This is a genomic window from Streptomyces sp. NBC_00390, from assembly GCF_036057275.1.
Lineage (GTDB): Bacteria > Actinomycetota > Actinomycetes > Streptomycetales > Streptomycetaceae > Streptomyces.
Genome location: NZ_CP107945.1, coordinates 3,951,481 through 4,869,055, shown reverse-complemented (window position 1 = coordinate 4,869,055; position 917,575 = coordinate 3,951,481). Strand labels below are relative to the sequence as shown.

Annotated in this window: 819 protein-coding genes, 20 tRNA genes, 3 rRNA genes, 1 other RNA gene, 21 pseudogenes and 2 riboswitches (2 of these 866 running past the window's edge); of the genes and pseudogenes, 426 read left to right on the top strand and 438 right to left on the bottom strand. The window is 70.2% G+C overall.

Going from position 1 to position 917,575, the window contains the following annotated elements; genetic code table 11:
* The 3 genes from OHS70_RS21420 to OHS70_RS21410 all read right to left on the bottom strand — a co-directional run.
* On the bottom strand, positions 1-258 hold the 5' portion of the coding sequence (locus tag OHS70_RS21420) for a hypothetical protein (protein WP_328405799.1). 24 nt of this gene lie to the left of the window's left edge; 258 of the gene's 282 nt are visible here — the first part of the coding sequence; it begins with the start codon at positions 256-258; its stop codon lies off the left edge, out of view.
* A 988-nt stretch (positions 259-1,246) separates the two neighbouring features.
* Complete coding sequence (locus tag OHS70_RS21415; RefSeq protein ID WP_328399437.1) at positions 1,247-1,420, bottom strand: CsbD family protein; 174 nt, start codon at positions 1,418-1,420, stop codon at positions 1,247-1,249.
* Positions 1,421-1,513: 93 nt separating this feature from the next.
* Complete coding sequence (locus OHS70_RS21410) at positions 1,514-1,957, bottom strand: hypothetical protein (protein ID WP_328399435.1); 444 nt, start codon at positions 1,955-1,957, stop codon at positions 1,514-1,516.
* Between the two features lie 239 nt (positions 1,958-2,196).
* On the opposite strand from OHS70_RS21410, the gene OHS70_RS21405 reads away from it, so the two are divergent.
* The gene (locus OHS70_RS21405; protein ID WP_328399433.1) at positions 2,197-2,340 is read left to right on the top strand and encodes a hypothetical protein; all 144 of its coding nucleotides are present in this window, start codon (positions 2,197-2,199) and stop codon (positions 2,338-2,340) included.
* A 568-nt stretch (positions 2,341-2,908) separates the two neighbouring features.
* On the opposite strand, the gene OHS70_RS21400 is transcribed toward OHS70_RS21405, so the two are convergent.
* Entirely contained in the window at positions 2,909-3,091 is a 183-nt protein-coding gene (locus OHS70_RS21400; protein ID WP_328399431.1) for a hypothetical protein, read from the bottom strand.
* Positions 3,092-3,356: 265 nt separating this feature from the next.
* Here OHS70_RS21400 and OHS70_RS21395 point away from each other — a divergent pair, with 265 nt between their 5' ends.
* Together OHS70_RS21395 and OHS70_RS21390 are read left to right on the top strand one after the other, a co-directional pair.
* Positions 3,357-4,025 carry a histone protein gene (locus OHS70_RS21395; RefSeq protein ID WP_328399429.1) on the top strand — a complete coding sequence of 223 codons (669 nt, stop codon included), beginning with the start codon at positions 3,357-3,359 and terminating at the stop codon, positions 4,023-4,025.
* Between the two features lie 6 nt (positions 4,026-4,031).
* Complete coding sequence (locus OHS70_RS21390) at positions 4,032-4,982, top strand: SRPBCC family protein (RefSeq protein ID WP_328399427.1); 951 nt, start codon at positions 4,032-4,034, stop codon at positions 4,980-4,982.
* A 384-nt stretch (positions 4,983-5,366) separates the two neighbouring features.
* Here OHS70_RS21390 and OHS70_RS21385 read toward each other — a convergent pair whose 3' ends face one another.
* The 6 genes from OHS70_RS21385 to OHS70_RS21365 form a co-directional block, all read right to left on the bottom strand.
* On the bottom strand, positions 5,367-6,341 hold the full coding sequence (locus OHS70_RS21385) for a fatty acid desaturase family protein (RefSeq protein WP_328399425.1): 975 nt from the start codon (positions 6,339-6,341) through the stop codon (positions 5,367-5,369).
* A gap of 165 nt (positions 6,342-6,506) precedes the next feature.
* Positions 6,507-6,791, bottom strand: a complete 285-nt coding sequence (locus OHS70_RS21380) for a hypothetical protein (RefSeq protein ID WP_328399423.1) — start codon at positions 6,789-6,791, stop codon at positions 6,507-6,509.
* Positions 6,792-6,869: 78 nt separating this feature from the next.
* Positions 6,870-7,064, bottom strand: coding sequence for a DUF6233 domain-containing protein (locus OHS70_RS39095; RefSeq protein WP_443062634.1), 195 nt, complete (start codon positions 7,062-7,064; stop codon positions 6,870-6,872).
* Between the two features lie 21 nt (positions 7,065-7,085).
* Positions 7,086-7,625, bottom strand: a complete 540-nt coding sequence (locus OHS70_RS21375; protein WP_328399421.1) for a TspO/MBR family protein — start codon at positions 7,623-7,625, stop codon at positions 7,086-7,088.
* A 194-nt stretch (positions 7,626-7,819) separates the two neighbouring features.
* Positions 7,820-8,320: a hypothetical protein gene (locus tag OHS70_RS21370; protein ID WP_328399419.1), complete on the bottom strand. Its 501-nt coding sequence runs from the start codon at positions 8,318-8,320 to the stop codon at positions 7,820-7,822.
* 48 nt (positions 8,321-8,368) lie between these two features.
* The gene (locus OHS70_RS21365) at positions 8,369-8,920 is read right to left on the bottom strand and encodes a hypothetical protein (RefSeq protein WP_328399417.1); all 552 of its coding nucleotides are present in this window, start codon (positions 8,918-8,920) and stop codon (positions 8,369-8,371) included.
* Between the two features lie 318 nt (positions 8,921-9,238).
* Here OHS70_RS21365 and OHS70_RS21360 point away from each other — a divergent pair.
* Positions 9,239-10,206: pseudogene (locus tag OHS70_RS21360) on the top strand (YihY/virulence factor BrkB family protein).
* Here the strand turns inward: OHS70_RS21360 and OHS70_RS21355 are convergent.
* Positions 10,109-11,913: pseudogene (locus OHS70_RS21355) on the bottom strand (ISAzo13 family transposase). The pseudogenes OHS70_RS21360 and OHS70_RS21355 overlap by 98 nt on opposite strands.
* Before the next feature lie 509 nt (positions 11,914-12,422).
* Positions 12,423-13,196: a ribonuclease BN gene (locus OHS70_RS21350; RefSeq protein WP_328399415.1), complete on the bottom strand. Its 774-nt coding sequence runs from the start codon at positions 13,194-13,196 to the stop codon at positions 12,423-12,425.
* A gap of 604 nt (positions 13,197-13,800) precedes the next feature.
* Between OHS70_RS21350 and OHS70_RS21345 the strand changes: the two genes are divergently transcribed.
* Positions 13,801-14,844 (top strand): fatty acid desaturase family protein, encoded by a 1,044-nt coding sequence (locus OHS70_RS21345; protein ID WP_328399413.1) that lies wholly within the window; start codon positions 13,801-13,803, stop codon positions 14,842-14,844.
* 425 nt (positions 14,845-15,269) lie between these two features.
* Here the strand turns inward: OHS70_RS21345 and OHS70_RS21340 are convergent.
* Positions 15,270-15,668 (bottom strand): annotated as a pseudogene (locus OHS70_RS21340) (tyrosine-type recombinase/integrase); the annotation flags it as partial.
* 251 nt (positions 15,669-15,919) lie between these two features.
* Between OHS70_RS21340 and OHS70_RS21335 the strand changes: the two are divergent.
* Positions 15,920-16,384 (top strand): hypothetical protein, encoded by a 465-nt coding sequence (locus OHS70_RS21335; protein ID WP_328399411.1) that lies wholly within the window; start codon positions 15,920-15,922, stop codon positions 16,382-16,384.
* 1,622 nt (positions 16,385-18,006) lie between these two features.
* Here OHS70_RS21335 and OHS70_RS21330 read toward each other — a convergent pair.
* Complete coding sequence (locus tag OHS70_RS21330; RefSeq protein WP_328399409.1) at positions 18,007-19,347, bottom strand: ferredoxin reductase family protein; 1,341 nt, start codon at positions 19,345-19,347, stop codon at positions 18,007-18,009.
* Positions 19,348-20,368: 1,021 nt separating this feature from the next.
* Between OHS70_RS21330 and OHS70_RS21325 the strand changes: the two genes are divergently transcribed.
* On the top strand, positions 20,369-20,935 hold the full coding sequence (locus OHS70_RS21325) for a Uma2 family endonuclease (protein ID WP_328399407.1): 567 nt from the start codon (positions 20,369-20,371) through the stop codon (positions 20,933-20,935).
* Between the two features lie 847 nt (positions 20,936-21,782).
* On the opposite strand, the gene OHS70_RS21320 is transcribed toward OHS70_RS21325, so the two are convergent.
* The 6 genes from OHS70_RS21320 to OHS70_RS21295 form a co-directional block, all read right to left on the bottom strand.
* Entirely contained in the window at positions 21,783-23,075 is a 1,293-nt protein-coding gene (locus OHS70_RS21320) for a lytic transglycosylase domain-containing protein (RefSeq protein ID WP_328399405.1), read from the bottom strand.
* 231 nt (positions 23,076-23,306) lie between these two features.
* Positions 23,307-24,140 (bottom strand): helix-turn-helix domain-containing protein, encoded by an 834-nt coding sequence (locus OHS70_RS21315; protein WP_443062633.1) that lies wholly within the window; start codon positions 24,138-24,140, stop codon positions 23,307-23,309.
* 45 nt (positions 24,141-24,185) lie between these two features.
* Positions 24,186-26,069 carry a copper resistance CopC/CopD family protein gene (locus tag OHS70_RS21310; protein ID WP_328399403.1) on the bottom strand — a complete coding sequence of 628 codons (1,884 nt, stop codon included), beginning with the start codon at positions 26,067-26,069 and terminating at the stop codon, positions 24,186-24,188.
* Between the two features lie 75 nt (positions 26,070-26,144).
* A complete protein-coding gene (locus OHS70_RS21305; RefSeq protein ID WP_328399401.1) occupies positions 26,145-26,903 on the bottom strand; it encodes a YcnI family protein in 759 nt (252 codons plus the stop codon).
* Between the two features lie 64 nt (positions 26,904-26,967).
* On the bottom strand, positions 26,968-28,008 hold the full coding sequence (locus tag OHS70_RS21300; protein WP_328399399.1) for a multicopper oxidase family protein: 1,041 nt from the start codon (positions 28,006-28,008) through the stop codon (positions 26,968-26,970).
* 88 nt (positions 28,009-28,096) lie between these two features.
* Positions 28,097-30,856, bottom strand: coding sequence for a cupredoxin domain-containing protein (locus OHS70_RS21295; protein ID WP_328399397.1), 2,760 nt, complete (start codon positions 30,854-30,856; stop codon positions 28,097-28,099).
* Positions 30,857-31,524: 668 nt separating this feature from the next.
* On the opposite strand from OHS70_RS21295, the gene OHS70_RS21290 reads away from it, so the two are divergent.
* Complete coding sequence (locus tag OHS70_RS21290; protein ID WP_328399395.1) at positions 31,525-31,980, top strand: MmpS family transport accessory protein; 456 nt, start codon at positions 31,525-31,527, stop codon at positions 31,978-31,980.
* A 479-nt stretch (positions 31,981-32,459) separates the two neighbouring features.
* Here OHS70_RS21290 and OHS70_RS21285 read toward each other — a convergent pair whose 3' ends face one another.
* Positions 32,460-33,212: a hypothetical protein gene (locus OHS70_RS21285; protein WP_328399393.1), complete on the bottom strand. Its 753-nt coding sequence runs from the start codon at positions 33,210-33,212 to the stop codon at positions 32,460-32,462.
* On the opposite strand from OHS70_RS21285, the gene OHS70_RS21280 reads away from it, so the two are divergent.
* Positions 33,183-33,446 carry a hypothetical protein gene (locus tag OHS70_RS21280; RefSeq protein ID WP_328399391.1) on the top strand — a complete coding sequence of 88 codons (264 nt, stop codon included), beginning with the start codon at positions 33,183-33,185 and terminating at the stop codon, positions 33,444-33,446. The genes OHS70_RS21285 and OHS70_RS21280 overlap by 30 nt on opposite strands.
* 158 nt (positions 33,447-33,604) lie before the next feature.
* Here the strand turns inward: OHS70_RS21280 and OHS70_RS21275 are convergent, their stop codons facing one another.
* From OHS70_RS21275 to OHS70_RS21260, 4 genes are all read right to left on the bottom strand, one after another.
* The gene (locus OHS70_RS21275) at positions 33,605-34,609 is read right to left on the bottom strand and encodes a sigma-70 family RNA polymerase sigma factor (protein WP_443062754.1); all 1,005 of its coding nucleotides are present in this window, start codon (positions 34,607-34,609) and stop codon (positions 33,605-33,607) included.
* Between the two features lie 52 nt (positions 34,610-34,661).
* A complete protein-coding gene (locus tag OHS70_RS39090; RefSeq protein ID WP_443062753.1) occupies positions 34,662-35,057 on the bottom strand; it encodes a helix-turn-helix domain-containing protein in 396 nt (131 codons plus the stop codon).
* Between the two features lie 308 nt (positions 35,058-35,365).
* Positions 35,366-36,901 carry an ISL3 family transposase gene (locus OHS70_RS21265; RefSeq protein WP_443062632.1) on the bottom strand — a complete coding sequence of 512 codons (1,536 nt, stop codon included), beginning with the start codon at positions 36,899-36,901 and terminating at the stop codon, positions 35,366-35,368.
* 129 nt (positions 36,902-37,030) lie between these two features.
* Positions 37,031-37,852, bottom strand: a complete 822-nt coding sequence (locus OHS70_RS21260; RefSeq protein ID WP_328399386.1) for a hypothetical protein — start codon at positions 37,850-37,852, stop codon at positions 37,031-37,033.
* A gap of 564 nt (positions 37,853-38,416) precedes the next feature.
* Between OHS70_RS21260 and OHS70_RS21255 the strand changes: the two genes are divergently transcribed.
* From OHS70_RS21255 to OHS70_RS21245, 3 genes and pseudogenes are all read left to right on the top strand, one after another.
* Positions 38,417-39,868 carry an AAA family ATPase gene (locus tag OHS70_RS21255; protein WP_328405793.1) on the top strand — a complete coding sequence of 484 codons (1,452 nt, stop codon included), beginning with the start codon at positions 38,417-38,419 and terminating at the stop codon, positions 39,866-39,868.
* 44 nt (positions 39,869-39,912) lie between these two features.
* Positions 39,913-40,186, top strand: a pseudogene (locus OHS70_RS21250) (hypothetical protein); the annotation flags it as partial.
* A 359-nt stretch (positions 40,187-40,545) separates the two neighbouring features.
* Complete coding sequence (locus tag OHS70_RS21245) at positions 40,546-41,376, top strand: IS5 family transposase (RefSeq protein WP_328392310.1); 831 nt, start codon at positions 40,546-40,548, stop codon at positions 41,374-41,376.
* On the opposite strand, the gene OHS70_RS21240 is transcribed toward OHS70_RS21245, so the two are convergent.
* Positions 41,294-41,860 (bottom strand): hypothetical protein, encoded by a 567-nt coding sequence (locus OHS70_RS21240; protein ID WP_328392304.1) that lies wholly within the window; start codon positions 41,858-41,860, stop codon positions 41,294-41,296. The two genes, OHS70_RS21245 and OHS70_RS21240, sit on opposite strands and share 83 nt — an antisense overlap.
* A 167-nt stretch (positions 41,861-42,027) precedes the next feature.
* Between OHS70_RS21240 and OHS70_RS21235 the strand changes: the two genes are divergently transcribed.
* A complete protein-coding gene (locus OHS70_RS21235; RefSeq protein ID WP_328399385.1) occupies positions 42,028-42,222 on the top strand; it encodes a hypothetical protein in 195 nt (64 codons plus the stop codon).
* A 17-nt stretch (positions 42,223-42,239) separates the two neighbouring features.
* On the opposite strand, the gene OHS70_RS21230 is transcribed toward OHS70_RS21235, so the two are convergent.
* The 5 genes from OHS70_RS21230 to OHS70_RS21210 all read right to left on the bottom strand — a co-directional run bounded on the left by OHS70_RS21230 (position 42,240) and on the right by OHS70_RS21210 (position 46,814).
* Entirely contained in the window at positions 42,240-42,575 is a 336-nt protein-coding gene (locus tag OHS70_RS21230; RefSeq protein ID WP_328399384.1) for a hypothetical protein, read from the bottom strand.
* Positions 42,559-42,723 carry a hypothetical protein gene (locus OHS70_RS21225; protein ID WP_328399383.1) on the bottom strand — a complete coding sequence of 55 codons (165 nt, stop codon included), beginning with the start codon at positions 42,721-42,723 and terminating at the stop codon, positions 42,559-42,561. Before OHS70_RS21225 ends, OHS70_RS21230 begins: the two co-directional genes overlap by 17 nt.
* A 289-nt stretch (positions 42,724-43,012) precedes the next feature.
* Positions 43,013-43,873 (bottom strand): SCO2400 family protein, encoded by an 861-nt coding sequence (locus tag OHS70_RS21220; RefSeq protein WP_443062752.1) that lies wholly within the window; start codon positions 43,871-43,873, stop codon positions 43,013-43,015.
* A gap of 521 nt (positions 43,874-44,394) precedes the next feature.
* Positions 44,395-44,748: a hypothetical protein gene (locus OHS70_RS21215; protein WP_328399381.1), complete on the bottom strand. Its 354-nt coding sequence runs from the start codon at positions 44,746-44,748 to the stop codon at positions 44,395-44,397.
* A 380-nt stretch (positions 44,749-45,128) separates the two neighbouring features.
* On the bottom strand, positions 45,129-46,814 hold the full coding sequence (locus tag OHS70_RS21210) for a penicillin-binding transpeptidase domain-containing protein (RefSeq protein WP_328399380.1): 1,686 nt from the start codon (positions 46,812-46,814) through the stop codon (positions 45,129-45,131).
* A gap of 406 nt (positions 46,815-47,220) precedes the next feature.
* Between OHS70_RS21210 and OHS70_RS21205 the strand changes: the two genes are divergently transcribed.
* From OHS70_RS21205 to OHS70_RS21195, 3 genes and pseudogenes are all read left to right on the top strand, one after another.
* The gene (locus OHS70_RS21205) at positions 47,221-48,414 is read left to right on the top strand and encodes a serine/threonine-protein kinase (protein WP_328399379.1); all 1,194 of its coding nucleotides are present in this window, start codon (positions 47,221-47,223) and stop codon (positions 48,412-48,414) included.
* 621 nt (positions 48,415-49,035) lie between these two features.
* Positions 49,036-49,301 (top strand): annotated as a pseudogene (locus OHS70_RS21200) (ISAzo13 family transposase); the annotation flags it as partial.
* Between the two features lie 23 nt (positions 49,302-49,324).
* A complete protein-coding gene (locus OHS70_RS21195; protein ID WP_328399378.1) occupies positions 49,325-49,663 on the top strand; it encodes a nucleotidyltransferase domain-containing protein in 339 nt (112 codons plus the stop codon).
* Between the two features lie 217 nt (positions 49,664-49,880).
* Here OHS70_RS21195 and OHS70_RS21190 read toward each other — a convergent pair whose 3' ends face one another.
* From OHS70_RS21190 to OHS70_RS21175, 4 genes are all read right to left on the bottom strand, one after another.
* Positions 49,881-50,246 (bottom strand): hypothetical protein, encoded by a 366-nt coding sequence (locus OHS70_RS21190; protein WP_328399377.1) that lies wholly within the window; start codon positions 50,244-50,246, stop codon positions 49,881-49,883.
* Positions 50,247-50,870: 624 nt separating this feature from the next.
* Positions 50,871-51,638 (bottom strand): hypothetical protein, encoded by a 768-nt coding sequence (locus OHS70_RS21185; protein WP_328399376.1) that lies wholly within the window; start codon positions 51,636-51,638, stop codon positions 50,871-50,873.
* A gap of 354 nt (positions 51,639-51,992) precedes the next feature.
* Positions 51,993-53,444, bottom strand: coding sequence for an FG-GAP repeat domain-containing protein (locus OHS70_RS21180; RefSeq protein ID WP_328399375.1), 1,452 nt, complete (start codon positions 53,442-53,444; stop codon positions 51,993-51,995).
* A 414-nt stretch (positions 53,445-53,858) separates the two neighbouring features.
* Positions 53,859-54,461, bottom strand: a complete 603-nt coding sequence (locus OHS70_RS21175; protein ID WP_328399374.1) for a hypothetical protein — start codon at positions 54,459-54,461, stop codon at positions 53,859-53,861.
* Positions 54,462-55,165: 704 nt separating this feature from the next.
* Between OHS70_RS21175 and OHS70_RS21170 the strand changes: the two genes are divergently transcribed.
* Positions 55,166-57,076, top strand: coding sequence for a TerD family protein (locus tag OHS70_RS21170; RefSeq protein ID WP_328399373.1), 1,911 nt, complete (start codon positions 55,166-55,168; stop codon positions 57,074-57,076).
* A gap of 295 nt (positions 57,077-57,371) precedes the next feature.
* On the opposite strand, the gene OHS70_RS21165 is transcribed toward OHS70_RS21170, so the two are convergent.
* A complete protein-coding gene (locus tag OHS70_RS21165) occupies positions 57,372-57,623 on the bottom strand; it encodes a winged helix-turn-helix domain-containing protein (RefSeq protein WP_328399372.1) in 252 nt (83 codons plus the stop codon).
* Positions 57,624-58,371: 748 nt separating this feature from the next.
* Here OHS70_RS21165 and OHS70_RS21160 point away from each other — a divergent pair.
* From OHS70_RS21160 to OHS70_RS21150, 3 genes are all read left to right on the top strand, one after another.
* The gene (locus tag OHS70_RS21160; RefSeq protein ID WP_328399371.1) at positions 58,372-60,021 is read left to right on the top strand and encodes a serine/threonine-protein kinase; all 1,650 of its coding nucleotides are present in this window, start codon (positions 58,372-58,374) and stop codon (positions 60,019-60,021) included.
* Between the two features lie 340 nt (positions 60,022-60,361).
* Positions 60,362-60,742 (top strand): hypothetical protein, encoded by a 381-nt coding sequence (locus OHS70_RS21155; RefSeq protein ID WP_328399370.1) that lies wholly within the window; start codon positions 60,362-60,364, stop codon positions 60,740-60,742.
* Positions 60,743-60,857: 115 nt separating this feature from the next.
* A complete protein-coding gene (locus OHS70_RS21150) occupies positions 60,858-61,124 on the top strand; it encodes a hypothetical protein (protein ID WP_328399369.1) in 267 nt (88 codons plus the stop codon).
* Positions 61,125-61,386: 262 nt separating this feature from the next.
* Here the strand turns inward: OHS70_RS21150 and OHS70_RS21145 are convergent, their stop codons facing one another.
* Positions 61,387-62,091 (bottom strand): DUF6333 family protein, encoded by a 705-nt coding sequence (locus OHS70_RS21145; protein ID WP_328399368.1) that lies wholly within the window; start codon positions 62,089-62,091, stop codon positions 61,387-61,389.
* 171 nt (positions 62,092-62,262) lie between these two features.
* Here OHS70_RS21145 and OHS70_RS21140 point away from each other — a divergent pair, with 171 nt between their 5' ends.
* The 4 genes from OHS70_RS21140 to OHS70_RS21125 all read left to right on the top strand — a co-directional run bounded on the left by OHS70_RS21140 (position 62,263) and on the right by OHS70_RS21125 (position 65,401).
* Complete coding sequence (locus OHS70_RS21140) at positions 62,263-62,565, top strand: LPXTG cell wall anchor domain-containing protein (protein WP_328399367.1); 303 nt, start codon at positions 62,263-62,265, stop codon at positions 62,563-62,565.
* Between the two features lie 216 nt (positions 62,566-62,781).
* Complete coding sequence (locus tag OHS70_RS21135) at positions 62,782-64,065, top strand: DUF7224 domain-containing protein (protein WP_328399366.1); 1,284 nt, start codon at positions 62,782-62,784, stop codon at positions 64,063-64,065.
* A gap of 2 nt (positions 64,066-64,067) precedes the next feature.
* Positions 64,068-64,655 (top strand): hypothetical protein, encoded by a 588-nt coding sequence (locus tag OHS70_RS21130; protein WP_328399365.1) that lies wholly within the window; start codon positions 64,068-64,070, stop codon positions 64,653-64,655.
* Positions 64,652-65,401, top strand: a complete 750-nt coding sequence (locus tag OHS70_RS21125) for an ATP-binding cassette domain-containing protein (RefSeq protein WP_328399364.1) — start codon at positions 64,652-64,654, stop codon at positions 65,399-65,401. The genes OHS70_RS21130 and OHS70_RS21125 overlap by 4 nt, the downstream gene beginning before the upstream one ends.
* Positions 65,402-65,483: 82 nt before the next feature.
* On the opposite strand, the gene OHS70_RS21120 is transcribed toward OHS70_RS21125, so the two are convergent.
* Together OHS70_RS21120 and OHS70_RS21115 are read right to left on the bottom strand one after the other, a co-directional pair.
* Positions 65,484-65,672, bottom strand: coding sequence for a hypothetical protein (locus OHS70_RS21120; RefSeq protein ID WP_328399363.1), 189 nt, complete (start codon positions 65,670-65,672; stop codon positions 65,484-65,486).
* 8 nt (positions 65,673-65,680) lie between these two features.
* Positions 65,681-66,010, bottom strand: a complete 330-nt coding sequence (locus OHS70_RS21115) for a DUF6233 domain-containing protein (RefSeq protein ID WP_328399362.1) — start codon at positions 66,008-66,010, stop codon at positions 65,681-65,683.
* A 150-nt stretch (positions 66,011-66,160) separates the two neighbouring features.
* On the opposite strand from OHS70_RS21115, the gene OHS70_RS21110 reads away from it, so the two are divergent.
* A complete protein-coding gene (locus OHS70_RS21110; protein ID WP_328399361.1) occupies positions 66,161-67,294 on the top strand; it encodes a winged helix DNA-binding domain-containing protein in 1,134 nt (377 codons plus the stop codon).
* Positions 67,295-67,445: 151 nt separating this feature from the next.
* On the opposite strand, the gene OHS70_RS21105 is transcribed toward OHS70_RS21110, so the two are convergent.
* The 5 genes from OHS70_RS21105 to OHS70_RS21085 all read right to left on the bottom strand — a co-directional run bounded on the left by OHS70_RS21105 (position 67,446) and on the right by OHS70_RS21085 (position 74,613).
* Positions 67,446-67,883 carry a DUF7144 family membrane protein gene (locus tag OHS70_RS21105; protein WP_328399360.1) on the bottom strand — a complete coding sequence of 146 codons (438 nt, stop codon included), beginning with the start codon at positions 67,881-67,883 and terminating at the stop codon, positions 67,446-67,448.
* Between the two features lie 122 nt (positions 67,884-68,005).
* Complete coding sequence (locus OHS70_RS21100; protein ID WP_328399359.1) at positions 68,006-68,497, bottom strand: hypothetical protein; 492 nt, start codon at positions 68,495-68,497, stop codon at positions 68,006-68,008.
* A gap of 274 nt (positions 68,498-68,771) precedes the next feature.
* A complete protein-coding gene (locus OHS70_RS21095; protein WP_328399358.1) occupies positions 68,772-69,725 on the bottom strand; it encodes an adhesin in 954 nt (317 codons plus the stop codon).
* 111 nt (positions 69,726-69,836) lie between these two features.
* Positions 69,837-71,684 carry an MFS transporter gene (locus OHS70_RS21090; protein ID WP_443062631.1) on the bottom strand — a complete coding sequence of 616 codons (1,848 nt, stop codon included), beginning with the start codon at positions 71,682-71,684 and terminating at the stop codon, positions 69,837-69,839.
* Between the two features lie 286 nt (positions 71,685-71,970).
* Positions 71,971-74,613, bottom strand: coding sequence for a serine hydrolase (locus OHS70_RS21085; RefSeq protein ID WP_443062630.1), 2,643 nt, complete (start codon positions 74,611-74,613; stop codon positions 71,971-71,973).
* 203 nt (positions 74,614-74,816) lie between these two features.
* Here OHS70_RS21085 and OHS70_RS21080 point away from each other — a divergent pair, with 203 nt between their 5' ends.
* The 3 genes from OHS70_RS21080 (at position 74,817) to OHS70_RS21070 (ending at position 77,094) form a co-directional block, all read left to right on the top strand.
* Complete coding sequence (locus OHS70_RS21080; RefSeq protein WP_328399356.1) at positions 74,817-75,542, top strand: GOLPH3/VPS74 family protein; 726 nt, start codon at positions 74,817-74,819, stop codon at positions 75,540-75,542.
* Positions 75,543-75,801: 259 nt separating this feature from the next.
* Positions 75,802-76,668, top strand: a complete 867-nt coding sequence (locus OHS70_RS21075; protein ID WP_328399355.1) for a helix-turn-helix domain-containing protein — start codon at positions 75,802-75,804, stop codon at positions 76,666-76,668.
* 216 nt (positions 76,669-76,884) lie between these two features.
* Positions 76,885-77,094 carry a DUF397 domain-containing protein gene (locus OHS70_RS21070; RefSeq protein ID WP_328399354.1) on the top strand — a complete coding sequence of 70 codons (210 nt, stop codon included), beginning with the start codon at positions 76,885-76,887 and terminating at the stop codon, positions 77,092-77,094.
* A 145-nt stretch (positions 77,095-77,239) separates the two neighbouring features.
* Here OHS70_RS21070 and OHS70_RS21065 read toward each other — a convergent pair whose 3' ends face one another.
* Positions 77,240-78,088 carry a hypothetical protein gene (locus tag OHS70_RS21065; protein ID WP_328399353.1) on the bottom strand — a complete coding sequence of 283 codons (849 nt, stop codon included), beginning with the start codon at positions 78,086-78,088 and terminating at the stop codon, positions 77,240-77,242.
* 81 nt (positions 78,089-78,169) lie between these two features.
* On the opposite strand from OHS70_RS21065, the gene OHS70_RS21060 reads away from it, so the two are divergent.
* Entirely contained in the window at positions 78,170-78,952 is a 783-nt protein-coding gene (locus OHS70_RS21060; RefSeq protein ID WP_328399352.1) for an SDR family oxidoreductase, read from the top strand.
* 368 nt (positions 78,953-79,320) lie between these two features.
* On the opposite strand, the gene OHS70_RS21055 is transcribed toward OHS70_RS21060, so the two are convergent.
* Both OHS70_RS21055 and OHS70_RS21050 read right to left on the bottom strand, forming a co-directional pair.
* On the bottom strand, positions 79,321-80,451 hold the full coding sequence (locus OHS70_RS21055; RefSeq protein WP_328399351.1) for an ADP-ribosylglycohydrolase family protein: 1,131 nt from the start codon (positions 80,449-80,451) through the stop codon (positions 79,321-79,323).
* A gap of 307 nt (positions 80,452-80,758) precedes the next feature.
* Complete coding sequence (locus OHS70_RS21050; protein WP_328399350.1) at positions 80,759-83,365, bottom strand: bifunctional FO biosynthesis protein CofGH; 2,607 nt, start codon at positions 83,363-83,365, stop codon at positions 80,759-80,761.
* 140 nt (positions 83,366-83,505) lie between these two features.
* Between OHS70_RS21050 and OHS70_RS21045 the strand changes: the two genes are divergently transcribed.
* The 3 genes from OHS70_RS21045 to OHS70_RS21035 all read left to right on the top strand — a co-directional run bounded on the left by OHS70_RS21045 (position 83,506) and on the right by OHS70_RS21035 (position 85,035).
* A complete protein-coding gene (locus OHS70_RS21045) occupies positions 83,506-84,237 on the top strand; it encodes a hypothetical protein (protein WP_328399349.1) in 732 nt (243 codons plus the stop codon).
* Positions 84,234-84,614 (top strand): hypothetical protein, encoded by a 381-nt coding sequence (locus OHS70_RS21040; RefSeq protein WP_328399348.1) that lies wholly within the window; start codon positions 84,234-84,236, stop codon positions 84,612-84,614. Before OHS70_RS21045 ends, OHS70_RS21040 begins: the two co-directional genes overlap by 4 nt.
* A gap of 223 nt (positions 84,615-84,837) precedes the next feature.
* The gene (locus OHS70_RS21035) at positions 84,838-85,035 is read left to right on the top strand and encodes a hypothetical protein (RefSeq protein WP_328399347.1); all 198 of its coding nucleotides are present in this window, start codon (positions 84,838-84,840) and stop codon (positions 85,033-85,035) included.
* On the opposite strand, the gene OHS70_RS21030 is transcribed toward OHS70_RS21035, so the two are convergent.
* Positions 85,017-85,844, bottom strand: a complete 828-nt coding sequence (locus tag OHS70_RS21030; protein ID WP_328399346.1) for a TIGR03619 family F420-dependent LLM class oxidoreductase — start codon at positions 85,842-85,844, stop codon at positions 85,017-85,019. The genes OHS70_RS21035 and OHS70_RS21030 overlap by 19 nt on opposite strands.
* A gap of 183 nt (positions 85,845-86,027) precedes the next feature.
* Here OHS70_RS21030 and OHS70_RS21025 point away from each other — a divergent pair, with 183 nt between their 5' ends.
* On the top strand, positions 86,028-87,551 hold the full coding sequence (locus tag OHS70_RS21025) for a CehA/McbA family metallohydrolase (protein WP_328399345.1): 1,524 nt from the start codon (positions 86,028-86,030) through the stop codon (positions 87,549-87,551).
* A gap of 55 nt (positions 87,552-87,606) precedes the next feature.
* Here OHS70_RS21025 and OHS70_RS21020 read toward each other — a convergent pair whose 3' ends face one another.
* Positions 87,607-88,524 (bottom strand): GNAT family N-acetyltransferase, encoded by a 918-nt coding sequence (locus OHS70_RS21020; protein ID WP_328399344.1) that lies wholly within the window; start codon positions 88,522-88,524, stop codon positions 87,607-87,609.
* Between the two features lie 89 nt (positions 88,525-88,613).
* Between OHS70_RS21020 and OHS70_RS21015 the strand changes: the two genes are divergently transcribed.
* The 6 genes from OHS70_RS21015 to OHS70_RS20990 all read left to right on the top strand — a co-directional run bounded on the left by OHS70_RS21015 (position 88,614) and on the right by OHS70_RS20990 (position 92,611).
* On the top strand, positions 88,614-89,378 hold the full coding sequence (locus tag OHS70_RS21015) for a hypothetical protein (protein ID WP_328399343.1): 765 nt from the start codon (positions 88,614-88,616) through the stop codon (positions 89,376-89,378).
* A gap of 334 nt (positions 89,379-89,712) precedes the next feature.
* On the top strand, positions 89,713-89,946 hold the full coding sequence (locus OHS70_RS21010; RefSeq protein WP_328399342.1) for a hypothetical protein: 234 nt from the start codon (positions 89,713-89,715) through the stop codon (positions 89,944-89,946).
* Between the two features lie 279 nt (positions 89,947-90,225).
* Positions 90,226-91,092, top strand: a complete 867-nt coding sequence (locus OHS70_RS21005) for a helix-turn-helix domain-containing protein (RefSeq protein WP_328399341.1) — start codon at positions 90,226-90,228, stop codon at positions 91,090-91,092.
* Positions 91,093-91,181: 89 nt separating this feature from the next.
* Positions 91,182-91,409, top strand: a complete 228-nt coding sequence (locus tag OHS70_RS21000; RefSeq protein WP_328399340.1) for a type II toxin-antitoxin system VapB family antitoxin — start codon at positions 91,182-91,184, stop codon at positions 91,407-91,409.
* Positions 91,406-91,831: a PIN domain nuclease gene (locus OHS70_RS20995; RefSeq protein WP_328399339.1), complete on the top strand. Its 426-nt coding sequence runs from the start codon at positions 91,406-91,408 to the stop codon at positions 91,829-91,831. Before OHS70_RS21000 ends, OHS70_RS20995 begins: the two co-directional genes overlap by 4 nt.
* Positions 91,832-92,005: 174 nt before the next feature.
* A complete protein-coding gene (locus OHS70_RS20990; RefSeq protein ID WP_328399338.1) occupies positions 92,006-92,611 on the top strand; it encodes a hypothetical protein in 606 nt (201 codons plus the stop codon).
* A gap of 89 nt (positions 92,612-92,700) precedes the next feature.
* Here the strand turns inward: OHS70_RS20990 and OHS70_RS20985 are convergent, their stop codons facing one another.
* The 11 genes and pseudogenes from OHS70_RS20985 to OHS70_RS20935 all read right to left on the bottom strand — a co-directional run bounded on the left by OHS70_RS20985 (position 92,701) and on the right by OHS70_RS20935 (position 105,529).
* A complete protein-coding gene (locus OHS70_RS20985; protein WP_328399337.1) occupies positions 92,701-93,564 on the bottom strand; it encodes an immunity 49 family protein in 864 nt (287 codons plus the stop codon).
* 12 nt (positions 93,565-93,576) lie between these two features.
* Positions 93,577-94,437 carry an immunity 49 family protein gene (locus OHS70_RS20980; protein ID WP_328399336.1) on the bottom strand — a complete coding sequence of 287 codons (861 nt, stop codon included), beginning with the start codon at positions 94,435-94,437 and terminating at the stop codon, positions 93,577-93,579.
* Between the two features lie 292 nt (positions 94,438-94,729).
* Positions 94,730-95,599, bottom strand: a complete 870-nt coding sequence (locus tag OHS70_RS20975; RefSeq protein WP_328399335.1) for a DMT family transporter — start codon at positions 95,597-95,599, stop codon at positions 94,730-94,732.
* 108 nt (positions 95,600-95,707) lie between these two features.
* Positions 95,708-97,261, bottom strand: a complete 1,554-nt coding sequence (locus OHS70_RS20970) for an APC family permease (RefSeq protein WP_328399334.1) — start codon at positions 97,259-97,261, stop codon at positions 95,708-95,710.
* 243 nt (positions 97,262-97,504) lie between these two features.
* Positions 97,505-98,962: an aldehyde dehydrogenase family protein gene (locus OHS70_RS20965; RefSeq protein ID WP_328399333.1), complete on the bottom strand. Its 1,458-nt coding sequence runs from the start codon at positions 98,960-98,962 to the stop codon at positions 97,505-97,507.
* Positions 98,959-100,698 carry an N-acyl-D-amino-acid deacylase family protein gene (locus OHS70_RS20960; RefSeq protein WP_328399332.1) on the bottom strand — a complete coding sequence of 580 codons (1,740 nt, stop codon included), beginning with the start codon at positions 100,696-100,698 and terminating at the stop codon, positions 98,959-98,961. Before OHS70_RS20960 ends, OHS70_RS20965 begins: the two co-directional genes overlap by 4 nt.
* Before the next feature lie 446 nt (positions 100,699-101,144).
* Positions 101,145-102,269 carry an LLM class flavin-dependent oxidoreductase gene (locus OHS70_RS20955; RefSeq protein ID WP_328399331.1) on the bottom strand — a complete coding sequence of 375 codons (1,125 nt, stop codon included), beginning with the start codon at positions 102,267-102,269 and terminating at the stop codon, positions 101,145-101,147.
* A 97-nt stretch (positions 102,270-102,366) separates the two neighbouring features.
* Positions 102,367-103,128: an SDR family NAD(P)-dependent oxidoreductase gene (locus OHS70_RS20950; RefSeq protein WP_328399330.1), complete on the bottom strand. Its 762-nt coding sequence runs from the start codon at positions 103,126-103,128 to the stop codon at positions 102,367-102,369.
* A gap of 10 nt (positions 103,129-103,138) precedes the next feature.
* Complete coding sequence (locus tag OHS70_RS20945) at positions 103,139-104,062, bottom strand: LLM class F420-dependent oxidoreductase (protein WP_328399329.1); 924 nt, start codon at positions 104,060-104,062, stop codon at positions 103,139-103,141.
* 103 nt (positions 104,063-104,165) lie between these two features.
* Positions 104,166-104,579, bottom strand: coding sequence for a PaaI family thioesterase (locus OHS70_RS20940; protein ID WP_328399328.1), 414 nt, complete (start codon positions 104,577-104,579; stop codon positions 104,166-104,168).
* A 90-nt stretch (positions 104,580-104,669) separates the two neighbouring features.
* A pseudogene (locus OHS70_RS20935) lies at positions 104,670-105,529 on the bottom strand (hypothetical protein).
* Between the two features lie 298 nt (positions 105,530-105,827).
* Here OHS70_RS20935 and OHS70_RS20930 point away from each other — a divergent pair.
* Positions 105,828-107,513, top strand: coding sequence for an alpha/beta hydrolase (locus OHS70_RS20930; RefSeq protein WP_328399327.1), 1,686 nt, complete (start codon positions 105,828-105,830; stop codon positions 107,511-107,513).
* Positions 107,514-107,540: 27 nt separating this feature from the next.
* Here OHS70_RS20930 and OHS70_RS20925 read toward each other — a convergent pair whose 3' ends face one another.
* Positions 107,541-108,767: an amidohydrolase family protein gene (locus tag OHS70_RS20925; protein ID WP_328399326.1), complete on the bottom strand. Its 1,227-nt coding sequence runs from the start codon at positions 108,765-108,767 to the stop codon at positions 107,541-107,543.
* Between the two features lie 189 nt (positions 108,768-108,956).
* On the opposite strand from OHS70_RS20925, the gene OHS70_RS20920 reads away from it, so the two are divergent.
* The 9 genes from OHS70_RS20920 (at position 108,957) to OHS70_RS20880 (ending at position 118,866) form a co-directional block, all read left to right on the top strand.
* The gene (locus OHS70_RS20920) at positions 108,957-109,763 is read left to right on the top strand and encodes a polysaccharide deacetylase family protein (protein ID WP_328399325.1); all 807 of its coding nucleotides are present in this window, start codon (positions 108,957-108,959) and stop codon (positions 109,761-109,763) included.
* A 124-nt stretch (positions 109,764-109,887) separates the two neighbouring features.
* On the top strand, positions 109,888-112,860 hold the full coding sequence (locus tag OHS70_RS20915; protein WP_328399324.1) for an AfsR/SARP family transcriptional regulator: 2,973 nt from the start codon (positions 109,888-109,890) through the stop codon (positions 112,858-112,860).
* A 182-nt stretch (positions 112,861-113,042) separates the two neighbouring features.
* A complete protein-coding gene (locus OHS70_RS20910; RefSeq protein ID WP_328399323.1) occupies positions 113,043-113,324 on the top strand; it encodes a hypothetical protein in 282 nt (93 codons plus the stop codon).
* Positions 113,325-113,592: 268 nt separating this feature from the next.
* Positions 113,593-115,017 carry an ATP-binding protein gene (locus OHS70_RS20905; RefSeq protein ID WP_328399322.1) on the top strand — a complete coding sequence of 475 codons (1,425 nt, stop codon included), beginning with the start codon at positions 113,593-113,595 and terminating at the stop codon, positions 115,015-115,017.
* Positions 115,014-115,436, top strand: a complete 423-nt coding sequence (locus tag OHS70_RS20900; RefSeq protein ID WP_328399321.1) for a roadblock/LC7 domain-containing protein — start codon at positions 115,014-115,016, stop codon at positions 115,434-115,436. Before OHS70_RS20905 ends, OHS70_RS20900 begins: the two co-directional genes overlap by 4 nt.
* Positions 115,433-115,795 carry a DUF742 domain-containing protein gene (locus tag OHS70_RS20895; protein WP_328399320.1) on the top strand — a complete coding sequence of 121 codons (363 nt, stop codon included), beginning with the start codon at positions 115,433-115,435 and terminating at the stop codon, positions 115,793-115,795. Before OHS70_RS20900 ends, OHS70_RS20895 begins: the two co-directional genes overlap by 4 nt.
* The gene (locus OHS70_RS20890; protein WP_328399319.1) at positions 115,770-116,402 is read left to right on the top strand and encodes a GTP-binding protein; all 633 of its coding nucleotides are present in this window, start codon (positions 115,770-115,772) and stop codon (positions 116,400-116,402) included. Before OHS70_RS20895 ends, OHS70_RS20890 begins: the two co-directional genes overlap by 26 nt.
* A complete protein-coding gene (locus tag OHS70_RS20885) occupies positions 116,399-117,637 on the top strand; it encodes a cytochrome P450 (RefSeq protein WP_328399318.1) in 1,239 nt (412 codons plus the stop codon). The genes OHS70_RS20890 and OHS70_RS20885 overlap by 4 nt, the downstream gene beginning before the upstream one ends.
* Complete coding sequence (locus OHS70_RS20880; RefSeq protein ID WP_328399317.1) at positions 117,634-118,866, top strand: cytochrome P450 family protein; 1,233 nt, start codon at positions 117,634-117,636, stop codon at positions 118,864-118,866. The genes OHS70_RS20885 and OHS70_RS20880 overlap by 4 nt, the downstream gene beginning before the upstream one ends.
* A gap of 178 nt (positions 118,867-119,044) precedes the next feature.
* On the opposite strand, the gene OHS70_RS20875 is transcribed toward OHS70_RS20880, so the two are convergent.
* Entirely contained in the window at positions 119,045-120,628 is a 1,584-nt protein-coding gene (locus tag OHS70_RS20875; RefSeq protein WP_328399316.1) for a FadD3 family acyl-CoA ligase, read from the bottom strand.
* A 57-nt stretch (positions 120,629-120,685) separates the two neighbouring features.
* Between OHS70_RS20875 and OHS70_RS20870 the strand changes: the two genes are divergently transcribed.
* From OHS70_RS20870 to OHS70_RS20860, 3 genes are read left to right on the top strand one after another with little or no spacing between them, the layout of a single operon-like run.
* Complete coding sequence (locus OHS70_RS20870) at positions 120,686-121,834, top strand: lipid-transfer protein (protein WP_328399315.1); 1,149 nt, start codon at positions 120,686-120,688, stop codon at positions 121,832-121,834.
* A 1-nt stretch (position 121,835) separates the two neighbouring features.
* Positions 121,836-122,264, top strand: coding sequence for a Zn-ribbon domain-containing OB-fold protein (locus OHS70_RS20865; protein WP_328399314.1), 429 nt, complete (start codon positions 121,836-121,838; stop codon positions 122,262-122,264).
* A complete protein-coding gene (locus tag OHS70_RS20860; RefSeq protein ID WP_328399313.1) occupies positions 122,261-123,037 on the top strand; it encodes an enoyl-CoA hydratase/isomerase family protein in 777 nt (258 codons plus the stop codon). The genes OHS70_RS20865 and OHS70_RS20860 overlap by 4 nt, the downstream gene beginning before the upstream one ends.
* A 504-nt stretch (positions 123,038-123,541) precedes the next feature.
* Here OHS70_RS20860 and OHS70_RS20855 read toward each other — a convergent pair.
* The 5 genes and pseudogenes from OHS70_RS20855 to OHS70_RS20835 form a co-directional block, all read right to left on the bottom strand.
* Entirely contained in the window at positions 123,542-124,096 is a 555-nt protein-coding gene (locus OHS70_RS20855; protein WP_328399312.1) for a hypothetical protein, read from the bottom strand.
* Between the two features lie 98 nt (positions 124,097-124,194).
* On the bottom strand, positions 124,195-124,701 hold the full coding sequence (locus tag OHS70_RS20850; protein ID WP_328399311.1) for a hypothetical protein: 507 nt from the start codon (positions 124,699-124,701) through the stop codon (positions 124,195-124,197).
* A gap of 71 nt (positions 124,702-124,772) precedes the next feature.
* The gene (locus tag OHS70_RS20845; RefSeq protein ID WP_328399310.1) at positions 124,773-125,417 is read right to left on the bottom strand and encodes a hypothetical protein; all 645 of its coding nucleotides are present in this window, start codon (positions 125,415-125,417) and stop codon (positions 124,773-124,775) included.
* 115 nt (positions 125,418-125,532) lie between these two features.
* Positions 125,533-127,935, bottom strand: a complete 2,403-nt coding sequence (locus OHS70_RS20840; protein ID WP_328399309.1) for an outer membrane protein assembly factor BamB family protein — start codon at positions 127,933-127,935, stop codon at positions 125,533-125,535.
* A gap of 446 nt (positions 127,936-128,381) precedes the next feature.
* A pseudogene (locus OHS70_RS20835) lies at positions 128,382-129,182 on the bottom strand (VOC family protein); the annotation flags it as partial.
* A 246-nt stretch (positions 129,183-129,428) separates the two neighbouring features.
* Between OHS70_RS20835 and OHS70_RS20830 the strand changes: the two are divergent.
* Complete coding sequence (locus tag OHS70_RS20830; RefSeq protein ID WP_328399307.1) at positions 129,429-130,076, top strand: TetR family transcriptional regulator; 648 nt, start codon at positions 129,429-129,431, stop codon at positions 130,074-130,076.
* A 215-nt stretch (positions 130,077-130,291) separates the two neighbouring features.
* On the opposite strand, the gene OHS70_RS20825 is transcribed toward OHS70_RS20830, so the two are convergent.
* The 3 genes from OHS70_RS20825 to OHS70_RS20815 all read right to left on the bottom strand — a co-directional run bounded on the left by OHS70_RS20825 (position 130,292) and on the right by OHS70_RS20815 (position 132,395).
* Positions 130,292-130,762 (bottom strand): nitroreductase family deazaflavin-dependent oxidoreductase, encoded by a 471-nt coding sequence (locus tag OHS70_RS20825; protein WP_328399306.1) that lies wholly within the window; start codon positions 130,760-130,762, stop codon positions 130,292-130,294.
* Complete coding sequence (locus OHS70_RS20820) at positions 130,762-131,943, bottom strand: acyl-CoA dehydrogenase family protein (protein ID WP_328399305.1); 1,182 nt, start codon at positions 131,941-131,943, stop codon at positions 130,762-130,764. Before OHS70_RS20820 ends, OHS70_RS20825 begins: the two co-directional genes overlap by 1 nt.
* Before the next feature lie 80 nt (positions 131,944-132,023).
* Complete coding sequence (locus OHS70_RS20815) at positions 132,024-132,395, bottom strand: iron chaperone (RefSeq protein ID WP_328399304.1); 372 nt, start codon at positions 132,393-132,395, stop codon at positions 132,024-132,026.
* A 33-nt stretch (positions 132,396-132,428) separates the two neighbouring features.
* Between OHS70_RS20815 and OHS70_RS20810 the strand changes: the two genes are divergently transcribed.
* Complete coding sequence (locus OHS70_RS20810; protein ID WP_328399303.1) at positions 132,429-133,598, top strand: thiolase C-terminal domain-containing protein; 1,170 nt, start codon at positions 132,429-132,431, stop codon at positions 133,596-133,598.
* A gap of 46 nt (positions 133,599-133,644) precedes the next feature.
* Here OHS70_RS20810 and OHS70_RS20805 read toward each other — a convergent pair whose 3' ends face one another.
* Both OHS70_RS20805 and OHS70_RS20800 read right to left on the bottom strand, forming a co-directional pair.
* Positions 133,645-134,997: a flavin monoamine oxidase family protein gene (locus tag OHS70_RS20805; protein ID WP_328405789.1), complete on the bottom strand. Its 1,353-nt coding sequence runs from the start codon at positions 134,995-134,997 to the stop codon at positions 133,645-133,647.
* Between the two features lie 167 nt (positions 134,998-135,164).
* Complete coding sequence (locus OHS70_RS20800) at positions 135,165-135,767, bottom strand: TetR/AcrR family transcriptional regulator (RefSeq protein WP_328399302.1); 603 nt, start codon at positions 135,765-135,767, stop codon at positions 135,165-135,167.
* A gap of 78 nt (positions 135,768-135,845) precedes the next feature.
* On the opposite strand from OHS70_RS20800, the gene OHS70_RS20795 reads away from it, so the two are divergent.
* A complete protein-coding gene (locus OHS70_RS20795; protein ID WP_328399301.1) occupies positions 135,846-136,535 on the top strand; it encodes a pyridoxine/pyridoxamine 5'-phosphate oxidase in 690 nt (229 codons plus the stop codon).
* Here OHS70_RS20795 and OHS70_RS20790 read toward each other — a convergent pair.
* Together OHS70_RS20790 and OHS70_RS20785 are read right to left on the bottom strand one after the other, a co-directional pair.
* Complete coding sequence (locus OHS70_RS20790) at positions 136,513-136,947, bottom strand: Zn-ribbon domain-containing OB-fold protein (RefSeq protein ID WP_328399300.1); 435 nt, start codon at positions 136,945-136,947, stop codon at positions 136,513-136,515. The two genes, OHS70_RS20795 and OHS70_RS20790, sit on opposite strands and share 23 nt — an antisense overlap.
* Positions 136,944-137,396 carry a DoxX family membrane protein gene (locus tag OHS70_RS20785; protein WP_328399299.1) on the bottom strand — a complete coding sequence of 151 codons (453 nt, stop codon included), beginning with the start codon at positions 137,394-137,396 and terminating at the stop codon, positions 136,944-136,946. The genes OHS70_RS20790 and OHS70_RS20785 overlap by 4 nt, the downstream gene beginning before the upstream one ends.
* Before the next feature lie 176 nt (positions 137,397-137,572).
* On the opposite strand from OHS70_RS20785, the gene OHS70_RS20780 reads away from it, so the two are divergent.
* Complete coding sequence (locus OHS70_RS20780; protein ID WP_328399298.1) at positions 137,573-138,769, top strand: flavin-containing monooxygenase; 1,197 nt, start codon at positions 137,573-137,575, stop codon at positions 138,767-138,769.
* Between the two features lie 22 nt (positions 138,770-138,791).
* Here OHS70_RS20780 and OHS70_RS20775 read toward each other — a convergent pair whose 3' ends face one another.
* Positions 138,792-139,298 (bottom strand): GNAT family N-acetyltransferase, encoded by a 507-nt coding sequence (locus OHS70_RS20775; RefSeq protein WP_328399297.1) that lies wholly within the window; start codon positions 139,296-139,298, stop codon positions 138,792-138,794.
* Between the two features lie 639 nt (positions 139,299-139,937).
* Here OHS70_RS20775 and OHS70_RS20770 point away from each other — a divergent pair.
* Both OHS70_RS20770 and OHS70_RS20765 read left to right on the top strand, forming a co-directional pair.
* Positions 139,938-142,169, top strand: a complete 2,232-nt coding sequence (locus OHS70_RS20770) for an acetate--CoA ligase family protein (protein ID WP_328399296.1) — start codon at positions 139,938-139,940, stop codon at positions 142,167-142,169.
* On the top strand, positions 142,166-143,008 hold the full coding sequence (locus OHS70_RS20765; RefSeq protein ID WP_328399295.1) for an enoyl-CoA hydratase/isomerase family protein: 843 nt from the start codon (positions 142,166-142,168) through the stop codon (positions 143,006-143,008). The genes OHS70_RS20770 and OHS70_RS20765 overlap by 4 nt, the downstream gene beginning before the upstream one ends.
* Positions 143,009-143,054: 46 nt before the next feature.
* Here the strand turns inward: OHS70_RS20765 and OHS70_RS20760 are convergent, their stop codons facing one another.
* On the bottom strand, positions 143,055-144,008 hold the full coding sequence (locus OHS70_RS20760; RefSeq protein ID WP_328399294.1) for a hypothetical protein: 954 nt from the start codon (positions 144,006-144,008) through the stop codon (positions 143,055-143,057).
* Between the two features lie 163 nt (positions 144,009-144,171).
* Between OHS70_RS20760 and OHS70_RS20755 the strand changes: the two genes are divergently transcribed.
* The gene (locus tag OHS70_RS20755) at positions 144,172-144,777 is read left to right on the top strand and encodes a flavin reductase family protein (protein ID WP_328399293.1); all 606 of its coding nucleotides are present in this window, start codon (positions 144,172-144,174) and stop codon (positions 144,775-144,777) included.
* A gap of 117 nt (positions 144,778-144,894) precedes the next feature.
* On the opposite strand, the gene OHS70_RS20750 is transcribed toward OHS70_RS20755, so the two are convergent.
* Positions 144,895-146,208, bottom strand: coding sequence for an MFS transporter (locus OHS70_RS20750; RefSeq protein WP_443062629.1), 1,314 nt, complete (start codon positions 146,206-146,208; stop codon positions 144,895-144,897).
* A 71-nt stretch (positions 146,209-146,279) separates the two neighbouring features.
* On the opposite strand from OHS70_RS20750, the gene OHS70_RS20745 reads away from it, so the two are divergent.
* The gene (locus OHS70_RS20745) at positions 146,280-147,350 is read left to right on the top strand and encodes a GlxA family transcriptional regulator (protein WP_328399291.1); all 1,071 of its coding nucleotides are present in this window, start codon (positions 146,280-146,282) and stop codon (positions 147,348-147,350) included.
* A 3-nt stretch (positions 147,351-147,353) separates the two neighbouring features.
* Here OHS70_RS20745 and OHS70_RS20740 read toward each other — a convergent pair whose 3' ends face one another.
* The 3 genes from OHS70_RS20740 to OHS70_RS20730 form a co-directional block, all read right to left on the bottom strand.
* Entirely contained in the window at positions 147,354-148,403 is a 1,050-nt protein-coding gene (locus tag OHS70_RS20740; protein WP_328399290.1) for a Zn-dependent alcohol dehydrogenase, read from the bottom strand.
* A complete protein-coding gene (locus tag OHS70_RS20735; protein ID WP_328399289.1) occupies positions 148,400-149,530 on the bottom strand; it encodes an acyl-CoA dehydrogenase family protein in 1,131 nt (376 codons plus the stop codon). Before OHS70_RS20735 ends, OHS70_RS20740 begins: the two co-directional genes overlap by 4 nt.
* 455 nt (positions 149,531-149,985) lie before the next feature.
* Positions 149,986-150,900: an SDR family oxidoreductase gene (locus OHS70_RS20730; protein ID WP_328399288.1), complete on the bottom strand. Its 915-nt coding sequence runs from the start codon at positions 150,898-150,900 to the stop codon at positions 149,986-149,988.
* Between the two features lie 83 nt (positions 150,901-150,983).
* On the opposite strand from OHS70_RS20730, the gene OHS70_RS20725 reads away from it, so the two are divergent.
* The gene (locus OHS70_RS20725) at positions 150,984-151,910 is read left to right on the top strand and encodes a cyclase family protein (protein ID WP_328399287.1); all 927 of its coding nucleotides are present in this window, start codon (positions 150,984-150,986) and stop codon (positions 151,908-151,910) included.
* 21 nt (positions 151,911-151,931) lie between these two features.
* On the opposite strand, the gene OHS70_RS20720 is transcribed toward OHS70_RS20725, so the two are convergent.
* The 4 genes from OHS70_RS20720 to OHS70_RS20705 form a co-directional block, all read right to left on the bottom strand.
* Complete coding sequence (locus OHS70_RS20720; RefSeq protein ID WP_328399286.1) at positions 151,932-152,393, bottom strand: ATP-binding protein; 462 nt, start codon at positions 152,391-152,393, stop codon at positions 151,932-151,934.
* Positions 152,394-152,793: 400 nt separating this feature from the next.
* Positions 152,794-153,774 (bottom strand): acyl-CoA dehydrogenase family protein, encoded by a 981-nt coding sequence (locus OHS70_RS20715; RefSeq protein ID WP_328399285.1) that lies wholly within the window; start codon positions 153,772-153,774, stop codon positions 152,794-152,796.
* Between the two features lie 9 nt (positions 153,775-153,783).
* Positions 153,784-154,917: an acyl-CoA dehydrogenase family protein gene (locus OHS70_RS20710; protein WP_328399284.1), complete on the bottom strand. Its 1,134-nt coding sequence runs from the start codon at positions 154,915-154,917 to the stop codon at positions 153,784-153,786.
* Positions 154,917-156,113 (bottom strand): amidohydrolase family protein, encoded by a 1,197-nt coding sequence (locus OHS70_RS20705; protein WP_328399283.1) that lies wholly within the window; start codon positions 156,111-156,113, stop codon positions 154,917-154,919. Before OHS70_RS20705 ends, OHS70_RS20710 begins: the two co-directional genes overlap by 1 nt.
* A gap of 151 nt (positions 156,114-156,264) precedes the next feature.
* Between OHS70_RS20705 and OHS70_RS20700 the strand changes: the two genes are divergently transcribed.
* Positions 156,265-157,761 (top strand): class I adenylate-forming enzyme family protein, encoded by a 1,497-nt coding sequence (locus OHS70_RS20700; RefSeq protein ID WP_328399282.1) that lies wholly within the window; start codon positions 156,265-156,267, stop codon positions 157,759-157,761.
* 27 nt (positions 157,762-157,788) lie between these two features.
* On the opposite strand, the gene OHS70_RS20695 is transcribed toward OHS70_RS20700, so the two are convergent.
* Positions 157,789-158,307 (bottom strand): EF-hand domain-containing protein, encoded by a 519-nt coding sequence (locus OHS70_RS20695; RefSeq protein ID WP_328399281.1) that lies wholly within the window; start codon positions 158,305-158,307, stop codon positions 157,789-157,791.
* A gap of 111 nt (positions 158,308-158,418) precedes the next feature.
* Entirely contained in the window at positions 158,419-158,793 is a 375-nt protein-coding gene (locus tag OHS70_RS20690; protein ID WP_328405787.1) for an STAS domain-containing protein, read from the bottom strand.
* Positions 158,794-159,037: 244 nt separating this feature from the next.
* Between OHS70_RS20690 and OHS70_RS20685 the strand changes: the two genes are divergently transcribed.
* Both OHS70_RS20685 and OHS70_RS20680 read left to right on the top strand, forming a co-directional pair.
* Positions 159,038-159,619 carry a sigma-70 family RNA polymerase sigma factor gene (locus OHS70_RS20685; protein ID WP_328399280.1) on the top strand — a complete coding sequence of 194 codons (582 nt, stop codon included), beginning with the start codon at positions 159,038-159,040 and terminating at the stop codon, positions 159,617-159,619.
* Entirely contained in the window at positions 159,616-161,028 is a 1,413-nt protein-coding gene (locus OHS70_RS20680; protein ID WP_328399279.1) for a maleylpyruvate isomerase N-terminal domain-containing protein, read from the top strand. The genes OHS70_RS20685 and OHS70_RS20680 overlap by 4 nt, the downstream gene beginning before the upstream one ends.
* A gap of 122 nt (positions 161,029-161,150) precedes the next feature.
* Here the strand turns inward: OHS70_RS20680 and OHS70_RS20675 are convergent, their stop codons facing one another.
* Positions 161,151-161,456: a trypco2 family protein gene (locus OHS70_RS20675; RefSeq protein WP_328399278.1), complete on the bottom strand. Its 306-nt coding sequence runs from the start codon at positions 161,454-161,456 to the stop codon at positions 161,151-161,153.
* A gap of 36 nt (positions 161,457-161,492) precedes the next feature.
* Between OHS70_RS20675 and OHS70_RS20670 the strand changes: the two genes are divergently transcribed.
* From OHS70_RS20670 to OHS70_RS20660, 3 genes are read left to right on the top strand one after another with little or no spacing between them, the layout of a single operon-like run.
* The gene (locus tag OHS70_RS20670) at positions 161,493-165,788 is read left to right on the top strand and encodes a tetratricopeptide repeat protein (RefSeq protein WP_328399277.1); all 4,296 of its coding nucleotides are present in this window, start codon (positions 161,493-161,495) and stop codon (positions 165,786-165,788) included.
* Complete coding sequence (locus OHS70_RS20665; protein ID WP_328399276.1) at positions 165,785-166,921, top strand: hypothetical protein; 1,137 nt, start codon at positions 165,785-165,787, stop codon at positions 166,919-166,921. Before OHS70_RS20670 ends, OHS70_RS20665 begins: the two co-directional genes overlap by 4 nt.
* Positions 166,922-166,935: 14 nt before the next feature.
* Positions 166,936-168,183, top strand: a complete 1,248-nt coding sequence (locus OHS70_RS20660) for an extracellular solute-binding protein (RefSeq protein WP_328399275.1) — start codon at positions 166,936-166,938, stop codon at positions 168,181-168,183.
* A gap of 48 nt (positions 168,184-168,231) precedes the next feature.
* Here OHS70_RS20660 and purU read toward each other — a convergent pair whose 3' ends face one another.
* Together purU and OHS70_RS20650 are read right to left on the bottom strand one after the other, a co-directional pair.
* A complete protein-coding gene (purU, locus tag OHS70_RS20655) occupies positions 168,232-169,083 on the bottom strand; it encodes a formyltetrahydrofolate deformylase (protein WP_328399274.1) in 852 nt (283 codons plus the stop codon).
* Positions 169,084-169,128: 45 nt separating this feature from the next.
* On the bottom strand, positions 169,129-169,575 hold the full coding sequence (locus tag OHS70_RS20650) for an SCO4402 family protein (RefSeq protein WP_328405785.1): 447 nt from the start codon (positions 169,573-169,575) through the stop codon (positions 169,129-169,131).
* A 173-nt stretch (positions 169,576-169,748) separates the two neighbouring features.
* On the opposite strand from OHS70_RS20650, the gene OHS70_RS20645 reads away from it, so the two are divergent.
* Positions 169,749-171,065: an ABC transporter substrate-binding protein gene (locus OHS70_RS20645; protein ID WP_328399273.1), complete on the top strand. Its 1,317-nt coding sequence runs from the start codon at positions 169,749-169,751 to the stop codon at positions 171,063-171,065.
* A 72-nt stretch (positions 171,066-171,137) separates the two neighbouring features.
* On the opposite strand, the gene OHS70_RS20640 is transcribed toward OHS70_RS20645, so the two are convergent.
* Together OHS70_RS20640 and OHS70_RS20635 are read right to left on the bottom strand one after the other, a co-directional pair.
* Positions 171,138-172,613, bottom strand: coding sequence for a hypothetical protein (locus tag OHS70_RS20640; protein WP_328399272.1), 1,476 nt, complete (start codon positions 172,611-172,613; stop codon positions 171,138-171,140).
* Between the two features lie 143 nt (positions 172,614-172,756).
* On the bottom strand, positions 172,757-174,139 hold the full coding sequence (locus OHS70_RS20635) for a transcriptional regulator (RefSeq protein ID WP_328399271.1): 1,383 nt from the start codon (positions 174,137-174,139) through the stop codon (positions 172,757-172,759).
* 370 nt (positions 174,140-174,509) lie between these two features.
* Here OHS70_RS20635 and OHS70_RS20630 point away from each other — a divergent pair, with 370 nt between their 5' ends.
* The 4 genes from OHS70_RS20630 (at position 174,510) to OHS70_RS20615 (ending at position 178,595) form a co-directional block, all read left to right on the top strand.
* On the top strand, positions 174,510-175,175 hold the full coding sequence (locus tag OHS70_RS20630) for a bifunctional DNA primase/polymerase (RefSeq protein ID WP_328399270.1): 666 nt from the start codon (positions 174,510-174,512) through the stop codon (positions 175,173-175,175).
* A 53-nt stretch (positions 175,176-175,228) separates the two neighbouring features.
* On the top strand, positions 175,229-176,041 hold the full coding sequence (locus tag OHS70_RS20625; protein WP_328399269.1) for an ABC transporter ATP-binding protein: 813 nt from the start codon (positions 175,229-175,231) through the stop codon (positions 176,039-176,041).
* A gap of 20 nt (positions 176,042-176,061) precedes the next feature.
* A complete protein-coding gene (locus tag OHS70_RS20620) occupies positions 176,062-177,657 on the top strand; it encodes a transporter (RefSeq protein ID WP_328399268.1) in 1,596 nt (531 codons plus the stop codon).
* 257 nt (positions 177,658-177,914) lie between these two features.
* Entirely contained in the window at positions 177,915-178,595 is a 681-nt protein-coding gene (locus OHS70_RS20615) for a hypothetical protein (protein ID WP_328399267.1), read from the top strand.
* A gap of 14 nt (positions 178,596-178,609) precedes the next feature.
* Here the strand turns inward: OHS70_RS20615 and OHS70_RS20610 are convergent, their stop codons facing one another.
* The 4 genes from OHS70_RS20610 to OHS70_RS20595 form a co-directional block, all read right to left on the bottom strand.
* Positions 178,610-179,344 (bottom strand): hypothetical protein, encoded by a 735-nt coding sequence (locus tag OHS70_RS20610; protein WP_328399266.1) that lies wholly within the window; start codon positions 179,342-179,344, stop codon positions 178,610-178,612.
* 17 nt (positions 179,345-179,361) lie between these two features.
* Positions 179,362-179,823, bottom strand: coding sequence for a hypothetical protein (locus OHS70_RS20605; protein ID WP_328399265.1), 462 nt, complete (start codon positions 179,821-179,823; stop codon positions 179,362-179,364).
* A complete protein-coding gene (locus OHS70_RS20600; protein WP_328405783.1) occupies positions 179,820-180,683 on the bottom strand; it encodes an alpha/beta fold hydrolase in 864 nt (287 codons plus the stop codon). Before OHS70_RS20600 ends, OHS70_RS20605 begins: the two co-directional genes overlap by 4 nt.
* Positions 180,684-181,185: 502 nt before the next feature.
* The gene (locus tag OHS70_RS20595) at positions 181,186-181,878 is read right to left on the bottom strand and encodes a metal-dependent transcriptional regulator (RefSeq protein ID WP_328399264.1); all 693 of its coding nucleotides are present in this window, start codon (positions 181,876-181,878) and stop codon (positions 181,186-181,188) included.
* A 243-nt stretch (positions 181,879-182,121) separates the two neighbouring features.
* On the opposite strand from OHS70_RS20595, the gene OHS70_RS20590 reads away from it, so the two are divergent.
* Positions 182,122-182,877: an SIS domain-containing protein gene (locus OHS70_RS20590; protein WP_328399263.1), complete on the top strand. Its 756-nt coding sequence runs from the start codon at positions 182,122-182,124 to the stop codon at positions 182,875-182,877.
* Positions 182,878-183,144: 267 nt separating this feature from the next.
* On the opposite strand, the gene OHS70_RS20585 is transcribed toward OHS70_RS20590, so the two are convergent.
* Complete coding sequence (locus tag OHS70_RS20585) at positions 183,145-184,518, bottom strand: PAS domain-containing protein (RefSeq protein WP_328399262.1); 1,374 nt, start codon at positions 184,516-184,518, stop codon at positions 183,145-183,147.
* Positions 184,519-184,787: 269 nt separating this feature from the next.
* Here OHS70_RS20585 and OHS70_RS20580 point away from each other — a divergent pair, with 269 nt between their 5' ends.
* The gene (locus OHS70_RS20580) at positions 184,788-186,218 is read left to right on the top strand and encodes a hypothetical protein (RefSeq protein WP_328399261.1); all 1,431 of its coding nucleotides are present in this window, start codon (positions 184,788-184,790) and stop codon (positions 186,216-186,218) included.
* Between the two features lie 302 nt (positions 186,219-186,520).
* On the opposite strand, the gene OHS70_RS20575 is transcribed toward OHS70_RS20580, so the two are convergent.
* The 3 genes from OHS70_RS20575 to OHS70_RS20565 are packed head-to-tail and all read right to left on the bottom strand — an operon-like array spanning position 186,521 to position 189,158.
* Complete coding sequence (locus tag OHS70_RS20575; protein ID WP_328399260.1) at positions 186,521-187,351, bottom strand: ABC transporter permease; 831 nt, start codon at positions 187,349-187,351, stop codon at positions 186,521-186,523.
* Complete coding sequence (locus tag OHS70_RS20570; protein WP_328399259.1) at positions 187,348-188,361, bottom strand: ABC transporter ATP-binding protein; 1,014 nt, start codon at positions 188,359-188,361, stop codon at positions 187,348-187,350. Before OHS70_RS20570 ends, OHS70_RS20575 begins: the two co-directional genes overlap by 4 nt.
* Positions 188,361-189,158, bottom strand: a complete 798-nt coding sequence (locus tag OHS70_RS20565; RefSeq protein ID WP_328399258.1) for an ABC transporter permease — start codon at positions 189,156-189,158, stop codon at positions 188,361-188,363. Before OHS70_RS20565 ends, OHS70_RS20570 begins: the two co-directional genes overlap by 1 nt.
* A 137-nt stretch (positions 189,159-189,295) precedes the next feature.
* Here OHS70_RS20565 and OHS70_RS20560 point away from each other — a divergent pair, with 137 nt between their 5' ends.
* The 5 genes from OHS70_RS20560 (at position 189,296) to OHS70_RS20540 (ending at position 193,341) form a co-directional block, all read left to right on the top strand.
* Positions 189,296-190,168, top strand: a complete 873-nt coding sequence (locus OHS70_RS20560) for a winged helix-turn-helix transcriptional regulator (RefSeq protein WP_328399257.1) — start codon at positions 189,296-189,298, stop codon at positions 190,166-190,168.
* A gap of 144 nt (positions 190,169-190,312) precedes the next feature.
* The gene (locus tag OHS70_RS20555; RefSeq protein WP_328399256.1) at positions 190,313-191,035 is read left to right on the top strand and encodes a response regulator transcription factor; all 723 of its coding nucleotides are present in this window, start codon (positions 190,313-190,315) and stop codon (positions 191,033-191,035) included.
* Positions 191,032-192,561, top strand: coding sequence for a sensor histidine kinase (locus OHS70_RS20550; RefSeq protein WP_328399255.1), 1,530 nt, complete (start codon positions 191,032-191,034; stop codon positions 192,559-192,561). The genes OHS70_RS20555 and OHS70_RS20550 overlap by 4 nt, the downstream gene beginning before the upstream one ends.
* A 139-nt stretch (positions 192,562-192,700) precedes the next feature.
* Positions 192,701-193,099, top strand: coding sequence for a hypothetical protein (locus OHS70_RS20545; protein ID WP_328399254.1), 399 nt, complete (start codon positions 192,701-192,703; stop codon positions 193,097-193,099).
* 47 nt (positions 193,100-193,146) lie between these two features.
* Complete coding sequence (locus tag OHS70_RS20540) at positions 193,147-193,341, top strand: hypothetical protein (RefSeq protein WP_328399253.1); 195 nt, start codon at positions 193,147-193,149, stop codon at positions 193,339-193,341.
* A gap of 533 nt (positions 193,342-193,874) precedes the next feature.
* Here the strand turns inward: OHS70_RS20540 and pdxH are convergent.
* Positions 193,875-194,519 carry a pyridoxamine 5'-phosphate oxidase gene (gene pdxH / locus OHS70_RS20535; RefSeq protein WP_328405781.1) on the bottom strand — a complete coding sequence of 215 codons (645 nt, stop codon included), beginning with the start codon at positions 194,517-194,519 and terminating at the stop codon, positions 193,875-193,877.
* Between the two features lie 403 nt (positions 194,520-194,922).
* Between pdxH and OHS70_RS20530 the strand changes: the two genes are divergently transcribed.
* A complete protein-coding gene (locus tag OHS70_RS20530; protein ID WP_328399252.1) occupies positions 194,923-196,032 on the top strand; it encodes a citrate synthase 2 in 1,110 nt (369 codons plus the stop codon).
* Positions 196,033-196,095: 63 nt separating this feature from the next.
* On the opposite strand, the gene OHS70_RS20525 is transcribed toward OHS70_RS20530, so the two are convergent.
* The 11 genes from OHS70_RS20525 to OHS70_RS20475 all read right to left on the bottom strand — a co-directional run bounded on the left by OHS70_RS20525 (position 196,096) and on the right by OHS70_RS20475 (position 208,679).
* On the bottom strand, positions 196,096-196,725 hold the full coding sequence (locus OHS70_RS20525) for a hypothetical protein (RefSeq protein WP_328399251.1): 630 nt from the start codon (positions 196,723-196,725) through the stop codon (positions 196,096-196,098).
* Position 196,726: 1 nt separating this feature from the next.
* Entirely contained in the window at positions 196,727-197,317 is a 591-nt protein-coding gene (locus OHS70_RS20520) for a hypothetical protein (protein WP_328399250.1), read from the bottom strand.
* A complete protein-coding gene (locus OHS70_RS20515) occupies positions 197,310-197,909 on the bottom strand; it encodes a TetR/AcrR family transcriptional regulator (RefSeq protein ID WP_328399249.1) in 600 nt (199 codons plus the stop codon). The genes OHS70_RS20520 and OHS70_RS20515 overlap by 8 nt, the downstream gene beginning before the upstream one ends.
* On the bottom strand, positions 197,897-198,637 hold the full coding sequence (locus tag OHS70_RS20510; protein WP_328399248.1) for an enoyl-CoA hydratase family protein: 741 nt from the start codon (positions 198,635-198,637) through the stop codon (positions 197,897-197,899). The genes OHS70_RS20515 and OHS70_RS20510 overlap by 13 nt, the downstream gene beginning before the upstream one ends.
* Complete coding sequence (locus tag OHS70_RS20505) at positions 198,634-200,256, bottom strand: 4-coumarate--CoA ligase family protein (RefSeq protein WP_328399247.1); 1,623 nt, start codon at positions 200,254-200,256, stop codon at positions 198,634-198,636. The genes OHS70_RS20510 and OHS70_RS20505 overlap by 4 nt, the downstream gene beginning before the upstream one ends.
* Positions 200,257-200,314: 58 nt before the next feature.
* Positions 200,315-201,475 (bottom strand): acyl-CoA dehydrogenase family protein, encoded by a 1,161-nt coding sequence (locus tag OHS70_RS20500; RefSeq protein WP_328399246.1) that lies wholly within the window; start codon positions 201,473-201,475, stop codon positions 200,315-200,317.
* Entirely contained in the window at positions 201,472-203,445 is a 1,974-nt protein-coding gene (locus OHS70_RS20495) for an acetyl/propionyl/methylcrotonyl-CoA carboxylase subunit alpha (protein ID WP_328399245.1), read from the bottom strand. Before OHS70_RS20495 ends, OHS70_RS20500 begins: the two co-directional genes overlap by 4 nt.
* 7 nt (positions 203,446-203,452) lie before the next feature.
* Positions 203,453-205,051, bottom strand: a complete 1,599-nt coding sequence (locus OHS70_RS20490) for an acyl-CoA carboxylase subunit beta (RefSeq protein WP_328399244.1) — start codon at positions 205,049-205,051, stop codon at positions 203,453-203,455.
* A 16-nt stretch (positions 205,052-205,067) separates the two neighbouring features.
* On the bottom strand, positions 205,068-206,780 hold the full coding sequence (locus OHS70_RS20485) for an acyclic terpene utilization AtuA family protein (protein ID WP_328405780.1): 1,713 nt from the start codon (positions 206,778-206,780) through the stop codon (positions 205,068-205,070).
* A 35-nt stretch (positions 206,781-206,815) separates the two neighbouring features.
* Complete coding sequence (locus OHS70_RS20480; protein WP_328399243.1) at positions 206,816-207,610, bottom strand: TIGR03084 family metal-binding protein; 795 nt, start codon at positions 207,608-207,610, stop codon at positions 206,816-206,818.
* A 145-nt stretch (positions 207,611-207,755) separates the two neighbouring features.
* The gene (locus OHS70_RS20475) at positions 207,756-208,679 is read right to left on the bottom strand and encodes an EamA family transporter (protein WP_328405778.1); all 924 of its coding nucleotides are present in this window, start codon (positions 208,677-208,679) and stop codon (positions 207,756-207,758) included.
* Positions 208,680-208,935: 256 nt separating this feature from the next.
* Between OHS70_RS20475 and OHS70_RS20470 the strand changes: the two genes are divergently transcribed.
* The 4 genes from OHS70_RS20470 (at position 208,936) to OHS70_RS20450 (ending at position 216,131) form a co-directional block, all read left to right on the top strand.
* Positions 208,936-209,796: a LysR family transcriptional regulator gene (locus OHS70_RS20470; RefSeq protein WP_328399242.1), complete on the top strand. Its 861-nt coding sequence runs from the start codon at positions 208,936-208,938 to the stop codon at positions 209,794-209,796.
* Positions 209,797-210,473: 677 nt separating this feature from the next.
* Positions 210,474-211,121: a hypothetical protein gene (locus OHS70_RS20460; RefSeq protein WP_328399240.1), complete on the top strand. Its 648-nt coding sequence runs from the start codon at positions 210,474-210,476 to the stop codon at positions 211,119-211,121.
* On the top strand, positions 211,121-215,860 hold the full coding sequence (locus tag OHS70_RS20455; RefSeq protein WP_328399239.1) for a putative T7SS-secreted protein: 4,740 nt from the start codon (positions 211,121-211,123) through the stop codon (positions 215,858-215,860). The genes OHS70_RS20460 and OHS70_RS20455 overlap by 1 nt, the downstream gene beginning before the upstream one ends.
* Positions 215,853-216,131, top strand: a complete 279-nt coding sequence (locus tag OHS70_RS20450; RefSeq protein ID WP_328399238.1) for a hypothetical protein — start codon at positions 215,853-215,855, stop codon at positions 216,129-216,131. Before OHS70_RS20455 ends, OHS70_RS20450 begins: the two co-directional genes overlap by 8 nt.
* Before the next feature lie 243 nt (positions 216,132-216,374).
* Here the strand turns inward: OHS70_RS20450 and OHS70_RS20445 are convergent.
* Both OHS70_RS20445 and OHS70_RS20440 read right to left on the bottom strand, forming a co-directional pair.
* Positions 216,375-216,679: pseudogene (locus OHS70_RS20445) on the bottom strand (ATP-binding protein); the annotation flags it as partial.
* 273 nt (positions 216,680-216,952) lie between these two features.
* On the bottom strand, positions 216,953-217,465 hold the full coding sequence (locus OHS70_RS20440) for a hypothetical protein (RefSeq protein WP_328399237.1): 513 nt from the start codon (positions 217,463-217,465) through the stop codon (positions 216,953-216,955).
* Positions 217,466-217,687: 222 nt separating this feature from the next.
* On the opposite strand from OHS70_RS20440, the gene OHS70_RS20435 reads away from it, so the two are divergent.
* Positions 217,688-218,497 (top strand): HAD family hydrolase, encoded by an 810-nt coding sequence (locus OHS70_RS20435; RefSeq protein ID WP_328399236.1) that lies wholly within the window; start codon positions 217,688-217,690, stop codon positions 218,495-218,497.
* 146 nt (positions 218,498-218,643) lie between these two features.
* Here the strand turns inward: OHS70_RS20435 and OHS70_RS20430 are convergent, their stop codons facing one another.
* Together OHS70_RS20430 and OHS70_RS20425 are read right to left on the bottom strand one after the other, a co-directional pair.
* Entirely contained in the window at positions 218,644-220,206 is a 1,563-nt protein-coding gene (locus tag OHS70_RS20430) for an alpha/beta hydrolase (RefSeq protein WP_328399235.1), read from the bottom strand.
* A gap of 334 nt (positions 220,207-220,540) precedes the next feature.
* The gene (locus OHS70_RS20425; RefSeq protein ID WP_328399234.1) at positions 220,541-223,381 is read right to left on the bottom strand and encodes an FAD-binding and (Fe-S)-binding domain-containing protein; all 2,841 of its coding nucleotides are present in this window, start codon (positions 223,379-223,381) and stop codon (positions 220,541-220,543) included.
* Positions 223,382-223,595: 214 nt separating this feature from the next.
* Here OHS70_RS20425 and OHS70_RS20420 point away from each other — a divergent pair, with 214 nt between their 5' ends.
* The 3 genes from OHS70_RS20420 to OHS70_RS20410 all read left to right on the top strand — a co-directional run bounded on the left by OHS70_RS20420 (position 223,596) and on the right by OHS70_RS20410 (position 226,232).
* On the top strand, positions 223,596-224,255 hold the full coding sequence (locus OHS70_RS20420) for a GTP-binding protein (protein WP_328399233.1): 660 nt from the start codon (positions 223,596-223,598) through the stop codon (positions 224,253-224,255).
* Between the two features lie 96 nt (positions 224,256-224,351).
* The gene (gene serC / locus OHS70_RS20415; protein WP_328399232.1) at positions 224,352-225,470 is read left to right on the top strand and encodes a phosphoserine transaminase; all 1,119 of its coding nucleotides are present in this window, start codon (positions 224,352-224,354) and stop codon (positions 225,468-225,470) included.
* Between the two features lie 150 nt (positions 225,471-225,620).
* The gene (locus OHS70_RS20410) at positions 225,621-226,232 is read left to right on the top strand and encodes a Uma2 family endonuclease (protein WP_328399231.1); all 612 of its coding nucleotides are present in this window, start codon (positions 225,621-225,623) and stop codon (positions 226,230-226,232) included.
* Between the two features lie 39 nt (positions 226,233-226,271).
* Here OHS70_RS20410 and OHS70_RS20405 read toward each other — a convergent pair whose 3' ends face one another.
* Together OHS70_RS20405 and OHS70_RS20400 are read right to left on the bottom strand one after the other, a co-directional pair.
* Entirely contained in the window at positions 226,272-227,096 is an 825-nt protein-coding gene (locus OHS70_RS20405; RefSeq protein ID WP_328399230.1) for an ABC transporter permease, read from the bottom strand.
* Entirely contained in the window at positions 227,093-228,100 is a 1,008-nt protein-coding gene (locus OHS70_RS20400) for an ATP-binding cassette domain-containing protein (RefSeq protein ID WP_328399229.1), read from the bottom strand. Before OHS70_RS20400 ends, OHS70_RS20405 begins: the two co-directional genes overlap by 4 nt.
* A 71-nt stretch (positions 228,101-228,171) precedes the next feature.
* Between OHS70_RS20400 and OHS70_RS20395 the strand changes: the two genes are divergently transcribed.
* Complete coding sequence (locus OHS70_RS20395) at positions 228,172-228,951, top strand: TetR/AcrR family transcriptional regulator (RefSeq protein WP_328399228.1); 780 nt, start codon at positions 228,172-228,174, stop codon at positions 228,949-228,951.
* A 119-nt stretch (positions 228,952-229,070) separates the two neighbouring features.
* Here the strand turns inward: OHS70_RS20395 and OHS70_RS20390 are convergent, their stop codons facing one another.
* The 3 genes from OHS70_RS20390 to OHS70_RS20380 all read right to left on the bottom strand — a co-directional run bounded on the left by OHS70_RS20390 (position 229,071) and on the right by OHS70_RS20380 (position 231,967).
* A complete protein-coding gene (locus OHS70_RS20390; RefSeq protein WP_328399227.1) occupies positions 229,071-229,478 on the bottom strand; it encodes a hypothetical protein in 408 nt (135 codons plus the stop codon).
* 69 nt (positions 229,479-229,547) lie between these two features.
* Entirely contained in the window at positions 229,548-231,173 is a 1,626-nt protein-coding gene (locus OHS70_RS20385; RefSeq protein ID WP_328399226.1) for an alpha/beta hydrolase, read from the bottom strand.
* Positions 231,174-231,289: 116 nt separating this feature from the next.
* Positions 231,290-231,967 carry a TetR/AcrR family transcriptional regulator C-terminal domain-containing protein gene (locus tag OHS70_RS20380; RefSeq protein WP_328399225.1) on the bottom strand — a complete coding sequence of 226 codons (678 nt, stop codon included), beginning with the start codon at positions 231,965-231,967 and terminating at the stop codon, positions 231,290-231,292.
* A gap of 206 nt (positions 231,968-232,173) precedes the next feature.
* On the opposite strand from OHS70_RS20380, the gene OHS70_RS20375 reads away from it, so the two are divergent.
* Positions 232,174-233,004: an MBL fold metallo-hydrolase gene (locus tag OHS70_RS20375; protein WP_328399224.1), complete on the top strand. Its 831-nt coding sequence runs from the start codon at positions 232,174-232,176 to the stop codon at positions 233,002-233,004.
* A 148-nt stretch (positions 233,005-233,152) separates the two neighbouring features.
* Here OHS70_RS20375 and OHS70_RS20370 read toward each other — a convergent pair whose 3' ends face one another.
* Positions 233,153-234,139: a WD40 repeat domain-containing protein gene (locus OHS70_RS20370; protein WP_328399223.1), complete on the bottom strand. Its 987-nt coding sequence runs from the start codon at positions 234,137-234,139 to the stop codon at positions 233,153-233,155.
* Positions 234,140-234,286: 147 nt separating this feature from the next.
* Here OHS70_RS20370 and OHS70_RS20365 point away from each other — a divergent pair, with 147 nt between their 5' ends.
* Complete coding sequence (locus tag OHS70_RS20365; protein ID WP_328399222.1) at positions 234,287-234,967, top strand: GDSL-type esterase/lipase family protein; 681 nt, start codon at positions 234,287-234,289, stop codon at positions 234,965-234,967.
* Between the two features lie 6 nt (positions 234,968-234,973).
* Here OHS70_RS20365 and OHS70_RS20360 read toward each other — a convergent pair whose 3' ends face one another.
* The 3 genes from OHS70_RS20360 to OHS70_RS20350 are packed head-to-tail and all read right to left on the bottom strand — an operon-like array spanning position 234,974 to position 236,608.
* Complete coding sequence (locus OHS70_RS20360; RefSeq protein WP_328399221.1) at positions 234,974-235,228, bottom strand: type II toxin-antitoxin system RelE family toxin; 255 nt, start codon at positions 235,226-235,228, stop codon at positions 234,974-234,976.
* Positions 235,225-235,566 (bottom strand): hypothetical protein, encoded by a 342-nt coding sequence (locus OHS70_RS20355; protein ID WP_328399220.1) that lies wholly within the window; start codon positions 235,564-235,566, stop codon positions 235,225-235,227. The genes OHS70_RS20360 and OHS70_RS20355 overlap by 4 nt, the downstream gene beginning before the upstream one ends.
* A 55-nt stretch (positions 235,567-235,621) precedes the next feature.
* Positions 235,622-236,608: a hypothetical protein gene (locus tag OHS70_RS20350; protein ID WP_328399219.1), complete on the bottom strand. Its 987-nt coding sequence runs from the start codon at positions 236,606-236,608 to the stop codon at positions 235,622-235,624.
* A gap of 543 nt (positions 236,609-237,151) precedes the next feature.
* Here OHS70_RS20350 and OHS70_RS20345 point away from each other — a divergent pair.
* Positions 237,152-237,970, top strand: a complete 819-nt coding sequence (locus tag OHS70_RS20345; protein WP_328399218.1) for an alpha/beta fold hydrolase — start codon at positions 237,152-237,154, stop codon at positions 237,968-237,970.
* A 19-nt stretch (positions 237,971-237,989) separates the two neighbouring features.
* Here OHS70_RS20345 and OHS70_RS20340 read toward each other — a convergent pair.
* Both OHS70_RS20340 and OHS70_RS20335 read right to left on the bottom strand, forming a co-directional pair.
* Positions 237,990-238,133 (bottom strand): annotated as a pseudogene (locus OHS70_RS20340) (DUF2087 domain-containing protein); the annotation flags it as partial.
* Between the two features lie 78 nt (positions 238,134-238,211).
* The gene (locus OHS70_RS20335) at positions 238,212-238,679 is read right to left on the bottom strand and encodes a hypothetical protein (protein WP_328399217.1); all 468 of its coding nucleotides are present in this window, start codon (positions 238,677-238,679) and stop codon (positions 238,212-238,214) included.
* Positions 238,680-238,970: 291 nt separating this feature from the next.
* On the opposite strand from OHS70_RS20335, the gene OHS70_RS20330 reads away from it, so the two are divergent.
* The gene (locus OHS70_RS20330; protein ID WP_328399216.1) at positions 238,971-239,279 is read left to right on the top strand and encodes a hypothetical protein; all 309 of its coding nucleotides are present in this window, start codon (positions 238,971-238,973) and stop codon (positions 239,277-239,279) included.
* On the opposite strand, the gene OHS70_RS20325 is transcribed toward OHS70_RS20330, so the two are convergent.
* Positions 239,276-239,818: a carboxymuconolactone decarboxylase family protein gene (locus tag OHS70_RS20325; RefSeq protein ID WP_328399215.1), complete on the bottom strand. Its 543-nt coding sequence runs from the start codon at positions 239,816-239,818 to the stop codon at positions 239,276-239,278. The two genes, OHS70_RS20330 and OHS70_RS20325, sit on opposite strands and share 4 nt — an antisense overlap.
* On the opposite strand from OHS70_RS20325, the gene OHS70_RS20320 reads away from it, so the two are divergent.
* The 3 genes from OHS70_RS20320 (at position 239,808) to OHS70_RS20310 (ending at position 242,215) form a co-directional block, all read left to right on the top strand.
* Entirely contained in the window at positions 239,808-240,350 is a 543-nt protein-coding gene (locus tag OHS70_RS20320; protein ID WP_443062628.1) for a MarR family winged helix-turn-helix transcriptional regulator, read from the top strand. The genes OHS70_RS20325 and OHS70_RS20320 overlap by 11 nt on opposite strands.
* Positions 240,351-240,478: 128 nt before the next feature.
* On the top strand, positions 240,479-241,060 hold the full coding sequence (locus tag OHS70_RS20315; RefSeq protein ID WP_328399213.1) for a Uma2 family endonuclease: 582 nt from the start codon (positions 240,479-240,481) through the stop codon (positions 241,058-241,060).
* A gap of 165 nt (positions 241,061-241,225) precedes the next feature.
* Positions 241,226-242,215 (top strand): aldo/keto reductase, encoded by a 990-nt coding sequence (locus OHS70_RS20310; RefSeq protein ID WP_328399212.1) that lies wholly within the window; start codon positions 241,226-241,228, stop codon positions 242,213-242,215.
* A gap of 166 nt (positions 242,216-242,381) precedes the next feature.
* Here the strand turns inward: OHS70_RS20310 and thpR are convergent, their stop codons facing one another.
* The 3 genes from thpR to OHS70_RS20295 all read right to left on the bottom strand — a co-directional run bounded on the left by thpR (position 242,382) and on the right by OHS70_RS20295 (position 245,098).
* On the bottom strand, positions 242,382-242,951 hold the full coding sequence (gene thpR, locus OHS70_RS20305; RefSeq protein WP_328399211.1) for an RNA 2',3'-cyclic phosphodiesterase: 570 nt from the start codon (positions 242,949-242,951) through the stop codon (positions 242,382-242,384).
* Between the two features lie 302 nt (positions 242,952-243,253).
* Positions 243,254-244,591 (bottom strand): MFS transporter, encoded by a 1,338-nt coding sequence (locus OHS70_RS20300; RefSeq protein WP_328399210.1) that lies wholly within the window; start codon positions 244,589-244,591, stop codon positions 243,254-243,256.
* A gap of 45 nt (positions 244,592-244,636) precedes the next feature.
* On the bottom strand, positions 244,637-245,098 hold the full coding sequence (locus OHS70_RS20295) for a MarR family winged helix-turn-helix transcriptional regulator (protein ID WP_328399209.1): 462 nt from the start codon (positions 245,096-245,098) through the stop codon (positions 244,637-244,639).
* Positions 245,099-245,265: 167 nt separating this feature from the next.
* On the opposite strand from OHS70_RS20295, the gene OHS70_RS20290 reads away from it, so the two are divergent.
* Positions 245,266-245,448 carry a ribbon-helix-helix protein, CopG family gene (locus OHS70_RS20290; protein WP_328399208.1) on the top strand — a complete coding sequence of 61 codons (183 nt, stop codon included), beginning with the start codon at positions 245,266-245,268 and terminating at the stop codon, positions 245,446-245,448.
* 42 nt (positions 245,449-245,490) lie between these two features.
* On the opposite strand, the gene OHS70_RS20285 is transcribed toward OHS70_RS20290, so the two are convergent.
* Entirely contained in the window at positions 245,491-246,945 is a 1,455-nt protein-coding gene (locus tag OHS70_RS20285) for an NCS2 family permease (protein ID WP_328399207.1), read from the bottom strand.
* 172 nt (positions 246,946-247,117) lie between these two features.
* Between OHS70_RS20285 and OHS70_RS20280 the strand changes: the two genes are divergently transcribed.
* Together OHS70_RS20280 and OHS70_RS20275 are read left to right on the top strand one after the other, a co-directional pair.
* Positions 247,118-247,408 carry a DUF2530 domain-containing protein gene (locus tag OHS70_RS20280; protein WP_328399206.1) on the top strand — a complete coding sequence of 97 codons (291 nt, stop codon included), beginning with the start codon at positions 247,118-247,120 and terminating at the stop codon, positions 247,406-247,408.
* 68 nt (positions 247,409-247,476) lie between these two features.
* On the top strand, positions 247,477-249,963 hold the full coding sequence (locus OHS70_RS20275; protein ID WP_328399205.1) for an HAD-IC family P-type ATPase: 2,487 nt from the start codon (positions 247,477-247,479) through the stop codon (positions 249,961-249,963).
* A 4-nt stretch (positions 249,964-249,967) separates the two neighbouring features.
* Here the strand turns inward: OHS70_RS20275 and OHS70_RS20270 are convergent, their stop codons facing one another.
* The 7 genes from OHS70_RS20270 to OHS70_RS20240 form a co-directional block, all read right to left on the bottom strand.
* Complete coding sequence (locus tag OHS70_RS20270) at positions 249,968-250,921, bottom strand: hypothetical protein (protein WP_328399204.1); 954 nt, start codon at positions 250,919-250,921, stop codon at positions 249,968-249,970.
* 203 nt (positions 250,922-251,124) lie between these two features.
* Positions 251,125-251,949, bottom strand: a complete 825-nt coding sequence (locus tag OHS70_RS20265; protein ID WP_328399203.1) for a calcium-binding protein — start codon at positions 251,947-251,949, stop codon at positions 251,125-251,127.
* 206 nt (positions 251,950-252,155) lie between these two features.
* The gene (locus OHS70_RS20260) at positions 252,156-252,929 is read right to left on the bottom strand and encodes a calcium-binding protein (RefSeq protein ID WP_328399202.1); all 774 of its coding nucleotides are present in this window, start codon (positions 252,927-252,929) and stop codon (positions 252,156-252,158) included.
* A 146-nt stretch (positions 252,930-253,075) separates the two neighbouring features.
* Positions 253,076-256,606, bottom strand: a complete 3,531-nt coding sequence (locus OHS70_RS20255; RefSeq protein ID WP_328399201.1) for an ATP-binding domain-containing protein — start codon at positions 256,604-256,606, stop codon at positions 253,076-253,078.
* A gap of 234 nt (positions 256,607-256,840) precedes the next feature.
* Positions 256,841-257,308: a hypothetical protein gene (locus OHS70_RS20250; RefSeq protein WP_328399200.1), complete on the bottom strand. Its 468-nt coding sequence runs from the start codon at positions 257,306-257,308 to the stop codon at positions 256,841-256,843.
* Positions 257,309-257,388: 80 nt separating this feature from the next.
* Positions 257,389-260,553 carry a sacsin N-terminal ATP-binding-like domain-containing protein gene (locus OHS70_RS20245; protein WP_328399199.1) on the bottom strand — a complete coding sequence of 1,055 codons (3,165 nt, stop codon included), beginning with the start codon at positions 260,551-260,553 and terminating at the stop codon, positions 257,389-257,391.
* Between the two features lie 107 nt (positions 260,554-260,660).
* On the bottom strand, positions 260,661-261,605 hold the full coding sequence (locus tag OHS70_RS20240; protein ID WP_328399198.1) for a DUF3027 domain-containing protein: 945 nt from the start codon (positions 261,603-261,605) through the stop codon (positions 260,661-260,663).
* Between the two features lie 303 nt (positions 261,606-261,908).
* Here OHS70_RS20240 and OHS70_RS20235 point away from each other — a divergent pair, with 303 nt between their 5' ends.
* The 4 genes from OHS70_RS20235 (at position 261,909) to OHS70_RS20220 (ending at position 265,575) form a co-directional block, all read left to right on the top strand.
* Positions 261,909-263,255 (top strand): MFS transporter, encoded by a 1,347-nt coding sequence (locus tag OHS70_RS20235; protein WP_328399197.1) that lies wholly within the window; start codon positions 261,909-261,911, stop codon positions 263,253-263,255.
* Between the two features lie 211 nt (positions 263,256-263,466).
* Positions 263,467-263,946 (top strand): DUF2771 domain-containing protein, encoded by a 480-nt coding sequence (locus tag OHS70_RS20230; protein WP_328399196.1) that lies wholly within the window; start codon positions 263,467-263,469, stop codon positions 263,944-263,946.
* Between the two features lie 4 nt (positions 263,947-263,950).
* The gene (locus tag OHS70_RS20225) at positions 263,951-264,730 is read left to right on the top strand and encodes a futalosine hydrolase (protein ID WP_328399195.1); all 780 of its coding nucleotides are present in this window, start codon (positions 263,951-263,953) and stop codon (positions 264,728-264,730) included.
* Positions 264,727-265,575 (top strand): 1,4-dihydroxy-6-naphthoate synthase, encoded by an 849-nt coding sequence (locus OHS70_RS20220; RefSeq protein ID WP_328399194.1) that lies wholly within the window; start codon positions 264,727-264,729, stop codon positions 265,573-265,575. Before OHS70_RS20225 ends, OHS70_RS20220 begins: the two co-directional genes overlap by 4 nt.
* A 62-nt stretch (positions 265,576-265,637) precedes the next feature.
* Here the strand turns inward: OHS70_RS20220 and OHS70_RS20215 are convergent, their stop codons facing one another.
* Entirely contained in the window at positions 265,638-266,021 is a 384-nt protein-coding gene (locus OHS70_RS20215) for a cold-shock protein (protein ID WP_328399193.1), read from the bottom strand.
* A gap of 181 nt (positions 266,022-266,202) precedes the next feature.
* Between OHS70_RS20215 and OHS70_RS20210 the strand changes: the two genes are divergently transcribed.
* Positions 266,203-266,439 carry a hypothetical protein gene (locus OHS70_RS20210; RefSeq protein WP_328399192.1) on the top strand — a complete coding sequence of 79 codons (237 nt, stop codon included), beginning with the start codon at positions 266,203-266,205 and terminating at the stop codon, positions 266,437-266,439.
* On the opposite strand, the gene OHS70_RS20205 is transcribed toward OHS70_RS20210, so the two are convergent.
* Positions 266,418-267,062, bottom strand: a complete 645-nt coding sequence (locus tag OHS70_RS20205) for an HAD family hydrolase (protein WP_328399191.1) — start codon at positions 267,060-267,062, stop codon at positions 266,418-266,420. The two genes, OHS70_RS20210 and OHS70_RS20205, sit on opposite strands and share 22 nt — an antisense overlap.
* Here OHS70_RS20205 and OHS70_RS20200 point away from each other — a divergent pair.
* Complete coding sequence (locus OHS70_RS20200; RefSeq protein WP_328399190.1) at positions 267,052-267,249, top strand: hypothetical protein; 198 nt, start codon at positions 267,052-267,054, stop codon at positions 267,247-267,249. The genes OHS70_RS20205 and OHS70_RS20200 overlap by 11 nt on opposite strands.
* Here the strand turns inward: OHS70_RS20200 and OHS70_RS20195 are convergent.
* Positions 267,219-268,253, bottom strand: coding sequence for a hypothetical protein (locus OHS70_RS20195; RefSeq protein WP_328399189.1), 1,035 nt, complete (start codon positions 268,251-268,253; stop codon positions 267,219-267,221). The two genes, OHS70_RS20200 and OHS70_RS20195, sit on opposite strands and share 31 nt — an antisense overlap.
* 104 nt (positions 268,254-268,357) lie before the next feature.
* Between OHS70_RS20195 and OHS70_RS20190 the strand changes: the two genes are divergently transcribed.
* Complete coding sequence (locus OHS70_RS20190; RefSeq protein WP_443062751.1) at positions 268,358-271,162, top strand: helicase-associated domain-containing protein; 2,805 nt, start codon at positions 268,358-268,360, stop codon at positions 271,160-271,162.
* Positions 271,163-271,279: 117 nt separating this feature from the next.
* Complete coding sequence (locus OHS70_RS20185) at positions 271,280-272,923, top strand: DNA repair helicase XPB (protein ID WP_328399187.1); 1,644 nt, start codon at positions 271,280-271,282, stop codon at positions 272,921-272,923.
* A 144-nt stretch (positions 272,924-273,067) separates the two neighbouring features.
* Here OHS70_RS20185 and OHS70_RS20180 read toward each other — a convergent pair whose 3' ends face one another.
* On the bottom strand, positions 273,068-273,262 hold the full coding sequence (locus OHS70_RS20180) for a hypothetical protein (RefSeq protein ID WP_328399186.1): 195 nt from the start codon (positions 273,260-273,262) through the stop codon (positions 273,068-273,070).
* Positions 273,263-273,655: 393 nt separating this feature from the next.
* Between OHS70_RS20180 and OHS70_RS20175 the strand changes: the two genes are divergently transcribed.
* A complete protein-coding gene (locus tag OHS70_RS20175) occupies positions 273,656-275,668 on the top strand; it encodes a HelD family protein (protein WP_328405776.1) in 2,013 nt (670 codons plus the stop codon).
* A gap of 364 nt (positions 275,669-276,032) precedes the next feature.
* On the opposite strand, the gene OHS70_RS20170 is transcribed toward OHS70_RS20175, so the two are convergent.
* Positions 276,033-276,731, bottom strand: a complete 699-nt coding sequence (locus tag OHS70_RS20170) for a copper homeostasis protein CutC (protein WP_328399185.1) — start codon at positions 276,729-276,731, stop codon at positions 276,033-276,035.
* 209 nt (positions 276,732-276,940) lie between these two features.
* On the opposite strand from OHS70_RS20170, the gene OHS70_RS20165 reads away from it, so the two are divergent.
* Complete coding sequence (locus OHS70_RS20165; RefSeq protein WP_328399184.1) at positions 276,941-279,223, top strand: heavy metal translocating P-type ATPase; 2,283 nt, start codon at positions 276,941-276,943, stop codon at positions 279,221-279,223.
* Between the two features lie 105 nt (positions 279,224-279,328).
* Positions 279,329-280,003, top strand: coding sequence for an HD domain-containing protein (locus OHS70_RS20160; protein ID WP_328399183.1), 675 nt, complete (start codon positions 279,329-279,331; stop codon positions 280,001-280,003).
* Between the two features lie 32 nt (positions 280,004-280,035).
* Here the strand turns inward: OHS70_RS20160 and OHS70_RS20155 are convergent, their stop codons facing one another.
* Complete coding sequence (locus OHS70_RS20155) at positions 280,036-280,671, bottom strand: hypothetical protein (protein ID WP_328399182.1); 636 nt, start codon at positions 280,669-280,671, stop codon at positions 280,036-280,038.
* 191 nt (positions 280,672-280,862) lie between these two features.
* Here OHS70_RS20155 and OHS70_RS20150 point away from each other — a divergent pair, with 191 nt between their 5' ends.
* Positions 280,863-281,465, top strand: coding sequence for a Uma2 family endonuclease (locus OHS70_RS20150; protein WP_328399181.1), 603 nt, complete (start codon positions 280,863-280,865; stop codon positions 281,463-281,465).
* 15 nt (positions 281,466-281,480) lie between these two features.
* Here OHS70_RS20150 and OHS70_RS20145 read toward each other — a convergent pair whose 3' ends face one another.
* Together OHS70_RS20145 and OHS70_RS20140 are read right to left on the bottom strand one after the other, a co-directional pair.
* A complete protein-coding gene (locus OHS70_RS20145; RefSeq protein ID WP_328399180.1) occupies positions 281,481-281,747 on the bottom strand; it encodes a DUF4031 domain-containing protein in 267 nt (88 codons plus the stop codon).
* A gap of 36 nt (positions 281,748-281,783) precedes the next feature.
* The gene (locus OHS70_RS20140) at positions 281,784-282,140 is read right to left on the bottom strand and encodes a hypothetical protein (RefSeq protein ID WP_328399179.1); all 357 of its coding nucleotides are present in this window, start codon (positions 282,138-282,140) and stop codon (positions 281,784-281,786) included.
* A gap of 80 nt (positions 282,141-282,220) precedes the next feature.
* Here OHS70_RS20140 and OHS70_RS20135 point away from each other — a divergent pair, with 80 nt between their 5' ends.
* Both OHS70_RS20135 and murQ read left to right on the top strand, forming a co-directional pair.
* Positions 282,221-283,138 carry a MurR/RpiR family transcriptional regulator gene (locus tag OHS70_RS20135; protein ID WP_328399178.1) on the top strand — a complete coding sequence of 306 codons (918 nt, stop codon included), beginning with the start codon at positions 282,221-282,223 and terminating at the stop codon, positions 283,136-283,138.
* Between the two features lie 39 nt (positions 283,139-283,177).
* Positions 283,178-284,110, top strand: coding sequence for an N-acetylmuramic acid 6-phosphate etherase (gene murQ, locus OHS70_RS20130; RefSeq protein WP_328399177.1), 933 nt, complete (start codon positions 283,178-283,180; stop codon positions 284,108-284,110).
* Between the two features lie 328 nt (positions 284,111-284,438).
* On the opposite strand, the gene OHS70_RS20125 is transcribed toward murQ, so the two are convergent.
* A complete protein-coding gene (locus OHS70_RS20125) occupies positions 284,439-285,137 on the bottom strand; it encodes an ABC transporter ATP-binding protein (protein ID WP_328399176.1) in 699 nt (232 codons plus the stop codon).
* A gap of 43 nt (positions 285,138-285,180) precedes the next feature.
* Positions 285,181-286,653 carry an ABC transporter permease gene (locus tag OHS70_RS20120; RefSeq protein WP_328399175.1) on the bottom strand — a complete coding sequence of 491 codons (1,473 nt, stop codon included), beginning with the start codon at positions 286,651-286,653 and terminating at the stop codon, positions 285,181-285,183.
* 114 nt (positions 286,654-286,767) lie between these two features.
* On the opposite strand from OHS70_RS20120, the gene OHS70_RS20115 reads away from it, so the two are divergent.
* The gene (locus OHS70_RS20115) at positions 286,768-288,390 is read left to right on the top strand and encodes a serine hydrolase (protein ID WP_443062627.1); all 1,623 of its coding nucleotides are present in this window, start codon (positions 286,768-286,770) and stop codon (positions 288,388-288,390) included.
* A gap of 6 nt (positions 288,391-288,396) precedes the next feature.
* On the opposite strand, the gene OHS70_RS20110 is transcribed toward OHS70_RS20115, so the two are convergent.
* Positions 288,397-288,615, bottom strand: a complete 219-nt coding sequence (locus OHS70_RS20110) for a hypothetical protein (RefSeq protein ID WP_328406203.1) — start codon at positions 288,613-288,615, stop codon at positions 288,397-288,399.
* Positions 288,612-288,827: a hypothetical protein gene (locus OHS70_RS20105; protein WP_328399173.1), complete on the bottom strand. Its 216-nt coding sequence runs from the start codon at positions 288,825-288,827 to the stop codon at positions 288,612-288,614. Before OHS70_RS20105 ends, OHS70_RS20110 begins: the two co-directional genes overlap by 4 nt.
* A 115-nt stretch (positions 288,828-288,942) precedes the next feature.
* Between OHS70_RS20105 and OHS70_RS20100 the strand changes: the two genes are divergently transcribed.
* Positions 288,943-289,785, top strand: a complete 843-nt coding sequence (locus OHS70_RS20100) for a helix-turn-helix domain-containing protein (protein ID WP_328399172.1) — start codon at positions 288,943-288,945, stop codon at positions 289,783-289,785.
* Positions 289,766-290,047: a DUF397 domain-containing protein gene (locus OHS70_RS20095; RefSeq protein WP_328399171.1), complete on the top strand. Its 282-nt coding sequence runs from the start codon at positions 289,766-289,768 to the stop codon at positions 290,045-290,047. The genes OHS70_RS20100 and OHS70_RS20095 overlap by 20 nt, the downstream gene beginning before the upstream one ends.
* Here OHS70_RS20095 and OHS70_RS20090 read toward each other — a convergent pair.
* Both OHS70_RS20090 and OHS70_RS20085 read right to left on the bottom strand, forming a co-directional pair.
* Positions 290,037-290,672: a DUF4232 domain-containing protein gene (locus OHS70_RS20090; RefSeq protein WP_328399170.1), complete on the bottom strand. Its 636-nt coding sequence runs from the start codon at positions 290,670-290,672 to the stop codon at positions 290,037-290,039. The two genes, OHS70_RS20095 and OHS70_RS20090, sit on opposite strands and share 11 nt — an antisense overlap.
* 102 nt (positions 290,673-290,774) lie before the next feature.
* Positions 290,775-291,716 (bottom strand): amidohydrolase family protein, encoded by a 942-nt coding sequence (locus OHS70_RS20085; RefSeq protein WP_328399169.1) that lies wholly within the window; start codon positions 291,714-291,716, stop codon positions 290,775-290,777.
* A gap of 103 nt (positions 291,717-291,819) precedes the next feature.
* Between OHS70_RS20085 and OHS70_RS20080 the strand changes: the two genes are divergently transcribed.
* Both OHS70_RS20080 and OHS70_RS20075 read left to right on the top strand, forming a co-directional pair.
* Entirely contained in the window at positions 291,820-292,338 is a 519-nt protein-coding gene (locus tag OHS70_RS20080) for an RNA polymerase sigma factor (RefSeq protein WP_328399168.1), read from the top strand.
* A complete protein-coding gene (locus OHS70_RS20075) occupies positions 292,335-293,234 on the top strand; it encodes a hypothetical protein (protein WP_328399167.1) in 900 nt (299 codons plus the stop codon). Before OHS70_RS20080 ends, OHS70_RS20075 begins: the two co-directional genes overlap by 4 nt.
* A gap of 299 nt (positions 293,235-293,533) precedes the next feature.
* Here OHS70_RS20075 and OHS70_RS20070 read toward each other — a convergent pair whose 3' ends face one another.
* Both OHS70_RS20070 and OHS70_RS20065 read right to left on the bottom strand, forming a co-directional pair.
* Positions 293,534-293,941, bottom strand: a complete 408-nt coding sequence (locus OHS70_RS20070; RefSeq protein WP_328399166.1) for a hypothetical protein — start codon at positions 293,939-293,941, stop codon at positions 293,534-293,536.
* A gap of 19 nt (positions 293,942-293,960) precedes the next feature.
* Entirely contained in the window at positions 293,961-298,517 is a 4,557-nt protein-coding gene (locus OHS70_RS20065; RefSeq protein WP_443062626.1) for a polymorphic toxin type 27 domain-containing protein, read from the bottom strand.
* Positions 298,518-299,434: 917 nt separating this feature from the next.
* Between OHS70_RS20065 and OHS70_RS20060 the strand changes: the two genes are divergently transcribed.
* Entirely contained in the window at positions 299,435-301,405 is a 1,971-nt protein-coding gene (locus tag OHS70_RS20060) for a PAS domain S-box protein (protein WP_328399165.1), read from the top strand.
* A 230-nt stretch (positions 301,406-301,635) separates the two neighbouring features.
* Here OHS70_RS20060 and OHS70_RS20055 read toward each other — a convergent pair whose 3' ends face one another.
* The 5 genes from OHS70_RS20055 to thrC form a co-directional block, all read right to left on the bottom strand.
* On the bottom strand, positions 301,636-302,580 hold the full coding sequence (locus tag OHS70_RS20055; protein ID WP_328399164.1) for a hypothetical protein: 945 nt from the start codon (positions 302,578-302,580) through the stop codon (positions 301,636-301,638).
* A gap of 203 nt (positions 302,581-302,783) precedes the next feature.
* Positions 302,784-304,406 carry a chaperonin GroEL gene (gene groL / locus OHS70_RS20050; protein WP_328399163.1) on the bottom strand — a complete coding sequence of 541 codons (1,623 nt, stop codon included), beginning with the start codon at positions 304,404-304,406 and terminating at the stop codon, positions 302,784-302,786.
* A 332-nt stretch (positions 304,407-304,738) separates the two neighbouring features.
* Positions 304,739-304,942 carry a cold-shock protein gene (locus OHS70_RS20045; RefSeq protein ID WP_005315736.1) on the bottom strand — a complete coding sequence of 68 codons (204 nt, stop codon included), beginning with the start codon at positions 304,940-304,942 and terminating at the stop codon, positions 304,739-304,741.
* Positions 304,943-305,362: 420 nt separating this feature from the next.
* On the bottom strand, positions 305,363-305,638 hold the full coding sequence (locus tag OHS70_RS20040; RefSeq protein WP_328399162.1) for a MoaD/ThiS family protein: 276 nt from the start codon (positions 305,636-305,638) through the stop codon (positions 305,363-305,365).
* Positions 305,639-305,661: 23 nt separating this feature from the next.
* Positions 305,662-306,951: a threonine synthase gene (gene thrC, locus OHS70_RS20035; protein WP_328399161.1), complete on the bottom strand. Its 1,290-nt coding sequence runs from the start codon at positions 306,949-306,951 to the stop codon at positions 305,662-305,664.
* Positions 306,952-306,968: 17 nt separating this feature from the next.
* Positions 306,969-307,096: riboswitch (SAM riboswitch) on the bottom strand.
* A gap of 142 nt (positions 307,097-307,238) precedes the next feature.
* Here thrC and OHS70_RS20030 point away from each other — a divergent pair.
* The 3 genes from OHS70_RS20030 (at position 307,239) to OHS70_RS20020 (ending at position 309,977) form a co-directional block, all read left to right on the top strand.
* Positions 307,239-308,183, top strand: a complete 945-nt coding sequence (locus tag OHS70_RS20030; RefSeq protein WP_328399160.1) for a glucosyl-3-phosphoglycerate synthase — start codon at positions 307,239-307,241, stop codon at positions 308,181-308,183.
* A 38-nt stretch (positions 308,184-308,221) separates the two neighbouring features.
* Positions 308,222-308,509, top strand: a complete 288-nt coding sequence (locus OHS70_RS20025; RefSeq protein WP_328399159.1) for a hypothetical protein — start codon at positions 308,222-308,224, stop codon at positions 308,507-308,509.
* A gap of 67 nt (positions 308,510-308,576) precedes the next feature.
* Positions 308,577-309,977: an alpha,alpha-trehalose-phosphate synthase (UDP-forming) gene (locus OHS70_RS20020; protein WP_328399158.1), complete on the top strand. Its 1,401-nt coding sequence runs from the start codon at positions 308,577-308,579 to the stop codon at positions 309,975-309,977.
* A 449-nt stretch (positions 309,978-310,426) separates the two neighbouring features.
* On the opposite strand, the gene otsB is transcribed toward OHS70_RS20020, so the two are convergent.
* The 3 genes from otsB to OHS70_RS20005 all read right to left on the bottom strand — a co-directional run bounded on the left by otsB (position 310,427) and on the right by OHS70_RS20005 (position 312,832).
* A complete protein-coding gene (gene otsB / locus OHS70_RS20015) occupies positions 310,427-311,287 on the bottom strand; it encodes a trehalose-phosphatase (RefSeq protein WP_328399157.1) in 861 nt (286 codons plus the stop codon).
* A gap of 9 nt (positions 311,288-311,296) precedes the next feature.
* On the bottom strand, positions 311,297-311,533 hold the full coding sequence (locus OHS70_RS20010; protein WP_328399156.1) for a DUF3263 domain-containing protein: 237 nt from the start codon (positions 311,531-311,533) through the stop codon (positions 311,297-311,299).
* Positions 311,534-311,599: 66 nt separating this feature from the next.
* Positions 311,600-312,832: an ABC transporter substrate-binding protein gene (locus tag OHS70_RS20005; RefSeq protein WP_328405772.1), complete on the bottom strand. Its 1,233-nt coding sequence runs from the start codon at positions 312,830-312,832 to the stop codon at positions 311,600-311,602.
* 282 nt (positions 312,833-313,114) lie between these two features.
* Between OHS70_RS20005 and OHS70_RS20000 the strand changes: the two genes are divergently transcribed.
* The 5 genes from OHS70_RS20000 (at position 313,115) to OHS70_RS19980 (ending at position 318,704) form a co-directional block, all read left to right on the top strand.
* Entirely contained in the window at positions 313,115-314,014 is a 900-nt protein-coding gene (locus OHS70_RS20000; protein ID WP_328399155.1) for an SIS domain-containing protein, read from the top strand.
* A gap of 192 nt (positions 314,015-314,206) precedes the next feature.
* Positions 314,207-315,100 (top strand): ROK family protein, encoded by an 894-nt coding sequence (locus tag OHS70_RS19995; RefSeq protein ID WP_443062750.1) that lies wholly within the window; start codon positions 314,207-314,209, stop codon positions 315,098-315,100.
* Complete coding sequence (nagA, locus tag OHS70_RS19990; RefSeq protein WP_328399153.1) at positions 315,100-316,275, top strand: N-acetylglucosamine-6-phosphate deacetylase; 1,176 nt, start codon at positions 315,100-315,102, stop codon at positions 316,273-316,275. The genes OHS70_RS19995 and nagA overlap by 1 nt, the downstream gene beginning before the upstream one ends.
* 504 nt (positions 316,276-316,779) lie before the next feature.
* A complete protein-coding gene (locus OHS70_RS19985) occupies positions 316,780-317,706 on the top strand; it encodes a 1-phosphofructokinase family hexose kinase (protein ID WP_328399152.1) in 927 nt (308 codons plus the stop codon).
* Positions 317,707-317,852: 146 nt separating this feature from the next.
* Complete coding sequence (locus tag OHS70_RS19980) at positions 317,853-318,704, top strand: class II fructose-bisphosphate aldolase (protein ID WP_328399151.1); 852 nt, start codon at positions 317,853-317,855, stop codon at positions 318,702-318,704.
* Here OHS70_RS19980 and OHS70_RS19975 read toward each other — a convergent pair.
* Complete coding sequence (locus tag OHS70_RS19975; protein WP_328399150.1) at positions 318,694-319,659, bottom strand: carbohydrate-binding protein; 966 nt, start codon at positions 319,657-319,659, stop codon at positions 318,694-318,696. The genes OHS70_RS19980 and OHS70_RS19975 overlap by 11 nt on opposite strands.
* Before the next feature lie 87 nt (positions 319,660-319,746).
* Positions 319,747-321,390, bottom strand: a complete 1,644-nt coding sequence (gene cdgB, locus OHS70_RS19970; protein WP_328399149.1) for a diguanylate cyclase CdgB — start codon at positions 321,388-321,390, stop codon at positions 319,747-319,749.
* Positions 321,391-321,752: 362 nt separating this feature from the next.
* On the opposite strand from cdgB, the gene OHS70_RS19965 reads away from it, so the two are divergent.
* Positions 321,753-322,253, top strand: coding sequence for a flavin reductase family protein (locus OHS70_RS19965; protein ID WP_443062625.1), 501 nt, complete (start codon positions 321,753-321,755; stop codon positions 322,251-322,253).
* A 70-nt stretch (positions 322,254-322,323) separates the two neighbouring features.
* Here the strand turns inward: OHS70_RS19965 and arfB are convergent, their stop codons facing one another.
* On the bottom strand, positions 322,324-322,752 hold the full coding sequence (gene arfB / locus OHS70_RS19960) for an alternative ribosome rescue aminoacyl-tRNA hydrolase ArfB (RefSeq protein WP_328399147.1): 429 nt from the start codon (positions 322,750-322,752) through the stop codon (positions 322,324-322,326).
* Positions 322,753-322,902: 150 nt separating this feature from the next.
* On the opposite strand from arfB, the gene OHS70_RS19955 reads away from it, so the two are divergent.
* Together OHS70_RS19955 and OHS70_RS19950 are read left to right on the top strand one after the other, a co-directional pair.
* A complete protein-coding gene (locus OHS70_RS19955; RefSeq protein WP_328399146.1) occupies positions 322,903-323,478 on the top strand; it encodes a TerD family protein in 576 nt (191 codons plus the stop codon).
* Between the two features lie 97 nt (positions 323,479-323,575).
* Entirely contained in the window at positions 323,576-324,289 is a 714-nt protein-coding gene (locus OHS70_RS19950) for a hypothetical protein (RefSeq protein WP_328399145.1), read from the top strand.
* 21 nt (positions 324,290-324,310) lie between these two features.
* Here OHS70_RS19950 and OHS70_RS19945 read toward each other — a convergent pair whose 3' ends face one another.
* Complete coding sequence (locus OHS70_RS19945; protein WP_328399144.1) at positions 324,311-325,714, bottom strand: M1 family metallopeptidase; 1,404 nt, start codon at positions 325,712-325,714, stop codon at positions 324,311-324,313.
* Between the two features lie 115 nt (positions 325,715-325,829).
* Positions 325,830-326,318 (bottom strand): GlcG/HbpS family heme-binding protein, encoded by a 489-nt coding sequence (locus tag OHS70_RS19940; RefSeq protein WP_328405770.1) that lies wholly within the window; start codon positions 326,316-326,318, stop codon positions 325,830-325,832.
* Positions 326,319-326,659: 341 nt separating this feature from the next.
* Between OHS70_RS19940 and OHS70_RS19935 the strand changes: the two genes are divergently transcribed.
* Positions 326,660-327,775, top strand: a complete 1,116-nt coding sequence (locus OHS70_RS19935) for a sensor histidine kinase (protein ID WP_328405768.1) — start codon at positions 326,660-326,662, stop codon at positions 327,773-327,775.
* Positions 327,772-328,416: a response regulator transcription factor gene (locus OHS70_RS19930; RefSeq protein WP_328399143.1), complete on the top strand. Its 645-nt coding sequence runs from the start codon at positions 327,772-327,774 to the stop codon at positions 328,414-328,416. Before OHS70_RS19935 ends, OHS70_RS19930 begins: the two co-directional genes overlap by 4 nt.
* Before the next feature lie 9 nt (positions 328,417-328,425).
* Here OHS70_RS19930 and OHS70_RS19925 read toward each other — a convergent pair whose 3' ends face one another.
* The gene (locus OHS70_RS19925) at positions 328,426-329,016 is read right to left on the bottom strand and encodes a Uma2 family endonuclease (protein WP_328405766.1); all 591 of its coding nucleotides are present in this window, start codon (positions 329,014-329,016) and stop codon (positions 328,426-328,428) included.
* A gap of 172 nt (positions 329,017-329,188) precedes the next feature.
* Between OHS70_RS19925 and OHS70_RS19920 the strand changes: the two genes are divergently transcribed.
* Positions 329,189-329,689 carry a hypothetical protein gene (locus OHS70_RS19920; RefSeq protein WP_328399142.1) on the top strand — a complete coding sequence of 167 codons (501 nt, stop codon included), beginning with the start codon at positions 329,189-329,191 and terminating at the stop codon, positions 329,687-329,689.
* Between the two features lie 355 nt (positions 329,690-330,044).
* Here the strand turns inward: OHS70_RS19920 and OHS70_RS19915 are convergent, their stop codons facing one another.
* On the bottom strand, positions 330,045-330,731 hold the full coding sequence (locus OHS70_RS19915; RefSeq protein ID WP_328399141.1) for a pentapeptide repeat-containing protein: 687 nt from the start codon (positions 330,729-330,731) through the stop codon (positions 330,045-330,047).
* 129 nt (positions 330,732-330,860) lie between these two features.
* On the opposite strand from OHS70_RS19915, the gene OHS70_RS19910 reads away from it, so the two are divergent.
* Positions 330,861-331,856 carry a zinc-binding dehydrogenase gene (locus OHS70_RS19910; RefSeq protein ID WP_328399140.1) on the top strand — a complete coding sequence of 332 codons (996 nt, stop codon included), beginning with the start codon at positions 330,861-330,863 and terminating at the stop codon, positions 331,854-331,856.
* Here OHS70_RS19910 and OHS70_RS19905 read toward each other — a convergent pair.
* A complete protein-coding gene (locus tag OHS70_RS19905; protein ID WP_328399139.1) occupies positions 331,853-332,332 on the bottom strand; it encodes a GNAT family N-acetyltransferase in 480 nt (159 codons plus the stop codon). The two genes, OHS70_RS19910 and OHS70_RS19905, sit on opposite strands and share 4 nt — an antisense overlap.
* Positions 332,333-332,528: 196 nt before the next feature.
* On the opposite strand from OHS70_RS19905, the gene OHS70_RS19900 reads away from it, so the two are divergent.
* The gene (locus OHS70_RS19900) at positions 332,529-333,920 is read left to right on the top strand and encodes an NAD(P)/FAD-dependent oxidoreductase (protein WP_328399138.1); all 1,392 of its coding nucleotides are present in this window, start codon (positions 332,529-332,531) and stop codon (positions 333,918-333,920) included.
* Between the two features lie 100 nt (positions 333,921-334,020).
* On the opposite strand, the gene OHS70_RS19895 is transcribed toward OHS70_RS19900, so the two are convergent.
* Positions 334,021-334,097: transfer RNA gene (locus tag OHS70_RS19895), tRNA-Thr, on the bottom strand.
* Positions 334,098-334,278: 181 nt separating this feature from the next.
* Here OHS70_RS19895 and OHS70_RS19890 point away from each other — a divergent pair.
* The 3 genes from OHS70_RS19890 (at position 334,279) to OHS70_RS19880 (ending at position 336,897) form a co-directional block, all read left to right on the top strand.
* Positions 334,279-335,415, top strand: a complete 1,137-nt coding sequence (locus tag OHS70_RS19890) for an ABC transporter ATP-binding protein (protein ID WP_328399137.1) — start codon at positions 334,279-334,281, stop codon at positions 335,413-335,415.
* Between the two features lie 236 nt (positions 335,416-335,651).
* Positions 335,652-336,074, top strand: a complete 423-nt coding sequence (locus tag OHS70_RS19885; protein WP_328399136.1) for a hypothetical protein — start codon at positions 335,652-335,654, stop codon at positions 336,072-336,074.
* 100 nt (positions 336,075-336,174) lie between these two features.
* The gene (locus tag OHS70_RS19880; RefSeq protein ID WP_328399135.1) at positions 336,175-336,897 is read left to right on the top strand and encodes a nucleotidyltransferase family protein; all 723 of its coding nucleotides are present in this window, start codon (positions 336,175-336,177) and stop codon (positions 336,895-336,897) included.
* 95 nt (positions 336,898-336,992) lie between these two features.
* Here OHS70_RS19880 and OHS70_RS19875 read toward each other — a convergent pair whose 3' ends face one another.
* The 6 genes from OHS70_RS19875 to OHS70_RS19850 all read right to left on the bottom strand — a co-directional run bounded on the left by OHS70_RS19875 (position 336,993) and on the right by OHS70_RS19850 (position 343,409).
* A complete protein-coding gene (locus tag OHS70_RS19875) occupies positions 336,993-338,696 on the bottom strand; it encodes a DoxX family protein (RefSeq protein WP_328399134.1) in 1,704 nt (567 codons plus the stop codon).
* A 111-nt stretch (positions 338,697-338,807) separates the two neighbouring features.
* Positions 338,808-339,761, bottom strand: coding sequence for a 23S rRNA (guanosine(2251)-2'-O)-methyltransferase RlmB (rlmB, locus tag OHS70_RS19870; protein WP_328399133.1), 954 nt, complete (start codon positions 339,759-339,761; stop codon positions 338,808-338,810).
* Between the two features lie 84 nt (positions 339,762-339,845).
* Complete coding sequence (gene cysS / locus OHS70_RS19865) at positions 339,846-341,246, bottom strand: cysteine--tRNA ligase (protein WP_328399132.1); 1,401 nt, start codon at positions 341,244-341,246, stop codon at positions 339,846-339,848.
* A gap of 142 nt (positions 341,247-341,388) precedes the next feature.
* Positions 341,389-341,898 (bottom strand): 2-C-methyl-D-erythritol 2,4-cyclodiphosphate synthase, encoded by a 510-nt coding sequence (gene ispF / locus OHS70_RS19860; RefSeq protein WP_328399131.1) that lies wholly within the window; start codon positions 341,896-341,898, stop codon positions 341,389-341,391.
* Positions 341,888-342,634, bottom strand: coding sequence for a 2-C-methyl-D-erythritol 4-phosphate cytidylyltransferase (ispD, locus tag OHS70_RS19855; protein ID WP_328399130.1), 747 nt, complete (start codon positions 342,632-342,634; stop codon positions 341,888-341,890). Before ispD ends, ispF begins: the two co-directional genes overlap by 11 nt.
* Positions 342,635-342,926: 292 nt before the next feature.
* Positions 342,927-343,409: a CarD family transcriptional regulator gene (locus tag OHS70_RS19850; protein ID WP_003953493.1), complete on the bottom strand. Its 483-nt coding sequence runs from the start codon at positions 343,407-343,409 to the stop codon at positions 342,927-342,929.
* A 577-nt stretch (positions 343,410-343,986) separates the two neighbouring features.
* On the opposite strand from OHS70_RS19850, the gene OHS70_RS19845 reads away from it, so the two are divergent.
* Complete coding sequence (locus OHS70_RS19845; protein WP_328399129.1) at positions 343,987-344,649, top strand: DUF461 domain-containing protein; 663 nt, start codon at positions 343,987-343,989, stop codon at positions 344,647-344,649.
* Positions 344,650-344,783: 134 nt separating this feature from the next.
* On the opposite strand, the gene OHS70_RS19840 is transcribed toward OHS70_RS19845, so the two are convergent.
* Both OHS70_RS19840 and OHS70_RS19835 read right to left on the bottom strand, forming a co-directional pair.
* Complete coding sequence (locus OHS70_RS19840) at positions 344,784-345,464, bottom strand: response regulator transcription factor (protein ID WP_018847140.1); 681 nt, start codon at positions 345,462-345,464, stop codon at positions 344,784-344,786.
* Entirely contained in the window at positions 345,461-346,717 is a 1,257-nt protein-coding gene (locus OHS70_RS19835; protein WP_328399128.1) for a sensor histidine kinase, read from the bottom strand. The genes OHS70_RS19840 and OHS70_RS19835 overlap by 4 nt, the downstream gene beginning before the upstream one ends.
* 198 nt (positions 346,718-346,915) lie before the next feature.
* On the opposite strand from OHS70_RS19835, the gene phoU reads away from it, so the two are divergent.
* The 5 genes from phoU to OHS70_RS19810 all read left to right on the top strand — a co-directional run bounded on the left by phoU (position 346,916) and on the right by OHS70_RS19810 (position 349,195).
* A complete protein-coding gene (gene phoU, locus OHS70_RS19830; RefSeq protein WP_328399127.1) occupies positions 346,916-347,593 on the top strand; it encodes a phosphate signaling complex protein PhoU in 678 nt (225 codons plus the stop codon).
* A 135-nt stretch (positions 347,594-347,728) separates the two neighbouring features.
* The gene (locus OHS70_RS19825) at positions 347,729-347,869 is read left to right on the top strand and encodes a hypothetical protein (RefSeq protein ID WP_328399126.1); all 141 of its coding nucleotides are present in this window, start codon (positions 347,729-347,731) and stop codon (positions 347,867-347,869) included.
* A 200-nt stretch (positions 347,870-348,069) separates the two neighbouring features.
* A complete protein-coding gene (locus OHS70_RS19820) occupies positions 348,070-348,372 on the top strand; it encodes an SgcJ/EcaC family oxidoreductase (protein ID WP_328399125.1) in 303 nt (100 codons plus the stop codon).
* The gene (locus OHS70_RS19815) at positions 348,345-348,542 is read left to right on the top strand and encodes a hypothetical protein (protein ID WP_328399124.1); all 198 of its coding nucleotides are present in this window, start codon (positions 348,345-348,347) and stop codon (positions 348,540-348,542) included. The genes OHS70_RS19820 and OHS70_RS19815 overlap by 28 nt, the downstream gene beginning before the upstream one ends.
* Positions 348,543-348,994: 452 nt before the next feature.
* Entirely contained in the window at positions 348,995-349,195 is a 201-nt protein-coding gene (locus tag OHS70_RS19810) for a hypothetical protein (RefSeq protein WP_328399123.1), read from the top strand.
* Positions 349,196-349,448: 253 nt separating this feature from the next.
* Here OHS70_RS19810 and OHS70_RS19805 read toward each other — a convergent pair whose 3' ends face one another.
* Complete coding sequence (locus OHS70_RS19805) at positions 349,449-350,210, bottom strand: phosphoglyceromutase (protein WP_328399122.1); 762 nt, start codon at positions 350,208-350,210, stop codon at positions 349,449-349,451.
* A 180-nt stretch (positions 350,211-350,390) separates the two neighbouring features.
* Between OHS70_RS19805 and OHS70_RS19800 the strand changes: the two genes are divergently transcribed.
* Positions 350,391-351,662 (top strand): MDR family MFS transporter, encoded by a 1,272-nt coding sequence (locus OHS70_RS19800; RefSeq protein ID WP_328399121.1) that lies wholly within the window; start codon positions 350,391-350,393, stop codon positions 351,660-351,662.
* Positions 351,663-351,713: 51 nt separating this feature from the next.
* On the opposite strand, the gene OHS70_RS19795 is transcribed toward OHS70_RS19800, so the two are convergent.
* Together OHS70_RS19795 and mshA are read right to left on the bottom strand one after the other, a co-directional pair.
* Positions 351,714-352,211 carry a YbjN domain-containing protein gene (locus tag OHS70_RS19795; protein WP_328399120.1) on the bottom strand — a complete coding sequence of 166 codons (498 nt, stop codon included), beginning with the start codon at positions 352,209-352,211 and terminating at the stop codon, positions 351,714-351,716.
* A 107-nt stretch (positions 352,212-352,318) separates the two neighbouring features.
* The gene (gene mshA, locus OHS70_RS19790; protein ID WP_328399119.1) at positions 352,319-353,683 is read right to left on the bottom strand and encodes a D-inositol-3-phosphate glycosyltransferase; all 1,365 of its coding nucleotides are present in this window, start codon (positions 353,681-353,683) and stop codon (positions 352,319-352,321) included.
* A 172-nt stretch (positions 353,684-353,855) separates the two neighbouring features.
* Here mshA and OHS70_RS19785 point away from each other — a divergent pair, with 172 nt between their 5' ends.
* The 3 genes from OHS70_RS19785 (at position 353,856) to OHS70_RS19775 (ending at position 357,625) form a co-directional block, all read left to right on the top strand.
* Positions 353,856-354,659 (top strand): class I SAM-dependent methyltransferase, encoded by an 804-nt coding sequence (locus tag OHS70_RS19785; protein ID WP_328399118.1) that lies wholly within the window; start codon positions 353,856-353,858, stop codon positions 354,657-354,659.
* Between the two features lie 298 nt (positions 354,660-354,957).
* Positions 354,958-356,040, top strand: a complete 1,083-nt coding sequence (locus OHS70_RS19780; RefSeq protein ID WP_328399117.1) for a C40 family peptidase — start codon at positions 354,958-354,960, stop codon at positions 356,038-356,040.
* A 349-nt stretch (positions 356,041-356,389) separates the two neighbouring features.
* Complete coding sequence (locus OHS70_RS19775; protein WP_328399116.1) at positions 356,390-357,625, top strand: PP2C family protein-serine/threonine phosphatase; 1,236 nt, start codon at positions 356,390-356,392, stop codon at positions 357,623-357,625.
* Positions 357,626-357,635: 10 nt separating this feature from the next.
* Here OHS70_RS19775 and OHS70_RS19770 read toward each other — a convergent pair whose 3' ends face one another.
* The 3 genes from OHS70_RS19770 to OHS70_RS19760 form a co-directional block, all read right to left on the bottom strand.
* Positions 357,636-357,974 (bottom strand): DUF2516 family protein, encoded by a 339-nt coding sequence (locus tag OHS70_RS19770; RefSeq protein WP_328399115.1) that lies wholly within the window; start codon positions 357,972-357,974, stop codon positions 357,636-357,638.
* A 163-nt stretch (positions 357,975-358,137) separates the two neighbouring features.
* Positions 358,138-358,743: a hypothetical protein gene (locus OHS70_RS19765; RefSeq protein WP_328399114.1), complete on the bottom strand. Its 606-nt coding sequence runs from the start codon at positions 358,741-358,743 to the stop codon at positions 358,138-358,140.
* Positions 358,744-358,768: 25 nt separating this feature from the next.
* The gene (locus tag OHS70_RS19760; protein WP_328399113.1) at positions 358,769-359,203 is read right to left on the bottom strand and encodes a helix-turn-helix domain-containing protein; all 435 of its coding nucleotides are present in this window, start codon (positions 359,201-359,203) and stop codon (positions 358,769-358,771) included.
* 167 nt (positions 359,204-359,370) lie between these two features.
* On the opposite strand from OHS70_RS19760, the gene OHS70_RS19755 reads away from it, so the two are divergent.
* Positions 359,371-360,279 (top strand): aminoglycoside phosphotransferase family protein, encoded by a 909-nt coding sequence (locus OHS70_RS19755; protein ID WP_328399112.1) that lies wholly within the window; start codon positions 359,371-359,373, stop codon positions 360,277-360,279.
* Positions 360,280-360,420: 141 nt separating this feature from the next.
* Here the strand turns inward: OHS70_RS19755 and OHS70_RS19750 are convergent, their stop codons facing one another.
* The 3 genes and pseudogenes from OHS70_RS19750 to OHS70_RS19740 form a co-directional block, all read right to left on the bottom strand.
* Positions 360,421-362,466, bottom strand: coding sequence for a S9 family peptidase (locus OHS70_RS19750; RefSeq protein ID WP_328399111.1), 2,046 nt, complete (start codon positions 362,464-362,466; stop codon positions 360,421-360,423).
* 255 nt (positions 362,467-362,721) lie between these two features.
* Positions 362,722-363,990, bottom strand: a pseudogene (locus OHS70_RS19745) (AAA family ATPase); the annotation flags it as partial.
* A gap of 4 nt (positions 363,991-363,994) precedes the next feature.
* Entirely contained in the window at positions 363,995-364,789 is a 795-nt protein-coding gene (locus tag OHS70_RS19740) for a TetR/AcrR family transcriptional regulator (protein ID WP_328405764.1), read from the bottom strand.
* Between the two features lie 112 nt (positions 364,790-364,901).
* Between OHS70_RS19740 and OHS70_RS19735 the strand changes: the two genes are divergently transcribed.
* Together OHS70_RS19735 and OHS70_RS19730 are read left to right on the top strand one after the other, a co-directional pair.
* Entirely contained in the window at positions 364,902-365,852 is a 951-nt protein-coding gene (locus tag OHS70_RS19735) for an ATP-binding cassette domain-containing protein (RefSeq protein ID WP_328399110.1), read from the top strand.
* A complete protein-coding gene (locus tag OHS70_RS19730) occupies positions 365,845-366,609 on the top strand; it encodes an ABC transporter permease (RefSeq protein ID WP_328399109.1) in 765 nt (254 codons plus the stop codon). The genes OHS70_RS19735 and OHS70_RS19730 overlap by 8 nt, the downstream gene beginning before the upstream one ends.
* A gap of 15 nt (positions 366,610-366,624) precedes the next feature.
* On the opposite strand, the gene OHS70_RS19725 is transcribed toward OHS70_RS19730, so the two are convergent.
* The 3 genes from OHS70_RS19725 to OHS70_RS19715 all read right to left on the bottom strand — a co-directional run bounded on the left by OHS70_RS19725 (position 366,625) and on the right by OHS70_RS19715 (position 369,728).
* Positions 366,625-367,668, bottom strand: coding sequence for a phosphotransferase (locus tag OHS70_RS19725; RefSeq protein WP_328399108.1), 1,044 nt, complete (start codon positions 367,666-367,668; stop codon positions 366,625-366,627).
* A 293-nt stretch (positions 367,669-367,961) separates the two neighbouring features.
* Complete coding sequence (locus tag OHS70_RS19720; protein WP_328399107.1) at positions 367,962-368,690, bottom strand: HAD family hydrolase; 729 nt, start codon at positions 368,688-368,690, stop codon at positions 367,962-367,964.
* Positions 368,691-368,840: 150 nt separating this feature from the next.
* On the bottom strand, positions 368,841-369,728 hold the full coding sequence (locus OHS70_RS19715; protein ID WP_328399106.1) for a GntR family transcriptional regulator: 888 nt from the start codon (positions 369,726-369,728) through the stop codon (positions 368,841-368,843).
* 240 nt (positions 369,729-369,968) lie between these two features.
* On the opposite strand from OHS70_RS19715, the gene OHS70_RS19710 reads away from it, so the two are divergent.
* Complete coding sequence (locus OHS70_RS19710) at positions 369,969-370,139, top strand: hypothetical protein (RefSeq protein ID WP_328399105.1); 171 nt, start codon at positions 369,969-369,971, stop codon at positions 370,137-370,139.
* Between the two features lie 80 nt (positions 370,140-370,219).
* On the opposite strand, the gene OHS70_RS19705 is transcribed toward OHS70_RS19710, so the two are convergent.
* Together OHS70_RS19705 and OHS70_RS19700 are read right to left on the bottom strand one after the other, a co-directional pair.
* Positions 370,220-371,464 (bottom strand): GNAT family N-acetyltransferase, encoded by a 1,245-nt coding sequence (locus OHS70_RS19705; protein ID WP_328399104.1) that lies wholly within the window; start codon positions 371,462-371,464, stop codon positions 370,220-370,222.
* Between the two features lie 102 nt (positions 371,465-371,566).
* Complete coding sequence (locus tag OHS70_RS19700; RefSeq protein ID WP_443062624.1) at positions 371,567-372,337, bottom strand: RsiG family protein; 771 nt, start codon at positions 372,335-372,337, stop codon at positions 371,567-371,569.
* A gap of 161 nt (positions 372,338-372,498) precedes the next feature.
* On the opposite strand from OHS70_RS19700, the gene dtd reads away from it, so the two are divergent.
* The gene (gene dtd / locus OHS70_RS19695) at positions 372,499-372,936 is read left to right on the top strand and encodes a D-aminoacyl-tRNA deacylase (protein WP_328399103.1); all 438 of its coding nucleotides are present in this window, start codon (positions 372,499-372,501) and stop codon (positions 372,934-372,936) included.
* Positions 372,937-372,988: 52 nt separating this feature from the next.
* Here dtd and ygfZ read toward each other — a convergent pair whose 3' ends face one another.
* The 6 genes from ygfZ to OHS70_RS19665 all read right to left on the bottom strand — a co-directional run bounded on the left by ygfZ (position 372,989) and on the right by OHS70_RS19665 (position 378,020).
* Positions 372,989-373,978: a CAF17-like 4Fe-4S cluster assembly/insertion protein YgfZ gene (ygfZ, locus tag OHS70_RS19690; RefSeq protein WP_328399102.1), complete on the bottom strand. Its 990-nt coding sequence runs from the start codon at positions 373,976-373,978 to the stop codon at positions 372,989-372,991.
* A 9-nt stretch (positions 373,979-373,987) separates the two neighbouring features.
* Positions 373,988-374,425 carry a Fur family transcriptional regulator gene (locus tag OHS70_RS19685; RefSeq protein WP_328399101.1) on the bottom strand — a complete coding sequence of 146 codons (438 nt, stop codon included), beginning with the start codon at positions 374,423-374,425 and terminating at the stop codon, positions 373,988-373,990.
* Positions 374,426-374,478: 53 nt separating this feature from the next.
* The gene (locus tag OHS70_RS19680; protein ID WP_328399100.1) at positions 374,479-375,051 is read right to left on the bottom strand and encodes an FABP family protein; all 573 of its coding nucleotides are present in this window, start codon (positions 375,049-375,051) and stop codon (positions 374,479-374,481) included.
* Positions 375,052-375,283: 232 nt separating this feature from the next.
* Complete coding sequence (locus tag OHS70_RS19675; RefSeq protein ID WP_328399099.1) at positions 375,284-376,159, bottom strand: hypothetical protein; 876 nt, start codon at positions 376,157-376,159, stop codon at positions 375,284-375,286.
* On the bottom strand, positions 376,156-376,980 hold the full coding sequence (locus OHS70_RS19670) for a hypothetical protein (protein WP_328399098.1): 825 nt from the start codon (positions 376,978-376,980) through the stop codon (positions 376,156-376,158). The genes OHS70_RS19675 and OHS70_RS19670 overlap by 4 nt, the downstream gene beginning before the upstream one ends.
* Entirely contained in the window at positions 376,977-378,020 is a 1,044-nt protein-coding gene (locus tag OHS70_RS19665) for a hypothetical protein (RefSeq protein ID WP_328399097.1), read from the bottom strand. The genes OHS70_RS19670 and OHS70_RS19665 overlap by 4 nt, the downstream gene beginning before the upstream one ends.
* A gap of 114 nt (positions 378,021-378,134) precedes the next feature.
* On the opposite strand from OHS70_RS19665, the gene OHS70_RS19660 reads away from it, so the two are divergent.
* Complete coding sequence (locus OHS70_RS19660; RefSeq protein WP_328399096.1) at positions 378,135-378,497, top strand: DsrE family protein; 363 nt, start codon at positions 378,135-378,137, stop codon at positions 378,495-378,497.
* A gap of 49 nt (positions 378,498-378,546) precedes the next feature.
* Here the strand turns inward: OHS70_RS19660 and OHS70_RS19655 are convergent, their stop codons facing one another.
* The 7 genes from OHS70_RS19655 to OHS70_RS19630 form a co-directional block, all read right to left on the bottom strand.
* Complete coding sequence (locus tag OHS70_RS19655; RefSeq protein ID WP_328399095.1) at positions 378,547-378,807, bottom strand: DUF3099 domain-containing protein; 261 nt, start codon at positions 378,805-378,807, stop codon at positions 378,547-378,549.
* Positions 378,808-378,919: 112 nt separating this feature from the next.
* Positions 378,920-379,207: a DUF1416 domain-containing protein gene (locus OHS70_RS19650; protein WP_328399094.1), complete on the bottom strand. Its 288-nt coding sequence runs from the start codon at positions 379,205-379,207 to the stop codon at positions 378,920-378,922.
* Between the two features lie 33 nt (positions 379,208-379,240).
* Entirely contained in the window at positions 379,241-380,080 is an 840-nt protein-coding gene (locus OHS70_RS19645) for a sulfurtransferase (protein ID WP_328399093.1), read from the bottom strand.
* Positions 380,081-380,247: 167 nt separating this feature from the next.
* Positions 380,248-380,331: a putative leader peptide gene (locus OHS70_RS39085; RefSeq protein WP_356909327.1), complete on the bottom strand. Its 84-nt coding sequence runs from the start codon at positions 380,329-380,331 to the stop codon at positions 380,248-380,250.
* 220 nt (positions 380,332-380,551) lie between these two features.
* A complete protein-coding gene (locus OHS70_RS19640; protein WP_328399092.1) occupies positions 380,552-381,301 on the bottom strand; it encodes an LmeA family phospholipid-binding protein in 750 nt (249 codons plus the stop codon).
* A 200-nt stretch (positions 381,302-381,501) separates the two neighbouring features.
* A complete protein-coding gene (locus tag OHS70_RS19635) occupies positions 381,502-382,716 on the bottom strand; it encodes a hypothetical protein (RefSeq protein WP_443062623.1) in 1,215 nt (404 codons plus the stop codon).
* Entirely contained in the window at positions 382,652-382,906 is a 255-nt protein-coding gene (locus OHS70_RS19630; protein ID WP_328399090.1) for a MoaD/ThiS family protein, read from the bottom strand. Before OHS70_RS19630 ends, OHS70_RS19635 begins: the two co-directional genes overlap by 65 nt.
* Before the next feature lie 728 nt (positions 382,907-383,634).
* Between OHS70_RS19630 and OHS70_RS19625 the strand changes: the two genes are divergently transcribed.
* From OHS70_RS19625 to OHS70_RS19595, 7 genes are all read left to right on the top strand, one after another.
* On the top strand, positions 383,635-384,414 hold the full coding sequence (locus tag OHS70_RS19625; protein WP_328399089.1) for a response regulator transcription factor: 780 nt from the start codon (positions 383,635-383,637) through the stop codon (positions 384,412-384,414).
* A gap of 23 nt (positions 384,415-384,437) precedes the next feature.
* On the top strand, positions 384,438-385,460 hold the full coding sequence (locus tag OHS70_RS19620; RefSeq protein WP_328399088.1) for a LacI family DNA-binding transcriptional regulator: 1,023 nt from the start codon (positions 384,438-384,440) through the stop codon (positions 385,458-385,460).
* Between the two features lie 155 nt (positions 385,461-385,615).
* A complete protein-coding gene (locus OHS70_RS19615; RefSeq protein WP_328399087.1) occupies positions 385,616-386,638 on the top strand; it encodes a S1C family serine protease in 1,023 nt (340 codons plus the stop codon).
* Positions 386,639-386,659: 21 nt separating this feature from the next.
* Complete coding sequence (locus OHS70_RS19610; RefSeq protein ID WP_328399086.1) at positions 386,660-387,391, top strand: response regulator transcription factor; 732 nt, start codon at positions 386,660-386,662, stop codon at positions 387,389-387,391.
* Entirely contained in the window at positions 387,388-388,848 is a 1,461-nt protein-coding gene (locus OHS70_RS19605) for a HAMP domain-containing sensor histidine kinase (protein ID WP_328399085.1), read from the top strand. The genes OHS70_RS19610 and OHS70_RS19605 overlap by 4 nt, the downstream gene beginning before the upstream one ends.
* A gap of 125 nt (positions 388,849-388,973) precedes the next feature.
* Positions 388,974-390,581 carry an ABC-F family ATP-binding cassette domain-containing protein gene (locus OHS70_RS19600; protein ID WP_328399084.1) on the top strand — a complete coding sequence of 536 codons (1,608 nt, stop codon included), beginning with the start codon at positions 388,974-388,976 and terminating at the stop codon, positions 390,579-390,581.
* Between the two features lie 43 nt (positions 390,582-390,624).
* On the top strand, positions 390,625-391,071 hold the full coding sequence (locus tag OHS70_RS19595) for a hypothetical protein (protein WP_328399083.1): 447 nt from the start codon (positions 390,625-390,627) through the stop codon (positions 391,069-391,071).
* 9 nt (positions 391,072-391,080) lie between these two features.
* On the opposite strand, the gene OHS70_RS19590 is transcribed toward OHS70_RS19595, so the two are convergent.
* Together OHS70_RS19590 and OHS70_RS19585 are read right to left on the bottom strand one after the other, a co-directional pair.
* A complete protein-coding gene (locus OHS70_RS19590) occupies positions 391,081-391,953 on the bottom strand; it encodes a phosphatidylinositol-specific phospholipase C (RefSeq protein WP_328399082.1) in 873 nt (290 codons plus the stop codon).
* A 187-nt stretch (positions 391,954-392,140) separates the two neighbouring features.
* A complete protein-coding gene (locus tag OHS70_RS19585; RefSeq protein ID WP_328399081.1) occupies positions 392,141-393,973 on the bottom strand; it encodes a bifunctional metallophosphatase/5'-nucleotidase in 1,833 nt (610 codons plus the stop codon).
* 248 nt (positions 393,974-394,221) lie between these two features.
* Here OHS70_RS19585 and mshD point away from each other — a divergent pair, with 248 nt between their 5' ends.
* The 10 genes and pseudogenes from mshD (at position 394,222) to pstB (ending at position 405,089) form a co-directional block, all read left to right on the top strand.
* The gene (gene mshD, locus OHS70_RS19580; protein WP_328399080.1) at positions 394,222-395,145 is read left to right on the top strand and encodes a mycothiol synthase; all 924 of its coding nucleotides are present in this window, start codon (positions 394,222-394,224) and stop codon (positions 395,143-395,145) included.
* 213 nt (positions 395,146-395,358) lie between these two features.
* Complete coding sequence (locus OHS70_RS19575) at positions 395,359-395,925, top strand: hypothetical protein (RefSeq protein WP_328399079.1); 567 nt, start codon at positions 395,359-395,361, stop codon at positions 395,923-395,925.
* Between the two features lie 253 nt (positions 395,926-396,178).
* Positions 396,179-398,404: an RNA degradosome polyphosphate kinase gene (locus tag OHS70_RS19570; protein ID WP_328399078.1), complete on the top strand. Its 2,226-nt coding sequence runs from the start codon at positions 396,179-396,181 to the stop codon at positions 398,402-398,404.
* Positions 398,391-398,768, top strand: a pseudogene (locus tag OHS70_RS19565) (CHAD domain-containing protein); the annotation flags it as partial. The gene OHS70_RS19570 and the pseudogene OHS70_RS19565, both read left to right, overlap by 14 nt.
* 108 nt (positions 398,769-398,876) lie before the next feature.
* On the top strand, positions 398,877-399,950 hold the full coding sequence (locus OHS70_RS19560; protein ID WP_328405760.1) for a CHAD domain-containing protein: 1,074 nt from the start codon (positions 398,877-398,879) through the stop codon (positions 399,948-399,950).
* Positions 399,947-400,375, top strand: a complete 429-nt coding sequence (locus OHS70_RS19555; protein ID WP_328399077.1) for an NUDIX hydrolase — start codon at positions 399,947-399,949, stop codon at positions 400,373-400,375. Before OHS70_RS19560 ends, OHS70_RS19555 begins: the two co-directional genes overlap by 4 nt.
* Before the next feature lie 585 nt (positions 400,376-400,960).
* Complete coding sequence (gene pstS, locus OHS70_RS19550) at positions 400,961-402,088, top strand: phosphate ABC transporter substrate-binding protein PstS (RefSeq protein ID WP_328399076.1); 1,128 nt, start codon at positions 400,961-400,963, stop codon at positions 402,086-402,088.
* 98 nt (positions 402,089-402,186) lie between these two features.
* Positions 402,187-403,185 carry a phosphate ABC transporter permease subunit PstC gene (gene pstC, locus OHS70_RS19545; RefSeq protein ID WP_328399075.1) on the top strand — a complete coding sequence of 333 codons (999 nt, stop codon included), beginning with the start codon at positions 402,187-402,189 and terminating at the stop codon, positions 403,183-403,185.
* Positions 403,182-404,258, top strand: coding sequence for a phosphate ABC transporter permease PstA (gene pstA / locus OHS70_RS19540; protein WP_328399074.1), 1,077 nt, complete (start codon positions 403,182-403,184; stop codon positions 404,256-404,258). The genes pstC and pstA overlap by 4 nt, the downstream gene beginning before the upstream one ends.
* Before the next feature lie 54 nt (positions 404,259-404,312).
* Positions 404,313-405,089 carry a phosphate ABC transporter ATP-binding protein PstB gene (gene pstB / locus OHS70_RS19535; RefSeq protein WP_328399073.1) on the top strand — a complete coding sequence of 259 codons (777 nt, stop codon included), beginning with the start codon at positions 404,313-404,315 and terminating at the stop codon, positions 405,087-405,089.
* Between the two features lie 550 nt (positions 405,090-405,639).
* On the opposite strand, the gene OHS70_RS19530 is transcribed toward pstB, so the two are convergent.
* Together OHS70_RS19530 and OHS70_RS19525 are read right to left on the bottom strand one after the other, a co-directional pair.
* Complete coding sequence (locus OHS70_RS19530; RefSeq protein ID WP_328399072.1) at positions 405,640-406,638, bottom strand: inorganic phosphate transporter; 999 nt, start codon at positions 406,636-406,638, stop codon at positions 405,640-405,642.
* 5 nt (positions 406,639-406,643) lie between these two features.
* Complete coding sequence (locus OHS70_RS19525) at positions 406,644-407,264, bottom strand: DUF47 domain-containing protein (protein WP_328399071.1); 621 nt, start codon at positions 407,262-407,264, stop codon at positions 406,644-406,646.
* Between the two features lie 194 nt (positions 407,265-407,458).
* On the opposite strand from OHS70_RS19525, the gene OHS70_RS19520 reads away from it, so the two are divergent.
* Entirely contained in the window at positions 407,459-407,803 is a 345-nt protein-coding gene (locus OHS70_RS19520; RefSeq protein ID WP_328399070.1) for a metal-sensitive transcriptional regulator, read from the top strand.
* An 88-nt stretch (positions 407,804-407,891) separates the two neighbouring features.
* Here OHS70_RS19520 and OHS70_RS19515 read toward each other — a convergent pair whose 3' ends face one another.
* Both OHS70_RS19515 and OHS70_RS19510 read right to left on the bottom strand, forming a co-directional pair.
* On the bottom strand, positions 407,892-408,071 hold the full coding sequence (locus OHS70_RS19515; protein ID WP_328399069.1) for a hypothetical protein: 180 nt from the start codon (positions 408,069-408,071) through the stop codon (positions 407,892-407,894).
* Between the two features lie 81 nt (positions 408,072-408,152).
* Positions 408,153-408,980: a hypothetical protein gene (locus OHS70_RS19510; RefSeq protein ID WP_328399068.1), complete on the bottom strand. Its 828-nt coding sequence runs from the start codon at positions 408,978-408,980 to the stop codon at positions 408,153-408,155.
* Positions 408,981-409,121: 141 nt separating this feature from the next.
* Here OHS70_RS19510 and OHS70_RS19505 point away from each other — a divergent pair, with 141 nt between their 5' ends.
* A complete protein-coding gene (locus OHS70_RS19505) occupies positions 409,122-409,307 on the top strand; it encodes a hypothetical protein (RefSeq protein WP_328399067.1) in 186 nt (61 codons plus the stop codon).
* A gap of 95 nt (positions 409,308-409,402) precedes the next feature.
* Positions 409,403-410,959 carry an FAD-binding oxidoreductase gene (locus OHS70_RS19500; RefSeq protein WP_328399066.1) on the top strand — a complete coding sequence of 519 codons (1,557 nt, stop codon included), beginning with the start codon at positions 409,403-409,405 and terminating at the stop codon, positions 410,957-410,959.
* Between the two features lie 34 nt (positions 410,960-410,993).
* On the opposite strand, the gene OHS70_RS19495 is transcribed toward OHS70_RS19500, so the two are convergent.
* From OHS70_RS19495 to OHS70_RS19485, 3 genes are all read right to left on the bottom strand, one after another.
* Complete coding sequence (locus OHS70_RS19495; protein WP_328399065.1) at positions 410,994-411,725, bottom strand: phosphatase PAP2 family protein; 732 nt, start codon at positions 411,723-411,725, stop codon at positions 410,994-410,996.
* 247 nt (positions 411,726-411,972) lie between these two features.
* On the bottom strand, positions 411,973-413,013 hold the full coding sequence (locus OHS70_RS19490) for a C40 family peptidase (RefSeq protein ID WP_328399064.1): 1,041 nt from the start codon (positions 413,011-413,013) through the stop codon (positions 411,973-411,975).
* A 78-nt stretch (positions 413,014-413,091) separates the two neighbouring features.
* Entirely contained in the window at positions 413,092-413,907 is an 816-nt protein-coding gene (locus tag OHS70_RS19485) for an SAM-dependent methyltransferase (RefSeq protein ID WP_443062749.1), read from the bottom strand.
* 215 nt (positions 413,908-414,122) lie between these two features.
* On the opposite strand from OHS70_RS19485, the gene OHS70_RS19480 reads away from it, so the two are divergent.
* From OHS70_RS19480 to OHS70_RS19425, 12 genes are all read left to right on the top strand, one after another.
* Positions 414,123-414,881 (top strand): class I SAM-dependent methyltransferase, encoded by a 759-nt coding sequence (locus OHS70_RS19480; RefSeq protein ID WP_328399062.1) that lies wholly within the window; start codon positions 414,123-414,125, stop codon positions 414,879-414,881.
* A 325-nt stretch (positions 414,882-415,206) separates the two neighbouring features.
* A complete protein-coding gene (locus OHS70_RS19475) occupies positions 415,207-416,517 on the top strand; it encodes a DUF2079 domain-containing protein (protein WP_328399061.1) in 1,311 nt (436 codons plus the stop codon).
* Between the two features lie 195 nt (positions 416,518-416,712).
* Entirely contained in the window at positions 416,713-417,930 is a 1,218-nt protein-coding gene (locus OHS70_RS19470; RefSeq protein WP_328399060.1) for a serine hydrolase domain-containing protein, read from the top strand.
* Positions 417,931-418,064: 134 nt separating this feature from the next.
* Positions 418,065-418,244, top strand: coding sequence for a hypothetical protein (locus tag OHS70_RS19465; protein WP_328399059.1), 180 nt, complete (start codon positions 418,065-418,067; stop codon positions 418,242-418,244).
* A gap of 211 nt (positions 418,245-418,455) precedes the next feature.
* Positions 418,456-419,247 carry a thioesterase family protein gene (locus OHS70_RS19460; protein ID WP_328399058.1) on the top strand — a complete coding sequence of 264 codons (792 nt, stop codon included), beginning with the start codon at positions 418,456-418,458 and terminating at the stop codon, positions 419,245-419,247.
* A 334-nt stretch (positions 419,248-419,581) separates the two neighbouring features.
* Complete coding sequence (locus tag OHS70_RS19455) at positions 419,582-419,890, top strand: hypothetical protein (RefSeq protein ID WP_005315450.1); 309 nt, start codon at positions 419,582-419,584, stop codon at positions 419,888-419,890.
* Positions 419,891-420,025: 135 nt separating this feature from the next.
* Positions 420,026-420,871, top strand: a complete 846-nt coding sequence (locus OHS70_RS19450) for a hypothetical protein (RefSeq protein ID WP_328399057.1) — start codon at positions 420,026-420,028, stop codon at positions 420,869-420,871.
* Entirely contained in the window at positions 420,861-422,159 is a 1,299-nt protein-coding gene (locus OHS70_RS19445; protein WP_328399056.1) for a hypothetical protein, read from the top strand. Before OHS70_RS19450 ends, OHS70_RS19445 begins: the two co-directional genes overlap by 11 nt.
* Complete coding sequence (locus OHS70_RS19440; protein WP_328399055.1) at positions 422,156-423,709, top strand: SCO6880 family protein; 1,554 nt, start codon at positions 422,156-422,158, stop codon at positions 423,707-423,709. Before OHS70_RS19445 ends, OHS70_RS19440 begins: the two co-directional genes overlap by 4 nt.
* A gap of 18 nt (positions 423,710-423,727) precedes the next feature.
* Entirely contained in the window at positions 423,728-425,140 is a 1,413-nt protein-coding gene (locus OHS70_RS19435; protein WP_328399054.1) for an ATP-binding protein, read from the top strand.
* Position 425,141: 1 nt separating this feature from the next.
* Entirely contained in the window at positions 425,142-426,704 is a 1,563-nt protein-coding gene (locus OHS70_RS19430; RefSeq protein WP_328399053.1) for a type IV secretory system conjugative DNA transfer family protein, read from the top strand.
* A gap of 135 nt (positions 426,705-426,839) precedes the next feature.
* Positions 426,840-428,333, top strand: a complete 1,494-nt coding sequence (locus OHS70_RS19425; protein WP_328399052.1) for an FG-GAP repeat protein — start codon at positions 426,840-426,842, stop codon at positions 428,331-428,333.
* 83 nt (positions 428,334-428,416) lie between these two features.
* Here the strand turns inward: OHS70_RS19425 and OHS70_RS19420 are convergent, their stop codons facing one another.
* The 5 genes from OHS70_RS19420 to OHS70_RS19400 form a co-directional block, all read right to left on the bottom strand.
* Positions 428,417-428,980 (bottom strand): GNAT family N-acetyltransferase, encoded by a 564-nt coding sequence (locus tag OHS70_RS19420; RefSeq protein WP_328399051.1) that lies wholly within the window; start codon positions 428,978-428,980, stop codon positions 428,417-428,419.
* A gap of 114 nt (positions 428,981-429,094) precedes the next feature.
* A 5S ribosomal RNA gene (gene rrf / locus OHS70_RS19415) occupies positions 429,095-429,211 on the bottom strand.
* Positions 429,212-429,309: 98 nt separating this feature from the next.
* Positions 429,310-432,432: ribosomal RNA gene (locus OHS70_RS19410) — 23S ribosomal RNA — on the bottom strand.
* Positions 432,433-432,744: 312 nt separating this feature from the next.
* Positions 432,745-434,270, bottom strand: a 16S ribosomal RNA gene (locus tag OHS70_RS19405).
* The 16S, 23S and 5S rRNA genes sit together here, the layout of an rRNA operon.
* A 616-nt stretch (positions 434,271-434,886) precedes the next feature.
* A complete protein-coding gene (locus OHS70_RS19400; RefSeq protein ID WP_328399050.1) occupies positions 434,887-435,456 on the bottom strand; it encodes a MarR family winged helix-turn-helix transcriptional regulator in 570 nt (189 codons plus the stop codon).
* Positions 435,457-435,600: 144 nt separating this feature from the next.
* On the opposite strand from OHS70_RS19400, the gene OHS70_RS19395 reads away from it, so the two are divergent.
* A complete protein-coding gene (locus tag OHS70_RS19395) occupies positions 435,601-436,917 on the top strand; it encodes an MFS transporter (RefSeq protein WP_328405758.1) in 1,317 nt (438 codons plus the stop codon).
* On the opposite strand, the gene OHS70_RS19390 is transcribed toward OHS70_RS19395, so the two are convergent.
* Positions 436,911-438,569 (bottom strand): ATP-binding SpoIIE family protein phosphatase, encoded by a 1,659-nt coding sequence (locus OHS70_RS19390; RefSeq protein ID WP_328399049.1) that lies wholly within the window; start codon positions 438,567-438,569, stop codon positions 436,911-436,913. The two genes, OHS70_RS19395 and OHS70_RS19390, sit on opposite strands and share 7 nt — an antisense overlap.
* A gap of 139 nt (positions 438,570-438,708) precedes the next feature.
* A complete protein-coding gene (locus tag OHS70_RS19385) occupies positions 438,709-440,091 on the bottom strand; it encodes an NAD(P)/FAD-dependent oxidoreductase (RefSeq protein ID WP_328405756.1) in 1,383 nt (460 codons plus the stop codon).
* A gap of 413 nt (positions 440,092-440,504) precedes the next feature.
* Between OHS70_RS19385 and OHS70_RS19380 the strand changes: the two genes are divergently transcribed.
* Positions 440,505-441,326 carry a TetR/AcrR family transcriptional regulator gene (locus OHS70_RS19380; protein WP_328399048.1) on the top strand — a complete coding sequence of 274 codons (822 nt, stop codon included), beginning with the start codon at positions 440,505-440,507 and terminating at the stop codon, positions 441,324-441,326.
* 226 nt (positions 441,327-441,552) lie between these two features.
* On the top strand, positions 441,553-443,511 hold the full coding sequence (locus tag OHS70_RS19375; protein ID WP_328399047.1) for a sigma-70 family RNA polymerase sigma factor: 1,959 nt from the start codon (positions 441,553-441,555) through the stop codon (positions 443,509-443,511).
* 58 nt (positions 443,512-443,569) lie between these two features.
* On the opposite strand, the gene OHS70_RS19370 is transcribed toward OHS70_RS19375, so the two are convergent.
* The gene (locus OHS70_RS19370; protein WP_328405754.1) at positions 443,570-445,714 is read right to left on the bottom strand and encodes an asparagine synthase-related protein; all 2,145 of its coding nucleotides are present in this window, start codon (positions 445,712-445,714) and stop codon (positions 443,570-443,572) included.
* Between the two features lie 691 nt (positions 445,715-446,405).
* Between OHS70_RS19370 and OHS70_RS19365 the strand changes: the two genes are divergently transcribed.
* The 4 genes from OHS70_RS19365 to OHS70_RS19350 all read left to right on the top strand — a co-directional run bounded on the left by OHS70_RS19365 (position 446,406) and on the right by OHS70_RS19350 (position 451,593).
* Complete coding sequence (locus OHS70_RS19365; RefSeq protein WP_328399046.1) at positions 446,406-447,887, top strand: MFS transporter; 1,482 nt, start codon at positions 446,406-446,408, stop codon at positions 447,885-447,887.
* 101 nt (positions 447,888-447,988) lie between these two features.
* The gene (gene lhgO, locus OHS70_RS19360; RefSeq protein WP_328399045.1) at positions 447,989-449,212 is read left to right on the top strand and encodes an L-2-hydroxyglutarate oxidase; all 1,224 of its coding nucleotides are present in this window, start codon (positions 447,989-447,991) and stop codon (positions 449,210-449,212) included.
* A 153-nt stretch (positions 449,213-449,365) separates the two neighbouring features.
* The gene (trmB, locus tag OHS70_RS19355; RefSeq protein ID WP_328399044.1) at positions 449,366-450,157 is read left to right on the top strand and encodes a tRNA (guanosine(46)-N7)-methyltransferase TrmB; all 792 of its coding nucleotides are present in this window, start codon (positions 449,366-449,368) and stop codon (positions 450,155-450,157) included.
* A 68-nt stretch (positions 450,158-450,225) separates the two neighbouring features.
* On the top strand, positions 450,226-451,593 hold the full coding sequence (locus OHS70_RS19350; protein WP_443062622.1) for a PrsW family intramembrane metalloprotease: 1,368 nt from the start codon (positions 450,226-450,228) through the stop codon (positions 451,591-451,593).
* 170 nt (positions 451,594-451,763) lie between these two features.
* Here the strand turns inward: OHS70_RS19350 and OHS70_RS19345 are convergent, their stop codons facing one another.
* The 12 genes from OHS70_RS19345 to OHS70_RS19290 form a co-directional block, all read right to left on the bottom strand.
* A complete protein-coding gene (locus OHS70_RS19345; protein ID WP_328399043.1) occupies positions 451,764-452,810 on the bottom strand; it encodes a M23 family metallopeptidase in 1,047 nt (348 codons plus the stop codon).
* 11 nt (positions 452,811-452,821) lie between these two features.
* Positions 452,822-452,976, bottom strand: a riboswitch (cyclic di-AMP (ydaO/yuaA leader).
* Between the two features lie 214 nt (positions 452,977-453,190).
* Positions 453,191-454,357, bottom strand: a complete 1,167-nt coding sequence (locus OHS70_RS19340) for a PP2C family protein-serine/threonine phosphatase (RefSeq protein ID WP_328399042.1) — start codon at positions 454,355-454,357, stop codon at positions 453,191-453,193.
* 184 nt (positions 454,358-454,541) lie between these two features.
* Positions 454,542-454,615, bottom strand: a tRNA-Met gene (locus OHS70_RS19335).
* Positions 454,616-455,078: 463 nt separating this feature from the next.
* Positions 455,079-456,293, bottom strand: coding sequence for a globin domain-containing protein (locus tag OHS70_RS19330; protein WP_328399041.1), 1,215 nt, complete (start codon positions 456,291-456,293; stop codon positions 455,079-455,081).
* 67 nt (positions 456,294-456,360) lie between these two features.
* On the bottom strand, positions 456,361-456,804 hold the full coding sequence (locus tag OHS70_RS19325; RefSeq protein WP_328399040.1) for an RrF2 family transcriptional regulator: 444 nt from the start codon (positions 456,802-456,804) through the stop codon (positions 456,361-456,363).
* 235 nt (positions 456,805-457,039) lie between these two features.
* The gene (locus tag OHS70_RS19320) at positions 457,040-457,714 is read right to left on the bottom strand and encodes a hypothetical protein (RefSeq protein ID WP_328399039.1); all 675 of its coding nucleotides are present in this window, start codon (positions 457,712-457,714) and stop codon (positions 457,040-457,042) included.
* 157 nt (positions 457,715-457,871) lie between these two features.
* A tRNA-Lys gene (locus OHS70_RS19315) sits at positions 457,872-457,944 on the bottom strand.
* Between the two features lie 201 nt (positions 457,945-458,145).
* Entirely contained in the window at positions 458,146-460,335 is a 2,190-nt protein-coding gene (locus OHS70_RS19310) for a DEAD/DEAH box helicase (RefSeq protein WP_328399038.1), read from the bottom strand.
* A gap of 205 nt (positions 460,336-460,540) precedes the next feature.
* Positions 460,541-461,041 (bottom strand): hypothetical protein, encoded by a 501-nt coding sequence (locus OHS70_RS19305; protein WP_328399037.1) that lies wholly within the window; start codon positions 461,039-461,041, stop codon positions 460,541-460,543.
* Positions 461,042-461,223: 182 nt separating this feature from the next.
* Positions 461,224-461,586: a fluoride efflux transporter FluC gene (locus tag OHS70_RS19300; RefSeq protein ID WP_328399036.1), complete on the bottom strand. Its 363-nt coding sequence runs from the start codon at positions 461,584-461,586 to the stop codon at positions 461,224-461,226.
* Positions 461,583-462,071, bottom strand: coding sequence for a fluoride efflux transporter FluC (locus tag OHS70_RS19295; RefSeq protein ID WP_328399035.1), 489 nt, complete (start codon positions 462,069-462,071; stop codon positions 461,583-461,585). Before OHS70_RS19295 ends, OHS70_RS19300 begins: the two co-directional genes overlap by 4 nt.
* Positions 462,068-462,418, bottom strand: a complete 351-nt coding sequence (locus OHS70_RS19290) for a metallopeptidase family protein (RefSeq protein ID WP_328399034.1) — start codon at positions 462,416-462,418, stop codon at positions 462,068-462,070. Before OHS70_RS19290 ends, OHS70_RS19295 begins: the two co-directional genes overlap by 4 nt.
* 104 nt (positions 462,419-462,522) lie before the next feature.
* Here OHS70_RS19290 and OHS70_RS19285 point away from each other — a divergent pair, with 104 nt between their 5' ends.
* The 4 genes from OHS70_RS19285 to OHS70_RS19270 all read left to right on the top strand — a co-directional run bounded on the left by OHS70_RS19285 (position 462,523) and on the right by OHS70_RS19270 (position 464,444).
* Positions 462,523-464,094 carry a metallophosphoesterase family protein gene (locus OHS70_RS19285; RefSeq protein ID WP_328399033.1) on the top strand — a complete coding sequence of 524 codons (1,572 nt, stop codon included), beginning with the start codon at positions 462,523-462,525 and terminating at the stop codon, positions 464,092-464,094.
* Positions 464,095-464,158: 64 nt separating this feature from the next.
* Positions 464,159-464,231 (top strand) — tRNA-Glu (locus tag OHS70_RS19280).
* Positions 464,232-464,270: 39 nt separating this feature from the next.
* Positions 464,271-464,345: transfer RNA gene (locus OHS70_RS19275), tRNA-Asp, on the top strand.
* Between the two features lie 22 nt (positions 464,346-464,367).
* Positions 464,368-464,444 (top strand) — tRNA-Phe (locus tag OHS70_RS19270).
* A 94-nt stretch (positions 464,445-464,538) separates the two neighbouring features.
* Here the strand turns inward: OHS70_RS19270 and OHS70_RS19265 are convergent.
* From OHS70_RS19265 to OHS70_RS19255, 3 genes are all read right to left on the bottom strand, one after another.
* Positions 464,539-465,378 carry a cytochrome c biogenesis CcdA family protein gene (locus OHS70_RS19265; RefSeq protein ID WP_328399032.1) on the bottom strand — a complete coding sequence of 280 codons (840 nt, stop codon included), beginning with the start codon at positions 465,376-465,378 and terminating at the stop codon, positions 464,539-464,541.
* Positions 465,375-466,127, bottom strand: a complete 753-nt coding sequence (locus OHS70_RS19260) for a DsbA family protein (protein WP_328399031.1) — start codon at positions 466,125-466,127, stop codon at positions 465,375-465,377. Before OHS70_RS19260 ends, OHS70_RS19265 begins: the two co-directional genes overlap by 4 nt.
* Positions 466,128-466,206: 79 nt before the next feature.
* The gene (locus OHS70_RS19255) at positions 466,207-466,356 is read right to left on the bottom strand and encodes a hypothetical protein (protein WP_328399030.1); all 150 of its coding nucleotides are present in this window, start codon (positions 466,354-466,356) and stop codon (positions 466,207-466,209) included.
* Between the two features lie 111 nt (positions 466,357-466,467).
* Here OHS70_RS19255 and hrpA point away from each other — a divergent pair, with 111 nt between their 5' ends.
* From hrpA to OHS70_RS19240, 3 genes are all read left to right on the top strand, one after another.
* Complete coding sequence (gene hrpA / locus OHS70_RS19250; RefSeq protein ID WP_328399029.1) at positions 466,468-470,439, top strand: ATP-dependent RNA helicase HrpA; 3,972 nt, start codon at positions 466,468-466,470, stop codon at positions 470,437-470,439.
* 91 nt (positions 470,440-470,530) lie between these two features.
* A tRNA-Asp gene (locus OHS70_RS19245) sits at positions 470,531-470,605 on the top strand.
* Positions 470,606-470,748: 143 nt separating this feature from the next.
* Positions 470,749-470,931 (top strand): DUF6274 family protein, encoded by a 183-nt coding sequence (locus tag OHS70_RS19240; protein ID WP_328399028.1) that lies wholly within the window; start codon positions 470,749-470,751, stop codon positions 470,929-470,931.
* 378 nt (positions 470,932-471,309) lie between these two features.
* Here the strand turns inward: OHS70_RS19240 and bldC are convergent, their stop codons facing one another.
* Both bldC and OHS70_RS19230 read right to left on the bottom strand, forming a co-directional pair.
* Positions 471,310-471,516, bottom strand: a complete 207-nt coding sequence (gene bldC / locus OHS70_RS19235; RefSeq protein WP_003949541.1) for a developmental transcriptional regulator BldC — start codon at positions 471,514-471,516, stop codon at positions 471,310-471,312.
* A gap of 493 nt (positions 471,517-472,009) precedes the next feature.
* Entirely contained in the window at positions 472,010-472,846 is an 837-nt protein-coding gene (locus OHS70_RS19230; RefSeq protein WP_328399027.1) for a hypothetical protein, read from the bottom strand.
* Between the two features lie 184 nt (positions 472,847-473,030).
* Between OHS70_RS19230 and OHS70_RS19225 the strand changes: the two genes are divergently transcribed.
* On the top strand, positions 473,031-474,113 hold the full coding sequence (locus OHS70_RS19225; protein WP_328399026.1) for a Leu/Phe/Val dehydrogenase: 1,083 nt from the start codon (positions 473,031-473,033) through the stop codon (positions 474,111-474,113).
* 281 nt (positions 474,114-474,394) lie between these two features.
* A complete protein-coding gene (locus OHS70_RS19220) occupies positions 474,395-474,658 on the top strand; it encodes a DUF3073 domain-containing protein (protein WP_328399025.1) in 264 nt (87 codons plus the stop codon).
* A gap of 54 nt (positions 474,659-474,712) precedes the next feature.
* On the opposite strand, the gene purM is transcribed toward OHS70_RS19220, so the two are convergent.
* From purM to purS, 7 genes are all read right to left on the bottom strand, one after another.
* Entirely contained in the window at positions 474,713-475,807 is a 1,095-nt protein-coding gene (gene purM / locus OHS70_RS19215; protein ID WP_328399024.1) for a phosphoribosylformylglycinamidine cyclo-ligase, read from the bottom strand.
* 32 nt (positions 475,808-475,839) lie between these two features.
* Entirely contained in the window at positions 475,840-477,357 is a 1,518-nt protein-coding gene (gene purF / locus OHS70_RS19210) for an amidophosphoribosyltransferase (RefSeq protein ID WP_328399023.1), read from the bottom strand.
* A gap of 218 nt (positions 477,358-477,575) precedes the next feature.
* Positions 477,576-478,403, bottom strand: a complete 828-nt coding sequence (locus tag OHS70_RS19205) for an META domain-containing protein (protein WP_328399022.1) — start codon at positions 478,401-478,403, stop codon at positions 477,576-477,578.
* A 70-nt stretch (positions 478,404-478,473) separates the two neighbouring features.
* A complete protein-coding gene (locus OHS70_RS19200; protein ID WP_328399021.1) occupies positions 478,474-479,265 on the bottom strand; it encodes a maleylpyruvate isomerase family mycothiol-dependent enzyme in 792 nt (263 codons plus the stop codon).
* A gap of 150 nt (positions 479,266-479,415) precedes the next feature.
* Complete coding sequence (gene purL / locus OHS70_RS19195) at positions 479,416-481,665, bottom strand: phosphoribosylformylglycinamidine synthase subunit PurL (RefSeq protein ID WP_328399020.1); 2,250 nt, start codon at positions 481,663-481,665, stop codon at positions 479,416-479,418.
* The gene (purQ, locus tag OHS70_RS19190; protein ID WP_328399019.1) at positions 481,662-482,366 is read right to left on the bottom strand and encodes a phosphoribosylformylglycinamidine synthase subunit PurQ; all 705 of its coding nucleotides are present in this window, start codon (positions 482,364-482,366) and stop codon (positions 481,662-481,664) included. The genes purL and purQ overlap by 4 nt, the downstream gene beginning before the upstream one ends.
* Positions 482,363-482,608, bottom strand: a complete 246-nt coding sequence (gene purS / locus OHS70_RS19185) for a phosphoribosylformylglycinamidine synthase subunit PurS (protein WP_015035032.1) — start codon at positions 482,606-482,608, stop codon at positions 482,363-482,365. Before purS ends, purQ begins: the two co-directional genes overlap by 4 nt.
* Positions 482,609-482,886: 278 nt before the next feature.
* Between purS and OHS70_RS19180 the strand changes: the two genes are divergently transcribed.
* The 8 genes from OHS70_RS19180 (at position 482,887) to OHS70_RS19145 (ending at position 487,389) form a co-directional block, all read left to right on the top strand.
* On the top strand, positions 482,887-483,222 hold the full coding sequence (locus tag OHS70_RS19180) for a histone-like nucleoid-structuring protein Lsr2 (protein ID WP_328399018.1): 336 nt from the start codon (positions 482,887-482,889) through the stop codon (positions 483,220-483,222).
* Between the two features lie 110 nt (positions 483,223-483,332).
* Positions 483,333-483,404: transfer RNA gene (locus tag OHS70_RS19175), tRNA-Gly, on the top strand.
* Positions 483,405-483,483: 79 nt separating this feature from the next.
* Positions 483,484-483,556: transfer RNA gene (locus tag OHS70_RS19170), tRNA-Gly, on the top strand.
* Positions 483,557-483,695: 139 nt separating this feature from the next.
* Positions 483,696-484,643, top strand: coding sequence for an ABC transporter ATP-binding protein (locus OHS70_RS19165; protein ID WP_328399017.1), 948 nt, complete (start codon positions 483,696-483,698; stop codon positions 484,641-484,643).
* 1 nt (position 484,644) lies between these two features.
* Entirely contained in the window at positions 484,645-485,409 is a 765-nt protein-coding gene (locus OHS70_RS19160) for an ABC transporter permease (protein WP_328399016.1), read from the top strand.
* Between the two features lie 17 nt (positions 485,410-485,426).
* Positions 485,427-486,689, top strand: coding sequence for a sensor histidine kinase (locus tag OHS70_RS19155; protein WP_328399015.1), 1,263 nt, complete (start codon positions 485,427-485,429; stop codon positions 486,687-486,689).
* Complete coding sequence (locus OHS70_RS19150; protein WP_328399014.1) at positions 486,686-487,294, top strand: response regulator transcription factor; 609 nt, start codon at positions 486,686-486,688, stop codon at positions 487,292-487,294. The genes OHS70_RS19155 and OHS70_RS19150 overlap by 4 nt, the downstream gene beginning before the upstream one ends.
* Before the next feature lie 22 nt (positions 487,295-487,316).
* Positions 487,317-487,389: transfer RNA gene (locus OHS70_RS19145), tRNA-Gly, on the top strand.
* 45 nt (positions 487,390-487,434) lie between these two features.
* Here the strand turns inward: OHS70_RS19145 and OHS70_RS19140 are convergent.
* The 6 genes from OHS70_RS19140 to ffs form a co-directional block, all read right to left on the bottom strand.
* Complete coding sequence (locus OHS70_RS19140; protein WP_328399013.1) at positions 487,435-488,334, bottom strand: phosphoribosylaminoimidazolesuccinocarboxamide synthase; 900 nt, start codon at positions 488,332-488,334, stop codon at positions 487,435-487,437.
* A gap of 90 nt (positions 488,335-488,424) precedes the next feature.
* Positions 488,425-489,885: a N,N-dimethylformamidase beta subunit family domain-containing protein gene (locus OHS70_RS19135; protein ID WP_328399012.1), complete on the bottom strand. Its 1,461-nt coding sequence runs from the start codon at positions 489,883-489,885 to the stop codon at positions 488,425-488,427.
* Positions 489,886-490,081: 196 nt separating this feature from the next.
* Positions 490,082-491,758: a hypothetical protein gene (locus tag OHS70_RS19130; RefSeq protein WP_328399011.1), complete on the bottom strand. Its 1,677-nt coding sequence runs from the start codon at positions 491,756-491,758 to the stop codon at positions 490,082-490,084.
* A gap of 367 nt (positions 491,759-492,125) precedes the next feature.
* A complete protein-coding gene (gene purD / locus OHS70_RS19125; protein ID WP_328399010.1) occupies positions 492,126-493,376 on the bottom strand; it encodes a phosphoribosylamine--glycine ligase in 1,251 nt (416 codons plus the stop codon).
* A 61-nt stretch (positions 493,377-493,437) separates the two neighbouring features.
* A complete protein-coding gene (locus tag OHS70_RS19120) occupies positions 493,438-495,660 on the bottom strand; it encodes a DNA polymerase III subunit gamma and tau (RefSeq protein WP_328399009.1) in 2,223 nt (740 codons plus the stop codon).
* 58 nt (positions 495,661-495,718) lie between these two features.
* An RNA gene (gene ffs, locus OHS70_RS19115) (signal recognition particle sRNA small type) lies at positions 495,719-495,817 on the bottom strand.
* Positions 495,818-495,914: 97 nt separating this feature from the next.
* Here ffs and OHS70_RS19110 point away from each other — a divergent pair.
* Positions 495,915-496,002, top strand: a tRNA-Ser gene (locus OHS70_RS19110).
* Positions 496,003-496,070: 68 nt separating this feature from the next.
* Here OHS70_RS19110 and OHS70_RS19105 read toward each other — a convergent pair.
* The 4 genes from OHS70_RS19105 to OHS70_RS19090 all read right to left on the bottom strand — a co-directional run bounded on the left by OHS70_RS19105 (position 496,071) and on the right by OHS70_RS19090 (position 500,038).
* A complete protein-coding gene (locus OHS70_RS19105) occupies positions 496,071-496,451 on the bottom strand; it encodes a hypothetical protein (protein WP_443062783.1) in 381 nt (126 codons plus the stop codon).
* A gap of 260 nt (positions 496,452-496,711) precedes the next feature.
* Positions 496,712-497,767, bottom strand: a complete 1,056-nt coding sequence (locus tag OHS70_RS19100; protein WP_328405750.1) for an HTTM domain-containing protein — start codon at positions 497,765-497,767, stop codon at positions 496,712-496,714.
* A 52-nt stretch (positions 497,768-497,819) separates the two neighbouring features.
* Positions 497,820-498,551 carry a DUF5819 family protein gene (locus OHS70_RS19095; RefSeq protein WP_328399008.1) on the bottom strand — a complete coding sequence of 244 codons (732 nt, stop codon included), beginning with the start codon at positions 498,549-498,551 and terminating at the stop codon, positions 497,820-497,822.
* Between the two features lie 125 nt (positions 498,552-498,676).
* A complete protein-coding gene (locus tag OHS70_RS19090; protein ID WP_328399007.1) occupies positions 498,677-500,038 on the bottom strand; it encodes an ice-binding family protein in 1,362 nt (453 codons plus the stop codon).
* Between the two features lie 655 nt (positions 500,039-500,693).
* On the opposite strand from OHS70_RS19090, the pseudogene OHS70_RS19085 reads away from it, so the two are divergent.
* Positions 500,694-500,802, top strand: a pseudogene (locus OHS70_RS19085).
* A 327-nt stretch (positions 500,803-501,129) separates the two neighbouring features.
* Here OHS70_RS19085 and OHS70_RS19080 read toward each other — a convergent pair.
* Positions 501,130-502,398: a PP2C family protein-serine/threonine phosphatase gene (locus OHS70_RS19080; RefSeq protein ID WP_328399006.1), complete on the bottom strand. Its 1,269-nt coding sequence runs from the start codon at positions 502,396-502,398 to the stop codon at positions 501,130-501,132.
* Between the two features lie 139 nt (positions 502,399-502,537).
* On the opposite strand from OHS70_RS19080, the gene OHS70_RS19075 reads away from it, so the two are divergent.
* Positions 502,538-503,629 (top strand): DUF1152 domain-containing protein, encoded by a 1,092-nt coding sequence (locus OHS70_RS19075; RefSeq protein ID WP_328399005.1) that lies wholly within the window; start codon positions 502,538-502,540, stop codon positions 503,627-503,629.
* A 96-nt stretch (positions 503,630-503,725) separates the two neighbouring features.
* Here OHS70_RS19075 and OHS70_RS19070 read toward each other — a convergent pair whose 3' ends face one another.
* The gene (locus OHS70_RS19070; protein WP_328399004.1) at positions 503,726-504,697 is read right to left on the bottom strand and encodes an antibiotic biosynthesis monooxygenase; all 972 of its coding nucleotides are present in this window, start codon (positions 504,695-504,697) and stop codon (positions 503,726-503,728) included.
* Positions 504,698-504,777: 80 nt separating this feature from the next.
* Here OHS70_RS19070 and OHS70_RS19065 point away from each other — a divergent pair, with 80 nt between their 5' ends.
* Positions 504,778-505,344 (top strand): nucleoside deaminase, encoded by a 567-nt coding sequence (locus OHS70_RS19065; RefSeq protein WP_328399003.1) that lies wholly within the window; start codon positions 504,778-504,780, stop codon positions 505,342-505,344.
* Between the two features lie 113 nt (positions 505,345-505,457).
* On the opposite strand, the gene OHS70_RS19060 is transcribed toward OHS70_RS19065, so the two are convergent.
* Positions 505,458-507,434: a sensor histidine kinase gene (locus OHS70_RS19060; RefSeq protein WP_328399002.1), complete on the bottom strand. Its 1,977-nt coding sequence runs from the start codon at positions 507,432-507,434 to the stop codon at positions 505,458-505,460.
* A 550-nt stretch (positions 507,435-507,984) separates the two neighbouring features.
* Between OHS70_RS19060 and OHS70_RS19055 the strand changes: the two genes are divergently transcribed.
* The 9 genes from OHS70_RS19055 (at position 507,985) to OHS70_RS19015 (ending at position 517,303) form a co-directional block, all read left to right on the top strand.
* On the top strand, positions 507,985-508,764 hold the full coding sequence (locus tag OHS70_RS19055; RefSeq protein ID WP_328399001.1) for a CAP domain-containing protein: 780 nt from the start codon (positions 507,985-507,987) through the stop codon (positions 508,762-508,764).
* Between the two features lie 194 nt (positions 508,765-508,958).
* On the top strand, positions 508,959-510,383 hold the full coding sequence (locus tag OHS70_RS19050) for an MFS transporter (RefSeq protein WP_328399000.1): 1,425 nt from the start codon (positions 508,959-508,961) through the stop codon (positions 510,381-510,383).
* 344 nt (positions 510,384-510,727) lie between these two features.
* A complete protein-coding gene (locus OHS70_RS19045; protein WP_328398999.1) occupies positions 510,728-511,456 on the top strand; it encodes an ankyrin repeat domain-containing protein in 729 nt (242 codons plus the stop codon).
* A 77-nt stretch (positions 511,457-511,533) separates the two neighbouring features.
* Positions 511,534-512,160 carry a TetR/AcrR family transcriptional regulator gene (locus OHS70_RS19040; protein WP_328398998.1) on the top strand — a complete coding sequence of 209 codons (627 nt, stop codon included), beginning with the start codon at positions 511,534-511,536 and terminating at the stop codon, positions 512,158-512,160.
* Entirely contained in the window at positions 512,157-513,818 is a 1,662-nt protein-coding gene (locus tag OHS70_RS19035; protein WP_328398997.1) for an FAD-binding dehydrogenase, read from the top strand. The genes OHS70_RS19040 and OHS70_RS19035 overlap by 4 nt, the downstream gene beginning before the upstream one ends.
* Positions 513,815-514,630 (top strand): SDR family oxidoreductase, encoded by an 816-nt coding sequence (locus OHS70_RS19030; protein ID WP_328398996.1) that lies wholly within the window; start codon positions 513,815-513,817, stop codon positions 514,628-514,630. The genes OHS70_RS19035 and OHS70_RS19030 overlap by 4 nt, the downstream gene beginning before the upstream one ends.
* Positions 514,631-514,729: 99 nt before the next feature.
* Entirely contained in the window at positions 514,730-515,542 is an 813-nt protein-coding gene (locus tag OHS70_RS19025) for an ATP-grasp domain-containing protein (RefSeq protein ID WP_328398995.1), read from the top strand.
* Positions 515,543-515,651: 109 nt separating this feature from the next.
* Positions 515,652-516,071 (top strand): YciI family protein, encoded by a 420-nt coding sequence (locus OHS70_RS19020; protein WP_328398994.1) that lies wholly within the window; start codon positions 515,652-515,654, stop codon positions 516,069-516,071.
* On the top strand, positions 516,068-517,303 hold the full coding sequence (locus OHS70_RS19015; RefSeq protein WP_328398993.1) for an RNA polymerase sigma factor: 1,236 nt from the start codon (positions 516,068-516,070) through the stop codon (positions 517,301-517,303). Before OHS70_RS19020 ends, OHS70_RS19015 begins: the two co-directional genes overlap by 4 nt.
* Here OHS70_RS19015 and OHS70_RS19010 read toward each other — a convergent pair.
* Complete coding sequence (locus OHS70_RS19010) at positions 517,219-517,827, bottom strand: bpX6 domain-containing protein (RefSeq protein WP_328398992.1); 609 nt, start codon at positions 517,825-517,827, stop codon at positions 517,219-517,221. The two genes, OHS70_RS19015 and OHS70_RS19010, sit on opposite strands and share 85 nt — an antisense overlap.
* Before the next feature lie 69 nt (positions 517,828-517,896).
* Positions 517,897-518,439, bottom strand: coding sequence for an AAA family ATPase (locus OHS70_RS19005; RefSeq protein WP_328398991.1), 543 nt, complete (start codon positions 518,437-518,439; stop codon positions 517,897-517,899).
* A 247-nt stretch (positions 518,440-518,686) separates the two neighbouring features.
* Here OHS70_RS19005 and OHS70_RS19000 point away from each other — a divergent pair, with 247 nt between their 5' ends.
* The gene (locus tag OHS70_RS19000; protein WP_328398990.1) at positions 518,687-519,283 is read left to right on the top strand and encodes an HhH-GPD-type base excision DNA repair protein; all 597 of its coding nucleotides are present in this window, start codon (positions 518,687-518,689) and stop codon (positions 519,281-519,283) included.
* A 165-nt stretch (positions 519,284-519,448) separates the two neighbouring features.
* Positions 519,449-520,984, top strand: coding sequence for a M20/M25/M40 family metallo-hydrolase (locus OHS70_RS18995; protein ID WP_328405748.1), 1,536 nt, complete (start codon positions 519,449-519,451; stop codon positions 520,982-520,984).
* Positions 520,985-521,015: 31 nt separating this feature from the next.
* On the opposite strand, the gene OHS70_RS18990 is transcribed toward OHS70_RS18995, so the two are convergent.
* A complete protein-coding gene (locus OHS70_RS18990; protein ID WP_328398989.1) occupies positions 521,016-522,647 on the bottom strand; it encodes a helicase HerA-like domain-containing protein in 1,632 nt (543 codons plus the stop codon).
* 96 nt (positions 522,648-522,743) lie between these two features.
* On the opposite strand from OHS70_RS18990, the gene OHS70_RS18985 reads away from it, so the two are divergent.
* Both OHS70_RS18985 and OHS70_RS18980 read left to right on the top strand, forming a co-directional pair.
* Positions 522,744-523,040 (top strand): type II toxin-antitoxin system VapB family antitoxin, encoded by a 297-nt coding sequence (locus OHS70_RS18985; RefSeq protein WP_003955420.1) that lies wholly within the window; start codon positions 522,744-522,746, stop codon positions 523,038-523,040.
* Between the two features lie 114 nt (positions 523,041-523,154).
* A complete protein-coding gene (locus OHS70_RS18980) occupies positions 523,155-523,784 on the top strand; it encodes a LytR C-terminal domain-containing protein (protein ID WP_328398988.1) in 630 nt (209 codons plus the stop codon).
* A 52-nt stretch (positions 523,785-523,836) separates the two neighbouring features.
* On the opposite strand, the gene upp is transcribed toward OHS70_RS18980, so the two are convergent.
* Positions 523,837-524,472 (bottom strand): uracil phosphoribosyltransferase, encoded by a 636-nt coding sequence (gene upp, locus OHS70_RS18975; RefSeq protein WP_328398987.1) that lies wholly within the window; start codon positions 524,470-524,472, stop codon positions 523,837-523,839.
* Between the two features lie 120 nt (positions 524,473-524,592).
* Here upp and OHS70_RS18970 point away from each other — a divergent pair, with 120 nt between their 5' ends.
* From OHS70_RS18970 to OHS70_RS18930, 9 genes are all read left to right on the top strand, one after another.
* On the top strand, positions 524,593-524,775 hold the full coding sequence (locus tag OHS70_RS18970; RefSeq protein WP_328398986.1) for a hypothetical protein: 183 nt from the start codon (positions 524,593-524,595) through the stop codon (positions 524,773-524,775).
* 136 nt (positions 524,776-524,911) lie between these two features.
* Positions 524,912-525,451, top strand: coding sequence for a tRNA adenosine deaminase-associated protein (locus tag OHS70_RS18965; protein WP_328398985.1), 540 nt, complete (start codon positions 524,912-524,914; stop codon positions 525,449-525,451).
* 176 nt (positions 525,452-525,627) lie between these two features.
* Positions 525,628-526,068 carry a tRNA adenosine(34) deaminase TadA gene (tadA, locus tag OHS70_RS18960; RefSeq protein WP_328398984.1) on the top strand — a complete coding sequence of 147 codons (441 nt, stop codon included), beginning with the start codon at positions 525,628-525,630 and terminating at the stop codon, positions 526,066-526,068.
* A gap of 48 nt (positions 526,069-526,116) precedes the next feature.
* Positions 526,117-526,201: transfer RNA gene (locus tag OHS70_RS18955), tRNA-Ser, on the top strand.
* A 213-nt stretch (positions 526,202-526,414) separates the two neighbouring features.
* Positions 526,415-526,579, top strand: coding sequence for a hypothetical protein (locus OHS70_RS18950; RefSeq protein ID WP_328398983.1), 165 nt, complete (start codon positions 526,415-526,417; stop codon positions 526,577-526,579).
* Positions 526,580-526,616: 37 nt separating this feature from the next.
* Positions 526,617-526,910 (top strand): Dabb family protein, encoded by a 294-nt coding sequence (locus OHS70_RS18945; RefSeq protein WP_328398982.1) that lies wholly within the window; start codon positions 526,617-526,619, stop codon positions 526,908-526,910.
* A 203-nt stretch (positions 526,911-527,113) separates the two neighbouring features.
* Positions 527,114-527,938: an RNA polymerase sigma factor SigF gene (locus OHS70_RS18940; protein ID WP_384042518.1), complete on the top strand. Its 825-nt coding sequence runs from the start codon at positions 527,114-527,116 to the stop codon at positions 527,936-527,938.
* Between the two features lie 235 nt (positions 527,939-528,173).
* Entirely contained in the window at positions 528,174-529,031 is an 858-nt protein-coding gene (locus OHS70_RS18935) for an RNA polymerase sigma factor SigF (RefSeq protein WP_328398980.1), read from the top strand.
* 38 nt (positions 529,032-529,069) lie between these two features.
* A complete protein-coding gene (locus tag OHS70_RS18930; RefSeq protein WP_328398979.1) occupies positions 529,070-529,807 on the top strand; it encodes a hypothetical protein in 738 nt (245 codons plus the stop codon).
* A gap of 124 nt (positions 529,808-529,931) precedes the next feature.
* Here OHS70_RS18930 and OHS70_RS18925 read toward each other — a convergent pair whose 3' ends face one another.
* Positions 529,932-530,150: a hypothetical protein gene (locus OHS70_RS18925; protein ID WP_328398978.1), complete on the bottom strand. Its 219-nt coding sequence runs from the start codon at positions 530,148-530,150 to the stop codon at positions 529,932-529,934.
* A gap of 210 nt (positions 530,151-530,360) precedes the next feature.
* Here OHS70_RS18925 and OHS70_RS18920 point away from each other — a divergent pair, with 210 nt between their 5' ends.
* From OHS70_RS18920 to OHS70_RS18910, 3 genes are all read left to right on the top strand, one after another.
* The gene (locus OHS70_RS18920; protein ID WP_328398977.1) at positions 530,361-530,837 is read left to right on the top strand and encodes a MarR family winged helix-turn-helix transcriptional regulator; all 477 of its coding nucleotides are present in this window, start codon (positions 530,361-530,363) and stop codon (positions 530,835-530,837) included.
* A gap of 18 nt (positions 530,838-530,855) precedes the next feature.
* Positions 530,856-533,327, top strand: a complete 2,472-nt coding sequence (locus OHS70_RS18915; protein ID WP_328398976.1) for an MFS transporter — start codon at positions 530,856-530,858, stop codon at positions 533,325-533,327.
* A gap of 122 nt (positions 533,328-533,449) precedes the next feature.
* Positions 533,450-533,917: a PPOX class F420-dependent oxidoreductase gene (locus OHS70_RS18910; RefSeq protein ID WP_328398975.1), complete on the top strand. Its 468-nt coding sequence runs from the start codon at positions 533,450-533,452 to the stop codon at positions 533,915-533,917.
* Between the two features lie 23 nt (positions 533,918-533,940).
* Here the strand turns inward: OHS70_RS18910 and OHS70_RS18905 are convergent, their stop codons facing one another.
* The 7 genes from OHS70_RS18905 to OHS70_RS18875 all read right to left on the bottom strand — a co-directional run bounded on the left by OHS70_RS18905 (position 533,941) and on the right by OHS70_RS18875 (position 542,063).
* Positions 533,941-536,076: an ArnT family glycosyltransferase gene (locus OHS70_RS18905; protein WP_328398974.1), complete on the bottom strand. Its 2,136-nt coding sequence runs from the start codon at positions 536,074-536,076 to the stop codon at positions 533,941-533,943.
* On the bottom strand, positions 536,073-537,344 hold the full coding sequence (locus tag OHS70_RS18900) for a bifunctional glycosyltransferase family 2/GtrA family protein (protein WP_328398973.1): 1,272 nt from the start codon (positions 537,342-537,344) through the stop codon (positions 536,073-536,075). The genes OHS70_RS18905 and OHS70_RS18900 overlap by 4 nt, the downstream gene beginning before the upstream one ends.
* Positions 537,345-537,419: 75 nt before the next feature.
* Positions 537,420-539,042, bottom strand: a complete 1,623-nt coding sequence (locus tag OHS70_RS18895) for a sensor histidine kinase (RefSeq protein WP_328405746.1) — start codon at positions 539,040-539,042, stop codon at positions 537,420-537,422.
* Positions 539,043-539,061: 19 nt separating this feature from the next.
* Positions 539,062-539,799, bottom strand: a complete 738-nt coding sequence (locus tag OHS70_RS18890) for a response regulator transcription factor (protein ID WP_328398972.1) — start codon at positions 539,797-539,799, stop codon at positions 539,062-539,064.
* A gap of 75 nt (positions 539,800-539,874) precedes the next feature.
* Positions 539,875-540,816, bottom strand: a complete 942-nt coding sequence (locus OHS70_RS18885) for an amidohydrolase family protein (protein WP_328398971.1) — start codon at positions 540,814-540,816, stop codon at positions 539,875-539,877.
* Positions 540,773-541,108, bottom strand: a complete 336-nt coding sequence (locus tag OHS70_RS18880; RefSeq protein WP_328398970.1) for an antibiotic biosynthesis monooxygenase family protein — start codon at positions 541,106-541,108, stop codon at positions 540,773-540,775. The genes OHS70_RS18885 and OHS70_RS18880 overlap by 44 nt, the downstream gene beginning before the upstream one ends.
* A gap of 88 nt (positions 541,109-541,196) precedes the next feature.
* Positions 541,197-542,063, bottom strand: coding sequence for a DUF2797 domain-containing protein (locus OHS70_RS18875; protein ID WP_328398969.1), 867 nt, complete (start codon positions 542,061-542,063; stop codon positions 541,197-541,199).
* 487 nt (positions 542,064-542,550) lie between these two features.
* On the opposite strand from OHS70_RS18875, the gene OHS70_RS18870 reads away from it, so the two are divergent.
* From OHS70_RS18870 to OHS70_RS39080, 4 genes and pseudogenes are all read left to right on the top strand, one after another.
* A complete protein-coding gene (locus OHS70_RS18870) occupies positions 542,551-542,727 on the top strand; it encodes a hypothetical protein (protein WP_328398968.1) in 177 nt (58 codons plus the stop codon).
* Between the two features lie 150 nt (positions 542,728-542,877).
* The gene (locus tag OHS70_RS18865; RefSeq protein WP_328398967.1) at positions 542,878-543,009 is read left to right on the top strand and encodes a hypothetical protein; all 132 of its coding nucleotides are present in this window, start codon (positions 542,878-542,880) and stop codon (positions 543,007-543,009) included.
* A 302-nt stretch (positions 543,010-543,311) separates the two neighbouring features.
* Positions 543,312-543,860 (top strand): hypothetical protein, encoded by a 549-nt coding sequence (locus tag OHS70_RS18860; RefSeq protein ID WP_328398966.1) that lies wholly within the window; start codon positions 543,312-543,314, stop codon positions 543,858-543,860.
* A 51-nt stretch (positions 543,861-543,911) separates the two neighbouring features.
* A pseudogene (locus tag OHS70_RS39080) lies at positions 543,912-544,927 on the top strand (tyrosine-type recombinase/integrase); the annotation flags it as partial.
* Positions 544,928-545,005: 78 nt separating this feature from the next.
* Here the strand turns inward: OHS70_RS39080 and OHS70_RS18845 are convergent.
* Positions 545,006-545,078 (bottom strand) — tRNA-Arg (locus OHS70_RS18845).
* 185 nt (positions 545,079-545,263) lie between these two features.
* Positions 545,264-545,354: transfer RNA gene (locus OHS70_RS18840), tRNA-Ser, on the bottom strand.
* A 203-nt stretch (positions 545,355-545,557) separates the two neighbouring features.
* Between OHS70_RS18840 and OHS70_RS18835 the strand changes: the two genes are divergently transcribed.
* Complete coding sequence (locus tag OHS70_RS18835) at positions 545,558-546,016, top strand: SSI family serine proteinase inhibitor (RefSeq protein ID WP_328398964.1); 459 nt, start codon at positions 545,558-545,560, stop codon at positions 546,014-546,016.
* A gap of 168 nt (positions 546,017-546,184) precedes the next feature.
* Positions 546,185-550,234: a PAS domain-containing protein gene (locus OHS70_RS18830; protein WP_328398963.1), complete on the top strand. Its 4,050-nt coding sequence runs from the start codon at positions 546,185-546,187 to the stop codon at positions 550,232-550,234.
* A gap of 98 nt (positions 550,235-550,332) precedes the next feature.
* Here OHS70_RS18830 and OHS70_RS18825 read toward each other — a convergent pair whose 3' ends face one another.
* The 8 genes from OHS70_RS18825 to OHS70_RS18790 form a co-directional block, all read right to left on the bottom strand.
* On the bottom strand, positions 550,333-551,979 hold the full coding sequence (locus OHS70_RS18825) for a long-chain fatty acid--CoA ligase (protein ID WP_328398962.1): 1,647 nt from the start codon (positions 551,977-551,979) through the stop codon (positions 550,333-550,335).
* Positions 551,980-552,216: 237 nt separating this feature from the next.
* Positions 552,217-552,771, bottom strand: coding sequence for a SigE family RNA polymerase sigma factor (locus tag OHS70_RS18820; protein WP_328398961.1), 555 nt, complete (start codon positions 552,769-552,771; stop codon positions 552,217-552,219).
* A gap of 186 nt (positions 552,772-552,957) precedes the next feature.
* Positions 552,958-554,127 (bottom strand): lipid-transfer protein, encoded by a 1,170-nt coding sequence (locus OHS70_RS18815; RefSeq protein ID WP_328398960.1) that lies wholly within the window; start codon positions 554,125-554,127, stop codon positions 552,958-552,960.
* Positions 554,124-554,549: an acyl dehydratase gene (locus OHS70_RS18810; RefSeq protein WP_328398959.1), complete on the bottom strand. Its 426-nt coding sequence runs from the start codon at positions 554,547-554,549 to the stop codon at positions 554,124-554,126. The genes OHS70_RS18815 and OHS70_RS18810 overlap by 4 nt, the downstream gene beginning before the upstream one ends.
* Complete coding sequence (locus OHS70_RS18805; protein WP_328398958.1) at positions 554,546-555,649, bottom strand: acyl-CoA dehydrogenase family protein; 1,104 nt, start codon at positions 555,647-555,649, stop codon at positions 554,546-554,548. Before OHS70_RS18805 ends, OHS70_RS18810 begins: the two co-directional genes overlap by 4 nt.
* A 1-nt stretch (position 555,650) precedes the next feature.
* On the bottom strand, positions 555,651-556,628 hold the full coding sequence (locus tag OHS70_RS18800; protein ID WP_328398957.1) for a bifunctional MaoC family dehydratase N-terminal/OB-fold nucleic acid binding domain-containing protein: 978 nt from the start codon (positions 556,626-556,628) through the stop codon (positions 555,651-555,653).
* Positions 556,625-557,803, bottom strand: coding sequence for an acyl-CoA dehydrogenase family protein (locus OHS70_RS18795; RefSeq protein WP_328398956.1), 1,179 nt, complete (start codon positions 557,801-557,803; stop codon positions 556,625-556,627). The genes OHS70_RS18800 and OHS70_RS18795 overlap by 4 nt, the downstream gene beginning before the upstream one ends.
* Before the next feature lie 160 nt (positions 557,804-557,963).
* A complete protein-coding gene (locus OHS70_RS18790; protein ID WP_328398955.1) occupies positions 557,964-558,272 on the bottom strand; it encodes a hypothetical protein in 309 nt (102 codons plus the stop codon).
* Between the two features lie 327 nt (positions 558,273-558,599).
* Here OHS70_RS18790 and OHS70_RS18785 point away from each other — a divergent pair, with 327 nt between their 5' ends.
* Entirely contained in the window at positions 558,600-559,475 is an 876-nt protein-coding gene (locus OHS70_RS18785; protein WP_328398954.1) for a bifunctional DNA primase/polymerase, read from the top strand.
* Positions 559,476-559,767: 292 nt separating this feature from the next.
* Here the strand turns inward: OHS70_RS18785 and OHS70_RS18780 are convergent, their stop codons facing one another.
* Positions 559,768-560,796: a saccharopine dehydrogenase family protein gene (locus OHS70_RS18780; protein ID WP_328398953.1), complete on the bottom strand. Its 1,029-nt coding sequence runs from the start codon at positions 560,794-560,796 to the stop codon at positions 559,768-559,770.
* A gap of 111 nt (positions 560,797-560,907) precedes the next feature.
* On the opposite strand from OHS70_RS18780, the gene OHS70_RS18775 reads away from it, so the two are divergent.
* A complete protein-coding gene (locus tag OHS70_RS18775) occupies positions 560,908-561,894 on the top strand; it encodes a helix-turn-helix domain-containing protein (protein ID WP_328398952.1) in 987 nt (328 codons plus the stop codon).
* 154 nt (positions 561,895-562,048) lie between these two features.
* Here OHS70_RS18775 and OHS70_RS18770 read toward each other — a convergent pair whose 3' ends face one another.
* From OHS70_RS18770 to OHS70_RS18750, 5 genes are all read right to left on the bottom strand, one after another.
* Entirely contained in the window at positions 562,049-562,228 is a 180-nt protein-coding gene (locus OHS70_RS18770; RefSeq protein ID WP_328398951.1) for a TetR/AcrR family transcriptional regulator, read from the bottom strand.
* 1,531 nt (positions 562,229-563,759) lie between these two features.
* Positions 563,760-564,311, bottom strand: a complete 552-nt coding sequence (locus OHS70_RS18765) for a hypothetical protein (RefSeq protein WP_328398950.1) — start codon at positions 564,309-564,311, stop codon at positions 563,760-563,762.
* A 482-nt stretch (positions 564,312-564,793) separates the two neighbouring features.
* Positions 564,794-565,732 (bottom strand): SUMF1/EgtB/PvdO family nonheme iron enzyme, encoded by a 939-nt coding sequence (locus OHS70_RS18760; protein ID WP_328398949.1) that lies wholly within the window; start codon positions 565,730-565,732, stop codon positions 564,794-564,796.
* A gap of 51 nt (positions 565,733-565,783) precedes the next feature.
* Positions 565,784-566,569, bottom strand: a complete 786-nt coding sequence (locus OHS70_RS18755) for an aminotransferase class IV family protein (protein WP_328398948.1) — start codon at positions 566,567-566,569, stop codon at positions 565,784-565,786.
* Between the two features lie 153 nt (positions 566,570-566,722).
* Positions 566,723-567,106, bottom strand: a complete 384-nt coding sequence (locus OHS70_RS18750) for a GntR family transcriptional regulator (protein WP_328398947.1) — start codon at positions 567,104-567,106, stop codon at positions 566,723-566,725.
* A 554-nt stretch (positions 567,107-567,660) separates the two neighbouring features.
* Here OHS70_RS18750 and OHS70_RS18745 point away from each other — a divergent pair.
* The 13 genes from OHS70_RS18745 (at position 567,661) to OHS70_RS18685 (ending at position 577,507) form a co-directional block, all read left to right on the top strand.
* Positions 567,661-567,930: a DUF6284 family protein gene (locus tag OHS70_RS18745; RefSeq protein ID WP_328398946.1), complete on the top strand. Its 270-nt coding sequence runs from the start codon at positions 567,661-567,663 to the stop codon at positions 567,928-567,930.
* Positions 567,927-568,205 (top strand): DUF6303 family protein, encoded by a 279-nt coding sequence (locus OHS70_RS18740; protein WP_328398945.1) that lies wholly within the window; start codon positions 567,927-567,929, stop codon positions 568,203-568,205. The genes OHS70_RS18745 and OHS70_RS18740 overlap by 4 nt, the downstream gene beginning before the upstream one ends.
* Positions 568,202-569,059 carry a protein spdB gene (locus OHS70_RS18735; protein WP_328398944.1) on the top strand — a complete coding sequence of 286 codons (858 nt, stop codon included), beginning with the start codon at positions 568,202-568,204 and terminating at the stop codon, positions 569,057-569,059. The genes OHS70_RS18740 and OHS70_RS18735 overlap by 4 nt, the downstream gene beginning before the upstream one ends.
* Entirely contained in the window at positions 569,059-569,394 is a 336-nt protein-coding gene (locus OHS70_RS18730; protein ID WP_328398943.1) for an RRQRL motif-containing zinc-binding protein, read from the top strand. The genes OHS70_RS18735 and OHS70_RS18730 overlap by 1 nt, the downstream gene beginning before the upstream one ends.
* Positions 569,395-569,475: 81 nt before the next feature.
* Positions 569,476-571,659 (top strand): cell division protein FtsK, encoded by a 2,184-nt coding sequence (locus tag OHS70_RS18725; RefSeq protein WP_328398942.1) that lies wholly within the window; start codon positions 569,476-569,478, stop codon positions 571,657-571,659.
* A 140-nt stretch (positions 571,660-571,799) separates the two neighbouring features.
* Positions 571,800-572,069 carry a hypothetical protein gene (locus OHS70_RS18720; protein ID WP_328398941.1) on the top strand — a complete coding sequence of 90 codons (270 nt, stop codon included), beginning with the start codon at positions 571,800-571,802 and terminating at the stop codon, positions 572,067-572,069.
* Positions 572,066-572,260 carry a hypothetical protein gene (locus tag OHS70_RS18715; RefSeq protein WP_328398940.1) on the top strand — a complete coding sequence of 65 codons (195 nt, stop codon included), beginning with the start codon at positions 572,066-572,068 and terminating at the stop codon, positions 572,258-572,260. The genes OHS70_RS18720 and OHS70_RS18715 overlap by 4 nt, the downstream gene beginning before the upstream one ends.
* A 13-nt stretch (positions 572,261-572,273) precedes the next feature.
* A complete protein-coding gene (locus OHS70_RS18710) occupies positions 572,274-572,726 on the top strand; it encodes a hypothetical protein (RefSeq protein WP_328398939.1) in 453 nt (150 codons plus the stop codon).
* Between the two features lie 17 nt (positions 572,727-572,743).
* Complete coding sequence (locus OHS70_RS18705; RefSeq protein ID WP_328398938.1) at positions 572,744-572,911, top strand: hypothetical protein; 168 nt, start codon at positions 572,744-572,746, stop codon at positions 572,909-572,911.
* Between the two features lie 90 nt (positions 572,912-573,001).
* Complete coding sequence (locus OHS70_RS18700; protein WP_443062621.1) at positions 573,002-573,883, top strand: bifunctional DNA primase/polymerase; 882 nt, start codon at positions 573,002-573,004, stop codon at positions 573,881-573,883.
* A 2-nt stretch (positions 573,884-573,885) separates the two neighbouring features.
* The gene (locus tag OHS70_RS18695) at positions 573,886-575,364 is read left to right on the top strand and encodes an ATP-binding protein (protein ID WP_328405742.1); all 1,479 of its coding nucleotides are present in this window, start codon (positions 573,886-573,888) and stop codon (positions 575,362-575,364) included.
* 477 nt (positions 575,365-575,841) lie between these two features.
* Complete coding sequence (locus tag OHS70_RS18690; RefSeq protein WP_328398937.1) at positions 575,842-576,030, top strand: helix-turn-helix transcriptional regulator; 189 nt, start codon at positions 575,842-575,844, stop codon at positions 576,028-576,030.
* A 61-nt stretch (positions 576,031-576,091) separates the two neighbouring features.
* Positions 576,092-577,507 carry a tyrosine-type recombinase/integrase gene (locus tag OHS70_RS18685; protein ID WP_328398936.1) on the top strand — a complete coding sequence of 472 codons (1,416 nt, stop codon included), beginning with the start codon at positions 576,092-576,094 and terminating at the stop codon, positions 577,505-577,507.
* Between the two features lie 134 nt (positions 577,508-577,641).
* Here OHS70_RS18685 and OHS70_RS18680 read toward each other — a convergent pair.
* Together OHS70_RS18680 and OHS70_RS18675 are read right to left on the bottom strand one after the other, a co-directional pair.
* Positions 577,642-577,728: transfer RNA gene (locus tag OHS70_RS18680), tRNA-Ser, on the bottom strand.
* Positions 577,729-577,817: 89 nt separating this feature from the next.
* Entirely contained in the window at positions 577,818-579,287 is a 1,470-nt protein-coding gene (locus OHS70_RS18675; RefSeq protein WP_328398935.1) for a S1C family serine protease, read from the bottom strand.
* 364 nt (positions 579,288-579,651) lie between these two features.
* On the opposite strand from OHS70_RS18675, the gene OHS70_RS18670 reads away from it, so the two are divergent.
* The 3 genes from OHS70_RS18670 (at position 579,652) to OHS70_RS18660 (ending at position 582,356) form a co-directional block, all read left to right on the top strand.
* Positions 579,652-580,458 (top strand): glycerophosphodiester phosphodiesterase, encoded by an 807-nt coding sequence (locus OHS70_RS18670; protein WP_328398934.1) that lies wholly within the window; start codon positions 579,652-579,654, stop codon positions 580,456-580,458.
* Positions 580,459-580,547: 89 nt separating this feature from the next.
* Positions 580,548-581,105 (top strand): ATP-binding protein, encoded by a 558-nt coding sequence (locus tag OHS70_RS18665; RefSeq protein WP_328405740.1) that lies wholly within the window; start codon positions 580,548-580,550, stop codon positions 581,103-581,105.
* A 258-nt stretch (positions 581,106-581,363) separates the two neighbouring features.
* Complete coding sequence (locus OHS70_RS18660) at positions 581,364-582,356, top strand: DUF5926 family protein (RefSeq protein WP_328398933.1); 993 nt, start codon at positions 581,364-581,366, stop codon at positions 582,354-582,356.
* A 994-nt stretch (positions 582,357-583,350) separates the two neighbouring features.
* Here the strand turns inward: OHS70_RS18660 and OHS70_RS18655 are convergent.
* Positions 583,351-584,064, bottom strand: coding sequence for a bifunctional DNA primase/polymerase (locus OHS70_RS18655; RefSeq protein WP_328398932.1), 714 nt, complete (start codon positions 584,062-584,064; stop codon positions 583,351-583,353).
* A gap of 493 nt (positions 584,065-584,557) precedes the next feature.
* On the opposite strand from OHS70_RS18655, the gene OHS70_RS18650 reads away from it, so the two are divergent.
* Together OHS70_RS18650 and OHS70_RS18645 are read left to right on the top strand one after the other, a co-directional pair.
* Positions 584,558-586,120 carry a PP2C family protein-serine/threonine phosphatase gene (locus OHS70_RS18650; RefSeq protein ID WP_328398931.1) on the top strand — a complete coding sequence of 521 codons (1,563 nt, stop codon included), beginning with the start codon at positions 584,558-584,560 and terminating at the stop codon, positions 586,118-586,120.
* 151 nt (positions 586,121-586,271) lie between these two features.
* On the top strand, positions 586,272-587,759 hold the full coding sequence (locus tag OHS70_RS18645; RefSeq protein WP_328398930.1) for an aminopeptidase P family protein: 1,488 nt from the start codon (positions 586,272-586,274) through the stop codon (positions 587,757-587,759).
* A 26-nt stretch (positions 587,760-587,785) separates the two neighbouring features.
* Here OHS70_RS18645 and OHS70_RS18640 read toward each other — a convergent pair whose 3' ends face one another.
* Positions 587,786-588,262, bottom strand: a complete 477-nt coding sequence (locus OHS70_RS18640) for an ATP-binding protein (protein WP_328398929.1) — start codon at positions 588,260-588,262, stop codon at positions 587,786-587,788.
* A 239-nt stretch (positions 588,263-588,501) separates the two neighbouring features.
* On the opposite strand from OHS70_RS18640, the gene OHS70_RS18635 reads away from it, so the two are divergent.
* The 9 genes from OHS70_RS18635 (at position 588,502) to OHS70_RS18595 (ending at position 598,165) form a co-directional block, all read left to right on the top strand.
* Positions 588,502-589,284, top strand: coding sequence for a hypothetical protein (locus tag OHS70_RS18635; protein WP_328398928.1), 783 nt, complete (start codon positions 588,502-588,504; stop codon positions 589,282-589,284).
* Positions 589,285-589,375: 91 nt separating this feature from the next.
* Positions 589,376-590,119 carry a YcnI family copper-binding membrane protein gene (locus tag OHS70_RS18630; RefSeq protein WP_328398927.1) on the top strand — a complete coding sequence of 248 codons (744 nt, stop codon included), beginning with the start codon at positions 589,376-589,378 and terminating at the stop codon, positions 590,117-590,119.
* Positions 590,120-590,155: 36 nt separating this feature from the next.
* On the top strand, positions 590,156-590,848 hold the full coding sequence (locus OHS70_RS18625; protein WP_328398926.1) for an SCO family protein: 693 nt from the start codon (positions 590,156-590,158) through the stop codon (positions 590,846-590,848).
* On the top strand, positions 590,845-591,294 hold the full coding sequence (locus OHS70_RS18620) for a copper chaperone PCu(A)C (RefSeq protein WP_443062620.1): 450 nt from the start codon (positions 590,845-590,847) through the stop codon (positions 591,292-591,294). Before OHS70_RS18625 ends, OHS70_RS18620 begins: the two co-directional genes overlap by 4 nt.
* Positions 591,295-591,320: 26 nt before the next feature.
* Positions 591,321-593,243 carry a copper resistance CopC/CopD family protein gene (locus OHS70_RS18615; protein ID WP_328398924.1) on the top strand — a complete coding sequence of 641 codons (1,923 nt, stop codon included), beginning with the start codon at positions 591,321-591,323 and terminating at the stop codon, positions 593,241-593,243.
* 49 nt (positions 593,244-593,292) lie between these two features.
* Positions 593,293-594,492, top strand: coding sequence for an iron uptake transporter deferrochelatase/peroxidase subunit (efeB, locus tag OHS70_RS18610; RefSeq protein WP_328405736.1), 1,200 nt, complete (start codon positions 593,293-593,295; stop codon positions 594,490-594,492).
* Positions 594,493-594,567: 75 nt separating this feature from the next.
* Complete coding sequence (gene pheA / locus OHS70_RS18605) at positions 594,568-595,503, top strand: prephenate dehydratase (RefSeq protein WP_328398923.1); 936 nt, start codon at positions 594,568-594,570, stop codon at positions 595,501-595,503.
* 572 nt (positions 595,504-596,075) lie between these two features.
* Complete coding sequence (gene serS / locus OHS70_RS18600; RefSeq protein ID WP_328398922.1) at positions 596,076-597,353, top strand: serine--tRNA ligase; 1,278 nt, start codon at positions 596,076-596,078, stop codon at positions 597,351-597,353.
* Positions 597,350-598,165: an HAD family hydrolase gene (locus OHS70_RS18595; protein WP_328398921.1), complete on the top strand. Its 816-nt coding sequence runs from the start codon at positions 597,350-597,352 to the stop codon at positions 598,163-598,165. The genes serS and OHS70_RS18595 overlap by 4 nt, the downstream gene beginning before the upstream one ends.
* Before the next feature lie 100 nt (positions 598,166-598,265).
* On the opposite strand, the gene OHS70_RS18590 is transcribed toward OHS70_RS18595, so the two are convergent.
* The 6 genes from OHS70_RS18590 to OHS70_RS18565 all read right to left on the bottom strand — a co-directional run bounded on the left by OHS70_RS18590 (position 598,266) and on the right by OHS70_RS18565 (position 603,096).
* Positions 598,266-598,355 (bottom strand) — tRNA-Ser (locus OHS70_RS18590).
* A gap of 255 nt (positions 598,356-598,610) precedes the next feature.
* Positions 598,611-599,300, bottom strand: coding sequence for a hypothetical protein (locus tag OHS70_RS18585; protein WP_328398920.1), 690 nt, complete (start codon positions 599,298-599,300; stop codon positions 598,611-598,613).
* 285 nt (positions 599,301-599,585) lie between these two features.
* Positions 599,586-600,305 carry an ABC transporter permease gene (locus tag OHS70_RS18580; RefSeq protein ID WP_328398919.1) on the bottom strand — a complete coding sequence of 240 codons (720 nt, stop codon included), beginning with the start codon at positions 600,303-600,305 and terminating at the stop codon, positions 599,586-599,588.
* Positions 600,306-600,329: 24 nt separating this feature from the next.
* Positions 600,330-601,241, bottom strand: a complete 912-nt coding sequence (locus tag OHS70_RS18575; protein WP_328398918.1) for an ABC transporter ATP-binding protein — start codon at positions 601,239-601,241, stop codon at positions 600,330-600,332.
* The gene (locus OHS70_RS18570; RefSeq protein WP_328398917.1) at positions 601,238-602,134 is read right to left on the bottom strand and encodes an ABC transporter permease; all 897 of its coding nucleotides are present in this window, start codon (positions 602,132-602,134) and stop codon (positions 601,238-601,240) included. The genes OHS70_RS18575 and OHS70_RS18570 overlap by 4 nt, the downstream gene beginning before the upstream one ends.
* On the bottom strand, positions 602,131-603,096 hold the full coding sequence (locus OHS70_RS18565) for an ABC transporter ATP-binding protein (protein WP_328405734.1): 966 nt from the start codon (positions 603,094-603,096) through the stop codon (positions 602,131-602,133). The genes OHS70_RS18570 and OHS70_RS18565 overlap by 4 nt, the downstream gene beginning before the upstream one ends.
* Positions 603,097-603,313: 217 nt before the next feature.
* Between OHS70_RS18565 and OHS70_RS18560 the strand changes: the two genes are divergently transcribed.
* From OHS70_RS18560 to OHS70_RS18545, 4 genes are all read left to right on the top strand, one after another.
* Positions 603,314-604,162: a M24 family metallopeptidase gene (locus OHS70_RS18560; RefSeq protein WP_328398916.1), complete on the top strand. Its 849-nt coding sequence runs from the start codon at positions 603,314-603,316 to the stop codon at positions 604,160-604,162.
* Positions 604,159-605,928: an SDR family oxidoreductase gene (locus tag OHS70_RS18555; protein WP_328398915.1), complete on the top strand. Its 1,770-nt coding sequence runs from the start codon at positions 604,159-604,161 to the stop codon at positions 605,926-605,928. Before OHS70_RS18560 ends, OHS70_RS18555 begins: the two co-directional genes overlap by 4 nt.
* Positions 605,929-605,960: 32 nt before the next feature.
* Positions 605,961-606,926 carry a MerR family transcriptional regulator gene (locus OHS70_RS18550; protein WP_328405732.1) on the top strand — a complete coding sequence of 322 codons (966 nt, stop codon included), beginning with the start codon at positions 605,961-605,963 and terminating at the stop codon, positions 606,924-606,926.
* A gap of 144 nt (positions 606,927-607,070) precedes the next feature.
* Complete coding sequence (locus OHS70_RS18545; RefSeq protein ID WP_328398914.1) at positions 607,071-607,640, top strand: RNA 2'-phosphotransferase; 570 nt, start codon at positions 607,071-607,073, stop codon at positions 607,638-607,640.
* 102 nt (positions 607,641-607,742) lie between these two features.
* Here the strand turns inward: OHS70_RS18545 and OHS70_RS18540 are convergent, their stop codons facing one another.
* Positions 607,743-608,642, bottom strand: coding sequence for an LLM class flavin-dependent oxidoreductase (locus OHS70_RS18540; protein WP_328398912.1), 900 nt, complete (start codon positions 608,640-608,642; stop codon positions 607,743-607,745).
* A 94-nt stretch (positions 608,643-608,736) separates the two neighbouring features.
* Between OHS70_RS18540 and OHS70_RS18535 the strand changes: the two genes are divergently transcribed.
* Positions 608,737-609,609 (top strand): HAD family hydrolase, encoded by an 873-nt coding sequence (locus tag OHS70_RS18535; RefSeq protein WP_328398910.1) that lies wholly within the window; start codon positions 608,737-608,739, stop codon positions 609,607-609,609.
* Between the two features lie 15 nt (positions 609,610-609,624).
* Here OHS70_RS18535 and OHS70_RS18530 read toward each other — a convergent pair whose 3' ends face one another.
* The 6 genes and pseudogenes from OHS70_RS18530 to hisC all read right to left on the bottom strand — a co-directional run bounded on the left by OHS70_RS18530 (position 609,625) and on the right by hisC (position 618,674).
* A complete protein-coding gene (locus tag OHS70_RS18530; protein ID WP_328398908.1) occupies positions 609,625-610,671 on the bottom strand; it encodes a M23 family metallopeptidase in 1,047 nt (348 codons plus the stop codon).
* A gap of 112 nt (positions 610,672-610,783) precedes the next feature.
* A pseudogene (locus OHS70_RS39075) lies at positions 610,784-611,063 on the bottom strand (histidine kinase); the annotation flags it as partial.
* Between the two features lie 161 nt (positions 611,064-611,224).
* Entirely contained in the window at positions 611,225-614,803 is a 3,579-nt protein-coding gene (cydD, locus tag OHS70_RS18520) for a thiol reductant ABC exporter subunit CydD (RefSeq protein WP_328398904.1), read from the bottom strand.
* 6 nt (positions 614,804-614,809) lie between these two features.
* Entirely contained in the window at positions 614,810-615,811 is a 1,002-nt protein-coding gene (cydB, locus tag OHS70_RS18515) for a cytochrome d ubiquinol oxidase subunit II (RefSeq protein WP_328398902.1), read from the bottom strand.
* Positions 615,812-615,834: 23 nt separating this feature from the next.
* Positions 615,835-617,343 carry a cytochrome ubiquinol oxidase subunit I gene (locus OHS70_RS18510; protein WP_328398900.1) on the bottom strand — a complete coding sequence of 503 codons (1,509 nt, stop codon included), beginning with the start codon at positions 617,341-617,343 and terminating at the stop codon, positions 615,835-615,837.
* Positions 617,344-617,594: 251 nt separating this feature from the next.
* On the bottom strand, positions 617,595-618,674 hold the full coding sequence (gene hisC, locus OHS70_RS18505) for a histidinol-phosphate transaminase (protein ID WP_328398898.1): 1,080 nt from the start codon (positions 618,672-618,674) through the stop codon (positions 617,595-617,597).
* Positions 618,675-619,046: 372 nt separating this feature from the next.
* Between hisC and OHS70_RS18500 the strand changes: the two genes are divergently transcribed.
* From OHS70_RS18500 to OHS70_RS18490, 3 genes are all read left to right on the top strand, one after another.
* Positions 619,047-620,159, top strand: coding sequence for a LacI family DNA-binding transcriptional regulator (locus OHS70_RS18500; protein WP_328398896.1), 1,113 nt, complete (start codon positions 619,047-619,049; stop codon positions 620,157-620,159).
* 159 nt (positions 620,160-620,318) lie between these two features.
* Entirely contained in the window at positions 620,319-621,407 is a 1,089-nt protein-coding gene (locus OHS70_RS18495) for a metallophosphoesterase (RefSeq protein ID WP_384041876.1), read from the top strand.
* A 149-nt stretch (positions 621,408-621,556) separates the two neighbouring features.
* Positions 621,557-622,381 carry a hypothetical protein gene (locus OHS70_RS18490; RefSeq protein WP_328398892.1) on the top strand — a complete coding sequence of 275 codons (825 nt, stop codon included), beginning with the start codon at positions 621,557-621,559 and terminating at the stop codon, positions 622,379-622,381.
* 28 nt (positions 622,382-622,409) lie between these two features.
* Here OHS70_RS18490 and OHS70_RS18485 read toward each other — a convergent pair whose 3' ends face one another.
* Positions 622,410-623,516, bottom strand: a complete 1,107-nt coding sequence (locus OHS70_RS18485; protein WP_328398890.1) for a hypothetical protein — start codon at positions 623,514-623,516, stop codon at positions 622,410-622,412.
* Between the two features lie 658 nt (positions 623,517-624,174).
* Between OHS70_RS18485 and OHS70_RS18480 the strand changes: the two genes are divergently transcribed.
* Positions 624,175-624,789 (top strand): hypothetical protein, encoded by a 615-nt coding sequence (locus OHS70_RS18480; RefSeq protein WP_328398888.1) that lies wholly within the window; start codon positions 624,175-624,177, stop codon positions 624,787-624,789.
* A 1,032-nt stretch (positions 624,790-625,821) separates the two neighbouring features.
* Here the strand turns inward: OHS70_RS18480 and thiC are convergent.
* The gene (gene thiC, locus OHS70_RS18475) at positions 625,822-627,597 is read right to left on the bottom strand and encodes a phosphomethylpyrimidine synthase ThiC (protein ID WP_328398886.1); all 1,776 of its coding nucleotides are present in this window, start codon (positions 627,595-627,597) and stop codon (positions 625,822-625,824) included.
* Between the two features lie 177 nt (positions 627,598-627,774).
* On the opposite strand from thiC, the gene OHS70_RS18470 reads away from it, so the two are divergent.
* Positions 627,775-629,124, top strand: coding sequence for a YibE/F family protein (locus OHS70_RS18470; RefSeq protein WP_328398884.1), 1,350 nt, complete (start codon positions 627,775-627,777; stop codon positions 629,122-629,124).
* Between the two features lie 25 nt (positions 629,125-629,149).
* On the opposite strand, the gene OHS70_RS18465 is transcribed toward OHS70_RS18470, so the two are convergent.
* The 4 genes from OHS70_RS18465 to OHS70_RS18450 all read right to left on the bottom strand — a co-directional run bounded on the left by OHS70_RS18465 (position 629,150) and on the right by OHS70_RS18450 (position 631,415).
* Positions 629,150-629,584, bottom strand: coding sequence for an SsgA family sporulation/cell division regulator (locus OHS70_RS18465; RefSeq protein ID WP_328398882.1), 435 nt, complete (start codon positions 629,582-629,584; stop codon positions 629,150-629,152).
* 130 nt (positions 629,585-629,714) lie between these two features.
* A complete protein-coding gene (locus tag OHS70_RS18460; protein WP_328398880.1) occupies positions 629,715-630,485 on the bottom strand; it encodes an IclR family transcriptional regulator in 771 nt (256 codons plus the stop codon).
* A 264-nt stretch (positions 630,486-630,749) separates the two neighbouring features.
* Complete coding sequence (locus OHS70_RS18455; protein WP_328405730.1) at positions 630,750-630,962, bottom strand: DUF5326 family protein; 213 nt, start codon at positions 630,960-630,962, stop codon at positions 630,750-630,752.
* A gap of 135 nt (positions 630,963-631,097) precedes the next feature.
* Positions 631,098-631,415: a cupin domain-containing protein gene (locus tag OHS70_RS18450; protein ID WP_328398878.1), complete on the bottom strand. Its 318-nt coding sequence runs from the start codon at positions 631,413-631,415 to the stop codon at positions 631,098-631,100.
* Between the two features lie 51 nt (positions 631,416-631,466).
* Here OHS70_RS18450 and OHS70_RS18445 point away from each other — a divergent pair, with 51 nt between their 5' ends.
* The 5 genes from OHS70_RS18445 to OHS70_RS18425 all read left to right on the top strand — a co-directional run bounded on the left by OHS70_RS18445 (position 631,467) and on the right by OHS70_RS18425 (position 635,166).
* A complete protein-coding gene (locus OHS70_RS18445; RefSeq protein WP_328398876.1) occupies positions 631,467-631,844 on the top strand; it encodes a phage holin family protein in 378 nt (125 codons plus the stop codon).
* A 7-nt stretch (positions 631,845-631,851) separates the two neighbouring features.
* Entirely contained in the window at positions 631,852-632,349 is a 498-nt protein-coding gene (locus OHS70_RS18440; protein WP_328398874.1) for a low molecular weight protein-tyrosine-phosphatase, read from the top strand.
* The gene (locus tag OHS70_RS18435) at positions 632,346-633,467 is read left to right on the top strand and encodes a cystathionine gamma-lyase (RefSeq protein WP_328398872.1); all 1,122 of its coding nucleotides are present in this window, start codon (positions 632,346-632,348) and stop codon (positions 633,465-633,467) included. The genes OHS70_RS18440 and OHS70_RS18435 overlap by 4 nt, the downstream gene beginning before the upstream one ends.
* 243 nt (positions 633,468-633,710) lie before the next feature.
* Complete coding sequence (locus OHS70_RS18430; protein ID WP_328398870.1) at positions 633,711-634,601, top strand: LysR family transcriptional regulator; 891 nt, start codon at positions 633,711-633,713, stop codon at positions 634,599-634,601.
* Positions 634,602-634,686: 85 nt separating this feature from the next.
* A complete protein-coding gene (locus tag OHS70_RS18425; RefSeq protein ID WP_328398868.1) occupies positions 634,687-635,166 on the top strand; it encodes an NUDIX hydrolase in 480 nt (159 codons plus the stop codon).
* A gap of 69 nt (positions 635,167-635,235) precedes the next feature.
* Here OHS70_RS18425 and OHS70_RS18420 read toward each other — a convergent pair whose 3' ends face one another.
* Positions 635,236-636,732, bottom strand: a complete 1,497-nt coding sequence (locus OHS70_RS18420; protein ID WP_328398866.1) for a globin domain-containing protein — start codon at positions 636,730-636,732, stop codon at positions 635,236-635,238.
* Positions 636,733-637,028: 296 nt separating this feature from the next.
* Positions 637,029-637,679, bottom strand: coding sequence for an HAD family hydrolase (locus OHS70_RS18415; protein WP_328398864.1), 651 nt, complete (start codon positions 637,677-637,679; stop codon positions 637,029-637,031).
* 77 nt (positions 637,680-637,756) lie between these two features.
* On the opposite strand from OHS70_RS18415, the gene OHS70_RS18410 reads away from it, so the two are divergent.
* From OHS70_RS18410 to OHS70_RS18395, 4 genes are all read left to right on the top strand, one after another.
* A complete protein-coding gene (locus tag OHS70_RS18410; protein WP_328398862.1) occupies positions 637,757-638,302 on the top strand; it encodes a DUF2269 domain-containing protein in 546 nt (181 codons plus the stop codon).
* Between the two features lie 5 nt (positions 638,303-638,307).
* Positions 638,308-639,180 (top strand): GNAT family N-acetyltransferase, encoded by an 873-nt coding sequence (locus OHS70_RS18405; protein ID WP_328398860.1) that lies wholly within the window; start codon positions 638,308-638,310, stop codon positions 639,178-639,180.
* Positions 639,181-639,343: 163 nt separating this feature from the next.
* Positions 639,344-639,820, top strand: coding sequence for a MarR family winged helix-turn-helix transcriptional regulator (locus tag OHS70_RS18400; protein WP_328398858.1), 477 nt, complete (start codon positions 639,344-639,346; stop codon positions 639,818-639,820).
* A gap of 10 nt (positions 639,821-639,830) precedes the next feature.
* Complete coding sequence (locus OHS70_RS18395) at positions 639,831-640,283, top strand: GNAT family N-acetyltransferase (protein WP_328398856.1); 453 nt, start codon at positions 639,831-639,833, stop codon at positions 640,281-640,283.
* Between the two features lie 60 nt (positions 640,284-640,343).
* Here OHS70_RS18395 and OHS70_RS18390 read toward each other — a convergent pair whose 3' ends face one another.
* The 4 genes from OHS70_RS18390 to OHS70_RS18375 all read right to left on the bottom strand — a co-directional run bounded on the left by OHS70_RS18390 (position 640,344) and on the right by OHS70_RS18375 (position 644,395).
* Positions 640,344-641,732 (bottom strand): serine hydrolase domain-containing protein, encoded by a 1,389-nt coding sequence (locus OHS70_RS18390; RefSeq protein ID WP_328398854.1) that lies wholly within the window; start codon positions 641,730-641,732, stop codon positions 640,344-640,346.
* 232 nt (positions 641,733-641,964) lie between these two features.
* Complete coding sequence (locus OHS70_RS18385; RefSeq protein WP_328398852.1) at positions 641,965-642,756, bottom strand: ABC transporter permease; 792 nt, start codon at positions 642,754-642,756, stop codon at positions 641,965-641,967.
* Positions 642,753-643,709, bottom strand: coding sequence for an ATP-binding cassette domain-containing protein (locus tag OHS70_RS18380; RefSeq protein WP_328398850.1), 957 nt, complete (start codon positions 643,707-643,709; stop codon positions 642,753-642,755). The genes OHS70_RS18385 and OHS70_RS18380 overlap by 4 nt, the downstream gene beginning before the upstream one ends.
* A gap of 14 nt (positions 643,710-643,723) precedes the next feature.
* A complete protein-coding gene (locus OHS70_RS18375; RefSeq protein WP_328398848.1) occupies positions 643,724-644,395 on the bottom strand; it encodes a DUF4097 family beta strand repeat-containing protein in 672 nt (223 codons plus the stop codon).
* A gap of 221 nt (positions 644,396-644,616) precedes the next feature.
* Between OHS70_RS18375 and OHS70_RS18370 the strand changes: the two genes are divergently transcribed.
* Positions 644,617-645,366 carry a helix-turn-helix domain-containing protein gene (locus OHS70_RS18370; RefSeq protein WP_328398846.1) on the top strand — a complete coding sequence of 250 codons (750 nt, stop codon included), beginning with the start codon at positions 644,617-644,619 and terminating at the stop codon, positions 645,364-645,366.
* A gap of 162 nt (positions 645,367-645,528) precedes the next feature.
* Here OHS70_RS18370 and OHS70_RS18365 read toward each other — a convergent pair whose 3' ends face one another.
* A complete protein-coding gene (locus OHS70_RS18365; RefSeq protein WP_328398844.1) occupies positions 645,529-646,497 on the bottom strand; it encodes a helix-turn-helix transcriptional regulator in 969 nt (322 codons plus the stop codon).
* A 137-nt stretch (positions 646,498-646,634) separates the two neighbouring features.
* On the opposite strand from OHS70_RS18365, the gene OHS70_RS18360 reads away from it, so the two are divergent.
* Together OHS70_RS18360 and OHS70_RS18355 are read left to right on the top strand one after the other, a co-directional pair.
* On the top strand, positions 646,635-647,030 hold the full coding sequence (locus OHS70_RS18360) for a RidA family protein (RefSeq protein ID WP_328405728.1): 396 nt from the start codon (positions 646,635-646,637) through the stop codon (positions 647,028-647,030).
* 79 nt (positions 647,031-647,109) lie between these two features.
* Positions 647,110-647,586: a DUF488 domain-containing protein gene (locus tag OHS70_RS18355; RefSeq protein WP_328405726.1), complete on the top strand. Its 477-nt coding sequence runs from the start codon at positions 647,110-647,112 to the stop codon at positions 647,584-647,586.
* 191 nt (positions 647,587-647,777) lie between these two features.
* On the opposite strand, the gene dnaB is transcribed toward OHS70_RS18355, so the two are convergent.
* A complete protein-coding gene (gene dnaB, locus OHS70_RS18350; protein WP_328405723.1) occupies positions 647,778-649,253 on the bottom strand; it encodes a replicative DNA helicase in 1,476 nt (491 codons plus the stop codon).
* Between the two features lie 442 nt (positions 649,254-649,695).
* Between dnaB and OHS70_RS18345 the strand changes: the two genes are divergently transcribed.
* Positions 649,696-651,033 carry an MATE family efflux transporter gene (locus tag OHS70_RS18345; RefSeq protein ID WP_328398842.1) on the top strand — a complete coding sequence of 446 codons (1,338 nt, stop codon included), beginning with the start codon at positions 649,696-649,698 and terminating at the stop codon, positions 651,031-651,033.
* Positions 651,034-651,194: 161 nt separating this feature from the next.
* On the opposite strand, the gene rplI is transcribed toward OHS70_RS18345, so the two are convergent.
* The 4 genes from rplI to rpsF all read right to left on the bottom strand — a co-directional run bounded on the left by rplI (position 651,195) and on the right by rpsF (position 652,885).
* The gene (gene rplI / locus OHS70_RS18340) at positions 651,195-651,641 is read right to left on the bottom strand and encodes a 50S ribosomal protein L9 (protein WP_328398840.1); all 447 of its coding nucleotides are present in this window, start codon (positions 651,639-651,641) and stop codon (positions 651,195-651,197) included.
* An 18-nt stretch (positions 651,642-651,659) separates the two neighbouring features.
* The gene (gene rpsR / locus OHS70_RS18335; protein ID WP_003956534.1) at positions 651,660-651,896 is read right to left on the bottom strand and encodes a 30S ribosomal protein S18; all 237 of its coding nucleotides are present in this window, start codon (positions 651,894-651,896) and stop codon (positions 651,660-651,662) included.
* Between the two features lie 43 nt (positions 651,897-651,939).
* Positions 651,940-652,521, bottom strand: coding sequence for a single-stranded DNA-binding protein (locus OHS70_RS18330; RefSeq protein WP_328398838.1), 582 nt, complete (start codon positions 652,519-652,521; stop codon positions 651,940-651,942).
* 73 nt (positions 652,522-652,594) lie between these two features.
* Positions 652,595-652,885 carry a 30S ribosomal protein S6 gene (gene rpsF / locus OHS70_RS18325; protein ID WP_004950685.1) on the bottom strand — a complete coding sequence of 97 codons (291 nt, stop codon included), beginning with the start codon at positions 652,883-652,885 and terminating at the stop codon, positions 652,595-652,597.
* 272 nt (positions 652,886-653,157) lie between these two features.
* Here rpsF and OHS70_RS18320 point away from each other — a divergent pair, with 272 nt between their 5' ends.
* The 3 genes from OHS70_RS18320 (at position 653,158) to OHS70_RS18310 (ending at position 655,871) form a co-directional block, all read left to right on the top strand.
* Positions 653,158-653,469, top strand: a complete 312-nt coding sequence (locus OHS70_RS18320; protein WP_328398836.1) for a hypothetical protein — start codon at positions 653,158-653,160, stop codon at positions 653,467-653,469.
* Positions 653,470-653,626: 157 nt separating this feature from the next.
* A complete protein-coding gene (locus OHS70_RS18315) occupies positions 653,627-654,745 on the top strand; it encodes a lipid II:glycine glycyltransferase FemX (RefSeq protein WP_328398834.1) in 1,119 nt (372 codons plus the stop codon).
* Positions 654,746-654,839: 94 nt separating this feature from the next.
* On the top strand, positions 654,840-655,871 hold the full coding sequence (locus OHS70_RS18310; protein ID WP_328398832.1) for an alanine racemase: 1,032 nt from the start codon (positions 654,840-654,842) through the stop codon (positions 655,869-655,871).
* Between the two features lie 99 nt (positions 655,872-655,970).
* Here the strand turns inward: OHS70_RS18310 and OHS70_RS18305 are convergent, their stop codons facing one another.
* Both OHS70_RS18305 and OHS70_RS18300 read right to left on the bottom strand, forming a co-directional pair.
* Positions 655,971-657,506: a glycosyltransferase family 87 protein gene (locus OHS70_RS18305; protein WP_328398830.1), complete on the bottom strand. Its 1,536-nt coding sequence runs from the start codon at positions 657,504-657,506 to the stop codon at positions 655,971-655,973.
* Positions 657,507-657,607: 101 nt separating this feature from the next.
* The gene (locus OHS70_RS18300; RefSeq protein ID WP_328398828.1) at positions 657,608-660,322 is read right to left on the bottom strand and encodes a transglycosylase domain-containing protein; all 2,715 of its coding nucleotides are present in this window, start codon (positions 660,320-660,322) and stop codon (positions 657,608-657,610) included.
* A gap of 371 nt (positions 660,323-660,693) precedes the next feature.
* Between OHS70_RS18300 and OHS70_RS18295 the strand changes: the two genes are divergently transcribed.
* From OHS70_RS18295 to OHS70_RS18285, 3 genes are all read left to right on the top strand, one after another.
* Positions 660,694-661,410, top strand: a complete 717-nt coding sequence (locus OHS70_RS18295; protein WP_328398826.1) for a PadR family transcriptional regulator — start codon at positions 660,694-660,696, stop codon at positions 661,408-661,410.
* Between the two features lie 59 nt (positions 661,411-661,469).
* The gene (locus OHS70_RS18290; RefSeq protein WP_328398824.1) at positions 661,470-662,552 is read left to right on the top strand and encodes an inositol-3-phosphate synthase; all 1,083 of its coding nucleotides are present in this window, start codon (positions 661,470-661,472) and stop codon (positions 662,550-662,552) included.
* An 83-nt stretch (positions 662,553-662,635) separates the two neighbouring features.
* Positions 662,636-663,886 carry an MFS transporter gene (locus tag OHS70_RS18285; protein ID WP_328398822.1) on the top strand — a complete coding sequence of 417 codons (1,251 nt, stop codon included), beginning with the start codon at positions 662,636-662,638 and terminating at the stop codon, positions 663,884-663,886.
* Between the two features lie 116 nt (positions 663,887-664,002).
* Here the strand turns inward: OHS70_RS18285 and OHS70_RS18280 are convergent, their stop codons facing one another.
* On the bottom strand, positions 664,003-665,469 hold the full coding sequence (locus OHS70_RS18280; RefSeq protein WP_328398820.1) for a CCA tRNA nucleotidyltransferase: 1,467 nt from the start codon (positions 665,467-665,469) through the stop codon (positions 664,003-664,005).
* Between the two features lie 180 nt (positions 665,470-665,649).
* On the opposite strand from OHS70_RS18280, the gene OHS70_RS18275 reads away from it, so the two are divergent.
* The 7 genes from OHS70_RS18275 (at position 665,650) to trxA (ending at position 675,101) form a co-directional block, all read left to right on the top strand.
* Entirely contained in the window at positions 665,650-667,977 is a 2,328-nt protein-coding gene (locus tag OHS70_RS18275) for a DUF6049 family protein (protein WP_328398818.1), read from the top strand.
* 45 nt (positions 667,978-668,022) lie between these two features.
* The gene (murJ, locus tag OHS70_RS18270; RefSeq protein ID WP_328398816.1) at positions 668,023-670,170 is read left to right on the top strand and encodes a murein biosynthesis integral membrane protein MurJ; all 2,148 of its coding nucleotides are present in this window, start codon (positions 668,023-668,025) and stop codon (positions 670,168-670,170) included.
* Between the two features lie 117 nt (positions 670,171-670,287).
* On the top strand, positions 670,288-671,994 hold the full coding sequence (locus OHS70_RS18265; RefSeq protein ID WP_328398814.1) for a protein kinase family protein: 1,707 nt from the start codon (positions 670,288-670,290) through the stop codon (positions 671,992-671,994).
* Positions 671,995-672,018: 24 nt separating this feature from the next.
* Positions 672,019-672,723 (top strand): RNA polymerase sigma factor SigM, encoded by a 705-nt coding sequence (gene sigM / locus OHS70_RS18260; protein WP_328398812.1) that lies wholly within the window; start codon positions 672,019-672,021, stop codon positions 672,721-672,723.
* 449 nt (positions 672,724-673,172) lie between these two features.
* Positions 673,173-673,622, top strand: a complete 450-nt coding sequence (locus OHS70_RS18255; protein ID WP_328398810.1) for a hypothetical protein — start codon at positions 673,173-673,175, stop codon at positions 673,620-673,622.
* A 124-nt stretch (positions 673,623-673,746) separates the two neighbouring features.
* Positions 673,747-674,721, top strand: coding sequence for a thioredoxin-disulfide reductase (gene trxB, locus OHS70_RS18250; protein ID WP_328398808.1), 975 nt, complete (start codon positions 673,747-673,749; stop codon positions 674,719-674,721).
* A gap of 47 nt (positions 674,722-674,768) precedes the next feature.
* On the top strand, positions 674,769-675,101 hold the full coding sequence (gene trxA, locus OHS70_RS18245; protein ID WP_328398806.1) for a thioredoxin: 333 nt from the start codon (positions 674,769-674,771) through the stop codon (positions 675,099-675,101).
* A 91-nt stretch (positions 675,102-675,192) separates the two neighbouring features.
* Here the strand turns inward: trxA and OHS70_RS18240 are convergent, their stop codons facing one another.
* From OHS70_RS18240 to rpmH, 9 genes are all read right to left on the bottom strand, one after another.
* Positions 675,193-675,810, bottom strand: coding sequence for a GNAT family N-acetyltransferase (locus OHS70_RS18240; protein WP_328398804.1), 618 nt, complete (start codon positions 675,808-675,810; stop codon positions 675,193-675,195).
* A gap of 309 nt (positions 675,811-676,119) precedes the next feature.
* Positions 676,120-677,208, bottom strand: a complete 1,089-nt coding sequence (locus tag OHS70_RS18235; protein ID WP_328398802.1) for a ParB/RepB/Spo0J family partition protein — start codon at positions 677,206-677,208, stop codon at positions 676,120-676,122.
* On the bottom strand, positions 677,205-678,284 hold the full coding sequence (locus OHS70_RS18230) for a ParA family protein (protein WP_328405720.1): 1,080 nt from the start codon (positions 678,282-678,284) through the stop codon (positions 677,205-677,207). Before OHS70_RS18230 ends, OHS70_RS18235 begins: the two co-directional genes overlap by 4 nt.
* A gap of 233 nt (positions 678,285-678,517) precedes the next feature.
* The gene (gene rsmG, locus OHS70_RS18225; protein ID WP_328398800.1) at positions 678,518-679,234 is read right to left on the bottom strand and encodes a 16S rRNA (guanine(527)-N(7))-methyltransferase RsmG; all 717 of its coding nucleotides are present in this window, start codon (positions 679,232-679,234) and stop codon (positions 678,518-678,520) included.
* 115 nt (positions 679,235-679,349) lie between these two features.
* Positions 679,350-679,862, bottom strand: coding sequence for a Jag family protein (locus OHS70_RS18220; protein ID WP_328398798.1), 513 nt, complete (start codon positions 679,860-679,862; stop codon positions 679,350-679,352).
* Between the two features lie 14 nt (positions 679,863-679,876).
* On the bottom strand, positions 679,877-681,124 hold the full coding sequence (yidC, locus tag OHS70_RS18215; protein WP_328398796.1) for a membrane protein insertase YidC: 1,248 nt from the start codon (positions 681,122-681,124) through the stop codon (positions 679,877-679,879).
* 3 nt (positions 681,125-681,127) lie between these two features.
* Entirely contained in the window at positions 681,128-681,487 is a 360-nt protein-coding gene (yidD, locus tag OHS70_RS18210) for a membrane protein insertion efficiency factor YidD (protein WP_328398794.1), read from the bottom strand.
* Positions 681,484-681,855, bottom strand: a complete 372-nt coding sequence (gene rnpA / locus OHS70_RS18205) for a ribonuclease P protein component (protein ID WP_328398792.1) — start codon at positions 681,853-681,855, stop codon at positions 681,484-681,486. The genes yidD and rnpA overlap by 4 nt, the downstream gene beginning before the upstream one ends.
* Positions 681,856-681,873: 18 nt before the next feature.
* Positions 681,874-682,011, bottom strand: coding sequence for a 50S ribosomal protein L34 (gene rpmH, locus OHS70_RS18200; protein WP_018846094.1), 138 nt, complete (start codon positions 682,009-682,011; stop codon positions 681,874-681,876).
* A 358-nt stretch (positions 682,012-682,369) separates the two neighbouring features.
* On the opposite strand from rpmH, the gene dnaA reads away from it, so the two are divergent.
* The 12 genes from dnaA to OHS70_RS18140 all read left to right on the top strand — a co-directional run bounded on the left by dnaA (position 682,370) and on the right by OHS70_RS18140 (position 698,698).
* On the top strand, positions 682,370-684,118 hold the full coding sequence (gene dnaA, locus OHS70_RS18195; RefSeq protein ID WP_328398790.1) for a chromosomal replication initiator protein DnaA: 1,749 nt from the start codon (positions 682,370-682,372) through the stop codon (positions 684,116-684,118).
* An 839-nt stretch (positions 684,119-684,957) separates the two neighbouring features.
* Positions 684,958-686,088 carry a DNA polymerase III subunit beta gene (gene dnaN, locus OHS70_RS18190; RefSeq protein ID WP_328398788.1) on the top strand — a complete coding sequence of 377 codons (1,131 nt, stop codon included), beginning with the start codon at positions 684,958-684,960 and terminating at the stop codon, positions 686,086-686,088.
* 79 nt (positions 686,089-686,167) lie between these two features.
* Positions 686,168-687,046: a phosphogluconate dehydrogenase (NAD(+)-dependent, decarboxylating) gene (gene gnd / locus OHS70_RS18185; protein WP_328398786.1), complete on the top strand. Its 879-nt coding sequence runs from the start codon at positions 686,168-686,170 to the stop codon at positions 687,044-687,046.
* A 54-nt stretch (positions 687,047-687,100) separates the two neighbouring features.
* Complete coding sequence (recF, locus tag OHS70_RS18180) at positions 687,101-688,240, top strand: DNA replication/repair protein RecF (protein WP_328398784.1); 1,140 nt, start codon at positions 687,101-687,103, stop codon at positions 688,238-688,240.
* Positions 688,237-688,791 (top strand): DUF721 domain-containing protein, encoded by a 555-nt coding sequence (locus tag OHS70_RS18175; RefSeq protein WP_328398782.1) that lies wholly within the window; start codon positions 688,237-688,239, stop codon positions 688,789-688,791. Before recF ends, OHS70_RS18175 begins: the two co-directional genes overlap by 4 nt.
* Before the next feature lie 400 nt (positions 688,792-689,191).
* Positions 689,192-691,261, top strand: coding sequence for a DNA topoisomerase (ATP-hydrolyzing) subunit B (gene gyrB / locus OHS70_RS18170; protein WP_328398780.1), 2,070 nt, complete (start codon positions 689,192-689,194; stop codon positions 691,259-691,261).
* A 41-nt stretch (positions 691,262-691,302) separates the two neighbouring features.
* Complete coding sequence (gyrA, locus tag OHS70_RS18165; RefSeq protein ID WP_328398778.1) at positions 691,303-693,906, top strand: DNA gyrase subunit A; 2,604 nt, start codon at positions 691,303-691,305, stop codon at positions 693,904-693,906.
* A gap of 114 nt (positions 693,907-694,020) precedes the next feature.
* Complete coding sequence (locus OHS70_RS18160; RefSeq protein WP_328398776.1) at positions 694,021-694,596, top strand: DUF3566 domain-containing protein; 576 nt, start codon at positions 694,021-694,023, stop codon at positions 694,594-694,596.
* A gap of 82 nt (positions 694,597-694,678) precedes the next feature.
* A tRNA-Ile gene (locus OHS70_RS18155) sits at positions 694,679-694,752 on the top strand.
* Between the two features lie 166 nt (positions 694,753-694,918).
* Positions 694,919-695,053, top strand: coding sequence for a DLW-39 family protein (locus OHS70_RS18150; protein WP_003958712.1), 135 nt, complete (start codon positions 694,919-694,921; stop codon positions 695,051-695,053).
* A 175-nt stretch (positions 695,054-695,228) separates the two neighbouring features.
* Positions 695,229-697,220: a vWA domain-containing protein gene (locus OHS70_RS18145; protein ID WP_443062619.1), complete on the top strand. Its 1,992-nt coding sequence runs from the start codon at positions 695,229-695,231 to the stop codon at positions 697,218-697,220.
* Complete coding sequence (locus OHS70_RS18140) at positions 697,217-698,698, top strand: hypothetical protein (RefSeq protein WP_328398772.1); 1,482 nt, start codon at positions 697,217-697,219, stop codon at positions 698,696-698,698. The genes OHS70_RS18145 and OHS70_RS18140 overlap by 4 nt, the downstream gene beginning before the upstream one ends.
* 89 nt (positions 698,699-698,787) lie before the next feature.
* On the opposite strand, the gene OHS70_RS18135 is transcribed toward OHS70_RS18140, so the two are convergent.
* Both OHS70_RS18135 and OHS70_RS18130 read right to left on the bottom strand, forming a co-directional pair.
* A complete protein-coding gene (locus OHS70_RS18135; protein WP_328398770.1) occupies positions 698,788-700,125 on the bottom strand; it encodes a serine/threonine-protein kinase in 1,338 nt (445 codons plus the stop codon).
* A gap of 45 nt (positions 700,126-700,170) precedes the next feature.
* A complete protein-coding gene (locus tag OHS70_RS18130; RefSeq protein WP_328398768.1) occupies positions 700,171-700,719 on the bottom strand; it encodes a helix-turn-helix domain-containing protein in 549 nt (182 codons plus the stop codon).
* Between the two features lie 190 nt (positions 700,720-700,909).
* Here OHS70_RS18130 and OHS70_RS18125 point away from each other — a divergent pair.
* A tRNA-Ala gene (locus OHS70_RS18125) sits at positions 700,910-700,982 on the top strand.
* Positions 700,983-701,220: 238 nt separating this feature from the next.
* A pseudogene (locus OHS70_RS18120) lies at positions 701,221-701,634 on the top strand (DUF6344 domain-containing protein); the annotation flags it as partial.
* A 162-nt stretch (positions 701,635-701,796) separates the two neighbouring features.
* On the opposite strand, the gene OHS70_RS18115 reads toward OHS70_RS18120, so the two are convergent.
* Complete coding sequence (locus tag OHS70_RS18115; protein WP_328398766.1) at positions 701,797-702,468, bottom strand: DUF5324 family protein; 672 nt, start codon at positions 702,466-702,468, stop codon at positions 701,797-701,799.
* 273 nt (positions 702,469-702,741) lie between these two features.
* Here OHS70_RS18115 and OHS70_RS18110 point away from each other — a divergent pair, with 273 nt between their 5' ends.
* A complete protein-coding gene (locus tag OHS70_RS18110) occupies positions 702,742-703,275 on the top strand; it encodes a peptidylprolyl isomerase (protein ID WP_328398764.1) in 534 nt (177 codons plus the stop codon).
* A gap of 107 nt (positions 703,276-703,382) precedes the next feature.
* Complete coding sequence (locus OHS70_RS18105; RefSeq protein WP_328398762.1) at positions 703,383-704,279, top strand: rhomboid family intramembrane serine protease; 897 nt, start codon at positions 703,383-703,385, stop codon at positions 704,277-704,279.
* 253 nt (positions 704,280-704,532) lie between these two features.
* On the opposite strand, the gene crgA is transcribed toward OHS70_RS18105, so the two are convergent.
* Positions 704,533-704,787 carry a cell division protein CrgA gene (crgA, locus tag OHS70_RS18100; protein WP_328398760.1) on the bottom strand — a complete coding sequence of 85 codons (255 nt, stop codon included), beginning with the start codon at positions 704,785-704,787 and terminating at the stop codon, positions 704,533-704,535.
* Positions 704,788-704,927: 140 nt separating this feature from the next.
* Here crgA and OHS70_RS18095 point away from each other — a divergent pair, with 140 nt between their 5' ends.
* Genes OHS70_RS18095 through OHS70_RS18070 form a run of 6 tightly spaced genes read left to right on the top strand, consistent with a single transcriptional unit; the run spans position 704,928 to position 709,176 of the window.
* On the top strand, positions 704,928-705,695 hold the full coding sequence (locus tag OHS70_RS18095; protein WP_328398758.1) for a DUF881 domain-containing protein: 768 nt from the start codon (positions 704,928-704,930) through the stop codon (positions 705,693-705,695).
* Between the two features lie 15 nt (positions 705,696-705,710).
* Positions 705,711-706,424 (top strand): class E sortase, encoded by a 714-nt coding sequence (locus tag OHS70_RS18090; protein ID WP_328405718.1) that lies wholly within the window; start codon positions 705,711-705,713, stop codon positions 706,422-706,424.
* A 56-nt stretch (positions 706,425-706,480) separates the two neighbouring features.
* Positions 706,481-706,654, top strand: a complete 174-nt coding sequence (locus OHS70_RS18085; protein WP_328398756.1) for a hypothetical protein — start codon at positions 706,481-706,483, stop codon at positions 706,652-706,654.
* A complete protein-coding gene (locus tag OHS70_RS18080; protein WP_328398754.1) occupies positions 706,651-707,289 on the top strand; it encodes an aminodeoxychorismate/anthranilate synthase component II in 639 nt (212 codons plus the stop codon). The genes OHS70_RS18085 and OHS70_RS18080 overlap by 4 nt, the downstream gene beginning before the upstream one ends.
* Positions 707,286-708,446, top strand: a complete 1,161-nt coding sequence (locus OHS70_RS18075; protein ID WP_328398752.1) for a class E sortase — start codon at positions 707,286-707,288, stop codon at positions 708,444-708,446. The genes OHS70_RS18080 and OHS70_RS18075 overlap by 4 nt, the downstream gene beginning before the upstream one ends.
* Before the next feature lie 52 nt (positions 708,447-708,498).
* Positions 708,499-709,176 carry a class E sortase gene (locus tag OHS70_RS18070; RefSeq protein WP_328398750.1) on the top strand — a complete coding sequence of 226 codons (678 nt, stop codon included), beginning with the start codon at positions 708,499-708,501 and terminating at the stop codon, positions 709,174-709,176.
* A 106-nt stretch (positions 709,177-709,282) separates the two neighbouring features.
* Here OHS70_RS18070 and pknB read toward each other — a convergent pair whose 3' ends face one another.
* The 6 genes from pknB to OHS70_RS18040 form a co-directional block, all read right to left on the bottom strand.
* Positions 709,283-711,265 (bottom strand): Stk1 family PASTA domain-containing Ser/Thr kinase, encoded by a 1,983-nt coding sequence (pknB, locus tag OHS70_RS18065; RefSeq protein ID WP_328398748.1) that lies wholly within the window; start codon positions 711,263-711,265, stop codon positions 709,283-709,285.
* A gap of 168 nt (positions 711,266-711,433) precedes the next feature.
* Positions 711,434-712,891: a peptidoglycan D,D-transpeptidase FtsI family protein gene (locus OHS70_RS18060; protein WP_328398746.1), complete on the bottom strand. Its 1,458-nt coding sequence runs from the start codon at positions 712,889-712,891 to the stop codon at positions 711,434-711,436.
* Positions 712,888-714,303, bottom strand: a complete 1,416-nt coding sequence (locus OHS70_RS18055; protein ID WP_328398744.1) for an FtsW/RodA/SpoVE family cell cycle protein — start codon at positions 714,301-714,303, stop codon at positions 712,888-712,890. The genes OHS70_RS18060 and OHS70_RS18055 overlap by 4 nt, the downstream gene beginning before the upstream one ends.
* A 26-nt stretch (positions 714,304-714,329) precedes the next feature.
* Positions 714,330-715,820: a Stp1/IreP family PP2C-type Ser/Thr phosphatase gene (locus tag OHS70_RS18050; protein ID WP_328398742.1), complete on the bottom strand. Its 1,491-nt coding sequence runs from the start codon at positions 715,818-715,820 to the stop codon at positions 714,330-714,332.
* Positions 715,821-715,949: 129 nt separating this feature from the next.
* Complete coding sequence (locus tag OHS70_RS18045) at positions 715,950-716,462, bottom strand: FHA domain-containing protein FhaB/FipA (RefSeq protein WP_328398740.1); 513 nt, start codon at positions 716,460-716,462, stop codon at positions 715,950-715,952.
* Between the two features lie 10 nt (positions 716,463-716,472).
* Positions 716,473-717,339, bottom strand: a complete 867-nt coding sequence (locus OHS70_RS18040) for a DUF3662 and FHA domain-containing protein (RefSeq protein ID WP_328398738.1) — start codon at positions 717,337-717,339, stop codon at positions 716,473-716,475.
* 316 nt (positions 717,340-717,655) lie between these two features.
* Between OHS70_RS18040 and OHS70_RS18035 the strand changes: the two genes are divergently transcribed.
* Positions 717,656-717,742: transfer RNA gene (locus OHS70_RS18035), tRNA-Leu, on the top strand.
* Positions 717,743-718,413: 671 nt separating this feature from the next.
* Here OHS70_RS18035 and OHS70_RS18025 read toward each other — a convergent pair.
* The gene (locus tag OHS70_RS18025) at positions 718,414-719,217 is read right to left on the bottom strand and encodes a GlxA family transcriptional regulator (protein WP_328398736.1); all 804 of its coding nucleotides are present in this window, start codon (positions 719,215-719,217) and stop codon (positions 718,414-718,416) included.
* A gap of 293 nt (positions 719,218-719,510) precedes the next feature.
* On the opposite strand from OHS70_RS18025, the gene OHS70_RS18020 reads away from it, so the two are divergent.
* From OHS70_RS18020 to OHS70_RS17995, 6 genes are all read left to right on the top strand, one after another.
* Positions 719,511-720,347 (top strand): dienelactone hydrolase family protein, encoded by an 837-nt coding sequence (locus tag OHS70_RS18020; protein ID WP_328398734.1) that lies wholly within the window; start codon positions 719,511-719,513, stop codon positions 720,345-720,347.
* A 136-nt stretch (positions 720,348-720,483) separates the two neighbouring features.
* Positions 720,484-722,166, top strand: a complete 1,683-nt coding sequence (locus tag OHS70_RS18015; protein ID WP_443062748.1) for a sensor histidine kinase — start codon at positions 720,484-720,486, stop codon at positions 722,164-722,166.
* 41 nt (positions 722,167-722,207) lie between these two features.
* Entirely contained in the window at positions 722,208-722,864 is a 657-nt protein-coding gene (locus OHS70_RS18010; RefSeq protein WP_328398730.1) for a response regulator transcription factor, read from the top strand.
* A 294-nt stretch (positions 722,865-723,158) separates the two neighbouring features.
* Positions 723,159-724,628 carry a DUF2252 domain-containing protein gene (locus OHS70_RS18005; RefSeq protein ID WP_328398729.1) on the top strand — a complete coding sequence of 490 codons (1,470 nt, stop codon included), beginning with the start codon at positions 723,159-723,161 and terminating at the stop codon, positions 724,626-724,628.
* A gap of 33 nt (positions 724,629-724,661) precedes the next feature.
* Positions 724,662-725,507 (top strand): hypothetical protein, encoded by an 846-nt coding sequence (locus OHS70_RS18000; RefSeq protein WP_328398726.1) that lies wholly within the window; start codon positions 724,662-724,664, stop codon positions 725,505-725,507.
* 66 nt (positions 725,508-725,573) lie between these two features.
* Entirely contained in the window at positions 725,574-725,918 is a 345-nt protein-coding gene (locus OHS70_RS17995; RefSeq protein ID WP_328398724.1) for a rhodanese-like domain-containing protein, read from the top strand.
* 113 nt (positions 725,919-726,031) lie between these two features.
* Here the strand turns inward: OHS70_RS17995 and OHS70_RS17990 are convergent, their stop codons facing one another.
* From OHS70_RS17990 to paaA, 6 genes are all read right to left on the bottom strand, one after another.
* Positions 726,032-727,165, bottom strand: coding sequence for an acyl-CoA dehydrogenase family protein (locus OHS70_RS17990; RefSeq protein ID WP_328398722.1), 1,134 nt, complete (start codon positions 727,163-727,165; stop codon positions 726,032-726,034).
* A 97-nt stretch (positions 727,166-727,262) separates the two neighbouring features.
* Entirely contained in the window at positions 727,263-728,318 is a 1,056-nt protein-coding gene (gene paaE, locus OHS70_RS17985; RefSeq protein ID WP_328398720.1) for a 1,2-phenylacetyl-CoA epoxidase subunit PaaE, read from the bottom strand.
* The gene (paaD, locus tag OHS70_RS17980; RefSeq protein ID WP_328398717.1) at positions 728,319-728,849 is read right to left on the bottom strand and encodes a 1,2-phenylacetyl-CoA epoxidase subunit PaaD; all 531 of its coding nucleotides are present in this window, start codon (positions 728,847-728,849) and stop codon (positions 728,319-728,321) included.
* Positions 728,843-729,586 (bottom strand): 1,2-phenylacetyl-CoA epoxidase subunit PaaC, encoded by a 744-nt coding sequence (paaC, locus tag OHS70_RS17975; protein WP_328398715.1) that lies wholly within the window; start codon positions 729,584-729,586, stop codon positions 728,843-728,845. The genes paaD and paaC overlap by 7 nt, the downstream gene beginning before the upstream one ends.
* Positions 729,583-729,873 carry a 1,2-phenylacetyl-CoA epoxidase subunit PaaB gene (gene paaB, locus OHS70_RS17970; RefSeq protein WP_328398713.1) on the bottom strand — a complete coding sequence of 97 codons (291 nt, stop codon included), beginning with the start codon at positions 729,871-729,873 and terminating at the stop codon, positions 729,583-729,585. Before paaB ends, paaC begins: the two co-directional genes overlap by 4 nt.
* A complete protein-coding gene (gene paaA, locus OHS70_RS17965; RefSeq protein ID WP_328398711.1) occupies positions 729,870-730,838 on the bottom strand; it encodes a 1,2-phenylacetyl-CoA epoxidase subunit PaaA in 969 nt (322 codons plus the stop codon). The genes paaB and paaA overlap by 4 nt, the downstream gene beginning before the upstream one ends.
* A gap of 112 nt (positions 730,839-730,950) precedes the next feature.
* On the opposite strand from paaA, the gene OHS70_RS17960 reads away from it, so the two are divergent.
* From OHS70_RS17960 to OHS70_RS17950, 3 genes are read left to right on the top strand one after another with little or no spacing between them, the layout of a single operon-like run.
* Positions 730,951-731,658 carry a DUF5819 family protein gene (locus OHS70_RS17960; RefSeq protein WP_328398709.1) on the top strand — a complete coding sequence of 236 codons (708 nt, stop codon included), beginning with the start codon at positions 730,951-730,953 and terminating at the stop codon, positions 731,656-731,658.
* On the top strand, positions 731,655-732,911 hold the full coding sequence (locus tag OHS70_RS17955) for an HTTM domain-containing protein (protein WP_443062618.1): 1,257 nt from the start codon (positions 731,655-731,657) through the stop codon (positions 732,909-732,911). The genes OHS70_RS17960 and OHS70_RS17955 overlap by 4 nt, the downstream gene beginning before the upstream one ends.
* Positions 732,912-732,913: 2 nt before the next feature.
* The gene (locus tag OHS70_RS17950; RefSeq protein ID WP_328405714.1) at positions 732,914-733,573 is read left to right on the top strand and encodes a TrmH family RNA methyltransferase; all 660 of its coding nucleotides are present in this window, start codon (positions 732,914-732,916) and stop codon (positions 733,571-733,573) included.
* 139 nt (positions 733,574-733,712) lie between these two features.
* Here the strand turns inward: OHS70_RS17950 and paaN are convergent, their stop codons facing one another.
* The gene (gene paaN, locus OHS70_RS17945) at positions 733,713-735,389 is read right to left on the bottom strand and encodes a phenylacetic acid degradation protein PaaN (protein WP_328398707.1); all 1,677 of its coding nucleotides are present in this window, start codon (positions 735,387-735,389) and stop codon (positions 733,713-733,715) included.
* 123 nt (positions 735,390-735,512) lie between these two features.
* On the opposite strand from paaN, the gene OHS70_RS17940 reads away from it, so the two are divergent.
* Complete coding sequence (locus OHS70_RS17940) at positions 735,513-737,030, top strand: 3-hydroxyacyl-CoA dehydrogenase (RefSeq protein WP_328398705.1); 1,518 nt, start codon at positions 735,513-735,515, stop codon at positions 737,028-737,030.
* On the top strand, positions 737,027-737,620 hold the full coding sequence (locus tag OHS70_RS17935) for a TetR/AcrR family transcriptional regulator (RefSeq protein WP_328398703.1): 594 nt from the start codon (positions 737,027-737,029) through the stop codon (positions 737,618-737,620). Before OHS70_RS17940 ends, OHS70_RS17935 begins: the two co-directional genes overlap by 4 nt.
* Positions 737,621-737,764: 144 nt before the next feature.
* Here the strand turns inward: OHS70_RS17935 and OHS70_RS17930 are convergent, their stop codons facing one another.
* The gene (locus tag OHS70_RS17930) at positions 737,765-738,322 is read right to left on the bottom strand and encodes an Lrp/AsnC family transcriptional regulator (RefSeq protein WP_328405712.1); all 558 of its coding nucleotides are present in this window, start codon (positions 738,320-738,322) and stop codon (positions 737,765-737,767) included.
* 240 nt (positions 738,323-738,562) lie between these two features.
* On the opposite strand from OHS70_RS17930, the gene pdhA (OHS70_RS17925) reads away from it, so the two are divergent.
* The 7 genes from pdhA (OHS70_RS17925) to OHS70_RS17895 all read left to right on the top strand — a co-directional run bounded on the left by pdhA (OHS70_RS17925) (position 738,563) and on the right by OHS70_RS17895 (position 746,483).
* Positions 738,563-739,702 (top strand): pyruvate dehydrogenase (acetyl-transferring) E1 component subunit alpha, encoded by a 1,140-nt coding sequence (gene pdhA, locus OHS70_RS17925; protein WP_328405710.1) that lies wholly within the window; start codon positions 738,563-738,565, stop codon positions 739,700-739,702.
* Positions 739,699-740,703 (top strand): alpha-ketoacid dehydrogenase subunit beta, encoded by a 1,005-nt coding sequence (locus tag OHS70_RS17920; RefSeq protein ID WP_328398701.1) that lies wholly within the window; start codon positions 739,699-739,701, stop codon positions 740,701-740,703. Before pdhA (OHS70_RS17925) ends, OHS70_RS17920 begins: the two co-directional genes overlap by 4 nt.
* Positions 740,703-742,088: a dihydrolipoamide acetyltransferase family protein gene (locus OHS70_RS17915; protein ID WP_328398699.1), complete on the top strand. Its 1,386-nt coding sequence runs from the start codon at positions 740,703-740,705 to the stop codon at positions 742,086-742,088. Before OHS70_RS17920 ends, OHS70_RS17915 begins: the two co-directional genes overlap by 1 nt.
* Before the next feature lie 76 nt (positions 742,089-742,164).
* A complete protein-coding gene (locus tag OHS70_RS17910) occupies positions 742,165-743,010 on the top strand; it encodes an NTP transferase domain-containing protein (protein ID WP_443062747.1) in 846 nt (281 codons plus the stop codon).
* A complete protein-coding gene (locus OHS70_RS17905) occupies positions 743,007-744,410 on the top strand; it encodes a molybdopterin molybdotransferase MoeA (RefSeq protein ID WP_328398695.1) in 1,404 nt (467 codons plus the stop codon). The genes OHS70_RS17910 and OHS70_RS17905 overlap by 4 nt, the downstream gene beginning before the upstream one ends.
* Positions 744,411-744,430: 20 nt before the next feature.
* A complete protein-coding gene (locus tag OHS70_RS17900) occupies positions 744,431-745,486 on the top strand; it encodes a potassium channel family protein (protein ID WP_443062746.1) in 1,056 nt (351 codons plus the stop codon).
* Positions 745,487-745,496: 10 nt separating this feature from the next.
* On the top strand, positions 745,497-746,483 hold the full coding sequence (locus OHS70_RS17895; protein WP_328398693.1) for an NAD(P)H-quinone oxidoreductase: 987 nt from the start codon (positions 745,497-745,499) through the stop codon (positions 746,481-746,483).
* Between the two features lie 100 nt (positions 746,484-746,583).
* Here OHS70_RS17895 and OHS70_RS17890 read toward each other — a convergent pair whose 3' ends face one another.
* From OHS70_RS17890 to OHS70_RS17865, 6 genes are all read right to left on the bottom strand, one after another.
* A complete protein-coding gene (locus tag OHS70_RS17890; RefSeq protein WP_328398691.1) occupies positions 746,584-747,126 on the bottom strand; it encodes a bacterial proteasome activator family protein in 543 nt (180 codons plus the stop codon).
* A gap of 107 nt (positions 747,127-747,233) precedes the next feature.
* Entirely contained in the window at positions 747,234-750,095 is a 2,862-nt protein-coding gene (locus tag OHS70_RS17885; protein ID WP_328398690.1) for an ABC transporter permease, read from the bottom strand.
* Complete coding sequence (locus OHS70_RS17880; RefSeq protein WP_328398688.1) at positions 750,092-750,853, bottom strand: ABC transporter ATP-binding protein; 762 nt, start codon at positions 750,851-750,853, stop codon at positions 750,092-750,094. Before OHS70_RS17880 ends, OHS70_RS17885 begins: the two co-directional genes overlap by 4 nt.
* Positions 750,854-751,245: 392 nt before the next feature.
* Positions 751,246-751,929, bottom strand: coding sequence for a PadR family transcriptional regulator (locus tag OHS70_RS17875; protein WP_328398686.1), 684 nt, complete (start codon positions 751,927-751,929; stop codon positions 751,246-751,248).
* Positions 751,930-752,014: 85 nt separating this feature from the next.
* Positions 752,015-752,476: a hypothetical protein gene (locus OHS70_RS17870; protein WP_328398684.1), complete on the bottom strand. Its 462-nt coding sequence runs from the start codon at positions 752,474-752,476 to the stop codon at positions 752,015-752,017.
* Positions 752,477-752,634: 158 nt separating this feature from the next.
* Positions 752,635-754,257, bottom strand: coding sequence for a protein kinase domain-containing protein (locus OHS70_RS17865; RefSeq protein ID WP_328398682.1), 1,623 nt, complete (start codon positions 754,255-754,257; stop codon positions 752,635-752,637).
* Positions 754,258-754,684: 427 nt separating this feature from the next.
* Between OHS70_RS17865 and OHS70_RS17860 the strand changes: the two genes are divergently transcribed.
* The gene (locus tag OHS70_RS17860) at positions 754,685-756,217 is read left to right on the top strand and encodes a protein kinase domain-containing protein (protein WP_328398680.1); all 1,533 of its coding nucleotides are present in this window, start codon (positions 754,685-754,687) and stop codon (positions 756,215-756,217) included.
* 37 nt (positions 756,218-756,254) lie between these two features.
* Here OHS70_RS17860 and OHS70_RS17855 read toward each other — a convergent pair whose 3' ends face one another.
* Positions 756,255-757,262, bottom strand: coding sequence for a phosphotransferase (locus OHS70_RS17855; protein ID WP_328398678.1), 1,008 nt, complete (start codon positions 757,260-757,262; stop codon positions 756,255-756,257).
* Positions 757,263-757,609: 347 nt separating this feature from the next.
* Positions 757,610-757,998 (bottom strand): annotated as a pseudogene (locus OHS70_RS17850) (response regulator); the annotation flags it as partial.
* A 362-nt stretch (positions 757,999-758,360) separates the two neighbouring features.
* On the opposite strand from OHS70_RS17850, the gene pdhA (OHS70_RS17845) reads away from it, so the two are divergent.
* Genes pdhA (OHS70_RS17845) through OHS70_RS17835 form a run of 3 tightly spaced genes read left to right on the top strand, consistent with a single transcriptional unit; the run spans position 758,361 to position 761,928 of the window.
* A complete protein-coding gene (gene pdhA / locus OHS70_RS17845) occupies positions 758,361-759,506 on the top strand; it encodes a pyruvate dehydrogenase (acetyl-transferring) E1 component subunit alpha (protein WP_328398676.1) in 1,146 nt (381 codons plus the stop codon).
* Positions 759,507-759,508: 2 nt separating this feature from the next.
* On the top strand, positions 759,509-760,489 hold the full coding sequence (locus OHS70_RS17840) for an alpha-ketoacid dehydrogenase subunit beta (RefSeq protein ID WP_328398674.1): 981 nt from the start codon (positions 759,509-759,511) through the stop codon (positions 760,487-760,489).
* A gap of 14 nt (positions 760,490-760,503) precedes the next feature.
* The gene (locus OHS70_RS17835) at positions 760,504-761,928 is read left to right on the top strand and encodes a dihydrolipoamide acetyltransferase family protein (RefSeq protein WP_328398672.1); all 1,425 of its coding nucleotides are present in this window, start codon (positions 760,504-760,506) and stop codon (positions 761,926-761,928) included.
* A gap of 129 nt (positions 761,929-762,057) precedes the next feature.
* On the opposite strand, the gene OHS70_RS39070 is transcribed toward OHS70_RS17835, so the two are convergent.
* Positions 762,058-762,300 carry a LuxR C-terminal-related transcriptional regulator gene (locus tag OHS70_RS39070; protein WP_443062617.1) on the bottom strand — a complete coding sequence of 81 codons (243 nt, stop codon included), beginning with the start codon at positions 762,298-762,300 and terminating at the stop codon, positions 762,058-762,060.
* 128 nt (positions 762,301-762,428) lie between these two features.
* Between OHS70_RS39070 and OHS70_RS17830 the strand changes: the two genes are divergently transcribed.
* From OHS70_RS17830 to OHS70_RS17805, 6 genes are all read left to right on the top strand, one after another.
* A complete protein-coding gene (locus OHS70_RS17830; RefSeq protein WP_328398670.1) occupies positions 762,429-762,872 on the top strand; it encodes a hypothetical protein in 444 nt (147 codons plus the stop codon).
* A gap of 28 nt (positions 762,873-762,900) precedes the next feature.
* On the top strand, positions 762,901-763,851 hold the full coding sequence (locus OHS70_RS17825) for a hypothetical protein (protein WP_328398668.1): 951 nt from the start codon (positions 762,901-762,903) through the stop codon (positions 763,849-763,851).
* Complete coding sequence (locus tag OHS70_RS17820; protein ID WP_328398666.1) at positions 763,841-764,554, top strand: hypothetical protein; 714 nt, start codon at positions 763,841-763,843, stop codon at positions 764,552-764,554. Before OHS70_RS17825 ends, OHS70_RS17820 begins: the two co-directional genes overlap by 11 nt.
* Positions 764,555-764,574: 20 nt before the next feature.
* Positions 764,575-765,975, top strand: coding sequence for a peptidoglycan-binding protein (locus OHS70_RS17815; protein ID WP_328398664.1), 1,401 nt, complete (start codon positions 764,575-764,577; stop codon positions 765,973-765,975).
* A gap of 425 nt (positions 765,976-766,400) precedes the next feature.
* A complete protein-coding gene (locus OHS70_RS17810; protein WP_328405706.1) occupies positions 766,401-767,093 on the top strand; it encodes an ABC transporter ATP-binding protein in 693 nt (230 codons plus the stop codon).
* Positions 767,090-768,286, top strand: a complete 1,197-nt coding sequence (locus OHS70_RS17805; protein WP_443062616.1) for an ABC transporter permease — start codon at positions 767,090-767,092, stop codon at positions 768,284-768,286. The genes OHS70_RS17810 and OHS70_RS17805 overlap by 4 nt, the downstream gene beginning before the upstream one ends.
* Positions 768,287-768,407: 121 nt before the next feature.
* On the opposite strand, the gene OHS70_RS17800 is transcribed toward OHS70_RS17805, so the two are convergent.
* Positions 768,408-769,301, bottom strand: coding sequence for a D-alanyl-D-alanine carboxypeptidase family protein (locus OHS70_RS17800; protein WP_443062615.1), 894 nt, complete (start codon positions 769,299-769,301; stop codon positions 768,408-768,410).
* A gap of 162 nt (positions 769,302-769,463) precedes the next feature.
* Between OHS70_RS17800 and OHS70_RS17795 the strand changes: the two genes are divergently transcribed.
* Together OHS70_RS17795 and OHS70_RS17790 are read left to right on the top strand one after the other, a co-directional pair.
* Complete coding sequence (locus OHS70_RS17795; protein WP_443062614.1) at positions 769,464-770,129, top strand: GntR family transcriptional regulator; 666 nt, start codon at positions 769,464-769,466, stop codon at positions 770,127-770,129.
* The gene (locus OHS70_RS17790; protein ID WP_328398662.1) at positions 770,126-771,433 is read left to right on the top strand and encodes an MFS transporter; all 1,308 of its coding nucleotides are present in this window, start codon (positions 770,126-770,128) and stop codon (positions 771,431-771,433) included. Before OHS70_RS17795 ends, OHS70_RS17790 begins: the two co-directional genes overlap by 4 nt.
* 43 nt (positions 771,434-771,476) lie before the next feature.
* Here the strand turns inward: OHS70_RS17790 and OHS70_RS17785 are convergent, their stop codons facing one another.
* Positions 771,477-772,301, bottom strand: coding sequence for a maleylpyruvate isomerase family mycothiol-dependent enzyme (locus OHS70_RS17785; RefSeq protein WP_328398660.1), 825 nt, complete (start codon positions 772,299-772,301; stop codon positions 771,477-771,479).
* A gap of 181 nt (positions 772,302-772,482) precedes the next feature.
* Here OHS70_RS17785 and OHS70_RS17780 point away from each other — a divergent pair, with 181 nt between their 5' ends.
* Positions 772,483-773,283, top strand: a complete 801-nt coding sequence (locus tag OHS70_RS17780; protein WP_328398658.1) for a carbon-nitrogen family hydrolase — start codon at positions 772,483-772,485, stop codon at positions 773,281-773,283.
* Positions 773,284-773,371: 88 nt separating this feature from the next.
* Here OHS70_RS17780 and OHS70_RS17775 read toward each other — a convergent pair whose 3' ends face one another.
* Positions 773,372-773,866: an LURP-one-related/scramblase family protein gene (locus tag OHS70_RS17775; protein ID WP_328398656.1), complete on the bottom strand. Its 495-nt coding sequence runs from the start codon at positions 773,864-773,866 to the stop codon at positions 773,372-773,374.
* Positions 773,867-774,058: 192 nt separating this feature from the next.
* A complete protein-coding gene (locus OHS70_RS17770; RefSeq protein ID WP_328398654.1) occupies positions 774,059-774,775 on the bottom strand; it encodes a hypothetical protein in 717 nt (238 codons plus the stop codon).
* Positions 774,776-774,849: 74 nt separating this feature from the next.
* Here OHS70_RS17770 and OHS70_RS17765 point away from each other — a divergent pair, with 74 nt between their 5' ends.
* On the top strand, positions 774,850-776,685 hold the full coding sequence (locus OHS70_RS17765; protein ID WP_328398652.1) for an NHL domain-containing thioredoxin family protein: 1,836 nt from the start codon (positions 774,850-774,852) through the stop codon (positions 776,683-776,685).
* Positions 776,686-776,695: 10 nt separating this feature from the next.
* Here OHS70_RS17765 and OHS70_RS17760 read toward each other — a convergent pair whose 3' ends face one another.
* From OHS70_RS17760 to OHS70_RS17745, 4 genes are all read right to left on the bottom strand, one after another.
* Entirely contained in the window at positions 776,696-777,067 is a 372-nt protein-coding gene (locus tag OHS70_RS17760) for a hypothetical protein (protein WP_328398650.1), read from the bottom strand.
* Positions 777,068-777,181: 114 nt separating this feature from the next.
* Complete coding sequence (locus OHS70_RS17755; RefSeq protein WP_328398648.1) at positions 777,182-778,480, bottom strand: M18 family aminopeptidase; 1,299 nt, start codon at positions 778,478-778,480, stop codon at positions 777,182-777,184.
* A gap of 116 nt (positions 778,481-778,596) precedes the next feature.
* Positions 778,597-779,370 (bottom strand): hypothetical protein, encoded by a 774-nt coding sequence (locus tag OHS70_RS17750; protein WP_328398646.1) that lies wholly within the window; start codon positions 779,368-779,370, stop codon positions 778,597-778,599.
* An 86-nt stretch (positions 779,371-779,456) separates the two neighbouring features.
* Positions 779,457-781,283 carry an acyl-CoA dehydrogenase gene (locus tag OHS70_RS17745; RefSeq protein WP_328405698.1) on the bottom strand — a complete coding sequence of 609 codons (1,827 nt, stop codon included), beginning with the start codon at positions 781,281-781,283 and terminating at the stop codon, positions 779,457-779,459.
* Between the two features lie 147 nt (positions 781,284-781,430).
* Between OHS70_RS17745 and OHS70_RS17740 the strand changes: the two genes are divergently transcribed.
* From OHS70_RS17740 to OHS70_RS17730, 3 genes are all read left to right on the top strand, one after another.
* Positions 781,431-781,880, top strand: coding sequence for an SseB family protein (locus OHS70_RS17740; protein WP_328398644.1), 450 nt, complete (start codon positions 781,431-781,433; stop codon positions 781,878-781,880).
* A 162-nt stretch (positions 781,881-782,042) separates the two neighbouring features.
* Positions 782,043-782,999, top strand: coding sequence for a pirin family protein (locus OHS70_RS17735; RefSeq protein WP_328398642.1), 957 nt, complete (start codon positions 782,043-782,045; stop codon positions 782,997-782,999).
* A gap of 87 nt (positions 783,000-783,086) precedes the next feature.
* Positions 783,087-784,175 carry an AI-2E family transporter gene (locus OHS70_RS17730; protein ID WP_328398640.1) on the top strand — a complete coding sequence of 363 codons (1,089 nt, stop codon included), beginning with the start codon at positions 783,087-783,089 and terminating at the stop codon, positions 784,173-784,175.
* Here OHS70_RS17730 and OHS70_RS17725 read toward each other — a convergent pair.
* The gene (locus OHS70_RS17725) at positions 784,115-786,229 is read right to left on the bottom strand and encodes an ATP-binding SpoIIE family protein phosphatase (RefSeq protein ID WP_328398638.1); all 2,115 of its coding nucleotides are present in this window, start codon (positions 786,227-786,229) and stop codon (positions 784,115-784,117) included. The two genes, OHS70_RS17730 and OHS70_RS17725, sit on opposite strands and share 61 nt — an antisense overlap.
* Positions 786,230-786,367: 138 nt before the next feature.
* Between OHS70_RS17725 and aspS the strand changes: the two genes are divergently transcribed.
* Positions 786,368-788,134 carry an aspartate--tRNA ligase gene (gene aspS / locus OHS70_RS17720; protein WP_328398636.1) on the top strand — a complete coding sequence of 589 codons (1,767 nt, stop codon included), beginning with the start codon at positions 786,368-786,370 and terminating at the stop codon, positions 788,132-788,134.
* A gap of 411 nt (positions 788,135-788,545) precedes the next feature.
* Entirely contained in the window at positions 788,546-789,316 is a 771-nt protein-coding gene (locus tag OHS70_RS17715) for a L,D-transpeptidase family protein (RefSeq protein WP_328398634.1), read from the top strand.
* A 17-nt stretch (positions 789,317-789,333) separates the two neighbouring features.
* On the opposite strand, the gene OHS70_RS17710 is transcribed toward OHS70_RS17715, so the two are convergent.
* Together OHS70_RS17710 and metG are read right to left on the bottom strand one after the other, a co-directional pair.
* On the bottom strand, positions 789,334-789,771 hold the full coding sequence (locus tag OHS70_RS17710) for a hypothetical protein (RefSeq protein WP_328398632.1): 438 nt from the start codon (positions 789,769-789,771) through the stop codon (positions 789,334-789,336).
* 89 nt (positions 789,772-789,860) lie between these two features.
* Positions 789,861-791,471, bottom strand: coding sequence for a methionine--tRNA ligase (gene metG / locus OHS70_RS17705; RefSeq protein ID WP_328398630.1), 1,611 nt, complete (start codon positions 791,469-791,471; stop codon positions 789,861-789,863).
* 169 nt (positions 791,472-791,640) lie between these two features.
* Here metG and OHS70_RS17700 point away from each other — a divergent pair, with 169 nt between their 5' ends.
* Together OHS70_RS17700 and OHS70_RS17695 are read left to right on the top strand one after the other, a co-directional pair.
* Positions 791,641-792,294 carry a response regulator transcription factor gene (locus OHS70_RS17700; RefSeq protein ID WP_328398628.1) on the top strand — a complete coding sequence of 218 codons (654 nt, stop codon included), beginning with the start codon at positions 791,641-791,643 and terminating at the stop codon, positions 792,292-792,294.
* Positions 792,291-793,400: a sensor histidine kinase gene (locus OHS70_RS17695; protein WP_328398626.1), complete on the top strand. Its 1,110-nt coding sequence runs from the start codon at positions 792,291-792,293 to the stop codon at positions 793,398-793,400. Before OHS70_RS17700 ends, OHS70_RS17695 begins: the two co-directional genes overlap by 4 nt.
* Here the strand turns inward: OHS70_RS17695 and OHS70_RS17690 are convergent.
* The gene (locus OHS70_RS17690) at positions 793,397-795,415 is read right to left on the bottom strand and encodes a VWA domain-containing protein (protein WP_328398624.1); all 2,019 of its coding nucleotides are present in this window, start codon (positions 795,413-795,415) and stop codon (positions 793,397-793,399) included. The two genes, OHS70_RS17695 and OHS70_RS17690, sit on opposite strands and share 4 nt — an antisense overlap.
* A 307-nt stretch (positions 795,416-795,722) precedes the next feature.
* Here OHS70_RS17690 and OHS70_RS17685 point away from each other — a divergent pair, with 307 nt between their 5' ends.
* On the top strand, positions 795,723-797,774 hold the full coding sequence (locus OHS70_RS17685; protein ID WP_328398622.1) for a PhoX family protein: 2,052 nt from the start codon (positions 795,723-795,725) through the stop codon (positions 797,772-797,774).
* 19 nt (positions 797,775-797,793) lie between these two features.
* Here OHS70_RS17685 and OHS70_RS17680 read toward each other — a convergent pair whose 3' ends face one another.
* Both OHS70_RS17680 and OHS70_RS17675 read right to left on the bottom strand, forming a co-directional pair.
* Positions 797,794-798,759 (bottom strand): hypothetical protein, encoded by a 966-nt coding sequence (locus OHS70_RS17680; protein ID WP_328398620.1) that lies wholly within the window; start codon positions 798,757-798,759, stop codon positions 797,794-797,796.
* Between the two features lie 97 nt (positions 798,760-798,856).
* Positions 798,857-800,335, bottom strand: coding sequence for an APC family permease (locus OHS70_RS17675; protein ID WP_328398618.1), 1,479 nt, complete (start codon positions 800,333-800,335; stop codon positions 798,857-798,859).
* Between the two features lie 229 nt (positions 800,336-800,564).
* On the opposite strand from OHS70_RS17675, the gene OHS70_RS17670 reads away from it, so the two are divergent.
* Positions 800,565-800,972 carry an RNA-binding S4 domain-containing protein gene (locus OHS70_RS17670; protein ID WP_328398616.1) on the top strand — a complete coding sequence of 136 codons (408 nt, stop codon included), beginning with the start codon at positions 800,565-800,567 and terminating at the stop codon, positions 800,970-800,972.
* Positions 800,973-801,157: 185 nt separating this feature from the next.
* Here the strand turns inward: OHS70_RS17670 and OHS70_RS17665 are convergent, their stop codons facing one another.
* The 3 genes from OHS70_RS17665 to OHS70_RS17655 form a co-directional block, all read right to left on the bottom strand.
* A complete protein-coding gene (locus OHS70_RS17665; RefSeq protein ID WP_328398614.1) occupies positions 801,158-803,131 on the bottom strand; it encodes an FUSC family protein in 1,974 nt (657 codons plus the stop codon).
* An 81-nt stretch (positions 803,132-803,212) separates the two neighbouring features.
* On the bottom strand, positions 803,213-804,157 hold the full coding sequence (locus tag OHS70_RS17660) for an NADP-dependent oxidoreductase (protein ID WP_328398612.1): 945 nt from the start codon (positions 804,155-804,157) through the stop codon (positions 803,213-803,215).
* Between the two features lie 96 nt (positions 804,158-804,253).
* Positions 804,254-805,294 (bottom strand): endonuclease/exonuclease/phosphatase family protein, encoded by a 1,041-nt coding sequence (locus OHS70_RS17655; protein WP_443062613.1) that lies wholly within the window; start codon positions 805,292-805,294, stop codon positions 804,254-804,256.
* Between the two features lie 200 nt (positions 805,295-805,494).
* Between OHS70_RS17655 and OHS70_RS17650 the strand changes: the two genes are divergently transcribed.
* The 4 genes from OHS70_RS17650 to OHS70_RS17635 all read left to right on the top strand — a co-directional run bounded on the left by OHS70_RS17650 (position 805,495) and on the right by OHS70_RS17635 (position 808,561).
* Complete coding sequence (locus OHS70_RS17650; RefSeq protein WP_328398610.1) at positions 805,495-805,878, top strand: hypothetical protein; 384 nt, start codon at positions 805,495-805,497, stop codon at positions 805,876-805,878.
* Positions 805,879-806,029: 151 nt separating this feature from the next.
* A complete protein-coding gene (locus tag OHS70_RS17645; protein WP_328398608.1) occupies positions 806,030-806,590 on the top strand; it encodes an NADPH-dependent FMN reductase in 561 nt (186 codons plus the stop codon).
* Between the two features lie 145 nt (positions 806,591-806,735).
* Positions 806,736-807,707 (top strand): ATP-binding cassette domain-containing protein, encoded by a 972-nt coding sequence (locus tag OHS70_RS17640; protein ID WP_328398606.1) that lies wholly within the window; start codon positions 806,736-806,738, stop codon positions 807,705-807,707.
* Positions 807,704-808,561, top strand: coding sequence for an ABC transporter permease (locus tag OHS70_RS17635; RefSeq protein WP_328398604.1), 858 nt, complete (start codon positions 807,704-807,706; stop codon positions 808,559-808,561). The genes OHS70_RS17640 and OHS70_RS17635 overlap by 4 nt, the downstream gene beginning before the upstream one ends.
* Here OHS70_RS17635 and OHS70_RS17630 read toward each other — a convergent pair.
* The 4 genes from OHS70_RS17630 to OHS70_RS17615 all read right to left on the bottom strand — a co-directional run bounded on the left by OHS70_RS17630 (position 808,546) and on the right by OHS70_RS17615 (position 814,021).
* Positions 808,546-811,725, bottom strand: coding sequence for an ATP-binding protein (locus tag OHS70_RS17630; RefSeq protein WP_328398602.1), 3,180 nt, complete (start codon positions 811,723-811,725; stop codon positions 808,546-808,548). The genes OHS70_RS17635 and OHS70_RS17630 overlap by 16 nt on opposite strands.
* 80 nt (positions 811,726-811,805) lie before the next feature.
* Positions 811,806-812,249, bottom strand: a complete 444-nt coding sequence (locus OHS70_RS17625; RefSeq protein ID WP_328398600.1) for a universal stress protein — start codon at positions 812,247-812,249, stop codon at positions 811,806-811,808.
* A gap of 62 nt (positions 812,250-812,311) precedes the next feature.
* Complete coding sequence (locus tag OHS70_RS17620) at positions 812,312-812,923, bottom strand: FMN reductase (RefSeq protein ID WP_328398598.1); 612 nt, start codon at positions 812,921-812,923, stop codon at positions 812,312-812,314.
* Positions 812,924-812,926: 3 nt separating this feature from the next.
* Positions 812,927-814,021 carry an LLM class flavin-dependent oxidoreductase gene (locus OHS70_RS17615; RefSeq protein WP_328398596.1) on the bottom strand — a complete coding sequence of 365 codons (1,095 nt, stop codon included), beginning with the start codon at positions 814,019-814,021 and terminating at the stop codon, positions 812,927-812,929.
* 196 nt (positions 814,022-814,217) lie between these two features.
* On the opposite strand from OHS70_RS17615, the gene OHS70_RS17610 reads away from it, so the two are divergent.
* The 3 genes from OHS70_RS17610 to OHS70_RS17600 are packed head-to-tail and all read left to right on the top strand — an operon-like array spanning position 814,218 to position 817,076.
* Complete coding sequence (locus tag OHS70_RS17610; protein ID WP_328398594.1) at positions 814,218-816,251, top strand: NADPH-dependent 2,4-dienoyl-CoA reductase; 2,034 nt, start codon at positions 814,218-814,220, stop codon at positions 816,249-816,251.
* 42 nt (positions 816,252-816,293) lie between these two features.
* Positions 816,294-816,869, top strand: a complete 576-nt coding sequence (locus OHS70_RS17605; RefSeq protein ID WP_328398592.1) for a PadR family transcriptional regulator — start codon at positions 816,294-816,296, stop codon at positions 816,867-816,869.
* A gap of 12 nt (positions 816,870-816,881) precedes the next feature.
* Complete coding sequence (locus OHS70_RS17600; RefSeq protein ID WP_328398590.1) at positions 816,882-817,076, top strand: hypothetical protein; 195 nt, start codon at positions 816,882-816,884, stop codon at positions 817,074-817,076.
* Positions 817,077-817,092: 16 nt separating this feature from the next.
* Here OHS70_RS17600 and OHS70_RS17595 read toward each other — a convergent pair whose 3' ends face one another.
* The 4 genes and pseudogenes from OHS70_RS17595 to OHS70_RS17580 form a co-directional block, all read right to left on the bottom strand.
* Positions 817,093-818,190, bottom strand: coding sequence for a magnesium and cobalt transport protein CorA (locus OHS70_RS17595; RefSeq protein ID WP_328405694.1), 1,098 nt, complete (start codon positions 818,188-818,190; stop codon positions 817,093-817,095).
* A 94-nt stretch (positions 818,191-818,284) separates the two neighbouring features.
* Positions 818,285-818,752, bottom strand: a complete 468-nt coding sequence (locus OHS70_RS17590; RefSeq protein WP_328405692.1) for an NPCBM/NEW2 domain-containing protein — start codon at positions 818,750-818,752, stop codon at positions 818,285-818,287.
* A 9-nt stretch (positions 818,753-818,761) separates the two neighbouring features.
* A pseudogene (locus tag OHS70_RS17585) lies at positions 818,762-818,869 on the bottom strand (NPCBM/NEW2 domain-containing protein); the annotation flags it as partial.
* 450 nt (positions 818,870-819,319) lie between these two features.
* Entirely contained in the window at positions 819,320-819,844 is a 525-nt protein-coding gene (locus OHS70_RS17580) for a hypothetical protein (RefSeq protein ID WP_328398588.1), read from the bottom strand.
* Between the two features lie 198 nt (positions 819,845-820,042).
* Here OHS70_RS17580 and OHS70_RS17575 point away from each other — a divergent pair, with 198 nt between their 5' ends.
* Together OHS70_RS17575 and OHS70_RS17570 are read left to right on the top strand one after the other, a co-directional pair.
* On the top strand, positions 820,043-821,371 hold the full coding sequence (locus OHS70_RS17575; protein ID WP_328398586.1) for a phytase: 1,329 nt from the start codon (positions 820,043-820,045) through the stop codon (positions 821,369-821,371).
* 103 nt (positions 821,372-821,474) lie between these two features.
* A complete protein-coding gene (locus OHS70_RS17570; protein ID WP_328398584.1) occupies positions 821,475-822,098 on the top strand; it encodes a hypothetical protein in 624 nt (207 codons plus the stop codon).
* A gap of 37 nt (positions 822,099-822,135) precedes the next feature.
* Here the strand turns inward: OHS70_RS17570 and OHS70_RS17565 are convergent, their stop codons facing one another.
* On the bottom strand, positions 822,136-822,876 hold the full coding sequence (locus tag OHS70_RS17565; RefSeq protein WP_328398582.1) for a PP2C family protein-serine/threonine phosphatase: 741 nt from the start codon (positions 822,874-822,876) through the stop codon (positions 822,136-822,138).
* Between the two features lie 570 nt (positions 822,877-823,446).
* Between OHS70_RS17565 and OHS70_RS17560 the strand changes: the two genes are divergently transcribed.
* Entirely contained in the window at positions 823,447-824,274 is an 828-nt protein-coding gene (locus OHS70_RS17560; protein WP_328398580.1) for a CAP domain-containing protein, read from the top strand.
* A 4-nt stretch (positions 824,275-824,278) separates the two neighbouring features.
* Here OHS70_RS17560 and OHS70_RS17555 read toward each other — a convergent pair whose 3' ends face one another.
* From OHS70_RS17555 to OHS70_RS17540, 4 genes are all read right to left on the bottom strand, one after another.
* Complete coding sequence (locus OHS70_RS17555; protein ID WP_328398578.1) at positions 824,279-825,316, bottom strand: PI-PLC domain-containing protein; 1,038 nt, start codon at positions 825,314-825,316, stop codon at positions 824,279-824,281.
* 123 nt (positions 825,317-825,439) lie between these two features.
* Positions 825,440-826,741: a HAMP domain-containing sensor histidine kinase gene (locus OHS70_RS17550; protein WP_328398576.1), complete on the bottom strand. Its 1,302-nt coding sequence runs from the start codon at positions 826,739-826,741 to the stop codon at positions 825,440-825,442.
* Entirely contained in the window at positions 826,738-827,424 is a 687-nt protein-coding gene (locus OHS70_RS17545; protein WP_328398574.1) for a response regulator transcription factor, read from the bottom strand. Before OHS70_RS17545 ends, OHS70_RS17550 begins: the two co-directional genes overlap by 4 nt.
* A gap of 53 nt (positions 827,425-827,477) precedes the next feature.
* Positions 827,478-827,720, bottom strand: coding sequence for a hypothetical protein (locus OHS70_RS17540; protein ID WP_328398572.1), 243 nt, complete (start codon positions 827,718-827,720; stop codon positions 827,478-827,480).
* Between OHS70_RS17540 and OHS70_RS17535 the strand changes: the two genes are divergently transcribed.
* Positions 827,707-828,042: a hypothetical protein gene (locus tag OHS70_RS17535; RefSeq protein WP_328398570.1), complete on the top strand. Its 336-nt coding sequence runs from the start codon at positions 827,707-827,709 to the stop codon at positions 828,040-828,042. The two genes, OHS70_RS17540 and OHS70_RS17535, sit on opposite strands and share 14 nt — an antisense overlap.
* A gap of 70 nt (positions 828,043-828,112) precedes the next feature.
* Here the strand turns inward: OHS70_RS17535 and OHS70_RS17530 are convergent, their stop codons facing one another.
* The 3 genes from OHS70_RS17530 to ribA form a co-directional block, all read right to left on the bottom strand.
* The gene (locus tag OHS70_RS17530; protein WP_328398568.1) at positions 828,113-828,253 is read right to left on the bottom strand and encodes a hypothetical protein; all 141 of its coding nucleotides are present in this window, start codon (positions 828,251-828,253) and stop codon (positions 828,113-828,115) included.
* A gap of 199 nt (positions 828,254-828,452) precedes the next feature.
* Positions 828,453-830,552, bottom strand: coding sequence for a SpoIIE family protein phosphatase (locus OHS70_RS17525; RefSeq protein WP_328398566.1), 2,100 nt, complete (start codon positions 830,550-830,552; stop codon positions 828,453-828,455).
* Between the two features lie 677 nt (positions 830,553-831,229).
* A complete protein-coding gene (gene ribA, locus OHS70_RS17520) occupies positions 831,230-831,886 on the bottom strand; it encodes a GTP cyclohydrolase II (protein WP_328398564.1) in 657 nt (218 codons plus the stop codon).
* 148 nt (positions 831,887-832,034) lie between these two features.
* Here ribA and OHS70_RS17515 point away from each other — a divergent pair, with 148 nt between their 5' ends.
* Together OHS70_RS17515 and OHS70_RS17510 are read left to right on the top strand one after the other, a co-directional pair.
* Positions 832,035-832,787 (top strand): creatininase family protein, encoded by a 753-nt coding sequence (locus tag OHS70_RS17515; protein WP_328405690.1) that lies wholly within the window; start codon positions 832,035-832,037, stop codon positions 832,785-832,787.
* Positions 832,739-833,689: a RibD family protein gene (locus OHS70_RS17510; protein ID WP_328405688.1), complete on the top strand. Its 951-nt coding sequence runs from the start codon at positions 832,739-832,741 to the stop codon at positions 833,687-833,689. The genes OHS70_RS17515 and OHS70_RS17510 overlap by 49 nt, the downstream gene beginning before the upstream one ends.
* Here OHS70_RS17510 and OHS70_RS17505 read toward each other — a convergent pair.
* From OHS70_RS17505 to OHS70_RS17485, 5 genes and pseudogenes are all read right to left on the bottom strand, one after another.
* Positions 833,618-834,604: pseudogene (locus tag OHS70_RS17505) on the bottom strand (lysylphosphatidylglycerol synthase transmembrane domain-containing protein); the annotation flags it as partial. The gene OHS70_RS17510 and the pseudogene OHS70_RS17505 overlap by 72 nt on opposite strands.
* Positions 834,589-835,491, bottom strand: coding sequence for a class I SAM-dependent methyltransferase (locus OHS70_RS17500; protein WP_328398563.1), 903 nt, complete (start codon positions 835,489-835,491; stop codon positions 834,589-834,591). The gene OHS70_RS17500 and the pseudogene OHS70_RS17505, both read right to left, overlap by 16 nt.
* Positions 835,488-836,570, bottom strand: coding sequence for a glycosyltransferase family 4 protein (locus tag OHS70_RS17495; RefSeq protein WP_328405686.1), 1,083 nt, complete (start codon positions 836,568-836,570; stop codon positions 835,488-835,490). Before OHS70_RS17495 ends, OHS70_RS17500 begins: the two co-directional genes overlap by 4 nt.
* Positions 836,571-836,614: 44 nt before the next feature.
* Positions 836,615-837,013: a 6-pyruvoyl trahydropterin synthase family protein gene (locus OHS70_RS17490; RefSeq protein WP_328398560.1), complete on the bottom strand. Its 399-nt coding sequence runs from the start codon at positions 837,011-837,013 to the stop codon at positions 836,615-836,617.
* Positions 837,014-837,129: 116 nt separating this feature from the next.
* Positions 837,130-838,128, bottom strand: coding sequence for a zinc-dependent alcohol dehydrogenase (locus OHS70_RS17485; protein WP_328398558.1), 999 nt, complete (start codon positions 838,126-838,128; stop codon positions 837,130-837,132).
* Positions 838,129-838,242: 114 nt separating this feature from the next.
* Between OHS70_RS17485 and OHS70_RS17480 the strand changes: the two genes are divergently transcribed.
* Positions 838,243-839,001, top strand: coding sequence for a CDP-alcohol phosphatidyltransferase family protein (locus OHS70_RS17480; protein ID WP_328398556.1), 759 nt, complete (start codon positions 838,243-838,245; stop codon positions 838,999-839,001).
* A gap of 123 nt (positions 839,002-839,124) precedes the next feature.
* Here the strand turns inward: OHS70_RS17480 and OHS70_RS17475 are convergent, their stop codons facing one another.
* From OHS70_RS17475 to OHS70_RS17435, 9 genes are all read right to left on the bottom strand, one after another.
* Entirely contained in the window at positions 839,125-840,915 is a 1,791-nt protein-coding gene (locus OHS70_RS17475; RefSeq protein ID WP_328398554.1) for a sulfatase, read from the bottom strand.
* Positions 840,916-841,464: 549 nt separating this feature from the next.
* The gene (locus tag OHS70_RS17470; RefSeq protein WP_328398552.1) at positions 841,465-841,668 is read right to left on the bottom strand and encodes a cold-shock protein; all 204 of its coding nucleotides are present in this window, start codon (positions 841,666-841,668) and stop codon (positions 841,465-841,467) included.
* Between the two features lie 318 nt (positions 841,669-841,986).
* Complete coding sequence (locus tag OHS70_RS17465; RefSeq protein ID WP_328398550.1) at positions 841,987-842,259, bottom strand: hypothetical protein; 273 nt, start codon at positions 842,257-842,259, stop codon at positions 841,987-841,989.
* Between the two features lie 445 nt (positions 842,260-842,704).
* Positions 842,705-842,911, bottom strand: coding sequence for a DUF5988 family protein (locus OHS70_RS17460; RefSeq protein ID WP_328398548.1), 207 nt, complete (start codon positions 842,909-842,911; stop codon positions 842,705-842,707).
* Positions 842,912-843,142: 231 nt separating this feature from the next.
* Positions 843,143-844,567 carry a hypothetical protein gene (locus tag OHS70_RS17455; protein WP_328398546.1) on the bottom strand — a complete coding sequence of 475 codons (1,425 nt, stop codon included), beginning with the start codon at positions 844,565-844,567 and terminating at the stop codon, positions 843,143-843,145.
* A gap of 140 nt (positions 844,568-844,707) precedes the next feature.
* Positions 844,708-846,522, bottom strand: coding sequence for an APC family permease (locus OHS70_RS17450; RefSeq protein ID WP_328398544.1), 1,815 nt, complete (start codon positions 846,520-846,522; stop codon positions 844,708-844,710).
* Between the two features lie 221 nt (positions 846,523-846,743).
* Positions 846,744-847,769 carry a magnesium and cobalt transport protein CorA gene (locus OHS70_RS17445; protein WP_328398542.1) on the bottom strand — a complete coding sequence of 342 codons (1,026 nt, stop codon included), beginning with the start codon at positions 847,767-847,769 and terminating at the stop codon, positions 846,744-846,746.
* Positions 847,770-847,879: 110 nt separating this feature from the next.
* Positions 847,880-849,025 carry a magnesium/cobalt transporter CorA gene (gene corA / locus OHS70_RS17440; protein WP_328398540.1) on the bottom strand — a complete coding sequence of 382 codons (1,146 nt, stop codon included), beginning with the start codon at positions 849,023-849,025 and terminating at the stop codon, positions 847,880-847,882.
* 249 nt (positions 849,026-849,274) lie between these two features.
* Positions 849,275-850,393, bottom strand: coding sequence for a cation diffusion facilitator family transporter (locus OHS70_RS17435; RefSeq protein ID WP_443062612.1), 1,119 nt, complete (start codon positions 850,391-850,393; stop codon positions 849,275-849,277).
* 79 nt (positions 850,394-850,472) lie between these two features.
* Here OHS70_RS17435 and OHS70_RS17430 point away from each other — a divergent pair, with 79 nt between their 5' ends.
* Complete coding sequence (locus OHS70_RS17430) at positions 850,473-850,829, top strand: ArsR/SmtB family transcription factor (RefSeq protein WP_328398538.1); 357 nt, start codon at positions 850,473-850,475, stop codon at positions 850,827-850,829.
* A gap of 101 nt (positions 850,830-850,930) precedes the next feature.
* On the opposite strand, the gene OHS70_RS17425 is transcribed toward OHS70_RS17430, so the two are convergent.
* Entirely contained in the window at positions 850,931-851,851 is a 921-nt protein-coding gene (locus OHS70_RS17425) for a hypothetical protein (RefSeq protein WP_328398536.1), read from the bottom strand.
* Positions 851,852-852,118: 267 nt separating this feature from the next.
* Complete coding sequence (locus tag OHS70_RS17420; protein ID WP_328398535.1) at positions 852,119-853,567, bottom strand: FG-GAP and VCBS repeat-containing protein; 1,449 nt, start codon at positions 853,565-853,567, stop codon at positions 852,119-852,121.
* Between the two features lie 487 nt (positions 853,568-854,054).
* Here OHS70_RS17420 and OHS70_RS17415 point away from each other — a divergent pair, with 487 nt between their 5' ends.
* Positions 854,055-854,540 (top strand): pentapeptide repeat-containing protein, encoded by a 486-nt coding sequence (locus tag OHS70_RS17415; protein ID WP_328398534.1) that lies wholly within the window; start codon positions 854,055-854,057, stop codon positions 854,538-854,540.
* 620 nt (positions 854,541-855,160) lie between these two features.
* Here OHS70_RS17415 and OHS70_RS17410 read toward each other — a convergent pair.
* Together OHS70_RS17410 and OHS70_RS17405 are read right to left on the bottom strand one after the other, a co-directional pair.
* Positions 855,161-855,583 (bottom strand): hypothetical protein, encoded by a 423-nt coding sequence (locus tag OHS70_RS17410; protein WP_328405682.1) that lies wholly within the window; start codon positions 855,581-855,583, stop codon positions 855,161-855,163.
* 261 nt (positions 855,584-855,844) lie between these two features.
* Complete coding sequence (locus OHS70_RS17405; RefSeq protein WP_328398532.1) at positions 855,845-857,005, bottom strand: NAD-dependent formate dehydrogenase; 1,161 nt, start codon at positions 857,003-857,005, stop codon at positions 855,845-855,847.
* Positions 857,006-857,198: 193 nt separating this feature from the next.
* On the opposite strand from OHS70_RS17405, the gene OHS70_RS17400 reads away from it, so the two are divergent.
* The 5 genes from OHS70_RS17400 (at position 857,199) to fmdA (ending at position 860,569) form a co-directional block, all read left to right on the top strand.
* Complete coding sequence (locus OHS70_RS17400; RefSeq protein WP_328398530.1) at positions 857,199-857,741, top strand: fluoride efflux transporter FluC; 543 nt, start codon at positions 857,199-857,201, stop codon at positions 857,739-857,741.
* Positions 857,738-858,109, top strand: a complete 372-nt coding sequence (gene crcB / locus OHS70_RS17395; protein WP_328398528.1) for a fluoride efflux transporter CrcB — start codon at positions 857,738-857,740, stop codon at positions 858,107-858,109. Before OHS70_RS17400 ends, crcB begins: the two co-directional genes overlap by 4 nt.
* Positions 858,110-858,287: 178 nt before the next feature.
* On the top strand, positions 858,288-858,566 hold the full coding sequence (locus OHS70_RS39065) for an FmdB family zinc ribbon protein (RefSeq protein ID WP_443062611.1): 279 nt from the start codon (positions 858,288-858,290) through the stop codon (positions 858,564-858,566).
* Positions 858,567-858,645: 79 nt separating this feature from the next.
* The gene (locus OHS70_RS17390) at positions 858,646-859,284 is read left to right on the top strand and encodes an AmiS/UreI family transporter (RefSeq protein WP_328398526.1); all 639 of its coding nucleotides are present in this window, start codon (positions 858,646-858,648) and stop codon (positions 859,282-859,284) included.
* A 25-nt stretch (positions 859,285-859,309) separates the two neighbouring features.
* On the top strand, positions 859,310-860,569 hold the full coding sequence (fmdA, locus tag OHS70_RS17385; RefSeq protein WP_328398524.1) for a formamidase: 1,260 nt from the start codon (positions 859,310-859,312) through the stop codon (positions 860,567-860,569).
* A gap of 184 nt (positions 860,570-860,753) precedes the next feature.
* On the opposite strand, the gene OHS70_RS17380 is transcribed toward fmdA, so the two are convergent.
* From OHS70_RS17380 to lepB, 6 genes are all read right to left on the bottom strand, one after another.
* Positions 860,754-861,995, bottom strand: coding sequence for a PP2C family protein-serine/threonine phosphatase (locus OHS70_RS17380; RefSeq protein WP_328398522.1), 1,242 nt, complete (start codon positions 861,993-861,995; stop codon positions 860,754-860,756).
* 311 nt (positions 861,996-862,306) lie between these two features.
* Entirely contained in the window at positions 862,307-862,579 is a 273-nt protein-coding gene (locus tag OHS70_RS17375) for a hypothetical protein (RefSeq protein WP_328398520.1), read from the bottom strand.
* Positions 862,580-862,621: 42 nt separating this feature from the next.
* The gene (locus OHS70_RS17370) at positions 862,622-862,882 is read right to left on the bottom strand and encodes a hypothetical protein (RefSeq protein WP_328398518.1); all 261 of its coding nucleotides are present in this window, start codon (positions 862,880-862,882) and stop codon (positions 862,622-862,624) included.
* Between the two features lie 78 nt (positions 862,883-862,960).
* A complete protein-coding gene (locus OHS70_RS17365; protein WP_328398516.1) occupies positions 862,961-863,200 on the bottom strand; it encodes a hypothetical protein in 240 nt (79 codons plus the stop codon).
* A gap of 4 nt (positions 863,201-863,204) precedes the next feature.
* On the bottom strand, positions 863,205-863,774 hold the full coding sequence (locus tag OHS70_RS17360) for a DUF5994 family protein (protein WP_328398515.1): 570 nt from the start codon (positions 863,772-863,774) through the stop codon (positions 863,205-863,207).
* A gap of 1,027 nt (positions 863,775-864,801) precedes the next feature.
* Positions 864,802-865,467 (bottom strand): signal peptidase I, encoded by a 666-nt coding sequence (lepB, locus tag OHS70_RS17350; RefSeq protein WP_328398513.1) that lies wholly within the window; start codon positions 865,465-865,467, stop codon positions 864,802-864,804.
* Between the two features lie 203 nt (positions 865,468-865,670).
* Here lepB and OHS70_RS17345 point away from each other — a divergent pair.
* The 3 genes and pseudogenes from OHS70_RS17345 to OHS70_RS17335 all read left to right on the top strand — a co-directional run.
* A pseudogene (locus OHS70_RS17345) lies at positions 865,671-865,919 on the top strand (hypothetical protein); the annotation flags it as partial.
* A 688-nt stretch (positions 865,920-866,607) separates the two neighbouring features.
* Entirely contained in the window at positions 866,608-867,849 is a 1,242-nt protein-coding gene (locus tag OHS70_RS17340) for a beta-propeller fold lactonase family protein (RefSeq protein WP_328398511.1), read from the top strand.
* Positions 867,850-868,617: 768 nt separating this feature from the next.
* Positions 868,618-869,886, top strand: a complete 1,269-nt coding sequence (locus OHS70_RS17335; protein ID WP_328398509.1) for an ATP-binding protein — start codon at positions 868,618-868,620, stop codon at positions 869,884-869,886.
* 203 nt (positions 869,887-870,089) lie between these two features.
* Here the strand turns inward: OHS70_RS17335 and OHS70_RS17330 are convergent, their stop codons facing one another.
* Positions 870,090-870,419: a MerR family transcriptional regulator gene (locus OHS70_RS17330; RefSeq protein WP_328398507.1), complete on the bottom strand. Its 330-nt coding sequence runs from the start codon at positions 870,417-870,419 to the stop codon at positions 870,090-870,092.
* 1,206 nt (positions 870,420-871,625) lie between these two features.
* A complete protein-coding gene (locus tag OHS70_RS17325) occupies positions 871,626-871,754 on the bottom strand; it encodes a hypothetical protein (protein ID WP_328398505.1) in 129 nt (42 codons plus the stop codon).
* A gap of 129 nt (positions 871,755-871,883) precedes the next feature.
* On the opposite strand from OHS70_RS17325, the pseudogene OHS70_RS17320 reads away from it, so the two are divergent.
* Positions 871,884-872,182, top strand: a pseudogene (locus OHS70_RS17320) (arsenic resistance protein); the annotation flags it as partial.
* Between the two features lie 246 nt (positions 872,183-872,428).
* Here the strand turns inward: OHS70_RS17320 and OHS70_RS17315 are convergent.
* A tRNA-Gly gene (locus tag OHS70_RS17315) sits at positions 872,429-872,499 on the bottom strand.
* A gap of 467 nt (positions 872,500-872,966) precedes the next feature.
* On the opposite strand from OHS70_RS17315, the gene dcd reads away from it, so the two are divergent.
* Positions 872,967-873,542, top strand: a complete 576-nt coding sequence (gene dcd, locus OHS70_RS17310) for a dCTP deaminase (RefSeq protein WP_328398503.1) — start codon at positions 872,967-872,969, stop codon at positions 873,540-873,542.
* A 9-nt stretch (positions 873,543-873,551) separates the two neighbouring features.
* Complete coding sequence (locus OHS70_RS17305; RefSeq protein WP_328398501.1) at positions 873,552-874,061, top strand: phosphoribosyltransferase; 510 nt, start codon at positions 873,552-873,554, stop codon at positions 874,059-874,061.
* 96 nt (positions 874,062-874,157) lie between these two features.
* On the opposite strand, the pseudogene OHS70_RS17300 reads toward OHS70_RS17305, so the two are convergent.
* From OHS70_RS17300 to OHS70_RS17250, 11 genes and pseudogenes are all read right to left on the bottom strand, one after another.
* Positions 874,158-874,373 (bottom strand): annotated as a pseudogene (locus tag OHS70_RS17300) (SulP family inorganic anion transporter); the annotation flags it as partial.
* A 150-nt stretch (positions 874,374-874,523) separates the two neighbouring features.
* Positions 874,524-874,907, bottom strand: coding sequence for an MmcQ/YjbR family DNA-binding protein (locus OHS70_RS17295; RefSeq protein WP_328398499.1), 384 nt, complete (start codon positions 874,905-874,907; stop codon positions 874,524-874,526).
* 140 nt (positions 874,908-875,047) lie between these two features.
* Positions 875,048-875,935: a Yip1 family protein gene (locus OHS70_RS17290; RefSeq protein ID WP_328398497.1), complete on the bottom strand. Its 888-nt coding sequence runs from the start codon at positions 875,933-875,935 to the stop codon at positions 875,048-875,050.
* A gap of 152 nt (positions 875,936-876,087) precedes the next feature.
* Positions 876,088-877,212: an FG-GAP repeat domain-containing protein gene (locus OHS70_RS17285; protein ID WP_328398496.1), complete on the bottom strand. Its 1,125-nt coding sequence runs from the start codon at positions 877,210-877,212 to the stop codon at positions 876,088-876,090.
* Between the two features lie 250 nt (positions 877,213-877,462).
* Positions 877,463-878,929 (bottom strand): FG-GAP-like repeat-containing protein, encoded by a 1,467-nt coding sequence (locus tag OHS70_RS17280; protein ID WP_328398494.1) that lies wholly within the window; start codon positions 878,927-878,929, stop codon positions 877,463-877,465.
* 139 nt (positions 878,930-879,068) lie between these two features.
* Positions 879,069-880,520 carry an FG-GAP and VCBS repeat-containing protein gene (locus OHS70_RS17275; protein WP_328405680.1) on the bottom strand — a complete coding sequence of 484 codons (1,452 nt, stop codon included), beginning with the start codon at positions 880,518-880,520 and terminating at the stop codon, positions 879,069-879,071.
* 40 nt (positions 880,521-880,560) lie between these two features.
* Positions 880,561-882,006 (bottom strand): FG-GAP-like repeat-containing protein, encoded by a 1,446-nt coding sequence (locus tag OHS70_RS17270; protein WP_328398492.1) that lies wholly within the window; start codon positions 882,004-882,006, stop codon positions 880,561-880,563.
* Between the two features lie 33 nt (positions 882,007-882,039).
* A complete protein-coding gene (locus OHS70_RS17265; protein WP_328398490.1) occupies positions 882,040-883,482 on the bottom strand; it encodes an FG-GAP-like repeat-containing protein in 1,443 nt (480 codons plus the stop codon).
* An 80-nt stretch (positions 883,483-883,562) separates the two neighbouring features.
* Positions 883,563-883,721: a hypothetical protein gene (locus tag OHS70_RS17260; protein ID WP_328398488.1), complete on the bottom strand. Its 159-nt coding sequence runs from the start codon at positions 883,719-883,721 to the stop codon at positions 883,563-883,565.
* A gap of 257 nt (positions 883,722-883,978) precedes the next feature.
* Positions 883,979-886,249, bottom strand: coding sequence for a (Fe-S)-binding protein (locus OHS70_RS17255; RefSeq protein ID WP_328398486.1), 2,271 nt, complete (start codon positions 886,247-886,249; stop codon positions 883,979-883,981).
* 127 nt (positions 886,250-886,376) lie between these two features.
* Positions 886,377-886,913 (bottom strand): sugar transferase, encoded by a 537-nt coding sequence (locus OHS70_RS17250; protein ID WP_328398484.1) that lies wholly within the window; start codon positions 886,911-886,913, stop codon positions 886,377-886,379.
* Positions 886,914-887,133: 220 nt separating this feature from the next.
* Between OHS70_RS17250 and dnaK the strand changes: the two genes are divergently transcribed.
* The 5 genes from dnaK to OHS70_RS17225 all read left to right on the top strand — a co-directional run bounded on the left by dnaK (position 887,134) and on the right by OHS70_RS17225 (position 892,822).
* A complete protein-coding gene (gene dnaK / locus OHS70_RS17245) occupies positions 887,134-888,987 on the top strand; it encodes a molecular chaperone DnaK (protein ID WP_328398483.1) in 1,854 nt (617 codons plus the stop codon).
* Entirely contained in the window at positions 888,984-889,625 is a 642-nt protein-coding gene (gene grpE / locus OHS70_RS17240; protein WP_328398482.1) for a nucleotide exchange factor GrpE, read from the top strand. The genes dnaK and grpE overlap by 4 nt, the downstream gene beginning before the upstream one ends.
* Positions 889,626-889,670: 45 nt before the next feature.
* Complete coding sequence (dnaJ, locus tag OHS70_RS17235) at positions 889,671-890,852, top strand: molecular chaperone DnaJ (RefSeq protein WP_328398481.1); 1,182 nt, start codon at positions 889,671-889,673, stop codon at positions 890,850-890,852.
* A gap of 1 nt (position 890,853) precedes the next feature.
* Positions 890,854-891,306, top strand: a complete 453-nt coding sequence (locus OHS70_RS17230; protein WP_328398479.1) for a heat shock protein transcriptional repressor HspR — start codon at positions 890,854-890,856, stop codon at positions 891,304-891,306.
* A gap of 511 nt (positions 891,307-891,817) precedes the next feature.
* Positions 891,818-892,822 (top strand): LuxR C-terminal-related transcriptional regulator, encoded by a 1,005-nt coding sequence (locus OHS70_RS17225; protein ID WP_328398477.1) that lies wholly within the window; start codon positions 891,818-891,820, stop codon positions 892,820-892,822.
* Here OHS70_RS17225 and OHS70_RS17220 read toward each other — a convergent pair whose 3' ends face one another.
* Positions 892,823-893,848: a helix-turn-helix transcriptional regulator gene (locus OHS70_RS17220; RefSeq protein WP_384049447.1), complete on the bottom strand. Its 1,026-nt coding sequence runs from the start codon at positions 893,846-893,848 to the stop codon at positions 892,823-892,825.
* Positions 893,849-894,147: 299 nt separating this feature from the next.
* Between OHS70_RS17220 and OHS70_RS17215 the strand changes: the two genes are divergently transcribed.
* On the top strand, positions 894,148-894,465 hold the full coding sequence (locus tag OHS70_RS17215) for a (2Fe-2S)-binding protein (protein ID WP_053557087.1): 318 nt from the start codon (positions 894,148-894,150) through the stop codon (positions 894,463-894,465).
* Between the two features lie 100 nt (positions 894,466-894,565).
* On the opposite strand, the gene OHS70_RS17210 is transcribed toward OHS70_RS17215, so the two are convergent.
* Complete coding sequence (locus OHS70_RS17210) at positions 894,566-894,979, bottom strand: pyridoxamine 5'-phosphate oxidase family protein (RefSeq protein WP_328398470.1); 414 nt, start codon at positions 894,977-894,979, stop codon at positions 894,566-894,568.
* Between the two features lie 122 nt (positions 894,980-895,101).
* Here OHS70_RS17210 and clpB point away from each other — a divergent pair, with 122 nt between their 5' ends.
* The gene (clpB, locus tag OHS70_RS17205; RefSeq protein ID WP_328398468.1) at positions 895,102-897,723 is read left to right on the top strand and encodes an ATP-dependent chaperone ClpB; all 2,622 of its coding nucleotides are present in this window, start codon (positions 895,102-895,104) and stop codon (positions 897,721-897,723) included.
* A gap of 108 nt (positions 897,724-897,831) precedes the next feature.
* Positions 897,832-898,377 (top strand): YbjN domain-containing protein, encoded by a 546-nt coding sequence (locus OHS70_RS17200; RefSeq protein ID WP_328398466.1) that lies wholly within the window; start codon positions 897,832-897,834, stop codon positions 898,375-898,377.
* A 66-nt stretch (positions 898,378-898,443) separates the two neighbouring features.
* Here OHS70_RS17200 and OHS70_RS17195 read toward each other — a convergent pair whose 3' ends face one another.
* Positions 898,444-899,655 carry a pyridoxal phosphate-dependent aminotransferase gene (locus tag OHS70_RS17195; protein ID WP_328398464.1) on the bottom strand — a complete coding sequence of 404 codons (1,212 nt, stop codon included), beginning with the start codon at positions 899,653-899,655 and terminating at the stop codon, positions 898,444-898,446.
* Positions 899,656-899,872: 217 nt separating this feature from the next.
* On the opposite strand from OHS70_RS17195, the gene OHS70_RS17190 reads away from it, so the two are divergent.
* From OHS70_RS17190 to OHS70_RS17150, 9 genes are all read left to right on the top strand, one after another.
* Entirely contained in the window at positions 899,873-900,127 is a 255-nt protein-coding gene (locus OHS70_RS17190; RefSeq protein WP_328398462.1) for a hypothetical protein, read from the top strand.
* A 348-nt stretch (positions 900,128-900,475) separates the two neighbouring features.
* A complete protein-coding gene (locus OHS70_RS17185) occupies positions 900,476-901,024 on the top strand; it encodes a DUF2617 family protein (protein WP_328398460.1) in 549 nt (182 codons plus the stop codon).
* A 53-nt stretch (positions 901,025-901,077) separates the two neighbouring features.
* Positions 901,078-902,730: a polyamine aminopropyltransferase gene (locus OHS70_RS17180; protein WP_328398458.1), complete on the top strand. Its 1,653-nt coding sequence runs from the start codon at positions 901,078-901,080 to the stop codon at positions 902,728-902,730.
* Positions 902,731-902,780: 50 nt separating this feature from the next.
* A complete protein-coding gene (locus OHS70_RS17175) occupies positions 902,781-903,755 on the top strand; it encodes an SRPBCC domain-containing protein (RefSeq protein WP_328398456.1) in 975 nt (324 codons plus the stop codon).
* A 23-nt stretch (positions 903,756-903,778) separates the two neighbouring features.
* A complete protein-coding gene (locus OHS70_RS17170; protein ID WP_328398454.1) occupies positions 903,779-904,582 on the top strand; it encodes an aldose epimerase family protein in 804 nt (267 codons plus the stop codon).
* Between the two features lie 10 nt (positions 904,583-904,592).
* Complete coding sequence (pyrE, locus tag OHS70_RS17165) at positions 904,593-905,132, top strand: orotate phosphoribosyltransferase (protein ID WP_328398452.1); 540 nt, start codon at positions 904,593-904,595, stop codon at positions 905,130-905,132.
* A gap of 221 nt (positions 905,133-905,353) precedes the next feature.
* Positions 905,354-906,376 carry a class II fructose-bisphosphate aldolase gene (gene fbaA, locus OHS70_RS17160; RefSeq protein WP_328398450.1) on the top strand — a complete coding sequence of 341 codons (1,023 nt, stop codon included), beginning with the start codon at positions 905,354-905,356 and terminating at the stop codon, positions 906,374-906,376.
* Between the two features lie 126 nt (positions 906,377-906,502).
* Positions 906,503-907,678 carry a MalY/PatB family protein gene (locus OHS70_RS17155; RefSeq protein ID WP_443062745.1) on the top strand — a complete coding sequence of 392 codons (1,176 nt, stop codon included), beginning with the start codon at positions 906,503-906,505 and terminating at the stop codon, positions 907,676-907,678.
* Positions 907,679-907,705: 27 nt separating this feature from the next.
* Positions 907,706-909,181 carry an MFS transporter gene (locus tag OHS70_RS17150; protein ID WP_328398448.1) on the top strand — a complete coding sequence of 492 codons (1,476 nt, stop codon included), beginning with the start codon at positions 907,706-907,708 and terminating at the stop codon, positions 909,179-909,181.
* Between the two features lie 143 nt (positions 909,182-909,324).
* Here the strand turns inward: OHS70_RS17150 and OHS70_RS17145 are convergent, their stop codons facing one another.
* Entirely contained in the window at positions 909,325-909,744 is a 420-nt protein-coding gene (locus tag OHS70_RS17145; protein WP_328398446.1) for a DUF3151 domain-containing protein, read from the bottom strand.
* 97 nt (positions 909,745-909,841) lie between these two features.
* Here OHS70_RS17145 and OHS70_RS17140 point away from each other — a divergent pair, with 97 nt between their 5' ends.
* The 8 genes from OHS70_RS17140 to OHS70_RS17105 form a co-directional block, all read left to right on the top strand.
* Positions 909,842-910,783 (top strand): DUF3152 domain-containing protein, encoded by a 942-nt coding sequence (locus OHS70_RS17140; protein WP_328398444.1) that lies wholly within the window; start codon positions 909,842-909,844, stop codon positions 910,781-910,783.
* An 85-nt stretch (positions 910,784-910,868) separates the two neighbouring features.
* Positions 910,869-911,690 (top strand): tryptophan 2,3-dioxygenase family protein, encoded by an 822-nt coding sequence (locus OHS70_RS17135; RefSeq protein ID WP_328398442.1) that lies wholly within the window; start codon positions 910,869-910,871, stop codon positions 911,688-911,690.
* Positions 911,683-912,879, top strand: coding sequence for a kynureninase (gene kynU / locus OHS70_RS17130; protein ID WP_328398440.1), 1,197 nt, complete (start codon positions 911,683-911,685; stop codon positions 912,877-912,879). Before OHS70_RS17135 ends, kynU begins: the two co-directional genes overlap by 8 nt.
* 488 nt (positions 912,880-913,367) lie before the next feature.
* Positions 913,368-914,237, top strand: a complete 870-nt coding sequence (locus OHS70_RS17125; protein ID WP_328398438.1) for an alpha/beta hydrolase family protein — start codon at positions 913,368-913,370, stop codon at positions 914,235-914,237.
* Between the two features lie 62 nt (positions 914,238-914,299).
* On the top strand, positions 914,300-915,121 hold the full coding sequence (locus OHS70_RS17120; protein WP_328398436.1) for an SDR family oxidoreductase: 822 nt from the start codon (positions 914,300-914,302) through the stop codon (positions 915,119-915,121).
* Positions 915,122-915,272: 151 nt separating this feature from the next.
* Complete coding sequence (locus OHS70_RS17115) at positions 915,273-916,571, top strand: sensor histidine kinase (protein WP_328398434.1); 1,299 nt, start codon at positions 915,273-915,275, stop codon at positions 916,569-916,571.
* Complete coding sequence (locus OHS70_RS17110) at positions 916,568-917,227, top strand: response regulator transcription factor (RefSeq protein ID WP_328398432.1); 660 nt, start codon at positions 916,568-916,570, stop codon at positions 917,225-917,227. Before OHS70_RS17115 ends, OHS70_RS17110 begins: the two co-directional genes overlap by 4 nt.
* A gap of 33 nt (positions 917,228-917,260) precedes the next feature.
* Positions 917,261-917,575, top strand: partial view of a cytochrome P450 gene (locus OHS70_RS17105; RefSeq protein WP_328398430.1) — the beginning only. The gene runs 891 nt beyond the window's last position; only the first 315 of its 1,206 coding nucleotides appear in the window; its start codon is at positions 917,261-917,263; its stop codon lies off the right edge, out of view.

Here is a 917,575-nt window from a genome sequence, read left to right as displayed (position 1 = left end):
CAGGTGCGTTCCGTTCTGAACGACCTGGCACAGCTCTCGAGTCTGGTCCACCCAGGTGCCACCGTAGGCTTCAGGAAGGCGATCAAGTTCCGCGAGCAGCAACGGCACCTGCCGCTCGTTGAAGACGGCATCCCCATAGGGACTCAAGGCCCACAGCAACGGGAAGTTCACCGGGTCGAGTGCGGGAATGAGGTCCGTCCACGTCAGCCCGGCCTGGGCCCGTGCTACGGGCTTTCCCGAGTCCCCGCGCACCTGCATGTTGATCACCCGCCGACCTTACCGGCGATTGGTGCCGAGTCGGCAAGGCATGCCTACCCGTCTAGCTCCTCAACCCGGGCCGTCTCTGGGCCGTCCGAGGCCTAAGGCGGTGGTCAGTGGCGTTGCTGTACAGCAGCGGAGTACAGCAACCACAGCGGCCGCAGCCGACCGTCAACACACCTGAGGAGCCGAGCCGTCTGCCCAGCAGACCTCAGCGACCGCCCCGCCCATAGTTCGCATCGAGAGGGTCACTAGGGCGGGACCCGTGCCACTCTCGTGCCAGAACGAGCGGGGAGTCAGGGGGAATCGCGGTGCGTATGGGGACGCGCCGCCCAATCCATCCAAGGCTGGGAATCCGCAGGTCGCGCCGCAGTTCGCCCCACCTCGCTCCTAAAGCGGGTGTCGCAGGTTCGAATCCTGCCGGGGGCACCACAAAATTGCAGGTCAGCGCACTAAAGGTCTTCCAGGGAACCATCCTGGAAGACTTTTGGGTGCGCAATGGGAACATCCTGGGAACATGGAACTGCGCATTAGTCGCACTTCGGACATTCTTCAATGATCTGACGGGAAGCCCCCGTCTCTACGGCCAGACGAGCCTCAGTGTCGGCGACGGCTGGGAGAGACCGCCGACACCTGGTCGATGCGGGAGCGTCGATCGTTGGCCTGATGGTGGATGCCCGCGTCATTGCTCATTCCGCGTGGCAAGGTTGTTCGCGCATCGGAGAGGAGCGGCCGCAGACATTCGGGTGCTGCTGCCGCTGCTTTACTCCCGTTGCGTCGCTGCGTGGGTGCTCAGTCGGCTACTTGAGGTACACCAGTCCGTCCATGGTGATCGTCGGGCGACCGCTGGCGGCGTTGTGGGGCGTCGTCAGCCGCCTGAGGGCATGAACAAACAGCCGGAGCGCCTCAGATCGACGCCCAGCTGTACCCATGCAGGTCCTCCCGCGTGCTTCGGCGTAGACCTGGTCGGGTCGACGGGGCGGAGTGGTCAGTGTTTGAAGGCGTCCTTGATCTTTGCCCCGGCCTGCTTGATGTTGCCCTTGAGTTGGTCTCCGCGGCCTTCGGCCTGCAGGCGCCGGCTGCCGGTGGCGCGGCCGGTTGTCTTCTTGGCGCTGCCTTTCATCGCTTCGGCCTTGTGCGTGATCTTCTTCGCGATACTCATGGGTGGCCACCCTGGGTGAGTTGTCTGCTGGGGTTCGGTGGCAGGAATACCGTGGCGCCGGCCGGTCAGCGATCTGCGCGTGCGGTCGCACGCCTACTGGGGGGCGGATCGGTGCCCGAAGTGCAGTCTGCTCCGACGACCACCGTCCGGGGCGGGAATGCGATCATCGTGGGGTGAGTCGTTCCCCCGCGCATTCGCGTTGTCCGCGCGGGCGGGCTCGCGTTGGTCGACTAGGTCGTCGCGGTCCCTCCCGGCAGAGGCCGTCTCGCGGCGCGACGGCTTGCGTCCGCGGTGCGCGGTGCTGCCACGGCGAGAGGTACGGCGGGCGCTGGTCAGGAGCAGGCTCAGTCCAAACAGGGCCGCTGCCCCGACGATCATGCCGTAAAGGAAGAGCGTGCCGGTGGAGCCGGTGACGTCGAAGCCGAATACCGAGAACCCGCCGGTGACCTCGTGCGCGCTGCCGCTGTTGGTGACAACAGCGGCCACGCCGACGCCTACGGCGGCGATCAGGATGATGAGTCCGAGGATGACGATCATGACGCGCTCCAAGGATCTGCTTCGTATCTCCCTACGGTAGAACTGCACCGCCAACGAGGCCACTGCGACAGGGACGGCATGATTCCCCGGGTTTGGTGGTCCACTCGCTGGAGACCATCGACCGCAACGCCGCTCGGCCGTGACCCGTGCAATTCCAGGCATCCCGGTGTGGGTTTGCGCTGAAGGCGGGCGAGGGACCTGCTGGGCAGGGGGATCACTCCGCGCGACCGGAGGACATCATGATCATCCTGCTTGTCATCGGTTTCGTGGCCAAGATCGCCATCCTGTGGACCATCGGCATCATCCTGGTCGTCATCGGGGTCATCCTGTGGATCCTGGGATCGCTGGGTCACGTGGTCCGTGAACGACGGCACTACTGGTAGACGGCCTGAACCTGCGGATCGTGCCGATCCGTTCCTCGCACGACCCGACGTGTGGAGCGTTCCCCGTTTGTTCTGTCGCCGGGCGACCGCACGCCGCTGGCGCGTGCCAGAGCTGCGGCAGGGTGGACGTGACCATCGTGTGGCTTTGGGGCGCCAGCCGGGGGCTGCCGGAAAGCGTGTGTGCTGGCGTGTCGGCGGGTCGGGCCTCTGCGCAATGCCGACCGCACGGCGAAGTACCCCACGTCGGCGATGAGGAACAGTACGCCGATGGAGAGCAGATACAGCATGCCCTCGACGGCCACGCCGATGATGCCCGGCACGATCGCGACGACAAGCAGGACCAGGACGACTATGGCGGTTGCCTCCTCGGGTGGAGGGGCCACTCTCGGCGGCGGGCGAGTCGCGGTTCGCCCCTGGCGCCTTCACCAGCGCCTTGTCGCAGACGACCTTGACGGACGCCGACCTGAGGGTCGCGCCGCCGGGAGACGAAAACCAGGCGGCGCCGGTGGGCGGTCTGATCTGCCGGTAGCCAACTACCGGCCGGACCCGTACCGACGTGCATGAGGGGTCACATGTGCTGCCCGTAGTACTTGCCGAGTTGCTCAAGGTAGTTGGGGGCGCCAGTGAGCTTGTCCGTGTCGAACTCGGGTGCGGTCTTGATCTTGCAGCGGTCGGCGCTGACGTCCAGCGCCCGGCAACCCCGGAACTGCCGCAGCGGCCCGCCTCCGCAGCAGGACCCAGAGCTTCTCAAGATGCGACCGACACCCTTCGGGCGAGACTGGTGAGTACAGGACCGGCATTTGAGTGATGGCTCTTATGCCGAGGCGACTGCCCCGTCGTGGCCGGAATCGCCGGGCTGTAGATGGCCGGCCCCCCCGAAGTGAGCAGGACTAGGTTCCCCCTTCGTTGCGCTCCCAAAATCGGCCGCAGTGGCCGCCGTTGGGCAGAGACCACTGACAGCAGCAGTGTGCGCGGCACGGGCGGGTCCCCGAGGGAACGATGAAGGTGACGTGCGCATGGATGATCAGACCAAGATGGCTCTTGCCGCGGCCGTAGTCGGCGGTTACGTGCTGGGCCGTACGAAGAAAGGCAAGCTCGCCCTGAGCGTAGGGACGTATCTGGCGGGCAGACAGTTCGGTCTTGAGCCGCGCCAGCTCGCTGCCGAGGGAATGCGCAGGCTGGGCGAAATCCCGCAGGTCGCCGAACTACAGGAACAGATGAAAGGGGAGTTCCTCGACGCGGGCCGCAAGGCAGTGACAGCTGCTGCCACTCGCGGCATGGGGACGCTCGCGGACACCCTCCGTGACCGCACGGCCAGCTTCGGTAAGAAGGAAGAAGAAGAGCCGGAGGAGGAGTACGCGGAAGAGGAGGAAGAGGAAGAGGAAGAGGAAGAGGAGGAACCTGAACCCGAGCGCCCGCAGCGCCGGAGAAGCTCCCGGAAGCCGACTGGGCCTGATAGGGGTACCGCGTCAAGGCGAGAGAGGGCCCCCTCTGCCCGGAGTTCCTCCGGGGCAGCGGCGAAGAAGGCAGCCCCAGCGAAGAAGTCCTCTGCGACGAAACCGGCTGCGAAGAAAGCATCCCCAGCCAAGAAGTCCGCCGCTCGGAAGCAGGCTCCCGCCAAGAAGTCGGCGTCTTCAGGACGGGCGGCGAAGAAGACATCCAAGCGCGCCGATCGCCGGAGGTAGCCCGCCATGGCCGGGAAGGACACGAAGCAGCCGGAGACGCAGGAGTCGGGGATGGGCGGACTGCGTGAGGCACTGTCGGGTTTCGTCGGTTCACAGGTTGAACGGCTCGCGGAGAAAGCCAGTGACAAGCTCACGGACGTCACCGATCAGCTCACCGATGCCGCCGAGAACGGCGGCCTGCTCAAAATCGGCTCGCGCATCCTCGGGGGCGAATCCCCCGTGAAGGCGTTCCTGTCCGAGAAGGCCAAAGGCCTCAAGGACAGCGTCGTGAACAAGGTCAAGGAAGCGTTCGGCGGCGGCAAGGGCAAGTCCGGTAGCAGCAAGAGCATGAACATCATTGAGGTCCTCGATGTCGGCGTGCCCCTGCGCACGGCCTACGACTACTGGACGCAGTACGAGGAGTTCAGCAGCTTCACCAAGGGCGTTCACAACGTCTCGAAGAGCGACGAGATGACCAGCGACTGGAAGGTCAAGGTCGGCCCCTCTTCGCGCAGCTTCAAAGCGACTGTCCAGGAGCAGATCCCGGACGACCGGATCGTCTGGACCTCCGAAGGCGCAAAGGGGACGACCAAGGGTGCGGTCAGTTTCCACGAACTGGCGCCGACACTGACGCGGATCGTCCTGGTCGTGGAGTACTACCCGTCCGGGTTCTTCGAAAAGACCGGCAATCTTTGGCGGGCCCAGGGCCGCCGGATGAGGCTGGACTTCAAGCACTTCCAGCGGTACGTCACTCTCACCGAGGAAGAGCCGGAAGGCTGGCGCGGCGAGATCCGGGACGGCGAAGTCGTCATGTCGCACGACGAAGCGATGGAAGAGGAAGAAGCAGCACAGGCCGAGGAGTACGAAGCCGCGGAAGACGAAGAGGGCGATGCTGAGGACGAAGAAGACGAAGAAGAAGGGGACGTCGAGGCAGAGGAGTGGGAGGACGAGCCCGCCGATGAAGAGCGGGAGGAGTGATCCCCGGTATGCGGCGCCATGTGACCAGTTGGCCTAGACCACTCTGTGACGGCCCGCCCCTGCATTGTCGCTCGGGAAGCGCCCACCCTTGGGGAGCCGCCGGTCCAGCAGAGGTGAGGCAGCGAACCGTGAACGACAGCAGCACCGAACCACGTTGACGACCGATCCCGTGCGGCGAGGGCATCGCCGACACACACGCTCGCTCTGGTGGATCGTCATGAGCTGTGCCCGCCCTCTTGGCCAGTCCGTTGTCCGAATCGGAGGGAGGTCCTGTCTCCGCCGAATCCGGGGAGCGGTCCGCAGGCGCCGGATATCGCGCTGTCATTCCAGTGGGATGTTCTCTCCACTCGGCTCCGCTGGTTGGAGGCGTAGCGAGCATCCAGCTCAGGACGCGGATGAAGTTTTGGCTGAGCGGTAGCGTGCGTCGCGGATGGGGCGTCCTGCCTGGTGAAGGCTTGTGAGGGCTTGTCGGTAGGAGGCGATGAGACCGGTCTCGGTGTAGGGGATGCCCAGTTCCTTGCAGTAGCGGCGGACGATGGGGCGGGCGGCGCGCAGTTGAGGGGTGGGCATGCTGGGGAACAGGTGGTGCTCGATCTGGTGGTTGAGACCGCCGAGGGCTATGTCGGTGAACCGGCCGCCGCGCACGTTGCGTGAGGTGAGGACCTGGCGGCGTAGGAAGTCGGGGCGGTCCTTGCCGGTCAGAATCGGCATGCCCTTGTGGTTGGGGGCGAAGATGGAGCCGAGGTAGAGGCCGAACAGGCCCTGGTGAACGGCGAGGAAGGCGATCACCATACCGGGCGGCAGCACCAGGAACAGCGCAGCGAGAAAGAGCGCGAAGTGGGCGAAGAGCAGGGTGCCTTCCTGGGCGCGGTGTTTCAACGAACGGTTGGCCAGGGCCTTCACACCCATCACATGCAGATTGAAGCCCTCCAGCGTGAGGAGAGAGAAGAAGAGGAAGTCCTGGGAGCGCCCGATGAGCCGGGGAAGGCCCTTGGCGGCGCGGGCCTGTTGCTGCGACCAGACCAGCAGGTCGGGGGCCAGGTCGGGGTCGAGGGTTTCGTGGTTGGGGTTGGCGTGGTGGCGAGTGTGCTTGTCCTGCCACCAGCCGTAGCCCATCCCGATACCCGCGTTCCCGGCGATCCGGCCGAACCGCTCGCTGGCCTTGCGAAGCCGGAATACCTGCCTGTGGGCCACGTCGTGAGCGAGGAGGGCGACCTGGCCGAAAACCAGGGCGAGGAAGGCGGCGATGACCAGTGTCCACCAGCTGGAGCCGATGAGTACGAAAGCGGTCCAGCCGCCGGCGTAGAGCACGCCTACCGTCGTGATGCGGGCCGTGTAGTAGCCGGGGCGGCGGTGCATCAGCCCGGCGTCGGCGATCTCCTTCGCCAGTCTGGCGAAGTCACTGCCGGACGCCTTTGCGGGCGGGGGACGAACAACTGCATCGGCGGCCCCCTCGCGCTATCGCCCGCCCCACGTGCCACGCCCGCCCCCGGATCTCAGACAGGGGCGGGCGCTTCCGGATGGCTACACGACTTCCTGCTCCTCCTTGCGCGCCTTGCGGATGTCGCGGACGCTGGCGGTCAGGGTGCCGTCCTGCTGCTCGTAGTGAGAGAGGGCCAGCCCGAGGCCGAAGAACGTGGGCGCCCATTCGCCGACGAAGATGCCCCACCGGTCGGCGCGATCGAGCCCGACGCCTGGCTCGACTTTGAGTGAGGCGGCCCAGGTGAAGATGGAGAAGCCGATGGACATGAAGGCTGCGGTGTAGGCGTGCTCGCTGCGCAAGCCCTTTTCATGCAGCATCTTGATCATTACGGTCTCCCTGGTGTGTGGGGGACAGGACACTTTCACCAGGGTCACCCGGTTGGCGGTGGCTCGCATCTGGGGGTGTCAGGCCCCGCCGAGCTTGGGGATGCCGAGGACTCCCCATGGCTGGCAGATGTCGCACATCTGCAGCTCGGTGAACTGCTCCGCGGTGAGGAGGACTTCGTCCTTGCTCAGGTAGCCGGCTGCTTTGCACAGCCCGCAGTCTCCGCGATGGAGTAGAGGGCGTTCCGGGCGACGCGGTTGGGCTGGACCTTCCACATCTGTGCGATGCGGGCTGCGTCACAACGGCGCCGGTCCCTTCTCCCTCCCACCTCGACGGCTGCAGTTACGCTCGGCCAGCTCAGCGTTGAGGGCGGTCGCGAAGACGCACCAGGCCGCATACGGCAGCAGGGCGAGGGCCGCAGTCTTGTCTGCCCGGACGACGCGGCCGATGAGCTGGACGTTGCTGACATCGAGCGCGAGGGTGGCCAGCAGGCCGGCGGCCGGGCTCTGCTTACGGAAGAACAGCCAGTTCCACGCCCCGTTCACGATGAGATTCACCGCCGTGCTGGCGGCGAGCGGTGTCCGCTCCCCAGGCGGCGCGTTGTTCAGGGCCCGGCCCGTGGCCCAAGCCAGGCTCGCGTACAGCGATGTCCACACCACCCCGAACGCCCACGAGGGCGGCTGCCAGGACGGCTTGGACAGGGATCTGTACCAGGCGCTGTCCGCGTCGACGGCAGCGGAGCCAGCCGCGGCGGTCGCAACGGTGGCGATGGTCGTGGCGGCGTAAGTTTTCCAGCCGCTCGTGTCTGGCCCGGACCGCTCGCTCAATAGCCTCATGCAGGCTCTGCTACCCCCACGGCCGCTCCCAGATCACATGCTGCTCATCGTGCACGGGTACGGAACACCCCGCTGAACGGGGCCGGGCGCAACCGGACGAATCGGCCGACGTTGGTGTGACGACCCGTGCTCCGCTCTTCCAACTGTGCGGCGATCGGACGGATAACGGACAGGTCGTGAGGGCCGGCCCGAGGTCAGGCGCTGAGCAGACGGTCGAAGAAGGATCGATACTGACGCAGCGCCAGGCGCAGGTCCTCGGTTTCGACCTCCTCGCCGCGGTGCCATTGGCTTTCCAACCCCTGCCTATGGTCCGCGAATGTGGTGGCGAGCAGCTGCATCACCTCGGCGACGAGCCCGTCTGCCGCACGCACCGACCGCTGCGGGTCATCGACGAATCCCTGCTGGATCTCCTGCCACCTGGTGCGGAGGTCTTCTGTCTCCTGGGGCCCGAGAAGCGGGGCAGTATCGGGTTCCCGCGCGGAGGCGTCGTGCTCGCCAGCTGCGGCGGCCGGTTCGTTTCCGGCCTCGTCCGTGATCCTGGTTCTTGGTGCTGCCCGGTCGGCATCGGGGACTGCCGTCAGGTCATCGTCCGGGCGCTGTTGCGGTGCATCTGTGCGAGGCCGGGCGAAGTCCTCGGTGGACAGACTCTCTGCGACGGGCTGGGGATACTCGTCGCGTCCGGATGCTCTCTGCATGTCCCTTCACCTCCATGGGCTGGTGGCACAATCCCGGCTACTGGGCACTCATCGGCGTTTCTCATCCGGCGAACCGGTGCCGTCATGCAGCAGTTCCTCGAACAGCGCCCGGTAGTGGACCATCGCGCTCCGCAGTTCCTCCGTCGAGGTGTCCCTGCCTCCGGCGCGCTCGTTGATCTCATGGGCGACGCGGTAGTGCTCCAGCGTCCGGGAGTGTTCGACCGAGAGGTCCCGCTTCTGTTGCTCGTAACTGTCGGTCGGGTAGCCACGCTCGCTCATGAGCGTGGTCACGAGCCGGTCCGCCTCACCCAGGGCCTGGTCGGGACGGTCGACGAAGTGCTCCTGCACACTGGTCCAGTCCCGGGCGTACCGGTCCCGGACCGTCGACGGCAGCGGCCTGAGCTCCAGAGTTTCATGCCGCTCCTCCCTCGCGCGCAGGTCGCGGTCGGCCGCTCCACGGCTGTGCTTCGCCTCGACCGTGCGCTCGTATTCCGGCCCGAAACGCTCCCGCAGGTGCCGGCGCCGGGTCATGGTCCGCAGGGCCAGCGCGACCAGAGCCAGGACGACCACGACAGCCACGATGATGACGATTGTCTCCATCGCATCCTCCACTCATTGACAGCTCACACCGGCAGCCAGATCTGGGCGAACGAGGGTTACCGCCGCGGGTGCCGTCCCTGGTGTGCCACATTCCAGGATTTCACGAATTGCCCTATTTGCGACTTGGGGGTAAGTGGTGGATTGAAGGTCGTCGCGTGCGACACCTCTGGTGCTCGCCGCTCTCGAGGCCCTGGCCAGTGGTCGGGCCCTCCGGCCGCACGTGCAGGGCATCGGCCTCGCCACGGAGGGCGGCGGGGGTTTCGTCGCCGCTGGATGCCTCTTCTCCCGCCGTGGGTACGCTGAGAGTGGGTGTTCTTCATGGAATGGCTCAAGCGACTTCCTGTGATCGCACGGCTGATGCGTACGCACGTGTGGCGCGCGTACGAGCGGCTGGCCGAGGTCCACTGGGCCCGGCTCGCCGCCGCGATCACCTTCACCAGTTTCGTCGCGCTCTTTCCGCTGATCACCGTGGGCGCGGCGATCGGCGCCAAGCTGCTGAGCAAGGAGCAGCTCAGCAAACTCCAGGACAAGATCGCCGACCAGGCGCCGGGCCTTTCCGGCCTGCTGGACCTGGACAACCTCGTCGCGCACGCCGGAGCCGTCGGGCTCATCGCGGGCGCGCTGCTGCTCGTGATCGGCATCAACTGGGTCGGCGCCCTGCGCGGGTGCCTGCGCGCGGTGTGGGAGAAGGAACAGGACCCGGGAAATCCGATCCTGCGCAGGATCAAGGACACCGGGGTACTGGTCGGTCTCGGCGCGGTCGGACTGGTCGCGATCGGCAGTTCGGTATTCGCCAACATCGCCGTCGGCTGGGCCGCCGACAAGGCCGGCATCGAGGGCGGGGCGGGACGGCGGTGCTGTTCTTCGCCGGCCTGGCCACCGCCCTGCTCGTCGACTTCCTGCTGCTGGTATACCTGATCACCCGGCTGCCCCGGGTGCATCCCGGCCGACGCGCGGTCGTGGTCGCCGGCCTGATCGGTGCAGTCGGCTTCGAACTGCTCAAGTGGTTGCTGACCGGCTATCTGCAGGGCGTCGCGGGCAAGAGCATGTACGGCGCTTTCGCCGTGCCGGTCGCCGTCGTGCTGTGGATCAACCTCATGGCCAGGCTGCTGCTGTACTGCGCCGCTTGGACAGCGACGGCGGTGCGGCCCAGCAAAACAGCCGAGGCTGAGGGCCCGGGTTCGGAGATCAGCCCCGCAGGCGACGACGCACCACAGCGGGCGTCGCCCGACAGCGGCGCACCAGCAGCACCGCGCCGCACGACGCCTCCAGCGCGCGACCCGTAACCCGAGCGCGGTCAAAGCCGCCGAGGGCCCGTATTTCAATAACTGTCAGCGACGGGTTTCCGCGGGGGTTGTTCGGGCGTGTAGCTGTTCCAATGTGCGGGCGGGCGATCCGGGTATCGGCGTGACGAGGATCCGGTGCAGGTCCAGGAGCCGTTTTGCGTCCTGGTACTGGATGGACAGGTTGGTGCGGTTGACGCCCAGTAGTTGGGCCAGGAACGTCATGGTCATCGCTCTGCGGCGGCGGAGGATGGCTGCCAGGAGCCGGTGGGTGTGGTCCACGCTGCTGGTCTGTGGGTGGCGGTAGCTGCGCGGGCGGTGGAAGCGTCGCTGGAATGCTGCCTCGGCCAAGGCGTCCCAGAAAGGCTCCGAGACCGCCACCAAATACTCGAAGGCGGTTCGTGACATGCCGGTCAGGGCCGGATCGGTGAGCATCGCGGTCAGGGCCGGGTCGGTCCGGTGTGTGGTTGTCGGCGCGTCTGGCGCTCGCGGTGGAACGGGAGACAGTGTGTAGTTCCAGTCACCGTGGAAGGTGTTGGGTGTGATCGGAAGGGCGTGGAACTCGGCGGGTGTGACGCTGATGCCGAGGTCGTAGTTGCCTGTGTCCAGTTCGGCCCCGATGGTCAGGCCGGTCTTGGTTGTTGTGGCGGCGATGGTCTCGAGGACGACCTGGTAGCTGGTCAGCGGCCGCCCCCGCCAGTTCGCGGTGATGTGACAGAACATCCGGTGCTCTATCTTGTTCCACTTCGAAGTCCCCGGCGGTAGGTGACAGACCGTGATCTCCAGGCCGCTCTCTCGTGCGAAGGTGGCAAGGTTGCTTTTCCAGGTCCAGCGGCGGGGGTCGTTGGAGCCGCCGGAGTCGGCGGTGATCAGGAGCCTGCCGGCATTCGGGTGGTCCGCCCGTCCGCGGTGCTGCCACCAGCGTCGGATGGACTCCACCGCGAACTGGGCGGTGTCGTGGTCGGTACCGACGTTGACCCATCCGCTGTTGTTGGCAATGTCGTAGATCCCGTAGGGGATCGCCATGGGCTGGTCGTTGGTGGTGAACGTGTGGCAGTCCACCTTGATCGCGTTCTTGCCCGGCCGCCAGGTGCGACCGGGCCGGTCCCGGTTGCCGAGCCATTCCTTGGCCTTGGTGTCGACGCTGATCACCGGCTGGGCATCGTTGAGGAACGCGGCGGCGGTGGAATTCAGGTGGGTGAACTGGGCATCGCGGTCCGGATGGCTGATGCCCTCTGTTGTCTTCGCGGTTCCCTGCAGGCTGTAGCCCAGGGTGTGCAGCAGGTGTCCGACGGTTGAAGCGCTGACCGGGTGGCCCTGTGTGGTGAGGGTCGTGGCCAGGGCCCGTAACGACAGCGTGGTCCACCGCAACGGGGAGACGGGGTCGCCTCGGGTGTGCGGCTCGATCAGCGACTCCAGCGCGGGCAGCAGACCAGGGTCGGCATCTGTCAGCCGCTTGCGGCCCGCACCTGGAGCCCGGACCCGCAGGGTCGGTGAGGAGCAATCGGCCAACTCGGCCATACCTCGCGCGATGGTTGCAGTGCTGGTGCCGGAGGCGGCGGCGACCCGGACGATCCCGCCGCGGCCGAGGGCCGTCGCCTCACTGGCCAGATACAACCGTCGGCGGCGCTCATCGAAGTGCGGCAGGATCTGATCGAACTTGGCCCGCAGAGCACGAGCGGCAACGCAGCCTGACAGACACGGGGTCATATCTCAGACTCCCACCAACACCCCTCTGCCGAGCACTTATTGAAATACGGGCCCCGACTCCGTGCTTGTCCTGCCGGTCAAGCTGGTCGGCCCCTGGCAGGCTCCACCGCCGTCACGAGAACGTCGACCGTCAGGAGACGAGGTGAGTGCCTGAAGGGCGGGCTGACGTGCCACGTTGAGGCTGCGGAACCCCGTACGGATGGCGATCACCGAGGCCACCACGGGGCGGTGATCGACCCAGTGCAGCCCACGGCGGCGTTCCCGCGGTCTCCAGCGCGGTCCCGGTGACGCGTTGGACGCATCTGGGACCTGACGGAAGAGTCCCAGAGGCCGAAGAGCGGCGTGCCGAGGTCGCGCTGCTTCTTGTCGAGGTCGAAGCCGATGTGCAGGGCCTGATCGAGACACGCGGAGACCATGCTGTCAGCGCATCACGGCCTCTCGAGGTCGGCCGTTCGCGCTGTGCGCCCTCTCCCCAGTCCAGTCAGGGTGACCAGCTCCGGGTCCATATCTCACCCTCGGCGTTTCAGTGCGCGTGTCACGCGCGGGATCTCCTCGTGCACCAGCCGGCCGACCAGGACCCCGCCGAAGACGACGACGCCCACGCCGACCAGCCAGGACTGGATGACCAGGACGGTTCCGACGGGGCCGTAGGTGACGGCGTTGGATGCGATCAACGGTGAGAAGACGAGCCGGGAGAAGACCCTCAGGCCGAGCAGCCCGATCACGGTGGCCACCGCGCCGGGCAACAGGGCACGCCAGCGGATCCGCCCGCCGAGCAGCATGCGCTGGGACCACCAGATGAACAGGACTGCGCTCAGCGACGCGACGGCCCCACCCGCCAGGGGTTCGCGCTGAAGCGTGGTGGTGGCGGAGACGAAGAGGTATCCGGTGAGGACGCCGAGCCACACCACATGACGCCACCTGGCCCACCAGCGGGCCGGCGGCAGATCCCAGACCTTCTCGTAGCCGGTCTGCACCGCCGCCCCGAAGGTCAGGCCGAACACGGCAAGGGCGGCGATACCGAAGGCGGTCGTGGTCCGTAGTGCCTGACCAGGGCCGGTGAACAGCTGCTCGACCTGGTGCCTGGAGGCCGTCGAGACGCCGAGCCCTTCCCCCAGCCACTGCGCGAACCCCCGCCCGTGTTCGGGGTCGGCAGAGGAGACAATGATCAGCAGCGGCACGAGCGTGAGAAACCCCAGCGCCGCGAAGCCCAGCGAACGCGACCCCAGCTCAAGATCCCTGCTCCGCCGCCATCCACGCCCGACTGCTGAACGGCTGATCATGCGGCGCAGCCGCCCGAGCAAGGATGGACGGCCTGCGCTGCTGGAAGGCGTCATCGGCATGGCTGTCGACTACCACGGTCGGTACCGTCACCGCGCGAGGCGCGACGCAGAGGTCCCCGATAGCCCGGAAGAGCAAAGTGCTACCGGGCTCAGCGGACTGCGACTGCCTGTGGGGCTCGCACCGGCCCGGATCAACGGCAAGCCTGCCATCGCCTCCCAGCGCACAGGGACCAGAAACCGGCTCCCCGAGTGCTCCTGCCGGTTCGGCTGGGCAGGGCCACATCTGGCCGGGGCCGCTACACGACGGAGCGGCCGTCACATTGGTCCTGTGTGCCGAGTGCGCCGCCACCATTTTCGCGGAGGCGCGGCGATGCAGTCCTCCGGTTCAACAGGCTGTCACGGTGTGAGACCGGCCTGACCGGGAAACCGCATGTCAGCGGCCTGCGCGGCCGCCGGCTGGCAAAGCAGGCGTCGTCCTTGAATTCTCCGCGGGCGCCGGGGCGATTTCCCGTGGTGGAGGACCCGCGTCCATACCTGCGGCTCAGTCTGAGAGGGCCGGGGCTGCACCGAGCCGCCGGCCCCCTTCGCAGAGAGTTTCACCATCATGATCAGGAACACCGCGGCCCGTCCCTCGCCGCCGGAGGCGTCCGGCAGCGACTTCGCCCGGCTGTCGAGGAAGATCACTGACGCTGGTCTGCTGGGGCGCCGCCCCGGCTATTACACGGTCCGGATCACCACGGTGGCCGGGCTCTATGCCGGCGGGTGGACCGCCTTCGCGCTCATCGGCGACAGCTGGTGGACACTGGCGATCGCCGCCTTCCTGGCCGTCGTCTTCGGCCAGGTCGCCCTGGTCGCCCATGACGTAGCTCACCGTCAGGTGTTCCGTCGGCGCCGGGCCAGCGAGGTGTCCGGGCGGACCGCCGGAGCCGGTATCGGGATGGGCTACGGGTGGTGGCATGACAAGCACACCCGCCACCACGCCAACCCCAACCATGAGGAACTCGACCCTGACCTCAACCCCGACCTGCTGGTCTGGTCCCAGGATCAGGCCCGGATCGCCACGGGGCTCCCTCGTCTGATCGGCCGCTGGCAGGCGTTCCTGTTCTTTCCGCTCCTGACGCTGGAGGGCTTCAACCTGCACGTGTCGAGCGTGAAGGCGCTGGCCAATCGCTCGCTCAAGAACCGAACGCTCGACGGCGCCCTGCTGTTCGCGCACTTCGTGACCTATCTGACCGTGCTGTTCTGGGTGCTGCCGCCCGGCATGGCAATTGCCTTCCTCACAGTCCAGCAGGGGCTGTTCGGCGTGTACCTCGGCCTGCTGTTCGCGCCCAACCACAAGGGCATGCCGATCCTGAGTGGCAAGGACCGTCCGGATTTCCTCCGCCGCCAAGTGCTCACCTCGCGCAACGTGCGCGGCGGCTGGTTCACCGACATTGCACTGGGCGGGCTGAACCACCAGATCGAGCATCATCTGTTCCCCAGCATGCCCAGCCCTCATCTCCGCAAGGCCCGGCCCATCGTCCAACGCTACTGCGAGGAACTGGGGGTGGATTACGTGGAGACCGGCCTAATCGCCTCCTACCGGCAGGCCCTCACCAGCCTCCATCGGGCCGGAGCCCCGCTGCGGAACGCCCGCGTCCCCGCCTAGGGACCAGACACCTGCGAAAACGGCCACTGGCTCAACTCCCGGGCCAAGGGAGCGAGCCTGTTACTCCTCCAAAGCATCTGCGGTGCTCAACGGAACCCGACTGGGCGACGGAGCTGCGTTGACACCTCCTGTCGACTCTCGAAGACCGTTCCCAATGCCTCAGTTGGGAACCTGATGGGAACAGCAGGACAAAGAAAGCCCGCGAAGGATCGTGAAAGATCGCTCCCCCGCCTTTCCTCATCAGGCCGCTGAACTGCGAAAACAGCGAAGCATCAAGCCGGACAAGGAAGGACGAGTAACCTTATGATCATGCTCCTAAAGCGGGTGTCGCAGGTTCGAATCCTGCCGGGGGCACCAGCGCAAAGGCCCCGGACCGATCATGGTCCGGGGCCTTTGACATCAGCTTCTGACATCAACGGGGACGGTCACTCACGGCCGGGCCGCCTCTTGAGCAACCGATCCATGTGGCTGATGGCCTCGCGCTGCGTGTCCTGGACGACGTGCGTATAGACGTCCATGGTGATGCTGATCTGGCTGTGCCCGAGGATCTCCATCACGACGCGAGGAGCGACCCCGGCAGCGGTGAGCAGGGTGGCGCAGCCGTGCCGGGCATCATGCAGGCGGATGACGCGAAGGCCGGCAGAGTCGGCGACCCGGGTGAAGGAGCGGTACACGTTGCGCGGCTCGACCGGGCGGCCGTTCCGGGTGGCGAAGACGTAGCCGCCCGCATCCCACGACTCCCCCGCGCGCAACTTGGCAGCGGCCTGGCGCATCCGGTGCCAGCGAAGCGGCGCGATGCACATCGCCGGGAGCGGCACAGCCCGACACACCTGATGCAGTGGACGATAGCCCGCTGTGGCTGGGCCCGGTCGGCTCCACGGCTTTAGGCAGCCACCATGGGGCGAGCCTCGAAAATCGGGGCCCACATCGGGCCTTAACGGGCAGGTCCACAGACTGCCCGATTTCGCTGACCAGCGTACGGGCTCCGATCTCTCGCCCCATGGCAGCTCCAGCCCAAAGCCGCTCCGCCGACCTTCATGGTGGACGATGGCAGTCCGTCATTTCAGGGGGCCCAATGATCAAAATCGAGTACCGCCGGACCGGCCCCTACGTGGTCCAAGGGCAGGAGAACCGGGAGGGAGCGAACCTCGCCGCCGTCAGCCGTGCTGATCTGCGCTGGTACTACTTCCTGTCCGACCTCACGTTCACGATTGGCGAGACCGACCTGACCCCACCATGGTCATGGACACCCGTGTTCGACTTTCTGTGGTCGATGAAGGGGGTCCTCGAAGCCCTGGAGCGGGGGGAGCATTCGACGGTCGGCTTCACCGAGAACGCGGAGCTGATCCACTTCGTCACCGAGGGCCGGAAGGTGCGCGTCTCGTGCACGTACGGAACGGCGGAGGCAGTCTGCGAACTTGGTGACCTCGAGAACGCCTGGCTGAGTTTTCGGGAGGCCGTGCTGACGCAGCTCAGCGACGAGTACCCGACTCTTGCGGCTAACCCGGTGCTCGCCGAGCTCGCCCTGTTCCTGCAGTAGACCGGCACGTACCCCAACGCGGCACTCGTGAAGAGCACGTGCGCAACCAACAGTGTGGCCGCCCTGCTGCTGACCCGATTCTGAGCCAGACGACCAGCGTGCCCCTGGCGTGCCCGTTCGAGCGGCGCGCCAGGGGGAACGACGGGGAACCCCGGACAAGCCTCTACTAACCGGCAGGTCAGCGGCTTGCCAGGTCAGGAGTCAGCCGCGTACGTGGTCTTCCAAACTGGTGCTCCAGGACCTACGCGGCAGCGCTTGCAGGGCCGTTGAGAATCCAACAGCATCACGCAGCACAGTCGTCGTAGACGGCGCCGGGCTCTGAGTACGTGTACTCATGCACCCAAGCCTCTCGCCGAAGCATGCTGTGGGCTCCACGACGAACCAGCAGGGGGTAAGAGTGAGGCGTACAAAAGTGGCTCTGGCCATAACAACGCTGGCAGCTTTTGGATTAGCGGTTGTCGGGGCTGGGACCGCTGCCGCAGAGGACGGTGTCCTGCTACCGCACCCTGGACCAGACGGCCTGGTGTGGGTGAAGGAGCGAATGGGAGACGGCGGCGTCGCGTCCGGTGGTGCACATCAAGGGCTGCCGACCGTCCTCACGGTGGCGTGCGAAGGCGGCGGTAGCGTTCGGGTGACGATGGAATCGCAACAGGTAGAAGTAGCAGCATTCACGGTTGATTGCCCCACCGACGCTGCCGGGGTCGGCTCACTGACCATGGAAGCTGGAGTAGTCCGCTCCGGGTCCTTCTCCGTGGCAGTCGACGCTTCGGCGGAAAGTATTCGGTGGGCCCTGACGGTGACGCAGCCGGAGTAGCACCCCACTGCACATTGCGGCGACCGGAATGGCCGACAGTGATAGGCCAGTACCGGCCGTCGTCAGCGAACGGAAGGTCAGGGCCAAGGCTCCCGCCTCGCCTCTAAGGCGGTGCTGAGCATCGTGCCCGATGCGTGCCCGACAGGCCGGTAAGCCACGGTCAACAGCGGGTGCCAGGGAGAGCCCAAAGCTTCACCCTGGCACCCGTTGCCGCTGGTCAGGTCGCCAACTACGCCCAGAAGCAGGGTGATTCCCAAGCTCATGGCGTTGCGCCCTTGGCGCCAAGGGTATGTTGCGCCCCGTGCCCGAACACCCTCCCATGTGCCCCGAGTGCGATCAGCCGTTGAAAGCTGGCGGATTCGTCCTCTCCGGCCGGGAGGGCGATGGCGCGCGAGCTTGCCGCATGCTGTGGCGGTGCTCCGGCCGGCACGTCTGGTGGAAGTGGGTGGACCGTCCGGACGACCGGCTGGAGCTCTGTCCGCATCCGCAGCTGTTCCGGTCCTGACATCTACGACTGACATCAACACCGACGCACAGCCGCACCCCTGAGCGACCCAACACAGCAGTCGGAACCCCAGGCGTACGTGAAGCTGAGGGCCAGCGATCGAACTCCTAAAGCGGGTGTCGCAGGTTCGAATCCTGCCGGGGGCACAACGCATTACGCCGCTGACCTGGGGTTTCCTCCCCAGGGAGGCGCTCTATTCGGCCTCGGACTCCTCGTCCGGGGCCGTTTTGCGTGAGCGACGGGTACTGCTCGGCCTGTAGCGGGTCTGTATGCGCAGGCCTGAACATCGGGCCCCTTTCCGGTTCAGGCCAGACCGAACTTCTCAGCGTGCACCTGTCGCGCAGGGACCCGCAGGTCTCGCAGGCCGGCGAGCACGGCCCTGGTCATGGCGGGCGGGCCGCAGACGTACACGTCGCGTTCGGTGATGTCGGGGACCAGCTGGTGCAGGCTGCCCGGGCCGAACGGCGGGGTGCCGCCCTCGCCGGTTCTGCCGGTGAGCAGGTGCAGCCGTCCGCCCCGTAGCGCGACCAGGTGGCGCACCTCGTTCAGCAGCACGGCGTCGGCCTCGCTGCGCACCCGGTACAGCACGACGACGTCGCCGGGCGCCGCCTCCTCCAGCATGGCCCGCACGGGCGTGATCCCCACACCCCCGGCGATCAGCAGGGTGCCGGGCCGGGTCCGGTGCAGCGAGGTGAACGCCCCGTACGGTCCCTCGACGAAGGCGCGGCTGCCGACCGGGACGTTCCGCAGGCCGGCACTGGTGCTGCCCGCCGCCTTCGCCGTGAGGCGCAGCCCTTGTCCGCCCGGCGCCGCCGACAGGGAGAAGGGGTTGGCCAGCCACCAGTGGTTGTGCTCGGGGAACCGCCAGATGCAGAACTGCCCCGCCCTGGCCGGGAGTTTGTCGAGGTGTCGGCCGGTGACGTACACGGAGACCACATCGTCCGACTCCGGTACCACGGCCGCGACGCGGAACCGGTGGTAGGCGTTGCGCCACAGCGGCACGGCGACACGCCCGGTCAGCAGGGCGCCGAAGGCGAACAGCCACAGAATCCACCAGTAGGCCGTGGCGAACGCGGAAGACGTGAACGTCGTGGTCTCCTGCAGCTGGTGGACGAACGACAGGCCCAGAGCCACGTAGAGCAGCAGGTGCAGACCGTGCCAGACCTCGTACCGCAGTCGCCGCCGCAGGGGCCGGGTGGAGATCACGGCGATCACGACGATGACGGCCGCGGCGAGCATGCCCAGCAGGGAGGCCGGCACCCCGCTCAGTGCGACGAACGTCTTCCCCATGGACGTGTCGTCGAGGTTCGCATAGCCGAGCACCACCAGCGTGGCGTGGGTGAGGACGGTCCACAGCAGCAAGAAGCCGACCCAGCGGTGCCACACCGTGAGCCGGTCCATCCCGATGCGGCGGTCCAGCCAGGGCAGCCGGGCGACCAGCAGCAGTTGGAACAGCATCAGCAGGGCTGCGTGCAGTCCGAAGAACTTGGCGACCGTGAGCACCCCGTTCTTGCCTGAACCCGCGCTGAGGAACAGCGCCTCGATGGTCACCGCGTTGACGATGACGAAAGTCCACATCGCCCAGTGCGCCGCGTCCACCGGAAGCACGGTGCCTCTGCGCACCGTGTTACTCGCCACCGCCATGCTTTCCTCACATCCCCCGTGGCCGCTGCACTCGCGGCCCGCATGTACTAACCTGATGAAGATCGAGTAATTCGTCCGGATACGCACTCCGATCGGATAAGCATACGGAGCGTGAGCCTGATCCGTTCACGCCAGAACCGTCGAATCCAACCGCCGTTCGGCGTTCGGTGCGTCCTGCGGCCCAGGGTTCGGCAATGGTTCACGTCGCCGGGTGGTGCAGCGCTCACCGGTGTGGCCAGCACCGCAAACATCAGCTCGGCCGCGGTGTCAATCCCCTCGCAGCGTGGAGAGTTCCCACGCTGCTTCTTGCAAGGCCTGCCCAGTACTGCCGTTCGAGCTCCACCGGGCTGAGGAACCCACACACGCTGTGTATCCGACGAGTGCTGTAGAAGTCCGCGATCCACGTGCCGGTCCTGATGCGCGCCTCGGCCCAGGTGCGGAAGTGCAGGCGCCCCGGGACTGATCGAAGATCCGCTTACTCTCCTCGGCAAGGCTGATGCGCCGCTGCTGACGCTTCGTCACCGAATCCTTGATCCACTTGTAGAACCATGACTCGCTCACCCGCCCAGCACCCGGTAGGCCACGCGGTGCGGGACGCCGTGCCCGGCCCTCTGGTTACCGACCTTCCCCTACGAAGGCGGTGTCGATGCGATGGATTCCGCCGCGGTGCGCTGGAGGGCGTGGACGTGCCGGGGCGACGACTGCGCGAGCACCTGGACCTTCAGGACTTCGAGGACGTCGGCGAGGTGGCGGCGTCCTCTCGGCCGTTGTGCTGGGACTCGCCGGGCCCGCCGCTGCCGCGCTCTCCGGGGTGGGCCACTGGGTCAGTGGTGCCGCTGGCCTGTTCCGATCCCCTGGTGACGACTCCACCGCGCCGGTTACCCACTTGTCGTGGGCTCGCTGGTCGGATGCTGGCCGACGGGGAGGGGGCGTGAGCGAGAGCAGCGTGCCGGACGGGTGGCAGACAGTACGCTGAATCCAGCGGGATCGGGCCCGCAGCACAGTGTCCGGGAGGCGCTTCATGACGGCCGAGATGGTGGCCCCGGCGTGGATGCATGAGCAGATCACGGCGGAGGAGTACGAGTCCTGGTCCGAGGAGCAGTGCGCCGGTATCGAGATCGTGGACGGGATGGTCGTCGTGAGTCCGAGTGCGTCCAAGCGGCACAACCGGCCGGCCCGGATTCTGGCGAACGCCCTGGATGCCGCCGCGGGCCCGGAGTGGAACGCCGACACGGACTTCGACGTCCGGCTTCAGGACGTCCCGCTCACCAATCGCCGCCCGGACGTCGTCGTGTACCACGCAGACACGATCGATATCACCCCCACCCGCCCTGAGCACGTGCTGCTGGTCGCGGAGGTGGTGTCGCCAGGCTCGGAGACCACCGACCGGATCGTGAAGGTCGACCAGTACGCCAAGGCAGGCATCGGCTTCTACTGGCGGATCGAGCAGGCCGCGACAGGCGTTCCTCTCGTGTACACCTACGTTCTCGACCCCGCGACGAAGACCTACCGGAACGGAGACATGTTCACAGGCGTCCTCAAGGTAGCGGCCCCCTTCGCGGTGGAGATCGACCTCGGCCAGGTCTGACCCACGCGCTGCTCAGCAGCTGTCAGCGCGTGAGCGATGCGTGAGCGGACGGCCCGATACAGGGCGGTATGAGCCGGATCAAGTGGCTCGCCGTGCGGTTCGGACCAGGGGAACCAGCACCGCGCGGCAGCGCCAGGCACCCCCGGCAAGGATTCGATCCCACTCCTAAAGCGGGTGTCGCAGGTTCGAATCCTGCCGGGGGCACCATGCGTTACACCGCTGACCTGGGGTTTCTCCCCCAGGAAGGCGCTCTATTCGGCCTCGGACTCCTCGTCCCGGGCCGTTTGCGTGAGCGGACGGGCCTCCAGACCCCGGTATTTCTCCCAACGGATCAGCGCCATCCGGCACGGACACCAGCCGGGCTCTTCGGCGTCGTCAGGCTCGGCTCCGCTTCGGGGGCGGTGCTCTCGGAGCTGGCGCGGGCGCGGTACGAGCCGGGCTGCGCCCCCGCCGCAGCCGCCCGAGAAGAGCAGCACCGACTGCGACGGTAGGCACGGAGCGCTCCTGCTTCCGTGTTCCGCGGACACCCGCTGCTCACGGCCTGTGCGGTAACGGCATCCCGGCCTCGCGTCCGTCGAGGGTCTGGTGCGCGCGCCGGCCGCCCCGTGGTTGCCCCCTTCCGGCCACAGCACGGCCCAGCCAGCAGTGCTGAGCCAGCGCTGATACCCCCGACGCTCGCGGCGGCAAGGGGATCAACTCTTCCTACCGGTGTCTCCGCCAAGCGGCTTCGGCTCCGCGTGGAGCGCTTGACACACCAGCCCGCGTGACGGCGGGCAACCGCGCGGCCCACGCCAGGACCTCGACCAGGTGCTCGACCGGCAGCACCCAGGTCGCAGCCTCGGTGCGCCTACTGCCGGACGCTCTCGCCGCCGGTGAGGGCCGTGTCCGTGTCGCCGACGATCGTGAGCCGCACCGTGACCTTCGGCACGCCCGTGTCCGACGAGGTCTCGGCCCGCACGGCCACCCCCTCACCGGACGCGTCGCCCGCCATCGCGGTCAGCGCCCCGGTGTCCGCGATTTCCAGGCGCGCCACGGTGCGGGTGGGCGCGGGGCTGGGCGCGGGCGAGCCGGGTTCGGTGCCGGGATCATTCGGGTCGGAGCCCGTAGAACCGCCGCCGTCCGGCTTCGTGGTGCCCGGATTCGGCGTACTCGGCTCGGACGTACCGGGCGTACTCGGTGACGGGCTGGGGTTCGGCCCGTCACTGTCGTCGCTGCGGCCGGTCGGCAGGACACCCGTGCCGTCCGGGACCGCGTAGGTGCCCTTGCGGTAGTACTCGAGCCACTTCAGGACCGTGTTCAGGTATGCCTGCGAGTGGTTGTAGCTGAGGATCGCCGCGTGCAACTGCGGGGTGACCGACAGGTCGCGGTCGCCCGCACACAGGTAGCGGCCGGCGGCGAGCGCCGCGTCGTAGATGTTGTTGGGGTCCTTCTTGCCGTCGCCATTGCCGTCAGATCCCCAGCTCTCCCAGGTCGAGGGGATGAACTGCATGGGGCCTACGGCGCGGTCGTGCACCGTGTCGCCGTCGTACGCGCCCCCGTCGGTGTCGGTGATCTTCGCAAAGCCGTTGCCGTTGAGGACGGGCCCGAGGATGGGCGACAGCGTGGTGCCGTTCGCGTCCACGCGTCCGCCGCGGGCCTGCCCGGACTCCACCTTGCCGATGGCCGCGAGCAGTTGCCAGGTGAGGTCGCAGCCGGACTTGGACTCGGCGAGGGCGGCCTGTGCCTGCTGGTACGCGTGCAGGACGGTGACGGGTATGCCGGCTTCGGGCTCACCGGTGTTGGCGTCACCTTCATCGTCGCCCGTGCCGGGCGTCTCGGTGGGGCTGTCAAGGGGCGGCAGATCTGTGTAGTACGGGGAGTCGCCGGTCGCGCCGGGGTCGGTGTCGGCCGCGGGAGAGTCCGTGCGCTGCCGACCGCTGTCGGTCAGGCCGGGGGCCTGGGACGCGGTCAGCGCCGCGACCGCGGCCGCCGTCAGGGCGGCGGTTGCCGTCCCCTTGCGCAGCCTCCTGCCGAAGCGCGCCGCCGTTGCGAGAACCTCTCCCGTCGACGATCGGGCGGGGCCGTCCGCGCTCCCCGGCGCGTCGGCCCGCGTGACACTACGACAACTGCGCGTGGATACCTGTTCGTGCCTGATTCTCACCGGTCGTCAACCTCCGATTTCAGTGGGCGATCAGGTCCGGGCCACCCGCATCGGCCCGATCGGCGCGTCCCGCACAGTGGGCGGCGTTGATCGCGTCACGGTTACGGGACTGCACGATCCGAGCGGCAGGACCGGGGCGGTGCGGGGCGTCAGTAGTGGGACGTCAGCAGGCAGACGGCGGCCGGCAACGCGGTAGCCGTCCAGGCACTGCCCAGAGCTGCGGCCTCCCCGTCACAGTGCGACGGGCGTCCTCTCGGTGTGCGTGCTGATCCACAGGTCCAGCAACTCCGTCCGGCGGGTGGGTTCCCAGCCGGGCACGATGACGACCGGGCCGCATTGCCGGCTGAGCAGGCGGGCGTAGAACTCCCGTATCTCCGCGCCGTCGGACGGGTCCCGGGCCGGCGTGAACAGCACGGCCCTGCGGCTCGTGACCGCGAAGAGGACGTCGGAGTGCAGGGACATACGTGAGTCGGGGTCCGCCGGGGGGCCGCAGACGCACCAGCGCACGCGGGCATGGTCGGTCCACAGCGTTTCTGTCACCGGTCTCCTCTGCGCCTCGGCCGTCCCGGCGCCCGTCGTCATGGCCCCCGTGATCGCGCGCAGCCCGTGCGTCACGGCGGCGTGATAGGGGACCATCCGGGTCGGCTGCGATGTGTCCGGACAGAATCCCCACCGGGTCAGGTAGTTGCGGATGGTCGTGGTGCCCAGTAGGACGCCGAACTCCCGGTGGGCCAGCTCCGCGAGGGACTGCCAGGTCCACAGCACATCCCGCAGTCCCACCTTGTCGGGCGTCGTCGTCGTCATGGTCCGGAGCATCCAGAGCTGCCGGGCGGACGAGAGCGCCAGCTGGTCGCCCGGTCGTCGGCCGCGTCTGCGCGGGCGCAGCGCGTCGGAGCCCTCCAGCCGGTAGGCCCGGACCCAGGCCCCCACGGTCTGCCGGGAGACTCCGTACAGCCGCGCGACCTCCGTGCGCGGCACACCGGACTCCACGGCCGCGACGGCGCACCGCCGCAGATCCTCAAGTCCGTCGGCCGACAGTTTGCGAGCGTCGCGTGTGTTCGACACGATGTCGCGATCCTCCTTCGTCCGGGCCACCGCCGCGGCGACCCTTCAGCGGACATCAACCGGAATGCGTACGACGTCCTGGTCGATGTCGGACGTGCGTACGGTCAGGGCCAGTTGCCACCGCCCGCGCAGGGGCAGCGAGAAGGCGCTCGAGATGTGGTGGCCGGGGCCCGCGTACGTCAGGGGAACGCGGATCGGCCCCACCGAGGGCTTGCGCAGGCTGAACTCCGCCCGTACCTCGGGCACGTCCCGTGGCTGTCCCCGGGTGTCGAGAACCGCGAGGTGGACTTCGTTCACCCCTCTCGCCGCGGGGCTGACCACCACGGCGACGACACCTTTTCCGCTCCGCCCTCCGCTGTCGAAGGCTGCCGCCCGGCTGAACGGCACGGCGGTCCGGGGCCCGGCGGGCGCCGCTCCCGCCGCGGGCCGCCGGCCCTGCTGGTCGGCCGACGTCCCGCCGTCCGCGGTCGCCGGATCGGTGTTCGCCAGGACGGTCGAGACCGCGAGCAGGACGGCGGCGATCAGTGTCTCCGCCGTCACCAGCCTCCCGAAGCGCCGGACCTGGCCGCCGTCCGGCCCCAGCCGAGTCGGCCTGCGCCGGCCCTGGACCACCAACGGCGCCGGGCCGTAGTGGCGCCGCACCCATGCACGGGCCCCGGCGCCCAGCGCGACGAGCACGGCGACCAGGCACAACTTGGCGAGCAGGACGCGTCCGTACAGCGTGCCCGGCAGTGCCGACACACCGCCCAGCTGCCGCCATGCCTGGAAGAGACCGGTGGCCAGGAGCAGGACGACGCATATCCCCGCGACGCGCGAGAACCGGGTGACGGCGGGCTCCAGAAACGGGGCGTCGGGGGCGTCCCGCGACCGCAGCAGCACAGTGCCCAGGGCGACGAGCCCGCCCGTCCAGACCGCCATGGCGACGAGATGGACCGTGTCGGCCGGCACGGCGAGCGCGGCCAGTGGGCCCGCTGCGCTGTGGCCCGCGAGGCTCCATGTCAGGGCGAGCGCGCAGCCGACGCCGAGCACGGCGACGGTGTTGCGCATCCGGCGCAGCCACCCGGGGCCGACGGAGGGCCCCGCCCCGGATGCGTACTCCGCCCGGTCGCCCGGGACCGGACCGCTGGCGATCACTCGCCGGCGGGCGAGGACCAGTCCGGCCGCGACGAGAGCGAGCAGCACGGCACGCAGCACGAGCATCAGGCCCATGCGGCTGCCCAGCGTCGCGGCGATGAGGCGCCCGTCCAGGGCGGAGAACAGGGAGGTGCCCGCCGCGTACGGCCCGTAGACGAGCAGGGAGAGCACCGTCGCCGTCATGAGGGCGGACCAGCCGGTCCACAGAAGCCTGTGGACGGGGCGCCGCCGGAATCCGGCGGGCCAGCAGGCCACGACGAAGAAGGCGGTCCCCACGAGAACTGCGAAGCCCACGAAGGAGACCCACCGCGCCGCGCCGTGCAGGGCGACGGCCGCGGTCACCGCGCCGTGTTCCGCGCCTGCGGACGGGCCGGCGGACGCGGGCGAGCTCCCGGCCGTCGGCCGGCCGACGCTGAAGGAGAACGTGCCCTGCACGGGATGGGAGTCGGCCGAAACCGTGTGCCAGACGATGGTGTAGGTGCCCTTGGCCGACAGGGTCCGCAGCCTGACGGCGACCTTCTCGGCCCTGCCCCCGGGATGCTCCGGCCGGCCCGTCGCGACGGTGTCGCCGTCCGGCGCGATCACGCCGACTCGGGTCAGGCCGAGGCTCACGGGTTCGGTGAACGTCAGTGACACCCGTGTCGGCGGGGTGCCGAGCACCTGCCGGTCGACCGGTGCCGTCGACGCCACGGAGGCGTGGGCTCGGGCCGGGGTGGAGCCGACGACCACAGCCAGCGCTGCCAGCAGGAGTGCGACGCATGCGTACACGGACGTGTGGAGCGTTGCTCGGTGCATCGTGATCTCTCTCGTCGGAGGCGGTGGGGACGCCGACGGCCTGGGGGGACGGGGCCGCCGGCGCCCCCGGCTCTCTCAGGCCGCGATCTCTTCCTGCCTCTCCGCCTGGGCGGACGGCCTCGCGGTGGTCCGCCGCCGCCCGGCCGCCACCCAGCCGAGGGCGGCGAGGCCGACGGCCAGCCCGCTGCCGCCGAGCAGCCGCGACACCGTGTCGGTGGCGGGCGCCCGGTCCGGCTCGTCCGGGTTCCTGGCCGCGACCGGTGCCGCCGCCGCGACCGGTGCGGTGCTCTTCAGTGCGAGCACCGGTGCGGGGTGCTCGGGCTCGGCCGCGCCCTTCTCCGGGACGTCGATCCAGCGCACCACCTCGCCGTCCGAGTAGGTCTGCACCGCCTTGAAGACCAGCTCGGGGGCGTCCTCGGGAAGCGGCCCCAGGGACAGGGGGAACTCCTGGAACTCCCCTGGCCGGATGGTGCCGCCCTCCCACAGGACGGACGTGACCGCCTCGGTGATCTCGTGGTCACCGTCCACGATCGGCTGCTTCAGCCGCTCCTTCTTCACCGTCGCCTTCCAGCCGGGAACGGGCTGGACCGACACATGCCCCAGGGGGTGCTCGGCCGGGAAGGCTATCTCCACACGCACGGTGGAGTCGCCATCCCGCTCGTTCGGCACCCGGAAGGCGGCCTTGGTGAAACCGCCGGGCTCGGCCGTCCCCGGGTTGACGGAGACGTGGGCGAAGGCACCGGGCGCGGCGAGGAGAACGACGGCGGCGGCTCCGGCGACGGCCGCGGCCGACAGGCGGCGGCCGGACGGATGCCCGGGAGCGCGGGAAATCATGGGAATCGGTTCCTTTCAGCAGGGGGACGGGGACGCGCGGAGGGGGGAGGACGGCGGACCGTGCTCAGTCGATGAGGGGCAGGTCCGGTACGGAGACGACCGCCGGGTCGACCTGGAAGATGGAGACGAGTCCCGCCATGCCCTCGTGGGTCTCCGAGTGCGAGAAGATGTGGCAGTGGATCATCCACTTGCCCGTCCTGGTGGGTGTCCAGACGATGTCGTAGGTCTGTCCCACGCCGACGTTCAGCGTGTCCATCTCCTGCGGGACGGGCAGCGGCCGGCCGTCCTGCGCCACCACCGTGAAGTGGCCGCTGTGCAGGTGGATCGGGTGGATCATCTCCGGGCCGGTGCCTATCAGACGGATACGGACCTTCTCGCCCACACGGGCGCTGAGGCGCTCGGTCGCCGGGAAGCTCTTGCCGTTGAACACGAAGCCCAGCGGGCCGTCGCCGATCATGATGCGGTAGTCACGGTCGGCCTGGATGTCGCCGGTCCTCGGCACGACCTCAAGGGATCCGTAGAGTCCCTTGCCTTCCTGCTCGCCGTGCATGTGCGAGTGGTACCAGTGGGTTCCCGGGCTGATCGCCTTCCACTCGTAGGTGTAGCTCTCGCCGGGCTCGATCTCGGGCTGCGTGAGACCGGGTACGCCGTCCTGACTGTTGGGCAGGTCCATGCCGTGCCAGTGCACGGATGTCGGCTCGGGCAGATCGTTCTCGACGACGATGCGGACCGGGTCGCCCTCGTTCACGCGGATCACCGGGCCGGGGACGATGCCGTTGAAGGCGTATGCCTCGCGGACCTTGCCCGGCGCGGTCTCCCAGGAGACGGGCGCCGCGTGGAGCTTGAAGACCTTGACCCCGTCGACGACCTCGTAGGGCGCCAGTTGGGTGCCGTCCCCGAGGTCCTTGGCCTCGCCGGGCGCCCCGACCGCGGACGGGTTCGGCCGGTGCGGAGCCTCGGGAGCCAACTGCTTCATGAGGACGGGGGCGAAGGAGGTCAGGCCGATGACGGCGAAGAACGCGGCGCTCGACGCCAGGACGTGGGAGAGGCGGAACGTGCGGCGGGGTCCGGCCGGTGGAGGGTACGCGGGGTCGGGAGATTCCATGGAAGTGTGTCCTTCTCATGCGCTCATGAGGGCTGTGAGGAGAACCGGGGGGCCGCCCGCGGGCGGCCCCCCCGGCCGTGGTGGATCGCTACGAGCACTTGCTCTCGTAGTCGATCGGGTTGCGCTGACGGCAGGTCAGCTGGTCGTTGACCGCGTTGCTGGGCACGCGCTGAGCCCAGCCGTTGTAGACCAGCGGGACCGCGAGAACACCCTGACCGCCCATGCCGGCATAGCCGGTGATCTTGTCGTCCATCTTGGTGTTGTCGTCACCGGTCAGGAGCATCCGGCCGACGACCTTGGCGTCCGAGATGTTGCCGTCGTTGTTCGGGTCGACGTCGACGACGGACATGGCGTTCGAGAACTTGCTCGAGACGTAGCCGTAGTAGCCTCCGCCCTTCTTGGCGCCGAAGTTGATGCCGTGGCACCCGGCGTCACAAGGGAGGTACTTCACGATCTTGTCCGTCTTGGGGTCGATCACCGTGATGTTCGACGTCAGGGTGTTCGCCACCAGGAGGGCACTGCCGTCCGGGGCGACCGGCAGCTGGATCGGCAGACCACCGAAGTCACCCGTGGCACCCTTGACCGGGTCGTAGTCGCCCCACAGGTCGATCTCCTTGTAGTGGGTCTTCGTGCCGCCGTCGACGCACGCGTCCTCCTTGAGGGAAATACACGAGACGGAACCACCAAGGAAGTTGGCCTCGTACGCCTTGGCGCCGTCCGGCGTCATGCCGGTCGCGATCGGCAGCTCGCCGGTCTTCTCCTTGCGGATGCCGCCGGTCGGAATGTCCACGACGGTCGAGTCGTAGGTGTTCACGTTCGGCGTGACCATGTGCTTGGCGTCGCCGCTCATCCAGTGGGCGTGCGGGTGGGCGATCTTCTCACCCGTGCCCTGGACGGGAATACGCCGGTCGACACCGGTGCCGCCCGGCGCCAGCTCCATGACCGCGCCACCGCCGTTGAGGGCGACATGCAGCTGATCAGTGTCCGTCCTGGTCATGACGTGGGACGGGTCGGGGCCGACCTTGATCTGCCGGACGAACTCACCGGTCTTGCGGTCGAAGACGTCCAGCTTGTCGTTGAACCACTCGGTTTGGTAGATGTACTTTTCGTCGCGGTCCGTCCACATGTTGTGCGGGTTGTTCATGTTGATCTGGGGCAGCGCGACCTTGCGCTCGACGGTCCAGTCGGAGGCGTCGATCTTGGTGGCCGCACCCGGCTTGGACTTGCCCTCGAACTTCTCGAACTGGGTGTCCACCCAGACCTCACCGACGCCCGGAACGCTGGGCTTCTGGTTCGCGGCGGGGAGGGTCTTCGGCGTGTTGAACTTGTTCTTCAGGTACGCGTCCAGGCTGGGGACGAGCTCCTGCTTGCCGTCGCTGGTGCTCATCAGGATCGGCGCCGGCGGGTAGGACGGGTCCCACTGCGTGGCCTCGGTGTCGCTGTACCGCTGCCAGTTGGCCGGAACCGTGATGTTGAAGAACTTCTGCACCAGCTCGGCGATGATGTCGGCGTTGGACGGCACGTTCAACGAACGGCTGTTGACGCGGAGCTTCTTGCCGAAGTCCAGGCCCGGGGTGAGCGGGTCGTCGACGACGGTCGCACCGAGCATGAACGGGTGCACCTTGCATGCGAAGGCGTACAGGCCCGGCTCGGTCAGCTGGACGCTGGTCTTGCCGACGAAGGCGCCGCCCTGGTCGAAGGGGAAGCCCTTCGCTCCGTCCGGCCAGATGAGGCCGGTGACGGTGTGCGCCGAGGCAGCGGCGGGAGCCGAGATGTCGAAGTTCGCCGTGACCGGGAGCTCGACGTCGTTGGTCTCGGCGTACTTCTGGATGTCCTCCAGAAGCGGGAGCAGCTCGACGCCGACCGGCAGGTCGTCCAGCGTGGTCGGCGCGTTCGCCGGCTTGTCCTTCATCTCGTCGGACAGCTGGTCGAGCAGCATGGCCGCCTTCTCGGCGCGGGGGTCGCCATCGGGCAGGACCTTGCCGATGGCGTCCTTGGTCGAGTCCAGACCCAGCAGCTTCAGCGGGTCGACCCCGAGGTCGCCGATCAGCGGTGCGTCCGAGCCGTCGTAGTCGAACTCGTCGAGGCCGGAAAGGTCGCCGTTGAGCGCACCGAGGGCGTCGTCACCGAGCAGGCCGCCGTCGCCGGTCGCCTCACCTATCAGGGGGAGGCCGTCAAGGTTCAGCCCCGGAAGGCTGGACGTGGTGCTGCTGAGCGGTACGCGCGGCATCTCGGCCACCGCAAGGGCACGACCGCCGAACAGGTTGGTGTTCGTGTCGAACCACGCGTTCTGGTTGTCGGTGAGGTGGAAGGAGACGGGCAGGGGCCCGACGCCGACCGGGCCACCGCCCTCACCGTCACCGCCGCCCGTACCGCCCGAGGGCGCCGGGGAGCTGGTGCCCGTGGGAGCCGACGTCGGCGTCGGGCTGGAGCTGCTGGTCGGGGTCGGCGAGGGCGACGACGACCCGCCGACGACCACAGTGCCGGTCATGTCCGGGTGGAACTTGCAGCGGTAGTCGAAGGTCCCGGCCGACGTGAAGGTGAAGGAGTAGTTCTCCCCCGGATCGAGGTCGGGTGAGTTCAGCGGTCCCCCGGTCACGCTGTGGATGACGCTGTCGTCATTCGACCAGGTCACGGAGTCGCCGACCGCTACGTTGATGCTGGCCGGGTTGTACTGCAGATTCCTGATCGAGACCGAGTGAGTCGCCGCGGAAGCCGCGGGAGCGGTCATGGCCAAGACGAACCCGCTCAAGGCGAGCGCCACGGCACCCGCCACAGCACGCGTCGTCCAGGGCCGGCGTAGCCGCCCCCTGGACGGGCGCCTGCGTGGCGCATTGAGAATGTGCATCTTAACCCTTCTCTCAATTAGAGATGAGTACATCGGCAGGCGTCACCACAGAGGCTTCACAGTCGCCGCCAGAAATTCATGAAGGCACGACCCGACGAAATCCTGTGAATCGCATCCGGCTCCACCTCTCAGCCGGAACCGAGACGTCACCTGCACCGTATGGAGCGAAACATCTACCGAGCCCTTATGTCCCGCTTATCTCGGCACTGTTAATCGAGGATTAATAGAGGTTCACTCAGATCTATGGGGTACGTGAAGACGAACATTGAGGCGTAATTACAACATCAGCGAAACCAAAATACAGACACCTCGGAGAGTGATCGAATGATGAAAGCAGGGCACTCCAACAGGTCCGGGTGAGCGCAATGGTCGCGCGAAAGTGTCAGGTATTTGCCTTCCAGGCCGGTGGCATCCCGATCACGTTCACCGGGAAGCATGGAAGGGCCACGCCGGCCCCGACAGAACCGGTTACCAAAGGGATCAAACACAGAGCCGTCAGCCTTGACCGCAATCAATTCCGTGAACCCTGGTCAAGGGGTCCGGCCGAATGTCACCATGACGGCGTGAACGCAGAGGCCGCCGGCACACCAGGGTCGAACACGCCCTCTGCGATTCACCGGACTCGGCCGCGCCCAACCGGCAGCGCAGGACAGAAAGTGAGAATTCTTATGGCTCCCGCACGAGACGCTCACCGCACCAGGTGGTTCCTCTGGTCGCTCGGCGCCCTGCTGCTCGCCACTGCCGGCGGTGCCGCCGTCATCGCGGCCGTCGGCGGCCCAGAAGACCCAAGCCCTGAGGAGCGCGCGCGGCAGGCTCTCCAGCCCGCGCGGCACACGGTCACCTACCAGGTCACGAGCCCCGGCTCGACGTCAGCGCTGATCACCTACCGGGCGGACGGCGTCAACAACGACAAGAGCGTGGACAACGCCAAGCTCCCGTGGAAGAAGCAGATCGCCATCACGGCCGGACCCGGGGCGGCTGTGGCGCAGGTGATGGCGACGGGCGGGAAGGCAGGGTCGGTATCCTGCTCCATTCGCATCGACGGCCGGATCGTCGACAGGCAGACCGCCAAGGGCCAGTTCACCGATGTGTCCTGCTCAAGTGTCGTGCAGCCTGGCGGGTGACGGTGAGCAGATGCCGGGCGCCCCACTCTCCGACACCCGCCGACGCCCCGGAGCTGGACCGTCAGGACGGCACCCGGCCGCCAAAACACAGGAAGACAAGGAGAAAGGGAGAAGGAAAACGACACCGAGAGTCCAGCTTATTATGCGAACGGAAGTCGGCGCTTCGACCAAGGAGTTCTCCGACATGAGTAAGCAGCCCGGGTGTGTGGCACCGCCGATCAGGCTCGGCACACAACCGGGGCAGGGCACTTATGGCGCCACCGGGTGATTTCCGAAGATCAGGTCGAGCACGTACGTCCCGCCGGGATACTGGCCGTAGGGATGGAAGCTGCTTGTCGGGAATCTTGTCGTGGTCGCGGTGGATCCAGTGCGAACCGTTCTGGTAGATGTCGCGCTGATTGGCGTGGTCGATATCGGAAACCGGATTGCTGTACGGGCTGACAACGTTGCGGTCGATCACCGCGCGGGCGTGGCTCCCGTCATTCCGCAGCGACCGGACGGAGAAATCCGCTCCAGTTGTGGTGCGTCGGAGTCGTACATAGGAACTGCCACTGATCTTCTTGTGGCGTGTGGTCGGACTGATACCCTTCGGTGTGAACGTGCAGGGATTCGGCTGGTCGCGATGTGTCGCGGACTCGGCCCGGCAATTTCCCGTCTCCTACACCATCCCCAGGTCGTCGCCGTGAAAACCGGTATTCGGAGCAGTTGCCGCTTTCACGCCCGATTCCATCGCCGGGGGCGTCAATGTACGGGTCCGGAATGGAGGCCTCGTGCGTGGTGCGGGACATGGTCGACGTGCGGATGCCGGCGGGCGGAGTGCCGCCTGGTGCGGCGCCGCTCGGCGCTTCCTCGACGTTGGCGATGGCCACCTCGCCCCCGTAGCGGTACCGGGTCACGGTGCGCGGTACGCCCTCGGCCACGGGAAGGCTGCGATCGGCGTCGATCCCGTACGCGCCCCGCCGTCCGGGCACAGCGCGGGTGCGGGCATCGGTCTCAAGGCGTTCGATGTCACGGAACAGAGCTTCGGCGCGTCCGCTCAGGCCGCGGTCGATCGTGACGGTCCATCGGCCGGCATGCCAGGTGTCACCGGCGACGGCCGTGGGACGGTGTTCCTCTCCCACGGCCGCCCGTGCTGCGGCGATCGCGTCTTCGGTGCCGACGGGGAAGGACGCCGCATCGGCTGTTCCCCGAGCGGCGGACAGGTGGACGACGGCACCGGTGCGGCGGTCCACCTCCGCGGAGACTGCACGGGCACCGGCCTCGCCCGCTTCGACGTCTCGTCGGCGGAGCGGCCGCAGCGCGTCACCGTCCAGGTGGCTGACGGCCTCCTGGCCAACGAGCTGCCGGTCGGCGGAGAAACCGGAGACGCTGTCCTGGACGAAGCCCTGCGCGGCCTCGCGTGCCTGGTCGGAGGAGAGCGTGTGGTCGCGGCTGCCGGTTCGGATCCTGCATCGAGTCACGCGTAACTCGCCTCCTCACGGAGCCGCCTTGGCGGCAGCGGCGTGGATACGTCACCTGCTCTACGGGGGCGAGCGGCGCGTGAGTCGCACGAGAGGAGAAATTTTTCGAGAGAGTGCGCGGACGCTGTGACCTCGGCGCAGAGGCGGCAGCCGAGTTCCCGTCGTCAGCGGTCCGGCAGCAGCGTGGCAAGCGCACGGCCCGGCTCGATCGAGCCGACCGGACCCGATGGGTCGAGCGGCGGAACCGGCAGCCGGGACGGGACTACGGCGGACACGTCCGGCGCCGTCGGCAGAGCCAGTTCGGGCCCTTCCGGCAGGGCCGGCAGGGCGGGCAGGGTTGGCAGGGCGGGCAGGGTTGGCAGGGCGGGCAGAACAGTGCCCTGCAGGTTCGACGGTGCCGCGGACGCCGGCGGCAGGGGGCCCACGGCCGTCGGCGACACCGGACCGTCCCCGAGCCCGACGGGAAGACCGGACAAGGCCGTCTCGGACGGAATCGATTCTCTGCGCCCCGCTGAGGGCCCCGCACCGGCGGGGAGATGCGTTACGTACGGACGCCGCGAAAGCGGAGCCTCCTCGGTCTCCGCTTCGGAAGGTGCGGTCAGGGCCAGTCCCGCCACCGTCAGGGTCACCGCCACGGACGCCAGCGCGGCTGTCTGCGCGGCTTCCTTCACCACTCGCGGCCGCCCGCGCCACACCCAGACGGCGAGAACCAGTGTCGCCGCCAGTACGGCGCGGAGCGCCCTGCGGGCCCTGGCCAGAAGCGACCGAACCGCCTGGTAGCTGAGTCCCGTGCGCTGCGAAATCTGTGCGAGGTCAAAGCCCTGCGCCCTCAGGCTCAGCACCTCCGCCTGGCGTAGCGGAAGGTCCGCGCTGTGGCCGGCAAGCCACTTCGCCTCCGCCTGGTCGCACACCGCCTCCTCCACCGTGGCGGGTCCGGCCGCGGCGCGCGCCGAACGGGCGTGAACCTCGGCCTCGCGGTTGATCTGCCGGTACCGGTCGACGCACAGCCGTATCGTCACCGATGTCAGCCACGCGCCCAGCCGGGCGTCATCCACGTTGGCGTTTTCCGCCGCACGGACCATGGCTTCGTGTACCGCGTCCTCGGCGTCATCCACATTCATAGACCGCCGTCGCGCCACCTTCAGCAAGGACTCACGGTGGCTCAGCACCCGCTGCCAGCGATCGGGGGGATGCCCGTCCACCGAACCTTGCTCCGCAGGCTCATCGTGTCCGCTCACTGTCGCCTCTCACCCCGCCGAGATCACGTGCCGACCACCGCCCACGAACCAGCACAGTGCGAGGCCCGTGCGTGGGGGCTCCAGTCGAAGACGCCGCAACGAACGGGGTCACAACCCAGCACCTCGGCGCGGCTCCTGGTCCTCTGAGTCGGGCTGCGCGCCCCGCGGGGTGGCCGAGGTCCGCGGCATCGCCGCCGGCGAACAGGTGGGCACGCGCGGCGTCGTTGAGCTGCAGTCCGTCGGCGAGCAGTCCGGCGACCGCGCGCGACGGCCGGCACAGTCCGGCTTCCACGTCGAGCAGGTAGCAAGCGGACAGGCCGAGCGGCCGTGCGGCTTCGCGTAACCGCCAACCGCGCCGGAGCCTGGCCGCGTTCAGCATCGGGCCGAGTCCAACGGCCGGTATACGGCCGGGCTGTACCGCGATGACATCTCCCATCGACAACCACCCCGAGTCAGAGGCTATGCCGCCGTCTCGTCGTCCCGATGTCTACGGCATTTCCTGAGCATTACAGGCCCGGCAGCGGCCTGTGGCGTGTGGCGTGTGTGACAGCAGACAACAGCGCCCACGGCGCATCGGAGACCGGTCGGCGGATCCGTGCATCCCGCGGCCTCGAAGGGCTTTTGCGCTTGGGCGGGTCTGTCCAGTGAACGGCCCTGTCTCACATTCGGTGGTGACGGAGCGTGCTGCTATCCGAGGAGGATGCGGTGCCGAAGCAAGGTGAAGCCTGCTCGTCCGTGCATCTGGCGTGCGATCCATTTGGTCTTGGTGTTGACGCCCTCGGTGGGGCCGTTGCTGTACGGAAGCGTGAGCCCGGCGATCACGGCGTCGATGTCCCGGTCCAGGCCTCGGGTGAAGGCATGTAGATGGGGCAGGTCGGCTGCTCGGACTTGGGCGATCCAGCGCGTGAGCGCATCGGCATTGTCGGTGTGAGGCGCAAGGAGTGGGGCGAAGTCCCTGATATCTGCAGCCAGTTGGGTCATCTCGGGGCAGGCGGCGGTGAGCTTGGCCAGGAGCTCGTGTTGCTCGGCCTTGAGGTTGTCGGGCCTGGTCAGCAGCATCCGGGCGAGCCTGCGTGGGGAGATGTGGCTGCGGTCGGCGTCCGCGCGGCCTTGGTTGATGTACTTATGCAGGAGGTTGAGGCAGCCGGCGAAGCCGAGGGCTTTGATCTCTTCGAAGAGGTGCTTGACGGGGACGCTGGGGTCTTCGGCTCGGCGTTTGCGCAGGTGCTCGCGGTAGGGGTCGACGAGGCTGGCGCGGTATTTGGGGACGCGGAGCATGCGCTCGGGCTTCTCGGCTCGCGCGTAGCGTTTGACGGTGTTCAGGGCCAGCTGCAGACGGCGGGCGCATTCGAGCAGGCCCACACCCTTCTCGAGCATGCCGTGGACCTGGTGCCAGCGTTCCAGGGTGGTCTGGGCACGGGGCCCGTCGTAGATGGGCGCGTCCAGCACGGCGGCCCAGCAGGTGCTGTGTGCCTTGACCTCGCTCAAGGCGGCTTCGCACAGGTTGTGCCACACATGCCACCGGTCCGCGACCTGCACCGCGTCAGGCAGGGCGCGCCGGATCGCCTCGGCGTAGGTGGCTGAGCCGTCGCGGCACACGATCTCGATGCCAGGATGGTCGCGCAGCCACGCCTCCAAGGTGTCGGCCGTGCGGTCGGGCAGCACGTCGATCCGCTCATGGGTCTCGGCATCGATGATCACGGTGGCATAGCGGTGCCGCCGGCGCAGGGCGAAGTCGTCGACGCCGATCACACGGGGCACCCGCCCGGTGGGCAACGAGATCCGCAGCAGGGTGCGCAGGGCCGTGTGACGCGACAGGCTCACCGCCAATATCGCCAGCAGACGTGCCCCGGCCCGGCCCGCTAACTCCTTGACCACGGCCTTGATCTGCCTGGTCAGACGAGCGGTGCGTCGCTGGTACCGGTCCAGGACGCCGGGCACCTGTTCGCGGAAGGTGTGACGGCAGCCGCGCGTGGGACACACCAGACGCCGCACCCGCACACGGACCACCACCCGTCGTTCATCGACCGGCAGGTCCGCGACTGTCCGCCAGTGATAGCCGTGCACGCGTTCCGACGGGGCCCCGCACACCGGGCAGACCGCAGTGTCCCGCGGAGTCCGTGCCCGCACCACGATCCGCTCACCTTCGTCGACCACATCCGCGATGACCAGCGGGGACAGACCCGAAAAGACCGTCTGCACGAGCTCGTTGACATCCTTCACGCGAATGTCAACGACCCATCACGACGCTCCGTCACCACCGAAAGTGAGACAGGGCCCAGTGAACGGTGTTTCTGGAGTTGTTAGTGTTCAGCGGCGGGCGGCGGACAGCCGGCCGTCGAAAGGGCGGGTCTACTCCACGGCTCGGCCTGCGGTGCGCATCAGTTCACGGATCTTGTACCCGTAGGTCTCGGCGAGACTTTCCCCGGCGTAGCACAGCACCTCGTCGCCGTCGTAGTCGCCTTCGCAGGCGTCCAGGCCGTCCAGTACGCCGAGGGCCACGGCCTCGGCCGCGTCAGGCATGCCCAGCGCCAGACGGCGACGGACATCGGCCTCGTACTGCTCGATGATCGGCTCGATCAGACGGCTCGCGGCCTCGTATACGTCGGTGTACCCGAAGCCCGGGCGATAGCCGGTGCTCAGATGGTCGCTGTCCAGGGTGCGCAGGGCCTGCTCGACCTCGGCCGCCGTCCCCTCCTGAAGGGCGGTCAGTTCGACGCGGGCACGCGGGGCGAGCAAGTGGACGGCCAACTGGTCTGCTTCTGCGCGCAGTTCGGGCCGAGCATCCAGCAGCCGGTCCAGCACCGCGGCCTTCTCCACGGCGGTGAGTGCGTCCAGGGCTTCGCCGGGGGCACAGGGGGTGTCGTCGACGGGTGCGGCGTGCCAGGGCAGGCGCCGTTCGACGGCGTGCAGGGCGAGTGCCACGGCATGCCGGCACAAGCGTCCTGACGCCAGGGCGCACGGGCCGTCGCATTTCGCCGTCAGTTCCCGGCCTACGACCTGCACCCATACACCGCGAGCGGCGCCCGAGCCGTCCCGCACCAGGCCGCCGATGCCGCGGGGCTCGCTCTCCGCCTCGATCACCGCACCGTCGGCGAGCAGGGTCCGCCCCTCGGTGACCTCGGTGTCGTCGGCGAACGCGTACACCGTCCCCTCGTCCATGACCACAGCCATGCGGTCATTCAAGCGCACCCCCGGGAGAGTGGGCGAGCGGGCGGCCCTGGCCACTACGCTCGGTGCGGAGACGGCAACACCTCCGCGAGCACGAGCTACCGCAGTGGGCAAACGCAACCAGGAACGACGGCGTGCGAAGAAGAAGCAGCGCGATACGCGGCAACGTGCCCGGGCGGAGCAGGAACGGGCCTTCGACGCCGCGTCCGGGTTCGGCGGCTGCGACTGCGGCGATCCCTTTCCGCGGGGTGGGCGGCGGGCGGCCGGGGCGCGTCACCTGTCCGCCGTGAGCTGACTGCAGGAAACGGCTGCGACGTTCGCGACCAGCGAGACAGCGATGCCGGTTCGAACGCTGGCGGGTTGGCACTTCAAAGGTGCAAGGCGGCCTCCACGGTGATCCGCGATCGCGGTGACCACCGCCCACCAGCCCCGCCCCGATCCCTGCCCTCGCCACCGTCCGGGGCCAACGCCGGGCCCGGACGCACGAATGAAAGGACTCTTGAATAAGTCCAGATATAATAAGCGCACCTATCCATGTAGAGGTGTGCCGTGGACAAACCTGCCGAGATGTTCGACCGCGACTTCGAGTGGGCCGAGCTGACCCGCTTCGCCGCCCTGCCCGGCCCGCGCGCCACCCTCGGCGTGGTCTCCGGCCGCCGCCGCCAGGGCAAGACCTTCCTCCTGGACGCCGTCACGCGGGCAAGAGGCGGCTTCATGTTCACCGCCACCGAGACCACCGAAACCGACGCCCTGCGCCAGTTCGGCGAAGCCCTCGCCCGCCACCGCGACCAGCCCACCCCGTTCCGCTTCACCCACTGGGACGAGGCCGTCACCGAGCTCATGCGCATCGCCGACAGGGGCGGCCCCACCATCGCGGTCATCGACGAGTTCCCCTTCCTCGCCAAGGCCTCCCCCGCCCTCCCCTCGATCATCCAGCGCGCCCTCGACCCCGCCGCCCAGCACACCAACACCCCCGTACGGCTCCTGCTGTGCGGCTCCGCCCTGTCCTTCATGGGCGGACTCCTCGCCGGCAACGCCCCGCTGCGCGGCCGCGCCGGCCTGGAACTCGTCGTCCCCACCCTGGACTTCCGCCTCGCCGCCGAGTTCTGGGAGATCACCGACCCGCGTACCGCACTGCTCACCCACGCCATCGTCGGCGGCACCCCCGCCTACCGCCGCGAGTTCACCCAGGGCGACGCCCCCGCCGGGCCCCACGACTTCGACGCCTGGGTCACCCGCGCCGTCCTCAATCCCGCCCGTCCGCTCTTCCGCGAGGCCCGCTACCTGCTCGCAGAGGAACCCGAACTCCACGACACCGCGCTCTACCACTCCGTCCTGGCCGCCATCGCCGCCGGAAACGCCGCACGCGGCGGCATCGCCGACTACCTCGGCCGCAAGTCCACCGACCTCGCCCACCCGCTCAGCGTCCTCCAGGACGTCGGCATGATCACGCACGAGGCCGACGCGTTCCGCCGCAACCGCTCCGCCTACCGCATCGCCGAACCTCTCATCGCCTTCTACCACGCGGTCATGCGCCCCGCCTGGGGCGATCTGGAACGCCCCGGACGCGCCCCCGCCGTCTGGCGCCGCGCCCAGTCCACCTTCCGCAGCAAGGTTGTCGGCCCGCACTTCGAACAGGTCGGCCGCGAATGGGCCCGCTGGCACGCGTCCCCCGCAACCCACGGCGGGCACGTCACAAAGGTGGGCAGCGGCACCGTCAACGATCCTGCCGCGAAGACCAGCCACGAAGTCGACGTCGCGGTCCATGGCGAGACCGACAGCGGCCGCGAAGCACTGCTCGCCATCGGCGAAGCCAAATGGAACGACGTCATGGGAAAGGGCCACCTCGAACGGCTCCGCCACATCCGTGCTCTCCTCACCGCGCGCGGCACCGCCACCGACGTCACCCGGCTGCAGTTCTACAGCGGCACCGGCTTCACAAACGAACTACGCCACCTCGCCGAGAACGACCCCACCATCCAGCTGATCGATCCAGTTCGCCTCTATCAAGGCGACTGACCCGATCGCAGTTACCGCACCTCTACGGGGCGCATGGCCTCCACCGGTACCCACGGGTCGGCGAGTTCACCTTCCAGGGCAAGACGGTCTTCGTCATCGCCAACCACTTCAGATCCAAGGGCGGCGACCAGCCCCTGCACGCCCGCTACCAGCCGCCCACCCGCTCCTCGGAGACCAGGCGCGGCCAGCAGGCCACCCGACCACATACTGATCAGCCCCGCCCTGACGTCGTACGACTACGACATCGTCCACACCAACGCCGAGTTCGCCGACCAGGCCAGCGACCACGACCCCCAGGTCGTCCGGCTCACCCCCTGACACCTGGCCTGTCACTCCGTCCGCCTTGCCCTGCCAACCGCGGAAGGGCAAGGCGCAGGCAGGACGCATCCAGCGGCCAGTCTGTCTGAGTGCGTTGTGGCTAACCGGATTTCGTTCGAGGCGTGCGGCGCGGGTGATCATCTGGACAGAGGTACGGGTGCGGTCGCGGGCATGAAAGAACGGGCCCCTTGGTAGTGACGCGGTTACGACACCAGCACGACCAAGGAAGCCCGTTGCCCGATCAGTTGAGCAGTACCACTGTGCCTGCGTCCACCGCGGTCACCCCTGCGTGTGACTGCTACGTGCACCGGTTCGGTTCGATCGCTCCGGGGCTGCGGGCAGGCTGCTATCCCAGTGACATGACGGATGCGGAGTGGGCCGAGGTCCGCTCGGCGATGCCGGTTCCGGCCTGGCTGCTGAAGCGGGGCGGGCGTCCGGAGGCGTACTGCCACCGCGAGATACTCGACGCGGTGCGCTACCTGGTCGACAACGGCGTGAAGTGGACGGCCATGCCGGTCGACTTCCCGTACTGGCGGGCGGTCTACGACTTCTTCCGCCGCTGGCGGTCCTACGGCTATGTGCGTGAACTGCACGAACGCCTGCGACGTTCGGCGAGGGAACGCTCGGGCCGCAACGCCGAGCCCAGTGCGGGAGTCATCGACAGTCAGTCGGTGGACGCCTCCGAGACCGTCGGCGAGGACAGCCGCGGATACGACGGCGGCAAGTCACGTGACGGCCGCAAGCGTCACATCCTGACCGACACCGAGGGCCTGCTCCTGGAGGTCACCGTGACCACGGCCGATGTGCACGACTCCAAGGCCGCCCCCGCACTGCTGGAGACGTTCATGGACCAGCCGGGCCGGCTGCTGAAACTGGTGTGGGTCGACAGTGCCTACCAGGGTCCGGCGCTGGCGAAGGCGTTCGCCCGCCACGGAGTCCGGACCGAGGTCGTGCGCCGCTCCGACGGACAACGCGGATTTGTCGTCCTGGCCCGCAGGTGGGTCGTGGAGCGCACGCTGAGCTGGCTGGCCCGCTCACGCCGCCTCAACCGCGACCACGAACGCCGCCCCGACCACCACGCCCAGATGGTGTGGTGGGCCGCCGTGATCAGGCTGTCCCGGCGCCTGGCCGCAGACGCTCCGCGCTGGCCGGAGAAACGCCCCGCCCGACTGCTGCGGGCACGGGCATGAACCGTCCGTCCTTCGCCCGCACCAGCCAGCCCCGCTTCTCCAGCACGTAGGCACGGTGCCGGATCCTCTCCACCTCGTTCTTGATCTCCGCCTCCCGGCCCACCGCCCGCGTCAGCTCCACCCCGTTCACCGGCCCCGAAGCAGCCACCACCGCGGCGAACACCTCCCGGTACAGGCCGCTGAGCACCTCCTCGCCCATGCCCGACCGCCACACCGGCGGCCGCTCGCCATGCCCCGCGCCGGGGCCGCCCGATCCCACGGCAGCAGCCATCCCACCACCGGACAGCACGGAAACCGGCGTATTCACCGCGCCCTCCCCGGCCAGCACCGACACGAGCTCCTCACGCCCCACCCGGGCCCGCTCGACCCGCTCCCGCGCGGCATCCACCTCCGCCTGAGCCTGCTCCAGGACCTCCGTCCAGGACTCCAGATCCTGCCTCGCCCGCGCCTCACGCTGTTCCATCAACCCCAGCACCGACGGCATCGCACCCTCCTCGATCCACAACAAGCCGTCCGCTGCCTGCCCCTACCCCTCCGCGATCATGCCCCGCACACGACGAAGCCCCTGCTCATCGAACAGGGACTCCCTTTGCCACAACGCACTGAGATGCGCAAAGTCAGCTGAAGTGGCGGGAGTCCAACGGCATCGCGGTGCTCGGCGAGCACACCTCCACCAACACCTCCAACGCTCCGCTGGCCTCCGTCGCCCGCGTGGCAGCCGGGAAGCTCGCCAGTACGGCGCCGACCCGGCCGACACCGTGCAGCTCAACGCCGGAGCGAGCCAGAAGAGCCACCAACAACGGCCGTCCCACCATCCCCACCGACGGCCTCGTCTATATCAAGTAACCCCAACCACCCTTGGATCAGGGACGTACGGCGCAGGGCAGGTCCGGCCCGTCGGTGATGCGCAGGTCCGCCTCGGAACGGGCGCTGCCTAGGGCCGGTTGGAGGGCCCCTTTGACGGCTTGGCCTCGGCGCTCGGCTTGTTGACCTTCCCGGTCTTCCCGGTCTTGCTCGTCTTCGTCGGCGCCGGGGTGGCGCTCGTCCGCCGATCCCGTCAACTGGGCGCAGTACGCCGCGACTTGTTGTTCGCCGCCTGCGGCACGGACGAGACGCCGCCATGCCGTGGCGTTCAGGGCGTGGCCACGGTCCTTGACCTTCTCGTAGGCGCGACAGTGTGCCTCAACGGCCTTTGCCACCAACGGCTTCGGCGACGAGGCCGCGCGCCAGATCCTCCGCACCCTCCAGGGTGCGGCACTGGGTGTGCAGGTCGAGGCGGGGGACGTCGACGGCCCACCACCGGCCGATGCGGTGCAGCAGGACTTGGACTTCGTAGCGGGGACTCACGGGCGCTGCCTCCTCATCCTTTCCATCGGCTGGGGCCGTTGCTCACGGGCTGACACACGGCTGGCGAACTCCGTCCGCTTCGGCCGCACGCCATACGGCGGCGGGAGCGGGGCGCGCGGCCGGGTCGGTCGGCGTCGGTGAGCAGACCAGGACATAGGACCGTAGGCGCGAGTCCTGCGCGCCCCGAGGTTCGACGTCGAAGAGTGGCGCGATCCCCTCCCGGCGGCCACTCGTCATGTGCGCCACACCTCCTGCTCGTCCAACCGGGAACAGCCGGGTGTCGGCATGGTCAGCCGAGGCACACCACGAGCAGGCAGACCTCCGTCGGCGACATCGATACCAGTGCGGGGCCGGTCTGGGACGCGCCCGAGTCCGTGCTGTCGGCGGTCGCGGGCGCCGACGGCTGCTCCGCCGTCGTGTCAGAGCGGTCGGGGGCCGTGTCGCCGGCGGACGGGGCGGTGCTCTGCGGCTGCGGGGTCGACATCGCAGCCGGACGGGGAGGCGCGGCGGCATCCGGCCGGGCGATCTGCGGGGGCGTGGGGGGCGGGGCCGCGAGGGACCGCTGTCGCGGGGTGTTGGTCGCCGTCGGCTGCGGCTGCGGCTGGGAAGGGGTGTGTGACGACGGGTGAGTGCGCTGAGCGGTGGCTGGTGTGGACGCCGGACGGTTCTGCTCAGGCGTCTGCTCTTGCGCGGCGCCCATGCTCCGGTCGTCCGGCACTGTGGCCGCCTGTGCCCGGTCCGTGGAGTGCCGGTCCATCGTGGCGATGGTCAGGCCGCCTCCGACGAGTGCGACGGCGCTCGCGACCGCTGCCCGGCGCCTGTTCTTCTTCCAGCGGGCCAGCTGGCGACGGCGTGCCGCCCGCCCCTGCTGCGCGGGCGGCAGGTCCTCGGCCTCGGCGGCGGGGGCGTACGGGGCCACGTCCATGTCAGCACTGAACTCTGCCTCGTTGTCCAGGGGTCTGTCGTGCCACGTGCCGGAAGCCGTGGATTCCCGGTGGGCCGTTGTGGCCGGTGGGGCGCCCGTCATCGCCAGGGCCGAACCGATGCGGCCGCCGGTGGCGTGCGGGGCGATGTCCGGGGCGAAGGCGCCGCACCCGGGACACACCAGCGCGCCGTTGAGATGCCGACGACATGAGGAGCAGTAATCCATCTGCGGTCTTCCGGTCTTCCTGGGTCGACTGCGCCGTCGGCCCGCCTGGGCCACGGCCTGGTCACGTTCCCGCACAGGGGATCGAGCGGTCAGCCACGCTAACGAGGCTTTCGAAAGCCTTCGTGCAGCCAGTGTGATGCTCATGCGTGGATTCCTTGGGTGAGGACGGGACAGACGGACCTATCCGCGCCGAGTTCGCCTACGGCAGCGACCCGCGCCACTCCGGCTGACCACCCGCAGCAGCTCGGGTGTGGTCGTCCCGGCGATGGGCTTGCTGGGCCGCATCCCGTCGGTCAGTAGTTCCGCTGCCTGATGCTGCGTGTGCTCGGCCGCCAGTTGAGCTTCGGCAACGGCGTCACCGCGTTCGCGTACCAGGTCCTCATAGATCGGCAGGTGATCATTTTGAGTGGGGGTGCGTGCCACAGTCGGTCCTTCGGCTGCCGTCACTTCCCTGCAGGGTCCTCGGCGAGGAAGGAACTGGCGGCAGCGGTTTGTGGCGATCGATAAAGGCCGGTCCGCTGTCAGGCTCGGTTGAGCCGGGCGGCGATCCCATGGCCGATCAGCAAATACATGACAGCCGGGAGACCATAATTAAGGACAACTCGTAGACCCTCTGTGTCCATCGTGAAAATGTCCTGCGACCACCAGGCCAGCCAGTCCGCCGTTCCCCGCACAAACCCGACGAACACATTCGCTTCGTTCGCGTCGAGCAGGAACAACAGGATCCACAGGCCAAGCAGACCTGCCGCGATGTCGGCGATCGTGCAGACGGTGAGGGCCGTGCGCCGTGCGGCGGCCTGGTTGCGCGCGGAGCGGTCCGGGCCCGAGGGCTGGTTGTACGTCTGGTATCCGGGACCCGGGTCGATGTTGCTCACAGGAAATCCGATCGACGTAGTGCCATGTCGGCGCGCTCGCTCCAGGTGTCGAAATTCAGCCTGAGTCGTCGCCCCGCTTACGCCTGCTTCTGCGTTCCGCATGCGCTTCCGTGTTACACCACCATCCGCGATGACCCAAATATGGCTGCCTATTCAGGCACTTACCCAAATGTTCGCGCGCCAGGGCACTTTTCCGGATGAATTGGAGGAGGTTGCTCGGGCTGCCATCACGGCCCCCGGCCCGGTATGTGCGCGATTCGCGGGCCCGGCCCAACTGCCCCAGACCACATCCGGCAGACTCGCATGCCCCGCCCGCGCAGCCTCAAGCTCCGCCTCGGACAGGCCGCAGGCCAGCGCCGCCTGCACCGGCGCCGCGGGCGTCAGCCACCGGCCCGGAGTACCGCTGCCACCAGCGGCCCCGCTGACTCGCCTCCGCGCCCACCCTGTTGCACCACCGCCGCCGCGGCCAGGTCGCCGCGCCACGCGGTGAACCAGCCGTTGGGTTTCTTCTGGCCGTCGACCTCGGCCGAGCCCGTCTTGCCTCCGATGTCCGAGCCCAGGCCGGCCATGGCCTCGGCGGCGGAGCCCGACGTCGCGGTGTAGCTCAGCAGTGCGTGCAGCTGAGTCTGCGCGGACGCGTCCAGCTTGCGCTGGGCCGTCGCGAGCGTGCGGTCGTCGACGTCGGGCGAGACCAGATACGGCTGCCGGAAGATGCCGGTCTTGGCCGTGGAGATGATGGACGCGACATTGAGCGGGTTCATCCGTACCCCGCCCTGCCCGATGAGCGATGCCGCCATCTGCGCATTGCTCTGCACCGGCACCGCTCCGTCGAAGCTGGACACCCCTGTCGACCAGTTGTTCAGGCCCAGCCCGAAGACCTGCTGGGCCTGCTTGGTCAGATCGTAGTCGTCGAGCTTCTCGGCCTGCGTGATGAAGGCGGTGTTACAGGAGGCAGCAAAGCTCGAACGGAACGTACCGTTCTTGATCTCGAATTTCTCCACGTTCTGGAACTTCCATCCGCCGTACGACGCGTACTTTGGGCACGGATGCTGCTTGTCGATCGATGTGAGGTCCTTCTCCAGCAGCATCGACGCAGTCACGATCTTCATGGTGGAGCCGGGCGCCAGGGACCCCTGGAGCGCCGTGTTGAAGCCATGGCTCGAATTGGCCGCCGCGAGGATCTCGCCCGTCGACGGCCTCATGACAACAACAGACGCCCGCTCGCGTTCGCCCACTTCGTGCTCGGCAGCCGCCTGCGCGGTCGCGCTGAGCGTGGTCCGCAGCGTTCCGGGTATGCCCTTGGACACCGTCAGCAGCGTCTTGCCGGGGGGCGTGCCCTCCCTCTCCTGCGCGCCCTTCTCCCTCTTCTTCGCGCTGTCCCCGCTGACCACCCGCAGCTCGACCCCCGCCGTACCCCCGGCCTTTCTGCCGTACTTCTCCCGCAGGCCGTCCAGGACGGTGCCGAGCGAGGGGTACTTCGCCGTGGTGAGCTCCGCGCCGTTCCGGTCCACTGCCTTGACCGGCGGGTCCCCGGCCTCGCCCGTGACCAGCCTGTCGTCCTCCTTCAGGTCCGGGTGCACGACGGACGACTGCCAGCCGACCAGTGGCTTGCCGTCCTCGGCCCGGACGACTCTGAGCTCGGAGTCGTAGGTGAGGGGCTTACTCTTCCCCTTGTACGAGACCGTGGCCGAGACCCTGAACGTCACCTTCGGCCCGGACGTCTTGCCGCGGGTCAGCGTCACCTCGTCGATGTGCGCGTCCTTGCGGTACCCGGACAGCGCGGCCCGTGCTGCCGCTGTCCGGTCCGTGTACGCGGCGGCGCTCGCGGCGTCGCCCCGCTGCCAGGCGGTGAGGAACCCGTCGGCCGTGGCCCGGACCTCCGCGGCCGTCACTGGGCGTGCTGTGAGTGTCTTCGCAGTGCCGTCGGCCGAGCTTTCCTCGCCTGGCGCGTCGCCGCTGTACATGCTGTACGCGGCGAACCCCGCACCGCCCACGATCACCGCGACCACCCCGCCGATCACGGCGGGGTTCGTTCTGCTGCGCGCGGCGCGCCTTCTCTTGCCCACAAGTCCTCCGCTGATCCCCGCTCCCCAGACTCCTCACCGAGGCCCCACCATAGGGGCGGCGCGGCCAGGGTCAACCACTCAGCCCGCGCCCGCAGCACGGCCACCAGGTCGGCTTCGCGCTGGCAGGCCGCACCATCATCTGCCCCGTCGGCGCGGAGGGTGTGACGTTAACGGCGCTCCCCGCGCAGTTATGAAAGGAGCCCGACTGCGCAAGGTCGGGTGTGGTGCCCGTTCCCCCCGTGCGGGCATCCACGCAAGGGGCAGGCCGGGCGTCCCCCCGTCGCCTGCCTGCCCCTTGCTCTTCTACGCGGTGTGGCAGGAGTGCGGCGCCCGCTGCGCCGCCGGAAGCTCCCATGTCACATTGGCTGGCTGCGCCTGCCGGCGTCGCCGCGGTCGGAAGGCGAGTGTGGGTGTGCTGGTTGCGGAGCGGTATCGGCTGGACGAGCCGCTGGGGCGCGGTGCCATGGGCGAGGTCTGGCGCGCCACCGACCAGGCGCTGGACCGGCCGGTGGCGGTGAAGCTGCTCCGCGCGGACGATGACGACGCGGCTGCCGAGCGTTTCCGGATGGAGGCGCAGACTGCGGCCCGCCTCAACCACCCCCACTTGGTCAGCATGTACGACTCCGGCTGCCACGACGGCCGGTTCTACCTGGTGATGGAGCTGGTCGATGGCTGGAGCCTGGCCCAGGAACTGGCCGTGCACGGGCTCCTGGATCCCCAGGAGGCCGGCGCGATCGGCGCTCAGATGGCGGCAGGCCTGTCCGCGGCGCACCTTCAAGGCGTGATCCACCGCGACATCAAGCCCGGCAACATCATGCTCACCACCAACCGAATCGTGAAGATCACCGACTTCGGGATCGCGCGCTTCGCCGACGACGCTTCCCACACCCCCACCGCAACCGGCAAGATCCTGGGCACCGGCTCCTACCTGGCACCCGAACGCGCCGTGGGACGCCCCGCCCTGCCCGCCTCGGACGTCTACGCACTGGGCTGCGTGCTGTACGAACTGCTCACCGGCCGCCCCCCGTTCCTCGGTGAGAACACACCGGCCGTCGTCCAGCAGCACGTCAGCGCCGCCCCCGTCCCGCCCGACCATCTGCGCCCCGAGATACCGCGATCACTGGCTGACCACCTCCTGCTCCTGCTTGCCAAGGACCCCGTGCAACGCCCGACCGCCGAGCAGGCAGCGGGCTGGCTCGCCGCCGTGGAAGCGCACTCGGACCAGGCGCCGACGACCAGCACGGCGCCCCAGGCCTTCCCTCCCATCCCCCCAGCCCCGGCGCACCCGCTTCGACCGTCGCGTTCCCGGCCCACCGGGACGCCGTCCAAAGCCGTGATCGGTGTCGCCGGAGCCGTCGCGTTCGCTATGGCAGCCGTCATCGGCGCTTCTGTGACTTCCGGCGAGGGCGACCCCTCCTCTCCTTCTCCGGGCAGCGCAGTGCCCTCCACCTCTACGCCCCCCAGTGAGGCTCGGCTCTCGGACACCACGTCGGCCACGCCTTCTCCCGGCCTGTCGTCATCCTCGTTTGACGACGACAAGGACGAAGAAGAGAAGGAAGAGCCTCCGAAGAAGGGCGGAGGGAAGGGTAGGAAGGACTGAGGGACACAGACGGCCGCGCCGAGAGGTCGTTTTCATCCAGTTTGCACCGCTTCACGCGCCTCGGTGCTGCACTCGCACCTCACGCGTATCGGGTTCGTGCGCGGTGCAGCGAGAGTAGTCGCAGCTATAGATACATCTGGGAGCGAGACAGGCTTCACGGGATGAGACTGACGATGCGGGCTCCCGCAGACTCTCGCCAGCCGCGTTGGTGCATCGACGCCTCGGGAGTCGCGCCTCGACACTGGAACGAGTGTGGACCAAACAGACTTCGCGGATGAAAACGACCTCCTAGGTTAGAGGCAGAAGAACAGCGTCTACACCGTCAACGCGAGCACAACCACCATGACCGTGATCTTTCTGCTTCGCGACATACCCACTCGCCCCCAGCAGCCGGCGAGCACCCGGCTCCAGCAGCGTCGGATGAACTTCGCAGGTAGCACAGCACGCCTCTGCGCGACCACCGGTTCCGACCATGCGCTGCTGGCACTCGCCGTACGGCAGTTGGAGGCGCCGGGAGGCGACCCAGGCGCAGCAGTTCCGGTTCCGAACAGAGCAAGGGCAAGCTAAGGGCTTGCAGGGAATCAAGGTGTTGCTTCCCGCCCTGAGGCTCGCTGGTGTGGTATGCGCATCCCGGATGAGACTCGTGACCAACTCGCCGTGAAGTTCGCGGTGTTGCTCCCGCATCTGGACGAGCGGCAGCGGCGGTTGTTGATGGCTGCAGAGGCCCGGGGCCTGGGGCACGGCGGTGTCCGGGCGGTGGCACAGGCCGCTGCGGTCAGCGAGACGACGGTCCGCAAGGCGTGTTCGAACTTGAGGCGGGTGAGGGGCCTCTGGGTCGGGTGCGGCGTCCGGGCGGGGGCCGCAAGCGGGTCGCGGATCGGCCGCCGCCCGCGAGGACATCACCGGCCTGTTGTTGGTCGGCTCCTGTGCCCGTGGCGCTGCCCGACCCGACTCGGACGTCGACCTGACTCTGCTCACCACCGAGCCCGGCCTCTACGACGGCGAGGACTGGGCGCGAGACCTCGGCATGCCGACGCCCATCAGGACGCAGCGATGGGGCGTGCTCCTGGAGGGCCGTTTCGCAACCCCCTCCGGGCTGGAGGTGGAATTCGGAATCGGCTCCCCTTCCTGGGCCGACACCGACCCGATCGACCCGGGCACCCGCCGCGTGGTCACTGACGGCGCACGCTCTTTGCACGACCCCGTAGGCATGCTGGCCACATTGATCGCTGCCTGCCGTCCAAGCTGAGCTGACATCAGCGCTTGACACCAACAGCGGCAAACACCGGCGGTTACGGCCGATGACCAACGACCACCGCGGCCGGTGAACCGGCTGCATCCCCTGGCGTAGCGGGGATGTGGGACCGACCTGATAAGGATGAGGCCACAGGTTCAAATCCCACGGGCGAGCCAACCATCGGGCTTCAGCCATCAAGAACTCCGCCGACCGTGTCGCTGACCACGAGTCATCGAGGGATCTGTTGTCCTGCCTCGGTGAGGGTCAATGTCAGGCATCCCAACCACTCGCCAGATTGCAGGTACTCCCAGTTCTCGGCGTCCGACAGAAGAGTAGGAAGGGCCCGCTTCGGGATGGTGGGACCGGGCTGGAATCCCGCAGCCTCATCGGGTGCCGTCCAGGGGATGACCCGGGACACCTCGATCCATCCCCTGTCGACAAGAGACAGGAGGATCGGGACAAGGTCCGCGGCACGCCCGGACGCCAGCGGCTCATCGAGGTCGGCCCAGACACCGGGAAGGATGTCGATCTCGGTCGCATTGATCATGAAGGCGCGCTCGGGGGAGGACAGCTCGTCTGTCGCGGGATAGCTCACTCGGAGAGTTTCGCAGCCCAGGAGACTGCCGGGCTCAGGTGATGGGAAGCATGCCCCTCCCGTGCCCGAACGAGCGGGAAATCACGGGTAACACCGGGCGATCACGGTGGGCGGACGCCGACGGCCCCCGACTGAGATGGCTGGTCAGGGGCCGTTCACGTGCGGTGGGTGTGGGATTTGAACCCGCGGTAACATCGCTGTCACGACGGTTTTCAAGATCGTTGAGGGGTTGACTCGCCCCATTGAGAATCCACCGACCTCAGCTGTCAGTGGCAGTCGAAGCGCCAGTCCCACGGGAAGGCGGGGCACTGGCGGCAATGGAAGAAGTAGACGCCGCCGCAGTCGCCCAACTGTATGTCGCCGGTGATGGTCAGAAGGTGCTCCATGCGGTGTCAGCTCTTGCAGTTCGGCCAGTCGGCAGGCTGCCTCCAGGCGGGCCAGCCGCCGACCTTCGTCCCGATGATGTTGGAGTCGGGTGGCCACATGGAGCCGCCCGGACACGACCGCTGGACACTTCTTCGGCTACTGATTTAGTCCCTACGCCCGGCCTCTTCGCAGCCAAGTAGCGCATCGACACACGCCGCTGGCTACGCGGTACGGTACCGAGGTCGCGCCCGCTGGTCGTCAGTAGCGGTGGCCGGGCCAGTGCGCATCCGTCCAGCGGTCCTCGCCGGTGAGTCCGAGCAGCCGTATCCGGTGCTGCAGATCCGACGATGCGCCCGACGCGCGGAGCCGCACTGCAGCGTGGTCGAGGAGCCAGGCGACCAATTCGGCGCGCATCTCCTCCGCGTCGTGCTCGTACCAGCCGACGCTCCACGGCAGGCTGTCTCCCAGGAGCTCGTACTCCCATTCCGCCGCCGCCTCGGCGAGGCGCCGTTCGCTGAGGTACCCGGTCTGCTTCTCCCATTCGGCGAGCCAGGGGCGGACCGTTCCGGATGCCTCTGCACACATCACGAAGACCTGGTGCGCCGGGACGACCGGATCCGGCTCGGTGAGGCTGTGCGCCCACCAGGCATGCAGAAACTCGCGTACCGGACCGGCGTGGTCCTCAGGCCACTGCTGCCAGCGGCCGCGGGCGAAGGAGTACCCGGCCTCTTCCAGTCCGAACAGGGGTTCCGCGCGACCGGCGACCAGGACCGCGGCAAACTGCGGCAGGACGCGGCGCAGCACAGCCGCGTGATCGGTCCAGTCGATGGCCTGCCAGGTCCGGCGCAGGAGATCCGGCTCCAGCTCCACGTCCGGCGTCTTCAGAAGGGAGAGCTCCTCTGGACTGCCCCAGTGACACTCGCAGTTGTGCTCGTCCGGACGCGCCGTCATGCCGCGGAAGGTGACGGCAAGGTTGTCCAGGGCGGCGCTGAGACGGCGGCGTGCGGGACGGTCGGCGAGGTGCATGATGTGCCCGGCCTTCGAGGACTCCGTACGGCTTCCGCCGGCCGAAGGTCGCCACTTTACCGGCTGAGGCGGGGCTGACGCTGGCCGCCCTGGGACGGGTGCGGACCCGGTCAGCTGACAGCGACGGTGGAGCAAGCGCTAAGCCCAGGCTGACATCAACAGGGCCGGACGGCAGCATGCCTGCATGGGCTGTCCCGGCTGGCGCCACCACACGACTCCACGGCAGAGTCCAGCGCTGATCGAACTCCTTAAAGCGGGTGTCACCCGCACAACGAAGCGCCCTCCCGGGGGCCGTTCAGGGGCCGTGGGAGGGCGCTCACCGATGATCGACGCAGGGGTGACCAGCTTTCAGCGTCAGCGAAGCATTCCGCGTCCGAGCTCTGGGTAGCCGGAGGTCGGAAGGCCCACGGAGGAGGCTCCAAAGCTGATGGCGTTCCTGGTGGTCAGGCCTGATGACGAACCACGCAGACTCCACAGGGCTCCGTCGGCGCCGTTCTCTCCCTCGGCGCCGACGGACAGATCCGCGTAGCTGTCCCTGTTGAGGTCGGAGAGCCGTACAGAGGAACCGAAACGGTCGTTGTCCTCGTTGGCACCGGGGACCCCGGCAGTGTCCTGGTGGAACATCCTGGCATCGGAGGCGGACAGCCCGGCCGGCGTGCCGCGGAACACCGTGACGCTGCCGGTGAGGGTGGCGGAGCCGATGCTCTCCTTGAACGCGGAGACGGCCGCGTCATCGAGGCCGTCTCCGTCGATGTCGCCGAGCGAAAGGGCGTGGCCGAAGTCGTCGTCCCACTCGTCGGCCCCGGGCACGCCCGGGGTGTCCTGCTCGATGGTCTGCACCGCGTCGGTGCGGATGCCCTCAACCCCGCCGAAATAGGTGGTGATGGAGCCGCCGAGGTTGTCTCCGCCGGCGCCGCCCGACCAGGCGCTGGTGACCACGTCGTCGTAGCCATCCCCGTTGATGTCGCCGAGGGCCGCCTGTCTGTCGCTTTCGAGCACGTCCTGGAAAGCCAGGCCCGACGCTGAGCCCAGGTACACCAGGGTCGCGTAGTGCATGTGCGACGTGTCGGGGTTGTACGTGCCGTTGACCACCAGATCGTCGGAGCCGTCACAGTTCACGTCGCCTGAGAGGAGCGACTCGGCACCGTGATGGGAACCGCTCTGAAGGGGCGTGGTGAGCTTGTACCGGGAGGCGGCGCCGGACGACTTGGTGAAGCCGCCCTTGTGGATCCATATGTCCTTGCCCGAGCTGCCGACGGCGAGGTCAGCCTTGCCGTCACCGCTGAAGTCACCGATGGCCAGCGCTTTCCCGAACCAGTCGTGCCCGGACGCGTTGGGGTCAGCGATGGTTCGGGCACCGAAGAGGCCCGATGTGCTTCCCCAGATCACGACGGCCGTTCCGCCGTTGGTGTCGTCCCCCACGTCTTCACCCAGGGCGCCGACGACGAGATCGGCGTAGCCGTCGTTGTTGAGGTCGCCGGAGGCGAGGGCGGCACCGAAGTAGTCATTGTCTTCGGCAGAGCCGGGAATCCCGGTCGTGTTCTGGGTGATCACCTTGCGGTTGGATGCACTGATGCCCGATGCCGAGCCGTAGTTGACGACCACGGCTCCCGCGTATTTCGCGCCGTCCACAGTGGTACCGAGGGCAGCGGTGGCGAGGTCCTGGTACCCGTCGCCGTTGAAGTCGTCCGCGTACTTCGCTGTGACCGCCGCCGCGGGAGTCGCAACCAAGGTGAGGAGACCGCCGGCGAGGGCCACCGCTGTCGCGGTGGCGAGGGTAATGCCGAGCGGGTGTCTGATGTTCATGTGCCTTCTGACTTGGGACAGGTAGGAGTGAGCCGACGCGGGGGGCGTAGTTGACCGTGGTGCCGGCGGGGTAGCCGTCGGCGATCCCGTAGTTCCTGCACAAGCGACCCTCATGGGACCCCACAGGTTGTACGGGAGTCCAGGAAATCTTTGAGATCGGTGAGCGAGTCGGTCGTAGGAGGCATTGATGGCACCCGAGAAGTGCCGACGAGACAGGATCACGATGGGGTGCATCCCATTGGGCCGTGCCAGATGCATGCCAGAACGACCGAGGCACACCGGTCAACAGCGGTCAGCCGTTCGCGTCTCTCGTAGTCAGCTGACGGCTGCTTCCCCAGGTCACGGCTGCAGTCTCCCGATTCAGCCAGGTGATTCCCAAGCTCAGAGCGCGCTGCTCCGTCCGCCCCCAAGGAGTCAGAGTAGGTCCCGCCAGAAGGGGACGGTTGCTCTCGGGTTCCAGCTCTCGTCCACGTCACCCCGTGCCTCGTCGAACTCCTGGTGTATGTAGTCGACCAAGTCCAGCCCGTAGTAGATGATGTCGGTCTGCCACATCGAGAGCACCGGATGCCCAAAACTCCCCTGGCCGGCGGGAAGGTACCGGTGGGCGTACACAGGAACCAACACCGGCGCATCTGCAAGATGGCGCCGTGCCGTGGCCAGTGCAGCCGCATCATCGACCGGACGCTCACCCCAGGCCACGTACCAGAACCCGTTGTGCTCAACGTCGAGCAGAACACCCTCGACCGGCCAGCCGAGCTGATCGCGCAACCTGTCCTGATCCCCGCTGCGCCACTCAGGCCAAGGCTTGGACCAAGCCTGCCCCGCCTCGGGAGGAACATTGACCGGAAGACCTGCCGCAAGAAATGCACGGTGATCGACCGCGAACTCGAAGCCGTACTCGCCCTCGATGCGCGCGAACTCGGCATCGGTCAGCCCAGGCTCGAACTGATAGAGACCTGTCTGTGCCAGGCACCGTGCGGCCTCCGCACCAAGGCGTACCCCCTCATTGCTGATCATCGCTTCACGCTAACGCCACCGGGCCCCGCCGTCACCCGAGTTGGGCACGGGCTCAGTCTCAGTTTCCGCCTCATTCAGCTACGTTCAGCCCCGTTCAGATCGGACGCAAGCCAGACGTCAGCCAGTCGGCCAGTTGCCCAGGAACGCCGGTCAGCGTCCCCGCACGCAGCTCAGCGAGGCACCAACAGTTGGAAAGCGTGTTGAGGACCGGCACCGGAGGTCCCCGCTCCCTCCCGCACTCCCGCGGCAGTCAACCGGAGGGGCGGAATCTTGCCCTCCGGTGGATGAGCGGTAGCGATGGCTGCGGCGAACGCCGCTTGCGACCCTAAGCAGCAGGTCAGAGCCGTGACCACCCTGAACGCGATCAGTCTCTTCTAAGCGCTTGACCGTAGGTTCGAGTCCTACCGGGGGCGCCCTCTCTCCGCCCTCCCTTTGTGAGGGCGTTTTTGCTGGTCAGGGCCAGTTCTTCGAGTCCGGCGGAGTGGTTGCACGGGGGCGGAGGACCCCCTGGTGAAGTCGGCGGGAGTCCTGCTGGAGACGATTTTGTCCGGTCCTTGGCGGTGTTCTTCCCGAGAACTTCCCGAAATTCCGGTGCGGTCTCTCTGCGGTCGGCGCGAGACGACCACCTCGCCACGACCGTCCAGATGAGGGCAAATCGTCATGCAGGTTGAAGGAGGGCTGCATATCGCATCATCCTTGCCACCATGAGTCTCGTCTCCACCTCCTTGGACGTGCCCTCCATGGGCGACTACGCCTACGACTGGGCCCTGATCGATGTGGAGACCTCGGGGCTCATAGCTCGGCGAGACCGCGTAGTGTCCGTAGCGGTGATCACGATCGGTCCGGACGGCGAGCAGACCGGGGAGTTCTCGACGCTGCTCGATCCGGGCTGCGATCCGGGGCCGGTGGAGGTGCACGGGCTGACCGTCGAGCGACTGCATGGGGCGCCGACCTTCGACCAGGTCGCCGGGCGGATCGGAGCGATGCTCCAGGACCGGGTCCTGGTCGCCCACAACGCCCAGTTCGACTACGACTTCCTGGCCTACGAGTTCGCCCGTGCGCGGATGTGGCTGCCGGTGTCGCAGCGGCTGTGCACCCTGGCTCTGAATCGCCAGGTGGATCCGCCGACGGACGACATGAAGCTCGGCACCCTCGCCGCCCATTACGGCGTCCCCCAGCAGCGTGCTCACGATGCGCTGCACGACACCCGTGTGCTGGCCGGGATCCTGCGGGCGTCCCTGCGCGAGGCAGCGCGGCTCGATCTGCCCCTACCGCTGGTGACCTGCCCGCCCCGGGCAGAGTCCCCGTTCACGCCGAGGCCGCCGAAGACTCCCTGCGCGTACCGCAATCCGGGACGGCCGGCACCCGGCGGGCCTCTCCAGCAGGGGATGAAGGTCGCGATCACCGGTGAGACCGCCCATGCCCGAGCGGAGCTGGTCGGGCGGGCGGTTGCCTCTGGGCTGAACATGATGACCTCCGTAAGCCGGCACACCAGCGTGCTGGTCACCAATGAACCGGCGTCCGATTCAGCGAAGGCCCGACGCGCGCTCGCCGAAGGCGTGCCGGTCATCGACGAGCACACCTTCCTACGGCTGTTGGCCGACGTACGGCCGGGGACAGCGCATGAGGCGGCGGCCGTCGCTGTCGTCCCGGTGGCTGAGCCGGAAGCAGAACCAGTCGTCGGACCCGTGGAGCCGGTGCCGACCACGACTTCTGCCGCACCCGTTCCGGAGGCAGCAGCCTTCCCTACGGCCGCCCCCGATGTGTCAGTACCCGCTCCGCGTCGACCGGAGCCCTCCGTCGGCACCTTGGACAAGCCTCTGGCCGGGCGTCGCGTGCTGGTGCTCGGTGGTGCCCATGCCGATGCCGCGGCGACTCGTACCCGAATCGTCGGGCTGGGCGGGTCCGCGGCGGTCAACCTGTCCGCCAGCGTCACCGACGTCGTGCTCCTGCCGGGAGGGGAGGGCGACCGGCGCATGAGCCGCATCACCGCCCTCGGGCTCCCCGTGCACGACCTCCACTGGCTCACCGCTCCGACCGCCGCTTCCCCGTCCGAGGCGGCTCCACGGCTTCAGGAGCCGCACGTGATGCCGAGAGGCGGGGTCATCGACCTGCCCATGCCCCACGGCAGACCCGCGCCGGAGTGGTACGTCACCGCCGGCTGGGCCCCGCAGTCCGGCTACGAGATCGACGTCGTCGCCTTCCTCCTCGACGAGGACGAACAGGTCACCTTCGACGGGGACTTCATCTTCTACGGAGCTCCGGAGAGCCCGGCCGGAACTGTGCGGCTGCTGACCGGCGGCCCGGCCGAACAGACCATCGCCCTCGACCTCGCGTCCCTGCCGCCCGCGACGCACAAGGTCGTCGTCGCTGCGGCCATCGACGGCGCCGCCACCTTCGGCACGGTCGGTGCGATCCAGATCGGTGCGGCCCCTGGCAGCAGCGGGGCCCCTCTTGCCCGGGCCACCCTGGATGCAGCCACCACCGAGCGCACCATGCTGCTCGCGGAGATCTACCGCAGGGGTCCGGTCTGGCGCCTACGCGCCGTGGGCCAGGGCTACGACCACGGCCTCGATGTCCTGGTACGCGGATACGGGGTCGACATCGCCGACTGAACGACGGTGCCGGAGGCAGAGGCCTGCGCGTCCCCTGGGTCTGGGTCAGGCCCGGTGACGTGGACTCAATGGCGGGGATGCACGCTGGCCGCCGCAGTCGAATGGATGTCGAAGTGCGGAATCAGCAGCAGTAGCAGGACTACGTACCAGCTCACGCCAGGGGTGCCACCCGCAGATGCCAAGCGCCCTTCTCAACGCTCAGGCAGTGGCAGAACACCCGTCGGCCGGGGCATCTCCCCTGCGTCCCGTCAGGTGCCGAAACGGTAGGAGTGCCAGCGTCGCCCGTCCCAGCTACTCACTCCAGCCTCTTCTCGTGGTGGCTGCGTACGACGGCTCGGCGGCCTCGGCCCACCTCGATCAGGCCGGCTTGCTTGAGCTGGGCGAAGGCGCGGTGGGCGGTGCCGACGGAGGCTCCGTGGGCCTGGGCGATGTCGCCGATCGTGGGGACTTCCTCGCCGGGAAGCAGGGTGCCGTCCTTGATGGCTTCGGTGAGCTCCTGGGCGATCGTTTCCCAGGGGGCCAGATTGCGGGGTGGGGCCGCGTCCACCCGGATAAGGGGTTCCCGATCTCCTCGAGGTGCACTCGATCGCGCCTGGGCCCGGACCGCTACGCGTGCTTCCAACACGCGCTTGGCCGCACAGGCGCTCCCGGTCTCACCCCCTTCGCCGGGGACGTAACGGCAACCGCTCATCACCTGCAAGGGGGGCGCGCCGAGCGTGCGGATTGCGCCTGTTCAGTTTCCCTGCTGCGGCCCGCGTGGTCTGCGCATCTTTGGTCTGGGGGTCTCGGGCCGCCCGCGCACGGCGCTGGGGGTTGGTTGCCCGGGCTTGCCGCGGAAATGACTCCCGTCATATCTACGTGCCTCAGGTTATTCTCCGAGCGCCGTCGCCCGGGGAGGGCAGCGCGATAGCACTTGCCGAGCACGCACAACCCCCGCCATGAGCCTGGGTCCCAGGGCGAACTGCTCAAATGGTTGAACTCCTGAAGCGGGTGTCGCAGGTTCGAATCCTGCCGGGGCACAGTGTCTGGCCAGGAAAAACCTGCTGCCGGGCATGACGGGTGCCGATCAGACTCCGGTGGCCGCGCTGAACCCGAACCCAACAGTGGAGACCGGCAATCGGTGGGGAGCCAAACCGCTCCTGGATTCGCCGGGTGCTGTCGCTGAGCCGGTCCTGTGTACAACCCCGGGCACACTGGTTCGGTGTATTGAGGCAGAATCTCGGGAGATCGAAGGCCTGACGGCAGGTAACAGTCCCGGCATGGCCACGGAGCACAGCGGGCGTGGGGGACGGGGAATGGCCGAACCGGAAGTTCGGGGCTTGGCCGCGGGCCGCTATCAGCTGAACGAGCTGATCGGACGCGGAGCCATGGGCGCGGTATGGGCGGCCCAGGACGTGAAGCTGGGGCGTGCGGTCGCGGTCAAGGAGATCCGGGCGCGCGTCGATCTCGACCCCGAAGAATGGCGTCGACGGACGGAGCGGGCGCTGCGGGAGGCCAGGGCTGCGGCACTGGTCCAGCACCGGAACGTGGTCGAGATTCACGACGTCGTCATGGACGACGACCGGCCGTGGATCATCATGGAGCTCGTGGCGGGACGTTCCCTCTCGGAGGAAATGGCCGACGGCCGTGTGGCGGTCGGCGATGCGGCTCGCATCGCCCGCGAGGCGCTGGACGGGCTGATCGCGGCCCACGCGACCGGTGTGGTGCACCGCGATGTGAAGCCGTCCAATCTTCTGCTGGCCCGGCCGGACGGCCGCACCGTTCTCACCGACTTCGGCATCGCCTCCGTGGCCGGCGCCGACACCCTGACCGTGCCCGGCGCGATGATCGGCACACTCGAGTACCTGTCGCCGGAACGCGTCCAGGGACTGAGGGCGGTACCGGCGTGTGATCTGTGGTCCCTGGGAGCAACCCTCTACGAAATGGTCGAGGGACGCTCTCCGTTCCGCCGCAACAACGAGTTCGCAACCCTCCAGGCCGTGCTCGACGGCACGTACGACCCGCCCCGCAATGCCGGTCCCCTCAGCGAGGTCATCGACGGCCTGCTCACCAAGGACCCGGCGCAGCGGATCACGGCATCAGCGGCCCGGTCCCTGCTGATTGCCGCCGCGCGCCCCGACACGCCGCCGCCACACGGACTCACACTCCGCACCAAGGCGCCGACCCCTAGAGCCGCATCCGCTCGTGTCCCCGGCAATCGGCGGCGATCCGAGTTCGGAACCGGTATGGCCTCCGAGGAACGCCGGCCCACCGCTCCTGCGGCCGACCGGCAAAGACCCGTCCGGCCCGAAGGCACGGACCTGGCACAGGTTCCCGGTCGCTCCTCCCGCCGCTGGATCACCCGTGCACTCATAGGCTCGACGGTCATCGCCTTCGCCGCCGCAGGTGTCTATGCCGTGCCTCCCCTGCTGGCCGAACGGTTCCAGACTCCCCCCAGCAGCCAAGCCACACCGTCGGTTTCACCGACAGCCGCCCGCCCGGGGTTCCGCGCGATCAGCGATCCGGCCGGATTCACCGTGGAGATCGGCAAAGACTGGACCGGACCGTATGCGGACAAGCGCCGCATCTTCTACTACTCGGCAGACAAAGCCTATGGGCTCGGCGTCCATCTGAATCCGCCTGACGGAAAGGGGGACCCGTATGCCGAACTCTCGGCACAGGACAACGACGGCACCGGCACCTCGACGGCCGGCGACTATCCGAAATACCGGCGAGTCCGCCTGGAGCGGCTCGAGCACAACGGTGCACCTGCCGCCATCTGGGAGTTCACTTGGTACGACACCGCCTCAGGCGTTCGCCGTCGCTCGATCGATCTGCGGTACACCAAGAACGGGCGGACTTACGACTTCTGGGCCACCGGACCCGACAGCGCAGTCCCCGACATCCGAAGACACTTCGATGCGGCTCGTGAGAGTTTCTCCCCCACACGGACAAAGCACGGATAGACGCGCGTGGTTCAACCGGAGCTGGTGATCCCGGCGTCAATGGCTGGTCGCGGACCGCACGATGGCCGATGACTTCGCCGTGGGTGCCGTGGGACTTCGCCCGGCGCAAGGGCACTCACGCGTTGAACACGGAGTCCATTTCCTCGATGGAGGAAATGGACCGGGACCGGCCGGCCGGCAAATGAGCTGACGGGGCGTCTGCAACGGGCTGCTGATGTGGGCTGTGGATGGCGCGTGGTCGACGGTGGCCCCCACGGCAGACCGGCCCCGTGCGAGACGGTCGCGAGCCCCACCCGGGAACGAACACCCCGGCCGATGTGGCCTGGTAGTTTCATGCGCCATGAATTCGCTCGCGTACGACATACGTTTTCGGGCACGCGCGAAGCGGGCCGAGGCATGGGGCTTTCTACTGCTCGCTGCCGCTGTCGCACTATGGCTGTGGTTCGCTGTACTGCTGCTCCTGCCGTACGACTCCGACCGTGGCATGTGCGAGTCGCGGCTGTTCACAGACGGCCCCACAGCCAACTCGGGATCGAGCTTCCGCCAGCCGTGCGCTGCTCAGCGGGACTGGCCCGAACTGCTCGGCATCCTCGGACTGTCGGTGCCCGTGTCTGTCGCGGGAGCGGTACTCCTCACCAGCGGCAGGAGCAGCATCATGACGAGCGAGCTCACTGCCGAAATCGCCCGCCTGAACAAGGCCGCAGACCCAGCAGCCGGCTAGAGGGCCTGTCTGCGTCCTGCGGTCGGCCATCCTCTGGACACCTCGATCCGGGAAGCCGGCCTGAGCCCGGCGCCGAGCCGGGGTGTTGTCAGTCCCCGCCGCTACCGTTCGGCCGTTGACGATCTTCAGGGAGGGTGGCTCGATGGGTGCCAGCGGATGGGACTACGTCACCAGGTACGACGGCAATGTCGAGGCGGCCTTGGCAACTTTGCAGGCCAGGGTGTTTCAGGAGGAGTACGGCGACGGTGCCCGCTACCGAAGCCTGGAGAACCTGTACGAGGACGAGGAGTTCATGGGGACAGAAGGCAAGCACCCATACGATCCTCGACATCGACAGGGTTGTTGTCACAGATGCCCCGCCGACGCCGTCCGGTATCGCTGACTACGGCACCCTGCGCCCTCTGGCACTCAGTCGCGTGGTGCACCACTTCGACACAGACCGTCCATCGGTCGAGCAGTACGAGGAGCTCGTTGCTGCTGCCAGTGAGGCCGGCCACGAGGAACACGAGCGGAGCCTGCTCGGCGAGTGTCAGATGCGGTGGACCGGCTATTACGAAACTCCGACGTGCGCAGGATCCCGGTCCCACAGGAGGGAGCAGCTACCGCTTACGCAGCAAGGGCGAGGTCGACGGCGATGCGGGCGGTCATTCGGAGTGCCAGACCTCTTCGATGCTCTCCCTGGTGTCTTCGGTCCGGGTGACACGGAAGACCGACACCTGAAGCCTCTCAGTGATGTAGGTGGCGTACAGGCCGCAGGTGATGAGGTTCAGGTAGTCGCTCCACACGAGCAACTCGGGGTTGTCGAAGTCGAGGGTCTCGGTGCCGGGGCCGCCTGGGTCGATGCCGCAGACGCCGAGGATGTGGACGGGGTCGCCGCTGACGTATGTCTCGTCCCAGCCGTCCGCGCTGAGGCGGGGGGCGCCGGGGACGTGGGCGAGGTATTTGCCGTAGACGGCGGAGGAGCCCATCTCGACGGCGGCGATGATCCGTGCCTCGGGGTGGGCCTTGGTCTGGGCGTCGAAGGCGTCGTCGAGGTTGAAGGTGTCCACGCCGTTGTCGCCGAAGGCGGGGTCGGTGATGTGGACGGCGCTGCCCCAGCAGCCGACGGTGACGAAGTCGAGATCGTCAGCGGTCGAGGGGTAGCCGATTCTGCGGCGGAGCATGGGGGGATGTTCTTCGGCGATACCAGCGACGGTGGGCAGTTCCAGGACTGTCCGGCGGGCGCGCTGCGTGTCGTGGGGCGGGGCCTTTCGGATGGTGTGCTGGTCGTAGGCGGCTGGGACGGGGGGATGTATGCGCAGGATCTGAGTGAGGCCGTGGCGCCAGGCGAGGGGGCGGTTCGGGGTCATGGGGCGATGGTAGGGCAGGCACTCGTCCGACACGGCTGAGACGACACTCCGTCAAATGACTTGATCTGACGAGGAGTTGAGCCTCTAGGGTGCTCTTTGGCGGTGACATGTCACGGGGACTCACGCCGCCCCACCCCGGTCCCATCAGCCCCCACCGATGAGGGACAAGGCTTGCTCCGAAGGGTCCGGGCGGGGTGGCGACGGCGGCGGCAAGCCGGACCCGACGCCGACCGACCCGGGCAAGCCGTCGGACAAGCCGACCGACCCGGGCAGGCCCGACCCGACCCCGCCTCACCAACCGGACCCGGGCGGGTCACCGGCGGCAACGAGGGTGGGAAGGACCCGGACGGTGACCTCGCCGACACCGGCTCCGACACCCCCGTCGGCCTGATCGCCTCTCTCGCCACGGCGCTCGCGGCCGTCGGCGGCGGCCTGGTGTGGTGGAAGCGCCGCCACGCCGGCACGCGGGAGTAGCGCTGACAAAGCGCTCGAACGGCTCCGGCCCCGTCCCGTCACTACGGGACGCGGGGCCGCAGCCTTTCAGGAGCCGGGGCCGGGGACCGGTTCGGGGTGCGGGGCTTGCATGATCGTTGTCGGCGAGGTCAACGTGGCCCCGACCATGGCCGACTCATCCTGCCTGGCCGCCGCACGGCGTGCGGCGGTCCGGCTTTGTTCTCCCTGCGAGGCTTCATGCGCCTTTTCTCCGCACTTCGCACGCATCCAGCCGTGCCGGCTTTCCCCGTGATCGGCCTTTTCTTCACCTATGTCTTCCTCACGAGCACCCGGAACATCGAGCAGCTCATTGCGGTGCCTTGGCCCGCACAGGCCGCGTCGTACGCCATGCACGCCCCGGTCCCGATGGCCGCCGCGGCCGTGGCGGGCCTTGCCGCTGTGGAGGCGACACGACTTCGCGCCCTCGGTACCTGGGAGTTGGGTGCCGCACGCGCCACTTGGCGCATCGCGGTCCAGCCCGTCCTCATCGCCGTACTGTCCCTGTCGGTCCTGACAGCCGGCGTCACGGCAGGTGGGCTGTGGGTGGTCGGCGTCCTTCCCGACCTGTATGTGCTGCAGCTGATGGGGATCGTCGTCGTCCTGCTCACCGCGCATGCGGTCATCGGATTCGTGATCGGGCGCCGACTCCATGCGCTGTACGCTGCGCCGCTCGTAGCCGTGGTGATCTTCGTCGGGATCAGTTTCCCGCTGGGGACGGACAGCTACTGGGCGCACCATGTCACCGGGTCCATCGGCTGGGTGGGGTTCGGTGAGGCGTATTCGCTGTCCATGACGGCAGCAGCGGTTCTGCCGACGGTTTGTCTGGCACTTGCCTGCGTCGTACTGGCAGGGCCCCGGCGTATCCACGTCACCTCTGTCGCCACGTCCCTTGCGATCGCAGTGGGTGGCCTGCTCGGTGCATACGGCATCACCAAGGACTGGCATTCGATCGCTCCAGCCGCCAGGGGCCTGGCCCCGCTCACCTGTGAGGGGGGCACGCCTGAGGTCTGTCTGCCGTCAGCCGGCTCCCGGCACATCGGGGAGATTCAGGCCGAACTGGCCGAGATGACAGGCAAATTGCAGGCCAAGGGCATCATTGCCGAGAAGCCCACCCGCATCACCGACCTCACCGTGGCCGATGTCCAGCAGCTCGACACCAGGGGAGAGCACTGGACACTCGACCTCGTGCCCGGCAATGCGGACAAGGCCCTTCGGGAGAACATCGCCATTGCCGTCGTCGGGATGCCCTGCGAGAAACCGGACTGGGACACTCTGCACCACAACACCCTCTGGGCCGCCCGGACGATGGGTGTGGAGAGTGAGTACCTTGCCTGGCTGTCCCGTGAGACCCAGGGGTTCAGTCAAGGGAAGAGCAGGGAACAGCTCCTCGCCGAGATGGCCAGGGTGAACAGGCTTCCACCGCAGGAGCAGAAGACCTGGTACGCCGAGCGGCTTCGGCATGCCTGCCGGGCAGGTGGGTGAACATGATCTGGTGGCTGCGCCAGCGAGGAGCCCTGGGTCTGCTGCCCGGTGCATTGCTCGCCTTCGTCCTGGGCGTCGGGCTCACCGTGGATGTGGTGCTCGTCTTCCCCGCATTCCTGGGGAACTACTCGATACCGACGGAGCTCAGCAACTTCCTCTGCCTCATCCCCTGCGTCGCCCTGGTCGTCTGCCTCGAAAGGCGGATGCCCTCCGTGGAACGATCTGCCGTCCGCCGACTCGACGCGAGCGACATCACGCTGGTCGCCGGCTTCGCGCTTCTGGTGACGGTGGTGGCCATGGCGATGTCTCCCCTCGGCCCGGACGTCATGTGGACAGCAGCGCGCAACAACCTGCTGTTCTGCGGACTCGCCCTGGGCGCCTGGCCGTTGCTCGGACACCGCGCAACCCTGCTCCCTGTCTTCTGGATGATTCACTCCATGTTCCTCGGGGGCCGCAGCCGCAATGACCCCTACCCGTGGGTGATCGTCACAGAGGAGGCCCATGTCGCGCATGCCGGCGTAGGCGCCGCCGTTGTCTTTCTGGCCGGGATTCTCTCCCTCATCTGCTTCGCACCAAGGACCGACCGATGACTCTGCTGCTCGACCGTGTCACCTTCAGCTATCACCGCTGGATTCGCCCTGTCCTGAATCGCTTCACCTACGAGGTCCCCGGTCAAGGGCTGACGATCCTGCTCGGCCCCAACGGGGCGGGCAAGTCCACCACGATGGCTCTTCTCGCCGGCACGGTCGAGCCGAAGGCGGGCAGAGTCCTGTTCAGCGGCTCGGACCTCACCTCCGCCAGCCGTGAATACCGCCGCCACGTGGCCTGGCTGCCCCAGCGGGTGCCCACCTCACGGCAGTTGACCGCCCGCGAGTACGTGGCATACGTCGCCTGGCTGAAGGGCGAGAGCCGCTCGCAGGCTTGGGAGCGCGCCGGAGCCGCCCTCGACCAGGTCGGCCTCGCCGAGCAGGCCGGGCGGAAGACGGCCAGGCTCTCCGGGGGCCAACTCCGCCGTGTCGGTATCGCCTGCGCCCTTGCCCACGACGCGCGCGTCATCCTGCTGGACGAGCCGACGGCCGGGCTCGACCCACACCAGCGCACGGTCTTCCGTGACGTGCTGCGGGAGGTCGCGGCGAAGACCCCGGTGCTCATGTCGACACATGACGTCGCCGACCTGGCCGACGAAGCCGACACCGTCACTCTCATGGACGGCGGCCGGGTCCGCCACCACGGCGGGACCCAGAGCTTCCTCGACCACGCACACCCGGAAGCCACACCGGCTCGCCGGGCCGAGTCGGCGTACTCCGTCCTCATGCGGCTGGAGGGCTCGCGCTGACATCGTGGCACCTTTGGTTCCCGGCCCCCGTCGGCGCCAGGGCCCTGAAGGGGGAAGCGTCGGCGCACCTGCCGCGCGGTGGTCACCGCTTCCGCCCTCCAGGCTTGAACGGGCCGGACTCGGGACCTGCGAAGAATTCGACGTCGGTCTTTGCGCCGGCCGCTGTGCCCTCCAGGCAGAGCCGGCCGCCCATGACGCGCAGGCCCGTGATCACGGGCGAGTCGGCCATGTCACCGGCCGGCGCGCGCCGGGCGCCGGAGCCCTCCGTCACAGGGCCACTCACAGCAGTCCGAGTGCCGTGTCCGGCCGGCAGTGGCTGCAGGCTTCGACTCCGTCGGTCAGCGCCCGTACCGCCTGGTCCCGCTCCAGTGTTTCGGTCCGCTTCCCGGCCATGTGGCAGCCACCGATGTGTACCGCGACGGGGGGCGCGCCCTGGCCGATGCCGCGCTCCAGCATCCAGTCCGGTACGACGTCCGGGAGCGGACTGCGGCGGTGGATCGCGGCCTGCTGCTCCTGCCGCACGATGGCCCGCTGCACCGCGGCCAGCTGCAGCCGCAGAAAGGTCTCCACGGTGCGGAGACGTGGCAGGTCAGGCGGCAACTCGGACACATGTTCGAGTATATGCTCGAGGACCTGTTCCGGTGCACCGCAGCGGGGGGTCCGATGACAGCGAACCGTGAACACGGCGCCGCCGAGCCGTGTCACCGAACTCGGAGCACGAGGCACTGACGGACGCCGGGCAGGGCAGAATCCTGGGCTGTGACGATCAGCGCGCGCGCACTCAACCGGGCGACCCTCAGCCGCCAGCTGCTGCTGGAACGTGAACCGCTGACCGTGCCCGACGGAGTGCGGCGCGTGGTCGCGCTCCAGGCGCAGCACCCGGCCTCGCCGTACCTCGCCCTGTGGAACCGGCTCACCGGTTTCGCCCCGGCCGAGCTCGACGCCGCCTTCACCGGGCGGTCGGTGGTCAAGGCGACCCTGATGCGGATCACCCTGCACGCCGTGCACGCTGAGGACTACCCGGCCTTCCGTGCGGCGATGCAGCCCACGCTGTACGCCTCCCGGCTCGGCCCCCGCTTCGCCGTCGCGGGGCTGACCCCCGCGGACGCCGACGAGCTGGTGCCGGAGCTCCTGGCCTTCGCCCGTCGGCCCCGGACCTCGGCAGAGATGCAGGCGTGGGCCGAGGAGCGGCTCGGTGCCGAGAAGAAGGACGCGGCGTGGTGGGGGCTGAAGGCGTACGCGCCGCTGCACCACGCCCCGACGGACGCGCCGTGGTCATTCGGCCTCCGGCCGTCCTTCGTCGCGGCCGGAACCGGTCCCGTGCCCGCGGGCCGGACGGTGGAGCCTTTGGCGCTGCGGACCCTGATCCTGCGCTATCTGGCGGGCTTCGGGCCCGCGTCGGTCGCGGACGTGGCGCAGTTCGCCATGGTGCCGCGGGCACCCGTCCGCGCGGCGCTCCGCGCTCTGGACGGGGCCGTCGAGCAGCTCCAGGGGCCGGACGGCGGCCCGCTGTTCGACCTCCCGGGCGCCTCCCGGCCAGCCGCCGAAACCCCCGCCCCGCCCCGGCTCATGGCCATGTGGGACAGCATTCTGCTGGCCTATGCGGACCGCAGCCGGGTGATATCCCCGGCCTACCGCCCTTGGGTGATCCGGCGCAACGGCGACGTACTGCCCACCCTGCTGGTGGACGGCCATGTCGCCGGGGTGTGGCGCCCGGCGGACGGCGGCATCGAGGCCACGGCCTTCCACCCCCTGCCACCCGCCGTCTGGGACGGACTCGCCGCGGAGGCCCAATCCCTGACGGCCCTCCTCAGCGACCGCGAGGCGGCGGTCTACAGCCGTTACCACCACTGGTGGGCAAAGCTCCCCGAGGCCGAGGTACGAATGCTGTGACCAGCGGCTTCGTCGCTCGAGCCCTCGAAGCCGTTCTCGCTCAGGATCTTGTCGATGCGGGTGCGATGCGCATGCGCATCCTCCCAGGTTCCTGGCGCAAGGACGGCCCGAGGGTGTCCGGGTCGATGCCTCACCGCGGGTTCGCTCCTGGTCAGACCCGCTCACCGGGAAGGTGCCGTGGCACGGAGACAAGTCCGTAGATGACGAGCACGGACAGGGCCATGGTGATCACCGACCACAGGGGGAACGCGGAGAGGAAGATCAGCTGGCCGACCATGCAGGCGGCGGCCAGCGCGATGCCGGTGATCCGCGCGGCCCTCGAGCCCACGAACACTCCCAGGGCGGCCAGGATCTGCGCGATACCGACGATGGTCCACACCCAGCCCCAGGCGGCGTAGTTGAAGAGGAGCAGCCGGTTGCCGTGATCGGCGGTCGTCTCGTAGTAGCCGTGGTCCAGCAGGGCGACGAAACCATTGATGATGTCGAACAGGCCGCTCAGCATCAGAAGGATCCCGGCGAACGCCACCCAGTGCGATCGCTCGAGCGGTGGCACGGCCGAGGCGTCCGATTTGACTGATTCTGACTGCATGCATCCCACCACACCGGGCAGTCGGAGGCGGCGCAACAGGTGATGAGCCGCCGGGGTGGGGTGCGGCCTTCCGCTACTGCGCACCCCCATGCGTAACGATTTCCCTGCAGCCCGGCCCTCGGTCACCAGCAGTCGGGGTCGTCGGGGTCGCGATCGCCGTAGTCGTAGTCGTAGTCGTGGTCGTAGTCGCGGTCGCCGTGCCCTCCACGGCCCCCACCGCCACCGCCGTCGCCACCGAAGTCGCCGTAGCAGTCCGCGTCCGGCTGCGGGAGCGTCGGCACGACGGTCCCGGCCGGCGGGAGCGAGCGGGACGGGGCCGGCGCATTGCCCCTGGCCGACGAGGGGGTCCGCGTCGGGAGCTGCTCCGCGCGGGGAGCCGGTGGTACGGGCTTCGAGGTGCGCTCGCGCGCGGAAGGGCCGGCGACAGGGCTCGCGGACGGCGTGTCGCCCGAGGGTGCCGCCGGGACGATCAGGTTCGGGCGGCCTCCGAGTTCCATGTCCACCGGCGGGGCCGTCGGCTCGACCGCGGCACTGCCGGTGCCGGCGCCGCCCGCCACCAGGACGAGGCTGGTCACCAGCGCGCCGACCGCAAGCGCGGCCCCCGTGCCCAGCACGGGCTTCCCCACCCGGGGCGGCAGGGCCAGGCGCCCCGCGATCGTCCAGCCCCGATCACTCGGGCGGTGCCTGCCTCGCACCCGCACGGCATCCACAACGCACCTCTTTGAAACAGTTCTTGCGGGTGTGCCGTAGTGCACACCCGCATCCCTCACAAACCGTTGGCGGACACTATGCAGGAAGGTCGTACCGACCGGGAGGCATCACACATGACCAGGAACGAATCACGGAAAGTTACCCCGGGTTCGGCCTCCGTGACCCCGAACTCGCCCGTCAGACCCGGCAGTCCGCCCGCATCTGAGCGGCCGCATGATGCTGGGATTCGCGGCCTTGGCCCCGGTTCTGCCCGCGGTCGACCAACTGGATCGTGAGCTGCTGGTCCCGTACCGGAATCTTCTCCACGATCGCGCCCCTGCCCCGCAGCTCCACCTGGTCGATCTCGAAGGACTTGATGGTGCTGTCCGCGTCGTCCGGGTCCGCCAGCACGTTGTACGTCGTCGGTGCGCCGGCCACGTCCTCGGGGCGCGGGGCCTTGGGGATGATCACGGAGACCGAGCACGTCTCGTATCCGCTGCCCACGTACCAGGACCAGGTGGCGCTGCCGTCCTTGTCCTTGGTGCGGCTGCCCGACATCGGGACGGCGGTGAAGCGGCCGTCACAGCCGTTGCCACTGTGACCGCCCGTGTTGACGGTGTACCAGCCGTCGAAGCCGTCGCGGAAACGGCCGTTCTCGGTGTACCGTCCGCCTCCGCTGCAACCGGGCCCGGCCCAGGCCGAGTACAAAACCCTGCGCGAGCGCTCCGCCCCGCCGCCCGGGCGCTTCGGCGGGGACGCGGTCGGCGACGGCGATTCGGAGGGATCGACCGAAGGGGGTGTGGTGGGCTGGATACGTTGGGGTGCTCCGCCCAGACCGCCGATGTCGCCCAGGTCGCTGGCGCCGCCCGGTACGCCGTCGCGGCCCTCGGACGCCTCGGCGGCCGGTTCCCGCTCACCCCCGGACAGCCCCACCGCTGTGGCCGCGAGCGCCAGCACCGTCAGCCCGACTCCCGCGGCCAGCAGGACTCTTCCCGTCCTGGACAGCCGGGCGACCCGCATCAGCAGGGTCGGCCTCGCGGCCGGGCCGTGCCACGCCGCCGTGGGGTCGCTCGCAGCGGCCGTCTTTCCGCAGCGGCAGGTCATTCCGGGCAACAGCAGTGCACTGTCCCCGCCGCATCGTTCGCATGCCATGTCGCACCTGACACCAGTAGACCGACTGCCCGGTATGCCTGCATCACAGGCCGGGCGGTCCCACTATGCAACAGGGTCCAGGGTCCAGGTAGGTGTTAACGCGGGTAAGGGCTACCGCAGTTCATCGGGGCAGGGCGTTCCGCGCAGCAGCTGGTACGGAGCGGCCAGTCTGTACACCCCCGGCCGGGGCGCGAGCAGTTCGGTCCACTCGTCGCCCTCCGCGTCCTGGTCCGCCTGCAGCAGACACCCGTGCAGATTGACGAAGTCCCTCGGTCCGTCCTCGCGTTGCTGCGACGCCAGCGTCTCCTGCGGGGCCGCCACGCTCTTGCCGTCCTCGTCGACGATGCTCAGCCACGGCGAGTACGGCACCCGGATCAGCACCCGGCCCGCCGACTCCACCCGGATCGTCATCCCGTCCGGGCCCGCGTCCTCCACCGTGGCCGACGGGGTGGCCAGCGGCACGGGGTCCTTGACGGCGAACAGCTGCCAGTTGGAGTCACCCCAGATCCGCTTCAGATACGGCTGCCCCTCGCGCACCAGCTCCGCCTCGCGCACCGCGCCGCTGGAGTCGGGCGCCCCCTCGGGCAGCACCACGTAGTGCACGGCCCACCGGTCCAGCCAGGCGCGGTAGCTCTCCGCGGTGAGGACGTTCTCCTCGTCGTAGAAGAGTGGGTTGCGCTTCATGTCCGCCTGGCGGTTCCAGCCGCGGGCCAGGTTGACGTACGGGGCGAGCGCGGACGCCTCGCGGTGGCTGGACGCCGGGACGACCTCCACCCGGCCGCGTTCGGCGTGCGCCTCCTGGAGGCGGTCGACCAGCGGCGCGAGCTCACGGTGCCAGGAGGCCGTCGGGGCGGTGCGCACGATGTCGTCGACGCCCTTGAAGCCGATCCAGAAGTTGAGCCCCGCGACCGCGACCACGAGCGCGTACCACTTGCGGGAGCGCGGGACCGCGTACGGGAGGGCGGCGAGCAGCACCACACCGGCGAAGAGCATGGCGAGCCGCGACACGTTCGACCCGATCTGGGAGTCGAACACCCACGTCAGCAGCGTGCCGACGGCGTACACCGCGGCAGCCGTGCGCACGGTGCGCCAGGGCTTCGGTACGAGGACGAGAACGAGCACCCCGTACAGGAACGGCAGCGACAGCGTCGCGATCGACATCGGCTGCGTACCGGAGAAGGGGAACAGCCAGGCCGACAACGCCACGACGAGGACGGGGGCCAGGCCGACGGCGTACGCGCCCGGGCGACGGCCGTTCAGGAACAGCGCGGCGGCGACGACCCCGAGGAACAGGCCCGCGACCGGGCTCGCCGCGGTGGCGAGTCCGGCGAACGGGACGGCGACGGCGGCCTTCGCCCAGCGCCGCGTACGCCAGCGGTACGGCCAGCAGAACACGGCCGCGACCGAGCCGAGCGCGAACATCATGCCGAGGCCGAACGTCACCCGGCCGGAGAGCGCGTTGCACAGGAACGCGAACACGCCGGCGAGCGAGCAGGCGACGGGATTGCGGACGGCCCGCACCCGCACCAGGATCAGCGCCGTCAGGGCGGCCGAGACCGTGCCCGCGACGATCATCGTCGTACGCACACCGAGCGCCCACATCACATACGGGGACACCACGCTGTACGAGACCGGGTGCATCCCGCCGTACCAGGCGAGGTTGTACGCCGAGTCGGGATGGCGGCCGACGAACTCGGCCCAGGCGTCCTGGGCCGCGAGGTCGCCGCCGCTGTTCGCGCCGAGGAAGAACCACAGCAGATGCGCGAGCGCGGCGACGGCCGTCGTGAAGGCGACGGGGTGACGCGTCGGCCGGTCGCGCAGGCCGCGCGCGAACCCGGGGGCGGCGGGCCCCGTGGGAGCCACGGGTTCCCTCGGGCCACCGGACTGCGGCTGCGCGGGAACTCGTATTCGCGGCCCGGCGCTGGTGCCGCTCCTGTGCGTCGGCTCGGCGGTGGTCACCTGCGGCTCTCCCCGTCTTCCCGTCTTCCCGTGCTGTCGTCCTCCGCACTGGCGCCCGGCGTTCAGGACGCGTTTCATCGCTTTGAAGACGTGATTCATAGCGGTGAGGTTGCGTCGGGACGCTAACACGCGGGCGTCCCGGTCGCCCGGGACGCCCGCGGAGTGTGCCAGGGGCCTTCCGGCCCGGCCGTGTCGGAGACGTCCCGGCCGGTGCGCGACGCCCGGCACGCACCGGACGCCGCACACCCCGCCCTGGGAGCGGACGGCGCTATGGGCCGGACACGGCCTATCCGACCCGGGTCAGCTTGGCGCCGAGACCGGGCTCCGCCAGGTCCCGCTGGAGCTCGACCGGCGCGGAGACCTTGCCCGGCCCCGAGCCGACCGTGACCTCGCCGACCTCCGTGCCCGCCCTGGCCGTGTGCGGGATCTTGGCGTTCCCGCCAGAGATCTTGATCTGGACCTTCAGACCCGCCCAGCCGACCGCCTTGAGGTCCTTGGTGGCGACGACCGGGGTACGGCCGCCGAGACCGTCGTCGACATGGCCGACGACATCGCCCTTCTTGACGACCGTGGTGGAGGTGACGCCCTGCTGGGCCGCCTGGATGACCTCGATGCTGTAGTCGATCGCCAGCTCGAGCTTCTTCCAGAGCTGGTCGGCGTTCTGCGCACCCATCACTATCCCGACGATGCGGCGGGGCTTGCCGTCGACCAGGGCGTTCGCCGCCCAGAGCAGATTGCCGCCGGCCGGGGTGGAGGAACCGGTCTTGATGCCGCCCACACCGTCCAGCAGCAGGGCGCGGTCGTTGTTGTTGCGGATCGGCTTGGCGAGGCCGTCGACCGTGGTCTGGGTCGTGTTGACGATCTCCCGGAAGATGTCGTTCTCCATGACCTTCTTGGCCAGCTTGAGCTGGTCCTGCGGAGTGGAGACGGTGCTGGCCTTCAGACCGCTCGGGTCGGTGTAGGTGCTGCCCGTCATACCGAGGTCCTTGGCGGCGTCGTTCATCTTCTCGACGAACTTGGCCTCGGAGCCGGCGTCCCAGCGGGCCAGCAGACGCGCCGCGTTGTTCCCGGACGGGATCATCAGCATCTGGAGCATCTGCTTCTCGGTGAACTGCTGTCCCTGCGAGATCGCCGCCGTGGACTCGTCGTCGATCTTCGACTCGTCCTCGGCCTGCTTGTCGACGGTGATCTTCGGGCCGACCTCCTTGCCCGTGATGGGGTGGTCGCGGAGGATCACCCACGCCGTCATCGTCTTGGCGACGCTGGCGATGGGGGCGGGCTTCTGGGCGCCGTACGTCCCGAGGCTGCCGACACCCACGACCTCTGCCGCTCCCTGGCCCTCACTGGGCCAGGGAAGGCTGAGCTGTCCGCCCTCGAAGGTGAACGTCTCCTGGGCCGAGAGCCCCAACTGGGGTTCGGGCAGCGGACGCACAAGCTGCACGACAGCAAAGATGATCAGCACCAGGACGGCCAGCGGAGTCCAGATCTTGACGCGTCGCACCAGCGTGCGGACGGGGGTCTGGGGCGGCGGCGGGGTGTTGGTGAGCTCGGCGAGCAGGTCGAGCGGGGGCAGCGGCGGCATGGGCTGCTGCTTGGTGCGCTCGGACTCGGCGAGCGAGACGGGCGCGGCCGGCTCGGCGGCGGGCTTGGGGGCCGCGGGCTCCGCGGTCGCGGGTCTGGGGGCCGCAGGGGCGGATGCCTGCGCGTCGTCGCGTCGCAGCGGCACGAACGTACTGTCGCGACGGGCCTTCGACCCGCCCTCGGCGGGCTCGGGCGTCGGCCGCGCGGGCTTGTCGGACTGTGCCGGCTTGGGTACCGGAGGCACCTTGAGCGCGGTGGTGGGCTGGTCGACGGCGGGCCGCCGCAGCGACTTGAAGACGGCCGTGGGCTGATCGACGGGACCGCGTGCGGGCTTTGCGTTCGCAGATTCTTCGTCGCCCTCGCCACCCTCGCCGGAATCCGAGGAAGCTTTCTTCTGGGCCCAGGAAGGCCGGGGACGTTCGTCGTCGGAGCCGTCGGCGGCGTCCTGGGAGCCGGTCCGGTCGGCGTCATCGGCCGCGTCGGACGCGTCGCCGCGGTCGCTCGACGACGCTGAGCCGGGCCCGGGCTCGGCTTCCGCTTCGGCTTCCGCATCTGCCTCCGCGTCCGCGCCGGCGTCGGCCGGGACCGTGGCACGAGCGGCCTCGTCGGCGTCCGCAGGCGCCTCCTCGGGCTCCACCGGCTCAGCGGGGCCCTCGGCCTCCGTGAGGGGCTCACGCGCCGCTTCAGAGGCTTCGGGGGCTTCCGCTTCGGGTTCTGCGGAGGTCATCTCGTCGGCGGGCGGCTCGTCCGGCGCCGAGGTGGCCGCCTCCGAAGCGTCCTCGTCCGCGGCAGAGGCGCTCTTGCGAGGAGCCGGCCCGGCCGGACCTTCCGTCTCCGCGGACGCCTCGTCGGCGGTGTTGTCATCGGCGGTGGTGCCGGCTGTGACGTCGCCGGAGGTCACCGCGTCGCCGTCCGAGGCCGACTCCGGCTCCGTCTGCGCCCCCGTGCCGGAATCGCGCTCGCCGGCAACCGGAGCCGCCCCGGGCGCCCCGGCGTCCGTGGCGGACCCCTCCGGCGTCCCGGCAGCCTCATCGGCGGCCGACGCTTCCTCGGCCGGCGCCGAAGTCTCCTCGTTCTCGTCCGCCGTGGCCACCCAGGCCGCAACCGCCGCGCGCAGCCGTGCGTCGTTCCCGGACGGAGCCGGTTCGTCGGCCGGATCGGCGGAGGCAGCAGAGGAGTCGGGCTCCGCGTCGCGCGGGCGCGTCGTGAAGACCGCCGTCGGCTGGTCCACCGGTTCGGTCCTCGGGGTCGCCTGACGGAACACGGCGAGTCGCGGGTCGCGTTCGCCCTGAGTCGTCTCCCCCGACGACTTCCCCTGTTCCGACCTGTCGGGGGACTCGCCCGCCACCGTGCCTCCTCCATGTCGTTACGAGCGCCGTCAGCCGACGACCCGTGGTGTCCGAAGCCTCTACCAGTGTCCTGTCTGAGTGCTTGACTCCCGTGCTAGACGAGAACGACATACCTCCGGTTCCCTGACAAAGCACCCGGGCACTCTCGACAGACCAATGTGAGAGGGGTCACCCTGTCATTCATCCACGCGGGGAGGCATGGATGGGCAAGAGCCGCAGAACACTTCCGGAAGAGCTTCTGCTGCTCGCTCTGGACCCGACGACGGGTACCACAGCGCAGCCGCAGTCGCTCGACCTCGGCCTGGCCGGTGCACAGCTAGTGGAGCTGGCTCTGGCAGGTCGGATAGCCCCGGACGGGGATCGTATCGCCGTGGTGATGCCACGGCCGACAGGAGATCCGACTTTGGACTCCGCACTGGAACTGCTGCGCAGGCGTGGCAGTCCGGTTCGGGCGGTCCACTGGATCGGCGGACCCCGGCTGGGGCTCCGTCAGATTTACCTCTCGCATCTGGAGCGGTGCGGCATGGTGCATGCCGTGGAGGGCCAGATGTGCGGAGTGCTGCCGACGACTCGCTACCAGGCGACGGAGACGGCGATCAGCCGGGACATCAGGGCCCGGCTGGACAGTGCGATCCGCACCGGCGTACCGCCGGACCCGCGGACCGCGGCGCTCGCCGCGCTGGCCCACGCGGTCGGTCTCGGCAAGCACCTGTACCCCGGCAACGAAGGGCGTTCCTCGAGATCCCGCCTGCGGGACCTCATCAGGCACGACCCGATGGGCGGCCTCGTGGCTCACGCCGTGATGGACGTCCAGAACGGTGCGGCCGCACAGCCGCGCCGCAGCCCTGCCCCCGGCGGTGGACGCCAGCCGGGTCCTGTGCCGATGCAACCGCGCCGCGGGAGCATGGCCCGCGTCGCCGCGCACTGAGCACGGCGGGAAGGACAGGACAGGCAGGACGGTCAGGAAAGGCAGGACAACTGCACAAGTTACCGCCGCACCGACGTCCCCATGACCCGGTTCGGGAGCCGCACAGAACGCGCGGGACAGCCTGAAAGCTGCCCCGCGCGTTCGCATGCGCAGTGAACGCCTTCGCGCGTGTGGCCATTTGGCAGCGCAGCGGCGACCATTGGTGGCAATCTGCTGAACAGTAGATACGCACAGCTACGCAGTCGGAGGTGCAGTCCCTGTGGCGTCCAACGTCAATCCCACCGTCAGGAGACGCCGATTGGGTCAGGAGCTGCGCCGGCTCCGCGAACTCAAAGGCATGACGGCCGAGGAGGTGGCGGAGCGCCTGCTCGTCTCCCAGTCGAAGATCAGCCGACTCGAGAACGGCCGCCGCTCCATCAGCCAGCGCGATGTCCGCGACCTCTGCGGCGTGTACGAGGTCGAGGACCACCGTATCGTGGACTCGCTGATGCAGATGGCCAAGGATTCGCGCCAGCAGGGCTGGTGGCACGCCTTCGGCGACATCCCGTACAGCGTCTACATCGGCCTGGAGACGGACGCGGCGAGTCTGCGCGTCTACGAACCCCAGGTCGTTCCCGGCCTGCTGCAGACGCGGCAGTACGCCGAGGCACTGATCGCCGGCGCGCTGCCGGAGAGCGGGGCCACCGACATCGAGAAGCGCGTCGGAGTCCGGCTGCGCCGTCAGGAGCGGATCCGGGACGACGAGCATCCGCTGCGGCTGTGGGTGGTGATCGACGAGTCCGCGCTGCGCCGCGTGGTCGGCGACAGGCAGCTGATGCGCGAGCAGCTGGAGCATCTGGTCGAAATGTCGCAGCAGCCGCATGTCACCGTCCAGGTGCTGCCTTTCGATATGGGCGCACATCCGGGCATCAACGGCCAGTACGCGATCCTCGAGTTCCCCGACGCGTCGGACTCCAGCGTCGTCTACATCGAGGGCGTGACCAGCGACCTGTACCTGGAGAAGGCCAACGATGTGCAGAAGTACAGCGTCATGTACGAGCATCTGCGCGCCCAGGCTCTGAACGTGGAACAGACCCGGCAGTTCATCGCGGGCATCGCCAAGAAGTACGCGAACGGCGGTCTCTGACCGGCCCGGGGTATCGCTTCGCACGCTCTTCAGAGGGCGGACGCCGCGAGGCGGGACGCAAAATACACCACGGCCACCTCGCGGCGTAAGAGTCGAATGGAATATGCCATCCGGTCGAGTGAACGACTGTCTCACGCATCCAGGGCGGCGAGTAGCGTCGATCACGCCAGCATGAACGTTGGCGCACATCACACCACTTGCCGAAGCGGAGCGAACATGGCAATCACCCAAGGCGGCACCCAGGCCTGGACCAAGTCCTCGTACTCCACGGGAAACGGGGCGTGCGTAGAGGTCAAGTCCCCTGTTGTGCAGACCATTTCCGTTCGGGATTCCAAGGTCCCGGCCGGCCCGACCATCACCTTCGTCCCCGAGTCGTGGACAGCGTTCGTCAACGAAGTGGGTCACGGCACGCACGGCCTCGACTGAGCCGCTGCAACGCGACCGGCAAAGCCCCGACAAGAAGTGCAGCGCAGATACGACTGGAGCCCTCTCGACTGGTCCGCCGTCCCGGCCGAGGGGGCTCGGCCATGCCTGGGCTGCCGACATCGAAGTCCCCCACCCCGCTTCCGGCTCAGCGCAGTTGGTCGACGTAGCGATCGGTACCCGGGACGGTCGGGATGAACGGAGCCACCAGCTCGACCCGTCCGAGCCCCGAAGCCCCGACCGCGGCGTCGAGACCGGCGAACGCAGTGTCCCAGTGTTCCCTCGGGTCCTCCTCGAGGAACCACAGCAGCGTCAGCCGGGTGTCGACCCCCTCCACCTGCTTCACATAGGTCATCCGGTCACCGGGGAGCGGCGTCGGCCGGAAGACGGTCACCATCGCCGCCGCGGAGCCCGGGCCGGCGAGCCGCCTCGGCAGATGCTTCGCCCGCAGCCACTCGAGCAGTTCCGCGCGTTGCCCGGGGCCATCGGTGTCGATGACCTGGACCACCAGGCCGGCGTACGGGTGGTCGAGCGCGTGGTGGTCGCGCGGACCGGCCGCTCCGTCCCGGTAGACGGTCGCCTCATGGTCCTGGAAGGCCGTGAAGACGTGTGTGCGCTGCTGATGCACCCGCCCGTCCCGGTTGAGCCGCTTGTTGATGCCCACGGTCCACTTCATGTGGTCGGCGTAGCGGCCGTCGGTGATCCAGTACGTCGAGATGTAGCAGCCCGCGGTGACCGGCTGCGCGACCGCCGACTTCTCCGGGTAGCGCAGCAGTTGAAGGTCCCTGGTGGCAACCCAGCGCCGCCCGGCGAAGATCCAGGGCATCGCCATCGCGCCCGCGTAGAAGTGGTCGTCCTCGTACCAGCGGTTGTAGGCGTACTCCTGGCCGGGATGCGGTTCGACCATGGTGATCAGGGCGTGGCCGGGCCGCACCCCGTACGGGCCGACGCCGGCCAGCTCCGCGTACACCTCGCTGCGCGTGTCGTCTTCGGTCATGCCGACTCCCTTCCTTCCTCCGCCGGACGCCCCTACTCTGACGGGCCGTCAGATGATTGGCCAGAGGCGGGAGACACCGGGATGCTGCTGCAGGGGAAGACCGTCATCGTGTCCGGTGTCGGCGCCGGTCTCGGGCACCAGATCGCGGCGACCGCCGTACGAGAGGGGGGCAACGCGGTCCTGGGTGCCCGCACGGAGGCGAACCTCGTGAAGTTCGCCGCCGAGATCGACCCCGGCGGCGGGCACACCGCGTACCGCGCCACCGACATCACGGACGAGACGCAGTGCGACGCGCTGGCGGCACTGGCGCTGGAGCGCTTCGGCCGGATCGACGCCGTCGTCCATGTCGCGGCCTGGGACAGCTACTTCGGCGGCCTCGAGGACGCCGACTTCACGACCTGGCAGTCGGTCGTGGACGTGAACCTGCTGGGCACGCTGCGCATGACCCGCGCCTGCCTGCCCGCGCTGAAGGAGCGGGGAGGTTCGGTGGTCGTCATCGGTACGCAGTCGGCGGTGGCCGCGCCCTCGCAGGTGCGGCAGGCGGCGTACGCGGCCTCCAAGGGGGCGCTGACCTCGGCGATGTACTCGCTCGCGCGGGAGCTGGGCCCGTATCGGATCCGAGTGAACACGGTGCTGCCCGGCTGGATGTGGGGGCCGCCGGTCCAGGCGTATGTGCAGTTCACCGCGCACACGGAGGGAGTACCGGAGAGCGAGGTGCTGGGCCGGCTCACCGAGCGGATGGCCCTGCCTGAACTGGCCACGGACGGGGACGTGGCGGAGGCCGTCACCTTCCTCGCGTCCGACCGGGCGCGGGCGATCACCGGACAGTCGCTGCTCGTCAACGCGGGTGAGCTGATGCGGTAAACGCTCCTCCGCTCTCCCGCAGGGCCGCAGGGCCGCAGGGCCGCAGGGCCGCAGGGCCGCAGGGCCGCAGGGCCGCAGGGCCGCAGGGCCGCAGGGCCGCAGGGCCGGCACTCCGTGCGGCCCTCTTTTCACCCTTCTGTCGGTCACGCATGTGAACCCAGGTCAACAACTCGAACAGTTTTACGTGCTCTTGACTCTTCGACGCGTAGTCGTGGCCTCTCAAATGGTCACACCATGAACGGCGATCACAAGACGGACCCCTTGGAGGGGCATGAACAGTCTCGACTGGGCCGTGCTCATCGGTTACTTCGGCGTGATGAGGGGCCCGGCTGCCGAGGAGGGGGCCGGGCCCCGCCCGTGTCCGCGCCCTACGTCAGTTCCGCCGCGCCCCGCGGGTAGCGCTGGAGCCACCCCGGGGCCGTTGCCGTCGGGCTGTGCAGGGCCGGGCCCTGGGTCATCTCCATCGCGAAGTCGTCCGCGATCTCCAGCAGCGTGGAACGGCCCTCCAGTTCGCACAGCCAGGCCGGCGGCAGCGCCGTCTCGCCGTGCAGCGCACCCAGCAGCGCGCCGGTCAGCGCGCCCGTGGTCTGCGAAGGCCCGTCGTGGTTGACCGCGAGGCGCAGGCCGTGGCGGATGTCCTCGCCCACGAGAACGCAGTAGACAGCGATCGCCAGCGCGTCCTCGGCGTTGTGGCCCTCACCGAGCGCCGCGACTCTTGTCGGGCCCGGGATGCCCTGCCGTACGGCTCCGAGCGCCTCCTTGAGGCCGTCCGTGACGGGCTGGTGCCCGGGGCGGGCCGCCAGCAGGGCGAGCGCCCGCTGCACCGAGGCGTCGACCGTCTCGCCGCGGGCGAGCCCGTGAACGATCACGGCGAACGCACCGGCGGCGAGGTACGCGGTCGGGTGGCCGTGCGTCTGCGCGGCGCACTCGACGGCCAGCTGGCACACCAGCTGCGGTTCCCAGCCCACCAGCAGTCCGAACGGCGCGGACCGCACCGCCGCGCCCGCGTCCCGGGCGGTCGGGTTCTTGGGCGCCGCGAGGGTGCCCATGTTCTCGTCGGCGAGCCCGGTCACCGAGGCCCGGGAGGGGTCGCGGCGGCTGTAGAGCCACTCCTCGCGGGCGAGCCAGCCGTTGTCCTTGCGCCGCTCGTCGGGACCCCAGTCGCTCTGGGTGGCGGCCCAGCGCAGATACGCCCGGTGCAGGTCGGTGGGCGGATGCCAGGCGCCGGTGTCGCGGCGCACCTGGGCGCGGATCAGCCCGTCCACGGTGAACAGGGTCAGCTGTGTGGCGGCGGTCACGGCGCCGCGGCGGCCGTGCACGGGCACGAAGTCGGTGGCGCCTTCCGGCCCGTGCGCGGCCCGGATCCCGTCCAGGGTGAGCGCCGCGACGCCGGCACCGAGCGCATCGCCGACGGCGCCGCCGAGCAGGGCCCCGCGCACCCGGGCGCGGAAGTCCTGCTGCTCGGCACGGCCCCACACGGCCGTGGTTGCTGCGCTCACCGTGCCCCTTCCCCGATGTCGAACGAACACTGCCCGGCGCAGCACTGTAATCGAACGAGCTGGAAGGCTCCTCCGGCCTGATGTGCCTCAGGGCGCGAATCGGACGCCGCCGGCTTCTCGCGGTGGGCCACGGCCACCTGCGGGAGGCGTTCAGAGCCGGCGCCCGGTCGAAGCCGACCGGCGCCCCGGGGTCCGTCCGCCATGTGCTTCGCCCGCCCCCCAGGCCCGGACACGGCGCGCCTGGGGCTGTTCGCCGGTTCCTGTGCCGCCGGTCAGGGGCGCGCACGCCGCACCGGCACCCGTGGGATCAGTCCGGCAGCAGCGGCAGCAGCTCGGGCAGATGTCCGTCGGAAGCGAGGGCGGCCTGTTGCCGCTCGGCCGGTACCTCCCCGTACAGGGTCGTCCGCGGCCTGGCCGACCGTCCGGCCGCCTCCGCGATGGCGGTGAGGTCGCGCACGGATCGGTACGAGCCGTAGCTGGAACCCGCCATCCGGGAGATGGTCTCCTCCATCAGCGTGCCGCCGAGGTCGTTCGCCCCGGACCGGAGCATCTGCGCCGCGCCTTCCGCCCCCAGCTTCACCCAGCTGGTCTGGATGTTGGTGATGTGGGGGTGGAGGAGGAGGCGGGCCATGGCGGTGACGGCCCGGTTGTCCCGGATCGTCGGGCCGGGCCGGGCGATTCCCGCCAGATACACGGGCGCGTTGGTGTGGATGAAGGGCAGCGTCACGAACTCGGTGAAACCACCGGTCTCCTGCTGGATGCGGGCGAGCGTACGGAAGTGGCCGAGCCAGTGGCGGGGCTGGTCGACATGGCCGTACATCATGGTGGAGCTGGAGCGGATGCCCAGCTCGTGGGCGGTCTTGACCACCTCGATCCAGGTGGCGGTGGGCAGCTTCCCCTTGGTGAGGACCCAGCGGACCTCGTCGTCGAGGATCTCCGCGGCGGTCCCCGGGATGGAGTCGAGGCCCGCCTCCTTCGCCGCCGTCAGCCACTCGCGGATCGACAGCCCGGTCCGGGTCGCGCCGTTGACGACCTCCATCGGCGAGAAGGCGTGCACATGCATGCCGGGTACGCGTTCCTTGACCGCGCGCGCGATGTCGAAGTACGCCGTGCCGGGGAGGTCGGGATGGATGCCGCCCTGCATGCACACCTCGACCGCTCCGACGTCCCACGCCTGTTCGGCGCGGTCCGCGACCTGGGAGAGGGAGAGCGTGTAGGCGTCGGCGTCCGTGCGCCGCTGGGCGAAGGCACAGAAGCGGCAGCCGGTGTAACAGACATTGGTGAAGTTGATGTTGCGCGTGACGATGTAGGTGACGTCGTCGCCGACGACCGATCTGCGCAGTTCGTCGGCGATCCGGGTGAGCGTGTCGAGCGCGGGCCCGTCGGCGTGCAGCAGCGCGAGGGCCTCGTCGTCGGTGAGCTTGGTGGGATCGTCGGCGGCCGTGGCGAGGGCCGCGCGGACGTCCGTGTCGACGCGCTGCGGGACCATGCCGGGTACGGCGGCCTCGCGCAGCGCCTCCCAGTCCCCGTACACCTCGTCGAAGTCGTCGCGGCGGTCGTGCGTCCGGCCCTCGGTGTCGATGCTCCGGTGCAGATCGGTGCGCCCGGTGGCGGTGAACGCCTCGTCGGGCTCCTGCCAGGGCAGCCCGGCGGGTGTGACGTCCGGGCGTGCCAGACCGGTCTGCGGGTCGGCGAGCGCCCGCACGTGCGGGAGCAGGCGGGGGTCGAGCCAGGGTTCGCCTCGCCGGACGAACTCCGGGTACACGCAGAGCCGTTCCTCCAGCCGGAATCCGGCGGACAGCGACCGGGCCGCGAGCTCGTCGATCTGCGGCCAGGGACGCTCGGGGTTGACGTGGTCGGGCGTGAGCGGTGAGACGCCGCCCCAGTCGTCGATCCCGGCGCCGATGAGCCGTACGTACTCGTCGTCCACGAGGTTCGGCGGGGCCTGCAGACAGGCGGAGGGCCCCATGATGTGGCGGGCGACGGCGACGGTGGCGACCAGCTCGTCCAGTTCGGCGTCCGGCATACCGCGCATGGCCGTGTCCGGCTTGGCGCGGAAGTTCTGCATGATCAGTTCCTGGATGCCGTGGTACGCACGGGAGACGCGGCGCAGCGCGAACAGCGCCTCGGCCCGCTCCTCGTACGTCTCGCCGATCCCGATGAGCAGCCCACTGGTGAAGGGGACGGACGAGCGGCCCGCGTCCTCCAGCACGCGCAGCCGTACGGCCGGCTCCTTGTCCGGCGACCCGTAGTGCGGCCCTCCGGGCTCGGACCACAGACGCTCGGCCGTGGTCTCGAGCATCATGCCCATCGACGGGGCGACCGGCTTGAGGCGCTGGAAGTCCGTCCAGGACATGACACCGGGATTGAGGTGGGGGAGAAGTCCGGTCTCCTCCAGGATGCGGATCGCCGTGGCCCGTACATACGCGATGGTGTCGTCGTAGCCGTGCGCGTCGAGCCACTCACGCGCCTCGGGCCAGCGGTCCTCGGGCTTGTCCCCCAGCGTGATCAGCGCTTCCTTGCAGCCCGCCGCGGCCCCGCGGCGGGCGATGTCCAGGACCTCCTCGGGAGACATGAACATCCCGTGCCCGGCGCGGCGCAGCTTGCCCGGGACGGTGACGAAGGTGCAGTAGTGGCACTTGTCGCGGCACAGCCGGGTGAGCGGGATGAAGACGCTCTTCGAGTACGTGATCGCCCCCGGCCGCCCGGCCGCCTCGAGCCCGGCGTCCCGCACCCGCCCGGCGGACGCGGCGAGGTCGTCGAGGTCGGCGCCGCGTGCCTGCAACAGCACGGCGGCCTCGGCGACATCGAGGGCGACCCCGTCCCTCGCGCGCTTGAGCGCGCGGCGCATGGCGTTCGCGGTGGGGCGCCCGGGCTGGTCTCCGGCCTGGTCTGGGGCCTGGTGATCCGTCATGCAGCGAGCATACGAGCGCGGGCAGACAGGGCGGTCCGCAGGCCGGACATATGACCGTGATCCGGCTGAGTACGAGTGCGCAGCGGACTGAGCGGTAATGCCCATGCGGCGCGCCCGGACGGGCAAATAATGTCGCGGCCATGACCAACGCCGACACGGACGCAGACACCGACCTCGACGCTGACCAGCGCGACCGACCCGACCAGCCGGACGAGTTGGACCTCGACACCCCCATGCCTCCCGCCATGACCGCCGTCCGCCGTGCGCTGGACGTCGCCTGGTGGGTCTTCCTCGCGGTGATCGCGACACCGGTGCTGCTGGTCCTCGGTCTGATCGTCACGTACGGAGTCGAGAGGGCGGTACCGGAGGACTACCCGACCGTGGCCCGCGAGGACATGGTGCGCCGCGTCACCGACCGCTCCCAGGACGCGTACGAGGTGCTGGGCTTCGACGAGGTGGTGCCGGCGGATGCCCAGAACTCCCTTTCGGGCGATCACTGCTACCCCAACGGGCTGGAATCCGTCGCGGACACGCCGGTCACGGACGCGTACCGCCTCTCGCACTCCTGGACACTGGCCGGGATCCCGGAGACCGAGGCGCTCCCCGCTCTGCGCCGCCTCGAGACCCATCTGAAGGAAGAGGGCTGGCGGATCAGGGAGTTCGAGGAGCTCAAGGGCTCCGACGGCGAGTGGGAGCTGCGCGCGGAGCGCGACGGCGCGACTGAGGAGGCGGGCATCGACCGGATGGTCTTCACCTGGATGCGGGAGGGCGGACGCTTCTACGGGGGCAGCCACGGCGGGTGCGCGTACGAGCCGGCGGGGAGCGAACTGCCGGCGGACGACATCGCGCCGGAAATGGGGCCCAAGCGATGATGATCGAAATCCTGGAGATCCTCGACGCGCCCCGTGGCCTGGTCCGTTTCGCAAGCCCGCTCGGCACGGCGTGGGCCCGCTGGCGGGACAGCGCCGAGCCCGCGCCCGGCCACTACTACGTGGAGATCGACATCGCGGACGAGATCGACGCATGGTCCGCCTCCGGCGGCGAGGCCCGGCTCGAGGGCGACGACACACTCGCCGGCGTCGCGGTGCTCGGTTCGATCGAGCACGTGGACGAGGACGGCATCGCCTGGCTCCGCCTCGGCCCGACGACCACGATGGTGGAATTCGCGGCGGGAGTTCCGCTGCCCCGGCTGGGCGAGACCGTGGAGTTCACGGCGGCGGTGATCGACCTGTGCCCGTACGTCCTGTGACCCGACGCGCGTGGCCACGTCGCCTGGTGCGCCTGTGCGGCGGCCCGCGTGCTGCGGCACGAGTCGCAGTGCGCCGGCAAGCGGGCCGTACCGCACGGCCTTGGCCCTCGACAGCCGGCTCTCGATACCTGGGCCCCTCCGGCGTCACCCCTCCGGATCAGGTCGGCGCCCTCCCCGCGTGTCCCGGTGACGGCCGGCACGGCACGTCGGCAGGGTCGAGACCATGAAGACGCCACGACCGGCCGCCCTGGTCACCCTCGCCGTCGCCGGGATTCCGGGAGTCGCCCTCCTCGTCGCCGGGATCGAGGCTTCGTTCGGGGCGAGCCCCGTCCAGGCCCCCGGTGTCACATCGCCCGCCGAGTTTCCGGTGAGGGAAGTCGCCGACCGGGTCGTGCCGGAGGGTCAGAGGTACTGGGCGTAGTCGTCCAGGACCCGCAGCACCTCCAGTTCGCTACCGGGCGGCAACTGCAGCACCACCTCCTCGATGCCCTGTTCCGCGTAGTGCGCGAGCTTGCCCGGTGAGGGCAGGACCGCGTACGGGACCACCTGGAGCGCCTTGGGGTCTCGACCCGCCGACTCCCAGATGTCCCTCAGCACCGGAACCGACTCCGTCAGGCCGCGGCCGCCGATCGGCATCCAGCCGTCCGCGTACTGCGTGATGTGGGTGAACAGCTGGGGGCCCGCCGCGCCGCCGACCAGGGTGCGGGGGGCGCCGCCGGCCGGTTTCGGGTACGCGAAGGATGCGCGCACCGACCCGTACTCGCCTTCGTACGCGGCCGGTTCAGGCGACCACAGCGCCCGCATCAGCCGCATCCGGTCCAGGACGAGGTCGCGCCGCGTGGCCCATTCCACTCCGTGGTCCGCCGCCTCCTCCACGTTCCAGCCGAAGCCGACGCCCAGCGTGAAGCGGCCGCCCGACACGTGGTCCAGGGTCGCGACGCGCTTGGCCAGACCGATCGGGTCGTGCTGGGCCACCAGGGTGATGCCCGTGCCGAGCAGCAGACGGTCCGTCACGGCCGCGGCCTGGGCGAGGCCGACGAACGGGTCCAGGGTGCGGCCGTACTCGGGCGGGAGGTCGCCGCCCGCCGCGTACGGGGTGGTGCGCTCCACGGGGATGTGGGTGTGTTCGGGGAGGTACAGACCGGCGAAGCCGCGCTGTTCCAGCTCGAGGGCCAGTCGCACCGGGGTGATCGTCTCGTCGGTGAGGAAGATCGTGGTCGCGATCCGCATGGGGCTCTCCTCCGTCGTTCGGCACCTGTGGCGGGGACAACGTATGCCGTACCGTCGTCAGACGTCTTCGGTCATGACCACGTCATCCCGCAAACTCCTGCCCGTGCCCGCCGGTTAACGCTCCGGCAGGAGTGTTCAAGTGCAGCGATTCTGTCCCTCTCGACACCCCGGGGAGCCGACGGCATGTGCAATGACGACGAACACGCGACAGCCAGACGCACACTGCTCATGACGGGGGCCGCCACCGCCCTTACGTTGAGCACTGTGAGCTTCGCGTACGCCGCGCCGAACGACGAGGGCGCCGACTCCGACAGCGACGACAGCCAGGTGGTTCGCGGTACCCTGCCGCCCGGCTCCCCCGACTTCGTGTACCTGCCCGTCGAAGTACCTCACGGCGTGCGGGAGATCCACGTCGCGTACACGTACGAGCGGCCGGCCGTCCCCGCGGGCACGGCCGGCAACGCCCTCGACATCGGCATCTTCGACGAGCGCGGCACGGCGCTCGGCGGCGACGGGTTCCGCGGCTGGTCGGGCGGGGCGCGCACCGAGTTCTTCATCCGGGCGGACGACGCGACCCCGGGCTACATCCCCGGCCGCATCCGCGCCGGCCTGTGGCACATCGCCCTCGGGCCGTACACCGTCGCGCCGCAGGGGCTCGCGTACGAGGTCACCGTCACGCTGCGGTACGGCACGCAGCAGCCGACACCCAGGGCCGTGTACCCGCCGGAGCGGGCCAAGGGGCGGGGGCGGGCCTGGTACCGCGGGGACTGCCACCTGCACTCCTGGTACTCGGACGGCCGGCGCACACCCGCGGAGATCGCCGAGCTGGCCCGCGCCGCCGGGCTGGACTTCATCAACTCCTCCGAGCACAACACCCATGCGGCGCACGCCCACTGGGCCGACCATGCGGGCGACGACCTGCTGATCCTGCTCGGCGAGGAGGTCACCACCCGCAACGGGCACGTGGTGGCGCTGGGCACCGACCCGGGGACGTTCGTCGACTGGCGCTACCGCGCCCGCGACAACCGCTTCGGGCACTACGCCCGTGAGATCCGCCGGGCGGGCGGCCTCGTCGTGCCCGCGCACCCGCACGCCACCTGCATCGGCTGCAACTGGAAGTTCGGCTTCGGGGAAGCGGACGCGATCGAGGTCTGGAACGGTCCCTACACCCCCGACGACGAGGTCTCGCTGGCGGACTGGGACGGCACCCTGGCGGCCGCGGCGCGGTCCGGCAAGCGCTGGATCCCGGCGATGGGCAGCAGTGACGCGCACCGCCACCCGGATCCGGTCGGCACACCGCAGACCGTCGTCCTCGCCGAGGATCTGACCCGTGAGGCGATCCTGGCGGGCATCCGTGCCGGGCACAGCTATGTCGCCGAGTCCAGGGCCGTGTCCGTGTCCTTCGCGGCGGCCGGCGGGCGCGGACGGTACGCGGGCATCGGCGAGCGCCTGCGGGTGGACCGCGACGACCCGGTGACGGTACGGCTGGAGGTCTCGGGCGCGCCCGGCTGCACGGCCCGGATCGTCACCGACCAGGGCGTGCTGCACACGGAGGCGCTGCCGGCGTCGGGTACGGGCACGGTGGAGTGGCGCACGACGGCCCAGTACGCCTCGTACGTGCGCGCCGAGGTGCGGCACGCGCCGGTGGTACCCCTGCTGCCGGGGCCGCCGGCCGCGTTCACGAACCCGATCTTCCTGGGGGTGTAGCGCGGAGCACAGGCGCGGCGGCGGGGCCGGGGCTGACGCGCCGCCCCGCCCCGGTTCAGCCCGACAGGTTGGCGGCGAAGATCAGGTCGTGGCCGTCGATCCCGGGGCCGTCGAGATGCTCGGCGCGTGCGAGTCCGGCCCGTAGTGCCACGCGCCGGGAGGCGGTGTTGGCGGGCCGGACCCTTGCGATGAGCGGCAGTTCCGGGACGTTCCGCGTTGCCCACGCGGCGACGGCGGTCGCGGCCTCGGCGGCGAAGCCCTGCCCCCAGGCCGAGGGCGCGAGGCGGTAGAAGAGGTTGAGGATCTCCCTGCCGTTCAGCTCCATGGGCTTGATCCCGCAGAACCCCAGCAGCGTGCCGGAGCCGACGCGTCGTACGGCCCAGTACCCGTACCCGCAGCTCTCCCACTGGGCGTCCCAGCGCCCGTAGAGCTCCTCGGCCTCGCCGCGGCAGCCGATCGCGTCGGAGGGGTTGTGGAGGCAGGCCGCCGGGTCGCTGTGGATGGCGAGGATCGCGTCGATGTCGGCCGCGGTCGGGCGCTGGAGCACGAGCCTGGTGGTCCGCAGCTCCGTGCCGACCGCAGGGACCTGGTCACTCACCGTCGGCCTGTTCCTGTCCGACGGCCACGGCACCCACGGCAACGCCTCGCGCCAGCCCTCCCGTTCGTGCATCCAGTCGCTGATCACCGCGGCGACGGGCCGGGGGCCGATCACATCGCCCTGCCAGGGCACTTCGGCCTGGAAGTGCCGGTCCTCGCCGCCCTCGCGGTACTCCACGTGATAGCTGAAGTCGTCGTTGAGATACACCTGCATGTAGTGCTCGTCGACGGGCTCCCGGTCCAGCCGCCTGACGATCACGACGCGATGGCTGAGGTTCATGTCGGCGAGCAGATCGTGCACGGCGTCGTCGGACGGATCGTCGATCGACCGTCCACCCGGCTCGTTGGCCCGGATCAGCGGCTTCGGCTCTGTCATGACGTCGACTGTACGAGGCCGGTCTGACACGATCGCCTCATGATGAACGTAACCCCTGACACACGGAAGGGCGGCCACCGCCCGGTCCGTTGAGGTGGCTCGACGAGGCGGTCGCGGACGGTACGGCGGCGACCGCGGGCCACCCCTCCCGTGAGGCGCTGTTCGACGCGGTACATGAGGACCGCGCCGGCCCGGTGGAGTGCCGGCTGCTCGAACTGACCGCCGTGGAACCCGCGTCCGTACGCCTCAATGCTCTCCAGCTGGTGTACAGCCTGGTGACGGCCGGCGCCGAGACATGGGATGCGGCGGCACAAGCGTCGTACGCCCGGCTCATGGACGAGGACGAGGCGGTTCGAGGGCTGGCGGCCAAGCTGTTGCCACAGGCAGGCAGGCCCGATCTCGCACTCGCCGCGCTGTACGAGCTGACGGACCCCGCCGTGCGCACGGTTCTGGCAATGGGCGTGCTCCCCGAAGCCGCTGAGCGGCTGCGCCACGACGGCCTCCCCGCCGTTCGCTTCCTGGCCCGCCTCTCGCTCCTGCGGGAAGCGCCGCCGGAGGACTGGGCGCGCCTCGACGCGGCCCTCCTGGCCGACGCCGAGGAGGCTGCCCGGCACGTGCCATGGATCGGTGAACGATGGTCGGACACGCTGTCCGTGCTCGACCGTGAGGCGGACACGTATGCGCTGGTCGGCAACTCCTCGGCGAGAAGCGCCCGGTCGCGCTGCAGCGCGTCGGCGCCACCCTGGCCCGGTCGGCCTGTCAGGACTGGCGGGCCGCGCCCGTGGAGCTCCTGCCGCACCTTGTGGCGCACGTGGGGCTTCCCGAGGGTGCGGAAGCGATACGCACAGCGATGATCTCGAACGCGGCGGCACAGGAGCACGCAGCGCCTCTCGCCGGCATCGGTCTCGAGCCCCCCGCGCGGGCGCGCCGGGGGAGGCGCGGGACCCCCGAGGTCTACGACGCCCGCAGCGCCGCCGAGCACCTGGCTGCTCAGCCCGTGGGCGTCGCACGCTTGAACCGGCCCCCGAACTCTTCGGCCCGCTCCTGGACGCGGGCCCCCTGCCCTTCCGCCAGGCCGCCCAGCTGTACAACCTGACCTTCCGGTGGCCCAACATCATGCAGGCACGGTGCGCCCCGCTCTGGTTCCGTCACGCAGGCGAGCCGGCGCTTCCGAGGCTGCTCGACCTGATGACCCGGCAGCTGGCGTGCAAGGTCGTCGGCGAGGCTTTCATGAACGGTCTTGCGGAGCTGGGCCGCCATGCCCTGCCCGCCGTACCGGCCCTGGACCAGCTGATCGACCGGCGAAGGCGCATCCCGGAGAACGAGCCTTCCCGGGACGCGGAGATGGAGACGGACGAACGCCTCCTGGCGGCGGCGCGGGAGGCCCGTCACCGCATCATGACGGACGCGCAATTTTCCTGATTTGCACCGGTTGAACCACATCGAGGTTTCCACGACCCGGGAGTCCAGGACCTGGTGCCCCGCGACGCCAAAGATCAAAGGACCGAGGCAAGAACCTTCCCAACCACCCCCAAACCCCCCGTCGCTCACTCGGACGGGTGATCCGGCCCAACTGGGCTGGCGCATATGCCATTTCGCGGTGCAAGCTCAGCCACAGACAACCGCAGACATGCGACGGCCCCCGGCCGGGACTGGCATCCCGATCGAGGGCCTGACCTTCGAGGAAGCAGGACCTTCCTGATGGCTGAGACGCAGCTTAACGCGCCCCCGTGCGCCCCGCCTCCCGTTCCCCTCGTCGGCCTCCGGCACATCAACGTCCGGCACGAGGAACGCTTCGTGGTGATCGGGAACCACCTGACCCAACACCCCGAACTCTCGCTGACCGCGATCGGGCTGGCCGTCCACATCCAGTCGCTGCGCGCGGGCACGAGAATCTCGATCAAGAAGCTCGCCGAGCGCTTCCCGGAGGGCGAGGTCCGCATCGCCGACGCCCTGCGCGAGCTGGAGAAGCACGGCTATCTGGCCCGCGTGCAGGTGCGGCTGCCGTCGGGCAAGCTGATCACCCAGCGGGTGTCGTACAACAACCCGCCCGCGATGGCGGCGGGTTCGGCACCGGAGCACGGACCGGAGCCGGTGCCCACGCCGGAGCCGGAGACTCCGAAGCCACCCGAGCCGAAGCCATCCGAGCCGATGCCGACCCGCGCGGAGCCCGAGCCGCGCAGGGAGGCGCTCGCCGCTCCCGTACTCCCCCTGCCCGTAGCCGCGGCGCTCCTTGCCGACCTGCGGCGGCACGACCCCCGGCTGCTGCTGTCCGAGCGGGACGTACGTCGTCTCGCACCGGCGGTCGACGCCTGGCTGCAACGCGACGTCACCCCCGACGCCGTACGCCGCACCCTCACCGCCGGACTCCCTGACGGCCCGATCCACCACCCGGCGTCGCTGCTCGCCCACCGCCTCACGGAACTGCTCCCGCCGCCACTCCCCGCAACCCCGCCACCACCGCCGCGCCCGGACCCGCTCCAGAACTGCGACTGCTGCGACCGCGCGTTCCGTGCGCCGGAGCCGGGGGTCTGCCGGGGCTGCGATGTGTCCACCGCGGCCGCTTGAGCCCCTGCACAAGGGGAGCCGCCCGCCGTACTCTGGGAGGATGTACATCATGTGGATGATTCATCCACACGACCCACATGGAGGTTGCGATGAGCATGACCAACGTCAATCTCGACGACGAAATCCTGGCCGAGGCGATGCGGCTCATGGGGACGAAGACCAAGAAGGACACCATCAACGGCGCTCTGCACGAGTACGTCCAGCGGCTCAAGCGCTTGGAGGCCATGCAGGATCTCGCCGAGCGGGCAGAACGCGGCGAGTTCGACGACGCGATCGAGGCGTACAAGGCGAGGAAGCGCGCCTGGAGGGACGAGTGAATCCGGGCTTCCTGATCGACACCTCCGCGCTCTGGGAACTCCTACGACAGCCTGATGTCCGGCTTGCCTGGACGCCTGTGGTCGAATCGGGCCTCGTGCGGATCTGCGAGCCGACCAGGGCCGAGTTTCTGTACTCGGCGACCAGCCCCGCCCACAGGGACGACCTGGAAGGGCGGCTCAGCGAGATGTTCCCTCTCGCCGGGGTGCCGAGGGGTGCCTGGTCGTGGGTCGACACGGCGCAGTACAAGCTGACGCAGAAGAGCCAGCACCGGAGTGCAGGTCCCTTGGATCTGCTCCTGTGTGCGACGGCAGTGCATCACGGACTCGTCGTACTGCACCGCGACAGCGACTTCGCGACAGTCGCCCGCGTCGTCAGCGACGTGGAGCAGCGCGACATCCGTGACCCGTACCGCACCGTGTGAGGATCGAGCGGGTCGGGCCGCGACCGTCAACGACGGTGACTCCTTCATCAGCGCCTCGCCCCGAGAAAACCGCCGGGAACGGATGGCGGCATCAGCGGCAGGCCACGGCGGGGCGGGCGGGGCGTCGGAGGGCCGCATTCCGGCCCCTGCCAGCATTCCCTTACGCTGCACGCCATGACGACCCTGCTGATCTACGACGGCGCGATAGCGGACGATGCGCCCGCGCGGCGTACCGGTGGTGTGCCACTTGTCCCCGACGGGTTCTCCTGGCCGCTGTGCCGGACGTGCAAGGGCGCCATGCAGTTCCTCGCGCACCTTCCCGGCGAGGAGCAGGTCGTGTCCGTGTTCATGTGCCAGAACGACCCCGGTCTGTGCGAGGAGTGGAGCCCCGCCGACGGCGGCAACCGCGCGTATCTCTTTCCCCACGGCGGGCTGGCCCCGGCAGCCGTGCCTCCGGAAGGAGAGACGTCGCTCGGCGCCGTGTCCGCACTGCGCACGGAGAGCGTCGAGGAGCAGGACTACTTCGACGCCGTTCAGGCCTGGGTTGCCGCCGGCCACGAGGACGAGAGCCCCGTGCTCGGCGCGCTGGGCGGCGAGCCGTACTGGATCCAGGACGACGAGACCCCGAACTGCCCGTCCTGTTCACACAGGATGGATTTCGCGGCGCTGCTCGAAGAGGGCCGCGACCACAACACCGCCGCCAACTTCGGCGGCGGAGGCTGCGGTTACGCCTTCACCTGCGCACCCTGCTCGGAGGCGGCGTTCCTCTGGCAGTGCTGAAGGAACGGGGCGAGCCCGGGAGGGCTGGAGCACGGCGAGGCCAGCTTCCGCGTTCCCCGTGGGCAAGGGGTCGCGGGTCACCGCCCGGCTCACGTGGCGAACTCGCCGACCCAGGTGCGCCGCAGCAGGTGCTTGCAGAGGTACTCCGACTCCACCTCAATCAGCATGTCCGCGTCGTCCGCCATGCAGGCGACCGCGAGCGGGGCCAGGGCCACCAGGCCGTCGCCGCTGAGGGAGCGGGCCTCGTTCGCGGTCCAGTACTCCTTGTGCCAGGTGAGAGCCGTGACCAGCGACTCGTTGAACTGCTCGCTCTCCCGGCGCAGGTAGAGCTGGAAGAGCTCCAGCGGCGGGTACAGAATCTTCAGCATCAGCTCCGTGCCGGCGATCCGGGCTTGCTGGGGATCTGTGCCGTTGACCGCGGCGACCAGGGTGTCCCAGGTTTCCGACCGGCCGAACCAGAAGTTCTGGAGGGTCTCGATCCAGGCGTAGACGTACTCGTCGAACTCCGCGCCGGAGGCACGCAGGAACGACACCGGCACCTGCGCCAGCTGCTGGGCACGTTCGTTCTCACGGCAGATCACCGCCAGGTAGAAGGAGATGAGCCAGTTCCCGGCGTGCAGGTAGTCCTGCGGGCCGGTCGCGGGGAGCTTGCGCACCTCGTCCAGGGTCCCGACCCGGCAGGCCACCGAGCCTTCCTGGGCGGTGCCGGCGGCGAAGAGCGCGGAGCCCACCTGCATGGCAAGAACCCACGACTCCCAGGTTTCGAAATCGCCCGCCACGGGGTCCTGGATGCAGTGCCACTTCGCCGCTAAGAGCGAGAACGTCAGCGTGTCATAGCGGTCGTCATCGGACGCCTCGATCTCATCGATCGCTTCCCGGGCCGCCGTGACGACCGGCTCCCTGGCCTCTGCCGCATCGTCCGCAGGGAAGTCGTGGCGCGGGATTCTCGTCATCGTGCAGATGCCTCAGGTGGGGAACTCGCCTAGCCAGCCGTGCTCGAGGAGGTGCTTGGGCAGGTAATCGGACTCGACCTCGATCGGGAGCTTCCCGTCGTAGGCCAGGCAGGCCATGGCCAGCGGGCCCAAGGCGACCGTGCCGTCGATGTCCGTCTTCCTCTCCTCGTCCAGGGTCCAGTACGCCTGGTGCAGCTTCAGCGCCTCCACCAAGGCTGGGCTGAAGCCTTCCTCGTGCTTGCGCACGAAGTGGTAGAAGAGGTTGATCGGCGGATAGAACACACCCTGCAGCAAGTCGCGCGGAGTCGTCCGCGCTACTGCAGGATCCGAAGTCTCGATCGCCGCGATGAGCTTGTCCACCAAGCCCGGGCGCTGGAGCCAGTACGTCTGCAGGACGTCCACCCAGTGATAAGTGAACTCGTCGTAGTCTCCCTCCGGCGAACGCAACCGCTCCAGCGGGATCTCGCACAGCTGCGTCATGCGCTGTTGCTCACGGCAGACGACCGCCAGCCAGAACGCCGAGAGCCAGTTCCCCGCATCGGCGAACGGCTGAGGTCCGATCACCGGAATAGACCGCATTTTCCGGTCTATTCGGCACTCCACGGCCCCCTCGCTCGCACTGGTTACGGCGAACAGCGCCGAGCCCAATTGCGTAGCGCTGACTGTGGCTTCCCACGTCTCCAGCTTCGCCGCTTGCGGGTCAGCCACACAGTGGGCTTGCAGCGCAACAAGAGCGGTGCTGAATGCGAAGTCAATCGCGTCCGCCGACCTCTCGAGACGGTCGATTCGATCGGCCACTTGTGCGCTCAGCCGCTCGGCGAACCGCTCGGCGTCGGGACCGGGCACAACATGGCGGGCAACAGTCACGGTCACGGAAGAGTCCCCTTGCTGATGCCGAACCGCCGGTACTGCAAGCCAGGTGGCAGAGTACGCGTGCCAAGCTCCGTACTGCTGCTGCGTCTTGGCCTCAATGACGAGAATCCGTCCGTCCTCGCGCTTCCGCACCTGGCCGAACTTGCCATTGCCGTTCTCACACTAAAGGCCGCCCAGCCGAACTGCGGGTGCTCTGGTTGCGGCTTGCTGCTCGCGAAGTCCCCGTGCTTTGCCATGCAACAGACGGCCGGCCCCGACGCGCCGGAACGCGCTCCACCGGAAAGGCCACCGGTCACGGCTTGCGCAGCGCCCCCAGATACACGCCCAGCAGGATCAGCGGAGTCCCCAGCAGCAGGCCTGCCGTCAGGGGTTCGTCGTCCAGCCGTGCCGAGAGAAGGATCGTGATCACGGGGATCACGACGAAGACGTACGCCGCCCGCGACGGGCCCCAGTTCTTGATCACCTGGAGATAGAGGACGAACGTCGCCACCGAGCCCGCGAGCACCAGGTACGCCAGGGCCCACCAGGTCACGGCGCGCTCCGGGAGGTGCCAGTCGTCGCCTGCGGCCGCCGACCCCGCGAAGAGCAGCACCGCCGCGCCTGCCATGCCCACCGCGTTCATGGTCACCGGATGGACTGCGGGGAGCCGGTGGACCAGTACCGCCGCCTCGGCGAAGGAGAACACCGCGCCGAGTACCGCGAGGAACGAGAGCACGGGGACCGATTCCTGCAACGGCGCCTGGGACACCACCGCCACGCCGGTCACGGCGAGCACGGTTCCCACGGCTGCGAGCGCCCGGAACGTCTCCTGGCGTTGGGCCACCGAGAGCAGCAGCGCCACGAGGGGCACGAGCGAGAGGATCGTCTGGCCGAGTCCCGCATGGATGCGGACGAGTGCGTAGTACGCGAGGGCGAAGGTGACGCCGAAGTTGAGCACGCCGAACAGCACGGCCCCGGCGAGCGCCCGGCCGCGCGGCCGTTCCAGCCGCAGGGACGCCATGATCACCAGCAGTACCAGGGCGGCGGCTCCGAAGCGCAGCGCGGCTCCCCAGAGCGGATCGAGCTCACGGTTGCTGAAGCGGACGCCGACCGCGTTGCCGGCGCCGAGTACGCAGGCCGCGGCGAACGTGGCCAGTGCCGTCCGGTTGGTCGAGGCGCGCATGACTGCACGGTAGAGGCAGGCCCATGAGGTCGACGGGCGCCGACACTCCACGGCCCGTCCCCCGGGCGCACCACGGCGGGGGGACGGGCCCGGTGACAGGTTGACAGGTCAGTCGGAAACCACCAGTGACGGGGTCTCCTTCGTCAGCACCTCGCCCCGGAAGAACGCCGGGCTGCGGCGCTGCATCGCGACCATCAGGACCAGACCGAGCAGCAGCAGGCCGACGCCGATGACGAAGACCGAGCCCACGCCGAAGACCGCGGAGCCGGAGCCGTACGCCGGGTCCCACATGTCGTAGAGGGTCTTGCCGAAGACGGCCGTCAGCAGGACACCGCCGACGAGCGGGAAGACGCCCTTGATGACCAGGTCACGGCCCGAGCGGCGCAGGTCGTGGCGGAAGTACCAGACGCAGGCGAAGGCCGTGAGCGCGTAGTAGAAGCAGATCATGAGGCCGAGCGCGTAGATCGTGTCGACCAGGACGTGCTCGCTGACCAGGGTCATCACGGTGTAGAACGCACCGGTCGCGATGCCCGCGACGATCGTCGCCCGGCCGGGGGTCTTGAAGCGCGGGTGGACGCGGGCGTACGACGCGGGCAGGGCCTCGTACGTGGACATCGCGAGCACCGTGCGGGCGACCGGGATGAACGTCGTCTGGAGGCTGGCCGCCGCCGAGGCGAGGACCGCGAGGAAGAGCAGGATGCCGAGGCCGGGGCCCATGACCGGGCCGGCGAGCGCGGCGAACACGTTGTCGGAGGTGTCCGGGTTGGCAAGGCCGAGGCCCTTGTCACCGGAGCCGACGGCCATCTGGGCGGCGATACCGGTGGCGAGGTAGGAGCCGACCAGGACGACCATGGAGATCATCGCGGCGCGCCCGGGGGTCTTGGCGCTGCCGACGGTCTCCTCGTTGGCGGTCATGCACGTGTCCCAGCCCCAGTACATGAAGATCGAGAGCGACAGGCCCGCGGTGAAGGCGGCGAACGACTGGACGGCGAACGGGTTCAGCCAGGACCAGGAGAAGGAGAGGGACGTCTCGAAGGAGCCGGCCTTGCCGAGCGCCATCGCCACGAAGAGGGCGAGGACCGCGAGTTGGAGGCCCACCAGGGCGTACTGCACGCCCTTGGTCGCCGTCATGCCCCGGTAGCTGATCGCCGTGGCGACCGCGATCAGGGCGAGACAGGTCAGGATGTGGACGGGCTTGCTGTCGTCCAGGGCCGCGATCGACCCGCTTCCGGTGATCTCGCCCGCGAGCAGCCAGAAGTACGAGGTGGCCACGCCCGCCAGGTTGGACAGGACGATGATCGTCGCGATGACCAGGCCCCAGCCGCACATCCAGCCGACGCGCGGTCCGAACGCCTTCACGGTCCAGGTGAAGGAGGTTCCGCAGTCGGGCATGGCGCGGTTGAGCTCGCGGTAGGCGAAGGCGACGAGCAGCATCGGCAGGAAGCCGGCCAGGAAGACGGCGGGCATCTGCAGTCCGACCTCGCCGGCTGTGGAGCCGAGGGTCGAGGTCAGGCAGTAGACGGGGGCGACGGTGGAGATGCCGATGACGGCACTGCCCATCAGCCCGACGGAGTTTCCGCCGAGCCCTTTCTCGCGTACGCCGCTGCCGGGGACGCTCCGTACCGTGTCTCCGGCCTGCGGCCGCACCTTCAGCTCAGTCATGGGACAGGACGTTAGGTCCTGCGGTTTCCACATCCGGAGAGCGGGAATCCGGTTCCTGGTCAATCGATTCAAAGAGATGACGCGGCAAACATCTATGAAATGAAGCCGTACGCCGCGCAAGGAACGGGCATTACAAGGTCGAGTTGCCAATTCCCCAATGTGCGAGAACCGCAGCAACGTCCGATTTGATCTGATTTCAAAATTTCCTCCGCGGGTTTTCCGGCCCCGGAAACACGCGGTCCCTCACCCCGGCCACACCACCGCCTGCAGCTCGCTGTACGCATGCAGCGCATACGAGCCGACGTCCCTGCCCACCCCGCTCCTCTTGAACCCGCCGAACGGCGCCTCCATGTTCCGGCCCACCGTGTTCACCCCGACGCCGCCCGCCCGCAGCAGCCCCGCCACGCGGAACGCGCGCGCCACATCGCCCGACCACACGTAGTCGATCAGCCCGTAGTCGCTGTCGTTGGCGAGCGCCACGCCCTCCTCCTCGTCGTCGAACGGCACCACGACCACGACCGGTCCGAAGATCTCCTCCCGCACCACCCGCATGTCGTTGGTGCAGTCGGCGAAGAGCGCCGGAGCGACATAGAACCCCTTGTCGTACGCGGGACGCTCGCCGCCCACGACCGGACGGGCGCCTTCCTTCCGGCCCAGTTCGACATACGACTCCACCCGGTCGCGGTGCGCCGCCGAGATCAGCGGGCCGACCACGGTCCGCGCGTCGGCCGGGTCGCCCACCGTGAGACGGCCGGCGTACGCGGCCAGCCCCGCGACAAGACGGTCGTACACGCCACGCTGGGCGATCACCCGCGTCGGCGCCGTACAGATCTGGCCGCTGTAGAAGGAGAACGTGGTGCCGATCCCCCGCACCGCCGAGTCCACGTCCGCGTCGTCGAAGACGAGCGCCGCACCCTTGCCGCCGAGTTCCATCAGCTGCCGCTTCATGCCCCGGCCGCAGACCTCCGCGATGCGCTGCCCGACGGCCGTCGAGCCGGTGAAGCTGACCATGTCGACGTCCGGGGAGTCGACGGCGGCCTCGCCGGTGTCCGGCGCGGAACCGGTGACGACGTTCACCGTGCCGGGCGGGGCACCGGCCTCCGCGAGCGCCTCGGCCATGCGGTAGACGGACAGCGGGTCCTGCGGGGCGGGTTTGACGACGACCGTGTTGCCCATGGCCAGCGCGGGTGCCACCTTGCCGGCGGCGTTCGCCCACGGGTTGTTGTACGAGGTGATGCAGGTGACGACCCCGACCGGGCGTCGCACGGCCAGCGCCCCGAAGACACCGGCTTTCCCCATGGGGCCCGCCGCGTTGATCTGCGGGGGCAGCGGCTCTTCCACCGGTTCCAGCGCGCCCTTGGCATAGCGGCGGAAGCGGGCCGCGCCGACCGCGACCTGCATACCGCGCGCGGTGGCGGCCGTCGCGCCGCTCTCGGCGCGGGCGAGCGCGGCGTACGGCTCCGCCTCGCGCTGGACGATGTCGGCGGCCCGGTCCAGGATCCGGGCACGCTCCTCGGGCCTGGTACGGGACCAGGAAGCGAACGCCTCGCGGGCCGCGGCCGCCGCCTCGTACACCTGGGCGCGGCTCGCCTCGGGCGCGAGGCCGACGACCTCCTCGGTGGCCGGGTTGAACACCTCGTAGTATCCGAGGTCGGGCTCGGTCCACGCGCCGCCTATGAACAGCTTCTGTGCTCCGCTCACTTGGTCGACACCGTCCTCGTGTCACGGCCCGACCGCAGCACGATTCCCGGTACGGCGCCGGTGACCCGGTCGTCCCGGATCGTCTCGACGCCGTTGACGCGTACGGACACGATGCCGACGGCCTTCGCGTCCAGCCGCGGGCTGTCGCCGGGCAGGTCGTGGACCAGGGTCGCCGGACCGGCCTCGATGCGCTCCGGGTCGAACAGGACAAGGTCCGCGTGCCAGTCCTCGGCGATCCTGCCTCGCTCGCGCAGTCCGAAGAGCCGGGCCGGATCGTCGGTGAGCATCTTCACCGCCTCCTCCAGGCCGACCAGCCTGCGCCCGCGCAGACAGTCGCCGAGGAAGCGGGTGGTGTACGGGGCACCGCACATCCGGTCCAGATGGGCGCCCGCGTCGGAGCCGCCGAGCAGGACGTCCTCGTGCCGCCAGGTCTCGGCACGCAGGGCCCAGGACGCCGGGTCGTTGTCGGTGGGCATGGGCCACAGGACCGTGCGCAGCCCGTCGTTGGCGCAGATCTCCACCAGGCACTGGAAGGGGTCCTGGCCGCGTTCGGCGGCGATGTCGCCGACGACCCGGCCGGTGAGGCCCTCGTTCAGCGGCGTGTAGGTGTCACCGATGACATAGCGGGCGAAGTGGGCCAGGCGCCGGAAGACTCCGGCCTCCTTGGAGTCGGCGCGGCGCAGCATCCCGGCACGGATGTCGGGGTCGCGGAGCTTCGCTATGCGTTCCGGGACGGGGAGGGAGAGGATCTCGCCCCACCCGGGGATGAGGTTCAGCGCGCAGAAGGTGCCGAGCGACATGTTCATCGGGGTGAGGATCGGCATGGTGAGCGCGACGATGCGGCCGCCCGCCTTGCGGGCCCGTTCGCCGGCGCTCAGCTGGCGCGGTACGCGTTCGGGTACGGCGGCGTCGACGGTCAGGACGTTCCAGTTCAGGGGGCGTCCGGCGGCCGCGGTCATCTCGACGAACAGGTCGATCTCGTCGTCCGAGAACTGGTCCAGGCAGCCGGCGACGATCGCTTCGAGCTGGGTGCCCTCGTGCTCGGCCACGGCCTGGGACAGGGCGATCAGTTCGGCGGGCCGTGCGTGGCGGGAGGCGACGGGCCTGCCGTCGCCGTCGGAGTGGGTGGAGGACTGCGTGGTCGAAAGGCCCCAGGCCCCGGCGTCCATCGCCTCGTGCAAGAGCCGCACCATCGCGTCCAGTTGCCCGGAGGTGGGCTGCCCGCCGACCGCGTCCGGGCCCATGACATGGCGGCGCAGCGCGCAATGGCCCACCATGAAGCCCGCGTTGACGGCGATGCGGCCTTCGAGTGCGTCCAGGTACTCGCCGAACGTGTGCCAGTTCCAGGGCGCCCCTTGCTCGAGGGCCACCAGGGACATGCCCTCGACCTTGGACATCATGCGTCGCGTGTAGTCGGCGTCCTCGGGGCGGTCGGGGTTGAGCGGGGCGAGGGTGAACCCGCAGTTGCCGCCCGCGACGGTGGTGACGCCGTGGTTCATGGACGGGGTGGCGTACGGGTCCCAGAACAGCTGGGCGTCGTAGTGGGTGTGCGGGTCCACGAAGCCGGGGCCGAGGATCAGTCCGGTGGCGTCCTCGGCGGTGCGGGCGTCCTCGGTGACGGTGCCGGCCTCGGCGATGACGGCGATGCGGCCGTCGCGCAGGCCGACGTCCGCGGCGTAGGCGGGGGCGCCGGTGCCGTCGACGACGGTCGCGTTGCGGATGAGGTGGTCGAGCATGACTGGCGTCCCTTCTGTGGAGGGCGGCGCGTGCGGGTGCGACCCGGTCGGGGGTGGGTCATGGGCGTGGCCCGGCCGGGGGCGCCGCGGCCGGCCGCAGCCGTGTGGCCCTCCGGCCGGGCCGGGGCGGGTGGCGGTCCGGGAAGACGCCGCCCGCGATCTGTGGGGGGTGGCTTGTTGCCCCCTTTCCCCTGCGCCTGGCGGCGCGGGGGATCGGGCTCCGCCCCGGGCCCCGCGCCTCTGTCTCCCCCGGACTTCGTCCGGGGACCCCCAGGGGGCTTCACGTTCCGGACCAGCTCGGACACTGAGCCGTCCGGCGATCGAGGACACTCCCCCTACGCCCTGCGGGCGTGGGAGGTCTCCCCGCCTCAGGCCGTACGGGGGTCTGGGGGCCCGCCCCCGGTAACGGGAAAGGGTGGGTAGGGATCAAGCCCGTGAACCCCCGGTCAGGCGCCCGCGGCCTCACGGAAGCGGGTGGTCCGGTGGACCGGATCCGTGTCGATCTGGGGTATCACGTGCTCCCCGATCAGCCTGATCGTCGTCATCGTGTCCTCGTACGAGATCCCGATCGGCAGCCCGAACGACAGCTGGTCCGCCCCCGCCTGCTCCCACCGCTTGCACTGCTGCAGCACCTCGGTCGGGTCGCCGCAGATCATCAGCTCCTCCGCTATCAGCAGCTCGATGATCTCCGCCGTGTACTCGGGCAGCAGCTCCGGCCACTGGGGAACGCCCTCCGGCCGCGGGAAGGTGTCGTGGTAGCGGAAGAGCAGCGACTGGAGGTAGTTGAGGCCACCGCCCACCGCGATCTCCACCGCCTTGTCGTGCGTCTCGGCGCAGATCGCCGTCGACGTCACCATCACGTTGTCGTTGACGTACGCGCCGATCGCCCGGGCCTCTTTGACCGCCGTCTTGTACGACTCGACGACCCACTCCATGTCGGAGACCTTCTGGACGCTGAAGCCCAGTACCCCGAGGCCCTTGCTGCCCGCCATGGCGTACGAGGAGGGGCTGCCCGCGGCGTACCACATGGCCGGGTGGGCCTTGCCGTACGGCTTGGGCAGGATCTTGCGCGGCGGCAGCGACCAGTGCTTGCCCTGGAAGCCGGCGTACTCCTCCTGGAGCCACATCTTGGGGAACTCCGCGATGGTCTCTTCCCAGATCTCCTTGGTGTGGTTCATGTCGGTGATGCCCGGCAGGAACCCGAGGATCTCGTGGGACCCGGCGCCCCGGCCCGAGCCGAACTCGAAGCGGCCCTCGGAGAGATGGTCGAGCATGGCGACCTTCTCGGCGACCTTGACCGGGTGGTTGACCGGGGCGAGCGGGTTGAAGATGCCCGAGCCGAGGTGGATGCGGTCCGTCGCGTGCGCGAGGTATCCGAGGTAGACGTCGTTGGCCGACAGGTGGGAGTACTCCTCCAGGAAGTGGTGCTCGGAGGCCCAGGCGTACTTGAACCCGGACTTGTCCGCCTGGATGACGTACTCGGTCTCCTCCATCAGCGCCTTGTGCTCGGCGAGGGGGTCGCTCTCGGCTCGCTTGCCGACGTATCCCTGTACAAAGAGCCCGAATTCCAAGGGTGTTCACCGCCATCCCTACGTTTCTGACGGATCGTCAGATTCAATGCACCGACTGTTCCACCGCACGCCTGGAGCGTCAATACCTGATAGAGCGTCAGATAACGCTGACGCCCGCCATCCAGCCGCCGTCGATCACGAACGGCTGGCCCGTGATGTACGAGGAGTCCGCGCCGGTCAGGAACAGCGCGAGCCTCGCCACCTCCTCGGGCCGGCCGACCCGGCCCAGCGGCACCAGCTTGCGGTAGAAATCGTCCAGCGCTCCGGGGTCCGCACCTTCCGGACTGCTCATCGGCGTGTCCACGGCGCCCGGGCACACGGCGTTGACCCGGATCCCCTTCGCGGCGAGCTCCAGGGCCGCGACCCGGGTGAGACCGACGATGGCGTGCTTGGTGGCCGCGTACGCGCCGACGAGGGCCATGCCGGTGAGGCCCGTGTACGAGGCGGTGTTCACGATCGTGCCGCCGCCGGCCGCCTCGATCTCGGGGGCGACGGTCTTGATGCCCAGGAACACTCCGACCTGGTTGACCTGCACGATCTGCTGGAACTCCTCCAGAGGGGTGCTCACCAGCTCGTTGAAGCGCAGTATGCCCGCGTTGTTGACCAGGCCGTCGATGTGGCCGAAGGCGTCCTTGGCCGCGGCGACGGCGGCGGCCCAGTCGGACTCCTGGCTCACGTCGAGGTGGACATGGCGTGCGGCCTCCTCGCCGAGTTCCTTCGCGAGCGCCTCGCCCTGGTCGTCGAGGACGTCCGCGACGACCACCTTCGCCCCCTCCGCGGCGAAGAGCCGGGCCTCCTGCTCGCCCTGGCCGCGGGCCGCGCCCGTGATGAGGACGACCCGTCCGTCCAGCTTGCCCATGCCGGTACTCCTAGGTGTCGAGGTGTGGTGCGACATCGGCGGCGAACGCCGCCATCTGGTCGGTCAGTTCGCTGCGGCTCCGGCTGCGGAACCGCACCTGGATCTGGTCCACTCCCATCGCGCCGTACGCGCGCAGCGACTCGGCGAGCGCGTCGGGCTTGCCGGTCAGGGTGCGCCGGCCGACGTCCCAGCCTGCGTCGCCGACGTACAGGGGCTCGGTGATCGCGCCGATCTCGATGGGGGCGGTGATCCCCGCGTCCTGCCGCTGCTGACGCACCCTGCCGATCTGGGCGGGCAGCGTGTCACGGGGGTCGCCCTGCGGGAGCCAGCCGTCGCCCTTCAGGGCGGCCCGCCGCACGGCCGCGGGGGACGAGCCGCCGATCCAGACCGGTACCTCGGCCTGAGCGGGGCGGGGGCGCTGCCCGAGCCCGCTGAAGGCGAACCGCTCGCCCGCGAAGTGCGGGAACTCCTCCGGTCCGAGGGCGGCCCGCAGCGCGTCGATCGTCTCGTCGAGCACGGCCCCGCGCCGCCCGAAATCCGCGCCGAGCGCCTCGAACTCCTCCTGGACGTGCCCCGCCCCGACGCCGAGGATCAGCCGGCCGTCACTGAGGTGGTCGAGGGTCGCGTACTGCTTGGCGGTGACCAGCGGGTGGCGCAGCCCCACGACGGCGACATGGCTGAGCAGCCTCACGCGCTCGGTCGCGGCGGCGAGGAAGGAGAGGGTGGCCACCGGGTCGTACCAGACGGTCGACATGGCGGCGGCGAGGCGGCGCGGGATCGCGACGTGGTCACAGACGGCGACGTAGGCGAAACCGCTGCGGTCGGCGGTCCGGGCGACCTCGACGAGATCACCCGGACCGGCGGCGGCCTCCCAGGGCTCGGCGTAGATGGTGCTCTGCGACTGGACCGGGAGCTGCATCCCGTACGCCACCATGAGGGGACCCTCTCTGATCTGACGATCCGTCAAAAACCGACGAGACCATCGTGTTGGCTGACGCCTCATCAGACAAGGGGTCGTACGCTCCGGCCTCTGCGGCCTACCCCAGCAGGGCGTAGACCGCGCAGGCGCGGGCGGCGGGCCCGTCCGCTCCCTCCGCCGTCATGGTGATGTCCACGAAAGCCATGCGCTTGCCCAGCTTGGTGATGCGGGCGTCGACGAGGACATCGGCGCCGACGACGGCGCGCTGGAAGCTGGTGGACTGCTGGACGGTGGTCATCGGAACGAAGCCGCCACGGGCGGCCGAGACCGCGATCACGGTCGCCGTGTCGGCTGCGGCCATCAGCGCCTGCCCCGAGAGCGCGCCGCCCTCCCGGGCCAGCCGGTCGGTCCAGGGCAGGCGGAGCACGGCGTGCATCTCGCCCGTCTCCACGGCACACAGGCCCAGGTCGAGCACCCAGGGGGCGAAGTTGTCGGCGAGGATCTTGTCGGCTTCAGCGAGTGAGAGCGTCATGCGGCAGATGCTCCCGCACCGGGCGGCGCCCGGGTAGCGGGCGGGGCGCGTCTCGGCGCGTGCGGGCGCGGGTGCGGGTGCGGGTGCGGGCTACTCCTCGGTGAAGATCTCCTCGGCGGAGGAGGCGGTGACGGCACGGACGAGCCAGCGGCTCAGGGTGTCGAGATCGCCGCAGCCGGTGATCCGTTCGCGCGCCTCGTCGGGGACGTCGACGCCGCGCCGCTCCAGGATGAGCAGGATGTCCTCTGCACGGCCTTCCACGCGGCCTTCCGCACGGCCTTCGTCCCGGATCTCTTCCGAGATGGGTGATTTGAAGAAGGACAGATCCACGGCCATCAGATGCCTCCACAGTTGTGCGGCCGGGCGCCTGCCCAGGCCTTGTGCGATGAGTTCGGCGAGGGTGGTCGAAAGGTCTTCAGGTTCGTCGCGCAGGGCGCCGGAGACAGCTTTGAGTATGGCACCGATGTCTGGGTCCCCAGCGTGTGTGATGGCGGACAGCGTGGCCAGTGCCAGGTCCTTGCGGGCCTCGACCGTCCTGGTGATCCGCGGCATGTTGTGTGGGCCGGCGACGAGGGGCCTCAGGGTGAGCGCGGGCCACTGCGGGGGTCCGATGTGGACGGCGCAGGAAGCCCACTCGGCGGTGCTGCGGTCCTGGCAGACGACCAGGAGGAGGGGCGGGACCCGGTACTTCGTGTACAGGTAGGAAAGGTAGTACGCCCAGCTGGCGGGCTTTGCCGGGTCCTTCTTGCCCTGGGCCTCGACAGCGAGGAGGAGGGAGTCACCGTCCTCGCTGTCGAGGCGTAAGAGAGTGTCCACGCGGCGTTCGACGGGCCGGGACTCGGTGAGGTCGGTGGGCAGAACGGTGACCGAAGTGGGTGGGGCGAACGCGACGCCCAGTACCTCGGAGACCCGGGAGAAGAGTCTGGGTACTCCTGGAAGATGCGGTGCATTGCCTAGTGGCGAGCGCTGACCATGCGGGTTCCTGTGGTTGTGGGGCAGGGTGAGGGCATTGCCCATGGCACATGCCCTGGGCTGTCTCAGGGCGAGCCTAGGCAGGCAACTCATCCTGAATACGTCCGAGTTGGCGATGTTCACCCCCAGGAGTGAGCGTGCTCGCCCGCAGTGCGCCGCCACCCGTTCGGATGCGTGCCTGTTGCCCGGTGCGGGTGCGGCCAGTGGTATGGCAGTGGGCCTGCCGTCGGCCGGCGCCCTGGTCATGGATCACGCCCGCCCAGGAAGGGTCTGCCGATGCCTGGAGTCCGTACGCGTTGGACACGCCGCGGTGCCGTGTGCGCCGCCGGGGCCCTGCTGGTCTCCTCCGCCGTCGTGACCGGGGCGGGCGCGGCCGAGCCGGCCCGCGGGGGTGCGCCCGTGGGCGACGAGGGGACGGTGCTGGAATGGAAGCCCTGCGCGGGCGAGGAGCAGCGGGGTTTCGAGTGTGCGAGGGCCAATGTGCCGCTGGACTACGCCCGTCCGGGTCGGCGCACCATCGAGCTGGCGGTGATCCGGCGCCGGGCCACCGACTCCGCAGCGCGTGCCGGTTCGCTGTTCTTCAACCCCGGGGGACCTGGTGGGCCGGGGACCGTGGGGCTGCCGGCACTGTACGCGAAGTTCCCCGAGCAGCTTCGCGAGCGTTACGACATCATCAGCTGGGACCCGCGCGGCATCGGAGAGAGCACCGCGGTGCGGTGCTTCGACACCGCGGAGGAGGCCCTCGGCTGGCACGCGCGCGTTCCCGCCTTCCCGGTGGGCGCGCAACAGGGCAGGGCCTACGTCGCGGCGTACGCCGATCTCGCCCGACGCTGCGAGCAGCGCGACCCGGAGCTGCTGCGCCATGTCTCCACCGCCGACACCGCCCGTGACCTCGACCGGCTGCGCGGGGCCGTGGGTGAGCGGCAGCTCAGCTACTGGGGCATCTCGTACGGATCGTTCCTGGGGGCGACCTACGCGAATCTGTTCCCGCACCGGGTCGGCCGCTTGGTGCTGGACGGGAACGTCGACCCGCAGGGCTGGATGACCGACGGTTCGTGGAGCGAGCCGGAGCTGCCCACCTTCCTGCGCCTGGGGTCGGACCTGGGCTCGGCCGACACCCTTGGGAAGTTCCTGGAACTGTGCGGCCGCGCCCCGGCGAGTGGCTGTGCCTTCTCCGCAGGAAGCCCGTCGGCGACGCGCGCCAAGCTCTCCGGTCTGTTGCAGCGCATCGTGAAACGGCCCGTCGGCCCCTGGACATACGCGAGAACCGTCAGCGAGATCCGCGGCGGGATCTACCGGGTCACCCCGGAGTGGGCCACCCTCGCGAAGACGCTGCAGACGCTGTGGGAAGGCCGCGCCCCCCTGGAGCCCACGCCGCCTCCCGGTCCCCTGCGGTATCCCGGTTTCGAGCAGCTCTACGGTGTGCTGTGCTCAGACAGTCCCAACCCCCGTGCCCCCGGGCGCTATGCCGCGCTCGACAGGCTCAGTACGGCACGGGCGGGCGACCTCGGGCACTGGTGGACCTGGGCCGGCGAGCCGTGCGCGACGTGGCCGGCGAGAGCCTCCATGAGCTACACCGGCCCCTGGGACCGCCCCACCGCGCACCCTGTGCTCGTCGTCAACCCGACCTACGACCCTGCCACCCCCTACCAGGGCGGCAAGGCCATGGCCCGAGAACTCGCCGACGCGCGCCTGCTCACCCTCAACGGGTACGGCCACACCGCCCTGGACAATCCCAGCCGCTGTGTCGGCCGGCATGCGGTCCGCTACTTCATCGAGGGTGTCCTCCCGCCCGAGGGTGCCACCTGCAACCAGGACACCCCGCCCTTCGCCACCCGGACGCCGACCGCCGGCGCCGCGGCCGGCGCGCACCGGGCCCCCTCCAGGTGGGGCTGGGAGCGTCCCCAGGCCGCCCGGCCGTGCCCCCTCACGCTGGCCTGCCCGCGGCACTCACTCTTCTGACCGGCGACGACCGGCGACGGCCGGGCGTCACGCGCGAGAGCCGGGCCACAGCCCGTCCTGCGTCAGGCCCAGCAGTTCGATCGCGTTGCCCCGCACGATCCTGTCCACCACGTCCGGCGCCAGATGGCCCATCTGGGACCGGCCGACCTCCTCGGACTTGGGCCAGGTGGAGTCGGAGTGCGGATAGTCCGTCTCGTACAGGACGTTCCCGGCCCCGATCGCGTCCAGGTTCCGCAGGCCGAACGCGTCGTCGAAGAAGCATCCGTAGACGTGCTCGGCGAAGAGCTCGGACGGGGGCCGGGTGACCTTGTCCGCCACGCCTCCCCAGGCGCGGTTCTCCTCCCAGACCACGTCCGCGCGCTCCAGGATGTACGGGATCCAGCCGATCTGCCCCTCGGCGTACATGATCCGCAGACCGGGGAAGCGCTCGAACTTGCCGCTCATCAGCCAGTCGACCATCGAGAAGCAGCAGTTGGCGAAGGTGATCGTGGAACCGACGGCGGGAGGGGCGTCCGCCGACGTGGACGGCATCCGGCTGGACGAGCCGATGTGCATGGCGATGACCGTGCCGGTCTCGTCGCAGGCGCGCAGGAAGGGGTCCCACTCGTCCGTGTGGACGGAGGGGAGGCCGAGGTGCGGCGGTATCTCGGAGAAGGCCACCGCCCGCACGCCCCGGTCGGCGTTGCGGCGGACCTCCGCGGCGGCCAGTTCCGCGTCCCACAGCGGGATCAGGGTGAGCGGGACGAGCCGGCCCTGCGCCTCGGGGCCGCACCACTCCTCCACCATCCAGTCGTTGTAGGCGCGCACACCCAGCAGGCCGAGTTCGCGGTCGGATGCCTCGGTGAAGGTCTGGCCGCAGAAGCGCGGGAAGGTGGGGAAACAGAGCGCCGACTGGACGTGGTTGACGTCCATGTCGGCGAGCCGGTCCGGGACGCTGTACGAGCCGGGCCGCATCTGTTCGTAGGTGATGATCTCGAGTCTGATCTCGTCGCGGTCGTAGCCGACGGCGGTGTCCAGGCGGGTGAGCGGCCGGTGCAGGTTCTCGTACACCCACCAGTCGCCGATCGGGCCGTCGTCGCCGGGCGCCCCCATCACAGGGGCGAACTTCCCTCCCCTGAAGGTCATTTCCTTCAGCGGCGCCCGGACGATGCGCGGGCCGATGTCGTGGTACTTCGACGGGAGCCGGTCCCGCCAGACGTTGGGGGGCTCCACCGTGTGGTCGTCCACCGAGATGATCTTCGGGAAGGTCTCCATGCTGTCACGGTAGCGCCGATCTGACGAGTCGTCAGCTATGAGTCGTCGGCCGGTCCGGCGGGACCCGGCCCGACCCCCGAGGCGATCCCCAGGTATACACGGTATGTATAGTGCGCGGCGCGCACGGATCGGCCGGCGACACGACGCCGCCGGCCGTGCCGCGCACCGACTCACAGGGGGATTCCCGTCATGTCCACAAGGACGCGCAGGACCAGGTCCAGGGCGGCCACCGCGTTCGGCGCCGTATCGCTCGCGCTCCTGCTCGGCGGCTGCGCGATGGAGACCACCTCGCCCGCCGACGCCCGCAAGAACCCGGTGGCCGCCGACGACGCCAGGCCCGGCTCCGGGCGCGGGCTCAAGGCGCCGTTCCCCGGCACCGAGGCCGCCGACTGCGAGAAGGCCAAGTGCATCGCGCTGACCTTCGACGCGGGGCCGGGCAAGGACACCCCCGAGCTGCTGGACCTCCTCAAGAAGGAAAAGGTCCCGGCGACCTTCTTCCTGCTCGGCAAGAACCATGTCCTCAAGCACCCCGACGTCGTGCGCCGCATGGCCGCCGAGGGCCACGAGGTGGCCAACCACACCTGGACGCACCGCCGGCTCGACCAGCTGTCGAAGGACGAGATACGCGAGGAACTCGGCCGCACCCAGGACGCCATAGCCGACATCACCGGCGACAAGCCGCGGCTGATGCGCCCGCCCCAGGGCCGTATCAACGACGACGTCACCGCCGTCAGCAAGGAGCTCGGCCTCTCCCAGGTCCTGTGGAGCGCCACCGCCAAGGACTTCTCGACCACCGACTCCGCGCTCATCGAGAAGCGGATAGTCGACCAGGCCGGACGCGACGGCATCATCCTGCTGCACGACATCTACGACGGGACCGTGCCCGCCGTCCCCGGCATCATCGCCGAGCTGAAGAAGCGCGGTTACACCTTCGTCACGGTCCCGCAGCTCCTCCTGCCGGGCGCCCCGGAACCGGGAACCGTCTATCGCCCCTGATCAGGGTTGGGCCGGGCCGCATCTGGGCAGGCGCGAGGACGAGGTGCCCTGCTGCTGACGGGGCCGCCTCGCACAGGGCAGACTGTCGAGGGCGATTTCCGGCAGTACGGGGCAGGGAGCAGCAATGGACCGTGACAGCGGGCCTCGCGTACCGAAGCAGCGGGCTCCGATCCAGAGCGACGCCGCCGACCTGCGCTTCAGCGTGCTCGGACCGGTGCGGGCCTGGCGCGACGGGGAGAGCCTGCCCTCCGGTTCACCGCAACAGCGCGCCCTGCTGGCCGCGTTGCTGCTGCGCGACGGGCGTACCGCCACCGCCGGCGAACTGATCGACGCGATCTGGGGCGAGGAGCCACCCTCGCAGGCGCTCGCCGCCGTCCGTACGTACGCCTCCCGGCTGCGCAAGGCGCTCGCCGCGGACGCCCTGGTCAGCGAATCGGGCGGCTATGCGCTGCGGGTGCGGCGCGATGCGCTCGACCTCGCGGTGGCACAGGAGTTGTCCGGCGAGGCGGACAAGGCGCGTGCCGCCGGGGACCGTTGCCAGGCGCGCACGCTGATCAACAAGGCACTGGGCCTGTGGGACGGGGAGCCGCTGGCCAATGTGCCCGGCCCGTACGCCGAGACCCAGCGCGCCCGGCTCGAGGAGTGGCACCTGACGCTGCTGGAGACCCGGCTCGATCTCGACCTGGAGGTCGGCTGCCACGCGGAGGCGGTGTCGGAACTGACCGCCCTGACCGCCGCGCACCCGCTGCGCGAGCGGCTGCGTGAGCTGCTGATGCTCGCCCTGTACCGCAGCGGACGGCAGGCGGAGGCGCTGGCCGTGTACGCGGACACCCGGCGGCTGCTCGCCGAGGAACTGGGTGTCGACCCGCGCCCCGAACTCTCCCGGCTGCAGCAGCGGATCCTGCAGGCCGACGCGGAGCTGGCCCGGCCCAGCGAGGAGCCCGAGCCCACACGGACGGTCACCCGGCCTGCGCAACTCCCCGCAACAGTCCCGGACTTCACCGGCCGCGTGGCCTTCGTACGGGAGCTGGGCGCCCAGCTCGCCACCGCCGAGGGCTCGGTGATGGCGGTCTCCGCGCTCGCGGGCATCGGCGGCGTCGGCAAGACGACCCTCGCAGTGCATGTCGCTCACCAGGCGCGGGGGCACTTCCCGGACGGCCAGCTGTACGTGGACCTCCAGGGCGCGGGCAACAGGGCGGCCGAGCCGGAGACCGTCCTCGGCGCGTTCCTGCGGGCGCTCGGTACGGCGGACTCAGCGATCCCGGACACGCTCGACGAGCGGGCCGCGCTGTACCGCTCGGCACTCGACGGACGTCGCGTCCTGGTCCTGCTCGACAACGCGCGCGACGCGGCCCAGATCCGCCCCCTGCTGCCCGGCACGGCGGGCTGCGCGGCGCTGATCACCAGCCGGGTACGGATGGTGGACCTCGCCGGGGCACATCTGGTGGACCTCGACGTGATGTCGCCCGAGGAGGCGCTCAGGCTCTTCACCCGGATCGTCGGCGCGGAGCGGGTCGGCGCGGAGCGGAAGGCGGCGCTGGACGTGGTCGCGGCGTGCGGGTTCCTGCCGCTGGCGATCCGTATCGCGGCCTCGCGCCTCGCGGCCCGGCGCACCTGGACGGTGTCGGTGCTCGCCGCGAAGCTGGCGGACGAGAGGCGCCGGCTCGACGAACTCCAGGCGGGCGACCTGGCCGTGAAGGCCACGTTCGAGCTGGGCTACGGGCAGCTGGAGCCCGGCCAGGCCCGCGCCTTCCGGCTGCTGGGCCTCGCGGACGGCCCGGACATCTCCCTGGCCGCCGCGGCGGCCATGCTGGACCTCCCGCTCCACGAGTCCGAGGACCTGCTGGAGGCCCTGGTCGACACCTCGCTGCTGGAGTCGGCGGCGCCGGGACGGTACCGGTACCACGACCTGGTGCGGCTCTACGCGCGTGCCTGCGCGGAGAGGGACGAACAGCCTGCGGCCGGGGTCCCCCATGCCGAAGGCCAGGGGAGGGAGGCGGCGCTGTCGCGGCTGCTGGACTTCTATCTGGCGACGGCGGCGCGGGTGTTCTCCATCGAGCGTCCCGGCGACAGGCTGGTGGACCACCTGGAGCCGACGGGGGCCGCCGGACTGGCGTTCGCCGACCGGAAGGCCGCGCAGGACTGGCTGTACGCGGAGGCGAACTGCCTTCTGGCATGCGCCAGACAGGCGTCGGCCGGTCCGTCGCTCCGGCGCGCGGTGGACCTGCTGTGGGCCGCGCAGAATCTGGCGGAGTCCGGTGCCAACTGCAAGGTGTACGAGTCCGTGGCCCGCGGCGCGCTCGAGGCTGCGCGCGCCTTTGGCGACGCCCGCACCGAGGGGCGTGCGCGGACGTCGATGACCAACGTCCATCTGGTGGCGGGACGTTACGCGGAGGCCGACGAGGAGGCCGCGCAGGCCGCCGTGCTCGCTCAGGCCGCAAACGATCCGGCACCGGTCTACTGGGCCGACAACGACCGGGGCATCATTGCCTTCAACCAGGGGCGCCACTCCGAGGCGGAGGAGCACCTGCGCCGGGCGACGAGGGGGTCGCGCGCCGACGGCAACCTGCCCGGCGAGGCCAGCGCCCTGTGCAACCTGTCGCGCATCCATGTCGTCATGGGCCGCGCCGAGGAGGGCATCGCGCTCGCCCGGGAAGGCGTCGACATCTACGACCGCATGGGGCACACCCTGCGCCTGCCCAACGCCCGTTTCGCGCTGGGCATCGCACTCACCGCGGCCGGGCGGCATGCCGAGGCGCTGGAACAGCTCGCGGACGCCCTTGACGGCTTCGAGGCGAACCGGCAGCGCCTGTGGGAAGGCACCACCCATTGGCGTATCGCCCAGGCCCATCTCTCGGCCCGCCGCCCCGCGCGGGCGGCACAACATGCCGAGCAGGCCCTCGCGATCGGTTGCATCGGCGGTGACCGTACGCGCGGCAATGCGCTGATCACGCTGGGCAGGGCGCTGGACGCACTCGGCCAGGCCGGCCGGGCGCGTGCCTGCTGGCAGGAGGCGCTGTCACTGCACGAACAGTCGGGTGCGGCGGAGGCCGACGAGGTCAGGGAGCTGCTCGGCGCTCCGCTCAGCGCCGCCTGAACCGGCCCGGCCAGCGCGTTCATCGATTGTTTATGCTCATCCGACATTCTCAACGCCATACGATCCGTCGCGTCGGGGGGCAAGCGGATCGCAACTGGCCTTCTGTCCGGCGACCCTCGGGGGAGTCTCCGGGCGGAAGGCCACCTTCAGTCATGTAGGGCAATCCCATGGGGGACGGACACATGAGCAGCACCGACAGCAACGACGAGCAGATCACCACTATGGGCGACCACCACTCCCCGGTCCCGCCGAAGGACGGCGGCATCACCACCCTCGGTGACCACCACTCCCCGACCCCGCCGAAGGACGGCACGGCGACGACGCAGGGCGACCACCACTCCCCCGTCCCGCCGAAGGACGGCACCGTCACCACCCTCGGTGACCACCACTCGCCCGTCCCGCCGGCCGACGGCGGCATCACCACGATGGGCGACCACCACTCACCCACCCCGCCCAAGGGGTGAACTAGCCACACACGACGGGGAACGGCCGCGGCGGCGCGGAGGGGGAGCCGCCGCGGCCGACGTGTGTCCGGAGTCCGGACCCTGAATTCCCCTTTCGCCCATGACCCCTGACACTTGATCAGACATTGCGGAAGCAATGGGACACCCCTCGGGCACATTCGAAAGGATCTTCAGCCAAAACCGAGCGCAACCGGCCGCTGGCAGTGTGTACTGGCCCAGTCCCGTCCCAGGGACGGCCCCACACCCCTGCCCTCCCGAGGTCTTTTCGATGATCGAGATACCCGACCTGGCCGCCGGTGGCCTGGCCGCCGGGACGCTGTCGGTGACCCTCCTCCTGGGCGGCGGCCTGCTGCGGTCGCGCAGGCACCGCACACAGCAGCGCGCGGAGATCGAGACCCTGCGCGCCCATCTGGACGCCGCCCGGTACGAAGTCGACCGCGCCGCCCAGGCGTTCGCCGCCGAGGTGGCGCATCTGGCCGAGAAGCGGATGCCCGCCGAGGCCACCCGGGCCGCGCACCCGCACATCCAGGTGCCGGGACCGCTGCGGCCCGAGGTCACCGGGACCGCACTGGACGCGGGAATGGACAACGTCCTCAAGGGACTTGTGACCGCCATCGCCCATGAGCGCAAGCGCGTGGACGCCGCGGCGCGCGCCGGGATGCGCGGCACGACCCGGGAGATCCAGGCCGGGCTCTACCGGCTCCAGGACGTGCTGCGCGGACTGCAGCAGAAGTACGACGACCCCGAGCTGGCGCAGACCCTGTTCGCTCTCGACCACGAGAACGAGCAGTCCCTGCGCCGCGCCCAGGTCGCCGCGGTGGTCTGCGGGGCCTGGGTGGGACTCGCCCGGGAGGAGTCGCATCTCGTCGACGCCGTGACCGGCGGTCAGGCCCGGCTCGTCGGCTACGACCGCGTCCAGGTGCACAACCACCTCGAGCCCGGCACCGCCCTCGTCTCCCATGCCGTCGAGCCGGTCGCCATCATCGTCGCCGAACTCCTCGACAACGCCCTGCGCCACTCCGCCCCGGACACCACCGTCGTGGTCAACCTCGAGCGCGCCCACCACGGCGTCTCGGTGACCGTCGACGACGCCGGTGTCGGCATGGCCGCCGACGAGCGGGCCGCCGCCCAGCGGATGGTGGCCGGCAAGGACCCCATCCTGCTCTCCGAGCTCGGCGACCCGCCCCGGATGGGACTGGCCGCGATCGGCCAGCTGACCCGGCAGTTCGACCTCTCCGTCGACCTGTCGATGCCCTCCCCCTACGGCGGCGTCCGCGCGGTCCTGCTCGTCAAGAACCACCTCCTGAGCCATATCGACCCGGACCTGCACCCGCCCGCCGCCAGCGCACCCCGCTCCACGCACCGGACCGCCGGGTCGGAGCCGGACGCGGCCGACGCGGACAGGACCCTGAAGGTACGCGCGGACGTGCGGCACGCCCCGGCGCCCGAGCCCCGGGCTCCGTACGACCAGCCGGCCGGCCACGAGAATGATCCGGCCCCCGACGACGACGCGCTCCCCCAGCGCCGGCGCCGTGTCCGCGCCGAGGACCCGGCGACCGGGACCGCCTCCCCTGCGGCACCGGCCGCGCCCGCCCGTACTCCCGAGGAGTCCGCCGCGGCGCTCGGTGCCCTGCAGTCCGCAACAGCCGCGGCCCGTAAGGCCGTCGACACCGAAGGGACCGATCACCGATGACCAGCCGTGACCCCGGCGAGACGGCGTGGGTGCTCGACCCGATCCTGGAGATCCCGCATGTGCGGGCGGCCGTACTGCTGACCAGGGACGGACTCGTCTCCGGCTTCTCCGCGGCCCTCGCGCAGGAGTCCGCCGAGCGGGTCGCCGCCATCATCAGCACCGTGCAGGGCGCCTGCCGCACCGCGGCGGCCGCCTTCGCGGACCAGGAGGCCGCCCAGCTGCGGCAGGTCGTCATCGAGTCCGACCACGGCTACATCCTGGTCGCGCCCACCGCGCACGGCACCTGTGTCGCCGCCTACGGCGATCCCGAGGTACGGCTCGACCTGCTCGGCCACCGGGTCCACTCGCAGGTGGCCCGGCTCGGTGAGAAGGCGATGGCCGCGGCGCCCCGCGCCGGCGACGGCGGCCACCCGGTATGACCGGCCGCCGGAGCGGGGGCCGGCCACTGGTCCCCGCGTATCTGTCGACCGGTGGGGTGGCCCGGCCCACCCGCAACAGCCTGGAGCGTCTGTCGGTGCTGACCGGAGGCGGCGGGCCGGTGCCCGCCACGCTCCCCGCCGCCCAGCAGGCGCTGCTGCGGGCACTGGACGGCGGTTCGCTGACCGTCGTGGAGTCCGCCGCGCTGCTGCGGCTGCCGGTCTCCGCGATCCGCGTGCTCGCCGCCGCCCTGATCGACCAGGGGCTGGCGAGAGCCCGCCCGCCCGTACCCTTCGCCGCCCTTCCCGACCGTGACCTGTTGAAGAGAGTGGCCGATGGCCTCCGCGCCCTCAAGCTCTAGCCCCGCCGGCCGGACCCGTTCGCGCGAGAACGGACTGCACCTCCCGGACACCGCCCGCGAGCTGGTGAAGATCCTGGTGACCGGCCCGTTCGGCGTGGGCAAGACCACGCTGATCGACTCGGTGTCGGAGATCAGGCCGCTGCACACCGAGGAACATCTGACCGAGGCGTCCGTCCCGGTGGACGACCTCGCCGGCGTACGGGACAAGACGACCACGACCGTCGCCATCGACTTCGGGCGGATCTCGCTGAACGGCGGGGTCGTGCTGTACCTGTTCGGCACTCCGGGCCAGGAACGCTTCCGGGCCCTGTGGGACGACATCGCCTACGGGGCGCTCGGTGCCCTGGTGCTGGTCGACACCCGCCGGATCGACGACTCGTTCGACGTGCTCGGCCTGGTGGAGGAGTCGGGGCTGCCGTACGCCGTCGCGCTCAACCAGTTCCCCGACTCCAAGCAGTACACCGAGGAGCAGCTGCGCCGCTCCCTCGACCTGGATCCGCAGACGCCGATGGTGGCCTGCGACGCGCGCGACACCAACGCCTCCATCGACGCGCTGCTCGCACTCGTCCAGCACCTCATCACCCGCAACAGCCCGGAGACCCGGTGAACCCCTATCCCGCGCACGCCGATGCCTTCCAACTCACCGCGCCGGTACGGCTGTGGGAGGACGGCTTCGCCGCCGACCCGCACAGCTACTACGCGACGCTCAAGGCCCAGGGCCCGATCGGCTGGGCGGAGCTCGCCCCCGGCATCCCCGCGTACGTGGTCACGGACCGCCGAGCCGCACTCGACCTGCTGCACGACGAGGAGTCGTTCTCCGTCGACCCGCGCCCCTGGGAGGCGACGGTCGCCGAGGACTCACCGATCCTCGGCATGATGCGCTGGCGGCCCAACACCCTCTTCGCGGACGGCGAGGAACACGTCCGCTACCGCCGCACCCTCGTCGACGCCTTCGCCATGGTCGAGCCGCACGACCTGCGTGAGCGGGTGCACCACGCGGTGGATGTCCTTCTCTCCCGCTTCGGTCCGAACGGACAGGCCGATCTGGTCGGCGAGTTCGCCCGCCCGATGATGGCGCTGATCTTCAACAACCTCTTCGGACTGCCCGACAGCGAGTCCGGCCGCCTCGACGCCGCGCTCGGCCAGATGATGGAGGGCGGCGAGCGGGCCGCCGAGGGCGAGGCCGAGTACGGCAGGTACGTCCTGGAGCTGATCGGCGCCAAGATGGCCGAACGCGGCCCCGACCTGACCAGCGCCCTGCTCGACCACCCGCTCGCCCTCACGCCCGAGGAGGTCACCTGGCAGGTGTTCCTCACGCTCGGCGCGGGCCACGAGCCGACGTCGAACCTGATCTCCAACGCCCTCTCGCGCATCCTCGGCAACCCTGCGTACTACTCCACCCTCACCTCCGGAGCGCGTCCCGTCATGGACGCCGTGATGGAGGTGCTGCGTTACGAGACCCCGCTGGCCAACTACGACATCCACTTCGCCCGCAAGCCGATGAGCTTCCACGGCATGTGGCTGCAGGCCGCCGTCCCGATCGTCATCTCCTTCGGGGCGATGGCCCACTTCGCCGAGCTGGAGTTCGCCGGCACCCACCATCCGCACGACGCCTCGCACATGTCGTTCTCGGCGGGCGCGCACACCTGCCCCGTCAAGCAGCACACCCTCCTGATCGCCACCGAGGCGATCGAACGCCTCACGCAGTGGCTTCCCGACCTGGATCCGGTCCTGCCCCGCGAACGCCTGACCTGGCGCCCCGGGCCGTTCCACCGCTCGCTGACGGCGCTGCCCGTCCGCTTCACGCCCCGCACCCCCGACCAGCCAGGAGGCCGAGCATGACCGCGTCCACCCGTGTGGCCATCGACCCGTTCGGCGCGGACATCATCGCCGAGAGCGCCCGGCTGCGCGCCCTCGGTCCGGTCGTACCCGTCGAGCTGCCGGGCGGCATCCCCGCCTGGGCGCCCACCGGCTACGACACCCTCAAGGCGCTGATCCTGGACCCGCAGGTCAGCAAGGACCCGCGCAAGCACTGGTCGCTGTGGCCCGAGGTCGGCGAACACCCCGCCTGGGGCTGGATCCTTGGCTGGGTCGGCGTGGTCAACATGCTCTCGACGTACGGCCCCGACCACACCCGGCTGCGCAAGCTGGTCGCGCCCAGCTTCACCGCGCGCCGCACCGAGGCGATGCGTACCCGTGTCGAGAAGATCACCGCGGAGCTGCTGGAGCAGCTGGACACGGCGGGCGCCTCCGGCGAGGTGGTGGACGTACGGGCCGCTTTCGCGCACCCGCTGCCGATGCAGCTGATCTGCGAGCTGTTCGGGGTGCCGGACGAACTGCGCCCGGACACCGGCACGTTGATCGCCGCGATCATGGACACCTCCGACCCGTCGCCCGAACACGCCGCCTTCGTGCAGCAGCAGATCGGGGCGGTGCTGGGCGCGCTGATCGCGCACAAGAGCGAGCTCCCTGGCGACGACATGACCACCGAGCTGATCAGGGTCCGCGACGAGGACGGCGACCGGCTCAGCGACGAGGAGCTGCTCTACACCCTGCTGCTGGTGATCGGCGCCGGCTTCGAGACGACGGTCAACCTGATCGGCAACGCCGTGGTGGCGCTGCTCCGGCACCCCGACCAGCTGGCGGCGGTCCGCTCCGGCGAGCGCGGCTGGGACGCGGTGATCGACGAGGTGCTGCGCATCCACCCGTCGATCGCCACACTGCCGCTGCGGTTCGCGGTGGATGACATCACGATCGAGGGGGTCACCATCCCGGCCGGCGACGCGATCGTGACGACGTACGCGGCCGCGGGCAGCGACCCGGCGCACTACGGCGAGAGCGCCACCGTCTTCGACACCGCGCGCGGCGCGGACGACCACCTGGCCTTCGGTATCGGCGTGCACCGCTGCATCGGAGCGCCGCTGGCACGCATGGAGGCGCTGACGGCCCTGCCCGCGCTGTTCGAGCGCTACCCGGACCTGCGGCTGGCACGGCAGGCGGACGAGCTGAAGCAGGTGCCGTCGTTCATCGCGTACGGCTGGCAGGAGATCCCGGTCCGCCTCCACGGCTGACCACCCCACGATCGGGCCCGGCCCGGTACCGCGGCCTGCGCGGAACCGGGCCGGTGCCGTGTGCCACTGTTGCGGCGGTTGCGCGGGGCAGGCGTGCCGTCTCGTACGCCTGCCGCACACCGCGCACATTTCGTCACTCTGAAGCAAAATTCCCGGAGCACCGAGCGGTCTGTGAACGCTATGTCGCCGGGCGCAGGGCCGACTGAGCTCGCAGTTCCGTCTTGAGCACCTTGCCGCTCGCGTTGCGCGGCAGCTCCCCGACGAACTCCACCTGCCGTGGGACCTTGTAGTTCGCCATCTCCCGCCTCGACCAGGCGATCAGATCGTCCGCCGTGAGTGTCGAGCCGTCGCGCCGGACCGCATACGCCTTGCCCACCTCGCCGAGCCGCGGGTCCGGGACGCCGATCACCGCCACGTCCGCGATGTCGGGGTGCAGGCCCAGGAGTTGCTCGATCTCGGCCGGGTAGGCGTTGAAGCCTCCGACGATGAACATGTCCTTGATCCGGTCGGTGATAAGGAGGTTGCCCGCGTCGTCGAGGACGCCCACGTCCCCGGTGCGGAGCCAGCCTTCCGGTGTGATGGCGCGGGAGGTCTCCTGCGGGTCCTCGAAGTAGCCCCGCATGACATTGTGTCCGCGCACCAGGACCTCCCCCGGCTCGCCCGGCCCGGCGAGCACCTTCACCTCGGTGCCGGGGATCGCGCGGCCGGAGGTGGAGGCGATGACGGAGGGGTCGTCGCCGCGGCGGCACATGGTGACGATGCCGCTCGCCTCGGACAGGCCGTAGGCGGTCAGGACGGTGGCGATGCGCAGTTCGGTGCGCAGCCGTTCGACGAGCCGCAGCGGGACGACGGCCGCTCCGGTGACGACGAGGCGCAGCGCGCTCAGGTCGTGGCGGTCGCGGGCGGGGTGGTCGAGCAGGGACTGGTGGAGGGTGGGCGGGCCCGGCAGCACCGAGATCCGTTCGGCGGCGATGTTGGCGAGGACGGTGTCCACGTTGAAGACCGGCTGAGGAACCATGGTCGCGCCCCGGGTCAGGCAGGCGATGATGCCCGCCTTGTAGCCGAAGGTGTGGAAGAAGGGGTTCACGATCAGATAGCGGTCGTCCTCGCGCAGTCCGGCGAGTTCGCTCCACAGGTCGTAGCAGCGCAGGGTCTGGGCGTGGGTGATGACGGCGCCCTTGGGGCGGCCGGTGGTGCCCGAGGTGTAGACGATGTCGGACGGGTCGTCGGCGGTGACGCTGTCCGCGCGGGCGCGCACCTGGGCGCCTGTGACGGCGTCGCCGTCCGCGAGGAACTCCTTCCAGGTGCGGTAACCGGGGGCGTCGGGCGCGCTGTCGGCGAGTACCACGACCTGTTCCAGATCGGGCAGTGCCACGTCCGCGCGGCGCAGGGAGGCGACGTACGAGGTGCCGAGGAAGGTGCCGGTGACGAAGAGCAGTCTGGTGCGTGAGCGCTGGAGGACGTAGGCGGCCTCGGTGCCCTTGAAACGGGTGTTGAGGGGCACGAGGACGGCGCCGGCGCTCACTGCCCCGAGGGCGGAGACGATCCAGTCGAGGGTGTTGGGCGCCCACACGGCGACCCGGTCTCCCTTGCGGACGCCTGCGGCGATGCAGGCGGCCGCCGCGCGCTCGACGCGGTCGCCGAGCTCGGCGTAGGTGACACGGGTGCGGCCTTCGACGACGGCCTCCCGCTCCCCGTGACGCCGCGCGGCGTCCCGTACCAGCCTCGGGACGGAGCCCCACTCCAGGTCACCACGTCGCATGGCTAGCCTCCCTCACAGTAGCTGACGGTACGTCAGATTAGCTGTACCCTCCCCCACATGGCGAGCCTCAAGGACGCGACAGCGATAGCCGGGATCGGCCGGACCCCCTTCGCGAAACAACTCCCTGAATCCGAGAAGACCCTGGCGTGCCGGGCGATCCTGGCCGCACTGGACGACGCGGGCATCGCACCCTCCGAGGTGGACGGCTTCGCCTCGTACACGATGGAGGAGACCGACGAGGTCGAGGTGGCCAAGGCCATCGGGGCGGGCGACGTCACCTTCTTCTCCAAGGTCGGGTACGGGGGCGGCGGTTCGTGCGCGACCCTCGCCCATCTCGCCGCCGCCGTCGCCACCGGGCAGGCGAGCGTCGGAGTGGCGTGGCGCTCACGCAAACGCGGCTCGGGCCCGCGGCCCTGGAAGAACACCGCCGCGCAGCTGCCCACCCCGGGCCAGTGGACCCGGCCCTTCGGCCTGCTGCGGCCCGCCGACGAGATCGGCATGCTGGCGCGGCGCTACATGCACGAGTACGGCGCCACCCGGGACCACCTCTTCAACGTCGCACTCGCCTGCCGCAACCGCGCCAACCAGAACCCGGCCGCGATCATGTACGAACGACCGCTGACCCGCGAGATGTACATGACCTCCCGCTGGATCAGCGAGCCGCTGTGCCTGTTCGACAACTGCCTGGAGACGGACGGCGCGCTGGCCTGTGTGATCGTGAGCGCCGAGCGGGCCCGCGACTGCCGCCACAGACCCGTGTACCTCCACGCGGCCGCCCAGGGCCTGCCCGCCCAGCACCACGGCATGGTCAACTACTGGAACGACGACCCGCTGACCGGCCCCGCATGGACGGCCGCTCGCCAGCTGTGGAAGAACGCCGACTTCGGGCCGGACGACGTCGATGTCGCCCAGATCTACGACGCGTTCACCGCGCTGGTCCCGCTCTCGCTCGAGGGCTACGGCTTCTGCGGCCGCGGAGAAGGTGCGGCCTTCACGGAGGGCGGCGCTCTGGAGATCGGCGGCCGGCTGCCCCTCAACACCGGTGGCGGCGGGCTGAGCGAAGCGTACGTCCACGGCTTCAACCTCATCACCGAGGGCGTGCAGCAGCTGCGCGGCACCTCCACCGCCCAGGTGCCGGGCGCCGCGACCTGTCTGGTCACGGCGGGCGAGGGCGTGCCCACTTCGGCTGTTCTGCTGAGGAGTTGAGATGCTCACACCCGTGGTCGACGAGGACGGCGCGCCCTTCTGGCAGTACGCCGCACAGGGCGAGCTGCGCATCCAGGCCTGCGCCGCCTGCGGGGAGCTGCGCTTCCCGCCGCGCCCCTGCTGCCCGCACTGCCAGTCGTTCGACAGCGAGTGGCGCAGGATGAGCGGCCGGGGCCGGATCTGGTCGTACGTGCTCCCGCATCCGCCGCTGCTGCCCGAGTACGCCGCCCAGGCCCCCTACAACACGGTCGTCGTCGAACTCGCGGAAGTGCCCCGCATCCGGCTCGTCGGGAACGTGGTGGCCGCGCCGGACGCGGCACTGAACTCGGTCGATCCCGCCCGCCTGCGCATCGGGGCGCAGCTGAGGGTGGCGTTCACCGAGCTCGCGGACGGGACGGTCGTACCGCGCTGGCTGCTGGAGCGCGCATGAGCATCCGGGTGGAGACGGACAAGGACACCGGCGTCGCCCTCGTCACGCTGGACCGGCCCGGCAGGCACAACGCGATCGACCTGGCGATGGCGGAGGAACTGTGCCGCGTATGGCGGGGGTTCAGATACGACGACTCGGTGCGCGCCGCGGTGGTGACGGGAGCGGGGACACGGGCGTTCTGCACCGGGATCGACCGCGGCGCCGAGGTGCCGCAGCCCTCGTCCCCGTACTCGGTCGACGATCCGCTGATCGCGATCGGCCCGAAGGCGAACGACCTGTGGATACCGGTGATCGCGGCGGTGGAGGGGATGGCCTGCGGCGGCGCGTTCTATCTGCTCGGCGAGAGCGAGTTCGTCGTCGCGTCGCGCGAGGCCACGTTCTTCGACCCGCACACGACGTACGGGATGGTCAGCGCCTACGAGTCGGTGTATCTGGCACAGCGGATGCCGCCGGGCGAGGTCGCCCGCCTGGCACTGATGGGGACCGCCGAGCGGACGTCGGCCCGGCGGGCGTACGAGACGGGACTGGTCTCGGAGCTGACCGAACCGGGCGGCGCGGCGGCAGCCGCGCTGCGGGCGGCGGCCGTGGTGGCGGCGTACCCGGCGGACGCGGTGCAGGGGACGGTGCGCGCGGTGTGGTCGGCGACCGAGGCCGCCCGGACGCAGGCCCTCGCCCATGCCCCGCACCTGATCGCGCTCGGCAACCTGCCGCCGGAGCGGCAGGCCGAGCTGTTCACGAGCGGCCACGGCAGGGGCGGGTACCGGCTGCGCTAGGCCCTGTCCGGGCGGTCTTCGAGGATCAGCCTGCGGCGTCGGATGCATGGGGCCTCCCCAGGCCCACCAGGCCGAGGCATGCGGTCTCCCCAGGCCCACCAGGCCGAGGCATGGGGCCTCCCCAGGCCCACCAGGGCCGAGACATGAGGCCTCCCCAGGCCCACCAGGGCCGAGACATGAGGCCTCCCCAGGCCCACCAGGGCCGAGACATGAGGCCTCCCCAGGCCCACCAGGGCCGAGACATGAGGCCTCCCCAGGCCCACCAGGGCCGAGGGGACGTATCGCAGGCCGGTAGGGGTACCGCCCGGCCGGAGGCCGGAGGAGATCGCCCTCGTACCGGACGCACTTGGGCGACTCCGACAACACAGCGAGGTGCCGTAGCCCGGGGTACCTCCTGGGGGTCCCCCCGGACGGAGTCCTGGGGGAGAAGCTCTGGGGGAGCGTCGCACGCCCGACAAGGTCAGCCCGGACCGGGCCCAGGCAGCCGCGGCCGTACGGGTGGTGTCAGGAGGCCTCGGCGGTACGGGTGGCGCTGACGATCCAGCACCCCCGGTCGTCCCGTGGCTTGCCGGAGCCGGCATAGGGGGCGCTGGCATCGGTGGTGTAGTTGCTGTACGCGGCGACCGTCACATCGTCGAGCTGCGCGACCACCGGTTCTCCGCCGTCGCCCGCGAAGTGCACCTTGATGTCGTAGCTCTGGTCCGCGTCGCTCTGGTTGTCGATGGAGAGCTGACCCCTGAGCAGCGTTCCCCCGGGGTCGATGCTGCAGAAGTCGATCTCCACCTCCCCCCTCGCGTCGACCGGACCGGTCACGCCCCCGGCGCCGGGCGTCTGGGTGGCGTCGCCACCGCCGGAGGCGGAACCGCCGCCGGACGTGACGTCGATGTCGTCATCGTCGTCGTAGTGGCCGCCGCCGGTGGTGCTGCCGCCGCCGCTCGAGCTGGAGGAGCTGGAACTGCTGTCGTTGTCGCAGCCGCCGCCGCGCGAACCGCGGGCACCGGTCAACGCGATCAGGACGATGCCGAAGGCGGCGACCGCACGGACATGACGAATCTTCACGTTTCAACCCCCCTGGCCCTGTGGCCGGATGTGCGCGCTCGAACGAGCGCGCGTCACCCTAGCAGCGGCCGGTTCCGGGCCGAAGACCCTGTGCGAGCTCAGCTCGCGGTACGGCTCGCGAGGACTACTTCGCACTTCTTGTACTCGGAGCCGTCACCGGAGCCGGTGTACGGCGTGCTGATCTCCTTCGTCACGGACTCGCCCGCCGGGACGGCGGCGGCGTCGAGCCTGGCGACGGCCAGGTCCGCGCTCGGGCCACCGACCTCACCCTTGAACTGCACGCTCGCGTTGTAGTTGTAGTCCAGGGAGTCGCTGTTCCTGATGGTGAGGCGCGCGGTGAGGTTCTTGCCCGCCGCGTCCAGCCCGCACTTGGCGATGCTGATGTCACGCATGGCCTGGTTGGCGCTGGAGCCACCGCCGGAGACCGACCCCCCACCGGTGGTCGTGCTGTTGTCGTTGTCGTGGTTGCTGCCACCGGTGCTGCTGCCGCCGCTGGAGCTGCTGGAGCTGCCGCCGCAGCTGCCGCCGCCCGAGCCGCGGGCCCCGGTCAGCGCGACGAGAACGATTCCGAAGACGGCAACAGCGCGGACATGACGAATCTTCACGTTTCAACCCCCGTTGAAAGTGTGGGTGGATGGGCTCCTTGACGAGCTCACGTCACCCTAGCAGCGGTCGTTCAGCGCTCGTCGGGCCTGTCCGGAATGGGCAGCGTCGGCGGCCCCTCGGGCCCGTACGGGTCGAAGGGCGGCGGCTGCCCGTACGGCGGGGGCTGTCCGTAGGGCGCCGGCCGGTCGTACGGCTCGGCAGGTCCGGGCCGTGGGGTCCCGCCGTACGGCTCCTGCTCGTCCGGCGGCACATAGGGGTACGCCGGCGGTTCCTCGTCGTACGACTCCACGCGCCCGTGCCTGCGGCCCCGCCCGCTCATCACCGCGGCCCCGATCAACAGCAGCACCCCACCGCCGAACGCGGTGGCGACCCCGGTGCCGAGAGCCGCCGCGTCACCGCCGACGGTGAGGCTGCCCGCAGCCTGACCCTGGCGGACCGTCCACAGGACGGTGAAGCCGAGCACGATCAGTCCGGAGAACGCCACCAGCAGCCGCGAGCGCAGTGCGACACCGACCAGGGTCACCAGTGCGGCGAAGACGAAAGGCAGCAGGATCGAGGTGGTGAGCTCGGCCCCTGCGCCGGTGATGCCGCTGAACAGGTCCTGGATGCGGTAGTCGCGCCCGGGACGGCCGTCGTACCAGTCACGGAAGGGGCTCCATACGGCGGCCGTCGCTCCGGCGAGAGCGAGGAGTGAGCCGATGACGTTGCGGATCATCGCCGGCCTCCCTCTTCCAGCCGCTCTCGATCACGACGCTACGCCGGACGGGGGCGCGCCGCCAACGGACGGTCCGCCCCGTGCGACGCCCCGCGCCCGTTCCCGGTCGCGGGGCTCATCGCCCCCCGCGGCCGGTGGCCGTGCCCTTGACCGCGTCCAGCGCGTACACGCAGCGGTCCTTGCTGCACGCGTAGACGACACCGTTCTGCGCCACCGGGGAGCCGGTGATCTCGCCGCCCGTCGCGAGCTTCCAGCGCAGCTGGCCGCCGCTCGCGTCGAGCGTGTAGAGCACATGGTCGGCAGAGCCGAAGTGCACCCGCCCGTCGGCCACGACCGGGGCGCCGATGACCTCTCCGCCGGCCGGGAACCGCCACAGCGGCGTGCCGGTGACCGCGTCCAGCGTGTAGAGCGCGTTGCCGCTGCCCACATGGACGTTGCCGCCGGCGACCAGGACCGGCTCGATGGACTGGCGCGCCTCGGTGGCGATCCGCCAGCGGTCCTTGCCGGTCGTGGCGTCCAGCGCGTACACCGTGCCGAGGTAGTCGGCGAGATACACGCCGCCGCCCGTCACCGCGGGGCCGGGCGCGAAGGTGGGCGGGGACAGGAACACCGCCGGGGCCTCGAAGTGCCAGCGCACCAGGCCGGAGGCGTTGTCGACAGCCAGGACACGGGTGCCGGCCGCGACATACACATAGCCGTCGGACGCGGGGTGCACCCGGACCGGGACGTTGCCGCAGGACGCGGCGTCGCCGACCGGGTACGACCAGCGCTCGTCGCCGGTGCGCGCCTCCAGCGCGCGGAGCCGGGCGTCCTTCCACACGTACACCGTGTCGCCGAAGATCTCGGGACCCGCCTCCGCGGTCTCGAAGTCGCTCTGGGCCCCGGTCAGTTCCCACAGCTTCTCGCCGTTGGAGGCCTCCCAGGCCTGGACGCCGCCGCCGCGGGTGCCGGTGAGGACGGTGCCGCGGTCGACCCTGAGGGAGTACACCCAGGCATCGGTCTGCAGGCGCCACCGCTCGCTGCCGGTCGCCGCGTCCAGCGCGTACAGCGAGGGCCCGTCGGAGGCGTGGATACGGCCCGCGGCCACGGCCATCGCCCAGGCGACGTCGCGCGTCTTGAACTGGCGCCGGCCGCTGGCCACGTCCAGGGCGTGCACCTCGAAGGAGGTGACATAGAGCAGATCGCCGTCGACGACGGGGGTGCCCCAGACGTCGTTCGACATACGGAAACGCCACGGGCGCCAGTGCGAGGGGGCGGTGTCCGGAGCCGGCGCGGGAGCGGGCACCGTGGACGGTACGGCGCCGCCCGCGGCTTCGGAGCCGTTCAGCCCGGCAGGCGGGCGGATCCAGCCGGTCGCCGGTCCCGCCTCGGCCTGGGCGAGGCGGGAGGCGTCCGCGGCACGCGGACCGGGGCCGATCGGCACGTTCGAGCCAGGCAGCCGTACGGGAGCGGCCGCGGCGTGCGCGGGTACCTGCGCCGACCGGCCGCTGCGCGGGTCGCCGCCGCTGCGCCAGTCCGCTTCGTGGTCGGGGACGGGCGCGGGCGGCCGAGGGGGCCGCGGCGGAGTGGCGGGGACCGGGTCGGCGGGGCGTGGCGCGGCCGGCAGAGCAGCCTGGGGGCGGACGCCGCCGCGGCGGGCCTCGATCATCGTGGTGGCGCTCAAGGGCAGCCAGGCCGAGGCCGTACCGCTGTCGTCGTCACCGCCGGAGGAGAACAGATGCGGGGCGAGCTGGGCCTGCAGATCCTCGGGCGTGGGCCGCCGTCCGGCCTCCATCTGCATGCACGAGTCGATCAGCGGCCGCAGCTCGTCCGGCAGGCCCGCCAGGTCGGGACCCTCGCGCAGCAGCATGAAGACGGTCTCGACCGGGTTCGCGCCGTGGAAGGGCGCATGACCGGTGGCCGCGAAGACCAGGGTGGAGCCGAGCGAGAACACATCGCTCGCCCCGGTCACGCTGCGCGAGTCGCGCGCCTGCTCGGGCGACATGTACGCGGGCGTGCCGACCGCGACGTTGGTCATGGTCAGCCGGGTGTTGGAGACGCCGGACGCGATACCGAAGTCGATGACGCGCGGCCCGTCCTCGACCACCAGCACATTGGACGGCTTGAGATCGCGGTGGACCAGGCCCGCGCCGTGGATGGACTGCAGCGCCTCCGCGATGCCCGCCGCGAGCCAGCGCACCGCCTGCGCGGGCAGCGGCCCGCACTCGTTCACGATCTCCTCGAGCGAGGGGGCGGGAACGTACGCGGTGGCCAGCCACGGGACGGCCGCCCGTGGGTCGGCGTCCACCACGGCCGCGGTGTAGAAGCCGCTGACGGCGCGAGCTGCCTCCACCTCGCGTGTGAAACGGACCCGGAACAGCTGGTCCTCGGCGAGCTCGGTACGCACGGTCTTGATCGCCACTCGCCGGCCTGATGCCGACCGGGCGAGATAGACCAGTCCCATGCCACCGGCACCAAGCCGGCCCAGCACCTCGAACGGACCGATCCGTCTCGGGTCGTGCTGCGTCAGCTGCTCCATACCTGCCTGCCACCTCCCCGTACGGGCCCCAGGTCGAATCGGGTCCGTCATTTACAGCCCCGTGAAGCGTCCCACCACCGAAGCCCACAGCGGTGCGCACCCTGATTCTTCCTTTCCCGGGCGACGGTTGCGAACCCGGGGGCGGATCGGGGTGTCTCACCCCGTTTCGGGCATGGCAGGCCGAAGGGGCAGGGGGTACGCAGTGTCGTATACGTCCGGCGGGCCTACCGCGTTCAGGATTCCTGCGTACGCGGGGTGTCCTCGGCGTCGCCGCCCTCGTCGGCGTCATCGTCCTCGCGGGGCTTCCGACGTCCCTCCGCCTCGCCCTTCGCCTCGCGCTCTTCCTGCTTCTGCTCCCCGCCCCGCTCCTGGTCGGGGGGCTGATCGGCGGCCCGGCCGGTGGCCTGTTCGGCAGGCCGGTCGGCGCGCTGATCGGCGGGCTGTCCGGGCGCACTGGGCTCCGAGAGGACCGCGAAGGCGGCGCCCTGGTTGTCGGTGAGCACCGCGATCCGCCCGTACGGAATGTCGAAGGGCGGAGCCTGGACGCGGCCGCCGAGCCGGACGACCGTTTCGGCCGTCCAGTCGCAGTCCTCGACGCAGAAGTAGACGAGGAAGTGGCCGGGCATCTCGGCCGGGAAGGCGTCGGTGAGCAGGGTGCGCCCGCCGACGGCCGTACGCTCGCCCGGCTCGGTACCGGCGGGCGACCACATCCGGAAGTCGACGGGCGCGCCGGGCAGGTCGGTGCCCTGGAAGCCGAAGACCGACTCGTAGAAGTCGTCGGCGGTGTCCTTGTCCCGGGTGTACACCTCGGTCCAGCAGAACGTGCCGGGCACGCCCATCTTCTCGAAACCGGGCTGGTCCCCGGCCTGCCAGAGTCCGAAGACCGCGCCGCCCGGATCCGCGGCGACCGCCACGACCCCCGCCTTGCCCACCGGCAGCGGGTCCATGATCATCTGGCCGCCCGCCTCCCGGATCCGGCGACTGAGGGCGACGGCGTCCGGGGTGGCGAAGTAGACGCTCCAGACGGTGGGCATCCGCCCGTCCCGCTTGGGCACGAGGGCGGCGACCAGCTTGTCGCCGCTGTAGGCGTCGGCATACCGGCTGCGGGTCCCGCCACCGGGAAGCTCTTCGCCACCCCGCCCGACGAAGGTCCACCCGAAGAGATCGCCGTAGAAGCGCTTGCCCGCCTCGACATCGGGGAGAGACGCGTCCACCCAACACGGCGCGCCTTCTGTGAATGCGGCCATGGACGTGATTCCTTCCGTGTGGCACCCGTCACACTCAAGTTAACGGTGCTTCACGCGTGGCGCACGGAATCAAGTTGAACATTTGACCATATGGGCGTGATCGGGCAGCTCCCCCGGAGCGGATTTCGTTGAGTTGTCCACGGAAGTTATCCACAGGCTGTTGATAACACCATTGCCTTCTGCCAGCTGCACCCCATTTGCAGTCGGCCGAATCGCGCGCCGATCACCCCTCGGTAAGCTGACGGCATGACAGGACAAGTACGTACCGTCGACGGCCGGGTGGCCGGACGACGCGGCCAGGCGACGCGGCAGAAGCTGCTCGACTGCCTCAGCGAGATGCTCAGCTCCTCGCCGTACCGGGACGTCAAGGTCATCGACGTGGCCCGGAAAGCGGGCACTTCGCCCGCGACGTTCTACCAGTACTTCCCCGATGTCGAGGGTGCCGTACTCGAGATCGCGGAGGAAATGGCCAAGGAGGGTGCAGGGTTGACCGAACTGGTCGCCGGACGCTCCTGGGTCGGCAAGGCGGGCGCGCAGACGTCCGAGGATCTGGTCGAGGGCTTCCTGGACTTCTGGCGGCGTCACGACGCGATCCTGCGGGTGGTGGATCTCGGCGCGGCGGAGGGCGACAAGCGGTTCTACAAGATCCGCATGAAGATCCTGAATTCGGTCACCAACTCCCTTACGGAGGCGGTGAAAGATCTCCAGTCCAAGGGCAAGGTCGACAAGGACGTCAGCCCCCCGGCGATCGCCGGCGCACTGGTGGCGATGCTGGCGGCGGTCGCGTCGCACCAGAAGGGCTTCACGACCTGGGGTGTGAAGCAGGCCGAACTCAAGCCGAATCTGTCGCTGTTGGTGCATCTGGGCATCACGGGCAAGAAGCCGACGAAGTAACGAGGCCGCGACGCGGTACGCCAAGTCCTGTCACACCGACGGCGGTTCACCATCCGGTGACCGCCGTCGGCGCGTTTGCGCACATTCCCCGCGGTGGCACCCCCTCCGGGGCGCGGGCAGCTCCGAGCGGACACGGGCCGAAGGCCCGTGCGGGCGCCGGCCCGGGAGAACGGCCCGGCACAGGTGCGCCACCACCCGCAGGCCCGGCGGTCGCGTCACCGTCTCGTCAGCCGGAACAGCCGGATCTCGCGGGCGATCCGGGACTGGTACGTCGCGTACGGGGGCCAGAACCTGAGCGCCGCCTCCCATGCCGCCCTGCGTTCCTCGCCCGTCAGCAGCCGGGCGTGGACCTGGATCGTGCTGCCCTTCCAGCTGATCTCGGCGGCCGGATGGGCCAGCAGGTTCGCCGTCCAGGACGGGTGACCGGGGCGGCCGAAGTTGGAGCCGATCAGCAGCCATGTGCCCGGCTCCTCCGGCATGCACGCCAGCGGTGTGGTCCGCGGCAGACCCGTCCTCGCACCGCGGGCCGTGAGCACGACGCCGGGCAGCATCCGGGCGCTGAGCAGGACCTTTCCGCGGGTCAGACGGTGCACCGCGCGGTCCATGGCCGGGATGAAATGCGGGGCCACGCGCGCGAAGACACGGGTCGAGGAGACCTTCTGGACCAGGCGGCGACCGGGCGCCATCACGCCACCCCCTCGCGTGCGAAGAGCCCGGCTCGCTCCGCCGCCCGGTCGCGCAGGCGGTGGACCGGGCCGAACAGCAGCTCGTCCGCGGCGGCCCGCTTGAAGTACAGGTGCGCCTCGTGCTCCCAGGTGAAGCCGATGCCGCCGTGCAGCTGAATGGCCTCCCCGGCCACCGTGCGCAGGGTCTCCAGGCCGGCCGCCAGGGCGAGCGGGCCGGCGGCCTTGTCCCGGGCCGCGTGGTACGCCGCCGAGCGGGCCGCCTGCACAAGTACGTACAGGTCCGCCAGCCGGTGCTTGAGCGCCTGGAAGGAGCCGATCGCCCGGCCGAACTGCTCCCGGGTCCGGACGTACTCGACCGTGCGGTCCAGCGCGCTTCCGGCCGCGCCCGCGGACTCGGCGGCCAGCAGCACGGCCGCAGCCGTCCCGGCGGCCGCCAGCGCGTCCGCCACCGCGTCACCCTCGTCCGCTTCGCCCAGCAACTCGGCGGCGGCATCCCGCAGTTCGATGCACCCCTGCGGCCGTGTCTCGTCCAGCGTGGTCAGCCGGGTCCGCGACAGCCCGGCGGTCTGCCCCCGGACCAGGAACAGCAGCGTACGGCTGCGCGCGAAACCTCCGGTGTGCGCCGCGACCAGCAGCAGCCCGGCGCTGTGGCCGTCGAGGACCTGGCCGGCCTCCCCGTACAGCAGCCAGCCGCCCCCGCGCTCCTGCCGCGCCTGGACACCGCCTGCCCGCCCGCCCCCGGCCCAGGCTCCCGCCCCCGGGTCGCCGGTCAGCCCGAGGGCCTGCCCGAGGCTGTCCCCCGGCACGGCAAGTGCGCAGGTCAGCGAGGCGTCCGCGACACGCGGCAGCAGTTCGGCGCGCTGCCCGGGGGTGCCGAGTGCCATGATCAGCGGTGCCACCAGGCCGGCCGTGGCCAGCAGCGGGGACGGCAGCAGCGCCCGTCCGGTCTCCTCGCAGGCGAGGGCGAGTTCCGTGAGGGTGCAGCCCACTCCCCCGTACTCCTGCGGCAGGGCGAGGCCGGGCAGGCCGAGCCGGCCGGCCAGTTGGGCCCACAGCGCGGTGTCGTACCCGGCGTCCGACCCGACCGCGGTCCTGAGGTCGGCCGGGCCGCACCGTTTGGCGAGCACCTCGCGCAGGGTGCGGCGGATCTCGTCCTGCTCGGCCGTGAAGGCGGCATCCATCGGGCGGGCTCCTCTCCGGCGAGCCGGATCTGACGGAGCGTCATATTAAGCCTCGCCACCGCGGATGCCCAGGGGCGGGATCAGCAGACCTCGCCCGGCGCCGCCGCCGTCGCCCGCAGCAGGTCCCGCACAAGATCGAAGTCGATCCGCTCCATACGGCGGAAGCGCAGGCAGCCCTTGCCCATGTCCTGGCCCGCGAGCCGCTCCTCGAAGGCGTCCCGGACGCCGGGACGCATCAAGTAGAAGGACAGATACTGCTTCTGGCTCGCGAAGGCGATCTCCGGTTCGCCGCCCACACGCCGGTACGCGGGCATGCCGTACGCCATCACCTCTTCGTACTCGGCCAGTTCCGTACGGCACAGCTCCCGGATACGGACCAGCGCGGTGAGCCGGTCGGGGTCCGCCACCTCGGCGAGATAGCCGTCGACGTCTTCGGATGTGCTTCGGGTCATGCCGCACACGCTATCTGATGTACCGTCAGATACATGGCTTCCACTCCGCGCAAGGTCGCCGTCGTCGGAGCATCCCTCTCGGACTGCGGTCGCGTCGACGGCCCCACTCCCCACGCCCTGCATGCCCAGGCCGCCCGCCGCGCGCTCGCCGACTCCGGACTCGACCGCTCGCTGGTCGACGGCTTCGGATCGGCCGGCCTCGGCACGCTCGCACCGATCGAGGTCGCCGAGTATCTCGGCCTGCGGCCCCGGTGGCTGGACTCCACCGCCGTCGGCGGCGCCACCTGGGAGGTCATGGCCGCCCATGCCGCCGACGCGATCGCTGCCGGGCACGCGAACGCCGTTCTCCTGGTGTACGGATCGACCGCTCGCGCCGACATCAAGGCGCGGCGCCGCACCTCGGACCTCTCCTTCGGCAGCCGCGGCCCGCTGCAGTTCGAGGTGCCGTACGGACACACGCTGATCGCCAAGTACGCGATGGCCGCCCGCCGCCACATGCACCAGTACGGCACGACGCTGGAACAGCTCGCCGAGGTGGCGGTCCAGGCGCGGGCGAACGCCGCCGCCAACCCGGAGGCGATGTTCCGCGACCCGATCACCGTCGACGACGTACTGGCCGGTCCGGTGATCGCGGACCCGTTCACCAAGCTGCACTGCTGCATCCGCAGCGACGGCGGCTGCGCGGTGCTGATCGCGGCCGAGGAGTACGTGCCGGACACTGCGAGGACCCCGGTGTGGATCCTCGGCACCGGTGAGTACGTCTCCCACACCACCATGTCGGAGTGGGAGGACTTCACGGTGACCCCGGCGGCGGTCAGCGGGCGGCTGGCGTTCGAGCGGGCAGGGGTACGTCCGGACGAGATCGACATCGCCGAGATCTACGACGCCTTCACCTACATGACCCTGGTGACCCTGGAGGACCTGGGGTTCTGCGGGAAGGGCGAGGGCGGGGCCTTTGTGGAGAAGGGGCGGCTGCTGCGGGACGGCGGGCTCCCCGTGAACACGGACGGCGGCGGACTGTCGGCCTGCCATCCGGGTATGCGGGGGCTGTTCCTGCTGGTCGAGGCGGTGCGTCAGCTGAGGGGCGAGGCAGGCGACCGCCAGGTCCGGGGGGCCGGGGGGCGGCTCCCGGAACTGGCGGTCGCGTCCGGGACCGGGGGCTGGTTCTGCTCCTCCGGCACGGTTGTCCTGGGGCGGGGCTAGAGCCCGTTCCTCCGGGTCGGGCAAGCCCGGCAGCCTCCGGAGGACCTCACAGGTCCGCGGCGGCCAGGACCTCGCCGGCGGCCCGCTCGCCGGAGCGCACCGCACCCTCCATCAGTCCGTGCATCAGCGTCGCCGACTCCGTACTCGCCCAGTGGACCCGGCCCACGGGCTCCCGCAGCGCGCTGCCGTAATTCGTCAGCGCGCCCGGCGGGAAATGGGCGACCATCCCGCCCAGCGACCACGGCTGGGCCGACCAGTCGGTCTCCAGATACGCGGTGGGACGGCGCGCCGCTGGGCCGAAACGCTCAGCGAGCGCGTCCAGCCAGACATCCCGGCGCTGCTTGGGCTCCAGGCGCCCCAGCCGCACGGCCCCGGCACCGAACGCGTAGCTGCTCAGCACCCCCGGCGTGCCCGAGCGCGGAGTCTGGTCGATGGTGATCGGCACCAGCGACTCGGGCGCGAGCGACTGCCCCGACAACTGCTGCTGTCTCCAGAACGGCTCGGGGTATTCGGTGTGCACCCGGATGATCGTCCCGGGCACCAGCCGTTGCCTCAGGTGGCTGTGTGCCGCGGGCAGCGGCGGTTCGAAGGAGATCCGGCCCGCCAGCACAGGTGGAGTGGCCACGATCACCCGCCGTGCTCGTACGCTGAGCGCGTCGGAGACGACCTGCACGTCGGTGGTGTTCTGCACGATCCGCCGGACCGGGCTGGACAGGTGCACCGCCGGTCCGAGGCGCTCGGCCATTCGCCGGGCCAGCTCGGGCGCCCCGCCGTCCACGAGATGGGATTCCGTCTTCCGGACGTCGGTGTAGTAGCCGAAACCACCCCCGCCGCGCGCCAGAACGAGGGCGCCCAGCAGCGAGACTTCCGCCGGGTCGGCGCAGAACAGCAGATTCATCGTCGACCTGATGAGCGTGTGTGCCGTGGCCGAGGGCACGTTGAGCGGGTGGGAGAGCCACTGCCCGAGCGTCCGGGCGTCCCACGCCCGTGCTCGCCGGGCCTTCCAGGGGGCGTTCGCCGGAAGCCGCCGGGCCATCAGGTTCAGACGCAGGAACGCCAGCCCGAGTGAGGCGAGTGCCATGGGTCCTGCCTTGGGGATGCCGCCCCGGTAGCGGCGATCGAGTCCGTCGAGGCGCACGAGATGATCTCCCTCGTCGTACTGCGGATACACCTCGAGCCCCAGCTCCCGGCAGAGCTGGAACATCCTTTCCTGGCCCTTCCCCAGCCATGTGCCGCCCGCGGAGACCACAGTGCCGCCCGGCAGCTCCCGGTTCCAGACCCGGCCGCCCACCCGGTCCCTGGCCTCGAGCACCACGACGTCGCGTCCGGCCGCGGCCAGTTGCCTCGCGGCGGCCAGTCCGGCGAATCCGGCGCCCACGACGCACACGTCCGCTGTCATCTGCTTCACGACCCACCTCCACGGTCAGCCTCGCCGACCGGGGTCCGAAGCGCCCGGTGGGTGATCCGGCCGGGCGTGACAGGAGGCCATTGGCGTGGTCCCTCCGCCGGGAACCGGCCCTGCGCGCGTCGGCGCCCCGTGCACCGCGGCCGGAAAGTCGTCCGTGGTCAGAGGGACCCTGGATCCGACGGCGCGGGAGGGCCGGGGAGCAGCCGCTCGACCAGTTCCGCGACGAGGTCGCCCGCCTGCTGCTCGGAGAACACGCCGGGCAGCGTGAGGCGCTCCACGACCAGCCAGTTCGCCGCCAGGTAGATCATCCTGACCGCGTCGGCGTCACCGGGCAGTCCGGCCGCGAGATGGCCGCTCACACTGTTCTCGACGTCCTCGCTGACGCGCGCGGTGAGCAGGGCGCGCAGTGCGGGCCGGCGGGTGGCCTCCAGGCGCAGTTCGAGCAGCGCGAGGTAGCCGGTGCCGAACGCCGAGACCCGCTCCACCATCTCCCGTACGAGCTGCGCGGTCCTGGCGCGGGTGGCCGGGCCGGTGCGCATGGCCTCCATCGTGGCCTCGTCCGGACGCAGGCGTTCGTAGATACGTGCGCCCGCCTGGTTGAGCAGGTCGTCGCGGTTGGCGAAGTAGTTGGATGCGGTGCCCTTGGGGACCCCGGCCTCGGCGTCGACGGCCCTGAAGGTCAGACCGCGCGCGCCGTCCCGGGCGAGGAGTTCGATCGCGGCGTCCACGAGCGCCGCACGCCGCGCCAGGTTCCGCCTCATGCCCTGCTCCTCACCGCTCACTGCCCCGCTGTACCACTGCAAGCGTAGTGGTGCAGTCACGGGATGTTGAATGCCCGTATGAACCCCACGCATCACGACGACGCGAGCGAGTCCCAGGAGTCCTTCCGCGCGCTCCTGCGCACCCAGCGGGTGTGGGACATCTCCCTGCCCGCCTTCGACCCGGCCACCGCACCCGGCGCTCCGCTGCCGCTGTTCCACCGGTGGTTCGCCGAGGCCGTGGCGGCCGGGCAGACCGAGCCGCACACCATGACCCTGGCCACCGTGGACGACCAGGGGCGCCCCGACATCCGGACGCTGATGCTTCACGACGCGGACGAGCACGGCTGGCACTTCGCGTCGCACTCCACCAGTACCAAGGGCCGCCAGCTCACCGCCCTTCCCGAGGCGGCGCTCGGTTTCTACTGGGCCGCGCAGGGCCGCCAGATCCGGCTGCGGGGCCCGGTGGTCACCGCCTCGTCCACCGAGAGCCAGGCCGATCTGCACGCCCGCTCGACCGGAGCGCTGGCCGCCGCGCTGACCGGGCGGCAGTCCGACGTACTCGGCTCGCTCGACGAGCTGGCGCAGGTCTCGCACGCGGCATGGGAGCGGGCCCAGGCCGAGCCGGCGGCGCCGGTGCCGACCTGGACGCTGTACGTGCTCCGGCCCCGGGAGGTCGAGTTCTTCCAGGGCGAGGCGAGGCGGCAGCACGTACGGCTGCGCTACCGCCGCGACGCGGATTCCTGGGTCAGGGAGCTTCTGTGGCCGTGACGTGCGCCGCGCGCCGGGCAGCCGGACGGAAGACCGGGACGGCCGGCGCGTCCCCCTCCCTGCGGAAGCACACCATCAGCTCCATCCCGATGCGCAGATCCTTCTCCTCGCACGCGACGATCCCGGTCATCATCCGCGGCCCCTCGGCGAGGTCCACGACGGCGGCCGTGTACGGGACGCGGTCGCCGAACGGCGGCAGGTCGTTGCGGTGCACGACGGACCAGGTGTAGAGCGTGGCGCGGCCGCTCGCCCGCTCCCAGTCGACGTCGTCGCTCCAGCAGTGCGGGCAGAACTCCCGCGGGTAGTGGTGGGCCAGTGCGCAGGCCCCGCAGCGACGGATCAGCAGCTCGCCGCCGGCCGCGGCGTCCCAGAAGGGGCGGGTGAAGTCGTCGATGTCCGGGATCGCGGTCAAAGGAAGAGTCCGATCGCGCTGTCGAGGGACCAGGTCTGCCAGGCCATGGTGAACAGGGCGACGAGCGATATGAGGGCCATCATGGCGTTCTGCCCCTGCTCCGCCCAGTCGTGGATCATCAGAACCAGATAGAGCAGATTGAGCAGCAGGCCGCAGACGAGGGCGACGGGGGTGAGGAAGCCGGCGATCAGCCCGAGCCCCAGGGCGAGTTCGGCATAGACGACGACGTACGCCATCAGCCTGGGCCGGGGCGCCACCACCTTCTCGAAACCCGTCCGCACCTGCGGCCACTTGTGCTTGCCGGCGACGTCGGCGGCCCAGGCGATACCGGTCCCCTGCTCGAACCAGCCCTTCTTGTCCTTGTGCCGCCAGCTCTCCAGCCACCACAGACCGAGGCCGATTCGCAGGACGGCGACCCATTCGGCGCCGGTGAGCCAGACGGTCTGCATCGGACCTCCCACTTCCCCGCTCGCGTTCCTGACGGTACGTCAGTTCAGCGGATGAGGCCGGTGCGCGCAAGAGGGCTACGGGGTGCACACAAGAGCTCCGCGGCCGTGATCGATTCGCAACCGAACCCCGTCTTGACTGAGACCCATCAAGGCGAGCGGTCATTACGCTCACGCGCATGGCAGACGAAAAGGACAGTGGCAGATACACGGGCATCGACCGGACGAACGACCGGCCCGTCTATGTCATCGGTGGCGGCCCGGGCGGGCTCGCCGCTGCCGCCGCGCTGCGCGAGCGCGGTATACGCGCCGTGGTGCTCGAGAAGTCCCCGTCCGTCGCCGCCTCCTGGCGGCGCCACTACGACCGGCTGCGCCTGCACACCACCCGCCGGCTCTCCGGGCTGCCGGGCCTGCCGATACCCCGATCGTTCGGCCGCTGGGTCTCACGGGACGACATGGTCCGCTACCTGGAGAAGTACGCCGATGTCCACGAGCTGGAGATCATCACCGGGGTCGAGGTCTCCCGGATCGAACCCGTGGGCGACGACTGGCTGCTGCACGCCACGGGCGGACGGCAGCTGACCGGGCGGGCCGTCGTGGTGGCCACCGGCCACAACCACACCCCGGAACTGCCCGACTGGCCGGGCCGCGCGGCGTACACACGGGAGTTGCTGCACGCGAGCGAGTACCGCAACGCCGCCCCGTACGCGGGCAAGGACGTACTCGTCGTCGGCGCCGGCAACACCGGCGCCGAGATAGCCGTCGACCTGGCCGAGGGCGGCGCAGCCCGGGTACGTCTCGCCGTACGCACCCTCCCGCACATCGTGCGCCGTTCCACCGTCGGCTGGCCCGCCCAGCGCTCCGGCATCCTGGTGCGCAGGCTGCCGGTACGGCTCGTGGACAGGGCGTGCGCACTGCTGGCGAAGGTGACCGTGCCCGACCTCACGGCGCACGGACTGCCGCGCCCCGACACGGGCCTGTACTCCCGGGCGAAGGACGGTGCGATCCCGGTCCAGGACGCCGGCCTGATCGACGCCGTGCGCTGCGGAAAGGTCGAACCGGTCGCCGCACTCTGGTCGTTGGACGACGACAAGGTGGTGCTCACGGACGGCACCCGTATCGCACCGGACGCGGTGATCGCAGCGACCGGCTACCGGAGCGGGCTCGAGGGGCTGGTCGGCCATCTCGGCGTGCTCGACGCCCGCGGCCGGCCGGTGACACGCGGCGGCCGCACCCCCGCCGAGGCGCCGGGGCTGTACTTCACCGGGTACACCAACCCCGTCAGCGGCATGCTGCGTGAGATCGCGATCGACGCCCGCAGGACGGCCCGCGCCCTCGCGCACCGGATCGCCCGGCAGGACGCCCGCAAGCACTGACGGCCGGGTGTGCGCCTTTCACTCAACGGACGGCATCCTCAAGGCCGTTGCTCAGGTCCCGCGCGTAACCCATCCCCGGGAGGCCGCCCAGCCGGACCTCGCCGGTGGGCACGAATCCCGTACGGGCCAGTACGGCCTGCGACCGGGCGTTGTCGAGCGTGGTCGCCGCCCGCAGCAAGGTCAGTCCGTACTCGGTGACGGCCAGGGCGCACACCTGCCGGACGGAGGCGGTGGCCAGCCCCTGGCCGGCGGCCTTCGCCGCGATCCGGTAGCCGAGCTCGGCGGATCCGTCGGCCACGTCGACCAGGTTGACCCGCCCCAGCACCTCGCCGCCGCCGCCCACCAGTACATGGAAGTGGCACAGCCCGGCGGCCTGCTCGGCAAGCAGGCCGCTGTGCCGTGCGTCGAAGTGGGCGAAGTAGTCGTCGCCGCGGTCCGGTACGGAGGCCGCGAAATAGGCCCGGTTCTGCTGCTCGAACGCGAGCAGGGCCGGGGCATGGCCGGGGCGAAGACGTTGGAGTGCGGGCACGGGGGAACGGTAGGCGTCCGCCCGCTCGGGGCGCCAGCGCTTTCGCGCCCACCCGCGCTCCGGACCGGTCCCTGGCGTACACCGAACATGCCGATGCCACCGGCCATCTGATCACGCGGTTCTCCGGCCGACGGGGCGTGGAACTGCTGACAGAAATCGCCATCGACCCCGACGCGGATCAGGAGGATCGCGAGAGAGCACTCATGTGGCTGCTCGAACCGGCCCGGGAGGCAGGCACAGAGCTGCTGTCCCGTATCGCGGCAGATCCTTCCGCCGACGCGGCCGACCGACCGGCGGCGGCCGAGCGGTTCGCGGGTACGGGATGGCCCCCAAGGTGGAGCGGCTCTGGGAGCTCTCCACGGCGCCCGAGTTGTCGCCGTGCGAACGCAGGCACACCAGGCGGTCCCCGGCCCGGCACGACCACGCCTGAACGGCTGCGGCGCACGCCGCGGTGTTGCGTCGCCCCACGGGCGGCACGGCGCATGGCGGCACCCAGCGCGCGGACGGGGAAGGCGATTGTTCCCGGCTCCCGCTGTTTCTGCTCGCATCGGTGTTCCTGACGTCTCGTCAGTTCTGTAATCTGACAGCGTGTCAGTTAGCGAGCGAGCTCGGCACGACGAGCAGGAGCGGGGACCAGCGATGCTTGGATCTACTCACGGCACCCTCACCTCCGACCTTCGCGCGCGCGTGGTCGCCTGCGGGGAGACGCCCCGGGACGCCGTCCACGAGACGGCCGCCGTCACGGCGTCCGCCGGCGATCTCGATGTCAGCGGCCGCCCGCTGTACGCGCCCGTCCCCGATCTCGACCGGTTCTTCAGGCCCGGATCGGTGGCCGTCGTCGGCGCGTCCGACGCCGAAGGGCGGCCCACCGCCGGAATCACCCGGCAGCTCGTCGCCTGGGCGGAGCGTGTCGGCGCCCGGCTGCACCCCGTGCACCCCCACCGGACCTCCGTATTCGGACTGCACTGCGTCCCCTCCGTCCGTGAGCTGCCCGAACCCGTCGACCTGGCGGTGCTGCTGGTCGCCGACCCCCTCCCGGTGATCGAGGAACTCGGCGAGGCCAAGGTGAAGTTCGCCGTGGCGTTCGCCTCGGGGTACGCCGAGACCGGCGCGCAGGGTGCTGCCGCCCAGGCCCGGCTGGCCGCCGCCGTGGAACGCTCCGGCCTCAGGCTGCTCGGCCCCAACACCAACCTCAACGCCTTCGAACGCTTCCGGGACGACCTCGAAGGTCCCGCGGTCGCCCTGATCACCCAGTCCGGCCACCAGGGGCGGCCCGTGTTCACCATGCAGGAGCTGGGCGTACGACTGTCCCACTGGGCGCCCACCGGCAACGAGGCAGACCTGGAGAGCGCCGACTTCATCTCGTACTTCGCCGAGCACCCCGGCGTCGGCGCCATCGCCTGTTATGTCGAAGGGCTCAAGGACGGCCGCTCCTTCCTCCTCGCCGCCGACCGGGCCGCCCGGCGCGGGGTGCCGGTCGTCGCCGTGAAGGTGGGCCGCACCGAGACCGGCGCGCGCACCGCCGCCTCCCACACCGGCAAGCTGACCGGAGCTGACGACGTGGTGGACGCGGCGATGCGGCAGTTCGGTGTGATCCGGGTGGACGGGCTCGACGAACTCCAGGACACCTCCGCCCTGTTGGCGCGAGCACGTCCGCCGGTCGCCGACGGGGTCGCCGTCTACTCGATCTCCGGCGGGACCGGCGCGCACTTCTCCGACCTGGCGACCGCGGCCGGGCTGCGGATCCCCCAGCTGTCCGATGCCAAGCAGGCCGAACTGCACCAGTGGATACCGCCGTACCTGAACGTCGCGAACCCGGTGGACAACGGCGGCCACCCCGTGGGCGACTGGCGCGGCCGGAAGATCATCGACGCGATCCTGGCCGACCCGTCGGTCGGCGTACTGATCTGCCCGATCACCGGCCCCTTCCCGCCGATGAGCGACCGGCTCGCGCAGGACCTGGTGGACGCGGCGGAGACCACCGACAAGCTCGTGTGCGTGGTGTGGGGCTCGCCGCTGGGCACCGAGGCCGCGTACCGCGAGACACTGCTCGGCTCGTCCCGGCTCGCCACGTTCCGTACGTTCGCCAACTGCATCACGGCGGTACGCGCCCACCTGGAGCACCATCGCTTCACCGCGCACTACCGCTCGCCCTTCGACGAGGCCCCGCGCACCCCCTCCCCGTCCTTCCGCAAGGCGCAGGCCTTGATGCGGCCGGGCAAACAGCTGAGCGAGCACGCGGCGAAGCAGCTGCTGCGCGCGTACGGGATCCGGGTGCCGCGCGAGCAGCTGGTCACCAGCGCGGCGGCCGCGGTCCGGGCGGCCGGGCTGATCGGCTACCCCGTCGTCATGAAGGCCTCCGCGCCGCAGCTCGCCCACAAGACCGAACTCGGCCTGGTCAAGGTGGGCCTGACCTCGGCGAGCCAGGTGCGCGACGCATACCGGGAACTCACCGACATCGCCCGTTACGAGGGCGTCGAGCTCGACGGGATCCTGGTCTGCCAGATGGTGGAGTGGGGCGTGGAAATGGTCGTCGGGGTCACCCGGGACGCGCTGTTCGGCCCGACGGTGACGGTCGGTCTCGGCGGGGTGCTGGTGGAGGTCCTGCGGGATGCGGCTGTACGCGTCCCGCCGTTCGGGGAGGACCAGGCCCGCGCGATGCTCACGGAACTGCGCGGCCGGGCCCTGCTGGACGGGGTGCGGGGCGGGCCGCCGGTGGATGTGGACGCGCTGGTGGAAGTGGTGCTGCGGGTCCAGCGGATGGCGCTGGAGCTGGGCGACCAGCTCTCCGAGCTGGACATCAACCCGCTGATGGTGCTGCCGCGGGGACAGGGCGCGGTGGCGCTCGACGCGCTGGCGGTGTGCCGATGAGCACCGCGGTCCTCCACCGCATGGAGGGCGCGGTCTCGTGGATCACGCTGAACCGCCCCGAGGCCATGAACGCGGTGACCTGGGACCAGCGGGAGCGGATCATCGCGCTGCTGGCGGAGGCGTCCTCGGACCCCTCCGTACGGGCGGTCGTCCTCACCGCGACCGGCAAGGGCTTCTGCGCGGGAGCGGACCTGCGCGGCGGCCCGTCGGCAGGCTCGGCGGACGCTGCGGTTTCCGCAGGCTCGGCGGGATCGGCGGGATCGGCGCGTGACCGGATCGCCGGCGACGTCTCCCGGATGATCCGCCTGGGTGCCCAGCGCCTGATCGCGGCCGTCCTGGACTGCGAGAAGCCGGTGATCGCCGCGGTCAACGGCACGGCGGCGGGCATCGGCGCGCATCTGGCGTTCGCCTGCGACCTGGTGCTGGCGGCGGAAGGGGCCCGTTTCATCGAGGTGTTCGTCCGCCGCGGTCTGGTCCCGGACGGCGGCGGAGCGTATCTGCTGTCCCGGCTGGTGGGCCCGCAGCGGGCCAAGGAGCTGATGTTCTTCGGCGACGCCCTTCCGGCGGCCGAGGCGGCCCGCCTGGGCCTGGTCAACCGGGTGGTCGCCGCGTCCGACCTGGAGAAAACGGCCCGCGAGTGGTCCGAGCGCCTGGCGACCGGCCCCACAAGGGCGTTGGCGCTGACGAAGCAGCTGGTGAACGCGTCCCTGGACGTGGACCGTACAACGGCCTTCGCGGCGGAGGCGACGGCCCAGGAACTCAACATGACGACGCGGGACGCGAACGAGGGGGTGACGAGCTTCGTGCAGCGCCGACCGCCGGAGTTCGAGGGCCGGTAGAACCGCACACCGGGAGCAACTGACGCCGGCCACCGGCCCCGGTCCCTCACGCCGGAGCTTCTGACGGCCGGACGGCCTGCTCCTTGTCGAGGATGTGCAGGTCTCCTGAGTCCGGGTCGCCGAACAGGGCGAAGAGTTCGGGATCGTCTTCCGTGCCGCCGATGGTCCAGTCCGGCAGCAGCGCACAGCTGCCGACGTCGATGCGGACCACCGCCCGCTCACCGGCCGACGGGGCGTCCACGCGATGCCATGTGCCGGTTCCTGTGCAGCGCGACAGCGCGTCGTCGGTGAAGCGGTAGTTCTCGCCTTCGTACGGCACCGAATCCAGCACGGCCCGGCCGTCCGGGTGGAGGCGGACGGCCGCGCCGTCGTCCCGGCCCTGCCAGACGCCCGCGAGCTGCCGCTCCGTCAGGTTCGGCGGCTCGTACTCCGTGATGACGCCGGTGAGCAGCGCGGTGACACCCAGGACGAGTGTGGCCCCGGCCAGACCCGCGCCGGCGACGGAGGTGCGCCGCCAGATCTTCGGTTTCGCCGACGATGCGCTCCTACGGCGCCAGTAGGCGGCGTTCAGTGCCGGGAGCACCCCGCTCGCCGCGATCCACAGCCAGGCCGGTGCGTAGGAGACGTCGAAGAGGAGGGCGGCCCCGGCCGCGTACACGGATGCGAGCGCCGCGAGGCTCCCGGCCGTCCAGACCCACTCGGGGCCCGCCCAGCGCCGTACTGCCGCATGGGCGGCGAGGGTCGCGGGCAGCGTGTACGCCCCGGCGTGGGCCCACCCGGCCATGGCCAGGACGAGCGGCCCGATCCCGCACATGCACAGCAGGCCGAACGCGGCCAGGCCGCCCCCGTACCCCACTCCATGGCTGTCGTCGCCGACCGAGAGGATCATCATGGCGAGCCCCGTGGCCGCCGCCTGCCAGGCGAAGGCGGCCGCTGCGGCCTGGACGGTCGTGTCCTGCGAATCGGCCTGCGGGCCGGGCCCCCGCCGCTGTACCTGCATTCTTTCCGCCCCCATCGTCCTGACGGCCCGGCCGGACCTGTGCCGCACGCCGGGATCCACCCTGGTTTGAACATGTTCAAACCGAGGAGAACGTACAGCACTCCACTCCCGTGACCCCACCAGGGTTCCCATCTGACGATCCGTCAGCTTCAATGGGAGTGTGATGGGACACGCAGGGATGGCCGCCGCCGCCGTCCGCTACCTCCGGTCGGCCGGGGCCCCCACAGCCGCCGAGCCGTACGAAACGATGCCGCGCCCCGTACTGCGGGCCGTCGGCGACGACGAGCGGCCACCGGTCGACGCCGGCGAGTTCCGTCGCGTGCTCGGCCACTTCGCGACCGGTGTCACGGTGGTCACCGCGTACGACGAGGACGGGCCCGCCGGGTTCGCATGCCAGTCCTTCACGTCCCTGTCCCTCGACCCGCCCCTGGTCGCCTTCATGGTCGCCCGCACCTCGGCCACCTGGCCGCGCATCGCCCGCGCCGGGGTGTTCTGCGTCAACGTGCTGGGCGACCACCAGGGCGAGCTGTGCCGCGCCTTCGCGGTCAGCGGCGCGGACAAGTTCGCCGGGGTCACCTGGTCCCGCTCCGCCGCGACCGGATCACCCCTGCTGGCAGGCGTACCGGCCTGGATCGACTGCACGATCCAGACCGTCCACACCGGCGGCGACCACCTCATCGTGGTGGGCCGGGTGGAGACTCTGGACGCGGACCAGGACGGCGCACCCCTGCTGTTCCACCAGGGGCGGTTCGGGCGGTTCACGTCGTAGGACAAGGCCCCTGCCCGGAGACCGGCTGCTTGTCTTCCTCGCCTACGGCGTCATCGGCTGCTTCGGGAAGCGGCACGCCAGGACGGACCACAGCGGCCGGCCCTGAGCCAGGGGCACTCACACTCCGGCGCCCTCCAGCCTGGGCAGCGGCTTCCGCCTGATCACCAGGGCCATCAGTGCCGCCACCGCGCACAGGGCCCCCGAGGCGTACCAGACCACGTTGTACGAGCCGAAGACATCGCGCGCCATGCCGCCCACGAAGGCGACGACGGCCGCGCCCACCTGGTGGGAGGCGAGCACCCAGCCGAAGACGATCGCGCTGTCGTCGCCGTAGTGCTCGCGGCACAGGGCGATCGTCGGCGGGACCGTGGCCACCCAGTCCAGGCCGTAGAAGACGATGAAGAAGAGCATCGGCGGATGGACGGAAGGAGCCAGCAGCACGGGCAGGAAAAGGAGTGAGATGCCGCGCAGGGCGTAGTAGACGGCCAGCAGCCGCCGCGCCTCGAAGCGGTCGGTGAACCAGCCCGAGGCGATCGTGCCGACGACATCGAAGACCCCGATGACGGCGAGCAGCGATGCGGCCGCCGTGACCGGCATGTGGTGGTCATGGGCCGCCGGGATGAAATATGTCTTGACCAGGCCGTTCGTCGATGCGCCGCAGATCGCGAAGGTGCCGGCGAGCAACCAGAACGGGCCGGTGCGGGCTGCCCGGAAGAGCACCGTGACCGCGCGCCGGGCCGCGCCCGGCACCGGCTCGGGCTTGGGCGTGAAGCCCTCCGCGCCGTACGCGGCCAGGCCGACGTCCGCCGGGTGGTCGCGCAGCAGCAGCCAGACGAAGGGGACGACGGCCAGCGCGGAGAGCGCCACGGTGACCGCGGCGGGCCGCCAGCCGTGGTTCTCCACCAGCCAGGACAGCAGTGGCAGGAACACCAGCTGACCGGAGGCGCCGGCCGCTGTGAGGATGCCGGTGACCAGGCCCCGGCGCCGGACGAACCACCGGTTGGTGACGGTCGCGGCGAACGCGAGCGCCATGGACCCGCTGCCGAGGCCGACGAGGACGCCCCAGTACAGGATCAGTTGCCACGAGGCCGTCATGAAGACGGTCAGCCCGGAGCCGACGGCGATCACGGTCAGCGCGACCGCGACGACCCGGCGGATGCCGAACCGGTCCATCAGCGCCGCGGCGAACGGCGCGGTCAGCCCGTACAGCGCGAGGTTCACCGAGACGGCGAAGCCGATCGTGCCCCGCGACCAGTCGAACCGCTCGTGAAGCGGCTCGATCAGCAGACCCGGCAGGGAGGCGAAGGCGGCGGCGCCGGTGATCGTCACAAACGTGACGGCCGCGACGAACCATGCGCGGTGGACACGGGGAGGGCGGCGCAGCGGCTCGGGACTGCCGGACCGGGCGGAGAGATCGGTTGTCTGGGTCACGTCACCCAGCATCCGAGGCTGTTCGCTTCGCAACGAGTGGCCCGAGGGACAGCATTCGATAGGATCGGGCCATGACCGTCCCGCAGAACCCGAAGCACGACGAGCCGCGCGGCGCGCCGAAGCGCCACCGCGTCGTCGTCATCGCCATGCCGCAGGTCATCCCGTTCGAGCTCGGCATCCCGCACCGCATCTTCGGCCGCGCCTTCTCCGCCGACGGCGAGCCGCTCTACGAGGTCGTCACCTGCGCCACCGCCCCCGGTCTCGTCCGCGCCGAGGCTGACTTCTCGCTGTACGTCGAACACGGCCCGGAGGCGCTCGAAGACGCGGACACGGTCATCGTCCCGGCCGCCTACGAACCGGATGTCCTCTACCGCGAGGGCCGGCTGCCCGACGATCTGGCCGAGCTCTTCCGCCACGTCCGCCCGGGCACGCGCATGGCCTCCATCTGCACCGGCAGCTTCATGCTGGCGGCGGCCGGTTATCTGGACGGCAGGCCCGCCACCACCCACTGGCACTGGGCGGACCGCTTCCAGCGGCTCTTCCCCACCGTCAAGGTCGACCCCGACGTGCTCTACATCGACGACGGCGACGTGCTGACGTCGGCAGGCGTGGCGGCCGGTATCGACCTGTGCGTGCACATGGTGCGCCGCGATCACGGCGCCGCGATCGCCAACGACGTCGCCCGGCGCTCCGTCGTACCACCGCACCGCGACGGCGGACAGGCCCAGTACATCCACCGGCCCCTTCCCGAACCGCAGGTCGCGACCACCACCACCGCGCGGGCCTGGGCGCTGCGCCGCCTCCATGGCCCGATCCAGCTGCGGGACATGGCCGACCAGGAGTCCATGAGCGTGAGGACCTTCACCCGGCGCTTCCGCGAGGAGGTCGGCATCAGCCCGGGGCAGTGGCTCACCCAGCAGCGTGTCGAACGGGCGCGGCATCTGCTGGAGTCGACGGACCTGTCGGTCGACCAGGTGGCACGGGACGCGGGGTTCGGCACCGCGCAGTCGATGCGCCAGCATCTGCAGACGGCGCTCGGCGTCCCGCCCACCGTCTACCGGCGCACCTTCCGCGCCACCGCGGACGGCAGGAACGGCAGGAACAGCAGCGGCAGGAACGGGACCACCGCGCGCGGCGCCTGACCGTCACATCGTCAGCACGCCGCGGGCCACCCGCCCGTGGTGCGCGTCGTCCGCAGCCTTCGCGAAGTCCTCGATCGGATAGGTCTCGGTGACCAGTTCGTCGAGCAGGAGCCGCCCCTGCCGGTACAGCTCGGCGTACAGCGCGATGTCGCGCTGCGGGCGGGAGGAGCCGTAGCGGCAGCCCAGGACCGACTTGTCCAGGAACAGCGCCGCGGGCAGGAACGTCGCCTCGGCCGTCGGCGCGGGCATGCCGAGCAGGATCGCCTGGCCGCCGCGGTCCAGGAGCTCGATCGCCTGCCGGACGAGGGCGGTGTTGCCGACACACTCGAAGACATGGTCGGCGCCGGTCGGCAGAATCTCGCGTACGCCCTCCGTGGAGGTCAGGAACGCGGTGGCGCCGAACTGACGGGCCACGGCCTCCTTCGCCGGATTCGCGTCGACGGCGACGATCACGGACGCGCCGGCGATCCGTGCGCCCTGCAGGACGTTGAGCCCGATGCCGCCGGTCCCGATGACGACGACGCTCTCCCCGCGGTCGACCCTGGCGCGGTTCAGTACGGCTCCGACTCCCGTGAGCACGCCGCAGCCGATCAGCGCGGCGGAGGTGAGCGGGATGTCCGCGGGTATCCTCACCGCCTGGACCGCCTTGACGATCGTCAGCTCGGCGAAGGCGGAGTTGGCGGCGAACTGGAACAGCGGCCGGCCGCCGCGGGAGAACGGGCGGCCCGGCCGGCCGATCGCCTTGCGGCACATCGTGGGCCGGCCGCGGTCGCAGTCCGCGCAGACGCCGCAGTTGGCGAGCGTGGACAGGGCGACATGGTCGCCGGGCACGACATGACCCACTCCTGGGCCGACCGCCTCGACGACACCCGCGCCCTCGTGACCGAGGACCACCGGCACGGGGAACGGGATCGTGCCATCGATCACCGACAGATCGCTGTGACACAGACCCGCGGCGGCCACGGCGACCAGGACCTCGCCGGGACCGGGGGCGCGTATCTCCAGATCGCCGACGACCTGGGCCTGCTTCCCGTCGAACACCACGCCCTTCATCTGGGCTCCCTCGGTAGGCCGAGCACCCGCTCGGCGATGATCGTGCGCTGGATCTCGTCCGAGCCGCCGTAGATGGTGTCGGCCCGGGAGAAGAGGAACAGACGCTGGAGATCGTCGAGTTCGTACGACCCCGGCGCCCAGGCGCCCGGGCCGGCGGTGGCCCCCGCGCCCCGCACCTGCATCGCCAGCTCACCGAGCCGCTGATGCCAGCGGCCCCACAGCAGCTTGGCGACGCTGGGGGCACCCGGGTCGTCCCCGGCACCGAGCGTGCGCAGGGCGTTCCAGTGCATGGTGCGCAGGTCGGCCCACAGGTCGACGAGACGCTGCCTGATGACGGGGTCGGCGATCGCGCCGCTGCCGGCGGCCAGCTCCACCACCCGTGCGAGCTCCTCCTCGAACCCGATCTGCTGCACCAGGGTGGATACGCCGCGCTCCAGGGCGAGCAGCCCCATCGCGACGCGCCACCCGTTGCCCTCACCGCCTACGACGTCCGTGGCCTCGGCGCCGTCGAAGAACACCTCGTTGAACTCCGCGGTCCCGGACATCTGCCGGATCGGCCGGACCTCGATCCGCCCGGGCTGGCGCATGGGCACGAGCAGGAACGACAGCCCGTGATGGCGCCTGGCGGCCGGGTCGGTGCGGACCAGCACGAAGCAGTGGTCGGCGTCCCGGGCGTGCGAGGTCCAGATCTTCTGACCGGTGACGCGGTAGGTGTCCCCGTCACGGACGGCGGCCGTCCTGACCCCGGCGAGGTCGGAGCCGGCGCCTGGCTCGCTGTAGCCCTGGCACCAGATCTCCTCCCCGCGGGCGACGGCTGGCAGATACCGGTCCTTCTGTGCCGCGCTGCCGTAGGCGATCAGGGTGGGGGCGAGTAGGTTCTCGCCGATGTGCCCGATCCGGGCGGGGCCGCCGGCGCGGGCGTACTCCTCGCCCCATACGACCTGCTGGGTGAGCGTGCCGGTCCGGTTCCCGTACGTCCCGTCGCCCCACCCGAGTCCGATCCATCCCCCGCGCCCGAGCTCACGCTCCCAGTCGCGGGCGGAACGCCCGCCGACCGGGTGCGCCGCGAGCCACGCGCGCGCATCCCGCCGAAAATCGAGGTCGGCGTCCTCGAGCCCGAAGTCCACCCTTCGCCTCCTGTCCGGGGGTGGTTTCTTCTCCCACCCACCGCCCTTGATGTCGGAGGCACGGGGTACCCCCGACGCCTCCTGCGCAAGGTGCGCGCCCTGCCGAGCGGGCGCTCCGCGCCCCCGGAGGCACGACCGGCCGGCGCGCAGCGCCATGGCGCTGCGTGCCGGGCCCCCCGCGTTCACGCTCGCCCGCACGTCCGCCGGGGCGGGCGCTGCGCGCCACCACTCGGGCAACGCACCGTCCGGGGATGCTCGTTCGTCCCACCCGGGCACCCTGATGTGGCACCCGCGCCGGGTCACAGCCCGGCGCCGCGGCTGTCACCTGCAGCGATCGGGCGGGTGGGCGGTGCTGCCAGGTCCGCGCGCAGTGGGCGCGGCACCCATCGGGCAGGGCCGGGCCCGGGAGCGAACCGCACCCGAAGAACAGCCCTCGGCGCGGCCCGCGCCCCGCGTCACCCGTTCGGCCGGTCACCGCGCGCCGCCGCCGCGGACATCTCCGACAGCCGCGCCAGCATCGGCATCGGGTCCGTCCCCACCGTCCCCGGCAGGAAGTCCGCGATCCGCTCCGGCGTCCACGTGCCGCCCTCCGCGTACCCGGCGCGCAGTTCCCTCGGCTGCGCCCAGACCGCGATCTTGGGGCCCGCGATCGTGTAGACCTGGCCCGTGATCCCCTCCTCGCGGGCCCGGTCGGAAAGCAGGTAGACCACCAGTGCGGCCACGTCCTCCGGCTCGCCGATCTCCTTGAGTTCCATGGGGACGTTCGCCGACATCCGGGTCCGCGCGACCGGCGCGACCGCGTTCGCCGTGACGCCGTACTTGTGCAGGCCCAGCGCCGCGCTCCGCACGAGCGAAATGATTCCGCCCTTCGCCGCCGCATAGTTGGCCTGGGCCACCGACCCCTGATGGTTGCCGCTGGTGAAGCCGATCAGTGTCCCGGACCCCTGCTTGCGCATCACCGCCGACGCTGCCCGGAACACCGTGAACGTGCCCTTCAGATGGGTGGCGACGACCGGGTCCCACTCCTGCTCCGACATGTTGAAGAGCATCCGCTCGCGCAGAATGCCCGCCACGCACACGACACCGTCGATGCGCCCGTACTCCGCGAGTGCGACATCGACCACCCGCTGCCCGCCGGCCATCGTGGCGATGTCGTCCGCGACCGCGACCGCCGAACCTCCGGTCGCCTCGATCTCCTTGACGACCGCCGCCGCGATCTCGCTCGTCGGCTCGCCGCCCTCGATCGAGACGCCGTAGTCGTTGACGACGACCTTCGCTCCTTCGGCAGCCGCGGCCAGCGCCACCGCCCGGCCGATGCCGCGCCCGGCACCCGTCACGGCGATGACCTTGCCCGACAAGAAGTTCCCCACGCCCGGCCCCTTCCCGCAGTTTCTGACGGACCGTTAGATTCTACGGTCAGTCAGATACTCGTGCACAAGCCCCAGGAGGCCCGATGTCCCTGCCGGCCGAGTTCCACGACATCGCCAAGCGCGTGAACAACTGGGGGCGCTGGGGAGAGACCGACGAGATCGGCACGCTCAACCTGATCACCGGCACCGTGGTCAGGGACGCCGCCGCCCAGGTACGCCGCGGTCTGCGCATCCCCCTCGCACTGCCCCTGCACCAGGACGGCCTCCAGACCGGCATGATCCCGGGCCGGGTGAACCCCCTGCACACCATGGTCCAGATCAACCAGGAGCTCTTCGGCCCCGGCACCGTCGCCACCAGCGACGACGCCGTCACCATGGGCCTGCAGGCCGCCACCCACTGGGACGCTCTCACCCATGTCTCGCACTCGGGGCGTATCTACAACGGCCGCCCCGCCGGCACGATCACCGCGCACACCCGGGCCCGCTTCAGCGGCATCGACAAGGCCACACCGGTGATCTCACGCGGGGTGCTTCTCGACGTGGCCCGCGCGAAGGGTGTGGAGCGGCTGCCGGGAGACCATGCCGTCACGCCCGAGGACCTCGACGAAGCCGCGGAGTTCGGCGGCGTGACGGTCCGCGCCGGTGACATCGTGCTCGTACGGACGGGGCAGATGCAGCTCTGCCTGGGCGGCGACAAGCACGGCTACGGCTACCCGTCCCCCGGACTGTCCGTCCGCACCCCGGAGTGGTTCCACGCCCGCGATGTCGCCGCCGTCGCGAACGACACCCTCACCTTCGAGATCTTCCCGCCGGAGATCGAGAACCTGTGGCTGCCCGTGCACGCGCTCGATCTCGTCGAGATGGGCATGCTCCAGGGGCAGAACTGGAATCTGGAAACTCTGTCCACAGCCTGTGCACAAGAGCAGCGGTACGCGTTCCTGCTGTCGGCGATGCCCGAGCCGTTCGTCGGCGGCACCGGTACGCCGGTCGCCCCGGTGGCGGTCCTGTGAGCCGGCCCTGGACCGGATACGTCAGGCGCCGCGGGTGATCGCGTACGCCCCCGGCTCGTACACCGGCGAGACGACCGTCGGGACACACCTGTCCACCTCGCACCAGATGGACTTCCCGACGCCCTCGCGCTGCCAGCCCCAGCGGTCCGCGAGCCCGTCGACCAGAGCCAGGCCCCGCCCGTTGGTGTCGTCACCGTCCGCGCGGCGGTGCCGCGGCGGGCTGGAACTGATGTCGACGACCTCCACCCGCACGGTGCCGGCCTCCGACGCCCCCGACCCGAAGAGCATCCGCAGCACGGCCGGACAGCCGGTGTGCACCACGGCGTTGGTGACCAGCTCCGAGATCAGCAGGATCAACGTCTCGGTCAGTGGCTCGTCGTCCGGGACCCCGGAACCGACGAGCCGCGAACGTGCCCATCTGCGAGCGCGCCCCACCTCCGCGGGATCAGGCCCGACTTCCAATTGCACCTGAAGCACCTGCACCGCTCACACCATCCGAACCGGCGGACACATCGCCTCGCGCCTCAACACCATCACGGAATGTGATTCCCTTACGAGACAGCATGGTTGACGTACAGTCACCGCAACAAGCGCTTCGGGCATATTCCAGCGGGACGGAGTACCCATGGTGCATACTGTGCGACGCACATCGCGGAGCGTCGAACAAAGACGCCAAACGGGTACGCAAAGCCGGTCCGCACAGGCCGGAAGGCATATGTCCCCCGGTCCGGAGCGACCGCGTCGGCAGCACGGTGAGGCCCCGCGGGGCATCCCGTACTCACAGCGACTCCCATCCCACGGAGCGTACCCGAGGCGGGTCGCAACTCCGGGCCGTGACAAGTCGGACGAAGGACACAACCCGATATCAACGCACGGTGACGGATCAGAGTGCCAAGGCCAACGCCTCGGCCTGGATCTCCTCCGCACGGTCCGCAGTCAGCCACATCTCGGCCCGCAGCCACGCCCGTTTGAGGTGGAGATGGACGTCGGCCTCCCAGGTGAAGCCCATGCCGCCGAAGATCTGGAGGCAGTCGCGGGCATTGCCGGACGCCGCCTCGTCGGCGAGCAGTTTGGCGCCGGCCGTCTCGACGGGGTCGGCGGTGACGGCGGCGGCGTAGACGGCGGTGCGGGCGAGTTCGGCGCGTACCAGCATCCCCGCGCACAGATGCTTGACGGCCTGGAAGCCGCCGATGGGCCGGCCGAACTGGGTGCGTTCCCCGGCGTACCGCACGGCCATCTCGGTGGTCCGCGCGGCGGAGCCCACCTGCTCCGCGGCGGTCAGCAGCGTCCCGACCGGATCCGGGGGCGCGGGCCGCACCCGGTGCAGGGGGGTGAGCGGGTCCACGGACCGTACGGCCACGGCGTCCACGACCTCGCCGCGCACGACATCGGCGGCGTCCAGCCAGGGCACGAGCGCACCCGCGGCCGCGGTCACCACGGTCTCCCCGGTGGCGGCGCCGGGCACGAGTCCCGCGGCCAGATGGGTGGCCACGACCGGGCCGGGCACCAGCGCCCGCCCGAGTTCCTCGAAGACGACGGCGGCGTCGGCGAGCCCGAGCCCGACCCCGCCGTCGGCCTCCGGCAGCCGCAGCGAGAACACGCCGGCCTCCCCGAGCACGCGCCACAGCTCCCGGTCGAGCGGGGGTGACGACGTCGACCCGCCCTGCTCCCGGCCGGCCCCCCTCCCCCGGTCCCCGCCGCGGGATGCGGGCGCGGCCCGGCGGGCGGGGTCTTCCTCCCCGGAACGGCGGGAGGCCGGGGAGTCCAGCGCCGCCCGGAGCGCGGTGCGGTCCCAGCGGGCCGCGAGCAGTTCGCGCACGGCACGCCGCAATGCCCGCTGGTCCTCGGTCGGTTGGAAGTGCATGGCGCGCGCTCACCGGTCCTTCGGAAGGCCGAGGATCCGCTCGGCGACGATGTTCCGCTGGATCTGGGACGTGCCGGCCGCGATCGTGTACGACAGCGAGGACAGCCGGTCCAGCGTCCAGTCCCGCGACAGGTCCAGCGCGTCGGGGCCGAGGACCTCGGCGGCCGTGTCGTACAGCTCCTGGCGGGCGTGCGAGTAGTGGAGCTTGAACACCGAGCCGCCCGTCCCGGGGACGCCGCCCGTCGCCTGGGCCTCGCTGACGTTCCACTGGGTGAGCCGCCACAGCGCCGCGAACTCGGCATGCAGACGGCCCAGCCTGCGGCGCAGCACCGCATCGTCCCAGCGGCCGTTCGCTCGGGCCGTGCGGGCCAGTTCGCCCAGTGTGCGGCGGCAGGCGACGACCTCGCCGACGAAGGCCGTGCCGCGCTCGAAGGAGAGGGTGACCATGGTGACGCGCCAGCCGTCGTTCTCCGCGCCGACACGGTTCGCGACCGGGACGCGGACCTCGTCCAGGAAGACCTCGGCGAACTCCGTGGACCCGGCCAGCGTGCGCAGCGGCCGTACGGTGATGCCGGGCGCGTCCATGGGCATGGCCAGCCAGGTGATTCCGCGGTGCTTGGGCGCGGCCGGGTCCGTGCGCACCAGCAGTTCGCACCAGTCGGCCACCTCCGCGTGCGAGGTCCAGATCTTCGACCCCGTCACCACGTACGCGTCGCCGTCCCGCACGGCGCGGGTGCGCAGTGCGGCGAGGTCGGAGCCGGCGTCCGGTTCGCTGAAGCCCTGGCACCAGACCGCCTCGCCCGTGAGGATCGGCCGCAGCCAGCGCTCCCGCTGCTGCGCCGTGCCCTCCGCGGCGATCGTCGGCCCGGCGTGCAGCAGCCCGACGAAGTTGGCGCCCACATACGGCGCTCCGGCCGTCTCCGTCTCCTCCAGGAAGATCAGCCGCAGGGTCGGGGAGGCGTCCCAGTGGACGTCCGCGTACCCGGCGTCGTACAGCGCCCGCTGCCAGGCGGTGTCGTACTTCCGGCGTCCCGGCCAGTCGTCCGGCGACGGCTTCGGCGGCAGGGTGGGCAGCGCCACCGCCAGCCACGCGCGCAGCCGCGCCCGGAAGTCCTCCTCCTCGGCCGTGTACGTGAGGTCCACTAGCGGTCCAGATCCAGGTCCAGCATCCGGATCGCGTTGCCGCGCATCAGCTTGTAGACGGTCTCGTCGTCGAGGTCCTTCACATGGTCGAGCGCGACCTCCTTGGTGTGCGGGAAGGTCGAGTCGACATGCGGGTAGTCGGTCTCGAAGGTGGCGTTGTCCCGGCCGACCACGTCCAGCGACGCGACTCCGTGCTTGTCGCGGAAGAAGCAGCAGAAGATCTGCCGGTAGTAGTACGTGGACGGGGGCTCGGGGATCAGGTCGCGTACGCCGCCCCAGGCCCGGTGCTCCTCCCACACGTCGTCGGCGCGCTCCAGGGCGTACGGGATCCAGCCCATCTGGCCCTCGCTGTAGGCGAGCTTGAGCCGGGGGAACCTGACCAGCACCCCGCTGAAGAGGAAGTCCATCATCGAGGCCATCGCGTTGTTGAAGGACAGCGACGCCTGCACGGCGGGGGGCGCGTCCGGGGACGCCGCCGGCATCTGGGAGGACGAACCGATGTGCATGTTGACGACCGTGCCGGTCTCCTGGCAGGCCGCGAAGAACGGGTCCCAGTAGCCGCAGTGGATGGACGGCAGTCCGAGATGGGTGGGGATCTCGGAGAACGTCACGGCGCGCACGCCGCGCGCGGCGTTGCGGTGGATCTCGGCGACCGCCAGGCCGATGTCCCACAGCGGGATGATGCACAGCGGGATCAGCCGTCCGCCGCTGTCGCCGCACCACTCCTCGACCATCCAGTCGTTGTAGGCGCGCACGCAGGCGAGCGCGACCTCCTTGTCCTTCGCCTCGGCGAAGGTCTGGCCGCAGAAGCGCGGGAAGGTGGGGAAGCACAGGGACGCCTCGACATGGTTGAGGTCCATGTCCCTGAGCCGTTCCACCGGGTCCCAGCAGCCGCGCCGCATCTCCTCGCGGGTGATGCCCTCGAGCGTCATGTCGTCGCGGTCGAAGCCGACGGCGGCGATGTTGCGCTTGTACGGGAACTTCAGGTCCTCGTAGATCCACCAGTCCGCCGGCGGCCCGTCCGGGTCCATCGTGATCCGGTACTTCCCGCCGATGTACGCGAGCTCGCCGATCCCGGCGGTGAGGGGCCTCGGCCCGCGGTCGCGGTACTTCGCCGGAAGCCAGGTCTCGAAGAGATGCGCCGGCTCGATCACATGGTCGTCGACGCTCACGATCCGGGGCAGTTCCTGTTCCATCGAGGCCTCCGCTGCCGACTCACTTCTGACGGGTCGTCAGAAACCAGGCTAGCCCCGCACCCCTGGACCGACAAGGCGGCGGGCCCTACGCTCTCCCCGCACGACCTGACTGTCCGTCAGTTATGGCCATCGGTCGCCAAGGGGGTCCGGCATGCACGAGACCGCACACGCACTGGGTGAAGCCCGCACACTCTGGGAGCTCGTCGACCGCCGCGCCGCCCTCAGCCCCGGCCGCCCCGTCCTCCTCCAAGGCGACCGCACCCTCACCTTCGGCGGCCTGCGGGACGGCGCCGAACGGGCCGCCGCCGGCCTGTACGCCATGGGGGTACGGCCCGGCACGGTCGTCGCCTGGCAACTGCCCACCCGGATCGAGACGGTCCTGCTCTCCGTGGCCCTCGCCCGGCTCGGCGCCGTGCAGTCGCCGGTCATCCCGTTCTACCGGGACCGCGAGGCCGGCTTCGCGCTGCGCGAGTCGAAGGCCGAGTTCTTCGCCGTGCCCGGCGAATGGCGGGGCTTCGACCACACCGCGATGGCGGACCGGATCGGGGCGCGCGGTGTCTTCGAGGCGTACGCCTCGCTCCCCGACGGCGACCCCTCGACGCTCCCTGCGCCCCCGGTCCGGGGCACGGACGTACGCTGGATCTACTGGACCTCGGGCACCACGTCCGACCCCAAGGGCGTGCTGCACACCGACCGTTCACTGATCGCGGGCGGATCGTGCCTCGCGCACGCGCTGCGCCTGTCGCCGGACGACGTCGGCTCGATCGCGTTCCCCTTCGCCCACATCGGCGGTCCGGACTATCTGGTGATGCTGCTGCTGTACGGGTTCCCGGCGGTCCTGTTCGAGCAGTTCGCGCTGCCCGGCGCACTGGCGGAGTACCGCAGACACGGGGTGACGACCGCCGGCGGCTCCACCGCCTTCTACTCCATGTTCCTCGCCGAGCAGCGCAAACAGCCCGGCGAGAAGCTGATCCCCACGCTACGGCTGCTGGCCGGCGGCGGCGCGCCCAAGCCCCCGGAGCTCTATCACGCCGTCGTCCGGGAGATGGGCTGTCTGCTCACCCACGGCTACGGCATGACCGAGGTCCCGATGATCACGATGGGCTCGCCCGACGACACCCCCGAGAACCTCGCCACCACCGAGGGCAGGCCGCCCGCCGGGATGGAGATACGTATCGTCGACGGCGAGGTGCGGCTGCGCGGCGAAGCCGTCTGCCAGGGCTATCTCGACGGCGGCCGGTCGGCCGACGCCTTCGACGCCGACGGTTTTCTGCGCACCGGCGACCTCGGCCGGATCACCGAGAGCGGTCATCTGGTCCTGACCGGGCGCCTCAAGGACGTCATCATCCGCAAGGGCGAGAACATCTCCGCGCAGGAGATCGAGGAACTGCTGCACCGGCACCCGGCGGTGGGCGACGCCGTGGTGATCGGGCTGCCCGATCCCGAACGAGGCGAACGGGTCTGCGCGGTCGTCGAACGGGCGGCGGGAGCCGAAGACCTCACGCTCGACGCGGTGACCGCGTATCTGCGGGGGGAGGGCCTGTCCGTCCACAAACTGCCGGAGCAGCTCGAGGTGATGGATGCCCTCCCCCGGAACGACACCCTGCGCAAGGTGCTGAAGTACAAGCTCAGGGAGCGGTACGCGTGAGGCCGCGTGCCGGCGGTGCGCGTGGGGCTACTTCGGCTGCTCGGGAGTGACGTAGTACGAGGCGAAGCCGCTCAGGACCTCTTCCTCGGAGATCCGGCCGTCACCGTCCGCGTCCAGGGCCGCGGCGGCCTGGTCCGCGGACGGCGCCTCCACGCCCAGGGCACGCATCACCCGCGCCGCCGCCTGTGGTGTCACGCCGTTGCCGTCCTCGTCGGCGATGGCGATCACCGCGTGCAGGAACGGGCGGGCGATCTCGCCGAACCGGTGCGGATTGTCGCGCAGCCGCTTCACCGCGCCCGTGATGAACTCCTGACGGGTGACCCGCTGGTCACCGTCCACGTCGGCGATTCCCGCCATGCCCTGCCAGAACGCCTCGGCGCCGCTGTAGAGAGCCTGGCCCTTGTCGGACCGTGCGGTGACGGAGAACTCCGCCAGCAGGGCTGCCGCGGCCCCGCTGAAATCCTCACGGTCGATGTAGCCGTTGCCGTCCTGATCGAAAGCGGCGAAGCGGGAAGCGATCTTCCGCTCATACTCTGCGCTGTCCATGCGGGGAGAGTACGGCCCCGCGAGCTGACGCGTGTACGTACCCGGCCAATTGCATGGTGACGACATCCCGGCGAAGGGCAGGTGACGGGCGTGCGGGACCTCCGCCGAACGTCAGGCGGACAGCGGCCGGGCCCCCTCGTCGGTGGCCGAACCGGCGTCCGCGTACACCTCGAAGAGGCGGCGTACGCCCAGCGCGCCCAGCACCCGGTTGACGTGCGAGCCGTCCTCCGCGCCCTGTGCGGGCAGTATCAGGCGCAGCCGGCCGCGGCAGGAGCGCAGCAGCCGGCGGGTGGCGATCAGTACGCCGACACCGCTGGAGTCGCAGAAGAACACCCCGGACAGATCGAGCACCAGATCGTGCCGCCCGGCGGCGACCACATCATGGACATGCTGGCGGACCATGGGGGACGAGACGAGATCGAGCTCGCCGCACACGTGGAGCACGGTCCACCCGTCCTGCCGGGTCTCTGCCACATTGAGCATCACCACGTCCGGACCTCTCCTTGGGCCGGCCGCGCGCGACCGGAAGCCGTACTTCCACCGCCGCCTGCCCCACCGCTGTCCACTGAAACGCCATACCCGTCACCCAGGCCGCGGGGCTCTACCACCTGCGGCGGCTCCGGGGGATGTACTTGCCGCAAAGGGGAGTGCCTACGTCGTTAGGCGCACTACATTCGATGGAAGGCAGGACCGGAGCAGGGCAGGCACGGGCGTCGGGCTTGGGGGCCGCATGGCAAAGGACACACCACCGCGCTGGGACCGCAGGATGCAGCAGCGGCTCGCGCGGGGCGAGGCCGCCGCGCTCGGAGAGCTGTACGACAGGTTCGCGGCGCTCGTGCACAGCCAGGCCCACCGGGTGCTCGACGACGAGGACGCCGCCGACCAGGTCACCCGCGAGGTCTTCGGCTACATCTGGGAGAACCCGGACGCCTACGACCCCAAGCTGGGCTCGATGCGCTCCTGGGTGGCCAAACTCACCAACAGCCAGGCCGTGCACCGGCTGCGCGAGACCGAGGCCGCCGCGCTCGCACAGGGCGGCGGGGGCACATCGGAGGAGCTGGAGCAGAAGGTGCGCAGGGCAGCCGTGGCGGCCCGCGCCGACTACATCCGCACCTCCATGCCGGCACCGCTGCGGGCCGCGCTGGAGCTGGCGTACTTCGAGCGCAGGGACTACCGCCAGACCGCGGCGGATCTCGGGGTCACCGAGGACGAGGCCAGACGCCGGCTGCGCCTGGGCCTGCAACTGCTGTCCACCGCGCAGACCCGGTCGCTGGAAGGCTCGTCACCACCCGGCTACGGACGGTCGCTGTGAACGGGCCGCTGGACGGCGGTCCGGGGGACGGCCGCGGCGACGGCGGGCGCGGGAACGGGCACGACGAGGTACGGGGTGTTCCGCGCATACCGGGACCGCGGACTGCCGCGGACGACCTGGGGCCGGGCGCGTACCGTCCTGCGCCGCCACCCGATCCCGGGCCCGGGCCGCGCGCCGGGAACGACCCCGCCGCCACGGAGACCGGCGCAGGGAGCGCCGCGGGTGCCGGCAGCGGCGCCGCCGGGGGCGAACCCTCGTCCGGGGCCGGGTCCGGGTCCACGAGCTCCGGCGACGGGACGCCGCCGAAGGCCGCCCCGTCACACACCGTGCTGAAGTCGCTGCTGGGTGCCTGGGCCCTGTCCGCCTGTTCCGCCGAGGAGACCGCCGCCGTCGAGGAGCACCTCGGTGACTGCGCGCCCTGCGCTGACGAGGCACTGCGGCTGCGTGACGCGGTCGCGCTGCTGCACACCGACCGCGACCTCGATCTCGACCCGCTGCTGCGCTTCCGGGTCCTGGAGAACTGCCTGGGCCGCCGGCCCGCCCGTATCCCGGTGCCGGCCTGGGCCGATCCGTACGACGCGGAGACCGCCCGGCTCGATGCACTGCTGCGGGACATCGGCGACTCCGACTGGCACGCGCCGGTACGGCTCAAGTGGTTCGAGGGCAACCGCCAGGTGAACCGCCGGACCACCGTCGCCGGGGTCATCGGGCATCTGATGAGCGTCGACGGACTCGTCGCGAGCGCACTCGGGCTCGCCGACCCGCTGGGGAGCGGCGCACCGCGCCTGCCGGCCGAGCGCACCGAGGCGTACTGGAGCACTGCGGACCGGCCGCCCACGCGTACCGTCCGCAAGCCATGGCGCGAGCAGAGCCATGCCCTCGTCCGCACCGCCTCCTTCGCGGACCGCGGCGTGGCCGAACTGTCCGTCTCCTACGGAGGGTTCGCGCTGCCGCTGCAGGACTCGCTGCTCGACCGCGCCTTCGAGTGCTGGATCCATGCGGAGGACATCGCGGACGCGGTGGACTATCCGTACGAGCCGCCGAGCGGAAAGCACCTGAACCGGATGATCGATCTGGCGGCGCGGCTGCTGCCCGCGGCACTCGCCGAACGCAGACGCGCCGGGCTCGCCGCACCTCCCAAGCAGCTGGTCACGGCCGGTTCGCCGGGGCGCTCGCTGCACCTGGAGGTGGAGGGTTCGGGCGGCGGCAACTGGTACATCGCACTGGACTCCCCGGCCGCCGTCGGGTCGCCGGACCGGTCGGTCGCGCAAGTGGCGCTGGACGGCGTGGAGTTCTGCCGGCTCGTCGCCGGCCATGTATCGCCGGAGGAGGCCGCAGCGGGACAGGACGGGGACCGGGAGGCGATCCGGGACGTGCTGTTCGCGGCGGCCTCGCTGAGCCGTATCTGACGTCGTATCTGATGTCGTATCGACGGCTGCCCGAGACCGTGTCCGCCCGGCACCGGGCACGGCCGTCCGACGCCGGGCGCGGCCCGGGGCCGGTCCCGCCGGGCCGGGCCACGGTTTTCGGCTCACGGACCGCCGACGCTGATGTTCGGGTCGCCGTCGGCGCCGTGCGGCTTCAGCTCGATCCTGATGGTGTGCGTCGCATCGCGCGCCGCCGACCCACCACCGCCCGCCGTCAGCACACCGATCCGCAGCTCGGCCCTGCCGCTGCCCTCCTTGCGTACCTGCACCGCGAACTCCAGATGCACGCTCTCCACACTGAACCGGAGATCTCGCCCCGCCCCCACGCGCTGCGCCTGCTCCAGCTCGTCCCGGACCTGCCCGATCACCTCGGCCAGCCCCGCCACCGCGGTTTCGTCACGCTCAGCCATCGCGCACCCCGTCTCCCGTAGTTATCGTTGAGCAGTATGAGCGTGCTGCGTCGCACATCCAACTCCTCGCCACAGGAGGAGAGTTGGCGGGTCTGCCTGCTCCGCACCGCCGACCGCGCGGGCAAACCGCTGGGCGGGGGCGTACTGCTGCCCGGGGGTCTCGTACTGACCTGCGCGCACACCGTGCTGTCCCGGCCCGACCAGTCGGGCGCGCGCATCCCGCTCGACACCGTCTACGTGGACCTGCCGCGCGTCGCCCTGTCCGACGGCGGATGGCAGCCGGTCCCGGCACGGGTGCTGCGGGAGTATCTGGTGCCGCCCACCGGGTACTTCAGCGGTGACCTGGCGCTGCTCAAGCTGGATCACGAGCCGGATGTGCCGTATGCGGTGCTGCACCGGCAGATTCCGGCACGGGGGGCGATGGTGCATGTCATCGGCTACCCCGGCGACCTGCCGGGGGGCGAGGACGTCAACGCCCGCCTGATGAGCCAGGGCGGCCCCGGGCCGCGGTCGGAGTGGGTGCAGCTGGACACGCAGGGCCCGCCGTACGTGGTGCGGCACGGCTACAGCGGCTGCGGGGTGGTGGACAACAGATCGGGCCGGGTGATCGGCATCGTGGCGCACCAGTTCGGCACCCCGAACGCGCCGGTGCGGCAGGACCACGCGTACATGATCTCGACGGAGACGGTGCTCAGGCATCTGCCGCTGGAACGGCTGGGGCTGACGGTGACCGGGTCCCGCGCGATCTCCCGGGACGTGGCCGTCGCGACCGCCCGAACGGCGTCCGGGCGGGTCCCCGGGCTGCACCGCAGGCTGACCCGCTGGCTGGACGGCGAGCCGGGGACCGACCCGGTGGAGCTGGCCTTCGCCGGGGAGGGCGAGCACGAGCTGCTGCACACGATCAGATCCGTCCTCACCCTCGCCGACCGGGAACAGAGCCCGCCCGATCCGGCGCCGCCGTCGGGCACATCGGCGGGCGAGCCGCAGATCGGCAGCATCGACATCGCGGTCGACGCGACCAACCGGACGGCGGCGGACCTGGCCCGTCAACTGGCGGACCGGATGGGCCTGGACGATTCCGGCGCCCACACCGGGGACGACCGCCCGGAGCGCGGACCGGATGCGTCCGACGGCCGCGGACTGCGCGTGCCGCGCCTCGCCGGAGGCGCCCGGGACCCGGCCGGGCCCCCGGACGGTCCTGCCCCGCGTGCCAACCGTGGCGCTTGGACCAGCGGCTCCGCCCGACCCGGCGGGACCGTCCGGACCGTCGGCACCGCCCGGGGCAACCGCTCCGCCCGGACAGACGCCTCGGACGCCTCCACCCGGATCAGCCCCTCCGCCCCGGCCGACGGCACCGCTCAGCATCGGAGCACCGCCCCGGGTCAGGGCCCCGCGTCCGCTCCGTACCGCGACGTCCCTGCCGGCACCACCCGGACCGGCGAACCCGTCCGCTCCCAAGAACCCGTCCACTCCGACGACCACGCCGCCCCGGGTCAGGGCCCCGCGTCCGCTCCGTACCGCGACGTCCCTGCCGGCACCACCCGGACCGGCGAACCCGTCCGCTCCCAAGAACCCGTCCACTCCGACGACCACGCCGCCCCGGCCGGCGCCACCGCCCGGCCCGGCGGACAAGCCCGGCCCGGCGGCCCCACCCCGTCCCGCCTCCCCGACGGGGCAAGCGGCTCGTCCCCCGACGCCGCCCACACCGCCCTGCTCGACCTGATCGCGCACGAAAGCCCGCCGCTCATCGCCGCTTTCCTGTCCATCGACCGGTCCGCCTCCACCGACACCGAGATCGTGGACCTGCTACGCGCCCTCCTCGCCCGCGGGGACAGCAGACTCCTGCTCGTCTTCAGTGATCCGAGCTCCCCGCTCGTCGGCCGCATCCGCGCCGAACTGCTGCGGCCCGACTGGGCCGAGCACCGGGCCGAGCAGCTCGCGGCGCGGGTGAAGCGGCTCGCCGACGCCGAGCTGCGCTTACGGCAGCTTCCGGGCCCCGGCACCCCGGCCGCCGGCCGCCCGCGCCGACCCGAGGCACGGGCCCAGGCGCTGCGCGAGAGGCTCCGGCAGATCGGCCCCGGTGGTACACGCGCCGACGACCCCACCCTGCCGCAGGCGCAGTTCAGACTCACCGTCGACATCGAGACGGCCCTCCTCGACGTGGAGAGCGCCGAGCAGGAGCTGGCCGGGCCGATGGGCCCGCGCGAGTTCGTGGTCGAACCGCCCGGCGACGGGCTCACCGATCTGCCCGTCGTCGCCGTCCGCGACCCGGACGCGCTCGTCACCGCACCGGCCGGCCCTCATCTGACCGGCGGCGACCGGCTGCACCAGCAGTACGAGGTGGTCGGTCCGATCGGCCAGGGCAGCCACGGCCAGGTCTATCTGGCCCGCGATCTGCTGCTGGAGATGCGGCCCGTGGCCCTCAAGGGCATCCTCGACCCCGACGACCCGGCCGCCGTGCGCCAGGCCCATCAGGAGCGCCTCAGGCTGGTCAGCCTCAACCATCCGTCCGTCATTCGCGTGGTCAACTATGCCCGTCACCCGTCGACTTCGGCCGAGTTCATCGTGATGGAGTTCGCCAACGGGGCACCGCTGTCCTGGGTCGCGGCCCGGATGGCCGAGCAGCATCCGCCGTTCGCCGGCCCTCGGGTGCGGGAGTTCATCGTGTCGTACGGGCTGCTGGTCCTGGACGCGCTCAGCTATCTGCACGACCAGGAGCAGTTCGTCTACGGCGATCTGTCCCTCACCAACGTCCTGCACTGCGGCAACGGCATCAAGCTCATCGATGTCGCGGGCGTACGCAGACCGGGAGCACCCGGCCCGGTCAGCCACCGGCCGCCGGAGGCCGGGCCGGCCGGCGAGATGACAACCGCGGGCGACCTGTACACCGTCGGCGCGCTCCTCACCGAGCTGCTGGACAAGGATTTGGCACCGCCCGCCGACCTCGGGACCGAGTCGCTTCAGCGGGCCCTGCGGCGGGCGATGGAGCCCGACCCGCGACTGCGCTACGCGTCCGCGCAGGAGATGGCCGTCCAGCTGCGCGGGGTGCTGCGCGAGCTGCGGTCGCTGCGCCTGGGTGAGGAGACGTTCCAGCCGTCCCCGCTGTTCGACCCTGCGGCCATCGCCCTGGACGGCAGGCTGGGCAAGGCCCCGCCGCTCGAGCGCTGGCGGGCGGACGGCTCCGGCGACGGGCTGGGCGCGCAGGTGCCGGGCCCGTCCGAGGCGGCGGTCGCGCTGCCGGTGCCGAAACCGGACGAGGAGGACCTCAACTGGAAGGAGCTGCAGCGTACGTCGTACGAGGACCCGGCCGGCCTGCTGCAGCTCAGCGACGACTGGCTGCCGTCGCCGGAGCTGCATCTGCTGCGCTGCCGGCTGCATCTGGAGCTGGCCGGCGGGCGGCGGCGCAGCCGGGACGAGGAGCTCGTGACGGCGGCGATGGAACTGGACAAGGCACGCCGGCTGCTCGGCGAGCGGGCCTCGTACGACTGGCGGCTGGACTGGCACGAGGGGCTCACCGAACTCGCGCACGGCCGCCTGCCGCAGGCACTCGGCCGATTCGACGACGTGTACGCCGCGATCCCCGGCGAGTACGCGCCCAAGCTCGCGCTCGGCTACTGCCACGAGAAACTCGCCGACCAATGGCGCGGCGGCAATCCGGCCGCCGTACCGGACGCCGCCGCGCAGCGGAAGGCGCACGAGGAACAGGCCATGCGGTTCTACGACGCGGTGTGGCGGCGCAACCATGCGCTGGGGGCGGCCGCGTTCGGGCTCGCCCGGATCCATCTGGCCCGCCGGCGCCCGGACCTGGCACTGGCTTCCCTCGACGGGGTCCCGCCGGACTCCCGGCACCGCACGGCGGCGCGTACGGCGATGGTCCGCATCCACGCCGGGCCGCCGCAGGACGGGGACGTGCCGACCGTGGGATCGGCCGCCCGCGCGTTCACGGCCCTGCACCGGCTGGCCGGCTACGAGGGCCTCACGGACCGGCATGCGTACGAGCGCCTCACCGCGGAGCTGCGGGAGCTGCTGCTGAACCTGGTCGTGGCTGCGCGGGAGCGGGGCACGGGCAATCCGCTGGCCGAACTGCGCGCCGCCCTGCCACCGGCGATCCCCGTCCCCGCGACCGAACGCACACTGCGGGAGCAGCTCTCGGCGAGCTACCGCCAGCTGGCCAAACAGGTCGCGCGCACGGACCGGCCGCAGGGCGCGGCCCTCGTGGAGTCCCTGCTCGACAACGCCTACCGCACCCGCCCCCTGGGACTGCGCCACCACCGCCGCCCCGACCGCCGCCCCCGCCCGGCCTGGCTCGGGGGGCGGGGTGGCCGCGCATGACCCGTGGCAGAAGCCCCGCCCGGATCGTGCGCGGGACGGCCAGGCGGACACGGCGGCTCGCACGGAGGGCACCCTCGGTGCTGCCCGCACTGTGGCGGCGTGCCACCGGGCAGGGCGGCGGGGGACGGGCCACCGCCGCGTTCCTGCGGCGGCGCATGGTGGTGCTGCCCGCGCTCGCCGTCGTCGCGCTCGCGCTGTGTGCCGCTGCCTACAGCGATGTGCACGGGCGCTCGGAGCGGCTGCGGGACCGGTGCGTCCCCGCGCTCGTCGGCCTCGCGCAGGCCCGCACATCGCTCCAGCTCGCGCAGCAGCAGGCCGAGTTGCGGCTGCTCAAGGGCCCGCAGGTCGAGCTGGTCGAACTCGGGGAGACATATCGCTCGCGGCTGACCGAGGCCTCCCAGAGTCTCCACCGGGTGGCCGCGTCCGGCGCCCTGAGCAAGGGACAGGAGCAGGAGCTGCGGGTGGTGTCGGGGCTGGTTGTCGCGTACGACGACAAGATCGCCTGGGCCGAGCGCAACCGCACGAGCGATGTCCTGCGCACAGCGGGGATCGAGTACGCCGACGACATGCTGGGCAAGCCCACGGCCGGCCGGCATCCGCAGCCCACCACCGTGCTCGACCGGATCGCGGAGCTGGAGTGGCAGCTGCGCCGGGAGAGCGGCGAGCTCGCGGCCTGGAGCCCGCTGACGCTGGCCGCCGCGGCGGCTGCCGCGCTGGTGACGGGCCTGTTCGCGTTCGTGGCCGTCGGCACGTCGGTGTTCCTGCGGGACCGGCTGCGGCTGGTCAGCCTGCAGCTCTCCGCCGCCTGCGTACCGGTGCTGCTGACCCCCGTACTGCTTGCGGCCGGCGGCGCCGAGGAGCATGCGGCACAACAGCACGTGCGGGCCGAGGTCGTGGGTCTCACCGGGATCCCCGTGGGCGTGACGGCCCCGCGCGAGATCGAGGGCGCCGCGGCGGACGCGGCGGACGCGATGCGTGCGGCCCATCCCGACGGCTGGTCGCTGACCGCGGGCGTGGCCGTGCCCGCGGGCATCCTCGGGGCCCTGGCCTGCGGCGTGACGCTCTATCTCTACGGCAGGCCGTACCCGGCGGCCCGCCTCCCCCGCCGGAAGGACGCGGACGCAGACGTATGAGGAGCTTGAGGGCTGTGCTGGCTGGGTGCCTGCTCGCCGTGTCGGCCGTGGCCGGCGGCGGCTGCGCGGACTCCGGGGAGGAACGGACCCTGGTGGTGCTCGGGCCGTGGACGGACGGCGAGGAGAAACCGTTCGTGGAGGCGCTGCGGGGCATCGGGAAGAAGACCGGCCGCAGATACGTCTACACGGGCACGCGTTCGCTGCGCGAGACGCTGGTCGCGCAGCTGCAGGCAGGGGCGCCACCGGACGTGGCGATACTCAACAGTCCCGGCGAACTCGTCGAATACGCCAGGGCCGGGCATCTGCAGCCGCTGCCCGAGCAGGTGGCCGGGGCCGCCGTCCCCCCGTGGTCGCCGGCGGTCACCGTCGAGGACGCGGACGGCGAGCTGCGGACACGGGCGTACTGGGTGCCGGTGCGGGTCGATCTGAAGTCGGTGGTGTGGAGCCGCGAGGACACGGCCGGCAAGGTGCCGCGCTGGTGCCTGGGCATGGCGTCGGGCGCGACGTCGGGCTGGCCGGGAACCGACTGGGTGGAGGATCTGCTGCTGCAGCGGATGGGCCCGGGCGAGTACGAGCGCTGGGCGACGGGCGGCATGAAGTGGCAGGACACCGGCCCGGTGTGGCGGGAGTGGGGCCGGATGCTGACCGCGGACGGCCACGACCCGGGCCCTCGGGGCGTGTCGGACTCGTTCGAGCTGCTCGACGACGGCCGCTACGGGCTGCTGAACCGCGGCGACTGCACCCATGAGCACCAGGGTTCGTTCATCCGCCGTCACTACGGCGACGATGTGCGCCCGCTGCCGACCGCTCGCCATCTCGCCGCGCCGCGCGGCCGTTCCGTGAGCGGCGGGGCGTTCGAGGTCTCCGGCGACATGGCGGCGGTGTTCAAGCCGAGTGCCGCCGCCTGGGACCTGCTGGGACGTCTCAGCTCGAAGCAGGCCCGCACCGACTGGGCGAACACCGCCCTGCCGGGCGAGCGTCCGTTCTTCCCTGGCGGCACGGCCGGCTCCGTCCCTCTGTCGCGCAGCACACGCGATCTGCAGAATCTGTTCGACTCGGCGGGCCAGATCTGCATGGACGCCTCGGACGCGATGCCGCCGACCCTGCGGGACGCCTTCCACCGGGCCGTGCTGGAGTTCGTCGGCGACCTGGACGACAAGGCACTGCTGGGCCGGCTGCTCGACCGGCTGGAGGCGGAACGCGTGCTGCAGAGGAAGGAGGAGGCTTTCGTCCTGGACGATCTGTGCGACAGCCCGGTGTGACGGGTTGCGCCGCGCCCGTTCCGGCCGCCGGGCCGCCGGCCGGGTACGTCAGGCGAAGACGACCGTGCGGCGTCCGTTGAGCAGGATGCGGTGCTCCGCGTGCCACTTCACCGCACGCGCCAGCGCCTGGCACTCCACGTCGCGGCCGATCGCCACCAGCTGCTCCGGGGTGACCTCGTGACCGACCCGCTCGACCTCCTGCTCGATGATCGGGCCCTCGTCGAGGTCCGCGGTCACATAGTGCGCGGTCGCACCGATCAGCTTCACACCCCGGGCATGCGCCTGGTGGTACGGCTTGGCGCCCTTGAAGCTCGGCAGGAACGAATGGTGGATGTTGATGATCCGGCCGCTCAGCTGCTTGCACAGATCGTCGGAGAGCACCTGCATGTAGCGGGCGAGCACCACCAGCTCGACGTTCTCGGCGTGCACCAGCTCCAGCAGCTGCGCCTCGGCGGCGGACTTGTTGTCCTTCGTGACCGGGATGTGATGGAACGGGATGCCGTACGAGCCGACCAGCCCGGCGAAGTCCTCGTGGTTGGAGACGACCGCCGCGATCTCGACGGGCAGCGCACCGGTCCTGGACCGGAAGAGCAGGTCGTTGAGGCAGTGCCCGAATTTGCTGACCATGAGGACGATCCGCATCCGCTCATCGGCGAGGTGGATCTGCCAGTCCATCTGGAAGGCGTCGCCGACTGCGGCGAAGCTGGCCCGCAGCTTGTCCACGGTCACCGGAGAATCGGCCGAGAAGTGGACCCGCATGAAGAACAGGCCGGTGTCCCGGTCCCCGAACTGCCGGCTGTCCTCGATGTTGCAGCCGGTGATGAAGAGATAGCTCGACACGGCGTGCACAATGCCCTGCTTGTCCGGGCAGGAAAGCGTGAGGACGTACTGATCGGTCATCCTTGTAGCCTGCCATACACGGAGCGCAGGACCAGAAGGAGTCCGTCAGGCGGACCGGGTCATGATCCGCAGCACGTCCAGCGAGCGGGGCGGCACGTCCGGGTCCTCGCCGTCGTTGGCCGCGAGGCGCATGTGCGCGTCCCGCGCGGCCCGTACGGCCTCCGGCCAGCCGTGGTGCTCCATGTACGCCGAGACGGGAGCGTCCGCCCCCACCTGGTGCATGATCCGGAGCACGCGCAGCACGGCGACGTCGACCAGGGCGGCCTCGCCGGAGTCCCGGAAGATCGTCCCGACGTACTTCTCGGCGGACCAGTTGTCCAGCCAGGTGTCCTCGACCAGGCGGTAGACGGCGTCCGTGACGTCGCCGTACCCCTCCAGTCCGGCCAGCCAGCACTCGTGGTGGAAGACGGGGTCGGAAAGCATGTGCAGCGCCGAGCGCACATTGGCGCGCCAGCGCCACCAGGGCATGTCATTGAGCGGCATGCCGCCCATGGTGGAGGAGCGACGGCCGCGACGGGAAGGGGGGACGGAACCTTGCTGCACGCCGTCGATCGTACGTTCCCTCACCGCCCACACATTCCCACCCCGGCAATTCACTTTCTCGTCACTTATCGTTGACCATCGCTCACTCCCCCGTTCCCTGGGAGGCGGAAGTGTGCAGAGCCATGACCGGTTGGCGTCGTTCCTCCTCCCCCCGCCCCTCCAGGACCACGCAAGTCCGCTCCGTGTGTGTGACGGCCGTGGCGGCCGGAGCGACATTGATCGCCGGCTGCGGCGTACTCCCTGGCGGTCCGGGGGGCTCCAGGGAGCCCGTCACAGTGATGACCTTCGCACCCGAAGAGACCCAGGCGACGAACATGCCCGGCATGCCGGCGATGGCCAAGGCGTATGCCCGGTGGGCCGAGTCGATCGGCGGCATGAACGGCCACGAGCTGCGCGTGATCACCTGCAACGAACAGAACACCCCCACCGGCGCGGCCGCCTGTGCCCGACGCGCCGTCAAGGAGAACGTCGTCGCGGTCGTCGGCTCGTACAGCCAGCACGGCGGCGCGTTCATGGCCCCGCTCGAGGCCGCGGGCATCCCCTTCATCGGCGGATACGGCATATCCGACGAGGAGTTCACCAGTTATCTGTCCTACCCCGTCAACGGCGGCCAGGCCGCGCTTCTCGCCGGCAACGGCAAGCAGCTCGCCCGCGCCTGCGACCGTGTCTCCCTCGTACGACCCGACACCGTGGCCGGTGACGAACTGCCGGAACTCCTCAACGCGGGCCTCACCGAAGGCAGCCGGAAGAGCTCCGCCGACGTCCCGGCCGCCGAGGACGCCACCGACTACACCGAGCGGGCCATGCAGGCACGCAAGAGGGCGGCCGACCAGACCTGGGCCAAGGTCGCCGAGGGCGAGCGGCCCGGCTGTGTCACGGCCGCGCTCGGCGAACGGACGGAGACCTTCTTCGACTCCTTCCGCCGCCTGCCCGAAGACGGCCGGAACATACGGATCTCCTCGGTCACGGGCAGCGTCGACCAGCCCCTCATCGACCGCACCGGCGGCCGCGAAGGCCCCTTCGAGGGCGCGTTCATCACCAGCTGGTACCCGGACGCCGCCGACCAGCGCTGGGCCGACATGCGCAGGGTGATCCGCGACCACGCGTTCGACGACGACAGCATCGACCCGGCGGACGCGGGCGTACAGACCACATGGATCGCGTACACCGTTCTCAACGCCGTGATCCGCTCGCTCGACAGCGACCGGATCACCCCCGGTCGTATCTCGCACGCGCTCGACCAGGGTGTGGAGGTGACGACCGGCGGCCTCACGCCCCCACTGCGCTGGGGGTACGAGGACATGCTCGGCGCGTCCAGCCATCCGCGGATCGTCAACCGCAGTGTCACTTTCCAAGTGGTGCGCAAGGGACGGCTGGTGGACCAGCAGAACGCCTTCGTGGACGTGGGCCGGACACTGAACCGGACGTCGTCCGTCTGAGGCCTTTTCACCAGCCGCCGAACGCGAGAACGCGAAAGGGGCGCGTCCTGACGGACGCGCCCCTTTCCCGGCTCAGAGCTGGTCGCTGCGACGCTCCGTCAGGTCGTAGGTGCGGGCGATGGAGTTCCACAACCCGGACGCCTCGTTCTTCGCCCTGGTCGCCTCACCGCTCGCCCGGGTGGCCTGGGCCGTCTGTCCGGTGCTGCGGGCCCTGCCGTTCTTGCAGCCCTTCTTGCCCTTCACCTGGACCGCCCAGGACGCGTAGTGGTCGTCGGCCGACGCCGACGCCTGCCAGGCCTTGGTGAGCGCCGCCGTCAGCGCCGCGTTGTTCGGCAGCTTGTCCACGCTCACACCGCCGAGCCTGGTCACCAGCGAACGGCGCTGCGCCGCCGCGTCCCGCAGATCCGCGGCGGCCTGGTCCAGGTTCTGGCAGACCTTGATGTTCTCCACCGAGCGGATGACGGCGGCGCGGCTGCTGTTGCTGTCCGCGAGGAGCTTGTCGAGCTCCTTGGCCTGCGTCTCGGCCGGGTCCACCGGGGCGTCGGACGACGGGCTGGACTTCGCCCTCGGCCCCTCGGAGCTCGCGGCGACAGGGCCGGCATCCGGCTCCTTCTCGTCGTCGCCACCGAACATCACGGCGCTGAGACCGAGTCCGAGCACGGCGCACCCGATGACAAGAGCGGCCACGACCGGTGCGGTGGAGCGCCGCCGGGGCTCGGGCTCGGGGTCGTCGTACGGGGCCTGCTGGTAGCCGGGCTGCTGCTGACGGCCGGACGGGGCGGACGGCCCTGCGTCGAAGCGCGGCATCTGCTGCGTGGAGTCCGGGAACTGGTCCGCGGGCCCGTCCGCACGGAAGAGGCTGTCGAACTCGGCCGGGGGCTGCCGGTCGCCCGGAGCGCCGGGCCGGATGCCGAACGGAGCCCCGGAGGGTGCCGGGGGCACCGCCCCGCCCGGTACCGGCGCGATGTACTGGGTGGCATCCGCGTCGCCGGCGGGCGCTGCGGCCTGGAGCGGGCGGGTACCCAGGAACTGGGTCGACTCGGCCGGAACCTCCGGCGGCAGCGCGCCGGGATGCGCGGCCCCGGCCGGGGCGCCGGGGACGACCGGCGGGATGTACTGGGTCGCGTCCGCGTCGCCGGCGGGAGCCGCGTAGGACGGCACTGCCTGCGGCAGCGGCCGGCCGTCGTATCCGGCGGGCGATCCCTGGGAGGGCTGCGCCGGATACCCGTATCCGTGCGTCGGCTGCGTCGGCTGCTGCTGTACCGGCGGGTACGGTGGAGCCGCCTGGGCCTGCGGTTGCTGCGGCAGAGGACCCGGCTGGGCCTGCTGGGCCTGCTGCGGCCCCCAAGGGTCGCCCCACGGCCGCCCGCCTGCCGGAGCCGCATGCGCCGCGCCGGCACCGGAGGCACCTGGCGCACCGGAAACACCGTGGGCACCAGGAGTGCCGGGTATCCAGGGCTCACTGCCGTCGGCGGGCAGCACGATGCCTTCGTGCGCGGGCTGTGCAGCAGGTATCTGCTGCTCGCCGCCCTGTCCGCTGTGCGTCACCGGGACACTCCTACATGTGGACCTACGGAATCGTCGGTTCACGCTACCGGGTGCCCCGAGGGCCGCGCACACACGTGTGAAACCAGTAACAAGATGCGGACGTACAGCGCTGTTAGATGCCCCACATCCGCGGAACGCGGGCGTCAGGCGGCCATGGTGTGCACCCGTGTCCCGAACTCGCGGACCGCCGGCTCGTTCGCGTACGGCTCCAGCCTGAGCTGCAGGTCCTCCAGATACTCGGCCCCTCTGCTCGAGCGCAGCGTGCCCAGCAGCTCCACCGCCCGCGTGCCCGTGCAACAGGCCTGTTCCACCTCACGCTGCTGCACCTGTGCCGAAGCCAACAGCACCAGTCCGATGGCGCGCCGCCGGGCCCGTGACTCCGGATGCCCCTCCAGCGCCTGCGCGGCATGGCGGGCGGCGGCCTCCGCCCGGCCCAGGTCGCGGTAGCAGTGCGCCAGCTCGTCGGCGAGATAGGCGTGATCGAAGTGCGCGATCCAGTCGGGGTCGTCGCCCGCCGACGGCTCGGCCCGCTCCAGCGAGGCCACCGCCCTGCCCATCACCTCCTCGCACGTGCGGATGTCCCCGAGCAGCGCGTGCCCGCGCGCCTCTGCGGCCTGGAACATCGCCTCGACCCGCGGGGTGACCTGCCCTCGGGCGCCTTCCTGCGCGGCCCGTGCCAGCTGGGCGATCTCCCGCGGGTTGCCCAGCTCGGCGGCGAGATGACTCATGGAGGCAGCCAGCACATACCCGCCGTACGCACGGTCGCCGGCCGCCTGGGCGAGTCGCAGCGCCTGGATGTAGTAGCGCTGGGCGAGGCCCGGCTGGCCGGTGTCCACCGCCATGTACCCGGCGAGTTCGGTGAGGCGCGCGACCGCGGCGAACAGCTCACGTCCCACGGCTTCGCGGTAGGACCCCGAGAGCAACCCGGAGACCACGCTGTTCAGGTAGTGCACGACGACGGGCCGGACATGGCCGCTGCCGAAACGGTGGTCCAGCGCGTTCAGCGCCGAGGTCATCGCCCGGACCGCCTCGACGTCCGCGGGTCCGATCCGTGCCCCCGCGGTACGCGCGACCTGACTGTCCGCTCCCGTGATCAGCCAGTCGCGGCTGGGCTCCACGAGCGCGGAGGCGGCGACCGCCGACCCGGACAGGAATTCGCGGCGGCCCACATCACTGCGCCACAGCTCGCAGACCTGCTCGATCGCGCCGAGCACGGTCGGCGCGAACTGCAGCCCGACGCCGGTGGCGAGGTTCTTGCCGTTGGCCATGCCGATCTCGTCGATCGTGACCGTACGACCGAGCTTGCGGCCGAGCGCCTCGGCGATGATCCCGGGTGCGCGGCCGCGTGGCTGCTGCCCGCGCAGCCAGCGGGCCACCGACGTCTTGTCGTAGCGCAGATCCATGCCCCGCTCCGCGCCGACCATGTTGACGCGGCGTGCGAGCCCGGCGTTGGAACACCCCGCTTCCTGGATGAGTGACTGCAACCGCTCGTTCGGCTGACGGGCGACGAGAGGCCTGGCTGCCATGAACTACCCCCTGATGCCTCGGTGACCGCCGGTCCGCGACGGACGACGTGATGAACGACGTCATCGACGCACGATCAACGCCTTGATCACTGCCCGGCGGAAATACGGAGAATGCATGGTTGGTCTGGTTCATTGCACTGGTCGCTTTTGCCGGATGCCGTACGGGATGTCGGCCCGTCCGCACAGGTCGTGCACAGCCCCCGGCGCATCCCCCTGCCAGGGACTACCCACCGGTCAGGGTGCGGCCCCCTGCGCGCCCCCACCCGTGCATCTGTGCGCCCCGCGTGCAGGATCGATGCTCCACCGCCGCGCCGCGGCAGGCCCGTAACCCGGGGTGGTGGCCGTAGTTGAGTGTGTCGTGGAAGAGACCATGGGAGTCACGAAGGCCGCGCAGATCCCCAAGCAGCGAGGGGAGCACCTGGTGGACGTCGCCGTGCGATATGCCGAAGAGCGGCACTGGGACGTGTTCCCCGGCACCTGGCTGGAGGCCTCGCACGGCGCCGAGCACTGCTCGTGCGGCGCCGCGGACTGCCCCGCGCCCGGAGCCCACCCCACCAGGCCGGACTGGGCCGGCCAGGCAACCGGCAGCGCCACCGCCGTCCGCCGGATGTGGTCCAAGCAGCCCAAGTCCTCGATCCTGTTGCCGACCGGGCGCACCTTCGACGCGATCGACGTCCCCGAATCGGCAGGCTTCCTCGCCCTGGCCCGCCTCGAGCGCATGCGTCTGCCGCTCGGCCCGGTGACGTGCACCCCCGACCGCCGGATGCTCTTCCTCGTCCTGCCCGGCGCGGCGTTCAAGGTTCCCGACCTGATCCGGAGCCTCGGCTGGGCCCCCAGCGCTCTCGATCTCACCGGCCGCGGAGAGGGCCACTACGTCGCGGCCCCGCCGACCCGGATCGGCGGCCACGGCGCGGTGCAGTGGGCGCGCCACCCCACCCGCGCCAACCGCTGGCTGCCGGACGCCGAGGAGCTGATCAGCCCGCTGGCCTACGCATGCGGCAGGGAGGCGGCCGCCGACCGGGCGCGACACGCTTGACGCGTCCGTAGGGTGGACCCGTGGATGCGGGACTCCGAAAGGCGCGAGATCACATGCCGGACCAGGCAGTTGGCACCGGGGGCGGGTCGCCGAAGACGCCGCCCGCCGTTCATGTAGAGGGACTGTGGAAGCGGTTCGGCGAGCAGGTCGCCGTCGCGGGGATCGATCTCACGCTGCCCTCGGGCAGGTTCATCGGCCTGGTCGGCCCGAACGGCGCGGGCAAGACGACGACGCTGTCCATGGTCACCGGGCTGCTCCGGCCCGACCAGGGCCGGGTGGAGGTGGCCGGGCACGACGTCTGGCGTGACCCGGTCCAGGTGAAGTCCCGGATCGGTGTACTGCCGGAAGGACTGCGGCTGTTCGAGCGGCTGTCGGGCCGTGAACTGCTCGCCTACAGCGGCCGGCTGCGCGGCCTGCCCGGCGACGAGGTCGACAAGCGCGCCGCCCAGCTGCTGGAGGTGCTGGACCTGGCCGGCTCCCAGCACAAGCTGGTCGTCGACTACTCGACGGGAATGCGCAAGAAGATCGGCCTGGCCTCGGCGCTGCTGCACAACCCCGAGGTGCTGTTCCTGGACGAGCCGTTCGAGGGCGTCGACCCGGTCTCCGCCCAGACGATCCGCGGGGTCCTGGAGCGCTACACCGCCTCCGGGGCGACCGTGGTGTTCTCCAGCCATGTGATGGAGCTGGTGGAGTCGCTGTGCGACTGGGTGGCGGTGATGGCGGCGGGCCGGATCCGCGCACAGGGCACGCTGGCCGAGGTGCGCGGGGATGCGCCGTCGCTGCAGAGCGCGTTCCTGGAGCTGGTCGGGGCGAGCGGCCGGAACACGGCCGAGTCGCTGGACTGGCTCGGCGGCGGTGCACGTTGAGCACCGCCGCGGTCACGCCGGTGAGCACGGCCGCCCTCACCGGGATCTTCGTACGCCTCAAGCTGTCGCTGCTGCGCAACGGCCTGCGCCAGTCGTCCGGCCGCACGGCGGCATTCGTCGCCTCGCTCGTCATGACCCTGCTGCTGGCGGCGGGCCAGCTGATCGGCCTGGTGGTGCTGCGGGGCAACGCCCACGCCGAGTCCGTCGTCGTGCTGCTGACCGCCGTGCTGGCGCTCGGCTGGGCCGTGATGCCGCTGTTCTTCCCCAGTGGTGACGAGACGCTCGACCCGACCCGGCTGGTGATGCTGCCGTTGCGGCCGCACCCACTGGTGGTGGCGCTGCTCGGCTCCTCGCTGGTGGGCATCGGGCCGCTGTTCTCGCTGTGCCTGGTGGTGGGGTCGGCGTTCGCGCTGGCGCACGGGGCGTTCGCGCTGGTCGTCGCCGTGGTCGCCGTCCCGCTCACCCTGCTGGTGTGCGTGGCGCTGGCCCGGGCGGTGGCTGCGGGAAACATCCGGCTGCTCACCTCGCGCAAGGGCCGTGACCTGGCCGTGCTCAGCGGCCTGGTGATCGCCATCGGCTTCCAGGTCGTGAACTTCGCCGCTCAGCGCATCGGCGCCGCGGGCGGCATCGGCGCGCTCGACCCGGTGGCGGAGATCGTGCAATGGGTGCCGCCGGCGTCCGCGATCGGCGCGGTGGGAGCCGCGAGCGAGGGCTCCTACGGGGTTGCCGTCGCCCAACTCGCGCTGTCGGCCGGGGCGCTGTACGCCCTGCTGTGGTCCTGGCAGCGCAGCCTCACCAAGCTGATGACGGCCCCGGACGGCTCGACGCTCGCGGCGGCGACGGAGCCGAGCCGCAAGGAGTCGGTGAGCGGGCTGCACCGGCTGCTGCCCGAGGGGCGTACGGGCACGGTGATGCACCGCAGCCTGCGCTATGTGTGGCGGGACCCGAAGACCAAGGCGGCGTGGGTGACGTCGCTGGCGATCGGACTGATCGTGCCGCTGTTCAACGCGCTTCAGGGTACGGGCTCGATCTATCTGGCCTGTTTCGCGGCCTGGATGCTCGGTATCCAGATGTACAACCAGTTCGGCCAGGACACGTCGGCGTTCTGGATGGTCGCGTTGACGATCTCGTCCACTCAGGACGCGTACGACGAACTGCGGGCCCGGGCACTGGCCCTGCTGGTGATCATGCTCCCGTACATGGCGCTGGTGTCGACGGCGACCGCGGCCGTCCTGGGCGAGTGGCAGGGGCTGCCGGAGGTCATGGGACTGTCGTTCGCCCTGCTGGGCGCGATGCTGGCGACCGGCGCGCTGGCCTCGGCGCGTTTCCCGTACTCGATCCCGCAGGACAGCGCGTACAAGAACGTGGCTCCGGGGCAGGGCGGGCTCGCCTGGATCTCCATCTTCGGCGGCATGATCTCGGCGGTGCTGATGTGCACCCCGCTGATCGCGCTGACGATCTGGCTGCATGCGTCGGACTTCGAGTCGGCGCCGTGGCTGATGCTGCCGGTGGGGACGGCGTACGGCGCGCTGATCGCCTGGGCGGGGGTGCGGCTGGCGGCACCGCAGACCGCACGCCGGCTGCCGGAGATCCTGACGGCGGTCAGCAAGGGCTGAACGGACCATCGCTCTGCGGGAGTTCGCATCCGTGAAGTATGGTGGCGGTCATGTCCACGCCGCAGAGTCCGTATGGGCAGCCGAATCCGTACGGTCGGCAGCCGTACGCGCAGCCCGGTCCGTATACGCCACAGCCGTACGCACAACAGCCTCCGATGCCGCCCCAGCCGCACCCGGGGCCCGGCTGGGGCGGGCTGCCGCCGGCACCCCCGCCACCACCCCAGCCACCACGGAAGAAGAACAGGACGGTCCTGACCGTGGCCGTCGCGCTGGGATCGGCCGTGGCCGTCCTCGCGGTCGCGTGGTTCGGGAACAACGTCGACCTGCGGTCGGACCGGCGCGGCGGATCGAGGAGCAGCGACAGCGCGAGCGGCCGGGGCGCGGACAGCAGCGGGGACAAGAGCAAGGACGGCTTCCCGGAAGCGAAGTACCGGCTCACGGTCCCCCGCACCCTGCTCGGCGGCAAGTACGAGCTGGCCGAGGACAAGTCGGCCGAGCAGCGCCCCGAGATGGCGGGCATGAGCGAGGCCAACATCCGCAACCCCCAGCCGGCGGTGGCGCACTGGCTCTCGGAGTCCGACGGTGGCGTGCTGGCCGTCTCGGGTCTCTACGGCAGCATCAAGGACCCCGACGAGGCACGTGACGCGATCCTGAGGGGCGCAGCCGGGGCGAAGGGGGCCGCGCAGGTCGTGGCCCCTCGGAACGCCACCCCGGCCGGTTCGGATGTGACGATCACCTGCCAGGTGCTGACGGGCAAACAACAGGACGGCAGCGCCATGACGTTCCCGATGTGTGCCTGGGCCGACGACAACACGAACGGGTCGGTCGCCATGGTCACCCCGGCGACGGCGGCCCAGTCGCCGCAGGACGTCGACATGGATGTGGTGGCGGAGACGACGGTCAAGGTGCGCGAGGAGATGCGCAAGCCGGTCGGCTGACAGGGCGGGCGGGGCTACAGGTTCCAGTCGGCGGGCAGATCGTCCCCGCACAGGGCGCAGACGAACCAGCCCTCACGCACCACGTTCACCTCGCCGCACCCTGGGCAGCGCCTGAAGAGCACCTCGTGCGTGAACCCGTCGGGCCGCCCGAGCCCCGCCCGGTCGAGGGCGGCGGCGACGGCGGCCCAGGAGTCGAGGTCGGGGCAGTACCCGGTCGACTGGTTGCTGATCTCGTCGACCTCCCAGGCCCCGCCCGCACGCCGGAAGGCGACCTCCCCGGCCCCGAGCACCTGCCCGCGCCCGGCACAGGCGACATGCTCACTGCGCCGCGGGGCCAGCCACAGCAGTCCCTGCACGTCGACCACATAGGTGAACGGCTCGGCGAGATCGGCTTGTTCCTGCTCCGAGACCCACGCCTCGAATTCCGCGGCGCTGCCCACCGCCCGTCCGCCCTCCGCTCCCCGCGCGGCACGCCAGATCTCACGAGGCCCGACATATCCGTAACTGCGCGGGCCGTCGGCCAGGATGACGACCCGGTCGCGCAGCTCCTCCACGCCCGCTCCGGAGAGCTGCACCTTCGCGGAGTACGGCGGAGGGATCTGATCGACCCGCCGCCCGTAGCAGTTGATCCAGTCCACCGTGAACCGCCCGGCCTCGTACCGCTGCCCGACCCGCACGAGCCCGCCGACACAGCGCACGACACACTCGACGACACCGGGCGCAACGGGCTCGGCGGTGTGGATCTGCAACGCTCCCCGGCCGCCGGTCACTTCGCCCCGCCTGCCCTGCTCCCGGACATGATCTCCGCCGGGAATCCCGCTCGCCTCAGGGCCCCGGCCAGGATCTCCGCATCGACCTGGGTCCCCTGGACACCCGATGCGCGCAGCGCGTCCGCCCTCTGCCTCGCCTCGGCGAGGGAGCCGCCGTACACCTCCCGCACGCATTTCAGCAGCCGCGCCCCTCGGCCTCCGGACCCCGCGGCGACCCGGACGGTCGACCATCCGTACGCCGCGATGAGCGCGTCCCGGACAACGGGCGGCGGATCATCGGAGCCGCAGTTGATCCATCCGCTTCCGCAGTCCTCGCAGGTGGCTTCCACGTGCCAGTGTCGCCGGCCGCCGTGGAGCGCCTCCCCGACGGCGCAGTGCATGCCTGCCCCGCACTCCTCGCACGTACGGCTCAGGCTCGGGTCGTCGAAGGCGAAGGACTTCGTCCCGCCTGCTGTCACGGTGTCAGGACCCCGTCCAGGAAGGGCTCGATCGCCGTGCGCCAGCCGTCCGGGCGGTCGTAGTGGACCAGGTGGCCCGCGTCCACCACCTCGCCGTACTCGCCGCGGGGCAGGACCCGGACCATCTCCTGGGCCTCCGCGCGCCCCAGTTCGCCGTCCAGGCCGCGGACCACCAGCGTCGGGCACCGGACCTGCGCCAGTTCCTCCCAGTGGGCGTCGTGGACCCAGGTCTCGCGGGACGTGAGCATCTGGCGGCGCGAGAACACCGGGCGCCAGCCGTCCGCGCTCTCCGCCATGACCTCCGCGAAGAACTCGCCGCGCGCCGGGTTCGGGCGCTCCACCCAGGGATCGTCCTCGCCGAACCACTTGCGCACATCGGCCAGCGTCGCGAACGGCAGCGGCCAGGAGCGGAACCAGTCCTCCCACTCTCGCTGCGACGCCGCCCCCAGGGCGGACGCGCGCATGTCGCAGATGATCAGGGCCTGGACCAGGTCCGGTCGCTTCGCCGCCAGCTGCCAGGCGGTCAGCGCGCCCATCGAGTGGCCGATCAACGTCACCGGGGCGAGACCCAGTTGGTCGACCGCGGCCTCCGCGTCCGCCACATACGCCTCGCGGGTGAAGGGGCCGCCGGCCGGCTTGTCGCTGCGGCCGTGCCCCCGCTGGTCGAGCGCGACCGCCCGATGCCGCTCGGCGAGCCACCGCGCCGTGGAGGCCCAGTGCGCAGCACGACCCATCAGGCCGTGGAGCAGTAACACCCCGGGGGCACGGTCACTGTCGCCGCGCCCCTTGGGCGGGTCCGCGAACTCCCAGGCAGCCAGGCGTACGCCGTGGGCTCCGGTCACATCGATGCGCCGCACCATCTGGCCTGGCACCCCCTTCTCTCCCCCGGGTCGGGTTGACACCTGTCGAGTCCTGCCGAGCATCGCCAGACTATCGAACTTGTATTCGAAAACAGGGCTCTGGCGCGCAACACCCCTCGTTCGAGTGACCATGCTCAGGGATTGACTCCCGCCGCCGAGGGGAGATCTTCTGCGGGAGGCGGGCCGCTCGGGGAAAACGGTCCGAGGGGATTGACCCTGAGAGCTCGGGGCTCCGGGTCAGCACAGGGGAGGACAGGTCCCGGCGCCTTCGGGCGCCGGGACCCCTTTGGTTCCAGGTGTGCCGGTGATTCCAGGGCCGGCGGCCATGGGCACGCAAGGCGTACGACGGGCGCATCACCCAGATCCCCTCCCCAGGTCGTGGGTCATATGCCTCAGCCAGCCTGGCATGCGATCCGCCCGGCCGCTGCCATTCCGGACGGAATACGGCCACGGGCCGCCGCTGCCCTCGGGCGCGGAGCCCGCCGGCGCCGTCCTCGCCGTCCTACCGCTTGGCCACGAAGACGTGCGACGCCACTTCCGCGTCCAGCTCCGCCGCCTCGCCACCGCTGCCCACGAGCACCCCGCCCGCGGACTCCGTCACACTCACCACCGAGCCGGGCTGCACACCCGCCCGCCGCAGGGTGTACATCAGCTGGGCATCCGTCTGGATCGGCTCGCCGATCCGGCGCACGATGACCGTCTTGCCGTCCGCGCCCGGGTCCAGCTCGGCCAGCGAGACCATGCTGTCGTCCAGGAAGGGGTCGGCCTCCGCCTTCTCTCCCAGCTCCTCCAGGCCCGGGATCGGGTTCCCGTACGGAGACTCGGTCGGATGGCGCAGCAGCTCCAGCACCCGCCGCTCCACCGCCTCGCTCATCACGTGCTCCCAGCGGCAGGCCTCAGCATGGACCTGCTCCCACTCCAGCCCGATCACGTCGACCAGCAGACACTCCGCCAGGCGGTGCTTGCGCATCACTCGCGTCGCCAGCCGCCGGCCCTCCTCGGTGAGCTCGAGGTGCCGGTCGCCCGCGACCGTGACGAGACCGTCGCGCTCCATCCGCGCCACGGTCTGGCTGACCGTCGGGCCGCTCTGGTCGAGCCGCTCCGCGATGCGGGCCCGCATGGGCACCACACTCTCCTCTTCCAGCTCGAGGATGGTGCGGAGATACATCTCCGTCGTGTCGATCAGTCCGGACATACGTGCCCCTCGATGCTGTGACATGAAAACGGTCGTGCGCTCGTCCCGGCTCAATTCTTACGCATCCCGCCGACAACCGTGCCGTGCGAGGGGAACCCAGTACAGCAGCCTTGTGTTGCGGGCTCGTAAGGCAGGCCCGCACAACGCGGTCCGTATTGACAGGGCAATGGTCCAGACCGCACCGTGATCCGCGACACGGGTACTCCCGGTGTCGTCCTCCCCTCCTGTGGAAAGGGCTCGGCGATGAGCGAGAGCAAGCTGGCCGGTCAGTTCTTCGACGCCGCCATCGGCCTGCTGCAGCGCGTACGCGACGAGGAGTCCGAGAACATCGCCGCCGCCGGCACGGCCGTCGCCGAGGCCGTCGCCGCGGGCGGCCGCCTGTTCGCGTTCGGTGCCGGACACTCCTCCCTCGCCGCACAGGACGTCGTCTACCGGGCCGGCGGCCTGGCCCTGATGAACCTGCTCGCCGTCCCGGGTGTCGTCGGCGTCGACGTCATGCCGGCCACGCTCGGCTCGGCACTCGAGCGCGTGGACGGGCTCGCCGGCGCGGTGCTCGACTCCAGCCCGGCCGGTGAGGGTGACGTACTCGTGATCATCTCCCTCTCGGGCCGTAACGCCCTGCCGGTGGAGATGGCCATGAACGCCCGCGCGCTCGGGCTGACGGTGATCGGCGTGACCTCGGTGGCGTACGCCGAGGAGACCAGTTCACGCCATGCCTCCAACTCGTTCCTGAAGGACCACTGCGACATCGTCCTGGACTCCAAGATCGCCGTCGGCGACGCGGAGCTCACGCACGAGGGCATCGCGGCGCCGTTCGCGCCCGCGTCCACCGTCGTCACCAGCGCGCTGATGCAGGCGACCATGGCGGCGGCGGCCGAACAGCTGGTGGCGCGCGGCATCGAACCCCCGCTGCTGCGCTCGGGGAACGTGGACGGCGGCCACGAGTGGAACGGCCGTGTGATGACGGAGTACCGGGACCGGATCTTCTTCCGCCACTGACCGCCCCGGCGACGGGCGGACGGCCGGCGTGGTCCGGTGCCGCGGCGACGACCGTGCCGCCGGCCCCGCACGGACGGCAGCCGCCGGGTGCCGGCGCGCTCTTCCCAGCTCCGCTCGGACGGGGGCCGGCCGGCGAGGCCGCCGCGGCCCCGGGGCGTCGACCCGGACGTCTGCGCAGCATCGCGGCGCAGCCGTCGGCCGGCAGGTGCGCGGACCCGTCCTTCCGCGGGCCCGTCCCGGGGACCGGCAGGCCGGAGGCCCGGGGGCTCAGCCCCCGGCGCCCTGCCCCGTGACCTGCGCCAGATCCAGCGACGCCGCCGCCAGCGCCGCGACGCTCTCCGCATACACCGCGTCCTGACGCTCGAACGCCGGCCGGCCCGGCCCGCGAAGGAACGTCAGCACACCCAGCGTCCGCCCCCGGCTGCGCAGCACCGTGCACAGCGCGTGCGCCGCATCCGACGGCCACTGCCGCTGCGCCGCCCACTCACCTGCCGCGGCCGCACCGGCGCTCGCCCGCACCGAGCCGCACCGCTCCACCGACTGGAACGCCGGATGGCCCGGCGGGTACCGCACCGGAAGCCCGCCGCCCGCGACCGGCGCGCACGGTCCGGGCGCCCCCGCGGGCGTCGCCGCCGCGCGCACCAGACGCTCCCCCTCCGCCTCCGCCAGATCGATCAGCGCATGGTCGGCGAAGCCGGGCAGCGAGAAGTCCAGATACGCGGTCGCCGCCTCCACCGGGTCCTCGCACTCCGCGGCCGCCCGTCCCGCCCGGTGCAGCTGACTCGACCGGAACCGCATCCGGTCCGCCTCCTGTTCGGCCAGCTTCGCCTCGGTCACGTCGTGGAACAGCCACCCCACGCCCAGCGGTACGGGCTCCTCCGCGAGCGGCGAAGCCAGCCGGAGGAACCCGCTGCGCCAGCAGCGCCGCTGCTGCTCGCCCCCGGCGGTGGCGACGGTCACCCACAGCTCGACGAGCCCGCGCGGCGCGCCTTCGGCGAGTACGTGATGGAGCGCGCCCTCCAGTTCCTCCACGCCCTGGACGACGACCTCCCCGAGCGGCCGGCCCAGCGCGGAGCTGCGCCCGGCGCCGAGCGCCCGCGCCGCATGGGCGTTGACGACGGCGGGCCGCAGGTCCACATCGACCAGGACGACACCCCACGACGCGTCGTCGAACAGGGCCTCGCTCAGCGCGATGGAGCGCTCCAGATCGATCTGGGCGTGCACTTCGCTGAACGCGCAGTACACCCCGGCCGGCCTGCCGTCCGCGCCGACCACCCGCGCCGACTGCGTCCGCACGAGCACCCGCCCGCCGTCCTTGCGCAGCAGCGCGAACTCGTGCACCTGTCGTCCCGGTGCCTCCATCGCGGCCATCAGCCGCCGCTGGACCTCCCCGGCGTCCGCCCTGCGCACGGCCCAGCCGGAGAACCCGTGCCGCCCGACCGCCTCTTCGGCTGACCACCCGAGGATCCGCTCCGCCTCGCGGTTCCAGTGGGTGATGGTTCCGCCCGCGTCCAGGGCACAGAGCGCGGCATCCATCCCGTCCAGCAGGGCGGCCAGCAGGTCCGCCCCCGGCGGCCCGCCCCTCCCCGGTTCGCCGGCGCCGGCGGCGGCATCGGTGGTCTTGTGTCTGGAAGCAGTCATCCTGGACCCCCTGCAGGACGCGTCCGCGAGTACCGGTGCACGTCAGATCATTCAACTGGAACGTGACACAGGACACATACAGTTCGGGGAAATCCCTGCCCGCCGAAATTCCGGCCATGCCTGGGCCTTTGTTCCGGATCAGGCCGAAACAGGCCGGAACAGTGAGCGGGGTCCCGGTGCGGGGGCTGCCTCCCGCACCGAAGGCCGCGGGGGGAGCCAGGGCACGCGAGCCCGGCATCATCCGGAAAAGAGGCTCTAGCATGCCCGGCATGCTGATCGACAAGGCGCTGACAGGCCTGGCACGCAACCCCGCACTCCCCGAGCACCTGCTGCGGCGACTGCTGGACCACCAGGAGGCGTGCGGCGAGGCCGCGCGTCGGCGCACCGATCTGACCGAGGAACTCACGGACGGGATCCTCGCGTTCGGCGACGACTGGCGCGCCCTGTCGCTCGCCTGCAACCCGGAGCTGCCGCCGGCGGTCCGGCGCACCCTGGCCGGCCACGCCGACGACATGGTGCGCAGCGCCCTCGCCTCCCGCGCCCCCGGTCTGTCCGGCGATGTGTTCGCCGCGCTCGCCGAGGACCCGTCCGCCAAGGTCCGCACGGACGTCGCGCGGAACGGCGACACCCCGCCCGCGATCCGCGCCCGCCTCGCCGACGACCCCGACCCCGCCGTGCGCATCGAGCTCGCCCAGTGGTGGGTCGAGGCGCCGGAGGACGTGCGGCGCACACTGCTGACGGACGAGGACCCGAAGGTCCGGGCGGCCGCCTGCTCGACGTACTTCCGCCGCACCCCGCACCCCGTTCCGCCCGCCGACCTGCACGCCGCCCTGCTCGCCGACCCGGTGACCAGGGCGGGAGCGGTCCGGCATGTGGTCCTGGACGAGGCTCTGGCGAAGGAGTTGGCCGAGGACCCGGACGACGACGTACGCGCCGCCTTCGCCGCCCACCCCGACCTGCCGGCCGGCCTTCGCGACGCGCTCGCCCAGGACGCGTCGCCGCTGGTCCGTGCCGAGATCTTCGTGCGCGAGGACACTCCGGAGGAGCACCGAGCGTCCATCCACCAGGAGTTGACGGACGGCGCAGACCGCGGCGACGCCGCGTTCGCCGTCACCGAGGAGGATCTTCTCTGCCAACTCGCCCTGACCGGGCTCACGTTCCGGGACATCCCCTGGATACGGGCCGACCCGCTCCCGCATGTCGATTCCCCGTACGCCTGCTTCCGCCGCTCGGCAGCGGCCGGCCGCGACCTGCCCGCCGAGGCCGTCGACCGTCTCCTGGAGGACGAGGACAACAGCGTCCGCCACACCATGGCGGCCCATGCCCCGGCCCTCTCCCCGGAGGCCGCCGAGCGTGTGGAGCGCCGGCACCAGCGCAGCAAGGTCCGCGGCCGCCCCGCCGACCACACCACCTTCCCGCCCGAGACCCTGCGCCGCTTCGCCACCGACGCCGACCCCCGGATCCGTGCCCTGGCCCCCCGCGACCCGGACCTGCCCGCCGCGCTCGCCGCCCGCCTGGCCGCCGACGACGACCACCTGGTCCGCCGCGAGGTCGCGCCGCACCCCAACCTGCCGGTCGCGGCCCTCAGAGCCCTGCTGGCGGACGGGGACGAGGAGGAGTCCGTGGTGACTGCGGCGGCGAGCTCCCCTGCGCTGCCGGTCGAGGCGATGGAGGAGCTGCTGGCCCAGGCCGGCCTGTGAGGCGGCGGCGCGGCCACCTCCCGCACCACCCGTCCCGAAAATAGGGTTGAGCATCCCCGGAGAGGCTCCTAGTGTGGGCCGCACGCCGAAAGGAGGTGATCCGGAAGTGATTTCTTACCGGACCAGCGAGGTGACTGCGGGCTAGGGCCTGCCGTCGCACTCTGTGCACCTCGGCAGGCCGTCTGCCGAAACCAAGCAGTCACCCGACCCGTGGGCCGCCGGTAAGTCCGGCCGGCTTCCTCCGTCCCGTACGGCAGGAACCAAAGGCCCACGGGTCGTCTGCGTTCCCGGCCCCGGCACCCTCACGCCAGGCTCAGCTTCCCCGTCCGCTGTGCCCGCGCCTCCCCCGCCTTCAGGATCACCGCCGCCGCGGCCAGCAGCAGTGCGCTCAGCGCGCCGAGGGCCGCCAGGGTCGGGCCCAGGTCGGCGGCCGTCCGCCCTTCCAGCAGTGCGCCGCGGACCGCGAGCAGGCTGCCCGTCAGCGGGAAGACCGCGCCCACGATCTGGATCGCCGCCGGCAGGGCGAAGTTCGGGAGGCGGACACCGGAGACGAACCAGAGGGGCTCGTCGAGGATCGTGTAGAGGAACGCCGAGTCGCGGGAGAAGACCAGCAGGCTGTTGAGGAACGCTCCCCACGCGACCGCGGGGATCAGCAGCGCCAGCAGCACCACCCCGCACATCCACCAGGCCGCGACCGACAGCGCGCCGAAGCCGGTGAGGGCCACGATCGTGAAGCAGGTCAGCAGCCAGGCGTTCTGGAGCAGGGCGCCGGCGCCGTTGGCGATCATGAGGGTCAGACGGCCCGCCGGGGAGAGAAAGAGGAGTTCCAGGGTGCCGGTGCTGCGCTCGAAGGAGAAGTGCCAGGCGGACTGGACGAGCGAGAAGAAGAAGGCGTAGGCGAGCGTGCCGGTGGCGAGGAAGGCGAGCAGCCGGTCGGGATCGGCGGCCGTCGGCCAGTTGTCCGCGGCGGGGGACGCGGTCGCGACCGGGCGCAGCGTGTAGTAGGTGGTGGCGAGCTGGAGGACCGGCCAGACCAGCATGGAGAAGACGACCAGAGGCTGGCCGAAGAGTCTGCGGTGCTGCTTCAGCGCTTCGGCGGCGAAGACGCGCAGGGCGTGGCTCGGGCGGCTCATACCGAGGCCGCCTCGGCGGGGGCCAGGCCCGCGTCCGTGCGGCCCTCGTGCGTGCGGTCGGCGAGCTTGAGTACGGCGTCCTCGAGGCTCGCTTCGGCGATGTCGAGACCGCCGATGGAGCCGCCCGCCTCGACGAGCGCCGCGGCGAGCGGGCCGGCGATGTCGTCGGGGTGGCGCAGGGTGATCACCTCACTGCCGTCGGGGCGGGGTTCACGGGTGGCGCCGAAGGAGTCGGCGACGGCGGCGACGCGTTCGCCGGGGTTGGTGACCGTGATGCGTACGGTGCGGTGGCTGCCGGTCGCCGCCTTGAGCTCGGCAGGGCTGCCCTCGGCCAGGTTGCGGCCGTCGGAGATCACGTACACATGGCCGCAGAGCTCCTCCACCTCGGCAAGGTAGTGGGAGGTCAGCAGGACGCCGGTGCCGTCGGCGGCGAGGCGGGCGACGACGCGGCGCAGGTCGCGCGCGATGGGGGCGTCGAGGCCGAGGGTCGGCTCGTCGAGGAGCAGGTGGTCGGGCTCGTTGATCAGTCCGCGGGCGATGGCGAGACGCTGTGTCATGCCCCGCGAGTAGCGCTCGACCATGGTGTCGGCGGCGTCGGACAGGCCGACCAGGGCGAGGAGTTCGTGGATGCGGCGGCGCAGGTCCGGCTTGGGCACGTCGTAGAGCTGGCCGAAGTACCAGAGGTTCTCGCGGCCGGTCATACGGGTGTAGACCATGCGCTCGCCGCCGGCGATGAGGTTGATGCGGCGGCGTACGGCGCGGGCGTCGGTGACGGTGTCGAGGCCGTCGACAGTGACGGTGCCCGAGGTGGGGCGCAGCAGAGTGGCGATGGTCTTGATGGTGGTGGTCTTGCCGGCGCCGTTGAGGCCGAGGAGTCCGGTGATACGGCCCGGGGGGATGTCGAGGTCGAGTCCGTCGACGGCGGTCTTGAGCGTGCGGGGGCCGAAGATGCCCTTGTCGCGTACGGGGAAGTCCTTGCGCAGGGCGCGGACCTGGATCCCGGTGGTCATCAGTAGGTCCTCTCGACAGCTCGGGCTTCGGCACGTGGCAGGTACGCCAGGCCGAGGAGCAGGTAGGCGGCGGTGAGCGCGGCGCAGATCGCGAGCCGCGGGGCCAGTTCGGCGAAGGAGTGTCCGCCGGTGAGTGATCCGTGCAGCACGTCCATGGCGGCGGTGGTGGGGAAGGCTTCGGCGAGCCACTGGGCCGGGGCGGGCAGGTAGTCGCGGGGGAAGGTGAAGCCGCACAGCAGCCCGAGCACGATGAAGACGGTGTTCTGGGAGATGTGCGCCTCGCCCGCGGCGATCATCAGCCCACCGAGTCCGACGGACAGCGCGAAGACCGCGCAGACGAGGGCGAGTGCGCCGGCGACTGCGCCGAGTGGTGAGGCGACCGGGACGGCGATGCCGAGCAGGGCGAGAACGACGCCGAGGGTGAGGAATTCGACGAGGCTGCTGAGAACGGCGAAGGCCGTGAAGCCGAGCAGGTAGGGCAGCCGTCCGGCGGGGGCGATGAGCAGGGCGGCGAGGGTGCCCTGGCGCTGTTCGGTGATGAGTGCCTTGGCCGACCAGAGGATGAGGCGGACGGCGAACTGGAAGGCGGTCGCACCGACGGCGAGGTAGGCGAGGTAGGAGGCGGCGCCGGTGCCGAAGTCGTCGCCGACCTCTCCGTCCCCGATGGCGTGGAAGCCGAGGTACGCGAGCGAGATGGTGAGCGCGGCGGGCAGCACTGTGCCCACGGCGTAGGTCCATGGATAGGCACGTCTGGTCATCTGCCAGGTGCGCCATGCGGTGGCCCGGGCTGTGGGCACGACCTCTCCCCCTTGAGATCCGAGACAAGCTTGAGATCCGACGACGAGTGAGTTCCTATTAGGAACTCAGTGAGTTTCTATCGGAAACTCACCCCATGGCGCAAGATGGTGCCTGCAATGCCAGGGAGGAGCGGACGATGGCGAGAGCAGTACCGGAGCGCGACGCCGCCTGCGCCGTCGCGCAGGCGGCAGCGGTGGTCGGCGACTGGTGGAGCCTGCTGCTCGTACGGGAGACGGCCCGCGGCCGGCACCGCTTCGACGAGCTCCAGCACGAGCTGGACATCTCCCGCAAGGTGCTCACCGAGCGCCTCGCGCACCTGGTCGACAGCGGCATCCTGGAGAAGGTCCCGTACCAGCGGGGCCCGGTGCGCCACGAGTACCGGCTGACCACCGCCGGCCGCGCGCTGCTCCCCGTACTGGTGTCCCTGCAGGACTGGGCCGACCGCTGGCTCCTCGGCGACGGCACGCTCACCGCCTCGGCCGACGATCACAGCGCCGAGGCACGGCGGATGACCGGGCTGCCCGGCACCCGGCTGCCGCGGATCACGCTGCCCGCGCACACCGGCGACGGCCTGGACCCCGTCGATGCGGACGCGGCGGCGACCGTGCTGTTCTGCTACCCGGCCACGGGGCGGCCGAGCCCACTGCCGGACGGCTGGTCCGACATCCCGGGCGCCGCCGGCTGCACCCTCGAGAACCGCCTGTTCGCCGACGCCTACGACGACTTCAGGGCCGCCGGCGTCGCCGTCCGCGGGGTCAGCACGCAGCGCCCCGACGAGCAGCGGGCCTTCGCGGCGGCGGAGGAGATCCCCTTCCCGCTGCTGTCCGACATGGACGCACGCCTGTCCGCGGCGCTGCGGCTGCCCACCTTCCGGGCGGGCCAGGCCCTGCGGCTCAAGCGCGCGGTGCTGGTCGTCGACCGGGAACGCACGGTGCGCCATGTGCAGTTCCCGGTGACGGACATCCCGGCGGCGGTGGGCACCTCACTCGACCTCGCGCGACGGCTCTAGCGCCACGGCTCTGACGGCTCTGGGCTCCACGGGAGAGATGCCGCATCCTCAGGTCTCACACAGGTTCCACAGCTGTCCGGTGCACTGTCGGTGGACGCCGTGGAACGGACGGGTCCGCCGGGCCCGCGGGCAGGGGAGGTTCGAGTGGGCGGGACATCGCGCCAGGGGCGGGTGCTGGTGGTCGACGACGACGCGGCGATCCGCCGGTCGCTGGAGCGCGGGCTGCGGCTGAACGGTTTCGCGGTGGAGCTCGCCGACGGAGGACGGGCCGCGCTGCACCGTGCCAGGAACGACCCGCCCGATGTGATCGTGCTGGACATATCGATGCCCGACCTCACCGGCATCGAGGTGTGCGGGGCGCTGCGCGGCGACGGCAACGAGGTGCCCGTACTGATGCTGTCCGCCCTGGACGAGACCTCGGACCGGATAGCGGGTCTCCAGGCCGGAGGCGACGACTATCTGGTCAAGCCGTTCGCCCTTCAGGAGCTGGTGCTCAGGCTCCAGGCGCTGCTGCGCAGGCGCCCGCCCGCCGACGGCGGCCGGGTGCGGATCGGGCCGCTCGTGATGGACCCTGCCGCCCGCGAGGCGCGGGTGGACGGTGCCCTGCTCCCGCTGACCCGGCGCGAGTTCGAGCTCCTGGACGTGCTGGTACGCAACACCGGCCTGGTGCTCACGCGTGATCAGCTGCTGGACCGCGTATGGGGATACGACTTCGACGTCCGTACCGGTGTCGTCGACACGTTCGTGAGCTATCTTCGCCGCAAGCTGGAAGCCGGTGGACGGCCACGGCTGATCCACACGGTCCGCGGGGTCGGCTTCGTCCTGCGCGACGACAGCGCCTCCGCCGGCAGTCGGGAGGCGCGGTGAAGCTTTCCACCCGGATCGCGCTGGCGGTGGGCGTGGCCGTTGTGCTGCTGGTGCTCGGTTCCGGCTGGCTGCTGATACGGCTGGTGGCGGCCGGTCTCCACGACCAGCAGGACCGGCTTCTGCGTGACCGCGCCGCCACGGTCGCCAGGGACGCCCGCGGCCTGCTGCAGGCAGCGGCGGCCGACCGGCCACCCGCCGTTGAACGTGCCCGCGAGCGCCGCCTGTACAACTCCGCGCTCGACGTCGGTATCCGGCTGATCGGCCCCGAGGGGACGGCGTCCGGCGGGCCGCAGCCGAAGGCGGACGTACCGCTGCCCCGCAGCGCCCCTGAACCTGTCACCGTGCGGGACGGCAACACGAGCTGGCGGGCCATGTCCATACAGGTCACCGGTCCGCGGCAGGGCGTCGACGGCACCTTGTGGCTGTTCTCGCCGGACACGACGAGCGAGGCACAGCTGGGACTCGTACGCGCCCGGGTACTCACCGTCGCCGGGCTGACCGCGCCCCTGGCCGCACTGCTCGCCGGAGCCGTGGCCACTCGCGCGAGCCGGCCACTGCGGCGCCTGCAGCAGCGCACCAGCGGCCTGGACCCACGGGCCACCACGACCCGGCTCGATCACAGCCCGACCCGGGTCACCGAGGTCGACGACCTGGCCCACACCCTGCAGACCGTACTGGCCCGCTACGACGAGCAGGCCGCCCGCACGGCCGAGACGCTGGCCACGGCACGGTCCTTCTCGGCGGCCGCGTCGCACGAACTCCGCACCCCGCTGATGAGCATGCAGACGAACCTGGAGCTCCTCACCGACCATCCCGGACTGGACGGGCCGGAGCGGGAAGAGATCCTGGACGATCTCCGGCACGAACACAGGCGCCTGCTGGGCCTGCTGGTCATGCTGCGGGAACTGGGCCGTGGCGACCTGGTCGAAGCCGACGCGTTCGGACCGGTGGACCTGGCAGAGGTCGCCGAGGCCTCGGTCGCGGATCTACGGCGCAGTCACCCGGGAGCGAGGATCAGCGTGACCGGCGAGCAGTTCCTCCCGGTGCACGGCTGGGAGCCGGGACTGCGCACCGTCCTCGACAACCTGCTGGCCAACGCCGTTCTCCACGGCTGCCGCGGGTCGGAGCCCGCTCGGGTCGATCTCGTCCTGCGGACGGCTCCGGAGCCACAGGGCGCGACGGCGGTCCTCACGGTGGACGACCACGGGCCGGGTATACCGGCCCGCTCCCGCGACGCCGTGTTCGAGCGCTTCCACCGCAGGCCCGGCAGCCCCGGCTCCGGCCTCGGCCTCACCCTGGTCGCCCAGCAAGTGGCGCTGCACCGTGGCCAAGTACGGGTGCTGGACCGGCCCGGCGGCACCGGTACCCGCTTCGAGGTCCGCCTGCCGGCGCAAGGACGTGACGGGAAGGCCGTCACGCTGCCGCTGCGCCGGGACTGGATGGCCGGGACAGCCGCAGGAGTCGCCGCTGCGCCCCCTGACCACCCGCCGACGACGTACCCGGAATACGGCGGAAGCAGGCAGTGAAGCCGTCAACGGGGTGTCCGGCCCGTGTCGACGCCGCCTGCCCGTACCGGTCGGCACGGCCACAGAGTTTCCACAAAGACGGCTCCTAGCGTTCCGACCGGAACGGCAACCCCGCCGGAACCGGCATGGAGGAACAGTCATGTTGACATTCAGGAACGCCGTCGTCGCCCTTGCAGCCTGCGGTTCTCTGCTCGCCGCCGGCGGCAGCGCCGCGGCCGACGACGGCACGCCCGCACCCGGCACCACCCGCAGCGGCGACGGCGCCAAGAAGCTGTGCAAGCGCCTGCCGAAGATCGAAAAGCGCATCGAGAACGCGCTGGAGCGCATGAACGGCGATGCGGCCACGCGTGGTTCGATCGCCCGCCTCGAGAAGCGCGTGGCCGCGGCCGAGTCCGCCGGCCACACGGAGATCGAGACCTTCCTCCGCAACCGGCTCACCGCCCGCACGTCGCACGTCACCACGCTTGAGCAGCGTCAGAAGGACCTGGCCAAGGTCAAGACCTGGTGCCGGGCCAACGGCGACGGGGCCAAGGGCTGATGCGGGCAACGGCCCGGCCTCGCTCCGTCGGCCGCGCGGCGGCGGCTGTGGCCGTCGCACTCCTGGTCGCCGGATGCGGTCAGGACACCGGACCGGCGACCGGTGACAGCGCGCCGGTCCCGAGCGGTTCCGCACCGGCGGCCGTCGCGCCCACCGAGCCGGCCGCCGAGATGGAAAAGCTGCTGAACGACGCCGAATCGGCGGCGCACGCCGCCGAAACCGACATCGCGGCAGACGACTGAGACAGGCTGAAGAGGCAGGACGTGCGGGTCGGCACTCGCCGCGCAGCACCGCCCCACCTGTCGCCCCCGAGTGCGGGCCCCTCCCCGAGGAACCGCGCACCGCCCTGTGGCCCCGGAGCCATGTGCCTCGGCTCCGGGGATCCACTCGGTGCTCGCCGCAGTCCGTACGAGAGACGTCCCACTCGGCCCTGCCCTGTCCGGGCGATCTTCGAGGATCAGCCTGCGGCGTCGGATGCATGGGGCCTCCCCAGGACCACCAAGCCGAGACATGGGGCCTCCCCAGGCCCACCAGGGCCGAGACATGGGGCCTCCCCAGGCCCACCAGGGCCGAGGGGACGCATCGCAAGCCGGTGGGGGTACCGCCCGGCCGGAGGCCGGAGGAGATCGCCCTCGTACCGGACGCACTCGGGCGACTCCGACAACACAGCGAGGTGCCGTAGCCGGGGGTACCTCCTGGAGGTCCCCCCGGACGGAGTCCTGGGGGAGAAGCTCTGGGGGAGCGTCGCAGCCCCGACAAGATCGCCCGGACAGGGCTATGGCGCCAGACGCTCCACGGTCCAGCCGCCCTTGCCCGGCTCGGCGTCCGCGTCGGTACGCACGTACCGCAGACGGTCGTGCAGCCGGTTCTCGTGCCCCTGCCAGAACTCCACCGCGTCCGGTACGACCCGGACACCGCCCCACTGCGGCGGCACGGGCACCTGCTCGCCCTCCGGGTAGCGGGCCGCCAGCTCCTCGTAGCGCCGCAGCAGCTCCTCGCGCGAGGCGATCACCGAGGACTGCTCGCTGGCCCAGGCGCCCAACTGGGAGCCGTGCGGGCGGGTGCGGAAGTACGCGACCGTCTCATCGCGGCCGATCCGGGACGCGGTTCCGGTGACGATGATCTGGCGGGCCAGCGGGTGCCAGGGGAAGAGCAGCGAGACATACGGGTTGGCGTCGATCTCCCGGCCCTTGCGCGAGACGTAGTTGGTGAAGAACACGAAGCCACGCTCGTCGTACTGCTTGAGCAGGACGGTCCGGGTCGACGGGCGCCCGTCGGGGCCGGCCGTGGCGACGACCATGGCATTGGGCTCCATCAGGGCCGCGGCGGCGGCCTCGGCGAACCAGCGGGCGAACTGGTCCATGGGTCCCTCGGCCAGTGCGGACTCGTCGAGCGGCGTCGAGCGGTACTGCTCACGCATGACGGCGGGATCCGGTACGACGAGGTCGGTCGCGGCGGGGTCCGGTACGGCGAGACCGGAGACGGTCACGTCGGCGGGGCCCCGCGATCCCGGGGCGGCGGCCGGATCCGGCTCGGACGATTGCGGTGCGGCGTCATCGGTCACAAGAACATCCTGCCGCAGGGGTCGAGTTTGCCCGGCACGGAGTGCCGTCAATCCTCCTGGACCGAAATGGGGCAGTGTGCCGGATGTCACGCTTCCCCGCATCATCAGCACCCGCCAAAATCTTGCGTCGGGTCACTGTGGCCTCCCTACAGCAGGGGATATCGTGCCTGCTCCCGACGGTTGGGTGATCCCCGGCCGTACGGGGAATCACCGGGGTGACCGGCCCGCTTCTGTCGTACACGCCTTGAGGAGCCGCCTGATGTCCGACTTCGTACCTGGACTCGAAGGAGTCGTCGCGTTCGAGACGGAGATCGCCGAACCCGACAGGGAGGGCGGCTCGCTGCGCTATCGGGGTGTCGACATCGAGGAACTGGTGGGGCACGTCTCCTTCGGCAACGTGTGGGGCCTGCTGGTGGACGGCGCGTTCAACCCCGGACTGCCGCCCGCCGAGCCGTTCCCGATCCCCGTGCACTCCGGCGACATCCGGGTCGACGTGCAGTCGGCGCTCGCGATGCTGGCCCCCGTCTGGGGTCTGAAACCGCTCCTGGACATCGACGAGGCGCAGGCCCGTGACGACCTGGCGCGCGCAGCCGTGATGGCGCTGTCGTACGTGGCGCAGAGTGCGCGCGGCCAGGGTCTGCCGATGGTCCCGCAGAAGGAGATCGACAAGGCCCAGTCCGTCGTCGAGCGCTTCATGATCCGCTGGCGCGGCGAGCCGGACCCCAAGCACGTCAAGGCCGTCGACGCCTACTGGACCTCGGCCGCCGAGCACGGCATGAACGCCTCGACCTTCACCGCCCGCGTCATCGCCTCCACGGGCGCCGACGTGGCCGCCGCGCTCTCGGGTGCCGTGGGCGCGATGTCGGGGCCGCTGCACGGTGGTGCGCCCTCCCGTGTGCTCGGCATGATCGAGGAGATCGAGCGCACGGGTGACGCGACCGCGTATGTGAAGCGTGCCCTGGACAAGGGCGAGCGCCTGATGGGCTTCGGCCACCGCGTCTACCGCGCCGAGGACCCGCGCGCCCGCGTGCTGCGCCGTACGGCGAAGGAGCTGGGCGCGCCCCGGTACGAGATCGCGGAGGCGCTGGAGAAGGCCGCGCTGGAGGAGCTGCACAACCGCCGCCCGGACCGGGTCCTGGCGACGAACGTGGAGTTCTGGGCGGCGATCATGCTGGACTTCGCCGAGGTCCCGGCGCACATGTTCACGTCGATGTTCACCTGTGCCCGTACGGCGGGCTGGTCGGCGCACATCCTGGAGCAGAAGCGCACGGGCCGTCTGGTGCGTCCGTCCGCGCGGTACGTGGGCCCCGGCGGGCGCAGCCCGCGTGAGATCGCGGGCTTCGAGGACATCGGGGACCTGGCGGGCTGACCCGCCGGTGACAGTGGGGGCGGCGCGGACGCGCCGCCCCCACCGCCGTGTCTGCTGCCGGGGTCAGAGCTTGCCCCACACCACGACGGTGCGGTGGCCGCCCAGTACCGTGCCGAGCTCGGCCACGAACTCCTGGCGGAACTCCGGCCAGTTCCAGAACTGAAGGCCCAGGTGGCCGAAGGCGTAGTAGTCGTGCGACCAGGTCCAGTCGATGATCGGGATGTCGACGCCGCAGTGCCGGCACTCCACGCTCGCCTCGCCCATGGCGCTCCAGGCGTCCATGGCCCGGGAGAAGGACTCCCACTCCTCGTCCAGAGGTTCGCCGCCCTCGTCGGCCGGTGTGTCGTCGTCCAGCGGGTCGTACCGGTCCGCGTCCCCGGGCCCGAACAGGGTGCGGCCACCGCAGCTGGGGCAGTCGGCCCAGTCGGCGTCGCCCTGACCGCCGAAGAAGACCGTGCGCCCCGTCGTGACGTCCAGCCCGTCCGACGGGTCCCGGTCGGCGTCGTCGGGGGAAGCGGTCCTGGCCCAGTTCGGGCCCGGCGGATGGCCCAGCGGCTTCCCGAGCACACAGTCGGTGCGCTCGGCGCGCACGATGCCCTCGGCCGCCAGCCAGGCGACCGCGCGCGCCGCGAGTGCCGGGGCCTCCTCGGCCGTGGCATCGAGGTCGACGATGGTCTGGAAGTGGTCGCCCATGTCAGAACTTGCCCCCGTGCTGTTCGGTGCGGTGCCCCAGCTGCCTGCCGAACTCGGCGACGAACTCGTCCGTGAGCGGTGGCCACCCCCAGAAGTCGAACGCGAGCGCCCCGAGTTCGAAGCCCCATCCGAACTGCCACTCGGTCACCGGGACCGAGGCGCGGCACGCGGGGCAGTCCACGCTCCCCCGGCCCGTCTCCATCCAGGCGGCGATGCCCTCCCGGAAGGGCTGCCAGACCTCCTCCTTCGGTTCGAACTCCTCCGGATGGTCGATGACGACCGTCCTCGTGTCGCAGCGCGGGCAGATCGCGGCGTCCGCCGTGTCCTCCCCCTGACCCCCGACGTGGTAGTTCCGGCCGACGATCACGGCCACCGGCGCCGGTATGTGATCGCCCCAGTCCTCCGCGGCCCGTGCCCAGTCGGGACCGGGCACGTACCCCTCGTCCACCTGCAGGCTGTACATCGCGTCGCTCGACATCTCGCGCGTGAGCAGGCCCTCGGAGACCATCCAGTCGATCATCCGCTCCGCGAGCGCGGGGGCGTCCTCCTGGGACACCTCGACATCCACGATCCGCTCGTAGAAATCACCCATCGTCCCTCAGCCCCTCCTCGATCAGTGCCGCCCACTGTGTCACCACCCTCTGACGGCGGGCCGCGTCATCGGTGAGGAGGTTGGCGAGCCCGAGGCCGCGCGCCATGTCGAGCAGGCCCTGGACGGTTTCGCGTACGCCCGGCCGCGACTCGTCGGCGTTCAGCAGCCGTACGGCGATCCGGTGGGTCTCACGGCCGACCTTGGCCTCCAGCTCCGTGACCCGCGCGCCCAGCTGCTCCTCGTTCGAGGCGGCGACCCACAGCTGCAGCGCGGCCCGGAACAGCGGTCCGGTGTACAGGTCGACGAGAGCCGCGACCACCGCCGTACGGTCCTTGGTCGGCAGCGTGCGCAGAGCCTGGGAGCGCTCCTCGGAGACGTACTCGACCGCCGCCGTGAACAGGTCCTCCCGCGTGGGGAAGTGGTGCTGCGCCGCGCCGCGCGAGACTCCGGCCCGCTCGGCCACCACCGAGACGGTCGAGCCTGCCCAGCCGACCTCGGCCAGGCAGGCGACCGCCGCCTCCAGCAGCCGCTGCCGGGTGACCCGGCTGCGGTCCTGCTTGGGCTCCTTGGCGGTGGGGCTCACAACACCCATGCGGGGTCCCGTCGTTCGAGGAAGGCCGTCATCCCTTCGCGCGCCTCGGCCGATGCGAAGAGCGAGGCCGACCGCTGGACCAGGTCTTCGGCGTCCCGGTCGAAGGTCTCCAGCACCCTAGCCGCGACGAGCTGCTTCGATGCGGCCAGGCCCTGCGGTGACGCCCTGCGCAGCCCGTCGAGCAGCGGCGCGAGCGCCGCGTCCACGTCCTCACCGTCCGCGGCCAGCGTCAGCAGCCCGGCGCGGACCGCCTCCGCCGCGCCGAAGCGCTCGCCGGTGAGGTAGTAGCGCTCGGCGGCCCGCGGGTCCATACGCGCAAGCAGCGGCAGCGAGATCACCGCCGGGGCCACCCCGATGCGGACCTCGGTGAAGGCGAAGTCCGAACCGGCGGTGGCCGCCGCCATGTCGCAGGCGCCGACCAGACCGAGCCCGCCGGCCCGCACATGACCGGCCACCCGGGCCACGACCGGCTTGGGCAGCGTGACGATCTGCCGCAGCAGAGCGACGAACGTGTACGGGTTGGGCGGGTTGTTCAGGTCCGCCCCGGCGCTGAACGTCGAACCCGAGTGCGTGAGCACCACGGCCCGCACGGAGTCGTCCTTGGAGCAGTCGGCGAGCCGCTCGGCGAGCTCGCCGACCAACTGCGCCGACAGGGCGTTGCGACTGGCCGGCGAGTCGAGTGTCAGGGTGGTGATACCGCGTTCGTGTGCGGTGAGGACCAGCGTCACGTGTTCTCCTTCTCCCCGGCGCTCTGCGCGCGCCGGGTCTCCCGGTCCCTCAGCTCCCGCCGCAGGATCTTTCCCGAGGCGGCGCGCGGGACGCCGCCGATGAACTCGATGCGGCGGATCTTCTTGTACGGGGAGACGCGCTCGGCGACATACGCGAGCACCTCGTCCTCGGTCAGCTCCGTGGCGGACGGCTGCTTGACCACGAACGCCTTCGGGATCTCGTTGCCGTCCTCGTCGTACACACCGATCACCGCCGCGTCCGCGATGGACTCGTGGGTGAGCAGCAGCGCCTCCAGGTCGGCCGGGGCCACCTGGTAGCCCTTGTACTTGATCAGTTCCTTGACCCGGTCGACGACGAACAGCCAGCCGTCCTCGTCGACCCGCCCCACATCACCGGTGTGCACCCAGCCGTCCGCGTCGATCATGTCCGCGGTGGCGTCGGGCCGGCCGAGATAGCCCTTCATCACCTGCGGGCCGCGGATCGCGACCTCGCCCTCGGCGCCCGCGGCGGCGTCCGCCCCGGAGCCGTCGAGGTCGAGGATCCGCATCTCGGTGCCCGGAAGCAGCAGACCCACCGCGCCCGCGGGCGGGTTCGTCGCGGACAGCGGTACGACATGGGTGCCGGGCGACAGCTCGGTCATGCCGTACGCCTGGCGGACGGGCGGCAGACCGAGCCGCTGCGAGCAGGCCTCGCCGAGGCGGGCGTCGAGCGGGGCGGCGGCACTGACGATGTACTCCAGGCAGGAGAGGTCGTACTGGGCGACGGCCGGGTGCTTGGCGAGGGCGAGGACGATCGGCGGGGCGACGTACAGGCCGTTGATCCTGTGTTCCTGTATCGCCGAGAGGAACGTGTCGAGTTCGAACCGCGGCAGCACCACCACCGTGGCTCCGTGACGCAGCGGCGCGTTCATCAGAGCTGTGAGCCCGTAGATGTGGAAGAAGGGCAGAACGGCCAGGATGCGGTCGCCGGGGCCCATCGGTATGAACGGGGACAGCTGCGCCAGATTGGTGGCGATGGAGCGGTGGGTGAGCATCACTCCCTTCGGCACGCCGGTGGTGCCCGACGAGTACGGCAGGGCCGCGACGTCCTCGGACGGGTCGATCGAGACCTCGGGCTCCGGCTCGGTGGACACGAACATGTCGAGGACGCTGACATGCCCGTCGGCCCGGTCGCAGACGAAGATCTCCTTGATGCCCGCGGCGAGTTCGGCGGCCCGGCGGGCGACTTCGAGCAGCGGTGAGACGGTCACGATCCAGCGGGCGGAGGAGTCGCGCAGCTGTTTGGCGAACTCCTCCGCCGTGGCGAGCGGATGGACCGTGGTGACCGAGGCGCCGGCGCGCGTGGCCCCGTAGAACACGGCGGGGTAGGCCACCGTGTTCGGGCTGTGCAACGCCAGCACATCGCCCTTGCGCAGGCCGGCCGCGGCGAACGAGGCGGCGATCCGGCGGTGGAACAGATCCAGCTGGTGGTACGTGACAGTGGTGCCGTTCACCCCGTCGACGAGGGCGACCGTGTCACCGAACTCGGCCGCGCGGCCCAGTACGGCCTCGTGGATGGGCTCGACGACGTCCGGGACATCCGCGTACGTGCTGCGGAACACGCTGCTGTGCTTCACCATGACGGCCCCCTCGGCCCTGCGTGGATCGACGCTGTGTCGACGGCCAGAATGTCGTGCGTCAGTACGACTTGGGGAGACCCAGGGACTGGTGGGACACATAGTTGAGGATCATTTCCCGGCTGACCGGGGCGATCCGGGAGACGCGGGCGGCGGTGACGAGGGACGCCAGACCGTACTCCCGGGTGAGTCCGTTGCCGCCGAGGGTGTGCACGGCCTGGTCGACGGCCTTCACACAGGCCTCGCCCGCCGCGTACTTGGCCATGTTCGCGGCCTCGCCCGCGCCGACGTCGTCGCCCGCGTCATAGAGGGCGGCGGCCTTCTGCATCATCAGCCGGGCCAGCTCCAGCTCGATGTGCGCCTGGGCGAGGGGGTGGGCGATGGCCTGGTGGGCGCCGATGGGGGCCTTCCAGACCTGGCGGGTCTTCGCGTAGTCGACGGCGCGGTCCAGGGCGTAGCGGCCCATGCCGATCGCGAAGGCGGCGGTCATGATGCGCTCGGGGTTGAGCCCGGCGAACAGCTGGAGCAGTCCCGCGTCCTCTCCCCCACGGCCTTCGGCGTGGGAGGTGCCCCCACCCACCAGCGCGTCGGCGGGCAGCCGTACGTCGTCGAGCACGAGCTCGAACTGCTTTTCCTGCGCGCGCAGTTCCATGTCTATCTGCGAGCGCCCGAAGCCCTCGGCGTCCCGGTCCACGATGAACAGGCACGGCTTGAGGGTGCCCGTGCGGGCGTCCTCGGTGCGGCCGACGATGAGGGTCGCGTCGGCGATGTCGACACCGGAGACGAAGACCTTGCGGCCGGTCAGGACCCAGCCGTCGCCGTCGCGGCGGGCGGTGGTGGTGATGCGGTGGGAGTTCGACCCTGCGTCGGGCTCGGTGATGCCGAAGGCCATGGTGAGGCTGCCGTCGGCGAGGCCGGGCAGCCACTTCTGCTTCTGCGCGTCGGTACCGAACCGGGCGATGACGGTGCCGCAGATGGCGGGCGAGACGATCATCATCAGGAGCGGACAGCCGGCGGCGCCGAGCTCCTCGAGCACGATGGAGAGTTCGGCCATGCCGCCGCCTCCGCCGCCGTACTCCTCGGGAAGGTTCACGCCGAGGTAGCCGAGCTTGGCGGCCTCGCCCCAGAGCGTCTGCCGGTCGTGGTCCCGCCCGTGCCGCCGCCCGAGGGCTGCGACGGCGTCCCGCAGGGACTTGATCTCCTGGCTCTCGATGGTGCTCATGATTCCTCGTCCTCCTGTACTTCCTGTACGACGGCGAGCAGGGCACCGACCTCGACCTGGCGGCCGGGTACGGCGTGGAGCGCGATGAGCGTGCCGGAGGCGGGAGAGACGATTTTGTGCTCCATCTTCATGGCCTCCAGCCAGACGAGTGGCTGTCCTTGTGTCACGCGGACGCCCTCGGCGAGCCCGTCCCCGACGCGCACGACGGTCCCGGGCATCGGCGCGAGCAGCGAGCCGGGCTCGGCCCGTTCGGCGGGATCGGTGAACCGGGGGCGCACGGCGAGGGTGTGGGCGCCGACGGGACTGTCGACGTGCACGGTGTCGCCGTAGGCGGTGACGTCGAAGTTACGTACGACACCGTCGACTTCGAGCACCACGCGATGCGGCAGGGCGGCGACGACCCGCACGCCGGGCGCGTCGAGGACCTCGTACCCGCCGTCGCGGGTGGGGCGGTAGCGGACCTCGTGGTCGCCGTAGGTCTTGGTCTGCGCCTGGGAGGCGAGGTTGCGCCACGCGCCGAGGCGCTGGGCGAGGGCGGGGGCGGGGGCTCCTGCCGGTACCCGGCCGGTGCGCGCCGCCGCGTCGGCCAGCGCTGCCGCGACGGCGGCGAGCTCCGCACCGGGCGCGGCCCCGGTGAGGTCGTCGAGGTTGCGCTCGTAGAAGCCGGTGTCGAGCCGCCCGCCCACGAAGTCGGGGTGCTCCAGCGACCGTACGAGCAGCTCCCGGTTGGTGACGGGCCCGTGCACCCGCGCCCGCCGCAGGGCGTACGCGAGCCTGCGCACGGCGGCCTCGCGGGTGGGCGCCCACGCGATGACCTTGGCGAGCATGGGGTCGTAGTGCACCCCGATGGTGTCGCCACCGGTGTACCCGGTGTCGACCCGCACCCAGGGCGCGCCGCCGGGAGCGTGGGGGGTCCCACCCCCCAGATTCACAGGCGGGCGGGTGGGGAAGGAGAGCTCGTGCAGCAGCCCCGCCTGCGGCGTCCAGCCCGTGGCCGGGTCCTCCGCGTACAGGCGGGCCTCCACCGCGTGGCCGTACGCCGCCGGCGGCGCCGGGGGCAGCGGCTCGCCCTGCGCGACCAGGATCTGGAGCGCGACCAGATCGATGCCGAACACCGCTTCCGTCACCGGGTGTTCCACCTGGAGGCGCGTGTTCATCTCCAGGAAGTGCGCCCGGCCGTCCTCGGACACCAGGAACTCCACGGTGCCCGCGCCCCGGTAGCCCACCGCCCGTGCCGCCGAGACCGCCGCATCGTGGAGCGATGCGACCAGCTCGGGGGCGAGCCCCGGCGCCGGGGACTCCTCGATGACCTTCTGGTGGCGGCGCTGCAGCGAGCAGTCCCGCGTCCCCAGCGCCCACACCGTCCCGTGCGCGTCCGCCAGGACCTGGACCTCCACATGGCGGCCCCGCTCGATGTACGGCTCGACGAACACCTCGCCGTCCCCGAAGGCGGACGCCGCCTCCGAGCGTGCGGCCTCCAGCTCGCCGGGCAGCGCGTCGAGCGTGCGGACGATCCGCATACCGCGGCCGCCGCCGCCCGCCGCCGCCTTCACCAGGACCGGCAGGTCGGACTCGGCCACGTCCGTCAGGGGCGCCAGGCCCATCAGTTCCTTCGCCCGCGTCTTGGACGCCATCGCCTCGATCGCGGACGGCGGCGGACCGATCCACACCAGACCCGCATCCGCCACCGCACGCGCGAACTCCGCGTTCTCGGACAGGAATCCGTACCCCGGGTGCACCGCGTCCGCTCCCGCCGCCAGCGCCGCCTTCACGATCAGCTCGCCGCGCAGATACGTCTCGGCCGGCGCCGCTCCCGGCAGCCGTACCGCCGCGTCCGCCTCCCGCACGTGCAGCGCACCGGCATCCGCGTCCGAGTACACCGCCACCGTCGCGATCCCCAGCTCGCGGCAGGTACCGAAGACGCGGCAGGCGATCTCGCCCCGGTTGGCGACAAGAACAGTCTGAATCATCAGGCCCTCACATCCGGAAGACGCCGAAGCCGCCGCGCGCGCCCTCGACCGGTGCCGTGTGGATCGCGGACAGGCACAGCCCCAGCACCGTCCGGGTGTCACGCGGGTCGATGACCCCGTCGTCGTACAGCCGCCCGGACAGGAACATGGGCAGGGACTCGGACTCGATCTGTGCCTCGACCATCGCCCGCAGTCCCGCGTCCGCCTCGTCGTCGTACGGCTGCCCCTTGGCGGCCGCCGACGTCCGCGCGACGATCGACAGCACACCCGCCAGCTGCTGCGGGCCCATCACCGCCGACTTGGCGCTCGGCCAGGCGAACAGGAACCGCGGGTCGTAGGCCCGGCCGCACATGCCGTAGTGGCCGGCGCCGTACGACGCGCCCATCAGCACCGACAGATGCGGGACGCGCGAGTTCGACACCGCGTTGATCATCATCGCGCCGTGCTTGATGATGCCGCCCTGCTCGTACTCCTTGCCCACCATGTAGCCGGTGGTGTTGTGCAGGAACACCAAGGGCACATCACGCTGGTTGGCCAGCTGGATGAACTGCGCCGCCTTCTGCGACTCGGCGGAGAACAGCACGCCCTGGGCGTTGGCCAGCACCCCCACCGGATGGCCGTGCAGCGTCGCCCATCCCGTCACCAGGCTCGGCCCGTACAGCGGCTTGAACTCGTCGAAGTCCGACCCGTCGACGATTCTCGCGATCACCTCGCGCGGGTCGAACGGTGTCTTCAGATCGCCGGGCACGATGCCCAGCAGCTCGTCCTCGGCATACTTGGGCGGCTGGGCCGGCGCCGGATCGGCGTGTGCCTTGCGCCAGTTGAGACGGGCGACCACCCGCCGCGCCTGGCGCAGGGCGTCCGCCTCGTCCAGGGCGAAGTGATCCGCGAGACCCGAGGCCCGCGCATGCATCTCGGCGCCGCCGAGCGACTCGTCGTCGCTCTCCTCGCCCGTCGCCATCTTCACCAGCGGTGGCCCGCCGAGGAAGACCTTCGACCGCTCCTTGATCATGATGGTGTGGTCGGACATGCCGGGTACGTAGGCCCCGCCCGCCGTCGAGTTGCCGAACACCACGGCGATCGTGGGAACACCCGCCGCCGACAGCCGCGTGAGGTCCCGGAACAGCGCCCCGCCAGGGATGAAGATCTCCTTCTGCGAGGGCAGGTCCGCGCCCCCGGACTCGACGAGCGAGATCAGCGGCAACCGGTTGACGTACGCGACCTCGTTGGCGCGCAGGGCCTTCTTCAGCGTCCACGGGTTGGACGCGCCGCCGCGCACGGTCGGATCGCTGGCGGTGATCACGCACTCGACGCCCTCCACGACGCCGATGCCGGTGACCATGGACCCGCCGACCGGGTACTCGCTGCCCCAGGCGGCCAGCGGCGACAGCTCCAGGAACGGGGTGTCCGGGTCCAGCAGCAGCTCGATGCGCTCGCGGGCCAGCAGCTTGCCGCGCTTGCGGTGCCGGGCGACGTACTTCTCGCCCCCGCCCGCGAGCGCCTTGTCGTGCTCGGCGTCGAGTTCGGCGAGCTTGGTGAGCATCGCGTCGCGGTGGGCGGCGTATTCGGGGCTCGTCGGATCGACGGCCGACGCCAACACGGTCACAGCACAACCTCCGGCATCACAGCAGCACCTCCGGGATGTCGACGTACCGCGAGCGCAGCCACTCGCCGAGCGCCTTGGCCTGCGGGTCGAAACGCGCCTGGGCGGCGACGCCCTCGCCGAGAATCTTGTCGACCACGAAGTTCAGGGCCCGCAGATTCGGCAGGACATGCCGTACGACGGGCAGTTCGGCGGTCTCCGGGAGCAGCACGCGCAGCCGCTCCACGGTCAGTTCGTGGGCGAGCCACCGCCAGGCGTCGTCGGAACGGGCCCACACCCCGATGTTGGCGGACCCGCCCTTGTCGCCGCTGCGGGCGCCCGCGACCAGCCCGAGCGGGGCCGCGCGGCGCGGCCCGTCGGGCAGTGGCTCGGGCAGCGCGCCCGGCTCCTCGGCCACCGTCGGCCCGGTCCGTACCGCCGGCTTGATCACGTACCGGACCCCGTCGGGCAGCACCGCAGTGTGCTCGATCTCGCCCGCCGGGACGTACGCGGCCTCGAAGACCCCGTACGGCGCGCCCTTGCCGGGCGGGGCGGTCACATGGAAGCCGGGGTAGCTGCCGAGTGCGAGCTCGACGGCCGCGCCGGAGACCGCGCGCCCGACCCGTCCGGCGTCCGGGTCGCGCACGACCAGGCGCAGATAGGCGCTCGCGCGCTCCTCCGTGTCGGCGTCGGCGGCCTCGGTACGGGCCAGTTCCCAGCGCACCTCGGCGGGCCGGTGCTCGCCGAGTGCCTCCTCCAGCTGTTCCCGCACCAGGCGGGCCTTGGCCTCGATGTCGAGCCCGGTCAGCACGAACACGACCTCGTTGCGCCAGCCGCCGATCCGGTTGAGCCCGACCTTGAGGGTGGGCGGCGGGGCCTCGCCGCGCACGCCCGAGATCCGTACCCGGTCGGGGCCGTCCTCGGTGAGCCGTACGGTGTCGAGCCGGGCGGTCACGTCCGGCCCCTCGTAGCGGGCGCCCCCGGTCTCGTACAGCAGCTGCGCGGTGACGGTGCCTACGTCGACGAGGCCGCCGGTGCCGTCGTGCTTGGTGACGACCGAGGTGCCGTCGGCGTGGATCTCCGCGAGGGGGAAGCCGGGACGGCGTACGTCGTGGCCGTGGAAGAACGCGTAGTTGCCGCCGGTGGCCTGGGTCCCGCACTCGAGCACATGACCGGCGACGACCGCGCCGGCGAGCGCGTCGAGATCGTCCGGTCCCCAGCCGAAGTGCGCGGCGGCGGGCCCGGTGACGAGCGCCGCGTCGGTGACCCGCCCGGTGACGACGACATCCGCCCCGGCCCGCAGACAGGCGGCGATCCCGGCCCCGCCGAGATAGGCGTTGGCGGTCAGCGCGCCGGGGAAGCGGGCGGCGAGGTCGTCGCCCTCTACATGGGCGACACGGACGGGGACGCCCACCTTCGCCGCCAGCTCGCGGACGGCGTCGGCCAGCCCGGCGGGGTTGAGGCCGCCGGCGTTGGCGACGATCTTCACCCCGCGCTCGTGGGCGAGCCCGAGGGTGTCCTCGAGCTGCCTGAGGAAGGTCTTGGCGTACCCGAGCCGGGGATCCTTCAGGCGGTCGCGGCCGAGGATGAGCATGGTCAGCTCGGCGAGATAGTCCCCGGTGAGCACGTCGAGGGGGCCGGCGGTGAGCATCTCGCGCACGGCGTCGAACCGGTCTCCGTAGAACCCGGAGGCGTTTCCGATACGCAGCACCTGCGCGCCTGACGACCGGGAGCCGGTCGCGTGGCCGGACATCGCCGCGGCCGGCGCGGCTCCGCTCTCCGGGCCGGTCACGCGCCGGCTCCCCTGGGCTCGCGGCCCTTCCCGGGTGGGCCCGCGAAGGCCTGGGCGATGTCCAGCCAGCGGTCCGCGTCCTGGCCCTGCGCCCGAAGCGACAGGTCGCCACGGTGCGCCCGCTGGGTGACCAGCAGACAGAAGTCCAGCGCGGGCCCGGCGACCTTCTGCGCCGCGTCCTCTGGGCCGTACGTCCACAGCTCGCCGTCCGGGCCGGTCAGTTCCACCCGGAACGGCTCCGCGGGCGGGGTCAGGCCGTGCACCCCGAACGCGAAGTCCCGGGTCCGCACCCCGATCCGGGCCACCTGGGCGAGCCGCACGGTCGGGCGGCGGGTGACGCCGAGCGCGTCGGCGATGTCCTGGCCGTGCGCCCATGTCTCCATCAGGCGGGCGGTGGCCATCGAGGGGGCGCTCATCGACGGCCCGTACCAGGGGAAACGGCTCCCAGCCGGGGCCTCGCGCAGGGCCTGCTGAAGCCGGTCACGGCCGGCGCGCCAGCGGGCCAGCAGCTCCGCGGGCGGCAGCGCGGCGCCCTCGTGCGCACCCTCGTCGACGAACGAGTCCGGCGCCGCGAATGCTGTCTCGACCTCGGCGGCGAAGCCCTCGGGGTCGGTGACGGCGATCAGCGCGGCCCGGTCGGTCCAGGCGAGATGGGCGATCTGGTGCGCGACGCTCCAGCCCGCCGCGGGGGTCGGTGACGCCCACTGCTCGGGGCTCAACTCCCCGACGAGCTCATCGAGTTCCTCGCTCTCGCTGCGCAGGTCATCGAGTACGGCGGCCGGATCGGACACGATGCGCTCCCTCGGGGGCACGGCGTTGGGCACGGGGCCCCCTGTCGAGGCCACGTGTCGAAGACCACGCGTCGAAGACCAGGGGACGTGTGCCCCGGAGCATGACAGCGCACCGAGAAACAAGCAAGCATGCTTGCTTTGGCTTTTAGCGCTTTCCCGCCACCTGCGTCCGCACCGCACCCATGCTCGCGGCGATGACCAGCACGATCGCCAACCCTTCGGCCGGCGAAAGGGCTTGATGCAGCACAAGGAATCCGGCCGTCGCCGCGATCGCCGGCTCCAGGCTCATCAGCACCGCGAACGTCGGCGCGGGCAGCCTGCGCAGCGCCAGCAGCTCCAGCGTGTACGGCAGCACCGACGACATCAGCGCGACCGCGAGCCCGAGCCCGATCGTGGAGGGCACCAGCAGCACGGACCCGGACTCCCAGATGCCCAGCGGCAGACTGAGCAGCGCACCGACGCCCATCGCCAGCGCCAGCCCGTCGGCCTGCGGGAAGCGCCGCCCGGTACGGGCGCTGAAGACGATGTACGCCGCCCACATCGCGCCCGCGGCCAGGGCGAACGCCGCACCGACCGGATCGAGCCGCTCGAACCCGCCGCCGCTGAGCAGGACGACGCCGCCGAGCGCGAGCCCCGCCCACAGGAGGTTGACCAGCCTCCGCGAGGCGATCACCGACAGGGCGAGCGGACCGAGGACCTCCAGCGTGACGGCCGCGCCCAGCGGGATGCGGTCGACGGCCTGGTAGAAGAGCACGTTCATGGCGGCCATGGCGGTGCCGAAGGCGACCACCGTGCCCCAGTCGGCGCGCGTGTGCCCGCGCAGCCGGGGCCGGCAGAAGGCGAGCAGGACGAGCGCGGCGAGGACGAGGCGCAGCGTGACCACCCCGAGGGCACCGGCACGCGGCATCAGCATGACGGCAATGGCGGCGCCGAACTGCACGGACAGCGCACCGGCGACGACGAGCGCCACCGGCCCGAGCGCCCGCCGGGAGGGACCGCCGCCGGCCCGCTGCGCGTCGAGCGCACCGGCGGCCTCGGGCAGTGCGACCGAGGCGGCGGCCTCGGACACCTCGACGGCCGCCGCGCCGCGCGCCGGGGCCCGTCCCGTCGAGCCGCCGGGCGCGCCCCCGGCGGGGACGGCCGCCTGCGCCGTGCCGCGTGGCGAGGCCGGTCCCGTACCGCCCCCGGCGTGTGCGTCCCGCACCTCAGCGCCTCCCTGATGGTTTCGGCCGGGGCCGTGGCGGCCCCTTGCTCACCCCTCCCACGCTACGGACCCGCACGCCTCCCGTGAAATGCCGGTCTCACTGCCGTTATGCTCCAGACGTATGAGCATCGAGCTGCGCCATCTCCGCTGCTTCCTCGCCATCGCCGAGGAATCGAGCGTGACCCGCGCCGCCGCCCGCCTGGGCCTCACCCAGCCCAGCGTCTCCCGCGCCCTCGCCGCTCTCGAGAAACACCTCGGCATCCGCCTGGTGGACCGGTCCACCCACCACCTCGCGCTGACCACCGAGGGCCTGGCGTTCCGCGACAGGGCGGCCGCCGCCGTCGCCGCCTTCGACGACGCGCTCGACACCACCCGGCTGCGCCGCAGGCCGCTGCGGCTGGGACACGCCTGGTCCGCCCTCGGCCCGTACACCACACCGCTGCTGCGCCGCTGGGAGCGCGAGCACCCCGACACTCCGCTGGAACTCCTGCGCATCGACGACCGCACGGCCGGACTCACCCGCGGCGAGGTCGACGCCGCCGTCCTGCGCCGCCCGGTGGACTCACCCGGCCTGGTCACCGAGGTGCTGTTCACGGAGCCCCGCGTGGCGGCGGTGACGGCGGACGGCCCGCTCGCGGACCGCACCTCGCTCACCCTCGCCGACCTGACGGCCGAGCCCCTCGTACTGAACACCGTCTCCGGCATGACGACCCCGGACCTCTGGCCGGCCGCCGCCCGTCCGGCCACCACGCTCACGGTCAGCAACACCGACGACTGGCTCACCGCGATCGCCGCGGGCCGCGGTGTGGGCGTCTCGGCGGCCTCCACCGCCGAGATGCACACCAACCCCGGCGTCGCCTACCTCCCGCTGACGGACGCCCCGCCGGTCCCGGTCCTCCTCGTCTGGCGCGCCGCCACACCGCACCCGGCCCTGCGCGCCCTGACGGACCTGACCCGCGAGCTCAGCGGCCGGCGGGGCTGACCTCGCCGATACCGGGGCGGCACCCGGCGCGAGCGCCTGCAGAATGACGGCCTTGCGGCCCACCCGACGATGTGGCCGAACTGCCCGTCCCGCCACCTCACCTGATTCGCGCGCCGCCCTCGACGCCGTCACCGTCTGTTCCACCACACCCCGACGCACCACCCGAAGCGAAGCTCTGCACATGCGCGGAGTTCGCTACGTCTGTCGGGGACGCGGCACGCGCCGGTGGATCACGTAAATGGCACCTCGCCGGCATGGCCAACTATGGCTTGAAGCACATCACTTATGACCATCAGTGACCATTTTAGTCCGTTGCTGCCGGGAAGGTGATCAGGCAGCATTCCGTGCATGGCCGATCACGGGGATGAAACATCGAGGCCCGAACAGCGTTCCAGAATCGCCTACTTGAACGATGCACCATCGGATCACCCTTCTGCGAAGACGAGTCCGGGTACTACGGCAGCGACACACGCATCTCGGTCGGATGAGCGACTGCCCCTTGCTCGGCGTGAGTTTGCGGTGTTGCTGAGTGAATTCCGGCGTGCTGCTGTGTTGGTGCCGATGCTGCCGGGTCCGGCGGGCGTTGCGCTGGATACGGGCAGCGACGGGGGCATGTTGTTTCCGCCGGCCGCGGGCGTCGTGCCCGATGCGGTGGCGGCGGATCTCGGGGGGACAGTGTGAGCGGGAACGATCCTGATCTGCAGGCGCCGCAGTCGGCGCTCAAGGACATCGCGAACGGCATCAACCTGGCGCATGCCGAGCTGAAGGAGCTCGGCATGATCGGCGAGGCCACCACCGGGCGGGGTTTCGCCGACCTCGCGCTGTCGGGCCTGGAGTTGGGCCACGGGCTGCTGACGGCGAAGTTCGAGACGTTCTGCGAGCGCTGGGAGTGGGGCGTGCGCGAGCTGACCCTGCGGGGCAACGGCTTCGCGCTGGCTGTAGGTCTGTCGGCGGGCGGGTTCAACGAGCACGACCAGTACGTCAAGGACACCATCAAGATCAGTGTCAACTCGCTCAACGGGAACCCGCACCTGACCGAGGACCAGGTCAAGGACAAGAGCTGGGACGACATCAAGTCCCAGTCCCCGTACGACAACGCGAAGTGGGACTGGGACGACATGGTGCAGGCGCACGAGGAGTCGAAGCAGACCTGGAACAACACCGCGTACGACGTGGGGGACGCGTTCTTGGACACGGTGGACGGCCCGGCCGGAATCAATCCCACGATGCGTGAGCACGTGGATGCGGACTTCCGCGAGAGGTTCGATCCGGACGAGGCGACGGTCGCGCAGGCCGAGGAGCCGCGGTGGGGGGAGAGTCGCTGATGGGGGATTGGGGGGTCCTCGGTGACCTTGCCGGCAAGGCGACCGACAAGATCGTCGACGGGGTCAGCGAGGGGATCGACAAGGGCAAGGAGCTGGTCGGCGAGGGCGTCGACTACGCCAGCGACAAGGCCGGCGCATACCTGCGGGACCACGGTCAAGCCGCGGTGGCCGAAATTGTCGAGGACACGGGCGACAAGTGGGCCTCCTCGCTGGGCGCCGAGGTCGGTGAGCAGCAGCTCGGCCAGACCGATGAGCCGAACGAGCTGATCCACGGCAACCCGACGAAGATCGCCGACTCGGTGAAGAACCTGCGTGACTTCCAGAAGGCGTTCGACCTGGTCGGCGGCGGCATGCGGAAGCTCGACTCCAACCACTGGAAGGGCGAGGCGGCCGACACCTTCCGGGAGAAGTTCTCCACCCTGCCCACCGACTGGCTGCACGCCGCCGACGCCTTCGAAGCCGCCGCCGGCGCCCTGGAGCGCTACTCCAACGCCATAGCCAGCGCCCAGAGCAAGGCCCGCGAGGCGATCGCTCTGTACAAGCAGGGCAAGAACGAGTCCGACGACGCCCGGGACGCCTACAACAAGAAGGTCACCGCCTACAACGCTGCCCTCACCGGCGAGAACCCGCTGCCCCACCCCGGCGAACTCTCCGACCCGGGCATCGCCACGATGCAGCGCGCACAGGAGATCCTCGACGACGCCCGCAAGGCGCGCAACGAAGCCGCCGACACCGCGGACGGGGCGGTCACCGCGGCGCTGGCCCACGCCCCGAAAGAACCGAGGGGCCGCGAGAAGCTCAAGCTCGAACTCACGGACTACGTCCTGGGCACCGGCGTCGAAGTCACCCACATCGGTGCCGGTTTCGCCAAGGCCGGCGCCGGAACGATCAACTTCCTCCGCGCGATCTACCCGCTCGACCCGTACAACATCTCCCACCCGGCCGAGTACTACAAGAACCTGAACATGACCCTGGCCGGCCTGGTGTCCACGGCCGCCAACCCCGACCGGGCGCTGAAGAACGCGTGGGAAGCCTTCAAGAGCGATCCTGGCGAGGGATTCGGCCGGGCGGTCTTCGAGGTCGTCACCCCGATCAAGGGAGTCGGCGCCGCCAAGGGCATCACCCGCCTGGCCGAGAACGCGACTGATCTGAAGGCCTCCCGCAAGGCGGTCCAGGACCCCACCGCTCACTCACGCCCCAAGGAAGCCGTCGAGAGCGGGAACACGGACCCGATCGACCTGGCCACCGGCGTGATGTACCTGCCGCAGACGGACATCGCCCTGCCCGGCACGCTCCCCCTCGTCTTCCGCCGCCGTGTGGCCTCGAACTACCGATCAGGCCGCTGGTTCGGCCCGTCCTGGTCGTCCACGGCCGATCAGCGCCTGGAGATCGACTCCGAAGGTGTCATCTTGGTGGGCGAGGACGGCCTGCTGCTGTCCTACCCCCACCCCGCACCCGGTGTTCCGGTCCTGCCGAGCCACGGCCCACGCCGGCCCCTCGACCGCGACACCGACGGCGACTACACGGTCACCGACCCGGACACCGGCCACGTTTGGCACTTCGCGACACGCCACGACGACGAGGCGCTGCTCGCCCAGATCGACGACCGTAACGGCAACTGGATCACCTTCGAGTACGACCAGTCCGACGCCCCGACGTCGATCGTGCACAGCGGTGGCTACCACCTCAAACTCACCACGAGCGAGGGCCGGATCACCGCGCTGCATCTCGCGGGCGCGGCGCCGGACGGCTCGGACCAGGAGATCCTGCGCTACGGCTACACCGACGGCAACCTCACCTCGGTCACCAACTCTTCCGGCCTGCCTCTGCAGTTCACCTACGACGAGCGCGCCCGTGTCACGTCGTGGACCGACACCAACAACAGTCTGTACGAGTACGCCTACGACGACCGCGACCGATGCATCGCAGAAGGCGGCATCGACGGCCACATAGCCCTCCGCCTCGACTACGCGGGCATCGACCCCGAGACCGGCCACCGCATCACCACCACGACCACCTCCAGCGGTGCCGTCCACCAGTACGTCATCAACGACGCCCACCAAGTCGTGAGGGAGGTCGACCCGCTCGGCGCGGTCACCCACTACGAACGCGACCGCTACAACCGCCTGCTGTCCCGGACCGACCCACTCAGCCGGACGATCAGCTTCCGATACGACAAATTGGGCCAGCTCATCACGGTCGTCCGGCCGGACGGGCGAGAACTGTCCGCGGAGTACAACCAGTTCGGACTCCCGGTCCGCGTCACGAACCCGGACCGGACGACGGTCCGCCAGGAATACGACGAGCGCGGCAACCGCATCGCCGTGACCGATCCGTCCGGCGCTGTCACGCGCTACACATACAACGAGGCGGGCTGCGCGACGGCTGTAACTGACGCGCTAGGCAACACTTCCCGTATCCGCAGCAACTCGGCTGGCCTGCCTATCGAGATCACCAATCCGCTGGGTGCGGTCGCCCGCATCGAGCGGGACGCGTTCGGCCGCCCGATCGCCCTCACCGATCCACTCGGTGCGACCACCCGCCTGGAATGGGCTCCGGAAGGCAAGCTCGCGCGTCGCATCGAGGCCGACGGAACCGAACAGTCCTGGACCTACGACGGCGAGGGCAACTGCCTCACCCACACCGACGCCATGGGCGCAGTGTCGCGCTTCGAGTACACCCACTTCGACCTCTTGACCGCCCGCACCGGCCCCGACGGAGTGCGCTACGAATTCACCCACGACCACGAACTCCGCCTCACCCAAGTACTCAACCCCCAAGGCCTGACCTGGACCTACGAATACGACGCAGCCGGCTACCTCATATCCGAGACCGACTTCGACAACCGGAGGCTCACCTACCAACGGGACACAGCCGGGCGGCTCACCGTTCGGACCGACGCACTCGGCCAGACGATCCGCTACGAACGCGACGACTTGGACCGCATCATCTCCAAGAACGTGGCCGGTGCCGTCACCACCTTCGCGTACGACTTCTCGGACCACCTGGCGGAAGCAGTCGGGCCCGACGCGACCGTCAAGTACCTGCGAGACCGACACGGCCGCCTCAAGTCCGAGACGGTCAACGGCCGAACAATCACCTTCGAATACGACAAGCTCGGCCGCCGAACCGGCCGGACGACCCCCAGCAGAGCGATCAGCACCTGGACCTACGATGCCGCGGGCCAGCGCACCGCACTCACCGCCTCGGGCCGCACGATCACCTTCGAGTACGACGCAGCAGGCCAGGAGAGCGCACGCCACATCGGTGACACCGTCACACTGACCTCCCAGTACGACTCTCTCGGCCGCCTATCCAGCCAGCACGTCATGTCCGCGAGCCGCAGCATCCAGCGCCGCAATTACACCTACCGCGCCGACGGCAACCTCATCGGCCTGACCGAACAACTCGCCGGAACTCGCACCTTCGAGCTCGATCCGGCTGGCCGCGTCACCGCCGTCCACGCGGCAGGCTGGACCGAGCGCTACGCGTACGACGCGGCAGGCAACCAGACCGAGGCATCCTGGCCCGCCTACCACCCCGGCCACGATGCGGTCGGCACCCGCACCTACACAGGCACGACGATCACGCGCGCGGGCCACGTCCGGTACGAGCACGACGCCCTCGGCCGCATCACCCTGCGCCAAAAGACCCGCCTCTCGCGCAAGCCCGACACCTGGCGCTATGAGTGGGACGCCGAGGACCGCATGCGCTCGGTGACCACACCGGACGGGGTGACGTGGCGCTACCACTACGATCCCCTCGGCCGCCGGAGCGCCAAGCAACGCCTGGCGGTAGACGGCCAGACCGTTCTCGAGCAGGTCACCTTCACCTGGGACGGCACCACCCTCTGCGAACAGGTGACCACCGCCGCCGAGCAACCGAATCCCACCACCCTCACCTGGGACTACCGGGGCCTCCAACCACTCTGTCAGACCGAACGCATTACTTCAGCAGACGCCCCCCAGCGAGAAATCGACTCTCGCTTCTTCTCTATCATCACGGACCTTGTCGGAAGCCCCAGCGAACTCATTGACGAGCAGGGCGACATAGCCTGGCACACCCGCGCCACGCTCTGGGGCACCACCGCATGGTCGACGGACAGCACCGCCTATACCTCCCTCCGCTACCCCGGCCAGTACTTCGATCCCGAGACCGGTCTGCACTACAACTACTTCCGCCACTACGACCCCGAGACATCACGCTATATCACTTCGGACCCACTCGGACTTTCCCCTGCACCCAATCCATACACGTACGTTCACAATCCGAACACCTGGTCCGATCCACTCGGGCTTTCCCCCTGCCCCAAGGAAGACCATCTTTTCCGCGGGACAACACCAGGATTCGACGGAAGCCCCGGGGTTCAGAAATGGAATATTACGCCGACATCGACAGACCCCGGCGTAGCTACCGTCTTCGCCACCCGCGCCGAAGAGTTCGGCAACGCGATCGTCCAACTGATTCCCCGCAGCGCCTTGGATGGCATCGAAATACATCCTGGATACATTCGCCGTGAGGCCGAGGTGCCTGTGGAATTGAGCCCCGCCGAGCTCACCGCGCGGGCGTCTGCCCAGATCCCCGTGGGCCTGGCTCGCGAAATCCTAGCCGAGATGGGAATCTATGTTCCAGGAAAAGTTAGACAAGCAGATATCGATCCACTCCTCGAGGGAGACGTCCCTAAACTTACACATGAGCAAATAGTGCAGTTCACCCGAGAGGCTTACCGGCGTGGATAACGAAACCGAGATCGTCATCATCTCAACCGAGTCGACGTACACTTCTGAGGCAATTTGCGTAATCCGCTGCCTCTCCGGGACGGCACGGGTCGGCACGACTTTCGACACACATCCAGCAAGCGGAAGAGTAATCGAGCTGACAGAAATCGAATGGTACGGCCACAAGGTTGACACTCTGGACGAAATGCATTCAGGTAAAGCACACTTCGTCGGCACGGGCGCCGAGCAGCTACGGAAGTACGATGTGCTGAAGACCCCACAAAAAGAGTAAGGCCAGGCAAAAGTGGCCCGGAAGGCTGGAGCGGGATCTGAGCTGCCCGGTCAGGACACCGCAACAAACCCCGGGCTAGTACTCCAGGTATAGATCGTGAATTTGCTGGTGGGGGCCCGCTGGGGGATGCGGCTGCGTGCTTCCGTTGAGCGAGCAACTCGCTCAGCGAGCCTCCGGATAACCTGCCGGCATGGACCAGGATTACCCCCGCGTTTGCCAAGCAGTACTCCGACTCCGTCGCTCCCCCGCCTCCGGCTCGCGTTCATTCCGGGCGTTGGAGACCTCGATGCGGAGGGTTGCTTCCGTCAGCAGCAGGCGGAGTTCGAAGTCGCGGCCCGGGACGCAGCCGTGCGTCGCGGCGTTCGCGGCCAGCTCGGCGACGATCTGCGCCGCTGCGCCGGAGACGTCGCTGCCGTACGGGATGCCCCAGGCGTCGAGTCGGTGCAAGGCGCCAGGTGCCAGGCCAGGCGGGCGCCGCGGCGGGTGGACGTGAGGCGCTGGGTGAACTCAGCCGTGGGGGTGGCGGTTTCTGGGGGATGAGAAGGGATGGATACTCGGGTGGCCGACCGACTGGCGCGCCGCCATGCCCCACCCTGCCCTGCGCGCACTGACGGACCTGGCCCGCGAGCTCAGCGGCGGCCGGGGCTGAACCGCCGGCGCCGGGACAGCACCTCGGGGCCGGGGCCGGTCTGCAACAGGCGGTGCGGACCGGCCACAACAGCAGAAGCGGTCCTCATGCGACGACGTCCGGCCCGCAGGCACCACCTCGTGGTCGGCGAACATTCGCCCCACGCGAGGGCGTGCGCCGGATGCGACCGGAGTCAGGGCCCTTTCGCCTCCAGGTGATACGTCGTGTCGACCCAGAAGCCGCCCATGCTCTCCCCTTTGATCTCCAGCACGTACTCACCCGGGCTGAGCGGCGTGATACCGCCCCAGATTCCCCAGGCGTATCGGCGGGTGAACCCGGTCCGGAAGGGAGCCGAGAACTCCTGGAGCGTCAGCGGAACGCCGTTGAGCGATGCCGTCGCCTGCGCCACCGCCAGGGACAGGGGGACCTTCGAGTGCTCCCTGGTGTGCTGCATGTTGAGGACGGGGAAGAAGACCGGCCGGTCCGAGGGAATCGCGCAGCGTCGCTCCACGCGGCCGCCGTAGGTGCCTGCGAGGAACCAGAGGTCGTCCGGCTGATTCCAGGCGGCGTGCTCGCCCGTGGCGTCCCGGACCGGGCTCACGCTGTCCGGGGCCGAGAGAGCCCACTTCCACCAGCGGCCCGCGAGAGCCCCGCCCTCCTCGGCGCTCAACCACCATGTGCTGTCGATCGATTCCGTACCACTCATGGCGCCCCTCCCCTACGCAGCCCCGCCCGGGGCTCGAACAAGCGGACATTACCCGGAGCGCATCGCCGGCCCGGCAGCGACCTCGGCGTTCGGTGATGGCCTCCCTTTCCGTGAGTCAGGTGAACGCGGCATACGACTGGCACCCGTTCATGGCCGGAGCCGAGGCGGACGCGCACCGGCCGGAACGCTTCCCCGGCCGGAACGCCTCGGTAGCCTTTGCCGATGACGCAGCCCCGGCTCATCGCCACCGATCTGGACGGCACCCTCCTGCGCAGGGACGGCACCCTTTCGGAGCGGAGCCTGCGTGCCCTGCGGACCGCCACCGACGCCGGGGCGGACGTCGTCTTCGTGACCGCCAGGCCGCCCCGGTTCGTCGACCTGATCACCATCGCCACGACCGGCCTCGTCGGAACTGCCGTGTGCAGCAACGGTGCGCTGGTGTACGACCTCGCCTCGCGCACCGTCACCGCGTCCCGCGCCCTCGCCCTGCCCGTCGCCCGCGATGTGGCCACCGCACTGTCCGCTGCCGCCCCGGGGCTGGGCTTCGCCGTGGAGACGGGCCACCGGGTCCTGTACGAGCCCGCGTACGGGCTGCGGTTCGGCGTCCCCGAGGCCGAGTTCGCGGTGTCGTCACTCGCCGACCTGTGGCTGGTGGACGCACCCATCGTGCAACTGCTCGCCTGCTCGGCGCAGTTCGACGCGGACATGCTCCTGACGATCGCGGAGAACTCCGCGGGCGGCGCCGCGCAGTTCACGCACTCCGGCGGTCGCGGCCTGCTGGAGATCAGTGCGCCGGGCGTCACCAAGGCCGGCACGCTCTCGGCGCTGTGCGCGGAGCGCGGCTTCGGCCCCGAGGACGTCGTCGCCTTCGGTGACATGCCCAACGACCTGACGATCCTGCGCTGGGCGGGAGCCGGCTACGCGATGGGCAACGCCCACCCGCACGTGCTGGCGTCCGCTCCGCTGCGCACAGCGACCAACGAGGAGGACGGCGTCGCCGAGGTCCTCGAACGCCTCTACGGCATCGGCTGACTCACCGGCCCTGCCCGCCCGGGACATGACGGGACCTGATACTCCATCAGTCGAGTGCTCGGACGCGCCATGGCCCCGACGTGGCGGCCTTCCCTCGGCAGAGAAGGCCCCACGTCGATCCCCGGCCCTGAGCCGGGCCAGAAGCGTCAGCGCATACCCGGGATCCCCGGAGGGGCGGGAAGCGGAAGCCTGCGGGCCTCCTGACGGGCCGCGCTGGTGGCACGGCAGGTCACGTCCTTCGCCGGGAGCTTGCCCGTGGTCAGGTACGCGGTCGCCGTCTTGTCGGCGCAGGACTTGGAGCCGTAGATGCCGTGCCCCTCGCCCCCGGCCACCGTGACCATCCGCGAGCCCTTCAGAGCGCTGTGCAGACCGAGGCCGGTGGTCAGCGGCGTCTGGGGATCCCACTCGTTCTGCAGGATGAGCGCCTTCACCTTGTTGTCCACCGTGGTGGCGGGCTCACTGCCGTTCTTCCAGAACGCACACGGCATGATGTTCGACGAGAAGTCGCCGTACAGCGGGTACCTGGACTTGTCCTGGATCGCGTCGCGGCGGTACTGCTCGGGGTCGCGCGGCCACGCCCGTGTGTCGCCGCACACGACGGACCAGAAGCTCGCGGTTCCGTTGTCCGGGGGAACGGCACGGCCGAATGACGGCGGAGCGGGACGCTCGGGCGTCCTGGGCTTACCGGTGGGGCCCGAGGGTTTACCGGCGGCGGCCTTCTTCAGCTCGGCGATCGCCTCGGCTGCCGCGCTGACACTGAAGAACATCGCGCGGCCGCCGCGGATGTCGTCGCCCGTCATCGCAGTGCCGTCGAGTTCGATGGGCTTGCGGTCGGCTCGGGCTACCAGGTCCCAGAAGGTCTTGCGGACTGCCTCCGGGGTCTTGCCCAGCTTGTACTGCGCGTGGCGCCGGGCGGTCCACTCGGTCCATCTCGTGAACGCGGGCTCGGCACCCTCCGCCCACACCTGGATCATGCCTCGCCAGATCCGCTTCGGGTCGACGGCGCTGTCCAGCACGAACCGGTCGGCGCGCCGGGGGAACATCTGCGTGTAGACCGCGCCGAGGTATGTGCCGTAGGAGTACCCGAGGTAGGAAATCTTCTTCTCGCCCAGCACGCTCCGGATCACGTCCATGTCGCGGGCGGTGTTGCGCGTGGTGATGTGCCGCAGCTTGTCACCTGCCTTGGCGTGGCACTTCTTCGCGACAGTACGCGCCCAGGACACGTCCTTCTCGAAGGTCGCGGCCTTGTAGGGGCGCTCCCAGATCTCTTCCTTACTGTTCAGACCGCAGCTGACGGGAGAGCTCTGTCCGACGCCCCGCGGATCGAAGCCGATGAGGTCGTACTGCTTCTTCACGGCCTTGGGCAGGTCGGCCTCCAGCAGGAGCGGCATGTCGATGCCTGGACCGCCCGGGCCTCCGGGGTTGATCAGGAGTACGCCGCGACGCTCGGCAGAGGTGGCCGTTCTGATCCGCGATATCGCGACGCGGATCTGCTTGCCGCCGGGACGGCTGTAGTCGAGCGGCACCTTGATGTCGGCGCACTGCAGACGGGCGGGGGTGGATGTGTCGCAGCGGTGCCACGCGGGCTTCTGCTGCAGGTACTGCTTCATGGGGTTCTCGGCGGCAGAGGCCGTGGCAGGGGCGAGCGCGGGCACGAGGGTCGCGACCGCGCTCACCGCCAGGAGGGGGGCTATGTTCCGGCTTCGCACAGAGGAGCCTTCTGTTGGGTGCGTTCAGGACGCTCCCACCCTCTCCTTCAAGGCAGTTGGGACGAATCCGTCGGCAGGGCCGACTCTCTCCGACTCCAGGCGTACCCACGTGCGCGAGGCATGGTCCTCTGGTCGTAGGCGGCGAACCGGCCGCGGGCAGCGACGGGGTGGGGCGGGCGGCCGGTCACGCGTACCGCGACCGGGCGGGGCGGCTACGCGCACCCGCGAACGGCAGGGGCACTCACGCACCGCGCCATGGCCCGGCGGGCGGCTGCGGCCCCCGCTGGTCACGGTGCCGTGGACGTCGGCACGGTGCCTCGTGCACCGGGGCGCCTCACCGAAGGCCCTCCTCCGGTGCGTCCTCCAGTGCCTCCGCCAGCACCTCCGCCAGGTGTCGCGCCCCCCGCCCCGCCAGCTGGTCCAGCTGGACGCGGCACGAGAAACCGTCCGCCAGCAGCTCGGCACCGGCGGGCGCCGCCCGCACCGCGGGCAGCAGCTCGTCCTCCGCGCACGCCACCGACACCTCGTAATGGCCCGCCTCGAACCCGAAGTTGCCCGCGAGTCCGCAGCACCCACCGCTCAACTCGCCCTCCAGACCAGCCTGTTCCCTCAGCCGGTGCTCCGCCGCGACACCCAGCACCGCGTGCTGGTGGCAGTGCGTCTGGCCCGCCACCCGGCGGCCGATGTACGGCGGGGTCCACTCGGGCGCGCACTCCTCGAGCGCCTGGGCGAAGGTCCGCACGGACCCCGCCAGCCGGCCCGCCCGCGGATCACCCGTCAGCAGTTCCGGCAGGTCCGTCTTCAGGGCCGCCGCGCAGCTCGGCTCCAGCACCACCACCGGCACGCCCAGGTCCAGCAGCGGCTCCATCGTGTCGAGCGCCCGGCGCATGACCGTACGCGCCCGGTCCAGCTGGCCCGTCGAGACGTACGTCAGCCCGCAGCACACCCGGCCCGGCGGCAGGGCGATGCCGATGCCCGCCGCCTCCATGACCCGTACCGCGGCCCGCCCCGTCCGCGGGGAGAAGTGGTCGGTGAAGGTGTCCGGCCACAGCACCGCCGTACGGCTCTCGTCGAGGACCTCCGTGCGCTCCCCCATGTGCTCCCGCAGCCAGCGCCGGAACGTGACCGGCGCCAGGGGCGGGATGTCCCGCTCCGGCGCGATGCCGCCGATGCGCTTGGCCAGAGCGGCCAGCGGGCGCACGCCGGCCAGGGCGTTGACGGCCCCCGCGAAGGGCGCCGCCATCCGCAGCCACTGCGGCAGGCGGCCCATCGCGTAGTGGGCGGCCGGGCGGCGCCGGCCCGCGTAGTGGTGGTGCAGGAACTCCGCCTTGTACGTGGCCATGTCCACCCCCACCGGGCAGTCGCTGCGGCACCCCTTGCACGCCAGGCACAGGTCCAACGCGTCCCGCACCTCGGTCGAGCGCCAGCCGTCCGTGACGATCTCGCCCGCGAGCATCTCGTGCAGCAGCCGCGCCCGGCCGCGTGTCGAATGGGCCTCCTCGCCCGTGGCGCGGAAGGACGGGCACATCACGCCGCCGCCCGCGGCGGCGCTCCGGGCACGGCATTTGGCGACCCCGACACAGCGCCGCACCGCGCCGGCGAAGTCGCCGCCGTCGTGGGGATAGCCGAAGACGACGTCCACCGGCCGACCGGGCAGCACGGCGAAGCGGAGGTTGGCGTCGAGCGGGTCGGGGCGGACCAGCATGCCCGGGTTCATGCCGCCCGCCGGGTCCAGCAGGTCCTTGAACCGGCCGAACAGCGTGACCAGTTCGTCGCCGTACATCTTCGGCAGCAGCTCGGCGCGCGCCTGCCCGTCGCCGTGCTCGCCCGACAGCGAGCCGCCGTACGCGACGACGAGCTCGGCCACCTGCTCGGAGAACGCGCGGAACCGCCCGATGCCCTCCCGGCTCAGCAGGTCGAAGTCGATCCGGACATGGATACAGCCGTCGCCGAAGTGCCCGTAGGGCGTGCCGCGCAGCCCGTGCCCGGTCAGCAGCTCCCGGAAATCGCGCAGATACGCACCCAGTCGGGCAGGCGGCACGGCGCAGTCCTCCCAGCCCGGCCAGGCCTCGCCGCCCATGGGCGTGCGTGTGGCGGTGCCGGCCGCGTCCTCCCGTACGCGCCACAGCGCGCGCATCCCGGCCGCGTCGTCGACGACGGTCCCGTCGAGCGCGTCGGCCGCCCGTACGATCTCCGTCGCCCGCGCCCGTGCCTCGGCGGCCGTGTCGCCGCCGGTCTCGACGAACAGCCAGGCCCGGCCGCGCGGCAGCACGTGCGCGTCCGGGACCAGGTCGTCCGCCATGCCCTCGACGGTCAGCGGGCGGTGGGCGAGCAGTCCGGCGGCCGCGTCGGCGGCTGCGGTCTCGTCCGGATAGCCGAGCACGGCGAGCGCCCGCGCACCCGGGGTGTCCACCAGGGCGACCGTCGCCTCGGTCACCACGCCCAGAGTGCCCTCGCTGCCGCAGAAGGCGCGGGCGAGGTCGACGCCGTTCTCGGGGAGCAGGGCACCGAGTGCGTATCCGGAGATGAGGCGGGGCAGGCCGGCCGGGTAACCGGTGCGCAGCAGGGCGAGATGCCCCTCGACGAGTTCGCGCACTGCGGCAGGCACACCGCTGCCGTCCCATCCGCGGCCCAGACGCAGCAGGTCACCGCCGTAGGTGCGCACGGCGAGTGAGCGGACGTTGTCGGCGGTCGTGCCCCAGGCGACCGAGTGAGCGCCGCAGGCGTTGTTGCCGATCATGCCGCCCAGCGTGCAGCGGCTGTGCGTCGACGGGTCGGGTCCGAACGCCAGCCCGTCCCGTGCGACGGCGGCCTGGAGTCTGTCGAGGACGACACCCGGCTGGACGACCGCGGTGCGCGCGGCCGGGTCGATGCCCACGATCGCGTTCATGTGGCGGGTGAAGTCCAGGACGACGCCCGTCCCGGTGGCCTGCCCCGCGATCGAGGTGCCGCCGCCGCGCGGCACGACGGGTACGCCGTGCGCCCGGCACACCTCCAGCGCCGCGGCCACGTCGTCGGCGTCGCGTGGCGCGACGACACCGACCGGGACACGCCGGTAGTTGGAGGCGTCCATGGTGGTCAGGGCCCTGGCTGTCACGCCGAAGTCGACACCTCCGCGCACCGCGCGGGCCAGGTCGCGCGCGAGGTCGCCGGTGTTCCCGTGATGATCGGCCATGTCTTCCAGCATGGCCCCTGTGCGTGACGTCACACCGGCAGGAACCGGGCCACTTGCACACGTTGCGCCCCGGACCGGGCGCCGGAATACCGCAAGACATGGCTGCGTGATCGGCAACTCTCCTATAGTTACTGCCACTTCATCAGGAAGCAGCGGCTCCAGTTGCGCCACCGCACCCCGGAAGGCCCTCGATGACCGGCACCGACGAGAACCGATGAACCGCGCCACCCGGGCGATCCCCGCGGCGCACCCCCGCCCCGGCTGCCGCCGTCAGATCACGGCACAGGCCCCGGCCCCGGAACAGACCGACGGACCGGGCGGGAACCTGGGCAGCGCCCTGAAGATCGCCGTCGTCGGCGGCTTCGGGTCGGGAAAGACCACCATGGTCCGCTCCGTCAGCGAGATCCGTACGCTGCACACGGAGGAGGCGATCAGCGGCGGGTGCCTGGCGCTCGGCGACACGCCCCGGGTCCGCGACAAGGCGGCGACCACGGTCGGTCTCGACTTCGGCCGGATCACGATCCGCGGGCACAGCGTCCTGTATCTGTTCGGCGCTCCCGGCCACGAGCGCTTCCGCTTCCTGTGCGACCGTCTGCTCGACGGCACGCCCGGAGCCGTCGTCCTCGTCGACACCCGTGCGCTCACCGACTCCTGGTACGCCGTGGACCGACTCAAGCGTCACGGCACGCCGTTCATCGTCGCCGTCAACGACTTCGGCGGTCCGTTCCACTCCCAGGACCACATCCGTGAGGTGCTCGCGGTGCCGGACGACGTACCCCTGATGGAGTTCGACGCGCGGGACCACTCCTCCAGCAGGTTCGTGCTGATCGCGCTGGTGGAGCATCTGCGCGCGCAGAAGAGCCGCCGGCCCTGAACCACGACACCTGACCAGCGCATCAGCCGGGTGGATCGCGTCTCATCCGCCGGACCGCACATGTGCCGGGCCGCCGGACCCGTTACGCTCCCGAACGTGGCTGAGATCCAGATTCCCGCTGACATCAAGCCCGCCGACGGCCGTTTCGGCGCGGGCCCCTCCAAGGTGCGTACGGAGGCGCTGGACGCCCTGGCCGCCACCGGCACCTCACTCCTCGGTACGTCCCACCGCCAGGCCCCGGTCAAGAACCTGGTCGGCGAGGTACGCGCCGGCGTGCGTGACCTCTTCTCCCTCCCCGAGGGCTACGAGGTGATCCTGGGCAACGGCGGCTCCACCGCCTTCTGGGACATCGCGACGCACGGCCTGATCGAGAACAAGTCGCAGCACCTGTCCTTCGGCGAGTTCTCCTCCAAGTTCGCCAAGGCGGCCAAGCTGGCGCCCTGGCTGGCCGAGCCGACCGTGATCTCCTCCGACCCGGGCACCCACCCCGAGCCGCAGGCCGAGGCGGGCGTCGACGTCTACGGCTTCACCCACAACGAGACCTCGACCGGTGTCGCCGCCCCGATCGAGCGGGTCGCCGGCGCGGACGAGGGCGCCCTGGTCCTGGTGGACGCCACCTCCGGCGCGGGCGGCCTGCCGGTCGACATCGCCGAGACGGACGTCTACTACTTCGCCCCGCAGAAGTCGTTCGCCTCCGACGGCGGCCTGTGGATCGGCGTCTTCTCGCCGGCCGCCCTGGAGCGCGCGGCCCGCATCCACGCGTCCGGCCGCCATGTCCCCGAGTTCTTCTCGCTGCCGACGGCGATCGACAACTCGCTGAAGAACCAGACGTACAACACCCCGGCGCTGGCGACGCTCTTCCTGCTCAACGAGCAGCTGAAGTGGATCAACGGCCAGGGCGGCCTGGACTGGTCGGTCGGCCGCACCGCCACCTCCTCGCGCACCCTGTACGGCTGGGCCGAGGAGTCCAAGTACGCGACCCCGTTCGTGTCCGACCCGGCCAAGCGCTCGCAGGTCATCGGCACGATCGACTTCGCCGACGAGATCGACGCGGCCGCCGTCGCCAAGACGCTGCGCGCCAACGGCATCGTCGACACCGAGCCGTACCGCAAGCTGGGCCGCAACCAGCTGCGCGTGGCGATGTTCCCGGCGATCGACCCGGCGGACGTCGAGGCGCTGACGGCGTGCATCGACTACGTGATCGACAAGCTCTGACAGCAGCCTGCTTCGAGGGGCCCGGCACGCGACCACAGGTCAGCGCGCCGGGCCCTTGATCGCTCAATGGTGTGACGATCCGCCTTCCGGACGTCGAGCGACCTTGCGCCCTACGATGATGCTCTCGACACCAGCCATCAGGAGGCCCGCATGTCTGCCGCAGCAGTCGAGCACCCCTGTGACGGCGAGCCGCGAGAGTTGCTCAAGGAGGCCGACCGCCTCATGGAGCAGCTCCCTGGTCACCGCGTCGAGATCATCGGAGGCGTCATCACCGTGGCTCCACCCCCAGACAGCAACCACGCCGTCGTACTGACGAATCTGATGATTCCGTTCCTGTCCGCGGGGCTGCACGGCGACGAGACGAACGTGCTCCAGGGCGTCGGCCTGTGGCTACCGGACGGCGAGGACTACGCCATCCCCGACCTGGCAATCGTCGACGCCGACGCCGACGAGCACCTGATCGAGTTCAATTGCTACGACCCGGCAGTCTTCCGGCTCGTCCTCGAAGTCACGTCCAGCAACTACCGGAACGACCTGCGGAACAAGGTCGTCGCCTACGCCCAGGCCAAGGTCCCCGTCTACGTGGTCGTCGACCGCAAGCACACCCGGGTCCACGTCCTGACCAACCCACTCACCAACGAGTACGACAGCCACGAGGTCTACGCGCCCGGCCAGCAGGTCACCCTCCCCGACTCGATCGGGGCCGAGGTGAAACTGGACGTGGCCGAGCTGCTGAAGGCCGGGGAGCGCAAGACCACCTGACCCCCCGGCCACCGGCCCCCGGCCCCCGGCCTTCATGCCTCAGCGGCTCAGCCGCTGGAAGCGGCGCACCGCCAGCGGCAGGAACACCGCCGTGATCACCAGCGGCCACACCACCGCCATCAGCAGCGCATGCTCCTGGATCCAGCTGCCGTCGCTCGCCACCGGGTTGCCGAACAGCTCGCGGGCCGCCGCCGCAGTCGAGGAGATCGGGTTCCAGGCGGCTACCGTGCCCAGCCAGTCCGGCATCGTCGACGGCGGCACGAAGACGCTGGAGATCATCGTGAGCGGGAACGCCACCGCGTACAGCCCGCCGGCCGCCTCCGTGGTGGGGACGAGCAGGCCGAGCAGGATGCCCACCCAGATCAGGCAGAACCGCAGGAGCAGCAGCAGCCCGAACGCGCCCAGCGCGGCGAGCACTCCGGAGTCGGAGCGCCAGCCCATCGCGTAGGCCGTCGCCGCCAGGATGGTCAGTTCGGCGCAGGCCACGATCAGGTCGTTGACGCCGCGCCCGGTGACCACCGCGGAGGGCGCCATCGGCATGGAGCGGAAGCGGTCGATGACGCCCTTGGAGACGTCGGTGACCACCGCGATCGCTGTGTTCATGAAGCCGAACGCCATGGTCATCGCGAACATGCCCGGCATCAGGAAGTCGCGGACGCTGCCGCCGTCGGGGGCCTTCATCGCGCCGCCGAAGACGTATCCGTACAGCAGCACGGAGATGATCGGGAAGCCCAACTGCCAGGCGATGAGGACCGGCTGGCGCTGGTAGTACGTCAGCCCGCGGCGCACCACGTTCCAGCAGTCGGCCACCGCCCAGTACGCCCGCCCCCGCCGGTCCGTGAGCGTCAGATCCACCGTGCTCATGCTGCTGTCCCCTCCTGGGTGCCGTGGCCGGTCAGGCGCAGGAACACATCGTCGAGGCTGGGCCTGCGCAGCCCGATGTCCTCCACCGCGATCCCCTCGTCCTGGAGGGCGCGCGCCACCTCGGTCAGTGCCGCGACCCGGTCTGTCACGGGTGCGTGCACCCGCCGGTCGGTCTCGTCCGTGGCCGGTTCGGTGTCGGCGACCCGGGCAAGGGTCTTGGCGACCATCGGAAGGTCGGCGGCCTCGCGCGCGACCACCTCGATCCGGTCGCCGCCCACCCGGTTCTTCAGCCCGTCCGGGGTGTCGTCGGCAATGGCCCTGCCCTGGTCGATGACGGTGATACGGGAGGCGAGCCGGTCCGCCTCCTCCAGGTACTGCGTGGTGAGCAGGACGGTGGTGCCGCCAGCCACCAGGGCACGTACGCCGTCCCAGACCTCGCCGCGCGAGCGCGGGTCGAGCCCGGTCGTGGGCTCGTCCAGGAACAGCACGTCCGGCGCGAGAATCATCGAGGCGGCCAGGTCCAGCCGGCGCCGCATGCCGCCGCTGTACTTCCCGACCCCCTTGTCCGCGGCCTCCACCAGGTCGAACTGCTCCAGCAGTTCGACCGCGCGGCGCGCCGCCCGCCTGCCGCCCAGGTGGAAGAGCCGCCCGAACATCTCCAGGTTCTGACGTCCCGTCAAGATCTCGTCCACCGCGGCGTACTGCCCGGTGAGCCCGATCCGCGCCCGCACCCGGCGCGGATCACGGGCCACGTCGACCCCCGCCACCCGCGCCCGGCCGCCGTCGAACCGCAGCAGCGTCGCGAGGACGCGGACCGCGGTGGTCTTGCCCGCGCCGTTCGGCCCGAGCAGTCCGTGCACCGTCCCTCTGCGTACGGCGAGGTCGAAGCCGTCCAGGGCGCGCTTGTCCCCGTACCGCTTCTCCAGCCCCTCCGCCATGACGGCGTATTCGTCCACAGCCCCTCCAAGACATCGAACCGGTCGACACCGAACCCGTCGAACCATTAATTGGGTACAGCGTACTCACATGAGGGTACACCGTACTCAGTTTCTGTCCACGGGATTAGGGTGAGCCCATGACGACGACCGAAACGAGCGGCAGCGGCGACGTCTCGCGCAGCCTCGAACTCCTGTGGGGCACCAGCGAGCGCCCCTCCCGCGGCCCCAAGCCGGGCCTCACGCTCGACCGGATCGTGACGGCCGCCGTCGAGATCGCCGACGCCGAAGGGCTGGCCGCCGTATCGATGCGCCGCCTGTCCACCGAGCTGGGCACCGGCACGATGTCCCTGTACCGGTACGTCCCCGGCAAGGCCGAACTCCTCGACCTGATGCTCGACCGGGTCGCGGGCATCCCCCTCGACAACCGCACGTACGCCCCCGACAGCGACGACTGGCGCGACGCCGTGCGTGCCATGGCCCGCGCCCATCTCGACCTCTACCGGGCACACCCCTGGCTGCTCAAGGTGAACCAGGCCCGCACGGTCCTCGGACCCAGCGCCGTACGCGGTCTGGAGACTGCGCTGGCCGCCCTGCAGGGCATGGGACTGAGCGACCCCGAGGTGATCTCGGTGATCATCTCCGTGCAGAGCTTCGTGTCGGGCATCGCCCGGATGGAGCTGGAGACGGCGGAGGCCGCGCAGCAGACCGGCATGAGCGACGCGGAGTTCTGGAAGAGCCAGGAGCCGTTCCTGACCCGGGCGATGGAGACCGGCTCGTACCCGATGCTGGCGGAGCTGTCCGAGGACGCGTTCTCACCGGAGTTCGACCACTTCGGCTTCGGCCTCGCCCGGCTGGTCGAGGGCCTCGAGGTCCTGGTCCGCGAGCGCGGCGCGGAGGCGGACCGGCCGGACGAGTGATCCGGCCTCCGGCTGTCGGCACCGTCGAAGGGCACCGGATGCCGCTCATCCCGACGAGCGTGAGGCCGAGCCGTTCGACGGCGTCGCGGACCGTCGCCAAGCCGATCCGGCGGCGCCTGTCACAGTCGCCCCGAGGAGCCCTCGCCCTCCCGCAACAGCCATTCCCCGACCGACGGAACACGGTCAAGGAGCCGGCTGAACTGCATCCCCTCTTCGCATGAGGTCACCCTCGGCAGCGGGGTGAAATCGTCGGGCAGCATGTCCAGCAGGCTCGTCACGCGCTCGCCCGCGCGCAGCGTGAGCAGCAGCTCGCACCGCAGCTGACGCGGGATGTCCGGGCGGTGGGACAGGCTGTTCCACAGGGCCGGCCACAGGTAGTGGGTTCCGTCGGGCGCCGCATTCGCCATCACCCACGCCGGGTCCAACCGCTGGTTGAAGCCGAGCTCATCTGCCCGCTCCTCCAGCCTGAGCAGCGAGGCCGTGTCGATGGCCTTGACCTCACGAGGCAGCTGCTGTTGCGGGTTCATCGCCCCATGCTGCCCGACAGACCCCATGACGAGCGGCCGGCCTCGGAGAGCCGCCGGCCTCGTAGAGCGTCATTCCGTCAGGACTTCCCGGCCGTCCAGGGCACCGCCGCCCGTGTCCATGCCGCCGCTTGGCTTGGCACGGGAGAACGGGGGCGTGTCCTGCCGGCAGGTGGCTCCGGGCGGGGGAAGGACACCGTCGACCAAGTAGCGGTTCTCGTAATCGCTCGCACAGCGGCTCGGGTTGAGCAGCACGGCGTGCCCGTAGCCCTGGACGGTCAGCAGCCGGGCGTCGGCCAGCAGGCGGGTCATGGCCCGCGCCCCCTGGTAGGGGGTGGCCGGGTCGAAGGTCGTGTTGACCACGAGAACAGGGCCGGCGGTGGGGTGGTTCCACGGGCCGGTGTAAGGGTCGGCCGCTGTCACCGGCCAGGTGGCGCACGCCGAGGTGGCCCAGGCCATGATGCGTCCGATGTCCCCGGCCCGGGCACGGCTGAACGCGTCCAGGGCGGTGTAGCGCCTCGTGTCAGGGGGGTTGGGGCTTTCGCCGCATCGCACCGCGTCGATCTGCTCGAATCCCGGATACGGCACGGGGCCCGGAGGAGGCGGAGGTGTCTGCGGGGTGCGGCGCTGCCACAGAGTCTCCAGCTGGGTGGCCAGGGTGGTCCAGCCCGGATGGACGGTGTAGAGACCTGCGTGCACAATGCTGACGGTCGCGGCGTAGGTCCAGGGGCCCTGCGGACGCTGCTCAAGGCGCCGCAGAAGCCGGTTGAACTTGTCACGGGTCGCGTCCGGGCTTCCTGCGGAGAACGCACAGCGGTCGCGGGTGGCACGCCCGCACAGGTCCAGAAACTGCTCCAGGGTCGCGGCGGCGCTCAGGTCGGCGTCATTTCGCTGGAACGTGGTCAGGCGGGGTTCGCGCTTCGACCCGCCGTTCACCCAGCCCACGGGGTCGATGTTGCCGTCCAGGACCATGGCACGGACGTTGCCGGGGAAGAGGTTGGCGTAGGTGGCGCCCAGGAACGTCCCGTAGGACACCCCGAGATAGCTCAATTGCCGGTCGCCGACCGCCTGCCGGAGCCGGTCCAGGTCACGGGCCGTGTCGGCGGTGTTCACATGGCGCAGCAGCTCGGGGTCACGGCGCTCGCAGAGCCGGCCGAGCTCGGCGGACGACTTGAAGACCGTCGCCCTCTCGCGTGCGTCGACCGGAAAGCCGACCGGGACCCGTTCCTGCCAGGCAAGAGCCTCCTTCGTGGTGCCGAAACAGCGCACGGCGGTGCTGTCACCCACCCCGCGCGGATCCCAGCTGACGACGTCGAACCGCTGCCGCAGCTCGCGGGGGAACAGGTCGTACCAGTGCGGCAGCGCCTTCGTCCCGGCGCCGCCGGGGCCACCCGGGTTGACGAAGAGCGTGCCGATGCGGTGCCCGGGCCCGGTCGCCCGGTGTCTGATGACGGCGAGCTCGATCGTGCGTCCCCCGGGCTCGCGGTAGTCCAGTGGCACCTTCGAGGTCGCGCAGTCGAAACCGATCGCGGCGGGGCAGGCGCTCCAGTCCAGACGGGGCGCCGGACCCGAGGGGGCCGGCCCGCCGACGGGTACGCCGGCCGGTGCGAGCCCGGTGAGGGGCACCGCGCAGATCACCGCTGCGACGGCGGCAGCGGCACACCGCCCACTGCCCACCGCGCGTCCTGGTATGTGCATGCTTCTCCGTTCGCCGGCGCGGGCATCCACCCCGATACGACCCCTGCCCGGCCGGGCCCGCAACGGGCGACGGCCGAATGGGGCAGCGGGACCGAGCGCCGCGCAGGCCCGGGAGACTAACCCGCGGCGGGGGCCAGCCGTCGCAACGCGTCGATCAGCAGCTCGACGCCGAACGCGAACTCCGCCTCGTGATCGTTCACCGCGAGGATCGGCGCGACCTTGGCCACCGCCGGGAAGCCCGAACCCGCGAAGTAGGCGGCACGGGCCTGCTCCGCCGCCTCCTTGTCCCACTCCGCCGACGCCTGGGGCACTCTGAACTCCTGTAGCAGCGAGCCCACTTGGAAGGAGACGAACAGCCGCAGCGCATGCACGGCCGCCGCCTCGCCGAAGCCGTGCTCGAGCATCATCGCGAGCATCGTGTCCACCGGGGCGAGCGCCGTAGGGGTCGACAGCTGGCGCATCAGGACGAGTTCACCGGCCCGCGGGTGGCGCAGCGCGGCCTGCCGGAAGCCGTACGCGATGGAACGGACCCCGTCCTCCCAGTCTCCGGTCATCCGGCGGGGCATCCGCATCTCGGTGGTGATGTACTCGGTGACCCCGTCGAGGATGTCCGCCTTGCTCTGCACATGGTTGTAGAGCGACATCGCCTGCACCCCGAGGCGGGCCGCGATCCGCCGCATCGACAGGCCGTCGACCCCCTCCTCGTCGATGATCTCCAGCGCCGCTTCGACGATGCGCGCGCGGCTCAACGGCTCACGATCTTCCGGGACTTCGTGCCTGGACTCAGAGGCCATGGGTGGCGGCTCCTCTTTCGGGTGGCAACGCGCGGTAACGGTTGACGACTTACAGCGTAAGTGCTTCGCTCCTGACCTGTACTTACGGTGTAAGTGGCGCAACTGCTGCGTCGGCAAGGCGAGATGCGCGCATCCACGTCAGCACGACCGCCATCCTCTCCCAGCCCGGCTCTGTGCCGGGTCTCCCCCTGTGAGCAGGAGGCACGATGTCTGTGCGTACCATCCCGAATGCCCAGCGGCGTTCTTCCGTTGTCATCCACCACCTCGACTGCGCGCCCATGCGTCCGCTCGGCGCTCCCCCGCTCGTCACCCACTGCCTGCTGGTGGCGACCAACAGCGGGCTCGTCCTCGTCGACACCGGCCTCGGCGCCGCCGACATCGCGGACCCGCGCCGGCTCGGGGCGATGTTCCGCCACACGATGCGGCCCGAACTCGATCTGTCCCGAACGGCGGTCCACCAGATCAGGGCGCTCGGGTACGACCCGTACGACGTGAGCGACATCGTCATCACCCATCTCGACCTGGACCACGCAGGCGGCCTCGCCGACTTCCCGCAGGCCAGGGTGCATGTCACGGGCGACGAATACCGCTCGGCCATGCGCCGTGACACCCGGCTCGAAGCGAACCGCTACCGGCCCGCCCAGTGGGCGCACGGCGTGGACTGGATCGTCCACGACACCGCCGACGCCACCTGGCTGGGGTTCCCGGCGTCGCGGGTGCTGCGCGGACCGGACATCCTGCTGGTGCCGCTGCCCGGCCACACCCGGGGACACAGCGCCGTAGCCGTCCAGGAGCCGGACCGCTGGCTGCTGCACGCGGGCGACGCCTACTTCTTCCACGGTGAGATGGATCTGCGGCGCCCCCGCTGCCCCCGCACGCTGGCACTCCACCAGCGTCTCGTCGCGGACGACCACGAGCTGCGGCTGAGCGGGCTGGAACACCTGCGCGAACTGCGCCGCACGCATCCCCGCCTGATCCGCTTCTTCTCGTCGCACGACGCGCAGGAGTTCGCGCAGCTGGCATCGAGGGACCGCTAGGCCGGCAGGGACGGCCGCAGGGACGATCAGTGAGGACAACCGGTAGGGACGAGCGGAGCCGCGCGGCGGGGCCCGGGCGCCGGACGTTCCTCAGCCCCGGGCCCGGACTTCACGCCAGAAGGCGTGCGTTGAAGGTGTGACGAAACAGCTAGGCCCGACGGCGCAGCAGCCGCTTGACCCCGAGCACGATCGCCGCAGCGCCGCCGAGGACCAGCAGCCCGAGGGTGGTGACCGTGCTCCGGTCCCCTTCATCCCCCGCAGCCGCGTCGTCGCCGCCCGGCTTCGCGCGGTCGCCGCCACCGGAACCGGAGCCGGACGCCTCGGAGTCCTTCTTCACCTCGACCCGCTGGACGTCGCTCTGCTCGCCCTCCGTGCCGAACATCAGCGCCGTGCCGTCAAGCGTGTACGTCACCGACTCCGACTGCCCCTGGATCGGCGCGCGCACCGAGGAGTCGGCCGCGAGCCTGCCGTCCTTCCACACGTAGGCACGGGCGCTGAAGTACGAGCGCAGCACCAGCTCCTTGCCGTCCGGGGAGAAGGCGCCGTCGGTCACCCACGGCACCTCCCCGATCCGCCGGAACACATTGGTGCCGGACGCGCTGAGCGTGGCGGGCCCTTCGTACAGCCCTCCGCCGTCCTCGTTCTTCGAGGCGATGTAGACCCGCCCGGTGACGGGGTGCACCATCATCGCCTCGGCGTTGCGCGGCCCGTCGGCGTACTGCACGGTGAACTGCGTGGCGCGCACGGTCGCGTCCCGCAGCCGCTTCGGCTCCGGCAGGCGGTAGATCCACACGTGGTCCCAGCTGCCGTCGAGGTTGTCGCCGATGTCCCCGACGTAGATGTTGCCGTCCCGCCCGACGGAGATCGCCTCCATGTCACGCGGTTCGCCGACCCCCTGAAGAGTGATCGTCGCGACGGTCTCCCCGGTCCTGGAGTCGACGGCGAAGATGCGCGGCTCGTCCTGGTCGTTGTGCGTCCAGTACACCCCGGGGTGTGCGCGGCTGGCGGCAAGCCCGCTGGACTCGGTGATCCGCGGGTCCTTGATCGTGAACCCGGAGTCGTCGTCGGCGGCGGCGGGGACGGCGGCGGCGAGCACCAGGACGGCGGCACCGGCGGCATACGGAAACGAACGCATGCCCCCCAGCCTGCCACCTCGGCCTTTGCCACGGGCGCCGCCGCTGCCCCGGCCGCTCCTGCCTCAGGTGAGGTCCCGTACGGCGGAGTCCGGCCGTGTCCAGCCTCACATCGCAGCACAGGCACGGAATCGGCCATCATTGCGCCCATGCGATTTCTGTTCGTCGGCGATTCCATGACCATCGGACGCGCCGGCGACTACAGCTGGCGCTACCGGATGTGGCAGCACCTCGGCAGCGTCGGCGACCATGAGATCGTCGGCCCGCGCACCGAGCTGTACGACACCGACGCCGGCGCCCCGGTCTCCACCGCCTATGCCGACCCGGCCTTCCCCGCGCCCGCCCGGCGCCACCTGTCCGGCTGGGGCGAGGGCTGGCTGCACATGGCCCCGGCGATCCGGGACGCGGTCGCCGCCGACGAGGTGGACATCCTGCTGGTCTCCCTCGGCCTGATAGACCTGGGTTTCTACACGAACAGCGACCAAACGGCCGATAATGTGCGGGAGTTCATCGCCGAGGCCCGCGCCGCGAACCCGCACGTCCGGATGGTACTGCTCCCCGTGATCCCGAACATCCGCGCCGAGTACGACGCCCCCTTCGCCGCCGAGTGCGCCCGCTTCAACGTCCTGCTGGCCAAGGCGGTCGCGGATCTGGACACCCCGGCGTCCCCGATCCTGCTGGCTTCGCGCCCGGAGTCGTACGACATCCACACGGACACCTACGACGGCACACACCCCGGCCCGACGGGCGAGCACAAACTGGCGGGGGCCTTCGCGGACGCGATGCACCAGGCGTGGGGGCTGGGCGGGGCGTACCGGCCCGGCACCTGATGCCGGTCACGCCCGGGTGCTGCCCACCATCAGCACCTTGATCGACACGCGTGGACCGTCGAGCTCATAGGTGACGCGGTACGGGCCCACCCGTAACCGCCGCAGGCCGGTTCCGCCCAGCTTGCTGCTCGAGGGCGGCTCGGGATCACGGGCGAGCGCGTTGACCGCCTGCACCAGAGGCTTCACCGCATCCCCGTCACGGGCCTTCAACCGCCTGAGGCCGTCGGCTGCCGCCGGCTCCCAGACGATGGTGAACCTCATGAGGCGACGTCCCTGAGCATCTCCTCGACCTGCGCCTGTGTGTACCCCGGGGCTCCGGCCGTCCTGACGCGCAGAGCGATCGCAAGGTCGGCGAATTCGATCGCCGACTCCTTGTCGTCCGCATCCGGGACGCTGTCCGACATCGCCTGGGTCCACCAGTGGTCCAGGAACACCTCGAACTCGGACCCCTTGGAGAGAGAGCTCAGCTCGTCGTCGAGGTCCCCGAGTCGTTCGGGCCGCAGAGCCGCGCGGATTCCCTCCAGGTTGCGCGGCACCACCCGCCCGGCGAAGCCCAGGCTCTGTCGCGCCTCCTCCAGGATGTCGCTCCATGCCGCCATGCCGCCGCTCCCTTCCTGGACCCCGTGCCGGACCACGGCAGCAGCGTAGGGCGCGCTACACATCGGCGACCGCCTCCGCGACGAGCGTCCGCCAGGACACGCGTCCGGAGCGTGGCCGCTCCTCGGCGGCCTCGGCGGCTGCGGACGCCGCGGACGTGCGGCAGCGGCCGCAGTGCGTCTCGTCGTCGACCGGGCGGAAGACGTGCTCCTCGCCCGGCCCCTTGCACGTCATCAGACCCGGCGCCGCTACGGGCGGCGGGCCCTCGGGGGCGGCAGGGGCGGGGAGTTTGTGCACCAGGCGGTGGCGCAGGAAGCCGGCCGCCGAACGCACGCCCTCCGGGGGCAGCCCGGACGTCAGCGCCTGGCGCAGCTCGGCGACCGAGAAGCCGCGGCGCAGCCACTCCGCCGCCGCCTCCGCCAGGCCGCGCGCCTCACGGACGCCGAGCAGCAGCTCCCGGTGCGTGTGCCGCAGCGAGAGCAACACCCGCTCGGCGACGGCCACTTCCGGCGCGCCCTGCACGAGTGGCGCGGGTGGCGCTTCGGTGGGTGGGTGGGGAGTGTTCTTCTCCCTGTTCTTCTTTACCGGAGCATCGCCGACATCCCGGGGCCCCGCTCCACCGACCGCCGGTCCCTCGACAACCGGAGGCTCGTCGGTCGGGGGCTCGTCCTCCGGAGGGGCGGCTTTCGTCTCGGGTGGGGCCGGCGGGCGCTCGGCCCCACTCCTGATGCCGGACGCCTCCTCACGCGTGAGGGTGACGTTCGACATCAACTGGTCGGTGCACCACCGGCCCCGGTCGCCCTGCCACTGCCATTCATGCAGGTACCCGTGCTCGACCAGCAGCTTCTTGGCCTTCTGGTACTGCCGGTTCGTCCAGCCGAGGTCCTCGGCGTGCTTGCTGAGCGCCTTCTCGACGTCCTTCTCGGGGAGGCCCTGCACCAGCAGGATCAGAATCTTCGCGTCGCTGTTGAGCCGCCGATGGCGTACGACGTCGTGTGAAGCCTTAACGAAGCGCGCAGAGGGCGCGATAGCATGCCTGAGCATCCCGGTGGACTGCTTTCCACTCGTGGTGAAGGTCCTCGGAAAGGTGTTGGCGCACCGCCGGGGACCGCCCCGTTTAACGGAGCGTAGTGACGACGTCACCGTACAGCACATGCCACGGTCATGTGCAATAACTCCGGCTCCACGAACGGAACTTCGATTGTGCGCCGGGAGCGCCGGTCCAGCGGCCAGGTCAGCCCCTCCACCAGGTACGCCGACGAAAGCCTGCGGCCTGACTCCGGGTCAGCGCCCCCTGACGGCCACGCGCAGGTGGCACTCGCCGGCCGCTTCACGCACGATCGGCCCGGCCTGGAAGGCCGTGAACCGGATGAGTTCGCAGGCAACTTCTTCCACGAAGTGATGCCTCACGAACGGTGGACCGACGCCGACCTCATGGGCCCTCACCGCTCCCCCACAGCCTGGTCCGCCCTCGTACACCCCGTGGGCCGAAACGCCTGATCAGCCGGTACTGAGGCAGGCGCCCGGCCTCGGCGGGCGAGGCAGAATGGTTGTGCAGGCGGAGCTGGACCGGGAAGGGCAGCCGTTGTGAGCACCATCGAGGTCGGCGGCACCACTCTCTACTACGAGCGGCGTGGGCACGGCCCTGCCGTGCTCTGCATTCCCGGCGTGGCAGGCGACGCCGGACTGTGGAGCGGCACGGCCGAGGCGCTCGCGGACGAGTTCACGATGGTGTCCTACGACCGCAGGGGCAACTCACGCAGCCCGCGTCCCGAGAAATGGATCTCGACCTCCATCGACGAGCAGGCCGATGACGCCGCAGGGTTGCTGCGCGGGCTCGGCCTTGCTCCGGCCGTGGTGTTCGGTGCCAGTGGCGGGGGAGTCGTCCTCACCGATCTCGTACTGCGCCACCCCGATGTGGTGCGCGCAGCGATCATCCACGAGCCGCCGTTCATCTCGGTCAGCGCCGACGCCGATGCGGTGGGCCGGCAGATGGCGGCCCGGTTCGAGGAGGGTATGGCGAAGGACGGAATGCGGGGTGCGATGGAAAGCCTCCTCGACTGGGCCTGGGGCGAGGAGGGCCTGGCTGCCGTCGACCCGCAGACCCGCGAACGGCTGCGGTCCAACGCGGAGGTGTTCATCGGCATGGAGCTCGAGGCCTTCATCGAGTACCTGCCCTCGTCCGAGGAGCTGGCCGGCGTGCAGGTCCCGTGCATCGTCACGTCCAGCGCCGAGAACCGAGACCCCGCGGCGCACTACCACCACGGGTACGAGGTGTCGCAGTGGCTCGCCGCCCAGATGCATGCCGAGTTCCGCGAACTCCCGGGCCGGCACGTGCCCTACCTGACCCACACAGCCGAACTGGCCGAGTGCCTGCGCCCACTCCTGCGCACCCTCAGCGGCTGAACCCGCTCGACTGCCCGCCTCAGCCCGCCCGCCGGCAGCCGCTCCCGTCTCTGGTCCGGGTCAGCAGACCGCCGATGACCATGTAACGGCGCAGCGCCGAGCAGTCCTCGTGGACCGTGAGCAGCGCGTCGTCGACCTCGCGCTCGGTGTCCTCCCGGTCCCGCAATGAGCGGCACGGCGTCACCGCGCCCCTCGTACGGGCACGGTGACGCCGGTCTTCCTCGTAGCGAGGGCCGCGCCGCTAGAACACGAACGGCCCGGGGTTCTGCGGGGACGTGGCCGTGCAGTTCACGGTGATGCCGAAGACCACGACCGTGAGGGACTTCGCCTCCAGGCTGTCGCCCGCGGCGACCGTGCCGTTCAGTGGCCCGGTCGAGACGGCGGCGCCGGCCGGGATCGCCGGGTTGGAGTTGCCGGTGAACGTCGCCGTGTCGGTGCCGTTCTTGGCGAGGGTGAGGGTGGACCTGACGGAGTTCGCGCGGACCGGGAAGGGGGAGGTGACGGCGTCCGTCGACAAGGTGATCGTCGCCGCCGTGCCGTCCTGGGTGGCATTCAGGGTCGCCGTGCCGGAACCGAACGATCCGCAGTCGAATGACAACGTTGCCGTCTCCGGGGTCACGGCGTGGGCGGCGGGCGCCATGGCCAGGGTGGTCGCGGCCATGGCGCCGACGCCGAGCAGGGTGCCGATTCCGGGGGTGCGGTGCTTCATGGGGGGTCCCGCCTTCGTGTGGGGTCACGAGCTGTTGTCGCCGACCGCCGCCGGAAAAGTGCGGGGACATCGAGTCTGACGGTGGGTCAGCAGCGCTGAACATTGGCCCACGGAACCCTCAAGAGCGCAAGACAAGCGGGGGCACCTTGACATGCTACGGCCAAATCCATCCGGTGCGATGACGCGTTTCCGCGTCCGGGACCATGCAGACGTGATCACCAGGCGGAGAAGTCCGAGCACCCGGATGCGGCGCGCACCGCCGCGGACGTCGACACCCTGGTACGGGCCTACGTGCAGCGGCTCAAAGCCCGCGACGCGAACGGGCTCGCCGAACTCTCCGGCCCGGCGTACCACGAGCCCGGGCCGATGGCCGGAACGTACGTGCGCGAGTACGGCGAGGCGGCCGACGGCCACGTCGAGGTCACGGTGCCGGATTCCGCCGTTCCCTACTTCAACCCGGTACGGCTGACGTACGAGAAGACCGGTCAGCGCCAGGAACTGATGCTCGTCAAGGACGGTGGCCACCGGCGGATCGGGCTCGGCGACGGCGATCCGGCAGCCGACATGCAGGCCTGCGTCCTGTGCAGAGCCCGAGGCTAGAGCGGCGCGCGGGTGAGCCGGTTGGCGAACGTCGACAAGGTGTACGTACCGATCCCCATGACCACCTCCAGGGCGTTCTGCGAGGTGAACCCGTGGGCGAAGAAGGCGCGCAGCGCCTCGTCCCCCACCCCGCCCGATGCGGCGAGCACATCGAGCGTGAACCGCCGTACCGCTTCGAGGCGTTCGTCGCACAGCGGCCGCTGCTCGACGAGGGCGGCGATCAGTTCGGCGTCCGCACCGAGCTTCCGGAGCTTGCCGGTGTGCATCGCCACGCAGACGTGGCATTCGTTGCGCACGGCCACCGTCATGATGACGACTTCCCGCGCGACGGGCGCCAGCGTCGTCTGCTCGAAGAGCGCGCTGAGCTCCAGGAAGCCGTCGAGGGTGTGCGGCGAGGCGGCGAGCCTCGCCACCGCCTGGGGCAGTTGCCCCAGGTTCCGGGTCACCGCCTCCATGGAACGGCGGGACGCGGGCGGGGCGGACTCCAGGGTGTGATCGACGAAGAAGGCTGACACGACAACTCCTATGATGGACAACATGGTTGACGATACGGAAAAGGTAAACCAGGTTGTCGATCGGCGCAACGGGCTTTCGGGCACCCCCGGTTACGACCCGCCCGGCTACGAGCTGCCGCTGCTCCTCTTCGCCGGGTTCCGGTCTCTGATCGACAGGCTGCATGCCGAGCTGGCCGCACAGGGTCACCCCGACGTCCGGCCCGCCCACGGCTTCGCCATGCAGGCGATCGGACCCGACGGGGCGAGCGCCAGCGGGATCGGACGCCGGCTCGGGGTCTCCAAGCAGGCCGCGGGCAAGACGGTCGACCGCCTCGTGGCCCTGGGCTACGCCGAGCGCGCCGACGATCCCGCCGACGCCCGCCGCAAGCTCGTCCGCCTCACCCCGCACGGCCTGGACGCGCTCGCCCGCTCGGCCGCGATCTTCGACGAGCTGCGCGCGGAGTGGGCCGGGACCGTCGGCGGCGAGCGTCTGCGCGAGCTGGAGTCGACCCTGCGCCAGGTGGTCCCGGCCGAGAGCTTCCGCCTGGACGCGGCGGGCTGGTTCGGGGGCGCGTGAGTACGCCGGGCGCCCGAATGCATGACGCGGCTCGGTCCTGGCGACAACCCGTACGTGACCTGGTCACCGTGCGTATCGTTGTACTGCGCGGCTGCCCGTTCGAGCGGCAGCCGGGGAGGAGCGCCACGATGACCGTCGTAGACGACAGGATCGACATGGCCGACACAAGCGACGAGACCGTTCTGGACACGCTGTTCGAACGATTCGAGCCCACCCCCGAGGGTTACAAGGTCGAGATCGTCGAGGGGGCCGTGTTCATGTCGCCACAGCGGGACAGCCACTGGGAGATCATCCTGGACATCGTCGAGCAACTGCGCGTCAAGTACCCGCGCACGTGTGTGAAATCCGACGTACGCGTCGACTACCCCGGCCATCTCAACGGGTTTGCCAGCGACGTGACCGTGTTGACCGACGGCGCGAGCAAGACTGCCGACGGGCGCTGGCGATATCAGGACGTCGAGTTCGTCGCCGAGGTGATCTCCAAGGGCACCGGGCACAACGACTACGGCCCGAAGAAGACCGCCTACGCCACCGCCGAGGTCCCGGTCTACCTCATCGCCGACCCCTACCAGGGCAAGTGCCACCTCTACACCCAGCCCAAGGGCGACGACTACATGACCGAGACGACCGTCGTCTTCGGCACGGACCTCGACCTCAGCCACACCTCGGTCGGCCTCACCCTCACCACCGCGGACTTCCCCCGAGACTGAGCGTCGCTCCCGGCCCGCAGATCACACAGCAGTGGCAGCGGCGCCTGACCTGATCACCTCTCCACCACCGTGTCCGGGACCCGGCAAGGTCCCGCGCGCGGCGCAACCCGCCACGGTCCGGCGTCCCTTGCCTCGAGTGCGCTCGAAGGCGTTGGCTTGTATCCCATGAAGTACACGCAGCTCGGACGCACCGGACTCAAGGTCAGCCGACTCGTCCTCGGCACCATGAACTTCGGGCCTCAGACCGACGAGGCCGACAGCCACACCATCATGAACGCCGCGCTCGACGCGGGTGTGAATTTCTTCGACACCGCCAATGTCTACGGCTGGGGCGAGAACAAGGGCCGCACCGAGGAGATCATCGGCAACTGGTTCGCCGGCGACGCGAGCCGCCGCGACAAGGTCGTCCTCGGGACCAAGGTCTACGCGAACATGGGCACGGACGGCGAGGCCTGGCCCAACCACGACCGGCTCTCCGCCCTCAACATCCGCCGCGCCGTGGACGCTTCCCTCAAGCGGCTGCAGACGGACCACATCGACCTCTACCAGTTCCACCACGTCGACCGCCGCACGCCGGTCGAGGAGATCTGGCAGGCGATCGACGTCCTGGTCAAGCAGGGCAAGATCCTCTACGCGGGCTCCTCGAACTTCCCCGGCTGGAAGATCGCCCAGGCCAACGAGACCGCGCGCAGGCTCGGCTCGTACGGTCTGGTCAGCGAGCAGTGCCTGTACAACCTGGCCGAGCGCCGCGCCGAGATGGAGGTCATCCCGGCCGCGCAGGAGTACGGCCTCGGGGTCATCCCGTGGTCGCCGCTCCACGGGGGTCTGCTCGGGGGCGTCCTCAAGAAGGAGGCCGCCGGCGGCCGGCGGGCGAGCGGCCGCAGCGCGGACGCGCTCGCGAACACCTCGATGCGCGAGAAGGTCCAGGCGTACGAGGAGCTGCTGGACAAGCACGGTCTGGAGCCGGGCGAGGCCGGGCTGGCCTGGCTGCTCACCCGGCCCGGAGTGACCGGGCCGATCGTGGGGCCGCGCACCGCCGAGCAGCTGGAGAGCGCGCTGCGCGCGATCGAGCTGGAACTGAGCGAGGAGGTGCTGGCCGGGCTGGACGACATCTTCCCCGGTCCGGGGCCGTCTCCGGAGGCCTTCGCCTGGTGATCTCGGTGAGCCCGGTGACGGGACACGTCGCGCGGTAGCGGCCGTGCGCGGGCCGGGCCCGTAAGGGCTACTGGCCTGCCACGGCCGCCGCGGCGATGATCATGAACAGCAGTACCAGCACACCGGCCATGATCTGGTTTCGGGTCTTTGGATTCACCCGACGAGGTTAACCCGCGCCCCCCAGCTCCCAGGACCCGACCACCTCGTACCGGGGCTCCTCGCCCGCCGTCCCGCTCACCGGCAGATTGCTGCGCACCAGCGCCAGCTCGGTCACGTCCCAGGGCGTGCCTTCGAAGGTGCCCAGTTCGTCGACGAACGGACGCAGGTCGGCGTCGTGGCGGCTGCGCGCGACGGTCAGATGCACCTGGTAGCGGCGGTGCTCCTCCATGCTGACCCCGGAGCGCCGGGCAGCCGCGTCCGCGCGTTCGGCGAGCAGGCGCATGTCCTCCAGACCGCCCGCGGCGCTGACCCACAGGACCCGCCGGCCGAAGTGTCCGCCCTGGTGCATCCGCAGCTGGAAGGGGGCGGTGCGGTGGGCTGCCCGCCTGAGCCGCTCGTGCAGCTCGGGCAGCAGGCTGTCGTCGACCTCGCCCATGAAGGCGAGGGTGTAGTGCCAGCCGGGGCGGCCGGTCCAGCGCAGGTCGTCGGCGCCTGGCAGGGACTTCAACCGGTCCACGGCGCGGCCGAGTTCATCGGCTTCCCTTGCGGGCGGGACCACTGCGGCGAAGAGTCTCATGCGCCCCAGTGTGCCGTGGGCGTGGCCCCGCGGTGCGACCATTTCCCGGAGGCGACGCCCCGGACACCCGCGCATCGATCTTCCCCGGTACGTCGTCCGGGGACCCCCCACACGGCTTCATGAGCGGGACGTTGCCCGTCGGGGCTCTGCCCGGATCCCGCGCCTCCCGCTCCCCCGGGGCCGCATTGTGCCGGCGGACCGGTAATGCGGCCCGCCAGGCGATCGAGGGGACAACGTTCGAAGGGCGTTCCCGCCGGCCGGCGGGCAGGGCCCCGCGCAGCGGCCCGGCCCCCGCCCCGCGACTACGCCGCCGTCGCCAGTTGCTCCCGCGGTACGAAGCGCAGCCGCGGGTGTCCGTGGTGCCAGCCCACCGAGAGGCGCAGTCCGCCGACCCGGGCGAGCATCACGCCGACGCCGACCGCCGCGAGCATGGCGAGCGTGCCGCCCGCCGCGAAGCCGATCCGCGGTCCGTAGGTGTCGGTGACCCAGCCGACCAGCGGTGCGCCGAGGGGCGTGCCGCCGGTGAAGACCATCATGAACAGGCTCATGACCCGGCCCCGCATCAGCGGGTCCGTCGCCATCTGGACGCTGGAATTGGCCGTGACGTTGACGGTCAGGCCGAACATCCCGATCGGCACCATCATCACCGCGAAGATCCAGAACGCCGGGGCGAAGGCGGTCACGATCTCCAGCAGACCGAAGAGCACGGCCGCGCCGACCAGCACCCGCAGCCGCGAGGTGCCTCGCCGGGCGGCGAGCAGCGCGCCCGCCAGCGAACCGGCTGCCATCAGGGTGTTGAGCAGGCCGTACGTACCGGCGTCGCCGTGGAAGATGTCGTCGACGAACGCGGAGAGCCAGATCGGGAAGTTGAAGCCGAAAGTGCCGATGAAGCCGACCAGGACGATCGGCCAGATCAGCTCGGGGCGAGCCGCGACGTAGGTCAGTCCCTCCCGCAGCTGGCCCTTGCCGCGCGGCGCACGCTCGACCCTGTGCAGGTCGGCGGGGCGCATCAGCAGCAGGCCGGCGATGGGGGCGAGGAACGACAGGCCGTTGAAGAGGAAGGCGTATCCGCTGCCGACGGCGGTGATCAGCGCACCGGCGACGGCGGGCCCGACCAGGCGCGCGGACTGGAAGTTCGCGGAGTTCAGGCTGACGGCGTTGGCGAGCTGGTCCGGTCCGACCATCTCGGCGACGAACGACTGGCGCGCCGGGTTGTCGACGACGGTGACGAGGCCGAGCAGGAAGGCCGTGAGGTAGACGTGCCAGACCTGCACGTGGCCGCTCAGGGTGAGCGCGGCGAGCGCCACACCGGTGAGGCCCATCGCGGTGTTGGTCGCGATCAGCAGCGGCCGCTTGCGCAACCGGTCCGCGAGCACCCCGCCGTACAGGCCGAAGAGAAGCATGGGCAGGAACTGCAGCGCGATGGTGATGCCGACGGCGGACGCGGATCCGGTCAGGCTCAGGACCAGCCAGTCCTGGGCGATGCGCTGCATCCAGGTGCCGGTGTTGGAGACGACCTGCCCGGTCGCGAAGAGCCGGTAGTTACGGATCTTCAGCGAGCTGAACATGGCCGTCGTGCGGGCGGGGGTGTCGGTGGCGGTCGGTGCGGGGGCGGAGTCTGCTCCGGATCCCGTACTCAAAAGGGTTCGCCTCCTCGGCGTCGGGAAACTGCGGGGGTCCGGGGTCTAGCCCCGGACGGGAGGGGGCAGGTGCGCGAGCTTCTCCAGGACGGGAGCGGCGGCGCGCAGCTTGTCCCATTCGTCATCGTCGAGGCCCTCGGCGAGGGCGGCCAGCCAGGCGTTCCGCTTGCGGCGGCTCTGCTCGAGCATCGCTTCGGCCTCCTCGGTCTGGCTGACCACCTTCTGCCGACGGTCGTCGGGGTGCGGTTCGAGCCGGACCAGTCCCTTGGCCTCCAGCAGCGCGACGATCCTGGTCATGGACGGCGGCTGCACATGCTCTTTGCGGGCCAGCTCACCGGGGGTGGCCGAGCCGCAGCGGGCGAGGGTGCCGAGCACCGACATCTCGGTGGGACTCAGCGATTCGTCGACGCGCTGGTGTTTCAGGCGCCTGCCCAGCCGCATCACGGCCGAGCGGAGGGAGTTCACGGCGGCGACATCTGCGTCAGTACCGTGGCGAAGGTCAGGCATGGTCCTTAGCCTAACTCATTACCTTGCCTAAAGACCACCGGATTCGGCGCGTCCGCACCGGCGTACACGCCACGGGGTGACGGTCGAGATGCCGGACTCACCCGAATGAGTGAGAGTGATCCGAAAAGTGACGCAAAGAAGGCAGCCATGGGGCGACGCTGGCTGCTATGGGATCGACAGTGCTCAGCCTGCGGATGGACGGTGAGCTGCTCGACCGGCTCCGGGCGCACGCCGCCAAACGAGGAATGAGCGTCCAGGACTATGTCCTGCGGACGCTCATTCGTGACGACTTCGACGAACGCTTCAAGGCGGCCGTCGAGGAGACCGAGAAGTTCTACGGGGTGCCGTGAGGCCCCGCCGGGGCGGGGCCTCACGGCACACGAAACCCCTGCTTACGTGAGGCCGAGCGCCGGCATCGCGTAGGAGAAGAGGAACACCGCCGACACCACGTACATCGCGGCCGGCACCTCACGGCCGCGTCCGGCCGCCAGCCGCAGCGCACTGAAGGCGATGAAGCCGATGCCGATGCCGTTGGTGATCGAGTACGTGAACGGCATGATCACCATCGCCAGGAACGCCGGGACGGCGATCGTGAAGTCGCTCCAGTCGATGTCCTTGACGGAACCGGCCAGGATCAGGAAGCCGACCGCCACCAGCGCGGGCGTGGCCGCCTGGGACGGCACCATCGTGGCGAGGGGCGTGAGGAACAGCGCCACCGCGAACAGCGCACCCGTGACGACGGACGCGAGACCGGTACGGGCACCCTCGCCGACGCCGGCGGTGGACTCCACGAAGCAGGTGTTGGCGGAGGCGGAGCTCGCGCCGCCGGCGGCGACCGCGATGCCGTCGACGATCAGCACCTTGTTGATGCCGGGGAAGTTGCCGTCCTTGTCCATCAGCCTGGCCTCGTCGCCGACGCCGAGGATCGTGCCCATCGCGTCGAAGAAGCAGGACAGCAGCACGGTGAAGACGAAGAGGCAGCCGGTCAGCAGTCCGACCTTCTCGAAGCCGCCGAACAGACTGACCTCGCCGACCAGGCCGAAGTCGGGCGTCGCGACCGGGTTGCCGGGCCACTCTGGCGTGGTCAGGCCCCAGCTGGGGATGCCCGCGACCGCGTTGACGACCATGGCGACAACCGTCATCGCCACGATGGAGATCAGGATCGCGCCGGGCACCTTGCGGATGATCAGTGCGAAGGTGAGCAGCACACCCAGGGCGAAGACCAGGACCGGCCAGCCGAGCAGGTGCCCGCCGCTGCCGAGCTGGAGCGGGACGACCGTCTTGGCGGCGTCGGGGATACGGGAGACGAAACCGGAGTCGACCAGGCCGATCAGCATGATGAACAGGCCGATACCGATCGCGATGCCCTTGCGCAGGCTCAGCGGCACGGCGTTCATCACGCGCTCACGCAGCCCGGTGGCGACCAGCAGCATCACGACGAAGCCGGCCAGCACGACCATGCCCATGGCGTCCGGCCAGGACATGTGGGGCGCGAGCTGGAGGGCGACGACGGTGTTGACGCCGAGACCGGCCGCGAGCGCGATCGGGACATTGCCGATGACGCCCATGAGGAGGGTGGAGAAGGCCGCGGTCAGCACGGTGGCGGTGACCAGCTGGCCGCCGTCGAGCTGGTGCCCGTACATGTCCTTCGCGCTGCCGAGGATGATCGGGTTCAGCACGATGATGTAGGCCATCGCGAAGAAGCTGGCGAATCCGCCGCGGACTTCGCGGGCGACCGTGGAGCCGCGCTCGGAGATCTTGAAGAAGCGGTCCAGGCGGCTGGAGCCTGTGGACGGCTGCTGCTGCGGCGGCTGGACGTCCGCAGGGGCGGTGGCCGTGGGGGGCATGCGAGACCTCGTCGTATTTCAGGCCGGTTCCCTGGAGGTTCATACGAACGAAACCGGTCGGACGCAAACTCGTTCAGTATGAACATATAAGAGGAAGATCGGTATCTCCGCGCGTAGACCCCTGGCGGACCTGGCCCGTCGGCGTACGAAAAGCGCCGCCTACACTGTCGGCATGGCGAAGTGGACCCCCAGGCACGAGGCACCCGAACCCCTTGAGGGGCCGATCGTCGCCACCATCACCGGCGGCACGATCCTGTGGTTCGTCATGTTCCTCGTCCAGGTCCCGTTCTACGGCTGGTTCGCGGACCGCGATCTGACCTGGTGGGTGTGGACCTGTCTGGCCGGTGCGGGCCTCGGACTCATCGGCATCTGGTACGTACGCAGCCGGGAAGCGGCGATCAAGCGCTCACAGGCGGCCGCCGACGCGGACACCGCCCCGACGGCGGAGAACTCCGACTCCTGAGAACGCGTCCCGATGAGAACGCGTCACTCGGGGGGTGAACCCGGGCCGTCGGCCGTACCGTCGAAACCATGACGCAGCCGCCGTGGACCGGCACCGAAGGCCCCGAGCCGAGCGGACCCGTCATCAGCGCGGGCGCCGAACTCGACCCCGTGCACCCTCCCACCCGACCCCCCGGCACGGCCCGGCGCCGGGTGTCCCCGACCGGACTGACGACCGCCGAGGTCGCCGAGCGGGTGGCGCTGGGCCAGATCAACGACGTACCCGTACGCAGCTCGCGCTCCACCGTCGACATCATCCGCGGCAATGTGTTCACCCGCTTCAACGCGATCATCGGCGTCCTGTGGGTGATCATGTTCTTCGTCGCGCCGATCCAGGACAGCCTCTTCGGCTTTGTGATCATCGCCAACACCGGGATCGGCATCATCCAGGAACTGCGTGCCAAGAAGACGCTGGACTCACTCGCCGTCATCGGCGAGGCGAAACCGACCGTACGGCGCGACGGGGTGGCCTCCGAGGTCTCCACCTCCGAGATCGTCCTGCACGACCTGGTCGAACTCGGGCCCGGTGACAAGGTCGTCGTCGACGGCGAGGTCGCCGAGGCGGACAGCCTGGAGATCGACGAGTCGCTGCTGACCGGCGAGGCGGACCCGGTGGTCAAGCAGCCGGGCGACCTCGTGATGTCGGGCAGCTTCGTGGTCGCGGGCGGCGGCGCGTTCACCGCGACCAAGGTGGGCCGCGAGGCGTATGCGGCACAACTGGCCGAGGAGGCGTCCCGCTTCACCCTGGTCGCCTCCGAGCTGCGCAGCGGCATCAGCACCATCCTCAAGTACGTGACCTGGATGATGATCCCCACCGCCACGGGGCTCGTCATCAGCCAGCTGGTCGTCAAGGAGACCAACGTCAAGGACTCGGTGGCGCGTACGGTCGGCGGGATCGTCCCGATGATCCCCGAGGGCCTCGTCCTGCTCACCTCGGTCGCCTTCGCCATCGGAGTGATCCGTCTGGGCCGCCAGCAGTGCCTCGTGCAGGAACTGCCCGCGATCGAGGGCCTGGCACGCGTGGACGTGGTCTGCCTGGACAAGACCGGCACACTGACCGAAGGCGGCATGGACGTCGCGGAGCTGCGGACGCTGGGCGGTGCCGACGAGCCGTACGTACGCAAGGTGCTGGGCGCGCTCGGCGAGTCCGACCCCCGGCCCAACGCGAGTCTCCAGGCGGTCATCGACGCATATCCGGACAGCGAGGACTGGCGCTGCACGGAGTCACTGCCCTTCTCCTCGGCGCGCAAGTACAGCGGGGCGAGCTTCAGCGAGGGCAACGGTGAGGAGTCCACCTGGCTGCTGGGCGCTCCCGATGTGCTGCTGCCGCCAGGGGACCCGGTGCTCGCAGACATCGACCAGCTCAACCAGCAGGGGCTGCGGGTGCTGCTGCTGGTCCGGACCGCGGGCGAACTGGACGCGGCGGACGTGGCGGCGGGCGCGAAGCCGACGGCGCTGGTGGTGCTCGAGCAGCGGCTGCGGCCGGAGGCTGCCGACACGCTGCGGTACTTCGGCGAGCAGAACGTCGCGGCCAAGGTCATCTCCGGCGACAACGCGATCGCCGTCGGCGCGGTGGCGGGCAAGCTGGGACTGCCGGGCGCGGCGGACACGGTGGATGCGCGGCGGCTGCCGGCCGAGCAGTCGGCGATGGCCGAGGAGCTGGCCGCGAACACGGTCTTCGGCCGGGTCAGCCCGCAGCAGAAGCGGGACATGGTCGGCGCGCTGCAGTCCCGCGGGCACACGGTGGCGATGACGGGGGACGGCGTCAACGACGTCCTGGCGCTGAAGGACGCGGACATCGGCGTATCGATGGGCACGGGCTCGGAGGCCACCCGGGCGGTCGCCCAGATCGTGCTGCTGAACAACAGTTTCGCGACGCTGCCGTCGGTGGTGGCGGAGGGCCGCCGGGTGATCGGCAACATCACCCGCGTCGCCACGCTGTTCCTGACCAAGACCGTGTACTCGGTGCTTCTGGCGATCCTGGTGGTGTGCAGCCAGGTGGAGTACCCGTTCCTCCCCCGCCATCTGACACTGCTGTCGACGCTGACGATCGGCGTCCCGGCGTTCTTCCTGGCGCTCGCCCCGAACACGGAGCGGGCGAAGCCGAACTTCGTGCGCCGGGTGATGCGGTACGCGATCCCGGCGGGTGTGATCGCGGGGACGGCGACGTTCTGCACGTATCTGCTGGCCCGCTCCCACTACAGCGGACCGGGCGCCCTGGACGCGGAGACGAGCGCGGCGACGCTGACGCTGTTCCTGGTCGCGATGTGGGTGCTGGCCATCATCGCCCGGCCCTACACGTGGTGGCGGATCGCGCTGGTGGCGACGATGGGCGGAGCGTTCCTGCTGGTGCTGGTGGTGCCGTGGCTCCAGCACTTCTTCGCCCTGAAGCTCGTGGGCACGACGATGCCATGGGCGGCAGTCGCCGTTGCGGCGGCCGCCGCAGCGCTTCTGGAGTTCACCTGGCGCTGGGTCGACCGCCGCTTCCCTGCCGACGCAGAGACGAGGGCTACGTGACGGACTACTTCACGTCGACGTAGTCACCGGTGGCGTTGACCGCCGGAGTGGTGGAGGTGCCGGCGAAGGACCAGCGCCAGTAGCCGTCGGTGGAGGCCGTACGCGTGGTCTTCAGGTTGCCGTAACCGTCGGTGTACACCGTCTTGACGGTGGTGTACGTGCTGGTGCCCGCCTTGCGGAACTGCAGCTTCACGGGCTGCTTGGTGTAGCCCGCGTACTTGTGCGTCTCCCAGTTGGCGCGGGTCAGCTTCCCCGTGACGGTGATGGTCTTGCCCTTGACGACCGGCTCCGGGGAGGCGTTCACCGTCAGCTTCGAGTACCGCTGGAGCTTGGTGGTGACGCCCAGCGGGTCCTGCTCGACGACGCCGACCTGGCTCAGGTCGATGTTCTCGTCCTCGGGGTCCTGACCGTTGTACGCGACGGCGTAACCGTAGGTCTTCCAGGTGGTGGCGTCCGCGAGGGTCAGATCGAACTCGGGGTAGATGTCGATGGTGCCCTTGCAGGTCGCCACCGTGGAGGAGACCGCGGTGCAGACCGGCCATTCGTCGCCGAGGAGGCCGTGGGTCTGGCTCCAGTAGTCGGTTCCGCCGCGGTAGATCTCGACGTCCATGAGGAAGTCGGGGGCGAAGATGTCGACGTCGGCGCCGTGCGTCACGGTGTAGGTGACGGGCACGGTGACCTGGTTGCTGACGCCTACGACGATCGGCTTGCCGTTGTTGACCTTCACCTGGGAGAAGGAGAGGTCCAGCTCGTACGGCACCCCGTCCTCGGCGGCAGAGGCGGCGCGGCCGGACGCCTGCGCAGCGCCGGAGTCCGCCTGCTGTGCGGCACGCACGGCCTGAACCAGCGCGGACTTGTCCTTGCGGTCCAGGGAGTTGTCTGCCTGTGCGGCGGGCACGGCAAGGGTGGAGAGAGCCAGGGCGCCGACGATCGCGGCGCCAGTGGCACGAATGCGCATATGAGTGTCCCCACTGAAAGGCGACCCCGTCGTACGACTCCCCCCGACGGGATCTTGAATGGTGAACGGATTGTAGAGATTCCGTTGAGCCGCAGCAAACCGGCCAAGCGTGGCCAAAACCTGACGGGGGTCGGTCGAACCGGCTGTTCCACGCAGACAGGCCACCGGCCCCTGCGGGGCCGGTGGCCTGTCTGCGTCGCTGACTACCTCACGTCGACGTAGTCACCCGTGGCGTGGACCGCCGGAGTGGTGGTCGTGCCCGCGAAGGACCAGCGCCAGTAGCCGTCCTTCGACGCCGTCACCGTCGTCGACAGGTTGCCCGTCGAGTTGGTCCTGACGGTCTTGACGGTCGAGTACGTGCTGGTGCCCGCCTTGCGGAACTGCAGCTTCACCGGCTGGTCGGCGTACCCCTTGTAGGTGGAGGTCTCCCAGTTGGCACGGGAGAGCTTGCCCGTGACGGTGATCTTCCTGCCCTTGGTGACCGGCTCCGGACCCGCGTTGACCGTGAGCTTCGAGGCGCGCTGGACGCGGTGCGTCTTGTACGTGTCCTTCTCGACGAAGTCGCCGTCCTTGCCCCACGCGTAGGCGGTGACCTTCCAGGTGCCGGCGAGGGTGTTCTTGTCCAGGTCCAGCTGCGGGTCGATCGTGATGTTCATCGTGCAGGTGGACGTGGTGGCATTGACCACCTTGCAGACGGACTCGTTCGGGACTGCGAGTGCGTCCGGCGAGTCCCAGTCGTCGCCGTGCCACAGCTCGACCCACGCGTCCTGGATACCGGCCGCGTCGGTGGCCGTCAGGGTGACCGGGACGGTCTTGGGGGCCGTGGTGCCCAGGACGATGTCCTTGTTGTTGTTCACGACCACCTTGGTGATCTTGGTGTCGCCGAGGACCTCGTCCGCCGGTGCCTTGGCGGAGAAGGTGGTCTTCCTCGGGCCCGCCGGGCCTTCTTCGGCCTGAGCGGCCGGAACGGCAAGGGCGGTCAGAACCAGGGCGCCGACGATCGCGGCGCCAGTGGCACGAATGCGCATGTATGTGTCCCCAGTGGAATGCGATCCCGTCGCGTGTTCCCCCCGACGGGATCTTGAATGGTGGACGGATTGTAGAGATTCCGTTGAGCCGCAGTAAAGCAGGAGGCTCGGCCAAAGTCCGACCGGGGGTTGGCGCGTTGGCGCTTCCGCGCCGGCGCGGGCCACCGGGCCTCTGTGGGGCCGGTGGCCTGCGCCGGTCTTGCGGACTACCTCACGTCGACGTAGTCACCGGTGGTGTTGACCGCCGGAGTGGTGGTCGTGCCCGCGAAGGACCAGCGCCAGTAGCCGTCCTTCGACGCCGTCACCGTCGTCGACAGGTTGCCCGTCGAGTTGGTCCTGACCGTCTTGACGGTCGTGTAGGTGCTGGTGCCCGCCTTGCGGAACTGCAGCTTCACCGGCTGGTTGGTGTAGCCCTTGTAAGACCCCTCGTCCCAGTTGGCGCGGGTGAGCTTGCCCGTGGTGGTGATCTTCCTGCCCTTGGTGACCGGCTCCGGACCCGCGTTGACCGTGAGCTTGGAGGCGCGCTGGATCCGGACGGTCTTCGTCTCGTCCCGCGTGTCCTGGCCACCGGGAGCCATCGCCCATGCGGAGACCCTCCAGGTGCCCGCGTGTTCGTTCCGGCCCGGGGTGAGGAGCGGGTCGAAGGTGATGGTCTGCTTGCAGATGGAGGTGGTGTCGTCGATCTCGGTGCAGGTGCCCCAGTCCTCGTTCCCGAAGACGATGTTGTCCGCCTTGCCCGTACCGTCGTCGTGCCACAGGTAGAGCCGGCCTTGCTCGATGCCGTCCGGATGGGTGGCGGTCAGGGAGACGGTGACGGTCTTCTCGGCCCTGGTGCCCAGGACGACGTCCTTGCCGCCGTTCACGACCACCTTGGTGATCTTGGTTTCGACCTCCGCCGCTCCGGCCTGAGCGGCCGGAACGACAAGGGCGGTCAGAGCCAGGGCGCCGACAAGGGCGGCGCCGGTGGCACGCATGCGCATGTATGTGTCCCCAGTGAAAGGCGATCCCGCCGTGCGAGTCCCCCGGCGGGATCTTGGATGGTGAACGAATCGTAGAGACTTCGTTGAATGTCAGTAAATCAAATAACGCACCGACATTTGACTGGGGGTCAGGTCTCGTCCCGGCCTCAGGGAGCGGACGCCGCCTCGCCGCCGAGCGCCGTCTCCTTGTCCTCCCCGCCCCAGCCGTCCACCGTCCGCCACAGCACATGGACACCGAACACCGCTCGTACGGTGTCCGCCGCCCACGCGTCGGCAGGCGGCTCGGAGAGCACGAGGTACAGGCGGTCGGCGGATTGCGGCTGAGCGTGGTTGACCTCCAGCAGACGGGTCGCTCCGGCACGCAGGTCCGCGTACGCGGAGCGTTGGGCGCCGAGGACTTCGTACAGGAAGCGGCCGTCCTCGCCGGTGCGGCTGACGTCGACGAGGGGTGCGTCGGACGGCTTCAGGCCGGCCCGCAGCAGGGCGGCCATCAGCTCGAACCGCACTGCCTCATGGGTGTTGCAGTTCCGGTCGGCCTCCGCCGCGGTCGCCAGGTCGTACAGCAGCCCGGTGGCTGTCACTTCGATGTCCTCGATGGCGATGGCCTGCACGTCGTGCTCCTTCTGGTGCTCTGTCTCCGGGGACCCGGAGGGTTCCGGTCGGGTGCCGGTGGCGGTGGCGGGTTCGGGATCGGTGGCGGGTTCGGGGGCGTCTTCGCCGGCGGGTGCGGCCCCGGCGTCGGGGGTGGTCTCGTCGGCGGATACGACGCCCGCCTCGTGCTCGACGACCTCCACCGGTGCGGTCTCGCTCTCGGCCTCGTCCGTGGTGTCGGGGCCACGCCGCAGAAGTTCCCGCGCATCGCTCAGCGCGTCCGCCCATCCGCTGCGCGTCAGCTCCGACGCGACCGCGGCCGCACGCGCAGGATCGCCCGCGGCGACCGCTTCCCGTGCACTCCTCGCGAGGTCGCGCAGGATGGCCAGCCGGTCTGCGTCAGGACGCCCGAGCAACTGCCAGACACTCAGCCAGTCGGCCTGGTCCCGGCGCAGACACCGGTTGGCCATGCCCTTCAGTTCCGAAAGCCGGGCCGGGGCATCGGCCGGGATCGTGCCGCCGCCGCGCGCGATCTCGTCCATGACGTCGAGTGCCGCCGCGTAACGGGCCGCCATTCCGGGCGAGACGGGCCTGCGGCCGAAGTCGGCGGCCGAGATCAGACTCACCCGTCCCTCATTGCGGATCACCCAGCCGTCCAGCGTGGATCCGGCTACGGGAACGGGTGAACCGTGGCGCGGGACGAGGAGGAACGTGCGCTCGCTCTCGGGCGAGAGAGCCTGCACCCGCCAGTGCGACCCCGGTCCCGGCCCGAGCACCGTGACCCGCACATCGGCGCCGACCTGCGGGGCCTCCTCGCCGGCCGCGTCATCGGAACCTCCCCCGAGCGCCTCGGGCAGCGGTGACGTGTGAAGAACGGTCAGGCTCTGCGTACTGCGGGTCAGTGCCACGTACAGCCGGCGCAGCCCCGCGGGTCCGCTGCCGGCGATGGCCGACGGGTCCAGGACCAGGACATGGTCGAACTCCATGCCCTTGGCCTCGGCCGCCGCCAGCACGGACACGGCTCGCAGCCGCTCCGGGGCCATGCCCTCGATCAGGTCCACGTGCCGGCGGACCTGCTCCCGCCACGGGGAGTCGGGCACGATGACGGCGACCGACCTCGGGGAGCGGCCGTCATCGGTACCGACGAGGCGGATCACGCGGGCCGCCACGTCGTCCAGCAGCTGGGACGGTGTCGTCGCGACCAGCCGTACGGCTTCCCCGTCGGCCCGGCGGACGGCGGCGGGGAAGGGCAGCGACGGCGCGACCTCCCCGGCGAGGGGAGCCACGAACTCCATGATCTGAGCCGGCACGCGGTAGCTGGTGTTCAGCTCCGCGACATGCCAGTCCCCCTGCCCGGACAGCAGTCCGCCCAGCCGGCCCCAAGCGGCATACGTGTGGGGGCCGGTGGCCTGCGCCAGGTCGCCGAGCACGGTCATCGAGCCGGTCGGACAACGCCTCTGCAGCGACCTCGCCTGCATCGGTGTCAGGTCCTGGGCCTCGTCGACGACGATGTGCCGGTACCGCTGCGGGGTCTCACCGGCGATGAGGAACCGCAGTTCCTCCAGACACACCAAGTCGTCGAGGGTCCAGGGCTCCTCCCCCGCGCTCTCGGCCTTCGGCCGCTGGAGCGCGGCCTGTTCACTCTCGCCGAGCACCTGCGACGCGCACTCACCCAGCCTGTCAGGTGAGTTGAGCAGACTCCGCAGGGCCTCCTCCGGGCTCAGCGCCGGCCAGGTCCGCTCGACGAGTGCCACCACCTGCCGGTTGCGCTCCAGATCCCTGCGTATCGTCTCGTCCGTGCCGCGCCGCGGGGCGAGTCGCGTCAGGGCGCCCAGCAGTCGGTCGACGAGAAGCGTCCGGAACCGGTCGCGGCGCGCCCGGTAGGCGCCGCTGCCCTCGCGGGCCTCACGCAGAACGCCGAGCACCTCCGAGCGCGGCAGGCGCAGCAGCGTACTGCCGACGCCGACGGCGAAGTCCGGCTCGTCCTGTTCGTGCGAGGGGGCGGTGACGAGGGAATCCAGTGCGTCCGGTCTGCACTCGCGCTCCACGCGCCGCCGCAGGACGGTGGCCATCCGGTCGTCGGACTTGACCAGCCGCGCCTTGGGGGAGTCCGTGCCGCGGACCTCACCGGCCCAGAGGCGGTCGAGCTGGACGGCGTTGACGTTGCGGGTGCCGAGGGTGGGCAGCACCCGCCCCACGTACTCCAGGAAGTTCTGGTGCGGTCCGACCACCAGGATGTCCTGTGGGCGGAAGTGGTCGTTGTTGACGAGCCAGGTCACGCGGTGCAGGCCGACCGCGGACTTTCCGGTGCCCGGTCCGCCCTGGATCACGAGCACGTCCGCCGGTGAGCCGGTGACCAGGGCCATCTGGTCGCGGCGGATCGTCTCGACGATGTCGCGCATCCGCCCGCTGCGGGAGCGGTGGAGTTCCCGGAGCAGGAACTCGTCCACCTGTTGCGGCTTCTTCCGGCGCCGGCGGGCGCCGTCACGAGGTGAGGGGACGGTGCCGGGGCCATGGTCCTCGGCGGCTGCGGGCTCCGCAGCGGTGTCGTAGGCCGTCCCGTCAAGGGAGTCGTACGCCGGTCCACCCTGCTCGTCTGTGTCGGTGTAGGCGTCGATGTCGGTGTCGGCGCCGGGCACCGCAGACGGGACGATCTCGTCCAGGAAGTCCTCGACCGTGCGCTCCGAGCAGCGTAACTGCCGTCGCAGGAGCACCTCCCCGGGCGATTCCGGCTGCGCGTTGTACCACTTCCTGGCCATCGGGGCCGTCCAGAGGACCACCACCTGGTCACGGGTCTCGACGTCGAACACGCTCCGGCGCCCGATGTAGAAGGTCTCGGCCGCCGACGCGCCCGGCTCCTGTACGTCGACCCTGCTGACGACGAGGGCCTCGCCGCCCAGCCCGCCGTACTCCTCGGCCTTGGCCTCCGCCTCGATCCTGGCGGCGGTGCCGTCCTTGCCGCTGGCGGAGGCCGCGGCGGGCGACTGTTCCGTCATCTCCGCGAGGCGCGCCTCGTAGCAGTCGTAGGCGCGGTCCACGGCCTTCTGTTCGCCGGCGACGACCGCATCCCGTGATGTCGTACTCACGTGTATCCCCTCCAGACAGCGCGCACGCGCTGCGACGGGCCGATGCCCGTAACCCCGGTCATAGGATTAGCAGAACTCCGCGGGCAAAAGGTGATCAATCGCTCAACTGGCTGCTGACCAGGCAGACTTCGGACACCGGAAACAGGCTCCGCAGCATCGGGGTGGTCGAGCGGCTCGACACGCGGCGCGATGCGGTCCGTCCACCCACCGACAGGGGCGGCCGGGGCAGAACGCTCAGCGCTCCGCGTTCGTGGCAGGGCTCCAGGCGGAGATGCCGCCGAGCCTGACCGTCAGTTCAAGGCCCGGGTCGTCCATCTGGGCGACGAAGAAGTCCGGGGTGGACTCGAACTGCGCAAGCAACTGCAGGCCCCATGGCAGGTGGTAGCGGTGGACGAACATGGGCCGGCCCGGGGCCGCGACAGCGAAGCTGTTCCACAACAGGTGCTGCCGGTGCCGCACCTGCGTGTCCGGTCCGACGACCGATTCCCACTCACCGATGCGCAGCACCGTCTGCCCGTCGAGCTGCCGAAGGCTGAACGGCGTGCTGCCGAGCACTCCGTCGAGAGGTCCGGCGTACGCCCGGGGCGCAGGGGGCGCCTCGGGCGGCGCAGGTGCGACATGCGCCGCGTGCGCCCCTTCGGTGCGCGCAGGCCGCCCGTTGCCTTTCCGCCGGCGGACTCTGCTCGAGTTCCCCCGCCCCATGAACGCGAGCATGACACATCACGCACCCCGTCCGGAGGCCGCGCACGGTCCACCCCCGGCCGGGAGCGGACCGTCAGGTCTCAGTCGAACCAGCGGTCGCGCGCCAGCTCGTCCGTGCGGGACGGGTCCTCCAGCAGCGCCGCCACCTCGAATCGGCGCGGCCACTGGGCCGTCGACCAGGCAAGGGCCGCGGCCACGCCCTCCACGGTGGAGGCGTGGAGCACTCCGTCCGGCGTGCGCCGCCAGTCCAGTTCGACGCCGGCGACGACCAGTTCCTCGTGCTCCATGTACGTCGCCGGGGTCGTCGGGCCGAGCAGGATGTGCACCGACTCGGGGACCTCGTGCTCCTCGCCCGGTGTCGTGATCTCCGCGTCGACCGTCTCGCTCAGGCGGCGTACCTGGAACAGGTCCGCCAGGTCCCCGGCGCGCGTGGGTGTGACCGGGAGGAGCGGGAGTCCCTCCGCCAGCGGCAGCAGGTCGGGGGCGTCCGCCACGACCGCGTCCGCCGCGTCCACGACCCGGACCTCGCCGTCGACGACCGCACGCAGCTCGTCGGGGAGCGTGACCTGCTCCGGGTCGAGGTCCGCCAGCGCCGAGTACAGGGCGTGCAGTTGGGCCGCACGGACGGGACGGTCGGGATCGGCCAGGCGGGACAGGAGTTCCGCGCCGCCGCCCGGCTCGTCGAGCAGCGCGGCGACCGAGGTACGCACCCCCAGCGCGCGCAGCACCTGGGAGTCCTCGAAGCCCGTGGTGTCGGCCGACTCGTACAGGCCCTCCAGCAGCGCATCCGCGCCCGCCGCCCGCAGGCCCGCCGGCCGGCGCCCGTCCAGCACCGGATGGTCGCGCAGCCACCACGCCGTGTAGGGCCGCACCGTCTCCGTCGTGCCGTCCGGCAGCAGGATGCGTACGGACTGGGTCAGCGCGTCCCGCAGCGGCGGCTGCGCCAGCAGCGCCAGCGCCTGCGGCCAGCAGTCGTCGTCCACCAGGTCCAGGTCGCGCACGGCGACGATCTCCGTGGCGACGGGCGGCACGGGCGTGTCCGGCAGCCGGTCGAGCACGTCCTCGCACCAGACGTCGACCGCGTCCAGCAGCCCGGCGTCGTCGGGCTCGGCGAAGTCCCCTTCGCGGGGCTCCAGTTCATCGGGGTCGAGCACCACATCGGTGGTCCTCACCAGCGCGAAGTTGGCCAGCACCCCGCAGGCCGCCAGCGGCTGCTCGCCCCACCGCTCGGCGAGCTCCGCGTCGCACAGCGCCAGTTCGCCCTCACGCATCACCGCGGCGAACGGGCTGCCGGGCAGCACCAGTTCACCGGCGGGGGCCAGTTCGCCGTCCTCGTCGGGCAGCGCCAGCGCGCCCAGCCACGGCTCCTCACCGGGCTCCAGACCCGCGTCCCGGACCAGCGCGAGCACCGTCTCGGCGAGCTCCTCCGCGTCGAGCGCCTCCTCGTCCCAGACATCACCGTCGTCCAGCGATGCCGCGACGGCCGCCCGCACCTGCACGGTCGTCAGCACGGCCCGCGGCGTCGCGGGCAGCGCGCCCAGCTTCTCCAGGAGCGGGTGCGCGGCATCGGGGTGCACGACCTTCAGGCCGAGGCGGGCCAGCTGGGCCGGGGTGTCCGCCAGCGGCAGCAGGGTCTGGCGCGGACCGATCGTGGTGCGGCGTCCCCCAGGGCCTCCGGCCTGGGAGGGACCCCCAGCCAGCGGCACGGGCAGACCGGACAGCCGGTCCGGGTCGACGCCCGCCAGGCTGTCGTACAGCCGGTGCCACCAGCCCGGTTCCCGCTCGAGCCCGGCGAGCCGGTCGATCGCCTCGGTCAGCGGCACCCGCGCGACACCCAGCGTGCGCAGCTCCACCCGGCGCTCGAGTCCCGCGGGCAGCAGGCTCGGCAGCACCTCGGCCAGGACTCGTACGGTCTCCGAGCCCCCGCCCTCCAGGACCTCCGCCTCGATCGGCCGCAGGCCCACGGAGATCTCCCGGCCCGGCAGACCGGTGTCCTCCACCGGCACATCGCGCGGCACGGCGGGCTCCAGGAACGCGGTGCGCGGCAGCCGCTCCAGGATCGCCGCCCGCAGCGCACCGTCCAGCTCGCCCTTGCCGAGCGGCCCGGGCACCAGGTCGATGGTGCCGACGCTCACCGGCCGCCAGTCGCCGAGGAGTTCGGCGTACGCGTCGGCCGCGCGCTGCACCAGGAAGTCGGTGAGCGGGCCGGGCGCCGGATGGCGGCGCGTCGTGTCCAGCGGCAGCGAGGCGATCAGCAGCGCGGGCACGCCGAGGGGTTCGTCGGTAGGAGTCGGCGCATGCACGACAGGTGCGGTACGCGGCCGGGCCGGCGCACCCTCGTCGTCGACGGGCACCGCCCAGGTGACCGACCAGTGCGGCCGGAGCCGTTCCTCGACGGGCCGGCCGGCGAGCAGCGCGGGCTCGGTCGCGCCGCCGTGGCTGACGACCCGCCAGCGGCGTCCGCCGTGCACGCTGTCCTGGATGCGGACGTACGCGTCCTCGGCGAAGCGCCGCAACTCTCGTACGCCGTCCGGGGTTTCGATCACGATCTCGGACAGCCCCGAGAGGGTGAGCAGCAGCGCGTCGTCGATCCCGGCGAGCAGCCGCTCCACCAGGTCGACCGCGGCCCCGTCCCTGAGCGGCAGCACGACGACCGTGTCGTATCCCTCGGGCGCGGTGCCCTCGGCGGGCAGCGGCAGCCGCAGCAGCGGTACGTGACCGTCGCGGCGGCGCAGCTCGTCGCCGAGGCCCGGGCTGCCCTTGGCCGCCTCGCCGGCCAGCTCCCTGGCCTCGGCCAGGGACCAGCGCACGCCGCCGTGCCGGCCCACGACCGCGGGCTCGTCGCTGACCGCCAGCACGGCGGCGAAGCCGACACCGAACCGGCCGACGGAGCTCTCGTGCCCCTCGCGCTTGGCGGAGGCGCGCAGGGTGCTGAGCGATTCGACGCCCGCGGCGTCCAGCGGGGCGCCGGTGTTGGCGGCGGCGAGCACGGCGCGGTCCGTACCGGTGGCCGGATGCAGGGTCAGCCGGAGCCGCCCCGGCACACCGGCGCGCGCGGCGGCGTCCGCGGCGTTCTGGGCGAGCTCGACGACCAGACGGTCGCGGTACCCGCCGAGCGCGAGGTCCTCCTCGGCGTTGGCGTCCTCGCGGAAGCGGGCGGGGCTGGCGCCCCATGCGTCGAGCACCCCGCGCCGCAGCCGCACCGTCCCGAACGGGTCGGCCCACTCCGTCGTCCTGACGCTCACGCTGTGACTCCACTCTCTCCGGAAGCGGCGACTGCTGCTGGGGCCGAAGGTACCGCTTATCGGCCGGTCAGCACGGATCGGGGAACCGGAGAGCTGCGAACGCCGGACTACGAGTGGCCGAGATCCTCCGATGCGGCGTCGGCCTCGGGCGAGACGGATCCGCCGTCACGGGCGGGCCGCAGCGGGAACTCGTCGGCCGCCATCGTGTCGAGCACCGGGGGCGGGGGCGTCGGCGGCTTGGGCATCACGGCCGCTTCGGAATGCCCGCCGCAGCCGTACGCCAGGGAGACGACCCGGCCGTCCGCGGGCGAGAACTCGTTCGCGCACACACCGAAGGCCTGCTTCAGCGAACCCGCCATCGGGACCAGGAAGGCACAGGTCACACAGGATGCGGGGGCGGCCTGCGCCATCGGGGTCTTGGCGCCGAAGCCTTCCTCCCAGCGGTCGGCCGCCGTGTGCAGCCCGTACCGGGACAGCACACGGGCCCGGCGCATGCCGAGCTCCTCGGCGAGCGCCGCGATCGCCGCGCGGCCGTTGCCCGTGGTGGCCTCGATCGCGGGCCTGCGGTCGGTGAGCTCGGCGTCCTCGGCCTCGACCCGCTCCGCCAGATCGTGCGACGGGGGGTGCTCGGCAAGGACCGAATTCGGCGGGGGCTCGTCCTCGCCGGTGTAGCCGGGCTCGAGGCGCAGGTCCTCGGCCTCGGTGGGCAGCAGATCGCCGGGGCCCATGTCGCCCGGTCGCAGCCGCTCGCTCCACGGCACCCACTCGGGGGCCATGAGGGCGTCGGGGCCGGGCAGCAGGACGGTCTCGTCCAAGGTGACGTTCTTGGCGCGGGAGGCACGTGCGACGGTCACCGCCCAGCGCCAGCCCCGGTAGCCGGGCTCGTGGCACTCGAAGAAGTGTGTGACCACCCGGTCGCCCTCGGAGACCAGGGACACATGCTCACCGACCTTGCCGGGGGCCGCGGCCTCCTCGGCCGCCTCCCGGGCAAGATCTACCGCCTCGGCGCACAGACGGTCGGGGGTACGGCTTCGCGTCGTCGCAGCACTCACAGGTCTCGCTTCTCTCCTACGCCGTCTCACGGGTGCGCCGGCCGATTCCGGAGGTACGGGACCGCGGGCGGAGCGGACCAGAGGGCCGCATCGACGTCCGCGCCCAGACCGACCTGTCTCGGGCACACCCAACGTCATCCATTCTGCGGGATGCCGAAGAGGCGCGCGGCCGAGAACAGCCGCCGGTGGCGCGCTACGCACGCTACCCCCTCCGCAGCTCCCCGCCCACCTGCCTGCCCCAACATGGGCGGAACAGTGCCTGTCACCGGTTCGCCTCGGCAGGGCTTGGGGCACTATGACGGGGTGGCAGCCGCGAGGTCGTCCGACACATCCGGGCCGCTCCGCAGAGTGGGCCGGACGGTCGGGCGTGCCCTCCATCTGCCGTTCACGGGCACGGCGCGCGGTATCCGGAAAGCGACGCATGCGCACGGGGCGGGCGAGTCCGGTCTCGGCAAACTGATCGAACTCCATGCCGTGAACGGCGCCGGCGACGTCATGATCACCGTGGCGCTGGCGTCCACGGTCTTCTTCTCCGTACCGACGGACGAGGCACGCGGCCGGGTCGCGCTCTATCTGGCCGTCACGATGGCCCCCTTCGTCCTGCTGGCCCCGGTCATCGGCCCGCTGCTCGACCGCATCCCGCACGGGCGGCGCGCGGCGATGGCAGGCGCGATGTTCGCACGTGTGGTGCTCGCGCTCGCGATGTCCACGGCGGTCGCCACGGGCGGAATCCAGCTGTATCCGGCGGCGCTGGGTGTCCTCGTGTCCTCGAAGGCGTACGGAGTCGTACGCAGCGCGGTCGTGCCGCGCCTGCTGCCACCGCGCTTCCCACTGGTGAAGGCGAACTCCCGGGTCACGCTGGCCGGTCTGGTGGCGACGGGGATCGCGGCGCCGATCGGGATCGGGCTGCAGAACATCGGGCCCCAGTGGCCGCTGTACGGGGCGTGCGCGCTGTTCCTGCTCGGTACGTACTGGGCCCTGCGACTGCCGCACAAGGTGGACTCCGCGAAGGGCGAGCGCAAGGCGCACATGCTCACCCACGGCGAGCAGAAACCGAGCCTGCGGACGGTGGGGCCGTCCGTGCTGCACGGCCTCCAGGCCAATGCGGCGCACCGGGCGCTGTCCGGGTTCCTGATCTTCTTCCTGGCCTTCCTGCTGCGCGAGCATCCGCTGTCGGGCCAGAGCGCGGCGGTCTCCCTGGCGATGGTCGGCGTCGCGGCGGGAACGGGCAACGCGCTCGGCACGGCGGTGGGGGCGTGGCTGAGGGGACGCCCACCGGAAGTGATCATCGCCACGATGATCACGCTGGTACTGGCGGCGGCGATCTGCGCGGCGGTGTTCTTCAGCACGGCGATGATCGCGGTCCTGGCCGCGACGGCGGGCCTGACCCAGGCCCTGTCGAAGCTGTCGCTGGACGCGCTGATCCAGCGGGACGTCCCGGAACAGGTGCGTACGTCGGCGTTCGCCCGCTCCGAGACGCTGCTGCAGATGTCATGGGTGGCCGGCGGCGCGATCGGCATCGTGCTGCCGCTGAACGGCGTGCTGGGCATGTCGGTGGCGGCGTGCATCGTGGGCGCGGGCGCGCTGGCGGCGATCCGGGGTCTGCTGGACGCGTCCCGCCGGGGGCATGCGCGGGCTCGGGTGGCGTAGGACCGGGGCGTTTCCCACTCCACCGGGCGTGCGACACACCCGCCCGCAACGCTGCCCCGCCTCAGGCCGCCGGGCGCGGCCAGTGGGGGAACGGCGCGCCCGGGGGGAACGGGGGCGCGGGTGGGCAGGGCCGTAGCCCCCGTGGCGTAACCAAGGGGCCGCGCCGTACCCGGGGGTGGCGTGCACAGGGAGGCCCGATAGCCTTCGGGCCATGACCGTTGCGTTCTTCTCCGGCAAGCGCCGCCGGGCCGCCGCCGCTCTCGGCGCCGTGTCCGCCGGGCTTCTCGTCCTCTCCGCCTGCGACAAGCCGACCCCGCTCGTCACCGTGACGGTCGGCACCGAGTCGGTGCACTCCGAGGCGGCCTGCTACAACGATGGCAAGGCCATCAAGGAGTCCCTGCTCCAGGGCTGCCTGAGCAAGAAGCCGGCGAAGACCGTCAAGGTGGGCTTCGACGACCGGGTCCGCATCGGCGTCGACCCGGAGATCGCGAAGAACGGCTGGACGCTGCTGTTCAACGGCCAGCCCGTCGAGCAGGAGCCGTACGGGAAGTCGTACCGGACCATCCCGGGCAACGCCTTCTTCTCCTCGGCGACCGGCGAGACCACCAGCAAGACCCAGGTCAGCATCATGGAGACCAGCGGCAAGAAGGTCACCGGCATCTGGCACTTCCAGTTCGAGAAGGCCTCCTGACCCTGTGCGCGTACTCGTCGTGACCGCGGTGACGGCGGAGGCCGACGCCGTCGCCACCGCCTTCACCGGCGCGGCCGGCGCCACGCACCGGGTTCCGCTGCCCGGCGGGTACGCGCTGACGCGTATCGAGCACGCCCCGGGACAGCTCGTCGACGTCCTCGTCGCCGGGGTCGGACCGGCCGCCGCCGCGGCGGGTACCGCGGCCGCCCTGACGGCTGCGGCCCTGGGGCCGGTCCCGGCCACCGCGCCCACGTCACACATGTCACCCGGGTCGCGGACGCAGGGCTTCCCGGCGCCGTACGACCTCGTCGTCTCCACCGGGATCGGCGGCGGCTTCGCCGCCCACGCCCCGCTCGGCTCCCTCGTCGTCTCCGACGCGATCGTCGCCGCCGACCTGGGCGCCCAGACCCCCGACGGCTATCTGCCCGTCGACGAACTCGGCTTCGGCCGCAGCGTGCACCACCCGCCCGCCGAGCTCTCCGCACGCCTCGCCAAGACCCTGGACGCCGTGTACGCGCCCGTCCTCACCGTCTCCACCGTCACCGGAAACGCCGCCCGCGCCGCCGAGCTGACTGCCCGCCACCCGCACGCCGCCGCCGAGGCGATGGAGGGTTTCGGCGTCGCCGAGGCCGCCACGGCCCACGGCGTACCCGTCGTCGAGATCCGCGCCGTCTCCAATGCCGTCGGCCCGCGCGACCGTGCCGCCTGGCGCATCGGGGAGGCGCTGGACGCGCTGCGCTCCGCCTTCCAGCAGCTCGCCCCCGTCCTCGAGGAGTCGCCGTGACCGCCGCGCCCCTGAAGATCGCGTACTCGCCCTGCCCGAACGACACCTTCGTCTTCGACGCCTGGGCGCACGGCCGCATCCCCGGCGCGCCCGCGCTGGATGTGACGTTCGCGGACATCGACATCACCAACGGAATGGCCGAGCGCGGCGAGTTCGATGTACTGAAGGTCTCGTACGCCGTCCTGCCGTGGGTCCTCGACGAGTACGCGCTGCTGCCCTGCGGCGGCGCGCTGGGCCGGGGCTGCGGCCCGCTGGTGCTCGGCCGGGAGCCGGATGCGGACCTGCGGGGCAAGACGGTCGCGGTGCCGAGCGAGCGCTCGACCGCGTATCTGCTGTTCCGGCTGTGGACCGCGGACGCCGTCCCGGGCGGCGTCGGCGAGGTCGTCGTGATGCCGTTCCACGAGATCATGCCGGCGGTGCGCGACGGCAAGGTCGACGCCGGACTCGTCATCCACGAGGCGCGCTTCACCTACCAGCAGTACGGGCTGCACTCCCTCGCCGACATGGGCGAGCACTGGGAGACGACGACCGGGCTGCCCATCCCGCTGGGCGCGATCATCGCCAAGCGCTCGCTGGGCGCGGACACACTGCGCCTGCTCGCCACCTCGGCGCGCACGTCGGTCAAGATGGCCTGGGACGACCCGGACGTCTCCCTCCCGTACGTCCTCGAGCACGCGCGGGAGATGAACCCGTCGGTGGCGAACCAGCACATCGGCCTGTACGTCAACGAATTCACCCATGACCTGGGTGACGCCGGCTACGCGGCCGTACGCGGCCTGCTCACGCGCGCCGCGGCCGAGGGGCTCGTACCGCCCCTCGGCCGTGATGCGCTGTCGTTCGTCTGACGGAGCGGTCCGGCGGATTCGTCCGGCCGCTGTGCGCCGTGTTGTCGTGCGGTGTCCCGCCGTCACACGTCCAGCTGGTCCGCCACCGCCCGAAGCAGGCCCGCGATCTTCGCGCCCTGCACCTTGTCGGGGTAGCGGCCGCGCTCCAGCATCGGGGTGATGTTCTCCAGCAGCGTCGTGAGGTCCTGCACGATCGACGCCAGCTCGTCCGGCTTGCGCCGCTGCGCCGCCGCCACCGACGGCGTCGGGTCGAGAAGTGTCACCGAGAGCGCCTGGTCACCCCGCTGGCCCGCCACGACCCCGAACTCGACGCGCTGGCCCGGCTTCAGGGCATCGACACCGGAGGGGAGCACCGACGAGTGAACGAAAACGTCGCCGCCGTCGTCGCGGGAGAGAAAGCCGAAGCCCTTCTCGCTGTTGAACCACTTGACCTTGCCGGTAGGCACGTCTGTCCTCGTCCTTGTACTCGTTGGGCACTGAGGCACCTGAATCGGGCGCCGCACAAAACGGCTCTTGATAGCACTACAGCGGGTCGCCTGACCCGCCACCCCCAAGGCTAATGGTCCAGAGGCTGGTGACAAGACGTTGCCGATCGGTTCCTGCGCGCAATGGGACTACCCTGGCCGAATGCCTGCTACTCCTCCCGCCCCCGGTGACGGGCTCGTACGCGTCGGCGCGATCGTCTTCATCGTCGGCGCAGTCGCCACTCTGGTCACCGTCGCCCCGCTGTTTCTGGGCACCGAGCCGTTTCCGCCGGTCGCCTACGCGATCTGCATGCTCATGGGCGTCGGCTTCCTGATCGCCGCGGCCGGGGTGCTGCGTTCGATCGGCGCGCAGCGCCGTCAGGCACGGTCCGCGCAGTAGTCCCGCAGCCAGGCCGGGAACGCGGTCAGATCGTCGAGGATCACGTCCGCCCCGGCCTCACGCAGCGCATCCGCGTCGCACGGCCCGGTCGGCACGGCCACCGAGAGCGCTTCGGCGACCCGCGCGCCCCGTACGTCACCGATGTGGTCGCCCACGTACACGCTCGCGGCGTGCTCGCGCAGCGCCTCCGCCTTGGCCTCCGCCCACAGCCATCCGATGACCTCGTCCGGGGCCATGCCCAGGTGGGCCAGGTGGAGTTCGGCGTTCGGCTCGTGCTTGGCGGTGACGACTATCGCGCGGCCACCGAGCTCCTGCACCGCGGCTATCGCCTCCCGGGCACCGGGCATGGCCGGGGTCGGCTCGATCGCGTACGCGGTGTAGATCTCCCGGTACCGGTCGCTGACCTCCTGGACCCGCTCGTCGGGGAACCACAGCGCCAACTCCTGCTCCAGCGGCGGCCCGAGCCGCGTGATCGCCAGATCGGCGTCGATCCACACACCGGTCTCGGCGGACAGCGCCCGGTAGGTGGCGTGGATGCCGGGCCGGGAGTCGATGAGCGTCATGTCGAGGTCGAAGCCGACGGTGAGCGGCTGGACCGCGGTGGGGAAGGACATGACAGCCATTATCCCCAGCGAGACGATCAAGCAGGCACGGGTGCCGGACCACATGCTCGGCAGGATCACCGGCACCGTCCGCTCCATCAGCCGGCGCGTCGGGCCTGCCCGCACCCTCCCGATCCTCGTCCGCAAGGGTGTCCGGAGCCGTGCCGCAGTGCCGGCTCAGCGCCGCCGCGCCCGCCACACCAGGTAGAGCGCGGAGGCGACGGCCGCTCCCCGCAGCACCCACGGCCAGGTGCCGGTGAGCGCCTCACGCATCCCGTCCTCGGCGATGGGCTCGCCCCAGCGGTCGTTGACACGGCCCCACAGCCAAACGGCCCCCGCTGCGGCGACCGTCGACGGCAGGCCGACGACGACCCATTTCACCTGGGCGCGCGAGAGCTTGCGCGACCCGTAGGCGAGGAGCCAGCCGCCCCCGAGCGCGAGCAGCGAGCCGAGGACCGCGCCCACCAGAAGCAGCGCGGCGGCGAGCAGCAGCATCGCGTTGGCCGGGCGGGCCGCCGCCGGGGCGGCTTCGGGTGGGGGGACGGGCGCCGCGGCACGCCGACGGCGCAGCCGGGTTCGCCACCACGGTCGTGGTGCGGCGGCCTGACCGGCCTCTGCGTCCGGGTCCCGCTCCTCGCTCTCGGTGTCGTCCTGGGACGGCGGGGGTTTCAGTATTTCGGGGATCTCGACGCCGCCGACGAACCCGGCGACGCTCTCGCCCGGTCCGAACGGCCCCGGCTCGATCCGCCACCAGTCCGGTTCGCTGCCGGACGGGCCGAGTTCGTCCATCCCGGCGAGATGCGGCGGAGAGGCGGCCGTGCGCGGCGCGGGGGTGTCGGCGGTGCGCGGCCGCGGAACTCCGCGCCAACCGCGTTGACGCGGCAGGGCGGACGGGGCTCCGGAGGGCGCCCGCTGCCCGGAGGCGGTCCGCGGCGTCCCGGACCTGTCGTCGGCCGACGACGGCGCGGGCCCGGGCGCGGCCGCGTGCGCCGACGCGGAGGCGACGACCTCGTCCGGCGTACCGAGCCGCCCGAGGATCTTGCGTACGGACGCCGGGCTGTCGTCGCCCGATGTGCTCCGCTGCTTGTCGATCTCGCTGCGCAGCGTCGTCACGAGCCGCATCCGGGCGCCCGACGGAAGCTGGGCCTGCTGGGCCAGATCGCCGACCCGGCTCAGATAGTCGTAGACGAGCTGGTCGCTCTCGATCCCCACCGGCGTTCCCCTTGACGTTCCCCAGCGCGGACGCCCCCTCGTTCCAGGGCCGCCCTGCCCCCGACGGTAGCGCTCCAGGGGCTAACGTGGGGCGGATGGGGACCATGCCCGAAGGAAGCGGCGGCAGCCCGCGCACGCTCGCCGAAGCACTGCGCGCCCGCGACGACGAGAACCTGGCCGCGCTGCTGCGTGCCCGCCCCGACCTGCTGAGCCCGGTGCCGAACGACGTCACCCAGCTCGCCACCAGGGCCGGTACCCGGGCCTCCGTCGTCCGCGCCCTGGAGCGGCTCGACCGTTTCGCGCTGCAGACCGCGGAGGCACTGGCGGTGGCTCCCGACCCCGCCCCCTACGACGCACTGCTCGCCCTGCTGACCGGTGACGAGGGTGAGGCGGGTGACGGGCGTACGTCCGGCGCCGGCACGTCTGTGCGCAACATCGAGGCGGCGCTGCCGCGGGCGGTGGCACTGCTCCGGGACCAGGCGCTGGTGTGGGGCGGGAACGACCGGCTGCGGCTGGTACGCACCGCCCGGGAACTGCTCGCCCCCTCGCCCACCCGGCCGTCCCCCACCGGGCTCGGCCCCACCGCCGCCGAGGCGACGGCCGGGATGTCGCCGGGCCGGCTGCAGGAGATCCTGGCGGCCGCGGGGCTCGCGACCACGCACGACCCGGTGTCGGCGGTGGCGGCGCTGACCGCGCTGTTCACGGACCGCGCACGGATGGGCGAACTGCTGGACACGGCCCCGCCGGAGGCACTGGCGGTCCTGGACCGCCTCGTGTGGGGACCTCCGTACGGCGAGGTCACGTCGGCGCCCACGCCGCCGGTCCAGTGGCTGCGGGACCGGGGGCTGCTGCTGCCCGCGTCCGCGCGCACGGTGGTGCTGCCCCGCGAGGTCGCGCTGCATCTGCGGGCGGGGCGCGCGCACCGGGTGCCCGAGCCGGTGCCGCCGGCCGTCGCGCCGGGCGCCCAATACGGTCCACAGGTTGTGGACAACGCGGCGGCGGGCCAGGCGTACACCGCGCTGACCACGGTCGAGGACCTCCTGAAGGACTGGCACGAGGGCGGCCCCTCGGTGCTGCGCGCGGGCGGCCTTTCGGTACGCGACCTCAAGCGGACCGCGCTGGCGCTCGACACGACCGAGCAGCTGGCGGCGTTCTGGCTCGAACTGGCCTACGCCGCCGGGCTGCTGGCCTCGGACGGCGAGGCCGACGAGCGGTTCGCGCCGACCCCCGCGTACGACGACTGGCTCACGCTCCCCGCGGCCGAACGCTGGGTGGTCCTGGCGACCGCCTGGCTCACCGCCACCCGTACCTCCGGCCTCGTCGGCGCCCAGGACACCAAAGGCCGCACACTCGCCGCGCTCGGCCCGGACCTGGACCGCTCGGCGGCGCCCGAGGTCCGCCACCGGGTACTCCACCTGCTCTCCACCCTCCCGGCCGGCGCGGCGCCCGACCCGGAGACGATCCTGTCCCGCCTGCGCTGGGAACGCCCGCTGCGCGGCGACGGCACGGATCTGCGCACCCGGCTCGCGACCTGGACCCTGATGGAGTCCGAACTCCTGGGCATGACCGGCCGCGCCGCCCTGTCGGCGCACGCGCGTGCGCTGCTGTCCCTGCCGGAGACGGACGGCGGGACGGGCACGGCCGAGGCGATCAGCCCCGCGGGTGCCGGCGGCCGGCCGGGACGGACGGCCACGGAAGCGGCCTCCGCAGGCGCCGGTACAGCGGGTGCCGCGTCGCGGTCCGGCACGGCGCTCGACGGCTCCGCCCGGCCGGCTGGCGGCGGGACAAGGACCGAGGCATGGACCGGACCCGGCGGCGCGCCCGGCGCGGCAGCGGCCCAGGCACCGCCGCGCGCAGGACAGGACACCGGGGCGCCCGCCGACGGCGCCACCCCGGCCACCGCCGCCCGGCCCGGGCAGGTCGCCTCCCAGGACGTGGACGCGCAGGCCCGCGACGCCGCGCGCGCCCGGGCCGTCACCCTGCTCGCCGCGCTGCTGCCCGAGCCGCTCGACCACGTCCTCCTGCAGGCCGACCTCACCGCCGTCGCGCCCGGGCCCCTCGAACGGCCGCTCGCCGAGACCCTCGCCGTGCTCGCCGACGTCGAGTCCAAGGGCGGAGCCACCGTCTACCGCTTCACGCCCGGCTCCGTACGCCGGGCACTCGACGCCGGGCGATCGGCCTCCGAGCTGCACACCTTCCTGGCCACCCACTCCCGCACGCCCGTGCCCCAGCCCCTCAGCTACCTCATCGACGACGTGGCCCGCCGCCACGGGCATCTGCGCATCGGCGCCGCGTCCGCCTACGTACGCTGCGACGACGACGCCCTGCTCGGCGAGATCCTCGCCGACAAGCGCTCCCAGGGCCTGCGGCTGCGCCGCCTCGCACCCACGGTCCTGTCCGCCCAGGCCGACCCGGCCTCCCTCCTCGAAGGGCTGCGCGCCATGGGGTACGCGCCGGCCGCCGAGTCCGCCGAGGGCGATGTGCTGATCACCCGCGCGTACGCCCGCCGCACCCCGCCGCGTACGGCGCCCGCCCCCGTACCGGAAGGCCCGCCAGTGCCCGACGCCACACTCCTCGGGGCTGCCGTGAAGGCGATCAGGGCGGGCGACCTCGCAGCCACCGTCGTCCGCAAGCCCGCTCCCGAGAAGGCGGAGGCCGTGCGCGGCAGCGAGCTCCCGCGCACCACCCCCGCCGAGACCCTCGCCACCGTCCAGGCCGCGGCCCTCACCGGCTCGGCCCTGTGGATCGGGTACGTCAACGCCGACGGCGCGGCCAGCCAGCGCGTGATCGCACCGGTGCGGGTGGAGGGCGGGTTCGTCACGGCCTACGACCACACGGCGGACGAGGTCAGGACATATCCGCTGCACCGCATCACGGGGGTCGCGGAACTCGCCGACGAGTCCGCCTGAGAGAAGCCCGGTGCGCCGGGCCGGGCCCGTCCACCGGTGCCGCGTGCGCTCGGCCCTCTCCCCTCCCGGCTCGCATGGGGCACACTGGACGTTTGGCCTTACCGAAAGGGCGCAGGTGTGAACGGTCCACTCATCGTCCAGAGCGACAAAACCCTCCTTCTCGAAGTCGACCACGAACGGGCGGACGCCTGCCGTCGTGCCATCGCCTCCTTCGCGGAGCTGGAGCGTGCCCCGGAGCACATCCACACCTACCGCGTCACCCCGCTCGGCCTGTGGAACGCCCGGGCCGCCGGGCACGACGCCGAGCAGGTCGTGGACGCGCTCGTCGAGTTCTCCCGCTACCCCGTCCCGCACGCCCTGCTCGTCGACGTCGCCGAGACGATGGCCCGCTACGGCCGGCTCACCCTGTCCAAGCACCCCACCCACGGGCTGGTGCTGACCACCACCGACCGGCCGGTTCTGGAGGAGATCCTCCGCTCGCGGAAGGTCCAGCCGCTGGTCGGCCCCCGCATCGACCCGGACACCGTCGCCGTGCACCCCTCCGAGCGCGGCCAGATCAAGCAGACGCTGCTGAAGCTGGGCTGGCCTGCCGAGGATCTCGCCGGTTACGTGGACGGCGAGGCGCACCGGATCGATCTGGACGAGTCGGGCTGGGCGCTGCGGCCGTACCAGAAGCAGGCCGTGGAGGGTTTCTGGCACGGCGGCTCAGGTGTGGTCGTGCTGCCGTGCGGCGCCGGAAAGACGCTGGTCGGGGCCGGTGCGATGGCGCAGGCGAAGGCCACCACCCTGATCCTGGTCACCAACACGGTCTCGGCCCGCCAGTGGAAGCACGAACTGGTCAAACGCACCAGCCTGACCGAGGACGAGGTCGGCGAGTACAGCGGTGCGCGCAAGGAGATCCGGCCCGTCACGATCGCCACGTACCAGGTGCTGACGACGAAGCGGAAGGGGATCTACCCCCATCTGGAGCTCTTCGACTCCCGCGACTGGGGTCTGATCGTCTACGACGAGGTGCATCTGCTGCCCGCACCGGTCTTCAAGTTCACCGCGGATCTGCAGGCCCGGCGCCGTCTGGGCCTGACGGCGACGCTCGTACGGGAGGACGGCCGCGAGTCGGACGTCTTCTCGCTCATCGGGCCGAAGCGTTTCGACGCGCCCTGGAAGGAGATCGAGGCGCAGGGTTACATCGCGCCCGCGGACTGTGTGGAGGTGCGGGTCAATCTGACCGACTCCGAGCGTCTGACGTACGCGACCGCGGAGCAGGAGGAGAAGTACCGCTACTGCGCGACGACGGCGACCAAGCGGCGGGTGACGGAGGAACTGGTCCGTAAGCACACGGGGCAGCAGATCCTGGTGATCGGCCAGTACATCGACCAGCTGGACGAGCTGGGCGAGCATCTCGACGCGCCGGTGATCAAGGGCGAGACGCCCAACGCGCAGCGCGAGAAGCTCTTCGACGCGTTCCGCAACGGCGAGATCAGCGTGCTGGTGGTGTCCAAGGTCGCGAACTTCTCGATCGACCTGCCGGAGGCGACGATCGCCATCCAGGTGTCGGGCACCTTCGGGTCGCGCCAGGAGGAGGCCCAGCGTCTGGGCCGGGTCCTGCGCCCGAAGGCGGACGGCCACAAGGCTCACTTCTACTCGGTGGTGGCCCGCGACACGATCGACCAGGACTTCGCCGCGCACCGGCAGCGGTTCCTGGCGGAGCAGGGGTACGCGTACCGGATCGTGGACGCGGACGAGCTGCTGTCGGAAGGCTGACAGGCGGTCGGTCCATGAGCGCGAGGAGCGGGCCGGGGACCGTCACGGTCTTGGCCCGCACCCCGTGTCGCGGCGCGGCCCGCGGCGCGGCGGCGGTCCCGACCGGCGACGTTCGAGGTACCCGGGTTGTCTCGGGGGCCTGTCTCAGCGGCGGCGGACGCCGGCTTCCTCGGCGTACTCACCGAGGACGGCGACGCTGAACACGGCCTCGGCGTAGACCTTGACGGCACGCAGTGCGTTGCCGACCCGGTGCGAGGAGTGCCGCGCGGCGCCGGTGGCGGTCGCGCCGTCGCGTGGGTGGGGGACGCGGACTGTGGGATGGAGGGTTGCTGCGCTCATGACTCCATGATGGTTTTCCGCCACCCGCCGGGCATCGGGCTGTGGGCTGAATCCCGGGAGGGTGCGCGTACGACTCCAGACAGAGACCGCCCCCTACGGGATAGGCCCTGCGGCGGACCCCCGGGTCACCCCCGAGGCCGGACCCACGGCCGGACGCGTGGAAAACCGTTCGCGCCGGTGCCGAGAGGCTGACTAGACTCGCGGGCTTCCCCGCCTCCTCCGACCGACATCGAGGAGCGCCGCCGCCCGGACGGAAACCGGCCGGCTCGCCATGTCGTGTTTCCCGCATCACCAGCCGGAGGCAAACCCGTGCCCGCGCACGCCCCTGTACCGGACGTTTCCGCCCCCGCCCGCGGCGGCGTTCCCGTCGATTCACTCGATTCCGCCGATCCGCTGGGCCGTGAGCGCGCCCATCTCGCCGCATCGCGGGCCGCGCTGCGCGCGATGCGCGAGGACGTCGAGGCGCTCGACATCAAGGACGTCACCGCGAACTGGGTCAACGCCAGGGTTCTCGAGGCCCAGATCGAGGAGCGCATCAAGGCGCTCGCCGATCTGTCCCACACCCCGCTCTTCTTCGGCCGCCTCGACTATCTGCACACCACGCAGGAGGGGCAGCGCTTCTACATCGGCCGCCGGCACGTCCATGACGCGGACGGCGACCCGATGGTCATCGACTGGCGTGCGCCGGTCTCGCAGCCCTTCTACCGGGCGTCACGCAAGGATCCGCAGGACGTCGGCCTGCGGCGCCGCTTCGGCTACACGGGCGGGGATCTCACGGCGTACGAGGACGAGCACCTGACCGACCCGGGCGAGGCCGAGCAGACGTCGAAGCTCCTCCAGGCGGAGATCGAGCGGCCGCGCGTGGGCCCCATGCGGGACATCGTCGCGACGATCCAGCCGGAGCAGGACGAGATCGTCCGCAGCGGCCTGTCCGGCACTGTGTGTGTGCAGGGAGGCCCCGGCACCGGCAAGACGGCCGTCGGCCTGCACCGGGTCGCCTATCTTCTCTACGCCCACCGGGAGCGCCTCGCCCGCACGGGCACGCTCGTCATCGGCCCGAACCGTTCCTTCCTGCACTACATCGAGCAGGTCCTGCCGGCGCTCGGCGAACTGGAGGTGAAGCAGGCGACGGTCGACGACCTGGTGGCGCATGTGGAGGTGCGCGGCACGGACGTGGCGGCGGCGGCCGTGGTGAAGGGCGACGCGAGGATGGCGCAGGTGCTGCGCCGGGCTCTTCGCTCGCACGTCACGATGCCGGCCGAGCCGGTGGTGGTCGTACGGGGCTCGCGGCGGTGGCGGGTGCCGGCGTACGAACTCGAGGAGATCGTCCAGGAACTGCTGGACCGCGACATCCGCTACGGCGCCGCGCGCGACGCCCTTCCGCAGCGGATCGCACACACGGTGCTCGTGCGCATGGAACAGGCGGGCGAGGCGCCGGACGACCGGGTCCAGGACGCGGTGGCGCGCAACGCGGCGGTGAAGGCGGCGGTCAAGGCGGTGTGGCCGGCGGTCGATCCGGCGAAGCTGGTGCTGCGGCTGCTGTCCGACGCCGAGTTCCTGGCGGCGCATGCGGACGGGATCCTCACCGCCGAGGAACAGGCCACGATCCTGTGGCAAAAGCCGGCGCGGAGCGTGAAGTCCGTGAAGTGGTCCGCGGCGGACGCGGTGTTGATCGACGAGGCGACCGATCTGGTGCAGCGGACGCAGTCGCTCGGCCATGTCGTGCTCGACGAGGCGCAGGACCTGTCGCCGATGCAGTACCGCGCGGTGGGCCGGCGCTGCACGACGGGTTCGGCGACGGTGCTCGGCGACCTTGCGCAGGGGACGACGCCCTGGGCGACGGGCAGTTGGCAGGAAGCCCTGTCCCACCTGGGCAAGCCGGACGCGGCGGTGGAGGAGCTGACGGCGGGCTTCCGCGTCCCCCGGCAGGTCATCTCGTACGCCTCCCGCCTGCTTCCGCACATGTCGCCGGGGCTGGCCGAGGTCCACTCGGTGCGTGAGTCGCCGGGGTCGCTGTCGGTACGGGGGTCGGCCGACCTGGACGCGGATGTGATCGCGGCGTGCGTGGAGTCGCTGCGGCACGAGGGCTCGATCGGCCTGATCGCGGCGGACGAGCGCGTCCCGGCGCTCGCGGATGCGCTGCTGGCGGCGGGCATCGGATACCTGTCCCCCGGCGAGGAGACCACGCCGGACGCCCGCCTCACCCTGGTCCCGGCGTCGCTGGCGAAGGGCCTGGAGTACGACTACGTGGTCCTGGACGACCCGGCGTCGGTGGTGGCGGCGGAACCGGACGAGAGGACGGGCCTGCGTCGCCTGTATGTGGCGCTGACGAGGGCGGTGTCGGGCCTGACGGTCGTTCACGGTGCGCCGCTGCCGGTCCAGCTCTTTGACGGCGAACCCGTTTGACGCACCTGCCTCCAACCGGAATTGCCCGTGGGCCGGGCGGTCATGGAGCAACAGCTCCTTCGGCCCGCCGACCCGTGTCCGCACCGGTATGCGCTCGGTCCCGGTGATGCCGTCGCGGCCGTCACCCGCCGGGCACGCATTCGGGCGTGCGGCAGCTGCGCGCAAGGGCGCGCAGGGCTGAATCGCATCACCATCCGGGGTCGGTGGCCCGGCCGGCGGATTCAGGTCCGGCCGGAGGGACGGTCCGCCCCTTCGATCGCTCCGGCACACATCCGGTGCCTCGCATGCGCGTCACGTGCGTGCGAGGCAACCGGCTGCCGGATTCCCGGGTGTCAGAGGAGTTCGCTTACGACGCCTGTCGGCGTCACGCGTCCAGCGCCGCCCGCCACTGGCGCACCGCGTCCGCGGCGACCGGCCCGTCCCATCCGCCCGGCCTCGCCGCGCCGCCGATGTGGAAGGCGTCGACGCCCGCCGTGCGCAGGGCGGGCACATGGTCCAGGCGCAGGCCGCCGCCGACCAGCAGACGGGGCTCGTAGCCCGGTTCGCCGCCGCGTGCCGCTTCCGCGAGGAGCGTCGGCAGTCCGTCGTCGACACCCGTCGGGGAGCCGGCCGTCAGGTACGTGTCCAGGCCCGGCAGGTCCGCGAGCTGCTTGCGCAGGGAGTCGCGGTCCGCGGCGTGGTCGATGGCCCGGTGGAACGTCCAGCGGCATCCGTCCAGCGCCGCCCTCAGGCGCTCCACCGTGACCAGGTCCGGATCGCCCGTCTCGTCCAGGAAGCCGAGCACGAACTCGTCCGCGCCCTCCGCCCGTAGCCCCTGCGTCACCTGCACCAGGGCGTCCGCATCCGCCGGGGTGCCCGCAAGGAAGCCGTCGGCGAGACGCAGCATCACGCGCAGCGGGATGTCGACGGCCGCGCGGATCCTCGCGTACGTCTCGCGTGACGGGGTCAGCCCGTCCGCGGCCATGTCGGTGACCAGCTCCAGCCGGTCGGCCCCTCCGGTCCGGGCTGCGACCGCGTCCTCGGCGTCGAGGGCGATCACCTCCAGCAGTGCTCGGTTGCTCATGGGGCCTGTTCCTCCAGGTAGCCGGCTACAGCGACAGGTCTAGTCCAATAGTCCAGCCTAATGCCCGGGCCACGCATTGACAGCCGCAGGAACCGGCCTGGCTTCACACCCCACCCTTGGGGTTTATACGGGTGGGGGGTATATGGTGAAGTGAAAGTCGTACCTCCGAGGGGTATGAGCCCTCAGGACCGCGCAGGAGGCTCGGACCCATGCCCCACCCTTCCGTCACCGCCCCCCGCGAGATCGAGCTGGCCATCGGCGGCATGACCTGCGCCTCCTGCGCCGCCCGCATCGAGAAGAAGCTCAATCGCATGGACGGCGTCACGGCGACGGTGAACTACGCCACCGAGAAGGCGAAGGTGGCCTTCACCGGCCTGGTCGGTGTGGCCGATCTCATCGCCACCGTCGAGGCCACCGGCTACTCGGCGGCCGAGCCCGCACCCCCGGAGCCCCCGGAGCCCGAAGGCACCGCACCCGCGGAGCCCGACGAGCTCCGCCCGCTGCGCGAGCGACTCGTCACGGCCGTCGTCCTCGCCGTCCCCGTCGTCGCCATGGCCATGATCCCCGCGCTCCAGTTCCCGTACTGGCAGTGGCTGAGTCTCACCCTCGCCGCCCCGGTCGTCACCTACGCCGCCTGGCCCTTCCACCGCGCCGCGTTCACCAATGCCCGCCATGGCGCGGCCACCATGGACACCCTCATCTCGCTCGGCACCTCGGCCGCGTTCCTCTGGTCCCTGTGGGCCCTGTTCTTCGGTCACGCCGGTACGCCCGGCATGACCCACCCCTTCGAGTTCACGATCAGCCGCAGCGACGGCGCGAGCAGCATCTACCTGGAGGCCGCGGCCGGCGTCACCGCCTTCATCCTCGCCGGGCGGTACTTCGAGGCCCGCTCCAAACGCTCGGCGGGCGCCGCACTGCGGGCGCTGCTCGAACTCGGCGCCAAGGAAGTCACCGTCATCGCCTCCGACGGCCGGGAAGTCACCGTGCCCACGGCCCGGCTCGCCGTCGGCGACCGCTTCCTGGTCCGCCCCGGCGAGAAGATCGCCACCGACGGCACCGTCGTCGAGGGCACGTCCGCCGTCGACACCTCGACGCTGACCGGCGAGTCCGTCCCCGTCGAGGTCACCGTCGGCGGCTTCGTCACCGGCGCCACCCTGAACGCCGGCGGCCGTCTCGTCGTCGAGGCCACCCGCGTCGGGTCCGACACCCAACTCGCCCGGATGGCCAGGCTGGTCGAGGACGCCCAGAACGGCAAGGCCGCAGCCCAGCGACTCGCGGACCGCATCTCCGCCGTGTTCGTACCCGTGGTGCTCGTCCTCGCGCTCGCCACCCTCGGCGTGTGGTGGGCGCTCGGCGAGGGCTGGACGGCCGCGTTCACCGCCGCCGTCGCCGTACTGATCATCGCCTGCCCGTGCGCCCTGGGCCTTGCCACCCCGACCGCCCTCCTGGTCGGCACCGGACGCGGCGCCCAACTGGGGATTCTGATCAAGGGCCCGGAGGTCCTGGAGAGCACCCGCAAGGTCGACACGGTCGTCCTCGACAAGACCGGCACCGTCACCACCGGCCGGATGACCCTGCTCGCCGTGCATGCGCCGCACGAGTCGGAGACCGAAGTACTGCGGCTGGCAGGCGCGTTGGAGCACGCGTCCGAGCATCCGATCGCCCGGGCCGTCGCGGCGTGTGCGGCCGAGAAGGCCGGCCCGCTGCCCGTGCCCGAGGACTTCGTGAACGTGCCCGGGCTCGGCGTCCGAGGCGTGGTCGAGGGCCACACGGTCGTCGTCGGCCGTGAACAGCTGCTCGCCGGGGTCCCCCATGCCGAAGGCCAGGGCAGGGAGTTGGACCTGCCCGCCGATCTCGCACGCGCCAAGGCGCAGGCCGAGGCCGCGGGACGTACGGCGGTGATCGTGGCCTGGGACGGCCGGGCGCGCGCCCTCCTCGAGATCGCCGACGCGGTCAAGGAGACCAGCCCCGAGGCGATCCGGCGGCTGCGCTCGCTGGGGCTCGCCCCGATCTTGCTGACCGGCGACAACCGGGCGGTCGCCGAGGCCGTCGCGGCCGAGGTCGGCATCGCCGCCGAGGACGTGATCGCCGAGGTCCTGCCCGAGGACAAGGTCGACGTGATCAAGAAGCTCCAGTCCGAGGGCCGCAGCGTCGCCATGGTCGGCGACGGTGTCAACGACGCCGCCGCGCTCGCCCAGGCCGATCTCGGCCTGGCGATGGGTACGGGCACGGACGCCGCGATCGAAGCCGGTGACCTCACGCTCGTACGCGGTGATCTGCGGGCGGCCGCGGACGCGATCCGGCTGGCGCGCAGCACGCTCGGCACGATCCGCTCGAACCTGTTCTGGGCCTTCGCCTACAACGTGGCGGCACTCCCACTCGCCGCGGCGGGCCTGCTCAACCCGATGATCGCTGGTGCGGCCATGGCGTTCTCGTCGGTCTTCGTGGTCGGAAACTCGTTGCGGCTGCGGGGTTTCAAAGCCACCGCCTGACGCGCGGCGCGGCCCGGTGTGTCCGGGGACGGCGGGACGGCACCCCCGCGGCAGGCGGCATCCCGGACCGTGCGCAGCGTGGAGCCGTCCCTCTAGAGTCGCGTCATGACGGACCGCGCCCCCTCCGCAGACCACGACCGCTCCGCGGACCTCCGCGCCCGCTGGGCGCGGTCCCTGACCGCAGCCCGTGCGGGGACTTCGGACGCGCCCGATCCACTGCCGTACGCCGACAACCTGCTGGCCCGCTGGGCCGAGCCGCAGCGGCGCTACCACACCACGGACCACCTGATCGCGGTCCTCGACCACATCGACGCACTGGCCCCCCACGCCGCCGACCCCGATCTGGTCCGCCTCGCGGCCTGGTTCCACGACGCGGTCTACCTCCCCGACCGCTCGGAGAACGAGGAACGCTCGGCCCGCCTCGCCGAGCGCGGCCTCCCGGAGGCCGGACTGAGTCCGGCCGCCACGGCAGAGGTCGCCCGGCTGGTCCGCCTCACGGTCACGCATGCCCCGGCCCGCGACGACACCAACGGCCAGGTCCTGTGCGACGCGGACCTGGCGATCCTCGCGGCGCCCCCGGAGCCGTACGCCGCCTACACCGCGGCGGTCCGCGAGGAGTACGGCTTCGTCCCCGAGGACGCCTTCCGCGCGGGGCGTGCCGCGGTGCTGCGCCAACTGCTGGAGCTGCCCCGGCTGTTCCACACCCCGTACGGCGAGCGGGAGTGGGAGACGCGGGCCCGCGCCAACCTCGAGGCGGAGCTGGCACAGCTCACGTCCTGACCGGTCCCCCGGCCCACGTGCCCCGGGGCGCGTCAGCAGAAGTAGACGACCAGGCGGACGTGGTCGTCGCCGTGAAGCCCGGCGAGCGTACGCATGACCGAGAACACCGGCTCCCACTTCGCCGAGTCGACGAAGAGGAGCTTGCGCGGGGTGAAGACGACCGGGCGGTAGACGTGTTCGCCGACCGCCACCTCGGCACCCTCCGGCCAGTCGCGGGGGCTGTCCCGGTCGTCGCCGAACAGCTCGCCCGCCACATCCCACGCGTCACCCGGCAACGGCACGAAGCCCTCGAAGGCGAGGGTGCCGTCCGGCTGTCCGGCCCACTGCTCCACCTGGTTGTACGACGCCCGTCCGTCCACCGTGCACGGCCGGTCCAGGTCGACGGCGTCCAGCTCCGCCCAGGTGGCGTACGAAGCACTGTGCCCTCCGCCGTCCTCGGCCGACGTACGCACCCACTCGCACACGTCGTCCGGCAGCCCGCGCTGGTCGAACAGGGGCACGATCTCTCCGCCGGAGTACCCGAAGAGGCAGTCCCACGACATCTGGTCGCCACGGCCGGTGCGCAGTTCGTGCAGCCCGAGGCTCGGCGACCACTCCCTGTCGGCCGGCGCCCACCGCTCCTTGCCCCACAGCCGGCACTCGATCTCACCGTGTATGTCCACACCCATGAATGCCAACTCTACGGAGTGGTCCTGCGCTTGGGCCTGCGCCCCCTCGCCCGCCCCAGAGGCCCGCGTGACGGGGAGGCGGGAGTCCGTGCGCCGGTCCCTCGATCGTGGGACGCTGACGAGAGCGGCTGAACACCGCAGAGCTGTCGATCTACGCTCGACCCGTCGGGCCACCGGAGAAGGGAGTCGCGATGACCGCCGCGATGGCCGAGAACGCCCAGACGCCTCGCCGCCGCCAGTGGGACGACCTCCTGCAGGCATGGCGCGAGCTGGACGTGCCCGAGGGGTGGCGCGCGGAGATCGACGAAGGGCAGATCGTCTTGGTACCACCGCCCCATGCGCACCACAACGGCATCGCCGCCAAGGTGCAGCGAGTGCTCTACCGGAGCCTGCCCGACGAACTCGAGGTGTATCAGACGCTCGGCATCCACATCGCGCCGCTCGACAAGCTCTATGTACCTGACCTGGTCGTGATGCCGACAGAGGTGATCGCCGCCGTCGCACCGGAGACGAACGACCCGGTGGACGCGGCAGAGGCGCTGCTCGTCGTCGAGATCACGTCGAAGAGCAACGCCAAGGACGATCGGACCAAGAAGCTCTGGGCCTACGCGCACGCGCCCGTGCCCACGTACCTGCTGATCGACCGGTTCGACGAGCACGGCCCCACGGCGACTCTGTTCACCCAGCCGCAGAACGGTGCGTACAAGCACGCCGAGCGGGTGCCGTTCGGTGATCAGGTCAAGCTGCCCGAGCCGTTCGACGCCGTTCTGGACACCTCGGCGTTCCCGGGCTGATCACCGCGACGCCTCTTACGCGGGACGGTTCTTGGGCCTGCGAAGCCCCGCGACCGTGATACGGCGTACGAGCTCCTTGGAGCCGATCTCGACCGCGCCCGCCGCCACCGCGTCCCCGTACCTGTGCGACGGGACGTCGTAGTGGTCGCGTTCGAAGGCGCGCGGCGGGCAGCCGATCCCCGCCGCGAACGCGTGCAGCTCCTCGAACGACACATCGCTGACCATGTGGGACCACATGCGACCGTGCCCCGGCCAGGTCGGCGGGTCGATATAGACCGTCACCGCGGTCCGCCGCCGCTCATGCCGCCCCGCCCGCCGTCACCACAGTGCCCCGACGGGCGCCACGACCACACCCGCCTTGCCGCACACCCAGTGCGGGTCCGGCCCCAGCTCAGGTTCCACGTCGAGCGCGTGCGGGTCGCCCGCGTCGCACACCGGGCACAGCGGCCACCGCCCGTACCGCTCCAGCAGAGCGTCCTGGACGTCCTGGGCGATCAGGCCGGCGACGTACTCGATGCCCTCGGGCCACTGCTCGACCCACCAACGGCGGTGTGCCACCGCGTCCTCGACGAGGGAGACGACATCGGCCTCGGCCACGTCACGGGCGGCCAGATCGGCGAGCACCAGCGCACGTGCGGCATGCAGGGCCTGCTCGAGGGATTTCGTGCCGTCCATGAAGCCATTGTCACCCGGGACCGCGTCTCCAGGACCAGGGGGTCTTGACGGCACCCGAAATTCGAAAATATCTTTCAGATGTGACCAATCCAGTGAAGGAAATTTTCAAAGGGGAGGCACCACCGGCCCCCGCAGCCCTCGCGGCCAAGGTGCGCACGCTCTCGCCGTCCATGACCCGCTCCATGCAGCGGGTCGCCGAAGCCGTCGCCGACGACCCGGCAGGCTGCGCGGCCCTCACGGTCACCGGTCTCGCCGAGCTCACGGGCACCAGCGAGGCGACCGTGGTCCGCACCGCCCGGCTGCTCGGCTATCCCGGCTACCGCGACCTGCGCCTGGCGCTCGCCGGTCTCGCCGCCCACCAGCAGTCCGGCCGCGCCCCGTCCGTCACGGCGGACGTCGCGGTCGACGACCCGATCGCCGACGTCGTCACCAAGCTGGCGTACGACGAGCAGCAGACCCTCGCCGACACCGCCGCCGGTCTGGACACCGTGCAGCTCGGCGCGGCCGTCGCCGCCGCGTCGACCGCACGCCGCATCGACATCTACGGGGTGGGTGCGTCCTCCCTGGTCGGCCTGGACCTCGCCCAGAAACTCCTGCGCATCGGACTGATCGCGCACGCCCACACCGACCCGCACCTCGCCGTGACGAATGCGGTGCAGCTCCGTTCCGGCGACGTCGCCATCGCGATCACCCACTCCGGCTCCACCGGCGACGTGATCGAGCCGCTGCGGGTCGCCTTCGACCGGGGGGCGACGACGGTCGCGATCACCGGCCGCCCGGACGGCCCCGTGACGCAGTACGCCGACCATGTACTGACCACCTCCACCGCCCGCGAGAGCGAGCTGCGGCCGGCGGCGATGTCCTCGCGCACCAGCCAACTGCTCGTTGTGGACTGCCTGTTCATAGGCGTGGCACAGCGTACGTACGAGACGGCGGCCCCCGCCCTCGCCGCGTCGTACGAGGCTCTGGCGCACCGCCACAGCCCGCGCACGCGCTGAATCCTCCGCACCCGGACCGAGAAAGCAGAGCCGCCCCACATGCCCTCCAGGTACGACGAACTCCGCGCCCAGCTGGCCGCCCTCACCACCGAGGCGTTCCGTCCCGAGCTCGCCGACATCGACCGGCTCCCGACGCTCGAGATCGCACGGATCATGAACGCCGAGGACGCGACCGTGCCCGCCTCGGTGGCCGCGCAGCTTCCCGCCATCGCCGCCGCGATCGACGGGACCGCCGAGCGCATGTCCCGCGGTGGCCGGCTGATCTACGCGGGCGCGGGCACGGCGGGCCGCCTGGGCGTGCTGGACGCGAGCGAGTGCCCGCCCACGTTCAACACCGACCCGTCGGAGGTCGTCGGCCTGATCGCGGGCGGCCCGACGGCCATGGTCAAGGCGTCCGAGGGCGCGGAGGACAGCAAGGAGCTGGCGGCGGCGGACCTGGACGAGCTGAAGCTCACGGCGGACGACACCGTGCTCGGCATCTCGGCGTCGGGCCGCACGCCGTACGCCATCGGCGCGGTGGAGCACGCCCGTGCGCTGGGCGCGCTGACGATCGGGCTGTCCTGCAACGCGGACAGTGCGCTGGGCGCGGCGGCGGACCACCCCATCGAGGTGGTCGTCGGCCCCGAACTGCTCACCGGATCCACCCGGTTGAAGGCGGGGACGGCACAGAAGCTGGTCCTCAACATGATCTCGACGATCACGATGATCCGCCTCGGCAAGACGTACGGAAACCTGATGGTCGACGTCCGCGCCTCCAACGACAAGCTGCGCGCCCGCTCCCGCCACATCGTGTCGCTGGCGACGGGCGCGACGGACGCGGAGATCGAATCGGCACTGGCCGCGACGGACGGCGAGGTCAAGAACGCGATCCTGACGCTGCTGGCCGGGGTGGACGCGGAGACGGCGTCGCGCCTGCTGAAGGAGAGCGCGGGCCACCTGCGCGCGGCACTGACGGCGTCGGGCCAGGCCTGACAGGGGGCGGCTACCCCCGCGGGGCGGGCCCCGGCCCGCATGCCGCCCGCTCCGCCGTACGCGGGGTCCGGGGCGGAGCCCCGCAGCGGCGCCGCGCCCGGGTCCGGGCAGGGCGGAGGGGGATGCAGGCCGCCCTGGGGTGGTGGTCGGGGGTGCGGGCGAGCAATGCAGCGGCTGGGGGTTCCCGGACGGAGTCCGGGGGGATCGAGACGCGAGGTCCGGTGCAAAGCCCTTCAGAGGCGCGGCGCCCTCGGTCCGGGCCAGGCACGGGGCCGGGGGACGTGCCCCCGGCAGCGCACGCCCCCCGCTCCCACCCGGACCACGGCGGCTACGCCGCCCCCGCCCCCGCTCCCGCTCCCTCCGTCACCGACACCCGCCCCTTCTTGATCGTCGCCAGCCTCGTCGCCTTCCGCGCCAGCGTCGAATCATGCGTGACCAGCACGAACGTGAACGCGTGCTCCCGCCACAACCCCTCCAGCACCTCCATCACCTCGTCCCGCATCGACTCGTCGAGGTTCCCCGTCGGCTCGTCCGCCAGCAGCACCGCCGGCCTCTTCACCAGTGCCCGCGCGATCGCCACCCGCTGCTGCTGCCCGCCCGACAGCTCGCCGGGCAGATGGCCTCCGCGCTCTCCCAGGCCCACCGACCCCAGCGCCTCCGCCGCCCGGGAACGCCGCTCCTTGGCCCGCAGCCCCAGCGGCACGAGCGCCGTCTCGACGTTCTCCTGCGCCGTCAGTGTCGGGATCAGGTTGAAGCTCTGGAACACGAAGCCGATCTTCTCCGCCCGGACCCTCGTGAGCCTCGCCTCCGGCAGCGTCGCGAGATCCGTCCCGTCCAGGACGACGCTCCCCTGCGTCGGCCGGTCCAGCCCGCCCAGCATCTGGAGCAGCGTCGACTTGCCGCCGCCTGTCGGGCCCTGGATCACCAGCCGCCCGCCGTCCTCGATCGTCAGGTCCACGCCGTCCAGCGCGGTCACCGACTCCTTGCCCCGCCGGTAGCGCTTGGTGACGCCACTGAGCTCATACATCTTCAACTCCTGTTGTACGTGAGTGAGTACGTGAGTGCGTCGGCTACTCGACGCGGCGCAGCGCATCCGCCGGCCGCAGCCGCGACGCACGCCACCCGCCGAAACCGCCCGCCACCAGCCCGCCCGCCACGGCGAGCGCGACCGCCAGTGCGATGGTCATGAGCGAGACCGGCGCGCTCAGCGCGATGTCCAGGGCGCGGCCCGCCGTCTCCTGGCCGGGCCCGCCCGGGCCGCCACCGAAGGCGACCCGGCCGCCGCCCGCCGCGCCGCCACCGCCGAGCCCGCCGCCCAGTTCCGCGGTCAGCGTCGGGCTGAACGTCGTGATCAGCCACGCCCCCGCCAGCCCCAGACCGATCCCGAGCGCCCCGCCGACCAGCCCGTTGACCAGTGCCTCACCGGCGACCTGGCGGGTGACCCGGCCGCTCTTCCAGCCCAGCGCCTTGAGCGTGCCGAACTCCCGCACCCGCCGGCTCACCGCCGCCGACGTCAGCAGCCCCGCCACCAGGAACGCCGCCGCCAGCACCACGATCGACAGCCACCTGCCGACACCCGACGCCAGGTCGGACGCGGTCGACAGGGATCCGGAGACCGTTTCGGCGAGGTCCGCGGACGTCGTCACCGTCGTCCCTGGGATGTTCTTCCGGATGGTCTGCTTGACGCCGTCGATCCGCTGCGAGTCGGACGCCTGCACATAGACCGTCGTCACCTTGTTCTTCGCGTCGGCGAGCGTCTGCGCCTGCTTCAGCGGCAGATAGACATTGGCCGCCGCGTCCCCGCTGTCCGCCGTCGCGATGCCGACGATCTCGTACTTCGTCCCGGAGACGGTGAGCTTGTCGCCGACCGCGAGCTTCTTCTCCTTGGCGTACGCACTGTCGGCCACGGCCACCTTGGCGTCGCTCTCGCTCTCCTTGAACGTCCGCCCCGAGGTGATCTTCGAGGACGTCAGCGGGCCGAGCCCCTGATGCGAGACATCCGTTCCGTACACGGTGTACGAGTCGACGTCGAACGCCGCCCCGCCCCCGCGCACGGCCCCGCCGCCGCTCCCGCCGGTCCCTCTGCCGGAACCGCCCGGCTGCGCCGGCATCACCTGCGCCTCGCCCCGCTTGAACTGCCCGTTGACCTTCATCACGCGCAGGCTCAGCCCGCCGACCGCGTCCGCGACCCCGTCCTGCTTGCCGACCTTGTCCACCGTCGAGGCCGCCAGCGTCTCGAACCCCTGGACCATCACCAGGTCCTGGCTCTGCTCGGCGTCGTCGTCGTTGTCCTTGGCGTCGAACTCGAACCGCGGGCGCCGCGCCGTCTCCCCCTCGCCCGGCGGCGACGCCGCCTTGGTCACGGTCATGTCCGTGCCGAGTCCGTACAGCGATTCCAGGACCTTGTCCTGAGCGCGGTTCATCCCGGACGACACCGAGTTGACCACGATGACCAGCGCGATCCCGAGGGCGAGCCCCGAGGCGACGACGAGCGCCGCCTTTCTGCGGCGGCGCAGTTCGCGCCGGAGGTAGGTGAAGAACATGGCGCGAACGTAGGTACGCGAGGTGATGGGGAGTTAAGCCTGCCATGAGAGCCGCATGAGAACGGCGACACGCTCCGTGCGACAAACACCCGGCCCAGCGGTTCAATGGACGACATGGGTCTCCGGCGACGCGCGGGACGCCACCGAAGCAGAGCCGTGTCCGCAGCGGGCCTGGCCTTCCTGCTCGCGGCCACATGTGCCACGACCGCCACCGCCGCGGCACCCGCCGAAGCGCCCCCGACGGCCACACGGCAGCCGCCCCCGCAGCCCCCGCCCCAGCTCAAAGAGGCCCAGGTCGACAACGCCGTTGCCAAGCTCGACGGCATCGTCCGGGACGGCATGCGCAAGACCGGCGTACCGGGCGTCGCCGTGGCCGTCGTGCACAAGGACCGCGTGGTGTACCTCAAGGGCTTCGGCGAACGCCAGGTCGGCAAGCCCGGCGCCGTCGAGCCGGACACCGTCTTCCAGCTCGCGTCCCTCTCCAAGCCCCTCGCCTCCACCGTCGTCGCCGACGCCGTGGGCGACAAGGCCGTCACCTGGGACGAACCGGTCACCGAGCATCTGCCCGGCTTCGCGCTGAAGGACCGCTGGGTCACCGAACACGTCACCGTCGCCGACCTCTTCTCGCACCGCAGCGGTCTGCCCGACCACGCGGGCGACCTGCTCGAAGACCTCGGCTACGACCGGGACTACATCCTCGGTCACCTGCGCCTCGAACCGCTGACCCCGTTCCGCGCGAGCTATGCGTACACCAACTACGGTGTCACCGCCGCAGCCGAGGCGGTCGCCGACGCCAAGGACACCACCTGGGAGAAGCTCGCCGAGGACAGCCTGTACGGCCCTGCCGGCATGAACTCCACCAGTTCGCGCTTCGCCGACTACGAGAAGGCCGCCAACAGGGCGGTCACTCACGTCGAGACCGGCGACGGCACCTGGGCCGCGAAGTACGTACGGGACGCCGACGCCCAGTCCCCCGCCGGCGGAGTCAGCTCCACCGCCGAGGACATGGCCCGCTGGGTACGTCTCCAGCTCGCGAACGGCAAGCTCGACGGCAAGCAGATCATCCCCGCCGCGCCCCTCGAACGCACCCACCTGCCCGAGATCGTCTCCCAGCCCCCGGCCACCCCCACCGGCCGGACCGGCTTCTACGGACTGGGCTGGAACGTCAGCTACGACGACCAGGGCAGGCTGCGCCTCAGCCACTCCGGCGCGTTCGCGCTCGGCGCCAACACCAATGTCACCCTGCTGCCGAGCGAGCAGCTGGGCATCGTCGTCCTCACCAACGGGATGCCGGTCGGCCTCGCCGACTCCATCGCGTTCAACTTCTTCGACACAGCCCAGTACGGCAAACCCACCGCCGACTGGCTCTCCCTGATCGGAAAGGTCTACGAGCAGGAGGAGGCAGAGCTCAGGTCCCCCACGGACTATGCCGAACCGCCGCCCGATCCGGCTCCTGCCAGGCCCGAAGGCGCCTACCTCGGCACCTACCGCAACGACTACTACGGCCCGCTCCGGGTCACCGCCGCCGGCGGCGCACTGACCCTGCAACTCGGCCCCGACAGGATGCGGTTCCGCCTCACCCACTACGACGGCGACACCTTCAGCTTCCGGACCGTCGGCGAGAACGCGGTCGGACTCTCCGGCGTGACCTTCTCCGGCGACCTCGACGGCAAGGCCACACGGGTGCGCGTGGAGAGTCTCGACCGGAACGGCCTCGGCACCTTCACCCGCGGATAGGGCGTCTCACGGCAGACGACCCTCCGCGTTGATCTCCCGTACGCGCGCCCGCAGCACCTCGCCCGGCCCCGCCGGCCGGAGCGCCTCGACGGGACAGTCCCACTCCAGCCCTCCGCCGGGCGGCCGAAGTTGGATGTACGTCCCGACGTGTCCCATCACCTGCCCCACACGCCCGTCGCGGCGGTCCACGGCGTACGAGCCCGTCCTGGGCCCCTCGGCCGTCACGGCCTGAGCCCCTGGAGGACGGCGGCCAGCCGAAGCGCCGTGTCCAGGTTGCAGCGCCCCAGGTCGACCAGCGGATAGGGCGTATCGCTCGCCAGCGACACGAGGTCGACCCGGAGCGAGGGCAGCGTCACGGCCACCACATCGAGACCGTCCCTGAGCTGGGCCAACACTTCCTCGGCGGCCCGCAGCCGCTCCGCCGGTCGCACGACCATGATCTGGAACCTCCACGCTGAGTGTTCTCTTTCCCTACACAGCGTGGTCGACGGACGGCTAGCCTGACCAGTAGCGGACGCCCAACAACCCCATCTGTCCTAACCGGAGTTGACAATGCCCGGTCCCAAGGATCTCGATCCGTCCACTTCTCCCCGTGCGCTGCTCGGCGCAGAACTGCGCCACGCCCGCGAGAAGGCGGGCCTGACCCAGGAGGAACTGGGCCGCCCGCTGTTCGTGAGCGGCTCGTTCATCGGCCAGTTGGAGGCCGGGACGCGGCGGATGCAGCCGGAGTACGCGGGACAGATGGACGAGATCCTGGAGACGAACGGCTTCTTCGCGCGGAACTGTTCGGCCGCCAGCAGGTCCAAGTACCCGAACCACTTCGCGGAGGCGGTGGAAGCAGAAGCGGCTGCGACGCAGATCAAGCAGTACGTGCCCCTGCTGATCCCGGGCTTGCTCCAGGCTGAGACATACGCGCGGGCCGTGTTCCGCGCGTACCGGCCAACGGCCGCGGAGGAGTCCATCGACGAGCTGGTGGCCGCCCGAATTGAACGCGGACAGCTGTTGAACGGTCCAACAGCGCCTCTGTTTTGGACGGTTCTGGACGAAGCGGCTCTGTGTCGCCCCGTTGGCGGACCGGCGGTAATGGCGGAGGCACTACGACACGTCGCGGCACTGGTCAAAATTCACCAGGTCATCGTGCAAGTGCTCCCCTTCAAGGTGGGCGCACACGCCGCAATGGACGGCGCACTCAAGCTGATGTCCTTCCCGGACGCTCCCCCACTCGCCTATGTCGATGGCCCCGGCACAGGCCACCTGTTGGACGACCCGGCCACTGTCGCACGGCACGGACTGACCTACGATCTGCTGGCGGCGAGCGCACTCTCTCCACAGGAATCTCTGGCCCTGATCGAGTCGGCGGCGGAGGATTACGCGCATGAAGAGCAACAGCCCTGAGTACGACCTGAGCACGGCGATCTGGCACAAGTCCAGCTACAGCGGCGGGGATGGCGGCGACTGCCTGGAGGTCGCGACCTGGCGGAAGTCGACCTACAGCGGAGCCAGCGGCAGCGACTGCCTCGAAGTCGCCGACGGTCACCCCGACATCGTCCCCGTCCGCGACTCGAAGAACCCCGACGGCCCGAAGCTCACCTTCCGGACCGCCGCCTGGTCCTCCTTCGTCGCGGACCTCAAGAACGGGACGCCGACTACAGGCTGAGCGCGTCCTCCGCGTTGTCCATCCAGGCGGTCACGGAGTTCTTGTCGGGCGAGACGTACAGGCCGGGGGTCGACGCCGTGAGCGGCGTCTGCTCCAGGTCGGACGCGGTGTTCATGGTCATCGCGATGGAGTTGACGGTCCTGCCCTTGCCGTCGTTCGCTCCGCCCATGAGCCCGGCGTACGCCGTCTTGCCCGGCTCGAGCCTGATCTCGTCCTCGATGCCGGGGGCCTCCCCCCGCTCGGTCGCCGCGCCGTCCAGGTCGCCGAAGGTCACGATCGGGTGGCCCAGCACGTCGCACGGCTTACCGCTCTTGTTGGTGATCTTGAGCAGGTAGCTGCTGGTGGTGGCCTCCGCGCGGGTCGCGGTGAACTTCACGTCGAACGTGCTGCACGGGAAGACGTTGTAGTCGGGGTCGGCCGTCGAACCGTCACCGCCGCCGGACGAGTCCTTGCTCGGGGAGCCGGACGGCGTCGCCGGCTTCGAGGGGGTCGCGGACTTCGAGGGGCTCGCGACCGGCGTCGGAGTGCCGGCCGGCTCGGCGATCTGCTCGTCGGGCCCACAGGCGGTCAGCGCCAGTGCGGACGCGGCGGCAAGGACGACGGCGGCTCTGCGTACGGTGCTCATGTGGTGTCTCCCCCGAGTGAGCAGCGCGAGTGCGCTGGTGAACTCCAGCATCCCGCAGGACCTTCACAGCTTGGTGACGAAGCCTTGCCGAATCCACCACGGTCATCCGGAGTCCGGCAGCAGCGCCGCGCCCGCCTTCAGCACGGCCTCGGCCTCCTCCGGCGTCAGCGCTTCACGCAGGAAGTCCACGGCCCGGCGCAGTCCGTCCCCCGTCTGGTACGGGAAGTCGGTGCCGAGCATCAGCCGGTCGGCGCCGTACGAGTCCGCCGCCGCGCGCACGGCGGGAGCGTGGCCGTGGGCCACCGTGTCGTAGTACATGCGCCGGGCGGCGACGGTCGGCATCTCGACGATGTCCGGGGCCTCCCACGGGATGTGCTCGTCGGCGCGCGGCAGCAGCATCGGGAGCGCGCCGCCGAGATGCGCATGCACGATCCGCAGCCTCGGGAAACGACGCGGAATGCCCTCGAGCATGAGGTGCATCGCGCAGATGGTGTCCTCCATCGGCGCGCCCACCATCCAGCGCATGCGGTTCTCGGCGATCAGCGGCGACCCGGCGTCGCGCCCCGCCGGATGAAGACTCAGCACCGAGCCCCGGTGGTCCAACTCCTCGAACAGCGGGCGGAAGACGGGGTCGCCGAGACTGCGCCCCAGTACGGACGTGGTCAGCCCAACCCCTGCCATGCCGAGATCGTCGAGCGCGTGGGCCAACTCCTCCAGCGAGGCGTCCAGATGGGGCAGGGGCAGCGCGGCGAACGCGGAGAAGCGCCGCGGCCGGTCGCGTACGACGTCGGCGTAGAGGTCGTTGGCGAGGCGCGCGGCCCTGACCGCCTCGGCCTCGGCGGCGAAGTACGGGGTCTGCGGGGAGACGGACAGGATCTGATGGTCGATGCCCGCGGCGTCGTTCATCGCGAACCGGGCGTCGAGCTCCGCCGGGCTGTCACCGGCTCCGAGTCCTCGCTGGGGCGCGGTGTCCTCGCGACCGTAGGACTCCAGGAGACGGAGATAGCCCTCGCTCCACAGGTGGGCGTGCACATCGGTGCGCATCGTCTCCAGCATCACGCCGCCCGGATGGGCTGTCCACCGGAGCCCCTGTAATACCGGGCCGGGTGCCGGACAACTACGGGGTGGGAGCACGAGAGGGGGGCCGGTGGGGACGTACCGGAGCGATGAGGGCGCGCGGCGGCGGCTGGAGGAGCTGTACGCCGCGCACGCCGGTCAGGTCCATGCCTTCGCCGCCCGTCGCGTGGGCCCGGCGTCGGCACCGGACATGGTCTCGGAGACCTTTCTGGTGGCGTGGCGCCGCATCGACGAGATCCGCGACCCGGCGCTGCCGTGGCTGCTGGCCACCGCCCGCAAGCTTGTCGCCAACGAGCTGCGCGGGCAGGCCCGGCGCTCGGCGCTGACCGAGCGGCTCGGCTCCCTGGCGTCGGGCATGTACGGCACCGACCCCTCCGCGCTCGCGCAGCAGGAAGTGATCACCGCGCTGCGGACGTTGCCGGACGCGGACCAGGAGGTGCTGACCCTGGCGGTGTGGCACGACCTGAGCGGCCCCCAGGCTGCCAGGGTCCTTGGCTGCTCGCCCGGTACCTACGCCGTCCGGCTGCACCGGGCGCGCCGGCGACTGCGCAGGCGGATGGAGAGCGCACACAAGGAGGCGCAACCGTGAACGACCACGACATCACCGAGGCGATCCGCTCTGCCAGGCCGCCCGTGTACGAGGACTGGCACGCCACCGACGAGGGCCGGCGGATCCTGTCGGACGTGCTGGCCGCACCGCGCGCACCCCGGCCACGGCCCCGGCACCGGCGGACGACGCTCGTGGTCGCCGCAACGGCCGCAACGGCCGCCGCGGTCACGGCGGCGCTGGTCGCCGGTCCGCAGCTGCTCGGCCGTGGCTCCTCCGGCGGCGGCCGCCCCGTCGCGAGCGACCGGCCCCCGTCGAAGAAGGCCCCGTCACCGTCCGACGCCGCCTTCTTCGAGCGGCTCCGCTCGACGGGCCTCGCGGACGAGGTCGAGCGCTACGACTCCCTCGGGCAGGCGGCCCGCGCCGCGTCGGCCGTCGTGGTCGGCGAGGTCGTCGGCGTACGGCCGACCCGTAGGGCGTACGGCGTCCAGATGATCGGCGTGACGATCCGCCCCGTGGAGGTGGTGGCGGGCACGCTTCCGGAGGGCTTCCGGAAGCGGGTCACGGTGGAGTTCACCGGGTCGCCCCACGAGATGGCCGACGGCGTCAACGGGATGAAGCTCCAGCTGCCCAAGGGCCGTTCGGTCTGGTTCCTGCGCTCCAAGGCGGAGGAGGGCGAACGCTTCGTCGAGGAGCGCATCCGCTCCGGTGAGCCGGTCACCGCCGAGGACAGGCGGGTCCTGGAGGGGGACCGGCCGTACTACCGGCTGATCTGCTCCCAGGGCCTGTACATCCAGGGCGACGGCCATGTCGTCAACCCGGTCATCGGCCACGGCCGCGACGACGACCCGCCGTCCCGCGAGGCGGAGAAGTACCCGAGCGTGGCCACCCTCTCCACGTACCTCCGCACCGTCCACCAGGTCGTGCTTGAGAACTAGCGCCGTCCGCCCGGGCGGGAGTTCCAAGACACGGCCTGGCCGACGCTGCAGACTTTCCGGCCGCAGAAAGGCTGTGGACCGCACCTTGTTGGGGTGCGACCCACAGCCGTTGCTGCCGCTGGGCGGCCCCGCACGGAATACTCACGAGCCAGGATGCGGCGGACCATGCATCCGACCTGAAGGGCAGTCACAGAGCGCGCTTGCCCTCGCGTTCGATGCTGGACCATGAGTGACAAGCTGAGGGCGGCGCCCGTGATACGGGTGCCGCCCTCACTTTGTGTGTCCTCAGCGCCGAGGCGTCAGAAGAGGTTCCCTGAATCCGCCGGGAAGTCCGGCGGCCAGGGCCCGGCGTACAGCGACTCCCGGTCGCCCATCAGCGCGTACTCCGCCTCGCGCCAGTCCGGGGGGCTACCGACCACGAAGCTGTCGCCGTCAGGATCCAGCATCCAGGTGTAGGCCGCTTCGTCGGGCTCCAGCCCGTGCCGCTCCGCCAGCACCGCGAACTCCTCCGGGCTGGCGCGCCTGATGTGCAGGCCGTTGTCGTAGTAGGGCTGCAGGAGCATCAGCCTCACGTGGCCGACATGCACCTCGATGTGGGTCGAGGTCCCGTCGATCAGCGTCGCTTCGCTCTGCAGGAAGAGCTGCCGGTGGGACGTGGTGAACCCGTGCACACGGAACAGCCTCCCGGTACGGATGAAATCGGTCATGCCCGAAGCCCTTTCTTGATCACGGCACCGGCTCCCCGTTGGGCAGCTTGAAGCGCTCGGGGAAGACCTCCTTGCCGCCCATCTGCCACTTGATCGACGTCCACTTACGGTCGCCGAGCCTGACCGCGGTGCGCAGTTTTATCATCTCCCACGCGGTGCCGTAGCCGTCTTTCGTGATCACCGCCCAGTCGCTGCCCTTGATCGTCTCACCCCGCTCCAGGAGCAGCCTGAGCGCGTCGTCGGCGTTGGCGGCGCCGGCGACGCCGTCCAGTGAGACCGTCAGCCGCACGTTGGGGTTGGACACCGTCATTTCGACTCCGACCGTCCAGATCGGACGCTCGCCCATCCCCATCTCCCGTGGCAGGTTCGTGCCGTAGGCACCGTTGTTGAACGTTTTGGCGCCGATCTCCTTCGCCAGTTTGTCCGCGCGGGGGTTGATGCCGAGGACGACGTGGTCCCCGTCCTTCACCAGGCCCTTGAGGATCTTTTGTATCTCCTCGAGGCACTTCTCAGGCGTGCCCTGAGCAGCGAACGCCCGAGCGCCGGCGGCTGGCAGCGCCTTCGGCGCGGCTGCCTCGCACTTCTCGAACACCTTCTGCATGATCTTGCTGGCGATGCCCGCGACGGCGACCTCGGACAACCGGACGGTGCGCAGGGCCGCCCACGCGTCGATGAAGCCGATGCCGGTCCTCGCGGCGGCGTCCATTGCCGTGACGGCGTCGGCGATGGGCCTGAGGATCTTGCCTGCGAACAGTGCCGCGACGTCCACGGCTGCCCAGGCACATCCGCCCCAGCTTCCGTTCTCACCGCCCGGGGCGAGTTTCTGGGCGCACTTGATCCAGCTCCCGAAAAGGATGTCCACCGGATCGACGCCCGCCTGGTATTCGGCGATCGTGATGGTGTGCGTGACCTCTTGGGACAGCTCGTCCGTCGGGTGCTGACCCAGATACAACGTCTCACTGGAGGGACACGTGGACTTCGACGGGTCCAGGACCTGTGCGGTGCACAGGTACAGGTCGAGGAAGGCCTTGTACCGGATCTTCACGGTCATCGTGCAGTCGCCCCGGTAGAAGAGCTTGTCGATCAAGCCGTCGCAGCCGGCCGTCTTCTTTACGGTTTGGGGTTCGCCGATGTTCTCGATGTGGTCGATGACGTAGAACATGTTGCCGATGGAGCCACCGGTCTCGTCGACGACGGTTCCGGTGTCGATCTGCTTCGCTTTGGAAGCCTTCTCGGCCCGGTCGGCGGCTTCTTGGGCTTCCTTGGCGTACTTGGCCGCGTCCTTGGCAGCTTGTTCGGCTTCGGTGGCTGCGGCGTCGGCGCGGTCGGCGGCCGCCCGTGCGTCCTTGGCTGCCTGTTCTGCGGTGGCTGCGGCGTCGCGTGCGGCTTGGGCGTCGAGCGCGGCCTGGTCGGCGGAGCTGCGGGCCTCCTTGGCATAGCCTTCCGCACGGCCCGCGGCCTTGTCGGCGGCGTCGGCGTCTTCGGTTGCCTGGCGGTCGTACTCGATGGTGCGGGCCAGGGACTGCGAGGCCTTCGATGCGGCTGCGGCGGCGTCGGCCGCGTAGCCGAGGGCCTCCTTGGAGTAGGTGCGGGCGGTCGCCGCGTGTGCGGCGGCGTTGGCCGCGTGCTGGTAGGCGATCTTCGCGTCGCCGGACGCCTGGTCGGCCAGGTTCTTGGCGGCTGCGGCCTCGGCCTGCGCGTTCTTGGCGTGGGCGTCGGCGACGGCCTTCTGCTGATCCGCGATCGACTTCGACGCCTGCCCGGTCAGCACGACCAGGCTCGCGGCCGAGTCGGTGGTGACATACGGGGAGCCGAGCTGGATCGCGTCGTTGGCGGGCTTGGCGACCTGGGCAGCGGCGTTGCCGGCGTCGACCGCGGCCTGCGCGGTGACGTGGGCGAAGCCCGCGGCCTTCGCCGAAGCCACGAGGGCCTTGCCGGCCTCCTTGCTCGCCTCGTCCGCCTGGGTCTTGGCGGTCTTGGCCAGCTTCTCCGCTTCCTTCGCCATCTTGACGGCCGTCTTGGCCTCTTCCGAGGCGTGCTCGGACGCCTTGATGGCGTCGGCGGCAGCGCTGGTCGCGGTCCGCACCGCGGCGTCGGCCTTCAGCTTGGCGGCCTGGGCGGCATCCGCGTTCGCACGGGACCGCTTGGCGGCCGCCTCGGCGCGGGTGGCCGCGGCATCCGCCTCAGCGGCCGCCTGCGTCGCGGCGTTGGCCGCGGTGCGGGCACGGCCTGCGGCCGCTTCCGCGTCGTCCGCATGCCTGTCCGCCTCGTTGGCGGCGGTACGTGCGGCGTCAGCCTCGGAACCTGCCTCCAGGGAGTCGGCGTAAGCGCCCTTCGCGTCGGCCTTGGCGCGAGCGGCATCCGCCTTCTGCTCGGCGTCCCAGGCGTCGTCCCGCTTGGCCCTGGCGTTGTCGCGGGCCTGGATCGCGCCGTTCTTCCGCTCGACCGCGGTGGCCTCGGCGGCCTCGGCCTTGTCCTTGGCCTCCTGCGCCTTGCCGGCTTCGGCCTGGGCGTTCTGCTTGTGCTGGTTGGCCTCGGCCTGTTTGGCGGCGGCGGTCTCCTTCTCCGCCTTGGCAGTCTTCTCCTCCGCCTCAGCAGCCAGCCGCTTGGCATGCGCGTCGGCGGCGGCCGCCTTCGCTTCCCCTTCCGCCTTCAGCGCGACGGCGAGCTTGGCCTCTGCGGTCTCCTTGTCCTTCTTCGCGTTGTCGCGGTGCAGCTTGGCCGCGTCAGCCGCGGCCTTCGCCTGCAACTCGGCAGTGTGTGCTGCCTCCTTGCGGAACTCGGCCTTGACCTGGGCGGCCTGGGCCAGCGCACGCTGGGCGATCGTCTGGCTGTCGCCGCCGGATGCGCGGGTGGCGGCCTCGGCGGTCTCGCCGGCTTTCACCATCGCCTCAAGGGCGGCGGCGGAACCCTTGGTGACCTGTGCCTTCTGCTGGCCGACCAGCAGGCCGCGGCCACGGGGCGCGCCGTTGCCGTCCGCGATGGCGTAGGCGGCCTTCTCGGCGGTGTCGGTGGTGCCGGCGGCCGTCTTCGCTGCCGCGGCCTGCGCCTTGAGGACGGCGAGCTGCTTCTTCGCCGCCGCCTGGGCGTCGGTGATGCCCTTCTTCGCCTTGTCGAACTGGGCCTTCGTCGGATAGGACAAGCTGTCGGTGCCCTTGTGGCCGGACGGCTTGATGGTGAACTGCTGCGGGCCGGTGCCGTTGCACGTCCACAGCCACGAGTTCTGGCTGTTGTCGAACGTGTGCAGGTCCAGGCACTTGCCCGTGCCCACGTTCTTCAGGGCCGTGGTGGCCCGCAGGTTGGCCTCCCACGACTGCGCCGGGACGTTGAGGCACGTCCAGATCTGGATCTTCGTGCCGTTGTCGGCCTTCCCGTCCGACACGTCCAGGCACTTCTGGGAATTGACGTTCCGCAGGTGAAGATCCCGTTCGTCGCCTTCGAGGGTCCACTGCTGCGCCGACGAGCCGTTGCACGTGTAGACCTGGACCGGGGTGCCGTTGGTCTTCTTGGCGCCCTCGACGTCGAGGCACTTGCCCTTCGCGGCGCGCACCTCGATGACCGCCGGGCTGTCACCGATCCAGCCGATTCCGCCGGGGGACCAGTAGTCCTGCCAGCGGGCGAGGCGATCGACGACCCACGAGTGCCCCAGCATCTCCCCGAGCGCTTTCGCGCCGGTGGCGAGGGCCTTGGTGGCGTCCTTGTTGGCGTTCAGCAGCTGGTTGCGCTGCAGGGCCTGGGAGGAGATCTCCTGCTGCCACTCCGCAGCGGCGGTACCGGTGATCCCGCCCATGACTTTGTTCGGGTCGATCGGGTCACGCCATGCGCACGATGCGAACCGGGTCTTCACGTCCTCGACCGCGATCCGGTACTCCGCGGTCCCCGGCTGCGGGGCGGTGCGGGGGAAGCCGCCGGAGGAGAGGAAGACACGGGCGTTGTCAGCGCCTGCGGGCTCCAGCGCGAACCCGTGGAGCCACTTGAAGGCATCACGCTCGGCGAGGGCCCGGTTCCACTCGTCCACGGGCAGACCAGGGTCGGGGTCCTTCCCGTAGCGGGGGGTGCCCAGGGCGTCAACGGCCTTGAGCGTCGCCTCGTCGGTCTCGGGGGTGGAGTCTTCGTAGAAGTCGCTCTCGCTCTTCCAGAACCGGTCGGCGGTCCACGAGGTCAGACCGGTCTGGGCGTAGAAGTCCTTCTTCCCGTCACCCGGCGATCCCGGAGGCCAGTGGAAGTCGGCTTCGGTGAAGCCGCCAGGAGTAGTCAGCCCTTCGAGGGGCTTCTGCCATCCGTTCCGGAGGGCGTTGAGAGAGTCCAGCTCCTTGCCGGCCGCATCCTTGTCCTTCTCGTACGCCTGGGCGAGGGGCGTGTCCTGCCAGTGCTTCCGGTCGGCCAGGGCGTGGAGCTTGTCCTGCGGCTGGTTGAGGCCGTCCTGCGCGGTGGCGGCCATGGCCGGCCCACCCAGGCGCAGCACATCGGCCATCAGGCACTGGTCCTGCCGCAGCTCCTCCGAGGCGGTGTCCTCGTACCAGTCGTAGGAGTCACCCGCCGCCTCAGTGCGCGGTCCGGTGAGCTTGTTGAGCACGTCAGGCTGGACGGCCAGACCACCGAGTACGGCCAGGGCGGCGACGGACGTGATGACAGGCGTGAATATTGCGGATCTTCGTGATCTGGGTCTGAACAACCCTGATATAGGGCGCAAAAGAGCATCCTTCGTAGCGAACGAGAGCAGGCAGAGGGGCGACCGCCCCAAGAGGTGTGAGCCTTGCGCGCCGGGTCAGCCGGCCGACCGGGCGCGAGGAAGGGGGCGGCGAACGGCGCCGACCGAGTCGGCCTTCGCGGTGAGCAGGTAGCACTGCATGACGGTTCGCCCTCCCCCGTGGCGGCACTGGCCCCCCGGCCGCCGACTGATGCGCGCGTCAGGGCGGAAGGGTCAGGTTCCGTCCACGCGCGCGGCGGTCACCATAGGCAGAGCTCAACACCTTTGGGCAAGCCTCTATTTGGGTGCCTCAGACCCATGCCGATGGGGCATTCGGGGGATCGTCCCGACGCGCTGCGCGTAAATACCGTGCTCATGTCAGGGTTTACCCGTGTGACTGCCGTGAAGGGAGTGTGAATTCAGCGCTGCTTCTCGGCCAGAAACTGGCCGATAGTCACCCCTGTCCGGAAGCTCGCCTCCATGCTCCGGTCGCCCTGCCGGGCGACCGATGTCACGGCGGCCGGCCGTGCTTCGTGGAGTCGACATCGACCTCCCACGTGATCAGCCCTGCCACGTCCGCCCGGGCCTGTTTCAGACACGGCCTGGCCGCGGTCGAACTCCCAAGCCCGTCGGAATCACCCTCCGCCCCGAGAAGCGCAAGGACTGCACCCACGGCACCCCAATTGGGCCAGAGCCGATCAGAATCGGACTCACGGGTGCCTGCGCGGACGGGCTGCGCTGAGATGTCCGGATACCCGCAGTCGTGGAAACCGCAGTCGGCATAATCCGTCCGGGAGGCACGTATGGATGGCACGATCGCCGCAGTCTCATCGGAGCCCGACCCAGGACCCGACGGTCCGCCACCCTGCCGGTGCCCCGTCCCCGCCCCGCGGCACGAGCAGGCACCGAGCCCCGCGGAGGAAAGGTTCCGCGGCCTGCTGGAGGCCGCGCCCGACGCCATGGTCATCGTCGACGACACCGGAACCATCCGCCTCGTCAACGCCCAGACCGAAGCCCTCTTCGGCTACGACCGCGAAGAACTCCTCGGCCACCCCGTCGAAATCCTCGTACCCGGCCGATTCCGCGAGCACCACGCCCACCACCGCAACGGCTACATCCACAACCGCCAGGTCCGCCCCATGGGCGCCGGACTCGAACTCCACGGACTACGCAAAGACGGCACCGAGTTCCCCGTCGAGATCAGCCTCAGCCCCCTCGAAACCACCGACGGACTCCTCGTCTCCGCCGCCGTACGCGACGTCAGCGAACGAAAAGCAGCCGAAGAACGGTTCCGTAGCCTGCTGGAGGCCGCGCCCGACGCCATGGTCATCGTCGACGACACCGGAACCATCCGCCTCGTCAACGCCCAGACCGAAGCCCTCTTCGGCTACGACCGCGAAGAACTCCTCGGCCACCCCGTCGAAATCCTCGTACCCGGCCGATTCCGCGACCACCACGCCCACCACCGCAACGGCTACACCCACAACCGCCAGGTCCGCCCCATGGGCGCCGGACTCGAACTCCACGGACTACGCAAAGACGGCACCGAGTTCCCCGTCGAGATCAGCCTCAGCCCCCTCGAAACCACCGACGGACTCCTCGTCTCCGCCGCCGTACGCGACGTCAGCGAACGAAAAGCAGCCGAGACCCAGCTCACCGCCCTGTACGAGCAGCAGCGCCATGTCGCCCTCACCCTGCAACGCAGCCTGATGGGCACCCCGCCCGCCGTCCCCGGGATGCCCACGGCCAGCCGCTATCTGCCCGCCACCCAGGGCGCCGGCGTCGGCGGCGACTGGTTCGATCTCGTACCGCTCGGGGCCGGCCGGGTCGGCATCCTCATCGGCGATGTCATGGGGCGGGGGCTGGAGGCGGCCGCCATCATGGGGCAGCTGCGCTCCGCCGCCCATGCCCTGGCCAAGACCGGTATGCAGCCACGCCAGTTGATGCAGTCCCTCGACGCGATCGTCGCCGAACTCGACGGGCCGGACCAGCTGGTCACCTGCTGCTATCTGATCGTGGCGCCGGACGCGGGTGAGGTGACCGTGTGCTCCGCAGGGCATCTGCCCGCGCTGCTCGCCGCACCAGGTGAAGGCGTGCGGCCCCTCGACGCACCCGTGAGCGTGCCGCTCGGTGTCGGTGACTTCCTGCACCAGCAGACGACGCTCTCCGTGGCGGCAGGATCCCGTCTGATCCTCTTCACCGACGGGCTGATAGAGACACCGGAAGGCGACATCGAGGAGCAGCTCGCCGCACTCGTCACCGCGCTCGACGAGGCGTTCGCCGCCACGTCCGATCTGGAGTCCGCCGCGGACCTGGTCCTTACGTCCGTGCTGCCGTCGACGGACAGCCATCACGACGATGTGACCCTGCTCCTGACCCAGTTACCCGCGGCGCCGGTCGCCACGGCCACCACGGATCTGCCCGCGGTGTCGTCCTCGGTGTCGGAGGCACGGGCGTTCCTCACGAAGGCCCTCGTCGCGTGGAACTGCGACCGGCTCGCCGATGACGCCCGGCTGCTGGTGTCCGAGGTGGTCACCAACGCCATCCGGCACGGCCAGGGACCGGTCCATGTGCATGTGCGGCACAACAGCACGGAACTCACCGTCGAGGTGAGCGACCACAGCCACCATCCGCCGCAGCCGCGGATCGCCGCCGCCGACGACGAGTCCGGACGGGGGCTCGTCCTGGTCGACACACTGGCGCAGGACTGGGGCGTGCGCCCGACCGACCAGGGCAAGACCACCTGGTTCACGCTGGCCATGACGAGCGGGTGACCCGCCGGGCAGCCGCTCGGCCAGGCCGTGCCGAACCAGGACTGCGCCGGCGACTCCGGCCTCTGCTGCGGCGGCGCGGGCAACTCCCGCAGGTACCACGCAGATTGCTGTACACCTGCAGCAGCGTGTACGCCGGCGGCTCGGCCGGGTCGAAGGTGCGGCCGTACGCCGCGAGCAGCCGGCCCGGCAGCTTCGGGTCGCCGCGCGTGACGCCCCGGACGGTCGCCCGCTCAGCTGCGCAAGGTCACGCCGTACCGGGTGCGCAGGCGGCCGATCTCCCACCATGCCACGCCCGTCACCGACGCCGGGCCGCCGATGAGCGCGCAGAGCTGGATCACGGGCGGACCGGGAGGCGGGCCGGCCATGAGCAGATTGACCGCGGCAAGCTCCCACACGAGCACGCCGGTGAGCAGCGCCGGGAGGGCAGCGTGCACATCTGCCGTGTGGAAGGCGGTGCGGACGACCGTCGTGGAGGCGAAGCCGACGAAGAAGACGAGCCACAGGACCGGAAGAAGAAGCGCGAACGAGAGCAGGGCACCCGCCGCTTCGCCCTGGAACGTCCTGCTGAGGAAGATCACGCCCGCGAACAGTATCGGCACGGCCGTGAAGGCCCCGAAGTACCAGAGCACCGTCCGGACCGCCGGCCGCAGGCGCGCACGCATCACCGGCCGGGCCGACGGCGGCGCGAAGCGGAACAGGAGCGCGATCACGGCGGGCGCCGTGAGGAGAAGCAGCCACGGGGTGACCGCCAGCCGGAAGAACGCCTGGTCCTGGGCCTGCTGCCAGTCCTCCGACGTACCGTAGGCCAGCAGGATCACCAAGGACGCGCCGAGGGCGATCCAGGCCCGGATCTTCTGCATGCGCATCACGTCCGGGTCCTGGACACCGCGATGGCTGCGCGTGGGGAAGACCGCCCGGGACTTCATACGGGCCGAGCGGGCCAGCGGGTACATCACCAGGACGAACAGCGCGGGCCATACGAAGCACAGGGCCGGCACCCACACACAGCCCGGAAGCCTGCGTGCGTGTCCCAGTACTTCCCTCAGCGGCGGCCACTCGTCCTCGCGCAGCCGTTGCCACAGCGACGCGTTCGGCGGGTGGGGACGGTACGGCGGTGGCGGTCCACCGTTCGGTGGCCATGGCGGGCGGTACGGTCCCTGTCCCCCGAAAGTCACGCGGCTTCCCTCCTGGATCGTGGGCAGCTGATCGTTCCAGAACATTCAACTGCCTCGAGCCCGAGGTCACATGAGGATTCAGAGGTCGTCCCTTTCGCGGCAGTTGCCCGTACGGTCGCCGCGCAGACGCCGAAGGGCGGCACCCCCCTGGGAGGAGGGGTGCCGCCCTTCGTCCTTACGGACGGGTCCGATCCGAAGCCGGATCAGAAGTCCATGTCACCGCCCGGCATGCCGCCACCGGCAGGCGCGGAAGCCTTCTCCGGCTTGTCGGCGATGACGGCCTCGGTGGTGAGGAACAGCGCCGCGATGGAGGCCGCGTTCTGCAGGGCAGAGCGGGTCACCTTCGCGGGGTCGATGATGCCCTCGGCGATCATGTCGACGTACTCACCGGTCGCGGCGTTCAGGCCGTGGCCGACGGGCAGGTTGCGCACCTTCTCGACGATGACGCCGCCCTCGAGACCACCGTTGACGGCGATCTGCTTCAGCGGAGCCTCCAGCGCGAGCTTCACGGCGTTGGCGCCGGTCGCCTCGTCACCCTCGAGCTCGAGCTTCTCGAAGACCGAGGAAGCCTGGATCAGAGCCACGCCACCACCGGCGACGATGCCCTCCTCGACGGCCGCCTTCGCGTTGCGAACGGCGTCCTCGATGCGGTGCTTGCGCTCCTTGAGCTCGACCTCGGTCGCGGCGCCGGCCTTGATGACGGCCACGCCGCCGGCCAGCTTCGCGAGGCGCTCCTGGAGCTTCTCGCGGTCGTAGTCCGAGTCGGAGTTCTCGATCTCGGCGCGGATCTGGTTGACGCGACCCTGGACCTGGTCGCTCTCACCGGCACCGTCGACGATGGTGGTCTCGTCCTTGGTGATGACGACCTTGCGGGCGCGGCCCAGCAGGTCCAGGCCGGCGTTCTCGAGCTTGAGGCCGACCTCCTCGGAGATGACCGTGCCACCGGTGAGGATGGCGATGTCGTTCAGCATCGCCTTGCGGCGGTCGCCGAAGCCCGGGGCCTTGACGGCAACGGACTTGAAGGTGCCACGGATCTTGTTGACGACCAGGGTCGACAGTGCCTCGCCCTCGACGTCCTCGGCGATGATCAGCAGCGGCTTGCCCGACTGCATGACCTTCTCCAGCAGCGGGAGCAGGTCCTTCACCGAGGAGATCTTGGAGTTGACGATCAGGATGTACGGGTCGTCCAGGGACGCCTCCATACGCTCCATGTCGGTGGCGAAGTACGCCGAGATGTAGCCCTTGTCGAAGCGCATACCCTCGGTGAGCTCCAGCTCCAGACCGAAGGTCTGGGACTCCTCGACGGTGATGACGCCTTCCTTGCCGACCTTGTCCATGGCCTCGGCGATGAGTTCGCCGATCTGGGTGTCGGCGGCGGAGATGGAGGCGGTGGAAGCGATCTGCTCCTTGGTCTCCACGTCCTTGGCCTGCTCGAGCAGGGCACCGGAGACGGCCTCAACGGCCTTCTCGATACCGCGCTTGAGGGCCATCGGGTTGGCGCCGGCGGCCACGTTGCGCAGGCCCTCACGGACGAGCGCCTGCGCGAGAACGGTCGCGGTGGTCGTACCGTCGCCGGCGACGTCGTCCGTCTTCTTGGCGACTTCCTTGACCAGCTCGGCGCCGATCTTCTCGTACGGGTCCTCGAGCTCGATCTCCTTGGCGATGGAAACACCATCGTTGGTGATCGTGGGGGCGCCCCACTTCTTCTCGAGGACGACGTTCCGGCCCTTGGGGCCAAGGGTGACCTTGACGGCGTCGGCGAGCTGGTTCATCCCGCGCTCGAGACCGCGCCGTGCCTCCTCGTCGAACGCGATGATCTTGGCCATGTGAAGTGGTCCTCCCGGACTGGGGTGGATTGCTCCGGACCGTGCTGGTGCCCGCGACGGACGGCCTGCAAGCCGTGTGGTTCCTTGCCCCACCCGGCCCGCGGGCCTCACCGACCCGATCCAAGTTCTGTCACTCTCACCTGCAGAGTGCTAACGCCAATGATTAGCACTCGGCATAGGAGAGTGCAAGCGGCTCTCGGGGATCCGCAGGCGGAGAGCGGCGAAGGCGGAGGGCGGACGAACCGTGCGTGAACGCACGACGAGGGGTCCGCATCCCTGGATGGGATGCGGACCCCTCGGAGTGAGAACGTCGGTGGCCGATCGCGACCGGATCAGACGGCCAGCTTGACCATGTCCGCCTGCGGACCCTTCTGGCCCTGCGAGATCTCGAACTCAACTCGCTGACCCTCTTCAAGGGTGCGGTACCCATCCATCTGGATCGCGCTGTAGTGGACGAAAACATCCGCACCACCGTCGACCGCGATGAAGCCGTAGCCCTTCTCCGCGTTGAACCACTTGACGGTGCCCTGAGCCATGCCTAACTCCCCTATTACTGGCCCTTGCGCAGGACCGCACTTCGCGGACCCGGGTCAGACCTACCGCCCCGACAGGAGGGGCGTGCGCCGGAACGCGTCGACCGCGGCTGAATGTATCTGTCCAACTGCCGTCTGCAACAGGTCAGTCGGACGAGAATTCTGCGCAGTAGCAAAGGGATGGAATGTGCAAATTCCGTGAATTCCGGGGCAAGTCGGGCTCCACAAAGTATCCCCAAAGGCGCATTTCGATCGCACACTTTGGCCACTTCTTGTCGCCTCCCGGCGCATTCTCATACACAGGGGAAGCGAGTGGCGGAGGCCGCTTCCCCAACTCTATCGCGCTCAACCATGCAGAATTACCCCCTCCGGTTCTCCACCGGAAGGGGCAATTCTCATTACTCTGGGTAATTCCAGGTCGCGTCAGCCACCGGCGACCGCGGGGATGATGGAAACTCCCGCGCCGTCCGGCGTCGCCGTCTCCAGCCCCTGCTCGAAGCGCACGTCGTCGTCGTTCACGTACACATTGACGAAGCGGCGCAGCTTGCCCTGGTCGTCCAGGACCCGGGCGGCGATGCCCACGTGGTTCTTCTCCAGGTCCGCGATGACCTCGGAGAGGGTCGCGCCCTCGGCCGGGACCTCGGCCTTGCCGCCCGTGTACGTGCGGAGGATGGTGGGGATGCGGACGTTGACGCTCATGGTGTGCTGCCTCTCTCGGTGGTTCAGCCGGCCAGGCCGGCGTCGCGGAACGCGTCCAGACTCGGGCGGATCGTCGCGGTCGGACCGGTGGTCGGGGCGACCGCGTCCAGCGTCTTGAGACCGTCGCCGGTGTTGAGCACGACGGTGGTGAGCGCCGGGTCGAGCAGGCCCTGCTCGATCAGCTTCCTGGTCACGCCCACGGTCACGCCTCCCGCCGTCTCGGCGAAGATTCCCTCGGTCCGCGCCAGCAGCTTGATCGCGTCGACGACCTGCTCGTCGTCGACATCCTCCACCGCGCCGCCGGTGCGGCGGGCGATGTCCAGCACATACGGGCCGTCGGCCGGGTTGCCGATCGCGAGCGACTTGGCGATGGTGTTCGGCTTCTGCGGGCGTACGACGTCGTGGCCGGCCTTGAAGGCGGTGGACACCGGCGAACAGCCCTCGGCCTGGGCACCGAAGATCTTGTACGGCTTGTCCTCGACGAGACCGAGCTTGATCAGCTCCTGCAGACCCTTGTCGATCTTGGTGAGCTGCGAGCCGGAGGCGATCGGGATCACGATCTGGTCGGGCAGCTGCCAGCCGAGCTGCTCGCAGATCTCGTACGCGAGCGTCTTGGAGCCCTCGCCGTAGTACGGGCGGAGGTTGACGTTGACGAAGCCCCAGCCCTCGCCGAGCGGGTCGCCGATGAGCTCGGAGCAGAAGCGGTTGACGTCGTCGTAGTTGCCCTCGATGCCGACCAGTTCACCGCCGTACACGGCGGCCATGACGACCTTGCCCTGCTCCAGGTCGTGCGGGATGAACACGCAGGAGCGGAAGCCGGCCCGGGCCGCGGCGGCGCCGACGGCGCCGGCGAGGTTGCCGGTGGAGGAGCAGGACAGGGTGGTGAAACCGAAGGCGCGGGCCGCCTCGACGGCGATCGCGACGACACGGTCCTTGAAGGAGTGTGTCGGGTTGCCGGAGTCGTCCTTGACGTACAGGCCGCCGGTGACGCCCAGTTCACGGGCGAGGTTGTCGGCCTTGACCAGCTGGGTGAAACCGGGGTTCAGGCTCGGCTTGCCGGTCACGTCGGCGGGGACGGGCAGCAGCGGGGCGTAGCGCCAGATGTTGTCCGGGCCCGCTTCGATCCGCTTGCGAAGGGCCTCGGGGTCGCCGCTCGGCAGGTCGTACGCGACTTCGAGCGGCCCGAAACACGAGGCGCAGGCGAAGATGGGGCCGAGTTCGAAACGCTCCCCGCACTCGCGGCACGAGAGCGCGGCGGCCGGTCCGAGGTCCACAGGGGTGGTGGTGCTGCTTGCAACGGTCTGCACAGCCATGGTGGCGAGGCCCTTTCTCCTCATCTTCCTCGTGACGCATCTCGCCACGAGACGGAATTGGCACCTTCCCCACCGTGACCTCGCGGTCGGCGGGAGGGTTGCCGGGGCTTCAACGGGCCGTTCCCTCTGCCCCTCTGGATGAGCGGTATTCACTTGTCAGCGCGACGACCCCCGGCATGCGACGGTCATCGGCGTTGTTCAAGACTGTAACCGAAGCCCTGGACGGTTGAGATAGTCGTCCGAACCTCGAGATGGATCTCTCGACCGGAAGTCAAGGAGACGCGCACGTGCTCGATGAGGTGGAGCGCTGGCTGAGCAGGCGTTCCTGGGCAGCCGCCGACCGGACGATGAAACAGCTGCTGGCGGCCAAGGCCAGGCGCGGGACGTCGGTCAGCGTGGTGCTTCCCGCGCTGGACGAGGAGACGACGGTCGGGGACATCGTCACCGTGATCCGGCGCGAGCTGATGGAGAGCGTGCCGCTGGTCGACGAGCTGGTGGTCATCGACTCGGGCTCGAGCGACCGTACGGGTGAAGTGGCCGCGGCGGCCGGGGCACGGGTGGTCCACCGGGACACGATCCTGCCGCGCATACCGGCCGTGCCGGGCAAGGGCGAGGTGCTGTGGCGGTCACTGATGGTGACCAGCGGTGACATCGTCTGCTTCGTCGACGCGGATCTGCGCGACTTCTCCGCGGAGTTCGTCTCCGGGATCGTCGGGCCCCTGCTGACCGAAGGCGAGGTGCAGTTCGTCAAGGCGATGTACGACCGGCCGCTCGGCGGCCAGCCGGGCCAGGGCGGGCGGGTGACCGAACTGGTGGCCCGGCCGTTGCTGAATCTGCACTGGCCGCAGCTGGCCGGCTTCGTCCAGCCGCTGGGCGGCGAGTACGCGGCACGGCGCTCGCTGCTGGAGCGGCTGCCGTTCCCGGTCGGGTACGGGGTGGAGCTGGGACTGCTGGTGGACGCGCTGCACACGGTGGGCCTGGACGCGCTCGCGCAGGTGGACGTCGGTTCGCGCAAGCACCGCCACCAGGACGGGCAGGCGCTGGGCCGGATGGCGGCGGCGATCTACCGTACCGCCCAACTGCGACTTTCCCGCGGACACTTGGTGCGGCCGTCGCTGACGCAGTTCGAGCGGGGCGAGACGGGGTTCGAGCCGCGGACGTACTCCGTGGACACGGAGGAGCGGCCGCCGATGCGTGAGATCGGTGAGTATGCGGCGCGTCGCGCGGCATAAACCGGATCACGCGGACATCTTCTCTACCTTTCGTACACATGGGTGCGAAAGATGACAGGAACCATGGCCGGCTGCCCCGGATCCTCGGGGCCCTGGCGGTCACCGCCGCGGCACTGCTCGGATCGCCCGGCCCCGCGGCCGCCACGGGGGCGGACGGGTCGCCGGGGACGGAACCCTCGCTCCGGCCGGTGCAGATCCAGCCCGGCGAGATGGCCGACACCGGATCCAGGAACGAGCAGCTGTGGCTGCTGGGCGGGGTGGCGCTGAGTCTGACGGCGGCGGGAGTCGTCGCGGTGGCGGCATCGCGGCGCCGCGACAAGGACTGAGACCGGATCCGGCGCGGTGAGACCGTACGCACGTTTGAGGCTTCCCGGGACGGGCTAGGTTCGCCACATGGTCTCCGAGCGTGAACACGCTGCCCAGATCCTGGTCGCTTCCAACCGCGGCCCGGTCTCGTACACGGTGAACGAGGACGGAGAGCTCGACGCCCGCCGCGGGGGCGGCGGCCTGGTCTCCGGCCTGTCGGCCATCGGATCCGGCGCACAGTCCCTGTGGGTGTGCGCGGCCCTGAGCGACGGCGACCGCGAGGCGGTCCGGCGCGGGGTCGGCGAGCCGGGTGTACTGATGCTCGACATCGACGCGGCCGTCCACTCCGACGCGTACAACGGCATCGCGAATTCGGTGCTGTGGTTCGTGCACCACATGCTGTACCAGACCCCGCTGGAGCCGGTCTTCGACAAGGAGTTCCGGCGGCAGTGGGCTGCGTACGAGGCGTACAACAAGGCGTTCGCCGAGGCGCTGGCGCAGCGGGCCGCCGACGGCGCGGCCGTGCTGGTGCAGGACTACCACCTGGCCCTGGTGCCCGGCATGCTCCGCGAACTCCGCCCCGACCTGCGGATCGGGCACTTCTCGCACACACCATGGGCGCCGGCGGAGTACTTCAGGCTGCTGCCGGACGACATCGCGGAACAGCTGCTGCGCGGGATGCTGGGCGCGGACCGGCTGGCGTTCCTGACCCGGCGGTGGGCGGACGCCTTCGCCGGCTGCTGCGAGCAGGTGGTCGGCGGCACCGGCACCACGCGGACAGGTGTGCACGGACTCGGCGCCGACGCGGACTTCCTGCGTGAGCGCGCGCACCGGCCCGATGTGGCGGAGCGCATGGAACAACTGCGGGAGCAGATCGGCGAGGGCCGCAGGACGATCGTCCGGGTCGACCGGACCGAGCTGTCCAAGAACATCGTGCGGGGGCTCCTGGCCTACCGGGAGCTGCTGGAGGAACACCCCGAGTGGCGGGAGCGGGTCGTGCACATCGCGCTCGCCTACCCCTCGCGCCAGGATCTCGCGGTCTACCGGGAGTACACGGCGGAGGTCTCCCGGGTCGCGGACGAGATCAACGCGCGGTACGGGACGGACGGCTGGACTCCGGTCGTCGTGCACGTCAAGGACGACTTCGCGCGCTCGCTGGCCGCGTACCGGATGGCGGACGTGGCACTGGTCAACCCCATCAGGGACGGGATGAACCTGGTCGCCAAGGAGGTCCCCGTCGTGTCCGACCACGGCTGCGCGCTGGTGCTGTCACGGGAGGCGGGCGCGCACGCGGAGCTCGGCGACGACGCGCTCTCGGTCAACCCGTACGACGTGAGCGGCACTGCGGCCGCGCTGCACGAGGCGCTGAGCATGCCGGAGGCGGAGCGGGCCGAACGCACCAAGCGCCTGGCGGCGGCGGCGACGGCGCTGCCACCGAAGCAGTGGTTCCTCGACCAGTTGGAGGCCCTGCGCGCCAAGGACGCGTAGGCGCGCCGGTTCCGGGGCCGCGCGGGCTCCGAGGCCGCACCGGTTCCGGGTGTACCGGCTCCGAGGCCGCGCCGGTTCCGGGTGTACCGGCTCCGAGGCCGCGCCGGTTCCGGGTGTACCGGCTCCGAGGCCGCGCTGGTTCCGGCGTTGCGCCGGTTCCGGGTCTGCGCGGACCGGCGCGGCGACGCAGGCCCGGCCCCCTGCGGGGGCTTTCCCTCACCCGCGCCTTCCCGTAACCGGGGGCAGCCACGGACCCCCGGGTACGGCCTCCGGCCGTGTCCTCGATCGCCGGCCGGGCTGGAGATGCCCGGCGGGGAGGATCCCCGAACGCCTGAAGGGCGTTCCGGGGTCAGGGGCGAAGCCCATGGTTCGGGATTGGGGTACCTGCCACGGCCGCCAGGCCGTGGGAGAGGGCGGGGTGGGGGAGAACCCGCCCTCCCCCACGGCCCTCACACCTGCGGACCTGGCAGGTGCTGCGCAAGATTCGCCAGGAACTCCACCACCGCCGCCGGCCCCGGCACCAGCAGGTCCGCGCGGTCCGCGAGCTCCGTCACCTCGTTGCTGCCGCTGCAGACCAGCAGCCCCGGCACACCGTCCGAGCGGAGCTTCTCGACCGCGCCGAACGCAGGGAGGTCACCCAGGTCGTCGCCCGCGTACAGCACGGACTCGGCGTTCACCTCGCGTACGTAGTCCGACAGGGCCTTGCCCTTGTCCATGCCGGGCGGGCGCAGCTCCAGGACCATGCGGCCCGGCTCCAGGATCAGGCCGTGGCGGGCAGCGAGCGCCGCGAGCGGTTCGCGCAGGGCGTCGAAGGCGGCCTGGGGGTCGGTGGCGCGGCGCGTGTGGACCGCGACGGCACGGCCCTTCTCCTCGACCCAGGTGCCCTCCCAGACCCCGGCCCCGTCGAGGACACCCGGCAGTTCGGCGCGGGCGGCTGCGACACCCGGGTGCGGGGCGGGGGCCTGGACGGTGCCGCTGACCGCGTCCCAGCGCTCGGCGCCGTAGTGGCCGAGGACGACGAGGTGGTCCAGGCCCGGCACACCGGCGAAGCCGCCGTAGCGCACCGCGACACCGGCGGGTCTGCCGGTGATCACGGCGACGGAGGCGACCCGCGGCGCGAGCGCGGCGATCGCGGGGGCGGCGCCGGGGTGGGCGCGGGCCTGTTCGGGGTCGGGCACGATCTCGGCGAGGGTGCCGTCGAAGTCGAGGGCGACGACGGCCCCTGAGGGCCGGGCGAGGAGAGCCGCCAGACCGTCACGGCCCGCGGGAGTGGACGGCGTCGGCAGGGGGTGCGCGTACGGGGAGCCCATGTACCGACCCTATCGGCGACTTCTCCTGGCGTCCCTCACACGGCGCAGCCGGTTGACGGTAACGGGGTCGTGCGCCAGCGCGCGCTCGTCGTCGAGGAGCGCGTTGAGGAGCTGGTAGTAGCGCACCGGGGAGATGCCGAGCTGCTCCCTTATCGCCCGCTCCTTGGCCCCTGGCCCGCTCCAGGAGCGCTGCTCCATGGCGAGAACGGCCCGCTCACGCTCCGAAAGCGCCTGGTCGTCGGTCATACGATCCAACCTATCGACGCCCACCGACGAGTGGGCGCCGCCCCTTCCGCAATGCCCCGCGGGTGACTACTCCGCCAGTTCTGCTTCCTTCGCCTCGAGGCTTATACGGCCCAGGACCGCCGCCGGGCTGCCGCCGGGCTCGACCGCCTCGCCGACGTTCTTCTTGATGCTCTCGCTGACCGCGGCCCACGACGTCTTGCCGACCGGCGGCAGCATCGAGGCCGGCAGTTCCTGGAGGAACGTACGGAGATCCTTGTGCTCGGGGTCACGCTCCATCGCCTCGGAGGCGGAGACCGTCACCGGCAGCAGGCCGTTCTGACCCGCGAAGTCGAGGACGTTCTTGTCGCTGAAGAGGAAGTCGAGGAACTTGCCGATCTCGGCCTTGTGGCCGTTCTGCTTGAAGCCCATGATCCAGTCGGCCACGCCCATCGTCGCCTTCGCCTTGCCGGTGCGGCCGGGCAGGGGAACCATGCCGACGTCGATGCCCTCCTTCGCCGCGGCCTGCATCAGGGACGGGTGGCCGTTGAGCATGCCGACCTCGCCCCGCGTGAACGCCGCGAACGCGTCCTTGCGGTTGAGCTTCGCGGGCGGCACCGGCCCCGTCAGCTTCCCGCCGACCAGGTTGGTCTTCAGCCAATCGAACGTCTCGATGTTCTGCTGCGAGTCGATCGTGTAGTTGCCCGCGGCGTCCGTGTAACCGTCACTGCCACCACTGAGCAGCCACATCATGCTCTCGGCCTGGGCCTCCTCCGGCCCGAGCGGCAGCGCGAAGGGGTACTTCACCTCCGTGCTCTGCTTGAGCTTCTGCGCGTCGGCGCGGAGGTCGTCCCAAGTCCTGGGGCCCTCCTCGATCCCGGCCTCGGCGAAGAGCTCCTTGTTGTAGAAGAGCAGGCGGGTGGAGGCGACGAACGGCAGCCCGTACTGGACACGCTTGTGCTCGCCGGCGTCCACCAGCGGGCCGAGGAAGTTGGACTGCACGGGGATGGTGAGCAGCTGGTCGGCGGAGTAGAGCTTGTCGGCCGCGGCGTAGTCGGCGTAGGCGCCGATCTGGGCGATGTCGGGGGCGTGCCCCGCCTTGACCATCTCGGCGACCTTGCGGTCGACGTCGTTCCAGGACTCGACCTGGACCTCGACCGTGATGCCGGGGTTCTGCGCGGTGAACGCGGCCGTCAGATCGGCCCAGTAGTTCTTGCTGCTCCCGCCGCCCGCCACGTCGTAGTCCGCGGCCACCAGTTTGAGGGTGACGTCACCGGGGCCGCCCTCGGAGCCGCCGCCGCAGCCCGTGAGCGAGACCGTCATCGCAAGTGCCGCGGCGGCCGCGGCAAGACCCAAGAAGCGCCGGTGCACAGCTCTTCCCCACCCTCTGTCGTTGTCCGGATGCCCGGATGTCCGGATGCCCTTACACTCCAGTCGCCCCCCGTGACGCGCTGTGAGATGAGCGATGATTCCCCCATCGGGGCCATGAGGTCTACACCACTGCTGGTATCACTTTCGCAACACCCGCACGTCCGGGCACGGAGTGGGTAGGCCGCTGCCGAGGCACATGACGCCGTCACCGCACGTTGCAAGGAGCCGTCCCGCATGTCCCGTACTGCAGCCGAGATAGCCACCCAGCCCGCCTGCTGGCGCCGAGCGGCCGAGGCGGCCGCAGCCTTCGAGGGTCTGCCGCGGCCGGGTGAGCGTGTCGCCGTCATCGGCTGCGGGACGTCTTGGCACATGGCAATTGCATATGCAGCACTGCGCGAGGCGGGCGGACTCGGCGAGACCGACGCGTTCGCCTCCTCCGAGTTCCCGGCGGGCCGCGCCTACGACCGGGTGGTCGCGATCACCCGGTCCGGTACGACGACCGAGGTCCTGGACCTGCTGGCGAAGCTGCGGGGCACGGTGCCCACACTCGCGCTGACGGCCGGCCCGAGGACGCCGGTGAGGGACGCGGCGGACGCGGTCGCAGTGCTGGACTGGGCGGACGAGGAGTCGGTCGTCCAGACCAGGTTCGCCACCACGGCGCTGGCGTTCCTGCGGGCCGGCCTCGGCGAGCTGCCGGGTGTCAAGCCGCTGGCCGACGCCGCGGTCGACGCCGAGCTGGCGATCACGGAGCCGCTCCCGGAAGCGGTCGTGGCGGCCGAGCAGTGGACCTTCCTGGGCCGCGGCTGGACATACGGGCTGGCGCTGGAGGCGGGCCTGAAACTGCGCGAGGCGGCGGGCGCATGGACGGAGTCGTACCCCGCGATGGAGTACCGCCACGGCCCGATCTCGATCACCGGCCCGAACCGTGTCGCATGGGTCTTCGGCGCGCTCCCGGAGGGGCTGGCCGGTGATGTCGCCCGGACCGGCGGCACCCTGGTGGCCCGCCAGGAGGCGGACCCGCTGGCGGACCTGATCCGCGCGCAGCGTCTCGCGGTGACGCTGGCGGAGTCGAAGGGCCACGACCCGGACCGCCCGCGCAACCTGACGCGCAGCGTGATCCTTTCGGCCTCCTGAGGGAGGGCACCTCAGCGCATACGGCCAGGCCGCAGGCCCGTCCCGAGGCGGGCCATGTGGACGGCCTCCTGCTCGTATGCCGTTTGTATGACATGGCAACAATCTCGGGCAGTGGACTAGACCTTTTCTGGTCCGGCGCGCGAGACTGTCCTCGTGAGACACGTCATCGCCCTCGATGTGGGCGGCACCGGGATGAAGGCCGCCCTCGTCGGGGCGGACGGGACACTGCTGCACGAGGCACGGCGCGCCACCGGGCGCGACCGCGGCGCGGACGCCGTCGTGGAGTCCATCCTCGGATTCGCCACCGATCTGCGCGCCTACGGCACCACCCACCTCGGTGCCGCCGCGGAGGCCGCCGGAGTCGCCGTCCCCGGCATCGTCGACGCCGAGGACGGCATCGCCGTCTACGCGGCGAACCTCGGCTGGCGCGACGTACCGCTGCGCGCCCTGCTCGCGGAGCGGCTCGGCGGAGTACCCGTGGCGCTGGGACACGACGTACGCACCGGCGGGCTCGCCGAGGGCCGTATCGGGGCCGGCAAGGGCACCGACCGCTTCCTGTTCGTACCGCTCGGCACCGGGATCGCCGGCGCCATCGGCATCGCGGGCGCCATCGAGGCCGGCGCGCACGGCTGCGCGGGCGAGATCGGCCACATCGTCGTCCGGCCCGGCGGCCCCGCCTGCGGCTGCGGCCAGCACGGCTGTCTGGAGACCGTCGCCTCGGCCGCCGCGGTCACCCGCGCCTGGGCCACCGCGTCCGGGGACGCGGAAGCAGACGCCGCCGACTGCGCGAAGGCCGTCGCGTCCGGGGACGCGCGGGCCGTACGGGTCTGGCGGGACGCGGTCGACGCGCTCGCCGACGGGCTGGTCACCGCGCTCACCCTGCTGGACCCCCGCACTCTGATCATCGGTGGCGGTCTCGCCGAAGCAGGGGAAACCTTGTTCACACCCCTGCGGGCCGCGGTCGAGGAACGTGTGACGTTCCAGAAGCTGCCCGCCATCGTCCCGGCGGCCCTCGGGGACACCGCCGGATGCCTGGGCGCAGGGCTGCTCGCCTGGGATCTACTCGCCACGGAGGTATCCGCCTGATGGCCGCTCGCGCCACAGTCACCGTTCTCGCCGGCGCCCGGGTGGTCCTGCCGACCGGGACCGTCGAGAACGGACGGGTCGTCGTCGAAGGCACGAGGATCGCCGGATCCGCACCGGCCGACGCCCCCGTCCTCGACCTGTCCGGGCACTGGGTCGTGCCCGGCTTCGTCGACCTCCACAACCACGGCGGCGGCGGCGCCTCCTTCACCTCCGGCACCGCCGAAGACGTGTTGAGGGGCGTCCGCACCCACCGCGAGCACGGCACCACGACCCTCGTCGCCTCCACCGTCACCGGCGACATGGACTTCCTGGCCCACCGGGCCGGCTTCCTGTCCGAACTCGTCGAGCAGGGTGATCTGGCCGGCATCCACTTCGAGGGCCCGTTCATCTCCCCCTGCCGCAAGGGCGCGCACAGCGAGGAACTGCTGCGTGACCCCGACCCGGCCGATGTGCGCAAGCTCATCGACGCGGCCCGCGGTACGGCCAGGATGGTCACGCTCGCCACCGAACTGCCCGGCGGCATCGACTCCGTACGGCTGCTCGCCGAGCACGGCGTGATCGCCGCGATCGGGCACACGGACGCGACGTACGAGCAGACCGTCGAGGCCATCGACGCGGGCGCGACCGTCGCGACCCATCTCTTCAACGCCATGCCCGCCCTCGGGCACCGCGCGCCCGGCCCCATCGCGGCACTGCTGGAGGACGAGCGGATCACCGTCGAGCTGATCAACGACGGCACCCATCTGCACCCCGCCGCGCTCGAACTCGCCTTCCACCGCGCGGGCGCCGGCCGGGTCGCGTTCATCACCGACGCGATGGACGCGGCGGGCTTCGGCGACGGCCGCTACGAACTCGGCCCGCTCGAGGTCGAGGTCAGGGACGGGGTCGCGCGCCTGGTGGAGGGCGGCTCGATCGCAGGGTCCACGCTCACCCTCGACACCGCCTTCAAGCGCGCGGTCACCGTCGACCGCCTCCCGGTCGAGGACGTCGTCCGCGCCATCTCGGCCAACCCGGCAAGGCTCCTGGGCATGTACGACAGGGTGGGGTCGCTGGAGCCGGGCAAGGACGCGGACCTGGTGGTCCTCGACGCGGAGTTCACTCTGAAGGGCGTGATGCGCAGGGGTCACTGGCTCCACACTGACGGGGCCGTGGTGAGCCTGGGCAGGGGCCGTTGACGGTTGCTGTCCCGTCGTGGTTTCCACCGGGTGGACGACGGGGCCGTGGTGAGCCCGGGCAGGGGCCGTTGACGGTTGCTGTCCCGTCGTGGTTTCCACCGGGTGGACGACGGGGCCGTGGTGAGCCCGGGCAGGGGCCGTTGACGGTTGCTGTCCCGTCGTGGTTTCCACCGGGTGGACGACGGGGCCGTGGTGAGCCCGGGCAGGGGCCGTTGACGGTTGCTGTCCCGTCGTGGTTTCCACCGGGTGGACCACGGGGCCGTGGTGAGCCCGGGCAGGGGCCGTTGACGGTTGCTGTCCCGTCGTGGTTTCCACCGGGTGGACCACGGGGCCGTGGTGAGCCCGGGCAGGGGCCGTTGACGGTTGCTGTCACGGGGCCGGCCCTGACCCCGGGACCGGCCCCCGCTCCACTTGGCCGGCCAGGGGGTCTGGGCCAACCGCCTTCCGTTTGGCATGATCAGGCCCCGTACGAGCACGGCAAACGTTCCATGGGGGTGTCAGCGGGTGATCCTTACGGTCACGCTCAACACCGCACTCGACATCACGTACAAGGTGGCCGCGCTCACCCCGCACACCGCCCACCGTGTCGGCGAGATCGGCGAACGCCCCGGCGGCAAAGGGCTGAACGTCGCCCGGGTGCTCGCCGCACTCGGCCACGAGGCGGTCGTCACCGGGTTCGCCGGCGGCCGCAACGGGGCCGTACTGCGCGAGATGCTGGCGCCCCTCGGGCCGCACGACGCGCTCGTGCCCATCGCCGGGAACACGCGCCGGACGCTCGCCGTCGTGGACGCCGCCACCGGCGACACCACACAGCTGAACGAGGCCGGACCCACCGTCACCCCCGAGGAGTGGGCCGCGTTCCTCTCCTCGTACGACATGCTCCTGCGCGAGGCCGAGGCGGTCGCGCTGTGCGGCAGCCTGCCTCCGGGCATCCATGTCGGCGCATACGCCGCACTGGTGCGCCGCGCCCGCACTGCGGGGGTCCCGGTGCTGCTCGACACCAGCGGCGAACCGCTGCGCCGCGGTATCGCGGCCCGGCCCGACCTGCTCAAGCCCAACGCCGACGAACTGGCCCAGCTCACCGGCGCCCGCGAACCCCTGCGCGCGGCCCGCGACGCCCGCCGCCGCGGCGCCCACACCGTGGTCGCCTCCCTCGGCCCCGAAGGCCTGCTCGTGGCCACCCCGACGACCGTCTGGCAGGCGAGTCCGCCGTCCCCGGTCAAGGGCAACCCGACCGGCGCGGGCGACTCGGCGGTGGCGGGCCTGTTGTCGGGCCTGGTGGAACAACTGCCGTGGCCCGAAAGGCTGTCCCGCGCGGTGGCACTGTCGGCGGCGACCGTACTGGCTCCGGCAGCGGGCGAGTTCGACGCGGCGGCCTACGCCGAACTGCTGCCGCGGATCGCGGTGACCGAACGCGCGGCCGCGGCATGAGCCGAGGGGCCGGCGTTCGTGCCCCGGGCGGGCCGACAGCCGATCCTTGCCTCACCCGCGCACATCCGGCACGAGCGAGACGCCGGGCGCGGCCACCCGGCTCCGTACGGACGGGCCCGCACGGGCCCGGGAAGTGAGAACCCGTCATGCCCCTGGTCACCACCGGTGAACTCGTCTCCTCCGCCGCGGCCCGCGGCCACGGCATCGCCGCGTTCAACGTCATCACCCTCGAGCACGCCGAGGCGATCGCCGCCGGGGCCGAGCAGGTGGCCGCTCCCGCGATCCTGCAGGTCTCCGAGAACGCGGTGACATTCCACGGCGGCCGGGTGGAGGCCGTCGCCGCCGCTGCCGCCGCCGTCGCCCGCTCCTCCTTCGCGCCGCTCGCCCTCCACCTCGACCATGTGGTCTCCGTGGACCTGCTGTACGCCGCCCACGAGGCGGGCTTCAGCTCGGTGATGTTCGACGCGTCCAAGCTGCCGTACGCCGAGAACGTCGCGGCCACGGCAAAGGCGGTCAGCTGGGGTCACGAGCGCGGCATCTGGATCGAGGCCGAGCTCGGCAAGGTGGGTGGGAAGGAGGGCGAGGCGCCGCTGGACGCGCACGCCCCGGGCGTACGGACCGACCCGGAGGAGGCCGCCGCGTATGTCGCCGCGACCGGGGTCGACGCGCTCGCGGTCGCCGTCGGCTCCTCGCACGCGATGACCGAGCGCACGGCCGCCCTGGACCACGGCCTGATCGCCCGCCTGCGCGACGCCGTACCCGTCCCGCTGGTGCTGCACGGCTCCTCCGGCGTCCCCGACGAGGAGATCCGCGCGGCCGTCGCCTCCGGCATGGTCAAGATCAACGTCGGCACGGCCCTGAACACGGCGTTCACGGGCGCTGTCCGCGCCTTCCTGGAGGCCGACCCGAAGACCGTCGACCCCCGTAAATACCTCGTCCCGGCTCGCGAGGCGATGGCCGGGACGGTGGCGGGTTTCCTGCGGGTGCTCAGTTCCTGACGTTGCCGGCCTTCAGCGAGACCTGGTCGAGGTACGCCTCGCACTGATCGCCCTGCTCGCAGGAGATCTTGAGGTCGTTCTTGCCCTTGTCGAGGTTCACGTAGGCGTAGGTGTTGGTCCAGCCCTTGGCCCAGTCGCCCTCCGCCGCCTTCGCGAAGTTCTTCATGTTGATCGACCGCGGCTCACCGCCGTTGACCGTCAGCGAGGTCTTGGCGTCCTTGCCCGGCACGCTGTACGTGATGAACAGCGTGTAGGCGCCGGCCTCGGGCACCTCGACCGACCAGCTCGCCGAGCCGCCGACACCGTTGAACATGACATACGCGCCGCCCGCGCCCACCGCGCCCGGGACGTCCTTCGCGAGCGTCGCGGGCGGGCCCAGCCGCAGCGTCGCCGCGTCCTGCTTCGGGAGCTCGGCGGGGGACTCCTCCGGCTTGGTCTCCGGGGTCGTCTCCACGGACTCGGCAGCGGTCGGGGTGCCGCCCGCGCCCGGCGCGCCGCCGGCCTTGTCCTTCTCGTCGCCGCTGGTGATCAGCGCGGCAGCGATGCCGATCACGACGACCGCGACCACGGCGATCGCACCGATCAGCAGGCCCTTGGTGTTGGGTCCGCCACTGCGGCCGCCACCGTGGCCGCCGCCGTGGCCCTGCTGGGCCGGGATCGGGACCTGGCGGGTCTGGGCCGCGGCGCCGGGATACGTCTCGGGGGCCGCGTAGTGCGCGGCCGGCTGCCCGTACGCCTGCTGCGGCGGGACCTGGCCGTACTGCCGGCGGTCACCGACCGTGCGGACCTGGTTGTACGACGTCCTGGGGACGCCGGGCTGCGCGGCGGGACCGGGGTAGCCGTAACCGCGGCCCTGGCCAGGAGGGGTCGCGCCCGCGGCCTGCCCGTCCTCGTACAGGTAGCCGAACGGGTCGTCGTCCTCGGGCGTGCTCGCGCCGGTGTTCGCGGCCGTCATCCCAGTCACTCCTCACCATCTCGTCAGCACAACGCTGACGCGGCCGAGCCTACCCGGTGCATGCTGGTCCACCGGGTGGCGTAGGACTCATCCGGCGCGGCGATGCACCTTGGAACGCGACCTTTTCTCGATGTACATCCGCTGGTCGGCGGACTGCAACACTTCCTCCACGGACATCCCGCAACTGGCCCAGCCGATTCCGAAGCTCGCGCCGACGCGCACGCCCCTGCCGCCCACCCGGATGGGCAGGATGATCGCGTTGCGCAGGCGTACGGCGAGGTCCGCCGCGTCCGCGGCGCCCAGCCCGTCGGCGAGGACCACGAACTCGTCGCCGCCGAGCCGGGCGACCGTGTCACCGTCCCGTACGCCGGTGGTGAGCCGGCGCGCGACCTCGACCAGGACGGCGTCGCCCGTCTGGTGCCCGAAGCGGTCGTTGATCGACTTGAAGCCGTCCAGGTCGCAGAAGAGCACCGCGAGGCCCTTGGCCCCGTCGTCGTACTCGCCGTCCGGTGCGACGGTGTGCACATGGTGGTCGTACGCGCGGGTGCCGACCGCGTCGAAGCCGAAACCGTCTCCGCGGAAGAGTCCCTCGCCGTCCCTGTCGTAGGCGGCGTCCAGCGCCTCGATGTCACCGGCGTACGCCGCGTTCGGCCGCTCGCACAGCCGGGAGCTGAGGCGTGCGCGCAGCTCGGCGCTGTTGGGCAGACCGGTCAGCGCGTCGTGCGAGGCGCGGTGCGCGAGCTGCAGCTCATGGCGTTTGCGGTCCTCTATGTCCTCGACGTGCGTGAGCAGAAAACGGGGGCCGTCGGCGGTGTCGGCGACCACGGAGTTGCGCAGCGACACCCAGACATACGTGCCGTCGCGGCGGCCCAGTCTGATCTCGGCCCGGCCGCCCTCGGCCGAGGTACGCAGCAGCGTGCCGACGTCCTCGGGGTGGACCAGGTCGGCGAAGGAGTACCGCCGCATCGCGGAGGCGGGCCGCCCCAGCAGGCGGCACAGCGCGTCATTGGTGCGCAGCAGCCGGCCGTGCTGGTCGCCGCCCATCTCGGCGATCGCCATGCCGGAGGGGGCGTACTCGAACGCCTGACGGAAGGATTCCTCACTCGCGCGCAGAGCCTGCTGCTCGCGCTCCAGACGGACCAGGGCCCGCTGCATGTTGGCGCGCAGCCGGGCGTTGCTGATCGCGATCCCGGCCTGGGAGGCGTACATCTGCAGCGCCTCCTGGCCCCACGGGCCGGGCCGGCGTCCGTTGCGCGGCCGGTCGACGGAGATCACGCCGAGCAGCTCGCGGCCGCCGCCCGATGCGTACATCGGGGCGTAGAGGCGGTCGTGGGGATGCCACTCGTCGTCGAAGCGGGGCTCGGGGCCCTCGGTGTGCCACTGCGGAACGTCGTCCTCTATGAGGACCCAGCCCTCGGTGTGCGGGATGAAGCGGAGCTCGCCCCATGCCTCGCCCATGGACAGCCTGCGCTCCCAGGACGGGCGGGAGCCGACACGGCCGGTGATGAGGGCTTCGGCGGCGGCGCTGCCGGCGAACGCGGCGACGACGAGATCACCATCGGGGCGCACGAGGTTGACACAGGCCAGCTCGTATCCCAGACCGGCGACGATTCCGTCGGCGACGGTCTGCAGGGTGTCGGCCAGGCTACGGGCCGTGTTGAGGTCCGCGACCACCTGGTGCAGCTGCCGCAGGGTCGCAAGACGGACGTAGGGCTCCGACTCGGTCTCCATCGCTCGCTCTCCCCGAGACTTCGACAGCAAACTCCAGGGTTCTCATCGGCGTACTGATTGGTCTGTCCCCGCCACTGAATCACAGCGAGCTGCCCACCCGGTACACAGGGTCAACAATTCATGGCCTCTGTGAGTCAAGTCACATCAGGTGATGAAGAGTCAGACACAGGAGCGCGGGACGGCCGTCGCTTTCTTGAACCCATGCGCGCGCGAGCGGGTCCACGAGGCCGGTCCTAGGACCGGCCCGCACCGGCCCTGGTCCCCTGGCCCGATGCGGGCGGGCGGCGGCCGCATCTAGCGTTCCTGGTGTGTTGCAGACGACCCCTGATACCGCCACTTCCGCCATCCCCCATGCTGAGGGGGTGAGCAACGAGGAGTTCCGCGCCGCCATGTCCCGCCTGGCGGCGGGCGTGGTCCTGGTGACCGCGCACGACCCCGACGACGGACCGCGCGGCGAGGACGTGGGCATGACCGCGACGGCGTTCATGTCGGTCTCCCTGGACCCGCCGCTGGTCCTGGTGAGCCTGCGCAACGGCTCACGCATGGACGACCTGCTCACGGACGTCCCGCTGTGGGGCGTCTCGCTCCTCACCGACACCCAGCGCCAGGTCGCGGGCCGCTTCGCCATGAAGGGCCGCGTCAGCGACCGCCTGCTCTTCGCGGACATCGCGTACGAACGGGGCGAGGTGTGCGGCGCCCCGCTGATCACCGGGGCACTGGCGACGCTGGAATGCCGTACGGAGAACAGGATCGAGGCGGGCGACCACACGCTGGTCACAGGCCGCGTCCTCAACGTCGGCCTCACGGGAGGCGACGGCGGCCCGCTGACGTACTACAAGGGGCGCTACCGGCACCTGGGGTGAGGCAGCGACAGCTGCGGCACCGGCGGCCGCCGCAGGACCGCGGGGTGCGGGGCAGGAGCCCCCGGGAGACTCAGGTCCAGTCCCGCCCCGACCGCCCCCGCTTCGTGTCGCCCCGCTGCTTCTTCTCGCGCAGCCGCCGCTCGTTGATGCCCCGCGGAATCCTCGTCGCCCGCCGCGGCCTCGGCGGCGGCGCCGTCGCCTCCGCCAGCAAGGACGCCAGCCGTACCGCCGCCGTCTCGCGGTTGCGCCACTGACTGCGGTGCTCCGACGCACGGACCGCGACCACCCCACCCACCAGCCGGCCCGCGAGCCGCTCCAGCGCGCGGTCCTTCCAGACCTGGGGCAGCGCCTGCGTCCTCGCGAGATCGAAGCGCAGCTCCACCTGCGAGTCGCTGGTGTTGACGTGCTGGCCGCCGGGCCCCGAGGACCGCGAGAAACGCCAGATCAGCTCGGCCTCCGGCAGGGAGACCGAGCCACGGATGATGTAGGGCCCGGACATGTGTCCATGGTCCCGCGGGTTCGACGGACCGTCATCCTCTTTTCCGCCCGCTTATGGAACCTGGCAGTCCCCTGCCTGCGTTATGACGGATGACGGTAGCTTCGGGAGGACTCGAAGCCCGACACACTCGATCACGAAGGGGACTTCCCAATGGCAGTAAGCCTGTCCAAGGGCGGCAACGTCTCGCTCACCAAGGAGGCACCGGGCCTGACCGCCGTCACGGTCGGCCTCGGCTGGGACGTCCGTACCACCACCGGCACCGACTTCGACCTCGACGCCTCCGCCATCGGCGTGAACGCCGGGGGCAAGGTCGCGTCCGACGCTCACTTCGTCTTCTTCAACAACAAGTCCACGCCGGACCAGACCATCGTGCACACCGGTGACAACCGCACCGGCGAGGGCGGCGGCGACGACGAGCAGATCAACGTCAACCTCGCCGGCCTGCCCGCCGACGTCGACAAGATCGTCTTCCCGGTCTCCATCTACGACGCCGTCACCCGCTCGCAGAACTTCGGCCAGGTGCGCAACGCCTACATCCGCATCGTCAACCAGGCCGGCGGCGCCGAGCTCGCCCGCTACGACCTGAGCGAGGACGCCGCGGTCGAGACCGCCATGGTCTTCGGCGAGCTGTACCGCAACGGCGCGGAGTGGAAGTTCCGCGCCGTCGGCCAGGGTTACGCCTCCGGCCTCGAAGGCATCGCCCGCGACTTCGGCGTCAACCTCTGACGTCAGGATCCACGAGCGAAAACACAGGGCCCCGGCACACGCCGGGGCCCTACTGTGTGCCTTCCGGCGGACCGAACCAGAAGCAGGAGACACCAGGATGACCGCCTCGAGGGCACCCCTGACCCGGGACAGCCTGCGCCTGAAGATAACCGTCCAGCGGGTACGGATGGACGGCACGGAGTTCCGGGTCGTCTCCCCGGCGAAGCCGCTGAAGAACGGCGCCTTCTACCGCAGCCGCCGCTCGCTCGACCTGTACGTCGACCGGCCCGACGGCCACCGCATCGGAACCCTGTTCCTGCTCGCGGCGCGCTCCCCCCGCACCCTGGTCCACCTGCCCATGCGCACCACCGCGACCGCCCCCGGAGTCGGCTGGGAGGACGAGAAGCCGCTCGACCTCGTACTGGCGCACCGGGCCGTGCAGTTCCGGCCCACCCGGTGGAAGAAACTGCGGGAGCGGCTGACCGCAGGGAACGCACCGCGCGAGACCCGCACCGCGAGCGTGCCCGAATCCGATCTGCAGGCCGGCCACGCGAGCGGCCGCGCACCGTGGAGCGACCCCGACAGCAGCGGGCTGCGCCAGGACGAATTCGCCGAGACGCTGTTCCTCACCGGCACCACACCAGCCCTGCGGGAAGCCGCCCGGCAGGTGTTCGCCGTCACCGAGGAGGGGCCGCCCGCCGCCGCGAGCGGGCTCTACATCGCGGGCGGCTGCAACTACCACGTCTGCCGAGGCCTGTTCACCTGGGAGGAGCTGCAGGCAGGCGGCTGGGACGAGCTGCACATCGAGTTCTCCCCGCCCTGGGCGAAATGACCGGGCCGACGCACCTGCCGGTCAGGGCCGCGCCGGCTTCTCCTCCCCGTACAGCCACACGTCCCACAGCTCCGTCAGATCCTTGCCCGACTCCTTCTCCACATACGCGGTGAAGTCGTCGGTGGTGGCGTTGCCGTGGCGGTGCTTCGCCGCCCAGCCCTTCACGATGGAGAAGAACCTCTCGTCGCCGACCGCCTCGCGCACCTTGTGCAGCACCATCGCCCCGCGCATGTACACGGGCCTTGCGAAGATGTCCTCGGCGCCCGGCGGATCGGCGGGCGGGAAGGCCCAGTTCTCGTCGTCGGCGAACGCCTCCTCGTAGCTTTCCTCCACCGGTGTGCCGTCGGCCTCCTCGGCCCACAGCCACTCGGCGTAGGTGGCGAAGCCCTCGTTCAGCCAGATGTCCTGCCAGGACGCGGGCGAGACCGAGTTTCCGAACCACTGGTGGGCGATCTCGTGCACGAGGGTCGGCTCGTCGAACTGCTCCTGCGGGAAAACGGGACGGGACTGGGTCTCCAGGGCATAGGCGACCTCGTCCGTCGGCACCACGATCGCGCCGGTCGACGAGAACGGGTACGGGCCGAACTTCCCGGTCCCCCATTTCATGATCTCGGGAATCCTGCCCAGCAGCTCCGCACTGTCCTCGGCCACCGCAGGGTCGACCGCGGTGATCACAGGCAACCCGGCGGGGGTACGCGAGGACGCCACCCGGAAGTCACCGACGGCGAGAGTGGCGAGATAGCCCGCCATCGGCTGCTTCGAGCGCCAGACGAAGGTGGTCTTCCCGCCACGGGTGCGCTCGCTGGTCAACTCGCCGTTGGAGACGGCCTTGAGGCCCGCGGGGACGGTCACCGCGATGTCGTACGTCGCCTTGTCGGAGGGGTGGTGGTTGCCGGGGAACCACGTGGACGACCCGGTGGGCTCACCGACCGCCAGAGCCCCGCCCTCACTCGCCAGCCAGCCCTCCTGGGACTCGTCCGGATTGGTGACCGGACGCGGAGTGCCCGAATAGCGGATGACCGTACGGAACTTGGCGCCCTTCTCGATGTCGTCACGCGGACGCACGGTGAGTTCGTCGCCGGCCCGGTTGGTCGCGGCCGCCGCCCCGTCGACCGTCGCGCCGTGGACCGTCATCCCGCGCAGATCGAGATGGAAGGCGCTCAGGTCCTGGGTGGCGCGTGCGGTGATCTCCGCGGTGCCCTTGAGACGGCCGGTGGCGGGGTCGTAGCCGAGGGTCAGTCCGTAGTGCCGGACGTCGTATCCGCCGTTGCCGAGCTTGGGGAACAACGGGTCACGCAGACCTGCGGCACCCGGTGTGCCCTGCACACCGGCACCGCCGCCGGTACAGCCCGCGCTGCCGGTCACGAGCAGCAGGGCGACGGCGGCGGCCGGGACGGCGGTCCGGGCAGGACGACAGGAGTGCACTTCATGATCCTAGGCCGGACGCCGCGCACCGGTCTCCCCAGGCAGGCCGGGACGGCCGGCGAGCGCCGGTCGGCACCGGTACGGGGGCTCACGCCGCTCACCGGGCCGACGACGGTCACCTGCCGAGCGAGGCGACTCCGGCCTGAGCGAACTTCTCGTCCAGGTCACCGCTGGGCGCGCCCGCCACACCGATGCCCGCGACGGGGGCGCCCTTGACCGTGACCGGGACCCCGCCCGCGAGGAACAGCGTGCCCGGGATGTCCTTCAGGTTCGGGGCCTGGGCCAGACGCCCGGCCAGCACGGAGGTGGGCGCGTTCCAGGACACCGCGGTGAACGCCTTGCGCTCGGCCGACTCGTACGACTGCGGGCCGGCGCCGTCGCCGCGCAGCGTGACGATCGTGTTGCCGTTGCGGTCGACGACGGCGACGGTAATGCGCTGGTTCTCCTTCTCGGCGGCCTTCAGCGTCGCCTGCGCGGCCCTGGTCGCGGCCTCGATCGTCAGGTGCGTGGACTGCCGCAGACCGCGGTCCGGGACATCGGCCGTCACGGCCGGCCCCGGCCCGGCGGCCGGGGCGGCCGCGCCGGCGGAGACGGCGCCGGCCATACCGGCGGCGACGACGGCTGCGGTGGCGGTGGCACCGATCAGGATCTTCTTCACGGGTGGCTCCTTGAGGCCGAGGGGGTCGTTCGCTCTGTCATCGATCCTCCGGCGGCCACCGGCCTTCCACGGTCCGCGGACCGGCTGCCGTCCCCGCGCACGACGGACGACGGCCATGTCAGCCGATCGGCTGATGCCGCCCCGGTCCGCGCAGGCGACGATGGATCCGTACGACCAGGTCACAGCCCTGGTGAAAGCGCCCGACGACCGGCGTCCGGAGACCGGCGACGAGCAAGGAGTCAACCGTGCACGAGCAGGACCCCGACGCCCGCTGGCTGGCCCGGGTCATGCACGCCGCCTTCTTCCTGCTGCTCGGCGCCTCCCTCGCCCGCTATCTGCTGCGCCACCCCTGGGAGATCCGCTCCCCGTGGATCATCGGGCTGTCCGCCGCGCTCGCCGTTCTGTACGTCCTCGGGCCGGTGTTCGGCCCGCGTGCCACACCCCGCCTGCTCGTGCGCCTGTGGCTGTTCACCATCGTCGCGGTGTGGATGGTGCTGGTCGTTCTCGCGCCGAGCTTCGCCTGGTGCGCGGTGCCCCTCTTCTACACGGGGCTGCGGACGCTGCCGATACGCGCCGCGATCGCCCTGGTCACGCTGCTCACCGTGTTCGTGGTCGCCGCGCAGCTCAAGCTCGCGCACGGCGGCTTCGACCCCAACCTCGTCATCGCCCCACCTGCCGTCGCGGCGATCGCCACCGCCGTCTTCGTCCACGCCGAACGGCTCGCCGGCCACCAGCGCGCACTCATCGACGACCTGATCACGACCCGCCGCGAACTGGCCGCCACCGAACGCCGCGAAGGCACCCTCGCCGAACGGCAGCGTCTCGCCATGGAGATCCACGACACCCTCGCACAGGGCCTGTCCAGCCAGCAGATGCTGCTTCAGGCCGCCGAGCGCACCTGGGACGGCGAACCTGCGACCGCCCGCCGCCATGTCCGCACCGCGCGGTCGATCGCCGAGCACAACCTCGCCGAGGCCCGCCGCTTCGTCCACGACCTGGCCCCCGCCGACCTCGCCGAGGGCGGCAGCCTGGAAGAGGCGCTGCGTACGGTCGCGGCGCGCGAGTCCGCGGGCTTCCAGGTCGACGGCACACCGGTCGCCCTGCCCGAGCGGGTGCAGTCGGCACTCCTGCGCATCGCCCAGGGCGCACTGGCGAACGTCCGCGAGCACGCCGGCGCGAACGCCACCGCGGTGACCCTGACCTACCTCGAGGACCAGGTCGTCCTCGACATCGCGGACGACGGCCGGGGCTTCGAGGCCGGCGCGGCGCCCGGCGGCGTACGCGGCCACGGCCTGCCCGCCATGCGGGCCAGAGCCCGCCAACTCGGCGGCACCCTGACCATCGAGTCGACGCCGGGCGAGGGCACGGTGCTCTCGGCGGCCATCCCCCTGGAGATGCCATGACGGTCGGCAAGGCGGCCCTGCACGGCACACGGATCCTGCTCTGCGACGACCACGCGGTCGTACGCGCCGGACTGCTCGCCCTCCTTGGCAGCGAGAGCGACATCGAGGTCGTGGGCGAGGCGGGCAGCGGTGAGGAGGCCGTCGCCATGGCCGCCAAACGGAAGCCGGACGTCGTACTGATGGACCTCCAGCTCGGGGCGGGCATCGACGGGGTCGAGGCCACCCGCCGGATCGCCTCCCCCGAGGTCCATGTCCTGGTGCTCACCACATACGACACGGACGCCGACATCACCCGCGCCATCGAGGCGGGCGCGACGGGCTATCTGCTGAAGGCCGAGCGGCCCGAGGAGCTCTTCGCGGCGATCCGCGCGGCGGCCGAGGGGCGCACCGCACTGTCGGCCCCGGTCGCCGGCCGCGTCATGGACCGCATGCGGGGCGCGGCCGGCCCGACCCTGACGAACCGCGAACGCGACATCCTCGGCCAGCTCGCCCAGGGCCTGGGCAACAGGGAGATCGCGCGCGCCCTGTTCATCAGCGAGGCGACGGTGAAGACACACCTGGGCCGCATCTACGCCAAGCTGGGCGTGGACACACGGGCGGGGGCGGTGGCGGTGGCGAAGGAGCAGCGGCTGCTGCTGTGACCGGCCGGCTCAGAACTCGCCGGTGTCGAGCTCGAAGCCGAGCGGCTCGGGCAGCGGGATGATCTTGGACAGGCCGTAGGGCACCTTCTGCTCGTAGTCCTCGCCCACGGGCTCCGTGCACAGCACAGCCTGCTCGGCCTCACGGTCGATGAGCAGGTACACGGGGATTCCCGCTCGGGCGTAACCGCGGATCTTCTTGACACGGTCATTGCCGGCGGTCGAGTCCGACGTCACCTCTGCGACCAGCAGCACGGGCGACGGATCGTGGTACTCCTGCCGGTCGCAGAAACTGCCCTTCGGTGCGACCACGAGGTCCGGCACGATCTTTCCCGTCATCGAGGCTCCTGGGACGAAGAGCCCGATCCCCGTGTAACGACCCAGATCCTTACGGTGGTCACGCACCTGCCCACTGAGCTCCGAAACAATCTCTTCGTGTTCGCCATTGGCAGGAGGCGTCACGTGGATCTCCCCTTCGATCAATTCCACGCGCCACCCATCCGGGGCAGCCGCACTGAATACGTCGAAGGCCTCTTCCACAGACATGGCCGGGTTCTTGTACTCGAACTCGTCGTTCTCGGTCCCGTACTCGGGAACAGGCATTGCCACGGCGGACCTCCTTCGCGCAGTGCGACACTGCCAGCGTATGCCGCCCTCTCGGCCGTAAACCCGGATTCATCACCCGCGCGTGAAAGCGATACGTTTCCGCAGGTCCCGCGCTCACCGCTGACCCGGCCATACGGCACACGCCACCAGGCGTGACACCATCGCCTACGTGCTCGACATCGGCTACTCCCTCTCCCGCCGCTTCCCCGACCCCCCGCAGACCGACTACCGGCTCGCGGACGTCCAGGCCCTGCGGCACGACCTCTTCTGCGGTGACGTGTACCTCGCGGACACCAAGGAGGACCGCGAGGTGTCCACAGCCTGGGGATGGGTGCCCGTCCTGGACTTCGCCTGGGCCCTGTGCGACATCGTCGAGCAGCTCGACCGCGACCCCCTCGGCAGCCGCGCCGCAAAGCCCCGGTACGCCGAGCTCGACTTCACCGAGTCCAGCGACCGCATGCTCTTCGAACGGCGCTTCGGCTGGGTGGACGTCGAGGCCGACTGGATGCCGGGCGACGAACGGCCGCTGACCTTCAACCACGGCGAACTGCGCCGCGAAGCACGCGACTTCCTGCACGACCTCATCGCCGACCTCACGGACATGCACGACGGCCTGGCCGGCAACCCCCTGATCTGGGACCTCCAGGCCCGCTTCCCGCGCACCACCTAGGCCACCTGTCCCGGCGATCTTCGAGGATCAGCCTGCGGCGTCGGATGCATGGGGCCTCCCCAGGCCCACCAGGGCCGAGGCATGGGGCCTCCCCAGGCCCACCAGGGCCGAGGGGACGTATCGCAAGCCGGTAGGGGTACCGCCCGGCCGGAGGCCGGAGGAGATCGCCCTCGTACCGGACGCACTTGGGCGACTCCGACAACACAGCGAGGTGCCGTAGCCGGGGTACCTCCTGGGGGTCCCCCCGGACGGAGTCCTGGGGGAGAAGCTCTGGGGGAGCGTCCCAGGCCCGACAAGATCGCCCGGACAGGGCCCAGCGGCCGGCAGCCCCCGGCCGCCCACCCCACGCCCGGGCCTACCCGCGACCGCCCGGACCGTCCTCCACCCGCACCCCGATCTGCGCCGCGAACGCCGGAGCCAGATCCAGCAGTTGAGCCGTACTGATCACCGCCCCCGCCAGCCGCTCCACCCCCCGCGCGATATCCAGCTCCGCCACCGCCCGCAGATCGACGTCCTTCATCCGCACCGCCGTGAAGTCCACCCGCCGCAGCACACAGTCCCGGAACTCCACCCGCTCCAGCTGCGCGCCCCCGAAATCCGCCTCGGACAGCACACATCCCTGGAAGACGACGTCCGTCAGCCTCGACTCCCGCAGATTCAGATAGTCGATCTTCCCGCCCCTGATCAGCACCCTCTCCAGCGCCGCGCCATGCAGCTGCGCCCCTCCCAGCCGCGCGTCCGTCACCTCCACGTCCCGCAGCGACGCACCCCCCAGGTCCGCCCCCACCCCCCGCACACCGCTCAGCACGCTGTCGACGAACCGGGCCCGCACCAGCTCCGTCCCGTCCAGCGCGCACTCCCGCAGCGCACAGTCGATGAACCGCGCGCCCCGCCCCGACTGCCCACCGAGATCCAGGCCCGCGAACTCCAGGCCGTCGTAGTCCCCGTCCGGCTCCAGCCCACCCCCCTCGTACGGCTCGAGCGGCGGCAGCCGCACCTCCGCCACCCGCGCGGCCGTCGTCGTCCTGCGTGCCTTCGCCATGACCCCATGGTGGCCTCCGCCACTGACAACACCCCGCACCCGCACCGCCGCTTGACCTCAAGCAAACTTGAGGTTGAAGAGTCCTCCTCGTAGCCACCCGGACCACACACACCTACGAGGAGTCCCGCCATGCACGCCATCCGCCTCCACGCCTTCGGCCCCGCGGAAAACCTCACCTACGAAACGACCGACGACCCCGAACCCGGCCCTGGCCAAGTACGGATCGCCGTCGCCGCAGCCGGCGTCCACCTCCTCGACACCTCACTGCGCCAAGGCGCGCAAGGCCCCTTCCCCACCCCCACCCCCCTGCCCACCATCCCCGGCCGCGAAGTCGCCGGCACCGTGGACCGCACAGGCGAAGGCACCGACAAGAACTGGCTCGGCAAACGCGTCGTCGCCCACCTCGGCACCGCCCCCGGAGGCTACGCCGAACTCGCCGTCACCGACGCCGACCGACTCCACACCGTCCCCGACCCCCTCGACGAAGCCGAAGCCGTCGCCATGATCGGCACCGGCCGCACCGCACTCGGCATCCTCCAGTACACCGACCTCGGCCCCGACGACATCGCCGTCGTCCCCGCCGCCGCCGGCGGCATCGGCACACTCCTCGTCCAGTACGCCAAGCACGCCGGCGCCACCGTCATCGGCCTCGCCGGCGGCCCCGAAAAAACCACCCGCGTCCAGGCCAACGGCGCCGACCTCGCCATCGACTACACACTCCCCCACTGGCCCGACCAGGTCCGCGCCCACCTCGGCGACCGCACCGCCACCGTCGTCTACGACTCCGTCGGCGGCACCCCCGGCCGCGCCGCCGTCGACCTCCTCGGCAAGGGCGGCCGGCACATCGTCTTCGGCTGGTCCGGCGAAGGCATCCTCGCCGACGCGCCCCTCACCTTCACCGACAAGGAACTCACCGAACGCGGCATCACCTCCGAGAGCGTCCTCGGCCCGGCCATGCTCAAGAAAGCAGGCGGCCTGCGCGCCCTCGAAACCCGCTCTCTCGCCGAAGCCGCCGCCGGCCGGCTCCGCCCCGCCGTCCACCGCTTCCCCCTCGCCGACGCCGCGGCAGCCCACCACGCACTCGAGACCCGCGGCACCATCGGCAAGGTCGTCCTGATCCCCTAGGACCCGACGCCCCCCAGAGCCGTCAGCGCCTCGTCGGTCAACCGGTACACCGTCCACTCGTCCTGCGGCCTCGCACCCAGCGACTTGTAGAAGTTGATCGACGGGGTGTTCCAGTCCAGCACCGACCACTCCAGACGCTCATAGCCGCGCTCCACACAGATCCGCGCCAGCTCAGTCAACAGCGCCTTCCCGTACCCGCCGCCCCGCAGCGACGGCCGCACATAAAGATCCTCCAGATAGATCCCGTGCACCCCGCGCCACGTCGAGAAATTCAAGAACCACAACGCGAACCCGGCCACCTCGCCCTCGTCCGTCACCGCGACATGCGCGAACGCCGCCGGACGCTCCCCGAACAACGCCTCCCGCAGCTGCTCCTCACTCGCCCGGGCCTCGTCCAAGGCCTTCTCGTAGTCGGCGAGCTCACGGACCATCGCGTGAATCACAGGGACATCAGCAGGTACAGCAGTACGAATCATGACCCCACCCTGCCCCGCCGGACACCTGCCGTGCCAGCAGCGCCCGAGCAATGGACACCGGCCACCCGCCCCCACTGCCGAGCGCGCCCCGACCGCCCGCGTCGCGAAAACCCCGCCGCAGCAGTAAATTCCCGCCACACACACCCCACGCGCACCCCCGCACACCCACACGACCGGCAGGGAAGCAGCAGCAGACATGAACACCGTCAACGGCGGCATATCGTTCTGGTACGCACAGGACGGCACCCCCCTCCCCCGCGAACCCCTACCAGGCGACACCACCGCCGACGTCTGCATCGTGGGCGGCGGCTACACCGGCCTGTGGACCGCTTACTACCTCAAAAAAGCCGTCCCCTTCCTCAACATCACCCTCCTGGAAGCCAAGTTCTGCGGCTACGGCGCCTCCGGCCGCAACGGCGGCTGGCTCTACAACGGCATCGCGGGACGCGACCGCTACGCCCGACTCCACGGCCACGACGCCGCCGTCCGCCTCCAGCAGGCCATGAACGACACCGTCGACGAAGTCATACGCACCACCGGCGAAGAGAACATCGACGCCGACATCCACCACGGCGGCGTCCTCGAAATCGCCCACACCCCCGCCCAACTCGCCCGCCTCAAAGCCTTCCACTCCGTCGAGATCGCCTTCGGCGAGAAGGACCGCGTCCTGTTCGGCGCCCGCGAGACCGCCGAACGCATCCGCGTCACCGGCGCCATCGCCTCCACCTGGACCCCCCACGGCGCCCGGCTCCACCCCGTAAAACTCGTCAAAGGCCTCGCAGCAGCCGCAGAAGCCCTCGGCGTCACCATCCACGAGTCGACACCCGTCACGGAGATCAAACCCAAGCACGCCGTCACCCCCTACGGCACAGTCCGCGCCCCCTACATCCTGCGCTGCACCGAAGGCTTCACCGCCTCCCTCAAGGGCCAGCACCGCACCTGGCTCCCCATGAACTCCTCCATGATCGTCACCGAGCCCCTCCCCCCGTCCACCTGGAACACCATCGGCTGGGACGGCCGCGAAACCCTCGGCGACATGGCCCACGCCTACATGTACGCCCAGCGCACCGCCGACAACCGCATCGCAATCGGCGGCCGCGGCATCCCCTACCGTTACGGCTCCAGGACCGACAACGACGGCCGCACCCAGCCCGCCACCGTCGAAGCCCTGCGCGACATCCTCGTCCGCTTCTTCCCCACCACCGCCGGCGCCCGCATCGACCACGCCTGGTCCGGCGTCCTCGGCGTCCCCCGCGACTGGTGCGCCACCGTCACCCTCGACCGCGCCACCGGCCTCGGCTGGGCAGGCGGCTACGTCGGCTCCGGCGTGGCCACCGCCAACCTCGCGGCCCGCACCCTGCGCGACCTGATCCAGCAGGACTCGGGCCAGTCGGGCCCCACCGACCTCACGGCCCTCCCCTGGGTCAACCACAAGGTCCGCACCTGGGAACCGGAACCCCTGCGCTGGCTCGGCGTCCGCAGCCTCTACGCGGCCTACCGCAAGGCCGACCACCAGGAATCCACCACCTGCACCCCCACCACGTCCCGCCTCGCCACGCTGGCGGACAAGATCGCGGGCCGCCGCTGACGACGAGGACGAGTGGCACTACCGCCGGAGGGAGCTCGCACCCGAGTCGGCAGGTCTGACGGCGTGAAAACGCCCAGGACGGACGGGCCGTCCTGGGCATTGGAGCCCCCTGTCGGGTTCGAACCGACGACCCCCGCTTTACAAGAGCGGTGCTCTGGCCAGCTGAGCTAAGGAGGCAGCGGTTGCAGTGTAACCAACCCCCGCGCTGCCGCGTTCGAGAATTTCGTCGCCCATGGACTGCTGACAGATCCGACATCGCCAGGTAGCGTCACGGGAGGTCCGCTCCGGTGGACTAGACCCATCCATCCTTTACTCGGATCGTCCGGCACGTTCCTGCCGGTGAAGGAGATACATCAGCATGGCCACTGTCACGTTCGACAAGGCGACCCGGATCTACCCGGGCTCCGACAAGCCCGCCGTCGACCAGCTCCAGATCGAGATCGAGGACGGAGAGTTCCTCGTACTGGTCGGGCCCTCCGGCTGCGGAAAGTCCACGTCCCTGCGCATGCTCGCGGGCCTCGAGGACGTCAACGGCGGATCCATCCGCATCGGTGACCGCGACGTCACCCACCTGCCGCCCAAGGACCGGGACATCGCGATGGTGTTCCAGAACTACGCGCTGTACCCGCACATGAGCGTCGCCGACAACATGGGCTTCGCCCTGAAGATCGCCGGCGTCAACAAGGGCGAGATCCGCAAGAAGGTCGAAGAGGCCGCCAAGATCCTCGACCTGACCGACTACCTGGACCGCAAGCCCAAGGCCCTCTCCGGCGGTCAGCGTCAGCGCGTCGCCATGGGCCGCGCCATCGTGCGTGAGCCGCAGGTCTTCCTCATGGACGAGCCGCTGTCGAACCTCGACGCCAAGCTCCGCGTGTCGACCCGTACGCAGATCGCGTCGCTCCAGCGCCGTCTCGGCATCACGACCGTCTACGTCACCCACGACCAGGTCGAGGCCATGACCATGGGTGACCGTGTGGCCGTGCTCAAGGACGGTCTGCTGCAGCAGGTCGACTCGCCGCGCAACATGTACGACCGTCCCGCCAACCTCTTCGTCGCCGGCTTCATCGGCTCCCCGGCCATGAACCTCGTCGAGGTGCCGATCACCGACGGTGGTGTGAAGTTCGGCAACAGCGTCGTCCCCGTCTCCCGTGAGGCCCTGTCCGCCGCGGCGGACCGCGGCGACACGACCGTGACGGTCGGCGTCCGCCCCGAGCACTTCGATGTCGTCGAGCTCGGCGGTTCGGCCGCGGGCTCGCTGTCGAAGGACACCGAGGACGCTCCGGCCGGCCTCGCCGTCTCGGTGAACGTCGTCGAGGAGCTCGGCGCCGACGGTTACGTGTACGGCTCCGCCCAGGTCGGCGGTGAGCACAAGGACCTCGTGGTCCGTGTCGGCGGCCGTTCCGTGCCGGCCAAGGGCAGCGAGCTGCACGTCGTGCCGCGGCCGGGAGAGATGCACGTCTTCGCGACCTCGACGGGCGAGCGCCTCAGCGACTGAGCAGTTCGGTGACCGAGCGGTTCGGTGACTGACCAACCGGCAGAGAGAAGCCGGACCTTGCACCGCGGTGCGAGGTCCGGCTTTTCCTTCATGCCGACAAATACCCTGTCGGATCAGCACAGTTCCGGCATTTCACCCCAGGTCGTCAACACGTAATTCGAAAAGAATCGTCGAACCATCCCCCACGTGAGTGACTAAATGTCGCCAAATCATCACTCCCCGCTACGCTCACTCGCGTGACCCACTCAGCACGCCGAATCGGCCGCACTCTCGCCCTCGTTCTGCCCGTTGTCCTGGTGCTCTCCGGAACCCTCGCGGTCACCAGCGTCCCGTGGGCAGGCACGGCGCCCCAGTCGCAGATGCTCACCGCCTCCTCCCAGGACGTGTCGGTACGCGCCAAGTCCCGTGCTCCGCAGGACGTTCTGCGCGACCGGCTGCTCACCGAGCTGCAGGCGAAGGACCCCGGCACCGCGCTCACCCGGCTCCAGCGCGAGGTCGAGGCGCGTCCGTCGCTCGCCAAGCACTGCATGTCGATCGCGCGCGCCCTCGGCCGGGCCGCCGTGGACCGTTACGGCCCCACACGCGCCCAGTCCTTCTCCAGGCCCGTGTGCGACACCTCCTTCGCCTACGGAGTGGCGCAGCAGGCGCAGGGCAGCTGACGCCCGCGGAGCGCCGCTTTTCGACGCCGATTCCCGGACCGGGTCCGCCGACGCGGGTCCGGTCTGCGCCGCGTTCCGCGCGCCGCATAGGGTGCACGGCATGCAAACGCCTACGTATCCGACGCAGGCCGTGGTCCTGGCCGGCGGCCAGGGCTCGCGGCTTCGCCCGTACACCGACGACCGCCCCAAGCCGATGGTGGAGATCCCGGGTACGGGGACCCCGATCATCGGGCATCAGCTGGCCTGGCTCGCCGCCGAGGGCGTCACGGACGCCGTCGTGTCCTGCGGTCATCTCGCCGAGGTTCTCCAGGAGTGGCTGGAGAACGCCGAACTCCCGCTGCGCGTCACGACGGTCGTGGAGACCGAGCCGCTGGGCCGCGGTGGCGGCCTGAAGTACGCCGCGGCCCGTCTGCCACATCCCGACCAGCCCTGGTACGCCACCAACGGCGACATCTGGACGCGCTTCTCGTTGCGCGAGATGGCCGCGTTCCATACGGAGCGGGATGCCGTCGCGACGCTGGCGCTGGCCCGTCCGCGTATCCCGTGGGGTGCCGTGGAGACGGACGCTTTCGGGCACATCACGGACTTCATCGAGTCCCCGCCGTCGCCCTATCTGATCAACGCGGGTGTGTACGTGTTCTCGGCGGCGTTCGTCGAGCTGCTGCCGGACGTCGGTGACCATGAGCGCACCACGTTCCCGCATCTGGCGCGTGAGCGGCAGCTGGCGGGCTTTCCGCTGCCGCAGGGGGCGTACTGGCGGGCGATCGACACGGCGAAGGATCTGACCGAGGCCGCCAAGGAGCTTGCTTCTCAGGTGCGTTGAGGTCGATGGCACGGACGAGGGCGGTCACCGGGACATCCGGTGACCGCCCTCTTGCGTCATCTGCGTCATCTTCGTGATCGCGTGGGCCGCGCTGCTCAGCCCAGCAGGCCGCCGATGACCTGCCCGCCGGACGAGCCGCCGCTGCCGCCGGACCCGCCTCCCGAGCCGCCTGAGCCGCCGGTGGAGCCCCCGCCGGTGCTGCCGCCGCCTGTGCCGGTGCCGCCGCTCGAGGTGGGCCCGGAGCTGCTGGACGGCGGCGGGGCCGGCTGGGAGCCGGTGGGCGGCTGTCGGCCGGTGCCCTGTGTCTGGCTGGGCGCTTCGCCGACCCGGCCGGTCTCACGGACGGTGTCCTTGGCGGGCGTGGACTTCTCGGCCTCGGGTGTGGCGGAGCCGCTCGTGGACGGCGCCGGCCTGTCCGTGCGGGTGCCCGAGGAGCTGCGCCTGCGCTCTGCGGACTCCTGCGCGAGCGGCGATCCGGGCAGGTGGTTGGTCGGGTCCTGGCCGGGTCCCGGCACGGTGACCATCTCGGTGGAGCGTACGGCGCCGCCGAGCATGGAGCCGACGAGCATGGTGAGGCCGACGACCACGGCGGCGACCAGGCTGCCGCGGATCAGGACGCGGCGTCGCAGGTCCCACAGTTCGGAGCGGGGGCCGAGGGTGCGCCAGGCTTCGCCGGCGAGGCGGCCGTCCACGGAGTAGACGGGTGCGCCCGCGATGATCAGCGGGGACCAGGCGGCGAGGAAGATGATGTCGGGCGCGTCGTAGACGGGGACGGTCCGCCAGGTGACGGTCAGGATGAGCGCGGCGGACAGCAGGGCGCCGACGACGGCGGCGGCGCGCTGCCACAGGCCGAGGACGGTGAGGACGCCGACGACGATCTGGAGGAAGGCGACGCTCAGGCCCGCGCCGACGGGGTGGGAGAGGGCGAAGTCGCGCAGTGGTTCGGCGAGGCCCCAGGGGTGGAGCGAGTGGAGCCACTTGACCATCGAGCCGCGTTCACCGCCCTCGAAGTAGACGGGGTCGCAGAGTTTGCCCATGCCGGCGCAGATGGAGATGAAGCCGAGGAACACGCGCAGCGGCAGCAGTACGACGCCGAGGTTCATGCGGCGGCCGGGGTAGTAGGCGTGCCGTACGGTGTCGGCGCCGAAGCGGGGTGGGGCGCCTTGCGGGCGCTGGACCTCGAACTCCTCTTCCTCGTAGGGCTCCTGGTCCTGTGTGTGGCCGGAGGCGTACGGGTGCGGGGCGTACGGGCGTGAGTCGTACGGACGTGAGCCGTTCGGGCGGGACTCGTTCGGGCCGTTGAAGTCGGCGGCGGGGTACGGGTCGGGCGAGGCGGAGGGGTAGGAGTCGTAGGCGCCGACCGCCTGCCGCATCGGAGGCAGCAACGGGCGGTTGCGGTGACCGGGGCCGCCGGGGTGGTCGATCGCGGGCCGCTCGAGGGTCTGCACGGTCTCGTCGTCGAGGTCGATCCGCGGCATGACCTGCGTCGCGCCCGTGTTGAAGGTGTCGTGTGACAGGGTGGAGTTGCGTACGGCCTGGATCAGGCCGGTCGCGCCGGAGTCCCCCGGGGCCGACCTGCCGCTCCATACGACGGGTGCCCTGCGCCGTGCGCCCGGGCCTGCTCCGGCGAGGGAGCCGAGGCGTGCGGTGACGGGTGCGGGGCGCTGCTTCCGGGCGAGCTGCACCCGGAAGCTGACGTGGTTCACGATGACCTGCGCGGGATCGCAGTGCACCTTGACCATGCTCAGCGCAGGCTGCTCGTCGAACCCGGACCGGGGCGTTCTGGTGTCCACACTCATCTAACCGAGTGATGTGTACTTAGGGCACGGCCGTGACGGGCCCGATCTGTCCGAGACCCGTCAAGCGATCCGATTCGGCCGTTTTCTGCCCCGGTCCGGTCATCCAGGGCGTCAGCCGCGGCGCTTGGCCGCCTCGTAGAGCACCACGCCGGCGGCGACGCCCGCGTTGAGGGACTCGGCGCCGCCGGGCATCGGGATGCGGACCAGGAAGTCGCAGGTCTCGCCGACCAGACGCGACAGGCCCTTGCCCTCGCTGCCGACGACGATGACGACGGGGCCGCCGAGCGCTTCGAGGTCGCCGACCTCCGCGTCGCCGTCGGCGGCGAGTCCGACGACGGTCAGGCCCGCCTTCTGGTACGACTCCAGGGCGCGGGTCAGATTGGTGGCCCGCGCGACCGGCGTACGGGCGGCCGTGCCGGCGGAGGTCTTCCAGGCGCCCGCGGTCATGCCGGCCGCGCGGCGCTCGGGGACGACGACGCCGTGGCCGCCGAAGGCGGAGACGGAGCGGACGACGGCGCCGAGGTTGCGCGGGTCGGTGACGCCGTCGAGGGCGACGATCAGCGGGTCCTCGCCGTCGTCGAAGGCGGCGGCGGCCAGGTCCTCGGGGTGCGCGTACTCGTACGGCGGGACCTGGAGCACCAGGCCCTGGTGGTTGAGCCCGTTCGTCATCCGGTCGAGCTCGGGGCGCGGCGCCTCCATGATGTTGATGTTGCCGCGGCCGGTGGCGAGCTGGAGCGCCTCGCGCACACGCTCGTCGTTGTCGATGAACTGCTGGACGTAGAGCGTGGAGGCGGGCACGCCGTCGCGCAGCGCCTCGAAGACGGGGTTGCGGCCGACGACCATCTCGGAGGTGCCCTTGCCGCCACGGCGGGCGACCGGACGGCGTGCGGCGGTCTTCTTGGCCTGGGCGTTCGCGATCCGGTTCTTCTTGTGCCCCTTACGGGCGGAGGCGGGCGGTGTCGGGCCCTTGCCCTCCAGGCCGCGGCGTCGCTGGCCACCGCTGCCGACCTGCGCGCCCTTCTTGTTGGACGTGCGGCGGTTCCTGCGCTGGCTGTTCCCGGCCATGACTACCTGTTTCCTGAAGCTTCGAATGCGTACGTACGTAAGAAAGTGTGCCGCCCGGGAGGCCGGGCGGCACATTGTGGCTGGTCAGCGGGGTCCGAGTGTCCAGCGCGGACCGTCCGGGCCGTCTTCGACGACGAGCCCTGACTGGTTGAGCTGGTCGCGGATGGCGTCCGCCGTGGCCCAGTCCTTGCGGGTACGGGCGGACTCGCGCTGCTGAAGCACCAGCCGTACGAGCGTGTCGACGACGCCGTGGAGGTCCTCGCCGCGGTCGGTCTCGCCGGCCCACTGCGGGTCGAGCGGGTCGAGTCCGAGGACGCCGAGCATGGCGCGGACCTCGGCGAGCCGGGCGACGGCGGCTTCCTTGTCGTCGGCGGCGAGCGCCGAGTTCCCCTGCCGGACCGTGGTGTGGATGATGGCGAGCGCCTGCGGCACGCCGAGGTCGTCGTCCATGGCATCGGCGAAGGCCGGCGGCACTTCGACGGCGGGCTCGACGACGCCCCCCGCCTTCTCGATGACTCGCTGGACGAAGCCCTCGATGCGCGCGAACGCGGACTCGGCCTCGCGCAGCGCCTCTTCGCTGTATTCGATCATGGAGCGGTAGTGCGGGGTGCCGAGGTAGTACCGCAGCACGATCGGCCGCCACTGCTTGACCATTTCGCTGACGAGCACCGAGTTGCCGAGCGACTTGGCCATCTTCTCGCCGGCGATCGTCACCCAGGCGTTGTGCACCCAGTACGTGGAGAAGTCGTCGCCAAACGCCTTGGCCTGGGCGATCTCGTTCTCGTGGTGCGGGAAGATCAGGTCGATTCCGCCGCCGTGGATGTCGAAGGCGGCGCCCAGGTACTTGTGGGCCATCGCCGAGCACTCCAGGTGCCAGCCAGGGCGCCCCCGTCCCCAGGGAGTCTCCCACGACGGCTCACCCGGCTTCTCCGCCTTCCACATGGCGAAGTCCCGCGGGTCGCGCTTGCCGGTCTCGCCCTCGCCGGACGGCTGGCGCAGGTCGTCGATGTCCTGGTTGGACAGCTGGAGATAGCCGGGGAAGGAGCGCACGTCGAAGTAGACGTTGCCGTCGGCCTCGTAGGCGTGGCCGCGCTCGATCAGGCCGCGCATCATCTCGACCATCTCGGTGATGTGGCCGGTGGCGCGCGGCTCGTAGGTGGGCGGCAGGCAGCCGAGAGCGGTGTAGCCGTCGTTGAAGGCACGCTCGTTCTCGTAGCCGATGGACCACCAGGGGCGGCCCTGTTCGGCCGCCTTGGCGATGATCTTGTCGTCGATGTCGGTCACATTGCGCACGAACGTCACGTCGTAGCCGCGGTACTCGAACCAGCGGCGCATGATGTCGAAGTTCAGGCCGGACCGGATGTGCCCGATGTGCGGGGCGGCCTGCACCGTGGCGCCGCACAGGTAGATCGAGACACAACCCGGCAGAAGCGGGGTGAAGTCACGGATCTGCCGGGCGCTGGTGTCGTACAGGCGAATAGTCACGCATCAAGGGTAGTGGCCCTATAGCAGTGCCCCGCGCCCCCTTCCGGGGTTCGGTTGACATTCATGTGGCGCTGCAGCGCCCGCCGAGCGGGCCTGAGCCGGTTTTCGGCCGTACCTCGAGCGCGGTGGCGCGGCGCGGACGTCAGCGGGCCCGGACGACGAGGGCGGTGGCGATCGCGGCCAGTCCTTCGGCCCGTCCGGTCAGTCCGAGGCCGTCCGTCGTGGTCCCCGACACGGCCACCGGGGCGCCGATCGCCGCGGAGAGTGCCTTCTGGGCCTCGTCGCGCCGCTTGCCGATCTTGGGACGTACGCCGATCACCTGAACGGAGACATTGCCGATCTCGAATCCCTGCGCCCGCACGATCCGGGCGGCCTCCGCGAGCAACGTCACACCGGAGGCGCCGGACCACTCGGGCCGGGAGGTGCCGAAGTGGGCGCCGAGGTCGCCGACGCCGGCGGCGGAGAAGAGAGCGTCGCAGGCGGCGTGCGCTGCGACGTCACCGTCGGAGTGTCCGGCGAGGCCCCAGCCGTCGTTGTCCTCCCATTTGAGGCCCGCGCACCACAGTTCGCGGCCCTGCTCGAAGGCGTGCACATCGGTGCCGATGCCGACCAGCGGGATGCCCGGGGAGATGTCCGGGGACTCAGAAGCCATCGTTGGCCCTTCTGCGTGCGAGGACCGCCTCGGCCAGGACCAGGTCCAGCGGGCGGGTCACCTTGAATGCCTCTTCGTGGCCCGGTACGACGACCACGGGTTCGCCGAGCTGCTCGACCATGCCCGCGTCGTCCGTGGCGCCTTCGCCCGCGACGGCGACGGTGTCGTGGGCGCGCATCAGCGTGTCGCGGTCGAAGCCCTGCGGGGTCTGCACGGCGCGCAGCCGGGCCCGTTCGGGGGTGAAGACGACCGGCTCGGGTTCGCCCTGGGCGGCGGGCTCGATCTCCTTGACGGTGTCCGCGAGCGGCAGGGCGGGCACGACGGCGGGAGCGCCGTCACGTACGGCCTGGACGACGGCGTCCACTGTTTCGACGGGCACCAGCGGGCGGGCGGCGTCGTGCACGAGGACGATGCCGATGTCCTCGGGGAGCGCGTCGAGGCCGAGGCGTACGGACTCCTGGCGGGTGCCGCCGCCGGGCACGACCAGATAGTCGGTTCTCTCGGGCAGGGCGTAGGTGTCGAGGAGCCGCTTCACCTCGGGCGCGCCGTCGGGGGGTGCGACCACGACGACCAGGGAGACGGCGCGGGATGCCGCCATGGCGCGTACTGCGTGGATGAGCATCGGCGTCCCGTTCAGCGCGCGCAGCGCCTTGGGGGCGCCGGGGCCGAGCCGTACACCGCGTCCGGCTGCCGGGATCACGGCTGCGGTGCGGTACTGGCGCGATTCGTCTGACATCGGTTGCACTCCGGCAGGTTTGTTTCCTCGGCCGACATGGGTATGGCCTGGGGGTACCCCCGGCCGAAGGTCGGGGGAATGCCCGGGCGCGACGCCTTGACCGGACCCTTCCGTGACTACGGTCTGCGTCGGCCGCCCGGACCTGACGCATCCACGGTGCGGACTGTGGAGGCGGGCACGGCGCGTGCGGTGAGCAGAAGGTAACGGCAATCAGAAATGAGCGTGCCGCAGCGCCCGGCGACAGACTGGTTTTTCACAGCATGTCAGCGGGCACCGCGGCATTAATTGTGCGTCAGGACGCGAGGACCTCGTCGAGGAGAGCCTCGGCCTTGTCCTCGTTGGTGTTCTCCGCGAGGGCGAGCTCGCTCACCAGGATCTGGCGCGCCTTGGCGAGCATCCGCTTCTCACCGGCGGACAGCCCGCGCTCGCGCTCACGACGCCACAGGTCGCGCACCACTTCGGCGACCTTGATGACATCGCCGGAGGCGAGTTTCTCGAGATTTGCCTTGTAGCGACGGGACCAGTTCGTCGGCTCTTCCGCGTACGGTGCGCGCAGCACCTCGAAGACCCGGTCGAGCCCGTCCTGGCCGACCACATCACGTACGCCAACGAACTCCGCATTGTCCGCCGGCACACGCACCGTCAGGTCGCCCTGGGCGACCTTGAGCACCAAGTAGGTCTTGTCCACGCCTTTGATCTGGCGAGTTTCGATGGCCTCGATCAGCGCGGCCCCGTGATGGGGATAGACCACGGTGTCGCCAACCTTGAACGTCATGTGACAGGTACCCCTTCCGTGGCTATCCAGGGTAACACGGATACGGCTTCTTCTGAATGGCGTTTTCGCAGGTCAGGGCATATCTCGGGGCTTGACAACAGCGACAGGAACGTGCTGCGGGCGCCTTCCGGAGCGAGGTATTCGCAGGTCGGAGCGGCTGCACGGGCAGGCGGAAACACCCCTGTCACACCCCGTGTATCCTCCTCCAAAGTGGGTGAACGTCCCGATTTGCCGGGTTCTCGATGGTGAACTTCCTCTACTCCGTTCGGACCTCGGTCACCCGTACGGACGGACGCGCCGGCGAATCCGAATTGATCACCGACAAGTAATCGTCAATGAAAGCGTGGCCGCCCCGGAAATTGATCACCGCGGATTTGTGAACGAGCTGTGGAACAGCGACATCGGAAGATACGGAAGACGTTCGCCCGCGAGGGGTGCGACGGGCCGTCACCCGCAAAGGGCGGGTCGGGTGCGGGGCGTGGTCGGCGGCTCGGTAACCTGAGCGCGAGCTGACACGCCCTTCGGCCGGTGGCAGCCGCCATCCGCCCGTCCGTACGCCCAAGGAGATGCCGCCGCCGTGAGCAGCAGCCTTCGACGCGGTGCCCTCGCCGGCGCTGCCATCGTCTTCTCGATCGCCTCGCTCTCCGCCTGCGGTGCGGGCACTCGCGCGCAGACCCTCGAGGTCAAGCCGGACAACCCCGAGACGGCGATCGACAACCTGAAGCTCCAGAACGCGACGGTCATCACCCAGCCCGAGCCGGACGCGGAGGGCCCCGCGGTCGTGGCCGTGACCGTCTTCAACGACGGCGTCAAGGCGCAGACCCTGGAGTCGATCACCCTGCCGGGCACCGAGGCCCGGGTGGAGCTGAGCCCGGCCAAGGGTTCCGGCCCGATCACGGTCCCGGCCGGCGGCCGGGTCATCTTCGGCGGCAAGGGCAACGCCTCCGCGGTGATCGAGAACGCGAACGAGGCCGTGAACGACGGCGGCTTCCAGAACGTGGTCTTCCGCTTCAGCGAGACCGGCGACGTGAAGATGCAGGCGCTGGTCGTCCCGGCGACGAGCTACTTCGCGGGCTTCGGCCCGAGCACGGTGCCGGCCCCGCCGGCCAAGTCGCCTGCCGCCACTCCCTCCGGCTCCCCCTCGGGCACTCCGTCCGGCTCCCCCGCCGAGGAGGCCGCGGGCGGCGAGGCCGAGCACCCGTCGGACGACGCGTCGGCGTCGCACTCCGCGGGTCACTGACACGAGCACGACGGAAGGGGCGGCCCACCGGACACCGGTGGGCCGCCCCTTCCGTCGCGTCGGCGCGTGGCGCGTACGGGCCGCGGCGTACGGGACGTACGCTCCACGGCACGGACCCGGCGCCCGGTGTCGGCCTACGGCTCGAACTTGTACCCCAGACCCCGCACCGTCACCAGGTAGCGCGGGGCGCCCGGGTCCGGTTCGATCTTGGCGCGCAAGCGCTTGACGTGGACGTCGAGGGTCTTGGTGTCGCCGACGTAGTCCGCGCCCCAGACCCGGTCGATCAGCTGCATGCGGGTCAGTACGCGGCCCGCGTTGCGCAGGAGCATCTCCAGCAGGTCGAACTCCTTCAGCGGCAGGTCGACCTTGCCGCCGGAGACCGTGACGACATGGCGGTCCACGTCCATCCGGACCGGCCCCGCCTCGAGTGCGGCCGGGGTGACCTCCTCCGGCTCACCGCGGCGGCGCAGCACCGCGCGGATGCGGGCGACCAGCTCCCGCGAGGAGAAGGGCTTGGTCACGTAGTCGTCGGCTCCTATTTCCAGCCCGACGACCTTGTCGATCTCGCTGTCCTTGGCGGTCACCATGATGACCGGGACATTCGAACGGCCGCGCAGCTGGCGGCACACCTCGGTGCCCGGCAGCCCGGGCAGCATCAGGTCGAGGAGGACGAGATCGGCGCCGTTGCGCTCGAACTCGTCGAGGCCCTCGGGGCCCGTGGTCGCCACGGCGACCTCGAAGCCCTCCTTGCGGAGCATGTAGGACAGGGCGTCGCTGAATGATTCCTCATCCTCGACGACGAGCACTCGGGTCACGGAAGGACCTCCGGGGCAGGAATTTCGGTGTTCGGATCGGTGTCGTAAGGCCGGTCGTCGTCCTCGTCGAGGCGATCCGGTCCGTTGTGTGAGCGGTCCCGTCCGGCGCCCGCTTCGGGCAGCCTCAGGGTGAAGGTGGAGCCCTGTCCCTCGGAGCTCCACACGGTGACCTCCCCGCCGTGCGAGGCGGCCACGTGCTTGACGATGGCCAGTCCCAGGCCCGTGCCTCCAGTGGCACGGGAGCGGGCGGGGTCGACACGGTAGAACCGTTCGAAGACCCGCTCGCGGTCCTTCTCGGAGATGCCGATTCCCTGGTCGGTCACGGCTATCTCGATGAGGTCCCCGCCGGGCGCCGAGACGCGGCGGGCGGAGATGCCGACGCGCGTGTGGGCGGGAGAGTAGTTGACGGCGTTCTCGACCAGGTTACCCAGCGCGGCGGCCAGCTGGCCGCGACTGCCCCAGATACGCAGGTCCGAGGTGCCTCCGGTGGCCATGGTGATCTGTTTGGTGGACGCGGTGTGCCGGGAGCGGTCGATGGCCTCGACAACCAGTTCGTCCACGCGTACGGGCTCGGAGTCCTCGAGCGGGTCGTCGTTCTGGACCCGCGAGAGGTCGATCAGTTCCTGTACGAGGTTGGTGAGCCGGGTCGCCTCGATCTGCATACGGCCGGCGAAGCGGGTGACCGCCTCGGGGTCGTCCGAGGCGTCCATGACCGCCTCGGAGAGCAGGGAGAGCGCGCCGACCGGGGTCTTGAGCTCATGGCTGACGTTGGCGACGAAGTCGCGCCGTACCGCTTCTATGCGACGGGCCTCGGTGAGGTCCTCGACCAGGAGCAGGACGAGGCGGGAGCCGAGGGGGGCGACGCGGGCGGAGACGGCGAGGGCTTCGCCGCGGCCGGTGCCGCGCCGGGGCAGGTCCAGCTCGACCTGCCGTATCTCGCCGTCGCGCCGGGTGTCGCGGGCCATGTGCAGCATGGGTTCGACGGCGAGCTTGCCGCCGCGGACCAGACCAAGGGCGTATGCCGCGGAGCTGGCCTTGACGACCGAGTCGGACTCGTCGAGGACGACCGCGGAGGAGCGGAGCACGGACAGGACGGTGTCGACACCGGGCGGGAGCACGGCATCGGTATGGAGCGAGGTACGGGTCGGCCGTTGCTGTTCCCGCTCGCTCCAGCGGAACGCCAGCACCGCGATGACGCCGGTGCACAGACCGGCGATCGCAGCTGCTGCGGCGACCGCCGCGTTCACGTCCATGCCCCCCAGGTTATGCGGGCCCCCGGACCGTCTCCCAGCCAAACGGGTGGCACCTCGAACAGTCGTCGCTCAGAGTTCACCAAGGGGAAAGTGCTGGTTCATTTGGTCGGGAGGATGTCGTCTTGTTCCGGCCACAGCGTGGGAGCGTAGGGGTACCGGGCCCACTCGGACCCTGGTCGCATCAAGAGAGGGACACCCATGCGGGACGCGTACCACGAGGAACTGGATTCGATAGGCGAGGGCCTGGTCGAGATGGCCCGGCTGGTCGGGTCGGCGATCGGACGCGCCACGACGGCCATGCTCGATGCCGATCTGAAACTGGCCGAGAACGTGATCGCCGCTGACCAGAAGGTCGACGATCTGCAGCACGACCTGGAGGCACGGGCCATCGCGCTGCTGGCGCGGCAGCAGCCCGTGGCGACGGATCTGCGGATCGTGGTCACCTCGCTGCGGATGAGCGCGGACCTGGAGCGCTCGGGCGACCTGGCCCAGCACGTGGCCAAGCTCGCGCGGCTGCGCTTCCCGGACCGCGCGGTGCCGAGCGACCTGCACGCGACGATCCTGCAGATGGGTCAGCTGGCGCAGCGCCTTATGGCGAAGGCGGCGGAGGTCATCATCACGAAGGACGTCGACCTGGCGCTTCAGCTGGAGCAGGACGACGACGAGATGGACACGCTGCACCGGACGCTGTTCCAGCACCTGATGGACGACCGCTGGAAGCACGGTATCGAGACGGCGGTGGACGTCACGCTGCTCGGCCGCTACTACGAGCGCTTCGCGGACCACGCGGTGTCGGTGGCCAAGCGGGTCGTCTACCTGGTCACGGGCGAGCACGCGGACGAGCTCCAGCCGCCGACGGCGGTCGAGGGCGCGTAACGGGGCCGGGGGGCGCTTGCGCGCGTGCGCCGTTGATGCGCCCGGCCGGGTGGGCGTGCAATGGGCGAAGGGCGTTCGATTGCGTACGCCCGAGGTCCGTACGCCCTTGACGCGTACGCCCATGAGGAGGGACCCATGGCCGAATCCCCCACGACCGACCCCCAGCAGGAAGCGACGTCCGCGGACGCGGTGTTCCTGCCTGTTCTCGGCGCCTGCGGCTGCGGTTCGGGCTGCGGCTGCGGCTGCCAGTCGGGAGCACCGTGCCAGTGCGGCTGACGCGCACACCACACGGAAGGGCCCCGTCCGTCCCGGACGGGGCCCTTCCGTGTGGTCGGGACGGTCGGCCTCAGCCGCGCCAGGACCCGACAGGCCTTGAGGTTCACGGTGTGCGACATCTGGTGGTACGAGCAGTCGGAGCGCGACCACGACGAGTTGGTCTGCACCCCCGCCCTCCAGCACACGAGTCGGAGCACCCCGTGACCACTCAGCACGCCGACGCCGCCGTCCGCGACCTCTACTCCCGGCTGCTCGATGCGTGGAACCGCCGGAGCGCGGACGGCTTCGCAGGGCTCTTCGCCGACGACGGCACGATCATCGGGTTCGACGGCAGCGTGCAGAGCGGCGCCGCGCGGATCCGGGACCATCGCTCTCCGGTCTTCGCCGATCACCCGACCGCGGCGTATGTCGCGACGGTGCGCGAGGTCCGGCCCTGGGCGGCCCGGACGCGGTCCTGCTGCGCGCCCTCGCCGCCATGCTCCCGCCCGGCTCGAAGGAACTGAACCCGGCGACCAACGCGCATCAGACCGTCGTGGCCGAGCGGCAGGGCGAGACATGGCGGATCACCCTGTTCCAGAACACACCGGCCCAGTACCACGGGCGCCCGCACCTGGTGGAGCAGGACACCGCCGAACTCAGCGAACTGCTGACGCACGGCACCCCGCCGAGCTGACACCCCCGGCCGGCACCGAGCCCCTGCCCGCCACCCTCGCCCGACCGGATCATGCTGGGCGTGGTGCGGGAACGCTTCGGCGCCTGCCCGACCCGTGAAGTCCTGGACAGCCCCCTGCCCACGGCGTTGCTCGCCGACACCGACCGCCTGCCCGCGCCTCCGGTCCCCGCGCCGGCCTGCACTTTTCCTGCGGACGCCAAACAGAATGTGTAACGTCCGCCAGCGTCCGCAGCGTCCGGCCACCCTCCGCTACTAAGGGCGCGTTTCCGCAGGTCAACACAGCTCTTAGCATTGGGCCGGTTGCGGACGCTGCCCCTGTCCGACGGGTCGCGTCACCGACTCCGCACCCGACAGCACTTTCACCCGAATGGCCCAACATGACGTGCCACCCACATGGGTGAAGATCAAGCTGACTAGTGCCCCAACCGAGGCAATCCGTGAAGGGAAACCAAATGCGCATTCGACGAATATTCGCCGCCGTCATCGCCACGGCAGCCCTCGCCGGACTCGGCCTCACAGGCGCCGCCACCGCTGCCGCACAGGGTGCCCCATCCTACGTCACCCCTTCTGAGTGCAAGCAGGGCGGCGGAACGCCCGATCTGACGGACAACCTCTGCAAGGGCGGTACGCACAACGGGGAGAAGATCGACTGAACCCCACAAGGCGCCCCGCAGCCACGCGCCACGCGCCGCGGGGCGCTCCCGCGCGAGCGTAGCCGGGAGAGTCGCAGGAACCGTGCCGACCCATCGGGCACACTAGGTCCGAGTCGGCCCGGAAGCACGCGGCGGGCGGGAGATCCCGAACGCCGTCGCGCGCGAGCGCAGCGAGCCGGCAAGGTTTGCGCGGCCGTAGGAAAATGCCTCCCACCCGCACCATACGCGCAGGTGGGAAGCATGATCACGAAACCTACTTCTTCTTGCCCTGGTTCTTCACGGCCTCGATCGCCGCCGCCGCGGCGTCCGGGTCGAGGTAGGTGCCGCCCGGCTTGAGCGGGTTGAAGTCGGCGTCGAGCTCGTAGACCAGCGGGATGCCGGTCGGGATGTTCAGGCCCGCGATGTCGGCGTCCGAGATGCCGTCCAGGTGCTTGACCAGGGCGCGCAGGCTGTTGCCGTGGGCGGCGATCAAGACCGTGCGGCCGGTGATGAGGTCCGGGACGATGCCGTCGTACCAGTACGGCAGCATGCGCTCGACGACGTCCTTGAGGCACTCGGTGCGCGGGCGCAGCTCGCTGGGGATCGTCGCGTAGCGGGGGTCGTTCGCCTGCGAGAACTCGCTGTCGTCGGCGAGGGCCGGCGGCGGGGTGTCGTACGAGCGGCGCCAGAGCATGAACTGCTCCTCGCCGAACTCGGCCAGCGTCTGCGCCTTGTCCTTGCCCTGCAGTGCGCCGTAGTGGCGCTCGTTCAGCCGCCATGAGCGGTGGACCGGGATCCAGTGACGGTCGGCGGACTCCAGGGCCAGCTGCGCCGTGCGGATGGCGCGCTTCTGGAGGGAGGTGTGGAGTACGTCGGGGAGCAGGCCGGCGTCCTTGAGCAGCTCACCGCCGCGGACTGCCTCCTTCTCGCCCTTCTCCGTGAGGTTGACGTCCACCCAGCCGGTGAACAGGTTCTTTGCGTTCCAATCGCTCTCGCCGTGGCGGAGGAGGATCAGCTTGTACGGTGCGTCGGCCATACGGCTGAGCCTAATCGACACCCCTGACGCCCCGCGCGTGTGCCCGAGGAGCGGACGGGGCGGCCCGTTCGATTGACGGGGCCGGTCAATTGACTGGCGGCCGGGAACCCCCCGTATGTAATTTGCTGATGCCAGCTTGGCCACTTACAGCAGGTCGAACGCTCCGTGGGGGGATCCCGTATGTCCATCGCCGGTGTGCGACGTGCCGTGAGAGAGAGCGTCTCGGGCCTTCCCCGCGAGTTCTGGTGGCTGTGGACGAGCACGCTCGTCAACCGGCTCGGCGCGTTCGTCGCCACCTTCATGGCTCTGTACCTGACGCTGGAGCGCGGCTACTCCGCCTCGTACGCCGGGCTCGTGGCCGCCCTGCACGGCCTCGGCGGTGTCGTGTCCTCGCTCGGCGGGGGCGTGATGGCCGACCGGCTCGGACGGCGGCCGACGCTGCTGATCGCCCAGACCTCGACGGCTCTGTCCGTGGCGCTGCTCGGCTTCATGCACCATCCCGTGGCGATCGCCGCCGTCGCCTTCCTCGTCGGTATGACGAGCAACGCCTCCCGGCCGGCCGTGCAGGCGATGATGGCCGACATCGTCCGGCCCCAGGACCGGGTGCGGGCCTTCGCCCTGAACTACTGGGCGATCAACCTGGGATTCGCCATCTCCGCGGCGGCCGCCGGTCTCATCGCCGAGTACAGCTATCTTGCGGGCTTCCTCGGCGAGGCCGCGCTCACGCTGACCTGCGCGGTGGTGGTCTTCGCCAAGCTGCCGGAGTCCCGCCCGCAGCGCGACACGGACCCTGCGGGAACGCACGAGCCGGAGACCCGGCTCGGGACCGTGCTGCGCGACGGGCGCTACATGGGCGTCGTCGGGCTGTCCTTCCTGATCTCGCTGGTCTTCATGCAGGGCTCGGTCGGCCTGCCCGTGGCCATGGGCCTCGCCGGCTTCTCCCCGTCGGACTACGGCCTCGTCATCGCGGTCAACGGCGTACTGATCGTCGCCCTTCAGATCCCGGTCACCCGGTTCATCGAGCACCGCGACCCGCAGCAGTTGCTGGTCCTCTCCGCCCTGCTGGCGGGATACGGGTTCGGACTGACCGCGTTCGCCGGGTCGCTCGGCGCGTACGCCCTGACCGTGTGCGTCTGGACGCTGGCCGAGATCATCAACTCGCCGACGCAGATGGGCCTCGTGGTCCGGCTCTCCCCGGTGCACGGACGCGGCCGCTACCAGGGCATGTACACCATGTCCTGGTCGGTCGCGGCCCTGGTCGCGCCGCTGATGGCCGGTTACACCATCGACCACTTCGGCGCCGAGTGGCTGTGGGGCTCGTGCGCGGCCATCGGGACGGTGGCGGCGGCCGGGTACTGGCTGCTGATGCGGGGGCTGCGCGAGCCCGGGACCGAGAGCGGGGCCAAGGCCCCGGCCGGCTCCGCGCCCGCGCCCGCTCCGGCTGACGCCTAGGACGGCTGCTGGTCTCTCCGGAGCGGCCGGCGAGGCCGGAAGGGCCGAGCGTCAGTCGCGGCGCCGGGTCAGATGCGTGAACGCGTCGAGATTACGGGTCGATTCACCGCGGGAGACCCGCCACTCGTACTCGCGGCGGATCGCGCTTGCGAAGCCCAGCTCGAGAAGCGAGTTGAAGGCGCCGTCCGACGCCTCGAGGACGGTGCCGAGCAGCCGGTCGAGCTCGTCCTCGCTGACCACTGACAGGGGCAGCTTGCCGACCAGGTAGATGTCGCCGAGCCGGTCGACCGCGTAACTCACCCCGTACAGCTTGAGATTGCGCTCCAGCAGCCAGCGGTGCACGGCCGCGTCGTTCTCGTCGGGGTGGCGGATGACAAATGCGTTGATCGACAGCGAGTGCTTGCCGACGAGGAGGGAGCAGGTCGTCGACAGCTTGCGGGTGCCGGGGAGTTTGACGACGTACGAGCCCGCGCGAGGACTCTCCCACTCGAGATCCGCGTCCTTGAGGGTCCGCTCGATGACCTGCGCCACCTGCTGTACGTCAGCCATGGGGGGAGCGTACGTCAGCGGACGGCACACGTCCGCGCGGGCGTCCGGGATGTGGCGCGCGGCACGGGTGTCCACCGGGCCCGTGGCCGGGCGCCGTGAAGGAGGGCCTAGTTGCGGTGGGCTGCGCGGTGGCGGTGCTCGTACATCGCCGCCGTGTAGACGTCCGCCGTCGCCGACGCCGCCGCGTCCCAGCCGAAGGACTGCGCGTGCCGTGCCGCTGCGGCGCCCATCGTCTGTGACAGGGACGGGTCGAGGACGAATCGGCGGAGCGTGTCTGCGTAGTCCGCGGGGTCATGGCCGGGGACCAGGAAGCCGGTCAGCTCGTCGCGTACCGCCACCGGAAGCCCGCCGACCGCCGCGGCGACCACCGGGGTGCCGGTTGCCTGCGCCTCGATCGCGACCAGTCCGAACGACTCGCTGTACGAGGGCATGACCAGCGTGGACGCGGCCCGGAACCAGTCCGCGAGCCGCTGCTGGCCGACCGGACGCTGGAAGTGGACCACATCGGCGATCCCGAGCCGGGCAGCCAGCTTCTGCAGCCCTTCGGGCTTGGCGAGGCCGCTGCCGCTCGGCCCGCCGACGACCGGCACGACGATGCGCGAGCGCAGGGAAGGGTCGCGCTCCAGCAGCAGCGCGACGGCGCGCAGCAGGATGTCGGGGGCCTTCAGCGGCTGGATACGGCCCGCGAACAGCGGGATGAACGCGTCCTGCGGCAGTCCGAGGCGGGCACGGGCGGCCGCGCGGCCGGCGGCGTCACCGGGGACGAGGGCGCCGGGCCCGGGCCGGAACACGTCGAGGTTGACGCCTGGGTGGACGACGGCGACCTTGGCGGGATCGGCGTCGTAGAAACGGGCGAGCTCGTCGGCCTCCTCCGCCGTATTGGCGATCAGCCGGTCGGCGGCGCCCACTATCTGGGTCTCGCCGATGACGCGGGAGGCCGGCTCGGGGCTGTCCCCATCGGCCAGTGCGGCGTTCTTGACCTTGGCCATGGTGTGCATGGCGTGCACCAGCGGGACGCCCCATCGCTCGGCCGCGAGCCAGCCGACATGGCCGGAGAGCCAGTAGTGCGAGTGGACGAGGTCGTAGTGGCCGGGCCGGTGGCCCGCCCAGGCCTGCATCACACCGTGTGTGAACGCGCACAGCTGCGGCGGGAGGTCCTCCTTGGCGAGGCCCTCGTAGGGCCCGGCGTCCACATGGCGTACGAGGACCCCGGGCGCGAGCTCCACGGCAGGGGGCAGCCCGCCTGAGGTGGCCCGCGTGAAGATCTCGACCTCGATGTTGATGGCCGCGAGCCGGCGGGCGAGCTCGACGATGTAGACGTTCATACCGCCCGCGTCGCCCGTACCCGGCTGATGGAGGGGGGACGTGTGGACGCTGAGCATGGCGATCCGGCGCGGCTTGCGGTGGCCGCCGGGGAACCGGATGAGCGGCGCCACCAGGCTGCCGCCGAGGCGGGAGACGTACTGGCTCACGTCGACGTTCCTCCTCGCTCGCGGGCACGACAAGCGGGGCCGTGAACGGCCCTGCACGCCTGACAACAGCGGAGCATCGACTTCCATTTCCGCGCGGCCCGGCCTTTGCCCCACTTTGCCAAATCATTACCGTCTGCGCGAAGCGTCGCCCGGACGGCTTACCCTCACTTCCATGACCCCTCCCGCCGGCCCGCACCGCCCCGTGGGCGCCGTGACCCGGGGGACGACCAACCCCAACCGGCTGCGCCGCATGGACCGCTGGATCGCCGCCACCCATTCGATCGCGCTGCGCCGCAGCACCGCCGCGCCTGTCGCCGTCGACCTCGGCTACGGGGCGGCCCCCTGGACCGCCGTCGAACTGCTGCAGCGCCTGCGCACGGCCGACGTGCGCTGCGAGGTCGTCGGCATCGAGATCGACCCGGCCAGGGTCGCGGCCGCGAAGCCGTACGAGCGCGACGGACTGACGTTCCGCCACGGCGGGTTCGAGATCCCGCTCGCCCGGCGCCCGGAGCTCATCCGGGCGGCCAACGTGCTGCGCCAGTACGACGAGGACGAGGTCGCCGCCGTGTGGGCGCGGTTGTGCGGCCGGCTGGCGCCGGGCGGACTGCTGGTGGAGGGCACCTGCGACGAGATCGGGCGGCGGCACGTATGGGTGGCGCTGGGGCCCGAAGGGCCGCGGACCGTGACCTTCGCGACCCGGCTCGGCTCGCTCGAGCGTCCCTCCGATCTGGCGGAACGGCTCCCCAAGGCGCTCATCCACCGCAATGTGCCGGGCGAGCCGGTGCACGCCTTTCTGCGGGACTTCGACCGTGCGTGGGCTGCCGCGGCGCCGTTCGCCTCGCTGGGCGCGCGGCAGCGCTGGATCCGGGCCGTCGGTGATCTGGCGGGCAGTTGGCCGCTGGTGGACGACCGACGGCGGTGGCGGCAGGGTGAAGTCACCGTTGAATGGACGGCTCTCGCACCCGCCTTCGGGTGAACGTCGCACGCGCCGGGCGGGTACGGGAACGCGAGCGGTGCGCCGTTCGTCACTGTCGGGTGGGGAAGGTCGGGTGGGATCGGCAGGCGGCCCGTGGGTGGGGATGATCGACGGGACTGATCCGCCGGCCGGCCCTGCGGCGACATCCGGGATGCTACGCATCCGGGGTGACGTGCGATCAACCCCGCGTTTGGCCCTGTCACTTTTGCGGATGCCGTGACACCATCACGGACGTCACGGACAAGTTACTGACGGTAAATCACATTCACGTGTTCGGTGTTCGCCCGGAGGGGGAGTCGTGAACCGACGCCACGTTGCCACTGCCGCCGTCACCTTGGTGTGCGCACTGACCGTGTTGGCGTCCGGCGGCCCGGCCTTCGCGGCCCCCGAGCCGCCGCCGACCGCCCCGGCCTCCGTGACCAAGCCGGGAGCGCCCGCGCCGCCGGAGCGCACCCTCGAAGAGGTGCGTCAGGAGATCGAGGCCCTGTACCGCAAGGCGGCGTCGGCGACCGACGCGTACAACCTCGCCGAGGAGCAGGCCGCCGAGCAGTCGGCCGAAATCGTGAAACTGGCCCAGGAGATGGCCAGGGGGCAGGCCCGCATCGACGACATCAAGAACAGGGTGGGGGCGGCCGCCCGCGCCCAGTACCGCGGCGGCGGCCTGCCGCCCGAGGCGCAACTGGTCCTCGTCGACGATCCGCAGCTGTTCATCGACGGAATCGGCCGGATACAGCAGGGACAGAAGGCGACCAACGACCTGCTGACCGAACTGACCCGGACACAGGCCGACTTGGCGACGTACACCAAGGACGCCAGCACCCAGTGGCAGAAGCTCGAGGCCAACCGCCGCAAGCAGGAGAAGGCCAAGAAGGAGATCAAGGAGAAGATCGCCGCGGCCAAGAAGCTCGAGGACAGGCTGGAGAAGGAGGAGTTCGCGCGGCTCCTCGAGATGGAGCGCCAGGTTCAGTACGACGCACAGGCGGCCTGGCTGGGCTCGGGCGTGCTGAAGGAGATCAACGGCCGCGCGAGCGCGCAGGGCAAGGAGGCCATCGCCTTCGCGACCAGGCAGATCGGCAAACCGTACGAGTGGGGCGCCGAGGGCCCCGGTTCGTACGACTGTTCCGGGCTCACCTCACAGGCGTGGCTGGCCGCCGGTCGGACCATTCCGCGTACCTCGCAGGAGCAGTGGCGTCTGCTGCCGCGTGTCCAGATCAGGGACATGCGCCCCGGCGACCTGATCATCTACCACTCGGACGCCAGCCATGTGGGGATGTACATCGGGGACGGCGCGATAGTGCATGCACCGCGGCCGGGCCGGAATGTGACGGTCGCGGGCGCGGGTTCCATGGCGATCCTCGGGGTCGTACGCCCCGACAAGTGACGCGCCGGCCTCCCTGGAAGGCCGGCGCGCGCCGGGTGACGTGCGCCATGCCGGGTGACTTTGCCATGCGGTGCGCACCGCGCTCCGGTGACATGGCACATGCGGTGCTGTTGTAGGCGTCCGGGCCAAGTGACGTGCGCCACGCGGGGCATTACGGAACAAATGGGACGATCGGCGTGATGTTCGTCATGGCTTGAGTGCCAACTACCTCCCCATGCGCGGCATATGCCATCCGCTCTTCTCTGATCGCCATTCCGTTCGGCCACCGCATACCGCTATGGTCCCCGTCTGGCGGGACGTCGATCGTCGACCTGCCGCGCCCTCGGGGGGAGGGAAGGAAAGCAGACACATGCCCGTACCCGTACCGCGACAGAGGAACGTTCCCGTCGCGGAGACCGCCCCTCGCGGTATCGGCGGCGACCTCACCCTGCTGGTCATCGAGGACGACCCGGCGGGCACCTTCAGCGTCCCCGGACTGCTCGACGCGTCCGGAAGCCGGATCCGTATCCGCACCGCCCGCAATCTCACCGAGGCGGAGCGGCTGCTCACCGACGACGTGCACTGCGTGCTCGTCGACCTCGCGCTGCCCGCCCGCCCCCAGGACGACGAGCTGGGCGCCCTCAAGCACGTCCTGCGTCTCGCACCCCGGCACGCCGTGCTGGCCCTCACCGCCTCCGGCGACGCCGAGCTGGCCGCCGAGGCGGTACGTGTCGGCGCCCAGGACCACCTGGTGCGCGAAGAGCTCGACGGCCGGCTGCTGAGCCGGGCCGTGCGGTACGCGGTGGAGCGCAAGCGCGCCGACGTCACCCAGGTGAAGCTGGCCGAGTCCCGGCTGCGCGCCCAGGAGAACGCGCGGCTGGAGCGTGGCCTGCTGCCCACTCCCCTGCTCGAGGGCTCGGATCTGCGCTTCGCCGCGCGCTACCGCCCCGGGCGCTCACGCGCGCTGCTCGGCGGCGACTTCTACGACACCGTCCGCACCCCGGACGGCACGGTCCACGCCATGATCGGCGACGTCTGCGGGCACGGCCCGGACGAGGCGGCACTCGGGGTGGAACTGCGGATCGCCTGGCGCGCACTGACCTTCGCGGGCCTGTGCGGCGACGAACTGCTCTCCACCCTCCAGCAGGTGCTGGAGCACGAGCGCGAGAGCGAGGAGATCTTCGCGACGCTGTGCACCGTGGACATAGCGCCGGACGGCCGGCGGGCCGGGCTGTGCCTCGCCGGCCATCCGGCCCCGCTGATCGCCCGGAAGGGGCGGGATGCGCAGCTGCTCCCGTACGAGGACGGGGGCCCGGCGCTCGGTCTGCTGCCGCGCGCCCGCTGGCCGCGCCGCCAGGTGGAGCTGGGGGCGTCGTGGAGCCTGATGATGTACACGGACGGCCTGATCGAGGGCCGTCAGGGGCCGGACACCAAACAGCGCCTCGGCCAGGACGGCATGGTTCGGATGATCAACCGCCAGCTGGCGGCGGGTCTGGACGGCGAGGCGCTGCTGGAGGCGGCGGTCGGCGAGGTACGCGATCTGAACGGCGGAGACCTGACCGACGACGTGGCGGTCCTGCTGCTGAGCCGGAAGGGCCGCGGCTGACCGGCGCCGGTTACCGTCCGCCGTTGTAGGGACCGTACGGACCGTCGCTGCTGGAGCCGCCGCGACGGCGGCCACCGCCGGACACCTGCTGCAGCGCCGGCCGTACGTCCACGAAGAAGACGATGCTCGCGATCAGGCCGGCGATCGACAGGAACAGCACGGAGACGAAGAGGTTCACCGCGACCGTGACGCCGAGGATGATCAGCCAGAAGGACTTGGTCTGCTTGCCTGCGGCGCGGTAGGCGTCCTCCCGGGCCATCGCCGCCATGACCAGTGCGGTCACCGAGCTGACGACGAAGACCAGGTCGAGGATGAGCCACAGGCCGAGATCGAATCCCGTGCGCAACATGCTGAGCACCGCCTAAAGAGTGGTTGGTGTCGCCTCGCGGCCAAGGTACCCCCGAGGGTGCCCCGGACGCGATGAGTGGTGCCGTGGAGCCGTGGAGCGAGCGGTGTGCCGGGCGCCGGCACACGGCCGCGCGCCCGGCACATCCTCCTCGGTCACCCGTCGGTCACTTGCCGGCCGGCGGGGTGGTCTTCTTGGCGGCCTGCTTGCGGGGGGCGGGCTTGCGGGCCGGAGCGGCCTTCTTGTCCTCGGCCGCGGCCTGCGCCGGGACCTCGGCCTGGGTCTTCGCGTCGTCCTTCGCCCCGGCCTTGGCCTGCGGCTCCGGCTCGACGGCGACGGCGATCTCCGTGATCTCCTCGGCTGCCTCGCCGCGCCAGGCCCGCACGGTCTGCTCGCCGTGCTCGGCGACCTTCTCGTACGTCTCACGGGCCTTGACGGCGTACTCGGCGGCCACGCCCACGCCACGCAGCGCGAGGTCCTGAGCGGTCTCGCCGAGCTTCTTCAGGTCGGTGTCGAGGCTCCCCAGCACCTCGGTGACCTTGGCCTGGACGGTGGCCTGCGCCTCCTTGGCCTGGGCCGTCACCTTCTCCTGCACCACCTTGGGGTCGGTGTTGCGCACGGCGTCGAAGCGGGTCGGGGCCTCGGCCTTGATCTGCTCGATCAGCGCGGGCACCTTCTTGGCCTGCTGAACGGCGAGATCGGCGGTGCCGGCCGCGAAGTAGAGGGGGGTCGGGTCGGTGAGGGTCTTGCGCAGGTCATCGGTGATGGCCATGACTGTGGTCCTCCCGGAACGCAGATCAGTGTGAGGGTGTTTGGTCCTGCTCGGCATCGCTCGCGCCGGCCGTGCGGGGGCCGTCAGCGGAGGTGTCCTTGGTCGTGTCCGTATCGAATCCGTTCTCCTTGCGGAAGGACTCGTAGATCTGCAGCAGTACCTGCTTCTGCCGCTCGTTGATGGAGGGGTCGGCAAGGATGACGGCACGCGTCTCCAGCTGGTCCCGCTCCTGCTCGTCGAGAATCCCGGCCCGCACGTACAGCGTCTCGGCGGAGATGCGCAGCGCCTTGGCGACCTGCTGGAGCACCTCCGCGCTCGGCTTGCGCAGCCCGCGCTCGATCTGGCTCAGATACGGATTGGACACCCCGGCGGCGTCGGCGAGCTGCCGCAGCGAGAGCTGCGCACTGCGCCGCTGCTCGCGGAGGTACTCACCGAGATTGCCGACGTTGAGTGATGCCATGGTGCGATGATGCCCCGCTCTTGCTAACTTTTGCAAGCACCTGCTTGCAAAAGTGTCGCAGGCAACACCCGTCCGGCCGTATACTCGGCTGCGGGTGGCCTGGGGTGCGAACGGGGTTGACGAAAACTCACTGGCTTCGTGCTCCGTCCAGCGGTGAGACTTCCGGCGTGGCACTTCACGAGAATGAGATCCCGGTCGACGAGTCGCTGGTCCGATCGCTGCTGAAGGCACAGCGTCCGGAGTGGGCGGACCTGCCGTTGTCGCCCGCAGGCGCGGGCACGGACAACACCATGTACCGGCTGGGCGATGACCTGCTCGTGCGACTTCCACGAACCGCCGGCAACGGACAGGCCGTGCGGAAGGAGCAGGACTGGCTTCCTCGCCTGGCACCGCTCCTTGCATGTCCGATTCCCGAGCCCGTCCACGCCGGGACGCCCACCGACGCCTTCCCCCTCGTCTGGTCGGTCTACCGCTGGATCGACGGTGACGAGGCCGGTCCGGACACCGTCCGGGACTGGGCCGCCTTCGGAGCCGACCTTGCGGCGGTCGTGCGGGGCCTCCACGGCATCGACCTCATGGGAGCGGCTCGCGCGGACGACCTCAGCTGGTACCGCGGAGGCAGCCCGCAGGCATGCGACCAGTGGATCAGCACGTGTCTTGAAGAGTGCCGGGCCACCGTGGGTTCGGAGCTCGACATCGCGACTCTGGAGCGGTTGTGGCGAGCCGGGCTGGAGCTGCCTGAGCCTTCTGGACCTCACGTGTGGCTCCACGGCGACCTCAAGCCCACCAACCTCCTGGTCCGGGAGGGCAGGCTCCGCGCGGTCATCGACTTCGGAGGCCTCTCGGTCGGCTTTCCCGACGCCGAGCACTCCACAGTCTGGGACCTGCCGTCCCAGGCACGGCAGGCCTACTGGGACACCCTGAACCTCGACGAGATGACGTGGACCCGCGCCCGCGCCTGGGCGATCGCGGTGGGCGTCAGTGGAATCTCCTACTACTGGCACACGTTCCCCGCCTTCGTCGCCGAATGCCGGGCACGACTTCAGGCAATCCTCACTGACGCCGCTGCGCGTTGAGCAGCCCTCCCGGACGAGGCACTGAAAACCGTTCAGCCGCTCGCGGACCGGCTCGCGGGCGAACCCGTGGCCCTCACCGCACAGCGCTGGTGCCGCGGAGGGCGCTCGTAGCCGGACGAGTCCGCCCGGTCCGGCCCGCGTTCATCCGACGCCCAGCGCCCCCTTCAGGAAGTCCCGTTCGGCCGTGAGCAGCACGTCCGCCGCCCCCTCCCCCGCCACCATGTGGCCCACCCCGGGCATGAGCAGCACCTGGTGCGGCCGGCCCGCCGCCAGGAGTGCGGCCGAGAGGCGCAGGGTGTGGGCCGGGAACACGTTGTCGTCCGCCAGGCCGTGGACCAGCAGCAGCGGGCGCGTCAGGTCTCCGGCGTGCGCGAGCAGCGAGCTGCGCTCGTACGCCTCGGGCCGGACGTCCGGGTGGCCGAGGAAGCGCTCCTCCCAGTACGTGTCGTACAGCCGCCGGTCGGTCGGCGGTGCGCCCGCGACCGCCGCGTGGAAGACGTCGGGGCGGTGCAGCACCGCGCCCGCCGCCAGATAGCCGCTGAACGACCAGCCCCGGATGGCCACACGGTCCAGGTCAAGGACGTCGTGGCGTTCGGCCGCTGCGTGCAGGGCGGCTACCTGGTCCGCCAGGACCGGGCTCAGGCGGTCGCCGAGGATCTCCCGCTGCCACTGCACCCCGCGTCCGGGCGTGCCGCGCCCGTCCGTGGCGAGCACGGCGAAGCCCTGTTCGGCGTACCACTGGCAGACGGCCGTCCACCAGCCCCGTGCCTTCGTGACGACCTGCATGCCGGGGCCGCCGTACGGGCTGAGCAGCACCGGCAGCCGGGCCGGGCAGCCGGGTTCGTACCAGGACGGGAGATGGAGGCGGCTGCGCAACTCCCTTCTCCCGAGCGCCAGATGGATCGGACGGGGCAGGACCAGGGGATCCTCGGTGAGAACCGCGATCCGGCCGGCCGGACTCCCGTCGCGCAGGACGGTCACCTGCTGCCCGGCTGCCTCCGTCCTGCTGTCGAGGACGATCGTGTCGCCGCCGGCGGCCGCCGTGTGCACCCCGGGCTCCTGCGTCAGGCGGACGAACCCGGCGCCTGGTTCGTACGACCAGACATGGACCTCCGTCGGCTCGTCGTTCGCCGTGAACAGCACCCGCTCGCCCACCACGCCGAGCACCTCGCGCACCTGCAGTCCCTCCGGGCTGATCGTGTCCCCGACGCGGATCGCCCGCGCGTCGCCGCGCACGCAGGGCATGACCGGTGTTCCTGATGCGGTGTGCAGGGGCGTGCCCTTGGGGAACTCCACCCAGCCCTCGTCGGTCTGCTCGGACAGCAGCTCGACCGCGCCGGTCGCCGGGTCGACGGCAAGGATCCACACCGTGCGCTGGTCACGCGTCTGCACGCTGACGACCGGGCCTGCGCTCCCCCAGTCGGCGGTGACGACGTACTCGAAGGCCAGGTCGTTCCAGACTCCGCGCGGCGCGCCGGACTCGGGTGCCGCGCGGGGCAACCGGACGGGCAGGCGCTCGCCCTGGACGGTGACGAGGAACAGCGAGGTTTCCGCGTTGGCCGTGCCGGCCGCCGGGTACGGGACCGGTCGCGGTGGCCGGTCCGGGTGCGCCGGATCGGCGACGTACCAGCGCCGGACCATCGACGTGTCGACGCGTGCCACGAGCAGCGCGGTGCCGTCCGGCGCCCACCAGTAGCCCCGCGACCGCCCGATGGACGCGCGCGCGACCTGGTCGGCGGCCCCGTACGTCACATCGGGGGCCTCCGGCTCCGCCAGCGGCCGGTCCCCCGTCCCGTCGGCCCGGACGACGCGGAGCGCACCGCCGGCGACGTACGCGATGCGGCTGCCGTCCGGGCTGGGCCGCGGATCGGTGACCGGGCCTGCGGCGGTGGGGAGTCGGCGCGGGGCGCCGCCGTCCGCCCGTACGGTCCACAGCTCGCCGTCGCGGGCGTAGGCAACCACGCGTACGTCGCGGTCACTCGCGTACGCGGCGACCGGCTCGGCCAGGATGCTTTCCCGACCGGGTCCGTGCTCGTACAGCCACAGCAGGCTTCGGGCATCGGTACCGGAGGCGGTCCGCACGAACAACACCCGGTCGCCGTCCGGGGAGACGGTGAACTGCCCCGGGGCGCCGAGCGAGAAACGGCGGGTCCGGGCGAACTGGCTCGGGAATCCGTTGATGTCCATGGCCTCATGAGACCCCTTGCAAGTGCGTCCAGGGCAAGTCGCACCGGCCCGAACTCGCGGGAACTGTTCGCCTGAAGCTGTCACATCCGTCCGTCGTGATCCGTCAGTGAGGTGACGTACCAGAACCGATGGATGATCGGCGTGACCAGCCTCTTCAACCGCCTCAACGCGACGACCCGACAGATGGCGGGCTCGACCTGGTAGTCGCACACTGCCCCGTGCCCTCGGACGCAGCGCGGGCGGCCGGAGCAGCGGTCATACGCCGTCCATGAGCGCCGGCGGCAGCGGCCGCGCGTGCAGGACCTCCAGGCGGGACACCGCACGTGTGAGCACGACGTACAGCCGGTGGAGCCCACGCTCCTCCGCCTGCACCACAGCGGCCGGTTCGGCGACGACGACATGGTCGTACTCCAGGCCCTTGGCCGCCGTCGCCGGCAGCACGGTGACCCTGGCCCCGGGCGAGAGATCGCTCGGTGGCACCGTGGGCACGCCCGCCGTCGCCAGCGCGGCGCGCAGCCGGTCGGTGTCCGGCTCCGCGGCGATCACGCCGATCGAGCCCTCCCGGGACAAAGCCGCCCGGACCGCGTCGACCGTCGCCGCCTCCAGGTCGTCCACCGCGCGGATCGCCAGCTCTCCGTCCCTGCGCAGGGAACGCGCTGCCGGGACGTCCACTCCGAGCGCGCCGATGAGCCGGCTTGCGAGGTCCACCATCGCCGCCGGGACCCGGAATCCAGTGGTGAGCGGGATCACGGCGGCGCCCGCCTTGCCGAGGTGCGCCAGTTGCTCCGGCCAACTGCGCGCAGACCAGGGCGTGGTGCCCTGGGCCAGATCGCCGAGTACGGTCAGCGAGCCGAAGCCTGCGCGGCGGGCGATCGCGCGGCACTGCATCGGGGACAGGTCCTGCGCCTCGTCGACGACGATGTGGCCGTATCCGGTGGGACGTTCGATCAGACCCGCCAGCTCGTCGAGGAGGACGAGATCGGCCGCCGACCACCGCGCGCTCCGGTAGGACCGTGGCGGCTTCGCCCATCGGATCGCGTCCTGCTCATCCGCCGCCAGCAGCTGATCGCCGGGGTCGGTGAGCAGTGCGGCCAGTACCTCTTCCGGCTGGACCTTCGGCCATACGGCATCGACGCAGGCGGACACCGCACGCGCCCTGCCCACTTTCTGTACCCAGGTGCTGCTCATCGGTCCGGCGCGTCGTTCCGCCTGGCGCTGGATGGCACTGGCCACCCTCGTCCGGACGCGTTCGCGGCCGACGGCGTACGGCACAGCCTCAGCCCGCACCTCGTCGACGATCCGCTCCAGCTCGCCGAGCGGGACGCGCCAGCGGTACGGGCCGTCGGGCACGACGACCGGTTCGGTGGGCGGCACGAGCCGCGCGTACAGGGCGCGGCGCAGCACGGCAGCCATCCGCACATCGTGCTTGACTGCGGCGGCGGCCTTGTCGTCGCAGGCCCGCACCTCGTGCCGCGCGATCTCGTCCTCGACCGTCGCCTGACGGATGTCGGTCTCGCCGAGGGCCTGCTCACGACCCGGATGACCGGTCGCGCCTGCGGACCAGCACCTCGATCCCGTCCAGCACCCGCTCCAGCCCGAACCCGAATTCGTGGTCGGGCTCGTCCGGCTCGTACATCACGTTCGACTCCAGCAGCCGGGCGAGCGCCGGATAGCGGTCCGGATCGGCCAGCCGCTCCAGCGTGTTGGCGTACCGGGCCAGTACCTTCTCGGCCGACTCCCCGCTCCTGGCGATCGCGGCGCCCAGATCCGCCATCATCGCCGCCTCGTTGCGGACGAACCCGGAGACCAGCATGATCACCGAGATCTTCTCGCCCTCGTCGAGGCCGGTGTCCGCGAGCGCCGCGAGGCCACGGTCCCACCACGCCACCGTGTTGGGTGTGGCCGGCGGGCCCGAGATCGGGATGCGCAGCATCCACAGGTTCCGGTGGATGACCTCGCGCTGTGCCCATGCCCAGGCCTCGAGCGCCTCCCGCCAGCCCGTGCCGGGCGCGGGGGGTGCGGGCGGCAGGCCCGTGACGGCCTCCTGCATCAGGATGTAGAGCTCGTCCTTCGCTGCGACGTACCGGTACAGCGACATCGTCGAGACGCCGAGCTCCTTGGCGACCCGGCCCATGGAGACCGCGGCGAGCCCTTCCGCCGACGCGACGGCGACCGCGGCGTCGACGATGCGATCCACGCCGATCCCCGGCTTGGGACCTTTCGCCGGACGGTCGCGCAGACCCCAGGCGGCCTCGATGGCGGCGGGCAGCCCGGTGCCACCGCCCTTGCCCCTGCCGGCACCGCCGTCGCCGCTGCCCGTCATCGCCGCTGCCTCCGCCTCCACCGTGCCTGCTTGACGCACATCCTAGTAATGCGTAACCCTTACGCAGTAGCGCGTATGACATACGCAGTAGACGGGGAAGGGTGTGACAGCCATGACGGAGCGACCTCCACCGGCCATCGAGGCCGAGGGCCTGCGCAAGACCTACGGCAAGGTGACCGTGCTCGAGGGCATCGATCTGCGCGTCGAACGCGGCAGCGTCTTCTCGCTGCTGGGGCCCAACGGCGCGGGCAAGACCACGACCGTGCGGATCCTCAGCACACTCACCACCGCCGACGCCGGGCGCGCCCGTGTCGCCGGGTACGACGTGGCTGCGGAGCGCTCCAGGGTGCGCCGCTCCATCAGCCTCACCGGTCAGTTCACGGCGGTCGACGAGAAGCAGACCGGCGAGGAGAACCTGCGCATGATGGCCCGGCTCACCGGCCTGTCCCGCGCACACGCCCGCCGCCGCGCCGCCGAACTGCTGGAACGCTTCGGCCTCGGCGACGCCGCCCGCCGCCAGGCCGGGACGTACTCCGGAGGCATGCGCCGCCGGCTCGACCTCGCCGCCGGCCTGGTCGGCGAGCCCGAGGTCGTCTTCCTGGACGAGCCGACGAGCGGGCTCGACCCGCGCAGCCGCCAGGAGCTGTGGCAGGTGGTGCGCGATCTGTCCACGCGGGGCGCGACCGTCTTCCTGACCACCCAGTACCTGGAGGAGGCGGACCGGCTGGCGGACCGGATCGCGCTGGTCGACGGCGGCCGGATCGTGGCCGACGGGACGGCCGCCGAGCTCAAGGCGCGCGTCGCGGGCCACCGGCTGGACATCGCCCTCGGCGACGCGGCGGCGTACCGGCGCCTGGAATCACGTGCCGTCCACCGCGACCCCGAGACCCTCACGCTGGGCCTGCCGACGGACGGCAGCGCGGCCCAGGTGCGCGCGCTGCTCGACGAGATCGACCCTCAGCGGCAGGACGTGGTGCGTTTCTCCCTGCACACGGCGACCCTCGACGACGTGTTCCTGACCCTGACCCGTACCACCGGCGCCAAGGAGCCCATCCATGTCTGATGTGCTGACCCCTGCCGTCAACGCACTGACCATGACCGGCCGCTGCATCCGGCTGAGCCGCCGCAACGTCGACTCCCTCATCACCTCGTTGATGCTGCCGCTGATGCTGATGCTGGTCTTCGTCTACTTCTTCGGCGGCGCGATCAACACCGGTACGGAGTACGTCACTTACGTCCTCCCCGGCATCCTCGTGCTGTGCGCCGCGTTCGGCTCGTCCGCGACCGCGGTACGGGTCAGCGAGGACATGAAGGACGGCATCATCGACCGCTTCCGCTCCCTGGACATCGGCGGCGCGTCGATCCTGGCGGGCCATGTGGCGGCGAGCACCGTACGCAATCTGCTGTCGACCGTGCTCGTTCTCGGCGTCGGCCTGCTCATCGGCTTCCGCCCCGCGGCCTCCGCGGCCGGCTGGCTCGCGGCCGCGGGCATCCTGCTGGTCTTCCTGGTGGCGATCTCATGGCTGTCGGCGGCGGTCGGCCTGCTCGCCAGAACCCCCGACGCGGCAGGCGGTTTCACCTTCTTCATGATGTTCCTGCCCTACCCGAGCAGCGCGTTCGTGCCGATCCACACGATGCCCAGCTGGCTCCACGGCTTCGCCGACCACCAGCCGGTCACGCCTTTGATCGAGTCCCTCCGCGGCCTGCTGCACGGCACGCCGGTGGGCTCGTCGCCGTGGGTGGCGCTGGCGTGGTGCGGGGGGATCCTGGCCGTGGCGACGGGCGTGTCGGGGGTGCTGTTCCGGGTGCGCACGGCGTGAGTGCACACCCCGGGCTCAGGGCGCCGGTGCCCTGAGCCAGTTCGTGTACGCCGAGACCACCTGCGCCAGGGTCGGCATACTCGCCAGCTTCAGGGGTCCGGCGGCCGCGGCCAGCGCCCGCCGGACCCTCCAGGCCGCGCGCGGCAGCAGTCGCCAGTTCGGGCCGTCGCGCGGGCCCAGGGCCTCCGCCGCCCGGATGACATCGGTGAAGACGGACTGGGTGCGCTTGTAGGCGAGCAGGTGCGGCAGATCCTGCCGCCACGCCCGCGCGGCTCCCGGGCGCGCGGCCTCCACCGCCTGCGCCCAGAGCTCGCCGATCCGGTCGGCGTCACGCTGCGTGTAGCGCATGAGATGCAGATGCGTGGCCAGCTCGTAGAGCGGGTCGCCGATCATGGCGAGCTCCCAGTCGATGGTCCACAGATCACCGTCCTCGGCGGCGATGAAGTTGCTGCGGTGCAGATCGCCGTGGACCAGGGTGAAGGGACGGCACGTCAACCGCCCTGCAGGGACTCTGAGCGCGTCCAGCGCCGATCTCCGGACGCCGAGCGCCTTGAAGAGCGCGCCGTACCGCCGGGCATGACGGTCGTGGACGTCCTCGGCCGTGAAGTCGATCAGCCGGTTGAGGAACGCCGCCGAGTCGCCGTCGGCCGCCGGGTGACCGCCCGGCGCGCAGGTACGCACCAGGCGGTCCAGCTCGTCCGTCTTGATGGCGACCACTTCCTGGAAGAGCTGCGCCAGCTGCGACTCGTGACGGGAGGAGAGAGTACGGCCGGACAGCGGCCCGGCGCCCAGGGACCTGCCCTCGACGAAACCCTGCAGAAAGACGTCCGGCACGACCTCGACCGTCTCCGGGATCCGGGCGATCCGCCCCTGGAGCGCGATCAGCAGGCGGTCCTCGGAGTCGAAGCACCGCCGGTCGAACCAGAGCACACCGGGGCGGGGGGCACGCAGCTTGCCGCGCGCCCAACGAGCGCTCAGCGGATTCTCCGGTGGCAGCGGGAAGGCGTAGGCCTCGTGGTGATAGCCCTTGAGGGGACCCTCGACTTCACGGGCGTCCACGCTCAGCTCCCCGGCCTGCCGGCGAGTCACTGATGGCGTCTCGACTGTCATCGCTGGTGCCCTTGGTGTTCCGATCAGGGTTGATCTGAGGAAAATTACCCTTCCGGCGAGTGCTCCGGGGGGAGCTTCACGGCGATGTCACCTCACCGGGAACGGTCCGCCCTGCTCTGTGTAGCCAGCACTCCTCGAAATACGCCTCAAACGGGGTACGGCACTCAACCCGGTCCGGTCGCATCCACAGAAGGTACATCCACGAGACAACTTACGTAAGTTGGCCGATGAGTCCGGCCAACTCACGTCGCCTGGGCTCTGCTCGGTGCGCCGTCGAACGGCAGATCCGGATCGAGTCCGTCGAGCATCGGCACCAGCTCCGACATCGTCGGGACGACCTCGACCGCTCCCGCGGCACGGAGCACGGGACCCTTCGACGCGGTACGCCCGAACCCGAGGAAGGGGACGGCCAGTTTCTCGGCAGCCTCGCCGTCCGCCGCCGAGTCCCCGATCATCAGAGCCTCGGCCGCCGTCACCCCGGTCGACCTCAGCGCCCGCGTCAGGCAGTACGGGTTCGGTTTCATGAGGGCCGGATTCGGCATGCGGCCGTGGATGCGCCCGTGGAAGAGATGCGTGAGGTCCCAGAGGTCGAGATAGTTCCGGACCGCGCGCTCGGAGTTGTTCGTCGTGATGGCGAGGAGGTAGCCGCGTGCCTCGAGTCCGCGTATGAGCAGGTCCGCTCCCTCGGTCGGCCGGGCGGTCCGCGCCGCGAGCACCTCGAGTTCGGTGAGCCGCTGCTCCATCTCCCGCACCAGGTCACGGTCCGGGTTCTGCTCGGCCGTGGCCCTCAACAGCGCCAGCGGATCGTCCTCGGCCCCCTCCGCCACGCTCACCTCACCGGGGACGTTGCGCTTGATCCAGCCCCGGAGCTCGGCGGCGACCCGCGGTGCGGGATGGCCGTGGAAGAGATCGCAGACCGGCCCGTCGAAATCGAGGAGAATGCACTTGGCGGCCCTGAAGAGCCGGGGCACAACGTGTCCGTGCGAGCCAGTCACATCGCTCCGTCCGTCGGGGGCAGAGGCCGGACTTCCCGGAGCCCTCACCTCCATAGTGCCCGCAACAGCCTTGACCGGCCGGTCGGTTGACGAGGTTCCGGCAGCACCCGCCCGAGCGGCAGGCGGTCAGCCGTCGGGAGCTATGTCGGTCGCGAGCGTTTCCCAGAGGCTGTTGAACCACGCCTGCGACTGCGCCACGAAGGCTTCGTCCCGCCGCGCCCCGTGCTTCTCGAAGGCGAAGAGCACCGAGTCGCTGCCGAGCGCGTCGAAGATCGGCGACGGGGTGCCGCCGATCCGCTCCGTGCGCCGCTTCACGTTGTAGTACGCGAACAGCGCCTCCGTGCCGTTCAGCAGATACAGCTTGGTGAGCGGGGTGAAGGGCAGCGACCTCAGTGTCACGTCGACGTCGATCCCGCGGGTGGTCAGAGCCTGGAGGCTGAGCTGCAGCGCGCTGCCGTGGGCGTTGCGCCGCGACAGCCAGTGCTCGTGCACGGCGTCCTGATCGACGGACTCCTCCGCCGGCCGGGGGAACGCGACATTCAGGTCGCGCGCCGGTACGAGCACCCGGACGTGGACGGACTGCGGGCAGATCCGGCCCGTGTGCACGAGCCGCAGCGGCTCGGCGAGCGCCAGCGTGAGGGACTCCGCGGTCAGACAGATGGCGTCGATGTGGACGCGGCGTGCTTCGAACGCCTCCATGATCCGCGGCCCCAGAGCAGCGGCGGTCTGCCGGGGCTCCTCCAGGGCCGAGTCCGCCGCGGACGGCACGACGACCCGGGCCGGGGCCCCTTTGCCGCCTGCGGCGAGCAGACCGTCGCCCCGCAGCAGATCCAGGGCCTGCCGGATGGCGCGCCTCTCGACGTGGAACTCCTGGGCCAGGTGCTCCTGCGTCGGCATCCGCTCGCCGGCCTTCAGGACCCCGCCGCGGATGCGCTCGGCAAGGACAGCGGCCACCTCGGCGGGTGAGGGCGCGTCGGTTCCGCCACCGCCTGCTCCACGGTGCTCATCGGTCACACCAACACGCTACAACTTCGGACCACTTAAAGGGAGTTACCTGCAAGTCGTTTATCTATCTCACTCAAGTGGGGACAACTTCTATGAAGTTGGCGACCAACTTGACCAACTTGGTGCGACGTTCCAACTCCCCCGTCGCTCGCTCTCCCTGCTCGCCCGTCCACCGTCGTACGGGTGCCGCGCGCGGATCCATCCGCAATCCCTGTGCCGTTCCACTCCCCACCATGAGGAGGGATCGCCGTGCCCCTGATCACTCTTGTCATCGAGCAGTACGTGCAATGGCGGTTCGGCGTGCCCGCCGCGCTGGGACTCGCCCTGCTGACCCTCGGCCTGAAGGCCGAGAACGCCACCATCGCCGGTATCGGAGGCGTCCTGCTGGTGGCCCCCGTCGTGGCACCCACCGGTTCCTGAGCCGTCAGCGGCTCAGGAACCACCAGCCGTCCACCACGCAACCGGCCTCTGCACGCGAGCAGTTCACCAGCGGCCGGCCCTCAGAAGACGTCCGGGCACCAAGGCCGCCGCGCCGTCCGGAAGAGCCCCTCCGCCACCGCCGCCGCTCCGGCACGGCCTTCCTCGACGCGTCCGAGCGCCGCCAGGCGTACCGCGGACGCGTCACCCAGGTACAGCGCGCCCAACTCCCGTACGTCCAGCGTCAGGTCCGCCGGCTCGGCACAGGGCGCGCAGGTCGCCCCCGACGGGGCGACATCCAGCCGGAAGCGGCCCGAGGCCAGACCCGAGGCGTCCTGGACGTCCAGGACCAGCGACGCGGACGTCGCGTACGTACGTGCCTCAAGGGCCCGTACGACATCCAGGATCCGCAGCCACAGGAAGTCCGCCTGCGTCACCACCCGCGCCGCGCGCGGGTCCGGCAGCAGGTCGGGAAGCAGGTCGTCGGTGGCCCGGAAGCCGGACCTCACCGTCGTGACCCAGTCCACCGAGCACACGAACTCCCACAGGGCCCGCTCGGCCGTAGAGGTCAGAGCGATCAGGTCGCCTACCGAGGCCGTGTTCAGCGGCTGCTTCCCGTCGCCCCACTTGTCGTCCGCCGTATAGGCGACCATTCCGTCGATCTCGCCGGCCGCCGAGCGGTGCACCGCGTAGAAGGGCTCCCGCCAGGCCCCGTCGAACTGGCCGGCCTGGCCGGTCCTGACCTGCCACCAGCGCTCGTCGCGGCTGACCGCGCCGTGCTGCCGGGCCGCGAACCGACGGTGCAGTTCGGGTCCTGCCTTGCGTACGTCCGTGCCGTCGACCAGGTCGATACGGCCGCCGCCGGCCGGGCCCGACCAGCGCGGGTCAAGGCCGGTGCGCGGGACATCGACGGCCCACTCGGCCGTCGAGGCGGCCGGACCGAAGCCGTACCGCCCGTAGATCGGGTACTCGGCGGCGATCAGCGTGGCGACGACATCGCCCCGCTCCTTCGCCTCGGCGAGCTCGGCGGCCATCAGCCGGCTGAGCAGACCGCGGCGCCGGTGCGTCGGCGAGACGGTGACGTTGGTGACCGCGGCGGCCGGCAGTGCCGCCCCGCCGACCGTGGTGATCTCCTGGGCGAAGGACCGGAACGTCGCCACGCACCGCCCCGCGTCGAACGCGCCCCGGACGCAGCCGAAATCCATGGCGGCCCTGCGGTCGGAGACCTCCTCGTCCGAGATCAGCGGCGGGCGCAGGAACCCGGTGGCCAGAGCCCGGAGCCAGTCGGGGAATTCGGACTCGGTGATCAGACGGGTTTCGACACTCATGTGCCCCACGCTAGGTGGCGCCCCGAGGCGGCCGCACCCGGATTTCCGCAGGAGCGGACTCCCCGCGGAACACGGCCCGCACCCACGCCGGGAAAGGCGGCCTCAGCTGAGCAGGTCGTCCACCTGCGCTTCGCCCTCGCGGTACCTGCGGGCGATCTCGGCACTGCAGTCGTCCGCCGTCCGCTGGAGCTGCTGCCGGCGGCGCGAGACCTTCTGCTCGTAACCCAGCAGGCGTCCCATCGCGGTATGCAGTTCCTCGTCCGTGCGGGCGTCGAGGTCGGAGAGACCGACCTCGTCGAGCACGTCGTCGGCGAGCCGCCGGTACTCCTCGCCGCGCGGCGTGGAGAGCGTGACATGGCGCGCGGACGAGCCGCGCCGCGAGGGCACGTCGGCGAGGATCTCCGACAGCCGGTCGACCACCGGAGACTCCGGGTCCGCGCGCCGCCCCAACTCGGCCCGCAGGATGTCGATCCGGCCCTGGACCAGCCGCCGTACGTAGCTGAGGTCGGCCTCGTCCCGCTGCGAGTCGCGGCGCAGCGCGCGCAGTTCGGGCAGCCGCAGAGCACCGAGGTCGGGCTGCGGGAGCTCCGGCAGTACCGGTCCGGCGCGGCGTGGCTGTCCGGACAGGCCCGGGCCGGTCCGCGGCAGCGGCTCGGGGAGCTCCCCCGCACCGCCGGGAGCGTCTTCGGGCAGCTCGGCCCCCCTGTGCACCGGGACATCGGGCGACTGCGCCCCCGTATGCGGCAGCGACTCGGGCAGTTGTGCCTCGGTGCGCTGCTGGGGCGGCCGCGCGGCGCCTGCGGCCAGGCGTGCCGCGGTCACCGACGGCGCGGATACGGGACCGGGCGCCTGCCCGTTGCCGGATGTGCTCATATGCGTAGACCGTCCCCTCGACCGGTGCATGGGGTCTCCCCAGGCCCGGAGGACCGGGGGGATGCACCGCCTTGTTGCATCGTGCCACTGCGGCAGGTCCCGACGCAGGTGGACGTCACCGGTTTCAGCCCCGTTGGCCCAGCCCCGTTAGGTTGGTCCCTATGCGTGCAGTGGTACAGAGGGTGGACGGCGCGAGCGTCGTCGTCCCGGGTGAGTCCGGGCCGGAGACCGTCGGTGAGATCGTCGGCGAGGGGCTGTGTGTGCTGATGGGGGTGACCCACGAGGACACGAAGGAGAAGGCGGCCCAGATGGCCCGCAAACTCTGGTCCGTCCGGCTGCTGGAGGGCGAGAAGTCGTGCTCCGACGTGAACGCGCCGCTTCTGGTGATCTCCCAGTTCACCCTCTACGGCGACGCCCGCAAGGGCCGCCGCCCCACCTGGAACGCGGCGGCACCGGGCCCGGTGGCCGAGCCGCTCGTCGACGAGGTGGTGGCGCAGCTGCGCGCCCTCGGCGCCCATGTGGAGACGGGCCGGTTCGGGGCGCAGATGCGGGTGTCCCTCACCAACAACGGCCCGTTCACCGTGCTCATCGACATGTAGCGGGCTTCCTGGGGACGGAGCGGATCTCCGCGCCGGGAGGCGGCGCGCCGGGCTACGGCTCGACGACCGTCTCCTGCGCGGCCGCCGTGTCCCCGGCGAGCAGCTCCGCGTCCAACGGCACATTCCGCTTCACCAGGGCCAGCGCGATCGGACCGAGCTCGTGGTGGCGGCCGGAGGTGGTGATGAAGCCCAGCTGGCGGCCGGCGTCACCGTCCGCGGCGAGCCTGAGCGGAGTGCCGTGCCCGGGCAGATGCACCTCGCTGCCGTCCAGGTGCAGAAACACCAGCCGGCGCGGCGGCTTCCCCAGGTTGTGGACGCGTGCGACGGTCTCCTGGCCCCGGTAGCAGCCCTTCTGCAGATGGACCGCGCTGCCGATCCAGCCCAGCTCGTGCGGGATGGTGCGGTGGTCGGTCTCGAAGCCGAGCCGCGGCCGGTGGTTCTCGATGCGCAGCGCCTCGTACGCGAGGATCCCGGCGGGCGCTCCCCCCAGACCTCCCGTGGCGTACGACTCCAGGTCGGCGCGGGGCAGGAACAGATCGCGGCCGTGCGCCGTCTCCCGTACGACAACCCCGTCCGGGGCCTCGGCGATGGAGCCCGCGGGCAGATGCACCACCGCGAACTCCGCTGTGCGGTCCGCGACTTCGACCCGGTAGAAGAACTTCATCGACTCCAGATAGCCGATCAGCGCCTCCTGCGTCCCCGGCTCCACGTGCGCCCAGACCGTCTCGCCGTCGTCGACGAGATACAGGGCGTGCTCGATATGGCCGTGCGCGGACAGGATCAGTGCCTCGGTGGCCTGTCCGGGCGGCAGATCGCTCACATGCTGGGTGAGCAGCAGATGCAGCCAGCTCAGCCGGTCGTCGCCGGTGACGGTGACGACCCCGCGGTGCGAGAGGTCGACGAAGCCCTTGCCGCCGGCGAGGGCCCGCTGCTCGCGGAACAGGTCGCCGTAATGCGCGGCGACCCCTTCGTCGCGCCCTTCGGCGGGCACGGCGCCGGGCAGGGACAACAGGGGGCTTGTTGTCGGTGAGTGTTGCTGCATGGAGCCAGCCTACGACTCGGGGGAGGCGGCCTTCGCGGTGCAGTCCCGGCAACGGCCGAAGATCGCGAAGTGCTTCATGTCCGTCTCGAAACCGAAGGTGGAACGCAGCTTCGCGGTGAAGTCGGCGGCGATGTCGACATCCGCCTCGATCACCTCCGTGCAGTCCCGGCACACGAGGTGGAGGTGATGGTGACGGTCGGCGAGGTGGTAGGTCGGGGCGCCGTGCCCGAGATGGGCGTGCGAGACCAGCCCCAGCTCCTCGAGCAGCTCCAGCGTCCGGTAGACGGTGGAGATGTTCACGCCGGACGCCGTCTTGCGCACCTCACCGAGGATGTCGTCCGGGGTGGCGTGCTCGAGGGTGTCGACGGCCTCGAGGACAAGCTGGCGCTGCGGCGTCAGGCGGTACCCGCGCTGCCGGAGATCGCTCTTCCAGTCGATGCTCACCACGCCCCCCAGTGTAGGCAGCGGCCCCCGCCTGCCGGGGAGTCCTCCGGACCGGCCTACCTGAAGAAGGCGATGCCGTCGTCCGGCAGGTCGCCGAGGTCCTTGGCCCAGGACTGGACGTCCTCCGCGGTGACGACCTTCTTCAGGTGCGCCGACATGTACGGGCGCAGCGGGACCTCGGGGGTGGCCTTCTCGCCGACCCACATCAGGTCGCCCTTCACATAGCCGTACAGCCGCTTGCCGCCGCTGTAGGGACCCGCGGAGGCGGTGCGCGCGACCGCGTCCGTCACCAGGTCGATCTGCGGCTTCTTGTCCGCGAGGTCGCCGTACCAGATCTCCACGATGCCCTGGTCGCGGACCATCACGACCTCGACCTTGCGGTCCTTGTCGATACGCCAGTAGCCACTCTCGCTCTCCAGCGGCCGGACCTTGTTGCCCTCGGCGTCCAGGACCCAGGAGCGCGAGACGTACTCGACGAAGTCCCGGCCGTCATGGCTGAAGGTGACGGACTGGCCGAAGTTGCACTTCTCGGCGCCGGGGTAGTCGGAGACACCCGCGCCCTCCCACGTGCCGAGGAGGAACGCGAGGGGGACGAGGTCCGGGTTGAGGTCGGACGGGATCTCGATCATGAGCAGCTCTGTCGGTCAGTAGGGGTACGGGAGGTTCAGCGCTGACCCTGGTACAGCTTCTTCACGGCGAGAACGGTGAAGGCGAGCACACCGACGCAGACCAGGGCCAGCAGAGTCTCGAAGAAAATGATCACGGAGTGCTCCCTCGGATGAGCGGCTGAAGGCAGAAGGGCCGGATCCCAGCTTAGTGGGCTGGGACCCGGCCCTCTGCGTGAGGTCGGCCTCCAGGCGATCAGCCGAGCAACTGGTTCTGCAGGATCACCGTCTGGTGGAACGGGACCGCGGCGGCCCCGCCCTTGCGGGCCTGGACGATCAGGGCGACGGTGTCGCCCGCCACGACGTAGGCCTGACGGGTGTGCTCGCGGCCGTACGGCTTGGCCTCCCCGTAGACGTAGGTCGAGGTGTTCTCCACCTCGCCCGAGCTGTCCCAGTCGGCGTCGATCTCGAGCGTCGGCTCGCCCGCCAGCGCCCTGCCGGACGCCAGGCCGAGGTCGATCTCGGTGTCCTTGAACGACTCGGCCGTGCCGGTGGAGTCGAACCGGAGGAGATAGACGGCCGTGCGGGTGCCGTCGGGCATGGTCCAGCCACGCGCCGCGATGTGGCGCACGGCGTAGTCGTCCAGCGCCTGCCGCAGGTCGCCGCCTTCGTCCGGGGCGTACTCGGCGGCGAACCGGTCGTCGGTCACCCAGCCGCCGTTCAGCTTCTTGTCCGGCTTCGCCCCTGTGGGCGCGGGCAGCAGGAGCTTGCGCAGGTCCGCGTAGTGGATCTCGTCGACGTTGCCGTCGGTGTAGGGGCGCGGCTGGTCCTTGGCGAGGGCCGGCAGCGACAACTTCGGGTACGCCCAGCGGCCGTCGCCCTGCGTGGCCAGCCCGGGGACGTCGGTGCGCTCCAGGCCGGCGATGCCGTACGCCGTCCCTGCTCCGACGCCGCCGAGTACGAGCACCGCGACGGTCCACCGGGCGACGGCGCGCAGGACGCGCCCCCGGCCCGGGCGGTCCTTGGCCTGGGCGGGGACCACGGGAGCGGCGCCGGCCGGCACGGCGGGCTCCGCCGGCACGGGCAGAGCGGCCGCGGGCTGCCCTTCCTGCGCGGTGATCTGCTCGCTCATACGTACTCTCCCGGGGACGAGATGTGGTCGAGCTGGGCCTTCACCAGCTCGGCGACCGCGGCCTTGTCGAACGGCTTGGTCCCGGATGCCGTGACGCTCACCAGGAGCTCGGAGTCGTACGCCGAGCACGCCATCGCGTCGAGCTTCGACTTCTCCTTCTCCGGCAGGTCCTTGTTCTCCTGCGGCATCAGGAAGCAGGCCGACTTCTTGTGGCCCTTGATCGCCGGTCCCTTGGGGAACCGAAGGAGCTGCGACAGCTCCGTCTTGAGCTCGAACAGGTCGTGGAGCTGCTTCTTGTTCTTCATCCGCGTGACCTGGATCTCGACGAGGAGGTCGCCCTCGTCCGACGCCAGCGAGCGCAGGGCGATGCCCTGGACGCCGAGCTTGTCCATGCCCCGCTCGTAGTTCCGGCGCTGCCTGCCGGACAGGCCGCGCCCCTCCTCCTTCAGGAGGGCGGTCGCCTGCTGGGCGCTGAGCTCGCTGTCGTTGCCGTGACCTTCGATGTCCGGGCCCAGGTGGTAGCCGGCCGGTACGGGCAGCAGCAGCTTGCTGAGCGGGGTCGAGGCCCTACCCCGGCTCACGTCGCCCGCCGGGTCCTCGGCCGGCCTCCCGTCGGCCTTCTCCCAGACGGCCGTCGGTGCGGTGCGATCGGCGTCGTCGACGGTGACCTTGGTGTACGCGAGACCGCCGCCGACGGTCCCGAGGACGAGGGCGACGGGCAGCGCGATGCCGATGATGCGACGGATGCGGCGCACACGGGACGGGGGAGCGGACGGCCGGGCGGACGGCTCCGCGGCCGCAGGATCGTGCTCGGGGTTCACATGCGCTCCAGCTGACGCTCGGCGAGGGTGCGGATGTCCTTCTTGCTGATGGACCTCGTGTCGAAGATGTTGATGTCGACCATGACGTCGCCGCGCTGGAAGACGGCCCGCGCCCGGTGGTAGGGGAGATAGCCCGCCTTGTACTGGGGCTTGTAGATGTAGTAGCGGCCGTTGCCGCTGCCCTTCAGGGGATCACCGTCGTTGCCGGCGCCGTACTCGTCCTTTTCCGGCATGTATTCGCGCTGGCCCTCGGCGTGCTCGATGGCGCCGGGTGCCGAGTTGAACTGGACGAGACGGATCGTCGTCTCCCGGTATGCGCCCTGCTCCCAGGCCGTCGCCGCGATCCGGCGGATGCCGGTGTCGACGAGGGTCTCGAACATGTAGTCCTCGCTCTCGAAGTCGAGTGCGTACGACGCGGTGTTCACATAGCCGTCGTCCAGCCACCAGGACCTGGAGTCCCGGGCACCGGACGGCTTGCGCAACAGCAGCTTGCGCAGGTCGCCGTCGGCCCTGACCTGCCGGTCGTCCGCGGCCGACAGCGGCTCCGGTTCCTTGCCCTCGGGCAGCGGCTTCGCCGGGTACGCCAGTCCCGGCTGGTTCAGCGCGGCCAGCGGCGTCGGCTCCCGGTCGGCCTGTACCCGGTAGCCGACGGCGGTCCCGCCGACGACACCGAGCAGCGCGGCGACCGCGACGATGAGGGCGGTCCGCCCCCGAGGCCGGGTACGCGCAGGCGACCCGGCGGCGTCACCACCGGGCTCGGCGTCCGCCGCGGGCACGACGAGAGCCGGGGCGACGGGTGCCTGCTCGGCGGCCGTCCCGGAGCCGGCCGGCTCCGTGGCCGGCGCGTCGACGGCCGGCCCGGCGTCCTGCTCAGCCGCCGGCTGCGGGGCGGCGGGCGGCGCATCGGGGGCCTGCTCGGCAACGGCCTCGGTGGTGACCGGCGCGTCGGCGACCGGTTCCTCGACGGCCACGTCCGCGGCGGCCGGGTCCGGAGGTGGTGTGCCGGGCGCTGCGTCCTGCGGCGCCCGGTTGTGCTGCATGTCCAAAAGGGTGTCCCCCCACGAGACCTGAGGCGCAGCTTCCGTTTAGTTGCGCACTCAACAGACAGCCCGGCTGTCACAGGGGTTGTAGCTCCGCGCATTACAGTTCGGCATATGGCGAAGAAGCTCGTGATCAAGGTGACCGCCGGGGCCGACGCCCCCGAGCGCTGCTCTCAGGCCTTCACCGTGGCGGCCGTCGCCGTCGCCAGCGGCGTGGAGGTCAGCCTCTGGCTGACCGGCGAGTCCGCGTGGTTCGCGCTGCCGGGGCGTGCGGCCGAGTTCGAGCTGCCGCATGCCGCGCCGCTGCCCGAGCTGCTCGAGTCCGTCCTGGCCGGCGGCCGGCTCACCCTGTGCACCCAGTGCGCGGCCCGGCGGGACATCACGGAGAAGGACGTACTGACGGGCGTACGGATCGCCGGTGCGCAGGTGTTCGTCAGCGAGATCATGGCGGAGGACGTGCAGGCCCTGGTCTACTGAGGCCGGTCCGCTCGGGGCCGGTCCACCGGCGCCGTCCTGCCGCGGCGGTCTACTGGTGCCGCTTCTTGCCGTCGAGCTCGTCCCACCACTCGTCCGACTGCGGATCGCCCGACGGATCGTCCCACCACCGGTCCTCCGGCCCGCGCCGGTTGGCCATCATCGCCGCGACCGGCGGGATGACCATCGCGACCACGCACATCCCGACCGCGACCGGCACCGACCACAGACGCACCACGGCCCAGGCGCCCACGAAAAGCACCAGGCACCCCGCCATCATCCACAGGTAGATACGCCGCCGCCGCGCGTACATACCACCAGCGTACGACCGCACATGACCGCAGGGCCGCACCCCGTTCAGGAAGCGTCCAACCCCCTGGGGTGCGGCCCTGCGGCCGGTTCTTGAGCTGTAAGGAAGCTCGGCGTCAGACGGCGATCGCGACCTCGGCGAGGCCACCCGTCTGCGCGACGACCGTACGGTCCGCCGTGCCGCCCGGCACGAGTGCACGGACGGTCCACGTGCCCTCGGCCGCGTAGAAGCGGAACTGTCCGGTCGCCGAGGTCGGAACCTCGGCGGTGAACTCGCCGGTCGAGTCCAGCAGGCGCACGTAACCGGTCACGGGCTGGCCGTCACGGGTCACCTGGCCCTGGATGGTCGTCTCACCGGGCTTGATCGTCGAGGCGTCGGGGCCGCCGACCTGCGCTCCACACATATCTTTTCTGTCCTTAGGGTCGGGGTTCCGGGATTACTTGTTCGCGCCGAGCTCGATCGGCACGCCGACGAGGGAGCCGTACTCGGTCCACGAGCCGTCGTAGTTCTTGACGTTCTTGACACCGAGCAGCTGGTGCAGCACGAACCAGGTCAGCGCGGAGCGCTCACCGATGCGGCAGTAGGCGATGGTGTCCTTCGCCAGGTCGACCTGCTCGTCGGCGTAGAGCTCGCGGAGCTCGTCGTCCGACTTGAAGGTGCCGTCGTCGTTGGCGTTCTTCGACCACGGGATGTTGCGGGCGCTCGGCACGTGTCCGGGGCGCTGCGACTGCTCCTGCGGCAGGTGCGCCGGGGCGAGCAGCTTGCCGCTGAACTCGTCGGGGGAGCGCACGTCGACCAGGTTCTGGCTGCCGATCGCGGCGACGACGTCATCGCGGAAGGCGCGGATGGAGGCATCCTGAGCCTTGGCCTTGTACTCGGTGACCGGACGGGTCGGCACCTCGGCGACCAGGTCGCGGGAGTCGAGCTCCCACTTCTTGCGCCCGCCGTCGAGGAGACGGACATCGCTGTGGCCGTACAGCTTGAAGTACCAGAAGGCGTAGGAGGCGAACCAGTTGTTGTTGCCGCCGTAGAGGATGACGGTGGTGTCGTTCGCGATGCCCTTCTCCGACAGGAGCTTCTCGAAGCCCTCCTGGTCGATGAAGTCACGGCGGACCGGGTCCTGGAGGTCCTTGGTCCAGTCGATGCGGATCGCGTTCGTGATGTGGTTCTTCTCGTACGCAGAGGTGTCCTCGTCGACCTCGACGATGGCGACCTTCGGGTCGTCGATGTGGGCCTCGACCCAGTCGGCGTCTACCAGGACTTCGCTGCGGCTCATGCTTTTCTCCTCCGGGGCAGTGTGCGGCGGGTGATGCGCGAGGGTGTGCGGGTACGCGAACAGCGCGGTGAACCGGCACAGGGGGTGGGCCCTGACAGTGGCAAGGGCCGGATGGGCGTCCCCACACGCCCCTTCCGGGGCGTGGAGGGAGGGAGCCGAGCTCCCGCTCAGGCAGTGCGACAGAGCATGGCGGCGACGCGGCACAGGTCTACTGCCCGCCGCTTCGTGAGGTCCGCCTGTCGCTGCTTCATGGGTCCGATCGTAGGGACGACCCGGCGGCCATGTCACCGGCGTGTCGTATTGTGAGACACGATCATCCACCATGCGATACGAAAACGGGGCGGGCCGCGCCGCTGCGGCCTGCGCGGCCGCGTGCGCCTCGTCCCCTTCTACCCACCGGACACTGCCGTCTCACCATGCGGCCGATGGTCATTTCGCCTGTTTCGCGGGCCCCGGACGGGCCCGGGGCCGTCAGCCGACCAGCGAGACGTCCTTGCCCGTCCCCGTGAACCGCAGTCCGTCCTCCGTCGCCTCGACCTTGTCGAGCTTGACGCTCGACGGCAGCCCCTCGATCTTCAGGTCGTAGTCGACGGCCTCGCGCAGCTTCTCGTCGAAGCCCGGCACCGGCAGCGACGGAAGCGACTCGGCCTTCAGCTGCACCGTGCCGCCGTCCTTGAGACTGACGGTGCTGTACGTGGAGACCATGCGGCCCTGGATGAGCGCCTGCACCGCCCCGGGCACCGGGACGCCCGCGCCCTCGAGCAGCTCGCTCAGCGGGCCCGTGAGCTTGACCTGGCCCTTGGCCGCCCGCTCCGCTCCCGCGTAGCTCACGGTGGCACCCTTCGGTGCCGACTTGGTCAGGTCGGCGTAGGCGATCCGGGCGGAGCCGTCGGCCCGGCCGGCGGTGGCGGACGAATAGCTGCTGTCGATGCGCACATCGAGCAGCTCGGCCTTGACCTCGGTCACATTCACCGAATGACCGCCCGCGGAGGCAGTAATTCCGGAAAGGCTGACGTCGACCTCGTCGAATTCCTTGCCCATCACCTGCGTGAGGAAGGGGAAGCCCTTGATGGAGACGTCAGGCGAGGAAGGCAGCCCCTGGCTGCTCCTGATCTTGTCGGCCGCTTCCGATTCGGCCATGTTCACCGCGAGCCGGTCCGCGGCGACGAAGAGCCCGCCGAGCACGACCGCGACGATCAGCAGTATTCGCACTGCACGCATCTGTTGGTGTCCCCCACCCTGGTCTGAGGCACCCGGAGGCCCGAGAGCCTGAATCAGTCCGGACGACGCCTTCTGCTTCTGCTCAGTGATCGACGAACAGCGGCCGCCGATGGTTCCTCGGCGGCCGCTTGTGCACGTTGCGGGATCCGTTCCGTGCGCATCGCGGGATTCGCTCCAACCAGCGGACCCCGGGGGGTGGTTCAGACCAGCGCGCGGCCCAGGAGATACACGGCCGGAGCCGCCGCGGTCAGCGGCAGCGCCACGCCCGCCGTCATATGGACGAAGCGGGACGGGTAGTCGTAGCTCGCCACCCGCAGACCGATCAGCGCGCACACCCCGGCCGCGAGCCCGAGCAGCGCTCCGCCGGCGCCGATACCGGTCAGGGCACCGGCCGCGACACCGCCGCCGGCCGCGGCCAGCAGCGACACCGCGACGGACCCGGCGCCCGGCAGCGGCAGCGCACGGGCGAGCACGGCCACGGCAACGGCGACCGAGCCGACGGTCACGGCCTCGCCCGCCGCGGCCAGATGCCCCGTCGCGAGGATGGCGAGCGCCGCCGACACGACGGTCGCCATCAGCCCGTACATCCGCTCATCGGCGCCCGCGAGGCTGCGCAACTGCAGCACCAGGGTGAGCAGCACCCAGACACCGAGCGCGCCGATGATCGCCGCGGGGGCGTGCTCCTTGCCGGCGACGAGCAGCGCGGCGTCGGCCGCGAGACCGCCCGCGAAGGCGAGTGCGATGCCCTGCCGGGCGGGCCACATGCCGTTCAGCCGGAACCAGCCGGCCGCGGTGACCGCCTGGAGCAGGACGAGCGGGACGAGCAGTGCGTACGGGCCGACGGCGGCACCGGCTGCCAGCAGCAGGCCCAGGGCAGCGGTCAGTCCGGCCGGCTGCATGCCCGGCGCGATGATCGGCGAGCGGCCTTCGGCGCGGGCCCGCTGGGCGTCGGTGATCCGTGCGTTGCCGCCGGTGGTGGGCGGGCTGTAGCCGTCAGGGCCGACCGCCGGGGCCGGTGGTTGCTGCTGCGGCTCGTACGCCGCGGGGGCCTCGGGCGGCAGCGGGTGCGACGCCATGCGCTGCGGCACGTACGCCGTCTCGGCCGGGGCGCCCGTCTGGTGCGCGGCCTGGACGACCGGCTGGTACTGCGTGTCCCAGGTGTCGCCCTGCCAGGTCTGCGTCGCCGCGGGGTCCTGGTACGGGGTCTGCGGCGCCTGGTGGGCATCCTGGCGATGCCCCTGGCCCTGCTGGTACGGGTCCTGGTACGGATCCTGGTACGGATACGGCGCGGGCTGCTGCTGATCGTGCTGCCCGTACGGATACTGCTCGTCGCTGCTCATGCTGTGCGGTTCACCCTCCTGCGAACGGCGGGAGCACCTCGACCGTGCCGCCCTCGGCCAGCCGTACGGTCTCATGGCCACGGGTTCCGACCGGGTCACCGTCGACCAGGAACGAGCACCGCTGGAGTACACGCGGAAGCTCGCCCGGGTGGCGCTCGCGGACAGCGTCGAGCGCCTCGGCGAGGGTCCCTGCGGTGTACGGCTCCTCCGCGACTCCGGCCGCCGCCTTGGCCGCGGCCCAGTAGCGGATCGTGCCCGCTGCCATAGCGGCACTCCTTTCGTTCATGTGCGCGCCGCCCTCCATGATGGTCTACGCGCCGGGAGCGGGAAGCACGGGCACAGGCACCTGGGCGTCATGCGTGATCAGTGCGCCGCACGGGGGGCGCTCACCGCGCCGAGTGCATCCATCCATGCTTCCGCACGCCCCCTGCCGCGGCCGAGTGCCACGGAGCCGCCTCACCCACGGCCGTCGGCGTGGGCAGTGCCTCCACGGGCCGGCGGCCACCGGCGGCGTCGCGCGAGCGCGGTGGCCGGATCCGGCCACTCGATCGGCCGTATGCACGGAAACAGAAGGTGACGACGGCGTCGGCGTCGGCGGAACCGGCCTTGCGGGGCTTGTGGTGCGCCTCGAGCACGGCCCCGACGCAGGCATGAAGAGTTGCGTGACAGGGGCCGGACGTGATCCGGAATACGTCCACAGTGTGAAATCGGCCCCCCGCCGCGGAAGCCATATGGGCTATTCTGCTCGACAGAGGATCCGGGCAATGCAGCCCCCGGGTCCTTTCGTGTTTTCCCACCTGTTGTTACAGGGGGGTGAACGTGGCGGGAAACGGCTCTCAGGGCGCGAGAGTCTCCAGTACGAAGCAGTGCCGCAGAACGTCCTCGAAGGGACCGAGGAGGAACCGACGTTATGGGCGAGCGATCCGTGCACGACGACAGCAGGACGACCAGGACGACCAGGACGACCAGCATGCTCCAGGCAGGTGGGGCGCGATGAGCTCTCTGCTGCTCCTGACCAATGCCCTCCAGCCTTCGACGGAGGTGCTCCCCGCACTCGGCCTGCTCCTGCACAACGTGCGGGTGGCCCCGGCCGAGGGCCCCGCTCTCGTCGACACCCCGGGTGCCGACGTCATCCTTGTCGACGGCCGGCGCGATCTGCCGCAGGTGCGGTCGCTGTGCCAGCTGCTGCGCTCCACCGGACCCGGCTGTCCGCTGATCCTGGTGGTCACCGAGGGCGGCCTCGCGGCCGTCACCGCGGACTGGGGCATCGACGACGTACTGCTCGACACCGCGGGCCCGGCCGAGGTCGAGGCCCGGCTGCGGCTGGCGATGGGCCGCCAGTCGATCATCTCCGACGACTCCCCGATGGAGATCCGCAACGGTGATCTGTCGGTCGACGAGGCCACCTACAGCGCCAAGCTCAAGGGCCGGGTCCTGGACCTGACCTTCAAGGAGTTCGAGCTGCTGAAGTACCTCGCGCAGCACCCCGGCCGGGTCTTCACCCGGGCGCAGCTGCTGCAGGAGGTCTGGGGCTACGACTACTTCGGCGGTACGCGCACGGTCGACGTCCATGTACGGCGGCTGCGCGCCAAGCTCGGTCCGGAGCACGAGTCGCTCATCGGCACCGTGCGCAACGTCGGCTACCGCTTCGTGGTGCCGGAGAAGGTCGAACGGGCGGCCGAGGAGGCCAAGGCGAAGGGCGCGGCGGCCATAGCCCGTACGGAGGACGACCTCGAGGTGGCGGAAGCAGCCGTACGCCCTGCCCAGAGGTAGGTCACCACGCGTAGACTTCGCGCGTGGCCAAGGTGACGCGGGACGACGTGGCGCGACTGGCGGGTACTTCGACCGCCGTCGTGAGCTATGTCATCAACAACGGACCCAGGCCGGTCGCCCCGGCCACGCGCGAGCGGGTACTCGCCGCCATCAAGGAGCTGGGCTACCGGCCGGACCGTGTTGCCCAGGCGATGGCGTCACGGCGTACCGACCTCATAGGCATGATCGTGCCGGACGCCCGGCAGCCCTTCTTCGCCGAGATGGCCCATGCGGTCGAGCAGGCCGCGGCCGAGCGCGGAAAGATGGTGCTGGTCGGCAATTCCGACTACCGCGACGAACGCGAGGTCCACTATCTGCGGGCCTTCCTCGGCATGCGGGTCTCCGGGCTGATCCTGGTCAGCCAGGGGCCCAGCGAGCGGGCCGCGGCCGAGATCGAGGCGTGGGACGCCCGGGTGGTGCTGCTGCACGAGCGGCCCGAGGCGATCGACGACGTCGCGGTCGTGACGGACGACATCGGCGGTGCACAGCTGGCCACCCGCCATCTGCTGGAGCACGGTCATGAGTACGTCGCCTGTCTCGGCGGCGTCGACAACACCCCGGCGGTCGGCGACCCGGTGGCGGACCACGTCGAGGGCTGGCGCCGGGCGATGCTGGAGTCGGGCCGCTCGACCGAGGGACGGCTGTTCCAGGCCCCGTACAACCGGTACGACGCCTACCAGGTCGCACTGAAGCTGCTGTCGGGGCCCGAGCGGCCACCGGCGATCTTCTGCTCCACGGACGACCAGGCGTTCGGTGTGCTGCGGGCGGCGCGCGAGCTGCGGATCGACGTTCCCGGCGAACTGGCGGTGGCGGGCTTCGACGACGTCAAGGAGGCGGCCCTGACCGATCCTCCGCTGACGACGATCTCGTCGGACCGGCCGGCCATGGCCCGTGCGGCGGTGGACCTGGTGCTGGACGACGGCCTGCGGGTGGCGGGTTCCCGCAGGGAGCGGGTCAAGCAGTTCCCTTCGGGCCTGGTGATCCGCCGCTCCTGCGGCTGCGGCTGACCCGCCCCGCGGGCGCCGCTTCCCCACCGGCCACGGGGGCCGCCGTGCCTGCCCCAGGTACGCCGGCCTCGGACCGTAAACGGGCATAAAGGGTTCTGCGGCCCTTCTCAGGGCGTACTCAGAGTTTTCTCATGGACCCGCCCGAGACTCCTTCCATGACGGACTACTACCGCAGTGGCGGAGATGACGCGCAGGGACGGACCCAGTGGCAGCAGTACGGAGGCGGCGGTTTCCCGGCCCCTCCGCCCTATGAGCCGGGACCGGCCCACAGCCCCGCTCCCGCCCCCGTGCACCGGGCCCGGGCCAAGCGGCCCGTCGCGCTGATGGCCGCGGTCGCCATCGCCGCCGCGCTCATCGGCGGCGGCGTGTCCGCGCTGGTCGGCGAGTACTACGGCGACCGGCCTGCCGGCAGCGGCACCTCGGTGACCGGCACCACCGTGGCGCAGAGCAGCAAGGGCACGGTCGCCGGTGTCGCCGAGGCCGTTTCGCCGAGCATCGTCGAGATCAACGCCACCTCGCCCTCCGGGAAGTCCACCGGCTCCGGCGTGATCATCACCAAGGACGGCGAGATCATCACCAACAACCACGTCATCGCCGGCGCCTCGTCCATCACGGTCCGGCTCAGCAGCGGCAAGACGTACGACGCCGAGACCGTCGGCACCGACGCGGACAAGGACCTCGCCCTCATCAAGCTGAACGGCGCGAAGGGGCTGCCGGCCGCGACGCTCGGCGACTCCGGCAAGGTCAGGGTCGGTGACGAGGTCGTCGCGATCGGCTCCCCCGAGGGCCTGACCGGCACCGTCACCAGCGGCATCGTGTCCGCGCTCGACCGGGATGTCACGGTGGCCAAGGACCAGGAGAAGGACCAGCGGCAGGGGCAGCAGCAGGACCCGCGCGACGGCTGGCCCTTCGAGTTCGGCGGGCAGCAGTTCAACGGCGACACCGGCGACTCCACGACCACGTACAAGGCGATCCAGACCGACGCCTCCCTCAACCCCGGCAACTCCGGCGGTGCGCTGATCAACATGAACGGCGAGATCATCGGCATCAACTCGGCCATGTACTCGCACTCTTCCGCCACGGGTTCCACGGCGGGCAGCGTCGGCCTCGGCTTCGCCATCCCCGTCGACACCGTCAAGGCGGACCTGGACAGCCTGCGTTCCGGTTCGGGCGCGTGACGACGTGCAAGGCTTGGCGCCATGACCACCTCCCCCGAGAGCGACCGCGAGCGCATCCTGATCGTCGACGACGAACCCGCCGTGCGTGAGGCGCTCCAGCGGTCGCTCGCCTTCGAGGGGTACGCCACCGAGGTCGCCGTCGACGGCTTCGACGCGCTCGCCCGGGCGGCACAGTGCGCGCCCGATCTGATCGTGCTCGACATCCAGATGCCGCGGATGGACGGCCTGACCGCCGCCCGCCGGCTGCGCTCCGCGGGCTCGCGCGTACCGATCCTGATGCTGACCGCCCGTGACACGGTCGGCGACCGTGTCACGGGCCTGGACGCGGGCGCCGACGACTACCTGGTCAAGCCGTTCGAGCTGGACGAGCTGTTCGCCCGTGTCCGGGCGCTGCTGCGGCGCAGCTCCTACGCGTCGGCAGCCGGTCCCGCACCCGCCGAGGAGGACGTACTGACGTTCGCGGATCTGCGGATGGACCTGGCGACCCGCGAGGTCACCCGCCGTGGGCGCGCCGTCGAGCTGACGCGTACGGAGTTCACCTTGCTGGAGCTGTTCCTCGCCCATCCGCGCCAGGTGCTCACCCGTGAGCAGATCCTGAAGGCCGTGTGGGGCTTCGACTTCGAGCCGAGCTCCAACTCACTTGATGTGTACGTCATGTACCTGCGGCGCAAGACGGAGGCGGGCGGCGAGCCGCGGCTGGTCCACACGGTGCGGGGCGTGGGTTACGCGCTGCGGGAGGGGTCTTCCGAGTGATCAGCAGATTCCGGGCGCTGCCCCTGCGGTCCCGGCTGGCGCTGCTGGTGGCGACGGCGGTGGCGATCGCTGTGGCGGTGGTGTCCACGGCGTGCTGGTTCATCGTGCGCGACAAGCTGTACGACGAGGTCGACGCAAAGCTGCACTCGGTGAGCAGGGCCACGCAGATGCAGGCCATCAACATCCTCGCGGCACTGCGCAGCTGCCCCCGTGAGCCGGTCGAGCCGCCGCAGCCGGACGAGGTCCGAGGCCCGAGGCCGGTCTCCTTCTACTACTTCCAGCTCGCCCGGACGACCGACGAGCGGCCCTGCGTCTTCGCCGACTCCGCCGGCATCATCCCGGTCGAGGACAGCGACCGGCAGGTGGCGCGCGCGGGGGACCCGGACGTCGAGTCGTACCGCAACACCGAGGACACCAAGGGGGTCCCGGTCCGGGTGCTCACGCGCCCGGCCGTCGTGGACGGGCCGGGCGGCGCCGTCGTCGAGGACACCGCGGTGATGTTCGCCCTGCCCCTCACCGACACCGAACGCACCCTGAACTACCTGGCTCTGCTGATGCTCGTCGTCTCCGGCATCGGCGTGCTCGGCGCGGGCGCGGCAGGTGCCTGGATCGCCCGCACAGGGCTGCGCCCGGTCGACGAACTGACGGGCGCGGTCGAGCATGTGGCCCGGACCGAGGACCTGAGCGTGCGCATCCCGGTCGAGGGCGACGACGAGATCGCGCGGCTGTCCCGCTCGTTCAACGCGATGACCGCCGCGCTGGCGTCCTCGCGCCATCTCCAGCAGCAGCTGATCGCCGACGCCGGCCACGAGCTGCGCACCCCGCTCACCTCCTTGCGCACCAACATCGAACTGCTGACACGCAGTGAGGAGACCGGCCGGGCGATACCGCCCGACGACCGCCGGGCGCTGATGGCCTCGGTGAAGGCGCAGATGACCGAACTGGCCTCGCTCATCGGGGATCTGCAGGAGCTGTCCCGGCCGGACGCCGCGGCACGGGGGCAGCTTCTGGTCGTCGCGCTGCACGAGGTCGCCCAGGCGGCACTGGAGCGGGTCCGGCTGCGCGGTCCCGAGCTGGTGTTCCGTACGGAGCTGGAGCCCTGGTACGTACGGGCCGAACAGGCTGCGCTGGAGCGGGCCCTGGTCAACGTCATGGACAACGCGGTCAAGTTCTCGCCTCCGGGTGGGGTGGTCGAGGTGACCCTGCGGGGCGGCGAGCTGTCGGTGCGCGACCACGGGCCGGGCATCCCTGCCGATGAACTCCCGCATGTCTTCGAGCGGTTCTGGCGCTCGCCGTCGGCGCGGGCACTGCCGGGCTCGGGTCTCGGGCTGTCGATCGTGGCCCGTACGGTGCAGCAGGCAGGCGGCCGGATCAGGCTGGTACCGGCACCGGGTGGGGGCACGTGTGCGCTGATCAGCCTGCCGGGCGCGGCGACCTTGCCACCGGCGAGCTCCTGACCGTAGCGCCACCCGCCACAACCTCACGAGACGGACCGTCTTGCGTCAGCCGGAAGGCGGCGTTACGGTGGATACGAGACGGACCGGTTCGTCTCGCATTCCTTCGTCAACGGAAGGCACCGCCCTTGTTCCCAGTCGCCGCACCCGCCACCTCCCAGCTCGCGCTGACCGACGTCACCAAGCGCTACGACGACCATGTCGTCCTCGACCGTGTCTCCCTCACCGTCCGCCCCGGCGAAAAGGCCGGCATCGTCGGCGACAACGGCTCCGGCAAGTCCACGCTGCTGCGCCTCATCGCAGGCCAGGAGCAGCCCGACAACGGCACGGTCACCGTCACCGCCCCCGGCGGCATCGGCCATCTCGCCCAGACCCTCGGCCTCCCCGGCACCGCACTCGTCCGCGATGCCGTCGATCTCGCACTCGCGGACCTGCGCTCGCTGCAACGGCGCATCCACGCCGCGGAGGCCGGCCTGCACCGCACGGGCGAGACCGGGTCCGAGGAGTACGCCCGGCTGACCGCCGAGTTCGAGGCGCGCGGCGGCCATGACGCCGACCGGCGGGTCGCGGTCACCCTGCGCAGGCTCGGCGAACGCGAGGCGCTCGATCCCGGACGGCCGCTGACCACTCTCTCCGGCGGTCAGCGCTCCCGGCTCGCGCTGGCGGCGACCCTCGCGTCCGCGCCCGAACTGCTGCTGCTCGACGAGCCCACCAACGACCTCGACGACGAGGCCGTCGGCTGGCTGGAGGAGCACCTGCGCACGCACCGCGGGACAGTGGTCGCGGTCACCCACGACCGCGCCTTTCTCGACCGTGTCACCTCGACCGTTCTGGAGGTGGACCACGACCGCAGGGCCGTGCACCGCTACGGCAACGGCTACGCCGGATTCCTCACCGCCAAGGCCGCGGCCCGTGCCCGCCGGGTGCGGGAGTACGAGGAATGGCGCCTGGACGTGGCCCGCCACTCGGCACTCGCCGAGTCGAACATCGGCCTGCTGTCGGCGATCCCGCGCAAGGCCCCGGCCGCGTTCAGCGGAGCGGGCGCGTTCCGGGCACGCTCCCGGGCCCACGGGGCGATGAGCCGTATCCGCAACGCACGCGAACGGCTGCACCGGCTGACCGAGCACCCTGTGCCACCGCCGCCCGAACCGCTGCGCTTCACGGGCCGCATCGAGGGCGAGCCGGCGGGCGGTGTCGAACTGTCGGGCGTACGGGTCCCTGGCCGGCTCGTGCTCGACGCGCTGTGCGTCGAGCCCGGCGGGCGGCTGCTGGTCACCGGACCGAACGGCGCGGGCAAGTCCACCCTGCTCCAGGTGCTTGCCGGGGAGCTGGCGCCGTCCACGGGCAGGGTCCGCCGCCCGGACCGGGTCGGGATGCTGCGCCAGAGCACGGACCCGGCCGGCCGGGACGGCCGTACGGCACTCCAGGCGTACGGCGAGGAGCGTGCCGACGCCCTGGTGGCAACAGGTCTGCTGCGGGCCCGGGATCTCGCCAGGCCGCTGCGGACGCTGTCCACCGGTCAGCGGCGCAGGCTCGAACTGGCCCGCCTGGTCGGCGAACCGATCGACCTGCTGCTGCTCGACGAACCCACGAACCACCTCGCTCCGGCGCTGGTGGAGGAGCTGGAGGCGGCGCTGGCGGCGTATGGGGGCACGCTGGTGGTCGTCACGCACGACCGCCGGATGCGGGCGGGGTTCGACGGGGCGGAACTGGTCGTCACCCCGTGCTCTGTGTGACTCGGCCCTGACAACCGGACATCGGCCGCACTACCTTCGGGGGATGCAGCCACAGCAGCCTCACTCCGCGCCCTTCCCGGCGCCCCCGCCCGGACCGCCTGCTCCCCCGTCGCCCCGTCGCCGCACCGGCCCACTGGTCGCGGCGCTGGCGATCGGACTGCTGATAGGCGGCGGGGCAACAGGCGCGGCCTGGGCGCTCTTCGGCGGCGGCGGGTCCGGGCCGGCGTCCGATGCCCAGGGAGCGTGCAACGCGCTTGCCGGCTTCGACGGCTCGAAGATCACGGGCAAGGGAAAGGAGAGCGACATGGCGCTCTACCGCTTCGCCGGCGCGTTCGACCTCTCCGCGGCGGCGGCCGCGGGCGACTCGGAGTACAAGCCGCTCGCGGACGCGATCAGCCGGACGCGCCTCCACTACGCCTCGGAGGGGGAGTTCAACGCCGCGGTGAAGAAGGACCTCGACAAGGCCCGCGGCATCTGCGACGACCTCTGATCCCCCGCGTCATCCGTTGTGTCGGACGAGTGAGTCGACCAGGCCGGCGCGGGTGTTCGGGAAGTCGAGCGGCACGATCCCGAGCCCGCGCCAGCCGCTCGCCTCGGAGCCGTTGACGAAGGAGTGGACCCGGGGGTTGAGGTTGTCGGAGTTCCAGCGGGGCGGCAGATACGCCGACGTGCTGACGTAGTTGATGTACAGCTTCCCGGGCTGCTGGACGGCCTTGCGGAAGTGCGCCTCGATCTTGGGGTACTTGGCATTCGGGGCGGCGTTCCAGTCGTCCTGGATGTCGAAGAGCGAGCCGTCCCCGTACCGGACGCCGGGCAGCCCGCCGTTGTCGCCGAGCAGCACGACCCTGCCGCGTGCCTCGCCGAGCGCGGGGATCCCGTCGCCGATCCGGAACAGCGGGCGCCAGCCCCGGTTGTCGAGGTAGTCGTCGAAGACGGCCCGGAAGGTGGCGTCACTCTCCTGCGAGTACTCCTGCTTCACCCGCATCAGGACGGTCTCGGAGGGGTGGGCGGCGAGGAAGTCGCGGCAGGCGACGAGCACGTCGCCGAACATCAGGTTCTGGTAGAAGGCGGCGTGGTGGATGGCGAACGAGCCGCCGGTGACGCGGCACCGTATGTCCAGGAACCGGATGCCGCTGTTCAACTGGTCGGCGATGGTCGTGTTCTGGCATGCCACCCACAAGCCGCCGAAGCGCGCACCCGAGTCATGGGTGCCCGGGACGGTGAGCCGTTGCAGGGGTGTCGAGTCGGCGGCGCCGGCCATCCAGTCCTGAACGGACAGGGTGCGGCCCGGCGCGGCGGCGGCGTGGGGGGCGCCGATGAGGGCGGCGGCCGATACGGCTGCGGCCCCGGTGAGAAATCTCCGTCGGTCCATGAGCCCGGAGCATGACGGGGCCACGTCAAGTCTCGCCAGAGCCCGTACACCCCTGACGTCCGGCCTTCAGGAAACCGCAGGCCGGAGGGGACCTGGGCGTTGCGGGAGTTCCTCGCCGCGTCCGACCGGAACGGCTGAGGGGCGGCGGGCCATCGGCCCGCCGCCCCTCGTACTCGGACTGCGCCTGCTACTTCACGACCGTGATCCGGCCCGTCGCCGGCGGCGCGAGCGGGGCGGCCGCGCTCGAGTGGGCGGCGAAGTAAGCGGTGAGGATGTCCAGGTCGGACCCGCCCACCAGCTTGTTCTTGTGCTCCTTCAGCACGGTGAAGCCATCACCGCCACCGGCCAGGAACTCGTTCATCGCGACCCGGTAGGTCTTCGCCGGGTCGATCGCCTCGCCGTTCAGCTTCACCGAGTCCACGACGATCCGGTCGGCACCGGTCTTCGTCATGTCCAGGGTGTACGTGAAGCCCTTCGACACCTGGAGGATCTTCGGAGCCGCCTGGTTCGGACCGCTGACCTGCTGCTGGAGCACGGTGATCAGCTGCGCGCCGGTCAGGTCGACGGCCGTCATCATGTTGGTGAACGGCTGGACGGTGAACGCCTCGCCGTACGTCACGACACCGTCGCCCTCACTGCCGGACGCCTTGTGGACCAGGCCCGCGCGGATACCGCCCGGGTTCATGAGGGCGAGCTGCGCGCCCCCCTTGTCGGCGGGCGCCATGCCCTCCAGCTGCGCGTCCGCGATCAGGTTGCCGATCGGCTTCTCGGGCGCCTCGAAGGAGTTCTCGATGTCACCGGATATGTAGCCGACGGGCCGACTCGCGATGGGCGCGGCAAGCGTGTTCCAGCGGTCGATGAGCTGCGTCATGTCCTCGGCCTTCGGCACGTCACGCGTGACGACATGGTTGGCGGAGGCGACGGACGTCCGCACGATGTCGCGGGTGCGACGGTCGTACGTGAGCGTCGTGTCGGTGTACAGCTTGCCGAACGAAGCGGCCGAGGTGACGGTGCGCGGCTTCCCGGACGGGTCCGGGACGGTGCACGCGTACGCCTGGTGGGTGTGGCCGGTGACAAGGGCGTCGACCTGCGGGCTGACGTTCTTGGCGATGTTGACGATCGGGCCCGAGATACCGTCGCCCGGACCGGGGCTGTCACAGTTGTAGTTGTACGAGGACGAGGCCGGCGCCCCGCCTTCGTGCAGCAGGGCGACGATCGACTTGACGCCCTTGCGCTCCAGCACCTTGGTGTACTTGTTGATCGTCTCGACCTCGTCACCGAACTTCAGGCCCTTGATGCCCTCGGCGGAGACGATGTCCGGCGTGCCCTCCAGGGTGACGCCGATGAAGCCGATCTTGACCCCGTTCTTCTCCCAGATGAAGTACGGGTCGAGGATCGGCCGGCCGGACTTCTCCTTCGTCACGTTGGCGGCGAGGTAAGGGAAGTCCGCGCCCTCGAACTTCTTGGGCTTGCCGTTCGCCTTCTTCTCGTAGCAGCCCTCGGTCGGGTGGCAGCCGCCGTTCTGGAGGCGGGCGAGCTCCACGGCCCCCTCGTCGAACTCGTGGTTGCCGACGGAGGTGACGTCGAGGTCGAGCTTGTTGAGCGCCTCGATCGTCGGCTCGTCGTGGAACAGCCCGGAGAGCAGCGGCGAGGCGCCGACCATGTCGCCGGCCGCGGCGGTGATCGAGTACCGCTTGCCCTCACGCGCCTGGCGCAGATGGGTCGCGAGGTATTCGGCGCCGCCCGCGTCGATGGTCGTGGTGGTGCCGTCCGGGTTCGTGCGCGTGACGCGCCCGGCCGAACCGGCGGGCGGCTGGAGGTTGCCGTGCAGGTCGTTGAAGGAGAGCAGCTGCACATCGACGGTGCGCGTCCAGTGGTGCCGGCTGCTGTGACGGTCCCCGTCCGCCGCCCCGGCCGGCATCGCGGCGACGAGCGCGCCGACGGTGGCGAACCCGGCAGCGGCGGCGAGCAGGCGCCGGTTCCGCTTGGTCGCGCGGTGATTGTGTGGTGTCGCTGACATCTGTCCCCTTGTCAGTTCCAGCGTGTTGTGTATGTCGAGCGGCAGCCTAGAGTCAACGCGCGTAGCGCGACAGGGGGATGAGGGTTACGACCTGGTTGCCATCTTTCGTCGGCGGGCCGCCCCACGCGCTTCACCCACATGGGGGAACGGCGGCGGACGGCACGCCGACGCGCCACGGTGAACGGGGGCCCGTCAAACGCAGCACTCGGAGATCCCGCCACAGCCACCCCCGCCGTACCCTCGATTCCATGACGATCGACGCAGTGATTCCGGAGCCCGGCCGGCAGATCCAGGCCCACGACGAGCTCAGCCCCCAGCAGGCCCAGGCCGTGCTCGGGCTGCTTGCCGACGCTGCACGGTCCGACGGCATGCAGGCCGTCTCCGAGCAGGGACGGCTGCAGATGCGCGGTGGGAAGCGGGAGGGCGTACAGCACTTCCTGCTCACGGTCGACGGCGTGCTCGTCGGATACGCCCAGCTCGAGGACACGGACCCGGTCGAGGCGCCGGCCGCCGAACTGGTCGTGCATCCCGGGCACCGCGGGCGCGGGCACGGGCGGGCGCTCGGCACCGCACTGCTGGGGGCGTCGGGCAAGCGGCTGCGGGTGTGGGCACACGGCGGCAAGTCCGCCGCCCGGCATCTGGCCCAGGTGCTCGGGCTCACCCTCTTCCGGGAACTGCGCCAGCTGCGGCGTCCGTTGGCGATCGGCAGCGTTCCCGAGCCGGTGTATCCGGCCGGGGTGACCGTACGCACGTTCGTGCCCGGCGAGGACGACGCCAACTGGCTCGCGGTGAACGCCGCCGCCTTCGCGCACCACCCCGAACAGGGGTCGCTGGTCCAGCGGGATCTCGATGACCGCAAGGCCGAACCGTGGTTCGACCCGAAGGGGTTCTTCCTCGCCGAGGTGGCCGGGGAGATCGTCGGCTTCCACTGGACGAAGGTGCACGCCGAGGAGCAGCTCGGCGAGGTCTACGTGGTCGGCGTCCGCCCGGACGCGCAGGGCACCGGCCTCGGGACGGCACTGACGGCGACCGGTCTGCGGCACCTCGCCGCGCAGGGCGTGCCGACCGCGATGCTCTATGTCGACGCGGACAACGCGGCGGCGCTGCGGGTGTACGAGGGCATGGGCTTCGTCACCCACGAAGTGGATCTGATGTACCGCACGGAGTCGTAACGGCTCAGGGGCAACCAGACGCCGGGGCCGGTGGCGATTGACACCGGCCCCTCACTTGCGACACCGGTACGGCCGTCGGACCCTGCTCATCGCCACCGCAGGACGGCCTGCCGTCATGCGAGGAGCAGGCCTGCTCGTCCGTCGCGTTCGAATACTCCGGGCACGTGAGCCTGGCCTCCACGCTGATCGCCTGGCTCCCGTTTCGCCGTCGCCGTGTACGCGGGCAAGGTGCTGATCGTCCGCGATCGCCGGCGCGGCACCGCCGCCCTGGCCTGGACCCGGTCCATCACCCCGGCCCGCTGGCTCGCCGCGAAACTCCTGCTCCCCGCCCTGCCGATCACCGCGGGCACGGCGCTGCTGTACCGCTGGGCACGCAGCTCCGGCACCCCCGCCCTGGCCGACGAGTGGTACTCCCGCGACGTGTTCCACGCGCTCGGACCCGTCAACCTCGCATACGCACTGTGCGGACTGGCCACCGGCACCCTCGCGGGCCTGCCGCTGCGCCGCGCCCTGCCCGCCGCCGGGCTCGCCCTCCTCACCACCATCGTCCTGAACGCCCTCGGCGACCGCTACCGCGAGCGGCTGTGGCCGATCCTGGAGTCGCCGATCCTGGACCACGTCACGGCCGGCGACCCCATGAGCTCATGGAGCGTGGACAACGGGGGCCATCCGCCCTCGCACTTCTGGCCGCTGCAGCTCGTCGAGACCGGTATCGTCCTCACGCTCACCGCTGCGCTGACCACCGCGGCGTTCGTGGTGCTGCGCCGCCGCCACGGCTGACGCGCCGCGGCAAGCGGCCGGCTTTCGTACACGCCGACTTTCGTATGCACGGACGCAGGGCCCCCGGATTCCGATGCCCGGGAGCCCTGCCCCGCTTTCCCTCACGTCATGTCGTTGTTACCGGGCATTCAGACGACCTTGCGACCCTCAGGCAATGCAGCCCGCTGTGCCCGCCTCCCCGAACGGCAGAGATCCCCTCGTCCCGGCCACCTCCGACGCGCCCGTCCTGCCTTCGGCGCGGAAGAATGGGTTTATGAGCCAGCAGCCCGCCGAGGTACCGGTCCAGCACCCCACGCCGTCCGTCGGTTCCATAGCCGCACACCGACGGCACACCAGCGCCGCCACGGTGTCCGATCTCGAGCCCGACATCGACTCCCTCGACGCGTACGACGAGGAGCGCGAGCCGAAGACGCCGGAGCTGCCCTCGGGCAGGTTCCTGGACCGCGAGCGCAGCTGGCTCGCGTTCAACGAGCGTGTGCTGGAGCTCGCGGAGGACCCGGCGACGCCGCTGCTCGAGCGCGCCAACTTCCTCGCGATCTTCGCCTCCAACCTGGACGAGTTCTTCATGGTCCGGGTGGCAGGCCTCAAGCGCCGTATCGCCACCGGCGTCGCCACCCGCTCCGCCTCCGGTCTCCAGCCCCGCGAGGTCCTCGACCTGATCTGGACCCGCTCCCGCGAGCTCATGGCCCGGCACGCCGCCTGCTACCAGCAGGACGTGGCACCGGCGCTCGCCGAGGAAGGCATCCATGTCATCCGCTGGCCGGAACTCACCGAGAAGGAGCAGGCGCGCCTCTTCACGCTCTTCCGCCAGCAGATCTTCCCGGTCCTCACGCCGCTCGCCGTCGACCCCGCACACCCCTTCCCGTACATCTCGGGTCTGTCGCTGAACCTCGCGGTCGTCGTGCGCAACCCGGTCAGCGGCCACCGCCACTTCGCGCGGGTCAAGGTGCCACCGCTGCTCTCCCGGTTCCTGGAGGCGTCCCCGCAGCGCTACGTCCCCCTCGAGGACGTCATCGCCGCCCACCTGGAGGAACTGTTCCCCGGGATGGAGGTACTGGCCCACCACATGTTCCGGGTGACCCGGAACGAGGACCTGGAGGTGGAGGAGGACGACGCCGAGAACCTCCTCAAGGCCCTGGAGAAGGAGCTCATGCGGCGCCGCTTCGGGCCGCCGGTGCGCCTGGAGGTCGAGGAGTCCATCGACCCGTACGTCCTCGACCTGCTGGTGCGCGAGCTGAAGGTCTCCGACGCCGAGGTGTACCCGCTGCCAGGGCCGCTCGACCTGACCGGACTGTTCGGGCTCTCCGCGCAGGACCGGCCCGAGCTGAAGTACCCGAAGTACGTGGCCGGCACCCACCGGGACCTCTCCGAGGTCGAGTCCGCGTCCGCGCCCGACATCTTCATGGCGCTGCGCGAACGGGACGTGCTGCTGCACCACCCGTACGACTCGTTCTCCACGTCGGTGCAGGCCTTCCTGGAGCAGGCCGCGGCCGACCCGGACGTGCTCGCGATCAAGCAGACCCTCTACCGCACCTCCGGCGACTCCCCGATCGTCGACGCACTGATCGACGCCGCCGAGTCCGGCAAGCAGGTCCTCGTCCTCGTCGAGATCAAGGCCCGCTTCGACGAGCAGGCCAACATCAAGTGGGCACGCAAGCTGGAGGAGTCCGGCTGCCATGTCGTGTACGGGCTGGTGGGCCTGAAGACCCACTGCAAGCTGTCGCTGGTGGTCCGCCAGGAGGGCGAACTCCTGCGGCGCTACTCGCACGTCGGCACCGGCAACTACCACCCGAAGACCGCCCGGCTGTACGAGGACCTGGGCCTGCTGACCGCCGACCCGCAGGTCGGCGCGGACCTGTCCGACCTGTTCAACCGGCTCTCCGGCTACTCGCGCCGCGAGACCTACCGGCGGCTGCTGGTCGCCCCCAAGTCCCTGCGCGACGGCCTGGTGTCGCGGATCAACAAAGAGGCCGTCCACCACCGGGCCGGCCGCCCCGCCTACGTCCGCATCAAGGTCAACTCGATGGTGGACGAGGCGGTCATCGACGCCTGCTACCGGGCGGCCATGGCGGGCGTGCCCGTCGACATATGGGTGCGCGGCATCTGCGCGATACGCCCTGGCGTGGCGGGCCTCTCGGAGAACATCCGGGTGCGCTCGATCCTCGGCCGCTTCCTGGAGCACTCCCGGATCTTCGCCTTCGGCAACGGCGGCGAGCCCGAGGTGTGGTTCGGCAGCGCCGACATGATGCACCGAAACCTCGATCGCCGGATCGAGGCACTGGTACGGGTCACCGACCCGGCCCACCGCGCGGCCCTCAGCCGGATGCTGGAGACCGGTATGTCCGACGGCACGTCCTCCTGGCACCTCGGTCCGGACGGCGAGTGGACACGGCATGCCACGGACTCCGACGGCCAGCCGCTGCGGCACGTACAGGAGATGCTCATAGACGCCCGGAGGCGCCGGCGTGCACAGCCCTGAACTTTCCCGGCGGAACACCACGGCCACCGCCGAGGTCACGGCGGGCGACGTGGTGGCCCGCTACCTCCATGCGCAGGCGGCCGACTTCCTGCGCAGCCTGCGGCTGCACAGCGAGGGCGGCGCCGACACGCAGGTCGTCGCCGGGGCGGCGCATGCGCTGCGCCACTCGTCGCGCCGCATCAGCGGCACGCTGCACACGTTCCGCCCGCTGCTGGACGGGGCCTGGGCGGACGGCCTGCGCACGGAACTGGGGTGGCTGTCGGCGACGCTGGCCCACGAACACGCCTGCACCTCGCGCCTGGACCGCCTGCTGGCGGCCCTCTCCCGCCTGTCGGGCACCGCCCCGCTGCCCGCGGCACGACAGCCGTTGCCCGCGGCGGGCGGCAGCCGCCGAGGCAGCTCCGCCACGGCCGGCCACACGGCCGGCACCGGCGGCCCGGGCAACGCCGACGACGCTGCCAAATCCGGCCACGTGTCCGAAGCCGGCCCCGGCAGCGCGGACGACGCCGCAGACCCGCACGGACCCGGCGGCCGGGCGGGTGCCGATCCCCTGGCCGGTCCCAGCAGCGCCGACGGCTCCACGAACCAGGCCGACCCGGCCGCCGCGGGCCGTGGCCCGGCGGCGACGGGCGCCGCCCTTGGTGCGGCCGCTTCCCAGGTCCCCGCGCAGACGTCCGCTCACGCCGCCGGTGCGGAGGCCGGCGGCGTGAGCGGCACGGAGCGGACCGGGAACCCCGGCGAACCCGTGACCCGGCGGACCGTGCCCGCCGGTTCCGTCGGCGCCCCCCGGTCGGCCGGGTCGCTCGGGCTCGACGAACCTGACGCTGCCGTCCGCCCGGTCGGCCGCCCGGTCCGTGCCGCGGCCCCGGCTCCCGTCTCAGCCGCGCCCGGCGCAGGCGCCACCGCCGAAGCCAGGCGCGCCACCGGAACGCTGGCGGTCGGTGCCGCGCGGGCCGGGGCGCTGCTGGAGCGGCAGCTCACGCTCGCCCGGACCCGGGCCCACTCCGCCGCGCTCCAGACGCTCGGGTCGTCCCGGTTCCATGCCGTCGCGGACGCCGTCGCCGTACTGGCCTCCGAGCTCCCCCTCGCCCCTGCCGCCGAGCGCACGGCCGCCGAGACCCTCGTGCCCCAGGCCGAGACCGCCGAGCAGCGGCTGCTGGAGGCCGTCGCGGCGCTGCCACTGGGCCGCGCCGCCCATCCGTACAACGCGGACGCCCTGATGAACGGCCTGGCCACCGCCGGTGACGAGCAGGACGCGCCCTGGCACGAGGTCCGCCGGCTGCTGCGCCTGCACCGTTACGCACAGGAGGTGCTGTACCCCGGCGCGGACCAGGTGCTCCGGCACGCCGGACGGGTCCTGGACCGGCACCGGGACGCCGCCGAGGCTGCAGCGGCCGCGGCGGCAGCCGCCCGTACTCCCCGAATCGCGCCCGCAACGGCCTACGCCCTCGGGGTGCTTCACGCCGACCAGCGGCACGAGGTCGAGGCCGCCCGCTTCGCCTTCCAGCAGGAGTGGCGGCACGCCACGGCGGTGTCGGCCCCGTGACGGACGGCGACCCCGTCCTCGCCGCGGGCTGTGTGCTGTGGCGCCGGTCGCCCTCCGGCCAGGGGATCGAACTTGCACTGGTCCACCGACCGAAATGGACGGATTGGTCCCACCCGAAGGGCAAGCTGAAGCGCGGGGAAGACGCCCGCCAGGCCGCGGTACGGGAGGTGCTGGAAGAGACCGGAATGGCGTGCAACCTGGGATCGGAGTTGCCCACCACCCGGTACACCGTCGAGGGCAACCTCAAGGAGGTCCGCTACTGGGCGGCTGAGGCCACCGCCGGCGAGTTCCTGCCGAACAAGGAAGTCGACCGATTGCTGTGGCTGCCCCCTGCTGCGGCGCGCATCCGGTTGACCCGGGACAGAGACAAGGAGCTGGTCACGGCTCTTCTCGATGCTCTGCACCTGCCACGAAACGCCCCGTGAAATCAGTTCTGAGCGCCGTTGGCGGGCTCTCCGCGCCGCACGAAGCCATGGGACCGTAAGTAGCGACAAGGCAACCACTGGTTACATTCACCTGCCGTGTGAACCACGGGGCGACGGATCCCCTCAGCACCAGATGAGTTCCACCGCATCGGGGGTCCCCGGCCCGAGTGGGAGCCGACGTACAAGATCCTCGATGCCCCCCCGACCGCGGCCCGCAACCGTCTCACCGAGCCCCGCGACCGCGCTCTTCTCGACGCGCTCCGCGAGGCACTGCACGTAGCTTGAGCAGGGATGACGCACTGCGCATCCGACGCCTGCCCCCTGCTCCCGCCGAAGAGCCCCTCATCGGTCATCCGGCGCCACACGCCCGTCGCGCGCGCTCGGCCGAACAGGTGAACACTGAATCGAGCACCAGGCCGCCCTGCATGGTTCACCTGCCGTTCACTCTCTCCCGTTGGTCGCGTCACCTGATCTGCCTAATTTCGGCCTTACACGGTGACCGGCGCAGTGCTGGTCCCCCCACCCCGACGCACGCCGCCATAGAACGTTCAGAGTCAGGCGGCAACTGGAAGGAACACCCGAAAAGTGAAGCTTCAGCGCAAGAACGGGCTTCGCGCCACCGCGCTCGGTGCCCTGGCCGTGTCCGGCGCCCTGGTCCTCACGGCGTGTGGTTCGGACGACAACACCAAGCCTGGCACCGGCGAGACGTCCAAGGCCTCCTCGAACATCAAGTGCGACGACGCCAAGGGCAAGCTGCTCGCGTCCGGTTCCAGCGCACAGAAGAACGCCATGGACCTCTGGGTCAAGAACTACATGGCCGCCTGCACCGGCGTGGAGGTCAACTACAAGTCCTCCTCCTCCGGTGAGGGCATCGTCGCCTTCAACCAGGGCACCGTCGGCTTCGCGGGCTCCGACTCGGCGCTCAAGCCCGAAGAGGTCGAGGAGTCCAAGAAGATCTGCAAGACCGGCCAGGGCATCAACCTGCCCATGGTCGGCGGCCCCATCGCCATCGGCTACAACGTGCCGGGCGTGGACAAGCTGAACCTGGACGCCGCCACCCTCGCGAAGATCTTCAACAACAAGATCAAGAAGTGGAACGACCCGGCGATCGCCGCGCTGAACGAGGGCACCAAGCTCCCGGACACCGCGATCCAGGCCTTCCACCGCTCCGAGGACTCCGGCACCACCCAGAACCTCGGTAAGTACCTCGCCGCCACCGCCGCGAAGGACTGGCCGTACGAGCCCGAGAAGAAGTGGCCGGCCCCGGGTGGCCAGGCCGCGTCCGGCTCCGCGGGCGTCGCCGCCCAGGTCAAGCAGGCCGAAGGCTCCATCGGTTACTTCGAGCTCTCCTACGCGACCTCGCAGTCCATCCCGACCGTGAACATCGCCACCGGTGCTGCCGCCCCGGTCGAGGCCACGTCGGAGAACGCCTCCAAGGCCATCGCCGCCGCCAAGGTCAAGGGCACCGGCAAGGACCTGGCCCTGGACCTCGACTACGCCACCAAGGCCGACGGCGCCTACCCGATCGTCCTGGTGACCTACGAGGTCGTCTGCGACAGCGGCAACAAGGCCGACACCCTCGGCACCGTCAAGTCCTTCCTGACCTACACGGCCTCCGACGAGGGCCAGAAGGTCCTGACGGAAGCCGGCTACGCCCCGATCCCGGCCGAGATCAACGCCAAGGTCCGCGAGACCGTCGCGGGTCTGAAGTAACACAGCCGGCCGGCGGGGGCCTCGCCCCCGCCGGCCACCCTCCGGTGCACCGCCGCCAGGGGAGCCGCTCCGCTCCCCCACCCCAGACCGGAAAGATCATGGCTTCCACCACACCCACAGACTCTCTGCCTCCGACACCGGCTCCGCCGGTCACCAGACGAGCCACCTCCACGGGCCGCGCGGGCGACAAGGTCTTCCTCGGCCTGTCCCGCGGCTCGGGCATCCTGCTGCTGGTGATCATGGCGTCGATCGCCGTGTTCCTCACCTACCGCGCCACGCTCGCCATCTCGAAGGACGAGGGCAACTTCCTCACCACCTTCGACTGGAACCCGGCGGGCAACCCGCCGGTCTTCGGCATCGCGGTCCTTCTCTTCGGCACGGTCGTCAGCTCGATCATCGCGATGGTGATCGCGGTACCGATCGCCGTCGGCATCGCGCTGTTCATCTCGCACTACGCGCCGCGCAAGCTTGCCGCCCCCATCGCCTACGTCGTCGATCTGCTGGCCGCCGTGCCGTCGATCGTCTACGGCATCTGGGGCGCGCTCTTCCTGGTCCCGTACCTCGAGGGCCTCAACCTCTGGCTCGACGAGTTCTTCGGCTGGACCTACATCTTCGAGAAGACCGAAGTGGGCGTCGCCCGCTCGCTCTTCACCGTCGGCCTGCTGCTGGCGATCATGATCCTGCCGATCGTGACCAGCGTCAGCCGCGAGGTCTTCCTCCAGGTCCCCCGGATGAACGAGGAAGCGGCCCTGGCGCTCGGCGCCACCCGCTGGGAGGTCATCCGCATGTCGGTGCTGCCCTTCGGCCGCTCCGGCGTGATCTCCGCCTCGATGCTCGGCCTCGGCCGTGCCCTCGGCGAGACGATGGCCGTCGCCACCGTCCTGTCCCCGAGCTTCGTGATCTCCCTCCACCTGCTCAACCCGGGCGGCGGAACCTTCGCGCAGAACATCGCCGCGAAGTTCGACGAGGCCAATGAACTCGGACGCGACGCACTGATCGCCTCCGGTCTGGTCCTCTTCATCCTCACCCTGCTGGTCAACGGCGCGGCCCGCATGATCATCGCGCGCCGCAAGGAGTACTCGGGGGCCAACGCATGAGCCACGCAGCCATACAGGACAGGAAGACGCCGCCGAGGCCCGGACGCAGCGGAAGCCTCAGCTCCCGCGCCCTCCCGCGCGGCTCCCAGGCCCTCTTCGCCGTCGTGGCCGTCGCCCTCGGTGTCGGCATCGGCATCGTGGCCGGCTGGGAGAGCAAGATCCAGTGGGGCCTGATCTCCGCCCTGCTCTTCGTCGTCATCTCGTACGTGGCCACCAGCGCCGTCGAGAACAGGCGCCAGGCCAAGGACCGGCTCGCCACCAGCGTCGTCTGGGTGTGCTTCATCCTCGCCGTGATCCCGCTGTTCTCGCTGATCTGGGTCACCGTCAGCCGCGGCGTGAAGGCCCTCGACGGGTACTTCCTCAGCCACTCGATGGCCGGCGTCCCCGGCTTCGAGCCCGGTGGCGGTATCTACCACGCGATCATCGGCACCCTGGAGCAGGTCGGTCTCGCCACCGTGATCTCCGTGCCGATCGGCCTGCTGACCGCCATCTACCTCGTCGAGTACGGCAAGGGCACGCTGGCCAAGGCCGTCACCTTCTTCGTCGACGTGATGACGGGTATCCCGTCGATCGTCGCCGGCCTCTTCCTGCTGTCGATCATGCTGATGTTCGATCTGCAGCCGTCCGGCCTGATGGGCGCGCTGGCCCTGGCGATCCTGATGCTCCCGGTCGTGGTCCGCTCCACCGAGGAGATGCTCAAGCTCGTCCCGAACGAGCTGCGCGAGGCCTCGCTGGCCCTCGGTGTGCCGAAGTACCGCACGATCCTGAAGGTGGTCATCCCGACCGCGCTCGGCGGCATCACCACCGGTGTGATGCTCGCGATCGCCCGTATCGCCGGTGAGACCGCCCCGATCATGCTGCTCGTCTTCGGCGCCCAGCTGATCAACAGCAACCCGTTCGAAGGCGCCCAGTCCTCGCTCCCCTACTACATCTGGGAGCAGTACCGGGTCGGCAGCGAGGCGTCGTACGACCGCGCCTGGGCCGCCGCCCTGGTCCTGATCGCCTTCGTCATGATCCTCAATCTGGTGGCCCGCGGCATCGCCCGCTGGAAGGCCCCGAAGACCGGCCGCTAAGGCCTCGATATTCGGCTCCGCCGAGCGGGGCTCACGAAAGAAGAAGTGATTCACATGGCCAAGCGAATCGACGTCAGCGGCCTGACCGCCTACTACGGCACCCACAAGGCCATCGAGGACATCTCGATGACCGTTGAGCCCCGCTCCGTGACGGCCTTCATCGGCCCCTCCGGCTGCGGAAAGTCCACCTTCCTGCGCACCCTGAACCGCATGCACGAGGTCACTCCCGGTGGCCGCGTCGAGGGCAAGGTGCTGCTGGACGACGAGAACCTGTACGGGTCGGGCGTGGACCCCGTCGCCGTGCGCCGTACGGTCGGCATGGTCTTCCAGCGCCCGAACCCGTTCCCGACCATGTCGATCTTCGACAACGTCGCGGCGGGCCTGCGTCTGAACGGCTCGTACAAGAAGAACGAGCTGGCGAATGTCGTCGAGAAGTCCCTCAAGGGCGCGAACCTCTGGAACGAGGTCAAGGACCGCCTCAACAAGCCCGGCTCCGGCCTGTCCGGTGGTCAGCAGCAGCGTCTGTGCATCGCCCGCGCGATCGCGGTCGAGCCCGACGTCCTGCTGATGGACGAGCCCTGCTCGGCGCTGGACCCGATCTCCACGCTGGCGATCGAGGACCTGATCGGCGAGCTGAAGGAGCGGTTCACGATCGTCATCGTGACGCACAACATGCAGCAGGCGGCCCGCGTCTCGGACCGTACGGCCTTCTTCAACCTGTCCGCGGTCGGCCAGCCCGGCAAGCTGATCGAGATCGACGAGACCGAGCGCATCTTCGCCAACCCGTCGGTCCAGGCGACCGAGGACTACATCTCGGGACGCTTCGGATGATGGACGGCCCCGTGGTGAGCCTGGGCAGGGGCCGTTGGTGGCCGCTGCCGGTGGTGGGTTCACCCGGGGCGCACGCCGACGGCCCCGTGGTGAGCCTGGGCAGGGGCCGTTGGTGGCCGCTGCCGGTGGTGGGTTCACCCGGGGCGCACGCCGACGGCCCCGTGGTGAGCCTGGGCAGGGGCCGTTGGTGGCCGCTGCCGGTGGTGGGTTCACCCGGGGCGCACGCCGACGGCCCTGTGCCGAGCCTGGCCAGGGGGCGCTGGTGGTTGCGGCGGGTGACGGTTTCACCCAGGGAGCACGCCGACGCAGCCGGCCGCCCATAAAGACGTCCTGCGGTGCTGCATGGCGGTGCCACCGCAAGGCGAAGGGCCCGCCCCTCTCTCCCAGAGGGGCGGGCCCGCTTGTCGTTGGTGCACAGGTGACCGCCGTGGCGTGACGCTGTGCCGTCGGCTGCTGTGCGTGGTCACGGTCCCGGTGACGGCGAAGGGGCGGGCCGGGGGAACACCCCGGCCCGCCCCTTCGTACACGACTGCGTACGACGCACGATCCGTCAGGCGAAGATCAGGTGCACGATCCCGTAGCTCAGTGCCGCGGCCAGCGCCGCCGCCGGCATGGTGATGAACCACCCGAGCACGATGTTCTTCGCGACACCCCACCGCACCGCGTTCACCCGCTTGGTCGCCCCGACACCCATGATCGCGGAGGTGATCACATGTGTCGTCGAGATCGGCGCGTGGAACAGGAACGCCGAACCGAACATGATCGACGCCCCCGTCGTCTCCGCCGCGAACCCCTGCGGCGGGTCCAGCTCGATGATCTTGCGGCCGAGCGTACGCATGATGCGCCAGCCACCCGCGTACGTACCGAGCGACAGCATCACCGCGCAGGCGATCTTCACCCACACCGGGATCGGGTCACCGAAGTCCTCGACATCGGCGATGACCAGCGCCATCACCACGATACCCATGGTCTTCTGCGCGTCCTGGAGACCGTGGCCGAGGGCCATGCCCGCCGCCGAGACCGTCTGCGCGATACGGAAACCCCGCTTCGCCTTGTGCGGATTCGACCTGCGGAAGATCCACATGATCGCGCACATCACCAGATAGCCGACGCAGAGACCGACGACCGGCGAGATGAACATCGGGATGACGACCTTGTCGAGCACCCCGGACCAGATCACCTCGGTCCCGCCCGCCAGCGCCGCGCCCACCATGCCGCCGAACAGCGCGTGCGAGGACGACGACGGCAGGCCGAAGTACCAGGTGACCAGGTTCCAGACGATCGCGCCGAGGAGTGCCGCGAAGAGGATCCCCATGCCCCGGTCGCCCTTGGGCGTCTCGATCAGACCCTCGCTGACGGTCTTGGCCACGCCGCTGCCGAGGAAGGCTCCGGCGAGGTTCATCACCGCCGCCATCGCCAGCGCCACCCGGGGGGTCAGCGCCCTGGTGGACACCGAGGTGGCGATCGCGTTGGCGGAGTCGTGGAAGCCGTTGGTGTACGTGAAGAAGAGCGCGACCCCGATGGTCACAACCAGCGCAAAGGTGTCCACGAAGCTCAGGACTCCTTGACCGCGATGGTCTCCACAGTGTTCGCCACATGCTCGAAGGCGTCAGCGGCCTCTTCCAGCACATCCACGATCTGCTTCAGCTTGAGCACCTCGATGGCGTCGTACTTGCCGTTGAAGAGGTGTGCGAGGAGCTTGCGGTGGATCTGGTCGGCCTGGTTCTCGAGCCGGTTGACCTCGATCCAGTACTCCGTGAGGTTCTCCATGGTGCGCAGATGCGGCATCGCCTCGGCCGTCAGCTCGGCCGCCCGGGCCAGCACCTCGATCTGCTGCTCGACGCCCTTGGGCAGTTCCTCGACGTTGTAGAGGACGACCAGGTCGACGGCCTCCTCCATGAAGTCCATGATGTCGTCGAGCGACGATGCGAGGGCGTAGATGTCCTCGCGGTCGAAGGGCGTGATGAACGAGGAGTTCAGCTGGTGGAAGATCGCGTGGGTCGCGTCGTCCCCGGCGTGCTCCGCAGCCCGCATCCGTTCGGCGATCTCTGCTCGGCCGGACGTGTCCGCCCCGAGCAGTTCCATCAGGAGCCTCGAGCCCGTGACGATGTTGTCCGCGGACGCGGCGAACATGTCGTAGAAGCTCGTCTCCCTGGGGGTCAGACGAAATCGCACGTGGGGTCCTCGGGGTGCTTTGAATTGGGTCAGGCTGATGCTAGGCGCATCATCCGGCCACAGCTAACCGGCAAGGTCCCAGTGTCGCCCATGGGCTTTCGCGATCAATACGGGCCCCACCCGGATCTCACCCAATTCGTTACGATATACCCACGAGGGGTATACGGACCCTTTCAGGACAGCGGGAGGACGCGATGACGACCACTGAGGCGGCCGGCCCCCCGGTCACCGACCACGGCGACGGTCACGACGCGGCGACACACGGCTACCACAAGCAGAAGGACGAGCACCTCAAGCGCCTTCGGCGGATCGAAGGCCAGATCCGCGGCCTGCAGCGGATGGTCGACGAGGACGTGTACTGCATCGACATACTCACCCAGGTCTCGGCCTCCACGAAGGCCCTGCAGTCCTTCGCGCTCCAGCTGCTCGAGGAGCATCTGCGGCACTGTGTGGCGGACGCGGCGATGAAGGGCGGCGAAGAGGTCGACGCCAAGGTGGAAGAAGCGACGAAGGCGATCGCGCGCCTGCTGCGCACCTGATCCCGTCCGCCCCGGGGCCTGCCGACCCGGCTCCGGGCCGTGGCCGGAAATGGACGGTGCGCCTCAGCGGTGCGGCATCATGACCGGATCACTGCCGGTCGGCGCCGGCCGAACGTTCCTGCGTCACCATCAGCACCTCGTCGATACGGTCCGGACTGAGCCGGTCCCCGTCCGCGTCCGACGCCGCGATCATCAGCTCGCCGCACAGCTCGATCTCGGCGAGGGCCACGTGGTCCTCCTGGACGGTTGTCGTACTGGACGGAGCCACGTGCAATCACCTCTTCCAGCCGGAGTCGACTTCCTAGCGTAGGGAGCGATGCACGGGCTGCGCATGGCACGTCCGGACCATTTAGGCCCTGACCTTCCCGGAGTAGATGTCCCGCTCATCCGGCAGCCGCACGACCACCCGGGCCCCGAAGTCGAAGAGGACCGTGGTCGATGTCACGGCGACCGTACGGCCCTGATTGGCGAAGCTGAACCGGTGCCGGACCTTGCGCACCCGGCCCTCGTCGTCCAGATAGACGTCGAAAGGGACCACATCCTGGGTGAACCCCTTCGCCGCTGCGGCCAGCGACGCCCGCGCATGCGGCTCGGCCGCCCGGGCCGCCCGTCCGATGTCCGTCGTCCCCCTGAAGTGCCGTACCCGCCGGCCGGCCAGCTCCTCCTCACCGACGTATGTGACGTCCTGCGCGCCCCGCAGCAGTTCCGCCGCCGCCAGCGGATCGGTCGCACCGCCCGTGACCAGATTTCCGTCGTCGAGCGTGGTCGTGTCGACCCGGACCCATTTGTCGGCGGGCACACCCGCGCCCCGGTTCTTCATGTAGAGCGCACCGGGCGTCAGCAGCTCTGTGATCGGCTCGTGCCCGTCGGCACCGGCCGGGTCCTTCGGCAGCACGACCCTCAGCCGCCCCATGCGCCGCGCGAAGTCGTACCCGCCCTCACCGCGGATGGTGACCCGGGTGCCGCCGGCGGCCATCTCCATCGAGGTGCGCGCCTTGGAGCTGCCCGCCCCGGTGAGTGTGTCCGCCGCTCTGCGGACCTCGTCCGCGGGTCCACCGCCGCTGTGGTTCTCGGCGGCGGCGCCCGCGCCCGAGCACGCGCTCGTCGCCACCATCCCCACCACGGCCGCGGCGACGGCGAACGCGCCGCCCCTGCGCCTGTGCTCCTGCACCACCATCGCCTGCCAACCCCCAACACCGGACCGCCGCTTGTAGGAGTCCCGCCCCTCCCCTCGGCCCGAGGGGCCTGGGGACACCTCATTCGCATAACGACGGCCTGAGCACGTCGTCACGCGGCTGTCCGGTCACTGAGACCCCTCATGGCGCAGTACCGTGGTCCTGTGCACCAGCAGGACCGGCCCGGCGGTACCCGGGAACACATCACCACCACCGCCGAGCGCGGTGCCTTCGCGTTCGCCCGCTGCAGTTGCGGCTGGTCGGGGCCCGCGCGCAGATCCCGGGAGCGCGCCCGTACGGACGCCATGTCGCACGAAGCGACGGACTGACCCGAAGCGTCCGAAGAACGATCCGGAAACGATCCGGAAGCGGCCCGGCCGGAACTGGCGGTCCCTGGATACCGTCTCCTTCCCCAGGAGGATCCATGGACCGGCGCGCGCTGCTCACCACTGTTGTCGCTGTTGCCGCGACCGCCTGCACGGGCAAGGACCGTGACCCCGGCGGCGCGACGGGCAAGCGCACCGAAGCTCCTTCGCGCGGCACCGCGTCCGCGTCCTCCGCGCCGCCCGACTGGGGCGCCCTGGCCCGCGGGCTCGAGGGACAGCTCGTCCGGCCCGGCGACGCCGACTACCCGAGCGCGCGACAGCTCTACAACACCCGCTTCGACGCGCTGAGGCCCGCAGCCGTGGCGTATGTCGCGGGCGAGGACGACGTCAAGGAGTGCCTGGCGTACGCGAAGGCCCACGGCACCCCGGTGTCCATCCGCAACGGCGGCCACTCCTACGGCGGTTGGTCCTCCGGCAACGGCCACCTCGTCATCGACGTCTCCTCCCTCGACCGGATCGGCGCCGACGGCACCATCGGCGCCGGCGCCAAACTGATCGACGTCTACAACACTCTCGCCCGCGACGGCCGCACCATCCCGGCCGGCTCCTGCCCCACGGTCGGCGTCTCGGGCCTGGTCCTCGGTGGCGGCCATGGCGTCGCCTCGCGCGCCTACGGTCTGACCTGCGACAGCCTGACCTCCGCGAGGATCGTCACCGCCGACGGGCGGGTGCTGACGGCGAGCGCGCAGGAGAACAAGGACCTCTTCTGGGCGCTGCGTGGCGCGGGAAACGGCAACTTCGGCGTCGTGACGGGGTTCACGTTCCGTACGCATCCGGCGCCGCGGACCGTCAGCGCCTTTCTCAACTGGCCGTGGCGCAAGGCCGACAGAGTGATCGCCGCCTGGCAGCGCTGGGGTCCCGACCAGCCGGACGAGATCTGGTCCTCTCTGCATCTCGCCGCGGGCCCCGGCGGCTCCGCCCCCACCCTGTCCGTATCTGCTTTCACGCTCGGCGCCGAGAGCGACCTGCGCAACGCGCTCGACCGGCTCGCCGACCTGGTGGGTTCCTCCGCCTCGTCGGTGGCGCTGCGCCCGCGCAGCTACCGGGACGCGATGCTCGCCTACGCGGGCTGCCTGTCGTTCACCGAGGCACAGTGCCATCTGCCGGGCACCACCCCCGGCCGCTCGCCGCAGGGTGCGCTGCAGCGCGAGACATACGCCTCCGCCTCCGACTTCTACGACCGTGACATCGACGCGGCCGGGCGGCGGGCGCTGATCGCCGCAACCGAGGCGTTCACCAGGATCCCGGCGGCCGAGGGCGGCGGCTGTTCGATCGCGCTGACCGCGCTCGGCGGTGCGGTGAACCGGGTGGACCCGCTGGCGACGGCATTCGTGCACCGCCGCTCCCGGATGCTCGCCCAGTACATCGGTGCCTGGCGGGCGGGCACCGCCGGCACCGCCCAGCAGACCTGGCTGAAAGACACCCACGCGGCGATGCGGCGGCACGCGTCCGGGGCCGCGTACCAGAACTACGCGGATCCGACGCTGCGCAACTGGCGCGAGGCCTACTACGGCCCGGCGGCGGACCGGCTGACGCGGCTGAAGCGGCAGTACGACCCGGACCGTCTGTTCGCCCACCACCCGCAGGCCCTGTAGGCGCGGGCGCCCGGCAGGCGGAGCCGCGCCGGCGTCAGGCCGCCAGGTCGCTCTCGTCGTCCCCCGTGCCTGCGGTGCGCGGCTCGGGGATGCCCACCGCCTCGGGTGACGGCCCACCGGCCCCGGCCTTCCTCGACCGCACGAGGCGGCCGAAGCGTCCTGATCCGGCGACCGCCGACACCAGGGGGGTCAGCAGGGCGAGGGCGAGCGGTGCCAGCAGCAGCGCCACCGCCGTACCGAGCGCGAAGCCGCCCACGACGTCCGTCGGGTAGTGCACGCCCATGTAGACCCGGCAGAAGCCCTCGGCCATCGCCAGTGCGAGGGCGGCGAGTCCGAAACCGCGGTGCGCGACGAAGAGTCCGGCCGCGATCGCCATCGCCATCGTCGCGTGGTCGCTGACGAACGAGTAGTCGGTCTTGCCGTCCACCAGGACCTCGAGGCCCGTGTGGTTGACGAACGGGCGGGGCCGCTCGACGAAACCTCGGATGGGGATGTTGATCAGCAGAGCGACCCCGGCGGCCAGCGGCGCCCAGATCAGCCCGGCGACCGCTGAGACCGAGTCGTCGGCACTGCCGCGCCGGCGCACGCTCCACCAGCACCACAGGACCACCAGGACCAGGGCGAGCATGATGCCGTACTCGCCGACGAACTCCATGGTCCGGTCGAACCACTCAGGGGCGTCCTTGGCCAGACCGTTGATGTCGTAGAGCAGGCCGACATCCGGGTTCGACCCGTTCGCGGCGACTGTCGCTGCGAGTCCAGCCATCTCCTGCGGCCCCTTGCCTTGTTGCCTGCCGGCGCACGGGGTGTGCGCCGCGTCCGTGAACCCCCGTGGTCGGTGCGGTGTCTGCTGCATGGTCAGTGCGGCCGGCCTGTCCCCCCAGGAAACGACCCGTGGCGCGGCGACGTTCCACTCTCCACGGAACGATCACCATGACGTTATCGAAGAGTGACACGTCGTTGCAGCTCAGAGAGGTGCCACGGGGTCGGTTCCAGCCGGTGCGCCGGGCTTTTCATGCTTCCGGCGCGGCCTCGGGAGCGTCAGCCGGAAGGTCGGTGGGCAGTGCCCGGGCGCCGTCCTCTGTGACACGGGTCGCGCCGAAATAGTCCGGTGTGTCGATCTTGTCGAACCGGATCACCGCCCCGGTGTACGGAGCGTTGATCATGTACCCGCCGCCAACATAGAGCCCCACATGCCGGATGGCGCGAGAATTGGTCAGGTCGTCGGAGAAGAAGACGAGGTCCCCCGGCAGCAGTTCGTCGCGCGCGGGATGCGGTCCCGCGTTGTACTGGTCGTTGGCGACGCGCGGCAGCTCGATCCCCACCGTCCGGTACGCGGCCTGGGTGAGCCCGGAACAGTCGAACCGCCCACCCTGCTCGGGCGTTCCGTTCCCGCCCCAGAGGTACTTGGTACCGAGCTTCTGCTGCGCGAAGTAGATGGCCCCGGCCGCCTGCCGCGACGGCTCGACCCGCCCGACGGGCCGGGCGAAGCTCTTCTCGAGGGTGCGGATGACCTTCACATAGTTCTGCGTCTCACGGTACGGCGGGACTCCGCCGTACTTGATGACCGCGTACGCCCCCGCGTTGTACGCGGCCAGCATGTTGTCGGTCGGATCGCCCGGCGCCTTCTTGACGTACCCGGCGAGCTCGCAGTCGTACGAGGCGGCGGACGGAATCGCGTCGGCCGGGTCCCACACGTCGCGGTCACCGTCCTTGTCCCCGTCGATGCCGTGCGTGGCCCAGGTGCCGGGGATGAACTGCGCGATGCCCTGCGCGGCGGCCTGGCTCTGCGCCCGGGGGTTCCAGCCGCTCTCCTGGTAGAGCTGGGCGGCGAGCAGCGCGGGGTTGATGGCGGGGCAGAGATTGCCCCACTTCTGCACGAGCGGCTGATACCGGGCGGGCACGGCCCCCTTGGCCAGCCCGACGGCCCCGTTCTTGCCGCCCGCCCCGCCGATCAGCCCGGCGGCGGCGGAGTACGTGCCGACGACGAGCAGCGCGACGAAGCTCAGACACAGCCCGATCGACGCTCCCGCGACCAGCCACGCCTTACGCACCGTCAACCACCCTTCACGTCACGGCAGTCCACCCTGCGCCAGTGTAGGCGGACCATCCGCTCGGACCGTGGCTCGCCGCTACCGCTTGCGGCCCACCCCGCCGAACATCGCCACCTCGTCCGGGTTCGCCGGGTCGCCCGCGTCCGGCCGCCAGCGGTTGCACGACACCACACCGGGTGCCAGCAGCTCCAGGCCGTCGAAGTAACGCTCCACCTGCTCCGGCGTGCGCTGGGTGAGCTTGGGCGTGCCGTGCTCGTTCCAGAACGCGACCGCCGCGTCCACATCGGGCATCGCCGGACTGGTGATCGTGTGGGACAGCACGAGATGGCTGCCGGACGGCAGCGCGTCCATGAGCCGGCGCACGACGTCGTACGACTCCTCATGGTCCTCGACGAAGATGACCACGCCCAGCAGCATCAGCGCGACGGGCTGCTTGAAGTCCAGTGTCTGCGCCGCGCGCTCCAGGATCGTGTCGACGTCGCGCAGATCGGCGTCGAGATAGTCGGTGCGGCCCTCGGGCGAACTGGTGAGCAGGGCGCGGGCGTGCGCGAGGACGAGCGGGTCGTTGTCGACGTACACGATCCGCGCATCGGGCGTGACGCGCTGGGCCACCTCATGGGTGTTGTCGGCGCTCGGCAGCCCCGTACCGATGTCCAGGAACTGCCGGATCCCGGCCTCGGCCGCGAGATACCGCACCGAGCGCCCGAGGAACCTGCGGTCGGCCAAGGCGTACTCGCCGATCCCGGGATGCAGCTCCCGGATCTGGTCACCGGCTTCGCGGTCGACCACGTAGTTGTCCTTGCCGCCGGTCCAGTAGTTCCAGATCCGAGCGGTGTGCGGGCGGGAGGTGTCGATCCTGGCGAGGAGGTCCGCTTCATCGGTCACGCGCGACAGAGTAACCAACTCTGGTCAATTACTGCTGAGTTGGCTCACTTTTGATCGCCGCGGTACCGCAAGCACGGCGATCGGGCGGAACAGGGGGCGCCGGCCGGTGACGGCAGGCGCTCGAGCGGCGTTCCCCGGTATGCCCAGGACGCGTAACCCAACAGCACTTTCGACCGTTCCCGTGGGGTACGTACCGCTACGCCACAAAAGGAGCGAATTCCGCAATGAGGATCCCGCGCCAGCTGGCCGTCACCATCAACCACGGTCTCGACGAGTGGGTACCCCCGGCCATCCGGGACGCCAAGTGGTTCATGCGCCCCGCCATGAAGGCACTGTTCCGCGACCGGACGGACGACTTCGCCACCTTCAAGGACAAGGCATTCGGCCTGAGCGAGCGGGAGTTCTCCGATGTGTACCGCCGGGTCGCGCCGGTCCTCATCGACCGCGAGACGGACCTCAACCACAGGTGCATTCAGCGGATCCTGGGGGCCGTCGCGGGCAGCACGGTGCTCGAGGCAGGTACCGGGCGCGGCTATCTCTCCGGGTTGCTGAGCCGCAGTTTCGATGTCACGGGAACGGACATCATCGTCCCGGTCGAGGTACGCGAGCGTTACCCTCGGGTCACGTTCCAGGAGGCCAATGTCGAGTCGCTGCCTTTCCCCGACGACTCCTTCGACACGGTTGTGTGCACCCACACCCTGGAGCATGTGCAGAACCTGCAGGCCGCCGTACGGGAATTGCGGCGGGTCGCCAAGGACCGGCTGATCATCGTGGTTCCGCGGCAGCGTCCGTACAAGCACAGCTTCGATCTGCACATTCACTTCTTTCCCTACGCCTGGTCCCTGCAGTCGCACTTCGGTTACCGCGACCACTGCCGGGTCACGTTGATCGGCGACTGGTTCTACGTCGAGGACAACCCCGTGGCGGAGCTGGGCGATCACCGCCGATCTCTCCGTCATCAGCCCCTGCCGCAACGAGGGTGAGGAATTCGGTCCTCACGACGACGGGCCACAAGTCATACAAGCCATCAGGCAGAGGACATTGAGGCACTCTCTGCCTGATCCTCCATTCGGAGGGTAGTGGCCACCCCGAGGGGGCATCCGGAGTCAAATCCGGGAGGTTTCTGGCATCTTGAGAGTCGCAGCCAGCAGCTACCGGAAGGGCGTCATGCAAGCACTGCCCGCATCGACTGTCGCGCCCCAGAAATCCCCAGACGATGAACATTCACCGTCGAGGCCGGCCCTCAAAATCCGATCCACCACAGCATGGTGGATCTGGGCTCTGGCAGGAGCATTTTTCTTTTCGTACATGATGCTGTCGTTGCGCATCCACCAGCAAATGCTCTCCTACAGCTATGACTTGGGAATCTTCGAACAGGTCGTCCGTTCCTATGCCGAAGGACACCTGCCGGTATCCGAACTGAGAGGACCGGACTACCCGGTCCTGGGAGAACATTTCTCCCCCATCCTGGCCCTCTTGACTCCTTTCTACATGCTGTGGCCGTCGCCGATGCTCCTGCTCGTGGCGCAGGCATTGCTGATCGCCATCAGCGTGGTGCCCTTGACCTTCTGGGCACGCCGAGCACTTGGGGACGAGGCAGCCGCGTTCATCGGCGTCAGCTACGGCCTCTCCTGGGGTATTGCCGCGGCGGTGGGCTTCGACTTCCATGAAGTGGCGTTCGCAGCCCCCTTGCTCGCCTTCTCGCTGACCGCTCTTGGAGAGAACCGGTCACGTACCGCGGTGTTCTGGGTACTGCCTCTGGTTCTGATCAAGGAAGACCTCGGACTGATGGTGGCCGTGATCGGCATCATCATTGCCTGCCGCGGGGAACGAAAGCTCGGATTCCTCACGATCGCGTACGGTCTGGGCGCCACCGCACTCGAGATGCTGGTGATCATGCCGGCCCTGGCTCCCAGCGACTCCTACTTCCACTTCTCCTGGCTGAGCAGTTCCGGAGGCAACGGGCCGGGGGATCTGCTGTACCGGTACACGATCGGGCTCATCACCCCGCAGCAGAAGATCACCACCCTCCTGCTCCTTCTGTCCCCGACTCTCTTTCTGGCCCTGCGATCCCCGCTGCTGTGGGTTGCGCTGCCCACCGTTCTCTGGCGCTTCGCTTCGAACCTTTCGTCCCACTGGGACACGTTCGGACACTACTCGCTCGTCCTGATGCCCATCGTCTTCGCGGCTTTCATCGATGCCCTGCGGAAACGACGCGCAAGGAAAGGCAGCGTACGGAGATACACCGTGGGCGCCGCCGCGATCTGCCTCCTGCTGCTCCCGCACTTTCCCATGTGGAAGATCATCCAGGCTTCCACATGGCGGACCGACCCCCGAATCGCCGTTGCTCACAGCATGATGAGCCAGATCCCCGACGGTGCCACCGTTCAGACCTCGAACCAGCTGGGGCCTCATTTGACCGGCCGTACCAGTGTGAGTCTCCTCGGCTACTTCAGCAGCCGCCCCGACCCTCAATGGATCATGGTGGACACCTGGGTGACACCGGATCGACGATGGCCGCTGAATGCATTCCAGGAGAGAAGTCTTCTCGACAACGCCCGCGCTCGCGGATATCGAACGGTGGACGCACGAGAGGGCTTCGTACTGCTCAGCCGTTGACAGCGGGAGAGCCGTGGGCTTCTTCGTTCGAGGCCGGGGCGCGTGGGTTCAGGCGCTCCGGCCCGGGGCGGTGTCCCTGCCTGACCACCACAACCGGAGCGGCTTCGGGGGGACTTCACCGCGCAGGCTCACCGAACGGCTCAACCCTCGCGTGTTGTGGCCCACTTCACCGCATTCATCCGTACATAGTGCGGCATGAAACGAACCCGGACGGCGCTGCTCTGCGCCGCCATCCTGATCGCGGCGACTCTCCAGATCGCGGCGACTCTCCAGATCAGGGCCGGAGTCGCCGCCCCCGACCGAGAACAACGCGTCTGTGCCGGCTCCTCGAAACCCGCAGGTCAGGCCCGCCAGGTTGTCGACGTCGCAAAGCGGGCCCAGAAGGACCTCGACCTCGAAGCGGTGCTCCTGCGGGTCACTGAGGGCGGCAAGGAGATCGTCACCGCCGCACTCGGCGAGTCCATGACCGGCGTCCCCGCCACAGCGGCCATGAACTTCCGGGCCGGATCGGTGGCCATCGCCTACATGGGCACCATCCTGCTCCAGCTCGTCGACGAGAAGAAGGCCGGCCTCGACGACCCCGTCTCCCGCTGGCTGCCCGACGTTCCGCACGGGGCCGAGATCACTCTGCGCGACCTCGGCAGTTCCACCTCGGGCCTCAGGGACTACGTCACCGACCCCGCATTCATCGCCGCGTTCTACGCCAACCCCTTCCGGCAGTGGACGCCCGAGCAAGTCCTCGCCTTCTCGCTCAGCCACCCCCTGTGGTACGAGCCCGGCACCAACTGGAGCTACTCGCACGCCAACTTCCAGTTCCTCGGCGCCGCCCTCGAGAAGATCAGCGGCGAACCGCTGGACAAGCTGCTCGAGAAACGCGTCCTGGGCCCCCTCGGACTGCACGGCACCCGCAACAGCTTCACCCCCGAGATCCCCTCACCCGTCCTGCACTCCTTCGACGCCGAACGCGGCACCTACGAGGAATCCACTTTCTGGAATCCCTCGTGGACCACTGCGCCCGGCGCGGTCATCACGACGAACATCTGCGACCTGGCCCGCTCGGCCCAGGCCATCGGCAGCGGAGAACTGCTCTCGAAGCGCGCCTACGAAGTGCAGCTCAACCCCGGGACCGTCGGCCTCGGCCGCCCCACCTCCACCTGTCCCGCCAGCGTCTGCCGGCGGAACACCGAGGCCATGCACTTCGGGGTGGGCCTCATCGTGGAGAAAGGCTGGATCCTGCAGAACCCGTCGTTCGCCGGATATGCCGCCGTCCAGGCCTACCTCCCCGCCGAACGGCTCTCCGTCGCGGTCGCCACGACCGTGGGGCGCAAGGCCCCCGGGAACAACACGGCCCAGACCGTCGCCCAGCGCATTGCCGAACTCCTCGCCCCCGGACACCCACTGACGAACGGGTGACCCACTGGCCGAAACCGCGCGACCCGACAGGGGGGTCGGGACCGGCCCACCGCTACTGTGTGTGACGCAGCCCAGAAGGCTGAGGTCAGATCCCCTCCGGTGACCACGGAGGGGCCGGCAACACAGGAGCACAAGTGAAGAATGCAGCGAACGCGGCCACCGCGTCCGACACACAGAACGGGGAGAGCGTTCAGCCGAGGCCCGGGGGCACCCGGAGAAACGGGGATGCCGGCGGGACGCTGGCGACGGTGACCTTCATCGCGCTCATCGCCATCGCGATCAGCCTGCTCGGATACATGGTGGCCATCCGCTGATGCCGTTGCGGCGGCGCGGAGTCCACAACGACTCCGTGCCGCCCTTCGCGTACAAAGGCCTCTGCGCCGTCTCCACCCGGTTCAGCCTGTCGTCGAGGCGGACGCGGGCCGGACCCCACCGCGGCCGGACTCTGGCTCCCGAGGTTACCCGTAGGTAGCGTGTGCGCCGTACACCCATCTGCAAGACTCAGGCACGGAGAGGCAGCGCGACATGACGGCACCCGAGGCGTTCTTCGAGCGGCTCTCCGAGAACCGCTTCGCGTCCACCGAACACACCCGTGGCCCCTGGGACGCGAGCTCCCAGCACGCCGGGCCGCCCGCCGCGCTGCTCGGCCGGGCCGTGGAGGAACGCCCGGGAGCGCGTACGGACATGCGGCTGGCCCGGATCACGTTCGAGATCGTGCGCCCCGTACCGATACGGCCGCTGGAAGTGGCCACGACCGTGCTGCGCGCCGGACGGGGCGTGGAAGTCGTCGAGGCCACCCTGGCACCCGAGGGCGAAGCCCCCGTCATGATGGCCAGAGCTCTGCGCATCAGGACGACCGAGGACCCCGGCCCGGCGGTGGCGGAAGGGCCACAGCAGCCCTCGCCCGGCCAGACCGCCGCCACTCCCTTCTTCGACGTTCCGTGGGACATCGGCTACCACACCGCGATGGACACCCGGTTCACCGAAGGCGCCTTCATGGACCGGGGCCCCGGGACCTGCTGGATGCGGATGCGCGTACCGCTCGTCGCAGGCGAGGAGATCCGCCCGCTGGACCGCGTCCTCGTCGCCGCCGACTCCGGGAACGGGATCAGCAACGTCCTCGACTTCAACCGGCACGTGTTCATCAACGCGGACCTGACGGTCCATCTGCACCGTCACCCGGTGGGTGAGTGGGTGTGCGTCGAGGCCCGCACGAGCGTGGACGCCGCCGGGATCGGCCTGGCGGACGCCCAACTGCACGATGAAAAGGGCCCGATCGGACGAAGCGCCCAGAGCCTGTTCGTGGCCCCCCGCTGACGTCCCGCCGTCGCCCCGTCCCGGCCGGTGCCCCGGTCCCGCCCCGAGCCCGCATCACGTCCGGTGCGGGCTCACGGTTTCCGCCCCTGGGTGCCACAACGACAGTAATTGCCCGGAGTCACGCAGCGTGATACACAGAGTGACGATGCCTGTACGAACATCGAACCATGCCACACCGTCGCAGGTCAGAGCCATGCCCTCGGTCATACGTGCGGAGATCGGGTAAAGAGACCCTCCAAGTCGGCATACGTGGGCGGTTTCATCAGCGAAGATAGAACGACGGCCCATGCCGAGGGGCAGGGCACCGAACAACCCAACAGGGGCGGTGAGTTACATGATCCTGGCAGCCGAAAAGGGCGACATCACCACCATCATCGGCGGAATCGCCCCGAACTGGGGGCCTTTCGGAAGCTTGGGCAACGAGGCTCGAGTGATGATCGAGGTCGTGATGGCCATTGCCATCCTCCTCTGCCTCGGCATCGCGATCTGGGGCGCAGCCAAACAGCGCATCGGCGCGACGGCTCTCCGCGACACGTTCAGCGCCGAGCAGGGCAAGGGCCTGATCGTCGCCGGGCTGACTGGCGTCTTCATCATCGGGTCGCTGGGGACGTTGTTCACCATCGTGTACGGAATGGCCGTATAGCCACCCCTCAGTCCCTCCGAGGTTGCACTCCCTGATGTCGAGTCACCACACCGCCTCCGCGCGGCAACCAGCACAGCCACGGCCGGCGTACTACGTCGTGGCAGCACCGCACACGGCTGAGGGGGCATTCGCGGCATGAGCTTCGGCGACGAGCACGACGACGGTTTCGGAGCGGGCAGCGGCACGGGCGGTTCGGGCCAGACCCGCACGCGGCTGCCCGAGAGCACCGCAAGCGACGTCTACGGCGGCGCGCGCCGCCCCGTGCGCAACTCCCGCTCGCTCATCACTGTGGTGGGCGTTGTCGTGCTGCTCATCGCGGCGATCGCCTTCGCGAACCAGGGCGGCGGTGGTTCGGACGGGGCGAGCGGCGGCGGCAGCAAGGGCGCGGGCGCGGAGCCGACGGCGGCGACGGGGGTGAGACCGGTGAAGGGGAAGGCCGGGGAGATCCCTACGGGGTACGCGAAGGACGAGCAGGGGGCGCAGAGCGCTGCCGCGAACTACGCGGTGGCGCTCGTTTCCGCCGACATCCTGAAGCCGGACCTCCGTCGCGAGATCGTCCGCCGGGTGTTCGTCAGCAGTAAGACCACCGAGCTCCAGGCCAAGCTCGACCAGGCCTACAACAAAGAGTTCCTCGAGAAGGTCGGCCTCGACACGAACGGAAACGCCCCGGCAGGAATGACATACGTGTCCCGCACTGCACCTGTGGGGACCAAGGTCACGGAGTACACGGACGCGGCTGCCACCGTTGAGGTGTGGTGCACCGGCGTGTTCGGAACCGCCGGTGTCAGCTCGACCAACCCCGTGACCAACGACTGGTTCACCATGACGCTCAGGCTCCAGTGGGTGGGGGGCGACTGGAGAGTCGAGAGCTTCTCCCAGAAAGATGGCCCTGCGCCTGTGAGCGCCGACCGTACAGCCTCGGATGCCGAAGAGATCGCCAAGGCGGTCGAGCAGTACGGAGGGTTCACGTATGCCCGATAGCCAGCGGCTCTTGCTCAAGGCCACGGCTGTCCTCGCGGCCGTCCACACGGCAGGCGTGCTCATGGCAACGCGCGCCGTCGCAGCCCCCTCCCCGACGCCGACGCCGTCCAACAAGGACCAGTGCGACCTCATCGTCGGCCCCGCCCGGGACTACTGTGAAGACGGCGACGGCCGCGCCCCCGGTGGGCGTTCCTCGCTCACCGACCCCGCCGACGCCCTCGACCCCCTCAGCTCCCTCGCCCGCGGCTGCGCCGACGCCGCCGCCTGGACCGTCGACACGCTTTCCAAGGCCGTGAAGTCCACCGCCTCCGTCGACTTCACCAACACCACCTTCCTGTCCCAGTACGCGGTCGTCTTCGCCGCCGCCACCATCCTCACGCTCATCCTGTGGCTGCTCGCCGTCGCCAAGCGCGCCATCCGCGGCGTACCGCTCACCACCGCCGTCTCCGAGGCCGTCGGGTTCCTCTGGCTCACGGTCCTGGCGTCCGCCTTCACGCCGCTGATCCTCTACACACTCGTCTCCGCGACCGACGGCGTCACCGAGGTCATCGCCGGCGGCACCACCGGGCAGACCGACCTGTTCTTCGGGAACTTCTCGGGCGCCCTCAAGAAGGACACCGAGATCGGCGGCGGCCCGATCATGCTGATCGTCGTCTCGCTCGTGACGATCCTCGCCGCCGGTGTGCTCTACCTCGAACTCTTCATCCGCGCCGTGCTGCTCTACGTCGGCGCCCTGCTCGGCGTCGTCGTCTACGCCGGCCTCGTCGACAAGAACATGTGGGGCCACGTCCGCCGGTGGGCCGGGATCATGATCGCGATCATCCTGGTCAAGCCGGTGATCGTCATCGTCCTCGGGCTCGCCGGTGCGCTCTCCGCCGACGACGGGCCCGACTCGTTCTCCGCCGTCGTGTCCGGTCTCGCGATCATCCTGCTCGCCATCTTCGCCTCCACGATGATCTACCGCTTCGTCCCCGGCTTCGGCGACGAGATCGCCAACTCCCGCAACAACCGTCTCCAGAACGGCGCCGAGAACGCCGCCGCCGCCGTCATAAGCTCCCCTGCCGCCCTCGTCTCCCAGGGCATCAAGACCCACAGCACCCGCGGCAACCCGGGTGGCGGCCACGACAACAGGGGCACGGCCGCCCGTCCCGCCAACCCCATCAGCGGCGGCGTCGCAGCGCACGGCAACCGCGGCAGCGGCGGGGCCGCGCCCGCGCCCCGTAACAGCAGCCCGACCAGCGGCACTCCGCACAGCAACCGCAACAGCACTGGAGGTGGAGGACGTTGACGACGCAGTCCCAACCCATCACGCCCCGCCGTACGTATCTGATCGGCCGCGCACGGCCGAACGCTGTCGTCGGCAAGAACCGCGAGACCGGCGAGATCGCGCTGATCATTGCCGGTGCGTTCCTCGGCATGATGAGCGGGCTGCTGGTCCCCGTCCTGTCCCTGCGGATCGTGCTGCTGATGGGCTTCCCGCTGGTCGCGCTCGCCGCCGTCTACGTCCCGTACAAACAGCGCACCTTCTACAAGTGGTTCGAGATCAACCGCAGCTACAAGCGCACCCTGCGCAAGGGCACCCTCTACCGCTCCCGTACGACCGAGGCCGGCACCCGGCTCGACGGCCGGGAGGTCGAGGTCGGCCCGCCCCCCGGCATCGGCCGGATCAACTGGCTCGCGGCCCCTTTCGGGCCCGACGAGATCGCCGTACTGCTGCACGCCGACCGGCGCACCGTCACCGCGGCCATCGAGATCGAGGGCCCGGGCGTCGGACTGCGCGACAGCGAGGACCAGGAAGCCCTCGTCGACCGCTTCGGCACCCTGCTCAAGCATGTCGCCAATGGTGACGGCTTCGTGACCCGTCTTCAGATGCTCGCCCGCACGCTGCCGGCCGACCCCGACGCCCACGCCAAGGACGTCGCCCAGCGCGGCGACCCGGCCTCCCCCGGCTGGCTCCAGCAGTCCTACGAGCAGCTCCAGTCGATGGTCTCCACCTCCAGCGAGCAGCACCGCGCCTATCTCGTCGCCTGCATGCACTACTCCCGCGACCTGGCCGCCGAGGCACACGCCATGGCCCGCGCCGCCCGGCACACCACCGGAGCCAGGAAGCTCGACAAGGACGCCGGTCTCGCCGTCGTCATGGCCCGTGAGCTCACCGACATCTGCGCCCGCCTCGCCGAGGCCGACATCCGCGTACGCCAGCCGCTCGGCCAGTCCCGGCTCGCCTCGCTCGTCCACTCCATGTACGACCCGGACCACCCCATCGACCACATCCAGGCGATGACGAAGCGGAACTCCTGGCCGGCCGAACTGGACGCCGTGGAACCCACCTACCTCCAGGCCAAGACCCGCGAGTCGTCCACCCGGGCCCCCTGGTGTCACTCCACCGCGTGGGTGAAGGAATGGCCGATGACCCCGGTCGGCGTCAACTTCCTTGCCCCGCTGCTCGTCCACACCCCCGATGTGATCCGCACGGTCGCGGTCACCATGGACCTGGAGCCCACCGAGGTCGCCATCGAGCGCATGCTCACCGAGAAGACCAACGACGAGGCGGACGCCAGCCGCGCCGCCAAGATGAACCGGACCGTCGACCCGCGCGACATCGCCGCGCACGGACGGCTCGACCAGCGGGGTGAAGATCTCGCAAGCGGTGCGGCGGGCGTCAATCTCGTCGGGTACATCACAGTGTCGGCGCGTTCGCCCGAGGCCCTGGCCAGGGACAAGCGCACGATCAGGGCCTCGGCCGGCAAGTCCTATCTCAAGCTGGAATGGTGCGACCGCGAACACCACCGGGCCTTTGTGAACACCTTGCCGTTCGCGACCGGCATCCGACGCTGACCGAGAGGGCAGTCCGCCATGCGAGATCCGCTGTCCGTCCTCACGGATGCCTTCACCTCCTTCCTGTTCGGAAAGGTGGAGACGACCCGCCTGCCCGTCCGTACGTCGACCGGGCAGGCGCAGGCCGTCTACCTGCCCACCGCCGCACCCGGCCTCGGCGACTCGGGCGTGATCATCGGCCGCGAGGTCTACAGCGGCAAGGGCTACATCTACGATCCCTTCCAGCTGTACGGGCAGCAGCTCCCCGCCCCCCACTGGCTGGTGCTCGGCGAGTCCGGCAACGGCAAGTCGGCACTCGAGAAGACGTATGTCCTGCGGCAGTTGCGCTTCCGCGACCGCCAGGTCGTCGTGCTGGACGCACAGGGTGAGGACGGCGTCGGCGAGTGGAACCTCATCGCGCAGGAGCTGGGGATCACCCCCATCCGGCTGGACCCGATGACGGCCCTGGACGGCGGGATCCGTCTCAACCCGCTCGACCCCGCCATCACCACCACCGGCCAGCTCGCACTGTTGCGCACCATCATCGAGGTGGCGATGGGCCATGGCCTCGACGAACGGGCCGGTTTCGCGCTGAAGGTGGCCCACGCGTACGTCACCGAGACCATCACCGACCGCCAGCCCGTCCTCACCGACATCGTCGAGCAGCTGCGCCACCCGGAGCCCGAGTCGGCCGAGGCGATGAACGTCGCCATAGAGGACGTACGGGCCTGGGGTCTGGACGTCGCGCTGGTGCTGGACCGGCTCGTCGACGGTGACCTGCGCGGCATGTTCGACGGTCCGACGACCGTCGGCATCGACCTGGACGCGCCGCTCATCGTCTTCGACCTCTCGCACATCGACCGCAACTCGATCGCGATGCCGATCCTGATGGCGATCGTCGGCGTCTGGCTGGAGCACACCTGGATCCGCCCCGACCGCAAGAAGCGCATCTTCCTGGTGGAGGAGGCGTGGCACATCATCAACAGCCCGTTCGTCGCCCAGCTCTTCCAGCGGCTGCTGAAGTTCGGCCGGCGGCTCGGTCTGTCCTTCGTGGCGGTCGTCCACCATCTGTCCGACGTGGTGGACGGGGCGGCGGCACGGGAGGCCGCGGCGATCCTCAAGATGGCGTCCACACGGACCATCTACGCCCAGAAGGCCGACGAGGCACGGGCCACCGGGCGCGTGCTCGGCCTGCCGCGCTGGGCCGTCGAAATCATCCCCACGCTCACCCCGGGCATCGCGGTGTGGGACGTCAACGGCAATGTCCAGGTGGTCAAACACCTGGTCACCGAGGCAGAACGGCCCCTGGTCTTCACCGACCGGGCGATGACGGAGTCGTCCGCCCCGGACCTGCCGGAGCACGTGCAGGCCGCCGAGTGGGAGGCGGAGCAGCGCGCGGCCCTGATCGAGCAGCACAAGCTGGACGAGTCGTCCGAGTCGACGGTGGCGTGAGATGTACGAGGGTCGGCAGGGCCGCCAGTACGGCGGCCGGAGACCGGAGAACGAACGAGGCATCCCCGACGGCCTGTTGGTCGGACTGCTGAGCTTCCTTCTCGGACTGACAGTGCTGGTCTGGACGGCCACGGGGCTGGCCGGCCTGCTGGCGCACGGGGTCTGGCCCACCGGCGTCACGTTCGCCGACACGCCGCACGCGATGCGGGCGCTGGTCTCGGCCCCGCACGACCTGGCGGCCGCCTGGCCGTCCACACCGCCCGCCGAGCTGTCCGGGTACGGGCTGTTCTGGGGACTGGCCATCGGCGAGTTGATGGTGCTGGTGGTCCTCACCGTCTTCACGCTCGGCACTCTGGCGCGCTGGCGCGCGGTCCGGGCGGCGGCGCGCGAGGGCAGGACACGGCGGACGGTGGGCGCGGCTCCTGCCGGGGAGCGGCGCGTCCAGGAGCGCGGCGCTCCCGCCGGGGAGGCGGAACCCGCCGTGACCGCGGGGACCACCCCGTACGGAGAGGTGCTCGACGCGCCCGCCGAGCGGGCACCGGACCGGGCCACCGTTCCCCTGGACCCGGACCCGGCCAGCTCCCGTGCCGCCACCGTCCCGCCGCTCGGGCCCCACCCCACCGTCCCGGCCCCCCGTACCCGAACGCCTCACGTCTTCTACGGCGACCGGGCCACGCGCCGCCCCATCACCGTTCAGGCGCTGCGCGACGCCGAAGGGCCCGTCCTGGTGATCACCTCGGACCCGACGGTATGGGCCGAGACCAAGGACGCCCGCGCCAAGCTCGGCCCCGTACTCGTCTACGACCCCGGGCATCTGTGCGACACGCCGGCCCGTCTCCACTGGTCGCCCACCGCTCACTGCGAGGACGCCGGGACCGCCGCCGACCGCGCCGCGGCCCTCCTCGCGCCCGTACGGCCGAGGGCCTTGATGGACGCGGCCATGGCGGACACCGCCGAGACCCTGCTGCGTTGCTGGCTGCACGCCGCTGCCGTGGACGGTCGCCCGTTCAAGCAGCTCCACCGCTGGGCCCAGGGCACCGCCGCCCATGAGCCCGTACGCATCCTCCGTACGCACCCCAAGGCCGCGGGCGGACTCGCCGGACTGCTGGAGTCCGCGCTCACGGCGCATCCCGAACGGCGGGAGATCGCGCAGCAGTTGACGGTCCGTGCTCTCTCCGCGCTGTCGTCGGTCCATATCCGTGACGCCTGCACCCCAAATCGAACTGATTCGCTCGCCTTGGAATCATTCGTAAACGAAGGGGGCACCCTTTATGTGGTGGGTGAACCGATCGAGGACCCCCGTACCCACCCGGGCGGGATGCCGCTGCTGACCGCACTCGCCTCAGACGTGGTCGAGCACGGCCGCCGCATGGCCGCACGGTCATCCGACGGTCGGCTCGACCCACCACTGGCGCTCGTCCTCGAGGACGTCGCGGCCGTCGCTCCGATTCCCCGCCTCCCGGAGCTGCTGACGACCGGCCAGGACCACGGCCTGCCGACTCTGGTCCTGCTCCGCTCCCAGGAACAGGCACGCGCCCGCTGGAGCGATCCCCTCACCCGGTAGGTGCCGTCCGGCGAGAACACCCCGCCGTACAACCCTTTTGCCTCACTGACGGTCAATCAGGGCGCCAGGAAGGAACGGGCCCTTTCCGGATGCCCCCCGCACTCGCCCGGTCATCCTTGAGCCAAGGAGCCGCTCGTGCGCAAGTACCGTACGGCCGCCGTCGCCGCGGCCGCATTTCTCCTGACGGCGGGAGCGGCCATCGCCGCTCCCGCCGCATACGCCGGTACCCCCGGCGGAACACACGCAAGTGACCGCAACAGCGATTTCAACGGCGACGGCTACGAGGACGTGCTCATCGGCGCACCGGGCGGAACCCTCAGCGGGAAGAAGGGCGCGGGGTACGTGACCGTGCAGTACGGCGCGTCGACGGGTATCGGCACCCGCCGCGCCGCCGTCGTCAGCCAGTCCACTGCCGGGGTACCCGGCGCCGCCGAGACGGGCGACGGATTCGGAAAGGCCGTGGCCACCGGCGATCTCGACGCGGACGGCTACGACGACGCGATCGTGGGCATCCCGGGCGAGGACATCGGCACGGTCAAGGACGCGGGCGGGATCACCATTCTGTGGGGGTCGTCGCGCGGACTGTCCGGCGCGAACAGCGAATGGCTGGAGACCGCGGATCCTACGGAGGGCCAGCAGTTCGGCAGCGCGGTCGCCGCGGCCCGATTCAGCCCCGACACCCCGGGTGACCAGCTGGCCGTTCTCCAGCGCGACAACCTCGAGCTGTACGCGTACGACTCCGTCCCGCAGCCGCAGTCCGCGCCGCTGGAGCGCACTGCTCGGACCCGCCTCTCCGCCGGGGCACAAGCGCGCGACATCCTGCCCAGGTCCCTGACCACCGGCGACTACGACGACAACGGTCTCGCCGACCTCGTCGTCTCGGGAGTCACCGCTGGCCCGGAGGAGCCAGGTCACGGCTGGTCGTCCTTCTACTCCGGTCAGGTACAGGGCCTCGTGTACGAGCGCGATCTGCGCGGCGGCCCGGTCGCGGCCTCCGGCGACATCAACAACGACGGATACGACGACCTCGTGACCGGCGAGCCGCACAGCCCCAACGACGGTGGCGACTGGATGACCGGCGGCCAGGTCGGCGTCTACTACGGAAGCCCCGACGGGCCGCTCGGGATCGACGGTGCGGACAGCCCGCCCCAGTGGTGGACCCAGAACTCGCCCGGAGTCCCCGGCACGGCCGAGCGCGCGGACGGCTGGGGCACCGACCTCTCCGTCGCCGACACCAACGGCGACGGGTACGCGGACGTGGCGATCGGGGCAGCCGGCGAGGACATCGGCACGGTCGCGGACGCGGGCGCGGTGTGGGTGCTGCGCGGCGCGGCCGGCGGACTGACCGCCACCGGCGCAAAGTCGTGGGACCAGAACTCCGCGCAGGTGCCGGGCGCCGCCGAGAAGGGTGACCGCTGGGGCGGCCAGGTCAGGCTGACCGACCCTAACCGGGACGGCCGCTTCGGCCTGCTGGCCTCGGCTCCCGGCGAGAACACGAGCGACGGCGTGGTGTGGGTGCTCTCGGCCGGATCGGGCGGGGTCACGGCTTCCGGCTCGTGGACGTACGGCGGCGGCTCGCTCGGCGCCCCGTCGCTCGACGCGGCTTACGGGGCCTCGATCGACGAGTAGTCCGGACACAGCACACCGCTGCAGGCCAATGGGTCTGCCGCGGTGTGCTGTTCCACCTCCGACGACGGTCCGGGGCAAGCGCGCTACTCCTTGAGTGGACCACCAGGGCGCCGGATCTCGTACTCACGCGCCATGCCGTCCCCCGGGATGGGTTCGGGTTCGCCGCTCGGGACGAAACCCATTCGGCGGTAGACGGCTTCAGCCCTTCCGTTGTCCGTGTGGAAGATCAACCGCACGCGCTCGACGGCCGGCTCGTCCAGCGCCCATGACCACTCGATCCCCGCACGGAAAAGTTCGTCGGCCAGCCCCGAGCCCCGCGCCTCGGAACGCACGAACACCCCGACGACGTGCGTCTGCTCGACGATCGCGGCCTTACCGATCCGCGGCTCGGCCCCGGGGTGCTCCACCAGCACCGAAAGGGTGCCGTCCCAACGACCGTCCGGCGCCTCGGCGATGAACTGAATCACGTCCTGACCCGCGGCGGCGGACGAGGTTCTCTCCTGCCAGAACGAGTCGGGCTGCGCGAGAGCAGTCTCGTACGTCTCGTGAAACGCTATCGATGACAGCGGGTCCTGCAGGGCGGCGAGCCGAAGGTCACGAACCTTCGCCCACTCCTCGGCACGCACGGGGCGGATGACATGTTCCATCCCCCGATACTCGCGCCGGCCCCCGGCCTCGGGCAACGCAGTTTCCCGGGGATCGCCCTGAACGCAAAAATGCCTCAACCCCCGGACAGGGTCCGGGGGTTGAGGCTAAAGATTGTTCGGCGGCGTCCTACTCTCCCACAGGGTCCCCCCTGCAGTACCATCGGCGCTGAAAGGCTTAGCTTCCGGGTTCGGAATGTAACCGGGCGTTTCCCTGACGCTATGACCACCGAAACTCTATGAAGATGTCGAACTCCAGCCGACCGACACCCGCAAAACGGGGGTCTGGCGAGTTCGTTACTTCAGAACTGACACAGTGGACGCGAGCAACTGAGGACAAGCCCTCGGCCTATTAGTACCGGTCAACTCCACCCATTACTGGGCTTCCATATCCGGCCTATCAACCCAGTCGTCTACTGGGAGCCTTACCCTCTCAAGGAGGTGGGAGTCCTCATCTCGAAGCAGGCTTCCCGCTTAGATGCTTTCAGCGGTTATCCTTTCCGAACGTAGCCAACCAGCCATGCCCTTGGCAGGACAACTGGCACACCAGAGGTTCGTCCGTCCCGGTCCTCTCGTACTAGGGACAGCCCTTCTCAAGACTCCTACGCGCACAGCGGATAGGGACCGAACTGTCTCACGACGTTCTAAACCCAGCTCGCGTACCGCTTTAATGGGCGAACAGCCCAACCCTTGGGACCGACTCCAGCCCCAGGATGCGACGAGCCGACATCGAGGTGCCAAACCATCCCGTCGATATGGACTCTTGGGGAAGATCAGCCTGTTATCCCCGGGGTACCTTTTATCCGTTGAGCGACGGCGCTTCCACAAGCCACCGCCGGATCACTAGTCCCGACTTTCGTCCCTGCTCGACCCGTCGGTCTCACAGTCAAGCTCCCTTGTGCACTTACACTCAACACCTGATTGCCAACCAGGCTGAGGGAACCTTTGGGCGCCTCCGTTACCCTTTGGGAGGCAACCGCCCCAGTTAAACTACCCATCAGACACTGTCCCTGATCCGGATCACGGACCCAGGTTAGACATCCAGCACGACCAGAGTGGTATTTCAACGGCGACTCCACCTGAACTGGCGTCCAGGCTTCAAAGTCTCCCACCTATCCTACACAAGCCGAACCGAACACCAATATCAAACTGTAGTAAAGGTCCCGGGGTCTTTCCGTCCTGCTGCGCGAAACGAGCATCTTTACTCGTAGTGCAATTTCACCGGGCCTATGGTTGAGACAGTCGAGAAGTCGTTACGCCATTCGTGCAGGTCGGAACTTACCCGACAAGGAATTTCGCTACCTTAGGATGGTTATAGTTACCACCGCCGTTTACTGGCGCTTAAGTTCTCAGCTTCGCCCTGTCGAAACAGAGCTAACCGGTCCCCTTAACGTTCCAGCACCGGGCAGGCGTCAGTCCGTATACATCGCCTTACGGCTTCGCACGGACCTGTGTTTTTAGTAAACAGTCGCTTCTCGCTGGTCTCTGCGGCCACCCCCAGCTCAGAGTGCAAGACTCATCACCGGTGATGGCCCCCTTCTCCCGAAGTTACGGGGGCATTTTGCCGAGTTCCTTAACCATAGTTCACCCGAACGCCTCGGTATTCTCTACCTGACCACCTGAGTCGGTTTAGGGTACGGGCCGCCATGAAACTCGCTAGAGGCTTTTCTCGACAGCATAGGATCATCCACTTCACCACAATCGGCTCGGCATCAGGTCTCACCCTGCATGAGAGACGGATTTGCCTATCTCTCGGGCTACACCCTTACCCCGGGACAACCACCGCCCGGGCTGGACTACCTTCCTGCGTCACCCCATCGCTTACCTACTACAGATCTGGGCCGGCGGCTCCACCACTCCCCCTCACTCCGAAGAGATCAGGGGCGGCTTCACGGCCTTAGCATCGTCTGATTCGATATTGGGCGTTTCAAAGCGGGTACCGGAATATCAACCGGTTGTCCATCGACTACGCCTGTCGGCCTCGCCTTAGGTCCCGACTTACCCTGGGCAGATCAGCTTGACCCAGGAACCCTTAGTCAATCGGCGCACACGTTTCTCACGTGTGTATCGCTACTCATGCCTGCATTCTCACTCGTGAACCGTCCACAACTCGCTTCCGCGGCTGCTTCACCCGGCACACGACGCTCCCCTACCCATCACAGTCCCCGTTGGGGGTACATACTGCAATGACACGACTTCGGCGGTACGCTTGAGCCCCGCTACATTGTCGGCGCGGAATCACTTGACCAGTGAGCTATTACGCACTCTTTCAAGGGTGGCTGCTTCTAAGCCAACCTCCTGGTTGTCTCTGCGACTCCACATCCTTTCCCACTTAGCGTACGCTTAGGGGCCTTAGTCGATGCTCTGGGCTGTTTCCCTCTCGACCATGGAGCTTATCCCCCACAGTCTCACTGCCGCGCTCTCACTTACCGGCATTCGGAGTTTGGCTAAGGTCAGTAACCCGGTAGGGCCCATCGCCTATCCAGTGCTCTACCTCCGGCAAGAAACACACGACGCTGCACCTAAATGCATTTCGGGGAGAACCAGCTATCACGGAGTTTGATTGGCCTTTCACCCCTAACCACAGGTCATCCCCCAGGTTTTCAACCCTGGTGGGTTCGGTCCTCCACGAAGTCTTACCTCCGCTTCAACCTGCCCATGGCTAGATCACTCCGCTTCGGGTCTTGAGCGCGCTACTGAATCGCCCTGTTCGGACTCGCTTTCGCTACGGCTTCCCCACACGGGTTAACCTCGCAACACACCGCAAACTCGCAGGCTCATTCTTCAAAAGGCACGCAGTCACGACATACAAGCAAGCTTGCATGCGACGCTCCCACGGCTTGTAGGCACACGGTTTCAGGTACTATTTCACTCCGCTCCCGCGGTACTTTTCACCATTCCCTCACGGTACTATCCGCTATCGGTCACCAGGGAATATTTAGGCTTAGCGGGTGGTCCCGCCAGATTCACACGGGATTTCTCGGGCCCCGTGCTACTTGGGTGTCTCTCAAACGAGCCGCATGAATTTCAGCTACGGGGGTCTTACCCTCTACGCCGGACCTTTCGCATGTCCTTCGCCTATCCATACGGTTTCTGACTCGTCTCACGGCCGGCAGACCGTAAAAGAGAGATCCCACAACCCCCACGACGCAACCCCTGCCGGGTCTCACACGTCGTAGGTTTGGCCTCATCCGGTTTCGCTCGCCACTACTCCCGGAATCACGGTTGTTTTCTCTTCCTGAGGGTACTGAGATGTTTCACTTCCCCTCGTTCCCTCCACACTGCCTATGTGTTCAGCAGCGGGTGACAGCCCATGACGACTGCCGGGTTTCCCCATTCGGAAACCCCCGGATCAAAGCCTGGTTGACGGCTCCCCGGGGACTATCGTGGCCTCCCACGTCCTTCATCGGTTCCTGGTGCCAAGGCATCCACCGTGCGCCCTTAAAAACTTGGCCACAGATGCTCGCGTCCACTGTGCAGTTCTCAAGCAACGACCAGCCACCCGCCACCCCGCCCACAAAGGACGAGTTCACCGGGGCCGGCATCGCGAAGATAGGGACCGCAGTCCGTACCCTCAGACACCCAACAGCGCGCCAGGCGCCCTCGCCGCTCCCCTGCCGTTCCACGCTCCGAAGAGCAGTACTAGGAAGAAAAGACGGTCAAGTGCGCCGAATAATCAACGTTCCACCCATGAGCAACCAGCATCGGACGTTCGCCGATGTCCTGGCCTCTGACCGACCCGAGGGCCAGTAAGAAGTGCTCCTTAGAAAGGAGGTGATCCAGCCGCACCTTCCGGTACGGCTACCTTGTTACGACTTCGTCCCAATCGCCAGTCCCACCTTCGACAGCTCCCTCCCACAAGGGGTTGGGCCACCGGCTTCGGGTGTTACCGACTTTCGTGACGTGACGGGCGGTGTGTACAAGGCCCGGGAACGTATTCACCGCAGCAATGCTGATCTGCGATTACTAGCAACTCCGACTTCATGGGGTCGAGTTGCAGACCCCAATCCGAACTGAGACCGGCTTTTTGAGATTCGCTCCGCCTCGCGGCATCGCAGCTCATTGTACCGGCCATTGTAGCACGTGTGCAGCCCAAGACATAAGGGGCATGATGACTTGACGTCGTCCCCACCTTCCTCCGAGTTGACCCCGGCGGTCTCCTGTGAGTCCCCATCACCCCGAAGGGCATGCTGGCAACACAGAACAAGGGTTGCGCTCGTTGCGGGACTTAACCCAACATCTCACGACACGAGCTGACGACAGCCATGCACCACCTGTATACCGACCACAAGGGGGGCACTATCTCTAATGCTTTCCGGTATATGTCAAGCCTTGGTAAGGTTCTTCGCGTTGCGTCGAATTAAGCCACATGCTCCGCTGCTTGTGCGGGCCCCCGTCAATTCCTTTGAGTTTTAGCCTTGCGGCCGTACTCCCCAGGCGGGGAACTTAATGCGTTAGCTGCGGCACCGACGACGTGGAATGTCGCCAACACCTAGTTCCCAACGTTTACGGCGTGGACTACCAGGGTATCTAATCCTGTTCGCTCCCCACGCTTTCGCTCCTCAGCGTCAGTAATGGCCCAGAGATCCGCCTTCGCCACCGGTGTTCCTCCTGATATCTGCGCATTTCACCGCTACACCAGGAATTCCGATCTCCCCTACCACACTCTAGCCTGCCCGTATCGAATGCAGACCCGGGGTTAAGCCCCGGGCTTTCACATCCGACGTGACAAGCCGCCTACGAGCTCTTTACGCCCAATAATTCCGGACAACGCTTGCGCCCTACGTATTACCGCGGCTGCTGGCACGTAGTTAGCCGGCGCTTCTTCTGCAGGTACCGTCACTTTCGCTTCTTCCCTGCTGAAAGAGGTTTACAACCCGAAGGCCGTCATCCCTCACGCGGCGTCGCTGCATCAGGCTTTCGCCCATTGTGCAATATTCCCCACTGCTGCCTCCCGTAGGAGTCTGGGCCGTGTCTCAGTCCCAGTGTGGCCGGTCGCCCTCTCAGGCCGGCTACCCGTCGTCGCCTTGGTGGGCCATCACCCCACCAACAAGCTGATAGGCCGCGGGCTCATCCTTCACCGCCGGAGCTTTCAACCGCAGACCATGCGGCCCGCAGTGTTATCCGGTATTAGACCCCGTTTCCAGGGCTTGTCCCAGAGTGAAGGGCAGATTGCCCACGTGTTACTCACCCGTTCGCCACTAATCCACCCCGAAGGGCTTCATCGTTCGACTTGCATGTGTTAAGCACGCCGCCAGCGTTCGTCCTGAGCCAGGATCAAACTCTCCATGAATGTTTACCCGTAATCGGGTCGACACCACGAGAGCGGTGCGACAGGGAGGAATAGTCCCCGTCGCACACAGCGTCCTCGCTGTGTTTCTACAAAGGAACCCTGCCATCCGAAGATGGACGGGGTATCAACATATCTGGCGTTGATTTTTGGCACGCTGTTGAGTTCTCAAGGAACGGACGCTTCCTTTGTACTCACCCTCTCGGGCTTTCCTCCGGGCGCTTCCCTTCGGTCTTGCGTTTCCGACTCTATCAGACTCTTTCGTGTCCGATTCCCGGCCGGCGGGGCACTTTCCAGTTCCACGCTTTCGCGTTTCCCTTTCCGGCGAGTCCGACTCTATCAGATCCTTTCGGGCCTGATTCCCAGTCAGCGGGAGCTGTCTTTCCGGCTGTTGGGCCGTTCCGACGTCCAAAACTCTAGCGGATTTCCCAGGCGACTCATAATCGAGCCCTCGAAATTGATTTCGGCATGCCGAAATCATCCCGACCAGGAGTTCGTGCTGAGTTTGGTTGCCGCATCAGCGGCGTGAGTGGCCGTCGCAGAACCGTTCCGGTCCCGCGACAACTCGAAGAACCTTACGGACCGGCGAGGGCCGTGTCAACCTCCGCCGTGTGACGTTCTACTCCAGGTCGGTGAGCCTGCCGCCGGCGTCCGGCTGAGTGTGTTCCACCCGGCGCAGTACGCGGATCAGCAGCTCGCCGAGGACAGCCCGCTCGGCGCCCGAGAGGTCCTGGAGCAGGTCCTCCTCGAAGTTCGTCGCCATGCGCATCGCTTCGAGCCACTTCGTGCGGCCCTCGTCCGTCAGCTCCACGATCACGCGGACCCTGTTGGTCTCGTCCCGGTCGCGGGTTACCAGTCCCTCGGCCGCCATGCGGTCGATGCGGTGGGTCATGGCGGCCGGGGTCAGACCGAGGCGCTTGGCGAGTTCCCCTGGGCCCAGGCGGTAGGGGGAGCCTGCGAGCACGAGTGTCTTGAGGACTTCCCACTCGGCATTGCTGATGCCCAGGGCGGCCACCTGGCGGCCGTACGCGACGTTCATCCGGCGGTTGAGCCGGCCCAGGGCAGACACGACCTTCTCGACCTGGGGATCCAGGTCGCCGAATTCGCGCTGGTAGGCGGCGATCTGCTCGTCGAGGCCAGGCTCCTGGGGGCCGGGCGACGCAGGGCCGTCAGGGGTCGCAGTAGGCATGCGCCGAAGTATCGCACGGGCTTGATTGGCGTCGAAGTCCTTCGATGTGTACTGTTGACGTTCTAACTTTACTGTTGAAGTCTTGAGACTTCAGTCCTCCGATACCTGAAGTGGGTGAACGTGACCAAGGCGAAGGGTGCAGCGATGCGCCGGATCCAGGCGGGGAACGCGTTGAGCGCGTTCGGACTCGGCTTCACCGTTCCGTATCTGTACGTCTATGTGGCGCAGGTGCGGGACCTGGGCTCGAGCTCGGCAGGTGCCGTGCTCGCGGTCTTCGCGATGGCCGCACTCGTCGCCCTCCCGTTCACCGGACGGGTCATCGACCGGCGCGGGCCGCTGCCGGTGCTGGTGGGGGCCGCCGTGCTGGCGGCCGTCGGTGCCGCGGGGATGGGACTCGCGACCTCCGTACCGGCCGTCGTCATGTCCACCGCGCTGCTCGGCGCCGGTACGGCCGTGATGCAGCCTGCACTCGCGACCATGATCGTCTGGTGCTCGGAGAGCGCGACCCGGACCCGCGCGTTCGCCATGCAGTTCTTTCTGCAGAACCTCGGGCTCGGCATCGGGGGGCTGATCGGCGGCCACATCGTGGACGAGAGCCGGCCCGCCAGTTTCACCCTGCTGTTCGGCATCGAGGCCGCGATGTTCCTGGTGCTGGCCGCGATCGCGCTCACCGTGCGGCTCCCCCGCTCGCTCACCCTCCAGGAGGCCCGGCCCGCGAACACGGAGGCCAAGGCGAGGGGTGGCATACGGGCACTGCTCGGGCACCGGGCGATGGTGCAGCTGTGCGTCCTCGGCTTCGTCCTCTTCTTCGCCTGCTACGGACAGTTCGAGTCGGGCCTGGCCGCATACGGCACCGAGGCCGCAGGGATCGAGCCCGCGACGCTGGGGACGGCGCTGGCCGCCAACACCGCGGTGATCGTGGCCGCGCAGTTCCTCGTACTGAGGTTCGTGGAGCGCCGCAGGCGCAGCCGGGTGATCGCCTCGGTCGGGCTGATCTGGGCCGTCGCCTGGATCGCGGCGGGGTACGCCGGGCTCGGCCACGGCAGCCAGGCCATGGCGACGGCCGCGTTCATCTCCACGTACGCGCTGTTCGGGCTCGGCGAGGCCATGCTGTCTCCGACCGTGGCCCCGCTGGTGGCCGATCTCGCCCCGGAGGGGATGGTCGGGCAGTACAACTCCGCGTTCGCCCTGGTCAAGCAGCTCGCCCTCGCGGTCGGCCCGGCCGTCGGCGGCCCGATGGGTGCCGCGCTGCACGGGCCGTACATCGTGACGTTCACGCTGTTCTCGCTGGGCATCACGGTGCTGGCGCTGCGTCTGGGCAAGCGGCTCACCCCTGCGCAGGACCAGCCGTCGCTCGCCGCGAAGTCGCGTGTGGTGGCGGTGCACAAGATCGAGCACGGTCCGCGGACCGGGCAGGACCCGCAGCCCGTGGAGCCCGTGGTCGCTGCCTCAGCTCACTGAGGCAGGGCGAACTCGCACCAGACCGCCTTCCCGCCGCCCGGTGTGCGGCGGGACCCCCAGGACGAGGCGATCGTCGCGACGATGGAAATCCCGCGACCCGCCTCGTCCTCCGATTCCGCGCGGCGGCGGCGCGGAAGATGATCGTCCCCGTCCGTCACCTCGATGATCAGCCGCCGGTCGGTGCGCCGGAGTCTGAGACCCATCGGCGGGACGCCGTGCTGCAAGGAGTTGGCGACCAACTCGCTGGCCGCCAGCACTCCCAGATCGTGCAGCTCCGGCGAGAACCGCCACGAGGCCAGCACCCCTGACGCGAACGCCCGTGCACGTGGCGCCGCCTCGATGCCGCCGAGCAGGTCGAGGGCGGCGTTGTGGAACAGCTCGGCGTCCCCTCCCGTACGCGTCGGATGCTGGATCACCAGAACGGCGACATCGTCGTCATGATCCGCCGTCACCCCCAGCGAGCGGATCAGCCGGTCGCAGACCACCTGCGGGGTCCCGGTCGCGCCGGCGAGCGCGCGCTCCAGAGCAGCCATTCCCTCGTCGATGTCCTCGCGGCGCCGCTCGACCAGGCCGTCCGTGTAGAGGACGGCGGTGGAGCCGGGCGGGAGGTCGATCATCCCCGAGGTGTGCAGCCAGCCGCCGGTGCCCAGCGGGGGGCCGGTCGGCTCGGCCGCGCGGCGGACCGTGCCGTCCTCGTCGCGGACCAGGATCGGCAGATGGCCGGCGGAGGCGTAGACGAGCCGGCCTTCGTTCGGGTCGTGGACGGCGTAGACACAGGTGGCGATCTGGCTGGCGTCGATCTCGGCGGCGAGGCCGTCGAGCAACTGGAGCACCTCGTGCGGCGGCAGGTCGAGGCGGGCGTAGGCCCGTACGGCGGTGCGGAGCTGGCCCATGACGGCGGCAGCGCGAACCCCACGGCCCATCACGTCCCCGATGACCAGGGCGGTGCGGCCGGCGCCGAGGGTGATCACGTCGTACCAGTCGCCGCCGACCGCGGCGTCCGTGCCGCCCGGCAGATACGTGGCGGCGAAGCGCAGATCGTCGGGCTGCTCCAACTCCTGCGGCAACAACGACCTCTGGAGGGTCACCGCGGTTTCGCGGTGACGGCGTTCGCTCGCCCGCAGCCGTTCGGCCGCCTCCGCGTGGTCGGTGACATCGGCGGCGAAGACGAGCACGCCCTCGGTGTCCTTGTGCTCGCCCGACCACTCGGCGGGCAGGCAGGTGACCGTGTACGAGCCGCCGCCCTGGGTCCTGCGGGACTTGACCGTACGCGGCTTGCCGCTGCGCAGGACCTGGTCCATCAGAGGCAGCAGGCCCAGCTCGACGAGTTCCGGGCAGACCTCGGCGGCGACCGATCCGGCCGGGCGGTGGCCGAAGGCCTGGGCGTAGGCGTCGTTGACGTAGGCGATGCGGTGCTCGGTGCCGTACACGAGCGCGACCAGGGCGGGCAGGCGGCCGAGGATCTCCGGAGCGGAGAAGTCCTCGAGGGCGGGGACATCGGGCAGCGGCTCGAGCTGCTGTCCGTACTCGCCGCGGGCCGCGGGTACGGAGCCTTCGCCTCGCTGGGCCGGGGAGATTCCGTGATCGGTCCCCCGCGCTGCGGCGCGACGCTGCGTACCGGGGAGCCTTGGGCTCCAACGCGTGAAGTTCACTGACTTTCTAGCCTCAATGGGTTTGTCGCCAAGGGTCACTCTGTGCAGGTGTGAGCCCACCTATGGTCACACGTCCAGTGTGGCCGACCGGACTGACAGTCGTCTTTGCCGAGCGCCGTCGGCCGGATCCGGAGCCCCGTCAGCTGCCTCTTGAGCTGCCGGAATCGGATCCGTCCTGCGGCCCCGTGTCCTTTTCCTTCTTCTTCGCGCCGTTGCCGTCGCCCCGCCCGTTGCGCCGGCCGCCTGCGGCCAGCTCGAACTGCGCGCGCGGGTGCTCGAGCGAGCCGAGGGAGACGATCTCGCGTTTGAACAGGCCTGCCAGGGTCCATTCGGCGAGTACGCGGGCCTTGCGGTTGAAGGTGGGCACGCGGCTGAGGTGGTAGACCCGGTGCATCAGCCAGGCCGGATACCCCTTGAGCTTTCGGCCGTAGACATGGGCGACACCCTTGTGGAGGCCCAGGGACGCCACCGACCCGGCGTACTTGTGGGCGTACTCCTGGAGGGGCTCGCCGCGCAGCGACGCCACGATGTTCTCGGCCAGAACCTTGGTCTGGCGCACGGCGTGCTGGGCGTTGGGCGCGCATTCCGCGCCCGGCTCGTCCGAGGTGATGTCGGGGACCGCCGCCGCGTCCCCCGCCGACCAGGCGTGCTCGACGCCGGCGACGGCGAGCTGCGCGGTACAGGTCAGCCGGCCGCGCTCGTTCAGGGGCAGATCGGTGGCGGCGAGGATCGGCGCGGGCTTGACGCCGGCCGTCCACACCACCGTGCGGGTCGGGAAGCGCGAACCGTCACTCAGGACGGCTACACGGTCCTCGCAGGAGTCCAGGCGGGTCTCGAGACGTACGTCGATGTTGCGGGCGCGCAGCTCGCTTACGGCGTACCTGCCCAACTCCTCACCGACCTCGGGCAGGATGTGGTCGGCCGCTTCCACCAGGATCCATTTCAGGTCCTCGGGCTTGAGGTTGTGGTAGTAGCGCGAGGTGTAGCGGGCCATGTCCTCGAGCTCGGCCAGCGCCTCGACGCCCGCGTAACCGCCGCCGACGAAGACGAAGGTGAGGGCGGCGTCGCGGATGGCCGGATCGCGCGTGGACGATGCGATGTCCATCTGCTCGATGACGTGGTTGCGCAGGCCGATGGCTTCCTCGACGGTCTTGAAACCGATACCGAAGTCGGCCAGGCCGGGGAGAGGCAGGGCACGGGAGATGGAGCCGGGTGCGAGGACGAGTTCGTCGTAGGTGAACTCGGTCGCGCCGGCGCCCTCCTCCTCGGTGGCGAGGGTCGCGACGGTCACCGTGCGCTTGGCATGATCGATTGTCCGGGCCTCGCCGATGACGATCGTGCATCCGTCGAGGTCGCGACGGAGCGGGACCACGACATGACGTGGGGAGATCGAGCCGGCTGCGGCTTCCGGGAGGAACGGCTGATACGTCATGTACGGATTGGGTGTGACCACGACGATCTCCACATCGCCGCGCCCGAGCTCGGGCTTCAGCTTCCGCTGGAGGCGCAGTGCCGTGTACATCCCGACGTAACCGCCGCCGACGACGAGAATGCGCGTGCGCGGCGGGGTGCCGGGGGTCGCGCCCCGGGTGTTTGCAGCCTTCACCTTCCCATGACGCAACGGGCTCAAGCGTTTGTCCACAGCCCCGGCAAATTGTGTGACCGGAAGACGACTGTGGCCCGGTCGGGGCACGGTTTCGGACGAAAGGGAAGGTCCGCAGGTCAGACCGGTCGAGAAGGGGGCTGGGAGGGGGCCGAATAGGGAACCTTCCGGCCCTTGCTCCGATCGGGGGGCGCAGTGTGCGGAAGTACCCCCTTCTGAATTGACCCTGGCTCAACTATGTTCGTACTCGGTCGGGGTGCCGGGTCACGGCACGCCCGGCGGACTGGGCGGGGAGGTCTCCGGGGGGAGACAACATGACCGGGGGAACGCTTATGCATATTCAGGATTCGCATTGGCAGGCTGCTGCTGTCTCGTCTGCTGCGGCGGATGCGTCGTCCGCATCGGCCGTGGCCTCGGCCGCGGACAGTGGTGGGAACGGACAGGCGGGATCGGGCGGGGCCAGCCGCTCGACACCGCTGCGGGTGGACGCACAGCGCAATCTCGAGCACGTACTGCGCGCTGCGCGCGAGGTGTTCGGCGAACTGGGCTACGGCGCACCGATGGAGGATGTGGCGCGACGGGCCAGGGTCGGTGTCGGGACGGTGTACCGCCGCTTCCCGAGCAAGGACGTGCTGGTGCGGCGGATAGCCGAGGAGGAGACCTCCCGGCTGACCGAGCAGGCGCGTACGGCTCTGGGGCAGGAGGAGGAGCCGTGGTCGGCGCTCGCCCGCTTCCTGCGCACATCGGTTGCGTCCGGCGCCGGGCGCCTGCTGCCGCCGCACGTACTGAGGGTCGGCGTGGACGGCGAGGAGCCCGGGGACGCCGCGAGCGGCGGGCTGCACGAGGCGCATGACGGGCCTCGGGTGCCGCACCAGCGGCACGGTACGCAGCCTGGGCTGCGCGTCGTCGCGCCTCGGTCGGCGCCGGCAGAGGAGCAGGACGACGCCGGTGCGGCAGACCTGCTGGAGGTCGTGGGTCAGCTGGTCGACCGGGCGCGGGCGGCGGGTGAGCTGCGCGGTGATGTGACCGTGGCGGACGTCCTGCTGGTGATAGCCACGGCCGCACCCTCGCTGCCGGATGCCGCGCAGCAGGAAGCGGCCTCGGCCCGGCTGCTGGAGATTCTTCTGGAGGGTCTGCGCCCGCGGTCGGCCTGAGAACGCCTGACGCCCGCCGCACGAATGCCGGACGACACCGAACGACTCCGTGGCTCGGCGACCATGCAGCCGATAAGTCTTCCCCGAACGAGTGATGGGCCGTGCTCGTTTTCGGGGAAGTCTCCCCGGATGGGTGGTTGCCGGAGACGGGGGTTCGGTGCATGGCCTCTCTGTGTCACGCTTGCCCGGTGTTCGGGTCCGCGGGTGCTTACAGGAGCTTGTCGCGATGAGCGGTGACGGTCGGGACGAGTCACTCGACGGTGCGAGCAGGCCGGCCACCACCGGGAGTCCGTCTCGGCAAGTACCTGTCCAGGGCGGCCCGGTGGATGCGTCAGGGACTGCCGACTCCCGGTCCGAATCCGCCGAGGAGTACGCCGTACCGCCACAGCGCGAGGGCGGCCGCAGCGGCGGCGCTCTGCCGCGGCAGCGCGAAATGCCGTCGTCGGACGGCGAGTTGGTCCAGCGCATGCGGGACGGCGACGACAGCGCGTACGAGGAACTGTTCCGCAGGCACGCGCAGGCCGTCCGCAGATACGCGCGCACCTGCTGCCGGGATGCGCACACAGCAGACGACCTGACGGCCGAGGTGTTCGCGCGGACACTGCAGGCGGTGCGCGGTGGCTCCGGGCCCCGGCAGGCCGTCCGGGCATACCTGCTGACGACGGTGCGGCGCGTGGCCGCGACGTGGGCGAAGACGGCGAAGCGCGAGCAACTGGTCGACGACTTCGTGGTGTTCGCCGCCGCGGCTGCGGCGAGCACGGACGTGTCGGGCGACGAAACGCTCGATCTGGGCGCGGACGTAAGGGCGATGCACGAGGCCGAGCAGTCGCTCGCCCTGCAGGCCTTCCGCTCCCTGCCCGAGCGATGGCAGGCCGTGCTGTGGCACACGACCGTCGAGGAGGAGTCGCCGAGCGAGGTCGCACCGCTGTTCGGGCTGACCGCCAATGCCACGGCGGTGCTGGCCGGCCGGGCCCGCGAAGGGCTCAGGCAGGCCTACCTCCAGGCCCATGTGTCCTCCGCCCTCACCTCGGGTGGCGACTGTGCGCGGTACGCGGACCGGCTGGGCGCCTACGCGCGGGGCGGGTTGCGGATGCGGGCGGAGCGCGGGCTGCGCAAGCATCTGTCGGAGTGCGCCAAGTGCCGTCTGGCCGCGGGTGAGCTGGCGCATGTCAACGCCGGGATCCCCGCGCTGCTCCCGGTCGCGGTCATCGGCTGGTTCGCCGCCGGCTACTCGCTCAAGGCCGCGGGGATCGCGGCCGGTGGAGCCGCGGGAGCGGCCGGGGTGGCCACCGCTGCGGGTGGCTCGGCGTCAGGCAGCGCCTCTGGCGGCGCGGCCGCCGGTGGGGCGGTCGCAAAAGGGCTGGGCGCGCCCGCGAAGGCGGGGATCGCGGCGGCCGCAGGCGTTGCCGCGACCGCCGGGCTGGTGTGGGCCATGTCCAGTGAGCCCGAGCAGACGACCAGGCCGGAGGCCGGGCCACCGGCCATCAGGCCCGTCGAATCGCGGCCGCCGGCGCCGGGCCCGGAACCCGAGCCGCCGGCTTCGTCCGCGCCCACCCCGACGCGGCGAGCGGAATCCGCACCCTCGCCTGCGCCCACATCCACCCGGCAGGCGGCTGCGGTGGCGCCCACGTCCGAGGCCCCGGCGCCGCCCGCGCCGAGCCCGACCCCTACCCCGACACCGTCCCGGCCTCAGCAGCCCGCCCCGGTGCCTCCCGCCCCGCCCACGGCTCCGCCGCCTCCCCCTCCGGCGACCGAGGTCTACCAGGTGAACAGGCTCGAGTACGGCGCGTTCGGCGACCACACCGAACCGGAGGTGCGCCTTCGCGGGAGCACCTGGCTGTGGCAGCGCTGGGGCATGTCGATCGCCGGCAAGCGGTACGGACACGGCGTGACCGTGCACGCCACGTCGTCCGTCACCGTCGACCTCAACCGCCGGTGCACGTCCTATGACGCACTCGTCGGTGTCGACGACATGACGCTCGGACCCGGCGCGGTGCGCTTCTCCGTGTACGGGGACGGCGCGCGGCTGTGGCAGTCCGCGGTGATCCGCCGCGGGGACTCCGCCGTGCCGGTGCATGTGCCGCTCTCCGGCCGGAAGACGATCCGCCTCGTCGTCGAACCACGCACGCCGGCCGGATCGGTGGCGCTCGCCGACTGGGCCCAGGCGCAGATCACCTGCCACTAGCCAAGGGCGGACCGGGCATGGCAGGCACCGTCCTTCTCCCGGGCGGCGCGCCGAAGTCTCAGGCCTGAAGCGTGGGCCTCTGCGGTACACCGCCCGCGACAGCGCGCGAGCGCGGAGCGGCCGTGCCCGTCCAGCAGGTGCCGCGGCGCGAGAGCAGTCTGCGCAGCCACAGCTCGGTGGAGATCAGGTCGGTCAGGCCGTCCAACGGCACGGGTTCGCCCTCCGAGGCGGCCCGCAGCGCCTTGCGGACGACCCGCGCCTCCACGAGGCCGGCGTCCGCGAGCAAGGGGGCGTCGAAGAGGGCGATCAGATGCGGGAGCGCCGCGCGCAGGCCTGCCCGGGCCGTCGTGGACGAGGCAGCCTGGGTCGGGGCGCCCCAGCCCGGCGGCAGGTCGTGGATGCCCGTGCCCGCGAGGACCGCCCGCAGCACCGCGGTGCGCGCCCCCGGCTGGACCCGCAGCGACTCGGGCAGGTCCCGGCAGGCCCGTACGACCTGGTTGTCCAGAAAGGGGGCGTGCAGCCGCTGGCTGCGGATCTCCGCGGCCTGTTCCAGGATCCGCTGGTCCGCGGCGTGCCGGGTCAGAGCGGCCCGTGCCCGTGCCTCGCCGGGCCGCTGGACGGACGTCGGCCGGGTCGCCGCCTCCGTCAGACGAACCGATACTTCAGCCAGTGCCTCTCCCGTCAGCCAGCGCGCCGCCGGTCCCGGCCGTGACCAGGTCAGGGCGGCCAGTGAGGCACCCACCGGTCCGCCCGGCGGCCCGCCGCCCGGACGGTTCGCCGCCAGCAGCCGGTCCGCCGCCGTCTCCAGGCCGGTGCGGTACGGCGTACGGGCCAGGCGCCGCGCCGCCCGGTACATCGTGAGCGGTACGAACAGCGACTGCGCCGAAGGCCCTTCGGCGCGGGCGAGCGCCGTGACCGGCCGCAGCAGATGGCGCCGGCGCCGGTCCAGCAGCAGATCGGCCAGGCGAGCCGGATGCGCGTCGAGCACCTGTCGTGCGCCCGCCCCGGTGAAGTGGTCGGCACTGCCCGCGGCCAGGCGGCCCCGGTGGCGTTCGGCGACCACCAGGGACGGCGCGGGCTCGTCGGTCAGCGGGCCCGTGTCGAGCCCGGCGTACGGCAGTGTCTCCTCCCCGCCGGCGACCACGACATGGTGCAGCCGCGGGTTCGCGGCGATCACCCGGGCCCGCTCCAGTTCGGGTTCACGGGCCTCGTGATCGCCGGTGGCGAGGTCGTTGAAGGTGACGGCGAGCAGCCGTTCACCCGCGCCGGTGCCATGGCCGAGGACGGTGCCCGGCACGCCGGGCAGTCCTGCCGCCAGCAGGGCGAGGGTGCTGGAGGCGCTGCCCCCTGACAGGTCCGCACCGATGCCGGGCGCAGGCGCCCCCCGTGCCGCGCGACGTTCGGCGGGCCCCATGCCCGGTACGGGCCCCGGGTCGGGCGGCAGGGTCTCCGGGGCATGCCGAGGTGCCGTGAGTCTCGCCCGTACCGCCTCGACGAGTGCGTCCCGCACGCCGTCGATGGCCCGCCCGGCCTCGATCTGCGGCCCGGCGACGGCAAGCGAGGCCACCGGCTCGTACCCGGTGATCTCCCGCGAGCCCTCGCGCAGGATCAGCGCATGGCCGGGCGGGATGCGTCTGACCCCGGCGTACGGGGTGGAGTCACGCAGCGCTTCCGGGGTCTCGGGGCAGGCCAGGAGCGCGGCCAGGTGGCCGATGTCCAGCTGGGCTTCGATGAGGTCGGCGAGCGGCAGTGCCGCGGTGGCGTAGGCCGTGCCGTTCGCCCAGGGGGTGTAGAAGACGGGTCTCGCCCCGGCCAGGTCGCCCACCACGGTGATCCGGCGACCGACCTGGACGACGGCGGTGTAGCTGCCGGCCCATGCGGTCAGATGGCGCAGCGCGCCGCCGCGGGCGGCGAACAGCCCGACCCTCAGCTCCTCGTCGCTGGCGGCGCAGCAGCCGAGGACGGCGAGGCGGGTGACGGCGGGTGCACTCGTGCCGCCCGGGACGTTGCGCTGGGGCGGGGCGACGGTGACGACCCTGACCTCGTCCGGGCGCCAGTCGCCGACCGCCCACAGCGGATCGGGATCGCCCCACAGCAGTTGGGCTCCCACGGGGTGGACCGTTCGGCCTTCGCCGGATGCCCCGACGGCCCCTGCCGTACCGAAGTTCGCGGCGATACTGCTCCACCCCACCAGCCACCGCATCGCCGCCTCCACCACATTCCCGAAGCCGTTCGGGAACATGCTGCCACGAAGGAGGCGCGCAGGAGGGTGTCCGGGTAGCGCGCGCAAAAAGTGAACACGCCCCTGGCAATGGCCGTTTGGTGACGGTCGCCGACCGCGCCCGGGGACCGCCGAGGGTCTGCACGGGGCCTCGGAGGGCCCTTGGGGACAGACGTCATTCGGCCATTCTGTGTTCGTGCACACGCATCGGTTTCAGCTCAACTCACAGTCCGGGAGGATCAGTTGAACTCGATTCACCTCCCGGACCGGTCCGCCGCCCGCGGGGATTGAGACGGCGGTGTCCCCCAGCCCACTGGTTTCCAGTCGCAGTGGGCCGACCCACGCAGGACTCATGGAAGCGCTCCCGACACGCCCCGGCCAGAGCGCACGGACGGGCGCACGGCCACACGGCGGGGGCACGGGGGCGTACGCGCCAACCGCCCGTACAGACAACAATCTCGCCATACGGAAGACCGCCTCTTAACGGTCGGGATGTGGCGAACTACGCTGTGTTTACTGCTGTCCTCCGCGGGCGCGCATATTCCGAAGGGCTCGGACGGGTGCTTTTGCAGCCGGGACCGGTCCGGAGGTGCTGTGCAAACCAGGAGGACACAGTACGAATGCCGTGCGCCTCGCGCGACGCGGCGGCCGTCTGTGTGTCGAGGGGTGGCGCATGTCCAGGGAGCAACGCGGGCCGAACGAGAAGCTCGGCACCGTTCTCGCCCTCGCGGGAATCAGCAACGCCGGCCTCGCCCGGCGGGTCAACGACCTCGGTGCGCAGCGCGGTCTGACCCTTCGCTACGACAAGACGTCGGTGGCGCGATGGGTGTCGAAGGGCATGGTGCCGCAGGGCTCCGCGCCCCATCTCATCGCCGCCGCCATCGGCGCGAAACTGGGCCGCCCCGTGCCGCTCCACGAGATCGGCCTCGCCGACGCCGACCCGGCGCCGGAGGTCGGCCTCGCCTTCCCGCGCGATGTGGGCGAGGCGGTGAAATCGGCCACCGAGCTCTACCGCCTCGACCTGGCCGGCCGCCGGGCGGGCGGCGGCGGCATCTGGCAGTCACTGGCCGGATCCTTCGCAGTGAGCGCTTACGCCACACCGGCCTCACGCTGGCTGATAACCCCCGCCGACTCGTCCGTCGAGCGCTCGGTGGACACGGCGCGGGGCACCTCTGACACCGCAGGCGTCCCAGCAGTCCCCGGGGCCACGGAGCTGCCGGAGACGGCGGACTCCCCGGTCCGGGTGGGCCACAGCGATGTCGCCAAGCTGCGCGAGGCCGCAGAGGACGCCCGCCGCTGGGACTCCAAGTACGGGGGTGGGGACTGGCGTTCGTCGATGGTGCCGGAGTGCCTCCGGGTTGACGCGGCACCGCTGCTGCTGGGCTCGTACTCGGACGAGGTGGGCCGCGCACTGTTCGGGGCCACCGCCGAGCTGACCCGGCTGGCCGGATGGATGGCCTTCGACACCGGGCAGCAGGAGGCCGCGCAGCGGTACTACATCCAGGCGCTGCGCCTGGCCCGCGCCGCGGCCGACGTGCCGCTGGGCGGCTACGTCCTGGCGTCGATGTCGCTGCAGGCGACCTACCGGGGCTTCGCCGACGAAGGGGTCGACCTCGCCCAGGCCGCGCTGGAGCGCAACCGTGGCCTCGCCACCGCCCGCACCATGAGCTTCTTCCGCCTGGTGGAGGCACGGGCGCACGCCAAGGCGAACGACGCGGCGGCGGCCGGGGCCGCGCTCAAGTCGGCGGAGGGATGGCTGGAGCGCTCGCGCGAGGGAGACACCGACCCGACCTGGCTGGGCTTCTACTCGTACGACCGGTTCGCGGCGGACGCGGCGGAGTGCTACCGGGATCTGAAGGCGCCGCGTGAGGTACGCCGATTCACCGAGCAGGCGCTGTCGCGGCCGACGGAGGAGTTCGTGCGCTCGCACGGCTTACGTCTGGTCGTCTCGGCGGTCGCCGAGCTGGAATCGGGCAATCTGGACGCGGCATGCGCGGCCGGCACCCGGGCGGTGGAGGTCGCGGGCCGGATCTCCTCGGCGCGTACGACCGAGTACGTACGGGACCTGCTGCACCGCCTCGAGCCGTACGGCGACGAGCCGCGGGTCGTGGAGCTGAGGGAACGGGCCCGGCCGCTGCTGGTCGCCCCGGCCTAGCGGCCGCACGGCACTTCGCTCCCCCCGGCCCGGCAACGGCACGGGCCTGGTTTAAGCGCATTGTCGGTGGGCCAGTGCACTATCGGGGTGGGAGGTGTGCGGTGACGACGGCATACGACTGTGACGTGCTGGTGATCGGCGGCGGGATCGTCGGTCTGTCGGTGGCGTACGCCCTCACGCGCGCGGCCCCCGGAACCACGGTGACGGTGCTGGAGAAGGAGTGGGGCCCGGCACGGCACCAGACCGGGCGGAACAGCGGAGTGATCCACAGCGGGATCTACTACCGCCCCGGCTCGCTGAAGGCTCGGTTCGCGGTGCGCGGCGCGGCCGAGATGGTGAAGTTCTGCGCCGAGTACGGCATCGACCACGAGGTCACCGGGAAGCTGATCGTCGCCACCGGCCGCGACGAGCTGCCTCGGCTGCACGCCCTGGTCCAGCGCGGCCGCGAGAACGGCATTCCGGTGCGCGAGCTGGGCCCGGCCCAGATCGGCGAGTACGAGCCCCACGTGCGGGGCCTTGCCGCGATCCATGTCGGTACGACCGGGGTGTGCGACTTCGGCGCGGTGGCGGCACAGCTCGCGACGGCCTCGGGCGCGGATGTGCGGTACGGCCAGGAGGTGGTCGCTGTCGACCGGCGCCCCTGGGGCGTCGCCGTGCGCACCGCGTCCGGGGCGGTGGTGCGGGCGCGGGTGCTGGTCAACTGCGCGGGGCTGCACTGCGACCGGGTGGCTCGGCTGGCGGGCGACGACCCAGGAATGCGGATCGTCCCTTTCCGGGGCGAGTACTACGAGCTGGCCCGCCCGGACCTCGTACACGGCCTGGTCTACCCGGTGCCGGACCCGGCGTTCCCCTTCCTCGGCGTGCATCTGACCCGTGGCATCGACGGCGGCGTCCATGTCGGCCCGAACGCGGTCCCGGCGCTGGCCCGCGAGGGCTACAGCTGGTCGCAGCTGCGTCCCCGGGATCTGGCCGGCACGCTCGTGTGGCCCGGTTCGTGGCGCATCGCGCGCCGCCACTGGCGCTACGGCGCGGGCGAGCTGCACCGCTCCTTGTCCAAGCGGGCCTTCACCGAGGCGGTGCGCCGGCTGCTGCCCCCGGTGACGGAGTCCGATCTGCGGCCGGCCCCGTCGGGGGTGCGGGCCCAGGCAGTGCTGCGGGACGGGACGCTGGCGGACGACTTCCTGATCCGCGAGGCGCCACGCACGGTCCATGTGCTGAACGCGCCGTCGCCTGCGGCGACGGCTTCCCTGCCGATCGGCCGCGAGGTGGCCCGCCGGGCCCTGACCGCGCTGGCGGCGGACCGTCCGGCCCGGGCGGCACGGTAGAGACGGGGCGGCGGAGGCGGGGCGGCAGAGGCGGGGTGGCAGGGCAGGATCCGGGCGGGCGAGCCGGGCAGGCCCCCGCTCCAGCACCAGCGCCTCTGCCCCGAGACGCACGGATCCGAGCCGCACCGGAGGGCTCGTAGAATCGACGGCACTGTGTCTGAGCTTCGAAATCCCACCCCCGACGCCCACCGGCCCTTCATACGTGCCAAGGGCGAGCCCCGTTTCCCCGGCGGACCCGCCGCCGATCCCGCCGGTTCGCACCACGAGCGCCGTATCCGCAGCTTCCAGCCGCGGCGGAGCCGGGTGACCACGGGACAGGGCGATGCGCTGCAGCGGCTGTGGCCGGTGTGGGGCCTCGACATCGACGGGCACGGTGTGCTCGATCTCGAGGAGATGTTCGGCGGGCTGCCCGTCGTCCTGGAGATCGGGTTCGGGATGGGCGAAGCCACCGCGCAGATGGCCGCCGACGACCCGGAGACCGGGATTCTCGCCGCCGACGTCCACACCCCGGGCCAGGGCAACCTCCTCGGTCTCGCGGAGCGGAACGGGCTGTCCAACATCCGGGTGGCCAACGGCGACGCGATCATCCTCCTGCGCGAGATGCTCCCGCCCCGCTCGCTCGACGGCCTGCGGGTCTACTTCCCGGACCCCTGGCCCAAGAAGCGGCACCACAAGCGCCGGCTGATCCAGCCCGAGTTCCTCACCCTCGCCACCCAGCGCCTCAAGCCCGGCGCGCTGCTGCACTGCGCGACCGACTGGGAGCCGTACGCGGAGCAGATGCTCGAGGTCCTCTCGGCGCACCCCGAGTTCGAGAACACCCAGGAGGACGGCGGCTACGCCCCGCGGCCCGCCTTCCGCCCGCTGACCCGCTTCGAGGGGCAGGGGCTCGACAAGGGGCACAAGGTCCACGACCTGCTGTTCCGCCGCGTACTGCCCACCGGTTGACCCTCTGCTGCCACCGCCTGTGGCAAACAGCATCGCCGGCTGTCGGTGGCCCTCGTTAGGGTCGACGGATGTCCCAGCCGTCCGCGCAGCACGCGCCGCAGCCGCCGAACACCCCGACGGGGCCGTCGTATCCGGCAGTGCCTGCCTGCGAACAGCGGCAGATGGACCATCTGCTCACCGCCGTGCCGCAGCGCGGGCGTCCGCGCTACCGGCCGCGCGCAGCCCGCGTGTGGCGGAGCAAGGCGGTCCGCGCGGGTGTGCTGATCACGCTGCTGGCACTGTGCGGACTGGTGATCCTCGCACTGGTACGGGAACAGACCGGCACCCACGGGTTCCTGGTCGGGCTCGGCCTCGCCACCCTGCCCGTCCCGCTGCTCATGACGGCCTTCCGCTGGCTGGACCGGGTCGAACCGGGCCCCTGGCGCAATCTCCTCTTCGCGTTCTCGTGGGGCGCCTGCGCCGCCGCGCTGATCGCGATCATCGCCAACACCTTCGCGACCCGCTGGATCGCCACGGCCACCGCTGATCCGGCATCGGCGGACACGCTCGGCGCGACCGTGATCGCGCCGGTGGTCGAGGAGAGCGCCAAAGCCGCCGCGATCCTGCTGATCTTCCTCTTCCGCCGCCGAGACTTCACAGGGATCGTCGACGGCGTGGTGGTGGCCGGCTTCACCGCGACCGGGTTCGCCTTCACCGAGAACATCCTCTATCTCGGGAACGCCTTCGGCGAGGACCAGGAGATCGGCACCTCGGGCCTGGCGTCCGTGACCGCCGCGACCTTCTTCGTACGCATCGTGCTCTCGCCGTTCGCGCACCCCCTCTTCACCGTGCTGACCGGCATCGGCTTCGGGATGGCCGCGCTCGCCGCCCGGCGCCGCCGGATCCGCCGCATCGCGCTGCCGCTGCTGGGCCTCGTCCTCGCGATGGGCGTGCACGCCCTGTGGAACGGCTCCGCGTCGCTGTTCGGCGTGTGGGGCTTCTACGTGGTGTACGAGGCGTTCATGGTGCCCGCGTTCGGGCTGCTGACCTGGCTGGCGATATGGACCAGGCAGCGCGAGCTGCGCACGATATCCCTGCAGTTGCCCGCGTACGCCGCGGCCGGCTGGCTGCTGCCCGCCGAGCCGCCCGCGCTGTCGTCCATGCGGGCGCGCACGATGGCCCGCGACTTCGCCCGGCGGACCTACGGCCCGGCGGCGGGGCATGCCGTCTCGGAGTACGAGGCGTTCGCGACCTCGCTCGCGTTTCTGCGCCACCGGGCCCACCGCGGCGCGATGGGCCCGGACTTCACGGAACGCGAGCAGGAGCTGCTCCACCATCTGTGGCAGCGCAGGGAGGTGGCCGGTCCCTCGCTCAGCTATGCGGCGCAGGCCACCGGACGGGTGCGGGTGCCGCCTCCGTACCGCAACTACGGCGGGCCCAACCCCTACCGGATCTGACGAAGGGCGGGACCGGCAGCCCAGACGTCTGGGGGCACCACGACCGCCGGGGTACGCGGTGCCGCCACCGGTGCGCGGGCAGCCGGAAACCGCCCGGCCCCGTACTCACCACGGGGGTGAGGGGGCGGGCGATCCGGACGGGAAAAGCGGTGAACGGCCGGTGGGGACCGTCAGACGGTGAGGCCCTTGTCCCGCAGCCACGCCATCGGGTCGAGACCCGAGCCGCCCGCGGTGTGCACCTCGAGGTGCAGATGAGGCCCGGTGACGTTGCCGGTCGCGCCGACGCGGCCGATCGTCTCGCCGGTGGTCACCTTCTGGCCGGCGGTGGCGGTCATCGAGGAGAGGTGGGCGTACCAGACCTCGGTGCCGTCCTCGAGCTCGAGGACGATGCGGTAGCCGTACGAACCGGACCAGCCGGCCGACTTGACGGTGCCGCCGTGCACCGCCTTGACCGGCGTGCCCGTCGGGGCCGCGAAGTCCAGGCCGGTGTGCTGGCCGGAGGACCACATGGAGCCGGACTCGCCGTAGGTGGAGGTGATCGTGTACGAGGAGGTGGGCAGCGAGTAGCTCGCGGCGAGCTTGGCGAGGCGCTCGGCCTCCGCCTTGGCCGCGGCGGCCTCCTCGGCCTTGCGCTTCTCCTCCGCGGCCTTGGCCTCTGCCGCGGTCTGCTGCTTCTCGGCCAGGGCGGCGGCCTGCTCGGCTGCGGCCTTCTCGGCTGCGGCCTTCGCCTCGGCGTCCACCTCGGCCTGCTGCTGCTCGGCCTGCTGCAGGATCCGGGCGCGCAGCGCCTCGCCCGCGTCGGCAGTCCGCTGGGAGCCCGCCGTGTCGCCGCCGGCGGCGGCGGTCGTCACGCCGCCGAGCGTCGTGGTGTTGTCGTTCCCGGAGTCCGAGTCGTCGGACATGAGGGAGCCGACGCCCGGCAGGGACTTGGCGTCGGGGAGTTTGTCCGTGATCGCGTCGGGAAGCGATATCGAGACCGCCGGCTTGTCCTGCGCGGTGGCCATGCCGCCCGCGCCGACTGCGGCGATCACACCGACGCCGAGCACCGTGGAGCTACGGGCGAGACCGCCGCGCTGCTTGACGACGCGGTGCCGGCCGCGCACCGGACGGACGGAGTCCGCGGTGGGGTTCCATTCCTCCCACTCCCGCTCCCCAGCATCGTCACCGAAGGGACTCGTTACGAAGGGGGCCTCGGGGGCAGGCATGTTGGACGCCACGAAGGCGCACTCCTTTCCTTCCTTCTCGCCTACCGGGTTAGCTGACGGGTTCGGAGCAGGAAGGTCTCCTACAGGCGCTTCGGCCGCGACAGCACGGCAAAAGACGCCCGATTCACCCCAATTGGTGGTTCCCCGGTTCCCTTGCGGGATTCGGCGCGTGCGCACGGTGCCGTCTCTTGCGACGGTTGTGACGACCGCGCTGCGTTATCGAACGTTAATAGACACGGGGGCCGGATTCCAAGCCGTTCCGACTGATCATTAACGGCTTTGGCCAGGACTTATCTGGACACAACCATCCGGAATCGGGCGACTTGATCGCCACTCAGGACACTCCCTGTTCTGACAGTTCGTCAAATGTTATGCGGAGTGGTGTCCTTCGATCACACAGCGTGGCGGCGGGGCCGCGACTCCTCCTCCGCGGCCGTCACGGGCACCTTCGCGCCCGGCTCCGGCCGCCTCTCGGCGGGCCGGGCGACCGCCAGCAGCGCCATGTCGTCGTTCGCCCCACCGCCGGTGTGCCGCCGTACGTCGGCGACCACCGCGTCGAGCAGTTCCTCCGGCCCGGCGAACAGCCGGCCGGACAGCCGCGCCCGGGGGGCGTAGAACACCCCGTCGGCATCGCGGGCCTCGGACAGCCCGTCGGTGTAGAACAGCAGCGTGGACCCGGCGGGCACCCGATACTCCTCCGCCCGGTCCGGCCACATCCCCAAGTCCCCCATTCCCAGGGGAAGCGACGCCGTGGACGGCACCAGGCTGTCCACCTTCCCGTCGCCGCGCAGCACCAGCGGATCCGGATGGCCTCGGTTCACCAGCCGCACCAGGCCGCCCTCGCGCGGGATCTCGCCCAGTACGGCGGTGGTGAAGCTCTCGACTGCGTCCAGCCCCTCCCGCAGGGGGGTCTCGCGGGCCAGTGCCCGCTCCAGCCGCCGGGCCACGCCCTCCAGCGAGCTCTCCTGCTCGGCCGCCTCGCCGAAGGCCCCGACGATGACGGCCACGACCGCCACCGCGCCCATCCCCTTGCCGCGTACGTCCCCGACAATCAGCCGCACACCGTGCGGCGTCTCCTGCACGGCGAACAGGTCGCCGCCGATGAACGCGTCCGCCTGGGCGGCCTCGTAACGGGCAGCCACCTGCAGTCCGCCGATCCGCCCCGCCGGTTCCGGCAGCACGGCCCGCTGCGCCGCCTCTGCGATCCCCCGCGCGGAGGCGAGCCGCTCGCCACTGCGCCGGACGACCGTGTTGATCAGCAGGGCGAGCGCCGAGACGGTGACCACGGTGCTCACCTCGGTGTACGACGTGATCTCCCCGATGGACTGGTTGTAGAAGTGCAGGCCGGTCACACCCATGACCGCCGCGATCCCGGTCAGCAATGTCATGAACCAGCTGAAGAGCGGTGCGGCGACCAGCGGAGCCGCCGCGAACATCGGGACCGCGGTGAACTGGGGCGGAGTCAGCAGATCGAAGACCACCCCACCGACGATCATCAGCGGGGGCAGCGCTCGGACGAGGCTCTGAGCGCTCCAGATCCTGCCCTGCTCTCGCCCCAATGCCGTTCTCCTGCCCGGTCCTCCTCCGGGCGCGGACGGTACCGCGCCCCCTTAAAGGCTCCCGGCTGCCGGGCCGGACAGCGACCCGCCGTCCTCCGACCGGGCGAAGGGGTCGGCCCTCCGGCACACGACAAAGGCCCGGTTCCCGATCTTTTCGATCGGAAACCGGGCCACTGCCTGCTAGTAGCGGGGACAGGATTTGAACCTGCGACCTCTGGGTTATGAGCCCAGCGAGCTACCGAGCTGCTCCACCCCGCGTCGGTGAACACAACCTTACGCCATCCGGAGCACGGTCCCGACCAATTTTGCGGCCGGCGGCCATAATCCCCGTTTTTCCTGTCACATCGCCCTGCCCTCGTCCGTCAGCGCTATGAGGAACGCCCCGGCCCCCGACCCGGACCTCTCACTGCAGCAGGAGGTCGTCGCGGCGTTCCTGGACGAACGAGGGCCGGTGAGCCGGCCACTGCCGGCCGGGGCGACAGAATCCCAATAGAACAAAACTGAACATAGTTCTTGACTAGGGAGAAATAAGGAGGAAAATTCTCAATACACCGGATAACCGGATGGAGCCGCACCCGCTCCTGGAGACGTCCAGAAGCCCGCGTGACCCTAGTCTCGGCTCTGGCCAGGCCCCCGGCAGATCCTGTCGGCGACAAGAGTCCTCAGCGACGACTGAGACTCGAGGAACCGATGAGGACGCCGGGGACTGTCGTGTCCGGGTTCAGGCTTGCGCCTTCTCCTCCTGCTGCCCGAGCCACAGGTCGGGACCGAAGACCTCGTAATGGATCGCCCGCGCGGAAACACCCCGCAGCAGCAGATCACGGCGCACCGCGCGCATGAACGGCAGCGGGCCGCACAGGTAGGCGGTCAGCCCCTCGGGCAGATCCAGCAGACCGACGTCCGCCTGCCCGGTCGCGGCCTCACCGGCCGGATCACCGGCCTCCTCGTACCAAAGGTGCAGCTTCGCGTTCGGGTGCGCCTCGACGAGCCGGCGCAACTCGTCACGGTGCGCGTGCTCCGCCGGGCTCCGGTCGGCATGGACCACGACCACAGGGCGCGTGGATCCGACGGCGGTCAGGTGATCGAGCACGGACAGCATCGGCGTGCTGCCGATGCCGGCGGAGACCAGCAGCAACGGACCGTCGCCCTCGCGCAGCACGAGGTCGCCGAACGGGACGGACACGGTCAACTCATCGCCCACCTTTGTGTGTTCGTGGAGCCACGACGAGACCTCGCCCTCGGGACCGCCCGCACCCCGCACGCGCTTGACGGTGATGCGCCACTGTGGGCAACCGGGCGCCGCGGAGAGGCTGTACTGGCGGATCTGCCGTGCGCCGTCGGGGAGTTGCACCCGGACGCTGACGTACTGCCCCGGCCGGAAGAGCGCGACGGGGTGTCCGTCGGTGCGCCGCAGACGGAAGGAGACCACTTCGGGGGTCTCCTCGTGCCGCTCGACGATCTCCATCTGCCGCCAGACGTCGCCTTCGGCGGTCCCGGCCTCCTGGTAGAGCCTGGCTTCGGCGGCGATCAGCGCATTGGCCATCAGCCAGTAGACCTCGTCCCAGGCAGCGGCGACCTCGGGGGTGACGGCGTCACCGAGCACGTCGGCGATCGCGGCGAAGAGGTGCTGGTGGACCAGCTTGTACTGGTCGGACGTGACACCGAGCGAGGCGTGCTTGTTGGCGATGCGGGCGAGCATCGCGTCCGGCCGCTCGCCGGGATGCTCCAGCAGCATGCCGGCGAAGGCGGCGACGGAACCGGCCAGGGCCTGCCGCTGCTCCCCGTTGGCCTGGTTACCGCGGTTGAACAGGTCCCGCAGCAGCTCGGGCCGGTCCTCGAAGAGCTTCTGGTAGAAGAGCTCGGCGATGTCGCCGATGGCGGCACCGACGGCAGGCAGGGTGGCGCGGACGATCGGCACGGACTGCTCGGAGAGCACAGCGACTCCTAATTGGTATTTGATCTTCGTATTTTTGGACGCGACCGCCCCCGGATCGAGGGGGATTTCACTCGATGCGGCGCCCGGTCAGACCGACCAGCACCGGCCCGGTCGGCGAGGCCACCAGGTCGGCCACGGTCAGTGGATCGAGGGTGGCGTAGAAGGCCTCCTGCGCGTCGCGCAGCGCCCGCCGCAGCCGGCACGCCCCGCGCAGCGGGCAGGGCGTGTCACCCTCGCAGGTGACAACCTCCCCCTGCCCCTCGAGCTCCCGGACCAGCCGGCCGACCGAGGTCTCACGCCCCGGTCCGGTCAGCGCGAGCCCACCACCGCGCCCCCGCCGCGCCTCGACGACCCCGAGGTGCTGCAGCCGGGCGATGGCCTTGGCCATGTGCGCGTAGGGCACGTTCATGGCTTCCGCCACCTCGCGAGTGGTCAGCGTCCCGCCATGCTCGGCAACGGCGAGACGCATCACGGCACGGAGGCCCAGATCGGTGAACTTGGTCAGTCGCACACCATGAAGCTATCAAATTGGCATTCAGTATGCGCATTAGGGGCCTGATGCAGGACTCCGCTGTCGCGTCCGTGGTGGCACCTCGGACGATCATGGTGGGGATCGCCGGGCCGAGGGGCAGGGTGCCCTTCAGCGGGTGCGCAGCCGGTCGCCGGGCGGCCGCCGGCTGCACCCTGGAGGGTCTGCTCCATGCTCGCCGTCTCGGGGGCCGGGGTCCGGGGTCCGGGCCCGGTGCTCAACCGCTCGTCCCCACATCGTTGTTCGGCGCCCCGTCACCGACCGGCGGCAGATCGCCGCGCTCGACCGGCTGCCCGCCGTCGCCCTGCCCGGGAGGCAGTACGGCGTCGAGTTCCGCGTCGCCGGCGGCGTGCGCGGCCTCGGCCGCCTTGCGCAGGGTGGCGCGATCCACGCTGCCGGTGTCGGCGTTGACCCGCACCAGCCGCCCGTCCACCTCGGTCACGTACTCGTGTTCCGAGGCGCTCCTGCGGTACCACCTCTTGCCGTCCTCCACGCACTCGACAGCGCCGCCCGTCGCAGCGCTGCCGACACCGAGCGGGGCCTTCGGGCAGCTTGCCGCGTCCATGGAGCCCCGATCGACACCAAGGCGTATCTGCACACCCGTGCCCTGTTCCACATACGTCGCCGAGAACCCGTCGGCACCGAGGACGCCCACGGACTGCTTGGCCACCTCGAAGCCCGACACCTCGGTGACGTAGACGTTCTCGATCGCCACCTGGGCGGCACGCGCACGTGCCTCCAGCTCGGACCGGTCCACTCCCGGACCGGCGGCTCCGCTTCCGCCGGATTCCGTTCCGGCGGTTTCCGTTCCGCAGGCGACCAGGGCCAGGGCAAGGGGTGCCACGGCCGTCACGGGCAACAGGAGGCGCGGCAGGCGCGCGACAGACTTCATGCGGGTCATGGTGCCGCACAGGTGTTCCCCGTTCTGGGAACTGGTGTCCTGTTCGTTGTCCTCGAACGGCACCGTGACCGGCCGGGCAATCGGCGTGATCGGCCCCGAGAACGAGGTCAGCCCCAGGCCGGAACGGATCTGACCTGGGGCTGAGCGGTAGGCCGTGTGGGACTCGAACCCACAACCAACGGATTAAAAGTCCGCTGCTCTGCCAATTGAGCTAACGGCCCTCGACACAACACCCCTGAGCATAGCCGGAGAGATCCCCGGAGCCGATCGGGTATCCCTTCCCCGTCATGTCCCTGGGTCCGAAGCCCTCCGAAGCGGGCACCTTCGCGGATCGTCCCGGCGGGTGAGAAGCGGCGGGGCCCGCACAACACCGAGGTGTCGTACGGGCCCTGCCGTTCAGTCAGCTACTGCCGGCGATCCGGTCAGCCGTTGCGCTTCCAGCGCGGCTTGTCGTCCCGGCGGCCGAACGAGCCGGAGCTCGAACCGGCGCCACCGCGGTGGTCGTCGCGGCGGCCGTACGGGCGGTCGCCGCCGCCGCCGGCGCGGAAGCCGGACGACGGGCGGTCGTCACGGCGGTCGCGGTTGAACGGACGGTCGCTGCCACGGTGGCCGGACGGACGGTCGCCGCCGGCGCCGGCGCGGAAGCCGGACGACGGGCGGTCGTCACGACGCTCGAAGGGACGGCCGCCACGGTCGTCACGGTTGAAGCCGCCACGGTCGTTGTCACGGCGCTCGTCACGGCGGAACCCGCCACGGTCGTCACGACGCTCGAAGGGACGGCCACCACGGTCGTCACGACGCTCGAAGGAGCGGCCACCACGGTCGTCACGGTTGAAGCCGCCACGGTCGTTGTCACGGCGCTCGTCACGGCGGAACCCGCCACGGTCGTCACGACGCTCGAAGGGACGGCCACCACGGTCGTCACGGTTGAAGCCACCGCGGTCGCGGTTGAAGCCGCCACGGTCGTTGTCACGGCGCTCGAAGCCACGGTCACGGTTGAAGCCACCGCGGTCGCCGTCCCGGCGCTCCCGGCGCTCGAAGTTGCCGCGGTCGTCCCGGCGGTCGTACGACGGACGCTCGTCACGGGACTCGCGCACCTCGCGGGCGGCGGGCTGCTCCGGCACGGAGACCTCCGCGGCGACCTCGGCCACAGCGGCCTCCGCCACCTCGGCGACCGCCGCCTCCGGGTCCTCGCCCCGCTCGCGCGCGGCACGGGCCACCAGACGGTCGGCCTCCTCGCGCAGCTCGGCTGCGCGGCGCTGCGCGCGCTCCAGCTCCTTGGTGAGCTGGGCGGCCTCGCGCTCGGCCTGCTTGGCCGCGTTGTTCGCGGAGTCGGCCTGGACCTCGGTCAGCGAACGGGCGCCGGTGATCTCGGCGACCTCCGGCTCGAACGCGCCGGCGCCGCCGACGATGTGGCGCGAGGCGTCGACACCCGCGTCCTCCATGAGGCGGAAGATCTGGCGGCGCTGGTGCGGCAGCGAGAGGGAGACGACGACACCGGACTTGCCGGCCCGGGCCGTACGGCCCGAGCGGTGCAGGTAGTCCTTGTGGTCACCGGCCGGGTCCACGTTCAGGACCAGGTCGATGCCGTCGACGTGGATACCGCGGGCGGCGACGTCGGTCGCGACGAGCGCGTTGACGTAGCCGTCCTTGAAGTCGGCCAGCGTGCGGGTGCGGGCGCCCTGGGTCATGCCGCCGTGCAGCGCGTCGGCCTTCACGCCGGAGTCGCGCAGCTGCTCCGCGATGCGGTCGGCGCCCAGCTGGGTGCGCACGAAGATGATGGTGCGGCCCTTGCGGGCGGCGATGGCGGCCGTGACCGGCGCCTTGTCCTTCGGCTTCACGACGAGCACGTGGTGCGTCATGGTCGTGACGTTGCCCTGCGCGCTGTCGACCTCGTGGGTGACGGGGTTCGTCAGGTAGCGCTTGACCAGCGTGCTGATCTCGTTCTCCATCGTGGCGGAGAAGAGCATCCGCTGGCCGCCGCCGGGGATCTGGTCGAGCAGCTCGGTGACCTCGGGCAGGAAGCCCAGGTCGGACATCTGGTCGGCCTCGTCGAGGACGGCGACCTGGACGTTCTCGAGGGAGCAGGCGCCGCGGTTGATGATGTCCCGCAGACGGCCCGGGGTGGCGACGAGGACGTCGACGCCACGCTCCAGGGCGTAGATCTGGTTGCCCATGGACGTACCGCCGCAGACGACCTTCATCTTCAGGCCGAGCACGTCGCCGTACGGCTGGAGCGCGTCCGCGACCTGCATCGCGAGCTCACGCGTCGGGGTGAGGATGATCGCGCGCGGCTTCTTCTTCTCCGTGCGGCCGCCGGCCAGCGTGGCCAGGGTCGGCAGACCGAAGGAGAGGGTCTTGCCGGAGCCGGTGCGGCCGCGGCCGAGGATGTCCTTGCCGGCCAGGGCGTCCGGAATGGTCGCGGCCTGGATCGGGAAGGGCGTGGTCACGCCGTTCTGGGCGAGCTTGCGGACGACACCCTCGGGGAGGCCGAGGTCCGCGAAGGTGACCTCGGGAGCAGCGTCGGTGACAGCCTCTACGGCTTCGACCGTCTCGGTGACGATCTCCGCGTTCTCGGGCATGACGGCGTGATCAGTACTGAAATTGGACATGCGAAATGCGAAACCTTCCGGAGTCTCGGCACGCGCCCAAACTCCGTGAATTCGCAATTCGACCGCCTCAATGCGGTCAGCCACGGCTAGGGAGTAACGCGCCACGCGGCGCTCTTCTGTGTCGGCGCCGGGCAATGGGATCAAACGATCTACCACCATACGCACTCCCCCCGGGTCAAGGCAAACCCGATCGGAGTGAGCCCCGTTACACCGGCCCCATCTGCGGCGAAGCCACCGGCTGCGTCTGCATGCCCGGTACCTGCACCACCCGCATCGCCCCGGCATGCACCTCGGGCGCGGACGAGGCGGACGGCTGAACGGTCGGGCCGTCCGGCGGCGGGCTGGGACTCGCCGGGGGCTCGGGCGGCGCATCGGACGGCGGAACAGGCGGCTCCGGTACGGACGGGGAGCTGCCGTCGCGCGTCTGCGTCGGCTTCGCCGGGGCTTGCGGCCGCGGCCCGCCCGCCGAGGCCTTGGGCGTGACGCTCGCGGACCCGCTCGGGCTGGGCGAGGCATTCTTGTCGTCCTTGCCGTCCCCGTCCGAGTCCCTCATGCCCCCGCGGACCTGCTGTCCGCCCGGCAGCCTGCCCGGGCCGTCCGGCTCGGCGCCGGCACCCGGCCGCTCGGCCGACGTGCTCGGGGCAGGCTTCCCGCCCTCCTCGTCGCTCACGCTCATGCAGCCGGCCGAGGCCAGGACGGCCAGCACGGCGGCGGTCCTGACGGCCGATCGGCCACATGCTGACAACTGGCGCACGGGGGTACCTCCGAGGCAGAAGACACAAGTCTCCCTGCCCAACTCCCGGCACCCCGCCAGGGACACGCCCGAAATCCCGCCCCCACCGCGCGGCGGGACGGCCCGCCACGGACGCCGGCGCCTGACCTGCCAGGTCACCCGTTCAGGGCACGTCCCCACACTTCGCCGGCGAAGACCGCCCCGAAACCGACGAGCAGCGAGCCGCCCGCATTCGCCACCGCCAGGAACGTCCGTCCGGACCCGGCCAGCCGCAGAGTCTCGTACGAGAACGTGGAGTACGTCGTCAGCGCCCCGCACAGCCCGGTCCCCAGCAGCGCGAACACCCCCGACGACACCGACGCGCCGGCCAGCACCCCGAGCACCAGACTCCCCGACACATTGACCACGAACGTCCCCCACGGGAACACCGACGCGTGGCGCGCCTGCACCGCACGGTCCGTCAGATAGCGCAGCGGAGCGCCGATTGCGGCCCCCGCGATCACCAGCAGCCAGCTCACCTCAGCGCAGCCCTCGTTCCCGCCGCCGCCGACCACACGGCGAGCAGCGCTCCCCCGACCGTCCCTCCGGCGTACGCGAGCGCGAGGCCGGCCCGCCCGTGCTCCAGGAGCGTCGAGAAATCGAGGGCGTACGTCGAGAACGTCGTGAACCCGCCGAGCACACCGACCCCGAGGAACGGCCGCACCAGCGGGTGGGCCCACCTGCCGCCGCGCTCGGTGACCAGCACCATGAGCACGCCGATCAGCGCGCATCCCAGCACGTTGACCCCGAGCACCGTCCACGGGAACGAGCCGTCCGGCACCGGCCACAGCAGCTGGGCCCCGTACCGCGCCGAGGCTCCTGCCGCGCCGCCGGCCGAGATCGCTGCGAGCACCGCCCACTTGTGCGCCCCGGCGGTCTCCGCGCGCTGTGCCGCCACATGCAGATCGACATCCGGATCGACCGCATCCGCGGCCTCCGCAGCGCCGGCCGCCTCAGAACTCACCCGTAACCCAGTGCGTGCAGGCGCTCGTCGTCGATCCCGAAGTGATGCGCGATCTCGTGCACGACAGTAATCTCGGTCTCCGCGACAACGTCCTCACGGGTCTCGCACATCCGCAGCGTCGGCCCCCGGTAGATGGTGATCCGGTCCGGCAGCACCCCCGCGTACCACTCACCGCGGTCGGTCAGCGGAGTCCCTTCGTAGAGCCCGAGCAGCTCGGGGTCGTCGACGGCCGGCTCGTCCTCCACGAACACCGCGACGTTGTCCATCAGCCGCGTCAGCTCCGGCGGGATCCTGTCGAGGGCCTCGGCGACCAGTTCCTCGAACTCCTCGCGCGTCATCTCCAGCACGTGGCCATTGTCACGTACGCCGTGCGGCCGGTCGCCCCGGCATGGCCGCCTGCCCGACTGGGCATACGGGACCAATGGCACGCGAAGCCCCGGAAACGCCCTCCATGCTCCGTCCGATCCGCGCCGTGCTCACCCGTCTGCGGCCCGCCCGCGCCGCGGACGCCGCCGCCCCCCTCGCGCGTCCCCCGCACCCCTGGGCACGGGGCCTCGGACTGGTCGCGGTCGTCCTGCTCGGCGCCTGGCTCGGACTGCTCGTCGTCGGCAACGTCCGTACGCCCGTGGGGCCGATGGACACGACGATGACCCTGCGCCCGTCCCTGTCCGGCGGCACGAAGATCAACGTCTCGCCGCTGGGCGCCCTGGAACTCGACTCGCACGTCGCCCCCATCCGCCTCGACGTCGACGTCGACCGGCTCGACCCGGTCCGCTCCCAGGCGTTCGTCGAACGCCCCGAGCTCCTGTCCGGCCTCCAGGACGAGGTCACCCACGACGTACGCGAAGGAACCGCCGAACTCGCCGGGCGCTCCTGCGTGGCCGTCGTCTCCGGCGCGACCGCCCTCGGCCTCGCCGTCTACCGCCGCCCGCGCCGCGCCCTCGCGGCCGGCGGGCTCGCGCTCGCCCTCCTCGCGGCATCCGGCATCAGCGCGTACGCCACCTGGAACCCGAAGTCCGTCCTGGAACCGAAGTTCTCCGGCCTGCTCGCCGGCGCCCCCTCGGTCGTCGGCAACGCCCGTTCCATCGTCACCGAATTCGACGTCTACCAGCAGGAGTTGGCCCGCCTGGTCACCAACGTCACCAAGCTGTACGAGGCGACCTCGACACTGCCCACCTATCAGCCGGACCCCGGCACTCTGCGGGTGCTGCACGTCTCCGACATCCACCTCAACCCGGCGGCCTGGCACATCATCGGCTCGCTCGTGAAGCAGTACCGCATCGACGTGATCATCGACTCCGGCGACACCATGGACCACGGGTCCTCCGCCGAGAACAGCTTCCTCGACCCGATCCCAGAGCTCGGTGCGCCCTACGTCTGGGTCCGCGGCAACCATGACTCCCGTACCACCCAGGACTATCTGGAAGACCTCGACAACGTGCATGTCCTCGACGAGGGCAGGGCCGTCACGGTCGCGGGACTGCGCATCGCCGGCAGCGGCGACCCGCAGTTCACCCCGGACCGCTCCGTCGTCGCCGCGGGCGACCCGGCCGAACAGATGACGGGCATCCGCCTCGCCTCCGCCCTGCGCGACCAGGAACGCGCCGGCACCCCCGTGGACATCGCGGTCGCCCACAACCCGGTCGCGGCCCGCAAGACCGACGGCACGGTCCCCCTCGTCCTGGCAGGTCACATCCACCAGACCCGGACGGAGCTGATGAAGTACGGCACCCGTCTCAAGATCGAGGGCTCGACGGGCGGCGGTGGTCTGCGTGCGGTCCAGAACGAGCAGCCGGAGAAGATCCGCGCGTCGGTGCTCTATCTGGACCGTTCGACACGTCGGCTGCAAGCATGGGACGAGATCAAGCTGGGCGGACTCGGTCTGACGACGGCCGAGGTCAGCCGTCATGTGGCGGAGGAGAACCAGCCGGAGCCCTCGCCCTCGCCGAGCACGCCGACCCCCTCGCCGACAGCGTCTTTCCGGGGGACGGCGCCCGGCCCTCCAAAAGCGTTTTGGCGATAGCTCCCCGCATCCCATATGCTTCTCACGTCCCCGACGCGCTGCAAAGCGCCCAGGTGGGCCCTTAGCCCTCATCGTCTAGTGGCCCAGGACGCCGCCCTTTCAAGGCGGTAGCACGGGTTCGAATCCCGTTGGGGGCACGCTTTACCGTGTGCGAGACTTGGTCTCGCACATTGCTTGGTCCTGTGGAGCAGTTTGGAGTGCTCGCCACCCTGTCAAGGTGGAGGCCGCGGGTTCAAATCCCGTCAGGACCGCTGGAGCTCGTCAGAGCTTCGTGGCTGGGTAGCTCAGTTGGTACGAGCGATCGCCTGAAAAGCGATAGGTCGCCGGTTCGACCCCGGCCCCAGCCACCACCGAAGGCCCCGATCCCCTGGATCGGGGCCTTCGCCGTTTTCCGGCGGACATCCCAGGGGCCCGGTCGCAGGGACCGGACCCGGCCCTGGTTCCCTACGGCTGCTCCCGTCGCGCCGCGCGGCGCCCCCGTACCCCCAGGAAGACGGCCACCACTGCCCCCAGTGCCACCACCAGAACCAGCAGTGCCCAGTCCGGGACCGAGCGCCCGACGGCCGCGGCCCATTGCTCCGCGGCGAACGAGTCGTCGGCCGAGAGCAGGCCCGGCAGGGCCGTCGTGCCGTCGAAGGCCAGGAAGAGTGTGCCGAGAAGGATGAAGAACAGGCCCGACGCCAGCGTCGTCGTATGCGCCCGGATCCGGCCCAGTCGCACCTCGCGCCCGCGCAGCCAGCCGCGGCTGCCCAGGTCGAAGCGGTCCCACAGCAGGGCCAGCACGAACAGCGGCACCGCCATGCCCAGGGCGTAGACGGCGAGCAGCAGGACCCCGTAGACGGGGCTGCCGCTCACCGCCGCCACGGTCAGCACGCCGCCGAGGATCGGGCCCGCGCAGAAGCCCGCGAGGCCGTAGACCAGGCCCAGGGCGTACACGGACAGGGCGGTGGTCGGGCGGATCCGGCCGGACACCGCGACGATCCGGCGGGATGCGAAGCCCATCTGGAGGATCTGCGCCACGCCGAGTGCGACGATCAGCCAGCCGCCGGCCGGGACCAGCAGGTCACGGTGACCGTAGAACAGCCGTCCGGCGAACGACCCGGCCGCTCCCAGCGGGACCAGGGTGGTGGCCAGGCCTGCATAGAAGATCCCGGTCCGGGCCAGCAGTCGGCCCGTCGAGTCGATGGAGTACGCGAAGAACGCCGGGAGCAGCAGCGCGCTGCACGGGCTGATCAGGGCGAGCAGGCCGCCGAGGAACGCCGCCAGATAGCCGATGTCACTCACCGCTCAGCCTTCGCGGCCTCTTTGTCCGCCGCCTTCTTCGCCGCTTCGATGGCCGCGGTGAACGTCTCCAGCGGCTGCGCCCCGGCGATCGGCTGCCCGTTGACCAGGAAAGTCGGTGTGGAAGCCGCGCCGAATTCATAGCCCTCGGCCTGGTCGTCGGCCACCGCCTTCCGTGCCGCGGCGCTGTCCCTCTCACGGTCGAAGCGGTCGAGGTCCTTGACGCCCGCGGCGCGCGCCAGCGCCGTCAGCCGGTCCTCGCCGAAGCCTTTCTCCTTCGCCCCGTCCGCGAACGCCGCGGCGTGGAACTGCCAGAAACGCCCCTGCCGCCCGGCGGCCCAGGCCGCGCGCGCCGCCGCTTCCGACTCCTCGCCGAAGATCGGGAAGTTGCGCCATTCGATGCGCAGAGTGCCGTCCTCGACGTACTTCTTCTGCAGCTCGGGCTCGGTGTCACGGGCGAACGTGCCGCAGTAGCCGCACTGGAAGTCCGCGTACTCGATCATCACGACCGGTGCGTCCGCGCGGCCGGCGGCAAGCGGGTCACGGGCGTCGCGGCGGGCGAGTTTCCCGAGCTTCGGATCCGCGCCGGTCCGCGGGTCCGCCGATGCCTCGGCCAGGGACGCGGGCCCGGTGAACGGCGCGTCCGGCTTGGTCGCGGTGTACGAGGCGTAGCCGAGCAGCAGCGCGGCCGCGGCGACGCCCGCCCCTATCGCGATCGGTGTGCGGGACGAGGAGGTGGACGACGACGGCATGGGTGCGGTGCTCCTGAGCGAGGGCCATGAAAGTGATCGCGAGGGTGGGGGCACGCTGCTGCGGGCCCGGGCGGACGGCCTACACGCGCAGGACGGACAGCTCCCGGGGCGCGTCGGCGGGCGCTGCGGTCGAGGGGACCGGGAGAGCGGCCACGAACGCCGGCGGCAGGCCCGGCAGCGGTGCCGCAGCCACCGGAATCCGGTGCGGTAGGTCGCGGCCGAGCAGCATGGACGTGCGTTCCCTTCGCGGGGAGGTGATCGGATCTGATCCATACTGCACCAGCTTGCGGACGAAATGGGTTCGCCAGTGCTTTCCACGGGGTGCGATCCTGGACCCCGTATGTCTACTTCCTTCGCCGACCTCCAGACCCTGCTGGCCGGGGCGTCGCTGCGCGACGCACACCGGCTCGGCCGCCGTCTCGAGGGCGCCCGCCGCATCCGTAAGCCCGACGCGCGGCAGGCCGTGCTGGACGAGATCGCCGCCGAGGCCGAGAAGTCCGCTGCCCGCACCGCGCAGCGGAGCGCGCGGGTGCCCGGGATCTCGTACCCCGAGCAGCTGCCGGTCAGCCAGCGGAAGGACGAGATCGCCGAGGCGATACGGGACCACCAGGTCGTGATCGTCGCGGGCGAGACCGGGTCGGGAAAGACGACCCAGATCCCCAAGATCTGCCTGGAGCTGGGGCGCGGCGTGCGGGGCATGATCGGCCATACGCAGCCGAGGCGGATCGCCGCCCGTACCGTCGCCGAACGGGTCGCGGAGGAGCTGCGCACCCCGCTCGGCGAGGCGGTCGGCTGGAAGGTCCGCTTCACCGACCAGGTCGGCGGCGACACCTTCGTCAAGCTGATGACGGACGGCATCCTGCTCGCCGAGATCCAGACGGACCGCGAGCTGCGCGCGTACGACACGATCATCATCGACGAGGCCCATGAGCGGTCCCTGAACATCGACTTCCTGCTCGGCTATCTCGCGCAGCTGCTGCCCCGGCGTCCCGACCTCAAGGTCGTGATCACTTCCGCGACGATCGATCCCGAGCGCTTCTCCCGCCACTTCGGCGACGCGCCCATCGTCGAGGTCAGCGGCCGTACGTATCCCGTCGAAGTACGCTACCGCCCCCTCCTGGAAGAGGGCTCCGAGGCTGTTGACGATCAAGAGGGCGACCGCGACCAGATCACCGCGATCTGCGATGCCGTCGAGGAACTGCAGAGTGAGGGCAAGGGCGACATCCTCGTCTTCCTCTCCGGCGAGCGCGAGATCCGCGACACCGCGGACGCGCTCAACAAGAAGCAGTACCGCTTCACGGAGGTCCTTCCCCTCTACGCCCGCCTGTCGCACGCCGAGCAGCACCGTGTCTTCCAGCCGCACGTGGGCCGCCGGATCGTGCTCGCCACGAACGTCGCCGAGACGTCCCTGACCGTCCCCGGCATCAAGTACGTGATCGATCCGGGCACCGCCCGTATCTCGCGCTACAGCCACCGCACCAAGGTCCAGCGCCTGCCCATCGAGCCGGTCAGCCAGGCCAGCGCCAACCAGCGCAAGGGCCGCTGCGGCCGTACGTCCGACGGCATCTGCATCCGCCTCTACTCCGAGGACGACTTCAACGCCCGCCCCGAGTTCACGGACGCGGAGATCCTGCGCACGAACCTGGCGTCCGTCATCCTGCAGATGACCGCGGCGGGCCTCGGCGACATCGAGAAGTTCCCCTTCATCGACCCGCCGGATCACCGCAACATCCGCGACGGAGTCCAGCTCCTGCAGGAACTGGGCGCGTTCGACCCCGCCCAGAAGGACCCGCGCAAGCAGCTCACGCAGCTCGGCCGCAAGCTCTCCCAGCTGCCGGTGGACCCGCGACTGGCCCGCATGGTCGTCGAGGCGGACAAGAACGGCTGCGTCCGCGAGGTCATGGTGATCGCGGCCGCGCTGTCCATCCAGGACCCGCGCGAGCGCCCCGCCGACAAACAGGCGCAGGCCGACCAGATGCATGCCCGGTTCAAGGACGAGACGAGCGACTTCCTCGCCTTCCTCAACCTCTGGCGGTACGTCCGCGAGCAGCAGAAGGAGCGCGGCTCGTCCAGCTTCCGCCGGATGTGCAAGCAGGAGTACCTGAACTTCCTGCGCATCCGCGAATGGCAGGACATCTACTCGCAGCTGCGTACGGTCGCCAAGCAGATGGGCATCCACCTCAACGAGGACGACGCGCCCGAGCAGCACGTCCACATCTCGCTGCTCGCCGGCCTCCTCTCCCACGTCGGGATGAAGGACATCAAGGAGGGCGCGAAGAACGAGTACCTGGGCGCCCGCAACGCGAAGTTCGCCGTCTTCCCAGGCTCGGCGCTGTTCAAGAAGCCGCCCCGCTTCGTCATGTCGGCCGAGCTCGTCGAGACGTCCCGCCTCTGGGCCCGGGTCAACGCCAGGATCGAGCCCGAGTGGATCGAGCCGCTCGCCGGGCACCTGCTCAAGCGCACGTACAGCGAGCCTCACTGGGAGAAGGACCAGGCGGCGGTGATGGCCTACGAGAAGGTCACGCTGTACGGCGTCCCGATCATCGCCCAGCGCAAGGTGAACTACGGCCGGATCGACCCGGAGACGAGCCGCGAGCTGTTCATCCGCAACGCGCTCGTCGAGGGCGACTGGCGCACGCACCACAAGTTCTTCGCGGACAACCGCAAACTCCTCACCGAGGTCGAGGAGCTGGAGCACCGCGCCCGACGCCGCGACATCCTCGTGGACGACGAGACGCTCTTCGACTTCTACGACCAGCGGGTGCCCGAACATGTCGTGTCCGGCGCCCACTTCGACTCCTGGTGGAAACACAAGCGCCGTGAGCAGCCCGAACTGCTCGACTTCGAGCGCGAGATGCTCATCAACGAGAAGGCCGGGTCGGTCACCAAGGACGACTATCCGGACTCGTGGCGGCAGGGCCCGCTGAAGTTCCGGGTGACGTACCAGTTCGAGCCGGGCGCGGACGCCGACGGCGTCACCGTGCACATCCCCCTCCAGGTGCTGAACCAAGTGACGGACGAGGGCTTCGACTGGCAGATTCCGGGCCTGCGCGAGGACGTGGTCATCGAGCTGATCCGCTCCCTGCCGAAGCCGATCCGCCGCCATTACGTACCGGCGCCGAACTACGCGAAGGCGTTCCTGGAGCGGGCGGCGTCCCCGGAGGGGCGCAGTCAGGCACAGCCTCCGCAGGAGCCCCTTCCCGCGACGCTGGCGCGCGAGCTGCAGCGCATGGTGGGCGTGCCGGTCACGGCCGGCGACTTCGACCTGTCCAAGGTGCCCGACCACCTCAAGATCACGTTCAGGATCGTCGACGAGCGCCGCAGGAATCTCGCCGAGGACAAGAACCTCGAGGCGCTGAAGCTCCAGCTGAAGCCCAAGGCGCGCCAGGCCCTGTCCAAGGCCGCGGCGGCCGCCGCGTCCGGCCCCTCGGGGCAGTCCCTGGAGCGCTCGGGCCTCACGGACTGGACGGTCGGCACGCTGACGAAGGTCTTCGAGACCCGCCGGGCGGGCCAGCCGGTCAAGGCGTACCCGGCCCTGGTCGACCAGGGCGAGTCCGTCGCCGTACGGCTCTTCGACACCGAGGCCGAGCAGACACAGGCCATGTGGCAGGGCACGCGTCGGCTGATCATGCTCAACATTCCGGTGAACCCGGCGAAGTTCGCCTCGGACAAGCTGACCAACCAGCAGAAACTGGCGCTCTCCCGTAATCCGCACGGCTCCATCCAGGCGCTGTTCGAGGACTGCGCCACGGCGGCGGCGGACCGGCTGATCGCGGACCACGGCGGGCCGGTCTGGGACGAGGAGTCCTTCCGGAAGCTGTACGACAAGGTCCGTGCCGACCTTGTCGACCTGACCGTGCGCACCGTCGACCGGGTCCAGCAGATCCTGGCGGCCTGGCAGGCCTGTGAGCGCCGTCTCAAGGCCACGAACAGCCTGGTCCTGGTCAACAACGTCCAGGACGTACGCGAGCAGCTGGCGGCCCTCATGCCGGCCGGCTTCGTCACGCGTACGGGCCTGCGCCGTCTGCCGGACCTGATGCGCTACCTGGTCGCCGTGGACCGCCGCCTGCAGCAGATGCCGACGGCCGTGCAGCGGGACACCACGCGCATGGAGAAGGTCCACGAGATGCAGGACGAGTACGCGTGGCTGCTGGAGCAGATGCCGCAGGGACGCCCTGTGCCGCAGGAGGTCCTGGACATCCGCTGGATGATCGAGGAGCTGCGCGTGAGCTACTTCGCCCACGCGCTGGGCACCGCGCACCCCGTCTCCGACAAGCGGATCGTGAAGGCGATCGACGCGGCGGCACCGTAAAACGAGCGTCACCACGTATGAGTTCGACCAGACCCGCTGACCTGCTGTACAGTCTCTCTCGCAGCCAACGCAGAGTCCGGCTGCGAAACCTGGTCCTGTGGAGCAGTTTGGAGTGCTCGCCACCCTGTCAAGGTGGAGGCCGCGGGTTCAAATCCCGTCAGGACCGCACTGGGTACGAAGGCCCGCGTCATCACGACGCGGGCCTTCGTCGTTCCCGTGCCCCAAGGCCGCGCCCCGGCCGTCTTGACGGCGTCACCTGCCACCGGTACCCAGTCACTAGAGGACGGCACACACCCGGAGGTGACGTGCATGGCGGCGTCCACGGCGAGGCGGTACGAAACCCGAGCGCTGTTGCGCGCCCATCTGGCTGCCGCGTCCGGCTATCGCCATCTGACGCGCAGCTGTCCCATCTGCCATCGGCTCATGCGCCTGGCCCTGGAGCGGCCCGATCAGGAGCCGGCCACCGAGGACGAGAGCCCCGCGGAGGGGTGACCAACACCCGTTCGGAAGCCGCTTTTTCCGGGCCGTACCCGGCTTTGGCAAGAGTCGGGCACCGTGACGGGAGTCACTGAAGGGGTTTTCGAAACGGGTGAACTTACCCCCTCCCTACAACGGGCCAATTTAATATGTGCCATTGCACCGCCTGTCGAGTGCGCCCCACCAGCCCCTCGAGCCCCACCGGCACCCCCGCCGACGGCCGGTCGGGCACCGCTTTCCTCCCCGTCCCGGGGCACAAAAAAATCGCGCTGGACCCGGCGGAGTCCAGCGCGATCAAAGACGAAGGTCTGTTGGGGCAGACACGCGCCTATGGAGCTATTAGGTGGGCTTGTCCGGGATGGGGGTCCCGAAAATGCCCGATCAGCGGGGTGTTCAGGCCTCGCTGCGCTGCTGCGGGATACCCGCGAGCAGTGCGCGGACCTCAGCCTCGCGGTACCGGCGATGCCCACCGAGCGTGCGGATGGACGTGAGCTTGCCTGCCTTGGCCCAGCGCGTGACCGTCTTCGGGTCCACGCGGAACATCGTGGCAACCTCAGCCGGGGTCAGCAGCGGCTCGGCATCAGGGGTGCGAGCGGTCATGAGCGGCCTCCTCGGGAGAACCGAAGCTTCTCGGTTCATTCCTCTAAATTCTGCACCTTGACCCGCGTTGCCCGATATGGCGGACGCGGGTCGAGTCGGTTATAGGACGAACGGCTTGTCCTCGGCACTACAACTACACCATCTGTCCAGCCACGTCGGCCAAACCGATGGAATTGCCCTCTCAGGTGCTCATCAGTGGCGGAAGCCCGATGGACCGTGCCATAACGGACAGTCACCCCACAGTGACGATCAGTTATAGAGCGATCAGGAGTCCGCAGGACCCCCCATAGAGTGCAATGCTGAGTATTCCGCCCTTAGTTGGACAGAGGGAGCCTTCCCCGGACTCCTTGTCCTATTTTGACACGAGGGTGGGCGATGGGCGCAAGGGCGCGGTTAGTGCCGTCCGTCACGCTTGGACCCATAGGCCCGGATCGGCACCTACCTCCTCGCGCGAGGAAGCTGTGACGCGGCGCACACTCCGTCGGTCCGCACTTCAGTTCGCGAACTGACGGTCCCTGACGGACCGCCAGCGATCCGTCAGCCGCCCGTACGCGGCCGACGCACCCTCACTGTCACCGGCCCGCAGGGCCGCGATGCCGTCCGCCACGTCCGCCGCCGAACGGTCGTCGGCAAGCTGCTCCCCCGGCAGGGCGTGAACCAGCCCGCCGTAGTCCAGCTCCACCAGTGAGCGCGGATGGAACTCCTCCAGCCACCGACCCACATCCACCAGCGCCTCGGTCAGCGGCCCCTCGTCGATCGTCTCCCGCAGCGTCTTCAGCGCCCGGGCCATCCGCCGGCGGGCCTCCACCATCGGGGTGCGGTAGCGCAGCACCGGGACCTCCTGGGCCGCCTCGTACTCACGCTCCTCGTCGGCGAAGAGCACGAACCAGCCCACCGGCACCTGCCACACCGCCGTGCGGATCCAGGGCCGGGCGTCGGGGTTCTCCTCGCGCCACTGCTCGTAGTCCGCGGCCGCCTGGCCCCGGACCACCGGCGGCAAGGCCGCGTCCAGCAGCATGGCGGGCAGCCGGCGGGTCAGCTCCTCGAGCGCCAGCCAGCCGCGCAGCCTGGTCCGCCACGGGCAGACGCACAGCACCCCGTCCACCCGGGTCACGAACGCGTCTGCGCTCTCGTGGACGGGCACCGGAACCGGCGGGGTGGGCAGCAAGTCGGCGAGCGAGCGGCGCAGTTCGTCCTGGGCGGTGGGGGTGGCGTCCCGGCGGGCGTAACGTGCCCAGTGGGTCCGTTCGGGCTCGGGAAACGCCGCAAGCGGCTCATAGATCCGCAGATAAGCCGCGTAAGGGACAAGAACCGAGGACAGCGCTGGCATCCCGCAAATCCTTCCACGGCCGTACTCCGGGAGAGGGTGATCCTCGGCACTGCGTCGGATCTACGCACGCGTAGGACTTACTCTCTTGCCCAACTGGGCTTCCTTGGATTTTCCCCTGCCACAAGCGATGGGGACACCCCGGGGAAGACCTCTGTCCGCCGCTTCGTACTTGGGAGTCACCACCGTGACCGATGTGACCGACGGCGTCCTGCACACCCTGTTCCGATCGGACCAGGGCGGCCACGAGCAAGTCGTGCTGTGCCAGGACCGCGCCAGTGGCCTGAAGGCCGTCATCGCACTCCACTCGACCGCCCTGGGCCCCGCCCTCGGCGGCACCCGCTTCTACCCGTACGCGTCCGAGGAAGAGGCCGTCTCCGACGCGCTGAACCTCTCCCGGGGCATGTCGTACAAGAACGCTCTGGCCGGACTCGACCACGGCGGCGGCAAGGCCGTGATCATCGGTGACCCCGAGCGGATCAAGACCGAGGAGCTGCTGCTGGCCTACGGCCGTTTCGTGGACTCTCTCGGGGGCCGCTATGTGACCGCCTGCGACGTCGGCACCTATGTGGCCGACATGGACGTCGTGGCCCGTGAGACCCGCTGGGCGACCGGCCGCTCCCCCGAGAACGGCGGCGCGGGCGACTCGTCCGTGCTCACCGCGTACGGCGTCTTCCAGGGCATGCGGGCCTCGACCCAGCACCTGTGGGGCAGCCCCACGCTTCAGGGCCGCAAGGTCGGCATCGCGGGTGTCGGCAAGGTCGGCCACCACTTGGTCGAGCACCTGCTGGACGACGGCGCCGAGGTCGTGATCACCGACGTGCGCGAGGAGTCCGTGCGCCGGATCCGTGACAAGCACCCGCAGGTCACGGCCGTCGCGGACACCGCCACCCTGATCCGCACCGAGGGCCTGGACGTCTACGCGCCGTGCGCACTGGGCGGCGCCCTCAACGATGCGACCGTCCCCGTCCTCACGGCGGCGGTGGTGTGCGGCGCGGCCAACAACCAGCTCGCGCACCCGGGTGTCGAGAAGGACATCGCGGACCGCGGAATCCTCTACGCCCCCGACTACGTGGTGAACGCCGGCGGCGTGATCCAGGTGGCCGACGAGCTGCATGGGTTCGACTTCGACCGGTGCAAGGCGAAGGCGGCCAAGATCTTCGATACCACGCTGGCGATATTCGCACGTGCAAAGGAAGACGGCATTCCGCCGGCCGCCGCGGCCGACCGGATCGCCGAGCAGCGCATGGCGGAGGCAGGCAGGCGCTGACCTGCGCAGGGGCCGGCCCGCCGCCCGGGGGAGACAAGACTCACCACCGGTCGGCGGGTCGGCCGCCAGGAAGAGGTTAAAATCGCAGTTGACCAGCGAGGACAGGGCTCCTCGAGGGTTCTGCGAAGTGGCACGTGATGCGGGCGGCGTACCGTATGGCCGCGGAAGCAGGTACCGTTGAAGCCCTACGGACCGAGCTCTTCACGGAGAGCCCGTTCCGAATCATGAACGCGTGTCAAGACTCTGGGGCCGTCGAGCCCCGTCACCGAGGGGGTCGAGCCATGGGGCGCGGCCGGGCCAAGGCCAAGCAGACAAAGGTCGCCCGCCAGCTGAAGTACAACAGCGGCGGGACTGACCTGTCGCGTCTGGCCAACGAGCTGGGCGCTTCGACTTCGAGTCCGATTACGAGCCAGCCGCCGAATGGCGAGCCGTTCGAGGACGACGACGAGGAAGACGACCCGTACGCGCGGTACGCCGACCTGTACAACGACGACGAGGACGAGGACGACGAGTCCGGTCCGTCGTCACAGCGTCGCGGCGCTTGACGTAGTCACCACCGACCCGGTCCGGGGCCCTGCCCCGGACCGGGTTCTGTGCTGTCAGTTTGCGTAGTCGCCAACGAGCTCGGCGCCCGTGGTGCGGTCACCGCGCTCACTGATCTCACCGGCGACCCACGCATCCACGCCACGGTCGGCGAGCGTGGCCAGGGCCACGTCGACGGACCCCTCGGGGACCACGGCGATCATGCCCACGCCCATGTTCAGGGTCTTCTCCAGCTCGAGACGGTCGACCTGGCCGGCCGTGCCGACGAGATCGAACACCGCGCCCGGGGTCCACGTGCCACGGTCGACCACCGCGTGCAGCGAGTCCGGGACGACGCGGGCCAGGTTGTTGGCGAGCCCGCCGCCGGTGATGTGGCTGAACGCGTGGACCTCGGTGGTGCGGGTGAGCGCCAGGCAGTCCAGCGAGTAGATCTTGGTGGGTTCCAGCAGCTCCTCGCCCAGCGTGCGGCCGAGCTCCTCGACCTGCGCGTCCAGGCTCATGCCGGCGCGGTCGAACAGCACATGCCGGACCAGCGAGTACCCGTTGGAGTGAAGGCCGGACGACGCCATCGCGATGACCGCGTCACCCGAACGGATACGATCCGGGCCCAGCAGCCGGTCCGCCTCCACCGCACCCGTGCCCGCGCCGGCGACATCGAAGTCGTCCGGGCCCAGCAGACCGGGGTGCTCGGCGGTCTCCCCGCCGATCAGGGAGCAGCCCGCCAGCACACAGCCTTCGGCGATGCCCTTGACGATGGCGGCGACACGCTCGGGATGCAGCTTGCCGACGCAGATGTAGTCGGTCATGAACAGCGGCTCGGCGCCGCAGACGACGATGTCGTCCATGACCATGGCGACCAGGTCGTGGCCGATGCTGTCGTACACGCCCATCTGGCGGGCGATGTCGACCTTCGTGCCGACGCCGTCGGTGGCGGAGGCGAGCAGCGGGCGCGCGAAGCGCTTGAGGGCCGAGGCGTCGAAGAGACCCGCGAAACCGCCGAGGCCGCCGAGGACCTCGGGGCGCTGCGTCTTCTTCACCCATTCCTTCATGAGCTCGACGGCGCGGTCACCCGCTTCGATGTCGACGCCCGCGGCTGCGTAGCTGGCGCCGGTGCCCGCGTGCGGAGCACGCTCGGAAGATTCAGCAGACATGCTGGAGAACTTTCGTGTCGTACTGCAGGGGTTTACGGACGACGGAGCGCGTCGGCGGCGTCCGCGCCGCCCGCCAGCTCGGTCTCCAGAAGCTGCTTGCCGAGCAGCTCGGGGTCCGGCAGCTCCATCGGGTACTCGCCGTCGAAGCAGGCGCGGCACAGGTTCGGCTTGGCGATGGTGGTCGCCTCGATCATGCCGTCGATGGAGATGTACGAGAGGGAGTCGGCGCCCAGCGAGGTACCGATCTCCTCGATCGTCATGCCGTTGGCGATCAGTTCCGCACGGGTCGCGAAGTCGATGCCGAAGAAGCAGGGCCACTTCACCGGCGGGGACGAGATCCGGATGTGGACCTCGGCGGCGCCGGCCTCGCGGAGCATCTTGACCAGGGCGCGCTGGGTGTTGCCGCGGACGATCGAGTCGTCCACGACGACCAGACGCTTGCCCCGGATGACTTCCTTGAGGGGGTTCAGCTTCAGGCGGATGCCCAGCTGGCGGATGGTCTGGGACGGCTGGATGAAGGTACGGCCCACGTAGGCGTTCTTCACCAGGCCGGAGCCGTACGGGATACCGCTGGCCTCTGCGTAGCCGATGGCCGCGGGAGTGCCGGACTCCGGCGTCGCTATCACCAGGTCGGCCTCGACAGGGGCTTCCTTGGCGAGCCTGCGGCCCATCTCCACACGGGAGAGATACACGTTCCGGCCGGCGATGTCGGTGTCGGGACGCGCGAGATAGACGTACTCGAACACACAGCCCTTGGGCTTCGCTTCCGCGAAGCGGGAGCTGCGGATGCCGTTCTCGTCGATGGCGATGAGCTCGCCGAGCTCGATCTCCCGGACAAAGCTGGCGCCGCAGATGTCGAGGGCGGCGGACTCGCTCGCCACGACCCAGCCGCGCTCGAGACGGCCGAGCACCAGCGGGCGGATGCCCTGCGGGTCACGTGCCGCGTACAGGGTGCCCTCGTCCATGAAGACGAGCGAGAACGCGCCCCGTACCTCGGGCAGGACCTTGGCGGCGGCTTCCTCGATGGTGAGGGGCTTGCCGTCGTCGTCGACCTGGCCCGCGAGCAGCGCGGTGACGAGATCCGTGTCGTTGGTCGCCGCGACCTGGGTGGCGCGGCCGTTCTCCTTGGGGAGCTCGGCGACCATCTTGGCGAGCTGGGCAGTGTTGACCAGGTTGCCGTTGTGGCCGAGCGCGATGGAGCCGTGGGCGGTGGCCCGGAAGGTCGGCTGCGCGTTCTCCCACACGGAGGCGCCCGTGGTCGAGTAGCGGGCGTGACCGACCGCGATATGACCTTGGAGGGAGCCGAGAGAGGTTTCGTCGAAGACCTGGGAAACCAGCCCCATGTCCTTGAAGACGAGGATCTGGGAGCCGTTGCTCACCGCGATACCCGCGGATTCCTGGCCTCGATGTTGGAGGGCGTAGAGCCCGAAGTAAGTGAGCTTCGCGACCTCTTCACCCGGAGCCCAGACACCGAAGACGCCGCAAGCGTCCTGGGGGCCCTTCTCACCGGGGAGCAGGTCGTGGTTGAGTCGTCCGTCACCACGTGGCACGGCACCGAGTGTAGGCGAGATCGACCACCGGTCCGAATTGGGGAGGTGGACGGCACCGCTCGGAGCTTCACACAAAAGCCGCAGAATGAAGCCTTCGGAGGGACCTACCGACGGGTACCCCAGGTGCCGGGGCGTGCCGCACATCACTGTGCGGAGGGCCGGCCGACGGGTCGGACGGTCCGATCGGGCGTCCGGTCAGCATGCAGTCACGCGTCCGGTCAGCCGGACTTCCCGGCCGGTGCGGCGGTGGTGGCCGTGGCGGCCAGGCCCTTGCCGTCGGCCGCGGTCAGTGAGAGGGAGCGATGACTCAGGTCGTACGTCACCTTCCCGCTCAGCACCTCCATCAGCTCACGCTCGACCGTCATCTCCGGCCCGGGGCAGAGCTTGCGGGTGGCGGCGATCCTGCCGAACGTGATCGTGTCCCCGGAGATCTCCGCGGTGCTGCTGAAGCGGTTGCAGCCGAGGCTGCCGCCCACGGTGCCGTCCTTGGCGAAGGTCAGATGCGCCTTGTTCTCGGTGCCGGCGGGAAGGGACCGGGCAGTGTCGCCGGACAGCAGAGAGGTCACGGACCACTTGGTGCCCACCAGCGCGGCCGGCTTCTCCTCGGTCAGCGCGATCGCGTCGCCCTTCTCGGTGGTGAGGGTGAGCCCGCCGTCGGCGAGCTTCGCCTTGAGCTTGCCGGAGAGGGCGGCGCTCAGAGCCTCCTCGAAGCTCTGGATCTTCTTCCCGCAGCTCATCTCGGTCATCTCGGCCGGGCTCACGGTGATCGTGTCGCCGTCGATCTTCACGTCGGCGCCGAAGTGGTTGCAGCCGTAGTTGCCCTGGGCGCGGCCCTTGTCGGTGATCTCGACATGCGCCCCGGCGGGCGCCGCGGTCTTCTTGCCGTCGACGGTGACGCTCTCGACGGACCAGTGCACGCCCGTGACGGGCAGATCGGTCGTGACCGTGCCGCTTCCGCTGCCGTCGCCGGAGTCCGTCTGTGTGCCGCAGGCGGCGAGCGCGAAGAGGGCCAGGATGGTGGCGGGGATGCTCAGCTGGCTACGCATACAGCTGGGACGGGGCGGGTGCGGCGGCGGTTCCCCCCGGTGCACCGGCGCACCGGGCCTCACCGGGCCCTCAGCCCAGGATCGGCAGCAGCCTCCCGAGATCGGCCCGCTCACCGCTCGCGCTGACCCGCGCCGCGTCGACCGCCTCCCGCCATCCCGTACGTCCGGTGGCCAGGCGGATCCAGGTCAGCGGATCCGTCTCGACGACATTGGGCGGGGTGCCCCGGGTGTGCCTGGGCCCTTCGATGCACTGGACCACGGCGAACGGCGGGATCCGCACCTCCGTGGACGCCCCCGGTGCCTTGACCGCGAGGGCGTCCGCCAGCAGGCGCGTGCAGGCCGCGAGCGCCTTGCGGTCGTACGGGATCTCCAGCCCGGTCGCCGCGTTCAGGTCGTCGGTGTGGACGATCAGCTCCACGGTCCGGGTGACCAGGAAGTCCCCGAGCCGCATGCCCCCGAACCGCATGGGCACGAGCCGGTCGGCGGGAACGGCCGGCAGCAGTTCCCCGATCCGTGCGGCGACACGGGCGAAGAGCTCGGCGGGCTCCTGGTCCGCCGCGAAGGCCCGGGTGTCCTCGTCGACCTGTCCGGCAGCGGTGACCGTCGCGAACGGCCAGTCCAGCAGGGCGACGTCGGCCCTCTCGGGCTCCGGCAGCGTGACGTAGCGGGCGATCAGGCCGGACGTCATGGCGATGTGCGCACTCAGCTCGCGCACGGTCCAGTCCCCGAGGCGCGTGGGCAGCGCCAGCTGCTCGGGGGTGAGCGACTCCACCGCCTGCCGGACATGCCCGAACTGGGCGAGCACGGCGGCGCGGATCGTGTCGTGGTCGTAGCTGCGGAGGCGTTTCCTGGCCGGAGGCATACGGCCGACAGTAGGGGATCGGTACGACAACGCCGGCGGCTGTCGGCCGGTCCGGTGCTCCCTGTGATCCGGTCCTGGCCGGCGAAGCCGCCGGACGAGGACGGCCCCACCCGTGACCGGGCAGGGCCGTGCGCTCAACCAGCAGGCGGGTCAGACGAGCAGACCGGGGATGGTCTCCTCGTGCGCGGTGCGCAGCTCGCTCAGCGGGATGCTGAACTCGCCCTGGACCTCCACCTCGTCGCCGTCGACGACACCGATACGGGTGGCGGGCAGTCCGCGCGCGCCGCACATGTCGGTGAAGCGGAGCTCCTCGCTGCGCGGGACGGAGACGACGGCACGGCCGGCCGACTCGCTCAGCAGGAAGGTGAACGCGTCCAGACCGTCCGGCACGATCAGCCGCGCGCCGTTGCCGCCGCGCAGGCAGGACTCGGTGACCGCCTGGATCAGACCGCCGTCGGACAGGTCGTGCGCCGCGTCGATCATGCCGTCGCGGGATGCCGAGATCAGGATCTCGGCCAGCAGCCTCTCGCGGTCGAGGTCGACCTGCGGGGGCAGTCCGCCGAGGTGGTCGTGGACGACCTGGGACCAGGCCGAGCCGCCGAACTCCTCGCGGGTGTCGCCCAGCAGGTAGAGCAGCTGCCCCTCTCCGGCGAACGCGATCGGCGTACGGCGGGTGACGTCGTCGATCACACCGAGCACGGCCACGACCGGCGTCGGGTGGATCGCCGTCTCACCGGTCTGGTTGTAGAGCGAGACATTGCCGCCGGTCACCGGGGTGCCCAGCTGCAGGCAGGCGTCCGCCAGACCACGAGTGGCCTCGGCGAACTGCCACATGACGGCCGGGTCCTCGGGCGAGCCGAAGTTCAGGCAGTCCGAGACCGCCAGCGGCTTCGCACCGGAGGCGGCCACATTGCGGTACGCCTCCGCCAGCGCGAGCTGCGCGCCGGTGTACGGATCGAGCTTCGCGTACCGGCCGTTGCCGTCGGTGGCCATGGCCACGCCGAGGTTCGTCTTCTCGTCGATCCGGACCATGCCCGCGTCCTCGGGCTGCGCCAGCACGGTGTTGCCCTGCACGAAGCGGTCGTACTGGTCCGTGATCCACGCCTTCGACGCCTGGTTCGGCGACGCCACCAGCTTCAGGATCTGCTCACGCAGCTCCTGGGCGCTCTGCGGCCGCGGCAGCTTGCCCGCGTCGTCGGCCTGCAGCGCGTCCTGCCACTCCGGGCGGGCGTACGGGCGGTGGTAGACAGGGCCCTCGTGGGCGACGGTCCCCGGCAGCACGTCGACGATCTGCTCGCCGTGCCAGAAGATCTCCAGTCGCTCGCCGTCGGTCACCTCACCGATGACGGTGGCGATGACGTCCCACTTCTCGCAGATCTCCAGGAAACGCTCGACGTGCTGCGGCTCGACGATCGCGCACATACGCTCCTGCGACTCGCTCATGAGGATCTCCTCCGGCGAGAGCGTCGCGTCGCGCAGCGGCACGGTGTCCAGCTCGACCCGCATACCGCCGGAGCCGGCGCTCGCCAGCTCGGAGGTGGCGCAGGACAGACCCGCGCCGCCGAGGTCCTGGATGCCGGCGACGAGCTTCTCCTTGAAGATCTCAAGGGTGCACTCGATCAGGAGCTTCTCCTGGAACGGGTCGCCGACCTGGACGGCCGGACGCTTGGCGGGACCGGTCGACTCGAAGGTCTCCGAGGCGAGGACGGACACGCCGCCGATGCCGTCGCCGCCGGTGCGGGCGCCGTACAGGATGACCTTGTTGCCGGGTCCGGATGCCTTCGCGAGGTGGATGTCCTCGTGTTTCATCACACCGATGCAGCCGGCGTTGACCAGCGGGTTGCCCTGGTAGCACGGGTCGAAGACGACCTCGCCGCCGATGTTCGGCAGACCCAGGCAGTTGCCGTAGCCGCCGATGCCCGCGACGACACCGGGCAGCACTCGCTTGGTGTCGGGGTGGTCGGCCGCGCCGAACCGCAGCGGGTCGACGACGGCGACCGGGCGGGCGCCCATGGCGAGGATGTCGCGCACGATGCCGCCGACGCCGGTGGCCGCGCCCTGGTAGGGCTCGATGTACGACGGGTGGTTGTGCGACTCGACCTTGAAGGTCACCGCGTACCCCTGGCCGACGTCCACCACGCCCGCGTTCTCACCGATGCCCACGAGCAGCGCGTCGTTCTCGGGAGCCTTGTCGCCGAACTGCTTCAGGTGCACCTTGCTCGACTTGTACGAGCAGTGCTCCGACCACATGACGCTGTACATGGCGAGCTCGGCGCCGGTGGGGCGGCGGCCCAGGATCTCGCGGATGCGCTCGTACTCGTCCTGCTTGAGGCCGAGTTCCTTCCAGGGCTGTTCGACGTCCGGGGTCTCGGCCGCGTGCTTGACCGTATCCAGGCTCATGCGTTGACCAGCTTCTTGAGGATCGAAGTGAAAAAGCCGAGCCCGTCGGTGCGGCCCGTACCGGTCAACGGGTCCACGGCGTGCTCGGGGTGCGGCATCAGGCCGACCACATTGCCCGCGGCATTGGTGATGCCCGCGATGTCACGCAGCGACCCGTTCGGGTTTCCGTATCCGTCAGCGGCGTTGCCGGGGGCGACGTAGCGGAACGCCACCCGTCCCTCGGCCTCCAGCTCGTCGAGCACACGCTCGTCGGCGACGTACCGTCCGTCCATGTTCTTCAGCGGTACGGAGATCTCCTGGCCCGCCTCGTAGTCGACGGTCCAGGCGGTGTCCGCGTTCTCCACCCGCAGCTTCTGATCGCGGCAGATGAAGTGCAGATGGTTGTTGCGCAGCATGGCGCCCGGCAGCAGATGCGCCTCGGTGAGGATCTGGAAGCCGTTGCAGATACCGAGCACGGGCATACCGGCCCTGGCCTGCTCGATGATCGTCTCCATCACCGGCGAGAAACGCGAGATCGCTCCGGCGCGCAGATAGTCGCCGTACGAGAAGCCGCCGGCGAGCACGACCGCGTCGACCTGCTTCAGGTCCTTGTCGCGGTGCCACAGCGAAACCGGCTCGGCACCCGCCAGCCGCACGGCACGCAGCGAATCGTGGTCGTCGAGCGTGCCGGGGAAGGTGACGACTCCGATACGAGAGGTCACGACTCCACCTTCACGACGAAGTCCTCGATGACGGTGTTGGCGAGGAACGTTTCGGCCATCTCATGGATGCGGGCGAGGGCGGCATCGTCGACCGGCCCCTCCACCTCCAGCTCGAAGCGCTTCCCCTGACGGACATCCGCGATCCCGGCGAACCCCAGACGAGGCAGTGCACGCTGCACCGCCTGTCCCTGAGGGTCGAGGATCTCCGGCTTGAGCATGACGTCGACTACGACGCGAGCCACGGGCACTCCCGGTGGTGTGTTGCGAGGGCGGTTCCCTCAGCGTACCCGGCCGGAAAATCTACGCGAGTAGATATCAAGAGAACGCACGGGGAAATCCGAAGAAAGAATCCCGGAGATCTTTGCGGCGGACACGCGCAGCTAATTGCCAGGTCTTCACATTGCGCCACTCATCGCTGTACAAAGGAATACAGAGGAAAGCAGCAATGCCCCTCACCAGCCGAAAGCCGGTATCGCCGCACGTCAGAACCGGTGATACCGCAGGGAAAGGACCGATATCCGTGGCTCAGCGAGTAGTGGTCACACTCTCCGACGACATCGACGGCGGAGAAGCGGCGGAAACGGTGCGGTTCGCCCTGGACGGGAAGTCGTACGAGATCGACCTCAATCCCTCCAATGCAAAGAAACTGCGCAAGGCCCTGGCGCCGTACATGGCGGCCGGCCGCAAGCGGACGATCACCGGCAAGCGCGGCAGGTCGCCCCTCACCTACAAGCACACCGCCCTCGAGCCCGATCCCGCGGCGGTGCGCGCCTGGGCGCAGTCCAACAAGATGGACGTACCGGCCCGCGGCCGGATCCCCAAGCGGGTCTACGAGGCGTTCCGCGAAGCCAGTTGAGCGGCCGCCGGGCACCCCGCGGCGAACCGAGTTGCGCTGCACCCCTGCTGGTCGGCTAGAGTCTGGACCACGCCGAGGGGCAAGGCCGAAAGGCCCGCTCCACGCAGCGTGCGGGTGTAGTTCAGTAGTAGAACATCCCCCTTCCAGGGGGAAGGCGCAGTGTGCAATTCCTGTCACCCGCTCTCATCGCTTTACCGGCCGCTCCGGTGGATCAGGTACAGTGGTGGACGCACCGCCCGGTGAGAGCTGAGCGGCAGCAATGCGGACGTGGCTCAGTTGGTAGAGCATCACCTTGCCAAGGTGAGGGTCGCGAGTTCGAATCTCGTCGTCCGCTCAGAGAAAGAAGCCCCCGGCGATCTCGCCGGGGGCTTCTTCGTTTCCCCGCCCGGGCATCCGCCACCGATGACATTTGTCATGCGCAGCGATGACAGCGCGCACTGCCCCACGCCTTCGGCCGGTCCGAATCTTGAGTCATGACCGACGACGAGTACGTGATCGAGGCGGACGGCCTCCGGCGCACCTACGCCGGAGGCTTCGAGGCCGTCAGCGGGATCTCCTTCCACGTCGCCCGCGGCGAGATCTTCGCCCTGCTGGGGACCAACGGTGCGGGCAAGACCTCCACGGTCGAACTGCTCGAGGGCCTTGCCGCCCCCGGCGGCGGATCGGTACAGGTCCTCGGCCACGACCCGTACCGCGAGCGTGCCTCCGTACGCTCGAGGACCGGCGTGATGCTCCAGGAGGGTGGCTTTCCCTCCGAACTGACCGTCGCCGAGACCACTCGCATGTGGGCGGCGTGCACCACCGGGGCGCGGCCGGTCACGGAGGCGCTGGCCCTGGTGGGGCTCGGCGAGCGGGCCCGAGTGCGGGTGAAGCAGCTGTCCGGCGGCGAGCGCAGACGTCTCGACCTGGCGCTGGCGCTGCTCGGGCGGCCAGAGGTGCTCTTCCTCGACGAGCCCACCACCGGCCTGGACGCGGAGGGACGCCGCGACACCTGGGAGCTGGTCCGGGCACTGCGGCAGGCCGGTACGACCGTGCTGCTGACCACGCACTATCTGGAGGAGGCCGAGTTGCTCGCCGACCGGCTGGCGATCATGCACCGGGGGCGGATCGTGACGACGGGCACCCCCGCCGAGGTCACGGCGACACGGCCGGCCAGGATCCGGTTCGTGCTGCCCTTCGGGGTGCCCGCCGGGCGGCTGCCGCTCGGACTGCAGGCGGCTGAGGCGGAGGTACCCGCCGGGCGAAGCTCCGGGGGAGGACGGCACATCGAGATCCGTACCCACACGCTCCAGGAGTCGCTGGGCGAACTGCTGCGGTGGGCCGAGGAGTCGGCGGTACGGCTCGAAGGGCTCGACGCCCGCTCCGCCTCCCTCGAAGAGGCGTTCCTCGACATCGCGCGTACCGAAACGGCGGGTGTGTGACATGACGGCGACCACGGCACGGCTCACCGCTCTCGGGCGGGCCGAACTGACCCTTCTCGCAAGGAACCGGACGGCACTCTCCGTGGCGCTCCTCATGCCTGCGGCGATGATCCTGGCGACGAAGTCGACGCTGGACCAGATGGATCTCGGCAAGGCCGGGATGAGCGTCGCCGAGGCGGCGATGACCAGCGGGATCGGGATGGTTCTGCTCCTCGTCGTCCACATCAACCTCGTTTCCGCCTATGTGGCGCGACGCGAGGAGCTGGTGCTCAAGCGGCTGCGCACCGGTGAGGTGCCGGACCGCGAGATCCTCGCCGGAACGGCTCTGCCCGCCGCCGGGCTCGCGCTCGCACAGTGCGTGGTGATGGTGGTGACCGGGGTCGCCTTCCTCGATGTGACGGCGCCCGAGCGGCCCGAACTCCTCGTCGCCGGCGCGCTGCTGGGGACGGTGCTGCTGGCCGCGCTGGCGGCGCTCACGTCGGCGGTGACCCGGACCGTGGAGAGCGCGCAGATCACCACCCTGCCGATGTTCATGATCTCGATGTTCGGCTCCGGACTGTTCGTCCCCTTGGAGGTGATGCCGGCAAGACTCGCCTCGGTCTGCGAACTGCTCCCGCTCACCGGTGTGATGACACTCGTACGGGCCGGCTGGCTCGGCGGGGCGGACGGCTCGGAGCCGGCCGGCGCGGCCGTCACCGCGCTGGCCTGGACGGTGCTCTCCGTGTTTGCTGTGCAGCGGTGGTTCCGCTGGGAACCACGGCGCTGACCGACCGGAGGCCAGGGATGAAGCGCTGGAGGAGCCGCAGCGGGCCGGCGAAGGTGGATCTGTACACACGCGGCACCGTGTACTCGTTCGTGTGGTTGTCCGTGCTCGTGGTCGGCGGTCTTCTGCTCACCCGTCCGGTCCGAGCCGACGGCCCGGCCGCCCTGGTCCTCGCGACCGCGCTGGTCGATGTCGCCAACGGCGTGTTCTGCCACCGCCTCGCCCGGCGGGCGATGGACACGTACCTGAGGCGGGGGGAGGTCACGCCGTGGGACGTCGTCCCGGCGGCGGTCACGACGGCCGCCCTGGCCGCGGGGGTCACCGCGCTCGCCACGACCGTCGACCTGACCGGATTCATTCCGCTGCTGCTGGGCACGGTGCTGGTCCCGTTCTTCAGCGGGCACTGCCTGATCGTGCGCCCCAGGATCATTGCCCTGCACCAGGCGGGCACGCTCGCCGTGCTGGCCGCTCTGCTCCCGCTGACCGGGCGGCCCCTGCACGTGGTCGTGGTCACCACCGTGACCGTCGGCTTCCTCACCGGCTGGCTCGCCTTCGCGGTCCGCGTCTCGCTGTGGGTGCTCGGCGTGATGTGGGAGCTGCGCGAGGCCCGCGACGTACAGGCGCGGCTCGCGGTCGCGGAGGAGCGGCTGCGCTTCGGCCGGGATCTGCACGACGTGCTGGGCCGCAACCTCGCCGTCATCGCGCTCAAGAGCGAGCTGGCCGTGCAACTGGTGCGGCGCGGACGGCCGGAGGCGGTCGACCAGATGACCGAGGTCCAGCGCATCGCCCGGGAGTCGCAGCGTGAGGTACGCGAGGTGGTGCGCGGCTACCGCGACGCGGACCTGCGAGCCGAACTGGAGGGCGCACGGGGCGTGTTGGAGGCGGCCGGGATCACGTGCACCATCGAGGCGGGCGACGCGGGGCTGCCGGTCCAGGTCCAGTCGGCGCTCGGCTGGGTGGTCCGGGAGGCGACGACGAACGTGCTGCGTCACGGCGACGCGCAGCACTGCACGATCTCGGTGAGCGCGGCGGACGGTGCCGCGGTGCTGGTCGTCGAGAACGACGGGGCGGGCCAGGTGCCCGCGGACACCGGCGGCTCGGGCCTCACGGGGCTGCGGGAGCGCCTGTCGGCGGTGGACGGTGCGCTGGAGGCGGGGCCGTGCGCCGGCGGGCGCTTCCGGCTGACGGCCCGCGTTCCGCTGAAGCCGGAACCGGAACCGGAGCCGCAGCCGGAACCGCAGCCGCAGCCGCAGCCGGTCGAGGACATGAGGGAGGCGGTGTGACCGTACGCGTACTGCTCGCCGACGACGAGCATCTGATCCGCGGCGCGCTCGCCGCCCTGCTCGCTCTCGAGGACGATCTCGTCGTGGTCGCCGAGGCCGCCAGCGGCCCTGAGGCGCTCGCCATGGCACGTGCGCACCGGCCCGATGTCGCGGTGCTCGATCTGCAGATGCCCGGCGCGGACGGTGTGACGGTGGCCACATCCCTGCGGACCGAACTACCGGAGTGCCGGACCATGATCGTGACCAGTCATGGGCTGCCCGGCCATCTGAAAAGGGCGCTCACAGCCGGAGTGCGGGGCTTTGTCCCGAAGACCGTGAGTGCGCAGCGGCTCGCGGAGATCATCCGTACCGTGCACGCCGGAAACCGTTATGTGGACCCGGAGTTGGCGGCCGACGCGATCTCGGCCGGCGACTCGCCGCTGACCGCCCGCGAGGCCGAAGTGCTGGCGCTGGCGGCCGACGGAGCGCCCGTCGCGGAGATCGCCGAGCGCGCCTCGCTCTCCCAGGGAACCGTCCGGAACTACCTCTCCTCGGCGGCCGGAAAACTCGGAGCCGGGAACCGGCACACGGCGGCACGTCTCGCACGCCGCCGAGGTTGGGTATAGTGGTCTCCGCGCTACGGCGCATGCGGACGTGGCTCAGTTGGTAGAGCATCACCTTGCCAAGGTGAGGGTCGCGAGTTCGAATCTCGTCGTCCGCTCAGAGAAAGAAGCCCCCGGCGATCTCGCCGGGGGCTTCTTCGTGTCTACGACCAGGTCGTCCCGGTCAGCAGCTCGTACGCCTCCACGTACTTGGCCCGGGTCGCGCTCACGACCTCCTGCGGCAGCGGGGGCGGCGGCTGCTCGCTCCTGCGGTCCCAGCCGGACGCGGGGGAGGTCAGCCAGTCGCGCACGAACTGCTTGTCGTACGACGGCTGGGCGCGGCCCGGCTGCCACTGGTCGGCCGGCCAGAAGCGCGACGAGTCGGGGGTCAGCACCTCGTCGGCGAGGACGAGGTCGTCCCCGTCGAACCCGAACTCGAACTTGGTGTCCGCGAGGATGATGCCGCGTTCACGGGCGATGTCACGGGCCCGGCCGTAGACGGCCAGCGTCGTCCGGCGGAGCAGGGCCGCCGTCTCGGCACCGACCTGATGGGCCACTTCCTCGTACGACACGTTCTCGTCGTGGTCGCCGACCGCCGCCTTGGTGGCGGGGGTGAAGATCGGGGCGGGCAGCTCGGAGCCGTCGCTCAGCCCCTCGGGCAGCGCCAGTCCGCAGACCGTCCGGGTCTGCTCGTACTCGGCCAGACCCGAGCCGGTGAGATAGCCGCGGGCCACGCACTCGACGGGGGTCATCCGCAGGGACTTGCACACCAGCGTGCGGCCTGCCCAGTCGGCGGGGGCGCCCTGCGGCAGCTCGGTGCTCAGGACATGGTTGGGCACCAGGTCCGTGAGGCGCTCGAACCACCACAGCGACAGCTGGGTCAGCACCCGCCCCTTGTCGGGGATCTCGGTGGGCAGCACCCAGTCGTACGCGGAGATGCGGTCGCTGGCGACCATCACGAGGTCGCCGGCCTCGTTCCGGTACAGGTCGCGCACCTTGCCGGTGTGCAGATGCACCAGGCCCGGCACCTGGAGCGGTTCGGGCTTTTCAACGAATCCGGACACGGTTCCTCCCCGTGATTATGTCCAACGCGTCCGATTGTCCCGTATGAGGGGAGGGCGGGCCCGACCAGGGTGGCCCGGGTGGGTTTCGGCCTATCCGCGCTTGCAGATGCGGTCGAGCAGATTCGCCGTCGCGCGCTGGATGCGGACGTCGACATGGCCCGGCCGGTCGAGCGCCGGGGACCAGGCGAACGTGCCGGACGCGAAGACCAGGGCGCCGGAAGGAGCCCGGTACAGCGAGGTCTCCTGGTGGCGGGTCGCCGCCTCGGTGTCCCGGTAGGGCGAGTGGGCCAGCAGTATGCGGCCCTGGTGCTCGGGCAGCGCGGTACGCGGGAAGTAGCGGTCGGCCTCGCCCGCCACCAGGCCCGGCAGCTCGTCGCCCTCGTTCGCGCCGGTCGCCTCCCAGAGCCAGTGGGTCGCGTTGCGCACCACCAGCGGGTGGGGTTCGGGGACCCGGCCCGCGTACTGGATGCCGAGCAACTGCTGCTCCGCCCGGTCCACCTCGCGCCACAGGGCGGGTTTCCCAGGGCCACGGCGCTTGCGGCAGGTCAGCAGCCGCTCGGGCACCCCCGAGGGGGACGGGCCCAACTCGACCCGCCAGTACATGGTGTTGGCGGAGAGGAAGACGAGCGAGGTGCCGCGGTCGCGGGCCTGCTCCGCGGTGCGCCGCATGGGCGCCGACCAGTACTCGTCGTGCCCGGGGAAGACCAGTCCGCGATAGCGGGCGGGGTCGACCCGGCCGGCGTGCAGATCGCGCGCGTCGGCATAGGCAAGGTCGTAGCCGTACCGCTCGGCCCAGCGGATGAAGTCGTAGGCGTGGCCGACATGGAGGGGCAGTCCCGCTCCCGCGTACGGGCGGTCGAACGAGACCGTGATCGCGGCGTCCTCCTCGCCGAGGAGACGGCCCTCCTCGTCCCAGGCGTGGTACAGGCTGGCGCCGGTGTGGCCGTCCTCCGGGTAGAGGTTGTACGCCTGCCAGGTGACGTCGGGCAGGAGCAACAGGAGGTCCGCGGGATGGTCGTCGCGGACGGTGAAGGGGATGTGGGAGCGATGGCCGTCCACGGTGGTGAGCACGGCGACATACGCGCCGATCGACCAGTACGAGGGGATCTGAAGCCGCCACGACAGCCACCAGTGGTGGCAGGAGACCGTGCGGTCGGCGGTGAGCGGGGCCGGCTGAACTATGCCGGAGAGCCGCGGGCTGGTGGTGATCTTGGCCGCGCCGTCCCCGCCGTAGTGGCCGATGCGGTAGATGTCGACGGAGAACTGCTGGGGCGGGTCGACCGTGATGTGGAAGTCGAGCGACTCACCCGGTGCGGCGGCGCCCGGGGTCGCGAACCCCTTGATCTGGCGGCGGACGTCGTCGGCGCTGCGGGGGCGGCCGGAGCCGCCGCGGGCCAGGGTGGGGTCGGCGTACCAGGGCACGACCTGACCGGTGTCGCCGAAGTACTGCTCGCTGCCGCGCAGCCAGGGCAGCGGTCCCTGGCCGAACGGGTCCGTCACGGCGTGCGCGAGGGCGCCCGATTCCCACCGTCGGATCTGCTCCGCCCCCATGGTGCGCCCTCCCTCGGTCTCCCCCGGGACAACTGTGCGGTGACTGCGCTGCGGGTCCGCAGCGACTGCCCGGCACCGAGTGGTCGGTGCCGGCCCCCAGCACATCACATAACGCGCTCACTCCGTCACCGTTCGTCGTGAATCGGCGTCATCGGCAGTGGGGCGGAGGGCGGACCGGGCGGGAACGGACGGCGGCTCAGACCAGGCGGACCGGTTTCTCGGCACGGACGCCGAGCGAACCGAGCCAGACGCGCAGCGGCTGCGCGTCGCCGTCCTCCACCAGGCTGAGCACCGGCGCCACCAGATCCGAGCGGCGCTCGCCGGCGACCAGGAGCGCCGGGCCGTCGAGCCAGTCCAGGCCGGGCACAGCACCCGCCGTGTCGACAGCCGCGCAGCACACCATCGCGACGACGTGGTCGGCCAGCAGCTCGCGGCCCGTACGCGGCGGCTGCAGCGGGAAGAGGGGGAGGGGGCTGCCGCCCCAGAAGGCCAGGGCATCGCCCATGGGGGCGCTCGAGGTTCCGGCCGGTGACGGATGCGGCGCGGGTGCGGCTGCCTCGCGGGCCGACTCCTCGCGGGCCACCCGGGCCGTTATCGCGGCCGCCAGATCGTCACTCGCCTCGCCGCCCGGCCGGGCGGACAGGTGGTCCATCACCCGGGCGAGCGTCGGGCCCTCGGGGCGGCCGGTCGACGGCGGCACGCCCAGCTCGTCGAGAACGCGGTGGATCCGGGCCGCTTCCGTACGCCACTTACGGTCGACGACCTCTTCGGGATAGTGCTGCCAGTCCACCGGCGACCAGTCGGGACCCGTCTCGGCCGGGCCGCCGTGGAACAGGCGCGCGGCCAGCAGCGACGCCGCTTCGTCCACCGCGCCGGGCTCCTCCAGCAGATCGCAGGCGGGGCGCTCGCCCAGCCGGGAGGCGAAGCCCTCGGCGAGCCGGTCGCGGCGCGAGAGCTCGGTCAGTGCCGAGACCACGCCCGCATCCAGCCGTGCGGGCCAGCGGCCCATGCGCCAGGCGGGCAGCGCGACCCGGGTCAGCAGCCGGTCCCAGCCCGCGTAGGCGAGACCGACCTGTTCCTGGGCGACGATCCGCAGGCCGTAATCCACAGCCTGTGCACGCTCGGACGCGGCGGCGGCCACCCCCCGCTCCATCTCTGCGGCATGCGTCTGGCAGCTGCGCAGCAGCACGCGGGCGACGGTGCCGGTGAAACCGGCGCCGGCCTTGCGTATCACCCCGAGGCCGGGGCGGGCGGCATCGGCGACGGCCGCGTCCAGGCCCCGTACGAAGCGGCGGGCGGCGTCTATGTCGGGGTTGGCGGCGGGCCCGGTCGCGGCGACGACCGGCGCGAGCACCGCCCGCAGCTCGGCCACCCGCATCCACCACAGGAACGGCGATCCGATCACCAGGACCGGTGCCTGCGCGGAGCGCCGGCGACTGCCGTCGGATATCGCGTGCGAGGGATGCGTACGGTCCTCGAGCCAGCTGTCGCAGTCGGGGGTGAGCGCCAGCGCGGAGGGGGCCGGCACATCGAGACGCTCCGCAAGATCGCGGACCATCCGGTACAGGTCGGGGGCGGCGCGCTCGGGGAGCTCCACGGTCGGGCTGAGCGCCGGCGTGGCCCGCACGATCACGGTGGCGACGACGACGGCGAGAACCAGCACGACGAGGGCGCAGCCGGAGACGATCCAGCGTGCGGCGTCCCAGCCGGCACCGGACATGTGCCCCATGGCCCCGCCGGCGAGCAGTACGACGGCGGCGGCTGCGGGAAGCAGCGCCACAGCGGCTGCCCTGCTGCGCACATGCAGCACGGCGAGGGCACGGGAGCGTGCGCCCTGCTCGCCGATCGACTCCCCGATACCGGTACCGGACACGTCCGGACCTCACCCCCTCTGCCCTGCGACGATGTTGGTCACTCCCCCACTGTGGCACCGCCCACCGACATCGCAATGCCGGTGGGCCAAGTGCCGGAACGCCTGCGCCGCACCATAGTTGGGGCTCCGGCGGCAGTCATCCGGATGGGTCAGCCATCACTCGATGGAATGGCTTTGGGCAAAGGCTCCGACACTCGGGGCCGTCTTCGGGGCCGAGTGTCGGGGCCGGACCCAGGGCCGTTTTCCGGGCGGGGCGTGAGGCGAGTACGCGGGGCGGTCGCGGGCGTCGCGGGGACACCGTTCGGCGTAGCAGCCGGTCCGGATCGGCCGGGCGGGCGTGCGCCGCCCGGCCCCGAAGCGGCGGGGATCAGCCCTCGGCGGCCTTTCGGGCGATGTCCGTGCGGTGCTGGGAGCCGTCGAGGCGGATCCTGGCCACCGCCCGGTAGGCGCGCTCACGGGCCTTGCCGAGGTCCTTGCCCGTCGCCGTGACCGACAGCACCCGGCCACCGGCGCTCAGGACCGTGTCACCGTCCCGCTTCGTACCGGCGTGCAGGACGTACGCATGGGGGGCGTCCTCGGCCGCGACCTCGTCCAGGCCCTCGATCGGGTCACCCGTGCGCGGCGTATCGGGGTAGTTGTAGGAGGCGACGACCACGGTCACGGCCGCGTCGTCGTGCCACTGGAGCGGCGGCTGCTGGTCCAGCGTGCCGTTCGCGGCACCGAGCAGCAGACCCGCCAGCGGGGTCCTGAGCCGGGCAAGGACCACCTGGGTCTCGGGGTCGCCGAACCGGGCGTTGAACTCGATCACCCGCACACCGCGCGACGTGATCGCCAGGCCCGCGTACAGCAGACCGGAGAAGGGCGTACCGCGGCGGCGCAGCTCGTCGACCGTGGGCTGCAGGACCGTGTCCATGACATCGTCGACCAGCTTGGGGTCGGCCCACGGGAGCGGGGAGTACGCGCCCATGCCGCCGGTGTTGGGGCCCGCGTCGCCGTCCAGAGCGCGCTTGAAGTCCTGGGCGGGCTGCAGCGGGACGACCGTCTCGCCGTCGGTCACGGCGAAGAGGGACACCTCGGGGCCGTCGAGGAACTCCTCGATGACGACCCGGCCGCAGGCCAGCGCGTGCTCGCGGGCAGCGGTGAGGTCCTCGGTGACGACGACGCCCTTGCCGGCGGCGAGGCCGTCGTCCTTGACGACGTACGGAGCGCCGAAGGCGGCGAGAGCCCCGTCGATCTCCTCCGGGGTCGTGCAGACATAGCTGCGGGCGGTCGGCACTCCCGCCTCCGCCATCACGTCCTTGGCGAAGGCCTTGGAGCCCTCCAGCCGGGCCGCCTCCTTGGAGGGGCCGAAGCAGGGGATGCCCGCGGCGCGCACGGCGTCGGCGACACCGGCGACCAGCGGCGCCTCGGGGCCGACGACGACCAGCCCGGCACCGAGCTGGGTGGCGAGCCGCGCCACGGCCGCGCCGTCCAGCGCGTCGACCGGGTGCAGCTCGGCGACCTCGCCGATGCCGGCGTTTCCGGGCGCGCAGTGCAGGGCGGTGACGCCGGGGTCGAGGGACAGAGAGCGGCACAGGGCGTGTTCGCGGGCGCCGCCGCCGATGACGAGGACCTTCACGGCAGTCAGCCTAACCGCCGGGCGCCGGAAGTCGTCGTACGGGCCTCCGAGGACGGACCCGTTACTCGTTCGTATATTCCTCCACGACCGTGGCACCGAGCTCGCGCACGATCAGGTCGTGGCCGGACAGCGCGGAGTCGACGAGATCCGGGTCGTCCTCCTCCGGTACGTCGTCCTCGGGGGCCACCGGGGGCGGGGTGTGCGCCTGGGCCGCGCGCGGCGGCTCGGGGCCGGTCGCCTGCGGGGCAGGGCTCGGCCGGGGGGCCGCCTGCGGTGCGGGGCGGACGGCAGGAGCCGGGGCGGGTGCGGGCGCCGACGCGGCGGGCGCGGGCCTGGAGCCTCCGTAGCCACCGGAGCCGTAGCCACCGGACGGGGGCTGACCACCGCCGGAGCCGCCTGCGCCGCCCGACGGGTCGATGATCGCCTCGACCTTCCACTGCACATGGAACTGCTCGGCGAGCGCCTGCTTGAGGACCTCCTCGCTGCCACTGCTCGCGAAGTTGTCCCGCGCGCCGGCGTTGATGAAGCCGAGCTGGAGGGTCGTGCCGTCGAAACCGGCCACCTGTGCGTTCTGACTCAGCAGGATCCAGGTGAAGCGGCGGCGGTTCTTGACCGCCTCCAGGATGTCCGGCCACATGTTCCGCACCTGGCCGGCGCCTTGCGCGGCGGGGGCGGGCACGGAGGCAGGGGCCTGGGCGGGCGGTGCCGGCGCGGGGGCCGCGGGCGGCGGCGTGGGCTGGGTGCCCTGTCCCGGGGCGGATGCCGTGGGCCAGCCGCCGGGGCGCCGCGCGCCGGTCTCCGCACCGCTCCCGCCACCGGCACCGGCCGCCGAGGGCCAGGCCCCCGGGCGCGGTGCCGCGGGCTGCTCGGCGGCGGGCTCGGGTGCGGGTGCGGACACAGGTGCGGGTGCCGACGGAACGGACACGGACACGGACGCGGGTGCCGACGGGGCGGGCGCGGCAGGCGGGGGCGGAGCATCCGTACGGACGGCGGCCCGGGCCGCGGCCGGCCCGCCACCCGGCGGTACGGGAGCGTGAGCCTGGGCTTCGGGTCCGGGGACATACCCCATGGCGGGGCCCGACGCCCCGGCCGAGAACGCCGCGGCTCCGGCCGTCCCGGCCGCCGCGGCACCCCGCTCGAGACGGTCGAGGCGGGCCTGCACCGAACGCTCGTCGCCGAACGCGGCCGGCAGCAGCACGCGTGCGCAGATCAGCTCCAGCTGCAGCCGGGGCGAGGTCGCGCCGCGCATCTCGGTCAGCCCGGTGTTGACGAGGTCCGCCGCCCGGCTGAGCTCGGCCGCGCCGAACACCGAGGCCTGCGCCTGCATCCGCTCGACCACATCGGCGGGGGCATCGATGAGCCCCTTGCTTCCCGCGTCCGGAACGGCGGCCAGGATCACCAGGTCCCGCAGCCGCTCCAGCAGATCGGCGACGAACCGGCGCGGGTCGTTGCCCCCTTCGATGACCTGGTTGACGACCTCGAAGGCCGCGGCCCCGTCACCCGACGCGAAGGCGTCCACGATCGAGTCGAGCAGCGACCCGTCCGTGTACCCGAGGAGGGCGGTCGCCATGGCGTACGTCACACCTTGCTCGGTCGCGCCCGCGAGGAGCTGGTCCATGACGGACATGGAGTCACGCACGGACCCGGCTCCCGACCGCACGACGAGCGGCAGCACACCGTCCGCGACGGGGATCTGCTCCCGTCCGCACACCTCACCGAGGTAGTCGCGCAGCGTCCCGGGCGGCACCAGCCGGAAGGGGTAGTGGTGCGTACGCGACCGGATGGTGCCGATGACCTTCTCGGGCTCGGTGGTCGCGAAGATGAACTTGAGATGCTCCGGCGGCTCCTCGACCACCTTCAGCAGAGCGTTGAAGCCCTGCGGGGTGACCATGTGGGCCTCGTCGATGATGTAGATCTTGTACCGGCTGGACGCCGGTCCGAAGAATGCCTTCTCCCGCAGGTCACGGGCGTCGTCCACACCACCGTGCGAGGCGGCGTCGATCTCGATGACATCGATCGATCCCGGCCCGTTCCGCGCGAGGTCCTTGCAGGACTGGCACTCGCCGCACGGTGTCGGCGTCGGACCCTGCTCGCAGTTCAGACACCGGGCGAGGATGCGCGCGCTGGTCGTCTTGCCACAGCCGCGGGGACCGCTGAACAGGTACGCGTGATTGACCCGGTTGTTCCGCAGGGCCTGCTGCAGCGGGTCGGTGACATGCTCCTGCCCGATGACCTCGGCGAATGACTCGGGACGGTAGCGGCGGTACAGCGCAAGGGACGACACGCCTACGAGGTTATCGGGGCGGGCCGACAACCACGGCAGCCGCCGAGAACCACGGGGGACGCAAAGCGCCCCTCACGCACCCGCCAGAGCCGACCTACCCTTGCTGCCTTCCGGCCCTGGGGGAGTTCAGTCAGATAGCGCCACGTGAGGGGCTGTGCCCAGGTTACCCGATCCGCGGGGGTGGTCGGACCCCCCTGGGCAGGGCTCCGGAACAGGTTCGCGAGCACTCCTCAACGTCTTGTATTGTTTGCGGCGGAGGATTCGCCTAGAGGCCTAGGGCGCACGCTTGGAAAGCGTGTTGGGGGCAACCCCTCACGAGTTCGAATCTCGTATCCTCCGCCATTGCTCTCACCGGGCAATACGTCGAAGGGCCCCACCGTTCACGGTGGGGCCCTTCGACGTTGTCCGTCTCAGTTGGCCTCCGGCACCCTCCATAGGGCATCGCCGATCTGCTGAGCCACCTTCGTCAGCATGGGCCCCGTGATGTGCATGTACCGGGCGCGCATACGGGCCGCTCCTCCAGGCGCCCAACCCATGATCGCGTCGACCACGACATCCGGAACGCCGAGCAGAAGGAGCACCGTCGCCGCCGCGTGACGTGCGTCACGCAGTCGGCCGTCCCGCACACCAGCGTCCCGAAGCAACTGCTTCCAGATGTGATAGTCGGTGTTCGGGACGAGCGGCGCCGCGACCGGCGTACTCAAGGGCAGGCAGCGGCGCGCGCTGGACTCCACGGTGCTCGATGACGCGGTGGCCGCCCAGGACACCGTCACCCAGATCATCTCCGCCATCCGGGCAGGGGACAAGCCTGCCCGAGTAGCCGGCAAGCGTACGGCCCCCTGATCATGCACGACCCCAAACCGGGCAGGACACCGGCCAAAGCCGTGGAGCCGACCTCTGCGCCGGGGTGCACTGTCGCCCGTGGATCAAGACGGCCCCGGCTCCGCCGGCCGAACACCGACGTGAGAATGAAGCTCTGATCAAGCTCACTGCGGTGGCGAAGCGGGGAACCTCGCAGTCCCGCGAAAATTCGACATGCCGCGGCTTTTCCTCAGCTGGCGGGTCGGGGCTGCGGCGGTACCGCGGCGGGTGCTGTCCCGGGCGAGGCTCCCGCTGCCGTGACGCCTGTGCGCTGTACGGTGCGCCGCCACAGCCGTCCCACGGCGCGGTAGAAGCGGTCCGGCAGGAACACGGCGTCCGCGACGATCATCGCGCCGGAGAAGATCGGCAGTCCCATGACCACCGCGATATTCACGTGCATGCCCAGCAACAGGACCAGGACGGGGTATTTGAGCCTGCCGAACAGGACAAACGGGAAGGCGACCTGCACCAGCACCGTCAGATAGCCAATGACTGCAATCAGCACGTGATGGCCGTCGATCATCTGGGACAACACAGGCCAGGGCCGGAACAGGTCGATGTTCAGGATGTAGTGGAGGGCGGTGCCATCGCCCCACTTGACGCCCTGCACCTTGTACAGGCCGGCGCATCCGTAGAGGAAGCAGACCTGGGCGGCGATGACGAACATGCCGCAGTTGTGCAGCACAGTGATCAAGATGATGCGGGCGTCACCGAGCTGGTGCCGGAGACCGCCGCCGAGCCGGCCTGCCGTCTTGCCCGCCGCCGCCTGGAGCCGGGTCCTCCGCGCGTCGAGGGACCAGCGCCGGCCGCACGCGGTGAAGACGAGGTAGACGGCCATGAGGACCATGAGATTGTCCCCGCCGTCCGCCATGAAGATCGCCCTGGCGTGGAACGACACCACCACTACCGCGAACAGCACGGACACCGCCCGGGTCCGCCAGCCCAGCAAGACCAGCGCGCACGTGACGAGAGCCACGGCGTAGCAGACTTCGAAGTACACCCGGCTGTCGGACAGGGTGAGGACGCTGACCCACCCGCTCTGGTCGAACATCTGCCTGGCCAGCGCGGGCGTCCACGGTGAACCGGGGCCCCACATCTCATCGCGGTGTGGAAACTCGCGGAGCAGAAAAACGAGATAGAGCAGCCCGTACCCGATGCGCAGCATCGCCGCCGCGTACAAGGAGACCGGCCGCTCGGTCAGGAGGACGAGGAGCGCATGGACCCGGTCGAGTACGCGCTGCGGCATTCGCACGGCCGCTGGCTCGGTGGTGCGTGGGGGCGCTGCGACCGGTGCCTGCTCAGTCCGTTCCATGCGAGGACACCTTCCACCAAGGCAGATACCGGGTTTCAGCACGCGCCGATACCGCGGCGGCCGGCCGGAATCCGCCCGCTGCGCGGGGCGCGGGGATGGGCTGCGTGATGACCCGCAGTTGGATGGAGTCGAAGGTGCCGCCATGTTGGGCGGCGACACGGTCCGCTGCGATGTTGCGCAGATACTTTTGGATCATCACAGCACGGTCCGAGCGCGGCTGGTTGTCGCCGCCGTGCGTCTTGAGGTAGGAATTCCAAGCCTGGCGCAGCATGTTCTGTGCTGTATGGCTCGGGAAGACGTTGTGCTTGACGGCGGAATTGTCCCTGGCGGTCAGATCGGTCCAGTCGCTCATCCGTGTGGTGCCGTCCGGCGCTGTCCGCTTGATCCTTGCCGAAATCTGCCGGTTGACCCACTGCGGATTCGGGGCGAAGAGCCGCCAGTTCTGCTCGAACACAGGCCGGACCCAGGCGTCGATCTGTCGGCTGTACGCCTTCGAGATGACATTCGGAGGCGCCACGTGCAGAAACACCAGGAGCACATGGGCCAGAGCCACTGCAAGGCAGAGGGCCACCGCGGCTCCCGTTCCTGCGGTCAGCAGGCGGGGTGGCCCTGAAAGGTCACGGGTCATACGCGGTCCCCCGCCACCGTCCTGTGCTGCCGGCTCAGCGTCGGTCCGCTGCGATTCCTTCACATTCGTCGACTCAACGCCGCCCAGCACGGCCCCACCCGGCCCTTCCCATCCCGACTGCTCGCACCTGCTTCTCCTGCTTCCGCGGGCGGGCGCGCGACGGAATCGATGACGATCCGACGCGCGCCATCCGTCCCACTCGTGTGTGGGGTCGACTACCCGTGCGCGCATTCCGCCGAGAGGGCCCACGCGGGACTCACTGGTCCCGCCGATAGGCGGGGGAACAACTCGCTCAGCGTTGACCGTGCATTTGTGCACCCTGCGCTTTCCCTCGCGCTTGCCGGGCTTCTCGGCGTATCGCCGTCGTTGTATCCGCCGTGGTCGTATCCGCCGTCGTGGTAACCGCCGTCGTGGTAACCGCCGTCGTGGTAACCGCCGTCGTGGTAACCGCCGTCGTGGTAACCGCCGTCGTGGTAACCGCCGTCGTCGCCGGTTGCGGCGTCACCCGTCGCGGCATCACCCGTCGCGGCATCACCCGTCGCGGCATCACCCGTCGCGGCATCACCCGTCGCGGCATCACCCGTCGCGGCATCACCCGTCGCGGCATCACCCGTCGCGGCATCACCCGTCGCGGCATCACCCGTCGCGGCATCACCCGTCGCGGCATCACCCGTCGCAGCGTCACCCGTCGCAGCGTCACCCGTCGCAGCGTCACCCGTCGCAGCGTCACCCGTCGCAGCGTCACCCGTCGCGGCATCACCCGTCGCGGCGTCACCCGTCGTCGTGGTGGTCGCAGCGTCACCCGTCGTCGTGGTGGTCGCAGCGTCACCCGTCGTCGTGGTGGTCGCAGCGTCACCGGTGGTTGTTGTAGTCGTGGTGCCCGCACACTCCGGCCTGGTGATCCGGTTGGTGTCCAGCGTCACGGCCTCGACCTCGGCCAGCGCGCGGCCGTCGATGGTCGCTCCCGTTGCTACGGTGATCGCTGCCTTGGCCATGATGGTGCCCACGAAGGTGGTGCCGGTGCCGAGGGTGGCCGAGCTGCCGATCTGCCAGAACACGTTGCACGGCGATGCGCCGTTGATGAGGGACACGCTGCTGTTGCTCGCCGTGGTCAGCGTCGAACCGACCTGGAACACCCACACGGCGTTCGGGTCGCCCTGGGCGTTCAGGGTGAGGGTGCCGGTGAGCCCGAGACTGGAAGAGGCGGTGTAGACGCCCGGAACCAGCGTCAAGCCACCGGCATCTGGAGGAAGGGCGCCATTGGATGCCTGTCCGGCGGCGTCGTTGTACGCCGCGACCAGGTCGGTCTTGGCTTGTTCAGCCACAGTGTCCCCAGAGTGCGAAGTCCCGTTGACCGTACCGGGCGGGAACCCGCTGATGGACGTCCCCGGATGCACTCCGACGTCTCCAGTGACCACTGAGGGCCCGGTGTTGGTGACCTCCGCGCCGGCCAGTACCGCGAAGCTTTCCGCGGTACCCAGATCTACAGGTGTTGCTGCATTCGCCCGTGTAGGCGTCACTGCGACCACGGCAAAGGCGACCAGCAGGGTGAGTACCCCCGCGATCCAAGCCGTCATTGTGCGCCGATGCGGCGCATCGGGAATATTCAGTGTCATCGAGGAGCCAACTCCTGTGGGGTGGTGACGTCCGGACGTTCCTCGTCGAACGGAATCGCCTCGCCTGTCGGCGGCATATTAAGCAGACACCCAACCCCCGTTGCGATTCACCCAGGTGATGTCGCCGGAATCAATCAATATGCATCAAAGAATGCATGAAAAATGTTGAGCTGACTGGCCGTCACTCATCCGTGCGGCGAGCCGGAAGGCGCTTACCTCGGAATTGGGCAAGCGGGCATCAGATGCCCCCGGATGGGCGCAGGTACGAGGCCACCCTCGCCCAATGCGAGCAGGTCCTCGGCGGCACCCACCCCGACACCCTGATCAGCCGCGACAACCTCGCCTCGGCCCACCAAGCCGCCCAGGATGTACAGCAGCGAAGTGCAGCAACCACAGCAAGCGTCGCCGACCCACACCAACCCCCGGCGACCGACTGACAGGCCCCGCAGACCCCAGCGACCGCCCCGCCGATAGTTCAGGATCAAAAGGTCACCGTGCCCTTCCCATGCCCGTTCAGGCGGGAAACAGCAGGGAACAGCGGTCGTCGGCGGACAACGCTCACGAGGACGGCCCCTGACCAAGTTGCCTGGTCAGGGGCCGTCCACCTGCGGTGGGTGTGGGATTTGAGCCCACGGTGACACCGCTGCCACGACGGTTTTCAAGATCGCTCATCGCCGGACTGGTCATTGAACCCCTCACGAGTTCGAATCTCGTATCCTCCGCCATTGCTCTCACCGGGCAATACGTCGAAGGGCCCCACCGTTCGCGGTGGGGCCCTTCGGCGTCCGCAGTCTCATCTACAGTCTCAAGGCGATCCTGCGGAGCCCTCCGGGCTGCTCTCTTCGGTCGTCTTGGCCACCTCCCAGATGAGACGACCCGCTGCGCCACGTCGGCCAGGATTCCTCCCGTCACGTGCTGGTAGCGGGCCGCCATCGCCGTGGACGACCAGGACGGCTGCGCGGACGCTGTGCAGGTCGGCGGGGCGGGCGGCCACGGAGCGGATGTGAAAGCCACCTGGCAGGTCGCGACAGGGCGTCTGGGGTTGCGGTTGCTCATAGCCGGACGACGACCAGGGCGGTGTCGTCGTCGGGGCCGTCACCAATGGGATGCACGTCAGTGAGCAGGGCGCTGGCGAGGTCCTCGGGATCGAGGTCGCGGTGGCGGGTGAGGCTGTCGGTGAGGCGCTCCAGTCCGGTGTCGATGTCTTCGCCGCGGCGTTCGATGAGTCCATCGGTGTACAGGACGAGGGTCGCTCCCGGCTCGTAGGAATGCGAGGCCTGGTTTCTGACCGTGTCGATGTCCCAAACGCCGAGGGGCGGGTCCACGACCTCGTCCAGGACTTCGGCAGCGCAGCCGTCGGGGTGGAGCAGCAGGGGTGGCAGGTGTCCCGCGCGGCTGTAGGTGATGGTGTGGGCGGTCCGGTCGACGATTGTTTGGAGGGCGGTGGCGGCGAGGGCGCCCTCGATCGTGAGGGCTTGCAGGGCGAGTGTCTTGAGGGCGGTGGCCGGCTCACCTGTTGCGCGGACGGCGGCGCTGAGGGCGCTGCGGAGCTGGCCCATGACTCCAGCGGCCTCCAGGCCGTGGCCGACCACGTCGCCGACAGCGACGGCAAGGCGGTCCTGGCCCAGGTCGAGGACGTCGTACCAGTCGCCACAGACGTTGAGTGAACTGGTGGCAGGGCGGTAGCGCACCGCCACCTCGCTGAATCCCGCCGGAACGGGCGGCAGCATGGCGCGCTGCAGGCTTATGGCGATCTCGCGTTCGCGTGAGTGGGCGAGGCGCAGCCGTTCATTGAGTTCCTGCAGATCCTGGGACCGCGCGAGCAACCCGGCCGTCATGGTCACCTCATCACTGAGCGCATCACCGGCTTCCTGCAAGGCGGCGCGGATGCGGACCAGCTCGGTGACCTCTTCCACCCGGGAAATGATCAGTGCCACCTGCCCGTCCGGGCCGAGAACCGGCGCGTTGACCGGACTCCAGTACCGATTCTCCAACTCCCCCGGCCGCCCGGGCGTCTCCAATTCGTACCGCCGCAGCGGCATGGCGTCCTGCCGCCCTGTGGCCAGCACCCGGTCCACCGACGCGCGCAGCTGGCTGCCCGGTGCCTCCGGATCCGAGGAGTCCACGGGGAACACTTCAAATACAGCACGGCCCGCCAGGTCCCTACGCCCGCGACCGGACCGGCCCAGGAATGCGTCATTGGCGTCCACCATGGCCAAGTCAGGGGTAAGAAGCAGCGCAGGCCCTGGGAACGCGCGGAAGACCGCCTCGTAGTCGACATGGAATGGCGAGGCCTCGCCAGAGGTGTCCGGATCGCTCATCCTCAGACCTCTACCCGGACCGGCTGACACTCAAGGTGCGACACTCCCAAGGCAGCAGCGAAACGTCTCAGCTCCGTCTCAGTTGTCCTCGGCGGCTCCCGGAAGGCGTCCCCCACCTGGCAGCCGTACCCTGACGAGGGTGACGCGCTTGATCGTGGCAGCGGGCGGAGGGGGCGACGCCGTCGCCGCCTCCATGCTCGACGCCGCCCTGTACGGCGGGGGCCCGGCAGTGGTCCTCACCTACGCGTGGGACCGGCTGCTGATCGACCCCGTCCCTGGCCCGCGGGGGCCGGCGGACTTCACAGGCCTTCGCCCCCTCACCAGAAGCGTCATGGCCGTGCCGGCCGGCGCCTCCCCGATCGCCCCCGCGGGTTCCACACTTCCCCGGCTCGCCGCCGAGCTCCCGCAGACCTTCGCACTGATCGATCCGCACCACGGCGCCGAGGGCATCACGCGCCAGGTCGAAGAGCTCGTCCAGCACCTGGCACCCGAGTCCATCGACCTCCTGGACGTCGGCGGAGACATCCTCGCCAAGGGCGACGAGCCCGCACTCCGCAGCCCGCTCGCGGACGCCCTCACACTCGCCGGATGCTGCCAGGTCAACGCCCCGGTACGGCTCCTGGTCGCCGGCCCCGGCCTGGACGGTGAGCTGGCCGCAGACGATCTGCGCGACCGCTTGGGCCCATCGGTTCTCACACTCACGGCCGCAGACGTCCAGCCGGTCAGCTCGGTAATGGAGTGGCACCCTTCGGAGGCCACAGCCATGTTCGCGGCCACGGCACGAGGGGTCCGCGGTCTGTGCGAGGTCAGGGACGCGGGCCTGCCCGTGCCTCTCACCGACGAAGGGCCCACCGTCCACGAAGTCGACCTGGACGACGCCCTCGACCGCAACGCGCTCGCCCGAGCCCTTCTCGCGACGGAGACGCTCGACGAAGCCGAGCAGCGCAGTCGGGAGATCTGCGGCTGCTCCGAGATCGACTACGAACGCGACAAGGCCAGTTGGCTCGAGCGGCGGCCGGAGCGGCAGCTCGACCCGGAACGCGCCCTGCTCCAACTCGGCCAGTTCGAGGCCGAAGCCCGCACCCGCGGTGTCAGCCATACGACGTTCCGCCGGATCACCGAGGCCCTCGGCCTCGGCGGCGCACAGCGCGAGGACCTGAGAGCTCTGCTTGTCAGCAGCCGCCCGGAGCAGTACGCGGCACCACTCTGGCGCATCCCTGCCTACGCCTGAGCAACAGCGCCCGAGCTGCAGCTCAGCTCTCGTCGGCCCAGGCCGTTCACCGACGGACAGGGCCCGTCATTCCGCCGCGGACAGGCGGTCAGGTGGTCAGGTGGTCAGGGCGAAAAGTACGAGCAGCAGCGCGTAACACAGCACCACCAGAGCCGCGCCCGCTATGTGGACGCGCAGGGTGCGTGCCCGGCCGGGCAGCAGCCAGAAGGCCAGCGCGCCGTTCACCAGCGGCATCAGGAGCCACGTCAGAAGGCCGACGCTCAGCAGGTTCCCGATGAACAGGCCGAGATAGTCAGGGACACCGGCCTCCCTGAGCGCAACACCCACCGTCAGATTGAGCACCATGACACAGGGAAAGAGCGCCAGGAGAACGGCCATGGCCTGCTTCCAGTTGGGCGGGATGCCCTCCTGCTCGCCCTTGCCGAACCGGAACCAGCCGCTGAACGACGATCCGATCCGCCGCACGTCGTAGGTCTCGAAGTATTCGTGCCCCTCGCGCAGAAGCTTCTCGCGATCGCCGGACTTCAGCCACTGATCCAGGTGTTCGCGGGTGTCGAAGCGGAAGGCGACCACCCAGCGGTCCTGGATCCCCTCCACCGGCGCGAACAGCTCGGATCCCATGAAGCCGGGATAACTCCCCTGCACCTTCAGGGCCTTGTCCTGCCAGCGCACGAAGTCCTGCTCCCGGCCCGGCCTCACCTGGTGCGAGATGACTGCCGTCACCACTTCCCTTTCCTCGGCCGGGGCGCCACCGCTGAGAACCTCCTGGGCCGGCTCCTCCTCGAACAGCCCGCGGCCTTCACGAAGAAGTTCCTGGCGCGTGCCGGACCGGAGCCAGGCGCTCAGCTGGTCGACACGGGAGAACCGGAACACCACCACCCATTCGTTGTCGCCGCCGGTGGCCGGCGGGTACTGCTCCGTCCCCTCGAACCCGTCGAAGCCTCGGACGGCCCGGTTCACGACCTCCTGCCAGCGCTTGTAGTCCTCCTCACACCCCTGAAGGACCTTCTGGGACGTCACGACGGTGGCACCGGCTCCGGCAGACCCGCGGCTTGCACTGGCGCTCATACCGAGTAGCGTAATTACAAACGGACTTATGGGCCAAATTGGACTACAAGGGAAATTGGCGCCCGAGTGGAGGTTCGGTCATGGGCCACAAGGAGTTCCTGGCAGAAGCGGTGCGGCTGGCGACAGAATCGGTGGAGCAGGGCTGGGGCGGGCCGTTCGGCGCCGTGATCACGCACAACGGTGACATCCTCGCCCGTGGCCAGAATCGCGTGCTCCTTACCGGCGACCCCACCGCACATGCCGAAGTGGAGACCATCCGCAAGGCGGTTCAGCGCCTCAACCCGGAGGCGCCCTCCATCTCGGAGGAGCACCAGAACGAGAGCACTCTCGCCTACGTGCCGCGTCCCGAAGGATCTCCTGACCCGGTGCCCGAGCGGGCCCGGATGCTCCAGGGCTGCTCGATCTACATCAGCGGCGCCCCGTGCCCGATGTGCATGAGCGCCATCTACTGGTCGCGCATCGACAACGTCTACTTCAGCTGCGATCTGAAGGCCACGCGGGAGATCGGCTTCGACGACGCCTACCAGTACGAGGACTTCGAGAAGCCGATGGACGAGCGCCGGATCCATATCGAGCAGATCTACCCGGAGTTGGGCGCGGAAGCATACGCCGCATGGGCGGGCAAGCCCGACCGGCACCCGTACTGACGGACGGCTGACGCCGCCGGCGTACCCGGCGGCGCGCCGCCCGGACGGACACGGTGTCGTCCACGACCCGAAGGCCCGCACCGGCCACGCATTCGACGTGGCCGGTGCGGGTCTCATCGGGGTGAGCTGGCGGCGGGTTCCGTGTCCGGCGCCTCGATGAGACCGGCGGGCAGGGCGATGTACGCGGTGACTCCGCCGGCGCCGCCCTGCCCCTCGGTGGGACGCAGTTCCACCTGGGCGCCGAGCCTGGCCGCGAGGGTTCCGACCACGTAGTGGCCGAGGTAGCGGGAAGGGGCGACCAGGAAGGGCTCGCGGCCCGCGAGCCGGGCGTTGGAGCGGGCCAGCTCCTCGGCGGTCATGCCCAAGCCCCGGTCGACGACGGCGAGGCAGTACTCGGCGCCGTCGCGCCAGCCGTAGACCTCGACCTGCTGCGTGGGAGGCGAGAAGACCAGGGCGTTCTCCATGAGCTCGGCAAGCAGATGGGAGAGCTCCGCGACGGCCCGGCCACGGATCCTGCTGGGCTCCATGTCCACCACGGCGACACGCTGGTACTGCTCGACCTCGGCGATCGCCGACTGCACCACCTCCGCCGCTGTCACCAGGCCCGACCAGGTGCGCGGCGGCAGCTCCTCCCCCGCGAGCACGAGCAGGGATTCGGCATTGCGGCGCATACGGGTCGCCAGGTGGTCCAGTTCGAAGAGCCCGCCGAGTGCGTCCGGATCGATCTCCTGACGCTCCAGGGCGGTGATCAGGCCGAGCTGGCGGGAGAGCAGCGCCTGGTTGCGGCGGCCGAGGCTGGCGAGCGACTCCGAGCTGTTGCGGCGCAGCACGGCCTGCTCGGTCGCGAGACCGATCGCCGTGTGCTCGACGTTGTGCAGGGCGCCGGCGAGCCGGGCGAACTCGCGGGCCCCGTCGGGCACCCGGCGCCGCGGCGCGGCGGCGAGTTCGTCCCGCGCGTCGGCCTTCTGGATCCGGGCCACGGCGGCGGGCAGCCCGTCACGCGCGACCGAGTCGGCCTCGTCGGCGAGTGCGACGAGGGGCCGGGTGATCGAGCGGGCGGAGAGCACGGCGAGCGCGGTGACGACGGCGACGATCAGCAGCCCGAGGGCGATGAAGCCGCCCAGCTGCCCGGTGGCCTCGCCACCGGCCTGGTCGGCGCGCGCCCTTGTCTCGTCGCCGATGCGCCGCTGGACGACGTGGAGTTGGTCGACGAGCGCCGTCATCGAGGACCACCAGCTGCTCGGGTTCACGTCGAGCCGGTCGCCGTCCGCGCCTCGCTCCGCCCGTTTCTCGTAGCCGAGGGCGCGCCGGGCCTCGGGGGTCTCGAAGGCGGCCTCGAGCGCGGACTGCTGGGCGGGGGTGGCGAGTTCGGCGTACTGGGCGAGGGAGGCCAGCCGGTCCGCCCGCACCTCGGTGAAGTCGAGGAACTCGCTCCCCTTGAACCGGCCTGCCGCGAAGACGCCGTTGAGGAAGCCGCGCTCGAGAGCGACCGCCTCGGTGGCGCGCGCGAGGGCCTCCAGGGCGCCCATCGACTCGGCGACGGCGCCCTCACCCCGAGCCGGTCCGGCCGCCGCGGCGCCGATCAGCTGGTCGATCGCCTCGGTGTAGGCGGCCAGGGTCGGGGCACGCTGTGCGGTGCCGTTGTCGACCTGGACGCGTACCCCGGCCAGGGCCCCGACCGGGACGAGCGCGTCACGTAAGGCGCCGGCGGTGTCCGCACCCGCGCCGCCCGCTTCGAGCAGGGCGTCGAACCCGTCTCGGCCGGTGTCGGTGCGTGCGCGCTGGACGTCGACGTCGTCGCGGTACTCCGCGGCGCCGCCCAGCAGCCCATTGGTGAGGCCGCGCTCGCGCTGCAGCTCGCGCACGAGGTCCTGGGCCTTGATGACGAGTTCCACCCGGGCGGCGGTCTCGCGCGACGCGGACCAGTCGGCCGCCCGGTCGGCGACGCCGAGGCCGGTCACGATCAGCAGCAGACAGGTGGGTACGGCGAGCACGACGGCCACCCGGCCGCGGATGGTGCTCCAGCCGGGCAGAGCGGGCGGACGCGGCAGAGGCCGGCGACTCCGCGTGACAGATCGAGTACGGATCACGCGGACAACGCTACGAACCGGGGTGCCCGGCAGGGTTTCGTGACGGTTAGAGGCTGGTTATTCCCGGATCACAGCGGGCCGCACGGCCCCGGGGCCCGTACGCCACCTCCCTGTAACCCGCCAGGGCCGGTCAAAAGGGGCAGCGCCATGACATGCGTCACACCCACTTCCGGTACTAAGGCTACGGAATAGTAGATGTGTCCCTGGCGACAAAAGGGACTTGTCCGTCTTGGCATAGATATGCCTCACGTAAGTATTCGCGACATTCGGCCCACTCGGCACTTTCGCCCGTTCATCGAGCTCACAGGGGTTTCTGACCTGGCGTCAGCTTGCACCGGAAGATCCGGAAACCGGGCCTGCATGCCCGTGCACCCATGACAAGAGCCGTCCATCGCTACGAGCCGGGGTAGTGGTGAGGCTCGTTGCCCTGCGCGTCCAGCGGTTCTAACAATGGCGGCCCGCAAGGCGTCTCCGCAGCTCAGGCACAGGGTTCTGTGCCGGCTGACCGCATCCGGGGACGAGCTCCGCGATTTACCTAGCGAGGTCAGGCATGAGGAAGCACCGCAGGACGACCCACTACCGGAAGATAACGATCACTGCCGTCGCCCTGAGCGCCGTGGCAGTGCCCTCCGCCGCCATGGCCTGTTGGGATCCCCAGGCAAGCCAGGAAAACCGGTCCGCCGGGCAGTGGGAGCGGACCTCCCACGACGGCTGGGAGCGATCCCACGGCGAGTGGGACCGGCAGTCTTCCGACAAGCGGTGGTCACAGGCCGACCGGGACAGGAAGCCGGCCGCCCCGGCGACCAAGGCTCCCGCCGAGGCGAAGAAGCCGAGCGCTCCCGCGACGAAGGCACCCGCCCCCGAGGCCGAGAAGCCGGCCGCTCCCGCCACGAAGCCGCCCGCCGAGGCGACCCCGAGCAAGCCGAGCACTCCGGCGGCCCCCGCCCCGGCGTCCGGGGATGTGGCCCGCGTCGTGCAGCTGGTCAACGCTGAGCGCAGCAAGGTCGGATGCTCACCGGTCACCGTCAACGCGAAGCTGACCAAGGCCGCTGAGGCGCACAGCAAGGACATGGCGTCCCACAGCAACATGTCGCACACGGGCTCCGACGGCTCCTCGCCGGGCGACCGCATCACGCGCGCCGGCTACACCTGGAGCACGTACGGCGAGAACGTGGCCTACGGCTATGACTCGCCCGAGAGCGTCATGGCGGGCTGGATGGCCAGCCCGGGCCACAAGGAGAACATCCTGAACTGCGCGTTCAAGGAGATCGGGGTCGCGCTCGCGCAGCCCAACAGCTACTGGACGCAGGACTTCGGAACGGCCCGCTGAGGGACCCGACGAACCGGCGAAGGCCCCGCGCCCATCGGCGCAGCGTGAGCTACAGGGGCCTTCGCCGTTCTCCGTTCCGGGCCCCGCAACATCCCGCTCCGGATCGTCAGCACCTCGGACCGCACCTCGAATCACACTTCAGGTCATTCGTGGTGAACCACCGCATTGACGGGCAGGATCCGTAAAGTCGCCCCATGGCTCGGCCGAGGGCAGCGAGGGACGCGGAGGCTGCACCCGGCCTCCGGCAGCGGTGGGTGCTGGCGGCGTCGAGCCTCGCGCTGGCCATGACGTTCGTCGACGAGACGGTCGTCGGAGTGGCCCTCCCCACGATCCGGGACGACCTCGGGATCAGCGTCGCGCTCTCGCACTGGGTGCCCAACGCCTACATCCTCGCCTTCGCCTCGCTCGCCGCCGCGGGCGGCCGGTTCGGCGATCTCTTCGGTACGCGGCGGATGTTCCTGCTCGGCACCGTGGCCTTCGCCGTCGCCTCGCTGCTGTGCGGACTGGCCGGCAGCGGCGGGGCACTGGTGGTGGCCCGCGCGGTCCAGGGCGCCGCGGCGGCCGCCATGCTGCCCCAGACGATGGCGATCATCACGAACACCTTCCCCGCGGACCGGCTGGGCAAGGCGATCGGGACGTATGTCGGCGCCGCCTCGGTCGCGCTCGCCGCCGGTCCGTTGCTGGGCGGCCTGCTCACCGAGCACCTCGGCTGGCGCTCGATCTTCTTCGTGAACCTCGTGCCCGCGGCGGCCGTCCTCCTGATCGCGTGCACCGTGATCGGCCGGCAGCCCGTGGGCGCGTCATCGGGAGGCTTCGACGGCTGGGGCCTGGTCACCTCCGTGGCAGGTCTCGGGGCCGTGGTGACGGCGCTCATGCAGTCCGGCGGCCAGGGCTCCTCCGCTGTCGGGGTGCTCGCGCTGCTCGGGGCCGGCCTGGTGCTGCTGGGCGTGTTCGTACGCATCGAGACGCGCCGCAGGGTGCCGCTGGTGAATGTGGGCCTGCTGGCCGAGCGCCGGTTCGCGGGCTCGGCGGTCATGGTTCTCTGTGCGCAGTTCAGCTTCCTCGCGGCGGTGATCTACGGGGCCGTCTATGTGCAGGACTCGCTCGGGCTCAGCCCGTCGGCCGCGGGGCTCGCGATGCTGCCCGCCATGGTGCCGACCGTGGTGCTCGCACCGGCCGCCGGGGTGCTGTCCCGGCGCTTCGGCGCCCGGACGCTCACGGTGGCGGGTGCGGTCGGCGGCGCGCTGGGCTTCGCCCTCATGGGTGCCGCGGTCGAGGTCAGGAGTTACTGGCCCTTCGGTGCGGCTCTGCTGGTCTGGGGCATGTCGATCCCGTTCATCTACAACCCGGCCATGTCGGTCGCCATGGCCGCACCGCCGACGAGCCGTCGCGGCGGTGCGTCCGGACTTCTGGAGATGTGCCTGCAGGTCGGCGGAACGCTCGGAACCGCGGTCGTGGGGGCAACGCTCCTGTCCGCCCACTCGGGGCGGGCGCCACTGCCGGGTGACGCGTTCGCCACCGGGTTCTTCCTCACGGCGGGGGTGCTGGCGGCCGCCGCGCTGACCCAGACGCTGCTGATGGTCTCCGGCCGCCCGGCGGGCCGCGCCACACCGCCGTGAGATGCGACGAGCTCGTCCCAGGAGGCTGGCGGGGGCCTCGGTGGAGGCGGGTGTCCAGGGGCCGCCCGCGTCCACCGAGGCCACCACGGATCAGTACGTAGCCCGGGGGCCGCCCACTCATCGGCGTACGTGACGGCCCCTGGGTCACGCCGGGCCGGACGCGACCGCCGAGGTCACCCCGGGGCCGTCACCGTCGGCGATCTCGTCCGTGGCCGACGGGCCGGCGCCACATGCCGGTCGGGCGGCGGCCCATCATGGTCCTCCCGGTACCCGCGGCCGGTTGCGGCCCCGCCGTCGCTTCCCTCCGGGTTCCCCCTGTCGAACCAGCCCCAGGAGGCCGGCCCGTGCAGACGCTCGACTCGCAGGACCCTGTCGCCGTAGCCGTCACCGACGCGATCCGGGGCGGGCACCTGCCCGAGCTGCGGCGGCTGCTGGACAGGCATCCGGGGCTCGCCTCCGCGCGGATCGTGCAGGAGCCGCGCGAGGGATGCGGCGGAGCGGGCGGGCGGAGTCTGCTGCACCTCGCCACCGACTGGCCGGGAAACTTTCCGAACGGGCCGCAGGTCGTCGCCCTTCTCGTACGCGCCGGCGCCGATCCCGACGCGCGGTTCGCGGGTGCCCATGCCGAGACGCCACTGCACTGGGCCGCCGGCAGCAACGACGTCGCCGTGCTGGACGCGCTGATCGAGGCAGGGGCCGACATCGAGGCCACCGGCGGCGTGATCGGGGCCGGTACACCACTGGCCGACGCGTGCGGGTTCGGTCAGTGGGAGGCCGCGCACCGGCTGCGCGGACACGGAGCGCGGGTCACCCTGGAGGACGCCGCGACGCTGGGGCTCGTCGGCCAGGTCGAGGAGTTCCTCCCCGGGGACGAGCCGCCGGCCGCAGACGAGGTGACCTCGGCCTTCTGGGGCGCATGCCATGGCGGACAGCTCGCGGTCGCACGACTGCTGCACGCGCACGGCGCGGACGTGGACCGGATCGGCCACGGCGGTGCGCGGCCCGTCGACATCGCCGCGGCGCAAGGGGCCGAGGCCGTCGTCCGATGGCTGCGGGAGCTCGGCGCCGAGTAGCGCGTGAAGGCCGCGCACGGGCCTTGTCGATACATGCATGCATCGAATACGTTCATGTACTGAAAGAGGAGAGCCGAATGTCCGCAACAGCCCCCAAGCGCGTCACCGCGCGCCGCGCGCAGACGCGGCGGCGGCTGCTCGACGCCGCGCTCGAGGTGTTCGCCGATGAGGGCTTCGGGCGCTCGACCGTGGAGCAGGTCTGCGAGCGCGCGGGCTACACACGCGGCGCGTTCTACTCCAACTTCACCTCGCTGGACGAGCTGTTCCTCGCCATGTGGGAGGAGCGCTCCCGGCGCATGCTCGCCGACGCGCGCGAGGCGCTGGACAAGGTGTCGTCCCAGGCGCCGGAGGAGGCGATGCGGGCCGTGCTCGCCGCGATCCCCGTCGACGACGCCTGGTACCGGGTGACGGCCGAGTTCACCGCGCACGCGCTGCGCAACCCGTCGCTGCGGCGTGTGATGGCCGCGCGCGAGCAGTCGATCCTCGACACGCTCCTGCCCTTCGTGGTCGAAGCGCTCGCGAGGACCGGACGGCGCGTCGGCAACGAGGCGGCGCTCGGGCACGCGCTCGTCGCCGTGCACGACGGCACCGCCGTACAGGTGCTGCTCGAACCCGGCAGCGAGGTCGTGCGCCGCCGGCGCGAAGAGCTGTTCATGAACGTGCTGCACGCGTACAGCACTCCGATCACCGAGGAGCCGCAATGAGCGACGACGCCGATGTCATCGTGGTGGGTGCCGGTCTTGCCGGGCTGGTCGCAACATACGAACTGACCCGTGCCGGGCGGCGGGTGACCGTCGTCGACCAGGAGAACGAGGCCAATCTGGGCGGCCAGGCGTTCTGGTCGCTCGGTGGGCTGTTCCTCGTCGACAGCCCCGAGCAGCGCCGCATGGGCATCAAGGACTCCCGCGACCTCGCACTCGCCGACTGGCTCGGCTCGGCCGCCTTCGACCGGGACCGTGAGGACCACTGGCCGCGGCAGTGGGCACATGCGTACGTGGACTTCGCGGCCGGTGAGAAGCGGGACTACCTGCACCGGCTCGGACTGCGCGTGATGCCGACGGTCGGCTGGGCAGAGCGGGGCGCGGGCACCGCGGGCGGCCACGGCAACTCCGTACCCCGCTTCCACCTCACCTGGGGCACCGGGCCCGAGGTCGTCCGGGTGTTCCGCGAGCCCGTGCTCGAGGCCGCCGCACGCGGCCTGATCACCTTCAGGTACCGCCATCAGGTCGACTCCCTGATCGTCGAGAACGGCGCCGCAGTCGGCGTGCGCGGCACGGTCCTCGTTCCCTCCTCGGAGCCTCGCGGCGTCGCCTCGTCGCGCGAGGCGGCGGGCGAGTTCGAGCTGCGCGCCCAGGCCGTGGTCGTCACGTCCGGCGGGATCGGCGGCAACCCGGAGCTCGTACGCAAGAACTGGCCGGCCGAGCGCATCGGTCCCGCCCCCGCATCGATGATCACCGGCGTCCCGGCGCACGTCGACGGCCGGATGCTGGAGATCACCGAGAGCGCGGGCGGCTCGATCGTCAACCGCGACCGTATGTGGCACTACACCGAGGGCATCAAGAACTGGGACCCGATCTGGCCCGATCACGCGATACGCATCATCCCGGGGCCCTCGTCGCTGTGGCTCGACGCGACCGGCCGGCGGCTTCCGGTGCCGCTGTTCCCCGGGCACGACACGCTCGGCACGCTGAAGCACATCGTGGGCACGGGCCATGACCACACCTGGTTCGTCCTCACCCGCTCGATCGTGGAGAAGGAGTTCGCGCTCTCCGGATCCGAGCAGAATCCCGACATCACCGGCAAGGACCTGAAGCTCGTGCTGTCCCGGGGCAAGAAGGGCGCTCCCGGCCCCGTACAGGCTTTCCTCGACCACGGCGAGGACTTCGTCGTACGGCGCACCCTGGGGGAGCTCGTCGAGGGCATGAACGCGATCTCGCCGGGCCCGCAGCTCGACCTCGCCCAGGTGGAGCGGGAGGTCGTGGCGCGCGACCGGGAGGTCGGCAACGCGTACTCCAAGGACTTCCAGCTGATGTCGGTCAGGAACGCCCGCGCCTACTGGCCCGACAAGATCACCCGGGTCGCCAAACCGCACCGGCTGCTCGATCCGGCACACGGTCCGCTGATCGCCGTACGGCTGCATCTGCTGACCCGCAAGACCCTCGGCGGGCTCGAGACCACGCTCGACTCTCAGGTCGTGCGCCCCGACGGCTCCGTCTTCGACGGGCTGTACGCGGCGGGCGAGGTCGCCGGGTTCGGCGGCGGCGGTGTGCACGGCTACAACGCGCTGGAGGGCACCTTCCTCGGCGGCTGCATCTTCTCCGGCCGTGCGGCGGGCCGCGCCCTCGCCGGGAGCCTGGCATGAGCGCCCCCTCGCCCGGCGCGGGCCGCACCGCGCTGGTGACGGGCGCCTCCTCCGGCATCGGCGCGGCCGTGGCCGCGGCGCTCGTCGCACGCGGCTACCGCGTGGTCGGCACAAGCCGCAGTCCGAAGACGGTCACCGGGCCGGTCCCCGGCGTCGAGTACGTCGCGCTCGACCTCACCGACAACGCCTCCATCGAGGCGTGCGCGGCAGCGGCGGGCGAGGTCGACGTCCTGGTCAACAACGCGGGCGAGAGCCAGAACGGGCCGATCGAGGAACTGCCCATGGAAGCCGTCGAGCGGCTGTTCAGGCTCAATGTCTTCGGCGCCGTACGGCTCACCCAGCTCGTGCTGCCCGGCATGCGCGCCCGCGGTCACGGCCGCGTCGTGATGGTCGGTTCGATGCTGGCCAGCTTCCCACTGGCGTACCGCTCCTCGTACGTGGCCTCCAAGGCCGCGATCAAGGGCTTCGCCCATGCCGCGCGGCGCGAGGTCGCGCCGTACGGCGTCGGGATCACCACCGTCGAACCCGGTTCCATCAGGACCGGCATCAGCGAGCGGCGCACGCAGTACCTGGCCGACGGCTCGCCCTTCGAGGCCGAGTACCGGACCATGCTGGCCGCGCTGAACGCCAATGAGGCGAACGGCATCTCGGCCGGGCAGGTCGCCGCCACCGTGGTCCGCGCTGTCGAGGCCGCACGGCCGAAGCCGCTGTACGCGGTGGGCAGCAACGCGCCCGCGGTGTTCGCGCTGCGCCGGCTGCTGCCACGGGCGGCGGTCGAGCGGATGGTGGCCCGCAGACACGGGCTGCGCTGAGCGGCCGGACAGGGCCTGGACGGCACACGAAACGGCGAAGCGTCCCCCTTGTCGGGCCGGGTACGGTGAACGGCTCGACAAAGGGGAGGGACGTCAGTGATGAACGGGGCCACGATGCCGGGGGTGCTGCTCACCTCCGCGCAGGAAACCTCCACGACCGCGCTGCTGGCGCGGGCTGCCGCGCGGCGCGGCATGGACGTCCGTGTCGTCACCGGCCCGGGCTCGCTCGACGGCCTGGGCGGCCGCCACGTGCACTGGTACGGAGGGCCGATCGCCGCGGCGCGGATCAGCGGCCAGGTCGGTCTCGCGCTGCTGGAGCCGCCCGACGACTGGCTCGTGCGGCTGCCGCACGAGTACACCCGGCGACGGATGGAGCTGACCACGCTTTCGGAGGCCTGGACCGCGCGCAGTCCGGTCTTCGTCAAGCCGCCCAGCGAGAAGACGCTGCCGGCCGCCGTGTACGCGGACGGCGCGAGGCTGCCCCGCGCCGGCGACGGCATAGGACCGGACACGCCGGTGCTGGTCTCCGACGTGGTGACGTTCGCCGTCGAGTACCGGCTGTTCGTGCTCGACGGACAGGTCGCGGCGGCGAGCCGGTACGCCACCTTCGGCCGCCTCGACACGGCCCCGCTCCACCCGGACCGGCCACGCGACCGGGATGCCCTGCGCTTCGCCGGGCGCCTGCTCGACGCCGTCGCGGACTCGCTGCCCAGCGCGGTGACCGTCGACATCGGACTCGTGCTGGACCCGGACACCGGGCAGGAACACTGGGCCACGGTGGAGGCGAACATGCCCTGGTTCTCGCACAGCTACTGCGCGGACGACGGCCCGGTTCTCGATGTCGTACTGCGGGCAGCGGGCCCACGCGACCGGGTCGTCGCCCGTGACCTGCGTTTTCTACGAGCCGGGTGAACTTCCCCGGAAAAAGTCCGGCGTGCCTGTCGAGAATCCGTCACCGGCTCCGACGTCCCCTGTGAAAGTTGCCCACAAGGGCGACCACTCATCCCGAGGGAGCACGACCATGAAGTACCTGGTGATGGTGCAGGGCACGCAGGCCGACTACGAGGCGATGCGCGGGAAGCCGTCCGAGCACTCCCCGGCGTGGAGCGAGAAGGACATGCAGTCCATGTTCGCCTTCATGCAGGCCGTCAACGACGACCTCGCCGAGTCCGGGGAGCTCGTGGACGCGCAGGGACTGGTCGAGCCCGCGCAGACCCGCCACGTCAGGGCGGGCAAGGACGGCCGGCCGGTCATCACCGACGGGCCGTACGGCGAGACCAAGGAACTTCTCGCCGGCTACTGGGTCCTGGAGTGCGAGAGCCTGGAGAGGGTCACGGAGATCGCGGCGCGCGTCGCCCAGTGCCCGGTCCCCGAGGGCAGCCCCGACTACCCCGTGGTCATCCGGCCCATCGACAACGGCGGAGGCGATGTGTGCGGGTGAGAGGTACGAGGGAGGTCGAGGACCTGCTGCGCCGCCACGCGCCGCAGGTTCTCGGCGCGCTGGTACGCCGGTACGGCCACTTCGATCTGGCCGAGGACTCCGTGCAGGAGGCGCTGCTGGCGGCCGCGCAGCAGTGGCCCGGCGACGGCGTCCCCGCCAATCCGCGCGGCTGGCTGATCCGGGTCGCCGCCCGCAGGCTGACCGATCTGCTGCGCAGCGAGGAGGCGCGCCGCCGCCGGGAGGAGTCGGCCGCCCAGCTCACCCCGCGGGACGCCTTCACGGCGCCGCCCCCCGGTGAGGGCCGCGCGCCGTCCGAGGACGACACCCTCACGCTGCTCTTCCTGTGCTGCCACCCCGAACTGTCCCCCGCCGCGCAGATCGCGCTCACCCTGCGGGCGGTGGGCGGTCTGACGACGCTGGAGATCGCGCGGGCGCATCTGGTGCCGGAGGCCACGATGGCGCAGCGCATCAGCCGGGCCAAGCAGAAGATCAGGGGGGTGCCGTTCCGGCAGCCTTCTGCCGCGGACCGCGACGCCCGCCTCGCGGTGGTCCTCCAGGTCCTCTATCTGATCTTCAACGAGGGGTACACGGCGACCACCGGCCGCGACCTGCACCGCTCCGACCTCGCAGGGGAGGCGATCCGGCTCGCCCGGGCGGTGCGCCGGCTGCTGCCCGAGGAGGGCGCGGTCACCGGTCTGCTGGCACTGATGCTGCTCACCGAGGCCCGCAGTGCGGCCCGCACGGGCCCCCACGGCGAACTGATCCCTCTCGACGAACAGGACCGCGACCGCTGGGACCGGGAAGCGATCGCCGAGGGCACCGCGCTGGTGGAGGAGGCGCTGTCGCAGGGCCCGGCCGGCGCGTACCAGCTGCAGGCGGCGATCGCGGCGCTCCACGACGAGGCGGCGACCGCCGGCGCCACCGACTGGCCGCAGATCCTCGCCCTGTACGACCTGATCGTGGAGCGGGCCCCCGAGCCGATGGCGCGGCTGGGGCGGGCGGTCGCGGTGGCGATGGTGCACGGACCGCGGGCGGGGCTGGCCGACGTCGCCGAGCTGGAGGACCGGCTGGCGGGCCACTACCGGCTGGACGCGGTACGCGCGCATCTGCTGGAGAAGGCGGGCGACACCGAAGCCGCCCGCACGGCCTACGAGTCGGCGGCGCAACGCACGCTGAGCGTGCCCGAGGCCCGATACCTCCGGATGCGGGCGGCCCGGCTGGAAGGCGGCTGAACGGCCCGGGTCGCGCACTCCCGCGGCCAGGGCCCGCAGCGCAGTGCCGTCCGCAGGTTCAGTGCCAGCGAGCGATGCGTGAGGTCCAGGACGACGATCCGGCCCTGCCCGTCGTGGAGGGTGGCCAGGCCCGCGTGGACCCGCAGCGGGCTCCGGCGGCTCCAGCGGGGCCAGAGCGTGCCGGGCAAAGCCGTCCAGGCCGAGCCAGTCGGCCGGGTCGAGTACGGGAAGGCTCCGGAGGTCGTACGTCCCTGTACGGCCTGCCCGTGCAGGTCGATCCGGCCGCCGGCCGCAGCGGTGGCGACCGGCAGCCCCAGGGCATGCTCGGCGCGCAGCGAGCGCGCCTCCCCGAACAGCACGAGCCAGTCACCGTCGTCCGGCAGCGCGTACACGGTGGTGCCGAGGAGCCACAGCTCCAGCACGCGGGCCCGGGCCTCGGCTTCGCCGAGGAGCGCGGCGAAGAACACCAGCGCGTGTGCCTCGACCCGCCCCCGGAAGGCGGGCGGCGGACTCGGTGTCGTCATGCGAGGCCCTTCCGCAGGTTCATGACCCGCTCCAGGGACTCCAGGTCGAACACCTCGACCGTGCCGTCGTCACGGCGCAGCGCGAGCAGCGGCAGGACCGGGTGCACGAGGGGCGCGTCCGTACCGGACGCCTTGGTGAGCACGGTGTCCCGCCTGCCGCCGCGGATGCGCACCAGGTGACCGGCGGCGGACCGGGGCACGAGGCGCGGCTCGCCGCCCAGCAGCACGAAGCCGAGCGACGGCGCCGACACAGACCCGCAGCGGGACGTCCACCGAGGTGCTGCCGCGCCGGAAGGTCCGCTCGTTGAGCAGCCCCAGCAGGGTGTTGAGGATCGCGGTGGACCCGAGGAACACCTCGTCCAGGAAGGCGACATCGGCCTCGGGGAGCATCCCCGTGGTCTCCACCTCGACGACGCCCTCGCGCAGCCGGCGCAGGTCGACGGGCCCGAAAATCTCGTTGGGCTCGGTGAACCGGCCCAGGACGTACTCGAAGAGCTGCCCGCCGAGCTGCTGCGACACCCGCCGTACCGCCTCCGACTTGGCGGTTCCGGGCAGCCCGATCACCAGCAGGTGCTCACCGGCGACGGCACAGAGCACCACGGTCTCCGACAAGCGATCTCCCGGTCGACCAGCCCCGCCCGCGCGGCGGCCACGGCGTCGCGCACGGCACGCGCGTCCTGTCCGGCGGGTGAGACCGGCGGGGCGGCGTGGGAATCGACGCGGAATGGGGCTCTTCGATCACATCCGGGAGTCCATGAGCGCCGCATTCGCACGCGCACTCGGATTCCCCGCAGCTGCCGGGAACCCGTCCGCGCGCCTGTCACTGGCGGCGCCCAGGCCACCGGGCGATCATCGGTCCATGGACGCCACCATTCATCTCGCCCAGCAGCCCGAGGCCGACGAACTGCTCGGCCGCAGCCCGCTCGCCGCCCTGGTGGGGATGCTTCTCGACCAGCAGGTACCGATGGAGTGGGCGTTCTCGGGCCCGTACACCGTCGCTCAGCGCATGGGCGGCGACGATCTGGACTGCGCGGAGATCGCCGCGTACGACCCCGAGGCCTTCGCCGAACTGCTGAAGGAGAAGCCGGCCGTCCACCGCTACCCGGGGTCGATGGCCAAGCGGATCCAGCAGCTGTGCCAGTACCTCGTCGACGAGTACGACGGCGACGCGAGCGCGGTGTGGCGGGACGTGACGAGCGGCGCGGAACTGCTCGCCCGCCTCAAGGCACTGCCCGGCTTCGGCGAGCAGAAGGCGAAGATCTTCCTCGCGCTGCTGGGCAAGCAGTACGGGGTGCAGCCCAAGGGCTGGCGCGAGGCGGCCGGTGCCTACGGCGAGAAGGGCTCCTACCGGTCGGCCGCCGACATCACCGGGCCGGAGTCGCTCGCCAAGGTGCGGGAGCACAAGCAGGAAATGAAGCGTGCCGCAAAAGCGGCAGCGACCGCCAAAAAGGCCTGATCCCGGCCGAGTTGAAGTGGATGATTCGGCTCCGGGCGCCGATGACACGAAATACGCCGTCAGTTGTGGCTCAGGTGTTCCCAGAATCCGCAGAGATCGCTAACTTCCCTTCAACACACGTTCGCACCGGGAAGGACCTCTGTGAACGCATCCCATCGCAGAGCCGTGGCCACCCTGGCCGCAGCCGCACTCGCGACCCCGCTCCTGCTGGCATCCGCCTCCCCGTCCGCAGCGCACCGTCTGGACCCCGCTGACCGGGCGGCCAAGGACGCGTCGAAGCTGGCACGGAAGCTGGTCGACAAGTCGTCCGCGCAGGACGCCTACAAACATCTGAGGAAGTTCCAGCAGATAGCCGACACGACCGACGGACACCGCGCCGCCGGTTCGCTCGGGCACGACGCGTCCGCCGCGTACGTGTACCAGCAGCTGAAGAAGTACGGGTACGACGTCTCGTACCAGCGCTTCGAGTTCATGTACACCGAGACGCTCGCCGAGAAGCTCTCCGTCATATCCCCCGCGCCCCGCGACATCGCCATCGAGGCGATGACCTACACCAAGTCCACCCCGGTGGGCGGCGTCAAGGCCGATCTGGCCGCGGTGCCCGTGGACGGCACCACCGGCTGTGAGGCCACCGACTACGCGTCGGGCACCTTCACCGGCAAGATCGCGCTGATCAAGCGCGGCGGGTGCACCTTCGCCGCCAAGCAGGCGGCCGCGGCCGACGCGGGCGCGATCGGCGCGATCATCTACAACAACACCGAGGGCGCGCTCTCCGGCACCCTCGGCGAGGTCGCCGCCGGCAAGATCCCGACCGGTGGCGTCACCCTTGCCGAGGGCGAGAAGCTCGCCGCGGACCTCGCCAAGGGCCCGGTGAACATCTCCTTCGAGATCCGCGAGTTCCAGCAGATGCGCAGCACCAACAACGTCATCGCGGAGACCCGCCACGGCAACGCGGCCAACACCGTGATGCTCGGCGCGCACCTCGACTCGGTCACCGCCGGCCCCGGCATCAACGACAACGGCTCCGGCTCGGCCGGTCTGCTCGAGGTCGCCGAGGAACTGGCCAAGGCGGAGAAGCGGCCCGCCAACAAGGTGCGCTTCGCCTGGTGGTCGGCCGAGGAGAACGGCCTGCTCGGCTCCGAGCACTACGTCGCGAACCTCAGCGACCTGGGCAAGAAGGAGATCAAGCTCTATCTGAACTTCGACATGATCGCCTCGCCGAACTACGGGCTCTTCGTCTACGACGGCGACGACTCCGACGGTGTCGGCTCGCCGGCGGGCCCCGCCGGCTCGGCCCAACTCGAGCGCGACATCAACGAGTTCCTCGACAAGCGCGGCACCCCGCACGAGGGCACCGACTTCACCGGCCGCTCCGACTACGGGCCGTTCATCGAGGTCGGCATCCCCTCCGGCGGCACCTTCACCGGCGCCGAGGGCATCAAGACCGAGGCGCAGGCGGCGAAGTTCGGCGGCACGGCGGGCGTCGCGTACGACGTGAACTACCACGCCAAGGGCGACAACCTCAGCAACATCAACATGACGGCGTTCCGGGTGAACATCGGCGTCATCGCCAATGCGGTGGGCACCTACGCCCACGACCTGAGCTCGCTGCGCAAGCCCGTCACCTCCGTCCCCACGGACGGTGACGCGGGCAGCGGCGGCGGCCTGCACGACGGTCACGACCACGAGGTGACCGAGTAGGACGTCATCTCCGGCGCGGTGCGCCGCAGGCTCACCGCCTGCGGCGCGCCGTTCCGAAGAGCGAGCGTGTGATCTCCCGCCCCAGCTGCGTCCCCACCGACCGCGCCAGCGATCTGAAGATCCCGCTCCCCATCACCTGCCCGGCGAGCGACTCCTCGCGCCCGACCCGCCGCTGCGGCGCGCCTGACGCCTGCCGCACCCTCTCGGCCTCCCGGGCCTCCTCCACCTGCCGTGCGGCCCGCTCGGCAGCCTCCTCCGCGGCCTGCTGTTCGGCCGTCAGCCTCTCGTACGCCGACTCCCGGTCGACCGGCTCGGCATAACGCGCGTACAGCGGCGACGCCTTCACCGCCGCGTCCAGCGCACCCGCCCCGATCGGCGCCATCAGCGACCGCGGTGCCCACAGCCGGGTCACCGCGACCGGTGTCGGCGCCCCTCTGTCGCTCAGCACGGTGATCGCCGCCTCTCCCGTCCCCAGACCGGTGAGCACCTCCTCGAGGTCGTACGCCGAGTTCGGGAAGGTCTTCACGGTCGCCTTGAGCGCCTTGGCGTCGTCGGGCGTGAAGGCGCGCATCGCGTGCTGCACCCGGTTGCCGAGCTGGGCGAGCACATCGACGGGGACGTCCTTCGCCGTCTGCGTGACGAAGAAGATCCCGACCCCTTTCGAGCGAATCAGCCGCACGGTCTGCGTGATCGACTCCAGGAACGCCTTGGACGCACCGTTGAACAGCAGATGCGCCTCGTCGAAGAAGAAGACGAGCCTGGGCCTGTCCACGTCGCCGACCTCGGGCAGATCGTGGAAGAGATCGGCGAGCAGCCACATCAGGAACGTCGAGAACAGCTGCGGCTTGTCCTGGACCGCGGGCAGCTCCAGTACGGACACCACCCCACGACCGTCCGGCGCCGTCCGCAGCAGGTCGGCGGTGTCGAACTCGGGCTCGCCGAACAGAGCGGCCGCGCCCTGCTGTTCCAGGGCGGTGAGGGAGCGCAGGATCACCCCGGCGGTGGCGGTGGAGATGCCGCCGAGACCCCGGAGCTCCTCCTTTCCGGTGTCCGACACGAGGAAGGCGACCACGGCCCGCAGATCCTTCAGGTCCACCAGCTCCAGGCCCTTGGAGTCGGCGTAGTGGAAGATCAGCCCGAGCGACTGCTCCTGCGTCCGGTTGAGCTGCAGCACCTTGGCCAGCAGCAGCGGCCCGAAGTCCGTGACCGTCGCGCGCAGCGGAACACCGGGGCCGATCCCGCCGAGCCCGTAGAACTCGCAAGGGAACGACTGCCCCGACCAGTCCTGCCCGACCTGCGCGGCGCGCTCGCGGACGCGGTCGCTCTCCTGGCCGGGCGCCGACACGCCGGAGACATCGCCCTTGATGTCGGCGAGGAAGACCGGCACACCGGCCGACGAGAGCTGTTCGGCGATCAGCTGGAGCGTCTTGGTCTTGCCGGTACCGGTGGCTCCGGCGACCAGACCGTGCCGGTTGAGCATGGACAGCGGGACACGGATCCGGGCGTCGGGGAGACACCGGCCGTCCCAGACCAGAGCGCCGAGATCGAGCGCGGGACCGGTCAGGGCATAGCCCGCCGCGATCTCCAGAGCGGGCTGCGGCAGCGCCGCGGCCCGTCCGATCTCCTCGGAAACCGCCCGCCCGGCCGGCTCCTGAGCTGTCATGAGTGACCCCTGTTTCGCGATTTGCCAGACTTTGTACAGGATCGCACTAGGGTTCCATGGCTGCGCCCGGAGCCTCTTGACCGGTAGGCTTTCCGTGTGATCTTCAAGCGCATCGGCAACGGACGGCCGTACCCCGACCACGGCCGGGAAAGCACCCGGCAGTGGGCGGACGTCGCGCCGCGCCCGGTCCGCCTCGATCAGCTCGTGACCACCAAGGGCCAGCTGGATCTCGAGACACTTCTCGCCGAGGACTCGACGTTCTACGGCGACCTCTTCGCGCATGTCGTGAAGTGGCAGGGCGACCTGTATCTGGAGGACGGCCTGCACCGGGCGGTGCGCGCCGCGCTCCAGCAGCGGCAGGTGCTGCACGCCCGCGTCCTCGAACTGGGCTGATCCCAGGCCCCGACGGACGGCCGACTGACCCTTTCGGGCTCTTTCGGCACCGTACGGACGCAATCCATTGATCGTTTAGTAGGCATAACCACCGGGCGGCACTACGCTGCGCCCATGAGCATGCTCACTCCGCCAGGCATGGGCGGAAAGTACCGCATTACGGGCGACAAGTACCCGCGCATGCGACGCCCTCGCAACCGCCGCAGGATCGTCCTCGCCGGCCTTGCCGCGGCGGTCGCACTCAGCCTTGCCGGCTGGGGAACGCTGCAGCTCATCGACGTGTTCTCGGGCGGCGCCAAGAACACGACGGCGAGCAGTCACGGCCCGGACTGCAAGCCCGCCCCGACCCCGACCGTCTCGGCCGCGCCCCCGCCGCCGAAGCCGGGGCAGGTGACGGTCAACGTCTACAACGCGACGCCGCGCAGCGGACTCGCCAAGGCGGCGGCCGACGAGCTGAAGAAACGCGGCTTCACGATCGGCAAGGTCGGCAACGCCACGCCGGCGTACGACAAGAAGGTCCCCGGCGCCGGCATACTGCTCGGCGGCCCGGATGCCTACCAGGGCGCCTTCCGGGTGCTGGCCACGCAGCTGCGGGGCTCCGAGCTGAAGACCGACGCACGCGAGACGGCGGACGTGGACCTGATCCTGGGCACGGCGTTCAGGTCCCTGGACGCGAAGAAGGACGCGGACGTGGCCCTGGCCGCACTGACCAGGCCCGCACCCGCGCCCTCCAAGAAGTGCTGACGGACACGGCAGCCGGTCCGTCAGCTGACCCGGCGCCCCGGGTCCGTGTCGGCTACTCCGCCGACCCGTACATACGGTCGCCCGCGTCGCCGAGCCCGGGCACGATGTACCCGTGGTCGTTCAGGCGCTGGTCGACCGACGCCGTCACCACGGTCACCGGCGTACCCGCGAGCTCGCGCTCCATGACCTCGACGCCCTCCGGCGCGGCCAGCAGCACGACCGCGGTCACATCGTCCGCGCCGCGCTTGATCAGCTCCCGGATCGCCGCCACCAGCGTGCCGCCGGTCGCCAGCATCGGGTCGAGCACGTACACCTGGCGGCCGGAGAGGTCCTCCGGCATACGGGTCGCGTAGGTCGAGGCCTCCAGCGTCTGCTCGTTGCGGATCATCCCCAGGAAGCCCACCTCGGCGGTCGGCAGCAGCCGCACCATGCCGTCCAGCATGCCCAGTCCGGCCCGCAGGATCGGCACCACCAGCGGTCGCGGGTGCGACAGCTTCACGCCGGTCGTCCCGGTCACCGGGGTCTCGATGTCGACCTGCTCGGTGCGCACGTCCCGGGTGGCCTCGTACGCGAGCAGGGTGACCAGCTCGTCGGCGAGCCGCCGGAAGGTCGGGGAGTCGGTGCGCTTGTCGCGCAGCGTGGTGAGTTTGTGCGCCACCAGCGGGTGGTCGACGACATGGATCCGCATGCGCCCCACAGTAGCCGCCACTGGCGTCAACCACGGTTCCGGAGGGAAGGTGGTTGAGGGGTCCCCCCAGGCCGCAGGGCCGAGGGGGAATACGGATCAAGCCGTGGGGTGGTGTGGCCGATGCCGGAGCCCGGGCCCGACCGGGGCGAAGAGACGGAGACCGAGGCGGAGCGCCGGAGGCGACGCGCCCAGTTCCTGCGCGAACTGAACGAGGCCAAGGCGCTGCGTGACCGTGTCCAGCCGCGACGCGCCAGGGCCGCCCGGATGCGCCAGCAGATGCGCATGCGGACGTTCCGCTGGTAGCCGCCCTCAAGAACTGATGGCCGACGCAACGACGGAAGACCTCTCGCATCGCGAATGTTTCTGCCACGATTCCGAGTGGGCGGGGCAGAGCAGCGCACCGCCGGTCGTCACACCTCTGATCAGTGGGAGAGTCACGGTGTACTTCGCCGCACTGCTCGCGCGCACTCAAGACGGGTGGGAAGCGAGCGACACAGAGCTCGACGATGTGGAGACCCTGTCGGATCTGACCGACCTGGCCCGCGAGGCCTCGGTGGACGAGGACACGGTGCTCGTCTTCATCGAGCAGGAGGACGCGTGGTTCGGCGTCATCCGGGTGGAGGGCGAGGAGGATCCTCGTATCTTCGTCTCGGACGCGGCCGCGGCCGCACGCTCCTCCTACGGGGAGATTCTGACCAATGAACTGCTAGGCGGGGACGATGACGACCTCGCCGACGATCTGGACGCGCTGGATCTCGACGGCACCGAGGACGGCGAGCCGGAAGCGGGCGACCCGGACGACGAGGACCGCGTCTCCGTGACAGCCGGCGAGTCCGTCCCGGCCGGACCGGTCGGCGACCGCGAGATCCTCAGGGACCTGGGCCTGTCGGAGATGGAACTGCTGGCGCTGGACACGGACGCGCTCATGGAGATCGCGGACGCGCTCGGCGCGGGCGAAGTGCTGGAGACCGTCCGCTAGTGGCTGTCCCTGCCGACCCGGCACCGGAACCGCATCACAACGGCATCCAGAACCGAAACAGGGGCCAGGACGCCGTCCGGCGACGGCACCCGTCACCGGACGGCGTCCCCGGTCCGGCGTCCCGGAGGGTGGAGGTTCCCGTTCCCGACCCCGTACGCGATCCATGGGAAGCGCCGATGCGTCTCGCCCTGGACGAGGCGGAGCGCGCGGCGCAGGCCGGAGATGTGCCGGTCGGCGCCGTCGTGCTGGCCGCGGACGGCTCGGTCCTGGCGACAGGGCACAACGAACGTGAGGCGACGGGCGACCCGACGGCACACGCCGAGGTGCTGGCGATCCGCAGGGCCGCCGCCCGCATCGGCGAGTGGCGGCTGACCGACTGCACGCTCGTCGTCACGCTGGAGCCGTGCACCATGTGCGCGGGCGCGATCGTGCAGTCCCGGGTGGCACGGGTGATCTACGGCGCCCGGGACGAGAAGGCGGGCGCGGCCGGTTCGCTGTGGGACGTCGTACGGGACCGGCGGCTCAACCACCGGCCCGAAGTGGTGCTCGGAGTGCTCGAGAAGGAGTGCTCGGCGCAGCTTCGGAGCTTCTTCCGGGACCGCGGGACCGACCGCTGACGGATACGGATTTCAGAGCACGGCCCACCTTGGGCTAAGCTCTCTCCCGGTAGCGTGTCCGAGCGGCCGAAGGAGCTCGCCTCGAAAGCGAGTGTGGCGCAAGTCACCGAGGGTTCAAATCCCTCCGCTACCGCTCTTGTCGAAGGGCCCCGGTGCATCGCACCGGGGCCCTTCGCCTTTCGGCCGGCGGGTCCGCGGCCCTGACCGCGCAGCGAGGGGGCGGCAAAAAACCTGCACTCGAGGGCTCTTGGTCCTCAAAGTCTCCGTGCGATATCGAACGGTTAGACTCACGCGACGCGTGGGCAGGGGCACGGCAGGGCTGAGGCAGCAGGGGGAGCAGAGGCTGATGGTGCAAACGAAGAAGATCGCTCTCTACATCGTCGTCGTCTTCGTGCTGTACACGATCATCACGTCCCCCGCCAAGGCCGCCGACATGGTCCAGGTAGGGTTCGAGGGCATATCGAGCGCCGCTCAAGGCGTCGGACAGTTCATGACCGAGCTCGTCAACTAAGCCAGCCGGTTTCCGCCGGTTCAGCCAGGGAGCCCCCGTGATCCGCCATCTGGTCCTCTTCAAGCTCAACGAGGGTGTCGAGCGCGACGAGCCGCGCGTCGCCGCCGGGGTGAAGGCCTTCCGGGATCTCGACGGACTCGTCCCCGAGCTGGAGTTCTGGGAGTGCGCCTGGAACATCACCGACCGGCCGATCGCCTACGACTTCGCGATCAACTCCGCCGTGGCCGACAAGGACGCGCTGAAGCGGTACCTGGAGCACCCGGCGCACCAGGCTGCCGCCGGACAGTGGCGCGAGTTCGCCACGTGGGTGATCGCCGACTACGAGTTCTGATCCCCCGCCGGCCCCGCCGGCCGCACCGCCTCCGAGCCCCCCGCCTTCCCGGCGAGGGGCTTTTCCGTTGCGCCCACCTCCATCGGCCGCCTTTACGCCGTCAACACGGAGTTATCGGGTGCTTGCACACAGTGGACATGTCTTGTGATGCTATGACCGCTTTTGACGGATGAGTTGACCGATTCTGACCGCAAAGGGGTGGCGTGACCGTGCCGGCCAGTACTGCGCCTCAGGTGCCACCCCAGAACGAGACCAAGCCACAGAGCCGGGGCGCGGACACCCGGGCCCTGACCCAGGTCCTGTTCGCCCGGCTCAAGGAGCTGGAACCCGGCACCGCGGAGCACGCGCGCGTACGCGGGACGCTCATCGAGGCCAATCTGCCGCTGGTGCGGTACGCCGCCGCCCGCTTCCGCAGCCGCAACGAGCCGATGGAGGACGTCATCCAGGTCGGCACGATCGGCCTGATCAACGCGATCGACCGCTTCGACCCGGACCGGGGCGTGCAGTTCCCGACGTTCGCCATGCCGACGGTCGTCGGCGAGATCAAGCGGTACTTCCGTGACAACGTGCGCACGGTGCATGTGCCGCGCCGGCTGCACGAGCTGTGGGTCCAGGTCAACGGCGCGACCGAGGACCTGACGACGGCTCACGGCCGGACCCCGTCGACCGCCGAGATCGCCGAGCGGCTGAGGATCGGCGAGGACGAGGTGCTGGCCTGTATCGAGGCCGGGCGCTCGTACCACGCCACCTCGCTGGAGGCGGCCCAGGAAGGCGACGGAATGCCGGGGCTGCTGGACCGCCTCGGCTACGAGGACCCGGCGCTCGCGGGGGTGGAGCACCGCGACCTGGTCCGTCACCTGCTCGTCCAGCTGCCCGAGCGCGAGCAGCGGATCCTGATGCTGCGCTACTACAGCAACTTGACGCAGTCTCAGATCAGCCAGGAGCTGGGCGTCTCCCAGATGCACGTGTCAAGGCTGCTGGCGCGAAGTTTCGCGCGACTTCGATCCGCAAACAGGATCGAAGCGTAGCTGAAACGGGTACACCCTTCCGGTGGCTCACGAGCCGTCACAAAAGCTGTATGCCTTCATTTTCCTGGGCATTTTCACCTGATACATGTCGACAAGTCACTACAGCGTGTTGCCGACATGTGACATTCTGCCGGAACCGCGTTTGCCGCAGCCTCGCCGCCGGTATTCAGGTGGAGGCTGCGTTCCTCCGATGGTCGCGGCCACCGCGACCGTCCGCGACCTCAAAGGGGGTGGCATGTCCGTAGAACTGGGCAGCTCCAAGGTGCTCACACGCGCTCCCGGCGCACCCGCACCTGTCGTGCCGGACAGCTCGGAAGCCATCGACACCCGCACTCTCTCCCGCTCCCTTTTCCTGCGGCTGCGCTCGCTGGACTGTGAGGGCGCGGCCGACGACAGCCCGGAGCGCACCTATGTGCGCGACACCCTCATCGAGCTGAATCTCCCCCTCGTGCGCTACGCGGCGGCACGGTTCCGCAGCCGGAACGAACCCATGGAGGACATCGTCCAGGTCGGCACGATCGGCCTGATCAAGGCGATCGACCGGTTCGACTGCGAACGGGGCGTGGAGTTCCCGACGTTCGCGATGCCGACGGTCGTCGGCGAGATCAAGCGCTTCTTCCGCGACACCTCGTGGTCGGTGCGGGTTCCCCGCCGGCTGCAGGAGCTGCGTCTGGCACTCACCAAGGCCAGCGACGAGCTTTCCCAGAAGCTCGACCGCTCGCCGACCGTTCCCGAACTGGCCGCGGTGCTCGGGGTGTCGGAGGAGGACGTGGTCGACGGACTCGCCGTCGGCAATGCGTACACGGCGTCGTCGCTCGACTCGCCGTCCCCCGAGGACGACGGTGGCGAGGGCTCGCTCGCGGACCGGCTGGGCTACGAGGACACGGCGTTGGAGGGCGTCGAGTACCGCGAGTCCCTCAAGCCTCTGCTGGCCAAACTCCCGCCCCGTGAGCGGCAGATCATCATGCTCCGGTTCTTCGCCAACATGACCCAGTCGCAGATCGGCGAAGAGGTCGGTATCTCGCAGATGCATGTCTCGCGCCTGCTGACGCGTACGCTCGCGCAGCTGCGGGAAGGCCTGATTTCCGACTGAGGGTTCTCTGTTGACGGTCCGTCAGTCACACTGGCGCGATGCGACGACGGACCGGGATCGCAGCGGTGGCGCTCTGCCTGGGCGGGGCGCTGACCGCGTGCGGCGGCGGCAGTGGCGACGGCCGCGTGCCGGTCGGTGCGGCGGGCTCGGGCCCGTCCCCGACGGCCGCGGTCCCACCGGAGGGCGATGTGGTCCTGGTGCCACTGGACGGCTCTCAGGAGGGCCCGCGCGGGAGGGAAGGCCCAGGGGGGCCAAAGGCGGCCTCCGAGGCGCCCCGGCCGGGCACCACCGACACGTCGGGGGGACCGGCACCGTCCGACCGCCCGGACGCCGAGGGCACAGGAGGAGGCACGGGCGGCTCCGGCGGTACGGACGGCCCGGCGCCCGGCCCACCGACCACTCCGGGCACCCCGGGCCCGCCCGGCAGCACGACCCGCCCGGCTCCGCCGCCGGCACCCGCCCCCTCAGGCCCGGCCGTGCTCCAGCTCGCCGAGCCGGTCCGCGCCGCCCTGGACGAGCGCTGGTGCGAGAAAGTGACGGTGGAGTTCCGCAACACCGGTGGTTCGCCCGCGGCTTCGGGCACGGTCACGTTCGCCACGCACATCATCGGCGCGCTCGGGATCGACTGGGCCACGGTCGAGTCGTCCCAGCCCCTGCCGGCCCCGATCGCACCCGGCACCGCACGGAAGAAGGCGTACACGGTCTGCGTGGACGCATGGCGGGTGCCGCTGGGCATGCACATCGAGACGCAGGACGTGACCGCGGACTGGAAGTGACCACGGCGGTTCGCCGTGGCGGCAGGGACGGGCGGGGCGCCGACGGGGGGAGGCGCCCCGGACCGGAGCGTTTGTGCAGTTGTGGGGGAGTGCGGGCGCTTCCGCGGCCGTGGGGGGCGGGGGATCAGCCCAGGGCGAGCCAGGCCACCGCGCCCAGGATCACGATCGCCGCGATCACACCGGCGATCAGCCCGGCCCGCGAGGAGGACGGCGCCACGGCGGCGGACTGGCGGCCCTGCGGGGCGCCCTCGTCGACGAAGGCGCGGAACATCTGCGTGTTGCCCGCGGGGTCGTAGTTGCCCTCGGGGCCCTGGCCGTGGGGAGCATGGGGGTTGTGTGCCATGGGCCAGGACCCTAGCGAACCCGGGCCCTCGGCCCAACCCCGGGCAGGGGCCCGATCGTCACCGGTCACGGCCATGACCGGCCCATGACGCGAGCTGACTCTGCATATGCAAAGCCTTTTGGGTTCCTTTACTCGAAACGGCCCCATTTCGTTTGCCTGTAGCAACCAACCACTTATATCGTTGCCCTAAGCAACAAGATGGGGGTGCTCATGGCCGAGCGGAGTCAGTACGAAGAGCTGGCCCGGCAGATCAGTGCCATAGGTGCCGTCAAACGGGGCCTCTCCCGGATGCTGCCCGCCGAGTGCCCCTCCGGTTCCGCGTCCGTACTGGCCCTTCTGGACCGGTACGGAGAGATGCGGATGAGCCGGCTCGCCGAGCTGCTCGCCGTCGACATGTCGGTGACCAGCCGCCATGTGGCGCATGTCGTGGAGCGCGGCTGGATCGAGCGCTCGCCCGACCCGGACGACCGGCGCTCGCGCATCCTGCGGCTCACCCCCGCGGGCAGGGCCGTACTCGACGGCCTCGGCCGTCGGACCGCTGACCTGTTCGCCCACTACCTCAAGGACTGGTCCGACGACGACGTCGGACAGCTCAGCGCGTTGCTGGCCCGCCTCCGGAACTCCTTCGGGGACTGCCGGGCCCACGCCGTCCGTACCCCCGCACCCACCCCCCGCACGCAGACCTAGACACAGCGAAGGAAGTCCATGGCTACGACCACACCAGCCGGTGTGCGGGGCGGCCACGCCCGGCCTGGAGGTCACGCCTCCGACGGCGACGCCGCGCCGATGACCCACCGCCAGATCATGGAGGCGATGTCCGGGCTGCTGCTCGGAATGTTCGTCGCGATCCTGTCGTCCACGATCGTCTCCAACGCGCTGCCGGAAATCATCACGGACCTCGACGGCGACCAGAGCGCCTACACCTGGGTGGTGACCGCAGCGCTGCTGTCGATGACGGCGACCACCCCGCTGTGGGGCAAGCTCGCCGACCTGTTCAGCAAGAAGCTGCTGGTCCAGGTGGCCCTGATCATCTATGCCGCGGGCTCGGTGGTGGCCGGCCTCTCCCAGAGCACCGGCATGCTGATCGCCTGCCGTGTCGTCCAGGGCATCGGCGTCGGCGGCCTCACCGCCCTCGCCCAGATCATCATGGCCGCGATGATCTCCCCGCGTGAGCGCGGCCGCTACAGCGGTTACCTCGGGGCGGTCTTCGCCGTCGCCACCGTCGGCGGGCCGCTGCTCGGCGGAGTAATCACCGACGCCGACTCGCTCGGCTGGCGCTGGTGCTTCTACGTCGGCGTGCCGTTCGCGGTGATCGCACTGATCGTGCTGCAGAAGACCCTGAAGCTCCCCGTCGCCGGCCCCCGTGCCGAGGGCCCGGGACACAAGGTCAAAGTCGACTGGGCGGGCGCGTTCTTCATCAGCGCCGCCGTCTCGCTGCTGCTGATCTGGGTCACCTTCGCGGGCGACAAGTACGAGTGGATCTCCTGGCAGACCTATGCGATGGTCGGCGGCTCGGTCCTGATCGGCCTGCTCTTCCTCCTGGTGGAGTCGAAGGCGAGCGACCCGATCGTCCCGCTGCGGCTCTTCCGCAACCGCACCATCACGCTGGCCTCGCTGGCCTCCCTCTTCGTCGGTGTCGCGATGTTCGCCGGCACCGTCTTCTTCAGCCAGTACTTCCAGCTGGCGCGCGACAAGTCGCCGACGATGTCCGGCGTCATGACGATCCCGATGATCGCCGGTCTGTTCGTCTCGTCGACCGTCTCGGGCCAGATCATCACCAGGACGGGCCGCTGGAAGGCCTGGCTTGTCGGCGGCGGTGTCCTGGTGACGGCGGGCCTCGGGCTGCTGGGCACCCTCCGCCACGACACCGAGTACTGGCACATCGCGGTCTTCATGGGTGTCCTGGGGCTCGGCCTCGGCATGATGATGCAGAACCTCGTGCTGTGCACGCAGAACCAGGTGGCACCCCAGGATCTCGGTGCGGCCAGCTCCGTCGTCACCTTCTTCCGCTCCCTCGGCGGTGCGATCGGCGTCTCCGCGCTCGGCGCGGTGATGGCCAACCGGGTCACCCACTACGTCACGGACGGTCTCGCCGAACTCGGTCCGAAGGGTGCGTACCTGGGCCACGGCGGTACGGGCGGCGGCGGCATCCCCGACCTGGACACGCTGCCCGCGCCGATCCGTACGGTGATGGAGACGGCGTACGGGCACGGCGTCGGCGACGTCTTCCTCTACTCGGCGCCCTTCGCGCTGCTCGCCTTCCTGGTGACACTGTTCATCAAGGAGGTCGCGCTGAAGAGCAGCGCGGCGGACAGCACCCTGGAGGCCTCCGGAGACACCGCCGGTCCCACCGTCCCTGCCGACAAGGCGGCCACCGCGGCAGCCGGCCCCGCGATCCGCGGCGTGGTGCGCGGCTCCGACGGCGCCGCGCTGCCCCGCGCCGTGGTCACTCTGATCTCACCGGCCGGCCGTCAACTCGGCCGCTCGGTCGCCCACGCGGACGGCAGCTACGCGCTGGACGCCCCCGCCGCCGGTTCGTACGTACTGATCGCCTCGGCCGACGGCTTCCAGCCGCAGGCCCGCCACGGTGGCCGTCGGCGACGAGTGCGGAGCACTTCCCGGGCCAAGGCTTCCGGGGAGTACGACATCCACCTGGCCTGCATCAGCGGGCTGACCGGGACCGTGCGGGCCGCCGACGGCGACGCGCCGGTCGAGGGAGCCATGGTCGTCGTCACGGATGCCCGTGGCGAGGTGCTGGCCACCGGAACGACCGCGGAAGGGGGCGAGTTCTCCTTCAGCGACCTGGTCCCGGGTGCGGTGACCCTCGCCGTGCACGCCGACGGCCACCGTCCGCTGGCGATGCCCGTCGAGATCGCCGGGCAGGGCGTGACCCGTATCGAGGCAGCCCTGCTCACCGGCGCCGTGGTCCGGGGCACCGTACGCGCCGGGGCCGCCGGCCGGCCGCTGTCCGACGCGCGGGTGACGCTGGTGGACGCCGCGGGCGACGTGCTCGCCACCGTGACGACCGGGGACGACGGGGCGTACGCCTTCGCCGACCTGGACGCGGGGGAGTACACGGTCATCGCGACGGGGTATCCCCCGGTGGCCGGGGCACTGTCCGTCCGCGGCCGTGGAGTCGACGGCCACGACATCGAACTCGTGCACCCGGACGAGTGACCGGACCCCGGCCGTGTCCGAGCGGATACGCGGCCGGGCACGGGGGTGTTCCCCAGGGGGCGGCAGGCAAGGGACGGCCTGCCACCCCCGCTCCCGTGGCGCACGCCCGTAAGGTGCGGTCCATGGCACCCAATATCGCCACCAACACCACGGTGGACCATGAGCAGTTGCTGGAGTTCGTACGCCCCCGTCATCGCGCGATCCTGCTGACCCGCCGCGCCGATGGCGGCCCGCAGGGATCTCCGCTGACCTGCGGGGTCGACGACTCGGGCCGGATCGTCGTGTCGACCTACCCGGAGCGCGCCAAGACCCGTAACGCCAAGCGCGACGAGCGGGTCAGCGTGATCGTCCTGTCGGACGAGTGGGACGGCCCGTGGGTGCAGATCGACGGGACGGCCGAGGTGATCGACTCCCCCGACTCGGTGGAGCCGCTGGTGGAGTACTTCCGCAGTATCGCGGGCGAGCACCCGGACTGGGCCGAGTACCGGCAGGCGATGGTGAAGCAGGGCAAGTCGATCGTCCGCATCACACCACAGCGATGGGGCCCGATCGCCACCGGCGGCTTCCCGGCGCGGCTCGTCGATCAGTGACATGACGGGCCACCTGTGCAGGGCTATTTCTCGTCGGTCAGGTCGTAGAGAGTCGTACCGCCCACCGTGACCTCGGTGAAGGTCTCCTCGACCCAGGAGGTGATCTCCGAGCCGCCGCCTGCGCCCGGCCCACCCCCCATGCCGGCGATGAAGTAGTGGATCTTCCCCTCCGCCACGTACTGCTTGAACTGCGCGAGGGTCGGGGACGGATCGCTGCCGTTGAAACCGCCGATCGGCATCACCGGCTGCTCGGTGGCGAGTTGGTAGCTCGCGGCGTTCTGGGAACCGATGGCCGCGGCGACCCAGGTGTAGTCCCCTGCGTTCTCCTTCAGCGCGGCCTCCGTTTCGGCGTCGACACTCGCGCCGTTGAGAAGTCCGCCCATACCGCCGCCCCGGCCGGCGCCGTCCTGGGCGCCCCGGCCCGTGCGTCCGTCCGTACCGGGCAGCGTGCCCGGTCCGCCTCCGGTGGGAAACTGCCCCGCGCCGCCGGGCGGCCCGCCCTGCGGACCCTGGCCCTGCGCCGGTCCTTGTCCTTGCCCCTGTCCTTGGGCCTGCCCAGGAGCCTGTCCGCCCTGACCGGGCGGCTGCATCCGCATACCGTCGCCGCCACCCGGACCGCCGCCGCCCGGCCCCCCGCGACCGCCCGCCACCGCGGGCCCCGCCGTCACGATCGAGCCCGCGTGCCCTTCGCTCACCGTGGTCAGCGAGTACGCGACCGGTCCCGCGAGCGACACCGCGAGTCCGAGCCCGGCCGCCCCGAGCGCCAGGGTCCGCCCTGCGCGGCCCGCGAGCAGCAGCCCCACCGCGGCAACCAGGCCGCCGATCAGCACCACCTGGCGCAGCCACGGCAGATAGTCGGTGCTCCGGCCGAGCAGCGTGTACGACCACCAGGCCGTCACCGCGACCGTGCCCGCGAGCACCGCCGACCAGACGAGCTCGGCCCGCTCCTCCCACAGCACCGTCGCGCCCATGCCGACGAGCGCCGCGATGCAGGGCGCCAGCGCCACCGTGTAGTACTCGTGGAAGATCCCGGCCATGAAGCTGAAGATCGCGGTCGTGATCAGCAGCGAGCCGCCCCAGACCAGGAACGCCGCCCGTGCCGTGTCCGTCCGCCCGGCCCTGCGGGTGAGCACCAGGCCCGCCACGAGCAGCAGCAGCGCGGCCGGCAGCAGCCAGGAGATCTGGCCGCCGATCGTGTCGTTGAACATCCGGTCGATGCCGGTCTCGCCCCAGCCACCACCACCGCCGCGGCCGCCACCGCCACCGCCGACGCTGCCGGTCTCGTTGCCGTTGATCCGGCCGAGGCCGTTGTAGCCGAAGGTCAGCTCCAGGAAGCTGTTGGTCTGCGAGCCGCCGATGTACGGACGCGAGGCCGTCGGCCACAGCTCGACGATCGCCACCCACCAGCCGGCGGAGACCACCACGGCCACTGCGGCGAGAGCGAGTTGGCCGAGCCTGCGGCGCAGGGTCGTCGGTGCGCACACCGCGTACACCAGCGCCAGCGGCGGCAGGATCAGGAACGCCTGCAGGGTCTTCGTCAGGAACGCGAACCCGACCGCGACGCCCGCCCACACCAGCCACTTCGTCCGCGCCCCTTCGAGGGCACGGAGCACGCAGTACACGGCGACCGTCATCAGCAGCGCGAGCAGCGCGTCCGGGTTGTTGAAGCGGAACATCAGGGCCGCGACCGGAGTCAGAGCCAATGCGGCACCCGCGATCAGTCCGGCCGCCGCGCCGAAACTCCGGCGTACGGCCGCGTACAGCACGGCCACCGTCGCGACGCCCATCAGCACCTCGGGCAGCAGGATCTGCCACGAGCCGAGCCCGAAGAACCGCACGGACAGGGCCATCGGCCACAGCGCGGCCGGGGGCTTGTCGACGGTGATGGAGTTCGCCGCGTCGGACGAACCGAAGAAGAAGGCCTTCCAGCTCTCGCTGCCGGCCTGTGCGGCGGCGGAGTAGAACGAGTTGGCGTACCCGGACGCGTCCAGGTTCCAGACGTACAGCAGCGTGGTCGCAAGCAGCAGGGCGAGGAAGGCGGGGCGCACCCAGCGGGCGTCCTCCGGACGGCCGTGCAGCAGCCGTGCGGCGCGTCCGGCGCGTGCGGCGCCCGACCCTGCCGGCCCGCCGTGCGGGGGACTGGTCGTGGTCGTGGTCATCGGGTGTACCTCATGTCGTCGTGGGTGTACCGGCGCTCGGGGAAGACCCACGCCCGGAAGAGGAGGAACCGCAGCACGGTGGCGGCCAGGTTCGCGGCGATCAGGACCGCCAGTTCGGTGCCGTGGGAGGGGTTGCCCGCCGCCGCGTCGAGGGCGGCGAGCGAGCCGCTGGTCAGGGCCAGTCCGATGCCGAACACGACAAGGCCCTGCGCCTGATGGCGCATGGCCCGCTCCCGGCCGCGCACCCCGAAGGTGAGCCGCCGGTTCGCGGCGGTGTTGGCGACGGCGGAGAGCAGCAGGGCCGCCGCGTTGGCGAGCTGGGGAGCCGCCCCGGCCCGGAAGGACGAGTAGAGAGCGAGGTAGAGCACCGTGGACAGCGCGCCCACGGCGCAGAACCCGACGAGCTGGCGGGCCAGCCCGCCCGGTACTCCGGTCAGCTGCCCGTCCCGCGGGTCGTCCCCGAAGGGCCGCGCCAGCCGGTCCAGCGGCAGGGCGCCGACCGCGAGCGCCCGACCGACCCGCCAGACGCCCTTGAGGTCCTCGGTCGCCGTGCTCACGATGTGCACGGTGGAGTCGGGGTCGTCGACCCAGTCGACCGGCACCTCGTGGATCCGCAGCCCGGCCCGCTCGGCGAGCACCAGCAGTTCGGTGTCGAAGAACCACCCGGTGTCCTCGACCATGGGCAGCAGCCGCTCGGCCACGTCCCGCCGGATCGCCTTGAAGCCGCACTGGGCGTCCGAGAAGCGCGCGGCGAGCGATCCGCGCAGGATCAGGTTGTAGGCGCGCGAGATGAACTCACGCTTGGGGCCGCGCACCACACGCGAGGAGCGGGTCAGCCGGGAGCCGATCGCCAGGTCCGAGTGCCCGGAGATGAGCGGGGCGACCAGCGGGAGCAGCGCGTTGAGGTCCGTGGACAGATCCACGTCCATGTAGGCGAGCACCGGCGCGTCGGAGTGCGACCACACGGTCCGCAGCGCACGTCCGCGGCCCTTCAACTCCAGCCGGTGCATCCGCACTTCGGTCATCGAGCGGGCCAGCCGGGCCGCCACCTCGGGCGTACGGTCGGTGCTCGCGTTGTCCGCGACGGTGATCCGGAAGCTGTAGGGGAACGTCCTCGTGAGGTGTTCGTGCAGCCGCAGCACACAGCGCTCGAGGTCGTTCTCCTCGTTGTGGACGGGAATCACCACGTCGAGTACGGGCCGACCGGCCGGCTCCGCGAGCAGATGCTCGCGGGCCGGCAGGGTCCCCGCATGGGTGTCGGTTCGCATGCTGACGACACTCGACGGGCGGGCTGTCACGGCTGTGTGCTCAGCCTGTGCCCTGTCTGTGAGTCGCGCGCGAGCTCAAGTCGTACGCGGGCTCCGAGTCGTACGCAGGCTCGGAGTCGTGCGCAGGCTCGGAGTCGTGCGAGAGCCGTGAGCCGTACGCGAGCCCGTCCGAGGGCACGGCACGGTCGCGAGCGCGGGATTCGGGCAGGCCGCCGGGATCTCGACGCCGAAGACGGTGCGTCCCGGCACCGACCGCACGGTCACCGTGCCGCCGTGTGCCGCAACCACCGCCTGCACGATGGCGAGACCGAGCCCGGTGCTTCCGGCATGCCGCGACCGGGAGGCATCACCGCGGGCGAAGCGCTCGAAAACATGGGGAAGCAACTCGGCCGGGATACCGGGCCCGTTGTCCTCGATCTCGAGCACGACGACGGAACCGGGCGTTCCGGAGCGCCCCGCCCGGATGTCCACCCGCGCGGTGACGGTCGTCCCCGGCGGGGTGTGGACGCAGGCGTTGCCGAGAAGGTTGACCAGCACTTGATGGAGCCGGGCCGCGTCACCCCGAACCGTCGCCGGCTCGGCCGGCAGCTCAAGGCGCCATCTGTGGTCCTGACCTGCGGCCCGCGCGTCCGCGACCGCGTCCACGACGAGCGGGGAGAGATCAGCGCTCTCGTAGGAGAGCGGGCGTCCCGCGTCCAGGCGGGCCAGCAGCAGCAGATCCTCCACCAGACCCGTCATCCGATTCGCCTCCGCCTCGATCCGGCCCAGCGCGTGCCGGGTGTCCGGACCGACGGAGTCCTTCTCCCGCCCGCGCCGCGTCAGTTCGGCGTACCCGCGGATCGACGCCAGCGGCGTCCGCAGCTCATGGCTGGCGTCCGCGACGAACTGCCGTACCCGCGTCTCGCTCTCCTGCCGGGCGGCGAGCGCCGACCCGACATGCCCGAGCATGCGGTTCAGTGCCGCCCCGACCTGGCCGACCTCGGTGCGCGGATCCGCCTCCGCGTCCGGCACCCGCTCGTGCAGCGCCACCTCACCGCTGTGCAACGGCAGTTCGGAGACCCGGCGGGCAGTGGCCGCGACCCGCCGCAGCGGGCGCAGCGCGACCCCGACGAGCGAGGCACCCGCGATGCCTGCGGCGATCAGACCCGCGCCGGTGACACTCAGCTCGACCACGACCAGCGTGCCCAGCGCCTTCTGCACATCGGCCGTCGGCACGCCGACGAGATAGGCGCCGCGGACCCCGTCCGCGTACATGACCTGGTAGTCGCCCAGCCCCGGCAGCTCCACCGTGTGCGATGACTCGTCCCGGGGCACCTCCGCCAAGGCGGCCGTCTGCGCCGTGCTGAGCCGGGCCGCGGTCGGCCCGTACGGGTGCGGCCCCGCCTCGGTGCTGGCCGCGGCGTCGGTGATCGTGCCGTCCTCGGCGAGCTGAGCACCGATCGTGCCCAGGGGCGCCCCGCCGCCCGTGACGAAATCGAGCGGCCGCTTGCCCTTCGGGAACTCCGGCGGCGGCTCCTGGACGATGTCCGGCGGCCCGGCCGCCCGCGCCGCCACCGCACGCAGCTGCACGTCCAACTGCCCGTACAGATGGGTACGGAAGGCGATCCATGTGACCGTGCCGATGACGGCGGCGACCACCGCGATCAGCGCGACCGCGGAGACCACCAGCCGGGTCCGCAGCGACCAGCGCCGCCGCACCCTCCCCCGCACGGCTGTCTCACTCACCGGGCTTGATCAGATATCCCGCGCCGCGCCGGGTGTGGATCATCGGGGACCGGCCTGCATCGATCTTCCTGCGCAGGTACGAGATGTAGAGCTCGACGACATTGGCCTGGCCGCCGAAGTCGTAGCTCCACACCCGGTCGAGGATCTGCGCCTTGCTCAGCACGCGCCGCGGATTGCGCATCAGATAGCGCAGCAGCTCGAACTCGGTGGCCGTCAGATGGATCGACTCCCCGCCCCGCGTCACGTCGTGGCTGTCCTCGTCGAGGGTGAGGTCCCCCACCGTCAGCAGCGACTCGCTGCGTACGGTCGCGGCACCGGAACGCCGGATCAGCCCACGCAGCCGCGCCACGACCTCCTCCAGCGAGAAGGGCTTGGTGACATAGTCGTCACCGCCCGCAGTCAGCCCCGCGATCCGGTCCTCGACCGCGTCCTTCGCGGTCAGAAAGAGCACGGGGACATCGGGCAGCTCGCGCCGCAGCCGCTGCAGGACGGCGAGGCCGTCCATGTCGGGCAGCATCACATCCAGCACGACGGCGTCAGGGCGGAACTCGCGGGCGGTGCGCATCGCCCCCGAACCGTCGCCGGCGCTGCGCACCTCCCACCCCTCGTACCTCAGTGCCATCGACAACAGCTCGCTGAGCGACACCTCGTCGTCCACGACGAGCACGCGGACGGGGCTGCCGTCCGGCCTCAGCAGTTCGGTGCGCCCTCGGGGCGAGATCGTGGTCATACCCGCCACACTCCGGGCTCGCCCTGAGAGGTTTCTTTCCCGAACCTGTGAATTCCCTGAGAAAGGCGCTCGCGCTCACGGGCCGGCGAGGAGCCGCGCGCCGTTGTCGTGGCAGACCGCCCTCAGCCAGTCGTCCCCAAGCCCGAGGCGCTCGAGCGCATGGAGCTGATGAGCGTACGGGTACGGGATGTTCGGGAAGTCCGTCCCCAGCAGGATCCGGTCCCCGAAGTCCGCGAGCCGCGCCTTCTCGCGCTCCGGCAGCGGGCTGAGGCGCTCGCTGAAGTCGGTGAACGCCATCGTCGTGTCGAGACGGACCTCCGCATGGCGCTCGGCCAGATCCAGGAACTCCGTGTACTCGGGCATCCCCATGTGCGCCACGATCAGCCGCAGCCGCGGATGGCGCGCCAGCAGTCGGCCGACCGGCTCGGGGCCGGTGTACTTGCCGGGCGCCGGGCCGGATCCACAGTGCATCACCACGGGGATCCGGGCCTCGGCGAGCAGTCCCCAGGCCGCGTCGAGCAGGAGGTCACCCGGGTCGTAGGCCCCGACCTGCAGATGCGACTTGAAGATCCGCGCCCCGCTCTCGACCGCCTCCCGTACGTACCGTTCCACGCCCTCCTCCGGATAGAGCGTCGCCGTGTGCACACAGTCGGGTGTCCGCGCCGCGAAGTCCGCCGCCCAGCCGTTGAGCCAGGCGGCCATCCCTGCCTTGTGCGGGTAGAGCATCGAGGTGAAGGACCGCACCCCGAACTCCCGCAGCAGCGTGACCCGTTCGTCCTCCTCGCGGCGGTAGGCGATGGGCCACTCCATGCCGGTCAGCGGGCCGGCGGCGTCGAAGTAGGCCCACACCTTGCGCAGCACGCGCTCCGGCATGAAGTGGGTGTGGACGTCGACGAGTCCCGGCAGTCCCAGCCGCTCCCAGAACGCCCGTACCTCCGCCGCCTCGCCCGCGGTGCCCGCCGCTTCCCCGGTCTCAGTCCCGCACAAAGCTGTAGCTCCGCTCGACCTTGCCCACATGCACGCTGTAGCTGTCGTACCACTCCGCCCGGCCGCGCCGCTGCGCCGCCCGGTGTTCCAGGTTCTGCTGCCAGGCCGCGATCGACTCCGCGTCACGGAAGTACCCGACGCTGATCGCGAGCCCTCCGGGTGTCCTGGCCGACTCGTACCCGAGAAAACCGGGCACCTCCTCGACCAGCTCCCGCATCCGGACGGCGGTCTCGGCGTACCCCTCGGCGCTGTCCGGACGCAGCGAGGTGAAAACGGCGGTCCAATAGGGCGGTTCGATGCCCGCGACAGGTCGGATGCTCATGGCACTCACCTTCCGTCGCAGGTCACGGCGGTGTCCAGGGTGTTGACCGGAAGGGATCCGAACGGGATCCAAGTCTTTGCCTTCGCGGTCAGAACAGTCCGCCCTGGACATCCCCCGCCCGGACATCCGTCATGGGCACGCTCACGCCCGCGGTCGGCTCGGCCGCGGTCAGCGACCACCCGGTCATCAGCCGCGTATCGACCACGACGATCCCCTCTCCGGCCGTACGCAGATGCAGATCGGGCCCGGCCGCCGCGACGAGCTCCCCCGCGACGACGCCGCCGTCGACCAGTTCACGCACCACGGCGCTCGCGGGCTCCAGCCCGTCGAGTCCGAACACCCCGGTGTGGTCGACCGCCTCGAAGTCCATCCGTTCGAGCGACTGGGCCCACTCGGGCAACGCGAGGGCCCGCCGGTGCAACTCGGCGACCTCGGCAGACCGCTCCGCCGCCCCGGGCAGCGCCGTACGAGCCGCCCGCTTGGCGGCGTACGGAATACGGTCGGGCACTCCCAGCGCCGTACGCAGCAGTTCCTCGGTCCGCCGCGCCGCCATCAACGGCCCACGGCCCAGCCAGCTGAACACCACGGCCCCCTGCTCCAGCAGACGCGCCGGGCCACGCTCCTCGGCGGTGATCCCCACCTTCAGCATCCCGGGCCCGAACCAGGCGAGATACACGCGGTACGTGCGCGGGTCGTCGGCCATGGTGTCCGCGGCCACCGAATGGGCCCGGTCCAGCCGCGCGCACTCGGCACACCGCGCCTGCGTCGCCCGCCCGGACACGACGGCCCCGACGGGACAGGGATTGCCCCGCGCCCCGACACAGCGCCGCTCCCCCTCGGCCCGGAACCCCACCGCCTTCCCGGCCACCAACGGACTGACCCGCCCGCCCTCCCACACCAGCACCCCCGTCCGGGCGCCTCGCGGCCAACTGATCCCGGCACACCGCCAGGCCATGCCCACCTCCCAGAAGCAACCGGAAACACCGGAGGCCCCGTCGGTCTTCCGACGGGGCCTCCGGCCTGTTGTGCACTCGGCAGGACTCGAACCTGCAACCTGATCCGCAGGCGCGTGCACCCCGGATGCCCGGGACCGAGCGTATCCCGGGCCGTGGTGCAGCAGCGGGCAGCGCCGTCGCTGCTCGAGCCGTCGACGGGAGTCGCTGGTGGATCTGTCGGCCGGGACAGCTGGGGGAGGTCGAGGCCGCGTGTGTCCTGGGGGCGCGATGAAGCGGCTGGAACGCCTATGCCGCCGCTCCTGACAACTGGCCACCCCATCTAACGGACTCGGGAGCGTGCGAGGACCTGTGCACTGTCGTCGTCAGCCGAGATATGGCCTATCGCGGTGCGAAAGGAAGTGACGGAGTCTGAGTCGCTGCGTCCTGGAGCACGCCGTACGGGAGGACGAGCTGCCACGCAATGTGGCCCGAAACGGGGAGCAGAGCATGGGGACGAGGCGCGAGATAGAGCCGCTGGCCGTGGCGGAGGGTCGTCAGCTCCTGGCTGCGGCTCGGGAGAACCGGCTGTGGGCCGCGTACGAACTGGCCGCCCGAATCGGCCTGCGGCGCGGAGAGCTGCTGGGCCTGCGGTGCCGGACGCCGACCTGCTTGATGGCGTCCTAACCGTCCGGCAGGCGCTTCAGCGCGTCAGCGGGGAACTGCTGATCGTCGCGCCGAAGACGCAGCGCTCAGCCCGTCGTGTGGCCCTGCCGCCCGAGTGCGTGGTCGATGGCAGGCGGGTCGCGGCGGGGGTTCACTCCCAGGGCTTCGTTCGTGCGGGTCACCGAACCAGAGGCCGCGGTACGCCATGCGGTGCTGGTGGAAGTCTTCGACAACTGTGACGCCGAGGGCATCGGAGATGAGCGTACGGAGATCGTCGCGGCCAGCTGGGCTGCGGCCCAGTAGAGGACGAGTTCCTGTCCTGGCCGGTAGGAGAGGAAGGCGCTCGCGAGTCGTGTCGAGGCGCGGAAGCGCGGGTCGGTTTCGATCCTGTATCACCCGAATTCCGGGCCATAGATATTCGGCCGAACTTCGGGCTCAGGCAGCACCAGTTGATCACGGCCGGGCATGGCGCTTGGGCAGCCCGCTGTCGACATTCCCACGGTCGGCGGCTTCCTGGTTGCCCGGGGCTCTGGACCGCACGAAGGTTGCAGTTGAGGAGCTGCCCGTGCCGAGCGGGTTGAGAGCTTTCGCAGGAGTGACACGACATGGACAAGGAATCCTTGGGCGACATCGAGTCGGTCGTCGCCGGTCGCAGGGCTGTGATGATGGCCGAGGACAGCGTCGTCGTGGACGTAGTGAAGAGCGTCGTGAAGAGCGGCCGGACGGCAACGTTCTACCTAACGCCTGATCAGTTCGCAGCCGTCAACGCGTGGTATTGGACTCCGCATCGCATGAAACACATGGGGCTCGAACCGGTACTGGACGCGGAGATCGCTCAGATCGCCTCCGCACTGGGGATCGAGCAGTCGGCGCTCTCCGCCTGTTCCGCCTACTCCAATCGGATCGCATGCCCGTGCGGGCACACTTACGGGGCCCTGGAGTTCGTGCAGCAGGGGATCACAGAGCACGGGCTCGCTGCCACCCAGAGGGTCTTCAATCTGAAAGACACTGCTGTCATCCGCGCCAATTCGCACCAGCAAGTATCGTGCCCGACCTGCAGGCGTCGTCTCGCAACGCCTCACTATTACGTCTACTGGGGCTACGGCTGCTGCGTGGATTTGGACGACACTTCGGGGGCGGCGTTCGCGCACTGACCCTCATCATGCGTGTCCTGTCCTCATGGCTTGGCTCTGTGACGCTAGATCTTCCCTGCGTACTGGCTCGACTCGATCGTGAAGCCCAACCTCGCCCCGCTGTCGTACGTCTCGTACGAGGGGTTCGTGCGGCTCTACATCGCCCCGCACCTCGGCGCGAAGCGGCTGGACAAGCTCACCGTGCGGGACGTGCGCGAGTGGCTGACCAAGCTGGCGACCGTCTGCCAGTGCTGCGCTCAGGGCAAGGACGCTAAGACCGCCCCTGCTCGTCGGAAGTGCTGCGCGGTCGGGGACTGCTGCGAGTCGTACCCCTCACGGCGGGTGATCCAAGGCTCACGCGACGCTCTTCGGGCCGCTCTCACCCATGCGGTCGCCGAGGAGGAGATCAGTAAGAACGTCGCCTCGCTCGTGAAGGTGCCCAAGCCCCGCCGTCGTCGGATCAAGCCGTGGTCCGTCGCCGAGGCGGGGCGGTTCCTGGCCGATGCGGCTGCTCGTGATGACCATCTCTTCGCGGCCTGGGTGCTCGTGCTCTGCCTCGGGCTGCGCCGCGGCGAGGTGCTGGGCCTGACGTGGAAGTCCGTCGACTTCGAGCGGGCGAGCTGTACGTGGATCACCAGATCCAGCGAGCGGGACGCAAGATCCTCCACCGCGAGACCAAGACCGAGGACTCGGACGACTTCCTGCCGCTGCCCGCGCTGTGTGTCAAGACCCTGCGGATGCGTCGTGCCCAGCAGCTCGGGGACCGGAATGCCGCGGGCGATCTCTGGCAGGACAGTCACGGCCTGGCCTTCACGACGAAGTACGGCACGCCGATCGAGCCGGGGAACCTGACCCGGATGTTCGCCCTGCGCGTTCGCCGTGCCGGCCTTCGGGGGATCCCGCTCCGGAACACCCGGCACACCTGCAGCTCGCTCCTGGTCGCCCTCAAGGTCCACCCGAAGGTGGCACAGCGCATTCTGAGGCACTCGCAGATCGCGATGACGATGGAGGTCTACGCCGAGGCGAGCGAAGAAGAGGTGCGCGACGCGATCGGCAAGCTGTCTGACGCCATGGGAGGCACCGGCTGACACGGTTGCTGTACTTCGCTGCTGTACACCCCAACGGCAGAGGCCCCTGGATGATTTCCGGGGGCCTCTGGCCTGCTGTGCACTCGGCAGGATTCGAACCTGCAACCTTCTGATCCGTAGTCAGATGCTCTATCCGTTAAGCTACGAGTGCTTACTTCCCGGGCTTTTCTGCCCGGTCGGCGTTGCGGGAACAACATTACATGACCTGCGCCGTAGGGCGAAATCCATTAGCCATACCCCATCTGACCTGCAAAAACACCCGGATGGCCCCCTCGCGGACACCGCGTGGACGACTGAAGCCCCGGCCGTCTGGCCGGGGCTTCAGTGATCGATGCGCGGAGGCGGAGGGATTTGAACCCTCGATGGGCTTTAAGGCCCAAACCGCATTAGCAGTGCGGCGCCATAGACCGGACTAGGCGACGCCTCCAGCACACCCGCGCGGACGCGAGTGGTGCGTGCAGATGATGACACAGCCCAGTGGGCTGTCACCAATCGCTGTCCACGGTACTAGGACCGCGGGCCACAGAGCAAAGCATCTGCGGTTGCGCAACGCCGCGGCATGAGCAGCGTTAGAGATCCGGGGGCCCTCGTGGCCCCCGGCCGGACCCGTGACTCTCCCCAGGAGCCCTCATGCTGAGCCGCCTCGTACGCACCGCCGCCGTGTCCGCTGCCGTCATTGCCGCCGCGCTGGCCGGCGCCGTGCCCGCGGGAGCCGCGGACGCTCCCGTCCCGCTGCCGCCGCCCCAGCCGGTGCAGGACCGGGACCGGCTGACCGTGACCGTCTCGGAGACGGGGAACCTCCGGACGAACGGCACGTTCCAGCTGGAGTGCGGGCCGGCGGGCGGCACCCACCCCGCGGCGGAGCCGGCGTGCGCGCGGCTCGACGAGCTGGCGCGGGACGGGCTCGACCCCTTCGCGCCGTCGCCCCAGGACCAGATGTGCACCCAGCAGTCGGGTGGGCCGGCCAGTGCGCGGATCACCGGGATCTGGCGGGGGCGTCAGGTGGACTCCTCGTTCAGCCGGACCGACGGCTGCGAAATCTCACGCTGGCAGTCACTGGAGCCCGTACTGCCGAACACCAGGTCATAGGCCAGAGGCGTACGCATGTGCACACATCCTTGGTGAGAGCTCCCCCTCATCCACCGCCACCCGCGTCCCTGCTGCCCTTAGACTCGCTTCAGTGACAGGTCGCAGCCCGAGGGGCAAGATGGGATCGGCCGTCCGCAATATGCAGTAGGTCAGGGAGGAACGGTCGTCGTGAGCAGCAGGCCATCCCGAGGCGCTGCTCGCCTCGCAGCCATACTCGACGCCCTTCCGGACGGGCTCGTCCTCGTCAATGCCAACGGCACGGTCGTCAACGCCAACACCATCGCGCTCGAACTCTTCGAGGCCCCCGGTACCGCCCTCGTCGGCCGCGGGCTGCTCGACCTGGTGCCCGCGTTCGACTCCCGGCTGATCCCCGGCTCCATGCGCCGGCCCGACGCCGCCGACCAGCACGGGCGCACCAAGCCTGCCCGGATGATCGCGCGCCGTACGGACGGCAGCGAGTTCCCGGTCGAGGTCACCAGCGCGAGCCTGGAGGACGGGCGCGAGGCCTACGACTCCCACACCGGCTACACCGGGGACGAGCTGCTGATGCTTGTCGTGCGGGACCTGTCGGGGACCGTCGACACGGAAGCGGAGCTGGCGCGTTCGCAGCGGCAGACCGAGATGATCCTGCGGGCGGCGTCCGAAGGTGTCGTGGGCACCGACACCGACGGGCGGGTCGTCCTGGTCAACCCGGCTGCCGCGCAGATTCTCGGCTTCCGCGCGAGCGACCTCGGCGGGCAGGAGCTGCATCCGCTGATCCTGCACTCGCGTGCGGACGGCGAGCCGTTCCCGTACGAGGAGTCGGCGCTCGCGGACACCCTCAAGTCCGGCCGTAAGCACCGGGTGCGCGGGCAGGTCCTGTGGACGAAGGGCGGCGACAAGGTCGCCGTCGATCTGACGACCGCGCCGGTGCGGGACGGGGACCAGCTCGTCGGCGCGGTGATGACGTTCACCGACCGGCGCCCCTTCGAGGAGCAGGCGCAGCAGCACGCGGCGGAGCTGACGGAGACGACGGACCGGCTCACGGCCGAGATCGCGGAGACCACCGAACGGCTCACCGCGGAGCTCAAGACCAAGTCCGAGGAGTACGAGGCCGAGCTCGCCGACAAGGCCGAGCGGTACACCTCCGAACTCGAGGCGCGTGACGAGCAGTACACACAGCTGGCCGCCCGGCATGCGCAGCTGACCGCGGTGCTCGGCGAGTCGCTGCGCGGGCCGCTGGAGGAGCTGCGCGCCGAGCTGGGCACGCTGGCCGCCGACCCGGCGGGGCAGCTGTGGCCCGAGGCCAACCAGGTCCTGCACCATCTCGCCGCCGGTTATGCCCGGATGACGACACTCGTCGACAATGTCCTCGGTTTCCAGCGGCTCGACACGGGCGCGGAAGAACTGACCAAGGCCAAGGTGCTGCTCGATGCCGTCGTCACGGCCGGCATCGACGGCGCGGTCGAGCTGATCGGCCCCGGTCGGGCCCAGTTCGCCGTGCACGCCCCGCCGATAGAGGCCGAGGTGGACGGGGTCCGGCTGGCCACGGCGCTGGCGCATCTGGTCGCGGACGTGGCCGGGGTCGACTCCACCGGCAAGGCGAGGGTCGTGCCGGGCGGCGGGTACGTGGACTCGACGATCGTGGTCGCCGCGGCGCAGCGCGGTGATGTCGTACGCATCGAGGTGCGCGGGCCGTTCGCCGGGGGAGACCCGGTGCACGAGCCGATCGTGCGCGGGATCGTACGGGCGCACGGCGGGGTGCTGCAGACGCACGAGGTGCCCGGAATGAGCGGCAGCGCGTACGTACTGGAGGTGCCGCTGGGCGACGGCGCGGGGACCGTGCCGCCCGCCCCCGCCGAGAACCTCACGCCCGCGCTCCCGGCCCAGCAGTCGTCCGAGCCGGCGCCGGTCACCTCCGGCGGCGGGCGCCGCCGTGCCAGGCGGGCCTCCACGGACGCGTTCCTGGAGAGCCCTGTGGCCATGGAGGACCCGGTGGCCGCACAGCCGACCGGGAGGCGCCGGGCGGCTCAGGCGGACAAGGACCTCATCCCGGCGCAGGACTCGGGCGACCACGGCAGCAGCAGCGGGACCGGGCGGCGGCGCGGCAGGCCCAGCCCGGCCGAGAAGGCTCACGTGCCGGCCGCCGCGCAGCCTGCCGAGGGTGCGGTGGTGACGGCCGCGGAGGGTGCGGGCGGGCGCGCGGCGCGCGGCGAGACCGTGCCGCCGCAGGGTATGCCGGTCGATGCCCATGGCCTGGCGGCCGCTCCTTCGGGGCGGCGGGCCCGGCAGGCCGTGGAGGGCGGGCTGCCTGCGCTCCCTGCCGCTTCCACAGCAGGATCCGCGCCGGTTGTCGACGCCCCGTCGAGCGGGCGGCGGGCCCGGCAGGCCGTGGAGGGCGGGCTGCCTGCGCTCCCTGCCGCTTCCACGGCAGGGTCCGCGCCGGTTGTCGACGCCCCGTCGAGCGGGCGGCGGGCCCGGCGCGCGCTGGCGGCCGTTCCGGCCGAGGGCCCGGAAGGTATCGCCACGGGCAGGACGGCCCGGACGGAGGGCGAGGCGCGCACCGCGTTCGCGCTGCCGCCGGCCGAGGCGGACCGGGTCGCGGCCCCGGCGCAGGACACGACGGACGCATCCCTGCCGGACCGGCATGACGCGGTGGCGACCGAGCCGGGAACCCAGCACCACACTCCGCCGCAGCAGCATCCCGCGCCGACGGGCCGCAGGCGCGCGCCCGGGACGGCGCCGTCGGCCGGACCGCTGCCCGAGCAGGGCACGGAGGCACCGGCGGCGACGCCGATGCCGACGCCGTCCGGCCCGACGGCCTCCGGCCAGGCGGCGTGGGTGCCGAGCGACACCCCCGGCCGGGGCATCGCCGCGGTCGCCCCGGACGGCGGACCGGCAGACGGGCCGACGGGCGAGCAGCCGACGGCCGATGCCCGCGGGAATGCGGGCGCCGCAGTGCCCGGCCCGGCTCCCGCCGCACCCGCGCAGACCGGCGGGACCGGCTCCGTGTCCTTGCCGCTGCCCCCCGCCGCACCGGCGCGGCCGTCCCCCGCGCGGGCGGCGCAGCCGCTGCCGGCCGAGGAACCGGCCGCCAACGACTCCACGCAAGGGCGGGCGTTCAGCGTCCGCACCCTCGGCCAAGGTGTGCCGTTCGCCCAGCAGATCGCCCAGCAGCAGAACCAGCCCTCGCCGCAGACACTCGGCGCCGGCCGCCGTCGCAAGCTGGCGACGCCGCCCGACACCGGGCGGGCCGATCACACCGTCCACCCGCATCCGCAACCCCAGGCCGCCCCGGTCCCGGCTCCCGTACCGCCCGCGGCTCCGGTGCCGGTCCCGGATCCGGGACCGGCGGCATCCGGTGGTCAGCGGCTGACCGCGGACCGTTCACCGGGGCGTGCGTACGCGATCGGCGCACCGGACGAGGGCGCCGAGGGACCCGAGCCGCTGGACGGCCCGGGCGGTGCGGTCGAGGTGTCCAACCAGCCCCAGCCGCGCCCCGTCGACGACGAACTGCCCCCGGAGCCGCTGGACAACCCGCGCCGGCTGCTGGTGTGGCCGGCTCCCGACATCTCCACGCAGCAGGCGCTCAGCGACCGCGGCTACCGCCCGGTCGTGGTGCACTCGCGCGAGGAGGTCGACGCGCAGATCGCCGCGTTCCCCGCGGCGCTCTTCGTCGACCCGCTGACCGGCCCGATCACCCGGACGGCGCTGCAGTCGCTGCGGCAGGCGGCGGTGGCCGCCGAGGTGCCGGTGCTGGTGACCGCCGGACTCGGGCAGGCGACACGGGAGGCCGCTTACGGCGCCGACCCGGCGGTCCTGCTCAAGGCACTGGCCCCGCGCGACAGCGAGCAGCACCCGTCGCGGGTACTGCTGATCGAGGAGCACGAGGAGATCGCGCTGGCGCTGGCCGCGACGCTGGAGCGGCGCGGGATGCAGGTGGCCCGGGCGAGCGCGGACGCCGACGCGGTCACGCTGGCCGGCCAGATGCGGCCGAACCTGGTGGTGATGGACCTGATGCAGGTGCGCCGCCGGCGTGCCGGGATCATCGACTGGCTGCGTGCGAACGGCCAGTTGAACCGCACCCCGCTGGTCGTCTACACCTCGGCCGGGCTGGACCCGCAGGAACTGCCGCGGCTGTCGTCGGGGGAGACGGTGCTCTTCCTCGCGGAACGGTCCACGAGCGACGAGGTCCAGGCCCGCATCGTCGATCTCCTCGCGAAGATCGGCACCAACTGAGGGGCGCCGGGCAGAGGCGTTCCACGGACGCGCGAAAGGGCCGGCGGTCGTGACCGCCGGCCCTTCGCGTCCGGGCACCAGGGCCCGGTGTGCGACCGCTAGAGCTGGGTGACGTCCAGCTCACCGTCCGCGTACTGCCTGCGGATCACCTTCTTGTCGAACTTGCCCACGCTCGTCTTCGGCACCGCGGGAATCAGCGCCCACCGCTCCGGCACCTGCCACTTGGCGACCTTCCCGGCGAGGAACGCCCTGAGCGACTCGTAGTCCGCGGTCGAACCGTCCTTCAGTACGACCGTGGCCAGCGGACGCTCGCCCCACTTCTCGTCCGGAACGGCGACGACGGCGGCCTCGGCAACCTCGGGGTGCGCCATGAGCGCGTTCTCGAGGTCGACGCTGGAGATCCACTCACCGCCGGACTTGATGACGTCCTTGGCCCGGTCGGTCAGCGTCAGGAAGCCGTCGGGGCTGATCACACCGACGTCGCCGGTCTTGAGCCAGCCGTCCGCGCTGAACTTGTCCTCGGGCCGGAAGTCGTCACCGCCCGCGCCCCCGTAGTACGCGCCCGCGATCCAGGCGCCGCGCACCTCCAGCTCACCCGCGGACTCGCCGTCCCACGGCAGGGTCTCGCCGCCGGGGCCGATCAGCCGGCCCTCGACGCCCGCCGGGAAGCGGCCCTGCGTGATGCGGTACGGCCACTCCTCCTCGGCGCTCAGACCGGCCGGCGGGTGGGACATCGTGCCGAGCGGGGAGGTCTCGGTCATGCCCCAGGCGTGGCACAGCCGCACCCCGAGCTTGTCGTACGCCTCCATCAGGGAGGGCGGGCAGGCGGCGCCGCCGATGGTGACCTGCGTCATGGAGGACAGGTCGCGGGGGTTGGCGGTCACCTCGGCGAGCAGTCCCTGCCAGATGGTGGGGACGGCCGCGGCGTGCGAGGGCCGCTCCCGCTCGATCATCTCGGCGATGGGCGCCGGCTGCAGGAAGCGGTCGGGCATCAGCATGTTGATGCCGGTCATGAACGTGGCGTGCGGCAGGCCCCAGGCGTTCACATGGAACTGGGGGACGACCACGAGCGTGGTGTCCGCGTCCGTCAGACCCATCGACTCGGCCATGTTGACCTGCATGGAGTGCAGGTAGATGGAGCGGTGGGAGTAGACGACGCCCTTGGGGTCGCCGGTGGTCCCGGAGGTGTAACACATGGCCGCCGCGGAGCGTTCGTCCAGCTCCGGCCAGTCGAAGGTGGTCGGGCGGCCGGCGATCAGCTCCTCGTACTCATGCACCCGCGCCTCGGTGTCGGCGAGCAGCGAACGGTCGCCGGGGCCGGAGACCACGATGTGCTCGATCGTCGGCAGGTGCGGCAGGAGCGGGGCGAGCAGCGGCAGCAGGGAGCCGTTGACGATCACGGCGCGGTCGGCGGCGTGGTTGGCGATCCATACGAGCTGCTCGGCGGGGAGGCGGAGGTTGAGCGTGTGGAGCACGGCGCCCATCGAGGGGATCGCGAAGTACGCCTCGACGTGCTCCGCGTTGTTCCACATGAGGGTGGCGACGCGCTGGTCCGCGTCTATGCCCAGCTCGTCGCGCAGGGCGTTCGCCAGCTGGGTGGCCCGTCGGCCGACCTCGGCGAAGCTGCGACGCTGCGGCTCGGGCTCCCCTGTCCAGGTGGTGACCTGTGACTTCCCGTGGATCGTCATCCCATGCTGAAGGATGCGGGTCACGGTCAGCGGTACGTCCTGCATGGTGCTCAGCACGGCGTCCTCCCGGTGGGCGCTAGCGCTACGTGGCAGTAAGGGTGGGAAGATTCTGCTCACGTACCGCGCGGTATGTCACTACCCGGAGGTAATCCAATCCCGGCGCACCACCGCACACATCACGGCACACAACCGCACTTGCTCCCCCGTACGCCCCGTTTACGCCCCCAGATCCCCCTGATATCCACCCAATCCCCCTGCTGCCCCCTTGCCGCAGCCCATGCCTCTGCCGGGTGATCAGCGGACCGGACGGAGCTCAGGATCCTCGCGGAGCTTGCCGAGCGCCCGCGACACCGCGCTCTTGACGGTGCCGATCGAGACCCCGAGCACCTCGGCGGTCTGCGCCTCGCTCAGGTCCTCGTAATAGCGCAGCACCACCATGGCCCGCTGCCGGTCCGGCAGCTTCATCACCGCGCGCCACATCGCGTCGTGCAGTACCTGCTGCTCGGCCGGGTCGGGCGTGGGCGCCGTGTTCGGCTCCGGCAGCTCGTCACAGGCGAACTCGTCCACCTTGCGCTTGCGCCACTGGGAGGTGCGGGTGTTGAGCAGGGCACGCCGGACATAGCCGTCCAGCGCACGGTGATCCTCGATCCGCTCCCATGCGACGAAGGTCTTGGTGAGCGCGGTCTGCAACAGGTCCTCGGCGTCGCTCGGGTTCGCGGTCAGCGACCGGGCGGTGCGCAGCAGCACGGGCCCCCGCGCCCGTACATACGAAGAGAACGAGGGATAGGACGTGTACGACGGCACCGGCGCGGCGGCTCTGGAGGCGCTCGTACAGACTGGCGTGGTCATGTCTCCACGCTAGGAGCGGGCTGTGTGCCGCGGATCGGCCCCAGGTCCCGAAGCGTTGTCCCCCTCAGGTTGTAGGGCCGGCGCCGGTCGCACCTCCTGAAGGTGGAGTTGCCTCTCAGGGTCGGTTACGGGCAGGGGCCGGACGCAGCCGCGCCGGGACGCGTCCGTCCGTGACGGGAGGGCCGCTCATATGCCGTCCGCGCCCAGGACCAGCCCCGACGTGGGGACGCCCGTACCGGCCGTGACCAGGGCCCTTGCAGCGCCGGGTATCTGGTTCACGGATGTGCCGCGCAGCTGCCTCACCGCCTCCGCGATGCCGTTCATGCCGTGCAGATACGCCTCCCCCAACTGGCCGCCGTGCGTGTTGACCGGCAGGGTGTCCGCGGCCAGGAACTCCGCCGCCTCGCCCGGCCTGCAGAGCCCGAACTCCTCCAGTTGCATCAGCACGAACGGAGTGAAGTGGTCGTAGAGAATGCCCACGTCGATGTCGGCGGGCGCGAGTCCGGACGTCCGCCACAACTGCCGGGCGACGACCCCCATTTCGGGAAGCCCTGTGAGATCGTCCCGGTAGAAGCTGGTCATCTGCTCCTGCGCCCGCCCGGCACCCTGCGCGGCGGCGACGATCACCGCAGGGGGCTTGGGCAGGTCGCGGGCCCGTTCGGTGCTGGTGACGACGACGGCCTGGCCTCCGTCGGTCTCCTGGCAGCAGTCCAACAGCCGCAGCGGCTCCACGATCCAGCGCGATGCCGCGTGGTCGGCGAGGGTGATCGGCCGCTCGTAGAAATACGCCGCGGGGTTGGTCGCCGCATGGCGGCGGTCGGTGACGGCGACATGGCCGAACACGTCGGGTGTCAGCCCGTACGCGTTCAGATACCGCTGGGCGGCCATGGCCACCCAGGAAGCAGGGGTGAGCAGCCCGAAGGGGAGATTCCAGCCGAGCGCCGAGCCCTCCGCGGAGGGCTCCCGCTGCTGCACCCCGGAGCCGAAACGGCGGCCCGAGCGCTCGTTGAACGCCCTGTAGCAGACGACCACTTCGGCGACGCCCGTGGCGACGGCGAGGGCGGCCTGCTGCACGGTGGCGCAGGCCGCGCCACCGCCGTAGTGGATACGGGAGAAGAAGGAGAGCTCCCCGATGCCCGCCGCCTGGGCGACGGTGATCTCGGGGCTGGTGTCCATCGTGAAGGTGACCAGCCCGTCGACGTCACCGGGCGTCAGAGCGGCGTCGTCCAGCGCCGCCCGCACCGCCTCGACGGCGAGCTTGAGCTCGCTGCGCCCGGAATCCTTGGAGAACTCCGTCGCCCCGACACCGACGATGGCTGCCCTGCCACCGAGGGTGTCCCGTCCTCGGACGCTCATGTGCCGGCCTCCGGGAGGATCACGGTCACCGTGCCGGTGACGTGCGTGCCGATGCCGTTGGCCCCGACGACCCGCACCCCGGCCGTCGCGCCGTCCAGGGAAGTGACCGTGCCGCTCAACACCATGGTGTCTCCCGGGTAGTTGGGTGCGCCCAGCCGGATGGCGACCTTGCGCAGCACGGCATGCTCCCCGAAGCAGTCGGTGACATACCGCCCGACCAGTCCGTTGGTCGTCAGGATGTTCATGAAGATGTCCTGTGAGCCCTTCGATCTCGCGAGCTCGGCGTCGTGATGGACGTCCTGGTAGTCGCGGGATGCCACAGCGCCGGCGACGATCAGGGTGCGGGTGACCGGGACGGTGAGCGACGGCAGCTCCATGCCGATGTGCACACCGGTCGTCCCGGTGCTGTGTGCGGTGCTCATACCGGCTCCTGTCCGGCGAGCAACGCGCCCAGTTCCGAGAGGACTTCACTGCCGGAGCCCAGATAGGCGTCCAGCTGGCGACCCCACAGAAAGTGCCGGTGGACGGGGTGGCCGAGGTCCGCGCCCGTACCGCCGTGCAGATGCTGGCCCACGTGCACGACCCGCTTGCCGGCCTCCGAGGCCCACCAGGCGGCGGTGAGTGCATGTGTCGCGTACGGCAGCCGCGCGTCGCGCCGCCAGGCCGCCTCGTACGCCGTGACCCGTATCGCCTCGGTGTCCATGTACGCGTCGGCCGCGCGCAGCAGCACCCCCTGGTTGGTGGAGAGCGGCCGCCCGAACTGCTCGCGGGCCGAGGTGTGCTCCACGACGCGGGCGAGGGAGCCCGCGCACACCCCCGCCTGCAGACCCGCAAAGGCGGTACGGCTCATGGCAAGTATGTCGTCGTACGCATCGGGCCCGCCGATGCGCTCGGCCGGACGGTCATCGAGCTCGAGCCGTCCGGCCGACCAGGGCGCGGTCAGTTCGACGGGCTCGATGCTCAACCCGGCCGTCTCCAGCAGGAAGCAGCCGATGAGCGGACGGCACCCTGCTGGCTCGGGCACCACCGGCCCGCGCCCGGCGCGTTCCGTTCCCGCCCGCTCCGGCTCGGCGGCCGGGACCAGGACATGCGTCGCATCGCGCAGCCACGGCACATACGGCACGACTCCGGTGAGCCGTCCCTGCCCGTCCGCCCGCACAGCCGCTCCACGCAGCGGAAACGCGCCGGTCGCCACCACCGTGCCGTCCCGCAGCCCCGGCAGCAGCCGGGCCCGCTGCTCGTCGGAGCCATGGGCCGCCACCGCCAGCAGTCCGTACACACACGCGGCGGCGAAGGGGGTCTGCCCGGTCGTCCGTCCCTGTTCCTCCAGGAGCAGCACCAGCCCCAGCAGGCCGGTCTCCTCGACGGCGGCGATCAGCCCTGCCGTGCTGAGCGCCTTCCACACCTGTGCGTCGCTGCCGCTCCCCAGCGCGGTCAGCCGCTCATGGGTCGCGAGGTCCCCGAAGATCTGTGCCGCCAGCTCCCGGGCGGCCGCCTGCTCGTCCGTGGGCGTGAAGTCCATGTCAGCCCGCCCCCCTGTCCAGGTGCCCCTGCGCACCACGGAAGACCGGGAGCTCCCACTCCTCGTCAACCCTGAGGAACTCCAGTTCCACCGGCATGCCGATACGCACCTTGTCGTACGGAACTCCGACCACGTTGCTCACGATGCGTACACCTTCGGCCAGCTCGATCAGCCCCACTGCGTACGGCGGGTCGAAGGCCGGGAAGGACGGGTGGTGCATCACCACGTAAGAGAACACCGTGCCGGCGCCGCTCGCCGCGACCGTGTCCCAGTCGGGCGATCCGCAGGCCGCGCACCCCGGAAGCCAGGGGAAGCGCAGTGTGCCGCAGCCATCGCACCGCTGGATCAGCAGGCGGTGGTCCGCCACCCCGTCCCAGAACCCTGCGTTGTCCCTGTTGATCACCGGGCGTGGTCGCTGCGGTCGCTGCGGTCGCTGTCGCTGAGGTTGCTGCGGGCGGTCGCCGTCCGGTGTCCTGGCAGCGGGCGCGTACTTGAGGATGCGGAAGCGGTGCGTACCGGCGAGCTCGTCGCCCGCCCGGACATTCATCCGCGTGGTGACGAAGTACCCCGTGCCCAGCTTGGTGCTCTTGCGCTCGGACACCGACTCGATCACTGCGTCGAACGTGATCCGGTCACCGGGGCGGAGCGGGCGCAGATACTCCTGTTCGCAATCGGTGGCGACGACGGATGTGAATCCCGCCCCGTCGAGCAGCTCGAACAGCTCGTCCTGCGCGGCAGCCCGGCCGCGGTGCCCGGACAGACCGCCCATGGTCCATGCCTGCAGCATCGCCGGCGGCGCGATGGCATCCGGACCCTGATACGCGGGATTGGCATCCCCCATGGCTTCGCACCAGTGCCTGATCATCGGCTCGTTGACCGGGTCCTTGCCCGTCCCCGCGGCGGCGGCCCGCCCTTCGTACGCCTTGAGCCGTGAATACAACGCATCGGCGCGGGCCGACGCCGCTTCGCCGCGCGTCACCTCTTCCCCCTCTTCAGGCCGAGCCGCATGGTCGCGACGATCTCGCGCTGCACCTCGCTCACGCCGCCCCCGAACGTATTGATCTGTGCCGCTCTGTTCATCCGCTCCAGCTCCCCCTCCTGCGGAGTCCCGGTCCCGAGCGAGCCGGGAGATCCAGCCCGGATCAGCCCCGCCTCCCCCGCGATTTCCTGGCACATTCGATACACCTCGACCGCGGATTCGGTTCCGGCGAACTTCACGCCGCTGGCATCTCCCGGAGCCGGCCGACCTGCCCCCGCACCCCCCACCAAACGCCAGTTGAGCAGGCGTGTTGCCGCGAGCCGGGCATACGCTTCGGCCGCTCGGAATTGCACCCAGGGCTCGTCAATACGGCGAGTCCCGGTCACCGGATCAGGTGTACGTGCCCGCGCGAGCGCCGCCTCGTAGAAGTCCTCGGCCTGCATCCCGATCGCGGCCAGCGCCACCCGTTCGTGGTTGAGCTGGTTGGTGATCAGAGCCCAGCCGTCGTTCTCCTCGCCGACCAGATGCGCGGCCGGCACCCGGATCCGGTCGTAGTACGTCGCCGTCGTGATCAGCCCGCCCACGGTCTCGATCGGGGTCCAGGAGAACCCCGGCGCATCCGTCGGCACCAGGAGGATCGAGATCCCCTTGTGCTTGGGCGCGTCCGGATCGGTACGGCAGGCGAGCCAGATCCAGTCCGCGTTCTGGGCGTTGCTGGTGAAGATCTTCTGACCGTCGACGAGCCAACTGTCACCGTCCCGTACCGCGCGGGTGCACAGCGAGGCCAGGTCCGTCCCTGCCCCGGGCTCGCTGTAGCCGATCGCGAAGACGAGGTCACCGGCGAGGATGCGCGGCAGGAAGTAGGCCTTCTGCTCCGGCGTCCCGTACCTCATCAGAGTCGGGCCCACGGTGTTCAGCGTGACCATGGAGACGGGGGCGCCCGCCCGGTACGCCTCGTCGAAGAACACGAACTGCTCGTCGGGGCCGCGGCCCTGGCCCCCGAACTCGACGGGCCAGCCCAGTCCGAGCAGTCCGTCGGCGCCGATCCTGCGCAGCAGCACCCGCTGCGCGGCGTGGTCGCTCGCGGGCGGCGGTCCGTCCGGCATCAGGGCACGGAAGTACGTACGGAGTTCGGTGCGCAGCTCTTGCTGTCGCGCCGTCGGGGCGAGGTGCACGGCGGCGGACCTCCCGGGCGTACGGGTCAGGGTTTCTGACTGTCCGTCAGATCAGGCCACCCTGTCAAGGTCACAGACAGGCGCCTGCGCGACAGCACCGAAGTGCCGCCGCGCAGGCGCCTGTTCCCCGTCCCCCTACCTCACCCCCTCGGGCCGGCGGTCACCATAGTGGTGAGAAATTCACGGCTACGTTGTCCTGGTCGATCACCGTGTAGCCGAATCCGTTCACGTTCGCCGTGTTGTTCTGATTGCTCGCTCCGGCGCCGGTCGCCACCTGCTGGGTGGTCGTCGAATTGCCGTAGTTGTCGCGGCCGACGCCGCTGCCGACGATCGTGGCCACCGACACGTTCGATCCGTCGTCCCCGATGCCACCGATGTTGTCGGCCTGGGCGACTCCGCCGAAGAGAGCGGCCGTGAGGGGCAGGGCGGCAACTGCGGCGAGAACTCGGGCGGGGCGGATGCTTGCCATGACTTTCCTCCATGAACCGGTACTGCTCACGTACGGCTTTTTCCAAGGCAGTTGGCCGACCGCCCGGGGTCTTGGTCTCGACGTCGCGAGATCAGAATTGCCCACGGAATCCCCCCGAACCACCTCGGGATCCCCGATTCCCTCGCAAGCGTGAGGACAAGTCGATAAACCCCCTTCTTGCCCACACCCTCCCGGCCGGCGCCGCCATGGAGCGGTCGTGGCCAGTCACCGCAAGGGGCGAAGCGTTACGGCACATTTCCAGGCATCTCCACCACCCGACACCGATCCCCCCTTCCCTTCTTCGAACGTCTGTACGAAAATAAGGTCATGGCCATCATCGACCGGCAGACCGCCACCCTGGCCCTCGCCCACGCTCTCTCGGCCGCCGAGCGCGGGCTCCCCGTCATCCCTCTCTCCGCGACGAAGCTCCCCGCCCTGCGCTCCCCCCACCGGGACAGCCCCGAGCCGGTCCTGTGCCGGGGCGAATGCGGCCTTACGGGTCATGGCGTCCATGACGCCACCACCGACCCCGCCGGCGTCCGCGCCCTGTTCGCGGCCGCGCCATGGGCCACCGGGTACGGCATCGCATGCGGGCGGCCCCCGCACCACCTGATCGGAATCGACCTGGACACCAAGTCGCAGACCGACTCCCTGGCGGCGCTCCAACACCTTGCACTGCAGCATCTGTTCACGATTCCGGCAACGGTCACCGTCCTCACGCCCAGCGGCGGCCGCCACCTCTGGCTGACCGGCCCCTCCGACGTGGTCGTACCGAACTCGGCGAGCCGCCTCGCTCCCGGCATCGACATCCGCGGCGCCGGCGGCTACCTCGTCGGCCCGGGCTCGGTCACCGCACACGGCGCGTACCGTCTGGCCCCGGGCACGGCCGACCTCGGCCCCGCGCCCTGCCCACGCCCCCTCCTGCGCCTGATCGCACCGCCCGTACGACCGCACCACCGCACAGCACCACCCCGCCCCGCGCCGAACCAGGGCGAGGGCCTGGTCCAGTTCGTGCTCGCCGCGCAGGAAGGTCAGCGCAACACCCGCCTGTTCTGGGCGGCTTGCCGTGCGTACGAGAACGGCTTCGGCGAAGCACTCGCCGAAGCCCTCACCCGGGCCGCGGTCCAGGCGGGCCTCACCGAACACGAAGCCCGCGCGACGATCGCATCGGCCGCCCGCCTCCACGCGGGCCGCCACGGATAACCACGAGGCGCCGCCCGCTCGGCCCACCGAAGCAGGGGCGGCGCTTTCACCACGTCATGCGGTGACATCGCTGCCACGCGCACCTGAACGGCGCAACCCCGCCACGACTGGAGGTCTCCGCGCACACGGCAAACGTATGCGCCTTTATGTTCAGCGTGCCCGGTATGAAGACCCCGACGCATCCCCATGGTGCAGGTTCCCCCGCACCTGCACCCGGTGCGTGACCGGCCAACTGCATGGTCAAGCCCGCGACTTGAGCAGGCCCCCGTGGGAGGTACGGATGGCCGGTCCGTTACAGGTGCAGTTCCAGGGTGATGTGCGGGGACAGCGCTCGGAGGAAGTCGGGCGCGTCGAAGATCGCTCCTGCGGAGGCCACGCCGACCGCATGGGTGCGTCCGGTGAGGATGCGGTAGACGGCTTCCACGACGAGTGGTGCGGTGACGGCGTAGATGTCCTGACCGTGGGCCATGGCGCGTCGTTCGGCGTCGCCCGAGCGTACGACGACGTCGACGAGGAAGGTCTGAGCGGACCGTCCACGCTCGTCGGTCGCGGCCGGAGTCGGCGTGTCCGGAGCCACGATGTCCCGGGCGGCCTGGACCGTCATGTAGGTGCGCACGTCGGGGATGGACAGGTGGCTGGGCACGGTCACGACGTCGGCCATCGTGAACTCCCCGATGACAGACCGGGGGCCCATCGGGTCGGGGAAGCGCCACTCCAGGGTGGGCGGGGCGTCGGTGCGGTGCTCCCACTGTCCGTTGGTGTAACGGATGCGCCGATCGCCGCGCCGCTCCCGGGACACCGCGCCCGACAGACGCGTCCCGGCGGTGGGGTGCCAGTTGCTCAGCCCGTACGCGATGTGCGCCTCGTCGGCCGTGGTCCAGTCACCCATCGCCGCGGTGGCCAGCAGGTCGCCCAGACCACCGAAGAAGGCCATCGCCGGGACGATCACCGCTCCCGCCTCCTGCGCCCTGTCGGCGAAGTGCGCGAAGGTGTCGAGGTTGGCCTCGATCTCGGCCGCAACGTCCAGATACGGGATCCCTGCCCGCAGCGCCGCCTCGATCACCGGGGCAGTCGTCGAGGCGAAGGGCCCGGCGCAGTTGATCACGGCCGCCACGCCGGCCAGTGCGCGGTCGAGCGAGGCCGGGTCGTCGACCGACGCCGGGCGGGCGTCCAGCCCGGTTTCGTGTGCCAGCGCCTTCAGCTTGTCGGCGTCGCGGCCGGACAGCACCGGGAGAAACCCACGCTCCCTCAGCTCTGCCACGACGAACCGCCCGGTGTGCCCGTACGCGCCGAACACCGCCACCGTGAGTCCCGGTCCCATGGGTTCTCCCCCGTACTCGAATGGTCTGTTGCGATCTGTCACGGACATCCTGACGAGGACCGGCACCCCCACACGAGTGTCCGGAACGACAGGGCTCATACAATTCCGGACATGACTACTGTCGCGCTGGCCGTCACGGAGGGGATGCTGCATTTCGAGCTGTCCCTGGCATGCGAGGTCTTCGGTGCCAAACCGACCAGCGTGGCAGACCCCTGGTACCGCCTCTCGGTCTGCGGACCGAGCGCCGTACGGGTCGACCGCTTCGGGCTGGAGCCCGAGCACGGACTCGACCAACTTCCCCGCGCCGACACCGTGATCGTCCCGGGCTGGGCCGACGTCGACCAGGAGCCGCCGGCCGAACTGATCGACGCGGTGCGCGCGGCCCACGAGGCGGGCGCACGCGTGGCCTCCCTGTGCACGGGCGCCTTCGTGCTGGCCGCCGCCGGCCTGCTGGACGGCAAGCGTGCCACCACGCACTGGGCACACACCCAGGAGCTGGCCAAGCGCCACCCCCGGGTGACGGTGGACCCGGACGTCCTCTACGTGGACAACGGCAGTGTGCTCACCTCCGCCGGCAAAGCCGCCGCCATGGACCTGTGCCTGCACCTCGTCCGCCTCGACCACGGCTCGTCGATCGCCAACAGGCTCGCCCGCCGCCTGGTCGTGCCGCCGCACCGCGACGGCGGCCAGGCCCAGTTCGTGACCACCCCCGTCCCCGCCCCCGGCAACCATCCGCTCGCCGAACTCCTCCCCTGGGTGATCCAACGGCTGGACGAGCCGCTCACCGTGGAGGACCTGGCCCGCCAGGCACGGATGAGCTCGCGCAACCTGGGCCGCCACTTCAGGTCGGTGACCGGCACCACCCCGCTGCAGTGGCTGCTCACCCAACGCATCCGCCACGCACAGGAGTTGCTGGAGACCACCGACGGCACCATCGACACCATCGCGGCGGCCACCGGCATGGGCACCGCCACCACCCTGCGCCGACACTTCGCTCGGACGGTAGGCGTGCCGCCGGACACCTACCGCCGCACCTTCCGCTCACAGACCCGCCCCGGCCCGAACCACGGCGGGCGACACCACCAGCGCGAGGCATAGGGGCATGAGTCCGCTGGTCACGGCCCTGGCGTGGGACCGGGCAGGGATGCTCGGGCCGGTGCAGGCCACTGAGGCTGCCTGACCTGCCCAAGCCGACTATGAGCAGGGGTTATCGTCCTGGCCGTTCACCGGACGCGCCCGGTCAGCTCAGCCTTCAGCCGTCGCCGAGCTTCGTGGGCAGGGTCTCGGCGAGGTAGTGCTGGATGGTGGGGGCAAGGAGGTCGGTGACGGTGTCGGCGGGGAGGGTGGCGATGTCGCCGACCTGCCAGATGCAGCGGTTCATGACCATGCCGACGATCTGGGTGGCGATGAGGCCGGCGCGCAGAGAGCCCACGTCCACTTCGTGGGGGACACGTGGGATGGGGGACAACGCCTGGTCCACAGCGGGGCACAGGCGAGAAATCGTGAGACAGCGAATGCAAGAAGGGGTGCCCGGAAGCTCCGGACACCCCTTCTCACCTGGCCTTATGCGCCATACGCGGTGGGTGTGGGATTTGAACCCACGGTGACATCGCTGCCACGACGGTTTTCAAGAGCGTCGTGCTCTTGGTGCCCACCCTGTCTCTGACCTGCTCAGACGTCCCAAACTCGTGCTGTGTACGCTACCTTGGCCCACACGTGGCCCATGGGCCCGCCTCCGCGTCGGACAGCGGCGTCCCTCCGCGGGATTGCCGCCAGCAGCACCGGCCACATTGCGGCATGCAACGGCGGCAGCACGCAGGCTGGCGTGCCTCTCCAGACTCAACACGGCCACGGTGTAACCGTAGCTCCACTCCTTACGGCGACTCCACTGGCTGCCACTTCCCTTCTAGGGGATACAGCTGAAACGTCGGCAGACGCTGCGCCCCGATGACGTGAAAAGGATGCTTTCCGTCACGGATTCGAAGGGTTCCTTTATGTTCCCCGCTAGTCCAGTCTAGATCCAGATGAAATCTGCAATCGCACTTCTCGGTATGGACGTTAACCAGGAACACTTCCGGGTCTCCTGATGAGATCTGATATGGGAAATCCACAGCAGGCCCATCGTCGCCACCCTTGGCTACCACGGCGAGTTCGGGGTCATCCAGGTTCACGTCAAAGGATCGGGAAGCCAGCCCCCCGCATCCCCCGGCGGGTAGATATAGGGCACCTTCGGGACGTCTTTTCGATTCCACTCCCACTCGGAGATCATGCAGTACCACGCTACTTGTGGAGCGCCCCTGCAGAGTTAGTCGGATGGTCGTCATGTGAGCAGCAGCTCCTCGCTGCCGCCTTCCCCACTCTTTCCAGTCTTCATCCGCCGAGGGAACTGGCACCCGCTTGGATTTGACGACATATGATCGACAAGGGGAATCTTCCAGCGAGTCCACTTGAGTAGTCCACGTGAACGGAGGCCGCCCACCCGCAACGATCGCCTTGGTCCCACCCTTAATCGCGTCATAGATCAGCGGTCCCGCCACCGCAACGGAGACCGCCAAGATAGCGCCCCAAATAACCTTCCAGTGTCGACGCCACCAGCTTTGTTCTTGCGAGTGGCTACGCGGGGTCCTTCTCGGCGGCCGGTTGCTGGGCATGCACTTCCCCTCTCGGCATATGTCGAAGTCATCAATGCCCATTTTCTACTCAGAGAGGAGCACGGTTCACCCACACGCATGGGCCATTCGCGTACAGCGCCTATTTCAGGGCGCGCTACTTCTTCATCTGCCGGGCCGATAAACAGGGCAGCGCGGGGTGTAGCTGATGCCGCCTGCCTTCCCGCGGCCGTTTGACCTCCGTGGACGGCCCAACCCGCCGGAACAGCGCCCCCTACTCGTCGGTATCAGCCGCTCAACCAAATCTGCCACGGATGGCTCAACGGCTCTCCAGCATCAAAGGAAAACGGCGCCTTAACCGTGCGAGGTGATGAGACTGGGAGGAGATGAAAAAATCGCCCACTCATAGCGCTGATAATACTTTGCCGAATACGGAGCGGTGCGGAAGGGTTTATCACCATCCCGCACCGTAACCACACCCCTCTTTCCATCCTCCAGAATCTCGACCTCAAGTACCCAATCGTAGGCATATTTCTTCGCCGTGGCCACAACCTTAAAAGTGGTGATCTCATGCTCAGCGAGGGTGACATACTTACTACTGAAGTAGGCTTCCTTAAAATTTCCTGACTCATCGATATTCTTCGCGACTGGGCTCGGTGAGTCCAGATTCAAGCCAACGCCAATCACCACGCCACCACCTGCTGAGGGACAAACTACCTCCGCACTCGTGGGAATCGGGTAGCGGCGAATGATCTTAGCGCGCATGTTGGTTATCGTTATGTCACGACGTCGCTGCCCTTGAGCTGTAAGCAACAGTTCTGATTCACCTGCGTCAGCCCCACCCTGCCGCTTGGCCCAGTCGTACACATCGGAGCAGTCAGAGCCAACCTGTGGCGCGTTCTTCATATCCGCAGGTCGCGAGAGAGCGACTACCCATCCCTCTCTCCATGAGTCGGTTGCCGCAGAAAACCGTACAGGTTCAGACTCAAATACTTTCTGAATCGCAGGGGGGCCAAAAAATTCCACGGCTGACCCAATTATTGCTCCCAGCGTTGTACTCAGCAAGAAACCCACACTGACGGCGACAAGCTTTCCCGTTCTGGACCAGTGGCGCCGGGGCCGGTCGCGCCGGGTCGAGCCTCGCGGCGCTGCATCAGGTCCGCCTTCTTGACCATCCGAGTCAGACGACATACGACAATGCTGCCTATCAGTAGCGAAGCTCGCTAACCGAATTGCCCCATTAGTGAGAGCCCCCTGATGCGGCACGTGCCGCATCAGGGGGTACACCCAAAGGTGGCCTGTCAGGGTCGGGCTGTCGCTGCGCTGTCAACCGGTTCAGAGACCGCCGACACTGGCCCATGGGCCGCGAGAAACGCCCTCGCTACTTGTCACCGCTTCTGGGGCTCCGTGTTCTCCGGCGTCGCCACGCATCGGAACCCGGTGTCATCGTCGTGCATCGTGTCGTTGGCATCGTTAGGGATGGCCGGCACTCCCCGGAACAGAGGGCTCGTGAAGGCGCTTCCACGGAGTTCGTAGCGACCGGGCGTTGTCGGCGTTCCTAGCCACTCCCACACGTTGCCCACCATGTCGTAAACCCCGTAGGGCGAGACCCCGCTGTGGTATCGGGAGACCGACGTCGTGCGCTCCACGCCGGTCTCCCGGACATTGCACTTCGCGGCAGTCTTCTGATCCCCCCACGGGAAAGTGCGCCCGGAGGTACCGCGCGCTGCCTTCTCCCACTGCTCGGCCGTCGGTAGCGACTTCCCCGCCCATGCCGCGTACGCCTGCGCATCCTGCCAAGTCACATGCACGACAGGGTGGTCGTACAGATCCCGGGGACATCGGCCGTTCTCCCAGTGCTCAGGCACAGGGTGCCGAGTGGCCGCACAGAATCGCGCGTAGTCAGCATTGGTGGTCGGGAACGTGTCTATGTAGAATTCGTCCACCCACACCGGGTCGTCATCCTCCCCAGACAGGAAGATTCCCTCTGGGACGTAGGCCATGAGCTTCCCGTCTCCGGGATGCTTCACGTAGTCGCCGCTGCTCGTGTAGTCGGTGTCAGGCTCGATGATGGCGTGGGCAGGGACGTCATCCACCGACAAGATTCCGACGAAGCGACCTTGGGCATCCTTATCTGCCTTGGCAAGCAAGGTGTCTAAGGCCGCTTGGTTCACCATGCGAAGTGTGGCCCGTTCGCCGTCTGCCTCCCAGCGGGAGACGATGCGATCGGACACCCCGAGCTTCTCGGCGAACTCCATAAGGCTCATGCGTACGGCTTCACGCAGCGCCTTGACTTCGCGTCCGGTCCATTTCGTAACGAGTGGCATGGGCTACCTCTGTCGTGAGTCGCCGCCCCTGATAGGGGCGGCGGCACGCGTCTAGAGACGCTCGCCGGGAATGCCGACGTAGGCGTCACGCAGCGCTGCGAGCACGGGGTGGTCATGCGGGAACTGCACGTCATCGAGCGCACTGACTGAACGCACGCCGATCGTTACGTTCGTCGCGAATGCGGCTGCCATCTTCGGGACGTCGGCGAGCCGCACTGGAGCCGTAATCTGCTTCGGGGTATCGAGGCTTCGCAGCAGCATCATCGTGGTGCCCGGGAGCACAGGGGCTTCCGGCCAGATGACCGTGCCGTCCTGGTCGACGAAACCGAGGTTCCACGTGCCGCCCTCGGAGATCCGACCGTCCGGCTCGACAAACACGGCGTCATCGAATCCGGCGAGCTGAGCGGCACGGCGAAGCCGGAGCTGCGGGTGCAGGCCGATGTGCTTCACCTGCGCGTTGTCGCGGGTGAAGGTGAAGGTCTTGGCCGTAAGGGGCGGCGGCGGCATGGCACCACCAGGTCGCAGGTTGACCAAGATGTGCGGGTCCTTGGCGTCGCTAGGGCGCCCCATGTCGATCCCGGGATCGAAGACGGTGACGCGGAGGCCGGCGACCCCAGTGACGCCGTCGGCTGCCTTCCGGATGTAGTTCAGCGTCCGCTCTCGGTCCAACTCGACGCCGAAGACGATGCGGCAGTCGCGCACCAATCGGTCCAGATGGAGCGACAGGCCCCGGACGGTGCCGTCCTCCAGCCGCATTGACGTGAAGTGCCCGTAGTTCGTGAGGGCAAGGCTCTGCAGGTCGTCAAGGGTGGCAGGTTTTCCGTTGAGTTCGGCCATGCAGCCAGTCTCGCAGCCCCGCAGGCTGCGCCAACACCCCACCCAGCAACGAAAGTTCGGATTAGTTCGGTGCGGGGGCAGCGGGAGTACGTACTCACCGCGCGCTCACCGGGACACGCTTAGAGCATGACGACGAACGCACCTCGAGAGACGCTAGGCGCCGGGCTCACCCTTGGTGGGGCCTACGACCGCCTCAAGCTGCTTGACGCGCTCGACGAGGCCGGCAAGCTCGGTCGAGACGCGCGCGACCTCAGCTTGCAGCTCGGTCAGGCGCTGCGCTGCCTCACGGGGGCTCTGCTCACCCGGGGCGGGATCGCGGACGTAGGTGCCGCTTCCGGAGACGCCCTCAACCAGCCCTTCTTCCTGGAGCTGGGCGTAAGCGTTCTGCACCGTCATCAGAGCCACGCCGAGCTTCTTGGCGTAGGCCCGCGCGCCGGGCAGGCGGTCCCCAGGACCGAACGTCCCTGCGGCGATCTCGTCTCTGATTCTGCCTGCGATCTCGCGGGCGTTGGGCTTCCTCTTCGGCTGTGAGTCCACCCCGAAAGCGTACTTGACCTAGGTCGCTCGCGATCGGGGCGCGAGACCACTTGACGACCCGAAGCGACCTAGGTAGCTTTCCATTCATCGGCAAGCGACCTAGGTCGCATTGTTAGAGGTCATTTGACCTGCACGAATGCACAGGGCGGGGACGCTGCAATCCCGCTAAAGGCCAGGTGGAACAGGGCTACGGCCCGTACTGGCGAGGTGGCCCGGCGACCGCGAGCAACGGCCGGAGAGTGGGGACGCGATCCCCCTTGCAGTGCTTCACCCCTGTTGACCTCGCCGAAAGGACTCCTGATGTACCGACGAAAACCCTGAGCGCCACCGTTACGGACCGGTCGGCGGCGCCTGGATAGCAAGCACGGTCCACCACGGCTCGCAGCACGTCACGCTGCGCCGGCTGCCTCTCCCGCCCGTCCGTTCCGCGCCATGCGTGAGGACGTACGGACGGGAGCGCGGGGAGCCGGAACCGACTCCAACGGCGAGCGGCTCCCGGGGTGCATCCCGGGAGCCGCGTTCGGGCCGTTCCTCTCTGGAAGGAACTACGACCCATGAACCACATCGTCACACTTCAGGACGCTGTTACCGCGTTCGCTCCGTGGATGGAACCGACGAATGCGGAGCTGGACGCGATCGAGCAGGAGATGCCCGTCATCCTGGCGGACGTCGACCTGTTGGACGCGCACATCGTCACCCTTGACCGCGCCCCGTCCGAGCTGGACGAGCGGCGTATCCGCCGGGCCCGGCGCCGGGCGCTCGCCGCCCGCGTGGTGCTGGTCAACCGCGCGGCCGGTACGAGCCTGCCCGGGGGTGCCGCGTGAGCAAGCTGACCGCGCAGATGTCGGGTGACGGCGGACAGTGGCGCCTGTACGTCGTCCTGTACGGCGAGAGCGAGTGGCCCACCGTCCGGTTCGAGTCCGGTCCGGTGCCCACCGGGGCGGACCGCCGGGACGCCCTGGCCTACCTCGGCTACGAGGTGGCGCCCGGTGCCGAGTGGGCGTGGATCGAGGACAGCCAGAAGCCTTTCGACGACAGCACCCCGGTCGTCCTGATCGCGACCGTGGACGTGCGCGAGCTGGAAGGGGCCACCGAGTGAAGGCGAAGACGGTTCTTCCGGCTATCGCGATGACGGCCGTGTCGATGGTGCTGACCCTCGCGGTGGTGATGATGTGGCTGGGGTCGGCGGTGCCGTGGCCGGTCGCTCTGGTCGTCGGTCTCGGGATCGACGGCGGATGGCTGGCCACCCTCGCCTACGAACGCCGCCTCGCTGCGCAGGGCGACCACAACCGCGCCGTGACGGCGGTGGGCTGGTCCTTCGGCCTGCTCGCTGCCGGCGTCCTGGTCGCCCACGCGCTGACCGCTGAGCACTCCGCCGGCGCGTGGCTGGCCGTGGCGTGGCTGCCCATCGCGGCCAAGGCCCTGTGGCTCGTGCACAGCCTGTGGGAGCGCACCGCCCTCACCCCGCTCGCGCTGGACGCCATTCGGGGCATTCAGCAGGAGGCGCGCGACGAAGCGGCCGTGGCCCGTGCCCGGCTGCGGGCGGAAGCGGCCACGGAGGAGACGCGGCTGACGGCCGTGACGGAAGCCGGGGCACGCGTCGCACGTGTCCAGGCACAGACCGCGCAGACCCTCGCGGGGGCGTGGTCGACGCTGGAGACCGCCCGCAAGGGCGAGGAGACCGGCAGGGCGCTGACCAGCGTGACGACCCACGTCACACCCGGCGTCACACCCCGCTGGGAACTGCCCGTGTGGGGCCCGACCGTGCAGGTTCCGGCGCTGGAGACGGGGGCGCCCGCGCTGTCGGATGACGCGCTGGACACGCTCGTTCACGACATCCGGCACAGCCAGACGCCGCCCTTGTCGTACCGCGACATGGCCGCCCGCTTCCGGGCCGCCGGGCACTCCGCCTCCGAGGTCCGGTTGCGGGCCGCGTGGAAGCGCGTCGCCTGATGTCCGCGCTGCCGGTCTATCGGTGGCGCCTGGCCCCGGACGGCTACGCCACCCGCCGCCAACTCCGGGCGCGCGGGCTGCGGCCCGGTGGCCAGGACGTGGCCGCGCAGCTCGAACGGCCGCGCCGCCGCCGGGGCCCGCTGGTCGCCTACCTCTACCGCGTCGACTTGGCCAAGCCGGTCAGGCCGATGACGCCGGCCCGGTGGGAGGCGCTCGCCAAGGCCAACGCCGCCCGCCGCACCTGTCCCGACTGCGGTCGTGACGCCGGCTACGTCATCCCCCCGACGCTCGGCACGTGCGTGCCGTGCGCCTACCCCGAGCAGTACGCCGCCTGAAGTCCCGGCGGGGCCCGTCCGCTCACCTCCTACAGCGACGGACCGGGCCGCGCCTTCCCTCTGCGAGAGAAGGACGTCTCAGTGAAGCATCCCGACGACGACCACGAGCTGTTCAACCGCCTGGAAGCCGAAATGGCCGCCGACCACGGCGCCGACGTGGTCGACCTGGACAAGGCCCGCGCCGCCCGCGAACCGGCCCCCACCACACCCGCCCCGGAGCCTGAGCCGACCGACCCGGACACGCCGGTCATGGTCGACCAGCCCGCCCCCGCGGCTACCGGTCCCGGCTACCTCGGTCGGCTCGCCGGCGCCCGCCGCCGCGCGGTCGTGCCGGTCTGGCTGAAGTCCGTGGCTGAGCTGCGCACCGCGTCCGCGTGGGTGGCCCGCCACTACGCCCACGCCGCCGGCTACCACGCGCTGCGTGCCCCGATCTACGCCGCCCGCCTCGCCTTCCAGGCACCGGCCGGCGCTGCGAAGGTGGTCGGGGGCACGATGCGGTGGGTGGCCGACCGTGAGGGCGAACCGGTCCGGCTCGCCGCCGTGCGGCGTGAGGACGCTGCCGAGTACCTGAAGCTGTCGCGGCAGCGTGACGGACGGGTCCGGCTGCGGACCCTGGTCGCCGCGCTCGCGATGTTCACCGGTCTCGGTCTGGCGCTCGCCCTGTACGTGCTGGCCCCCGACTGGCTGCAAGCCGTGTCCGTGGGCGCGGTCGTCCTCGCCCTGGGAGCCGCCGGCCGCAAGGCCGACGCCCCGGTCGTGCACCGGGCCGTGGAACTGCCCAAGGCCACCAAGCTGACCAGTGACATCGTGCTGCGGGCCCTGGGAGCGCTCGGCATTCCCGCGATCAATCAGGCACAGGGCAAGGGACGGGACGGGTTCGAGTTCACCGCCCCCATCACCCGCGACGGGCCCGGCTGGCGCGCAGAGGGCAACCTGCCCTACGGCGTGACCGTGACGGACATCATCGAGCGTCGCGAGCGGCTCGCTTCCGGTCTGCGCCGCCCGCTCGGGTGCGTGTGGCCCGAGGCGGTGCCGGATGAGCACACCGGGCACCTGGTGTTGTGGGTCGGGGATCAGGACATGTCCCGTGCGTCTCAGCCGGCGTGGCCGCTGCTGAAGTCCGGGCAGGTGGATCTGTTCAAGCCGGTCGCTTACGGCACCGACCAGCGCGGCCGGTGGACCGAAGTCACGCTCATGTACATCGCCGGCGTCATCGGCGCGATCCCGCGCATGGGTAAGACGTTCCTTCTGCGTCTGCTGCTGCTGATCGCGGCTCTCGATCCGCGTGCTGAGCTGCACAGCTACGACATGAAGGGCACCGGCGACCTTGACCCGGTGGGCAACGCGGTCGGCTACCGGCACGCCGCCGGCGACGACGACGAACCCGTGCAGTACGCGCTGGACGACTTCCGGGCCCTGCGCGAGGAACTGCGCCGCCGCACGAAGGTGATCCGCTCCCTGCCCCGGGACATCTGCCCCGAGTCCAAGGTGACGTCCGCGCTCGCGGACAAGCGGTCGTTGGGGCTACACCCGATCGTGGTCGGGGTGGATGAGTGTCAGGTCCTCTTCGAGCACCCCGAGCACGGCAAGGAGTTCGAGGAGATCATCACCGACCTGGTCAAGCGGGGTCCCGCCACCGGCATCGTGGTGTTGCTGGCGACGCAGCGCCCGGACGCCAAGTCGCTGCCCACCGGCATCAGCGCGAACGCCTCCGCGCGGTGGTGCCTGAAGGTGATGGGCCAGTTGGAGAACGACATGGTGCTGGGCACCTCCGCCTACAAGCGCGGGGTACGGGCGACCATGTTCGCCTGGGGAGACAAGGGCATCCACTACTTCGTGGGTGAAGGCTCCGACGCCCGTATCGTCCGCTCCGTCTACGTCGACGCCGGCGGCGCCGAAACCATCGCCGCCCGCGCCCGCCGCGTCCGCGAGAAGGCCGGACTGCTCGCCGGCCACGCCCTCGGAGAGGCACCCGAGCCGACCACCGCCGCCTACGACCTGCTCGCGGACATCCTCGCCGTAGTCCCCGCCAAAGAGGCCAAGGCGTGGTCGGAAACCATCGTGACCCGGCTCGCGGACCTGCGCCCCGAGGTCTACGACCGATGGGACCCCGACGCGCTCGCCGCCGCCCTCAAGCCGCACGGCGTGTCCACCATCCAGGTCGGGCGCCGGGTGAACGGCAAGGTCGTCAACCGGCGCGGTGTCGACCGCTCCCACATCACCGCCGCAATTGCGGAGCGTGACGGAAAGCGGGACGCGGGCTGACGCTCCGGGGCCGCTAACGATAGCGGCACCCCCCGCTAACGTTAGCGGCCCCGCTAGCACCCCAAACCGCCTCTGATCAGGCCGCTAGCGGATAGCGGCCCACCTGCGCAAACCCCAAAAACCGCCAGGAAGGGCCCCACGTGACCCCCGCCCTGCTCGCTATCGCCTGCCTGCTAATTGTCACCCTCGGTTACGCCGGTGTGTGTGCGGCGTCGCCGTTCGGTGACTGCCGTCGCTGCCGTGGCATGGGCCACGCGCTCAAGACGGACCGCAAGGGACGCATGAAGCGCGGCAAGGACTGCCGCCGCTGCCACGCCACCGGAAAGCGCATCCGTACCGGCCGCTGGCTCTACAACCGCTGGGCGCGCATTTACCGCGCCGGCACCGACATCCCGGGAGGGTCCCGATGATTCTCGACATCTCCGCCGTGCTGCTGTTTGGCGCCGCCTCCGTCTTCGCGGTCAAGACCAAGTCCGCCGGCGGCGGCGCCGCGCTCGTGCTGTTCCTGTTCGGGTTCTTCGCCGCCGGCACCGGCGCCTACGAGCCCATCCACAACCTCGTGCAGGCATCCGCCGACGCCCTGTCCGCCCTCGGCAACTGAAGGAGACCCGGCCGTGAACGAACCCACCACCCCCCACACCGCGCCCCTCGTGGTCCACCACCCCACCCCGATCACCCCCGCCATACACGCGGCGCCGGTCGTCCCCGTCCAGCCGGGCCACATCCCGGCCGTGGCGAGCGTCGTCCTGCCGGACGGCCGTGTCGTCACCGGTTACGCCGTGGCACCGGCTCAGCCGGAACCGGTCGCCGCCAAGCCGGCCGTGTCCCGCACGGCGGTAAACGTCGCCCTCGGGGGCGTCGGGTTCCTGGCGGTGTGCGGCGGGCTGCTGCTGCTCACCTCGTTCATCGCGGCCCTGACCGCGTTCATCGGCCAGCTCATCATCCTCGCCGCCGTGATCTTCGGCGGATGGATCGCTGTCCAGGTGTTCAGCGCGAGCGGCCACCACGGCGGGACCACGGTCAACATCCGTAAGGCCGTGATCAAGCGCAACCACTTCCACGGCTGACCAGAGGAGATCACTGCGTGTTCGACGACGAGCAGTACTGCGACGAGTGCGGCGACTACGGATGCCCCGGCCACTTCCTGTGTGACGAGTGCGCCGGCGACATCTGCAACGAGTGCAGCGGCTGCGACTGCCCCGACAGCTACTGCCCCGGCCTCATCGCCCACATGACCGGCACCGACTTCTAGCTACGCCAAGGGCGGCCCCCAATTCCGCCAAGAACACCGGGGCCGCCCTTGTCCACCTGCCAACCACTTGACCTGTGGAGGTCTCCCAGCATGACGCAACCGACCCTGATCCGGCGAGGGCACGGCGGCATGAGCGCGCTGCCCGAACCCTTGCCGACTGCGCTAGCACTGGCCGCTTCCGATGTGCCGGTCCTGCCCCTCCGGCGGGGCAAGGTCCCGTTCGGCAACTGCCCTACCTGCGCGGGCAATGCCTGTGGGGGCCGGCCGAACATGAAAACCCCGGGGTCCTGCCGGTGCCCTGGCGTCTGCCACGCGTGGGCCGCCGCCACCACGGACCCGGCGGTCATCGTCTCAGCCCCGTGGGCGGCGGCGTGGCGGCGTGCCGTCTGCGTCGCTTACCACCCCGGGGCCGCTGGGCTGACGGTGGTGGACCTGGACGACGCGGACGCCATCGCGTGGGCCCGTACCGCTCTGCCGGCCACGCGCACGGTGGCGACGACGCGCGGTGAGCACTGGATTTACCGAGGCGCCACGAGCTCACACAACGCGGTCCGGCCCGGTGTCGACATCAAGTCGTCCATGTCCTACGCCCGCTACCTCGGGCCCGGCATCGGCCCCATGGTCGACCTGCCAGACGCCGTGCGCGCCCTCGCGGTGAAGAAGCCTTCCCCCGTCCGGCCGGCGCCGCATGTCGGCACCCTGCCCGCAGGGTCCGGGGAGTGCCCGCACCGCACGCCCGCCTACCTGGAACGCGGCATCGCTATGGCCGAACAGCGCATCACCGCCGCCCACAGCGCGATCCACGCGACCGTGTACCGAACGTTTCTCGCGGTGCTGTCCACGCACGGCCGGTGCGGCTGCCTCACCGAGGCGCACGTCACCCGGCTGTTCACCGCCGCGCAGACCAAGGGGGAGTCCCTGCGGCACTGCACCGACGCGTGGACCAACGCCCGCACCACGTTGGGACTGTGACCATGTCCGACGACGACAAGAACCCCGCACGCCAGGTCATCACCGACTACGCCCAATCACACTTCCGGTACTTCCGCACCGCTGACGGGACCGTGTACGCGCAGAAGAACGGCCACCCCGTGGCCCGCCCGATCCGCTCCCAGGGCACCACCGGAAGCCACCGGCAGGAACTCATGGTCGGCCTCTTTCGCGACGGGGTGGGCGTTTTCAACGGCACCGCCATGAAAGAGGCGCTGGACTTGATCGAAGCGTTGGCGCTGACCGAGGACGTTCAGCCCGTGCACATCCGCGTCGCCCCCGGGTTCGACGGGGCGACGTGGTTGGACCTGGGCCGCAGTGACGGGCGGTCCGTGCGTATCCACCCCACCGGCTGGGAGATCCGCACCCCCGACCCGCGTGAGGCCTGCTGGCGGCGTACTCAGCTCACGGGGGAACTTCCGCTGCCGGTCAAGGACACCAACGGCAAGGGCATCGACCTGTTGATGCGGCTGTGCAACTTCGCCAACGCCGAGACCGAGTGCCTGGCCATCGCGTGGCTGATCGGCTGCCTGGGTCCGTCCGTGCCCGTCCCGGCCCCGTTCCTCACCGGTCCCCAGGGTGCGGGGAAGTCGACGGGCGGGCGGATGCTCGTGCGGATCATCGAGGGCATGAGCGGGGACCTGCGGCGGGCGCCGAAGGATGAGGAGAACCTGATCGCGGCGGTGGCCGCCGGGTGGGTCACCGCTCTGGACAACCTCTCCCACATGACCCCGGACCTGTCCGATGCGATGTGCTGCATCGTCACCGGGGCCGAGAACGTAAAAAGGGCCCTGTTCACGGACGGGGATGTCTTCCGCGTCGGCTACCGCCGCCCGCTGCTGCTGACTGGCATCGACGTGGGCGTGATCCGGCCCGACCTCGCAGAACGGCTCCTTCCGCTGCGGCTGGAACGCCCCCGCGTCCGGCGCACCGAGGCGGAACTGTGGTCCGACTTCGCAGAGGTGTTGCCCGTCATCCTCGGATCGCTCCTGGACCTCACAGTGCAGGTGCGAGCGGCTGAGGCGGACATTCCGACCGACCTGCGCATGGCCGACTTCGCTCACCTGTGCGCGCAACTCGACGCGGCCACCGGTCTGGGGGCGCTCGCCGCCTACCGGGCCAGCCTGGACGACCTCAACGATGACGTCATTGAGGGCGACCTGTTGGCGCAGACCGTGCTCAAGCACGCTGCCGGCATCGACCCGGGCACCGAGCAGCGGATGACGTCGGCCGAGTGGCTGCACTGCCTCACGGGCCTCTACGCGGGCGAGGACTTCCGTCCCCTGCCTAAAGGGTGGCCGACCACCGGCAAGGTGCTCTCAGATCGCCTCAAGCGCCTTCAGCCCACCCTCGCGGCCCGGGGCGTGCTCATCGACTGGGGACGCACCAAGACGTCCCGCTACATCGAGATTGCGCGGCCTGGCGCCGCACCGCCCCCGCACGGGCAGGAAGCGGCCTTCTGACCGCGCGGCACCCCGACTGCCCGCACAAGCAAGAGGAGCACCCGGCCGCGCGTGCTCCTCTTGCTGTTCGGCGGCGGCGCCGCCCTGCGATGGTCGCGCCGCGAAGCGGCCCGTTCTTCACTCTCTGAGCCGCGCACCACAACAGACACAGCCACTCTCTTGTCCGAAGTAGAGAGGCGCTGCGTCACCTGCGTCACCCACGACCCGTAAACGGGCGGTGACCTGCCGAAAGAGCGGTGACGCAGACGGCCCGATTCTGCGTCATCCTGCGTCACCTGCGTCACCTGATGACGAAGGTCTACGTCACCCGTGACGCACCCTCACCGTTCTACGTCACCCCGAAACCGCAGGTCAGAGCGGCGAATGACGCAGATGACGCGGGTGACGCAGAAATCCGCACCTCGGACAGACGCGGACTCCCTCATCCCGGTGAGTTCGCCACTCCTGCCCGCCGAATCCTGAGAAGGAGTCTTTGAATTGGCTGCCCCCAAGATGCTCAAGCTCCCCGAAGTCCTCGAAGAGATCGAGATGAGCCGCGCCGCCTTCTACCGGATGCGCGCCCGCGGCAAGGCTCCCAAACTCATCAAGCTGCCGAACGGACAGCTCCGCTGCCGCCGCAGTGACCTTGACGCGTGGTGGGAGCGCTGCGAGCAGCACGCCGCGTAAAACATGACCGCTTCACCGGGGCCCGCGCTCAGCGCGGGCCCCTCGTTTTGCTTGGAGACACATGCTGACGTACGACGTCGATATCTGGTCAATCCGCAAGCGCCCCGGACGCCCCAAGCCGTGGGAGCTGCGTTGGCGAGTGGGCGAGCGACCGCACTCGCGCAGTTTCAAGCTCAAGCCGCAGGCTGACGGCCGACGGACGGAATTGATGGCCGCGCTGCGCGACCGCAAGCAGTTCGACGAGGAAACGGGGCTCCCCGCGAGCGAACTCGCCTCACGCACCTCCCCGTCCTGGTATGAGCACGTCACGGGATACGTGCTCATGAAGTGGCCGCGTGCCGCCGCCAAGCACCGCGCGAGCATCGCGGAGTCTCTAGCCGTTGTGACCCCCGCGCTCGTCACCAGCAAGAGGGGAGCGCCGGGCCCGTCGGTCCTGCGCGCCGCCCTGTACCAGTGGGCTTTCCGCGCCGTCCGCTCCCCGGAAGGCACTTGGGTGCAGCGCCATTCGGTAGAGCAGCCACCGGAGGACGTGCGCGCCGCCTTGGAGTGGATCGCCGCGCACTCCATCAAGGTCAAGGATCTCGAAGATCCCGCGCTACTACGGCCAGCGCTGGAAGCCCTGTCACTCCGTCTGGACGGGGGCAAAGCTGCTGAGAACACGGCCAGGCGTAAGCGCATGGTGTTGAGCAACGTGCTGCGCTACACGGTGGAGGAAAAGGGGCTGCTCACCGCCAACCCCCTCCCACGCGTCGACTGGACGCCTCCCGAGAGCGATGACGAGATCGATTTCCGGTACGTACCGGACCCTGCCTTGGCGCGGTCGCTGCTCGGTGCTGTCCGCGACTCCGGGGCGCGTGGTGAGCACCTGCACGCGTTCTTCGGGTGCCTCTATTACGCGGCCATGCGCCCCGGTGAAATTGTCGCGCTCAAGGAATCGGACTGCGCCTTGCCCCCGAATTCCCCCGAGACCGTGAACGAGTGGGGAGAGCTGCTACTGGGGGAGAGTCGTCCGGAGGTAGGTGGCGGGTGGACGGATGACGGGACGTCGTACGAGACGCGCGGACTCAAGCGACGAAAGCGCGGTGCGACGCGTCCCGTGCCTATCCCACCCGTCCTCGTGCATCTGCTCCGGGAACACATCAGGCGATACGGCACGGCCGATGACGGCCGGCTGTTCCGGGCTGCCAGGGGCGGGCGCGTCCCGTCAACCGAGTACTGCGACATCTGGGAGAGAGCGCGGAAGGCGGTGCTGTCCCCGCGCGAGGTCGAATCAGACCTTGCGGCCGTGCCGTACTCGCTCCGCCACGCGGGCGTGTCCCTGTGGATCAAGTCGGGGGTGGACCCGGCGGAGGTCGCCGCTCGCGCCGGCCACAGCATCGCTGTGCTGTACCGCTTCTACGCGAAGATCCTTAAGGGCGGTCAGCAGCACTCCAACGACCTGATCTCTCGTGCCCTGGAGGAGGGCAACGCCCCCTGATCCTGGCCCACAGATGGCCCATACGCACTGGTCAGCTCTGGGATACGGGCGGGAAAGGGTGAGACAGGCCGCGTGCAGAAGGGGTGTCCCGAAGCCGGGACACCCCTTCTGACCTGCAACGTTCATGACCTGCGCGGTGGGTGTGGGATTTGAACCCACGGTGACATCGCTGCCACGACGGTTTTCAAGACCGTTCCCTTAGGCCGCTCGGGCAACCCACCCACGCCCCGGCCACCAGCGGCGGAGCGGGCTACAGACTACCGGGCCCCGGCCGGGGGGCGCAGCCGTGTTCCGTTCGGTGCGCGGGAGGTCAGCTGTCGCCCTTGCGCTCGCCCAAGGTCACTTCGGCCGTGCGCTCCTTGCCGTCGCGCTCGTAGGTCAGCGTCACCTTGTCGCCCGGCTTGTGGGTCCAGATTTCGCTGATCAGGGTCGGGCCGCTGTCGACCGTCTTGCCGTCGAACTTGGTGATGACGTCGCCCGCCTTCAACCCGGCCTTTGCCGCCGGGCCGTTCGGGCTCACGGCGGCGGTGCCGCCCGCGCCCTGGCCGGCGATCTTGGCGCCCGCTTCCTCACCCGTCATGTCGACCGTCGCACCGATCACGGGATAGACCGGCTGGCCCGACCTGATCAGCTGCTGGGCGACCGTCTTCGCCTGGTTGATCGGGATGGCGAAGCCGAGGCCGATCGATCCGGCCTGGGACTGGCCGAGGCCGCCGCTGCCCGCCGACTGGATGGCCGAGTTGATGCCGATCACCGCGCCGCGCGAGTCCAGCAGCGGGCCGCCGGAGTTGCCCGGGTTGATGGACGCGTCGGTCTGCAGGGCGCTCATGTACGAGTTCCTGCCGCTCGAGCCGTCGCCGGAGGCGACCGGGCGGTTCTTCGCGCTGATGATGCCGGTGGTGACCGTGTTCGAGAGACCGAAGGGCGCGCCGATCGCGATGGTCGAGTCGCCCACCGCGACGCGGTCCGAGTTGCCGAGCGCCAGCGGGGTCAGCCCGGAGGGGGCGTTCTTCAGCTTGAGGACGGCGACGTCGTAGCCCTGGGCGCGGCCGATGACCTCGGCGTCGTACTTCTTGCCGTCCGAGAACGTCGCCGACAGCGTGCCGCCTTCGGCGGCTGAAGCCACCACGTGGTTGTTGGTGAGGATGTGGCCTTGCCTGTCGTAGACGAAGCCGGTGCCCGTACCGCCCTCGCTCTCGCCCTCGACGCCCGCGCCACCGGACTTCGCCTCGACGGTGACGACGCTCGGCAGCGCCTGGTTGGCCACCGCGGCGACCGTGCCCGCCTCGCGCCTGAGGTCCCGGGGTGCCTGGACCGCGGAGACCGTCGTCGAGTCGATCCCGTCGTCGTTGTGCTCGGCGGCCCAGTAGCCGATGCCACCGCCGACGCCGCCCGCGACCAGCGCCGCGGCGAGGACGGCGGCGACCACACCGCCGGAGCGCCTGCGCCGCGGGGCGTGCGCCGCCGGAACGGGCGATCCCCAGACAGGACCGCCGTTGCCCCCGCCCCCATAGGAGGGGAGTGCGGGCGGGGGCGGCGGCCACTCGGCGCCGGCGTGCTGCGTCGCTGTCGGCGCAGCTGCCGGTGCCGGTGCGGGCGACGAGGCCGGCTCGGGCTGGGGGGTATGCCCGGCCGTGGCCGTCGCCGCCGGTTCTGCGGGGGCGGGAGGCGTGGTGCGGGCGGCATGCTCGGACGCGGGCGTTCCGTCGGGAGCGGCGACCGGCACTGGAGGTACGGACGGGGCGGCCGGAACCGCGGTGCCCTCGTTCTCGGTGCTCACAGCTCAGTTCTCCTCAGGGTCCACGTCGGGTTGCACACCGGATGGCACGGCGCGCGCCATGCACACGCCACGTCGATTGCGCGTCGCTTGTCTGCGGCCAGCTTTTCCCACAGCACGTCAGTCCACTGTAAGCAGCACCTGTGTGTATCGCGGCAATCCTTTACTTGCGACGAAACGGGCGCACGCGTGGAGCGTCCGAACGGTGCCGATGGACTCTCCGAGCGGCGCCCGAAGGGCTTGCGACCGACTTCCGTCCGTCTTCCGTCCGCCTCACGTCCGGCTTCCGTCCTGCTTCGGCCCCGATTCGTCCGCCTCGGTCCGCCCCGTGCACGCGCCTACCCCGTCACGGTGACACCATGACGCCGTGACCCAAGCACGGCAGCACAGCATCCAGGTCGTCGCACACCGCGGCGCCTCCGAAGACGCACCCGAGCACACTCTCGCCGCCTACCGCAAGGCGATCGAGGACGGCGCGGACGCGCTCGAATGTGATGTACGGCTCACCGCCGACGGCCATCTGGTCTGCGTCCACGACCGTCGCGTCAACCGCACCTCCAACGGCCGCGGCGCCGTGTCCGCCCTGGAGCTCGCCGATCTCGCCGCGCTGGACTTCGGCTCCTGGAAGGACGCGGCCGAGAGCCCGGACTGGGGCGACCCCTCGTTCACCTCCGTACTCACCCTGGAACAGCTGCTGGGACTGGTGGCCGACGCGGGCCGCCGTATCGAGCTGGCCATCGAGACCAAGCACCCCACCCGCTGGGCGGGACAGGTGGAGGAGCGGCTGCTGCAGCTGCTGAAACGCTTCGGTCTGGACGCACCGGCGACGCCCGACGACTCCCCCGTGCGCATCATGAGCTTTTCGGCCCGCTCGCTGCACAGGGTCGCGGCGGCCGCGCCGAACATCCCCACCGTCTATCTGATGCAGTTCATGTCCCCCCGGCTGCGCGACGGACGGCTCCCGGCCGGCTCCCGCATCGCGGGACCGGGCATCCGGGTCGTACGCAACCACCCCTCCTACGTCGCCCGGCTGCATGCCGCGGGCCACCGTGTCCATGTCTGGACGGTCAACGAGCCGGAGGATGTGGAGCTCTGCGCCCGGCTGGGCGTGGAGGCAATCATCACCAATCGCCCCAAACAGGTTCTGTCCCAACTGGGCCGCCTTTCGCCCTGATAACGCGGAGTGCTCCGGCGCGTTCGCTCCGTATCCGACCGTTACGAGTGCGTCACTGACCTGCTCTTGGCCGGTTTCCGGTCCAGGCCATTGGGGCATTCACACCGTGGCGTGGGGCAAAGGAGGTCTCGGGGGTGGCGTTTGTGGTGGCACAGGAGGTGCCCACGTCGTCGAGCATGGCCGTACCCCATGGCCCTGCGGGCGTGGGTGCGGCACGACAGCGGATGCGCGAGCAGCTCAGGCTCAGCGGATTGTCCGAAACAGTCGTCGACGATGCAGTTCTGATCCTTTCCGAGCTCCTCAGTAACGCCTGCCGTCATGGCAGACCGTTGGGGCGCGCCGAAGTGGGCGACGGGGACATCCGCGCCGCGTGGCGCGTCGACAAAGCGGGGCGGCTGACGGTCGAAGTGACGGACGGAGGTGGTCCGACCCGACCCGTTCCGGCCACGCCCTCGGTCACCGCACGCGGCGGCCGTGGGCTCAACATCATCACCGCACTGGCCCAGGACTGGGGCGTACGCGACAGCGCGAGCGGTGAAGTCACCGTGTGGGTGATCGTCACCGAAGGGCATCGCCGCGAGGATTTCGCTACGCGCGTCACCGGCCCGTCGTTCGACTACGGGGACCCCTTCGAGGATCTGGACTGACGGTTGGACCCGACGGTACGCACCCGACCGCGGCAGAGACCCGACGCGGCAGGGCGCACGACGGGGGCAGCGGGCTCGACCGCTCCCGACTCCCGCGACCGGTGAGACGACGCCGCCGACCCGGCGCTCCGGGCGGATGCCGACACGCCGGGCCGGCGACCCGCCCGGCCGGAACGACGATCCACACGGTCCTCGGCGGCACGTACGGCTAGGCTCGCGCCCGACACAGCACCGCCGCAATCGGGAGAAAGCCACACCATGGCCAAGAAGCGCCCCCAGACGAAGGCGACGAAGCCTCAGCTCAAGGACGGGGCCCGCGCCGCAGGCGTCAGCGAGCCGGTTCCAGTGGTAGGAGCCCGCGAGCCCTGCCCCTGCGGATCCGGTCGCCGCTACAAGGCCTGTCACGGCCGGGCCGCCGCACACGCCGTGACCGAGCTGGTCCAGCGCCCCTTCGAGGGACTGGCCGGCGAGTGCGACTGGGTGGCCATGCGCGAGCTGGTGCCCGCCGCGACCGTCGCGCTGACCCTCAAGGACGGGCTGCCCGAGGGCGTTCCGTCGGTCACGCTCGCGACCGTCCTGCCCATGGCCTGGCCCGCGCTGCGCCGCGACGACGGCTCCGTGCTGCTCGGCCTGCAGAACGACACGCCCTCCGGCGACCTCAGCCGCGACCTCGCCGGCACGCTGCAGCGCGCGCTCGCCGCCACCCCCGGCATGCCGGTGACGGGCGGCGGCGCCGAGGCCGACGGCGTACGGCTGCAGGACCTGCTCGACCCGCAGGCGCCGTTCGAGCCGGTCGTCCACTCCGGGTTCGAGTTCTGGATCCCGGAATCGGCCGAGCAGGCGTCCCCCGAGGTGGCCGCCTCCCTGGAGCGCGCGGACGCCGCGGCGATCCCGACGGTGAAGCTTGCCGATGTGGACTCCGCGTACTGGTGCGAGACGCCGGAGAAGAACCACCTCCGCTGGGTCATGCCCCACCCCGAGGAGCAGCTCCTGGACGCGCTCGCCCGGCTGCATGCCGCCGGCACCGACTCGCTCGGTGAGGGCACGCGGCTGGTCGGTTCCTTCCGCGCCCACGGGCTGATGGTGCCGGTGTGGGACCTGCCGAGCGGGATGGGCGCCGAGGAGTGCGAGAAGCCCGCCGCCGAGTTCGCCGAGCGGCTCACCGAGGCCCTCGCGAGCGATGTTCCGCTGACGGCGGAGGAGCGCCGGGCACGAGGCGGGCTCACCAATCGCCAGGTGACCCTCAGCTGAGAGTGACGGTTTCGGTCGACCGATAGGTGACTCCAGTCACAACTTGCCTTGCCGGCAGGTAAATCCTTGTCCGAATAACAGAGATCGAATTTGCGAACCGCAGATCTCTTGTTACGGTTCTAGAAGCCCGGTCGCTGGTGCATCCCCCGTCGCCAGCGACCGGGCGCTTCCATTTCCGCTGAGCGCACTCCAGCCTCAACGCGCATTGGTTGTCGCGGAGTTGCTTCCCGATCGAAGCAACAGCGGCCCGTCACCGGCGCCATCGGAAACGGCGAACTCCGCCACCGCCCAGTACGCCGAAGCCGCACCCCGCGAGGGCTCTTTCGGGTCTCGCAGGCGCCCGGCTCATCTCCGGTCCCGATCGCGCAGTTCGTCTGCAGGGTGCGTCCGCCGGGCGCCATCAGGGTGAGCACGGACGACAATTCCTCGCCCGTCGCGTTGCGGTAGTAGACACGCGCCCAGGTGTCGCGGCCCTCGTCAAGCACACATGTCTGTGCCTCGACACCCTCCGGGGAGGCGACTTCCGGCCCACATCGCGAGGCCGTCAGGGGGCGTGCATCCGGGGCGCCGCCCGACTCACCGATGTCCCTGGCCCCGTCGGCCCCTCGCCTCCCGGAGATCACATCGGACATGTCGGATGCGCCCGTGTGGGGGTGCGGCTCGCCGTCGATCTTCGCATCACCGGCAGGTTCAGCCTCCGCCCGGCCCGTGTCCCGCCGGGGACCATGAGCGGGCCCGGCGGAGGCAGTGAGCGGCAGAAGCGTGCCGCACACCACCAGGGCGGTGATCCCGAACATACGGAGATTCATGGGCCACCTGCCGGCTTCGCGCTGGGATTGTTGACGGTGGCCCGAAGATATCGACGGATGACAGGCGCTCCCGCCGCCGCACGCGTACGACCGGCCCAACTCGGCCCAGCTCTTACCCGTACGAGTGACAGCGCGACGGGTGGGAGAGCCGGGCCGTATCGAGGTCCATGACTACTGCGGATGCGTCAGTAGGTGAGTCGGCTGCCCTCGCCCGCCTCCGGCGGGTACAGACCACTGTCGGGTGCGCTGCTCGCGCTCGCCTCCACCAGTGCGTCCACGACCGCCTCCACATCCGGCAGCCAAGGTGTCGCTGAACCGGGCAGCGGCGCCCGCTCCCACCGCACCTGCCCAGCGCCCGTCTCCGACGGCGGCAGCACCAGATAGCCGCCGTCACCGTGGAAGCGCAGCGAACTCGGCACGCAGTCCTTGGCGAAGAGCAGCTCGCCGAGCTGCTCGAGGGTGTACGGGGCAACCAGGATGGACCATCTTGTGGGCGTCGCGACGACCGGCCCGAGCCGCATGCCCATACCGTCGAGCGCCGACAGCGCGCGGGCGGCGGCGACGGCCGGCAGACTCAGCGCGCACGGCGCGCGGCCCCCGGTGGCCAGCACGATCGGGGCGGCGGGCCGGTTGGTCCACCACCAGCGCACCATGCGCTCGTCGGTGGTCGCCGCCAGAATTCCGGGGTCGAAGGGGTGTGCGCCGGGTACAACGCACTCGGAGTCGGGGCAGGAGCAGCCGCGCCCGCGGTCGCCGCGGCTGCCGGTCGCCTTCGGTCCTGCACCGGGCAGTACGGGCCATTGCCACTCGACGGCGCAGGTGAGCGCTGCGTCGAGCTGGACTGGCCCCCTTTTCCGCCGGTACCGGAGCCTGCGTCGCCTTCCGAGGATCTCGCGCATGAGCGCTCGTTCCTTTCCGTTGAACGCCGGGGTCCACATCACACCATGTGTGCAGCTCTTCACTGTGCGTACAAATGCGGTACTGATCGGCGCGTCACCGCCCATGCCGGTGGCATGGGCGACCCCCACTGTTCAGCGACAGGATCGCCGCCCGGGGGCCCAACGTGGGGCTTACTCCATTAAACGCGTGGCGAGGGGTGGCGCGCGCCCGGCGCTTGCTGTCCCGCTGTATCTTTTCCCGCCACTCGGGATGGGGCGCGACCTTCGGCTGTTAGGACGCCGCGGCCCGCCGCCGGGTTCCGGGGCTGTCCCAACCGCCCCTGGCCATCACCGTTTACGTACCCAGCAGGTGTGGAATGACGCTTCCCCTCAGGCCTGCGCCCTACGGGGATCCCCACGCCGATCACCCTCAGCAGACCGCAATCAACCGCCATCGGGTGCATTTTTCAGCCAAGTTCACACCCCCACAGACACCACTGATCCCACCGGGACAATGCTGGACATCACCTTACGTGTACGTGTACATGTGGATGCATTGATAGCGGCGCAGAATGACATGGGGGTTTGCGATGCTATTGAGCAAAACGCACCTGCCGGAAAGCCGGCTGACATGAGCGCCCCTCACCTGCCGAAAGTGGCCGGAATCGATTCCACGGTTGCCGGCCCCCCGCACACTGCCGCCGCTGCTGCACCCCTGCCCTCGGTCCCCGCCGCACCGCCCGCTCCGGGCGCGCTGATTCAGGACCGGCTCGCCGGCTGGGTCTCCGATCTGACCACCCTCCATGAGCTGACCGAGCGTCTGGCCAGAACGGCCACGCTCGACGAGGCACTGGACGAGCTGCTGCGCGCAGGTGCCGCGCTGGTCGGTGCCCGCCGGGGCCTGGTCACTCTCGAGCCGCGCCCCGGCCCCCTGCGCGACGACTGCTTCCACGGAGGCCGCGGACCCTCGCTCGCCAAGGGCCTCGGTCTCACCCATGCCGAGCTCGGCCATATCGAGACCGTTCCGCGCAGCGCCACCGCGTACGGCAGGATCCTGGACGGCCTGGCCCCCCAGCCCGGCCGCCCGGGGCGGCCCGGCGTGCCGCAGGCCGTGGCGCACCCCGATCTGCTCGGCGACCCGGCGCTCGACCCCCGCCATCGCGAGGTCGCGATCCGCCTCGGCTACGCGGCCAGCTACACCCTGCCGCTCGCGGGCGACGGGTCCGGCACGCTCGGCGCGGCCGTCTGGCTGTACGACGAGCCGGCCGCCCCCGGAGAGCGCCGGTGCCATCTCGCCGGGCTCTACATGCGCTACGCCACCGAACACCTGGCCCGGCTGCTGGAGCTGGAGCATGCGCGCGCCACCGTGGCGACCGTCGCCGAGGAGCTGCTGCCCAGCCGGCTGCCGCGGGTGCCCGGTGTCCAGCTCGCCGCCCGGCATCGCACCGGCCCGCACGGCGGGGGCGACTGGTACGACGCGCTTCCGCTGCCCGAAGGCGCGCTGGGACTCGCGGTCGGGTCGGTCAGCGGCTCAGGGCCGAGCGCGCTGGCGGCGATGGGCCGGCTGCGGGCGTCCCTGCGGGCGTACGCCGTGATGGAGGGCGAGGACCCGGTCGCCGTCCTCTCCGATCTGGAGCTGCTGCTGCGGCTGACCGAACCGGCGCGTACCGCCACCGCACTGTTCGCGTACGCCGAGCCGGCGGCCCGCAAGATCGTGCTGGCCGGGGCGGGGCACACCCCGCCGCTGGTGGTCGGTGAGCGGCGTACGGAGTTCGTCGAGACCTCGCTGTCGGCTCCGCTGGGCATGCTCGCCTGCTGGGAGGCACCGAGCGTGGAACTCTCCGCGGAGCCGGGAGAAACGGTGCTGCTGTACACCGACGGTCTGCTGCGACGCACCGGTGACCCCATGGACCGGGCCTTCGCGCGGCTGCACTCGGCGGCCGCCGCCGTACCGAAGGCGGTCCGCGACGACCCGGGCGCGATCGCCGACCATGTTCTGCACACCGTGCTGCCCGAAGGTCTCGACCGGATGGACGGCGGCGAGGACATCGTCCTGCTGGCCGCCCGTTTTGACTGAGTACTGGCTGGTTTCTCACATCACTGCAGGCGATCTTCCTGTCGCACATACGATGGAGTCGTCACCCCTGCCCGAAGGCCCGACCGGCCCGGAGGGAAGCAGGGGTTTCCCGTGTCGTATCAGGCAAGGCCGAGAGGCCCAGGAGGCAGACGTGGCCGAGGAGCTCACCCCGGCGGAATCCGATCTCGCTGCTACCGCAGCGGGCGCGGAAGAGGAAGAGCAGCCGATCAAGCAGCGCAAGAACGGCCTGTACCCGGGCGTGTCCGACGAGCTGGCCGAGAACATGACGACCGGCTGGGCCGACACCGAGCTGCGCGATCTCGCGCCCGTACCGCAGGCCGCACAGACCGCCGCCCGCCGTGCCGCGCTCTCGGCGCGCTTCCCCGGTGAGCGTGTGGTGATCCCCGCGGGCAACCTGAAGACCCGCTCGAACGACACCGAGTACAGCTTCCGTGCGGCCACCGAGTACGCGTATCTGACCGGCGACCAGACCGAGGACGGCGTACTGGTGCTGGAGCCCAAGGGCGACGGGCACGAGGCGACCATCCATCTGCTGCCCCGTTCCAACCGGGAGAACGGCGAGTTCTGGCTGTCCGGCCAGGGCGAGCTGTGGGTGGGCCGTCGCCACTCCCTCGCCGAGGCCGAGCAGCTGCTGGGCATCCCGGCCGAGGACGTGCGGGAGCTGCCCGAGAAGCTGCGCGAGGCGACCGGTCCGGTCCGTGTCGTACGCGGCCACGACGCCGGGATCGAGGCGGCGCTGGCCGACAAGGTCACCGCGGAGCGCGACGAGGAGTTGCGGGTCCACCTCTCCGAGGCCCGCGCGGTGAAGGACGAGTTCGAGATCGGCGAGCTGCAGAAGGCGTGCGACTCCACCGCGCGCGGCTTCGAGGACGTCGTCAAGGTCCTGGACAAGGCCGAGGCCACCAGCGAGCGCTACATCGAGGGAACGTTCTTCCTGCGCGCCCGCGTCGAGGGCAACGACGTCGGCTACGGCTCCATCTGCGCGGCGGGCCCGCACGCCACCACCCTGCACTGGGTGCGCAACGACGGCCCGGTCCGCTCCGGTGATCTGCTGCTGCTCGACGCCGGTGTGGAGACCCACACCCTCTACACCGCCGACATCACGCGCACCCTGCCGATCAACGGCCGCTTCACCGAGCTGCAGCGCAAGATCTACGACGCGGTGTACGAGGCTCAGGAGGCGGGTATCGCGGCGGTCAAGCCCGGGGCCAAGTACCGCAACTTCCACGACGCCGCACAGCGCGTGCTCGCCGAGAAGCTGGTCGAGTGGGGCCTGGTCGAAGGCCCGGTGGAGCGCGTGCTCGAGCTGGGCCTGCAGCGCCGCTGGACGCTCCACGGCACCGGGCACATGCTCGGCATGGACGTCCACGACTGCGCCGCCGCCCGTACCGAGGCGTATGTCGACGGCACGCTGGAGCCCGGCATGTGCCTGACCGTGGAGCCCGGCCTCTACTTCCAGGCCGACGACCTGACGGTGCCCGAGGAGTATCGCGGCATCGGCGTCCGGATCGAGGACGACATCCTCGTCACCGAGGACGGCAACCGGAACCTCTCGGCCGCGCTGCCGCGCCAGGCCGACGAGATCGAGACCTGGATGGCCGCCCTCAAGCAGGGCTGACCGGCGTCACGACGGGGGCGCGCCGCTCAGGAGACCCTGAGCAGCGCGCCCTCGCGCCATTTGAGGATCTTGTCGAAGCAGACCACCACGCCGTGCCCCGGCCGGTTGCTCACCTGCACATGGTCGGCGAGCTGCTCGATCAGACACAGCCCGCGGCCGCTCTCCGCGGTGACGGCGGGGACCGCCGCCCCCGGCACCGCCCCGCGCCGGACGGCAGAGCCCGGTCCTGGTGCGGGAAAACCGGGTCCCGAATCCGCCACCTCGATACGGCACTTCTCGCCGTCCAGATACGCCGTGACGCGGTACGCCTGCGAGGCTCCGCCGGAGTGCAGGTCGCCGCCGTGCTCCACAGCGTTCGCACAGGCTTCGCTCAGAGCGACCGACAGGTCGTAGGAGACGTCCGGGTCGACGCCCGCGGTCTCCATCGTGCCGAGCAGAAGCCGCCGGGCGAGCGGGACGCTGGCAGCCTCGCGCCGCAGATGGAGTGACCACCAGATGCTCATGCTCCAGCCTCCTGGCTGCGGCTCGACATACCGATACGTATTGCCCCCATACACGGTCGGTAAGCGCACCTTTGATGTGATACCCCTCATTCAGCGGATGCGCGGGGCGCACCACCGGGTGTATGTCGCGCACGCCCGCCCGCAATGAGAGCGGCACACGCCCGCCCCGAGGGCAGCAAAGGGGATCTTCCGGACCTGCCGTACGGTCGCCGGCGGCGCAGTGCGATGATGACCCGGCCATGTCGTCCCTGCATCGAGCGCGCACCGGAGCCGGTCTGCGGCTGCTGAGGGCCGCGGTGTTCACCGCGGTCTGTGTCGTGCTGTCCGGGACGGGACATGTGCTGGCCGCCTGCGCGGCCCTCCCCTGGTGGACCCTGACTCTCGGCTTCGCCGGGGTGTTCGCCCTGGTGGTGCCGTTCGCGGGGCGGGAGCGTTCGCTGCCGGCCATCGCCGCCGCGCTGACGGTCGGACAACTCGGACTGCACACCCTGTTCACGGCCGGACAGCAGCATCTGCGGCTCGCTCCGACCGCGGACGAAACGGTCGTCAGGATGGCGGCCAAGCTGGTGTGCGGTGCGGGTGCCGCCGCCATGACGCCCGCCGACGCCCGGCGCATCGTCACGATGGCCGGCATGGATCCGGCCGCACAGCAGGCCGCCCACATGCATACCGCCGAGGCCGCCGAGGCTCCTGGTCTGCTGCCCACCCTGCCCATGCTGCTCGGGCATCTGCTGGCCGCCCTGGCGACCGGTCTGCTACTGCGCCGCGGGGATGCGGCGCTGCTCCGGCTGATGCGGATGTCGGCCGACTCGGCCCATGAGGTCGCCGAGACGGCGTGGCTGCGCGCGCTGCGGGCCGCGCTCGTTCTCGTACGGGCCCTGCTGAGCGGTCCCGCGGGCGGGCTCGGCCCGGCTGTGCGTACGGTGCCCGCCGCGGCGGCGCCCCGGGTTCCGGTCGCCGGCCATGTACTCGCGCACACGGTGATCAGGCGCGGGCCACCGGCCGTACTCCTGGCAGCCTGACGCGGCCCACTCGACGGGAGTGGTGCCGCTGTGTCCGCGCACCCGTGTGCCGGCACATCCCCTCTCCTTCACCGTGGAGTGTTCCCACCTCATGAACGTTTCCCGTATCGCGCTTGCCGGCGGCGTCGCCGTCTCCTCCGTGCTGCTCGTCTCCGGCACCGCCTTCGCGCATGTCACCGTGCAGCCGCAGGGCCCGGCGGCCAAGGGCGGCTACGCCACCGTCAACTTCAAGGTCCCCAACGAGCGCGACAACGCCTCGACGATCAAGCTCGAGGTCAGCCTGCCGGCCGAGCACCCGCTGGCGTCCGTGATGCCGCAGCCGGTGCCGGGCTGGAAGGTGGAGGTCACCAAGTCCAAGCTGGACAAGCCGCTCGAGCTGCACGGCAACCAGATCACCGAGGCGGCCACCAAGGTCACCTGGACCGCGGACGGTTCCAAGATCGGTCCGGGTCAGTTCCAGCAGTTCCCGCTCTCGATCGGGCAGCTGCCCGAGGACGCCGACCAGTTGGTGTTCAAGGCCGTTCAGACGTACGACAACAAGGACGTCGTGCGCTGGATCGAGGAGCCCGAGAAGGGCGCCGAGGAGCCTGAGTCGCCCGCGCCGGTGCTCACGCTCTCGGCCGCCACCGAGGACCACCACGGCGGCGGTGCGGCAGGTGCCGACGCCAAGGGATCGAAGGACGGCGGCGAGAACGCCGGTCACCACGACGAGCCGGCTTCGGCCTCCGGCTCCGGCAGCGACACCACGGCCCGCGTCCTCGGCATCGCCGGAATCGTCGTCGGCGGCGCCGGTCTGGCCTTCGGTGTCCTGGCCCGACGCCGCCGGTCGGCCTGACGAGCGCGCGGGACCACGTCCGTGAAAGAGAACCCCATGCACAACCCGAAGAGTGACGCGGCGCCGAGCCGCGCCCGGCGCGCTCCGCTGATCGCGGGAGCCGCCGTCGCGGTCGCGTTCGCGGTCGCGGCGGGATTCGCCCTCGCCGCGAACGGTGACGGCACCCCTGCGGCACAGGTCTCGGCCGAGGCGAAACCCAAGGCCGCGACCGTGCTCAGCCGGCCGTTCACCAAGCCGGACCTCGTGCTGACCGACACCCACGGCAAGAAGTTCGACCTGCGGGAGCGGACCAAGGGCAAGCCGACGCTGCTCTTCTTCGGCTACACGCACTGCCCCGACGTCTGTCCGCTGACGATGAGCAACCTCGCCATCGCGAGGAAGCAGCTGCCCGAGGCGGACCGGGACAAGCTCCAGGTCGTATTCGTCACCACCGACCCGGAGCGGGACACCCCGGCCGAGCTCGGCAAGTGGCTGCGCAGCGCCGGTGATCCGTCCTTCATCGGCCTCAGCGGCGACTTCCCGACCATCCAGGCGGGAGCGCGCCAGGTCGGCATCGGCATCGACCCGCCGAAGAAGGAGAAGGACGGCACGGTCGTGTCCATGCACGGCGCGCAGGTCCTCGCCTTCTCCCCGAAGACGGATCAGGGCTATGTCCTGTACGACGACGACACCTCGCACCAGGAGTACGCCGCGGACCTGCCGGAGCTGATCAAGGGGGAGACGCCGTGATGCGCCGCACCCCCTTCGCCGTCGCCCTGGTCATGACCGCGGGACTGGCCCTGGCGGGCTGCTCGGCGGACAGCGGACCCGAGTTGAAGGTCAGCGGTGCGTTCATGCCGCAGCCCGTCGGCGACGACATGGCCGCCGGGTTCCTGACCGTCGTCAACAACGGCGGTACGGCGGACAAGCTCACCTCGGTCACCAGTGACCTCTCCGACGACATCACCATCCACACGTCGAAGAACCAGCGGATGCAGCAGGTGAAGGCCTTCGACGTCCCCGCGGACGGCTCCCTCGACCTCGAGCGCGGCGGCAGCCACATCATGTTCATGGCGCTCAAGCAGAAGCCGGAAAAGGGCCAGAAGGTCTCCGTGGAGCTGCACTTCGAGAAGTCCGGTCCGATCAGGGTCGAGCTTCCCGTCAAGGAAGCCACGTACAACCCTGCGAAGCACTGAGGACCGACCGAGGGACTGATGACGCCATGACAGCCACCGCCCCGCGCTTCGGACCGGCCCCGGTCCGGCTGCTGCTCGCCGTCACCGTGCTCATCGGCACGGTGCTCGGCGCGCTGCTGGCCGGCGCGGGTCCCGCGTCGGCACATGCCGCGCTGACCGGAAGCAACCCGAAGGACGGGGCGGTGGTCGCCACCGCCCCCAAGCAGGTCACACTCACCTTCTCCGAGCAGATCGCCATGGGCGAGAACTCGATCCGGGTCCTGGAGCCCAGCGGCAAGCGCGCCGACAAGGCCGAGGTCCGCGACCTCGGCAGCGGCGGCAGCGTCGTCTACGGAGTCGATCTGCAGGCCGGACTCCCCAACGGCACCTACACCGTGGCCTGGCAGGCGGTCTCCGCGGACAGCCATCCCGTCTCCGGTGCCTTCACCTTCGCCATCGGGGCGCCCTCGAAGACCACGGTCGCGCTGCCCGACGAGGAGGCGGGCGGCGGAGTCGTCGGCTTCCTCTACGGGGTCGCGCGCTACGCCTCGTACGCAGGCTTCATCCTGCTCGCCGGCGGTGCCGCCTTCGTGCTCGTGTGCTGGCAGCGGGGTGCCTCGGTACGGCCCGTGCAGCGCCTGGTCGTCCAGGGCTGGATCACGCTCACCGCGGCCACCCTCGCGATGCTGCTGCTGCGTACCCCCTACACGGGGTCGGGCGAACTCGGCGACGCCTTCGACCTCGGCGGTCTGGGGGATGTGCTCGAGACCAAGACCGGCGCGGCCCTGGTCTCGCGGCTGCTGCTGCTCGGCGCGGCCGCGCTGTTCATCGCCGTGCTGTTCGGGGCGTACGCGCGGCGCGAGGACGCGCAGGAGAAGAAGGACCTCACCTTCGGTCTCGCGGTCGGCGGCACGGTCGTCGCCGCGGGGATCGGCGCGACCTGGGCACTGTCCGAGCACGCGTCGACCGGTGTCCAGCCGGGCCTGGCGATGCCGGTGGACGTCCTGCATCTGCTGGCCGTGGCGGCCTGGCTCGGCGGTCTCGCCGCGCTGCTGACCGCGCTGTACCGCGAGCCGTCCATCGAGCGCGCGGCCGTACGGCGCTTCTCCACACTCGCGTTCACGAGCGTCGTCGTGCTCGCCGTGACGGGGATCTACCAGTCCTGGCGGCAGGTCGGCTCGTGGCCGGCGCTGACCGGGACCTCGTACGGGCGGCTGCTGCTGGCCAAGGTGGCACTCGTCGCGGTCATGGTCGCCGTGGCCTGGATCTCCCGAAGGTGGACTGCGCAGCTGGCCGAAGCGCCGGCCGCCGAGGACACCGAACGGCACCGCGAGGAGACGTCGGACGACGACGCGGCCGACGACGAAGAAACCGCCGGCGAAGCGGCGGAGGACCCGGCGCGCGCCGCCCAGTTGGCCCGTCAGAAGGCGGCCGTCGCCACGGCCGAGCGACGGCGGGTACGGGAATCCGACACCGAGCGATCCGGCCTTCGCCGCTCCGTGCTGGCCGAGGCAGGTGTCGCCGTGGTCCTGCTGGCGGTGACCACCGTGCTCACCGGCACCGAGCCGGGCCGTACGGAGGAGACAGCCAGGGCGGCCGGAGCCCAGGCCGTCGAGCAGGCCCCCGCCGGCCCCACCGAGATCACGCTGCCCTTCGACACGGGCGGCGAGAACGGCAAGGGCCGCCTGAGGCTCAGCCTCGACCCCGCCCGCTCCGGCTCCAACGAGATGAACGTGTGGGCCGAGTCGCCCGACGGCAAACCGCTGGACGCCCCGGAGGTGAAGGTGTCCTTCACCTTGAAGGCGAAGCAGATCGGCCCGCTGCCGATCACTCCCGACCGGGTCGCCGCGGGACACTGGAGCGCGAATGCGGTCCAGATCCCGATGCCCGGCAGCTGGCAGGTGAAGGTGACCGTGCGGACCTCCGACATCGACCAGACGACCATCGACAAGAACATCACGATCGGCTGATCCACCCGTGAGCGACATCGACATCTCCCGGCGGCGCCTGCTCGGCACCATGGGCGCCGCCGGCGCGGCCGGGCTGGCGCTCGGCGCCGCCGGGTCGTCCGCGGTGCATGCCGCCACCCGCGAAGAGGCACCCACCACGCTGGCGACCGTCGGCTCCACCGGCATCGCCTTCCACGGCACGCACCAGGCAGGCATCACGGACCCGCAGCAGTCCCACGGCCATCTGGTCGCGTTCGATCTCGCGCCGGGTGCCGGGCGCAAGGAGGCCGCCGCACTCATGCGGCGCTGGTCCGCGCTGGCTGCCGAGCTGATGGAGGGCCGGGCGGCCCCGGACGGCGACACCGGCGTCGCCCTCGACGCGGGCCCTTCCTCGCTCACCGTCACCTTCGGTTTCGGCCGCACCTTCTTCGACCGCACGTCCCTGGTGGACCGGCGGCCGCCACAGCTGGATCCGCTGCCGGCGTTCTCCTCGGACCACTTGGATCCGCGCCGCTCGGACGGGGACCTGTGGGTGCAGATCGGCGCGGACGACGCGCTGGTCGCCTTCCACGCGCTGCGGGCGATCCACAAGTCCGCCGGCGCCGCGGCCCGGGTGCGCTGGCAGATGAACGGCTTCAACCGGTCACCGGGCGCCACGGCGCGGCCGATGACCGCCCGCAATCTGATGGGGCAGATCGACGGCAGCGGCAATCCGAAGCCGTCGGAACCCGACTTCCGGCAGCGGATCTTCGTGCCCGCGAAGACGCCGGAGGCGGAGTACGCGTGGATGGCCGGTGGCTCGTACGCCGTCGTGCGCCGTATCCGGATGCTCCTGGACGACTGGGAGAAGCTGACGCCGGCGAAGCAGGAGCAGGTGATCGGGCGGCGCAAGTCCGACGGCGCACCGCTGACCGGCGGCACCGAGATGTCCGAGCTCGCGCTCGAGCGGACGGGCCCGGACGGAAAGCCTGTCGTCCCGCTCAACGCGCATGCCCGTATCTCCGCCCCGGAGCAGAACGGAGGCGCCGCGATGCTGCGCAGGCCGTTCTCCTTCCACGACGGCATCGGCATGGACGGCACACCCGACGCGGGGCTGCTGTTCGTCTGCTGGCAGGCCGATCCACTGAGCGGTTTCGTGCCGGTGCAGCGCAAGCTGGACCGGGGCGATGCGCTGTCGGCGTTCATCCGGCACGAGTCGAGCGGGCTGTTCGCGGTGCCGGGCGGGCCGACGAAGGGCGAGTACGTGGGGCAGCGGCTGCTCGAGGCGTAAGGGCGGCGGCATACGGTCCGCGCCCTGAGCCGACGGCAGGAATCGGGGATGCGCACGGCCCATTAGGGTGACGGTATGTCGGCCACGCGCTTCACCTATCTCGGTCCAGAGGGCACCTTCACCGAAGCCGCCCTGCGCACTCTCCCGGAAGCCGCCACCCGCGAGCTCGTCCCGATGGTCTCCGTACCCGCGGCGCTCGATGCCGTGAGGGCCGGTGAGGCCGCCGCGGCCCTCGTACCGATCGAGAACTCCGTGGAGGGCGGCGTGACCGCCACCCTCGACGAGCTGGCGTCGGGCGAGCCGCTGATGATCTACCGCGAGGTGCTGCTGCCGATCGCGTTCGCCCTGCTGGTGCGCCCCGGCACCACGCTCTCCCAGGTGAAGACGGTGACCGGCCATCCGGTGGCGCAGCCGCAGGTGCGCAACTGGCTGGCGGCGAATCTGCCGGACGCGCTGTGGGAGTCGGCGGCCTCGAACGCCGACGGTGCGCGGCTGGTGCAGGAAGGCCGCTACGACGCCGCGTTCGCCGGCGAGTTCGCGGCGGCCACCTACGGGCTCGAACCCCTGGTCACCGAGATCCACGACGCGGAGAACGCGGAGACCCGCTTCGTCCTGGTGGGGCGCCCGGCCCGGCCCGCGGCGCCCACGGGCGCGGACAAGACGTCCGTGGTGATCTGGCTGGGCGACGATCACCCGGGTGCGCTGCTGGAGCTGCTCCAGGAGTTCGCCGTACGCGGCGTGAACCTGATGCTGATCCAGTCCCGGCCGACGGGCGCGGGCATCGGCAATTACTGCTTCGCGGTCGACGCCGAGGGACACATCTCGGACCGGCGGGTGGGCGAGGCGCTGATGGGGCTGAAGCGGATCTGCCCGAAGGTGCGCTTCCTCGGTTCGTATCCGCGGGCCGGGGTCGCGGTGGCGGATGTACGGCCGCTGCGGTCCGGGACATCGGACGCAGAATTCACGGCCGCGTCGGACTGGCTGGCGCGCTGCCAGGACGGCCGGGCCTGAGGCTGAGCCGAGCCGGTCCTACCTGCAGATTTTCGTTATCCACAGGACTTGTCCACAGGCGCGCTTCTCGACCTGGGGACAAGTCGACAACACAATGCCGCATGGTCGACAAATCGTCCCAGTGGCCCCACTTCCGTCCACAGCGACCCAGGCCGCCCACCGTCGGCCACTGTCACCTCAATTCCATTGATCAACCCTTTGAGGTGAGGAATTCCCACCCGAATGAGCCTGTCAGGCGGGTTTGGGCTGGGAATCCTTCGCGATCCATACGGCTTTTGGAATGATCACTTCCACAATCCACAGATCCCTCACACAGGCTGTGGATAACTTTGCGAAGCGGCGCAACCCTGTGGACAAGGCCCGCCAAGTCCCGCCCCGCAGAAGGGCTGTGGATCTTGATTGAATCAACACAGATGTGCGCCGCATGCCCCATTCCGGCGAATGGGCGGCCCACCCCGGTGATCACCGGGCGAATTGCCCGCCCAGTTTTCCAATTCCGGCAATTCGGGCAAAGCGACACGCAACGCGATATCGGGTGGGGTGGCCCGAGTCGGCACCGGTAGCCTGGTGGGGTGATTGACCTTCGCCTGCTTCGTGAGGACCCCGACCGTGTTCGCGCCTCCCAGCGCGCCCGTGGAGAGGACGTCGACCTGGTCGACGCGCTGCTCTCCGCCGATGAGCGGCGCAGGTCGTCCGGCGTCCGCTTCGACGAACTCCGCTCCGAGCAGAAGTCGCTCGGCAAGCTCATCCCGAAGGCCTCGCCGGAAGAGCGCGCCGAGCTGCTGAAGAAGGCCGAGCAGCTGAAGACCGACGTCAAGGCCGCCGACGCCGAGCAGAACGAGGCCGACGAGGAGACCCGCCGGCTGCTGCTCCGGCTGGGCAACGTGGTCCACCCGGACGTCCCGGTCGGCGGCGAGGAGGACTTCGTCGTCCTGGAGACGCACGGCACCGTCCGCGACTTCGGTGCCGAGGGCTTCGAGCCCAGGGACCACCTGGAGCTCGGCGAGGCGCTGGGCGCCATCGACGTCGAACGCGGCGCGAAGGTCTCGGGCTCGCGCTTCTACTACCTGACGGGTGTCGGCGCGCTGCTCGAACTCGCGCTCGTCAACGCGGCGATCGCGCAGGCCACCGAGGCCGGCTTCATCCCGATGCTGACCCCGGCGCTGGTCCGCCCGCGCGCCATGGAGGGCACCGGCTTCCTCGGCCAGGCCGCGGAGAACGTGTACCACCTGGAGAAGGACGACTACTACCTGGTCGGCACGTCCGAGGTCCCGCTCGCCGCGTACCACATGGACGAGATCATCGACGCCGACAAGCTCCCGCTGCGGTACGCCGGCTTCTCGCCGTGCTTCCGCCGCGAGGCCGGCACGTACGGCAAGGACACACGCGGCATCTTCCGGGTGCACCAGTTCGACAAGGTCGAGATGTTCTCGTATGTCGCCCCCGAGGACGCCGAGGCCGAGCACAAGCGCCTCCTGGACTGGGAGAAGCAGTGGCTGACCAGCCTCGAGCTGCCCTTCCAGGTGATCGATGTCGCCACCGGCGACCTGGGCGCATCCGCCTCGCGCAAGTACGACTGCGAGGCGTGGATCCCGACCCAGGGCAAGTACCGCGAGCTGACCTCAGCCTCGAACTGCGACGGCTTCCAGGCGCGACGTCTGTCGGTCCGTATGCGCGAGGGGAAGAAGGTGCAGCCGCTGGCGACGCTGAACGGCACTCTCTGCGCGGTGCCGCGCACGATCGTGGCCCTGCTCGAGAACCACCAGCTCGCCGACGGTTCGGTGCGGGTGCCCGAGGCGCTGCGCCCGTATCTCGGGGGACGAGAGATCCTGGAGCCGATCTCCAAGTGAGCCCCGGCCCCTTCCCGTACAGGCTTGTCGCGACCGATCTCGACGGCACACTGCTGCGTGACGACGAGACGATCTCCCGGCGCACACGCGACGCGCTCGCCGCGGTCACCGCGGCGGGCGCCGCGCACATCGTCGTCACCGGTCGGGGCGTGCCCTGGACCCGGCACATCCTGGACGACCTGGGGTACGACGGGATCGCGGTGTGCGGGCAGGGCGCGCAGGTCTATCACGCGGGCGAGCACCGGCTGCTGACCTCGCTGACGCTGGACCGGCAGCTGGCCGGGCTGGCGCTCGCCAAGATCGAGGCGGAGATCGGGCCGCTCGCGGTGGCCGCGAGCCGGGACGGCCTGCACGGCGACGTGCTGATAGGACCGGGGTACCGGGTACAGGAAGGCCCGCTCCCCTATCTGCCGTACAAGGACCCGTCCGAACTGTGGGCGGCGCCGCTCACCAAGCTCTACATCCAGCACACCGACCTCGACGACGACGCGCTGGCGCAGACCGCCCGGCGGATCGTCGGAAGCCTCGTCGACATCGTGGTGGCCGGCCCCGGGATCGTGGAGGTCCTGCCGCTGGGGCTCAGCAAGGCGACCGGTCTCTCGCTCGCGGCGCGACGACTGGGCCTGCGCGCTGCGGACACGATCGCGTTCGGGGACATGCCGAACGACATCCCCATGTTCGGCTGGGCGGCCCACGGGGTGGCCATGGCCAATGCCCACGACGAACTGAAGGCCGTGGCCCACGAGATCACGGCGTCGAACGAGCACGACGGCATCGCGCTGGTCCTGGAACACCTGCTGGCAGGCGGCTGAAACCGTCGGGCGTGGTCGCGCCTGACAGGCCGACCGGGGCAGGGGACCCCAGCCTTCCCCCATAGCCCTTCGGGCATGGGAGGTACTTCTAAGGGCCAGGCGGAGGATGCGCGGATCGAACGCGCGCGGGGTTCGGTGTGCCCCGACGACGACTTAGCAGGTCGCTGCCTTACCACTCGGCCAATCCTCCGGGAGGGGGCGGCCCGCGCAGACGCGCGCTCGAAGCGGCCGCCCCCTGGGCAGCCGCTCCGGCGGCCGTACGGAGTGTGATGACTACTCCATGGCCTGCCTGATGGCGCCCCGACGGGAGCTCGACGGACTCGGACTCGAATCCTGAGTCATCGTCGCTCTCCTCTCCCGGTCGTCGAGCCGGTCGCACTGATGTGCTGCACCGGCTCAACCACTGTCCCGCGGCAGGGAGTTCCCCGCCACTGAATTTCCGTCGTCAGCGACGCCTACGGCGTCGCAGACTCCTCAGCTGACGGGCGAAGTCGTCCATCCTGGCGTCCATCCGGCTCATGTCGCCGGACAGTTCGCACAGCCGGTTGCTCATCGCTCCGACGACCCGGTTGGTGGCGTCCAGCCGCTGATCGAGACTGTCGAGCCGCTGCGACATCCGGTTCAGCACCGGCCCGAGCTCCTGGAGCGCCGTACCGACGCCGGCGAGACAGTTCTCGACGTTGGTGACGCGCCGGTCGAGCGATGCGTAGCCCTCGCGCCACACCTCCTCCGCGTCGAGCAGGTAGGTGCGCACGCACCGGGCGATGTCGCTGTCGCGAAGAAGCATGGCGATGTTGAGCACCGCGCGACGCGTGAAGAGAGTCAGGCTGGAGCGGCGCTGTGGATAACTCCCGTCACCCTCGGATGAGAGTGACATGTTGTCACTCTGATATTCACGCAGTTCAGAACCGCGCAGGACCGCCATTCCGTTCTGCGTGAGCTCCTCGCGGTGCCTTGAGGTCACCTGCCTGATGACGTCTGTGGATACTTCGAAGTAGCGCGCGACCCCCTCTGTGGAGACGTGCACACCGTCCGGGAGCATGACAAGCGCCTTCACCTTGTCGAGTGCCTCGACCCGACCCGCGTGCTCGACGCGCATTGCCCTCGACTCGAGCAGGGCGACTTCCGTTGGCATGGAGATGCCTTCCGTTCGTGAACCGATACTGGACGGCCCTCTCCCCGGGCACAGGGGTGGAGATCGGCTCACGGTGCTCTCTGCTCAATGACCGGCCCGGACATCTTTCCTGTCGCCCCGGCACCGGCAATCCCCGACTTCACGAACGCTCGACGCCACTTACTCCCATTGCCTCCACGCACGATGGACAACGAGCCGATAAACGTACAGTTACGCGATACGCGTCGGCCCCTGCCCTCAGAGGGCAGGGGCCGACACCGCGATCCAGGCGGGACGACTCGCCGCCTACTCCTCGCCGGCGAGCTTCAGCACCCGCAGCTTCTGGCCCGCGTACCACGTCGCCGCGACCGTCACCACGGCCAGCAGCACCGATGCCACCGGCAGGCCGACGTCCGAGCTGACCATGTCCCCGCCCGCGACCTTCTCGGCGACCGACAGCGCCCACTGCTGGACGCTCAGCGTGCGCGCCCCGGCGACCAGGCTGCCGAAGAGGGACTCCCACACCAGGGCGTAGACCAGCCCGATGACCACCGCATGGCGGCTGACCGTGCCCAGCAGCAGGAACAGCGCGCTGTACGCGATCGAGGCGACCAGCGCCGCGACCGTGTAGGCCACCGCCACCTGCTGGCCGTTGCCGTTGAGGACGAACCCCGCGATGAAGGTGGGGAGCGCCGAGAACGCCATGGTCACGGCGATGGCCACGGTCAGCTTGGTGACGATGATCGTCGGCCGCTTCACGGGCTTGGCCAGCAGATAGACGATCGAGCCGTCGTCGATCTCCGGTCCGATCGCGCCCGTACCGGCGATCACACCGATCAGCGGCACCATGGTGGCGAGCGCGAACCCGCCGAGCACATCGGCGGCCACCTGGTCGTCGACACCGTTGAACGCGCGCACCGCGCCCGCGATGACCAGCAGGAGTGCCGGCAGCACGAACAGGATCGCGGCCCGGCGACGGCCGAGCAGCGCCCGGTAGGTGAGCCGGGCGACTGTGGGGTCGTACATCGCTGACAGCTCCTTTCAGGCCGCTCAGGCCGCTACGAGGTAGGAGAAAACGGATTCGAGGGACTCGTCGGACGGTGAGACCGTCAGCAGCCGGATGGAGTGCTCGCGCGCGACGCGCGGCAGCAGCTCGGTGAACCGGCCGAAGTCCACGGCCTGGATGCGCAACGCGCCCTCGGCGAGGTCCACTTCGATGCCGGCCGTGGACGGGTCGGCGATCAGCGCCGCGGCGAGCGCGCGGTCGTCGGAGGACCGTACGAGATAGCGGTGCGGGCGGTCCGTCATCAGCCGGCGGATCCGGCGGAAGTCGCCACTCGCCGCGTGGCGCCCGGCGACGATCACCTCGATGTGGGAGGCCAGTTGCTCGACCTCCTCCAGGATGTGGGAGGAGAACAGGACCGTACGGCCCTCGGCGCCCATGCGTCGCAGCAGATCCATCAGCTGCATGCGCTGGCGCGGGTCCATGCCGTTGAACGGCTCGTCGAGGAGCAGTACGGACGGCTCGTGGACCAGCGCCGACGCCATCTTCACGCGCTGGCGCATGCCCTTGCTGTACGTGGCGATCTTGCGGTCCTGGGCGTACTCCATCTCCACCGTGGCCAGCGCCTTCTGCGCCTCGGCCTTGCCCAGGCCGTGCAACTCGGCGTTGGCGACGACGAATTCGCGCCCGGTGAGGAAGTCGTACATCGCCTCGCGCTCGGGGACGATGCCGATGTGCTGGTAGATCTGTTCGTTGCGCCAGATCTGCTGACTGTCGAGGGTGACGGTGCCGGTCGAGGGCGCGAGGAATCCGGCCATCATGTTGATGAGCGTGGACTTGCCCGCGCCGTTCGGGCCGAGCAGGCCGGTGACACCCGGGCCGACGGTCATCGTGACGTCGTTGACGGCCACCACGTTGCCGAACCAGCGCGAGGTGTGCTCGATGTGGATGGTGGTCACAGCCCGACCTTCCGGTAGCGGCGCATGAGGACGGCGTACGAGCCGGCGATCAGCGCGAGGGCGACAGCGAGGTACAGCGCTCCGACGCCCGCGCCGGGGGCCACGGCGCTGCCGCCGGGGAAGGCGGAGGACGCGCCGAGGAACGCGGTCTGTACGCCGTCGATCAGAGTGATCGGCGAGAAGAGGCCGAACCACTGGACGGCGTCCGTGGCTCCGGTCTCGAACGCGATCGCCTGGATGGTGGAGACCGCGCCGTAGCTGATGGTGAGGGTCGCGATGACGGCGGCCACACCGAACCCGCGGCGGGGGGTGAGCGCGGCCATCACCAGACCGAGCCCGCCGAAGAGGACCGAGAGGAGAGCCACGGACACCAGCCCTTGTGCGAAGCCCTTGGTCTGGTCGGCGAAGTCCATCTTCGCCAGCAGCGACCCGATGTAGAGGACGAGCAGCGGCGCGGCCGTGAGGACGAAGAGTGCCGAGGACATCGCGCAGTACTTGGCAAGGACGTAGTCCGTGCGCTCGATGGGCCGCGAGAAGTAGAGCGGAACGGTCTTGAAGCGCAGGTCGCGCGAGACCGATTGCGGGGCCTGGGCGGCCAGGAACAGCCCGATGACCGCCTGGAGGTAGATCGCGTACGAGGTGTACTCGATCGGCAGGTCCTTGAGCTTCGTGCTGACGGCGACCGCCACGATGATCGCCGCGGGGACGCACATCACGGCGAAAAGGATCATCGGCAGCACCTTGGACTTGGCGCTGCGGCCCAGTCCGTAGGCGCCCCGCAGCGACTGCGAGTAGAGCGAGCGGCGCGCGTAGGCGCGGCCGAGGCGTGCTCCGTCGTAGTTGCGGTACCCGATGTTGTGGATGCGTGTCGTCTCGGGGGTCTGCGTGCTCATCGAGCCGGCACCTCCATGGGCTGGGCCGCGGCCTGCGGGCGGAAGACCTCCGCGATGTGGTGGCGGCGCTGTTCCATCCGCACCAGACCGAGACCGAGGCCGGCCACGGTGTCGCGGACGATGTCGTACGTCTCCTCGCCGGTCGCCTCCAGCAGCAGGATGTGGCCCGCGCCGGGCAGCCCGTCCTCCTGGCCGGCGTGCAGGGTCACGTCCGCCGCGACGAGGGCCTCGCGCAGCGCCGCCGTGCCGTCGGGGTGCGTGTCGGAGTCGGTGACCTCGACCGCGAGGGTCGTGGTGATCTGGGTGAAGTCGCTGGTGGAGCTGGAGCGCAGCAGAGTGCCGCCGTCGATGACGACGACATGGTCACAGGTGCGCTCGAGCTCGCCGAGCAGGTGCGAGGTGACCAGGACCGAGATACCGAAGTCGGTGTGGACCCGGCGGATCAGGCCGAGCATCTCGTCGCGGCCGACCGGGTCGAGTCCGTTGGTCGGCTCGTCGAGCAGGACCAGCTGCGGGTCGTGGACCAGGGCCTGCGCCAGCTTGACGCGCTGTTTCATACCGGTCGAGTAGCCGCCGATGGGCCGGTACCGTTCCTCGTACAGCCCGACATGGCGCAGGGTGTCCGCGGTGCGCTCACGGGCGGCCGTAGCGGGAAGCCCCGACATGCGCGCCATATGGACGACGAACTCGGTGGCCGACACATCGGGCGGCAGGCAGTCGTGCTCCGGCATGTAGCCGACACGCTCACGGATCTCGGCGCCGCTGGTCGCGACATCGAGCCCGAGTACCGCGGCGCGGCCTTCCGTGGCGGGGGACAGACCCAGCAGGATCTTGATCAACGTGGACTTGCCGGCTCCGTTGGCGCCCACCAGGCCGGTCACACCGGGGCCGATGTCCAACGAGAGCCGGTCAAGCGCGGTCACCCTCGGGAACCGCTTGCTCAGGCTTTCGGTCGCGATCACAGTCACGCTTCGAAGGTAGTGGCGTACGGCACACGTGGCGTCAGCCCAGGGGCCCGGTCGGTGTCCGACTCCAGAGGTACGGACCCGTAAGGGCTCTGCGACCGAAGTACACCGTGGACTCAGGGGGTACATGCACACCTCTTGACGCAGCCGCCGGGCATTGTCACATTCATCAGTGGCACATTACGCACAGGTACCACTCATGGGACGGAGTGGCATGACCCCAGCAGTGGCAAGGGAACTGACCGCGGAACTACGGGGGTTCAGGGAAGTCCAGCGCCTCGCCTACGCCTGTGCGGAGGCGGTCGCGGCGCAGCTCAAGCCCGGCGTGACGGAGCGCGAGGCGGCACGGATGCAGCGCGAGTGGCTGCGCGAGCGCGGTGTGCGGGACTGGTTCCATCTGCCGTTCGCCTGGTTCGGGGACCGCACGGCCTTCACCGGCTTCCGGGTGCCGCTCCAGTTCTTCCCGACCAACAGGGTTCTTGAGGCGGGCATGCCGTTCATCCTCGACATGGCCCCGGTCCACAACGGCTTCACCGCGGACATCGGCTACTCGGGCTGTCTGGGCCCGAGCCCTCTGCACGACAAGCTGCTCGCCGACCTCGAGGCGCACCGCGAGCTGATCCTGCGCGAGGTACGGGAGCGGCGCTCGCTGCGCGCGATCTACGAGGACGTGGACCGGCTCATGGTCCGCCAGGGGTACGCCAACCGGCATCGCGCCTACCCGTTCGGGGTCATCGCCCACAAGGTCGACCGGGTCAGGGAGCGCCGCTGGTCCCCGCGGCTCTTCGGGTTCGGTACGCAGTCGCTCAAGGGGCTGGCCTCCGACGCACTGCACGGCCACCGCGAGGGCTGGTCGCCGCTGTGGAGTCCGTACAGATTCTCCGACCACCCGCCCCGGCCCGGGCTGTGGGCGGTCGAGCCGCACCTCGGTTTCCGGGGAACGGGCGCGAAGTTCGAGGAGCTCCTGGTGGTCACCGACTCCAGGGATCCGGAGCAGAGTGCGTTCTGGCTGGACGATGATCTGCCGCATGTGCGGCGCTGGGCGGAGGAGAGGTCGGCGTGAGTCTCAAGGGGGCGCGCGAGCGCTGGGTGCGTACGGGCGGGATCGACCTGTGCGTGGCCGAGCTGGGCGACGAGAGCCGGCCGACCGTGCTGCTGGTGCACGGCTATCCGGACAGCAAAGAGGTCTGGTCACAGGTCGCGGCCAGGCTGGCCGACCGTTTCCATGTGGTGCTGTACGACGTCAGGGGGCACGGCCGCTCCACCGTGCCCCTCCCGCTGCGCGGCGGCTTCACCCTGGAGAAGCTGACGGACGACTTCCTGGCGGTCGCCGATGCGGTGAGCCCCGACCGGCCGGTGCATCTGGTCGGCCACGACTGGGGGTCGGTGCAGTCGTGGGAGTTCGTCACCGTCGAGCGCACCGAGGGCCGGATCGCCTCCTTCACCTCGATGTCCGGGCCGTCCCTCGATCACTTCGGGCACTGGATCAAGCAGCGGATGTCCCGGCCGACGCCCCGCAGGGTGGGCCAGCTCCTCGGCCAGGGCGCCAAGTCCTGGTACGTGTACATGCTGCACACCCCGGTGCTGCCCGAGCTCGCCTGGCGAGGGCCGCTGGGCAAGCGCTGGCCGAAGATCCTGCAACGCGTGGAGAAGGTGCCGTCCGGTGACTACCCCACGGCCTCGCTGCCCCAGGACGCCGCGCACGGGGCCTGGCTCTACCGGGACAATGTCCGGGCGCGGCTGCGGCGGCCGCGCACGGACGCGTATGCGCATGTGCCGGTCCAGCTGATCACACCGACCGGGGATGCCTTCCTTTCCGAGCGGCTCTACGACGACCTGGACACCTGGGTCCCACGGCTGACGCGGCGCACGCTGCCGGCCAAGCACTGGGTGCCGCGCACCCGGCCGGACCAGCTGGCGGCGTGGATCGGCGAGTTCGTCACGGCGCACGAGGGCAGGCCGGCCGGGACGGCCGCGCCGTCGTCCGTGCCCCGGGGGGCCCACGCCGAGCGGTTCGGCGGGCAGCTCGTCCTGGTGACGGGAGCGGCCAGCGGGATCGGGCGGGCCACCGCGTTCGCGTTCGCCGAGGCGGGTGCGCGCGTCGTGGTCGTCGACCGGGACGGGGAGGGCGCCGCGCGCACAGCGGAGATGTGCCGGCTGATCGGCGCGCCCGGGGCGTGGGCGGAGCAGGTGGACGTCAGCGACGAGCAGGCGATGGAGAAACTCGCCGAGAAGGTCGCCGCCGAGCACGGCGTGGTGGACGTACTGGTCAACAACGCAGGGATCGGGGTGTCGGGCTCGTTCCTCGACACCGGCTCCGAGGACTGGAAGAAGGTCCTGGACGTCAATCTGTGGGGCGTCATCCATGGCTGCCGGCTGTTCGGCAGGCAGATGGCCGAGCGCGGGCAGGGCGGCCACATCGTCAACACCGCCTCCGCGGCGGCGTTCCAGCCCTCCCGGATGCTGCCCGCGTACAGCACCTCCAAGGCGGCGGTGCTGATGCTCAGCGAGTGTCTGCGCGCCGAGCTGGCAGGCCGGGGCATCGGTGTCTCCGCCATATGCCCCGGCATCGTGAACACCAACATCACCGCCACGACGCGCTTCGCGGGTGCGGACGAGACCGAGGAGAAGCGCCGGCAGCAGCGGTCCACCCGGCTGTACGGGCTGCGCAACTACCCGCCGGAGAAGGTCGCCGACGCGATCCTGCGGGCGGTCGTGCACAACCGGGCCGTCGTGCCGGTGACACCCGAGGCGAGGACAGTGCACTTCCTGTCACGGTTCGCGCCGAAGGCGCTGCGGGCGATCGCCCGGGTGGAGCCACGGCTGTGAGCCGGGGGCGGCCCGCAGGAGAGGGAGCGGGACTGTCCGCGGGCGAGGGGGCCGGGCCGTCGGGGCAGTCGGTCGTCGAGTACCGGATCGAGGATCTCGCGCATCGCAGCGGTGCCACGGTCCGGACGATCCGCGCCTACCAGGACCGTGGACTGCTGCCCAGGCCTGAGCGGCGCGGCCGTTCCAACGTGTACGGCTCCGCCCACCTCACCCGGCTGCGGCAGATCGCCGATCTCCTCGACCGCGGCTACACCCTGGCCTCGATCAAGGAGCTGCTGGAGGCCTGGGACGCGGGGCGCGGGCTCGGCGGGGTGCTCGGACTCGTGGCCGAGGTGCAGGGTCCGTGGACCGACGAGGAGCCGAGCCGCATCTCCCGCGCCGAGCTGGACGCGAGGTTCGGCGGGGCTCCGGACGAGGACGCACTGGCCGAGGCGGTGGAACTCGGAGTGCTGGAGCGCATCCCCGGGCGGAGCGACGAGTTCCTCGTTCCGAGCCTACAAGAGCTCTCGGTGGCTGCCGAGTTGTATGCGGCGGGTGTCCCTCTGCCGGCAATCTCCGGACACCTGCGCGAACTTCGCGGCCAGGTCGAGCACATCGCCGCGCGTTTCCTGGAGTTCACCACCGAGCATGTCTTCGCGCGCTATCTGGAGCACAGGCCGCCCACGGACGCGGATGCGGCGGAAGCTGCGGCTCTGGTCCGGCGGCTCCGTCCGCTCGCACAACAGACGGTGGACGCCGAACTTGCCCGGGCCATGCGGACCTTCGCCACCCGTCACCTGCAACACCACTTGGGTGCGAAGGGGCAGCCGGCGGTCGCCGCGGAGGCCCGTCCGGTGACGCTTCCCGCTCGGACAATGCAGTCCGTCCAGGCTCTTGTCGGCGAACAGAACGCCGCCGCGTTCATCGCCGCGGCGACCGAACGGGAGCTCCACGCCCGGACGTTGGACTCCCTCACCTCAACCCGGGCAGCTGCGGAGTCATTTGACCAAAAGCCATGAACCACAGGCTCGTTGTCCACAGATTCGCCAATTCCCCTGTGGATAACTCCAGTTGGCTGTGGATCAAACCTGAGAGCCAACTTTTTCTGCGAACCGGGATTTATTGCGGTGGCGCCGGCGATGCCAGCCGGGCACTCTGGCGGAATGAACGCAAGACCCGATACCACGCCCGACGAGCGGCGGACCGTCAAGGTGTCGAAGTACCTCTCGAAGCATCTGCGCCATCAACCGGACCGGATCGGCATCACCCTCGATACGAACGGCTGGGTGCCGATAGACGAGCTGATGCATGCGGCCGCCCGGCACGGCTTCCCCTTCACCCGCGCCGAGCTCGACCATGTGGTCGCCGTCAACGACAAGCGGCGCTTCACCATCGACGGCGCCCGCATCCGAGCCAATCAGGGCCACACCGTCGAGGTCGAGCTGGACCTGCCCCAGGCGGAACCGCCCGAGTACCTGTACCACGGCACCGGCCCCCGCAGCCTGGACGCGATCCGCGCCGAGGGCCTGCGCCCCATGAACCGCCACGTCGTGCACCTGTCACCCGACCGCGAGACCGCGACCCGGGTCGGGGCCCGCCGTGGCCGGCCGGTCGTCCTGTCCGTACGGTCGGGCGCGATGCACCGGGCAGGCCATGTCTTCCAGGTGAGCGCCAACGGGGTCTGGCTCACCTCCGCCGTCCCGCCCCAGTACATCAGCTTCCCGACGTCGTAGCGACGGGCCACGAGGCCCCACGGAACCCCGCACGAGGAGCAGCCACCAACGGCCCCCGCCTTGACCAGGCCCAGGGCCGTCAGGCGGCGCGACGGCGTCCCCTCAGCCGCCCAGCCGGGCCAGGGCCTCGGTCGCGATCTGTTCGAAGACCGCCTGGTCAGAGGCGAAGTCCGAGTCGGGGATGGGCGCGTGCACGACGATCTCGGTGATGCCCAGCTCGAAGTGCCTGCCCGCGAAGTCGACGAAGGCTTCCAGTGACTCCAGCGGCCGGCCGCGGTCCGGAGTGAATCCGGTGAGCAGGATCTTGTCCATCTCGGACGCGTCCCGGCCGATGTCGGCGCAGGCCTTGCCGAGCTTGTCCATCTGGTCGCGGACAGCCTGACGGGACTGCTCGGGAGTGCCGGTCTCGAACAGCTTCGGATCACCCGTGGTCACCCACGCCTGACCGTGCCCGGCCGCGAGCTTCAGCCCGCGCGGACCGGTCGCGGCAACGGCGAACGGCAGCCGGGGCCGCTGCACGCAGCCGGGGATGTTGCGTGCCTCGACGGCCGAGTAGAAGGTGCCTTCGCAGGTCACGGAGGATTCGGTCAACAGCCGGTCGAGCATCGGCACGAACTCGGCGAAGCGGTCGGCCCGCTCGCGCGGCGTCCAGGCCTCCTGGCCCATGGCCGTCGCGTCGAAGCCCGTACCGCCGGCGCCGATGCCGAGCGTGATCCGCCCGCCCGAGATGTCGTCGAGCGAGATCAGATCCTTGGCCAGGGTCACCGGGTGCCGGAAGTTCGGCGAGGTGACCAGGGTGCCCAGCCGCAGCCGCTCGGTGACGGCCGCCGCAGCGGTCAGCGTCGGCACCGCGCCGTACCAGGGCCCGTCACGGAAGGTCCGCCACGACAGGTGGTCATACGTGTACGCGGTGTGGAAACCGAGCTGCTCGGCACGCAGCCACTCATCGCGGCCGCCTTGGTGCCAGGCGCGGACAGGAAGGATCACGGTACTCAAACGCATGTCATCGAGCGTACGTCCCCCGCGACCATGCCCTTCCCACTCAGATGTGCAGACAGCCGCACGCACGTGCGGCACGGTACGGGAGAATGGATCAGTGACCTCAGCTACCGATACCCGCCCCCTGCCCGCCGGCCCCCGGCTGATCGCCACCGACCTGGACGGCACCCTGCTGCGCGACGACAAGTCCGTGTCGGACCGGACCATCGCCGCTCTCGCCGCCGCGGAGGAGGCCGGCCTCGAGGTCTTCTTCGTCACCGGCCGGCCCGCCCGCTGGATGGATGTGGTCAGCGGCCATGTCCATGGCCACGGCCTCGCCATCTGCGCGAACGGCGCGGCGGTCGTGGATCTGCACGCGGGAGGAGAACTGCTTCAGGTCCGTGACCTGCCGCGGGAGACCGCCCTGGAGATCGTACGCACCCTGCGCGACGCCGCCCCCGGCACCTCGTTCGCGGTCGAACTGACCACCGGCATCCACTACGAGCCGCACTACCCGCCGTTCCACCTCGACCCGGGCGCCACCGTCGCCCCCGCGGAGAAACTGCTCAGCGAGGAGCGGCCCGGCCAGGGAGCCCCGGTGCTCAAACTGCTCGCCCAGCATCCCGAACTGACGCCCGACGGCTTTCTCACCCTCGCCCGTACCGCCGCCGGGGAGCTCGCCTCCTTCACCCGCTCAAGCCCGACTGCGCTGCTGGAGGTCAGCGGACTGGGTGTGAGCAAGGCGAGCACGCTCGCACTGTGCTGTGCGCAGCGAGGGATCTCCGCCGACGAGGTCGTGGCGTTCGGGGACATGCCCAACGATGTGGAGATGCTGACCTGGGCGGGGACTTCGTACGCCATGGGCAATGCCCACCCGGATGTGATCGCCGCAGCCTCCGGGCGGACGGTCGACAACAACGAGGACGGTGTCGCCGTGGTCATCGAGCAGATCCTCGCCCGCCGGGCCGAGCGGCAGCGCCGACCCGCCTGATCCGCGGGCGCGGGCTCAGATGTACACCCCGCGCTCGCGCAGCCACTCCACCGGATCCACAGCGGATCCCAGATACGGCGTGAGCCGCGCCTCGAAGTGCAGGTGCGGCCCCGTCGAGTTACCAGTGGTGCCCGCCTGGCCGATCCACTGCCCGGCACGCACCTGCTCGCCCTGGTCGACGGTGACGGATGCCAGATGGGCGTACTGCGAGTAGTAGCCGTCCGGGTGCTGGACCACGATCTCGATACCGAAGCCGCCGCCGCAGATGACCGACACCACCCGGCCGGATCCGACCGAGCGCACCGGCGCGCCGATGCCCACCGCGAAGTCCTGTCCGGTGTGCCGCCGGGCCCAGTGGTCCCCCGTGCTGTCGAACCCGGCGGACAGGGAGTACTTCGCCACCGGCGTCACCCACTTGAGCCCCCGCGGTACACCTCCGGGCTGCTCCAGCCGGACGGCACCCGCGCAGGCGCCCGCGGCAGCGCTGCGATTCGCCTCCCCCTGCAGCTGCCACTGAGCGGTCTCCAGCTTGCTCTCGATGCCACCCTTGATCTTGGCCAGCTCGGCGCTGCGCCGGTCGAGGTCGCGCCAGGCGGCCCGGGCCTTGCCTTCCGCCACCGCCACACGCTGTTCGGCCTGCTTCGCCCGGCGCAGCAGCCGGTTGACCGCCGTCTCCGCCTGCCGTGCCACCCGACGTGCCCGCAGCAGCTCTTCAGGGCTGTCGGCGAGGAGCAGCGCCGCAGCCTGCACGAGCGGGCTGCCGGTGCGGTACTGCTCGCGGGCGATGCCGCCGATGGCGTCGTGGAGAGTGCCGAGCGCGTGCCGCCGCCGTGACAGCCGCTCCTGGAGCTCCTCGGCCGTGGCGCGCTGAGCCTCGGCCGCGCGCCTGCCCTGCTCGTACCGCTCGGTGGCCTTGGCCGCCTCTGCGTACAGCCGCGCCACGGTGATGCTGGTGGGCGGTTGCGGTCCGTCGGACGCGGCGGCGGTGGGTGCTGCCGTACCGAGGAGCGCGCACAGCAGCACCGGGATGAGCAGCAGCCGGTCGCGGTGTCTATAGCGCATCAACGGATCGTCACCCGGAGCCGGTGTGAATTCCGGGACCGCTGCGGTGTCGTACGGCCACCTGGCCCAGTGGCCGCCACGGCTCGGTCCAGTACGACACCCGTGGCGCCTGCAGCGGGGCCCACCACAGCGCCGTCGTTCCCGCTGCCGGGCCGCGGCCGCCCAACGACACGGCCCGGCGGCCCCAGGCTGCGTTGTCCGCTGCGCCTGCCGCCCTGCGGGATGCCGACTCCGTCGTCCACCCACGGTCAGGCGTACGCCGTCGGTGCCGTCCGGGAGTTCACGATGGCATCGCCGCCGACGATCCGGGACTCGTGCGCATCCCGGGAGACGTCGGCCGGCGCTTCGCGCAGCGCCGCGACGAGGTTCCTGCCGGCGAACTCGCCGGCCATGCGCCCGCCTCGCCCGCCGGCAGTGGGGCCGACAACCGCCGGCGGGCAGCAGCACAATGTCCGCGGTCGAATCGTCGAGCCTGCGAGCCTGCTCGGCAACGACGGACAGCGCGTCCTCCGCGTCGCCGCCGGAGAGGAGGGCGGTGGTGACCGCCCCCGCTTCAGGCGGAGACTCGGGTGCTGAGCAGGTCCGCGGCCCTCTCCCGTTCCAGCATCCGCAGAAGCGGCCCGTCGGCTCCGGCGAGCTCCTCGTAGGGGCCGCGCTGCACGCACCGCCCCTCCTCCATGACCACGATCTCGTCGACGGCTTCCAGGCCGCGGAGCCGGTGGGTGATCAGCACGGTCGCCACGCCCTCGGCAGAGCGCTCCTCGCTCGCCGCCAGCAGATCGGCGGTGAGCGCATCGGCCGTGGCCAGGTCGAGATGCTCGGCCGGCTCGTCGAGCACCAGTACCGGGAAGCGGGCCAGCAGTGCGCGCGCGAGGGCCAGCCGCTGGCGCTGGCCACCGGACAGATGCGCCCCGTGCTCGCCGACCAGGCTGTCCAGCCCGTCGGGCAGCGCGTCGACCCACTCCAGCAGCCGGGCGTCGGCAAGTGCCCGGCGCAGCTCCTCCTCCGAGGCTCCGGTGCGGGCGAGCCGCAGGTTCTCCCGCAGGGAGCTGTCGAAGAGGTGGGCATCCTGTGCGCACAGCCCCACGAAACGGCGCACCGCGTCACCGTCCAGTGCCGCGGCGTCCGCTCCGCCGATCGTGTAGCTCCCCGAGCGGGCGTCGAGGAACCGCAGCATCAGCTGAGCAAGCGTCGTCTTTCCCGATCCGGACGATCCGACCACCGCGATCCGCTTCCCGGGCGTCAGGGTGAGATCGACCCCGTCGAGCGCGTTCCGCTCCTGGCCGGGGTAACGGGCACAGATCCCGCTCAGGGTCAGCGGGAACGCCGTGCCGGGGGCGGCGGCCGGGTGCTGCGGCTCGTGCACCGGCACGGGCGCATCCAGCACCTCGTACACCCGCTCGGCGCTTCGCCTGACCCGCCGGCGGTACTGCACGGCGAGCGGCAGTCCGGCGACGGCCTCGAACGCGGCAAGCGGCGTCAGCACGACGACCGCCAGGCTGACCCCGTCGAGCCGCCCCTCCCGTACGGCCTGCACCCCGACGAACGCGGCAGCCACCACGGTCAGCCCGCACACCAGGGCGGACAGCCCGGAGCCGAGCGCCGTCGCGGCCGCACCCCTCGCCGCGATACGGGTCAGCCGCCCGTCCGCCTCACGTGCCCTCTCGAGCCGGCGCTTCAGCGCTCCGGCGACCGTCAACTCGGCCGCCCCGCCGAGCAGGTCGACGATACGGATCGCCAGCGTCCCCCGCGCGGGTGCCAGCCGGTTCTCGGCCTGTCGCGCGAACGCCCCGCCGATCAGCGGTACGCCGACCCCTGCGGCGAGCAGGCCGGCGGCGAGGACCGCCCCGGCCTCGGGCAGCAGCCACGCCGTGAAACCGACGGAGACCGCCCCGACGACAGCAGCGGTCCCCGCGGGCAGCAGCCAGCGCAGCCAGTAGTCCTGAAGGGCGTCCACATCGGCGACAAGACGCGTCAGCAGATCCCCGCGCCGCGTGCGGCGCAGTCCGGCGGGCGCGATCCGCTCCAGCCGGCGGTAGACCGAAACCCGCATATCGGCGAGCATCCGCAGTACGGCGTCGTGCGACACGAGCCGCTCCGCGTACCGGAAGACCGCCCGCCCGATACCGAAGGCCCGGGTCGCCGTCACGGCCACCATCAGATAGAGCACAGGCGGCTGTTCGGCGGCGCGGGAGATCAGCCAGCCAGAGACCGCCATCAGCCCCACTGCTGATCCGAGCGCGAGACTGCCCAGTGCCAGCGCAAGGGCGAGCCGGCCGCGCACCTCTCCGGCGGCCGCCCGCACCCGCGCGAGCGGCGAGCGCGCAACCGCCGTGCGGGACTGGACCGTGTGTGACTCCGACCTGTGGGCGGGCGCCGACGGCATCCCTTCCGGCCCGGGCCGCGGGCCCGTTGCCTCGGGCGCTCCGCTGGCCGGGCGCGTTCCTGAGGACGCAGGCGGGCGACGGGTGAGCGTGACCACCCGGTCCGCCACTGCGAGCAGCGCCGGCCGGTGCACGACCAGCAGCACCGTGCGCCCGCGGGCCAGCCGCCCCACCGCCTCGACGATGCCCGCCTCCGTCTCTCCGTCGAGCGCCGCCGTGGGCTCGTCGAGCAGAAGGATCGGCCGGTCCGCGAGGAACGCCCGGGCCAGCGCGAGCCGTTGCCGCTGTCCTGCCGAGAGCCCCGCACCGTCCTCCCCGAGCCACGTGTCCGCACCCAGGGGGAGGGCGGCCACGAAGTCGTACGCGCCCGCGTCCCGCAGCGCCGCGTACACCGCCGCGTCGTCCGCGTCCGGCCGCGCCAGGCGGACGTTCTCCGCGATCGTCCCGGCGAAGAGATGCGGCCGCTGGGGCACCCACGCGATCTGCTCCCGCCACCGTCCGGGATCGAGGTCGGCCAGGTCCGTGCCGCCGATCCGCACCCGGCCGCCGGCCGGTTGGACAAAGCCCAGCAGCACATTCAGCAGCGTCGACTTCCCGGACCCACTCTCCCCGATCAGCGCGACCGTCTCGCCGGGCTCCACCACCAGGCAGGCCGCATCGAGCGAGACCTCACTGCGCCCCGCATGCCGCACGGTCACCGCGTCGAGCTCCAGCCGGAGTGTGTCCGGCACCGGTCGCGTACCGGCCGGTGCCGGCTCGGCGGCCAGCACCTCGAAGATGTCCTCCGCGGCGGACAGACCCTCCGCCGCGGCGTGGTACTGCGCCCCGACCTGGCGGATCGGCAGGTATGCCTCCGGCGCCAGGATGAGGATCACCAGCCCCGTGTACAGATCCAGCTCGCCATGAACCAGCCGCATGCCGATACCGACCGCCACCAGCGCCACCGACAGCGTGGAGAGCAGCTCCAGGGCGAACGAGGAGAGGAACGCGATCCGCAGGGTGCGCAGGGTCGCCTGCCGGTACTGGGTGGTGATGGCCCGGATCGACTCCGCCTGCGCCTTGGCCCGTCCGAACACCTTCAGGGTCGGCAGGCCTGCGACCACATCCAGGAAGTGACCCGACAGCCGGGACAGCAGCCGCCACTGACGGTCCATCCGGGCCTGTGTCGCCCAGCCGATCAGCACCATGAACACCGGAATCAGCGGCAGCGTGACCACGATGACCGCGGCCGAGACCCAGTCCTCGGTCACGATCCGCACCAGCACGGCGACCGGCACCACAACCGCCAGCCCCAGCTGCGGCAGATAGCGCGAGAAATAGTCGTCCAGCGCGTCAATGCCTCGCGTGGCGAGCGCGACAAGCGATCCGGTCCCGCCCACAGCTCCGCGGACAGGGGAGACCCCGTGCCCGCCGAGCCACCCCGGGCCCAGTTCGGCGGCCCGCTGCAGCAACCGCCCGCGCAGCTCCGACTTGACCGCGGCACTCGCCCGGTGCGCGGCCAGTTCCGTCAGCCAGGACACGGCCCCCCGGCCGAGGGCCACTGCCGCCAGCAGCGCCAGCGGCGTCGCGAGCGAGGAGGTGGAGAGTCCGCGCTGGAACGCGCCCACCACGACCTCGGCGATCAGCATCGCCTGGGCGATGACCAGCGCCGAGCCGGCCAGCCCGAGGCCCACCACGGTGATCAGGAAGAGCCGGGTGGCTCGGGCGTACCGGAGAAGACGCGGGTCGATCGGTTTCACGTGAAACATCCCCCGCTAGTGCGCGTCGGCGATGTGCTGGGTGCCGATCCGCTTGCGGAACACCCAGTACGTCCAACCCTGGTAGAGCATGACCAGTGGGGCGGCAATACCGGCACACCAGGTCATGATCTTCAGCGTGTACGGGCTCGACGACGCATTGGTGACCGTCAGACTCCAGGCGTCATTGAGCGAGGACGGCATGACGTTCGGGAAGAGCGTGAGGAACAGCATCGCCACCGCTGCGGTGATGGTCACGCCCGACAGTGCGAACGACCAGCCCTCCCGCCCCGCCCTGATGGCCCCGACCGCCCCGACCAGCGCCCCCACCGCGACCATCATCGCCACCAGACTGGGGCCGTCGCCGAACGAGGCCTGGGTCCACAGCAGAAAGACGAGCGCGAGAACGGCGGTGAGGAGTCCGAGCTTCAGCGCGAGCGCGCGGGCTCGGACCCTTATGTCCCCCACTGTCTTCAGCGCGGCGAACACCGTGCCGTGGAAGGTGAAGAGAGTGAGCGTCACCAACCCGCCCAGCAGCGCGTACGGGTTGAGGAGGTCGAGAAAGGAGCCGACGTACTCCTTGTTCTCGTCGATCTTCACGCCGCGCACGATGTTGCCGAACGCGACACCCCACAGCAGGGCCGGCAGCAGGGACGTCCAGAAGATGGCGTGCTCCCAGTTGGTCTGCCAGCGCTCCTCGGTCCGCTTGTGCCGGTACTCGAAGGCGACCCCGCGCACGATCAGACAGACCAGGATGAGCAGCAGGGGGAGATAGAACCCGGAGAAGAGAGTGGCGTACCACTCCGGGAAGGCGGCGAAGGTCGCGCCTCCGGCGGTCAGCAGCCACACCTCGTTGCCGTCCCAGACCGGCCCGATGGTGTTGATCAGGACGCGCCGCTCGCTCCGGTCCCGGGCCAGCAGCTTGGTCAGGATGCCCACCCCGAAGTCGAATCCCTCAAGGAAGAAGTAGCCGATCCACAGGACGGCGATGAGTACGAACCAGACGTCATGGAGTTCCATGCCTCAGCAGCTCCTCAGCGGTCTCAGTACGAGAAGGCCATCGGCCGGTCGGCGTCGCGGTCGTCGCCGCCGATCCTCGTGGGCGGGTTGCGGTCGGCATCGGTGAGCTCGGGCGGCCCGGCCTTGACGTACTTCACCAGCAGCCTGACCTCGATCACGGCGAGCACGGCGTAGAGCAGGGTGAAGACGGTCATCGAGGCGAGGACCTCGGCCTGGGAGACACCGGGGGAGACCGCGTCCCGGGTGCGCAGCACGCCGTACACGACCCAGGGCTGGCGGCCCATCTCCGTGAAGATCCACCCCCAGGAGTTGGCGATCAGCGGGAACGCCGTGGTCCACAGCGCAACGAGCCAGTACCACTTGCTCAGCCGGGGGCTGAGCGCCTTGTTCCTGAAGAGGACCAGATGCGGGACCTCGTCCTCGCCGGTCCTCAGCGCCGGCGGCAGCAGGAACTTCCGGCGCGTCAGCCAGAGCCCGGCCATGCCGATGGCGAGGGAGGCCATCCCGAAGCCGATCATCCAGCGGAACCCCCAGTAGGCGACGGGGATGTTGGGTCGGTAGTCGCCGGGGCCGAACTTCTCCTGCTCCGCCTTGTTGACGTCGTTGATGCCCGGGACGTACGAGTCGAAGTCGTCGTTGGCCAGGAAGGACAGCAGGCCGGGGATCTCTATGGCGACCTTGTTGTGGCCGGCGTCGACGTCTCCGTAGGCGAAGATCGAGAAGGGCGCGGGCGCCTCGCCGTCCCACAGCGCCTCGGCGGCGGCCATCTTCATCGGCTGCTGCTTGAACATGACCTTGCCGAGCAGATCGCCGCTGACGGCGGTGAGCAGACCGGCGACCGCGATGGTGACCAGTCCGAGCCGCAGCGAGCTGCGCATCACCGGGATGTGCTTCCTGCGGGCCAGGTGGAAGGCGGAGATACCGGCCATGAAGGCACCGCCGACAAGGAAGGCGGCCGTCATGGTGTGGAAGAACTGGGTCAGCGCGGTGTTCTGGGTGAGCACCAGCCAGAAGTCGGTGAGCTCGGCCCGCCCGCGTTCCTCGTTGATCCGGTAGCCGACCGGGTGCTGCATCCAGGAGTTGGCCGCCAGGATGAAGTACGCGGACAGGACGGTGCCGATCGAGACCATCCAGATGCAGGCCAGATGGATCTTCTTCGGGAGCTTGTCCCAGCCGAAGATCCACAGTCCGATGAAGGTCGACTCGAAGAAGAACGCGATCAGTGCCTCGAAGGCGAGCGGAGCACCGAAGATGTCACCGACGAAGCGCGAGTAGTCGGACCAGTTCATACCGAACTGGAACTCCTGGACGATGCCGGTGACGACGCCCATCGCGATATTGATCAGGAAGAGCCTGCCCCAGAATTTGGTGGCTCTGAGGTACTTCTCCTTCTCCGTCCGCACCCAGGCGGTCTGCAGGCCGGCGGTGAGCGCGGCGAGCGAGATCGTCAGAGGGACGAAGAGGAAGTGGTAGACGGTGGTGATGCCGAACTGCCAACGCGCCAGGGTTTCCGGCGCCAGAGCCAGATCCACGTCGTCATCTCCTTACGTCGCCGTGATCACAGCGCAGTGTGCCCCGCAGATTCCCCTGATTACGGAAGAAAACGGCAGCGCTTGTGAACGCGTTCACATTCACAAGCATTATGGCTCACCCGCCTGCGAGGCCATCGACCGGGGGTACCCCTTCAGCGCCGGACCGACCGCCCGCCACCGGCCACCCGCTCATGGGAAACCCCCATGAGCACGGGCTCATGGGGGTTTCCCTGCGTACGGCGCGGCTGTCCCTACAGCTCCTTGCTGAAGTTCGCCGCGGTGTGCAGGAACACATCGTTGGCCTCGCACTCGCCGATCGTCACCCGCACGCCTTCTCCCGCGAACGGCCGCACGACCACACCGGCCTTCTCGCAGGCGGCGGCGAAGTCGAGGGTCCGCTCGCCGAGCCGCAGCCAGACGAAGTTCGCCTGGGTCTCGGGCACGGTCCAGCCCTGCTCGATCAGACCCTGGTGCACCCGCGTGCGCTCGGCGACCAGCGAACCGACCCGCCCCAGCAGTTCGTCCTCGGCCCGCAGCGAGGCCACGGCCGCGTCCTGCGCGAGCTGGGAGACACCGAACGGGACCGCCGTCTTGCGCAGCGCGGCAGCCACCGGCTCCTGGGCGACGGCGAAACCGACCCGCAGCCCGGCCAGTCCGTACGCCTTGGAGAAGGTGCGCAGCACGGCCACGTTCGGACGCTCGCGGTAGATCTCGAGCCCGTCGGGGACCTGGGCGTCCCGGATGAACTCGCGGTACGCCTCGTCCAGCACCACCAGCACATCCGACGGCACCCGGTCGAGGAACCGCTCCAGCTCGGCCCGGCGCACCACCGTGCCGGTCGGATTGTTGGGGTTACAGACGAAGATCAGCCGCGTGCGCTCGGTGATCGCATCGGCCATGGCGTCGAGATCGTGCACGTCACCGGCGGTCAGCGGCACCGGCACCGGCGTCGCCCCGCTGATCTGCGTGATGATCGGATAGGCCTCGAAGGAGCGCCAGGCGTAGATCACCTCGTCGCCGGGACCCGAGGTGGACTGCAGGAGCGACTGGGCCACGCCCACCGAGCCCGTGCCGGTCGCCAGATGCGACACCGGCACGCCGAAACGGTTCGCGAGTTCGTCCATCAGGCCGGTGCAGGCCATGTCCGGGTAGCGGTTGAAGTTCTGCGCCGCGGCGATCGCGGTCTCCATCACGCCCGGCAGCGGCGGATAGGGGTTCTCGTTGGACGACAGCTTGAAGGCGACCGGGCCACCGGCTGCCGCCGGCTTGCCCGGCTTGTAGGTGGGGATGCCGTCCAGCACCGCACGCAGCTTGGGGCTCGTCTCGCTCACCGCAGGTCCTCCTTGACCGTCGACCTCGGGCCGTACACATCGGTACCGCTCACCAATACTGCTCACCTTATGAGGATTCCGGGCCGCTGCGAATGGGCGCCGCCAAGGAAGGGGGGGAGCGCTGGGCCATAGCGCGCGCCGGTGGCTCGCGCCGTAGCGCGCATCCCTCGTAATGGTGAGTTGAGACCTCTTCGCAACCTGACCCCTTCGACAGGCCCACACGGCCCGACACCGGAGACAGCGTGTCGACAACCGCCAACTCCCTTTGCTTTATTGGCTCTTGACCACTGATGATCATGCAAAAACGTGCCTGCCTACGAGTGAATATGCGACCGGCTCTACCACCCACGCGAGCCCTACTATCGGCTCGCCATGACAGCAGCAGGGAAGCATCAGGTGAGCCGGACGGACACATCCCGCCGGGGCAGTCGGCGCGGCCGGGCGGGCATCAGGGACGTGGCCGCCGCAGCCGGGGTCTCCATCACGACCGTCTCCGACGCACTCAACGGGAAAGGCCGGCTCCCGGACGCCACCCGTCGGCATGTCCGTGAGGTCGCCGACAGACTGGGCTATCGCCCCTCGGCCGCCGCCCGCACCCTCCGTACCGGCAAGTCGGGCCTGATCGGCCTGACGGTGACGACCTACGGGGATGAACCTTTCACCTTCACCGAATTCGCCTACTTCGCCGAGATGGCCAGAGCCGCGACCTCGGCCGCGCTCGCCCGCGGCTACGCCCTCGTCATCCTGCCCGCCACCTCACGCCATGACGTCTGGTCGAACGTCGCCCTCGACGGCACCGTCGTCATCGATCCCTCCGATCACGACCCGGTCGTCACCGAACTGGTCCGCCAGGGCCTGCCCGTCGTCTCCGACGGACGCCCCGCCGGCACCCTCCCGGTCACCGCCTGGGTCGACAACGACCACGAAGCCGCCGTACTCGATCTGCTGGACCATCTCGCCGCCGCGGGCGCCCGCCGGATCGGCCTGCTCACCGGCACCACCACCGACACCTACACCCGCCTGTCGACGACCGCCTATCTCAGCTGGTGCGAGCGCGTCGGACAGGACCCGGTGTACGAGTCCTACCCCGCCCATGATCCGTGCGCGGGCGCCGTGGCCGCCGACCGGCTGCTCGCCCGCCCCGACCGGCCCGACGCCGTCTACGGACTCTTCGACCCCAACGGGACCGATCTGCTGGCCGCCGCCCGCAGGTACGGCCTGCGTGTCCCCGACGATCTGCTGCTCGTGTGCTGCAGCGAGTCGACCGTGTACGCCACCACCGAGCCGCCGATCACCACGCTCTCGCTCAAACCACGCCGGATCGGGACAGCGGTCGTCCAGTTACTGATCGACGCGATCGAGGGAATCAACGAGGACCGGCCGATCGAGCAGGTGATACCGACCGAGCTGATCGTCCGGACCTCGTCGCAGCGCCGCCCTCCGCGAACAACCGTGAGCGCCCCACGTTCACCAGCGAAGGACTAGAGCTTCCCAATTGGGACGAAACGGTCAGAGAACCAGGGGTGCACAAGGATTCACCACCCCTGGTGCGTCACACAGCGCCGGGCTCATTCCTATGATGGGCGAACGACACCACGGACCACCCCGACCAGGCTGGGCCGAAAGGTGAACGGCGGCGCGACTGTGGTGGAGGGGTCGATGACTCAGGGGGCCGGTCAAGGACCCGTGGTGCGGACGGCGACGTTGCGCGATTTCCGCGTCCCGCCGTACGCGCAGGTACCCGTGCAGTCGGACCCGATGAACTCCAGCCATCCCGGAAACGCCTTCCCGGAGGGCGAACCGCCCGAGGGCTACACCCCCACGGCCCGCGACCTCCCGGTCATCGGCCGCGGCGGCCCCGGCGACACCGTCCAGGTCCAGGTCGACCCCGACGCGCAGCCCAAGCCCGAGGGTCTCGGCCCGCTCTATGTCGTCGGCGACGTCCACGGCTACCTCGACGAACTCGTCGCCGCACTGACCGAGCAGGGGCTCATCGACGCCGAAGGCCGCTGGGCCGCCGGAAACACCCGGCTCTGGTTCCTCGGCGACTTCACCGACCGGGGCCCCGACGGTATCGGCGTCATCGACCTCGTCATGCGGCTGTCCGCCGAGGCCGCGGCCGCCGGCGGCTACTGCAAGGCGCTGATGGGCAACCACGAGCTGCTGCTGCTGGGCGCCAAGCGCTTCGGCGACACGCCCGTGAACTCCGGTGCCGGCACCGCCACCTTCCAGGCCGCCTGGCTCCTCAACGGCGGCCAGAAGGCCGACATGGACCGGCTGCAGGAAGTGCACCTGCAGTGGATGGCGCGGCTCGATGCCGTCGTCGAGGAGGACGGCCACCTGCTGCTGCACTCCGACACGACCGCCTACCTCGACTACGGCTCCACCATCACGGACGTCAACGACACCGTGCACGCGATCCTCACCCGCAACGACGCGGACGAGTGCTGGGACCTGTTCCGCAAGTTCACCAAGCGCTTCGCCTTCCGTGACGACTCCGGCCCGCAGGCCGTACGCGAGCTGCTGTCCACCTACGGCGGCGGGCGTGTGGTGCACGGACACAGCCCGATTCCCTATCTGCTGGGCGAGGTCGGCACCGAGGACGGCGAGGACGGCGAGCGCCCGGTCGTCGAGGGCCCGCATGTGTACGCCGACGGGCTGGCGATCGCCATGGACGGCGGCGTGACCATGGCCGGAAAACTCCTTGTCGTGCAACTCCCCCTGCAAGGCTGAGCCGACCGGGGACAGGCGATTTATGGAAACCCCCTGTCACGTTGCGCCATAACCGCTCTACCATCGGCTTATCCAGAGCAGACTCTCCTCCGTTTCCGCCCTGCAGCCCTGCACATGCGGGAAGTCCGGGCCCTACGGAGCATCGGGGGATGCACATGAACAGCGCTCCGCACCTGCTGACCGAGGACCGCGCCGAATACGAGCGGGTCCTCAACGACGCGCTGCGCAACGCCCATGAACGTCCGGACCTCGCAGCCGTCGGGCTGCGCCTCAACACCGAGCAACTGCGCACCATGGCCCTGAACGCGACGGCCCTGATAACCACGTCGGCCGCCGCCGAATACGAGCACTACGTAAAGGTCCGCAGGGAAATGCGCACCCCTGCGGCGGCCACACCCGTACGCAACTCCGTACTCGCACCCGGCGCGGACGCCTCCGAGGACGGCGCGGGCTTCGGCGCCGTGATCGCCGTTCTGGCACCGGTGCTCGCGGGCACCGCCGCGCTGATCTTCCTGCTCGTCGGATACATCCTGAAAATGCTGAGCCCGACCCCTTCCTTCGCCGACACCCTGCTCACCGCCGGCTGGTTCTTCGGGGCGCTCACCGCGGCAGCCATCCTGGTCGCCGCTGTGGGACTGCTGCTGACGGCCCTGCGCAACGGCGCCACCCAGGTCGTGGCCGAGGAATCGACCGGCGAGCTGCCCGACGAGGTCGCCCGTGCCAAGGAAGCCTGGCGCCATGCCCTGCTGGAACGGGGGATCCTGCCCTTCCTGCGGGCCGCACTCGCAGACCCGAGTGCCGACCCGGCCTCGAGCGAACCGCCGCGACCGGTGAGCCGTATGCCCAAGGTCGGCTACAGCGGTCCGGACTTCTCCAGCCCCAGCGAGGGGTCGACCACAAGACAGCGGCCGACCTTCACCAGCCCGGACTTCACCAGTCCCGACTTCGGCGGCCCCGAGCACCAGCCGGAGTGACCGGAGCGGCCAGGTCCCGCGGCTGTCCTCACAGACGCCGGACGACCTGGGCCTCGGCACGCTCCACCGATGCACGGCCATGGGCATCGACCAGGGCCAGATGGAACAACGCGGGAGCCAGCGGTGCCCACCGGTGGACGCGGTCGGCTCGGAGCAGGTAGCGGGCAACGTCCGCGGGGCGGAAGGGAACGTAGTCGATCGTCTGGTGCTCCCACCTGTCGGCGACGCCTCTGCTCATCCGCGCGCGGAGGTCGTCGCGGGTCAGCGTCTTGAGGCGCGCGGAGAAATGAGCGCTCCAGTGGCGCCGCTCGGAGTCCAGGACGAAGGCGAGAAGGGCGAGAGAGTACTCGTTGGTCTCCAGGGACATCTCCTCGCGCATGCCGCGGCGCGCGACCGCGTACAGATCCGGCGCATTCCTGCCGGACGAGTCGATGTGCCGGGCCAGGCCCTCGTTCACCGAGGAGTTCCACACGCCGGGCGCCATACGCACCCGATCGCTCCGTCTGGTGACCACCAGCATGTCGTCCGCGGTCACCACGGCGATGTTCACGGCGAAGCTGCACTGCAGGAAGGCCGGTGCCTTCAGCGGGTCGTCGGGATCGAGGTACCGGGACCGCGGTGTGGCACCGTCGGGCAGCCGGCGGTCGAGCTGCTGGGCCGCGAGGAACGTGTAGTAATCCGTCGGCCGCAGCCGCAGATGGACCTCCGGCTGCTCCTCGAGGGCGGTCCGCGAGACGTCGAGCGCCTCCACGGCGTAGCGCTGACCGTTCCAGACGGGCGTCCCGTTCTCGGCCTGGAGCCGAGCGCTCTCGGCCTCGATCTCGTTTCGCCAGCCGGCCATGTCCGGCGGCAGGTCGACCTCTTCGTCCACCACCTGGATGTGGACCGCCTCGGCGCCGATCGTCGACTCGCCGTCCCCCTCCACGATCAGGGCGGGGGTGTGCAGCGGCCCCAGGGAGAAGGTCGTCCACGACGGACCGGAATCCTCACCCCGGGACCTCAGGCGCCGTACCGCTCTCGTGGACCGCCTGCGTACCTTGAACCACGCGTCCTGCAAAGGCTGTTGGAACAAGGTCGCGAAGACGATGCCGAGCACGGCTCCGACCACTCCGTTGGCGACGTCTATTCCGACCATGCCCCGCAGCGTAGCCGGGAGTGATCACCTGCCGTCCGGCCCGTCCGCCAACGGGCCGGACGGTCAGCGAGTACGGACCGGTGAGGCCGGACCCGACGAACGGGCAGCCGGTGTCCCGGGCCAGGATCCGGGCCCGGGACACCGCCGAATGCCCCGTCAGTCCGCGCTGGACGCCTTGCCCCTGAAAGCACTCCCTGACTCTGCGGCTGTTGATGGCGGAGATCGAGCAGTCACAGGCGTACGCCCCCGGGGCCGCCGAGGTAACCGGGGCGTGTGTGCCGGGAGACGCCGAGAGGCAGCCATAATCCCTCGACGCACGATGAAGTCAATCATTCAGGTCTCGCCCGCGCTTATCCTTGCGCGACTTATTGTCGATATTTGAGGTTTCTTTGAGTCTTCCACTCGGCACACGGAATGAGATTCTTGTTTAATCGCCAACCTCAAATTAAATCAGCGTGACCCACGTCACTTCCCGTTGCGAAATTCAAGCCCTCCCTCCGATAGAAATGGCGTGCGCACGTCACCCAATGGGCATTAAATCCAAGGTGGCCTGCCTGCGACTCCCTGACCAAGAGTCGCCCCATAATACGTATCGAATCGGGGCACAATGGACCGCGCTGTAGTGCGCACTGCAATACCTCTCTTCACCGCTGGAGTCATGCTGCTGGCAGGGGCCGGAGCGGGCGTCGCTTCTCCGTTGGATGAGCCCCTTCCGGCCGAGGACGCGAAAATCGTTCTGGATGACGGCCGTGTCATTGGGGCCAATGGCACGGTCGATTTCTCGTTCGAGGGGGACGGGCCGAATCAGTCGAATCCGGGCACGGGGGGTGACAAGAGCCCGATGGCCTGTCCGGAGGTGAACGACAAGCCGAAATACACCGTCAAGGGGACGCCGTACTTCATGGCGGACAAGGACGAGCCGCAATCGACGTGGCTATTGCCGCGTCAGACGGTTACGTGGACCGTGACCGGAAGTCACACCTTTACGTGGGACATTGGCGCCAGCGCCGAGTTCGAGGCAAAGATCATCCTGGCCAAGGCCAAGCTCAGCATCGACACCAAGATCAGCAACTCGTGGACATGGACCGGGACCCAGACCGTTGCCGACACGAACGGCACGAAAAAGGGATACCGCGCTGTCCTCGGTCAGGTGGGCTGGAAGCTTACGACTGTGAAGACATGGATCGCTCCGCCTTGCACTGTGAAGAAGAAGACCATCGTCATCAAGGCTCCCCGCAAGGGGGACATGTCGATCGGGCGGCAGAACTCATGAGCCGGGCCAGCGGAGCGAATCAGAGGGCAGTGCTTTGCCTCGTGGCCACCGCAGTGCTCTGCGCCGCGGCATGCAGCCCAACCGAGCGGTCCGGCTCACCTTCGCAGAGCCCGAGTGCGACCGGGTCCGCTTCAACTGCACCGGGGAAGAACACTGATCTTGCGGCTGTCCTGGAGCAAGCATTCGTCGCCAGAGAGTCTCTCGGCAGTGGCTCCGGCCGGCTGAAAACGCGGTTCGGGAACACCCATCCCCGCACTCCTGAAGGTGTGCTGAGCGTGACATTCGCGTTCACGTGCACTGGTAAATCGAAGATCTCACTGAAGTTCTCTGTCGGTAATAAGGAATTGCCACCAGTCGCGGACACTCAGGCATGTGACGGCTCCATTTTTCAGCGAAGCATTGACGTATCCAAACCCGGCCCCGTCAGCTTCGACGCCACTGTAAGCGGCTCCGACAACGGAAGTTTCGCGTACGCCTACTACGCCGAGAAAAAGCAACTCCCGAAGAAGACGTGATCAGTAGCACTACGGCATAGCCCCTGAGCTATCCGCATGCGGGCCCACGGATGACCGCCACCGGTGTCCATCGGGCACCGGGTCCTGAACAGGGACCGCCTGACCGGACCACCTCGTAGCTGTCCAGGCCGAGAGGTGGTCCGGTCTTCGTGTTGCTGTGCACAGTCGCTGAACCGAAGCGCCGATAAGTGCCCAGAAATAATTGGCCCGCGCCTCCGAGGCCAACCAGAACCGGGGGCATGTGACCGGGAGACACTGAGATGTCAGAAAATCAGTCCCCAATTGGGACGTTGAGCCGGTTGCCCTGTACGGCAGCAGGTCAGGGGCAAACTGCTCAGTGATGCTTCTGCTGATCTTCATCGAGCAGGCGCTCCGTCAGGATGCCGAAAGCGGTACCGCTCAGAACACCTCACCTCGACGATCATCCCGCCCCGCACACCCCGCTACCGCCCAACCCATCGGGTGCAGGTAGGAACGGTAGCGGTGCCGTCTGACAGCAGCCGGAGGGCGGGACAGATCAGTCCGCGAGCGGCAGGTACACGCGGTTGCCTGCGGCGGCGAACTGCTTGGACTTCTCCGCCATCCCGGCCTCGATGTCCTCCGGCGTGCCGCCGTGCTCGCGCCGGATGTCCTGCGAGATCTTCATCGAGCAGAACTTCGGACCGCACATGGAACAGAAGTGCGCGGTCTTGGCCGGTTCGGCCGGCAGCGTCTCGTCATGGAACTCCCGTGCCGTGTCCGGGTCGAGGGCCAGGTTGAACTGGTCCTCCCAGCGGAACTCGAACCGGGCGTCCGACAGCGCGTCGTCCCATTCCTGGGCCCCCGGGTGCCCCTTGGCCAGGTCCGCCGCATGCGCGGCGATCTTGTACGTGATGACACCGGTCTTGACGTCGTCACGGTTGGGCAGCCCGAGGTGCTCCTTGGGCGTGACGTAGCAGAGCATCGCGGTGCCCCACCAGGCGATCATCGCCGCGCCGATTCCGGAGGTGATGTGGTCGTAGGCGGGCGCCACATCTGTGGTCAGCGGCCCCAGGGTGTAGAAGGGGGCCTCTTCGCAGATCTCCTGCTGGAGGTCGATGTTCTCCTTGATCTTGTGCATGGGGACATGCCCTGGGCCCTCGATCATCGTCTGGACGTTGTGGCGCTTGGCGATCGAGTTCAACTCACCGAGCGTCCTCAACTCCGCGAACTGCGCCTCGTCGTTGGCGTCGGCGATCGAGCCGGGGCGCAGCCCGTCCCCGAGGGAGTAGGTGACGTCGTACGAGGCGAGGATCTCGCACAGCTCCTCGAAGTTCTCGTACAGGAACGACTCCTTGTGGTGCGCCAGGCACCAGGCCGCCATGATCGAGCCGCCGCGCGAGACGATGCCGGTCTTGCGGCGCGCGGTCAGGGGCACGTAGCGCAGCAGCACGCCCGCGTGGACCGTCATGTAGTCGACGCCCTGTTCGGCCTGCTCGATGACGGTGTCCTTGTAGATCTCCCAGGTCAGCTCCTCGGCCCTGCCGTCGACCTTTTCGAGGGCCTGGTAGAGCGGCACCGTGCCGATCGGGACAGGGGAGTTGCGCAGCACCCACTCCCGCGTCGTGTGGATGTTGCGCCCCGTGGACAGGTCCATCACCGTGTCCGCGCCCCAGCGCGTCGCCCAGGTCATCTTCTCCACCTCCTCTTCGATGGAGGAGGTGACCGCGGAGTTTCCGATGTTGGCGTTGACCTTCACCAGGAACCGCTTACCGATGATCATCGGCTCGATCTCGGGATGGTTCACATTCGCGGGAAGTACGGCCCGGCCGGCGGCGATCTCCTCGCGCACCACCTCGGGCGACACGTTCTCGCGGATGGCGACGTACTCCATCTCGGGTGTGATCTCGCCCCGGCGGGCGTACGCGAGTTGGGTGACCGCCTGCCCGTTGCGGCCCCGGCGCGGCTGCCGCGGTCGGCCCGGGAAGACCGCGTCGAGATTGCGCAGTCCCCCGCGCGGCGAGGTGTGCTTGAGCCCGTCGTCCTCAGGGCGCACAGGGCGGCCCGTGTACTCCTCGGTGTCGCCGCGGCCGACGATCCAGTTCTCGCGCAGCGGGGCAAGTCCACGACGGACGTCGGTCGCGACCGCCGGATCCGTGTACGGGCCGGACGTGTCGTACAGCGTCACGTCGCTGCCGTTGGTGAGGTGCACCTTGCGCACCGGCACCCGGAGGTCGGGGCGTGAGCCCTCGACGTATCCCTTGTGCCAGCCGATGGACTTCCCTGCCTCGTCGTTCTGCGTCGAGGCAGGCGTGCGTGCGTCCGACATGGTCATGAGACCTACTCCCTACGCCGGCATTACCCGGTAACAGGTTCGGCGGTCGGCGCAGCGTCGTCAGCGCCCTCTCAGCCCGGTGCTCCGAGCTCCCGCGTGTGCAAAGGTGCCACCACGCTAGCGTCATATCTGGCGTGCTGAACAGTGGGCCCCTCGCGTTCTTGCGATGATCGGTCGGTGACCTCATCGCCGCAGGCCCCAGAACCGCACGGCCACCCGACCGGCCATACGCACAGCCACGGGCCGGCAGCGCCCGTCTCCAGGCACCTTCGCAAGGTCATCGCTGCCGTATTGATCCCCTTCGCCACGGCCGTGGTCGTCGGTCTCGCCGTGCTGTGGCCCGGCGGGGTACCCGGCCATGAGCGCAGCGGGGTCGGCTTCGACCGGCAGACGGAGCAGGGCAAGGTGGTCAAGGTCGAGAAGGTGGACTGCGCGGACGTCAACGTCGGGCAGGTCCCGCCGGCCGGCGACACGTCGACCCCCGAGGGGCGCGAGGCCGCCAACGCCCAGCAGGGCAGCTGCGGGAAGGCGACGATCGAGGTCACGAGCGGCAAGGACAAGGGCCGGACCTTCACCGAGATCGTCCAGCCGGACGCGCCGCGCCAACTGCGCGCGGGGCAGGGGGTGGTGGTGGCATACGCACCCGATGCGCCCCGGGATCTCCAGTACTCGGTGACGGACGTCGACCGTACGGTGCCGATGGTCGTACTCGCCGGAATCTTCGCGCTCGCCGTCGTCCTGGTGGGACGAATGCGTGGCGTCATGGCCCTGATCGCGCTCGCCGTCTCCTTCGCCGTGCTGACCATGTTCATCCTGCCCGCGATTCTCCAGGGATCGAATCCGTTGGTCGTCGCGGTCGTCGGGGCCAGCACCATCATGCTGTGCTCGCTCTACATGTGCCATGGCCTGAGTGCGCGCACCTCGGTCGCGGTGCTCGGCACGTTGATCTCACTGCTGCTGATCGGGCTGCTGGGCTCTGTGTTCATCGACTGGGCGAGTCTGAGCGGCAACACCGACGACTACACCGGTCTGATCCACGGCCTGTATCCGGACATCGACATGAGCGGTCTGCTGCTGGCCGGCATCATCATCGGTTCGCTCGGTGTGCTCGACGATGTGACGGTCACGCAGACGTCCGCGGTCTGGGAACTCCACCAGGCCGACCCGGCCATGGGCCCGCGCGCCCTCTACCGGGCGGGCATCCGCATCGGCCGCGACCACATCGCGTCCGTGGTCAACACTCTCGTACTCGCCTATGCGGGCGCGGCGTTGCCCCTGCTGCTGCTGTTCTCCATCGCACAGTCCAGCGTGGGCACCGTGGCGAACAGCGAACTGGTGGCGCAGGAGATCGTACGGACCCTGGTGGGGTCGATCGGGCTGGTCGCCTCCGTACCGTTGACCACGGGTCTTGCGGCACTGGTCGTCTCCGCCGACAGGACTGCGGCTGCTGCGGGCGGGTCCGGATCGCCCGCGGCACAGGGCGGATCGCCGGGCCGCGGCGGCCGGGGCCGCCGGCGCAAGAAGTAGCCGGCCGGGAAACGGGGCGGCAGGGTCAGCCGGCGTTCTCCTCGGCGAGGATGCGCCCGAGCGCTTCCTCCAGGCTCTCGTCGAAGTCGCTGAGCGCGCGCTCCTGGCCGAGGGGAACCAGCTTGTCGGTGCGGTCCAGGAAGGCGACGAGGGGTGCAACCCCGGCCCGGAAGAGCGCGGAGTCGTTCCCGACGCGCAGCCGGATCCTGACGTCCGAGAGCCCCTCCGGCTGCGTGGGCGCGATCTGCACATCGCCGTCCCCGCTGGGCGCGTTGATCCCGTCCAGCAGCAACTCGCGGCCGAACGCCCAGGTCACGGGCGCATCGCCGGGCAGGTGAAACGTCATCCGCACCGCATAGGGGTCCCCCGTCTCGTACTTGAGCTCCACCGGGATCCGGAAGGAGAGCTCCTCGGAGACGAGGAAACTCATCAGGACCTCGGCCTGGACCGACTCGCGCATCACGTACCTCGCAGGTGACGAAGCTGAATGAACCGTGCTGATGGAGCAAGAAAACGGCCAGGAACGATCCCCGTAGGCCCTCTTGACGTAATCGTGGTGGAAGGGCTAACAGATCACAAGGAGTGATATTTCAGATACTGATAGAGAAGGCGAGTGACCCCAGAAGCCCAGCTATACCACTGCGCAACTGTTCCACAGCAGGGAGTAGCCGTGCCGCCTGGTGGAGGGGGAGTGAAATGGCCATCGTGGCCGCGGCGGAGCCGGCCGTGATGGGAATCGCGGCACAGACCGTACCGAGCGCATATTCCTGACGCTCCACCACCACTTCCGTCCGCCCGACGGAGGAGAGCCGCTCCAGCAGCGTGCACCGGTTGCGCACGGAGTACGGGGTCACCGGCAGCACTGGGTGGCGGTCCAGATGATCCCGGCGGGCACGGTCGTCGAGCTGGCCGAGCAGACACTGCCCGAGCGCATGCGCATGACCGGTCTCGCGGAAATCCGCCCACTCCGTCACCGCGGGGGCCTGGGGGGTGTCGGCAACTGCGACGAGTTCGATCTCACCCTCGCGGTAGACCGCGAAGTAGACCGGGACCCCGATCGCATCACGCCAGTGCGCCAGCGAGTCCTCGAGGGTGCTGCGACGATTCTGCACCGCGCCGCCGACAGCCAGCCGGCCGACGGCCGTACCGAGGGCGAACACGCCCTTCTCCCGGCGCAGATAGTCCTCATGGGCCAGGGTGCGCAGCAGGTGATAGGCGGTGGGCAGCGGGATTCCGGCCTCACGGGCAAGCTGCTTGGCGGGGGCTCCGTCCGGATGGGCGCCCGCGGCCTCCAGCAGTCTCAGTGCCCGCTGCACCGAGCCGATCAGGGTAGGGACAGCGGCATTCGTAGCCCCGGCCAAAGGTCACCCCCCAGGCGTGGTGACGGGCAGCCCGCCCGCCCGCGGGGGCCGCCCCCGCGCGGCCGCCGCTCACTCGGGCACTGACCCGGCATTCAGCCTGCGCAGCGCCGGAAGTGCTGGTCACAGCGCTGGTTGCCGGAGGAATCGCTCAAGAAGCGGCGAAGATTTTCCACTCTAATGGCAGCGCCGGGCCGGGGGCGGGTTTATCAAGGGCGTTCCCCCGGCCGGGCTAACAGTCGTACCGGCTGCCTCCGGTCGTACGCACTACCAGTCGCTGCGCGAACCGGAGGACGCCGTGAACTTGCGTACGACGAAGATGAGTCCACCGACGAGGGCCACGAAGACCAGAAGTTTGAAGAGCAGCCCGATCACGAAACCGACGACGCTCGCAATGAGCCCGCCGAACACCACGAGGGCGAAGACGGGCACGGCCACCCACTTCACCCACCACGGCATCCCCGCGAATATCTCCCGCACAGCCATCGTCCTACCTCGTTTCTCTGAGCCTCTTCGAGTGCCTGCCATCGATGCTAGGCGCGCGGCAGTGGTGTGCGGGGGCCGCGAGCCCTTGATCTCCCCTGATCGAACCCCTAGGGACCGGCAGGGTTCCCCTCAGCTCTCGGGGGGAGAAAAGACCACCATCACCCGCAGATCCTCGCTGATGTGATGGAACTTGTGCGGAACGCCCGCCGGAACGTACACCACACTGCCCCGGCCGACCTGCGTGGTCTCCATACCCACGGTGATCGACGCCCGGCCACTGACGACGAAGTAGACCTCGTCCTGTTTGTGGGGCAGCTGAGGGTCGATCTCGCCCGCATCGAGCGCGTACAGCCCGACCGACATGTTCCGCTCGCGCAGAAACTGGAGATACGCCCCGTCGTTCGCGGCGCGCTCCGCCTCCAGTTCATCGAGTCGGAATGCTTTCATCGCCCGTCAGCCCCTCCACTTGGCCCGATCACGTCTGCCACGATCAGACACATGACGAATTTCCTAGTCAAGACGCTCGCCAATGCCGCCGCCCTGGGAGTGGCCATCTGGCTGCTCCAGGACATCACCCTCACCGGTGACTCCACCGGCAAGAAGGCCCTGACACTCATACTGGTGGCCCTGCTCTTCGGCCTGGTGAACTTCCTGGTCAAGCCCCTGGTGAAGCTGTTCACCCTGCCTCTGTTCATCCTTACCCTCGGCCTGTTCACCCTCGTGATCAACGCCCTGATGCTGCTCCTGACCTCGTGGCTCGCGGACCAGTTCGACCTGAACTTCCATGTCGAAGGCTTCTGGACCGCTGTACTCGGCGGCCTGATCATCTCCATCGTCTCGTGGGCACTGAACGTCGCCCTGCCCGACAAGGACTGAACACCGCGTGAGTTCCCTGTATCGCGTCTGCTTCGTGTGCACCGGCAACATCTGCCGCTCGCCGATGGCCGAGTCCGTCTTCCGCGCACGTGTCGAGGAGGCCGGGCTCGCGGCGGCGGTCGAGGTGGACAGCGCCGGCACCGGAGGCTGGCACGAGGGCGACGGCGCCGACCCGCGCACCGTCGCCGTACTGGAAGCGGCCGGCTACGCGAGCGCGCACACCGCTCGCCAGTTCCAGGCCGCCTGGTTCCCCCGGCTCGATCTCGTGATCGCGCTCGACGCCGGACATCTGCGAGCGCTGCGGCGGCTCGCACCGACGCCCGCGGACGCCGCGAAGGTACGGCTGCTGCGGGAGTACGACTCCCGCCGGCCTGACGACATGGACGTGCCCGACCCGTACTACGGCGGCATGGGAGGGTTCGAGGACTGCCTGGAGATGGTGGAGGCGGCGAGCGACGGGCTGCTCGCCGCCGTACGCGCAGCACTTGAGGAGCACGTGGCATGACAGTCGGAGACGGCACCAGGGCGGTGCGGGCGGGGCTGCCCGAGCCGGCGAAGTACGAGCCGACACTGCCCGGGCCGGTCTTCTCGGCCCACTTCCACCTGCCCGGCGAGGCGTCCGGCCCCTACACCTACGGCCGCGACGACAACCCGACCTGGACCCATCTGGAACGGGCGATCGGCGAGCTGGAGGCGCCTGGGGAGAGCGTCGAGACGCTCACCTTCGCCTCCGGCATGGCGGCGATCTCCGCCGTACTGTTCTCGCAGCTGACGGCGGGCGACACGGTCGTGCTGCCCGCCGACGGCTACCAGGTGCTGCCCATGGTGCGGGCGCAGCTCGAGGCCTATGGCATCGAGGTACGGACCGCGCCGACCGGCGGCGACGCACAGCTCTCCGTCCTGGACGGAGCGCGGCTGCTGTGGCTCGAGACCCCCTCCAACCCGGGCCTCGACGTGTGCGACGTGCGACGGCTCGCCGATGCGGCGCACGCCGCCGGTGCGCTCGTCGCCGTCGACAACACCCTCGCCACCCCCCTGGGGCAGCGCCCGCTCGAACTCGGCGCGGACTTCTCGGTCGCCAGCGACACCAAGGGGATGACCGGCCACGGTGACATCCTGCTCGGCCATGTGACCTGCCGCGACGCCGAGCTGGCGGCAGGGGTACGGCGCTGGCGCAAGATCGTGGGGGCGATCCCGGGGCCGATGGAGGCCTGGCTCGCCCACCGGTCGCTGGCCACGCTCCAGCTGCGTGCCGACCGCCAGTGCGCCAACGCCCTCGCCCTCGCGCAGGCGCTGGGCGGACGTGGCGAGGTGAGCGGACTGCGCTACCCGGGGCTGGCCGCCGACCCCTCGCACCCGACCGCCGCGCGACAGATGCGGCGCTTCGGCTGTGTGGTCTCCTTCGTGCTGCCCGGCCGTGCGCACGCAGAGCGCTTCCTCGGCGCACTGCGGCTGGTCGACGAAGCCACCAGCTTCGGCGGTGTGCGCTCCACCGCGGAACGCCGCGGCCGCTGGGGCGGCGACGCGGTCCCGGAGGGCTTCATCCGCTTCTCGGCGGGCGCCGAGGACACCACCGATCTGGTGGCCGATGTGCTGCGGGCGCTGGAGGAGGCAGTGGCGTAGCCGTAGGTGCGACGGGCCGGGCGTAGCACCCGCTACGCCCGGGCGCTGAGTGCGGCTACGTACGGCGGACGGTCCGAGCCTCCCCCCTCATGGCTCGGACCGTCCCGGTTCCTACGCGCGAAGAACCGTGCGGACAAGGCTAGTTGACTCTGCGTCAGTGTCCAATCACGGTAGCGACAGAGACCTATCGACTTATTTATAGTTGGCCGGGTTCGGGCATCGTCGGTTCGGGAGGGGCATGGCATGGATCTGGCCCTGTTGCGCACATTTGTCACAGTGCACCGGGCCGGCTCCTTCACGCGCGCCGCCGCGCTGCTGGGCCTGTCCCAGCCCGCCGTGACCGGACAGATCCGCACGCTGGAGCGCCAGCTCGGCCGCCCCCTCTTCCTGCGCCAGGCCCGCGGTGTCACCCCCACGACCATCGGTGACGAGCTCGCGCACCGGGCCGCACCGCATCTGGACGCCCTGGTGGAGATCGCCGAGGCCGGGCTCGACGACGAGGCGGGCATCCGGACCCTGCATCTCGCGGGCCCGCCCGAGTTCACCTCGCTGCGTGCCCTGCCGGCACTCACGCCACTGATCGGGCAGGGACTGGCGCTGCGGGCCTCGTTCGGAACCGCGGAGGAGACCCTCGAGGGGCTCGCCGCCGGACACCACGACGTGGCCATCACCACCGCCCGGCCCCGCGGCGGGCTGCTCACGGCGACCGCACTGTGCGACGAGGAGCACGTCCTGGTCGCCGCCCCCCGATGGGCCGCCCGCCTGGGGCCCGCTGTACTGCGCAAGGGCCACGTCGTGCTCGAGCAGCTGCCGGTGGTCGAGGTGCATGAGTCGTTACCTCTCGTCTCGCGCTACTGGAACGCCGTCTTCGACTCCCGGCCGGCCGCCGCGGGAGCCGTTATCGCGCCCGATCTGCGGGCCGTGCTGGAAACCACCGCCAGCGGCGCGGGGCTCGCCGTACTGCCCCGATATCTGTGCGAGGAGGCCCTGGAACGCGGCCGGCTCGTCGCCCTCCTCGATCCTGCCGTGCCGCCGCTGCGCACGTACTTTCTGGTGGTACGCACCGGCACCCTCGCCCATCCGCACATTGCCCGGGCCCACGAGTGGCTGCTGCGTGCGGCCGCCGACTGGTGAGTGTGAACAGCGGCGAGATGGCCGTCCGGCAAGAGTTTGCTGGGTCGGGCGTTTCAGAACCGCCGGCATGGGCCACTCTCTTGCCATGACCGAACGACCCGTGGTCAAGCGCACGGCCCGCGCCATCCTGCTCGACGGCGACGACCTCATCCTGATCAAGCGCACCAAGCCCGGTGTGGACCCCTACTGGCTGACTCCCGGCGGCGGGGTCGAGCCGGAGGACGCCACTGTCGTCGACGCCCTCCACCGCGAAGTGGACGAGGAACTCGGCGCCAAGATCACCGACGTGGTGCCCTGTTTCGTCGACACCGTAGAGCACATCGCGGACGGCGGCGTGACCGGTGTGAAGGTGCAGCACTTCTTCGTGTGCCGGCTGGAATCGATGGATCCCGCCCTGCGGCACGGCCCCGAGGTCGACGAGCCCGCCGGGGAGTACGAGATCGTGCGCGTGCCGTTCAGCCGCGTCGGGATCGCCGCCGTTCATCTCGTCCCGCTCTCACTGCGGCACTATCTGGACGGCAATATCGAGGGCGTACGGGCGATGCACGCTCCGGACCTGGGCTGATGCGCTGACGCAGGACGCGTCGGCCGGGCCTTGGCCGGGCAACCCCGGCGCACCGCACCCGGACGGGTCCTAGTCGCCGGCCGCCACGAGCTCTTCGAGCGAGTCATGGCGGATGCGGTCGTAGGGGATCCCGATGCCGCGCAGCGCATGGACACCGCTGCGGATCATCCCCGGCGGTCCGGAGAGATAGGCGTCGTACCCGTTCCAGGGTCCGTTGCGGCCGAACTCCCTTACGGCGTCCGGGAACTGCGCACGGTCGTCCACCACCGGCCGCACCGACAGCCATGGATGGGTCTGCTGGAGCCGCAGCATGGTGTCGATGTCGTACAGGTCGTAATCGGTGCGCGCCCCGTAGAACACCTCCACCGGCCGCCGCTCGCCGTGCTTCGCGACGTCTTCCACCAGTGCCTTGATGGGCGCGATGCCGGTGCCGCCGCCGAGGCACAGCAGTCCGTTGTCGGTGCTGTGGTCGACCGTCATGGAACCGGCGGGCGGTCCCAGCCGCAGTACGTCACCGGGGCGGGCATGGTGCACCAGCGCATTGGAGACCCAGCCGGCCGGAACAGCCTTGACGTGGAAGGACAGCAGTCCGTCGGCCCGGGGCGCTCCGGCGAAGGAGTAGTGCCGCCAGATCCGCGGCCACCAGGGCGTCTCCAGACTCGTGTACTGACCGGCCAGGAACGCGTACGGCTGGTCGGGGCGCACGGTGACGATCGCTATGTCGGGGGTACGCAGATCATGCGACACCACCTCGGCGTGCCACCAGGCAGGCGCATGCCGCTCGTTCTCCGACGCCGCGTCGATCATGATCTGCGAGATCGTGGTGTAGGTGCGCACCCACGCGGCCTCGGTCTCCGCGTCCCAGGTGGCCGTCGCATACCGGGCCAGTGCCCCGATCAGGGCTTCACCAACGGCCGGGTAGTGCCCGGGCTGCGTGCCGTACTTGCGATGGCCGCGGCCCAGGTGCTGCAGATAGTCGGTCAGCACTGCGGCGTTGTCCATGTGATCGGCCGCTGTCAGCAGCGCCTTGAGGAGGCGGTCGCGCTGGGCGTCCATCGCGACGGGAAAGAGGTCGCGCAGTTCGGGGTGGCGCACGAAGAGAAGTGCGTAGAAGTACGACGTGACCTTGTCAGCGACGGGAGCGATCTCCGCCATCGTGCGGCGGATGAGGATCGCATCCGGCGAGGCGTCGGCAGGGGGCAGCGCGAAAGCCGAGGAGGCCGCTGGAGCCGGCTCCGTATGCGCCACCGCCTCTGCTTCGGGTGCCGGTTCTTGGCGCGGCGCCGCCTCGTACGCGGTGTGCCCACCGGGAGCGCGGGCAGCGGCGTGGCCTTCCGCGGCGCGGGACGCACCGGAGCCCACCGGTCGAATGGCGGCGAACGAACGGCTCGGGGCGACTATTCGCTCCGGACCATCGGCATCCGCCTGCTGTGCGCTTTCCGGCGGCCGGCCCCGGCCCGGCTGCTTCCGAGGGGCGAACCATCCACCCGCGCCGTCATCCCCTGAAGTGCCGTTGTTGGCCGACGTGGTGGTCGGAGCGTCCATTGTCTGCCTCGCCTCGAACATCTCTGGGTCGGTCCACGCACTTCCGCGGTCGGAACGTGCCTCAATTCCGCTCTGCCTCAGGAGTCTGCAGGCCCACACCGCCTTCGGCCATACGCCGAATCGGGACGAGTAGCCCTTGATCGAGACTCTGCCCGCAGCACCCGTCGTCGCAGCATCCCAGGTAACGCCACCACAAAGGACAAAGAGCGGAAAGTCCGGGTATCCGAACCCGTTTTCCCGTTAGGCTGCATTGCCCCCATGTCCATATGCGGGGCCTCTCTGCCACCCCTGGGCCCCTGAACCAGTTGCGGTGTGAACTAGCCGGGGTTTCCCACTAGTTCATAGGCCTCGCGAAGATCGCCCCCCGTATAGCTGTGCGTAGCCAGGCCCGCCAGATGGCGATCCGCATTCACCGCTACCGTCACGGGCACCGTCGCGAAGATCTCCGCGTCCGACATGGAATCACCATATGCAACACATGCGTCCAGACCCACCCCGAACTCTGCACAGAGGCGGTTCGCGATCTTCACCTTTGCCGCTGCACTGAGAATCCCCGCTGGATCCACAGGCCGGCTGAACGGAAGATCCGGAAAGCGCGACCCGTGGGCCGCGTGAACTCCCCAGTTCAGCAGTCGTTCCACGAAGAAGGAGGGCGAGAGCGAAATTACGGCGCAGTAGTCGCCACGCTCACGGATCTCCCGCCACACCTCCCGGATGCCTGCCAGCCACGGAGCGGCCGCGAACGCGGCGGCCACATGCGCCTCGGTCAGGTCCCGCCACAGGGCGTGCACAGCCACGGCATACTCCGGCGGGCCGATCCTCCGGGCACCGAACCGCCGCTCCAGTGCGGCGATCTCCTCGAGCATCCCGAGCTGCCGGGAAATCTCCACGGCCGCCGCCGATCCCTGGATCAGCGTGCCGTCCATATCGAAGAGATGGAGCCTTGGCGTGGCTTCTCTGTATGCCATGTACGCCGAGATTAGTAGCCGTGGCTACTCCCGCCGTCAGATGCGGAAGACCTGCGCCCCCGGACATCGTGTTTCACGTGAAACCACTCACACGCCCCGCCCGTCGGGCCATCCTCGTCGTCCATGTCACCGCCTCCGCCGGCTGGCTCGGTCTCACACTCGGCCTGCTGTCGCTGGCCCTCACGGCCTACACCACCGAGTCTGCCGTCATGATCGAAGCAGCGTGCCGCTCGATGAAGGTCTTCACCGACTGGCTCGTGCTGCCGGTTGCCTTGCTCACGCTGGCCAGTGGGCTCGTCCTGTCCCTGGGCACCAAGTGGGGGTTGGCCCGGTATCGCTGGGTCTGTACGAAGTTCTGGCTCACGCTCGCTACGACCATTGCCACCGCTTTCGCACTGCGTCCGGGTGTCACCAGGGCAGCCGACACCGTCGCTGCGGGCGGTGTGCTCGCCGACCCCCTCGACCTGGTGATGGGCCCCGCCGTCTCCCTGAGCACCTACGTCTTCATGACGGTCATCTCCGTCCTCAAGCCATGGGGCCTGACCAGGCGCGGCCGTCGGCTCCGCGCGCCCGCGACATCACCAAAAGCGCTGGACGAACGGTCGCTGAGTCGGACAGCCTGACCCCTATGCCGATGCCGCTCTCCGAGCTCCCGATCAGACGCCTGACCTGGGACGACCTCAGCGCCTGTGCCGACCTCTCCGAAGACCGCGGCTGGCCGCGCGAAGACCACAAGTGGGGTCTGCTGCTGACGGCAGGGACCGGCTACGGAGTCGACGCCCCGGACACCAAGGGACTGGCCGCCGCGTGCGTGCTCACCTCGTACGGCCCCCGACGCACCGAGGACCCCGGACTCGCCGCGATCGGCATGGTGCTCGTCGCCGAGCGATACGCCCGACTGGGGTTCGGGCGCCGTCTGATGAAACACGTCATCGCGGAGACCGGGGACACCCCGATCACCCTCCACGCCACTCCCAACGGCAGGCCGCTGTACGAGGAGCTGGGCTTCGCCGTCACGGGCCGCGCGGAGATGGTGCGCGGCCATTTCACCCACTCCGGACTCGCATCCACGGTGGCAACCCGCCCGGCCACCGCCGAGGACCTTCCGGCCGTGCTGCGCCTGGACGCCGACGTCTTCGGCCAGGACCGCACTTCCATGATCACCCGGCTGCCCGCCTTCGCGGACCTGCTCCTGGTGGCGGAGGAGGACGGGGTGCTCACTGGGTACGCGGCGCTCTGGCCCAATATGGACACCCATGTCATCGGCCCCCTGATCGCCCGGGACACGCACACGGCCAAGGCGCTGATCACCTCACTTGCCACCGGTACGGACCGCCCTTTGCGGACCGACATCGATGTGCGCCACGAGGAGCTTCTGGCCTGGGTGAAGGAATGCGGACTGGAGCCGATCGCCTTCAACACCGTGATGACCTATGGCATCCCTGACCTGCCTGGCGACTGGACGCGCCGCTTCGCCCCACTCACGGTGGCAGCCGGATAGGGCGACGCCCCCTGCCCGAGAGCCGGTCCTCTGGGAGTGCGGCCCCTCAGGGAACAGCGACACACCTCGATTAGTTGCAAACGCGGGATATTGCATCAATCGTCTAACCTGGAGAGCGAGCCGCTCGAGAGCCGAGGACTCCAGCACCGAGGAGGTCACCCAGATGAGCGCGACCGACCCCGCCCTCACGTCCCTGTCCCAGGGCTGGTGCGCTCTCTCGCTGCTGCACGGGAAGATCGAGGCCCATATCGAGCGCGCTCTCGAGGCCAACCACGGACTGAGCGTCCGGGAGTTCTCACTCCTCGACGTTCTCAGCCGCCAGCACGACGGCGAAGGCGGCCATCTGCAGATGAAGCAGGTCGCCGACGCTGTCGTCCTCAGCCAGAGCGCCACCACCCGCCTCGTCACCCGCCTCGAGGACCGTGGCCTGCTGTCCCGCTACCTGTGCCCCACCGACCGCCGCGGCATCTACACCAACGTCAGCGAAGCGGGCCTCCGGCTCCTCGCCGAGGCCCGCCCCACCAATGACACCGCCCTGCGCGAGGCACTCGACGAAGCGGCCAAGAACCCTGAGCTCGCTCCTCTGGTCACGGCTGTCGAAGCTCTCGGGGTTCCCGCACAGCGGGCAGCAACTGCGTAGTCTGCCGATCATGAACGAGCTGCAGATACGGCCGGCCGTACACGACGACATCCCGGCGATCGTGGCGTTGCTCGCCGACGACCCGCTGGGCGCCCAGCGGGAGTCGCCGGACGACCTCGACCCGTACAACGCCGCGTTTGAGCGGCTGGCCGACGACCCGAACCAGCATCAGACGGTCGCGGTACGCGGTGACCGGGTCGTCGGCGTTCTCCAGCTCACGATCATCCCCGGGCTGTCCCGCCGGGGCGCCACGCGCTCGATCATCGAGGGCGTACGAGTCCACGCGGACGAGCGCGGCACCGGCCTCGGCACCCAGCTCGTCGAATGGGCCGTCGCCGAGTCACGCCGCCAGGGCTGCCGGCTCGTTCAGCTCACATCCGATGTCAGCCGCACCGATGCTCACCGCTTCTACAAGCGGCTCGGCTTCGAGGCCTCGCACGTCGGGTTCAAGCTGAGCATCTGATCCGTGTACAGGCAGGTCCGGTAGAAACAGGCGGCGGTTTCACGTGAAACACCGTCCGGCTCATCCACCGAGCCCGCGCCAGCCGTGCTCGTCCGCACCCCCGGGAACCGCATCACCCGGCTCGTACGGCTGGCGGGTGAAGACGAACGAGCCGAGATCCAGGTGGCTCACCGAACCGTCGTCACGGCGCACCACACGCAACGTCTCCCCCGCGTAGTAGCCATCGAGCCCGGTCCATGTCTCCCGCGCCCCCGGGTCAGCGACGAATCGTGACTTCCGGCCCGTGCTGTGCAGCGGCTCCAGCTCTACGCCGCGGTCCGCCACCAGGCGCAGACCGTAGGGGTACGTCCCCCAGTACCAAGGCCCCGTCAGTTCCAGCAGCGCCTGGTCGACCTCAGGGAGCGGCTTCCAGGGTTCAGGGATCCGCGGCTCTGCATCCGCCACGATCCGTACAAGATCGCTGGCTACCACCCCGGTCAAGGGGCCCGAGGTTGCGTTGGCCAAAGCGACCGCCGCAACGCCGTCGTCCAGGCTCACCCACAGCCCGGCGAGGAAACCTGGGAGCGAGCCTCCATGGCCGACCAAGGTGCGTCCGTCCCGTCGCACGATCTGCAGGCCCAGGCCGTACAGGCTCTCCCACTCCCCGTTCTCGGGCGGCACGGACGGCGTGCGCATCTCGCTCAGGGATTCGGCACTCAGGACACGGTCGTCCCCATCGGCGAGGAAGGCAGCGAAGCGGCAGAGGTCGCCGGCCGTCGACCAGAGCTGCCCGGCCGGGGCCATCAACCCCAGGTCCTCGGCCGGTTCGGGCAGCATCACATCCGCCCAGGGGTGCACCGCCCACCCGCCGGCGTGCGGCATCCGGGGCTGCATGCTCGTACGATTCAGCGCCAGCGGCTCAAGGATCTCGCGCTGGAGCACCTCCTCCCAGGAAGCACCCCGTACTGCCTCGACCAGCGAACCGAGGAGTGTGTAGCCGGGGTTGGAGTAGTGATGACGGCGCCCGGCGGGGTGCATCCGTGCCTTCTCACCCAGCACATCGGCCAGGTCCGGGCGAGTAGACCCCGGGGTCCGCTCCCACCATGGCGCCGGTGACTCCGCGCTCAACCCCGCGCTGTGCCCCAGAAGTTGGACGATGGTCACCTCACCCACACCCGTGCCAGGCAGATACTTCTCCAGGGGATCGCCCAGATCCAGCAGCCCCTCATCGCGCAGCCGCATCACGAGGACTGCCGTAAAGGTCTTGGTGATGGAGCCGATGCGGTACTGGGTGTCGGCGTCCGGCGCGTGTCCGTCGACCGATGTGCGCGCCCCCGTCCACACCAGATGCCCATCGCGCTGCACGGCGGCAACCAGCGACGGCGCGCGCCCTTCGGCCTGCGCGACGGCGATGCGGTGCAGAAGGGCCCGCCGGGTGCTGGGAAGCAGTTCTTCCAAGAATGACCTCATACGCAAGGTCTATCGGTGCCGGTCCTCGACGTCGACCGCATGTGCCCGACACGTCGCGCGGCTCCCCGCCGCCACCAGGCAGCAAGATCAATTGAGACGGTGCTACGGCCCGGGGATCCCCGGGGCCGGCTGGCCGGGCACGCCGACGGGGCGGCGTACGCCGACGCGGTGCCGGAGTACGCCGCCCTGGGGCGGGACGAGTTGCGGGAGGCGGCCCCGCGCTGTCATGGCGTTACTTCGGGTCGCGGTTGAACACCGACTTCGACCACAAGTAGCCGAGGACCGTCAGCGCCAGGCACCAGGCGACCGCGAGCCACCCGTTGTGGCCGATCTCGGTGCCGAGCAGCAGGCCGCGCAGGGTTTCGATGGCGGGCGTGAACGGCTGGTACTCGGCGATCGGCTGGAACCAGCCCGGCATCGCGTCGACCGGGACGAAGGCGCTGGAGATCAGCGGCAGGAAGATCAGCGGCATCGCGTTGTTGCTGGCGGCCTCGGCGTTCGGGCTGATCATGCCCATCCCGACCGCGATCCAGGTGAGCGCCAGGGCGAACAGTGTGAGCAGCCCGAACGCCGCGAGCCACTCCAGGGCCGTGGCATCCGTGGACCTGAAGCCGATGGCCACCCCGACGGCGCCGACGAGGACCACGCTCATGATCGACTGGAGCACACTGCCGACGACGTGCCCGACGAGCACGGACCCGCGGTGGATCGCCATCGTGCGGAAGCGGGCGATGATGCCCTCGGTCATGTCGGTGGAGACGGACACCGCGGTACCGATCGTGGTGCTGCCGATGGTCATCAGCAAAAGGCCCGGAACGAGGTAGGCGATGTAGTCGGAGCGGTCGGCACCGCCGCCGCCGATGCCCGCGCTCATGGTGTCGCCGAAGATGTAGACGAAGAGCAGGAGCAGCATGACCGGGGTGAGCAGCAGGTTCAGGGTGAGGGACGGATAGCGCCGGGCGTGCAGGAGGTTGCGGCGCAGCATCGTGGACGAGTCGCGTACAGCGAGGGACAGGGAGCTCATCGGACGGTCTCCTTGGACTGGTTGGGGACGCCGGCGCCGCCGGTCAGGGCGAAGAACACATCGTCGAGGTCGGGGGTGTGCACGGTCAGCTCGTCCGCCTCGATGGCGGCGGCATCCAGCCAGTCGAGGATGGAGCGCAGCTCGCGCTGGCTGCCCCCCGAGGGGATCTGCAACGCGAGTGCCTCGTCGTCGCGGGTGACCTCGCGCAGGGCGAGGGCGGCGCTCTGGTACGCGGCCGGGTCGGCGAAGCGGAGCCGCACGTGCCCGCCGGGGATGAGCCGCTTCAGATCCTCGGCGGTGCCCTCGGCGGCGATCTTCCCGTCGTTGAGCACGGCGATGCGGTCGGCGAGCTCGTCGGCCTCCTCCAGGTACTGGGTGGTGAGGAAGACGGTGACGCCGTCGGAGACCAGCTCGCGGATGATCTGCCACATGTTGTGCCGGGATCGCGGGTCGAGGCCGGTGGTCGGCTCGTCGAGGAAGATGATCCGCGGGGTGCCGACCAGGGTCATGGCGATGTCCAGGCGGCGCTTCATGCCGCCGGAGTAGGTGGAGGCGGGCTTCTTCGCGGCCTCGGTGAGGTCGAAGCGCTCCAGCAGTTCGGCGGCGGTGCGCCGGCCCTCGCTGCGGGAGAGGTGGTGCAGATCCGCCATGAGGAGCATGTTCTCCTCGCCGGTGATCAGGCCGTCGACGGCGGAGAACTGGCCGGTGACGCCGATCGCGGCGCGCACCGCCTGGGGGGCGGTGGCCAGGTCATGGCCACCGACGTGGATCACGCCGTCGTCGGCGCTGATCAGGGTGGAGAGGATCTTGACGGCGGTGGTCTTGCCGGCGCCGTTGGGGCCGAGCAGGGAGAAGATCGTTCCTTCCGGGACGGCCAGGTCGACGCCGTCGAGCACGACCTTGTCTCCGTAGGACTTGTGCAGCCCGTTCGCCGCGATGGCCAGGTTGGTCATGAGGGGTGCTCCTTCTACAGGCTGCGGGCGGTGATGTCGCCGTGGGAGGTGGTAGCGCGGATGTTCAGGCCGGCGGCGGCGCCGTCGGTGTTCTTGAGCGCGTTGTGGAGCCGGCCGTAGCCGGTGCCGGCGTCCAGGGAGGCGGAGACTCCGTGGGCGGCGCCGATGGACACGTCGCCCATCTGGGTCGTCAGCACGACCGTGCCGCGCACCGCCTCGGCGATGTGGATGTCGCCCTTTTGAGTGCTGATCTCCGCGGGGCCGCCCAGGCGGCCGATGGAGACGTCACCGGCGGCGGCGGTGAGGCGCATGCTCGCGGCCTCGTCGATCTTGATCGTGCCGTGCGCACCCTCGAAGACGACGTGGCCGAGGCGTCCGACGGCCCGGAATCCGGCGCAGGACGACTTCGCCTCGATGCGGGAGTCGGCGGGCAACTGGATGGTCACCTCGATGGATCCGGAGGGGCCGAGGTACTGGTTCTTCGCCGCCGGGGCGTCGATCCGCAGGACGCCGTCGGCGTATTCGACCGTGGTCTGCTCCGCCGCCTTCACGTCGCGGCCCTTCGAGGCGTTTGCGGGCAGGACCTCGACCGTGGTGTCGGCCCGGTCGGCGGCGATGAACCGGATGCACCCCGCGGGGATGTCCAGGACGGCGGAGATCGGGGCGGGGGTGTCGTACTTCTGCATCGCGCTCTCCTGTGCTCGTTGTTTCTGATGCCGGAAAAGCTACGTTGCATTCAATGATCTGGCAACAAGCTTGTTGCACACAATCATCATCAGTGCAGCTAGAAGCCGTTAGATCGTTGCAATGGATTGGAAGCTAACGCAACATCCCACACCCTGTTGTTGCACTGGATTGAAGGTGAACGCTAAGCTGCAGGCATCACGGGAGCACGAAGGAGGCCGCGATGCCGGGAGGCAGACTCACCCAGTCCGAACGCCGGCAGATCGCGCTGGGACTGGCCGACGGCGACGCCTATGCGGAGATCGCCAGACGTCTCGACCGCCCCACCTCGACGATCACGCGTGAGGTGATGCGCAACGGCGGCCCCACCGCTTACCGCGCCGAACTGGCCCAGCGCGCAACCGAACGCCGCGCCCACCGGCGCAGGCACACGGCGCCCCGCGGGCCGGACGCGCAAGCACACGGACGCGACGTCGAGGCCGTGCGCGAGTACGAGGAGATGTTCACCACCGTCCTGATGCAATCGGGCCTGCCCAAGATGCTGTCCCGGGTGCTGACCTGCCTCTACACCAGCGACGCGGGCAGCCTCACCGCATCCGAACTCGTCCAGCGCCTCCAGGTCAGCCCGGCGTCCATCTCCAAAGCGATCACCGCGCTCGAGAGCATGACCCTCGTGCGCCGGGAACCAGGCGAACGCCGCCGCGAGCGCTACGTCGTCGACGACGACATCTGGTACCAGTCGATGATGGCCAGCGCCCGATCCAACGCCCAACTCGCCGAGACCGCACGCCAAGGCGTCGCCGTCCTCGGTCGCGACACCCCGGCCGCCGCCCGCCTCGAGAACGTCGCCCGCTTCCTCGACTTCGTCGGCGAGAGCATCATCCGGGCAGCGGAGCAGGCCCGCGAAGTCCTCGGCACCAAAGCCGAAGCGACCCCGGGCAGCACTGCTGAGCCAAGTGCAGACCGCGAATAGACAGCCGTCTTGACGGTCAAAGCAAGTGGCGCCCGCGCCTGATCCTTCAAGATCAACCGGCAAAGGTCCGGTGTGAGCCTCCTTTTCAAGGCCCTCACATGCCGATCCTCCGCAGGGCAGCCCGGTCAGTTGGCCGAATGAGATGGCTTCTCACTCTCAGGATCAGTCTCCGTAGCGGGTGGCAATCGCGGCGGCGCGGTTGCGTAGGGAGGTGCGCAACGACTGCGGGGCCAGGGCTTCCGCGTCCGTGCTGAGCTGCCACAGCGCCCATTCGGCGTGTCGTGAGTCTTGGAAAGTCACCTCCAGCCGCAGCCAGCCGTCTGCGTCGGGTTCTTCTGCGCGGACGGCCAGCGCGGTGTCCAGCAGGTCCTCCCGCCGCGCCGGGTTCACCCGTACCAGCACGGTGATGTGGTCGCCGCCGGAGAGAAACTGCACGGAGCGTTCCCGCCAGATCCGGTCCAGATCGACCCGGTTCGGCCGCTGTGCCGTTTCGGGGAGTTCCTCGGCGGCCAACACCCGCGACAGCCGGTAGGTGCGGTCCGTGCCAGATCTCGTGGCCAGCAAGTAGACCCGGTCGCGTACGGTGACCAGGCCGATCGGGTCCACCGTGCGCCACTGTGGTGTCTGGCCTGTGGCCGCGTAATGGATGCGCAGCTTGTGTCCGGCGAGCACCGCGCGCCGGACCTCGATCATTGTGGTGTCGGGTACCTCCTCAGTGACCAGCCGGCGTGAGAGCAGGTCGGTCTCCGGGTCGACGAGAAATCGCTGGGCCGCGTCGCTCGCGGTGGCCCGGTGGCTTTCGGGCAGCGCGTCGACCACCTTCCGCATGGCCGAAGCGAGCGCCGTGCCGAGGCCGAACACCTGCTCGCCGCGCCCCGATCCGGCGGTCAGCAAGGCAAGGGCCTCGTCGTGGTTCAGACCGGTGAGCTCGGTCCGGAAACCGGGCGACAACGCGAACCCGCCGTGCCGGCCGCGTTCGGCGTAGACCGGGACGCCGGCCGTGGACAGCGCCTCGATGTCGCGCAGCACGGTGCGGGTGGATACCTCCAGCTCGCGGGCCAGCGTGTCCGCAGTCAGCCGACCGCGCTGACGCAGCAGCAGCACCAGCGAGACCAACCGGTCGGCGCGCATGCGAGAACTTTATCGAAATACATGACTAGGGATGTCGTGATTTGTTGGGAGGCTCGTTGACACGACGTCGAAGCCGGCGAGTTACCGAGCCGATGGACGTACGTACTCCCAATGATTCGAACGGAGCTGACGTGGCAATGGAACGAACGGCGGTCAACCCGGTGACGTGGTCGGTGGAGATGGGATTCAACCAGGGTGAGGTCGTCTCCGGGCACACCCGAACCCTGTACATCTCGGGGCAGACCGCGATGAGCGGCGACGGCAAGCCCCAGCATGACGGTGACATGGCGGCGCAGTTGGCGCTGAGCATCGACAACCTGGAGGCCGTGCTCGGCGAGGCCGGCATGTCTCCCGCGAACCTCGTCCGGCTCAACGTCTACACGACCGACGTCGATCTGCTTTTCCAGCACTACGGCGTGCTGGCGGCGCGGTTGGGCGCCGCCGGGGTGGCGCCGACCACCACGATGCTCGGGGTGACGCGGCTGGCGATCCCCGGCCAGATGGTCGAGCTCGAGGGGACCGCCGTCGCGTGATGCGACCTCGCGGCTCTGCTGCCGGTGCCGGTTGAACCGGCACGAGTAGCAGGCAGATGGATGGTGACCTGTGCTCAGAATGGTGACAATCGGCGTCTATGGCCTCGACGGCGAGTCCTTCCTGCACCGACTGCGGCATGCGGACGTCCGCCTGCTGCTCGACGTACGTCAGCGCCGCGGTGTCCGTGGACCCGAGTACGCCTGGGCGAACTCACTCCGGCTGCAGGCGGCCCTCGCCCATGCCGGGATCGCCTACGAGCACCATCCCGAGCTCGCCCCAACCACCGAGCTACGCCGGCTCCAGTACGCCGAGGACGATCGCCAAGGGGTCGGCAAGCGCTCGCGCCGCGAACTCGCTTCCGAGTACACCCGCCGCTACTCTGCCGAGATCCTCGACAGCGCCGATCTCACGCCGGTCGTGTCGGCGCTGTCGAGTGGCGGCGCCGCAGCGCTGTTCTGTGTCGAGCGCGACCCAGAGGCTTGCCACCGCTCGTTGATCGCCCAGCGATTGGCCGAGCAACACCGCGTCACGATCGAGCACCTGCGCCCGTGGTGATGGACGGGTTGGATGCCAGGCTCTACCGGATCGGGCAGCACCACTTCCGCGCAGAGTTCGGCTACGTGGCCGGGACCGTGCGGCGGTCGACGTGCGCGGCACCACAACCGTGCGCAGACACGCCGAGGAGCTGATCGAGCGCAGGCCGGCTCCGGCCGAACACCGGAAACGCGAGCCTGCAGATCACCGGATCAGGTCTGCGCCATGTCCACGAAACGCGAGTAGTGGCCCTGGAACGCGACCGTGATCGTCGCCGTCGGGCCGTTACGGTGCTTGGCCACGATCAGGTCCGCTTCGCCCGCGCGCGGCGACTCCTTCTCGTACGCGTCCTCGCGGTGCAGCAGGATGACCATGTCCGCATCCTGCTCGATGGATCCCGATTCACGCAGGTCGGAGACCATGGGTTTCTTGTCCGTGCGCTGCTCGGGACCACGGTTCAGCTGGGACAGGGCGATCACCGGGACCTCGAGCTCCTTGGCCAGCAGCTTCAGGTTCCGGGACATGTCCGAGACTTCCTGCTGACGGCTCTCGGCCCGCTTGGACCCGCCCGACTGCATCAGCTGCAGATAGTCGATGACGACGAGCTTCAGATCATTGCGCTGCTTCAGCCGACGGCACTTGGCACGGATCTCCATCATCGACAGGTTGGGAGAGTCGTCGATGTAGAGCGGGGCCTGCGACACGTCCGGCATCCGGCGCGCGAGCCGCGTCCAGTCCTCGTCGGTCATCGTCCCGGACCGCATGTGGTGCAGTGCCACCCGCGCCTCGGCGGACAGCAGACGCATCGCGATCTCGTTCCGGCCCATTTCGAGGGAGAAGATCACGCTGGGCAGATTGTTCTTGATCGAGGCGGCCCGTGCGAAGTCCAGGGCCAGAGTCGACTTACCCATGGCGGGACGCGCGGCGATCACAATCATCTGGCCCGGGTGCAGTCCGTTGGTCAGCGAGTCGAAGTCCGTGAACCCGGTGGGCACACCGGTCATCTCGCCGCTACGGGAACCGATCGCCTCGATCTCGTCGAGGGCGCCCTCCATGATGTCGCCGAGCGGCAGATAGTCCTCACTGGTGCGCTGCTCGGTGACCGCATAGATCTCCGCCTGCGCCGAGTTGACGATCTCGTCGACATCGCCGTCGGCGGCATATCCCATCTGCGTGATCTTGGTTCCGGCCTCCACCAGCCTGCGCAGCACCGCACGCTCGTGGACGATCTCCGCGTAGTACGACGCGTTGGCCGCAGTCGGCACCGACTGAACCAGCGTGTGCAGATAGGGAGCTCCGCCGACCCTGGTGATCTCACCGCGCTTGACCAGCTCGGCGGCGACCGTGATGGGGTCTGCGGGCTCACCCTTGGCGTACAGATCCAGGATGGCCTGGAAGACCGTCTCGTGGGCGGGCCGGTAGAAGTCATGGCCCTTGATGATCTCCACGACATCGGCGATGGCGTCCTTGGACAGCAACATGCCGCCGAGCACCGACTGTTCGGCGTCCAGGTCCTGGGGCGGCACGCGTTCGAAGCCGGGTGAGCCCGACTCCCAACCGCCGTTCTCCGTGCCCCGGTCGTGCTGGTCCTCTCGGCCCCCGCGCCCGCCGCGACCCTGATCGTGGCGCCGGCGGGAAGCGGGCAGACGGTCACTGGGGCTGGTTTCGGCCGCCCAGGGATCGTCCAGGGGCTCGGAAATGCTCACCCGGCCCACCTCCTCCCGTCCGCTCCACGGACCTCGCCGCGCCACTCTTTCTACGGCACGACACTGACAAAACAGACCGCCGAACTCCGCTTTCGGCGAGTGGGGCGACGGTCCACGGTAGGCCCGGCGGCACCTTCAGCCAATCTGGTTATCCACAGGCCATGTGGACGACGGACCAGATGCTGTGGAGAACCCTCCAGAACCTGTGCACGGAGCGGGGGACAGCACTGTGGACAAAGTCATAGCCCCCTCCTCCAACCCCATCTGACCTGGCATTTTTCCGTCCACCGGCTGTGGGGGAGAAAAACTTTCCCAACCGGACCAAGATCGGAACGAACAGCGCACAGGAGTGCCCACCGGGACCGGTTCAGTAAGGGACACAAGGCAATTGCATCTCTTACCTGTGGAAGATTACATTGATGCCATGACACAGGCTCCCGTGGCGTCGAAGGCTCATCGACGGCAGCACGACCGAGAGATCGTCTCGCTCGCCGTTCCCGCCTTCGGCGCACTTGTCGCCGAGCCCCTCTTCCTCATCGTCGACAGCGCCATTGTCGGCCATCTCGGCACTCCCCAACTCGCCGGGCTGGGCATCGCGGCCGCACTGCTGACGACGGCCGTGAGCATCTTCGTCTTTCTCGCCTATGCCACAACCGCATCCGTAGCCCGACGCGTCGGCGCGGGCGATCATCAGGCGGCCATCCGCCAAGGCATGGACGGCATCTGGCTGGCCCTTTTGCTCGGTGTCGGCGTCGCCGCCGTCACCCTGCCCGGTGCCCCATGGCTGATCGATCTTCTCGGCGCCTCCGACACCGCGGCCCCCCATGCCATCACCTATCTGCGGATATCCAGCCTCGGCATCCCGGCGATGCTCATCGTCTTCGCCGCCACCGGTGTGCTGCGCGGACTACAGGACACGAAAACCCCGCTGTACGTCGCGATCGGCGGATTCGCGGCCAACGCAGGCCTCAACGCCGGCCTGGTATACGGCGCCGGCCTCGGCATCGCGGGCTCGGCCTGGGGCACCGTGATCGCCCAGTGCGGCATGGCGGCGGCCTATCTCGTCGTCGTGGTCCGCGGCGCACGGCGGCACGGCTCGTCGATGCGGCCCGATGCAGCGGGCATACGGGCGAGTGCCCAGGCGGGCGGGCCCCTGCTGGTCCGCACGCTCTCGCTGCGGGCAGTACTGTTGATCGCCACGGCCGCCGCAGCGCGTCTCGGGGACACGGATATTGCCGCACATCAGGTGGTGCTCTCCCTGTGGTCTCTGCTGGCCTTTGCCCTCGATGCGATCGCCATCGCCGGACAAGCGATCATCGGGCGCTATCTCGGTGCGGGCGATGGCGACGGAGCCCGGCAGGCATGTCGGCGCATGGTCGAGTGGGGGATCACCTCGGGAGTCGCACTGGGGCTGCTGGTGGTGGTCTGCCGTCCGCTCTTCGTCCCCTTGTTCACCGGTGACCAGGCAGTGCAGGACACTCTGCTTCCTGCCCTGCTCGTCGTTGCCGTCACCCAGCCGATCGCTGGAGTGGTCTTCGTCCTGGACGGCGTCCTGATGGGCGCGGGCGACGGGCCATATCTGGCCTGGGCGATGCTGCTGACGCTGGCAGTGTTCGCGCCGGTCGCCCTGCTGGTACCCAGCCTTGGCGGCGGGCTTACCACACTGTGGTGGGCGATGACGCTGATGATGACGGTGCGGATGCTGACCCTCTGGTGGCGTGCGCGATCCGGTCGCTGGATTGTCACGGGCGCCACGCGCTGACGCTCTCGAGAGCCGTGCCGACGTTTCACGTGAAACACGGTGCGATTCCTACGCCCGGACAGAGTCCACAGGCGGGGCACAGAAGCGATGCCCCGAAGAAGAAGGGCCGCACCCAGAGGGTGCGGCCCTTCTCTACCGCTCTACCGAGCCGGTCGCAGCGATCAGGCCGCGACGACCTCGACACCGAGCTGCGCAGCAACCTCGGGGTGCAGACGCACGGACACCTGGTGCGAGCCCAGGGTCTTGATCGGCGAACCGAGCTCAACGCGACGCTTGTCGACCTCCGGGCCACCGGCAGCCTTGATCGCCGAGGCGATGTCGGCCGGGGTGACGGAGCCGAACAGGCGGCCGGCGTCGCCGGAGCGGACGGCCAGGCGCACCTTCACGGCCTCGAGCTGGCCCTTGACGCTGTTGGCCTGCTCGATGGTCGCGATCTCGTGGATCTTGCGGGCGCGGCGGATCTGCGCCACGTCCTTCTCGCCGCCCTTGGTCCAGCGGATCGCGAAACCGCGCGGGACCAGGTAGTTGCGAGCGTAGCCGTCCTTGACGTCGACGACGTCGCCGGCGGCGCCGAGGCCAGAGACCTCATGGGTGAGGATGATCTTCATGTTTCGGTCACCCTTCCCTTATCGCGCGGTGGACGTGTAGGGCAGCAGCGCCATCTCACGGCTGTTCTTCACGGCCGTGGCGACGTCACGCTGGTGCTGCGTGCAGTTGCCGGTAACGCGGCGGGCACGGATCTTGCCGCGGTCGGAAATGAACTTCCGCAGCATGTTCGTGTCCTTGTAGTCCACGTACACGGTCTTGTCCTTGCAGAACGCGCAGACCTTCTTCTTAGGCTTGCGCACAGGCGGCTTCGCCATGGTGTATCTCCTGTGTGATCAAGAAGTGGGGTACGAGCTGCCCTTAGAAGGGCGGCTCGTCCGAGTAGCCGCCGCCGGAACCGCCGGAGCTTCCGCCCCAGCTGCCCCCACCCTGCTGGCCGCCGCCGGCCGGCGCGCTGGTGGCCCAGGGGTCGTCGGCGGGAGCGCCGCCGCCCTGCTGCTGGCCACCACCGGGGCTGCCGCCCCAGTTACCGCCGCCCTGCTGGCCGCCGCCGCCGTAGCCGCCCTGGCCACCGCGACCGGTGGTCTTGGTGACCTTGGCCGTGGCGTTCTTGAGACTGGGGCCGACTTCCTCGACGTCCAGCTCGTAGACCGTGCGCTTGACGCCCTCGCGGTCCTCGTACGACCGCTGCTTCAGACGGCCCTGCACGACGACGCGCATGCCGCGCTGGAGCGACTCGGCGACGTTCTCCGCCGCCTGACGCCAGACCGAGCAGGTGAGGAAGAGGCTTTCGCCGTCCTTCCACTCATTGGTCTGGCGGTCGAAGGTGCGGGGAGTGGACGCGACGCGGAACTTCGCGACCGCCGCACCGGACGGGGTGAAGCGCAGCTCGGGGTCGTCGACGAGATTGCCGACGACCGTGATGACGGTCTCGCCTGCCATGGGTGAACCTCTCGGCGGGATTGCTTCTGGCTGCTTGCTGCTACTCGAACCCGATGACCTCTGAGCTAGATGCTCAGTGGGTCTCGGGACGGAGGACCTTGGTCCGGAGGACCGACTCGTTCAGGTTCATCTGGCGGTCGAGCTCCTTGACGACCGCAGGCTCGGCCTGCAGGTCGATGACCGAGTAGATGCCCTCGGGCTTCTTCTTGATCTCGTAAGCGAGACGACGACGGCCCCAGGTGTCGACCTTCTCCACCTTTCCGTTGCCCTCACGGACGACGGAGAGGAAGTTCTCGATCAGCGGGGAGACAGCGCGCTCCTCGAGATCGGGGTCGAGGATGACCATCACCTCGTAGTGACGCATGTGGAACCCACCTCCTTTGGACTCAGCGGCCACGGTCGTTCCGTGGCAGGAGGGTCGTGATGCGTAAGCAACGGTATCGGTCGCCACTGACAATCCCTGCTCGTCGAGCTGGGACAGCGTTCTGGCCAGGACAGACACCGGTGCAGACCGTACAGAGTACCCGCACACAGGCTTCCGGTTGAAATCCGGTGGTGAGGAGACGCAATCTGTACACATCGGGTGGACGCGGCGCTACCATGCGCCGCTTTTCCGGCAACGCCAGGAGGTGCTTCATGGCACAGCCAACGCGACATCCCTCCGTCTCTCTGCTCGCCACGGACGGCAAGCCTCATCCCCTCCAGGACACCCTGGTGGTGGTGACGCTCGTACTCGGTGCTGTGGCCTTCGTTTCCGCCATGTTCGACAGCCTGCATCTGCTCAGCTCGTGGGCCGGACTGATCGGCATCCTGACCGGCGGATACGGACAGTTCGTTTCGGAGACGACCCGCGAACGCTTCCCGCTGGTCGTCGGCCTGGGAGCCTCGGCAGTCGGGTTCTTCCTCGGCATGGCGCACGGCGGACTCTTCGGCGGAGTGCTCGGATAGCGGGTCCTCGGCAGGTGTGCCGGCGGGGCAGCGCGCCCACGATGGCCAAGCGCTCTTGCACAGCGCCATCGAGCACGCTTCCCCCGCGCAGTAGGCTTCGGCGCGAGAGCCGGAGCCCCTGTACCCATGGGGACACACCTGCCGAGGAGCGCCCCGCATGAGCCTGACCCTGAGGACCATCAGCCGTGAGCAGCATCTGGCCTATATCCAGAGCCTGCCCTCGGCGAGTCACTGCCAGGTTCCGGCATGGGCCGATGTGAAGACCGAGTGGCGCTCGGAAAATCTGGGCTGGTTCGACAAGAACAACGAACTGGTGGGTGCGGGCCTGGTCCTGTACCGCCAGCTGCCCAAGATCAAGCGGTACCTCGCCTACCTGCCCGAGGGCCCGGTCATCAACTGGTACGCCCCCAACCTGGACGACTGGCTCCAGCCGATGCTCGCGCATCTGAAGAACCAGGGCGCCTTCTCCGTGAAGATGGGCCCGCCGGTGGTCATCCGGCGCTGGGACGCTCCGGCCATCAAGTCCGGAATCCAGGACCCCGACGTCAAGCGTCTGCGCGACGTGGAGGCCTCCCACATCGAGCCCCGTGCGTTCGAAGTGGCCGACCGGCTGCGGAAGATGGGTTGGCAGCAGGGTGAGGACGGCGGTGCCGGCTTCGGTGATGTGCAGCCCCGCTACGTCTACCAGGTACCGCTGGCGAACCGCTCGCTCGACGATGTCCTCAAGGGCTTCAACCAGCTGTGGCGGCGCAACATCAAGAAGGCCGAGAAGGCAGGTGTCGAGGTCGTCCAGGGCGGCTACGACGACCTTGCCGAGTGGCAGCGCCTGTACGAGATCACGGCCGTGCGCGACCGCTTCCGGCCCCGCCCGCTCTCGTACTTCCAGCGCATGTGGACGGTGCTGAACAACGAGGACCCGAACCGCATGCGCCTGTACTTCGCTCGGCACAACGGCGTGAATCTGTCGGCGGCGACGATGCTGGTGGTCGGCGGGCACGTCTGGTACTCGTACGGTGCCTCGGACAACATCGGGCGTGAGGTCCGGCCCTCGAACGCGATGCAGTGGCGGATGCTGCGCGACGCGTACGCCATGGGGGCCACGGTCTACGACCTGCGCGGTATCAGCGACTCGCTCGACGAGACGGACCACCTGTTCGGTCTGATCCAGTTCAAGGTGGGCACGGGCGGCGAGGCCGTCGAGTACGTGGGCGAGTGGGACTTCCCGCTCAACAAGCTGCTCCACAAGGCGCTCGACATCTACATGTCGCGTCGCTGACGACACCCCGAACGGCTCCGTCGCAGCGAATGACTCCGTAGTCTCGTACATACCTCTGATACACCGCAGCCACCAGAAAGGTTCCGGGCCGGCCATGGCGCTCTCCCTCTACGTAGACACCGCACGCTGGCGGGCGCACCAGAAGTCGGTGATCGACCAGTTCCCCGGGCTCGTACCGGTGTGCAAGGGCAATGGCTACGGCTTCGGTCATGAACGGCTCGCGGACGAAGCCGCACGCTTCGGCGCCGACATGCTGGCTGTGGGCACCACCTACGAGGCGGCACGGATCAAGGACTGGTTCAGCGGCGATCTGCTGGTCCTGACCCCGTTCAGACGCGGCGAGGAGCCGGTGCCGCTGCCGGACCGGGTGGTCCGTTCGGTCTCGTCCGTGGACGGTGTGCACGCCCTGGTGGGGGCGCGGGTCGTCATCGAGTGCATGAGCTCGATGAAGCGGCACGGCATCGTCGAGCAGGAGCTCGGCCAGCTGCACGCGGCCATCGAGGACGTACGGCTGGAGGGCTTCGCGCTGCACCTGCCACTGGACCGCACGGACGGTTCGGACGCGGTCGAGGAGGTCATCGGCTGGATGGACCGGCTGCGGGCGGCCCGGCTCCCCCTGCACACGATGTTCGTCAGCCATCTGCAGGCCGAGGAACAGGCGCGGCTTCAGCAGCAGTTCCCGCAGACCCGCTTCCGGGCCCGCATCGGTACCCGGCTGTGGCTGGGTGACCACGAGTCCACCGAGTACCGCGGCTCGGTGCTCGACGTCACGCCGGTCGCCAAGGGTGACCGTTTCGGTTACCGCCAGCAGAAGGCGGCATCCGACGGGTGGCTCGTGGTCGTGGCCGGCGGTACGTCGCACGGCGTCGGCCTCGAGGCGCCGAAGGCGATGCACGGTGTGATGCCGCGTGCCAAGGGTGTCGCGCGCGCGGGTCTGGCGACGGTGAACCGCAATCTGTCGCCGTTCGTGTGGGCGGGCAAGCAGCGCTGGTTCGCCGAACCGCCGCACATGCAGGTATCGATCCTGTTCGTACCTGCCGATGCGCAGGAGCCGAAGGTCGGTGACGAGCTGGTGGCTCACCTGCGGCATACGACGACGCAGTTCGACCGTCTCGTCGACCGCTAGGACCGTGTGAGCGTACGCGGCCGGGGCCGGCGTACGTCCCCTGCCGCGACGCGGCGTACGTGTTGCTGCGCGAGGCCCTGTGCAGGGCCCGCAGCGGGGCTAGGACGCCGCCCGGGGCCTGGTCTCCGGGCCGCTGCGGAGATGTGCCCCCCATTCGACGCGTGTGCCCTCCACAGCGTGCGCCGCATGCTTCGGCGGATGGGCGGCGTGCCCCAGGACGAACACGTCCGGAGCCCCGTCCAGCACCCCGCCCGCAGGGTCGTCCGTGCCATCTCGGCGTACGTCGTCCTTCTCGGGCATGTAGATGTCGCGCACGATCACGGCGCACAGGTACAGCGTGCCGAGCAGATGCAGAGCAATGGCGACCTGGTAGCCCTCGGTCGGCAGCCCCTGGTGCTTCGGGCTGGTGGTGAAGGCGAGGTACATCCAGATACCCAGGAAGTACATCACCTCGCAGGCCTGCCAGATCAGGAAGTCCCGCCAGCGGGGCCGCGCCAGCGCGGCGAGGGGAATCAGCCACAGCACGTACTGCGGCGAGTAGACCTTGTTGGTGAGGATGAACGCCGCCACGAGCAGGAAGGCCAGCTGGGCGAAGCGGGGCCGCCGCGGGGCGGTCAGCGTGAGTACGCAGACGACGAGGATGGCCGCGATCACCAGGAGCGAGGCGTACATGTTGACCGAGGGGACCTCGATCTGGACGCCGGTGCGCTGCGTGATGATCAGCCAGATAGAGCCGAAGTCGATCGTCCGCTCCTCGCTGAAGGTGTAGAACTTCTTCCACCCCTCCGGCGCGAACAGCATCACCGGGAGGTTGACGATCAGCCAGGCACTCCCGGCTGCGATCCACGCGGTGATGAGTTCCCGCCACTTTCCTGCGCGCCAGCACAGCGGCACCAGTGCCACCAGAAGGAATCCGGGATAGAGCTTGGCCGCGGTGGCCAGCCCGATGAGGATGCCGAACGCGACCACTCTGCCGCGGGACCACATCAGCATGGCCGCGGCGGTGAGGGCCACGGCCAGCAGGTCCCAGTTGATGGTGGCGGTGAGCGCGAAGGCCGGTGCCAGGGCGACGAGCAGTGCGTCCCAGGGGCGATGGCGGTGGGTGCGTGACACACAGACGGCGACGATCGCGGCGCAGATCAGCAGCATGCCGGCGTTGACCATCCAGTACAGCTGCTGCTGCTGAATGCCGTGGTCGACGAGACCGAGCCAGGAAGCGAGGTCGTTGACCCACGAGGCAAGCTGCATGAACAGGCCGGTCAGGACCGGGTACTCGAGGTACTCCATGTCGCCGGGCAGCCGGTCGAAGTACGGAATGCTGCCGTCCGAGAAGCCGCGCCCCACGTACAGGTGCGGGATGTCGGAGTAGCAGGCGTGGGTGTACTGCGAGCTGGTTCCGCGGAACCAGGCCCAGTTGTAGCAGGGCCACTTCTGCACCATGCCGAGCGCGAACATGCCGATGGCCACCAGAGCGATGACCCGTACGGGCGTGAGCCAGCCGTGGGCGCCGCGCAGCGCCCAGCGGCCGGCCGGACCGCCGATCAGCTCGCTACCGGCCGCGGCGATCTTGTCGTGCCGCGTGGGGCGCGCTTCGGCACGGTCCTCGTACACGCTCGTCTCTTCTGCGCTGGGCATGCTGCACATCCTGCCGTACGGGGTGGGGACTGCGGCGCGGGCCGCCACCCCCCGATGTTCCGGGGGTGGCGGCCCGCGTGGTGGTACCTGGGCGGCCGAGGCTAACCGCTACCGTCCGTGCCGCCGATGAACTCGCCGCCGTTCCCTCCGTTGCCGTTCCCTCCGCCGTTCCTGCCTCCGCCGTCCGTCGGCGAGGTGGACGGGCTGACGGTCGGGCCGCCGTTCACACCACCCTGATCCGTGCCGGTGCTGGTGCCGCCGTCGGTGCAGGTCCAGTCCTCCCACGGGTTGCACGACTCGGTCGGGCCGGGGGAGATCGACGGCGTCTCGGACGGCGTCTCGGACGGCGTCTCGGACGGGGTCTCGGACGGCGTATCGCTCGGTGTCGGCGACGGGCTGACCGCGCCGCCGCCCCAGACGGCCTCGCCGTCGATGGGCTCGGGCTCGTCGAACTCCAGCACCTTCGCGTTCTCGAGCGCATCCGACATGTAGGTCTGCCAGATCTCGGACGGGAACGACGAACCGTGGATCTTGGCCTGTCCACCCGTGCCGAACATCTCAAGGAACTCGCGCGGCTTCTCGCTCTTCTCGTTGTCGTCGAGCCGGTACATGTCGATGGCGGTCGACAGCTGCGGCGTGTAGCCCACGAACCACGCCGACTTGTTGCCGTCGGTGGTACCGGTCTTGCCGGCGACCTGGCGACCGGGAATGGCGGCGTTGTTACCCGTGCCCTCGGGATCCTCGACCACATCCCGTAGGACGTCGGTCACATTGGTCGCGACCGCCTTGGAGAAGGCCTGCTTGCCGTCCTCCTCGTGCTGGTAGACCGGCACGTTGCCCTTTTCGACCTTGCTGACCGAATACGGGGAGTACTGCTCGCCATTGGCCGCGAAGGTCGCATATGCGCCGGCCATGCGGATGGCACTGGGGGAGGAGGTGCCGATCGAGAACGACGGGACGTTCCCCTTGGCCAGGCTGCCCTCGAGCAGGCCCGCGTCCACGGCTGCCTGCCTGACCTGCGGAATGCCGACGTCCATGCCCAGCTGGACAAAGGGCGAGTTGGCGGAGTGGATCATGGCTTCACGCAGATCGATGTTGCCGTACGACCTGTCGCCGTCGTTGCGCTGGAGCCACTCCTTGCCGTCCTCGTCGGCCCAGACGGAACCGTCCCAGTTCTTGATCTTGAGCTTGTTCTTGCCGCTGTAGCGGCTCTTGTCCGGGTCGACGATGGTGCGCTCTGCGAGGGCCTGCTCTTCACTGCCATCGGGGTCGCGAACGCCGTCGCGCATCGCCGCTGCGAGGACGAACGGCTTGAACGTCGAACCGACCTGGGCACCGGTCGTGTCGGCGTTGTTGGTGAAGTGCTTCGTCGCGTCCGCGCCGCCGTAGATCGCCACGATCTTCCCGGTCCCCGGCTCGACCGACGCCCCGCCGAACTGGACGTGGGTGTCCTTCTTCGGACGCAGCTTGGGCTTGATGTTCTTGTCCCGGACCTTTTTCACGGCCTTCTCGAGCGCACGGACCTTGTTCTTGTTGAAGGTCGTGTGGATCTCGTAGCCGCCCTGGGCGAGGTCTTTCGGGGTGATGTCGGTGTTGTTGACGACATAGGCCTTGGAGAGGTCCACGAGGTATCCGACCTGGCCGCCCAGCTGAGCGTTCTTACGCGGCGGATTGGGCGTCGGGAACTCTTGGAACTTGTTCCGCTCCGCAGCCGTCAGGTGCCCGTCCTTGACCATCTCGTCGAGGATCCAGCGCCAGCGCTTCTTGGCCCGTTCGGTGTTGGCCTCCCGGGTCGCCGCCGCGTCGATCTCCGGGGCGCCCGCCGGGTCGTAGTAGGTCGCGCCCTTGAGCAGCGAGGCGAGGACGGCGCACTCACTCGCGTCGAGCTCCTTCGCGTCCTTGTTGTAGTACGTGCGGGCAGCCGCCTGGATGCCGTACGCGCCACGGCCGTAGTACGAGGTATTGAGGTAGCCACGCATGATGTCTTCTTTTTCCATCTCCGCGCCGGCCTTGATGGAGATGAACAGTTCCTTGAACTTACGGCTCAGACTCTGGTCCTGGTTCTCGAGAACCGCGTTCTTGACGAACTGCTGGGTGATGGTGGAACCACCCTGGGTCTGCTCACCCTTGGCCATGTTGAACAGGGCACGGCCGATTCCCATGGGGTCGATGCCGGAGTCGGTCTTGAACGTCTTGTTCTCCGCCGAGATGACTGCGTTCTGCATCTCCAGTGGGATCTGTTCGATGGAGATGATCTGGCGGTTCACCTCACCACCGGTCGCAGCCATCTGTGAGCCGTCGTCCCAGTAGTAGACGTTGTTCTGCGCCTTGGCGAAGTCGCCCTCCTTCGGGACGCCGACCATGGCATAGGCGATCGTGGCGGCCGTCATCAGGGATCCCAGGAAGGCCAGGCTGAGCCCGGTGACCAACTTCCACGAGGGCACCCAGCGGCGCCATCCGTACTTGTTGTGCCGCGGGTAGTCGATCAGCCGCTTCTTGCCGGGGCGGCCGCCCTGACCACGGCCGGGACCTTCGTGGCCCCCTCCGCCGCCACCGCGTCGACCGCCTCCCGCCCGGCCTCCGTGACCGGCACCGGCGGCTTCGTCCATGCGCCGGCGACCGCCGCGCTGGGCGGCACGCCGGGCTTCGGCCCGGCCGCCGTAGGGGCGCTCGTCGTCATAGGACGAGGAAGGGGAGGCTGACGCGGCGCCCCTGGACGGGGCTGCGCGCCGCCCGGAAGGCTGCTGTGGGGCGCGCCGGGCCGCGGCGCGTCCGCCACCCTGGGGCTGCGGCGGTTTGCGACGGTGCTCGCTCATCGAACGACTACTCCTCGGGCAGGCGAGACGCCTGGAAGCGGCAGTTGAGTTCCGGTCCCCCCGAAATGTTTACGGATGAGCTGGGTGAAGAGCTCATCCGCTGTGCATCCACGGCGAGGACGCCTGAGGGCGTCACATGGTTCCCGGCGGTCTGCATGCCGCACAGACTACGCACGGCCAAAACCTGCCTAGCCTTGAAATTCACCTCAAATCAGGCATTTTGCCTGTTGGGAATTGGCGATGTGACGCCGCTCACGATGGCCCCACTTGTCGCATGGGTTACATCGCTCTATCGTGCTGATGTATCGACTCGATACATCAGCACGACACATCAGAGCGACATACATGACCGGCCCGGCGAGGAGGCGACGATGAGCAGGCGCTCCGGCATCCTCGAGTTCGCCGTGCTCGGTCTGCTCCGTGAAGCCCCCATGCACGGATATGAGCTGCGTAAACGGCTCAACACCTCGCTGGGGATCTTCCGGGCCTTCAGCTACGGGACCCTCTACCCATGCCTCAAGACGCTGGTCAGCAACGGCTGGTTGATCGAGGAACCGGGAAGTGCTCCGGAGGATGCCCTCGCCGCTTCACTTGCGGGGCGACGCGCCAAAATTGTCTACCGGTTGACGGCGGAAGGTAAGGAGCACTTCGAAGAGCTGCTCTCGCAGACCGGCCCCGACACCTGGGAGGACGAGCATTTCGCAGCCCGTTTCGCCTTCTTCGGGCAGACGGAGCGTGACGTGCGGATGCGCGTGCTCGAAGGCCGGCGCAGTCGGCTGGAGGAGCGCCTGGAGAAGATGCGCGCCTCTTTGGCCCGGACTCGCGAGCGCCTCGACGACTACACGCTTGAGCTGCAGCGACACGGCATGGAGTCCGTGGAGCGCGAAGTGCGCTGGCTGAACGAGCTCATCGAGAGCGAGCGGGCGGGGCGGGATCAGAGACGACCCTCCCCCGAGAGCGCCGCTCAGCAGGACAACACATCTGGAGAGACGGGCGGCCTGCCCCGGCACACGGGTGCCGCGTCTTCCGGAGGGACACCTCCGGAAGGCCCCACCCCGCCGGATCCGTCCGAGGACACCGCCAAGTGAGACCTTGCGCACCGCAGGGTCTCATCCGGAAAACCGAGATCACACAGGGAGCAACCGGAATGGGTTCGGTTCGCGTAGCCATCGTCGGCGTGGGCAACTGCGCCGCCTCGCTGGTGCAGGGCGTCGAGTACTACAAGGACGCCGACCCGGCCGGCAAGGTGCCGGGTCTGATGCACGTGCAGTTCGGCGATTACCACGTCGGTGACGTGGAGTTCGTGGCCGCCTTCGACGTGGACGCCAAGAAGGTCGGCCTCGACCTGGCGGACGCCATCGGCGCCAGCGAGAACAACACCATCAAGATCTGCGACGTGCCGAACACCGGCGTCACCGTGCAGCGCGGCCACACCCTCGACGGCCTGGGCAAGTACTACCGCCAGACCATCGAGGAGTCCACCGAGACGCCGGTCGACATCGTCCAGACCCTCAAGGACAAGCAGGTCGACGTCCTGGTCTGCTACCTGCCCGTCGGTTCCGAGGACGCTGCGAAGTTCTACGCGCAGTGCGCCATCGACGCCAAGGTCGCGTTCGTCAACGCTCTCCCGGTCTTCATCGCCGGCACCAAGGAGTGGGCGGACAAGTTCACCGAGGCCGGTGTCCCGATCGTCGGCGACGACATCAAGTCGCAGGTCGGCGCCACCATCACGCACCGCGTGATGGCGAAGCTGTTCGAGGACCGCGGTGTCCGTCTTGAGCGCACCATGCAGCTCAACGTCGGCGGCAACATGGACTTCAAGAACATGCTGGAGCGCGACCGCCTCGAGTCCAAGAAGATCTCGAAGACGCAGGCCGTCACCTCGCAGATCCCCGACCGTGAGCTGGGCGAGAAGAACGTCCACATCGGTCCGTCGGACTACGTGGCCTGGCTGGACGACCGCAAGTGGGCGTATGTGCGCCTCGAGGGCCGTGCCTTCGGTGACGTCCCGCTGAACCTGGAGTACAAGCTCGAGGTCTGGGACTCCCCGAACTCCGCCGGTGTCATCATCGACGCCCTGCGTGCCGCGAAGATCGCCAAGGACCGGGGTATCGGTGGCCCGATCCTCTCCGCGTCCTCGTACTTCATGAAGTCCCCGCCGGTTCAGTACTTCGACGACGAGGCTTTCGCCAACGTCGAGAAGTTCATCAAGGGCGAGGTCGAGCGCTAAGCGTCCGGCTGCGTCGAGCACACACGCGGAGGGTCCCCGGGTAATCCACCCGGGGACCCTCCGCGTGTGTGACCCTTGCTCGCATGCCTGTCGTACGTGATCTGCGCGTACTCCTGCGCCTGACCGACTTCCGTCGGCTGCTGACAGTCCGGCTGCTGTCCCAGGCGGCCGACGGTGTCTATCAGGTGGCGCTCGCCACGTACGTGGTCTTCTCTCCGGAGAAGGAGACGTCGGCGGCCGCGATCGCCTCCGCCATGGCCGTGCTGCTCCTGCCGTACTCGGTGATCGGCCCCTTCGCCGGCGTTCTGCTCGACCGCTGGCAACGCCGCCAGGTATTCCTTTACGGCAACTTGCTGCGGGCCCTGCTCGCGTGCTGCACGGCGCTCCTGATCCTCGCCTCCGTACCCGACTGGCTCCTCTATGTCTCCGCGCTGTCCGTCACCGGGGTCAACCGCTTCGTACTGGCCGGTCTCTCTGCGGCCCTGCCACGAGTGGTCGACCCCGAACGACTGGTCGTGGCCAACTCCCTCTCCCCGACAGCCGGGACGCTCGCCGCGACCGCAGGCGGCGGGCTCGCCTTTGTGGTGCGCCTTGTGGCTGCGGACTCCGATGCGGCGGTCATGCTGGTCGGCGCCGCGCTCTATCTCTGTGCCGCACTTGCCTCACTGCGCATGGGAAAGAGCCTGCTCGGACCCGACCCGGAGCTCGTTCAGCCCCGGCTCGGAGCTGCCATCGCCTCCACAGCGCGTGGCCTGGTGAGCGGCCTTCGGCATCTGACAGAGCGCCTGCCCGCGGCTCATGCGCTGATCGCGATGACACTGCTGCGTTTCTGCTACGGCGCGCTGACCGTGATGGTTCTCATGCTCTGCCGCTACTCCTGGTCCGGCACCGAGTCGAAGGGTCTGGCCCTGCTCGGTCTCGCCGTTGCCGTCTCGGGTGCAGGCTTCTTCGCAGCGGCTGTGGTGTCCCCATGGGCGATCGAGCGGCTCGGCCGGTTCGGCTGGATGCTCACCTGTGCGGCATCCGCGGCGGTTCTCGTACCGGCACTGGGGCTGCCCTTCGCCCCGACGCCCATGCTGGTCGCGGCGTTCGTGCTGGGACTCGTCACTCAGGGCTCCAAGATCGCCACAGACACCGTGGTGCAGACGTCCGTGGACGACGCCTTCCGAGGGCGGATCTTCTCCCTCTACGACGTTCTGTTCAATGTCGCCTTCGTGGGCGCAGCGGCCATTGCCGCTCTGATGCTGCCGCCAGACGGGCAGTCGGTCCCCCTGGTTGTCGTGGTCGCGCTGATCTATGCGGCAATCGCTACCGCTCTCGCACGTTGGCGCTGACCCAGGGAAACACCGAGGGTGATGTTTCACGTGAAACATCACCCTCGACACACCGCCTCAGTTCATCCCGATGGATCCGATGCGATGTTTCACGTGAAACATCGCATCGCCTCCCATCAGTCCTGGGCGGCCCACCACTCCTTCAGCGCCGCAACGGCTGCGTCATGCTCCATCGGGCCGTTCTCCAGGCGCAGCTCCAGCAGGTAGGCATAGGCCTTGCCGACCGTGGGGCCGGGGCCGATGCCGAGAATCTCCTGGATCTGGTTGCCGTTCAGGTCGGGCCTGATGGCATCCAGCTCCTCCTGCTCCTGGAGCTGCGCGATGCGCAGCTCCAGCCCGTCATACGCCCGCGCGAGCGCACCCGCCTTCCGCTTGTTCCGCGTGGTGCAGTCCGACCGGGTCAGCTTGTGCAGTCGGGTCAGCAACGGCCCGGCGTCGCGGACGTACCGCCGCACCGCGGAGTCCGTCCATTCCCCTGTCCCATAGCCATGGAAGCGCAGATGCAGCTCCACGAGCCGTGAGACGTCCTTGACCATCTCGTTGGAGTACTTGAGTGCGGCCAACCGCTTCTTGGTCATCTTCGCGCCCACCACTTCGTGGTGATGGAAGGAGACCCTGCCGTCCTTCTCGAAACGTCGTGTCCGGGGCTTGCCGATGTCATGGAGCAGTGCCGCCAGCCTCAGCACCAGATCCGGCCCGTCGTCCTCCAGGTCGATGGCCTGGTCAAGCACCGTCAGTGAGTGCTCGTAGACGTCCTTGTGCCGGTGGTGCTCATCACTCTCCAGTCGCAGAGCCGGCAGCTCTGGGAGCACATGGTCAGCGAGGCCGGTGTCCACAAGCAGCCCCAGACCCTTACGGGGGTTTGCCGAGAGCAGCAGCTTGTTGAGCTCGTCACGTACCCGTTCGGCGGAGACGATCTCTATGCGCTCCGCCATCGCCTTCATAGCGGCAACCACCTCGGGCGCCACCTCGAAGTCGAGCTGCGCGGCAAATCTGGCCGCTCGCATCATGCGCAGCGGGTCGTCGGAGAAGGACTCCTCGGGCGTGCCGGGAGTCCGCAGCACACGCGCAGCAAGATCGTCCAAGCCGTTGTGCGGATCGATGAACTCCTTCTCCGGCAGCGCCACGGCCATGGCATTGACCGTGAAGTCGCGCCGTACCAGGTCCTCTTCGATCGAGTCACCGTAGGAGACCTCGGGCTTGCGCGAGGTTCGGTCGTACGCCTCCGAGCGGTACGTCGTCACCTCGATCTCAAAGCGCTGCACAGCATCCCCGACAAGGCCGTCCTTCTGTGCCCCGACCGTGCCGAAAGCGATGCCGACGTCCCACACCGAATCCGCCCAGGGACGGATGATCTTCAGGACATCTTCGGGACGGGCGTCCGTCGTAAAATCGAGGTCGTTGCCGAGCCGCCCGAGCAACGCATCACGAACAGAGCCACCCACCAGGGCAAGGCTGAACCCGGCCTCCTGGAATCGGCGTGCAAGGTCGTCGGCGACAGGGGACACCCGCAGCAGTTCACTCACCGCGCGGTGCTGCACCTGGCTCAGTGCAGTGGGGTTGTCATCATTGGCGTTCGGCACAACAGAACAGGGTACGTGCCCGGGCCGACCGGAGCGTCCTCGTTTATGGCGGCCCTCACATCGCTTCCGATCTTGTGGGGCACACCACGGCACTTCGGCACAGCGCACCTCGTTACCATGCGTGGACGCAAGAACCAGAGAACGACCAGCGACAGCAATCGACGAGGGACGGGCGAGCACGTGTCCGAGGCGGCAGACTTCCAGGGGATGAGTACTTCTCCTGCGCGCCGGTGGCTGCGTCGCACAGCCTCCCTGATCATCGGCGCTCCGCTCCTGGCCGGGCTGCTCTGGGGGCCCGTCGCACCGACGGCGTATGCCGCCGAAGACGCCACCGGCTCCCGTACGGTCGATGTGTCTCTTGACACGCTTACGCCGACCGCGCCCGGGAAGAGCGACACGATCACCATCTCCGGCACCGTGGTCAACAACGGCAGGCAGCCCGTCACGGACGCCCACATCGATCTGGGCGTGGGACCCAAGCTGCTCGGCAGGACCGAGATCGACAGCGCGGCCGACCGGACCGGCTACCTCCCGGGAGTCGACGCTCCCGCGATCGACGACAGGTACTCGGTGAAGATCCCGAAGCTCGCTTCCGGGATCAGCCAGGACTTCACTCTCTCGGTCCCCGCCGACAAGCTCGACCTCGACGAGGACGGTGGCGTCTACCAGCTCGGCGTTTCCCTGACCGGTCGGACCGCGAGCGCGCAGTTCGACCAGGTGCTGGGCATCGAGCGCACCTTCCTGCCCTGGCAGCCGGAGGCCACGCAGGAGAAGACCCGCTTCACCTATCTCTGGCCGCTGATCTCCTCCACACACCTGACGGCGGAGACCGGTTCGGACGAACAGCAGACGCCCGTTTTCGAGGACGAGACCCTGGCCGCGGAGCTCGCTCCCGGCGGCCGGCTCGAGCAGATGGTTGCCCTTGGCCGCGATCTGCCCGTCACCTGGGTCATCGACCCCGACCTCCTGGCGACCGTCGACGCCATGACGCGGAATTACCGGGTCAAGAGCGGAAACACCACAGTCGCCGGCAGTAAAGAAAACCAGGCAGTGGCCAAGCGCTGGCTGAGCGCCCTCGAAGGTGCCGTGCAGGGTCGCAAGATCGTCGCCCTGCCGTTCGCCGACCCCGACCTCGCCTCACTCGCCCACCGCGGCAAGGGCGTGTCGGGCTCCCTCAGCCATCTGAAGCCCGCCACCGAGGTTGCCGAGACGACGGTGGAGACCGTGCTTCATGTGAAGCCGTCCATCGACTTCGCCTGGCCTGTGGAAGGCCAGATCGACTCGTCGATCGTCGACGTGGCCACCTCGGCCGGTGCGGACAAGGTCATCGCCCGTAGCGACAGCCTCCAGGACAACCTGCACTACACGCCGACCGCGGCCCGCCCGATCGGTGGGGGTACCACGGCGGTCGTCGCCGATTCGCGGCTCTCCACCGCCTTCCAGCGCGATATGACCGACGCCGGTCACTCGACCCTGGCGGTCCAGGAGTTTCTCGCCCAGACGCTGGCGCTGACCCACCAGCAGCCGAACAATCAGCGCAGCATCGTGGTCGCCCCTCAGCGCACGCCGACGACCACCCAGGCCCAGTCCATGGCCCGGGCGCTGCGGGCCCTCGACAGTCGGCGCTGGACGCAGCCGCTCGACCTCGAGGCCGCCGCGGACGCCAAGCCGGACGCCGACGCCAATACCCAGGTGCCCGGCTCCGCCCGCTACCCCGCCGCGCTGCGCAAGCAGGAACTGCCGGTGGAGACCTTCCAGGACATCAAGGCCACCCAGGACACCCTCGACAAGTTCAAGGTCATCCTCACTCTTGCCGACCGGGTGGAGACTCCCTTCGGCCGAGCGATCGACCGTGAACTGTCGGTGTCGTGGCGCGGCACGCCGGCACCGGCCCACGAGTACCGCCGGATCGTGCGGAACTATCTGCACAGCCTCACCGGCGAAGTGCGACTGATCGAGAAGTCGGATGTGACCCTGTCCGGGCGCAGCGCGACCATCCCGGTCACGGTGCAGAACAAGCTGGTCCAGGGAGTCGATCACCTGGTGCTGCGGCTGAGGTCGGAGAACCCCACACGCCTCAACCTCGACGGAGACAAGGGTGTCGCCGAGCAGCCGATCACGGTCGAGGGCGGCCACAGCCAGACGGTGAAGTTCCCGGCCGAGGCCAATGCCAACGGCCAGGTCCAGATGACCGCCCAGCTGTACACCGAGGACGGCAAGCCGTACGGCCGGCCGATGGCCTTCACCTTGAAGGTGTCCGAGATCACCCCGACCGTGATGCTCGTCCTCGCGGGCGGTGTCCTGCTTCTTGTCCTCGCCGGCGTCAGGATGTACACCCAGCGCAAGCGCGCAGCGGCGCGCGAAGCCGCTTCGGCGGCCGAAGAAGCCGTATCAAGCGCTGAAGGTGACATCGACCGTCCGGATCCCGGGCAGGCGAGTGACCTGACACCGGACACCCGACCGGAAAGCGGCGACCCGTCCGGCGCTGGTGAGAAAGTGGACCATTGAGCGATGTCGTGGCCGGTTGGCCGGGGACGATGAGGTGGGGTAGCGATGAACGCGCCGTACGACGGTGACCGTGGTCAGGGCGCGGGTGGGGGCCAGGTGCCGTCGCCGCAGCCCGCCCCGGATCCGTACACCCAGGACCCCTATGTCCAGGACGCCTACGCCCACGACCCCTTCCAGGCGCAGGATCTCGCCGCTCAGGATCCGATTGCCGAGGCGGTCTACGACCGCTCGGCGCACCCCCCGCCGCCTCCCGGCACCTTTCAGGAGCCGCAGCCGCTGTACCAGCAGCCGCCGGCGTCGCCCTACGCGCCCGACCCGCGGATCTGGGCACAGACTCCGCCCCCCGAGCCCGACGACGGCCCCTCACGCAGGCTGCCGTACGGCGACGACGCCAGAACCACCCAGTTCACGGGCGTGGACGATCTGGTCACCCAGGCCTCCGAGGAGAAGCCGGAACCCGATGCCTTCGCCCATCTCTTCCGCGACCAGCAGGCATCGGGCGCCCCGGCTCCCGAGCCCGAGCCGGCGCCTGCGCCTGCGCCGCCGGCGCCGAAGAAGCCGGCCGGACGTGCGTCCGGCCTGTTGAAATCCAGCGCGGTGATGGCAGCCGGCACCCTCGTGTCCCGCCTCACCGGTTTTGTACGGAGCCTGGTGATCACGGCGGCTCTCGGTGCCGCCCTCCTCGGTGACGTGTTCACCATCGCGTACACCCTGCCGACGATGATCTACATCCTGACCGTCGGCGGTGGTCTCAACTCGGTCTTCGTGCCACAGCTGGTTCGCGCCATGAAGAACGACGAGGACGGCGGCGAGGCATACGCCAACCGTCTGCTCACCCTCGTCATGGTGGCACTCGGCGTCATCGTGGCCGCCGCCGTGTTCGCGGCTCCATTCCTGATCCGGCTGATGTCGGACACGATTGCGAACGATCAGGCGGCCAACAGCGTCGCCGTCACGTTCGCACGCTACTGCCTGCCCACGATCTTCTTCATGGGCGTGCATGTCGTCATGGGGCAGATCCTCAATGCCCGTGGGAAGTTCGGCGCGATGATGTGGACCCCGGTCCTCAACAACATCGTCATGATCACCACGTTCGGTCTGTTCATCTGGGTGTACGGCACCGCCGCCGAGTCCCAGATGGGTGTTCAGACGATCCCGCCGGAGGGCGTCCGCCTGCTCGGCATCGGCACGCTGCTCGGCCTGGTCGTGCAGGCACTCGCGATGATCCCCTACCTGCGCGAGACCGGCTTCCGCTTCCGTCCGCGCTTCGACTGGAAGGGTCACGGCCTCGGCAAGACCGTGAAGCTGGCGAAGTGGACCGTCCTGTTCGTTCTCGCCAACCAGGCGGGAGTGCTCGTGGTCACCCAGCTGGCCACCGCGGCCGGCGCGGCGTCCGGCAGAGAGGGTGCGGGCTTCATCGCCTACGCCAACGCGCAGCTGATCTGGGGCATGCCGCAGGCGATCATCACTGTGTCGGTCATGGCCGCTCTGTTGCCGCGTATCTCGCGCGCCGCGCACGACAACGACCCGGGCGCCGTGCGTGACGACATCTCCCAGGGCCTGCGCAACTCGGCGGTCGCGATCGTCCCGGTCGCCTTTACCTTCCTCGCGCTGGGCGTCCCGATGTCCACGCTGCTGTTCGCCTCCAGCGGCCTCGAAGGCGCGAAGGGAATGGGCTTCATCCTCATGGCCTTCGGGCTCGGGCTCATCCCCTACTCGGTGCAGTACGTCGTGCTGCGCGGTTTCTACGCCTACGAGGACACCCGAACCCCCTTCTACAACACCGTGATTGTCGCCGGCGTCAATGCCGGCGCCTCAGCGGTGTGCTACGCGGTGCTGCCTGCCCGCTGGGCCGTCGTCGGCATGGCGGCCTCGTACGGCCTCGCCTACGCCGTCGGCGTAGGCATCGCCTGGCGACGCCTCAAGAACCGTCTGGGCGGCGATCTGGACGGCGCTCACGTCATGCGGACCTACGCGCGGCTGTCCATGGCCTCGGTGCCCGCGGCTGCCGTCGCCGGTGCGATCGCGTTCGGTGTGATGAAGGTGCTCGGCAGCGGCGCTGCCGGTTCACTGGCTGCGCTGGTCGTCGGTGGAATCGCACTGCTGGGCGTCTTCCTCTTCGCCGCGAAGCGGATGCGCATCGAAGAACTCAACGCCATGGTCGGTATGGTCCGCGGACGACTGGGACGCTGATCTGCGGGGTCCGCACAACCATCGTCGGACCCCGCGTGTCGTGCATAGCGTCGGACTGTGGGCACAATTGGCATGGCTGTTGGATATGGCGCAACGGATGGGGAGGCAGGAACGACGGTGGCGGAACGTAGCACGGCTGCCGTCGACGTGGCCGACAACAGCGGAGACGACCCGCTGACCGCGCAGGCGGGCAAGGCCACGACCGACGGGGCGGCGGAATCCCAGAACGCGGCGGAAAAGACCGCACCGGACCCGGATGCCGAGCGGCAGGATGGCGAACCCTCCATCTCGGCGCCCGAACTGCACAGTGGTCATAAGCTCGCCAGACGCTACCGCCTTGAGGAGTGCGTCACCCGTCTGGACGGTTTCAGCAGTTGGCGTGCAGTCGACGAGAAACTGCGGCGCGCTGTCGGCGTCCACATCCTCCCTGCCGACCACCCCCGGGCCCGTTCCGTCCTCGCGGCGGCGCGTTCTTCCGCGCTGCTCGGCGACCCCCGCTTCGTCCAGGTGCTGGACGCAGTCGAGGAGAACGACCTCGTCTATGTCGTGCACGAGTGGCTCCCGGACGCCGTCGAGCTCACCGCGTTGCTCGCCTCAGGGCCCTTTGAGCCGCACGACGCATACATGCTCGTCGACCAGATCTCCCAGGCCATGGCCGCGGCTCATCGTGAAGGGCTTGCCCACCTCCGGCTCACTCCCAGCGCGGTGCTGCGGACGTCGACCGGGCAGTACCGGATCCGGGGCCTGGCGGTGAACGCCGCCCTGCGCGGCATCTCCGCCGACCTGCCGCATCGCACGGACACCGAGGCGATCGGTGCTCTGCTGTACGCCGCGCTGACACAGCGCTGGCCGTACGAGAATGACGCGTACGGCCTGCCGGGCCTGCCCAAGGGCGTCGGTCTGATCGCCCCCGACCAGGTGCGAGCCGGCGTGCACCGCGGGCTCTCCGAGCTCGCCATGCGGGCTCTGGTCAACGACGGTGCCACAGCCTCCCGCCAGGAACCGGCGTGCACCACACCAGACGAGCTGGCCAAGGCCGTCGCCGCGATGCCGCGCATCCGCCCGCCGGAGCCGGCCTTCACCTCGCCGCCCGAGTACCAGCGCACCACCTATCAGCAGGGCACGTACGGCCGCCCTGCTGCGCGCCCGGGCGCGACCGTCACCCAGGCGATGCCGCCGGCTCCGCCGGCGCCTCTGGAGAGCCGCACCGGCAAGGCCCTGAAGTGGACCGTCGCCGCGCTGCTCATCGCCGCGCTGGGCCTCGGCAGCTGGCAGATCGCCGACAAGCTGATCGACCGCGACAAGGAAAAGGTCAAGCCGGGCGGCACGACCCAGACGAAGCCCGAAGAGAAGAATCCGGACGTGGAGTCGGGCAAACCGATCGCGATCGTCGGTGCTCACGACTTCGACCCGTTCGGCAGCGACGGCTCCGAGAACCCGGCAGCGATAAGGAACAGCTACGACGGCGATCCCACGACGTTCTGGAACACCAAGAGCTACTTCAGCGCGGACTTCGGTCGGCTGAAGTCCGGTGTCGGCATCGTCGTGGACCTCGGTAAGTCCCAGCAGGTCGGGTCAGTGGACGTCTCCTTCCTCGGCGGAAACACCTCGGTGGAGCTGCGGACGGCACCTGCGGATGCCGCAGCCGAGCCCACGACCCCCGACGGCTTCACCAAGGTCGCCGAGGGTACCGGCACGAATGTGTCCCTCAAGCCCGGGAAGCCGGTCGAGGCGCGGTACGTTCTGGTCTGGCTGACCAACCTGCCGCCGGCCGACGGCAGTGACTTCCGCGGCAAGATCTCGGAAATCAAGATCACCAGCTGACAGTACGCGGGAGGGGGCTCACCGTTGGACGACGCGACACTCGGCGACATCAGCGACCAGGACCTCCTGGAGCGGCATGTCGCGGGGGATCCGAATGCCTTCGGTGAGCTGGTACGGCGCCACCGGGACAGGCTCTGGGCCGTCGCTCTGCGGACCCTGGGAGATCGCGAGGAGGCCGCTGACGCGGTCCAGGACGCCCTTGTGTCGGCGTTCCGCGCCGCCCACACCTTCCGGGGGCAGTCTGCGGTCACCACGTGGCTGCACCGCATCACCGTGAACGCCTGCCTGGACCGGGCGCGCAAAGCAGCCTCACGCAAGACCTCGCCTGTCGACGACACGGAGCGCCTGGAACAGCTGCTGGAGCCTCACGAGTCTGCCGAGGCGCCGGCAGAGCGCCAGGACCTCCACCGCGAGCTCGTGGCGGCGCTGGCGACGCTCCCTGTGGACCAGCGCGCCGCTTTGGTGCTGGTGGATATGCAGGGCTATCCCGTGGCCGAGGCGGCACGTGTGCTCGATGTGCCGACGGGCACCATCAAGAGCCGGTGCGCGCGCGGTCGGGCGCGACTGCTGCCCTTGCTCACCCATCTTCGTCGTGACGGCGGGGGTAACCCCGAGGTCAGCAAGGGAAGGAACCGGACGCCGGGGACATCCGTCCCACCGGCGTCGGGGTCGAAAGAGACAGGGCCCAATGACCCTGCGGCAGTGAAGGGCGGAGGTGGGCGCGCGTGACATCCACGACCGATACGACTCGGCACCCGGACGTCTCGGAAATCTCCGACCTCACCGAAGGACTGCTGTCTCCCTCCCGTACTGCCGACGTGCAGGACCATCTGAACGACTGCCCCCTGTGCGCGGACGTGCGAGCTTCGCTCGAGGAAGTCCGTGGGCTGCTCGGCACGCTGCCCGGAGCCCAAGGGATGCCTGCCGATATCGCGGAGCGGATCGATGCCGCTCTGGCCGCCGAGGCACTCCTGGACGCAACCGCTCCAGACGACAGCGGGCATGTTTCACGTGAAACAGAGTCGTCGACTCGTTCAGCCGAGCCTGCACCGGCCGGTCGGCCTGCCGGGCACTCCCATGCGGCCACTGGCCCCGGCCGCCGGAGCCGTCGGACACGACGCCGCCGCACCGTGGTCCTCGGAGCTGTCTTCAGCGCCGCCGCAGTAGGTGTGAGCGTCATGTTCTTGCAGTCCACTCATGACTCCTCGGAGAGTGCGTCGGAGACCGCACGGAAGGCCAGCGTCAGCGCCGGGGCCGGCGACGGGCAGGTCTTCACCGGCGCGGCACTCGAGCGGCGCGTGGAGGCGCTGCTCACGGCCGGCCCGGCACAGGCCGAGCCACGGATGGAGAGGGGGCCCTCGGAGGATCTGGGCGCGTCCACGGTGACTCCCAAGGCCACTGCGATCACGAGGGCTCCCGCGTGCATCCAGCAGGGCACCGGACGCTCTGATGCCCCCATCGCCGTTGAGCGAGGCATATTCGAAGGCGTCAGGGCCTACCTCGTGGTGATGCCGCACTCCACCGACAGCTCCCGGGTCCAGGCTTATGTCGTCGACGCCGCCTGTGTCGATGCCCAGCGGGCATCCGCAGGAAAGCTTCTGCTGACGCAGACCTACCCTCGCCACTGATATATCGCCTGTGCCGCTCTGACACCTCGGGAATGCAAGCCCCGTAGGATCCGTTGGGTGGGGTGAGAGTCCTTGAACCGGCCCCGTAGGCAGTAGGCAGTCTGCAGAGACGAGGAAATAACCCGTGAGCGACGTCCGTAACGTGATCATCATCGGCTCCGGGCCCGCGGGCTACACAGCCGCCCTCTACACGGCGCGCGCATCGTTGCAGCCGCTGGTGTTCGAGGGAGCAGTGACCGCCGGTGGCGCGCTGATGAACACGACCGAGGTGGAGAACTTCCCCGGCTTCCGCGACGGCATCATGGGTCCCGATCTGATGGACAACATGCGTGCCCAGGCGGAGCGCTTCGGTGCCGAGCTCGTCCCGGACGATGTCGTGTCCGTCGACCTCGCCGGCGAGACCAAGACCGTGACCGACACCGCCGGTACCGTCCACCGCGCGAAGGCCGTCATCATCACCACCGGTTCCCAGCACCGAAAGCTGGGCCTGCCGAACGAGGACGCACTCTCCGGACGCGGCGTCTCCTGGTGTGCCACCTGTGACGGGTTCTTCTTCAAGGACCAGGACATCGCCGTCATCGGTGGTGGTGACACGGCGATGGAGGAGGCCACCTTCCTCTCGCGCTTCGCCAAGTCGGTCACCATCGTCCACCGCCGTGACACGCTGCGCGCCTCAAAGGCCATGCAGGACCGCGCCTTCGCCGATCCCAAGATCTCCTTCGCCTGGAACAGCGAAGTCGCCGAGATTCATGGCGAGCAGAAGCTCTCCGGCCTCACCCTTCGTAACACCAGGACCAGCGAGACCTCCGAACTCGCGGTGACGGGGCTGTTCATCGCTGTGGGCCACGACCCCCGGACCGAGCTGTTCAAGGGCCAGCTCGAGCTGGACGACGAGGGCTACCTGAAGGTCGATGCGCCGTCCACGCGCACCAACCTGACGGGTGTCTTCGGCGCGGGCGATGTCGTCGACCACACCTACCGCCAGGCCATCACCGCAGCCGGCACCGGCTGCTCCGCCGCACTGGACGCTGAGCGCTTCCTCTCCGCGCTCTCGGACAGCGAGAAGGCCGCGGAGCCCGAGAAGACCCCCGTGGTCTGACCCCCAGCACCCCACCCCACACACCCCGCAGAGCTAAGGAGGTCGCCGTGGCCGGCGCCCTGAAGAATGTGACTGACGACTCCTTCGAGGAGGACGTCCTCAAGAGCGACAAGCCCGTGCTGGTGGACTTCTGGGCCGCCTGGTGCGGTCCGTGCCGCCAGATCGCGCCCTCCCTCGAAGCAATCGCGGCTGAGCACGGCGACAAGATCGAGATCGTAAAGCTCAACATCGACGAGAACCCGGCCACCGCCGCCAAGTACGGCGTCATGTCCATCCCGACGCTGAACGTGTACCAGAACGGAGAGGTCGCGAAGACCATCGTCGGTGCCAAGCCGAAGGCAGCGATCGTCCGCGACCTCGAAACCTTCCTCGGCGAGTAACCGCGGAGTCGTTGTTTCACGTGAAACAACGACGGGCGAGACACGAATGGGCTCATCCCCCCGAGGGATGAGCCCATTCTCGCGTTCGCCGTCACAACGGCCGCAGCACCGGCTCCTTCTGTACGGCACCCAGCAGCCGGTCGAGCGCAAGCTCCACGTCTTCCTTCCACGAGAGCGTGGTTCTCAGCTCCAGCCTCAGTCGGGGATATGTGGGGTGAGGACGGACGGTCTTGAAGCCCACGGCGAGCAGATGGTCGGCAGGAAGCACGCACGCGGGCTCCTTCCAGCGAGCGTCACCGAATGCCTCGATCGCTCTGAACCCGCGCCGTATCAGATCCTTGGCAACGGTCTGCACGATTACACGACCCAGCCCTTGGCCCTGATAGCCGGGCATGATCCAGGCCGTCATCAGCTGTACCGCGTCCGCCGAAACGGGGCTCGTGGGGAACGCGGTGGAACGCGGCACATACGCCGGTGGCGCGTAGAGCACGAACCCGACCGGCACCTCGTCGACGTAGACGACCCGCCCGCAGGAGCCCCACTCCAAAAGCACGGCGGAGATCCAGGCCTCTTTCTCGAGGTCTGCAGTGCCGGCCTTTACCGCGGCTTCTCCGCTGACTGGATCAAGCTCCCAGAAGACACACGCCCGACAGCGCTTGGGAAGGTCCGAAAGGTTGTCCAGCGTGAGCGGTGCGAACCGACGCCCCATGAGGGCTCTACCTCGCTTCCTTCGTCTGCCGCGCTGCGAGCAGCCGCCAGCGCGCTTCGCTCCCGAAGCAGGCTGCTGACGAATCCGCCTACCGCCCCAAGTCCCAGACCAACAGTCACCAGTCGGCCGCGGCTCACCGATCGCATGGCCCTCGCTCTCCCTCTGAGGTGGCTCAAGGTGGATGCGCCATACCAGAACGCATCGTATCCACACGAGCCCGGCAGGGGTACCGCACGACGGCAAAGGGCGGGTTGTGTTCCGCTGAATGTGGAACACAACCCGCCCCGGCGGTATCGATCTTCTGGAGGCTCAGTGCTCGTCGCCCTCTGCAGGCTCCTCGCCGAGCCCCTTCTCCAGGACCCGCCCCTCGCCAGGGGCCAGCGTGCCCAGGATCCGCTCGAGATCGTCTATGGACGCGAACTCGACGACGATCTTGCCCTTCTTCTGACCGAGGTCGACCTTCACGCGTGTCTCGAAGCGGTCCGAGAGCCGCGAAGCCAGATCGCTCAGGGCAGGCGAAAGTCGGGCACCTGCGCGGGGGCCCTTCGCCTTGGGGGCACTCTTGGGGTTCGAGTTGATCAGCGTGACGATCTCCTCGACCGCTCGAACCGACAGCCCCTCGGCCACGATCCGATGTGCGAGCCGGTCCTGCTCCTCGGAGTCGTCCACGGCAAGCAGCGCACGTGCATGCCCCGCAGAGAGCACTCCGGCCGCGACCCGGCGCTGGACCGGCGGCGAAAGCCGCAGTAGCCGCAGTGTGTTGGACACCTGCGGGCGCGAGCGCCCGATGCGGTCGGCCAGCTGGTCGTGGGTGCAGTTGAAGTCCTTCAGAAGCTGATCGTAGGCGGCAGCCTCCTCCAGCGGGTTCAGCTGCGCGCGGTGCAGGTTCTCCAGCAGCGCATCGAGAAGGAGCTTCTCGTCGTCGGTGTGCCGGACAATCGCGGGGATCCGGTCAAGGCCGGCTTCGCGGCAGGCCCGCCAGCGACGCTCACCCATGATGAGCTCATAGCGGTCCGGGCCCAACGGACGCACGACGACCGGCTGGAGGAGCCCTACTTCCTTGATGGAAGTGATCAGCTCTGCCAAGGCATCCTCGTCGAACACCTCACGCGGCTGACGTGGGTTGGGCGTGATCGCATCCAGCGACACCTCGGCGAAGTGCGCACTGGCCGACTCGGCCAGCACTGCTGACTCCGGCTCCGCCTGCGAGCTGGCTTCGGGCGCCACCGACGCCGCGGGCAGCGTGGTGACCTTCGCGGCCGCCACACCCCGCTCAGCGGTCAGCACCGAGGCTGCTCCCGGCGCGCTCGCTGTACCGGCCGACGGCACCTGCTCCTGCGGAGCGGCCGGGATCAGCGCACCGAGCCCACGCCCCAAACCTCTACGTCGCTCGCTCACTGGATCCCCTCCGACATGTTCTGCTGAGTGTTCTGGCTGCCCAGGTGGGCATGCAGCGGGTCGTAGTGGACTCCGACGCCGCGCAGCGCGATCTCACGTGCTGCTTCTAGGTACGAGAGGGAGCCGCTGGAACCCGGATCGTAGGTCAGCACCGTCTGCCCATAGCTCGGCGCCTCAGAAATGCGCACAGAACGCGGGATGCTCGTGCGCAGAACCTCCTCACCGAAGTGGCTGCGCACCTCGTCGGCCACCTGGGACGCGAGCCGGGTCCTGCCGTCATACATGGTGAGCAGGATCGTCGACACGTGCAGGGCGGGATTGAGGTGTCCACGTACCAGATCGACGTTGCGCAGCAGCTGGCCAAGCCCCTCGAGCGCGTAGTACTCGCACTGGATGGGGATGAGCACCTCGGCACCGGCGACCAGAGCGTTCACGGTCAGCAGGCCCAGCGACGGTGGGCAGTCGATGAGGATGTAGTCCAACGGCTGCTCGTATGCCTGGATCGCGCGCTGCAGTCGGCTCTCCCGCGCCACCAGCGACACCAGCTCGATCTCCGCACCGGCGAGATCGATGGTGGCCGGGGCGCAGAAGAGGCCTTCGACGTCCGGTACCGGTTGGACCACCTCGGCGAGCGGCCTGCTCTCCACCAGGACGTCATAGATCGAAGGGACCTCTGCATGGTGATCGATCCCCAGAGCCGTGGAGGCGTTGCCCTGCGGATCCAGGTCCACCACCAGCACACGCGCGCCATGCAGCGCGAGCGAGGCCGCAAGGTTGACCGTGGTGGTGGTCTTACCTACGCCGCCCTTCTGGTTGGCGACGACCATGACGCGTGTCTGCTCAGGTCGGGGCAGACCTTCACCGGCACGCCCCAGCGCCTCCACGGCCAGCTGTGCAGCACGGCCAATGGGGGTGTCGTCCAGCGGGGGAGGCGGTGTTTCACGTGAAACATCGTCCCCCGTCGACTCGGTACGGGGACCGGGGACCGGATCGGTCATCGGTCCCGCGATGTTGGCGTCGGACCGCAAGGATTCACTCTCCTCGACTTCAGGCTCGCAATGAGCAGAGCCTGCCATGCTTTCGGGGTCGTGAACCAGCGAGGCAGGTGGTTCTGTGGAGGAAACCACCTCTGTGGACAAATCCGTAACCCTCACGAGGGGCCTGCGCCCCTTCATCTGAGCGGCCGCACGGCCACGACTGATGATTCCCTGCAGCAGTGAGCGACGTTTCACGTGAAACACGATGCACGCGCCGCATGACTACGCCAGGACGACACTCCGAAATGCGTACGTATGGAAGCTTGTCTGGCTCAGCGGCGCCGTCGCGTACGGCTCGTCCGAGCGGCCTTGGCCCGCTTCGCCGCAAACCGAACGCCACCCGGGCTCTCCCCCACCTCCACCCGCACCACCGTGGACAGAGGATCCACGATTCCCTCGCCGACGTGGAGAACCGAGGTCTCCACCACACCCAGCTTGCCCAAAGCGGCTCGTGCCCCGTGGATCTCTTCCTCGGCGGTGTCGCCCTTGAGCGCGAGCATCTCGCCGTAGGGACGCAGCAGAGGAACACCCCAGCCGGCCAGCCGGTCCAAAGGAGCCACCGCGCGCGCTGTGACCACATGCACCGGGGGCAGCTTCCCGAGTACTTCCTCGGCACGGCCCCGCACCACGGTCACATGATCGAGGCCCAGCAGTTCGACGACCTCCTGAAGGAAGTTCGTCCGACGCAGCAGGGGCTCCAGCAACGTGATCTTCAGGTCAGGACGAACGAGCGCCAAAGGAATACCAGGGAGCCCGGCACCGGAGCCGACATCGCAGACGGTGACACCCTCGGGGACGACCTCGGACAGCACCGCACAGTTCAGCAGGTGCCGCTCCCACAGCCGAGGCACCTCACGCGGCCCGATCAGACCACGCTTGACCCCCGCGTCCGCGAGCAGCTCGGCGTACCGCACAGCCTCCGGAAAGAAGTCTCCGAATACCGTCCGCGCCACATCGGGCGCCTGGGGAAGCTCCACTGACTCCGTCACGGGAACCGTCCTTCCGTACCGCACTACCGCACATGTGGAGTGGGATGGCTGACTATCAGGCTGACAAAGTTCGGCCCCGCCTGCGAAACAGACGGGGCCGAGAGATCAATGAGGGTCAGGCCGGAAGCACGACGACGAAGCGCTGCGGCTCCTCGCCCTCGGACTCACTGCGCAGACCCGCGGCCGCGACCGCGTCATGGACGACCTTGCGCTCGAAGGGCGTCATCGGCTTCATCTTCACCGGCTGACCGGTGCTCTTCACCTCGTCGGCGGCTTTGGCGCCGAGTTCGGCCAGCTCTGTGCGCTTATTGGCCCGGAAGCCTGCGATGTCCAGCATCAGCCGGCTGCGGTCCCCGGTCTCCCGGTGGACGGCGAGCCGCGTCAGCTCCTGGAGGGCTTCCAGGACCTCTCCGTCGCGGCCGACGAGCTTCTGCAGGTCCCGGCTGGCCGTGTCACTGATGATCGAGACCGCAGCCCGGTCGGCCTCGACGTCCATGTCGATGTCACCGTCGAGGTCGGCAATGTCGAGCAGACCCTCGAGGTAGTCGGCCGCGATCTCCCCTTCCTGCTCCAGGCGGGTCAGGGTGTCGCCACCCTCGGTGGCGGCGGAGATGGTGCCTTCCGTCACGGAACGACTCCTTCTTACTTCTTCGACGACGGGTGCTTGGGGCGCTGCTGGCCCTTGCGCTGTGCGGACTTGGGCTGACGGCCAGAACCGGCGGGCTTGGCACCACCCGGCTTCGACTCGTCCTTCTGCAGCGAGGTCTTCGACGCGGAGTCGCCCTCGGAGCTCTTGGTTGTTCCCGGCTGGGCAGCGGTGGCCTGACGCTTCGACTTGGTCTGGCGCTTGGGCTGCTGGCGCTTCTGCCCGGCACCGCCCTCGGCGTCGAGGACGGCAGTCTCGCTCTTGGCGACCGTGCCGTCCGCCTGAGCGGCCAGGCCGGCCTTGGCCAGCCCGCTCATGAAGCGGCGCTCGTTGTCGTTGCGGTCCGCGCCCTTGGCGACGATGGCCTGGACGACAGTGCGCTTGCGACGCGACTTGACCTCACCGCTCGCGGTAACGCTCTTCAGAAGACGCTGCAGGTAGTGGTCCTGAGCCTTGCTGCCCGGCGTCGGGTTCTGGTTGATCACGTACATCTGCTGGCCCATGGTCCACACGTTGGTGGTCAGCCAGTAGACGAGAACACCGACAGGGAAGTTGATACCCATGACGGCGAAGATCACCGGGAAGATGTACATCAGCATCTTCTGCTGCTGCATGTACGGCGTCTTGACCGTGAGGTCGACGTTCTTCTGCATCAGCTGCCGCTGCGTGTAGAACTGCGACGCCGACATCAGGATGATCATGACCGCGGTGACGATGCGGACATCGAGAAGCGTGGCGTGAAGGGCCTCGACCTTCTCGGGGCTGTCCGTGAACTTGGCGGCGATCGGGGCACCGAAGATCTCGGCCTGCCGGGCGCTGTTGACCAAGGTCTGGTTCAGCACACCGACCGGGTCACCCGAGGCGATCTTGCTGAGCACGTGGTAGAGCGCGAAGAAGAACGGCGACTGCGCAAGGATCGGAAGGCACGAGGAGAGCGGGTTGGTCCCCGTCTCCTTGTACAGCTTCATCATCTCTTCGGACTGACGCTGCTTGTCGCTCTTGTAGCGCTCCTGGATCGCCTTCATCTTCGGCTGGAGCGCCTGCATGTTCCGGGTCGCCTTGATCTGCTTCACAAAGAGCGGGATCAGACAGATCCGGATGAGGACCACCAGCGACACGATGGACAGTCCCCAGGCCCAGCCCGTGTCCGGGCCGAACATCGCCCCGTAGATCTTGTGGAACTGGACGATGATCCACGAGACAGGTGTGGTGATAAAACTGAAGAGACTGGCAATCGTGTCCACTAATCAAGCTCCTTGAGCATTGGGCGAGGTCTCTGCGGCCGGGTTCGGGGCTTCAGGCACCGAGCCGGTCGTAAGCACATCAGCGGCGGAGTCCCCGCCCTTGCCGCCACGCAACGCATCGCGCAGCATCTCGTGCCACCGCGGACGTTGGCGCGGCGGCACATGATCGACTCCGCCCGGCGACCACGGATTGCACCGCAGGATGCGCCAAGCGGTGAGAGCCGTGCCCTTCACCGCGCCGTGCCGGTCGATGGCCGTGTACCCGTAGTGGGAACACGACGGGTAGTACCTGCAGACAGGTCCCAGCAGCGGGCTGATCGTCCACTGGTACAGCTTGATCAGAGCCAGCAACGGGTACTTCATCGCGCGCCCCCTCCCAGCAACCGCTGAAGAGCGGCGTCCAGGTCTCGGGCCAGCTGTGCATAATCGGCGTCGCCCGCACCGGGCAGCGCCCGTACGACCACCAGGCTACCGGGGGGCAGCTCGGACAGTCGTTCGCGTATGAGATGGCGCAGTCTCCGCTTGACCTTGTTGCGTACGACAGCACCCCCCACAGCTTTGCTCACGACGAAACCCGCACACGTCCGGGAAGCGCTCTCCCCAGGCGCGTGCGGGTCCGTTGCACCGCTGCGTAGATGGACGACGAGAAACGGGCGTCCGGCCCGGCGTCCTCTGCGTACCGCAGTCGCGAAGTCCTCGCGCCGCCTCAGCCGATGTTCGGTAGGCAGCACGTCATGACCTGTACGCGATCAGGCGGACAGGTTGGCGCGACCCTTGCTGCGACGGTTCGCCAGGATGGCGCGACCGGCACGGGTACGCATGCGCAGGCGGAAACCGTGGGTCTTCGCGCGACGACGGTTGTTCGGCTGGAAGGTGCGCTTGCTCACTCGGGGGCTCCAGAAATGATTCGTAGATGGCGGGACATCGCCTGGCTGTCACCGTGCGCCCACGAGTAGCTCGCGTTTACGCCCGAGTGCACCGCTTCACGATCACAGACCGTGATCTTTGCCCATCGGAGGCAGGCGGCAGCAGCCATCGACAACTCGACCTGGTTACGGTACGCGCGGCTACGCCATCCGGTCAAACCAGGCCCACGGGGACCCCCGCTGTGCACAGGCTGTGGACAACAACTTGAACCGCGCGGGTCGCCCTGACTACCGTGGCTGGACTCCGAATCTTTTTTCCTGTCTTCCTATCCCGTCCCGAGAAGCACACATTCGTGGGACCTGCGAGAGAGCGTGCCCTGTGGCTGACGTACCTGCCGATCTTGCCGCAGTGTGGCCACGCGTGCTGGAACACCTCCTCGCCGAGGGCCAGCAAGGCATCGAGCCCAAGGACAAACAGTGGATCGAGCGGTGCCAGCCGCTCGCCCTCGTGGCCGACACCGCGTTGCTCGCCGTCCCCAACGAATGGGGCAAGCGGGTCCTCGAAGGCAGACTGGCTCCGCTGATCAGCGACACCCTGAGCCGCGAGTGCGGCCGTCCCATCCGGATCGCGATCACTGTCGACGACTCCGCGGGCGAACCGCCCGCACCCCAGGCGCCTCCTGCCGGGCAGCAGGCGCCGCGCTACCCGGGCCCGCAGCACGACGAGCCGCGCCAGAGCGACCCGTACGACACCTATGGGCACCGGCCCCTGGACGACGACGGTCTGCCGTCCGTCCGTCCCTCGTATCCCGAGTACCAGCAGCGCCCGGAACCGGGCGGCTGGCCGCGCACCCAGGAGGATCTGTCCTGGCAGCAGCCGCGGCTCGGCGGCTTCCAGGAGCGCGACCCGTACGCCTCGCCGCGCCGGCCCCAGCACGACTACCGGTCGCCGCAGCCGCCCGAGCGCCAGCCGTACCAGTCGCGTCCGGAGCGACGCGATATGCCCGAGCCCCAGCCGCCCCACCGCGGCGGGCCCTCCGGCGCACCCGGCCCGCTGGGCGCCCAGCCCGCGCCGGCGCCCGGCCCGGGCGAACCGCACGCACGCCTCAACCCGAAGTACCTCTTCGACACATTCGTCATCGGTGCGTCGAACCGGTTCGCGCACGCGGCCGCCGTCGCCGTCGCCGAGGCACCGGCGAAGGCGTACAACCCCCTGTTCATCTATGGGGAGTCGGGACTCGGCAAGACCCACCTGCTGCATGCCATCGGGCACTACGCGCGCAGCCTCTACCCCGGCACCCGGGTGCGGTACGTGAGCTCCGAGGAGTTCACCAACGAGTTCATCAACTCCATCCGCGACGGCAAGGGCGACGCGTTCCGCAAGCGCTACCGGGATGTGGACATCCTCCTCGTCGACGACATCCAGTTCCTCGCGAGCAAGGAGTCGACGCAGGAGGAGTTCTTCCACACCTTCAACACCCTCCACAACGCCAACAAGCAGATCGTGCTGTCCTCGGACCGGCCGCCCAAGCAGCTGATGACGCTCGAGGACCGGCTGCGCAACCGCTTCGAGTGGGGTCTGACCACCGATGTGCAGCCGCCGGAGCTGGAGACGCGTATCGCGATCCTGCGCAAGAAGGCCGTCCAGGAGCAGCTCAACGCCCCGCCGGAGGTGCTGGAGTTCATCGCCTCCCGGATCTCGCGCAACATCCGCGAACTGGAGGGCGCGCTGATCCGGGTGACGGCGTTCGCCTCGCTCAACCGCCAGCCCGTGGATCTCGGTCTCACCGAGATCGTTCTGAAGGATCTGATCCCCGGAGGCGAGGACTCCGCCCCGGAGATCACAGCCGGCGCCATCATGGCCGCCACCGCCGACTACTTCGGGCTCACGGTCGAGGATCTGTGCGGATCCTCACGCAGCCGGGTGCTGGTGACAGCACGCCAGATCGCGATGTACCTGTGCCGGGAGCTCACGGATCTGTCGCTGCCGAAGATCGGCGCACAGTTCGGCGGCCGTGACCACACGACCGTGATGCACGCGGACCGCAAGATCCGCGCGCTGATGGCAGAGCGCCGGTCCATCTACAACCAGGTCACCGAGCTCACCAACCGGATCAAGAACGGCTGACCGAGCCGTCGGCGCAGAGCCGAAGAGTCTTCGAGGGCGCCCCGGGACCACCACGGGGCGCCCTTCGTCGTCCCGTGGGCCGACAGGTGCCGACCATCCCTGTTCGAATACGGAGCGGTCGGCAGCTGTTCTCCACAGATCTGGGGGCGGCCTTCCTTCCACAGCCTGGGGACCGTGGAGTTGTCCATACGGCATCCACAGGCAGGCCGTCACGGTGCCCGTCACGCCAGGTCAGCCGCTTGTGGATTTGTGGCCAACCGGACTCCACAGACTGTGGACACAGAAACCTTCCACAGGCCTTGATCCACGTTGTCCACCGGCGGCCCACAGGCGAGGCCGTGTTGCCCACAGCTTCTCCACACCGCTGTCCACTGTTCGGCAACGGAACACCCCCACTCACCGGGTCGAGTGAAAGGCGTCACACCAAGGTGCCTGATTGCCCTGTGGGGAACGTGGGTAAAGCTGGGGACAGCACTGGGGAGAAGTCCCACAGGGCTGTGCACCGGATGTGCAGAACTTTCGCGTGTCCACAGATGCACTGGGTTGTCCACCACTGCCACCCACAGGCGCAGTGGACAAAAAAGTGGACCTGACCTGCGCAAACGACGTTATCCACGGTTTCCACAGGCCCTACTACTACTCCCACTTAGAGTTACCGGGGAATTCGCTTCGAAGAGGGTCCTGTGCACAACTCGAGCCCGGAGCCTCACCCGCCTCTTGCCATGACTTGACCCCGACCCGCACCGAGTGTCGGTGCGGTGCGTCAGACTGGTCCCCGGCGACACAGCCGACGAAGAAGGCCAGCAAGGGCGAGCCAGCAACAGCAGGAGGCGGTTCCGGTGAAGATCCGGGTGGAGCGCGATGTACTCGCGGAGGCAGTGGCCTGGGTGGCCCGCAGCCTTCCGGCCCGTCCGCCGGCCCCCGTACTCGCAGGCCTTCTTCTGAAGGCGGAGGACGGTGCCCTCAGCTTCTCGAGCTTCGACTACGAGGTCTCGGCGCGTGTCTCGGTCGAGGCGGAGGTGGACGAGGACGGCACCGTGCTGGTGTCGGGCCGTCTGCTCGCCGACATCTGCCGCGCTCTGCCCAACCGCCCGGTGGAGATCTCCACAGACGGTGTACGGGCGACCGTGGTCTGCGGCTCCTCGCGATTCACACTCCACACGCTGCCTGTGGAGGAGTACCCGGCGCTGCCGCAGATGCCGACCGCGACCGGCACCGTGCCCGGCGAGGTCTTCGCCTCGGCCGCCGCACAGGTCGCCATCGCCGCCGGCCGCGACGACACCCTCCCGGTGCTCACCGGAGTCCGGATCGAGATCGAGGGCGACACCGTCACCCTGGCCTCGACCGACCGCTACCGCTTCGCCGTCCGTGAGTTCCTGTGGAAGCCCGAGAGCCCGGACGTCTCGGCCGTCGCCCTGGTGCCCGCCAAGACGCTGCTGGACACCGCCAAGTCGCTGACCAGCGGTGACACGGTCACCCTGGCGTTGTCCGGCTCGGGTGCGGGTGAGGGCCTGATCGGTTTCGAGGGCGCGGGACGGCGGACCACCACCCGGCTGCTCGAGGGCGATCTGCCCAAGTACCGGACCCTGTTCCCCACCGAGTTCAACTCGGTCGCCGTGATCGAGACCGCGCCGTTCGTCGAGGCCGTCAAGCGTGTGGCCCTGGTCGCCGAGCGGAACACCCCGGTGCGACTCAGCTTCGAACAGGGCGTGCTGATCCTGGAGGCCGGCTCCAGCGACGATGCACAGGCTGTGGAGCGTGTCGACGCCCAGCTGGACGGCGACGACATCTCGATCGCCTTCAACCCGACCTTCCTGCTGGACGGTCTGAGCGCCATCGACTCCCCGGTCGCCCAGCTCTCGTTCACCACGTCCACCAAGCCCGCGCTGCTGAGCGGCAAGCCGGCCGTGGACGCCGAGGCGGACGAGGCCTACAAGTACCTGATCATGCCGGTTCGTCTGAGCGGCTGACCCCACAGGTGTGCATCCGTGTCCGGGCGTAGGCTCGGACGCGGGTAGCAACTGCACACAACGATTGAGGAATCATCTGATGGAGCTCGGTCTCGTCGGTCTCGGCAAGATGGGCGGCAACATGCGCGAGCGCATCCGCCGCGCCGGTCACACGGTTGTCGGATACGACCGCAACCCCGACCTCGCTGACGTCGAGAGCCTTCAGGAGCTTGTCGGCAGGCTCAAGGGCCCGCGGGTCGTGTGGGTCATGGTTCCCGCCGGTGCCGCGACCCAGTCGACCATCGATGAGCTCGCAGACCTCCTCGAGCCCGGCGACGTCGTCGTGGACGGCGGCAACTCCCGCTGGACCGACGACGAGAAGCACGCGGTCGAGCTCGGCATCAAGGGCATCGGCTTCGTCGACTGCGGCGTATCGGGTGGTGTCTGGGGACTGGAGAACGGCTACGCGCTGATGTACGGCGGCGACGCCGAGAACGTCGCGAAGGTCCAGCCGATCTTCGACGCTCTCAAGCCCGAGGGCGAGTTCGGCTCGGTCCACGCGGGCAAGGTCGGCGCTGGGCACTTCGCGAAGATGGTCCACAACGGCATCGAGTACGCGATGATGCAGGCCTACGCCGAGGGCTGGGAGCTCCTGGAGAAGGTCTCCTCCGTCACCGACGTACGCGAGGTCTTCCGCTCCTGGCAGGAAGGCACCGTCATCCGCTCCTGGCTGCTCGACCTGGCGGTCAACGCGCTGGACGAGGACGAGCACCTGGAGAAGCTGCGCGGTTATGCACAGGACTCCGGTGAGGGCCGGTGGACCGTGGAAGCCGCCATCCACCACGCCGTGCCGCTGCCGGCGATCACCGCGTCGTTGTTCGCGCGCTTCGCGTCCCGCCAGGACGACTCCCCGCAGATGAAGATGATCGCCGCGCTGCGCAACCAGTTCGGCGGCCACGCGGTCGAGTCCACGAAGTAATCCACAGGCTGTGCACCCCGGTGCACAGCAGCCGGGGGAAGGTCGGCGCACATCATGCACGTCACGCATCTGTCGCTGGCCGACTTCCGCTCGTACGCCCGGGTCGAGGTCCCTCTCGATCCGGGCGTCACCGCTTTCGTGGGGGCCAACGGCCAGGGCAAGACCAACCTCGTCGAAGCGGTCGGCTATCTGGCCACGCTGGCGAGCCACCGGGTGTCCTCCGACGCCCCGCTGGTTCGGATGGGAGCGGACCGGGCCGTGATCCGTGCCGCCGTCAGGCAGGGGGAGCGCTCGCAGCTGGTCGAGCTGGAGCTCAATCCCGGTAAGGCGAACAGGGCACGTATCAACAGGTCGTCGCAGGTCAGGCCGCGTGATGTGCTGGGGATCGTCCGTACTGTGCTGTTCGCCCCGGAGGATCTGGCGCTCGTCAAGGGCGACCCCGGGGAGCGACGGCGGTTCCTCGACGAGCTGATCACCGCGCGCTCGCCCCGGATGGCGGGAGTGCGCTCCGACTACGAACGGGTGCTCAAGCAGCGCAACACACTGCTGAAGTCGGCGGCGATGGCCCGTCGGCACGGCGGGCGCGGGGCCGACCTGTCGACGCTCGACGTATGGGACCAGCATCTGGCGCGGGCGGGTGCGGAAGTCCTGGCACAGCGGTCGGACCTGATCGCGGCGCTTCAGCCGCTCGCCGACAAGGCGTACGAGGCGCTTGCCCCCGGAGGCGGCCCGGTCGCGCTGGAGTACCGTTCCTCCTCCGCTGGGCAGGCGCCGGAGCAGATGGCCGACGGGACGCGCGAGGAACTGTTCCAGCAGCTGATGGCGGCGCTTGCCGAGGTGCGCAAGCAGGAGATCGAGCGAGGCGTGACGCTCGTCGGACCGCACCGCGACGAGCTGGTGCTCAAGCTGGGCGAGCTGCCGGCCAAGGGATACGCGAGCCACGGCGAGGCCTGGTCGTACGCGCTGGCGCTGCGGCTCGCGTCGTACGACCTGCTGCGGGCCGAGGGCAACGAGCCGGTGCTCGTGCTCGACGACGTCTTCGCGGAGCTGGATGCGCGCCGGCGTGAGCGGCTGGCGGAACTGGTGGCTCCGGGAGAGCAGGTCCTGGTGACGGCGGCGGTCGACGACGACGTGCCCGGTGTGCTGGCCGGCGCGCGGTATGCCGTGGCCGACGGAGCGGTGGAGCGCGTATGAGCGAGGACGAGACGCCCGTGGTGCCCGAGCCCGCGAAGGTCCCCGAGTCGTCGGGGGTGGACCTGGCCCGCGTGGCCCTGCGTGCGGCCAAGGAGCAGGCGAAGGCGCGCGGTGCCGCGGCGCAGCAGAAGAAGCAGGCCCGCCGCGGTGGCGGGCTGAGATCCGGGGCACGGGCGGACGGACGGGATCCGCTGCCGCTGGGTGCCGCCATCAACCGGCTGATCACCGAGCGGGGCTGGGAGACCCCGGCTGCTGTGGGCGGGGTCATGGGCAGGTGGCCCCAGATCGTCGGCGAGGACCTGGCGAACCACTGTGTGCCGCTGCGGTACGACGACGATCCCGACCAGCGTGTGCTGACCGTGCAGTGCGATTCGACGGCCTGGGCCACACAACTGCGCCTGCTGGCGCCACGGCTGGTGGCGCGGCTCAACGAGGACCTGGGTCAGGGCACGGTCCGGCTGATCAAGGTGCTGGGCCCGGGCGGGCCCGCCCGAAGGTTCGGACCCCTGCGGGCGCCGGGGAGCACCGGTCCCGGGGACACCTACGGCTGAGTCCGGAGCCAAGCACGCCGGACGCACCCGCTGACTGCTCGGATCCCTGCTCTGAGCAGGGCTTCGCCCCCTGGTCAGACCCCTGCTCAGCCTCCCGTTCCCACCCGTGCTCGGGCCCGTGCGACAGAAGAAACCGCACGAGGCGCGTGAGGCGTCCCTCACGGTAGTGGACGGTTGACAGCCCGAAGCGCCTGGCGCCCGTGTGAGCCTCTTGGAGCCCCTGCCCGAATATGGGGAGTCGGACGGACAGGGTTCAGGGCGGCACATGCGGACTCAGCCACCGGCAAACCCCCATGAGTGTCGGTGGTACCGGTAGACTGGTGGACAATCCCGCTTCTGTAGCGGGACGTCGATTAATGCCGAACGACGCAGCCGCTCCCGCTCACGCGGAGAACGGCTTGTGCTGTGCCAGAAAGGGCGCTTCGTGGCCGATTCCGGCAACCCCAACGAGAACATTCCTTCCACTGCTGCCGACGGGACCGGCGAGGCGAGCTCGTCGTACGACGCCAGCGCGATCACCGTCCTCGAGGGTCTGGACGCGGTCCGCAAGCGGCCTGGCATGTACATCGGCTCGACCGGTGAGCGCGGCCTGCACCACCTCGTGCAAGAGGTCGTCGACAACTCCGTCGACGAGGCGATGGCCGGTCACGCGGACAGAATCGACGTCACGATCCTCGCCGACGGCGGCGTACGGGTGATCGACAACGGACGCGGTATCCCGGTCGACATGCACCCGGTGGAGAAGAAGCCGGCCGTCGAGGTCGTCCTCACCGTGCTGCACGCGGGCGGCAAGTTCGGCGGCGGCGGCTACGCCGTCTCCGGCGGTCTGCACGGTGTCGGTGTGTCCGTCGTGAACGCCCTGTCGACCAAGATCGCGGTCGACATCAAGCGGGACGGCTTCCGCTGGACACAGGAGTACAAGCAGGGTGTGCCCACCGGGCCGCTGGAGAAGCACGAGGCGGTCGAGGACTCCGGCACGTCGGTCACCTTCTGGGCCGACCCGGACATCTTCGAGACCACCGAGTACTCCTTCGAGACACTCTCGCGCCGCTTCCAGGAAATGGCCTTCCTCAACAAGGGCCTCACCCTGACGCTGACGGACGAGCGCGAGTCCGCGAAGGCGACGGTCGGCGCCGACGACCCTGACGCCGAGGCGGCCGAGGAGCCGCCGGCGAGGACGGTCACGTACCACTACGAAGGCGGCATCGTCGACTTCGTGACGTACCTGAACTCCCGCAAGGGCGAGCTGATCCACCCCACCGTCATCGACATCAACGCCGAGGACAAGGAGAGGCTCCTCTCCCTCGAGGTCGCGATGCAGTGGAACTCGCAGTACAGCGAGGGTGTCTACTCGTTTGCCAACACGATCCACACGCACGAGGGCGGTACGCACGAAGAAGGCTTCCGCGCCGCGCTGACGGGTCTCGTCAACCGGTACGCGCGCGACAAGAAGCTGCTGCGCGAGAAGGACGACAACCTCACGGGTGAGGACATCCGCGAAGGTCTGACCGCGATCATCTCGATCAAGCTCGGCGAGCCCCAGTTCGAGGGCCAGACCAAGACCAAGCTGGGCAACACGGAGGCGAAGACCTTCGTCCAGAAGGTCGTCAACGAACACCTCACCGACTGGTTCGACCGCAACCCCAACGAAGCCGTGGACATCATCCGCAAGGCCATCCAGGCCGCCACGGCCCGCGTCGCCGCCCGCAAGGCCCGCGACCTGACGCGCCGCAAGGGTCTGCTGGAGAGCGCCTCGCTGCCCGGCAAGCTGTCCGACTGCCAGTCGAACGACCCGACCAAGTGCGAGATCTTCATCGTCGAGGGTGACTCCGCCGGCGGCTCGGCCAAGTCCGGCCGCAACCCGATGTACCAGGCGATCCTGCCCATCCGAGGCAAGATCCTGAACGTCGAGAAGGCGCGGATCGACAAGATCCTGCAGAACACCGAGGTGCAGGCGCTGATCTCGGCCTTCGGCACGGGAGTCCACGAGGACTTCGACATCGAGAAGCTCCGCTATCACAAGATCATCCTGATGGCGGACGCCGACGTCGACGGCCAGCACATCAACACCCTGTTGCTGACCTTCCTGTTCCGCTTCATGCGGCCGCTGGTCGAGGCCGGGCACGTGTTCCTGTCCCGCCCGCCGCTCTACAAGATCAAGTGGGGCCGTGACGACTTCGAGTACGCCTACTCGGACCGTGAGCGCGACGCGCTCGTGGCGCTCGGCAAGCAGCAGGGCAAGCGGATCAAGGAGGACTCGATCCAGCGCTTCAAGGGTCTCGGCGAGATGAACGCCGAGGAACTGCGCATCACCACCATGGACATCGAGCACCGCGTTCTCGGCCAGGTCACCCTGGACGACGCCGCGCAGGCCGACGACCTGTTCTCGGTGCTGATGGGCGAGGACGTGGAGGCACGGCGCTCGTTCATCCAGCGCAATGCCAAGGACGTCCGCTTCCTCGACATCTGAGTCGGTCTCAGCTGACCGCACGAAAGGACTGAAGACCAGCAATGGCCGACGAGAACACTCCTGTGACCACAGAAACCGAAGACGAAGGGCCGCAGCTGCGGATCGAGCCCGTCGGGCTCGAGACCGAGATGCAGCGCTCGTACCTCGACTACGCGATGTCCGTCATCGTCTCGCGTGCGCTGCCGGACGTGCGGGACGGCCTCAAGCCCGTCCACCGCCGCGTGCTGTACGCGATGTACGACGGCGGCTACCGGCCCGAGAAGGGCTTCTACAAGTGCGCCCGCGTCGTCGGCGACGTCATGGGTACGTACCACCCGCACGGCGACTCCTCGATCTACGACGCCCTGGTCCGGCTGGCCCAGCCGTGGTCGATGCGCATGCCGCTGGTGGACTCCAACGGCAACTTCGGCTCCCCGGGCAACGACCCGGCCGCCGCCATGCGGTACACCGAGTGCAAGCTGATGCCGCAGTCGATGGAGATGCTCCGGGACATCGACGAGGAGACCGTCGACTTCCAGGACAACTACGACGGCCGCAACCAGGAGCCGACGGTCCTGCCGGCGCGCTTCCCGAATCTCCTGGTCAACGGCTCGGCCGGCATCGCGGTCGGTATGGCGACCAACATCCCGCCGCACAATCTGCGCGAGGTCGCGGCCGGCGCGCAGTGGGCGCTGGAGCACCCGGACGCTTCGCACGAGGAGCTGCTCGACGCGCTCATCGAGCGGATCAAGGGCCCGGACTTCCCGTCCGGTGCTCTGGTCGTGGGCCGCAAGGGCATCGAGGAGGCGTACCGCACCGGTCGCGGCTCCATCACGATGCGTGCGGTCGTCGAGGTCGAGGAGATCCAGAACCGTCAGTGCCTGGTGGTCACGGAGCTTCCGTACCAGGTCAACCCGGACAACCTCGCGCAGAAGATCGCCGACCTCGTCAAGGACGGCAAGATCGGCGGCATCGCCGACGTCCGCGACGAGACGTCCTCGCGCACCGGCCAGCGGCTCGTCATCGTGCTCAAGCGCGATGCCGTCGCCAAGGTCGTCCTCAACAACCTCTACAAGCACACCGACCTGCAGACGAACTTCGGCGCCAACATGCTGGCCCTGGTCGACGGTGTGCCGCGCACGCTCTCGCTGGACGCGTTCATCCGCCACTGGGTGACGCACCAGATCGAGGTCATCGTCCGGCGGACGAAGTTCCGGCTGCGCAAGGCCGAGGAGCGGGCGCACATCCTGCGCGGTCTGCTCAAGGCACTGGACGCGATCGACGAGGTCATCGCGCTGATCCGGCGCAGTGACACGGTCGAGGTCGCGCGTGCGGGCCTGATGGACCTGCTGCAGATCGACGAGATCCAGGCCAACGCCATTCTCGAGATGCAGCTGCGCCGGCTGGCCGCCCTGGAGCGCCAGAAGATCGTGCAGGAGCACGACGAGCTGCAGGCGAAGATCAACGAGTACAACGCGATCCTTGCCTCGCCCGAGAAGCAGCGTGGCATCGTCAGCGAGGAACTGGCCGTCATCGTCGAGAAGTTCGGCGACGACCGGCGCTCCAAGCTGGTGCCCTTCGACGGTGACATGTCCATCGAGGACCTCATCGCCGAGGAGGACATCGTCGTCACGATCACGCGTGGCGGCTATGTGAAGCGCACCAAGACCGACGACTACCGCTCACAGAAGCGCGGCGGCAAGGGGGTGCGGGGCACGAAGCTGAAGGAGGACGACATCGTCGACCACTTCTTCGTCTCCACCACGCACCACTGGCTGCTGTTCTTCACCAACAAGGGCAGGGTCTACCGGGCCAAGGCGTACGAGCTGCCGGACGCCGGCCGCGATGCGCGTGGCCAGCACGTCGCCAACCTGCTCGCCTTCCAGCCGGACGAGCAGATCGCCGAGATCCTCGCGATCCGTGACTACGAGGCGGCGCCGTATCTGGTGCTGGCGACCAAGGCGGGCCTGGTCAAGAAGACCCCGCTGAAGGACTACGACTCGCCTCGCTCGGGCGGTGTCATCGCGATCAACCTCCGTGAGACGGAGGGCGACGGCGGTGCGCCCGACGAGCTGATCGGCGCGGAGCTGGTCTCCGCCGAGGACGATCTGCTGCTGATCAGCAGGAAGGCGCAGTCGATCCGGTTCACTGCAACGGACGATGCGCTGCGCCCGATGGGCCGTGCGACGTCCGGTGTGAAGGGGATGAGTTTCCGTGAGGGGGACGAACTCCTCTCGATGAATGTCGTCCGGCCAGGTACGTTCGTGTTCACTGCCACCGATGGTGGGTACGCGAAGCGGACCCCCGTCGACGAGTACCGCGTCCAGGGCCGCGGCGGCCTCGGTATCAAGGCCGCCAAGATCGTGGAGGACCGCGGATCGCTCGTGGGTGCGCTGGTGGTCGAGGAGACCGACGAGATCCTCGCCATCACGCTCGGTGGCGGCGTGATTCGTACGCGAGTCAATGAAGTCAGGGAGACGGGCCGTGACACCATGGGCGTCCAACTGATCAACCTGGGCAAGCGGGATGCCGTTGTCGGTATCGCTCGTAACGCCGAGGCAGGCCGCGAGGCCGAAGAGGTCGAAGGGACCGATGAGGCCGGCGGTGAGGCGGCCGAGGCGGCAGTCGAGGGCACCGAGCCCTCGGCCGGGGAGCACGAGGAGTAAAGCGTGAGTGGAGCCACGGGCGCCGGATCGGCCGCTTCGGGAGCTGACGGTGCCCGTGGCCCTGCCGCGGACTCCCAGGGTGGGGGCACCTCCACCGAAGGTAGGGGGATTACGGTGACGGACACCCGGGGGCATCAGCCCCCGCACGAGATGTATGCCGGCGGCCAGCAGCCCGCTGCCCAGCAGGCGGCGCAGCCCTACCATCCGCCGCAGGCCTACCCCACGCCGCAGGGCGGCACGCAGGGCGGGCAGCAGCGCACCGGTCAGCAGGCGGGCGCCGCCGTGCGCCGGCCGCGCACCGGGGCCCGTACCACTCCGCGTACGCGCAAGGCCCGCCTGCGCGTGGCCAAGGCCGACCCGTGGTCGGTGATGAAGGTCAGCTTCCTGCTGTCGATCGCGCTGGGCATCTGCACCGTGGTCGCGTCCGCGGTGCTGTGGATGGTCATGGACGCGATGGGTGTCTTCTCGACCGTCGGCGGCACGATCAGCGAGGCCACCGGCTCCAACGAGAGCAACGGCTTCGACCTCCAGTCGTTCCTGTCGCTGCCGCGGGTGCTCATGTTCACGTCGGTCATCGCGGTGATCGATGTGGTGCTGGCGACGGCCCTCGCCACGCTCGGGGCCTTCATCTACAACCTCTCCGCCGGTTTCGTGGGCGGTGTGGAGCTCACGCTCGCCGAGGACGAGTAGCCCTGGTCGGAGGTCTGCGGATACCGATTTTGGCCATGCCCGCCGGGTGCGCTAATCTTCAGAGGTCAGCGCGCAGCGCGGCGGGGCTATAGCTCAGTTGGTTAGAGCGCATCCCTGATAAGGATGAGGCCACAGGTTCAAATCCTGTTAGCCCCACAGTGTCGATCGGCCCGGACGGAATGTTTCCGTCCGGGCCGATCTCTTTGTGCCGGGCCCGAGTTGGGGGAGCGCGGACCGGAGGTAGGTCACCGAACGGTATCGATCGGTGTGTATAGTCGGGCGCCAGAAGTCCTCATACGTCAAGGAAAGACGAGGTCGCGCGGTGAAGAAGCTTCTCCTGGTCGCACTGGCCGCCATCGGCGGGCTCCTCGTGTACCGCCAGATCCAGGCGGATCGCGCCGAGCAGGATCTGTGGACGGAGGCGACCGACTCCGTGCCCGCAGGTTCGGGTGTGTGAGACGCAGACTTTGGATCATGGAGCCCCGGCCGCGTGAGCGGCCGGGGCTTCGTGCTGTCCGGGTGTGGTTGTCCTGCTCGGCGCAGCACGGCCGCCGCTGTAGCGGGACCGTGACAGCGATCTTCTTGTATTCACTCCAGCAAATAGATAGCTTGCAAGAGCAAATTTTGGGGTGATGGGAGGGGACACGGTGAAAGCACGACTGCGCCGCCGTGCGACGGTGGCAACGATCGGCGCGGCACTGCTCGCCCTGGCAGCCGGGCCCGTGCCCGCCGCGGGCGCGGCGGAGCAGGCCGGCAAGGGAGCACGGGCGCCGCAGGGGGACGGCCGCAGCGGCCTGGTGATGGTGCTCGACTCGTCGGGCTCCATGGCCGATGACGACGGCACGGGAAGCACCCGGATGGAGTCCGCCCGCAAGGCGGTGGGAACGGTCGTCGACGCGCTCCCGGACGGTTATCCGACGGGCCTGCGCGTCTACGGCGCCGACCAGCCGAAGGGCTGCACCGACACCCGGCTGGCGCTGCCGGTGAAGCCGCTGGACCGGGAGGGCATGAAGCGGGCGGTCGGAGCCGTACAGCCCAAGGGGGACACTCCCATCGGCCTGTCGCTGCAGAAGGCCGCACAGGACCTGCCGAAGGCCGCCGACGGGGCGATCGGCACGCGCACGATCCTGCTGATCTCCGACGGCGAGGACACCTGCGGCACCCCGCAACCCTGCGAGGTCGCCGAGCAGCTCGGCAAGGACGGCGTCGGGCTGCGTATCGACACGGTCGGCTTCCAGGTGCGCGGCGCGGCACGGCAGCAGCTGGAGTGCATCGCGAGGGCCGGCAACGGCCGTTACTACGACGCTCCGGACGCCGAGGCGCTCGCCCGGCAGCTGCAGCGCTCGGCGCAGCTGTCCGCGGACGGTTACCGCTTCCGCGGCAGGCCGGTCGAGGGCGGGCAGACGCGGGACGCGGCCCCCGTGCTCACCCCGGGGCAGTACCTGGACACCATCGGCCCCGGTGAGAAGCGGTATTACGCCGCCGATCTGGACGCCGCGTCGACGGCCGACTTCTCGGCGACGGCCGTGCCGCAGCCGGGCGCGGCGGTGGACACTCTCGACGGCCTGCGCACGGTGGTCCAGTACGGGTCCGGCGGTTCCTGCGGGACGAGCACCGAGCGCTTCTTCCAGAAGGAGGGGGCAACGCCCCTGACCTCTGCGGTCGCCCGGATTCCCAGTCCCGAGGGCGGCCGCAGGTGTGACGAGGCGGGCCGGTACTGGCTGGTGGTCGAGCGTGAGTCCAAGCCGGGCTCGGACGCCGCGCGGTGGCCGCTGGAGCTGACCTACGGCATGGAGAAGCCGCTGGCCGAGGGGGTCACGCCGGCGCAGTCGCAGCCCGAGTACGGCCAGGGCGACAAGGGCGCCGTACTGCCGACCGGCGATCCGCGGGACGTGACGGGCGGCACGGGCTTCAACGATGCCAAGGAGATCGGGCAGGGCGTGTGGCGGGACAGGCTTCTGCCGTCGCAGACACTCTGGTACAGGGTTCCGGTCGGCTGGGGACAGCAGCTGCGGTACGACGTCGAGTTCGCCAACGAGCCGACCGTGGACGGCGCCTCCTCGGTGTGGTCGTACGGAGCCACCCAGGTCTTCACGCCCGCGCGTGGACCGGTCGGCGGCGGCAACGGGGAGTTCAACCCGCAGACCATCTACAACGGGCGTCCCATGGCGCTGGAGATGGGCACCGTGCCCGTCGCCTGGACCAACCGCCACGAGTCCCACCCGAACGTCGTCCCGGTACACGCCAAAGGCGGCTTCTACATCGCCGTCACACTGGGCGCGAAGGCCGCGGAGATCGCCGAGAATCCGGAGATCGGCGTGGTGCTTAGGGTGGCCGTGCTGGGTGACGAACTGGCAGGTCCCGAGCATGACGCCCCGGTGCTCGCGGACGACGGGGACAAGGGCGCGGCGGACGCGGCCGACAAGAAGGGTGATTCGCCCACCGGCGCAGACAGCGAAGCGGCCGAAGGGGCAGGATGGTCCGGCATGGTGATCGCCGCGGCCGTGGGCGGCGGAGCGGTCCTCATCGCCGGCGCGGTCTTCGTACTCGCGCGGCGCAGGGCGGCGGCCACAGGGCCGTCCGGCTGTCCGACGGACACATGGGACTCAAGGAGGGGCGCGTGAAGAGGCAGCGCGGCTGGGGCCGGGTGACGCTGGCCGGAATGGCGACGGTGTGTGCGGTGGCGGCGCTGCCCGGGCAGGCGTGGGCAGCGGGCGAGCCCAACCCGTACGTCTTCGACAGCGAGGCGAAGAGTGTGCGGGGCGCGGCGGTCAACAGCGACGGGCCGCAGCTGGCGGTCGGCTCGACCTACAAGGACACGATCAAGCCGGGCGAGAAGCGCTACTACCGGCTCGACCTCGACGCCAAGTCGAACGCCTATGTCTCCGCGGTGGCCGTACCCAAACTGGCCACCAAGTTCGCCTACGCGGACAAGCTCGCCGTGAGCATCGAGGACCGCTCGGGGTCCCAGTGCAGCGAGGGTGCGGCCATGTTCGGCACCGCGACCTACGCCCGGCCGGTCGCCGACTACGCGAGCCGGAGGATCGACAAGGACAAGAGCAACTGCCAGGAGGCGGGGACCTATTACGTGCTCCTGGAGCGGACCAGTGACGCCACCTCCACACCCGAGCCGTGGGACGTGGAGATCCGTTTCAGCTCCGAGCCGGAGGTGAAGGGGGACAAGGCCACGCAGGCGCCCGAGAACTGGCCGTCCGCCTCGCCGGCGGCACCCGCGGGCGGCCCGCAGAAGCGGGCGGGCGGCACGAGCTTCCATGACGCCACAAGCCTCAAGGTGGGCGAGTGGCAGGACGAGATCACGCCCGGCCGGACGCGGTTCTACCGGGTGCCGGTCGACTGGGGGCAGCAGCTGTTCGCCAGCGCCGACCTGGGCACCAGCTCAGCGGGTGACGGGACCGGCAGCGTCAGCAACGCGCTCGCGCTGTCCCTGCACAATCCGGCGCGCGGGTTCGTCGAGAACCAGGCGAGCGTCTTCTACGACGGCAAGCAGAAGTCGATCGCACTCGATCCGCTGCCGCCGGTGGCTTACGAGAACCGCTACGCCTCCGCCGACAGCACCAACGCCATGCGGTTCGCCGGCTGGTACTACCTCTCGGTGACGCTCAACCCCGAGATCGCCGAGGCCTTCGGCAAGAAGCCGATCCCGTTGACGCTGCGCGTCAACGTCGAGGGCGAGGCGAAGCCAGGGCCTCAGTACGCGGGCCCCGCCGGGGACTTCCAGGTCACCGACGACGACCAGGAGGCGGCCGACAGCGGCAGGAGCGCTCCGGAGGCGGCCAGGAGCGACACGATGAAGCTGGTCGCCGCGGCAGGGATCGGCGCGGGGGTCGTGCTGGTGCTCGGGCTCGGGGCCTGGGTGCTGCTCGCCAGGCGCCGTACGCCCGAGTCCGTGGAACCGGTGCCGTTCCCGGTGCAGGGACAGAGTCCTGGCCATGTGCAGGATCTGGGACCGGGGTACGGGCAAGGCGCCGCGCAGCCGGGCCATGGATACCCGCCGGCGCAGGGCCAGGGGCACGGGCAGGGATACGGACAGGGTGCCGGCCAGGGCTACGGGTCCGGACCGTACGGGCCGCCCGGCCAGTAGCCGAGCCGTAGGGGTCGCGCGGCCCGCAGCCGGACCGTAAGGGGGCGCGGCCCGAAGCCGGGCCCGCCCCGACCCTCGGCGGTGCGGGATCAGGTCTGGGTCAGCGCCCAGATGCCCACCGCGAAGCACACCAGCGCGACAAGCAGGACCGGGACCGCAACCTTCGGGGGCGGTCCCGGCCGCTTTTGCGCGGTGGCGGGTGGAACCTGCCCGCCCTGAGCGGTGTAAGCATGAGTGAAGGGCGGTTCGTGCGGTCCCTGGGCGCTCTGCACATAGGCGGGCTGTCCGGGCACCGGTGCTTGATGGGGGGAAGCCGGATGCGCGGGTACGGGAGCAGGGACGGGGGTCGGAGTCGGCGTGGGCGTGGGCTCCGTGGAGAGCGGCATGGCGGGAGGAGTGGACGGCTGCGCGGCGTAGGGCTGCTGTACCGCCTGGTGAGGGTGGTGTGCGGCCGCGTGCTGCGGCGGCGGCAGATGGAAGCTGCCGGTCTCCGACGGCGGCGGTACGGGCGCGGGAGGCGCGGACCGCTCGGGAGCGGCCGACGAGACCTCGGGGCCGCCCGGGCCGAAGCCTTCGGGCAGCGGGCCGAGTTGGTCGAAGATCTCCACCGGCTCGTCGTCGAGGGTGGGGTCGGGGAGCAACTCGACCGCGGACGTGAGCGCCTTGCGCGCCCCTGTGGCCGTCTTGAACCGCGCCTGCGGGTCGGGCTGCAGCAGGCCCGCCAGGACCTGCCACAGCGGTTCCGGTACGCCTTGAGGAGCACCGGGTGTGCCGGAGGCGGCGAAGTGCTCGATCAGGGCCTGGGAGTCGGGCTTCTTGCCCTCGAGCAGATACAGCGCGACCAGGCCGACCGCGAACAGGTCCGCGGTGAAGTCCGGCTCCGCGCCCAGCATCTGCTCGGGCGCGAAGTAACCGGGCGTCCCCACCACATAGTTGGTCTCGGTCAGGCGCGGCTCACCCTTACGCATGGAGATGCCGAAGTCGGACAGCCGCAGATGCGGCCGGCCCGTTCCGGTGGCCTCCATCAGGATGTTGGCCGGCTTGATGTCGCGGTGCACGACCCCCTCCGCGTGCACCGCGGCAAGTCCGGACAGCAGCTGGTCGAGCAGGGTGCAGACGAAGCGGGGAGGCAGCGGACCGTAGTCGCCGATGACATGCGCCAGCGATCCGCCGCTCACCACATCCATGGTGAACAGCACCTTGTCGTCGTCCGCGGCCCAGCTGGCCGGGGCCAGGACATGAGGGTGGTCGATGCGCAGTGCCTGCTCACGGACAAAGCGCAGCAAGGTGTGCGCGTCGCTCTGCTGCAGGACCTTCGCCGCCACATAGCGACGGCGGCGGTGGTCCCAGGCGCGCCAGACCGCGCCCACGCCACCACGCCCGATCGGGTCGATCAGTTCGTACCGACCAGCGAAGACCTCACCCATTGTGCTGCGCCAGCTCCCGGTTCCTCGTCGAGGCGTCTGCCTCGGTCAGCTCTGGTGCGACTCGTAGTGGGCGACCGCGTCGGACGTGCGCCCGGCACCGTACACCCGGAGGAACTCTGCCAGTTCCGGGTGGCTCGGGGCGAGGGAGTCCGCCGCATCGATGATGTCTCCGGCCGCGGAGACCGAGCGCAGCAGCGACTGGATCTCACGCACCACGCGGCGCACCGTCGGGGCACCCGAGCTGCTGGTCGACTGGCTGGTGCCGGTGAGGACGGAGCCGCCCTGCGACTTCTTGATCTCGTCCATCCGGTCCGTGGCCTCGACGGCACTGACGCTGCCGTCGGCGACCTGGCTCGCCAGTTCCTGCAGCGCCTGGACCCGCTGGACCACCGCGGGATTGCCGATCTTGGCGCGCTGGCCGCTCATCAGCTGGGAGAGCATCGGGGCGGAGAGACCGAGTACGGCGGCGAGTCGGGCCTGGTTCAGCCCCAGGTCGTCGATGAGCCGTCGGAAGAGGGCTCCGAGGGGTTCCCCGTACCAGCTGCGCTGCAGTTCTCTGGCTCTTGCGGTCGTTTCCTGCTGCGCTGCATCCATTGCGTCTCCCCATCGCTTCCCCAAGCGGCTTCGCTGTCGCGAACCTTGTCGTGCATCTTACGGAGCGTGGTCGCCGACCGGGAGTCCCAACTGGAGTCCCAATCCTTTTGCAGGATTACGGGGGTGACCCGGTACTCTTGTGCGCGGTGGTGACCGAGGCACGTTCCGCTCGGTCGCACGCACCCGTCCAGGGGCCTTAGCTCAGTTGGTAGAGCGCTGTCTTTGCATGGCAGATGTCAGGGGTTCGACTCCCCTAGGCTCCACAGCGCCAAGGGCGCTCCGATCTGCGAGAAGCAGAGCGGAGCGCCCTTTTCGTCTCTCCCGGCCTCTTCCCCGGCCCTTCTTGTACAGCCTCCAGGGCTCTGTCGCGCTCTGGATTGGACCGTCCGAGTGGTGTTGATCAGAAGAACAGTTCAGCGACGGCGTCGCTCCCCCACATCTCGAGATGCGTACACATCATGAGGAAGGTATGTAAAGCGCTCAACCCGAAAGTGAGGGGTTATGGCCGCCTTCAAGGTCAGGAATCTGTGGACCGCGTTCATCACCGCGTTCTTCGCTCTGCTTGCCTCGGTGGGGCTCACCACTGCCGCGACCGCCGCGATCGCCACGGCACAGCCCGCGGACCGGACGCCCGACGAGCCGGTCAAGGTCCGTCCTCAGGCCGTCCGGGGAACCGTGCCGGCGCAGCGCAGGCGTCCGAGTACACGCTGGGTGCCGTCCCCGCGCGAACGATCACTGCCGCCGACCATCAAGCAGCGCATCGGTGCCGAGGCCCACGGAGCCTCACCCGCCGGCCGGCAGCTGCCCGTGATCGAGGCCGACGCGATGGAAAGTTTCGAACCTGCCGAAGCCGCCCCCGCCACCGCTCCTGCCGCAGCCGCCGGTTCCGCCGCAGCCTCGGCGCCTGCCGCCCCGACCGCGCCCGCCGCCCAGCCCGCCCGCCGTGTGGCCGCAGGGCCTAGCGCCTCCGCACGGCGTACCGCCTCCGCAGCCCGCGCCTCGTACACCATCGCGGCGTGAAGCGCCGGGAGCTGTCTTTCACCACTCCCGGCGCCCGCCCACGAGCACGGCACACGGTCAGCGACGGTCGTCGCGGTCCCCAGCCTCTGCCTCGTCCTGCTTCGCCTGCACCTCGGGGTCAAGTCCCGCCTTCGGACTGCCGTCGACGGACGACAGCGCGGACACCTCGGTCGCGGCGGGCGGCTCGACCAGCCAGTCGGGGTTGGCCTGCTTGTCCCACCACTTCCAGGCGGCGAATGCCGCGCCGGCCAGTACGCCGACGAGCACAAAGCCCTTGGCGACACGTCCGGCGGTAGAGCGCCGCTCGTGCTTCTTGACCAGCTTCTTGACCTCCTTGGCCGTCACCTGTCCGCGCAGTACGGCCAGCGCGGCCCCTGAACGGGCCGCAGCCTCGACGCCCACGGGCTTGGCGACGGCCACCGCGTGCTCGACACGCGGAACGGTGTAGTCGCTCGCCTGACGGGCGGCCTTCCGGGCCTGTACCGCAGCCCGGTGTGCAGCCTGGTCGACCTTCGGCGGTACATGCGGCGCAACACGTGCGTCGTACTGAACACGGGCCTGCTGAGCGGCCTGGGAAACTTTTGGTGCGAGGCGTACGCGTGCCTCGTGCGCATAAAGCGTGGCCTGGTCCTTGGCCGTGCCGGCGTAGGGCGCCACCACTTCCGCGGCGTGCAGCACGCTCTCCCTCGCCGTATCGGTCGCGGCGCGCACGCTGTCCATGCGGGTCACGGGATCCTCCTCTTCGGTGGCGTTCTGGGGCCTGGGGTTAATCCCCAGTTGGGCACAGTTTTCGCCTTTCCACCCGATTGAAAATCATGCCCGTTGAGGGCCGCCTCGGCATGTGGGGCGGGCATCCGGGTCATGTCGGGACCTTGCGGACGACGATGCCACGATTCGGCGCGGGGCGCGCCGGTGCGTCGGCGACTCGGCGCCTTTTCTGTGTAACCAGTCCTTCCGTGCAAGGATCGTGAGCCGTCACAGAAGACTTACGGAAGGCAGATCGTGGCCGAGCAGCTTTACGCCACCCTGAAGACCAACCAAGGCGACATCGAGATCCGGCTGCTGCCGAACCACGCGCCCAAGACGGTCAAGAATTTCGTGGAGCTCGCCAAGGGCGAGCGGGAATGGGTCCACCCGGCAACCGGCAAGCGGTCCACGGACAGGCTGTACGACGGCACGGTCTTCCACCGCGTGATCAGCGGCTTCATGCTGCAGGGCGGTGACCCGCTGGGCAACGGCACCGGTGGCCCGGGCTACGAGTTCGCGGACGAGTTCCATCCGGACCTCGCGTTCGACAGGCCGTACCTGCTGGCCATGGCCAACGCCGGTCCGGGCACCAACGGCTCGCAGTTCTTCATCACCGTGGCGCCCACCGCCTGGCTGACGCGCAAGCACACCATCTTCGGCGAGGTCTCCACCGAGGCCGGCAAGAAGGTCGTGGACGCCATCGCCGGCACCCGGACCAACCCGCGCACCGACCGCCCGGTCGACGACGTCGTGATCGAGTCCGTCGTCGTCGAGACCCGCGAGGGCTGATCGGCGACGGATTACCTCAAGGGAACCTTTTCGCCCCGTCCGTCCGTAAGGATGGACGGGGCGAGGTTGTGAGCGCGCACCGGCCCGGAAGATCGAGGGGAGACCTCATGGAGCAGGCGTCGGACCGTCCTCAGGAGCCGCAGGACGCCCATGGTCTGCCCGGCTGCTACCGGCACCCCGGCAAGGAGACCGGCATCCGCTGCACCCGCTGCGAGCGGCCGATCTGCACGGACTGCATGGTCAGTGCGTCGGTCGGCTTCCAGTGCCCCGACTGTGTGCGGACGGGATCGGGTACGGGGCACGCGCCGGGTGCCAACCGGCCGCGGACGCTCGCGGGAGGCGTGGTGAGCGCCGACCCGTTGTTCGTCACCAAGATCCTTCTCGCTCTCAACGCCGTGGTGTTCATCCTGGTGCTCGCGCTCGGCCAGCGCTTCGTGGCCGAGACGGAGCTGATCGGATACGCCTTCAACCCGCAGCTCGGCGAGATCGTCGGAGTGGCGGACGGCGAGTGGTACCGCCTGATCACGGCGACGTTCCTGCATGAAGAGGTCCCGCACATCGGGTTCAACCTGCTCGGTCTGTGGTTCCTGGGCAGGCTGGTGGAGCCGGAGCTCGGCCGTGTGCGCTATCTCGCGGTCTACCTGCTGTCCGGTCTCGGTGGCAGTGTCCTTGCCTATCTGCTGGCCGAGGAGAACCAGCCGTCGCTCGGCGCCTCGGGCGCCGTCTTCGGCCTGATGGGTGCGGTGCTGGTGATCGCACGGCGGACGAGAATGGATGTGCGGCCGATCGTCCTGATTCTCGCGATCAATCTGATCTTCAGTTTCACCCGGGAGAACATCTCCTGGGAGGGCCACATCGGCGGACTGGTCATCGGGGTTCTGGTCACCCTGGGTCTGGTCCATGCGCCGCGCGCGCACCGGAATCTGGTGCAGGGAGCCGTCTGCGCAGGAGCCCTGCTGGTTCTTCTGGTGGCCGTGATCGCCAGATCCGTCGCGCTCGCCTGAGCGTGAGCCTTTCCCCAAAGTTGTCCACAGTGTGTGCCGGATCTTGTGCAAGCTGTGGGGAACAAGCGTGCCCCTCGTCGCTGAGCTGGGGTTTCCCAGTTCGGACAAGGGGCGGGACGCTTCACGCGCATGGCCGATGCGGTCACACCGGCGTCAACGTCGGGAGAGTTATCCACAGATCGTCAGACCTTTTCCCCCGCTGTGGACAACGGTGTGGATAACTCAGGGCAGGGCTTGACGTGCTACAGAGCGGCTACTTCCACTGGGTGGAGACGCCGAAGCCGGCCGCGATGAAGCCGAAGCCGGCCACGATGTTCCAGTTGCCGAAGCTCTTGATCGGCAGGCTGCCCTCGGTCACGTAGAACAGAACGATCCAGGCGAGCCCGATCAGGAACAGTGCGAGCATCACTGGGGCGACCCAGCTGCGATTCGTCAGCTTTATGTTCGCCGCCTGCTTCGCCGGAGGCGGCGTGAAGTCGGCCTTCTTGCGGATACGTGACTTCGGCACGAGGGACTCTCCTGTCGATGCGCTGCGTGACCGCGCAGGGAACTGTGGCTGGCGCCGGGGCGGGAGCGAGGGGGGCCACTGCCTCCCCCGGGCGTCCGTTAGCGTAGTCCTTCCTCGGCGCCGAAGGAGATAAGGGTACGTTGAGCAATTCTGCCGACTCCCCCGGAGGGCCGGTCCGCCGATCACGGTGGAAGCCGGTCCGGCTGCTGACGGCTGCTGTCTTCGCCCTCGCGGGCCTCATCTTCGTGACCAGTTTCAACACGGCCAGAGGCACCGATCTGCGGACGGACGCCTCGATGCTCAAGCTCTCCGACCTGATCAGGCAGCGCAGCGAGAAGAACGGCACGCTCGAGGAATCGATGGTGGCGGTGCGCGAGGACGTCGACGCGCTGGCCCAGCGCGACGACGGCTCCACCCGCGCGGAGGACGCCAAGCTCAAGGCGTTGGAGAAGGCGGCGGGCACCGAGGCGATCAGGGGCGGGGGGCTGACCGTCACACTGAACGACGCCCCGCCGAACGCCCGGGCGGCGCCCGGTTACCCCGAGCCGCAGGCCAACGACCTGGTCATCCACCAGCAGGACCTGCAGGCGGTCGTCAACGCCCTGTGGGAGGGCGGTGCACGGGGCATCCGCGTCATGGACCAGCGGCTGATCTCCACCAGCGCCGTGCGGTGTGTGGGCAACACACTGATCCTCCAGGGCCGCGTCTACTCGCCGCCGTACAAGATCACCGCGGTCGGTGACCGGAAGGCGCTCAAGAAGGCGCTCGGACAGTCGCCGGCCATCGAGAACTACCAGCTGTATGTGCAGGCGTACGGCCTGGGCTGGAAAGTGGACGAGCACGAGGCGGTGACTCTTCCCGGCTACTCGGGCACAGTGGATCTCCACTACGCGAAGCCCGTCGGGTAGAGCTTGGGGGAGCCGGTGTCGGTGCGGGTGCTGGTGCGGACCGTCAGCGAACTGTGCATCACCGTCGGCACCCTGATCGTGCTCTTCGTGGTGTACGTGCTGTTCTGGACCGGGATCAAGGCGGACAGCGCCACGGACGGGCAGATCGACCGGCTCGAACGGACCTGGGCGAAGGCCCCCGTCGAGGCCCCGGCCGCGGGGGGCGGCACCGAAGCGGGCACTGTGCCTGCCCCCGAGGCATACGAGAGCGGCAGACCCTTCGCCGTGATGTACGTCCCGCGCTTCGGCCGGGGGTGGGACTGGCCCGTCCTGGAGGGCACCGGAGTCGGCGTCCTCAAGAAGGGGCTCGGTCACTACGAGTCCACCGCCCGGCTCGGCGAGCCGGGCAACTTCGCGGTCGCGGGCCACCGGCGCACCTACGGAGACCCGTTCAAGGACTTTCCGCGGCTGCGCCCGGGGGACGTCGTGGTGCTGTCGGACGGCACGACCTGGTTCACCTACCGGATTGTGAACAAGCCGTACCGGACCGTCCCGGGTGACGTCGGGGTGATCGGCTCCGTACCCCGGCCGCTCAGGGACGACGTGGCCCCGTTCGACGCGCCGGGGCGCTATCTGACGCTGACGACCTGTGAGCCGGAGTGGGGCAGCAGCCACCGGCTTGTCGTCTGGGCCCATCTGGATGCCACGCAGCCTGTGACGGACGGCAAGCCGCCAGCTTTCCACAGCTGACCCACGGGCCCCTGGTGCCCTTTAGTCTGGTCCCGTACCGAACGGAGAGGGACAGCATGTACGGCTGGATCTGGCGGCATCTGCCGGGCAACGTGTGGGTGCGGGCGATCATTTCGCTCGTGCTGGTCCTGGCGGTCGTCTATGTGCTGTTCCAGTACGTCTTCCCGTGGGCGGAGCCGCTGCTTCCGTTCAACGACGTGACGGTCGACGGGGAAGGGACGGGACAGTGAGCGCGCGCATTCTCGTGGTGGACAACTACGACAGCTTCGTCTTCAACCTCGTCCAGTACCTCTACCAGCTCGGCGCCGAGTGCGAGGTCGTGCGCAACGACGAAGTGGCCCTCGAGCATGCCCAGGACGGCTTCGACGGCGTGCTGCTCTCCCCCGGACCCGGTGCGCCCGAACAGGCCGGTGTGTGCATCGAGATGGTGCGCCACTGCGCGAAGACGGGCGTGCCCGTCTTCGGCGTCTGCCTGGGGATGCAGTCGATGGCGGTGGCGTACGGCGGCGTGGTGGACCGCGCCCCGGAGCTGCTGCACGGCAAGACGTCCCTGGTCACACACGGGGGCAAGGGTGTGTTCGCGGGGCTGCCTTCGCCGTTCACGGCAACCCGGTACCACTCACTGGCCGCCGAGCCGGCCGACCTTCCCGACGAGCTGGAGGTCACCGCACAGACGGCGGACGGGATCATCATGGGGCTGAGGCACCGTGAACTGGCCGTCGAGGGCGTGCAGTTCCACCCCGAGTCGGTCCTCACCGAGCATGGCCATCTGATGCTCGCCAACTGGCTGGTGCAGTGCGGCGACGCGGGAGCGGTCGGACGTTCGGCGGGGCTCGCACCGGTGGTGGGCAAGGCCGTGGCGTGAGTGCCGTGCGCCCGGGGCACGAGCACGATCACGAGTACGAGCGGGAGTACGAGTACGACTACGAACGTGTTTACGACCCGCTGACTGCCCCGATGCCCCAGGCGCAGCAGTCCCCGCAGCAGCCGCAGGAGTGGTACGACCCCGAGGGATACCAGCGGGACTGGTACGCCCAGCCCGACCCCGCCATGGGGGCCGTGCCGGCCCAGGCATCCGTACCGGAACCCGAGCAGCTGCCGGTCTTCGATCCCGTCCCGGTGCCGGACGACGAGACGGTCGCCCTGCGCACATCGGACACGCGGCGCGCCACGGAGCCCCTGCCAGGTCCCGGCCGGGCCGAGCGCCGCAGAGCGGCCAAGGGGCGGGGCCACAGGCGCACAGGGGCCCCCGCGGCTGCTCAGGGGGCTTCCACGGCCGCTCAGGGAGCCTCCGGCGGGTCCGTGAAGCCGATGTCGCGCCTCGAGGCCCGTCGTGCGGCACGTGCGCTGAAGGACAGCCCGGCGGTCATCGCCAGCCGCGCCATCGGCGAGCTGTTCATCACCTTCGGTGTCCTGATGCTGTTGTTCGTCACGTACCAGTTGTGGTGGACGAACATCCTCGCCGGTCAGGAGGCCAACGCCGAGGCCAACAAGATCCAGGACGGCTGGGCCAAGGGCCGCAAGCCTGATGCGTTCGAACCGGGCCAGGGATTCGCCATCATGTACATCCCCAAGCTGGATGTCGTGGTGCCGATCGCGGAGGGCATCAGCAAGAAGAACGTCCTCGACCGCGGGATGGTCGGTCATTACGGCGAGGGGAAGCTGAAGACCGCGATGCCCGAGGACAAGCTGGGCAACTTCGCGCTCGCCGGCCACCGCAACACCCACGGTGAACCGTTCCGCTACATCAACCAGCTCGACAAGGGCGATCCGATCGTCGTCGAGACGCAGGACGCCTACTACACGTATCGGATGGAGAGCATCCTTCCCCAGACGTCTCCGTCGAACGTGAGCGTGATCGGTCCGGTGCCGCCGGGCTCCGGGTTCACCGGGCCGGGCAGGTACATCACACTGACGACGTGTACGCCGGAATTCACGAGTACGTATCGCATGATCGTGTGGGGCAAGATGGTCGAGGAACGGCCGCGCAGCAAGGGCAAACCCGACGCACTGGTCGGCTGACACCGACGCTCGAACGCTCATCGCCAAGGACTTCAAGACGGGATCAGGTGCAGTGGCACGTGCTCGAGGCCGGATCGCCGGCGCCATCAGTGTGTTCGGAGAGCTCCTGATCACCGCGGGTGTGGTGCTGGGGCTGTTTGTCGTCTACTCGCTGTGGTGGACCAACGTCCTCGCCGACCGCGAGGCCGCCAAGCAGGGAGACCGGATCCGCGACGACTGGGCCAACAGCGGGCCGGGCGCGCTCGACACCAAGGACGGCATCGGCTTCCTCCACGTACCCGCCATGGACGAGGGCGAGGTCCTGGTGAAGAAGGGCACGGACACCGAAGCCCTCAACAACGGTATCGCGGGCTACTACACGGACCCGATCAAGTCGGCGCTCCCCTGGCACGCCAAGGGCAACTTCACGCTGGCCGCGCACCGGGACGGGCACGGTGCGAAGTTCCACAACATCCACAAGCTCAGGAACGGCGACCCGATCGTCTTCGAGACCCGGGACACCTGGTACGTCTACAAGGTCTTCAACAAGCTCCCCGAGACCTCGAAGTTCAACGTGGACGTGCTGCAGCCGGTCCCGAAGGAGTCGGGCAAGAAGAAGCCGGGCCGCTACATCACGCTGACGACCTGCACGCCGGTGTACACGTCGAACTACCGCTACATCGTGTGGGGAGAGCTGGAGCGCACGGAGAAGGTCGACAAGAACCGCACGCCGCCGGCGGAGCTGCGCTGAGCGGCTCCACGGGACAGTACGCCCGGCTCCACGGACAGTAAGCGGAAGGCCCCGGCACCCTTGGTGGGTGCCGGGGCCTTGTCTTTACTACGGGCCGGTCGGTGCCTCAGTCGCCGTCGTTGCCGCCGATGAAGCCGCCGCCGTTGTTGCCGCCGTTGTTGCCCCCGCCGCCTACGGTGGTGAGGGTCACCGTGGTGGTGGCCGGGTCGACCGGCGTGCCGGGCGCCGGGTCGGAGTTGAAGACCACGGCGTTGTCGTCCGGCGTGCTGCCCGGGGCGAACGCGACCGTCTTGAAGCCGGACGCCTGGAGCATCTGCTTGGCCTGGGCGACCGTGACGCCGCGGATCTGCGGGACGGGGACCTGCGTCGGCTGCGCCGGGCCCTTGGAGACTTCCAGCGTGATCTTGGTGCCCTTGGGCGCCTTGCCGGTCTGGCTCTGGGTGACGACCTGGTTCAGCGGCTTGTCCGACTCGACATCGACCCGCACGACCTCGAACCCGAGCGTCTTGAGCTGGCTCTCCGCGTTGGCGAAGTCCTGGCCGACGACATCCGGAATGTCCTGCTTGGACTGCTTGGCGACCGTCAGGGTCACCGTAGTGCCCTTCTCGGCCTTGGTCTCGCCCGCCGGATCCTGCTTCAGGACCGTGCCGGGCTCGGCGGCGTCCTCGACTTCCGTGACCTTGACGTCGAACTTCTTCTTCTCCAGGATCTCCGTCGCCCGGTCCACGTCCTTGTCGACGACGTCGGGGACCTCGACCAGGGGCGCGCCTTCGGAGACGACGACCTGGATGGTCTCGCCCTCCTGCATCTGGCCGCTGGCCGGGTTCTGGCTGCAGATACGGTCCTTGGGCTGGTCGCAGCGCTGGGTGCCCGACCGTTCGACGGTGACGTGGGAGTTCTTTGCCAGGTCCTTCGCCTCTTCGAAGGTACTGCCCACCAGCTGTGGCACATTCACCTTGTTGGCGTCGTCGTCGCCGCCGCCGAACACGGACCTGCCGATCAGGATGGCACCGATCAGCACCAGGATGCCGGCGACCACCAGCAGGATCGTCGAGGTGTTGGACTTCTTCTGCCGGCGGCGGTCGGGGCGGTCGTCATAACCGCCGAAGCCGCCGTCATCGGGGTTCATGGGCGGGAGCATCGACGTCTGCCCGCCCGGGTCGGCCTGGCGCAGCGCGGTGGTGGGCTGGTCCTCGCCGCCGTAGCCGCCGTAGCCGACCGAGCCCATTGCCGCAGTCGCCGCGACCGGCTGTCCGTCGAGGCAGGCCTCGATGTCGGCGCGCATCTCGTCGGCGGACTGGTAGCGGTAGTCCGGGTCCTTGACCAGGGCCTTGAGCACGATCGCGTCCATCTCGGGCGTGATCTCGGGGTCGAAATTGCTCGGCGGCTGCGGCTCTTCCCTTACGTGCTGGTAGGCCACCGCCACCGGGGAGTCGCCCACGAAGGGCGGACGCACGGTGAGGAGCTCGTAGAGCAGGCAGCCGGTGGAGTACAGATCCGAGCGCGCGTCGACCTGCTCGCCCTTGGCCTGCTCCGGGGAGAGGTACTGGGCGGTGCCGATCACGGCCGCGGTCTGGGTCATGGTCATGCCGGAGTCACCCATGGCGCGGGCGATGCCGAAGTCCATGACCTTGACCTGGCCGGTGCGCGTCAGCATGACGTTCGCCGGCTTGATGTCGCGGTGGACGATCCCGTTGCGGTGGGAGTACTCGAGGGCCTGGAGGATGCCGATGGTCATCTCCAGCGTGCGCTCGGGCAGCAGCTTGCGGCCCGAGTGCAGCAGCTCACGCAGCGTGGAGCCGTCGACGTACTCCATGACGATGTACGGGATCGAGACCCCGTCCACGTAGTCCTCGCCGGTGTCGTAGACAGCGACGATCGCAGGGTGGTTGAGCGAGGCGGCGGACTGGGCCTCCCGGCGGAACCGGGCCTGGAAGGACGGGTCGCGGGCGAGGTCGGCCCGTAGCGTCTTCACGGCGACGGTGCGGCCGAGCCGGGTGTCGTGGGCGAGGTAGACCTCGGCCATCCCACCGCGGCCGAGCACCGAGCCCAGTTCATACCGGCCGCCGAGGCGACGCGGCTCTTCCATAACAGTTCCAGCCCTCTCCGTCAGTCCCGACCGCACCCTCGTGTGGCCCGCCGGTGTGCTGTTCGCGCATACGCTACCGGGCACGTCCGGCTTGATCCGACCCCAACCGTCAGCTGATACCCGACCGGTATCGCAAAGTGCAGGTATGGAGGCCGGGCGTGATCCTCGTCACTTCTCGCTCTCCAGTACCGCATTCATCACTGCCTTGGCGATCGGGGCGGCCAGGCCACCGCCGGAGATGTCGTCACGGCGGGCGTTGCTGTCCTCGACCACGACCGCGACGGCGACCGGCGATCCGTTCTCGCCCTTGGCGTACGAGATGAACCAGGCGTAGGGGTTCTTGCTGTTGTTCTCGCCGTGCTGCGCGGTACCGGTCTTGCCGCCGACTTTCACGCCGTCGATCGCCGCGTTGGTTCCGGTGCCGTTCTCGACGACGTTCTCCATCATCTGCTGGAGCAGCTGGGCGTTCTCCGGGGAGATCGGACGGCTCATCTCCTCCGGTTCGGTCTGCTCGATGACGTCGACGTTCGGGGACTCGAGTTTGTCGATCATGTACGGCTTCATCAGCTTGCCGTCGTTGGCGATGGCGGCGGTGACCATGGCCATCTGCAGCGGGGTGGCGGCGGTGTTGAACTGGCCGATGGACGACAGGGCGTTCTGCGGCCTGTCCATCTTCTTGTCGTAGACCGATGCCGACGTGCGCACGGGGACGAAGGCCTCGCTGTTGAAGCCGAACTTCTCGGCCATCTCCACCATCTTGTCGCGGGTGACGTCGTCACCGAGCTTCGCGAAGACGGAGTTGCAGGAGACCTCCATGGCCCGGTTCAGCGTCGCGTTCTCGCAGCCGCCGGCGTGGTTGACCATCTCGGTGCGCGTGTTCGGCAGGATGTACGGGTCAGGGGTTTTGGTCGGCTCGTTGATGTCGGAGACCTTGCCGTACTCCAGGGCTGCCGCGGCCGTGATCACCTTGAACGTGGATCCGGGCGGGTAGACCTCGCGCAGGGCCCGGTTGAGCATGGGCTTGTCTTTGTCCTTGTTGAGCGCGTTCCAGGCCTTCGCGTCCTTGTCGCGGTAGCCGGCGAAGGAGCTGGGATCGTACGAAGGCGTGGACGCCAGCGCGAGGATCTTGCCGGTCCGCGGGTCGATGGCCGCGACGGCACCCTTCTTGTCGCCGAGGCCCTCGAAAGCGGCCTTCTGAGCGGCGGCGTCCAGCGTGGTGACGACATTGCCGCCCTTCTTCTTGTCGCCCGTGAACATCGCCATGGTGCGGTCGAAGAAGAGCCGGTCGGAGTTGCCGGTGAGGATGCCGTCCTCGATCTTCTCGATCTGGTTGGCATCGAATGCCTGCGAGGCGTAACCGGTCACCGGCGCCCACATCGGGCCGTTGACATAGGTGCGCTTGTATTCGAAGTCGGTGTCGTTGGTCTTGACCGAACCGGTGATCGCCTTGCCCTCGACGACGATGTTGCCGCGCTCGTTGGCGTACCGCTCGATCTGGATCCGGCGGTTCTTGCTGTTGGCGTTCAGGTCGTCGGCCTCGACGTACTGGAGCCAGTTGGTGCGCACCAGCAGGGCAAGGACGAGCAGTCCACAGAAGATCGCGATCCGGCGCAGGGGCTTGTTCACGGTCGGACCACCTGGGTCATCTCGGCGTCGGGCGACGGAGCGGGAGCGGGCGCGGGACGGCGGGCGGTGTCGCTGATCCGGATCAGGATGGCGATGAGCGCCCAGTTCGCGAGCACGGAAGAGCCACCGTAGGCGACGAACGGCATCGTCATGCCGGTCAACGGGATGAGACCCATGACACCACCGGCGACGACGAAGACCTGGATGGCGAAGGCGCCGGACAGTCCGATGGCGAGCAGCTTGCCGAACGGGTCGCGGGCGGCGAGTGCCGTGCGCACGCCGCGTTCCACGATCAGTCCGTAGATCAGCAGGAACGCCATCATCCCGGCCAGCCCGAACTCCTCGCCGAAGGAGGAGAGGATGAAGTCGGAGTTGGCGGCGAAGCCGATGAGGTCGGAGTCGCCTTGGCCGAGCCCTGTGCCGAGGGTTCCGCCGGCGCCGAAGGACATCAGCGCCTGACCGATCTGATCGCTCTGCTCCCAGGTGCTCTGGGCGAAGGGGTTGAGCCAGAACTCCACGCGCTGCTGGACGTGCGGCTCGAACGAGGCGACACCGACCGCGCCGACGGCGGACATCAGCAGACCGAAGACGATCCAGCTGGTGCGCTCGGTGGCCACATAGAGCATGATCACGAAGAGTCCGAAGAACAGCAGCGAGGTGCCGAGGTCGGTCTCGAAGACGAGGATCAGGATGGACATCGCCCAGACCACGAGGATGGGACCGAGGTCCCGGCCGCGCGGCAGGTAGAGGCCCATGAAGCGCCGACTGGCCAGGGCCAGGGCATCTCTCTTCACCATCAGGTAGCCGGAGAAGAAGATCGCAATGATGATCTTGGCGAACTCGCCGGGCTGGATGGAGAACGGGCCCAGGCTGATCCAGATCTTGGCGCCATTCACGGCAGGGAAGAACATCGGCAGGACCAGCAGGACCAGTGCCGCTGCCATCGAGATATAGGTGTAGCGCTGCAGGATACGGTGGTCCTTCAGCAGCATCAGCACCGCGACGAAGAGCGTGATGCCGATGGCGGAGTACATCAGCTGCTTGGGGGCGTCGGGGCTGAAGCTTCCTTCACCGTATCGGGACTCGATGCGCTGGATCAGCCGCTGCGACTGGTCCAGCCGCCAGATCATCACCAGACCGAGCCCGTTGAGCAGTGCCGCCAGCGGCAGCAGCAGCGGGTCGGCGTACTTGGCGAACTTGCGCACCACGAGGTGGGCGACACCGGCGAGCAGGCCGATGCCGAACCCGTAGCCGAGTACTCCTGCGGGCAGTTCGCCGTCGAGGGCGAGGCCCACGTTGATGTACGCGAACACCGGGATGGCTACGGCGAACCCCAGCAGCATCAGCTCGGTGTTGCGTCGGCTCGGTGCGTCGATCGCGCCGATCGTGGTGGTGTTGGTGACAACGCTCATGGTGGAGAAGGCCCCCTACGGCCTGGTTACTGCTTGCCGCAGTTCGAGGCCAGCTTCTGCTCCTCCTCCGAGAGGGTGGGACCCGGAGAGGGAGTAGCTGCGGTCGGCTTGGTCTTGGCGTTCTGGGACTCGGGTGTGCCGGCGGTGCCGCCTGCCTCACCCTCGCCCGGTGGCGGGGTGCTCACGCGGTCGGCCGCTTCCCGGCGCTGCTCGTCCTTCTTGCAGGCGGCCGCCTGGTCGGCGAGCTCTTCGATCTTGGCGCGGGCCTTGCCGAGGCCGTCCTCGGTGATCGTCGCCTCGACCTGCTTGCGCTGGTAGGGCGGGAGGTACTTGAGTTCGATCTCGGGATGGTCCTTCTCGACCTCCGAGAGCGAGACCCAGGCGAGGTCCTGGCTGATGCCCCGGTAGAGCGCGACGTGCTCGCCCTTGGTGCCGACGTAGTACTGGGTCTGGGTCCAGCGGTAGCCGCCGTACAGACCGCCGCCGATCACGCCCAGGGCGAGGACGAGGTAGAAGGAGCGCTTCAGCCACTTGCGGCCGCCGCGCTGCTTGACGAAGTCCTCGTCGGTGAAGGCGTCGAAGCTGCCCTCGGGCGGCATGCCGCCGTAGCCGACGTCGCCGCTGCCGGGCGGGCCGAAGGCGCCGCCGGGGGGCGGGGCCTGGCGGCCGAGGCCCGCGGCGCGTCCCGCGGGGGTCTGCATGGCGCCGCCGTCGTTCAGCTGGTGCTGGTTCTCGGCGACCGCGCCGACGACCACCGGGGTGTCGCTGAGCTGCCCGGCGAGGGTGTCGCCGGAGTCGGTGTCGAGGACGTCGGCGACGATGCAGGTGATGTTGTCGGGGCCACCGCCGCGCAGGGCGAGCTGGATCAGATCCTGCACGGTCTCCTGCGGGCCCTGGTAGCTGGCGAGGGTGTCCTCCATCGTCTGGTGCGACACGACGCCGGACAGACCGTCGGAGCAGATCAGATAGCGGTCGCCGGCACGGACCTCGCGGATGGAGAGGTCGGGCTCGACGTGGTCGCCGCTGCCCAGCGCGCGCATCAGCAGGGAGCGCTGCGGGTGGGTGGTGGCTTCCTCTTCGGTGATGCGGCCCTCGTCGACCAGCCGCTGCACCCAGGTGTGGTCCTGGGTGATCTGGGTCAGCACACCGTCGCGCAGCAGATACGCACGCGAGTCGCCGACGTGCACGAGGCCGAGCCGCTGCCCGGTCCACAGCAGGGCGGTGAGCGTGGTGCCCATGCCCTCGAGCTGGGGGTCCTCCTCGACCATCACACGCAGCTGGTCGTTGGCCCGCTGCACGGCGGTACCGAGCGAGGTGAGGATGTCGGAGCCCGGCACATCGTCATCGAGCTGGACCAGCGTGGAGATGACCTCGGAGGAGGCGACCTCGCCGGCGGCCTGGCCGCCCATGCCGTCGGCGATCGCGAGAAGGCGCGGGCCGGCGTAGCCGGAGTCCTCGTTGCCCTCCCGGATCATGCCCTTGTGCGATCCGGCGGCGAAACGCAGAGACAGACTCATGCGCACCTCGCCCGTCGGCTCGGGGTACAGCCGGTCTCGAGCCACACTGCCCACCCTCCGGTCGGGAGCCCTTCCCGGTCCGCTGCCGGGACCCCTGCGGCTCGCTCGCTCCGCTCGCTCATTGTCGTACTACTTCCGCAGCTCGATGACGGTCTTGCCGATGCGGATCGGCGCGCCCAGCGGAATCGGTGTCGGGGTGGTGAGTCGGGTCCGGTCGAGATACGTGCCGTTGGTGGACCCGAGATCCTCGACGATCCACTGGCCGTCACGGTCCGGGTAGATCCTGGCATGCCTGCTGGACGCGTAGTCGTCGTCCAGCACGATTGTGGAGTCGTGCGCCCGGCCCAGGGTGATCGTCTGGCCCTGGAGGGCGACCGTCGTGCCGGTGAGTGTTCCTTCGGACACCACCAGTTTGGTCGGCGCCCCACGGCGCTGGCGGCCCGCGGCCTGCTGGCGCTGCTGCGGCGGCGCAGCGGGCTGGCGCGCCTGCTGCGGACGCGGCTCGGCGTTGCGGCGTGAGCCGCGCTGCGTGACGCGCGTACCGAACAGGTCGCTGCGGATGACCTGTACGGCCACGATGACGAACAGCCACAGAACGGCCAGAAAACCTAGCCGCATGACCGTCAGGGTCAGCTCTGACATTGCCCCCGCTTCACCCTTCGGCTTGCCGGTAAACGATGGTGGTGCTGCCCACGACGATCCGCGAGCCGTCGCGGAGCGTAGCGCGGGTGGTGTGCTGCCCGTCTACCACGATGCCGTTGGTAGACCCGAGATCCTGGATCGTCGAGGGCGTTCCGGTCCGGATCTCACAGTGCCGGCGCGATACGCCGGGGTCGTCGATCCGCACATCGGCGTCGGTGCTGCGTCCCAGCACCAGCGTCGGGCGGGAGATCTGATGGCGGGTGCCATTGATCTCGATCCAGCGTCGTACTTGAGTGCCCGCCACCGGGCCTGGGCCCGGTGCTCGCCCGCCGACGGCGGGGCCGGGTCGCCGGTCCCCGGGCATGCCGGGAGGCGGAGCGGCCGGCATCGGCGGTGCGCCGGCGGGGGCCCCTCCGCCGTAGGCGGGGGGCGGGTAGCCATAGCCGCCGCGGGCGCCGGCGGCGCCCGCGGCGCCGCTGGGGCTGCCTGGCGACTGTGACGTACTCGACGCGAGAGTGCGGCTGCGTACGCGGTACAGGCCGGTGTCGAGGTCGTCGGCCTTCTCCAGGTGGACCTTGATGGGGCCCATGAAGGTGTAGCGCTGCTGCTTGGCGTAGTCGCGCACCAGGCCGGAGAGCTCGTCGCCGAGCTGGCCCGAGTAGGGGCTCAGGCGCTCGAAGTCCGGGGCGCTGAGCTCGACGATGAAGTCATTGGGGACGACCGTGCGCTCGCGGTTCCAGATCGTCGCGTTGTTGTCGCACTCCCGCTGGAGGGCGCCCGCGATCTCGACAGGCTGGACCTCGGACTTGAACACCTTGGCGAAGGTGCCGTTGACCAGACCTTCGAGGCGCTGCTCGAAACGTTTCAGGACTCCCATGGGGCACCTCCTCCGTCGTTGTCGCCCTCGTACTGCTTACTGATCGTATCCACGCGTCGGGAAATCGGCTGGTTCCCCTTGTCTGCCCCGTCGATGAGTGTCCCCCCTCACAGGGATCGTAGAGGCGGCCTCATGACAGTGTCCCGCACTCCGGGTGCACCCAGGAGGAGTGGGTGACGCCGCACTCCGTTCCCTGTTCGCCAGCGAGGGCCCTGAAACAAACGGATGTGATTCCACCCTTCGCAGCGTGCTAATCTTCTGCATGTCGCCACGGGGTCGCACCGAAACGGTGAGGCACCGAACGACAACACCCAATGCGCGGGTGGCGGAATAGGCAGACGCGCTGGATTCAGGTTCCAGTGCCCGCAAGGGCGTGGGGGTTCAACTCCCCCCTCGCGCACCATGAGAAACCGATGAAACGGGTTCTCGCCAGAGACGAAAGTCCTGGTGAGGGCCCGTTTCTCGTTGTCCCGGAGCAGGGTGCTCAGGGTTAAGGGTGAATTCGGGCGATTTTTATGTGAAAGGCCCCACATCGTGGCATGTGTCACGGTGCGGGACTTGATCTTTGTTTGATCTTTCGGCGGTTGGCGTGAGCGAGCGGGATGACCAACAGGACGATTCGGGCGGCGATGCCGCGGGCGCGGTGGGAGCCGCCCGCCTCGATCGTTTCAGCGAGGGGGGAGTTCGCGTAGCCGTTGAAGCCCTCGAGGCTTGTCGAGGCGAAGGTGAGGGGCGCGATCGGCGCCCGGTGCAGATCCGTCAGACCTCCGAGGGCGCCAGGGCATGGAGCTGGGCGGGCTCGCCTCCACCAATACGGAGCGCCGGTCCGCTGCCGCGGTAACCGTCACACCTCGGCCGCGCCGGAACTCCGGCACTCCCTCGTCACGAGGCGCGCGAAGGCCGCGCGGCACGGTGTTGACGTTGACACCCAGCGCTCGGGAAAGGCCACGCGCCGGAGGCAGCCGGTCACCGCCGCCGATGGCACGCCGGACCGCGCCTGTCACCTGATCGTGCAGGGGGTGCGTGTCCGCGACGTGGGACCGGCGGAGCGGGTCTCCGCCCGGCGGGCGGGTCTCACGTCTTCGTTCGCCGGGTTGACCCGTGGCGGTCGCAGTGACGATGGAACATCGCGCGGTACTCCCTCGGCCGCTTGCCCGTGTGTCTGGCGAAGATGCCGCTGAACGCCCCAGGGTCGCGGTACCCGACGTCGGCGGCGATGCTTGCGACGGTCCTGTCGGTCGTCTCCAGCAGGTGTCTGGCTCGGCGCACCCGGACCATCTGCAGGTACGCGAGTGGGGTCTCGCCGGCTTCGTCGCCGAAGCGACGAAGCAGGGTTCTCGTGCTTACGTGGAACTCCTGGGCGAGGGTGGGCAGGTCATAGCGAGCACCGAGGTTCTGGTCGAGCCACCGCTTGACGCTGAGCGAGAACTCCCTGCCCACAGTGGGTATGAGCCCCGTGTCGACATAGGGAGCCTGCGTGGAACGCGCATCATCGACAAGCGCGATACGGGCGGTGCTACGGGCGACGCGGGGGCCGTCGTGCTCGCGGATGAACTGCAGCGCGAAGTCGTACATGGCACTGAAGGCCGCTGTGGTCGTCACCCCCCGGTCGGTCACGACCAAGCTCTCCGGGCGGAGGCGCACGTCGGTGTACCGGCTGGCGAACTGATCCGCGAAGAACCAGGACGTGGTCGCTTCGCGCCCGCCGAGCAATCCGGCTTCAGCGACCAGGAACGCGCCCACGCAGATCGATACGACGGCGGTTCCCGAGGCCGCCTGCGATCGGATCGCCGCTACTTCCGGTCCCAGGTTCGCGAGTGTCGCGTCGAGATCGAGCGTGGGTGAAAGCTCGAAGCCCGGCACGATCAGGACGTCCACCGGGCGAACCGCCGAGACGTCGAGGACAGAGCCGCCGGACGCGATCACACGCCGCCGGGGCGAGATGACCGACGCCGCGTACGCCGGCTGGACCGACCCTTGCGCCGCGGCGACGTGGGTTGCCATTGCCAGGAGGTCGGGGACTCCGAACACCTCCGACGCGAAGCAGCCAGGGTAGGCCAGCACACCGACTCGCAGCGGACTCATGCGGCCCCTCCAGCGCCTTTGACGGGTGGCGAGATTACCGGGATACCTGGCGATGCCGCCGCTTCTCGGGAGGGTGGCCACTCGTCATGATCTCCGGCATGACAATCATGCGAGGACAGAGCGACCCCTTGGACGACTTCTCGCGGAGGGCCGTCACCGTCGGTGACGTCGACAAGACCGTGTACGTGGCCGGGTCAGGACCGGCAGTCATCCTCATGCCCGAGATGCCGGGTATCAGCCCCGATGTCGCGCGGTTCGCGCGTTGGGTGCGTGATGCCGGTTTCTCCGTGTACCTGCCCTCTCTTTTCGGCGTCGACGGTGCCTATCCGCTCGCCGAGGCACGCGAGACCGTCGTTCGACGCGCATGCGTCAGCGCCGAGTTCCGAGCGTTTGCCGGTGGCGGCACCAGCCCCGTCGTCACATGGCTGCGCGGTCTTGCTCGCCTGGCGCACGCCGAGCGTGGCGGGCCTGGCGTCGGCGCCGTCGGTCTGTGTTTCACCGGAAACTTCGCCTTGACCATGGCGCTCGAACCCGCTGTCATCGCACCGGTGGTCAACCATCCGTCGCTTCCGCTCGACGACCCTGGCGGTCTGGAGATCAGCGACGAAGACGCTGCTGCCGTGGCTGAACGCGTAGCGCGAGACGGATTGAAGGTTCTCGCCTACCGCTTCGACGATGACACGTGGTGCACCGGCCGGCGGTTCGCGGCGTACCGAGCGCTGCTCGGGGACGCATTCGACGGCCGCGTACTCGAAGCGGAGACGGCGAACACGAACCCTCCGCCCTTCTTCCGTGACGTCGTCGGTTGCGCCCACAGCGTCGTGACGGCGCACCTCGTCGATCAGGACGGTCACCCCACCGTGCAGGCCCGGAACGAGATCATCGCCTTTCTGGCCGAGCGGCTCGGGACGCTGCCGGAATGAGTCCTTGGCGTTCCGGGCCTGGCGACGCGACGGAGCGCCGCCGCTTCCCGGAGCGACGTTCGTCGCTCCGGTCCGCGACGAAAGGGGGCCGTGGGCGACGGGGGCGGCTGTCTAGGCTGCGGTCGTGGACGCGTCAATGAGGATCCGGGCCGGCTGGCAGTGGTTGGCGGCCCCCGAGCTGTGGTCGCGGCGGCGGACGGCCGCCGAGGCGATGCTCGCTCTGGTGCTGGGCATCATGAGCGCGGGAACCGAGGAACTGCTGGGCGGGGAAGGTCTGAAGCTGACCGGCCTGGGACTGCTCGCTGCCGTCCTGTCGCTGCTGCGGCGGCGCGTTCCGGCCGTGGTGCTGGCAGTCACAGCGGCGCTCGCACCGATCGTGGTCGGGTTCATGCCGTTGCTGATGGTCGTCGGCTGGTCGGCCGGGCACAGGATCGTCCGCGCGGGGTGGGCACTTGTGGCCTTCTCGCTCGCTTACGCCCTGTGTGTCGGGACCACGCTCACGGACACCTGGTCCCGGCAGATGCCGATGGCCCTCGTGCTGTTCACCACCCTCTACTTCCTGGCGACGACGGTGGTGCCCGGGCTGGCCGGCCGCTACTGGACGCAGCGTCGGTCACTGTTGCACGCACTGCAGGAGCGCAATACCCAACTGCTGCGCGAGCGCGCCATGGTGGCGGGACAGGCGCGGCTGCGGGAGCGACAGCGCATCGCCCAGGACATGCACGACAGTCTCGGCCACCAACTGGCGCTGATCTCGGTGCACACCGGGGCGCTGGAGGTGGATCCCGCGCTGACCGACCGGCAGCGGGAGGTGGTCGGCGTGCTGCGCGGTGCTTCGGTGAGCGCGATGCACGAGCTGCGTGAGGTCGTCGGGATTCTGCGGGACGGGGTGGAGGCACCGGCGGCCGTGGACGAGCCGGGGCGGGCCGCGCGAGGGGCGGCCGGCATCGACGGACTGGTGGAGGCGGCCCGGGCGGCCGGGAACACGGTGGAGCTGCGGCGTGCGGGCGAGGCGCGTCCGCTCGCCGCGGCGGCCGACCATGCCGCGTACCGGATTGCACAGGAGGCGCTGACCAACGCCTTCAAGCACGCTCCCGGCTCCGCGATAGGGGTCGAGCTGCGGTACGAACCCGACTCGTTCGTCATCGAGATCGTCAATGGGGCGGCGCCGGCGGCGTCGGGGGACGTGGTCAGCGGTGGGCAGGGACTGACCGGTCTGCGTGAGCGGGCCCGGCTGGTCGGCGGCATGGTGCATGCCGGACCGGCGGACGGCGGGGGGTTCCGGGTGGCGGGGGTCCTGCCGTACGGCGTCGTGGAGGCCGCTCCGTTCGTCGCCGCCAAGGACGACTTCCGCCAGCAGTCGGCGCAGGCGGCTCTCGGCGGCGGTGGCTTCCTGGAGATGGACTGGAGCGCGCCCCAGGGCGCGCACGTGGTCGGCCCTCCGCTGCCGAGCCGCGGTGGCGGTGGGACGACAGGATGTGGGATCGCGGTTGCGGCGCTGCTGGTGCTGGCCGCGGCGGGCATCTTCGCGGTCGTCTTCCTGGTGGGGTCCATGAGCAAGGGAGCGATCGATCCGGGCCAGTACGAGAGTGTGCAGGTCGGGGACCCCGAGGACGAGGTGCGGGCCCGGTTGCCGAGCGGGGACACCTTCACGACGACCGGGCTGCACGGCAAAGGGCCGAAGGAGCCCGAGGGTTCCAGGTGCCTTGTGCTGATGTCCTGGGAGGCGGGGGACAGCGTGGAATCAGAACCGGTGTTCCGGTTCTGTTTCAAGGACGGCAAGCTGATCGAGAAGAAGTCGTACGAGGTCCGCCGGTAGGGCGGGCGGGGCGGCAGACAGGGCAGGCGTGAGGGGTAGGCGTGGCGGGGCCGATCAGGGTTGTGATTGCTGACGACGAACCCCTCATCAGGGCGGGGATCCGCATGATCCTCACCTCGGATCAGGAGATCGAGGTCGTGGCCGAGGCGGCGAACGGCCGTGAGGCGGTCGACCTGGCCCGCTCGCACAGCGCCGATGTGGTGCTGCTCGACATCCAGATGCCGGTGATGGACGGACTCACGGCGCTGGGTGAGTTGCGCCGGGCGGTGCCGGCGGCCCGCGCGATCGTGCTCACGACGTTCGGGGAGCGGGAGAACGTGCTGCGGGCGCTCGAGTCCGGCGGCGCCGGTTTCCTGCTGAAGGACACGGCGCCCGCTGAACTGATCCGGGCGGTGCGGGCCGCGGTCGCGGGGGATGCGTATCTCTCCCCGGGTGCGACCCGGCATGTGGTGGACCAGCTCGCTTCGGGGCGGGCGGCGGCGCGCGAGGAGGTGGCGAGGGCGCGGGTGGCCGGGCTGAGCGGCCGTGAACGGGAGGTACTGGCGCTGCTCGGGGAAGGGCTCTCCAATGCTGACGCGGGTCGGCGACTGCATATGAGCGAGGCCACGGTGAAGACGTATGTGAGCCGGATTCTCGCGAAGCTGGAGTGCGAGAATCGCGTGCAGGCGGCGCTGCTCGCGCGGGATGCCGGGTTCTAACGGTGACGGACGCTCGATGTGCCCTGTGCTGTCAGACGGGTCAGGCTTCAGGGGGAGGTTCCAGATGTTTCACGTGGAACGACGCCGGGGGCGCCGGGTGCCCGTGATGTCAGCTCGTGATGTCAGTAGGGCTCGTGGCGTCAGGTGAGGGGTGTGCTGGGGGCGCGGGCGGTGTGACCGGCGTCTTCAGGATGCAGAAGGGTTATCCACAGGGGGAGACGCGTGCCGGGCGCGCCGGTACGGTCATGGGCAGTTGATGTTGATGGCGTACGACGCCGGGGGAGGCAGCGGGTCATGAGTGGATCCGAGGCAGTGACGCCGCGAGGGCCGGAGTCCGGTGAGATCAGGGGCGACGGGCGCATTCCGGTGGTGCCGGGCTTTGCGCCGCAGACCGCCACAGGCGCCGCGCAGTCCCCGAGGGAGAAAGGCAAGGCGCTGCGGTCCCGCGTGCCGCGGTCCTCGCACGATGTGCTGAGACCCACGGAGCAGCGGCCCGACGCGGTCCAGGCCGTCGAGGAGTCGAGCCGCGGCCGGGTGCCGGAGCTGACGCCGATACGGGTGGGACGGATGGCGGCCTCGCCCTTCGCGTTTCTGCGGGGATCGGCCGGATTGATGGCACACGACTTGGTGGGCACCCCAGTGACCGGCGTGAGCGCGCAGCTCTGCGGCGACGCGCACGCGGCCAACTTCGGGCTGTACGGGGATGTCCGCGGCCGGCTCGTCATGGACCTCAACGACTTCGACGAGACCGTGGTCGGCCCCTGGGAGTGGGACCTCAAGCGGCTCGCGACATCGCTGGTGCTGGCGGGGCGCGTGGCCGGTGCTGGTGAGGACGTCTGCCGGGCGGCCGCGTTCGACACCGTCGGCGCGTACCGGCGCACCATGCGGCTGCTGTCGAAGATGCCGGCGCTGGACGCCTGGAACGCGATCGCCGACGAGGAGCTCGTCTCGCACGCGGATGCTCGGGATCTGGTCGGCACTCTGGAGCAGGTCGGGGCGAAGGCCCGCAAGAACACCAGCGCGCGCTTCGCGGCCAAGGCGACCGTGCCCGCGGACGACGGCGAGGCCGGAGCCGCCGGCGGACGACGTTTCGTCGACGCGCCGCCGGTACTGAGGCGGGTGCCGGACACGGAGGCGGCGTCGGTCGCTGCGGCGCTGGGGCCCTATCTCCGCACGGTCTCCGAGGACAGGCTCCCCCTTCTCGCCCGGTACGCGATCCACGACGTGGCCTTCCGGGTGGTCGGCACCGGAAGCGTGGGCACACGGTCGTACGTCGTGCTGCTGCTCGATCACCGCGGGGATGCGCTGGTGCTCCAGGTGAAGGAGGCACGGCCGTCGGCGCTGCTGCCGCATCTGGAAGCCGCCGGATTCCCCGTGGCCGAGGCGGAGCACGAAGGCCGCCGGGTGGTGCTCGGCCAGAAGCGGATGCAGGTCGTCAGCGACATCCTGTTGGGCTGGACGACGGTGGACGGACGGCCGTTCCAGGTGCGGCAGTTCAGAAACCGCAAGGGCAGTGTGGATCCCGCAGCGCTCGAACCCGATCAGTTCGACGACTACGGGCGGATGACCGGCGCACTCCTGGCCCGGGCGCATTCCCACAGTGCGGACCCGCGGCTGATCGCCGGGTACTGCGGCAAGAGCGAGGAGCTGGACGAGGCGGTGGCCGCTTTCGCTGTCGCCTATGCCGACCGCACGGAGGCGGATCACGCTGATCTGCTCGCGGCCGTCAAGCGCGGGCGCATCCCCGCCGAGCTGGGGGTGTGACGGGCCGCGGCCGCACGCCCGTAGTCTGGACGGGTGACCCAGGATGCCGCCGGGGGGCCGACGACCCGGAACGACGACGAGAGCGCCGCGCAGCAGGATGCACAGTCGCGGCCCGAGGCACGGCTGGCCGCGGCCGTGCGCGCGGCCGAGCAGGCGCTGATCGAGTTCGAGATCGCGCTGGAGACGTTCCGGGTGGAGGTGGAGAACTTCTCCCGGCTGCATCACCAGAAGCTCGGCCCGATGTACGCGCGCCTGGACGAGCTGGACGCCCAGATCGCCGAGGCGCGGGCCGCCCGCACCGGGGACCCGGAGGACCTGCGCAAGGCCCAGGAGGCGCGGGCCATGGTGCTGCCGATGCCGGGTGTCGACGAGCTGTTCCACGACTGGATGGACTCCGACGGCCTCTCCCCCGAGGCCGCCGCCATGCTCAACAGTCAGCCCGTGCGTGCGCCGAAGCGGGTGCGGCCGAGCGAGGAGGCGCGCAAGCTGTACCGCGAACTGGCCCGCAAGGCGCATCCGGATCTTGCACCGGACGAGGGCGAGCGGACCCGGCGGGACGAGTTCATCGCCCGGGTGAACGCCGCGTACGCGCTCGGGGACGAAGGGCTGCTGAAGGAGCTGGCCGAGGAGTGGGCGGCGGGGCCGGTGGCGGCCGAGTCGCAGCTGAGCGAGAGCGAGGAGCTCTATGCGAGGCTGGAATGGCTCTCGCAGCGCAAGGAGCTGCTGACCGTGGTGGCCAAGGAGCTGGAGGAGAGTGCGATCGGCGCGATGCTCCGGATGGCGCCCGATGACCCCGACCGGCTGCTGGAGGAGATCGCCGAGCAGCTGCTCGCTCAGGTGACCGCGCGTGAGGCGGAACTGGCCGGCCTGGTGCAGTAGGTTTCCTGGGGCTCTTGGGAGTCCGGGAGATCCGTCGGGTACGACGTACGAGAGAAGGCATGACCCATGAATTTCGCCCCGCTGCCCTCGGTGGAAGCCGCGGCGGTTCCCACCGACGGCCTGGTGCTGGACGTCCGGGAGCCCGACGAGTGGGCGGCCGGGCATGTCGAGGGTGCGCTCCATGTGCCGATGAGTGACTTCGTGGCCCGTTTCGGTGAGGTGACCGAAGCGCTGGCGGACGGGCGACGCGCCTATGTGATGTGCCGGGTCGGCGGCCGGTCCGCGCAGGTGACGCAGTACCTGGTCCAGCAGGGTCTCGACGCGGTGAACATCGACGGTGGCATGCTCGCCTGGGACGGCGCGGGCCGTCCGATGACCACGGACGACGGAAGCCCGGCTTTCGTTCTCTGACGGCTGCTGCGACCGGCCCGGGACCCCGGACGTGCTCGACCGCCGTCCGAACCGGCCCGGTCGTAGCGGGGTCGTCACCTCATTGTGTGCAAGGGCGGTCTCGCGGGCCGGCCTCAGCCGAGGGGGTGGGCGGCCAGCAGGTCGCCCAGGACCTCCTCATGGGCCGCTGCCGGACCGAGGGAGAGCTCGAGCTGCTTGGCCCAGGCGTGATAGCGGTGCAGCGGGTAATCGGTGTCCGCGCCGAAGCCGCCGTGCAGATGCTGTGCCGTCTGTACGACGCGGCGCACACCCTCCGACGCCCAGATCTTCGCCACCGCGATGTCGCCCGACGGGGGCAGAGGGCCGTCCGCGCCCGTGCTGATCCGCCAGGCGGCCTGCCAGAGGGTGGCCTCCATGGCGCGCAGATCGATGTACCGGTCGGCGGCCTGGACGGCGACGGCCTGGAAGGTGGCAATCGGGTGGCCGAACTGTTCGCGCTTGCCGGTGTACGCACTCGTCATCGCGAGTACGCCCTCGCCGAGGCCGAGGGCCAGGGCACACGTGCCGGTCGCGAGCAGGCCGCGCAGCCAGTCCCAGGCCCCGTCGGCATCGATCAGGTCCTGGCCGCCGATGCGTACGCTGTCGAGGCTGACCTCGGCGAAGCGCTCGCCGTTCGTGGAGACCTGATCGTCGAGTGTGACGCCCTCGTGGATCCGCGGCACCAAGGCCAGTACCGTGCGGCCCCCGCCGGTGTGGGCGGGGACGGCGACACGGTCCGCGCACTGTGCCCACGGCACGCCTGTCTGCACCCCGTCGAGCACCCAGCCACGTTCGTCCGGGCGGGCGGTGACAGCCAGTTCGGCGGGGTCATGGCCGGTGCGGCCGTTGGCCCCGACCGTGAACACCAGCTCGCCGCGTCCAGCGCCGGGCAGCAGCAGCGCGCCCAGCTCAGGGCTGCCGTAGCGCTCGACGGTCATGGCGACCGCGCTGCTCTCCAGCAGCGGCACCCGGGCCAGCACCTTGGCCGACTCGCGCAGGACCAGGCAGAGCGCTATGGAGTCAAGACCGGCTCCGCCGTACTGCGGCGACAGGACCAGACTCAGCAGATCGGCGGTGGCGAGCTTCGCCCACAGCGGCCGGTCGAACTCCTCGGCCACCGCCCCCGGGCTGAGCGCCGGGCTCGGCACCCCGTCGGGCGCGACCCCCGAGAAGACCGCTCTTGCCGCCTCGACGGCCGCCTGCTGCTCCTCGGTGAAGGTGAAGTCCACAGTCCAGTCCTCCCCACGACGCCCCGCGCCATCTGATGGACCGTCAAGATAGAACAGGTTCTAGGGGAAGGGAATGGGCGCGGTCGACGGGGCGGCGTCAGCGGTCGAAGTCCAACTCCACCTCGGATGTGGCCGGATGGGACTGACAGGCCAGTACATAGCCCGCCTCGGTCTCCTCCGGCTCCAACGCGAAGTTACGGTCCATCCGCACCTCGCCCTTGACCAGGAAGGCCCGGCAGGTGCCGCACACCCCGCCCTTGCAGGCGTACGGCGCATCGGCGCGGCTGCGCAGCACCGTTTCCAGCAGCGACTCGCCTTCCTGGACGGGCCACTTGCCCGACCGGCCGTCGAGAGTCGCGGTCAGCGAGGCGTGAGCCGGCGCGGCCACGCCGGCACGTGCGGGCACCGAGCCGTCGTCGACATGGAAGATCTCCTGGTGGATGCGGTTCCGCTCGACACCGAGCCCGCGCAGCGCCCGCTCGGCGCCCTGGACCAGCCCGAACGGCCCGCACAGGAACCAGCCGTCCACGTCCGCCACCGGGAGCAGCGCGGGCAGCAAGCCGTTCAGCCGCTCCTGGTCCAGCCGACCGGACGGCAGGCCCGACTGCTGCTCCTCCCGGGACAGCACGGTGACCAGCTGAAAACGGTCCGGGAAGCGGTCCTTGAGGTCGGCGACCTCGTCCAGGAACATCGTCGAGGCGGCCGTGCGGTCGCTCCGTATCAGACAGAATCGGGACTCCGGCTCCTGTGCCAGCACCGTGGAGGCCATCGAGAGCACCGGGGTGATCCCGCTGCCGCCGACGACCGCCACGAAACGTCCGGGGCGCGGAGGCAGCAGGAAACGGCCCATCGGAGCCATGACCTCGACGGTGTCACCGACGGCGAGTTCCTTGAGCGCGTACGTCGAGAACTCGCCGCCGTCGACCAGGCGGATGCCGACCTGCAGTACGGGGGTGGCTCCTGCGGGGGCGGCGGGGGAGCAGATCGAGTACGTGCGGCGGATCTCCTCGCCGTTCACGGTCCGGCGCAGCGCCAGGTGCTGGCCGGGGGTGTGGCGGAAGGTCTCGCGCAGCTCGGCGGGCACGTCGAACGTGACGGCCACGGAGTCGTCGGTGAGCGTTTCGACCGCGCTGACCCGGAGCGGATGGAACATCTACAACTCCTTGAAGTGGTCGAAGGGTTCACGGCAGGAGACACAGCGGCGCAGCGCCTTGCAGGCCGTGGAGGAGAACCTGCTCAGCAGCTCGGTGTCGGTCGAGCCGCAGTGCGGGCAGCGCACGGAAAGCGTGAGCGGCACCGGCCCGTCGGCCGCGTGCGGCCGGGGCGGGGCTATGCCGAACTCCGTGAGCTTGCGACGTCCTTCCACCGTGATGTCGTCCGTCGACCAGGCCGGGGAGAGCACCTTCACCACTGAGACGTCGGGCACCCCGTGCTCGTGCAGCACCTGCTCGATGTCCGAGGTCATCGCCTCTATCGCAGGACAGCCTGTGTACGTGGGGGTCAGCTCGACCTCGACCCGGCCGGGCCCGAGCACATGCACCCCGCGGAGCACGCCGAGCTCCTCCAGGGTCAGCACCGGAAGCTCCGGGTCGGGGACAGAGCCCGCCAGCCTGCGCAGCTCCGCCTCGAGAGCCGTCTCGGCCACGCCGGCGGTGCCGGCGGCGGCCGTCGTTCCTGTCACCATGACGCCCCCGGGTGGCTGCGGTGCAGATGCTGCATCTCGGCGAGCATCCGCCCGAACGACTCGGTGTGCAGACCCTGGCGGCCGGCACCCGCCGACCATGCGCCGCTGCGCGCGCCGGCCGGCACGGTCAGCGTCGCGCGCTCCAGCGCGGCCGTCACGATCTCCAGCCAGCTGACGTGCAGGGTCTGCCAGTCGACATCCAGGCCCGCCACCGGCTGGAACATCTCGCCGGTGAACCGCCACAGGGCGTCACACGCGCGCTGCATCCGCTCATGGCTCTCCGCGGTGCCGTCCCCCAGACGGGCGACCCAGTGCTCGGCGTGGTCCTGGTGGTACGCCACCTCCTTGACCGCCTTGGCGGCAAGGCCCGCGAACGTGCTGTCCCCGGCTGCCAGCTGCCCGTACAGCAGGCGCTGGTAGACGGAGAAGTAGAACTGGCGCGCAATGGTGTGCGCGAAGTCGCCGTTCGGCTGCTCGACCAGCTGAAGGTTGCGGAAGGCCCGCTCCTCGCGCAGATACGCCAGCTCGTCCTCGTCGCCGACGAGGGAGAGCAGGACCCGTGCCTGTCCCAGCAGGTCCAGGGCGATGTTGGCGAGCGCGACCTCTTCCTCCAGGACGGGGGCATGGCCGGCCCACTCCCCCAGCCGGTGCGAGAGCACCAGGGCGTCGTCGCCGAGCGCGAGCGCTGCGGCGTCCACCGGCGCGGGAGGCACGGTCTGGTCGACGGGCGCGGTCACAGGTGCTTCACCCCTTCCGGGATGTCGTAGAACGTCGGGTGGCGGTAGGGCTTGTCGGCGGCCGGCTCGAAGAAGGGGTCCTTCTCGTCCGGTGATGACGCGGTCACCGCCGATGAGGGGACGACCCAGATCGAGACGCCTTCGCTCCGCCGCGTGTAGAGGTCACGGGCATTGCGCAGGGCCATCTCCGCGTCCGGGGCGTGCAGGCTGCCCGCGTGGGTGTGGGAGAGACCGCGGCGCGAGCGCACGAAGACCTCCCACAGCGGCCATTCGGTCGAGCTGCTCATGCCGTCGCCTCCCCGGGCTTCGTGTGCTGTGCTGCGTGGTGCTTCTCGGCGTAGGCCGCGGCTGCGTCGCGGACCCAGGCGCCTTCCTCGTGTGCCTGGCGGCGCTGGGTGATCCGCTGCTCGTTGCAAGGGCCGTTGCCCTTGAGGACTTCCTGGAACTCGGCCCAGTCGATGGCGCCGAAGTCGTGGTGCCCGCGCTCCTCGTTCCACCGGAGGTCGGGGTCGGGGAGAGTGAGTCCGAGTGCCTCGGCCTGCGGGACGCAGATGTCCACGAAGCGCTGGCGCAGCTCGTCGTTCGAATGCCGCTTGATCTTCCAGGCCATGGACTGCGCGGAGTGCGCCGACGCGTCATCCGGGGGGCCGAACATCATCAGCGAGGGCCACCACCAGCGGTCGACCGCGTCCTGTGCCATCGCGTGCTGCTCGGGTGTCCCCTGCGACAGGGTGAGCAGCAGCTCGTACCCCTGGCGCTGGTGGAAGGACTCCTCCTTGCAGATCCGCACCATCGCGCGGGCGTACGGCCCGTACGAGCAGCGGCACAGCGGCACCTGGTTGGTGATCGCGGCTCCGTCCACGAGCCAGCCGATGGCGCCGACGTCGGCCCAGGTCAGCGTGGGGTAGTTGAAGATCGACGAGTACTTCTGGCGCCCGGTGTGGAGCTTGTCGAGCAGTTCGTCACGACCCGTGCCCAGGGTCTCGGCGGCGCTGTAGAGATACAGGCCGTGACCGGCCTCGTCCTGCACCTTGGCCATCAGGATCGCCTTGCGGCGCAGCGACGGCGCGCGCGTGATCCAGTTCGCCTCGGGCTGCATGCCGATGATCTCGGAGTGCGCGTGCTGAGCCATCTGGCGTACCAGCGAGGCGCGGTACGCGTCCGGCATCCAGTCGCGCGGCTCGATGCGTTCGTCGGCGGCCACGGCCGCGTCGAACGCCGCCTCATAGGTCTCCGCTGTCACTGCCGTCATCCCGGCTCCTACCGACCGATCGTTCGGTTCATTGGCTTCAATGGTGAGTCGACGGCCCGTAGGGTGTCAACCCTGTGGATAACCGCAGTGAGCTGACCGGGATCGGGGCGGGATGGATTCCTACGAGGACGAGCACGTCGCACGCGAGCCGGCCCGTGCCGCCGGCATGGCCGGTCTGTCGCTCCCGTACCAGGTCGCCGCTGGTGTCTGCCTCGCGCTCGTCGCCGTGGTCGGCTGCGTCCATCTCGCGATGGTCTTTCTCCATGTCGCCCCCTCGAACGTCGTGACCAAGCAGCACGGAAAGGCGGTGGACGGCTGGGTCTACCCCGAGTTCGAGCAGAACTGGAAGCTTTTCGCCCCCAACCCGCTCCAGCAGAACATCGCCGTGCAGGTCCGGGCCGAGTACACCGGCTTTGACGGCGGGCGCCGCACGAGCGGCTGGATCGACCTCTCGGCGGAGGACGGCGAGGCCATCCGGGGCAGTCTCCTCCCCAGCCACGTCCATCAGAACCAGCTCCGCCGCGGCTGGGACTTCTTCCTCGCCTCGCACGACGGCGAGAACCGCCCCGACGGCCTGCGCGGCCGGCTCTCCGAGAGCTACATGCGCCGCATCGTGATGCAGCGCCTGGACGCCCGCGACCTCGGCGGCCCGGTCGCCCGCATCCAGCTCAGATCGGCGACGACCCCGGTCGAGGCCCCGGCCTTCAGCGACGAGAAGATCGACACCCGGTCCGCCTACCGGCAGCTTCCCTGGTGGACGATCACCGCCGCGGATCTGCCCAAGGGCGCCGACAACGGCCGAATGGAGGCGGACCGGTGAGCACTGCCGCCGAGGGCACGACGACGGATCGAGGCACGACTACGGGATCGGGGACGGACCGCGGATCGGGCCGGACGGAGACCCACAAGATCGCCCGCGCCGTCCAGCGCATCACCTCCACGGCCCTCGGCCCGCACCAGAGTGCCGTCGTGCGGATCGGCTTCGGGGTGACGTGGCTGCTGTTCCTGCTGCGCGAGCTGCCGCACCGGCATCAGCTCTACGGGCCCGAGGCGCCGTGGAGCCATGCCATGGCCGAGCAGCTGATCGCGGGCAACGACGCCTTCACCGTGCTCCTCTGGTCGGACGGCCGGCTCTGGTTCGAGTTCGTCTACGGCATATCCGTGCTGTCGAGCATGCTGCTGATGCTCGGCTGGCACACCCGCGCCGTGTCCGCGGTCTTCATGGTCTGCGTGCTGTCGCTCCAGAACCGCTCGATCTTCGTGGGGGACGGCGGTGACAATGTCATCCACCTCATGGCGATCTATCTGGTGCTCACCCGCTGTGCACAGGTGTGGTCCCTGGACGCCCGGCGGATCGAACGCTCGGGCGGACGGAGCGCGGCGGGGCGGATGGGCCCGGTCCTGTGGACCGTCCTCGGTGTGCTGCTCTTCATCGGCACCGTCGTGGGCCGGGTCGGCGGTGAGTGGTGGCTCTTCGCCCTGTTCTGGACGCTGTGGACCGTCCAGGGTGTGTGGTGGGTGGTGACGCGTCACGCGGCGGACAGCGAGCCGCGTGTCTTCCTCGACGTCCTGGCCAATCTCGTCCACAACGCGGGTCTTGTCCTGATCATGGCCGAGGTCTGTCTGATCTACGCGACCGCCGGCTGGTACAAGATCCAGGGCTCGCGCTGGCAGGACGGCACCGCGCTCTACTACCCGCTCAAGCTCGACTACTTCACTCCCTGGCCCGCCCTCTCCGACCTGCTCGTGGCCAGCGGCGTGCTGGTGACGCTGCTCACCTACGGCACGGTCCTCGCGCAGGTCGCGTTCCCCTTCACGCTCTTCAACCGGCGCGTCAAGAACGTCCTGCTGGTCGGCATGATGCTCGAGCATGCGGCCATCGCGGTCCTGCTCGGACTGCCGTTCTTCTCGCTCGCCATGATTGCCGCGGACGCGGTCTTCCTTCCCACCGCCTTCCTGCTGTGGCTCGGCGGAAGAGTGTCGCGCGGACGGGCCGGGGTCCTCGCGCGTGTGGACATCCCACGTCAGCTCCGGCGGGGGAGCGACGACCGGCACCGTACGCTCGTCGGGTGAGCATGACCGAAGAACCCGTCCAGTACGACGAGGGCTACGGCCCCGAGATCGGCGTCGGGCCGCACCCGCTGCCCTGGCCGCAGGACCGGCGGTACGACCCCGAGCTGCTGGCCGACGGCGACCGCCGCAATGTCGTCGACCAGTACCGGTACTGGACGCGCGAGGCCATCGTCGCCGACCTGGACACGCGGAGGCACGGCTTCCACGTGGCCGTGGAGAACTGGGGTCACGACTTCAACATCGGGTCGGTGGTGCGCACCGCCAACGCGTTCCTCGCCAAGGAGATCCACATCGTGGGTCGCCGGCGCTGGAACCGGCGCGGCGCCATGGTCACCGACCGCTATCAGCATGTGCGCCATCACCCCGACACGGAGTCGCTGACGCAGTGGGCCGCCGCCGAGGATCTGCCGATCATCGGGATCGACAACCTGCCCGGGGCCGTGCCCCTGGAGCGCACCGAGCTGCCCCGGCGCTGTGTGCTGCTGTTCGGCCAGGAGGGGCCCGGGCTGACCGAGGAGGCACGTAAGCACGCCGCGATGGTCTGCTCGATCGCCCAGTTCGGGTCGACACGATCGATCAACGCCGGTGCGGCCGCGGCGATCGCGATGCACGCCTGGGTGCAGCGGCATGCGGACGTACCGCCCCCGTCGCAGCCGAGCTGAGCCGCGCGCTGGGAGCACGTGGCAAGGACCACGGCGCCGGCGGCCACGGCGAGGGCCGGGTGGAGGGGCCCAAGGGAACCCGGTGCTGGGCTCCGGTCCCCGGGGACGCCCCCGGAGACCGGCAGATGTGCTGACGCCGTCAGGCCTGGCGCCGGACCTCCACCACACGGAAGCGGTTGGAGACGAAGGCGCCGTCGCACAGCGCCGCGTTCGCCGCCGGGTTTCCGCCCGAGCCATGGAAGTCGGAGAACGCCGCCGTCTGGTTGACGTACACCCCGCCCGTCAGGTTCAGCGAGAGCTGCGCCGACTCCTCCAGGCAGACATCCTCGATCGCGCGCTCGGTCTCCGCCGACGTCGTGTAGGCACCGACGGTCATCGCGCCCTTGTCGCGGACCGTGCGCCGCAGCAGATCCACGGCGTCCGCCGTGGAGTCCACGGCGACCACGAACGACACCGGGCCGAAGCACTCCGACAGATACGCCACCTCGGCGTCCGGCGACTCCCAGAGCTTGCGGGCGCCGTCGAGCTTGACGATGACCGGGGTCCGCACGGTCGCGCCCGGGAACTCCGGGTTCACGACCTCACGCGAGGCTAGGGCCACCTCGCCGAGGTCGGCCGCCGCATCGAGGCGGGCCTTCACATCAGGGTTGACCAGCGCGCCGAGCAGACCGTTCGCCCGGGCGTCGTCGCCGAGCAGGCCGCCCACAGCGGCCGCGAGGTCGGCTGCCACCTCGTCGTACGTCCTGGGTCCGGCGTCCGTGGCAATGCCGTCCCTGGGGATCAGCACGTTCTGCGGGGTGGTGCACATCTGGCCGCTGTACAGGGACAGCGAGAAGGCCAGGTTGGAGAGCATCCCCTTGTAGTTGTCGGTGGAGTCCACGACCACCGTGTTGACGCCGGCCTTCTCCGTGTAGACCAGTGCCTGGCGGGCGTTGGCCTCCAGCCAGTCACCGAACTCGGTCGAACCGGTGTAGTCGATGATCTTGATCTCGGGGCGGACGGCGAGGGTCTTCGCGATCCCCTCACCGGGCTCCTCGACGGCGAGAGCGACCAGATTCGGGTCGAAGCCGGCCTCGGCGAGCACCTCGCGCGCCACGCGCACCGTGAGGGCCAGCGGCAGCACCGCGCGCGGATGCGGCTTGACCAGGACCGGGTTTCCGGTGGCCAGAGAGGCGAACAGGCCGGGGTAGCCGTTCCACGTCGGGAAGGTGTTGCAGCCGATCACCAGGGCGATGCCGCGGCCCGCCGTGGTGAAGGTCTTGCGCAGCTCGAGAGGGTCGCGCTTGCCCTGCGGCTTGGACCAGTCGGCCGCCGCGGGGGTGCGGATCTGCTCCGTGTACGCGTAGGCCACGGCCTCCAGGCCGCGGTCCTGGGCGTGCGGGCCGCCTGCCTGGAACGCCATCATGAAGGCCTGCCCGCTGGTGTGCATCACCGCGTGCGCGAACTCATGGGTGCGGGCGCTGATCCTGGCCAGGATCTCCAGGCAGACCAGGGCCCGGGTCTCCGGTCCCGCCTCGCGCCAGGCGGCCATGCCCGCGCGCATCGCGGGCAGCAGGACGTCGAGATCGGGGTGGGGGTACTCGATACCCAACTCCGGGCCGTACGGCGAGACTTCGCCGCCGGTCCAGCCGTCCGTGCCCGGCTGGTCCAGGTCGAAGCGGGTGCCGCGCAGGGCTTCGAAGGCCGCGAGGCCGTCGGCCGGGGCACTCTCGCCGTACGCCTTGGGGTGCTCCGGGTGGGGGGACCAGTAGGCGCGCGTGCGGATCGCTTCGAGGGCCTGGTCGAGCGTGGGCCGGTGGGTCTCGGTCAGCTGCATGACGGACCAACTCCTCGTCGAGCTGGGCAGGGAAGGAATGACAGAGTTAGAGTAACCGAACGATCGGTCGGTACAAGGGGGCCTGTCGAACCTGTGGAAAACTCATCGGGGAGGATCGCCTCCATGACCGCCATCGATAAGAGTCGTACCGTCGCCGTGGTCGGCACGGGGACCATGGGGCAGGGCATCGCCCAGGTCGCCCTCGTCGCAGGCCATCCCGTACGTCTCTACGACGCCGCGCCCGGACGGGCCGCGGAGGCGGCCGACGCCGTCGGTGCCCGCCTGGACCGGCTGGTCGACAAGGGCCGGCTGGCCGCCGCCGAACGCGACGCGGCCCGAGCTCGGCTGATTCCCGCCGCCGAACTCACCGAGCTCGCCGACGCTGCCCTCGTGATCGAGGCGATCCTCGAGCAGCTCCCGGTCAAGCAGGAGCTCTTCGGCGCGCTGGAGAAGATCGTCGCCGACGACTGCCTGCTCGCGACCAACACCTCCTCGCTCTCCGTCACCGCCATCGGCGGCGCCCTGCGAGTGCCCGGGCGTTTCGTCGGACTGCACTTCTTCAACCCCGCACCGCTGCTGCCCCTGGTCGAGGTCGTCAGCGGCTTCGCCACCGAGGAGAGCGCCGCCACGCGTGCCTACGAGACCGCGAAGGCATGGGGCAAAACGCCGGTGCGATGCACCGACACCCCCGGCTTCATCGTCAACCGTGTCGCCCGGCCCTTCTACGCGGAGGCCTTCGCCGTGTACGAGGAGCGGGTCGCGGATCCCGCCACCATCGACGCGGTGCTGCGCGAGAGCGGCGGCTTCCGGATGGGCCCGTTCGAGCTCACCGACCTGATCGGCCAGGACGTCAACGAGGCGGTCACCCGTTCCGTGTGGGAGTCGTTCTTCCAGAGCTCGAAGTTCACGCCCTCGCTCGCCCAGCGCCGGCTCGTGGAGTCGGGTCGTCACGGCCGGAAGTCGGGCCACGGCTGGTTCTCGTACGCGGAGGGGGCCGAGCGCCCCCGGCCGCGCACCGAACCGCCCGCTCCGGCCCCGCGCAACGTGATCGTCCACGGTGACCTCGGGCCCGCCGAACCCCTGGCCGGGATGATCGAACGGGCGGGGATTCAGGTCCGCCACAAGCCCGAGGGGGCCTGCATAGCCCTGCCCGGGGGCGCGCAGCTGCGGCTCGTGGACGGAGAAGCCGCCTTCGAGTACGAGGACGGCATCGTCTACTTCGATCTCGCCCTGGACTACGAAAAGGCGACCAGGATCGCGCTGACCGCCTCGCAGGACACCTTGAGGACCATGCCGGGCGCCGTCCAGGAGGCCGTCGGTCTCTTCCAGGCGCTCGGCAAGGACGTCTCCCTCATCGGCGACGTACCGGGCATGATCGTCGCCCGTACGGTCGCGATGCTGGTGGATGTCGCGGTGGACGCGGTCGAGCGCGGTGTCGCCTCGGCCGAGGACATCGACACCGCGATGCGGCTCGGCGTGAACTACCCCGCAGGGCCCCTGGAGTGGGCCGGGAAGCTGGGCTTCGACTGGGTCTGCGACGTGCTCGGCTCCCTTCACGACCGCTACCCCACCGGGCGGTACGCGCCGTGCCCCGGCTCCACACGCCGCGCCTTCTCCTCGATCGAGGAGGAGAGCGGATGACCACCGCAAGACGGGACACATACACCCCGGAGACGCTGCTCACCGTCGCCGTGGGTGTCTTCAACGAACGCGGGTACGACGGCACGTCGATGGAGCATCTCTCCAAGGCGGCCGGTATCTCCAAGTCCTCCATCTACCACCACGTGGCGGGCAAGGAGGAACTGCTGCGCCGCGCCGTGAGCCGGGCCCTCGACGCGCTGTTCGCGATCCTCGAGGAGCCGGGCGCCGTGCAGGGCCGGGCCATCGAGCGCGTCGAGTACGTCACCCGGCGCACGGTCGAGGTGCTGATGGCCGAGCTGCCGTATGTGACGCTGCTGCTGCGTGTGCGGGGCAACACGAAGACGGAGCGGTGGGCTTTGGAGCGCCGCCGCGAGTTCGACCAGCGGGTGTCCGACCTGCTGAAGGCGGCGGCGGCTGACGGCGATCTGCGGGCCGATGTGGACATCCGGCTGGCGACGCGTCTGCTGTTCGGCATGGTGAACTCGCTCGTCGAGTGGTACCGCCCGCATCCGGGCGGCAGCCACGACGGGGACCAGGTGGCCGACACGGTCGTCCGGCTTGCCTTCGACGGACTGCGTACGGACACCTGAGCGGGAGCCGGTACCGATTGCTGGGCCGGGACCGCCACGGCGCCTGCCGGGCCGGAGCGGGTACGGACTGCCGGTGGTGCCGGCCGGCAGATGTGTCCGCACCACCGGCAGGCACCCCTCGACCGCCGGCAGCTCACCCCCGAACTACGGCAGTGGCTCGTCCTCCGGGGCAAGTCGGGAACCAGTGGTCGTCCCCGTCCCCGTCCCCGGCAGAGGGCCGGGCACCGGGTCGAGATCGGTCTCCTCGAAGACCAGCAGCGTGCGGGTCGACAGCACTTCCGGAATGGCCTGGAGCCTGGTCAGGACCAGTTCGCGCAGGGTGCGGTTGTCCGGGGTGTGCACCAGCAGCAGGACGTCGAAATCCCCGCTGACCAGTGCGATGTGCGCGGCGCCCGGCAGTGCCTGCAACTGCTCGCGCACCGTCCGCCAGGAGTTCTGCACGATCTTGAGCGTGATGTAGGCGGATGCGCCCTGCCCGGCGCGCTCGTGGTCGACGCGCGCGCTGAAGCCGCGGATCACGCCGTCGTCGATCAGACGGTTGATACGGGCATACGCATTCGCGCGGGAGACATGCACCCGCTCGGCCACGGATCGGATCGAGGCGCGGCCGTCCACCTGGAGCATGCGCAGGATGTCCCGGTCGATCGAATCGAGCGCGCGGGCAGGCGGCGTCTGCTCCGCGCGGTCCCCGCTCTCGGCCATTTGTTCAGCTGCCACGTCCCCCCGCCTTCCTCGCATGGACGACCTGTCTCCATCTCAAGCTGTGGAGAACCGTTTGTCCACAGGCTGGCCGCGCCTGTAGCCAAAATGCGTCCACGACCGAACAATCGGTAGGTGAGGCGGGCCACACGCGTGCCGCCTCGCCCTCGCATGCGTTGTCCGCATTCGTATCGCTTTCGTCGTCGCTCCCACGAGGAGGTGCTCGCGTTGAGAAAGAGCAGCATGACGGTCCAGGAGCTGCCCGGTGCCGCTGCCGCCTACCGGCCCACCCCGCCTCCGGCGTGGCAGCCCCGCACCGATCCTGCCCCCCTGCTCCCCGACCCGGAGCCGTATCGCGTGCTCGGCACGGAGGCAGCTGCCGGGGCCGACCCCGAGCTGCTCCTGCGCCTGTACGCGGAGCTGGTGCGCGGCCGTCGGTACAACGCCCAGGCGACCGCCCTGACCAAGCAGGGCCGGCTCGCCGTCTACCCGTCGACCACGGGGCAGGAGGCCTGCGAGGTCGCCGCAGCGCTGGCGCTTCAGGAGCAGGACTGGCTCTTCCCCAGCTACCGCGACACCCTCGCGGCCGTGGCACGCGGACTCGACCCCGTGCAGGCCCTCACCCTGCTGCGCGGCGACTGGCACACCGGCTACGACCCGCATGAGCACCGCATCGCGCCCCTGTGCACCCCGCTGGCGACCCAGCTGCCCCACGCCGTCGGTCTGGCGCACGCCGCCCGTCTCAAGGGCGACGACGTCGTGGCGCTGGCCATGGTCGGCGACGGCGGCACCAGCGAGGGCGACTTCCACGAGGCGCTGAACTTCGCCGCCGTCTGGAAGGCCCCTGTCGTCTTCCTCGTCCAGAACAACGGCTTCGCGATCTCCGTACCGCTGGCCAAGCAGACCGCAGCGCCCTCCCTGGCCCACAAGGCCGTCGGGTACGGCATGCCGGGCCGGCTCGTCGACGGCAACGACGTGGCCGCCGTGCACGAAGTGCTGAGCGACGCCATGTCCCGCGCCAGGCGGGGCGGCGGCCCGACCCTGATCGAGGCCATCACGTACCGCATCGAGGCCCACACGAATGCCGACGACGCGACCCGCTACCGCGGTGACAACGAGGTCGAGACCTGGCGGCAGCACGATCCGATCCAGCTCCTGGAGCGGGAGCTGACGGAGCGGGGACTGCTGGACGACGACGCCAAGCAGGCCGCGGCCGACGCGGCCGAGGTCATGGCCGCCGCACTGCGCGAGCGGATGAACGCCGATCCGGCGCTGGACCCGATGGACCTGTTCGCGCATGTCTACGCCGAGCAGACGACCCAGCTCCGTGAGCAGGCGGCGCTGCTGCGGGCCGAGCTGGACGCAGAGGGAGAAGCACGATGACCACGGCCGCGGTGAAGCCCGCGACGATGGCCCAGGCCCTGCAGCGTGCGATGCGCGACGCGATGGCCGAGGATCCGACCGTTCATGTCATGGGCGAGGACGTCGGCACTCTGGGCGGCGTCTTCCGGGTCACGGACGGGCTCGCCAAGGAGTTCGGCGACGACCGGTGCACGGACACTCCGCTTGCCGAGGCCGGCATCCTCGGCACGGCCGTCGGCATGGCGATGTACGGGCTGCGGCCGGTCGTCGAGATGCAGTTCGACGCCTTCGCCTATCCGGCGTTCGAGCAGCTGATCAGCCATGTCGCCCGGATGCGCAACCGCACCCGGGGCGGCACGCCCCTGCCGATCACCGTGCGTGTGCCGTACGGCGGCGGGATCGGCGGCGTGGAGCACCACAGCGACTCCTCCGAGGCCTACTACATGGCGACTCCGGGGCTCCATGTCGTCATGCCCGCGACCGTGGACGACGCGTACGGGCTGCTGCGGGCTGCTATCGCCTCGGACGACCCTGTGGTCTTCCTGGAGCCGAAGCGGCTGTACTGGTCGAAGGCGCAGTGGTCACCCGAGGCACCGACGGCGGTCGAGCCCATCGGCAAGGCCGTGGTGCGCCGCTCCGGCCGCAGCGCCACGCTGATCACCTACGGTCCGTCCGTCCCCGTCTGCATGGAGGCCGCCGAGGCGGCCGCAGCCGAGGGCTGGGACCTGGAGGTGGTCGATCTGCGCTCGCTCGTTCCCTTCGACGACGAGACGGTCTGCGCATCCGTGCGGCGCACGGGCCGGGCGGTCGTCGTCCATGAGTCGAACGGCTTCGGCGGCCCCGGCGGAGAGATCGCCGCGCGGGTCACCGAGCGCTGTTTCCACCACCTGGAGGCGCCGGTGCTGCGCGTCGCCGGGTTCGACATCCCCTATCCGCCGCCGATGCTGGAGCGGCATCATCTGCCGGGCGTGGACCGTGTGCTCGACGCGGTGGCACGGCTGCAGTGGGAGGCGGAAAGCTGATGGCGCAGGTGCTCGAGTTCAAGCTGCCGGACCTCGGCGAAGGGCTGACCGAGGCCGAGATCGTCCGCTGGCTGGTGGCCGTGGGCGACGTCGTGGCGATCGACCAGCCGGTCGTCGAGGTGGAGACCGCCAAGGCCATGGTGGAGGTGCCGTGCCCGTACGGCGGCGTGGTCACCGCGCGGTTCGGCGAGGAGGGTACGGAGCTGCCCGTCGGCGCCCCCCTGCTCACCGTGGCGGTGGGCGCCATGGAGCCGTCCGGAGCGCCCGCAGCCACGGACGCCCCGGCCACGCGCTCCTCCGCGACCGGTGACGCGACAGCTGACGCGACGGAGTCATCTGGAAACGTGCTGGTCGGCTACGGAACGGGAGCGCCCGCGGCCCGTCGGCGCCGTATCCGCCCGGCCGCGCCCGCGGCCGCCGTCTCGGCGCCCGCCCCCGCGCCGCTGGTCGTGCCTCCGGCCGCACCGGTTCAGGCGCCGGTTCTCGCACCGGGCCACGGCGCGCAGGGTGGACCGGTGGCCGTCATCTCGCCGCTGGTGCGCAAGCTCGCCCGCGAGCACGGCCTCGACCTGCGCCGGCTGACCGGTTCGGGACCTGATGGTCTGATCCTGCGCGCCGATGTCGAGCAGGCCGTGCGCGCCACAGCGGCACCGGTGACGCCGCAGGCCACCCCGGCCGCCGCGGCGGGCGGTGCCCAGGGTGAGCGCGTCCCGCTGCGCGGTGTACGCGGCGCGGTGGCCGACAAGCTCTCCCGCAGCCGGCGCGAGATCCCCGACGCCACCTGCTGGGTCGACGCGGACGCGACCGAGCTGATGGCGGCGCGGGCGGCGATGAACGCCTCGGGCGGGCCGAAGATCTCGCTGATCGCACTGCTCGCCCGGATCTGTACCGCCGCGCTCGCCCGGTACCCGGAGCTCAACTCCACGGTGGACCTGGACGCACGCGAGATCGTGCGGCTGTCCGAGGTGCATCTCGGGTTCGCGGCACAGACCGAGCGCGGTCTGGTCGTTCCGGTCGTGAAGGATGCGCACAGCCGCTCGGCGGAGTCGCTCACCGCCGAATTCGTCCGGCTGACAGAGGCGGCCCGGCAGGGGTCGCTGACCCCGGCGGAGCTGACCGGCGGGACGTTCACACTGAACAACTACGGAGTGTTCGGCGTCGACGGCTCCACGCCGATCATCAACCACCCGGAGGCCGCGATGCTCGGCGTCGGCCGGATCGTGCCGAAGCCGTGGGTGCACCAAGGCGAACTGGCCGTACGCCAGGTCGTCCAGCTCTCGCTCACCTTCGACCACCGGGTCTGCGACGGCGGCACCGCGGGCGGGTTCCTGCGGTATGTCGCCGATTGCGTGGAGCATCCCTCGGTGCTGCTGCGCACCCTGTAGGCAACCGGCCCGACCAGAGATCGATACGGGGCTCCCCGCCCACACGATCGCGGCCCATACTTCAGGGATGACCGCGATTACCGAGTACGACGCCATCGTGCTCGCCGGAGGCGCCGCCGAGCGGCTGGGCGGGGCCGACAAACCGGCGCTGAGCGTGGGCGGACGGGCCCTGCTCGACCGGGTGCTCGGGGTGTGCCGTGGCGCCCGGCGCACCATCGTCGTCGGCGGTCGCCGGGCCACCTCGCACCCTGTCCTATGGGCGCGCGAGGAGCCTCCCGGCGGCGGGCCGCTGGCCGGACTCGATGCGGGAGTGCGCGCGGCCGGGACCCCGATCGTGCTGGTGCTCTCGGCCGATCTGCCGTTCCTGGGGGAGCGGACCGTGCGCGAGCTCGTCGGGACCCTGGAGGCCGCGGACACCGGCCGGGACGCGGTCCTGCTGACCGATCCGGACGGCTGCGACCAGCCCTTGGTCGCCGCGTACCGTACGGAGTCGCTACGGCGTGAACTGGCTCTTCTCGCGGCCGAGCACGGCAGCCTCTCCGGCCTGCCGCTGCGTCTGCTGACCCACGAACTCGATGTCGCCCGGATCGAGACCGACCCGCTCGCCTCCTTCGACTGCGACACCTGGGAGGACATCTCCGCAGCCCGGGCCCGTATCAGAGAGCATGGGAACGTGCTGGACGAATGGATCACCGCAGTCAAGGACGAACTCGGCATCGAGCTGGACGTCGACACCCGACTTCTTCTCGACCTCGCCCGCGACGCCGCGCACGGCGTCGCGCGCCCCGCCGCGCCGCTCACCACCTTCCTGGTGGGCTATGCGGCGGCCAAGGCCGACGGCGGACCCGAGGCGGTCGCCGAGGCCGCCCGCAAGGCCGCCGCGCTAGCCCATCGCTGGGCCGAGGAGGCCGAAGCCGGATGACCGGTCTGGAGGGCAAGGCGGGCAACACGGCCGGCGCCGGAGCGAACGGGGCGGACGGGACCGACCTGGACGGCGTGGAGGAGGCTCTCGCGCTGGTCGGCTCGCGGACCGGGCAGTCCGCGGCCTCAAGTGGGCCCCCACATGCCGGGGCGGCCGGGGACACAGCACCGGCCACCCGCCGGCATCGCGCCACCCCCTGGCCCGAGGCCCGGGCGCTGGCCGCGCGTATCGGGCGCACCACACCGCGCCGTACCCGGCGCGTGAAGCTCGACGATGCGCTCGGTCAGGTCCTCGCCGAACCGCTCACCGCCCTGTGTGATCTGCCGTCCTTCGACACCTCCGCCATGGACGGCTGGGTGGTCGCGGGCCCCGGCCCATGGACGATCGAAGGCGCCGGCTCGATCCTCGCCGGACACGGTGAGAACGAGCCATTGCCCGACGGTACGGCCGTACGGATCGCCACCGGCGCCAGAATCCCGCCCGAGACCACCGCCGTGATCCGCAGTGAGCACGCCCGCGTGGACAGCGCCAAGCATCACTTGTATGCCGAGCGCGAGGTGATCCCGGGTCAGGACATCCGTCACAGGGGCCAGGAGTGCCGCCGCGGTGACCAACTCCTCCCGACCGCCTCCCTGGTGACGCCGGCCGTTCTCGGGATGGCCGCGGCAGCCGGCTACGACGAACTGCTCACCGTCGCCCGGCCACGCGTGGAAGTCCTGGTGCTCGGCGATGAATTGCTCACCACCGGACTCCCCCACGACGGCCTGATCCGTGACGCGCTCGGCCCGATGATCGCTCCCTGGCTGCGCGCGCTGGGGGCCGAGGTCATCGCCACCCGCCGCATCGGGGACGACGCCGACGCCCTGCATGCGGCCGTGACGGGCTCCGATGCCGATCTGCTGGTGACCACGGGCGGCACGGCCGCCGGACCGGTCGACCATGTGCATCCGGTGCTGCGGAAGGCGGGCGCCGAGCTGCTGGTGGACCAGGTCGCCGTACGCCCCGGGCATCCGATGCTGCTGGCGCAGCTGACCTCCGGAAAGCACCTGGTAGGCCTGCCCGGTAATCCTCTTGCCGCCGTCTCGGGGCTGCTCACGCTCGTCGAGCCGCTGCTGCGGGGGCTGGCGGGCAGGCACGATCCGGCGCCGTACCGGGCGCCCGTACGCGACGAGGTGCACGGTCACCCGCATGACACCCGTCTTGTGCCGTTCGTGTACCGCGACGACCGGCTGGTCCCGCTGCACTACAACGGGCCGGCCATGCTGCGCGGGATCGCGGCCGCCGACGGTCTCGCCGTCGTCCGTCCCGGCGGTGCACGGACCGGCGACGAGCTGACGGTTCTGGATCTGCCCTGGGCGGCCTGGACGCCCTCGAACGCCCACGGCGGGTGTTTCACGTGAAACTTCCCGGTCAGGACGCCATGGCCAGAAAGGCCGACGAACATCTGGTCACCAGCCCGGTGAAGCTGCCCCGCCGGGTGGTCGAGCGTCCCTTGCGGCAGGTCAGCAAGAGGCTGCTGATGGCCCTCGGCGTGTTGGCGATCACCGTGTTTCTCGTCTACATCGACCGGGACGGGTACCACGACAACGCGGACGGAAGCGTCGACTTCCTCGACGCCGTCTACTACGCGACCGTCACGCTGTCCACGACGGGATACGGCGACGTCGTGCCCCACAGTGACACGGCCCGAATCGTCAACGTGCTGCTGATCACCCCGCTGCGGGTGCTCTTTCTGATCATTCTGGTCGGCACCACTCTCGAGGTCCTCACGGAGCGCACCCGAGAGGAATGGCGGCTGAACCGCTGGAGGTCCAACTTGCGCGAGCACACCGTCATCGTCGGCTTCGGCACCAAGGGGCGATCGGCGATGCAGACACTCTGTGCCACCGGGCTGAGAAAGGACCAGATCGTCGTCGTCGACCCGAGCTCCAAGGTGATCGACTCCGCCAGCGCCGAGGGCCTTGTCGGTGTCGTCGGTGATGCGACCCGCAGTGATGTGCTCATGCGTGCCGAATTGCAGAAAGCGCGACAGATCATCATTGCCCCCCAACGCGATGACACTGCAGTACTGGTCGCCTTGACCGCGCGTCAGCTCAACCGTGGCGCGAAAATCGTCGCCGCGGTCCGCGAGGAGGAGAATGCGCCGTTGCTGCGCCAGTCCGGAGCCGATGCGGTGATCACCAGCTCCGGCGCGGCCGGACGGCTGCTGGGCCTGTCCGTCCTCAGCCCCAGTGCCGGCACGGTGATGGAGGACCTGATCCAGCAGGGCAGCGGCCTCGACCTCATCGAACGGCCGGTGATAAAGGCCGAGGTGGGACGCAGCGTCCGGGAGACCGACGATCTCGTGGTGAGCGTGCTCCGTGGCCATCGCCTGCTCGGGTACGACGACCCGTCGGCCAGCCCACTGCAGCTCACGGACCGTCTCATCACCATCGTCCGGGCACGGAACGGTCTTTCGTCCGGCGGCGCGGAGTAGCCTCGCCGCCATGCATGCGATCACGCTTCCCGAATTCGGTGGCCCTGATGCCCTTGTCTGGGCCGAGGTGCCCGATCCCGTACCCGGCGCGGGTGAAGTCCTCGTCGACGTCGTGGCCGGCGCAGTCAACCGCGCCGACGTGCTGCAACGGCAGGGCTTCTACGAGCCGCCGCCCGGTGCCTCTCCGTATCCCGGGCTCGAGTGCTCGGGCCGCATCGCGGCGCTGGGGCCGGGTGTGTCGGGATGGTCCGTCGGCGATGAGGTGTGCGCTCTGCTGGCGGGCGGCGGCTACGCCCAGAAAGTCGCCGTACCCGTCGGGCAGTTGCTGCCTGTACCGGACGGTATGGATCTGACCACGGCCGCCGCGCTGCCCGAGGTGACCTCGACGGTGTGGTCGAACGTCTTCATGATCGCCCACCTCCGACCGGGTGAGACCGTGCTGGTCCACGGCGGCGCGAGCGGTATCGGCACCATGGCGATCCAGCTGGCCAAGGCCGTCGGCGCGCGGGTCGCGGTGACCGCCGGTGGCCCCGGCAAGCTGGATCGCTGCGCGGAGCTCGGCGCGGACATCCTGATCGACTACCGCGAGCAGGACTTCGTCGAGGAGATCCGCAAGGCCACGGACGGGGCGGGCGCGGACGTCATCCTCGACATCGTCGGCGCGAAGTATCTGGACCGGAACGTGCAGGCGCTCGCCATCAGCGGCCGCCTCGCTGTGATCGGCCTCCAGGGCGGTATCAAGGGGCAGCTGAATCTCGCGAACCTGCTGACCAAGCGAGCGGCCATCACGGCGACATCGCTGCGGGCGCGCCCGCTCGGCGAGAAGGCGGCAATCGTCGCGGCCGTGCGCGAGCACGTCTGGCCCCTGATCGCTGCGGGCCGGGTCCGCGCGGTCGTGGACCACGCTGTGCCGATGCAGGACGCGGCAGAAGCCCACCGGGCCTTGGAGTCAGGCACACACGTCGGCAAGATCCTGCTCATCGCGCCCGGAGCCTGAGCGCAGCCGCACACCACAGAACAGCCGCACACCACAGAGAAGATACGAGGGACCGGCCCACCCCGCGATGGGCCGGGCCCTCGCCGTCTCCGCAGAGCGCCTACAGATACGGGCCGGAACGGATCGCTCCGTGCTGCCCGCCGTCCTCGTCGTCATGTGGCGCACCGGGCGGGAGCGCACGGCGCATCTGTTCCAACTGCGCGCGGGCGGCCATCTGCTGGGCGAACAGCGCCGTCTGGATCCCGTGGAACAAGCCCTCCAGCCAGCCCACCAACTGTGCCTGGGCAATGCGCAGTTCCGCTTCGGACGGAATCGCCTCGTCGGTGAAGGGGAGGGAGAGACGCTCGAGTTCCTCGACAAGCTCAGGGGCGAGGCCGTCCTCCAGCTCCTTCACCGAGCTGTGGTGGATCTCCTTGAGCCGGACCCGGCTCGCCTCGTCCAGAGGTGCTGCCCTGACTTCTTCCAGCAGCTGCTTGATCATGCTGCCGATGCGCATGACCTTCGCAGGCTGTTCGACCATTTCCGTCACCGGGACCTCGCGCGACTCGTCGTCACCGTCACCGCCGCTGAGCGCCATTCCGTCCTGTCCAACGATGAGGACGTGGGGGCTCTCCTGCGACCGTTCATTCCTCGGCATCTCCATGCCGCCATTCTCTCGCACATGTACATCACCACACGGTGTGCCCCCGGAAGAGAGTGATCCACCCTCCCCCAGGGGCACAAATCAGCCGGAATGCTCGGCTGGGCCGGTCAGGTCGCCTCGCGGCGGGCCAGAGCGCCTCGGGAGCGCGTGACCAGCGCCGCCAGCAGCGCTGCACCCAAAGGCACGGCGACCAGCAGTGCGGCCAGCGTCGCCCAGGGCACGATGATCGGCACATAAGGCGCCTCGCCCATCCCGCCCCAGCCCTCGTCCATCGCCCTCTGGTACCAGGACATCTCCTGGCGCTGTTCGGTCAGCCGCAGCCCGATCGCCGGCAGCACGCCGGCCGCCGACCCGAGCACCACGCCCATTGCGGCCACCACGCCGCACTGGAACCCGCTCAGAGTCCTGCGGACCCTGGGCGGCGCACCGACCGCCGCGAGCGTCTTCAGATCCGCCTCGGCGTCGGCCTGGGCGAGCCCGGTGGCGATACCGGCCGCACCGATGGTGACGAGTCCCGCGAAGACGGTCAGCGCCAGCAGGATGATGTTGTTCTCGCTGGTGTAACCCTCCTCGATGTGGAGATCGACGGAGGAGCCGACCTTGTCGAGCTCGCCGTCCAGCTTCTGTCGCTGCTCACTTGTCGGCATCTTCGAGGTGGAGAAGTACGAGCCGATCGGAACCGTGGTGAAAGCCGACGCCTTGGCCGTGGCGGCCGGCATGATCATTTCCACGCCGTACGAGTTCGGTGACCCGGCGACCTGGTGCGCGGCCAGGCGCTTGACCTCGCCCGGCGTCTCCTTGCCCTCTTCGGCGGCCCTGTCGGCCGCCTCGACGTCCGTGACCACACGGATGCCGATCTTGCCCGAACCGTCGACGTTGCGCTTGTCGAACGAGAGGACCTGCCCGTCGGCCAGCGCCTTCGCGGCGGCCGGGTCCTCGATTCCGAGCACGGTGAGCAGCTTTGCGTCGCCGATCACCACACCGCCGTCGGTGATGGAGCCGACCTGGCTCTCCTGGCACCGCCAGTCCTCGGCGAGTTTGCGGCGCTCGGCCTTCGTGAACTTCTCCGCCGGGTCCGCGTCCGGGTTCGCCGGGTCCACCGCCCACAGGGGACATTCGTTCGCCTTGGGTACGACCACCTCGTAGCGGCCACAGCCCTCGCTCGGGTCGTAGATCGCGCAGCTGGTCTTCCCGACAGTGATGCGGTCCACGTCCGCGCGCACATCCACGGGCAGCAGCTTCTGCACGGTGCCGCGTACCGAGGGAGCGTCCCGTCCGCCGGCCTCCTCGACCATCACCGATACCGCCCCGTGCGGCAGTGAGGCCCGGTAGTCGGCCTCCCCCTGGGCGTCCCGGCTCGCTGCATAGGTGGCCACGGCCACCGTGCCGGCGACGGCGGCCAGCACCGCGGCCACGGCAGGAGCCGTACGCCCCCGGTTGCGCACGGCGTCGCGCAGCGCGAGCCGCGGGGAGAGCGGCAGGATGCGGCCGGCCCGGCCGAACAGGCCCACCAATGCGGGTGTCAGGGCGACGATGCCCAGCTCGGCGATGGCGCTGCCGCCTGCGACGATGGCGAACTGCTCGGTCATCGTCGAACCGTAGAGCGCGATCCCCGCCCCCAGGAGCACGGCGATCAGACCGATCACCGGCAGCACCCTGCTGCTTCTGCGGATACCGCGGCGCCCGGTGAGCGATGCCAGCACCGTCTGCCGGGACGAGGTGACGGCAGGCACGATTGCCGCGAGAAGGCCGGTGAGCACTGCGAGCAGCGCGATGCCGAGCAGTTCGAGGGGCCGCACGTCGAAGCTGCCGAAACGCTGGCCCATGTAGTCCTCGAGCAGCGGCCGCAACGCGAAGGTGAGGACGATGCCGAGGATCGTGCCGACCACCGCCGCCGCGACGCCGATCACCAGACCGCCGGCGAGGACGATGGCGCGGATATGGCGGCGGTCACCGCCGTTGGCGCCGACGAGACCCAGCTGACGGCGCGAGCGCCGGGCGCCGACCGCGAACGCCGGACCGGCCAGCAGACAGATCTCCAGCATCGCGAGGCCGACAACAGTCGCAACCGCGGCAAGCGCGGCCGCCGTCGCCGCGGTGCTGTCCTCGAACGAGCCCCAGCCCTCCTCCTGGTACAGGGGAACGTCCGAGTCGGCGGGCGGATTCAGCGCCACCGCACGCGAGCTGACCGTCACGCCCTTGGCGTTGATGTCCTTGACCATGTTCCACGTGAAACCGCCGGAAACGGTCGCCAGATACGTCGTGCTCGGGTCCACGCCGGGCAGTCCGTCGGCCTTCAGCGCCTTGTCGAGCGGAGCGATCAGCGCGCCGGGCAGGGCATTGACCTGGTCCGTCTTCAGCGAGTCGGGGAGTTCGTACGAGCCGACGATCTTGTATGCGCCGTCGAAGCCGCGGGCGGTGACGGTGGAGCCCACCTTCAGGCCACTGCTCTCGAGGAAGTGCGTGGTGGCGGCGACCTCGTCGGACTTCTGCGGGAAGCGGCCGCTCTTGAGGGCCAGCATGCCCTGGGCGATCGGATCCGAGGCCTTCAGCTCGCGGATCTCGGTCTGCAGCAGTCCGTGCGTCGTACGCAGCCTGGCCTGGCCTGTGGAGTCCGTCAGGGACTTGGATCCCGCCGGCAGCGTCTTGGCGACGTCGGTGGAGCCCTCGGGATAGGGCTTGTCGTCGAAGTCGCCGACCGGCGTATAGCTCTGGCCGTCGGGTGTCTGATGGACGGGAGCGCCGCCCATGCCGGGGTCGGACAGCCGTGCGTCGGCGGCGCCCAGGTCCCGCTCGAGGCGCTGTTCGGTGGAGAGTTCGGCGCTGCGCAGCGTCAGGTCCGCAGCACTCACACCGAGGATGGGCAGGGCGATCATCGCCAGGACGAGAAAGCTGCGTCCCTTGGAGCGCCAGGCGTCGCGGCGCGCGATCCGGATCGCGGCGCGCCAGGAGTGGTACCAGGTCGTCACAGCTCGGCCGCCTGGCTGGTGAGCAGCGAGTCGGCCTGGCTGCGGACGGTCTGGTCGACGACGGCTCCGTCGCGCAGGAAGACCACGCGGTCGGCCCATGCCGCGAAGCGGGGCTCGTGGGTGACGAGGATGCCGGCCGCTCCGGCGTCACAGCGGGCGCGCAGCAGGGCGAGGACGGACTCGCCGGTCTCGGAGTCCAGCGCGCCGGTCGGCTCGTCCGCGAGGACCAGGCGGCGGTCGCCGACGAGCGCGCGGGCGATGGCGACCCGCTGCTGCTGACCGCCCGACATCTCGTCGGGGAAGCGGTCGGCCAGGTGGCCGAGCTCCATCTCCTCGAGTGCGGCAACGGCCTCGCCTCGGGCCTTGCGGGCGGAGATGCCGTCGAGTTCGCGGGGAAGGGCGACATTCTCGGCGGCCGTGAGCGCCGGGATGAGGTTGTAGTCCTGGAAGACATAGCCGATGCTGCGGCGGCGCAGGGCGGCCAGCGTCTTACGGTCGGCGGTCGTGATGTCGGTGTTCTCGACGATCACCCGCCCCGAGGTGGGGGTGTCCAGACCGCCCGCGATGGTGAGCAGCGTCGACTTGCCCGAGCCGGAGGGGCCCATGACAGCGACGAGTTCACCGGGGAAGACATCGAGGTTGACCCCGCGCAGGGCATGCACCTCGGTGGCGCCGCTGCCGTGCACACGGGCCAGTTCCTGGAGTTGCAACACGGGATGCCGTGACTGCTGTGGCTGCTGTGACTTTCGATCGGACATGAGCGGGTCCCCCTTGGGCGGATGCGTACATGCGAGCGGAGCGGATGTACGGACAGGTGTGGTCGGCCGTTCGGCCGGTTCGGCTCGATGAGCCGGTGGACCGTATGGGCCGGTTGGCCGAGTACATCGGTCGGCCGGGTGCGGCGGAGCGGCCTGGGCGGCCGCCGTTGCCGCGGCGGCCGTGGCGTTACGTGACCTCAAGACCGTGGGCCTTGCGGTCACAGGACCCTGAGACCGTCAGGTCGTCGGTCGCCGAGGTCCCAGGACCGGTGCGGCGGCGATGCCGCGTGGTCCCTCGTACGTCTTGGTTCGGACTCGTACAGGTGCCGGACGGGTGCCGGACGACTGCGGAACACGTGCCGGACGGGTCGGTGCGCGTCGCCGGGCGGTGGCTACGGCGACCATGGGTGCGCCGACGGGGATGCCGAGTGCGACGTGGCCGGGGGTGGGGCGGGAGGTGCGCTCGGCGGAGTCTGCGGCGGAGCCGCCGGCGCGGATGCGGCCGTCGGATGCCCGGCTCCCCGACCGGTCGCAGCAGAGAGCCTGATGAGCCGCACTTCACAGTGGTCGAGCCAGCGTGCCTCGGCCTCGGTCTGGAAGATCAGCTGCTCCAGCACGAGCAGCCATGCCACGTCGTCGCGTTCCTGCGACCCCCCGTTCTCGATGGCCGCGAGCGCCTGGGCCTTCAGCCGCGTGTAGTCCTGCATCGCCTTCACCGTGTGGTGGCGCTGCGACTGGATGACTGCACGGATGTCTACCCCGCATGCGCCGACCGCCATGGCGAGCTTGATGGCCAGCTCGTCACGCGGCGGACTGCTGCGGTCCACGGGCGTCTCGAACCAGGTCTTCAGCTCGGTGCGCCCGGCCTCGGTGATGACGTACAGCGCATGGCCCGCCTCGTCCTCGCCGTTCAGGGCGACCATGCCGTCGCGTTCCAGGCGGTTGAGGGTCGTGTAGACCTGGCCGACGTTGAGCGGCCACGTCGCACCGGTGCGCGATTCGAACTCCGAACGGAGCTGTGAGCCGTATCGAGGGCCGTGCTCCAGAAGGGCCAGTAGCCCGTGACGGATGGACATACTCAGTATGTATACCGAGTATGTCGACGGCCCTCAACCGCCGCCAGACGGACTCACGGCCTCCGTCCTGAGGAGGAGGGGAGGGTCAGCGTCGCCGCAGCCTCAGCCCCAGGAAGCCGATTCCGAGCCCCATGAGTGCCATTCCGGCACCGAGCGAGAGCGGGGAGATCTGCTGTCCGACGGGGGCGGTGGTGCCCTGGGGGGCCTGGTGGCGGGCTGCGGCGGGCGAGGTGGAAGTCGGCGCCGGCACCCACGTGCCCGCCACTTCGCCGGGGTCCTCCCGCTCACGTCCCGCATCCTCCTCAGGACGGGTGTCCTCGGGGGCGAGCGATTCCGGCGGCGAGGGCGTGGGTGGGATCTCGCGCCCGGGCCGCTGTCGCCCCTCCGCGGCCTGACGCCCGGCGAGGGACGTCGACGGGGCCGGCTTCGCCGTCGGGGCGGCGGCAGGGGCGGGGCCCGCACGCTCGTCGCAGTGGGCGACCGGGGCGGTGATCAGGAAGAGCGAGACAGCAGTGATCGCGCACCGAGCGCGGAGCTTTGGAGTCACCGGGTGGCCCCCTCCCAAGCTGAGTCGCCGTCACCGAGATGGTGAAGTCAGCGTCACACGAGGGAACATTTCCGGCATCTCGGGCGTGGCAACGGCGACGGCCCGGCACGCGCGCGTAAGGCGCGTGTGCCGGGCCGCCGCCGTCGGACGGGCTCGGGCTACTCCGGGTAGCCCGTGGAGACCTCAAGGGTGAAGGACGCTTCGTCCTCGGAGACCTCTGTGTCGGCCAGCGGGAATTGCGAGACGACGATGTCCTTGCCCCACTGGGCGTGCGGGACTTCCTTGATGTCGAGTTTCCATCCCCGGGTGGCCGCGCACTCCTTCACCGACAGGACGTCCTTGTAGACGAAGTCGGGGGCCTGGACCTTGGACGGGTCGTTGTACCCCTCCCGGGCCTCCGAGCACTTCGTCGACTCGATCTTCCGATTGCGCTCAGGACCCTTGTAGCCGGCCTGCTGCGAAGCCGAGTTCGTCGGGTCGCCGCCCGTCGGACCCTCCGGATCGTCCTTGTTCAGCGCGATCGCGGTGATCACGCCGCCGATCGCCAGCACGGCTACCGCGATCGCGCCGACGATCACCGGCATGTTCCGCCTGCCGCCACCACCGCCGGTGCCGGCCGGTGCGGCGTGCGGCGCCATCGTGTACGGAGGCGGGGTGGAGGCCGCCGGAGCGGGTGTCTGGTACGCAGGCGCCGCCTGGTACGCCGGGGCCTGCGGGGGCCCCGGGTAGCCGTAGTGCGGCGTGGGGGCCGGCGTCGGCGGGCCGTAGGGGCCGGGCTGGTAGGGCGTCTGCACGCTCTGCGGCGCCGGGGTCGACTGGTCCAGCGGAGGGAAGACCGCCGAGCCCACGCCCGCGCCACTGCTCGTCGGCGCACCGCCGATGATCACCGGCGCGCCGGTCTGCCCGGCCGCCGCGACCCGCGCGCACTCGTCGCGCATCGCAGCGGCGCTCGGAAAACGCTCGTTCGGGTTCTTCTTCAGGGCCCGGGCGACCAGGGCGTCCATCGCGGGGGTGACGGAGCGGTTGATCGTGGACGGGGCGACCGGCTCCTCCTGCACGTGCGCGTACGCGATCGCCAGCGGCGAGTCCGCCTCGAACGGCAGCCGGCCGGTCAGCAGCTGGAAGAGCATGATGCCGACCGAGTACAGGTCGGACCGGGCGTCCACGCCGCGCCCCAGCGCCTGCTCCGGCGAGAGGTACTGCGGGGTGCCGACCACCATGCCGGTCTGCGTCATGGACGTCACACCGGACTGCATGGCACGTGCGATGCCGAAGTCCATCACCTTGACGATGCCGCGCTTGGTCATCATCACGTTGCCGGGCTTGATGTCCCGGTGGACCAGGCCCATTTCATGGCTGGTCTCCAGTGCGGCCAGCACGTCGGCCGTCACCTTGAGCGCCTTGTCGGCCGGCATCGCGCCGTACTGCTGGATGTCCGCGGCCAGCACCGACCCGAGGGGCTGCCCTTCCACGTACTCCATGACGATGTACGGCATCAGAGCGCCGTCCAACTCGTCCTCACCGGTGTCGAAGACCGACACGATGTTGGTGTGCGAGAGCTTGGCGACCGCCTGTGCCTCACGCCGGAACCGCTCGCGGAAGGACTGCTCGCGCCCGAGTTCGGTGTGGAGCGTCTTGATGGCGACCTGGCGGTCCAGGGCGGAGTCATAGGCCAGGTAAACGGAGGCCATACCGCCCTCGCCGAGCAGGTCGCGAAGCTGGTACCGGCCGCCCGCGACCGAACCACCCGCGTAGCGGCCCTGTGCGCCGTCCTGGCTCATGACTGTGCATCCCCCTCGGCGCGAAGGCCCGACGGCCGTCGACGGTTCGCGTTGTTTCTGGTGTCCGTGCGTCCGTGATCCGCGTGTTCGTGAACCGCGTGCTCGTGATCCACGTATTCGTGATCGACGGCGCATGATCCGCGATACACGACCGTGATCCCGTATTACAAGGGGCAAGTCTGCCCCAGGGGTCCGGCACGTCAAGCGGGGTGCCCGTTCCGTGACCGTACGCACAAGAAGCGTCTCGGAAGCGTTACAGGACCCGCATGGAATTTGCGCAGGTCGCTGGACAGCGGGTTTGATGGCCGGTCTCTCTCGGGACAGGCCCGCCACGCGAAGGCTGTAGCGTGACGTGGCACAGGGCCCGGTGACATGGCGGACCCCGCAGGCACAGCACGCACGCGGACAGAAACGACGGCGAGGACTGATGGCACCCGAACCCGAGGCAAACGGCGGCGGCGTGCCGGATTCGGCGGACGCCTTTGGCATCGGCGGACTGGTCGGCGACGGCCGTTACCGCCTGACGCATCGCCTCGGCCGGGGCGGCATGGCCGAGGTGTTCGCGGCGGAGGACGTACGTCTGGGTCGTACCGTCGCCGTCAAGCTGCTGCGCGCGGACCTGGCCGAGGACCCGGTGTCCAAGGCCCGTTTCACCCGCGAGGCCCAGTCGGTCGCCGGCCTCAACCACCATGCGGTGGTGGCGGTCTACGACTCCGGCGAGGACGTGGTCGGCAACCAGACCGTCCCCTACATCGTGATGGAGCTCGTCGAGGGCCGCACCATCCGCGATCTGCTCGTCAATGCCGAAGCCCCGCCGCCCGAGCAGGCGTTGATCATCGTATCCGGTGTGCTCGAGGCACTTGCCTACTCCCACCAGCACGGCATCGTGCACCGTGACATCAAGCCCGCCAACGTCATCATCACCAACTCCGGTGCGGTGAAGGTGATGGACTTCGGCATCGCCCGCGCCCTGCACGGCGCCCAGTCGACGATGACCCAGACCGGCATGGTCATGGGAACGCCGCAGTACCTCTCCCCCGAACAGGCGCTGGGCAAGGCCGTCGACCACCGCTCCGACCTGTACGCGACCGGCTGTCTGCTCTACGAACTCCTCGCCCTGCGGCCCCCGTTCACCGGTGAGACCCCGCTCTCCGTCGTCTACCAGCACGTCCAGGACATCCCTGTCCCGCCGTCCGAGGTCTCGGACGTCGTGCCGCCGGAGCTCGACGGACTGGTGATGCGCTCGCTCGCCAAGGACCCGGACGACCGGTTCCAGAGCGCGGAGGAGATGCGCGGACTGGTGCAGTACGCGCTGCAGATGCTGCAGCAGCAGGGCAGCCACACCGGTGCCTGGAACACCGGCCCGGTCGAGATGTACGACGGTGGCCCCACCCCCGCGATGGGCATGACGGGGGCGACCGCCGCGATGCACCCCGTGCACGGCGAGACCTCGAAGGGCCCGCTCCTGCCTCCGGTGAACCCCGACGACGGTGGGTACGACGGCGGCTATCACGGGGGTGGGGGCAACAGGGGCGGCGGCCGCAGCAAGGTGTGGCTGTTCGCGGCGCTCGCGGTGGTCGCGATCGCCGCGGGCATCGCGTTCGCGCTGGACCGGGCGAGCGACACCGGCGGAACCACGGACGACACGACGATCTCCCAGACGCCGACGCAGACGGACGAGGAACCCACGCCGACCGACGAGCCGACCGACGAGCCGACCGAGCCGGACGACTCGACCGGCGGTACCGAGCTGCCGTCGTGGACGCCGACGCCCACGCCGTCCTACACCGAGAGCACGCCGCCGACACCGACGGACGACCCGACGACCACCGACCCGACGGAGCCGACGGACGAGCCGACCGACCCGCCGACCGACGAGCCGACCGACGAGCCGACGGACGAGCCGACGGAGCCCGGCACCTCGGAGGGGAACACGGGCGCCCCCGGCGGGGAAGGCTGACCGTCCCCGCGGGCCGTCCCGCCCGGCGAACGCCTCCTCACCCGGCGAACGCCTCGCGCACCGCCTCGTACTCCTTCGTCCACCAGACCGCCAGGGCCGACACCGCCGGAAACTGCGGGTCGGCCCTTCGGTCGTCGAGCTGATAGCGCCAGCGCAGTATCCAGAAGTCGTTGAGCCGCTCCCACCACACCCGGTGGACCGCCGCCGCCAGCTCCCGCGCGTCCGCGCCCGCCGCGCGGCGGTACGCCCGCGCGTAGGCGCGTACCTTCGTCAGCTCCAGTTCGCCGGCCGGCTGTACGAAGAAGATCGCCGCGGCCCGTACCGCCTCCTCCGCACGCGGCTGGACCCCCAGCCGGTCCCAGTCGACGATCGCGGCCGGCTCGGCACCCCGGTACAGCAGGTTCAGCGGGTGGAAGTCCCCGTGCACCCAGCCACCGCCGCCGCCCGGCGGCGGTCTGCGGTCGGCGTACCGCGCCAGCAGAGCGCGGCGCTGGAGCAGCCGGTGCTCGGCGAGAGTGTCGAAGGAGTCCCGCGGGCGCACGGTGCGGGAGTGCACCAGCAGCTCCTCGATGAGCGCGAAGGTCTCCTGTGGGTCGGCGCTCTCGTACGCGGCCTGCGCTCCCTGGCCCGGTTCCATGACGCGGGCCAGGCAGGTGTGCACCAGGCCGAGGAGGGAACCCAGGCGCCGGCACTGGGCGGTGCTGAGCTGGGCGCCGTTGCGGTGGCGGCCGTCGATCCAGGGGTGCAGGGCGTAGCAGCGGCCGCCGATGACCGCGACCGTGGTGCCGTCGGCGTCCTCGACGGGCGGTGCTACAGGCACACCGAGTGCCTGAAGGCGCTTCGTCGCGTCGTGCTGACGCGAGATGGCCTCGTGGTCGCCGTCAAGATGGTGCTTGAGGAAGTACGCCCCGCGGGTGGTGGCGAGGCGGTAGCCGCGGTTGAGGAGTCCCTGGGTGACGGGCTTGCAGGAGAGCGGCTCGCCGGGGAGGCGGTAGTGGCGCAACAGCGCGCCGACGGGTGGGGCAGGAGCAGATGAGCGCGGCACCCGCCAGATGTTAGATCACGCAGCGTGTCGAAACGGATGCGCTGGACTTTCGTCCAGGTGGTCCAGTACATGCACGGTCACTGACTGCGGCTCGATGCACAGGAAGGCCGGATCGAGTTCCACCTACTCGGCGCGCCGGTGAACTGCACGTTCCACGGCACCACGGCACCCGAGCCGTCCAGGCTGCTCCGAGCGGCCCGCCCTCGAACGAGTGACATGCGCCAGGCAGCCGTACGTCGATCGGTGACGTCAGCGGTGCTGCCGCTCCGGCTCTGCGGTCGGCTCTGCATCCGGGCCACACACGCCGCCTGCGACCGCCGCTCCAGCACAAGGGGTCGCCACCGGGCGAGGAGCGACGTGCCGGCCGCAACGTCGCGTACGGCGGTCAGCAGCTCATTCCCGCGGATCGCCTTGAGCGCATGACCCGAGGCCCCGGCCATGATCGCGTCGAAGGGTGCCTCGGCGTCCGCGTACGGGGCGGGCATGATCCATTTGATGTTTCCGTTGAGCGAACGGACCTCGCGACATACCTCGACGCCGCTGCCGCCCGGCAGCCGCACATCGAGTACTGCGGCGTCGGGGCGGGTCGCAGGGACCTGACCAGCGCATCTTCGGCCGTCCCGGCCTCGCCGACGACCTCGGAGCCACCCTCGGCGGAGTGCGGTTCGTACCTGCCAGGCCGGACAACCTCATGATCGCCCTGGAGGAAAGCACTGATATTTCTACTTACGAGTATGAAAGCAGTCTCACAGATTGACTCTTCCCGTGTCCGGGGTGACCGGGATAACGTGCCCGTGTTCCGGCGGCCCGTGCGGCCGACCAGTGCCCTGACCAGCAGGTGTTCCCACATTTCTCGATTTACTTGGAAATCCAAGCAAAATCGCAGGTCAAATGGGGTTTCGCAGTAATGCGAATCACTGGGTAACGTGCCTGTGACAGGGCACTCGCCGGAGCACCTGTCACGCCTGATTCCGGCCGAGTCGCACCCACCCCGTGCACGGGGCTGGATCCAGGCGGGAGCCTCCCCTTGCCTTGGGCGGGGGCGACACCAGGCCACACCGGCGAACCCGGGGGCCGGACCGACGGAGGAGCACGCACGTGACCGTGGAGAGCACTGCCGCGCGCAAGCCGCGACGCAGCAGCAAGCGCGTGAGCGCGGCCAAGACACAGAGTTCCGAGCCCCAGCTCGTACAGCTGCTGACGCCCGAGGGTGAGCGCGTCCAGCACCCCGAGTACGACATCGATCTGACCCCCGACGAGCTGCGCGGCCTGTACCGGGACATGGTCCTCACGCGCCGCTTCGACGCGGAGGCGACCGCCCTGCAGCGCCAGGGCGAGCTGGGACTGTGGGCTTCACTGCTGGGTCAGGAGGCCGCCCAGATCGGCTCGGGACGCGCCCTGCGCGACGACGACTACGTCTTCCCGACCTACCGGGAGCACGGCGTCGCCTGGTGCCGCGGTGTCGACCCGACCAATCTGCTCGGCATGTTCCGCGGAGTGAATCACGGCGGCTGGGACCCGAACAGCAACAACTTCCACCTGTACACGATCGTCATCGGCTCGCAGACGCTGCATGCGACGGGCTACGCGATGGGCGTGGCCAAGGACGGCGCCGACTCGGCCGTGATCGCGTACTTCGGCGACGGCGCGTCCAGCCAGGGCGACGTCGCCGAGTCGTTCACGTTCGCCGCGGTCTACAACGCCCCGGTGGTGTTCTTCTGCCAGAACAACCAGTGGGCGATCTCCGAGCCGACCGAGAGGCAGACCCGCGTCCCGCTGTACCAGCGCGCGCAGGGCTTCGGCTTCCCCGGCGTCCGCGTCGACGGCAATGACGTGCTCGCCTGCCTGGCCGTGACCCGGTCCGCGCTGGAGCGGGCCCGCCGTGGCGAGGGGCCGACGCTGGTCGAGGCGTTCACGTACCGCATGGGTGCGCACACCACCTCGGACGACCCCACGAAGTACCGTCACGACGACGAGCGGGTGGCGTGGGAGGCGAAGGACCCGATCCTGCGGCTCCGTACGTATCTGGAGAACGAGGGGCACGCCGACGAGGCGTACTTCACCGCGCTGGACGAGGAGAGCGACGCGCTCGCCAAGCGGGTGCGCGAGGCGGTGCGGGCCATGCCCGACCCGGATCCCATGGCCATCTTCGACAATGTCTACGCCGACGGGCACTCCCTCGTCGACGAGGAGCGCGCCCAGTTCGCCGCCTACCAGGCGTCGTTCGCCGAGGAGGGCAACTAGTCATGGCTGTACAGAAGCTCCCTCTCGCGAAGGCGCTCAACGAGTCGCTGCGCAAGGCCCTCGAGACCGACCCCAAGGTTCTGATCATGGGCGAGGACGTCGGCAAGCTCGGCGGCGTCTTCCGGATCACCGACGGACTGCAGAAGGACTTCGGCGAGGACCGGGTCATCGACACCCCGCTCGCCGAGTCCGGCATCGTCGGCACCGCGATCGGTCTCGCGCTGCGCGGCTACCGTCCGGTGGTGGAGATCCAGTTCGACGGGTTCGTCTTCCCTGCCTACGACCAGATCGTCACGCAGCTCGCAAAGATGCACGCGCGTGCTCTCGGCAAGATCAAGCTGCCTGTCGTCGTCCGGATCCCCTACGGCGGCGGAATCGGTGCGGTCGAGCACCACAGCGAGTCCCCCGAGGCGCTCTTCGCACATGTCCCGGGCCTCAAGGTGGTCTCGCCCTCGAACTCCTCCGACGCGTACTGGATGCTCCAGCAAGCCATCCAGAGCGACGACCCGGTGATCTTCTTCGAGCCGAAGCGCCGCTACTGGGACAAGGGTGAGGTCGATGTAGACGCGATCCCCGGCCCGCTGCACAAGGCCCGCGTCGCCCGTGAGGGCGCCGACCTCACCCTCGCCGCCTACGGCCCGATGGTGAAGGTCTGCGTGGAGGCGGCCGCCGCGGCGGCCGAGGAGGGCAAGTCGGTGGAGGTCCTCGACCTGCGCTCGATGTCCCCGATCGACTTCGACACCATCCAGGCCTCGGTCGAGAAGACCGGCAGGCTGGTCGTCGTCCACGAGGCGCCGGTCTTCTACGGCTCCGGTGCGGAGATCGCCGCTCGTATCACCGAGCGGTGCTTCTACCACCTGGAGGCCCCGGTTCTGCGTGTCGGCGGCTTCCATGCCCCGTATCCGCCGGCCCGGGTCGAGGAGGAGTACCTTCCGGGTCTGGACCGGGTACTCGACGCCGTCGACCGCTCGCTCGCGTACTGAGGAGTGCCGTGACCATGACTGCAGACACTTCACTCCGCTTCCGCGAGTTCAAGATGCCCGACGTGGGCGAGGGGCTCACCGAGGCCGAGATCCTCAAGTGGTACGTCCAGCCCGGCGACGCCGTCACCGACGGCCAGGTCGTGTGCGAGGTCGAGACGGCGAAGGCGGCCGTCGAGCTGCCGATTCCGTACGACGGTGTGGTGCACGAGCTGCGCTTCGAGGAGGGCACGACCGTCGACGTCGGCACGTCGATCATCACGATCGACGTGGCGCCGGGGTCGGGTCCCGTCGAGGAGCCGCCGCCGGCGGCCACCGAGCCCTCGCTCGCGGCCGCCGAGCCGGAGGAGAAGGCTCAGCCGCAGGGCCGCCAGCCCGTGCTCGTCGGCTACGGCGTCGCGGAGAGCTCCACCAAGCGCCGCCCCCGCAAGGCTGCGGCCGGCGTCCCGGAGCAGGCCGCTGCCGCCGCCATCCAGGCGGAGATGAACGGCCACGGGACCACCGCCCCGGCAGGTCCGCGCCCGCTGGCGAAGCCGCCGGTGCGCAAGCTCGCCAAGGACCTCGGTGTCGATCTGGCGCAGATCACCCCGACCGGCCCGGACGGCGTCATCACCCGCGAGGACGTGCACGCGGCGGCCGCACCCGCTCCGGCCGCGGCGCCGGTCGTCGCGCCCGTGGCCATGCCCGCGCCGGAGCCGGCTCTGGCAGGGGCGGAGGCGGCCGGGGCACCCGTCGCCGGTCTGCGCGAGACCCGTGTCCCGATCAAGGGCGTACGGAAGGTGACTGCCGCCGCGATGGTCGGCAGCGCCTTCACCGCGCCGCATGTCACGGAGTTCATCACGCTCGACGTGACCCGGACGATGAAGCTTGTCGAGGAGCTCAAGGCCGACAAGGACATGGCGGGGCTGCGGGTCAATCCGCTGCTGCTGATCGCCAAGGCACTGCTGGTCGCGATCAAGCGGAACCCCGGGGTCAACGCCTCCTGGGACGAGGCCAACCAGGAGATCGTGCAGAAGCACTACGTCAACCTGGGCATCGCGGCGGCCACGCCGCGCGGTCTGATCGTGCCGAACATCAAGGACGCGCACGAGAAGACCCTGCCCGAACTGGCGCAGTCGCTGGGCGAACTGGTCGCCACGGCCCGCGAGGGCAAGACCACCCCGGCGGCGATGCAGGGCGGCACGGTGACCATCACCAACGTCGGCGTCTTCGGTGTCGACACCGGTACGCCGATCCTCAACCCCGGTGAATCCGCGATCCTCGCGGTCGGTGCGATCAAGCTCCAGCCCTGGGTCCACAAGGGCAAGGTCAAGCCCCGTCAGGTCACCACACTGGCGCTCTCCTTCGACCATCGTCTGGTCGACGGCGAGCTGGGCTCCAAGGTCCTTGCGGATGTCGCGGCGATCCTGGAGCAGCCGAAGCGGCTCATCACCTGGGCCTGATGTCCTGTTTCACGTGAAACGCCCGGCCGGGTTCTTCCGGCCGGGCGTTCGCGTTCCTGCCTGCCTGCCTGCCTGCCTGCCTGCCTGCCAGTCAGCAGCCGGCCGTACCGCCCTCGCGCCGCCCGTCTCTCAGGCAGGCGGGACCGGGCAGGAAGCGCACCTCAGTAACTGGTGCAGTGCGGCGACCGCGCACAGCTGTGTGCGGCTGATGTCCCCCAGTTTCGCGCGCATATTGGCGACATGGAATTTAACGGTCCGCTCTTTGACCTTCAATTCCGCTGCGGCAGTCGCATCGTCAACCGCGTCCCGGAGAGCGACGAGTACGTCGTGCTCACGAGCGGACAGTCGTGGAAGCCGCTGGATTGCGCCCATGACGGCACCCTGGATTGCTGTCATTCAGCCCCCCCGTCCCCTGAAGTGCCCTGTCAATTTAGGCAGTTGAACGCTTCGGTGCCAGCGGATAGCCTCGAGAGTCGCCAAGATCACTACGGGGGGTAATCATGCGCAAACAGCTCACTGCCATGGCCGCGACGGCCCTGATGGCGGCGGCGACGGTGGTCGGCGGTGCCGGTCAGGCATCGGCCGCGAGCGAGGGCGACGGATACTGCGATGCGGGCGAGGTCTGCTTCTTCTCGCACTCGGGCAGCACGAACCTGTCGACGTACAACGGTTGGCACCGCGACACCTTCTACACCCGTCCGCAGTGGACGGACCTGCTCTACGTCTGGAAGAACAGCCCGACCGAAAAGTACCCGCTGTACAACGGCACGGACGGATCGGTCATGAATGCAACGGGCGCCTGGAACCGGGACACCGGCAAGGTGGTGCGCGTCTACTACAACTCGGGCTGGGGTGGCCGTCACTACACCGTCCCCAAGGGCGGCAAGGTGAATGTCTTCGGCAACAGCCTTGACAACAGGGCCAATTCGCACGCCTTTATCTGATCCTTTTGACGGTCGAGGTCGTATCCGCGTGAACAGACGCACCATCGCGCTCCTGGGCGCCCTGCTCCTCGCCACCGGCTGCTCCGCCACGGGCGGCCCGGAATCCAAGGGGCAGGGCGGCAAGGAGCCGCCGCTCGACACCGCACTGACCGTGCGGACGGGCAGCGACATCAAGTTGCCGCTCGACGAGTTCCACAACGCGTCCATCTCGGACCGGGACGTGCTGCGCGCGGAGGACGTGCTCATGCGGTCCTGCGCCAAGCGTTTCGGCTACACGATCCCACCGGCGAAGATCACCGACGAGCCGTCGAAGTTCAACGCCAACGGGCGGCGTTACGGCCTGATCAGCGCGGACGACGCGCGGATCTACGGATACCACCCGTCCCCGAACCACATGCCGGACAGGATGCCGGGCAGCGACGGTTCGGCGGACGAAAGCCGGCGTCCGAAGGGGATCTCCGACGAGCAGTACAGCCTGCTGCTGTTCGGCGAATCGGGAGACATCGGTGGCGGCGCCAAGCGGACGGCGCAGCCGAAGGCGGGCGGCATACCCGAAGGCGGCTGCTTCGGCGAGGCGCGCCGAAAGCTCGGTCAAGGGGCGTCGAAGAAGCCCGTGATCGACGTCAACGTGCTGGACGAAGAGGCGTTCAAGCGCACGGAGAACGACAGTCGGGTGCGCAAGGTGTCCCATGCCTGGGTGTCGTGCATGAAGAAGGCCGGTTACGCCTACAAGGGCATCTGGGAGGTCCATGAGGACGCCCGCTGGAAGGGCCCGGCGCCCACCGCCCAGGAACGGACCACGGCAGAGGCCGACGTGCGGTGCAAGCAGGAGACCCGGCTGGCCACCGTCTGGTTCCAGGTGGAGAGCGCCTACCAGAACGAGGTGCTGGAGAAGCACGGGGAGGCGGTCCAGGCGACACGCGAGCAGTACCGCAACGAGTCGCGCAACGCCGCCAAGGTGCTGGCCGATGAGAACTGACGCCACCAGGGCCCTGGTCGGGGCCGCACTCGTACTGGCCCTGGCCGGCTGCTCGACCGACGGGGCAGGCGGGACCGGCGGGTCGGGCAAGGACGCGGCTAAGGGCTCCCCGGCCCCGTCCGCGAGCCCGAAGCCGTCGAAGCCGGTGACCGACCCGCGCGGGACCGGCGAGGACCGCTTCGTACGGCCGTCGGACCACACCGACCTGCCGGCGCAGCCGCCACCCGTGAAGCTCAGCGGCAAGCGGGTCGAGGTGCAGGGGCTCGTCGTCACCGTCCCCGAGGGCTGGCGCGCCTCCGCAGGCCCGAACCGTACGCTCTGCCTCACCCGTACCACTGCGAAGCAGGCGGGCTGCGCCGCACCCGAACTGCTGCGGATCTATGTCATGCACCCGCAGTCCTACGACATGTACGACGCACGGCAGCTCACCGATACGACGGCCTGGCAGGACGCGGCCACCCCCACCTGCGAGCCGGCCACCGCCCCGCGGCACCAGGACCTCACCAGCAGGGCCGACGAAGTGCTCACCGCGCGGACGTGGCGGCTGGACTGCCCGGACCCGGGCGCCGTGACGGTGGCTCGCTGGGTTCACTCCGGGATGTACCTCGGGGCGGTCCTGCACACCACCGACCACGCCCTGGTCTCCGACGCCGACAAGATCGTCGGGGCGATCGACCACAGGGGATACCAGGCCGCCCACTGAGCAGAGCTGGTGAGGGACCGATGAGCGAGAGCGGCACGAGCAGCGACAGCAACAGGAGCGAGGGACACCGAAGGCGCCGGCGGCTGCTTCTCGGCGTGGCCGGCGCTGCCGTGCTGCTCACTGCTGCCGCAGTGCTCGCCTCCACCGGCATCAAGTCACCGGCCCAGGCCGCGGCGGACGCGGGCCCGCCGCCGGCCGACGTGCTCACCGCGCCGGTCGAGCGCCGGGTGCTCACGGACTCCCTGGTGGTACGCGGCACGGTCGTGGCCGGCCAGACCCTGACCGTGGCGCCCGTCGTCGGCGGCGGGGGCGAGGGCGGGGCCGCGAAACCCGTCGTCACCAAGCTGCCCCTCAAGGCCGGGAAGACGTTCAAGGGCGGCCAGTTGCTCGTGGAGATCTCCGGGCGGCCGGTCTTCGCGCTGAAGGGCAGGATCCCGGCGTACCGCGACCTGAAACCCGGAGCGGAAGGCGACGACGTCGTCCAGCTGCAGCGGGCGCTGTCCGCACTCGGCCACGGCACCGGCACGGACGCGCCCGGCCGCTATGGCACGGGGACCAAGGCGGCGCTCAACGCGCTCTACCGGGCACTCGGTTACGAACCGCAGCCCGCCCAGCCCGACGCCGAGGAGAGCACCAAGGCCGCGCAGGCCACCGTGACCGCGGCCCGGCGTGCCTGGCAGGACGCCGAGCCAGGCATCGCCAGGACCCGGGCGTCCGAGGACTACGCGGCGGCACGGGCGGAGTTGGCGGCCATCGAGGCCCGGAGCGGACCGATGCTCCCCGTCGGCGAGGTCGTCTATCTGGAGAGCTTCCCGGCGCGGGTGGACAGCCTGGGGGTACGGCTCGGCGGCGAGGCGGGCGCCGAGGTGATGACTGTCTCCGCCGGGCGGCTCGTTGTCGAGGGGAACCTCGCCCCGCACGAGAAGGGCCTGGTCCGAGCCGGTCTGAAGGTGCTGATTCACTCCGAGCTCACCGGCACGGAGGCGGTGGGCAGGGTCGGCCCGGTCACCGAAGGCATCGCGGCTCCGGCCGCTCCGGGCGCCTCGGGCGCCTCGGGCGCCGAGCAGGAGGGGCAGACACAGCCGGAGAACGGCGGGCTGCCCGGTTTCACCATGCATGTGACCCCGGACAAGCCGCTGCCGCCCGAACTCGCAGGCCAGGACGTACGGCTGACGGTCCAGGCCGCGTCCTCCGACGGCAAGGTGCTGGTGGTCCCGGTGTCCGCGGTCTTCGCGGGCGCGGACTCCCGTACGACGGTGATGGTCGCTGGACCCGGGAAGAACGGCGACACCCGCCGCCGGGTCGAGGTACGCGTGGGGATCTCGGGCGACGGCTTCGTGGAGGTGCAGCCGGTGCGCGGCGGACGTCTGTCCGAGGGCGACCGGGTCGTGGTGGGCGAGACGAAGGCCGGCGCGCCGTGACCGGGCCGGACCCGTCGGACGCTCGTCCGGCCGGTCCCACCGGGACCGTGTCCGCCCCGGCGGGGCACGGCGGTGTGACCGGTCCGCACGATGCGTCGCCGGGCGGAAGCGGGGTCGCGCGGGGCCAGGCTGATGGGCCGTTGGCCGGCGCGGTGGGCGGTGCGGTGGGCGGGCGTCCGGCCGGAGTGGTGTCCGGCGATGCGGGTGATGCCCGTGGGGGCGGTGCCGGTGCGGTGGGCGGGCGTCCGGCCGGAGTGGTGTCCGGCGATGCGGGTGATGCCCGTGGGGGCGGTGCCGGCCCGGCCGGGACCCCCTCCGCCCCGGCGGAATGTCTTCCCGGGAACGGCGCCACGGACGCTGAACGGGCCGGGGCGCCGGACGGGTCCGTCCCGGCGCAGGCCTTCCCCGCTGCGGACGCGCCCGTCATAGAGCTCCGCGGCGTCGCCCTCACCTACCCCGGGCCGCCGCCCGTCCACGCACTGAGGGCGGCCGAGCTGACGATCGGAGCCGGTGAGTACGTGACCGTCGTCGGGCCCTCCGGCTCCGGGAAGTCCACGTTCCTCAACATCGCGGGACTGCTGGACAAGCCCACCGCCGGTACGTACCTCCTGGACGGCATCGACACCGGCGCGCTCAAGGAGGGGCCCCGAACCGCCCTGCGCGGCAGCCGGATCGGGTTCGTGTTCCAGTCGTTCCACCTGCTGCCGCTGCGCTCGGCGCTGGACAACGTCCTGCTCGCGATGGTCTACAACAACACCGTGCCGCGCGCCGAGCGCCGGAAGCGGGCCACCACCGTGCTGGAACGGGTAGGACTCGGCCACCGCGTCCACTCCCTGCCCACCCGGCTGTCCGGCGGCGAGCGCCAGCGCGTCGCCATCGCCCGGGCCCTGGTCTCCCGGCCCTCCTTGCTGCTGTGCGACGAGCCGACCGGAAACCTCGACACCGCCACCGCCGCCTCGATCCTGGAGTTGCTCGACGAGCTGCATGCGGACGGGATGACGATCGTCGTCATCACCCACGATCCGGCGGTCGCCTCCCGGGGAGCCCGCACCGTACGCATCCGCGACGGCGTGCTCAGCGAGGACCTCGGCCGCAGCGCCGTGGCGGGAGCCCGGTGAACGTCCGCGATCTGCTCCAGGAAGCCGCCGCCGGCATGCTCCAGCGCCCGGCGCGCTCGGCACTCACCGCGCTCGGCACCGTCCTCGGAGTGGGCACGTTCGTCGCCGTGCTCGGGCTCACGGCGACCACCTCGTCCCAGATCGACGCCCGCTTCAACGCGCTGACCGCGACCGAGGTGGCCGTCGAGGACACCGGCGGTGCACGGCCCGACCTGGTTCCCCTCTCCTTCCCCGACGACGCCGACGCCCGCATCGAAGCGCTGGACGGCGCCCGGCACGCCGGGGTCTACTGGACGGTCCCCCTCCCCGGGGACGAGACCGTGCGGGCCGCGCCCGTCGGCGACACCGGAGCCGGGGAGAACGTCAAGGTCGTCGCCGCGTCGCCCGGCGTTCTCGCCGCCGCCGGGCCGACGCTCGGCCAGGGCCGTACCTTCGACCGCTTCCACGACGACCGCCGGGAGCAGGTCGCCGTCATCGGCAGCGCCATGGCCGCACGACTGGGTGTCACCAGCCTGGAGACACAGCCCGCGGTGTTCATCGGCGGGCAGCCGTTCACCGTCATCGGCATCGTCTCCGACGTCGACCGCAAGCCCGATCTGCTGCTCTCCGTGATCATCCCGGCCAAGGCCGCCAAGGCGATCTGGGGTCCGCCGGGCGAGGAGCGCGCCCGCATGATCGTCTCCACCGAGCTCGGCGCCGCCCGGCAGATCGCCCGCGAGGCACCGCTCGCCCTGGACCCCGCCCATGCGGACCGGTTCAAGGCCGTGCCGCCGCCCGACCCGAAGCAGCTGCGCTCCAGCGTCTCCTCCGACCTCGACCAGCTCTTCCTGCTGCTCGCCGGAATCTGTCTCGTCATCGGCGCGGTCGGTATCGCCAACACCACGCTCGTGGCCGTCCTGGAACGCACCGGCGAGATCGGCCTGCGCCGTTCCCTCGGTGCCCGGGGCCGTCACATCACCGCCCAGTTCCTCGCGGAGTCTGGTGCGCTCGGCCTGCTCGGCGGCCTGGTCGGCACCTCGCTCGGCACGATCACGGTGGTCGCCGTGTCCTTCGTACGGGAGTGGACGCCTGTCGTCCATCCGGCAACCGTGGCGGCCGCCCCGGCGATCGGTCTGCTCACGGGCGTGATGGCCGGGCTCTACCCGGCGTGGCGCGCCTCCCGTATCGAGCCGGTGGAGGCGCTGCGGCGCTGAGCCCCCGAGGCCGCCGGTCACCTGGGCGCAGTGGCGGGAAAGGCGAGGGCCCGTCGCACCGTGCGACGGGCCCTCTTCGTCCGGACTCGGGGGCCGGCCCCGAGGCGTACGCCTCGAAGGACTACTTCGCGAAGCCGTAGTCCATGAGCTTCTTCGCGTCCGTGGCGCGCTGGGTCGCGGACGTGGAGGCGAGGACGGTGCCGATGACCGTCTTGCTGTTGCGGGTCGCGGCGAAGACCAGGCAGTACTTGGCCTCGGGGCCGGAGCCGGTCTTCACGCCGATCGCGCCGCTGTAGGTGCCCAGCAGCGTGTTCGTGTTGGTCCACGTCCCCATGGTGCGGGTGCCGCCGGTCTTCGTGACGGTCTTGGCCGTGTACGACTTCGTCTTCACGATCGTGCGGAACGTGGAGTTCTTCATCGCGCTGCTGGCGATCTTCGTCAGGTCGCGCGGCGTCGAGTAGTTCGCACCGTTCCCTATTCCGTCGAACGAGTCGAAGTGCGTGTTCTGCAGGCCGAGGTCGGCGGCGGCCTTGTTCATCTTGCCGATGAACGACTTCACCCGGGCGGCGCGCGTGGTGCCGGTGCCGAACTTGTCGGCGAGCGCGTACGCGGCGTCGCAGCCGGACGGCAGCATCAGGCCGTAGAGCAGCTGGCGGACGGTGACCTTGTCGCCGACGATCAGACGGGCCGACGAGGCGTTCTTGGAGACGATGTAGTCGCTGTAGGCCATTTGGATCGTGACCTTGGCGTCCAGGTTGAGGTTCGGCTGCGCCAGAACCACCTTCGCGGTCATGATCTTGGTGGTGGACCCGGTGGAGCGGCGGGTGTCGGCGGCCTTCTTGAAGAGGGTCGTCCCGGTGCCGTTGTTCATCACGTACCCGCCCTGGGCGGCGATCGTGGGGGTCGGCGGCGTGACGGCCTGTGCCTGGCCGGCGAACGCGCCGCCCGCGAGGAGCGCGCCGGCGGTGAGGGTCACGGTGACCGTGCGACGCATGCCCTTGATGCCTGTTTTCAAGTTGAATGCTCCGATAAGCCGAAAGTCCTGAATTGCCCCTGTTTTGCGGACACATGAGAGCGCCGCTCGGTAAAGAGACTCATGAGACCGCCCAAGGGATGTACGCGTTTCGCGATTCGGACGGAACTTCTGTTGCACCTGTGTTGTATCTAAGCTGTGCGCATGCCTGCCGCGATGGAGTCCGCGTCCGTGAAACAGCCCCCAGCCGCCGACCGCGTCTACATGCACATCAAGCAGGCCGTACTCGACCGGCGCTACCAGGGCGGCACTCTCCTCACCGAAGGCGAACTCGCCGACGCAGTGGGCGTGTCCCGTACTCCCGTGCGCGAAGCCCTCCTCAAGCTCGAGGTCGAAGGGCTGATCAAGCTCTACCCCAAGAAGGGCGCCCTCGTCCTCGCCGTCTCCGCCCAGGAGATCGCGGATGTCGTCGAAACCCGCCTGCTGGTCGAGGAGTTTGCCGTACGCAAGGCCGTGCCCGCTCCCGCCGCGCTGCTCACCCGGCTCGAGGAGCTGCTCGAGGAGCAGAAGCGGCACGCCGTCGCCGGAGATCTGGCCACCGTCGCCGTGACCGACCGCTGCTTCCACGCCGAGATCGTCCGGTACGCCGGCAACGAGATCCTCTCCAGGCTCTACGACCAACTGCGTGACCGCCAGCTGCGGATGGGCGTCGCGGTCATGCAGTCGCAGCCCGACCGGATCGCCAAGAACATCACCGAGCACGCCGAGATCCTGGAACGGCTCAAGGCGGGCGACGCCGAAGGCGCGGCTGCCTGTGTGCACCGCCATCTGAGCTGGGTCAACGTGCTGGTCCGGGGTGAGGCACGGTGAGCGCGGCAGCCGCGGAGACCGCCCTGCCCGGCGATCCGCCCGGGGGCCGCCGCGCCGCCGCCGTCTGGGGCATCGGCGTCGCCGTCTACTTCGTCGCCGTCATCTTCCGTACGTCCCTGGGCGTCGCGGGCCTCGACGCCGCCGACCGCTTCGACGTCAACGCCTCCGCGCTGTCCACGTTCTCCATCCTCCAGCTGCTCGTCTACGCGGGAATGCAGATACCCGTCGGCCTGATGGTCGACCGGCTGGGCACCAAGAAGGTCCTCACCATCGGCGTGGTGCTGTTCACCGCCGGCCAGCTGGGCTTCGCGCTCTCCCCCTCGTACGGCACGGCACTCGCCGCGCGTGCCCTGCTCGGCTGCGGCGACGCGATGACGTTCATCAGCGTGCTGCGGCTCGGCTCGCGATGGTTCCCCGCCCGCCGCGGGCCGCTCATCGCCCAGGTCGCCGCGCTCTTCGGCATGGCGGGAAACCTGGTCTCCACCCTCGTCATCGCGCGGATGCTGCACGGCATGGGCTGGACCGCCACCTTCGCGGGCAGCGCGGCGGCCGGTGTGCTCGTCCTCGTCCTGCTCCTGCTGTTCCTCAAGGACCACCCCGAGGGCCATGAGCCCCCGCCCGCGCACCATGCCGCATCCGGGTTCGTACGCAGGCAGATCGCCCGGTCCTGGCGGGAGCCGGGCACCCGGCTCGGCATGTGGGTGCACTTCACCACACAGTTCCCCGGCATGGTGTTCCTGCTGCTGTGGGGAATGCCGTTCCTCGTCGAGGCACAGCGGCTCTCGCGGGAGACCGCGGGCCTGCTGCTGACGCTGGTGGTGGCCTCCAACATGGTGGTCGGCCTGGTGTACGGGCAGGTCATCGCCCGCCACCACGCCGCCCGCGCCCCGCTCGCGCTCGGTACGGTCGCGGCGACGGCGGTCCTGTGGGCGGCCACGCTCGTCCATCCCGGCGACCGGGCGCCGATGTGGCTGCTCATCACGCTCTGCACGGTGCTCGGGGCCTGCGGGCCGGCATCCATGATCGGTTTCGACTTCGCCCGTCCGGCCAATCCGCCGGAACGTCAGGGCACGGCCTCCGGGATCGTCAACATGGGTGGCTTCGTCGCCTCGATGACCACGCTGCTCGCCGTGGGCGTGCTGCTGGACGCCACCGGCGGCAGCTACCGGATCGCGTTCTCGTGCGTGTTCGTGCTCCAGGCGCTCGGGACCGCCCAGATCCTGCGGCTGCGGGCACGCTCGGCCCGTCGCGAGAGGGAACGCCTGGTGGCGAGCCGCGTCGAGGCGGTACACGTCCCGGTGTGACCCGACGGCGCCGGGCGGCCCGGCGCCGGAGCGTGCGACCGTCCTACGGCGTCACCGTGAACTCGCGCAGGATCGCCGCGGCGACCTCCTGGTCACCGTCCACCTTGATCCGGTCCGCCACCGCGGCGGCCCGTACCCGACCGCACGCCAGCCGGACGTAGGTCTCCCAGTCCAGACTCAGGGTCACCAGCGGGCCCAGCGAGGGCGCACCGTCGATCGTGCCTCGTCCGTCGGCGTCCACCCGTACGGTCCGCAGGAACTCCACCGGCCCGTGCACATCGAAGACGACGGCCGACTGCGCGGGCGCGCCCGCGTCCTTGGCCACCACCTTCGGCAGGGCCTCCAGCAGGCAGTCACGGGTGATGTACGCACCGGGGGAGTCGAGGTTGCCCGGCTGCCCCAGCGCGGCACGAAGATCCTGCTCGTGCACCCAGGTGTCGAACGCCCGCATCCGCATGGCGACTTCCAGGGTCTGCTCGGCTCCGAGCGGAGCGCGCACCTTGGCGTCGGGGGCGCGGTTCTCGTTGCGCAGCTGGCGGGCCCGGCGGATCATCGTGTACTCGAGCTCGGAGGTCATCTCGGGCGCGGTGTGGTGCCGGCGCACATCGACCTGCATCTCCATGTACCGGGCGAACTCGCTCTGCACGTGGTAAAGATCGCGGGGCAGCGTGTGGATCGGCCGCGGGTCGCCGAGCATCTCGCACTCCATGCCGATGACGTGCGACACGATGTCGCGCACCGACCAGCCCGGGCACGGCGTGGCACGATTCCACTCACCCTCGACGAGTGGGTGTACCAACTCGGCTATCGACTCGACTGCGTGGGTCCATGCGTCGGCGTAGGTCTGGAGGCTGGGATGGACGGTCACGGGACCCCTCGGCGGTCGTACGCGGGCATTACTGGACGGTGGGTGGGCACCCAGGGCGCTGTGGGGGTCCGGGGGTGGCCCCCGGATGTGCACAGTACGCTGCCAGATGGCACCCCGGCAGTGCTTTCGTGTGACGATCGTAGGCCTGTGTTGACCGCTCGAATGCCAGGACGGTGGTAGTGTGCGCGCCTCACTCATCCAGATCGCAGTAGACGCGGACGAATCGGTCGAATCGCGAAGGCGGCGCGCGGCGGCACTGGTACGGGCGCAGCAAGACGCCGAACTGGTGATCCTGCCCGAGCTGTGGCCCGTCGGAGCGTTCGCCTACCAGCAGTTCGCCGAGGAGGCGGAGGAGCCCGGCGGGCCGACGTACGAAGCGATGGCGAAGGCCGCGAGCGACGCCGCCGTCTGGCTGCACGCGGGCTCCATCGTCGAACGGGCCCCGGACGGCACCCTCTACAACACCGCTCTCGTCATCTCCCCCACCGGCGAACCGGCGGGCACCTACCGCAAGATCCACCGCTTCGGCTTCGACAAGGGCGAAGCCGTGATGATGGGCGCCGGCGAGGAACTGGTGACCGTACAGGTGCCCGGCCTCACCCTCGGCCTCGCCACCTGCTACGACCTGCGCTTCCCCGAGCTGTTCCGGGGCCTGGTGGGTGCGGGCGCCACGGCCTTCGTCGTCCCGGCCGGCTGGCCCGCCCGCCGACGCGAGCACTGGACCCTGCTGGCCCGCGCCCGCGCCGTCGAGAATCAGGCGTACGTCCTTGCCTGCGGCACCGCGGGCACCCATGCCGGCGTCGAACAGGCAGGCCACAGCGTCGTCGTCGACCCATGGGGCGAGATCCTGGCCGAGGCGGGTCCGGACGAGGAGGTGCTGACGGTGGACCTCGACGTGTCGAGGCCCGCCACCGCCCGGCGGCTGTTCCCGGCCCTGGAGGACCGCCGCCTGGGCCTGCCGGCCCCGGACATCCTGCGCTGAGTCCGTCCCCCGGACGTATCCGTCCCGGCGCAGCTGTCGGCACTGTCCCTGGACACCACCGCGCCCCGGCGCGGCAGGTACCGCCTGCTCACTCCTGCGCCCGCTCCCTCTCCGCCATCCGGATCACGCACACCGCGACCGCGATCAGCAGCGCCGCGTCCGCGTCCTCCCGTACGACATCCACGCCGTACGTCTCCCGCACCCGCAGCCATCGGCGCGAGATGTGCGCGAGCAGTTCGCCGTCGTACTCGACGGCGAACTCCCGGTCCAGGATCTTCCCGCTGACATCGAGCTCGGTGCCCTCGGCGAGGGTCACCCGGTAGTGGTTGCGCAGCAGTGACAGCCGCTTGCGGCGGACGGTGGCGAGCGGCGAGCCGTCCCGCTCGATCGTCATCGCGCCGCGCAGGCCGAGCAGCTTCTGGCGCAGGGTGATCAGCACGTACCCGGACGGATCCTTGAGCTCCAGGGTGTCGCGCAGACGCAGCGCTTTGCCGTCGACGAGGAAGGCGTGACGGCCGTGCTCGTCCTCGATCCAGTAGTCGTCGCCGAGGGCGAGGAGCTTGTCGCGCACCAGATATCTCATGGCGGAATGTGTGCCCCCGCCGGTGCGGTCGGACGGGGGTACGGCTGCACGTGCACGCGTTCGGGCGCCCCGAGCTGATCTGCGAGGGAGGCCGACTGCACACCGGTGACCGGCAGTACGCCCTCGCTGACCTGCGAGGAAGCATCGTGGGGCCTGACCTGAACACCACGGCGAACGCCCCCGTAGCGGGGTTCAGTCGCCGACCTGGTGTTCCACGCGGTGGCGGATGTACTCGTCCGGATGGGACCGGGCGATCGCCACCGCCGTGTCCACCAGGTCGTGCAGCTCCGGCGGGTAGGACGGCTTATGGAGCGACAGTCCGGGAAGGATGCAGCGCCGGACGTCCAGGTCCTCGTTGCTCACGAACTCGCGCAGAGCGGCCTCGCGCCACTCGGTCACCACGGCCGAGCCGTCATCGGGCTCCGCCCGGTCGGCGGCACCGGGGTTCTCCGCCCGAACGAGGGGCATCCGCAGGGGCATGGCCGACCAGTACCAGGCCCGTGCTGCGCCCGCACGCTCACGGTCCGTGCCCGTCCGCAGGTACCCGAGCAGCGCGGATTGCACGCGGTTGTGCCCGAACGCGTTCAGGGACGGCTCGACGAACTGACGGTTGAAGCTCGGATCGGGATCGTGGACGGCCGCCTTGACCAGCACGTCGAAGGACTCCTCGGAAAGGTTCAGTCCTTGGCGGCAGGCGTCGCGCAGTGCCGCCCGGGCGAGGTGCTCCCAGGTTCGCCGATCGCCGGGATCCGGCTCCGGAGCGACTTCGAGCCCGAGGACCCGGACGACGTCCGCCAGGCACCTGTAGAGCGCCTCCCGGCGGTCCTCCGGACGCTCAGGCAGCGCCATGAACCCCTGCACCGGCAGCGCCGTCTCACCGGCAGTCGTCTCGCTCCCGTCCCCGGCCAACCGTCGCTCCCCTGTCGTAGGCCTTGCCGTACGTGCGTGATCCGTCGTTCATACCCGGATGGCAAGCTTGAAGCATGAACGATGCCGCCTCGGCGCCCACCCCCGCGCCCGCCCCCCGCCGTGCCCGTGTCCGTGCCCCCGAGCTGATCGGCAAGGGCGGTTGGCTCAACACCGGCGGCAAAGAGCTCACCCTGACCGACCTGCGAGGTAAGTGCGTTGTCATCGATTTCTGGACATTCTGCTGTGTGAATTGTCTGCATGTCCTGGACGAGCTCCGTGAGCTCGAGGAGAAGCATCGCGACACCGTGGTGATCATCGGGGTCCACTCGCCCAAGTTCGTGCACGAGGCCGACCACCAGGCCGTCGTCGACGCGGTCGAGCGCTACCAGGTGCACCATCCCGTGCTCGACGACCCCGAGCTCGCCACCTGGAAGCAGTACGCCGTCCGGGCGTGGCCCACGCTCGTCGTGATCGACCCCGAGGGGTACGTCGTCGCGCAGCACGCGGGCGAAGGGCATGCGCACGCCATCGAGAAACTCGTGGAGGAGCTCGAGGCCGAGCACGCCGCCAAGGGGACGCTGCGGCGCGGGGACGGACCGTATGTGGCGCCCGAGCCTGTCGCCACCGATCTTCGGTTCCCCGGGAAGGCGCTCGTGCTGCCCTCCGGGAACTTCCTCGTCTCCGACTCGACCCGGCATCAGCTCGTGGAGCTCGCGGCCGACGGGGAGAGCGTGGTGCGGCGGATCGGAGACGGGGAGTTCAACGAGCCTCAGGGCCTCGCGCTCCTGCCCGACGGGCGCGTCGCCGTCGCCGACACCGTCAACCACGCGATCCGGGCGTACGACCCGGAATCCGGCGCGATCGAGCTGCTGGCCGGGACCGGGAAGCAGTGGTGGCAGGGATCGCCGACGTCCGGGCCCGCGCTGGAGGTGGCGCTGTCGTCGCCGTGGGACGTGGCCTGGTGGGGCGGCAAGCTGTGGATCGCCATGGCGGGGGTGCACCAGCTGTGGACGTACGACCCGCAGGACGGGACCGTGCAGGTCGCGGCCGGGACGACGAACGAGGGACTGGTCGACGGGCCCGCCGCCGAGGCGTGGTTCGCGCAGCCTTCCGGGCTCGCGGCCGACGGGGAGCGGCTGTGGATCGCCGACTCGGAGACCTCGGCGGTGCGCTGGATCGACCGTGACCTCGTGGTGCACACGGCCGTCGGGACCGGGTTGTTCGACTTCGGGCACCGGGACGGCGAGGCCCACCAGGCCCTGCTCCAGCATCCGTTGGGAGTGACCGCGCTGCCCGACGGATCGGTCGCCGTCAGCGACACGTACAACCACGCGCTGCGCCGCTTCGACCCGTCGACGGGTGAGGTGACCACGCTCGCCACCGACCTGCGGGAGCCCAGCGGGGCCGTCCTGGTCGGGGACGACATCGTGGTCGTGGAGTCGGCGCGGCACCGGCTGACCCGCCTGCGGCTGCCCGAGGAGGCGGTGCGTGTCGAGGCCGTCGCCCACCGCACCCAGCGGGCGGCGACGGATGTCGCCCCGGGCGCGCTCCGGCTCGATGTGGTCTTCCAGGCGCCCGCGGGGCAGAAGCTGGACACCCGCTACGGCCCCTCCACCCGGCTGCTGGTCTCCTCGACGCCGCCCGAGCTGTTGCGCGGCGGCGACGGTGCGGGCACCGATCTGAGCCGTGAACTGGAGATCGACCCGGCCGTCGGCGAGGGCGTGCTGCATGTCTCGGCGATGGCGGCGTCCTGCGACGACCCCGCTGGGGGCACCTCCCAGGCCGGAGGCTCTGGGGGAGAGTACCCGGCCTGTCATGTGCACCAGCAGGACTGGGGTGTTCCGGTCCGGGTGACCGCCAAGGGCGCCTCGCGGCTGCCGCTCGTTCTGGCCGGGATGGACGAGGGCTAGCGGCCCGAGGTCAGTGGAAAAGGCCCTGGCGTGCCGGCGGCCGGGCCGAGGCGCCGTCCAGGCAGCCGGTCACCCACAGTGCGGGGTCGTACGTGGCCTTCACGCCGCCCAGGCCCTTGGACACCATCCGCGCGCACCCGCCGGCCAGCAGGTCCTCGACCTGCCCGCCGGTCGGGTCGGTCTTCCGGATGCGGGTGCCCTGGACGAAGCCGGCCTCGTAGGCGATGTCCTCGGCCCACGGCGGGCGTTCGCTGTACTGCTGGACGAGGTACCAGGTGCCGCTGAGCAGCAGCGTTCCCGCCGTGAGGAGAACCAGGGCAAGGGTGCGGCGCGACGGGCCGCGGTGGTGCGTGGTGACCGTGGGTTGATCGAGCAGAGCCATGGGCCCCACCGTGCCCGGTGGGGCCTTTCGCGGATGTTTCGCAACGTCCGTCGCACACAAGGGGGTTCGGTCCCGGCGTCACGGTGCGGCAGGGGCGTGGCGGGACAGCGGATCTCAGGCCGTGAGGAACGCCGTCAGCGCGTTGGCCAGCAGGAACGGGTCGTCCGCGCCGCACAGTTCGCGTGCGCTGTGCATCGACAGGATCGCCACACCGATGTCGACGGTCTGGATGCCGTGCCGGGCCGCGGTGATCGGGCCGATGGTCGTTCCGCAGGGCATCGCGTTGTTGGAGACGAACGTCTGCCACGGCACCCCGGCCCGCTCGCACGCCGCGGCGAACACGGCGCGGCCGCTGCCGTCGGTGGCGTAGCGCTGGTTGACGTTGACCTTGAGGATGGGCCCGCCGTTGGCGCGCGGGTGGTGCGTGGGGTCGTGCCGCTCGCCGTAGTTGGGGTGCACGGCGTGGCCGGTGTCGGAGGACAGACAGATCGTGCCGGCGAAGGCGCGCGCCCGGTCCTCGAGGTTGCCGCCACGGGCGAACACGGAGCGTTCCAGAACCGATCCGAGCAGCGGACCCTCCGCTCCGGTGTCGGACTGGGAGCCGTTCTCCTCGTGGTCGAAGGCGGCGAGCACGGGGATGTACGGGAGGCCGGCGGAGGCGGCGGCGGCCGTGAGCGCCGCGGTCGCGGCGTGCACGGACACCAGGTTGTCCATCCGGGGTCCGGCCAGCAGCTCGCGGTCGCGGCCGAGGTAGGCGGGCGGCTCGATGGCGTGCGGCATCAGGTCCCAGCCGGTGATCTCGCCTTCGGCGAGCGAGCATTCCTGCTCCAGGAACCGGATGAGGTCGCCCTCCTCCACGTCGCCGAGGCCCCAGATCGGCTGCATGTGCTTCTGCCGGTCCAGCTTCAGCCCGTCGGTGTTGACCGAGCGGTCGAGGTGTACGGCGAGCTGCGGTACGCGCAGCAGCGGGCGGTCGATGTCGATCAGCAGATGGCTGCCGTCCCGCAGGGTGAGCCGCCCGGCGAGGCCCAGGTCACGGTCGAGCCAGGTGTTGAGCAGGGTGCCGCCGTAGATCTCGACGGCGATCTGCCGCCAGCCGTACGAGCCGGTGTCCGGCAGCGGCTTCACGCGCAGGTTGGGGGAGTCGGTGTGCGCACCGGCGATCCGGAAGGGAGTGTGCGGGGTCGCGCCCTCCGGTACGTACCACGCGATGATCGCCCCGCCGCGTGTGACGTACTTGCCGCCGGTCGTCCCGTCCCATGCGTCGGTCTCCAGGACCTGCCGGAACCCTGCCTTCTCCAGCCGCTCGGCGGCGGCGGCCACCGCGTGGTACGGCGTGGGGGCCGCCATCAGGAAGGACATGAGGTCGTCGGTGTGGCCGCGGTCGAAGCGGGTCGGTGCGCTGCTGCTCATGAGTTCACCTTAACGAGGGGGGTGCGTAGCCTGATTGTCGTTCCGGGGCGGGTGTGGTCGGCGGCGCGCCGGCCCTCCCCCTGGGCCTGCCACGGGATGCCACCGGCCGCTCGGGGTCAGCCGGCGAAGTGTGCCGAGGGCGCCCGGCCTCGCTCCGCCTGCTGCGCGCGCTCGGCGAGCAGTGTGGCGAGTGCCTTGAGGCGGTCGTCGGTGACGGTCGTGGGGGTGTCTGCGGCGGTGCTGCTCATCGCGGAGCCGGTCTTTGCGGTGTCGTTGTTTGCAGTGGTGCTCTTCGCAGTGTCGCCTGCCGTGGTGCTGAGCCACAGGAGGGTGGCGCCGACCCTGATCTGCGCGACGGTCACGGGGCCGCTGCGGCCGTCGGGGGAACCGCGCCGGGCCGTGCGTTCCTGGCCCACGGCGCCGATGCTCACCTTGTCCGGCTGGACCCCGACGCCGCGGCCGAACCAGTCCCAGAGGATGTCGTAACCGTTCTCGGCGGATCTCTCGTCGTCGTACGCGATCAGCCAGAAGTCGACTTCGGTCCCGGTGGCGGGGTCGGTGAAGGCCGCCGTACCGCGGAACCGGGCGCCGTCGCAGCCTTTTCTGTGCGTCTTGGGGCAGATGTCCTGGCCGGCGTCGCCGTCCATGGGGACGATCGCCGGTTCGACACGGGGCTCGTGGCCGGGCATGGCGGCGGCGTCGGGGAGCACCGCGCGGGCCTGCTTCCCGGTGAGGGGCTCGGCGGATCCGGCGGCGGCTCCCACAGTGGCCGGGCCGTCACTGTCACTGTCCGGGCCGCCGCAGCCGGTGAGCAGCACCGCTGCCGCGAGCGTGGTGGTGACGGCGGTCCTGGCCACTGCCGACCGCCCCATTGCGGTTCGCTGAGTCATGTCGTAGCCCCCTTCGGCCCGGCCGAATCATAGAGGCGGCCCGCCCTCCGGAGGAGAGCGGGCCGCTTCACGGACGGGAAGGGTGGCTAGAAAGCAGCCTCGTCCAGGTCCATCAGGGAGGCGTCGACGGTCTCGGCGAGCGCGCGCTCGACGGAGACGCCCGGCAGGACGTTGGCGGCGAAGAACTTCGCGGCCGCGATCTTGCCCTGGTAGAACGGCACGTCCTTGGCGGAGGCGGTCTCCAGCTTCTCCGCCGCCACGGCCGCGCCGCGCAGCAGCAGGTAGGCGACGACCACGTCACCGGAGGCCATCAGCAGGCGGGTGGTGTTGAGACCGACCTTGTAGATGTTCTTGACGTCGTCGCCGGTGGCGATGAGGTCGTTCGTCATCGTGCCGACGATCGCCTCCAGGTCGACCGCCGCCTTGGCGAGCGCGTCGCGGGCGCCGGCCAGCTCCTCGCCGCCGGTGCCGACCGCCAGGAACTTCTTGATCTCCTCGGAGAGGGTGTTCAGCGCCTGGCCCTGGTCACGGACGATCTTCCGGAAGAAGTAGTCCTGGCCCTGGATGGCGGTGGTGCCCTCGTAGAGGGTGTCGATCTTCGCGTCCCGGATGTACTGCTCGACCGGGTACTCCTGCAGGTAGCCGGAGCCGCCGAAGGTCTGCAGCGACTGGGCCAGCTGCTCGTACGACTTCTCGGAGCCGTAGCCCTTCACGATCGGCAGCAGCAGGTCGTTCAGCGCGACGAGGGACTTGGCGTCCTCGCCGGCGGCCTCCTTGACGGCGATCTCGTCCTGGACGGACGCGGTGTAGAGCACCAGGGCGCGCATGCCCTCGGCGTACGCCTTCTGCGTCATCAGGGAGCGGCGGACGTCCGGGTGGTGCGTGATGGTGACCTTGGGCGCGCTCTTGTCCGCGAAGTTCACCAGGTCCTGGCCCTGGACACGCTCCTTGGCGTACTCCAGCGCGTTCAGGTAGCCGGTGGAGAGGGTGGCGATGGCCTTCGTGCCGACCATCATCCGGGCGAATTCGATGATCATGAACATCTGGCGGATGCCGTCGTGCTTGTCGCCGATCAGCCACCCCTTGGCGGGGTGCTGGTCGCCGAACGTCATCTCGCAGGTGTTGGAGGCCTTGAGGCCCATCTTGTGCTCGACGTTCGTGGCGTACACGCCGTTGCGCTCGCCCAGCTCGCCGGTCTCCCAGTCGAAGTGGAACTTCGGGACGAGGAAGAGCGACAGGCCCTTGGTGCCGGGACCGGCGCCCTCGGGGCGGGCCAGCACGTAGTGAAGGATGTTCTCCTCCATGTCGTGCTCACCGGAGGTGATGAAGCGCTTCACGCCCTCGATGTGCCAGGAGCCGTCCTCCTGCTGGACGGCCTTGGTGCGGCCGGCGCCGACGTCCGAGCCGGCGTCCGGCTCGGTGAGGACCATGGTGGAGCCCCAGCGCTTGTCGACCGCGATCTGGGCGACCTTCTTCTGGGCCTCGTTGCCCTCCGTGAAGAGGATGCCGGCGAACGCCGGGCCGGAGGAGTACATCCAGATGGCCGGGTTCGAGCCGAGCAGCAGCTCCGCGTAGGACCACACGAGGGAGCGCGGCGAGGTGGTGCCGCCGATCTCCTCCGGCAGGCCCAGACGCCAGTACTCGGAGTCCATGAAGGCCTTGTAGCTCTTCTTGAAGCTCTCCGGGACGGGCGCCGTGTTGGTGGCGGGGTCGAACACCGGAGGGTTGCGGTCGGCGTCCGCGAAGGACTCGGCCAGCTCGTTCTCGGCGAGGCGGGCTATCTCCTCGAGGATCGACTTGGCGGTCTCGACGTCCATCTCCCCGAACGGGCCGGTGCCGTACAGCTTGTCGCGCCCGAGGACCTCGAAGAGGTTGAACTCGATGTCGCGGAGATTCGACTTGTAGTGCCCCATGGCGACGGCTCCGTAAGGATCGGAAACGGATTTCTCATCCACGTACCAGTAAGTAGCTCTGATGATGCTACCCGCCGGTAATAAGACGCAACCCCTGTAGGGGGATCTGTGACACGGCTCGCTGCCGGGCTCGTTACCCTTGCGGACATGTACGGCTACGACCAGACCCCGGGCGCGCAGCAGCAGTACGTGCCCCAGCAGCCCTCCTACGGGGAGCAGCCGCTGTATCCCGAGCCGTCGCCGCCGTCCCTGGCAGACGCGGTGCGGGCCTTCACCACCGGGTCGCTGTCCGCGGAGGACTTCCAGCAGATCTTCGCCACCTCGAAGGTCTACTGCCCGCGTGGCGACAATCCCGGATTCCTGGCGCTGCACAACACACAACAGCCGGTCATCCCGATGTTCACGACGCTCAAGGAACTACGCCGGTACGCCGGCAAGGAGTCCAAGTACTTCGTGATCACCGGCGCCGAGGTGATCGACCTCCTGCCGACAGGGTATGGCTTCGTCCTCGACATGGAGGGTGACCACCGGATGGTGTTCGACGCGAAGGCCGTGGAGCAGATGGTCGACTTCGCGATGCGGCGGATGTACGGCTAGATCCGTTGCTTCACCGACGGTCGAGCATCACTGCTCGCAGGCGGCCTGATCGTCGCCGCCTGCGGGGTGTGCGCCCGGGAGGAATACCTCCCGGGCGTTTCTGCGTTCCGGTGGCCAGAAGTTCAGTTTTCAACTAAACTGGCCGTACAAGGAGGCCCCGTCATGCCTGCAGTGACTGTCGAGAACCCGCTCACCCTGCCGCGCGTCGCCGCGCCCGCCGATGCGGTCCAGCGGCCCGTGCTTGCCGTCACCACGGCGCCCAGTGGATTCGAGGGGGAGGGATTCCCCGTGCGGCGCGCGTTCGCGGGGATCAACTACCAGTACCTCGACCCGTTCATCATGATGGACCAGATGGGCGAGGTGGACTACGCGCCGGGTGAGCCGAAAGGGACGCCCTGGCACCCGCACCGTGGCTTCGAGACCGTCACGTACCTGATCGACGGAACGTTCGTTCATCAGGACAGCAACGGCGGCGGCGGAACCATCCAGAACGGCGACACCCAGTGGATGACCGCAGGAAGCGGTCTGCTGCACATCGAGGCGCCGCCGGAGGAGCTCGTCGTCTCGGGCGGGCTCTTCCACGGACTCCAGCTGTGGGTGAACCTGCCCGCGAGCGACAAGATGATGGACCCCCGGTACCAGGACATCCGCGGCGGCCAGGTCCAGCTGCTGACCTCGCCGGACGGCGGTGCGCTGCTGCGCGTCATCGCCGGTGAGCTCGACGGGCACCAGGGCCCCGGCATCACCCACACCCCGATCACGATGATCCACGCGACGCTGCGTCCGGGGGCGCAGATCTCCCTGCCCTGGCGTGAGGACTTCAACGGTCTGGCGTACGTGCTCGCCGGCCGCGGCGCGGTCGGCGACGAGCGGCGGCCCGTCCACATGGGTCAGACCGCGGTGTTCGGCGGCGGCGGCGCGCTGACGGTGTGGGCGGACAGCGCCCAGAACGGTTCGCACACCGGTGATCTGGAGGTCGTCCTGCTGGGTGGACTGCCGATCCGGGAGCCGATGGCCCACTACGGCCCGTTCGTGATGAACAGCCACGCCGAGCTGAAGCAGGCCTTCGAGGACTTCCAGGCGGGACGGCTCGGGACCGTCCCGGTCTCCCGGGCCTGAGGGCGTACCGCCCCCGCTTCTGACGGACCGTCACCCGAGTGCGGCCCTGGGCGGGACACGGCGGGTACGGCGTGGTCACGTAGGGGCGTGGAGTCCTCCAAGCCCCTCCTGCCCGAGCCCGCGCGGCGCGTGGGCGCATGGTGCGCCCTCGCGCTGCTCGTAGCCGGGGTGATCACGGTCGGGGTCTGGCTGGTCGTCAGGTTCGAGTCGGTCGTGACACCCGTGCTGCTCGCGATTCTCGGGACCGCGCTGCTCGGGCCGTTGTACCGGCGGCTGGTGAGGATGAAGGTCAATCGCTCCCTGGCCGCGGGGCTGACCTGTGTCGCGGTGCTCGCGGTCGTCGGCGGGGCGACGTACATCGTCGTCGCCGCGCTGATCGAGAGCGGCGACGAGATCGTCACCGCGCTGCGGCAGGCTGCCAAGGGGATCGGTGAACACTTCGGCGCCGCCGGAAGCTCGCTGGACGATCTCGCCGCCAACTCGAAGAACCTGCTGGAGAAGTTCGGCGCCACCGCCGCCAGCGGCGTGCTCACCGGGCTGAGCGTGGTGGGGCAGATGATCGCCTCCGCCGTCCTGGCGCTGCTGCTGATCTTCTTCTTCCTGCGGGACTCGCACCGGGTCTCCGGCGCGCTGCGCTCGCTCGCCCCGCGCAGCACCGGGGACGCCCTGGAGGCCATGGGGCGCCGGGCCTTCGAAGCGGTCGAGGGTTTCATGCGCGGGACGACGTTCATCGCCCTCATCGACGCCGTGTGCATCACCGTCGGGCTGCTGATCCTGCGGGTGCCCGGTGCGGTGGGGCTCGGGGCTCTGGTCTTCGTCGGCGCCTACATCCCGTATCTCGGTGCGTTCCTGTCCGGCGCGGTCGCGATCCTGGTCGCCCTCGCCGAGCGCGGCTGGGTGATCGCGCTGTGGGCGCTGGGGGTGGTGCTGGCCGTGCAGGTGCTGGAGGGACACGTGCTGCAGCCGATGATCCAGAGCCGTACGGTCCAGATGCACCCTGCAGTAGTGATGCTGGCGATCACCGCGGGAGCATCGGTGGCCGGGATTCTCGGGATGCTGCTGGCGGTGCCGGTCACGGCGGCCGCGTTCGGTGTGCTGGGTGAGCTGCGGGCCCGCTACGGCTCCGGGGACGCGGGCCCGTCCGGCTCCGTCCCCTCCGGCGTGAAGGGCTCGTAGAGCTCGAACCAGATCGACTTGCCCTCGCCCCGCGGATCCACGCCCCACGCGTCCGCGAGCATCTCCATCAGCAGCAGCCCGCGCCCCGACGAAGCCATCTCGCCGGGCCGCCGCCGGTGCGGCAGATCGTCGCTCGCGTCGGCGACCTCCACGCGCAGCCGCCGCGTGTGATCCGATGAGGTCACCTCTGCGACCAGCAGGGCATTGCCGTCGGTGTGGACGAGCACATTGGTGAGCATCTCGGAGACCATCAGCACCGCGGCGTCGATCTGCTCCTCGTCCGACCAGTCGTGCAGCAGCTCCCGCAGCTGCCGGCGGACGCCGGAGATCCGTTCCGGCTGGGCCTGGGCGACGCTCATCGCGGTGCGCCGCGGGGCCCTCGGCGACGGCGTGCCATGCCGGGTGAGCAGCAGCAGCGCGATGTCGTCCTCGCGCCGGTCCGCCAGCGGCCCGGTCGTGTGGTGCGAGGTCGGCCCGTGCACGGCCTGGACGAGGGTGTCGGCGAGCTCCTCCAGGGGACGGCCGGCGTTCTGGTGGAGGACATCGCGGACCCTTGCCCAGCCGGTGTCGAGGTCGTGCCCGCCGGTTTCGAGAAGACCGTCCGTACAGACCATCAGCGTCTCGCCGGGCTCGAGCACCAGCCGGGTCGTCGGATAGTCGGTGTCCCGGTCGATGCCGAGCGGCAGTCCACCCTCGGTGGGGCGTATCAGGACGGTGCCGTCGGCGGTGATGACGGCCGGTTCGGGGTGGCCGGCGCGGGCCGTCTCGACGAGGCCGGTGACCGGGTCGACCTCCAGGTACAGACAGGTCGCGAAACGGGAGCCGGTCCGGTCGTCGGTTGCGTGGGCGTCCGTGATGCCGTGCAGGAAGCGGGAGGCGCGGGAGAGAACGGCGTCGGGCCGGTGGCCTTCGGACGCGTAGGCGCGCAGCGCGACGCGCAGCTGGCCCATGAGCCCGGCGGCGCGTACGTCGTGGCCCTGGACATCGCCGATGACCAGGGCGAAGTGCCCGGACGGCAGCGGGATCACGTCGTACCAGTCGCCCCCGACCTGGAGCCCGCCGCCGGTCGGTACATACCGTGCGGCCAGCGCCATGCCGGCGATCTCCGGGCCGGTCGTCGGCATCATGGCGCGCTGCAGGCCGAGCGAGAGCTCCCGTTCGGACTCGGCGACACCCGCGCGGGCCAGGGCCTGGGCGAGCATCCTGGCGACGGTGGTGAGCACGGAGCGCTCGTCGGCGGAGAAGGCGACGGGGTGCCGGAAGGCCGCCATCCAGGCGCCGATGGTGCGCCCGGCGACGATCAGCGGCAGAAAGGCCCAGGACTGGCGGCCGAAGCGCTGGGCGAGCGGCCAGGCGACGGGGTAGCGGCGGCGGTACTCGTCCGGCGTGGGCAGATAGATCGCCTGGCCGGTACGGACCACGTCGACGGCCGGGTACTCGGTGTCCAGCGTCATCTGGGAGAAGGGGGAATCGTCTCCCACGTTGTGCCCGTGGTGGCCGATGATCGTCAGCCGTTCGCCGGCCACGCCGAAGACGGCGAGGCCGTCCGGGGAGAACCCGGGCATGGACAGGGACGCGGCCACGCGCAGCACCTCGGAGGTGGAGCGGGCCTCGGCGAGCGCCCGCCCGGCGTCCAGCAGGAATGCCTCGCGGGAACGCCGCCAGTCGCCGGTGACGGGTGCCTGGGCCGCGCCCGCGCTGGGTTGCGGTTCGCTGATCTCCTGGAAGGTGCCGAACAGCGAGAGGGTCTCACCGTCGAGGACGGGTTTGCAGCGGCTGCGGACGGTGCGCAGCACGCGGCCGCCCTCGTCCACGACCCGAAGCCGGGCCTCCGCGAGGGTGCCTTCGGCGAGTGCGAGCGTGATGACGCCGTTGATCTCGCTCCAGTCGAGGGGGTGGAACCGCGAGCGCACGGCGGACGTCGGGTACGTGGCGGGCTCGTCGGGCAGCTCGAGCAGCCGAGCGGCCTCGGCGTCGAGGGTGACCGTCCCGGACTCGTTGTCCCAGCGCCACATGCCGGTCGCGATCGCGGCCAGAACGTCCTCGGTGCGCATTGCCTCACTTTATTCCGATCTTCTTTGTTTTGACCTGCCGGAATGGTGGCGTGTATATGGCAAAGAAGCGGACGGGAGCCGGGCGGTAACCTTGACGGGCCCGGCCACTCCCGAATCCCCAAGACTGGATGAACGACGATGCATCGGTACAGGTCCCACACCTGCGGCGAGCTCCGCGCCTCTGACGTCTCCGCCGACGTCCGGCTGAGCGGCTGGCTGCACAATCGCCGAGACCTGGGCGGCATCCTCTTCATCGATCTGCGTGACCACTACGGCATCACGCAGCTCGTCGCCCGCCCCGGCACCGCCGCCTACGAGGCACTCGACAAGCTGAACAAGGAGTCGGTCGTCCGCATCGACGGCCAGGTCGTCTCGCGCGGCGCCGAGAACATCAACCCCGACCTGCCCACCGGCGAGGTCGAGGTCGAGGTCGCGGCGGTCGAGGTGCTGGGCGCGTCGCAGCAGCTGCCGTTCCAGATCAACACCGACGACGGTGTGGGTGAGGAGCGCCGCCTCGAGTACCGCTTCCTCGACCTGCGCCGCGAGCGCATGCACCGCAACATCATGCTGCGCACGGCGATCATCCGCTTCATCCGCGAAGAGATGACGTCCCTCGGCTTCAACGAACTGGCGACCCCGATCCTGACCGCGACGTCCCCCGAGGGCGCGCGCGACTTCGTGGTGCCCTCCCGGCTGAACCCCGGCAAGTTCTACGCGCTGCCGCAGGCCCCGCAGCAGTTCAAGCAGCTGCTGATGATCTCGGGCTTCGACCGCTACTTCCAGATCGCGCCCTGCTTCCGCGACGAGGACGCCCGCGCCGACCGTTCGCCGGGCGAGTTCTACCAGCTCGACGTCGAGATGAGCTTCGTCGAGCAGGAGGACGTCTTCCAGCCGATCGAGAAGCTGATGACCGACCTCTTCGAGGAGTTCGGCAACGGCCGGCACGTCACCTCGCCGTTCCCGCGCATCCCCTTCCGCGAGTCGATGCTCAAGTACGGAAACGACAAGCCGGACCTGCGCGCCCAGCTGGAGCTCGTCGACATCACGGACGTCTTCGAGGGCTCGGAGTTCAAGGCCTTCGCGGGCAAGCACGTGCGCGCGCTGCCGGTGCCGGACACCGCCTCGCAGCCGCGGAAGTTCTTCGACGGCCTCGGCGACTTCGCCGTCGAGCACGGCGCGAAGGGCCTTGCCTGGGTGCGCGTCGGCGAGGACGGTTCGCTGACCGGCCCGATCGCCAAGTTCCTCACCGAGGAGAACGTCAAGGTCCTCACCGAGCGTCTCTCGCTCGCGCCCGGCCACGCGATCTTCTTCGGCGCCGGCGACTTCGACGAAGTCTCCAAGATCATGGGCGCCGTCCGGGTCGAGGCCGCCAAGCGCGCCGGTCACTTCGAGGAGAACGTCTTCCGGTTCTGCTGGATCGTCGACTTCCCGATGTACGAGAAGGACGAGGAGAGCGGGAAGATCGACTTCTCGCACAACCCGTTCTCGATGCCGCAGGGCGGCCTGGAGGCCCTGCAGACCCAGGACCCGCTGGACATCCTGGGCTGGCAGTACGACATCGTCTGCAACGGCGTCGAGCTGTCCTCCGGTGCCATCCGGAACCACGAGCCCGAGATCATGTTCAAGGCGTTCGAGATCGCGGGCTACACCAAGGAGACCGTCGAGCGCGAGTTCGCGGGCATGCTGCGCGCGTTCCAGTTCGGCGCCCCGCCGCACGGCGGCATCGCCCCGGGCGTGGACCGTATCGTGATGCTGCTGGCCGACGAGCCGAACATCCGCGAGACGATCGCCTTCCCGCTCAACGGCAACGCGCAGGACCTGATGATGGGCGCGCCGACCGAGCTGGAGGAGGCGCGGCTGCGCGAGCTGAACATCGCGCTGCGCAAGCCGGTCGCGGACAAGTAGCAGTGAACGCCGAGGGCCCCCGGACCGGAAGGTCGGGGGCCCTCGGCGTTCCCGGGAAGTCACAGGCGCGGGCCGGTTGCGGGGTCCTTCTTCTGCGGCTCCCGGCGTCCTGGGAGACGCTGGGGATGCCGGCAGGAGACAGACCCCGCACCGGTGGTACCGGACCGGGCACGGCCCCGCGTACACCGGGCATCCGAGGCGGGAGAGGGGACGAGGGCCTGATCGGCGGCCCCCGGGAGCGGGACGCGGCCGTCCTCACCCGCCGCGGCACCGCCAAGGATGCCGGGCCCGCCGGTCGCCGGCGCCCGGCGCGTGCTCGAGCGAACGGGGCCGCCGCGGACGCCGTCCCCCGCGTACACCGAAGCAGCAGACGAGTCCCCGCGGCTCCGGGACGGAAAGGCCGCCTTCCCGATGTTTCTCCGCAGCAGGACCGTCCCGGCCGCCGCACTGCTGTGTGCCGGGGCGTTCCTCGCCGGCTGTGCGGGGCCGGAACCTCAGGACCGGACACCGGCGGCGCCGGGCACGACCACGCATGGCGATGCCAAGACCCGCACCGATGCGCCCCTGCCCGAGCCGCAGCTCGCGCGGGCGAAGGAGATCCCCGCCGTCGGCGCCGGGACCCGCTCCGAGATCCCCGCCGGCACGCGCCAGGCCCTGGTGGTCCGAGGTGATACGGCCGACGCCAACCGGGCCACCGCCGTGCTCTACGAACGCGACCCCCGGCGCGGCTGGGAGCCCGTGTCCGCTCCCTGGCCCGCGCGCAACGCGCTGCGCGGCTGGACCGACGACCACCGGGAGGGCGATCTGCGCTCGCCGGTCGGGGTGTTCGGTCTCACCGACGCGGGCGGCCGGCTGCCCGACCCGGGCACCCGGCTCCCGTACGACCGCGGGCCCGGGTTCAAGCTCTCCGGCACGGGCTTCGAGGGCGAGTCGCTCGCGGGCTCCTTCGACCATGTCGTGGCCGTCAACTACAACCGCAGACCGGGAACCACCCCGCTGGACCGGACCCGGCCGCTCGGGGCGGGCAAGGGCGGCGGAATCTGGATCCATGTGGACCACGGCGGCCCCACACAAGGCTGCATCTCGCTGCCGCGCGACCGGATGAAGGAACTGCTGCGCAGACTGGACCCGGCGCTGGAGCCCGTGGTGGTGATGGGGGACAGCGCGGCGCTGGGCCGCTGAGCCCGACCGGGCCTGACTCAGACGAGGCGGGACAGCGTGGTGGCGCCGAGCCGGCGGGCCCCCGACACGAGATCCTCGAGGTCCGGTTCCGGGAGATCCACCCAGGCGATGCGCTCGTTCTCGACGGTCGTGATGACGAGTTTCCCGCCGAGCACGGCCTCGCAGCCGATGGTCCGGTGGGCGAGGAGGGCGAAGCAGGCGACGCCGGAGCCGGTGGTCAGATCGAGTGGTACGGCCATCCACGGGTCACCGCGGCGCCGGCCGCCTCCCGCCGCATCGTGGTCGGTCCGCGCGGCCTGCCGCATCCCGGCGAAGAGACGGTTCGCCTCCGGGTCGCTGATCTCGAAGTCGGCGTACAGGTCGATCACTGCCGAGGCGCCGATCCTCCCGAGGTGCCGGGCCACCGCACCGAGAAAGATCTCCATGTCGGCGTCGGTCTGTGAGGTGAACTTCACGCGGTTTCCTTGGAGAGTTGCCCCGCGAGAGCGCGAGGGCCCGCGACCGTGTGGTCCCGGGCCCTCTCAGCTGCGTACGGGCGCAGTGGTCACTGCTCCTTCTTCGGCTCCTCCAGACGCGGGAACAGCACCGCGCCCTTCGTCACCGTCGTGCCGGCCGGGAGCCTGCCCCACTCGCCCGCCTCCTGGACCCTCTGGTCCACGAGCGCGCCCAGCGAGGCCTCGGCTCCCAGGGAGTCCCAGAGCTTCTGGGAGGTCTCCGGCATGATCGCGTTCAGCAGGACCGCGACGGCCCGCAGCGACTCCGCGGCGGTGTACAGGATCGTCGCGAGACGGGCCTGGCCCTCGGCGGAATCGTCCTTGGCGACCTTCCACGGCTCCTGCTCCGTGATGTAGCCGTTGACCTGCTTCACGTACTCGAAGACCGCCAGGATGCCGCCCTGGAAGTCCAGCTCCTCGCCGATCTTCCGGTCGGCTTCGGCGACCGCCTTGGCCAGTCCCTCGTGGACCGCCTTCTCGGCCTCGCCGTCGGCCGCGGAGGCCGGCAGCGCACCGTCGAAGTACTTGCCGACCATCGCCGCGACACGTGAGGCGAGGTTGCCGTAGTCGTTGGCCAGCTCGGAGGTGTACCGGGCGGTGAAGTCCTCCCAGGAGAACGAACCGTCCTGGCCGAACGCGATCGCGCGCAGGAAGTACCAGCGGTAGGCGTCCACACCGAAGTGCGAGGTCAGGTCCTGCGGCTTGATGCCGGTCAGGTTCGACTTCGACATCTTCTCGCCGCCGACCATCAGCCAGCCGTTGCACGCGACCCTGCCGGGCACCGGCAGGTCGTTCGCCATCAGCATCGCGGGCCAGATGATCGCGTGGAAGCGCAGGATGTCCTTGCCGATCAGGTGCACGTTCGCCGGGAACGTCTCCTGGAACTTCTCCGGGTTCTCGTTGTAGCCGACGGCCGTCGCGTAGTTCAGGAGGGCGTCGATCCACACGTAGATGACGTGCTTGGGGTCCCACGGGACCGGGACGCCCCAGTCGAAGGTCGAGCGCGAGATCGACAGGTCCTGCAGCCCCTGCTTGACGAAGTTCAGTACCTCGTTGCGGGCCGACTCGGGCTGGATGAAGCCGGGGTTGGCCTGGTAGAACTCCAGCAGCTTCGGGCCGTACTCGCTCAGCTTGAAGAAGTAGTTCTCCTCCTTGAGGATCTCCACCGGCTTCTTGTGGATCGGGCACAGCTTGGTGCCGTCCTCGGCCTCGATGAGGTCGCCGGGGAGCTTGTACTCCTCACAGCCCACGCAGTACGGGCCTTCGTACCCGCCCTTGTAGATCTCGCCCTTGTCGTACAGGTCCTGCACGAACTCCTGCACACGGTCGGTGTGCCGCTTCTCCGTCGTACGGATGAAGTCGTCGTTCGCGATGTTCAGGTGCTCCCAGAGGGGCTTCCATGCCTCCTCCACGAGCTTGTCGCACCACTCCTGGGGCGTGACGCTGTTCGCCTCGGCAGTGCGCATGATCTTCTGACCGTGCTCGTCCGTGCCGGTGAGGTACCACACCTTCTCGCCACGCTGACGGTGCCAGCGTGTGAGCACGTCGCCTGCGACGGTCGTGTAGGCGTGGCCCAGGTGAGGAGCGTCGTTGACGTAGTAAATGGGGGTCGAGACGTAGTACGCCTTCGCCCCCTGCTTCTCGGATCCAGTGGCCGCCATGGTCGAAATCCTATCGGCCCTCGGAAGATCTACTCACACGCATAAATCGCGGGCGGGCGGAAGGGCGGACGCGCGGACGGTGGAGACGTCCGCGAAACATCCCCTCGGGTAGAAACACGCATCCTGGGAGGGAGCAGGGCGGGGTGCGGGCGAGGGAGGGGACGACGGGATGCGGGTACTGGTCGCCGAGGACGAGGAGGTCCTGGCCGAGCTGGTCGCCACCGGGCTGCGGCGGGCCGGATTCGCCGTCGACACGGTCTACGGCGGGGACGCGGCCCTCGCGTATCTGGGGCTGTACGACTACGACGTCGTCGTCCTCGACCGCGATCTGCCGCGCGTCCACGGTGACGAGGTGGCGCGGCGCCTCGTCGCGCAAGGCTGCCGCACCCGGATCCTGATGCTCACGGCCGCATCCGCCATGGAAGACCGGGTGGCGGGGCTCGACCTGGGCGCCGACGACTACCTGGGCAAGCCGTTCGACTTCCCCGAGCTGGTCTCGCGGGTGCGGGCGCTGCGGCGGCGCAGCGCCCGGCCCGTACCTCCGCTGCTGGAACGGCACGGGGTGCGGCTCGACACCGTACGCAGGTCGGCCGAGCGGGACGGCCGGGAGCTGGACCTGTCGCCGAAGGAGTTCGCCGTGCTGCAGATCCTGCTGGAGGCGGACGGGGCCACCGTCTCGGCGGAGGAACTGCTGGAACGCGCCTGGGACGCGCACGCGGACCCGTTCACCGGCGCGGTCCGGGTCTGTATGAGCAAGCTGCGGGCCAAGCTCGGGGCGCCTGCGCTGATCCGGACCGTGCAAGGTGTGGGGTACGGGCTGTGATCGGCCCGGGCTCGACGATCCGGACCCGGATCGCCCTTGTCTACGGCGGGGTGTTCCTGGTCCTCGGAACATGTCTGCTCGGCATCGTGAACCTGCTCTCCAGAGCCGGTACCGAGGCCGGGGTCGCGGAGATCAGGGCGCGGGCCGTCCCGGCCGTCGCCGACGTGCGCGGAGCCACCCTCGTGCAGCTGACCGACGACGTCCAGGACGTGGCGGGACAGCAGATGCTGATCTGGTCGGCGTTCGCGCTGCTCGGTACGGCCCTGTGCGCGGTCGTGGTCGGGTGGTGGACGGCAGGACGCGTGCTGCGGCCGGTGCACACGATGACGGCACAGGCGCGGCGGCTTTCGGAGGGGGATCTGACCGGCCTCCCTCAGGACGGAGTCTGGGGGAGGATCGCGGCGAGCGGCCCCGACGACGAGCTGAAGCAGCTGGGGGACACGTTCGACGCGCTGCTCGCGCGGCTGGAGGCGGCCTTCGACAGCCAGCGCCGCTTCATCGCGAACGCGTCGCACGAGCTGCGCACGCCGCTGGCGACGCAGCGCACGGCGATCCAGGTGGGGCTGGACGAGGCGGCTTCGGCCGAGGAGCTCGTCGCGGTCAGGCAGGTGCTGCTGGACAGCAACCGGCGCAGTGAGCGGCTCATCGACGGGCTGCTGATGCTGGCGCGCGGCGAACGGGGGCCGGCGGAGCGGGAGGACGTCGACCTGGGTGAGGTCGTGGCCGAGGAATGCGCCCGGCGGGACGTGGATGTCTCGGTGTCGTCGGCCGGTGTCGTACGCGGCGACCGGGTGCTGCTCGCCCAGCTGACGGGGAACCTGCTGGCGAACGCGCTCGCCTACAACGTGCCGGGCGGGACGGTGGACGTGGCCGTGGCGAGCGGGGTCCTGACGATCCGCAACACGGGGCCGGTCGTCGACGCGGCGGACATCCCCGGCCTGTTCGAACCCTTCCGGCGGGGGGAGGGCCGGGACCGGACGGGGCGCGGGGCAGGGCTCGGCCTGTCGATCGTCCGGTCGGTCGCGCAGGCCCACGGCGGGACGGTGACGGCCGAGCCGGGCCCGGAGGGCGGCTTGACCGTCACCGTTGTACTGCCGGTGATCTAACGCCGCCAGGCCGCCAGGAGACCCTCGAACAGCTCGGCGTCCGGGAGCTCGCGGGGCGCGGGGCCGGCGTGGAAGAACGCGGCGTTGCCGGCCTGGAGCTTGCGCAGGTAGTCGAAGGCCTTGGCGTCGTGCTCGCCGAACGCCACGAACTGCCAGAAGACGGGCTTGTCCGCGGCCCCGGCGAGCGCGGCGGTGGCCGCGGTCTTGGACTCGGGCGCGCCGTCGGTCTGGAAGATCACGAACGCGGGGGCGTCAGTGTCCGCCTTGGCGTGCAGGGCCAGCACCTCCTCGACGGCGAGGTGGTAGTTGGTCCGCCCCATGCGGCCGAGACCGGCGTGCAGCTCGTCGATACGGCCGTCGAAGGCGTCCAGGGTCAGCTCGCCGGTGCCGTCGATCTCGGTCGAGAAGAAGACGACGTCGACACGGGCGTCCTCACCGAGGTGCGCGGCGAGCGCGAGAGCCTGCTCACCGAGGTGCTGGGCGCTGCCGTCCTTGAAGAACGGCCGCATGGACCCGGACCGGTCCAGTACGAGGTACACACGGGCCCGGACCCCGCTGAGGCCCTGCTTCTCGAGGGCGGTCCCGGCGGCCGTGAAGGCACCGACGAGCCGGGGCGCCCGGTCCTTGACGTTCGCGGCGGGGAGCGCGGGCTTCCCCTCGGCGGCGTCGTCCGTGGCGGGGGTGCCGGACTCCGGCTGTGCGGCGGGGGCGGCCGCGGCCGGGACGAGCTCGGCGTCGTCGGCCGCCGCGACGGGCCGGTCCTCCGGCTCGGAGGCCGTGTCCGCCTCGGGCTCGGCCTCGTCGGCGACGACGTCAGCGGTGGCCGGCCGGGTCTCGGTCGCGTCGCCCGCGGCGTCCGTGGCATCCGCGGGCTCCGTCACAGGGGTGACTTCGCCGGCGACGGGCTCGGAGGCGGTGACCTCCGGCTCCGGCTGCGCGGCCGTGTCCGAGTCCGCCTCGGCGACAACGGCTGCGACGGGCTCGGCCACAGCGGCTTCGTCCTGCGCGGTCGTCTCCGCGGTGCCGGTTTCCTCGGCCTGGACGGCCTCGGCAGGCGCTTGGTCCTGCGTGGTCGCCTCCGCCTCGAGCGGCTCGCTCGCGACGACCTCGGCGGTCGCCGGGCTCTCGGCCTCCGGCTCGGTCGCCGAGGACTCCTCGGGCGTCTCCACGACGCCCTCGGCGGTACCGGCCTCGTCAGCAGTCGCCTCAACCGGCTCGACAGCAGCTTCTGCCTCGTCGGCGTCGGCAGAAACCTCGGCTGTACCGGCCCCGGCCTTCTCCTCGTCGGCCTTGTCGGCCTCGGCCTCAGCGATGCCGGTCTCGGCAACGGCCTCCGGCTCGGCGGCCGCGGTCTCGGCCTTGTCGGCCTCCGGCTCGGCGGCCACCGCGTCAGCGGCCACCGGCTCGATGGCCTTGTCGCCCTCAACGGTGTCGGCCTCAGCGGTCTCAACGGCCTGCGGCTCGTCGGCAACGACCTGGGCCTCGGCCTCAGCGATATCGGCCTCGGCAACGGCCTGCGGCTCGGCGGCCTCGGTCTCGGCCTTGTCGGCCTCTGGCTCGGCGGCCTCCGCCTCAGCGGCCACCGGCTCGATGGCCTTGTCGCCCTCGGCGGTGTCGGCCTCAGCGGTCTCAACGGCCTGCGGCTCGGCGGCCTCGGTCTCGGCCTTGTCGGCCTCTGGCTCGGCGGCCACCGCGTCAACGGCCTGCGGCTCGACGGCCTCGGCAGCCTCCGCCTCAGCGGTCTCCGCCTCGGCCGGCTTCGGTGATGCCGTCGACTGTGACGGGACCGATGCCGGGCGCAAGCGCGGGGTCGGGTTGTCGAACGCGGCGGAGACCAGGTCCGCGGCCCGGTCCTCCGTCCGGTCCTCCGCCGTCGACGGTGCGGTCGACTGCGACGGCACGGTAGGCGTGGCCGGTTCTGAGCGTTCGGTCTGGGGCGGAACGGAGGTTGCCGCCGACCCGTTGCTCTCACGGTCGCGACCGAACACCTTGCGCAGCAAACTCCGGATACCCATGGGCGAGGCCTTTCGCATGACGTGGGTGCGGTGATTGTCCGCCCCTGCGCCGGCAACTGTGGCCAGGGCGGACACGTAAGGTTAGCCGCCGCCCCGCGCGGGTTCCGGGAGGGGCGCCCTGCTGTCACACGGGCGCCACGCCCTTGCGTCGTCGCCACACCCCGACCACGCCCCAACCGCGCCTCGTCCGCGCCGCATTCATCCCGCGTTCACTTCATGGCTGCCGCTGGGCAGACGTATGCAAATAGCGTCTCGGCCGGAAACATTCCGGCACCATGTCGGCGCAGGTGCGCCGAAGGAGGACGAAGTGCGCAAACTGCTGCCGCTGTTGAACACGAATCCGCACGGAGGCGGACGTTCCGCCCTCACCTGCCGCTACCGGTGCGGTGACGCCTGCTTCCACGAGGTGCCCAACACGAGTGACAACGAGTACGTCGGCGACGTCATAGCGAGCGCGCTGTCCCGGCGTTCGATGATGCGTGCCGCTGCGGTCGTGACCGTCGCCGCCGCGGCCGGTGGCGCCGTCGTCGCCCAGGGTGCGGCCCCCGCCGCGGCCACCCCCGGCCACGGCCAGGGCCACGGGACGACCTCCGACGGCGCCCGCGGCCTGCGCTTCGCGCCCGTCGCGCCGAACAAGGACGACAAGGTCACCGTCCCCGCGGGCTACGAGCAGAGCGTCGTCATCCGCTGGGGTGAACCGATCCTCCGGGGCGCGCCCGCCTTCGACCCGGACAACCAGACCGCGCGTGCGCAGGCCGGCCAGTTCGGGTACAACAACGACTTCCTGAGCCTGCTGCCCCTCCGCGGCGAGCACGGCCGGCAGGTCCTCGTGGCGAACCACGAGTACACCGACGAGATTCTGATGTTCAAGGGGTACGACCCCGCCAACCCGACCCGCGAGCAGGTCGAGATCGCCTGGGCCGCACACGGTCTGTCCGTCGTCGTGGTGCAGGAGCACCACCGCAGCGGCAAGCTCACGCCCGTCACCCGTCACCCGCTCAACCGCCGTCTGACGGCGACCAGCGAGTTCAAGCTCACCGGCCCGGCCGCGGGCAGCGACCTGGTGAAGACGTCGGCCGACCCGACCGGCACCAGGGTGCTCGGCACGCTGAACAACTGCGCGGGCGGCACCACCCCGTGGGGCACCACGCTGCACGGCGAGGAGAACTTCAACCAGTACTTCGCCAACGGCTCCAGCGCGACCGACAAGCGCTACGGCATCGGCAGCGCCGCCACCGAGCGCAAGTGGGAGCGTTTCGACAAGCGCTTCGACGTCGCCCAGGAGCCCAACGAGCCGCACCGCCACGGCTGGGTCGTCGAGCTCGACCCGTACGACCCGCAGTCCACGCCCCGCAAGCGCACCGCGCTGGGCCGCTTCAAGCACGAGGCCGCGCAGCCCCGCCTCACCGACGACGGCCGTCCGGTCGTCTACATGGGCGACGACGAGCGCTTCGACTACTTCTACAAGTTCGTCTCGTCGAAGCGGATGAAGAAGGGCAGCAGCCGCGCCGCCCGCGAGCACAACCTCACGCTGCTCGACGAGGGCACGCTGTACGTCGCCAAGCTGACCGGCGACAGCCCGCAGGACATCGACGGCACGGGCAAGCTCCCGAACGACGGCGAGTTCGACGGCAGCGGCCAGTGGATCCCGCTCGCCACCGGCAATGTCTCGCATGTCCCCGGCATGACCGCCGAGGAGGTGTACGTCTTCACCCGCCTCGCCGGTGACAAGGTCGGCGCCACCAAGATGGACCGCCCCGAGGACGTCGAGCCGTCCCCGCGCAGCGGCCGGGTGTACGTGGCACTCACCAACAACACCGACCGCGGCAAGCCCGGCAAGGCGGGCGCGGACGAGGCCAACCCGCGCAACCTGAACAAGCACGGCCAGATCCTGGAGCTCGCCGAACACTGGGACGACCCGGCGGGCGACGGCTTCGCCTGGCGGCTGTTCCTGGTCGCGGGCGACCCGGAAGACCCCGCCACCTACTTCGCGGGCTACCCCAAGGAGAAGGTCAGCCCGATCTCCTGCCCGGACAACGTCGCCTTCGACCCGCACGGCAACCTGTGGATCTCGACGGACGGCAGCCAGCTCGGCTCGCACGACGGCCTGTTCGGCGTGGCGACCCGTGGCGAGCGGCGCGGAGAGCTCAAGCAGTTCCTGACCGTGCCGGCCGGCGCCGAGACCTGCGGTCCGATCATCCAGGACCGCCGGGTGATCGTCGCCGTGCAGCACCCGGGCGAGATCGACGGCGCGTCCGTCGAGAAGCCCGCGAGCGTGTGGCCCGACGGCCCGGGCAAGATCGTCCGCCCGTCGGTCGTCGCCGTCTGGCGCAAGGACGGCTGCGACATCGGCGTCTGATCCTGAGGCGGATCCGGTTTCACGAGGTGGCGCCCACCTGTGCGCGCCACCTCGTGAACTGTTCCGCGGGATCGCCCGTGTACGACCAGGGGACCAGCGCCGCCCGTGGTCCCAGCAACTGGAACAGGCCGCGTGCCTCCGTCGTCAGTCCCGCGTAACAGGCGGCGTGCACCAGATAGTTGAGCTGACCGACCTCCTCGGGTTCTACCGGGGCGTCCGGGCGCCCGAGCACCCAGCGCTGCCAGGTGCGCCGTATCTCCACGATCGCGAGTTCGTGCTTCCAGTGCTGGTCGAAACCGCGCACCGGACGGCCCTGTGCTGAAGCGGCGATATGGCGGTACTCCTCCACCCGGGCGATCTGCACCAGCACCGGCAGCGGTGACCCGGGCGGTGATGCGCCCGCCGCGTCCCGCGCGAAGTCGTACATCCTGCCGTGGGTGCCGTGCCAGCGCGCCGAGTGATAGCGCAGCAACTGCACATGGCCCTCGAGGTTGTCCGGGTCACGCCGGCGCATCTCGTCCCACCAGCGCCGCAGTTCGCGCCGTGGCACCCCGTCCTCGTACAGCCGGGCCACCGTCAGCAGCGACACCCAGGGCATGGGGTCAGCGGGGTGGGCGGTGGTCGCGGCGAGGCAGGCCCGTACGGTGGCGTCGAGGCGCGCACGCTCCACACCGCCGGCCTGACCGGCTCCCGCGGAGATCGCCCGGTGGAAGACCCGTACGACCTCCGTGGCCGCGCGCAGCACCGCCGCGTCGGGGCTCGCGGGCTCGGCGGCCTGCCAGCTCTCCGCCGTCGACGATCCCGCAGCGGCGTGGGCGAGCAGCCGCACCCGGTGGGTGCGCAGCGCCCAGTCGCTTCCGGTGTCGCCCAGCAGGTCGCGGATGCCCTGCCACCGGCCGATAACGATGTCATGCAGGGTGTCGGACAGGGGCCGGTCGCCGTGGGCAGGGTCGAAATCGGGTGTGAAGCGGCGGCGTGCGGCCATCTGCGGCTCTTCTTTCGGTGTGCTCGGCGTTTTCCTCGGTGGTCCGGCCGGAGGGTCGGTCCGGTCGGAAGGTCGGTCCGGTCAGGAGGTCGGTAAGTCAGAAGTCCGTGGCCAGGGCCCGGTCCGCGTAGTCCTGCCCGGGGGGCGGCGGGCTCCCGCCGAGGCTCTGCCAGGTGACGGCATGGGTCGCGTCCAGCCGGCCGGCCGGCCGGTAGTACCGACTGCCCTGCCGCCGGTACCTGATCAGCGGCACCAGCCCTGCGGCGAGTCCGCCGACCCCGATCACGATGGACGCCGCGCTCAGTTCGCCCAGCGACTCGAAGAGGATCCACAGCATGAACAGCGCACCGAGCAGGGGCCAGGCCCCGCCGAGCACGAAGTCGCGTACGGACGTCAGCAGCGTCCTGCGGTACGCCACGACCGCGGCGATCCCGGCCAGCCCGTAGTAGAACGCGATCTGCAGGCCGATGGCGGCGACCGCTGCGGCCAGCACATCGCCGACCGATCCGAGGGCCATGGACGCCGCGAACATCACGACCGCCACCACGCCGACGACGGCGACGGCGGCCCAGGGGGTGTTCCAGCGACGGTGCACCCGGCCGAGCACGGCGGGCATCGTACGGTCGCGCCCCATCGCGAACAGGGAGCGCGTCACCTGGATCAAGGTGGTCTCCAGGGTGGCGACAGTCGACAGCAGTACCGCTATGACCAGCAGTTTTCCGCCGATTCCGGGCCAGATGGCCTCGCCCAGCGCACCCAGGACGTTCGATCCCGCCGCCTTGATCTGCGCGGTGGAGAGGGTCATGTTCACGGCGACCGTGAACGCCTCGAAGAGGAGAAAGACGACGCCGACGCCGATGAGCGAGGCGAGTCCGGCGGTGCGGCGGCTGTTGCGGGTCTCCTCGCTGAGGTTGCCGGTCACGTCCCAACCCCAGTAGTAGAACGTGGCGATCAGCGCGCCGGAGGCGAACCCGGCCGTCCCTTCGAAGTGGGAGAAGCCGAACCAGGACCAGTCGAAGGCCAGTTGACCGCCGCCCACCAGCAGCGCGGCGCCGATGAACAGCAACAGGATCGACAACTCGAAGCCGGTCAGCAGCAGTTGGGCCCGCACTGTGAGGCGTGTGCCGCCCAGGACGATCAGCAGCATCGTCAGGAACCAGCCGGCGCCGGCCAGCGTGGCCAGGGTGGGGTTCTCGGCGAGGGACGCGTCGAAGAGGGAGAGCGTGAGCGCACCGGCCGGGAGCGAGCCCGCCACCATGAAGATCGTCGTCGACACGACCAGGGCCCAGCCGGAGAGGAAGCCGAGGAAGGGGTGGAGGGTCCGGCCCACCCAGGAGTAGCCGGCGCCGGCGTTGACATCGAGCCGGCCGAGTCTGCCGTAGGCGAGGACGATGCCGAGCATGGGTATCGCGCAGTACAGCAGTGCGGCCGGACCTGCGAGACCGACGGTGGCGAGAAGTACGGAGGTGGTGGCCGCGATCGAGTAGGCAGGGGCGCTGCCCGCGACCGCCATGACGGTGGTGTCGAACGTCCCGAGGACATTGGGCCGAAGCCCTCTGCCGGAGCTGCTGTGCATGGAAATCTCCGAATGCCCTTGTACTGCGCGATGTGTGACGGCACATCAGAAGCGAACGCCCGGGTACGGAGAAATGCGCCCCTCCGTAAAGGGAGATCGTGCGCATCGTAGTCGGATGTGTGCGCTGTGGTGAGGGGGGTTGCGCCTGACCGGCGGCCTGAGGCGGACAGGCCGCCGGGCGCGGGAAAACCCTGAGGCCCAGCGGACCGGGGAGTCGTAGAGTCGGGTCATGGCTTCAGAAGGATCGCCCTTGTCGGACGAGGGGTCCGTACGGGTCGACGCATGGATCTGGTCCGTACGGCTCACCAAGACACGCTCGCAGGCCGCAGCCGCCTGCCGCGCGGGCCATGTGCGCATCAACGGCGAGCGGGTCAAGCCCGCGCAGTCCGTGCGGGCCGGCGACCAGGTGCGGGTGTTCCACGCGGGGCGTGAGCGGCTGGTCGTCGTCTCGAAGATCGTGCGCAAGCGCGTGGGCCCGCCGGTCGCCGTGCAGTGCTACGTGGACAACAGCCCGCCGCCCCCGCCGAAGGAGTTCACGGCACCGGCTGCGGTACGGGACCGGGGCGCGGGCCGCCCGACCAAGCGGGACCGGCGTGAGCTGGAGCGCCTGTACGGTCTGGGCCGGCCCAAGCCGTAGTCCTGCGGGCGGCCGCGCCGACCGAGGCGAAGAACGCCGCCGGTTCGTGCGGCCGTGCATCGGCGCCGGGCACGTCGCCCCCGTCGGCCGTGGCCCTGTTCCATCCCGCCCGCTCGGCCTCGCTCATGCGGCCGGGTTGCGCCGGGGCGCCCTGACCACGGGCTCCGGCGCCCTGGCCTCGCAGGTCACGACCGCGGCTCGGGAGAGGCGATCGCCCGGGCCGCCCGTACCTCCTGGCGCAGGGGCTCCAGTACCCCCTCCTCGTCGCCCGGAAGTTCCGCCCTGACCTCGACCAGCACCTCGGACTCCCGCAGGCCCTCCGCCAGCTCGCGCACCTGCCGCTCGATCCCGGCGACCTCCGAGGCGGCCGGCGGCTTCGCCCCGTGGTCGACACGGACCCGGGCCGCCGTCGTCGCGTCCACGATCCGCTCGGTGGCCACGACCAGCGGCCACCATGCGGCGGCCCGTGCGCCGGTCGGCGGCGGCTCGGTCAGGGCGCGCTGGAACTCCGACCGTACGGACGACAGATCCCGGTACAGGCGTCTGCGCCTGCGTACCCGCTCCGCCTGGTCATGGGCGTGGCCGTCGCCGCTCCCGGGGGTCCCGAACGCGCACAGCACATAGCTCGCGGTGTCCTCCACGGCCGCCGCCAGCCGGTCGCCGATCCGGGTGTGCCAGCTCTCCGGCCACAGCAGATAGCCCGCCACCAGCGCGATCGCACAGCCGACGAGACTGTCCGCGAGCCGCGGCAGCACGAGATGGAAACCCTGCTGGTTGAGGATGTCGGACAGCATAAGGATCACCGGGGTGATCGCTGCGGTCTGGAAGGCGTACCCCTTCGCCGAGAACGCCGGGATCAGCGCCGCCAGCACCATCATCACCGGTACGTCCCAGCCCCCGCGCGGCACCAGCGCCAGCACGGCCGCGGCGACGAGCAGCCCGGCCGCGGTCCCCAGCGCACGCAGCACCGCGCGGGAGAACACCGAGCCGAAGTCCGGTTTGAGTACGAAGGTGACGGTGAGCGCGACCCAGTACGAACGGGGCACCACCACCAGCGACACCAGCGCCTGCGCGAGCCCGATGCACAGCGCGAGACGCAGCCCGTAGCGCCAGGACGGCTCGCAGAACAGGACGTCGCGGAACGCACGCCGGGCCCTGATGCGCAGCGACGCCGGCCGGCCGAGCCGGTCGTCCACGTTCGTCAGGTCGTGGTCGGTCTGGTGCACGACCACGGACGCATGGCGCACCGCCGAGTCCACCGCGCGGTCGGCCGGCCCTTCGGGAGGGGGCAGTACCAGCGGGGGAGCCGTACGCCGCCCTTGGGCGACGGAGTCCGCCAGCTCCCTTACCGCCGCGGCGATCTCGGGCCGTCGTGAGGCCCGTCCGTAGCGGTGCGCCGCGGCAGCCGCCTCGACCAGGGGGATGACCACATTGAGCTGGGCGAGCAGTTCCACGAGCGGGCCGCGCCGTCCGTGCTCGCGGGCCCGCCGGGCGAGGATCAGGTCGTAGGCGGTGTCGAGGGACTGGGTGACCTCCTGACGCCGCTCGTCGTACGCCACCGTGCCCGCCGCCGCCAGCAGGCCGGCGACGCTGCGGTAGGTCTCGGCGACCGCCGCCTGTTCCGGCGCGCGCCCGCGCCACGGCCAGGCCAGCAAGCTCAGGAAGAGCACGAACAGCCCGCCCAGACCGAGCAGCACCGGCGGCCGCCACCACGGGCCCGGCATGGGCAGACCGGCCCCCACCACGGCGTTCAGCAGAAGCAGCAGCCCGGACACGGACGCGACCGCGCCGATTGACGAGATCATCCCGGAGATCAGAGCGACCACGGTCAGCACGCCGACGGCGGCCCAGCCCTCCCCGTACACCAGCGTGCCGACGGTGACGCCGGCCATGCCGAAGAGCTGGGGGACCGCGATGGTGAGTATCCGCATCCGGTAGGCGACGGCGGTGTCGCTGATCACCCCGGACAGGGCGCCCATCGACACCAGCGCCCCGTACTCGGGCCGGCCGACGGCGAGTCCGACGGCGAGCGGGGCGGCGAGTGCGACCGCCGCCCGGCCGGCGGCCGCCTTCGGGACGGGCGTGGGCTGCGGGCGCAGGCTGCGCAGCAGCCACTCGGGCGGCGCGAAGCGCGCCGTGCCGCCCTCGCGTTCTCCCATGGTCATCAGCAGATCTCGGACAGGCCGTGCGGCGCAACCCGGCCGACGGCATCGGAACCGCGCCCGGAGGCCCGGAGGGGTTCAGAGAGCGAAGACGGTCTTGCCGCGCGCTCCGCCGGCCCGGTTCCGGGCGAGGGCCTCCGGGGCCTTCTCCAGCGGCAGTTCGGCGTCGACCGGTGTCTGCAGCTCGCCGTCGGCCGCCGCGGCGGCGAGCGCCTCCAGCAGCGTGGCAGAGGCGTGCAACTGGAAGCCGGCCGCTTCGACATCGCCCTCGAGCGCCACCGAACCGGCCGCGAACCGGGTCCCGACGGCCAGTCCCCCGGGCCGCGCGAGCTTCGCGTGCGCGGCGAAGGAGGCGGGATCGGCCGAGGCCATGTCGGCCACAGCGTCCACCCCGCCGGGACACGCCCGGAGTACCGCCGCGGTCAGGTCCTCGGAGGTGGGGTCGACGGTGACGGCCGCCCCGAGCCTGCGCATCCGCAGCTCCTCGTCGCCCCGCACCACCGCCACCACCCGGACCCCGCGGGCCGCGGCGAGCTGGGTGAGGCAGCAGCCGACGCCGCCCGCGGCACCGACGACCAGCAGGCTCTGCCCGCTGCTCACGCCCGCGACGGCGAGCAGCTGGGCCGCGGTCATCCCGGCGGTGGGCAGCATCGCCGCCGTACGCATATCGACCCCTTCGGGTACGTACGTGATGGGCCCGTCCTGCGGCACCGCGACGTACTCGGCGTAGGTGCCCGCGCCGACCGGCGGGCGCGCGGCCTGACCGAAGACCGCGTCGCCGACCCGGAAGCGGTTGTCGCCGGGGCCGACGACATCCACCCTTCCCGCATAGTCGACGCCCATGACCAGCGGGAACACATGCGGGGCGCGGCCGTCGAGAGCTCCGTCGGCCAACTGCCAGTCGACGGGGTTGAGCGCCGCGTACTCGACCTTCACCACGACCTCGCCCTCGCCGGGCTCGGGCTTGGGGACCTGGATCAGTTCGGGCTCGGCCCGGAACTCCTTGACCGCGACAGCGCGCATCGGGAAACGCCTCCTCACTGACCGCCGGCCACACACGACCCGGGGCCCGGGCAATGAGGTCCCGCGCCCCGTCCCCACTGTGACCCGGCCGGGCCCTCAGCGCACGTCGTGCAGTGCGAGCCGGACCAGGACCGAGCGGTGGTCGGTGTCCGGCAGATCCAGGAAGCGCGCGTCGCGCACCGAGAAGTCCTCGCTGACGAGCACATGGTCGATCTGCGTGCCGAGTGGCCGGCGCACCGACGCCGGCCAGGTGGGGGTGTGGGCCGCGCCCGCGAGGGTCGCGCTGTCGCGCAGAGCGCCCGCGTCCAGTAGGCGGCGGAAGGCGGCATGGTCCTGGGTGGCGTTGAAGTCACCGGCGAGAACGGTCGGGGTGCCCTCGGCCGCTGCGGCGAAGCTCCGCAGTCGGCCCAGCTCGCGGTGCCACAGTGACATGCCTCCGGGAACGGGGGGCAACGGGTGGGCCAGCTGGACATTGACGTCCCGGCCGGCGATGACGGCCACCGAGCCGGGCATCGCGAGCGTGGACGGGACGCCGCGCGCGGGGCGCAGCGGATGTTTGCTGAGGATCGCCGAGCCTGTTGCGCCGCCGCCCTCGACGACATTGCGGTAGGGGTAGTCGGTGCGGGAGATCTCCGCCTCGAGCGCCTCGGAGCACCGGTACTCGCATTCCTGCACGAACACGAGGTCGGGCTGCTCCCGGCGGATCGCCGCCACGAGCGCCTCCGTCGCCCCGCCGAACTCGACGTTCGACGTCAGCACTTCGAGCTGCGCGACGACCGGACCGGGCGGGTCGTCCGTCAGCCCGGTGTCGTACGGCCGGACGAACCAGCCGGTGAGGGCGAGTACCGCGGCCGCCCAGCCCATGAGGATGCGCCGGCGGGCGAGCAGGCCGAACAGCAGGGCGGCTCCGGCGGGCACCAGCATCCAGGGCAGGAAGGCGAGCAGCTGCGGTACGGGAGTGACGGCGTCGGTGTCCGCGAGGCGGCAGGCGATCACCACGGTCGGGACGAGCAGCAGCAGGGCGGCGAACCGGACGGTCGTGCGGCCCCCGGTGGAGGGCGGAGGGGGGCCGTCGCCGTACGGGGCGGGAGGCGGGCCCGCGTCCGCCGGCGCGCCGTTCGTTGCTGCCGTGTCCACACACGCCTCCGAGCCGCAGGACGTTTCTGGCGACGGATGTCTCTTGCGACGTCCGTCTGTCGTGAGGACGCCGGTTCCGGGCACTTCGTTGCGGCGATCCGCGGCTGCCGGGGGACGGCGGCTCCCTGACTTGCCCGCGGCCGTCCGCGGGTGTGCTCTGAAGGAGGACGGACGAGGACGAGCGGAAGGAGCTCTCCGACATGGCCACACACGCAGCGGTGCCCGCACGGCACCACGTTCACGCGAGCTGGGCGGTGCCCGCCACTCTGGGCGTGAGCTTCGGTATCTACGCCATGGTTCTCAAGCGCTTCGAGGAAGGCGGGTTCTTCAACGGCGCCCAGCTCCTCCTCGGAGTGGTCTGCGCGGTGGTCATGGGCGGGCTGACCTACGGTCTCGGCCGGATCCAGGGCGGACTGCGGCGAGAGGTGAGGGCCGTGGCCTACGGGGCGCTGACCGCGGTGGCGGTCGGCTTTCTGACCAGCCTGTCCGACGGCAGCGTGCTCAGGTCGGCGTGCATCGGCGTGGCGGTCGGGGTGGGAGCCGGCCTCGTGACCTTCTACGCCCTCTACGTGCACCAGACATGAACGTGCACCGGACATGAAGAAGTGACGGGCAGACGTCTGTCTCGGGCAGACGTCTCCCTCCGACGCGGCCGCCGGATCGGATCTGGCGGCCGCGCGCTGCGGTCTCGCGCCTGCTGGGTGAGGGCCGAAGACCGGTGGAGGGAGGCGCCCCGTGCAGGACCAGGACCAGGAGTTGCCGCCGCTGCGTGTCGCAGTGATCATCGGGAGCACGCGAGAGGGGCGGGCCGGAGAGCAGATCGGACACTGGTTCCTGGAGCGCGCCGAGCGCCGCGCCGACCTGGAGACCGCGGTGCTCGATCTCGTCGACTTCCACTTCCCGGCCCGCTACCCGCACCGCCCGACGGAGCAGATGCGGGACTTCAGCGCGCAGGTGGCCCACGCCGACGCGTTCGTCGTCGTGACGCCGGAGTACAACCGCTCGTTCCCCGCCTCTCTCAAACAGGCCATCGACTGTGCGTACGACGAGTGGCACACCAAGCCCGTCGCCTTCGTCAGCTACGGCCATGGGTCGGGCGGTCTGTACGCGGTCGAGCAGCTGCGCTCGGTGTTCACCGAGCTCCACACCGTGACCCTGCGCAACGGGGTCAGCGTGGATCTGCTCGAGGGCAGGCTCGAGGACCGGGACGGCGCGGCGGCGCTGATGCTCGACCAACTGCACTGGTGGGGGCTGGCCCTGCGCGAGGCCCGTGCCGCCCGGCCCTATGTCAGCTGAAGCTCAGCTCGCCGAGGCATGCCCGTGTCGCCGATTACTTCCGCCGGCCGCACCGGTCAACTCCGTAGCACCGAGCGAAGACCGCAGAACCACCGAAGACCTGAAGACCTGAAGACCGCCCGAAGACCTTCCGAAGGAACTGACGATGAGTACAGATCTGGCAATCGAGACCACCGGCCTGGTGAAGGTCTTCGGTGACAACCGGGCTGTCGACGGCGTCGATCTGCGCGTACCCGCCGGCACGGTCTACGGCCTGCTCGGTCCGAACGGCGCGGGCAAGACGACCACCGTGCGGATGCTGGCGACGCTGCTGCGCCCGGACGGCGGCGAGGCCCTGGTCTTCGGCAAGGACGTGCAGAAGGATGCCGACGCGGTCCGCAGCCGGGTCAGCCTCACCGGCCAGTACGCCTCGGTCGACGAGGACCTCACCGGCACGGAGAACCTCGTGCTGCTGGGGCGGTTGCTCGGGCACGCCAAGGCGGCGGCGCGGGAGCGTGCCGCGCAGCTGCTGGAAGCGTTCGGGCTGCGGGAGGCGGCCGACAAGCAGGTGAAGAACTACTCGGGCGGTATGCGGCGCCGTATCGACATCGCCGCCTCCATCCTGAACACCCCGGATCTGCTGTTTCTGGACGAGCCCACCACCGGGCTCGATCCCCGCAGCCGCAACCAGGTCTGGGACATCGTGCGGGCGGTCGTCGCCCAGGGGACGACCGTGCTGCTGACGACGCAGTATCTGGACGAGGCCGACCAACTGGCCTCCCGAATCGCCGTGATCGACCACGGCAGGGTGATCGCCGAGGGCACCAAGGGCGAGCTGAAGGCGTCGGTCGGGTCCGGCGCCGTGCATCTGCGGCTGCGGGACGCCGCACAGCGGCCGGCCGCCGAGCAGGTGCTGGCGGCGGCACTCGGCGCGGAAGTGCTGCTGGACGCCGACCCGGTCGCGCTGACCGCCCGGGTGAACGGGCACGGCACCGACCGGGGCGCGGCGGAGCAGGCCGCGCACGCACTGGCCGAACTGGCCCGCACCGGAATCACCGTGGACAACTTCGCGCTGGGCCAGCCCAGCCTGGACGAGGTCTTCCTCGCCCTGACCGACAAGAAGGGGGAGGCGGCATGAGCACCGCGACCACCACCAAGGACCTGAGCGAACTCGAACTCGAGGCCCCGAGGGCCGAGGAGCTGGCCGCACTGCTGGTCGGCGGGGAGCGACCACCGAGGCCGAGCGCGCTGTCGGCGTCGCTGACGTTCGGATGGCGGGCCATGCTCAAGATCAAGCATGTGCCGGAGCAGCTCTTCGACGTGACCGCGTTCCCGATCATGATGGTGCTGATGTACACGTACCTCTTCGGAGGGGCGCTGGCCGGCTCGGTCGACGCGTACATCCAGTTCCTGCTGCCGGGCATCCTGGTGATGAGCGTCGTGATGATCACGATGTACACGGGCGTCGCGGTCAACACCGACATCACGAAGGGCGTGTTCGACCGCTTCCGCACGCTGCCGATCTGGCGGCCCGCGCCGATGGTCGGCTATCTCCTCGGCGACGTCGTGCGCTACTTCATCGCCTCCGTCGTGATGCTGACGGTCGGTGTGGTCATCGGCTACCGCCCGGACGGCGGCCTGGTGGGCATCGCGCTCGGGGTGGTGCTGCTGATGCTCTTCTCGTTCTCCTTCTCCTGGATCTGGACGATGTTCGGCCTGCTGCTGCGCACCGAGAAGTCGGTGATGGGCGTCAGCATGATGGTGATCTTCCCGCTGACCTTCCTGAGCAATGTCTTCGTCGACCCGAAGACGATGCCGGGCTGGCTGCAGGCCTTCGTCAACAACAGCCCGGTGACCCATCTGTCCACGGCGGTCCGCGACTTGATGGCGGGCGACTGGCCGGCGGCGGACATCGCCTGGACGCTGGGCTGGTCGGCGGTGCTGGTGGTGGTCTTCGGCTCGGTGACGATGCGGCTCTACAACCGCAAGTGAGAGCAAGGACGGCCGGCTTTTCGCGACGGCCAGGACGGCCGGCTCTTCGTGACGGGCGCCCCGAGGGACCGGGGCGCCCGTTCGCCGACTACCTCCCGCAGATGCGCGGCCAGTTCGGGGTGGAGGGCGTCCAGTTTGCGCAGGGTGTCGCGGATGCGGGCGGTGACCGTCTTACGGGCCCGCTCCGCCTCGTCGCCCAGGCGTCGCGTGCGGCCGCCGAGTCCCGCGGCCGTACGCAACTCCTCCAGCAGTGCGCTCCGTTCGCGGTCGTACGCGGCGGCCCGGTCGTCGTCGCCCCGGGCGCCCGCCCGGTCTATCTCGTCGTCCAGCTGCGCCAGCCGCCGGCGGTAGCGGCTCTTGGCCTCCTCGTCGAGGACGGGGTCGCCGCCGAACCGGCGCGCGGCGACCGCGGCCTCACCGCCCTCGGGGTCGAGCAGCACGACGGCGGGCAGATCGTCGCCGGGGTGGGCGAGCAGCGTGTGCAGATCCCGCAGCCCCTTGGCGTCCGGCATGTGCACGGCCCGGCCGCCGAAGGCGAGAGCCCACACGGCGCCGTTGCGCCGGAACTCCGCCCGGGTGGGGCTCTCCTTGGCTGCGGCGGGTGCGGGCTCGCCGGCTCCGGCGTCCGGCAGCAGATGCGTCAGGCCGAGCTCCTGCGCCTCCTTCGCCGTCCGCGCCACCAGCTCCGCGTCCGCGTCCGGCCCCAGTACCCCGATCAGCGCGGCCCTGGCGCGGACCGACCAGGGCCGCGCCCGCAGCCGGTCGGCCGATTGGTACGCCGCCGTCAGCGCCGCGACCGCGTCCCCGGTACGTCCCTGGGCCGCGTCCAGCAGACCCAGCCACAGGTCGACGGGACCACTGATGTCGCACCCGAACAGCGAGACGACCCACTGCCCCGCGTACGGCGAGAGCTCCGCGCGGGCCGCATCGATGCGGCCCTCGTCGCGCAGTGCCGCCGCGGCCTGCGCCCGCAGTCGCATCCACAGCGGGACGAAGTACTTGGGGAACGGCTCGGCCGCGGCCTCGAGGTCCTCGACCAGCCGCAGTGCCCGTGCCGCGTCGCCCTGCTCGGCCGCCGTGATCCCTTCCAGCAGCCGCGGATAGGGATGGCCCATCTCCTCGAGCCCGTCGACCACCGCGGCCGCCTCGCCGATCCGGCCCCTGAGCAGCTTCAGTGCCCAGTCCATGTGCGCGATCATGAAGGTGAACGCGGGATGCGCGTGGCTGTACTCCTGGACGTCGGCCAGGAGCCGGCCGGCCTCCTCGAAGCGGCCGCCCAGCGCCGCGATCAGGGACTGGTCGACGCTCCTGCCCAGTTCGAACCGGCGCAGGGCCGACCGCTCGGCCAGCGCCACGAAGGTGCGCAGCTGGTTCAGATAGAGCGGGTCGCCGAGCTCCAGCAGGGACACCCAGCGCATCGCTGTGGCGAGCAGCTCCATGTCCCGGTTGCCCGTGCGGCGGGCCACCTCGGCCATCTCGTCGGTGAGCGCGAGCCGCTCCGCCGAGGTGCCGAGGCCCCAGATGGAGTCGTGCCGCGCCCACAGCGCGAAGGACAGCGCCTCGTCGTCCTCCGCGTCGCGCGCCAGCGCCGTGCAGCGCACCGCCAGATCCTGGGCGATCCGGTCGGCCGACACCCCTTCCAGATCGGCCGGGCCGCCGCCGATGAGCGCCAGATACGCCGTGTGCAGCAGCTCCCGGGGCCGGTGCCGCCGGTCCTGTACGTCCTGGTGCTGGTGCAGGGTGATCGCCACACGGGCCAGCAGCTCGGGAGCGCCCAGCTCCTCGGCCAGGTCCGCCGCCTGTTCGAAGGCGCGGCGGCTCTCGCCGTCCTCGCCGCCGTGACGCAGTTCGCCGCCCAGGTCGAGGGCGACAAGCGCGGCACGGCGCGCATCGGGTGCCGCGACCTCCAGGGCGCGCCGGTAGTGGCCGACCGCCTCCTCGGTGGCCAGCCTGCCCGAGGCGTCGCGGGCCGCGGCGAGCAGCAGATCCACTCGGCGGTCGCGAGCCAGCTCCTCGCCCGCCAGGTGCGCGTGCCGGGCGAGATCGGCGGGAAGGACCTTCTCCCGCACGGCGGGCGAGCTGTCCAGGGCCTGTACGACGCCCGCGTGCCGGCTGCGTGCCTCCTGCTCCTCCAGCACTTCGTAGAGCGTTTCCCGTACGAGATCGTGGGCGAAGGCGAACCGGCCCCCGGAGCGCCCGGCCACCAGGCGGGCCGCGACCGCCCGTTCCAGCAGCCGGTCCGCATGGGGCACGGGCGCGCCGGCCACCGTCGCGAGCACCTGCCGGTGGAACTCCCGGCCCAGCACGGCGGCTGTCACCAGCAGCTCGTTCACCGCCTCGGGCAGCATCGCGAGCCGCCGCCGCACCGCCTCGCGCACGCCCGGCGCGACCGTGGTGACAGGACTGCCGCTGCGCCAGATCCGGGCGGTCTGCTCGACGAAGAAGGGATTGCCGCCGGTGCGGCGGTGCACCTCGTCGACGAGGTCCGGCTCCGGTGCGGCCCCGGCCGTCAGCTCGATCAGGGCCCCGACCTCGTCGCGCTCGAGCCCCGTCAGCGTCACGGTCGTCGTGGCCCGTGCGGCGAGCGGCAGGATCAGCCCCTGCAGCGGGTGGTCGGCCGACTCCACCTCCGCGTCCCGGTAGGTACCGATGAGCAGCAGCCGCTCGAACCAGGCGTGCTGCGCGGCGAATTCGAGGAGCCGGAGCGAGGCCGGGTCCGCCCAGTGCAGGTCGTCCAGCACCACCACCAGCGGCCGCTGCTGCGAGACGGTGACCAGCGCGGTCGTCACCGCGTCGTACACCGGGAAGGCCTCGCCGCCGCTCTCCACCTCGCCGGGGGCCTCCCCGAGCAGCACCGCGAGCCGCCCGGCCGCCGCCCGCTCGGCCTCGGCCCATGCCTCGGCGCCCGCCCCGCGCCGCAGTCCGCGCACCACCTGCACCCACGGCCAGTACCCGGGCGCGCTCTCGGAGTCCCAGCAGGTCCCGCCGAGCACCAGCGCACCCCGCTGCCGTGCGTCGTCGGCCGCGTCGGTGACGAGGGTCGTCTTGCCGATGCCGGCTTCGCCGGTGACCAGCACCAGGCCCCCGTGGCTGTCCGTCGCCCGGCCGATCTCCGCCCGGAGGACGCCTGCGGGGTGATCACGCCCGATGAGTGCACGGCTCATGCCGAAACCATAGGAGGCGCCACTGACATCGGTCATCGGCATTACCCGGGAGCCCCGGGCCCCCGGGCCGCCCCGGCGGGTCAGTCCGCGGCCCTGCCCCGCACCACGACGACCGGGCACGGCGCGTGCTGGGTGACGTGGAGCCCGACGGACCCGAGCAGCGTCGCCTTGAAGCCGCTGTAGCCGCGGTCGCCCACGACCAGCAGCGACGCCCCTTCCGCCCGGTCCATCAGGGCCTGCGCCGCATTGCCGATCATGACCGTCTGGGTGACGGCGGCGGCCGCCTCGGCGCCGAGCTCCTGGGTCAGGGTGTCGTCGAGGATCTTGGCGGACAGGGCTTCGGGGTCGAAGTCGGCCGGGATGGAGGGGACCATCGAGGCCCAGCCCGCCGCCGGGTACTCCCAGCTGATGACGGCTTCGACGGAGTCGCCGGTCAGTCCGGCCTGCCGTACGGCCCAGTGCAGCGCCCGCACGGACGGCGGCGATCCGTCCACGCCGACGACGATCCTGCCTGCGGCTGCCATACCTGCCACCTCCGTAGCCCCACGCGACCCGTGACCCCCTGTTGTTGCAAGCCTACGTAAAACTACGCAAACAAGGCAGCGGTGTCCGTGCCGCGCGCCCGGTCGGCCGGGCGCGCCGCCATCAGCAGGGCCAGTTCGCGCCCCGCCCGCGTGATCCGGTCGGGAAGCGTCTCGGTCAGCGCGTCGCCCGTGCCGCCCCAGTCCTCCGATGCCGCGTACACGGCCGTCGGGGCGATCTGTGCCCGCAGATACGCGAAGAGGGGACGCAGCGCGTGGTCCAGGACCAGCGAATGCCGGGCGGTCCCGCCGGTCGCGGCGATGAGCACGGGCTTCCCGCTGAGCGCGCCGGGCTCGATCAGGTCGAAGAAGGACTTGAACAGCCCGCTGTAGGAGGCGGTGAAGACGGGTGTGACCGCGATGAGCCCATCGGCGCCGGTCACCGCCTCGATCGCCTCGGCCAGGGCGGGCGCGGGGAAGCCGGTGACGAAGTTGTTGGCGATCATCACGGCCAGATCGCGCAGTTCGACGACGCGTACCTGGACCGCCAGGTCGGTGCCGGCCAGCTCGCGCCGTACGGACTCGGTGATCCGGTCGCCCAGCAGCCGGGTCGACGAGGGCACGCCCAGCCCGGCGGAGACCACGACCAGGTTCAGCGGTTCGGTGGTGTGCTGCATCCGTTACGACTCCTTCGTCTCTTCGGCCCTCGCGGCCAGTACGGCGGGGTGCAGCGGCGCGGTCTGCGGAACCCCGGCCGGCCGCAGGTTCGCGAACTCCTTGCGCAGGACGGGCACGACCTCTTCGCCCAGCAGGTCGAGCTGTTCCAGCACCGTCTTGAGCGGCAGCCCCGCGTGGTCCATCAGGAACAACTGGCGCTGGTAGTCACCGAAGGTCTCGCGGAAGGTCAGCGTCTTGTCGATGACCTGCTGCGGGGAGCCGACGGTCAGCGGCGTCTGCTCGGTGAAGTCCTCCAGGGACGGCCCGTGTCCGTAGACCGGGGCGTTGTCGAAGTAGGGGCGGAACTCCCGTACCGCGTCCTGCGAGTTCCGGCGCATGAAGACCTGACCGCCGAGGCCGACGATCGCCTGCTCCGGCGTGCCGTGCCCGTGGTGGGCGTAGCGCTCGCGGTAGAGCCTGATCAGCTTCTGGAAGTGCTCCTTGGGCCAGAAGATGTTGTTCGCGAAGAAGCCGTCGCCGTAGTACGCGGCCTGCTCGGCGATCTCCGGGGAGCGGATCGAGCCGTGCCAGACGAACGGGGGGACGCCGTCCAGCGGGCGCGGCGTGGAGGTGAAGCCCTGCAGCGGCGTGCGGAACCGGCCTTCCCAGTCGACCACGTCCTGCCTCCACAGCCTGTGGAGCAGCGCGTAGTTCTCGATGGCGAGCGGGATGCCCTGGCGGATGTCCTGGCCGAACCACGGATAGACCGGTCCGGTGTTGCCCCGGCCCATCATCAGATCGACCCGGCCGTCGGCCAGGTGCTGGAGGTACGCGTAGTCCTCGGCGATCTTCACCGGGTCGTTGGTGGTGATCAGCGTGGTGGAGGTGGACAGGACGATGCGGTCCGTCCGGGCCGCGATGTGCCCGAGAAGGGTGGTCGGCGACGAGGGTACGAACGGCGGGTTGTGGTGCTCGCCCGTCGCGAAGACGTCCAGGCCGACCTCCTCCGCCTTGCGTGCGATGGCGACCGTCGCCTTGATCCGCTCGTGCTCGCTCGGCGTACGGCCGGTGGTCGGGTCGGTGGTGACGTCGCCGACCGTGAAGATGCCGAACTGCATGGAGCTCACCTCTCGGGTTAGTGGTTGAAGATTGAACTATATCCCCCAACCGTGACCCCGGGACCGTTATTCCGCCGGCCCGACGGGCGGGCGGAGTGTGCTGTACGCCGCACCGAAATGCTTTTGCACTTTGTTGCACAATCGCGAGGGCGCCGCTAGAACTGAAAGGGACGACACCTGCGTGAGGAGACGCCCGATGAGCGACCTTGGTACGCCGTACCCGCATCTGCTGAGCCCGCTCGACCTCGGGTTCACGACCCTGCCCAACCGGGTCCTGATGGGGTCCATGCACATCGGCCTGGAAGAGGCCGAGCGCGGCTTCGAGCGCATGGCGGCGTTCTACGCCGAGCGCGCCCGCGGCGGCGTGGCCCTCATCGTCACCGGCGGCATCTCCCCGAACGACCGCGGCCGGCCCTACGAGGGCGGGGCCAAGCTCACCACCGAGGAAGAGGCCGCGCAGCACCGGGTCGTCACCGACGCCGTGCACGCCGAGGGCGGCCGGATCGCCATGCAGATCCTGCACTTCGGGCGGTACGCGTACCACGCCGACCTGGTCGCCCCGAGCGCGATCCAGGCCCCCATCAGCCCGTTCGTTCCGCACGCCCTGACCGACGACGAGATCGAGGAGACCATCGGCGACTTCGTCCGCGCGGCGCGCCTCGCCAAGTCCGCGGGCTACGACGGTGTCGAGGTGATGGGCTCGGAGGGCTACTTCATCAACGAGTTCATCGCGAGCGCCACCAACCACCGCACCGACCGCTGGGGCGGCTCGTACGAGAACCGCATCCGGCTTCCGCTGGAGATCATCCGCCGTATCCGGGCCGAGGTCGGCGAGGAGTTCATCCTCATCTACCGCCTCTCCATGCTGGACCTGGTACCCGGTGGCTCCTCGCTCGACGAGGTGATCATCCTCGCCAAGGAGATCGAGGCGGCCGGAGCGACGATCATCAACACCGGCATCGGCTGGCACGAGGCCCGTATCCCCACCATCGCCACCTCCGTGCCGCGCGGCGCCTTCAGCTGGGTGACCAAGAAGCTGATGGGCGCGGTGTCCGTCCCGCTGATCACCAGCAACCGCATCAACACCCCCGAGGTCGCCGAGCAGCTGCTCGCAGACGGACGCGCCGACATGGTGTCGCTGGCCCGGCCCTTCCTCGCCGACCCTCAGTTCGTCGCCAAGGCCGGGGCCGGCCGCGCCGACACCATCAACACCTGCATCGGCTGCAACCAGGCCTGCCTCGACCACACCTTCAGCGGCAAGCTGACCTCCTGCCTGGTCAACCCGCGTGCCTGCCACGAGACCGAACTCGTCCTCTCCCCGACCAGGCTCCGCAAGCGCATCGCCGTCGTCGGCGCCGGACCGGCCGGGCTCGCCTGCGCCGTCTCCGCGGCCGAGCGCGGCCACGACGTGACCCTGTTCGACGCCGCGGACGAGATCGGCGGACAGCTCAACATCGCCAAGCGGATCCCGGGCAAGGAGGAGTTCAACGAGACGCTGCGCTACTTCCGCACCCAGCTCGACCTGCACGGCGTCCAGCTGCGGCTCGGCACCCGGATCGAGGCCGGCGACCTGTCCGCGGCGGACTACGACGAGGTGGTCGTCGCCACCGGCGTCAGCCCCCGGACCCCCGAGATCGAGGGCGTCGACCACAGCAGCGTGCTCAGCTACCTCGATGTGCTGCGCGACGGGGCACCGGTCGGCGAGCGCGTCGCCGTCATCGGCGCGGGCGGCATCGGCTTCGACGTGGCCGAGTTCCTCACCGACGCGGGCGAGGGCGCGAGCCTGGACCCCGAGACGTACTTCCGCCAGTGGGGCGTCGACACCGAGTACGCCGCCCCCGGCGGACTGACCCGGCCGGAGCGCTCCGCCCCGCCGCGGTCCGTGCACCTGCTGCAGCGCAAGACCAGCAAGGTCGGCGCGGGCCTCGGCAAGACCACGGGCTGGATCCACCGCACCGAGCTCAAGCACCGCGGCGTCACCATGACCGCGGGAGCGACGTACGAGCGGATCGACGACGAGGGCCTGCACGTGACCGTCGACGGCACCACCTCCGTGCTCCCCGTCGACACGGTGGTCCTGTGCACCGGCCAGGAGCCGCAGCGCTCGCTGTACGAGGAGCTGTCCGCGGCCGGCCGCTCGGTGCACCTGATCGGCGGCGCCGACGTGGCTGCCGAGCTGGACGCCAAGCGGGCCATCGACCAGGGCACGCGGCTGGCCGCGGCACTGTGACCCCGCGTCCGGGCATGAGCCCTCGTCCATAGGATGCGGGCCATGTCCCTCCCGCACGCGATCCTCACGGCCCTGCTCGAAAAGCCCTCGTCGGGCCTGGAGCTGACCCGCCGTTTCGACAGGTCGATCGGCTACTTCTGGTCGGCCACCCATCAGCAGATCTACCGGGAGCTGGGCAAACTCGAGCAGGCAGGGCACATCCGTGCCCTGCCCTCCGCTCAGCCGACCCGCGGGCAGAAGAAGGAGTACGAGGTGCTGCCCGCGGGCCGCGCGGAGCTGGCCGCGTGGGTGGGGCGGCCGGAGGACCCGAAGCCGGGCCGCGATCCGCTGCTGCTGCGTCTGCGCGCGGCGGCGGTGGCGGGCGGCGTGGGTCTGGAGGAGGAACTCGTACGCCATCTGGAGCTGCACAGCGCCCAGTTGGCCGAGTACGAGGCGATCGAGAAGCGCGACTTCCCGCCCGAGCGCCGGGTGACCAGACAGGACCGGCTGCGGCATGTGGTGCTGCGGGGCGGGATCGAACTGGAGACGTTCTGGACGAAGTGGCTGACGGACACGCTGAAGGAGCTGTCCGTGTCCCCGGACAGGCCCCACCGGGATGCGGCACCTGACGCCCCGTGAGACGGTCACGACGTGAACGACATCGCGACGGACACCCTGATCGCGGCCTGCTGCGCCGCAGCGCTCACCCTGCTGGTCCGGTCCGCCCTCGGCTTCGTCAGGGCGGGCGGCACCGACCCGTCCATCGAGGCCCGCTCCGTGGAACTCGGCCTCTACGGCGGCATGGTCGCCCTGCTGACCCTCGGCCTGTTCATCGGCCTGACCTGACCGGGCAGAAGGGAGTTCAGAGCCAGCCGTTGCGGCGGAAGCTGCGGTGGATGAGCAGACAGGCGGTCGCCATCACACCGAGGACGAGGGGATAGCCGTACGTCCAGCGCAGCTCGGGCATGTGCTCGAAGTTCATGCCGTAGACCCCGCACACCATCGTCGGTACGGCGACGATGGCCGCCCACGCGGTGATCTTGCGCATGTCCTCGTTCTGGGTGACGGTCACCTGGGCGAGATGGGCCTGCAGGATCGAGTCCAGCAGCCCGTCGAACGCGGCGATCTGCTCGTTGATCCGGGCCAGATGGTCGACGACGTCGCGGAAGTACGGCTGTATGTCCGGGCCGACCGGCGGCAGGGGGGTGGTCGCCAGCGTCCGCAGGGGCCGCTCCAGGGGGGCCACGGCCCGCTTGAGCTCCAGCAGTTCGCGCTTGAGCTGGTAGATCCGCCCGGCGTCGCCCCGGCCGGCCTGTTCGCTGAAGACGGCGGTCTCCACCGCGTCGATGTCGTGCTGCACCGCGTCCGTGACCGCCAGGTGCTCGTCGACGACATGGTCGGCTATCGCATGCAGGACGGCGGCCGGTCCCTTGGCCAGCTGCTCGGGCGCGGACTCCAGCGCCTCGCGCAGCGGGCCGAGCGAACCGTGCCTGCCGTGCCGGACGGTGATCACGAAGTCGGATCCGGTGAAGACCATCAGCTCGCCGGTGTCCACCACCTCGCTGGCGGCGGTGAATTCCTCGTGCTCGACATAGCGGCAGGTCTTGAACACGGCGAACAGGGTGCCCGCGCCGCGCGTGTCGTCGTAGCGCTGCACCTTGGGGCGCTGATGCGGCTGCACGGCGTCCTCGACGGCGAGCGGATGCAGCTCGAACAGCTCGGCGATACCGGCGAATTCGGCCTCGGTGGGCTCGTGCAGCCCGATCCACACGAAGCCGCGGCCCGCCTTGCGCACAAGACGCAGCGCCTCGTCCACGGCGTACGGGCCGGGACGGCGCACCCCGTCCTCGTACATCACGCAGTTCACCACCGCGCTGCCCAGCGGCGACCTGGCCGGGTGGCTCAGGTCCACGGTGCGGCGGTAGGCACGGCGGACCACGCGGCGCAGGCTGCGGATCATCGGCACGGCGGGCTCCTTTCAACAGCGACGGGCGCACAGTGTGCCACCCGCCGCTGCCGGGGAGTGTCGCGGTGCCGTGCAGGTCACACACGGGTCAGGTGCAGACGAGCTCAGGCGCCGCCCAGTCGGCGTGATCGTGGTCGATGCCGTCACCGGCGTCGGTGACGACCAGCCGGAGTTCGAGGCCGCCGGTCAGGTCGGCGGTCAGGGGTTCGGCTCCCTCCGCGCCGGTGATCCGGCCGCTGTCGGCGACCAGGGTGCCGTCGCGGTAGACGCGGAAGACGACGGAGCCGCCTGTGCCGTCGGCCTCGTCGTCCACACCGACGTTCACGGTGAGGCGGGAGCAGGCGGCGCCGAGGTAGTAGCTGATGTCGCTCGCGGCGTGGGTGCCGAGGCCTTTGGCGTAGGTGGTGCCGCCGATGGTGAGCGTGCGGCCGTCTCCGGCGGCCTGCTCGCCGTTGCTGCGGTCGCGCTCGACCGGTCCCCAGCCGCCCGCGGCCCAGGCCCAGGTGAGGTCGCTGAGCGCGTGCGTACCGGCCGGGGGGCCGTTGCCGCAGGCCAGCCTGGCGTCGGCCCAGTCGGCGTGGTCGTGGTCGATGCCGTCACCGGCGTCGGTGACGACGAGCCGCAGCTTCTGGCCGCCGGTCAGGTCGGCGGACAGGCGGACCGGCGGATCGCTCGCTGTGCGCCTCGGGCCTGCCGCCTGTGCGGGTCACTCCGTGCACAGGAGGCGTCACCCGAACGGCCGTTACCGGATGCCCCGGGCGGCGGCGCGGCGGACGCTGGGACGGCATGGCGACCGGATCGAGGCCTCGAAGAGCGACGACACGGTGCGGCAGGTGACGCATGGAGATGCTCGGCGAACGACGCGCGGGGCGCACGGCCGCCGCCCTGATGCCCGAAGTGCGGGCCGGCCTGGCCCGCGGGTGCGCGACGGCGCACGGTGCCCGGGCCCGCTGTCCCGTCCCCGCCGCCGGTCCCACCGCGCCGGTCCCGCCGCCCTGATCCCAGCCGGACCGTTTCCCACCGGACACCGCGCTCCGGCCGAGACATCGAGTCCGGCCGGAGCGCGGTCATGCCACGGGTGTCGCACCGCTTCTTCGGTGCTGCCTAGCGCCGTGCCGGGGGCTCAGTACCGCAGGGCCCTGCCGACCTTCGCCGTGATCGCCCCCGACATCTTGCGTGTGCTGCGCGCGGTGCCCTGCCCCGTCTTGCCCGCGGCCACGTCGTTGAGCGTGACCACGACCGTGTCCAGGAGCTTGCCGTTGCTGTCCTGGAAGTCGACCTGGACGGTGAAGGACCGGGCAGAGGTGTCGGTGTTCCGGGCCGAGACCTGGACGGTGGCGTGTCCCTCACTGCCCGTCGAGGGCTTGCCGAGCGTCACTTCGTCCTTGGCGTCGATACCGTCCTTGATCGCGTCGAGCTGCTTGCGGGCCTCGGCGGTGGCGGAGGCGAGCACCTCCGGTGCTTGAGAGGCGGCCGACGCGATCGCCGAACCCGCGGACTCCGCCGCGGACGCGGCCGATTCCAGTGCCGAGGCCGCCTTCGACGCGGTGCCGGACGGGCTGCCGTCGTCCGTGCAGCCCGCAGTGCCTGTGGCGACGAGCGCCGCCAGTACGGCTCCTGGTACGCCGCGTATCCACCCGCTTGCCATTACGCCTCCCGTAGTCGACTTCCGCCTCAGTCAACGTGCGGCGCGGTCCGCGTGCCCGTCCGGCTACGGCATCCGGGTGGCCGGCCCCGCCGGCGGTCGTCGGCGAGTTCATGACGTGCACATGTCGGCATTGCCCGGTGGACGCCCGGCCGTCATCCCGGGGTCCGAGGCTACGCGCGACAATTGTCATGTCCCGACATGAGGAGCTTCCTCGTGACTGCTCGCACAGCCGCACTGGCCACGGCACTGACGGCGATGGTCGCCATCGCCCCGGCATCGGCCTCCGCCTCCACCTCCGCGCCCGTCTCCGCTTCCGGGGCGCGCGAGCTGCCCGCGGTCACCGCCCGGGCGGAGACGCCCCCGCTCCACGACGACGAGGCGGGTGGCAACGCCGACGCCGACGACCCGGCGATCTGGCGCAACGCGGCGGACCCCGGCCGCTCGCTGGTGATCGCCACGGCGAAGGAAGGCGGGCTGCGCGTCTACGATCTCGACGCCCGCCCGGTCCAGTCGATCCCGGCACCGCCGCCCGCGGCGCCGGACGACGCCCCCGGCCGGTTCAACAACGTCGACCTGGTCAACGGCCTGCGCCTGCCGTCCGGACGGGCCGATCTCGCCGTGACCAGCGACCGCGGCCACGACCGGCTTCGCGTGTACCGCATCGAGCGCTCCCGGTCCGGTGGCCCGCTCACCGACATCACCGACCCCGCGGCTCCGGCGGTGTTCTCCGCGAACCAGGACGAGATCAACGACCAGCGCACCGCGTACGGCCTGGCCACCTGGACCGACCGGGCGACGGGCCGCTCGTACGCCCTGGTCAGCCGTCGCGAGCGGACGAGCGTCGCGCTGCTGGAACTGAGCGCCACCACCGGCGGCAAGGTCACCTACCGGAAGATCCGCACCCTGGACCTGCCGGACTCCTTCCGGCTCCCGAACGGCACCTCCTGGACCCCGTGTGCCGAGCCCGGTGCGCTTCCCCAGGTCGAGGGCATGGTGGTGGACCCCGCGAGCGGCATGCTCTACGCGGGCCAGGAGGATGTCGGCATCTGGCGGATGCGTGCCGACCTGACCGGCGCCCCGAAGCTCGTCGACACGGTGCGCGAGTACGGCATTCCCGCCACGTACGACGAGCCGAGCGACGAGTGCGTCCCCGGCGCCGACCCCGGCTTCGGCGGCACCCGCCTCGCCTCGGACGTCGAAGGTCTGACGCTGCTCACCGAGCCGGACGGCGACGGGTACGTCCTCGCCTCCAGCCAGGGCGACAACACCTTCGCCGCGTTCGACCGCGAGCTCGCGGACCACAACGAGTACGAGGCCGGCTTCCGCGTCACCGCGTCCTCCGTGTCCCTGGACGGCTCCGAGGAGTGCGACGGCGCGGCGGTGCTCAACGCCCCGCTGGGCCGGAAGTATCCGAACGGTCTCCTGGTCGTCCAGGACGGCCACGACACCCCTGCGGACACCGGCCGTGACGCCACCGGCTTCAAGTTCGTGGACCTCGGACACGTCATGAGCGCGATCGACGACTGAGGCCCACCCGTCGCCCCCTGGCCCCTGCTGCGTCGCCGCCCCGCGTTGTCGGACCCACCCCGTAACGTCGTGAATCCGAGTCGCTACGGGGGAAGGGCCGGCGATGGGGTTCAGTTCGGCGTGGGCGATCACGGCGCACACGGACGAGGTCATGGCGGAGCTGCTGCCGCGGGTCCGGCCGCTGATCACGCGGCAGCAGCTGCAGGAGGACACCCGGCGCGAATGGCGGGCCTGGTGCGCGGATCCGCTCCCGGACCACCGGCAGTGGGACCCGCTGTGGCGTGACCCCGAGAGGGGCAGAGCCCTCATGGGGTTCCTGCGGCTGACGTCCGCGGCGCCCCTGGACGAGCTGCACAGCGGTGACTGCACCTTCGATCTGTACGACGTGTGGGAGCAGGCGGCGGACGAGGTCCGTCCGTGGTTCGGCATCCACTGCAAGGAGTACGCCGTGAGCGCGCTGTTCCATGCGATCGGCCTGCGCCGCGCCGCCCTGCTGCCCGGCTGGTGCGGCGACTTCGCACTCGACGCGCAGGATGTGCGAGGGAGCCTGCCGGCCGTCGAGCGGGCGCTCACCTTCACGCCGCGGGAGCGGGCCGCGGCCGAGGTGCGGATATGGCTCGACGAGGGTCCGGAGGACGAGTCGGTCCTGGACGGTCCGCTGCGCTGCTGGCAGCAGGCGGCGGAGGCGGGGCTCGGGCTGCTCGGCGCCAGTGTTCACCTCTGCTGAGTCGGGGCCGGTCCGCTGGGTCCGGGCCGGTCCTCCCTCACTCGCCGATGCGCACCACCGCGAGCGTGATGTTGTCCGGGCCCCCGGCCTCGATCGCGGCCCTCCACAGCTCGAAGGCGGCCTTGCCGTCGTCGTGCACCCGCAGCAGGCCTTCCAGTTCCTCGTCCGGCACCGGGTCGGTCAGTCCGTCGGTGCAGACCAGATAGCGGTCACCCACGGACAGCGGGACGGTCGACACGTGCGGTGTGACGGCGGCGAACGCATGGGTGCCGCCGAGCGTCTGGGTGACGGCCGATGTGGTGCGGTGACCTGGTTCCGGCGGGGGACTGTCGTCCACGCTCACCTGCCGGAGCCCGTCGCGAGCCGCCTCGTACACCTTGCTGTCGCCGATGTTGAAGACCATCACCGACTCCGGCAGCAGGACGGTCCCGGCGACGGTGGTCCCCATGGTGACCAGCTGTGGATCGTCACCGGCGGCCGCGTACACCGAGTGGTTGCACAGCTTCAGCACGTCATGGACGGCTTGCTCGCCTTCCAGGGACGGGCCGAGGGCGGAGAGCTGGCGCACCACCAGCGAGCTGGCCACCTCGCCGGCCGGCTGCCCGCCGAGCCCGTCGGCGACGGCAACGACGAGCGGTGAGCCCAGGGGGAACAGCAGCGTCTGCGGACTCTCGGTCACGGTGCCGCACAGCGTCCACGGTCCGACGACAAGACTGTCCTCGTTGTGCTCGCGCACCAGGCCGATATGGCTCAGGGCGGTCACGGCTGCGTACGGCATGCGTTCGTCCCGCCTCTCCACGGCGACAGGCGTGCCCCACACCCCATTGTTACGCCCCGCGAGCGCCACCGCCGTGCGATCGCCGGAAGGAAGCGAGGGGTTCCACCCGGCGGGGGCCTTCGGTGCCGCCGCGCGTCCCGCAACCCGCGGGCGGCGGAGCCGTCGCAGCGGCAGGCAGGGACGGCCTCCTCGTCGAGCTGCGCACCGGAAACCTCAAGTCGTTGCCTCCGTCGTAGATATGACACTCCGTCAGCTGTCGGACCGGCGCCGGAGTCTGCCGGGGCGCCATCGAACTCGACTTCCATCAGGGCCCGTTTCGCGGCGTTTCATAACGTTCCGTACCGGATTCCGTGAAGTGAACTTTCTCTCGCGGCAGGAGCGTGATCCACAGCCGCGCGGGCTGTCTGCCCTGCGCTTGAAGGGTTTCTTATGGCTTCTTGAAGAAACGGCCGGGAATGCCTGCACCGCCCCGTCCCGGCATAGGCTTCCGTTACCCCCACGTGATCCCGGTGGGCGCTTCGCGCGCCCCCCGGGATCGCCCGCTTCTGTCTCTCCCGAGGTGCCGTACGCATGAGTTCCCACCGAGCCGCCCGCAGAACGTCCCGCTCGCACGCCCGCCGCAAGGGCGGGCTGCGGCTGCGCAACGTCGTACTGGGAGCCGGAGCGCTCTCGGTGGTCGCGGGTCTCGGGTTCACCCTCGCCGTCGACGGCGATGACGCGGACGGCCGTGGGGACCGGGTGGAGACGAATGCCGCCGACGTCCCGGCGGTCGAGCTCCCCGACGCGGGGGCGAGCAGCGATTCCCCCTCACCCTCCGCCTCGGCGAGCCCCAGCGCGAGTGCCAAGCCGAGCAAGTCCGCCTCCAGGCCCGCCAAGCCGACGCGGACGGCGAGTGCGACCCCCTCCCAGAAGGTGCAGCAGAAGGCCGGTACCGGCACGAGGCCGGCGTCCGGCGGCGGTTCCGACAAGCCGGCTTCCGGCGGGGGCTCGGGCAGCGGATCCGGGGGCGCCTCGGACAGCGAGACCGCCGAGGTGATCACGCTGGTCAACAAGGAGCGCGCGGCGGCCGGATGCTCGCCGCTGACCGCGAACGCGAGGCTCACCCGGGCCGCCGAGGACTACAGCGATGTCATGGCCCGCAGCGGCGTGATGTCCCACACCGGTCCGGACGGTTCCACCATGACCACCCGGGTGGAGGCGGCCGGCTACGCCTGGTCCACGCTCGGCGAGAACATCGCCCGGGGCCAGTCCGACGCGGCTGCCGTGATGGACGCGTGGATGAACAGCCCCGGCCACCGGGCGAACATACTCAACTGCTCCTTCAAGGAGATAGGCGTCGGCCTGCACTCCGGGGACGGCGGCCCGTGGTGGACCCAGAACTTCGGGGCCTCCCGCTGAGAGTTCAGCGGGAGTTGAGCTCCTCGACGATGGACCGCGGGGTGTGACCGCTGCCGTCGGACCGCTGGTGGAAGTCGACGGCCACGACGTTCGGATTCCGCCCGCCCGCCGCCGGCCGGCACTGCTGGGCGATCCGGTCGCGCAGCTTGGAGCCGTTGTCCGTCGCCGCGGTCAGGATCGTCGGCACATTGCGGAAGTGGCTCATCACGAACAGCCTGTTGAAGCCCGGTTCCTTGCGGTCGAGCGGGATGTCGCCCCATCTGCTGGTGCAGGCCACGTCGTTGCCGAGGTCGCCGAGGCTCCAGTAGTTCGACACCGTCCAGTCCCGTTCGTTCATCACGCCGAAGCTCTCCCGGCCAAAGTCGCCGGAGAAGAGCAGCAGTCGCTTGTTCGCCGTCACCATGTCGGCGACCTTCGGCCAGCCGTGCTCGCGGACGCCCGCGACGTCGGGCCGGAAGAGCAGTTCCTGCAGACCGCGGACCTTGTTCAGTGACTGCCCGAGCTGTCCGGCGGTCGTGTAGTCCTCGAGGAAGATCGTCACCACTTCCTGCGGATGGGCGTTCAGGAAGTCCACGACCGTCTGCATCGTCCGGTGGAACGACTGGCGCGGCAGGGCGTATGTGATCCCGGCGAAGGTCTTGCATCCGCCGTGGCACAGATACACGTCACTCGGATAGCAGTCGCTGCCGAAGCTGATGACGCACAGCCAGGTGCTGCGCTCGTACCAGTGCGTGTCCAGCATCAGGCCGCGTACGCCGCGGTCGAGCTGGCCTTGCACCGACTCGGCCTGGCTGACCGACGACCACCGTGCGTCCTCGTAGTTGGTGAACGCGTTGTGCGTGGCCAGCATGGTCACCTCGTCGAGCCGCTTGTCGCCCCAGCGCGCCTGCGCGGCCGTCCGGGCCGTGTGCGAGCCGGAGTTGTCCGCGGCGGCGACCGTCAGCGGGGTGCAGGCCAGAAGGAGGCAGAGCGCCAGAAGCAGCCATCGTGCGCGGGGCAGGGTGATGCGGGGGCCCACGCAGGCTCTGTCAGACGTGTCCATGCCAGGAAGCTACACCGGACGGCCCGCTTCCGCCCCGACGCCGTCCACAGAACTCCGCCCGCGGGGCTGCGTCGGCGTGACCGACTCAGCGGGATTCAGTGGGGTTGCGTCAGCGGGACCGGATCAGCGGGACTCGGTCAGCGCGAGAGCGACCCGTACCCGTGCGCCTCCCATGGGCGCGCGGCCGATCTCCAGATGTCCGTCGGCGGTACGGGCGGCCCGCGCCACGATGTCCAGGCCGAGCCCGGTGGAGCCGACGACACCGGCCTTGCGGGCGGGCGCGCTCTCGGGATCGGCGATCCCCGGGCCCGCGTCGTCCACCGTCAGCAGCACATGCCGGTCGGTGCGCTCCACCCGTACGGCGAAGGCCGTGCCCTGCGGGGTGTGCCGGAAGACGTTGCCTATCAGGGCGTCGATGACGGCGGCCAGCTCGTCCTCGGGGAACCGCACCGGCGTCGGCCTCGGCGTGAAGGACCGCTCGTACGGCCGCTCCTGCTGGGCGGCGAGCACCGACCAGAAGTCCAGCCGCAGCGCCACCACCTCAGCCACCTCGCAGGACCCCGTCCCGGCGGCACCGGCGGCCGGGCCCGCGGCCAGCGGGGTCCGGGCAGCGGTGATGATCGAGTCCAGCTCGGTCTCCAGCTGCACCACGGCGTCGTTGATCCGCCGTGCACCGGGCGAGGTGCCCATGAGCTCCGCCTCCAGGTGCAGCGCGGTCAGCGGGGTCCGCAGCCGGTGGGACAGGTCGGCCACCATCTCCCGTTCGATCGCGAGCAGCTGCACCACCCGGTCGGCCATCGTGTTGAACGCGGCGCCCGCCTCTTTCAGTTCCGGCGGGCCGGCCGGCTCCACCCGTACCTCGAGGTCCCCCGTGCCCAGCGCCAGCGACGCCCGCGACAGACTGCGGGAGGACCGCACGACCCGGGCCCCCAGCCGGTCGGCGACCAGCACCGACCCGCCCACCAGCCCCAGCGCCAGCAGCGACATGACGCCCCAGGAGACCCACACTCCGCGGGTCAGGTCCGCGCCGGGCACGTACGCCTCGACGACCGCGACCCGGTCCTGGGCGAGGACGACGGGCTGGAGGTACACCCAGCCCCCGGCCGTGTCCATGGCCAGCGTCTCCCGCTTGCGCACCGCGCGCTGCAGCGCGTCGGACGGCGCGTGCAGCGACCCGATCAGCCGGCCGTCCGGCAGCCGTACGGCCAGCTGATCGGCCGAGTCGAGGCCTGCCACCGCCTGTTGCACATCGGCCGGCCGGGTGGTGAGCGCGAGGACCGGCGAGAGGGCCGCCGCGCGCTGCACGGCGGCGGTGGTGGCCCGGTCGCGGGCCTGGTCGCGCACGAGCAGGGCGAGAGGGATGAGAAAGGACAGCGCGACCATCGTCGTCACGGCGAGCGCGATCCCCGCGAGTGCGCGTCTCATACCGAGGAGACCAGTTTGATCCCGATGCCCCGCACGGTGTGGAGATAGCGGGGCCGCGCCGCCCGTTCGCCGAGCTTGCGGCGCAGCGCCGACAGATGGACGTCGACCGTCTGGTCCTCCAGGTACGGCTGCTGCCACACGTCGGCGAGTATGCGCCGCCGTGAGACGACCTGGTCGGCGTTGGCCGCGAGATAGGCGAGCAGGTCGAACTCCCGCCGGGTGAGCGTCAGTTCGCGCCCGGCGAGCTGGGCGGTACGGGCCAGCGGATCGATGCGCAGGTCGCCGACGTGCACCACCGGCTGCCGGGCCCGCTCGTCCGCCGGGCCCGCCCGCCGCAGCACCGCCTGGAGCCGGGCGTCGAGCTGACCGCCCGAGAACGGCTTGACCATGTAGTCGTCCGCACCGGCGTTGAGCAGCTTGATGATCTCCGTGTCGTCGTCGCGTGCCGTGGCGACCAGCACCGGGACCCGTGAGATGCCCCGGATCATCCGCAGCACGTCGAGCCCGTCGAGATCGGGCAGCCCGAGGTCGAGCACGACGACATCGGGCGGGCACTGGGTGATTTCGCGCAGTGCCTCGAAACCCTGGGAAGCGGTACGCACCCCGTAGCCGTGCGCGGTGAGTATCTCTATCAGCGCGCCTCGGATCACGGGGTCGTCTTCGACGACGAGGACGGAGGCCATGGGCAGGCACGTTAGCCGGTCCGCCACTATGGTGTCGTGCCCCGCCTCCTGCGCTACTTGCTCATATGGCTGTCGTGTACGACGACCAGCGTCACGGCCGTGATGGTCTCGGTCCATTTCGTGGTGGGTTCGACCAGGCCGACGCCGACGGTCGCGCAGTCGGCGCCGACGGTCTTCCTCTCCTCCTCGCCGTCGCCGGCCGCCGGCCGCTCCCCGAAGGCCAAGCCCTCCCCGAGCGGCTCGGCCGAGCGCACGACCACGCCGAAGCCCACGCGGAAGCCGGTGAAGGAGCGCACCTCGGCCCCGCCCCCCGCACCCCGGCCGACCCCGTCCACCGGACCGCAGCCGGCCTCCGGCCCCCAGCCGGGCGAGGGCTGCGACGAGGGCGGCTCCGGAGTGCACACCATCCCGTCGACGGGCGGCAAGGCCACCGTGCGCTACGGAAGTGACGCGGTGTGCCTGGTCTCGGCCATCCCGAACCGCGGCTTCACCGTCAGCACGACGCAGACCGACGCCCGGACGCTGACGGTGACCTTCAGCGCGGACCGCCACCGCTCGGAGATCACGGCGACGACGGACCCGGTGGACCGGGCGAGCGTGCGCGAGACGTCCTGGTGATGCCCGGGTGCCCCGGGGCGTCCACGATCCCGGGGTGTCCGCACAGGGCCTGACGGACAGCGCCGTGGTCTCAGGCTTCGTCGTCCGCCACGCGCTCACCCTCGGCCTGGGACGGAGTGGTCCTCATGGTGTCGGGGTGCACTTCCTCGGTCGACTCGGGATCTTCGCCCTCGGCCTGCGAGGGGGTGGTGTACTCGGCGTACTCGCTCATTGGCATTCCCTCACCTTCGGTACGTGTCCGCGTACGGAGCGTAACGCGCCTGGGGCTGCCCCGCCGCCCGTCCGGGCAGCGCGGTACGGAGCAGGCTCGGGGCCGCGGACCCATGTGAGGGAGCCGGGCCTCTACTGCCAGAGTGCACCCGCGGGGACCGCTTCGGCCCGCCGCGCACAAGAAATCGCGGCGGACGGGATCAGGCGGTGCGCACGGCTGCGCCGGACACCGCCGGGGGTGCCTGTTCGGCCCAGATGGTCTTGCCCTCTGCCGTGTATCGCGTTCCCCACGCATGGGCGAGCTGGGCGACGATGAACAGGCCGCGCCCGCCCTCGTCGACCGTGCGGGCATGGCGCAGGCGCGGCATGGCCGGGCTGGTGTCACGGACCTCGCAGGTCAGCCCCCGGTCGTTGATCAGGCGGAGTTCCAGCGGCGGGCTCCCGTACCGGATGGCGTTGGTGACCAGTTCGCTGACCATGAGTTCGGTGTTGAAGGCCGTCTCCTCGTCCACGTCCCAGGCAGTGAGCTGAGCGCAGACATGGTGCCGGGCGACGGCGACGGCTGCGGGGTCGGCTTCGAGCGGCCATGAGGCGACGCGGTCGGCCGGGAACGGGTGGGTGCGGGCGAGAAGGAGCGCGGTGGCATGCGAGCCCATGCCGTTCGGCAGCGAGTAGAGGATGTCGTCGCACACGTCCTGAAGGGGACGGCCGTCGCTTGCGGACGCGCCGCGGAGAAGAGCGGAGCGGCCCGCCAGGTACTGGGTGAGGACCGGGGAGCTGGAGAAGGCCAGGACGCTGCCGTCCGGGATCTCGAACAGGGTCGTGGCGAACGGACTTCCCCCGACATTGCCCAGTGGCGGCCCGGTCGGCACGTCGGGGATCGTGGTGCTGCCGTCGGGATGCACGACGACGGGCGCCAGGTGGCCGGCGCTGGCGACCGTGCAGGTGCGGGTCAGCGGGTCGTAGACGGCGTACACGCAACTGGCGGTCAGTGCCTCGCGGTGCAGGGGGTCGCCGGGCGGCAGGGACGCGCGTTCGGCCGCGAGCTGCGCCGCGGTGTCGTTCAGGCGCGCGAGAAGTTCGTCGGACTCGAGGTCGAAACCGGCGAGCGAGCGGATCACGGTGCGCAGCTGCCCCATGGCCGCGGTGGCGTGGATCCCCTGGCCCGCGACCTCCCCGACGACCAGCGCGGTACGGGCGCTGGACAGGGAGATGGTGTCGTACCACGCGCCCGCGCCGTCGGAGGGCGTGGAGATGTACGCGGTTTCCAGAGCGGTGTGCGCAGCGGGGCGACGGGGAAGCAGCTGGCGTTGCACCGTCGAGGCGACGGTGTGCTCCCGGGTGTAGCGGCGCGCGTTGTCGATGCACAGCGCTGTGTGGTCGGCCAGCTGCAGCGCGAAGTCGAGATCGCCGTCGTCGTACGGCTCGGCCTGCCCGGTGCGGTAGAGGCTGACCAGGCCCAGCACGGTGCCGCGCAGCGTCAGCGGGGCGATGAGGAGTGACCGGGCTCCGGACGCCCGGATCGCCTCGGCGCGATCCGGGTCGGCCGCGAGCCAGGGCAGGTCGGGGTGCACGGTGAGCACACGGGGGCGCAGGTCGGACAGGGCCTGCGTGAACGGGGTGGGGGCGGGGAGGCTGCGGACGTCCCCGACCGGGTGTGACTGGGGCAGGTGAGGGTCGGCGGTGCGGAATCCGGCGCGGCGCAGCGGTGTGCCCCGGGGGAGGGGGGACAGCGGCGGGTCGTCGCCCCGTACCACCGCGTCCACGACTTCCACGATCGCGACATCGGCGAACGCGGGGACGAGGGCCGCCACGAGATCCTCGCACGCCACCACCACATCGAGCGTCCGGCCCACCCGCTCGCGCACCACCCCGAGCACACGCATACGGGCACGCGCCTTCACCTGTTCGGTGACGTCGATCACCGCCAGCGCGACACCGAGAATCGTTTCGCGGGAGTCCTGGAGCCGGAAGACGGAGACCGCGTAGAAGTGCTCCACCCGAGTGCCCGGGCGGTGGGCCCGCACGATGTGCTCCCGTACGGGATTTCCGGTGGCCAGCACCTCGCGGAGGAGGGCTTCGTTCTCCTCCGGTTCGGCGAGGCCGTAGGCATCGGCGAAGTGCCGCCCGATCAGATCCTCCGTGCGCACGCCTTGCATGCCTTGCGTGGCGGTGTTGATCCGTACCACCCGGAGGTCGGTGTCGAGCACGTGCAGGCCTACGGGCGACTGGGTGAAAAGGGCATCGAGCAGCGCTGCCTCCGCCTTGTCCGCCGGCACTGCGGAACCGCCTTGCGCCACCGAAAACCACCTCCGTCGGCAGACCCGCGCCGCGAAGCTCCCGGGCGGTCCCTCCAGGGGCCTCCCTTCAGGTGTAGTGCGAAGCGGTCGACCTAGCGAGCCGAGCAGGCGGGGAGCGGGCGGCCTCGGAGGTGTTTCACCAGGAGAGCCGGCCCGGTGCGGGAGCCGAGGCGCAGGGTCACAGGAGGCCGCGCGCGGCTGGACCGCGTTCTTCGCCGCTTCGGCTTCCCCGCGGCGTCCGCCGGCCGGGCAGGGCGATCACCGCCACCAGGCAGGCGCCGGGCATGACCGTGCTTCCCGGCTTCCCGCTCGGGACGAGGTGTCCCCCGCCGATGACCGGGACCGCGCCCGCGGCCGGCACCAGGGCAGGCGCGGTGCACGTCGGACGGTCAACGGCCGACGACGCATGACACAGGACGTACGGACAGCCGGCATCGGCGGTGTCCCGGCGTCCGAGGAGGGCTGCGGCGGTCAGCGGCAGCCGGGCACCGGCCACACGCCGCAGCCTTCCGTGAAACGAGCGCGGTCCCTCGGCACCGACGGTTCCCACGGTCCCCGGACGCGCTCCGGAACGACCTGCGGGTGCATGCCGCTGCCGGGGCGGCCTGTGTCCTGCCCGGGACCCGGACCGGGGAGAGCGGCGGAGCCGTGGCGCACGCCCGTCCCCGTCCCCGGGCTCAGGACCTGTCGGCCATGCGGTCCAGGTGGGGAAGGAGGTGGCCGAACCGCTCCCGCTTGGTCTGCAGATAGAAGATGTTCTCCTCGCGCGGCTGCGTCAGCAGCGGAACCTGCTCGCTCACCTTGATGCCGTGCTGGAGGAGGGACTCACGCTTGCGCGGGTTGTTCGACAACAGCCGTACGGAGCGCACACCGAGGTCGTGGAGCATGTCCGCCGCCACCCGGAAGTCGCGGGCGTCGGCCGGGAGTCCGAGTGCGAGGTTGGCCTCGACGGTGTCCATCCCTTCCGCCTGCAGCTGCATCGCCTGAAGTTTCGCCAACAGGCCGATTCCCCGCCCCTCGTGACCCTTGAGGTAGAGCAGGACGCCGCGTCCCTCGTCGACGATGGCACGCAAGGACGCGGACAGCTGGTCCCCGCATTCACAGTGCCTGGACCCGAAGGCGTCTCCGGTCAGGCACTCCGAATGAACGCGCGTAAGGGCTCCTTCTCCCTCGATGTCCCCGTATACCAACGCTATTTGCTCGTCCCCGCGAACGCGGTCCAGATAGCCGACCGCGAGAAAAACACCGTGCTCGGTGGAAAGCCGGACATGTGCCACGCGCTGGACGCCCGCAGCACGAACATTGTCGCGGTATGCGTCATCGGGTTCTATCATGGCAAGATCCTATCGGGTAGCCTTCGGTTTGGGTTCGAAATCGACGAGCGGGTCAACCGGCCTGCTGGTACGCGATATTCGACAATTTCGGCGATCTGGCCGCCCGGCGGCCGTATCTCGTGGAACGAAGAGAGAAAGGGTCGGGAACATGAGTGGCCCGCATGTGCGACCGCCGGTGCTCGGTCTGCTGCCGCTGGACACGACGACCGACGATGTGAGGGCCCGTCAGGCCGCTGTCGCCGTCCTTCCCATCGGCAGTTTCGAGCAACATGGCCCGTTTCTCCCGCTGATGACCGACACGGTCATAGCCTGCGCCATAGCCCGGGAGGTCGCGTCCGCCCACCCGGTGCACTGCCTGCCGCCGCTGACCATCTCCTGCTCGCACGAACACGCCGCCTGGCCGGGGACCGTCAGCATTTCCGCCGCGACCCTCCATTCGGTCGTGCAGGACATAGCCGAATCCCTCCGCCGGTCGGGTATCACCAACCTGGTACTGATCAACGGTCACGGCGGAAACTACGTACTGCGCAACGTGGTTCAGGAGTCCGCCGGAACCGGCACTCGCATGGCGCTCTTTCCCGGACCGGCCGACTGGAATGCGGCGCGGGAACGGGCCGGTGTGCGTACGCCGTCGGCCAGCGATATGCACGCGGGCGAGGTCGAGACGTCCATCCTGCTGCACGACCATCCTGAATTGGTCCGGCCCGGTTATGAGACCTCTGATTTTCTCGCCGATGACCGGGAACATATGCTCACTCTCGGGCTGCGGGCCTACACGGAGTCCGGTGTGGTCGGCCGTCCGTCACTGGCGTCGGCCGAGAAGGGTAAGGAATTGCTGGCAGGTCTCGTCGAATGCTTCGCGGCGTACATCTCCCTCCTGACTCCGGCGGAGTCCCTGTGACCGGCCCCACCGCCGCCCACCGGGGCGGCACGCTCGACGCGTCGGGAGCCTGGGAGCTGCTGCTCGGCATCCGGACCGAGGCGGACGCCGAAGCCGCCGGGCTGTTCCCGGGCGCGGACGGCCGGCGCCGGTGGCGAAACGCTTCGCCCGAGGCGGATGTCCTCGCCGACCGCTATCTGTCGCTGTGTCTGGCCGGACCGCGCTTCACCTTCGCGCAGCTGGGGCAGAGCCTTGACGGTTTCATCGCGACCCGGACCGGCGATGCCGACTACGTCACCGGCGAGGAGGACCGCGAGCATCTGCACCGGCTGCGCGCGCTCGCCGACGCGGTGGTCGTCGGGGCCGGTACCGCCGTCGCGGACGACCCCCGGCTGACGGTCCGCGCCTGCCCGGGTGCCCACCCGGTGCGCGTCGTCCTCGATCCGCACGGCCGAGTACCGCTGCACAGCCAGGTGTTCAGCGACGGAGCTGCCCCGACCCTGTGGGTGGTGGGCGCCGGCCGTGAGTGCGAACAGGCCGCTGCGGACCTCAAGGGCGTCGATGTGCTGACCCTGCCCGACAGCGCGGCGTTCACCCCCGGGCGCCTGGTGCGGGAGCTCGCGCGACGCGGCCTGGGCCGCGTACTCGTCGAGGGCGGCGGCGTGACCGTGTCGCGCTTTCTCCACGAGGGCGCGCTGCACCGGCTCTACGTCACCGTGGCGCCGGTTTTGATCGGCGACGGCGTCCCGGGGCTCCGCTTCCCCGGTCCTGAGCTGATGCGGGACGCCCTGCGGCCGCCGGTGCGGCGCGCGGCCCTCGGCGAGGACACCCTCTTCGAGCTCGACCTGCCGACGCCGGATCCCGGCGAACCAGTGGACGACGAGCACGCCGACACCGGGCAGGCTCGCGGCGAAGGACAGTAGTCCGTACACCACGGCAACGGTCAGCCCCTGGCCCGCGCCCATTCCCGCGGCTCCGAAGGCCCAGGCGGTGACTCCTTCCCTGGGCCCCCAGCCGCCGACGTTGAGCGGCAGCGCCATGGCGAGCAGGGCCAGGACCATCAGAGGCAGCAACTCGGCGGCAGGCGCCGTTGATCCGGCGGCCCGGGCGGCGAGCAGGAACATGCCGAGATACCCCGCCAGCACGGCGAGGGACGAGAGCAGCACGCCCGGCCAGCTGGCGCGGGCGAGCAGCCCGAGCCGCGCCTCGGCGAACGTGGCGCGCACCGTGCGGCGCCAGCGCGATGTGTCCGGCTTCCCGGGGTGTGAGGTGTCCGGCTTCCGGCGGCGCCGGACTGCGGCGACCGTCGCAAGAGCGCACACCACGGCGAGGACCGCCACGGCGCCCGGCGACGTGGCGTGGTGGCGGGCGGCACGGCCGGCCTCCGCCAGGGCCGGGGAAGGCTGCGCGACCAGGAGCGCCACGCCGACCGCGATCAGGACCACCTGGCCCGCGACCCGTTCGAGGACGACCGCGCGGACGCCCCGGCCGACGTCACCGGAGCTCTGCCCGTGCCGTACCGCGCGGTGCACGTCGCCGAGGACGCCGCCGGGCAGCGCGGCGTTCAGGAACAGGGCGCGGTAGTAGTCGGCGACGGCCCGGCCCAGCGGCAGCTCGATGCTCAGACCGCGGGCCACCAGGCGCCAGCGCCACGCGCTGAGCACGGTGGTGAACAGGCCGAGGCCCAGAGCGGCCAGGAGGGTGGGGCCGTCGATCCCCCGCAGGCCGTCGAGGAAGGCGCCGGTGCCCTGCCACCACAGCATCGCCGCCAGGACGGCCGCTCCCACGAGCATGCCCAGCCGGGCCCGGAGCGCCTGCGGGATCACGAGGTACCGCCGGCCGGCCTGGGCACGGCCAGCACATCGCTGTGATGCACCACCACCCGCAACTCACCTGCCTCGCACGCCGCCAGGCGGCTCTGCAGATACGTGTCGGCGCGCGGCGCGAGATCCGGCTGCTGCTCACAGGCGGCGCTCACCCAGCCCCGCAGCCACTCCGCCGCCAGCGCGGACCCGTCGGAGCCCGCGCCCGGCTGCGCGGAGGCCGCCGGGAGCCGGGAGCCAGGACCGAGCTGCCACTGGCTGGGCTGCGCCCGTACGGTCAGACCGTGGTGCGCGAAGGCCACGGAGGCCGCCGCCACGGCGTCGGGCCCGAGGAGCCGGCGGCCGTCATCGACGCGGCGCTGATGGGCGTTGAACGCGTCGGTGATCGCGGCGTCCAGCGGGTCGGCCGGGGTGAGGTCGACCCGCCCCACCACGGACAGCGCCAGCAGGGCCGGGCAGCGGGCCCCGGCGCAGGCCGCGGCGAGTGCGTCCAGTTCGTCGCGGGTGAGCAGGTCCAGCAGTGCGGAGGCCGTCACCAGCGAGGTGCCGGCGAGGCGTTCGGCGGTCAGGCGCGCGATGTCGCCGGGTTCCGTCGTGACCGTGACGGGGCTGCCGTCGGCGGCGGTACGGGGCATCTGCGCGGCGGCCAGTTCGAGCAGCTCCGGGTCGTGGTCGTGCAGGATCCAGTGCTGCGGACCGTTCAGCCGGGGGGCGAGCCAGCGCCCCATGGAACCGGTGCCGCAGCCGAGGTCGCGTACCACCAGTCCCGCGGCCCCTCGCTCGGCGTTCTCCAGGTGCTGCCGCAGCGGGCCGAGGAGTTCGGGTGCGCGGGCGGCGGCGTCGGCGCCCTCCCGCAGTGCCAGCCACTCCGGCGCGTAACGAGGTCGGTCGGTCCCGTTCATATGTTCCTCCGAGGCTCCAGCCGGAGCTGCTCAAGCGCCTTGGCAAGGCTTCGCGAGGTCGTCTCCCAGCCCGCCAGCGCCGTGCGCCGGCCTCGCGCGGCCACCTTCGAACGATGGCGCTCGCCGGGCTCGCTGAGCCAGTGGCGCAACGCCGCAGTGAGTGCCGCCGGATCCGCCGGCGGCACGAGGACGCCCGGCACGCCGCCGCCGGGCGCGTGCCCGACCGCTTCCGGGACTCCGCCGACGGCCGTCGCCAGTACGGGAACGCCCCGCGCGAGAGCCTCGGTCACGGCCATGCCGTACGTCTCGGCACGGGAGGCGAGCACCAGAAGGTCGGCGGCGGCGTAACTCGCGTTCAGCCCGGCGCCGGTCCGGGGGCCGACGAGGTGCACCCTCTCGTCGAGGCCGTACCGACCGATCAGTTTCCTGAGCCGGGCGACGTAGCCGGGGTCGTGGGCCAGTCCGCCGACGAAGGTGCAGCTCCACGGCAGACCGGCGACGGCTCCGAGGGCCTCCACCAGCTCGAGTTGCCCCTTGCGCGGGGTCACCGAGGCGACGCACAGCAGGCGCGGCGCGCTGTCGGTGCCGGATGCGGTGCCGGCAGCCAACGGAGCTATGTCGGCCCCGGGGGCGGCGACATGGACCCGGCCGGCCTCGAGCCCGTGGTGCTCCACGAGCCGGTCGGCCGCCCAGTCACTGGTCGCCACGACCGCTGCCACGGCCCGCAGCGTCCTGCGCTCCGCGGCGTCCAGAGCCGCCGCCGTCTCCGGGGCGAGTCCCGTCTCGTCGCCCAGCGGCAGATGCACCAGCACCGCCAGACGCAGCCGCTCGGCCTCGGGCACGATGACGTCGGGGACGCCGCAGGCGACGATTCCGTCGAGGAGGACGACGGTGCCGTCCGCCGACTCCCGCAGGATCCGGGCCAGTTCCGCACGCGCGGTGGCCCCGGGCTGCGGCCATGCGCCGGCGACGAGGTGCTCGTGGACCTGCCAGCCGACCTGGGGCAGGTCCCGGCACACCCGGCGGTCGTAGATGTTGCCGCCGCTCGGCGCCGCCGGATCGTCGACGCCCCCGGGCATCACGACCCGCACGGAGCGCTCGGGGAGGGCGGCGGCTGCGTGGTTCACAGAGACCGCTCGTAACTCGCCCACGCGATGTGCGACTCGTGCAGGGTGACCGTGATGCCGGTCAGGCCGCGGGCGCCCTCGCCCAGCGCGCCGGCCTGCACCCGGTCGGCCAGCCGGTCGGCGATCACCTTGGCCAGGAACTCCGTTGAGGTGTTGATGCCCTCGAACTGGGCCTCGTCGTCGAGATTGCGGTAGTTGAACTCACCCACCACCGAACCCAGTTCACTGGTGGCCAGGCCGATGTCGACGACGATGTTGTCGGCGTCCAACTCGGGACGGCGGAAGGTGGCGTCCACAAGGAACGTCGCTCCGTGCAGACGCTGTGCGGGTCCGAAGACCTCTCCGCGGAAGCTGTGAGCGATCATGAGGTGCTCGCGGACGGTGACGCTGAACAACGGCTGTGACCTCCCGGTCGGAAGCATGCGGCCGCTGACGGCCCCTGCCTTTCAGTACGGCCGGAGCGTACTGCGTGTTCAAACGCCCAGGTCGTTCGGAGATCCGGACCGGAGATTCAGGCCGAAGCCGGTGGTGCGGCCGTGTCGTACACGACGCGGTGGCAGAGCCCGGGAAGTTCGCCGGCGGCGATCCGGGACATGACCGACGGCAACTCCTCGAACGCGCACTCTCCCGTGACAAGTGCGTCGAAGGCGGGGTCGGCGAGCAGTTCGAGCGAGAGCGCGAGCCGGTCGGCGAAGGTCCGGCGGGAGCGCCGTGCCTCGGACACCCGACCGACCTGGCTGCCGCGCAGGACCAGCCGGCCGGAGTGGAAGGCCTCCCCCAGCGGCACGCTGATCCGGCGGTCGCCGTACCAGCTCAGCTCCAGCACCGTTCCCTCCGGGGCGAGGAGCTCCAGTGAGCGAGCCAGTCCGGCCTCGGTGGCGCTGGCGTGGACGGCGAGGTCGCAGGCGCCCAGTGCGTCCTCGGGGAGGGCGAAGTCGACGCCCAGCGCCTCGGCCACGGCGGCTCGGGCAGGGTCGGAATCGATCAGCTGGACGCGGACGCCGGGATACCGGGCGGCAAGAGCGGCCACGGAGCAGCCGATCATGCCGGCTCCCACGACGGCGATCCGGTCGCCGACCATCGGCGCGGCGTCCCACAGGGCGTTCACCGCGGTCTCCACGGTCCCGGCCAGCACCGCCCGCCCGGCGGGCACGGTGTCCGGTACGAGGGTCACGGCACTCGCCGGGACGACGTACCGGCTCTGGTGCGGATAGAGGCAGAAGACCGTGCGTCCGACGAGGTGGTGCGGCCCTTCCTCGACGAGGCCGACATTGAGGTAGCCGTACTTGACCGGCCCGGGGAACTCGCCGTCCTGGAACGGCGCCCGCATCGCGGTGTGCTGGCTTCGGGGCACGCCGCCGCGGAAGACGAGGCTCTCCGTGCCACGGCTCACCCCGGAACACAGCGTGCGCACCACGACGTCGTCGCCGCCCGGCTCGGGCAGGGAGACATCCCGTATCTCGCCCTGGCCGGGGGAGCGGAGCCAGAAGGCGCGTGCGGCGCGCTCCATCGACGTCCTCCTGCTGAACGCTCGGGTAACGGATTCCGTTCTGGTAATCATGAGGCGGCGCACACGGTACGCGGCACTCATCGACTCTGTCACACAGCCGGAGGGTGGTGCGCGTTGGCTCTGAGCCACACATATGACACAAGGGTGCTGTGCCCGGCGGCGGCCGCCGGTGCGGCCGTGCAGTCGGTCCTGCTGGGCCTTCTCGGCGCGGTGATCGGACTGGGGCCCGCGGGATGGCTGACGGGTCTGGCCTTCACGGTCGGCACCTGGGCCCTGCTCACGCGAGCCCTGCGCCGGTCGTGGCACAGGCCGTTCGGACCGGCCAACGGTGTCACCCTGGCCCGGACGATGCTCGTCGGAGGGGTGACCGCGCTGGTCGCGGACTCCTTCGCGAGCCCCCCGCCGGTCGCGGTGCTGGTCGTCCTCACCGCGGTGGCGCTGGCGCTGGACGCGGTCGACGGCCAGGTCGCGCGGCGCACAGGGACGGAGTCCCCTTTGGGGGCGCGCTTCGACATGGAGGTCGACGCCTTCCTCATCCTGGTGCTCAGCGTCTACGTCGCCATGTCGCTGGGCGCATGGGTGCTGTTGATCGGCGTCATGCGCTACGTCTTCGTCGCGGCCGCCCGGGCACTTCCGTGGCTGAACGGGCCGCTGCCGCCGAGCATGGCCCGTAAGACGGTGGCCGCGATGCAGGGGATCGTCCTGCTCGTCGCCGCCGCAGGCGTCCTGCCGCTCCTGGCCGCCCACACGGCGGTCCTGGTGGCACTGGCGCTGCTCGTCTGGTCCTTCGGGCGGGACATCAGGTGGCTGTGGCGCGTCAGGGTCCGTGAGTGCGCTCCGGTGGTCCCGGACGCGGTGCACGAGAGGGTCTGAGCGGCTCCCGCCTCGCGCGGGACATGGCCCGCCGAGAGGCAGGAAGGTCCGGTCGGCACCGCCGACCGGACCTTCCTGTGTACCGGGCCGGCGCGTTCGCCGGCTCCTGGTCGTTGCTCCCCGCTACGGAGACGGGACCTTGCCGGGCTGCGGGCCGTAGGCGTTCAGGAAGCGGTCGCGGAAGGTGTCCATCCGCCAGACCGGAGCCTCAAGCCCGGGCTTCAGACCCTCCTGCCAGTCCCAGCCGGAGATCCGGTCCATCACGGCAGGGTCGCGCGCGACGATCGCGATCGGTACGTCCCGGCCGAGGTTGCCTTCGGTGACCGTCCGGACGGGCTGGTGATCGCCGAGGAAGACGAGCACGGTGTCGTCGTCGCCGTACTTCTCCACGTAGGAGATGAGGCTGTTCAGCGAGTACTCGATGGCACGCCGGTACTCGGTGCGCACCTGGTCGGGATCCTTCCACACGTCCTTGGGGTCTTTGCCCGCCTTCTTGATGGCGTGGTAGACCGAGCCGTCACCGACCTCGTCCCAGCCGATCATCTCGGGTATGGGCGCCCAGGGATTGTGGCTGGACGCGAGAATGATCTCCGTCATCATCGGCTTGTGGCCCGCCTTGCCGTGTTCCAGGCGTTCGAAGGCCGACAGGCTGTACTGGTCGGGTACCGGTGTCCAGCTGAACTTCGGCCCCTTGTAACCGAGTTGCCGGGAGTCGTAGACGTGGTCGAGACCGTAGAACTTCCCCTCGGGCCAGGACCGGGTGACGCCCGGCATGATGCCGACCGTCCGCCAGGCGCCCGCGCGCTGGAAGGCGCGGGTGAGGGTGAAGCGGTCGCTCGAGGTCAGGGTGCGGTAGCGCTGCTGGTTCTTGATCCACAGGCCTGACATGAACGTGGAGTGGGCCAGCCAGCTGCCCGCGCCCGTCGTCGGCGAGGTGAGAAAGGCGCTGCGGGTGGAGAAACCGGCCGCACGCAGCCTGTTCGTCCCGTCCGCGAGTACCGCACCGACCTGGGGAGCCATCTCCGGGTCCTGGATCGCGCTGCGGCCGTAGCTCTCGATGAAGGCGAAGATGACGTTCTTGCCGCGCAGTCCGGTCAGCAGTTGGTCGGGCGGGGTGTCGCGGTAGGCGTCCACGGCGGACTCCTTGGCGAACGTCTCCCTGTCCTTCAGGCCGGCCCGCACCTGCTCCGCACGGTTTTCGACGAACCCGGCCGTGGTCCTGGATGCGACCGGGACGCCGGCTATCTGCAGGCCGAGCGCCGTGCAGAGGGTCCAGACGGTCCCGGCGACCAGAAGGCTGCGGGTCGCCACGGCGCTGTGCCGGGCCACGACATGGCTCAGCCGGACGACGGCCAGGGCCATGAGAACGAGCAGGGCGAGGACGACGACCACGACCCCGATCACGGCACCGACCGCGCCTGCCCGGCCGACGGTGTCCGTGAGGAAGGACTGCGCGTCGTCGAGCAGGATCCAGTCGAGGACCAGGTCGAACGGCCGGTCGAGAACCGAGTAGAAGCCCATGTCGAGGAACTTCAGGATGGTGAGCAGGCCCAGGATCGCCCCGGCCAGCAGCGCTCCCGTCCGCCTCGCCTTCGGCGGCAGGACGAGCAGTACCGCGGCGCCGAAGATCCCCTCCACCGGGATGCGCGCGAACGTGCCGGGTGTGATGCGGCCGAGTTCGTTCGGCACGAGGAGGGCGAAGAGCACGAGTACGGCGGCGAGTGCAGTGATCACTCGCGCCACGACCGGGTGCTTGCTCCGCCCGCTCTCGGCGACGGCCTCACCCGGTTCGGCCCCGTCGGCGCCGGCTTCGGCGGTGCCCTCAGGGGATCCGGACCCGGCCGGTGCGGGGCCGTCCTCCGTTGTTGCGTTGTCCGTATGGAGCAGTTGACGAGAGCGCGTCCAAAGCGACACCCGAAGGTCCTTCCGTGCGAGGCGCGGTGAGGCAGGGCGGACCACTCGAAAGAATGGGGCCGCCGTTATGTGTACGGCATGCCGGCGGCTTCAGTTCAAGCAGCATGCGACTGCGCGGCGACGGCGGCTCGGCTGCGGACGCTGCACGGGCCGCCGGTCGGGCCGACGTCGGCAGGGCAGGCGGGCCGAGCCCCGCGGCGGCAACCGTGGCCGGATCCGGGCGGGGCGAGTGGGGGCAGCCGGAGCCGGCTGTTTCCGTACCGGGTCAGCAGCGTCGGTATATATGGCGACGTATGTTCGACAATGGGGTCCGGTAAATGCCGGCATCACGCGGTCCCGCCCCCGGGCCGGAAATTCCGTCCCGGGGGTCGTGCACCGGGAACGGCACAGCCGGGGCCGCGAAGATACGGAATACTCTCGGTGCGGCAGGGAGTATTCCGGCGCGGCACGGGAGCCCGACAATCGATGGCCGGGTTCACGGCCGGCACACGCGAGGGCCCGTACCCCCTCCGAGGGGATACGGGCCCTGCTGTGCGGTGCGTGCCGGCGTCAGGCCGGGACGATGTTCTCGGCCTGCGGGCCCTTCGGGCCCTGCGTGACGTCGAAGTTCACCTTCTGGCCTTCCTGCAGCTCACGGAAGCCCTGGGTGGCGATGTTCGAGTAGTGGGCGAAGACGTCGGCGCCGCCGCCGTCCTGCGCGATGAAGCCGAAGCCCTTTTCGGCGTTGAACCACTTCACAGTGCCAGTAGCCATGGAGATCTCCTCAAATAGGGGCAGTTCTGGAAATCCGCCGTGTGCGAATTTCCCGTCGCCGCAATGACCCACCCGGAGAGACCGGAAAAACAAAAACACACCTGAACGTCTCGTCAGGTGCACACAAGTTCATGGGTACCAAAACTGCAACTGCAAACCAAGGTAGCACGGACTCGTTCGCGGTGTCGGATTTCCAGGGTGAATTCCCGGGAGAACATGGCCGACGCCGGTCATCGCGGTTTATTCGTTTGATCCCACCGCGCGCCGCGGCCGGTGGCGGCCCGGCCCGGCACCGGGCGTTTCATCGGACCGGCCGGGTCAGTCGCCCGCCCCGTCCTCGGCCTGGACGACTCCCTTGTGCGTCAGCGCGATCAGGCTCGGCGTCGCGGCGGTGCCGAAGGTGTCGGCCTCGAGGAGGGCCAGGCCTTCCCCTGCCAGGTACTCGCAAGCGGCGGCCATTTCGTGATCGCTCACACCGAGATCCACCTGCAGAACCTTGGCATCGATCAGAGCCGACGTCCCGCCGGACCGATCGTAGATCTCACGGAGGATCTGTCTGCGCAGGGACTTCCGCTCGCTCAGGCTGGCCATGGTGCCACCTCTTGCCGCTCTTTCCTTGTGGGCGTACTCCCACGGTAGTGCCGATGCGGGCCGCGTGTGCGCGCTGATGCACGCGTCCCCGGACGGCGCACCTGTTCGGGGCGCTGCGCCGCACTCTCCCGGCAGGGCCGTCTCAGACGAGACGCCACTTCCAGCACCACGGCGACCAGCGGCCGGCGGGACGCTCCGTGTACCCGGCCGCGCGTTCGATGACCACCTGCCGGCCCTGGAGAAGGACATGGTCGCCCGGGACGAGGAGCAAGGGCGGTCGAGCTCGTGGACCGCGTCCGGATCGAACCGGAGCTCGTTCAGCAGCAACGCCCTGTCCACCACTGCTGGTTCACCGTGCCACCACATGTCCTCATGATGGATCACCCGGTGAGGGTGTGATCAGGCCGCGCTGCTGCCTTGGCGGCCGGCCTGACCCGGTCGGTGCCTACCCGGGGAGTTCCGTGCGCTCCCACCATTCGTAGACGGGCAATGCGCCCTCGCCGGTTTCCTGTTGACGCGCCGTGGCCCTGAAGTGCTCGTACCCGCCACGGAACGGGATCTTGAGGTCCTCCCCGGGCGTCGTGACGGGAACGATCCGCTCAGGAAGCTCGTCGGGGCCGCCCTCCAGGACTGCCTTCGCTGCGTTGGTCATGGCGAAAGTCTCCCCGGCGGGCGGACCGGCTCGTCCATGACGCGCCGAGGCCGGCTGCTCGCTCCTCCCGTCGCGGTCGAGCGGAAGGGGCAGTGCGCAGCCGGCGGGCGCACCTCTCCGGGTCCGTGGGTCATCCAGCGGCCGCGGTGGGCAAGGGCCACGCCGCTCCGGTTCCCTTGCCCGGGCGGCGGCAGGCCGGGGCCCCCGGGCCCGGGAGGCGGGGCCGGAGGACTACGCCTGCGCGGGGAAGACGAAGAAGCCGTCCTCCGTGCTGAAGTAGCCGTAACCCGACGGCTGGGAGAACAGCGGGACGTTCTCCTCGGGCAGACTCTTGGTGAGCACCTTCTTCGTGCGGCCGTCGACTGCGAGCACGGTCTCCCCGTCCCCGTCTCCCTCCGCGGTGCCGTACAGCACGCCGCTCGGCGAGAAGCGCAGCGGCGTCATCAGGTTCTCGCCGTCCTGCTGCGCCCAGACCGCCTTGCCGTCGGCGAGCTGCCACACGGCGGTGCCGGTCTCGGTGGCGGCCGCCGCCAGCCGGTGGTCGGGGGAGAGGACGGATGAACCCTCCGTGTTGACCGTGTCGCCGGGGTTGTCGGCGTAGGCGTACGTGGTGGAGCCGCCGATCTGCTTGCCGCTGCCGACGTCGTACGTCGCCGTGACCCAGGTGTCCGGGGAGAGGGCACCGGCACCCCACGCGGTGAGGATCCGGCCGTCGCGGACGTCGAGCACGCGGACGGCACCGGAGGTCCGCTCCTTGTCCTCGTTCAGCTCCACGCCCGCGGGCGGGATGACGTCCGCGGTGCTCCACACCTTCTTGCCGGTGGTGAGGTCGGACATGACGAGCTGCTCCGGCTCGTCCTCGTACGTGGACGCGTTCTCCACGTGGAAGGCGTACGTGCCGGTGATCAGCGGGGCGTGCGCCTGACCGCCGTCGATGTCCTTGTTGCGCGGATCGAAGGAGCAGTGCGCCAGTTGGCCGGTGCAGGTGACCTTGCGGGGCTTCCCGCCGTCGAGGGGGGTGAGCTGCAGGCTCGCGTCGCCGGCCTGCTCGACGATGTGGCCTTCGTGGACGTGGAAGGTGCCCTCGGCGTGCTCGGCCTTCCCCAGCTGCGCGCCGTCGCCTCCGTAGACGGTGACCGTGACGGTGGTCTTCTCCGCGCTCAGTCCGTCGGACTCCGCGGTGCTGCTGGTGCGCACCTCGAGCGCCGGAACACCGTCGTGCCAGGTGGTGGCGGCGACACGGTCGGCCGTCACCTTCAGGCTCTTGCGTACGGTGCCGGTCTTCACATCGCGGAACTCCAGGGTGAGGGGCTCCGGTTCGTCGCCGGCGTGGAGGGTTCCCGTCGTGCCGTCGATGGGCTCGTTCTCGTACAGCCCTCCGGTGCTGTAGTCGCCGTTCGTGCCCTTGACGAACAGGAAGGTGTCACCGAGGTCGATGGCTTCGGAGGACGGCAGGCTCCATGCCTGCTTCTCGGCGAGGCCGGGTATCGCCGGGCCGTCGTAGACCGGCCCGGTGGGCTTGGCGCCACCCCCGGAAGCTTGTGAACTGCCGGCCTTGTCCTGTCCGTCGGTGTCCGCGCCGCCGGAGGAGTCGCAGCCTGCGACCAGTCCGAGCGACAGAACGAGGCCCGCGGCCATCACTGTGTACTTGTTCATGTCCCCGTTGTTCCGCCCTGTCGGGCATCGCTGCGTCATGTTCCGCAAGGTGATCTTGTAATCTCGCGGCAGCATAGGCGCTGGCCGGAACACGCGGCCGAGGACCCCTGGAACCTTTACCTCCTCGCCACACCCGTTCGTCACAGGTTCAGGCGGTAGGGGAGGATGCAGACGATCACGTCGGTACGTGCCCTCAGCGCCGCGGCCAGCAGGAGGCCGCGCTGGTTCTGCAGGATCTGGTAACGGCGGTGGCGCGGCTCGACCTCGGGGATGAGAACGGCGATCTGCCGCCCCGTCGCCGCCTCGCGCCGGACATAGGCGACGATGGGCTCCACGAGCGAGCGGTGCGGGCTGTCGATGATGTCGAGACGGATTCCCGGATCCCAGCTGTCCCAACTCTCCTGAAGACTCCGGGCCTTGGCGGGGTCGTCGTGCACGGCGACCGCCACGACCTCACGGCCGAGGGAGCCGGCGGCCGTCAGCGCGTGCTGGGCGAGCTTGCTGATCTCGCCGACCGGCACGATGACCAGGGAATCGGTACGCCGCACCGGCGGCGGGACCCGGCCGAGTCCCAGTTCCCGGCCGACCGCCGTGTAGTAACGCGCGATGCGGGCGAACAGCAGCATCAGCAGCGGCACCGCGACGACCACCACCCAGGCGCCCTCGAGGAACTTGGTCGTCAGCAGCACCAGCCCCGCCACCAGGGTCAGCACCGCGCCGAAGCCGTTGAGCACCGCGCGCGGCAGCCAGCCGGGCGGCCGCTGTCCCGCCCAGTGCCGTACGAGCCCGATCTGGCTGATGGTGAAGCCGATGAACACGCCGATCGCGAACAGCGGGATCATCCGGTGCGTGTCGGCGTTCACCGCGATGAGCAGCAGCGCCGCGAGCAGCGCAAGGGCCACCACACCCCAGCGGTACACGGGACGTTCCGTGCGCAGACCGAAGAGATGGGGCAGCCGGTGGTCCTTGGCGAGCAGGCTCATCAGGACGGGCAGCCCGCCGAAGCTGGTGTTGGCGGCGAACAGGAGAGCCAGGGTGACGATGAGGTTGGTCGCGTAGTACGGCCAGCCCGTCCCGTACGAGCCGGCGATCAGCTGCGCGAGCACGGTCACCCCCTCCCGCGGAATCACATGGTCACGGTGGATCAGCACGGCGAGGCCGATCAGCATCAGTCCCAGCAGCGCGCCCAGCATCAACTCGGTGCGCTGTGCCCGCTTCACGCGCGGCGGGCGGAACGCGGGTACGCCGTTGGAGATGGCCTCCACCCCGGTGAGCGCGGAGCAGCCCGAGGAGAACGCCTTCAGGAGCAGCAGCAGTCCCAATGTCTCCGTGACATGGACGGGTTGGGCGCTGCCGACGACGGCCACCGGGTGAGCGCGCAGCAGTCCCAGAACGATGATGCCGACCATGCTCGCCACGAACAGCAGGGTGGGCAGCATCAGCACCCGGGCGCTCTCCGCCACCCCCCGCAGGTTCACGGCGGTGAGCAGGGCCAGCCCGATGAGACAGACCTCGAGCAGGTGCTCGCCGAGCCAGGGGAAGGCGGAGGCGAGACTCGCGGCGCCGGCGGCCAGACTGACGGTCACGGTCAGCACGTAGTCGACGACGAGGCTCGCCGCCGCCAGCAGACTCGTCCGGGGGCCGAGCTCCTTCTTCGCCACCGCGTAGGCGCCACCGCCCTCCGGGTGTACGGCGATCACCTGGCCGTACGAGACCACCAGCACCGCAAGCAGCAGGGCGATGGCGAGCGTCACCGGCAGCGTGGCAGCCACCGCCGCGGTGCCGGCGGTGACCAGGACGAGCACGATCGCCTCTGGTCCGTACGCGACCGAGCTCAGCGCGTCCAGCGACAGGGCGGCGAGCCCCTCGAGGCTGGTCAGGTGGTGCTTGTCGCCTTCCCCGTGCTGGAGCGGGACCTTCGGCCGCAGTTCGCGGCGGGCCAGACCGTACGCCATGGGGAACCTCGCGGTGCAGGGTGCGGGGGCTGTCCGGGGACAGTGTGTCCGCACGGGTGCGGTGCGAGTCGTCAAGGACGCGCCAGGGCCCGGCGCAAGTCGCTCAGAGTGCCGTCTGCCGGCCGGAGCCGGCGCCCCGGGGCGTCCTCACCAACCCGCTGCTCCTGCTCCGTCCCGACGCCGGAGCGGCGCGGGCCCCTCGGATCGCGGCACCTGTGTGCTCACAGCCAGTGCTTGCGGTGGAAGGCCCAGTAGACAACCGCGCAGACCGCCGCGGTGACCAGGAGCGCGATCGGGTAGCCGAGCGGCCGGACCAGCTCGGGCATGTGGTCGAAGTTCATCCCGTACACGCCGAAGATCATGATGGGGACGGCGATGATCGCGGCGATGGCGCTGATGCGCCGCACGTCGTGGCTCTGCCGGACGCTCGTCTGGGCGAGCGTGAGAGTCAGTGAGGTGTCCACCAGTTCCATCAGGGTCGCGATGCGCTCGCAGGCCTGGCCCAGATGGTCGTGGACATCGCGCAGATAGGTGGCGATGTCGGTGTCGATGCCCGGCAGCCGGCCCTCGCAGAGCCGGTACAGGGGCTGGGAGAGCGGGGCCACGGCGCGGCGCAGTTCGAGCAGTTCGCGCTTGAGCTGGTAGATGCGGCCCACATCGTGCGTCGGCTCCGGTGAGAAGGCCTGTGCCTCCACCTCCTCCACATCCGTTTCGACGGCCTGCACGACCTCGAGGTACTGGTCGACCACGGCGTCGGTGACGGCGTGAAGGACGGCGGCGGGTCCATGGACGAGCAGCTCCGGATGGACTTCCAGGCGGGCGCGCACCCCCGTGAGCCGCCGGGAGGGCCCATGGCGGACCACGACGACGAAGTTCGCGCCCATGAAGGCCATGATCTCGCCGGTGTCGACGACCTCGCTGGTCGGGGTGAGCCGGTCGTGCTCGACGTAGACGGTCGTCTTCAGGACCAGGAAGAGCGTCTCGTCGTACATCTCGAGCTTGGGGCGCTGATGGGCCTTCACCGCGTCCTCGACGGCCAGCGGGTGCAGGCCGAAGGCGTCGGCGACCACCTGGAGCTGATCGACGGACGGCTCGTGAAGCCCGATCCACACGAAGCTGCCGGGCTTGGCCCGGGCGGCTTCCATGGCTTGTGAGAGAGGCAGCAGGCCGGGACGGCGCCGCCCGTCCTCGTACAGGGCGCAGTCCACCACCGAACCCGGATGCTCGGTCGTGCTGTGATCCGCCATGGGCTCTCCTCGGCGCACAGGTGCGGGCACGGCGTGGCGCGCGGACTACCCCTTACGACAGTTGCACGGAAGTGCGGCCCCCGTCGCGGCGGGACGGTGCACGACCCGGCTCAGAGCCAGTTCCGGCGCTTGAAGACCACGTACAGCGAGAGGCACACGACAGCCATGAGCGCGAGTGCGAAGGGGTACCCGAAGAGCCAGCGGAGCTCGGGCATGTGGTCGAAGTTCATGCCGTAGATGGTGCCGACCAGCGTCGGGGCGAACAGAATGGCGGCCCAGGACGAGATCTTCTTGATCTCCTCGTTCTGCGCGTGGCTGCCCTGGGCCAGCTGCTTCATCTCCTCGTTCTGCTGCTGACTGACCAGGGTGGCGTTGACGGTGAGGATGTCCTGCAGCGCCATGCGGAAGCCGTCGACCCGTTCGGTGACATGCGTGGCGTGGTCGGCCACGTCACGCAGGTACCGCCGCAGTTCCTCGTCGATCCCGTACTTCTCGAATCCGGCGGACAGGCCGTCCAGGATCCTGTTCAGGGGACGGGTCGCACGCTGGAACTCCACCACTTCCCGGGAGAGCTCGTAGATACGGCGGGACACCTTCGGGTCGCCGCCGAAGACCTCTGTCTCGATCTCGTCGACATCGTTCTCCACGCCGGCCACCACGGGCGCGTAGCCGTCGACGACCGTGTCGAGGATCGCGTACAGCACCGCCTCGGGGCCGCGCTTGAGCAGATCGGGGGAGCTCTCCATCCGGCGCCGGACGGCGACCAGGTCGGGGGCCGCCCCGTGGCGGACGGTGATGACGAAATCGGGTCCGACGAAGATGTGCAGCTCGGCGAAATCGACCTCTTCGGTGTCGTCCATGTAGCGGGCGGCGCGCAGCACCACGAAGAGGGTGTCGCCGTAGCGTTCCAGCTTGGGCCGCTGGTGCGCCTCCATCGCGTCCTCGACGGAGAGCTTGTGCAGGTCGAACTCTTCGGCAACGGACAGCAGCTCGGCCTCGGTCGGCCGGTGCATGCCGATCCATGCCATGCTGCCGGGCGCCTCGCGGAGCTTCACGAAGGTCTCGGCGAGCGAGTCATGGGTGCTGATCCGGTGCCCGTCCTGGTACAGCGCGGCGGTGATCATGCTGGGCCGGCGGACCGGCGGCTGCTCGGCCGGTGCGGCCGTGCCGGGCTGCTCATCGGTGGGGCGGGGCGCGGCGGGGGGCCTGGCCGCCTTCTTGAACGGGCGCAGGGCACGCAGACGACGCTCGGACATGACGGAGTCCTTCCGCAGGCAGGAAGAGAAGGCGGCCGAGGACAAGGACACGCCGCGGACGCCGCCTTCGGATCCGGCTAGGGTCCGGTCGGCCCGGCGTCCAGCGGCGCGCGACTGGGAGGTTCACCACGCATCGCGGTCTCACCTGCCTTCGCACGCACGGGGCTGGTCCACAGTGCAGGGTAACCCTCGGGGGCGAACGCCGGACGACGGCATGGGCATCGGGGCGGCTGCGCCACGTCCGCCGGGTCAGACCGCGGCATGGTGGGCCAGAGCCGCGTGCGGGTCCGCCTCGCCGCTGCCGGCGGCCGGATCGGCGTGGACGAGGGCGGCGGTGAGACGGGGCACGGCGTGCAGCAGCGCGTGCTCGGCGTCGACGGCGACCCGGTGGGCCTCGCGGAGGTTCAGGTGGCCGTCCACGACGATGGCGACCTCGGCCCGCAGCTGGTGCCCGATCCACCGCATCCGCAGCTCGCCCACCTCTTCCACGCCCGGCACGTTCCGCAGGGCGGCCTCGGCGGAGTCGACCAGGGCGGGATCGACGGCGTCCATGAGGCGGCGGAAGACCTCCCGGGCGGCGTCCTTGAGGACGAGGGCGATGGCCACGGTGATGAGCAGGCCGACGATCGGGTCCGCCAGTCTCCAGCCGAGCGCGGCACCGCCTGCGCCGAACAGGACGGCCAGGGAGGTGAAGGCGTCCGTGCGGGCGTGCAGCCCGTCGGCGACCAGTGCGGCGGAGCCGATCCTGCGGCCGGTACGGATGCGGTAGCGGGCCACCCACTCGTTGCCGGCGAAGCCGACCGCCGCGGCGGCGGCGACGGCCGGGAGGTGGGTGATCTCCCGCGGGTCGAGCAGTCGGCCGACGGCGGTGTACGCGGCCAGGGCGCAGGAGGCGGCGATGGTGGCGACGATGGCGATGCCGGCCAGGTCCTCGGCGCGGCCGAAGCCGTAGGTGAACCGACGGCTGGCCGCCCTGCGGCCGAGGACGAAGGCGATGCCCAGCGGCAGGGCGGTGAGCGCGTCGGCGGCGTTGTGGACGGTGTCGCCCAGCAGAGCCACCGACCCGGAGAGCACCACGACAACGGCCTGCAGCGCGGCGGTGGCTGCCAGGATCCCGAGCGAGATCCACAGGGTGCGCATGCCGTCGGCGGAGGTCTCCATGGCGGAGTCGACCTTGTCGGCGGCCTCGTGCGAGTGTGGGGTGACCAGGTGCGCGATCCGGTGCCTGATCCGTGCCCACCGGCCGGGCGGGCTGCTGTGCGCGTGGCCGTCGTGGCCGTCGGGCGCCTGTCCGGGGGGCGCGTGCCCGTGATGGCCCGCGCCGTGGTCGTGGCGGTGCGGCCGGTGGGGTGCGCTCTTCTCGCTCACGGCAGCTCGGTCCTTCCGGGTCGCGGGTGGGCAGGGCGGGCCGTTGCACACCGGCCACGCACGCCCTCAGTATGTGCGTATGAACGCACGCTTGCACCTGTCAGGTGCGCACGATGCGCAGGAGCCGGACGACGGCACACGACTGGCGGTGGCGGTGGAGGTGCTGGGTCTGCTCGCCGACCGAACCCGCCTGGCCCTGCTGCAACGGCTCGGCGAGGGCGAGGCGGATGTGACCACCCTGACCCGGGCGTGCGGGGCGGCGCGGCCCGCGGTCAGCCAGCACCTGAGCAGACTCCGGCTGGCCGGTCTTGTCACCGCACGCAAGGAGGGCCGACGCGTCATCTACGCCCTGCGCCACGGGCACTTGCGCCGCTTGGTGGAGGAGGCCCTCAGCGTCGCCGACCACCAGCTCGGCCAACTCCCGCCCCACGACTGACCACTTCCCCGCAGGCCGCATGACGGCCGCACGGTCGGGCTCCGCAGACCGGTTCCCCCTGGTCGAACCCGATCGCGACCTGACCAGACACCTGAAGAGCCCTACTGGCTCGGCGAGGGCCCGTCCTCCTCGTTCGGCACCGGGCGGCCCGTGAACGCGTCCAGCAGGAGACGGTCGCCGACCGGGCGGTCCAGCGTCACCGTCACCTCCTCGCCGAGCAGCTGGCTGGTGCAGGGACCGTCGTTCGTCCCGACGACGGATGCGGACAGCACCACGCTGCCGGCCGTCTCCAGCACGTCCACGGCAGGGCCGTCGTCACAGGCTCCGTGGGTGGCCATCACGGTGACGGACCGGCCGTCCGCGGCCACCTCGACCAGCCGGCCGAGCGGCGCCAGCTCGTCGGTGGGCACCTCCCCGACCGGCTTGACCGGCGCCTGGGGGAGCTTCGACGGGCCGAGGGCGACCCGCTTGAGCGGGGTGTCGTAGCCCTCCAGGGTGAACAGCCAGGCCGGGACCGTCGCCGGGCCACGGCTGGTGGCCAGCGTCATCTCGCCCAGCTTCGCCCCGGTCACGGTGAGGTGCGGGCCGTCGTTGCTGCCGCGGGCCACGGTCTCGTACGCCTTCCGCGCCCCCATCAGCGGCAGCGTGAGCGAGCCTCCGCTCTCCCATTTCACCTTGCCGTCCTTCTGCGGGGTGGCGGGAAGTTCGCCGCGAAGGACGAAGTTCCGGGTCCCGTAGGCGCGTTTGTCGGCTCCGTTGCGGAAGGCGTTCTCGGGCAGCTGGACCGTCTCCCCCACCGGGTAGTAGCCCTTGCGCCATGTCTCGGCGGCCTTGGAGCCGTCCCAGGCGTCGGCGACCCGGCGGGCGCGGGCCTCCGACTCCGGCGCCGGGTCGTCGTCGCCGACCCGCGCGCCATGGCCGCCGGCCTTCTCGCTGCCGCAGCCGGCGACGGCACCGGTTGCGGCGGTGAGCAGGGCGAGTACGACGAGCAGATCGACGGCGCGTGCGGCGTTCGTGCGCATGGGTCCCCCCGGGGACTGATGGCGGCGAGTGGAGGCTGTGCGGTGAGGGGGTGGCGGCCGTACCGCCCCTGTGACGCGGTGACACAGGGCCTGGTTCCGCCGGAGCGGGTGACGGGAGGCGAACCCGCTGTCCTGGATGTGGAATCACCCGCTGACCAGTGAAAACGGGTCCCGGTGGGACGCCGGGGAAGCCGTCGGCGTCACACGAACGGCCGGTCCCGCCACGAGCAGAACCGGCCGTCGACCGCATGGAACGAACCCACCTGGTCAGTGGGTGAAGGGACCACCGAGCCAGGTGTACGACAGCTTGAGCGAGATCACGGTGTACGACTTCGAGCCGGTGCCGGTGGTCCCGGACGCCGAGCCCTTCAGCAGGTGGACGAGGCCATGCCGCGTGTTGTCCAGCCACTCGTTGGTGTCCACCGCCAGGTCGGCGCGGCCGTCCCGGGTGTAGTCGGTGAGCTTGAGGCTCATTCCGACATGGTCGTCGTTCTCGACGGCGCCCGTGATGCCGGAGGTGTTCTGGTCGTACGCCTTGGCCCCGGTGCCGGACAGGCCGCCGGCGCGGCCGAGCAGCACCGTGACCATGCCGGCGTCGCGCTTGCCCGCCAGGTCCTCGCCGGGAGAGCCGATGGCGAGGTCCGCGTACCCGTCACCGTTGACATCGCCGGCGGCGACGGCGGCACCGAAGTGGTCCTCGTTCTCCGACGACCCCGGCACGCCAGCCGTGTCCTGAGTGAACTTCACCGGCTTGCGGGCGGTGTTCGGCCCGGAGGCGCCGCCGTACTGGACCGTGACGTAACCCCGTTCCCCGTCCGGCTGCTCGAAGCCGCGGCCGATGGCCAGGTCGCCGTAACCGTCCTTGTCGAAGTCTCCGATGACGGTGATGGGACCGCTGCCCATCTGGTGGCCTGCGTCGTCGGGCACGCGTACCTCGCCGGCGAGGCGGGTGAAGTCGCTGCCGCCGCGGTGGAAGAAGGCCCGCAGGTCCACGTCGTCGTCGGTGAGATCGCGGCCGAGGATGTAAAGGTCGGTGGCGGTGTCGGCGGTCACCCGGCCGGCCGCCAGCTGCGAGGCGTCCAGATAGCCGTGACCGCCGCCGAGCGACTCCCAGCCGCCGTGTCCGCCGGCGCGGGTGAAGGGGCCCTTGAGCAGGACGACGCCGGACTGGCTCGCGCTGATCGCGGCGAGGTCCTGGTCACCGTCGCCGTCGAAGTCCCCGGCCGTGACGTCGAGCCCGAACTGGTCGCCCGAGCCCTCGTACTCCGGCGCGACGGGCGAGTGGAGGACGGTGCCGGAGCCAAGGCCTTTGGCGCTGCCCCAGACGACGGTCAGCCCACCGCGCATGGCGATGTCGCCGACCTTCTCGCCCGGTGAGGCCACGACCAGGTCGGCGTAGCCGTCACGGTCGAGGTCGGCGGTGGCGGCGGCGAATCCCCACGAGTCGCCCTCCTCGACCGCGCCAGGTATGCCGGGCGAGTCCTGATGGATGGTCTGGACGCGCGTGCCGGGGCCGGTCGACGTGCCGTAGACGACGGTGACCCTGTTGTCCTTGCCGTGCGAGCCGCCGAGCATGACGAAGTCGCGGTAGCCGTCACCGTTGAAGTCGTCGGCCGCCTTGGCGGTGGCCGCCGCCACGGAGGGGGCGGCGAGGAACGGGGCGGATACAGCCGCCGCGAACACTGCGGCGGCGAGGGCGGTATCCGTGGTGCGCATGGAACTCCGTTGTCTGAAAGCGGGCAGTGAGCTGCGTGAGCTGTGCTCTACGACCCGCAGGGATGCCCAATGGTTGTACGTCGACGGCAGGCTGCGGCCGAGGCCTCACCCGACGCCGGATCCCGCTTGCCTCGGCTTGGCTGCGCGCCTGGCGGGGCTGCCGGTGCGGGTGGTGGAGCCTCGGGGCTCACACGGCAGCCGCCGGGACCGGAGGCGGACCATGGCCTGCCCTCAGACGAGGGGGATTCGCGCGGCAACACCGCCATCCACAACGTGGCCAACCCGGACAAACCCCGGGCCCTCGCCGAGGGCACCGCCCACAGCATCGGAACGAGGTGAGCCCTCTGGGTGCCTTGCCCTTCGGCCGACGACCACTGGTGGCCGCACCCGTTTCCCGGACCGGCCCGGACCTGTGTGATCGGCCGACGGCGGCGAACTGTCGCAAATCCGGGCGACGGCAACCGATCCGGCCGGCACGCTGACGCGCATGACCACGCCACTGACCGCGAGACAACGACTTGCCGCGCTCCACGGCAGGGCGGCTGTCAACGGTGAGGACTTCACCGGCCAGAACCTGGCTTCCGCTCGCACGTCACAGCTGCGGTTCACCCGTTGCTCGTTCACCGGGGCCGATCTGCGCCACGCCACCCTGGACGGGTGTTCGTTCAAGTTCTGTGACTTCAGCGGCGCAGATCTGCGCGGGGCCTCACTGCGTGAGGTCAGCCTGGCCGGATGCGATCTACGGGGTGCTGACCTGCGCGACACCGATCTGACCGACGCCAGGCTCTCAAGCGTGAACACCGGCATGCCCCCGTTCGGTCTGACCGACGTCACCGGTGCCCGGTTCGACGGAGCGTCCCTGCGCAATGTTCAGGCGGAAGGCGTCAGCGGGTGGCCACCAGGGCCGGGCGGGAACGACCGGCGCCTGCCTGGCGGCCCGGTTCCCCAAGTTCTGGGTGGGCCACCGGTCTGACGCGGCGTGGACGGCGATCAGGTCGGCAGGCTGTCGAAGGTTCTCAGGGAACGTGGTGAGCGTTGGCGAGTCCACCGCCGCCCGTCGCGATGCCGCCGGTCGGCTTGGCCGGGGCGAAGGTCGGGGTGTCCTGTCGGCAGGAGGCCCCGACAGGCGGCAGGGCGCCGGTGGTGAAGTAGTCGAAACGCTCACGCAGCCCGGTCGGGAAGCAGCGCTCGTACCAGGCCGGCAGAGCAGCCGTGCCGGCACCGCCCGGGCGGGGTTGAAGAACAGCGAACCGATCCTGCGGGTCGGGTCGGTGGCGCTGCGCCGGATCACGGCGAGATGGACGGCGTCACCCGCCGGCCGGTCGTAGTCGAGCGGGACGTCGAGCGAAGGCGTCTGAGCCTTCTCGTCAGTGCTCCGGCCGGCCGGAGCGCCCAGCGTCCTGGGCCGTCCGCGGGCGCCCAGAAGCCACCGGCGACGGCCAGGTACGCAGCGGTCTCAGAGCGCGGGTTCGGTTTCCCGTCACCTGCTCCAAGGGAAAGCTCCAGGCCGGAGCTCCTCGTCCGATGGACGTGCCGGGAGCCGCCCGTCAGGGCGGCTCCCTCCGCACTCGCTCGGGTACGCGCTCCGGCCTGTCAGAGCTTTCCGCCGATCTCGCACGCCTGGCACGGCGGCCGTCCGCAGGTGCACTGCATGATCGCCTCGAGGACCTCGCGGTCGTGGTAGAGGCACTCGTCCTTGCAGGTGTGGCGCGGAATGAAACCCGCCGGGATCTCGCCGGGCCACGGCTCGTGACCGTCACGGCAGCGGACGAACCGCTCGGGATCGGCGGAGTGCAGGTCGTGCATGCTCGACCGCGCCTCGTCCTCCAGCTCCCGCACGCGCTCCACCAGGCTCTTGAGCTCGGCGGAGATGCTGGAGTACCGGTCCGCGCCGGTCCTTACATGTGCGGCCCGCAGTGCCATCACTGCGTTGCCCAGAAACCTGCCGGCATCCTGAAGATCGGTCACGTGATGCATCTGAATGCCGTTCACGCCCCGCACCCACACGGCGTCCATGCTGCTCACTGATCCACCTTCCCGGTGTTCACCTTGGTTTTCTTGCGAAACAGTATGCGTGGCGCCAGTGCCTTCGCATAAGGAAAAAATCCATCTATTTACGCACGCTAAGGCTCTCGGCCGCACTCCGCCAGCGGATTCGGAGTGAGTCGGCTCACAGCACGCAAGGTCTCGGAGCAGGCATGACACGCCAGAATGCCGATTGCCTATTCATGTGGTGGATCTTCTGCTGATTTCTTGTCCACCGGTTGTTATTCGATTTCAGGCAACCGTGTAGGAGCGCGCTCCGGTCCCGGCAAGCCCACCACCGTCGACGATCAGGTACTCCGGACGGATGGGGCGCTCGTCGAACCAGCACTCCAGGATCTCCCGGGTACCGGCCGCGTAGCGGGCCTGCGCCGAGAGGGTCGTACCGGACACGTGCGGCGTCATCGCCTCGTACGGCATGGTGCGCCAGGGGTGGTCGGGCGGCGGCGGCTGCGGGTACCAGACGTCGCCGGCGTAACCGGCCAGCTGGCCGCTGTTGAGGGCTCGCACCACGGCATCCCGGTCGACGATGAGCGCGCGTGCGGTGTTGACGATGTACGAACCGCGCTTCATGACCCCGATCAGTTCGTCGTCGAAGAGGTTCTGTGTCTGCGGATGCAGCGGAGTGTGGATGGACAGCACGTCGACCGAGGAGGCCAGCGAACGCGCGTCGGGATGCCAGGTCAGCCCCAGCTCCTCCTCGACGTCCCCGGGCAGCCGGTGCACGTCGTGGTAGTGCAGCTTGACGTCGAACGGCTTGAGGCGGCGCAGTACCGCCTGGCCGATACGGCCCGACCCGAGGACGCCGACGTCCATTCCTTCGATGTCGTAGGCGCGCGAGACGCTGTCCGCGATGTTCCAGCCCGCCTTGGCGGTCACCCACTCGTGGGCGGGCATGTAGTTGTGCACCAGCGTGAGGATCTGCATGACGGCGTGCTCGGACACGCTGATGCTGTTGCTGTAGGTCACCTCCGCCACCGTCATGCCGTGGGCGATGGCGCTCGGCAGGTCGACGTGGTCCGACCCGATCCCCGCGGTGATCGCGAGTTTGAGACGGGGAGCCGCGGCGATCCGCTCAGGGGTCAGATAGGCGGGCCAGAAGGGCTGTGAGATCAGCACGTCGGCGTCGGGCAGTTCGCGGTCCAGGGTGGAGCCAGGCCCTTCCTTGTCGCTGGTGACGGCATAGGTGTGGCCTCGCTCCTCCAGGAACCGGCGTAGCCCCAGTTCTCCCGAGACACTGCCGAGGAGCTGCCCGGGGGTGAAATCTATGGCGTGCGGGGTGGGGGCGGTCTGACCGCCCGGATAGCCGGTGATGACCGGAATCTCGTCACGTGCGTAGTCGGGGGGATACCCCCCTACGGGGTCCGGATAGAGCACCGCAAGGATCTTTGCCATGGCCGTCCTCCATCGGTCAGGCCATTGCGCCGGTAAACCGGTCAGGGGCCGATGATCTTGAATTTTAGTCGAGCATGCGTCGGCGCTGCAAACCCCGGCAATAATGGGGGAGGTGGGTTATCGGATAGGGATGCGGTCAGTTCGATGATCCATGCGGCAGGAGTCCGACGATCAGTGCGTACGGAGGCTTCTGATGCGGGCCGACGAATCCGGGCCCGACAGGGAATCCCGAGAACCCGCGTACAACTCCGGTGCCGGGCCCGAACCGTCGAGCGAGCCGTTTCGCGCGCGTCTGCGCCGGGGTGCCCTGGCCGCGATCGCGCTCGGCGGCCTCCTGGGCGGATCGGCCCGCTACGCACTGGGGCTGGCCTTTCCCACGCCCGACGCGACGTTTCCGTGGACGACGTTCGCCGTCAACGTGTCCGGTTCGTTCCTGCTCGCGCTGCTGCTCGTGTACGTGTTCGACATCTGGCCGCCGACCCGGTACGTGCAACCCTTCGCCGCCGTCGGGTTTCTCGGCTCCTTCACCACCTTCTCGACCTGGATGCTCGACACCGACCGCCTTCTGGGTCACGGCCACTATGCGGCCGCGGTGTTCAACGTCTTCGGCAGTCTCCTGGCCGGACTGGCCGCCACCACGCTCGGCCTGGCCGTCGGCAGGCGGGCGGCGGCGCGGCGGGCACGGCTCGCCACGCGACGCGGCCACGCCCGCCGGTACGGCTGGTGGGTCCGGTGATCACCCTGCTCGCCGTCGGTGCGGCGGCCGCGGTCGGGGCAGTTGCGCGCTACGTGCTCGCCCAGTACGTGCAGTACCGAAGCCCCGGCAGCTTCCCGCGCGGCACGTGGCTGATCAATATCACCGGCTCGTTCGTGCTCGGGCTTCTCGTGGGCCTCGGCGCGCGGCACGGGCTGCCGGAACAGGTCGTGACCATTGCCGGCGTCGGTTTCTGCGGCGCCTACACCACATTTTCCACGTTCAGTTACGAGTTGACCCTCCTGGGCCAGAAAGGCCAGACCGGAAAAGTCGTGCTGTACGCCGCGTCGAGCCTCGCGGTCGGTCTGGCGGCGGCAGCGGCGGGGCTCGCCGTCGGGTCGCTGGGATAAGGGCCCCGCGAGAGCATCGGCAACGGCTCCGACAGGGGCCGGATCGGACCGTCCGGCACTTGACACGTGGATGTACGAGACGTCTCCTTGAGAGAGGAAATGCACTGTGGATTGCGCCGATCGGCGCGTCGCACATTCTCGGGTTTGCCAGCGTCCACCGGAATCCGGAGTCTGCTGAATGGCAACCTACGAATATCTATGCAGTCGTTGTGGACCTTTCGACGTGAAGTTGGCCATCGGAACAGCGCCCACCGTTCACGGCTGCCCTGTTTGCGCAGGTACTGCGAGACGTGTGTACACCTCGCCCGGGTTCACGCTGACCTCGCACACGGTCGCTGCCCTCCATGAACAGGAGGAGCAGTCCCGTGATGCCCCGGCGGTGGTTTCCGAAGTGCCGCCACGCAGCGCGGTGCCACCGCGCCCGCACCCCGCGCTCTCGCGTTTGCCACGACCCTGAGGGCGGTGGTCGACAAGGCTGAACGTCTCAGGCGGTTACGACGATTTCGTCCCCCACGCGGGCTGAGGAGGTGCGTCCCGTGGGCAACGTGGGACTGCTCTTTGTCGGTGCGGTGCTCTTCATCAACGGAATGCTGCTGCTCGGGAAGGTCGACGCCAAGGCGGCGGCGGTGTTCAACCTTTTCGTGGGCGCACTGCAGGTGCTGACGCCGACTTACCTCATCTTTGCCGCCGTCGGCGATCCCGGAGCGATCCTGGCGGCATCCGGCATCTATCTGTTCGGCTTCACCTACTTGTATGTAGGCGTGGGCCTGCTCGCCGGTCTCGACAGCACCGGCGTCGGCTACTACTCGCTGTTCGTGGCGGTTGCGGCCCTTGGATACTCGTTCGTCAATTTCCGGCTCTTCCGGGACAACGCGTTCGGGGTCATCTGGCTCTACTGGGCATTCCTGTGGTTCCTGTTCTTCCTCCTGCTCGGTCTCAAGCTGGACCGCCTCAGGATCTATACGGGCTGGGTCACGGCGATCCAGGGCTGGGTCACCGGCGTGATTCCCGCGGCGCTGCTGCTCTCCGGTTACTGGGTGAACCCCAACGCAACCGCCATCGCGCTGGCGGTGTTCGGCGTGGTGGTCTTCGCAGCGTTGTGGCCGCTCACCCGGAATTCGCGGCAGCCGGCACCAGCGGCACCGCCGGCCGGAAGTGTGGGCGCACCCACGTGACCTGATCCGAAAATGAGGAGCTGTTATGCCCGAAGAAATCTTCCATGTGGACCACAGCAAGTCGATGCGTGACCAGGACGTTCCCGGACACAACAGGTGGCACCCGGACGTCCCCACCGTCGCCATGGTGAAGCCGGGAGCGGAGTTCCGTATGGAATGCCGCGACTGGACCGACTGCCAGGTCGGCAACAACGACACCGCCGACGACGTACGCGACATCGACCTGACCATCCCTCACATGCTCAGCGGTCCGATAGGCGTGGAGGGCGCCGAACCCGGCGACCTGCTCGTCGTCGACATACTCGACCTCGGCCCCGTGCCGCAGCAGACCGGCGACTTTGCGGGCCAGGGCTGGGGCTACACCGGCATCTTCGCCAAGGCCAACGGCGGCGGCTTCCTGACCGACTATTTCCCGGACGCCTACAAGGCGATATGGGACTTCCACGGACAGCAGGCTGTCTCCCGCCACCTTCCGGGGATCCGCTTCACCGGGATCACCCACCCGGGGCTGTTCGGAACAGCCCCGTCCGCCGAAATGCTCGCCCGCTGGAACACCCGCGAGCAGGCGCTGATCGACACCGACCCGAACCGGGTCCCGCCACTCGCCGTACCGCCGAACCCCGACAATGCACTTGCCGGCACGGCCACCGGAGACCTCGCCACGCGTATCGCCGCGGAAGGCGCACGCACGGTGCCGGCCCGCGAGAACGGAGGCAACCACGACATCAAGAACTTCACGCGCGGTTCGCGGGTCTTCTACCCCGTACACGTCAAGGACGCCAAGCTCTCCGGAGGCGACCTGCACTTCAGCCAGGGCGACGGAGAGATCACCTTCTGTGGCGCCATCGAGATGGGCGGCTTCATCGACTTCCACGTCGACCTGATCAAGGGCGGCATGGAGACGTACGGAATCTCCACCAACCCGGTGTTCATTCCGGGCAACGTCGAGCCGAGGTACACGGAGTTCATGACCTTCATCGGGATCTCCGTCGACCACGACACGGACACGAATTACTACCTCGACGCCACGCTGGCCTACCGCCGGGCCTGCCTCAACGCCGTCGAGTACTTCAAGAAGTTCGGCTACAGCGGAGAGCAGGCCTACCTGCTGCTCGGCTCCTCGCCCATAGAGGGACGTATCAGCGGCATCGTCGACATCCCCAACGCCTGCTGCTCGCTGTACGTACCCACCGCCATGTTCGACTTCGACGTCCGGCCCACCGCCGCCGGCCCGATGAAGGCCGACCGCGGCAAGTGCGCGACGGCCTCCGGCACCCTGGTCTGACCGGACAACGAGGGCCCCGCAGCGGGCACTCGGGGCCGAACACTCAAGGGTCAGGACAACACAAGGGCCCGGGGCAGGGGTCATGACCTTGGCCCGGGCCTTCATCTTCGGAGCGGGTGACGGGAATCGCTTCCCGAGGTTCGTCCTGCCGTTCGGAGCAGGTCGGCGGTGCCCTGGGGCCGGCTCACTCCAGGACGGCGAGGTGGTCGGCGGCGCCCCCGCGCCACTCGATCAGGAAGAGGGTCGCGTCGTCACTGGTGCTCCCGCCCCGTTCCTGCTTGAGGGTGTGGGAGAGCGAGCGCACCACCGCCCGCACTCCCTCCTCTGTCTGCTCGATGCGGTTGACCCAGTGGATGAGCTGATCCTCGCCGAACTCCTCTTCGCCGGCTTCGTGCTCCTCGATCAGGCCGTCGGTGAAGCACAGCACCCGGTCGCCGCGCTGGAGCATCAGCTTGCTGACCTGGGGCTTCTCACCTCCGAAGCCGACCGGCAAGGTGGTGGGACCGTCCAGCCGCCGCAGGACCTGGTGGTTGCGGATCAGCAGTGGTGCGGGGTGGCCCGCGTTGACCCACTGCAGATGGCCCGTCGCGAGGTTCAGGCGCATCATCTGCGCGGTGACGAAGTGTTCGGGCCCGAACTGCTCGGCGATGGCCCGGTCCATGAACGCGTAGATCTCGGACAGGCCGATACCGGCACGTCTGGAATGCCGGTAGGCGCCGACGGCGACGGTGGCCATCGTCGCGGCGTTCAAGCCGTGACCCATCGCATCAACCACGGCCACATGCAGGATGTCGTCGTTGAGTGCGTAGTCGAAGCTGTCGCCGGCGACGTTGTAGGCCGGTTCCAGGATTCCGGCCACCGCGACCTGCGGGACGGACATCGCCAGCGGCGGTAGCAGGGACCACTGGATCTCCGCGGCCACGCTCATGGGTTCACGGCGCCGGGCGAGGAAGAACTGGTCGGTGTAGCTGTGCTTGGTGACCAGCATGTCGGCGATCAGTCCGGCGAGCCTGCGCAGCAGGCGCCGGTCGTCATCATCGACGGTCCCCAGGCTGAGGGCCAACACTCCCACCTGGTCGCTGCCGTCCAGCAACGGCAGATACATCCGGACACCGTCGGCCTGCGGTACCTCGACAGTGGTCGCGTACAGGAAGGCCGCGCCGGCGTGGGAGTCACCGATCGGCTCGGGGGCACCGACGGTCAGCCCCCTGCCCGGCAGCGGCACGAGCAGGAGCTGTGCGTAGTCCTGCAGGAGAACCGAGATGTCCCGGCCGCCGACCCTGGCCACCTCTTCCGCGATCAGCGGGGCGATCAGCTGCGGCGGCATCTCGTGTGCCCGGTCCAGCAGCACCCCCAGCAGCCGCTCACCGAACCCTTCCGAACGGTCCACCGTGCCCTTACCGGACTGCTGATCACCCTCCGCCATAGCCGTGCCCTTTCACCCCACCAGCCTGGTTTCACCCTCACCTGCTGAGCCGGCTGTCCCCAACCGGTTACCGCGCAGCCTGGTGAAGGCTTCGGTGGCTTGCTCGGCCGCTGTACGCACCGGGATCCGCTCTTTGCCGTCGCACCGACAGTGCGCAACGGCCCCGGTGTATACACACCGAGGCCGCCCTTCCGGGTCGGTTGCACGTGAGAGTGCACCGGCCCACTCACCATGCTATGCCTGTGCGGCTTTTCCGGCAGAAGGGATTCCGTGGGTGTTGCGGTCCTGGTCGGAACGGGCTCAGTGCCGCGTCAGCCGCGTTCCTCCTCTTCGGCCTCCATGAGCCGGATTCCCTGATGTGTCAGTGTGACCATCGCGGGTGTGTTCCCCTGTGCCCAGTCGACGGTGATGAGTCCCTCGCCGACCAGATAGGCGCAAGCGGCGGCCAGATCCTGCTCGGGGACCTGGAGGTCGTCGTGCAGCTTCGCCCCGGTGACGCCGAGGAGGCGATTGCCTTCCGTGGTCTCGTACAGGGCTTTCATGATTGCTTCGCGGTAGTGCTTACGCTCGTGGAGTGTTGCCATGATGACCGCCGACTCGTGGGGGCGTCGTCGAGGGCCCTCGCCTCAGACCTCGTCCGTCTGTGTGAGGTCCTGCTCGGAGGACTCACTGGCTTCCAGCCAGGACCGCGCCGGCTCTGCCGTCTGCGTGGTGTCCACAGTGAGGTGGAGGCGGGTTCCGCCGTCGCTGCCGGCGGGGTAGCTGCGCTGTTCCGTGGCGGCGAAGCAACGGCGGAGCACCGCTGCGACCCGACGGGCGGCCTCGGGGGACGCGGCGACGATGCGTACCTCGGTACGCCCGCCCAAGGGTGGTTCCGGTGGCTTCATGGTGACCTCGTTCTTCGGTGCGATGTGCCGGTGGGCACGCGCCGTAGCGCCGCACCCACCGCGCAGGTCAGGAGAAGGTCACGCCTCATCTGCGGCCCCGTCGCGGTGCTCGCGTGGCTGCTGGGCGGTGACGACGGGCGATCCGGCATGCTCTGCCGGCCGTCGGCCCTTCCGGCTCCGTCGTCTGACTCCCGGCATGACATCGCCGTAGCGGAACGCGGCGATCCGTTCGTCGTGCTGCCCATTGAGCAGATGGATCCACAGCACTCCAATGATGATCATGGCGATGATCACGGACACGGTGATGGCGATCTCCACGTCCTTACCTCCCTCGGGCGGAACTCAGGCACCCGGCCGGGTCCAAGTTCCCGGCCGCCGCTGAAGCGTGCCCGCCTTCGGTCTCCCACTCCTCTTCCCGGTTCAGCGTCTCCCTCGCGTCACGGGTGATGTCCTCGCGCGCCAGCAGTGCGCTGGCGCTGAGGAGGCTGCCGGGGGTGGCTGCGGCGGACATCAGCCGGGCGGCGGCAGCTGCGCCGGTCTCCGGCGGGATCACCAGCAGGTCCCAGCGGCCTGCGGTGTAGGAGAGGAGGATCAGTTTGTGCGGGTCCTGCTCGTCGGCGAACCAGCCCACGTGCACCATGCGGCCGGCCACGGGCACCTTGTGCGGGATCACGGGCCAGTGGGCCGGGTTCACCGTGACACGCGTGATCCGGCCCCAGCGTGCGTCCAGCACGTCCAGCAGGGCGGGGAGTTCACGGGAAAGATCGCGGGAGCGAGGCCACCAAGCGCCGTCCAGCAGACCTGGGACCGACCCCGCCAGGGTCAGGGACAGGCGGGCCGGCGGTGAGGCCACGCGCTCATTGAAAAGCGTACGGTCGATGGTCGCGTTCATGGCGCGGACCTGTCCCCGGGGGCTTGTCTTCGACGTCCCGGTGTTGTTGCTCGCCGAGAACGACACCGGCGTGGGAGCCGGTGCGCGAAGTACTCCCGGTGGTTTCACTGTACTCCGGGGACGGTCCGCTGAACCCGCGCGTGACCAGCCATTTCATCGGGAACCCGGATCTGGTCGGCGGCGCGTGGGCCTGGGAATCGCCTCACGGGTGGCGTTGAAACCGGCGGGAACATCGGCGACACCATCCGGAACCGCCCTGCCGGTTCACCCCCGCCCAGGGCGGTCACGGGGCCTCAGTGGGGCGGTGCATGCGCTCGACGGAGCTCGCCGACGGTCCACTCGGGCACGGTGTGTTCGAAGGGCTGGAGACCGTCAGGGTTCGTCACGGCCGGGAGTATCGGCGAGAGTCGCGACGCGGTGATTCCCGGTCGCTGCTGTGCCGCTACCCGTCTTGCGGAGTCCGGCCGGGCACACGGGCGGCGCGCCGCTGCCGCACGACGAAGACCCGTACCACGACCGACGGCACCAGGAAGAACAGGGCTGCCGCGCCCGACATCACCGACGTTCTCCGTGCTGCTGCGACGCAGGAGCTTGACGATCAGGACAACCCCGATTGCAGCCATGACTCCGAACGTGATGCCGAGCTCGATCACAGAAACCCCCGCTGTGGCTGCTCAGCCTCACGACAGCGGCCGACCTGGCGGCGGCCTAGATGACGGCCCACGTGGTCGGTGCAGCGGCTTTGGGCGGGAGTTGTCATGGGGCGAGGCTTGCCGATGAGCGGACCGAGATCCGACGTGGTGAATGGCAGGACCCGGACGCCCGGCGGTCAACTTCGCTGCGTCCGCGGCCCCTCGCGACGCGTTCCGGGCCACACTGAAGGACACGATGGTGCGCGCGGGGCAGTCTTCCGAGCGGGCGGCGCTGATCTGTCAGCACTCGGACCTGGAGCGGCAGCGGGAGGTGGCTGCCGGCCCGGACCAGCCCATGCAGGCACGGCGTGATGGACCGAGTTCGTCTACCGGGCTCAGGCCACGGGCCACGGCGGCGCAGCCGCGAGCGGCCGCCGGGCACGCCGTCCGGTCGCGTACCCCGCGATTCCCAGGCCGATCCCGACCAGGGTCAGCACGATCCCGAGGACCCCGAGCGCCACCAGCACCGCCGGCACAGTGAAACCCTTCTGCACTTGCCCGAGCACCCCGGAGGCCGCGACGCTGCCCGACTGCTCGTCGAGGAAGAACCGCGAGTCGTTCGAATTCCCCCGGTGGTCGCCCAACAGGAACAACCGCCCGTCCGGCACCCGCACGTCGTACGGTCCGGTTGCCGGGTTCACTTCGCCGCGCATCACATACGGTTCGTCGACCGGCTTCCCGTTCACCGTGATCCGATTTCCGTCGCACACCACGTGATCGCCGCCCATCCCGATGACCCGCTGCAGGACCGGTCCGCCCTGATAGCGATCGGGCACATTGACGAGTACGACATCACCCCGGCGTATCTCGCCCGCGTCGATGCGCTCGATGACCAGCCGCTCGCCCGGGCGATACGTGGGCTCCATCGCCTCGCTCATGACGGTGACCCCCTGGTACTTCGTGAGGAAGTACCCGATGCCCCCCAGCACCAGGACCAGCCCGAGTGGCACCAGTACCCAGGCCGCGACCCTCAGCCCGCTGCCCGCTCCCCGCCGCTGCATGAACACCCCTCCTTGAACCGCCCGAGGCCAGGCGGACCGGTAGAGGCTAGGCGGTCTCGGGGCGGGAACGCACCTCACCCCCGAGGCCGCATTGGTCGGTGGAGTCTTTGGCCCGGTCAAGTGCCGGCGCAGGGGCCCTGAAGCACCGGTCCGAAAGATCCCGTATTCGGTCATGCCTGACCAGGCGGGACGCTGACCTGCGTCTCAAGGACACGATGGTCCGCGCCGGGCAGTCGTCCGAGAAGGCAGCACTGATCTGTCAACACTCGGACCACGAGCGTCAGAGAGAGGTCGCCAGAGGGTTGGACGCGATGGTGAGAACCGCGCGCCAGAAGAGCTCTGACCATCCCGGAGAGGGCTCAAGTGAACACAAAGGCCCTGGTCGGGGATCATTTCCCTGGCCTGGGCCTTCATCTTTGGAGCGGGTGACGGGAATCGAACCCGCGCTCTGAGCTTGGGAATCCAGAGAATGATGTGGCATCTCAGCGGCCTGGCCTGGGCAGGTCCGCTTCACCGACGGCTGACTCTCGCGCTCGAGTCACCGCAGTTGACCGTGACTGTCCGCCCCGAGTGGTGCGAAGTGGTGCGCGACTCGACACGGAAGTCGCCTGCGGCGCCTGCGACCCATTGGGGTCGGCTTCGCCGACGGGCTGCAACACCCACGAATGTTGCAGCCGTCTGTGACCGGACACCCGGGACAACCTCTGTTCCGAGTATCCGGGCGGTTCTCGCAGGTCGGGGCTCTGTCCGGACAGCCGGACAGTCCGGACCCCTCTGGTGCCCTGGCGTCCGCGGCCTCTACGGCAAGCAGCGGATCCGAGCGCGGTGGAACCCGCCCTACTTACTTCATCAAGGCGGCTCGCTTCCGCTCGCCGCGCGCGGCCCCGGTTCCAGCATCGGCCTCGACGTTCCTGTTTCCGCGCCGCTCCGGATGTCTGAGTCACCTGGCGGGACAGCATCTGGCGGAATGCGGGGGGTGTCGCGCGGTTGAGCGTGGTTGCTGCTGTTCGCCGGGGTTAGCGTCGGCACGGTTCGCCGATGCCTCGTGTGGGTGAGCTGTGCCGTTCGGTTGCGGATTGTTGTGTCGTTTCCTGTCGGGTCGGGTCGAGTATTGCGTTGCGGTGTGCTGAGGAGGTCTTGATGTCGGGTGTTGCCGTCGCTGAGGTGCCGCGGGAGTCGGCCGCGGTTCCGCGCCGCAGGCGTGAGGGTTTGTGGTGGGTGCGGGTACGGGCCCGCGTTGCTGCGGTGGCCGTGGTGCTGGCCGGCCTGGCCCTCCCGGTCGCGGCGGCCACGCCCGCAGCAGCCGATCCCGGCACCTTCGCCTACGTCGCCAACGCCAATTCGGACAATGTGTCGGTGATCGACACGGGCACGAACACGGTCACCGCCACCGTCCCCGTGGGCTCCGTCCCCTTCGGGGTGGCGGTGAATCCGGCCGGCACCTTCGCCTACGTCGCCAACCGCAATTCGAACGATGTGTCGGTGATCGACACGGCAACGAACACGGTCACCGCCACCGTCCCCGTCGGCACCGCCCCCTTCGGGGTGGCGGTGAACCCGGCCGGCACCTTCGCCTACGTCACCAACCGCAGTTCGAACACTGTGTCGGTGATCGACACGGCGACGAACACGGTCGCCGCCACCGTCCCCGCCGGCACCCTCCCCACCGGTGTGGCGGTGAACCCGGCCGGCACCTTCGCCTACGTCACCAACCCAGGCGCGAACACTGTGTCGGTGATCGACACGGGCACGAACACGGTCACCGCCACCGTCCCCGTCGGCCTCGTGCCCGTCGGTGTGGCGGTGAATCCGGCCGGCACCTTCGCCTACGTCACCAACCAAGGCGGGAACGATGTGTCGGTGATCGACACGGCGACGAACACGGTCGCCGCCACCGTCCCCGTCGGCACCAACCCCCAGGGGGTGGCGGTGAACCCGGCCGGCACCTTTGCCTACGTCACCAACTTCGGTTCGGGCAGTGTGTCGGTGATCGACACGGGCACGAACACGGTCACCGCCACCGTCCCCGTCGGCACCAACCCCCAGGGGGTGGCGGTGAACCCGGCCGGCACCTTTGCCTACGTCACCAACTTCGGTTCGGGCAGTGTGTCGGTGATCGACACGGGCACGAACACGGTCGCCGCCACCGTCCCCGTCGGCACCGGCCCCTTCGGGGTGGCTGTCGCAGTAGTCCCCGCTTCGACGGCTGCCTGCCCCGCCGGAAGCGTCATCACCGGCGGCGGATTCGAACTCACCGGCCCCGCACCCAGCAACCTCACCAGCAAACCGGTCAACGACACCTGGCAAGTCTCCCTCACCAACCCCACCACACAGGACATCACCGCCACCCCCTACGCCGTCTGCGCCGACAACACCCCATAAGAACAACGCACCTGGGCATGTCCGGAGGACCGTGCAAGACCGTGAACTCATCACGCCGACGGTGCCCGGGTGGCCCCGCCAGGCCGGAGAAGCGAGATCGCATGACGGACACTCAGATTGGAGGTCGGCTTCGTCGACGGGCTGCAACATCCGGGGATGTTGCAGCCGTCTGTGACCGGACACCCCGGACAGCCTCTGTTCCGAGGGTCTAAGTGGTTCTCGCAGGTCGGAGCTCTATCCGGACAGTCCGGACACCCCTGGTGCCCTGGCGTCCGCAGCCTCCACGGCAAGCAGCTGATCCGAGCGCGGTAGATCCTGCCCTGCTTCATCGAGGCGGCTCGCTTCCGCTCGCCGCGCGCGGCCCCGCCCTCCGGCGTCGGGCCTCGACGGTCCTGTCTCCGCCCCGCTTCGGATGTCTGATCACCTGGCGGGGCACCATCCGGCGGAATGCGGGGGGCTTCCGTGCCTGGCGGCCTCGACGACCCGGATTCCCCGGTGGCCGGTTCACGCAGGGCGTGCACGGTCGGGTCCCGGCTGCTACCAGGCATTTTCCGGCCCGCGGTGGTGAAGGGAGCCGTCTGGCGACAGACCAGCCCGAGGTCGCTGACCTGGGGCTTCGTCATGGAGCGGAGGACGGCAACCGAGGCGGGGCTCTGCCGCCGTGAGGTGTCGCTGTGCCGTCCAGTGCCGCCGGCCTGAAGGGCCGATGTGCGCGTCCCGCGCACATCGGCCGATGATGGGAGTACGGCCGAACACGCGGAGCTGATCATGACGGGTTGGCGTGTCAGGGACTACGCCCAGGACGATCTCGAAGCGGTGGTCCGCGTCGATGCGGAGAGCGGCACGGCCGAAGAGTCACCTCTCTTTCCGCTCTCGGACGCCGTGGCGGCCCTCCAGACCCTCCACCCGGCGGTGGTGGCGACGGCGGACGAGGTGGTGGTCGGCGCCGCGGTGAGCAGGGTGGAGGGTGACCGGGCGTGGATCCTGCGTATCTGCATGGCGCCTGCCTGGCGGCACCAGGGGCTGGGCAGCGACCTGATCACGGCCCTGGAGCACCGGCTGTTCGCCGGTGGCGTCCGAACGGTGCACGCGGTCCTGCCCGACGGCGCGACCGGTGCCACGGCCCTGCACAACTGCGGCTTCGGTGCCCGTCCGGGCCTGGTCTTCTTCGAGAAGCGCGGGCGAGTGACCCCTCAGGCGGTCAGCATGCTCTCCTCGCTCGGAGCGGAGCTGCCGCCCGGGGGACTGTGGCAGAAGGTCGCGGGCATGCAGAGGGAGAAGGAGCTCATCGAGCGGCGCCTGGTCCTGCCACTGGCCCATCCCGAAATGGCCGCCCAGCACGGAGTGGAGCTGCCGCGGGCGGTGATGCTGTTCGGGCCGCCCGGGACGGGGAAGAGTACGTTCGCGCACGCGATCGCCAGCCGTCTGGGATGGCCGTTCCTCGAACTGTTCCCCGCCCGACTGGCCGCCGAGTACGGGCTGGCCAGCGGGCTGAACCGGCGCTTCGACGAGATCGCCCGGCTCGACCATGTCCTGGTCTTCATCGACGAGGTCGAGGAGATCGCGGGGACACGCAGCGGTGCGGACGCGACCGCGGTCGGCGTTGTCAACGAACTGCTCAAGGCGATCGTCCGGTTCCGGGGCCAGGACGGGCGGCTGCTCGTCTGCGCCACGAATGACGTGACCACGCTCGACTCCGCGTTCCTGCGGCACGGCCGCTTCGACTACGTGCTGCCGATCGGCCCGCCCGACGAGCGCGCGAGAACCGCGCTGTGGGAGAGCTACCTGGCCCGAGCGGGCGCGGAGGCCGACAGCGGGGTGCTGGCGACCGCCAGCGAGGGATTCACCCCTGCCGACATCGCCCATGTGGCGCGCACCGTCTCCCAGGTCCAGTTTGAGCGCACCTTCGACACCGGAACCCGGGCCCGCCCCACCACCGAGGACTACCTGGGCACCATCGGCGACACCAGGCCCACGGTCAGCGCGGCCATGGCCGAGGAGTTCGCCCACCAGACCGAGAAGTTCGCCCGCATCTAGGGCGTGCCTTTCGGATCAGGCCGGGCCCGTGGCCGTCCCCCACCCCTACGACTCGCCGGAGGTCATCCTTCGCGTTCCAGTCGCGCGCCGACCGGGGTGAGGCCGAGCGTGGCCCACGTGTGGCGCACGGCCTCGGGCGCTCCACTATCGAAGGCCCCGGCCCGCGGGCCGTCGCCTCGCAGATGTAGTCCGCACGCTGCGGCCTACGAAGCGGATGATTCGGCGGCGCGGCGGTATTCGGCGTTGATGCGCTGGGCTTCTTCGAGCTGGTCTTCGAGGACGATGATGCGGCAGGCGGCCTCGATGGGGGTGCCCTGGTCAACGAGTTCCCGGGCGCGCGAGGCGATGCGCAGTTGGTAGCGCGAGTAGCGGCGGTGGCCGCCCTCGGAGCGCAGTGGGGTGATGAGGCGGGCTTCGCCGAGGGCGCGGAGGAAGGCTTGGGTGGTGCCGAGCATTTCTGCGGCCCGGCCCATGGTGTAGGCGGGGTAGTCCTCGTCGTCGAGACGGCCGTCGAACGAGTCGTGTGCGGTCATTGCACCTCTCTGTGGCAACGCGTGGAGGGGCCCTGGTGCCGTACGGCACCAGGGCCCCGAAGGAACTACTACACCATCTGCCGGCCCTGATCCTGCGCCGGCCTTCTGTTTCCGCAGACCCGACCTGAGCTCTGTCGGGGGTGCGGGGATCGCGGTTGCTTGACCGGAGACCACCTCACTATCGATGTCCTGCGGTACCCGGGCTCAACACTCCACCCGGGCGATCCTGATGGCGCTCGGCTCCTCCGTTCTTCCCTCGGTGATCAACTGCTTACCCAACGGGGGACTGCGTACTGCTGATAACGCGATACTGCTGGTGGCCTCGGTAAGCGCCACTCTTCGGCAGCCAGCCCCGTCGCCCGTCCTGCGTCTGCTCTGGCTTAGAACCCCACTGCCGAACTTCCCGGTGCGCGCGCCCGCAGCCGACGCCTTCACCGAGGTGCTGCTCACTGACTTCACTGCTGGGTACTGCGCACTGCACTTACGGGTACTGCCACTGCGTTAACCGCGGTACTTCTCACGGCGGCCCCTGATCACTGCGGGCCGCCCGGTCCGGTCATCAGTCACGTCGCCGTCCTGCACCAACCCTGGCTTCGCAACTCCACCACCGCACCGTCCTGCGAATTGCAACTTACCTGTACTGCTGCCCGGCAGTTCGTCTCTGCCAGGCCCTGTGTCTCTCTGGGCTACGAGAGAAACCATAACCACGCCACCACCCAATGTCTACTCCAGCGAAGATAGATTTTCGCGTGTTCGGCAGTGAGGTAATCGACCTCGAACGGCAACGGGGCAGGGATTTCATGCACTGCGAACGCGCAGGTCACGGGCTTGGCCAGACTGGCTGACCGGTCGAAAGCAGGCTCGGCGTCTTCTTGGCCTCCGTCACGCAAGACGCGTTATCCGCACTGGTCAGCGGCTTGTGGGGGGATTCTGGGGGCAGTCCCGCGTAACGGCTTCACGGACTCTCTCGCCGGCGGGCGCGGAAAGCGGCCTGCCCACAGGACTCCTGGTCGTAGATCCTGTCCTGCCCGGAGCGGCGGGCGGGCAGGCTGGTGTGGCCGGGCTTTGCGGGGGCAGGCTGGGAAGTGCAGCGGATCGGGTGCACCGCCGTGCCGAGGGAGGCCGGGGATGATCCAGATCGCGCCCGCTTCGTCGCGCTCTCCACCGCACCGGACGCCACCACCGGAGCGGTCAGATCACCCCGCATCACAGCCGTGGTCCTGGTGTGGCCGAGGCCGTGGCCCCGTCGTCGCCGAGCGACACGTACGCGAAGCCGATGCCCCCGGCCAGCAGCACGGCCAGCGTGCCGTTGGCCAGGAGAGCCCGGCCTCTCATCGCAGATCCGTCGCAAGGCTGGCCCGCGCACCTGTGGCCTCAATAGTGGTTACATGTGAATCTGCCATGAGACACGTGCTGTGCATCCCTGCCGTGTCACTGCCTCAATGGGGCATGTCCGATATCCTCGCCGATATCGCAGCCATCATCCGGTTCTACGCGGCTTTCTTCGTCGTCATGGCGCTCGCCGGGAAGGCCGTCGCCCGGCTGTTCCAGCTCGATGCCTTCGCCGGACGGGCGATCCGTTCACCGGCGGGACCCGGAATTCCCTGGTCGTTCTGCCCCTCGCGCTCGCCCTGCCCGACGCACTGTCGGTGGCCGCAGTGGTGGTGGTCACCCAGACCCTCGTCGAAGTCCGTGGCATGGTCGCTTACGTCCGCCTCGTCCCCCGGCGCGTGCCCGCCGACCAGACCCCTGCCCTGGTCTGAACCTCGAAGGGCAACTGCCGCGTTGCGGACGGGAATTCGCATCAGCTGTAGGGGGATCGTGGCGCAGGTCACATGGGTGCGTCTCGCGATGCGGGGCGACCTCGGGCCCGTGTGGTGCAAGTGGTGCGCGAAGGGCCCTCCGAGCAGGGTGTTCCTGCGAGTTGGGGCACGCGGAGGGCACGGGAGGGTCTGACAGGGCTAGGCAACGAAGAAGGCCCAGGTCGCTGGCCTGGGCCTTCTTTCAAGAGCGGGTGACGGGAATCGAACCCGCGCTCTGAGCTTGGGAAGCTCATGTTCTACCATTAAACTACACCCGCGCAGCGGACCGGTGATCGATCCTGCAGCGCCGCATACTCTACCTCATTGCGCGCCCCACGGTGGTATTCGCCGCGGGGCTTTAGTGCTCTTGAGGGGCTCGATGTGGCTGCGAGGAGCGGGAGTTGGGGCGTACCGTGGTCGTGCGGAGTGCCGCGTGGAGTGGTGTCCGTGGCATCCCCTAATGTGTGCTTTCGTCCACATTCGCAGGGGAAGGGGCCCGATGGACCTGATGGAGCGCACCGTCGTCCGCTGTGCCGAAGGGCATGTGTTCAGTACCGCTTCGTTTCCGATGCAGCAGCTGGGTGCCGACCGGCTCGGACCCGGGCGGCTCATCCGGTGCCCACGCTGTGCGCGGCTGAGGCATGCCGTGCCCGTGGAGGCGCAGGACAAGCGGTAACGGAGACGGTCCGGGCGCGCGGTCCCGTCCGATGAAGGCGGGCCCGCGCGCTCTGCGTATCCTCGGGGGGTGCTTCTCTCAGACCAGGACATCCGAACCGAGATCGACGCCGGGCGTGTACGCATCGACCCGTTCGACGATTCGATGGTGCAGCCCTCGAGCATCGATGTGCGGCTGGACCGCTACTTCAGGGTGTTCGAGAACCACCGCTATCCCCACATCGACCCCGCCGTCGAGCAGGCCGATCTGACCCGGTTGGTCGAGCCGGAGGGTGACGAGGCATTCATCCTGCACCCCGGTGAGTTCGTGCTCGCATCGACGTACGAGGTCATCTCGCTGCCGGACGACCTCGCCTCCCGTCTGGAGGGCAAGAGCTCTCTCGGACGGCTCGGGCTGGTCACGCACTCGACGGCCGGCTTCATCGACCCCGGATTCTCCGGGCACGTCACGCTGGAGCTGTCGAATCTGGCCACCCTGCCGATCAAGCTGTGGCCGGGAATGAAGATCGGGCAGCTGTGCATGTTCCGGCTGAGCTCGCCGGCGGAGCATCCGTACGGCTCCGAGAAGTACGGCTCCCGTTACCAGGGGCAGCGCGGACCCACCGCCTCCCGGTCCTTCGTGAACTTCCACCGGACGCAGGTGTAGGGAACGGCAATGAGTGACGTACGGGAGAACCTGACGTACGAGAGGTTCGGCGACGCCGTCCAGGAACTCGCGCAGACCATCGCCGACGACGGGTACGAGCCCGACATCGTGCTCTCCATCGCGCGCGGCGGCGTCTTCGTGGCAGGCGGTCTCGCGTACGCGCTGGACTGCAAGAACATCCACCTGGTGAATGTGGAGTTCTACACCGGCGTGGGGACGACGCTCGAGATGCCCGTGATGCTGGCGCCGGTCCCCAACGCGATCGACTTCTCGGACAAGAAGGTCCTCATCGCCGACGACGTCGCCGACACCGGCAGGACGCTCAAGCTCGTGCACGACTTCTGCGTCGACCATGTCGCCGAGGTCCGCAGTGCCGTCATCTACGAGAAGTCCCACTCGCTCGTGAAGTGCGAGTACGTCTGGAAGCGCACCGACCAGTGGATCAACTTCCCGTGGAGCGTCTTGCCTCCGGTACGTAAGCCGGGCGAGCCCAGCACGCCCTCCAGGGAGGCGCTCTGACTGCCGAGGCGGCGGTCGGCTCCTCATGACGGCCGCCAGGTCGCCGGTCGTACGGCGGACGAAGCGGCCTGGCCGGAGGTCCCGTCCGCCGGGTGCGGCCCACGCCACCAGGCACATCAGGCCGACCGCGACGGCGAGCGCCGATGCCAGGACGGCGTACCGCGCGGGATCACCCGCGGCGAGCGGCCCCACCACCGTGGCGGTCATCAGCGCGGTCGTCGATTCGGGGCCGACCGACAGCAGCCGTGACGAGCCGAGGAAGGCGTAGAGCACGATGGCCGGCAGGATCGCCCACAGCCCCACCACCGGCGGCCCGGGCAGGGCAGAGCGACGGCTCACCCTGTGCCCCTCGACCGGCGGGCGAGGCGGTGGGACTCACCACTTCGACAGCGGTCATCTGGTTCATCGTCAGGGTGCCGGTCTTGTCCGAGTTGATCGCCGACTAGCTTGCGCTGAGCGCGGTCAGCGGGCGTCGAGCTCCGCGATCAGCTTCTTCGTGGCGATGGTGCGGTAGCTCTCCTCGACCCAGTCGCAGATCACCTCCGCCGGTGGTGCGCCCTTCTGCGCGAGGGGGATCTGCACCCAACCGGCCTTCCCCAGCCCGTAGCCGGACGGCTCGGCGCCGGGGCAGGACAGGGCGTGGGCGTGCATCGCTTCGTCCTTGAGTTTGACGCCGATCCCCAGCGGATAGCTGTCGTCGTCCACGCCCAGAAAGACGAAGATCTTCTTGTTGACCTTGACGACGGTCTCGCCCCAGGGGAATTCCTCGCCTGCGCCGGGCAGGGTCAGGGCGAAGGACCGTACCTTCTCCCATTTCGCCGGCGCCTGCTTCGGTGGTGCCGCCATCCCGTCCTCCCGTACGCCGTCTCTCGTCTCACGCTGGCCCCGCCCGACTCCTTCGGCCGGACACGGCCGGGCCGCCGAGCACGCAGAGAGGCCCCCGCCATGTGCCATGCCATGCGACGGGGGCCTTTTGTGAGGACGGCTCAGATCGTGCCGAGCTTGATCAGCGACAGCAGCGCGATCAGCTGGATCGCCGACGCTCCCACAGCCTTCGGCCACGGCAGGTCGTGCGACTTGCTCACCATCGAGGTGAACAGCGCGCCCGCCGCCAGCCAGGTCGCCCAGCCGATCACCTGGACGAGGGAGTTCTCGCCGCCAAGGAAGATGGCGAAGAGCAGGCGCGGGGCGTCCGTGATGGACATGATCAGCATGGAGAGGCCGACCGTCGGCTGCCAGGCGCCGTCGCCGCCCAGCTGGCGGGCGAGGGTGTGGGTGACTGCGCCCAGGATCAGAGCGCCGATGACGAACGCCACCGCAGTGGTGAGCACCGACGGGATCGCGGTGGAGAGCGTCGCGTTGATCGTCTCCTCGCGCGCCTCGTCCAGGCCGAAGAGCGCGAGCAGACCGTAGAGGAACGTGACGATCAGTGCCGGGCCCCACACCGGGTAGTCCCGCATCTGCCAGAACGTCGCTCCCGGGCGCAGCACGATGCCGCTCAGCAGCTGCTTCCAGTGCAGCCGCGGGCCCGCGGGTGCGGCCGGGGGCCCGCCCGCCTGGTAGGTGGAGCCGGCGCCGTACGGGTCGTCGTGCACGCTGAACGCCTGGGTGTGACCAGGGTTGTTGGCCGCGTACGGGTCGTGGCCCGCGGGCTGCTGGTACGGGTCGCCGAAGTACTCCGGCTCGCCGTACGGGCCCTGGGGGTGCTGCTGATACTGCTGTCTGCCTCCGGCCGTCTGCGGCCACTGCGGCGGCTGCTGCCCGTGCGGAGGTGCCGCATGGCCACCGCCCTGATAGGGGGGCGGAGCCTGCTGCGGTTGCTGCTGCTGCGGGGGGCGATTGGCCCGGCCGCGTCCGATCCTGAATCCAGCCACGTAATCGAACGTACCCGGTCCGCGCACTTGGGGTGGGGTCGGTCCCGGGATCAGAAGGCCTTTGCTGCCGACCTGTGACATCCCCTAGGGGAACCCTGGGGGGCCTGCCCGATTGCGCATCAGGCCAGGTCAGGGACCAGGGCCGGATGGTGTCAGGGCAGGAAGAGGGACGTGCTGAACGTGATCAGCGGGGGCGTACGGGGGGACGCGGGACGGGCCGGGTGGACGGCGACGATGTCCGCCCGCTCGCCCTGGTGGGTCCGCGTCACCATGTCCGGGCGCTTGTCGCCGTCGAAGTCCGCGTACGCGAGCACGTCCGTGACGGGCTTCTTCTCGCCTCCGCCGATTCCGAGCGCCGGGGCCGGCGGGACCTTGACGGCGGCGTACGCGTAGCCGCCGCCCGGCCGGCCCGGTCCCGTGGGTCCGCCCAGCAGAAGCTTGCCCTTGGCGGCCGTCCCGGGCGTATGCGTACGGGGCAGCGCGACCAGGTCGTCGGCGCCGTCGCCGTTGGTGTCCGCGGCGGCCTCGGGCGCGGCCAGCGCAGGGCCGCCGCCGGGAAGCGGGGCGGTGGCGGCGCGCGGGGCGCCGGCCCGGGTGAAGGGGCCGCGCAGGAAGCTGACGCGGCCGGCGGACGCGGTGAGGGCGAGGTCGGGCGAGCCGTCGCCGTCGAAGTCGCCGCAGACCGGATGGTCGGGCCAGTCGTTGCCGTAACGGGCCTGGCCGGGGATGCGCAGCACGACCGCCTTGCCGGTGAGTCCGGCGGGGGAGCCGAAGAGCAGCTGCAGGGGGACGGGCGGGCGGCCGATGCCGTCGTACGGCGGGTCGGTGGTCACGACGAGGTCGGCGAAACCGTCCTGGTCGAGGTCGCAGGAGGCCTCGGCGTCGAACGCGGCGGGCAGGACGCCCTCGACCTCGGTGGCGTGCGTACGGGGGGTGAGGAGCTGCCGTACCGCCGGATCCAGGGTGCGCGGGCCCGCGGTGCCGTAGACGATGCCGATGCCCGCGTCGTCGCCGAGACTGTCGCCGGGGGCCTTGACCAGGTCGTTCAGGACGAGATCGCGGTTGCCGTCGCCGTTGAAGTCGAAGGGGAGGCGGCTGCCCTTGCCGTGCGGTACGGGCATGCTCTGCTTTCCCGCTGCGCCTGCCCGGCCGGTGAGCGGGGCCGCGTCGCCGTTCTTGGGGGCCGACCGGGGTTCCGGCTCGGCCGCGGTGCTGCACGCGGTCAGCAGCGCCGCGGCGACGCAGAGAGCGCCCACGGCAGCCGTTCGTATCCGCACGTCCCACCCTGCCCGTCGGTCTCGTCTGTGCGCGGTCGCCCCATGATGCTGGTCCGGATGCCCCTGCCACGCAATGGTTTGCACGCAATCGCAGGCCAATGGTTATCCGATGCGATGCCGCGCCGTCTCCCCGTGCGGTGCCGTGCGCCGGGATCGCAGGCCGAGCGGGGGGCCGGCCGGCGGCGGTGACAGCAGCGCCGCCGGACCCGCCCCGAGGCGGGTCCGGCCGCTGATGACGAGCGACAGGGACTCAGCCCGCGAGCTCCGAGCCGAAGGCCGAGTACGCGGTGGAGAGGCCGAGTGCTCCCGGTCCGAAGCTGGTCGAGCCGGTCGTCGAGTAGAGGGTCCCGGCCGCGCCCGGCAGATGCCACAGGCCGCCCGCATCGTCGTTCTCCTGGGAGGCGACGGCGCTGAGGTCGGCCCGGCCGTCACGGTTGACGTCGGAGGCGAACAGCTGGGAGCCGAAGCCGTCGATGCTCTCCGCGCTGCCGGGGACACCCGGGCTGTCCTGGCTGAGCAGCAGCGCGCCGCTCGTGCTGAGTCCGGTGGCGGAGCCGCGCAGCACGGTGATCGTGCCGGCGCCGTAGATCCCGTCGGGCTCGCCGCCGATCGTCTCGCCGGGGACGCCGACGGACAGGTCGGCGCGGCCGTCCTTGTCCAGGTCGCCGATCGCGAGCGCCTGGCCGAACGCGTCGCCGTGCTCGCTCCCGCCGGGGACGCCGGCGGAGTTCTGGGTCAGAGTCGTGCGACGCGTGGCGCTGGGGCCGGTGCTCGTGCCGTGGACGATGCTGAGCTCGCCGCCGGTGGAGCCGGACGGCTCGTGCTCCGGCTCCTCGGCGTTGCCGAGCGCGATGTCGCCGTATCCGTCGCCGTCCAGGTCACCGATGGCCGCGACGGAGCCGGGGCGGAGTGTGGCGCCCTTGCTGAGGCCGCTGCTGGAACCCTGGTAGTAGACGGCCGGGCCGAGGTCGTCGCTCTCCGGCTTGTTGCCGGTGACGACCAGGTCGGCCTTGCCGTCGCCGTTGACCCTTCCGGCGGTGAGGCCGGGCCACTCGAGCGGTGACGCGTACGAGGTCACGGAGCCGGTCGTGCCGGACTTCGCGAACGGGCCGCGGATCAGACGGATCTTGAAGGGCGGGTTGCCGGAGTCGCCCTGGGCGCCGATGACCAGGTCCGGCTTGCCGTCGCCGGTGAAGTCGCCGGCCGCAAGACTCAGCCCGAAGTAACTGCCGTGCAGCGCCAGCGGGTTCTTGATGGTGGTGCCGCCGCTGAGGCCGGAAGCACTGCCCCAGACGACGACCACGGTGCCGGCGTCGTCGCCCTGCTCGGTGTCCTCCTTGGAGGCGGTGACGATCAGGTCCGAGTAGCCGTCACGGTTGAGGTCCGCCGCGGCCACCTTGTGGCCGAACTGGTCGTCGGTCTCGGCCGAGCCGGGGACACCGGGGCTGTTCTGGCTGATGACGGTGCGCTTTGCGGGGTTGAGGCCGGTCGCGGCGCCGTACACGACGGCGACATGGCCCGCCCACTCCTTGCCGCCGACGGTCGCGGCCGGGGCGGAGATCGCGAGGTCGCGGTAGCCGTCGCCGTTGAAGTCGCCGGCGAGCCCGGAGGGGGCGGCCGAAGCGGTCCCGGCGGCAGCGGTGAGCAGGCCGCCGGTCAGTGCGGCCGCGGTTGCCGCACACAGGAGGGCGCGGCGGAAGCGGGGATGGCGGGGCATGAGCGTTCTCCTGGTCAGGGATGGTTCGGTGCGTCGGTCAGGTTGAGCAACGGGGCATGGCCATATGCCGGTCGGAGCGCCCGACGGCTGGTTCCGCGCCGGGTGCGCGGAACCGGCCATCGGTGGGCGGGAGTTGGCGTCAGCCGGTGATGAGCCAGCCGAGGATCGGGGTGCCGACGGCCGAGATGCCCGTGGCGCCCAGCCCGATGCTCCGGCCCGCCGGGTCGATCTGCGTGCCGTTGGAGCGGAAGGCCACGATCTGGCCGTCCCGTGCGTTCTCCCACGGGACGCCGACGGTCAGGTCGGCCTTGCCGTCGTTGTTCGTGTCGGAGAGGAAGACCTCGCCGCCGAAGGCGTCCTCCGCCTCGCCGGCGCCGGGCACGCCCGGGACGTCCTGGTCCAGGCCCTGGTTGCCGGTCTCGGCGAAGCCCGTCTCCGTGGCGTACAGGACGGTGACCATGCCGGCGTTCGCGACGCCGTTCACGTCCTCGTTGGGGGAGCCGATGGCCAGGTCGGACCTGCCGTCGCCGTTGATGTCGCCGAAGCTCACCTCGTAGCCGAAGTTGTCCTTCGACTCTGCCGTGCCGGGGACACCGAGGGTGTCCTGGTGAACGGTGATCTCGCCGCCGTTCGGACCGCTGGAGGTGCCGTAGACGACCTTGATGGCGCCGCCCTTGGCCACACCGGCGCTGTCCGCGCCGCTGTCCCAGCTGTTGCCGATGACGATGTCGCCGTAACCGTCGCCGTTGGCGTCGCCGATGTCGGAGATGACACCCGCGGGCAGCTTCACCTTGCCGGTGGTGGTGAGGCCGGAGGCCGAGCCCGGCAGGTAGTAGTTGGCGTTGTACGAGTACTCGTTCGGGCTGTCGCCCTCGTAGCCGTCGACGACCAGGTCGGTGCGGCCGTCCTTGTTCACGTCGCCCGGGGCGAGGTAGAAGATGTCGAATCCGGGCACTGCCAGGACCGGGGCGGTGAGCGAGTAACGGCCGCCGGTACCACCGGACTTGGTGAAGCCGCCGCGGTAGATGTCGATCTTCTGGTTGTCGGCGCTGATGGCGAGGTCGGCCTTGCCGTCGCCGTTGTAGTCGCCTGCCGCGACGACAGCGCCGAACTGGTCGTGGCTGGAGGGGGACGGGTCGGCGACCCCCGTACCGCCAACGAGCCCGGTCGCGGAGCCCCACACGATGGTGACCGCGCCGCCGTCCGTGTCCGAGCCGACGTCCTCCCGCTGGGAGCCCACGGCGAGATCGGCGTATCCGTCGCCGTTGTAGTCGCCTGCCGCGAGATGGCCGCCGAAGGCGTCGCCCGTCTCGGCGGTGCCGGGGACGCCGGCGCTGTTCTGGGTGAGGGTCTGGATCTTCTCGGCGCCCGCGCCGCCGGCCGAGCCGTACAGAACGGTGACGGCGCCCGCGTTCTTGTAGCCGTTCACGGTGGCGCTCGCAGCCGACACGGCCACGTCGCGGTATCCGTCGCCGTTGAAGTCGCCCTGCAGCCCCGAAGGGGCGGCGGAGGCGGTGCCGGAGGTCGCGGCCAGCAGGCCGCCGGTGAGGGCGGCCGCGGCGGCCGTCGCCAGGGTGATGCGGAGGTTCATCTTCACGCTGCGTTCTCCTGCACAGAGCTGAGGGAGGGTGTCAGTGGGCGAGTTCGTCGCCGAAGTACGCGAGGCCGGAGGGCCCGCCGAGCGAGGTGGAGCCGAACGTCGTCGAGCCGGTCGCCGTGATGCCGCTCGTGCCGGTCTTGAAGAGCCAGAGCGAACCGGCGCCCGCGTTCTCCGCGTAGGCGCCCGCGGCGAGCTCCGCGCGGCCGTCCGCGTTGCTGTCGACGAGCCGTACCGAGGCGCCGAAGTGGTCACGCGCCTCGGCGCTGCCGGGCACGCCTGCCGTGTCCTGCGAGAAGGACTTGGCGCCGGATCCGGTGAGGCCCGAGGCGGAGCCGCGCAGTACATGGAAGGAGCCCGCGCCCGTCTTGCTGCCGAGGGCCTCGCCCATGGAGCCGACGGCGATGTCCGCGTATCCGTCGCCGTTGGTGTCACCGGCGGACAGGCTCCAGCCGAAGCTGTCGCCCTTCTCCGCCGTACCGGGCACACCGGTGGTGTCCTGGTTGATACGGACCGGGGTACGGGTGCTGAGACCGGTGGCGCTGCCGTACGTCACGGTGATGGCACCGCCGAGGCCGCCATGGGGCTCCGTGGTGGACTTCTCCATGAAGTTGCCGGTGACGATGTCCCCGTAGCCGTCCTTGTTCACATCGCCGATGGCGCCCGCGTAGCCGCCCGCTACCTTGCCCGCAGGCGTGAGCCCGCTCGCCCCGCCCTTGTAGAGGACGCTGCGGGTGCGGTAGTTGTCGCCGCTCAACTCCTGGCCCATGACCAGCAGATCGGTGGCGGCGTCGCCGTTGACGTCGCCCGCGACGAGCTTGTCGGAGTTGATGCCGGTCTCCTCCATGGTGTCGATGCCCACCAGGGCAGCGGCCTTGCCGGTCCTGGAGACGGGGCCCTTGAAGATGTTCAGCTCGGGCGAGGAGATGTTGACGGCGGCCAGGTCGGTGCTGCCGTCGCCGTCGAAATCGCCGGCGGCGACGTCCCAGCCCAGCTCGTTGCGGGACTGGGGCAGCGGCGAGGTGATGTCGGTGGCGGTCTTCAGGCCGTCAGCGCCGCCCCACACGACGGTGAGCACGCCGAATTCGTCGGTGCTGCCGATCCGCTCGCCGTGCACGCCGACGACCAGGTCGGTGTATCCGTCGCCGTCGAGGTCCCCTGCGGTGAGCCGGTCGCCGAAGTAGTCGCCGGTCTCGGGGACACCCGGGATACCGGCGGTGTCCTGGCTGATGAGCGTCCGCTTCGTCTTGTCGAGGCCGCTCTTGGTGCCGTAGACGACGACCACGTACCCGGCGCCGGACTTGCCGGCGACCTTGGCGATGGGCGCGGCTATCGCCAGGTCCCGGTAGCCGTCGCCGTTGAAGTCGCCCTGCAGCCCGGAGGGCGCGGCCGACGCGGTGGCGGCGGTCGCGGCGAGCAGAGAGCCGGTGAGGACGGCGGCGGCCGCGGCGGCCAGGGTGATGCGGAGGTGCTTGCGCACGCTGGTCTCTCCTGAATCGACTGAATGAGCAGGTCAGTTGGCGAGTACGTCGCCGAAGTGCGTGAGGCCGGACGGGCCGCCGAGCGTGGTGGAACCGAACGACGTCGAGCCGGTCGCGGTGATGCCGCTCGCGCCGGCCTTGAGGAGCCAGACGGAACCGGCGTAGCTGTTCTCCGTGGGGGCGCCGACGGCGAGTTCGGCGCGGCGGTCCTTGTTGCTGTCCAGGAGCCGCACCGAGGAGCCGAAGTGGTCGAAGGGCTCGGCGGTGCCGGGCACACCCGCGGTGTCCTGGGTGAAGGCCTTGGCGCCGGTGCCGGTCAGTCCTGTGGCGGAGCCGCGCAGGACGACGACCTGTCCGGCCTGGGGCGTGCTGCCGAGGGCTTCGTCCCTGACGCCGACGGCGATGTCCGCGTAGCCGTCGCCGTCGGTGTCGCCGGAGGACAGGCTCGTGCCGAACCCGTCGTGGCTCTCGCCGGTGCCGGGTACGCCGGCGGTGTCCTGCGTGATGTGGACCGGGGCACGGCCGCTGAGGCCAAAGGCGCTGCCGTAGGCCACCGTGACAGCGCCGCCGAGGCCGCCGTCCGGGTTGTAGGCGGACTTCTCCGCGGGGTTGCCGGTGACGATGTCGCCGAAGCCGTCCTTGTCGACGTCGGCGATGACCGCCGCCGGGCCGCCCGCGACCGCGCCGGACATCGTGAGGCCCGTCTTCCCGCCCCGGTAGAGGACGCTGCGGCCGGTGAGACCGTCGATGGCCTCGTCCCTGCCCAGGACGAGCAGGTCGCTCGCCCCGTCACCGTCGACGTTCCCCGCGACGACCCTGTCGACGCCGATGCCTGCATCGGAGAGGTTGACGTCGGTGCGCGCGGTGGCCTTGCCGGTCCTGGTGAAAGGGCCTTCGAAGATGTGCAGTCCTCCGATGTCGCCGCTGTTGACGGTGGCCAGGTCGGTGCTGCCGTCGCCGTCGAAGTCGCCGACGGCGAGGGACCGGCCCAGCTCGGGACGCGGGGCGGGCAGCGGTGTCGCCAACTCGGTGGCGGAGGTGAGCCCCTTCGGGCCGCCCCAGGCGACGGTGATCACGCCGTATGTGGAGGTGCTGCCGATCCGCTCGCCGGGCACGCCGACGACGAGGTCGGTGTAGCCGTCGCCGTCGAGGTCGCCGGTGGTGAGCGCGGAGCCGAAGTGGTCGTTGACCTCGGGGACGCCCGGGATGCCGGCCGTGGCCTGGCTGATGAGGGTCCGCTTGGACTTGTCGAGGCCGTTCGGGCCGCCGTGGACGACGGCCACGAGTCCGGCGCCCGGATGGCCGCCGATGTTGGTGATGGGGGCGCCGATTGCCAGATCGCGGTAGCCGTCGCCGTTGAAGTCGTCCTGCAGCCCGGAGGGGGCGGCCGGGGCGGTGCCGGCCGTGACGGTGAGCAGGCCTGCGGCAAGGGCGGTGGTCACGAGAGTGGTCACGAGAAGCGCACGCGTACGCATGGGACTCCGCAGGTGTCCAGGCCGCGGTGCCGTACGACGGGGCGTACGGCACCGGTCGGCCGATCGGATGGGGCCGGGTGTCAGTTGGCGAAGTCGGCGCCGGAAAGGGGGGCGCCGGTCGTCGGGACGCCCGAGGTGCTGGGCGAGATGGTGCGGAGGCCGGCCCTCGCGGCGGGCAGGCCGGCCGTGAGCGTCGCCGCGGTGGCCGTGGCCGGGGCGATGCGGAAGTGCTTCTGCATGCGGGGTTCTCCTGCAGCATGCGGAATGCCGGACGGGCATCCGCAGACAATGGGGGGCGTTCCTCCCCGTTCACCGGAAGTTGTTCACGATGCAACGAGTCGGTCGGCGAACAGGAGACCTGCGACGTGGCCCAAGGGTTGTATGGGGCAGCAAGAAATTTCCGGGACCGGTGTGGCACCCACATGACCCACGCAAGAACGGCCGGTCCTGCCCCCGAGGCAGGTCCGGCCGTTCTTTTGGTCGCGTACGAAGACGGTTACTTCGCCGGCTCCGGTTCCGGAGCGCCCTCCGGCTCCTCCGACGGCGCCGGGTCGGCAGGCGGCGTCTTGACGGAGTCGAGGAGGAGTTGGGCGACGTCGACGACCTGGACGGTTTCCTTGGCCTGGCCGTCGTTCTTCTTGCCGTTGACGGAGTCGGTGAGCATGACGAGGCAGAAGGGGCAGGCGGTGGAGACGATGTCGGGGTTGAGGGAGAGGGCTTCGTCGACGCGTTCGTTGTTGATGCGCTTGCCGATCCGCTCCTCCATCCACATGCGGGCGCCGCCGGCGCCGCAGCAGAAGCCGCGTTCCTTGTGGCGGTGCATCTCCTGCTGGCGCAGGCCCGGGACGGCGGACATGATCTCGCGCGGGGGTGTGTAGACCTTGTTGTGGCGGCCCAGGTAGCAGGGGTCGTGGTAGGTGATCAGGCCGTCGACGGGGGTGACGGGGACGAGTTTGCCCTCGTCGATGAGGTGCTGCAGCAGCTGGGTGTGGTGGATGACCTCGAACTCGCCGCCCAGCTGGGGGTACTCGTTCGCGATCGTGTTGAAGCAGTGCGGGCAGGTCGCGACGATCTTCTTGGCCGACTTCGGCTTCTTCGTCGCGGGGTCCTCGTCGTCCTCGCCGAAGGCCATGTTGAGCATGGCGACGTTCTCCTGGCCGAGCTGCTGGAACAGCGGTTCGTTGCCCAGGCGGCGCGGGGAGTCACCGGTGCACTTCTCCTCGCCGCCCATGATGGCGAACTTCACGCCCGCCATGTGCAGCAGTTCCGCGAAGGCCTTGGTGGTCTTCTTCGCGCGGTCCTCCAGGGCGCCGGCGCAGCCGACCCAGTAGAGGTAGTCGACCTCGGTGAGGTCCTCGACGTCCTTGCCGACGATCGGGACCTCGAAGTCGACCTCCTTGGTCCACTCCACGCGCTGCTTCTTGGCCAGGCCCCAGGGGTTGCCCTTCTTCTCCAGGTTCTTGAGCATCGTGCCCGCCTCCGACGGGAACGAGGACTCGATCATCACCTGGTAGCGGCGCATGTCGACGATGTGGTCGATGTGCTCGATGTCGACCGGGCACTGCTCCACGCAGGCACCGCAGGTGGTGCAGGACCACAGCACGTCCGGGTCGATGACGCCGTTCTCCTCGGCGGTGCCGATCAGCGGGCGTTCGGCCTGGGCCAGCGCGGCGGCGGGGACGTCCTTCAGCTGCTCCGGGGAGGCCTTCTCCTCGCCCTCCATGGTCTTGCCGCCGCCGGCCAGCAGGTAGGGGGCCTTGGCGTGGGCGTGGTCGCGCAGCGACATGATCAGGAGTTTGGGGGACAGCGGCTTGCCGGTGTTCCAGGCGGGGCACTGCGACTGGCAGCGGCCGCACTCGGTGCAGGTGGAGAAGTCGAGGATGCCCTTCCAGGAGAACTGCTCGACCTGGGAGACGCCGTAGACGTCGTCCTCGCCCGGGTCCTCGAAGTCGATCAGCTTGCCGCCGGTCGTCATCGGCTGCAGCGCGCCGAGCGCGGTCGCGCCGTCCGCGTTGCGCTTGAACCAGATGTTCGGGAAGCCGAGGAAGCGGTGCCAGGCCACACCCATGTTCGTGTTCAGCGAGACCGTGATCATCCAGATCAGCGACGTACCGATCTTGATCATCGCGGTGAAGTAGATGAGGTTCTGGAGCGTGGAGACGCTCAGTCCCTTGAAGGCCAATACCAGCGGGTACGAGACGAAGTACGCCGGCTCGTAGTGATCCACGTGGTGGATAGCGCCCTCGAGGCCCCGCAGCGCCAGGATCGCGAGACCGATGGTGAGGATGACGTACTCGACGAAGTACGCCTGCCAGGCCTTCGAGCCCGCGAAGCGCGACTTGCGGCCCGCACGGGACGGCAGGTTCAGCAGCCGGATCGCGATCAGGATGGCAATACCGACAACGGTCATCAGACCGATGAACTCGATGTACATCTCGAACGGCAGGAAGCCGCCCAGGACGGGCAGGGTCCAGTCCGCCTGGAAGAGCTGGCCGTATGCCTGGGCCAGCGTCGGGGGCAGCGTCAGGAAGCCGATCGCGACGAACCAGTGGGCGAAGCCGACGATGCCCCAGCGGTTCATTCGGGTATGGCCGAGGAATTCCTTGACCAGAGTGACCGTGCGGGCCTTGGGGTCGTCGGTGCGGCTGCCCGCAGGCACGGGCTGACCGAGCTTGACGAACCGGTAGATCTGCGCGACGGCTCGGGCGATGAGCGCAACGCCGACCACGGTCAGGACCAGCGACACGATGATCGCGGCGAGCTGCATTTGGGGGCTCCTCGGGCCTGCGAGGTGGGAAAACCGCATCTACTAAGCGGTAACTTATTCAGTCCGTTGCTGAGACTACCCACTTGTCGTGCCGCACTGCAGATGGGCGGGCGGTGATCTGTGTCGCTCAGGCAACCCTCACCGCGGGGCGTCCGGCGACCGCGGCGGGGACTGTCCGCGCCAGGATCCACAAGTCGAGTCCCAGCCAATGTTGCTCAACATAATGCAGGTCGAGCACGCTCATTTCCTCCCAGGGCAGCTCGGAGCGCCCGCTGATCTGCCACAGGCCGGTGATCCCGGGGCGCAGTGCCTGTCGGGCCCGGTCGGCCCCGAAGGCGGATGCCGCGCCGCCGGGGGCGGCCGGCGGCAGTGGCGGCGGGCCGACGAGGGACATCTCGCCGCGCACCACATTGATCAGCTGGGGGAGCGTGTCCAGGAGACGGCGGCGCAGCAGCCGTCCGACCGGGGTGAGGGACTCGGCGCGGGTCGTGCGGAAGGTGAGCATCGTGAACGTCCGGCCGCCGAGGCCGGTGCGCTCCCGGCGGGTCAGGACCGGGCCCGGCGAGGTCAGTGCGACGGCCGCGGCGACGGCCAGCAGGACGGGGGACAGGAGCAGCAGGAGGAACAGGCTGCCCGTCAGATCGACGGCTCGCTTTGCCGACATGGGCGCGCCCTTCGTTAAGAATGACACTTCTTGACCGAATTATTCCCCTATGACTCTCGCAGATGTATGCCACACGCACCGCACCACCACGCATGCGGAGCGCAGCATGCCTGTAAGGGCCGGATAAAAGTTGAGTGGCCTCGACTCAGGTCTGTTGACGAGGTCGGCGCCGTCGTGCATCCTTGAGCCAGTTCCACTCAAGTCAGCTGGAGGAATCGAAATGGCACGTGCGGTCGGCATCGACCTGGGCACGACTAACTCCGTCGTCAGCGTTCTGGAGGGCGGCGAGCCCACCGTCATCACCAACGCCGAGGGTGCCAGGACCACGCCGTCCGTCGTCGCCTTCGCGAAGAACGGTGAGGTGCTGGTCGGCGAGGTCGCGAAGCGCCAGGCGGTCACCAACGTCGACAGGACCATCCGGTCGGTCAAGCGTCACATGGGCACCGACTGGAAGATCGAGCTCGACGGGAAGCACTTCAACCCGCAGCAGATGAGCGCGTTCATCCTGCAGAAGCTCAAGCGCGACGCGGAGTCGTACCTGGGCGAGAAGGTCACCGACGCGGTGATCACCGTCCCCGCGTACTTCAACGACTCCGAGCGTCAGGCGACCAAGGAAGCCGGTGAGATCGCGGGCCTCAACGTCCTGCGTATCGTCAACGAGCCCACCGCCGCCGCCCTGGCCTACGGCCTGGACAAGGACGACCAGACCATCCTCGTCTTCGACCTCGGTGGCGGCACCTTCGACGTGTCGCTGCTGGAGATCGGTGACGGCGTCGTCGAGGTCAAGGCCACCAACGGTGACAACCACCTCGGTGGTGACGACTGGGACCAGCGTGTCGTCGACTACCTGGTGAAGCAGTTCGCGGGCGGGCACGGCGTCGACCTGTCCAAGGACAAGATGGCTCTCCAGCGTCTTCGCGAGGCCGCGGAGAAGGCGAAGATCGAGCTGTCGTCCTCGACCGAGACGACGATCAACCTGCCGTACATCACGGCCTCCGCCGAGGGCCCGCTGCACCTGGACGAGAAGCTCACTCGCGCCCAGTTCCAGCAGCTGACCGCGGACCTGCTCGAGCGCTGCAAGCACCCGTTCCACAACGTCATCAAGGACGCCGGCATCGCGCTGTCCGAGATCGACCACGTGGTGCTGGTCGGTGGCTCCACCCGTATGCCCGCCGTCGCCGAGCTCGTCAAGGAGCTGACCGGCGGCAAGGACGCCAACAAGGGTGTGAACCCGGACGAGGTCGTCGCCATCGGCGCCGCGCTGCAGGCGGGTGTCCTCAAGGGTGAGGTCAAGGACGTCCTGCTCCTCGACGTGACCCCGCTGTCCCTGGGTATCGAGACCAAGGGCGGCATCATGACCAAGCTCATCGAGCGCAACACCACGATCCCGACCAAGCGGTCTGAGATCTTCACGACGGCCGAGGACAACCAGCCGTCCGTGCAGATCCAGGTCTACCAGGGCGAGCGTGAGATCGCGGCGTACAACAAGAAGCTCGGGATGTTCGAGCTGACCGGTCTGCCGCCGGCCCCGCGCGGGGTCCCGCAGATCGAGGTCGCCTTCGACATCGACGCCAACGGCATCATGCACGTGACCGCGAAGGACCTGGGCACGGGCAAGGAGCAGAAGATGACCGTCACCGGCGGCTCCTCGCTGCCGAAGGACGAGGTCGACCGGATGCGCCAGGAGGCCGAGCAGTACGCGGACGAGGACCACCGCCGCCGCGAGGCCGCCGAGACCCGCAACCAGGGCGAGCAGCTCGTCTACCAGACCGAGAAGTTCCTCAAGGACAACGAGGACAAGGTCCCGGGCGATGTGAAGACCGAGGTCGAGACCGCCGTCGGCGAGCTGAAGGAGAAGCTCAAGGGCGAGGACACGGCCGAGATCCGCACCGCCACCGAGAAGGTCGCCGCGGTCAGCCAGAAGCTCGGCCAGGCGCTGTACGCGAACGCCGCGCCCGAGGGCGCAGCCGCGGGCGCGGGTGCCGGTGCCGGCGAGCAGGCCAAGGCGGACGACGACGTCGTCGACGCCGAGATCGTGGACGACGAGAAGGACGCAAAGGGTGGTGCCGCGTGACGGAGGAGACCCCGGGCTTCGACGAGAATCCCGACGTCCCCTCCGGCGCCACCTCTGACGACGCCGCCGAGTCCGCCGAGTCCTCCCAGAAGGAGGGCCCGGCGGCCCCGGCAGGGGACGCAGCAAAGATCGCCGGTCTGACGGCTCAGCTGGACCAGGTCCGCACCGCGCTCAACGAGCGCACGGCCGACCTCCAGCGGCTCCAGGCCGAGTACCAGAACTACCGCCGGCGCGTGGAGCGCGACAGGATCACGGTCAAGGAGATCGCCACGGCGACGCTCCTGACCGAGCTGCTGCCCGTGCTCGACGACATCGGCCGTGCCCGGGACCACGGGGAGCTGGTGGGCGGCTTCAAGTCGGTGGCAGAGTCTCTCGAGACGGCCGCCGCCAAGATGGGCCTGCAGCAGTTCGGCAAGGAGGGCGAGCCCTTCGACCCGACCATCCACGAGGCCCTGATGCACTCGTATGCGCCGGACGTCGCCGAGACGACGTGCGTCGCGGTGCTTCAGCCGGGGTACCGCATCGGCGAGCGCACGATCCGCCCCGCGCGGGTCGCGGTGGCCGAGCCCCAGCCGGGCGCGGCGCCCAAGGAGGAGAAGGCGAACGACGAGGAGAGCGGTGGCCCGGACGAGGGCTGAGCTTGAGTTCTCCGAGGCAGTGACCGTCGGGAAGGAGGGACGTCGATGAGCACGAAGGACTTCGTCGAGAAGGACTACTACAAGGTTCTCGGCGTCCCCAAGGACGCCACCGAGGCCGAGATCAAGAAGGCGTACCGGAAACTCGCCCGCGAGAACCATCCGGACGCCAACAAGGGCGACGTCAAGGCGGAGGAGCGCTTCAAGGAGATCTCCGAGGCCAACGACATCCTCGGCGACCCCAAGCGGCGCAAGGAGTACGACGACGCCCGTGCCCTGTTCGGCAACGGCGGCTTCCGGCCCGGTCCCGGCGCCGCCGGCGGCACCTTCAACTTCGACCTGGGCGACCTCTTCGGAGGCGCCCAGGGCGGGGCGCAGGGTGGCGCGGGCGGCTTCGGCGGCGGTCTCGGGGACGTGTTCGGCGGCCTGTTCAACCGGGGCGCCGGTCCGGGTACGCGGACGCAGCCGCGCCGCGGGCAGGACATCGAGTCCGAGGTGACGCTCAGCTTCACCGAGGCGGTCGACGGGGCCACGGTCCCGCTGCGGATGTCCAGCCAGGCGCCCTGCAAGGCCTGTTCGGGCACCGGCGACAAGAACGGCACACCCAGGGTGTGCCCGACCTGTGTCGGCACCGGTCAGGTCTCGCGCGGTGGCAGCGGGTCCTTCTCGCTGACCGATCCGTGCGTGGACTGCAAGGGCCGCGGGCTGATCGCCCAGGATCCCTGCGAGGTCTGCAAGGGCAGCGGGCGCGCCCGCTCCTCGCGCACCATGCAGGTGCGCATCCCGGCGGGGGTCTCCGACGGGCAGCGCATCCGGCTGCGCGGCAAGGGGACTCCGGGCGAGCGCGGCGGACCGGCCGGCGACCTGTATGTCGTCGTCCATGTCGACGCCCACCCGGTCTTCGGCCGCAAGGGCGACAATCTCACCGTCACCGTGCCCGTCACCTATGTGGAGGCGACACTCGGCGGCGAGGTGAAGGTTCCCACCCTCGGCGGGCCGCCGGTCACGCTGAAGCTGCCGGCCGGCACGCCCAACGGGCGCACGATGCGCGCCCGCGGCAAGGGTGCGGTGCGCAAGGACGGCACCCGCGGCGACCTGCTGGTCACGGTCGAGGTGACGGTGCCGACCGAGCTCAGCGACAAGGCGAAGGAAGCACTGCAGGCCTTCCGCGACGCCACCGCGGACGAGGACCCGCGTGCCGAGCTGTTCCAGGCAGCGAAGGGAGCTTGAGATGGATGGCAGATCCGGACGCGGTCGCAACCCTTACGAGCTGACGGACGAGTCGCCGGTGTACGTCATCTCGGTGGCGGCACAGCTGTCGGGACTCCATCCGCAGACCCTGCGCCAGTACGACCGGCTGGGTCTGGTCTCCCCGGACCGCACGGCCGGCCGGGGCCGGCGCTACTCGGCCCGCGACATCGAACTACTGCGCACGGTGCAGCAGTTGTCGCAGGACGAGGGCATCAACCTCGCCGGGATCAAGCGCATCATCGAACTGGAGAACCAGGTCGCGGCGCTCCAGCAGCGCGTCGCCGAACTGTCGGCGGCCGTGGACGGCGCGGCGGTGGCGATGCAGCAGCGCGAGGCGCAGGTGCACGCCTCGTACCGGCGCGATCTGGTGCCGTACCAGGACGTGCAGCAGACCAGCGCGCTGGTGGTGTGGCGGCCGAAGCGCCCCGAATGAGCAGTGAGTTGTACGGCGACGGGCCGGGAGAGCGGATGCTCTCCCGGCCCGTCGCCGTAGCGTCCTCCCCGCACTCGGGGGAGAACCCGTCGTCGGTGTACGCCCGAATCGTTCCCCGCGGCACTGCCAGGACCGCGGGGAACGACCCGCGGGTGTATGAGCGCCGTTCGCGATCTTGGGGAAGACGCCGTCGGCCGCGTCCTGGCCACGCGGCCGGCGTACCCGCGAGCGGCAGCCGGATCAGGGCGCCGCGGGCCCCGGCGCCGTCAGTGCGCCGTGGTCCGCCGGATGCGTCCCTGAGGAAGACTCTTGCGCACTCTTCGCGGCTTGGGCACCGTCAGCTTGTGGAACCGCAACTTGCTGAGGGGGCCCGGCCCGCGGCGCCGTTTTCCCTCTGCGGGATGTGCCACGTCCTCTATGATCGCGGCAGCCTTCGCCCCCGTTCAGGACCCCGTCGGCCCAACGCCCTTTCCGGTGGGGACGTTTGAGGACACATCGAGGAGTGGGAGCGATGACCTACGCGCCCGAGGCGCATCCGCACGGGGCCGAGCGGCTCTGCGACGACGGGGACCGGGTGTACGCCCACGCCCTGCAGAAGGGCCGCATCACGCGCCAGGAGGCCGAAGAGGCGTGGTGCCTGGTCGAGTTGGCGCTGCTCCATCCCGACCCGGTGGACATGCAGTGGCTGATGCCGACCCCTCCGCGTGTGGCCATGTCCCGGTTGCTGCACGGCATCCAGGAGGACTTCGCCGCGACGCACGACCGCGTGACGGCACTGGCCGCGACGTTCGAGCGCTTCGCGGGTCTCGATGTGCGGACCGGGGTGAGCGACGAGGGGCTGCGGGTGCTGGACGGCCGCACCCGTATCGAGGCGGCCATCGACCAGGCGACCGCCGCGTGCGGAACGCGGATGTGGGCTGTGCAGCCCGACGGGATCCGGCGCGAGAAGATCCTGCTCAAGGCATTGCCCCTGGCACAGGAAATGGCCCGGAAGCAGGTGCAGATGCGCACGCTGTACACCCATGTCGCCCGGCACGGCCCGGCCCTGGCCGCCTACCTGGACAAGCTGGGAGGTGCCGTGGAGGTGCGCACGCTCGACGAATGCATCGAGCGGCTGCTCCTGTTCGACGACGCCGTCGCGTTCATCCCGGTCACCGCGGACCGCTCCGTCGCGCTGGAGGTGCGGCATCCGGCGCTGATCAACTATCTCGCCATCGTCTTCGACCGCCTGTGGCGGCTGGCCGTTCCCTTCGCCGAGCCCGTCCCGGCGCTCGGCGGCGGCGAGGGCATCACCCACCGGGAACGCGTCATCGCCGCCCTGCTGGCCGAAGGGCACACGGACGCGGTCATCGCGCAGCGGCTCGGTCTGAATGTGCGTACGTGCCGCTATCACATCGCCAAGCTGGCCGCGGCCCTCGGCAGCAGCAGCCGCGCCCAGCTGGGCGTGCGCATAGCCCAGGCCGGGATGCTCGACTTCCCGGAACCGCTGCGGGCCGACGGCGAGAGTCGGCCATGATCAATTGCCGTCGGTGTCCGTCACGAGCCCGGGGTCCTGCCGCAGGATCCCGGACTGGGCGATGAGATAGCCGAGTTGGGCGCGGCTGCCGCTGCCGAGCGCCGCCGCCAGCTTGGCGATGTGGGCACGGCAGGTCCGTACGTTCATGCCGAGCCTGCGCGCTATGGCCTCGTCCACGTACCCCTCGATCAGGAGCTTGGCGATCGAGCGCTGGACGCCCGAAATGCCGTCGGGAGTCGGGTCGTAGGGGACTTCCTCGGTCAGCGGTACGGCGCGGCGCCACAGCTGCTCGAAGACCTTGATGAGGTATTCCACCAGGCCCGGGTGGCGGAGCTCCAGGGCCACGCGCCGGTCGTCGCGGGCGGGGATGAACGCCACCGTGCGGTCGAAGACGATCAATCGCTCGATCAGCTCCTCGAGGGTGCGTATCTCCACCTTGCCGGCGGATATCCGCTCGACGTACGCGAGGGTTCCCTGGCTGTGCCTGACCGTGTGCTGGTACAGCGTGCGTATGCTCACGCCCCGGTCGATCAGCGGGCGGTCCCGCTCCAGGGCCTGCGTGAGCACATGGGCGCTGCGGCCACCGCCGGGCTGGATCGTCAGCATCTCCGTCTGGCACTCCGCCGTGGCGAGGTTGAGCGCCGCGTTGATCCGGTCGAAGCCCTCCAGCACCGTGATCGCATGGGTGCTCGCCGGGTTCTGGGCACTGATGGCCATGAACGGCTCGAAAGCATCGGTCAGTTCGATGGACACACGCCTACGGTCCAGGATCTCGCGCTCAATGGGGTGCAGTCTTTGCGCCAGGGCGACGGACGGCGGAACCGGGCGAAGCCAGTTGGCATCGTCCGGATCCGGGTGCAACAGCGCGAACTCGAGGAGACAGGGCGCGGCTTCCGCATCAATCCGGGCGATCCGCCCGGTGCTCAGTGCGCTGACATAGAGTCGCGATCCTTCGGGACACAGCTCGGTGACCGCATGGGGATGTGTCAGTTTCGTGTCGACATGCGGCAATTCTCCACCCCCCAGGGTCTTGTACGTGCAGGAACATGATGCATCGTCCCTGTGGCATTGACATGCCTGAATGAGCCATCGTCTGTGGTGCGGGGGAGAAGAAACCATCAAGTGAGGACGAAGCCGACTATGCGCGTGAGAATGCTTCGCTCGGTGCTTGCCACTGTCTTCTCTGCGACCGTGGCGTTCGGCGCCCTGAGCGGTATGGGCCTCGGACTGGCCGACTTCCCACCGGACAGTGGCTGGGACAGCGTGCAGGCGATGGCTCCGCCGGCAGACAGTGGGTGGGACACCGCTCCTGCGAGGGCGACATCGTGACCGTTCCCCCGGACGACCGGGTCTTCCGGCGTGAGATGGCGACGGCCTACCGATCGGGGTGGCATTTCATCGACCTCGTCACGGCAATCCCCCACCGTGGCGACTCGTTGATGGTCACCTTGTTCGGAGAGCCCATCGTCGTGGCGCGCGAGGAGGACGAGGATGTCCGCGCCTATCGATGCCTTCGTCGCCCGCGAGGTGCTCCGCAGCCCGTCCGCTGCGCCATCCGGTACGGAATGATTTTTGTCAATCTCGACCAGCGCGACCATCAGCTGGCCGAGCCCGACACCACCGCCACCCCCCGCAGTGCCTGAGCGGTTCCCCCGTCGTTTCAAATCGCTCAGGTGCTTCCCCCACACAACGGCGCCATCGTGGACCTGAAACACGATGGCGCCGTTGTGCTGCCCGCGTCCGTCAGGCGCGGCCCATCGCCCGGGTCAGGGCGATCTCGATGACCACCCGGTCCGGGTTGGGTGCCGGCGTGCGCCCGTAGCGCTCCGCGTAGCGGCTCACCGCGTCCGCGACGACCTCCGTCTCGGTGCGGATCCGCGCCACGCCCTCCAGCGTCGCCCAGCGGCCCTTGTCCACCTGGCAGAGGGCGACGCGTGCCCCCTCGGGTCCGGCGGCCAGGATGTTGGCGACCTTGCGGCTGTGCTTGTTGGTGATCACCCGGGCCATCCCGTTCGTACCCCCTTCCGGGTCGTACGTCACGCCCACCGCGACCACGTGGGGACTGCCGTCCGCGCGCGGGGTCGTCAGAGTGGACATGTGGTACTCGCGCCAGAAGGCGAGATAGGACGCGTCGGGATTGCGCGGATCGATGGCCATGGGCGGAACCTACCTTCGGGTTCTGCCCGTCAACACCATGAGTGGAATAGACTCAACTTTATGCACGCTGAATGAGTCAGTGTTGAGGGAAGAGTCCCACCCGCAAGGAGGAGAGAGCACACGTGGACGCCGAGCTGACCAACAAGAGCCGTGATGCGATCAACGCCGCCACCAGCCGGGCCGTGTCGGACGGCCACGCCGACCTGACCCCGGCGCATCTGCTGCTCGCGCTGCTCGAGGGCCGGGACAACGAGAACATCACCGACCTGCTGGCCGCCGTCGACGCCGACCAGGCCGCCGTACGGTCGGGGGCCGAGCGGCTGCTCGGCGCGCTGCCCAGCGTCACGGGGTCCACCGTCGCCCCGCCCCAGCCGAACCGTGACATGCTCGCCGTCATCGCCGATGCCGACCGGCGCGCCAAGGAGCTGGGTGACGACTACCTCTCCACCGAGCACCTGCTGATCTCCGTCGCGGCCAAGGGCGGACCGGCCGGTGAGGTGCTGGGCGGGCAGGGTGCCACGGCGAAGAAGCTGCTGGACGCGTTCGAGAAGGCAAGGGGAGGACGCCGGGTGACCACACCCGACCCCGAGGGTCAGTACAAGGCGCTGGAGAAGTTCGGCACGGATTTCACGGCCGCGGCCCGTGAGGGCAGGCTCGACCCGGTCATCGGCCGGGACCACGAGATCCGCCGGGTCGTCCAGGTGCTGTCGAGGCGTACGAAGAACAACCCGGTGCTCATCGGCGAGCCCGGCGTCGGCAAGACCGCCGTCGTCGAGGGGCTTGCCCAGCGGATCGTGAAGGGCGACGTGCCCGAGTCGCTGCGCAACAAGCGCCTCGTCTCGCTCGACCTCGGCGCCATGGTGGCCGGAGCCAAGTACCGCGGTGAGTTCGAGGAGCGCCTCAAGACCGTCCTGTCCGAGATCAAGGAGAGCGACGGCCAGATCATCACCTTCATCGACGAGCTGCACACCGTCGTCGGCGCGGGCGCGGGCGGCGACTCGGCGATGGACGCAGGCAACATGCTCAAGCCGATGCTCGCCCGCGGTGAGCTGAGGATGGTCGGCGCGACCACCCTCGACGAGTACCGCGAGCGGATCGAGAAGGACGCCGCCCTGGAGCGGCGCTTCCAGCAGGTGCTGGTCGCCGAGCCGACGGTCGAGGACACCATCGCGATCCTGCGCGGGCTCAAGGGCCGCTACGAGGCCCACCACAAGGTGCAGATCAACGACTCGGCGCTGGTCGCCGCCGCGACCCTGTCCGACCGGTACATCACCTCGCGCTTCCTGCCCGACAAGGCCATCGACCTGGTCGACGAGGCCGCGTCCCGGCTCCGGATGGAGATCGACTCGTCCCCCGTGGAGATCGACGAGCTCCAGCGTGCCGTCGACCGCCTGCGGATGGAGGAGCTGGCGCTCAACAACGAGTCCGATCCCGCCTCCCGGCAGCGCCTGGAGAAGCTGCGCCGCGACCTCGCCGACCGGGAGGAGGAGCTGCGGGGCCTCACCGCCCGCTGGGAGAAGGAGAAGCAGTCCCTCAACCGCGTCGGTGAGCTCAAGGAACAGCTCGACGAGCTGCGCGGCCGGGCCGAGCGCGCCCAGCGCGACGGCGACTTCGACACCGCCTCCAAGCTGCTGTACGGGGAGATCCCGGGCCTGGAGCGCGAGCTGGAGGCGGCCGCCGAGGCCGAGGCCGAGCACGAGGCCGCGAAGGACACCATGGTCAAGGAGGAGGTCGGCCCCGACGACATCGCGGACGTGGTCGGCTCCTGGACCGGCATCCCCGCCGGGCGCCTGCTGGAGGGCGAGACACAGAAGCTGCTGCGCATGGAGCAGGAGCTGGGCAAGCGCCTGATCGGCCAGAGCGAGGCCGTGCAGGCGGTGTCGGACGCGGTCCGCAGGACGCGGGCCGGGATCTCCGACCCGGACCGGCCGACCGGCTCGTTCCTCTTCCTCGGCCCGACCGGCGTCGGCAAGACCGAGCTGGCGAAGGCGCTCGCCGACTTCCTCTTCGACGACGAGCGGGCGATGGTCCGTATCGACATGAGCGAGTACAGCGAGAAGCACTCCGTCGCCCGGCTGGTCGGCGCGCCGCCCGGCTACGTCGGTTACGAAGAGGGCGGCCAGCTCACCGAGGCCGTGCGCCGGCGCCCGTACAGCGTCGTCCTCCTCGACGAGGTGGAGAAGGCGCACCCCGAGGTGTTCGACATCCTGCTGCAGGTGCTGGACGACGGAAGGCTCACCGACGGACAGGGCCGGACGGTGGACTTCCGCAACACCATCCTGATCCTGACCTCGAACCTGGGCAGCCAGTTCCTGAGTGGCCCGGTGGCCCCCGCGACCAGCGACGAGGAGAAGAAGCGGCAGGTCCTGGAGGTGGTCCGGGCGTCCTTCAAGCCAGAGTTCCTCAACCGCCTCGACGACCTGGTGGTCTTCTCGGCCCTCACGCGCGAGGAGCTGGCGCACATCGCCCGGCTCCAGATCGACCGGCTCGCGCAGCGCCTGGCCGAACGCAGGCTCACCCTGGACGTCACCCCGGCTGCGCTGGAGTGGCTGGCCGACGAGGGCAACGACCCCGCCTACGGCGCGCGGCCGCTGCGCCGTCTGATCCAGACGGCGATCGGCGACCGGCTCGCGAAGGAGATCCTGGCCGGCGAGATCACCGACGGTGACACGGTGCGGGTGGACCGCTTCGAGGACGGCCTGATCGTCGGCCCCCCGACGGCGCCGGCCGGCAAGACCCTGTGAACCGCGGGTGACCCGGAGTAAGCCGAGAGCGGACCTGCCGAGTGGGGGTTGCCAGCCCCCGCCCGGCATGGGGGAGGATGTTGGAAACCGCTCGAAGGGAAATACACGGTGAGCATCGACCCGTCCTCGATTCCGAATTTCGGGGGCAAGCCCCAGCCTCAGGCCGCAGGACCGGCGGGCCCCGTCGTTCCCGACCAGGATCTTGTCAAGCAGCTTCTCGAGCAGATGGAGCTGAAGTACGTCGTCGACGACGAGGGTGACCTCGCGGCGCCGTGGGAGGACTTCCGCACGTACTTCATGTTCCGCGGTGAGGACGAGCAGCAGGTCTTCTCGGTGCGCACGTTCTACGACCGTCCGCACCCGATCGAGGAGCGGCCGAAGGTTCTCGACGCGATCGACGACTGGAACCGCCGCACTCTGTGGCCCAAGGTCTACACCCACACCCACGAGGAGGAGGGCACCCCGGCCAGCCTGCGCCTCATCGGCGAGGCCCAGATGCTGATCGGCACCGGCGTCAGCCTGGAGCACTTCGTGTCGTCGACGGTCAGCTGGGTGCGCGCGGCGATCGAGTTCGACCGCTGGCTCGTGGAGCAGCTCGGCCTGGAGCCTGCCGAGGCCACGTCCGACGACGAGAAGCCGGCCGACGACGCCTGACGCGTCTGCCGCACAGCGCCCGGCGGGGGCGGTGGTCCATGGTGGCCACCGCCCCCGCCCATGTCGTCAGGGGGCCAGGGACTTCAGGCGGGTGACCGCGTCCTGGAGCACCTCGACGCGCTTGCAGAACGCGAACCGTACGAAGGGCGCGCCCTGCTCACGGTGGTCGTAGAAGACCGCGTTCGGGATCGCGACGACGCCGCACCGTTCGGGCAGCGCCCTGCAGAAGGCGAAGCCGTCGTCCTCGCCCAGCGGGCGGATGTCGGTGGTGACGAAGTACGTGCCCGCCGTGCGGTGCACGCCGAAGCCCGCCGCCGACAGCCCCTCGCTGAGCAGATCCCGCTTGGTCCGCAGATCGTCCCGGAGCGCGTCGAAGTACTCCTTGGGCAGTGCCAGCGCCTCGGCGACCGCGTACTGGAAGGGCCCCGCCGAGACATACGTCAGGAACTGCTTGGCCGAGCGGACCGCCGAGGCGAGCTCCGGCGCCGCGGTCACCCAGCCGACCTTCCAGCCGGTGAACGAGAACGTCTTGCCGGCCGACGAGATGGTGACCGTGCGCTCGCGCATCCCCGGGAACGAGGCGAGCGGCACATGCTCGCCGTCGAAGACGAGATGCTCGTACACCTCGTCCGTGACCACCAGCAGATCGCGCTCGACGGCCAGCTCGGCGATCGCGGCGAGCTCCGCCGGGGTCAGGACGGTGCCGGTCGGGTTGTGCGGCGTGTTGAGCAGGATCAGCCGCGTCCGGTCGCTGACCGCGTCCCGCAGCTCGTCGAGGTCCAGGCGGAAGTGCCGGTCCGCGGCTGTGCCGCGGGACTCTTCCCCAGGCCGCAGCGTCACCGGCACGCGTACGCCGCCCGCCATCGCGATGCACGCCGCGTACGAGTCGTAGTACGGCTCCAGGGCGATCACCTCGTCGCCCGGCTCGACCAGGGCGAGCAGCGCGGCCGCGATCGCCTCGGTCGCACCGGCGGTGACCAGGACCTCGGTGTCGGGGTCGTACGCCAGGCCGTAGCGGCTGTGCTGGTGGGCGGCGACAGCGGTGCGCAGCTCGGGGACGCCGGGGCCGGGCGGGTACTGGTTGCCCCGGCCGTCGCGCAGGGCCCGCACCGCCGCCTCCCTGACCGCTTCGGGGCCGTCCGTGTCGGGGAAGCCCTGGCCCAGATTGATCGACCCGGTCCGTACGGCGAGCGCCGACATCTCGGCGAAGATCGTCGTGCCGAATTCCGCGAGCCTGCGGTTGAGCAGCGGTCGAGATGCCGAAGCGCGTCCTGTCATGGGCGTCATCCTGGGCCGAACCTCTGGAGTTCCTCAAGTCTGCTTTGGGCCGACGGGGCCGAGGGCATCCCCCTCTCACGCAAGAAGCGCACACGCAGGAAGCCCGCAGGAACAGGCAAGAAGCGCACACGCAGGAAGCCCGCAGGAACAGGCAAGAAGCGGTCACGCGACGTCGCGGGGGGCTCGCTTCGGGGGAACGAGAAGGACGGTGGGAGTGATGTCGGTCTTCATCAGCATTGTGGTCGTCGGTCTGGTGCTCGTCGTGGCCGTCTCGGTGGCCGCTGCGCGGAGCGGCGGCCGCAGGAAGGTCAGCACGAGCAAGCGCCGCCGCAGCGCCGCCGCGGGCGGCGGCAGCTGGTGGGTGGGGGACGGGGGGTCCGGCGCCGGGTCGTCCTGCAGCAGTTCCTCCTCGTCCTGCGGGGGCGGTTCGTCCTCCTGCGGCGGCGGAGGCGGCTGTGGCGGAGGCAGCTGACACGGGGCAGCTGGTCCGCGGCAAGTGAAGGTGCCCGGTGGGTGAACTCCCGCCGGGCACCTTTCTGTTGGCGTCTTCCTGATTGTCGCGTCGCTGCGTAACCCGTTCTCCGTTGAACAGTTGAACCTTTGGGACCCTGAGGGGATGGAAACCATGCCAGATTGGGTAAAAACGCTGTGGGCGCCGCGCACTTCATGATTCCCTACGCTGTCGGAACCTGTTGGATCCATCCCGCCCTCGGACCTCATGTGGACCCGAGCAGGCCACCCCCCCACCTTCTGCGCTCTGTTTCTGGAGTGCCCTGGTCCACGTGCCCACCTGCCGAAGTGTGTTTTGCGGAGCCGACCCATGCTCACGACCCTGAAGACCGCCTACACAGACACCCGAGCCGAAGACCTCGCCTGGGCACTGGGGCGGGAGCCGTTGCCCGCCCTGGCCGTTCTCGATCTTGAACTCGCCGGAGCCAAAGTGCAGTTGAGACTTCTCGGCGCTTCCCACCAGGTGCTGCTCGAGGAGGATCGGGGGACCTGTTCGGAGACCGTCGCCTGTATCCCCGGCAGCAGCACTCCGCTGCCTCTCGGTGTCGCCGAGCGACTCGGCGACTGGGAGTACGAGTTCGCCGCGCGCGTCGAGACCCTCTCGCGAGGGTCGTTCGCCGGGCGCGCGCAGGAGCTGCTGGCCCTGGTCACCGACCATCCGAACGGCCTCGCGGGCACGTTCCCCGGCTCGCCGCACGCGTTCACCGCGATGCTCGCCCAGCGCTGCGAGGGCCAGGTGCGGTGGCGCACATGGCATGCGTATCCGCAGGAGGGCCGGCTGGTGGTGACCCGTACCTGCGTAGGCGCGCCGGTGCACGGTGCGCGCCCGGAGCACCGCCCACGGCCTGCCGCGCTGTAGTTACCTCGTGTGGGTGACGATCGGCATGCGAAGCGTGACGTAGCGTTACGCGGATGATCGAACGGCAGCGGACGTCGCAGCGGACGTCCTCGCGGGTGGTGTCGCGAACACCGACGCGGGCGCCGTCGCGGGCAGTAGTGCCGCCCCAGGGCGGGGCGGTACTGCCCGTGCGCCCCGACGCCGGACGCTGTCTGGTGCTCGCGGCCGTGTTCGTCTGTGCCGCCTGCGGTCTGGTGTACGAACTCGAACTGGTCGCACTCGCCTCGTACTTGATCGGCGACTCGGTCACCCAGGCGTCCGTCGTGCTCTCGGTGATGGTCTTCGCGATGGGCATCGGCTCACTCCTCGCCAAACGGCTGCGCTGCCGGGCCGCCGTCGGCTTCGGTGTGCTCGAGGCGGCGCTCGCGCTGATCGGCGGCTGTTCGGCGATGGTGCTGTACGCGGCCTTCGCCTGGCTGGGCGAGTCCCGCTCGGTGCTGGTGGGGTTCTCGCTGGCCATCGGGGTGCTGATCGGTGCGGAGATACCGCTGCTGATGTCGCTGATCCAGCGCATCTCGCGCCGGGACGCGGAGGGCACGGTCGCCGATCTGTTCGCCGCCGACTATGTGGGCGCGCTCGTCGGCGGGCTCGCGTTCCCGTTCCTGCTGCTGCCCTGGCTCGGCCAGCTCACCGGCGCGCTGCTGACCGGGGCGGTCAACGCGGTGGCGGGCGGCGCGGTCGTGCTGTGGCTGTTCCGCCGCGATCTGACCGTGCGCGCCAGGGCGTTGCTGCTGGCCGCCAATGTCGCGGTGCTCGCGGTGCTGGCGCTGGCGACCGTGCTGTGCGGCGACTTCGAGCAGGCGGCGCGCCGGGCGATGTACGGCGACCAGGTGCGCGCGGCGGTGCACACCGATGTGCAGGAGATCGTTCTCGCGGGCGGCAGACCGGGGCCGCCGGATCTGTATCTGAACGGGCGGCTCAAGGTCAGTGGCCGCGACGAGCACCGCTACCACGAGGCGCTCGTCCATCCCGCGATGCGGGGGCCGCACACACGGGTGCTGATCCTGGGTGGGGGCGACGGCCTCGCCGCGCGCGAGGCGCTGCGCCATCCGGGCGTCCGGTCGGTGACCGTGGTCGAACTGGATCCGGGCGTCGCCCGCCTCGCCCGTACGGATCCGGGGCTCGCCGGGCTCAACGCCCATGCCCTGGACGACCCGCGGGTACGGGTGGTCCATGCGGATGCCTTCAGCTGGCTGCGCGGCGCGGACTTCGGGGCGTACGACGTGATCGTCTCCGATCTGCCCGCCCCGGCCTTCACCGCCAGTTCCAAGCTGTACTCGCTGGAGTTCTACGGGCTCACCCGGGGCGCACTCGCGGACGGCGGACGGCTGGTGGTGCATACCGGGCCGGTCCTGACCCGGGCGCACACGTACTGGACGGTCGAAGCGACCCTCCGTGCGGCGGGGCTGCACCCACGCGGCTACCGAGCCGAGGCGGGTGCGGGGCCGGCGCGGTTGCGGCGAGCCGGAGCGGCGGCGCCGCGTGACTGGGGCTTTCTGATCGCCGCCGAGGGCCGTGCCCCACGGCTCGGTCTCGACGCCGGCGGGCCCCGGCTGCGGGCGCTCACCACCGATGCGCTGGCCGAGGGCGCGCGGGAGACGGAGGCCACCAGGCCGCCGGGTGCGCTGCCGCCGTCGACGCTGGTCCACCCGCGATACGGACACTGAGCCGCACCCGAAAGGCAGACGTGGCGCGCCGGGCTGAGTAGGCTCGGCCCATGGAGCATGAGGTGTTCGTTCCGGTTCCGGCAGAGACACTCCGACAGCTGCTGCGGGACCCCGCGCGGGTCGCCCGCTGCGTCCCGGGGCTCCAGCAGGACGCGGACGCGTCCGCGGGCCCGCTCTCGGGCCGGCTCAAGGTACGCGCCGGCGGGCACACCATCACCTACCGCGGCGCGCTGCACGTCACGGAGCAGGACGGGGTCTTCGCGGTCGAGGGCGAGGGCACGGAGGTGCGTGGCGGCGGCTCGGTGAAGGTGACGCTGGCGATCCGTCCGGAGCCGTCCGACGGCGGGACGGCCCTGGGCTTCACGGGAACGTCCCACGCGGAGGGCCGCCTGGCCGATCTGTCCCCGGACGCGGCGGCATCGGCGGCACACCGTCTGCTGGACCGTTTCGCCGCGGCCATGGCCGCGGCGGTGGCGACCACGGACACGGGAACGGCCGGGGCCGGGCAGGCCGGACCCGAGGCTGCCGCGCACGACGCCGCGGATGCGGGGGCCGTCTCCGAGGCGGGCGCTGCGGATACGACGTCCGGTGGCGACTCCGACGCTGACACATCGTCCGGTGGCGCACCGGACGAGGCCGTCGCCGCCGACTCGGCTGTCACCGGGCCGGGCAATGACACCGACGCCTCCGTCTTCGACACGCCTGTCCCGCCGCCTTCGCTCGGGCCGGATGCCGAGGACGAGTTCGACGACGTAGACGACCTCGACGAGGTGGCTGACGTCGACGAGTTGACGGCTGCCGACGTGCCCGATGAGCCGGCCGCCGAGGCTGCCCATGCCCGGCGGACCATGATCGGGCGCAGTGCGGAAGAGGTCGACCACGCCCCGCCCCGCGGGCGTTACGCGCCGGCCCCCGCGCCCGAGGCCGGTACGGCCGGTGTGACGCTGCGCTGGCTCGCACCCGCCGCCGCGCTGGCGGTCGCGTCCGCCGTCGTCATCGGCCGGGTGCTGCGCCGACGGCAGTAGCCGTCCGCGGTTACTGTCATGGTGTGAGTAGCAGCGATGAAAGCGTCCGGCTGGCCGCCGGAGACGTCGAGTTGACCGTGCGTCCGGAGAACGGCTGCCGTATCGCCGGCCTTGAGATCGGCGGCACCGAGGTGCTGCGTCAGGGGGCGAAGTACGGCTCGTTCCCGATGGTCCCCTGGTGCGGACGAGTGCGGGACGGGCTGTTCTACAACGGGGCGGTGCGCCATCACCTGCCGCTCAACTCCCCGCCGCACGCCATCCACGGGACCGGCCGCGACTCCGTCTGGCGTACCGCCGTGGCGGGCAAGAGCGAGGCGGCCTTCGTCTACGACCTCGCCGACCCCTGGCCGTACTCGGGACGGGTCACGCACACCTTCGCGCTCACCGAGGAGTCGCTGACGCTCGCCATGGGCATCGAGACGTACGAGACGTCCTTCCCCGCGCAGGCGGGCTGGCACCCGTGGTTCCGGCGCAACCTCGGTGGCGGGCGCGACGAGGACGTGCGGATCGACTTCACGCCCGAGTGGCAGGAGGAGCGCGGTGCGGACCATCTGCCCACCGGACAGCGCATCGCGCCGCTCCCCGGCCCCTGGGACGACTGCTTCGGCATGCCCGGCGGCGTCAAGGTCACCCTCACCTGGCCCGGCCGGCTGGAGCTGACCGTCACGAGTGCGGCCGAGTGGGTCGTGGTCTACGACGAGCAGGACGAGGCGGTCTGTGTGGAGCCCCAGTCCGGTCCGCCGGACGGACTCAACACGCACCCGCGGCTGGTCACGCCCATCGACCCCCTGGAGATGACGACAACCTGGACCTGGCGGCGCATCTAAGCTGGCGACCATGACTGACGTACGCGCTGAGCTGCTCGAGCAGATCAAGGACAAGGCCGTGGTGCACGGCAAGGTGACCCTCTCCTCGGGTCTTGAGGCCGACTGGTACATCGACCTGCGCCGGATCACGCTGGACGGCCAGGCCGCGCCGATGGTCGGCCAGGTGATGCTCGATGCCACCGCGGAGCTGGACTACGACTGCGTGGGCGGTCTGACGCTGGGCGCCGACCCGGTCGCGACGTCGATGCTGCACGCGTCGGCGGCCCGCGGGAAGCGGCTCGACGCGTTCGTCGTCCGCAAGGCCGGCAAGGCGCACGGGATGCAGCGCCGTATCGAGGGCACGGATGTGAAGGGCCGCCGCTGCCTGGTCGTCGAGGACGTCTCGACGACGGGAGGTTCCCCGCTGACCGCCGTCGAGGCGGTCCGGGAAGCCGGCGGCGAGGTCGTCGCGGTCGCCGTGATCGTGGAGCGGGGTGCCGCCCCCAGGATCGCGGAGGCGGGCCTGCCGTACGTCAACGCGTACTCGCTGGACGAGCTCGGCCTCGCCTGAGTGACGTGGATCTACTGATCCGGAATCAGTGATTCCAGGTCTGACCTGCGGTGATGTCGAGGGGCGCACTGTTTCACGTGAAACGGGACGCCCCTCGCGCATAATCGCAAGACGGGCATGGTGGACCCTGGCCAGGAGTCTGGAAAGATAGGCCGCGACGATGACGTCGCCCCCAGGTCAGGGCCAGCACCACATACCCGCACATCACAAGGAGCGGACACATGCCCATCGCGACTCCCGAGGTCTACAACGAGATGCTCGACCGGGCGAAGGCAGGCAAGTTCGCCTACCCGGCCATCAACGTGACCTCGTCCCAGACCCTGCACGCTGCACTGCGTGGCTTCGCGGAGGCCGAGAGCGACGGCATCATCCAGATTTCCACCGGCGGCGCCGAATTCCTGGGTGGCCAGTACAGCAAGGACATGGTCACCGGCGCTGTCGCCCTGGCCGAGTTCGCGCACATCGTCGCTGCGAAGTACGACATCACCGTCGCACTGCACACGGACCACTGCCCGAAGGACAAGCTGGACGGCTATGTGCGTCCGCTGCTCGCCGTCTCCGCAGAGCGCGTGGCCAAGGGCCAGGACCCGCTGTTCCAGTCCCACATGTGGGACGGCTCGGCCGAGACCCTCGCCGACAACCTGGCCATCGGCCAGGAACTGCTGGCGCAGGCCGCCGCCGCCAAGATCATCCTCGAGGTCGAGATCACCCCGACCGGTGGCGAGGAGGACGGTGTGACGCACGAGATCAACGACGAGCTGTACACCACCGTCGAGGACGCGCTGCGCACCGCCGAGGCGCTCGGCCTGGGTGAGAAGGGCCGCTACCTGCTGGCCGCCTCCTTCGGCAACGTCCACGGCGTCTACAAGCCGGGCAACGTCGTGCTGCGCCCCGAGCTGCTGAAGGACCTGCAGGCCGGTGTCGCCGCCAAGTACGGCAAGGCCGAGCCGTTCGACTTCGTCTTCCACGGCGGCTCCGGCTCGACGGCCGAGGAGATCGCCACCGCGCTGGAGAACGGCGTCGTGAAGATGAACCTCGACACCGACACCCAGTACGCCTTCACCCGCCCCGTCGCGGACCACATGTTCAAGAACTACGACGGTGTTCTGAAGGTCGACGGCGAGGTCGGCTCCAAGAAGACCTACGACCCGCGCAGCTGGGGCAAGCTGGCCGAGGCCGGCATGGCCACGCGCGTGACCGAGGCCTGTGCCGCCCTCCGTTCCACCGGCACCAAGATCAAGTAAGCGGCCGCTGTATCAAGCAGTTGCTGTACCCGGGCCCGGCACCCCTTCGCGGGGGCGCCGGGCCCGCGGTATGCCCGGACCCGGGGAGGACTCGACGTGAGCGGTGGCGGCATGAGCGGTGACGGCATGAGTGGTGGCGATGTGAGCGGTGACGGCATGAGCTATGACTTCGACGCCGTCGTCGACCGGCGCGGTACGTGGTGCATCCAGTGGGACGGGGTGGCCGACCGCTTCGGTGTCGACGGGCTGCTGCCGTTCACCATCTCCGACATGGACTTCACCTCCCCGCCCGAGGTGCTCGACGCCCTTCAGCGCCGGGTCGCGCACGGGGTCTTCGGCTATACCGACTGGCAGCACGAGGACTTCCTCTCCGCGATCCGTCACTGGTTCGCGACCCGGTACGGCACCGAGATGGACACCGATCTGGTCGTGTACGGGCCCTCCGTGCTCAACCAGCTCTCCCAGCTGCTGCAGATGTGGTCCGCGCCCGGCGACGGCGTGGTCGTCCACACCCCTACGTACGACGGCTTCATCAAGGCGATAGGCGGCCTGGGCCGAGAGCTGCGCGGGGTGCCGGCCGGCGACATGGCGGAGCTCGAGCGACAACTCGCCCGCCCCGACAGCAAGGTCCTGGTCCTGTGCTCGCCCCACAACCCCACCGGCAGGGTGTGGACCCACGCGGAACTGACGTCGATGGCCGAGCTGGCCGCGCGCCATGAGGTCGCGGTGGTCAGCGACGAGATCCACGCCGACTTCACGCACGGCGGGCGGCCGCATCTGCCGTGGACCCGGTACGGCAGCGGGCGCTGGGCGCTGATCACCTCGGCCACCAAGTCCTTCAACTTCCCCGCGCTCAGCGGCTCGTACGGCGTGGTCGGCGACCGCGACGACCACGCCGAGTTCCTGCGGCGGATGCGGACCGGGGAGGGACTCGCCTCACCGGCCGTGCTGTCGCTGACCGCGCACATCGCCGCGTACCGGCAGGGCGGGGCCTGGCTGGACCAGCTCAACGCCTATGTGGCGGGCAATCTGGGAATGCTCGCCGACCGGCTCGCCGCGGCGTTCCCCCAGCTCGGCTGGCAGCCGCCGCAGGCCGGGTATCTCGCCTGGATCGATCTGCGGCCGCTCGGCATCGAGGACACGGCGCTCCAGCGGGAGCTGATCGAACGTGAGAAGGTCGCGATCATGCCGGGCACGACCTACGGCAGCCCGGGATGCGTCCGCCTCAATGTCGGCTGTCCGCGCAGCAAGGCCGAGCGCGGTGCGGACGCCCTGATCCGGGCCCTCGGCCGACTCGTGTGAGCCGCGCGCTGCTGGGATGATCCCGGTATGGACACCAGCCCGGACCGCGTGGGAGGCATCCGGCTCCCGACGGCAACCGGCCGCTGGGTGGTCCTGACGACGGTGCTCGGATCGAGCATGGCGATGCTGGACTCGACCGTCGTCAATGTCGCCCTGCCGCGTATCGGCGAGGACCTGGACACCGACATGGCGGGCCTCCAGTGGACCGTCAACGCCTACATGCTCACGCTGGCCTCGCTGATCCTGCTCGGCGGGGCGCTAGGCGACCGCTACGGGCGGCGGAAGATCTTCGTGCTGGGCGTCATCTGGTTCGCGGTCGGATCGCTGCTGTGCGGACTGGCGCCGAACGCCTGGATCCTGGTGGTCGCCCGCGCCGTCCAGGGCGTCGGCGGCGCGCTGCTCACCCCCGGGTCGCTGGCGCTGATCCAGGCGAGCTTCCACCCCGATGACCGGGCCCGTGCGGTCGGTCTGTGGTCGGGGTTCGGCGGCGTCGGCGCGGCGGTCGGCCCCTTCCTGGGGGGCTGGCTGGTCGACGGACCCGGCTGGCGCTGGATCTTCCTGCTCAATGTGCCGCTGGCCGCGCTCTGCGTGCCGGTCGCGATGCGGCACGTTCCGGAGTCGCGCGACCCCGAGGCCACCGGCCGCTTCGACGTGCTGGGTGCGGTGCTCGGCGCGGCCGCGCTGGGCCTGGTGACATACGCGCTGATTGCGGCGGCGTGGTGGGCGGGGGCCGCGGGCGTCCTCGTGGGGGCCGCGTTCGTCGCGGTCGAGCGGCGGCGGCCGGAAGCGATGCTGCCGCTGTCGATGTTCGCGTCACGCACGTTCACCGCGGTGAACGTGGTGACGCTGTGCGTGTACGCCGCCTTCGCCGGGTTCTTCTTCCTGGCCGCCCTGCAGCTCCAGGTGGTCTCGGGCTACTCCGCGCTCGGCGCGGGCGTCGCGCTGCTGCCGGTCACCGTGCTGATGCTGCTGCTGTCGGCGAAGTCCGGGGAACTGGGGGAGCGGATCGGCCCGCGTATCCCGCTCACGGTCGGTCCGCTGCTGTGCGCGGCCGGGATGCTGCTGATGCTGCGGGTCGGCGAGAACGCGTCGTTCCTGACGGAGGTGCTGCCCGCACTGCTGGTCCTGGGACTGGGCATGGTGACCCTGGTCGCCCCGCTGACCGCGACCGTGCTGGCGTCGGTGGACGTCGGGCGGGCGGGGATCGCGAGCGGTATCAACAACGCGGCTGCCCGTGCGGCCGGTCTGCTCGCCGTGGCGGCGCTGCCCCTGCTGGCGGGGATGGGCCCGGAGGCGTACCGCTCGGCGGAGGAGTTCGGGGCGACGTTCCGGCGGGCCATGCCGATGTGCGCGGGGATCCTGGTGCTGGGGGCGCTGATCGCCGTGCTGACGGTGCGCACCCCGAAGGACAAGGCGGCGCACTGCCACCCGCAGTGCAAGGTCAACTGCGGTCTCGTGTCCCCGCCCCTGGAGGCCTCGGGCGGCGACCAGGCCCGTGCCTGAGGGAGTGCGGCCGTCCGCTGCCGCGCCTCCGTGTGCGGGCGGTCGCCGGCCTCTGCCACGGGCGTGCGGCGTCGTACGCCGGGACCCGACCGCGCCGGTGGCCGCGGACACCGCTGCAGCCACCGGCGCCGGGTCGCAGCCCGCTAACGCATCAGTTCGTTGTACGCCTCGTCGCTGCTGTCCTTCAGGAACTGGCTGCAGCGCTCCGCCTCGTCCGTTTCCTTGATCGCCTCCGCTGCGCGGGCCAGGGCCGCCAGGCAGCGCAGGAAGCCGCGGTTGGGCTGGTGGCTCCAGGGGACGGGGCCGTGGCCCTTCCAGCCGGCGCGCCGGAGCTGGTCGAGGCCCCGGTGGTAACCGGTGCGCGCGTACGCGTACGACTCGACCACGCGACCCGCCTCGAAGGCATCGTCGGCGAGCATCGCCCAGGCGAGCGAGAAGGTGGGGAAGTCGGCGACGACCTGCGCCGGGTCCGCCGACTGCTCTCCCAGCCGCCGGTACGGCTCCTCCTGGTCCGGCAGATAGGTCGGATCGGGGCCGCCCAACAGGTTCTTTTGAGTGCTCATACGTGCAGTCTGCCACTCCTCGGCGATCACGCTCCGGCGCACGAACAGGCCCGGTACGATCGCACGTACTGACGAATTCACGGGGGAGAGACCTGTCTTGGGCAAGCGAGCCGCACCCCGCCGCGGCGGCAGCCGGAGCCGTGCACGCCGCGGTTCGTCCCGCCGCCGCCGTTCCGTCGGCCCGCTACTGACCCTCGGCGCGTGCCTGGCCGCCCTGTCCGTCGGCGGCGGCGCCGCCCTCGCGCACTGGCACGGCGAACGGTCCGCCGCCGTCGAGGCGAAGCCGGCCGAGCCCGTCGAGGAGCCCGCCGCCTCGCAGCCGAGGACGCCCGATGCCTCGCCCGAGGCCCCTGCCGAGCCGGCCCCGCCCCGTCCCTCCGCTCCCTCCCGTGTGAGGCCGCCCGCCGTCTCCCCGTCCGCCGAGCAGTCCGCGTCCCCGTCGTCGTCCCCGTCGCCGAGTGCGTCGTCCGCGAGCGTGCCTGTCTCCGGCGCCGGGACCTTCGCCGTCGCGCGGTCCTCCGGTGCGCCGGCCGGCTCGGGCCTGCCGCGCCGCTACCAGGTGGAGGTCGAGGACGGCACGGGCGTCAAGGCGGAGCAGGCGGCCGCGGAGATCGAGAAGATACTCGCCCACCCGCGCGGCTGGGCGGCCCACGGCCACGGCCGTTTCCAGCTGGTGTCGGAGAACGCCGACTTCGTGATCAGGATCGCCACGCCCACCACCGCGGACAAGCTCTGTCTCGAGCAGGGATTCGACACGGGCGGTGAGCTGAACTGTGAGACCGCCGACGGCGTCGTGGTCAATCTGCGGCGCTGGATGCTGGGCTCGCCGACGTTCGACGGGGCGCCCGCCGAGTACCGGCACCTGATCATCAACCATGAGGTCGGGCACGAGATCGGCAACCGGCAGCACATGGGCTGCCCCGGTGACGGGAAGCCCGCGCCGGTGATGATGCAGCAGATCAAGGGCCTGGACGGCTGTGTTTCCAATGCCTGGCCGTACGACGAGAAGGGGACCTATCTCACCGGACCGCCGGTGTGAGTCTCTGCTTATGATGCCGGTGGGGACCGGGGCCCACACCGGACAGGAAGGGGCGGACCGCTACCCGGATGTCGAGGAGACAGCAATGTCACATGACTCCGCCCCGAATCTGGATTTCGCGGGCACCACGCCGTACGAGGACTACGTCCAGGCGGACGTGCTCACCCACCTCCAGCATCCGCGCTCGGACGACCCGGGCGAGATGGTCTTCCTGGTCACCACCCAGGTCATGGAGCTGTGGTTCACCGTCATCGTCCACGAGTGGGAGACCGCTGCCGCGGCGCTGCGCGAGGACCGGCTGCCGGTCGCCATGGAGGCGCTGAAGCGGTCGGGATGGGAGCTCGAGGCGCTGAACGCCTCCTGGAAGCCCCTCGCCCAGCTGACCCCCGCGCAGTTCAACGCCTACCGCGCCGCACTCGGCGAGGGATCGGGCTTCCAGTCGGCGATGTACCGCCGTATGGAGTTCCTGCTCGGCGAGAAGTCGGCGTCGATGCTGGTGCCGCACCGCGGCGCGCCGCGGGTGTACGCGGAGCTGGAGAAGGCGCTGCACGAGCCGAGCCTGTACGACGAGGTGCTGCGGCTGCTGGCACGCCGCGGTCTGGCCGTGCCGGACGAGGTGCTGCGGCGCGACCTGTCGCAGAAGTACGAGCCGTCGGAAGAGATCGAGAAGGTCTGGGCCGAGGTGTACGGCGGCGCGGACCAGGACACCGACCTGGTGCGGCTCGGTGAGGCACTGACGGACGTCGGCGAGCTGGTGTGGCGCTGGCGCAACGACCACCTGGTGGCGACCCGGCGGGCGATGGGCTCGAAGGTCGGCACGGGTGGCTCCGCCGGGGTCTCCTGGCTGGAGAAGCGTGCCGCCAAGAACGTGTTCCCCGAGCTGTGGACGGCGCGCAGCCATGTCTGAGCACCTGGCCCAGCGGGCCGCGGCGCTGGACGCCGCAGACGAACTGGCCGGTGCGCGCAAGCTGTTCGCGCTCGATGACGCCGTCTACCTCGACGGCAACTCCCTCGGCGCGCTGCCCGCGCATGTCCCGGACCGGGTCGCCGACGTGGTGAGGCGCCAGTGGGGCGAGCTGCGGATCCGCTCGTGGGACGAGAGCGGCTGGTGGACGGCGCCCGAGCGGATCGGCGACCGGATCGCCTCTCTCGTGGGGGCGGCGCCGGGGCAGATCGTGGTCGGCGACTCCACGAGCGTCAACGTCTTCAAGGCGGTTGTGGGCGCGGTGCGGCTGCAGGACGACCCGGCGCGTACGGATGTCCTGGTGGACGCCACCACCTTCCCGACCGACGGATACATAGCCGAGTCGGCGGCCCGGATGACCGGCAGGCGGATCGTCCCGGTGGACCCGGCGGACCTGGTGTCGGTGATCGGACCGAGCACCGCGGCGGTGCTGCTCAACCACGTGGACTACCGCTCCGGCCGGCTGCACGACCTGCCGGCCCTGACGGCCGCGATCCACGACGCGGGCGCGCTCGCGGTCTGGGACCTGTGCCACAGCGCGGGCGCGCTGCCGGTGGGCCTGGACGAGCACGGCGTGGACCTGGCGGTCGGCTGTACGTACAAGTACCTGAACGGCGGCCCGGGTTCGCCGGCGTACATCTATGTGGCCGAGCGCCATCAGGCCGCGTTCGACTCGCCGCTGCCGGGGTGGAACTCGCACACGGACCCGTTCGCGATGACCCCCGGCTTCGAACCGGCGGACGGCGCGGTCCGGGGCCGGGTCGGCACCCCCGACATCCTCTCGATGCTGGCGCTCGAAGCGTCGCTGGACGTCTGGGACGGGGTCTCGGTCGACGCCGTGCGGGCCAAGAGCCTGGCGCTGACGGACTTCTTCCTGGAGTGCGTCGAGACGTATGTCCCGCAGGGCCGGGTGACCTGCCTGACGCCGGGCAAGCACGCGGAGCGCGGCAGCCAGATCGCGCTGCGCTGCGAGGACGCGCCGCGGGTGATGCGGGAGTTGATCACCCGCGGCGTGATCGGTGACCTGCGCCGCCCCGATGTCCTGCGCTTCGGCTTCACGCCGCTGTACGTGGGCTTCGCGGACGTGGAGCGCGCGGCGCGCGTCCTGTCGGAGGTCCTGGCCGAGGCGTAGCGCCCATGGGACGGGTGGCCCGCTGCCTGCGCGCGGCATGCATGTGCTCGCGGCACAGCGGGTCCACCCGCCGTACGGCGGTGCGTCGGCGCGGTGCGCCAGAGGTGCATGTCCATGCCCCGTCGACAGCGGGGAGTCGCCGCCTGTGCCCAGTGACGGGTGCCGGGGCGCCGGGCCGCAGGGGGCGGGTCGCCGGGGTCGGCCACCGGTCTTGCGTGAGGCTGTCACCGGCCGAGCGGCAGTGTGCCGCCGGCCGGCGTGGTTCCGCGTTGGCCCGTCCTGCCGGAGGTCTTGGCCGAGGCGTGTCGCCCATGGGACGGGCAGCTCGCCGCCTGCGCGCGACGCATGTGCTTGCGGCAGTCAGCGGGTCCACCCGCCGTACGGCGGTGCGCTCACGCGCCGGTGGGCAGTACGCCCCCGGTGCCGGGCGCTGGTAGCTTCCCGCTGATCACGTCGTACATCCACACCGCGGGAAGTTGGAGCAGCCCATGCCGGACCCCGTCGCCCGTGACGCCGCCGAGGAAGAGTCGGCCTTCTCGCATCCCGCCGTCGCGCCGGACGTGTCCGTCGCGTACGGGGAGCACCCGGATCACGTCGTCGACTTCTACGCGCCCCGGGGCGGGGAGGACGGTGTCCCGCTGGTCGTCGTGTTGCACGGCGGGGCGTGGCGGGCGCCGTACGACCGGCAGCATGTCACTCCCTTCGCGGACTACCTGGCCCGTCGCGGGCTCGCCGTCGCCAGTGTCGAGTACCGGCGCGGGCGGGAGATCCCGCAGCAGGGCGGGGCCGGTCCGGTCGCCGGGCGGTGGCCCGACACGTTCGACGACGTCGCCGCGGCCATGGACGCGCTGCCGGACCTGGCGCGCGAGGCGCTGCCGCAGGCCGATCCGCGGCGGATCGTCGTCACCGGGCACTCGGCCGGCGGGCACCTCGCGCTGTGGGCCGCCGCCCGTCATGTGCTGCCGGCGGGCTCCCGGTGGCGGCTGCCCGCGCCGCCCGCCCTGCGCGGCGTGGTCGCGCTGGCGCCGATCGCCGACTTCGCGCGGGCCGTCGAGCTCGATGTGTGCGGCGGCGCCGTATCCCAACTCCTCGGCGGCGAGGACGAGTTCGAGGCGCGCAGCGCGTACGCCGACCCGGCCGCCCTGCTGCCCACCGGAATCGCGACGGTCATCGTCCAGGGCCGGGAGGACATCGTGGTGCCGGCGGCCGTGGCCGAGGCGTTCGTCGACGCGGCGGCGAAGGCCGGCGAGACAGTCGGGCTGACCCTTCTCGAAGAGGTCGGGCACTTCCCGCTGATCGACCCGGCGGCCGACGCGTGTGCCGTCGTGGCGGAGGAGATCGCCCAACTCGCCTGGTGAGCAAGGGAAAAAGCTGGGGCTTGCGGACAGAAGCTGACCGCAAGCCCTTCTACCTTCTTCCCATGACGAATCTCGTGACCGGAGCAACCGGAACCGTTGGCCGCCAGGTAGTCGCGGAGCTGCTCCGCCGTGGACACGCTGTCCGTGCCCTGACCCGTGACCCCGCGAAGGCGGACTTCCCCGCCGGGGTCGAGGTCGTCCAGGGCGACCTCACCGAACCCGGGACGCTCGCCGCCGCGCTCGAGGGCGTCACCGGGCTGCATCTGATCACCTTCGGCGGGCCGTACTTCGCCCCGCTGGAGACCGGCCCGCGCATCCTGGAGCTGGCCCGTGAGGCCGGCGTACGCCGGATCACCGTGCTGCACGGCGGCGGCCCGAGCCTGCTGGAGGACGCGGTCCGGGCGAGCGCTGTGGCCTGGACCGTCCTCATGCCCGTCGAGTTCATGGCCAACGCCCTTGAGTGGGCCGAGGACATCCGCGACACGGGCGAGGTGCGCGAACCGTTCGTCGACCGGCTCAGCGCCATGGTCCACGAGGCGGACATCGGCGCGGTCGCGGCGGTGGCCCTCACCGAGGACGGGCACGCGGGCCAGGAGTACGTGATCACCGGTCCGCAGGTGCTGACGCTGAAGGACAAGACCGAGGCGCTCGCGGCCGCCCGGGGCGGTGAGATCCGGCTCGTCGAGCTCAGCGAGGAGCAGGCGGTCGGGAAGTGGCGGGCGGCGGGCATGCAGGAGGACGTGATCGGCTTCCTGCTGGAGGCGTACGGCAACACTCCGCTCGTCGGCCGTACCGTCGCCGCCACCGTCGAGAAGGTCACCGGACGGCCGGCGCGGACCTTCGCCGAGTGGGCCCGGGCGCATGCGGGCGCCTTCCGCGCCTGAGGCCGGGTCCGCGGGGGAGTGACCGGGCGTGAGACACCCCGGCACTCCCCGCACGACCTGCAGGTACGCGCGGTAGTACTCAGGACGGATGCCGCAGGATCCGTATCGCTGATGACGACCGGACCCGCGGTCGCCGCTTACCTTTCTCTACGTGACCGAGAAGACCCGCAGCCCTGAGTACCGCCTGGCCCAGGGAGCGCTCAGCGGCCTCCGCCAGGACCTCTTCCACAACGCCTTCGCCTACCGGCCGCTGCCGCCCCTGCGGCCTGACGGGCCGCTGGTCCGCCGGCTGCCCGGCAAACGGATACGCCGGGCCGCGGTGTGGCTCCCGCACGCCGTGGTCCTGTTCCTGGCCTTCATCACGCTGCTGCTCGCCTCCGCATCCACAAGCCCCGGGCTGGACTTTCTGGTCGTAGGCCTCGCCCCGGCGGCGGCCGTCGTCATGACGCTGGTCAGGCCCGTCGGAGCCTGGTGGGTGTCGATGGTGAGCACGCCGTTCGTGTCGGTGCTGGGAAACTGGGGCGACTGGCCCTGGTCGCCCGCCGGCTTCCTGGGGCACCTCACCGTGATGACCGTGGTCGCGCTGCGGACCCGGCCGCGCACGGCGGCCTGGATGTGGGCGATCACCGCCGCGTACTCGGTGTTCGCCGATACGGCGCTCTCCCGCGGATACGGCACCAACGCCCCGGGGATGCTCTTCACCTCCGCCTTCGTCCTGCTGATCGTGAGCATGTTCCTCACCCGCCGCGAGGCGCGGCAGGAGGTCGCGGCCGAGAAGACCGTCACAGCCGTCGAGCGCGACCGCCGCACGCTGCTGGAGGAGCGCACCACCATCGCTCGTGAGCTGCACGACGTGGTCGCGCACCACATGTCGGTCGTCGCGATCCAGGCCGAAGCCGCCCCGTACCGGGTGGAGAACCCCCCGGAGGAACTGGAGAAGGCGTTCGCCACGATCCGCGAGAACGCGGTGGCCGCGCTGACCGAGCTGCGCCGCATCCTCGGTGTCGTACGGGCGGAGGACTACGAGGCGCCGGACGCCCCGCAGCCGGTGCTCGCCGATCTCGACAACCTGCTGGGCAACGTCCGGGAGGCGGGCCTGGAGACGGAGAAGACGATCACGGGCGCGGTGCGCCCGCTGCCGCAGGGCGTCGAGCTGTCGGCGTACCGGATCATCCAGGAGGCGCTGAGCAACGCGCTGCGGCACGCACCCGGCGCGACGGCGAAGGTCGAGATCTCGTACGTGCTCGGCGGTCTGGGCCTGCGGATCGTGAACACCGAGCCGCAGGGCCTGGTCAAGCCCTCCCCGGGGGCCGGCCACGGCATCACGGGCATGCGGGAGCGGGTGTCCATGCTGAGCGGCGAGATGACCGCCGAGCCCACCGAGGAGGGCGGTTACGAGGTCACCGCCTTCATCCCCGTCGCCCAGGCCGTCGCCGAGGAGGCGTCATGACCATCCGTGTCCTTATCGTCGACGACCAGATGATGGTCCGCGAGGGCTTCTCCGTCCTGCTGAACGCGATGCCCGACATCGAGGTCATCGGCGAGGCGGTGAACGGACGCGAGGCGGTCACCAAGGCCGCGGAGCTCGCGCCGGACGTGGTGCTGATGGACATCCGGATGCCGGAGCTGAACGGCATCGAGGCCACCCGGGAGATCATCGCCGCGCCCGGCGAATCGAAGGTGCTGGTGCTCACCACCTTCGACCTCGACGAGTACGTGTACCAGGCGCTGCGCGCCGGGGCGTCCGGCTTCCTGCTGAAGGACGCATCCGCCCGGCAGCTCGCGGACGGGGTGCGGGTGGTGGCGGCGGGCGAGGCACTGCTCGCCCCGACGGTCACGCGCCGGCTGATCACCGAGTTCTCGAAGCTCTCCGAGACCCCGCGCCCGGCGGCCCTGACCCAGGTCGGCGATCTGACCGAGCGTGAGACGGAGGTCCTGGTCCTGATCGCCCAGGGTCTGTCGAACGCGGAGATCGCCTCGCATCTGGTGGTCGCCGAGTCGACGATCAAGACGCATGTGAGCCGGGTCCTGGTGAAACTGGGCCTGCGGGACAGGACGCAGGCGGCTGTGTTCGCGTACGAGGCGAGGCTGGTCACGCCGGGCTGACGTGCGGCGGCCCCGACGCGCTAGCGTCGGGGCATGGCAGAGACGTTCGATCCCTGGTCGCCCTCCTTCGTCGCCGACCCCTACCCCGCCTACGCCGAGCTGCGCGCCCGCGGCCGGGTGCACTGGTTCGAACCGACGCGGCAGTGGCTGGTTCCGCGCCACGCGGACGTCTCCGCGCTGCTGCGGGACCGGCGGCTCGGCCGCACGTATCTGCACCGCTTCACGCACGAGGAGTTCGGGCGTACGCCGCCGCCCGCGGCGCACGAGCCGTTCCACACGCTCAACGACCACGGGATGCTGGACCTGGAGCCGCCGGACCACACCCGTATCCGGCGCCTGGTCTCGAAG

Excerpts from the sequence above, each read along its gene's own strand:
- OHS70_RS21415 (WP_328399437.1), bottom strand. The coding sequence starts at position 1,420 with ATGAGTATCGCGAAGAAGATCACGCACAAGGCCGAAGCGATGAAAGGC.
- OHS70_RS21410 (WP_328399435.1), bottom strand. The coding sequence starts at position 1,957 with ATGATCGTCATCCTCGGACTCATCATCCTGATCGCCGCCGTAGGCGTC.
- OHS70_RS21405 (WP_328399433.1), top strand. The coding sequence starts at position 2,197 with ATGATCATCCTGCTTGTCATCGGTTTCGTGGCCAAGATCGCCATCCTG.
- OHS70_RS21395 (WP_328399429.1), top strand. The coding sequence starts at position 3,357 with ATGGATGATCAGACCAAGATGGCTCTTGCCGCGGCCGTAGTCGGCGGT.
- OHS70_RS21390 (WP_328399427.1), top strand. The coding sequence starts at position 4,032 with ATGGCCGGGAAGGACACGAAGCAGCCGGAGACGCAGGAGTCGGGGATG.
- OHS70_RS21385 (WP_328399425.1), bottom strand. The coding sequence starts at position 6,341 with ATGCACCGCCGCCCCGGCTACTACACGGCCCGCATCACGACGGTAGGC.
- OHS70_RS21380 (WP_328399423.1), bottom strand. The coding sequence starts at position 6,791 with ATGATCAAGATGCTGCATGAAAAGGGCTTGCGCAGCGAGCACGCCTAC.
- OHS70_RS21375 (WP_328399421.1), bottom strand. The coding sequence starts at position 7,625 with ATGAGGCTATTGAGCGAGCGGTCCGGGCCAGACACGAGCGGCTGGAAA.
- OHS70_RS21370 (WP_328399419.1), bottom strand. The coding sequence starts at position 8,320 with ATGCAGAGAGCATCCGGACGCGACGAGTATCCCCAGCCCGTCGCAGAG.
- OHS70_RS21365 (WP_328399417.1), bottom strand. The coding sequence starts at position 8,920 with ATGGAGACAATCGTCATCATCGTGGCTGTCGTGGTCGTCCTGGCTCTG.
- OHS70_RS21350 (WP_328399415.1), bottom strand. The coding sequence starts at position 13,196 with ATGATCAGCCGTTCAGCAGTCGGGCGTGGATGGCGGCGGAGCAGGGAT.
- OHS70_RS21345 (WP_328399413.1), top strand. The coding sequence starts at position 13,801 with ATGATCAGGAACACCGCGGCCCGTCCCTCGCCGCCGGAGGCGTCCGGC.
- OHS70_RS21335 (WP_328399411.1), top strand. The coding sequence starts at position 15,920 with ATGATCAAAATCGAGTACCGCCGGACCGGCCCCTACGTGGTCCAAGGG.
- OHS70_RS21330 (WP_328399409.1), bottom strand. The coding sequence starts at position 19,347 with ATGGCGGTGGCGAGTAACACGGTGCGCAGAGGCACCGTGCTTCCGGTG.
- OHS70_RS21325 (WP_328399407.1), top strand. The coding sequence starts at position 20,369 with ATGACGGCCGAGATGGTGGCCCCGGCGTGGATGCATGAGCAGATCACG.
- OHS70_RS21310 (WP_328399403.1), bottom strand. The coding sequence starts at position 26,069 with ATGCACCGAGCAACGCTCCACACGTCCGTGTACGCATGCGTCGCACTC.
- OHS70_RS21305 (WP_328399401.1), bottom strand. The coding sequence starts at position 26,903 with ATGATTTCCCGCGCTCCCGGGCATCCGTCCGGCCGCCGCCTGTCGGCC.
- OHS70_RS21300 (WP_328399399.1), bottom strand. The coding sequence starts at position 28,008 with ATGGAATCTCCCGACCCCGCGTACCCTCCACCGGCCGGACCCCGCCGC.
- OHS70_RS21295 (WP_328399397.1), bottom strand. The coding sequence starts at position 30,856 with ATGCACATTCTCAATGCGCCACGCAGGCGCCCGTCCAGGGGGCGGCTA.
- OHS70_RS21290 (WP_328399395.1), top strand. The coding sequence starts at position 31,525 with ATGGCTCCCGCACGAGACGCTCACCGCACCAGGTGGTTCCTCTGGTCG.
- OHS70_RS39090 (WP_443062753.1), bottom strand. The coding sequence starts at position 35,057 with ATGCTGAACGCGGCCAGGCTCCGGCGCGGTTGGCGGTTACGCGAAGCC.
- OHS70_RS21260 (WP_328399386.1), bottom strand. The coding sequence starts at position 37,852 with ATGGCTGTGGTCATGGACGAGGGGACGGTGTACGCGTTCGCCGACGAC.
- OHS70_RS21255 (WP_328405793.1), top strand. The coding sequence starts at position 38,417 with ATGTTCGACCGCGACTTCGAGTGGGCCGAGCTGACCCGCTTCGCCGCC.
- OHS70_RS21245 (WP_328392310.1), top strand. The coding sequence starts at position 40,546 with ATGACGGATGCGGAGTGGGCCGAGGTCCGCTCGGCGATGCCGGTTCCG.
- OHS70_RS21240 (WP_328392304.1), bottom strand. The coding sequence starts at position 41,860 with ATGCCGTCGGTGCTGGGGTTGATGGAACAGCGTGAGGCGCGGGCGAGG.
- OHS70_RS21220 (WP_443062752.1), bottom strand. The coding sequence starts at position 43,873 with ATGGATTACTGCTCCTCATGTCGTCGGCATCTCAACGGCGCGCTGGTG.
- OHS70_RS21185 (WP_328399376.1), bottom strand. The coding sequence starts at position 51,638 with ATGCACCTCGCCGACCGTCCCGCACGCCGCCGTCTCAGCGCCGCCCTG.
- OHS70_RS21180 (WP_328399375.1), bottom strand. The coding sequence starts at position 53,444 with ATGAACATCAGACACCCGCTCGGCATTACCCTCGCCACCGCGACAGCG.
- OHS70_RS21175 (WP_328399374.1), bottom strand. The coding sequence starts at position 54,461 with ATGATCAGCAATGAGGGGGTACGCCTTGGTGCGGAGGCCGCACGGTGC.
- OHS70_RS21170 (WP_328399373.1), top strand. The coding sequence starts at position 55,166 with ATGAGTCTCGTCTCCACCTCCTTGGACGTGCCCTCCATGGGCGACTAC.
- OHS70_RS21160 (WP_328399371.1), top strand. The coding sequence starts at position 58,372 with ATGGCCGAACCGGAAGTTCGGGGCTTGGCCGCGGGCCGCTATCAGCTG.
- OHS70_RS21155 (WP_328399370.1), top strand. The coding sequence starts at position 60,362 with ATGAATTCGCTCGCGTACGACATACGTTTTCGGGCACGCGCGAAGCGG.
- OHS70_RS21145 (WP_328399368.1), bottom strand. The coding sequence starts at position 62,091 with ATGACCCCGAACCGCCCCCTCGCCTGGCGCCACGGCCTCACTCAGATC.
- OHS70_RS21135 (WP_328399366.1), top strand. The coding sequence starts at position 62,782 with ATGCGCCTTTTCTCCGCACTTCGCACGCATCCAGCCGTGCCGGCTTTC.
- OHS70_RS21130 (WP_328399365.1), top strand. The coding sequence starts at position 64,068 with ATGATCTGGTGGCTGCGCCAGCGAGGAGCCCTGGGTCTGCTGCCCGGT.
- OHS70_RS21125 (WP_328399364.1), top strand. The coding sequence starts at position 64,652 with ATGACTCTGCTGCTCGACCGTGTCACCTTCAGCTATCACCGCTGGATT.
- OHS70_RS21105 (WP_328399360.1), bottom strand. The coding sequence starts at position 67,883 with ATGCAGTCAGAATCAGTCAAATCGGACGCCTCGGCCGTGCCACCGCTC.
- OHS70_RS21095 (WP_328399358.1), bottom strand. The coding sequence starts at position 69,725 with ATGGCATGCGAACGATGCGGCGGGGACAGTGCACTGCTGTTGCCCGGA.
- OHS70_RS21080 (WP_328399356.1), top strand. The coding sequence starts at position 74,817 with ATGGGCAAGAGCCGCAGAACACTTCCGGAAGAGCTTCTGCTGCTCGCT.
- OHS70_RS21070 (WP_328399354.1), top strand. The coding sequence starts at position 76,885 with ATGGCAATCACCCAAGGCGGCACCCAGGCCTGGACCAAGTCCTCGTAC.
- OHS70_RS21065 (WP_328399353.1), bottom strand. The coding sequence starts at position 78,088 with ATGACCGAAGACGACACGCGCAGCGAGGTGTACGCGGAGCTGGCCGGC.
- OHS70_RS21060 (WP_328399352.1), top strand. The coding sequence starts at position 78,170 with ATGCTGCTGCAGGGGAAGACCGTCATCGTGTCCGGTGTCGGCGCCGGT.
- OHS70_RS21050 (WP_328399350.1), bottom strand. The coding sequence starts at position 83,365 with ATGACGGATCACCAGGCCCCAGACCAGGCCGGAGACCAGCCCGGGCGC.
- OHS70_RS21045 (WP_328399349.1), top strand. The coding sequence starts at position 83,506 with ATGACCAACGCCGACACGGACGCAGACACCGACCTCGACGCTGACCAG.
- OHS70_RS21040 (WP_328399348.1), top strand. The coding sequence starts at position 84,234 with ATGATGATCGAAATCCTGGAGATCCTCGACGCGCCCCGTGGCCTGGTC.
- OHS70_RS21035 (WP_328399347.1), top strand. The coding sequence starts at position 84,838 with ATGAAGACGCCACGACCGGCCGCCCTGGTCACCCTCGCCGTCGCCGGG.
- OHS70_RS21030 (WP_328399346.1), bottom strand. The coding sequence starts at position 85,844 with ATGCGGATCGCGACCACGATCTTCCTCACCGACGAGACGATCACCCCG.
- OHS70_RS21025 (WP_328399345.1), top strand. The coding sequence starts at position 86,028 with ATGTGCAATGACGACGAACACGCGACAGCCAGACGCACACTGCTCATG.
- OHS70_RS21020 (WP_328399344.1), bottom strand. The coding sequence starts at position 88,524 with ATGACAGAGCCGAAGCCGCTGATCCGGGCCAACGAGCCGGGTGGACGG.
- OHS70_RS21010 (WP_328399342.1), top strand. The coding sequence starts at position 89,713 with ATGACCCGGCAGCTGGCGTGCAAGGTCGTCGGCGAGGCTTTCATGAAC.
- OHS70_RS21005 (WP_328399341.1), top strand. The coding sequence starts at position 90,226 with ATGGCTGAGACGCAGCTTAACGCGCCCCCGTGCGCCCCGCCTCCCGTT.
- OHS70_RS21000 (WP_328399340.1), top strand. The coding sequence starts at position 91,182 with ATGAGCATGACCAACGTCAATCTCGACGACGAAATCCTGGCCGAGGCG.
- OHS70_RS20990 (WP_328399338.1), top strand. The coding sequence starts at position 92,006 with ATGACGACCCTGCTGATCTACGACGGCGCGATAGCGGACGATGCGCCC.
- OHS70_RS20985 (WP_328399337.1), bottom strand. The coding sequence starts at position 93,564 with ATGACGAGAATCCCGCGCCACGACTTCCCTGCGGACGATGCGGCAGAG.
- OHS70_RS20975 (WP_328399335.1), bottom strand. The coding sequence starts at position 95,599 with ATGCGCGCCTCGACCAACCGGACGGCACTGGCCACGTTCGCCGCGGCC.
- OHS70_RS20970 (WP_328399334.1), bottom strand. The coding sequence starts at position 97,261 with ATGACTGAGCTGAAGGTGCGGCCGCAGGCCGGAGACACGGTACGGAGC.
- OHS70_RS20960 (WP_328399332.1), bottom strand. The coding sequence starts at position 100,698 with ATGCTCGACCACCTCATCCGCAACGCGACCGTCGTCGACGGCACCGGC.
- OHS70_RS20950 (WP_328399330.1), bottom strand. The coding sequence starts at position 103,128 with ATGGGCAAGCTGGACGGACGGGTCGTCCTCATCACGGGCGCGGCCCGC.
- OHS70_RS20945 (WP_328399329.1), bottom strand. The coding sequence starts at position 104,062 with ATGGTGGCGTACGGGATGCAGCTCCCGGTCCAGTCGCAGAGCACCATC.
- OHS70_RS20940 (WP_328399328.1), bottom strand. The coding sequence starts at position 104,579 with ATGACGCTCTCACTCGCTGAAGCCGACAAGATCCTCGCCGACAACTTC.
- OHS70_RS20930 (WP_328399327.1), top strand. The coding sequence starts at position 105,828 with ATGCCTGGAGTCCGTACGCGTTGGACACGCCGCGGTGCCGTGTGCGCC.
- OHS70_RS20925 (WP_328399326.1), bottom strand. The coding sequence starts at position 108,767 with ATGGAGACCTTCCCGAAGATCATCTCGGTGGACGACCACACGGTGGAG.
- OHS70_RS20920 (WP_328399325.1), top strand. The coding sequence starts at position 108,957 with ATGTCCACAAGGACGCGCAGGACCAGGTCCAGGGCGGCCACCGCGTTC.
- OHS70_RS20915 (WP_328399324.1), top strand. The coding sequence starts at position 109,888 with ATGGACCGTGACAGCGGGCCTCGCGTACCGAAGCAGCGGGCTCCGATC.
- OHS70_RS20910 (WP_328399323.1), top strand. The coding sequence starts at position 113,043 with ATGAGCAGCACCGACAGCAACGACGAGCAGATCACCACTATGGGCGAC.
- OHS70_RS20905 (WP_328399322.1), top strand. The coding sequence starts at position 113,593 with ATGATCGAGATACCCGACCTGGCCGCCGGTGGCCTGGCCGCCGGGACG.
- OHS70_RS20900 (WP_328399321.1), top strand. The coding sequence starts at position 115,014 with ATGACCAGCCGTGACCCCGGCGAGACGGCGTGGGTGCTCGACCCGATC.
- OHS70_RS20895 (WP_328399320.1), top strand. The coding sequence starts at position 115,433 with ATGACCGGCCGCCGGAGCGGGGGCCGGCCACTGGTCCCCGCGTATCTG.
- OHS70_RS20890 (WP_328399319.1), top strand. The coding sequence starts at position 115,770 with ATGGCCTCCGCGCCCTCAAGCTCTAGCCCCGCCGGCCGGACCCGTTCG.
- OHS70_RS20880 (WP_328399317.1), top strand. The coding sequence starts at position 117,634 with ATGACCGCGTCCACCCGTGTGGCCATCGACCCGTTCGGCGCGGACATC.
- OHS70_RS20875 (WP_328399316.1), bottom strand. The coding sequence starts at position 120,628 with ATGCGACGTGGTGACCTGGAGTGGGGCTCCGTCCCGAGGCTGGTACGG.
- OHS70_RS20870 (WP_328399315.1), top strand. The coding sequence starts at position 120,686 with ATGGCGAGCCTCAAGGACGCGACAGCGATAGCCGGGATCGGCCGGACC.
- OHS70_RS20865 (WP_328399314.1), top strand. The coding sequence starts at position 121,836 with ATGCTCACACCCGTGGTCGACGAGGACGGCGCGCCCTTCTGGCAGTAC.
- OHS70_RS20860 (WP_328399313.1), top strand. The coding sequence starts at position 122,261 with ATGAGCATCCGGGTGGAGACGGACAAGGACACCGGCGTCGCCCTCGTC.
- OHS70_RS20845 (WP_328399310.1), bottom strand. The coding sequence starts at position 125,417 with ATGATCCGCAACGTCATCGGCTCACTCCTCGCTCTCGCCGGAGCGACG.
- OHS70_RS20840 (WP_328399309.1), bottom strand. The coding sequence starts at position 127,935 with ATGGAGCAGCTGACGCAGCACGACCCGAGACGGATCGGTCCGTTCGAG.
- OHS70_RS20830 (WP_328399307.1), top strand. The coding sequence starts at position 129,429 with ATGACAGGACAAGTACGTACCGTCGACGGCCGGGTGGCCGGACGACGC.
- OHS70_RS20825 (WP_328399306.1), bottom strand. The coding sequence starts at position 130,762 with ATGGCGCCCGGTCGCCGCCTGGTCCAGAAGGTCTCCTCGACCCGTGTC.
- OHS70_RS20820 (WP_328399305.1), bottom strand. The coding sequence starts at position 131,943 with ATGGATGCCGCCTTCACGGCCGAGCAGGACGAGATCCGCCGCACCCTG.
- OHS70_RS20815 (WP_328399304.1), bottom strand. The coding sequence starts at position 132,395 with ATGACCCGAAGCACATCCGAAGACGTCGACGGCTATCTCGCCGAGGTG.
- OHS70_RS20810 (WP_328399303.1), top strand. The coding sequence starts at position 132,429 with ATGGCTTCCACTCCGCGCAAGGTCGCCGTCGTCGGAGCATCCCTCTCG.
- OHS70_RS20805 (WP_328405789.1), bottom strand. The coding sequence starts at position 134,997 with ATGACAGCGGACGTGTGCGTCGTGGGCGCCGGATTCGCCGGACTGGCC.
- OHS70_RS20800 (WP_328399302.1), bottom strand. The coding sequence starts at position 135,767 with ATGAGGCGGAACCTGGCGCGGCGTGCGGCGCTCGTGGACGCCGCGATC.
- OHS70_RS20795 (WP_328399301.1), top strand. The coding sequence starts at position 135,846 with ATGAACCCCACGCATCACGACGACGCGAGCGAGTCCCAGGAGTCCTTC.
- OHS70_RS20785 (WP_328399299.1), bottom strand. The coding sequence starts at position 137,396 with ATGCAGACCGTCTGGCTCACCGGCGCCGAATGGGTCGCCGTCCTGCGA.
- OHS70_RS20780 (WP_328399298.1), top strand. The coding sequence starts at position 137,573 with ATGGCAGACGAAAAGGACAGTGGCAGATACACGGGCATCGACCGGACG.
- OHS70_RS20770 (WP_328399296.1), top strand. The coding sequence starts at position 139,938 with ATGCTTGGATCTACTCACGGCACCCTCACCTCCGACCTTCGCGCGCGC.
- OHS70_RS20765 (WP_328399295.1), top strand. The coding sequence starts at position 142,166 with ATGAGCACCGCGGTCCTCCACCGCATGGAGGGCGCGGTCTCGTGGATC.
- OHS70_RS20760 (WP_328399294.1), bottom strand. The coding sequence starts at position 144,008 with ATGCAGGTACAGCGGCGGGGGCCCGGCCCGCAGGCCGATTCGCAGGAC.
- OHS70_RS20755 (WP_328399293.1), top strand. The coding sequence starts at position 144,172 with ATGGGACACGCAGGGATGGCCGCCGCCGCCGTCCGCTACCTCCGGTCG.
- OHS70_RS20745 (WP_328399291.1), top strand. The coding sequence starts at position 146,280 with ATGACCGTCCCGCAGAACCCGAAGCACGACGAGCCGCGCGGCGCGCCG.
- OHS70_RS20740 (WP_328399290.1), bottom strand. The coding sequence starts at position 148,403 with ATGAAGGGCGTGGTGTTCGACGGGAAGCAGGCCCAGGTCGTCGGCGAT.
- OHS70_RS20725 (WP_328399287.1), top strand. The coding sequence starts at position 150,984 with ATGTCCCTGCCGGCCGAGTTCCACGACATCGCCAAGCGCGTGAACAAC.
- OHS70_RS20715 (WP_328399285.1), bottom strand. The coding sequence starts at position 153,774 with ATGCACTTCCAACCGACCGAGGACCAGCGGGCATTGCGGCGTGCCGTG.
- OHS70_RS20705 (WP_328399283.1), bottom strand. The coding sequence starts at position 156,113 with ATGGAACAGGAACTGCCCCGGATCGTGAGCGTCGACGACCATGTGATC.
- OHS70_RS20700 (WP_328399282.1), top strand. The coding sequence starts at position 156,265 with ATGCACGAGACCGCACACGCACTGGGTGAAGCCCGCACACTCTGGGAG.
- OHS70_RS20695 (WP_328399281.1), bottom strand. The coding sequence starts at position 158,307 with ATGGACAGCGCAGAGTATGAGCGGAAGATCGCTTCCCGCTTCGCCGCT.
- OHS70_RS20685 (WP_328399280.1), top strand. The coding sequence starts at position 159,038 with ATGGCAAAGGACACACCACCGCGCTGGGACCGCAGGATGCAGCAGCGG.
- OHS70_RS20675 (WP_328399278.1), bottom strand. The coding sequence starts at position 161,456 with ATGGCTGAGCGTGACGAAACCGCGGTGGCGGGGCTGGCCGAGGTGATC.
- OHS70_RS20670 (WP_328399277.1), top strand. The coding sequence starts at position 161,493 with ATGAGCGTGCTGCGTCGCACATCCAACTCCTCGCCACAGGAGGAGAGT.
- OHS70_RS20665 (WP_328399276.1), top strand. The coding sequence starts at position 165,785 with ATGACCCGTGGCAGAAGCCCCGCCCGGATCGTGCGCGGGACGGCCAGG.
- purU (WP_328399274.1), bottom strand. The coding sequence starts at position 169,083 with ATGACCGATCAGTACGTCCTCACGCTTTCCTGCCCGGACAAGCAGGGC.
- OHS70_RS20650 (WP_328405785.1), bottom strand. The coding sequence starts at position 169,575 with ATGGGCGGCATGCCGCTCAATGACATGCCCTGGTGGCGCTGGCGCGCC.
- OHS70_RS20645 (WP_328399273.1), top strand. The coding sequence starts at position 169,749 with ATGACCGGTTGGCGTCGTTCCTCCTCCCCCCGCCCCTCCAGGACCACG.
- OHS70_RS20635 (WP_328399271.1), bottom strand. The coding sequence starts at position 174,139 with ATGGCAGCCAGGCCTCTCGTCGCCCGTCAGCCGAACGAGCGGTTGCAG.
- OHS70_RS20630 (WP_328399270.1), top strand. The coding sequence starts at position 174,510 with ATGGGAGTCACGAAGGCCGCGCAGATCCCCAAGCAGCGAGGGGAGCAC.
- OHS70_RS20625 (WP_328399269.1), top strand. The coding sequence starts at position 175,229 with ATGCCGGACCAGGCAGTTGGCACCGGGGGCGGGTCGCCGAAGACGCCG.
- OHS70_RS20600 (WP_328405783.1), bottom strand. The coding sequence starts at position 180,683 with ATGGTGCGGCGCATCGATGTGACCGGAGCCCACGGCGTACGCCTGGCT.
- OHS70_RS20595 (WP_328399264.1), bottom strand. The coding sequence starts at position 181,878 with ATGTCCGGACTGATCGACACGACGGAGATGTATCTCCGCACCATCCTC.
- OHS70_RS20590 (WP_328399263.1), top strand. The coding sequence starts at position 182,122 with ATGAGCGAGAGCAAGCTGGCCGGTCAGTTCTTCGACGCCGCCATCGGC.
- OHS70_RS20585 (WP_328399262.1), bottom strand. The coding sequence starts at position 184,518 with ATGACTGCTTCCAGACACAAGACCACCGATGCCGCCGCCGGCGCCGGC.
- OHS70_RS20580 (WP_328399261.1), top strand. The coding sequence starts at position 184,788 with ATGCTGATCGACAAGGCGCTGACAGGCCTGGCACGCAACCCCGCACTC.
- OHS70_RS20575 (WP_328399260.1), bottom strand. The coding sequence starts at position 187,351 with ATGAGCCGCCCGAGCCACGCCCTGCGCGTCTTCGCCGCCGAAGCGCTG.
- OHS70_RS20570 (WP_328399259.1), bottom strand. The coding sequence starts at position 188,361 with ATGACCACCGGGATCCAGGTCCGCGCCCTGCGCAAGGACTTCCCCGTA.
- OHS70_RS20560 (WP_328399257.1), top strand. The coding sequence starts at position 189,296 with ATGGCGAGAGCAGTACCGGAGCGCGACGCCGCCTGCGCCGTCGCGCAG.
- OHS70_RS20545 (WP_328399254.1), top strand. The coding sequence starts at position 192,701 with ATGTTGACATTCAGGAACGCCGTCGTCGCCCTTGCAGCCTGCGGTTCT.
- pdxH (WP_328405781.1), bottom strand. The coding sequence starts at position 194,519 with ATGCGTGAGCAGTACCGCTCGACGCCGCTCGACGAGTCCGCACTGGCC.
- OHS70_RS20530 (WP_328399252.1), top strand. The coding sequence starts at position 194,923 with ATGTCCGACTTCGTACCTGGACTCGAAGGAGTCGTCGCGTTCGAGACG.
- OHS70_RS20525 (WP_328399251.1), bottom strand. The coding sequence starts at position 196,725 with ATGGGCGACCACTTCCAGACCATCGTCGACCTCGATGCCACGGCCGAG.
- OHS70_RS20520 (WP_328399250.1), bottom strand. The coding sequence starts at position 197,317 with ATGGGTGATTTCTACGAGCGGATCGTGGATGTCGAGGTGTCCCAGGAG.
- OHS70_RS20515 (WP_328399249.1), bottom strand. The coding sequence starts at position 197,909 with ATGGGTGTTGTGAGCCCCACCGCCAAGGAGCCCAAGCAGGACCGCAGC.
- OHS70_RS20505 (WP_328399247.1), bottom strand. The coding sequence starts at position 200,256 with ATGGTGAAGCACAGCAGCGTGTTCCGCAGCACGTACGCGGATGTCCCG.
- OHS70_RS20500 (WP_328399246.1), bottom strand. The coding sequence starts at position 201,475 with ATGAGCACCATCGAGAGCCAGGAGATCAAGTCCCTGCGGGACGCCGTC.
- OHS70_RS20495 (WP_328399245.1), bottom strand. The coding sequence starts at position 203,445 with ATGATTCAGACTGTTCTTGTCGCCAACCGGGGCGAGATCGCCTGCCGC.
- OHS70_RS20485 (WP_328405780.1), bottom strand. The coding sequence starts at position 206,780 with ATGTCCGGCCACGCGACCGGCTCCCGGTCGTCAGGCGCGCAGGTGCTG.
- OHS70_RS20470 (WP_328399242.1), top strand. The coding sequence starts at position 208,936 with ATGAGCATCGAGCTGCGCCATCTCCGCTGCTTCCTCGCCATCGCCGAG.
- OHS70_RS20455 (WP_328399239.1), top strand. The coding sequence starts at position 211,121 with ATGGGGGATTGGGGGGTCCTCGGTGACCTTGCCGGCAAGGCGACCGAC.
- OHS70_RS20440 (WP_328399237.1), bottom strand. The coding sequence starts at position 217,465 with ATGAGTGGTACGGAATCGATCGACAGCACATGGTGGTTGAGCGCCGAG.
- OHS70_RS20435 (WP_328399236.1), top strand. The coding sequence starts at position 217,688 with ATGACGCAGCCCCGGCTCATCGCCACCGATCTGGACGGCACCCTCCTG.
- OHS70_RS20425 (WP_328399234.1), bottom strand. The coding sequence starts at position 223,381 with ATGGCCGATCATCACGGGAACACCGGCGACCTCGCGCGCGACCTGGCC.
- OHS70_RS20420 (WP_328399233.1), top strand. The coding sequence starts at position 223,596 with ATGAACCGCGCCACCCGGGCGATCCCCGCGGCGCACCCCCGCCCCGGC.
- OHS70_RS20410 (WP_328399231.1), top strand. The coding sequence starts at position 225,621 with ATGTCTGCCGCAGCAGTCGAGCACCCCTGTGACGGCGAGCCGCGAGAG.
- OHS70_RS20405 (WP_328399230.1), bottom strand. The coding sequence starts at position 227,096 with ATGAGCACGGTGGATCTGACGCTCACGGACCGGCGGGGGCGGGCGTAC.
- OHS70_RS20400 (WP_328399229.1), bottom strand. The coding sequence starts at position 228,100 with ATGGTTCGACGGGTTCGGTGTCGACCGGTTCGATGTCTTGGAGGGGCT.
- OHS70_RS20395 (WP_328399228.1), top strand. The coding sequence starts at position 228,172 with ATGACGACGACCGAAACGAGCGGCAGCGGCGACGTCTCGCGCAGCCTC.
- OHS70_RS20390 (WP_328399227.1), bottom strand. The coding sequence starts at position 229,478 with ATGAACCCGCAACAGCAGCTGCCTCGTGAGGTCAAGGCCATCGACACG.
- OHS70_RS20385 (WP_328399226.1), bottom strand. The coding sequence starts at position 231,173 with ATGCACATACCAGGACGCGCGGTGGGCAGTGGGCGGTGTGCCGCTGCC.
- OHS70_RS20380 (WP_328399225.1), bottom strand. The coding sequence starts at position 231,967 with ATGGCCTCTGAGTCCAGGCACGAAGTCCCGGAAGATCGTGAGCCGTTG.
- OHS70_RS20375 (WP_328399224.1), top strand. The coding sequence starts at position 232,174 with ATGTCTGTGCGTACCATCCCGAATGCCCAGCGGCGTTCTTCCGTTGTC.
- OHS70_RS20370 (WP_328399223.1), bottom strand. The coding sequence starts at position 234,139 with ATGCGTTCGTTTCCGTATGCCGCCGGTGCCGCCGTCCTGGTGCTCGCC.
- OHS70_RS20365 (WP_328399222.1), top strand. The coding sequence starts at position 234,287 with ATGCGATTTCTGTTCGTCGGCGATTCCATGACCATCGGACGCGCCGGC.
- OHS70_RS20360 (WP_328399221.1), bottom strand. The coding sequence starts at position 235,228 with ATGAGGTTCACCATCGTCTGGGAGCCGGCGGCAGCCGACGGCCTCAGG.
- OHS70_RS20355 (WP_328399220.1), bottom strand. The coding sequence starts at position 235,566 with ATGGCGGCATGGAGCGACATCCTGGAGGAGGCGCGACAGAGCCTGGGC.
- OHS70_RS20350 (WP_328399219.1), bottom strand. The coding sequence starts at position 236,608 with ATGCTCAGGCATGCTATCGCGCCCTCTGCGCGCTTCGTTAAGGCTTCA.
- OHS70_RS20335 (WP_328399217.1), bottom strand. The coding sequence starts at position 238,679 with ATGAAGCACCGCACCCCCGGAATCGGCACCCTGCTCGGCGTCGGCGCC.
- OHS70_RS20320 (WP_443062628.1), top strand. The coding sequence starts at position 239,808 with ATGGACAACATGGTTGACGATACGGAAAAGGTAAACCAGGTTGTCGAT.
- OHS70_RS20325 (WP_328399215.1), bottom strand. The coding sequence starts at position 239,818 with ATGTTGTCCATCATAGGAGTTGTCGTGTCAGCCTTCTTCGTCGATCAC.
- OHS70_RS20315 (WP_328399213.1), top strand. The coding sequence starts at position 240,479 with ATGACCGTCGTAGACGACAGGATCGACATGGCCGACACAAGCGACGAG.
- OHS70_RS20310 (WP_328399212.1), top strand. The coding sequence starts at position 241,226 with ATGAAGTACACGCAGCTCGGACGCACCGGACTCAAGGTCAGCCGACTC.
- thpR (WP_328399211.1), bottom strand. The coding sequence starts at position 242,951 with ATGAGACTCTTCGCCGCAGTGGTCCCGCCCGCAAGGGAAGCCGATGAA.
- OHS70_RS20295 (WP_328399209.1), bottom strand. The coding sequence starts at position 245,098 with ATGCCTGACCTTCGCCACGGTACTGACGCAGATGTCGCCGCCGTGAAC.
- OHS70_RS20290 (WP_328399208.1), top strand. The coding sequence starts at position 245,266 with ATGGGATCGACAGTGCTCAGCCTGCGGATGGACGGTGAGCTGCTCGAC.
- OHS70_RS20285 (WP_328399207.1), bottom strand. The coding sequence starts at position 246,945 with ATGCCCCCCACGGCCACCGCCCCTGCGGACGTCCAGCCGCCGCAGCAG.
- OHS70_RS20280 (WP_328399206.1), top strand. The coding sequence starts at position 247,118 with ATGGCGAAGTGGACCCCCAGGCACGAGGCACCCGAACCCCTTGAGGGG.
- OHS70_RS20275 (WP_328399205.1), top strand. The coding sequence starts at position 247,477 with ATGACGCAGCCGCCGTGGACCGGCACCGAAGGCCCCGAGCCGAGCGGA.
- OHS70_RS20270 (WP_328399204.1), bottom strand. The coding sequence starts at position 250,921 with ATGCGCATTCGTGCCACTGGCGCCGCGATCGTCGGCGCCCTGGCTCTC.
- OHS70_RS20265 (WP_328399203.1), bottom strand. The coding sequence starts at position 251,949 with ATGCGCATTCGTGCCACTGGCGCCGCGATCGTCGGCGCCCTGGTTCTG.
- OHS70_RS20260 (WP_328399202.1), bottom strand. The coding sequence starts at position 252,929 with ATGCGCATGCGTGCCACCGGCGCCGCCCTTGTCGGCGCCCTGGCTCTG.
- OHS70_RS20250 (WP_328399200.1), bottom strand. The coding sequence starts at position 257,308 with ATGGGGCGGGGGAACTCGAGCAGAGTCCGCCGGCGGAAAGGCAACGGG.
- OHS70_RS20230 (WP_328399196.1), top strand. The coding sequence starts at position 263,467 with ATGACCGTTGCGTTCTTCTCCGGCAAGCGCCGCCGGGCCGCCGCCGCT.
- OHS70_RS20210 (WP_328399192.1), top strand. The coding sequence starts at position 266,203 with ATGCCTGCTACTCCTCCCGCCCCCGGTGACGGGCTCGTACGCGTCGGC.
- OHS70_RS20200 (WP_328399190.1), top strand. The coding sequence starts at position 267,052 with ATGACAGCCATTATCCCCAGCGAGACGATCAAGCAGGCACGGGTGCCG.
- OHS70_RS20205 (WP_328399191.1), bottom strand. The coding sequence starts at position 267,062 with ATGGCTGTCATGTCCTTCCCCACCGCGGTCCAGCCGCTCACCGTCGGC.
- OHS70_RS20190 (WP_443062751.1), top strand. The coding sequence starts at position 268,358 with ATGCCCGAAGGAAGCGGCGGCAGCCCGCGCACGCTCGCCGAAGCACTG.
- OHS70_RS20180 (WP_328399186.1), bottom strand. The coding sequence starts at position 273,262 with ATGAGCGCAGCAACCCTCCATCCCACAGTCCGCGTCCCCCACCCACGC.
- OHS70_RS20170 (WP_328399185.1), bottom strand. The coding sequence starts at position 276,731 with ATGAGCAACCGAGCACTGCTGGAGGTGATCGCCCTCGACGCCGAGGAC.
- OHS70_RS20165 (WP_328399184.1), top strand. The coding sequence starts at position 276,941 with ATGCCCCACCCTTCCGTCACCGCCCCCCGCGAGATCGAGCTGGCCATC.
- OHS70_RS20160 (WP_328399183.1), top strand. The coding sequence starts at position 279,329 with ATGACGGACCGCGCCCCCTCCGCAGACCACGACCGCTCCGCGGACCTC.
- OHS70_RS20155 (WP_328399182.1), bottom strand. The coding sequence starts at position 280,671 with ATGGGTGTGGACATACACGGTGAGATCGAGTGCCGGCTGTGGGGCAAG.
- OHS70_RS20150 (WP_328399181.1), top strand. The coding sequence starts at position 280,863 with ATGACCGCCGCGATGGCCGAGAACGCCCAGACGCCTCGCCGCCGCCAG.
- OHS70_RS20140 (WP_328399179.1), bottom strand. The coding sequence starts at position 282,140 with ATGGACGGCACGAAATCCCTCGAGCAGGCCCTGCATGCCGCACGTGCG.
- murQ (WP_328399177.1), top strand. The coding sequence starts at position 283,178 with ATGCCCTCCAGGTACGACGAACTCCGCGCCCAGCTGGCCGCCCTCACC.
- OHS70_RS20125 (WP_328399176.1), bottom strand. The coding sequence starts at position 285,137 with ATGTATGAGCTCAGTGGCGTCACCAAGCGCTACCGGCGGGGCAAGGAG.
- OHS70_RS20120 (WP_328399175.1), bottom strand. The coding sequence starts at position 286,653 with ATGTTCTTCACCTACCTCCGGCGCGAACTGCGCCGCCGCAGAAAGGCG.
- OHS70_RS20115 (WP_443062627.1), top strand. The coding sequence starts at position 286,768 with ATGGGTCTCCGGCGACGCGCGGGACGCCACCGAAGCAGAGCCGTGTCC.
- OHS70_RS20105 (WP_328399173.1), bottom strand. The coding sequence starts at position 288,827 with ATGGTCGTGCGACCGGCGGAGCGGCTGCGGGCCGCCGAGGAAGTGTTG.
- OHS70_RS20100 (WP_328399172.1), top strand. The coding sequence starts at position 288,943 with ATGCCCGGTCCCAAGGATCTCGATCCGTCCACTTCTCCCCGTGCGCTG.
- OHS70_RS20095 (WP_328399171.1), top strand. The coding sequence starts at position 289,766 with ATGAAGAGCAACAGCCCTGAGTACGACCTGAGCACGGCGATCTGGCAC.
- OHS70_RS20090 (WP_328399170.1), bottom strand. The coding sequence starts at position 290,672 with ATGAGCACCGTACGCAGAGCCGCCGTCGTCCTTGCCGCCGCGTCCGCA.
- OHS70_RS20085 (WP_328399169.1), bottom strand. The coding sequence starts at position 291,716 with ATGCGCACCGATGTGCACGCCCACCTGTGGAGCGAGGGCTATCTCCGT.
- OHS70_RS20070 (WP_328399166.1), bottom strand. The coding sequence starts at position 293,941 with ATGACCGATTTCATCCGTACCGGGAGGCTGTTCCGTGTGCACGGGTTC.
- OHS70_RS20060 (WP_328399165.1), top strand. The coding sequence starts at position 299,435 with ATGGATGGCACGATCGCCGCAGTCTCATCGGAGCCCGACCCAGGACCC.
- groL (WP_328399163.1), bottom strand. The coding sequence starts at position 304,406 with ATGGCCAAGATCATCGCGTTCGACGAGGAGGCACGGCGCGGTCTCGAG.
- OHS70_RS20045 (WP_005315736.1), bottom strand. The coding sequence starts at position 304,942 with ATGGCTCAGGGCACCGTCAAGTGGTTCAACGCGGAGAAGGGCTACGGC.
- OHS70_RS20040 (WP_328399162.1), bottom strand. The coding sequence starts at position 305,638 with ATGAGCGTCAACGTCCGCATCCCCACCATCCTCCGCACGTACACGGGC.
- thrC (WP_328399161.1), bottom strand. The coding sequence starts at position 306,951 with ATGGCTGTGCAGACCGTTGCAAGCAGCACCACCACCCCTGTGGACCTC.
- OHS70_RS20025 (WP_328399159.1), top strand. The coding sequence starts at position 308,222 with ATGGGTGCGAAAGATGACAGGAACCATGGCCGGCTGCCCCGGATCCTC.
- OHS70_RS20020 (WP_328399158.1), top strand. The coding sequence starts at position 308,577 with ATGGTCTCCGAGCGTGAACACGCTGCCCAGATCCTGGTCGCTTCCAAC.
- otsB (WP_328399157.1), bottom strand. The coding sequence starts at position 311,287 with ATGGGCTCCCCGTACGCGCACCCCCTGCCGACGCCGTCCACTCCCGCG.
- OHS70_RS20010 (WP_328399156.1), bottom strand. The coding sequence starts at position 311,533 with ATGACCGACGACCAGGCGCTTTCGGAGCGTGAGCGGGCCGTTCTCGCC.
- OHS70_RS20005 (WP_328405772.1), bottom strand. The coding sequence starts at position 312,832 with ATGACGGTCTCGCTCACGGGCTGCGGCGGCGGCTCCGAGGGCGGCCCC.
- OHS70_RS20000 (WP_328399155.1), top strand. The coding sequence starts at position 313,115 with ATGTCCCGTACTGCAGCCGAGATAGCCACCCAGCCCGCCTGCTGGCGC.
- OHS70_RS19995 (WP_443062750.1), top strand. The coding sequence starts at position 314,207 with ATGAAGGCCGCCCTCGTCGGGGCGGACGGGACACTGCTGCACGAGGCA.
- nagA (WP_328399153.1), top strand. The coding sequence starts at position 315,100 with ATGGCCGCTCGCGCCACAGTCACCGTTCTCGCCGGCGCCCGGGTGGTC.
- OHS70_RS19980 (WP_328399151.1), top strand. The coding sequence starts at position 317,853 with ATGCCCCTGGTCACCACCGGTGAACTCGTCTCCTCCGCCGCGGCCCGC.
- OHS70_RS19975 (WP_328399150.1), bottom strand. The coding sequence starts at position 319,659 with ATGACGGCCGCGAACACCGGCGCGAGCACGCCCGAGGACGACGACCCG.
- cdgB (WP_328399149.1), bottom strand. The coding sequence starts at position 321,390 with ATGGAGACCGAGTCGGAGCCCTACGTCCGTCTTGCGACCCTGCGGCAG.
- arfB (WP_328399147.1), bottom strand. The coding sequence starts at position 322,752 with ATGTCCGGGCCCTACATCATCCGTGGCTCGGTCTCCCTGCCGGAGGCC.
- OHS70_RS19955 (WP_328399146.1), top strand. The coding sequence starts at position 322,903 with ATGGCAGTAAGCCTGTCCAAGGGCGGCAACGTCTCGCTCACCAAGGAG.
- OHS70_RS19950 (WP_328399145.1), top strand. The coding sequence starts at position 323,576 with ATGACCGCCTCGAGGGCACCCCTGACCCGGGACAGCCTGCGCCTGAAG.
- OHS70_RS19940 (WP_328405770.1), bottom strand. The coding sequence starts at position 326,318 with ATGGCCGGCGCCGTCTCCGCCGGCGCGGCCGCCCCGGCCGCCGGGCCG.
- OHS70_RS19935 (WP_328405768.1), top strand. The coding sequence starts at position 326,660 with ATGCACGCCGCCTTCTTCCTGCTGCTCGGCGCCTCCCTCGCCCGCTAT.
- OHS70_RS19930 (WP_328399143.1), top strand. The coding sequence starts at position 327,772 with ATGACGGTCGGCAAGGCGGCCCTGCACGGCACACGGATCCTGCTCTGC.
- OHS70_RS19925 (WP_328405766.1), bottom strand. The coding sequence starts at position 329,016 with ATGCCTGTTCCCGAGTACGGGACCGAGAACGACGAGTTCGAGTACAAG.
- OHS70_RS19915 (WP_328399141.1), bottom strand. The coding sequence starts at position 330,731 with ATGGCGAAGGCACGCAGGACGACGACGGCCGCGCGGGTGGCGGAGGTG.
- OHS70_RS19910 (WP_328399140.1), top strand. The coding sequence starts at position 330,861 with ATGCACGCCATCCGCCTCCACGCCTTCGGCCCCGCGGAAAACCTCACC.
- OHS70_RS19905 (WP_328399139.1), bottom strand. The coding sequence starts at position 332,332 with ATGATTCGTACTGCTGTACCTGCTGATGTCCCTGTGATTCACGCGATG.
- OHS70_RS19900 (WP_328399138.1), top strand. The coding sequence starts at position 332,529 with ATGAACACCGTCAACGGCGGCATATCGTTCTGGTACGCACAGGACGGC.
- OHS70_RS19890 (WP_328399137.1), top strand. The coding sequence starts at position 334,279 with ATGGCCACTGTCACGTTCGACAAGGCGACCCGGATCTACCCGGGCTCC.
- OHS70_RS19880 (WP_328399135.1), top strand. The coding sequence starts at position 336,175 with ATGCAAACGCCTACGTATCCGACGCAGGCCGTGGTCCTGGCCGGCGGC.
- OHS70_RS19875 (WP_328399134.1), bottom strand. The coding sequence starts at position 338,696 with ATGAGTGTGGACACCAGAACGCCCCGGTCCGGGTTCGACGAGCAGCCT.
- rlmB (WP_328399133.1), bottom strand. The coding sequence starts at position 339,761 with ATGGCCGGGAACAGCCAGCGCAGGAACCGCCGCACGTCCAACAAGAAG.
- ispF (WP_328399131.1), bottom strand. The coding sequence starts at position 341,898 with ATGGCTTCTGAGTCCCCGGACATCTCCCCGGGCATCCCGCTGGTCGGC.
- ispD (WP_328399130.1), bottom strand. The coding sequence starts at position 342,634 with ATGTCAGACGAATCGCGCCAGTACCGCACCGCAGCCGTGATCCCGGCA.
- OHS70_RS19850 (WP_003953493.1), bottom strand. The coding sequence starts at position 343,409 with ATGACGTTCAAGGTTGGCGACACCGTGGTCTATCCCCATCACGGGGCC.
- OHS70_RS19835 (WP_328399128.1), bottom strand. The coding sequence starts at position 346,717 with ATGGACGTGAACGCGGCGGTCGCCGCAGCAGCTGCGATCGCCGGTCTG.
- phoU (WP_328399127.1), top strand. The coding sequence starts at position 346,916 with ATGCGGGACGCGTACCACGAGGAACTGGATTCGATAGGCGAGGGCCTG.
- OHS70_RS19825 (WP_328399126.1), top strand. The coding sequence starts at position 347,729 with ATGGCCGAATCCCCCACGACCGACCCCCAGCAGGAAGCGACGTCCGCG.
- OHS70_RS19815 (WP_328399124.1), top strand. The coding sequence starts at position 348,345 with ATGCTCCCGCCCGGCTCGAAGGAACTGAACCCGGCGACCAACGCGCAT.
- OHS70_RS19810 (WP_328399123.1), top strand. The coding sequence starts at position 348,995 with ATGCGCATTCGACGAATATTCGCCGCCGTCATCGCCACGGCAGCCCTC.
- OHS70_RS19805 (WP_328399122.1), bottom strand. The coding sequence starts at position 350,210 with ATGGCCGACGCACCGTACAAGCTGATCCTCCTCCGCCACGGCGAGAGC.
- OHS70_RS19800 (WP_328399121.1), top strand. The coding sequence starts at position 350,391 with ATGTCCATCGCCGGTGTGCGACGTGCCGTGAGAGAGAGCGTCTCGGGC.
- OHS70_RS19795 (WP_328399120.1), bottom strand. The coding sequence starts at position 352,211 with ATGGCTGACGTACAGCAGGTGGCGCAGGTCATCGAGCGGACCCTCAAG.
- OHS70_RS19785 (WP_328399118.1), top strand. The coding sequence starts at position 353,856 with ATGACCCCTCCCGCCGGCCCGCACCGCCCCGTGGGCGCCGTGACCCGG.
- OHS70_RS19775 (WP_328399116.1), top strand. The coding sequence starts at position 356,390 with ATGCCCGTACCCGTACCGCGACAGAGGAACGTTCCCGTCGCGGAGACC.
- OHS70_RS19770 (WP_328399115.1), bottom strand. The coding sequence starts at position 357,974 with ATGTTGCGCACGGGATTCGATCTCGGCCTGTGGCTCATCCTCGACCTG.
- OHS70_RS19765 (WP_328399114.1), bottom strand. The coding sequence starts at position 358,743 with ATGGCCATCACCGATGACCTGCGCAAGACCCTCACCGACCCGACCCCC.
- OHS70_RS19760 (WP_328399113.1), bottom strand. The coding sequence starts at position 359,203 with ATGGCATCACTCAACGTCGGCAATCTCGGTGAGTACCTCCGCGAGCAG.
- OHS70_RS19750 (WP_328399111.1), bottom strand. The coding sequence starts at position 362,466 with ATGGACATCAACGGATTCCCGAGCCAGTTCGCCCGGACCCGCCGTTTC.
- OHS70_RS19740 (WP_328405764.1), bottom strand. The coding sequence starts at position 364,789 with ATGACGGGCAGCGGCGACGGCGGTGCCGGCAGGGGCAAGGGCGGTGGC.
- OHS70_RS19735 (WP_328399110.1), top strand. The coding sequence starts at position 364,902 with ATGACGGAGCGACCTCCACCGGCCATCGAGGCCGAGGGCCTGCGCAAG.
- OHS70_RS19730 (WP_328399109.1), top strand. The coding sequence starts at position 365,845 with ATGTCTGATGTGCTGACCCCTGCCGTCAACGCACTGACCATGACCGGC.
- OHS70_RS19705 (WP_328399104.1), bottom strand. The coding sequence starts at position 371,464 with ATGAGTGTCGAAACCCGTCTGATCACCGAGTCCGAATTCCCCGACTGG.
- OHS70_RS19700 (WP_443062624.1), bottom strand. The coding sequence starts at position 372,337 with ATGAGCACATCCGGCAACGGGCAGGCGCCCGGTCCCGTATCCGCGCCG.
- dtd (WP_328399103.1), top strand. The coding sequence starts at position 372,499 with ATGCGTGCAGTGGTACAGAGGGTGGACGGCGCGAGCGTCGTCGTCCCG.
- ygfZ (WP_328399102.1), bottom strand. The coding sequence starts at position 373,978 with ATGCAGCAACACTCACCGACAACAAGCCCCCTGTTGTCCCTGCCCGGC.
- OHS70_RS19680 (WP_328399100.1), bottom strand. The coding sequence starts at position 375,051 with ATGATCGAGATCCCGTCCGACCTCAACCCGGACCTCGTCCCCCTCGCG.
- OHS70_RS19675 (WP_328399099.1), bottom strand. The coding sequence starts at position 376,159 with ATGAGCGAGCAGATCACCGCGCAGGAAGGGCAGCCCGCGGCCGCTCTG.
- OHS70_RS19665 (WP_328399097.1), bottom strand. The coding sequence starts at position 378,020 with ATGCAGCACAACCGGGCGCCGCAGGACGCAGCGCCCGGCACACCACCT.
- OHS70_RS19660 (WP_328399096.1), top strand. The coding sequence starts at position 378,135 with ATGGCGAAGAAGCTCGTGATCAAGGTGACCGCCGGGGCCGACGCCCCC.
- OHS70_RS19655 (WP_328399095.1), bottom strand. The coding sequence starts at position 378,807 with ATGTACGCGCGGCGGCGGCGTATCTACCTGTGGATGATGGCGGGGTGC.
- OHS70_RS19650 (WP_328399094.1), bottom strand. The coding sequence starts at position 379,207 with ATGTGTGGAGCGCAGGTCGGCGGCCCCGACGCCTCGACGATCAAGCCC.
- OHS70_RS19645 (WP_328399093.1), bottom strand. The coding sequence starts at position 380,080 with ATGAGCCGCAGCGAAGTCCTGGTAGACGCCGACTGGGTCGAGGCCCAC.
- OHS70_RS39085 (WP_356909327.1), bottom strand. The coding sequence starts at position 380,331 with ATGAAGCAGCGACAGGCGGACCTCACGAAGCGGCGGGCAGTAGACCTG.
- OHS70_RS19640 (WP_328399092.1), bottom strand. The coding sequence starts at position 381,301 with ATGCGTGCAGTGCGAATACTGCTGATCGTCGCGGTCGTGCTCGGCGGG.
- OHS70_RS19635 (WP_443062623.1), bottom strand. The coding sequence starts at position 382,716 with ATGAGACCGTACGGCTGGCCGAGGGCGGCACGGTCGAGGTGCTCCCGC.
- OHS70_RS19630 (WP_328399090.1), bottom strand. The coding sequence starts at position 382,906 with ATGGCAGCGGGCACGATCCGCTACTGGGCCGCGGCCAAGGCGGCGGCC.
- OHS70_RS19625 (WP_328399089.1), top strand. The coding sequence starts at position 383,635 with ATGAGCTCTCTGCTGCTCCTGACCAATGCCCTCCAGCCTTCGACGGAG.
- OHS70_RS19615 (WP_328399087.1), top strand. The coding sequence starts at position 385,616 with ATGACGGACTACTACCGCAGTGGCGGAGATGACGCGCAGGGACGGACC.
- OHS70_RS19610 (WP_328399086.1), top strand. The coding sequence starts at position 386,660 with ATGACCACCTCCCCCGAGAGCGACCGCGAGCGCATCCTGATCGTCGAC.
- OHS70_RS19595 (WP_328399083.1), top strand. The coding sequence starts at position 390,625 with ATGCAGCCACAGCAGCCTCACTCCGCGCCCTTCCCGGCGCCCCCGCCC.
- OHS70_RS19590 (WP_328399082.1), bottom strand. The coding sequence starts at position 391,953 with ATGGACCGACGGAGATTTCTCACCGGGGCCGCAGCCGTATCGGCCGCC.
- OHS70_RS19585 (WP_328399081.1), bottom strand. The coding sequence starts at position 393,973 with ATGTCAGCGACACCACACAATCACCGCGCGACCAAGCGGAACCGGCGC.
- mshD (WP_328399080.1), top strand. The coding sequence starts at position 394,222 with ATGACGATCGACGCAGTGATTCCGGAGCCCGGCCGGCAGATCCAGGCC.
- OHS70_RS19570 (WP_328399078.1), top strand. The coding sequence starts at position 396,179 with ATGAGCCAGCAGCCCGCCGAGGTACCGGTCCAGCACCCCACGCCGTCC.
- pstC (WP_328399075.1), top strand. The coding sequence starts at position 402,187 with ATGGCTTCCACCACACCCACAGACTCTCTGCCTCCGACACCGGCTCCG.
- pstA (WP_328399074.1), top strand. The coding sequence starts at position 403,182 with ATGAGCCACGCAGCCATACAGGACAGGAAGACGCCGCCGAGGCCCGGA.
- pstB (WP_328399073.1), top strand. The coding sequence starts at position 404,313 with ATGGCCAAGCGAATCGACGTCAGCGGCCTGACCGCCTACTACGGCACC.
- OHS70_RS19520 (WP_328399070.1), top strand. The coding sequence starts at position 407,459 with ATGACGACCACTGAGGCGGCCGGCCCCCCGGTCACCGACCACGGCGAC.
- OHS70_RS19510 (WP_328399068.1), bottom strand. The coding sequence starts at position 408,980 with ATGGTGGTGCAGGAGCACAGGCGCAGGGGCGGCGCGTTCGCCGTCGCC.
- OHS70_RS19505 (WP_328399067.1), top strand. The coding sequence starts at position 409,122 with ATGGCGCAGTACCGTGGTCCTGTGCACCAGCAGGACCGGCCCGGCGGT.
- OHS70_RS19500 (WP_328399066.1), top strand. The coding sequence starts at position 409,403 with ATGGACCGGCGCGCGCTGCTCACCACTGTTGTCGCTGTTGCCGCGACC.
- OHS70_RS19495 (WP_328399065.1), bottom strand. The coding sequence starts at position 411,725 with ATGGCTGGACTCGCAGCGACAGTCGCCGCGAACGGGTCGAACCCGGAT.
- OHS70_RS19480 (WP_328399062.1), top strand. The coding sequence starts at position 414,123 with ATGAGGATCCCGCGCCAGCTGGCCGTCACCATCAACCACGGTCTCGAC.
- OHS70_RS19475 (WP_328399061.1), top strand. The coding sequence starts at position 415,207 with ATGATGCTGTCGTTGCGCATCCACCAGCAAATGCTCTCCTACAGCTAT.
- OHS70_RS19470 (WP_328399060.1), top strand. The coding sequence starts at position 416,713 with ATGAAACGAACCCGGACGGCGCTGCTCTGCGCCGCCATCCTGATCGCG.
- OHS70_RS19460 (WP_328399058.1), top strand. The coding sequence starts at position 418,456 with ATGACGGCACCCGAGGCGTTCTTCGAGCGGCTCTCCGAGAACCGCTTC.
- OHS70_RS19455 (WP_005315450.1), top strand. The coding sequence starts at position 419,582 with ATGATCCTGGCAGCCGAAAAGGGCGACATCACCACCATCATCGGCGGA.
- OHS70_RS19450 (WP_328399057.1), top strand. The coding sequence starts at position 420,026 with ATGAGCTTCGGCGACGAGCACGACGACGGTTTCGGAGCGGGCAGCGGC.
- OHS70_RS19445 (WP_328399056.1), top strand. The coding sequence starts at position 420,861 with ATGCCCGATAGCCAGCGGCTCTTGCTCAAGGCCACGGCTGTCCTCGCG.
- OHS70_RS19435 (WP_328399054.1), top strand. The coding sequence starts at position 423,728 with ATGCGAGATCCGCTGTCCGTCCTCACGGATGCCTTCACCTCCTTCCTG.
- OHS70_RS19430 (WP_328399053.1), top strand. The coding sequence starts at position 425,142 with ATGTACGAGGGTCGGCAGGGCCGCCAGTACGGCGGCCGGAGACCGGAG.
- OHS70_RS19420 (WP_328399051.1), bottom strand. The coding sequence starts at position 428,980 with ATGGAACATGTCATCCGCCCCGTGCGTGCCGAGGAGTGGGCGAAGGTT.
- OHS70_RS19400 (WP_328399050.1), bottom strand. The coding sequence starts at position 435,456 with ATGCCTACTGCGACCCCTGACGGCCCTGCGTCGCCCGGCCCCCAGGAG.
- OHS70_RS19395 (WP_328405758.1), top strand. The coding sequence starts at position 435,601 with ATGCGCCGGATCCAGGCGGGGAACGCGTTGAGCGCGTTCGGACTCGGC.
- OHS70_RS19385 (WP_328405756.1), bottom strand. The coding sequence starts at position 440,091 with ATGTACACGGCACTGCGCCTCCAGCGGAAGCTGAAGCCCGAGCTCGGG.
- OHS70_RS19380 (WP_328399048.1), top strand. The coding sequence starts at position 440,505 with ATGCATATTCAGGATTCGCATTGGCAGGCTGCTGCTGTCTCGTCTGCT.
- OHS70_RS19375 (WP_328399047.1), top strand. The coding sequence starts at position 441,553 with ATGAGCGGTGACGGTCGGGACGAGTCACTCGACGGTGCGAGCAGGCCG.
- OHS70_RS19370 (WP_328405754.1), bottom strand. The coding sequence starts at position 445,714 with ATGCGGTGGCTGGTGGGGTGGAGCAGTATCGCCGCGAACTTCGGTACG.
- OHS70_RS19365 (WP_328399046.1), top strand. The coding sequence starts at position 446,406 with ATGTCCAGGGAGCAACGCGGGCCGAACGAGAAGCTCGGCACCGTTCTC.
- OHS70_RS19350 (WP_443062622.1), top strand. The coding sequence starts at position 450,226 with ATGTCCCAGCCGTCCGCGCAGCACGCGCCGCAGCCGCCGAACACCCCG.
- OHS70_RS19320 (WP_328399039.1), bottom strand. The coding sequence starts at position 457,714 with ATGAAGTCTGTCGCGCGCCTGCCGCGCCTCCTGTTGCCCGTGACGGCC.
- OHS70_RS19310 (WP_328399038.1), bottom strand. The coding sequence starts at position 460,335 with ATGTCCAATTTCAGTACTGATCACGCCGTCATGCCCGAGAACGCGGAG.
- OHS70_RS19285 (WP_328399033.1), top strand. The coding sequence starts at position 462,523 with ATGCTCCGTCCGATCCGCGCCGTGCTCACCCGTCTGCGGCCCGCCCGC.
- OHS70_RS19260 (WP_328399031.1), bottom strand. The coding sequence starts at position 466,127 with ATGCCGTCGTCGTCCACCTCCTCGTCCCGCACACCGATCGCGATAGGG.
- OHS70_RS19255 (WP_328399030.1), bottom strand. The coding sequence starts at position 466,356 with ATGCTGCTCGGCCGCGACCTACCGCACCGGATTCCGGTGGCTGCGGCA.
- hrpA (WP_328399029.1), top strand. The coding sequence starts at position 466,468 with ATGTCTACTTCCTTCGCCGACCTCCAGACCCTGCTGGCCGGGGCGTCG.
- OHS70_RS19240 (WP_328399028.1), top strand. The coding sequence starts at position 470,749 with ATGGCGGCGTCCACGGCGAGGCGGTACGAAACCCGAGCGCTGTTGCGC.
- bldC (WP_003949541.1), bottom strand. The coding sequence starts at position 471,516 with ATGACCGCTCGCACCCCTGATGCCGAGCCGCTGCTGACCCCGGCTGAG.
- OHS70_RS19230 (WP_328399027.1), bottom strand. The coding sequence starts at position 472,846 with ATGCCAGCGCTGTCCTCGGTTCTTGTCCCTTACGCGGCTTATCTGCGG.
- OHS70_RS19220 (WP_328399025.1), top strand. The coding sequence starts at position 474,395 with ATGGGGCGCGGCCGGGCCAAGGCCAAGCAGACAAAGGTCGCCCGCCAG.
- purM (WP_328399024.1), bottom strand. The coding sequence starts at position 475,807 with ATGTCTGCTGAATCTTCCGAGCGTGCTCCGCACGCGGGCACCGGCGCC.
- OHS70_RS19205 (WP_328399022.1), bottom strand. The coding sequence starts at position 478,403 with ATGCGTAGCCAGCTGAGCATCCCCGCCACCATCCTGGCCCTCTTCGCG.
- OHS70_RS19200 (WP_328399021.1), bottom strand. The coding sequence starts at position 479,265 with ATGCCTCCGGCCAGGAAACGCCTCCGCAGCTACGACCACGACACGATC.
- purL (WP_328399020.1), bottom strand. The coding sequence starts at position 481,665 with ATGAGCCTGGATACGGTCAAGCACGCGGCCGAGACCCCGGACGTCGAA.
- OHS70_RS19165 (WP_328399017.1), top strand. The coding sequence starts at position 483,696 with ATGACCGACGACGAGTACGTGATCGAGGCGGACGGCCTCCGGCGCACC.
- OHS70_RS19160 (WP_328399016.1), top strand. The coding sequence starts at position 484,645 with ATGACGGCGACCACGGCACGGCTCACCGCTCTCGGGCGGGCCGAACTG.
- OHS70_RS19155 (WP_328399015.1), top strand. The coding sequence starts at position 485,427 with ATGAAGCGCTGGAGGAGCCGCAGCGGGCCGGCGAAGGTGGATCTGTAC.
- OHS70_RS19135 (WP_328399012.1), bottom strand. The coding sequence starts at position 489,885 with ATGGGGGCGGAGCAGATCCGACGGTGGGAATCGGGCGCCCTCGCGCAC.
- OHS70_RS19105 (WP_443062783.1), bottom strand. The coding sequence starts at position 496,451 with ATGGCGGAGATGATCTGGGTGACGGTGTCCTGGGCGGCCACCGCGTCA.
- OHS70_RS19100 (WP_328405750.1), bottom strand. The coding sequence starts at position 497,767 with ATGCCGCAGCGCGTACTCGACCGGGTCCATGCGCTCCTCGTCCTCCTG.
- OHS70_RS19090 (WP_328399007.1), bottom strand. The coding sequence starts at position 500,038 with ATGACGGCTTGGATCGCGGGGGTACTCACCCTGCTGGTCGCCTTTGCC.
- OHS70_RS19080 (WP_328399006.1), bottom strand. The coding sequence starts at position 502,398 with ATGAGCGATCCGGACACCTCTGGCGAGGCCTCGCCATTCCATGTCGAC.
- OHS70_RS19070 (WP_328399004.1), bottom strand. The coding sequence starts at position 504,697 with ATGAGCGCCAGTGCAAGCCGCGGGTCTGCCGGAGCCGGTGCCACCGTC.
- OHS70_RS19065 (WP_328399003.1), top strand. The coding sequence starts at position 504,778 with ATGGGCCACAAGGAGTTCCTGGCAGAAGCGGTGCGGCTGGCGACAGAA.
- OHS70_RS19055 (WP_328399001.1), top strand. The coding sequence starts at position 507,985 with ATGAGGAAGCACCGCAGGACGACCCACTACCGGAAGATAACGATCACT.
- OHS70_RS19050 (WP_328399000.1), top strand. The coding sequence starts at position 508,959 with ATGGCTCGGCCGAGGGCAGCGAGGGACGCGGAGGCTGCACCCGGCCTC.
- OHS70_RS19040 (WP_328398998.1), top strand. The coding sequence starts at position 511,534 with ATGTCCGCAACAGCCCCCAAGCGCGTCACCGCGCGCCGCGCGCAGACG.
- OHS70_RS19035 (WP_328398997.1), top strand. The coding sequence starts at position 512,157 with ATGAGCGACGACGCCGATGTCATCGTGGTGGGTGCCGGTCTTGCCGGG.
- OHS70_RS19030 (WP_328398996.1), top strand. The coding sequence starts at position 513,815 with ATGAGCGCCCCCTCGCCCGGCGCGGGCCGCACCGCGCTGGTGACGGGC.
- OHS70_RS19025 (WP_328398995.1), top strand. The coding sequence starts at position 514,730 with ATGAACGGGGCCACGATGCCGGGGGTGCTGCTCACCTCCGCGCAGGAA.
- OHS70_RS19020 (WP_328398994.1), top strand. The coding sequence starts at position 515,652 with ATGAAGTACCTGGTGATGGTGCAGGGCACGCAGGCCGACTACGAGGCG.
- OHS70_RS19010 (WP_328398992.1), bottom strand. The coding sequence starts at position 517,827 with ATGACGACACCGAGTCCGCCGCCCGCCTTCCGGGGGCGGGTCGAGGCA.
- OHS70_RS19000 (WP_328398990.1), top strand. The coding sequence starts at position 518,687 with ATGGACGCCACCATTCATCTCGCCCAGCAGCCCGAGGCCGACGAACTG.
- OHS70_RS18990 (WP_328398989.1), bottom strand. The coding sequence starts at position 522,647 with ATGACAGCTCAGGAGCCGGCCGGGCGGGCGGTTTCCGAGGAGATCGGA.
- OHS70_RS18980 (WP_328398988.1), top strand. The coding sequence starts at position 523,155 with ATGAGCATGCTCACTCCGCCAGGCATGGGCGGAAAGTACCGCATTACG.
- upp (WP_328398987.1), bottom strand. The coding sequence starts at position 524,472 with ATGCGGATCCATGTCGTCGACCACCCGCTGGTGGCGCACAAACTCACC.
- OHS70_RS18970 (WP_328398986.1), top strand. The coding sequence starts at position 524,593 with ATGCCGGAGCCCGGGCCCGACCGGGGCGAAGAGACGGAGACCGAGGCG.
- tadA (WP_328398984.1), top strand. The coding sequence starts at position 525,628 with ATGCGTCTCGCCCTGGACGAGGCGGAGCGCGCGGCGCAGGCCGGAGAT.
- OHS70_RS18950 (WP_328398983.1), top strand. The coding sequence starts at position 526,415 with ATGGTGCAAACGAAGAAGATCGCTCTCTACATCGTCGTCGTCTTCGTG.
- OHS70_RS18935 (WP_328398980.1), top strand. The coding sequence starts at position 528,174 with ATGTCCGTAGAACTGGGCAGCTCCAAGGTGCTCACACGCGCTCCCGGC.
- OHS70_RS18930 (WP_328398979.1), top strand. The coding sequence starts at position 529,070 with ATGCGACGACGGACCGGGATCGCAGCGGTGGCGCTCTGCCTGGGCGGG.
- OHS70_RS18925 (WP_328398978.1), bottom strand. The coding sequence starts at position 530,150 with ATGGCACACAACCCCCATGCTCCCCACGGCCAGGGCCCCGAGGGCAAC.
- OHS70_RS18920 (WP_328398977.1), top strand. The coding sequence starts at position 530,361 with ATGGCCGAGCGGAGTCAGTACGAAGAGCTGGCCCGGCAGATCAGTGCC.
- OHS70_RS18915 (WP_328398976.1), top strand. The coding sequence starts at position 530,856 with ATGGCTACGACCACACCAGCCGGTGTGCGGGGCGGCCACGCCCGGCCT.
- OHS70_RS18910 (WP_328398975.1), top strand. The coding sequence starts at position 533,450 with ATGGCACCCAATATCGCCACCAACACCACGGTGGACCATGAGCAGTTG.
- OHS70_RS18905 (WP_328398974.1), bottom strand. The coding sequence starts at position 536,076 with ATGACCACGACCACGACCAGTCCCCCGCACGGCGGGCCGGCAGGGTCG.
- OHS70_RS18900 (WP_328398973.1), bottom strand. The coding sequence starts at position 537,344 with ATGCGAACCGACACCCATGCGGGGACCCTGCCGGCCCGCGAGCATCTG.
- OHS70_RS18890 (WP_328398972.1), bottom strand. The coding sequence starts at position 539,799 with ATGACCACGATCTCGCCCCGAGGGCGCACCGAACTGCTGAGGCCGGAC.
- OHS70_RS18885 (WP_328398971.1), bottom strand. The coding sequence starts at position 540,816 with ATGTGGGCAAGGTCGAGCGGAGCTACAGCTTTGTGCGGGACTGAGACC.
- OHS70_RS18880 (WP_328398970.1), bottom strand. The coding sequence starts at position 541,108 with ATGAGCATCCGACCTGTCGCGGGCATCGAACCGCCCTATTGGACCGCC.
- OHS70_RS18875 (WP_328398969.1), bottom strand. The coding sequence starts at position 542,063 with ATGGCCTGGCGGTGTGCCGGGATCAGTTGGCCGCGAGGCGCCCGGACG.
- OHS70_RS18870 (WP_328398968.1), top strand. The coding sequence starts at position 542,551 with ATGGGGACGAGGCGCGAGATAGAGCCGCTGGCCGTGGCGGAGGGTCGT.
- OHS70_RS18860 (WP_328398966.1), top strand. The coding sequence starts at position 543,312 with ATGGACAAGGAATCCTTGGGCGACATCGAGTCGGTCGTCGCCGGTCGC.
- OHS70_RS18835 (WP_328398964.1), top strand. The coding sequence starts at position 545,558 with ATGCTGAGCCGCCTCGTACGCACCGCCGCCGTGTCCGCTGCCGTCATT.
- OHS70_RS18820 (WP_328398961.1), bottom strand. The coding sequence starts at position 552,771 with ATGACCACGCCAGTCTGTACGAGCGCCTCCAGAGCCGCCGCGCCGGTG.
- OHS70_RS18815 (WP_328398960.1), bottom strand. The coding sequence starts at position 554,127 with ATGAGCGTCCGAGGACGGGACACCCTCGGTGGCAGGGCAGCCATCGTC.
- OHS70_RS18810 (WP_328398959.1), bottom strand. The coding sequence starts at position 554,549 with ATGAGCACCGCACACAGCACCGGGACGACCGGTGTGCACATCGGCATG.
- OHS70_RS18805 (WP_328398958.1), bottom strand. The coding sequence starts at position 555,649 with ATGGACTTCACGCCCACGGACGAGCAGGCGGCCGCCCGGGAGCTGGCG.
- OHS70_RS18790 (WP_328398955.1), bottom strand. The coding sequence starts at position 558,272 with ATGGCAAGCATCCGCCCCGCCCGAGTTCTCGCCGCAGTTGCCGCCCTG.
- OHS70_RS18785 (WP_328398954.1), top strand. The coding sequence starts at position 558,600 with ATGGCCATCATCGACCGGCAGACCGCCACCCTGGCCCTCGCCCACGCT.
- OHS70_RS18780 (WP_328398953.1), bottom strand. The coding sequence starts at position 560,796 with ATGGGACCGGGACTCACGGTGGCGGTGTTCGGCGCGTACGGGCACACC.
- OHS70_RS18775 (WP_328398952.1), top strand. The coding sequence starts at position 560,908 with ATGACTACTGTCGCGCTGGCCGTCACGGAGGGGATGCTGCATTTCGAG.
- OHS70_RS18765 (WP_328398950.1), bottom strand. The coding sequence starts at position 564,311 with ATGAAGAACGCGCCACAGGTTGGCTCTGACTGCTCCGATGTGTACGAC.
- OHS70_RS18760 (WP_328398949.1), bottom strand. The coding sequence starts at position 565,732 with ATGCCACTCGTTACGAAATGGACCGGACGCGAAGTCAAGGCGCTGCGT.
- OHS70_RS18755 (WP_328398948.1), bottom strand. The coding sequence starts at position 566,569 with ATGGCCGAACTCAACGGAAAACCTGCCACCCTTGACGACCTGCAGAGC.
- OHS70_RS18745 (WP_328398946.1), top strand. The coding sequence starts at position 567,661 with ATGAACCACATCGTCACACTTCAGGACGCTGTTACCGCGTTCGCTCCG.
- OHS70_RS18730 (WP_328398943.1), top strand. The coding sequence starts at position 569,059 with ATGTCCGCGCTGCCGGTCTATCGGTGGCGCCTGGCCCCGGACGGCTAC.
- OHS70_RS18715 (WP_328398940.1), top strand. The coding sequence starts at position 572,066 with ATGATTCTCGACATCTCCGCCGTGCTGCTGTTTGGCGCCGCCTCCGTC.
- OHS70_RS18700 (WP_443062621.1), top strand. The coding sequence starts at position 573,002 with ATGACGCAACCGACCCTGATCCGGCGAGGGCACGGCGGCATGAGCGCG.
- OHS70_RS18695 (WP_328405742.1), top strand. The coding sequence starts at position 573,886 with ATGTCCGACGACGACAAGAACCCCGCACGCCAGGTCATCACCGACTAC.
- OHS70_RS18685 (WP_328398936.1), top strand. The coding sequence starts at position 576,092 with ATGCTGACGTACGACGTCGATATCTGGTCAATCCGCAAGCGCCCCGGA.
- OHS70_RS18660 (WP_328398933.1), top strand. The coding sequence starts at position 581,364 with ATGGCCAAGAAGCGCCCCCAGACGAAGGCGACGAAGCCTCAGCTCAAG.
- OHS70_RS18655 (WP_328398932.1), bottom strand. The coding sequence starts at position 584,064 with ATGCGCGAGATCCTCGGAAGGCGACGCAGGCTCCGGTACCGGCGGAAA.
- OHS70_RS18650 (WP_328398931.1), top strand. The coding sequence starts at position 584,558 with ATGCTGGACATCACCTTACGTGTACGTGTACATGTGGATGCATTGATA.
- OHS70_RS18640 (WP_328398929.1), bottom strand. The coding sequence starts at position 588,262 with ATGAGCATCTGGTGGTCACTCCATCTGCGGCGCGAGGCTGCCAGCGTC.
- OHS70_RS18635 (WP_328398928.1), top strand. The coding sequence starts at position 588,502 with ATGTCGTCCCTGCATCGAGCGCGCACCGGAGCCGGTCTGCGGCTGCTG.
- OHS70_RS18630 (WP_328398927.1), top strand. The coding sequence starts at position 589,376 with ATGAACGTTTCCCGTATCGCGCTTGCCGGCGGCGTCGCCGTCTCCTCC.
- OHS70_RS18625 (WP_328398926.1), top strand. The coding sequence starts at position 590,156 with ATGCACAACCCGAAGAGTGACGCGGCGCCGAGCCGCGCCCGGCGCGCT.
- OHS70_RS18615 (WP_328398924.1), top strand. The coding sequence starts at position 591,321 with ATGACAGCCACCGCCCCGCGCTTCGGACCGGCCCCGGTCCGGCTGCTG.
- efeB (WP_328405736.1), top strand. The coding sequence starts at position 593,293 with ATGGGCGCCGCCGGCGCGGCCGGGCTGGCGCTCGGCGCCGCCGGGTCG.
- pheA (WP_328398923.1), top strand. The coding sequence starts at position 594,568 with ATGTCGGCCACGCGCTTCACCTATCTCGGTCCAGAGGGCACCTTCACC.
- OHS70_RS18585 (WP_328398920.1), bottom strand. The coding sequence starts at position 599,300 with ATGCCAACGGAAGTCGCCCTGCTCGAGTCGAGGGCAATGCGCGTCGAG.
- OHS70_RS18580 (WP_328398919.1), bottom strand. The coding sequence starts at position 600,305 with ATGTACGACCCCACAGTCGCCCGGCTCACCTACCGGGCGCTGCTCGGC.
- OHS70_RS18570 (WP_328398917.1), bottom strand. The coding sequence starts at position 602,134 with ATGAGCACGCAGACCCCCGAGACGACACGCATCCACAACATCGGGTAC.
- OHS70_RS18560 (WP_328398916.1), top strand. The coding sequence starts at position 603,314 with ATGACCCCAGCAGTGGCAAGGGAACTGACCGCGGAACTACGGGGGTTC.
- OHS70_RS18545 (WP_328398914.1), top strand. The coding sequence starts at position 607,071 with ATGAACGCAAGACCCGATACCACGCCCGACGAGCGGCGGACCGTCAAG.
- OHS70_RS18540 (WP_328398912.1), bottom strand. The coding sequence starts at position 608,642 with ATGCGTTTGAGTACCGTGATCCTTCCTGTCCGCGCCTGGCACCAAGGC.
- OHS70_RS18530 (WP_328398908.1), bottom strand. The coding sequence starts at position 610,671 with ATGCGCTATAGACACCGCGACCGGCTGCTGCTCATCCCGGTGCTGCTG.
- cydD (WP_328398904.1), bottom strand. The coding sequence starts at position 614,803 with ATGTTTCACGTGAAACCGATCGACCCGCGTCTTCTCCGGTACGCCCGA.
- cydB (WP_328398902.1), bottom strand. The coding sequence starts at position 615,811 with ATGGAACTCCATGACGTCTGGTTCGTACTCATCGCCGTCCTGTGGATC.
- OHS70_RS18500 (WP_328398896.1), top strand. The coding sequence starts at position 619,047 with ATGACAGCAGCAGGGAAGCATCAGGTGAGCCGGACGGACACATCCCGC.
- OHS70_RS18490 (WP_328398892.1), top strand. The coding sequence starts at position 621,557 with ATGCACATGAACAGCGCTCCGCACCTGCTGACCGAGGACCGCGCCGAA.
- OHS70_RS18485 (WP_328398890.1), bottom strand. The coding sequence starts at position 623,516 with ATGGTCGGAATAGACGTCGCCAACGGAGTGGTCGGAGCCGTGCTCGGC.
- OHS70_RS18480 (WP_328398888.1), top strand. The coding sequence starts at position 624,175 with ATGCTGCTGGCAGGGGCCGGAGCGGGCGTCGCTTCTCCGTTGGATGAG.
- thiC (WP_328398886.1), bottom strand. The coding sequence starts at position 627,597 with ATGACCATGTCGGACGCACGCACGCCTGCCTCGACGCAGAACGACGAG.
- OHS70_RS18465 (WP_328398882.1), bottom strand. The coding sequence starts at position 629,584 with ATGCGCGAGTCGGTCCAGGCCGAGGTCCTGATGAGTTTCCTCGTCTCC.
- OHS70_RS18450 (WP_328398878.1), bottom strand. The coding sequence starts at position 631,415 with ATGAAAGCATTCCGACTCGATGAACTGGAGGCGGAGCGCGCCGCGAAC.
- OHS70_RS18445 (WP_328398876.1), top strand. The coding sequence starts at position 631,467 with ATGACGAATTTCCTAGTCAAGACGCTCGCCAATGCCGCCGCCCTGGGA.
- OHS70_RS18435 (WP_328398872.1), top strand. The coding sequence starts at position 632,346 with ATGACAGTCGGAGACGGCACCAGGGCGGTGCGGGCGGGGCTGCCCGAG.
- OHS70_RS18430 (WP_328398870.1), top strand. The coding sequence starts at position 633,711 with ATGGATCTGGCCCTGTTGCGCACATTTGTCACAGTGCACCGGGCCGGC.
- OHS70_RS18425 (WP_328398868.1), top strand. The coding sequence starts at position 634,687 with ATGACCGAACGACCCGTGGTCAAGCGCACGGCCCGCGCCATCCTGCTC.
- OHS70_RS18420 (WP_328398866.1), bottom strand. The coding sequence starts at position 636,732 with ATGTTCGAGGCGAGGCAGACAATGGACGCTCCGACCACCACGTCGGCC.
- OHS70_RS18415 (WP_328398864.1), bottom strand. The coding sequence starts at position 637,679 with ATGGCATACAGAGAAGCCACGCCAAGGCTCCATCTCTTCGATATGGAC.
- OHS70_RS18405 (WP_328398860.1), top strand. The coding sequence starts at position 638,308 with ATGCCGATGCCGCTCTCCGAGCTCCCGATCAGACGCCTGACCTGGGAC.
- OHS70_RS18400 (WP_328398858.1), top strand. The coding sequence starts at position 639,344 with ATGAGCGCGACCGACCCCGCCCTCACGTCCCTGTCCCAGGGCTGGTGC.
- OHS70_RS18395 (WP_328398856.1), top strand. The coding sequence starts at position 639,831 with ATGAACGAGCTGCAGATACGGCCGGCCGTACACGACGACATCCCGGCG.
- OHS70_RS18390 (WP_328398854.1), bottom strand. The coding sequence starts at position 641,732 with ATGAGGTCATTCTTGGAAGAACTGCTTCCCAGCACCCGGCGGGCCCTT.
- OHS70_RS18385 (WP_328398852.1), bottom strand. The coding sequence starts at position 642,756 with ATGAGCTCCCTGTCCCTCGCTGTACGCGACTCGTCCACGATGCTGCGC.
- OHS70_RS18380 (WP_328398850.1), bottom strand. The coding sequence starts at position 643,709 with ATGACCAACCTGGCCATCGCGGCGAACGGGCTGCACAAGTCCTACGGA.
- OHS70_RS18375 (WP_328398848.1), bottom strand. The coding sequence starts at position 644,395 with ATGCAGAAGTACGACACCCCCGCCCCGATCTCCGCCGTCCTGGACATC.
- OHS70_RS18370 (WP_328398846.1), top strand. The coding sequence starts at position 644,617 with ATGCCGGGAGGCAGACTCACCCAGTCCGAACGCCGGCAGATCGCGCTG.
- OHS70_RS18365 (WP_328398844.1), bottom strand. The coding sequence starts at position 646,497 with ATGCGCGCCGACCGGTTGGTCTCGCTGGTGCTGCTGCTGCGTCAGCGC.
- OHS70_RS18360 (WP_328405728.1), top strand. The coding sequence starts at position 646,635 with ATGGAACGAACGGCGGTCAACCCGGTGACGTGGTCGGTGGAGATGGGA.
- OHS70_RS18355 (WP_328405726.1), top strand. The coding sequence starts at position 647,110 with ATGGTGACAATCGGCGTCTATGGCCTCGACGGCGAGTCCTTCCTGCAC.
- OHS70_RS18345 (WP_328398842.1), top strand. The coding sequence starts at position 649,696 with ATGACACAGGCTCCCGTGGCGTCGAAGGCTCATCGACGGCAGCACGAC.
- rplI (WP_328398840.1), bottom strand. The coding sequence starts at position 651,641 with ATGAAGATCATCCTCACCCATGAGGTCTCTGGCCTCGGCGCCGCCGGC.
- rpsR (WP_003956534.1), bottom strand. The coding sequence starts at position 651,896 with ATGGCGAAGCCGCCTGTGCGCAAGCCTAAGAAGAAGGTCTGCGCGTTC.
- OHS70_RS18330 (WP_328398838.1), bottom strand. The coding sequence starts at position 652,521 with ATGGCAGGCGAGACCGTCATCACGGTCGTCGGCAATCTCGTCGACGAC.
- rpsF (WP_004950685.1), bottom strand. The coding sequence starts at position 652,885 with ATGCGTCACTACGAGGTGATGGTCATCCTCGACCCCGATCTCGAGGAG.
- OHS70_RS18320 (WP_328398836.1), top strand. The coding sequence starts at position 653,158 with ATGGCACAGCCAACGCGACATCCCTCCGTCTCTCTGCTCGCCACGGAC.
- OHS70_RS18315 (WP_328398834.1), top strand. The coding sequence starts at position 653,627 with ATGAGCCTGACCCTGAGGACCATCAGCCGTGAGCAGCATCTGGCCTAT.
- OHS70_RS18310 (WP_328398832.1), top strand. The coding sequence starts at position 654,840 with ATGGCGCTCTCCCTCTACGTAGACACCGCACGCTGGCGGGCGCACCAG.
- OHS70_RS18305 (WP_328398830.1), bottom strand. The coding sequence starts at position 657,506 with ATGCCCAGCGCAGAAGAGACGAGCGTGTACGAGGACCGTGCCGAAGCG.
- OHS70_RS18300 (WP_328398828.1), bottom strand. The coding sequence starts at position 660,322 with ATGAGCGAGCACCGTCGCAAACCGCCGCAGCCCCAGGGTGGCGGACGC.
- OHS70_RS18295 (WP_328398826.1), top strand. The coding sequence starts at position 660,694 with ATGAGCAGGCGCTCCGGCATCCTCGAGTTCGCCGTGCTCGGTCTGCTC.
- OHS70_RS18290 (WP_328398824.1), top strand. The coding sequence starts at position 661,470 with ATGGGTTCGGTTCGCGTAGCCATCGTCGGCGTGGGCAACTGCGCCGCC.
- OHS70_RS18285 (WP_328398822.1), top strand. The coding sequence starts at position 662,636 with ATGCCTGTCGTACGTGATCTGCGCGTACTCCTGCGCCTGACCGACTTC.
- murJ (WP_328398816.1), top strand. The coding sequence starts at position 668,023 with ATGAACGCGCCGTACGACGGTGACCGTGGTCAGGGCGCGGGTGGGGGC.
- OHS70_RS18255 (WP_328398810.1), top strand. The coding sequence starts at position 673,173 with ATGTTCTTGCAGTCCACTCATGACTCCTCGGAGAGTGCGTCGGAGACC.
- OHS70_RS18240 (WP_328398804.1), bottom strand. The coding sequence starts at position 675,810 with ATGGGGCGTCGGTTCGCACCGCTCACGCTGGACAACCTTTCGGACCTT.
- OHS70_RS18230 (WP_328405720.1), bottom strand. The coding sequence starts at position 678,284 with ATGGCAGGCTCTGCTCATTGCGAGCCTGAAGTCGAGGAGAGTGAATCC.
- yidD (WP_328398794.1), bottom strand. The coding sequence starts at position 681,487 with ATGAAGTACCCGTTGCTGGCTCTGATCAAGCTGTACCAGTGGACGATC.
- gnd (WP_328398786.1), top strand. The coding sequence starts at position 686,168 with ATGGAGCTCGGTCTCGTCGGTCTCGGCAAGATGGGCGGCAACATGCGC.
- recF (WP_328398784.1), top strand. The coding sequence starts at position 687,101 with ATGCACGTCACGCATCTGTCGCTGGCCGACTTCCGCTCGTACGCCCGG.
- OHS70_RS18175 (WP_328398782.1), top strand. The coding sequence starts at position 688,237 with ATGAGCGAGGACGAGACGCCCGTGGTGCCCGAGCCCGCGAAGGTCCCC.
- gyrA (WP_328398778.1), top strand. The coding sequence starts at position 691,303 with ATGGCCGACGAGAACACTCCTGTGACCACAGAAACCGAAGACGAAGGG.
- OHS70_RS18145 (WP_443062619.1), top strand. The coding sequence starts at position 695,229 with ATGGGAGGGGACACGGTGAAAGCACGACTGCGCCGCCGTGCGACGGTG.
- OHS70_RS18135 (WP_328398770.1), bottom strand. The coding sequence starts at position 700,125 with ATGGGTGAGGTCTTCGCTGGTCGGTACGAACTGATCGACCCGATCGGG.
- OHS70_RS18130 (WP_328398768.1), bottom strand. The coding sequence starts at position 700,719 with ATGGATGCAGCGCAGCAGGAAACGACCGCAAGAGCCAGAGAACTGCAG.
- OHS70_RS18105 (WP_328398762.1), top strand. The coding sequence starts at position 703,383 with ATGGAGCAGGCGTCGGACCGTCCTCAGGAGCCGCAGGACGCCCATGGT.
- OHS70_RS18085 (WP_328398756.1), top strand. The coding sequence starts at position 706,481 with ATGTACGGCTGGATCTGGCGGCATCTGCCGGGCAACGTGTGGGTGCGG.
- pknB (WP_328398748.1), bottom strand. The coding sequence starts at position 711,265 with ATGGAAGAGCCGCGTCGCCTCGGCGGCCGGTATGAACTGGGCTCGGTG.
- OHS70_RS18055 (WP_328398744.1), bottom strand. The coding sequence starts at position 714,303 with ATGAGCGTTGTCACCAACACCACCACGATCGGCGCGATCGACGCACCG.
- OHS70_RS18050 (WP_328398742.1), bottom strand. The coding sequence starts at position 715,820 with ATGAGTCTGTCTCTGCGTTTCGCCGCCGGATCGCACAAGGGCATGATC.
- OHS70_RS18045 (WP_328398740.1), bottom strand. The coding sequence starts at position 716,462 with ATGTCAGAGCTGACCCTGACGGTCATGCGGCTAGGTTTTCTGGCCGTT.
- OHS70_RS18040 (WP_328398738.1), bottom strand. The coding sequence starts at position 717,339 with ATGGGAGTCCTGAAACGTTTCGAGCAGCGCCTCGAAGGTCTGGTCAAC.
- OHS70_RS18020 (WP_328398734.1), top strand. The coding sequence starts at position 719,511 with ATGATCTCCGGCATGACAATCATGCGAGGACAGAGCGACCCCTTGGAC.
- OHS70_RS18015 (WP_443062748.1), top strand. The coding sequence starts at position 720,484 with ATGAGGATCCGGGCCGGCTGGCAGTGGTTGGCGGCCCCCGAGCTGTGG.
- OHS70_RS18005 (WP_328398729.1), top strand. The coding sequence starts at position 723,159 with ATGAGTGGATCCGAGGCAGTGACGCCGCGAGGGCCGGAGTCCGGTGAG.
- OHS70_RS17995 (WP_328398724.1), top strand. The coding sequence starts at position 725,574 with ATGAATTTCGCCCCGCTGCCCTCGGTGGAAGCCGCGGCGGTTCCCACC.
- paaE (WP_328398720.1), bottom strand. The coding sequence starts at position 728,318 with ATGTTCCATCCGCTCCGGGTCAGCGCGGTCGAAACGCTCACCGACGAC.
- paaD (WP_328398717.1), bottom strand. The coding sequence starts at position 728,849 with ATGGTGACAGGAACGACGGCCGCCGCCGGCACCGCCGGCGTGGCCGAG.
- paaB (WP_328398713.1), bottom strand. The coding sequence starts at position 729,873 with ATGAGCAGCTCGACCGAATGGCCGCTGTGGGAGGTCTTCGTGCGCTCG.
- paaA (WP_328398711.1), bottom strand. The coding sequence starts at position 730,838 with ATGACGGCAGTGACAGCGGAGACCTATGAGGCGGCGTTCGACGCGGCC.
- OHS70_RS17960 (WP_328398709.1), top strand. The coding sequence starts at position 730,951 with ATGGATTCCTACGAGGACGAGCACGTCGCACGCGAGCCGGCCCGTGCC.
- OHS70_RS17950 (WP_328405714.1), top strand. The coding sequence starts at position 732,914 with ATGACCGAAGAACCCGTCCAGTACGACGAGGGCTACGGCCCCGAGATC.
- paaN (WP_328398707.1), bottom strand. The coding sequence starts at position 735,389 with ATGCAGCTGACCGAGACCCACCGGCCCACGCTCGACCAGGCCCTCGAA.
- OHS70_RS17940 (WP_328398705.1), top strand. The coding sequence starts at position 735,513 with ATGACCGCCATCGATAAGAGTCGTACCGTCGCCGTGGTCGGCACGGGG.
- OHS70_RS17935 (WP_328398703.1), top strand. The coding sequence starts at position 737,027 with ATGACCACCGCAAGACGGGACACATACACCCCGGAGACGCTGCTCACC.
- OHS70_RS17930 (WP_328405712.1), bottom strand. The coding sequence starts at position 738,322 with ATGGCCGAGAGCGGGGACCGCGCGGAGCAGACGCCGCCTGCCCGCGCG.
- pdhA (WP_328405710.1), top strand. The coding sequence starts at position 738,563 with ATGACGGTCCAGGAGCTGCCCGGTGCCGCTGCCGCCTACCGGCCCACC.
- OHS70_RS17920 (WP_328398701.1), top strand. The coding sequence starts at position 739,699 with ATGACCACGGCCGCGGTGAAGCCCGCGACGATGGCCCAGGCCCTGCAG.
- OHS70_RS17915 (WP_328398699.1), top strand. The coding sequence starts at position 740,703 with ATGGCGCAGGTGCTCGAGTTCAAGCTGCCGGACCTCGGCGAAGGGCTG.
- OHS70_RS17905 (WP_328398695.1), top strand. The coding sequence starts at position 743,007 with ATGACCGGTCTGGAGGGCAAGGCGGGCAACACGGCCGGCGCCGGAGCG.
- OHS70_RS17900 (WP_443062746.1), top strand. The coding sequence starts at position 744,431 with ATGGCCAGAAAGGCCGACGAACATCTGGTCACCAGCCCGGTGAAGCTG.
- OHS70_RS17895 (WP_328398693.1), top strand. The coding sequence starts at position 745,497 with ATGCATGCGATCACGCTTCCCGAATTCGGTGGCCCTGATGCCCTTGTC.
- OHS70_RS17890 (WP_328398691.1), bottom strand. The coding sequence starts at position 747,126 with ATGGAGATGCCGAGGAATGAACGGTCGCAGGAGAGCCCCCACGTCCTC.
- OHS70_RS17880 (WP_328398688.1), bottom strand. The coding sequence starts at position 750,853 with ATGTCCGATCGAAAGTCACAGCAGCCACAGCAGTCACGGCATCCCGTG.
- OHS70_RS17875 (WP_328398686.1), bottom strand. The coding sequence starts at position 751,929 with ATGTCCATCCGTCACGGGCTACTGGCCCTTCTGGAGCACGGCCCTCGA.
- OHS70_RS17865 (WP_328398682.1), bottom strand. The coding sequence starts at position 754,257 with ATGAGCCAGGACGGCGCACAGGGCCGCTACGCGGGTGGTTCGGTCGCG.
- OHS70_RS17860 (WP_328398680.1), top strand. The coding sequence starts at position 754,685 with ATGGCACCCGAACCCGAGGCAAACGGCGGCGGCGTGCCGGATTCGGCG.
- OHS70_RS17840 (WP_328398674.1), top strand. The coding sequence starts at position 759,509 with ATGGCTGTACAGAAGCTCCCTCTCGCGAAGGCGCTCAACGAGTCGCTG.
- OHS70_RS17835 (WP_328398672.1), top strand. The coding sequence starts at position 760,504 with ATGACTGCAGACACTTCACTCCGCTTCCGCGAGTTCAAGATGCCCGAC.
- OHS70_RS39070 (WP_443062617.1), bottom strand. The coding sequence starts at position 762,300 with ATGGGCGCAATCCAGCGGCTTCCACGACTGTCCGCTCGTGAGCACGAC.
- OHS70_RS17830 (WP_328398670.1), top strand. The coding sequence starts at position 762,429 with ATGCGCAAACAGCTCACTGCCATGGCCGCGACGGCCCTGATGGCGGCG.
- OHS70_RS17820 (WP_328398666.1), top strand. The coding sequence starts at position 763,841 with ATGAGAACTGACGCCACCAGGGCCCTGGTCGGGGCCGCACTCGTACTG.
- OHS70_RS17815 (WP_328398664.1), top strand. The coding sequence starts at position 764,575 with ATGAGCGAGAGCGGCACGAGCAGCGACAGCAACAGGAGCGAGGGACAC.
- OHS70_RS17795 (WP_443062614.1), top strand. The coding sequence starts at position 769,464 with ATGCCTGCCGCGATGGAGTCCGCGTCCGTGAAACAGCCCCCAGCCGCC.
- OHS70_RS17775 (WP_328398656.1), bottom strand. The coding sequence starts at position 773,866 with ATGAGATATCTGGTGCGCGACAAGCTCCTCGCCCTCGGCGACGACTAC.
- OHS70_RS17765 (WP_328398652.1), top strand. The coding sequence starts at position 774,850 with ATGAACGATGCCGCCTCGGCGCCCACCCCCGCGCCCGCCCCCCGCCGT.
- OHS70_RS17760 (WP_328398650.1), bottom strand. The coding sequence starts at position 777,067 with ATGGCTCTGCTCGATCAACCCACGGTCACCACGCACCACCGCGGCCCG.
- OHS70_RS17755 (WP_328398648.1), bottom strand. The coding sequence starts at position 778,480 with ATGAGCAGCAGCGCACCGACCCGCTTCGACCGCGGCCACACCGACGAC.
- OHS70_RS17750 (WP_328398646.1), bottom strand. The coding sequence starts at position 779,370 with ATGACTCAGCGAACCGCAATGGGGCGGTCGGCAGTGGCCAGGACCGCC.
- OHS70_RS17745 (WP_328405698.1), bottom strand. The coding sequence starts at position 781,283 with ATGGGGCACTACAAGTCGAATCTCCGCGACATCGAGTTCAACCTCTTC.
- OHS70_RS17740 (WP_328398644.1), top strand. The coding sequence starts at position 781,431 with ATGTACGGCTACGACCAGACCCCGGGCGCGCAGCAGCAGTACGTGCCC.
- OHS70_RS17735 (WP_328398642.1), top strand. The coding sequence starts at position 782,043 with ATGCCTGCAGTGACTGTCGAGAACCCGCTCACCCTGCCGCGCGTCGCC.
- OHS70_RS17725 (WP_328398638.1), bottom strand. The coding sequence starts at position 786,229 with ATGCGCACCGAGGACGTTCTGGCCGCGATCGCGACCGGCATGTGGCGC.
- aspS (WP_328398636.1), top strand. The coding sequence starts at position 786,368 with ATGCATCGGTACAGGTCCCACACCTGCGGCGAGCTCCGCGCCTCTGAC.
- OHS70_RS17715 (WP_328398634.1), top strand. The coding sequence starts at position 788,546 with ATGTTTCTCCGCAGCAGGACCGTCCCGGCCGCCGCACTGCTGTGTGCC.
- metG (WP_328398630.1), bottom strand. The coding sequence starts at position 791,471 with ATGGCGGCCACTGGATCCGAGAAGCAGGGGGCGAAGGCGTACTACGTC.
- OHS70_RS17700 (WP_328398628.1), top strand. The coding sequence starts at position 791,641 with ATGCGGGTACTGGTCGCCGAGGACGAGGAGGTCCTGGCCGAGCTGGTC.
- OHS70_RS17690 (WP_328398624.1), bottom strand. The coding sequence starts at position 795,415 with ATGGGTATCCGGAGTTTGCTGCGCAAGGTGTTCGGTCGCGACCGTGAG.
- OHS70_RS17680 (WP_328398620.1), bottom strand. The coding sequence starts at position 798,759 with ATGGCCGCACGCCGCCGCTTCACACCCGATTTCGACCCTGCCCACGGC.
- OHS70_RS17675 (WP_328398618.1), bottom strand. The coding sequence starts at position 800,335 with ATGCACAGCAGCTCCGGCAGAGGGCTTCGGCCCAATGTCCTCGGGACG.
- OHS70_RS17670 (WP_328398616.1), top strand. The coding sequence starts at position 800,565 with ATGGCTTCAGAAGGATCGCCCTTGTCGGACGAGGGGTCCGTACGGGTC.
- OHS70_RS17665 (WP_328398614.1), bottom strand. The coding sequence starts at position 803,131 with ATGGGAGAACGCGAGGGCGGCACGGCGCGCTTCGCGCCGCCCGAGTGG.
- OHS70_RS17660 (WP_328398612.1), bottom strand. The coding sequence starts at position 804,157 with ATGCGCGCTGTCGCGGTCAAGGAGTTCCGGGCCGAGCCCGAACTGATC.
- OHS70_RS17650 (WP_328398610.1), top strand. The coding sequence starts at position 805,495 with ATGGCCACACACGCAGCGGTGCCCGCACGGCACCACGTTCACGCGAGC.
- OHS70_RS17640 (WP_328398606.1), top strand. The coding sequence starts at position 806,736 with ATGAGTACAGATCTGGCAATCGAGACCACCGGCCTGGTGAAGGTCTTC.
- OHS70_RS17635 (WP_328398604.1), top strand. The coding sequence starts at position 807,704 with ATGAGCACCGCGACCACCACCAAGGACCTGAGCGAACTCGAACTCGAG.
- OHS70_RS17630 (WP_328398602.1), bottom strand. The coding sequence starts at position 811,725 with ATGAGCCGTGCACTCATCGGGCGTGATCACCCCGCAGGCGTCCTCCGG.
- OHS70_RS17625 (WP_328398600.1), bottom strand. The coding sequence starts at position 812,249 with ATGGCAGCCGCAGGCAGGATCGTCGTCGGCGTGGACGGATCGCCGCCG.
- OHS70_RS17620 (WP_328398598.1), bottom strand. The coding sequence starts at position 812,923 with ATGCAGCACACCACCGAACCGCTGAACCTGGTCGTGGTCTCCGCCGGG.
- OHS70_RS17615 (WP_328398596.1), bottom strand. The coding sequence starts at position 814,021 with ATGCAGTTCGGCATCTTCACGGTCGGCGACGTCACCACCGACCCGACC.
- OHS70_RS17610 (WP_328398594.1), top strand. The coding sequence starts at position 814,218 with ATGAGCGACCTTGGTACGCCGTACCCGCATCTGCTGAGCCCGCTCGAC.
- OHS70_RS17605 (WP_328398592.1), top strand. The coding sequence starts at position 816,294 with ATGTCCCTCCCGCACGCGATCCTCACGGCCCTGCTCGAAAAGCCCTCG.
- OHS70_RS17595 (WP_328405694.1), bottom strand. The coding sequence starts at position 818,190 with ATGATCCGCAGCCTGCGCCGCGTGGTCCGCCGTGCCTACCGCCGCACC.
- OHS70_RS17580 (WP_328398588.1), bottom strand. The coding sequence starts at position 819,844 with ATGGCAAGCGGGTGGATACGCGGCGTACCAGGAGCCGTACTGGCGGCG.
- OHS70_RS17575 (WP_328398586.1), top strand. The coding sequence starts at position 820,043 with ATGAGGAGCTTCCTCGTGACTGCTCGCACAGCCGCACTGGCCACGGCA.
- OHS70_RS17570 (WP_328398584.1), top strand. The coding sequence starts at position 821,475 with ATGGGGTTCAGTTCGGCGTGGGCGATCACGGCGCACACGGACGAGGTC.
- OHS70_RS17565 (WP_328398582.1), bottom strand. The coding sequence starts at position 822,876 with ATGCCGTACGCAGCCGTGACCGCCCTGAGCCATATCGGCCTGGTGCGC.
- OHS70_RS17560 (WP_328398580.1), top strand. The coding sequence starts at position 823,447 with ATGAGTTCCCACCGAGCCGCCCGCAGAACGTCCCGCTCGCACGCCCGC.
- OHS70_RS17555 (WP_328398578.1), bottom strand. The coding sequence starts at position 825,316 with ATGGACACGTCTGACAGAGCCTGCGTGGGCCCCCGCATCACCCTGCCC.
- OHS70_RS17550 (WP_328398576.1), bottom strand. The coding sequence starts at position 826,741 with ATGAGACGCGCACTCGCGGGGATCGCGCTCGCCGTGACGACGATGGTC.
- OHS70_RS17545 (WP_328398574.1), bottom strand. The coding sequence starts at position 827,424 with ATGGCCTCCGTCCTCGTCGTCGAAGACGACCCCGTGATCCGAGGCGCG.
- OHS70_RS17530 (WP_328398568.1), bottom strand. The coding sequence starts at position 828,253 with ATGAGCGAGTACGCCGAGTACACCACCCCCTCGCAGGCCGAGGGCGAA.
- ribA (WP_328398564.1), bottom strand. The coding sequence starts at position 831,886 with ATGATAGAACCCGATGACGCATACCGCGACAATGTTCGTGCTGCGGGC.
- OHS70_RS17515 (WP_328405690.1), top strand. The coding sequence starts at position 832,035 with ATGAGTGGCCCGCATGTGCGACCGCCGGTGCTCGGTCTGCTGCCGCTG.
- OHS70_RS17510 (WP_328405688.1), top strand. The coding sequence starts at position 832,739 with ATGCTTCGCGGCGTACATCTCCCTCCTGACTCCGGCGGAGTCCCTGTG.
- OHS70_RS17500 (WP_328398563.1), bottom strand. The coding sequence starts at position 835,491 with ATGAACGGGACCGACCGACCTCGTTACGCGCCGGAGTGGCTGGCACTG.
- OHS70_RS17495 (WP_328405686.1), bottom strand. The coding sequence starts at position 836,570 with ATGCCCGGGGGCGTCGACGATCCGGCGGCGCCGAGCGGCGGCAACATC.
- OHS70_RS17485 (WP_328398558.1), bottom strand. The coding sequence starts at position 838,128 with ATGGAGCGCGCCGCACGCGCCTTCTGGCTCCGCTCCCCCGGCCAGGGC.
- OHS70_RS17470 (WP_328398552.1), bottom strand. The coding sequence starts at position 841,668 with ATGGCTACTGGCACTGTGAAGTGGTTCAACGCCGAAAAGGGCTTCGGC.
- OHS70_RS17465 (WP_328398550.1), bottom strand. The coding sequence starts at position 842,259 with ATGGCCAGCCTGAGCGAGCGGAAGTCCCTGCGCAGACAGATCCTCCGT.
- OHS70_RS17460 (WP_328398548.1), bottom strand. The coding sequence starts at position 842,911 with ATGACCAACGCAGCGAAGGCAGTCCTGGAGGGCGGCCCCGACGAGCTT.
- OHS70_RS17455 (WP_328398546.1), bottom strand. The coding sequence starts at position 844,567 with ATGAACAAGTACACAGTGATGGCCGCGGGCCTCGTTCTGTCGCTCGGA.
- OHS70_RS17450 (WP_328398544.1), bottom strand. The coding sequence starts at position 846,522 with ATGGCGTACGGTCTGGCCCGCCGCGAACTGCGGCCGAAGGTCCCGCTC.
- OHS70_RS17445 (WP_328398542.1), bottom strand. The coding sequence starts at position 847,769 with ATGGCGGATCACAGCACGACCGAGCATCCGGGTTCGGTGGTGGACTGC.
- corA (WP_328398540.1), bottom strand. The coding sequence starts at position 849,025 with ATGTCCGAGCGTCGTCTGCGTGCCCTGCGCCCGTTCAAGAAGGCGGCC.
- OHS70_RS17430 (WP_328398538.1), top strand. The coding sequence starts at position 850,473 with ATGAACGCACGCTTGCACCTGTCAGGTGCGCACGATGCGCAGGAGCCG.
- OHS70_RS17425 (WP_328398536.1), bottom strand. The coding sequence starts at position 851,851 with ATGCGCACGAACGCCGCACGCGCCGTCGATCTGCTCGTCGTACTCGCC.
- OHS70_RS17420 (WP_328398535.1), bottom strand. The coding sequence starts at position 853,567 with ATGCGCACCACGGATACCGCCCTCGCCGCCGCAGTGTTCGCGGCGGCT.
- OHS70_RS17415 (WP_328398534.1), top strand. The coding sequence starts at position 854,055 with ATGACCACGCCACTGACCGCGAGACAACGACTTGCCGCGCTCCACGGC.
- OHS70_RS17410 (WP_328405682.1), bottom strand. The coding sequence starts at position 855,583 with ATGGACGCCGTGTGGGTGCGGGGCGTGAACGGCATTCAGATGCATCAC.
- OHS70_RS17405 (WP_328398532.1), bottom strand. The coding sequence starts at position 857,005 with ATGGCAAAGATCCTTGCGGTGCTCTATCCGGACCCCGTAGGGGGGTAT.
- OHS70_RS17400 (WP_328398530.1), top strand. The coding sequence starts at position 857,199 with ATGCGGGCCGACGAATCCGGGCCCGACAGGGAATCCCGAGAACCCGCG.
- OHS70_RS39065 (WP_443062611.1), top strand. The coding sequence starts at position 858,288 with ATGGCAACCTACGAATATCTATGCAGTCGTTGTGGACCTTTCGACGTG.
- fmdA (WP_328398524.1), top strand. The coding sequence starts at position 859,310 with ATGCCCGAAGAAATCTTCCATGTGGACCACAGCAAGTCGATGCGTGAC.
- OHS70_RS17380 (WP_328398522.1), bottom strand. The coding sequence starts at position 861,995 with ATGGCGGAGGGTGATCAGCAGTCCGGTAAGGGCACGGTGGACCGTTCG.
- OHS70_RS17375 (WP_328398520.1), bottom strand. The coding sequence starts at position 862,579 with ATGGCAACACTCCACGAGCGTAAGCACTACCGCGAAGCAATCATGAAA.
- OHS70_RS17370 (WP_328398518.1), bottom strand. The coding sequence starts at position 862,882 with ATGAAGCCACCGGAACCACCCTTGGGCGGGCGTACCGAGGTACGCATC.
- OHS70_RS17360 (WP_328398515.1), bottom strand. The coding sequence starts at position 863,774 with ATGAACGCGACCATCGACCGTACGCTTTTCAATGAGCGCGTGGCCTCA.
- lepB (WP_328398513.1), bottom strand. The coding sequence starts at position 865,467 with ATGCAGCGGCGGGGAGCGGGCAGCGGGCTGAGGGTCGCGGCCTGGGTA.
- OHS70_RS17340 (WP_328398511.1), top strand. The coding sequence starts at position 866,608 with ATGTCGGGTGTTGCCGTCGCTGAGGTGCCGCGGGAGTCGGCCGCGGTT.
- OHS70_RS17335 (WP_328398509.1), top strand. The coding sequence starts at position 868,618 with ATGACGGGTTGGCGTGTCAGGGACTACGCCCAGGACGATCTCGAAGCG.
- OHS70_RS17330 (WP_328398507.1), bottom strand. The coding sequence starts at position 870,419 with ATGACCGCACACGACTCGTTCGACGGCCGTCTCGACGACGAGGACTAC.
- OHS70_RS17325 (WP_328398505.1), bottom strand. The coding sequence starts at position 871,754 with ATGAGAGGCCGGGCTCTCCTGGCCAACGGCACGCTGGCCGTGCTGCTG.
- OHS70_RS17305 (WP_328398501.1), top strand. The coding sequence starts at position 873,552 with ATGAGTGACGTACGGGAGAACCTGACGTACGAGAGGTTCGGCGACGCC.
- OHS70_RS17295 (WP_328398499.1), bottom strand. The coding sequence starts at position 874,907 with ATGGCGGCACCACCGAAGCAGGCGCCGGCGAAATGGGAGAAGGTACGG.
- OHS70_RS17280 (WP_328398494.1), bottom strand. The coding sequence starts at position 878,929 with ATGCCCCGCCATCCCCGCTTCCGCCGCGCCCTCCTGTGTGCGGCAACC.
- OHS70_RS17275 (WP_328405680.1), bottom strand. The coding sequence starts at position 880,520 with ATGAACCTCCGCATCACCCTGGCGACGGCCGCCGCGGCCGCCCTCACC.
- OHS70_RS17265 (WP_328398490.1), bottom strand. The coding sequence starts at position 883,482 with ATGCGTACGCGTGCGCTTCTCGTGACCACTCTCGTGACCACCGCCCTT.
- OHS70_RS17260 (WP_328398488.1), bottom strand. The coding sequence starts at position 883,721 with ATGCAGAAGCACTTCCGCATCGCCCCGGCCACGGCCACCGCGGCGACG.
- OHS70_RS17255 (WP_328398486.1), bottom strand. The coding sequence starts at position 886,249 with ATGCAGCTCGCCGCGATCATCGTGTCGCTGGTCCTGACCGTGGTCGGC.
- OHS70_RS17250 (WP_328398484.1), bottom strand. The coding sequence starts at position 886,913 with ATGTCGGCAAAGCGAGCCGTCGATCTGACGGGCAGCCTGTTCCTCCTG.
- dnaK (WP_328398483.1), top strand. The coding sequence starts at position 887,134 with ATGGCACGTGCGGTCGGCATCGACCTGGGCACGACTAACTCCGTCGTC.
- dnaJ (WP_328398481.1), top strand. The coding sequence starts at position 889,671 with ATGAGCACGAAGGACTTCGTCGAGAAGGACTACTACAAGGTTCTCGGC.
- OHS70_RS17230 (WP_328398479.1), top strand. The coding sequence starts at position 890,854 with ATGGATGGCAGATCCGGACGCGGTCGCAACCCTTACGAGCTGACGGAC.
- OHS70_RS17225 (WP_328398477.1), top strand. The coding sequence starts at position 891,818 with ATGACCTACGCGCCCGAGGCGCATCCGCACGGGGCCGAGCGGCTCTGC.
- OHS70_RS17210 (WP_328398470.1), bottom strand. The coding sequence starts at position 894,979 with ATGGCCATCGATCCGCGCAATCCCGACGCGTCCTATCTCGCCTTCTGG.
- OHS70_RS17195 (WP_328398464.1), bottom strand. The coding sequence starts at position 899,655 with ATGACAGGACGCGCTTCGGCATCTCGACCGCTGCTCAACCGCAGGCTC.
- OHS70_RS17190 (WP_328398462.1), top strand. The coding sequence starts at position 899,873 with ATGTCGGTCTTCATCAGCATTGTGGTCGTCGGTCTGGTGCTCGTCGTG.
- OHS70_RS17185 (WP_328398460.1), top strand. The coding sequence starts at position 900,476 with ATGCTCACGACCCTGAAGACCGCCTACACAGACACCCGAGCCGAAGAC.
- OHS70_RS17180 (WP_328398458.1), top strand. The coding sequence starts at position 901,078 with ATGATCGAACGGCAGCGGACGTCGCAGCGGACGTCCTCGCGGGTGGTG.
- OHS70_RS17175 (WP_328398456.1), top strand. The coding sequence starts at position 902,781 with ATGGAGCATGAGGTGTTCGTTCCGGTTCCGGCAGAGACACTCCGACAG.
- pyrE (WP_328398452.1), top strand. The coding sequence starts at position 904,593 with ATGACTGACGTACGCGCTGAGCTGCTCGAGCAGATCAAGGACAAGGCC.
- fbaA (WP_328398450.1), top strand. The coding sequence starts at position 905,354 with ATGCCCATCGCGACTCCCGAGGTCTACAACGAGATGCTCGACCGGGCG.
- OHS70_RS17155 (WP_443062745.1), top strand. The coding sequence starts at position 906,503 with ATGAGTGGTGGCGATGTGAGCGGTGACGGCATGAGCTATGACTTCGAC.
- OHS70_RS17150 (WP_328398448.1), top strand. The coding sequence starts at position 907,706 with ATGGACACCAGCCCGGACCGCGTGGGAGGCATCCGGCTCCCGACGGCA.
- OHS70_RS17145 (WP_328398446.1), bottom strand. The coding sequence starts at position 909,744 with ATGAGCACTCAAAAGAACCTGTTGGGCGGCCCCGATCCGACCTATCTG.
- OHS70_RS17135 (WP_328398442.1), top strand. The coding sequence starts at position 910,869 with ATGTCACATGACTCCGCCCCGAATCTGGATTTCGCGGGCACCACGCCG.
- kynU (WP_328398440.1), top strand. The coding sequence starts at position 911,683 with ATGTCTGAGCACCTGGCCCAGCGGGCCGCGGCGCTGGACGCCGCAGAC.
- OHS70_RS17125 (WP_328398438.1), top strand. The coding sequence starts at position 913,368 with ATGCCGGACCCCGTCGCCCGTGACGCCGCCGAGGAAGAGTCGGCCTTC.
- OHS70_RS17120 (WP_328398436.1), top strand. The coding sequence starts at position 914,300 with ATGACGAATCTCGTGACCGGAGCAACCGGAACCGTTGGCCGCCAGGTA.
- OHS70_RS17110 (WP_328398432.1), top strand. The coding sequence starts at position 916,568 with ATGACCATCCGTGTCCTTATCGTCGACGACCAGATGATGGTCCGCGAG.